Source organism: Bradyrhizobium sp. AZCC 2230, from assembly GCF_036924495.1.
GTDB classification, from domain to species: Bacteria; Pseudomonadota; Alphaproteobacteria; order Rhizobiales; family Xanthobacteraceae; genus Bradyrhizobium; species Bradyrhizobium rifense.
The window spans coordinates 6423991-7130000 of record NZ_JAZHRS010000001.1 but is presented as its reverse complement, the minus strand read 5'-3'; the positions used below and the strand labels follow the sequence as shown (position 1 = coordinate 7130000).

624 protein-coding genes, 5 tRNA genes, 2 rRNA genes, 8 pseudogenes and 2 riboswitches (2 of these 641 only partly in view) are annotated in these 706010 nt (G+C 64.1%); of the genes and pseudogenes, 313 read left to right on the top strand and 326 right to left on the bottom strand.

Annotated features, from left to right (window positions below):
* From V1280_RS34010 to V1280_RS33995, 4 genes are all read right to left on the bottom strand, one after another.
* Positions 1-115, bottom strand: a 23S ribosomal RNA gene (locus V1280_RS34010) (it extends 2759 nt beyond the left edge of the window).
* Between the two features lie 403 nt (positions 116-518).
* A tRNA-Ala gene (locus V1280_RS34005) sits at positions 519-594 on the bottom strand.
* Between the two features lie 33 nt (positions 595-627).
* Positions 628-704 (bottom strand) — tRNA-Ile (locus tag V1280_RS34000).
* Positions 705-895: 191 nt separating this feature from the next.
* Positions 896-2384: ribosomal RNA gene (locus V1280_RS33995) — 16S ribosomal RNA — on the bottom strand.
* The 16S and 23S rRNA genes sit together here with 2 tRNA genes alongside, the layout of an rRNA operon.
* Before the next feature lie 1006 nt (positions 2385-3390).
* Between V1280_RS33995 and V1280_RS33990 the strand changes: the two genes are divergently transcribed.
* The gene (locus V1280_RS33990; protein ID WP_334534832.1) at positions 3391-5451 is read left to right on the top strand and encodes a M23 family metallopeptidase; all 2061 of its coding nucleotides are present in this window, start codon (positions 3391-3393) and stop codon (positions 5449-5451) included.
* 154 nt (positions 5452-5605) lie between these two features.
* On the top strand, positions 5606-7225 hold the full coding sequence (locus V1280_RS33985) for a hypothetical protein (protein ID WP_334534831.1): 1620 nt from the start codon (positions 5606-5608) through the stop codon (positions 7223-7225).
* 97 nt (positions 7226-7322) lie between these two features.
* Here the strand turns inward: V1280_RS33985 and clpB are convergent, their stop codons facing one another.
* A complete protein-coding gene (gene clpB, locus V1280_RS33980; protein ID WP_334534830.1) occupies positions 7323-9962 on the bottom strand; it encodes an ATP-dependent chaperone ClpB in 2640 nt (879 codons plus the stop codon).
* Between the two features lie 240 nt (positions 9963-10202).
* Between clpB and V1280_RS33975 the strand changes: the two genes are divergently transcribed.
* Entirely contained in the window at positions 10203-10991 is a 789-nt protein-coding gene (locus tag V1280_RS33975) for an MOSC domain-containing protein (protein WP_334534828.1), read from the top strand.
* Between the two features lie 210 nt (positions 10992-11201).
* On the opposite strand, the gene V1280_RS33970 is transcribed toward V1280_RS33975, so the two are convergent.
* Both V1280_RS33970 and V1280_RS33965 read right to left on the bottom strand, forming a co-directional pair.
* Positions 11202-12173 (bottom strand): IS110 family transposase, encoded by a 972-nt coding sequence (locus V1280_RS33970; protein WP_442895183.1) that lies wholly within the window; start codon positions 12171-12173, stop codon positions 11202-11204.
* A 318-nt stretch (positions 12174-12491) separates the two neighbouring features.
* On the bottom strand, positions 12492-13145 hold the full coding sequence (locus tag V1280_RS33965) for an NlpC/P60 family protein (RefSeq protein WP_334534825.1): 654 nt from the start codon (positions 13143-13145) through the stop codon (positions 12492-12494).
* 215 nt (positions 13146-13360) lie between these two features.
* Here V1280_RS33965 and V1280_RS33960 point away from each other — a divergent pair, with 215 nt between their 5' ends.
* Positions 13361-14224: an alpha/beta fold hydrolase gene (locus V1280_RS33960; RefSeq protein WP_334534823.1), complete on the top strand. Its 864-nt coding sequence runs from the start codon at positions 13361-13363 to the stop codon at positions 14222-14224.
* 108 nt (positions 14225-14332) lie between these two features.
* On the opposite strand, the gene metW is transcribed toward V1280_RS33960, so the two are convergent.
* Together metW and metX are read right to left on the bottom strand one after the other, a co-directional pair.
* A complete protein-coding gene (gene metW, locus V1280_RS33955; RefSeq protein WP_334534820.1) occupies positions 14333-14995 on the bottom strand; it encodes a methionine biosynthesis protein MetW in 663 nt (220 codons plus the stop codon).
* A 13-nt stretch (positions 14996-15008) separates the two neighbouring features.
* A complete protein-coding gene (gene metX, locus V1280_RS33950) occupies positions 15009-16211 on the bottom strand; it encodes a homoserine O-acetyltransferase MetX (RefSeq protein WP_334534818.1) in 1203 nt (400 codons plus the stop codon).
* Between the two features lie 92 nt (positions 16212-16303).
* Positions 16304-16383: riboswitch (SAM riboswitch) on the bottom strand.
* Between the two features lie 161 nt (positions 16384-16544).
* On the opposite strand from metX, the gene V1280_RS33945 reads away from it, so the two are divergent.
* From V1280_RS33945 to V1280_RS33935, 3 genes are read left to right on the top strand one after another with little or no spacing between them, the layout of a single operon-like run.
* Positions 16545-17393 carry a chorismate mutase gene (locus V1280_RS33945; protein WP_334534816.1) on the top strand — a complete coding sequence of 283 codons (849 nt, stop codon included), beginning with the start codon at positions 16545-16547 and terminating at the stop codon, positions 17391-17393.
* 35 nt (positions 17394-17428) lie between these two features.
* Positions 17429-18523, top strand: coding sequence for a histidinol-phosphate transaminase (hisC, locus tag V1280_RS33940; protein WP_334534815.1), 1095 nt, complete (start codon positions 17429-17431; stop codon positions 18521-18523).
* Entirely contained in the window at positions 18520-19461 is a 942-nt protein-coding gene (locus V1280_RS33935; protein ID WP_334534813.1) for a prephenate/arogenate dehydrogenase family protein, read from the top strand. Before hisC ends, V1280_RS33935 begins: the two co-directional genes overlap by 4 nt.
* On the opposite strand, the gene V1280_RS33930 is transcribed toward V1280_RS33935, so the two are convergent.
* The 4 genes from V1280_RS33930 to V1280_RS33915 form a co-directional block, all read right to left on the bottom strand.
* Positions 19458-19901 (bottom strand): hypothetical protein, encoded by a 444-nt coding sequence (locus V1280_RS33930; RefSeq protein ID WP_334534811.1) that lies wholly within the window; start codon positions 19899-19901, stop codon positions 19458-19460. The two genes, V1280_RS33935 and V1280_RS33930, sit on opposite strands and share 4 nt — an antisense overlap.
* A gap of 103 nt (positions 19902-20004) precedes the next feature.
* Positions 20005-21576 carry a hypothetical protein gene (locus V1280_RS33925; RefSeq protein ID WP_334534810.1) on the bottom strand — a complete coding sequence of 524 codons (1572 nt, stop codon included), beginning with the start codon at positions 21574-21576 and terminating at the stop codon, positions 20005-20007.
* 279 nt (positions 21577-21855) lie between these two features.
* Positions 21856-22077: a hypothetical protein gene (locus tag V1280_RS33920; RefSeq protein WP_334534808.1), complete on the bottom strand. Its 222-nt coding sequence runs from the start codon at positions 22075-22077 to the stop codon at positions 21856-21858.
* 230 nt (positions 22078-22307) lie between these two features.
* On the bottom strand, positions 22308-23492 hold the full coding sequence (locus V1280_RS33915) for a DUF2125 domain-containing protein (protein ID WP_334534806.1): 1185 nt from the start codon (positions 23490-23492) through the stop codon (positions 22308-22310).
* A gap of 110 nt (positions 23493-23602) precedes the next feature.
* On the opposite strand from V1280_RS33915, the gene V1280_RS33910 reads away from it, so the two are divergent.
* Positions 23603-24202 (top strand): gamma-glutamylcyclotransferase, encoded by a 600-nt coding sequence (locus tag V1280_RS33910; protein WP_334534804.1) that lies wholly within the window; start codon positions 23603-23605, stop codon positions 24200-24202.
* Here V1280_RS33910 and V1280_RS33905 read toward each other — a convergent pair.
* The 4 genes from V1280_RS33905 to ftsE all read right to left on the bottom strand — a co-directional run bounded on the left by V1280_RS33905 (position 24199) and on the right by ftsE (position 27381).
* Entirely contained in the window at positions 24199-24972 is a 774-nt protein-coding gene (locus V1280_RS33905) for a lysophospholipid acyltransferase family protein (protein ID WP_334534802.1), read from the bottom strand. The genes V1280_RS33910 and V1280_RS33905 overlap by 4 nt on opposite strands.
* An 11-nt stretch (positions 24973-24983) precedes the next feature.
* Positions 24984-25688 (bottom strand): YdcF family protein, encoded by a 705-nt coding sequence (locus V1280_RS33900; RefSeq protein WP_334534800.1) that lies wholly within the window; start codon positions 25686-25688, stop codon positions 24984-24986.
* A gap of 72 nt (positions 25689-25760) precedes the next feature.
* Positions 25761-26729 (bottom strand): cell division protein FtsX, encoded by a 969-nt coding sequence (locus V1280_RS33895; protein ID WP_334534799.1) that lies wholly within the window; start codon positions 26727-26729, stop codon positions 25761-25763.
* Positions 26722-27381 (bottom strand): cell division ATP-binding protein FtsE, encoded by a 660-nt coding sequence (ftsE, locus tag V1280_RS33890; RefSeq protein WP_148775026.1) that lies wholly within the window; start codon positions 27379-27381, stop codon positions 26722-26724. The genes V1280_RS33895 and ftsE overlap by 8 nt, the downstream gene beginning before the upstream one ends.
* Positions 27382-27539: 158 nt before the next feature.
* Between ftsE and V1280_RS33885 the strand changes: the two genes are divergently transcribed.
* Together V1280_RS33885 and V1280_RS33880 are read left to right on the top strand one after the other, a co-directional pair.
* Complete coding sequence (locus V1280_RS33885) at positions 27540-28418, top strand: MJ0042-type zinc finger domain-containing protein (RefSeq protein ID WP_334534797.1); 879 nt, start codon at positions 27540-27542, stop codon at positions 28416-28418.
* 36 nt (positions 28419-28454) lie between these two features.
* Positions 28455-28829: a response regulator gene (locus tag V1280_RS33880; protein ID WP_027530607.1), complete on the top strand. Its 375-nt coding sequence runs from the start codon at positions 28455-28457 to the stop codon at positions 28827-28829.
* A gap of 96 nt (positions 28830-28925) precedes the next feature.
* On the opposite strand, the gene V1280_RS33875 is transcribed toward V1280_RS33880, so the two are convergent.
* A complete protein-coding gene (locus V1280_RS33875; RefSeq protein ID WP_334534794.1) occupies positions 28926-31535 on the bottom strand; it encodes a TIGR02302 family protein in 2610 nt (869 codons plus the stop codon).
* A gap of 171 nt (positions 31536-31706) precedes the next feature.
* Between V1280_RS33875 and V1280_RS33870 the strand changes: the two genes are divergently transcribed.
* The 3 genes from V1280_RS33870 to V1280_RS33860 all read left to right on the top strand — a co-directional run bounded on the left by V1280_RS33870 (position 31707) and on the right by V1280_RS33860 (position 35029).
* The gene (locus tag V1280_RS33870) at positions 31707-32090 is read left to right on the top strand and encodes a carboxymuconolactone decarboxylase family protein (RefSeq protein WP_008567285.1); all 384 of its coding nucleotides are present in this window, start codon (positions 31707-31709) and stop codon (positions 32088-32090) included.
* A gap of 138 nt (positions 32091-32228) precedes the next feature.
* Complete coding sequence (locus V1280_RS33865) at positions 32229-33134, top strand: NAD(P)-dependent oxidoreductase (RefSeq protein ID WP_334534792.1); 906 nt, start codon at positions 32229-32231, stop codon at positions 33132-33134.
* Positions 33135-33283: 149 nt separating this feature from the next.
* Positions 33284-35029, top strand: a complete 1746-nt coding sequence (locus V1280_RS33860; RefSeq protein WP_334534790.1) for a tannase/feruloyl esterase family alpha/beta hydrolase — start codon at positions 33284-33286, stop codon at positions 35027-35029.
* Between the two features lie 39 nt (positions 35030-35068).
* Here the strand turns inward: V1280_RS33860 and lysA are convergent, their stop codons facing one another.
* The 3 genes from lysA to argH form a co-directional block, all read right to left on the bottom strand.
* Positions 35069-36334: a diaminopimelate decarboxylase gene (lysA, locus tag V1280_RS33855; RefSeq protein ID WP_334534788.1), complete on the bottom strand. Its 1266-nt coding sequence runs from the start codon at positions 36332-36334 to the stop codon at positions 35069-35071.
* Positions 36335-36357: 23 nt separating this feature from the next.
* Complete coding sequence (gene lptM, locus V1280_RS33850; RefSeq protein ID WP_148775018.1) at positions 36358-36648, bottom strand: LPS translocon maturation chaperone LptM; 291 nt, start codon at positions 36646-36648, stop codon at positions 36358-36360.
* Positions 36649-36741: 93 nt separating this feature from the next.
* On the bottom strand, positions 36742-38139 hold the full coding sequence (gene argH, locus V1280_RS33845; RefSeq protein WP_334534783.1) for an argininosuccinate lyase: 1398 nt from the start codon (positions 38137-38139) through the stop codon (positions 36742-36744).
* A 101-nt stretch (positions 38140-38240) separates the two neighbouring features.
* On the opposite strand from argH, the gene tlpA reads away from it, so the two are divergent.
* Positions 38241-38906 (top strand): thiol:disulfide interchange protein TlpA, encoded by a 666-nt coding sequence (gene tlpA / locus V1280_RS33840; RefSeq protein WP_334534781.1) that lies wholly within the window; start codon positions 38241-38243, stop codon positions 38904-38906.
* Here tlpA and V1280_RS33835 read toward each other — a convergent pair.
* The 6 genes from V1280_RS33835 to V1280_RS33810 form a co-directional block, all read right to left on the bottom strand.
* Positions 38903-39097, bottom strand: a complete 195-nt coding sequence (locus V1280_RS33835) for a hypothetical protein (protein WP_045005377.1) — start codon at positions 39095-39097, stop codon at positions 38903-38905. The two genes, tlpA and V1280_RS33835, sit on opposite strands and share 4 nt — an antisense overlap.
* Positions 39098-39288: 191 nt before the next feature.
* Positions 39289-40170: a 3-hydroxybutyryl-CoA dehydrogenase gene (locus V1280_RS33830; RefSeq protein WP_334534776.1), complete on the bottom strand. Its 882-nt coding sequence runs from the start codon at positions 40168-40170 to the stop codon at positions 39289-39291.
* A 193-nt stretch (positions 40171-40363) separates the two neighbouring features.
* On the bottom strand, positions 40364-41314 hold the full coding sequence (locus V1280_RS33825; protein ID WP_334534774.1) for an electron transfer flavoprotein subunit alpha/FixB family protein: 951 nt from the start codon (positions 41312-41314) through the stop codon (positions 40364-40366).
* Positions 41314-42063: an electron transfer flavoprotein subunit beta/FixA family protein gene (locus tag V1280_RS33820; RefSeq protein ID WP_148756547.1), complete on the bottom strand. Its 750-nt coding sequence runs from the start codon at positions 42061-42063 to the stop codon at positions 41314-41316. The genes V1280_RS33825 and V1280_RS33820 overlap by 1 nt, the downstream gene beginning before the upstream one ends.
* Positions 42064-42202: 139 nt before the next feature.
* Positions 42203-42787, bottom strand: a complete 585-nt coding sequence (locus V1280_RS33815; RefSeq protein WP_334534767.1) for a cob(I)yrinic acid a,c-diamide adenosyltransferase — start codon at positions 42785-42787, stop codon at positions 42203-42205.
* A gap of 2 nt (positions 42788-42789) precedes the next feature.
* A complete protein-coding gene (locus V1280_RS33810; protein ID WP_334534765.1) occupies positions 42790-42984 on the bottom strand; it encodes a twin transmembrane helix small protein in 195 nt (64 codons plus the stop codon).
* Positions 42985-43313: 329 nt separating this feature from the next.
* Here V1280_RS33810 and V1280_RS33805 point away from each other — a divergent pair, with 329 nt between their 5' ends.
* Positions 43314-44207, top strand: a complete 894-nt coding sequence (locus V1280_RS33805) for a YihY/virulence factor BrkB family protein (RefSeq protein WP_334534764.1) — start codon at positions 43314-43316, stop codon at positions 44205-44207.
* Here V1280_RS33805 and V1280_RS33800 read toward each other — a convergent pair.
* The gene (locus tag V1280_RS33800; protein WP_334534762.1) at positions 44134-45408 is read right to left on the bottom strand and encodes an ATP-binding protein; all 1275 of its coding nucleotides are present in this window, start codon (positions 45406-45408) and stop codon (positions 44134-44136) included. The two genes, V1280_RS33805 and V1280_RS33800, sit on opposite strands and share 74 nt — an antisense overlap.
* A gap of 104 nt (positions 45409-45512) precedes the next feature.
* A complete protein-coding gene (gluQRS, locus tag V1280_RS33795; RefSeq protein ID WP_334534760.1) occupies positions 45513-46385 on the bottom strand; it encodes a tRNA glutamyl-Q(34) synthetase GluQRS in 873 nt (290 codons plus the stop codon).
* Positions 46386-46487: 102 nt separating this feature from the next.
* Between gluQRS and V1280_RS33790 the strand changes: the two genes are divergently transcribed.
* The 5 genes from V1280_RS33790 (at position 46488) to V1280_RS33770 (ending at position 51977) form a co-directional block, all read left to right on the top strand.
* Positions 46488-47135: a DNA-3-methyladenine glycosylase family protein gene (locus V1280_RS33790; RefSeq protein ID WP_334534758.1), complete on the top strand. Its 648-nt coding sequence runs from the start codon at positions 46488-46490 to the stop codon at positions 47133-47135.
* Positions 47136-47231: 96 nt separating this feature from the next.
* On the top strand, positions 47232-48317 hold the full coding sequence (locus tag V1280_RS33785) for a DUF2855 family protein (RefSeq protein WP_334534756.1): 1086 nt from the start codon (positions 47232-47234) through the stop codon (positions 48315-48317).
* Between the two features lie 134 nt (positions 48318-48451).
* Positions 48452-50245 (top strand): flavin-containing monooxygenase, encoded by a 1794-nt coding sequence (locus tag V1280_RS33780; RefSeq protein WP_334534754.1) that lies wholly within the window; start codon positions 48452-48454, stop codon positions 50243-50245.
* A 14-nt stretch (positions 50246-50259) separates the two neighbouring features.
* Positions 50260-51237, top strand: coding sequence for a peptidyl-alpha-hydroxyglycine alpha-amidating lyase family protein (locus V1280_RS33775; RefSeq protein WP_334534752.1), 978 nt, complete (start codon positions 50260-50262; stop codon positions 51235-51237).
* A 182-nt stretch (positions 51238-51419) separates the two neighbouring features.
* Positions 51420-51977 carry an HNH endonuclease gene (locus V1280_RS33770; protein ID WP_334534750.1) on the top strand — a complete coding sequence of 186 codons (558 nt, stop codon included), beginning with the start codon at positions 51420-51422 and terminating at the stop codon, positions 51975-51977.
* A gap of 9 nt (positions 51978-51986) precedes the next feature.
* On the opposite strand, the gene V1280_RS33765 is transcribed toward V1280_RS33770, so the two are convergent.
* The 3 genes from V1280_RS33765 to V1280_RS33755 form a co-directional block, all read right to left on the bottom strand.
* Complete coding sequence (locus V1280_RS33765) at positions 51987-53438, bottom strand: GH1 family beta-glucosidase (RefSeq protein WP_334534748.1); 1452 nt, start codon at positions 53436-53438, stop codon at positions 51987-51989.
* A 2-nt stretch (positions 53439-53440) separates the two neighbouring features.
* A complete protein-coding gene (locus V1280_RS33760; RefSeq protein WP_334534746.1) occupies positions 53441-54454 on the bottom strand; it encodes a glycoside hydrolase family 16 protein in 1014 nt (337 codons plus the stop codon).
* 79 nt (positions 54455-54533) lie between these two features.
* Positions 54534-56162 carry a hypothetical protein gene (locus tag V1280_RS33755; protein ID WP_334534744.1) on the bottom strand — a complete coding sequence of 543 codons (1629 nt, stop codon included), beginning with the start codon at positions 56160-56162 and terminating at the stop codon, positions 54534-54536.
* Positions 56163-56441: 279 nt separating this feature from the next.
* Here V1280_RS33755 and V1280_RS33750 point away from each other — a divergent pair, with 279 nt between their 5' ends.
* From V1280_RS33750 to V1280_RS33740, 3 genes are all read left to right on the top strand, one after another.
* The gene (locus V1280_RS33750; protein ID WP_334534742.1) at positions 56442-57686 is read left to right on the top strand and encodes a glycosyltransferase family 87 protein; all 1245 of its coding nucleotides are present in this window, start codon (positions 56442-56444) and stop codon (positions 57684-57686) included.
* A gap of 104 nt (positions 57687-57790) precedes the next feature.
* On the top strand, positions 57791-58012 hold the full coding sequence (locus tag V1280_RS33745; protein WP_148778334.1) for a dodecin: 222 nt from the start codon (positions 57791-57793) through the stop codon (positions 58010-58012).
* A gap of 177 nt (positions 58013-58189) precedes the next feature.
* Positions 58190-60094: a diguanylate cyclase domain-containing protein gene (locus V1280_RS33740; protein WP_334534739.1), complete on the top strand. Its 1905-nt coding sequence runs from the start codon at positions 58190-58192 to the stop codon at positions 60092-60094.
* A 235-nt stretch (positions 60095-60329) separates the two neighbouring features.
* Here V1280_RS33740 and V1280_RS33735 read toward each other — a convergent pair whose 3' ends face one another.
* The 7 genes from V1280_RS33735 to V1280_RS33705 form a co-directional block, all read right to left on the bottom strand.
* The gene (locus V1280_RS33735; protein ID WP_334534737.1) at positions 60330-61298 is read right to left on the bottom strand and encodes an ABC transporter ATP-binding protein; all 969 of its coding nucleotides are present in this window, start codon (positions 61296-61298) and stop codon (positions 60330-60332) included.
* Entirely contained in the window at positions 61295-62290 is a 996-nt protein-coding gene (locus V1280_RS33730) for an ABC transporter ATP-binding protein (RefSeq protein ID WP_334534735.1), read from the bottom strand. The genes V1280_RS33735 and V1280_RS33730 overlap by 4 nt, the downstream gene beginning before the upstream one ends.
* Entirely contained in the window at positions 62290-63207 is a 918-nt protein-coding gene (locus tag V1280_RS33725) for an ABC transporter permease (protein ID WP_334534733.1), read from the bottom strand. The genes V1280_RS33730 and V1280_RS33725 overlap by 1 nt, the downstream gene beginning before the upstream one ends.
* Positions 63173-64132, bottom strand: coding sequence for an ABC transporter permease (locus V1280_RS33720; protein WP_334534731.1), 960 nt, complete (start codon positions 64130-64132; stop codon positions 63173-63175). Before V1280_RS33720 ends, V1280_RS33725 begins: the two co-directional genes overlap by 35 nt.
* Positions 64133-64161: 29 nt before the next feature.
* Positions 64162-65952 (bottom strand): peptide ABC transporter substrate-binding protein, encoded by a 1791-nt coding sequence (locus V1280_RS33715; protein WP_334534729.1) that lies wholly within the window; start codon positions 65950-65952, stop codon positions 64162-64164.
* 261 nt (positions 65953-66213) lie between these two features.
* On the bottom strand, positions 66214-67632 hold the full coding sequence (locus tag V1280_RS33710; protein WP_334534727.1) for a M20 family metallopeptidase: 1419 nt from the start codon (positions 67630-67632) through the stop codon (positions 66214-66216).
* Positions 67633-67682: 50 nt separating this feature from the next.
* A complete protein-coding gene (locus tag V1280_RS33705; RefSeq protein WP_334534725.1) occupies positions 67683-67832 on the bottom strand; it encodes a hypothetical protein in 150 nt (49 codons plus the stop codon).
* An 86-nt stretch (positions 67833-67918) separates the two neighbouring features.
* Between V1280_RS33705 and V1280_RS33700 the strand changes: the two genes are divergently transcribed.
* From V1280_RS33700 to V1280_RS33690, 3 genes are all read left to right on the top strand, one after another.
* Complete coding sequence (locus V1280_RS33700) at positions 67919-68908, top strand: S1C family serine protease (RefSeq protein ID WP_334534723.1); 990 nt, start codon at positions 67919-67921, stop codon at positions 68906-68908.
* 20 nt (positions 68909-68928) lie between these two features.
* Positions 68929-69999: a phospholipase gene (locus V1280_RS33695; protein WP_334534721.1), complete on the top strand. Its 1071-nt coding sequence runs from the start codon at positions 68929-68931 to the stop codon at positions 69997-69999.
* Between the two features lie 82 nt (positions 70000-70081).
* The gene (locus V1280_RS33690; protein ID WP_334534720.1) at positions 70082-70288 is read left to right on the top strand and encodes a hypothetical protein; all 207 of its coding nucleotides are present in this window, start codon (positions 70082-70084) and stop codon (positions 70286-70288) included.
* A 78-nt stretch (positions 70289-70366) separates the two neighbouring features.
* On the opposite strand, the gene V1280_RS33685 is transcribed toward V1280_RS33690, so the two are convergent.
* From V1280_RS33685 to V1280_RS33670, 3 genes and pseudogenes are all read right to left on the bottom strand, one after another.
* On the bottom strand, positions 70367-71038 hold the full coding sequence (locus V1280_RS33685; protein ID WP_334534719.1) for a DsbA family protein: 672 nt from the start codon (positions 71036-71038) through the stop codon (positions 70367-70369).
* Positions 71039-71125: 87 nt separating this feature from the next.
* A pseudogene (locus V1280_RS33680) lies at positions 71126-71290 on the bottom strand (LrgB family protein); the annotation flags it as partial.
* Positions 71291-71391: 101 nt separating this feature from the next.
* A complete protein-coding gene (locus tag V1280_RS33670; RefSeq protein ID WP_334534717.1) occupies positions 71392-71847 on the bottom strand; it encodes a PaaI family thioesterase in 456 nt (151 codons plus the stop codon).
* Between the two features lie 100 nt (positions 71848-71947).
* Here V1280_RS33670 and V1280_RS33665 point away from each other — a divergent pair, with 100 nt between their 5' ends.
* Complete coding sequence (locus tag V1280_RS33665) at positions 71948-72496, top strand: TetR/AcrR family transcriptional regulator (RefSeq protein ID WP_334534715.1); 549 nt, start codon at positions 71948-71950, stop codon at positions 72494-72496.
* A 108-nt stretch (positions 72497-72604) separates the two neighbouring features.
* Here V1280_RS33665 and V1280_RS33660 read toward each other — a convergent pair whose 3' ends face one another.
* On the bottom strand, positions 72605-73117 hold the full coding sequence (locus tag V1280_RS33660; RefSeq protein ID WP_334534714.1) for a hypothetical protein: 513 nt from the start codon (positions 73115-73117) through the stop codon (positions 72605-72607).
* 187 nt (positions 73118-73304) lie between these two features.
* Here V1280_RS33660 and V1280_RS33655 point away from each other — a divergent pair, with 187 nt between their 5' ends.
* Both V1280_RS33655 and V1280_RS33650 read left to right on the top strand, forming a co-directional pair.
* Entirely contained in the window at positions 73305-73586 is a 282-nt protein-coding gene (locus V1280_RS33655) for a PsiF family protein (protein ID WP_148778350.1), read from the top strand.
* Positions 73587-73686: 100 nt separating this feature from the next.
* Positions 73687-74772: an AbrB family transcriptional regulator gene (locus tag V1280_RS33650; protein WP_334534710.1), complete on the top strand. Its 1086-nt coding sequence runs from the start codon at positions 73687-73689 to the stop codon at positions 74770-74772.
* On the opposite strand, the gene V1280_RS33645 is transcribed toward V1280_RS33650, so the two are convergent.
* Entirely contained in the window at positions 74769-75398 is a 630-nt protein-coding gene (locus V1280_RS33645) for a pyridoxamine 5'-phosphate oxidase family protein (RefSeq protein ID WP_334534708.1), read from the bottom strand. The genes V1280_RS33650 and V1280_RS33645 overlap by 4 nt on opposite strands.
* 125 nt (positions 75399-75523) lie before the next feature.
* Between V1280_RS33645 and V1280_RS33640 the strand changes: the two genes are divergently transcribed.
* On the top strand, positions 75524-76408 hold the full coding sequence (locus V1280_RS33640; protein ID WP_334534706.1) for a LysR family transcriptional regulator: 885 nt from the start codon (positions 75524-75526) through the stop codon (positions 76406-76408).
* 2 nt (positions 76409-76410) lie between these two features.
* Here the strand turns inward: V1280_RS33640 and V1280_RS33635 are convergent, their stop codons facing one another.
* Together V1280_RS33635 and pobA are read right to left on the bottom strand one after the other, a co-directional pair.
* Positions 76411-76830 carry a PaaI family thioesterase gene (locus tag V1280_RS33635; RefSeq protein WP_334534704.1) on the bottom strand — a complete coding sequence of 140 codons (420 nt, stop codon included), beginning with the start codon at positions 76828-76830 and terminating at the stop codon, positions 76411-76413.
* Positions 76831-77059: 229 nt separating this feature from the next.
* Positions 77060-78229, bottom strand: a complete 1170-nt coding sequence (gene pobA, locus V1280_RS33630; protein WP_334534702.1) for a 4-hydroxybenzoate 3-monooxygenase — start codon at positions 78227-78229, stop codon at positions 77060-77062.
* A gap of 265 nt (positions 78230-78494) precedes the next feature.
* Here pobA and V1280_RS33625 point away from each other — a divergent pair, with 265 nt between their 5' ends.
* From V1280_RS33625 to V1280_RS33575, 11 genes are all read left to right on the top strand, one after another.
* Positions 78495-79511 carry a TRAP transporter substrate-binding protein gene (locus tag V1280_RS33625; RefSeq protein ID WP_334534700.1) on the top strand — a complete coding sequence of 339 codons (1017 nt, stop codon included), beginning with the start codon at positions 78495-78497 and terminating at the stop codon, positions 79509-79511.
* A 75-nt stretch (positions 79512-79586) separates the two neighbouring features.
* Positions 79587-80096: a TRAP transporter small permease gene (locus V1280_RS33620; protein ID WP_148771261.1), complete on the top strand. Its 510-nt coding sequence runs from the start codon at positions 79587-79589 to the stop codon at positions 80094-80096.
* A gap of 2 nt (positions 80097-80098) precedes the next feature.
* Positions 80099-81418, top strand: coding sequence for a TRAP transporter large permease (locus V1280_RS33615; RefSeq protein WP_334534698.1), 1320 nt, complete (start codon positions 80099-80101; stop codon positions 81416-81418).
* Positions 81419-81429: 11 nt separating this feature from the next.
* A complete protein-coding gene (locus V1280_RS33610; protein WP_334534696.1) occupies positions 81430-81891 on the top strand; it encodes a DUF3237 domain-containing protein in 462 nt (153 codons plus the stop codon).
* A 44-nt stretch (positions 81892-81935) separates the two neighbouring features.
* Positions 81936-82124, top strand: coding sequence for a type II toxin-antitoxin system HicA family toxin (locus tag V1280_RS33605; RefSeq protein ID WP_334534694.1), 189 nt, complete (start codon positions 81936-81938; stop codon positions 82122-82124).
* Between the two features lie 5 nt (positions 82125-82129).
* Positions 82130-82528, top strand: a complete 399-nt coding sequence (locus tag V1280_RS33600; protein WP_334534692.1) for a type II toxin-antitoxin system HicB family antitoxin — start codon at positions 82130-82132, stop codon at positions 82526-82528.
* A gap of 108 nt (positions 82529-82636) precedes the next feature.
* The gene (locus V1280_RS33595; RefSeq protein ID WP_334534690.1) at positions 82637-83446 is read left to right on the top strand and encodes a crotonase/enoyl-CoA hydratase family protein; all 810 of its coding nucleotides are present in this window, start codon (positions 82637-82639) and stop codon (positions 83444-83446) included.
* Positions 83443-85326, top strand: coding sequence for a feruloyl-CoA synthase (locus tag V1280_RS33590; protein ID WP_334534688.1), 1884 nt, complete (start codon positions 83443-83445; stop codon positions 85324-85326). Before V1280_RS33595 ends, V1280_RS33590 begins: the two co-directional genes overlap by 4 nt.
* Before the next feature lie 25 nt (positions 85327-85351).
* Entirely contained in the window at positions 85352-86113 is a 762-nt protein-coding gene (locus V1280_RS33585; protein WP_334534686.1) for an SDR family NAD(P)-dependent oxidoreductase, read from the top strand.
* A gap of 22 nt (positions 86114-86135) precedes the next feature.
* Positions 86136-86555, top strand: a complete 420-nt coding sequence (locus V1280_RS33580; protein ID WP_334534684.1) for an acyl-CoA thioesterase — start codon at positions 86136-86138, stop codon at positions 86553-86555.
* 90 nt (positions 86556-86645) lie between these two features.
* Positions 86646-87797 (top strand): ABC transporter substrate-binding protein, encoded by a 1152-nt coding sequence (locus tag V1280_RS33575; protein ID WP_334534682.1) that lies wholly within the window; start codon positions 86646-86648, stop codon positions 87795-87797.
* A gap of 79 nt (positions 87798-87876) precedes the next feature.
* Here the strand turns inward: V1280_RS33575 and V1280_RS33570 are convergent, their stop codons facing one another.
* Positions 87877-88605, bottom strand: a complete 729-nt coding sequence (locus tag V1280_RS33570) for a glutathione S-transferase family protein (protein ID WP_334534680.1) — start codon at positions 88603-88605, stop codon at positions 87877-87879.
* Positions 88606-88643: 38 nt separating this feature from the next.
* On the bottom strand, positions 88644-88919 hold the full coding sequence (locus V1280_RS33565; RefSeq protein ID WP_334534678.1) for a hypothetical protein: 276 nt from the start codon (positions 88917-88919) through the stop codon (positions 88644-88646).
* Between the two features lie 112 nt (positions 88920-89031).
* Here V1280_RS33565 and V1280_RS33560 point away from each other — a divergent pair, with 112 nt between their 5' ends.
* A complete protein-coding gene (locus tag V1280_RS33560) occupies positions 89032-89730 on the top strand; it encodes a helix-turn-helix transcriptional regulator (RefSeq protein ID WP_027530661.1) in 699 nt (232 codons plus the stop codon).
* A gap of 18 nt (positions 89731-89748) precedes the next feature.
* Positions 89749-90072, top strand: a complete 324-nt coding sequence (locus V1280_RS33555; protein WP_334534674.1) for a YkgJ family cysteine cluster protein — start codon at positions 89749-89751, stop codon at positions 90070-90072.
* An 80-nt stretch (positions 90073-90152) separates the two neighbouring features.
* On the opposite strand, the gene V1280_RS33550 is transcribed toward V1280_RS33555, so the two are convergent.
* Together V1280_RS33550 and V1280_RS33545 are read right to left on the bottom strand one after the other, a co-directional pair.
* Positions 90153-90551, bottom strand: coding sequence for a hypothetical protein (locus V1280_RS33550; protein ID WP_334534672.1), 399 nt, complete (start codon positions 90549-90551; stop codon positions 90153-90155).
* 211 nt (positions 90552-90762) lie between these two features.
* Complete coding sequence (locus tag V1280_RS33545; RefSeq protein WP_334538481.1) at positions 90763-91110, bottom strand: DUF3307 domain-containing protein; 348 nt, start codon at positions 91108-91110, stop codon at positions 90763-90765.
* A gap of 401 nt (positions 91111-91511) precedes the next feature.
* Here V1280_RS33545 and V1280_RS33540 point away from each other — a divergent pair, with 401 nt between their 5' ends.
* From V1280_RS33540 to V1280_RS33530, 3 genes are all read left to right on the top strand, one after another.
* The gene (locus V1280_RS33540; protein ID WP_334534670.1) at positions 91512-92960 is read left to right on the top strand and encodes a TAXI family TRAP transporter solute-binding subunit; all 1449 of its coding nucleotides are present in this window, start codon (positions 91512-91514) and stop codon (positions 92958-92960) included.
* A 382-nt stretch (positions 92961-93342) separates the two neighbouring features.
* Positions 93343-94452, top strand: coding sequence for a cyclic nucleotide-gated ion channel (locus V1280_RS33535; protein WP_334538480.1), 1110 nt, complete (start codon positions 93343-93345; stop codon positions 94450-94452).
* 12 nt (positions 94453-94464) lie between these two features.
* Entirely contained in the window at positions 94465-95250 is a 786-nt protein-coding gene (locus V1280_RS33530) for an enoyl-CoA hydratase/isomerase family protein (RefSeq protein WP_334534668.1), read from the top strand.
* A 358-nt stretch (positions 95251-95608) separates the two neighbouring features.
* On the opposite strand, the gene V1280_RS33525 is transcribed toward V1280_RS33530, so the two are convergent.
* Together V1280_RS33525 and V1280_RS33520 are read right to left on the bottom strand one after the other, a co-directional pair.
* On the bottom strand, positions 95609-96658 hold the full coding sequence (locus V1280_RS33525) for an IS110 family transposase (RefSeq protein ID WP_334520477.1): 1050 nt from the start codon (positions 96656-96658) through the stop codon (positions 95609-95611).
* Positions 96659-96860: 202 nt separating this feature from the next.
* A complete protein-coding gene (locus V1280_RS33520) occupies positions 96861-97505 on the bottom strand; it encodes a glutathione S-transferase family protein (protein ID WP_334534666.1) in 645 nt (214 codons plus the stop codon).
* Between the two features lie 86 nt (positions 97506-97591).
* Between V1280_RS33520 and V1280_RS33515 the strand changes: the two genes are divergently transcribed.
* Both V1280_RS33515 and V1280_RS33510 read left to right on the top strand, forming a co-directional pair.
* Complete coding sequence (locus V1280_RS33515; protein WP_334534664.1) at positions 97592-98572, top strand: helix-turn-helix transcriptional regulator; 981 nt, start codon at positions 97592-97594, stop codon at positions 98570-98572.
* A gap of 137 nt (positions 98573-98709) precedes the next feature.
* A complete protein-coding gene (locus V1280_RS33510; protein ID WP_148771245.1) occupies positions 98710-98946 on the top strand; it encodes a hypothetical protein in 237 nt (78 codons plus the stop codon).
* A gap of 57 nt (positions 98947-99003) precedes the next feature.
* Here V1280_RS33510 and V1280_RS33505 read toward each other — a convergent pair whose 3' ends face one another.
* The 9 genes and pseudogenes from V1280_RS33505 to V1280_RS33465 form a co-directional block, all read right to left on the bottom strand.
* The gene (locus tag V1280_RS33505) at positions 99004-99951 is read right to left on the bottom strand and encodes a fatty acid desaturase (RefSeq protein WP_334534661.1); all 948 of its coding nucleotides are present in this window, start codon (positions 99949-99951) and stop codon (positions 99004-99006) included.
* A 15-nt stretch (positions 99952-99966) separates the two neighbouring features.
* Positions 99967-100983: an alpha/beta fold hydrolase gene (locus V1280_RS33500; protein WP_334534659.1), complete on the bottom strand. Its 1017-nt coding sequence runs from the start codon at positions 100981-100983 to the stop codon at positions 99967-99969.
* A gap of 150 nt (positions 100984-101133) precedes the next feature.
* Positions 101134-101937 (bottom strand): MBL fold metallo-hydrolase, encoded by an 804-nt coding sequence (locus tag V1280_RS33495; protein ID WP_334534657.1) that lies wholly within the window; start codon positions 101935-101937, stop codon positions 101134-101136.
* A 143-nt stretch (positions 101938-102080) separates the two neighbouring features.
* On the bottom strand, positions 102081-102542 hold the full coding sequence (locus tag V1280_RS33490) for a hypothetical protein (protein WP_334534655.1): 462 nt from the start codon (positions 102540-102542) through the stop codon (positions 102081-102083).
* A gap of 3 nt (positions 102543-102545) precedes the next feature.
* Complete coding sequence (locus V1280_RS33485; protein WP_334534653.1) at positions 102546-103373, bottom strand: FAD:protein FMN transferase; 828 nt, start codon at positions 103371-103373, stop codon at positions 102546-102548.
* A 3-nt stretch (positions 103374-103376) separates the two neighbouring features.
* Positions 103377-103817 carry an FMN-binding protein gene (locus V1280_RS33480; protein ID WP_334534651.1) on the bottom strand — a complete coding sequence of 147 codons (441 nt, stop codon included), beginning with the start codon at positions 103815-103817 and terminating at the stop codon, positions 103377-103379.
* Positions 103818-103826: 9 nt separating this feature from the next.
* Positions 103827-104747 (bottom strand): DUF6662 family protein, encoded by a 921-nt coding sequence (locus V1280_RS33475; protein WP_334534649.1) that lies wholly within the window; start codon positions 104745-104747, stop codon positions 103827-103829.
* Between the two features lie 223 nt (positions 104748-104970).
* The gene (gene hemP, locus V1280_RS33470) at positions 104971-105150 is read right to left on the bottom strand and encodes a hemin uptake protein HemP (protein WP_334534647.1); all 180 of its coding nucleotides are present in this window, start codon (positions 105148-105150) and stop codon (positions 104971-104973) included.
* Positions 105151-105554: 404 nt separating this feature from the next.
* Positions 105555-107172: pseudogene (locus tag V1280_RS33465) on the bottom strand (acyl-CoA synthetase).
* 376 nt (positions 107173-107548) lie between these two features.
* Here V1280_RS33465 and V1280_RS33460 point away from each other — a divergent pair.
* The 6 genes from V1280_RS33460 to V1280_RS33435 all read left to right on the top strand — a co-directional run bounded on the left by V1280_RS33460 (position 107549) and on the right by V1280_RS33435 (position 115145).
* Positions 107549-108301, top strand: a complete 753-nt coding sequence (locus V1280_RS33460) for a TetR/AcrR family transcriptional regulator (RefSeq protein WP_334534645.1) — start codon at positions 107549-107551, stop codon at positions 108299-108301.
* Between the two features lie 20 nt (positions 108302-108321).
* Positions 108322-109293: an ABC transporter permease gene (locus tag V1280_RS33455; RefSeq protein WP_334534643.1), complete on the top strand. Its 972-nt coding sequence runs from the start codon at positions 108322-108324 to the stop codon at positions 109291-109293.
* Between the two features lie 46 nt (positions 109294-109339).
* Positions 109340-110356, top strand: coding sequence for a sugar ABC transporter substrate-binding protein (locus tag V1280_RS33450; protein WP_334534641.1), 1017 nt, complete (start codon positions 109340-109342; stop codon positions 110354-110356).
* A 78-nt stretch (positions 110357-110434) separates the two neighbouring features.
* Positions 110435-112558, top strand: a complete 2124-nt coding sequence (locus V1280_RS33445; RefSeq protein WP_334534639.1) for an ABC transporter permease — start codon at positions 110435-110437, stop codon at positions 112556-112558.
* Entirely contained in the window at positions 112555-113652 is a 1098-nt protein-coding gene (locus tag V1280_RS33440; RefSeq protein ID WP_334534637.1) for a hypothetical protein, read from the top strand. The genes V1280_RS33445 and V1280_RS33440 overlap by 4 nt, the downstream gene beginning before the upstream one ends.
* Positions 113649-115145 carry a sugar ABC transporter ATP-binding protein gene (locus V1280_RS33435; protein WP_334534635.1) on the top strand — a complete coding sequence of 499 codons (1497 nt, stop codon included), beginning with the start codon at positions 113649-113651 and terminating at the stop codon, positions 115143-115145. The genes V1280_RS33440 and V1280_RS33435 overlap by 4 nt, the downstream gene beginning before the upstream one ends.
* Before the next feature lie 9 nt (positions 115146-115154).
* Here the strand turns inward: V1280_RS33435 and V1280_RS33430 are convergent, their stop codons facing one another.
* The 3 genes from V1280_RS33430 to V1280_RS33420 form a co-directional block, all read right to left on the bottom strand.
* Entirely contained in the window at positions 115155-115649 is a 495-nt protein-coding gene (locus tag V1280_RS33430; protein ID WP_334534633.1) for a DUF2059 domain-containing protein, read from the bottom strand.
* Between the two features lie 41 nt (positions 115650-115690).
* Positions 115691-116911: an OpgC domain-containing protein gene (locus tag V1280_RS33425; protein WP_334534631.1), complete on the bottom strand. Its 1221-nt coding sequence runs from the start codon at positions 116909-116911 to the stop codon at positions 115691-115693.
* Positions 116912-117183: 272 nt separating this feature from the next.
* A complete protein-coding gene (locus V1280_RS33420) occupies positions 117184-120240 on the bottom strand; it encodes an ATP-binding protein (RefSeq protein WP_334534629.1) in 3057 nt (1018 codons plus the stop codon).
* Positions 120241-120481: 241 nt separating this feature from the next.
* Here V1280_RS33420 and V1280_RS33415 point away from each other — a divergent pair, with 241 nt between their 5' ends.
* Positions 120482-121021, top strand: a complete 540-nt coding sequence (locus V1280_RS33415; RefSeq protein ID WP_334534627.1) for a hypothetical protein — start codon at positions 120482-120484, stop codon at positions 121019-121021.
* Between the two features lie 287 nt (positions 121022-121308).
* On the opposite strand, the gene V1280_RS33410 is transcribed toward V1280_RS33415, so the two are convergent.
* From V1280_RS33410 to V1280_RS33400, 3 genes are all read right to left on the bottom strand, one after another.
* Positions 121309-121989 carry a hypothetical protein gene (locus tag V1280_RS33410; RefSeq protein ID WP_334534625.1) on the bottom strand — a complete coding sequence of 227 codons (681 nt, stop codon included), beginning with the start codon at positions 121987-121989 and terminating at the stop codon, positions 121309-121311.
* 30 nt (positions 121990-122019) lie between these two features.
* Entirely contained in the window at positions 122020-123204 is a 1185-nt protein-coding gene (locus tag V1280_RS33405) for a DUF3644 domain-containing protein (RefSeq protein ID WP_334534623.1), read from the bottom strand.
* Between the two features lie 483 nt (positions 123205-123687).
* Positions 123688-124440 carry an SDR family NAD(P)-dependent oxidoreductase gene (locus tag V1280_RS33400; protein ID WP_334534621.1) on the bottom strand — a complete coding sequence of 251 codons (753 nt, stop codon included), beginning with the start codon at positions 124438-124440 and terminating at the stop codon, positions 123688-123690.
* Between the two features lie 96 nt (positions 124441-124536).
* On the opposite strand from V1280_RS33400, the gene V1280_RS33395 reads away from it, so the two are divergent.
* Positions 124537-124848, top strand: a complete 312-nt coding sequence (locus V1280_RS33395; protein WP_334538479.1) for an ArsR/SmtB family transcription factor — start codon at positions 124537-124539, stop codon at positions 124846-124848.
* A gap of 91 nt (positions 124849-124939) precedes the next feature.
* Here the strand turns inward: V1280_RS33395 and V1280_RS33390 are convergent, their stop codons facing one another.
* Complete coding sequence (locus V1280_RS33390) at positions 124940-125362, bottom strand: DoxX family protein (RefSeq protein WP_334534619.1); 423 nt, start codon at positions 125360-125362, stop codon at positions 124940-124942.
* 304 nt (positions 125363-125666) lie between these two features.
* Here V1280_RS33390 and V1280_RS33385 point away from each other — a divergent pair, with 304 nt between their 5' ends.
* Together V1280_RS33385 and V1280_RS33380 are read left to right on the top strand one after the other, a co-directional pair.
* The gene (locus V1280_RS33385) at positions 125667-125807 is read left to right on the top strand and encodes a hypothetical protein (RefSeq protein ID WP_334534617.1); all 141 of its coding nucleotides are present in this window, start codon (positions 125667-125669) and stop codon (positions 125805-125807) included.
* 202 nt (positions 125808-126009) lie between these two features.
* Positions 126010-126969, top strand: a complete 960-nt coding sequence (locus V1280_RS33380; protein WP_334534615.1) for a LysR family transcriptional regulator — start codon at positions 126010-126012, stop codon at positions 126967-126969.
* A 28-nt stretch (positions 126970-126997) separates the two neighbouring features.
* Here V1280_RS33380 and V1280_RS33375 read toward each other — a convergent pair whose 3' ends face one another.
* Together V1280_RS33375 and V1280_RS33370 are read right to left on the bottom strand one after the other, a co-directional pair.
* Entirely contained in the window at positions 126998-127906 is a 909-nt protein-coding gene (locus V1280_RS33375) for a PhzF family phenazine biosynthesis protein (RefSeq protein WP_334534613.1), read from the bottom strand.
* A 204-nt stretch (positions 127907-128110) separates the two neighbouring features.
* A tRNA-Met gene (locus V1280_RS33370) sits at positions 128111-128187 on the bottom strand.
* Between the two features lie 379 nt (positions 128188-128566).
* Here V1280_RS33370 and V1280_RS33365 point away from each other — a divergent pair.
* The 5 genes from V1280_RS33365 (at position 128567) to V1280_RS33345 (ending at position 134374) form a co-directional block, all read left to right on the top strand.
* Positions 128567-129943: a coniferyl aldehyde dehydrogenase gene (locus V1280_RS33365; RefSeq protein ID WP_442895259.1), complete on the top strand. Its 1377-nt coding sequence runs from the start codon at positions 128567-128569 to the stop codon at positions 129941-129943.
* Between the two features lie 137 nt (positions 129944-130080).
* The gene (locus V1280_RS33360) at positions 130081-131673 is read left to right on the top strand and encodes a GMC family oxidoreductase (protein WP_334534609.1); all 1593 of its coding nucleotides are present in this window, start codon (positions 130081-130083) and stop codon (positions 131671-131673) included.
* Between the two features lie 293 nt (positions 131674-131966).
* The gene (locus tag V1280_RS33355) at positions 131967-132479 is read left to right on the top strand and encodes a CvpA family protein (RefSeq protein ID WP_334534607.1); all 513 of its coding nucleotides are present in this window, start codon (positions 131967-131969) and stop codon (positions 132477-132479) included.
* A 126-nt stretch (positions 132480-132605) separates the two neighbouring features.
* Entirely contained in the window at positions 132606-133388 is a 783-nt protein-coding gene (locus V1280_RS33350) for an SDR family oxidoreductase (RefSeq protein WP_334534605.1), read from the top strand.
* Entirely contained in the window at positions 133385-134374 is a 990-nt protein-coding gene (locus tag V1280_RS33345; RefSeq protein ID WP_334534603.1) for an NADPH:quinone reductase, read from the top strand. Before V1280_RS33350 ends, V1280_RS33345 begins: the two co-directional genes overlap by 4 nt.
* A gap of 3 nt (positions 134375-134377) precedes the next feature.
* On the opposite strand, the gene V1280_RS33340 is transcribed toward V1280_RS33345, so the two are convergent.
* Positions 134378-134809 carry a DUF3775 domain-containing protein gene (locus V1280_RS33340; RefSeq protein WP_334534601.1) on the bottom strand — a complete coding sequence of 144 codons (432 nt, stop codon included), beginning with the start codon at positions 134807-134809 and terminating at the stop codon, positions 134378-134380.
* 131 nt (positions 134810-134940) lie between these two features.
* On the opposite strand from V1280_RS33340, the gene V1280_RS33335 reads away from it, so the two are divergent.
* From V1280_RS33335 to V1280_RS33305, 7 genes are all read left to right on the top strand, one after another.
* Positions 134941-135789: an MBL fold metallo-hydrolase gene (locus V1280_RS33335; RefSeq protein WP_334534599.1), complete on the top strand. Its 849-nt coding sequence runs from the start codon at positions 134941-134943 to the stop codon at positions 135787-135789.
* 248 nt (positions 135790-136037) lie between these two features.
* A complete protein-coding gene (locus tag V1280_RS33330) occupies positions 136038-136880 on the top strand; it encodes a fumarylacetoacetate hydrolase family protein (RefSeq protein ID WP_334534597.1) in 843 nt (280 codons plus the stop codon).
* A gap of 133 nt (positions 136881-137013) precedes the next feature.
* Complete coding sequence (locus V1280_RS33325) at positions 137014-137625, top strand: glutathione S-transferase family protein (protein WP_334534595.1); 612 nt, start codon at positions 137014-137016, stop codon at positions 137623-137625.
* 25 nt (positions 137626-137650) lie between these two features.
* Positions 137651-138841, top strand: a complete 1191-nt coding sequence (locus V1280_RS33320; RefSeq protein WP_334534593.1) for a serine hydrolase domain-containing protein — start codon at positions 137651-137653, stop codon at positions 138839-138841.
* 22 nt (positions 138842-138863) lie between these two features.
* Entirely contained in the window at positions 138864-139733 is an 870-nt protein-coding gene (locus V1280_RS33315; RefSeq protein ID WP_334534591.1) for an MBL fold metallo-hydrolase, read from the top strand.
* A 114-nt stretch (positions 139734-139847) separates the two neighbouring features.
* Entirely contained in the window at positions 139848-141005 is a 1158-nt protein-coding gene (locus tag V1280_RS33310) for an alpha/beta hydrolase (protein WP_334534589.1), read from the top strand.
* 116 nt (positions 141006-141121) lie between these two features.
* Positions 141122-141484, top strand: a complete 363-nt coding sequence (locus V1280_RS33305; RefSeq protein ID WP_334534587.1) for a hypothetical protein — start codon at positions 141122-141124, stop codon at positions 141482-141484.
* A 119-nt stretch (positions 141485-141603) separates the two neighbouring features.
* On the opposite strand, the gene V1280_RS33300 is transcribed toward V1280_RS33305, so the two are convergent.
* Positions 141604-142326, bottom strand: coding sequence for a hypothetical protein (locus V1280_RS33300; RefSeq protein ID WP_334534585.1), 723 nt, complete (start codon positions 142324-142326; stop codon positions 141604-141606).
* Between the two features lie 170 nt (positions 142327-142496).
* On the opposite strand from V1280_RS33300, the gene mbfA reads away from it, so the two are divergent.
* The 4 genes and pseudogenes from mbfA to V1280_RS33280 all read left to right on the top strand — a co-directional run bounded on the left by mbfA (position 142497) and on the right by V1280_RS33280 (position 146458).
* Positions 142497-143468 (top strand): iron exporter MbfA, encoded by a 972-nt coding sequence (gene mbfA / locus V1280_RS33295; RefSeq protein WP_334534583.1) that lies wholly within the window; start codon positions 142497-142499, stop codon positions 143466-143468.
* A 9-nt stretch (positions 143469-143477) separates the two neighbouring features.
* A complete protein-coding gene (locus V1280_RS33290; RefSeq protein WP_334534582.1) occupies positions 143478-144338 on the top strand; it encodes a hypothetical protein in 861 nt (286 codons plus the stop codon).
* A gap of 30 nt (positions 144339-144368) precedes the next feature.
* A pseudogene (locus V1280_RS33285) lies at positions 144369-144895 on the top strand (cytochrome b).
* A 90-nt stretch (positions 144896-144985) separates the two neighbouring features.
* Complete coding sequence (locus tag V1280_RS33280; protein ID WP_334534580.1) at positions 144986-146458, top strand: amidase; 1473 nt, start codon at positions 144986-144988, stop codon at positions 146456-146458.
* A 143-nt stretch (positions 146459-146601) separates the two neighbouring features.
* On the opposite strand, the gene V1280_RS33275 is transcribed toward V1280_RS33280, so the two are convergent.
* The gene (locus tag V1280_RS33275; protein WP_094892919.1) at positions 146602-147690 is read right to left on the bottom strand and encodes a Zn-dependent alcohol dehydrogenase; all 1089 of its coding nucleotides are present in this window, start codon (positions 147688-147690) and stop codon (positions 146602-146604) included.
* A 73-nt stretch (positions 147691-147763) separates the two neighbouring features.
* Positions 147764-149548 (bottom strand): acyl-CoA dehydrogenase family protein, encoded by a 1785-nt coding sequence (locus tag V1280_RS33270; RefSeq protein ID WP_334534576.1) that lies wholly within the window; start codon positions 149546-149548, stop codon positions 147764-147766.
* A 245-nt stretch (positions 149549-149793) separates the two neighbouring features.
* Here V1280_RS33270 and V1280_RS33265 point away from each other — a divergent pair, with 245 nt between their 5' ends.
* Positions 149794-150495: an SDR family NAD(P)-dependent oxidoreductase gene (locus tag V1280_RS33265; protein ID WP_334534574.1), complete on the top strand. Its 702-nt coding sequence runs from the start codon at positions 149794-149796 to the stop codon at positions 150493-150495.
* Positions 150496-150610: 115 nt separating this feature from the next.
* Positions 150611-151441: an enoyl-CoA hydratase gene (locus V1280_RS33260; protein WP_334534572.1), complete on the top strand. Its 831-nt coding sequence runs from the start codon at positions 150611-150613 to the stop codon at positions 151439-151441.
* A 66-nt stretch (positions 151442-151507) separates the two neighbouring features.
* On the opposite strand, the gene V1280_RS33255 is transcribed toward V1280_RS33260, so the two are convergent.
* Positions 151508-152131 (bottom strand): GNAT family N-acetyltransferase, encoded by a 624-nt coding sequence (locus tag V1280_RS33255; RefSeq protein WP_334534570.1) that lies wholly within the window; start codon positions 152129-152131, stop codon positions 151508-151510.
* Between the two features lie 70 nt (positions 152132-152201).
* Positions 152202-152405 carry a DUF1127 domain-containing protein gene (locus tag V1280_RS33250; RefSeq protein WP_254134788.1) on the bottom strand — a complete coding sequence of 68 codons (204 nt, stop codon included), beginning with the start codon at positions 152403-152405 and terminating at the stop codon, positions 152202-152204.
* A gap of 110 nt (positions 152406-152515) precedes the next feature.
* On the opposite strand from V1280_RS33250, the gene V1280_RS33245 reads away from it, so the two are divergent.
* Both V1280_RS33245 and V1280_RS33240 read left to right on the top strand, forming a co-directional pair.
* Positions 152516-153415 carry a transcriptional regulator GcvA gene (locus tag V1280_RS33245; protein WP_334534566.1) on the top strand — a complete coding sequence of 300 codons (900 nt, stop codon included), beginning with the start codon at positions 152516-152518 and terminating at the stop codon, positions 153413-153415.
* 142 nt (positions 153416-153557) lie between these two features.
* Positions 153558-154889, top strand: coding sequence for an MFS transporter (locus tag V1280_RS33240; protein WP_334534564.1), 1332 nt, complete (start codon positions 153558-153560; stop codon positions 154887-154889).
* Between the two features lie 142 nt (positions 154890-155031).
* Here V1280_RS33240 and V1280_RS33235 read toward each other — a convergent pair whose 3' ends face one another.
* The 3 genes from V1280_RS33235 to V1280_RS33225 are packed head-to-tail and all read right to left on the bottom strand — an operon-like array spanning position 155032 to position 157637.
* On the bottom strand, positions 155032-155445 hold the full coding sequence (locus V1280_RS33235) for a Rieske (2Fe-2S) protein (protein WP_334534562.1): 414 nt from the start codon (positions 155443-155445) through the stop codon (positions 155032-155034).
* Positions 155445-156554 (bottom strand): amidohydrolase family protein, encoded by a 1110-nt coding sequence (locus tag V1280_RS33230; protein ID WP_334534561.1) that lies wholly within the window; start codon positions 156552-156554, stop codon positions 155445-155447. The genes V1280_RS33235 and V1280_RS33230 overlap by 1 nt, the downstream gene beginning before the upstream one ends.
* 24 nt (positions 156555-156578) lie before the next feature.
* Entirely contained in the window at positions 156579-157637 is a 1059-nt protein-coding gene (locus V1280_RS33225) for an amidohydrolase family protein (RefSeq protein WP_334534559.1), read from the bottom strand.
* Between the two features lie 170 nt (positions 157638-157807).
* On the opposite strand from V1280_RS33225, the gene V1280_RS33220 reads away from it, so the two are divergent.
* A complete protein-coding gene (locus V1280_RS33220) occupies positions 157808-158290 on the top strand; it encodes a CinA family protein (protein ID WP_334534556.1) in 483 nt (160 codons plus the stop codon).
* A 171-nt stretch (positions 158291-158461) separates the two neighbouring features.
* Here the strand turns inward: V1280_RS33220 and V1280_RS33215 are convergent, their stop codons facing one another.
* From V1280_RS33215 to V1280_RS33155, 13 genes are all read right to left on the bottom strand, one after another.
* Positions 158462-158737 (bottom strand): DUF1488 family protein, encoded by a 276-nt coding sequence (locus tag V1280_RS33215; RefSeq protein ID WP_148769952.1) that lies wholly within the window; start codon positions 158735-158737, stop codon positions 158462-158464.
* 89 nt (positions 158738-158826) lie between these two features.
* Positions 158827-159441: a tetratricopeptide repeat protein gene (locus tag V1280_RS33210; RefSeq protein ID WP_334534505.1), complete on the bottom strand. Its 615-nt coding sequence runs from the start codon at positions 159439-159441 to the stop codon at positions 158827-158829.
* Positions 159442-159581: 140 nt separating this feature from the next.
* On the bottom strand, positions 159582-161051 hold the full coding sequence (locus V1280_RS33205; RefSeq protein WP_334534503.1) for an AMP nucleosidase: 1470 nt from the start codon (positions 161049-161051) through the stop codon (positions 159582-159584).
* Positions 161052-161218: 167 nt separating this feature from the next.
* A complete protein-coding gene (locus tag V1280_RS33200) occupies positions 161219-162553 on the bottom strand; it encodes an HlyD family type I secretion periplasmic adaptor subunit (protein WP_334534502.1) in 1335 nt (444 codons plus the stop codon).
* Positions 162550-164298, bottom strand: a complete 1749-nt coding sequence (locus V1280_RS33195) for a type I secretion system permease/ATPase (RefSeq protein WP_334534501.1) — start codon at positions 164296-164298, stop codon at positions 162550-162552. The genes V1280_RS33200 and V1280_RS33195 overlap by 4 nt, the downstream gene beginning before the upstream one ends.
* 275 nt (positions 164299-164573) lie before the next feature.
* A complete protein-coding gene (locus V1280_RS33190; RefSeq protein WP_334534499.1) occupies positions 164574-164843 on the bottom strand; it encodes a GlsB/YeaQ/YmgE family stress response membrane protein in 270 nt (89 codons plus the stop codon).
* Positions 164844-165033: 190 nt separating this feature from the next.
* Positions 165034-166011, bottom strand: a complete 978-nt coding sequence (locus V1280_RS33185) for an ABC transporter ATP-binding protein (RefSeq protein ID WP_334534498.1) — start codon at positions 166009-166011, stop codon at positions 165034-165036.
* Entirely contained in the window at positions 166008-167423 is a 1416-nt protein-coding gene (locus V1280_RS33180; RefSeq protein WP_334534495.1) for an amidase, read from the bottom strand. The genes V1280_RS33185 and V1280_RS33180 overlap by 4 nt, the downstream gene beginning before the upstream one ends.
* Entirely contained in the window at positions 167420-167617 is a 198-nt protein-coding gene (locus V1280_RS33175) for a hypothetical protein (RefSeq protein WP_148769966.1), read from the bottom strand. Before V1280_RS33175 ends, V1280_RS33180 begins: the two co-directional genes overlap by 4 nt.
* Entirely contained in the window at positions 167614-168672 is a 1059-nt protein-coding gene (locus V1280_RS33170; protein WP_334534490.1) for an ABC transporter ATP-binding protein, read from the bottom strand. The genes V1280_RS33175 and V1280_RS33170 overlap by 4 nt, the downstream gene beginning before the upstream one ends.
* 184 nt (positions 168673-168856) lie before the next feature.
* Entirely contained in the window at positions 168857-169759 is a 903-nt protein-coding gene (locus V1280_RS33165) for an ABC transporter permease (protein WP_334534487.1), read from the bottom strand.
* A 208-nt stretch (positions 169760-169967) separates the two neighbouring features.
* Positions 169968-170921 (bottom strand): ABC transporter permease, encoded by a 954-nt coding sequence (locus V1280_RS33160; protein ID WP_334534484.1) that lies wholly within the window; start codon positions 170919-170921, stop codon positions 169968-169970.
* Positions 170922-171113: 192 nt separating this feature from the next.
* Positions 171114-172772: an ABC transporter substrate-binding protein gene (locus V1280_RS33155; RefSeq protein ID WP_334534481.1), complete on the bottom strand. Its 1659-nt coding sequence runs from the start codon at positions 172770-172772 to the stop codon at positions 171114-171116.
* A gap of 212 nt (positions 172773-172984) precedes the next feature.
* Between V1280_RS33155 and V1280_RS33150 the strand changes: the two genes are divergently transcribed.
* Entirely contained in the window at positions 172985-174580 is a 1596-nt protein-coding gene (locus V1280_RS33150) for an ABC transporter substrate-binding protein (protein WP_334534478.1), read from the top strand.
* Between the two features lie 356 nt (positions 174581-174936).
* Here V1280_RS33150 and V1280_RS33145 read toward each other — a convergent pair whose 3' ends face one another.
* Positions 174937-177168, bottom strand: coding sequence for a CHASE2 domain-containing protein (locus V1280_RS33145; protein WP_334534475.1), 2232 nt, complete (start codon positions 177166-177168; stop codon positions 174937-174939).
* Positions 177169-177330: 162 nt separating this feature from the next.
* The gene (locus V1280_RS33140; protein ID WP_334534472.1) at positions 177331-187992 is read right to left on the bottom strand and encodes a VCBS domain-containing protein; all 10662 of its coding nucleotides are present in this window, start codon (positions 187990-187992) and stop codon (positions 177331-177333) included.
* Positions 187993-188705: 713 nt separating this feature from the next.
* Between V1280_RS33140 and V1280_RS33135 the strand changes: the two genes are divergently transcribed.
* Complete coding sequence (locus V1280_RS33135; protein ID WP_334534469.1) at positions 188706-189458, top strand: transglutaminase-like cysteine peptidase; 753 nt, start codon at positions 188706-188708, stop codon at positions 189456-189458.
* Between the two features lie 188 nt (positions 189459-189646).
* On the top strand, positions 189647-190771 hold the full coding sequence (locus V1280_RS33130) for a lysozyme inhibitor LprI family protein (RefSeq protein ID WP_334534464.1): 1125 nt from the start codon (positions 189647-189649) through the stop codon (positions 190769-190771).
* 175 nt (positions 190772-190946) lie between these two features.
* On the opposite strand, the gene V1280_RS33125 is transcribed toward V1280_RS33130, so the two are convergent.
* The 6 genes from V1280_RS33125 to V1280_RS33100 form a co-directional block, all read right to left on the bottom strand.
* The gene (locus V1280_RS33125; protein WP_334534461.1) at positions 190947-192146 is read right to left on the bottom strand and encodes an ABC transporter substrate-binding protein; all 1200 of its coding nucleotides are present in this window, start codon (positions 192144-192146) and stop codon (positions 190947-190949) included.
* 73 nt (positions 192147-192219) lie between these two features.
* Positions 192220-194058: an AMP-dependent synthetase/ligase gene (locus V1280_RS33120; protein ID WP_334534458.1), complete on the bottom strand. Its 1839-nt coding sequence runs from the start codon at positions 194056-194058 to the stop codon at positions 192220-192222.
* 50 nt (positions 194059-194108) lie between these two features.
* Positions 194109-194897, bottom strand: a complete 789-nt coding sequence (locus V1280_RS33115) for an ABC transporter ATP-binding protein (protein ID WP_334534455.1) — start codon at positions 194895-194897, stop codon at positions 194109-194111.
* 3 nt (positions 194898-194900) lie between these two features.
* Entirely contained in the window at positions 194901-195659 is a 759-nt protein-coding gene (locus tag V1280_RS33110) for an ABC transporter ATP-binding protein (protein ID WP_334534452.1), read from the bottom strand.
* Positions 195656-196807, bottom strand: coding sequence for a branched-chain amino acid ABC transporter permease (locus V1280_RS33105; RefSeq protein ID WP_334534449.1), 1152 nt, complete (start codon positions 196805-196807; stop codon positions 195656-195658). Before V1280_RS33105 ends, V1280_RS33110 begins: the two co-directional genes overlap by 4 nt.
* 4 nt (positions 196808-196811) lie before the next feature.
* Positions 196812-197687, bottom strand: a complete 876-nt coding sequence (locus tag V1280_RS33100) for a branched-chain amino acid ABC transporter permease (RefSeq protein ID WP_148769990.1) — start codon at positions 197685-197687, stop codon at positions 196812-196814.
* 274 nt (positions 197688-197961) lie between these two features.
* On the opposite strand from V1280_RS33100, the gene V1280_RS33095 reads away from it, so the two are divergent.
* The 7 genes from V1280_RS33095 to V1280_RS33065 all read left to right on the top strand — a co-directional run bounded on the left by V1280_RS33095 (position 197962) and on the right by V1280_RS33065 (position 203594).
* The gene (locus tag V1280_RS33095) at positions 197962-198711 is read left to right on the top strand and encodes an ABC transporter ATP-binding protein (RefSeq protein ID WP_334538478.1); all 750 of its coding nucleotides are present in this window, start codon (positions 197962-197964) and stop codon (positions 198709-198711) included.
* Positions 198708-200234, top strand: a complete 1527-nt coding sequence (locus V1280_RS33090) for a permease (RefSeq protein ID WP_334534441.1) — start codon at positions 198708-198710, stop codon at positions 200232-200234. The genes V1280_RS33095 and V1280_RS33090 overlap by 4 nt, the downstream gene beginning before the upstream one ends.
* 76 nt (positions 200235-200310) lie before the next feature.
* Positions 200311-200565, top strand: a complete 255-nt coding sequence (locus V1280_RS33085; protein WP_334534438.1) for an AbrB/MazE/SpoVT family DNA-binding domain-containing protein — start codon at positions 200311-200313, stop codon at positions 200563-200565.
* Positions 200562-200966, top strand: a complete 405-nt coding sequence (locus tag V1280_RS33080; protein ID WP_334534435.1) for a type II toxin-antitoxin system VapC family toxin — start codon at positions 200562-200564, stop codon at positions 200964-200966. Before V1280_RS33085 ends, V1280_RS33080 begins: the two co-directional genes overlap by 4 nt.
* A 59-nt stretch (positions 200967-201025) precedes the next feature.
* Positions 201026-201844 carry an MBL fold metallo-hydrolase gene (locus tag V1280_RS33075; RefSeq protein ID WP_334534432.1) on the top strand — a complete coding sequence of 273 codons (819 nt, stop codon included), beginning with the start codon at positions 201026-201028 and terminating at the stop codon, positions 201842-201844.
* 65 nt (positions 201845-201909) lie between these two features.
* Positions 201910-202431 (top strand): hypothetical protein, encoded by a 522-nt coding sequence (locus V1280_RS33070; RefSeq protein ID WP_334534430.1) that lies wholly within the window; start codon positions 201910-201912, stop codon positions 202429-202431.
* Between the two features lie 110 nt (positions 202432-202541).
* Positions 202542-203594, top strand: coding sequence for an amidohydrolase family protein (locus V1280_RS33065; protein WP_334534427.1), 1053 nt, complete (start codon positions 202542-202544; stop codon positions 203592-203594).
* An 85-nt stretch (positions 203595-203679) separates the two neighbouring features.
* Here V1280_RS33065 and V1280_RS33060 read toward each other — a convergent pair whose 3' ends face one another.
* Positions 203680-204135, bottom strand: coding sequence for a cupin domain-containing protein (locus V1280_RS33060; RefSeq protein ID WP_334534424.1), 456 nt, complete (start codon positions 204133-204135; stop codon positions 203680-203682).
* A gap of 235 nt (positions 204136-204370) precedes the next feature.
* Here V1280_RS33060 and V1280_RS33055 point away from each other — a divergent pair, with 235 nt between their 5' ends.
* Complete coding sequence (locus V1280_RS33055; RefSeq protein ID WP_334534421.1) at positions 204371-204925, top strand: hypothetical protein; 555 nt, start codon at positions 204371-204373, stop codon at positions 204923-204925.
* Between the two features lie 186 nt (positions 204926-205111).
* On the opposite strand, the gene V1280_RS33050 is transcribed toward V1280_RS33055, so the two are convergent.
* Together V1280_RS33050 and pcaB are read right to left on the bottom strand one after the other, a co-directional pair.
* The gene (locus tag V1280_RS33050) at positions 205112-206368 is read right to left on the bottom strand and encodes an aminopeptidase (RefSeq protein ID WP_334534415.1); all 1257 of its coding nucleotides are present in this window, start codon (positions 206366-206368) and stop codon (positions 205112-205114) included.
* Positions 206369-206479: 111 nt separating this feature from the next.
* On the bottom strand, positions 206480-207841 hold the full coding sequence (gene pcaB, locus V1280_RS33045; protein ID WP_334534412.1) for a 3-carboxy-cis,cis-muconate cycloisomerase: 1362 nt from the start codon (positions 207839-207841) through the stop codon (positions 206480-206482).
* 240 nt (positions 207842-208081) lie between these two features.
* On the opposite strand from pcaB, the gene V1280_RS33040 reads away from it, so the two are divergent.
* Both V1280_RS33040 and V1280_RS33035 read left to right on the top strand, forming a co-directional pair.
* The gene (locus V1280_RS33040) at positions 208082-208489 is read left to right on the top strand and encodes a BA14K family protein (protein ID WP_334534409.1); all 408 of its coding nucleotides are present in this window, start codon (positions 208082-208084) and stop codon (positions 208487-208489) included.
* 220 nt (positions 208490-208709) lie between these two features.
* Entirely contained in the window at positions 208710-210269 is a 1560-nt protein-coding gene (locus V1280_RS33035) for a winged helix-turn-helix domain-containing protein (protein WP_334534406.1), read from the top strand.
* A gap of 174 nt (positions 210270-210443) precedes the next feature.
* Here the strand turns inward: V1280_RS33035 and V1280_RS33030 are convergent, their stop codons facing one another.
* Both V1280_RS33030 and mddA read right to left on the bottom strand, forming a co-directional pair.
* Positions 210444-210866 carry a GFA family protein gene (locus V1280_RS33030; RefSeq protein WP_254134828.1) on the bottom strand — a complete coding sequence of 141 codons (423 nt, stop codon included), beginning with the start codon at positions 210864-210866 and terminating at the stop codon, positions 210444-210446.
* 120 nt (positions 210867-210986) lie between these two features.
* Complete coding sequence (mddA, locus tag V1280_RS33025; RefSeq protein ID WP_334534397.1) at positions 210987-211775, bottom strand: methanethiol S-methyltransferase; 789 nt, start codon at positions 211773-211775, stop codon at positions 210987-210989.
* Positions 211776-211908: 133 nt separating this feature from the next.
* On the opposite strand from mddA, the gene V1280_RS33020 reads away from it, so the two are divergent.
* The gene (locus tag V1280_RS33020) at positions 211909-213459 is read left to right on the top strand and encodes a winged helix-turn-helix domain-containing tetratricopeptide repeat protein (protein WP_334534394.1); all 1551 of its coding nucleotides are present in this window, start codon (positions 211909-211911) and stop codon (positions 213457-213459) included.
* 6 nt (positions 213460-213465) lie between these two features.
* Here the strand turns inward: V1280_RS33020 and V1280_RS33015 are convergent, their stop codons facing one another.
* The 4 genes from V1280_RS33015 to V1280_RS33000 form a co-directional block, all read right to left on the bottom strand.
* Positions 213466-214305: an alpha/beta fold hydrolase gene (locus V1280_RS33015; protein WP_334534391.1), complete on the bottom strand. Its 840-nt coding sequence runs from the start codon at positions 214303-214305 to the stop codon at positions 213466-213468.
* A 222-nt stretch (positions 214306-214527) separates the two neighbouring features.
* Complete coding sequence (locus V1280_RS33010; protein ID WP_334534388.1) at positions 214528-215097, bottom strand: DUF2147 domain-containing protein; 570 nt, start codon at positions 215095-215097, stop codon at positions 214528-214530.
* A gap of 32 nt (positions 215098-215129) precedes the next feature.
* Positions 215130-215792: a DUF3313 domain-containing protein gene (locus V1280_RS33005; RefSeq protein WP_334534385.1), complete on the bottom strand. Its 663-nt coding sequence runs from the start codon at positions 215790-215792 to the stop codon at positions 215130-215132.
* Between the two features lie 250 nt (positions 215793-216042).
* Positions 216043-216696, bottom strand: coding sequence for a TetR/AcrR family transcriptional regulator (locus V1280_RS33000; RefSeq protein ID WP_334534382.1), 654 nt, complete (start codon positions 216694-216696; stop codon positions 216043-216045).
* A gap of 217 nt (positions 216697-216913) precedes the next feature.
* Between V1280_RS33000 and V1280_RS32995 the strand changes: the two genes are divergently transcribed.
* From V1280_RS32995 to V1280_RS32980, 4 genes are all read left to right on the top strand, one after another.
* Positions 216914-218464: an ABC transporter substrate-binding protein gene (locus V1280_RS32995; RefSeq protein WP_334534379.1), complete on the top strand. Its 1551-nt coding sequence runs from the start codon at positions 216914-216916 to the stop codon at positions 218462-218464.
* Between the two features lie 198 nt (positions 218465-218662).
* Positions 218663-219634 (top strand): ABC transporter permease, encoded by a 972-nt coding sequence (locus V1280_RS32990; protein WP_334534376.1) that lies wholly within the window; start codon positions 218663-218665, stop codon positions 219632-219634.
* Positions 219631-220470, top strand: coding sequence for an ABC transporter permease (locus tag V1280_RS32985; protein WP_334534374.1), 840 nt, complete (start codon positions 219631-219633; stop codon positions 220468-220470). The genes V1280_RS32990 and V1280_RS32985 overlap by 4 nt, the downstream gene beginning before the upstream one ends.
* A 2-nt stretch (positions 220471-220472) precedes the next feature.
* Positions 220473-222092, top strand: a complete 1620-nt coding sequence (locus V1280_RS32980; protein ID WP_334538477.1) for an ABC transporter ATP-binding protein — start codon at positions 220473-220475, stop codon at positions 222090-222092.
* A 19-nt stretch (positions 222093-222111) separates the two neighbouring features.
* Here the strand turns inward: V1280_RS32980 and V1280_RS46915 are convergent, their stop codons facing one another.
* Positions 222112-222381, bottom strand: a complete 270-nt coding sequence (locus V1280_RS46915) for a hypothetical protein (protein WP_442895182.1) — start codon at positions 222379-222381, stop codon at positions 222112-222114.
* 330 nt (positions 222382-222711) lie between these two features.
* Here V1280_RS46915 and V1280_RS32975 point away from each other — a divergent pair, with 330 nt between their 5' ends.
* The 3 genes from V1280_RS32975 to V1280_RS32965 all read left to right on the top strand — a co-directional run bounded on the left by V1280_RS32975 (position 222712) and on the right by V1280_RS32965 (position 223703).
* Positions 222712-222894, top strand: coding sequence for a hypothetical protein (locus V1280_RS32975; protein WP_334538661.1), 183 nt, complete (start codon positions 222712-222714; stop codon positions 222892-222894).
* Complete coding sequence (locus V1280_RS32970) at positions 222891-223100, top strand: hypothetical protein (RefSeq protein ID WP_334534372.1); 210 nt, start codon at positions 222891-222893, stop codon at positions 223098-223100. Before V1280_RS32975 ends, V1280_RS32970 begins: the two co-directional genes overlap by 4 nt.
* Positions 223101-223190: 90 nt before the next feature.
* Positions 223191-223703 carry a PaaI family thioesterase gene (locus tag V1280_RS32965; RefSeq protein WP_334538476.1) on the top strand — a complete coding sequence of 171 codons (513 nt, stop codon included), beginning with the start codon at positions 223191-223193 and terminating at the stop codon, positions 223701-223703.
* A 16-nt stretch (positions 223704-223719) separates the two neighbouring features.
* Here the strand turns inward: V1280_RS32965 and V1280_RS32960 are convergent, their stop codons facing one another.
* A complete protein-coding gene (locus V1280_RS32960) occupies positions 223720-224172 on the bottom strand; it encodes a MerR family transcriptional regulator (protein ID WP_334534369.1) in 453 nt (150 codons plus the stop codon).
* Positions 224173-224259: 87 nt separating this feature from the next.
* Here V1280_RS32960 and V1280_RS32955 point away from each other — a divergent pair, with 87 nt between their 5' ends.
* Both V1280_RS32955 and V1280_RS32950 read left to right on the top strand, forming a co-directional pair.
* Entirely contained in the window at positions 224260-225573 is a 1314-nt protein-coding gene (locus tag V1280_RS32955; RefSeq protein WP_334534366.1) for an NADH:flavin oxidoreductase/NADH oxidase family protein, read from the top strand.
* Positions 225574-225645: 72 nt separating this feature from the next.
* Entirely contained in the window at positions 225646-226833 is a 1188-nt protein-coding gene (locus V1280_RS32950) for a hypothetical protein (RefSeq protein ID WP_334534363.1), read from the top strand.
* 64 nt (positions 226834-226897) lie between these two features.
* On the opposite strand, the gene V1280_RS32945 is transcribed toward V1280_RS32950, so the two are convergent.
* Both V1280_RS32945 and V1280_RS32940 read right to left on the bottom strand, forming a co-directional pair.
* Entirely contained in the window at positions 226898-227188 is a 291-nt protein-coding gene (locus V1280_RS32945) for a hypothetical protein (RefSeq protein ID WP_334534360.1), read from the bottom strand.
* Between the two features lie 124 nt (positions 227189-227312).
* Positions 227313-227660, bottom strand: coding sequence for a hypothetical protein (locus V1280_RS32940; RefSeq protein WP_334534357.1), 348 nt, complete (start codon positions 227658-227660; stop codon positions 227313-227315).
* A gap of 121 nt (positions 227661-227781) precedes the next feature.
* On the opposite strand from V1280_RS32940, the gene V1280_RS32935 reads away from it, so the two are divergent.
* From V1280_RS32935 to hemA, 5 genes are all read left to right on the top strand, one after another.
* Complete coding sequence (locus V1280_RS32935; RefSeq protein ID WP_027535611.1) at positions 227782-228102, top strand: hypothetical protein; 321 nt, start codon at positions 227782-227784, stop codon at positions 228100-228102.
* A gap of 222 nt (positions 228103-228324) precedes the next feature.
* Complete coding sequence (locus V1280_RS32930) at positions 228325-229047, top strand: outer membrane protein (RefSeq protein ID WP_334534350.1); 723 nt, start codon at positions 228325-228327, stop codon at positions 229045-229047.
* Between the two features lie 166 nt (positions 229048-229213).
* Positions 229214-231355, top strand: coding sequence for a methyl-accepting chemotaxis protein (locus V1280_RS32925; protein ID WP_334534347.1), 2142 nt, complete (start codon positions 229214-229216; stop codon positions 231353-231355).
* 136 nt (positions 231356-231491) lie between these two features.
* Complete coding sequence (locus tag V1280_RS32920) at positions 231492-232553, top strand: MBL fold metallo-hydrolase (protein WP_334534344.1); 1062 nt, start codon at positions 231492-231494, stop codon at positions 232551-232553.
* A gap of 225 nt (positions 232554-232778) precedes the next feature.
* Positions 232779-234008 carry a 5-aminolevulinate synthase gene (gene hemA / locus V1280_RS32915; protein WP_334534341.1) on the top strand — a complete coding sequence of 410 codons (1230 nt, stop codon included), beginning with the start codon at positions 232779-232781 and terminating at the stop codon, positions 234006-234008.
* A 175-nt stretch (positions 234009-234183) separates the two neighbouring features.
* On the opposite strand, the gene V1280_RS32910 is transcribed toward hemA, so the two are convergent.
* Positions 234184-235602 (bottom strand): IS1182 family transposase, encoded by a 1419-nt coding sequence (locus V1280_RS32910; RefSeq protein WP_334534338.1) that lies wholly within the window; start codon positions 235600-235602, stop codon positions 234184-234186.
* Between the two features lie 224 nt (positions 235603-235826).
* Between V1280_RS32910 and V1280_RS32905 the strand changes: the two genes are divergently transcribed.
* Positions 235827-239336 carry a PAS domain-containing hybrid sensor histidine kinase/response regulator gene (locus V1280_RS32905; protein ID WP_334534335.1) on the top strand — a complete coding sequence of 1170 codons (3510 nt, stop codon included), beginning with the start codon at positions 235827-235829 and terminating at the stop codon, positions 239334-239336.
* Between the two features lie 5 nt (positions 239337-239341).
* Here the strand turns inward: V1280_RS32905 and V1280_RS32900 are convergent, their stop codons facing one another.
* Both V1280_RS32900 and V1280_RS32895 read right to left on the bottom strand, forming a co-directional pair.
* A complete protein-coding gene (locus V1280_RS32900; RefSeq protein WP_334534332.1) occupies positions 239342-240367 on the bottom strand; it encodes an alpha/beta fold hydrolase in 1026 nt (341 codons plus the stop codon).
* A gap of 1149 nt (positions 240368-241516) precedes the next feature.
* Positions 241517-242188: a response regulator transcription factor gene (locus tag V1280_RS32895; RefSeq protein WP_334534329.1), complete on the bottom strand. Its 672-nt coding sequence runs from the start codon at positions 242186-242188 to the stop codon at positions 241517-241519.
* Positions 242189-242533: 345 nt separating this feature from the next.
* Here V1280_RS32895 and V1280_RS32890 point away from each other — a divergent pair, with 345 nt between their 5' ends.
* On the top strand, positions 242534-244198 hold the full coding sequence (locus V1280_RS32890; protein ID WP_442895258.1) for an MFS transporter: 1665 nt from the start codon (positions 242534-242536) through the stop codon (positions 244196-244198).
* A 65-nt stretch (positions 244199-244263) separates the two neighbouring features.
* Here V1280_RS32890 and V1280_RS32885 read toward each other — a convergent pair whose 3' ends face one another.
* Together V1280_RS32885 and V1280_RS32880 are read right to left on the bottom strand one after the other, a co-directional pair.
* Positions 244264-244737, bottom strand: a complete 474-nt coding sequence (locus V1280_RS32885; RefSeq protein ID WP_334534324.1) for a secondary thiamine-phosphate synthase enzyme YjbQ — start codon at positions 244735-244737, stop codon at positions 244264-244266.
* Between the two features lie 132 nt (positions 244738-244869).
* Positions 244870-245391 carry a hypothetical protein gene (locus tag V1280_RS32880; RefSeq protein WP_334534321.1) on the bottom strand — a complete coding sequence of 174 codons (522 nt, stop codon included), beginning with the start codon at positions 245389-245391 and terminating at the stop codon, positions 244870-244872.
* 386 nt (positions 245392-245777) lie between these two features.
* Here V1280_RS32880 and V1280_RS32875 point away from each other — a divergent pair, with 386 nt between their 5' ends.
* The 5 genes from V1280_RS32875 (at position 245778) to V1280_RS32855 (ending at position 248413) form a co-directional block, all read left to right on the top strand.
* Positions 245778-246152 (top strand): AtpZ/AtpI family protein, encoded by a 375-nt coding sequence (locus tag V1280_RS32875; RefSeq protein WP_334534319.1) that lies wholly within the window; start codon positions 245778-245780, stop codon positions 246150-246152.
* A 112-nt stretch (positions 246153-246264) separates the two neighbouring features.
* Entirely contained in the window at positions 246265-247014 is a 750-nt protein-coding gene (locus V1280_RS32870) for a F0F1 ATP synthase subunit A (protein ID WP_148770094.1), read from the top strand.
* A gap of 53 nt (positions 247015-247067) precedes the next feature.
* Positions 247068-247298: a F0F1 ATP synthase subunit C gene (locus tag V1280_RS32865; protein WP_007599451.1), complete on the top strand. Its 231-nt coding sequence runs from the start codon at positions 247068-247070 to the stop codon at positions 247296-247298.
* Between the two features lie 60 nt (positions 247299-247358).
* Positions 247359-247922 (top strand): F0F1 ATP synthase subunit B, encoded by a 564-nt coding sequence (locus tag V1280_RS32860; protein WP_334534312.1) that lies wholly within the window; start codon positions 247359-247361, stop codon positions 247920-247922.
* A gap of 5 nt (positions 247923-247927) precedes the next feature.
* On the top strand, positions 247928-248413 hold the full coding sequence (locus V1280_RS32855) for a F0F1 ATP synthase subunit B family protein (RefSeq protein WP_334534310.1): 486 nt from the start codon (positions 247928-247930) through the stop codon (positions 248411-248413).
* A gap of 199 nt (positions 248414-248612) precedes the next feature.
* On the opposite strand, the gene V1280_RS32850 is transcribed toward V1280_RS32855, so the two are convergent.
* The 5 genes from V1280_RS32850 to V1280_RS32830 form a co-directional block, all read right to left on the bottom strand.
* Positions 248613-249260: a hypothetical protein gene (locus V1280_RS32850; protein WP_334534307.1), complete on the bottom strand. Its 648-nt coding sequence runs from the start codon at positions 249258-249260 to the stop codon at positions 248613-248615.
* Between the two features lie 121 nt (positions 249261-249381).
* On the bottom strand, positions 249382-249969 hold the full coding sequence (locus V1280_RS32845; protein WP_148770102.1) for a GNAT family N-acetyltransferase: 588 nt from the start codon (positions 249967-249969) through the stop codon (positions 249382-249384).
* A 37-nt stretch (positions 249970-250006) separates the two neighbouring features.
* Positions 250007-251296: a M16 family metallopeptidase gene (locus tag V1280_RS32840; protein ID WP_334534304.1), complete on the bottom strand. Its 1290-nt coding sequence runs from the start codon at positions 251294-251296 to the stop codon at positions 250007-250009.
* Positions 251293-252711, bottom strand: coding sequence for a threonine synthase (gene thrC, locus V1280_RS32835; protein ID WP_334534301.1), 1419 nt, complete (start codon positions 252709-252711; stop codon positions 251293-251295). The genes V1280_RS32840 and thrC overlap by 4 nt, the downstream gene beginning before the upstream one ends.
* A 520-nt stretch (positions 252712-253231) precedes the next feature.
* Positions 253232-253876, bottom strand: a complete 645-nt coding sequence (locus V1280_RS32830; protein WP_148770108.1) for a response regulator transcription factor — start codon at positions 253874-253876, stop codon at positions 253232-253234.
* 87 nt (positions 253877-253963) lie between these two features.
* Here V1280_RS32830 and V1280_RS32825 point away from each other — a divergent pair, with 87 nt between their 5' ends.
* Complete coding sequence (locus tag V1280_RS32825; protein WP_334534297.1) at positions 253964-255301, top strand: histidine kinase; 1338 nt, start codon at positions 253964-253966, stop codon at positions 255299-255301.
* Here the strand turns inward: V1280_RS32825 and V1280_RS32820 are convergent.
* From V1280_RS32820 to coxB, 9 genes are all read right to left on the bottom strand, one after another.
* On the bottom strand, positions 255298-255663 hold the full coding sequence (locus V1280_RS32820) for a nuclear transport factor 2 family protein (protein WP_334534294.1): 366 nt from the start codon (positions 255661-255663) through the stop codon (positions 255298-255300). The two genes, V1280_RS32825 and V1280_RS32820, sit on opposite strands and share 4 nt — an antisense overlap.
* Before the next feature lie 109 nt (positions 255664-255772).
* Positions 255773-256537, bottom strand: coding sequence for an SURF1 family protein (locus V1280_RS32815; protein WP_334534291.1), 765 nt, complete (start codon positions 256535-256537; stop codon positions 255773-255775).
* Positions 256534-256935 carry a DUF983 domain-containing protein gene (locus V1280_RS32810; RefSeq protein WP_334534288.1) on the bottom strand — a complete coding sequence of 134 codons (402 nt, stop codon included), beginning with the start codon at positions 256933-256935 and terminating at the stop codon, positions 256534-256536. Before V1280_RS32810 ends, V1280_RS32815 begins: the two co-directional genes overlap by 4 nt.
* Before the next feature lie 96 nt (positions 256936-257031).
* Positions 257032-257928 (bottom strand): cytochrome c oxidase subunit 3, encoded by an 897-nt coding sequence (locus V1280_RS32805; RefSeq protein WP_148770118.1) that lies wholly within the window; start codon positions 257926-257928, stop codon positions 257032-257034.
* Between the two features lie 63 nt (positions 257929-257991).
* Positions 257992-258639 carry a cytochrome c oxidase assembly protein gene (locus tag V1280_RS32800; protein WP_334534282.1) on the bottom strand — a complete coding sequence of 216 codons (648 nt, stop codon included), beginning with the start codon at positions 258637-258639 and terminating at the stop codon, positions 257992-257994.
* A 5-nt stretch (positions 258640-258644) separates the two neighbouring features.
* Complete coding sequence (locus V1280_RS32795; RefSeq protein WP_148770122.1) at positions 258645-258809, bottom strand: CoxF protein; 165 nt, start codon at positions 258807-258809, stop codon at positions 258645-258647.
* 7 nt (positions 258810-258816) lie between these two features.
* Positions 258817-259761 carry a heme o synthase gene (locus V1280_RS32790; RefSeq protein WP_334534277.1) on the bottom strand — a complete coding sequence of 315 codons (945 nt, stop codon included), beginning with the start codon at positions 259759-259761 and terminating at the stop codon, positions 258817-258819.
* Between the two features lie 61 nt (positions 259762-259822).
* Positions 259823-261451 carry a cytochrome c oxidase subunit I gene (gene ctaD, locus V1280_RS32785; protein ID WP_334534274.1) on the bottom strand — a complete coding sequence of 543 codons (1629 nt, stop codon included), beginning with the start codon at positions 261449-261451 and terminating at the stop codon, positions 259823-259825.
* Positions 261452-261538: 87 nt separating this feature from the next.
* A complete protein-coding gene (coxB, locus tag V1280_RS32780) occupies positions 261539-262393 on the bottom strand; it encodes a cytochrome c oxidase subunit II (protein ID WP_334534272.1) in 855 nt (284 codons plus the stop codon).
* 448 nt (positions 262394-262841) lie between these two features.
* Here coxB and V1280_RS32775 point away from each other — a divergent pair, with 448 nt between their 5' ends.
* From V1280_RS32775 to V1280_RS32755, 5 genes are all read left to right on the top strand, one after another.
* The gene (locus tag V1280_RS32775; protein ID WP_334534269.1) at positions 262842-263390 is read left to right on the top strand and encodes an invasion associated locus B family protein; all 549 of its coding nucleotides are present in this window, start codon (positions 262842-262844) and stop codon (positions 263388-263390) included.
* Positions 263391-263690: 300 nt separating this feature from the next.
* Positions 263691-265118 (top strand): metalloprotease TldD, encoded by a 1428-nt coding sequence (tldD, locus tag V1280_RS32770; RefSeq protein WP_334534267.1) that lies wholly within the window; start codon positions 263691-263693, stop codon positions 265116-265118.
* Complete coding sequence (gene lepB / locus V1280_RS32765; protein WP_334534264.1) at positions 265115-265891, top strand: signal peptidase I; 777 nt, start codon at positions 265115-265117, stop codon at positions 265889-265891. The genes tldD and lepB overlap by 4 nt, the downstream gene beginning before the upstream one ends.
* A gap of 10 nt (positions 265892-265901) precedes the next feature.
* The gene (locus tag V1280_RS32760; RefSeq protein WP_334534261.1) at positions 265902-266249 is read left to right on the top strand and encodes an MmcQ/YjbR family DNA-binding protein; all 348 of its coding nucleotides are present in this window, start codon (positions 265902-265904) and stop codon (positions 266247-266249) included.
* A gap of 8 nt (positions 266250-266257) precedes the next feature.
* On the top strand, positions 266258-266824 hold the full coding sequence (locus tag V1280_RS32755) for a nucleotidyltransferase family protein (RefSeq protein WP_334538474.1): 567 nt from the start codon (positions 266258-266260) through the stop codon (positions 266822-266824).
* 105 nt (positions 266825-266929) lie between these two features.
* Here the strand turns inward: V1280_RS32755 and V1280_RS32750 are convergent, their stop codons facing one another.
* The 3 genes from V1280_RS32750 to V1280_RS32740 form a co-directional block, all read right to left on the bottom strand.
* On the bottom strand, positions 266930-267508 hold the full coding sequence (locus V1280_RS32750; protein WP_334534258.1) for a PAN domain-containing protein: 579 nt from the start codon (positions 267506-267508) through the stop codon (positions 266930-266932).
* A 134-nt stretch (positions 267509-267642) separates the two neighbouring features.
* The gene (locus V1280_RS32745; protein WP_334534255.1) at positions 267643-269013 is read right to left on the bottom strand and encodes a glutamate--cysteine ligase; all 1371 of its coding nucleotides are present in this window, start codon (positions 269011-269013) and stop codon (positions 267643-267645) included.
* 99 nt (positions 269014-269112) lie between these two features.
* On the bottom strand, positions 269113-269610 hold the full coding sequence (locus tag V1280_RS32740) for a MarR family winged helix-turn-helix transcriptional regulator (RefSeq protein WP_148770144.1): 498 nt from the start codon (positions 269608-269610) through the stop codon (positions 269113-269115).
* Between the two features lie 126 nt (positions 269611-269736).
* Between V1280_RS32740 and gstA the strand changes: the two genes are divergently transcribed.
* Positions 269737-270351, top strand: a complete 615-nt coding sequence (gene gstA, locus V1280_RS32735) for a glutathione transferase GstA (RefSeq protein WP_334534250.1) — start codon at positions 269737-269739, stop codon at positions 270349-270351.
* Positions 270352-270575: 224 nt separating this feature from the next.
* A complete protein-coding gene (locus V1280_RS32730) occupies positions 270576-270884 on the top strand; it encodes a hypothetical protein (RefSeq protein ID WP_334534247.1) in 309 nt (102 codons plus the stop codon).
* Positions 270885-271339: 455 nt separating this feature from the next.
* Here the strand turns inward: V1280_RS32730 and V1280_RS32725 are convergent, their stop codons facing one another.
* From V1280_RS32725 to V1280_RS32710, 4 genes are read right to left on the bottom strand one after another with little or no spacing between them, the layout of a single operon-like run.
* Entirely contained in the window at positions 271340-273556 is a 2217-nt protein-coding gene (locus V1280_RS32725; RefSeq protein ID WP_334534244.1) for an FAD-dependent oxidoreductase, read from the bottom strand.
* Between the two features lie 19 nt (positions 273557-273575).
* The gene (locus tag V1280_RS32720; protein ID WP_148770150.1) at positions 273576-274784 is read right to left on the bottom strand and encodes an acetyl-CoA C-acetyltransferase; all 1209 of its coding nucleotides are present in this window, start codon (positions 274782-274784) and stop codon (positions 273576-273578) included.
* A 48-nt stretch (positions 274785-274832) separates the two neighbouring features.
* Complete coding sequence (locus V1280_RS32715) at positions 274833-276623, bottom strand: acyl-CoA dehydrogenase C-terminal domain-containing protein (protein ID WP_334534238.1); 1791 nt, start codon at positions 276621-276623, stop codon at positions 274833-274835.
* 38 nt (positions 276624-276661) lie between these two features.
* Positions 276662-277048, bottom strand: a complete 387-nt coding sequence (locus tag V1280_RS32710) for a nuclear transport factor 2 family protein (protein ID WP_334534235.1) — start codon at positions 277046-277048, stop codon at positions 276662-276664.
* Positions 277049-277266: 218 nt separating this feature from the next.
* Between V1280_RS32710 and V1280_RS32705 the strand changes: the two genes are divergently transcribed.
* The 4 genes from V1280_RS32705 to V1280_RS32690 all read left to right on the top strand — a co-directional run bounded on the left by V1280_RS32705 (position 277267) and on the right by V1280_RS32690 (position 283717).
* Positions 277267-277866, top strand: a complete 600-nt coding sequence (locus tag V1280_RS32705; protein ID WP_334534232.1) for a PadR family transcriptional regulator — start codon at positions 277267-277269, stop codon at positions 277864-277866.
* 328 nt (positions 277867-278194) lie between these two features.
* Positions 278195-281704 carry a hypothetical protein gene (locus V1280_RS32700; RefSeq protein ID WP_334534229.1) on the top strand — a complete coding sequence of 1170 codons (3510 nt, stop codon included), beginning with the start codon at positions 278195-278197 and terminating at the stop codon, positions 281702-281704.
* Between the two features lie 328 nt (positions 281705-282032).
* Positions 282033-282950, top strand: a complete 918-nt coding sequence (locus V1280_RS32695; protein ID WP_334534227.1) for a sulfite exporter TauE/SafE family protein — start codon at positions 282033-282035, stop codon at positions 282948-282950.
* On the top strand, positions 282947-283717 hold the full coding sequence (locus tag V1280_RS32690; RefSeq protein WP_334534224.1) for a TIGR02186 family protein: 771 nt from the start codon (positions 282947-282949) through the stop codon (positions 283715-283717). The genes V1280_RS32695 and V1280_RS32690 overlap by 4 nt, the downstream gene beginning before the upstream one ends.
* A gap of 104 nt (positions 283718-283821) precedes the next feature.
* Here the strand turns inward: V1280_RS32690 and V1280_RS32685 are convergent, their stop codons facing one another.
* Together V1280_RS32685 and V1280_RS32680 are read right to left on the bottom strand one after the other, a co-directional pair.
* Positions 283822-284595 (bottom strand): MBL fold metallo-hydrolase, encoded by a 774-nt coding sequence (locus tag V1280_RS32685; protein WP_334534221.1) that lies wholly within the window; start codon positions 284593-284595, stop codon positions 283822-283824.
* Between the two features lie 14 nt (positions 284596-284609).
* The gene (locus tag V1280_RS32680) at positions 284610-285518 is read right to left on the bottom strand and encodes a DMT family transporter (protein ID WP_334534218.1); all 909 of its coding nucleotides are present in this window, start codon (positions 285516-285518) and stop codon (positions 284610-284612) included.
* Positions 285519-285617: 99 nt separating this feature from the next.
* Between V1280_RS32680 and V1280_RS32675 the strand changes: the two genes are divergently transcribed.
* Positions 285618-286478 carry a LysR family transcriptional regulator gene (locus V1280_RS32675; RefSeq protein ID WP_334534215.1) on the top strand — a complete coding sequence of 287 codons (861 nt, stop codon included), beginning with the start codon at positions 285618-285620 and terminating at the stop codon, positions 286476-286478.
* 207 nt (positions 286479-286685) lie between these two features.
* Here the strand turns inward: V1280_RS32675 and pdeM are convergent, their stop codons facing one another.
* From pdeM to V1280_RS32655, 4 genes are all read right to left on the bottom strand, one after another.
* Positions 286686-287357 carry a ligase-associated DNA damage response endonuclease PdeM gene (gene pdeM / locus V1280_RS32670; protein ID WP_334534212.1) on the bottom strand — a complete coding sequence of 224 codons (672 nt, stop codon included), beginning with the start codon at positions 287355-287357 and terminating at the stop codon, positions 286686-286688.
* A 53-nt stretch (positions 287358-287410) separates the two neighbouring features.
* The gene (locus V1280_RS32665) at positions 287411-289987 is read right to left on the bottom strand and encodes a ligase-associated DNA damage response DEXH box helicase (protein ID WP_334534209.1); all 2577 of its coding nucleotides are present in this window, start codon (positions 289985-289987) and stop codon (positions 287411-287413) included.
* 51 nt (positions 289988-290038) lie between these two features.
* Positions 290039-291268: an ABC transporter substrate-binding protein gene (locus V1280_RS32660; RefSeq protein WP_334534206.1), complete on the bottom strand. Its 1230-nt coding sequence runs from the start codon at positions 291266-291268 to the stop codon at positions 290039-290041.
* A gap of 117 nt (positions 291269-291385) precedes the next feature.
* Positions 291386-292312, bottom strand: coding sequence for a class I SAM-dependent DNA methyltransferase (locus V1280_RS32655; RefSeq protein WP_334534204.1), 927 nt, complete (start codon positions 292310-292312; stop codon positions 291386-291388).
* Positions 292313-292376: 64 nt separating this feature from the next.
* Here V1280_RS32655 and V1280_RS32650 point away from each other — a divergent pair, with 64 nt between their 5' ends.
* From V1280_RS32650 to V1280_RS32635, 4 genes are all read left to right on the top strand, one after another.
* Positions 292377-293414, top strand: coding sequence for a ligase-associated DNA damage response exonuclease (locus tag V1280_RS32650; protein ID WP_334534201.1), 1038 nt, complete (start codon positions 292377-292379; stop codon positions 293412-293414).
* The gene (locus tag V1280_RS32645; RefSeq protein WP_334534198.1) at positions 293411-295072 is read left to right on the top strand and encodes an ATP-dependent DNA ligase; all 1662 of its coding nucleotides are present in this window, start codon (positions 293411-293413) and stop codon (positions 295070-295072) included. The genes V1280_RS32650 and V1280_RS32645 overlap by 4 nt, the downstream gene beginning before the upstream one ends.
* A gap of 292 nt (positions 295073-295364) precedes the next feature.
* Entirely contained in the window at positions 295365-295667 is a 303-nt protein-coding gene (locus V1280_RS32640; RefSeq protein ID WP_334534196.1) for a DUF6460 domain-containing protein, read from the top strand.
* Between the two features lie 81 nt (positions 295668-295748).
* Positions 295749-297074, top strand: a complete 1326-nt coding sequence (locus tag V1280_RS32635; RefSeq protein WP_334534193.1) for an MATE family efflux transporter — start codon at positions 295749-295751, stop codon at positions 297072-297074.
* A 125-nt stretch (positions 297075-297199) separates the two neighbouring features.
* Here the strand turns inward: V1280_RS32635 and V1280_RS32630 are convergent, their stop codons facing one another.
* Positions 297200-298297 carry a quinone-dependent dihydroorotate dehydrogenase gene (locus V1280_RS32630; RefSeq protein ID WP_334534190.1) on the bottom strand — a complete coding sequence of 366 codons (1098 nt, stop codon included), beginning with the start codon at positions 298295-298297 and terminating at the stop codon, positions 297200-297202.
* On the bottom strand, positions 298294-298638 hold the full coding sequence (locus V1280_RS32625) for a DUF952 domain-containing protein (RefSeq protein ID WP_334534187.1): 345 nt from the start codon (positions 298636-298638) through the stop codon (positions 298294-298296). The genes V1280_RS32630 and V1280_RS32625 overlap by 4 nt, the downstream gene beginning before the upstream one ends.
* Positions 298639-298818: 180 nt before the next feature.
* Between V1280_RS32625 and V1280_RS32620 the strand changes: the two genes are divergently transcribed.
* Positions 298819-299472 (top strand): S24 family peptidase, encoded by a 654-nt coding sequence (locus V1280_RS32620; RefSeq protein WP_334534184.1) that lies wholly within the window; start codon positions 298819-298821, stop codon positions 299470-299472.
* A 197-nt stretch (positions 299473-299669) separates the two neighbouring features.
* Here the strand turns inward: V1280_RS32620 and V1280_RS32615 are convergent, their stop codons facing one another.
* The 5 genes from V1280_RS32615 to V1280_RS32595 form a co-directional block, all read right to left on the bottom strand.
* On the bottom strand, positions 299670-301313 hold the full coding sequence (locus V1280_RS32615; RefSeq protein ID WP_334534181.1) for a lysine--tRNA ligase: 1644 nt from the start codon (positions 301311-301313) through the stop codon (positions 299670-299672).
* 177 nt (positions 301314-301490) lie between these two features.
* The gene (locus tag V1280_RS32610; RefSeq protein ID WP_334534179.1) at positions 301491-302438 is read right to left on the bottom strand and encodes a transporter substrate-binding domain-containing protein; all 948 of its coding nucleotides are present in this window, start codon (positions 302436-302438) and stop codon (positions 301491-301493) included.
* 92 nt (positions 302439-302530) lie between these two features.
* Positions 302531-303121 carry an SCO family protein gene (locus V1280_RS32605; RefSeq protein WP_334534177.1) on the bottom strand — a complete coding sequence of 197 codons (591 nt, stop codon included), beginning with the start codon at positions 303119-303121 and terminating at the stop codon, positions 302531-302533.
* Positions 303122-303145: 24 nt separating this feature from the next.
* A complete protein-coding gene (locus tag V1280_RS32600; RefSeq protein ID WP_334534174.1) occupies positions 303146-303340 on the bottom strand; it encodes a hypothetical protein in 195 nt (64 codons plus the stop codon).
* A gap of 104 nt (positions 303341-303444) precedes the next feature.
* A complete protein-coding gene (locus V1280_RS32595; protein WP_334534171.1) occupies positions 303445-303966 on the bottom strand; it encodes a hypothetical protein in 522 nt (173 codons plus the stop codon).
* A 249-nt stretch (positions 303967-304215) separates the two neighbouring features.
* On the opposite strand from V1280_RS32595, the gene V1280_RS32590 reads away from it, so the two are divergent.
* The 4 genes from V1280_RS32590 (at position 304216) to V1280_RS32575 (ending at position 307777) form a co-directional block, all read left to right on the top strand.
* Positions 304216-305886 (top strand): FAD-binding dehydrogenase, encoded by a 1671-nt coding sequence (locus V1280_RS32590; protein ID WP_334534168.1) that lies wholly within the window; start codon positions 304216-304218, stop codon positions 305884-305886.
* A gap of 3 nt (positions 305887-305889) precedes the next feature.
* Positions 305890-306807: an alpha/beta hydrolase family esterase gene (locus tag V1280_RS32585; protein WP_334534166.1), complete on the top strand. Its 918-nt coding sequence runs from the start codon at positions 305890-305892 to the stop codon at positions 306805-306807.
* 99 nt (positions 306808-306906) lie between these two features.
* Positions 306907-307257 (top strand): RidA family protein, encoded by a 351-nt coding sequence (locus tag V1280_RS32580; protein ID WP_148774597.1) that lies wholly within the window; start codon positions 306907-306909, stop codon positions 307255-307257.
* Between the two features lie 154 nt (positions 307258-307411).
* On the top strand, positions 307412-307777 hold the full coding sequence (locus V1280_RS32575) for a nuclear transport factor 2 family protein (protein ID WP_334534163.1): 366 nt from the start codon (positions 307412-307414) through the stop codon (positions 307775-307777).
* 192 nt (positions 307778-307969) lie between these two features.
* Here V1280_RS32575 and V1280_RS32570 read toward each other — a convergent pair whose 3' ends face one another.
* The 11 genes from V1280_RS32570 to V1280_RS32520 all read right to left on the bottom strand — a co-directional run bounded on the left by V1280_RS32570 (position 307970) and on the right by V1280_RS32520 (position 318311).
* The gene (locus V1280_RS32570) at positions 307970-308818 is read right to left on the bottom strand and encodes an amidohydrolase family protein (protein ID WP_334534161.1); all 849 of its coding nucleotides are present in this window, start codon (positions 308816-308818) and stop codon (positions 307970-307972) included.
* A gap of 3 nt (positions 308819-308821) precedes the next feature.
* A complete protein-coding gene (locus V1280_RS32565; RefSeq protein ID WP_334534159.1) occupies positions 308822-309799 on the bottom strand; it encodes an aldo/keto reductase in 978 nt (325 codons plus the stop codon).
* Positions 309800-309884: 85 nt separating this feature from the next.
* Positions 309885-310817 (bottom strand): sugar-binding protein, encoded by a 933-nt coding sequence (locus V1280_RS32560; RefSeq protein WP_334534156.1) that lies wholly within the window; start codon positions 310815-310817, stop codon positions 309885-309887.
* A 93-nt stretch (positions 310818-310910) separates the two neighbouring features.
* Positions 310911-311981 carry an ABC transporter permease gene (locus tag V1280_RS32555; RefSeq protein ID WP_334534153.1) on the bottom strand — a complete coding sequence of 357 codons (1071 nt, stop codon included), beginning with the start codon at positions 311979-311981 and terminating at the stop codon, positions 310911-310913.
* On the bottom strand, positions 311981-312739 hold the full coding sequence (locus V1280_RS32550; RefSeq protein ID WP_334534150.1) for an ATP-binding cassette domain-containing protein: 759 nt from the start codon (positions 312737-312739) through the stop codon (positions 311981-311983). Before V1280_RS32550 ends, V1280_RS32555 begins: the two co-directional genes overlap by 1 nt.
* 8 nt (positions 312740-312747) lie before the next feature.
* Positions 312748-314070, bottom strand: a complete 1323-nt coding sequence (gene xylA, locus V1280_RS32545; protein ID WP_334534147.1) for a xylose isomerase — start codon at positions 314068-314070, stop codon at positions 312748-312750.
* Positions 314071-315525 (bottom strand): xylulokinase, encoded by a 1455-nt coding sequence (gene xylB, locus V1280_RS32540; protein WP_334534144.1) that lies wholly within the window; start codon positions 315523-315525, stop codon positions 314071-314073.
* A 95-nt stretch (positions 315526-315620) separates the two neighbouring features.
* Entirely contained in the window at positions 315621-316664 is a 1044-nt protein-coding gene (locus V1280_RS32535) for a LacI family DNA-binding transcriptional regulator (protein ID WP_334534141.1), read from the bottom strand.
* An 86-nt stretch (positions 316665-316750) separates the two neighbouring features.
* Positions 316751-317215, bottom strand: coding sequence for a GNAT family N-acetyltransferase (locus tag V1280_RS32530; RefSeq protein WP_334538473.1), 465 nt, complete (start codon positions 317213-317215; stop codon positions 316751-316753).
* Between the two features lie 2 nt (positions 317216-317217).
* On the bottom strand, positions 317218-317730 hold the full coding sequence (locus tag V1280_RS32525; protein ID WP_334534138.1) for a GNAT family N-acetyltransferase: 513 nt from the start codon (positions 317728-317730) through the stop codon (positions 317218-317220).
* On the bottom strand, positions 317730-318311 hold the full coding sequence (locus tag V1280_RS32520; protein ID WP_187437087.1) for a helix-turn-helix domain-containing protein: 582 nt from the start codon (positions 318309-318311) through the stop codon (positions 317730-317732). Before V1280_RS32520 ends, V1280_RS32525 begins: the two co-directional genes overlap by 1 nt.
* A gap of 167 nt (positions 318312-318478) precedes the next feature.
* On the opposite strand from V1280_RS32520, the gene V1280_RS32515 reads away from it, so the two are divergent.
* A complete protein-coding gene (locus V1280_RS32515) occupies positions 318479-319474 on the top strand; it encodes an alpha/beta fold hydrolase (RefSeq protein ID WP_334534132.1) in 996 nt (331 codons plus the stop codon).
* Positions 319475-319483: 9 nt separating this feature from the next.
* On the opposite strand, the gene rpiB is transcribed toward V1280_RS32515, so the two are convergent.
* Together rpiB and V1280_RS32505 are read right to left on the bottom strand one after the other, a co-directional pair.
* Positions 319484-319927, bottom strand: a complete 444-nt coding sequence (gene rpiB, locus V1280_RS32510) for a ribose 5-phosphate isomerase B (protein ID WP_334534129.1) — start codon at positions 319925-319927, stop codon at positions 319484-319486.
* Between the two features lie 17 nt (positions 319928-319944).
* Positions 319945-320018, bottom strand: a tRNA-Gly gene (locus V1280_RS32505).
* A gap of 174 nt (positions 320019-320192) precedes the next feature.
* On the opposite strand from V1280_RS32505, the gene V1280_RS32500 reads away from it, so the two are divergent.
* The 5 genes from V1280_RS32500 to V1280_RS32480 all read left to right on the top strand — a co-directional run bounded on the left by V1280_RS32500 (position 320193) and on the right by V1280_RS32480 (position 323246).
* Positions 320193-320771: a methylated-DNA--[protein]-cysteine S-methyltransferase gene (locus V1280_RS32500; RefSeq protein WP_334534126.1), complete on the top strand. Its 579-nt coding sequence runs from the start codon at positions 320193-320195 to the stop codon at positions 320769-320771.
* A 10-nt stretch (positions 320772-320781) separates the two neighbouring features.
* Positions 320782-321621 carry a helix-turn-helix transcriptional regulator gene (locus V1280_RS32495; protein ID WP_334534124.1) on the top strand — a complete coding sequence of 280 codons (840 nt, stop codon included), beginning with the start codon at positions 320782-320784 and terminating at the stop codon, positions 321619-321621.
* A 56-nt stretch (positions 321622-321677) separates the two neighbouring features.
* The gene (locus V1280_RS32490) at positions 321678-322037 is read left to right on the top strand and encodes a VOC family protein (protein WP_334534121.1); all 360 of its coding nucleotides are present in this window, start codon (positions 321678-321680) and stop codon (positions 322035-322037) included.
* 140 nt (positions 322038-322177) lie between these two features.
* A complete protein-coding gene (locus V1280_RS32485) occupies positions 322178-322567 on the top strand; it encodes an SRPBCC family protein (RefSeq protein ID WP_334534118.1) in 390 nt (129 codons plus the stop codon).
* 169 nt (positions 322568-322736) lie between these two features.
* Positions 322737-323246 carry a hypothetical protein gene (locus V1280_RS32480; protein ID WP_334534115.1) on the top strand — a complete coding sequence of 170 codons (510 nt, stop codon included), beginning with the start codon at positions 322737-322739 and terminating at the stop codon, positions 323244-323246.
* Here V1280_RS32480 and V1280_RS32475 read toward each other — a convergent pair.
* From V1280_RS32475 to V1280_RS32465, 3 genes are all read right to left on the bottom strand, one after another.
* Positions 323243-324685, bottom strand: coding sequence for an MATE family efflux transporter (locus V1280_RS32475; protein ID WP_334534112.1), 1443 nt, complete (start codon positions 324683-324685; stop codon positions 323243-323245). The genes V1280_RS32480 and V1280_RS32475 overlap by 4 nt on opposite strands.
* A 346-nt stretch (positions 324686-325031) precedes the next feature.
* A complete protein-coding gene (locus tag V1280_RS32470) occupies positions 325032-326081 on the bottom strand; it encodes a hypothetical protein (protein ID WP_334534110.1) in 1050 nt (349 codons plus the stop codon).
* Between the two features lie 190 nt (positions 326082-326271).
* Positions 326272-327408, bottom strand: coding sequence for a 2'-deoxycytidine 5'-triphosphate deaminase (locus V1280_RS32465; RefSeq protein WP_442895181.1), 1137 nt, complete (start codon positions 327406-327408; stop codon positions 326272-326274).
* A gap of 80 nt (positions 327409-327488) precedes the next feature.
* A riboswitch (SAM riboswitch) is annotated at positions 327489-327568 on the top strand.
* 71 nt (positions 327569-327639) lie between these two features.
* Here V1280_RS32465 and V1280_RS32460 point away from each other — a divergent pair.
* Positions 327640-328836: an O-succinylhomoserine sulfhydrylase gene (locus V1280_RS32460; RefSeq protein WP_334534104.1), complete on the top strand. Its 1197-nt coding sequence runs from the start codon at positions 327640-327642 to the stop codon at positions 328834-328836.
* 125 nt (positions 328837-328961) lie between these two features.
* Here V1280_RS32460 and V1280_RS32455 read toward each other — a convergent pair whose 3' ends face one another.
* Genes V1280_RS32455 through V1280_RS32445 form a run of 3 tightly spaced genes read right to left on the bottom strand, consistent with a single transcriptional unit; the run spans position 328962 to position 332011 of the window.
* On the bottom strand, positions 328962-329963 hold the full coding sequence (locus tag V1280_RS32455) for an SGNH/GDSL hydrolase family protein (RefSeq protein ID WP_334534101.1): 1002 nt from the start codon (positions 329961-329963) through the stop codon (positions 328962-328964).
* 12 nt (positions 329964-329975) lie between these two features.
* Positions 329976-330746, bottom strand: coding sequence for an SGNH/GDSL hydrolase family protein (locus tag V1280_RS32450; RefSeq protein WP_334534099.1), 771 nt, complete (start codon positions 330744-330746; stop codon positions 329976-329978).
* Positions 330746-332011, bottom strand: a complete 1266-nt coding sequence (locus V1280_RS32445) for an OpgC domain-containing protein (RefSeq protein ID WP_334534096.1) — start codon at positions 332009-332011, stop codon at positions 330746-330748. The genes V1280_RS32450 and V1280_RS32445 overlap by 1 nt, the downstream gene beginning before the upstream one ends.
* Positions 332012-332207: 196 nt before the next feature.
* On the opposite strand from V1280_RS32445, the gene apaG reads away from it, so the two are divergent.
* Complete coding sequence (gene apaG / locus V1280_RS32440; RefSeq protein WP_187437084.1) at positions 332208-332600, top strand: Co2+/Mg2+ efflux protein ApaG; 393 nt, start codon at positions 332208-332210, stop codon at positions 332598-332600.
* A 121-nt stretch (positions 332601-332721) separates the two neighbouring features.
* Here apaG and V1280_RS32435 read toward each other — a convergent pair whose 3' ends face one another.
* The 3 genes from V1280_RS32435 to V1280_RS32425 form a co-directional block, all read right to left on the bottom strand.
* On the bottom strand, positions 332722-333729 hold the full coding sequence (locus V1280_RS32435) for an Hsp33 family molecular chaperone (protein WP_334534091.1): 1008 nt from the start codon (positions 333727-333729) through the stop codon (positions 332722-332724).
* Between the two features lie 255 nt (positions 333730-333984).
* Positions 333985-334908, bottom strand: coding sequence for an ornithine carbamoyltransferase (argF, locus tag V1280_RS32430; RefSeq protein WP_148779027.1), 924 nt, complete (start codon positions 334906-334908; stop codon positions 333985-333987).
* A complete protein-coding gene (locus tag V1280_RS32425) occupies positions 334908-336110 on the bottom strand; it encodes an aspartate aminotransferase family protein (protein WP_334534085.1) in 1203 nt (400 codons plus the stop codon). Before V1280_RS32425 ends, argF begins: the two co-directional genes overlap by 1 nt.
* Positions 336111-336563: 453 nt before the next feature.
* Between V1280_RS32425 and V1280_RS32420 the strand changes: the two genes are divergently transcribed.
* Positions 336564-337073, top strand: coding sequence for a GcrA family cell cycle regulator (locus tag V1280_RS32420; RefSeq protein WP_148779025.1), 510 nt, complete (start codon positions 336564-336566; stop codon positions 337071-337073).
* 113 nt (positions 337074-337186) lie between these two features.
* On the opposite strand, the gene phoB is transcribed toward V1280_RS32420, so the two are convergent.
* The 12 genes from phoB to V1280_RS32360 all read right to left on the bottom strand — a co-directional run bounded on the left by phoB (position 337187) and on the right by V1280_RS32360 (position 348888).
* Entirely contained in the window at positions 337187-337894 is a 708-nt protein-coding gene (phoB, locus tag V1280_RS32415; RefSeq protein ID WP_027533133.1) for a phosphate regulon transcriptional regulator PhoB, read from the bottom strand.
* A gap of 22 nt (positions 337895-337916) precedes the next feature.
* A complete protein-coding gene (gene phoU / locus V1280_RS32410) occupies positions 337917-338633 on the bottom strand; it encodes a phosphate signaling complex protein PhoU (RefSeq protein WP_148779024.1) in 717 nt (238 codons plus the stop codon).
* A gap of 11 nt (positions 338634-338644) precedes the next feature.
* On the bottom strand, positions 338645-339466 hold the full coding sequence (gene pstB / locus V1280_RS32405; RefSeq protein ID WP_334534069.1) for a phosphate ABC transporter ATP-binding protein PstB: 822 nt from the start codon (positions 339464-339466) through the stop codon (positions 338645-338647).
* Positions 339463-340308: a phosphate ABC transporter permease PstA gene (gene pstA / locus V1280_RS32400; RefSeq protein ID WP_334534066.1), complete on the bottom strand. Its 846-nt coding sequence runs from the start codon at positions 340306-340308 to the stop codon at positions 339463-339465. The genes pstB and pstA overlap by 4 nt, the downstream gene beginning before the upstream one ends.
* Positions 340309-340312: 4 nt before the next feature.
* Positions 340313-341302 (bottom strand): phosphate ABC transporter permease subunit PstC, encoded by a 990-nt coding sequence (gene pstC / locus V1280_RS32395; protein ID WP_187437612.1) that lies wholly within the window; start codon positions 341300-341302, stop codon positions 340313-340315.
* Between the two features lie 149 nt (positions 341303-341451).
* On the bottom strand, positions 341452-342465 hold the full coding sequence (gene pstS / locus V1280_RS32390) for a phosphate ABC transporter substrate-binding protein PstS (RefSeq protein ID WP_334534063.1): 1014 nt from the start codon (positions 342463-342465) through the stop codon (positions 341452-341454).
* 146 nt (positions 342466-342611) lie between these two features.
* Complete coding sequence (locus V1280_RS32385) at positions 342612-343910, bottom strand: ATP-binding protein (protein WP_334534060.1); 1299 nt, start codon at positions 343908-343910, stop codon at positions 342612-342614.
* A gap of 35 nt (positions 343911-343945) precedes the next feature.
* Positions 343946-345001 carry a UPF0104 family protein gene (locus tag V1280_RS32380; protein WP_334534057.1) on the bottom strand — a complete coding sequence of 352 codons (1056 nt, stop codon included), beginning with the start codon at positions 344999-345001 and terminating at the stop codon, positions 343946-343948.
* Between the two features lie 547 nt (positions 345002-345548).
* Entirely contained in the window at positions 345549-346481 is a 933-nt protein-coding gene (locus V1280_RS32375) for a haloalkane dehalogenase (protein ID WP_334534054.1), read from the bottom strand.
* Positions 346478-347071, bottom strand: a complete 594-nt coding sequence (locus tag V1280_RS32370; protein WP_334534051.1) for a TetR/AcrR family transcriptional regulator — start codon at positions 347069-347071, stop codon at positions 346478-346480. The genes V1280_RS32375 and V1280_RS32370 overlap by 4 nt, the downstream gene beginning before the upstream one ends.
* Positions 347072-347194: 123 nt before the next feature.
* Positions 347195-347491 carry a hypothetical protein gene (locus V1280_RS32365; protein WP_334538472.1) on the bottom strand — a complete coding sequence of 99 codons (297 nt, stop codon included), beginning with the start codon at positions 347489-347491 and terminating at the stop codon, positions 347195-347197.
* Between the two features lie 2 nt (positions 347492-347493).
* Positions 347494-348888: an OmpA family protein gene (locus V1280_RS32360; RefSeq protein ID WP_334534048.1), complete on the bottom strand. Its 1395-nt coding sequence runs from the start codon at positions 348886-348888 to the stop codon at positions 347494-347496.
* A gap of 165 nt (positions 348889-349053) precedes the next feature.
* Between V1280_RS32360 and V1280_RS32355 the strand changes: the two genes are divergently transcribed.
* From V1280_RS32355 to V1280_RS32345, 3 genes are all read left to right on the top strand, one after another.
* The gene (locus tag V1280_RS32355; RefSeq protein WP_334534045.1) at positions 349054-350112 is read left to right on the top strand and encodes a polysaccharide deacetylase family protein; all 1059 of its coding nucleotides are present in this window, start codon (positions 349054-349056) and stop codon (positions 350110-350112) included.
* A gap of 84 nt (positions 350113-350196) precedes the next feature.
* Complete coding sequence (locus V1280_RS32350) at positions 350197-350997, top strand: SDR family oxidoreductase (protein WP_334534042.1); 801 nt, start codon at positions 350197-350199, stop codon at positions 350995-350997.
* 213 nt (positions 350998-351210) lie between these two features.
* Positions 351211-352260: an IS110 family transposase gene (locus tag V1280_RS32345; RefSeq protein WP_334520477.1), complete on the top strand. Its 1050-nt coding sequence runs from the start codon at positions 351211-351213 to the stop codon at positions 352258-352260.
* Positions 352261-352591: 331 nt separating this feature from the next.
* Here the strand turns inward: V1280_RS32345 and boxB are convergent, their stop codons facing one another.
* The 4 genes from boxB to V1280_RS32325 all read right to left on the bottom strand — a co-directional run bounded on the left by boxB (position 352592) and on the right by V1280_RS32325 (position 357300).
* Positions 352592-354043 (bottom strand): benzoyl-CoA 2,3-epoxidase subunit BoxB, encoded by a 1452-nt coding sequence (gene boxB, locus V1280_RS32340; protein ID WP_334534039.1) that lies wholly within the window; start codon positions 354041-354043, stop codon positions 352592-352594.
* Positions 354044-354141: 98 nt separating this feature from the next.
* On the bottom strand, positions 354142-355830 hold the full coding sequence (gene boxC, locus V1280_RS32335) for a 2,3-epoxybenzoyl-CoA dihydrolase (RefSeq protein WP_334534035.1): 1689 nt from the start codon (positions 355828-355830) through the stop codon (positions 354142-354144).
* Between the two features lie 111 nt (positions 355831-355941).
* A complete protein-coding gene (locus V1280_RS32330) occupies positions 355942-356466 on the bottom strand; it encodes a DUF309 domain-containing protein (RefSeq protein ID WP_334534030.1) in 525 nt (174 codons plus the stop codon).
* Positions 356467-356484: 18 nt separating this feature from the next.
* On the bottom strand, positions 356485-357300 hold the full coding sequence (locus tag V1280_RS32325; protein WP_334534027.1) for an alpha/beta fold hydrolase: 816 nt from the start codon (positions 357298-357300) through the stop codon (positions 356485-356487).
* Positions 357301-357755: 455 nt separating this feature from the next.
* Here V1280_RS32325 and V1280_RS32320 point away from each other — a divergent pair, with 455 nt between their 5' ends.
* Entirely contained in the window at positions 357756-358859 is a 1104-nt protein-coding gene (locus tag V1280_RS32320; RefSeq protein WP_334530142.1) for an ISAs1 family transposase, read from the top strand.
* A 47-nt stretch (positions 358860-358906) separates the two neighbouring features.
* Here the strand turns inward: V1280_RS32320 and V1280_RS32315 are convergent, their stop codons facing one another.
* Positions 358907-360448: a benzoate-CoA ligase family protein gene (locus tag V1280_RS32315; protein ID WP_334534024.1), complete on the bottom strand. Its 1542-nt coding sequence runs from the start codon at positions 360446-360448 to the stop codon at positions 358907-358909.
* 138 nt (positions 360449-360586) lie between these two features.
* On the opposite strand from V1280_RS32315, the gene V1280_RS32310 reads away from it, so the two are divergent.
* On the top strand, positions 360587-361495 hold the full coding sequence (locus tag V1280_RS32310; protein WP_200471348.1) for a helix-turn-helix transcriptional regulator: 909 nt from the start codon (positions 360587-360589) through the stop codon (positions 361493-361495).
* A 231-nt stretch (positions 361496-361726) separates the two neighbouring features.
* On the top strand, positions 361727-362122 hold the full coding sequence (locus V1280_RS32305; RefSeq protein ID WP_334534019.1) for a group II truncated hemoglobin: 396 nt from the start codon (positions 361727-361729) through the stop codon (positions 362120-362122).
* Between the two features lie 76 nt (positions 362123-362198).
* Here V1280_RS32305 and V1280_RS32300 read toward each other — a convergent pair whose 3' ends face one another.
* Together V1280_RS32300 and V1280_RS32295 are read right to left on the bottom strand one after the other, a co-directional pair.
* Entirely contained in the window at positions 362199-362531 is a 333-nt protein-coding gene (locus V1280_RS32300) for a PRC-barrel domain-containing protein (protein ID WP_334534016.1), read from the bottom strand.
* A gap of 54 nt (positions 362532-362585) precedes the next feature.
* Positions 362586-363371 carry an IclR family transcriptional regulator domain-containing protein gene (locus tag V1280_RS32295; RefSeq protein WP_334534013.1) on the bottom strand — a complete coding sequence of 262 codons (786 nt, stop codon included), beginning with the start codon at positions 363369-363371 and terminating at the stop codon, positions 362586-362588.
* Positions 363372-363484: 113 nt separating this feature from the next.
* On the opposite strand from V1280_RS32295, the gene V1280_RS32290 reads away from it, so the two are divergent.
* Both V1280_RS32290 and V1280_RS32285 read left to right on the top strand, forming a co-directional pair.
* Positions 363485-364843 (top strand): aromatic ring-hydroxylating dioxygenase subunit alpha, encoded by a 1359-nt coding sequence (locus V1280_RS32290; protein ID WP_334534010.1) that lies wholly within the window; start codon positions 363485-363487, stop codon positions 364841-364843.
* A 130-nt stretch (positions 364844-364973) separates the two neighbouring features.
* Entirely contained in the window at positions 364974-366410 is a 1437-nt protein-coding gene (locus V1280_RS32285) for a glutamine synthetase family protein (protein WP_334534007.1), read from the top strand.
* Positions 366411-366418: 8 nt separating this feature from the next.
* Here V1280_RS32285 and V1280_RS32280 read toward each other — a convergent pair whose 3' ends face one another.
* Both V1280_RS32280 and V1280_RS32275 read right to left on the bottom strand, forming a co-directional pair.
* Positions 366419-367864: an MFS transporter gene (locus V1280_RS32280; protein ID WP_334534004.1), complete on the bottom strand. Its 1446-nt coding sequence runs from the start codon at positions 367862-367864 to the stop codon at positions 366419-366421.
* A gap of 3 nt (positions 367865-367867) precedes the next feature.
* Positions 367868-368356 (bottom strand): MarR family winged helix-turn-helix transcriptional regulator, encoded by a 489-nt coding sequence (locus tag V1280_RS32275; protein WP_334534001.1) that lies wholly within the window; start codon positions 368354-368356, stop codon positions 367868-367870.
* A 379-nt stretch (positions 368357-368735) separates the two neighbouring features.
* Between V1280_RS32275 and V1280_RS32270 the strand changes: the two genes are divergently transcribed.
* Complete coding sequence (locus tag V1280_RS32270) at positions 368736-369095, top strand: hypothetical protein (protein ID WP_334533998.1); 360 nt, start codon at positions 368736-368738, stop codon at positions 369093-369095.
* A 120-nt stretch (positions 369096-369215) separates the two neighbouring features.
* On the opposite strand, the gene V1280_RS32265 is transcribed toward V1280_RS32270, so the two are convergent.
* The 7 genes from V1280_RS32265 to V1280_RS32235 all read right to left on the bottom strand — a co-directional run bounded on the left by V1280_RS32265 (position 369216) and on the right by V1280_RS32235 (position 374540).
* On the bottom strand, positions 369216-369929 hold the full coding sequence (locus tag V1280_RS32265) for an ABC transporter ATP-binding protein (RefSeq protein ID WP_334533995.1): 714 nt from the start codon (positions 369927-369929) through the stop codon (positions 369216-369218).
* Positions 369922-370689 (bottom strand): ABC transporter ATP-binding protein, encoded by a 768-nt coding sequence (locus tag V1280_RS32260; protein WP_334533993.1) that lies wholly within the window; start codon positions 370687-370689, stop codon positions 369922-369924. The genes V1280_RS32265 and V1280_RS32260 overlap by 8 nt, the downstream gene beginning before the upstream one ends.
* Positions 370682-371626: a branched-chain amino acid ABC transporter permease gene (locus V1280_RS32255; RefSeq protein ID WP_334533990.1), complete on the bottom strand. Its 945-nt coding sequence runs from the start codon at positions 371624-371626 to the stop codon at positions 370682-370684. Before V1280_RS32255 ends, V1280_RS32260 begins: the two co-directional genes overlap by 8 nt.
* Positions 371623-372540, bottom strand: coding sequence for a branched-chain amino acid ABC transporter permease (locus V1280_RS32250; protein WP_148777384.1), 918 nt, complete (start codon positions 372538-372540; stop codon positions 371623-371625). The genes V1280_RS32255 and V1280_RS32250 overlap by 4 nt, the downstream gene beginning before the upstream one ends.
* Positions 372541-372846: 306 nt before the next feature.
* Positions 372847-373065: a hypothetical protein gene (locus V1280_RS32245; RefSeq protein WP_334533985.1), complete on the bottom strand. Its 219-nt coding sequence runs from the start codon at positions 373063-373065 to the stop codon at positions 372847-372849.
* Between the two features lies 1 nt (position 373066).
* Positions 373067-373726, bottom strand: coding sequence for an acyl-homoserine-lactone synthase (locus V1280_RS32240; RefSeq protein WP_334533982.1), 660 nt, complete (start codon positions 373724-373726; stop codon positions 373067-373069).
* Between the two features lie 85 nt (positions 373727-373811).
* The gene (locus V1280_RS32235) at positions 373812-374540 is read right to left on the bottom strand and encodes a LuxR family transcriptional regulator (RefSeq protein ID WP_148777387.1); all 729 of its coding nucleotides are present in this window, start codon (positions 374538-374540) and stop codon (positions 373812-373814) included.
* A 167-nt stretch (positions 374541-374707) separates the two neighbouring features.
* Here V1280_RS32235 and V1280_RS32230 point away from each other — a divergent pair, with 167 nt between their 5' ends.
* From V1280_RS32230 to V1280_RS32185, 10 genes are all read left to right on the top strand, one after another.
* The gene (locus V1280_RS32230; RefSeq protein ID WP_334533978.1) at positions 374708-374884 is read left to right on the top strand and encodes a hypothetical protein; all 177 of its coding nucleotides are present in this window, start codon (positions 374708-374710) and stop codon (positions 374882-374884) included.
* Positions 374885-375093: 209 nt separating this feature from the next.
* Positions 375094-376032, top strand: coding sequence for a LysR family transcriptional regulator (locus tag V1280_RS32225; RefSeq protein WP_334533975.1), 939 nt, complete (start codon positions 375094-375096; stop codon positions 376030-376032).
* Positions 376033-376164: 132 nt separating this feature from the next.
* Positions 376165-377043, top strand: coding sequence for a shikimate dehydrogenase (locus V1280_RS32220; protein ID WP_334533972.1), 879 nt, complete (start codon positions 376165-376167; stop codon positions 377041-377043).
* Between the two features lie 55 nt (positions 377044-377098).
* Positions 377099-378229, top strand: a complete 1131-nt coding sequence (locus V1280_RS32215) for an ABC transporter substrate-binding protein (RefSeq protein ID WP_334533969.1) — start codon at positions 377099-377101, stop codon at positions 378227-378229.
* 110 nt (positions 378230-378339) lie between these two features.
* Positions 378340-379215, top strand: coding sequence for a branched-chain amino acid ABC transporter permease (locus V1280_RS32210; RefSeq protein WP_334533966.1), 876 nt, complete (start codon positions 378340-378342; stop codon positions 379213-379215).
* On the top strand, positions 379212-380210 hold the full coding sequence (locus tag V1280_RS32205; protein WP_334533963.1) for a branched-chain amino acid ABC transporter permease: 999 nt from the start codon (positions 379212-379214) through the stop codon (positions 380208-380210). The genes V1280_RS32210 and V1280_RS32205 overlap by 4 nt, the downstream gene beginning before the upstream one ends.
* A complete protein-coding gene (locus V1280_RS32200; protein ID WP_334533960.1) occupies positions 380207-380950 on the top strand; it encodes an ABC transporter ATP-binding protein in 744 nt (247 codons plus the stop codon). The genes V1280_RS32205 and V1280_RS32200 overlap by 4 nt, the downstream gene beginning before the upstream one ends.
* Before the next feature lie 12 nt (positions 380951-380962).
* Positions 380963-381700 (top strand): ABC transporter ATP-binding protein, encoded by a 738-nt coding sequence (locus V1280_RS32195; protein WP_334533957.1) that lies wholly within the window; start codon positions 380963-380965, stop codon positions 381698-381700.
* Positions 381697-382755, top strand: coding sequence for a Gfo/Idh/MocA family protein (locus V1280_RS32190; protein WP_334533954.1), 1059 nt, complete (start codon positions 381697-381699; stop codon positions 382753-382755). Before V1280_RS32195 ends, V1280_RS32190 begins: the two co-directional genes overlap by 4 nt.
* The gene (locus V1280_RS32185) at positions 382752-384623 is read left to right on the top strand and encodes a bifunctional sugar phosphate isomerase/epimerase/4-hydroxyphenylpyruvate dioxygenase family protein (protein ID WP_334533951.1); all 1872 of its coding nucleotides are present in this window, start codon (positions 382752-382754) and stop codon (positions 384621-384623) included. The genes V1280_RS32190 and V1280_RS32185 overlap by 4 nt, the downstream gene beginning before the upstream one ends.
* Before the next feature lie 118 nt (positions 384624-384741).
* Here V1280_RS32185 and V1280_RS32180 read toward each other — a convergent pair whose 3' ends face one another.
* The gene (locus tag V1280_RS32180; protein ID WP_334533949.1) at positions 384742-385914 is read right to left on the bottom strand and encodes an ABC transporter substrate-binding protein; all 1173 of its coding nucleotides are present in this window, start codon (positions 385912-385914) and stop codon (positions 384742-384744) included.
* A gap of 301 nt (positions 385915-386215) precedes the next feature.
* Between V1280_RS32180 and V1280_RS32175 the strand changes: the two genes are divergently transcribed.
* Entirely contained in the window at positions 386216-387478 is a 1263-nt protein-coding gene (locus V1280_RS32175) for an NAD(P)/FAD-dependent oxidoreductase (RefSeq protein ID WP_334533946.1), read from the top strand.
* 39 nt (positions 387479-387517) lie between these two features.
* Here the strand turns inward: V1280_RS32175 and V1280_RS32170 are convergent, their stop codons facing one another.
* The 3 genes and pseudogenes from V1280_RS32170 to V1280_RS32160 form a co-directional block, all read right to left on the bottom strand.
* Positions 387518-388771 (bottom strand): IS4 family transposase, encoded by a 1254-nt coding sequence (locus V1280_RS32170; protein WP_334533943.1) that lies wholly within the window; start codon positions 388769-388771, stop codon positions 387518-387520.
* 330 nt (positions 388772-389101) lie between these two features.
* Positions 389102-390178 (bottom strand): annotated as a pseudogene (locus V1280_RS32165) (ABC transporter substrate-binding protein).
* 172 nt (positions 390179-390350) lie between these two features.
* On the bottom strand, positions 390351-391559 hold the full coding sequence (locus V1280_RS32160; protein ID WP_334533940.1) for a cytochrome P450: 1209 nt from the start codon (positions 391557-391559) through the stop codon (positions 390351-390353).
* Positions 391560-391642: 83 nt separating this feature from the next.
* Between V1280_RS32160 and V1280_RS32155 the strand changes: the two genes are divergently transcribed.
* Positions 391643-392146, top strand: a complete 504-nt coding sequence (locus V1280_RS32155; RefSeq protein ID WP_334533937.1) for a MarR family winged helix-turn-helix transcriptional regulator — start codon at positions 391643-391645, stop codon at positions 392144-392146.
* A gap of 239 nt (positions 392147-392385) precedes the next feature.
* Here V1280_RS32155 and V1280_RS32150 read toward each other — a convergent pair whose 3' ends face one another.
* Positions 392386-394233 (bottom strand): feruloyl-CoA synthase, encoded by a 1848-nt coding sequence (locus V1280_RS32150; protein WP_334533934.1) that lies wholly within the window; start codon positions 394231-394233, stop codon positions 392386-392388.
* Between the two features lie 151 nt (positions 394234-394384).
* On the opposite strand from V1280_RS32150, the gene V1280_RS32145 reads away from it, so the two are divergent.
* Positions 394385-394879 (top strand): MarR family winged helix-turn-helix transcriptional regulator, encoded by a 495-nt coding sequence (locus tag V1280_RS32145; RefSeq protein WP_334533931.1) that lies wholly within the window; start codon positions 394385-394387, stop codon positions 394877-394879.
* Between the two features lie 206 nt (positions 394880-395085).
* The gene (gene atzF, locus V1280_RS32140) at positions 395086-396891 is read left to right on the top strand and encodes an allophanate hydrolase (protein ID WP_442895257.1); all 1806 of its coding nucleotides are present in this window, start codon (positions 395086-395088) and stop codon (positions 396889-396891) included.
* A gap of 108 nt (positions 396892-396999) precedes the next feature.
* Here the strand turns inward: atzF and V1280_RS32135 are convergent, their stop codons facing one another.
* The 10 genes from V1280_RS32135 to ugpB all read right to left on the bottom strand — a co-directional run bounded on the left by V1280_RS32135 (position 397000) and on the right by ugpB (position 408110).
* Positions 397000-397722, bottom strand: coding sequence for a GntR family transcriptional regulator (locus V1280_RS32135; protein ID WP_334533925.1), 723 nt, complete (start codon positions 397720-397722; stop codon positions 397000-397002).
* 4 nt (positions 397723-397726) lie between these two features.
* Complete coding sequence (hpxZ, locus tag V1280_RS32130) at positions 397727-398119, bottom strand: oxalurate catabolism protein HpxZ (protein ID WP_334533922.1); 393 nt, start codon at positions 398117-398119, stop codon at positions 397727-397729.
* 1 nt (position 398120) lies between these two features.
* Entirely contained in the window at positions 398121-399518 is a 1398-nt protein-coding gene (locus V1280_RS32125) for an AtzE family amidohydrolase (RefSeq protein WP_334533919.1), read from the bottom strand.
* 7 nt (positions 399519-399525) lie between these two features.
* A complete protein-coding gene (locus tag V1280_RS32120; RefSeq protein WP_164938943.1) occupies positions 399526-399705 on the bottom strand; it encodes a DUF4089 domain-containing protein in 180 nt (59 codons plus the stop codon).
* 26 nt (positions 399706-399731) lie between these two features.
* Positions 399732-401453, bottom strand: a complete 1722-nt coding sequence (locus V1280_RS32115) for an ABC transporter ATP-binding protein (RefSeq protein ID WP_334533911.1) — start codon at positions 401451-401453, stop codon at positions 399732-399734.
* 94 nt (positions 401454-401547) lie between these two features.
* The gene (locus tag V1280_RS32110) at positions 401548-402447 is read right to left on the bottom strand and encodes an ABC transporter permease (RefSeq protein ID WP_334533908.1); all 900 of its coding nucleotides are present in this window, start codon (positions 402445-402447) and stop codon (positions 401548-401550) included.
* 3 nt (positions 402448-402450) lie between these two features.
* Positions 402451-403464, bottom strand: coding sequence for an ABC transporter permease (locus V1280_RS32105; RefSeq protein WP_334533905.1), 1014 nt, complete (start codon positions 403462-403464; stop codon positions 402451-402453).
* A 114-nt stretch (positions 403465-403578) separates the two neighbouring features.
* The gene (locus V1280_RS32100) at positions 403579-405201 is read right to left on the bottom strand and encodes an ABC transporter substrate-binding protein (RefSeq protein WP_334533902.1); all 1623 of its coding nucleotides are present in this window, start codon (positions 405199-405201) and stop codon (positions 403579-403581) included.
* Positions 405202-405602: 401 nt separating this feature from the next.
* Positions 405603-406562 carry an aminoglycoside phosphotransferase family protein gene (locus V1280_RS32095; protein ID WP_334533899.1) on the bottom strand — a complete coding sequence of 320 codons (960 nt, stop codon included), beginning with the start codon at positions 406560-406562 and terminating at the stop codon, positions 405603-405605.
* A 222-nt stretch (positions 406563-406784) separates the two neighbouring features.
* Entirely contained in the window at positions 406785-408110 is a 1326-nt protein-coding gene (gene ugpB / locus V1280_RS32090; protein WP_334533896.1) for a sn-glycerol-3-phosphate ABC transporter substrate-binding protein UgpB, read from the bottom strand.
* A gap of 291 nt (positions 408111-408401) precedes the next feature.
* Here ugpB and V1280_RS32085 point away from each other — a divergent pair, with 291 nt between their 5' ends.
* The 10 genes from V1280_RS32085 (at position 408402) to V1280_RS32040 (ending at position 419833) form a co-directional block, all read left to right on the top strand.
* Positions 408402-409397, top strand: coding sequence for a TRAP transporter substrate-binding protein (locus V1280_RS32085; RefSeq protein ID WP_334533893.1), 996 nt, complete (start codon positions 408402-408404; stop codon positions 409395-409397).
* Between the two features lie 6 nt (positions 409398-409403).
* Positions 409404-411482: a sensor histidine kinase gene (locus V1280_RS32080; protein WP_334533890.1), complete on the top strand. Its 2079-nt coding sequence runs from the start codon at positions 409404-409406 to the stop codon at positions 411480-411482.
* Complete coding sequence (locus V1280_RS32075) at positions 411452-413197, top strand: ATP-binding response regulator (protein ID WP_334533887.1); 1746 nt, start codon at positions 411452-411454, stop codon at positions 413195-413197. Before V1280_RS32080 ends, V1280_RS32075 begins: the two co-directional genes overlap by 31 nt.
* Before the next feature lie 24 nt (positions 413198-413221).
* A complete protein-coding gene (locus V1280_RS32070) occupies positions 413222-413959 on the top strand; it encodes a response regulator (RefSeq protein WP_334533884.1) in 738 nt (245 codons plus the stop codon).
* Between the two features lie 381 nt (positions 413960-414340).
* On the top strand, positions 414341-414952 hold the full coding sequence (locus V1280_RS32065; protein ID WP_148777415.1) for a sigma-70 family RNA polymerase sigma factor: 612 nt from the start codon (positions 414341-414343) through the stop codon (positions 414950-414952).
* A 485-nt stretch (positions 414953-415437) separates the two neighbouring features.
* Entirely contained in the window at positions 415438-416136 is a 699-nt protein-coding gene (locus tag V1280_RS32060) for a cytochrome c biogenesis CcdA family protein (protein WP_334533879.1), read from the top strand.
* A 30-nt stretch (positions 416137-416166) separates the two neighbouring features.
* Entirely contained in the window at positions 416167-416733 is a 567-nt protein-coding gene (locus V1280_RS32055; RefSeq protein ID WP_334533876.1) for a thioredoxin family protein, read from the top strand.
* An 89-nt stretch (positions 416734-416822) separates the two neighbouring features.
* The gene (locus V1280_RS32050) at positions 416823-417797 is read left to right on the top strand and encodes a hypothetical protein (RefSeq protein ID WP_334533873.1); all 975 of its coding nucleotides are present in this window, start codon (positions 416823-416825) and stop codon (positions 417795-417797) included.
* 351 nt (positions 417798-418148) lie between these two features.
* Entirely contained in the window at positions 418149-418742 is a 594-nt protein-coding gene (locus V1280_RS32045; RefSeq protein WP_334533870.1) for a L,D-transpeptidase, read from the top strand.
* Positions 418743-418795: 53 nt separating this feature from the next.
* Positions 418796-419833, top strand: coding sequence for an amino acid ABC transporter substrate-binding protein (locus V1280_RS32040; RefSeq protein ID WP_334538471.1), 1038 nt, complete (start codon positions 418796-418798; stop codon positions 419831-419833).
* 271 nt (positions 419834-420104) lie between these two features.
* Here V1280_RS32040 and V1280_RS32035 read toward each other — a convergent pair whose 3' ends face one another.
* Positions 420105-421244, bottom strand: coding sequence for an acyl-CoA dehydrogenase family protein (locus V1280_RS32035; RefSeq protein ID WP_334533867.1), 1140 nt, complete (start codon positions 421242-421244; stop codon positions 420105-420107).
* Between the two features lie 153 nt (positions 421245-421397).
* Positions 421398-422612 (bottom strand): acyl-CoA dehydrogenase family protein, encoded by a 1215-nt coding sequence (locus V1280_RS32030; RefSeq protein WP_334533864.1) that lies wholly within the window; start codon positions 422610-422612, stop codon positions 421398-421400.
* Positions 422613-422750: 138 nt separating this feature from the next.
* Here V1280_RS32030 and V1280_RS32025 point away from each other — a divergent pair, with 138 nt between their 5' ends.
* Both V1280_RS32025 and V1280_RS32020 read left to right on the top strand, forming a co-directional pair.
* On the top strand, positions 422751-423296 hold the full coding sequence (locus tag V1280_RS32025) for a carboxymuconolactone decarboxylase family protein (protein WP_334533861.1): 546 nt from the start codon (positions 422751-422753) through the stop codon (positions 423294-423296).
* Positions 423297-423386: 90 nt separating this feature from the next.
* On the top strand, positions 423387-423881 hold the full coding sequence (locus tag V1280_RS32020; protein WP_334533858.1) for a VOC family protein: 495 nt from the start codon (positions 423387-423389) through the stop codon (positions 423879-423881).
* Positions 423882-424420: 539 nt separating this feature from the next.
* Here V1280_RS32020 and V1280_RS32015 read toward each other — a convergent pair.
* The 3 genes from V1280_RS32015 to V1280_RS32005 all read right to left on the bottom strand — a co-directional run bounded on the left by V1280_RS32015 (position 424421) and on the right by V1280_RS32005 (position 428423).
* Positions 424421-425584: an IS110 family transposase gene (locus tag V1280_RS32015; protein ID WP_334533546.1), complete on the bottom strand. Its 1164-nt coding sequence runs from the start codon at positions 425582-425584 to the stop codon at positions 424421-424423.
* 222 nt (positions 425585-425806) lie between these two features.
* Positions 425807-427045: an MFS transporter gene (locus V1280_RS32010; RefSeq protein ID WP_334533855.1), complete on the bottom strand. Its 1239-nt coding sequence runs from the start codon at positions 427043-427045 to the stop codon at positions 425807-425809.
* Positions 427046-427175: 130 nt separating this feature from the next.
* Positions 427176-428423, bottom strand: coding sequence for an MFS transporter (locus V1280_RS32005; RefSeq protein WP_334533852.1), 1248 nt, complete (start codon positions 428421-428423; stop codon positions 427176-427178).
* 202 nt (positions 428424-428625) lie between these two features.
* Here V1280_RS32005 and V1280_RS32000 point away from each other — a divergent pair, with 202 nt between their 5' ends.
* On the top strand, positions 428626-430695 hold the full coding sequence (locus V1280_RS32000; RefSeq protein WP_334533849.1) for a prolyl oligopeptidase family serine peptidase: 2070 nt from the start codon (positions 428626-428628) through the stop codon (positions 430693-430695).
* A gap of 12 nt (positions 430696-430707) precedes the next feature.
* Here V1280_RS32000 and V1280_RS31995 read toward each other — a convergent pair whose 3' ends face one another.
* On the bottom strand, positions 430708-431382 hold the full coding sequence (locus tag V1280_RS31995; protein ID WP_334533846.1) for a DUF938 domain-containing protein: 675 nt from the start codon (positions 431380-431382) through the stop codon (positions 430708-430710).
* 223 nt (positions 431383-431605) lie between these two features.
* Between V1280_RS31995 and soxX the strand changes: the two genes are divergently transcribed.
* The 10 genes from soxX to V1280_RS31945 all read left to right on the top strand — a co-directional run bounded on the left by soxX (position 431606) and on the right by V1280_RS31945 (position 439303).
* The gene (gene soxX, locus V1280_RS31990; RefSeq protein WP_334533843.1) at positions 431606-431962 is read left to right on the top strand and encodes a sulfur oxidation c-type cytochrome SoxX; all 357 of its coding nucleotides are present in this window, start codon (positions 431606-431608) and stop codon (positions 431960-431962) included.
* A 22-nt stretch (positions 431963-431984) separates the two neighbouring features.
* Complete coding sequence (soxY, locus tag V1280_RS31985) at positions 431985-432470, top strand: thiosulfate oxidation carrier protein SoxY (protein ID WP_334533840.1); 486 nt, start codon at positions 431985-431987, stop codon at positions 432468-432470.
* A 10-nt stretch (positions 432471-432480) separates the two neighbouring features.
* Positions 432481-432792, top strand: coding sequence for a thiosulfate oxidation carrier complex protein SoxZ (gene soxZ, locus V1280_RS31980; RefSeq protein WP_334533837.1), 312 nt, complete (start codon positions 432481-432483; stop codon positions 432790-432792).
* Positions 432792-433655 carry a sulfur oxidation c-type cytochrome SoxA gene (gene soxA, locus V1280_RS31975; protein WP_334533834.1) on the top strand — a complete coding sequence of 288 codons (864 nt, stop codon included), beginning with the start codon at positions 432792-432794 and terminating at the stop codon, positions 433653-433655. Before soxZ ends, soxA begins: the two co-directional genes overlap by 1 nt.
* Entirely contained in the window at positions 433652-433957 is a 306-nt protein-coding gene (locus V1280_RS31970) for a hypothetical protein (RefSeq protein ID WP_334533832.1), read from the top strand. Before soxA ends, V1280_RS31970 begins: the two co-directional genes overlap by 4 nt.
* A 50-nt stretch (positions 433958-434007) precedes the next feature.
* The gene (gene soxB, locus V1280_RS31965; RefSeq protein WP_334533829.1) at positions 434008-435753 is read left to right on the top strand and encodes a thiosulfohydrolase SoxB; all 1746 of its coding nucleotides are present in this window, start codon (positions 434008-434010) and stop codon (positions 435751-435753) included.
* Between the two features lie 2 nt (positions 435754-435755).
* Positions 435756-436214 carry a DsrE family protein gene (locus V1280_RS31960; protein WP_334533826.1) on the top strand — a complete coding sequence of 153 codons (459 nt, stop codon included), beginning with the start codon at positions 435756-435758 and terminating at the stop codon, positions 436212-436214.
* A 285-nt stretch (positions 436215-436499) separates the two neighbouring features.
* The gene (locus V1280_RS31955; protein ID WP_334533823.1) at positions 436500-437540 is read left to right on the top strand and encodes an MBL fold metallo-hydrolase; all 1041 of its coding nucleotides are present in this window, start codon (positions 436500-436502) and stop codon (positions 437538-437540) included.
* A gap of 88 nt (positions 437541-437628) precedes the next feature.
* Entirely contained in the window at positions 437629-437796 is a 168-nt protein-coding gene (locus V1280_RS31950) for a hypothetical protein (RefSeq protein ID WP_334533820.1), read from the top strand.
* A gap of 301 nt (positions 437797-438097) precedes the next feature.
* Positions 438098-439303: an MFS transporter gene (locus tag V1280_RS31945; RefSeq protein ID WP_334533817.1), complete on the top strand. Its 1206-nt coding sequence runs from the start codon at positions 438098-438100 to the stop codon at positions 439301-439303.
* 176 nt (positions 439304-439479) lie between these two features.
* On the opposite strand, the gene V1280_RS31940 is transcribed toward V1280_RS31945, so the two are convergent.
* Entirely contained in the window at positions 439480-440829 is a 1350-nt protein-coding gene (locus V1280_RS31940) for an MFS transporter (protein WP_334533814.1), read from the bottom strand.
* Between the two features lie 144 nt (positions 440830-440973).
* Here V1280_RS31940 and V1280_RS31935 point away from each other — a divergent pair, with 144 nt between their 5' ends.
* Genes V1280_RS31935 through V1280_RS31920 form a run of 4 tightly spaced genes read left to right on the top strand, consistent with a single transcriptional unit; the run spans position 440974 to position 445571 of the window.
* Entirely contained in the window at positions 440974-441627 is a 654-nt protein-coding gene (locus tag V1280_RS31935; RefSeq protein ID WP_334533811.1) for an ABC transporter ATP-binding protein, read from the top strand.
* Complete coding sequence (locus V1280_RS31930; RefSeq protein ID WP_334533808.1) at positions 441624-444086, top strand: ABC transporter permease; 2463 nt, start codon at positions 441624-441626, stop codon at positions 444084-444086. The genes V1280_RS31935 and V1280_RS31930 overlap by 4 nt, the downstream gene beginning before the upstream one ends.
* Entirely contained in the window at positions 444076-445158 is a 1083-nt protein-coding gene (locus V1280_RS31925) for a lipocalin-like domain-containing protein (RefSeq protein WP_334533805.1), read from the top strand. Before V1280_RS31930 ends, V1280_RS31925 begins: the two co-directional genes overlap by 11 nt.
* A gap of 26 nt (positions 445159-445184) precedes the next feature.
* Positions 445185-445571, top strand: a complete 387-nt coding sequence (locus tag V1280_RS31920; protein ID WP_334533802.1) for an MAPEG family protein — start codon at positions 445185-445187, stop codon at positions 445569-445571.
* 190 nt (positions 445572-445761) lie between these two features.
* Here the strand turns inward: V1280_RS31920 and V1280_RS31915 are convergent, their stop codons facing one another.
* From V1280_RS31915 to V1280_RS31905, 3 genes are all read right to left on the bottom strand, one after another.
* On the bottom strand, positions 445762-446952 hold the full coding sequence (locus tag V1280_RS31915) for an ABC transporter substrate-binding protein (protein WP_334533799.1): 1191 nt from the start codon (positions 446950-446952) through the stop codon (positions 445762-445764).
* A 287-nt stretch (positions 446953-447239) separates the two neighbouring features.
* The gene (locus V1280_RS31910; RefSeq protein WP_334533797.1) at positions 447240-450410 is read right to left on the bottom strand and encodes an efflux RND transporter permease subunit; all 3171 of its coding nucleotides are present in this window, start codon (positions 450408-450410) and stop codon (positions 447240-447242) included.
* A complete protein-coding gene (locus V1280_RS31905) occupies positions 450407-451648 on the bottom strand; it encodes an efflux RND transporter periplasmic adaptor subunit (RefSeq protein ID WP_334533794.1) in 1242 nt (413 codons plus the stop codon). Before V1280_RS31905 ends, V1280_RS31910 begins: the two co-directional genes overlap by 4 nt.
* Positions 451649-452113: 465 nt before the next feature.
* On the opposite strand from V1280_RS31905, the gene V1280_RS31900 reads away from it, so the two are divergent.
* From V1280_RS31900 to V1280_RS31870, 7 genes are all read left to right on the top strand, one after another.
* The gene (locus V1280_RS31900; RefSeq protein ID WP_334533791.1) at positions 452114-453268 is read left to right on the top strand and encodes an iron-containing alcohol dehydrogenase; all 1155 of its coding nucleotides are present in this window, start codon (positions 452114-452116) and stop codon (positions 453266-453268) included.
* Between the two features lie 18 nt (positions 453269-453286).
* Positions 453287-454837, top strand: coding sequence for an AMP-binding protein (locus tag V1280_RS31895; RefSeq protein ID WP_334533788.1), 1551 nt, complete (start codon positions 453287-453289; stop codon positions 454835-454837).
* Positions 454838-455254: 417 nt separating this feature from the next.
* Positions 455255-456853: an ABC transporter substrate-binding protein gene (locus tag V1280_RS31890; RefSeq protein WP_334533785.1), complete on the top strand. Its 1599-nt coding sequence runs from the start codon at positions 455255-455257 to the stop codon at positions 456851-456853.
* A 39-nt stretch (positions 456854-456892) separates the two neighbouring features.
* Positions 456893-457840 carry an ABC transporter permease gene (locus tag V1280_RS31885; protein ID WP_334533782.1) on the top strand — a complete coding sequence of 316 codons (948 nt, stop codon included), beginning with the start codon at positions 456893-456895 and terminating at the stop codon, positions 457838-457840.
* A 9-nt stretch (positions 457841-457849) separates the two neighbouring features.
* Positions 457850-458743 (top strand): ABC transporter permease, encoded by an 894-nt coding sequence (locus V1280_RS31880; RefSeq protein ID WP_334533779.1) that lies wholly within the window; start codon positions 457850-457852, stop codon positions 458741-458743.
* Positions 458743-459750, top strand: a complete 1008-nt coding sequence (locus V1280_RS31875; RefSeq protein WP_334533776.1) for an ABC transporter ATP-binding protein — start codon at positions 458743-458745, stop codon at positions 459748-459750. Before V1280_RS31880 ends, V1280_RS31875 begins: the two co-directional genes overlap by 1 nt.
* Entirely contained in the window at positions 459747-460733 is a 987-nt protein-coding gene (locus tag V1280_RS31870) for an ABC transporter ATP-binding protein (RefSeq protein WP_334533773.1), read from the top strand. The genes V1280_RS31875 and V1280_RS31870 overlap by 4 nt, the downstream gene beginning before the upstream one ends.
* 93 nt (positions 460734-460826) lie before the next feature.
* Here V1280_RS31870 and V1280_RS31865 read toward each other — a convergent pair whose 3' ends face one another.
* The 8 genes from V1280_RS31865 to V1280_RS31830 all read right to left on the bottom strand — a co-directional run bounded on the left by V1280_RS31865 (position 460827) and on the right by V1280_RS31830 (position 470850).
* Positions 460827-461579, bottom strand: a complete 753-nt coding sequence (locus V1280_RS31865) for a hypothetical protein (RefSeq protein ID WP_334533770.1) — start codon at positions 461577-461579, stop codon at positions 460827-460829.
* Between the two features lie 315 nt (positions 461580-461894).
* The gene (locus V1280_RS31860; RefSeq protein WP_334533767.1) at positions 461895-463871 is read right to left on the bottom strand and encodes an acetyl-CoA carboxylase biotin carboxylase subunit; all 1977 of its coding nucleotides are present in this window, start codon (positions 463869-463871) and stop codon (positions 461895-461897) included.
* Positions 463868-465484, bottom strand: a complete 1617-nt coding sequence (locus tag V1280_RS31855) for an acyl-CoA carboxylase subunit beta (protein WP_334533764.1) — start codon at positions 465482-465484, stop codon at positions 463868-463870. The genes V1280_RS31860 and V1280_RS31855 overlap by 4 nt, the downstream gene beginning before the upstream one ends.
* Positions 465485-465597: 113 nt before the next feature.
* The gene (locus tag V1280_RS31850; protein WP_334533761.1) at positions 465598-466464 is read right to left on the bottom strand and encodes a 3-keto-5-aminohexanoate cleavage protein; all 867 of its coding nucleotides are present in this window, start codon (positions 466462-466464) and stop codon (positions 465598-465600) included.
* A gap of 198 nt (positions 466465-466662) precedes the next feature.
* A complete protein-coding gene (locus tag V1280_RS31845; protein WP_334533759.1) occupies positions 466663-467463 on the bottom strand; it encodes an AraC family transcriptional regulator in 801 nt (266 codons plus the stop codon).
* 301 nt (positions 467464-467764) lie between these two features.
* Positions 467765-468421: a glutathione S-transferase family protein gene (locus tag V1280_RS31840; RefSeq protein WP_334533756.1), complete on the bottom strand. Its 657-nt coding sequence runs from the start codon at positions 468419-468421 to the stop codon at positions 467765-467767.
* The gene (locus V1280_RS31835; RefSeq protein ID WP_334533753.1) at positions 468421-469584 is read right to left on the bottom strand and encodes an acyl-CoA dehydrogenase family protein; all 1164 of its coding nucleotides are present in this window, start codon (positions 469582-469584) and stop codon (positions 468421-468423) included. Before V1280_RS31835 ends, V1280_RS31840 begins: the two co-directional genes overlap by 1 nt.
* A gap of 129 nt (positions 469585-469713) precedes the next feature.
* Positions 469714-470850, bottom strand: a complete 1137-nt coding sequence (locus V1280_RS31830) for an acyl-CoA dehydrogenase family protein (RefSeq protein ID WP_334533750.1) — start codon at positions 470848-470850, stop codon at positions 469714-469716.
* A 261-nt stretch (positions 470851-471111) separates the two neighbouring features.
* Here V1280_RS31830 and V1280_RS31825 point away from each other — a divergent pair, with 261 nt between their 5' ends.
* Positions 471112-472662, top strand: coding sequence for an acyl-CoA synthetase (locus V1280_RS31825; protein WP_334533747.1), 1551 nt, complete (start codon positions 471112-471114; stop codon positions 472660-472662).
* Between the two features lie 74 nt (positions 472663-472736).
* Positions 472737-473960 carry an ABC transporter substrate-binding protein gene (locus V1280_RS31820; protein ID WP_334533744.1) on the top strand — a complete coding sequence of 408 codons (1224 nt, stop codon included), beginning with the start codon at positions 472737-472739 and terminating at the stop codon, positions 473958-473960.
* A gap of 78 nt (positions 473961-474038) precedes the next feature.
* On the opposite strand, the gene V1280_RS31815 is transcribed toward V1280_RS31820, so the two are convergent.
* Positions 474039-474809 (bottom strand): helix-turn-helix domain-containing protein, encoded by a 771-nt coding sequence (locus tag V1280_RS31815; RefSeq protein WP_334533741.1) that lies wholly within the window; start codon positions 474807-474809, stop codon positions 474039-474041.
* Between the two features lie 186 nt (positions 474810-474995).
* Here V1280_RS31815 and V1280_RS31810 point away from each other — a divergent pair, with 186 nt between their 5' ends.
* The 5 genes from V1280_RS31810 (at position 474996) to V1280_RS31790 (ending at position 481705) form a co-directional block, all read left to right on the top strand.
* Positions 474996-477257, top strand: a complete 2262-nt coding sequence (locus V1280_RS31810) for a marine proteobacterial sortase target protein (protein WP_334533738.1) — start codon at positions 474996-474998, stop codon at positions 477255-477257.
* A 183-nt stretch (positions 477258-477440) separates the two neighbouring features.
* Positions 477441-478010, top strand: a complete 570-nt coding sequence (locus tag V1280_RS31805) for a class GN sortase (protein WP_334533735.1) — start codon at positions 477441-477443, stop codon at positions 478008-478010.
* 190 nt (positions 478011-478200) lie between these two features.
* A complete protein-coding gene (locus V1280_RS31800) occupies positions 478201-478323 on the top strand; it encodes a hypothetical protein (RefSeq protein ID WP_442895180.1) in 123 nt (40 codons plus the stop codon).
* 155 nt (positions 478324-478478) lie between these two features.
* Entirely contained in the window at positions 478479-480728 is a 2250-nt protein-coding gene (locus V1280_RS31795; RefSeq protein ID WP_334533732.1) for an acetate--CoA ligase family protein, read from the top strand.
* Positions 480729-480874: 146 nt separating this feature from the next.
* Complete coding sequence (locus V1280_RS31790) at positions 480875-481705, top strand: MlaD family protein (RefSeq protein ID WP_334533729.1); 831 nt, start codon at positions 480875-480877, stop codon at positions 481703-481705.
* A gap of 3 nt (positions 481706-481708) precedes the next feature.
* Here the strand turns inward: V1280_RS31790 and V1280_RS31785 are convergent, their stop codons facing one another.
* The 9 genes and pseudogenes from V1280_RS31785 to urtA all read right to left on the bottom strand — a co-directional run bounded on the left by V1280_RS31785 (position 481709) and on the right by urtA (position 493013).
* Entirely contained in the window at positions 481709-484837 is a 3129-nt protein-coding gene (locus V1280_RS31785) for an autotransporter outer membrane beta-barrel domain-containing protein (protein WP_442895179.1), read from the bottom strand.
* 212 nt (positions 484838-485049) lie between these two features.
* Entirely contained in the window at positions 485050-486090 is a 1041-nt protein-coding gene (locus V1280_RS31780) for an aliphatic amidase (protein WP_280704764.1), read from the bottom strand.
* Between the two features lie 45 nt (positions 486091-486135).
* A complete protein-coding gene (locus tag V1280_RS31775) occupies positions 486136-486513 on the bottom strand; it encodes an FmdB family zinc ribbon protein (protein ID WP_334533719.1) in 378 nt (125 codons plus the stop codon).
* 92 nt (positions 486514-486605) lie between these two features.
* A complete protein-coding gene (fmdA, locus tag V1280_RS31770; protein ID WP_334533716.1) occupies positions 486606-487835 on the bottom strand; it encodes a formamidase in 1230 nt (409 codons plus the stop codon).
* 27 nt (positions 487836-487862) lie between these two features.
* Positions 487863-488553: pseudogene (gene urtE, locus V1280_RS31765) on the bottom strand (urea ABC transporter ATP-binding subunit UrtE).
* A 192-nt stretch (positions 488554-488745) separates the two neighbouring features.
* The gene (urtD, locus tag V1280_RS31760) at positions 488746-489501 is read right to left on the bottom strand and encodes an urea ABC transporter ATP-binding protein UrtD (RefSeq protein ID WP_027531396.1); all 756 of its coding nucleotides are present in this window, start codon (positions 489499-489501) and stop codon (positions 488746-488748) included.
* A gap of 11 nt (positions 489502-489512) precedes the next feature.
* Positions 489513-490655, bottom strand: a complete 1143-nt coding sequence (urtC, locus tag V1280_RS31755; RefSeq protein ID WP_334533711.1) for an urea ABC transporter permease subunit UrtC — start codon at positions 490653-490655, stop codon at positions 489513-489515.
* A gap of 18 nt (positions 490656-490673) precedes the next feature.
* Positions 490674-491600, bottom strand: a complete 927-nt coding sequence (gene urtB, locus V1280_RS31750; RefSeq protein WP_334533708.1) for an urea ABC transporter permease subunit UrtB — start codon at positions 491598-491600, stop codon at positions 490674-490676.
* 162 nt (positions 491601-491762) lie between these two features.
* On the bottom strand, positions 491763-493013 hold the full coding sequence (urtA, locus tag V1280_RS31745; RefSeq protein ID WP_334533705.1) for an urea ABC transporter substrate-binding protein: 1251 nt from the start codon (positions 493011-493013) through the stop codon (positions 491763-491765).
* A 177-nt stretch (positions 493014-493190) separates the two neighbouring features.
* Here urtA and V1280_RS31740 point away from each other — a divergent pair, with 177 nt between their 5' ends.
* Together V1280_RS31740 and V1280_RS31735 are read left to right on the top strand one after the other, a co-directional pair.
* Positions 493191-496562 (top strand): hybrid sensor histidine kinase/response regulator, encoded by a 3372-nt coding sequence (locus V1280_RS31740; protein ID WP_334533704.1) that lies wholly within the window; start codon positions 493191-493193, stop codon positions 496560-496562.
* Positions 496546-497472, top strand: coding sequence for a response regulator (locus V1280_RS31735; RefSeq protein ID WP_334533702.1), 927 nt, complete (start codon positions 496546-496548; stop codon positions 497470-497472). The genes V1280_RS31740 and V1280_RS31735 overlap by 17 nt, the downstream gene beginning before the upstream one ends.
* A 230-nt stretch (positions 497473-497702) precedes the next feature.
* Here the strand turns inward: V1280_RS31735 and V1280_RS31730 are convergent, their stop codons facing one another.
* Together V1280_RS31730 and V1280_RS31725 are read right to left on the bottom strand one after the other, a co-directional pair.
* Complete coding sequence (locus V1280_RS31730) at positions 497703-499205, bottom strand: flavin-containing monooxygenase (protein WP_334533700.1); 1503 nt, start codon at positions 499203-499205, stop codon at positions 497703-497705.
* A 122-nt stretch (positions 499206-499327) separates the two neighbouring features.
* Positions 499328-500086, bottom strand: a complete 759-nt coding sequence (locus V1280_RS31725; RefSeq protein ID WP_334538470.1) for a S1 family peptidase — start codon at positions 500084-500086, stop codon at positions 499328-499330.
* Between the two features lie 86 nt (positions 500087-500172).
* Between V1280_RS31725 and V1280_RS31720 the strand changes: the two genes are divergently transcribed.
* Entirely contained in the window at positions 500173-500808 is a 636-nt protein-coding gene (locus V1280_RS31720) for an HAD-IA family hydrolase (RefSeq protein WP_334533698.1), read from the top strand.
* Positions 500809-500919: 111 nt separating this feature from the next.
* On the opposite strand, the gene mtnA is transcribed toward V1280_RS31720, so the two are convergent.
* The 3 genes from mtnA to V1280_RS31705 form a co-directional block, all read right to left on the bottom strand.
* Complete coding sequence (mtnA, locus tag V1280_RS31715; protein ID WP_334533696.1) at positions 500920-502032, bottom strand: S-methyl-5-thioribose-1-phosphate isomerase; 1113 nt, start codon at positions 502030-502032, stop codon at positions 500920-500922.
* A gap of 33 nt (positions 502033-502065) precedes the next feature.
* Entirely contained in the window at positions 502066-502941 is an 876-nt protein-coding gene (locus V1280_RS31710; protein WP_334533694.1) for an S-methyl-5'-thioadenosine phosphorylase, read from the bottom strand.
* A 107-nt stretch (positions 502942-503048) separates the two neighbouring features.
* Positions 503049-503321 (bottom strand): phosphopantetheine-binding protein, encoded by a 273-nt coding sequence (locus tag V1280_RS31705; protein WP_148777482.1) that lies wholly within the window; start codon positions 503319-503321, stop codon positions 503049-503051.
* Between the two features lie 355 nt (positions 503322-503676).
* Between V1280_RS31705 and V1280_RS31700 the strand changes: the two genes are divergently transcribed.
* The 4 genes from V1280_RS31700 to V1280_RS31685 all read left to right on the top strand — a co-directional run bounded on the left by V1280_RS31700 (position 503677) and on the right by V1280_RS31685 (position 509921).
* Entirely contained in the window at positions 503677-504891 is a 1215-nt protein-coding gene (locus V1280_RS31700; RefSeq protein WP_334533691.1) for an acyl-CoA dehydrogenase family protein, read from the top strand.
* A gap of 65 nt (positions 504892-504956) precedes the next feature.
* Positions 504957-505937, top strand: a complete 981-nt coding sequence (locus tag V1280_RS31695) for an amino acid--[acyl-carrier-protein] ligase (protein WP_148777484.1) — start codon at positions 504957-504959, stop codon at positions 505935-505937.
* 36 nt (positions 505938-505973) lie between these two features.
* The gene (locus V1280_RS31690; protein WP_334533686.1) at positions 505974-506849 is read left to right on the top strand and encodes an acyl-CoA acyltransferase; all 876 of its coding nucleotides are present in this window, start codon (positions 505974-505976) and stop codon (positions 506847-506849) included.
* A gap of 204 nt (positions 506850-507053) precedes the next feature.
* A complete protein-coding gene (locus V1280_RS31685) occupies positions 507054-509921 on the top strand; it encodes a PAS-domain containing protein (protein WP_334533683.1) in 2868 nt (955 codons plus the stop codon).
* A 142-nt stretch (positions 509922-510063) separates the two neighbouring features.
* Here the strand turns inward: V1280_RS31685 and V1280_RS31680 are convergent, their stop codons facing one another.
* A complete protein-coding gene (locus V1280_RS31680) occupies positions 510064-511758 on the bottom strand; it encodes a putative bifunctional diguanylate cyclase/phosphodiesterase (RefSeq protein ID WP_334533680.1) in 1695 nt (564 codons plus the stop codon).
* Between the two features lie 219 nt (positions 511759-511977).
* Between V1280_RS31680 and V1280_RS31675 the strand changes: the two genes are divergently transcribed.
* The gene (locus V1280_RS31675) at positions 511978-512238 is read left to right on the top strand and encodes a hypothetical protein (protein WP_334538469.1); all 261 of its coding nucleotides are present in this window, start codon (positions 511978-511980) and stop codon (positions 512236-512238) included.
* A 203-nt stretch (positions 512239-512441) separates the two neighbouring features.
* Here the strand turns inward: V1280_RS31675 and V1280_RS31670 are convergent, their stop codons facing one another.
* From V1280_RS31670 to mtgA, 3 genes are all read right to left on the bottom strand, one after another.
* On the bottom strand, positions 512442-513080 hold the full coding sequence (locus V1280_RS31670) for a hypothetical protein (protein WP_334533678.1): 639 nt from the start codon (positions 513078-513080) through the stop codon (positions 512442-512444).
* 153 nt (positions 513081-513233) lie between these two features.
* Positions 513234-513416: a 50S ribosomal protein L32 gene (rpmF, locus tag V1280_RS31665; protein WP_007598106.1), complete on the bottom strand. Its 183-nt coding sequence runs from the start codon at positions 513414-513416 to the stop codon at positions 513234-513236.
* A 165-nt stretch (positions 513417-513581) separates the two neighbouring features.
* A complete protein-coding gene (mtgA, locus tag V1280_RS31660; RefSeq protein WP_148777490.1) occupies positions 513582-514256 on the bottom strand; it encodes a monofunctional biosynthetic peptidoglycan transglycosylase in 675 nt (224 codons plus the stop codon).
* 161 nt (positions 514257-514417) lie between these two features.
* Here mtgA and V1280_RS31655 point away from each other — a divergent pair, with 161 nt between their 5' ends.
* Both V1280_RS31655 and V1280_RS31650 read left to right on the top strand, forming a co-directional pair.
* Complete coding sequence (locus V1280_RS31655) at positions 514418-515341, top strand: polyprenyl synthetase family protein (RefSeq protein WP_334533671.1); 924 nt, start codon at positions 514418-514420, stop codon at positions 515339-515341.
* Between the two features lie 170 nt (positions 515342-515511).
* A complete protein-coding gene (locus tag V1280_RS31650; protein WP_334533668.1) occupies positions 515512-516189 on the top strand; it encodes a DUF1345 domain-containing protein in 678 nt (225 codons plus the stop codon).
* 32 nt (positions 516190-516221) lie between these two features.
* Here V1280_RS31650 and V1280_RS31645 read toward each other — a convergent pair whose 3' ends face one another.
* Positions 516222-518051 carry a caspase family protein gene (locus V1280_RS31645; RefSeq protein ID WP_334533665.1) on the bottom strand — a complete coding sequence of 610 codons (1830 nt, stop codon included), beginning with the start codon at positions 518049-518051 and terminating at the stop codon, positions 516222-516224.
* 181 nt (positions 518052-518232) lie between these two features.
* Entirely contained in the window at positions 518233-518661 is a 429-nt protein-coding gene (locus V1280_RS31640; protein ID WP_334533662.1) for a GFA family protein, read from the bottom strand.
* 95 nt (positions 518662-518756) lie between these two features.
* Here V1280_RS31640 and V1280_RS31635 point away from each other — a divergent pair, with 95 nt between their 5' ends.
* The 5 genes from V1280_RS31635 to V1280_RS31615 all read left to right on the top strand — a co-directional run bounded on the left by V1280_RS31635 (position 518757) and on the right by V1280_RS31615 (position 522409).
* Entirely contained in the window at positions 518757-519131 is a 375-nt protein-coding gene (locus tag V1280_RS31635; RefSeq protein ID WP_334533659.1) for a nuclear transport factor 2 family protein, read from the top strand.
* 213 nt (positions 519132-519344) lie between these two features.
* Entirely contained in the window at positions 519345-520202 is an 858-nt protein-coding gene (gene bla, locus V1280_RS31630) for a class A beta-lactamase (protein WP_334533656.1), read from the top strand.
* A gap of 46 nt (positions 520203-520248) precedes the next feature.
* Entirely contained in the window at positions 520249-521859 is a 1611-nt protein-coding gene (locus V1280_RS31625; RefSeq protein ID WP_334533654.1) for a Na+/H+ antiporter, read from the top strand.
* A gap of 38 nt (positions 521860-521897) precedes the next feature.
* Positions 521898-522128 (top strand): hypothetical protein, encoded by a 231-nt coding sequence (locus tag V1280_RS31620; protein ID WP_334533651.1) that lies wholly within the window; start codon positions 521898-521900, stop codon positions 522126-522128.
* Positions 522125-522409, top strand: a complete 285-nt coding sequence (locus tag V1280_RS31615) for a type II toxin-antitoxin system RelE/ParE family toxin (RefSeq protein ID WP_334533648.1) — start codon at positions 522125-522127, stop codon at positions 522407-522409. Before V1280_RS31620 ends, V1280_RS31615 begins: the two co-directional genes overlap by 4 nt.
* Before the next feature lie 10 nt (positions 522410-522419).
* Here the strand turns inward: V1280_RS31615 and V1280_RS31610 are convergent, their stop codons facing one another.
* The 7 genes from V1280_RS31610 to V1280_RS31580 all read right to left on the bottom strand — a co-directional run bounded on the left by V1280_RS31610 (position 522420) and on the right by V1280_RS31580 (position 530574).
* Positions 522420-523250 (bottom strand): N-acetylmuramoyl-L-alanine amidase family protein, encoded by an 831-nt coding sequence (locus V1280_RS31610; RefSeq protein ID WP_334533645.1) that lies wholly within the window; start codon positions 523248-523250, stop codon positions 522420-522422.
* Between the two features lie 195 nt (positions 523251-523445).
* A complete protein-coding gene (locus V1280_RS31605) occupies positions 523446-523877 on the bottom strand; it encodes a hypothetical protein (protein ID WP_334533642.1) in 432 nt (143 codons plus the stop codon).
* A gap of 81 nt (positions 523878-523958) precedes the next feature.
* Positions 523959-526589: an SUMF1/EgtB/PvdO family nonheme iron enzyme gene (locus tag V1280_RS31600; RefSeq protein ID WP_334533639.1), complete on the bottom strand. Its 2631-nt coding sequence runs from the start codon at positions 526587-526589 to the stop codon at positions 523959-523961.
* A gap of 142 nt (positions 526590-526731) precedes the next feature.
* Positions 526732-527628, bottom strand: a complete 897-nt coding sequence (locus V1280_RS31595; protein WP_334533636.1) for a TauD/TfdA dioxygenase family protein — start codon at positions 527626-527628, stop codon at positions 526732-526734.
* A gap of 83 nt (positions 527629-527711) precedes the next feature.
* Positions 527712-528995, bottom strand: coding sequence for a flavodoxin-dependent (E)-4-hydroxy-3-methylbut-2-enyl-diphosphate synthase (ispG, locus tag V1280_RS31590; protein ID WP_334533633.1), 1284 nt, complete (start codon positions 528993-528995; stop codon positions 527712-527714).
* Positions 528996-529007: 12 nt separating this feature from the next.
* Positions 529008-529961: a DMT family transporter gene (locus V1280_RS31585; RefSeq protein ID WP_334533630.1), complete on the bottom strand. Its 954-nt coding sequence runs from the start codon at positions 529959-529961 to the stop codon at positions 529008-529010.
* Between the two features lie 118 nt (positions 529962-530079).
* Entirely contained in the window at positions 530080-530574 is a 495-nt protein-coding gene (locus V1280_RS31580) for a Fur family transcriptional regulator (protein ID WP_334533628.1), read from the bottom strand.
* Between the two features lie 156 nt (positions 530575-530730).
* Here V1280_RS31580 and V1280_RS31575 point away from each other — a divergent pair, with 156 nt between their 5' ends.
* Genes V1280_RS31575 through V1280_RS31565 form a run of 3 tightly spaced genes read left to right on the top strand, consistent with a single transcriptional unit; the run spans position 530731 to position 533930 of the window.
* Positions 530731-531213 carry a MarR family winged helix-turn-helix transcriptional regulator gene (locus V1280_RS31575; RefSeq protein WP_234682298.1) on the top strand — a complete coding sequence of 161 codons (483 nt, stop codon included), beginning with the start codon at positions 530731-530733 and terminating at the stop codon, positions 531211-531213.
* The gene (locus V1280_RS31570; RefSeq protein ID WP_334533621.1) at positions 531206-532369 is read left to right on the top strand and encodes an HlyD family secretion protein; all 1164 of its coding nucleotides are present in this window, start codon (positions 531206-531208) and stop codon (positions 532367-532369) included. Before V1280_RS31575 ends, V1280_RS31570 begins: the two co-directional genes overlap by 8 nt.
* 4 nt (positions 532370-532373) lie before the next feature.
* On the top strand, positions 532374-533930 hold the full coding sequence (locus tag V1280_RS31565; RefSeq protein WP_334533619.1) for an MDR family MFS transporter: 1557 nt from the start codon (positions 532374-532376) through the stop codon (positions 533928-533930).
* Positions 533931-534068: 138 nt separating this feature from the next.
* Here V1280_RS31565 and V1280_RS31560 read toward each other — a convergent pair whose 3' ends face one another.
* The 5 genes and pseudogenes from V1280_RS31560 to pcaF form a co-directional block, all read right to left on the bottom strand.
* Positions 534069-535130: a phosphotransferase gene (locus V1280_RS31560; protein WP_334533617.1), complete on the bottom strand. Its 1062-nt coding sequence runs from the start codon at positions 535128-535130 to the stop codon at positions 534069-534071.
* 93 nt (positions 535131-535223) lie between these two features.
* A pseudogene (gene pcaG, locus V1280_RS31555) lies at positions 535224-535842 on the bottom strand (protocatechuate 3,4-dioxygenase subunit alpha).
* Positions 535817-536518, bottom strand: a complete 702-nt coding sequence (gene pcaH / locus V1280_RS31550) for a protocatechuate 3,4-dioxygenase subunit beta (RefSeq protein WP_334533616.1) — start codon at positions 536516-536518, stop codon at positions 535817-535819. The pseudogene pcaG and the gene pcaH overlap by 26 nt, the downstream one beginning before the upstream one ends.
* Positions 536519-536651: 133 nt before the next feature.
* Positions 536652-537545 carry a dioxygenase family protein gene (locus V1280_RS31545; RefSeq protein ID WP_334533615.1) on the bottom strand — a complete coding sequence of 298 codons (894 nt, stop codon included), beginning with the start codon at positions 537543-537545 and terminating at the stop codon, positions 536652-536654.
* Positions 537546-537595: 50 nt separating this feature from the next.
* A complete protein-coding gene (gene pcaF / locus V1280_RS31540; protein WP_334533613.1) occupies positions 537596-538804 on the bottom strand; it encodes a 3-oxoadipyl-CoA thiolase in 1209 nt (402 codons plus the stop codon).
* Between the two features lie 317 nt (positions 538805-539121).
* Between pcaF and mutS the strand changes: the two genes are divergently transcribed.
* Positions 539122-541860, top strand: a complete 2739-nt coding sequence (gene mutS / locus V1280_RS31535; RefSeq protein WP_334533611.1) for a DNA mismatch repair protein MutS — start codon at positions 539122-539124, stop codon at positions 541858-541860.
* A gap of 101 nt (positions 541861-541961) precedes the next feature.
* Here mutS and V1280_RS31530 read toward each other — a convergent pair whose 3' ends face one another.
* The 5 genes from V1280_RS31530 to V1280_RS31510 form a co-directional block, all read right to left on the bottom strand.
* Positions 541962-542765 carry a hypothetical protein gene (locus V1280_RS31530; RefSeq protein WP_334533609.1) on the bottom strand — a complete coding sequence of 268 codons (804 nt, stop codon included), beginning with the start codon at positions 542763-542765 and terminating at the stop codon, positions 541962-541964.
* Between the two features lie 38 nt (positions 542766-542803).
* Positions 542804-543313: an OsmC family protein gene (locus V1280_RS31525; RefSeq protein WP_334533607.1), complete on the bottom strand. Its 510-nt coding sequence runs from the start codon at positions 543311-543313 to the stop codon at positions 542804-542806.
* A 53-nt stretch (positions 543314-543366) separates the two neighbouring features.
* Entirely contained in the window at positions 543367-544152 is a 786-nt protein-coding gene (locus V1280_RS31520) for an ABC transporter ATP-binding protein (RefSeq protein WP_334533605.1), read from the bottom strand.
* 4 nt (positions 544153-544156) lie between these two features.
* Positions 544157-545002, bottom strand: coding sequence for an ABC transporter permease (locus V1280_RS31515; protein ID WP_334533603.1), 846 nt, complete (start codon positions 545000-545002; stop codon positions 544157-544159).
* A 149-nt stretch (positions 545003-545151) separates the two neighbouring features.
* Positions 545152-546123, bottom strand: coding sequence for an aliphatic sulfonate ABC transporter substrate-binding protein (locus V1280_RS31510; protein WP_334533601.1), 972 nt, complete (start codon positions 546121-546123; stop codon positions 545152-545154).
* Between the two features lie 188 nt (positions 546124-546311).
* On the opposite strand from V1280_RS31510, the gene V1280_RS31505 reads away from it, so the two are divergent.
* A complete protein-coding gene (locus V1280_RS31505) occupies positions 546312-549101 on the top strand; it encodes a [protein-PII] uridylyltransferase (protein WP_334533599.1) in 2790 nt (929 codons plus the stop codon).
* Positions 549102-549227: 126 nt separating this feature from the next.
* Here the strand turns inward: V1280_RS31505 and V1280_RS31500 are convergent, their stop codons facing one another.
* Positions 549228-549758 (bottom strand): methylated-DNA--[protein]-cysteine S-methyltransferase, encoded by a 531-nt coding sequence (locus V1280_RS31500; RefSeq protein WP_334533597.1) that lies wholly within the window; start codon positions 549756-549758, stop codon positions 549228-549230.
* A 94-nt stretch (positions 549759-549852) separates the two neighbouring features.
* Between V1280_RS31500 and V1280_RS31495 the strand changes: the two genes are divergently transcribed.
* The 3 genes from V1280_RS31495 (at position 549853) to V1280_RS31485 (ending at position 552973) form a co-directional block, all read left to right on the top strand.
* Complete coding sequence (locus tag V1280_RS31495; RefSeq protein ID WP_442895256.1) at positions 549853-550209, top strand: DUF1304 domain-containing protein; 357 nt, start codon at positions 549853-549855, stop codon at positions 550207-550209.
* A gap of 148 nt (positions 550210-550357) precedes the next feature.
* Positions 550358-551584, top strand: coding sequence for an ABC transporter substrate-binding protein (locus tag V1280_RS31490; protein ID WP_334533592.1), 1227 nt, complete (start codon positions 550358-550360; stop codon positions 551582-551584).
* A 162-nt stretch (positions 551585-551746) separates the two neighbouring features.
* Positions 551747-552973 (top strand): ABC transporter substrate-binding protein, encoded by a 1227-nt coding sequence (locus V1280_RS31485; RefSeq protein ID WP_334533589.1) that lies wholly within the window; start codon positions 551747-551749, stop codon positions 552971-552973.
* Positions 552974-553096: 123 nt separating this feature from the next.
* On the opposite strand, the gene V1280_RS31480 is transcribed toward V1280_RS31485, so the two are convergent.
* Complete coding sequence (locus V1280_RS31480; RefSeq protein ID WP_334533586.1) at positions 553097-553522, bottom strand: DUF1330 domain-containing protein; 426 nt, start codon at positions 553520-553522, stop codon at positions 553097-553099.
* A 166-nt stretch (positions 553523-553688) separates the two neighbouring features.
* Between V1280_RS31480 and V1280_RS31475 the strand changes: the two genes are divergently transcribed.
* Positions 553689-555911: a transglycosylase domain-containing protein gene (locus V1280_RS31475; protein ID WP_334538468.1), complete on the top strand. Its 2223-nt coding sequence runs from the start codon at positions 553689-553691 to the stop codon at positions 555909-555911.
* Positions 555912-556091: 180 nt separating this feature from the next.
* Here the strand turns inward: V1280_RS31475 and V1280_RS31470 are convergent, their stop codons facing one another.
* The 4 genes from V1280_RS31470 to V1280_RS31455 all read right to left on the bottom strand — a co-directional run bounded on the left by V1280_RS31470 (position 556092) and on the right by V1280_RS31455 (position 560411).
* Positions 556092-556931: a M48 family metallopeptidase gene (locus V1280_RS31470; protein ID WP_334533583.1), complete on the bottom strand. Its 840-nt coding sequence runs from the start codon at positions 556929-556931 to the stop codon at positions 556092-556094.
* 217 nt (positions 556932-557148) lie between these two features.
* Positions 557149-558477: a polyhydroxyalkanoate depolymerase gene (locus V1280_RS31465; RefSeq protein WP_334533580.1), complete on the bottom strand. Its 1329-nt coding sequence runs from the start codon at positions 558475-558477 to the stop codon at positions 557149-557151.
* Positions 558478-558598: 121 nt separating this feature from the next.
* Positions 558599-559417 (bottom strand): ABC transporter permease, encoded by an 819-nt coding sequence (locus V1280_RS31460; RefSeq protein ID WP_334533577.1) that lies wholly within the window; start codon positions 559415-559417, stop codon positions 558599-558601.
* A 190-nt stretch (positions 559418-559607) separates the two neighbouring features.
* Positions 559608-560411 carry an ABC transporter ATP-binding protein gene (locus V1280_RS31455; protein WP_334533574.1) on the bottom strand — a complete coding sequence of 268 codons (804 nt, stop codon included), beginning with the start codon at positions 560409-560411 and terminating at the stop codon, positions 559608-559610.
* Positions 560412-560781: 370 nt separating this feature from the next.
* On the opposite strand from V1280_RS31455, the gene V1280_RS31450 reads away from it, so the two are divergent.
* On the top strand, positions 560782-562092 hold the full coding sequence (locus V1280_RS31450) for an ActS/PrrB/RegB family redox-sensitive histidine kinase (RefSeq protein WP_334533571.1): 1311 nt from the start codon (positions 560782-560784) through the stop codon (positions 562090-562092).
* Positions 562093-562194: 102 nt separating this feature from the next.
* The gene (locus V1280_RS31445; protein ID WP_027531452.1) at positions 562195-562749 is read left to right on the top strand and encodes an ActR/PrrA/RegA family redox response regulator transcription factor; all 555 of its coding nucleotides are present in this window, start codon (positions 562195-562197) and stop codon (positions 562747-562749) included.
* Positions 562750-562891: 142 nt separating this feature from the next.
* Here the strand turns inward: V1280_RS31445 and V1280_RS31440 are convergent, their stop codons facing one another.
* A complete protein-coding gene (locus tag V1280_RS31440) occupies positions 562892-563380 on the bottom strand; it encodes an MmcB family DNA repair protein (RefSeq protein ID WP_148777527.1) in 489 nt (162 codons plus the stop codon).
* A gap of 248 nt (positions 563381-563628) precedes the next feature.
* On the opposite strand from V1280_RS31440, the gene V1280_RS31435 reads away from it, so the two are divergent.
* Complete coding sequence (locus tag V1280_RS31435) at positions 563629-565323, top strand: alpha-amylase family protein (RefSeq protein ID WP_334538467.1); 1695 nt, start codon at positions 563629-563631, stop codon at positions 565321-565323.
* Positions 565324-565472: 149 nt separating this feature from the next.
* Here the strand turns inward: V1280_RS31435 and V1280_RS31430 are convergent, their stop codons facing one another.
* Positions 565473-567071 carry an alpha-amylase family glycosyl hydrolase gene (locus V1280_RS31430; protein ID WP_334533561.1) on the bottom strand — a complete coding sequence of 533 codons (1599 nt, stop codon included), beginning with the start codon at positions 567069-567071 and terminating at the stop codon, positions 565473-565475.
* 173 nt (positions 567072-567244) lie between these two features.
* Between V1280_RS31430 and V1280_RS31425 the strand changes: the two genes are divergently transcribed.
* The gene (locus V1280_RS31425; RefSeq protein ID WP_334533558.1) at positions 567245-567925 is read left to right on the top strand and encodes an MBL fold metallo-hydrolase; all 681 of its coding nucleotides are present in this window, start codon (positions 567245-567247) and stop codon (positions 567923-567925) included.
* Between the two features lie 12 nt (positions 567926-567937).
* Here the strand turns inward: V1280_RS31425 and V1280_RS31420 are convergent, their stop codons facing one another.
* Both V1280_RS31420 and V1280_RS31415 read right to left on the bottom strand, forming a co-directional pair.
* Entirely contained in the window at positions 567938-569110 is a 1173-nt protein-coding gene (locus tag V1280_RS31420; RefSeq protein WP_334533555.1) for an extracellular catalytic domain type 1 short-chain-length polyhydroxyalkanoate depolymerase, read from the bottom strand.
* A 141-nt stretch (positions 569111-569251) separates the two neighbouring features.
* Positions 569252-570664: an MFS transporter gene (locus tag V1280_RS31415; RefSeq protein ID WP_334533552.1), complete on the bottom strand. Its 1413-nt coding sequence runs from the start codon at positions 570662-570664 to the stop codon at positions 569252-569254.
* A 150-nt stretch (positions 570665-570814) separates the two neighbouring features.
* On the opposite strand from V1280_RS31415, the gene sthA reads away from it, so the two are divergent.
* Positions 570815-572206 carry a Si-specific NAD(P)(+) transhydrogenase gene (sthA, locus tag V1280_RS31410; protein ID WP_334533549.1) on the top strand — a complete coding sequence of 464 codons (1392 nt, stop codon included), beginning with the start codon at positions 570815-570817 and terminating at the stop codon, positions 572204-572206.
* Between the two features lie 665 nt (positions 572207-572871).
* On the opposite strand, the gene V1280_RS31405 is transcribed toward sthA, so the two are convergent.
* Complete coding sequence (locus V1280_RS31405) at positions 572872-574035, bottom strand: IS110 family transposase (protein ID WP_334533546.1); 1164 nt, start codon at positions 574033-574035, stop codon at positions 572872-572874.
* Between the two features lie 301 nt (positions 574036-574336).
* Between V1280_RS31405 and V1280_RS31400 the strand changes: the two genes are divergently transcribed.
* On the top strand, positions 574337-575572 hold the full coding sequence (locus V1280_RS31400) for an LLM class flavin-dependent oxidoreductase (protein WP_334533543.1): 1236 nt from the start codon (positions 574337-574339) through the stop codon (positions 575570-575572).
* A 140-nt stretch (positions 575573-575712) separates the two neighbouring features.
* Positions 575713-577089: a cytochrome P450 gene (locus V1280_RS31395; RefSeq protein WP_334533539.1), complete on the top strand. Its 1377-nt coding sequence runs from the start codon at positions 575713-575715 to the stop codon at positions 577087-577089.
* Positions 577090-577335: 246 nt separating this feature from the next.
* Here the strand turns inward: V1280_RS31395 and V1280_RS31390 are convergent, their stop codons facing one another.
* A complete protein-coding gene (locus V1280_RS31390; protein ID WP_334533537.1) occupies positions 577336-578175 on the bottom strand; it encodes an SDR family NAD(P)-dependent oxidoreductase in 840 nt (279 codons plus the stop codon).
* A 194-nt stretch (positions 578176-578369) separates the two neighbouring features.
* Between V1280_RS31390 and V1280_RS31385 the strand changes: the two genes are divergently transcribed.
* The 8 genes from V1280_RS31385 (at position 578370) to V1280_RS31350 (ending at position 588333) form a co-directional block, all read left to right on the top strand.
* The gene (locus tag V1280_RS31385; RefSeq protein WP_334533534.1) at positions 578370-579335 is read left to right on the top strand and encodes a sensor histidine kinase; all 966 of its coding nucleotides are present in this window, start codon (positions 578370-578372) and stop codon (positions 579333-579335) included.
* 403 nt (positions 579336-579738) lie between these two features.
* Positions 579739-581472 (top strand): putative bifunctional diguanylate cyclase/phosphodiesterase, encoded by a 1734-nt coding sequence (locus V1280_RS31380; RefSeq protein WP_334533531.1) that lies wholly within the window; start codon positions 579739-579741, stop codon positions 581470-581472.
* Between the two features lie 254 nt (positions 581473-581726).
* Entirely contained in the window at positions 581727-584837 is a 3111-nt protein-coding gene (locus tag V1280_RS31375; protein WP_334533525.1) for a bifunctional diguanylate cyclase/phosphodiesterase, read from the top strand.
* A 1-nt stretch (position 584838) separates the two neighbouring features.
* A complete protein-coding gene (locus V1280_RS31370) occupies positions 584839-585921 on the top strand; it encodes a sensor domain-containing diguanylate cyclase (protein ID WP_334533522.1) in 1083 nt (360 codons plus the stop codon).
* A gap of 66 nt (positions 585922-585987) precedes the next feature.
* A tRNA-Arg gene (locus V1280_RS31365) sits at positions 585988-586064 on the top strand.
* Positions 586065-586332: 268 nt separating this feature from the next.
* Positions 586333-586497, top strand: a complete 165-nt coding sequence (locus V1280_RS31360; protein WP_334533520.1) for a hypothetical protein — start codon at positions 586333-586335, stop codon at positions 586495-586497.
* Positions 586498-586662: 165 nt separating this feature from the next.
* Positions 586663-586956: a hypothetical protein gene (locus tag V1280_RS31355; RefSeq protein WP_334533517.1), complete on the top strand. Its 294-nt coding sequence runs from the start codon at positions 586663-586665 to the stop codon at positions 586954-586956.
* Positions 586957-588126: 1170 nt separating this feature from the next.
* Entirely contained in the window at positions 588127-588333 is a 207-nt protein-coding gene (locus V1280_RS31350) for a hypothetical protein (protein ID WP_334533515.1), read from the top strand.
* A 39-nt stretch (positions 588334-588372) separates the two neighbouring features.
* Here V1280_RS31350 and V1280_RS31345 read toward each other — a convergent pair whose 3' ends face one another.
* From V1280_RS31345 to V1280_RS31330, 4 genes are all read right to left on the bottom strand, one after another.
* Complete coding sequence (locus V1280_RS31345; RefSeq protein ID WP_187437447.1) at positions 588373-588531, bottom strand: hypothetical protein; 159 nt, start codon at positions 588529-588531, stop codon at positions 588373-588375.
* 1219 nt (positions 588532-589750) lie between these two features.
* On the bottom strand, positions 589751-590779 hold the full coding sequence (locus V1280_RS31340) for a glycosyltransferase family 2 protein (RefSeq protein WP_334533506.1): 1029 nt from the start codon (positions 590777-590779) through the stop codon (positions 589751-589753).
* Between the two features lie 187 nt (positions 590780-590966).
* On the bottom strand, positions 590967-591752 hold the full coding sequence (locus V1280_RS31335) for a sterol desaturase family protein (protein WP_334533504.1): 786 nt from the start codon (positions 591750-591752) through the stop codon (positions 590967-590969).
* Between the two features lie 215 nt (positions 591753-591967).
* Positions 591968-592942 carry an AraC family transcriptional regulator gene (locus V1280_RS31330; RefSeq protein WP_334533501.1) on the bottom strand — a complete coding sequence of 325 codons (975 nt, stop codon included), beginning with the start codon at positions 592940-592942 and terminating at the stop codon, positions 591968-591970.
* 412 nt (positions 592943-593354) lie between these two features.
* Here V1280_RS31330 and V1280_RS31325 point away from each other — a divergent pair, with 412 nt between their 5' ends.
* On the top strand, positions 593355-594035 hold the full coding sequence (locus V1280_RS31325) for a hypothetical protein (protein WP_334533498.1): 681 nt from the start codon (positions 593355-593357) through the stop codon (positions 594033-594035).
* A gap of 62 nt (positions 594036-594097) precedes the next feature.
* Here the strand turns inward: V1280_RS31325 and V1280_RS31320 are convergent, their stop codons facing one another.
* Both V1280_RS31320 and V1280_RS31315 read right to left on the bottom strand, forming a co-directional pair.
* The gene (locus V1280_RS31320; protein WP_334533495.1) at positions 594098-594391 is read right to left on the bottom strand and encodes a hypothetical protein; all 294 of its coding nucleotides are present in this window, start codon (positions 594389-594391) and stop codon (positions 594098-594100) included.
* A gap of 211 nt (positions 594392-594602) precedes the next feature.
* A complete protein-coding gene (locus tag V1280_RS31315) occupies positions 594603-595292 on the bottom strand; it encodes a DNA-3-methyladenine glycosylase I (protein ID WP_334533492.1) in 690 nt (229 codons plus the stop codon).
* Between the two features lie 212 nt (positions 595293-595504).
* Here V1280_RS31315 and V1280_RS31310 point away from each other — a divergent pair, with 212 nt between their 5' ends.
* A complete protein-coding gene (locus V1280_RS31310; RefSeq protein WP_334533489.1) occupies positions 595505-596332 on the top strand; it encodes a metallophosphoesterase family protein in 828 nt (275 codons plus the stop codon).
* On the opposite strand, the gene V1280_RS31305 is transcribed toward V1280_RS31310, so the two are convergent.
* From V1280_RS31305 to V1280_RS31285, 6 genes and pseudogenes are all read right to left on the bottom strand, one after another.
* Positions 596271-596756, bottom strand: coding sequence for a Crp/Fnr family transcriptional regulator (locus V1280_RS31305; protein WP_334533485.1), 486 nt, complete (start codon positions 596754-596756; stop codon positions 596271-596273). The two genes, V1280_RS31310 and V1280_RS31305, sit on opposite strands and share 62 nt — an antisense overlap.
* Positions 596757-596838: 82 nt before the next feature.
* A pseudogene (locus tag V1280_RS46910) lies at positions 596839-596916 on the bottom strand (GNAT family N-acetyltransferase); the annotation flags it as partial.
* Between the two features lie 204 nt (positions 596917-597120).
* The gene (gene bchE, locus V1280_RS31300) at positions 597121-598647 is read right to left on the bottom strand and encodes a magnesium-protoporphyrin IX monomethyl ester anaerobic oxidative cyclase (RefSeq protein ID WP_334533482.1); all 1527 of its coding nucleotides are present in this window, start codon (positions 598645-598647) and stop codon (positions 597121-597123) included.
* A 133-nt stretch (positions 598648-598780) separates the two neighbouring features.
* A complete protein-coding gene (locus tag V1280_RS31295) occupies positions 598781-599521 on the bottom strand; it encodes a di-trans,poly-cis-decaprenylcistransferase (protein WP_334533479.1) in 741 nt (246 codons plus the stop codon).
* A 30-nt stretch (positions 599522-599551) separates the two neighbouring features.
* Positions 599552-599926 (bottom strand): transcriptional regulator, encoded by a 375-nt coding sequence (locus V1280_RS31290; RefSeq protein WP_194465100.1) that lies wholly within the window; start codon positions 599924-599926, stop codon positions 599552-599554.
* Complete coding sequence (locus V1280_RS31285; RefSeq protein ID WP_334533467.1) at positions 599913-600530, bottom strand: hypothetical protein; 618 nt, start codon at positions 600528-600530, stop codon at positions 599913-599915. The genes V1280_RS31290 and V1280_RS31285 overlap by 14 nt, the downstream gene beginning before the upstream one ends.
* A 200-nt stretch (positions 600531-600730) precedes the next feature.
* Here V1280_RS31285 and V1280_RS31280 point away from each other — a divergent pair, with 200 nt between their 5' ends.
* A complete protein-coding gene (locus V1280_RS31280) occupies positions 600731-601987 on the top strand; it encodes a S1C family serine protease (RefSeq protein ID WP_334533465.1) in 1257 nt (418 codons plus the stop codon).
* A gap of 177 nt (positions 601988-602164) precedes the next feature.
* On the opposite strand, the gene V1280_RS31275 is transcribed toward V1280_RS31280, so the two are convergent.
* The 4 genes from V1280_RS31275 to V1280_RS31260 form a co-directional block, all read right to left on the bottom strand.
* On the bottom strand, positions 602165-602899 hold the full coding sequence (locus V1280_RS31275) for a DUF899 domain-containing protein (RefSeq protein WP_334533463.1): 735 nt from the start codon (positions 602897-602899) through the stop codon (positions 602165-602167).
* 16 nt (positions 602900-602915) lie between these two features.
* Positions 602916-603260, bottom strand: coding sequence for an SRPBCC family protein (locus V1280_RS31270; RefSeq protein WP_334538465.1), 345 nt, complete (start codon positions 603258-603260; stop codon positions 602916-602918).
* Positions 603260-603724, bottom strand: coding sequence for an ArsR/SmtB family transcription factor (locus V1280_RS31265; protein WP_334533461.1), 465 nt, complete (start codon positions 603722-603724; stop codon positions 603260-603262). The genes V1280_RS31270 and V1280_RS31265 overlap by 1 nt, the downstream gene beginning before the upstream one ends.
* A 103-nt stretch (positions 603725-603827) precedes the next feature.
* Positions 603828-604802, bottom strand: a complete 975-nt coding sequence (locus V1280_RS31260) for a Bug family tripartite tricarboxylate transporter substrate binding protein (RefSeq protein WP_334533459.1) — start codon at positions 604800-604802, stop codon at positions 603828-603830.
* Positions 604803-604930: 128 nt separating this feature from the next.
* On the opposite strand from V1280_RS31260, the gene V1280_RS31255 reads away from it, so the two are divergent.
* Both V1280_RS31255 and V1280_RS31250 read left to right on the top strand, forming a co-directional pair.
* A complete protein-coding gene (locus tag V1280_RS31255; protein WP_334533456.1) occupies positions 604931-605350 on the top strand; it encodes a VOC family protein in 420 nt (139 codons plus the stop codon).
* Between the two features lie 226 nt (positions 605351-605576).
* Positions 605577-607157, top strand: a complete 1581-nt coding sequence (locus V1280_RS31250; RefSeq protein ID WP_334533453.1) for an AMP-binding protein — start codon at positions 605577-605579, stop codon at positions 607155-607157.
* Positions 607158-607167: 10 nt separating this feature from the next.
* Here the strand turns inward: V1280_RS31250 and V1280_RS31245 are convergent, their stop codons facing one another.
* On the bottom strand, positions 607168-608262 hold the full coding sequence (locus V1280_RS31245; RefSeq protein WP_334533450.1) for an HD-GYP domain-containing protein: 1095 nt from the start codon (positions 608260-608262) through the stop codon (positions 607168-607170).
* Positions 608263-608525: 263 nt separating this feature from the next.
* Between V1280_RS31245 and V1280_RS31240 the strand changes: the two genes are divergently transcribed.
* Positions 608526-609626 (top strand): Fic family protein, encoded by a 1101-nt coding sequence (locus V1280_RS31240; RefSeq protein WP_334533447.1) that lies wholly within the window; start codon positions 608526-608528, stop codon positions 609624-609626.
* Positions 609627-609833: 207 nt separating this feature from the next.
* Here V1280_RS31240 and V1280_RS31235 read toward each other — a convergent pair whose 3' ends face one another.
* Positions 609834-612119, bottom strand: coding sequence for a xanthine dehydrogenase family protein molybdopterin-binding subunit (locus V1280_RS31235; protein WP_334533444.1), 2286 nt, complete (start codon positions 612117-612119; stop codon positions 609834-609836).
* Positions 612116-612607, bottom strand: coding sequence for a (2Fe-2S)-binding protein (locus V1280_RS31230; protein WP_148777577.1), 492 nt, complete (start codon positions 612605-612607; stop codon positions 612116-612118). The genes V1280_RS31235 and V1280_RS31230 overlap by 4 nt, the downstream gene beginning before the upstream one ends.
* Positions 612608-613097: 490 nt before the next feature.
* Between V1280_RS31230 and V1280_RS31225 the strand changes: the two genes are divergently transcribed.
* From V1280_RS31225 to V1280_RS31215, 3 genes are all read left to right on the top strand, one after another.
* Positions 613098-613862: an alpha/beta fold hydrolase gene (locus V1280_RS31225; protein ID WP_334533441.1), complete on the top strand. Its 765-nt coding sequence runs from the start codon at positions 613098-613100 to the stop codon at positions 613860-613862.
* A gap of 23 nt (positions 613863-613885) precedes the next feature.
* Entirely contained in the window at positions 613886-614227 is a 342-nt protein-coding gene (locus tag V1280_RS31220; RefSeq protein WP_334533438.1) for a hypothetical protein, read from the top strand.
* A 66-nt stretch (positions 614228-614293) separates the two neighbouring features.
* Positions 614294-614968 carry a dienelactone hydrolase family protein gene (locus V1280_RS31215; RefSeq protein ID WP_334533435.1) on the top strand — a complete coding sequence of 225 codons (675 nt, stop codon included), beginning with the start codon at positions 614294-614296 and terminating at the stop codon, positions 614966-614968.
* 133 nt (positions 614969-615101) lie between these two features.
* Here the strand turns inward: V1280_RS31215 and V1280_RS31210 are convergent, their stop codons facing one another.
* From V1280_RS31210 to V1280_RS31200, 3 genes are all read right to left on the bottom strand, one after another.
* Complete coding sequence (locus V1280_RS31210) at positions 615102-615842, bottom strand: polysaccharide biosynthesis/export family protein (RefSeq protein WP_334533432.1); 741 nt, start codon at positions 615840-615842, stop codon at positions 615102-615104.
* Positions 615843-616096: 254 nt separating this feature from the next.
* Entirely contained in the window at positions 616097-616753 is a 657-nt protein-coding gene (msrA, locus tag V1280_RS31205) for a peptide-methionine (S)-S-oxide reductase MsrA (protein WP_334533429.1), read from the bottom strand.
* Between the two features lie 178 nt (positions 616754-616931).
* Positions 616932-617249: a hypothetical protein gene (locus V1280_RS31200; protein WP_334533426.1), complete on the bottom strand. Its 318-nt coding sequence runs from the start codon at positions 617247-617249 to the stop codon at positions 616932-616934.
* Between the two features lie 387 nt (positions 617250-617636).
* Here V1280_RS31200 and rpsT point away from each other — a divergent pair, with 387 nt between their 5' ends.
* The 10 genes from rpsT (at position 617637) to V1280_RS31150 (ending at position 631285) form a co-directional block, all read left to right on the top strand.
* Positions 617637-617903 carry a 30S ribosomal protein S20 gene (rpsT, locus tag V1280_RS31195; protein WP_334533424.1) on the top strand — a complete coding sequence of 89 codons (267 nt, stop codon included), beginning with the start codon at positions 617637-617639 and terminating at the stop codon, positions 617901-617903.
* Positions 617904-619219: 1316 nt separating this feature from the next.
* The gene (dnaA, locus tag V1280_RS31190; protein WP_334538463.1) at positions 619220-620632 is read left to right on the top strand and encodes a chromosomal replication initiator protein DnaA; all 1413 of its coding nucleotides are present in this window, start codon (positions 619220-619222) and stop codon (positions 620630-620632) included.
* Between the two features lie 250 nt (positions 620633-620882).
* Complete coding sequence (dnaN, locus tag V1280_RS31185; protein ID WP_148777584.1) at positions 620883-622001, top strand: DNA polymerase III subunit beta; 1119 nt, start codon at positions 620883-620885, stop codon at positions 621999-622001.
* Positions 622002-622109: 108 nt separating this feature from the next.
* A complete protein-coding gene (gene recF / locus V1280_RS31180) occupies positions 622110-623285 on the top strand; it encodes a DNA replication/repair protein RecF (protein WP_334533416.1) in 1176 nt (391 codons plus the stop codon).
* Between the two features lie 81 nt (positions 623286-623366).
* Positions 623367-624110, top strand: a complete 744-nt coding sequence (locus tag V1280_RS31175; RefSeq protein WP_334533413.1) for a hypothetical protein — start codon at positions 623367-623369, stop codon at positions 624108-624110.
* Positions 624111-624551: 441 nt separating this feature from the next.
* The gene (gene gyrB / locus V1280_RS31170; RefSeq protein ID WP_334533410.1) at positions 624552-626987 is read left to right on the top strand and encodes a DNA topoisomerase (ATP-hydrolyzing) subunit B; all 2436 of its coding nucleotides are present in this window, start codon (positions 624552-624554) and stop codon (positions 626985-626987) included.
* A gap of 287 nt (positions 626988-627274) precedes the next feature.
* The gene (gene murA / locus V1280_RS31165) at positions 627275-628570 is read left to right on the top strand and encodes a UDP-N-acetylglucosamine 1-carboxyvinyltransferase (RefSeq protein WP_334533407.1); all 1296 of its coding nucleotides are present in this window, start codon (positions 627275-627277) and stop codon (positions 628568-628570) included.
* Positions 628571-628761: 191 nt separating this feature from the next.
* A complete protein-coding gene (locus V1280_RS31160) occupies positions 628762-630153 on the top strand; it encodes an MATE family efflux transporter (protein WP_334533405.1) in 1392 nt (463 codons plus the stop codon).
* Positions 630150-630638 carry a DUF2867 domain-containing protein gene (locus V1280_RS31155; protein WP_334533402.1) on the top strand — a complete coding sequence of 163 codons (489 nt, stop codon included), beginning with the start codon at positions 630150-630152 and terminating at the stop codon, positions 630636-630638. Before V1280_RS31160 ends, V1280_RS31155 begins: the two co-directional genes overlap by 4 nt.
* Complete coding sequence (locus V1280_RS31150) at positions 630635-631285, top strand: 2-hydroxychromene-2-carboxylate isomerase (RefSeq protein ID WP_334533399.1); 651 nt, start codon at positions 630635-630637, stop codon at positions 631283-631285. Before V1280_RS31155 ends, V1280_RS31150 begins: the two co-directional genes overlap by 4 nt.
* Position 631286: 1 nt before the next feature.
* Here the strand turns inward: V1280_RS31150 and V1280_RS31145 are convergent, their stop codons facing one another.
* Entirely contained in the window at positions 631287-632402 is a 1116-nt protein-coding gene (locus V1280_RS31145; protein ID WP_334533396.1) for an FUSC family protein, read from the bottom strand.
* A gap of 117 nt (positions 632403-632519) precedes the next feature.
* On the opposite strand from V1280_RS31145, the gene V1280_RS31140 reads away from it, so the two are divergent.
* Entirely contained in the window at positions 632520-633890 is a 1371-nt protein-coding gene (locus V1280_RS31140) for an MmgE/PrpD family protein (protein ID WP_334533393.1), read from the top strand.
* 91 nt (positions 633891-633981) lie between these two features.
* Here V1280_RS31140 and V1280_RS31135 read toward each other — a convergent pair whose 3' ends face one another.
* The 3 genes from V1280_RS31135 to V1280_RS31125 form a co-directional block, all read right to left on the bottom strand.
* Entirely contained in the window at positions 633982-635451 is a 1470-nt protein-coding gene (locus V1280_RS31135; protein WP_334533390.1) for a serine hydrolase domain-containing protein, read from the bottom strand.
* Between the two features lie 145 nt (positions 635452-635596).
* Positions 635597-636658: an AraC family transcriptional regulator gene (locus V1280_RS31130; protein WP_334538462.1), complete on the bottom strand. Its 1062-nt coding sequence runs from the start codon at positions 636656-636658 to the stop codon at positions 635597-635599.
* Positions 636659-636708: 50 nt separating this feature from the next.
* The gene (locus V1280_RS31125; RefSeq protein ID WP_334533387.1) at positions 636709-637278 is read right to left on the bottom strand and encodes a GNAT family N-acetyltransferase; all 570 of its coding nucleotides are present in this window, start codon (positions 637276-637278) and stop codon (positions 636709-636711) included.
* A gap of 64 nt (positions 637279-637342) precedes the next feature.
* Between V1280_RS31125 and V1280_RS31120 the strand changes: the two genes are divergently transcribed.
* The 3 genes from V1280_RS31120 to V1280_RS31110 all read left to right on the top strand — a co-directional run bounded on the left by V1280_RS31120 (position 637343) and on the right by V1280_RS31110 (position 641876).
* On the top strand, positions 637343-638260 hold the full coding sequence (locus tag V1280_RS31120; RefSeq protein WP_334533384.1) for a pirin family protein: 918 nt from the start codon (positions 637343-637345) through the stop codon (positions 638258-638260).
* Positions 638261-638337: 77 nt separating this feature from the next.
* Positions 638338-639252: a phosphoribosylaminoimidazolesuccinocarboxamide synthase gene (locus V1280_RS31115; protein WP_334533381.1), complete on the top strand. Its 915-nt coding sequence runs from the start codon at positions 638338-638340 to the stop codon at positions 639250-639252.
* A gap of 407 nt (positions 639253-639659) precedes the next feature.
* Positions 639660-641876: a SulP family inorganic anion transporter gene (locus V1280_RS31110; RefSeq protein WP_334538460.1), complete on the top strand. Its 2217-nt coding sequence runs from the start codon at positions 639660-639662 to the stop codon at positions 641874-641876.
* A gap of 102 nt (positions 641877-641978) precedes the next feature.
* Here the strand turns inward: V1280_RS31110 and V1280_RS31105 are convergent, their stop codons facing one another.
* Positions 641979-642344 carry a nuclear transport factor 2 family protein gene (locus V1280_RS31105; RefSeq protein ID WP_334533378.1) on the bottom strand — a complete coding sequence of 122 codons (366 nt, stop codon included), beginning with the start codon at positions 642342-642344 and terminating at the stop codon, positions 641979-641981.
* Positions 642345-642379: 35 nt separating this feature from the next.
* The gene (locus V1280_RS31100; protein ID WP_334533375.1) at positions 642380-643261 is read right to left on the bottom strand and encodes an NAD(P)H-binding protein; all 882 of its coding nucleotides are present in this window, start codon (positions 643259-643261) and stop codon (positions 642380-642382) included.
* On the opposite strand from V1280_RS31100, the gene V1280_RS31095 reads away from it, so the two are divergent.
* Positions 643253-644194, top strand: coding sequence for a helix-turn-helix transcriptional regulator (locus V1280_RS31095; protein ID WP_334533372.1), 942 nt, complete (start codon positions 643253-643255; stop codon positions 644192-644194). The genes V1280_RS31100 and V1280_RS31095 overlap by 9 nt on opposite strands.
* Before the next feature lie 10 nt (positions 644195-644204).
* On the opposite strand, the gene V1280_RS31090 is transcribed toward V1280_RS31095, so the two are convergent.
* Together V1280_RS31090 and V1280_RS31085 are read right to left on the bottom strand one after the other, a co-directional pair.
* The gene (locus tag V1280_RS31090; RefSeq protein WP_334533369.1) at positions 644205-645698 is read right to left on the bottom strand and encodes an NAD-dependent succinate-semialdehyde dehydrogenase; all 1494 of its coding nucleotides are present in this window, start codon (positions 645696-645698) and stop codon (positions 644205-644207) included.
* Positions 645699-645876: 178 nt separating this feature from the next.
* Complete coding sequence (locus V1280_RS31085; protein WP_148773504.1) at positions 645877-646197, bottom strand: hypothetical protein; 321 nt, start codon at positions 646195-646197, stop codon at positions 645877-645879.
* Positions 646198-646538: 341 nt separating this feature from the next.
* On the opposite strand from V1280_RS31085, the gene V1280_RS31080 reads away from it, so the two are divergent.
* Together V1280_RS31080 and V1280_RS31075 are read left to right on the top strand one after the other, a co-directional pair.
* Complete coding sequence (locus V1280_RS31080) at positions 646539-647732, top strand: serine hydrolase domain-containing protein (RefSeq protein WP_334533361.1); 1194 nt, start codon at positions 646539-646541, stop codon at positions 647730-647732.
* 9 nt (positions 647733-647741) lie between these two features.
* A complete protein-coding gene (locus V1280_RS31075) occupies positions 647742-649547 on the top strand; it encodes an AMP-binding protein (RefSeq protein ID WP_334533358.1) in 1806 nt (601 codons plus the stop codon).
* Positions 649548-649663: 116 nt separating this feature from the next.
* Here the strand turns inward: V1280_RS31075 and V1280_RS31070 are convergent, their stop codons facing one another.
* Complete coding sequence (locus V1280_RS31070; RefSeq protein WP_334533355.1) at positions 649664-650665, bottom strand: adenosine kinase; 1002 nt, start codon at positions 650663-650665, stop codon at positions 649664-649666.
* 125 nt (positions 650666-650790) lie between these two features.
* Here V1280_RS31070 and murJ point away from each other — a divergent pair, with 125 nt between their 5' ends.
* From murJ to trmB, 16 genes are all read left to right on the top strand, one after another.
* A complete protein-coding gene (murJ, locus tag V1280_RS31065; RefSeq protein WP_334533352.1) occupies positions 650791-652323 on the top strand; it encodes a murein biosynthesis integral membrane protein MurJ in 1533 nt (510 codons plus the stop codon).
* 94 nt (positions 652324-652417) lie between these two features.
* Positions 652418-653470, top strand: a complete 1053-nt coding sequence (trpS, locus tag V1280_RS31060; protein ID WP_334533349.1) for a tryptophan--tRNA ligase — start codon at positions 652418-652420, stop codon at positions 653468-653470.
* Positions 653471-653578: 108 nt separating this feature from the next.
* Positions 653579-654073, top strand: a complete 495-nt coding sequence (locus tag V1280_RS31055; RefSeq protein WP_334533346.1) for a universal stress protein — start codon at positions 653579-653581, stop codon at positions 654071-654073.
* A gap of 339 nt (positions 654074-654412) precedes the next feature.
* Positions 654413-654982: a NifU family protein gene (locus V1280_RS31050; RefSeq protein ID WP_334533343.1), complete on the top strand. Its 570-nt coding sequence runs from the start codon at positions 654413-654415 to the stop codon at positions 654980-654982.
* A gap of 87 nt (positions 654983-655069) precedes the next feature.
* Entirely contained in the window at positions 655070-655765 is a 696-nt protein-coding gene (tsaB, locus tag V1280_RS31045; protein ID WP_334533340.1) for a tRNA (adenosine(37)-N6)-threonylcarbamoyltransferase complex dimerization subunit type 1 TsaB, read from the top strand.
* On the top strand, positions 655762-656247 hold the full coding sequence (rimI, locus tag V1280_RS31040; RefSeq protein ID WP_334533337.1) for a ribosomal protein S18-alanine N-acetyltransferase: 486 nt from the start codon (positions 655762-655764) through the stop codon (positions 656245-656247). The genes tsaB and rimI overlap by 4 nt, the downstream gene beginning before the upstream one ends.
* A gap of 38 nt (positions 656248-656285) precedes the next feature.
* Positions 656286-656741 (top strand): Fur family transcriptional regulator, encoded by a 456-nt coding sequence (locus V1280_RS31035; protein ID WP_148773494.1) that lies wholly within the window; start codon positions 656286-656288, stop codon positions 656739-656741.
* Positions 656742-656746: 5 nt separating this feature from the next.
* Positions 656747-657427, top strand: a complete 681-nt coding sequence (locus tag V1280_RS31030) for an HAD family hydrolase (protein WP_334533333.1) — start codon at positions 656747-656749, stop codon at positions 657425-657427.
* A gap of 137 nt (positions 657428-657564) precedes the next feature.
* Positions 657565-658962, top strand: a complete 1398-nt coding sequence (gene miaB / locus V1280_RS31025; protein ID WP_334533330.1) for a tRNA (N6-isopentenyl adenosine(37)-C2)-methylthiotransferase MiaB — start codon at positions 657565-657567, stop codon at positions 658960-658962.
* A gap of 64 nt (positions 658963-659026) precedes the next feature.
* Positions 659027-660022, top strand: a complete 996-nt coding sequence (locus tag V1280_RS31020) for a PhoH family protein (protein ID WP_148773491.1) — start codon at positions 659027-659029, stop codon at positions 660020-660022.
* A gap of 61 nt (positions 660023-660083) precedes the next feature.
* The gene (gene ybeY / locus V1280_RS31015; protein WP_334533325.1) at positions 660084-660593 is read left to right on the top strand and encodes an rRNA maturation RNase YbeY; all 510 of its coding nucleotides are present in this window, start codon (positions 660084-660086) and stop codon (positions 660591-660593) included.
* 1 nt (position 660594) lies between these two features.
* A complete protein-coding gene (locus V1280_RS31010; protein ID WP_334533323.1) occupies positions 660595-661713 on the top strand; it encodes a hemolysin family protein in 1119 nt (372 codons plus the stop codon).
* Positions 661710-663323: an apolipoprotein N-acyltransferase gene (lnt, locus tag V1280_RS31005; RefSeq protein ID WP_334533321.1), complete on the top strand. Its 1614-nt coding sequence runs from the start codon at positions 661710-661712 to the stop codon at positions 663321-663323. The genes V1280_RS31010 and lnt overlap by 4 nt, the downstream gene beginning before the upstream one ends.
* 231 nt (positions 663324-663554) lie before the next feature.
* Entirely contained in the window at positions 663555-663968 is a 414-nt protein-coding gene (locus tag V1280_RS31000; RefSeq protein ID WP_148773487.1) for a helix-turn-helix domain-containing protein, read from the top strand.
* Positions 663969-664083: 115 nt separating this feature from the next.
* Positions 664084-665211 carry a M20 family metallopeptidase gene (locus V1280_RS30995; RefSeq protein WP_334533317.1) on the top strand — a complete coding sequence of 376 codons (1128 nt, stop codon included), beginning with the start codon at positions 664084-664086 and terminating at the stop codon, positions 665209-665211.
* Positions 665208-665918 (top strand): tRNA (guanosine(46)-N7)-methyltransferase TrmB, encoded by a 711-nt coding sequence (trmB, locus tag V1280_RS30990; RefSeq protein ID WP_334533314.1) that lies wholly within the window; start codon positions 665208-665210, stop codon positions 665916-665918. Before V1280_RS30995 ends, trmB begins: the two co-directional genes overlap by 4 nt.
* On the opposite strand, the gene V1280_RS30985 is transcribed toward trmB, so the two are convergent.
* Positions 665915-666997 (bottom strand): DUF2336 domain-containing protein, encoded by a 1083-nt coding sequence (locus V1280_RS30985; protein WP_334533310.1) that lies wholly within the window; start codon positions 666995-666997, stop codon positions 665915-665917. The genes trmB and V1280_RS30985 overlap by 4 nt on opposite strands.
* A 369-nt stretch (positions 666998-667366) precedes the next feature.
* Here V1280_RS30985 and rimP point away from each other — a divergent pair, with 369 nt between their 5' ends.
* From rimP to pnp, 8 genes are all read left to right on the top strand, one after another.
* A complete protein-coding gene (gene rimP / locus V1280_RS30980) occupies positions 667367-668122 on the top strand; it encodes a ribosome maturation factor RimP (RefSeq protein ID WP_334533307.1) in 756 nt (251 codons plus the stop codon).
* A gap of 2 nt (positions 668123-668124) precedes the next feature.
* Positions 668125-669735 carry a transcription termination factor NusA gene (nusA, locus tag V1280_RS30975; protein ID WP_148773482.1) on the top strand — a complete coding sequence of 537 codons (1611 nt, stop codon included), beginning with the start codon at positions 668125-668127 and terminating at the stop codon, positions 669733-669735.
* Positions 669736-669758: 23 nt separating this feature from the next.
* Positions 669759-670442 carry an RNA-binding protein gene (locus tag V1280_RS30970; protein ID WP_334533301.1) on the top strand — a complete coding sequence of 228 codons (684 nt, stop codon included), beginning with the start codon at positions 669759-669761 and terminating at the stop codon, positions 670440-670442.
* Positions 670443-670511: 69 nt separating this feature from the next.
* The gene (infB, locus tag V1280_RS30965; RefSeq protein WP_334533298.1) at positions 670512-673196 is read left to right on the top strand and encodes a translation initiation factor IF-2; all 2685 of its coding nucleotides are present in this window, start codon (positions 670512-670514) and stop codon (positions 673194-673196) included.
* 157 nt (positions 673197-673353) lie between these two features.
* Positions 673354-673797, top strand: a complete 444-nt coding sequence (gene rbfA / locus V1280_RS30960; RefSeq protein ID WP_334533295.1) for a 30S ribosome-binding factor RbfA — start codon at positions 673354-673356, stop codon at positions 673795-673797.
* Positions 673794-674906, top strand: coding sequence for a tRNA pseudouridine(55) synthase TruB (gene truB, locus V1280_RS30955; RefSeq protein ID WP_148773478.1), 1113 nt, complete (start codon positions 673794-673796; stop codon positions 674904-674906). Before rbfA ends, truB begins: the two co-directional genes overlap by 4 nt.
* A gap of 2 nt (positions 674907-674908) precedes the next feature.
* Entirely contained in the window at positions 674909-675178 is a 270-nt protein-coding gene (gene rpsO / locus V1280_RS30950; RefSeq protein ID WP_008131787.1) for a 30S ribosomal protein S15, read from the top strand.
* A gap of 379 nt (positions 675179-675557) precedes the next feature.
* Entirely contained in the window at positions 675558-677714 is a 2157-nt protein-coding gene (pnp, locus tag V1280_RS30945) for a polyribonucleotide nucleotidyltransferase (protein ID WP_334533288.1), read from the top strand.
* A gap of 212 nt (positions 677715-677926) precedes the next feature.
* On the opposite strand, the gene katG is transcribed toward pnp, so the two are convergent.
* A complete protein-coding gene (gene katG / locus V1280_RS30940) occupies positions 677927-680086 on the bottom strand; it encodes a catalase/peroxidase HPI (RefSeq protein WP_334533285.1) in 2160 nt (719 codons plus the stop codon).
* 113 nt (positions 680087-680199) lie between these two features.
* Here katG and V1280_RS30935 point away from each other — a divergent pair.
* The 4 genes and pseudogenes from V1280_RS30935 (at position 680200) to V1280_RS30920 (ending at position 683460) form a co-directional block, all read left to right on the top strand.
* Positions 680200-681127, top strand: a pseudogene (locus tag V1280_RS30935) (LysR substrate-binding domain-containing protein).
* A 7-nt stretch (positions 681128-681134) separates the two neighbouring features.
* Entirely contained in the window at positions 681135-681593 is a 459-nt protein-coding gene (locus V1280_RS30930; RefSeq protein WP_334533282.1) for a GNAT family N-acetyltransferase, read from the top strand.
* 91 nt (positions 681594-681684) lie between these two features.
* Positions 681685-682500 carry a hypothetical protein gene (locus V1280_RS30925; RefSeq protein WP_334533279.1) on the top strand — a complete coding sequence of 272 codons (816 nt, stop codon included), beginning with the start codon at positions 681685-681687 and terminating at the stop codon, positions 682498-682500.
* Positions 682501-682572: 72 nt separating this feature from the next.
* A complete protein-coding gene (locus V1280_RS30920) occupies positions 682573-683460 on the top strand; it encodes a hypothetical protein (RefSeq protein ID WP_334533276.1) in 888 nt (295 codons plus the stop codon).
* A 95-nt stretch (positions 683461-683555) separates the two neighbouring features.
* Here the strand turns inward: V1280_RS30920 and fabI are convergent, their stop codons facing one another.
* From fabI to fabA, 3 genes are all read right to left on the bottom strand, one after another.
* Positions 683556-684353, bottom strand: coding sequence for an enoyl-ACP reductase FabI (gene fabI / locus V1280_RS30915; RefSeq protein WP_334533273.1), 798 nt, complete (start codon positions 684351-684353; stop codon positions 683556-683558).
* 139 nt (positions 684354-684492) lie between these two features.
* Positions 684493-685716: a beta-ketoacyl-ACP synthase I gene (fabB, locus tag V1280_RS30910; protein WP_148773469.1), complete on the bottom strand. Its 1224-nt coding sequence runs from the start codon at positions 685714-685716 to the stop codon at positions 684493-684495.
* Positions 685717-685756: 40 nt separating this feature from the next.
* Positions 685757-686278, bottom strand: a complete 522-nt coding sequence (gene fabA, locus V1280_RS30905; protein WP_334533267.1) for a bifunctional 3-hydroxydecanoyl-ACP dehydratase/trans-2-decenoyl-ACP isomerase — start codon at positions 686276-686278, stop codon at positions 685757-685759.
* 349 nt (positions 686279-686627) lie between these two features.
* On the opposite strand from fabA, the gene irrA reads away from it, so the two are divergent.
* Positions 686628-687119: an iron response transcriptional regulator IrrA gene (gene irrA / locus V1280_RS30900; protein WP_027531564.1), complete on the top strand. Its 492-nt coding sequence runs from the start codon at positions 686628-686630 to the stop codon at positions 687117-687119.
* 68 nt (positions 687120-687187) lie between these two features.
* Here irrA and V1280_RS30895 read toward each other — a convergent pair whose 3' ends face one another.
* Entirely contained in the window at positions 687188-687718 is a 531-nt protein-coding gene (locus V1280_RS30895) for an SH3 domain-containing protein (protein ID WP_148773467.1), read from the bottom strand.
* 326 nt (positions 687719-688044) lie between these two features.
* Here V1280_RS30895 and V1280_RS30890 point away from each other — a divergent pair, with 326 nt between their 5' ends.
* Positions 688045-689046: a 2-hydroxyacid dehydrogenase gene (locus tag V1280_RS30890; RefSeq protein ID WP_334533257.1), complete on the top strand. Its 1002-nt coding sequence runs from the start codon at positions 688045-688047 to the stop codon at positions 689044-689046.
* Between the two features lie 3 nt (positions 689047-689049).
* Here V1280_RS30890 and V1280_RS30885 read toward each other — a convergent pair whose 3' ends face one another.
* Positions 689050-689952, bottom strand: a complete 903-nt coding sequence (locus tag V1280_RS30885; RefSeq protein ID WP_334533254.1) for a LysR family transcriptional regulator — start codon at positions 689950-689952, stop codon at positions 689050-689052.
* Positions 689953-690068: 116 nt separating this feature from the next.
* On the opposite strand from V1280_RS30885, the gene V1280_RS30880 reads away from it, so the two are divergent.
* A complete protein-coding gene (locus V1280_RS30880; protein ID WP_334533252.1) occupies positions 690069-691076 on the top strand; it encodes an aldo/keto reductase in 1008 nt (335 codons plus the stop codon).
* Between the two features lie 9 nt (positions 691077-691085).
* Here V1280_RS30880 and V1280_RS30875 read toward each other — a convergent pair whose 3' ends face one another.
* Positions 691086-691889 carry a HesA/MoeB/ThiF family protein gene (locus V1280_RS30875; RefSeq protein ID WP_334533249.1) on the bottom strand — a complete coding sequence of 268 codons (804 nt, stop codon included), beginning with the start codon at positions 691887-691889 and terminating at the stop codon, positions 691086-691088.
* Between the two features lie 92 nt (positions 691890-691981).
* Between V1280_RS30875 and V1280_RS30870 the strand changes: the two genes are divergently transcribed.
* The gene (locus V1280_RS30870) at positions 691982-693343 is read left to right on the top strand and encodes a serine protease (protein WP_334533246.1); all 1362 of its coding nucleotides are present in this window, start codon (positions 691982-691984) and stop codon (positions 693341-693343) included.
* Positions 693344-693530: 187 nt separating this feature from the next.
* On the opposite strand, the gene ggt is transcribed toward V1280_RS30870, so the two are convergent.
* Complete coding sequence (gene ggt / locus V1280_RS30865) at positions 693531-695210, bottom strand: gamma-glutamyltransferase (protein ID WP_334533243.1); 1680 nt, start codon at positions 695208-695210, stop codon at positions 693531-693533.
* A gap of 242 nt (positions 695211-695452) precedes the next feature.
* On the opposite strand from ggt, the gene V1280_RS30860 reads away from it, so the two are divergent.
* Positions 695453-696190, top strand: coding sequence for a ParA family protein (locus V1280_RS30860; protein ID WP_334533240.1), 738 nt, complete (start codon positions 695453-695455; stop codon positions 696188-696190).
* 260 nt (positions 696191-696450) lie between these two features.
* Here the strand turns inward: V1280_RS30860 and mutM are convergent, their stop codons facing one another.
* The gene (mutM, locus tag V1280_RS30855) at positions 696451-697332 is read right to left on the bottom strand and encodes a bifunctional DNA-formamidopyrimidine glycosylase/DNA-(apurinic or apyrimidinic site) lyase (RefSeq protein WP_334533237.1); all 882 of its coding nucleotides are present in this window, start codon (positions 697330-697332) and stop codon (positions 696451-696453) included.
* 81 nt (positions 697333-697413) lie between these two features.
* Here mutM and ubiE point away from each other — a divergent pair, with 81 nt between their 5' ends.
* From ubiE to tsaE, 6 genes are all read left to right on the top strand, one after another.
* Positions 697414-698175 carry a bifunctional demethylmenaquinone methyltransferase/2-methoxy-6-polyprenyl-1,4-benzoquinol methylase UbiE gene (gene ubiE / locus V1280_RS30850; RefSeq protein ID WP_334533234.1) on the top strand — a complete coding sequence of 254 codons (762 nt, stop codon included), beginning with the start codon at positions 697414-697416 and terminating at the stop codon, positions 698173-698175.
* Positions 698172-699746, top strand: a complete 1575-nt coding sequence (gene ubiB, locus V1280_RS30845) for a 2-polyprenylphenol 6-hydroxylase (protein WP_148773458.1) — start codon at positions 698172-698174, stop codon at positions 699744-699746. Before ubiE ends, ubiB begins: the two co-directional genes overlap by 4 nt.
* 72 nt (positions 699747-699818) lie before the next feature.
* The gene (coaBC, locus tag V1280_RS30840) at positions 699819-701267 is read left to right on the top strand and encodes a bifunctional phosphopantothenoylcysteine decarboxylase/phosphopantothenate--cysteine ligase CoaBC (RefSeq protein WP_334533230.1); all 1449 of its coding nucleotides are present in this window, start codon (positions 699819-699821) and stop codon (positions 701265-701267) included.
* A complete protein-coding gene (dut, locus tag V1280_RS30835; protein WP_334533227.1) occupies positions 701264-701722 on the top strand; it encodes a dUTP diphosphatase in 459 nt (152 codons plus the stop codon). The genes coaBC and dut overlap by 4 nt, the downstream gene beginning before the upstream one ends.
* A 364-nt stretch (positions 701723-702086) precedes the next feature.
* Entirely contained in the window at positions 702087-704591 is a 2505-nt protein-coding gene (locus tag V1280_RS30830; protein WP_334533224.1) for a PAS domain-containing sensor histidine kinase, read from the top strand.
* Positions 704588-706010: the 5' portion of a tRNA (adenosine(37)-N6)-threonylcarbamoyltransferase complex ATPase subunit type 1 TsaE gene (gene tsaE, locus V1280_RS30825; RefSeq protein ID WP_334533221.1), read on the top strand. The gene runs 98 nt beyond the window's last position; 1423 of the gene's 1521 nt are visible here — the first part of the coding sequence; its start codon is at positions 704588-704590; its stop codon lies beyond the right edge, outside the window. The genes V1280_RS30830 and tsaE overlap by 4 nt, the downstream gene beginning before the upstream one ends.

Below are 706010 nucleotides of genomic sequence, written 5' to 3'. Positions count from 1 at the left end.
GAAATCCGCGGATCAAAGCTTCTTCGCAGCTCCCCACGGCTTATCGCAGCGTAGCACGTCCTTCATCGCCTCTCAGCGCCAAGGCATCCACCGAACACCCTTAAGGCACTTGATTGCTCTCATTATCAATGTCCACACACTCGGCAGAATGTTGTCTGCAGAATTACCTTGCGGCACGCGCCCTCGATGAACGCTATCTGCAGACGGACAATGATTAGAAAGACCAGCTTGCTTCGTAAGATCGTTCCGATAGCGAGGCGGTCAAGCTTCGCTAAAAGGATCATTTACAACTCGCATGTCTTTCAGACGCAGCCTTGTGAGCTACGCTGAAAGGCGCACGAGCGCCGAAATGATCCGGAGATAATGAAGTCTCGCGCAGATATTCTCTGCACGATCCAACTCGGATCGATCTCCTCTTTACGATGTCAGAAATCACGCATCTTGCTGTCTATCCAGACTAGCAGGATGCGAAGTGATGTTTCGCGGACGACGGTGTCATCGTTGGTGATCAAACCATCTGGTGGAGCCAGACGGGATCGAACCGACGACCTCATGCTTGCAAAGCACGCGCTCTCCCAGCTGAGCTATGGCCCCGTAACCAGAAGACGAATGCTCACTCGATGAGTGTGGTGGGCCTGGGAAGACTTGAACTTCCGACCTCACGCTTATCAAGCGCGCGCTCTAACCAACTGAGCTACAAGCCCCTAACGCATATCCCGTTAAGGACCATGGGATCCTGCGCATACAGGCCCAGCGCGTGTTCGTCCGCGAAGAAAGAGAAACGTAGACGGCGAAATCCCGCCAATGCAGCTCAACGATCCTGACGACCGTTGGCCACTGATGTTTCTAAAACGATCCGATAGTGAGCCGAAGCTCTCTGAAGGATCATCCTTAGAAAGGAGGTGATCCAGCCGCAGGTTCCCCTACGGCTACCTTGTTACGACTTCACCCCAGTCGCTGACCCTACCGTGGCCGGCTGCCTCCATTGCTGGTTAGCGCACCGTCTTCAGGTAAAACCAACTCCCATGGTGTGACGGGCGGTGTGTACAAGGCCCGGGAACGTATTCACCGTGGCGTGCTGATCCACGATTACTAGCGATTCCAACTTCATGGGCTCGAGTTGCAGAGCCCAATCCGAACTGAGACGGCTTTTTGAGATTTGCGAAGGGTCGCCCCTTAGCATCCCATTGTCACCGCCATTGTAGCACGTGTGTAGCCCAGCCCGTAAGGGCCATGAGGACTTGACGTCATCCCCACCTTCCTCGCGGCTTATCACCGGCAGTCTCCTTAGAGTGCTCAACTAAATGGTAGCAACTAAGGACGGGGGTTGCGCTCGTTGCGGGACTTAACCCAACATCTCACGACACGAGCTGACGACAGCCATGCAGCACCTGTGTTCCAGGCTCCGAAGAGAAGGTCACATCTCTGCGACCGGTCCTGGACATGTCAAGGGCTGGTAAGGTTCTGCGCGTTGCGTCGAATTAAACCACATGCTCCACCGCTTGTGCGGGCCCCCGTCAATTCCTTTGAGTTTTAATCTTGCGACCGTACTCCCCAGGCGGAATGCTTAAAGCGTTAGCTGCGCCACTAGTGAGTAAACCCACTAACGGCTGGCATTCATCGTTTACGGCGTGGACTACCAGGGTATCTAATCCTGTTTGCTCCCCACGCTTTCGTGCCTCAGCGTCAGTACCGGGCCAGTGAGCCGCCTTCGCCACTGGTGTTCTTGCGAATATCTACGAATTTCACCTCTACACTCGCAGTTCCACTCACCTCTCCCGGACTCAAGATCTTCAGTATCAAAGGCAGTTCTGGAGTTGAGCTCCAGGATTTCACCCCTGACTTAAAAACCCGCCTACGCACCCTTTACGCCCAGTGATTCCGAGCAACGCTAGCCCCCTTCGTATTACCGCGGCTGCTGGCACGAAGTTAGCCGGGGCTTATTCTTGCGGTACCGTCATTATCTTCCCGCACAAAAGAGCTTTACAACCCTAGGGCCTTCATCACTCACGCGGCATGGCTGGATCAGGGTTGCCCCCATTGTCCAATATTCCCCACTGCTGCCTCCCGTAGGAGTTTGGGCCGTGTCTCAGTCCCAATGTGGCTGATCATCCTCTCAGACCAGCTACTGATCGTCGCCTTGGTAGGCCATTACCCTACCAACTAGCTAATCAGACGCGGGCCAATCTTTCGGCGATAAATCTTTCCCCGTAAGGGCTTATCCGGTATTAGCACAAGTTTCCCTGTGTTGTTCCGAACCAAAAGGTATGTTCCCACGCGTTACTCACCCGTCTGCCGCTGACGTATTGCTACGCCCGCTCGACTTGCATGTGTTAAGCCTGCCGCCAGCGTTCGCTCTGAGCCAGGATCAAACTCTCAAGTTGGACTTGAACTTTGAACCGGCTGATCACAACGTTTGACGAGGTCCCACCATTATCGACCGAAGTCGATGTGCTGCCTGCGATTCACATCGCGGGCAACGATGGTGTTTCCTTTGAAACGTGTACCGCCGAAGTCTTTCGTCCGGTCCCGATCAGAAAAGCCGAAGCTTCTCAGATGCGAGACCCGCAAGGACTCCGCCGTCCACGTTTCTCTTTCTTCATCTTCACTTGTCAAACAGCCCGGGACCAGGAGGCCCCAACCTTCCAGAGTGGAAGGGTTCCGACACCCTTACCGGCGACGAATGAACTCCAACCGATTTGTGTCGGCTGTTGTGCACTCAACGAGGTGAGGAGCATCAGTGGCGCGTTCGCTCGCCTTGGTCAGTGACCCGGCGGCGCCGCGCTCAGTGGTCGGGTTATAGGCCCCCCCGCCCGGGATTGTCAACGCCCATCGTCAACAAATCGTCGCACAGTGGATTGTCGAAAATAATCGAGCGATTCCAGCCCATTAGACGAACGTGGAAACGGCGGAGCGAAACGGCTCGGCAAAAAATCTGAAAAAAAGTTTGGCCCCCAGGGGGCTCGGAAGGGGCTCCAGAGGGGCCCGGGAAGGGGCCCCGGAAGCGGCCTGCGGCGCCTCCCGGACCAAGACCCCAGCGCCCTGCCGTCGAGGAAACTTTTTCCATGTTTGGCGCCGTACTAGAGCCACAATCCCGCGGCGTTCTGATAAGAGACAAGCTTGAATCGCGGGATGCCAGTGGGGGCTGCCGCGATTTTCATGGGGTCCAGAGAAGGCGATCTGATGATGACGCGGCCTTCTTCGGACATTCGAAAGACATCGAGAGACCTTCACCTGCCTTGCTGTTCGTAATTTCGGCCGGGCCCTCATCGGGGCCTCCTGAGCGCGAGCATCTGTGCGGCACGGCTTTTTTCGCGATCCCCCTGCAAGAGGGCGACCAGGGAAAAGCACGAAGCGAAGGGTCTCGGGTCGTTGATTGGGGGACTTGGGTTGAACCAGAGGACGTCACGCGGCGCTTACGGGCGTGAGACCGGGATCATCGATCTCGGCCACGAGCCGCCGCTGTCCGTCGATGGTTCCGAAGCCGCCGTCATCGATCGCCGTCGCGTCTCGGTGCAATGGTTCAGCGGCACAATTCTGACCGGACTCTGCGGCGCAGCCCTGATCGGCGGCGCCGTTTTCGCATCTCTCGACGGCGAAATGACCTTCGCCAAGGTGCCGGAGCGGGTCGAGGGCGCGCTGCGCGGTGCATTTGGTGCAGCCGATCGCACCGCCACGCTGCACAAGAGCGACCGACTGCCGCCGCCGAACGATTCCACCGCCTCGCGCAACATTGTGCGCGTCTCGACGGTTGCCCGCGTCGGCAACCGCGACGTGATGCGGGTACGCCCCTTCATCCGGATCGCCGGCAATCTGTCGATGACGACGAGCGATTTGTCAGCGAAAATACCGCCGTTCAACGCGCAGCGCATGCTCACCGACGTCGGCGCCGATCCGAAGACCGCAACCGACGATCCGAACAATCCTGAAGCCGTCGAGCCCGACGCCGAGGTCTCCTTCGTCACGAAGGACCTCTCGCCGGTGCTGCCGAAGGCCAAGATTTCCGCCGTGGTGGCGCTCGACGACATCCTGATGCGGGTGCGCGATGCCGCCAATTGGCGCGGCAATGGCGGGGTGCGCTACGCCTCGCTCGCCAATGCCACCGCCGACATCTCCGGCGCGACCGGCCCGTCCGACATGAAGATGGCCTACGCCACTGAAGTGTCGCCGTCCGATCCTTATGCCGGCTTCGAGACCCGCGTGGTGCCGGAAAACGTCACGCTGCTGCCGAAGACCAAAGAGCAGATCACCGGCGGCAATCCCAACGGCGAACGCGTCCATGTCGTCAAAAAGGGCGACTCGGTCTCCTCCGTGCTGCGCGATCTCGGCGCCACCGCAGATGAAATCAAGTCGATCGCAGCGACGCTCGGCCCCCGCGGCCGCGACGGCGGCCTGAAGGAAGGCGAGAAACTTCGCATCCTGCTGGCGCCCGCAAGCCCCGGCGCACGGCTGCAGCCCTACCGCGTCGTCGTTGCCAACGACACCATGGTCGAGGCGATCGCGGCGCTGTCCGATCTCGGCAAATACGTCGCGGTCGACGTTTCCACCATGAATACCGTCGCGGACGCCACGGCCACCGCCAACAGCGACGACGACGAGGACGACGGCACCGGCGTGCGGCTCTACCAGAGCATCTACGAGACCGCGATGCGCAACAAAGTGCCAATGCCGGTCATCGACGACATGATCAAGATCTACTCCTACGACGTCGATTTCCAGCGCAAGGTCGCGCCGGGCGACTCGTTTGACGTGTTCTACGCCGGCGAAGACGAGGGCTCGACGGCGGTCGACAAGAGCGAGGTGCTGTTCGCATCGCTTACGGTCGGCGGCGAAACCAAGAAATACTACCGCTATCTGAGCCCCGACGACGGAGTCGTCGACTACTATGACGAGACCGGCAAGAGCGCGAAGAAGTTCCTGGTCCGCAAGCCCGTCAACAGCGCCATCATGCGCTCCGGCTTCGGCGGCCGCCGCCATCCGATCCTCGGCTATGTGAAGATGCACACCGGCGTCGACTGGGCCACCGCCTACGGCACGCCGATTTTCGCCGCCGGCAACGGCGTGATCGAAAAGGCCCAGCTCGAAGGCGGTTACGGCAAATACGTCCGCATCAAGCACAACAACGGCTACGAGACCGCTTACGGCCATATGTCGGCTTTCGCCAAGGGCATGGAGCCCGGCAAGAAGGTGCGGCAGGGCCAGGTCATCGGCTTCGTCGGCTCGACCGGCCAGTCGACCGGCCCGCACGTTCACTACGAAATCCTCGTCAACGGCCGTTTCGTCGACCCGATGCGCGTGAAACTGCCGCGCGGCCGTTCGCTCGAAGGGCCGATGCTCACGGGCTTCGAGAAGGAGCGCGATCGTCTCGACGGCATGATGAGCGGCCGGGGCGGCGCCATCGCCCGCATGTCGGACGCCACCGGCGGCCCGCTGCAGGTCAGCAACCGCTGATTGGATAACTGGTCGAAATCGACCGGACATCTCCAGAAAAATGATCTGAAATGACGTCGTGGTGCGACGTCATTTCACCGCACCACAATTTCAAGTTTCGTTTGCCAAAGCGGTCTAACGGGCGAATACTTTCCAAAAAATGGGAGGTCTCGCCATGAAGCACAGGTTCGCCTGCGCAGCTTTCGTCGCTGCAATTTTCTCGAGCACGAGCACATTTGCAGAGAGCTGGGAGGTCACCAGGCTCGTCCCGGGCTCGGCGTTCCATGGCGTGCACGGACTCGGTATAGACAAGGCCGGCCATCTGTTTGCCGGTAGCGTCGCGGGCGCGGCCCTCTATGAGGTCGACATCGCGGGCGGCACGGCCAAGATCGCGATTCCCGCACCGATCGGAATGGCCGACGACATCGCATTCGCGCCCGACGGCACCATGGCCTGGACCGGATTCCTGGCCGGCGATCTCTATTCGCGCAAGGGCGACGGCCCGATCAAGAAGCTCGCCAGCGGCCTTCCCGGCATCAACTCGCTCGCCTACCGCAAGGACGGCCGGCTCTACGCCACCACTGTTTTCCTCGGCGACACGCTCTATGAGATCGACGTCGAGGGCGTCAAACCGCCCCGTCAGATCATGGAGAAGATGGGCGGCCTCAACGGCTTCGAGTTCGGTCCCGACGACAAGCTTTACGGTCCGCTCTGGTTCAAGGGACAGGTCGCCAGGGTCGACGTCGACAAGGCCGAGCTGACCGTCGTCGCCGACGGCTTCAAGGTGCCGGCCGCGGTGAATTTCGATTCCAAAGGCAATCTCTGGGTGGTCGATACCGCGCTCGGCCAGCTCGTTCGGGTCGATCCCAAGTCCGGCGCCAAGACCATGGTCGCGCAACTGAAGCCGTCGCTGGACAATCTCGCGATCGACGACAAGGACCGCATCTACGTGTCCAACATGGCCGACAACGGCATCCAGGAGGTCGATCCGGCGACCGGCCAGGCGAAGCAAATCATCATCGGCAAGCTCGCTTTGCCCGGCGGCATCGGCGTCACCTCGGACAACGGCAATGATACGATTCACGTCGCCGACGTGTTCGCTTATCGCACGGTGGACGGCGCGACCGGCGAAGTCACCGAGAAGGCGCGCATGCACGCCGACGGCGTCACCCTCGAATATCCGATGAGCGCGACGGCGAAGGGCAACGACGTGATCCTGTCGAGCTGGTTCACCGGCACGGTGCAGGTGATCGACGGCAAGACCGGCGCCACGCGCGACATGCTGCACGGCTTCAAGGCGCCGCATGACGCGATTGTGCTCGGGGACGGCAGTATTTTGGTAGCCGAGCTCGGCACCAAATCGCTCGTCCGCGTCAGCGGCGAGCACGGCAAGGATCGCACCACGGTGGTCGGTGATCTCGAGGGTCCGGTCGGGCTTGTCGGCGGATCGGGCGACGAGGTCTATGTCACCGAAGCCTTTGCCGGCACCGTCTCCCGGATCGACAAGAACGGCGAAAAGACCGTGCTCGCCAAGGATTTGAAAATGCCCGAAGGCCTTGCGCGCGGGAGCGACGGCAGATTGATCGTGGCAGAGGTCGGCGCCAAGCGCCTGATCGAGATCGCACCCGACAGCGGCAAGGTCACCGAGATCGCGGCCAATCTTCCGATCGGCCTGGAGGGCGCGCCCGGCGGCCTGCCCAGCAATATCCCGACGGGCGTCGCCGTCGGCGCCTCCGGCGTCATCTATTTCAGCTCCGACATCGAGAACGCGATCTACAAGGTCGTGAAGAAATAGCGCCGCGCTCAGCTGACCGGCCGACGCGAACAAAAAATCGCCCCGGAAAGAGAATGACCTCTCCGGGGCGATTTTATCTAGCGGTGCACGCCGATGATCAGTTCAGCTTGCGCTTCGACGTCGGCGCCTCGAACTGCGTGATCTCGGCGGTCTGTGACGCCTTGCCGTTGAAGGTCAGCACGTTGCCTTCCGACGAGATCGCGACGCTGTCGCCATCCCTGACATCGCCGGCGAGGATCATTTCGGCGAGCGGATCCTGGAGGTAGCGCTGGATCACCCGCTTCAACGGCCTTGCGCCATAGGCAGGATCCCAGCCCTTGGCGGCGAGCCAGTCGCGGCCCGCAGCGTCGAGCGTCAGCACGATCTTGCGATCGGTCAGGAGCTTCTGCAGCCGCGCGAACTGGATCTCGACGATCCGGCCCACCTCGCTCCGCTGCAAGCGGTGGAACAGGATGATCTCGTCGACGCGGTTCAGGAACTCGGGGCGGAAATGTCCGCGCACCATGCCCATCACCTGCTCACGCACGGCAGACGTGTCTTCGCCCTCGGGTTGATTCACCAAATACTCCGAACCGAGGTTCGAGGTCATGATGATCAGCGTGTTGCGGAAATCGACGGTACGGCCCTGGCCATCGGTCAGGCGGCCATCGTCGAGCACCTGCAACAGGACGTTGAAGACGTCCGGATGCGCCTTCTCGATTTCGTCGAACAGCACGACCTGATAAGGCCGGCGCCGCACCGCTTCGGTGAGCGCGCCGCCCTCGTCGTAACCGACATAGCCCGGAGGCGCGCCGATCAGCCGCGAGACCGAGTGCTTCTCCATGTATTCGGACATGTCGAGCCGGACCATCGCGGTCTCGTCGTTGAAGAGGTACTCGGCGAGCGCCTTGGTCAGCTCCGTCTTGCCGACGCCGGTCGGGCCTAAGAACATGAACGAGCCGGTCGGCCGGTTCGGGTCCTGCAGGCCTGCGCGCGAGCGGCGCACGGCGGTCGCGACCGCACGCACGGCCTCAGCCTGGCCGACGACGCGCTGTCCGAGCTGCTCCTCCATCTTCAGGAGCTTCTCCTTCTCGCCTTCCAGCATCTTGTCGACGGGCACGCCGGTCCAGCGCGAAACCACCTGCGCGATGTGGTTGGCGGTAACCGCCTCCTCCATCATCTCGCCGGAACCTTCACGCGCCTCGATGTCAGCCAGCTGCTTCTCGAGCTGCGGGATCCGGCCATAGGCCAGCTCGCCGGCCTTCTGGAATTCGCCGCGCCGCTGCGCGTCGGCCAGATCGACGCGCAATGCGTCCAGCTCGGATTTCAGCTTCTGAGCGTCGGAGAGCTTGTTCTTTTCAGCACTCCAGCGCGCAGTCAGCACCGCAGACCTCTCCTCGAGCTCGGCCAGCTCCTTCTGAAGCGTCTCGAGACGCGACTTGGAGCCGAGGTCGCTCTCCTTCTTGAGCGCTTCCTGCTCGATCTTGAGCCGGATGATCTCACGGTCCAGCGAATCCAGCTCCTCCGGCTTGGAATCGACCTGCATCTTCAGCCGCGCGGCGGCCTCGTCCATGAGGTCGATCGCCTTGTCGGGCAGGAAACGATCGGTGATGTAGCGGTTGGACAGCGTCGTCGCCGCCACGAGCGCGGAATCGGTGATCCGCACGCCGTGGTGCTGCTCGTACTTGTCCTTCAGGCCGCGCAGGATCGAGATCGTGTCCTCGACTGAGGGCTCGCTGACGAAGATCGGCTGGAAGCGCCGCGCCAGCGCCGCATCCTTCTCGACATGCTTCCGATACTCGTCGAGCGTGGTCGCGCCGATACAGTGCAGCTCGCCGCGCGCAAGCGCGGGCTTGAGCAGATTGGACGCGTCCATCGCGCCATCGCCCTTGCCGGCACCGATCAGCGTATGCATCTCGTCGATGAACAGGATGAAATTGCCGTCGCTCGCGGTCACCTCCTGGAGCACGGCTTTCAGCCGTTCCTCGAACTCACCGCGGTATTTTGCACCCGCAATCAGTGAGCCCAGGTCGAGCGACAGCAGCTTCTTGTCCTGGAGGCTCTCGGGCACATCGCCATTGACGATGCGCAGCGCGAGGCCCTCCGCGATGGCGGTCTTGCCGACGCCGGGCTCGCCGATCAGGACGGGATTGTTCTTGGTCCGGCGCGACAGCACCTGGATGGTGCGGCGGATCTCCTCGTCGCGGCCGATAACCGGATCGAGCTTGCCGTCTCGCGCAGCCTGGGTCAGGTCGCGGGCATATTTCTTCAGCGCGTCATAGGCGTTCTCGGCGGTCGCGGAATCCGCGGTGCGGCCCTTGCGCAGCGCCTCAATCGCGGCGTTGAGATTTTGCGGAGTGACACCGCCCTTGGCGAGGAGGCTGCCTGCCTCGCTGGTCTTCTCCAGCGTGAGACCGAGCAAGAGCCGTTCGACGGTGACAAAGCTGTCGCCGGCCTTCTCGCCGGCCTTTTCGGCCGCGTCGAAGGTACGGGCGAGCTCCGGCGCCAAATAGATCTGGCCGGCACCGCCACCAGAAACTTTCGGCACCTTGTTGAGGGCGTCCTCGGTCGCCTTCAGAATTGCGCGGGAATTGCCGCCGGCGCGGTCGATCAGACCGGAAGCCAAGCCCTCATTGTCATCCAGGAGGACCTTGAGGACGTGCAGGGTCGAAAACTGCTGATGCCCCTCGCGCACCGCAAGCGACTGCGCGGACTGGACGAAGCCCCTGGAGCGTTCGGTATATTTGTCGATATTCATGTCTTTTCTTTCCCTCGGCCTGCCCCTGGGGCCCTCTAAGGCACCCCAAACGGCATCTTCATTGGGTTTCCGCTTGATAGTTGACGTTCCTCAACCAACAGCGGTCGTTATCAGCCGACGCTGGCGCCGGCCTGATCCAGATGTGGGAAGCGTGCTCTCGGATCGGAAGAGGCGAGTTCACAATTTCGTGCGCGGCTCGGCCGGCTTGGCGGCAGCGGGCCGAATCCCCTAAGTAGGCCTATGACAGCCAGCCAGACCGCCGAAATCACCGGCCTCTATCGCTACCCGATCAAGGGCCTGACGCCGGAATCCCTGCCCCGGGTCCCCTTGCGGACCGGCCAGACCCTCCCCGCCGACCGCCGCTACGCCATCGAGAATGGCCCGAGCGGGTTCGACCCGGAGGCTCCGGAGTGGAAGCCGAAAATCCAGTTTCTGATGCTGGCCCGCAATGAGCGGCTGGCGTCCCTCGACAGCCGGTTCGAGGATGCAACCAACAGCCTTACCATCCGCAGGGACGGCCAGATCGTCGCCAGCGGCGATCTCGAGACCGCGGCGGGGCGCGCCGCGATCGAGGGCTACTTCACGGAGAACTTTCAGCCGGAGCTGAAGGGCCCGCCCAAGGTCCTGTCCGGCCGCGACCACAGCTTCTCGGATATCGCCCGCAAGGTCGTGTCGATCATCAATCTCGAGAGCGTTCGCGCCATCGAGACCATGCTCGGCGGTGTCGCCGTCCATCCCCTGCGCTTCCGCGGCAATCTTTACGTGACGGGCTGGCCGGCCTGGTCCGAGCTCGACCTGGTCGGCCAGACGCTGGCGATCGGGCAGGCCCGGCTGAAAGTGGTCAAGCGCATCGTTCGCTGCCCGGCCGTCAACGTCGATCCGGCGACGGCCGTACGCGATCTCGAGATCCCACCGACGCTGTCGCGCAATCTCGGCCACATGGATTGCGGCATCTATGCCGAGGTGATCGCCGACGGTGAGATCGGCGTGGGTGATGCGGTCGCGGTGGAGCAGCCGACGCTCGTGTGAGCTAGCACCGCTCTCGTAGCAACCATTAAAGCGACGTCCGATTGCCGCGAGCATGACGCCGTGCTTGCGGCCGTCAAGGCGTGGCCTGGCGGCAGCGGCGATGAGGTGAGGCCGGAGCGACGGCCAGCCTTGACGGCCGCTGCGCGCGGCGTCTTTGCGATGGCAGGTCGGGACGAAGAAACGGTGCTTCGGCCGAACAAAGAAACGGGCTCAAGTGGCGGGCAAGCCCGCAGCTTTTGACGGTTCAGCAAGCCACGGCGTTCCGCGGGCGACGACGGCGTTGATGATGACGAGCAACTTCCTGGCACAGGCGACGAGCGCGCGCTTGTGACCCTTGCCGGCGGCAATCAGGCGGCTGTACAGGGCCATGAGTTGCGGGTTCCAGCGGAACGATGCGGGCCGTGCGGCAGTATAGAGCGCCCGGCGCAAACGTTCGCGGCCGCCGTCGATGTGACGGGCGCCGACGCGGTCGCCGCTGTCATCATCGTAAGGGGCAAGCCCGGCGAGGGCTGCGGCTTGTTCACGCGTGATTTGGCCGATCTCGGGCATCCTGACCAGGATGGCGACCGCAGTCGGCAGACCGCTGCCGCCGACGCTGTAGATCAGATCGAGCCGTGCGGCGAGATCGCGATGCTTGCGGATCGCTGCCACCAGAGCCTTGAACTCGGCTCGTTTGTGCTTGGCCAAGAGAGCAATCTGCTCCTTCCACAGCTTCTGGATACGTTCGTTGCGGCAACTCTCCAGCCGGTTCTTCAGCTTGGCGATGTCCTCCTGGATCTGGTCGATCATCGTCAGATGCTCGGCAAAGGGCTGCAGCCGAGGATCCGGAGCAGAGTGGATCTTCTTGACGGCGGCGGTGCAGGCCGCAATCAAGGCTGCATCGATCTTGTCGTTCTTGGCCCACTGCAGGAGGAACGTGGCATAAGCACGGACCTGGGCCGGCTGAAAGAGGACGACGACAAACCGCTTGCGTCGCAGTTCGGCGACCGCCGCCTGCTCATAACCACCGCTCGCCTCGATCCCAACCCGCTTGACCTTGTGGCGCTTCAGCCACTCCACCAACTCCTGGTGGCCTTCCGCCGTGTTCTTGACCTGCAGCTGCTCCGAGCTGCCATCGAGCGCCACGTCGAGCTTGTGTTTGCCGGTATCGATCCCGGCACAGATCGTGATACGCTTGGCCATCTTCCTCGACCCTCCCTTGTGAATGCGAACCTGAAGTTCGTTCAACCATGCGGGTCCCGATGAAGTGCCGACCGCGATCTTGCTACGAAACGCAGCCCTCAAGGCTTCGGTGGGCATCGATCCGATCGATCGGCGGCCCAGCCCGGGTGGCCACCCGGGCTGGGCCATTCCTCACGGAACGAGGTCATTATAATCCGGCGCGCTAATACAAGGGTGGGCAAAGGCGCTCTTGCGCCGTGCCCACCATCTTGTCGAGCGGACGGACGTGGTGGGCACGCTTCGCTTTGCCCACCCTACGGCACCGTCACTACGGCATCGTCAATTCGGCATCACATACGCATAGATCCGGCCGCGCGAGATCGGGGCCTCGCGGACGCGGTTGCCGTTGTTGCCGGAGATCATGATCGGATTCCCCTGCGCGTCGATGCCGGTGATGATGCCGACATGACCGCCGCCACGCCGTCCCATCACCGCGATGGCTCCGACCTGCGGACCGGACACGCGCGTGCCGTAGCGCGCGAACGAGCTCGCCATGTCGGAGCCGGTGCCCTGATGGCCGGTGTGCTGCAGCACCATGTTCATGAAGCGCGCACACCACAGGCTGCCGCGCCCGGTCGGGTTGCCGCCAATGTAGCGGCGCGCCTCGGAGACGAGACCCGACCCGCCGAAGCCACCGCTTGCAGCCATGCCGTTACTGGCCATGCCGCCGCTATTGGCGTTCGGATCATAGCTGGCCTGCGTGTTGGCGAATCCACTCGCCTGCAACTGCGCCGCGCTGCGCTCGAAGCGCGAGCCGCTGGCATGGTGGCGATAATGATGATGTCTGGCGTGATGCACGTCAACGTGCCGCTCTGCGCTATGACGATGATGCGGCCGCGCTGAGGCCGGAGAAACGAACACGGCAACCGCCGCAAACAAGATCGCCAGCGCGACAACACAACGCGACAGGCGAGACGCAAACAACTCGAACATTCTTCATCCTTCGTTGACACCCCCACTTCCAATCGGCCGTGCGATGGCCGACATCGGTCTGGCCGTTAAGCCGCCCGATGTGGCGAGAAAAAGACGCCGAGGGTGACGAATAGCTGCGATGATTTTGCGTCAGTGCTGGTGTGAAGCTGCCTCATTGCGGACAACAGCATTAACTGCGATCCTGAAGTTGCGGCTTGAAGAGAGGGAAACAGTTAATGCCCCACGCCACGACCAGGGACGACGTCCGTATCTATTTCGAAGAGGCGGGTCAGGGAACGCCGATCATTTTTCTGCACGAGTTCGCGGCCGATTACACCAATTGGGAGCCGCAGATGCGTTACTTCTCGCGCGGCCACCGCTGCATCACCTATTCCGCGCGCGGCTACACGCCATCTGACGTGCCGGCGGGTGAGGTCTACACCTACGAACATTTCTACACCGACGCGCTCGCGGTGCTCGATCATCTCAAGATCGAGCGCGCGCATCTCGTCGGTCTGTCGATGGGCGCCTATTCATCGCTCCAGATCGGATTGAACGCGCCGCAGCGCGCGCTGTCGATGACGCTGGCCGGTGTCGGCTCCGGTTCGGAGATCGAGAACCTGGATAATTGGCGCAAACAATGTCGCGCCAACGCCGAGCAGTTCGAGACGCTCGGCTCAGCAGAAGTCGCAAAATTCACGCGCGAGGCTCCGAGCCGGATTCCCTTCCTGGTGAAAGACCCGCGCGGCCACGCCGATTTCTACGCCGCACTGGCGCGGCACGATTCCAGGGGATCGGCCAACACGATGCGCGGTTTTCAAGGCGGCCGTCCCTCGATCTTTGCGATGACGGATGCGATCAAGAAGGCCGCCACGCCCGCACTGATCATCTGCGGCGACGAGGATGATCCGTGCATCGGGGCGAGCCTGTTTTTGAAGAAGCATCTGCCGGCAGCGGGACTCGCGATGTTTCCCAAGTCGGGCCACGTGCTCAATCTCGAAGAGCCCGCGCTGTTCAATGAGACCGTGGAGCGGTTCGTGACGCTGGTGGAAGCAGGACGTTGGCCGGTGCGCGATCCAAGGTCGCTGGCGGCGCATTAGGGTGAAGGCGCAGCCAAGTATTCCGTCATTGCGAGCGTAGCGAAGCAATCCAGAATCCCGCCGCGGAAAGACTCTGGATTGCTTCGCTGCGCTCGCAATGACGAGAGACTATTTTTCACCACCGCGGCTCAGCAAGAACACACCCTGCTCGCCGAACAGATTCCACACCCACCATGGCAATCGCAATCGCAGCGGGCGGCCGTAGAGGTCGAGCGCCTCGGCGCGCTCCATCTTGACGCCGATGGCGTCGCAGAGCTCGATGAAATCCTTGATGGTGCAGAAATGGATGTTGGCGGTGTCGTACCAGCTGGCCGGCAGATTCTCCGTGCGCGGCATGTGGCCGCCGACCAGGAGCTGCAGCCGCATCCGCCAGAAGCCGAAATTGGGGAACGACACGATGGCGCGGCGGCCGATGCGCAGGAGATTCTCCAGCACGACCTTGGGCTGCCGCGTCGCCTGCAGCGTCTGCGACAGGATCACGTAGTCGAAGGCATCATCCGGATAATTCACGAGATCGGTGTCGGCATCGCCCTGCACCACCGCGAGGCCTTTTGCCACGCAACGGTTGACGCCCTCGCGCGACAACTCGATGCCGCGGCCGTCTATGCCGCGGGTCTCCAGCAGTTGAAGCAGATCGCCGTCACCGCAGCCGACGTCGAGCACTTTCGAGCCCGGCTTGACCATCTCGGCGACCAGCAGATGGTCGGCGCGAAACGGGCCGGACTGCTCCGCAGTGAGGCCATTGAGCGGCAGCACTTCCTGTACAGACATTGCCAGCCGTCCTTCAGTCATTCTTGCCGGTGAGCCCGCGCGCCTTGCCGGCCGATTGCAGGAACGCGCGGGAGATGTCGAAGAATTCGGGCACGTCGAGCAGGAAGGCATCATGGCCGCGATCGGTCTCGATCTCGGCGAACGACACCCGCGCGCTCGACGCGTTCAGCGCGTGCACCAGCGCGCGCGATTCCGAGGTCGGGAACAGCCAGTCGCTGGTGAAGGAGACCACGCAGAAGCGCGTCTCGATTCCTGCGAACGCCTTCGCCAGCACGCCGCCATGGTCGCCGGCGATATCGAAATAGTCCATCGCGCGGGTGAGGTAGAGATAGGAGTTGGCGTCGAAGCGCTCGACAAAGGACGAGCCCTGGTAGCGCAGATAGGATTCGACCTGGAAGTCGGCATCGAACGAGAAGGTCGGTAGCTCGCGATCCTGCATGCGGCGGCCGAACTTGCGATGCAGCGCGGCGTCCGAAAGATAAGTGATGTGCGCGGCCATGCGCGCGACCGCGAGGCCGCGATGCGGATGGATGCCCTGATCGGCGTAGGCGCCATTGTGCCAGTCGGGATCGGCCATCACCGCCTGACGACCGAGCTCGTGGAAGGCGATGTTCTGCGCCGAGTGCCGCGTCGAACAGGCAATCGCCAGCGCCGAGTAGACGCGCTTGGGATAGGCCGCGGTCCATTGCAGCGCCTGCATGCCGCCCATCGAGCCGCCAACGACGGCGAACAGCGTGTCGATGCCGAGCCGGTCGATCAGCATCGCCTGCGCGCGCACCATGTCGGGAATGGTGATGACGGGGAAATCCAGGCCCCACACCTTGCCGGTTGCGGGATTGATCGAGGCGGGCCCGGTCGAGCCCATGCAGCCGCCGATCACGTTGGAGCAGATGATGAAGTAGCGGCTGGGATCGAGCGGACGGCCGGGGCCGACCAGCGTCTCCCACCAGCCGGGTTTACCGGTGACGGGATGCACATTGGCGACGTGCTGATCGCCGGTCAGCGCATGGCAGATCAGCACGGCGTTGGAGCGATCGGCGTTGAGCTCGCCATAGGTCTTGTAGGCGATCTGGAACGGGGTGAGATCGATGCCGCAATCGAGCCGCAGCGGCTGGTCGGCGCCGAACAGCGCGACATCCGAACTCGGATGATCGACCTCGTGCGACCGATCGTCGGCACTGATCGCGGGACTGGGGACAGACTTGACGCCAACCATCTCTGACCTTCGACCTCGTTTGCGATCAAACGTGAGATCGCGATGAAATCAGGCCATGAAAAACCCGGCCTGAACGATAGGTTCGGCCGGGATCGAAAGCGTCCCCGGCCTGTTTAGCGAGTTTTTTAACGTGGCTGCAAGCCGGCCGGCTCAAATGACCACGGAACAGGCAAAAACCTACCGGCTTGGGCGCTTTTCGTCAAGTCGCGGTCCCGATGAGCCAAATTCAACCCTGATAAGTCCGCCAAAAAGGCTGTCATTTCTCTTTGCTTTCGCCGTCCTGACTGCCTAATCAGGACACCGACCGCAGCCTCACAACAGCACCTCGCAGATATGTCCCAACGTCCGCCCGCGCCACCATCGCTCCAGGAATTGCGCAAGGAGATCGACGCAATCGACGAGGGCATGCATCGCCTGCTGATGCAGCGCGGCGACATCATCGACCGCCTGATCCAGGTGAAGCAGACCCAGGAGGTCGGCTCGGCGTTCCGCCCGGCGCGCGAAGCCTCCATGATGCGTGACATCGTGCAACGCCATCGCGGCATCCTGCCGCTCGACACGGTCGAGAGCATCTGGCGCGTCATCATCTCGACCTTCACTTATGTCCAGGCGCCGTTCTCCGTGCATGCCGACATCTCGGTGAGCGAGCCGGCGATGCGCGATTCCGTGCGCTTCCATTTCGGCTTCACGGTTCCCTACGTCGCGCATTTCAGCGCGCAGGCCGCGGTCGAAGCGGTGGCGAAATCCAAGGGCGATCTGGCGCTGGTCTCGGCGACCTCGAGCCGCACGCCGTGGTGGCTGGAGCTGGAAGCGGACGGCGCGCCGAAGATCATCGCACGGATGCCCTTCGTCGAACGTGCCGACCATCCGGCCGCACTGCCGGTGTTTGCGATCTCGCGCGTCGCCGACAGCGCCGTGGTGACGGAGGTCGAGACCTTCAGCGTGCGCGTGTCGGGGTGGAACGCAGAGGTCGCACGCGCCCTGTCGCCGCTCGCCGAGATCGTGGCGGTGCCCGATACCGCCTTCGACGGCGCGGCGCTGCTGGTCTCGGTCACGGGCGCCACCAGCATCGACAAGATCAGGGCTGCCCTGATCGACGCGGGGGCCTCGGTGCGCTCCACGGCCCTCGTCGGCAGCCACGCAACGCGCTATACGGTGCCCCCGACCGGGCAAAAATCGTAAATCGCGTGCCGCTTAAAGCCTATCCGGAGTTGAAGATGTCCCGCCCCGTGCCGAATCCCGGCATTCTCGATATTGCGCCCTACACGCCCGGCAAGAGCCCGGTCGCTGAGCCGGGCCGCAAGGTGTTCAAGCTCTCGGCCAACGAGACGCCGTTCGGACCCTCGCCCAAGGCGATCGAGGCCTTCAAGCACGTCGCGGACCATTTGGAAGACTACCCGGAAGGCACCTCGCGCGTGCTGCGCGAGGCGATCGGCCGCCACTTTGGCCTCGACCCGAACCGCATCATCTGCGGCGCCGGCTCCGACGAGATCCTCAATTTGCTCGCCCACACCTATCTCAGCCACGGCGACGAGGCGATCTCGACCACGCACGGCTTCCTGGTCTACCCGATCGCGACCATGGCGGTCGGCGCCAGGAACGTGGTCGCGGCCGAGAAGAACCTGACCTGCGACGTCGACGCGATCCTGAAAGCAGTGACGCCGCGCACAAAACTGGTCTGGCTCGCCAACCCCAACAATCCGACCGGCACCTATATCCCGTTCGACGAGGTCAAGCGGCTGCGCGCCGGCCTGCCCTCGCACGTGCTGCTGGTGCTGGACGCCGCCTATTGCGACTACGTTTCCCGTAACGATTACGAGATGGGGATCGAGCTCGTTGCCACCACCGAGAATACGGTGGTGACGCACACCTTCTCCAAGATCCACGGCCTCGCGGCGCTGCGCATCGGCTGGATGTTCGGCCCCGAGCACATCATCGACGCGGTCAACCGCATCCGAGGTCCCTTCAACGTGTCGACGCCGGCGATGTATGCCGCGGTCGCCGCCATCGAGGACACCGCGCACCAGGCGATGTCGAAGCAGTTCACCGAGACCTGGCGCAACTGGCTCACTCAAGAGATCACCAAGCTCGGGCTGAAGGTGACGCCGGGCGTCGCCAATTTCGTGCTGATCCATTTCCCGAAAGACGGCAAGACCTCGGAAGCAGCCGATGCGTATCTCACCAAGCGCGGCCTCGTGCTGCGCGCGCTGAAGAATTACGGCCTGCACCATGCGCTGCGCATGACCATCGGCACCGAGGAGGCCAACCGCCTCGTCGTCGAGGCCCTGCGCGACTTCATGGCCGGCAAATGAGCGTGGACCCGCACTTCCAGCGCGTCGCACTGATCGGCTTCGGTCTGATCGGCGGCTCGATCGCGCGCGCTGCGAAGCTTCAGGGCTTGGCTGGCGAGATCGTCACCACCGCGCGCTCGGAGAAGACGCGCGCGCGCGTGCTCGAGCTCGGCATCGTCGACCAGGTCGTGGCGACCAATGCGGAAGCCGTGAAGGATGCCGATCTCGTCATCCTCTGCATTCCCGTCGGTGCCTGCGGGCCGGTGGCACAGGAGATTGCAGCCCATCTCAAGCCCGGCGCCGTGATCTCCGACGTCGGCTCGGTCAAGGGCGCGATCGTCAGGGACATGGCGCCGCATCTGCCGAAGAATGTCCATTTCGTGCCGGCGCACCCCGTCGCGGGCACCGAGCATTCGGGGCCGGATTCCGGCTTCGCCGAGCTCTTCATCAACCGCTGGTGCATTTTGACGCCGCCGGAAGGTACCGACGCCGCGGCCACCGCGCACTTACGCGCGTTCTGGGCGGCGATGGGCGCCAAGGTCGAGGTGATGACGCCGGATCATCATGATCTCGTGCTCGCGATCACCAGCCATCTGCCGCATCTGATCGCCTACACCATCGTCGGCACCGCCGACGAGCTGCAGCAGGTGACGGAATCGGAGGTCATAAAATTCTCCGCCGGCGGTTTCCGCGACTTCACCCGCATCGCGGCCTCCGATCCGACGATGTGGCGCGACGTCTTCCTCGCCAACAAGGAGGCCGTGCTGGAGATGCTCGGCACCTTCACCGAGGATCTGGCAAAACTCACCCGCGCGATCCGTCGCGGTGACGGCGAAGCGCTGTTCGATCATTTCACCCGCACCCGCGCCATCCGTCGCGGCATCGTCGAGATCGGCCAGGATTCGGCGGCTGCAGACTTCGGCCGCCAGCATGGGCAGCTCGACAAGAAACCCGGCTAACCGCGGTCCTTGACCCCTGCGATACGGCGCCGGCCGGCAAGACCGGCGCCGATCTGCATGCACACGCCCAGCATCCAGGTGGCGCCGAACAGGAGATTGCCGGCGGCATCGGACGTCTCGTCGAAGACGAAAGCATAGAGCGCGAGCAGGCCGGCTCCGGCGGCGAGGAACGTACCGGTCGCACTGGCGAGACCGATCGCGGGCGATCGATGCGCCGGCCCCGCCTGAAGCTGCGGCCAGCGCGGAATATCGATCCCGAGATAGGCGCCGATCATTCCGAGCACGATCAGCAGGACAGTGAATTCGACGGTGTCGAACCAGGGCAGCTCGGCCCGCATCAGCAATGCGGCGACGAAGGTGGCGCCGACCGCGCCCGTCATCGCCAGGCCAAGCCGGGCGACGATTTGCGCGAGCCGAAGGATCAGAAGACCGTCGGACAATTGCCGTCCTCTGGAGAGGTTTTGTGTTTGAGCATGATCTCCGCGCAAACGCGTTCCGCGTTTGTCGCGAGGGAAAACCGCTGCACACTTTTCCGGATCATGCTCAGAACGGATAGTACCGGATCTGCGTCATGACGATGTTGTCGTCGGTCTTGGGCGCGCCACCGACACCGTCGAAGGCGATCCGCTGCGTGTAGGAATACTGCACCCCGGCTTTGAGCGTGCCGTAATTGCCCTGGTAGATGGTGTCGTAGATGCCGGCGGTGATCTGCCGGACTTCCTTGGTGTTGCCGTTACAGGTCGCGGCCGGCGTGTTCTCGGTGAAGCAGCCGGTGTTGTTGTAGAGCGGATTGCCGTAACCGAACGGAGTGGTCCCGACATTGGCGAAATTGGCCTTGGCCTTTTCAAGACCGGCATAGCTGTAGACATCGAGACTCGGCGTCGCGTGCCAGATCAGGCCGACCGCAGCCGCGGTGATCGTCAGCGGCAGCACGGTGCCATCCTGCGCCACCGCGGCATCGGGGAACGGCGTCGCCGTGAAGCGACCGAGCACGCCATGCGCGCCGTAGAGCTGAAGATCGAGGGTTTTTGGGATCAGCTCGGCAAAGACGTGGCCGCCGAAGCTGCCGGTGTCGTAGGTGTGGTTGGCGCCATTGAAGCGATCGAACAGCTGGCGATAGAGCGCCCAGGCTTCGACATGCAGCTTGTAGGGCCCGAGCCGCGGATCCCACGCCGCCTTGACGGTGACGTCAGGCACCTGGTTCAAGCTGACATTGTTGAGGTTGTTGAAGAAGCTGCCGCCCGGCCCGGTCAGATTGACCTGAAGATTCGGATTGAGCACGCCCTGCGGCCCGACTGCGGGCGTACCGACCGTCGGCGTATTGCCGCCGAAGAATGCGGTCTGCGGATTTTCGACGGACGCAGCGAGCTTGAACTCGGGCCCGAGATCCTTCCAGACGCGAAGGCCGGGTTGCCGTGCCGCCAGAAATCCCGGAACGGATTCGAAGTCGATCACGCCGGGCGCGTCGACGCCGCGGGGATCAATGCCCGACTTGGTCGGCGCGTTCAGCGACCAGGATTGGCCGGCGAGGAAGTGCAGGCCGAGATCGGTCCGGTCGAGTTCGAGACTGAGCTGCCGCATCCGAGGATTGAAGGAGTTGGTGGCAACGGAGCTTGCCGTTTGCGCCGCGCCCTCGAAGTCTATTTCGCCGTAGCCGGCGAGATGCGTATCGGGATCGGCGTTGCCTTCGGCCAGCACCGAGAAGCGGCTTTGGCGTGCGGAGAAGCGCGTCTCCGGGAAGTAGAAATTATGAGCTTGCTGATAGGGGATGAAATTGAACACCGAGCCGGTGTCGGAGGCGATGTTGCGCGAGCGGTAGATGCCGGTGAGATCGATCCAGCCACCGAATGTCAGCGTGACGCCCTTGTAGCAGATCTTGCCGCCCGCGCATGCCTCGACGGGCAGCGCCTTGTAGGTCCCCGTCATCGGCATGGCTTTGGCCTGCACCGCTTCGACCTGACGCGTCTTACGCGCCTCCGAATCCACCTTCTGCTGCAGCTCCTTCAGCTTCGCCTTCAGCGCCTGGAGTTCGGTTGTGACATTGTCGTCGGCACGCGCCTGTCCTGAACAGGCAGCGAGTAATCCCAGCATCAGTCCGTAGTTGATGATCCGCACGTAAGCCTCCCTCCACTGGGGAAGCAGGTGCTATTGATTGCGCCCCCGGCGCGTGCATGCTTCCCTGGTGTGGAGTGATGCGAATGGGCGTGCTGTTATTCTCGGCGAGGCGCATCTTCTGCATCACATTTTCCTGACGATCATGTTCGGAATATTTTCACCGCTCGACCGATCCGCTCGCGCGCGATTGCTGCGCCCACGATGCAGCGCGCATTGGGCCCGACCGGGACATGGCCGGGCCCAACTCCGCGACGCGCAAAGTCTCAAGGGGGATGGCGGCTATTGACCCTTGGTCGCGCGAATCACCGTGGGGCGCGGTGATGTCGCAGAAGGCGCGTAAGCCATCGCATCGCGCGCCGCAGGGCTCGCGAGATTGCGGTCGCCGTTGGGATACTGGGCTTCGTGGGCGGCCGGCTCCTGTGACCGCCACTGCGCGAACGCAGGCGTCGCGAGTGCGGTCGACATGGCGATGGCGGCAACGAACAGCCTGGATGTCGTCATGGATTCTCTCCTGTCTCGGCGGCCCGCTTCATCGGGCAGCCGACATGGAGAGAGACCGGGCTTTGCGGCTCCGCATTCCCGGCGGACGATCACGATCCAGCGAAGAGACCGTGACGTGAGTTCACCGGTCGTAGCCCGGATGGAGCGCAGCGCAATCCGGGATTCTTAAACACGGTTGGCGCTGTCCCGGATTACGCTGCGCTCCATCCGGGCTACGGGAGCAACGACCGCTAATACAGCGGCGGAATCTGGCCGACCGTGACCGGGCCGAGCAGCACGGCGCCGTCGACGAATTTCAGCGGGAAGCTGCGGGCCTTCTTGCCCTCGAGGGTGCTCTCGGTGCCGATCGAGCTGATGCCGGCGGCAACGCCGGCGTTGGCGTTCTGCTTGATGACCTTGCCGAGGCCGGGAACGGCACGGTCGAGCGCGCCAAAGAGATTGTTGAGGTCCTTTGACTTCACGCCGGGCGCGACGCGATCGAGCGTTGCCTGCGGCACGCCCTCCTCCAGCATCTTCTCGATGCCGAGCGCCGGGATGACGCGCTCGAGGCCGGTCACGGTCATCTGCAATTCGCCATCCAGTCGGCCATTGGCCGAGAGACCCAGCGTGCCGGCCGCGACTGCGATCATTTCGCCCTGCTGGATCCGCGACTGCACGATCTCGATGTGGCCGCCGGCGGCCTGGATCTCGCGGAAGCGCTGCGGCCAGGGTTTTGGGGTGAGATCGGAGAGCCCGGTGATCTTCGCACGCGTGTCGGCTTCGAACGGCTCGGCCAGCAAGGGATGAACGCCCTGGATGCTGCCCTGCGCGACTTGAAGCACGGTCTCGATCACGGGGTGATCGGCCGGCGACCCATCCGCGATGCGCCCATGCAGCTCAATCTGCTTGGCGCGCGCGAGCGGCACCTGCACCGAACCATCGAGACGATTGATGCTGGGATCATCGAAAACGATGGAGGCGCGTTCCGGGATGGCCGGCAAGCCGACCACGCTGCTGCGGCCATTGCGCCAGTTCACCAAGAAGGTGTTTTGCGTAACACCGTCGACCAGCGTTGCCGGCGCGGAAAACTCGGCAATGACGTGCTTGGGATCATAGACCTGCGCCAGAACCAGAATGTTGTCGAGCTTGGCCGTGAACGGCGTCTTGCTCGCATTCTGCGAGACCAGCGCGACGCTGGCGCCGGAGCACTGGACCTCGAAGCGGAACGGGAAGCCGGCAATCGAGCGCTTGGCGCAATCATAGATGCGGCCGGATTTGGCCTCCTGCGCGCGCCAGGCATCGGCCGCGACCTCGGCCTGCGAGGCCGCATAGAACCAGAAGCCGCTCCAGGCGACTGCAAGGATCAGGAGGAGGACGGGAGCAATGAAGAGCCCCCAACGGGAGCGCCGGCCTGCGGCAATGGTCATATCGGACATACGGCGACCCTTTGGCCCCAGATTTTGTCAAATGTAAGCGAGGCTGGCCCCGGACGAAAGGCGGAGAATTCGCTTCGCTTGGGGGCAGGCTTCTGGTAGCCGTGCCCGAAATGTCGGAAATCACCCTTCCCAACGTCACGTCAGCCAAGGGCGACCTCTGGGTGTTCGGCTACGGATCGCTGATGTGGCGGCCGGGCTTCGAATTCGAGGAACGCGTCCCGGCGCGGCTGGTCGGCGAACATCGCGCGCTCTGCGTCTATTCCTTCGTGCATCGCGGCACGCCGGAGCAGCCGGGCCTGGTGCTGGGGCTCGACCGTGGCGGCGCCTGCCGCGGCATCGCCTTCCGCGTCGCCGAAAAGAACCGTGCCGACGTGGTCGCCAATCTGCGGGCGCGCGAGCAGGTGACCTCGGTCTATCGCGAGGTGATGCGCTCGGTGTGGCTCGAGAACGAAGCGCGTGAGCGCGTCTCCGCGCTCGCCTATGTCGTCGACCGCGGCCATGTGCAGTACGCCGGCCGGCTGTCGCTCGCCGACCAGCACCGCCATGTGCTGCAGGGTCACGGCCAGTCCGGCGCCAACCGCGACTACGTGACGGCGACCGTGAAGGCGATCGAGGCCGAAGGCTTTCGCGACACCCAATTGCATCAGCTCGCGACGATGCTGCATGGTGCGCACGCGCCGGCTCCCGCAGAAGATCGAGAGAACCGTTAGCTCTCCGAGGGAGCGTAGCTCGGCGCGCTGCCGATCAATTGCTCCTGCTCCTTGCGGCCCGCGTCGACGAGGCGGGTGGTCGTATCCTCGATCGCGGTCTGCACGCGCGTGAGAAATTCATCCTTGGGCAGGCCCGACGGCAGCGGATCGAGGAACTCCACCACCAGCGTGCCGGGATAGCGCATGAAGGTGCGGCGCGGCCAGAACAGGCCGGAATTGAGCGCGATCGGCAGGCACCGCACGCCGCAGGATGAATAGATCTGCGCAAAGCCGGTCTTGTAGTCCGGCGGCGCCCCCGGCGCGCGACGCGTGCCTTCCGGAAAGATCACGAGCTGGCCGCCGGCGCGCACCGCCTCGCGCGCGCGGCGCGTCATGTCCAGCAACGCCTTGACGCCGGCCTTGCGGTCGATCGCGATCATCCCGGTCTTGACCAGGAACTGACCGAACACCGGAATCTGCATCAGCTGGCGCTTGAGGATGAAGATCGGGTGATTGAAGAAGCCCGGCAGCGCGAAGGTTTCCCAGAACGACTGGTGCTTCGCGGCGATCACCAGTGGTCCCTGCGGGATCTTCTCGACGCCACGGAATTCCACCTTGATGTTGCAGACCACGCGCATCAGGAAAATCGTCGCCTTCGCCCACCATTTCGCAATCGTCAGCATGGCGCGCGGCGGCAAGGCGAAGGTCGGCAGCGCTACGATCGCGAGGCACACCAGCACGGCGTAGAACAGCACGTTGAAGACGAGCGAGCGCAGGAAAATCAGGAACATCGAAAATCCGATCAATTGGCCTGCGCGGTGGCAGGCCGCCTGGATTGCAGACCCGCAGGCTGCTCCGACATCTCGGGGGAAAGGTCAATCCCGAAATCTTCCAGTCGCACCCTGAGCTCGGCGGCGATATACTTGACATATTCGGACAACAGCAGCCGCAGCGTCGAGGCTGAAGTCCACCACGGCTCTTCGCGCCATTTGTCACCGACCACGGCGAACGGAACCAGCGTGGTCTCCGGCATGGCATGCGAGAATTCCACCAGCGCGCGCGGCATGTGGTAGTTCGAGGTGACCACGATCAGCGATTTGAAGCCGCGCCCCTCGGCCCAGCGTCGCGCCTCCGCCGCGTTACCGCGGGTCGTGAGCGCGGTGCGGTCGAGGTCGACGCAACAGGTCATGAAGGACTGGTTCTCCGGCAGCGTCCGGGAGATGTCGCTCGCCGTCGAGGTCGGATGCACGCCCGAGATCAGAAGCCTCTTGCCGTAGCCGGCTGCCAACAGCTCCATCGCATCCGACACCCGCGAGGAGCCGCCGGTCAGCACCACGATTCCGTCAGCCTTGCGGTCCGGCGCGATCTCGGCGCCGCGCAATTGCGACAGGAACGCGACGAAGCCCGCGGCCGCGCCGACGAAAACGAACGCAACCGTCGACACCACGGTCGCGCGGAGCCAGCCGCGCGGCAGTTTCGGCGATGGATCGTCGGTCGGCGAGGTCATATGATGTCGGTGATCCCTTCCCCGGATTATTTTAGGACGTTTTGAGGCGATGTGGAGTCCGGTTTAGCGGGCTCAATCGACGTCATTCAGCGTCGCGAACAGGGTCTGGCGCGAGGCGACTGCGGTGATGGCGCCGATCAGGACGGCCTGCACCGCGAGCACCACATAGCCGGACGGCCGCAGCGAGAAGGTGCCGAGCAGCGCCGCGAACTGGTCGCCGACCGGGGTGCCGGAGAACCAGCCGGCGATCGACTCGGAGAAGCCGAACAGCAGCATGGCGACGCCGCCGCCGATGACGCCGCCTTCGAGGCCGAGCCTGAGGAAGTGCCGCAGGAAATGATTGGCAATGTAGCGGTCGCCGGCGCCGACGAAATGCAGGACCTCGACGATCGGGCGGTTCGCCGCCATCGCGCCGCGGGTCGCGAACGAGACCGAGATGATGGTCGCGACGATGACGAGTGCGAGGATGCCGATGCCGGCGAACACGGTCGCATTGGTCATCGAGCGCATCCGTTCGATCCAGGCGCGATGATCGTCGACGCTGGCACTCGGCGCCACCTGCGTCACGCGCGCACGCAGGGCGCCGAGATCGAGCGCTGTGCCGGGCTGCACGCGCGCGATGATCATGCGCGGCACCGGCAGATCGTCCATCGACAGCCCGGTGCCGAGCCAGGGCTCGAGCAGCTTGCCGCTCTCCTCCTTGGTGAACGGCTTGACCTCGACGATGCCGGCTTGCGCGCGCATCGCCTCGGTGACGGCAGCGGTGTCGCGCTCGATGTCGCGTCCGGATTGCGGGCGGACCTGGATGGTGATCTCGCTCGCGACATCGGACTGCCATTCCGCGGCCGAAGCGCTGACCAGCAGCACCGTGCCCGTCGTCATCGAGGCGAGGAAGGTCATGATAGCGACGACAGCGACCAGCGCGCGGCCATGGATCGAGGCGCGCGGCACGATCGGCGACATGTTGCGCGCCCGCGCGGGAAGCTGCGGACGTTCCTGTCCGAGATCGACCAATACGCCGCGCTCGTCGGTCCTACTCATAGACGTGCAACCGGCCCTGATGCAGCACGAAGCGGCGCGCTTCGTACTGGTCCATCAGAGCGATGTCGTGGGTTGCGATAATGACGGCCGTGCCGGACTTGTTGAGCTCGATGAAGAGCCGCAGCAGCCGGCGCCCGAGCGTCGGATCGACGCTGCCGGTCGGCTCGTCCGCGAGCAGCAGTTGCGGCCGCGAGATCACCGCGCGCGCAATCGCCGCACGCTGCTTCTCGCCGCCGGACAGGATCGGCGGCAGCGCATCCATGCGCTCGCCGAGCCCGACCCAGCGCAAGAGGTCGATGACTTCTTTCCGATAGCTCGACTCGTTGCGGCCCATGACGCGGAACGGCAGCGCCACGTTCTCATAGGTCGTCATGTGGTCGAGCAGGCGGAAATCCTGGAGCACGATGCCGATGCGCTTGCGCAGATCCGCGATCTCGTCCTTGCCGAGCTGGGAGATGTCGTGGCCGAACAGATTAACGAGGCCGCGCGTCGGCCGGTGCGACAGGAACAACAGGCGCAGCAACGACGTCTTGCCGGCGCCGGACGGCCCGGTGAGGAACTGGAAGGAATGCGCCGGGATCTGGAAATTGAGGTCGCGCAGGATCTCCGGTCCCAGACCGTAGCGTAATCCGACATTTTCGAACCGAACCAAGCTCAGCTCCGTTCGAGAGGGGGCGATGGTCGCGACGCGACGCACCGCCACAGATGTTCCGGGTTTTGCGACCGTTATGGTTTCCGGTTCGTTAACGGTCGCCTTGTAGCATCTTGGCCGCCCGGTTCCGCACGACCGGGTCATCGTCGAGGCCGTCCATGCATATTGTCTGCCCCCATTGTACGACATCCTACGCCATCAAGCTTGCGAGCCTTGGGGCCAACGGTCGGACGGTCCGCTGCTCCCGCTGCAAGGAGACCTGGATGGCGCATCCGGAGGATGCCATCGAGGAGGCGGCGGTACCGGCCATGGCCACAGCCAGCCAGGCCGACGACCAGTCCGACCTCGCCGCAGAGTGGAACTCCTACGCCAAGGACGACGACGACGCCGAGACCCCGGTGGTCGAAAGCCCCTCGATCGCCAGCGACTGGCCGAGCGAGGACACCACGGAAGCCGAAGACGAATGGTCGGCAGCGGCCCGGGAGGCCGAGGAGGAAGTCGTCGGTGCCCAGCACCAGTCCTGGTTCAGCGGCCTGTTCAGCCGCCGGGGGGCAAAGGTGAGTCGCCCGGCCCCTGTCGTGGTTCGGCGGAAATCCTATTACGGCCTGCCGACCACCTGCGCGGCCATGGGCGCGCTGGTGCTGGCGCTGGTGATCTGGCGCGGCGACATGGTCCGCCTGCTGCCGCAGACCGCGGCCTTCTACAAGATGGTCGGCTTCGAGGTGAATCTGCGCGGGCTGGCCTTCAAGGACGTCAAGCTCTCGACCGAGACCGTAGACGGTAAGCAGGTGCTGGTAATCGAGGGCGTGATCGTGGGCCTGGGCAAGAAGCCGCTCGATATTCCACGCCTGCGCTTTGCCGTGCGCGACGCGCAAGGCGCCGAAATCTACGCCTGGAATTCGGTGCTGGAGCAGACCGTACTGCAACCCGGCGAGCGCGCCTTCTTCCGTTCGCGCCTGGCCTCGCCGCCGCCGGAAGGCCGCAATATCGACGTTCGCTTCTTCAACCGGCGCGACATTGCCGGTGGCAGCGTATAATCAACCTGTAGCGTCCCGCACGGGAAGGTTCGTCCCATGCCGAAAGTTCTGATCGCCGACGACGAGGACTCGATGCGCCAACTTGTGGCGCGTGCCATCGCCATGGATGGCCACGAGACCGTCACCGCACAGGACGGCGCCGAGGCGCTGGAGATCCTGACCCGCGAGGACGGCGCGTTCGATCTGTTGCTCACCGACATCCAGATGCCTGTCATGGACGGCATCGCACTCGCGCTCTCCGCTGCACGCGACTTTCCCCAGCTGACCATTTTGCTGATGACGGGCTTTGCCGATCAGCGCGAGCGTGCCTCGAATTTGAATGCGCTTGTGCACGACGTCGTGACAAAGCCGTTCTCGGTCGCGGACATCCGCACGGCGGTGGCGGATGCGCTTGCGGCGAAGAAGGGATAGCGGCGAAGCTCTTGTAGCCCGCATGGAGCGCAGTGGAATGCGGGGACAGCGGTCCCGGATTGCGCTGCGCTCCATCCGGGTTACGATAGCCTCGCCTCAAAAATCCTTCAGCAGCCGCTCGATATAGTCGAGCTCGATCTGCGGGCGCGAGGGATCGCCGAGGCGGCGGCGGAGTTCTTCGAGGATGCGGCGGACGCGCTGGACGTCGATCTCGCCGGGGATCTTGACCGTGTAATCGTCGCCGAATTCGCGGCCGTGCAGCGGCCGGCCGAGCGGGTCGGTCTGATTGCCGCCGCTCTGCTGGCGCCCGGTGCGATTGCCGGGACCATCGCCCTGGCCGTCGCCGTCGCCCTGCTGCATCGCTTCGGCCATCTTCTGGGCACCCTTGCGCATCGCATCCAGCGCCTTGCCCTGGGAATCCACCGCGCCGTCGGCATTGCCGTCGCCAAGCTTCGAGCCCGCATCGCCCATGGCATTGTCGGCGGAATCGAGCCCGCCGTCATCATCACCCTGGTCGGCGTCCTGATCGCCATCCTGGCCCTGGTCACCTTGCTGACCCTTCTGTCCCTGCTGTCCCTGCTGGCCTTTCTGACCCTTCTGCGAGAGGCCGCGCTTGGCCATCTCGTCCTGGAGCTTCTTCAAGCGGTCGCGCAGCCCCTGCTGGTCCTGCTGCAGGTCCGACATCGACTGGTCGCCCTGCTGCTGCTTGCCGCGCATGCGATCGCGCCGGGAGTCCTGGCCCTGCTTGTAGGTCTTGTCGCGCAATTGCTGCTGCTTGCGGATCATGTCGCCGAGCTCGTTGAGCGCCTGCTCCATGTCGCTCTCGCCGGACTGTCCCGGCTGCGCCATCTGAAGGCCCTCCAGCATCTGCTGGAGCTGGTCGAGCAGCTGCTTGGCCGCGTCCTTGTCGCCGGAGCGCGACAGCCGCTCCATGCGGTCGATCATGTTCTGCAAGTCCTGCTGGCGCAGGATTTTTGTGTTGGGATCGAGCGGACGCGCAAGCTGCTGGGCGTCCTTGTTGTTGCGGAACTGCTCGGCGAGCTGGCGCATGAAATTGTCGAGCGCCGCCCGCAGATCCTGTGTGAGCTTCTTGATCTCCTCGTCGCTGGCGCCGCGCTCCAGCGCCTGCTTCAGCGCGTCCTGCGCCGCGCGCAACGCCTTCTCGACGTCGGAGATGTTGCCGTCCTCGATCGTCACCGCGAGCGCCCACAGGCTCGCCACGACCTCGCGCAATGAATCATCCGTACGCGCAGCCTCGAGCTGACGCGCGACACTGTAAAGACCGAGATACTGCCCGGTCTCCTGCGTGAACAGCTCGGGCGCGATCATCAGCGCGTCGAGCGCGGTGTAGACGTCGGAGTTCTTGTTGGCGTCGAGCGCGAGGATGCGGCGCTGCTCGATCAGCGCGCGCGCCAGCGGCTTTGTAAACAGCCGCTCGGGCAGGCGCATGTTGAACGGTTCGCTCTTCGCCTCGTTGCCGGCCTCGTCCTTGGCTGTGAGCGTCAGCGTGACATCGGCGCCGGCATAGGGATCCTCGCTGAGATCCTTCACCGTCTGGCCGACACCGTTGCGGGTGCGCGCGTTCGGCAGCACGAGCGGAAATTGCGGCGGCTGGAACAGCCGCCGCGCCGCGGTCTTGCCATCGCCGTCCTTGCCGGCGTCGGTGGTGCGCGGAGCGACCTGCGCCTCGGCGCCGGTGACGCCGTAATCGTCCTCGATCTTGTAGACGAGCTGGAGCGCGCCGCGGGCCTGGCGCTCCGGATCCTTGGCCAGCGCGATCGTCGGCGGGTGGTCCGCCGTCGCCGCGAAGGCCCATTGCGGTTGACCCGACGGCGCACGGACATGCGCGGTGCCGTCGCCGGTGATGGTGAAATGCTTCTCGTTGGTGCCCTTGGGCGTGGCTTCAGTCGGCGCGACTTCCTTGAGGTTGCCAGAGACGGCGACATCGAGGCCGCCGCCGGAAGAACGCACGATCAGGGTCGAGCCGGCGGGCACGGCGAGCGGGCCGGAGGCCGGCAGTGCCGCCGCCTCCTTGTTGGCGGCCGACAGGATCACCGGCGGCTTTCCGGTGTAGAGCGGCGGCGTAACCCAGGCGTCGACGCGGATATTGGTCGGCGTCAGCACGCCGTTCCAGTCGAAGGCGGCGCCCAGTCGCATCGCGCGCTCGTCGCCGGCGGCAAAGAAGGTCGCGACCAGCATCACCATGACCAGCGCACGCAGCGCCCAGGGGTCATGGATGGCGAGGCGCGGGTGCGGCAAACCGGCACGGATGCGCTTGAGCGAGGCCAGCGTGCGCTCGCGCTGCGCCTGCCAGAGCGCCTGCGCAACCGGATCCTGCGAGGTCAGCGTGTCCGTGAGCGTCGTGGCCGGGCGGTGACGGATGCCCGAACCGCGGTCGAGCCGGGCCAGTGCCTCTTCGCGGCTCGACCAGCGAAACCGAATCAGGGGAAACAGCGCACCAGCCGCAAGGCCTGCGAAAATGACAAGACCGATGACACGGGCAACAAACGGCAGCGCCAGCCAGAGTCCGGCCCAGGACACCACCAGAAACAGGCCGATGACGGTGAGAACACGCGCCAACCCGGGCCACGCACGCTCCCACGCGATGGCATAAGTGGACCGCTCGAGGGCCTGCGCCAGCTTCAGCCGCGACAGAGAATCGCCATCGCGGATCGGGTCTGACGGGTCGGGGGTGACGCCGTTCAATCAACTCTCCAGGTTACCCGGCAGAGTGGAGCGTACCACAACGGCAGCACTGAGGCATCCGTTCCTGTACGGGACATCCCCCTTTTCCCGCATAACACGAGGACGTGACTGCTCCGGCTCAACCCCGTAGTTTTCCGCGGCGCCATTCCCAAGGGAAATAAAGGAAACGCCATGGACAAGAAGATGCACGACAAGGGCCTGGAAGTCCGCAAAGCGGTGCTGGGCGAGGCCTATGTCAACAACGCGCTGAAGAACGTCGACGACTTCAACCGTCCGTTCCAGGAGATGCTCAACGAATATTGCTGGGGCACGGTGTGGGGCCGCGAGGAGCTGCCGCGCAAGACGCGCAGCATGCTCAACATCGCGATGATCGCGATCCTCAACCGCCAGCACGAGTTCCGCGCGCATCTGAAGGGCGCGCTCACCAACGGCGTCACCCGCGACGAAATCCGCGAGATCCTGATGCAGGTCGCGATCTATGGCGGCATGCCGGCGGCGGTGGACAGTTTTCGGATCGCGCGCGAGGTGTTCGCGGAGATCGACGGGAAGGCGTGAGGCACGCTAACCGCTCTCAACTTTATTGCTCCGTCATTGCGAGCGAAGCGAAGCAATCCAGAACTCCCTCCGCGGGAATAGTCTGGATTGCTTCGTCGCTTCGCTCCTCGCAATGACGACGGGGAAGGAAATAGCACCATGGACATCGGATTCATCGGCCTCGGAAACATGGGTTTCCCGATGGCGCGGCGGCTGGTCGAGGCCGGCCACAAGCTCGTCGTGTTCGACACCCGCAAGGAGGTCGTCGACAAGCTGGTCGCGCGTGGCGCCACCGCTGCGACGTCGCCGAAGGACGTTGCCGATGAGGTCGAGACGGTGATGGCGAGCCTGCCGTCGTTGCAGGCCTCGCTGGAGGTCGCCACCGGCGCGAACGGCGTGATCGAGGGCAGCCGCGCCAAACGCTTCATCGATCTCTCCACTGTCGGCTCGGCGATGGCTACGAAGATTCACGGCCTACTGGCAAAACGCAACATCGTGCAGATCGACTGCCCGGTGTCCGGCGGCGTCGGCGGCGCCGAGAAGGGCACGCTGGCCGTGATGGTATCGGGACCGAAGGCGGAGTTCGAGCTGCTCAAGCCGGCGCTCGACGTGATCGGAAAGGTGTTCTTCATCGGCGAGAAGCCGGGTGCTGCACAGACCATGAAGCTCGCCAACAATTTCCTCTCGGCCACCGCGATCGCGGCGACGTCGGAAGCCGTGGTGATGGGCGTCAAGGCCGGGCTCGATCCCGCCGTGATGATCGACGTCATCAATTCAGGTTCGGGCATGAACACCGCGAGCCGCGACAAGTTTCCGCGCTCGGTGCTGCCGCGAACGTTCGACTTCGGCTTCGCGACGGGACTGATGGTGAAGGACGTTCGGCTGGCGCTGGAGGAGATGAAGCAGCTCGGCCTGTCGATGGAGGTCGCGGATGCCGTCGGACGGCTGTGGGAGACGGTGATCAGCGCGGAAGGCGCCGAGTCCGATTTCACCGCGGCGATCAAGCCGATCGAGAAAAAGGCAGGAGTCGTCGTCGGCAAGCCGGGTGGACTTGCCGGGAAGTAACGTCAGCGCCAACCTCCATCACAACCGCGACGTGAATTTCCTCGATCGCTCGCGAATGCATCTGATCGCAACGCAACATCCTTGAGTTGTGATCGCGCTCGGCTATCCTGTCCGCCCTACACGACTGCAAAAAAATCAGGGAGGACGGAATGAAGCGTCATCGACACTTACTTGTCGGTGCGACCACGGCCCTGTTTGCCTGTGTCGCACTCGGTACTTCGCCCGCCATGGCGACGGCGTGCACCAATCTTCGATCCTTGCAACTGCAGCACACGGTGATCAACTCGGCGGACGACAACACGACCGGCACCTTCGTGCCGCCGGGCGGGGCCCCGATCACCGGCCTTCCCGCGTTCTGCCGCGTCACCGCAACGCTGATTCCGAGCTCGGATTCCAGCATCAAGATCGAGGTCTGGCTGCCCGAGACGACGTGGAACGGCAGGTTCCTCGGCACCGGCGGCGGCGGCTTCCAGGGCACGATCACGTACAACGAGCTCGCCCTCGGCATCCAGGGCGGCTTTGCCGCGACCAACAGCGACCTCGGCACGGGGTCATCGGGATGCAATCCGCTGTTCTGCGGCTCGGCCGGCAACATGGGCAATCCGCTCGCGATCGACTTCGGCGATCCAACCGCGCCGTCGACGGGCCTGTTCGGACATCCCGAGCGGATCAAGGATTTCGGCTACCGCGCGATCCATCTGATGACCGAGCGGGGCAAGGAGATCGTCAGCGCGTTTTACGGCCATCGATCGCAACGGGCCTATTTCGCCGGCTGCTCCACCGGCGGCCAGAACGCCCTGATGGAGGCGCAGCGTTTCCCCAACGATTATGACGGCATCCTCGCCGGTGCTGCCGCATTCAACCGCACTCACCTGCACATGGCAGGACTCTATGGCTGGCAGAACACGCATGCGAGCCCCGGCCGGTTCATCCAGACCGGCCAGATGACGCTGATCAACCAGGCCGTGCTCAAGCAATGCGTCGGCCAGGATGGCGGCGCCAAGACCGATCAGTTCCTGACCGATCCGCGCGATTGTCATTTCGATCCGAAGGTCCTGCTCTGCAAAGGTGGCAGCATGCCGCCGGCATGCCTGACCTCGGATCAGGTCACGACCATGCAGCGCTATTACGCGGGCACGATCGACCCGGTGAATGGACAGCTCGTCAATCCGGGCTCCGAGCGCGGCAACGAGACTGACGACATCCTCGCCCTCGGCCTGGCGTTCCAGGAACGACTGCCCGAGCCGGCCTTCGACGGCCTGTTCTACTGGGTGTTCGGCCCGAGCTTCGGCTACCCAGCAAGCGCAACCAATTTTTCCAATTTCGATTTCCACCGCGACATCGACAAGGTCGACGACCAGCTCGCCGCGGTGTTGAACGCGACCAGCACCGATCTCAGCGAATTCAGGGGGCATGGCGGCAAGCTGCTGATGTACCACGGTTGGGCCGACCCGCTGATCCCGTCACAGAGCAGCATCAACTACTTCCTGGCGCTGGTGGGGAATGAAGGCCCAGGATTCCAGCAAGGCGTCCAACCGGTCGGCTTCTTCGATCACGACAATGGCAATCCGGCGCTGCGACGGACCCAGAGCTATGCGCGTCTGTTCATGGTGCCCGGGCTGTACCACTGCTCGGGCGGCCCCGGTCCCAACACGTTCGATGCGCTCACGCCGCTTGTCAAATGGGTCGAGGCCGGCGTCGCGCCGGAGACGATCCTCGCCACGAAGTTCGTGGCCGATACGCCGCCCGCGGTTCAGATAACCCGGCCGCTCTGCGTCTTCCCCAAGGTCGCGAGATACAACGGCGGCGGCGACACCAACGTTGCGGCGAGCTTCACCTGCGTCACCGACGAGAACGATTTCAACCAGAAGCCGGCTCCGAAATACGGACCGTGACCAACACGCGGCGCCGGCGAGTTCACCTCGCCGGCGTCCTCACAGCCACGGCGCCGGCGTATCCATCGCGATCAGCTGCTCGACCTCGATGCGCGGGCGCACGACCGCGTATTGATCGCCCTTCACCAGTACCTCCGGCACCAGCGGCCGCGTGTTGTAGGTGCCGGCCTGCACGGCGCCGTAGGCGCCGGCGGTCATGATGGCGATGAGATCGCCCGGCTTCGGCGTCGGCAGCGTGCGGTCGAGTGCGAGATAGTCGCCGGTCTCGCAGACCGGACCGACGACGTCGGCCGCGATCGTCGCAGCGCCCGGCGCGGGCTGCATCACCGGCAGGATGTCGTGATGCGCTTCGTACAGCGTCGGGCGGATCAGGTCATTCATCGCGGCGTCGATAATGACAAAATTCTTGCCGTCGCCGTGCTTCACATAGATCACCTTGGCGACAAGGATGCCGGCATTGCCGACGATCATGCGGCCGGGCTCGAACATCAGCGTGCAGCCGAGATTGTGGCTGACGCGCTTGACCATAGCGGCATAGGCGTCCGGCGCCGGCGGCGCCTCGCGGTCCATGTAATAGGGAATGCCGAGCCCGCCGCCGAAATCGACGTGGCTGATGTTATGGCCGTCGGACCGCAGCGTCTGCACGAATTCGGAGAGGATGCGGAACGCGGTCTCCATCTTGGAGAGATCAGTGATCTGGCTGCCGATATGCACGTCGGTGCCGGTGACCTCGATCCCCGGGAGCTTCGCCGCCCGCGCGTAAACCTCGCGGGCGTGAACGATCGGAATGCCGAACTTGTTCTCGGACTTGCCGGTGGAGATTTTTGCGTGCGTGCCGGCATCGACGTCCGGATTGACGCGGATGGAGATCCGCGCGGTCTTGCCCGTCTCGGTCGCAAGGCGCGAGAGCAATTCGAGCTCGGGCTCGGATTCGACGTTGAGACAGAGGATGTCGGCGGCGAGTGCGGCGCGCAGCTCGGTCTCGGTCTTGCCGACACCGGAGAACACGATCTTGCTGCCGGGAATGCCGGCGGCCAGTGCGCGCTTCAGTTCGCCGCCCGAGACGACGTCAGCGCCGGCCCCAAGCTTCGCCAGCGTGCGCAGCACCGACTGGTTGGAGTTCGCCTTCATGGCGTAGCAGACCAGCACCTTCTCGCCGGCAAAGGCATCGGCGAAGACGCGGTAATGCCGCTCAAGCGTGGCGGTCGAATAGCAATAGAACGGCGTGCCGACGGTTGCGGCCAGCTCGGACAGGTTCACCGCCTCGGCGTGCAGCACGCCGTTGCGGTAGTCGAAATGGTTCATGGCGTTGGCTCAGTTGCCCCAGCCTATCGGCTGGGCTTTTCGTCCAGGAGCGGGTCGAGGATAAACGGTTTCTTCTGGCCCTTGGTCGCCGCGGGCGCAGCGTCCGCGCCATAGGTCGGATTGAACACGCTCGGCGTTTTCTGGGCTTCGGTCTCGGTGTCGGTCGGCGCGGCGATGTTGGCCGTGGACGCGCTGGAGGCGGTTGGCGGCAGGTCGAGCGGACCCTTGCGGCCGCAGCCGGCGAGCGCAAGCGCGCTCAGGCTCAAGACAATGATGGCCCACCCCGAGCCGGCCGGGCGAAACTTTGACGTCACGACGAAATCCCCACTACGCGGGGCGCACCATACAGAGATTGGCGCGCTCTGGCGAGAGCCGGATGACCATGAAACATAAGCGAAATTTTGCCTTCAGCCCAATTTTCGCTCTTTTTCCAGCCGCTTCGCCCAGGCCTTGGCCTGGGCCGCCACGTTCTTCGGCGCGGTGCCGCCAAAGCTGGTGCGGCTCTTCACCGACGATTCGACCGAGAGCACGCCGAGCACATCCTTGGTGATCTTCGGCTCGATCGCCTGCATCTCCTTCAGCGGCAGCTCGTGCAGCGCCACGCTGCCCTCGGCGGCCTTGGCCACGATGCGGCCGGTGACGTGATGGGCCTCGCGGAACGGCATCTTCAGGGTCCGCACCAGCCAGTCGGCCAGGTCAGTCGCTGTGGCATAGCCCTCGCCGGCGGCCGCCTTCATCTTGGCCTCATCCGGCTCGAGATCGCGGACCATGCCGGTCATGGCGCGGATCGCCAGCGACAGCGCGGCAAAGCCCTCCATCGCCCCCTGCTTGTCCTCCTGCATGTCCTTTTGATAGGCGAGCGGCAGGCCCTTCATCACGATCAGGAGACCGTTGAGCGCGCCGATGACGCGGCCGGTCTTGGCGCGCACCAGCTCGGCGGCATCAGGATTGCGCTTCTGCGGCATGATCGAGGAGCCGGTGGTGAACTTGTCGCTCAGCCGGATCATGCCGACCAGCGGCGAGGTCCAGATCACGATCTCCTCGGCAAAGCGCGACATGTGCACGGCGCAGATCGAGGCGGCCGACAGCGTCTCCAGCACGAAGTCGCGATCGGAGACCGCATCGAGCGAGTTCGCCATCGGCCGGTCGAATGCCAGCGCCTTCGCAGTGGCATGACGGTCGATCGGGAACGAGGTGCCCGCGAGTGCGGCCGCACCCAGCGGCGATTCATTGAGCCGCTTGCGCGCATCCTGGAAGCGGCCGCGATCGCGCGCGGCCATCTCGACATAGGCGAGCAGATGGTGACCGAAGGTGACGGGCTGCGCGGTCTGCAGATGCGTGAAGCCGGGCATCACGGTCGCGGCATGCTCCAGCGCGCGATTGACCAGGGCGGCCTGGAACGCCGCAAGCGCGGCATCGGTCTCGTCGAGAACGTCGCGGACATAGAGACGGAAATCGGTCGCAACCTGGTCGTTGCGCGAGCGTGCGGTGTGCAGGCGGCCGGCGGCGGGCCCGATCAGCTCCGACAGGCGGCTCTCGACATTCATGTGAATGTCCTCGAGCGCGCGCTTGAACTGGAAGCCGCCCTTGCCGATCTCTGACAAAATCGTGTCTAGACCCTTGCCGATATTTTTCGCATCAGAGGCCGTGATGATGCCCTGGCCGGCAAGCATCGCGGCGTGGGCCTTGGACGCGGCAATGTCCTGGGCAAAGAGGTGACGATCGACGTCGATGGAGACGTTGATCTCTTCCATGATCTCATCGGGACGTTCCGAGAACCGGCCGCCCCACATCTTGTTGCTCATGATCCCCTGCTCACGCCTTGCTTTGCCGCATGTTTGCTGGTGGAGGCCAGCCGTATTAAGAGGCCTCTGATAGCCATATCTGCGACCGGATGACAAACGATATGCTCGACCAGAAGCCCTCCGCCACGCGCCGGATCCCCATCGTCATCGCCACCGTGGTGGTCGGCGGGCTGGCCGGCTTCGCCGCGCTGTACGGGCTCGGCCTGAGCCGGACCCCGTCAGGCGATCCGGCCTGCCGGGCGGCGGTGGCCACGGCCCAAAAGATCGCCCCGCTCGCTCACGGCGAGGTGGCGGCGCTGACCATGGCCAGCGCCCCCCTGAAGCTGCCCGATTTGGCCTTCGAGGATGCCGACGGCAAGCCGAGGAAGCTGTCGGATTTCCGCGGCAAGACTCTGCTGGTGAACCTCTGGGCGACTTGGTGCGTGCCATGTCGAAAAGAGATGCCGGCGCTCGACCAGCTCCAGACCAAGCTTTCAGGCCCGAATTTCGAGGTGGTCGCGATCAATATCGACACCCGCGACCCCGAAAAGCCGAAAAATTTCCTGAAAGACGCCAATTTGACCAGGCTCGGCTATTTCACCGATCAGAAAGCCAAGGTTTTTCAGGATCTTAAGGCGATAGGCCGGGCCCTGGGCATGCCGACCTCGGTGCTGGTCGATCCGCAGGGCTGCGAGATCGCAACCATCGCGGGGCCGGCGGAATGGGCGAGCGACGACGCACTCAAGCTGATCCGGGCCGCGTTAGGCCCGGCCGCTGCGTCGTTTTAGGCAGAGATATTCAGATTGCCGCCGACGCCCGCGCCGACATTGGCGAGCGAGGGCTGACCGGCGCCCAGCAGCGTCAGGACAGCGGATTTCTCCGCATCCGCGTTCTGCTTCATCAGCGTCGCCGCGACATTCGATTGCAGCGCGCCTTGCTGAGAGGCCAGCATGGAGCTGACCATCGCCATCGTGTCCATTACGCAAATCCTCGTACCGAAGGCAGCCTAGGGGCGATGGGTTAATGGGACATGAATTGTCACAAGGTCGACCCACGGCCGAGGTGCCGTAGGGTGGGCAAAGGCGCACTTGCGCCGTGCCCACGATCTGTTCGCATATTGGATGAAGCGGTGGGCACGCTTCGCTTTGCCCACCCTACAGCACCGCCGCCTTAGCGTGTCGGAACCGGCTTGGCGCCGCGGTAGTCGTAGAAGCCGCGCTGGGTTTTGCGGCCGAGCCAGCCGGCCTCGACGTATTTCACCAGCAACGGGCACGGCCGGTACTTGGAGTCGGCCAGGCCCTCATGCAGCACCTGCATGATCGACAGACAGGTATCGAGGCCGATGAAATCGGCGAGCTCCAGCGGGCCCATCGGATGGTGGGCACCGAGCTTCATCGCCGCGTCGATCGCCTCGACGTTGCCGACGCCTTCGTACAGCGTGTAGATCGCCTCGTTGATCATCGGCAGCAGGATGCGGTTGACGATGAAGGCCGGGAAATCCTCGGAGACGGCGACCTGCTTGCCGAGCTTGGCGACGAATTCCTTGGACGCCTCGAAGGTGGAATCGTCGGTGGCGATGCCGCGGATCAGCTCCACCAGCTCCATCAGCGGCACTGGGTTCATGAAATGAATGCCGATGAAGCGCTCGGGCCGGTCGGTGGCGGCGGCAAGCCGCGTAATGGAGATCGAGGACGTATCGGAGGCGACGATCGCCTCCGGCTTCAACACCGCGCAGAGGTCGTGGAAGATCTTGCGCTTGACCTCTTCCTTCTCGACCGCGGTTTCGATCACGAGATCGCAATCAGCGAGGTCGTCGAGCTTCTCGCCGAGCTTGATGCGCCCGATCGCCTTGGCCTTGTCGTCCTCGGTGACGCCCTTCTTGGAGACCTGGCGCGCCAGATTGCCGTTGATGGTGGCCATGCCTGACTTGAGGCGGTCGGCCGAGATGTCGTTGAGCACCACGTCGAAACCGGCCAAGGCCGCGACATGCGCGATGCCGTTGCCCATCTGCCCCGCGCCGATCACGCCGACCTTCTTGATCACTGCCGCCATAATGTCATCCACCGGAACGGCGCGCATGTCGCGCCTGCCTAATCCCCCGAGCCGGGAGCTCTGATTTAATCAGAACCTTGGCCCGAAACCTAGATTGGATCGCTTCCCCGGCGTGCCCCACGCCAAAGAAAACGCTTCGAAAAAGCAACACCGGCCGGAGTGTATCACTCCGGCCGGTGTTTTTACTCCGATTTTACTTGCCGAGCTTGGCGAGCGCGTCGGTGAGCTCAGGAACCGCCTGGTAGAGGTCGGCAACCAGGCCATAATCGGCGACCTGGAAGATCGGCGCGTCCTCGTCCTTGTTGATCGCGACGATCACCTTGGAGTCCTTCATGCCGGCCAGATGCTGGATCGCGCCGGAAATGCCCACCGCGACATAGAGCTCGGGGGCCACGACCTTGCCGGTCTGGCCGACCTGCCAGTCGTTCGGCGCATAGCCGGCGTCGACCGCCGCGCGCGAGGCACCGACACCGGCGCCGAGCTTGTCGGCGAGCGGCTCGATGTATTTTGCGAAGTTCTCGCGGCTCTGCATGGCGCGGCCACCGGAGACGATGATCTTCGCCGAAGTCAGCTCGGGACGGTCGCTCTTGGCGACTTCCTCACCGACGAAGGACGACAGGCCCGGATCGGCCGCTGCCGCGACGCTTTCGACCGATGCGCTGCCGCCGGCAGCTGCCGCCGCGAAGGTCGAGGTACGGACCGTGATGACCTTCTTGGCGTCCTTCGACTTCACCGTCTGGATGGCGTTGCCGGCATAGATCGGACGCTCATAGGTGTCGGGCGCGACCACCTTGGTGATCTCCGAGACCTGCATGACGTCGAGCAGCGCGGCGACGCGCGGCATCACGTTCTTGAAGCGCGAGGTCGCGGGCGCGACAATTGCGTCGTACGACGGCGCCAACGAGACGATCAGCGCGGCCAGCGGCTCGGCGAGATCGTGCGCGTAGGGCTCGCCTTCGGCGACCAGCACCTTGGCAACACCGGCGAGCTTCGAAGCCGCCTCGGCCGCAGCCTTGGTGCCCTGCCCGCCGCCGGCGACCAGCACATGGACGCCGCCGCCAAGCTGGGAGGCCGCAGTAAGCGCCTTGTTGGTGGAGTCCTTGAGGACCTCGTGCTCGTGTTCGGCAATCAACAACGTCGTCATCAGAGCACCCCGGCTTCGTTCTTGAGCTTCGACACCAGCTCGGCGACGTCCTTCACCTTGACGCCGGCCTTGCGGCCCGCGGGCTCCGTCGTCTTCAGAACTTCGAGGCGCGCGGTGACATCGACGCCGTAATCGGCGACGGTCTTGTCCGCGATCGGCTTCTTCTTGGCCTTCATGATGTTGGGCAGCGAGGCATAGCGCGGCTCGTTGAGACGAAGATCGGTGGTGACGATCGCCGGTCCCTTCAGCTTCACGGTCTGCAGACCGCCGTCGACTTCACGGGTAACCTTGAAGTCAGAACCTTCGACCTCGAGCTTCGAGGCGAAGGTCGCCTGCGACCAGCCGAGCAGCGCGGCCAGCATCTGGCCGGTCTGATTGCTGTCGTCGTCGATCGCCTGCTTGCCGAGGATGATCAGGCCGGGCTGCTCTTCTTCAGCAACCTTCTTCAGGATCTTGGCGACGGCGAGCGGCTCGACGATGCCGTCGGCCTTCACCAGGATGCCGCGATCGGCGCCCATGGCAAGACCGGTGCGGATCGTCTCCGACGCCTGCGCCGGTCCGATGGAGACCACCACGACTTCGGTCGCCTTGCCGGCTTCCTTCAGGCGCAGCGCTTCCTCGACCGCGATCTCGTCGAAGGGGTTCATCGACATCTTCACGTTGGCGAGTTCAACGCCCGATCCATCGCTCTTGACGCGGACCTTGACGTTGTAATCGACCACCCGTTTTACCGGCACCAAGACCTTCATCGATCCTCTTTCACTCAATTTGGGAGGGGCTATTCAACTGGCGCGGAACCTAAAGGCCTGATCCGGCCCGGTCAACGCGCGACAGGACCCAATTTTAGACCTTAGAAATGTGCGGCTCAATGGGTCAGGGAGGCTGGGGTCAGCGATTCTGGCCCGGAACCCAGAGCACGTCGCCGGCGCCATTATGGTTAGCCGCGCGGCTGGCCACGAACAGGAAGTCCGACAGGCGGTTCATATATTGGATGCCAGCTGCACCGACCGGCTCCCCCGGCTGAGCCGCCAGTTCCACCATCACCCGTTCCGCCCTGCGGCAAATCGTGCGGGCGACATGGAGGTAGGCGGCGGCCGGCGTGCCGCCCGGCAGCACGAAGGACGTGAGGGGTGCGAGGTTGTCGTTGAGAGCGTCGATGTCGCGCTCGAGCCGCTCGACCTGGCTTGCCACCACCCGCAACCGTTCCGTCTTTTTAGTATCCTTGCCCTCACGCTCGGGCACCGCAAGGTCGGCACCGAGATCGAACAGATCGTTCTGGATCCGGCCGAGCATCGCATCGAGCTCCTGCGCATCCCTGGTGTGAAGGCGCACCACGCCAATCGCGGCATTGGTCTCGTCGACCGTGCCGTAGGCTGCGATGCGCAGATCGTATTTCGGACGGCGCTCACCGGATCCGAGCGCTGTCGTGCCGTCGTCACCTGTCTTCGTATAGATGCGGTTGAGCACGACCATGTTCAGTGTCCCATCGCCCAGACTGCGATCATGGCAATGACGATCGCGATGAACTGAAGCAGCACGCGCCAGCGCATCAGCTTCTGCGAGGTGTTGGGCGAGCCGCCGCGCATCATGTTGACGAGACCGAGCAGCAGCACAATCGCCACGGCGCCGGCTGCCACCGGCAGGATGAAAGTACTCAGGAGAGATGCCATTTGGGGGTGATAACACCGTGTGCGGCGCTCCGCTATGGCGTTCCCAATCTGGCTTTTAGGCCAATAATATCAGAAGCTGGCTGGATGATTTCCGATTTGCGCGCATCGCCCTTTGCCTTCGCCTCTCGCCGCTTGCGGGGAGAGGCCGGAATGCGCGCGCAGCGCGGATTCCGGGTGAGGGGGAGTCTCCGCGAATCCTGCAGCCACCGTCCCCGCGGAGAGCCCCCCTCACCCGCCGCGCGTTCCGCGCGTCGGCCTCTCCCCGCAAGCGGGGCGAGGCGAATCCGGGCCGCAAGCGGAGTGAGAGCAAACTTGCTCCGGGGCAGGCTGTGAAGGTCATCCGCACGATCTATATCGTCGTGGAGGACGCCTTCTACACGTTCCTGGCCGATGACGGCTGGGCGATCGCGAGCCACATCGCGCTGTCGACGCTGATGGCGCTGTTCCCGTTCCTGATCGTGCTGACCTCGCTGGCCGGCTTCTTCGGCTCCAAGGAACTCGCCGACCAGGCGGCCGGGCTGATGCTCGAAGTCTGGCCGAAGCAAGTGGCGGATTCACTGTCCGGCGAGATCCACGACGTGCTGACCACCACCCGCACCGGCGTGCTGACCATCGGCGCGGTGCTGTCGGTCTATTTTGCGTCCAACGGCGTCGAGGCGTTGCGGGTCGCGCTGAACCGCGCCTATGCGGTGATGGAGATGCGGCGCTGGTACTGGCTGCGGCTGGAATCGATCGGCTATACGCTGGTCGCGGCCTTTACTGCGCTTGCCATGGCGTTCCTGATCGTGCTCGGCCCGCTCTTCATCGAGGCGGCGCGGCGCCACATTCCGCTGTTCGTCGAATCCAACGAGAGCATCCTGACCTGGCTGCGCTACGGCATCACCATCGGCGCGCTGGTGGTGGCGCTGATCATCCTGCATGCCTGGCTGCCGGCGGGACGGCGCAGGTTCTTCCAGATCCTGCCCGGCATCGTCTTCACCATCGTAGCCTCGCTGATCTCGGGCATCGTGTTCGGCCAATACCTGGCGCGCTTCGCCAACAATTACGTCACGATGTATGCGGGGCTCGCCTCGGTGATCATCGCGCTGGTGTTTCTGTATTTCATCGCCGCGATCTTCGTTTTCGGTGGCGAGCTCAACGCCGCGATCATCAAGTCGCGACTTCCTCACGGCGTTTCGCTTCAAGCAGCGCAGTCGCTAAGGCCCGCGGGGACACAGGCTTGACCAGGAAGGCGTCAGCGCCGGCCTCGCGCGACGCCGCCTCGTCCTCGCCGCGCCCGGACACGCCGATGATCGGGATCTGAGCCAGCGGCGTCTGCATCGTACGGATCCGCCGGATCGCCTCGACACCGTCGATGCCGGGCAGGACCATATCCATCAGCACCGCATCGAAGCCGCCTTGCGCGAGCCGGTTTACCGCATCCTCGCCGCGGCCGATGAACTCGGCATGATGGCCGAGCTCGGTCAGAATCGTATTGAGCACGACACGTCCAAATGGATTGTCCTCGACGCTGAGCACGCGCAACGCCGCAAGTGCGTCGTCCGCCTCATCACCACCCGATTTGCGTGACTTCGCGGGGCCCGCCGCATCCAGCGACACCGTCAGCGTGAAGGTGGCGCCGCCGCCGCGCCGGGGCGCGACCGTGATGTCGCCGCCCATCGCGCGCGCCAGCTGCTTCACCGAGGACAGGCCGAGCCCGGCGCCGCCGAAGCGCGAGGCGATGGTGACATTGGCCTGGGTGAACGGGCGGAACAGCCGCTTGATCTCGGCCATGGTCAGGCCGATGCCGCTGTCGGACACCGAGAAGGCGACGCCGACCCGGCGCTTGTCTCTCGTCTTGCCCCGTCCACTGCCCTTGGCGGGACGCCAGGGCGTAGCCGACATCGCTATGCCGCCCTGATCGGTGAATTTCACAGCATTGTCGATCAGGTTCTCGAGTGCGGCGCGGAGGCGGACGGGATCGCCGACCACGAGGCCCGCAAGTTTTTCGGAGATCTCGACCTCGGCCTGGAGCCCCTTGGCGGCGGCGCGGCCGGCAAGGGAATCGCCGGTGCTGCGCGCGAGCGCCCGCAGATCGAACAGATCCTGCCGCAGCGTGCTGCCGCCCGCACCCTTGCCGGTCTTGGCGGCATCGACGAACAGCGTGGCAAGATTCGCCAGATGCTCGGCACCGGCCTTGATGGTGTCGGCCCAGCGCCGCTCCCGCTCGCCGAGATCGGAGGTCGACAGCAGGTCGCTGATCGCGAGAATGCCGGTCAGGGGGGTACGGACCTCGTGGGCAAAGGCTGCAAGCGCCGCCTGGATCACGTCAGGGGCAACAGCCTTGGCACTGCGCTTGCGCAACCTCCCGGCCGCCCCGGACCGCTTCCGAGGCGGTTGCCTGGACTTTCGCGTGGTGCGCGCTGCGCGCGTTTTCGCCGCCATAAATCCCCTTCGAAGTATCCCCTTCGAACCCCGGGCTATCGGCTGAGCATCGCACAGCGGAACCCCCGGAGTCACGGCGGTGTTTTGCTAACCCCCAGAGAAACTTAGCCTAATCCCACGGACACGCGGATATCGGCGGACGAGTGGCCTGCCGCGCGCAACTCCCGCAGGCCGGTCGAGCGGTCCGATTTCGACAGCTTGCGCCCGTCGGCGTCGCGCATCAGGTTGTGGTGGCGGTAGGCCGGCTCCGGCAGGCCGAGCAAAGCCTGGAGCAGGCGGTGGACCGAGGTGGCGTGAAACAGGTCCTGGCCGCGCACGATCTCGCCGACATCCTGGAGCGCGTCGTCGACCACCACGGACAGATGGTAGCTGGTCGGCGTCTCCTTGCGGGCCAGGATCACGTCGCCCCACGCCTCGGGCCGCGCGGCGACCGGGCCGCGCTCGCCATCGGGGCCTTCGCCCAACTCGCTCCAGGTCAGGCCGGCGACCCGCCGGCAGGCCGCTGCCATGTCGAGCCGCAGCGCGTAAGGCGCGCCGGTACCGATCAGACGCGAGCGCTCGCCGGCCGCCAGCGCTTTCGCGTCACCAGGATAGAGCGGTGCGCCGTCGGGATCGCGCGGCCATGGCCCGCCGGCCTCGCGCGCAGCTACGAGCCTGGCGATCTCGGCGCGGCTTTCGAAGGCGGGATAGACCAGGCCGAGTGCGGCGAGTTTTTCCAGCGCAGCGCGATAATCGGCGAGATGCTCCGACTGCCGCCGCACCGGCGTCTCCCAGGCGATCCCCAGCCAGGCGAGGTCCTCATCAATCGCCGTTTCATATTCCGGCCGGCACCGTGTCGTGTCGATGTCCTCGATCCTCAGCAACAACCGCCCGCCGGTTTCGCGCGCGCGGTCGAAATTGAGCAGCGCCGAATAGGCGTGGCCGAGATGCAGAAGGCCGTTCGGGCTGGGGGCAAATCGGAAAACGGGTGGCGGCATATGGCAAGATCTCGTCATGGCCAAAGCTCTGTTACGACAAGACTCTGTTACGATAGGAGATGAATGCGCGGGTCAAGCCTGTGCATGACAAGTAGAGCCATCATGACCATCCACCTCGAAACCCAGTCCGACCTCGAAGAGGCCATCCACGCGCTGGTGAAGCGCGACCCGCGCCTCAAGCCCGTGCTCGCGGTCGCGGGCATGCCGGCGTTGCGGCGGCGCGAGCCGGGGTTTGCGGGACTTGCCCATATTGTCTGCGGGCAGCAGCTTTCGACCGCGAGTGCTGCGGCGATCTGGGGACGGCTGTCCGCGGCCTTCGATCCGTTCGACCACGAGGCCGTGCGCCGCGCCCGCACCGACCGGCTGGGACGGCTCGGCTTGTCCGCAGCCAAGATCAAGACTTTGAAGAATCTAGCGCGCGAAATCATCGCGGACCGGCTGAACCTCGACGTGCTCGCTGAGGAGGATGCCGATGCCGCGCATCACACCCTGATCTCACTGCCTGGCATCGGGCCGTGGACGGCGGACGTCTATCTTCTGTTTTGTCTCGGCCATGGCGATGCCTGGCCGGCCGGCGACCTCGCCGTGCAGGAGGGCATCAAGATTGGCCTCGGCCTTCAGGCACGGCCGACGGAAAAGCAGATGGCGCCGCTCGCAGAACCCTGGCGTCCGTTGCGTGGTGCTGCCGCGCATCTGTGGTGGAGCTATTACCGCGCGGTGAAGAAGCGCGAGGGCGTGCTGTCGGCGTGAGGCCGACAAACAACGTTTAAAACTATGTTGCTGTTGCAAACGACGCGCGTGTGATCGATGAGATGCCGGCACAGACACAAGCCGGGATCTGACATCATGACAGCCACCGACTTCATCGTTGCGCGAGACGATTTCGAAAATTGCAAGGCGATCGCGACGGAGATTCCGGCGGCGGATGCGCTGCCGCAGGATGCACTGCTGGTGAAGGTCGATCGCTTCGCCTTCACCGCCAACAACATCACCTACGCGGTGCTCGGCGACGAGCTGAAATATTGGCAGCTGTTTCCCGCGCCACATGGCTTTGGGAATATTCCGGTGTGGGGCTTTGGCGATGTGATCGCCTCGAAACATCCGAACGTGCCCGTGGGCGAACGCCTGTTCGGCTATTTCCCGATGGCGACGCATCTCGTGATCGAGGCCGCCGACGTCAGCAAGCGCGGCCTGCGCGACGGCGCCGCGCACCGGCAAGGCGTGGCCCCGGTCTACAATGCCTATGCGCGGGTCGGCGGCGATCCCGCCTATGCCGGACGGCAGGGCGACTATCAGGCGCTGCTGCGGCCGCTGTTCATGCTGTCATTCCTGGTCGACGACTTCCTGACCGAAAACGACGATTTCGGCGCGCGCACCGTATTGCTCTCCAGCGCATCGAGCAAGACTGCGTTCGGGCTCGGCCATCTCCTGCACAGCCGCGGCCGCAAGGTGATCGGCCTGACCTCGGCCGGCAATACCGGCTTCGGCACCTCGCTCGGTTGCTATGACGAGGTCGTCACTTATGATCGCATCGCTTCGCTGCCAACGGATGCGCCCGTCGCTTTCGTCGATATGGCTGGCAACAGCGCGCTGCGAACCGGATTGCACCGGCATTTTGGTGATCAGATGAAATGCTCGATGCGCGTCGGATTGACGCATCGCGCCACCGATGCCGACGAAGCCGCGCTGCCCGGCGCAAAGCCGCGCTGGTTCTCCGCGCCCGACACGATCCGCAAGCGCGCCAAGGATTGGGGCCCGGGCGGCATCGAGCAACGCTTTGGCCGGGCCTGGTCCGGCTTTGCGCCGACGCTCGACAAGCGCCTGAGCGTCGTCGAGAGCCGCGGGCCCGAAGCGGTGCAGCGGGTCTACCTCGACACGCTCAAGGGCCGCATTCCGCCTGAGCAGGGCCACATGCTCTCACTGCTCGGGTAAAGCGCTTTTGACGTAGCCTGATCCAGTATAGCGTTCGACCTCAGAAGTTGGAGCATGATCTCTTCGGAAAACCGCTGCACACTTTTCCGGATCATGCTCGAGGAAACGCCGCGAAGACGGCCACGAGGTCGCGCATGCTGGATCGCACGAAGGATATCGCCGTCTCGGCGCAAGCCTGGCTCGATGAATTCGAGCGTGCGCTTGGCAAACCTGATGGCGCAGCACTCGACCGGCTTTTTCTCGCCGACAGTTTTTGGCGCGATGTGCTGGCGCTGAGCTGGAACCTGCAGACGCCTGCAGGCCGCGATGCCGTCGCGCAAGCGCTGACTGCGCTCGCGCCGAAGGCGACACCGAGCCATTTCAAGATTGCCCCGAACCGCGCAGCGCCGCGCCGGGTGACACGGGCCGGCACCAACACTATCGAAACAATCTTCAATTTCGAGACCGCGCTCGGCCGCGGCAGCGGCATCGTGCGGCTCGTACCGGATGCCGCTGACGGCGATCGTCTGAAAGCGTGGACACTGCTGACTGCGCTCGACGAGCTCAAGGGTTTTGAGGAACAGCTCGGCACCTCGCGGCCGCGCGGCGAGGCCTATTCGCGCGATTTCCGCGGGCCGAACTGGCTCGACCTGCGCAACGCCTCGCGCGACTATGCCGGCCGCGACCCCACCGTGCTGGTGGTCGGCGGCGGCCAGGCCGGGCTTGCGATCGCAGCACGGCTGAAGCAGTTGAAGGTCGACACGCTGATCGTCGATCGCGAGGGGCGGATCGGCGACAATTGGCGCAAGCGCTATCACGCCCTCACCCTGCACAACCAGGTGCAGGTCAATCACATGCCCTATATGCCGTTTCCGCCGAACTGGCCAACCTACATTCCCAAGGACAAGCTCGCGAACTGGTTCGAAGCTTACGTCGACGCGATGGAGTTGAACTTCTGGACCGGCACAGAGTTCGAAGGCGGCACTTACGACGAGGCCGAGGGGCATTGGACGGTGACGCTGCACCGCGCCGACGGCAGCAAGCGCACGATGCATCCGCGTCATGTCGTGATGGGGACCGGTGTCAGCGGCATTGCCAATGTGCCTGACATTCCGACCCTCGATCGTTTCAAGGGTACGCAGCTGCATTCCAGCCGCTATGAGGACGGCGAGAACTGGCAAGGCAAGCGCGCCATCGTCATCGGCACCGGCAACAGCGGTCACGACATCGCGCAAGACCTCTATTCGAGCGGCGCCGCGGTGACGCTGGTACAGCGGTCGCCGACGCTGGTGACCAACATCGAGCCGTCGGCGCAACTCGCTTACGCGACCTACAATGAGGGCACGCTCGAGGACAACGATCTGATCGCGACCTCGATGCCGACGCCGCTCGCGAAGAAGACGCATGTGATGCTGACGGAGCAGTCGAAGGAGCTCGACAAGGAGCTGCTCGACGGCCTCCGCCGCGTCGGTTTCAAGCTCGACTTCGGCGAGGCCGGCACCGGCTGGCAGTTCAAATACCTCACCCGCGGCGGCGGCTATTATTTCAACGTCGGCTGCTCGAACCTGATCGTCGAAGGCGCGATCAAGCTGATGCAGTTCGAGGACATCGAATGCTTCACGGCCAACGGCGCGCAGATGAAGGATGGCACGACCATCGCCGCCGATCTCATCGTGCTCTCAACCGGCTACAAGCCGCAGGAATACCTCGTGCGAAAGCTGTTCGGCGACGGCGTCGCCGACCGCGTCGGCCCGGTCTGGGGCTTTGGCGATGGTTTTGAGCTGCGCAACATGTATGCCCGCACCGGGCAGCCCGGCCTGTGGTTCATCGCCGGCAGCCTCGCGCAGTGCCGGATCAACTCGAAATTCCTCGCGCTGCAGATCAAGGCGATCGAGGAAGGGATTTTGCCACGGACCGCGGCTGCAAACGCGCACGACAGAGGCAACTGAAGAGGAGACCGCACATGCCAGCCATTCTCGGCACCGGCGAACAACGCTACCGCGTCGTCGAAAATTTCGCAAAGCTTCCCGACGGCTGGCAGCTCACCGACGTCGCCTCGGTGGCGGTCGATAGCCACGACCGCGTCTACGTCTTCAACCGCGGCGCCCATCCGATGGTGGTGCTCGATCGCGAGGGCAATTTCCTGCGCAGTTTTGGCGAAGGCCTGTTCTCCCGCGCCCACGGCCTGCACATCGACGCCGACGACAATCTCTATTGCACCGATGACGGCGACCACACCGTGCGCAAATGCACGACCGACGGCAAAGTGCTGCTGACGATCGGCATTCCCGCAAAGCCGACGCCGTTCATGAGCGGTGAGCCCTTCCACCGCTGCACCCACACCGCGCTGTCGCCGAGGGGCGAGATCTACGTCTCCGACGGCTATGGCAATGCGCGCGTGCACAAATACACGCCCGACGGCAAGCTGATCAAAAGCTGGGGCGAGCCGGGTACGGATCCCGGCCAGTTCAACATCGTGCACAACATCGCCACCGATGCCGACGGCTGGGTCTATGTCGCCGATCGCGAGAACCATCGCGTGCAGGTGTTCAACGGCGAGGGCAAATACGAGACGCAATGGAACAATCTGCATCGCCCCTGCGCGCTGTGCTGTTGCGGCGGGGGCAAGAGCCCGACCTTCGTCATCGGCGAGCTCGGCCCCGGCCTGGCCGTCAACCGCAAGGTGCCCAATCTCGGCCCGCGCCTGTCGATCGTGGACGCGCAGGGCAAGCGCATCGCGCGGCTCGGCGGCGAGGAAGGCCCGGGTGTCGCCAGCGGAAAGTTTCTGGCGCCACACGGCATCGCGCTGGATTCGAAGGGCGACATCTATGTCGGCGAAGTCGGCGTCACCGACTGGAAGACGAGCTTTCCGGACGAGGAGATGCCGGCCGCGGTCCGCGCGACGCGGTGCTTGCAGAAGCTGGAGCGGGTGCGGGAGTAGCCCAGCCCATCATTCCCGGGCACGGCCTCCCAAATCGCGGCGTTTTTGAGCTTCTGCCACCCCGCCGCCGTATTGCCTGCACCTGAATAAGTCGCTCAACGGGCTTCACAATCCCGTCACGCTGCATGTAGTATGTCAATACATGCTGCTTCGCAGCGTATATTGGAGGCCAGGAGCGTTACTTGAACGCACATGTCTCGCAAGGCAGTTGGCCGGTGCTGGTCCTCAACGCGGACTTCCGGCCGCTGAGTTACTACCCACTGTCTCTGTGGTCGTGGCAAGACGCGATCAAGGCGGTGTTCCTCGATCGCGTCAACATCGTCGCTCATTACGATCAGGCGGTTCACAGTCCCACGCTGCAAATGCAGCTGCCGAGCGTGGTCTCGCTCAAATCCTTCGTCAAGCCGACCACCCATCCCGCCTTCACCCGGTTCAACGTCTTCCTGCGCGATCGTTTCAATTGCCAATATTGCGGCTCGCCCGAAGACCTCACCTTCGATCACATCATCCCGCGCAGCAAAGGCGGCCAGACCACTTGGGAAAACGTGGTCGCGGCGTGCTCGCCGTGTAACTTGCGCAAGGGCAATCTCACCCCGGTGCAGGCAAAAATGTTTCCGCGCCAGCACGCGTTCGCGCCGACGGTGCACCAGCTCCACCGCAACGGCCGCCTGTTCCCGCCGAACTACCTTCACGACAGCTGGCTGGACTATCTCTACTGGGATACGGAACTGGATCCGTAGCGGACGGCCTCACACCCCGATCGCGTTCCGCGCGATCACATCCCGATAGAACGCGGCGCTCAGCTTCGGCACGCGCGCCTGGGTCTGGAAATCGACCCGGTACAGGCCGAAGCGTTTGCCATATCCAAAAATCCACTCGAAATTGTCCATCAGGCTCCAGAGGAAATAGCCGCGGATCGGCACGCCCTCGGCGATGGCACGCTGCATCTGGGTCAGGTAGTTGCGCAGGAACATGATGCGGTCGAGATCGTAGACCTGGCCATCGGCGGCGATCCTGTCTTCCGACGAGGTGCCGTTCTCGCTGATATAGATGTTCTCGATGTTCCAGATTTTTGCGGCGATGCGCGGCGCCCAGTAGATCACCTCGGGGCCGACCCGCAGCCATTCCGAATTCATGTGCGGGAACGAGGTCGGGAACGGCAGCACGTTGAAGCCCGGCGCGCGATCGGACGCGGTGACGTAGAACTGCGGCGCGTAGATGTTCAACCCGACGAAATCGTTCGGCGTGCCGATGATCTTCAACTCCTCGGCTGTGAATTTCGGCGCGTCCGCGCCAGCATAGGCAAGGAAGCCGTCGGTGTATTTTCCCTCCAGCACGACGCCGAGGAACCCTGCATTGAGCTCGCGCGTCGCGATCTCGGCGGCGCGGATGTTCTCCGGCGTCGTGATCGCCGGCACACAGGCCGCGATGTTCTCTGCTGCACCGACGCGGGTGCCGGAGCGCCCGGCCGCACGGATTGCCTGCACGGCGAGGCCGTGCGCGAGCGCAACGTGATGGCGGGCCTGGTTCAGCTGCGCTGTCGGCAGCTTGAGGCCGGGCGCGTCGATGCCCCAGCCGTAGCCGAAATTCACGAAGCGCCCGACCTCGTTCACGGTGAAGACGTTCTTGACGCGATCGGTCAGACGCTGGGCAACGTAGCCGGCGTAGTCGGCAAAGGCTTTTGAGGTGTCGCTCGACTGCCAGCCACCGACGCGGTCTTGCAGGGCCTGCGGCAGGTCCCAGTGATAGAGCGTGGCATAAGGTTCGATGCCGTTCGCGAGCAACTCGTCGACGAGGCGGTTATAGAAGTCGAGCCCTTTTGGATTGGGTTGCCCCGTTCCGTCCGGAAACACCCGCGGCCATGCGATCGAAAAACGGTAGGCCTTGACGCCGAGCTCCCTGATCAACCGAACGTCATCCTTGTAGCGATGATAATGCTCGTTGGCGCGGTCGCCGGTGGTGCCGTCCTCGATCTTGCCGGGTGTGTGGCTGAAAGTATCCCAGATCGACTTGCCGCGGCCGTCCTCCTCGACAGCGCCTTCGATCTGGTAGGACGAGGTCGCCGTGCCCCACAGAAAATCCTTCGGGAAGGGTGCGGGCGCAGGCGTCCCCATCTCGGCTGCGCCGGCGCGCGTCGTCAGGCCGAGCGCAGCGAGGCCGGCAAGCCTGGCAAAGGAGCGGCGCGAGAAGGAAGCGGACATCGTCACCTCTGCGCCTGCTCCATGTCGATCTGATAGGCGGAGATCCGGTCGATCTCGAACGCCACGATCGGCGGCGTCTCCGCATTGACCGGACTGACTCCGGGAAAGAATTTCGAGCCAATCGCGAGATTGACGATCATGTACATGGGATCGTCGAATCCGATCGGCACCTTGATGTCGGAGACCGGCCGGCGGTCGATGAAATAGACCAGCCGGTCGTCCTCCCACAGCACACCGTAATTGTGGAATGTGGTCGAGGCCTCGCCCACCGCAAAATCGAAGCCGCAGGACTGGATCTTCTGCGTCGATGGAATCCGCCAATGCGTCGTCATCACCATGTCGCCCGGCCGCTCGCCGCGGCCTTCCAGCACGTCGACCTCCGGTGGCCAGCCGCCGTCGTCCGCCAGCATCCAGAACGCCGGCCACACCGCATGGCCGACCGGGATCTTGGCGCGGATCTCGAAATATCCGTGCTTTTGCGCAAAAGTGCCCTGCGTCGTCAGGATGCCCGAGATGTATTCGTTGTTGAACAGCACGGGCTTCAGATCCGGCGGCGTGCGGCTTGCGACGATCGACAGCACGCCGTTCTTCACCCTGAACGGATCGAGCCCGAGCGGCGTCGTGGCGCGGCCGGCATAGCGCGGATCAACATAGATCTGCTGCTCGCCATTGGCGCTGGTCTTGCGCTTGAAATCGGAACCGTCGCCGCCCCAGTAGCGCGCATCGGGCCAGGCCGCGCCGCCCGCATAATGCGGCACCCAGCGCCCTTTCGACAACGGATGCTCGTCGAAATCGTCGTTAAAGGTTCGCCGCAGCGGCAGGGAGATCAGCGACGCCGGATTGACCGTCTCGAGCTTGCGGCATTCGATCGTGGACGGATCGGTCGTCACTTGCAGGGTGATGCCGACTGGCGCGGCATTAAGATCGTCCTGGAGATCGTCCTGCGCGACGCCCGGCGCCGTCGCCACGAGCAACCCGATCCCGGCCAAAGCGCTCCTCGTCCAACGGTCGATCATCACCGCACATCGTACATGCCAGGAAACGAGGCGAGGATAACTCGCCCCTCTTCGACCGGGCAAGAGCGATGCGACGGGGTTACGGCGCGATGATGTCCAGCCTGTCCCGCGGCGGAATGGTCGCCTTGAATGCCTCGAGCGCTGAAGTCACCTCCGCCGCGTCGGCCAATGGTGTGCGGTAGAAGGCGACGTCTCGTTGCGATAGCGTCACGGTCGTGGTTCTCAGCACGGCGACCTTGGTCCAGCTCGACGGCACGCCCTTCGGAAACCAGACGTCGTAGATCATCACCAGGCCGACGCCGTGATCGCTGGCAAGAGCTGCCATTTCCGCAGGCCCATACTGCCCAGAGGTCCTTGCCTTCCGCACCTGTTCCGAGCCAAGCCCCCAGAGATCGAGCGTGTAGTTGGGATTGCGGTAAGCGACCAGCCCGAGATCGTTGACCGCGACCGCATGCCGGTAGAACGATTTGGCGAAGCGCGCCAGCTGATACTGCTGCTCATGGATATCGCTGGCACCGATCGGCGTGACCAGCGCAGTCGTCACGTAGGGCATCGCCGAAATGCCGAGCCCAAGCACCACCGCGATCTTCGTGAACGACCATTGCAACGCAGGCAGACGCGGCCTGACCTGCGCGACGCCCCAAAGCAACGCGGCCACAGCGAGAGCCATGATGTAGACTTCATAGCGGTTGAACCAGCCATATTGGCCGAACACCAGATGAGCACCGATGGCCGCGAGAACGGTCAGACAGACGATCAGCGCCTTGCGGTCGGCACGCAGCCAGGAGGCGCAGCCGGCAAGGGCAAGACCGAGCATGATGAGCCGCAAGCCATAGGACGTGGCGATGCTCCGCAGCATGTTCTTGACGACGGCAGGCAGATTGCTCGTGGATTCGCCATCGAGATTTGCAAGATAGCCCTTCAGCAGCACCGAACTCGGCAGCAGCGGCAGGCCGCGCGAGGCCATCAATGCAAAATAGCCGGACAAGCTGAAGATAACGACGAGCGCGGCGCCGCCAGCAAAGCGCCGGTGGCCGAGCAGCGCGAAGCCGGCGATAGCCGCACAGGCAAAGGCAATACCTTCGAAGCGGATCAGGGGGAGTAGCACCAGCGCGATGAAATGCAGCCGCGTCGGCGCGGATCCGCGCGCCGCCGCAGCGAGACCGAGAAAGGTCACGACGGAGGCCCACACGTGAGCGCTGTGCTCCATGCCGGTCATCGGCAGCGCGACGGCGCTGACGTTAAAGACGAGGAGCAATCCAATCAGATAGCCGAACGGACGATCATTGGCGTCGTCGAACAACCCGTTCGCTTCCAGTGCACGCAGAAGCGCAAACACCGTCGCACATGCGGCGGCTGCGTTGATCAGCAGCGGGCCGAACGGTCCGAGATGCATGGCCTCGGTCAGCGCCAGAACATAAGGCCAGATGATCGAGGAGCTTGGCGATGAAAATTCGCCGGCGTTGACCCCATATCCGCCGGAGAGAATTTGGTCGGCAACCGCAAGATGGATGTAGGCGTCGTCCAGAGCGAAAACGAGCCTGAAGTCGCACAGCGCCGCTATCGCGGCGAGCTCCGCCGCAAACAGCGCCGACCAAAGCAGCACCGCGACGGTCGAAGGACGGGTCCACCGCCCCGCGCCGGAAGCCACAGACGACTGCCGACCTGACCGGTCCAGGCGGTCGCAATGATTCACGGCAATAGTCACAAAACGCTCCCCGCGGGCCAAGCCGAGCCTATCGCATCCGATACGATCAAGAGCTTAATCCCGCATTTCCGCCGGGCCGTAGCCGACCCGTTACGTCAGCATTTCGTTAACGACGATGAGCACCAGGGCCCCCAGTTCCCTGCTCGTCACGAATCCGGGGAACCGTGAACGGTCCGTTACCGTCCGTTAAGCCTAAGCCGGCAAGCTCAGCCGCAAAGTTCCGTGGCACGTCGCGGTCTTTGATCCACCATCACATTCGGGCCAGGTCGCGTCATTCCCATGCTTGCTGAAACGCTCGAGTCTGTTCGATCGTCGCCGTCGAAGCGCACGCTCTATGTGCGCGTCGTCGTTGCGGCACTGGCGGCAATCCTTGCGCTCAAGATCTACTGGTTTATCCGGTGGGGTTTCTGGCACGACCAGCAGGTGCCGGATTTTGCGGGGTTTCATCTCGTCGCACAGCGGATCTGGATCGGTGATCTCAACCTGACCTACCAGTTCGCGGTGTTCATGAAGATGCAGGCGAGTCTGTCGGGCGGTGCGACCGGCTTCATGCCCTGGACGTACCCGCCCCAGTTCGACCTGCTGCTCGCCCCGCTCGCCTTCCTGCCGACCTGGGCAGCCTACGCCTTGTTCACCGGCACGACGCTCGCGGCCTACTTGATGACGCTGCGCAAGCTCGCGGGAGAGTACTTTGCACAGGTCCTCGTCATCCTGTTTCCGGCGCTGGCGATCACGATCGGCTGCGGGCAAAATGGATTGCTCACGGGTACGCTGATCGGACTCGTCTGTGTCCATGCCGAGAGGCGCCAGGTGCTCGCGGGCCTCGCGCTCGGCGCCATGGTCATCAAGCCGCATCTCGCCGTCGCCATCAGCCTCTATCTGCTGGCGACACGGCAGTGGGCGACGATCGCCGTCGCAGCGGCGGTCGTGGTCGTGAGCGCGCTTGCGTGCACGCTCGCCTTCGGGCCGCAGATCTGGCTCGCCTGGCTCGGTGCGATCAGGGAGTCGGCGAGCTTTCTGGAGCAGGGCTCGTACCCCCTGTTTCGCATGATCTCCAGCTATGCGGTACTGTACAATTCCGGTGTCCCGGCAAGTGGCGCGTTCTGGGGCCAGGTCGCCATTGCCGGCCTTGCGCTCGTTGCCGTCGCACTTGGCATCGTTCGCCGGATGCCTCCTTCGTTCACGCTCGGCGTCGCCGCGCTGGTCTCGGTGATGATCAGCCCTTACGCCTATGACTATGACCTGCCCATTGCCGGAATTGGTCTGGCATTGGTCCTTCCCTATCTCCCCAAAATGGCGAGCCCGCGCGAGCGCAGCATGATGTATGCCCTCGTGATGCTGGCCGGCGCCTACGGCTTGCTGCAATCGACGAGCCTCGCCTCCAGCTTCGACGAGCACTTCAAGCCGGCGATCGCCGGTGCCGCGCTGATGGTCCTGCTGGCGATGCTGCTGCGGATGATGTGGCGCGATGCGCTGCCGGTTACCGCTGCCGAACTCGGCGCACCGGCACGCGCGCTCGAATAGCCCGGACGCGGGCTATTCCGGACGACGGAACCGGAAAGGCAGGCTGCCCGTTCAGTTGAAGGCCATGCAGAGGCGTGGCGCAGCAGAACCGAGGGAGGCCCACCATGCCCGCAGCCGAGAAGGATCATGTCTACAAGATCCTGGAACTGGTCGGATCGTCCGAGATCTCGATCGAGGACGCGATCAAGAACGCGATCAGCCGCGCGTCCAAGACCATTCGCGAGATGAAATGGTTCGAGGTCACGCAGACGCGCGGCCACATCGAGAACGGCGCCGTGCGCCACTACCAGGTGACGCTGCGCGTCGGGTTCACGCTGGAAGGGTGAGGCAGGCGCGCCAGGCGAAACCGGTGCGGACCCGCGTGGTTAACATCCTCCGACGATAACCCGTCGAAATGTCGACGGCTGCGTCCGGCCGAATACGGGTTCGCACAATCAGCGCGGATGTTGCAATAGGCCGTTAAGGCCAAAGTGAGAGGTTTGCGCCGAAATGGAGCAAGCCTGATGATCGCGGGCCGCGAACTCGGCAAGACGCGTCTTCCGCTCTGGGCGGCGGGTTTCGTCGTGCTGATCTGCGCCGCAATTCTCGGCCTGAGTGGCTGGCGCGAATGGGAGACGCGCAACACCGAACTCAAGAATGCCGAGATCGACGTCGCCAATCTCGCGCAATCGCTGGTCCAGCATGCGGACGACACGTTCGAGCTCGTCGATACGGTCCTGATCGGCCTGGTGCATCGGCTCGAGCTCGACGGAACGGGCCCGGACACGATCGCAAAGCTGCAAGCCTATCTGCCGGCCCGAAAATCCTCAGACCGCATTCGCGGCATCTTCGTCTATGACGAGATCGGCCGCTGGCTTGCCACCACCGAGCAGGTCGATTTCTCCAAGCTCAACAACAGCGACCGCGGATATTTCCAGCGTCATCGCCACTCGCCGGATCCGGGCACGCTGATCGGACGGCCCGTGAGGAGCCGCGCCGGCGGCCAGTGGATCATCACTGCGTCGCGCCGGATCAATCATCCCGACGGCAGCTTCGCCGGCGTTGCGCTGCTCACGATCGACGTCGATTATTTCGTCAAATTCTACGAGCGCTTCGACGTCGGGCCTAACGGCTCGGTGTCGCTACTGAATAATGACGGCATCATGCTGGCGCGCAGCCGCGACGACGGCGGCGTCTTCATCGGACGCGACCTCTCGAATGCGCCATTGTTCAGGGAATGGGAAAGCCGGCCGGCTGCGGCCGTCTACTATTTCCAGTCGCCGCTCGATAACGTCCAGCGGCTGAGCTACTACCAGCGCAGCAGCCGTTATCCCCTGATGGTGCTCGCGAGCAAGTCGCAAGACGACGTGCTGACCCCCTGGCGACGTGCGGCGGCCGTGCGCTTGACCGTCGTGCTTGGGCTCGTCCTGCTGATCGCGGTGATCGGCTTTTACCTGGTCCGCCAGCTCTTGCAGCGGCAGCGCACGGCACAGGCCCTGGTCGCCAACGAAGCCCATTTCCGCCTGCTCGCCGAGCAATCCAGCGATATGGTGACCCGGATCGGGCTCGACAACCAGCTGCTCTACGTCTCTCCGTCATGCGTGCGCATGATCGGCTGGTCTCCCGACGAATTGCTGGGCACGTCGGCCGTCGCCGGCATTCACGCGGAGGACATGGAGCGGGTCGAGCAGGCCATCGCCGCGCTGAAGAACGGCGAGGCCGAGGAGGCGAGGTTCGTCTACCGCCAACGCCATCGCGAGAAGGGCGATATCTGGGTCGAAGCGGCCCTGCACGTGACGCGGGCCTCCGACAGTGGCGAGATCGACGGAGTCGTCGCGGTGGTGCGCGACATGACCGAGCAAAAGGACTTGCAGGACAAGCTCACCTCGCTCGCGTCGACCGACGGTCTCACCGGGCTCGCCAACCGACGGGCATTCGACGAGCGCCTCGCGGACGAATGGGCGCGCGCCCGGCGCGACGGCACGCAGCTTTCGCTCCTGCTGATCGACGTCGATCATTTCAAGAAGTTCAACGACCATTACGGACATTTGGCGGGTGACGGATGCCTGCGCGCGCTGGGCCGTATCCTGTCCGCCCACGCCCGGCGGCCGGCTGACCTCGCGGCGCGCTACGGCGGCGAGGAATTCGCAGTGCTGTTGCCGGCCACCGGTGCGGACGGCTGCACCGAAGTCGGCGAAGAGATTCGCGAGGCGTTGCGCGAGCTCGCCATGCTGCATGTGCAGAATCTGCCGTCACGGCTCATCACGGTGAGCGTGGGCGCCGCGACGGGGTTTCCATCCCAGACCACGACCGACTGTAGCGCGCTGGTGGCAGCCGCCGACCGCGCGCTCTACGCCGCCAAGGACAGCGGCCGCGACCGGATGGTGATATCGGGCCAGGTCGTCGCCTGGCCCGCGAAGAGCGCGTGACGACATCGTCGACCTGCCAAGCGTAGCGTACGCCGCCCCGCGCGCAGGCCGCCCGCACCGCTGTCGGCCGTGGTCGTCACCACCGGTATCGCCGCGCGCGCTGGCCAGCCAGACCGAAAGTGAATGCCATCACGGCGACGCCCGCGAGTGCTGCACGCCGGCGGGTGGCAAGCCAGAAGCTCGTCCGTCCGATCAACTGGCCCGCCAATGCACGTCACGGCTTCGGTGACGGCTGTCAGGCCAGATGACACGCCACAAGGTGCCCGCCCGCCCCTTCCTTCAGCTCAGGCGCACTCTCGGAACATCGCGGCTGGGCGATCGGGCAACGGGTGTGGAAGTGACAGCCCGACGGCGGCTTCATCGGGCTCGGCACGTCGCCCTTGAGACGGATGCGGTTGCGCTTGAGCTTGGGATCCGGCACCGGCACGGCGGAAAGCAGCGCCTTGGTGTAGGGATGTTGCGGATTGCGATAGAGGTCGCTCGCCTTCGCCAGCTCGACGATGCGGCCGAGATACATCACCGCGACGCGGTCGGAAATGTGCTCGACCACCGAGAGGTCATGCGCGACAAAGAGATAGGTGAGGTTCAACTCGGCCTGGAGATCTTCCAGGAGGTTGATGACCTGCGCCTGGATCGAGACGTCGAGCGCGGATACCGGCTCGTCGCAGACGATCAGCTTTGGTTCGACCGCCAGCGCACGCGCGATCACGATGCGCTGCCGCTGGCCGCCGGAGAATTCGTGCGGGTAGCGGCGCATGTGCTCGGCCTTGAGGCCGACCTTCACCAGCAGGCTTGCGACCCGATCCTCACGCTCCTTGGCCGATGAACCAAGCTTATGAATAATGAGGGCTTCGCCGAGGATGGAGCCGACCGTCATGCGCGGATTGAGCGAGGCGAACGGGTCCTGGAACACGAGCTGCATGTTCCGCCGCATCGCGCGCAGATCATTGCCGCCGAGCTGGCGGACGTCCTGACCGTCGAATTCGACTTCGCCGTCGGTCGGCTCGATCAGGCGAAGCACGCAACGCCCGGTGGTCGACTTGCCGCAACCGGATTCGCCGACGAGACCAAGCGTCTCGCCGCGATTGACCGAGAACGACACGCCGTCGACCGCATAGACGGTGCCGACCTGGCGCGACAACAGGCCGCCGAGCACGGGGAAGTATTTCTTCAGGCCGCTGACGCGGAGCAGAGGTTCGCTCATGCCGCGCCTCCCAACTGCGTATCTCCGAGATGACAGGCCATGCGATGGCCGGGCGCGATCTGGCGCAGCAGCGGCTCCTTGTCGGTGCAGACGTCCATGGCAAACTTGCAGCGCGGCGCGAAGCGGCAACCGACCGGCGGATTGATCAGGATCGGCACCGATCCCCCGATCGCCTCGAGCCGCGTCTTGTGCTCGCTGTCGAGATCGATACGCGGGATCGAGCGGATCAGGCCCTGCGTGTAGGGATGGCCCGGATCGGCGAAGAGAGCATCGACATCGGCTTCCTCCACCACCTTGCCGGCATACATCACGACGACACGCTGCGCGGTCTCGGCGACGACACCCATGGCATGGGTGATCAACATCACCGCCATGCCGAAGCGTTCCTTCATGTCCTGGAGCAGGTCGAGGATCTGCGCCTGGATGGTGACGTCGAGCGCGGTGGTCGGCTCGTCGGCGATGATGAGCTTGGGCTTGCAGGCCAGCGCCATCGCGATCATCACGCGTTGGCGCATGCCGCCGGAGAACTGATGCGGATAATTGTGCACACGGCCTTCGGCATTGGGGATCTGGACCAGCTTCAGCATCTCGATGGTGCGCTCGAGCGCCTGCTTCCTGGTGACATTCTCATGCCGGCGCAGGCTCTCGGCGATCTGCTCGCCGACCGTCAGAACCGGATTGAGCGAGGTCATCGGCTCCTGGAAGATGAAGCCGATCTCCTTGGCGCGGATCTCGTCGAGCTGGTTGCTCGTCAGCGGCACCAGATCGCGGCCCTCGAAGATGATCTCGCCGGCCGCGATGCGGCCCGGCGGCATGGCGATCAGCTTCAGGATCGACATCGCGGTGACGGTCTTGCCGCAGCCGGACTCGCCGACGACGCAGAGCGTCTCGCCGCGGTTGATGGAGATATCGACGCCGTCGACGGCCTGCAGGATGCCGTCGTCGGTGGAGAAGTGGGTCTTGAGACCTTTGATCTGGAGCAGCGGCGCCATCAGATCACCCGTCGCGCATCGAGCGCGTCACGCAGACCGTCGCCGATGAAGTTGATGGCGACCACAGCGATGAAGATCGCTCCGCCGGGGAACAAAGCCCAGTGCGGGCCGATGTCGAGAAAGTCCTTGGCATCGTACAACAGCCGGCCCCAGGTCGGGGTATCAGGCGGAAAGCCGAGGCCGAGGAAGGACAGCGTCGATTCCGCGATGATCGCGGCGGCAACGTCGATGGTGCCGGCGATGATCACCGGACCGAGCGCATTGGGCAGGATGTGCTTCACCACCTGCCGCACCGGGCTCGCACCGAGCGCACGCGCGGCCTCAACGAACTCCTTCTCGCGGATCGACAGGAACTGCGCACGCACGAGCCGCGCCACCGGCATCCAGCGCAAGCCGCCGATCACGAGCACGATCAGGATGAAGATGCCGCCCTCGGGGCCGAACACCTGCTTCAACCCGTCGCGGAAGAGATAGATCAGCAGCAGCAGCAGCGGCAGTTGCGGCAGCGACAGGAAGAGGTCGGTGAGCCACATCAATCCGTGCCCGAGCGCGCCGCGCGACATGCCGGCGAGCGCACCGACCAGCGTGCCGATGAACACCGAGACCAGCATCGCGGCCAATCCGACCGCAAGCGAGATACGCCCGCCATAGATCATGCGCGCCAGGATGTCCTGGCCGAGATCGTCGGTGCCGAAGGGATGGGCCAGCGAGGGCCCTTGCATGCCCGCCACGATATCGATGTCGTTGATCGAAACGCGCCAGATGAAGGGGCCGACCACCACCGCAAGAATCAGGATGAGCAGCAGGAACGCACTGACGACGGCAAGCTTGTGGCGGCTGAAGCGCCGCCACATCTCGCGCCAGGGCGAGTAGACGCCCCGCTCAGCGGAGGGAGATGCGAGGGTCAAGCCAGCCATACAGCACATCCGCGATGAGATTGAAGAGCACCACCAGACAGGCGAACACAAAGGTCACGGCCATCACGACCGGGGTGTCATTGGAGAGAATGGAGGAGATCAGCAGCGAGCCGATGCCGGGAATACGAAAAATCTGCTCGGTGACGATGGCGCCGCCGAACACCGCGGGCATCTGCAGCGCGATCAGCGTGACGACCGGAATCATGGCGTTGCGCATCACATGCTTGACGATGACCTTGGCCTGCCCGAGGCCCTTGGCGCGCGCCGTGGTGACGTAGTCCAGCCGGATCACGTCGAGCATCGCCGAGCGCACGAAGCGCGTCATCGACGCCGCCTGGAACAGGCCGAGCACCGCCACCGGCATGATCGCTTGCCGGATCATTTCGAGCACGTAGTGGATGCCCGAGGCCTTGATGTCGGTGGTGTAGACGAAGGGCAGCCAGTCCAGCGTGACCGAGAAGATCAGGATGAACAGGATGCCGGTGAAGAAGGTCGGCAGCGAGAAGCCGACGAAAGCGAGCGTGTTCGCGACCTGGTCGAACAGCGAATAGGGCTTTGTCGCCGCATAGACGCCGACGGGAATCGCGATCAGCAGCGCCAGGATCTGAGCAGAGCCGATCACGTAGAGCGTGGCCGGCAGGCGCTGAAGGATGAGCGAGTCGACGTTCATCCGGCTGACAAAGGAGAAGCCCCAGTCGCCGTGCAGCATGGCGTTGAGCCAGTGCAGATAGCGAAGGTAGATCGGATCGTCGAGGCCGAACCTCGCCCGAAGCGCGGCTTGCACTTCGGGCGGCACGTTCGGGTTGGTCGCAAGCTCGCTGAAGGGGTCGCCCGGCGCAAGCGCCAGGACGACGAACAGGACGAGCGAGATTCCGAGCAGGCTCGGAATCGCGATCATCAGACGACGCAGGACGTACTGACTCATGAGCGAATAATCCGCCTAGACGCCCGTGCTCAGCCCTCTCGGTACCAGTCCTGCAGATTGTCGGTCTGGTTGGCCCAGCCCGACAGCGCCGGCCGAAGCGAGTTGGCACTTGCTTCCACTGCGAGACGGTGCATCACGGGAATGAAGACCGTGTCCTGCCACATCAAATCGTTGCACTTGATGTAAAGGCCTGCCCGCTTGACCGGATCGGTCTCCGTCTCGGCAGCGTCGATCGCAGCGTCGAAGTCCTTGTTGATCCAACGCGGGAAGTTCGGCCCCTGCCACTTGTTCTCCTTGGTGGCGACGTTGCGCGAATGGTAGCGGCGCATATGGAGGGCCGGATCGGGCTGCGTCATCGGGATCTGGAACATCTCGATGTCGGCGAAGAACTTGGAATAGGTGTCGGGGTTGGCGACGTCGGAGGAGAAGAACACCGAGGCCACGACCGATTTCAGCTCGACGTCGATGCCGGCCTTCTGGCACGCCTGCTTGATGATCGCCTGGGTCTTCTGGCGCGGGCCGTTGATCGAGGTCTGGAACAGCAGCTTCAGCTTCTTGCCGTCCTTTTCGCGGACGCCGTCGGCGCCGGCTTTCCAGCCGGCCTCATCGAGCAGTGCGCTCGCCTTCTCGACGCTGAATTCCCATTTGGTGTTCTTTGACACGAACTCCTCGGGGCCATTGAGGTAGTTCGCGGTGGCGCGGCCGGCGCGGCCGTAGATCGCCTTCTTGACGGAATCGCGATCAACCAGCAGCGCGAGCGCCTGGCGCACCTTGGGGTCCGACAGGATCGGATGCTTGGTCTTCAGCGACGAACGCTCGCCGTCGACCTCGGTGTTGGGATCGGTGAAGTTGACGGCGATGAACTCGATGTCGCCGCCGACGGCGTAGAGGGTCTTGCCCTTGCCGCCCTTCTCCAGGCGCAGCAGAACTTCGTCCTCCACCTGCATGTTCCAGGCGAAATCATATTCGCCGGTCTGGATCACGGCGCGCGCCGCAGAGACCGCGTCACCGCCGCCCTTCATTTCGATGCTGTCGAAGAACGGCCGGTTGGCCATGTGGTAGTCGGGATTGATCTCGCCGCGCACCAGATCGCCCGGCTTGAACTCGACGAATTTGTAGGGGCCGGTGCCGACCGGCTTCAGATTGTTCGGCGCCTCGCGGGACTTGCCACCCTTGTATTCGGCGAACAGATGTTTCGGGATGATGCAGCCGTAGGCCCCGACAAAGGCATTCGCCCAAAACGGGGTCGGGTCGTTGAACTTGATGCGGATGGTCAGGTCATCGACCTTCTCGACGGTGAGGCCGCTATAGGTGCTGATCGAGACGCATGCCGTGGCGGGATCGCTGGCATATTCCCAATTGAAGACGAGGTCGTCAGCTGTAACCGGCTTTCCGTCGTGCCATTTGACGCCTGGCTTGAGTTTCCAGACGACCGATTTGGCGTCTGCCGAAAGGCCGCCATTCTGGATCGACGGAATTTCAGCGGCGAGGATCGGATTGAGATGGCCGTTAGCGTCCCAGCTCGCGAGCGGCTCGTAGAAGATGCGCGAGCCGTCCTGATCCTTGGTGCCGGTCGCGAAATGCGGATTGAGCAAGGTCGGTCCCTGCCACCACAACAGCTTCAGCGGACCGCCGCCGCCGCGCTTGGTCGGAGGATAGGGGTTCGGGCTCTGGGCCATGGCGACGCCGCCGATGGCGAGGATCTGGTTGGCCATGGGAGCGGTGAGGCCGACGGCAGCCAGGCGCTGGATGAAGGCGCGGCGATCCATCCGACCGTCCTTCACGTCGCCGATCATCGAACGCAGTTCTTTATCCAGCATGGTTGTCCCCCGTCTGGTTCCCGTATGGATGCAGGCGGTCGCAGCCCGGCCGCCGAGTTTTGGCTGGCGGTAGATGGCACACTGAATAGGCCGCGCGTCAACTGCGACCGTGTGTGTGCAAACGGTGTTCTGGCTGTCTGTTGAGCAAAACTTCCTTCAGCAGCCCAAGGGTTCGGCATTCCGGCGGCAGAATCCGCCGGAAACCAAGTTGCACTGCGAAAAATTTGTTCGCCAGATCAGACGAAGTATCGAGACGGAATTCTACGCCACGGACATATTGAGCGGCGGCGCGACGTGGTCGGGCAGCGGGCAGACATAAGGCGTCTTGGTCGTCCGCTTCGTGAGATCGGCCTTCGCAGCCTTGATCAGTTCCGGTTCTGTCAGCGCCTTGATGCCGAGGCCGGCCATGGCCTTGGCCGCCTGCACCATGGCCTTGTGGGCATGCGGGCTCTTGCCCTGCGCCACCACCTGCCAGGTGTGGAAAGGCGTGCCGATTGCAACCGTTGGTGCGTGAACCTGCACGGTCGGCACCACCCAGCTCACATCGCCGACATCTGTCGAGCCAACCAGCGGATTGCGCTTGGCGTCGAGCGGCACCAGGAAGTCGGCCAGCGGCCGATCGGTCGGCTCCATGCCGATCGCGTAGTAAACTGACGCGATGTCCTTGTCGGTCAGCGTCGCGCGGATCTGGCTGGCAAAGCCCTTGTCGGCATCGTCGAAATGCGGCGGTCCGAGCTCTTCCATAACCCGATGCAGCGCCTGCTCCAGCGGCGTGTTCGGCAGGATGTTGGAGACCGCGGAGATGATCTTCATCTCGACCTTGGTCTCGGTCATCAAGGCCGCACCGTCTGCGATCTTGCTGACGCGCCCGACCAGCTCGTTCATGCCGGGGAGATCACGGGCGCGAATGGAATAGCGCACACGGGCATGGGCCTGCACCACGTTGGGCGCAATGCCACCGGTGTCGAGCAGCGCGTAGTGCACGCGCGCATCGCTCGGCATGTGCTCGCGCATATAGTTCACGCCGACATTCATCAGTTCCACCGCGTCGAGCGCGGAGCGGCCGAGATGGGGCGAAGCTGCCGCGTGCGAGGTGCGGCCGGTGAAGATGAAGTCGGCGCGGGTGTTGGCGAGCGACGGCGTCACCGCGACTTCCCAGAAACTATTCGGATGCCAGGTGATGGCGATATCGGCGTCCTCGAACGCGCCGGAGCGCACCATGAAGGCCTTGGCCGCGCCGCCCTCTTCCGCCGGGCAGCCGTAATAGCGCACGCGGCCGGGCACCTTGTTCTCGGCGAGCCAGTCCTTGACGGCCGTGGCGGCGAGCAGCGCCGCGGAACCGAGCAGATTATGACCGCAGCCATGGCCGTGGCCGCCGGTCTCGACCGGGCGGTGCTCGGCAACACCAGCCTCCTGGCTCAGGCCCGGCAAGGCGTCATATTCACCCATGAAGGCGATGACCGGACCACCCTCGCCCCATTCGCCCATCACCGCGGTCGGAATGCCCGCCACGTTCTCGGTGATGCGGAAACCCTGGTGGCGCAGCTCGGTGAGATGCTCGGCGGCGGAACGCGCCTCGGTGTAGCAGACTTCGGGCATGCCCCAGACCTTGTCGCTAAGGTCGATGAAACGTCCCTTGATCGTGTCGATGCCACGCCAGATGTCGCTGCGATTGTCCATGGTTTGGTCCGTGATCTCTTGGTCAAACGAAGCGGCAATGGTTAGCAGCTTCATTGAACCCCGCCTAGCATCTCGCGGGACACCAGCCATGCGATCGATGCCGGATTGGGCTGCTGCCGACCGACTTTAGGCGAACAATTTCTGTCATCTTCGGAAATCGGCGTCGCGGCATCTGGAATAGTTGCCGTCAAGTCTTTCAAGACGGCCTCCTCCGGCCTAAATTATGCTTGCTTCGCGCGTCGTTCCGCAGCCATGGCGGAGCGATGCTCTCAGCCAGGAGAACTCCATGCCCGCCTTGACCGAATGGAGAGTGCCGCCGGCCAATCAGCCGCGTGCGAGCGATTACGGCTTCGATCTCGACCGTGCGCTCGCCTCCGTCGTCGGCCTGCACGCCATCATCCCTTCGGACGCCTTCAGCGCCGAAACGCTCGGCACCGAGCGCGCCGGCAACGGTGTCGTCATCGACGACGGGCTGGTGCTCACCATCGGCTATCTCATTACCGAAGCGGAATCCGTCTGGCTTCACCTCGGCGACGGGCGCGTGGTGGAGGGACATGTGCTCGGCTTCGATGCCGTCACCGGCTTCGGCCTGGTGCAGGCGCTCGGCCGGCTCGACATCGAGCCGCTGCCGCTCGGTTCGTCGGCGGAGACCCGGCTCGGCGACCGCGTCGTGGTCGGCGGCGCCGGGGGCCGCACGCGATCGGTCGCGAGCCAGATCGTCGCCAAGCAGGAATTCGCCGGTTACTGGGAATATCTGCTCGACGAGGCATTGTTCACCTATCCCGCCCATCCGAATTGGGGCGGCACCGGATTGATCAACGAGCGCGGCGAACTGATCGGCATCGGCTCGCTCCAGCTCGAGCGTGAACGCGACGGCAAGGCCGAGCATGTCAACATGATCGTGCCGATCGATCTGTTGAAGCCGATCCTCGACGACCTCCGCAAGTTCGGCCGGGTCAACCAGCCGGCGCGACCGTGGCTCGGACTCTATTCGACCGAGATCGACAACCGCGTCGTGGTGATCGGGATCTCCGCCAACGGTCCCGCCGCGCGCGCGGAGCTCAAGACCGGCGACGTCATTCTTGCCGTGGATGGCGACAAGGTCACGAGCCAGACGGCATTCTACAAGAAGATGTGGGGGCTCGGCGCCGCCGGCGTCGACGTGCCTCTCACCGTGCATCATCAAGGCTCCGCGCATCATGAAGGCGTCACCTTCGACGTCACCGTGACCTCGACCGACCGCTTCAAGCTCCTGAAGGCGCCCAAGCTGCACTGATCCAGGCAGAGGAAGCAGCGATGACCGAGGCCGTCGTCGACGACATCGTGACCGTGCTGCCGCCGCTGCTCAATGCGCTCGAGGCGCTCGGCTACTTCGCCCGGCATTTGCATCCGCCGGCCTTTGGCTCGGTGATGAACGCCATCGGCGCGCCGGACGATGCGCTGCAAACGGCACACGCAGCGATTGGAGCATGGCCGGAGCAATTCGCCGGATTGCGCGAGCGGCTCGATCGCGCCTGCAACGAGACGCTGTCCGCCTATGCAGGCATCCGCGACGTCGAGCGCGGCAATGGCGATCTCGTCGCGGTGTTCCGCGCGCTGCGCCATCTGCCGCGCGCACAGGAGGCGCTGTATCCGCTGTCGACCCAGTTTCCGCCGGTGAGCAACTTCTTCCTCACCGCCGCCAATCGCGACAATGACGATCTGCTGGCACGGCTGGAAGTCGGCGCCGGCGAGGACACCGGCATCTTCCACGATCATAACGAGCCCGGCAGCCGCGGCGGCTTCTCGGTCTATGTTCCCGAATATTACGCGCCCGATCGCAGCTGGCCGCTGGTGATGGCGCTGCATGGCGGCAACGGCAACGGACGCGGCTTTCTGTGGAGCTGGCTGCGCGATGCTCGTAGCCTTGGCGCGATCCTGGTGGCGCCGACCGCAACCGGACAGACCTGGGCGCTGATGGGCGACGACACCGACACACCCAACCTGATGCGGATCCTCGAAACCGTGCGCGGCCGTTGGTCGATCGATGCCTCACGGATGCTGTTGACCGGCATGAGCGACGGCGGCACGTTCAGCTACGTCAGCGGGCTCGACGGCGCCTCGCCCTTCACTCATCTCGCGCCGGTCTCGGCGACCTTCCATCCGCTGATGGCGGAAATGGCCGACGCCACGCGACTGCAGCGCCTGCCGATCTTCATCACCCACGGCAAGCTCGACTGGATGTTTCCGGTGCAGACCGCACGGCAGACGCAAGCGACACTCGCGGCCGCCGGCGCCGATGTGACCTATCGCGAGATCGACGACCTCAGCCACACCTATCCGCGCGAGATCAACGCCGAGCTGCTGCAATGGCTGAATGAGGGATGAACGAGCTGTCCTTACCTGTGCCGTAGTGCCGCGGAACCATCACTCCGGGCCGACGTTATCTGCCCGTCACCGGAGGTTCGCCATGCAGACTTTTTTCGGAATGATTTTGGGTGCGCTGCTGCTCGGCTGCAGCGTGTATGTCTATGATTCCATGCAGACGTCGTCTGTCGCCAATGGCGAGGTCGCGACTGCCAATCGCACCATCGTGAACTGGGATGTCGCGAAGGCCGACTGGAATGCGCTGCAGGACCGCGCGCACAAGGACTGGGTCCGGATTTCGTCGAAATAATCTCGCCCGCCATGAACAAGGCGCCGTCGCGATCCGCGGCGGCGCCTTTGTGTTGACTGCGACGAACGCTGCTGCGCGTCAGTTCATCTTGGCCTTGCGGGCATCGGAAATGACCTGCTCGAACTCGGCCATGCTAAGCACGCCGGGAACGCGGTACTTGCCGACGATGAAGGACGGCGTGCCGCGGAAGCCGAAGGCCTCGGCCTGGTCGTTGTTGCGCTTGAGGATGCCGTCGATGTCCTTGCCGTGCGCGGCGAGGTCGCTCTTGAGGCGGTCCATGTCGACGCCCGCAGCCGCCAGCAACTCGTTGATGCGCGACTCGGTCAGGCGCGAGCTGACGCCCATCATGGCGTCATGAGCCTGGTGGTACTTGTCCTGATATTTCGCGGCGAGCGCGATCCGGGCGGCCGTCACGGAGACGGGCCCGAGGATCGGCCAGTCCTTCAGGACCAACCTGACCTTGCCGTCGTCCTGAATGACCTGGCGCAGCTCGGGCTCGAGCTTACGGCAATAGGGGCAGTTGTAATCGGACCACTCGATGATGCTGATATTGCCATCGGGATTGCCGGCAACGGGGACATCGGGATCGCGCAGCACTTTGGCTTCGGTCAGCACTTCGTCATCGTCGGTGGCTGCCCGCGCCAAGGTCATACCGCCAGCCGCGAAGGCGCCTGCCCCGATCAACGTCAGCGCCGCGCGCCGCGTCGGCCCGAGGCCGCCATTAAGGCCCTTAGTCCTGAATCCAGCCATATCTCGTCCCGTTTCGGTCCCATCACCGCAATTACGGCTCGGGACCGGGAAGTGTTACGCCCCATATAGAGTGTCGCGGGGGCGATGTCATCGCGCCAACAGGGTCACCACCAGGGGGACCAGGAACGAGGTCAAGAGAGCGTTGAGACTCATGGCGATGCCGGAGAGGACGCCGGCAATCTCGTCGACCTGGAACGCGCGGGCCGTACCGATGCCGTGCGCGGCAAGGCCGGCAGCGGCAGGCCGAGGGCGCTAACCACGGCCTCGCCGATCAATTGGCAGAGCAGGATGAGGCTGAGACTGGCAAGCATGACACATCAAGGGATGCGTCGCTGGGCTTGTCAATTGCTACGCTACGCGTGGGCCGCAACACGGGGCAGCATCGCCATCAGCGTGCCGGTCATCGTCGCGATCAGCGTGGTCTTGCCCTCGTGCTCGGCAAACGCCTTCGCCTCGCAGAATGTCAACGTCCGGCCAGGCTTGACCACCTCGGCCTTGAACACAAAACGCCCGCCGCGGGCGGGGGCGAGCAGCGTAGTCTTGAACTCGACGGTGAGGATATCGGCCTCGGATGGCATCAGCGTAAAGGCGGCGATGCCGCAGGCGTTGTCCAGCCCGGCGGTGATGATGCCGGCATGGACAAATCCGTTCTGCTGCGTGAATGCAGGTGAATGCAGCATGGCCAGCTCGACTTCGCCAGGCGCGAGGCGGACGATCACGATGCCGAGCGTGCGCATCGCCGGCTGTCCCTCGAACATCGCGATGGCCGCCGCACGATAGCCAGGGTTTTTCGGCTCGAACGCAGCCATGGCACTTCCCCGCCGTCTTTTGATCTTGATACGGTAGCGTATCAGGCGCGGAACGCGTTAGCAATACGGTACCGTATCAAGAACCGGTGAGGCTTCCTTCATGAACAACGGCAAGGGCGATGTCTGGGTCGAGGCAGGGTTCAAGGAGCTTGCCCGCGCAGGTGTCGAGGCGGTGCGGGTCGAGGTGCTCGCCAAGAATTTGGGCGTCACCAAGGGCGGCTTCTACCGCCGCTTCGCCGACCGCGCCGCGCTGCTCGAGGCCATGCTGGTGCACTGGCGCGAGGGACGCTCGGCATCAATTGCACAGCAGACCAGCCTGGATGGGCAAGAGCCCCGCGAGCGGCTGAGGGCGGTGATCCAGCTCTATTCCGAGCGGCTCAATCCGGAGGGCATGGCGATCGAGCTCGCGATCCGGCAGTGGGCGCGCTCCGACGAGAGCGCCGCTACGGCGGTGGCGGGCGTGGATGCGGCCCGGCTGAAGCACGTCGCCGAGCTTTATCGCGCGACCGGCCTTGAGGCCGAGGAGGCCGAGGCGCAGGCCTTCCTGTTTTACTGCTTCATCTTCGGCCAGAGTCTCTTGTTCGTCGAGCGCGGCCCACGCAAGCGGTCGCAACTCGTGGCGAAATCGGCCGAGAAATTGCTGAACTAGAGCATGATCCGGAAAAGTGTGAAGCGGTCTTCCGAAAAGATCATGCTCTAACAATAACCTAAGCAAAATGGCCGGAGCGTTGCTCCGGCCATCGCATCATATCGAAGCTCAGGCGGCGCCCTTCAGCTTCTTGTTGCATTCGCTGTAATAGCCGCCGCCCTTCTCGATCCACTTCATGCCGCCGTTGCCATTGGTGGTCTTGTTGGCGTTGTACTGATCGACGCAGGTATGGAGGCGAGCCTTGCCGGCGCTCTCCTTGGCATATTTCGCATCGACCGCGCTCGGGAAGACGGCGTTGCCCATCGGCATGGTCGGCATCGTCGCCGCCGGGGCGGCCGCAGGGGCTGCCTCCTTCTTCGCGGCCGCCTTGGGCTCGGCAGCGGGCGGGGGCGCAGCAGCCGGGGCGGCCGCGGTCGGCGCGGCGGCGGGCGTTGCATCGGCGCCGCACTGGGCCTTGCGGAAGTCATTCCACTTCATGGTGCCGAGCGAGCCGTCCTTCTTGGCGGCCTGGTATTTTGCGCTGCACTCCTGCGAGGTCAGCGCCTGCGCCGGCGCACTCACCATCAGCGCGGCGAATCCCGACACCGCAACTGCACACAACAATTTTGATTGAATGGTCATCCTTGGTCTCCCTCAGGGAAGCAAAACGAGGACTGCTATCCTAGCGTGCCGGGGACGTCCGACAAGGAAGTGATGCTGCCTGGCGCCAAAATATAGTGATCGTGCCATTCAGGTTTATTCATGTGACGTTCAGCAACGCAGGCCGACGTTCGCGGCCCTCCGCAATTCTTGCAAGAAGAGCAACATCATGACCCTCGCCTCCCGTCTCGCCGTCGTCGCGATCGCATCCCTGTTCGCCACCGGCACCGCCTTCGCGCAGACCGCCGCGCCGGCCGCCAAGACTGATGCTGCCGCCACCACCGACAAGAAGGCGCCGAAGGAGCACTCGGCTGAGTCGCTCGAATGCTCCAAGCAGGCGGACGCCAAGGGCCTGCACGGCAAGGAGCGCAAGAAATTCCGCTCCGAGTGCATCAAGACCGCGAAGGGCGGCGCAATGCCCGCGCCTGCGCCGGCCGCCGACAAGAAGTAAATCCGTCACAATTCTCCCCTCGCCTTTGGCGAGAGGCGCACGCATTGCGGCATGACGAGCCTGCAATTGTGCGTCTCTCGCCGATTTGCGATAAGGCGGCGTGAAGCAAATCACCGCCTCCCTCCCGTTCGAATGGCCGAGCCGTGCCAAGGTTTTGAGCACCCTGGAGACGCTCGTCATCGGCGCCGCCGGTGGACTGGCGTTCCTGGCCGCAGGCCTTCCGGGCGGGTTGATCTCGGGATCGATGATCGCGGTCGGGATCGCCGCGATTGCCGGACGCAAGCTTTCGGTGCCGCCGCTCCTGACCCAGACCGTGCTGGTGCTGCTCGGTATTTCGCTGGGCTCCGTGGTTTCGCGCCATCTGATCCAGCAGGTCAGCGCCTATCCGCTGACCATCGGGCTGTTGGCGCTCGCGACTTTCTGCTCGACCTTCGGCTCCAGCTACTACCTCCAGCGCGTCCATGGCTGGGACCGCACCTCGGCCTTCCTCGCCGGCAGCCCCGGTGCGCTGTCACAGATCACGATCCTGGCGGTCGAGCGCGGCGCCGACCTGCCGGGCATCGCAGTGGTACAGACCATGCGCGTCATCATCCTCACCGCGGCGCTGCCGATGGTGCTGGCGGTCGCAGGCGTCGCGCCCTCCGTGGCACCGTCGCTGACGACGGCGATTGCCTCGCCCCTTGATCTTCTGGAACTGGTCGCCGCTTCGCTGGCGGCATCGCTCGTGCTGCGGCTGATCAAGTTTCCGGCGAGCTGGATGTTCGGCGCGATGATCGCCTCCAGCGTGCTGCATGGCGCGGGCTGGGTCGAGGGTGGCCTGCCGAACTGGGTGCGCGGCGTCGCACTGGTCGGCATCGGCGCGCTGATCGGCAGCCGCTTTGCCCGGATGCGAATCAAGACGCTGGCCGGCCACATCAACGCCGCGCTGGGCTCGTTCGCCGTGGCCATCGCCGTCTCCGCCATCTTCGTCGGCATCGTCGCACTCACCACGCAGGTCAAATTCTCCGACGTCGTCGTTGCGTTTGCGCCCGGCGCGATGGACGCGATGCTCGCGCTGGCCCTCACGCTCCACATCGATCCGATCTTCGTCGGCGCCCATCACCTCTCGCGCTTCGTGTTCGTCACGATCGCGACGCCGGGTATCGTGCACCTGTTCGGCCGCACGCAGGACGACGTCGACGATTAGCTCTGCTCTGCCGCCGCCTGCCCCTTCAGCGCCGCAACCTGCGCCTCGAGCTCCGCAATCCGCTGGTCCCTCGCGGCCAACGCCGCCGCCACATCCGCGGCGTCGAACTTCTGCGGAATGTGCTGCGGGCAGTTGGTGTCCCAGGCGGCGACCTTGAACACGATCACCTGCTCGGGCCGGGCGCGATAACCCTTCGGCATCAGCGCCTCCGTCAGCGCATCGTCGTCCTCGACCACCCGCGCCTCGCCCCAGATCTTCACCCGGCGGCGATGGGCGTAGTCCATCACGAAGATGTAGGCCTTGGGGTTCTCCGAGAGATTGCCCTGGGTCAGATATTGCTGGTTGCCGGCATAGTCGGCGAAGGCGAGCGTTTGCTTGTCCAGTACCTTGAGAAAGCCCTTCGGGCCGCCGCGGTGCTGAATGTAGGGCTGGCCATCCGCGGACGCGGTGGCGAAATAGAAGCTGTTTGTATCGGCGAGGAAGGCTTCGAGGTTCTCGTCGACCTCGGTGCGCCAACCGCGCTGCTCCGCGCGCCCATAGGCCTCGCGGGAACCCTTGCGCGCCTGGATCGCCTTCACCGCGGGGGTGAAGGCCACGTCACTGGCATAGGTGTGAACTGCGGTCATCGGAATGTCGCTCCTGAAAATTCCGGCGCATCTCTGCGTCTTTCGACCACTAAAATGGCCTTTCCGGCGATCAAAACAATCAGCTCGCTTGACACTTCATCATTGCAATATATGCAATAATGTCCATGGACCGCCTCGAAGCCATGCATGTCTTCGTCACCGTCGCCGATCTGCGCGGCTTTGCGCCGGCGGCACGCAAGCTGCGGCTATCGCCCTCGGCGGTGACACGGCTGATTGCTGCGCTTGAAGAGCATCTCGGCGCGCGGCTGCTGCAGCGGACCACGCGGCAGGTGAGATTGACCGATGTCGGCACGCGCTATCTGGAACGCGCCCGGCGGATCCTCGCCGACGTTGAGGAGGCCGATGGCTCGGCGCGGGAGGAGCGCAACCGGCCGAGCGGACGGCTGGTGGTGTCGGCCCCGGTCGGCTTTGGTCGGCTGCATGTCGGCCCGGTCATGACTGACTATCTCAAGCGCTATCCCGAGGTCGCCTGCGAGCTCAGGCTGTCGGACAACCTCGTCAACCTCGTGGAGGATGCCGTCGACGCGGCCGTGCGGATCGGCCACCTCGCCGACTCCTCGCTGGTTGCGCGCCAGGTCGGCGAGATGCGGCGGATCACGGTGGCGACGCCGGGTTATCTGAAACGCCACGGCGAGCCGAAGACGCCGGAAGAGCTGCCTGAACACCAGACTATCGCGTTTGGCCCCGCGACCAGTTGGCGCTTCCTCCGCGAGGGTCGCGAGATCGAGGTGATGCCGTCTCCCCGTTTCACCAGCAACAGCGCCGATGCAGCCTTGCAATATGCCGAGGCGGGCGGCGGCGTGACTCGGGTGCTGGCCTATCAGGCGGCCGAGGGCCTAAAGCGCGGGCGGCTGAAAATCCTGCTGGCAAAATACGAGCAGCCGGCACTGCCGATCCACATCGTCTATCCGACCTCGCGCCTGCTCTCGGCCAAGGTGCGCGCGTTCATCGATCTCGTGGTGGAGACGGCGGATTGGAAGTTTGGGTAGGCTCACCCTTTCTTGGGCACCACGCGGAACGTCCCGCTGGCCCGCGCGATCACGACGCCGTCGGCCTTGATCAGGCTCTGCGCAAAGCAGATCGTCTTGCCGGTCTTGATCACGTCGCTCTCTATCGAACACCATTGGCCGATCTCGGCGGAGCCGACGAAATCGATCGACAACGAGACCGTCACGAACGACGTGGTCCAGTTCGTCGCCTGCGCGCAGCTGTAGCCCATGGCATTGTCGGCGAGCGCGGTGATCAGGCCGCCATGGATCAGGCCGCGGCCATTGGTGTGCGGCCTTGCGAGCCGAAGGCCAATGATGACGGCCTTCTCGGTTCTCTTCGCGTAGAGCGGCTTCCAGGGTTCGGTAAGCGGGCTCTTGCGGGATAGCGGCTCAAAGCCGTCGGGGATGGCAGTGTCGGTCATGCGTGGCTCGCGTCGCGGTTGGGTTACCGCCATTGAACGCGATGTGGATGACAGTTTCACCGCCTACAAAGTTTTAAACGTGATCTGCGTAGGTGTTTGAAGCGGGCGGCGTCGCCGGAAGCACAGCAAAGGCGCGTAAGCGCCGTGCCCACGATCTCGCTCGTACATGAAAGAAAAGAACGGTGGGCACGCTACGCTTTGCCCACCCTACGGCACCGCCTCCGCCGCCCTAAAACGGCAACCCCACATAATTCTCCGACAGCGACGTCATCGCCGCCTGCGACTGCGTAACGTAGTCGAGCTCGGCAACCTGGATGCGCGCGCCGATGCTGCCGTTATCGGGGAATTTGTGCAGCATCGAGGTCATCCACCAGGAGAAGCGCACGGCCTTCCAGACGCGCGCAAGCGCCTTGGCGGAATAAGCATCGATGCCGGCGCTGGATTTCTCGTCGTAGAATTCGCGGAGCGCGCTCGACAGATAATGCGCGTCGCTTGCGGCGAGGTTCAGCCCCTTGGCGCCGGTCGGGGGCACGATGTGGGCGGCATCGCCGCACAGGAACATCTTGCCGAAACGCATCGGCTCGGCGACGAAGCTGCGCAAGGGCGCGATGCTCTTCTCGATCGAGGGACCGGTGACGAGACTGTCGGCGGCCTCCTGGTCGAGCCGGCGCTTCAATTCGTCCCAGAAACGATCGTCCGGCCATTGATCGACATGGTCGTCGAGCGAACACTGCACGTAATGCCGGCTGCGCTTCATCGAGCGCATGGTGCAGAGCGCAAAGCCACGGGCATGGTTGGAATAGATCAGCTCATGGCTGACCGGCGGCGTCTCGGACAAAATGCCGAGCCAGCCGAACGGATAGACCCGCTCGAACTCCGAGATCGCCGAGGCCGGGACGCTGGCGCGGCTGACGCCGTGAAAGCCGTCGCAGCCAGCGATGAAGTCGCAATCGAGCGTGTGGGTGACGCCGTCCTTGACCCAGGTTACGCGCGGGTGACTGCCGTCGAAATCGTGCGGCTGCGCATCCTTGGCCTCGTAGACGGTGGTGAGGCCGGCGGCTTTCCGCGCATCCATCAGGTCGAGCGTGACTTCGGTCTGGCCATAGATCATGACCGTCTTGCCGGTCGCGGCCTTCATGTCGATGCGATGACGGCGGCCGTCGAAGGCGAGCTCGATGCCTTCATGCAGCAGGCCTTCCGCATGCGCCCGCGCGCCGGCGCCGATCTGGTCGAGCAGCCCGACCGTTCCCTCCTCCAGGAGGCCGGCGCGGATGCGCCCCAGCACGTAATCCGGGCTCTGCCGCTCAAGAATGACATTGTCGATGCCGTATTGATGCAGAAGTTGCCCAAGCAACAATCCTGCCGGCCCTGCCCCGATGATTGCGACTTTTGTCCGCAATACTTGCTCCTCCCGATCCTGTAGGCTTTCGTCGCGGCTCGCTTGTGGCGGTCGTCCGCGCGCGATAATTATAACATATAACGGTTGGGCAAAAGGGGAGTGCTCGTCGCCGCATCGCGACAAATCCATGCAACATGGCTGACATAGGTGACGCGGCGGCACGCCGCGGCAGTTCCGGCTTGAACGCGCCAGCCAATTAGATAACATGTTAACTAACGAGACCGGGCCATCGAAGCCCGTCGTCACAAAGAGGGAGACACGACCGATGAGGAAAGCCTGTCTGGCTTTGCTGCTGGCAGCAAGCGTGACGCCTGCGTTCGCGCAGGACAAGACTTTTGACCTGAAGGTCTCGCATTGGGTGCCGGCGTCGCATCCGCTGCAAAAATCTCTGGAAGACTGGGTGGCCGCGGTGAACAAGGATTCCGGCGGCACCATCACCGGCAAGGTGTTTCCGGCCCAGCAGCTCGGCAAGGCTTTTGACCATTACGACATGGCGCGCGACGGCATCGCCGACGTCACCTATGTTAATCCCGGCTACCAGCCCGGCCGCTTCCCGATCATCGGCGCCGGCGAATTGCCGTTCCTGATCTCCGATGCCAAAGGCGGCTCGATGGGGCTGGATGCCTGGTACCGCAAATATGCCGAGAAGGAGATGAAGGACGTCAAATATTGTCTCGCCTTCGTCCACTCGCCCTCCTCCTTTCACGCCCGCACCAAGAAGATCGTGATGCCCGAGGACGTGAAGGGCATGAAGATCCGCCCGGCCCACGCCACCATGGCGAACTTCGTCACCGCCCTCGGCGGCACCAACGTGCAGTCCTCGGCACCTGAAGTGCGCGACATCATCGAGCGCGGCGTCGCCGACGGCGTCACCTTCCCCTGGGGCTCGCTGGTGCTGTTCGGCATCGACAAGGTGACGAAGTACCATATGGAAGCCCCGCTCTACACGACGACCTTCGTGTTCGTGATGAACAAGGAAAAGTACGATTCGATGTCCGACAAGCAGAAGGCCGCGATCGACAAGAACTGCTCGACCGAAATGGCCGGCGTGGTCGGCGAGCACTGGGGCAAGTTCGAGGATGCCGGCGTCGACAAGGTGAAGGCGGAAGAAGGCCACGAGGTCTACAAGCTGACACCGGACCAGACCGCCGCCTGGAAGAAGGCAGCCGAGCCGCTGGTCAAGACCTGGGGTGATGGCGCCAAGAAGGCCGGCGCCGATCCCGACGCCGCGCTGGCGGATCTGAAGGTGTCGCTGAAGAAATACAACGCGCTGGCGGAATAGTTTTCACTGAAACAGAAGCGGCGGCGGGAATTCTCCCGCCCGCGTTCTCCTGCAAACTTTGAGGACCTTCCGCCCATGAAGCGCTCCTGGATGGACCGCGTCATCGACTCGATCGAATGGATCGCCGCTGCCTTCGTCGGCATCGTCGCGCTCGACATTTTCCTGTCGGTGCTGCTGCGCAACACGCTGAACTATTCGATTCCCGATAGCTTCGACATCGGCCGCATGCTGCTCGGCATTCTCATTTTCTGGGGCATTGCCGCGACCTCGTATCGCGGCACGCACATCACGGTCGACCTGGTCTGGGGCAATGTCGGGCCGCGCTACCAACGCTGGATCGACGTGTTCGCAACCCTGGTGCTGCTGTTCGTCGTCACCGTGCAGACCTGGACGCTGTTCGACAAGGTGCGTGGCACCTACAAGGACAACGTCCAGACCTTTGACATGCACATGCCGACCTGGCCGTTCTTCGCCATCGCCTGGATCGGCGACGTCTCGGCCGTGCTGCTGATCGCGATCCGCACTTACCGCCTGATCTTCCATCCCGAAGACATGCACGATCCCAAGCTGAAGGCGACGGAGTAATCATGAGCACCGATGCCGTCGCCGTTATCGGCTTCGTTTCCCTGTTCGCACTGATGCTGCTGCGCGTGCCCGTCGGCATGGCGATGGGGCTCGTCGGCGTCTCCGGCTTCTCCTATCTGGTTGGCGCAACGCCGGCGCTGAAGCTGGTCGGCCAGACCTCGATGCGCACGGTCACCGACTACACCTTCGGCGTCATCCCGATGTTTCTGCTGATGGGCTCCTTCGTCAGCAATTCCGGCATGAGCCGCGAGCTGTTCCGCGCCGCCAACGGCTTTGTCGGGCACTTGCGCGGCGGCCTCGGCATTGCCACCGTCGGCGCCTGCGGCGGCTTTGCCGCGATCTGCGGCTCCTCGGTCGCGACCGCGGCGACCTTCTCCGCGGTCGCCTACCCCGAGATGCGTCGCTTCGGCTATCCGCAGTCCTTTGCCACCGGCGTGATCGCGGCCGGCGGCACGCTGGGTGCGATGCTGCCGCCCTCCACCGTGCTTGCTGTCTACGGTATCATCACCGAGCAGGACATCGGAAAACTCTTCGTCGCCGGTATCATCCCGGGCCTGCTGGCGATGACCATGTACATGATCACGATCTTCCTGATCGGCTATTTCCGCCCAGACTTCCTGCCCAAGGGCAAGGTGCTGCCCTGGCGCGAGCGCTTTGCCGGCCTGAAGGATATCTGGGCGCCGGTGCTGCTGTTCGTGTTCGTGATCGGCGGCCTCTACGGCCTGCCCTACCTGCCCCGCTTCACGCCGACCGAGGCCGGCGGCGTCGGCGCTGCCGGCGCCTTCATCATCGGCGTGGTCACGGGCCGGCTCGACCGCGAGAAGATCCTGGCTTCGCTGCTCCAGGCAACGCGCACGGCAGCAGCCGTGTTCACCGTACTGATCGGTGCGCTGATCTTCGGCTATTTCCTCACGGTGACGCAGACGCCGCAGAAGGTGACGGAATTCCTCACCGGTCTGGGCTTGGGCCCTTACGGCGTACTGGCTCTGATCATGATGATGTATCTCGTGCTCGGCTGCCTGATGGATGCCATGGCGATGATCATCCTGACCGTGCCGATCATCTTCCCGGTCATCACGCATCTCGGCTTCGATCCGATCTGGTTCGGCGTCATCATCGTCATGACCGTCGAGCTTGGCCTGATCCATCCGCCGGTCGGCATGAACGTCTTTGTCATCAAGAGCGTGGTGAAGGACGTCTCGTTCTCCACCATTTTCAAGGGCGTGATCCCGTTCGTGGCGACCGACCTGGTGCGTCTGGTGATTTTGATCGCGTTCCCGTTGCTGGCGACCTGGTTGCCGACGCGAATGATGGCCCATTGAAGGGTGAAGCGATGACCACACCGACGCTCGAGACAAAATACGTCTTCACCATCACCGCAAAAATCGGCGACGTCATCACCGCCGGCGAAACCGGCATCGGCGTCCGCCGCATCATTCCGATCATCGGCGGCGAGGTGAAGGGTGCGATATCAGGCAAGGTGCTGCCGTTCGGCGCCGACTTCCAGACCATCCGTCCCAACGAGCTAATCGATCTCGAAGCCAAATACGCCTTCGAGACCGGCGACGGCGCCGTCGTCTATGTCGAGAACAAGGGCATGCGCTTCGGCCCTGTCGAGCTCTTGCAAAAGCCCAAGCGCGGCGAGCCGGTCGATCCCAAACTGATCTATTTCCGCACCGTGCCAAAATTCGAGACCGGGCACGAAAAATATCGCTGGCTGATGGAGCACATCTTTGTCGGCTCAGCGGCGCGGCATGCGGACCGGGTGGTGATCGACGTGCATCAGGTGGCGTGAGCCGTTCCTTGACAAATGCATTCCGATGTGTATAAATACACACCATGAATAGCCGAGAGATTATCTCGGCCCTTCAAAGCGATGGCTGGGTCCAGGTGGCTCAAAAAGGCAGCCATGTCCAGTTCAAGCACCCGACGAAGACGGGCCGCGTCACCGTCCCTCATCCGAAGCGGGACATTCCGCTCGGGACGCTGAAGAGTATCGAAAAGCAATCAGGCCTGAAGCTGAGGTGAGCGCCATGCGTCATTACATCGGTCTGATCCATAAGGATGCCGACAGCGATTTCGGCGTTTCGTTTCCGGATCTGCCAGGCGTCGTGACCGCAGGCACCACGCTCGACGAAGCGCGCGACATGGCCGAACAAGCGCTGGCGCTTCATCTTGAGGGCCTGGCAGAAGATGGAGAAGCGATTCCAGAGCCTTCGTCGCTCGAGGACATCATGTCGGATCCGGAGAATCGCTCGGGCGTTGCTATTCTGGTTTCGGTGAAGAACGACCAGCCAAAAATCGTGCGCGTCAATGTCACCCTGCCCGGTGATGTCCTTGAGCAGATCGACAAATACGCCGAGACGCACGGGTACACCCGTTCCGGCCTGCTCGCTCAAGCCGCCAAGAAGATGATTACGGAAACGGCCTGAGCCGTTCTCGCACACCGGCGCAGCCCCTCGCACACATCATCGCGAAGGGCCCTATATTGACTCCTCCAGAATTCGTTATACAACATAACTATTCTGATAAGGACGCAAATGACACAGGGAAACGCCGAGACCGCTGACGCGGGCGCCTCCGGGCTGCTGAGGATCGAGCGGGTGGACCGAGTTCTGACCGTGGGTCTGAACCGGCCGGCCAAGCGCAATGCGCTCAACGACGGCATCATCCTGGACATCGGCGAATGCTTTGCGTCCCTGCCCGAGGACATCGGCGCGGTCGTCATTCACGGCATCGGCGATCATTTCTCCAGCGGGCTCGACCTCTCCGAACTTCAGGATCACGACGCCACGGGCGGACTCCTCCATTCTCAAATGTGGCACCGGGTGTTCGACCGCATCCAGTACAGCCGCGTGCCCGTGATCGCGGCGCTGAAGGGCGCCGTGATCGGCGGCGGGCTGGAGCTTGCCTGCTCCGCCCACATTCGCGTCGCCGAGCCCACGGCCTATTTCGCGCTGCCTGAGGGGCAGCGCGGTATCTTCGTCGGCGGCGGCGGCTCGGTGCGGCTGCCGCGGCTGATCGGCGTCGCGCGCATGATGGACATGATGTTGACGGGTCGCGTCTATTCCGCGACCGAGGGCGCGTCCTACGGCTTTGCGCAATATGTCACCGAAGCCGGCAACGGCCTCACCAAGGCGCTGGAGCTTGCGACCAAGATCGCGTCCAACGCGCCGCTGACGAATTTCGCTGTGCTCCAGGCACTGCCGATGATCGCGGAGGCCAATCCGCAAACCGGCTTGCTGATGGAATCGCTGATGGCCACCGTCGCGCAGAGTGACAAAGAGGCAAAACGCAGGATCCGCGAATTCCTCGAGCACAAGACCGCCAAGGTAAAGCCGAAGTCATGAGTGCGAAGCCGTCCTCTTCCAGCACAGAGCGCGGCGCGAGCAATTCTCCGCTGCGGCCGATCTCGTTTGGCGATCCCGTCGTCGACATCGAGCGTCGCGCCGATGGCACGATCTATTTGCGGCCGAAGCAGCCGCTCGGCGACTATCCCGTCCGCATCACCGACCGCCTGCATCACTGGGCGACGACGACGCCGGATCGCGTGTTCATGGCGGAGCGCGAAGGCGGTCGCGGCTGGCGCAAGATCACCTACGCCGAGCTGCTCACCGCGAGCCGCCACATCGCCTCTGCGCTGATCCAGCGCGGCCTGTCGGCGGAGCGGCCGGTCGTCATCCTCTCCGGCAATTCGATCGACCATGCGCTGCTCGCGTTCGGTGCGTTCTATGCCGGCATTCCGTTCTGTCCGGTATCACCGGCCTATTCGCTGGTGTCGAAGGATTACGGCAAGCTCTCTTACCTGATGAAGCTGCTGACGCCCGGCCTGGTCTTCGCCGAGGACGCCGACAAATTCGCGGACGCGCTCGCCGCCAATGTGTCGCTCGGCACCGAGATCGCAGCATCTTTCGGCAGCGTGCCCGGCCGCGGCGTTACCTTGCTCGCCGACCTCATGGCAACGCCGATCCGCAGCGACCTCGACGCGGTACATGGCAAGATCGGCCCCGACACGATCGCAAAATTCCTGCTGACGTCGGGTTCGACCGGCAATCCCAAGGCCGTCATCAACACCCAGCGCATGATCTGCGCCAACCAGGTGATGCTGCGCGAGACGCTCGCCTTCCTCAAGGACGAGCCGCCGGTCATCATCGACTGGCTGCCCTGGAATCATACCTTCGGCGGCAACCACAATATCGGGCTGACGCTCTACAACGGCGGCTCGATGTATCTCGACGCCGGCAAGCCGATGCCGGGCGGCATCGAGGAGACCGTGCGCAATCTCCAGGAGATTTCGCCGACGGTCTATTTCAACGTGCCCAAGGGCTACGAGTCGCTGCTGCCTTATTTGCGCGACGACCAGGGTCTTCGTGCAAGGTTCTTCGACCGGCTGCATGCGATGTTCTTCTCGGGTGCGGCGCTGTCGCCCTTCATCTGGAACAGTCTCGACGAACTCGCGGTGAAAGAAAAAGGCTATCGCGTGCCGATGCTGACCGGCCTCGGCGCAACCGAGACCGCGCCGTTCTTCATGTCGGTCAATCCGCGCACCAGCCGCTCTGGCCATGTCGGCCTTCCCGTATCGGGCAACGACGCCAAGCTGATGCCGAACAACGGCAAGATGGAAGTTCGTGCCAAGGGCCCGAACGTGATGCCCGGCTACTGGCGCCAACCCGACATCACCGCAAAATCCTTCGACGAGGAAGGCTTCTACAAGCTCGGCGATGCGCTCAAACCCGTTGACCCAGATGATTTCAACGCCGGTTTCGATTTCGACGGCCGCGTCAGCGAGGATTTCAAGCTCGCGAGCGGCACCTGGGTCAGCGTCGGCCCGCTGCGCGCGCGTTTCGTCGCGGCCTGCGCGCCGCTGGTGCGCGACGTCGTCATTGCCGGCATCAATCGCGACGAGGTCTCCGCACTGGTGCTGCTCGATCTCGACGGCTGCCGGCTGATCAACCCGACGCTGCCGGCCGACAACCTCACCGTCACCGCGCGGGACCGACTGGTGCGCGAAGCCTTCCGCGAGCGCCTGACGCAGTTCCTTGCCTCAGCCACCGGCTCCTCGACGCGGATCACGCGCGCGATCCTCGTGGATATGCCGCTTTCGATCGACAAGGGCGAGGTCACCGACAAGGGCTCGATCAACCAGCGCGCGGTGCTGGAGCATCGCGGCGCGTTGATCGAGGAGCTCTATGCTGCCAATCCATCGGACCGTGTGATATCGGTCGGCTAAGAAATCATCGCCAAAGGAGAACGCCATGTTGTTGAAAGATCAGGCAGCCATCGTCACCGGCGGCGCATCGGGACTGGGCGCCGCCACCGCGCGAAAGCTGGCGGCACAGGGCGCCAGGGTCGCGGTGTGCGATCTCAATACCAAGCTCGCGGAGACCGTTGCCGCCGAAATCAAGGGCGTGGCCGTCACCTGCGACGTCTCCGACGCCGCTTCCGCTGAAGCCGCGATCGCGCAGGCCACCAAGGCGCACGGCCCGGCGCGTGTTCTCGTCAACTGCGCCGGCATCGGCGTTGCCAAACGCGTCGTCGGCCGCGACGGGCCCATGGCGCTTGCCGATTTCGACAAGGTGATCAAGGTCAACCTCATCGGCACCTTCAACATGCTGCGCCTCGCCGCAACCGAGATGTCCAGGCTCGAGCCGCAGGCGACCGGCGAGCGCGGCGTCATCATCAACACCGCTTCGGTTGCCGCCTATGACGGCCAGATCGGCCAGTCGGCCTATTCGGCCTCGAAGGGCGGCATCGTCGGCATGACGCTGCCGATCGCGCGCGAGCTGGCGCAATTCGGCGTTCGCGTGCTGACGATCGCGCCCGGCCTGTTCCTGACGCCCCTGCTAGCCAATCTGCCGCAGGAAGCCCAGGATTCGCTTGCCGCCGCAATCCCGTTCCCGCGCCGGCTCGGCCACGCCGACGAGTTCGCCGCGCTCGCGCTGCACATGGTCGAGAATTCGTACCTGAACGGCGAGGTGGTGCGCCTCGACGGCTCGCTGCGCATGGCGCCGAAGTAACTTCTTAGAGTAAGAGCCCCGCATGTTCGTGAATCGGCGCGACGTCCAGATCCAGTGGGGCGATTGCGACCCCGCCAACATCGTCTACTACCCGCGCTATTTCGCGATGTTCGACGATTCGACGTCGACCCTGTTCGAGGTCGCCGGGTTCTCCAAGCAGGACCTGGTCCGCAAATACGGCCTGGTGGGCATCCCCATGGTCGACACGCGGGCCAAGTTCTACATCCCCTCGACCTATGGCGACTGGATCACCATCGAGACGAAGATCGAGAGCATCAAGCGCTCGAGCTTCGAGGTGAAGCACAACGTCTACAAGGGCGAGGCGCTCGCCCTCGAAGGTTTTGAGACCCGCGTCCTGGTCGGCCGCGATCCCGTTAACCCCGACAAGCTGAAATCGGCACCGTTTCCGCCGGAAATGGTAGCGAAATTCGCAGGGAGTTAGATCCGGAGCTAAATCGCCACATCACCAAAAGACGGGGCTGAAATAGCCCCGAATTTCTGCTTTCAAAGAAACACGAAAAGGGAGGAATCAATGAAACGCTTTTACCTGACCGCTGCCGTCGCGGCGGCCACGCTGGCGCTGCCGGCCTTGCCCGCGCTGGCCCAGACCGCTGAGATTACCATCGGCATCACCACCACAACGACCGGCCCGGGCGCGGCGCTCGGAATCCCCGAGCGCAACGCGTTGGAATTCGTGCCGAAGGAGATCGGCGGCGTGCCGCTGAAGGTGATCGTGCTCGACGACGGCGGCGATCCCACCACCGCAACCACCAACGCCCGGCGCTTCGTGACCGAATCCAAGGCGGACGTCATCATGGGCTCGGCGGTGACGCCGCCGACGATTGCGGTGTCGAACGTCGCCAACGAGGCCGGCATTCCGCATTTCGGCCTCTCGCCGTTCCCGATCACACCGGAGCGCATGAAGTGGTCGGTCGCGATGCCGCAGCCGATTCCGATCATGGGCAAGGTGCTCTACGAGCACATGAAGTCGAAGGGCGTGAAGACGGTCGGCTATATCGGCTATTCCGACTCCTATGGCGACCTCTGGTTCAATGACTTCAAGGCCCAGGGTGTACCGATGGGCATGACTTTGGCTGACGAGGAGCGCTTCGCGCGTCCGGACACCTCCGTCACGGGCCAGGTGCTGAAGCTCGTCGCCGCCAATCCCGACGCGATCCTGGTCGGCGCCTCCGGCACCGCCGCCGCCCTGCCGCAGACCGAGCTGCGCGAGCGCGGCTATCAGGGCCTGATCTACCAGACCCATGGTGCCGCCAGCATGGATTTCATCCGCATCGCCGGCAAGGCAGCCGAAGGTGTGCTGATGGCGTCGGGCCCGGTTATGGACCCCGAGGATCAGCCGGACGAAGCCGCGACCAAGAAGCCGGGCCTTGCGCTCAACACGGCCTATGAAGGCAAGTACGGGCCGAACAGCCGCAGCCAGTTCGCCGGCCATTCCTACGACGCCTTCGAGATCCTCAAGCGCGTGATCCCTGTGGCATTGAAGACGGCAAAACCCGGCACGCCGGAATTCCGCGAGGCGATCCGCCAGGCGCTGCTGTCGGAGCGGGAGATTGCGGCGAGCCAGGGCGTCTATAACTTCACCGAAAAGGACCGCTACGGTCTCGACGACCGCTCGCGCATCCTGCTCACGGTCAAGGACGGCAAGTACACGCTCGTGAAGTAAGCGCGCCGACAGTTTCCAGAACAACGAGAGCCGGCCCAATGGGCCGGCTCTTTTGTTTTACGCTACCCGCGTGATGGCGTCAGGCCGCCTGTCGCAGCGGCGTCCAGGCAAACTCCGGATAGTAGGTGTCCATCATCCGGTCGACATAGGCGGTGAGGTTCGGAAATCCTTCCGCGCGCTCGCGCAGACGGGATTCGAAGAACGGTGTGAGAATTCCGGCGAGCGCGCCGAACGCGGTCGCGTCGACCCCACTGGGCTTGTTGCCCATCAGATAGGATTTGTCGCCGAGCTGCACCGACAGCGCAAACAGCGAGCGGACCGCGAGCTCGACATCGTCATCGGGAGCGTGGCGGCCGAGGCCGGAGAGCAGATAGTTCTCGGCGACGCGGAATTGCGCGTCCTCACGCAGCTTCTCGCGGCTGTGCTCGGGCGCCCCGTCGAAAAAATGCGCAGGGCCCTTGGCGAAATTGGCAGCATCGACCCAGCGCGCGCCGACCAGCGACCAATAGACGTGGTGCTCGATCATGCGCTCGAACGCCCAGGCCTGGGCGCGTTCGTGCAGGGAAAGGCCGGCGTCGAAATCGAAGCCGTAGCGGCGCTCGATATGGGCGCGGATGAAGGTGGAATCGGCCACCGCCTCGCCGCCGTCATCGATGAAAGGCAGCTGCCCCTTGGGCGAAGCCGGCGGCATCGCGCGCTCCTTCCGGTAGGGCAGTCCCGCCATCTTGAGCTGCACCTCCGTCTTGGTGACGAAGGGGCTGATTTCCGGCAGGCCGAAGCCGGTGCCAAAGCCGTAAAGCGTGATCATGGGAGCTCTCCTGAACCTGCCGAAAGAGTTGACGGAACCTAGTGCCGGGCTGCTGCCACCATGGTGGCAGCAGCCGTGATATCTTCTGCGAAACGGGCCCCCCGCCAGGCGCGGCCCATCAGATGGCGGACCAGCGCGTCCGCAGCCTGGACCAGCGAGCGTGTCAGCATGGTCGCGAGCGCAACGCGGAGGTCGACGACGGTGAGATCGAAAAATGTGAGGCGGCTGAAGACCCGGGCATACAGCGAGGCATGTAACGAGGCCTGGCTTCGCCACAACGGACCGGCCGGACCGAAATGGGTTGGGATGATCATGGACAAATCCTCTTCAGTCGATGTGTTGTCCCGGTATAGAACTCCCCTGCTGCCAGCATCCTGTCAGCAGCCACGCGCCGTTTTCTGATCCGTCGCCGATGAAGGAATTGTCATGAGACGCGCCGACCGGCTGTTTCAGATCATCCAGGTGCTGAGGCGCACCCGTAAGCCGCTGACGGCGGATGCGATTGCGGCCGAGCTCGAGACGTCGAAGCGAACGATCTATCGCGACATCGCAACGCTGATGGGCCAGCGCGTGCCGATCCGCGGTGAAGCCGGCATGGGCTACATCCTCGAGAAGGGCTTTGACCTGCCGCCCTTGATGCTGACACCCGACGAGATCGAGGCGGCGGTGCTGGGCGCGCAATGGGTCGCGGGCCATGCTGATTCCACGCTGGCGCGCGCGGCGGAAGATCTGATGGCCAAGATCGCCGACACTGTGCCCGAGCGCCTGCGCCCCTTCGTGCTGGAGCCCGCAAGCCGTGCGCGGCCGAGCTGGAACAGGGAGCCGGACCGTCTGGACATGGCGCGCACGCGCACCCAGATTCACGAGGGCAAAAAGATCATGCTGCGTTATCGCGACGAGCAAGGCCGCCCCAGCGAGCGCATGATCTGGCCGATCTCGGTCGGCTATCTCGAAGCCGTGCGCCTGCTCGCGGCATGGTGCGAGCTGCGCAGCGATTTTCGCAGCTTCCGCACCGACCGTGTCGTGGATGCGACCTATCTCGACGAAAGATATCCGGAGCGGCGTGACGTGTTGCGCGCGAAATGGCGGCAGAGCCTGGTCTGGGGCCCGCCAAAGGATACCTGATAAGGATACATAACGACGATGGATGAGACGTCCGCGATCGACCTGTCGATCTTTTGCCAGAGCTGCGGCGCCTGCTGCGGCTACTCGCAAAACTGGCCGCGCTTCTCGATCGAGAGCGACGAGGAGCTTGCTGCGATTCCTGAGGCGCTAGTCAACGCGCGTCAATCCGGCATGCGCTGCGAGGGCGATCGCTGTTCAGCACTGCAGGGAGAGATCGGCAAGGCGACCGCGTGCGGCATCTATGCGGTACGGCCGGAGGTATGCCGCACCTGCATGCCGGGCGACGCCGAATGCGCGATGGCGCGGCGAAAGTTCGGGCTGCCTGCGATCGCTAGCGCATGATCCGGAAAAGTGTGCAGCGGTTTTCCGGCGCGACAAACGCAAAGCGTTTGCGCGGAGATCATGCGCCAACGAAAAGCCGCTTAAGCGGGGACGGCTTCGCTGATCTCGTCGTCGATCTCGTCGTCCAGCGGTGCGAGCACCGAGAGCGGCTTGGTCGACAGCGTGATCGGCTTGCGGCCACCCGCCAGCGACGGGGACGATTTGGCAGCGCCCTCGCGCGACAGCGCGTAGAGCGTCGAGCCGACACGGCCGCCGTTCTCGATCAGGTCGCGCTCGCTGCAACCGGCTGCGATCGCGACGGCCAGCGAATGAAGATGGCTGCGGCGATAGCAGAATAGCGCCAGCATGGCGCGCGCGTCAGGGGAAACACTCTCAACCAGCCTCGGCAGGCCACTCTCGCTGGCGCGATACATCTCGCCAAGGAGCTCGTCGCGAACCGGGCAGAAATCGCTTTCATAGGCGTCGCGGCTTGAAAACATTGCAGTTCTCCTCGAAGCCGAAGATGCAGCGCAATTCTCTAATGAAAGGTTAACCACCCCGGGCGGTAGTCACCCGGGGTGGCTGCGCGTGGGCCGCGAATCAGAGGGCCGGGCCAAGGCTCGTAAAGGCTCGTAAAGAGCTGCGTAGCCTGGATAGAGCGGAGCGCAATCCGGGCTACGAAATCGGCCGCCGCGCCCCGGGGCCACTACCTCAGTTCGCCGCCATGAAGATAGAGAGGCCGAAGCCGGTCAGGTGGTGCAGCGCCTGGTCGACGCCGATCAGGGTCCAGAACCAGGGGTGCTCCTGGTTGACGCCGAAATTGGCCGAGACCAGTCCCTTGGCGCGGTCGATCGTGATGTGAATGACGAAGTCGATCAGCGCCACGAACCAAAATTTCGGCGCGACGATCAGGATCAGCAGCAGCGCAACTGCAAGGTGAATCAGGCAGTGCACCAGAAGCGGCAAAGCCCAGCCGTGCTTCTGGTCCTTGCCTTGCGCCATCCAGGCGGTCTGCAGCACGAAATCGGCGATGATGTGCTTGAAGGTAAGCAACAACATCCAGCCAATGAGCGCTTCGACCGGAACCGCCGATGACAGAGGTGGAAACGACAAAGCTGACGCCCTCGTTGACTTAAAAAGAAAAATGGAGCGTTCAGCGCAACTTCTTGTTGGACCCGTCAGAACATCGGGACCGCTGATTTATGACATCTCCCGCGACGGAATGCAGCCGGGGGAACTGGAAAATCGCCAACTGTGGCTAAACGGTGATAGCATGACCAAACGACGCGGATCGGTTGGGTAAGGTTACCTTCGGCGCGGAATTTGCATTCTTTCGCTGGAGCGCTATCATCCTCAGGTAGAGGAATATCGTTCTTTTTTCAGACGCTTACGATTTTTTCGAGCGTGCCGCCGGCAATGGCCGTGCCGCCCGCCACCCTAGGAATAAGGCCAGTGCTGCCATGAGTGCTGAAGGCCCGACCTCGTCGACCGAGCTTCCGCCGCCACGGCGTCCCAAGGTGATCAAGACCAACCAGCAGCAGGTCCTGCTGTATGTCGTGCTGACCCTGCTCTTGTCGCTCGCCACCGTCTGGGCCGGGCGCGCCTGGTTGCACAATTCGGAGACGCTGACCTTTGCCGTCGGCGCTCCCAACAGCGACGAAGCACTGTTCGCCACCAAGCTCGCCACACTGCTGAAGAACAACGCCTCGCGTTTCCGGATCAAGATCGTCAACAACGCCGACAACGCCAAGGCGCTCGCCCAGTTCGATCGCAGGCAGGCCGATCTTGCCGTCCTGCGCACCGACGCCAAGGTACCGCTGCGGGCGCGGACGCTCGCGATCCTCGAGCACGATCTCGTGCTGCTGCTCGGCCCCGGCAACAAGAAGATCAAGTCGCTCGCCGAGCTCAAGAAGAAGAAGGTCGCCGTTCTCGCCGAGAACGAGTCGTCCCTCGCCTTCGTGCGCAGCATCCTCGACATTCCCGCCGACAGCCCCGACGCCGCGAAGATCCAGATGGCGCCGCAGGGCGCGACGCTGGACAAGCTGTTCGCGCCGGCCAGCGGCTTTGGCGCGGTGATTGCCGTCGTCCACGCCTCCAAGGCCGTGCGCGACAAGGCTTATGAGCAGGTCGCCAAGCGCAGCGGCTTCACGCTCAATGCAATCGACGAGGCCAAGGCGCTGGCGCGTAAATTCCCAGGCATTTCCGACGAGACGCTGACAGCCGGCACGCTGTCCGCGTCACCCGAGATTCCCGACGACGATCTCGACACGATCGGGCTTGAATGGCTCTTGGTTGCACAATCCAAGATGTCGGCGACCACCGCCGGCGACCTCGCGCGCATCGTCTACGAGAACAAGTCCGCGCTCGGGCTCGACAGCGGCTTTGCCACCCATATCGAACCCGCCTCCGTCGAGAAGGACGCCTACGTGATGGCGCATCAGGGCGCCGCCGACTACATCAACGACGACACCAAGTCGTTCATGGATAAGTACAGCGACATGATGTATCTGGGCGCCGCTGCGCTCAGCGTCATCGGCTCGATCTTCGCGGCGATCTACGCCAAGATCACCCGCGTCGCGCCGGAGAAGGCGAGCCAGCTCTCCACCGCCATCCTCGATATCGGCGAGCGGATCGAGCACGCCCATTCGCTGGATCAGCTCGAATGCCTGCAGGACGAGCTCGAGGGCATCTTGCGCGGCGCGGTGATCGGCTTGCGTGACGGCACGATCAGTACCGACGGGCTCGATACCTTCAAGCTCGGCTACGAATTCGTCCGCGACGAGATCGGGATGCGCCGCGACTACCTCAAGCGCCACGCCAGCGAGATCGAAAAGGCGACCATCCCTGCCGCCCTTCCCCCGCCCGAAGACAGCAACGTGGTGGTGGTGAAGACAGCTCAGAGTGCCTGACCTATCGATTCGCGCCTGGATGTCGGGTGCTCGCCTGCTTTTGGCGAATCGTGGCCTGCCGCCCCTGGAACCGTTTCCCGGCCGCAACCGTTGGCTCTCGGAGGCGACCCGATCCCAACGGAAGGTTATGTGGCCCTGGCGCTGGGAGCGGGATTCGCCGTGGTCGTCGGCGTCGGCCTCATGATGCTGCTGTTTCTGAGCAGCCGCCGCGGCTATGACGAACCTCCACATTTCAAATAGTCAGCAAGCCCGGTCCGCGCCCTGATCCGGACGGATGGTCCGGCTGCCCGCCCCGTCGTTGACGGCTCCGGTGCGGGCGGGCACTTTGGCGCCCAAGTCCCAGCCCGGGACCGCGAGCACCAAGATCGAGCCGCCATTCCGCATGTCCAAGCCGATGTTTCCCGCTCTGGCCCAATTCGTGGCCGCCACCGCCGGCCGCAACATGACCAAGGCGGCCTATGTGGCCGTAACCGTCGGCGTGGTCAGCATGGTGCTGCTGACGCTCGATCCGGCATACGCGGCGGCCCATCGCTGGGTCGATTTCCTGCTGTGGGCCTGTCTCGTCTATTTCGTGTTCGAATGGCTGGTCCGGCTGCGCCACATGGCGCGGCAGGGGCGGCTGGGCCTCTATATGTCCTCCTCCGCCGGGCTGGTCGACGCCTTGGGGGCGCTGGCCGTGCCGGTCGCCCTGATCCTCGGCGCCGAGCCCAAGACCGCCTGGCTGCTGAGCGTGCTCTGGGTGCTGAAGGTGGTGCCGGGCATTCCCGGCCTGCGCCAGCTCCGCCGTGTGCTGGTGCTGGAATCGGGGCCGCTGCTCAGCGTGCTCGTGATCTTCCTGATGGTGGTTTTCCTGGCCTCTGTCGCCGAATATTTTCTGGAGCGGGACGTGCAGCCGCAGACGTTTGGCAGCGTCCCTGCCGCGCTGTGGTGGGCGGTCGTCACGCTGACTACGACAGGCTATGGCGATGTCGTGCCGGTCACGCCGCTCGGCCGCATGGTCGCGGCGCTGGTGATGATCTCCGGCCTCGGCGTGTTCGGCCTCTGGACCGGTATTCTGGCGACCGGATTCGCGGCGGAGACGCGGCGCGACAATTTCCTCAAGACCTGGGAATCCGTCAGCAAGGTGCCGTTCTTCGCGGCGCTCGGGCCCGCAGCCATCGCCGATGTCACCCACATGCTGCGCACCATGGAGCTGCCGGCGCGCACCATGATCATCCGCAAGGGCGCGCAGGGCGACTGCATGTATTTCATCGCCGCGGGCGCGGTCGAGGTCGACCTCCCCGGCAAGAAGGTTCAGCTCGGCGAGGGAGCCTTCTTCGGCGAGATGGCGTTGCTCGGCAACAACATGCGCGGCGCCAATGTCTCGACCACGAAAGTGTCGCGGCTGCTGGTGCTCGACCTCGTCGACTTCCGCGTGCTGATGGCGCGGCACCCAGACCTCGCCGAGACGATCGACGCCGAAGCGAAGCGCCGCACGCTCGAAAACAAGTAAATGGAGACAAGAATGTCGGACACAGCCGACGCGGCCAGCGGCCCCGTGCTCGAAATCGATGGTGCACGCGCCACCATCCGCTTGAACCGGCCCAAGCATCTCAACCGGCTTCAGGCGGAGGATCTCGGCGAACTGGTCAAGCTGTTCGACCGGGTCGAGGCCGATCCTGATATCCGCGTGCTGGTCCTGACCGGCACGGGACGCGCCTTCTCCGCAGGCTACGATCTCAATTCGGTCGCCGAGCGAGCAGCGAGCGCCAACGCGCAACAGAGCGCGGGCTCGGCGTTCGAAGTCGTCGTCAACCGGCTGGAGGACCTCGGCGTGCCGACGATCTGCCGGCTCAATGGCGGCGTCTATGGCGGCTCAACCGACCTCGCGCTGGCCTGCGATTTCCGCATCGGCGTCGACACCGCCGAGATGTTCATGCCGGCGGCGCGACTCGGGCTGCACTATTACAGGAGCGGCATCAAACGCTACGTGACGCGGCTCGGCGTCGACAACGCCAAGAAGCTGTTTCTCACTGCACAGAAGATCAGTGCGCCGGAGATGCTGCGGATCGGCTATCTCACCGCCATGGTGCCGGTGGAAACACTCGACGAGGAAGTCGACAAGCTCGCCAACATCCTCGCCGGAAACGCGCCGCAGGCCATGCGCGGTATGAAGCGCGCCATCAACGAATTCGCCCGCGGCGAGCTGGATGAGGCCGCCGCCGATCAGCGCCACCGCGACAGCATGCGCGGCGACGAGATCAAGGAAGGCATCAAGGCGTTTGCGGAGAAGAGAGCGCCGCGGTTTTGAGTGCTTGGCCAGGAGTACGAGGGCAGCATCTCACGCTCCGCTGTCGTCCCGGACAAGCGCAGCGAAGCGGAGCGCAGATCCGGGACCCATATGTGGACGGCCCCCGTGGCACAAGAGCTTTGTGATGTTTGATCGGATCGCTTGCATCCATATGTCCGGCCTATTGATGCGGCTTGTCGGAGGACCGCTGGCCAAGATGGTTTTCGCGACACGAGTTCCAATCAACCACGCGACCTTGTTCGGCCAATGGGTCCCACGGATTTACTCGCATCTCGAACGATCGATCGCACCATCTCCTCTGCTCTTGCAGCTCCGGTTCGGCCGGTGGGCTAACCCGCCGGCCGGCCGAATCTCTCGATCACACGGCGGCGGCCGTTTGGGCCTCGGTTCGCGCCTCACGCCGCGCGCTGTCGTAGTGTTCTCCCGTCGTCATCAGCTTCCAGGCGATGCGGGCCATCTTGTTGGCTAGCGCCACCGCCGCCAGCTTCGGTGTCTTGCGCTTCAAAAGCTCGATCAGCCAGCTCGGCCCACGAGCTTTCGATTTGGCTATCTTGACCACCGAGGTTGCTCCAACCACCAGCAGCTGACGCAAGGTCTCATCGCCTGCACGGGTTATCTTGCCGAGCCTGGTCTTTCCCGCGGTGGAATGGTCCTTTGGGGTCAGGCCGAGCCAGGCGGCAAACAGCCGCCCCGAGCGGAAGGCATGTGGATCGGGCGCCTTCATCACCAGCGCTGCGGCGGTGACCGGACCAATCCCCGGGATCTGCGCCAGGCGCCGGCTCATGGCATCGGCACGGTGCCAGGAGAGAAGCTTAGCCTCGATGGCCTTCAGCTCGCCCTGCACCTGCTCATATTGGCGGGCAAGCATTGCAAACAGCTCCCGGGCCAGCGCCGGCACGCCTTTGTCCTGCCCGATCGCTGTCAGGAACGCGGCGAGCTTGTCCAGCCCCTTGGCCGCGATCAGACCGAACTCCGCCGCATGCCCGCGGATCATGTTGGAGAGTTGCGTGCGACGTGCGACCAATTGCTCTCGGACGCCCAGCAGCATCAGCGCGGCCTGCTGCTCGGCCGTCTTCACCGGCACATACCGCATCCGCGGCCGGCTTGCGGCCTCGCACAGCCCGTCCGCATCGCGCCCGTCGTTCTTGTTGCGCGGTATATAGGGCTTCACCAGCTGCGGTGCGATCAGCTTGACCGTGTGTCCCAGCTTGCCAAGCTCTCGCGCCAGGTGATGAGCCGCCCCGCAGGCCTCGATCACCACCACCGTCGGCGGCAGCTTGGCAAAGAAATCCAGCATCGCCTTGCGGCTAAGCCGCTTGCGCAACACGACCTGCTCAGACGCATCAACGCCATGCAGCTGAAAAATATACTTCGACGTATCCATCCCAATGCGGATAATCTGGTTCACGGACGGCTCCTGTGAATGAGTTTCTGACAACCTCATTCTGGCACACTGATGCCGTAGGGGGCCGTCCACACCATCAACCACAGGGAGTGGTTATGGATGAGGCTGGCAACTCCGAGTCTTCGCCAAACACAACCCTGTGATTATGGGTCCCGGGTTCGCGCTTCGCACGCCCCGGGACGACAGCGGAGATTGGGGTTTGCCCTCACCCACCCGCAGCCGCAGCATGCTGCGCCGCCATCTCGTCATCGACTGCGTTGATGCGCTGGAATGCCGGCCGCGAGGTCATGCGTTCGGCATAGCGGACGAAAACATCCTTCTTCGGCACGATACCGAACATCATAGTCCAGCTGAATGCAACACCCCACAGGATATCGGCAGCCGTCATCCGCTCGCCGAGCAGATACGGCCCCTTCGACAATTGCGTCTCGAGGTCGCCCAGCATGGTGTCGTAATCGGCGTAGGGCGACTGCGTGATCGGCGCAGGTTCGCGCTGCATGAACTTGTCGATCAGCGCGGGCTCGAAGGAGGAGCCGTAACAGGCGGTCCAGCGCAAATAGGGACCGCGCAGCGGATCGCTGAGCGCGGGCGTAAGGCCGGCCTGCGGAAACAGATCGGCGAGATAGATGGTGATCGCGACCTGCTCGGTCACCAACGCCTCGCCATGGCGGACCGCCGGCACCTTGCCGAGCGGATTGATGGCGAGATAGGGAGGCCTGCGCTGCTCGCCGGCCTTCATGTTGAGGACGTGAAGGTCGTAGGGCGCGCCGAGTTCCTCCAGCAACACGCGCGTGCCGGTGGCCCGGCTCTGCGGCGAATAATACAGCGTGATGCGGTTCGGAGCGGTCATGGCGGATCTCCTTGGGCCGGCTTGAGATGGACCCGCTTGTAGCCGACCATACCTGACATCCTGTGTCAGGTATGGTTTAAGACATCATGCGCGCGAGCCGGATGCTGTCGATCCTCACCACCCTCCAGGCCAAGGGACAGGTCACTGCGCCCGAGCTTGCGGAGGCCTGCGAGGTCTCGGTACGCACGATCTATCGCGACATCGACGCGCTCGCGGCCTCCGGCGTCCCTGTTTATGCCGACCGCGGCGCAGAGGGCGGCTATCGCCTGCTCGACGGCTATCGCGTGCGCCTCAACGGGCTGTCGCAGAGCGAAGCGGGCGCGCTGTTCCTGGCGGGATTGCCGGGCCCGGCGGCGGCGCTGGGGCTGGATGCCGCGATGATCGCCGCACAGAACAAGCTGATGGCGGCGCTGCCCGCGAACTTGCGCGAAGACGCCGGCCGGATGCAGCAGCGTTTTTACCTCGACGCGCCCGGTTGGTTCGGCGAGACGGACGAGCCAAAACATCTGCGTGCAATTGCGGGCGCGGCTCTGCGCGGGACACTCATCAAGATTCGCTACCGGAGCTGGCGCGCCGAGAAGCAGCGCCGTGTCGCCCCGCTCGGCCTCGTGCTGAAGGGCGGCAGCTGGTATCTCGCAGGCCAGGTCGACGGCAGCGTGCGTACCTATCGCATCGCGCGCGTGCTCGACTGCACGGCGCTCGACGACCGCTTCGATCGTCCCGCCAATTTCGATCTCGCCGCCTACTGGCAGGATGCGACGCTGCGGCTCGAGGCCGAGATGCACCCGAACATCGCGATCGTGCGGCTCTCGCCACTCGGCGCAAAACTGCTCGATGCGCTGAGCCAGCCTTACGTCAGGGCGCGCACAGAGATCGAAGAAACGATCGATGCCGACGGCTGGCGCATCGCAAGGGTGCCGACCGGGAAGACGTCGTGGCATGCCGCAGCCGAATTGCTGCGGCTCGGGTCCGAGGCCGAGGTGCCGGAGCCCGCCGATCTCCGCGAGAAGATGGCCGAGATGACGCAGGCGATGGCCGCGCGCTATCGCGCGGCGCGGAAAGCCTGACGACGGCGCACCTCGCCGCAACCGACGAAACAATCCTGAAGCACGATTCTCCCTCCTCCGTGTGAACGCAATCACGCTTCGGCCCGACCGAGAAGCAGGGACACAACAACGGCCTCGCGCCACACTGGAGAATGAAAATGTTTCGCAAGCTTGCTCTTGGCCTGATCGCCGCCGGTTCGCTCGGCGCTGCCGCCCTCGCGCCCACCGCTGCGTCGGCCCACGGCTTCCACCACTGGGGTCCCGGCTGGGGCTTCGGTTATGGCGGTCTCTACGTCAACACCGGCGTCAGCAACTGCTACCAGGAACGCGTCGTCCCGACCCGCCACGGCATGCGCGTTCGCGTCGTGAATGTCTGCGCTTACGGCATCTACTGATATCGTGCCGTCACGACAAAGCTCCGGTCGCACTGCGGCCGGAGCTTTGCTTTGAGCTTAAGCGCTCTTCCGATGCCGGCGAAACCAGGCCCAGGTCTCGCGCGTCGTTCTGATATAGCCGCGTCCGCGATAGACGATCTCGTCATCGACGATTCCGTTCAGCTTCGGTAGCGCGTGAAACGGGATCGAGGGATAGGCGTGGTGCTCGACGTGGTAGGGCATGTTCCACGCAATCCATTTGACGATCGCGCCGGTATAGGTCGTGCGGGTGTTCTGGAACGCGCTGCGGGTGCGCTCGCAGCCGGTGTGCTCGGCGTAGAGATAGGGGCGCAGGAAGAACTGCCCGATGATCAGCGGTACGATCCAGACCCACAGCAGTAGCGCGGACCAGAACCACAGCGACAATGCGAGCAACAGCGCGTAGGACGCGAAATAGACCCGCGCCTCAGTCACGATAGTGCCGCGCCTGTTCTCGGGAATCCAGGGTACGACCACCTTGCCGGTGATGGCATGGCCGAGCATCAGCCGGAGGCGGCCGGCAACCTGGACCAATCCGCTATAGGCGATCGCGAGTTGCGTATCGGATGTCGGTTTCACGCCGACGATCAGCTCCGGGTCCTTCTCCGGATCCTGGGTGTAGCGGTGATGGTCCCAGTGGAACAGGCAGTAATATTCGTATGGCAAGCCGATGATGAAGGCCGAGAGGTAGCCGACCGCAAGATTGAGGCCGCGACTCCTGAACGCGGTCTTGTGCGCCGTCTCATGCACCGCCATGAACAGGAAGGCGACGAGATAGCCCTGCACCGCCATCAGCGGCAGTGCCCAGAGCACGCCATAGCGCAACGACACCATCCAGATCGGCACGCCCACCAGCACGATCATGCCGTAATGACCGAGGCTTTGCGCCGCACCCCTGAGGTTCGAGCGCACCGATAGTTCACGCAGGATGGCCGGGCTCAGCGGCTTCAGGCGATGGCCGGGCTCAGAAACAGTCGCGTCAGTCATGATCGGATGCCTGCATTACTTGCTGAGAAGTGCTGCGATCTCGGCTTTGAGGAAGGCCTTGTCGCGCGGATTGTTGACGGGGTTGCCGGCGCGATGACCGTGCAGCGACGGGATCGGATGAAGCACGGCCGATTTCGCGTTGACCAGCTTGCCGAGCTCATCCCCGTTGTCGCGGACGTCGAAATAGCGATCGGTCGCGCCCGGCATCAGCAGCATGTGCGCCTTGATTGCTGCCAGCGCACGATCGAAATCGCCGTCGAATGCCGCGCAAGCGCTGATATCGCCGCGTTGCCAGATGCCGACCTGCGCCAAGAGATCATTGGCGTCGCGCCGGGCGAACGCCGCGTCCCAGGCGCGGACGAGATAGTCCTCCAGCGAGGTGAAACCGGCTTCGCGCCAGATCTCGTCGCGATAAAAACCGTGTGACATCGCCCAGCCGGCATAGACGCGCCCCATGGCGCGATAGCCGGCAACGGGCCTTTCGACGAAGCGACCATCGCGAAAGGCGGGATCGCCGGTCAGCGCCGCCTTCACGCTTTCGAGAAACACGTGATTGTAGGGCGCACAGCGCGCGCTGCCACAGACCACTGCGGCACGCTCGACCATATCAGGGCGCAGCGCCGCCCAGTGACAGGCCTGCATGCCGCCCATCGACCAGCCATAGACAAGCGCGAGCTTTGTGATGCCGAAGTGCTCGGTCAGCAGCCGATGCTGGGCGCCGATCGTGTCGTGATAGCTGACCTCAGGAAACGGCGCGGCGGTGTTCGACGGTGATGACGACAGGCCGTTGCAGAACAGGTTCGGGATGATGATGAAATAGCGCGTGGGGTCGAGCACGCCGTCGGGACCGATCAGCCACTCGGTGTCGAAATGCTGCGCACTGAACGAGGTCGGATAGAGGATGACATTGTCTTTGGCCGCATTCAGCGTGCCGTAGGTCTGGTAGGCAAGCTTCATCGCAGGAAAGACCGCACCGGATTGAAGCGCGACGTCGCCGGCCTCAAAGATCTCGTAGTCGCGCTGCCCGGTCATGCGTCCAATTCCCGCTCGCGTGGCCGCAGAACGCGCCCGCCGCAACAACGATGCATCGATCGTGCCGGACCAGCAAACGCATCATTGCGCCGCACTTAATAACTGTACGAATAGTACAGCTACTTGATGAAGGCAATGGAATTCCGACCGTCAGGCGATCGCCGCGATGTATCGCTCCACCGAAGCAGCGAAGGCGGCCTTCGCGCCGGAGGCGACGTTGCGGCCCCACCAGGCGCCATAGATGCGATCGAAGGCGAGCGGCTCGACGGCGGCCGCGATCCGCCGTACCGCGGCCGCGTTGAGCGGCATGTAGTTCGGATAGGAGTACATGAAGCTGAGGAAGCGGCGGTCCATCGTCACCTGCGCGATATCGCCGGCGAACAGCGCGCCCTTCCCGTCCGCACCGCGCGACCAATGCAGCATGGTGGCGCCGGCGAAGTGGCCGCCGGTGCGCAGGAGCAGCAGATCATCGGAGATACGATGGCTATCTCCGGTCCAATGCACGATCGAAGGATGCGGCCGCATCACCCATTGACGATCATCCGCATGCAGATAGACCGGAATGCCGCCGAACGCCTCGCTCCAGTCCGCGAACGCACCATAGAAGTGCGGATGCGAGATCGCGATCGCCTTCAGCCCGCCAAGCGAGCGGACACGCGCGACCGCCTCCGGCGTCGCCAGCGGGATACAATCCCACATCACGTAACCATCATCGAGCGGCAGCAACAGCGCACGCTGGCCGATGGCAAAGCTTGGGTCGAGCGCGATGCCGGTCAGGCCGAGATCGTCACGCCAGACGACGCCGTGGCGCTCCACCAGCGTTTCCCGCGTGAGGAAGGCTTGGCCCTTCCAGTTCACGAACTGCCGTTCATCTTCGCAGATGGGGCACACGGCCGGAGGATTTCCGCTGTTCGGGAATTGCGCGCCGCAGGTTTCGCAGGTCCAGAGAGGCATGGCTGAGTTCCTGATTGAGACCGCCGCAGGCATGAAATGACATTGCGGTCCCGCGATCACAAGTGCGGCGATCAGCGCAGGTTACTTTCTGGTTCGTGCCGGCGCAAATTGCGGTGATGCCCGTTGGTCCCGCCACCGGATACTCAGCGAGGCTCCGCCGCACGCCCCTTCGTGTCCTGAGCCATGGCAGGCTCGTCATGGGATGGGCGCGGCCTCACTCTCAGAAAAGCATGTGCGGGGAATAAGACCAGGCAACCGAATCCGAATGCGAGATGCGCCCACTTAGCGACGGCCTGTGTCTCTTCGCTGCCGTAGTACAGCATGAGCGCGGTGACGCTCAGGACGGCCATGATCACCGTCACAAGGATGCCGGTGACGATATTCCGTCTGCGCAGCCATCCCGCCCGGATATGCAGCGGCAGCAGCGAACCAACAGCCACCAGGAGCGCGTAAGAGGCGACACCATGCAGCATCAGCAGGAAGCAGGTGAGCTCGCTCCCATCTTCGGCCACGATATCATGCAGGACGAACCACAACAGACCCGATAGTCCGACCGCGGCGACTGCGAAGAAGACTGCCGTCTTTTGCCAGAACGCGAGACGCATGGATCAAGCTGCCCTGCCCTTGATTGCAGCCGGGGACGTGACAAAAGCCATGACCCCGAACTCCGCAAAGCAGCCGGCGTGGGGATCGCCGAGCTGGACCAGGACTTTCGTCATGGCGTCGGCGAGCAGGCAGGTCGGAGCGATGACCGAATAAGCCGCCCGATCGGAAGCAGATGCGAGCGATCCCGTTGATGCTTTGCCCTTGCGCAGCGTCGCGCTGGCAGCGGACGTTGCGATCGCGGCATTGCGCAGGAGACCGGCCTGGACGAGGTGTCGCTCGTCACCGGGGCAACGAATGAAGACGGGCTGCGGCGCTTCGCCCATCACCCGCATGTCGCCGCCGGCATTTACCAGCGCCTCTCGCACATCATACGAGCGCAACACAGCGATGGCGCGGTCAACGGCGAAGCCCTTGGCGATGCCGCCGAAATCGATGGCGATCCGCGCCGAGAGCCTGATCGTCCTGTCCGAAACGAACTCCACCGCCGAAAATGTCCCGCATTCGACGCGCTCGAGACCCAGCGAGGGCAACAGCCCGCGCTCTATCGCTTCATAGCCGACGACGCAGTCGAACAGGCCGTCAGTGGCCTCGTACAGGCAGCGGGCCTTGCGCAAAACCTTCATCGTCCAGGGATCGACGACCACCGGCGTCGATACCGCGTGGCGATTGAGGCGCGAGATGTCGCTCTGCGGATCGTGAAAGCTCATCAACCGATGTACACGCTCGATCGCCTCGAATGCGTGCGCGATAGCCCGCTCCAGCTCCGGATCGGCAAGACCATTGGCCTCGATCTCGACGAAGGTTCCCAGCAGCGGGCGCGCGCGCCTCATCGGTCACCCTTTCAGGCTTTGCAAGACTCGCTTCACGCCGTCGGTAATGTGCTTGGACGACAGCGTCGCACCGCTGATGTTCTTGATGTCGGCCCCGAGATCCAGCGGCGAGCTCGCGCTCTTGCCGACGAACTGGGCGCGCCACGAAGCGTCCCGCACCTCGTAACCATAGGATTCCCGATAGTCCATGATTTCGATCTGCTTCACCGTGCCGTTCGGATTGACGCCGACCGCCACCGTGATGAATTCGTGCTTGCCCACCACACGTTCCACGACGAAGTATCCGCCATTGGATGTCCGCCAGGTGTTCGGCTTGCCCGCGCTGGTGAACGAGGCGCCCGGGAAGATCGCCCGCTGCGCCTGCTCGACGCTGAAATAGGTCGTGGCATAGGCCGAGGTGCTGATCGCGGCAACAGGGAGCCACACCCAATGACTTGCTTTCATCGCATCACCTCAGAACGTGTAGCCGGCCTTGAACCGGAAGCGGAATCGCTCGAAGTCGTTGTCGAGCACGAGATGGTTCACGAGCGAACCAGGCACCGTATCGGTGTGAACGGTCGCCCACGGCATTTGCCAGAGCGCGGTCGCCGTAAAGAAGAAGTGTTCGCCGCCAAAATGGATGGTGGGGCCGAGATAGTAGCCGCTGTTCGACAAATGGCTGAAATCGAAGCTGTTGAATTCGCGTTCGTTGAGGAATTCAAATCCGGCGGACCAGTTCTCGATAAAGCGGTAGGAGACGCCGATCCCGAAATTGATGTCGGTCTCCTCCTGCCAGTTGAACACGGTCGGGTTGTCGTCGCTGGGGACGTTGCGATATTCCGGCGCGTAAGTGAAGTTCACCGCAATGGTCAGTAGATCGTCGAAGAAGTTCTTCTGCACGATGACCTTGTTTTCCAACTCGAAGAAGTTCTTGCCGATGGTCGGCTCGGTGTACAGCGCAAGGCCGATGCCGTCGGTATAAGGGCTGAGGATGCGGTAGATCAGTTCGCCCGAGACGCCGGTAAAGCGCTTGGCATTGAAGAAATCGTCCGCACCCGCGGTGTAGTCAGCGAATTGCTCGGGCGGTGTCGTCGCGTTGAAGGGGCCGTTGTGATAGGCCTGCGTCCAGGCATAGTTGAGGTAGATCGCGCCTTGCAGGTTGCTGGCGAGGCCGTACTCGTACTCGGTACGTCCCTCGATTTGATCGTAGGTTCCGCCGTTTTTCTGATGCCGCCAAGTCATCCATTGCTCGAGTTCGGACTTGCCCTGCGGCAGCAGATCGGTCGTGTAGACGAAGGCGAAAATCGATTCTTCGGCGGAGGCGACCGAGGCAGCCATCGCGAAGACCGTGGCAAGCGCGACGGCGCGGGCGACACGGCCCAAATATCCTGGCATCCGCCCGACCGCTTCAAACGTAACGCTGCGCTTCTGCCCCGCTCGCCAAGACGTCAACGGGTAATTCTTTCCAACCATCGCCCCCTCTTTCGGGTTTGTGCCAAGACCACCTTCGACGATCTGTTCTGTGGCTGGCTTCCTCTGCTGTCGCAGAGGTGGCTGGCTGAAAACGTGACCTGCGTTCACTTCCGCTATGTGCGGGAATTCCCCAAAACCACGCCCGCTATTTCGTCAGGATGAGCTTGCCTGCGGCCGTGAGCTGCAGGCGGTAGACCTCCTCCTCGTGCTGAATGACGAGCAGCCGTTCACCTCCCAGGAGGTCGCGGCTGGTAACCGTTCGCGGCGCACGCGCCGCCAGCTGCTCAGAGTCCGGACGGTTGTCTTCAAACGATTTGTCCACCATCGAAGTCCCGCAGCGCCTCTCAGCAAGCCGACATCGCTCCCCGGCGACGCAAGATCGCCGGCGGATTCTGAATTCCAGAGTTTCAATCGCGAGAACTTCTCGCAGCCGAGCGCCTCACCCAAACCTGCAAGCCGTTCGCTCGACTGACGACGGCAATAAACTGCGAGGTGACGTTGAGACAATATGCCTCAGCTAGAATCGATCTAACGTGCGACGGCGAGAGACAACGTATTTCCGAATATTTTCCAGGGAGCTTCACCAGCGGGATCAGCGAGATAGAGTTGCCGAACCGCGGCGACGCACCGTCGCCGCGGCGTGCAGCCCCGGTCTATTTGGAGATAATCTAAATTGAGGGACGAGCCACGAGGGCGCGCGGTGCCTCCCGACAACACCGCGCAATCAGCTCACGCCCCAAAATTCTTCTGGATCCCCTTGTCGGAGGGTATCTGCCCCGACGAAGCGCTGGCGCAGCTCGCGCTTGAGCAGCTTGCCGCTCGGATTCTTCGGCAGGCTGTCGACGAAGATCACGCGCTTAGGCACCTTGAAATGCGCCATCTGGCCGGCGCAATGCTGGATGACGGCATCTTCATCCAGCGTCTCGCCGGTCTTGACCACGACGATCGCAGTCACCGCCTCGATCCAGCGCGGATCGGGTAGGCCGACCACGGCGACTTCGGAGACCGTGGGGATGCGATAGACCATCTCCTCGACTTCGCGGCTGGCAACATTCTCGCCGCCGGTCTTGATCATGTCCTTGACGCGATCGACCACTGTGATGTGGCCTTCGGCGTCAACGGTGGCGAGATCGCCGGAGTGAAACCAGCCGCCGGAGAACGCCGCCGCGGTCTTGACGGCATCGTTGTAATAGCCGGAGAGCAGATGCGGCGAGCGGTGAACGATCTCGCCGACCTCGCCGACCTTGACGTCCTCCATCGCGACATTGACCACACGCGTCTCGACATTGAGCACGGGCTTGCCGGCGGAGCCGGCCTTGCGGAGCTGATCCTCGGGCCGCAGCACGGTTGCGAGCGGCGCGATTTCGGTCTGGCCGTAGAAGTTCCAGAATTTGACATTGGGCAGCCGGCGCTGCAGCTCAAGCAGCACTTCGACCGGCATGATCGAGGCGCCGTAATAGCCTTTCTGCAGCGTCGAGAGATCGGTCTTGTCGAAATTCGGCGAACGCAGCATCGCGATCCAGATCGTCGGCGGCGCGAAGAACGAGGTGATCTTGTGCGCCTGGATCAGCGCCAGAATGTTGTCCGCGGCCGGCTCGCCCGTGATCACGCCGGAAGCGCCGAGATAGATCTGCGGCCCCAGGAACACGTCGAGCTGGGCGCAGTGATAGAGCGGCAGCGCATGCAGGAACTTGTCGTCCACGCTCATGCCGCCGTCGATGATGCAGCTGACATACTGCCACATCACAGCTTCATGAGTCAGCATCGCACCCTTGGGCAGCGATTCCGTTCCGCTGGTGTAGACGATCTGCGCGAGATCGCGGCTGTCGACGGACGCCTCGAGGTACGAACCGTCGGCATGAAGCAGATCGTCGAAGGTGGCGAGGCCCGCGGGCGGCGCGGCGAGATCCTCGCCCGGCAGCCAGATCATCTTTTCGACAGCGCAATCCTTCGCGCTCGCGGCGCGCGCCGGCTCAACGAAATCGGGGCCGGTCGCGAGCAGCTTCGCGCCGGAGCTCTTCAGGATGAAATTGATCTCGTCCGGATTGAGCATGAAGTTGATCGGCACCAGCACTGCGCCGATCCGCGCCACCGCGAAGCGCAGGGCAGCAAACGCGTGCGAATTGCGCGAGAGCACGGCGAGACGATCGCCCTTCTTCTTGACGCCGAGGCCGAGCAGGCCGCGGCCGAGCCGGTTGCAGATCGCGTCCATCTCGGCAAAGGTCCAGCTCACGCTGCCGCAGCTCACCGCAAGCTTGCCCGGCTCGCGGCTGCCTGCGCGGCGCAGGAGATCTCCGATGGAATGCTCGCGCGCTTTCGAGATGGTCGCCGCCATGTCGCTCGACATTTCCGCCCCCCGGGAATTTTCAATCTGCGTGACGACCGGCCTGGACCTTCGTCAGGCCATCGCCCTTACGCATTTTCGAGTTTGCACAAAGCGTAGTCGGCGCAATCTGCCGCGTCAAATCAGCCGGAGCCCTGACGCGGCGGCTACCCGCCGGTGAAGTCGGTTTGCAGGCAATCATGGACCTGCCTCCGTCCGGGAAGTAGGTCCGCCCCACCGCATCGCGCGGAAAAAGCGAGCGAGCGCTCTCTCAGAAAATTCCGGTCTGCCCCCTTTCGCGACGGCCACGCTTTGCGCTAGGAATGATGACAAGGGCGCAAAGCCCACGCCTGGATCAATAACAACGCCAAAAGGTCCAGGAAGAAATCTGGGAGGCAGCGTGAATATCGCGCGCCGACGACCTTGGACCAACGCGTTCTCGACAGAAGCGCTATGCGCGCGCATTCTGGAACGTCATCGCGCCTCGATCCGCGTGCAGAAGCCGCGGCTCGCGGTCGCAAATCTCGCACGCATCATCGGCGCCACCCTCACGCTCTCCAACAAGCAGGGATTTCACGCCACCACGCTGCGCCAGCTCGCGGAGGCCTCTGGCCTCAGCATGGGCGGTCTTTATACCTATATCGACAGCAAGCCCAGGCTGCTGTCGATGATCCTTGGCGAGGTCGCGGCAACGGCGACCGAGGTACTGACGGCGCCTCCCGACGACGTCAGGAATGACGCCCACAAGCACCTCGACTGGATCATCGCGACCCACATCCGCATGAGCGAGGCGATGCAGCCCTGGTTCGTCTTCGCCTTCATGGAGGCGAAGTCCTTTCCGCCGGCGGAACGCCAGCGCGCGATCGACATGGAAGCGATGACCGAGAAGATCATCGCCGACGTGCTCAAGCAGGGCGTCGCCAGCGGCGCCTTCACAATCGACCATGTCAGACTCACGGCGTCACTGATCAAGCCTCTGCTCCAGGACTGGTACGTCAAACGCGCCAAATATCGCAAACGCGGCACGTCGATCGACGGATACATCGATGGCGTCGGAACTTTCGTGAGCGCTGCATTGTCGAACGGCAGCGGCATCAACGCGCGCACGGATGTCAGGACTCGCTCGAAACCAAGGCAGATGGCGCACCCATAGAACGCAGGAAGGACCAGACGATGAAGCGCTTTCGGTTCAATCAGCAAGAAATCGTTTTCGCCGTCTTCGCGCTGCTGTTTCTCGTGTTCTCGATCTTCCTGAACGGCTTTCTGACCGCAGAGAACATGCTGACGCTGCTTCAGAACGTGGCGGTGCTCGGCATCCTCGGCCTGGCCATGGCGATCGTCGTGATCGGCCGCGGCATCGACATCTCGCTGATCGCGGCCCTCGCTGTGCCTCCGGGGCTCGTGTTGCAGATGGTGCAGAACGGCCATTCTCTGCCGACCTCGCTTCTGACTGCCGTGCTGCTCGCGATCGCCTTCGGTCTCGTCAATGGCTGGCTGATCGCCTATGCCGAGGTGCCCTCGCTGTTTGCGACGCTGGCAACGGGGCTGCTGCTCGCCGGGCTGGGACAAGCTGCGCTGTTCCAGCTCGACGTCGTACAATGGAGCCCGGGCATGAACGGATTCGAACGGCTCGGACAGGGCACCGTTCTCGGCATTCCGACGTCGATCTGGATGTTCGCGATCGCCTGCATCGTGGTCGCATTCCTACTGCGCCAGACCCGCTGGGGCGCCTACATCTACGCGATTGGCGACAATCCTTACGCCGCGCGCGTGACAGGCATTCCCTCCCGCCCGATCATCGTGCTGCAATATGTGATCACCGCCCTGATCGGCTGCTTTGCCGGCCTCGTGCTGGCGGCGTCCGTCAATTCGATGCCGACCCGCATCTTCAACTCGACGCTGATCTACGACGTGATCCTCGTCGTCGTGCTGGGGGGCATTGGATTGTCAGGCGGGCGTGGCGGCGTGCTGAACGTCATCATCGGAACGCTGCTGATCGGCACCATGCTCAATGGCATGACCATCATGGACATCTCTTACGCCGGGCAAAATCTCATCAAGGGCGTGGTCCTGCTGCTCGCCGTCATCACGGACTCCTTCCTGAATCCGCGCAACGAAGAAACGGCCCAGCAAGGCGATATCTGAACGACCGACAAGAACGACAACGACAAGTACAACCAAGGAGGAAGCAATGAAACATCTTGGCAATCCGACAAAGGCAATCGTTGCCGCACTGACTCTCGCGGCACTGACCGGACCGGCTCTGGCCCAACAAGGCCTGGACGAGCCGTTCCAGAAGCCGTTCAAGGAAGCGCTCGCCGGCAAGACCGTGGCCTATGTACCGGTGGCAATGAACTTCGACCTCACCGAGGGCTGGTATGCCGGGCTGAAAAAAGAGCTCGAGCCGTTCGGCGTGAAGTTCGTGATCCGCGATGCCAACTGGAACACCAATGCGGGCGCGCAGGCCGTCACGTCGCTGATCTCCGAAAAGCCGGCGGTGATGGTGGTGCATAATCCGGACGTGCAGACCTACGCCAAATTGCTCCAGCGCGCCGAGAACGAGGGCATCTACGTCATCCAGATCAATATGGGCTCGGCCTATCGCAGCTCCGCCTTCGTCGGCGCCAACTGGGTCGAGATCGGCGAGCGCCAGACCGAAGGCGTGGTCAAGGCCTGCGAGGGCAAGTCGAACAAGATCGCCATCATCCAGGGTGCGCTGTCGGCCGCCGCGAGCGCCTACACGCTCAAGGGCGTCGAGAACGTTCTAGCCAAGCATCCGGAGATCAAGGTGGTGTCGAGCCAGGCCGCCGACTGGGATGCCGCCAAGGCCAAGGCGATCACGCAAACCGTGCTGAAGCAGAATCCCGATCTCTGTGGCATCGTCGGCTTCTGGGACGGCATGGACATCGGCACGGCTGCTGCTGTGAAGGAAGCAGGTCTCACCGGCAAGGTGTTCCTTGCGACATCCGGCGGTGGCGAGCGCAAGGGAGCCTGCGAGCTGGTGAAGTCCGGCGCGTTCGATCTCAACATGAGCTACGACGTGCCGACCCAGGCGGCGCAAATGGCCGGCACGATCAAATGGCTGCTGTCGTCGGGCGCCAAGCCCGGCTCGATCAAGGGCTCGGAATACACCACGCTGATTCCGATCACCAAGGAGAACGCCGACAGCCAGACGGCCTGCTGGAATCTCAGCGACCTCAAGAAATAGTCCGACGCTGACGCTCGTGATCCCCGGGCCATCAAAGCCCGGGGGCTACGCTCCCGATAGTTTTCATGCCCTGCTGGAATGCTGATGCGCGACACAATTACAAGCCTGCGTTACCGCTACTGGCCGGATCATCTGCTCGGCGAAATTCTGTCCAAGCGATGGACCGAAACGGCCATTCCGGTCATCCTGCTCCTGATCGTTGGCTTCGCGTTCAGCCGATCCATTGATAACTTCCTGTCGCCGGCGAGCCTCGCCGACACCGCGCGCCAGGCCGGCGAGATCGGCTTCATCGCGCTCGGGCTTGCGCTGGTCGTTATCGTCGGCGGCATCGATCTGTCCGTCGGTTCGATCTTCGCGCTGACGGATTTCTGCGCGCTCTATCTGCTCGACGTGCTGGGCTGGCCGGTTCCGGCCGTGGTGGTCGCGACGTTGCTCTGCGGCGCGATGCTCGGCGCCGTCAACGGCATCCTGGTCGGATATCTGCGGCTGCGCGCCTTCATCACCACGCTGATCACGCTGATCATTTATCGCTCGGCCTACGATCTCCTGATCCAGCGCTACTCCAACGCCATCGCGTCAGCCTTCCCCGACATCCCGTCCTGGGATTTCATCGGCGCCGGTTCTGTCTTCGGCATCCCCACCGTGGCGCTGGCCTATATCGTCATCGCGATCTTCGGCCACATCTTCATGACGCGGCTGCGGCCGGGCTGGCACATCACCGCGATCGGCGGCTCGCGACGCTCGGCGTACAATTCGGGCATTCCTGTTCGCCGCACCATCGCGCTCTGCTACGTCGCGAGCGGCGTGCTGACCAGCGTCGGCGCGCTGTTCTTCGCCTCCCGACTCGGCACCGTCGGCGGTGACATCGGCGTCGGCCTTGAGGTGATCGTACTGACCGCGACCGTGCTTGGCGGCATCACGCTCGGCGGCGGCAAGGGCTCGGTCGCCAAATCGGCGGTCGGGGTGCTGATCGTGCTCTTGATCACCAACGGTCTCACAACCATGAACGCGCGGGGCGGCGTCAACCGCATGGCGCTCGCCGGCATCCTGCTCGTCGCAGCAATGGTCGACATCCGCTGGCAGAAGAACCGGACCCGCATCATCAGCAAGGTCTATGTCGCGCCGACCTATCACGAACTGCCACCGCCGCCACCGACCGAAATCGGACAAGGCGGGCCGTTCGAGCAGAACGACAAGCTGCGTGTCGTCGAGGCAATCGGTCTTGGCCGCATCGAGGCGCCGGAAGACGTCATCCTCGATCGCCATGACAACCTCTATGCCGGCTCACGCCACGGCGACATCATGCGCTTCCTCGCGCCCGACTACCAGAAAATGGAGGTATTCGCCCATATCGGCGGCCAGCCGCTCGGCATGGCCTTCGACCGCCAGGACAATCTTTACGTCTGTATCGGCGGCATGGGGCTCTATCGCATCAAGCCTGACGGCACCGTGGAAAAGGCAACCGACGAGACCAACCGCAGCATGCGCTCGGTCAACGACGACAGCCGGCTGCGGCTCGCCGACGACCTCGACATCACCGACGACGGCCTGATCTTCTTCTCGGAAGCAACGGTGCGTTACGAGATGGACGAGTGGCCGATCGACGGCCTGGAGGCGCGCGGCAACGGCCGCATCATCTCCTATGACACCAAGACCGGGGCGACGCGCACCGAATTGCGCGGCCTCAAATTCCCCAACGGCATCTGCGTCGCCAGCGACGGCCAGTCGATCCTGTTCGCCGAGACCTTTGGCTGCTCGATCAAGCGCTATTGGTTCGCAGGGGCGAAGAAAGGTGCGGTCGAAGTGGTGATGGACAATCTGCCGGGCTACCCCGACAACATCAACCTCGCCTCCGACGGGAATTACTGGCTGGCGCTGGTCGGCATGCGCAGCCCCTCGCTCGACCTCGCCTGGAAGATGCCGGGCTTCCGCCGTCGCATGGCCAAGCGCGTGCCGGTCGACGAATGGCTGTTCCCCAACATCAACACGGGCTGCGTGGTCAAGTTCAACGAGCAGGGCAAGATCGTCGAATCGTTCTGGGATCTGCACGGCGAGAACCATCCGATGATTACCTCGATGCGCGAGCATCGCGGCTATCTTTATCTCGGCGGCATCCTCAACAACCGGATCGGTCGCTACAAGCTCGACAACGCCGATCCGAACTTCGTCCAGTATGACAAGCGGTGGGGGAAGCAGTCGTGATCGCTGCCGTCAGAGACTTCGCCAACCGCTTTCTCGGGCGCGGCGACGCCACCATCACCGTGCCGTCCTTCGACGGCGCATTGAAGCCCAACCAGAGGCTGGAATCGGCCGAGACCTTGCTGACATGCGAGGCGCCGGAAGATCTCGCCACCGATGGAAGCAACCTCTTCATCGCCGACGGCCGGCGGCTGATGTGCCTGAATGGCGGTACGGAATCGGAGGTGCGCAGCTTCGAGCAGCCGATATCCGCGCTCTGTGCACTTCCCGGCGGCGGCGTTGCCGTCGCACTCGGGGGACGCGAGGTGCGTGTGTACGCAAGCCCCTCGGCCGAGCAACCCAGCGTGACCTTCACCGATGCTGCGTTCAACGCCATCAATGCGCTGGCGCTCGCGGACGACAACACGCTGATTGCAACGGACGGCTCGACGACATGCGGCATCGACGATTGGGCGCGGGACCTGCTGGAGCTCAATCGGACCGGGCGCGTGTTCAAGCTCGATCCCGGCAGCAAAGCCGTGACACGATTGGCCCAAGGGTTCGGCTATGCCTTCGGCGCTTGCGGACATGGGAATGGCATGCTGGTCAGCGAGAGCTGGCGTCATCGCCTCGTTCTCGTCTCGCCCGGCGCATCGCCGAAGGTCGTACTCGGCCACCTTCCCGTCTATCCGTCGCGGCTGTCGAAGGCCTCTGGCGGCGGTTACTGGCTTACCGCTTTCACCGCGCGGACCCAGCTCGTCGAGTTCGTGTTGCGCGAGCCCGGCTATCGACGCCGCATGATGGCCGAGATCGATCCGGCCTATTGGGTTGCGCCGCGCCTCCGCTCCGGGCGCTCTTTCAAGGAGCCGATGCAGGGCGCGCATATCAAGACCATGGGTGTCATCAAGCCGTGGGCGCCGCCGCGCTCCTACGGCCTCGTCATCCGTCTCGATGCGGATGGCCAGCCGCTCTATTCGCTGCATAGCCGGGTTGACGGCTTCAATCACGGTGTCGTCGCCGCGATCGAGATGGGCAACGATCTCATCCTGATCGCCAAGGGACCGGGCCGCGTCCTGCGATTGCCACTTGTCGGCCTTGCCGAGGAGTTTCGCGCATGAGCGACATCGCACTCTCGCTGCGCAAGGCGACAAAACTCTACGCCGGCGTGCCCGCCATCGACGGGGTCGACTTCGACCTCCGCCGCGGCGAGATCCACGCACTGGTCGGCGAGAACGGTGCCGGCAAGTCCACCCTCACCAAAGTGATGGCGGGCGTGGTGACGCTGACCTCGGGGACCATGACGGTCGACGGCGCCGATGTCGCACCGAAGACGCCATTGGAGGCGCGCAATCTCGGCATCGCCATGGTGTTCCAGGAGAACAGCCTGGTGCCGACCATGACGGTCGCGCAAAACCTGTTTCTCGGGCAGGAGAAGTTTTACAACCGCCTGCGCGGCATCTACATCGCCGCGCAGCAATTCCTGCAATCGCTCAATTTCGACGTCACGCCGACCGCGACCGTCGGCGGCCTCGGCGCGGCCAAGAAGCAGATGGTCGAAATCGCGCGCGCCGTCCTGCACCGCGCCAAGGTCATCATCTTCGACGAGCCGACCGCATCGCTGACGCCGGAAGAGAAGAAATACTTCTTCGACCTCGTCCGCGATCTCAAGAAGCGCGGCGTCTCGATCGTCTTCATCTCGCATGCGCTCGAAGAGGCACTCCTGCTCGCCGATCGCATCACGGTGCTGCGCGACGGCAAGCGTGTCGTGACCGACGATGTCGCCAAGTTCGACCGCGCGGCGATCGTGCAGGCGATGGTCGGGCGCGACCTCTCCAACACGCTCTATGGCGCACGGAAAAGCAGCGTGCGGCCAGCGGGTGCGCGCGTTCTTACGGTGCAGAATTTGAAGATGGCGCCGATGGTGAAGAACAACTCTTTGTCGGTGTTCGCGGGTCAGATCACCGGCGTGTTCGGCCTGGTCGGCGCGGGCCGCACCGAAACGTTCAAGATCGTCGCGGGCGTGCTCAAGCGCGACTTCTTCCATGGCGGCGAGATCCTGCTGCACGACCAGCCGGTGCGCTACCGGGTGCCAGCGCCGGCGGTCAAGGCCGGCATCGCCTATGTCACCGAGGACCGCAAGGTCGAGGGATTCTTCGAAACGTCCTCGATCGCGCGCAACATCTATATCGGCCTGCTGTCGAAGTTTCCCAAGGGCCGGATGATGCTATCGCGGCGGGAAAACGACACAGTCGGCAAGACCTGGATCGAGAAGCTCAAGGTTCGCGCCATCGGCGACGACGGCAAGGTGGTCGAGCTGTCCGGCGGCAACCAGCAGAAAGTCGTGATCGCAAAATCGCTGGTGCAGGAGCCCGACCTGATCATCTTCGACGAGCCGACCCGCGGCGTCGACGTCGGCGCCATCGTCGAGATCCACGAACTGATCAACCGGCTCGCCGACGAGGGCAAGGCGGTCGTGGTCATCTCGTCCTATCTGCCCGAGATCATGGCGCTCTCCGACCGCATCCTGGTTTCACGTCAGGGCAAGGTCGTGGAAGAGTTTTCGGCGCTGGAGGCGACGGAGGAAAAGATCATGTACGCGGCTATTCACTAGCGGCGGCGGCTACGGCTTGTGTTGCTTCTGGCGCAGCGCCTCGGTGAGGCGCTGCTTCAATTCGTCGACGGCCTTCTGGTTCGCGTCCTGGCCGATCTGCGCACTCGCTTGCGCCAGCGCGTCCGATTTCTCCAAAAGCTTCCGGCCGGCCGGCTGGACATAGAACGCCTCGATCTGGCGCAGCTCATCCACGGTGAAGCTGGCGGCATAGAGGGCGGCGATCTGGTCGATCATGGCGGCGGCGAACGGTGCGTAGATGTCGGAGCCCGGCGCGGTCATCGCATCATAATCGTGCTCGATCTCCGGCCTGTCCTGGGCGACCACGGGTCTCAGTTTGAGCATGAGCTGCGGGAGAGCCGCGCGATACTGATCCGCGATCTTCAGCGTGGTGACGAGTTTTCGCGCAGCATCCATCGCCTCGGGCGACGGCGCCTGCGCCTGCGCCGACGCGTTGCAGATGAGGAGCAGAAGGGCGCCGGCAATCGTCAACAAGAGTCTCGACATGGATATCTCCTGAATAATCGCCCGCGCGACGCGATGGGCCCTCAGCGGCTAACGGGAGCTGCGGCGATGACCTTTACCGGTGCGCCTTCGGCGGCGGGCTCCGGCTCGTCATCGACATCGGTCACCTTGACGAAGAGGCTGGGCACCCGCTCGGCGCGGTCGAGCAGCCACGCCGCCCCGACCATGATGGCGAAGCCGGCGAAGGAGACCGCGAGCTGCTCCCAAACGCCCCTTGTGTATTGCATCAGGATCCAATGCGCCGAGAACGACAGGAACACGCTGAGGCAAAAGATCGGCAGCGAGTGCTGGCCGCACAGGATGACCGGGCGCAGCCATTTCAAATGCAATGCCTTCCAGTGGCGCGGAACGAAATAGGTCACCCAGATCCCGAGCGCCAGGAAATGCGTGAAGCGCAGCATGTCGAGGTCGGTCTTGTCGATCGGATAGATCGCCTTGATCATCCATTTCGGGATCAGGACCTCGAGCGCGTGAATGTGCCACGTCATCACGATCAGGAGGGCGAACGCAATCCATGCCGCCGCCAGGCCCATCACCGGCTTCGACCAGACCCATTTGGCGATCTTCTCGATCTGGCCGACGCCGCACCACGCGGCGACGACGAACATGAGCTGCCAGCAGAACGGATTGAAATACCAGGTCGTGCCCGGCGGATAGGAGGCGATATTCCAGTCGAACCAGCGCGACAGCACGTAGAGCACGGCGGACGCGGCGAGCGTCAGGTTCGGCCGGCGCACCAGGCACCACACGATGAAGGGCGCTGCGAGCACCAGCGTGATGTAGAGCGGCAGCACGTCGAGATTGACCGGCTTGTAGCGCAGCGACAGCGCCTGGCCGATCAGGATGTCCGGATGGTCGAGAAAACTGTGAACGTTGAACTCGTCCGCATATAGCGGGTTGTCGAACCTCCTGATCGTGCGGGCGATCTGCGCCGTGAACAGCAGGAACAGCATGATGTGGGCGACATACATTTCCGCCGCGCGCCGCCACAGCCGCTTCAGAGCGGCGAGGAACCAGCCGCCGGCGACGATCGGCCCGTAGATCCAGCCGACCAGATAGCCGGAGATGAAGACGAAGAACTCGGCGGCATCGCTGAAGCCGTAATTGCGCAAGGTCAGCCAGGCCACGACGTCGTGCGGGATGTGATCGAGGAAGATCATCCACAGGCCGATGCCGCGGAAGAGGTCGAGCCGCAAATCGCGCTCGACCGGTGCCAACAGTGCTGCTTGGTCCCGTATGGTCATGGCCCCCGCCTCGTCCGGTGGGCGTCGCGCCGTCGCGGCGCCGATGAATTCGGATGCTAAAATAGATCAATCAAATCGTCACCTGCCCCGGCGACTAGCCTGCCAACGGTAGCCGACCTTGGCGCCCGCGCAAGGGACTTTGTCATGACAACGCGCGGGCCTCCCAACAAAAGACGTCGAAAACAACCCCATGCACAGTAGCTAAGTGCTTGCGCGGCTTGCGAAACTCAGTTGACCCGTCGGGCAAAAACGAAAGGCCTCGCGACCGAGGCTCAAGTCGGCTGATCGCCCGCGGCGAGCATGCCGTTCAGCATCGCTTCGGCCTTCTGCAGCAGCGGCTTCGCGCCGCTCTCGGAGGCGATCGCGATCGCGGCGCGCAGCGCGGAGAGGATGATGGTCCGGTTCTCCTCGCGCGATGGCGGCGTCACCACGGCCTCGCCGAACAGGGCCTCGGCCTCGAGGCCGGAAAAACCCTGCTGGCGCGCGGTGTTGCGCGCCTCGCGCAGCATGTTCTGGGCCGCCTGGGCATCGCCGAGCTGGTTGGTCGCCAAAGCCAGGGAGATCGACGAGCGCAGCACCGCCGAGGTATAGCCGACGCTGCGCGCCTCTTCGCGCGCCTCGGCCAGCATGCCGCGCGCCCGGTCAAACAGGCCCTGCTCCAGATAGGCGATGCCGAGATGGCAGGCGACCGCCGGCACGAACAGCCGGATGCCGTGTTTTTGCGCCAGCACGAAACCGCCTTCGAGAATGGAAGCGGCCGCTGCCGGATCGCCCCGGCCAAGCATCAGCCAGCCGCCGCTATAGGCGGCGGCAACGCGGTCATAGGGACGGCCGGTCTCGTCCGCAATCGCGGCGGCCTCTCGCTGGAGCTGCTCGGCGACGTCGAGCTCACCCATGACGGTGTGGGTGAAGCTCTTCATCATGCAGCAAAGCAGGAGTGTGTATTTCGGCGGCGTACCGAACGGCGCACTCGCCTCCGGCCCCATGAGATGGCTACGGGCTCGCGCGAATGTCTGCTCGGCCTCGCGATATCGCCCGGCAAGGAAATACGCCTGGCCGAGATTGTATTGCGCAAGGTTGCGCCACCCCGGATTGCCCGACTCCTCGGCAAGACCGACGACTTCCTCACCAAGAATGACGGCCTCGGTCGGCGTCCCGTAGAAGTTCTGCCCGCCCGCCATGACCGTCAGAGCAGCGACCCTTCTGCCGACATCATCGATCTGGCGGGCCCGTTGGTCGGCCTCCTTGCCGAGATCGATCCACTCGGCGACGCGACCGGACCAGATGAATGCCATGCGCGCCTCCATCCGGAGATCGATGGCGTTGGTCTCCCGCGGACGCGTCAACGGCGTCTTGTCGAGCGAATTCATCGCGGCGCGGAAGTAGTCGACCGCCTCGGCATAGGCCGAGCGCACCAGGCATTTCTGGGCGGCGCTTCTCCCGTAGTTGAATGCCTTCGCCCAGTCCTTGGCGCGCATGGCATGGTAACAGAGGGCGTCGGGATCATCCCGCCATGTTTCGTCGCTCTCGAAAACCGCGAGCACACGCGCGTGGATGTCCTCGCGCACCTTCTCGACCATCGAATCGTAGGTGACCTGGCGAACCATCTCGTGGCGGAACTCCAGCGAATCCTCCAATTCGCTGTCGATCCGGACCAGCAGCTCGGCGCGATCGAGCGAGACGAGGCAGCCACGCAGGGCATCTTCGGGCAGGATCGCAATCTTCCGCAGCGTGGCCTCGCTCGACCGCGCTCCCAGCGCGGCCGCGACCTGCAGGACGGACCGTTCCTGCTTCGACACACGGTCGAGGCGCGCCGCGATCACGCCCTGAATGCTGGTGGGAATACCGAGCTCGTCGATCGGACGCACCAAAGCGAGGTCGCCCCACTCGCCGCGCAAGGTGCCGCTCTCCTTCAAGCCGCGGCAGACCTCCTCGATGAACAGCGGCACGTTTGCCGTATGGGAGATGATCCGGTTCTTCAGATCGGCGTTCATCTCGGACGATCCGAGCATGTCGGACAGCATCTCCAGCCCCGAATCGTCGTCGAGCGGCCGCATCGCGACGACTTCGGCGTGGCAGCGCGCGATCCAGACCGGCATGCCGTTCGGGCGGGAGGTGAGCAGCACGAGGAGATCGGGTACCGCCAGCGAAGCAATGGCGGCCACGACGACGTCGCTGGCCCGGTCGATCCAGTGCAGATCCTCCAAAAGCAGGACCGTCGGCTGGCGACTCGCGAGGCTCCGGATGACGGCGCAGCTCGCATCGGAGATCACGCGCCCGCGGGCATGAGGCTCGAGCTCGTCCCATTGCGGGTTCGCGATCGGCACATCGAGCACCGCGTCGAGCGCGCTCTGCTGGATCGCGGGCAGGTCCTTCAGGGGATCGCCGGGATTGCCGGGCTCCCTCGCGGCTGCGTCGATGGCCGACAGCAGGATTCGCTTGAGCGTGCTGAAGGGAGCGCTCTGGAGATTCGGGCTGCACTCGGCGTCGATCAGCCGCCAGCCCTCGAGCCTGAGCTTCTGAGCGAACTCGTGCGCCAGCCGTGATTTGCCGATGCCGGCATCGCCGAGCAGCAGGACGGTCTGCCGGCTGGCCCTGGCCTGCCCCGTTGCTCGGTCCAGCAGGGCTCGCTCGGTGGTACGATCGACGAATCGGGAGACGCTGCGGGCGCGCCGGACCCGCCAGCTCGACAGATCGCTGGCACCGACGATCCGGTAAACCGGCACGGGCTGGTTGAAGCCGCGCAGCGATTTGCCGCCGAGATGCTCGAACCGGACATGCCCGTCGGCGAGATTTTGACAGGCTTCAGAGACGTAGATCTGGTTCGCCTCGGCCACCTGCTCCAGCCGCGCGGCGAGATGCTGGGCGGCGCCGCCGATCTCGTAGACCTTGGAGAATTCGCTGGCGACCATGTAGGCCACGACGTGGCCGGAGTGGAGGCCGACCCGGACCTGAAGGGCGGGATCGCCGAGGCTGGCGACGCGCCGGACCAGCTCGATCGCGGCATGACACGCCAGCGGCGCATGGTTGTCGTCCGCGATCGGGGCGCCGAACACCGCGGCAAGCCCATCGCCCAGCTCCTTGCTGACGATGCCGCCGAACTGACGTACGGAGGCCCTCATGGCCGCCAGCGCCGGCTCGAGGCGCGAGACAGCCGCCTCCGGATCCAATTCAGCAACAAGACCCGTGGAGTCGATGACGTCAGCACGAAGAATCGTCACAAATCGACGTTCGCTGTCGGGATCGACCCGTTGACGCACTGCGGCCCCGCATTTGGAGCACCAGCTATCGCCCGGATTGACCGCCGACTGACACGCGAAGCAATGCATTCCTGCGCCTCAAAGGTCGCGACCTGTTTGCCGATCAGAATCCGCGAACGACTCTTGATGAGAATACCGATCGAGGACCACTTAGCAATCGTGCGCGCTCCTCGCCATTAGCTGGGCACAGTGTGGGTGGCGATCTGGACGAAACACAGTCCTGAGTGGTAGCGTCAAAACATCCCGGCAAAGGGGGCCATATATTTCGGCAGCGCAAGGTTGGTCAAACCGACCGGCGTCGCGGATCTGTATGTATTTCCGCAAAGCGGACATATTGAAGGAAAAGGCGATGGGCTCGAGACCTTACAGAGGCAAGCCGTTTAGAGATTTGATGAACAGCAACTACTACCCTCTGGCCAACATGAAGAAGAGCGTGGCCAAGCTCAAGGCATCGAATGACATCGATCTGCCGACCTTGGAATACGGCCAGTACCATCTCATTCTGACACCAGCCTCAAATTGGCCGCAAGGCAGCGCCGAGCACTGGCACAAGGAGAAGGGCCGGGCTCGCGTCGACCTCAGCGCCCAGCTGAACACGGTCCCCCTGTCCAGGGATGAGCCTGGGGTCATTCCCTTGACGCGGTGCGACCTGCTCGATGCCTGCGTCCGGAAGTGCTTCAACTCCGAGCCGCCGATCCCGATGAAGACCAACATCATTGCCCACGCGCCGAGCGATGCATATGCAGACCGGCACGAGATCCGGTTGGAGTGGGAGTACAAGAAGGGCTCGGATAAGCCGACGCTGCTCCATCTGACGATGGTCTGCCCGCACAGGCCCGAGAAGGGCTGAGCGAGGGAGGCTTCGATCCCGGCAGGGGTTCTCGAAGAATCACGACGCACTCCCGCGGTGCCACCGTCCGATCTGAACGGCACGGGCTGACACTTCGCCGGCCCGCTTTTTCTGCGCATGCTGCGATTGCGGAGACAGTGCACTCAACTCCCCAACGGCGCATTGAGTGCACTGCCTGCGAGCTGTCTGCAATGCGTGTAAAGAGCTGTGGCGAAGGTGAGATTTTCGAGTTTAATTCAGCTTCACAAAAAAATCCAAACAACCATCGTGAAACGTAGTGCGTCACTTCAATTAAGTCGAAATCCCTTTTCGCCGAGTCGCTTTGCTAGCGCCACCCGATAACTTTCGCTGACCCCTGACAACTCTTCTTCCAAATCGATTTCAGTCAGCCTGAAATCATCTGGAACGGAGAACAGCAGCTCGTTCCTCACGAGACATCCAACAACATAATCATAACTGACGGACGTGTCTTCATGGTACTCAATGGCACACACGCCAAAATGCTTATGAATAAGCGGATCCATATTGTTGTACAAAAACTCCAATGTAAGGCGACGAAGGCCGCGTTGATCCGCAGGCGCGCAAAAATGTTGAATTGCGTTTCTTGCTTTCCGTAGGCTTTCGAAGTTCGCTAGATCCGGAATGCGTTCGCCGGTCGAAACCCACAGCAGCTTCGGAAGGTGCTCGAAGTTATAGGTCTTCCCCTTTTCAATGACATGTTGAATTGTCAGATCGAGGTTGCTTGGATCGTCAAGTTGAAACAGGTCTCGAAATATGAGAAGGGGATGCTCCTTGGCGACAATTGCCTTGATAAAGAGTTCTCCAGCTAGAGCGGCATTCAGCACACACATGTGATCCCAATGATCCATGCCTGGATCGTAGTAGACGGCATGTTGGTTCGCCTGCGTAAGCGCACCAATAGCCACTTGAAGAATGCGGCCGGGTATTTCTTTCAATTCTTCATGCATATTACACTTTGGAACCTCTGTTTGAATGATCTATTGGCTGACAGGCCGTTTCCAACCTTCGCTCAGTTTCTCAACGACCTTTTCGTACCAGTTCTCGTACCAGTACCAGCTGTTGGCGACTTGCACGCCAAAGCCTTTGTGTTGATTGCGCGCCTCTAATTGCCTAACCAGAATCGTATGATCATGCATGTTGAATGAGGCATGCCCAGCTTCTTTTGCCTTCTTCACGATCTGCGAAGGCGTGTATTTGGGACGTTCAACCTCTTTCAACAACACTCGTTCAACAGCCTTCGCTTCCGGCGAATCCGCTTTTACAAATTCGATTGCGAGATCGGCCTTTGACGCTTTTCCTGAAACCTTAGGAACAAACGCGACCCGATATCTGAATCGTGGGTCAGCTTGCTCTTGCTCGGACAAGCCACCATGGAAATGATCCATGGCGGTCGAAATATTGGCAGGGAGATCCGCTCCGATCAGTTCGGCTCTTTGAACACCATCGAACGTGACGAATTGCAGGGCAATCGGAAGTCGCTTTTCCAGACCGTGTTGGCTACCAAAAAGCTGCTTGATCGTATCGTTGAAATTTATACAGCACGCTTGGAGCTTTGCGCTAAGCGCGTCGTCAATTCGATTAGTCGACCGATGCTCAATTTCATGCCGAATGCCGAGGAGGAATTTGAGGTTATTGACCATGCCCTTTTCCAAAGGACATTTGCCATGCACAATACATTGACCCAATTCCCAAAACTTGTCCGCTCCTTCAGGAGTTTTCTCGACCGCACCTTGCTTTTTGTACCGATAGTCAATTCCCTCACGTTTGTAGAAAGCGTGCAGGAGATACGTCCAGGCAATGACGCTGGTAACAATGAACAGTTCGGCCCGAAAATAGAGACCCGCGCTGTTAAACGTGTGAACGGCGGCAATCATAGCTTCACGAGCTTTGACAAGAAGTTCGTCCCCTCTCAAGTGAAGACCGGTTGCAGGATCAAGCGTCGGCCACGCCTCCAAGAACGCGTCGAGTTCGCTGACCGACGCCGCTTTGATTCCCTTGTGTTTAGTTTCGTCTCGAATTTCCGATATTCGCGCATGATTTATTGATCGTGTAGGGCGCGAAAAATAGGCTTGAATGTCTTGCGCGATAAAATCGCGCGCAAGCATCGCCTTGACGATTGCGACTTCCCATTTTTCTAACGTATTTCCAGACCGCCGCGCCAATTCTCGTGCCCCCAATATTTGTTTAAACCATCATAGGTTGAGCGATCTTCGTTCGCTACAATGATTACTCGAAAACAATAATTTGGCTGTTTGATTTTGGCGCAGCCTCCGGCCGCCCATCTCGGCAATAAATTCACCCTGATTTTTGTGACCATAGCGCTAACCCCCGACGCCGCCGGCCAACGGGCCGCCCTCCCAAAGTGGCGTATCGGTCGGAGCGAAGCGAAGACAACTCGCCGATGACGAGACCGGCTGAAAGGGCACCCGCAGGAGCGTCAACATAGCGCGCTGATAGGCGGGACGTGGGACCGAGTGCCTCCGGTTATGGCCAGACTTCCCAGCCAAAAAGATGGCCCGCGCGATGCGAGCCATCTTCTTACCGGAAACGGTAAAGTCCGAACTTCGTTGCGGGGATACACTACCACCGACAGTGCCGAGACGACGGCCCTCAACACCGTCGGCCCGCCCCGAGCACGCGGCTCGTCAGCGAAGGCCGCCCGTGACGTGAAGCGTCTCGCCCGTGACGTAGGACGCATCGTCCGATGCGAAGAAAGCCACCGCGGCAGCGATCTCCTCAGCCTTGCCGATCCGGCCGAGCGGGGTGACAGATTCGATCCACTTGCGCATGTCGCCCTCGTGCAGGCCGGCGGACACCACGCCCTCGGTGGCGATCATGCCCGGATTCACCGCGTTGACGCGAATCTTGCGCGGCGCGAGCTCTTTCGCCAGAACGGCGGAGATCGCATCCACCGATGCCTTCGTCGCGGTGTAGACGGCGGTGTTCGCCGAAGCGATCGTCGATGCGCCGGAGCTGATGTTGATGATACTTCCGCCATTGGCGTTGAAGTGCTTCGCCGCTTCACCCGAGATCAGCAGCAGGCCAAGCACATTGAGGTCGAAATGCTTGTGGAAATGCTCAGGCGTGATGGCCTCCAGCGGGGCGAACTCGTAGATGCCCGCGTTGTTGACGAGGATGTCGATCGCACCGAACGCCTTCACGGTCTCCGCGACCACGCCTTTTACGTCCTTGGCGTCGGCGAGGTTGCCGTGGACGGCGACGGCCTTGCCGCCCTTCTCGACAATGGCGGCGACCACGCGGTCGGCCGCCTGCTTGCTGCTGCTGTAGTTGACGGCGACCGCCGCACCCTCAGCCGCGAGCCGAGCGGCGATTTCGGCGCCGATGCCTTTGGATGCGCCGGTCACGAGCGCAACTTTTCCTTCGAGTCTCTTGGTCATCGCAGTTTCTCCATGATCCGGCGGGACCGCCGAAATTCAATAGTTCAATACTAGTGAACTATTGAATGAGTTCAAGGGAGGTGCTATATTTTGAGCATGGTGCAGTTCGTTCACCCAGCGCGAGACGAGATTACACTGGCGGGAGTGCTGGGAGCTCTCGCGGATCCGATGCGGCTGCGCATCGTCAAGAGCCTGGCCGCGCAAAACGATTGCATGTCGTGCACCGAGGCGGCGCCCTGCCCTGAGATGGCGAAGTCGACTCTCTCGAACCATTTTCGGATCCTGCGCGAAGCCGGCCTGATCCGGACGTCGAAGCAAGGCGTCCAGCACCGCAACGTTTTGCGCGAGGAGGACATCAATGCGCGGTTCCCGAAACTGCTGAAAATGATCCTGAGCTTTCCGGACTGAGGGCATTCGTCTGCTCTTGGTCGGAGATTGGCCAACACAAAATGGCCCGCTCTGGGCGGGCCATTTACTTACCAAGACCGGTCAGCTTGGCTCAGCCGGTGACAGTTGCCCCGGCGTAAGACGCCGTGCCCTTCGCGCGGTTGTCGAGGCTGAGAGCACCGGCGCCGAAGGCCGCGATCTGGAGCAATCCGCCCGCCATCATCACGTTCTTCAGGAAGTGAATCATCTGGTTCTGATCGGCGAAGTTGCTGTGAAACGCAACGGCGGTCGCGATCGAGAACACGGCGAGCGCAAGCCCCACGGCGCGGGCCTGGTAGCCGGCGATCAGCAGCACGCCACCGCCCAGCTCGACGGCGACAGCCACGGCAAAAGCAAGCGGCGGAAGCGGCAGCCCGGCCGAGGCGATGAGGGCCGTGGTCCCCGCATAGGCGCCCAGCTTGCCGAGGCCGCTCATGGCAAACGGGAGGCCGATCAGAAGACGGCCGGCGAAGGGAAGATAACGGGTGTAGCTCATGATCGTGATCCTTGCTCGGATGATTGAATTTCGGCGAGCCAAGCCTTGACTTTGAAAGCCTTGACTGAGGCCTTGGCCTCGGCCGGTCGCGAACCCTGCGTTCGCTTCCCCCCTGTTATCGGCCTGAACCGGTCTGGCGATTAGTCGGTCAATTTCAGACGGATCGTTCCATCTGGTGAACGATCGCCGGCTATCGGGGGCCCTGCCCAACGTCGTTCAGCCAATGGAACGCTCCGTCCGACCCGCGCCGGCTAATGCGGCGGATCAAGCGTCTCTATAACCGGCTCATCGAAGGAGACGGATCATGTTCGACATGTTGAAAATCAGGCTGATCGCAACGCTGCGGAGCTTCCAGCACGCCTGTCTGACACCGGTGCCGCGGGACGACGACGGCGACGACGGCGACATCGCCACGCCGAAGACCTGCGTGGACGATGAGCTCTGAAGCGCGACTTGGACAGATCCTTGGGGCGATGCTTAGGGCGATCCCTGGGGCGATCCTTGGGGCGATTCTTGCCGCAGGTGTCATGGCCATGGATTTCAGGCGGAGACGCGGATGCGACCGATCACCGGGATTTCCATTGGATGGCTTTCGACCCGCTTTCCGGTCGACAGCAGCGATTCGGCGTTGAAAGCCGGGAGGAATTATGATGCGGATGAATCCCCTGATCCCGCCGAACGCGGGAGGAATCGATCCGGCGGCGCCCTTCATGCGGGACTTCAACGATCTCTACTTCTTCGCGGCTGTGGTCAAGCATGAGGGGTTTTCGGCAGCGGCCCGCGCACTTGGCTTGCCGAAGTCCAGGATCAGCCGCCACGTCGCGCTGCTGGAGGAGCAGTTGGGCGTTCGCCTGATCGAGCGCTCGACGCGCCGCCTGAGCATCACGGCGGTGGGGCGGGACGTTTATCGGTACGCGCAAACCGTGGTCGACGCCGCAGACGCCGTCGATGAAGTCGCCTTGCGGATGAAATCCGAGCCTCAAGGCCTCGTCCGCATCGGTTGCCCCGTTGGCGTCCAGCGCGCGCTTGCGCCACGACTGCCCGAGCTTTTCGCGCAGTATCCGCGCCTCAGGACCCAGTTCCTCATCACCAACCGGCCCATCAACCTGATCGAAGAGCAGGTCGACGTCGCCATTCGCATCCGGGAAAGCCTTGATACCGACAGCGAGATGCAAATGCGCAAGATCGGGATCAGCCGGAGGATCCTGGTCGCGAACGCCGCCCTCCTCAGCGAACATGGAGCGCCCAAGGAGGCGACCGACCTTTCGCGGCTGCCGCTGCTCGATGCAACGGAAACGCCGGGCCCGCGCACATGGGAGCTTTCAGGTCCCCGCGGGCAAAAGGCCTCGATCGCGGTCGAGCCGAAAGTCTCGGCCGGTGACTTTGCCATTCTCATCCAGGCGGCCCAAGCCGGGATCGGCGTGGCCCTGCTGCCCGAAATTCAATGTCAGGATGCGCTCCGCGATGGACTGCTGGTCCGCATTCTGCCGGACTGGAGCGCCAAGGACGGCATCATCCATCTGGTGTTTCCGTCCCGGCGCGGCATGCTGCCCGGCGTTCGCGCCACGATCGATTTTCTCGCCACCGCGCTGAAGGCTCAGGTTTGAAGGCTGAAGGCTCAAGGCTGGCGCGCTGTCATGATTCAGCCGCGGGCCTCGCGTCCTCAAGTTGCAAGACGTGTGACTCCACGAGCGTCACGGAGCCTCCAAGAAGACAGCCGACAGGCCTCTCGCCGGCAAAGCCGAGGCGCACGCGGATTTCGGACAAGGCATCCATGGCCCGCCCCTGCATGACAGTGATCCGCTCGCTATTGCGCGCGACAAGGCCGTTCCTGAGCAGTCCGAACGCCAGCGCCGCGGCGGCGATGCCGGTGGCGGCATCTTCCGGGTAGCCCGACGATTTCGGAAACTGCCGCGCCTCGAAACGCCGTTCGCCCTGATGTTCGATGGCGTAGGGGTAAAGCCCGGTCGATCCGATCCGCTCACAGCACGCCTCGATCGGCGACGGATCCGGCACCAGCGCGTTGAGCTCGCCGACGCCCTTCATCGGGATGAGCGTCTTGACGCGCGAGGTGACGGCGTTCTGGATGGGCAGGTCGAGCAGATCGCGGCGCGAGAGCTTGAGCGTCGACAGAACATCCTCCTCGTCGGCACGCGAGAGATCAGCGACCTTGCCGACCGGCTGGCTGATCTCGACGGACGGATCGCCCGAGCCCGCACGATCGACATAGCCCGTCACCGATCCACTGCGCGTCTCGATGCGGACCTGTTCAGCGGGCAAGCGCCCCTTGGTCGCGAGCACCCAAAGCGCGCCGATCGTCGCGTGACCGCACATCTCCATCTCGTGTCGCGGAACCCAGAACCGGAAGACATAGTCAGAGTCGAGTCCCGGTGACGGCAGGACGAAGCCCGACTCATGCCGAAAATGCCGAGCCACCGACTGCATCGCCGCAGCGGGAAGGTTCGATGCATCGATGACAATCGGACAGGGGTTGCCGCCCCGCCCCATGTGCGTGAACACGTTGACAAGCTCGACCTCGGTCATCGGATAGCTCACTTCATGGAAGGTAGGGCGGCGAAGACGCGACGGCGGCGACAACAGCGATGGTATAGCTGTTGCGGTGACATCTGAGAAAGCCGGTTTGGTCGAGGGACGGGGCGACTGAGGCGGCCCGCGCGCAGACCTCAAAACAAAAATGGCCCGCATCAAGCGGGCCATTTTCGTATCGGAACCGATGAAGTCCGAATTTGGTTGCGGGGATAGGATTTGAACCTATGACCTTCAGGTTATGAGCCTGACGAGCTACCGGGCTGCTCCACCCCGCGTTAAACCGTTGCTTTGCCTTCGCTTAAATACCGGGGACGGTGGATCAGGGCCGGCGCTGTTCGCGTGGCTTGCTTCTCCCGTCCCGAAGGCTTCCCTGGAAGGCAACCCCGGGGCAAAGCCCGTCGGGTGCGAGGGGTATGTACCAACCCGGACTGCCTTTGGAAAGGGCTGGGGGACGTTTTTTTCGACTTTATGACAGGTGATGGGCGCGGATTCAGCCCCGTTTGCCACACACTTGCCAGAAGTTCCACAAACCGCCAGCTTGCGGCAACAAAACAGAGGCGAAACGCCGATTTGGGGAGGACCGCCTTGAACAATACCTTGGATCGCCCCCTGGCGAGCGCCCCGCTGGCCGCGCTGACGGACAGCTTCCAGGCCATGGTCGCGCGGTCGCGGGCCGAGCCGGCGCCCGATTGCGCCGCGCGGCTCGACCGGCTGGCGCGCCTGCGCGCCGTCGTCGCCGACAATGAAGAGCGTTTCCGGCAGGCGATCTCGGCCGATTTCGGCCACCGCTCGGCGGTCGAGACCAATATCGCCGAGACGATGCTGGTGTTCTCCGAGATCCGGCATGCGACCAAACATGTGAAAAGCTGGATGGCGCCGCAGCGCGTTGCGACGGCGCTGCAATTCCTCCCCGCGCGCAACCGGCTGATCCCGCAGCCGCTCGGTGTCGTCGGCATCATCGCGCCCTGGAATTATCCGCTGCAGCTGACGCTCGCGCCCGCGATCGGTGCCATCGCCGCCGGCAACCGTGTCATCATCAAGCCGAGCGAGCTCGTGCCGCATTTCTCTGCGCTGCTGAAGGAGACGGTCGCCGAGAGGTTCGATGCGACGGAGATGCTCGTCACCGGGGTCGAGGACGAGATCGCAAAGGGATTTGCCAGCCTGCCGTTCGATCACCTCGTGTTCACCGGCTCGACCCGGGTCGGGCGGCTGGTCGCGGAAGCGGCGGGGCGCAATCTCACGCCGGTCACGCTCGAGCTCGGCGGCAAGTCGCCGGCGATCATCGATGCCTCTGCCGATCTCGACGAGGCGGCGGAGCGTATCGCCTACGGAAAACTGCTCAATGCCGGGCAGACCTGCATCGCACCGGATTATGTGCTGGTGCCTGAGGGCTCATTGCAGGCGTTCACCGAGAAGGTGCGCGCGCAGATGCGGCGCATGTTCGGCACCGATCCCGCCAACAAGGATTACACCTCTGTTATCTCCGACCGTCATTATACGCGGCTTGAAGCGCTGGTCGCGGATGCCGCGCAGCGTGGCGCAAAGATCCTGCAACCGGCGAAGGCGGATGATCCGAACTGGAAGGCGCACCGCAAATTTCCGCCGACGCTGATCGTCGGTGCGACCGAAGACATGGCGGCGATGCAGGAGGAGATCTTTGGCCCCGTGCTGCCGGTGCTCGGCATTCGCGATCCGACTGATGCGATCGCCTTCATCAACCGCCGCGACCGGCCGCTGGCGCTGTACTGGTTCGGCAGGGATCGCGACGCGCGCGACGAGGTGCTGGCGCGCACAATCTCCGGCGGCGTCACCATCAACGACTGCCTGTTTCATTTCGCGCAAACCAACCAGCCGATGGGCGGCGTCGGCGCCTCCGGCACCGGCGCCTATCACGGCGAATGGGGGTTCAGGACGTTCAGCAAGCTGAAGCCGGTATTCTATCGCTCCAAATTCAACCGCCTCGCCGATCTCTATCCGCCCTATGGCGGCAAGATCGCGCGGCTGGAGAAGATGATGCGGTTCATGTCGTAGCTATCCGTCATTCCGGGGCGATGCGTAGCATCGAGCCCGGAATCCATTCATCCGCATGGCGTGTGGCGAAATGGATTCCGGGCTCGCGCTTCGCGCGCCCCGGAATGACGACAAAAATACAAATGGGGGAAACATCAGTGACTGACACATTCGATTTCATCGTGGTGGGCGCGGGCTCCGGCGGTTGTGCGGTGGCGGGGCGGCTGTCGGAGGACGCGGCGACATCCGTGGCGCTGCTCGATGCCGGCGGCAACAACGACAGCTGGCGGATCACCACGCCGTTCGGGCTCGCGCTGCCCTACGCTGCGGCCAACTGGGCCTTCGACACCGTGCCGCAGAAGGGATTGAACGGCCGCATCGGCTATCAACCGCGCGGCAAGGGCCTCGGCGGTTCCTCGGCAATCAACGCCATGGTCTACATCCGCGGCCACAAATGGGACTACGACCACTGGGCCGCGCTCGGCAATGCCGGCTGGTCGTATGCGGACGTGCTGCCCTACTTCAAGCGCTCGGAGAACAATTCCGATTTCGACGGCGAATATCACGGCAAGGGCGGACCGTTGCATGTCAACCGGCTGCGCTCGGACAATCCGGTCCATGACATCTTCCATCAGGCCGCGCGCGAGGCGCAGTTCCGCATCCGCGAGGACTTCAATGAAGAGGACCACGAAGGGCTCGGCAGCTACCAGGTGACGCAGCACAAGGGCGAGCGCTGGAGCGCGGCGCGCGCCTATCTGCAGCCGCACATCGACAAGCGCGCGAATCTGCGCGTCGAGACGGGGGCGCATGCCACGAAAATCCTGTTCGAGGGCGGGCGCGCGGTCGGTATCGAATATGTGCAGGGGAAAGAGAAGAAACAGCTGCGCGCCCGCCGCGAGGTGATCCTCGCCGGCGGCGCCTTCCAGTCACCGCAACTGCTGATGCTGTCGGGCATCGGCGATGGCGAGGCGCTTCGCGCGCACGGCATCGGCGTCGTGCATGATTTGCCGGGCGTCGGGCGCAATCTGCAGGACCATCCGGATTTCGTGTTCGTCTATGCCTCCGATTATCCGCACTTCGTTCACTCCTCGCTCGGTCGGCTGCCATCCCTGCTCCGCGCCATCCAGCGCTACCGCAAGGAGCGGCGCGGCCTGATGACCACCAATTTCGCCGAATGCGGCGGCTTTCTGAAGACCCGGCCGGATCTCGAGGTATCAGACATCCAGCTCCACTTCGTCATCGCGATGCTCGACGACCACGGCCGCAAGAAGCACAAGGAGGCAGGCTTCTCGTGCCACGTCTGCCTGCTCAGGCCGAAGAGCCGCGGCAGCGTCTGGCTGAAAAGCGCCGATCCGCTCGCCGCACCCATGATCGACCCGAACTTCCTGGGGGAAGCAGAGGATCTCGAGGCCATGGTCGCCGGCTTCAAGACCACGCGACGGCTGATGGAGACGCCTGCGCTGCGCGCGTTGCAGAAGAAGGACATGTTCACGTCCGACGTGCGCACCGACGACGACATCCGCGCCATCCTGCGCAATCGCGTCGACACGGTCTATCATCCCGTCGGCACCTGCAAGATGGGCACCGACGCGATGGCCGTGGTCGATCCGGAGCTGAAGGTGCACGGCGTGGAAGCCTTGCGCATCGTCGATGCCTCGATCATGCCGACGCTGATCGGCGGCAACACCAATGCGCCGACCATCATGATCGGGGAGAAGGCGGCGGATATGATCAGGGCGGAGGTGCGGTAGCGTAGCACTCCACTGTCGTCCCGGCGAACGCCGGGACCCCTAACCACAGGGAGCAGTTTGGCGAAGGCTGGTCGTTGCGCGGTATTATCACCTGCGCTTCATCGATAGATCACGCGGTATGGGTCCCGGCGTTCGCCGGGACGACGCCTGAGATGGTTTCTTCACACACCTCGAATAAGCCAAGAATAGACGCCCCCTCAGCCTTCGGAGCGAAAAAATACAGACGATTTTAGCGATCTGAAACCGGAACGATCGGTTCGGCGTTCATTCGTTCCACGGCAAGGGTTTCGCTCATGAATAGCTTCGATCTCGCGGTCTATGCGGCACTCGCCATCGCGATCGGCTTCGGCTTCAAGACCGGCCTGCTGCGCAGCGCCATGACCATTCTCGCCTATCTCCTCGCGGCGCCCATTGCGGTTTCGTTGATGCCGATCGTCGTGCCGCAAATCACGGCCAATCCGAACGCGCCGCTGGTCCAGAACTGGATCTGGTTCTTCGGCATCTTTTTGGTCGTCGGCATGTTGCTCGGATATATCGGCCGCTTCGTGCTGGACGACACGATCCGCGACGCCGGCATCGGCGACCGGCTCGGCGGCGCCGCGCTCGGCGCCATCAGGGTCGGGCTCGTCGCCACCACGCTGGTGCTGGTGTTCGACCAGATCGTGCCGGCCAACCGCCAGCCGCCCTTCCTCGCCGGCTCGCAGCTGCGGCCGCTGTTCTCGGCGGTCGGACAGATGGGCTTCAAGACGCTGCCGCCGGAGGCCGCCGCCGCGATCGACCGGCTCAAGCAGGAGCGGCGCATCTAGTCCGCAATTGCATCGCCGCAGCCCGCGCCATGCATTTTGACGCGGCTCTATCCCTTATCAGCGGCATAACAGTTGGCTAGAGTGCCGTCCGTCCAAAAACCTGCCTGACATTACGGGAGTGAAACTGTGGATCTTGGGATCAAAGGTCGCCGCGCCATCGTCTGCGCATCCAGCAAGGGCCTCGGGCGCGCGTGCGCTATCTCGCTGGCCGAAGCCGGCGTTGACGTCACGCTGACCGCGCGCGGCGCGGAAGCCCTGAAGAAGACGGCCGACGAGATCCGGAAGGCCTATCCGAGCGTGAAGGTCACCGAGATCGTCGGCGACATCACCACGCCTGCGGGCCGCGAAGCCGTGCTCAAGGCCTGCCCCGAGCCGGACATTCTCATCAACAATGCCGGCGGCCCGCCGCCCGGCGATTTCCGCAACTGGACCCGCGACGACTGGATCAAGGCGATCGACGCCAACATGCTCACGCCGATCGAGCTGATCAAGTCGACGGTGGACGGCATGATGGCGCGCAAGTTCGGCCGCATCGTCAACATCACCTCGGCCGCCGTGAAGGCACCGATCGACATTCTCGGCCTCTCCAACGGCGCGCGCGCCGGCCTCACCGGCTTCATCGCCGGCCTGTCGCGCAAGACCGTGATCAACAATGTCACCATCAACGGCCTGTTGCCGGGCCCGTTCGAGACCGACCGCCTGACCGGCACTGCGAAGGCCGAAGCCGACAAGCGCGGCACCACACCCGAGCAGATCCTGGCCGAGCGCGCCAAACTCAACCCGGCCGGCCGCTTCGGCCAGCCTGACGAGTTCGGTTATGCCTGCGCCTTCCTGTGCGGCGCCAAGGCCGGTTTCATCACGGGCCAGAACATTTTGCTCGACGGCGGCGCCTTCCCCGGCACGCTGTGAGAGCGGTCTGGTACGAGCAGACGGGGCCGGCCGTCGACGTTCTCACCTATGGTGAGATGGCGACGCCGGTCGCGGGCCCAGGCGAAGTTCGCATTCGCCTGGAAGCCTCCGGCGTCAACCCGGCCGATGTCGGCCGGCGTGGCGGCTCCTATCGCGCGATGGACTACGAGCGCGTGATTCCGAACAGTGACGGCGCGGGATTCGTCGATCAGATCGGCGACGGCGTGTCGCGGTTCAAAATTGGCGACCGGGTCTGGCTGTTCAACGGCCAGCGCAACGGCCGCGCGTTCGGCACGGCGGCGGAATATATCGCACTCGCCGAGCAACTGGTGACGCCGCTGCCGGATAGTGTTTCCTTCGCCGAAGGCGCAACGCTCGGAATCCCCGCGATGACGGCATGGTGCAGCCTGTTTGCGGACGGGCCGATCGTCGGCAAGACCGTGCTTGTCACCGGCGGCGCCGGTGCAGTCGGGCACTATGCGGTGCAGCTGGCAAAATGGGGCGGCGCGCAGGTGATCGCCACCGTCAGCTCGGCGATGAAGGGCGAACAGGCGCGGCGCGCGGGCGCCGATCTCGTGATCAACTACAGGGATGAGGACGTCGTCGCGAAAGCGATGGCCTTCATCGGCGGGCGCGGCGTCGACCGCGTCGTCGATGTCGATTTCGGCGGCAACATTGCGACGACGCTAAAGCTGATGGCGATGAATTCGACCATCGCGGTTTATGCCACCAACGGCAACCGCACGCCAAATTTGCCGATGCGCGAGTTGATGGAAAAGTGCATCGCGCTACGCGCGCTGGTGCTGTTCGCGCTGCCGCCGGCGCTGCTCGCGGCGGCGCAGGCCGACATTTCGAAATGGCTGGCGGCGGGGCCGCGCATTCACAACGTCGCGGCGCAGTTCGCGCTGTCGGATACGGCGCAGGCCCATCTCGCCGTCGAGAAGGGCGACAAGCTCGGCACCGTGATCGTCGACTGCGCCCGCTAGGAACTACGAGACCGGCGTGGTCCGCTCGTCGCTCCAGTCGATGCCGAGCTCATCCATGCCGTCGGCCAAGAGATCGCCGAGCATCGGCTCGCCCAGCAGATATTGCACCGTCTCGCGCCGGGGCGCCTTGTACTCGCTGCGCGCTTCCACGGCGCGCTCGCGCAGATCGTCCCATTCGTCCAAATCACCATCGCCGCGGCCGAGCCACATCAGCGTGACCAGATCGAGCTGCTCGTCCTCGTTCAGCGCCCGGATGAAGCCGGCGAGCTCGGCTGCAACCGGATCGGACGGCGTGTCCTCGAGCACGTCAATCTCGTCGTCATCGGCAGCATTCGAACCGGAATCCGGATCGGACGCCGCCTCCTTGACGTCGAATTCGCGCGCCTTCTCGATGATGAAGGCGACCTTGTCGGCGGAAATCGCAAGCTCTGGCATGGGCTCCCCCTCCTCGTCATTAGGCTGGTTCCAGTCTCCCCGGATAACGCAACATCACGACAGATGATCCATTGCGTTCGGCGGCGGAAGACCGCATCTTTCGCGAAAGCAAGAAAATGAGGGCGCGCCCGATGCAGTGGAAGGTCGGCCAGATCAAAATCACCAGGATCGTGGAATTGGAGACGGTCGGCTCGACCCGCTTCATCCTGCCCCTGGCCAGCAACGACGAGATCCAGAAGCTGCCCTGGCTGATCCCGCATTTCGCCACCGAAGGAGGCCGGCTGAAAATGTCGATCCATTCGCTGGTGCTGGAGACACCGTCGCGTCGGATCGTGGTCGATACCGGGCTCGGCAATGACAAGCAGGGCCGCAGCGTCCCGGTCTGGAATAACCGCAACACGCCGTTTCTCGAGATGATGGCAGCGGCGGGCTTCGAGCCCGACAGCATCGACACCGTGCTGTGCACGCATCTTCACGTCGACCATGTCGGCTGGAATACGAAGCTGGTCGACGGCAAATGGGTGCCGACATTTCCCAAGGCGCGTTACCTGTTCGGCCGCACCGAATACGAGCATTGGCGCGACCATTCGTCCGCGCCGGACAAGCAGGCCGTGTTCAACGATTCCGTGAAGCCGATCGTCGACGCCGATCGGGCCGATCTGATCCCGAGCGACCACCGGCTCAGCGACGAGATCAGCATGATCCCGACCCCCGGCCACAGTGCCGGCCACATGAGCGTCCTGATCCGGTCCGAGGGCGAACATGGGTTACTCGCCGGCGACGTCGCCCATCACCCCTGCCAGATGGCGCATCTCGGCTGGTCCTCGACGGCGGATTTCGACCAGAAACAATCAGCCGCAACGCGGGCCGCGCTGTTCGGCCGGTTTGCCGATACGAAGACGCTGGTGATCGGCGGGCATTTCTCGGCCGGGCATATCCGGCGCGAGGGGGATGCGTTCAGGTTCGAGGCGCTGGGGTGATCCCGTGTCCCGGACGCGGTGCAGCGTGCAACGCTGCTCCGCAGAGCCGGGACCCAGAATGCCGCAGCGTGGGCCCCGGCTCTGCAGCGCATCACTTCGTGCTGCGCAGCGTCCGGGGCACGAGACCGACAGCCCGCCCACCGAATCGACGGGGCTGCAATGCGCCCGCTTTTGAGCGGTTGAATTTCCCGCCGCGCTGTTCCATGAAGCTATTTAACCGATCAGTCCATCCCAAGGGAGAAACGAGAATGAAGCTTGTTCGTTACGGCGAAAAGGGTGCGGAAAAGCCCGGCCTGATCGACAAATCCGGCCAGTTGCGCGACCTGTCGGCGCATGTGAAGGATTTCACCGGCGAGGCCTATTCACCGGAGTCGCTGAAGAAGCTCGCCGCTATCGACCCGGCGTCGCTGCCCGCCGTCTCCGGCAAGCCGCGGTTCGGCGCGCCCGTCACCGGCATCTCGAAATTCGTCGCGATCGGCCTCAACTACAGCGACCACGCCAAGGAGACCGGCGCCGCGATTCCGACCGAGCCGATCATCTTCATGAAGGCCAACACCTCGCTGTCCGGCCCGAACGACAAGGTCGAGAAGCCGCGCGGCTCGACCAAGCTCGACTGGGAAGTCGAGATCGCCGCGATCATCGGCACCCAGGCAAAATACATCTCGGAAGCCGACGCGCTGAACCACGTCGCCGGCTATTGCGTCTGCAACGACGTCTCCGAGCGCAACTTCCAGACCGAGCGCCTGGGCCAGTGGACCAAGGGCAAATCGCATGACACCTTTGGCCCGGTCGGGCCGTGGCTTGCGACCAAGGACGAGATCAAGGACGTGCAGAACCTGTCGATGTGGCTCGACGTCAACGGTCAGCGCCGCCAGACCGGCTCGACCAAGACCATGATCTTCTCGATGGCCAAGTGCATCTCCTATGTCTCGCAGTTCATGACGCTGCTGCCAGGCGACATCATCACCACCGGCACCCCGCCCGGCGTCGGCCTCGGCATGAAACCGCCGACCTTCCTCAATGTCGGCGACGTCATCACGCTCGGTATCGAAGGCCTCGGCGAGCAGCGCCAGGAGATCATTGCGGCGTAAGCCGCGGTCCTCTCCCCGTCATTGCGAGCGAAGCGAAGCAATCCAGAGATCGTCCTACGGAGACATTGCTTCGTCGCTTCGCTCCTCGCAATGACGAAAACCAATTGCCGGTCACCCCGTAGGACGCTCCCCCATGAAACTCTCCTTCTCCCCAGCCTCGCCCTTCGCCCGCAAGGTGCGCATTGCCGCGATCGAGCTTGGGTTGATCGACAAGATCGAATTCACGCCGGCAACCGTCGCGCCCGGCCAGGCCAACGAGGACTATTCGCGCATCACGCCGCTGAAGAAGCTGCCGGTGCTGATCACTGATGACGGCGACGTCATTCTGGATTCCTACGTCATCGTCGAATATCTCAACGAGATGGCCGGCGGCAGCCTGATCCCGGACTACGGTCCGCAGCGCTGGAAGACCAAGACCAATCACTCGCTGATCAACGGCATGCTCGATTCCATGCTGCTGTGCCGCTACGAGAAGATGGTGCGGCCTCAGGGCCTGCAATGGCAGGCGTGGTCGGACGATCACTGGAACCGGGCCTGGACCGGCATGGCGCGCTTCGAGAACATGCCTGATGTCCTGAACGGTCCGTTCGACATTTCGCAGATCGGTCTCGTTTGCGTGCTCGGCTATGCCGACTTCCGCTTCGCCGATTGCGGCTGGCGCAAGGCCTATCCGAAGCTCGACGCCTTCCATCAGAAGATGCTGGAGCGGCCGTCGGTGAAGATCTCGGTGCCGCCAGCCGCATAACAAGAATAGTGCCGGGAGAATGATGATGCGCGATCGCTTCTCCCGTCTCACAATTCTCAGTGCGAGCCTCGTGCTCGCGCTTTCCATCTCAGCCACTGATCTACGGGCCGAGAACATGCCGCCTGGACAAGCCGATCACGCCTGCGGATCGCCGTCGTCGATTGACGATGGCTGGGAGATCGCATCTCCCGACAGGGTCGGCATTGACGGCGCGCAGCTTTGCAACGTCGCCGCGCGGCTCGAGCAGCGGGCAACCGCTGTTCATTCGGTCGTCGTCGTCAGGCATGGCAAGCTCGTCTTCGAGCAATATTTTCCCGGCTATGACCAACCCTGGGGACAGCCGGACGGCCAGTACGAATTCAGCGCAACGACCAAGCACGACATGCGCTCGGCAAGCAAGAGCGTGACGTCGCTGCTGGTTGGAATCGCAATCGACCGCAAGCTCATCGCAGGCACCGATGAGCCGGTTCTGAAATTCTTCGCCGACTACGCAGCAGTGAAGCAGCCGGGATGGGACGCCATCACGCTGCGCCATCTGCTGACGATGTCCTCCGGCTTCAAATGGGACGAAGCGCGAGCCTGGACTGATCCGAAGAACGACGAGCCGCAGCTCGTCGTCGAGCCGGATCCGCTTGGCTATGTGTTGTCGCGACCGGTTGCGGCACCACCCGATACGCTGTGGACCTATAGTGGTGGCAGCACAGAGCTGCTCGGCAACATCCTCGAACGCGTCTCGGGCAAACCGCTTGAGGCATTTGCGCGCGAGGTGCTGTTCCAGCCGCTCGGAATCACCGATGTCGAATGGAAGCCCTACAAGAACGGCAAGATCGCAGCGGCCGCGGGCCTGCGCTTGCGGCCGCGGGATGCCGCGAAGATCGGCCAGCTCGTGCTCGATCGCGGCCAGTGGAACGGCCGGGAAATCGTCCCGGCCGACTGGATCGCGCAATCGATCACGCCACGGTTCCAGGCCGTCGGCTATTTCGGCGGCACGATGTTCTACGGCTATCAGTGGTGGATGGGCCGCTCGCTCGCCGGCGGCAAGGAAATCAAATGGGTTGGCGCCTTCGGCTGGGGCGGGCAACGCCTCTTCATCGTGCCCGAGCTCGATCTCGTCATGATGACCACCGCCGCGCAATACGGCCAGCCCAAGGAAGGCCTGGCCGCGATGGACATCCTCTCAAACATCGTCATTCCGTCCGTGCGCGACGCGCACTGATCACATCACGAGGGAAGCGAGCATGAGTCTGAAATACTCCGTCGGCGACCTTACCATCCATCGCATCATCGAGCAGGAAACCTCGTTCGTGCCGGCGCTGGAGATGCTGCCCGGACTCCCGGCTGAGGTACTCGCCGAGAACCGGGCATGGATGCGCGAGGCCAAGGCGCTGGATGACCAGGACGTGTTGATCCTGGCCTTCCAGTCCTACGTGGTGAAGACGCCGCACCACACCATTTTGATCGACAGCTGCATTGGTAACGACAAGCCGCGTCCCAATCGTCCGAAATGGAACATGAAGACCGACGACACCTATCTGAGCGGCCTCAACGCCTCCGGGTTCTCGGTCGGCGACATCGACTTCGTGATGTGCACGCATCTGCATGTCGACCACGTCGGCTGGAACACACGGCTGGAGAACGGCCGGTGGGTGCCGACCTTCCCCAAGGCGCGCTATGTGTTCGCCAAGCAGGAATACGACCACTGGTTCGCGGAGAACGCGAAGGCGGAGATTCCGCCTTTTGCCGACAGCGTGCTGCCGGTGGTCGAGGCCAAGCGGCACGAGCTGGTCGGCAACGATCACCAGATTGGCGATCACGTCCGCATCGTGCCGACGCCGGGCCACACGCCCGGCCATATCGCCGTCGCGATGGGACGCGGCAAGGACGACGCGGTGTTCTCCGGCGACCTCATGCACTCGCCGTTGCAGACGCTCTATCCGGAGCTGTCGATCAAGTTCGACGTCGATCCGGCCAAGGCGGCCACGACGCGCCGCAGTTTTCTGGAGCGCTATTGCGACACCGACACGCTGTGCTGCACCGCGCATTTCCCGTCACCGTCGGTGGGGAAGATCAAGCGCAAGGGCAACGCGTTCGTGTGTGAAGCTGTTTAGCGAGATGCCGTAGGGTGGGCAAAGGCGCGCGCTTCGCGCGCCGTGCCCACCACTCCTTATGGTGGGCACGCTCCGCTTTGCCCACCCTACGATACTGCCCGTGTGGAGAAAGTAATGACAACACTCCCCGACATCCCGTTGCCCGCCGGCATCCGCTCGCGTTATGCCGACGGCATCAACGGCCTGCGCATGCACGTGCTGGAGGCGGGTTTCGAGACCAAGGGCCGTCCCTGCATCCTGCTGCTGCACGGCTTTCCCGAGCTCGCGTTCTCCTGGCGCAAGGTGATGCCGGCGCTCGCGGCTGCCGGCTATCACGTGCTCGCCCCCGATCAGCGCGGCTATGGCCGCACCACCGGCTGGACCGCGGATTACGACGGCGATCTCACCCCGTTCTCGCTGCTCAACCTCGTGCGCGATGCGCTCGGACTGGTGTCGGCGTTCGGCTATAGCCACGTCGATCTGGCCGGGCACGATTTCGGCAGCCCGGTCGCGGCGTGGTGCGCGCTGATCCGGCCTGATGTGTTTCGTTCGGTGACGTTGATGAGCGCGCCGTTCGGCGGAGCACCGCAATTACCCTTCGACACGATCGATAGTCCCGCCAAGCCTGCGGTCGAAGATCCCGTGCATCGCGAACTCGCCGCACTGCCGCGCCCGCGCATCCATTATCAGTGGTACTATGCGACGCGCGCCGCGAACGCCGACCTCCAGCACGCGCCGCAGGGCGTGCATGATTTCCTGCGCGCCTATTATCATCACAAGAGCGCGGATTGGATCGACAACAAGCCCTATCCGCTGAAATCGTGGTCTGCAGGCGAGCTCGCAAAGCTGCCGACCTATTACGTGATGGACCTCGGTGAGACCATGGCCGAGACGGTCGCGAAGGAGATGCCCTCGCCGGCCGCGATCGCCGCCAATGGATGGCTGCCGGACAGCGACCTCGCCTATTACAGCGCCGAATATGGCCGCACCGGATTCCAGGGCGGTCTGCAATGGTATCGCTACGGCACGACGGGCATGCTCAACAACGAGATGCAGCTGTTCTCGGGCCGCAGCATCGATGTACCCTCGTGCTTCATCTCGGGCAAGCAGGATTGGGGCACTTATCAACGCCCCGGCGTGTTCGAGGCGATGCAGGGGCGCGGCTGCACCAGGATGCTCGATTGCCATCTGGTCGATGGCGCCGGCCATTGGGTCCAGCAGGAGCAGCCCGCCGAGGTCAGCCGGCTGCTGCTGGAATTTCTTGAGAACGCCGGCCGACAAGCTGCCGCTTGAGGCGCGCGGCCATGATCTCGCCATAGCGCATTAATGCCCGGTTCAGGGAACATTCGGCAATATCGGACGTTCCGAAATACCGGCTTTGCGTCCGGGCGACCGACTGGAGAAGATTCATGGACAAGAAGATCGTTGGACTATTGGGAGCGGTTGCCGCGTTGGGCACACTCAGCTCCACGCCTGCTCCAGCCGATGTCTTGCAGGCCAATTCATATGCCGACCTGCTGGAGCCAATTCCGAACGCCGGAGCCTTGCTGCAGGCGATCGACGAATCGGCCCCGGTCAAGGCGAGCGAGAACGTTCAACTCGCGCTATTCTACTATCATCACCACCATCACCACCATCATCATCACAGCTTCTACCGCCGCTATCGCTACTATGATGATGCGCCCGTCGTGGTGGTGCCACGGTATCGGCCGTACTATCACCACCACCATCATCACCATCACCATCACAGCTTCTATCGCCGGGATTATTGAACTCGCGCGATGACCGGGCTCGTGAACAGGACCCTTCGGGTCCTGTTTGCTTTTGGAGCTTGGCTGGTATTGAGCGTGATCTTGCCGAAAAGCCGCTTCGCACTTTTCCGGATCATGCTCTAGCCGTTGCGGCTCTTTTCCTTCGCAGCGCGATGCAGGTGCCGATAGGTGCCGTCGAATACAGTATCCGTCGATGAGATCCATTCGGTGCCGGCCGCAAGCTTCGGCCGACTGTTATAGATCCGCCGCGCTTGCAGCTCTCGCTCGGCGGACTCCTCCTCGTCCATGGGCTCGAGTTCGAACGATGCCTCCTCGGGGATCACGATCACCTGCGCGAACGGCTCGTTCGGCCTGAAGATGTGCGTCCGTCCCTCGGCAGGTGCCTTGAAGACGCAAAAGAACATCATCGGCCACCAGTTGCGGATCAGGGCCGGAACGGCGACCGGAACGGTATCGCTGCGATCGGTGTAGAACCGCGGATGCGGCTCGGTGCGGATCGCCATGCCTTTCTCGACCTTGAGATCGAGCAGTATCTGATAGGTGTAGAAATTCTCGCCAAAGCTCCGAAACGGCGGCCAGGCGGCGCCGCCTTCCGGCGGGTCGCCCCAGTCGGCGTCCAGGACGAGCCGGCCATCCCTGGTCGTGACGTGCAGTTCGAAATCGTAGGGATAAAACAGCTCGATGCCGTATTGCGCGCCCTCGGAGAACGGCACGCAGTGCCACACTTGCTCGTGCGAGCCATCGGCGCGCGGCTCGCGATGCCCGGCCCATCCAGGAATTTCAAGCCTGGTGCGTCGTGGCGCCAGCCGCGGATCGTTCAACCGGTATTTGACCTTGGCCACGTCTGCCCCTCGCCTGCTCCTGACATGATGACTCGAACGAGCCCGATGACAGACGGTTCCCGCGACCTCATGCCCGGCGAAATTCGCGGCTCGTGCGTGAATTGACCCTGAACGAATTGCACTCTATAGCTACTTTAGAATTGTTCTAAATACTGAAAACAGGGCCACACGTGAAGAATTTTGCCGATTTGACCGAGCGCGAGGTGCTTGCGGTCGCGATTGCCTCCGAGGAGGAGGACAGCCGCATCTACATGAGCTTCGCCGAGGACCTCCGCGAGCGCTATCCGGATACGGCCAAGATCTTCGAGGAGATGGCCGAGGAGGAACGCGGCCACCGGCATCGTCTGCTGAAGCTCTACGAGGAGCGGTTCGGCCAGCACCTGCCGCCGATCCGCCGCGAGGACGTCAAAGGCTTTCTGCGCCGGCGCCCGATCTGGCTGACCAAAAACCTGCCGCTCGACACGATCCGCAGGGAAGTCGAGACCATGGAGCTCGAGGCCGAGCGCTTCTACGCGCGCGCCGCCGAGCAGGCCGAGGATGTCGGCGTGCGCCGCCTGCTCGGCGACCTTGCTGAAGAGGAGAAGCACCACGAGAACCGCGCGGTCGCGCTCACCGACGAGATCCTCAAGCCCGACGTGCGCGCGGAAGAAGACCGCACGCGGCGGCGGATGTTCGTGCTGCAATATGTGCAGCCGGGCCTCGCCGGCCTGATGGACGGCTCGGTCTCGACGCTGGCGCCGCTGTTCGCGGCCGCCTTCGCCACACACCAGAACTGGCAGACCTTTCTGGTGGGACTTGCCGCCTCGATCGGCGCCGGCATCAGCATGGGTTTTGCGGAAGCGCTGTCCGACGACGGCTCGCTGACGGGCCGGGGCTCGCCCTGGCTGCGCGGCATCACCTGCGGCGCGATGACGACGCTCGGCGGGCTCGGCCACACCATGCCCTATCTCGTGCCCGACAGCTGGGCCAACGCATTCTGGATCGCGACCGCCATCGCCGGCATCGTCGTGTTCTTCGAATTGTGGGCGATCGCCTTCATCCGCGCGCGCTACATGGACACGCCGTTCCTCCAGGCCGTGTTCCAGATCGTGCTCGGCGGCGCGATCGTGCTGGCGGTGGGCATATTGATCGGGGCGGCCTAGGCGGCGGCGATGAAGCGGCAACGTTCATACACGGCGGTCGCAACCCTGGCCGGCGCAATGAGCCTTCTTGCGCCGAATGCCGCGCGCGCCACAGACGAAATCCAGGTCTACAATGCCGGCATCGCCGATGTCGGCCAGTTCACGATCCAGCAGCACCTCAATTATGTCGCGCTCGGACAGAAGGACCCGCCGTTCCCAGGCGGCTTCCCCTCCAACCATAGCCTCAACGGCACGCCGGAGTTTGCCTATGGCATGACCGACTGGTGGGAGCTCGGGCTCTATCTGCCCTTCGCCGTGCAGGACCGGCAATTCCTGTCCGACGCTTTCAAGCTGCGCACGCTGTTCGTCTCGCCACACGCGGAGCACCGGGATTTGTTCTACGGCGTGAATTTCGAGCTGAGCTACGAAATGCCCAAATTCGCGCAGACCCGATGGGGACTGGAGATCCGCCCGATCATCGGCGTGCGCAATTCGCAATATGAGTTCATCGTGAACCCGATCGTCGATATCGGCTTCGGCAGCAAGGGCGAGGCCGATTTCGCGCCTGCCGCCCGGCTGGCCCGCAACTTCGGCAACGATGTGTTCGCCGGCTTCGAATATTATGCCGATTTCGGCAAGATCGGGAGTTTCGACAAGCTCCCCGACCAGCAGCACACGCTCTTCGCCGTCACCGACTTCAAGGCCGGCGTGTTCGATGTGAACTTCGGCGTCGGCTACGGGTTGACGCCGGCGTCTGACCGGTTCGTGGTCAAGACCATCATCGGCTACGCTTTTCCGGTGCCGGGGCAGAAATCGGACGGCAACACGCGGATGAGCAGCGGGCCGGTCAATCCGTTCACCCACGCCGCCACGCGAAGCTTCCAACCCTGATCAAACGCGATCTCAAGGGCGGCCCACACCATGACCACACGACTGCAATACGGTACGCCCGCCAAGATCTTTCACTGGGTCATTGTGGCTCTGCTTGCCGTGCAATACCCGATCGGCTGGCTGATGCCGGACCTTCACCACAGCATGGCGCCCGGCGCCGGGATGACGTTTCACATCTCGTTCGGGATCACGATCCTTGTGCTGACTGCGCTGCGTCTGGTCTGGCGGCTGACCCATCCGATCGCGCCGGAGAACTCGCTCCCGGCCTGGCAGCGCCTGAGCTCCGAGGCCGTGCACTGGCTGCTGTATGTGCTGGTGGGACCACGATCTCGGGGTGGCTGTTCGCGTCCTACCGCGGATGGTCGGTTTCGTACTTCTACCTCGTGCACCTGCCGATGCTCGGCTCCGACAACGAAGCCGCCGGCCGCACCATCGACGGCCTCCACCAAGCAATGGAATGGGCGCTGCTCGTCACGATCGGCATTCACATCGCGGCCGCGCTCGCGCATGTCTTCGTCTATCGGGACCGCGTCATGCAGCGAATGCTGCCCGGGTAGCATTCTGGACATATCAATCGCGATCAAACGGCGGTTGCGGCGTTCGGCCAAACTGCGCATCATCCCTCCAGTGAAGCGCAGGAGCATGTCGTGGCGAAATCGGAATGGAGTTACAAGAGCGCGGTCGAGCTGTCGGCCGCGTTAGCGGCGAAGAAGGTCTCCGCCGTCGAGCTCACGCAGGACGCGATCGACCGTATCGAACGTCACGACAGCAAGGTCAACGCGATCTGCGTCCGGGATTTTGATCGCGCGCTCGACGCGGCGCGCGCAGCTGACGCGGCCCTCGCCCGCGGCGAACGCAAGCCGTTGCTCGGCCTGCCGATGACCGTGAAGGAATCCTACAACATCGCCGGCCTGCCGACGACCTGGGGCATTCCTGCGCAGAAGGACTTTATTGCCAAGGAAGATTCGCTGCCGGTGATGCGGGTGAAGGACGCAGGCAGCGTGGTGGTCGGCAAGACCAACGTACCGCTCGGGCTCGGCGACTGGCAGAGCTACAACGATATCTACGGCACCACGAATAATCCCTACAATCTCGGCCGCACTCCGGGCGGCTCCTCCGGCGGCTCGTCGGCGGCGCTCGCCGCAGGCTATGGCCCGCTCTCGATCGGCTCCGATATCGGCGGCTCCTTGCGCGTGCCGGCGTTCCATTGCGGCGTTTACGCGCACAAGCCGACCTTCAACCTCGTCGCCATGCGGGGCCACGTCGCGCCACCGGCGCCGCCTCTGCCCTTCGAACGCGACCTCTCGGTGGTCGGCCCGATGGCGCGCAGTGCTGCGGATCTGTCGCTCGTGCTCGACGTGATGGCCGGGCCTGATCCGATCGAAGCAGGTATCGCCTACAAGCTCGAGCTCCCCGCTGCGCGTCACACCGCCTTCAAAGACTTCCGCGTGCTGGTGATCGACAGCGATCCGGTGCTGCCGACCGACACTGCCGTACGCGGCACCATCAATACACTTGCCGACAATCTCGCCAAAGCCGGCGTCAAGATCGAACGGAGCAGCCCGGTGCTGCCGGATTTCGCGGCCTCGTCGCGGCTTTATATGCGCATGCTGATATCGTTCCTTGCCGCGAGTTTTGCGCCTGACGTCTATGAAGGCGCCAAGCTGGCCGCGGCGGCACTCCCCGAGAGCGACAACAGCCTTGCCGCCGAGCGGCTGCGTGGCGTCGCGTTGAGCCATCGCGACTGGATGGTGGCGAACGCCGGACGTACGCGGTTGCGGGCGCAGTGGCGGGATCTGTTCAAGACGTACGACGCTGTGATCTGTCCGATCATGCCAACGCCGGCCTATCCGCACGACCATTCGCCGGACCAGGAAACCCGTCGCATCATCATCGACGGCAAGGCGCACGTCTATCCCGACCAGCTCGCCTGGCCCGGCATCGCCACGCTGCCCGGCCTGCCCTCGACCGCGATCCCGACCGGCTTTGCGCCGGATGGCCTGCCGGTCGGCGTCCAGATCGTCGGCCCATGGCTTGAGGACCGCACGCCGCTGAAGCTCGCCGAGCTGATCGAACGCGAGTTCGGCGGGTTCGTGCCGCCGAAGATGTTTGACGATTAGTGTCGCCTCGTCGCCATCCTCCGCTGTCATGCCCCGCGAAGGCGGGGCATCCAGTAGGCCGCGGCCGTAGTTGGTTCACACAATTTCCGCCGCGGCGTACTGGATCGCCCGGTCAAGCCGGGCGATGACACCGTCGTTGTGGCTTAGCTATCAAACACAATCACGCTGCGCAGCGTCTTGCCGGCTTTCATGTTGGCAAAACCCTCGTTGATCTCGGACAGCTTCAGCTTGGCCGAGATCCAGTCTTCCAGGTGCAGCCGGCCGCGCAGGTAGAAATCGACCAGGCGCGGCATGTCGACGCGAAAATGGTTGGAGCCCATCGACGAGCCCTGGATCCGGCGCTCGCGCAAAAAGTCAAAGCCGTGCAGCTCGATCTTCTGGCCGAACGGGATCATGCCGACGATGGTGGCGGTGCCGCCGGAGGCGAGCATGCCAAACGCCTGCTCCGCGGTCTCCTTGCGGCCGAGCACCTCGAAGGAATGGTGCACGCCGCCATTGGTGAGGTCACGGACCTGCTTCACGACGTCGCCATCGGCGGGGTTGATGATGTCGGTGGCGCCCAGCTTGGTCGCCAACTGGAGCTTTGCCGGATTGGTGTCGATGGCAATGATGCGGCCGGCGCCTGCGATCTGCGCGCCGTTGATCGCGGCCATGCCGACGCCGCCGCAGCCGATCACCGCCACGGTCTCGCCCGCCGTCACCTTCGCCGTGTTCACTACCGCGCCGTAGCCGGTGATGACACCGCAGCCGATCAGCGCGGCAAGATCGAGCGGCATCTCTTTCCGGATTTTGACGATCGCGTTCTCGTGCACCAGCATCTGTTCGGCAAAGGACGAGAGATTGAGGAACTGATGCAGCTTCTCCGGCTTCGACCATTGCATGCGGTTGGAGACGCCCGGCAGCAATTTTACGGTTGTGTCGGTGCAGAGCACGGTGCGGCCCGTGGTGCAATTGTCGCAGGTGCCGCAGAACACGGACAGACATGTGACGACGTGATCGCCGGGCTTCACATAGGTGACGTCGGAGCCGACCTGTTCGACGACACCGGCGGATTCGTGCCCGAGCACCGCGGGCAGCGGATGCGGATAGAGACCTTCCATGAAGTGCAGATCGGAGTGGCAGAGGCCGGCGACGGTCGTGCGGATCAGGACCTCGCGCGGGCCGGGCTTCGGCAAGCTGACATCCTCGATGACCAGCGGCTGGTTGACTTCATAGAGGACGGCGGCCTTCATGGGTGTTTCCTCATTGTTTTGATTTTCGTTGAGCGTGGTTTTCACCTCTCCCTATGGGAGAGGTGAAGAGAGCCTACGATGCCAGAACCAGTTCGCCAACCTCGCTCATGCCGGCATCGCGATCGCCGAGCAACAGTGCTGCGATCTTCGCCTGCGTGGCATTTTCCGTCAGCCGGAACGGATCGCTCGGCGCAACGCGATGGTCGATCACCAGCCGCGACAGCAGCAGCCGGCGCGCATCGCCGCGCATGTCGTGGATACGGTGCGCCTCCCAGGCCAGCGCAACTGCGCTTGCGACATGATAGAGCAGGCTCGTGGCGCGCCGCGCATCGGCTTCATTGTCGGACTTCCCGGCGACCTCGCGCGCAAAACCGACGGCGCGATCGACGAGGCCGCGCAGATGATCGCACCAGGCCTGCGGTACCGAGGCGCTGTCATCGAGGCGGGCATGCAGATCGGCCGATAGCGCGGATTCTGCGCCGTGGCGACCAACGGCACGCCTGAGCGCATCGATGGCGACGATGTTGCCGGTGCCCTCCCAGACCGAGCCGAGATGGGCATCGCGCAGCAGCCGCGGCGTGGCAAACTCCTCGATGTAGCCAATGCCGCCGCGCATCTCGAGCGCATCGCCACAGACTTTTCGCGCATCGCGCGTGGCGCGGAATTTCAGGGTCGGCGTCAGGATGCGCAACAGCGCCGCCGCATCCTGGCTGCCAGCCTCGGCGCGGTCGAGCGCATCGGCGGTGAGGAAGCTCATCGATAGCGCCTGCTCGACCGGCAGCATAATTTTCAGCATCTGCCGTCGCCCGAGCGGCAGGTCGATGATGCGATTGCCGAACACGACGCGGTTCTTCGCCACCGTCATTGCATCATGATAGGCACGACGCATCAGCGCGGTTGATTTGACGCCGTTGGAGAGCCGCGACGAGTTCACCATCTCGGCCATCTGCACGAAGCCGCGGTCGAGCCTGCCGACGGCATAGGCGATCGCGCCTTCGAGCTTGATCTCGCCCGAGGCCATCGAGCGGGTGCCGAGCTTGTCCTTGAGACGCACGATCCGGTAGTGGTTCTGCGAGCCGTCATCGAGGAAGCGCGGCATCAGGAACAGGCCGACGCCGCGCGTGCCGGGGCCGGCGCCCTCGGGACGCGCCAGCAGCATCACAACCTTGGCGTCCGCATTCGAGCAGAACCATTTTTCGCCGTGGAGGCGCCAATGGTCGCCCTCCTGGACCGCGCGCGTGGTCAGCGTGCCGACGTCGGAGCCGCCCTCCTTCTCGGTCATGAACTGGCCGCCCTGCGTCAGCTTGCTCATGTCGGTCTGGGTCAGGCCATCCAGATATTTTGCCTTCAGTGCGTCGCTGCCGAAATTCGCAAGCAACTTTGCGCAGCCGTCGGTCACGTTGATCGGGCAGCCCATGCCGAATTCAGTCTGGTTGAACAGGAAGGTGAAGGCGTGCTTGGCGACCACAGGATATTTGTCCGGCCAGCCCATGATGCCCTTGCGGATCGAGAGCGCGTGGATGCCGAACTCGCCGAAGGCGGCGTTCTCCAACTCGCGATAGGCCGGGTGATATTCGATCCACTGCACGTCGCGGCCGAACTTATCGCGCTGGTGCAGCACCGGCGTATGACGGTCGGCGAGGCGTGCGCAGTCGTCGAGATGGCCGCCGGCCAATTCGCCGAGGCGGTCGAGGTGTGGCTCGATGTGACGGAATAGTTTTTCCGGCAGATGGATGCGCAGGAGGTCCGTCAGCGCCTGATCGGCGCGGTAGAAGTTCATGCCAGTGGTATCGGGCGCCAGCAGGCCCGGCTGCTCCGCCGCGACATGTTTCGGCTGCGCTGTGGCCGGCTTGTGCATGATCGTCCTCTTCGTTTCCGCCCGGCGGCATTCTTATTGCTTGCCGCTTGGGATGATGTCGATCATGCTCCCATCGCGAAAGGCGATAAAGCCGCAAATTGTCAGGGAGGCATGATCACCGTGAAGGAGCAATTCGCTCTGCGGAATTGTGATCGGCTGGCCCTGGATTCTGGCTGGTTGTCCGCGCCGGCCGTGCATAGATCAGCGGCGTCCCATCCCCGAGAGATCACGCCAGAGACCACATCATGGAACATCCGAAATACAAGATCGCCCTCATCGTCGGCGCCGGCGAAGGCCTGAGCGCCTCGCTGGCACGGTTGCTGTCCGCGCAAGGCATTCGCGTTGCCCTCGCCGCGCGAAAAATCGAGAAGCTCGGCGCGCTCTGCAGCCAGACCGGCGCCAAGGCCTATGCCTGCAACGCCACCGAGCCTGAGGAGGTCGAGCGCCTGTTCGGCCTGGTCGAGCGCGAGATCGGCACGCCGGACCTCGTCGTCTACAATGCCAGCGGCCGCGCGCGTGGCCCGTTCGTCGATCTGGTCCCGGCTGAGGTCGCGAATGCGATCGCGGTCAGCGCCTATGGCGGTTTCCTGGTGGCGCAGCAGGCTGCCAAGCGCATGCTGCCGAACAAGCACGGCGCGATCCTGTTCACTGGCGCGTCAGCCAGCGTCAAGGGCTACGCGCAATCCGCTCCATTCGCGATGGGCAAGTTCGCGCTGCGCGGTCTGGCGCAGAGCATGGCGCGAGAATTGTCGCCGCAAGGCATTCACATCGCGCATTTCGTCATCGACGGCGGCATCAAGAGTGCTGCGCGCGCCGAACCGGCGGACAAGCCGGATTCGATGCTCGATCCCGACGCGATCGCGGAGAGCTATTGGAACGTGTTGCAACAGCCGCGCAGCGCCTGGAGCTGGGAGCTTGAGCTGCGGCCGTGGGTGGAGAAGTTTTGAACGAACTGCCGTAGGGTGGGCAAAGGCGCAACGCGCCGTGCCCACCACCAACAACGAGAACAACAAATGGTGGGCACGCTTCGCTTTGCCCACCCTACAACAGTAGGGAGCGACAATGAGCACCGAAACCACCATCGACACCGGCACCAACGAACTCCTCTGCGTCATCCGCGACCGCGTCGCGGTCATCACGCTGAACCGGCCGGAGGCGCGCAACTCGCTGTCGGACACGCTGACGCCGGCGCTGCGCGCGATGATCCGGACCTGCGGCGAGAATCCCGATGTCGGCGCGCTGCTCATCACCGGCGCCGGCGAGGCGTTCTGCGCCGGCGGCAACGTCAAGGGCATGGGCGCGCATCGCGATCCGAAGAAGCTCGAAATGTCCTTCGACGACAAGGTCACTGATCTCCAGGAGCGGCAGCGGCGGCTTACTGGCGCTCTGGTGGCGGTGCGAAAGCCGACGATCGCGGCACTGCCGGGTGCCGCGGCCGGCGCCGGGCTCGCCATCGCCATGGCCTGCGATATCCGCATCGCCGCCCAATCGGCGTTCGTCACCACCGGATATGCGCGCGTCGCGCTGAGCGGCGACTACGGCATCGCCTGGCTGTTGACGAGGCTGGTCGGCACCTCGCGAGCGCGCGAATTGATGTTCACTGGCGATCGCGTCGACGCAGCGCGGGCAGAGGCCATCGGCCTCGTCAACCGTGTTGTGCCCGATGACAAGCTTCAGGCCGAGGCTTTCACGCTGGCGAAATCGCTCGCTGAAGGCCCGCGCCTGGCACTGCGCTACATGAAGGACAATCTCGACGAGGCCCTGCTGTTCGATTTCGAAACCGCCCGCGACCACGAGGCCGAACGCCTGATCCGCCTGACCACCACCGCTGATCACAAGGAGGCCGTGCAGGCCTTCATCGAGAAGCGGAAAGCGGTGTTTGCGGGGAAATAGGCCCGCGCCGTGCGCAGGCAAAAAAATGCCCGGCTCTAAATCGTCAGAGCCGGGCTCGGAGTTGTGTCAGGCCGAGGCTGAGGGGCTATCGGCCTGACGGGAAAGTGCTGCAAGACGCCAGCTGGCGCAGGGAATGTCCTTTGGCGCGACGTGGATCTCCTTGTCGAAGCGCACCAGCTTCCAGTCGTCAGGATGATTGACAAAGGCGAAGCCGGATTTGCGCGCCAGCGAGATCATGGTCTGGTTGGAGCGCAGCGTGTCGCCGAAGATGTGCTCCGCGCCAAACGCGGCGGCGCGGCATTCGAGATTCCTGAGAAGCGCGGTGGCAATGCCGTGGCCCTGCCAGCGGTCGTCGACCGAGAGGCCGAACTCCAGCGTCGAGGTCTCGACATGGAAGGCGTAGCGCGCCTCGGCGACGATGGTCTCGAAGCCGTCGACCATCTTGGTCGCGACAACCGAAAAACGCTCGCGCGCTCCGACATCGAGGAATTCGCTCAGTAGCCCCTTCGGCAGTTCGCTGAGCGCGCCAAAAAAACGGTTGTAGCGGGAGCGAGTCGAGAGCGAGCGGAAATAGTGCTGAAGCTCCTCGGTATCGCGCGGCTCGATGAAGCGGACGTTGAGCGGCTCACCCTGCCGGGTGCGCAGCACATCCGAATATTGCTTCAAATCTTCCAGGCGGAGCGTGCTCATGACACGAGCCTCAGGCGAAAGAGGGACCGCCGGCGCCCCTGTGATCAGGCGGCGCCGGCCTGGCGGCCAATCAGGCCCGCCAGAAGGGTTTGTCGGCCTCGTACGCGACGTCGGTCCAGGACAGGCCGACGTCGTGGAGATCGCGGGCGGTCCAGTTCGTCAGCTCGCGACGGGTCCGGTAGCGCTCGTGCCAGACATGAAGGGTCTCGCCGATCTGGTAGAGCAGGCCGGGCGCATGATGATTTGTCATCGAATTGTCAGTGCAAGTAGACATTTTCAGCTCCTCGAGCTAAATTTGAACCGAATATCTTCCTGCGCGCGGACTTCGACAAACGACAATTTGTACCTCTTCGCATGAAATAAGCTCATGCATCATGCTGCCAAATGACTGCCAGATTGCCTTCCCTGAACGGATTGCGGGCGTTCGAGGCCGCCGCGCGCCATCTCAGCTTCACGCTGGCGGCGAGCGAGCTGAACGTGACGCAGACCGCGATCAGCCATCAGATCCGCCGGCTCGAGGAGGAGCTCGGCATCCGCCTGTTCATCCGGCAGAACCGCGCGCTGGCGCTGACGCCGGAGGCGCGCGACTACCTCCCCGGCGTCCGCGCCGCCTTCAACGACCTCCGGCTTGCGACCGATCGTCTGCTGCGCAAGGACGACGACAAGGTGCTGACGGTCTCGACCCTGGCCTCTCTCGCCGCAAAATGGCTGCTGCCGCGGCTGACCGATTTTCAGGAGGCGCATCCCGGCATCGACGTCCGCATCACCACCTCGACCAGCCTGGTCGATTTCCAGCGCGACGACGTCGACGCCGCAATCCGTTACGGCCGCGGCCAATGGCCGGGCCTGCGCGCTGACTGGCTGATGGCGGACGAGCTGTTCCCGGTGTGCAGCCCCTCGCTGCTGCGCGGCGACAAGCCGCTGCGTCAGCCGGAGGATTTGAAGGGCTATCCGCTGCTGCACACATCCAATGCCAACAGCGACGACTGGCGGCTGTGGCTGACGGCGGCGGGCCTGCCGGCCGACATCGCCAAGCAGCCCGGCATCACCTTCGACATGATCTTCATGACCATCCAGGCTGCGATCGACGGCATCGGTGTGGCGATGGGGCGGACCTCCTACGTCAGCGACGACATCGCCAAGGGCCGGCTCGTGGTTCCCTTCAAGATCGCGCTGCCGGCCGACGCCGGCTTCTATCTGGTCTCGCCGGAGGGCCGCCGCGAGGCGCCGAAGCTTGCCGCGTTCCGCCAATGGATGATCGCTGCAACGCAGAATAAAGCCTGAAAAATCATCAGCTTCCGAAGCAAAACAAGTTGACTCGCAACGCCTCGCGCGAGAGGGGTAGTCAGATTGTCACAGCAACAATCTGTCGCCTTGCCGTGAAGATGAGTTCCGGTCCGGCCGCGTCAAATAGGGGAGAAACGTCATGGCTGGACCAGCAGCATCAACCAATCCGCCCGAGATCAAGTCGCGCATCGGCGCGATCCTGCGCGCCACCAGCGGCAACTTCCTCGAGCAGTTCGACTTCTTCCTGTTCGGCTTCTATGCCGCCGCCATCGGCAAGGCGTTCTTCCCCTCGACCAATGAGACAGCGTCGCTGCTCAACACGTTCGGCGTGTTCTGGCTCGGCGCGCTGATGCGCCCCGTCGGCGCGATCGTGCTCGGCGCCTATATCGACCGCATCGGCCGCCGCCAGGGCCTGATCGTCACGCTGGCTATCATGGCCGCCGGCACTGTGGTCATCGCATTCTGCCCGACCTACGCGAGCATCGGCATCGCAGCGCCGATCATCGTGCTGCTCGGCCGCCTGCTGCAGGGCTTCTCCGCCGGCGTCGAGCTCGGCGGTGTCTCGGTTTATCTCGCGGAAATCTCCACGCCCGGCAATCGCGGCTTCTACACTTCGTTCCAGTCGTCGAGCCAGCAGGTCGCGATCTTCGTGGCGTCGATCCTCGGCTTCCTCCTGTCCGAGGTGATGCCGGCCGACACCGTCGCCGCCTGGGGCTGGCGTATTCCCTTCTTCGTCGGCTGCCTGATCATTCCCCTGATCTTCATGCTGCGGCGGACTCTCGAGGAGACGCCGGCCTTCCTCGCGATGAAGAAGCACCCGACCGCGAACGAAGTGTTCGCCTCCGCGCTCGCCAACTGGCGCATCGTCATCCTCGGCATGATGATCGCGATCCTGACCACGACGACGTTCTATTTCGTCACCGTCTACACCCCGACCTTCGGCAAGACCGTGCTGAAACTGTCGACGCAGGATGCGCTGCTGGTCACGCTGCTCGTCGCTGTCACGAACTTCATCTGGAATCCGGTCGGCGGCGCGCTGTCCGACCGCATCGGCCGCAAGCCGGTGCTGCTCGCCATCGCTGGCCTGGCGTTCGTCACCGCCTATCCTGCGCTGTCCTGGCTGGTGGCAGCGCCGACCTTCGGCAAGCTGCTCGCGGTCGAGATGATGTTCTCGTTCTATTTCGGCATGTACAGCGGCACCATGCTCGGTGCGCTCGTCGAGATCGTGCCGGCCCATGTCCGCACCACCTGCTTCTCGCTCGCCTTCGCGCTTGCAGCCGCACTGTTCGGCACCTTCACGCCGTTCGCCTCGACCTTGCTGATCGAGCACACCGGCGACAAAGCCTCGCCCGGTCTCTGGCTGATGCTCGCCGCCTTCCTCGGCATCATCGCAGCGTCGATCGTCTATCGCGGCGGCGGCAAGACCGTGACGACGTATGATACGGCGGCGGAGCCGGTGGCGGGACACTAGGACAGTGTCATTCCGGGGCGCCTCGAAGAGGCGAGCCCGGAATCCATTTCTCCCAGCATTTCTGTCGGCACGATGGATTCTATGATGCGCAATTGCGCATCATAGCTCGATGCTACGCGCGCCCCGGAATGACAGCGGAGACCTAAAGTTCCACCACCACGTAGTCGCTCTCGACCTTCACGGGGACAGTCTCGGCCACATACGGCCCTCTCACCACGCTCGCGCCCGGCTCGACATGCGCCGGATAGGCCTTCACGCGGAAGCGGCGGGGGTCGCAATAGGATTGGCCGGTGCGGATGTCGAACTCCCAGCCGTGCCAGGGGCAGCGGATGATCTCGCCGAGTTTTGTATACTCGATCTCGCCGGGGTCGCTGGATTGCGCGAGCCCGATCAACGGCCCCTCGCATAGCGCTGCGCCCTGATGCGGGCAGCGGTTCATCAAGCCGAAATACTCGCCCTTGATGTTGAAGACCGCAATCGGCCGTCCGTCGATCTCCAGGAATTTCCGCGTGCCGGGCGGCAATTCATCCACCGCGGCAATCACATGCCGCGCCATCAAGCTAGTCCGTACAGCTTCTTGGCATTGCCGAGATAGAACGCCTCGCGATTGGTTTCGCTGACGCCCGCCGGCAGCACGCGCGACGGCTCGTCGTAATCCCAATGCGGATAGTCGGTCGCGAACAGCAGCCGGCCCCAGCCGATCCAGTTGATGACGTCGAACAGATCCTCGCGCCGCTCCGGATCCTCCATCGGCTGCGTGGTCCACCACACCTGCTCGCGGATATATTCCGACGGCGGCCGTTTGACATGCGGCACCTCGCTCCTGAGCCGCTGCCAGACTTTGTCGAGCCGCCACGCCAGCGACGGCGCCCAGCCGAAGCCAGCCTCGATCATCACCATCTTCAGTTTCGGGAAGCGCTCGAACACGCCTTCCAGAACAAGGCTCGCCAGCGCCGATTGCTGGCACTGCGAGTGTCCCACCATCTCCTCGATGTAATAGGACGGCCAGCCTGACGGCGTGATCGGATTGCCGCCGAAGCCGAAGGCGTGAACGCCGATGGGCAGACCCGCCTCTTCCGCGGCCTGATAGATCGGCCAGTAGCGGCGCTGGCCGAGCGGCTCGACATTGCGGCTGAGCAGCAGCACCTGGACAAAGTTCTTGTCGCCGGCGCGTTCGCGGATTTCGGCAGCGGCCGACAAGCCATCCTCATTGCCGACGACGATCGAGGCCTTCAGGCGCTTGTCCTTGCTGGTCCATTTGTCGATCTGCCAGTCGTTGATGGCCGAGCACAGCGCGGCCGAAAGCTCGTGGTTGCGGATGCCCTGCCCGGTGTTGAGCGGATTGAGCACGCCAAGTTGCACGTTGTTCGGATCGAGCAGCTGCTTCTGCATGAAGGAGAGCGAGGAGCCCTGCGGACCGCCCTCCGGCGGATAGGCATCGCGGCGCGAGGCATTGGGCTGCGCCTTTGGATAGGGCGGGCCTTCCATCATGCCCTGATAGGCATGGACGCCGAAGACTTCGAGATGATGCTGCCAGCGTTTGGCGAGATAGGGATAGAGCTCGGTTCGCGTGGCGCGCGCCGGATGGATGTCGCAGTCCGCGATCGCGGTCTTGGTCGTCAAGGGAGAAGCGGCTTCAGAGTTCTCGCGGAACTGGATATTCATCGCCTTGCCTCCTTTGGCAGCGGGCTAGATCAGGCGGGGATAGGTTGCATGCGGATTGTCGATCATGATCTTACGCACGAGATCGGGGGACAGACCTTGAGGCAGCGCGTCCAGGCCATCGAACTGCCAGTGCGGATAGTCCGTGGAGAATAGGACCAATTCGTCCGACTGCATATGATCAAACAGGCGAATTAATGTCGCTTCATCAGGCGGCGCATCAAATGGCTGTAATGAGAAGCGGATGTTGCTGCGCACAATTTCCAGCGGCGCACGATCGACCCAAGGCGTCTCCATCCGCACCCCGCGCCAGAATTTGTGCAGGCGCCAGAGAAAAGGCGAGATCCAGGAGACGCCGGACTCCAGCATCACCATCTTCAGCCGCGGATATTTGGCGAACACGCCCTCGACGATCAGGCTGGTGAGCTGGGTCTGGAACGCCTGGGCCTGACCGACATAATCCTCGATGTGATAGGAACCCCAGCCCACCGCGGTCGGCGGATTGTGATAGGCGGAACCGGCGTGGATCCCGACCGGCAGGTCGAGCCGTTCCGCCGCCTCGTAGATCGGCCACAGCGCGCGCTTGCCCAGCGGCGTGTCGCCCATCACCAGCATCAGCACCTGCACGAAGCGCTTGTCCTGGGCGCAGCGCTCGATCTCGGCGACGGCCTTCTCCACGCTTTGCGTCGGGATCACGATCGAGCCGCGCAGCCGGGAATCGCGATCGAGCCATTCCTTCGCGAGCCATTCGTTCAGCGCGCGGCAGAAGGCGGCCTGCAAATCTTCCGAAAACACCATCTGCACGCCGTAAAGCGGGTTGCAGATGGCATGCGTGAGCTGGAAGGGATCGAGCACATGTCGCTGCATGTCCTCCAGGCTCTCGCCCGGCTTGCCATTCTCGGGGCGCCAATCGGGCCGCGCCACGATCGGCGAATTCTTCGGATAGGATTGCGAGACGAGGTCGACCATGCCGCGCGTCGTCACCTGATCGCGCCAATAGTCGTTCAGGTACGGCAGCAAGCTGGTCAGATGCGGCACGGCCGGGTGCACGTCGCAATCCACCCCGCCAGCGATCAGGGACGCCATGACGTCTCTCTTCTCACGTTTCCTCGTCGTGTCTTGTCGCGGGCGGCGCCTGGCCGCTTCGCCTTGTCCGCCATTCAAGCAGGCCTGCCCTCCGCCCGCAACTCGGCCAAGGCTTCTGTCATATGCTAGGAAGGCTGAGCTCAGTTGCGAAGGAATGAGGGGTAATAGAGATGAAAGAGCTCGTCGGCATTGCGGAACAGGTCGCAGGCAAACTGATCGCGCGCAAGCAAACCATTGCGGTCGCGGAATCCTCGACCGGCGGCCTGATCGCGGCGAGCCTGCTCGCGGTGCCCGGCGCCTCCGCCTATTTCCTCGGCGGCGCGGTGGTCTACACCCGCGACGCCAGGCGTGTACTGATGGATATTTCGGACGAAGGAATGAGGGGCTTTCGCTCCTCCTCGGAGCCCTACGCGAAACTGCTGGCCGAACAGATGCGCGGCCGCTTCAGCTCCGACTGGGGCCTGTCCGAGACCGGCGCAGCCGGCCCGACCGGCAACCGCTACGGCGACGCCGCCGGCCATAGCTGCATGGCCGTTGCGGGACCCGCGGCTGAGGTGATGACGCTGGAGACGGGCAGCAACGACCGGTTCGCCAACATGCAGGTGTTCGCGGCGACGGCGCTGGGGCTGCTGCTGAAGAAGCTGGAGGGGTGAGCGGCTTCTCTGCATAAGTGAATCGGGACAGTCTCACCACCAACACAGCTGTCATCGCCCGGCTTGACCGGGCGATCCAGTACTCCGAGGCGGCTGTGATTAGTTCGATAAGCCGCGGCGTACTGGATGCCCCGGTCAAGCCGGGGCATGACAGCGGAGAGTGTGGCGACGTCACCTTCCCAAATGCCGCGTAAAAATCCGCACCACATAGCCCTTGAATCGCGGTGCCTCGTCGTAGAGGTCTGAGGCCAGCCGCTCGATCGTCTCGCGCAGCGACATGAACTGCGCCTGGCGGGCGCTGCTTTCGGTACCCTGCATGCCCGCAAGCTCGTCCATCGCGGCGTCGCTGATCTGGCAATGCACGACGTCCCCGTCATTCATCATGGTGAAGCGGAAAGCCAGACGTTCGAGGTCGTGGCCGATGATCTTGTCGCGCGCCAGCGGCATCCCATTGTCCCGTTCGCCTCCCCCCGAACGGGACAATGCAAAAAATCCGGCGGCTTGTCACCTCGGCCGCAAGACGAACCGCGGCCCTCCTAGTAGGCGAGCGCCGTTCCGGTCGGCTTGTCGAGTGCCGCGGCCAGCGATTTGTACTCCGCGCAATCCGTCCCGCAGATGGCTGCAATCCGGCTGAGATGATAGAGCGCCTGCTCGCGGTTACCCCGCTCGAGCTGCCACAGCCCGTAATACTGCCATGTCAGGACGTGGTTCGGATCCGCCTTCAGCGCGCGCTCGTACCAGACCTGCGATTGCTCGTAGTCGCCGAGCTTGCGGTAGGAGTAGCCGATGAGGTTGGCGACGTTCGGATGGTCGTCATGGCCAAGCGACTTCAATTGCGCAATCGCGCTCGCATAGTCGTTGCGCTCGTAGATGGTGTCATACGCCACGCGGTAGCCGGCCGCGAATTCGGGATCGTCGATGCTGGACTGGTTGTTGGGTTTCTTATTCTTTTGCGTGGCCTTCGTTCCCGGGCGCTTCGGATAGGTCGATTGGGCCGTGCTCGGAGCTGAATAGGTGCTCCCAAAAGGATCCACGCCGCCACCTCCGCCACCGCCTCCACCACCGCCTCCACCTCCTGCGGCATACGCCGGGGACGCCAGCACTGCCGCAAGCGTTCCCAGCGCAGCGAACCTGATCATCGTTTCGATCATTTCTGTCTCCTGTCTCAATCCAAGCGGCCCCGGACGAACTGATAACCCTGCACTGGCTTCGATATTCCGTGACGCAGTGCTAACGGAGACGTCAACGCTCGTAAGACAGTTCTCCTGTCCTTCCAGGAAAGCCAAGTGCTCTACTGGAACGCCACTTCGGCAAAGCTGCGCAGCTTGCGCGAATGCAACCGCTCCGATTCCTGCTGCTTGAGCCGCTCCAGCGCCTTGAGGCCAATCTCGAGATGCTGGCCGACGCGGCGGCGGTAGAATTCGCTGGCCATGCCGGCGAGCTTGATCTCGCCATGCAGCGGCTTGTCGGAGACGCAGAGCAACGTGCCATAGGGCACGCGGAAGCGGTAGCCGTTGGCGGCGATCGCGGCGGATTCCATGTCGAGCGCGACTGCGCGCGATTGCGACATGCGGCGAATGACCTCGGGCCCAGATATCTCCCAGTTGCGGTTGTCGACGCTGGCGACCGTGCCCGTTCGCATCAGGCGCTTGAGCTCGAAGCCTTCCAGGCCGGTGACGTCCTCGACCGCCTGCTCCAACGCGACCTGCATCTCGGCCAGTGCCGGGATCGGCACCCACAGCGGCAGCTCGCGATCGAGCACGTGATCCTCGCGTACATAGCCATGCGCGAGCACGTAGTCGCCGAGCCGCTGCGTGTTGCGCAAGCCGGCGCAATGCCCGAGCATCAGCCAGGCATGCGGCCGCAGCACCGCGACGTGATCGGTGACGTTGCGCGCGTTGGACGGACCGGTGCCGATGTTGATCAGGCTGATGCCGCGGTAACCGGGCATGACCAGATGGAAGGCCGGCATCTGCGGAATGCGCGTGGGCGCGTCGCCACTCGTCGCGCCGCCGCTGCGCGTGATCACATTGCCAGGTGCAACAAAAGCCTCGAGACCGGCCTCGCCGGACTGAAGCCGCTGCTGACACATCTGCGCGAAGGCATCGACATAGAACTGGTAGTTGGTGAAGATGACGAAGTTCTGGAAATGTTCGGGATCGGTGCCGGTGTAGTGATAAAGCCGGCGCAGCGAGTAATCGACCCGGGCGGCGCGGAACAGCGACAGCGGCTCGGGTGCGCCCGCCTGGAGCTCGAACGTGCCGTCGGCGATCGCATCGTCCATGGTGGCGAGATCAGGCACGTCGAAGGCATCGCGCAGCGATCGCGTAACGGGCGAATTCTCGCTGGTGCTGATGGCGGCTTCGATGTTGATGTCGCGGCGATAGGCGAAGTGGACCGGGATCGGCTCACCGGACTCGCCGATCTCAACGGGCACACCGTGGTTCTGGATCAGGAGCCCAATCTGCTCGGTGAGATAGGCGCGGAACAGATCCGGCCGCGTCACGCTGGTCTCGTGCACGCCGGGCCGGGCGACGAAGCCATAGGCGAGACGCGAATCCAGCCGCGCATGGGTCGCGGTGGTGAGGCGGACGAAGGGATAATAGGCCCGCACCCGCATCGTGATCGCCTCGCCTGAGACATAGGCCTCGAACCGGTCGCGCAGGAATTTGGTGTTGCGCTCGTAGATTTCTTCGAGACGGGCGACGGCGAGGCCAGCATCGGTGAAGGATTTGGTGGCGATGGAGGGCGGGGTTTGCATGGTTCGACGCCGGGTTGTTGGGGGCTTGAGTCGAACTATAGCAAAGAACGCGATGCCGTAGGGTGGGCAAAGCGGAGCGTGCCCACCATCTTGAATTCGCGCGGGGAATGGTGGGCACGGCGCTTTGCGCCTTTGCCCACCCTACGAGATCGAATCTGCGGCGCGCGTCACTTCTCCCGGAACGCCCGCATGAACTGGTCGTGCAGCGGCTTCAACAGGTACGACAGCATGGTGCGGTCGCCGGTCTGGACGAAGGCTTCCGCAGGCATGCCGGGGATCAGCTTGGAATCGCCGAGCTTGGCGACTTCCTCGGCGGACAGCGAGACACGGATGGTGTAGTAGCTCTGGCCGGTGCGCTGATCGGTGGTGACGTCAGGCGAGACGCGGCTGACGACACCGTTGAGCTCGGGCGTGGTACGCTGGTTGAACGCGGAGAGGCGCAACAGGGTCTTCTGGCCGATCTGGAGCTTGTCGATATCGACCGGATTGACCTTGGCCTCGACCTGGAGGTCGTCGGCCTGCGGCACGATCAGCATGAGCGCATCGCCGGCAGTGACGACGCCGCCGACGGTGTGCACCGTCGATTGCAGCACCATGCCGTCCTGCGGCGCGCGGATGTCGACGCGACGGAGCTGGTCCTCGGCCGCGACCTTGCGCTCGATCAGCTCGCCGCTCTTGTCGTTGGTCTCGCGCAAATCCTTGGAGACCTCGCTCACCATGTCCTTGTCGACCTGGATGATCTGAAGCTCGGTCTCGGTGATCTTGCCCTTGGCCTGCGCCCGCGAGGCGATGTACTGCGCGCGCTCGCCGTTGAGGCGGGCAGAGTCGCGCTCGAGCGTGGTCAGACGCGAGATCTGCACCAGGTGCTTGTCATAGAGATCGCGCACGCCGATGAGCTCCTGCTGCACCAGCGAGATCTCCTTGTCCTTGGCCTTCTCCTGCGCGGAAAGACCTTCGATCTCCTCGTTGAGCTGCTGGATGCGCTCGCGCAGCTGCGCCTTCTGGCCGGCACGGCCGTTGACGCGGACATCGAACAGCTTGGTTTCGGCCGAGAGCAGCGCCTTGACGTCGGGATCGTCGCCGCGATCGAGCAGCGATGGCGGGAATTCGATCTTGTCGAGACCGCGCTGCTCGGCCTGAAGCCGTGCTGCACGCGCCTGCGCGGCGTCGAGATTCTTGGTGACGATGGCGAGATTGGCCTTGGTGACGGTGTCGTCGAGCCGCACCACGATGTCGCCGGCCTTGACCACGTCGCCGTCGTGGGCACGCACCTCGCCGACCACGCCGCCGGTCGGATGCTGCACCTTCTTGACGTTGGATTCGACCACGATCTGGCCGGGCGCGATCAGCGCCCCGGAGATCTGCACCGTGGCGGCCCAGCCGCCGAGGCCGATGGCCAGCACCAGCACGATCGAGATCCCGAGGATCAGGTGAAAGCGGATCGACTCCCGCACCGTCCTGTTCGCGGCGGGCTTTGGCCCGCCAACCGTCATCGTGCTCATGGTTTGGCCACTCCGCCTTCGCTGACGATCTTGATCGGCGCCGGCGGCGCGACGCGGGGCTGGAGCACCTGGGCGAGCACCTGCTCCTTCGGACCGAAGGCCTGCATGCGGCCGTCGCGTAGCACCAGGATCTGGTCGACCGCCTCGACGCCGATCGGCCGGTGCGCCACCACGATGACAATGGCGCCGCGCTCGCGCGCGCTGCGGATCGCGCGGGTCAGCGCCTCGTCGCCTTCGGTGTCGAGATTGGAGTTCGGCTCGTCCAGCACGATCAGGAACGGATTGCCGTAGAGCGCGCGCGCCAGCGCCACACGCTGCGCCTGGCCTGCAGACAACGACGTGCCCTGCTCGCCGACTTGCGTGTTGTAGCCCTCGCGCATCTTGATGATCATCTCGTGCACGCCGGCTTCCTTGGCCGCGGAGATGATGGCGTCGGACGTCGCCTCCGGATCAAAACGGCTGATGTTCTGCGCGATGGTGCCGCCGAACAGCTCGACGTCCTGCGGCAGATAGCCGATGTGACGGCCGAGCACGTCGGACGACCATTGGTCGAGCGCCGCGCCGTCGAGCCGGACCTTGCCGCGGACCGGATACCAGACGCCGACCAGCGCGCGGATCAGCGAGGATTTGCCGGAGCCGCTCGGCCCGATCACGCCGAGGCCGTTGCCGGCTTCGAGCACAAAATTGACGTCCTGCACGATGAGACGCTGGTCGCCTGGAGCAACCATGGCGACGCCTTCAACGGAGAGCCGGCTGGAGGGGGCCTGCAACTGGGTCGGCGTCGCCTGCGCCGGCATCTGTTCCAGCAGGCGGCTGAGGCGGTGCCAGCTCTGGCGTGCCGTGACGAAGGATTTCCAATGCGCGATCGCGAGATCGACCGGCGCCAGCGCGCGGGCCGAGAGGATCGAGCCCGCGATGATGATGCCGGCGGTGGCCTCCTGGTGGATGACGAGATAGGCGCCGACCGCGAGCACCGCCGATTGCAGCATCATGCGCAGCACTTTTGCGATCGCGCCGAGGCCGCCGGCGACGTCGCTCGCACGCTGATTGCCGGCGAGGTATTTTTCGTTGGCCTCGCTCCAGCGCGCGTTCAGCCGGCCGGCCATGCCCATCGACACCAGCACTTCGGCGTTGCGACGGCTGGACTGGGCGAGATCGTTGCGCTGGGCGGCAAGGCCCATCGCCTCCTTCGCCGGCTGGCGGGACAGGAATTCGGTGACCAGCGTCAGGCTGACCAGGATGATCGCGCCGACCAGCGCGGTCAGGCCGATCATGACGTGGAAGGCAAAGCAGATGGCGAGATAGAGCGGGAGCCAGGGCAGGTCGAAGAACGCGCTCGGGCCCATGCCGCCGAGGAAGGAGCGGACATTGTCGAGATCGCGCAGCGGCTGCAGCCCCTCGTTGCGGTTGCCGACCAGGAGCGGCAGGCGCACGATGGTGTCGAACACGCGCTTGTTCAGCGCTTCATCGAGCGCGGTTCCGACCCGTCCCAGGATGCGGCTGCGGATCATGTCGAGCACGCCCTGCGCCATATAGAGGCCGCCGGCGAGGACGATCAGGCCGACCAGGGTCGGGATGCTGCGGCTCGGCAGCACCCGGTCGTAGACCTCCAGCATGAAGAGCGACCCGGTCAGATAGAGCAGGTTGATCATGCAGCTCATGAAGCCGACGCCGACGAACGCTGTGCGGCAGGCACGCAGCGCGTCACCGAGCTCGGAACGGCGGAGGCCGGGAACGGCTGCCATCAGTCTGATCTCTTTCGGGTAAGGGGCAAAACCCCTGATTTCCAAAGCCCTGATTATAAAGATAAATCGAGGCGTACGCGCCCCGGATTAATATCGGGTTCTCGCCCGTGCGCAATGCAATCGAATTAATCCGGACCTTGCTACATCTACCGCGGACGGCCCGATCCGCAAGTCCGGTATTTCACAGTCTTTGCGGCTTTTTAGAGCAAAGACAAGCGCCTCTCCCCAGGTCACGGGGAGAGGCGCAAAGTTCCACTTCGCTGAAGCTGTGGGCGCTAGAACCGGCCGCCGCCGCGCACCAGCCGCACCACCAGCAGCAGAATGATGGCGCCGATGGCGGAATAGATGATCTCCGAGACCAGCCCGATGCCGATATGGATGCCGAGCTTCGGGAACAGGAAACTCGCGACAAATGCGCCGGCGATGCCGATCACGATGTCGCCGATGATGCCGAACCCGCTTCCTCGCACGACCTTGCCGGCGAGCCAGCCGGCGACCAGGCCGACGAACAGGATGATGATGAGGCTTTGGCCAGAAATATACATAAGGTGAAGTCCCTCTCCGTTAACCGGGCCATGGAACGGGAACCGGGATGAATGGGGTCTGAATGGTGTTCCCGGAGGGGCCCTTCAAACAAAAATCGCGAAAACAACCCCATGCACAGTAGAAATTCCCCCGCCGGGATGCGCTGGGTGGATTGTGACAACTGGGTGTTGGCGCAGAGGATTTTTGACTTCAGGAGCGCGCCGTCACCGCCTCCGCCAGCACGCACCTGGCCACCCTGCCCGGGCCGACCTCGACGTTCGGCGGCAGCTGCTCGACACAGCGCGGCTCGGCGAGCTTGCAGCGGGGGGCGAAGGAGCAGGTGTGCGGCCTCTCGGACAGCGATGGCGGGGTGCCGGGAATGGTCTCGAGGCGGGCGCCGCGCTTGGCGCCGTGGATGGTCGAGGCGAGCAGGCCCTTGGCATAGGGATGCACCGGGGAGCGAACGATGTCGCGCAGGCTGCCCTGCTCCACGATCTGGCCGGCATACATCACCGCGACGCGGTCGCAGATCTCGATCGCCACACCAATGTCGTGGGTGACGAAGATGACGGACATGCCGAACTCGCGCTGCAATTCGCGCAGCAGCAGCAGGATCTGGATCTGCACGGTGGCATCGAGCGCGGTGGTCGGCTCGTCCGCCAGCAGGATTTTTGGCCGGCAGGCGAGCGCAAGCGCAATCATCGCGCGCTGGCGCATGCCGCCGGACATTTCGTGCGGATAGGCATCCAGCCGCCGCTTTGCAGACGGGATGCGCACGACCTCGAGCATTTCGAGTGCCCGCGCCCTGCCCTCCGCGTAGCTTTTGCCTTCGTGGCGTACGACGCTTTCGGCGATCTGCGCACCGATGGTGTAGACCGGGTCGAGCGCCAGCGCCGGCTCCTGAAAAATCATCGACACGGTCTGACCGCGGAACGACGACAGCTCCTCGTCGTCCATCGCGAGCACGTCACGGCCCATCACGTTGACCTGACCTGAAATCTGCGTGCGCTTCTTCGGCAACAGCCGCATCAACGCACGCAGGGTCACGCTCTTGCCCGAACCGGACTCGCCGAGCAGGCCCAGCACCTCGCCGTCACCGAGCGAAAGACTGAGATCGTTCACGGCATAGACCGTGCGCTCGCCGGTGAAACGAATGTTGAGGCCTGAGATCTCGACGAGTTTTGTCATGACGGCAGCTTGGGTACCAGGTCGTGATAGTCGGTGACGCGCTGGAAGGCCGCGCCGATGGTGAGCAGGGTCGCTTCATCGAAGGAGCGGCCGATCAGCTGCATGCCGATCGGCAGGCCACTTTTGGTGAACCCCGAGGGCACAGTGAGCGACGGCAGGCCCAAAAAGTTCACCGGACGGGTGAACAGCGTCAACCGCTGCAGCAGCGCCGGTGCATTCGGCCCGCCGCCGACATCGCTTTCCTCGATCGTCGGCGCCGGGATGGGCGATGCCGGTGCGATGATCGCGTCAACGCCTGCGGCGGCCGCATTGTGCGCGGCGAGTGCCGGGCCACGCCAGCGCATTGCCTCCAGATAAGTGATGGCGGGAACGGCGAGACCGTTCTGAAGCCGCATCAGCGTTTGCGAGCCATAGTCCTGCGGCCGCTCGATCATCCAGCGCTTGTGGAAGGCGGCAGCCTCCGCGGCGAGCACGAGCTGGCTTGCGGCTTGCAATTGCCGCTGGTCCGGAAGCTCGACCTTGACAAGGTGGGCGCCTTCGCGCTTGAGCACCGCGATGGTCTCGTCCAGCACGCGCGCGACCTCGCTGTCGAGATCGTCGACATAGAAGGACGCGGGCACACCGATCTTCAGACCCTTCAGCGAGCCCTTGGTCGCCGCGACATAGTCCGACAGCGGCTCATGACTGGTGGTCGAATCCTCGGGGTCCGGGCCGGCCATCAGCGCCAGCAGCAGCGCACAATCTTCCGCGGTGCGCGCGAGCGGGCCGACCGTGTCGAGCGATTGCGACAGTGGCATCGCGCCGGCGCGGCTGACACGCCCCACCGTGGTCTTTAATCCCGTGACGCCGCAGAAATGTGCGGGCATGCGGATCGAGCCGCCGGTGTCGGAGCCCAGCGCCGCATAGGTCAGCCGCGCCGCCACCGACGAGCCGGAGCCCGAGGACGAGCCGCCGGTGATATGCGCGACGTTCCAGGGATTGCGCACCGGGCCATAATGGGCGTTGTGGCCGGTCGGGCCGTAGGCGAACTCGGCGAGATGCAGTGTGCCGAGGCGGACCTGGCCGGCATCCTTTAGCCGCTGCAAGGCGGTGGAGGTCACCGTCGGCACGAAATCGCGGCGGATCAGCGAGCCGCAGGTCGCGACGTGGCCGGCGTCGTAATACATGTCCTTGTGCGCGAGCGGCACGCCGTGCAAGGGACCACGGATCTCGCCCTTGGCGAGCTCGGCGTCGGCGGCATCGGCCGCCTTCAGCGCAGCTTCGGACTCGATCGACATGAAGGCGTTGAGATGCGGCTGCCACTGCGCAATGCGATGCAGCAGCGCGCGCGTCACCTCATGCGAGGACAATTGCTTCATCGCGATCGCACGCGCGACCTCGGTGAGCGTCATCAAGGCAGGCTCGGTTCTCATTTCGACACCTTCTGCGCCTGCGCGAGCGGATAGAGCGCGGGTTCGAGGTCGAACGGCAACGTGCCCGCGATGGCGGCAAAACCTTCGAAGGCGGGTCCGATGGAATTGGAGATGCGCGTCGCGATCTCGTCATTTACGGGAACGCCGGCGACTTGCGCCGTCGCCTGGATTTCTTTCGTTGTTGGTCTCGTCATGCGATCTCCTCTCGGGGCGCGCGGCTATGGCCTGAACCCGGTATCGCCATGTAGCACGCGGCCTCGTGGCCCATTCTATCCACCGCAGTGAGCTTTGGTGCAGCATTTGCGCAGAGCGGCTCCGCAAACGCGCAGCGCGTGTGGAAGCGGCAGCCCGAGGGCGGATCGATCGGATTAGGCGGATCGCCCGTGATCGGCGGCTTTTCGGTACGGCTATCAGGATCGGACGACGGCATCGCCGCCAGCAGCGCGCGCGTATAGGGATGCGCAGGCGCATCCCAGACCTGATCGACCGGGCCGAGCTCGACGACCTCGCCGAGATACATCACCAGCACGCGATCGCTGATGTAGCGCACGACGTTGAGGTCATGGCTGATGAAGAGATAGGTCAGGCCGAACTCGCGCTTGAGGTCGGCGAGGAGATTGAGCACCTGCGCCTCGACGGATTTGTCGAGTGCGGAGACGGCTTCATCCAGGATCACCAGCCGCGGTGACAGAGCCAGCGCGCGCGCGATGTTGACGCGTTGGCGCTGGCCGCCGGAGATCTCGTGCGGATAGCGGTTGGCGAAGTTTGCAGGAACCAGGCCGACCTTGCCGAGCAGCTCGCGTGCGAGCGCCCGCGCCGCGCTGTCGGCCATGCCGTGGACCTTGGGGCCGAACGCGATGGATTCCTCGATCGTCAGGCGCGGATTGAGCGAGGCGTATGAATCCTGGAACACCATCTGCATGCCGCGGCGTAGCTCGCGCAAGCTCAGCGACTGCCCGACGGACATGCCGTCATAGATGATGTCGCCGGCATCGCGCGTCATCAGATGCATCAAGAGGCGCGCGGTGGTGGACTTGCCGCAACCGGACTCGCCGACGATGCCGACGGTCTCACCCTTCGCAACGGAGAAGGAGACATTGTCGACGGCGCGCACGGTGCGCTTCGCCGCGAACAACCCGCCGCGGACGGGAAAGTGCTTGGTCAGCCCGTTGACCTGCAGCAGCGGCTGCGCGACGCCGCCGACGTCCTCGATCGGCTCCAGCATGGCCACGGAGGAGGTTTCGCTCATGGGCACGGTCTCCCACCTCTCCCCATCGGGGAGAGGTCGGCGCGAAGCGCCGGGTGAGGGGGCGCCGCGAACTCGGTGGAGCATAACCCCTCACCCGGATTGCATCTGGCGATGCAATCCGACCTCTCCCTATGGGAGAGGTGTGGCACCGACATCGCGGCGAACTGCGTCTTTCTGACCATCGCTAGTTCCTGATGTCCATGGCGCTACGCAGGCCGTCTGAAAGCAGGTTGAAGCAGATCGAGACCGCAAAGATCATCGCTCCCGGAAGTGCTGCGACCCAGGGATTGACGTAGATCGCGGTGCGTAGGGTGTTCAGCATCAGGCCCCATTCGGGCTCCGGCGGCTTTGTGCCGAGACCCAGGAACGAGAGGCCCGCCGCCAGAATCATCGAGACCGAGATCAGGCTGGTGGCATAGACGAAGATCGAACCCAGCACGTTGCCGAGGATGTGCACGCGCATAATGGTGAACGGCCCTGCGCCGGAGGCGCGCGCGGCCTCGACGAAATCCATGTTGCGCACGCCGGTGGTGACGCTTTCGGCGACACGGGTGATCTGCGGCACGAACACGACGGTCAGCGACACGATGGAATTGAGGATGCCGGCGCCGAGCGCGCCGGAAATCGCGATCGCCAGCAGCACGGATGGAAACGCGTAGAACACGTCGATCGTGCGCATGATCGCGGTGTTGAGCTTGCCGCCGACATAGCCGGCGACGAGGCCGAGCGAGGTCCCGATGCAAAAGGCGAGGATGACCGGCAAGATGCCGATGACCAGCGACAGCCGCCCGCCATAGATCAGCCGCGCCAGCATGTCGCGACCGAGTTCGTCGGTCCCGAGCGGATAGCCGACTGTGCCAATATGGCGGAGACGGCGGATCATCGAGCCCTTGTAGGGATCCTCAAGACCAAGCCAGGGTGCGAGGATGGCGGAGACGAAGATCAGCAGCAGCACAATGGCGCAAGCCATGCTGACCTTGTCGCGCAGGATGCGCCGGCCGACCGTCGCCCAATAGCCGCGCGCCTTGGTGACAGGCGCGGCCTGGAGCGAAGCATCGGCGGTTGCGGACAACGGAAGCTCGGTCATTGGCGTGCTCCCGATCGGAATTGATTCAGTTGGCGCAAGCCCGGAGCTCGGTGCACCTCGCCCGCTTGCGGGAGAGGTCGGCGCGAAGCGCCGGGTGAGGGTTTTCTCCTCTTGGGGGTTCTCGCTTGCGGAGAGACCCCCACCCCAACCCTCCCCCGCAAGCGGGAGAGGGAGCGCACCTTTTGCGTGGCTAAAGCGAGACTCATCGCTAGCCTCGCTTGATGCGCGGATCGATCGCGGCTTGCGCGATGTCGACCAGCAGATTGAGGAAGACGAAGAACAGTGCCAGCACCAGGATCGTGCCCTGCAGCAGCGGCAGGTCGCGCTGGAAGATTGCGGAGTTGAGCAGGAAGCCCGAGCCAGGCCAGGAGAACACCGTCTCGATCAAAATCGAGCCGCCGAGCATGTAGCCGAGCTGAAGCCCCATCACGGCGAGCGCGGTGGGCGCTGCGTTCTTGATGACGTGGCGGAACACGCCGGTTTCGTGCAGGCCCTTGGCGCGCAAAGCTTCGACGAAATCCTGGCTGAGGATGTCACCGGTGAGCGCGCGCACGGTGCGGGTGACGATGCCCATCGGGATCACCGACGTCGTGATCGCCGGCAACACAAGATATTTGAGATGCTCCCAATCCCAGGCCCAGGCGGCCGAGCCGCCGGGCCCGGCACCGACCGCCGGCAGCCAGTTCAGCTCGACCGAGAAGATGATGACGAGCACCATACCGAGCCAGTAATGCGGCACCGAGACGCCCGCGATGGCAAAGGAGGTCGCGAGCTTGTCGATCCAGGTCTCGCGAAAGTAGCCGGCGATCAGGCCGAGCAGGATGCCCATGGTGAAGCCGATGATGGCGGCAGCAATCGCCAGCGTGACGGTGTTGCCGACCGCGCGCATGACTTCGGCGAGCACGGGGCGCCCCGTCGCAATGGAATTGCCGAGATCGCCATGCAGCGCGCGCAGCAGCCAGAGGCCGAACTGCACCGGCAGCGGCCGGTCAAAACCATAGGCGGCGCGGAGCTGCGCGGCGAGCTCCTGCGAGGCATCGGCCGGCAGCACCGCAACCAGCGGATCGCCGGGCGTGATGTGCACGAGCAGAAAGCACACCAGCGCCACGCTGATGACGATCGGGATGACATAGACGATGCGTCTGGCGACATAGGCGAGCACGTCGGATTCTTTCTTCTCTTCTCCCCTTGCGGGAGAAGGTGGCGCGCAAGCGCCGGATGAGGGGTTCTATCCGCGGATACGATCATTCCAAAGAGAGAGGGTCACTCGCGGAGAGAGACCCCTCACCCGGCTTCGCTCTCGCGAAGCCACCCTCTCCCACAAGGGGAGAGGGTGCACTGTGCGTGGCGCGAACTACGGCGTCATCGAGATCGGCGAGAAGTCGATGAACCAGCTCTTCGGCTGGATCACGCCGGTCACTTTCGGGCTCATGGCGCGCGGGCCGACGTCGTGGGCGACGTAGAGGAAGGCTGCGTCGTCGACGGAGGCCGCGTGCAGCTCGGCGAGCGCGGCGTCGCGCGCGGCGGGATCGAAGGTCTGCCGCGCCGTCTTCACCAGCTCGTCGAACTTGGGATTGTTGATGAAGCCCCAATTGTTCGAGGCCGGCGGGGCCATGCTCGATTGCAGGAAGCGCACCAGCGCGAAGTACGGATCCATCGCCGCATAGGTGACGTTGGTCGCGTTCGAGCCGTTGGCGCTGGGATCCTTCACGCCGCGGCGCCAGTTGGAGAACAGCGTGTTCCACTCGATGACGTCGAGCTGCACGTCGAAGTAGCATTCGGCCAGCGCCTGCTGGAGATATTCGTTCATCGGCAGCGGCTGCATCTGGCCCGAGCCGGAGGTCGAGGTCTGGATCTTCACCGCCAGCTTCTTGTTCGGACCAAAACCCGCCTCCTGCATCAGCTTCTGCGCAGCCGGCTTGTCGTACTTGATCTCGAAGGTCGGCTTGCCGCGCCAGGGATGGCCGGGCTCGAACGTGCCGGTCGCGGGCACCATCAGGCCACCGAGCAGGCCGTCCTTCAGGCCTTCGCGATCAACGCAGAGGTTCGCGGCCTTGCGCACGCGGATGTCGTTCCAAGGCGAGCCCTCGACGCGCGAGAACTGCCACGGCCAGACATGCGGCTGCTCGTTGGCGTAGAGCTTGAAGCCGCGCTGCTTGAGCTCGGGCAGCGCATCCGGCGCCGGCGCCTCGACCCAGTCGACCTGTCCGGAGAGCAGCGCTGCGGTACGCGCATTGGCTTCCGGCATCGGCAAGAGCACCATCTTGTCGATCTTGGGCACGCGGGCCTTGTCCCAATAGTTCGCGTTCTTCACCAGCTCGAGCCGCTCGCGCGGCGTGAAGCCCGACATCTTCCACGGGCCGGTGCCCGACGCATCCTTGGCAAACGCCGTCCATGCGGCCTGCGTTTTCGCCTTGGCGTCGGCGCCTTCCGCCTTCTCATAGAAAGCCTGCCACTTCGCCGGGCTCGCCATGAAGAGATTGGTGAGGTTGATCGGCAGGAAGCTGTCGGGCTCCTTGGTGGTGAGCTCGACGGTCATGTCGTCGATCTTCTTGGCGGATACGAGCGTCGGCATGCGCGTTGCGGTGGCACCGACCTGGCTCGGATCGAATTGCGGCGCGTCCTGCTTCAACACCTTCTCGACGTTCCACACCACCGCATCGGCATTGAACGTCGAGCCGTCATGAAAGGTGACGCCGGGGCGCAGCTGGAAGGTCCATTTGGTCTTGTCGGCATCGTCGACCTTCCACTCGGTGGCAAGGCCGGGGATCACCACGCTGGCCTTGTCGGCGGACGACAGGTCCCAGCCGGTGAGCGCGTCATACATGGTGAGGCCGGTGAAGCGGTTGCCTTCAAAACCCTGATCAGGCTGGCCGAGCGTGCGCGGAATATCGCCAGCGGTCATGCCGATGCGCAGCACCGTTTCGGCGCTGGCCGCGCGCGGCCACGTCGCCGCGGTCGTCAGGGCCAGTGCAGCGATCAGTGCTGCACGCGCGGTTGTCTTGATAAGCATTACCTCAGTCCTTTTCCGGCTTTCGATGATTAATTTTGATGCAAACGTATGCAATGCGTATGCCAATGGGGAAACTTATTCTGCGAATTGCCCCTGCGACGACAAGTCCTTGTGATCAGATCGCCGCGAAGGCACCCCGCTGCCTATTCTGGCATCAAGATTGCAGGTTTGGCCCTGAAATCTTCCTTGAATTTTCCTTGGAGCTTTGGGCCATGCGTATCCGATTATCGACTTGTCTCGCCGTGCTTGCGCTGGCGTCGTTCGCAATCCCGGCACGCGCCGAAACGGTGGTGCGCTACGGCATCTCGATGGCGGATATTCCGCTGACGACCGGCCAGCCCGACCGCGGTGCGGGCGCCTACCAGTTCACGGCCTACACGATCTACGATCCGCTGGTCGCCTGGGAAATGGACGTCGCCGATCGCCCGGGCAAGCTGGTGCCGGGCCTCGCAACCGAATGGAAGGTCGACGTATCAGACAAGACCAAGTGGCGCTTCGCTCTGCGCAAGGGCGTGAAGTTTCACGACGGCAGCGAGTTCAACGCCGATGCGGTGATCTGGAATCTCGACAAGGTGCTCAACGACAAGGCGCCGCAATTCGACAAGCGGCAGAGCGCGCAGGTGAAGACCCGCCTGCCTTCCGTGGCGAGCTACGCCAAGATCGACGACTTCACCGTGGAGATCACCACCAAGACCGTGGACTCCTTCTTCCCGTATCAGATGCTGTGGTTCCTGGTGTCGAGCCCGGCGCAATATGACAAGCTCGGCAAGGACTGGGACAAATTCGCAAGCCAGCCTTCGGGCACCGGGCCATTCAAATTGACAAAACTGGTGCCGCGCGAGCTCGCCGAGCTCAGCAAGAATCCGGATTACTGGAACGCCAAGCGCATTCCGAAGGTCGACAAGATCGTGCTGGTGCCGATGCCGGAGGCGCTGACGCGCACCAACGCGCTGCTCGCGGGGCAGGTCGATCTGATCGAGACGCCGGCGCCCGATGCCGTGCCACAGCTCAAGGCCGCCGGCATGAAGATCGTCGACAACGTCACACCGCATGTCTGGAATTATCACCTCAGCGTGCTGCCGGGCTCGCCCTGGACCGACATCCGCCTGCGCAAGGCGCTCAACCTCGCGATCAACCGCGACGAAGTCGTCGGGCTGATGAATGGCCTGGCCAAACCCGCCAAGGGCCAGGTCGACCCGTCGAGCCCGTGGTTCGGCAAGCCGAGCTTCGACATCAAATATGATCTCGCCGCCGCCAAGAAGTTGGTCGAGGAAGCTGGCTATTCAAAAGCAAAACCGCTGAAGGCCACGTTCATCATCGCGCAAGGCGGCACCGGCCAGATGCTGTCGCTGCCGATGAATGAATTTTTGCAGCAGAGTTTCAAGGAGATCGGCATCGACATCGACTTCAAGGTGGTCGAGCTCGAAACGCTCTATACGCATTGGCGCAAGGGCGCGGCCGACGAAATGAACGCCGGCATTACCGCCAACAACATCGCCTATGTCACCTCGGATCCCTTGTACGCCATCGTCCGGTTCTTCGCCTCCGACCAGATCGCGCCGGTCGGCGTCAACTGGGGCGGCTACAAGAACCCGAAGGTCGATGCGCTGATCAACGAGGCCAAGCAGACGTTCGACACCGCCAAGCAGGACGATCTGATCGCGCAGGCGCATGCGCTGATCGTCGACGATGCCGTGCTGGTCTGGGTCGTCCACGACACCAACCCGCACGCGCTATCGCCGAAGGTGAAGCAGTTCGTGCAGGCGCAGCACTGGTTCCAGGATCTGACGACGATCGGGGTGGAGTGAGGCGGCAGGCACAGCTGCCGTAGGGTGGGCAAAGCGGCTTGTCTCGCCGTAGCTCGAAGAGCGAAGGCGGAAAGCGTGCCCACCACCTCGACATTCGGGGAAAGATCGTGGGCACGGCGCTACGCGCCTTTGCCCACCCTACGAGAATTGATGATGTGGCCACGCTGGCGCGTCAAACACCGCTGTCGTCCCGGGCAAGCGCAGCGCAGACCCGGGACCCAACCACAGGGAGTAGTTTGGCGAAGACTCGGAGTGACCAGCTTCCGGCAGACTACTCTCTGTGGTTATGGGTCCCCGCGTTCGCGGGGACGACACTGAGTGTGTGGTGCCATTCGAGCCCACACACTCGCAGCCTCCTACTTCGTCAGCAGCGCATACGCCCCCGTCCACCCTTCCTCCGGCGGATTGACGCGAAACTCCTTGATCCGCGCTTCGTACAGATTGAACAGCTTTTCCAGCGTGTCGGCATCCTCGCTGCGGCGGCCGCGTTCGATGGCGTCCTGCGCGCCCTGCCAGTCGCGATTGCGGTAGCAGCCGAGCATCTCGATGGTGATGTTGCGCAGGCGCTGGAACGCGGCCGACTGCATCACGTCCTCGCGGCCGGCGATGGCATAGATCACCTCCGGCTCGCTCTTGCCCTTGACCATGATGAAGTCGAGCTCGAGGATCGCGAACTTGTCCTTGGCCGCGAGCGCGGTGCGGGAGCCGACGATGATCGGAAAACCGTATTCCTTGGTCTGGCCCTCCAGGCGTGAGGCCAGGTTCACGCTGTCGCCGAGCACCGAATAGTTCTTCTTCAGATCGGAGCCCATATTGCCGACCACGCCGATGCCGGTGTTGAGACCGATGCCCACGTTGAGCGGGATGTAGACGTGACCGCCATCGGCGGCTTCCTGCTCGCGCTCCTTGTTGACCACGTCGATCTTCTCGAGCATCTGGATCGCGGCCTCGCAGGCGTTGACCTGGTGCTCGGCATCGTCGAGCGGCGCATTCCAGAACGCCATGATGGCGTCGCCCATGTATTTGTCGACGTAGCCCTTCTCTTCGATGATCACGTCGGTGAGCGGCGTCAGGAAGCGGTTCATCAGCGTGATCAGGCCTTGCGGGTCGTGCTTGTAGCTTTCCGAGATGGAGGTGAAGCCGCGCACGTCGGAGAACATGATCGTCAGCTCGCGCTCCTCGCCGCCGAGCACGACTTTCTCCGGCGATTGCGCGAGCTGCTCGACCAGCACCGGCGACATGTATTGCGCGAAGATGCCGCGGATCTGCACGCGCTGCCGCTGCTCGCGCACGAAGCTCGAGAAGATGAACGTCAAATAGATCGCGGTGGTCGACAGCAGCGGATAGGTGAAGTCGATGAGGTAGCGGCGCTGCCAGTAGAAGAACCAGGACGTGCCGATCAGGACCGCGGCAAACATCGCGCCCGCGAGCACCAGCCGCACCGGCCCGAGGTTCGGCGTGAAGATGATGACGAGAATGCCGATGATCAGCGCGGCGAGCAGCTCGACGCCGAGCGCATAGTTCGGCTGGGAGATCACCGCGCCGCTCAGCACGCTTTCGAGCACCTGAGCGTGGATCTCGACTCCCGGCATGGTCGAGGACACCGGCGTGGTCTTGAGGTCGTACAGCCCGGCCGCGGAGGTGCCGATCAGCACGAGCTTGCCGGCGATCTTGCTCGGCGGCACGGTGTTGTCGAGCACGTCAGCCGCCGAGACGTAGATCGAGGGATCTTGCCGGGCATAGTGCACCCAGAGCTGGCCGTTCTCGTCGGTCGGGATCTCGACGCCCTTGAGGCGGATGGCGCGGATGCCGGTCTTGTCGGTGCGAACCAGCAGCGTCGGCGTTCCCGTGACGACCCGCAGGATCTCGAGGCTGAGCGAGGGCATGATGTTGCCCTGGGCACGCATGATCAACGGCACGCGGCGGATCAGGCCGTCGCGCTCGGTCTTGATGGAGAACAGGCCACGGCCGGCGGCGACCTTCTCGATGATGGGCACGTTGCGCAGCAGGCCGGGGAATTCGAACAGAAATTTTTCGGCGTTCTCCTCGCCGACGGTCGCGACGCCGGTGAAGGGAAGCGTCTTGTCGAGCTCGGGTCCGACCTTCGGCTGCCCGGTTTCGCCGAGGATCACGTGCGAGTGCTGGATCGCTTCCGACAAGACCTGGTCGTTGCTCGGCAGCTCGCGCAGCCTGGTGCGGGTGGCATCATCCAGATAGCGCATCTGGCCAGCGACCAGATCCGGATTGAGCCGGTCCGGTTCGGAAAACACCACGTCGAAGCCGATCGCCACCGCACCGTTGTTGGTGAGGTTGATGATCATGTCCGCGATCCGCGTCCGCGACCACGGCCATTGGCCAAACCTGGCGAGGCTCCTGTCGTCGATGTCGACGATGGTGACCGGCCGCACCGTCTTGTGACGGGGATCGACCAGCTGGAACAGGTCGAAGGTGCGCAGCCGCAACTCCTGGACCGGCGGCGGATCCCAGACCCGCAAGCCCGCAAACACGATCAGCAGCCCAAGGCACACCAGCCGCGCAAGGCCGAACTTTCGCGCAAACCACCGCCGCAGGATTTTGAGCCGTTTCATGTCAGTCGAGCTTCCTGCCGCGCATCACGTCCTCGGAGCCGATCATGGGGCCTCAGTGCGCGGTTGGCTATTCCCTGGTGGCAGAGGATTATGGATTTTTTGCCGCGGTCAGGATGCGCGTTCATCCCCGGCAAGCCGGTCGCGCGCCGGATCCGGCACCCATCAGGTGATGTGGAAGATGAAATCGCTGGCCTTGAGCGCGGCGGTCACATTCTTCAGCAACAGCTGCTCATGCTCGGTGACCGAGCTATCGCCCGTGCCAATCTGCTGCTGCCACGCAACCAGCGTATTGCCGTTCTGCTGGGTGATGCTGAGGTTGCCGATGGAGCTGACGCCCGAGAACTGGCGCAGGTCGATCCTGTCCACGCCTTCGATGAAATCGGTGATGGTGTGCGCGTAGTCGGCGACGGGATGCCCCTCGTCGTCATACCCGGCCGAGCCCGGCGCGAAGACGAACTGGTCCTTGCCGCCGCCACCGGACAGCTTGTCGCCGGTCGTCGTCGCGAAGATGACGTCCTTGCCGCTGGTGCCGTTCAGCGTGACGCCATGGCTGGCGTCGCCCTCGTTGAAGATGAAGTTGACGGTGTCGCTAAGGCCGGTGGTCTTGTCCGTCACGGTGAGCGTGATCCGGTCCTGGTCGGGCGCCGGATCGCCCGGTGTGTAGGTGACACCGTTCGCGAAACCGAGATTGATGGCATTCAACGAGCCAGAAGTCGTCGGGACATCGACGCTGCTGGCATCGGTCGAAGGCACGGGTGAGGTCGACGCCGCGACCGTGAATGTGTCGGTCGAGGCGCCCGGATCGGTGTCAATGACCGAAAGATCGGTGATGGTGTCGGTGTTGGCCTCGCCGTCATGCGAAACCAGCAGATGGCTGGTGTCGATCACTGGGCCGCGGGCGGGCGCGGTCACGCTGGTGCTGATCGTCGCAGCCTGGCCCGACACCGGCGCGGTACCGTCGGTGCTCATTGCCGTGATATCGGTCGTCGCCGTTGACGCGGAAGTCGTGATGGCGCCGGTATAGGTGTTGTCGAGGGCGTGGACGCCGAGCGGATCCGGTGCGCCGGTGAAGCCGTCGGCCGGCACGAAGCGGATCAGCGCGTCGGTGCCGAGCACCAGCGCATTCGTGTCGCTGACCGGTCCGATATCGACCCACTGACTGGTGCCGGCCACTTCGTATTGCCAGACACCCTCGGTGGCCGTGGCAGCGTCCGACGTGACCGCAATGGCGTGGAAGCTCGCGCCGTCGTCGACATCGTGGAACTTGTCGGCGAAGAGGTGGCTGACGGTGTCGCCGGCCGGATTGCTCTGGTTGCCGGCAACGGAGGCCAGCATCGTGCTGTCGAGCGTCGGCGCATCGTTGCTGCCGGCGATCGTGATGGTGATGACCTCGCCCGTGCCGGTCGCGTGACCGTCGTTGGGCACGATGGTGTATTGCAGCGAAAGCGTCTGACCCGCGGCAAGGAAGTCGAAGGCCTGGCCGCCGGAATTGAAGTCCCATGAGAACTGGGTGTGGGTGGCGGTGCCGTTGAGGATGTCGCCGGACTGCACGGTGAGATAGTTCAACAGGTCTGCGTTCGTCAGCCCGTCGATCCCGTCCGTCTGCAAGTGGCCATCGAGATAGATGCCGACGTTGGTGGCGGAGGCCGTCACGTGATCGGTGGCGTCGGCGTCGGACACGGTCAGCGTGCCGCTCTTGGTCAGCCCCGCATTGGTCTCGGCCAGGGTTGCGCTGGCGGTGTCGTTGGTCCCAGTCGTGATCACCGGCGCGTCGTTAGCGCCAGTGATCGTAATCGTGACCTGGGCCGTGTCGGTCTTGTGACCGTCGTCGAGCGTGATGGTGGACACCACCTTCACGGTCTGGTTCTCGCCGAGGAAATCCAGCGCGCTGTCGGCGATCGAATAGGTCCAGCTGACGGTGCCGTTGTTCTTGCCGGTCTGCTGAAGCGACAGCGCGTTTTCCAGCGCCGCGACCTCATCCGGCGTCAGCGCCAGAGGCGTTGTGCCATCGGCAGCGAGCCCGGTCACGACGTGGTCGGTGATCGTCGCCGTCGGCCGGTCTGTCAGGTCGATGTCGGTGAAATGGATCGTGCCGCCGGTCGGCGTCGATTGGTCCATCGTCGTCGTAGCGCCGGTGAGGGCCGGCTGCTCCGTCACGGCTGCACTCTGCGAGGTCTCGGCGGCGGCGAAGGTCGGTTTGTCGTCGGCGGCGTTGTAGGTGATCAACGTGCCGCCATGACCGTCGCTGCTGCCGGCGAAATTCGCATCGCTGTAGTCGGCGCCGGTGAGCTTCACCGTGATGTTGTGGCCATAGGCGTCGCTCACGACGAGATCGCCGGTTGCGGCGTCGTAGGTCGCCGAGGTGCCGCCGTCAAACTTGATGGTCGACAGATCGAGCTTGTCGGTCGCAGCGAACCCTGTGACCGATCCGCCGAAGTTCGACGTGTCGATCTGAAGCTCGGCACCACCGCCTGAGAAGGTGATCGTCTGCGACACAGTGGCGTTGACCTCGAGGGTCGCGCCGGCGTCGATCGCGACCGAACCAGAGCCCGACAGCGAGCCGAACAGCGTCAATGTCCCGGTGTGAACCTCGATCTCGCCGGTGTTGGTGATGATGCCGCTGATCGACGTCGTGCCCCAGCTCTCGATGTCGCTGGAATTGCCGATGGCGAACCCGGTTCCGCCCGAGATAGAGGCGCCGCTGTGGAGATCAATCTCGCCGGCATTGTCCAGCGTGGACAGCGCGCCGAACACGCTGGTCCCCGAGACCGTCCAGGTGCCGCCCGCCTCGTTGTCGAACGTGGCGCTGGCGACCGAGATGTTGCCGTTGATGTGGCCGCTGTTGTTGATCGTGATGGCGCCGCCGGTCTCGACGATCGCATAGGTCGTCGAGGTCACGCTGGCGGCGTCGGGACCGATGGTGCCGGAATTGTCGATCACCGCGGTGCCGTGCGTATTCTCCTGGATATAGATCGCCGCAGCGCCACTTGCACCCACGACCGTGCCCGTGTTGGTGTTGGAGACATGCGATGAGCCGGTCGCGCCCGTGGCGTCTTGGATGACGCTGAGGCCGGCCAGGCTGGTGCCGGTCAGGCTGCCATCATTTGTAACGGTGATGTTGCCGGTGCCGACGGCCACGGCGGATAGGCCGACCGAGCCGGTGGCCGAGCCTTCATTAGTGACGCTGACATCGCCGCCGCCCTGATTGAAGGCACCGATCGCAGCGTATGTCGAGGTGATCGACGAGCCGACGCCGGTCGTCACCGTCACATCGCCGATGCCCCAGTTGAAAGCTTCGATGCCGTAGCCGCCATTCGCCGTAATGATTGCGTCACTCTCGACGGTGACGTCGCCGTAAACCTGGTTGGAGGGCGTGTAACCGCCGTTCGGATTGTAGCCGGCAATGATGCCGCCGGGCGTCGTGTTGTTGTCGTTCAGCGTCGCTCCGGAGTTGATTGTCCCGTGCGCCTTGACGGTGATCGTGCTGCTAACGCCGCTCGCAATCGCAGTCGCGTAGTTGATCGCGACGATGCCGGAGCTGCCCGCAGCGATGCTGTCGCCCGCTGCCATGGTGACGCTGACATCGCCCTGGTCGACGCTGTAGGCGAAGATGCCATAGCCCGCTGTGCCCGTCACCGACGCATTGGTGCCGAGCGTGACGCTGACATCGCCGGAGCCGCCGCTCAGCGCCTGGGCCCTGATTCCCTGACTGGCGCCGACGACCGTGGTGCCGGCACCGTCGTTCACCGTGACGTCGCCATTGCCGTAATTGTAGGCGTGGATGCCGTAACCGCCGCTGGCGGTGACGTTGGCGTAGTTGTTGATGATGACCGATCCGTTGACGTCGGTATTCACCGCCGCGCCGGTGGTCGCGCCATTGTAGCCGGCCTGGATGCCGGCCGGCGGGTTGCCGCTCTGATTCAGGCTGCTGCCGGAGTTGATGGTCCCGTGCGCGTTGACGATGATGGTGCTGTCATTCGCGTCGAGCGAGATCGCACGATTGACGGCGACGATGCCCGAGCTGCCCGACGTGACGACGCTGCCGGCCTCGGTCGTGACCGTCTCGCTGCCGGCGCCGTAGCTGCGCGCCCGGATGCCGTAGATCGAGCTCCCCGTGATGGTGCCACCGGCGTCGATAGTGATGTCGCCGTCGCCCCTGGTCTGCGCATCGATGCCGTAGGCACCGCCGACGGCGCCGCCGAGCTGGGTGATCGAGATGTCACCGGCATTGGCGGCGTTCAAATTCTCGACGAGGACGCCGACCGAATTCGCGCCGGTGCCGGTCGCCTTGCCGGTGAGATCATTGACTGTGATAGCGCCCGCGCCGGTCGCGCTATCACGCAGCGTGATGCCGTTGCCGGCAAGACCCGTGATGTCCTTTGTCGCCGTCAGCGAGATAGCGCCGATGCCGTTCTGGGTGACGACGACGCCATTGGCTGCGCCCTTCAGCGCGCCGGTGGGCGTGAGAACGATACCGGCGGGCTTGGCGAGCGTGCCGCCAGTCGCCGTGAAGTCGAGCGCGTCGCCGCTCGACGTCGTGATATCGGCCGCGCCCGTAACCGTGAACGTGCCGCCCTTCGACGACTGCCCGGCGATGGTGCCCGTAAAGCTCTGGCCGGCAACCTTGTCGAGCTGAAGCGTATCGGTGCCGCCGGCGAAGGTCACTGTCTGCGCTGTCGCCCCCGCAAGCTCCAGCGTCGCACGGTCATCGATGACCAGCGAACCTGCGCCGGTAAGACCGCCGGAGAGGTTCAGCGTGCCCGCCTGCACCTCGATCGTGCCGGTGTTGGTGACACCGGCCGAGATCGTGTTGGAGCCGGAGACGCCATAGAGATTGCCGGAATTGCTCAGGCTGCCGCCGTTGATCGAAACGCCGGACAGATAGAGTTTCGACGTGCCGTCGACCGTGACCGTCCCTCCGTCATTGGTGACGGTCAACGTCGTGAGCTTTAGGATACCGCCGTTGAGCGCTTTGATATCGGCCGTGTTGACGATCAGATCGTAGGAGATATCGAGTTCGGCGCCACTCGCCTGGATCAGCTTGTGATTGGTGATGGTGTGGAGCACGGCCGGATCGATCGTCAGCGTGCCGCCGGTGACGGTAATCGTGCCGGTGTTGGTGATGTCGCCATTATTGAGGGCGCTCGTGCCGGTCGATTCCAGCGTGCCGGCGATTGTCACCGTGCCGCCGTCGATGATCGCACCGTTGAGATCGAGCGTCGAGCCAAGTTCGACCGAGACCGTGCCGCCGGTGTTGGCCACCGTCATCCCGTTCAGCTTCAGCGTGCCGTCGTTGATCGCGGTCAGCTTGCCCGTGTTGGTGACGGCCTCGCCATTGATGTCGAGCTCGCCGCCGTTGGCTTGAATGGTGCCACCGTCATTCGTAATCGCGGTTGCGGAGGTCGTCGCCACCAGCGCCAGAACGCCACCGAGCGCCTCGATCAGATAGCTGTTCAAGATGTTGGTGTCGGTGATCGTCGTGGAGCCGGACGAATCCAGCGTGCCTGCGACGGTGAGCGTGCCGCCGGTCAGGCTCGCGCCCGCCAGCGTCAGCTTCTTGCTCGCATCGACCTTGACGGCGCCGCCATTGGTGATCGCGGTGCCCGACACCGTCGCATCGTCGAGCGTCAGCGTGAAGCCGCTCTCGACCGTGACAGCGCCCTTGTTCAGCGTCGCATTGCCGTCAATCGTGACGTCGCCGGTGACGTCGATCGTGCCGCCCAGCGCGCCGTTATAGTTGTTGATCGTGCCGCCGGTGATCTCGGTGCCGGACAGCGTCAGCGTCTGGCCGTCGTCAACCTGGATGACGTGACCGGTGTTGGTGAGGGCATCATTGAGCAGCGTCGCGGCGCCGGCGATCTCGAGCGTGCCGGCATTGGTGATCGCGCCCTTGGCAGCCGCAGAGGCGCCCTGGATCTTGGCGCTGTCCTTAAGCTTGACGATGTTGTCGAGCTCGATGCTGGAATTGTCCGTGATCGTCGAACCCGACACGGTGACGCCGTCCAGCGTCAGCTTGGCGTCGGCCGTGACTGTAGCGACGCTGAGCGTGGCGCCGCTGTCGATCTTGCTGGCGCCCGTGACGTCGATCGTGCCGGCGCCCTTGACGGCGCCGCCGCTGATCGCGGCACCGTTCAAGGTCAGCGCGGCATGGGCATCAATGATGACGTTGCCGCTGGAATTTGCGACCGTCGAGCCCTGATCCATGGCGAGCGCGCCATTTGTCAGGACCTCGATGGTGCCGGCATTGGTGATCGCCTCGTTGTCCAGCGCGTTGCCGGTGCCGCTGATCTTGAACGCCGCGTTGTTCTTCAGGATGCCGCCGCTCAGCACGGCGCTTCCGGTCAGGTCGATCTCGCCGTTGTCGGTGACCGTGCCGGCGCCAGTGATGGTGGCGCCGTTGACCGTCAGCTTGCTGGTCGCATCGACCGTGACGTTGCCGGTGTTGGTGACGACCGAGCCCTGGTCGATCGTCAGAGCGCCGTTCGCCAGCACTTCGATCGTGCCGGCCGAGGCGTTGGTCACCGTCTCGTTGTCCAGCGCGTTGCCGGTGCCGCTGATCTTGAACGCCGCGTTGTTCTTCAGGATGCCGCCGCTCAGCACGGCGCTGCCGGTCAGGTCGATCTCGCCGTTGTCGGTCACCGTGCCGGCGCCAGTGATGGTGGCGCCGTCGGCCGTCAGCTTGCCGGTCGTATCGACCGTGACATTGCCGGTGTTGGTGACGACCGAGCCCTGGTCGATCGTCAGAGCGCCGTTCGCCAGCACCTCGATCGTGCCGGCCGAGGCGTTGGTGACCGTCTCATTGTCCAGCGCGTTGCCGGTGCCGCTGACCTTGAACGCCACGTTGTTCTTCAGCGTGCCGCCGCTCAGCACGGCGTTGCCGGTCAGGTCGATCTCGCCGTTGTCGGTCACCGTGCCGGCGCCGCTGATGCTGGCACCGTTGACCGTCAGCTTGCCGGTGGCATCGACCGTGACATTGCCGGTGTTGGTGACGACCGAGCCCTGGTCGATCGTCAGAGCGCCGTTCGCCAGCAGCTCGATCGTGCCGGTCGAGGTGTTGGTGATCGCCTCGCCGTCCAGCGCGTTGCCGGTGCCGCTGATCTTGAACGCCGCGTTGTTCTTCAGCGTGCCGCCGCTCAGCACGGCGTTGCCGGTCAGGTCGATCTCGCCGTTGTCGGTGACCGTGCCGGCGCCGGTAATGCTGGCACCGTTGACCGTCAGCTTGCCGGTGGCATCGACCGTGACGTTGCCGGTGTTGGTGACGACCGAGCCCTGGTCGATCGTCAGACCGCCGTTCGCCAGCACTTCGATCGTGCCGGCCGAGGCGTTGGTCACCGTCTCATTATCCAGCGCGTTGCCGGTGCCGCTGATCTTGAACGCCGCGTTGTTCTTCAGGATGCCGCCGCTCAGCACGGCGTTGCCGGTCAGGTCGATCTCGCCGTTGTCGGTGACCGTGCCGGCGCCAGTGATGGTGGCGCCGTTGACCGTCAGCTTGCCGGTGGCATCGACGGTGACGTTGCCGGTGTTGGTGACGACCGAGCCTTGGTCGATCGTCAGAGCGCCGTTCGCCAGCACCTCGATCGTGCCGGCCGAGGCGTTGGTGACCGTCTCATTGTCCAGCGCGTTGCCGGTGCCGCTGACCTTGAACGCCACGTTGTTCTTCAGCGTGCCGCCGCTCAGCACGGCGTTGCCGGTCAGGTCGATCTCGCCGTTGTCGGTCACCGTGCCGGCGCCGCTGATGCTGGCACCGTTGACCGTCAGCTTGCCGGTGGCATCGACGGTGACGTTGCCGGTGTTGGTGACGACCGAGCCCTGGTCGAGGGTCAGCGCACCGTTCGCCAGCACTTCGATCGTGCCGGCCGAGGTGTTGGTGATCGCCTCGCCGTCCAGCGCGTTGCCGGTACCGGTGACATTGAGGGTGCTGTTGTTCTTGAGGATGCCGTTGCTGAGCACGGCGTTGCCGGTGAGGTCGAGCTCGCCGTTGTTCGTGATCGTGCCGACACTCGGCAGCACAAAAGTGAACGTACTACCGCTGGTGTCGCTCTCGCCACGCTCGATCACCGGCGTTCCGGGGAGGACGACGATCGCGCCACCGTCGATCATCGCACCATTGATGGTCAGCTTGCTGCTGGCATCGACCTTGACGTTGCCAGAATTGTTGACGCGAGAGCCCTGGTCGATCGTCAGCGCGTCATCGGCGAACACCTCGATCATGCCGCCGGCGTTATTATAGACGATTTCTTTGGCGAACTCCACCGCACCCTTGACGTTGGCTGAGCCGAAGTTACTCAGCGTGCCGTTCTCGATCAGGCTGGTGCCGTCGAGCTCCAGCGTGCCGAGAATGGTAACGGTGCCGCCGTCGACCGTCGCGGCGTTGACGATCAGCTTGGCGCCGCCATCCACCTTGAGGGTGCCGCCCGCATTGTGGATCTCGGTCAGCGTCGCCAGCGTGCCGCCGAACAGCTCGATCGTACCGGAGTTGGTGATCGACGTCCCGCTGGCGAAATCGCCGCCGCCGTCGAGCGTCAGGTACCCGGCATTCGTGAGGACGCTCGTGCCGGAAAATTCGGCCTTGCCGCCAACCGAGATGCTGCCTGCCGCCAGATTGGTGAGCTTCGAATCGGCACCGAGCGTGAGCGTCTGGGCGATCGTCAACGAGCTCTTGTTGATCACCTCCGGGGCCTTGTGGCCGGCGATGATGTCGAAGTCGTTCATCGTCAGCGAATTTGCGAACGCGGCTGCGTCGATCGTGACGGGATAGGACGGTGTCAGCCCGTGCAACTGATCGGTGATGACGATGACGTCGTCGCTGATCGTCGGCGCGTTGCCGGTTTCCCAATTCGCGCCGTCCTTCCAGAAGCCGCCCGAAGGAGCCCCCGGCGCGTTCGTCGCGATCCACACCACGGCAGGCGCATCGGTGCCGGTGATCGTGACCGTAATGGTCTGGTCGGAGGTCGCGCCTTGCGAATCCGTGACCGTCACGGTGTAGGTCAGCGTCAGCACCTGGCCCTTCGGGATGAAGTCGGCGAGGTAGACCGGGATATCTCCGAGCGACCAATTGATCGTTCCGGTGCCAGACCCGGTGCTGTCATGACCGGACGCGATCGAGACCGAGAGATCATTGGCAAGGAAGTTGTAGATGCTCTGGGGCACAGTGCCGCCGGGCAGGACCGCGCTGAATTTGGATACCGACACGGTGTGCGTGTCGGTGAGGTCGACATCGGTGAAGGTCAGTGCGCCCGACGTCGGCACCTTGGTGGCGAGCGGGCCGCCCGGGACGCTGGTGCCGCCGGCAAAGGTGATGGTCGGGACGCTCGATGTGATCACCGGCTGGTCGTTGGTGCCGGTGATGGTAATGGTGAAGGTTTGGGTGGCGAATTCATTGTTGACGGTGAAGTTGTTGTCGACACGGATCGTGTAGGTCAGCGTCAACGTTTCGCCGGCTGCGAGAAAATCGAAGGCGTGGTCTGGAATGCTGTAAGTCCAATGCACCGAGCCGTTATTGGCGTTGAGAGCATCCGGAACGGCCGTGATGACGATCTCGGTCGCCGCGATATCGGCCTTCTGAAGGTCCGACAATCCCGCGGTGACATCCTGCTGGCCGGCATTCTGGTAGGTAAAGGACGTGAAAGTGATCTGCCCCGTCGGCCGATCGCCGATATTGAGATCGAGGAAGGTAAAGAAGCCGCCGACCGTGTCCAGATCCGCGGTATCGTCCGTGTGGCCGGCGCGCTCGGTGAGGGAGAACGCCGTCTTCGGATTGCCGTTTTGATCGAGGCTCGCCACCAATGGCTTGCCGGGAATGCGGTCGCCCCCCTTGTCCGCCCCACCTTGCCCAGAGCCGTTACCAGTGTTGACGGTGTTGGTGAGGGTCGCGGTCGCTATGGCGCCGGTGTCCGTCTTGGCAAAGACGAGGTTGCCGCTCTGCGTGATCGTGTCGGTGAAGTTCGTGGTCAGCTTGGTGTTGGTGTTGTTGTCGGTGAACTTCAGCGTGAACACGTCCGTGATCAGCTTCTGCACGTCCGGCGACAGCAGCCCGTTGGTGATCGAGACGTTGCCGCCGCTGATCTGGATCATCTGGCCGGCCTGGTTGACCGTCGCGATCGGCAGCAGGGTCAGCTTGTCGAACAGGATGTAGGAGCCGGTGGTGCCGTTCGGCTCGACCAGCACCTGGAAGTTCGCCTGCGGCTGCGGATCGCCGCCACCGGAAGGAACGACGAAATTGATCTCGGTCAGCACCGCCGTGCCACGGATGCCCATGGTGGCCACCGGCGTATCGATCTTCATGTCGCCGTGCTTGGCGGTCTCGCCGGCGACGAAGGTGATGGTGCCAGCGACCAGGCTGAGCAGCGAGGAATTGTTCGACCCGTTGGGGTCGTAGACCATCTCGTTCAGCACCATCCGCGCGTTGGAGGACAGGCCGAACACGGTGCCGTCGATGAAGGTGACGCCGAGCGTCGAGTCCGAACCGGTCGAGACCACGTCGCCCTTCTCGACGTTGTCGCCGTTGTTCAGGATGACCGAGACGCCGTTGCGGACCGCGGTCGCGCTGCCGGCCAGCTTGGTGACGTGGCCGATGACCTGCGCCGCGGCGGCACCAGGCGCGGCCTGCGCAACCTGGACGTAACCCGTGAGCGCGCTAACGATGTCGCCGGTGAGGTGGGCGCCGTCGGGCGAGGCGATCGCCGCGCGCTTGTCGCCCCTGAAATAATCGTGAACGACGAACTCATGGCCGTCGTGCGACAGCACGAGATCGACACCCGTGCGCTTGAACTCGCCGTTGAAGATCAGGTTGGGGTCGGCAATGACGACCGCGCCTTCGGGCACGTGGCCATGCGCTTTGGCAGTAAATGAATCGACATGATGGCCATTCGATTGGCCATCAGGGGAGAGCGCGGCGTCAAATTTGCCAGCGTAATTCAACCGGGCACCGTAAAAAGGGTTAAAATCTAAGTAAGTATCCACCGCCTAAGCTTGCATAGCATTACCAAGTCCTTAGCGAAACCGTCTATTGCTTGTGTGATTTCCCATCACTTGGCCGCCCACGACTATGCCTACGGCGACATCCACAGATTAGCTGAAGTATTTTTTCGAATATTTCGCAGTTGAATCAGCTTATTGCGCACATTTCAAGTCATCAAAAGTAATCAGCCGTAGGGATTTGACAGCAGATACTTGTGTCATCTTTTCTTCGTAGTCCCCCGCGACATCCTGCGGCAAATACGGAGTTAAATCTGTGATCCAACTAACAGAGCCCGTGAAATAGCGGGTCGTTAGCCATAGGCGAAGATTCGGCCCGTCGACAACTTCGGCCTGTAATTTGATCTGTTTCGCGGCATCGCGGCAACACTTAGCCGGCGAATCGTAAAATTTTACGCAATTTGGCCAAGCCCGGTTCAGCCTGCCCCACGGTTTCGGCGCGCCGCCCAAGCGCGTTAAGCAGAACAAAACGGCCCACCTCGCACTATCTCCGCGAAAGCAACAAGCCCGGCACGTTGAGGTCGAGGGGGACCTGGCGAAGCCGGATAAGGGGATGTCAGATGGAGACCGCTGCTCGCTCGCGCGCCTGGCGCGCTATCCTTGTCCTGTGCGGATTGATCCTGTTCGGATCGGCCGCCGACCTTCGTGCCGGCACATTGCTGTCGCCGGGCGCGGGCATACTCGTGCGCAAATCGGCCGAGCCGTTCGGCGTGTTCGCCTTCGCCATTTCCACCGGTGGCCTGCGCCAGAAATGGTTCGCGCTGAAAGAGAAGCTCGATGACGACATGGTGCAGCTCGCGCTGTGCGACGGCGACCGCGACAATTGCGCCTCACCCGCGGCGCTGAAACTGCTCGCCATCGTCGACCAGGCCCGCACCCGCGACGGTCGCGCGCTGCTCGGCGAGACCAACCGCGCCATCAACCTCGCCATCCGCGCCGAAAATGACGGTGCCGAGGACATCTGGAGCTCGCCGCTCGAGACCTTCGAGCGTGGCGCCGGCGATTGCGAGGATTACGCCATCGCCAAGCTCGCTGCGCTGCGGCTTGCAGGTGTCGCCGCGGAGGACCTTCGCCTCGTCGTGGTGCGCGACACCCGTAACGGCGAAGGCCATGCGGTTGCCTCGGCAAAGCTCGACGGCCACTGGCTGATGCTGGACAACCGCCGCATGGCCATGGTCGAGGATGACGACGCGCGCGACTACCAGCCGCTCTACGTGCTCTATCAATCCGCCGTGCTGAAATATGTCGGCGAACCGGTGCGGGGCGAGAGCCAGCGGGTGTCGATGGTGTCGGCCGAGGCCGAGGCGCGGTGATCTCTCCGTAGCCTCGTAGCCCGGATGGAGCGCAAGCGAAATCCGGGTCTCTCACCGCGCGCACCGCTCCCGGATTGCGCTACGCTCCATCCGGGCTACCGACCTCACACCGGCGACCCGCCACAAATCCATTTCGCCGCACGATCCAGGGCGCTAGCATGGTCACGACCATGCTAGGGACAATTGGAATGCGGTTGATCGTGATGACTGCGCTTGCGCTGCTGGCTTGGCCGGCAGCATCAGGCTTCGCGCAATCCGGCGCATCCGATCGCTCCGTTGCCGACAGGCTACCGCTGTTCGCGGGGAATAACTGCCAGCAGATCCGCGACCCCGGCAATCAATTGTTCTGCGGTGACGCCGAGCTGTCCGCCGCCGCCGAGAAGCTCAACACCGCCATCGAGACGCGGCTCGCCCGCCTGCCCGATCGCCTGCCTGGCATCGAAGAGAACGCGATCTGGATCCGCCAGCGTAATCTCGGTTGCGGCATCGTCGGCCAGACCGCGATCCGCACTGAGGATTTCGACCGGGTGAAGGCCTGCCTTCTCAAGGTGACCGAGGATCGCGCCACGATCGTGCGCGATCCGGATTTCGACTGTCTTGCGGCCAACACCGCGGCCGGCGCGCTGATCTGCGCGGACCCGTCGCTGGCGCTGACCGAGACCGAGCTCAACAGCCAGGTGCTTGGCCTGATCGGCAGGCTGGACCCGACCGCCGCACGCTTTGCCTTCGCCGAATACGGCCGCTGGACCCGCGAGCGCGATCGCAAGTGCAATCTGGTCGGCAAGGAGAACGTGCCGCTTGCGGAGCTCGAGGCCGCGGAAGATTGTCTCGCCGATTATCTCAAGCGCAAGACCGACGAGATCGCCGCCGCCAGGGGCGATCCGAAGAAGGTGTTCGGCCGCCAGGTCGCAGCCAGGGAGCCCGACACCGATGCCGTCGATTTCTGCGCCGCGCGCATCCACGCCGCCAATTCGTGCGGCAATTTCCTCCGCATCAACCGCGTCTACGCACTCGACAGCCAGGTGACCGATCAGGAGGCGCAGGTCACCGGCGAGATCGAGATGGTGGTGCTGGCGCCGTTCACTGCCTGCAGCAAGGTCGCCACCACCTGCACCGGTACCTGCTGGGACCTCAGCACCGGCCGCCCGCAACCGGGAGCCGCCAACAAGGAGCGCTCCGCAGCGGCCTTCAACGTCACGCGCCGCCTGCGAGTCCAGCGGACCTTTGCTTTCGTGAAAGCCGCCGACGGCTGGCGCTGCCGCGAAGACGAACTGGCGCCGGTGAACTCGGGCACCGCAGGCGGGGGGTCGTAGGCCGTCTTCTTGCTTCTCCTCTTGCGGGAGAAGGTGGCGCGAAACGCCGGATGAGGGGTTCTCTCCGCTTGCTGCACTGCTCGTGAGGATGGATACCCCTCACCCGGCTCGTCGCTTCGCGACGAACCACCCTCTCCCGCAAGGGGAGAGGGTGCACCGTCCGCGCGGCGAAAAATCAAAACATCAGATTGTCCTTCACCAGCACCCAGCGGCCGCCCTTGACCTGCTGCACCTGGGTGATGGTGTTGGCGAGGTGGTCGGTCTTGGAGAATTTGGTCGGCGGCGAGTTGAAGATGTCGAGGAATTTTTCGCCGGACTCGAGTGAATCAAGCATCTTCTGCCCGGTCAAATCCTTGCCCGCCTTGTCCGCATAGAAGGCGAACGTCGTCACCGCATTGTAGCCGATGATCGCCTGGGTATTGGCGTCGGTGCCGAACATCTTCTTGTAGTTGATCAGCCAGTCGTGGACCTTGCCCTTGGCGGTGTCCTCATAGGGGATCTCGAAGCCCGAGGCCGCATAGAGGCCCTCGACCGCCTCCTTGCCCAGCGTCGGCACCTCCAGCACGTTGGTCGGCGTGGCGCCGAGGAAAGTGACGTCCCAGCCGAGCTTCCTGGCCTCGCCCATCGCGCCGATGGTCTCGCGGATCACGGTGCCGAGCACGACGAGGTCGCAGCCGTCGGACTTCATCTTGGCCACTTGCGCGCTGAAATCGGACGCGCCGCGCTTGTAGCTCGTGATCGAGGCGGGCTGCAGCTTCATCGCGGCAAGCTGCTGGTTGAAGCCGTCGAGCACGTTCTTTCCGTACTCGTCGTCCTGATGCATGATGCAGGGTTTCTGAAAACCTTTCCACTCCACCATGTATTTCAGCGCGGCGCGGGTGCTCTCGACGTAGGGCAGCAGATTGTTGAACTTGAGCCGCTCCTGCGGCTTGGCCGGGTCGAATTTGAAGGTGAACTCGGCGGCCGTCAGCGGAAACAGCTGCAGCACGCCGGCGTCGAACAGGATGTCCTGCGCGGCCAGTGTCGGCGCCGACCCCATCGAGCCGATCATGACGAAGATCTTGTCGCGCTCGACCATCTTCTGCGAGGCCAGCACGCCCTTCTTCGGATCGTAGCCGTTGTCCTCGAGGATCATCCTGATCTTGCGGCCCTGGATGCCGCCGGCCGCATTGATCTCCTCGACGGCCATCTTCATGCCGTTGGAGACCGGCACACCCCAGACCTTGATCGGACCCGACAGATCCTGATGGGTGCCGATGACGATCTCGCCCGCCGAGATGCCCTCATTTGTGACCTTGGTTTGCGCCGCGGCCGGCAGACAGGTGAGCGCCACCGCACCCACAGCAAGGCCGAACGCTCTCAACGATTTCGACATTGACGTCTCCTCCTCAGGCCCATGTTGCACGAAGGGCGTGGCCATCGCTCCTTCGCTGTTTTCCAAGCGAGACTCAGGCGACCGCGCGCGCGAGATACATCGCGTCGATCTCGACGGCGTAGCGCTTGTTCACGAAATTGCGCTTCAGCTTCATGGTCGGCGTCAGCTCCTCGTCCTCCGGGGTGAGCTGGCGTTCGATCAGGTAGAACCTCTTGATGGTCTCGACGCGCGCGAAGTTCGCGTTGACGCCTTCGATCTCGTGCCAGATCAGGTCCTGGATTTCGCTAGCCCGGCACAGGCTGGCGTAATTGGTGAAGGGGATGTCGTGGTCCTGGGCGAATTTCTCGACATTCTCCTGGTCGATCATCACGAGACAGGTGAGATAGGGCCGCTTGTCGCCGATCACGACGGCATCGGAAATGTACGGCGAGAATTTGAGCTGGTTCTCGATCTCCGAGGGCGTGATGTTCTTGCCGCCGGAGGTGATGATGATGTCCTTCATCCGGTCGGAGATGCGGACGAAACCTTCGTTGTCGATGGTGCCGACGTCGCCGGTGCGCAGCCAGCCGCGGGGATCGATGGTCTCCGCCGTCTTCTCCGGCTGGTTCAGATAGCCCATGAACAGGAAGTCGCCCTTGATCAGAATTTCGCCGTCGGGCGACAGCGAGACCTCTCCCCAGGGCACCGCCGTGCCGACCGAGCCGAGCTTGATGCGCGATCCCGGCATCATGGTCGCGACGCCACAGTTCTCGGTCTGGCCGTAGACCTCGTGGATGTCGATGCCGAGCGCGAGATACCAGCGGATCAGATCCGGTGCGATTGGCGCAGCACCGGTGAAGGCGATGCGACAGCGGTCGAGCCCGATCATGCGGCGGATGTTGCGGAAGGCGAGCTGGTAGGCGACGCGGTTGGCAACACGCAACGCCAGCGACGGCGCCTTGCCCTCGATCCGGCAATCGACCATGCGGTAGCCGATCGCGATGGCGCGGCGATAGACCCATTGCTGGAGCGGCGTCGCATCCTTCAGCGCGATGGTGATGGCGGAATAGAATTTTTCCCAGATGCGCGGCACCGCGAGGAACACGGTCGGCTGCACCTCGCGTAAGTTGTCCGGTACGGTCTCCGGGCTCTCGGCAAAATTCATCACCGAACCGAGCGCGACCGAGATGTAGTAGCCGCCGATGCGCTCGGCGACGTGGCAGAGCGGCAGGAAGATCAGCCGGTCCTCGTCCTCGCGCGCCGGAATGAAGTCGTTGGCGTGCCGCATCTGGTGCGTGACGCTGCGGTTGGCGTGCATCGCGCCCTTGGGCGGGCCGGTGGTGCCGGATGTGTAGACCAGCACCGCAAGATCTTCCGCCTGAGGGCCGTTGATCATCTCCTGCCACAGCGCCTCGCGCCCGGCCATGTGGTTGCGGCCGAGCGCGCGGAACGCGTCGAGCGACATCACCATGTCGTCGGAAAAGCCGCTGAGGCCCTCCATGTCGAACACGACGATCCGTTGCAGGCTGGGACAGCGCGCGCGGCAGGCGAGGATCTTGTCGAGCTGCTCCTCGTCCTCGGCGAAGATCACCCGCGTCGCGGAATCATTGACGAGATATTCGACCTGGGCCGACGCGTCGGTGGGATAGATTCCGGACGAGACCCCGCCGGCACACAGGATACCCATGTCGGCGTAGATCCATTCGGGCACGGCGTTGGCGATGATCGAGGCGACGTCGCCCGGCCTGAAGCCGATCGCATGGAGGGCGTAGGCGATCTCCTTCGAGATCCGCAGCCATTCGCGCCAGCTCGTCGGCTGCCAGATGCCGAATGTCTTCTCGCGGATCGCAGGCCTGTCGCCGCGCACCTCTGCGGCGCGCAAAAAGCTCCTCGCGATCGTATCAGCGACCGTCAGCACCGCCGGTCGGGCCATGCGTGTCTCCTCGTTGCCGCTCTAACGCGAACCCTTCATCGCCAAGTTTTTCACCGCCAGGTCTTCTTCTTTTTCCAGCGCCGCTCGCCGCGTGCACCAGCTTCCTTGGCGCCAAGGTAGAACTCCTGGATGTCCTGGGAATGCATCAAGCGGTCGCAGCTGTCGTTCATCACGACGCGGCCGATCTCCAGCACGTAGCCGTAATGCGCCGTCTCCAGCGCCACGCGCGCATTTTGCTCGACCAGCAGGATCGACATGCCCTGCTCCTCGTTGACGCGGCGGATGATGGTGAAGATCTCCTTCACCAGGATCGGCGACAGGCCGAGCGAGGGCTCGTCGAGCAGCAGCAGCGTCGGCCGGTTCATCAGCGCGCGGCCGATCGCGAGCATCTGCTGCTCACCGCCAGAGAGCTGGCCGGCCGGCTGGTTGATGCGTTCCTTCAGCCGCGGGAAATAGCCGTAGACCCGCTCCAGATCCTCCGCGACGCCGTCGCGATCGCTGCGCGGATAGGCGCCCATCATCAAATTCTCGCGCACCGAGAGGAACGGGAACACCTCGCGCCCCTCAGGCACATGGCTGAGGCCGAGCCGCACGATGCGATCGGCCTCCATGCGCTGGATCGGCTTGCCCATGAACTCGATCGAGCCCTTTTGCGGATCGAGAATGCCGGAGATGGTCTTCAGCACCGTGGTCTTGCCGGCGCCGTTGGCCCCGAGCAGCGTGACGATGCGGCCGCGCGGCACCTCCAGCGAGATGCCGCGGATCGCCATGATCGGCCCGTAATAGCTCTCGATGTTGGAGAGCTTTAAGATGATGTCGGGCGCAGCGGTCGCATCCATGCATCACGCTCCCAGATACGCTGCGACGACGTCGGGATGCTGCTGAACCTCGGCCGGCGAGCCCATCGCCAATACGCGGCCGTAGTTCAGCGCGATGACGCGGTCCGAGACGCGGTTGACCAGCGTCATGTCGTGCTCGACCATCAGGACGGTCACGCCGAGCTCGTTCTTCAAGTCGCGGATCCAGAACGACATGTCGTCGGTCTCCTCGACGTTGAGGCCGGAGGACGGCTCGTCGAGCAGGATCAGTTTTGGTTCCGAGCAGAGCGCGCGTGCGAGCTCAATGACCTTGCGCACACCGTAAGGCAGGCCCGAGATCAGTTTATCACGGTACGGCTCGAGATCGAGGAACTCGATGACCTGCTCGACCCGGCGGCGGTGCACCTTCTCGTTGGCGCGCACACTCGGCAGGAACAGCAGCTCCTGCCAGAGCTGCGTGGTGGAATGCCGGTGGCGCCCGACCAAAAGGTTGGACAGCACGGTCGCATTCTCGAACAGCTCGATGTTCTGGAAGGTCCGGGCGATGCCCAGCCTGGCGATGTCGTAAGGCGGCTCTTCGGTGATGTCCTGGTCCTCGAAGAAGATGCGGCCCGAGGTCGGCCGGTAGATCCGCGAGATCAGGTTGAAGATCGAGCTCTTGCCCGCACCGTTCGGCCCGATGATCGAGAGGATCTCACCCTTCTCGACCGCAAACGACACCGCATCGACGGCCTTGAGGCCCCCGAAATGCAGCGACAAATTCTCGGCGCGGAAATAGCTCATCGGTTCCGCTCCGACTTCACGTAGATCTTCTGCCGCTTGAAGGTCGCGCGCTTGTAGAGCGGGAACAGCTGGAAGAAGAGCTTGATCTTCAGCCAGCGGCCGTAGATGCCGAGCGGCTCGAACAGCACGAACAGCATGATGATGATGCCATAAATCGCGCCCTTCAGCCCGTTCAGCGAGGCAAAGGCCGCGACCTTGGACTGGACGTTTGCCGCGGTCGCCGTGCCCGCGCCGAACGTCGCGGCGATACCGGCGATGATGCCGGGCATGTCGTCCTTGAGGTAAGTCAGGAACGGATCGATCATCACGATGAAGATCGCGCCCAGCACAGCGCCATGCAGGCTGAAGGTGCCGCCGATCAGGATCACCATGATGAACTCGATCGAGAGCTGCAGCGTGAACATCTCAGGCGAGATGAAGGACAGCTTGTGTGCGAACAGCACGCCGGCAAAGCCGGTGATCGCCGCCGAGATCGCAAAGGACTTCACCTTGTAGAGCGCGACGTTGACGCCCATGCTGCGCGCTGCTGTCTCTGAGTCCCGGATCGCGACGAAGGCGCGGCCCGTCGGCGAGCGCAGGAGGTTGAGCGTGCCGACGATGGTCAGTACCAACACCGCAAGGCAGAGGAAATAGAAGGTCGGGCTGTCGCGCGAGACGGTGACACCGAGCAGCGACACCGCCTTGACCCGCAGACCCTCATTGCCATTGGTGACGCTTTCCCAGCGCGCCAGAATCTCCTCGACGATGAAGGCGAACGAGATGGTGGCGATGACGAGATAGATACCTTGCAGCCGCAGCGCCGGAAAGCCGACCAGCGCGCCGATGCAACCGGTCAGGACGCCGGCCGCGAGGAAATAGACCGGGAACGGTACATTATACTTCTGCAAATAGGCGGCTGTGTAGGCACCGATCGCGAGGAACGCTGCGTGGCCGAGCGAGGCCTGCCCGGTAAAGCCGGTCAGGATCATCAGCGCCACGCCGACAGTTGCATAGATGCAGACGAACACGAGCTGGCTCATCAGATAGCTGGAGAGCACGTAAGGCGCGATCAGCAGCACGGCAAGCAAGAGGCCGTAGGAGACGAGATAGCCGGAATGCGGGAAGAGCCTGATGTCGTCCTCATAGTCGGTCTTGAACAGGAAGCGCATGCGCTCAGACCTTCTTGCGGGCGTGAAGGCCGAACAGGCCTTCGGGCTTCAGCAGCAGCACGGCCAGCAGCACGAGGTAGGGCGCGACGTCCTTCCAGCCCTCCGCCAGATAGAACCCGGCCATGCTCTCGATCACGCCGATCAGTACGCCGCCAACGACGGCGCCGGGGATCGAGCCGAAGCCGCCGAGCACGGCGGCCGGAAACGCCTTCAGGCCAAGCACGAGGCCGACATTGGAGTGAATGAAAGTGATCGGCGCCAGCAGCACGCCGGCACAGGTCGCGACCGCTGCACTGATCGCCCAGACGATCGAGACCACGCGCTTGACCGGGATGCCCATGTAGTAGGCCGCCAACATGTTCTCGGAGCTGGCGCGCATCGCGGTGCCGAGCGTGGTCTTGTTGAAGAACAGCCAGAGCAGCGCACACAGGATAACGGTCGCCGCGATCACCGAGAGCTTGTCATGGGCGAGCACCAACGAGCCGATGCGCAGCACGCCCTGGCTGAACGGCGTCTCGATCTTGAAATCGTCGGTACCCCAGATCATGCCGGCGACCGAGCGCAGGAAATAGCCGAGGCCGATGGTGGCCATGATGATGGAGAATTGCGGATAGCCGAGGATCGGCCGCACCACGATCCGCTCCGCCAGCATGCCGAACAGCGCCATGGCGGCCACCGCCCCGGCAAAGCCGATCCAGTAGTTCAGGCCCATCATGCCGATGAAGGTGAAGGCGAAGAAGCCGCCCAGCATCATCAGATCGCCCTGGGCGAAATTGACGACCTCGGTGGCCTTGTAGACCAGCACGAAGCCGAGCGCGATCAGGCCGTAGACGCAGCCGAGCGCAACACCGCTGACCAGCTGCTGAACGAAATCCAGCATCGCCGCGTCCTCCCGATGCAACCAGCGGTTCTTGACGACCGCCTTGCCGCATCTTGTGTCCAGCCGCTACGCAGTCGTTTCGCCGCGTGAGCTGCCATTTGTCCCGACGCCAATTCAGCCTGAACGCCCGAGCCCTGTCAACAAACGGTGACTTGTTAGGTATCTTGCCTTTAGTCCAAGACGGATGCCGGAATTTGCGGCAGCGCGATTCACCGTGCCGAAACATCTTCGGGTCATGGTCGCGACCGATGCAAAACCGGATGGTGTGGCCGTCATGAAGCCGGACAGCTCGGCGCTCGAAGTTTTGGGGTTAACGAAGCGTTTTGACCGTTTGGCGGTCGATAGCCTCGATCTCACCATCCATGCCGGTGAATTCTATGCGCTGGTCGGCCCCAACGGTGCCGGCAAGACCACCACTTTACGCATGGTCGCAGGCCTGTTGCGGCCCGACGACGGCGGCGTGTCGATCTTCGGCATCGATGCGCTCAAGAATCCGGTCGCGGCCAAGCAGGTGATGGCGTGGGTGTCCGACGAGCCCATGATCTATGACAAGCTGACGCCGCTTGAGTACCTCGAATTCGTCGCCGGCCTCTGGGGCATCGCGCCATCGGTCTCGAAACCGGTCGCCGAGGAACTCCTGAGCTCGCTCGGGCTCGAACCGCACCGGCACGAACGCTGCGAAGGGTTCTCCAAGGGCATGCGCCAGAAGGTGGCGCTTGCCGGTGCGCTGGTGCACGATCCCCGCCTGATCATCCTCGACGAGCCGCTGACCGGCCTCGACGCCGTCTCCGCCCGCCATGTGAAGGGCCTGTTGAGCGAGCGCGTTCAGGCCGGCTGCACCATCATCATGACCACACATATTCTCGAGGTGGCCGAGCGCATGGCCGACCGCATCGGCGTGATCGCCGCCGGCCGCCTGGTCGCCGAGGGCACGCTGACCGAGCTGCGCCAGCAAAACGGCCATGCCGACACCAGCCTCGAAGACCTCTTCATCGCACTGGTGACGCTCCAGGAAGCGGCATGAGCTCGGCGACCGCCCTTTCGTGGTTTGCCCGTCACGAGCTTCGGCTCGCCTGGCGCGAATGGTTCGCCATGATGACGGGCGGCCGGCGCAGGCGCGCCCGCGCCGCCGTGATCGGTCTGCTGTTCTTCGCCGCGCTGCTGCATGTGCCGGCCTGGGCCGTGATCGGCCGCTTCGCCAATCTGCAACTGCCGCTCGACAAATCCTCGCTGATCGTGATCTCGGCGACGATCTTTCTCGCCTGGACCTTGATGCTGTCGCAAGCGATCGAATCCGTGACGCGGGTATTTTACGCCCGCGCCGATCTCGATCTCATCATGTCCTCACCGGCGACGCTCGCCAATCTGTTCTCGGTGCGCATCGCCGCGATTGCGCTGACCGTGACGACCATGGCGCTGCTGTTCTCGACGCCCTTCATCGACGTGCTGGTGATCGGCGGCGGCGCGCGGTGGCTTGCCGCCTTCGGCGTCGTCATCGCGATGGGTCTGTCAGCCGCGGCGATCGCGATTGCCATCACCATCGCCTTGTTTCGCCTGATCGGCCCGGCGCGCACGCGCTTCGTGGCCCAGATCCTGGCTGCGATCATCGGCGCGGGTTTTGTGATCGCGCTCCAGGTTGCGGCGATCATCTCCTACGGCACGCTGTCGCGCTTCACTATCCTGACATCGGGCACCCTCGCCGCCCACGCGCCCGACATCGACAGCATCTGGTGGTGGCCGGCGCGGGCGACCATGGGCGACAGCGAGGCGCTGCTGCTGCTCCTCGCACTCGGGCTGGTGCTGCTCGGATGCGTCATGGCGATCTTCTCGGGCCGCTTCGCCGACACGGCGATCGACGCTGCCGCCTACGGCACTTCCAGCCGCAAGCGCGCGAAGGAGCGTCCGTTCCGAGGTGGATCGCGGCAACAGGCGTTGCGGCGCAAGGAATTCGTGCTGCTCTGTCGCGATCCCTGGCTGATCTCGCAGACGCTGATGCAGCTGCTCTATCTGGTGCCGCCGGCGCTGCTGCTCTGGCGCAGCTTTGGCGACAGTTCAGCGGCGCTGACGCTGATCTCGCCTGTCATCGTGATGGCCGCGGGTCAGCTCGCCGGTGGACTCGCCTGGCTGACGATCTCGGGCGAGGACGCGCCCGATCTGGTCGCGACCGCGCCGTTGACGCCCACGAGCGTCATCCACGCCAAGATCGAGGTGGTGCTGATCGCGATCGCCGTCATCTTCAGCCCGCTGGTGGCCGCGCTGGTTTTCGCCTCGCCATTCCAGGCCGCGGTCACGGCCGCCATGATCATCGTCAGTGCGGCCTCCGCCACCGCGATCCAGCTCTGGTTCCGCGTCCAGGCCCGGCGCAGCCAATTCCGCCGCCGCCAAACCTCGTCGCGGCTTGCCACCTTTGCCGAAGCCTTCTCCTCGATCGGCTGGGCCGCGACCGCCGCACTGCTGCTCACGCTGCCCACCGCCGGCATCGTCAGCGGCCTGATCACCGCGGGCCTCGTGGCGATGACCTGGAAGTTCAGCCCAAGGCGGGAGTGAGATATCTCGGCTCGGTCCACTTGAAAGTAAGGCTAAGTTGCCTTACTTTTAGGTGACATCAATCATCGAGTTTCCTATGGGCACACTCACCGTCACGGCAAAGGGCCAGGTTACTTTGCGGAAGGATCTCCTGGATCACCTCGGCGTGCATCCGGGCGACAAGATCTCGATAGAAAAGCTCCCGGGGGGGCGAGTTGAGGTGAAGGCAGCTCGGCCGACCGGAAAGATTTCGGACGCCTTCGGCTTCCTGAAAGGAAAAACGAACGGTCGATCGCTATCTATCGAAGAAATGAATGAGATCATTGCTGACGGCTGGGCCGGCAAGCGATGAAGATAACAGCCGACACCAACGTCCTGGTACGGGTTCTGGTCGGGGATAACGCCGAACAGAGCAAGGCGGCCGAAGCCCTTCTCAAGAAGGCAGACGTCGTCGCCATCTCAATTTCCGCATTATGCGAATTGGTCTGGGTCCTCTCGCGAGGCTACAAAACTTCCGCTGTGAATATCGCGGCTTCGATCCGGCACTTGATCAATGCTTCCAATGCGGTCGTCGACCGGCCGGCAGCCGAAGCTGGATTGGCGCTCCTTGATGCCGGGGGCGATTTCGCCGATGGCATCATCGCCCACGAAGGCAACTGGCTTGGAGCCGACACTTTCGTATCCTTCGACAAGAAGGCCGTGAAGCTGATTGGGGCAAACGGCGGATTGGCGCGGCTGGCCGGCACCACATGACGCGAGGATAATTCGTAGATACACTCAACAGATCGTCGATGAGCGGCGGACGGTTCTGCATGTTTCGGTTATTGCTGACGGCTTTTGCATTTCTCGGTTGGCTGGCTACACCTGCCCTCGCCCAGCAGCAGCCACCTCAACGCAGCGAATGCCTGGCGATGGCGAACGCTGCGCCCCGCGCGATGCCGGTCGCCTTCCAGCAGGCGGCCGCTGCGGCCGAGGTCGAGATCACCTATGCCGGCCACTCCACCTATTTCATCGACACGCCGGGCGGGGTGCGCATCGCGACCGACTACAGCGGCGCCTATCAGGTCGGCCGGCTGCCCGATGTCGTCACCATGAACCGGGCCCACAGCACCCACTTTTCGCTCAATCCCGACAAGCGCATTCCCCATGTGCTGCATGGCTGGGGCGAGGACGGCAAGCCGGCCCTTGTGTCGGAGCGGATCGGCGACACCTTCATCCGCAACGTCACGACCGACATTCGCCGCTACTTTGGTGACGATTCCGGAACGGACATGATCCGCGACGGCAATTCGATCTTCATCTTCGAGGTCGCAGGCCTCTGCATCGGCCATCTCGGCCATTTGCACCACAAGCTCGATGACAGCCATTTCGCCCAGATCGGGCGGCTCGACATCGTCATGGTGCCGATCGACGGCACCTACACCATGTCGCTCGACGGGGTCTCGGAGATCACCAAGCGTCTGCGCGCCTCCGTAGTGCTGCCGATGCACCGCTTCGCAACCCCGCTCGACGAGTTCATGCGCCTGATCGGGCAACAGTTCGAGATTGACCGCCGCACCGAGCGTTCGTTGCGGATATCGCGGGATACGCTGCCGACGACGCCGACGGTAATCATACTCGACGGGGTCTGACGCGCAATTTTCTCCAAGTCGGCTGCCGGCTGGTCGTGCTGATCTCCTTGCAACAGGAGATCGACATGACCGACTTTGCGAGATTGTTGCACGCGGACGGACCCAACCCCGAGCACGCGGCGGCGCTTCAGCTCTATGGCCGCTTCGTCGGCGACTGGGACGCCGAGATCACGGCCCGAGACGCCGACGGAACGAAACACACTGCGCCCGGCGAAATCCATTTCGGCTGGGTGCTGGAAGGACGCGCGGTGCAGGACGTCTGGATCATTCCCCGCCCAGCCGGTGCGCCCGCCTTTCCGATCGCTGGTAATTGGTACGGCACGACGCTGCGCGTTTATGATCCCTCCATTTCCGCATGGCGGATTTCCTGGTTCGATCCCGGGCGCGGTGTGTTCCGTCAGCAGATCGGTCGTTCGCGCGGCGAGGACATCGTGCAGGAAGGCACGACCGAGGCCGGCGAGCTCACGCGCTGGAGTTTCGTTGAAATCACAGATGATTCCTTTCACTGGCTCGGTGAGGTCAAACCCGCCACGGCCGCCGATTGGCGGCTGGTGGTGGATGTGAGGGCGACGCGGCGCAAGGGGTGACGACGATCTCGCCGTGCTCGCGATGACGGGTGCGGTTGCGCAAGGCGCGCTGCTGCATGATGAGATGAGGTGCTAGGCTCCCGCCATAAAAACAGAGGGAGCAAACGTCGATGGCTGCAAGCGGTCTGCCCGCCAACACCAGCGGGCTATTCGTCGAGCCGCGCGAGGACTGGCTCGCGCAATATCAGGAAGAGATCATCGATCCCGCGCGGCCGATCGTCGATCCGCATCATCATCTCTGGAATCGCGGCCATCGTTATCTGATCGAGGAGATGGCCGCCGACATCGCCTCCGGCCACAACATCATCGCCACCGTCTATGTCGATTGCCGCTCGATGTACCGTGCGCATGGGCCCGAGGCGTTCCGGCCCGTCGGGGAGGTCGAGTTCGCCAACGGCGTCGCTGCGATGGGCGCGAGCGGCGGATACGGCAAGGCTGCGATCTGCGCCGGCATTGTCAGCCATGTGAACCTGCTGCTCGGCGACGCCGCCAAGCCGGTGCTGGAGGCGGAGATCGCCGCCGGCAACGGTCGCTTCCGCGGCATCCGGCATTCATCCGCCTGGGACAAGGACCCCGTTGTCGCCGGCATGTACGCCAACAGGCCGAAGGGACTGTTGCAGGATCCGGCCTTCCGCAAGGGCTTTGCCTGCCTTGCACCCCTGAACCTCAGCTTCGATGCCTGGCTGTTTCATCCGCAGATCGGCGAGCTGACCGAGCTGGCGCGCGCCTTTCCCGATACCAGGATCGTGCTCGATCATTGCGGCGGCCCGGCCGGCGTCGGCCGCTTCGCCGGACGGCGCGAGGAGGTGTTTCCGCAGTGGCGCGCCTCGATCCAGGAGATCGCGAAGTGCGAGAACGTGGTCGTGAAGCTCGGCGGGCTCGCGATGTGCCTGCTCGGCTACGACTTCCATCTGCGTCCCAAACCGCCGTCATCCGAAGAGCTCGCCGCGGCGTGGAAGCCCTATATCGAAACCTGCATCGAGGCGTTCGGCGTGCGGCGCGCGATGTTCGAAAGCAATTTCCCGCCGGACAAGGGTCAGTGCAGCTACCAGGTGATCTTCAACGCCTTCAAGCGCATCGCAGCACCCCTGAGCGAGACGGAGAAGACGGCGCTGTTCTCGCAGACCGCGACCGATGTCTACCGGCTCGAACTGCCGTCATGACGCGAAAGAGGGGCCGGGATGTTGGTCCCGCCCCCTCTTCCGTCGTGGCCGCTGGGAAGCGTCCTTTAAAGAGATGATAAAGAGACTAGCCGGCACCCATCAGGGTTGCGGGGCGGCGCTCGCCGGGCGAGAGGAACATCCGCTTCAGCTTATTGACGACGCGGATCATGAAGCCGATGACGGCCGGGTTGGTCTTGCGGCAGAAGGCGATCTTCTTGACGTGGCCTTCGACATGCCATTTGGCATGCGCGCCGTCGCGGAAGAAGACGACGTCGCCGACGCCGTAGCGCTTCGGCGGCATGCCGTCGCTTTCGAGCACGATCGATCCTTCCAGGATCATGATCGTCTCGTCGAAATCATAGTACCAGTTGAAGCGGCCTTCGGTGCAGGACCAGATGATGGTCGAGGAGGTGCCGTCCGAGCTGGTCGAGAGGATGTGCGAGCGCGAGACCGGATTGCCCTCGATGATCCAGGCCGGCTCGATCGGCCGCGGCTCCAGATCCACGTTGCAACTACCGATTTCAATCAATGCCCGCGACATCTGCTTCCCCAGAAGGTAATATGATTAACCGGGCTTAATCCCGGATTGTTTCGAAAGATGCTGGGAACGCTAGTAGCCGGTTTTTAATTCTTCCTTACGCTGGCACCGACAATCAGCCGCAAGTTGCAGATGCGAAGCGGTTAACGTCGGGATTTCCCTGCAAATTCGCGCACATGAACCGATCTTTTCCGGGGTGCGACAAAGTGCGCGGAACGACCTAGAAGGAGCCCCATCGATGCCCCTGACCCCAGAGCTCCTGACAGCCCAAGGCGAGGTCGTCGCCTGGCTCGGCAGCCTCGATGTCTCGTTCGCGCCGGACGAGGAGCCCTGGTTCACGATCGACGGCGTCGAAAGCCCCCTGCAGATCGGCAGTGACGGCTCAGGCGGTGCCTTCGTGCTGCTGCCGTCGCAACATGTGCTCTACGTCTCATCGGAGGGGCGCGCGGGCGTTATCGCCGACAGTTTCGAGGCGTTCATCCAGCTCATCGTCGCCCACCCCTATTGGCTCGACATCCTCAAATTCTCCGCCGGCGGCGATCTCCAGGAGATGCGGCGCGCAGCGGATGCGCTGGAGGCGACGCGCGACGACGAGGACGACATCAACGAGGCGAGAGAGGAGATCCGCATGCGCCTCGACCTGCCTGAGGCGGACGATCCGGTCGGCGCGCTCTACGAGGCGGTCGCGGCTTCCGACGCCATCGTGCGAGCAACCGACGGCAGCCCGTTCACGACACTGTTCAACCGCTTCAGCATCGACAACAACCCGATGCTGCGCAACGCGGCGGCATGAGGCGACGCGCTAAAGCATGAGTTCAGGAAAGATTGTCGCCGGGAGCTTACCTCTCCCCGACGGGGAGAGGTCGGATTGCGCAGCAATCCGGGTGAGGGGCCGCAGCATTCGGTGAGAGCGCAAGCCCTCACCCAGATCGCATCTACGATGCGATCCGACCTCTCCCTACGGGAGAGGTGAAGAACCCTACTTCGCCCACTCACCCTTGCGGAACACCGGCACCTTGCTGCCGTCGGCCAGAATGCCGTCGATGTCGGTCTCGGCCGAGCCGATCATCCAGTCGATATGGATCAGGCTCTGGTTGCCGCCTTGAGCTGCGATCTGCTGCGGGGTGAGCTGCGCGCCGTTGACGAAGCACTTCGAGTAGCACTGGCCGAGCGCGATGTGGGACGCTGCGTTCTCGTCGAACAGCGTGTTGTAGAACAACAGCCCGCTCTGCGAGATCGGCGAGGAGTGCGGCACCAGCGCCACTTCGCCGAGCCGGCGCGCGCCCTCGTCGGTGTCGAGCACCTTGTTCAGCACCTCCGCACCGCGCGAGGCCTTGGCATCGACGATCCTGCCGTCCTCGAAGCGCACCGCGATGTCGTCGATCAGCGTGCCCTGGTAGGACAGCGGCTTCGAGCTCACAACGTGGCCATAGACCCGCCGGCAATGCGGCGTGGTGAAGACCTCTTCGGTCGGAATGTTGGCGTTGCAACTGATGCCGTTCTTGGCGAGCGAGGCGCCGCCTTCCCATTCATGACCGTCGGCAAGCCCGATGGTGAGGTCGGTCCCAGGACCTGAATATTGCAGCGCGCGGAAACGCTGGCCGTTGAGCCAGTTGGTGCGCTCGCGCAGCACCGCATTGTGGCTTGCCCAATTGGCCGTGGCGTCTTCGCGATCGACGCGTGACGCCGCGAAGATCGCGTCCGCAAGCTTGCCGACCGCGACCTCTTCGGAGTCGTCCGGAAACACCTGCTTCGCCCAGGACGGACTCGGATAGGCAATGATGTTCCAGTTGGTGTCGAAATTGACGATCTTTTCCAGCGCCGGCTGATAGGCCACGGAATTGGCCTTGCTGGCGCGCGCGACCTTGGACGCATCTTCGCCCGACAGCAGCATCGGATTGTCGCCGACGATGGCGAGACGCGCGGTGTTGTTCGAGAACGCCTTGGCCATGCCCTCGTAGAGCCAGTTGGCGGCGCGATCAAAGCTGTTGTCATGGCCGTGGCGATAGCGCGCCAGCGTCATCTCTTCATCTGAGAGGATCGGCGTCACGATGCCGGCGCCGGCCTTGTAGGCGTGCGCGGCGATCCGGCGCACCAGCGGCAGTGCGATCGCCGGCGCCGTCAAGAGAAGGTCCTGTCCCGGCCGCAAGCCCAGTCCCACCTTCACCGCCACCTCAGCCAGCCGGTCGAGTTTCACCGGATCGATGGAAGTGGCGGAATTGCGTTGATCGGTCATGCCGGGTCCTCTGTCGGAATCTCTCGTTCAATCTAAGTCTAGCATCACGAGACACAAGTGTGCGAGCGTCTTGGAGACAGCGATGATACGGAGTTTCACGCAGTTTGGTTTTCAACGCGTTGCCGATTTCAGCACCCGGTCGACCATGGCAGGCGCAAGGCCGAGGTAATTTTTCGGTGAAGTGAGGGCCTCGATGGTTGTGCGATCGATCTGGGCCACGACGCGCGGATCGGCCGACAGCGCATCGGCAAGGCTGATGCCCTTCTCGTTGGCGAGCCGGCAGGCGTCGTAGACCACGTCGTGCGCATCCTGCCGGCCGATCTGCGGCGCCAGTCCCATCATGACCGCTTCGGCCACAATCAGACCCCGACTAAGGGCGAGGTTGTCGTTCATCTTTGCCTCGTCCACGATGAGGCCGGCGAGCGCGAATTTCGCCTGATGCAGCGCGCCTGCGGTCAGCACGAAACTCTCGGGGATCGCCATCCATTCGGCGTGCCACGGACCGGTGGCGCGCTCGAAATCCTGCACCATGGCATCGAGCATCAGGCCCGCGTGCTGGCGCACCGCCTTGGACGCGGCAAGCATCAGCTCCGAGGAGATCGGGTTGCGCTTCTGCGGCATGGTCGAGGAGGCGCCGCGGCCCTTGACGAAGGGCTCGTAGACCTCGGCGAATTCGGTCGAGGCCATGATCATGATGTCGAGCGCGATCTTGCCGAGCGAGCCAGTGACGAGCGCGAGAAAATTCACGGCTTCCGCAAAGCCGTCGCGCGCGACGTGCCAGGTCGAGGCAGGAACGCCGAGCTTGAGCTCGGCGCAGAGCGCCTCCTGCACCTCGAACCCCTTGTCGCCGAGCGAGGCCAGCGTGCCGGCGGCGCCGGCAAACTGGCCGACGAGAACCCGCGGCTTCAATTGCTCAAGACGCTCGGCGTGGCGGTCGAACATCGCGAGCCAGATCGCGGTCTTGTAGCCGAAGGTCACCGGCAGCGCCTGCTGGAGGTGGGTACGGCCGGCCATCGGCGTGTCGCGATGACGCTTGGAGAGATCGGCGAGGATTTTTCGCAGCTCGGCAATGTCGCGTTCGATGATTGCGAGCCCCGCGCGCAACTGCAGCACCACGGCGGTGTCCATGATGTCCTGCGTGGTCGCGCCCCAATGCACGTAGCGGCCGGCCTCGCCGCATTGCTTCACCATCTGATGCACCAGCGGCAGGATCGGATAGCCGACGATGTCGGTCTCCTGCCGCAGCAGATCGAAGTCGAGCGCTGTGACATCGGTCCGCGCCGCGATCTGGTCGGCGGCAGCTTGCGGGATCACGCCGCATCGTGCCTCCGCCTTTGCCAGCGCCACCTCGACCTCGGCATAGCGCGCAACCAGCGCGACGTCGGAAAACACCTCGCGCATCGCAGGCGTGCCGAAGGCATCGCGAAACAGCATGGAGTCGAGCACGGTGGTCGAGGCAGGAAAGGCGGGCATGGGCGTTTCTTCATGGTTGGCGTTTTGTGTGGGGGTAGCTTACGCGGGCGGCGGTGTTCGGCAATGGACATTCACCGTTCGTCACACATTCTCAGTCTTCGCCCGGACGACGATGGGAGATCGCGCGCGACTACCCCAACGTCGTCACGCATCCTGACCAAATTTTAATTCAGCGCGCTTCTCCACTTGCACTATCAATTTCGCGCGGCGCGTGAGCCGCCGCATGACGAGGAGAGCACAATGTTGAAATCGTTTCGCTTCGTTGCCGGAGCTTGTCTGCTGGCGAGCCTGTCGGCTGCGACATCGACCGCGGCATCGGCGGCGCCGATCGGACAGCCGCTGGCGATGACGCAGGCTGCGCCCAACCAGGTCGAACAAGTGCGCTGGTACGGACGGCGCGGCTGGGGTTGGGGCGGCGGCGCGTTCGTCGGCGGGCTTGCAGCCGGCGCGATCATCGGCGGCGCGGTCGCGGCGCCCTACTATTACGGCTCACCTTATTATGACGGGCCGGGCTATGCGCCGCCGCCCGCCGGATATGGACCGCCGCCCGAGGGCGACGTGCAATACTGCATGCAGCGCTACAAATCCTACAATCCGAATACGGGCATGTATCTCGGCAACGACGGCCGGCGCCATCCCTGCCCGTGATGCTCAGCCGCGGCATCCGGTTATTGTCCGGATGCCGCGACAAACTGGCCAAAACCGCGACATTCTAACTCAGGTTGTATTCCTCCGCGCAAATGGCATAGCAGCCATCCAGCGATTGCAGTGAACCGGCCCGACCTCCCGGCGGACTTACAGAGTTCAGGGCGAAATCCATTTTGATTTCATTATTGCCTGAAGTCGTTGTGAGGCCCGAGTTTTCGACGTGCAGTTTCTGTTCCGGGACCACCTTCTCGATACCGACTTGCGCGAGCTGAGCCGCGAGCAGGTTCCCGTGTCCGTGGAACCGCAGGTCTTCGACCTCGTCGTCCATCTCATGGAAAACCGCGACCGGGTCGTCAGCAAAGACGAGCTGATCGACAAGATCTGGCACGGCCGCAGCGTCTCCGAATCGACATTGACCAGCCGGATCAATGCGGCGCGCAAGGCGATCGGCGACAGCGGCGCAAACCAGACCTTGATTCGTACTATCGCGCGAAAAGGCTTTCGCTTCGTCGGCGATGTCGAGACCAAGTCCACCGCATCAGCGGTAGAACCGCGCCGCAGCGTCACAACGTCGCACGCCTCACCTGCGCTACCCGACCGCCCCGCGATTGCCGTGCTGCCCTTCACCAATATGAGCGGCGATCGCGAGCAGGATTATTTCTCCGACGGCATCAGCGAAGACATCATTACCGCGCTGTCGAAGCTGCGCTGGTTCTTCGTGGTCGCGCGCAACTCATCCTTCGTCTACAAGGGCCGCGCCGTGCATCTCCACGAGATCGCGCGCGAGCTCGGCGTGCGCTACGTGCTCGAGGGCAGCGTGCGGCGAAGCGGCGATCGCGTGCGCATCTCGGCCCAGCTCAACGACGTCTCGACCGGCGGCCATCTCTGGGCCGAGCGCTACGACCGCGAGCTCGCCGACATCTTTGCCGTCCAGGACGAGATCACCGAAGCCATCGTCGCCGCGATCGAGCCTCAGCTCTACGCCGCCGAAAATTTTCGCGCCCAGCAGAAGCCGCCGGGCAGCCTCGATGCCTGGGACTTCGTGATGCGCGCGCTGTCGCATTACTGGCACATCACGCGCGAGGACAATGCAGCGGCGCAGGCGCTGCTGAAGCACGCGATCGCGATCGACCCTGCCTATGGCAAGGCGCTGGGCCTGCTCGCCACCAGCCACATTTTTGGTGCGCATATGGGCTGGGCCGATATGGCCGCGACTGTCCCGGTTGCCGAACGCGCGGCATTGGCCGCGGTGGAGGCCGATCGCGACGATGCCTGGGCCCATCACGGTCTCGCCTATACGTATCTGTTCCGCCGCCGCTTCGACGACGCGCTGGCGGAGTTCGAGCTGGCTTTGCAGCTCAATCCGAATTTCGCGATGGCGCACGCCTTTTACGGCGTCACGCTGTGCTACGCGGGACGATGGCAGGACGGCGATGCGGCTGCACGCCGCGCGCTGCAGCTCAGCCCGCGCGATCCGCTCGCCGCGATCTATTGCGGCGTTGCCGGCTACGCCCAGTTCATCGGCCGCAATTACGAGGACGCCATGCAGATGGCGCGGGAATCGATGCGGCAGCGGGCCGATTTCGTCGGGGCGCATCGCGTGCTCACGGCGGCCGCCGGCATGTCCGGCGATCCCGCACTTGCCGCTTCCGCGCTGGAAGGATTGCGACGCACCCAGCCCGGCATCTCGCTCGCCTGGCTCACGCGCGAGCTGCCGATGCTGCGCGAAGAGGACCGCGCGCATTATCTCGAAGGATTTCGGCGCGCGGGGATGAGGTAACTTGCCACGTTGTCGGTGCACCCTCTCCCCTTGCGGGAGAGGGTGGATTCGATGCGAAGCATCGAAGCCGGGTGAGGGGTTTCTATCGTCACGAACGGTCTCGCAAGTGGAAAGAACCCCTCATCCGGCGCTTCGCGCCACCTTCTCCCACAAGGGGAGAAGGAAGAGAGCACTCTACTCCTGCATCATCTCGCCGCTGCCGCCGAACTCGGCGGGAAAGTCCTTCAGCTTGGGCAGGCCGTCGCGCATCGGCAGCACCGTCTCGGAATAGTTGACGTGGACGCCGGGGGTGAAGGCGAGCGTCGGGATGGTGGCGGTGAAGACGTCGATCAAATCGAGCGGCGGGTGATTGGTCATGAGATGACCGCCGCACTTCCCGCAATATTTGCGCTGGCTCAGCGGCGTCTTGACGAAGGTCTCGACGTTCTGCGCGCCCTCGGTGATGCGCACGGCTTCCGGCTTCCACAGGCTGAAAGCGTTCACCGGTCCACCCGACCACGACCGGCAGGAACGGCAATGGCAATAGCCCATCGCCGCTGGTTCGCCCGTGACCTCGATCGTGACCGCGCCGCAGAAGCAGTGTCCGACATGTTTCATCTTGGTCGTCTCCTGAGATGGAAATTGGGATTGAAATGCCTGGTTTGGGACTCTTGGGTTGCAAATGAAGTTCCGTCGCGCGTCCTCCGATTGGCGGACGCGCGACGGAGCGCGCGGCGGTTAGACTGACCGGCGCCAGGGAATAAGCATCGACACCCGTTGTTTGTACTGCCGGTAGTCGTCGCCGAAGAGATCGACGAGATCGTGCTCCTCCAGCGCGATGCCGACGAAGATGTAGGCGGTGGTCACGGCCGCAAACAGCAGATGGCCTGCGGTCATGGTCGGTGCCGCCCAGAAGGCGATGATGAAGCCGAGATAGATCGGATGACGGACGAATTTATAGAGCAGCGGCGTCTTGAACCGCGGCGGCGCGGCCTCCTTGCCGACGAGATGGTTGGTCACCTGATGCAATCCGAACAATTCGAAATGATTGATGATGAAAGTCGAGGTGAACACCAGCACCCAGCCCGCCAACGACAGCGTGACCAGCGTCACGGCAAGATCCGGATTGGCGACGTCCCATATGACCGACGGCAACGGACGCCATTGCCAGAACAGGAGGAGCAATGACAGGCTCGCGAACAGCACGTAGGTCGAGCGCTCGACCGGCTTGGGGACGAATTGCGTCCACCACGCCTTGAAGCGCTGCCGCGCCATCACGCTGTGTTGAACGGCGAACAGCGTCATCAGCAGCAGATTGATGATCACGGCTTCGGCCGTCGGCGTGTCGGGCCCGGTGTCGATGGTCTTCGGCACCACCAGCCCCATCACAAAGCCGATTGCGTAGACAATCGTAACGAAAAAAACGAGATACGCCGCAATTCCGTAAAGAAAGGCGATGAACTTGAAAATGCGTGAGCCCGCAACCTCCGGGCTAATGGAATGCACCTGATGATCGAGTTGGGTCATAGAAAGCTCCGTTGTGCCGAGGCGTCGGCACTGTTTGGTCTCTGCACCATGCCGGACCGGACGGCGGAAGACTTTCGCGGACGGTTGATTTTCGCCTGAGACGACTTTGATTTTTGCTTGAGACGACAGAAACGTGCGATTCCTCTTTGAAAACAACGTGCTCGACGGCGACCTGCGGGAGCTCACCTGCAGCGGCGCAGCCGTGCCGCTGCAGCCGCAGGTGTTCGATCTGCTGCTCTACCTCGTCGCGGAACGCGCCCGTGTCGTCAGCAAGGACGATCTGATCAGCGAGATCTGGAGCGACCGGATCGTCTCGGATTCCGCGCTGAACAGCCGGATCAACGCCGCGCGCAAGGCACTCGGCGACGACGGCGCGACGCAGCGGCTGATCAAGACGATTCCGCGCAAGGGCTTTCGTTTCGTCGGCGATGTCCGGGAAGAAGTGGCAACAAAGCCTGTTTCCACCGATGTGGCACCGGGTTCCCCGCGCGTCGCCACCGACCGTCCAGGCGTCGCGGTGCTCGCCTTCGAGAACATGAGCGGCGATCCCGCCCAGGAATATTTCGGCGACGGGATCAGCGAGGACATCCTCACCGCGCTGTCGAAGCAGCGCTGGTTCATCGTAATCGCCCGCAACTCGTCGTTCACGTACAAGGGGCGCGCGGTCCACCTCAAGCAGATCGCCGAGGAGCTCGGCGTCCGTTACATCGTCGAGGGCAGCGTGCGCAAGGTGGACAACCGCGTGCGCATCACCGCACAGCTCAACGACGCCACCACCGGCGGCCATCTCTGGGCCGAGCGATACGACCGCGAGCTGGTCGACGTCTTCGCCGTGCAGGACGAGATCACCGAGCGGATCGTCGCGGCGATCGAGCCGCAGATCCACGCCGCGGAGAATTTTCGCACGCATCGCAAGCCGCCATCGAGCCTGGACGCCTGGGACCTGCTGATGCAGGCGCTGTCGCATTACTGGCGGATCACGCCACAGGACCACGTTGCGGCGCAGAAACTGCTCGAGCGCGCGATCGCGATCGATCCGGATTACGGCCAGGCGCTGGCGGTGCTGGCGGCAAGCCACATGTTCGGCGTGCATCTGGGCTGGGCCGAGCTCGCGACGACGGCGCCGATCGCGGAGAACGCCGCGCTCGCCGCGATGCGCTGCGACCATGAGAATGCCTGGGCTCATGCCGCGCTCGGCAGCGTCTGGTTCTCGACCAGCCGGCTTTCGGACGCACTGTCCGAGTTCGAGCAGGCGCTCGCGCTCAATCCGAACTTCTCATTGGCGCAGGGCTATTACGCCCTGGCGCTGTCCTATGCGGGACGCCCCGGCGATTCGTTCGAGGCGGCGCAAAAGGCCATCAGGCTCTCGCCGCGCGATCCGTCGCTGGCGATCTATTACGGCATCGCCGGCTATGCGCGCTTTACCGAGCGGCAGTATGACGAGGCCATCGCGCTGGCGCGCGAGGCGATCCGCCATCGCGGCGATCTCACCGGCGCCTATCGCGTGCTCGCGGTCTCCGCCGGCATGACCGGCGACGGCGCGCTTGCGGTTATGGCGCTGGGAGAGCTCCGCCGCACCCAGCCCAATATCTCGCTGGACTGGATTGCGACGCAGCTGCCATGGGCGAACGATGCGGATCGCCAGCACTATCTGGAAGGATTTCGGCGCGCAGGGCTAAGGTGAAGACGGTCACGTACCCGAGGCAAATGCGTCGAGCAGCGCATTGAAGGCCTCCGGCTTTTCCCACTGCGTGGAATGGCCGGCGCCGTCGACGACCTGAACCGCACCGCGCCACAGGGTCGGCGCGGCCAGGCGCTGCAGCCAGCCGAGATCGACGATCTGCTCCTCTGCGCCTTGCACGATCGCCAGCGGAATCCTGAGATTGCGCACGATCTCGGTTTCATCGGCGAGACCGCCACTTTGCGCGACGGCGCCGAGACAGGCGCGCGCATTGCCGTCGGTCCTGCGGAAATCCGCCAGCACGAAACCTGGGATCGGCGTGTAGCCCGGCGCAAACGCCGTGTGCATCCACTCCTCGATCTCAGCCTCGGTCGGCGCGGCCGTGAACGCCGTGGGCGACAGGTTCTTGAAGCCGGCAAAGCCCGCAGGCCCGTGGCCTACCGGCGGCGTCCCGAAAATCATCAGCCCGGCCGCCATCGGCAGCGACGCAGCCGCATTCAGCACCGCATGGCCGCCGAGGCTCCAGCCGACGACGATTGCGCCCGTGAGATCGAGCGCGCCGGCAGCGGCAGCGATCGCCGCGGCATAGCCATGACCTGAATAATCCCTTTCCGGATGGGGCGGCGGCGACGAGGCGCCGTGGCCGGGCAGATCGATCGCGATCACGCGATATTTGGCGCCGAGCGGCCCCTCCAACTGCTTCTGCCAGATCCGGGACGAGGAAGAATTGCCGTGGATCAGCAGGATTGGGCGTCCTGTGCCTGCGCTTTCAAATCCTGCAATTGTCTGCGCGCCCAGTTGCAGTTGCAGCGGACGCAAATTCTGACCTGGAAATGACTGATCGCTCATGCTGCCCCACTCTGGTTCTCGATCGTGATCGCGAGCCAGTCTGGCACGCCGCGCAAGACGGCGCCACCGCCGAGACGCACTATCTCCGCGTCGTCATTGCGAGCGTAGCGAAGCAATCCAGAGTCTTTCCGCAGAGGCAGTCTGGATTGCGTCGCTGCGCTCGCAATGACGGAATTCGCAGCGACGGCGCGGGACACATCATCGACCCGGCGAGGGGGCGCCCTACTTCGCCTTGGCCTGCATCGGCTTCGGCGGCGGCACTTGCGCCCATTCCTTGTCGGCGCGAGGGCCGTTGAGATCGCCGGTGAGGCCGATCAGCTGGCCGGGTTGGGCGTCGAGGGTCTGCTGCCAGGTCTGGGTCTGGCACAACAGCTTGATCAGGCAACCCTTGAGCTTGACGCGGTCGGTGGATTCGCGCCACAGCGAGACGGAATAGAACCTGCCGTCCTCGGCGTTGTAGATGTCGCCGGCGAACCGGCCATCGGACGTCGCCTGCAGGCCCATGATCAGCTGGTGGCCGAGCAGCGCGCGGGCGCGCTTGTCGGGATCGGGATTTTCCGTGTCGCGAAGAGGCTGGCCGCGCTTGTCGGCCGGCTCCTTCATCCAGACGATGAAGCCGCAGATGCGGTCGCGCGACGGGCCGCAGCGCTCGAGCCTGATCCGCGCACGGCCGTCCTCGACGAGCCAGGTGCCGCTGGGATCGTTGGGCGTGACGGCGCCGACGCGACCGCCAATAATCATCATCGCGATGGTGATGGCGACGCGCAGCACGAAGCGAAGGAGGAAGTTCATCAGCGGCACCTTTCGTTGAGAGGATTGCGGCGTCAGTTCAGTTGCGCCATCAGCGCATCGGCGCCCTTGTCAACGCCGGCATTGGCAGCCGCGAGCGCGCCGACGCTCGCCTTGATGTCGTAGGCGCCGGGGTATTGTTTGGTGACGTAGGCGCTGATCAGGCGCGAGGTCCCGGCGTCAAAGATCTCGACGCCATAGATGACCGATCCGGTCATCATGCCCTCGCCGTCGCGCGCCGCCTGCACGCCGTTGTAGACCGCGCCGGCCATGTCGAAGCGGGAGAGCGTGCCGAGCACCGGCGTATTGGTGACCGCGCCGGTAAGCGTCAGCCGGATCCGCAGCGTGTTCGGTGCGCGTTCGCGCACCAGCATGAAGCGACCGCGCAGTCGCTCGGCAAAACGGGTCTGCATGTAGGCGGCGAGCGTCGCCTTGTCCTGGTCGGACATGTCGCCGAACTGGTGATCTCTCCCGCGGTAGACCACGACGGGCTCGAGGATCACTTTATTATATGCGCGCCAGTCGACCGGCGTGGAATAGCGGTAAGGCACGCGGCCGGAGGCGTCCGATTTGTCCGGCGCCATATAGGCCGAGGACGCCATCTCCGAATAGGGCACGGGCGCGACAGAGGCGCATCCGGCCACAGCGGCGCCAAGCATCAGCGCTCCCAGACCGCGCGGGGCGATCGAGCAATCCATTCCAAAACTCCTCTGGCTTTTCGGAGGGCGATGGCAGCCGCAACCGCGTATGGGACCAGACGCGGCTGCGGCCTTCACCATTGCCAACCCAAGGCATCGTCCGGGGCCAATTCAGAAGCCTTGGGCCGCTTAGTGTTTCCGTTTTATAAAACCGACCAGTTGGTTTGTAAAGTACTGAAATGGCGTCATGGCACATTTGGCCGCAGGCGCGACTTTGGGCAGCGGTCGGTCGGAATTTGTTAACGATGAATCAGGCGCGTTTGCGCGGGGTTGCGGCCTTTGCCGTGGGCGCCGCGCCGGATTTGGCGACGCGCGTCTTGGTCGGCAGCTCCTTCGCCGGCTGTTCGACGCCTGCCCACTGCCCGTCGTCGAGCAGACGCGCGAACAGGCGATCATGCTCGTCCTTGCTGAGCGGCGACATGCCGAACAGCGAGCTCAACAGCAATCCGCGCGCCGCGGCCCAGCGCAGCAGCGCGAGGTCGGGATCGGCGGACTCCGCCTTGATGGCCGCCACCCGCTTCATCTCCCGCTCGCGCGGCAACATCATCAGGCTGGGGTTCTCGACCACGGCCGCAACGAGCGCGAGCGCGACGGAATTCGGCGACGTCGCCGCCTCCCGCACGGTGGCGAGCTGGGTCGCCAAATTGGGATTTGCCGAGGTTGCGCTCACCTTCGCCATGTAGCGGGTCGAAAATTCCTCGAAATGCGCCATTTGCCGCTCGAGCAGCGCCTTCAGCACCGCTTCCTTGGTGCGGAACTGGTGCATCACGCCGCCCTTGCTGAGACCACTCTCGCGCGCGATCGCATCGAGCGTCAGCCGGCCGGGCCCGTCGCGCGCAATGATCCTGATCGCTGCTTCGAGCGCAGCATTGCGGGATCGTTCGGAGCGTGTGGCGTTGTCCATGGGCCGACTTGTCTCCGTGACAGGACAATGAATCAAGTGAAAACAGGACGCGCTGTACATTTTTTGTGCGAACACTGTCGAGAGTTTCATCTTGCGGCGCGGAATGAGACTATGTGAGCCTCGATGGTGGATGGGGACTGGGATGGGCCGGCCGTGGCTTCGCGCGCGAGGACGTCGCGAAGCGTTTGCGGCCGGTCTCGCTTGAGAAAGATACGACATGTCGAAACGAGTGTTGCTTGGTCTCCTCCTGGCTTGCGGCCTCACGGCCTCGGCACTGGCGCAGGAGCCAAAGACAGGGGGCGTGATCAATGCGGTGATCCAGCCCGAGCCGCCCGGCTTGATGCTTGCGATGGTCCAGAACGGTCCGGTCCAGATGGTGTCGGGCAACATCTTCGAGGGCCTGCTGCGCTACAGCCCCAAGCTCGAGCCGCTTCCGGAGCTCGCCGAGAGCTGGACCGTCAGCGATGACGCCAAGACCTACACTTTCAAGCTCAGGAAGGGCGTGACCTGGCATGACGGCAAGCCCTTCACCGCGGCCGACGTGCTGTTCTCGATCGAAATGCTGAAGCAGACCCATGCGCGCGCCCGCGCCAACCTCGTGCAGGTCGACAAGGTCGAGGCGCCCGACGACTACACCGTCGTGTTCACGCTGAAGCAGCCGTTCGGCCCGTTCCTCGGCATCTTCGAGGTCGGCTCGATGCCGATGGTGCCGAAACATCTCTATGAGGGCACCGACTGGAAGACCAATCCCTATAACAACGCGCCGGTCGGCACCGGCCCCTTCATGTTCAAGGAATGGCAGAAGGGCTCGTTCATTCGGCTGGTCAAGAACCCGAACTATTACGAGAAGGGCAAGCCCTATCTCGACGAGATCTACTGGCAGATCATCCCCGACGCCGCCGCGCGCTCGGTGGCCTACGAGACCGGCAAGGTCGACGTGCTGCCCGGCGGCTCGGTCGAGAACTTTGACGTGCCGCGGCTGTCCAAGCTGAAGGACACCTGCGTCACCGGCGCCGGCTGGGAGTTCTTCTCGCCCCTGGCCTGGCTGTGGCTGAACAACCGCCAGGGGCCGCTCGCGGACAAGCGCGTGCGGCAGGCGATCATGTACGCGATCGACCGCGACTTCGCCAAGGACGTGATCTGGAACGGGCTCGGCAAGGTCGCAACCGGCCCCTCGGCCTCGACCATCAAATACTACACCGACGACGTGCCGAAATACGCTTACGATCCGGCCAAGGCCAAGGCGCTGCTGAAGGAAGCCGGCTACAAGGGCGAGAAGATCCGCATCCTGCCGCTCGCCTATGGCGAGACCTGGCAGCGCTGGGGCGAAGCCGTGAAGCAGAACCTGATGGACGTCGGCATGAACATCGAGACGATCTCGACCGACGTTGCCGGCGGCAACCAGAAGATCGGCGACTGGGATTACGACATCGCCTTCACCTATCTCTACCAGTACGGCGACCCCGCGCTCGGTGTCGGCCGCAATTACGTCTCCAGCGCGATTGCCAAGGGCCAGGTGTTCAACAATGTCGAGGGCTACTCCAACCCCGAGATCGACAAGCTGTTCGCCGACGGCGCGGTCGCAACGCCCGACTCCAAGCGCAAGGAGATCTATGAGAAGGCGCAGAAGATCCTGGTCGAGGACGTGCCGGTGGCCTGGATGCTCGAGCTGCAATTCCCGACCATCATGCGCTGCAAGGTCAAGAACCTGATCACCACCGGGATCGGCGTCAATGACGGCTTCAAGGACGCATGGCTCGACAAGTGAGCATACGCGCCGCGACCTCTCTTCACCTCTCCCGCTTGCGGGAGAGGTCGCTGCGCTCGAAGAGCGTAGCGGGTGAGGGTTCTCTCCACTTGGCGTCCTCTCTGCGGAAATACCCTCTCCCCTGCCCTCTCCCGCAAGCGGGAGAGGGAGCGCACCGCGGTTGCCGCAACGTTCAACCTGATCTGATCGCCATCTAAGATGCTCTCCTTCGTCGCTCAGCGTGTCGTGAAGGGCGTGATCGTCCTGCTCGCGATCGTCGTCCTCAATTTCTTCCTGATCCGGCTCGCGCCCGGCGACCCCGCTGTCGTGATGGCGGGCGAGGCCGGCGCCAGCGATCAGGTCTTCGTTCAGCAGCTCCGGGAAAAATTCGGCCTCGACAAGCCGCTGCCCGAACAACTGTTCATCTACGTCAAGGGTATCGCGACCTTCGACCTCGGCTTCTCCTTCCGTCAGCAAGCGCCGGTGTCGAAGCTCATCCTGGAGCGGCTGCCGGCAACGCTGCTACTGACGCTGACCGCCTTCGCGATCTCGCTCGCGCTCGGGGTTCTCTTCGGCACTTTCGCCGCCCGCTTCGCCGGGACCTTCCTCGACACCGCCATCACCATCTTCGCGTTGATCTTCTACGCCATGCCGATCTTCTGGGTGGCGCTGATGGGAATTCTGCTGTTCTCGGTCACGGTCGACTGGCTGCCGAGCTTCGGTTACGAGACGGTCGGCGCCAACCTCACCGGCCTTGCCCATGTGGTCGACGTCGCAAAGCACCTGATCATGCCGGCGATGACGCTCGGCCTGTTCTTCATGGCGACCTACACCCGCATGACGCGGGCCTCGATGCTGGAAGTGAAGCGGCTCGACTTCGTCAAGACCGCGCGCGCCAAGGGCCTCTCCGACGGCGTGATCCAGCGCCGCCATGTGCTGCGCAACGCGCTCCTCCCGGTCGTCACGCTCGCCGGCGTCCATGCCGGCACGCTGATCGGCGGCGCCGTCATCACAGAGACCGTGTTCGCCTGGCCCGGCATCGGGCGTCTGATGTACGACGCGCTGCTGCAGCGCGACTACAATCTGCTGCTCGGCGTCTTCGTGACCTGCTCGGTCATGGTGCTGATCTTCAACCTCATCACCGACCTCGTCTATCGCCTGGTCGACCCACGCATCGAATTCGCCGCATGAAACAGTTCTGGAAATCGATGCTCAGGAGCCCGAGCGGCGTCATCGGGCTCGTCATCCTTCTGCTTGCTATCTCCATTGCGGTGTTCGGGCCGCTGCTGTTTCCGAACTCGCCCTGGCGCATGGTGCAGCGGCCGTTCCTGCCGCCGTTCACGCTCTCGACCGTGCCGCTCGGCACCGACGCACTCGGCCGCGATGTGTTCGCCGGCATGATCTTCGGTGCACGCGTCTCGCTGCTGGTCGGCCTCGTCTCGACGCTGGTCGCACTGGTCGTCGGCGTTCCCATTGGCGCCATGGCCGGCTATTTCGGCGGCAAGGTCGACGACGCGCTGATGCGCTTCACCGAGTTCTTCCAGACCATTCCGAGCTTTGCGCTCGCGATCGTGCTGGTCGCGATCCTGCAGCCGTCGATCTATTCGATCGTGGCCTCGATCGCAGTGGTGAGCTGGCCGCCGGTCGCGCGCCTCGTCCGCGGCGAGGTGCTGTCGCTGCGCACGCGCGAATATGTCCAGGCCGCCGTGGTGACCGGACAGAGCAACACCTGGATCATCCTGCGCGAGATTCTGCCCAACGCGCTGTCGCCGGTGATCGTGCTGGCCTCGCTGATGGTGGCGACCGCAATCCTGCTGGAATCCTCGCTGTCCTTCCTCGGGCTTGGCGATCCCAATCTGATCTCCTGGGGCTACATGGTCGGCGCCGGCCGCACCGTGATCCGCCAGGCCTGGTGGATCACGGTGTTTCCCGGCGTCGCCATCCTGATCTCCGTGTTGGGACTGAACCTGATCGGCGAAGGCCTCAACGACGCGCTCAATCCGCGCCTCTCGCGGGAAGGACGCTGATGATGACCGCCCCACCCGCCGTCTCCATCAAGAATTTGCGGATCGCGCTGCCCAACGGCGCCGAGCGCCCCTTTGCCGTCGATGGCGTCTCGCTCGATTTGCGGCCCGGCAAGATCGTCTGCGTCGTCGGCGAATCCGGCTCCGGCAAGTCGATGTGCGCGCATGCGCTGATGGGCCTGCTGCCTGATACGGTGTCGGTCACCTCCGGCGAGATCCAGTTCGAAGGCCGGGACCTGCTCAAGCTCGATGATGACGGCTGGCGCGATTTGCGCGGTCGTCGTCTCGCGATGATCTTCCAGGAGCCGATGACCGCACTCAATCCGTTGATGCGGATCGGCGACCAGATGGCGGAGATGTTCGAGGCCCACGGCCTGCTCACGGCGAGGGAGCGACGCGCCAAGGCGCTGTCGCTTGCGCGCGAGGTCGGCCTGCCCGACCCCGAACGCATCGTGCGCGCCTATCCGCACCAGCTCTCCGGCGGCCAGCGCCAGCGCGCCATGATCGCGATGGCACTCGCGCTCGAACCGGCCGTGCTGGTCGCGGACGAGCCGACCACGGCGCTCGACGTGACCACGCAGGCGCAGATTCTGAAACTGATCCGCAACCTCCAGCGCAATCGCAGCATGGCGGTGATGTTCATCACCCATGATTTTGGTGTGGTCGCCGACATCGCCGACCAGGTCGTGGTGCTCAGGCACGGCAAGGTCGTCGAGGAAGGCCCGGCCGCGACCGTCTTCAACGCGCCGCAGCACGATTACACCAAGGCACTGCTCGCCGCCGTGCCGTCGATGCACCCGCCGGCGCGCGAGCCGCTGGACGATCAGGCCAGGGCCGTCGAGGTGATTGGGCTCGACAAGACCTACGTGACCTCGGGCGGCTGGTTTCGCGAAGACCGTCGCGTCGATGCCGCGCGCGCTGTGAACTTCAACATCCTCAAGGGCGAGACGCTCGGCCTCGTCGGCGAATCCGGCTCCGGAAAATCGTCGGTGGCGCGGCTGGTGATGCGGCTGATCGCGGCCGATCGCGGCACCGTGCGGATCGGCGACACCGATCTGACGCAACTCTCGGGCAAGGCGCTCCGCGCCGAGCGCCATCGCATCCAGATGATTTTTCAGGATCCGTTCGCCTCGCTCAATCCGCGCCGCAAGATCGGCCACATCATCGCCGATGGCCCGATCGCGGCCGGCACCGATCCGAAGGTCGCATTCGACCGCGCTCGCGATCTCCTCAGGATGGTCGGCCTCGATGCCGGCGCGCTCGAGCGCTATCCGCACGAATTCTCCGGCGGCCAGCGCCAGCGTATCGGCATCGCGCGCGCGCTTGCGCTCGAGCCCGAAATCATCGTCGCCGACGAAGCCGTCTCCGCGCTCGACGTCTCCGTGCAGGCGCAGGTCTTGCGGCTGCTCGAAGACCTCAAGGCGCGCCTCGGCCTCTCGATGCTGTTCATCACCCACGATCTGCGCGTCGCAGCCCAAATCTGCGACCGTATCGCGGTGATGCAGCGTGGCGCCATCGTCGAGCTGAAGCCGACCGCACAGCTGTTCGCCGCGCCGGAACATCCCTATACGCGCGAGTTGCTCGCGGCTGTGCCGGGGCAGAAGGAGCGCGTGCCGGCGGCGTGAGGCCAGCGTATCGCGGTCGCTACTTGACCGGCGGGTTGGTGTTATTCCAGGTGGGGACCGAGTTTGTCACACCGACCGAGGGCTGGTTAGATGATCCGATCGACGGCGCGGTAACTGTCCCGACAGTCTGTCCGGAACTTCCATATGTGCCTTGCTGTGCCGGCGCTCCGGGGTGCACGCTCGTGCTACTTTGTGCGCCTGTCCCCGACGTTTGTGCGCTCACAACGGACGGCGCGACCACCAATCCGAGTGCGATGAAGGCGGCAATGGAGCTTCTTATTCTTTTCATGGCTGATCCTTTCGGGCCGGTCCCTCAGCCGCGTCGGCCGTTCGCTCGTCGAACCGCTCGTGCACTGAGCAACCTTACAACTTCACGCGCGCGAAAATGTGCCGCAACACCATCAACTGCGGCGCTCAACACTTCGCGAAGCGATTTCGGCCAAAGCGATTGGTTGCAAAGGTCGGCTCATCGCTCCGGTATCCCGATCCGCCCCTTAGGAAGAGGGCGCTCACGGCCTTTTTATCCCTCGTGACCGCCCGCGCAGCTGCAAGGCTGAAGCCGGCACACCATATCCGGATGGAATGATTTCCATCATCTGATGGTCGATCGAGGATCTATTTGGAGGCCGACATGGGCCAGGTTATTCAGTTTGTCTCGAAATCCGAGCGCGAGCGCATTCGCCTCATCCAGGAGGCCCGCGCGATTTACGACAGCATTTTCCCGCCGGCTGATGCAAGCGAGCGGCAGGACGCGGCGACGATCAGCCGTGCGGCCGGCAGCGACGTGGGAAATCTGGCGTGATCAAGATCATCGCAGTGCTTTGCAGTCTCTCGACTCCGGGAAATTGCCATGAGCAGATCGTCACCACGTCGGACTTCGCCCAGGTCTCGATGCAGTCCTGCATGATGGGCGCGCCGCAGCTTGCTGAATGGATGAACCAGCATCCGGCCGAACGGCTGGCGGGGTGGCGCTGCGTGATCGGCCAACAGGGCGGCCGGGGAGCCTAGGGCCGCTCTCGGTCTTGACCCGCCAACGCATCCTTCGGAAGAATGAACATGCCCGGACCAAGTCCGGGCATGACGCTGTGGAGGCTAGCGATGGTCGACGGCAGTTCCGGCAAGCAGGCAACCGAATACGGTGTCGTGCCCCTTGAGGTGATGGCGTCGATGCCGGGGCTCGATTTCGTCCGCGCCATCTTCGCACGGCAATTGCCGGAGCCGCCGATCATGCAGACGGTCGAGCCGTTCGACTGCACGGCCGAGCCGGGCGTCGTGGTGATCCATAGCGTGCCGGGCCTGCGTCATTACAATCCGATCGGCTCGGTTCATGGCGGCTATGCCGCGATCCTGCTGGATTCCGCAATGGGACTTGCGGTGCAGAGCACACTGCCCGCGGGCACCGGCTACACCACGCTGGAATTCAAGATCTCGTTCGTGCGCGGCATGAGCGAAGCCAGCGGCACAGTCCGCACCGAAGGCCGCGTGCTCAATGCCGGCCGCCGCGTCGCCACCGCCGAAGCGCGCATTACCGATGCCAAAGGCCGGCTGATCGCGCATGCGACGACGACCTGTCTCGTGTTCGCGATCACGGCAGGCAGCGCAGAAGGCTGACGTTGAACCGTTCCGGCTAGGACGACCTTGTCCGAGGCGCTCTTCGCGTCTTTGGCGCCGGTGCGCCCTGTTTGCGAAAGCGGGTCATCACCCGCTTCGCGTTGTCGCCGCAGCTCAACCCTTCCGGCTTGGTCTCGATGGTCTCGATGATGGCGTGCAGGCGTTCCCGGCTTTCTGCCAGACGCTCTTGCAGCGCCTCGATTTCGGCAACCTTCCGCCTGAGCGCGCCGACGAGCTCGTCATGGCGGCAGGCATCGAACCTCAGCGGCATCAGGCGGCGAATCTCCTCAAGCGAGAACCCGGCATTCTGCGCGCTGGTGATGATCTCCAGCAGCATGACGGCGTCCGGCGTGTAGTCGCGATAATTGTTGGCGCCACGCTCGACGGCGTTGATCAAGCCGCTCGCTTCGTAAAAGCGGATACGAGATGCGGTCAGGCCGCTGCGGGTCGCCAGTTCTCCAATCCTCATGCCGGACCTCGAAGGGGGGTTGACCTTAAAGTTAACTTTAAGGGTAGGGTCGGACCACGATCAAGACAAGGTTTCGAGATGGGTTCCATGAAAGTGTTCGAGAAACTGACGCTCCCCAACGGTTCGGTCATCCCCAACCGCATCGCCAAGGCAGCGATGGAAGAGAACATGGCCGACGCGGACCAGACGCCGTCGGAAGAATTGATGCGGCTCTACAAATCCTGGGCCGATGGCGAGGCGGGCCTGATCATCACCGGCAATGTGATGGTCGACGGACGCGCGATGACGGGTCCGGGCGGTGTCGTGCTGGAGGACGACAGACATTTGGACAGATTCAGGCGCTGGGCCGAGATCGGCCGCGCAGGAGGCGCGCAAGTCTGGCTTCAGATCAACCATCCGGGCCGCCAGATGCAGGCCAATCTTGGGCAGAAGACGTTCGCACCCTCGGCGGTCGCGATGGATCTCGGCAAGATGTCCAGCCGTTTCGCCGTGCCGGAGGCGATGACCGAGGATGTCATCGCCGATGTCATCAGGCGGTTTGCACGAACGGCGCAACTGGGCGAGCAGGCCGGATTCACCGGGGTGGAGATTCATGCCGCTCACGGCTATCTGCTCAGCCAATTCCTGTCGCCGCTCGCCAACCGACGAACGGATGCGTGGGGCGGCTCGCTCGAGAACAGGGCGCGGCTGCTGCTGGAGATCGTGAAGGCCGTTCGCGCCAAGGTATCCGCGGGCTTCGCGGTCGCCGTCAAGCTCAACTCCGCCGACTTCCAGCGTGGCGGCTTCAGCAGCGACGACGCCCGACAGGTGGTGGACATGCTCAACCATCTCGACGTGGACCTCGTGGAGCTCTCGGGCGGGAGCTATGAAGCACCGGCAATGCAGGGGCAGTCGCGCGATGGAAAAACACTCGCCCGCGAGGCCTACTTTCTGGAGTTTGCCCGCGACATCAAGACGGTGGCGAGGATGCCGCTGATGATCACCGGAGGCATCCGCCGTCGCGCAATTGCCGACGAGGTGCTCGACAGCGGGATCGACATGGTCGGTATCGGCACGGCGCTAGCGATCGACCCGCATCTGCCGCGCGACTGGCGTCTCGGTAAGGACAGTGCGCCCCAGCTTCCGCCGATCACCTGGAAGAACAAGACTCTGGCTTCGCTCGCGAACATGGCCGTCGCCAAATTCCAGTTGCGGCGATTGAGCCGAGGCCAAGGACCGAATCCAAAGGTGTCGCCGCTACGAGCATTGATCCTGCAACAAGCCGCCACCGCATTCCGGACGCGACAATATCGGCGGTGGATCGTGCAGCGTTCGCCGCAGGAGGTATCGATCACCGCCGCCTCCGCGTCTGAGCCGGCCTTGCATCGTGCGGCGTCTCGCACCAAATCCTCAAGCACCTGAACGGGCGGCATTTGGCGGCGCCTCAAGTCGTCGTCAGCGTGTCATCTCAACGTCACCCGACGGCGGTTTCAGATGCGATGGACCAACGCTCTCTCGATCCTGCTGGCGCTCAGTGTGTCGTTCGAGGCGCGGTGCGTCGGCGCAGCGACCGCGCCGCCGGCACCCCCCGCCCCGCCCGTGGTGTCGGCCAGCGTCACCGGACCCCGGCAAACCGTGTTCGATACGCGGAATAGCTGCGAACAAATCGACATCCCTGACGCACCCGCCCGCGCGTTTCGCGACGATCGCAACATCGTCCACCTGATCGCGACGCATTATGTCGCTCGCGCCGCGCTCGGTCCGAACCTGAATCAGGTCAAGCACGATTGCCGTGTGGTCTATCGCTCGCCCAAGGATCCTGATCCCTCGCATTTTCAGGACAACAACTGGCTCTATTCCTTCTACACCGAGGACGGGCGCCGCATCGCAGCCCTGGTCCATAGCGAATACGATGCCGATGAAATCCCCAAGATGTGCGCGACGCCGAAGGATCCCAATAATTGCTGGTGGAACACGGTCACCTTCGCGCAGTCGCTCGACGGCGGTTACAGCTTCGCGGTGCCGGCGCCTCCGAAAAATCTCGTGGCGGCCATTCCCTACCGGTACGTCGTCGGGAACCGCGCCAGTGCCTACGGCTACAACACGCCCACGAACATCATGAAGATCGGCGGGTTCTACTACGCACTGTTCAATGACTGGCCCTACAAGGCGCAGAAATACGGTCCTTGCGTCGTCCGGACGCCGGACGTGTTCAGTCCCGGGTCATGGCGGGCCTGGGACGGGAAGGATTTCACCATCCGTTTCGCCGACCCCTACCGGGAAAACGTTGCGAAGCCCGATGAGCACGTGTGCGAGCCGGTCCTGGCCGGCGCCGCCGAGAGCCTCGTGCTGCACGCGGAGACCGGCAATTTCATCTCCACGCAATACGCCCCCGATAACCGCTTCGGGGGACCGGCCGGGTTCTACATCCAGGCCTCGCGCGATCTCATGCATTGGTCGAAGCCGACCCTGCTGGCGAAGCTCAGTGAGCTTCAGGCGACGGATGGGCCAGGCAAGTGGACCTACGACTATGTCAGCCTCATCGACCCGACCTCGACCGACCGCAATTTTGCGACCGTCTCCGATCATCCCTACATGTACTATGTGCGGTCCGATGGGATCCACCCACCCTATGTGAGGGTGCTGTTCCGACGCCAGGTGAGCCTGCACTTCGGCGGGTAGGCGGACCATAGGCCACATCCGTCAAGACCAGGCTGCAACGTCCCTCGCGCAGAGACTAGCCCTCTTACTTCGGATTGGTGTTGCTCCAGGTCGGGACCGCATTGGTGACGCCGACCGAAGGCCAATTATACGTTCCGATCGACGGCGCTGTGACCGTCCCGACCGTCTGGCCGGACGACCCGTAAGACGCCCTCGGCTGCACCGCCGCCGATCCGGCGCCGCCATAGCTCGGCGCCATCACGCTCGTGCTGTAATGGTGTCTGCTCGATCGGACCTTCTTCGCTTCAGCCGCGAACGGCGCGGCAAGCAGTCCAGTCGTGATGAGTGCGACAATGACGAGCCTGGTCGTCGTCATGACTGATCCTCCATTCGCTGCGGGCCTGTTGAGCGATGTGTTCATTCGTCGACGAATTCCCATAGGCCTCCGTTCATAACTCCGTGTGCGCGGAAATGTGCCGGAGCGCCATGGCGCCGCCCAATCAGCGCCGCTTGGGCCGGCACGCCGTGCGGCCGTGGCGCTCCTTCACGGTCGCGACGGAATGCATCAGCTCCTTGAAGGCTGCAACCGCCTTGTCGTCCCGAAGCGCGCTGTCGCCGAGCGCTTCCAGATGCTCGATCACCACGAGCAGCGCATCCGCGACCTGACCGATCTGCTTGCCGTAGCTCGCAACATCGGACAGCACGTCCTTCTCGACCTCGGGCGCCGAGGATTGGCCGACCGTGATATTGACGAGGCCGAACTGGCCGCCGGTGGGACTGAAGAACGAGGTGATGGGGTTGATGGACTGCACGACATCCCCCGACAGGGGCAGCTTGAACACGGGCATGGGATTTCCCCTCGCTGACGCTGGACTGGCGCGGAGACACTACCACGGTCGTGTCCGCCTTCGGATGGACCCGAATCAGCGCTACTGCATTCGCTTCCACGACTTCGCGTCTTGAGGTGACATGACGGGTCCTGAACTGAAGCAACTCCGCGCCGACCTGTCCGAGGTGCTCGGCCGGAAGCTCACCGCGGCCGACATGGCGAAACTGTGTGCATTGCCGGAGAAGGGCGGCGCCGACACGATCCGGCGCTGGGAGGTGAGCGGGCCGACGCTGGCCGCGACCAAGGTGCTGCGCGTGCTGGCGATGGCGAGCGAGCGCTATCCGATCCTGGAGAAGTTCGACATCTTCGATCGCCACGACGTGCGCGTGGAGGACCGGCCTGCGAAGCGCGCGGCCTTTCGCGCGCAGATGCGCGACGAGGTGCTGCGGCGTCTTGGTTAACGAGACGCGCGCGGAGGTTACCGCGAGCCACGCGAATTAAGCCTTCCTTCACCCCTTCTTAAGCCGGCATTAATCACGAAAATCATTTAGGGCCCAATAAGTTAGGTTGGGCGCCGCTGTGCCATGCATGTGACAGCATTTTCGTCAAAAGCGAGCTATCTGCAAAACCAACGCGGCGCGGACAGCGCGCCTGCTGGGGACATGAGTGTTGGAGTTAGGACTATGAAGAAGATTCTGTTTGCGACCGTTGCGCTGCTCGCGGTGAGCGCGGCTGCGCCGGCCCTCGGTGCCGATCTCGGCGCCCGCCCCTATTACAACAAGGCGCCGGCCTATGCCGCGCCGATCTACAACTGGACCGGCTTCTATATCGGCGCGCATCTCGGCGGCGCGTTCTCGAGCGACAACAATTTCAACGGCCTCTCCACCGGCAACAACGGCAACGGCCGTTTCCTCGGTGGTCTGCAGGCCGGTGCGGACTGGCAGTTCAATCCGAACTTCGTGGTCGGTGCTGAAGCTCAGTATTCCTGGCTCTCCGGCAACGTCGGCGCGGTGTTTCCGGGCGGCGTGGCCTACACCAACGACCAGCGCGGCCTCGGCTCGATCACCGGTCGCGTCGGCTACACCTGGGGCCCGGGCCTGGTCTACGTGAAGGGCGGCTACGCCTATTCGGACAACAACGAGAAGGTGACGGTGGGCGGCGTGCCGACCGGCTTCATCATCACTGGCGATCACCGCAACGGCTACACCGTCGGCGCCGGCCTCGAATACATGTTCGCGCCGAACTGGTCGGCCAAGGCCGAGTACCAGTACTACAATTTCGGCGACGCCCACTTCACCGCGGGTCCGCTGGTCGGCACCGGCAACTTCACCACCGACGACCACACCTTCAAGGCGGGCCTCAACTACCGCTTCAACTGGGCGAGCCCGGTGGTCGCGCGCTACTGATCGCGCCTTACAGAATCCCTCCGCTATCAAGGGCCGGCAGCACTGCCGGCCCTTTCTTTTTCGCTCTGCGGAACTGGCCAAGCAATTGTGCAACTTGCGATTTTTTAACCCGGTCCAAGGATACTCCGCAGCGAAAATAAGAGATTAGGGGTGTGGGGGAATTTCGATGGCGATCCGTCTGAGCTTGGGCCGATTCAGGCCGCGTTTCAAAATGCCAAGGTGGGGTCTGCGCGGCAGCCTGATTGCGGCTTTCGCCGTGATCGCGGGCATGGGCCTCGTGATCGCAGCCGGCGCCGGCTTCGTGTTCAACCATCTCGGCTCGACCATGATGGATTTGAGCGGCCGCGACATTCCGCGCCTCTCCGCCAGCCTTCAGCTTGCCTCGCAGAGTGCGACGCTCGCAGCGCAAGGACCGGGCCTGCTCGCCTCGCCCTCCGACGAGGCGCTGGCTGAACGCACCAAGAAGGTTCAGGAAATCCAGCAACAGGCCATGGCCAAGCTCGGCGAGATCATCGAGCTCGGCGCCGACAAGCAGGTCGCCAGCGCGCTCGGCGAGACCGTCAAGAGCATCGATGAAGCCACCAAGAGCCTGGTGTCGGCGGCGAAGGAGCGCCTCGACACGATTGCGCTGCATGACAAGCAATACGCGGCGCTGCGCAAGGCGCAGCTCGCCTTCGTCGGCGCAGCCAACCCCGCAATGCTGGATACCCAGACACGGCTGAGCGCAATCATGGCATCGACGAACGTGTCGCCAGACGACGCCATGGAGGCTGTCCGCTCCGTTGGTCAGATCAGCACGGTGCTTGCCAACGGAAATTTGATGGCCGCTGACATGATGGCCGCGTTGTCTGCCAACTCCAGCGACACGCTGGAGACGATCGAACACGAATTCAAGGCCGTCCGCGACCGCGTCAAGTGGAACCTTGAGGACCTGCCCGACAATCCCGCAACCACTGCGGTGAAGGTCGCAATGCAGAAATTGCAGACGTTCGGCGAGGGCAAGACCGGCGTATTCAAGATCCGCCAGAAGGAGCTCGACTCCATCGATTACGGCCAGACCATCCTGGATGAGACCCGCAAGCTCAATGTCGGCCTCGGTATCAGCGTGCAAGCGCTCGTCGACGGCGTGCAGAAGGAGACCAATGCGTCGACCTTCCAGGCGCGCCAGGAGATTTCGCTCGCCACCACCGCAATGCTGGCGCTCGGCGGGCTCACGCTGATCGGCTCGGCGCTGTTCGTCTGGCTCTATGTCGGCCGCAACATCCTGCGCCGCATCCGTGAGCTTCAGCGCGCCATGCAGCTGCTCTCGGCCGGCGACCTCGACACCGAGATCGTCCGCTCCCGTCAGAACGACGAGATCGGCGCGATGAAGGAAACGCTGACGGTGTTCCGCGACAGCATGATCGAAGCCCGGGCGCTTGCAAGCGAGCAGGACAAGGATCGTGTCGTCAAGGCCGAGCGTGCCGCGCAGATGGAGGCGAAGATCGCCGAGTTCGAGGGCACGGTGCGTTCCGCGCTCGACAATCTCGCGCAATCGGCCAATTCGATGCAGACGACGGCCCAGAGCATGTCGACGACAGCCGATCAGTCCAACGCGCTGGTGAACGCGGTCGCCTCGGCCGCCGAAGAGACCTCGGTCAACGTGCAGACCGTGTCGTCGGGCACCGAGCAGCTCTCGTCCTCGATCGAGGAGATCAGCAAGCAGGTCGTGACCTCGGCGGCGATTGCCAAGAAAGCGGTTGCGGAAGCAGGTGCCACCGACACCACGGTGCAGAGCCTTGCCGACAGCGCAAGCCGCATCAGCGTCGTGGTCGATCTGATCCAGACCATCGCGTCGCAGACCAATCTGCTCGCGCTCAACGCCACCATCGAGGCGGCGCGCGCAGGCGAAGCCGGCCGCGGCTTTGCGGTGGTTGCCTCCGAGGTGAAGAGCCTCGCCAGCCAGACCGCGAAGGCGACTGAGGAGATCCGCACCCAGATCGCCAGCATGCAGCAGGTCACGACCTCGGCCGTCGGCGCCATCCAGGGCATCGGCCGGATCATCGGCGAGATCGACAACGTCACCACCACGATCGCAGCTGCGGTCGAGGAACAGGGTGCGGCGACCCGCGAGATCGCCCGCAACATCCAGCATGCGGCCGGCGGCACCAGCGAAGTCTCCAGCAACATCGTCGGCGTCTCCACGGCTTCGGCCGAGGCCGGTGCCGCGGCAACCGAAGTGCTGAGTGCATCGGATGCCCTCCGTCGCGAGGCCGACATGCTGCGCGGAGAGATCGACGCGTTCCTCAACAACATGCGGGCGGCGTAAGGACGCCGTCTCGTAGCCCGGATCGGGCGTGGCGTAATCCGGGCTACGGAAAACTACGCGGAATGACCGCCATGCGGGCGGGCCGCGCGTTCTTTTTCGGCTGGCGCCCCGCCCGCGCTGGGTTTAAGCCGGTAGCATGAACGCAAAAACCGACACCGTGCAGTCCTCGGCCGAGGCCCTGCGCTATCCCTGGGACCAGCATCCCGGCCCCGAAGAGGTCGTGGAGGTCAGGCCCGGCGTGTTGTGGGCGCGGCTGAAGCTGCCGTTCCGCCTCAACCATGTGAACATCTATCTGCTCGCCGACGGCGACGGCTATGCGATGATCGATGCCGGCTTCGGCAACGAGGAGACGATCGAGGCCTGGACCAAACTGTTCGAAGGGCCGCTGAAGGGCGTCAACATCACGCGCCTCATCGTCACCCACTCGCACCCCGATCATGTCGGCCTTGCTGGCTGGATCGTCGAGCGGTTCAACTGCCCGCTGGTGATGTCGCAGGTCGAATATCTGCAATCGGTCTATCACCAGAACCGCGGCACCGAAGAGCGGCGCGAGGCGCAGCGGCTGTTCTTCCGCCGCCATGGCATGGACGAGTCGCTCACCGAAAAGCTGCTCGGCCGCGGCCAGGATTATCTCAAGCGCGTCTCGGTGCTGCCGCCGTCCTACCGCCGCATCTCGCATGGCGACGAGGTCGTGATCGGCACGCGCCGCTTCAAGGTGATCACCGGCGGCGGCCATGCGCTCGATCAGGTGATGCTGTATTGCGCCGACGACAAGCTGTTTCTGTCCGCCGACCAGGTGCTGAGCAAGATCTCGCCGAACGTCAGCGTGTGGGCCGTCGAGCCCGACCAGAACTCGCTCGGCGAATATCTGGCGTCGCTCGCGAGCCTTACCACCACCCTGCCCTATGATCTGCTGGTGCTGCCCGGCCACGGCGTGCCGTTCTACGGACTGAAGACCCGCATCAAGCAGCTCGCCGATCACCACGAGGAGCGCTGCCGTCTGATCGCGGAAGCCTGCCGCGAGGTGCCGCAGACCTCGCGCGCCCTGGTGCCTGTGGTGTTCAACAAGCACGTGCTCGACGAGCACCAGATGGGCTTTGCCGCCGGCGAGCTCGTCGCCCACGTCAACTACATGATTGTCGAGGGCCGGCTGACGGCCGAGACCAAGGACGGCGTGCTCCAGTTCAGGGCGAGTTGAGGCGTGGTCTCACCTCTCCCCGCAAGCGGGGCGACGGAGCACCGGATGGTGCAGAGCAACATGCGTCTCGCGCGAACTTGATCGGGATTAAGTTTCAAATCGCACGATAGGGCATTTTGCCCAAATGCCCTTCACGTCCAAATGTGGGATAGCGCATAGACACTAGAGCTGGAAAAGCTCTAAGTAGATGCGCCCTTTTGGTCAGTTCCGTCCCAGGTTGCACCGATGGATTACGCCCAGTTCTTCAACACCGCCCTTGATCGCCTCCATACCGAGCGCCGCTATCGCGTGTTCGCCGATCTGGAACGTACGGCCGGCCGGTTCCCGCATGCGGTCTGGCACTCGCCCAAGGGCAAGCGCGATGTCGTGATCTGGTGTTCCAACGACTATCTCGGCATGGGTCAGCACCCGAAGGTGGTCGGCGCCATGGTCGAGACCGCAACCCGCGTCGGCACCGGCGCCGGCGGCACCCGCAACATCGCCGGCACGCATCATCCACTGGTGCAGCTCGAGGCCGAGCTCGCCGACCTCCACGGCAAGGAAGCGGCGCTGCTGTTCACCTCGGGCTATGTCTCGAACCAGACCGGCATCGCCACCATCGCAAAGCTCATTCCGAACTGCCTGATCCTGTCGGACGAGCTCAACCATAATTCGATGATCGAGGGCATCCGCCAGTCCGGCTGCGAGCGGCAAGTATTCCGCCACAACGATCTCGCCGACCTCGAAGCGCTGCTGAAGGCGGCCGGTCCGAACCGGCCGAAGCTGATCGCCTGCGAGAGCCTCTATTCCATGGACGGCGACGTCGCCCCGCTCGCCAAAATCTGCGATCTCGCCGAAAAATATAATGCGATGACCTATGTCGACGAGGTTCATGCCGTCGGCATGTACGGCCCGCGCGGCGGCGGCATTGCCGAGCGTGACGGCGTCATGCATCGCATCGACATCCTCGAAGGCACGCTGGCGAAAGCGTTCGGCTGCCTCGGCGGCTATATCGCCGCCAACGGCCAGATCATCGACGCGGTGCGCTCCTATGCCCCGGGCTTCATCTTCACCACCGCGCTGCCGCCGGCGATCTGCTCGGCCGCAACGGCTGCGATCAAGCACCTGAAGAGCTCGAGCTGGGAGCGCGAGCGCCACCAGGACCGCGCCGCCCGCGTCAAGGCGATCCTCAACGCGGCCGGCCTGCCGGTGATGTCGAACGACACGCACATCGTGCCGCTGTTCGTCGGCAATCCCGAGAACTGCAAGCAGGCCTCGGATATGCTGCTCGAGGATCACGGCATCTATATCCAGCCGATCAACTATCCGACCGTCGCCAAGGGCACCGAGCGCCTGCGCATCACGCCCTCGCCCTATCACGACGACGGCCTGATCGATCAGCTCGCCGAAGCGCTGCTGCAGGTGTGGGACCGCCTGGGTCTGCCGCTGCGGGTAAAGTCGCTGGCCGCGGAATGATCCGTCGTCCTGGCGAAAGCCAGGACCCATTACCCCGACTGTAAATTGTTGCGGCACGCCGTGGTTACCTGCGTGCGCATACCCGCGTCCTGTGGTTATGGGTCCTGGCTTTCCAGGCCGTGCGAGAAGTCGCGCTGATGCTGGGACGATTGAGCGGGAGGCAAAAGTGCCCCTGTCAGGCCGCAGATGGTGCCAACGCTCCCAGCAAGGCCGGCACGCCGAGGATGTTGGCCACCCGCTTGAGATTGTAGCAGAGGACACCCAGGGCGAGCTCGGCTTTTGCCTTTTTCAACCCCTTCACCAGGAAGCGCGGACCGGCCATCAGCCATTTCATGGTTCCGAACGGATGTTCGACGGTCTCCCGCCGGTGCGTCATCCAGCTCGGATCGGCGACGGCCCGCCGGTGCATCGCTTCACGCTCATCCTCGTAAAAATGACGCACGATCACCCGCCGCGCAGCGTTCGTGCACTGCGCCTTGAGCGCGCAGGCGCCGCACGCCCGGCTGGCGTATTCCTTCTGCTGCTGGGTCTGCGAAGTCTTGAACAGGCTCAGCGTCTCCCCGGCCGGACAACGCCAGGTGTCGCTCTCATGGTCGTAGCTGAACCGATCCCGGCTGAAGTATTGGGGGCCCTTCGGATTGACCACCTCTGGCCGCGGCACGATCGCGGTGATCCTGTCCTGCTCGCAGAGCGCCCCATGTTCGCCGTTCGAATAGCCGGTGTCGGCCACGACCGTGATCTCGTCGGCCTCGACCGCAGCCTTGCCCTGCACCGCCATCGGATGGAGCTGCTGCAGGTCGTTGCCCTCGTTCGTCAGATCGAACGCCACGATCAGCTTGTGCTCGGCATCGACCACGGTCTGCGCATTGTAGGCGACCGCGTGGCCGTGCGGCGTGCGCATCAACCGTGCTTCCGGCTCGGTCATGACCTCCTGCTTGAGCCCGCGCGCCGCCAGATCTTGCGCCTGAGCTTGTAGTTGATCCTTTTGCGCCTTGAGAGCTTCGATCGCAGCCGCAACATCGACAGGCTTGCCGACCGAGCCCGCCTCCGTCCGGTCGGCGTCGTCCATCGACGCCAGATAATCCGCAATCCGGCGGTCGATCGCCGCGTTCATCTTCGCGATACGTTGCGGCGTCACCACCTGCTTGCGGCTCGCCACCGCCGCGATCTTGGTCCCGTCGATCGCCAGCAACTCCGCCCCGAACAGCGACTGCTCCCCGCAGAACCCAATGAAGGCGCGGCATACCTTCACGATCGCTTCTGCATGGTCCTTGCGGAAGTCCGCTATCGTCTTGAACGACGGCGTCAGACGGTTGAGCAGCCACATCACCTGAATGTTGCGCCGCGTCTCGGCCTCCAGCCGACGGCTCGCCCGCACCCGGTGCAAGTACCCATAAATATACAGTTTCAACAGGTCGCCCGGCGCGTAGGGCGGTCGTCCCATCTCCTCCGCAATAGCCTTGGAAAACCCGAGCTGCTCCAACTCGAGCCCCGCGACAAACGCGTCGATCACCCGAACCGGATCGTCCCGGCCCACAGCTTCGTCCAGAACCTCCGGAAAAAGCGTCGTCTGGTATCGCGATTGTCCCGTCACGTGCCCCATCATCGCCTCGAATCAAGCCAAACCCAAAACACCATAACTCGCTGGGTTTTCACACAGCCTGTTTCGCCAGGACGACACGAGGCTGCACCTTAACGACAACCCCAGTTCCCATCTCCGGCCCGGCATTTCGCTGTCGCCTCCACCCGCCCAACGCGCTAGATTTGCAGGGAAAATGAGAGCAGGCGCGACTGCGCCATGGGAGAAGCACGCTCGCCATGCTGCACGACTGGGGCGTGATCGCCGCCGCCTTCGGCTATATCGGCTTCCTGTTCCTGGTGGCGAGCCATGGCGACCGCCGCTCGCCGGCCGGACATGGCCGTGCGTCGGGGCTGATCTACCCGCTGTCGATGGCGATCTACTGCACGTCCTGGACCTTCTTCGGCTCGGTCGGCTTCGCCACCCGCACCTCGACCGACTTCCTCGCGATCTATGTCGGCCCGATCCTGATGATCGGCCTCGGCGCCGGCGTGCTCCGTCGCGTGATCCAGCTTGCCAAGGCCCACAACATCACCTCGATCGCCGACTTCATCGGCGCACGCTACGGCAAGAGCCAGGCCGTGGCGGCATCCGTGGCGCTGATCGCGATCATCGGCTCGGTGCCCTACATCGCGCTCCAGCTCAAGGCGGTCGCCTCCTCGCTCGAAGTCATCCTGAGCGAGGACCAGGCGTTCTCCCACATCCCGATCCTCGGCGACATGGCGCTGATGGTGACGCTGGCGATGGCGGCGTTCGCGGTGCTGTTCGGCACGCGGCAGACCGACGCCACCGAGCATCAGCACGGCCTGATGCTGGCGGTCGCGACCGAATCCATCATCAAGCTGGTCGCCTTCCTCACCGCCGGCATCTTCGTCACTTTCTGGATGTTCTCGCCGCACGAACTGATCGAGCGCGCGATGAAGACGCCGGAGGCGGTGCGCGCCATCGACTATTCGCCGTCGATCGGCAACTTTCTCACGATGACGCTGCTGTCGCTGTGCGCGATCATGCTGCTGCCGCGGCAGTTTCACGTCAGCGTGGTTGAGAATTCCTCGGACGCCGAGGTCAGCCGCGCGCGCTGGCTGTTCCCGCTCTATCTCGTCGCCATCAATGTGTTCGTGATCCCGATCGCGCTCGCCGGCCTCGTCAGCTTCCCGTTCGGCGCGGTCGACCCCGACATGTACGTGCTGGCGCTGCCGATGGAGGGCGGCGCGGGACTGCTCAGCGTCGCCGTCTTCGTCGGCGGCCTGTCGGCGGCCACCGCGATGGTGATCGTCGAATGCGTCGCGCTCTCCATCATGGTCTCCAACGACCTCGTGGTGCCGCTGGTGCTGCAGCGACGGCCGGAGAGCCGCGCCATCGCGACCGATTTCGGCGACTTCCTGCTGCGCTCGCGGCGGCTCGCGATCTTCGCCATCATGGTGATGGCCTATTTCTACTACCGCGCGCTCGGCAACACCCAGCTCGCGGCGATCGGCCTGTTGTCCTTTGCCGCGATCGCGCAGCTCGCGCCCGCGTTCTTCGGCGGCCTGTTGTGGCGGCGCGCCACCGCGCGCGGCGCCATCGGTGGCATGTTGGTCGGCTTCGCGGTATGGCTCTACACGCTGTTCATCCCGAGCTTCATGGATTCTTCGACCGCGGGGATCCTGCTGCTCCAGCACGGCCCGTTCGGCATCGAGGCGCTGCGGCCGCAGGCGCTGTTCGGCGCCGACCTGCCGCCACTGATGCATGGCGTGGTCTGGTCGCTCTCGCTCAACATCCTCACCTACGTGCTGCTGTCGCTGGCGCGGCGGCCCTCGTCCATCGAGCTGGTGCAGGCCGATCTGTTCGTGCCCAACACGCTCGCGCCGATCGCGCCGAATTTCCGCCGCTGGCGCACCACCATCACGGTCCAGGACATCCAGACCACGGTCGCGCAATATCTCGGGCCCGATCGCGCCCGGCATTCGTTCGAGGCGTTCTCGGCACGGCGCAACATGCGGCTGGAATCCGGAGCCCCCGCCGATTTCGAGCTGCTGCAGCACGCCGAGCACCTGATCGCCTCGTCGATCGGGGCTGCGTCCTCGCGCCTCGTGATGTCGCTGCTGCTGCGCAAGCGGACGGTCTCCGCGAAAGCCGCGCTAAAACTGCTCGACGATTCCCATGCGGCGTTGCATTTCAACCGCGAGATCCTCCAGACCGCGCTCAACCATGTGCGCCAGGGCATCGCGGTGTTCGACGCCGATTTGCAGCTGATCTGCTCCAACCGGCAGTTCGGCGATCTGCTCAACGTCCCCCCGCATTTCATCCAGTTCGGCACGCCGCTCCGCGAGATCCTGGAGTTCATGGGCGTCAGCGATCCCGCAAACCAGGCCGACCGCGAGGCGATGATCGAGCAGCGGCTCGTGGCCTACACCACCGACAGCGAGCCCTATCTCGAACGCCTGTCGGAACGCCACATGGTGATCGAGGTGCTCACCAACCGCATGCCCGGCGGCGGCTTCGTCATCACCTTCACCGACGTCACGCCGACCTTCGAGGCGGCGGAAGCGCTGGAGCGCGCCAATGCGACGCTGGAAAAGCGCGTGCGCGACCGTACCGAGGAGCTGACACGGCTGAACTCCGAGCTGGCGCTCGCCAAGAGCAGCGCGGAGGACGCCAGCATCTCGAAGACGCGCTTCCTTGCGGCCGCCAGCCACGACATTCTCCAGCCGCTGAACGCGGCGCGGCTCTATGTCACGAGCCTGGTCGAGCGCCAGCACAGCGGCGAGGAGACGCGGCTGGTCGAGAACATCGACGAATCGTTGCAGGCCATCGAGGAAATCCTCGGCGCGCTGCTCGACATCTCCCGGCTCGATGCCGGTGCGATGACGACCTCGATTTCGAGTTTCAAGATGGCCGATCTGATGCGCTCGCTGGAGATCGAGTTCGCGCCGATCGCGCGCGCCAAGGGCCTCGACCTCACCTTCGTGCCCTGCTCGCTGCCGGTCGAATCCGACCGGCTGCTGCTGCGGCGGCTGTTGCAGAATTTGATCTCGAACGCGATCAAATACACCCCGCGCGGACGCGTGCTGGTCGGTTGCCGCCGCCAGGGCCCCTCGCTCAGGATCTGCGTCTACGACACCGGCGTCGGCATCCCCTTGGCCAAGCGCGGTGAGATCTTCAAGGAATTCCATCGCCTCGAGCAGGGTGCGCGGATCGCCCGCGGGCTGGGGCTGGGGCTATCGATCGTCGAGCGGCTGGCACGCGTGCTCAACCACGGCATCGCCATCGACGCCAACGCGGGCCGCGGCTCGCTGTTCTCCGTGACGGTGCCAACGGCGAAGGCCGTGACGCTGACCGCGGCGGTGACCAGCGCGACGCCGCTGGCGCGCACGTCGATCGCGGGCGCGCTGATCGTTTGCATCGAGAACGACGCCGCGATCCTCGACGGCATGCGGACGCTGTTGAAGGCCTGGGACGCCGAGGTGATCGCGGTCGCCGATCCCGAAGGCGCGATATCAGCGATCGAAGTCGCCGGCCGGCGCGTCACCGGACTGCTCGTCGACTATCACCTCGACCGCGGCAACGGCATCGCTGCCATCCGCGACATCCGCCGCCGCTTCGGCGACACCATCCCCGCGATCCTGATTACCGCCGATCGCAGCCCCGCCGTGCAGATGGCTGCGCGCGACGAGAAGATCGCGGTGCTGAACAAGCCGGTGAAGCCGGCGTCGCTGCGCGCGTTGCTCGGGCAATGGCGGACGCAGCAGATGGTGGCGGCGGAATAGCGGGGTCAGGCGCCGCCGTCGGCATCGATGACGGCCTTGGCAAAGGCTTGCGGTGCTTCCTGCGGCAAATTGTGACCGATGCCGCCGGTGATCAGGCGATAATCGTAGCGCCCAGAGAATCTCTTGGCGTAGGCGCCGGAATCGGGATGCGGCGCGCCGTTGGCATCGCCCTCCATCGTGATCGTCGGCACGTCGATGACCGGTGTTGCCGCGAGCTTCTTTTCGATCTCCTCGTACTTCGCCTCGCCCTTGGCGAGGCCGAGCCGCCAGCGGTAATTGTGGATCGTGATCGCGACATGATCCTTGTTCTCGAAAGCCTTGGCACTGCGATCGAATGTGGCGTCGTCGAACTTCCACTGCGGCGATGCCAGCCTCCAGATCAGCTTTGCGAAATCATGCGTGTACTTCTCGTAGCCGGCGCGGCCGCGCTCAGTCGCGAAATAGAACTGGTACCACCATTGCAGCTCGGCCGCCGGCGGCAACGGCGCGTTGCCCGCCGCCTGGCTGGAGATCAGATAGCCGCTCACCGACACCAGCGCGCGACAGCGCTCCGGCCATAGCGCCGCAATGATATCGGCGGTGCGCGCGCCCCAGTCGAAGCCGGCGATAGCAGCCTTCTTGATGTTGAGCGCATCCATCAGCGCGATGATGTCGGCGGCCAGCGCGGCCGGCTCGCCGTTGCGCAGCGTCTCGCTGGAGAGGAAGTGCGTCGAGCCGTAGCCGCGCAAGTAAGGAATGATGACGCGATAGCCGGCCTGCGCCAGGATCGGCGCGACATCGACGAAGCTGTGAATGTCGTAGGGCCAGCCGTGGAGCAGGACCGCCACCGGGCCGGTCGCGGGGCCCGCTTCGGCGTAGCCGACATTGAGGACGCCGGCATTGATCTGCTTGATCGTGCCGAAGGAGGTGTTGGTTGATCGCGGCGTCTCGGTTTCAGCGCGCGCAAGGTCGATCACGCCCAGACCGATGGCGACGGTCCCGGCTGCGACGCCGAGGAACTGGCGGCGATGCTGGTCGATAATCTGTGTCATGATCTCTTGCCTCGTTGATGGTTGTCGGAATCGTCAGATCCCATCGACACTGGCGTGGCTCGGTTGGGCTCTTATTGCCGTCACGCAACTGCCTATCAGCGCTCGCCGTGAAAGGCTCGTTTGGACTTGTGAGAAGTTGTGAGGCCGACATCGAACCCGATTGCAGGGATCTGCAAGCGTGGCTTGCTTACGGCTTCGGGAACCCGCGTCAACGCACTCTCCTGTGAGGTTGACAGGCCATTGCTGTCAAGAACTCGTCATTGCGAACGAGAGGCGGCAAACTGTTTCTCCAACCCCTGCTGTCATTCCCCGCGAAGGCGGGGAATCCAGTACGCCGCGGCGTCTCGATTCAATCACAGGCGTCTCTGGAATACTGGATCGTCCGCCTGCGCGGACGATGACACCGAGGGCGGACGACAGACACGCCTTCGCCTTCTCGCGGCGTCTTTCGCCCGAGTTTTGCTTTTCGCTTCACGCCCTCCAAACAAAGGGCGCAGGGAAGGCCGGGTGCTGACCTCGCACCCACGGTCCGCTGTGCGCGGGTAGCGCAAAAGAACTGCACAGCGGCATACAGGTGAAGCCGAACACACGGCCTTCCCTGCGCAGTGGTTGGACGGCTTATGCCGTGCTCTCCCGGGAGCCGAATTCCTTCTGGCCTCCCTCGCCCCGACGGAAGTTACCGACACCGCGCCGGTTGACGCCAATGCCGCATCCGCAAGACTTGACCGTAGCGACGACGGCCGGGACCACACGGTTTTGCCGTACGCAAGCAGACCCTGCTTCGCCAAAAAGGCTTCGCAGGGCTTTGGTGCCGTTCGTACAACGCGGCTTGCAAGTGACTCGCGGGGCTCGGCTCAATCCACTGCCCTACCCTGCCACTCACATCCGCGACGGCGCTGCCCACGTCCACCGCAGCCCGATCCGCGGCTCGTGACGACGTACGACCGCCCCTTTTCGCCGGATCAGGATGGGGGATACATACGATAAATCCGAATTTCGGTAAAGCGGAATATTTTGTCGGACGCCGATTGACCCAGCCCTTGGGTGTTTTGCCCGTCGGGCGGCGCGAGGAATTGTAGCCTGCATGGAGCGAAGCGGAATGCGGGACCAGTCTCCCGGATTGCGCTGCGCTCCACCCGGGCTACGAGCTCACCCCGTCGGCGTGCCCTGCTTCCACTGGCCACCGGAGATCTTCGCGGCGGCGATCACCGCCTGGGTGCGGCTCTCGACGCCGAGCTTTTGCAGGATGGCCGAGACATGCGCCTTGATGGTGGCCTCGGAGACGCCGAGCTCGTAGGCGATCTGCTTGTTCAGCAATCCCTCCGACAGCATCATCAGCACCCGCACCTGCTGCGGCGTCAGCGTCACCAGCCGATCGCGCAGCTTTGTCATGTCGGGGTCGGCGGCGGCCGACAGGTCGGTGTCGGCGGGAACCCAGACGTCCCCTTCCATGACCTTGAGGATGGCGTCGCGCAGCGTCTCGACGCCGAACCGCTTCGGGATGAAGCCGGAGGCGCCGAAATCGAGCGAACGCCGGATCGTGGCGCTGTCGTCGGAGGCCGAGACGATCACCACCGGGATCGCCGGATATTGCGCACGCAGATAGATCAGGCCGGAAAAGCCGGAGATGCCGGGCATCGAGAGGTCGAGCAGGACCAGGTCGACGTCGGAGGTCTGTTCCAGCAGCTTCGTCAGATCCTCGAACGACCCGGCCTCGTCGATCTTCGCCGTGCTCAGGACACCGGCCACCGCTTGCCGCAGCGCATCGCGGAACAGCGGATGGTCATCGGCAATGACGAGATGGGTGGAGGGAGCGTTCATCGATCTCTTGCTGTCGTTCACGTCAGCGCCAGTAGTCCGGACCGGCGCAATGGTCAATTCTTCCCCGACCGGCCGTGGCATGCAAGGGCACATTATTCCTTTGCGGGAAAGGGGTTAATCCGCAAGCCGTGTGCCGCGGCGCGGCACGACAAATCCAAACCGTCAGTTGCGGGTCAGTGCGCAAGGCCGAAAGTCGTATTGGGGCCGGTTTCACGCCGATGTTACCTTGGGGGCAAGACCCAGATTGATCCGGCATGCCCGGACAGCCGGGACGCGAGGAAACGAATTTCGGGGAGCGCATTCACGATGTCCACACTAGCTGCAACGTCGGCACGGTCGACCGGCATGACGAAGGATGAGAGGTTCGTCATCCTCGCTTCGTCCCTCGGCACCGTCTTCGAGTGGTACGACTTCTATCTCTACGGGTCGCTGGCCAGCATCATCGGCACGCAGTTCTTCACTATCGCCGGCGCCGACGGCAAGCCGATGTTCGACCAGGCCACGCGCGATATCTTCGCGCTGCTGGCCTTTGCGGCGGGCTTTCTGGTCCGTCCGTTCGGCGCGATCGTGTTCGGCCGCGTCGGCGACATCGTCGGACGCAAATACACCTTCCTCGTCACCATCCTGATCATGGGTCTGTCGACCTTCATCGTCGGCCTGCTGCCGGGTGCAGCCCAAATCGGCATCGCAGCTCCGATCATCCTGATCGGCCTGCGCCTGCTGCAGGGCCTCGCGCTCGGTGGTGAATATGGTGGTGCGGCGACCTACGTCGCCGAGCATGCGCCGCAGGGCAAGCGCGGCTACTACACCTCCTTCATCCAGACCACTGCGACGCTCGGCCTGTTCCTGTCGCTGCTGGTGATCCTGTTCACCCGATCCGCGACCGGCGAGGCTGCCTTCGCCGGCGCACCCGGCTCCTATTGGGGCGGCTGGCGCATTCCGTTCCTGGTCTCGGTCGCGCTGCTCGGCATCTCGGTCTGGATCCGTCTGCGCTTGAACGAATCGCCGGTGTTCCAGCGCATGAAGGACGAGGGCAAGGGCTCCAAGGCCCCGCTGACCGAAGCCTTCGCCACCTGGAGCAACGCCAAGATCGTGATCCTGGCGCTGTTCGGCCTGACCATGGGCCAGGCGGTGATCTGGTACACGGGCCAGTTCTACGCGCTGTTCTTCCTGCAATCGATCCTGAAGGTCGACGGCTACACCGCCAACCTGCTGATCGCCTGGTCGCTGCTGCTCGGCACCGGCTTCTTCCTGGTGTTCGGCGCGCTGTCCGACCGGATCGGCCGCAAGCCGATCATCCTGGCGGGCTGCCTGATCGGCGCACTGACCCTGTTCCCGATCTTCAAGATGATCTCGACCAACGCCAATCCGGCGCTGGAAAAGGCCTATGAGACGGTCAAGGTGCAGGTGGTGGCGGATCCCGCAGGCTGCGGCGATCTGTTCAACCCGGTCGGCACCCGCGTCTTCACGGCGCCTTGCGACACCGCCCGCGCCTTCCTCGCGCAGTCGTCGGTGAAGTACACGACGGTTCCGGGTCCGGCGGGCGCGGTGAAGATCATGGTCAACGACAAGGAAGTGCCCTACACGGACGCCAAGACGTCGAACCCCGCGATCACTGCGGCGACGCAGGCGGCGGGCTACCCGAAGCCGGGTGACGCGGGCATCGTCAAGATGTCGAACCCGTTCGACATCTTCCGTCCGCAGGTGTCGGCCCTCATCGGCTTGCTTTTCATCCTCGTGATCTACGTCACCATGGTGTACGGCCCGATCGCGGCCATGCTTGTCGAACTGTTCCCGACCCGCATCCGCTACACCTCGATGTCGCTGCCCTATCACATCGGCAACGGCTGGTTCGGCGGCCTGCTGCCCGCGACCGCCTTCGCGATAACCGCATCGACCGGCGATATCTACTCGGGTCTTTGGTATCCGGTTGCCTTCGCGTTGATCACGGCGGTGGTCGGCTTCTTCTTCGTCCCCGAGACGAAGGATGTCGACATCACCAAGATGTAGACGTCGCACGACACCAACAAAAAACCGGCCGCGGAGCGATCCGCGGCCGGTTTGCTCTTGGGATGTTATTTATTGCCGCCGATGAATTGCAGCACGATTTCGCGGCGATGCGGGCGCGCCCGGTGCTCGACCAGATAGATCCCCTGCCAGGTGCCGAGCGCGAGCGCACCGTTGAGTACCGGCACATGTAGCGAGGTCTGCGTCAGCATCGTCTTGACGTGCGCGGGCATGTCATCGGGTCCTTCGGTATCATGCGTCCACGGCGCATTCTCCGGCGCGAGCCGCGAGAGCGCGGTGGTGAGATCAACGAGCACCGAGGGATCGGCGTTTTCCTGGATCGTCAGTGACGCCGAGGTGTGGCGGATGAACAGCGTCAGCGCACCGTCGCGGGCGTGAGCCTCGGCGGCGAACTTCGCAACTTCGCTGGTGAGATCGGTGAAGCCGCGACCTTGCGTCTGCACGGTCAGTAGCGACGATACGATCGTGGTGGCTTGCACCGACGATGGCGCCGAGCGGGTGACAGATTTGGCTGACGTCATGAAAGGTCTCTCAACTCGAAAGCTGCCGTAGGGTGGGCAAAGCGAAGCGTGCCCACCATTCCACGCAACAATATGAAGGTGGTGGGCACGGCGCTTTGCGCCTTTGCCCACCCTACGGCACCGCGTCGTGTGTCAAATCCTCCCCGACACGTCCTTCTGCACGCGATTGGCCATGTCGATCAGCCGGCGCCACGCCTTCTCAAGGAATGACATGGCGCGGTCGAGATCCTGGTCGCTGGGTAGCGGGATCTCGATCTTCCGATCACCCTCGGCGACCTTCGGCTCCGCCTTCTTCAGCGAATCCGATTTCGGCAACGCCTCGTCGACTTTGCCCGACACGGTCGGCCCGGCCGCGAGTTGCCCCTTCAGCTTCTCGACCTCGGCCTGGAGCCGGCCGATCTCGGCATCGAACGCGGAGCGCTCGTCGGGCACGGCATAGCAGGCCCAGCCGGTGCCATTCCTGGTGCAGGTCGAGACCGTGCCGGTGCGGGTGTCGAGCCGCAGCACGCCTTCGGGGATCGGCGTCATGCTGAAGCGGCCGTTTTCGCCGTCGGGCGCCGATTGCGCGGCCACCAAGCCGCCGCTGGTGGCCACCACCGCGGCAATCGCCACCGCCGCAAGCCATGATGTTGTGGATGATTTCACTACTCTCATCGCGCTCTCCGCCACGACGCGCCGGTGGCCCACCGTTCGAATTCTACACCCGGGCGAGCGACGGCGCATCGCTCGGTCGCTCCAATCCGCCGCCAAAAAACGCATCCACGGAATCAACGACGGCGGCAGTCCGTTTGATCCCGAAAGCCGCGGCGAAATGTCGGCCATTTCGGCGGATCGTGCGGAGAGCTGCTGCGGTGCGGCGTCACGCTGTGTGCAGCGCTGGCGTACAAGGCGATATTACCAATTAAATCAGATACATAAGCGAACACGACGCGATCGTGACTTGGCTTGACTTGATTATGAGCGGTCAGTATGGTCCGCGCGGCTTTTGAGGGTGGCGGGCGTAATTTCCATTCAACCGCAGCGTTTCGGGTCTTCGTGGCATGGCTCAGGACACGGGACGCAGCGAGAATGGAGATCAGCATAGATCGCCCGAGGAAGCTGCGCTTTCCGAACGGCTCGGAAATCTTGATCAGCGGTTGTCCGAACTTCGCGACCGCCACATCAAGACCGAGCAACCCGCAGGTGACGGTGAAGACAAAGCGGCCAGAGCTTCGGCGATGGCGCTTGGTTTCCGGTTATCCTCCGAGTTGGTCGCCGGGGTCGTTGTCGGAGCGGGGATTGGCTGGGGTTTCGACCGCTTGCTGTCGACGTCGCCTTTCGGATTTATCGTGTTCCTGCTGCTGGGCTTCGTGGCCGGCGTCGTGAATGTGGTGAGAACGGCGGGCGCGGGTCAGAACAGGCGCGGTGGTTCTTAAGGCCGATCCGAACAGGAGAGGAATTTTCGCGCCGGCTTCGCCGGTGCGGGCCGGCCCGGCCGGCAGACCGAGACACGCCGGCTAGCCCGGCAGACCAAGAGATGCCGCGCTGATGAAAATCGATCCGATCCACCAGTTCAACATCGAGCCTCTCTTCACGATCGGCCATATCGGCAATCAAACGATCGCCTTCACCAATTCATCGCTCTACATGCTGGTGGCAGTGGCGATCATCTCGCTCCTGATGCTTGCCAGCGGAACGCAGCTGGTTCCCGGGCGCCTCCAGTCGGTCGCCGAAATCTCCTACGAATTCGTCGCCTCGACCATCCGCTCGACGGCCGGCTCGGAAGGCATGAAGTTCTTCCCGCTGATCTTCTCGCTGTTCATGTTCATCTGCGTCTCGAACCTGGTCGGCATCATCCCCTATACCTTCACGATCTCGAGCCATCTGATCGTGACCGCGGCGCTCGCGCTTTTGGTCTTCTTCACCGTGCTGATCTACGGCGTCGCCAAGAACGGCCTGAAATTCTTCTCGATCTTCGTGCCCCACGGCGTCCCCGGCTACATCCTTCCGCTGGTGATGTTCATCGAGATCCTGTCGTTCTTCCTGCGGCCGGTCTCCCACAGCGTCCGTCTGTTCGCCAACATGCTGGCCGGCCACATCGCGCTGAAGGTGTTCGCGGGCTTCGTCGCCATGCTCGGCTTCTCGCTCGGCGCGCTGGGCTGGTTCGGCGGCGTGCTGCCGCTGGCGCTCACGGTCGCGCTGTACGCTCTCGAGATTCTGGTCGCATTCCTGCAAGCCTATGTGTTTGCGATCCTGACCTGCATCTACCTCAACGACGCCATTCATCCGGGACACTGAGCGGTCCGGGGAATTTCCACCCAAAACCCAATCTTTCTTCCAAGGAGTCTAAAATGGATCCGGCAGCAGCAAAACTTATCGGCGCGGGCATCGCATGCATCGGCATGGGCGGCGCGGGCGTCGGCGTGGGCGTGATCTTCGGCAACTACCTCGCCGCAGCCGTTCGCAACCCCTCGGCCGCTCAGGGCCAGTTCGGCAACCTGATCTTCGGCTTCGCCGTGACCGAAGCGCTCGGCATTTTCTCCCTGCTGATCGCGCTGCTGCTGCTGTTCGTTCCGCTCTGAGGACGAATTTTCGCGCCGCTTCAACCGAAGCGGCGCGCAGGACGGCAACAGGAGTAATCCATGGCTGAGAGTCATGGCGGGGCGAAAAGTCCGGCGGCGGGCGCCCACACCGAGGCCGAAGGCGGTCATGGTGGCGGTTTTCCGCCGTTCGAGAGCAGCACCTATGCTTCACAGCTGGTGTGGCTCGCGATCTTCTTCGTCGCGCTTTACGTGATCGTGTCCAAGCTCGCTCTGCCGAAGGTCGGCGGTGCGATCGAGGCGCGTCAGAACAAGATCGAGGGTGACCTCGCCGAGGCGCAGACGCTGAAGGATCAGTCCGACGCAGCGCTGAAGGCCTATGAAGGCGAGCTCGCTTCGGCGCGTTCGCGGGCACAGGCGATCGGCAACGAATCCCGCGACAAGGCGAATGCGCAGGCGGAAGCCGAGCGCAAGGCGCTGGAAGAGCAGCTGGCGGCCAAGCTCGCCGAGGCGGAGAAGACCATCGCCTCGACCCGCGCGACCGCCATGAGCAACGTCCGCGGCATCGCGGCCGATGCGGCAGGCACCATCGTGCAGCAGCTCACCGGCGTGGTTCCGGACGCGGCGTCGGTCAATGCCGCCGTTGATGCGTCCTTGAAGGGTTAGTCGATATGTTCTTCGATCCTGAAACCTGGGTCGCCATTGCCTTCGTGATCCTGATGGTCGTGTTCGGCTATCTCGGGGTCTTCAACAAGGCGATGGCTGCGCTCGACCATCGCGCCGACCGCATCAAGGCCGAGCTCGACGACGCGACGCGTCTCAAGCAGGAAGCCGCCAAGGTGCTCGCCGACTACAAGGCACGCAGTGCCGCGGCCGAGCGCGAGGCTGCCGACATCATCGCCAACGCCAAGTCCGAAGCCGAGCGCATCGCGACCGAGGCCAAGGCGAAGGTGGAAGACTTCGTCGCCCGCCGCACCAAGACCGCGGAGAGCAAGATCGCGCTCGCCGAGGCCCAGGCGGTAGCTGATGTTCGCGCCGCAGCCGCGGAAGCCGCAGTGCAAGCCGCCTCCACGATCCTGTCGCAGTCGGTCAAGGGCCAGGTCGCCGACGATCTGCTCGCCAAGGGCATCACCGAGGTTCGGCAGAAGCTGAACTGAGGCGTTTTCGTCCTCACCAATCAAAAAGCCGGCGCGGTGAGCGCCGGCTTTTTTGTTGACCCGGTACGACAACTGCAAACTCCGTGTCATCACCCGCGAAAGCGGGTGATCCAGTACTCCGAGACAGATGTAATGGATCGTTAGGCCGCGGCGTACTGGATGCCCCGGTCAAGCCGGGGCATGACAGCTGAGCTGGTAGCTACTTCTTTTTCCCGCGAGCCTTCGGCTCGGGCGAAAGCGCCTGCGGGTCGAAGCCGACATAGAAGATGTAGGTATCGGCGACTGCGGCCGACGGCACCGGATAGGACAGATCCTCGGCGACGAAGGTGAAGGGCACGCTGCCGCCTTCGGACATCTCGACCGTGGTCCGGTAGGCCTTCGAAGCGATCACTTTCTCGCCGACACCGCCCTGCACCACGGCGACGCGCAAGGGCACCTCGACCGAGTTGGGCGCGCCGGCGGGGCCTGCGATGACGCGGCCCTGGATGCCGATACGCGCGACGATCTCGGCGCCATTACGGGTGCATTCGCGCGCCATCTTGGTGATCGAGGCCTGGAAGCGCACATCGTTGCCGACGGCCGGCTTGCCTGTCGCCCCGACCCCGTAGGTGGACGCTCCGGCGCGCACCGTGACCTGCGGGCAATCGATGTCGTCATCGGCCGCCGGCTGGCCCGGCGCAGGCGCTGGCTTGGCCGGCTCGTCGGATTTGCCGCCGAACAGGCCCTTGAAGCGGTCGGTCAGCGACTGCGCCGCGACCGGCGACATGGAAGCGAATGACACCGACAGCGCCAGCGCGATCACCGGACCCCGCCGCAGCGCCTTCCGCAATGAGCGAAGCTCGTTCATAAACGCCTGTACTCCATGACAACATCCCGGCGGATCGCCGGTGTGATGCGGTTTATATCGCCAATATCGGCGATCCCAAGGCGAGAAAACAAGGCAGGAAAAAGCTGACTTTAGCGCGCGTTCAGCCGCGAAAATCCTCGTGCAGCAGGCCGAACAGCAGATGGTCCTGCCAGACCCCGTTGATGCAGAGATAGCGGCGCGCCAGTCCCTCGCGGGAGAAGCCGCACTTCTCCAGCACCCGGATCGACGGCGCATTGGTCGGGATGCAGGCAGCCTCGACCCGGTGCAGGTTGAGCTCACCGAACAGCGTCGGCAGCAGCACCCGCAGCGCCGCGGTCATGTAGCCGCGATGGGCGTTGGGCTGGCCGACCCAATAGCCGATGGTGCCGGCCTGGACGATGCCGCGCCGGACATTGGCGAGCGTGATGCCGCCAACCATGGCGCCGTCGAGCTCGCGGAAGATCAGAAAGGGATAGGAGCGGTCCGCGGCGATGTCTTCGGAATAGCGGCGCAGGCGGCGGCGGAAGCCGGAACGGGTCAGGTCGTCGGACGGCCAGATCGGCTCCCACGGCGTCAAATAATCGCGGCTGGTCTCGCGCAGATGCGCCCACTGCAGGAAATCCGACATCTGCGGCGCCCGCAGCAACAATCCGTTGCCGCGGGGGGCAAGAGCAGCAGGTCCACTGGATGGCAGGCGAAAGAGGGCCATGGTGATGCTTCCCGGGGCGGGTCGCCCTGCGCGGCTCCTAATGCAGCCGCGCCTTGGCACGCGCCTTCGTCAATCCTTCCGCAAAAGATACCGCCGTGTCCAGACCCCTGCCGCTACCCAATGCGACTACCGCAGGGCGGCTGCGCGAAAGCAGTGCACGCGCCGCATCGCGGGTCGATTCGACGCTGACGGCGTCGATCCGGGCCACCAGCTCCTGCACCGTCTGCGGCCGGCCATAGGCCAGCACGTGCCGGGCGAGCTGCTCGGCGCGCGAGGAGCAGCTCTCCAGCGCCATCAGCAGGCCCGCCTTCATCTGCGCCTTGGCCCGCGCAATCTCGGCCTCGGTCAGGGTCTCGACCGAATCATTCATGATGTCGACCACGACTTCCATCATCTCCGGCGCGTCGGCGGGATCGGTGCCGGTGTAGAGGCCGAAGAAGCCGGTGTCGGTGTAGGGCGCGTGGAACGAGTAGATCGAGTAGCAGAGGCCGCGTTTTTCGCGCACCTCCTGGAACAGCCGCGACGACATTCCGCCGCCGAGGATGTTGGTGAAGACCTGGAGCGAGAACAGCGACAAATCCGTCTGCGGCACGCCTTCCAGCGCCAGCGTCAGATGCGCCTGTTCGAGCTCGCGATGCACGACCTTGGCTCCGCCCCTGCCGAACATCGCTGCCTGCGGCTTCGGTCCCGGCGTCGCGTCAAAACTCGCAAAGCGCTTCTCGACCTCGGCGACGACCTGCTTGTGATCGACAGCGCCCGCCGCCGCGACCACCATGTCGGGCCCGCGGTAATGCGTCGAGAGATAGTCGCGCAGCGAGTCGCGGTTGAAGGCGCGCAGGGTCTTGGCAGTGCCGAGCAGCGAGCGGCCCATCGGCTGGTCGGGATAGCAGAGCTCGTTGAGATGCTCGAACACGACGTCGTCGGGCGTGTCCTGGGCCGCACCGATCTCCTGCACGATGACGTTCTTCTCGCGCTCGAGCTCTTCGGGCTCGAAGGCGGGATTGGCGAGGATGTCGGCAAGCACGTCGAGCGCGAGCGGCACGTCGGCCTTCATCACGCGGGCATAATAGGACGTGGTCTCGGTCGAGGTGCCGGCATTGAGGTCGCCGCCGACCGCCTCGATCTCCTCGACGATCTCGCGCGAGGAGCGCCCCGTCGTGCCCTTGAACGCCATGTGCTCGAGCAGGTGCGAGATGCCATGCTCGTTCGGCTTCTCGTCGCGGCCGCCGACGCCGGCCCAGACGCCGAGCGCGGCGGTCTCCAGATGCGGCATGTTGTCGGTGACGACGGTCAGGCCGGAGGCAAGCTTGGATATCTCGACGCTCATCCGGCAACTCCCTGTTTTGCGGCACGGCTGACCGACAGCACGAACCGCTCGACCTCGCTCTGATCGTTCTTCATGACCTTCATATGTTCGGATTTGGTCATGAGACCGTCGAGCCAGGCCGGCAGTTGCGGCCGCTGGCCACAGGCCGCATCCACGGCGTCCGGGAATTTGGCGGGATGCGCGGTCGAGAGCACGATGTTGGGAACGGTCGTGTCGGTGGTGTCGCGATCGGCGACCGCGAGCGCCACGGCGGTGTGGGGATCGACGAGCTCGCCGGCCTCGCGCCAGGCGGCGCGGATCGCAGCCGCAGTCTCGGTCTCGTCGGCGCGACCGGCGTCGAATTCTTCGCGGATCGCAGCGAGCGTGGCGTCGGGCAGGACAAAACGGCCCGACTGTTTCAGCTGCTCCATCAGCCGGCGCACGCCGGCCGCATCGCGCTTGCCGGCTTCGAACAGCAGCCGCTCGAAATTCGAGGAGATCTGGATGTCCATCGACGGCGAGGCGGTCGCGTGCACCTCGCGCACCTCGTAGATGCCGGTCTTGAGCGTGCGGGCGAGGATGTCATTGACGTTAGCGGCAATGCGCAGGGTCCGCACGGGAAGACCCATGCGCTTGGCGACGTAGCCTGCAAAAATATCGCCGAAATTTCCGGTCGGCACGATGAAATCCACCGCGCGCGCCGGTGCGCCGGCGGCGACTGCGGAAGTGAAGTAGTAGACCACCTGCGCGACGATACGGGCCCAGTTGATGGAGTTGACGCCGGACAGCGAGGTCGCATCGCGGAAGCGATGGTTGTTGAACATCCCCTTCACGAGCGCCTGGCAGTCGTCGAAATTGCCCTCGATGGCGAGCGCATGGACATTGGCGGCACCGGTCGTCGTCATCATCCGCCGCTGCACCTCGGAGATGCGGCCGTGCGGAAACAGCACGATGAGGTCGACGTTCTCCAGACCCGCGAAGGCCTCGACCGCGGCGCCGCCGGTGTCGCCGGAGGTCGCGACCACGATGGTGGTGCGCTGGCCGCGCTTGGCCAGCACATGGTCCATCAGCCGGGAGATCAGCTGCATCGCCACGTCCTTGAAGGCGAGCGTCGGACCGTGGAACAGCTCCAGCACGAATTGATGCGGCGACATCTGGCGCAGCGGCACCACGGCCGGATGACGGAAGGTGGCATAGGCCTCGTTCGCCATGCGGCCGAGATCTGCGTCGGAAATCTCGCCGCCGACGAAGGGACGGATGATTTCGACCGCAACCTCCCAATAGGGGCGGCCGAAGAAGCCAGCGATGGTCTCGGCCGAAAGCTGCGGCCAGGTCACCGGCACATACAGGCCGCCGTCGCGGGCAAGCCCGGTCAGCATCACGTCGCAGAAGCCAAGCTCAGGGGCCTCGCCCCGGGTCGAAATATAACGAGTCAAACTGCCCTCCAAAGGCCGACCCGACCTGAATGCGGGCCTTAAGCCTTTGATTTCACGATGTTCCTAGTTGATAGCCAGAGGCTTCCGGCACCATAGAGTGTTTTGCGGGGCCGCACCATGCCCAACGAAAAAGGGCTGCGGCGATGCCGCAGCCCCTCTCTTGGAAGGTCTGTCGTTGATGTGTGCAGACCCGGTTTCCGTGTTGGGCGTCGGCCCCGAAAGTTGTCCAAGCGAGCTTTCGTCGCCTGTCACGAAATCGTCAAGGGCAAAAACAGCTGCCCGCGGAGATTGTTCCTGTTTTTCCCGATATGTCCCGGTCGCGTTGATCGCCAATCCCAACAACCGCGAGCCTCATTGCCGTATTTTCCCGAATTATAATCGAGGAACGAACGCCTCCGCGGCCCATTGTGTCGGCGGAAGGTGTCAGCCGTCGTCCACGCATTGCCCGGACGTGCGGCTGGGCCGATCCGTCGGCCGAACCGGCTGCATATAGGAGCAACCGGTTCGGTCCCTGACGGTGTCAGTTCATCCCGATTTCCACCGCGATCCGGATCAGGTCGGAGTGGTTCTTGGCCCCCAGCTTCTGCTTGAGCAGGGACGTGGTGTTGGCGACGGTCTTGTAGGAGATGCCGAGCGCCTCGGCGACCTCGACGATCTTGTTGCCGCGCCCGAGCAGGCGGAGAATTTCCAGCTCCCGCGGTGTCATCTGCGAGGCCGGATTGGCCTTGATCGCGGCGCCCGAAAACGTCACGGCCTCCGCGAGCTGCGGCGAGATGAAATTGTCGCCCGCGACCACCTTGCGCACAGCCTTGAGCAGGATTCGGGGATCGTCACCCTTGGAGACGTAGCCCTGCGCCCCCAGCTCCACCGCGCGCACCACAAAGGCCGGATCGTCGTTCATGCTGAACATGATGATCTTGGCGTCCGGATCGTCCTTGCGGATCCGGCGCATCAGTTCGAAGCCGGAGACATCGGGCAGGCTGATGTCGATCACGGTCACGTCAGGCCGCTTGCTGACATAGGCACGATGGCCTGATTTCGCGTCGGTCGCCTCGTCGATCCGAATCGAATGGTCGGATGCGAAAAGGGTGCGGCAACCGGACAGCACCACGGGATGGTCGTCGACGATCAGGACCCTGGTCGCCGGCTTGGCGGTATCTTGCATCGCGCGCTCTCTGGTTTTCTGGACTCATAGACCGGCGGGAACAAATGGAAAGAGAAAATCCCGCCAATGCGCGTTAGAATTGACCTAATGTGGCACCGCCCCTCTTTCAAAACCCAGCTGTTTCTTCCGCTCGGTGTAATGTTCATCGCGGCTCTGCTGATGGGCGGCATTCTCCTGCACGTTTTCACAACCGGCCAGCTCGCCGAAGAGAACGAGCCGGCACAGCGATCGACCCGGGCGGTCGCCGAGGCCCTGAACAACGCCCTGCGGTCGTCCGAGAATCCGCGCAGGACTCTCGACGACTTTGTCCGGATGCTGGACGCATCGTCGGATATCCAGTTCCATTCCGCGGAAGCTGGTTCTCCCCCGTTTGCGCCGAGGCCTCTGCAGGGCCCGCATAGCCCGCCGGGATGGTTTGTCGATCTCCTCACCATCCCTGACCTGCATATCGCATTCCCCGTTACCATCGGCAGCGAACACGTCGGCGACATCGTGTTCTCGCCCGATCTGTCGGCTGCGCTGTTTGAGACATGGGCGGGCTTCCTGGCGCTCGCCGGCTTCGTCGTCGCGCTTGCCGGACTGACCGCCGTCATTGCCTACGCGTTCGCAGGCTCGGCCCTGCGTCCGCTGCAAGATCTCGGCGCGGGCCTCACCCGTATCCGGCGCGGCGATTATGCGACGCCGATTCCGGTCGCCGGCCCGCCGGAAATCCGGCAAAGCTGCGAGGAAGCCAACGCGCTGGCGACGACACTCGTGCAATTGAGCCAGGACAATCGTGACCTGTTGCATCGCCTGGTGTCGCTGCAGGACAATGAGCGGCGCGATCTCGCCCGCGATCTGCACGACGAGCTTGGCCCGCTGCTGTTCAGCATCCGCGCCGGCACGATCGCACTGAGCGAGGCTTCGCCGCAGACGGGAAATCTCGGCAACTCGGTGCAGGAGGTGATGCGATCGGTCGAGGCGCTGCAGCAGACCAACCGCCGCATCCTCGACCGGCTGCGGCCGCTCTACATCGAGGAATTGGGACTCGAGGCCAGTGTGCAGACGCTGCTGCGGAATTTTCGCAGGCAGGCGCCGCATATCGGCCTTACTGCGACGATCGATCCTGATCTCAACGGGCTCGACGGGCCGGTGGCCCAGACCGTCTATCGCGTGATCCAGGAGGCTTTGACCAACGTGCTGCGCCACGCCGGAGCACACGATGCCCATGTGGAGACGGCAATTGCCGGCGATGTCCTCGCGGTCGAAGTCTCCGACGATGGCAGCGGCTTTCCCGCCGACAACGTGTTTGGCCGTGGCCTGACCGGCATGCAAGAACGCGTGCGGGCGCTTAGTGGATCGCTGTCACTGCTGCGCGCGGACGAGCGAACCTATGTGCGCTGCCGCCTGCCGCTCGGCGAAGTCCGCGACGCGATCACCAGTTAGCACGCGCCGCAATCGTGCGGACCCTGCTGCGCCGGCTCGCACAGCGTGCTGTAGATCTTGCCTTCCGCGCTGAAGCGAAACGAGGCGCGGATGCGCAGTGCGCCCGCGACGGAATATTCGAGATCGATGCCGTTCTGCGCGGGATGGATTTCCTCCAGGCCGAAGCCCGCCGAGGAGAAGGCGCTGAGTTTCGGTCCCCAATAGGTTTCGAGCTCGCGCCGGCCGCGATAGAGATGCGTGCCGTTGCACGTGCACTCGAGCTCGGCATCGTCGGCGTAGAGGTCGAGCAGCGTCGCGAGGTCACCCTTGCGGCAGGCATCTACCCAATCGACAACAAGTCCCATCTGATCGAAATCGCGCACGCCAGCAATCCTGTTTGCCGCGGAAAAAATTCAGAGGCGGCTTAAGATCACCCTCGTGAATATGCGCTGAATAATAAAGACCGGGCGATACCGGGTTCCCTCCGGGAACTTACGGACCGACTTCGCTCTTTCGCCGTCCGCTCACCCAGACCGCAAATGCGATCAGCACCGCGCCGGCAAGCGCGAACCAGGTGATCGCGTATTGCAGATGATCGTCTTTCAAATTCACGTCCAGCGGACCGGGGCGCGGAATGTTGTTCTCGGGCGCGGGCTGCTCGAGGTCGACGTAGAACGGCGCGACCGCGCCCCAGCCAAGCGCGCTCGCGATCGCCAGATGATCGCGCACGAACCACAGCCGCTTGTCGCGATTCTCGGCCGGCGTCAGCCATCCCGATGCTTCGGGAAAGCGCAGATAGCCGGTGAGCGCGACCGGGCCGCCGGTGACGAGCTTCTTCACCGCACGATCCTCGACGCTGCGCTCCTGCATCGTGTTCTCGACGAAGCCCGCATCGATCACCACGATCTCGCCGCTCGGCAGCCGTGCCGGCAGGAAGGCCCAGGTGCCGGGGCCGGAGGCATCCTTGCGCACGGCGGAGCCGGACGAATAGACCATCGCATCCGGCGCAGCCGCATAGGCTGCGGTGAAGCTGACGCGGCGAAATTCATCGCGCGCTGGCGTCAGCGCGGCCCATTGCGCTGGCGGCGGCAGCGCGACGGGTGCGGCCGCGAGACGCTCGGTGAGTGCGGCGATCAGTTCGTGCTTGGCGGTGCGGCGCTGCAATTGCCAGACACCGAGCGCGACGAAAACCGCGGTCAGCAGAACCGTGAACAGCATGAAGCCGGCCACGCGGGGCTTGCGTGCGGCCTCGTTCATTTCGCGCGGTCGACCAGCCGGCCAGGTGCTGCCTTGTGGTGAAATTGCAGCGCGATGAGCAGCGATTTCATGGAGCGTAATGGCAGAAGCGTGGTTGCGAGGATCAGCGGCAGCCACAGCACGGCATGCAGCCAGTACGGTGGCTGATATTTGACCTCGACGACGAGCGCGCAGCCGACCACGATCGCGCCGGCGAGCATGATGATGAAGATCGCCGGACCGTCACCGGCATCGATGAAGGCGTAGTCGAGGCCACAACGGTTACAGGAGGGTGCGAGCGTCAAGAAGCCCGCATAGAGCTTGCCCTCACCGCAGCGCGGGCATTTGCAGGCGAGCCCGCGCAGTGCGCTCTGCAGAACGGTGGGCTGGGTCTCAGGCGTGCCGGCGGTTTCGTTCATGACGCGCAAGTCTATCACAGTTTCAATTGGGCCTCGGCCACCGGAAAGTAAAAGGGCGGCCGTGCGGCCGCCCTTTCGAGATCGATTGGACGCAGCTCAGTGCGCGCCGTGGGCCATGGCCTCGGCGCCGTGTCCCCAGACATAGATACACAGGAACAGGAACAGCCACACCACGTCGACGAAGTGCCAGTACCAGGCGGCGAACTCGAAGCCGAGATGCTGCGTCGGCGTGAAATGGCCGGCATAGGCGCGGAACAGGCAGACCAACAGGAAGATGGTGCCGACCAGCACGTGGAAACCGTGGAAGCCGGTCGCCATGAAGAAGGTCGCACCGTAGACGTTGCCGCCGAACGAGAACGCCGCGTGGCTGTACTCATAGGCCTGCACGCAGGTGAAGGTCGCACCCAGGAGGACGGTGAGGATCAGGCCGTACTTCAGGCCCTGGCGGTCGTTCTCGAGCAGCGCGTGATGCGCCCAGGTGACCGTGGTGCCGGAGGTGAGCAGGATCAGCGTGTTCAGCAGCGGCAGATGCCAGGGATCGAAGGTCTCGATGCCATGCGGCGGCCAGGTGCCCGGCACCGAGCAGGCGCCGGCGGCGGTGCCAAGGCCGCAGCCGAACACGGCGTCGCGGGTGGCGTGGACGGCATCGGCCGGAAACAGCGCAGCGTTAAAATAGGCCCAGAACCAGGCGACGAAGAACATCACCTCGGAGGCGATGAACAGGATCATGCCGTAGCGATGGCTGATCTGTACGACCCTTGTATGGTCGCCCTTGTACTGGGCTTCCTTGATCACATCGCCCCACCAGCTCGCCATGGTGTAGAGCACGCCGACGGTGCCGATACCGAAGATGATCGGCGCGGCAGAGACCATGTGGTGCATCCAGGTGATCGCGCCGACCGCCATGATGAAGGCCGAGATGGAGCCGACCACCGGCCACGGAGAGGGATCGACCAAGTGGTAGTCGTGATGCTTGCCTTGCGCGGTAGCCATTGCGGTCTCTCTCCTCAATCCCGTGCCTGTCCGGCACTTATCCCCTTATTCCAACCCTGAGCGTCAACCCGGCGGCTGGAGATTTCCCTTGCGTTTGTCGTCATCGCCGGATGCGAGCGGCTTCACCACCGGATCCTTCACCGGATAGAACGTGTAGGACAGCGTGATGGTGCCGAGCCCATCATTGTCGTGGTCGTCGACGATCGACGGATCGACGTAGAACACCACGGGCATCTCCCGCTTCTCGCCGGGCGCCATGGTCTGCTCGGTGAAGCAGAAGCAGTTGATCTTCTGGAAATAGGACCCGACCGTCAGCGGCGCGACGTTGTAGGCGGCTTGGCCCGCAGTGGTGCGCGCGGCCTGGTTGGTCACGGTGTAGTAGATGGTGGTGACCTGGCCGATATTGACCTCGACCTCGGTCTGCTCAGGCTCGAACTTCCAGGGCAGACCGGGCGCGACGTTGGAATCGAAACGCACCGCGATCTTGCGTGCGATCGGGCCTGTGGCCGGCGCAGAGGTCGCGACCTGGGTCGTGCCGTTGAAGCCGGTGGCGCGGCAGAACCAGTTGTAGAACGGCACCGCCGCATAGGACGCGCCGACCATCAGCGCGACGACGCCGCCACAGATCGAAGCGACGAACGCGTCGCGACCCAAACCACGGCGCACCGCCTTTGGGGTCACGTCCTGCGATATGGTCGGCTCTCGATCCATTTCTCTCACATTGGCCGAACTAGAACCGCCGGTCCCTTGACCATGGTGACGGCGAAAAACAGGATGACGAGAACACCGAGCGCAAGCGCGATCGCGATCGAGCGCTGACGACGGCTCTTCTGCTGCGCCTCGGTGAGGACGATTCCATCTGGCTCGGGTTTGTCAGCCATGCGAGCCTCATGCGCCCCCGACCATCGGAGCAACCGCGCGGTACACGACCTCGGCCAGCAAGGTCGCAAACAGCGCGAACAGGTAAAGGATCGAGAAGGCAAACAGTTTTCGCGTCGCGCGCAACGACTGGCTGCGCTCGCGGCGGATATAGACGTTGATGGCGAGCACCAGCATGCCGGCGCCGAGCACCAGCGAGGTGACGCCGTAGATGGCATCGAAATAGCCGAGCGCCCAGGGCGCGGCAGCCACTGCGATCAGCACGATGGTGTAGAGCAGGATCTGGAGACGGGTCGCGTCGGGGCCGGCGACATTGGGCAGCATCGGAATGCCGGCGCGGGCATAGTCGTCGGAGCGGAACAGCGCCAGCGCCCAGAAGTGCGGCGGCGTCCAGAAGAAGATGATGGCGAACAGCAGCAGCGGCTCGACGTCGACCGTCCCGGTGACGGAAGCCCAGGCCACCACCGGCGGCAGCGCGCCGGCGGCGCCGCCGATCACGATGTTCTGCGCGGTCCGGCGCTTCAGGCCCATCGTGTAGATCACGACGTAGAAGAAGATGGTGAAGGCGAGCAGCGCGCCTGCGATCCAGTTGACGAGAATGCCGAGCGTCATCACCGAGAAGAAGGCGAGCGTCATGCCGAACGTCATCGCCTCGGGCCGGGTGATGCGGCCGCGCGGGATCGGGCGGTTGGCGGTGCGCGACATCTTGGCGTCGATGTCGCCCTCGAGTGCCATGTTGAGCGCGCCGGAGGCGCCGGCGCCGACCGCGATGCAGAGCAGCGAGGTGATCGCGAGCACCCAGTGGAAGCGCCCCGGCGCCATCGCCATCCCGACCAATGCGGTGAAGATCACGAGCGACATCACCCGCGGCTTGAGCAGCGCGAGATAGTCGCCGACCTCCGCCTCGGAGATGCGGGGATTGATGTGGATGGCGTTCTGGTCGAGGACGGACACTAATTCAACTCGCTTCGTTATAGAGCCGCGGCGCCCGTCACGGGCGCCGCGGGAGTTATGATTACTGCACGCGGGGCAGCACTTCGAACTGGTGGAAGGGCGGCGGCGACGGCAGCGTCCACTCCAGCGTGGTGGCGCCCGCACCCCAGGGATTGTCGCCCGCCGGGACCTTCTTCATGAAGGCGTCGAACACGCAGTAGAGGAAGATCAAGACGCCGAAGCCGGAGATGTAGGAGCCGAGCGACGAGATCAGATTCCAGCCGGCGAACGCATCCGGATAGTCGACGTAGCGCCGCGGCATGCCCGACAGGCCGAGGAAGTGCTGCGGGAAGAACACCAAATTCACGCCGACGAAGGTGAACCAGAAGTGCGCCTTGGCCAGCGTCTCGTTGTACATGTAGCCCGACATCTTCGGGAACCAGTAGTACCAGCCCGCGAAGATCGCGAACACCGCGCCGAGCGACAGCACGTAGTGGAAGTGGGCGACGACGTAGTAGGTCTCCTGCAGCACGCGGTCGACGCCGGCGTTCGCCAGCACGACGCCGGTGACGCCGCCGACCGTGAACAGGAAGATGAAGCCCACCGCCCAGATCATCGGCGCGCGAAAATCGATCGAGCCGCCCCACATCGTGGCGATCCACGAGAAGATCTTCACGCCGGTCGGAACCGCGATCACCATCGTGGCGGCGACGAAATAGGCCTGCGTCGCCGACGACATGCCGACCGTGTACATGTGGTGCGCCCACACCACGAAGCCGATGCCGCCGATCGCGACCATGGCGTAGGCCATGCCGAGATAGCCGAACACGGGCTTGCGCGAGAAGGTCGAGACGATCTGGCTGATCATGCCGAAGCCGGGCAGGATCAGGATGTACACCTCGGGGTGGCCGAAGAACCAGAACAGATGCTGGAACAGCACGGGATCGCCGCCGCCGTCGGGCGCGAAGAACGTCGTGCCGAAATTGCGGTCGGTGAGCAGCATGGTGATCGCACCGGCGAGCACCGGCAGCGACAGCAGCAGCAGGAACACCGTCACCAGGATCGACCACACGAACAGCGGCATCTTGTGCAGGGTCATGCCCGGCGCGCGCATGTTGAAGATCGTGGTGATGAAGTTGATGGCGCCGAGGATCGACGAAGCACCCGCCAGATGGAGCGACAGGATCGCGAAGTCGACGGCCGGGCCCGGGTGACCGGTGCTCGACAGCGGCACATACATGGTCCAGCCGGCGCCGACACCGTTCGCGCCGGGCTCGCCCTCGACGAAGGTCGACATCAGCAGCAGACCGAACGAGGCCGGCAGCAGCCAGAACGAGATGTTGTTCATGCGCGGGAACGCCATATCAGGCGCACCGATCATCAGCGGCACGAACCAGTTGCCGAAGCCGCCGATCATCGCGGGCATGACCATGAAGAAGATCATGATCAGGCCGTGCGAGGTCACGAACACGTTATAGGTGTGCGTTTCGTGGAATATCTGCACGCCCGGATACATCAACTCGGCACGGATCGCGATCGACATCGCGGCACCGATGATGCCGGCGATGACCGCGAAGATCAGGTACATCGTGCCGATGTCCTTGTGATTGGTCGAATAGACGTAGCGCCGCCATCCGGTCGGATGGGCGTGCTCGTGGTCATGTCCGTGGTCTTGCGCGTGATCGCCGTGTGCCGCTGCGCTCGTTGCCATTGTCAAATCCTGCCTTGCGTCCCATTCGGACCTTTGGAGGTCCCGCCCTTTATGTCGCTTTCAGTCCCTCAAGCCGTCACCCGGCGCTTACTGCGCCGGGCCGGCCGCGGAGGCGAAAGTGCTGGTGCCGCCGCTCGCATATTTCTTTTTCGCCGTTTCAACCCAGGAGGCGAACTCCTGGTCGCTCACCACGCGAATGGCGATCGGCATGAAGGCGTGGTCCTTGCCGCAGAGCTCCGAGCACTGGCCGTAGAACATGCCGGTCTTGGTGGCCTTGAACCAGGTTTCGTTCAGGCGGCCCGGAATGGCGTCGATCTTGACGCCGAAGGCCGGCAGGGCGAAGGCGTGGATGACGTCGGCACCGGTGACCTGAACGCGAATCACCTTGTTGACCGGCACCACCAACTCGTTGTCGACGCCGAGCAGCCGGGGCTGCTTGTCCTGGGCCATCAGCGAGTCGAACTCGAACTTGCCGTTGTCAGGATAGGCGTAGGACCAGTACCACTGCTTGCCGGTGGCCTTGATGGTCAGGTCCGCCTTCGGCACGTCGAGCTCGAGGAACAGCAGCCGAAACGACGGCACCGCGATGCCGACCAGGATCAGCACCGGCACCAGCGTCCACGCCACCTCGATCAGGGTGTTGTGGGTGGTCCGCGACGGCACCGGATTGGCCTTCGAATTGAACTTCACCACCACGACCACGAGCAGCGCCAGCACGAACAGCGTGATGACGATGATCAGTACGGACAAGAAGTCGTGGAACCAGACGATGTTGTCCATCACCGGAGACCCGGAGGCCTGCAGGTGCCATTCCCACGGCTCCGGCTGCCCGAGCTCGGCAAATGCCGCGCCGCCCGTCGCCAGCGTGATGCCAGCCGCCACCAAGGCGATGGTGGCCAATCCCAGCAAATGCCGGCCCACCCGACTCTTCGACATCCTCATGCCGCTCGCGCTCCCCTTACGAAATCACCCCGAGTGCATTGCCCTATTTCTGGGAAATGCTTATTCGACCCGCCCGTCCGACAAACCGCCGCGCAAGAATACCTCTAAGAGGAATTGGGGCCAGATCGCTCAAACGCCGAAATCAAGCCTCTCAAACCATAATTCTTGATCTATCGCAATGCAGTCTTCGGCTCGGTCTGCCTGCCATCACCCGCAAGATATTTCCCAGCAACATCAGACAAAAATGCCGTTTCCCGGGATGCCGCCGCTTGACAGCGGAATTGCCCGCGGTAGGCACTGACGGACAGTTGCGCAGGAACCTGATTCGTGCCGGCAGTGGCGGGCCAAGGCGGCGCGGGATTTGCTTGGGAATTGCCTTCAAGACGCCGTCATTGCCGTATCAGTCCACCAGCGCAAGCGACCCAGGCGAGCAGAGGGACCGACCCCGATGGGGCTTTCGAGATGCATGGCAAGGCCGGCTGATGGCCTCAAGGCGCTGATCGGCCTCTTGGCCGCCGCCCTTCTCCTTGCATTGCCGGGCGTTTTCCTACCAAGCTTGGCCCATGCGCAGGGCGCGGTGCGCTCCGTCCATGGCGACTGGCAGATCCGCTGCGACACCCCGCCGGGCGCCCAGGCCGAGCAATGCGCCCTGATCCAGAGCGTGGTGGCGGAAGACCGCTCCAACGCCGGCCTCACCGTGATCGTGCTCAAGACCGCCGACCAGAAGAGCCGCCTGATGCGCGTGGTCGCCCCCCTGGGCGTGCTGCTGCCCTCCGGCCTCGGGCTGAAGCTCGACAACCAGGACGTCGGCCGCGCCGGCTTCGTCCGCTGCCTGCCGAATGGCTGCGTCGCCGAGGTCGTCATGGACGACAAGCTGCTCGGCCAGCTCCGCAGCGCCAAGACCGCGACCTTCATCATCTTCGAGACGCCCGAGGAAGGCATCGGCTTCCCGCTCAGCCTGAACGGGCTCGGCGAGGGCTATGACAAGCTGCCGTAGGCTGGCTACAACAATCCGGACGTTGGTCCCGTCATCCTGAGGTGCGAAGCTTGCGATGCAGAGCATCGCAAGGTGAGCCTCGAAGGATGAACGGCCGAGCTGCCAGCCGGGCCGTCGCCCTTCGAGGGCCGCTGAAGGAGCGGCCACCTCAGGGTGACGGAGATGGATTGATGCTTGCGGCCAGCGTTTTCAACAACATCCTTGGCGCACCTATCGTTTCCGTAATGTGACGGCCCGCCCCTCGCGGAACAACCGGGAAACCATTATCTTGCCCCACATCATCGGATAATGGACGGACGCATGACCAATCCTGCCACAGCCTCCCTGCTCGACCGCGCCAATCTCGACCGCGACCAGGTTAGCCACGAGCTCGCGCGTGGCCTTGCCGGTGCCGACGACGGCGAATTGTTCCTGGAGTACAGCCAGACCGAAGCGCTGATGTTCGACAATGGGCGGCTGAAGCAGGCGACCTATGACACCTCGCAAGGGTTTGGCCTGCGCGCGGTCAAGGACGATGCGGTCGGCTATGCGCACTCCTCCGATGTGTCGCTCCCGGCGCTGATTCGCGCCGCCGACGCAGTCGCAGCCGTCCGCGGCGGCTATTCCGGCAGCTTTGCCGCCCCGCCGGCGCATACCAACGTGCGGCTTTATAGTGACGACAATCCGCTGGACGCGCCCGGCTTCGAGACCAAGGTCAAGCTGCTCGCCGAAATCGACGCTTATCTGCGCGACAAGGATCCGCGGGTGCGGCAGGTCAGCGTCAGCCTGGGTGCGACCTGGCAGGTCGTCGAGATCCTGCGGCCCGACGGCGAGAGCTATCGCGACATCCGTCCGCTGGTGCGCGTCAACGTCTCCGTCGTCGCCGGCCAGGGCGACCGCCAGGAGAGCGGCAGCAAGGGTTATGGCGGCCGCGCCGGCTATGCCGAATTCATCGAGAGCAAGAACTGGCGCGACGCCGCCGACGGTGCGCTGCGCGAGGCGCTGGTCAATCTGGAATCAATTCCGGCGCCTGCTGGCGAAATGGACGTCGTGCTCGGCGCCGGCTGGCCCGGCGTGATGCTGCATGAAGCGGTCGGTCATGGCCTCGAGGGCGACTTCAACCGCAAGAAGACGTCGGCGTTTGCCGGCCTGATGGGCCAGCAGGTCGCGGCCAAGGGCGTCACCGTGGTCGACGACGGCACCATTGCCTCGCGCCGCGGCTCGCTGTCAATCGACGATGAGGGCACGCCGACCAATCGCACCGTGCTGATCGAGGACGGCATCCTGGTCGGCTACATGCAGGACCGCCAGAACGCGCGGTTGATGAACATGAAGCCGACCGGCAACGGCCGCCGCCAGGGCTATGCCCATGTGCCGATGCCGCGCATGACCAACACCTACATGCTCGCGGGCGACCGCGACCCGGCCGAGATTCTCGCGTCGGTGAAGAACGGCGTGTTTGCCGCGAATTTCGGCGGCGGACAGGTCGACATCACCTCGGGCAAATACGTCTTCCAGTGCACCGAGGCCTACAAGATCGAGAACGGCAAGATCGGCGCGCCTCTGAAGGGCGCCATGCTGATCGGCAACGGGCCGACCGACCTGCATCGCATCCGCATGATCGGCAACGATCTCGCGCTCGATACCGGCATCGGCACCTGCGGCAAGAATGGCCAGGGCGTGCCGGTCGGCGTCGGCCAGCCGTCGCTGCTGATGGAACGCATTACGGTGGGTGGAACGGGCGCATGAGCGTTGAAAAAGTAACTGTCGGCACCAAGCGAAAGAGCAGCGGCTGGGCCGGTCAGCTCGTACAGCTCGCCGGCATCGTCGCCGCCGTCTTCATCGCCAAGGGCGCGCTGGCCGAACCGTTCTACGTGCCGTCGGGCTCGATGGAGCCGACTTTGTTGATCGGCGACGCCCTGCTGGCTTCGAAATTCCCCTATGGCTACGGCACCTCATCACTGCCGATCCAGATCAACCTGCCGGAAACCGGCCGCGTCTTCGCGGAAACGCCGAAGGCAGGCGATGTCGTGGTGTTCCGCTGGCCCGGCGACCGCTCGCAGGCCTGGGTCAAGCGCGTCGTGGGCCTGCCCGGTGACCGCATCCAGATGCGACAGGGCCAGCTCTTCATCAACGACCGTCCCGCCGAATTGAAGCCGGATGGCGTTGGTGCCGCCGAGGATGACAATGGCAGCAGCGAGCCCGCCTACCGCTATGTCGAGACGCTGCCGAACGGCGTCAAGCACCTGATCTTCAAGATGCGGGACAACGGTCCGCTCGACAACACGCAGGAAGTGACGGTGCCGGCCGGACATCTGTTCGTGCTCGGCGATAACCGAGACAACTCCGCCGACAGCCGCGTGCCGCTGCGCTCCGGCGGCGTCGGCCTGCTGCCGGTCGACAATCTCGTCGGCCGCGCCGATGCCGTGCTCGGCTCCTGGGATCTCGGCATGCGCGGCCAGCCGGTGTGGACCTGGCTCTCCGGCTTCCGCCTCGCGCGGTTCTTCACCGCCGTGCACTGAGCTGATCCTCATGACCTTCGACGACGTCAGAAAATTCGCGCTGACGTGGCCGGAGGTCGAGGACGGCACCTCCTACGGCACGCCGGCGCTGAAAGTGCGCAAGAAGATGCTGGCGCGCCTGAAAGAGGATGGCGACAGCCTGGTGATGCCGGATGTCCCGATCGACGAGCGGGCGATGCGGGTCGAGAGCCAGCCGAAAATCTTCTATTTCACCGATCACTACGCCGACTATCCGATCGTGCTGATCCGCCTGTCCAAGGCCAGGCGCGCGATCGTCGAACCGTTTCTGCGGCGGCGTTGGCGCGCGCTGGCATCGAAGGCTGCGCGGGCGAGTTATGACGCGCGCGAGGGCGCGTGAGTGGCACAATGGACGAGGTGCGCTTCCTTGCGTTGGCGCTGAAAAACCCGATCAACGTTGCGATCATCGACGAGCTCCACCGCCTCGCGCTGCCGGATGCGTGGCTCGTCTCGGGATGCCTGGTGCAAACGGCATGGAACGTCCTCACCGGCCGCGCCATCGATCATGGCATTGCCGATTACGATATATTCTACTTCGATCCCGACACGTCCTGGGACGCGGAAGACGCAGTGATCCGCACGCTGCAAGCGCGGCTCGGTCATCTCGGCGTCAAGATCGAGACCCGCAACCAGGCGCGCGTGCATCGATGGTACCCGGCCAAGCACGCCCTGCCCTATCCGCCCTTGATGCGCGCGACTGACGGCATCGACCGCTTCCTCACGCAGAACACGCAAGTGGGCGTGAGGCGCTCGGGCGATGGTCACGAGGTTTACGCGCCGCATGGGTTCGACGACGTCGAGAGATTGATCGTGCGGCCCAATCCGGGCTTGAATTTTTCCGTGGCGAACTACGCAGAGAAGGCGGCGCGGTGGAAGGGGCTGTGGCCAGAGCTTACGGTCGTTGCGGCAGAATGAGATCCTGTAGGGTGGGCAAAGCGAAGCGTGCCCACGACTTCTTGCAATATCTGAAAAATCGTGGGCACGGCGCTTTGCGCCTTTGCCCACCCTACGGCACCTTGCCTATCTCACCACACCCGACGTGAACCCCGCCTTCCTCCGCGGTGGCTTGATGTCCTTTTTCAGGAAGCAGCGCGCTTCGCGGCCGGTATAGCCGGGACGGGCATAGGTGAAGGCGCGGCATTTGTTGTCGGCGGTGCAGGCGGCCTTGCAGACGTCCTCGCCTTCGCCTTCCTTGAGGTCGAAATTACGCAAATCGCCGCCGGGGCGGTCGATCGAGGTCTCCACGCCCTCGACGCGCGGCTCGATCACGCCGGCGCCGCGCACGCCGGAGATACAGCAACTACCCGGCACCCGCGGCGGCACGGTATTCTTGAGCCAGCACACTGCGGCGGCGCCGTCGATGTCGGGATAGCTGAAACTCCACGACCGGCATTTGCGATCGCGCTCGCAGAGCAGCGCGCAATCCTCGGGATCACCTGACGTGACCGGCGTGTTGAAATAATCCCCGCCGGGCCGGTCGAACGCCGTTTGGGCGCGCGCAGGCCCGCTCGCAAACACGAGCGACAGCAGCGTGACGCAAGCCACGACGCTGGCCAAGACCTTGGCCATGACGGCCCCAGGCAGGCGGCGCTTCCCCATCGAAACAGCTTTCGAGTTATTGACGGCGCTCAGGTTTTTCGGCCGGTCATTTGATCGCCGCAAACCTGTATGGGCGATGAACGGCCTAAAACCCGGTCGTTGGACTATTTGCCTGGAGCGGGACGGAGATGGCTCTAGAACGCATATTCCGCGTAGGCCGGTTCCACCGAGCCCTTCCAGGCGCCGTTGAACTTCTCGAGCATCTCTTCGGCCGGGGTCCGGCCGGAATCGATGATGCGGTCGAGCGGCTCCAGATGCCGGGTCTCGTCGCGGCCGATCGCGTCGATGCGGCCGCGGCGACGCAGGCCCGCATGTGCCAGAACGAGGCATTCCTTGGCGATCTCGAACAGATAGCGGTCCTTGATCCGCGCCTTGAAGCCGAAGCGCGGCACGTCGTCGCGGAGCGCCTGACGCTGAGGCGCGGTCCAGTGCTTCACCAGATCCCAGGCAGCGTCGAGCGATACGTCGTCATAGAGCAGCCCGGCCCAGAACGCCGACAGCGCCGGCAGACGGCCCCACGGGCCGCCATCGGAGCCGCGCATCTCGAGGTAGCGCTTCAGCCGCACTTCCGGGAAGATCGTCGAGAGATGGTTGGCCCAGTCCGACAGGGTGGGACGCTCGCCGGGCAGATTGTTGTTGCGGCCGTCGAAGAAGGCGCGGAACGAGGAGCCCGCCACGTCGATATAGTCGTCGCCGCGCTTGACGAAATACATGGGCACGTCGAGCGCGTAGTCGACATAGCGCTCGAAACCCATGCCGTCCTCGAACGCCCACGGCATCATGCCCGAACGCGCATTGTCGGTGTCGCGCCAGATCTCGGAGCGGAAGGACAGGAAGCCGTTCGGCTTGCCTTCGGTGAAGGGCGAGTTGGCGAACAGAGCGGTCGCGACCGGCTGCAGCGCCAGCGAGACGCGCAGCTTCTTGACCATGTCGGCTTCGGACGAGAAGTCGAGATTGGTCTGCACGGTGCAAGTCCGGTACATCATGTCGAGGCCGTATTGACCGACCTTCGGCATGTAATTGGTCATGATCTTGTAGCGGCCTTTGGGCATCACCGGGATGTCCGCGCGCGACCAGGACGGCGTCATGCCGAGCCCGAGGAAGCCGATCCCAAGCGGGGCTGCGATCTCACGCACCTGCGCCAGATGCGCCATCAGCTCGCTCTGGGTCTGGTGCACGTTCTCGACCGGCGCGCCGGAGAGCTCGAACTGTCCGCCGGGCTCGAGCGAGATCGCGCCGCCGCCGGTGACGTCGTAGAGACCGATGATGTTGCCCTTCTCCATGATCGGCTCCCAGCCGAGCAGGAGTTTCATGCCTTCGAGCAGTGCGCCGATGCCGCGCGCGCCCTCATAGGGCACCGGACGGTGGCCTTCGAGCGTGAACGGCGTCTTCTCGTGCTCGGTGCCCATGCGGAATTCGGACGGGTCCTTGCAGCCTTCCTCAAACCACGCAACGAGCTCGTCGCGCGATTGCAGCGGCGTCATATCGATCTGGTCTCGCGCCATATCAAACTCTAATCAGAAGCGCTTCGATCGAATGCGCGCGGGTGACGGGATGGCCCGCGAACCCACCGGGGGGCGCGGACGTGCTGGTTTGCCGCGCGGTCATCGCGACGGCGAGGTTTCGTTGACGTTGACGACGGGCGGCAGTTTCATCTCGCCGCACGCGCAACCCAGGCGGTCGAGCAGACCGCTGAGCTTGACGGCATCGGCATCGGACAGTTTCGAGCCGACATATTTCTCGATCGCGGCCGAATAGGCGCCCCACATCCGCTTCTGCAGCTCGCGGCCAGCCTCGGTGATCTCGACGAATTGGCCGCGTTTGTCGATCTTGCATTCGCGCCGGGAGGCGAGCCCCTCGTCGACCAGGCGGTCGATCAGGCGCGAGGTGGAATATTGCGGGATCAGCATCTGCCGTTCGAGTTCCACCGGGCGCAGCTCTCCGCTCGGCGCGCGCGACAATTCGAGCAGCGCGTCGTACCATGCCAGTGGCGGGAACCCGGCCTTCTTCAGATCCTGCTCGACGCAATCGAGCACACGGCTCTGCACCCGCATCAGGCGAATCCAGGCACTGGTTGCCTCGGTCGATGGTTTGCGTTTCATGGTCCCGCTCAAACTGTTCGCCCGCTTCTTACCCCACTCGATGCACCTGCATCAATCTTGACTATTGCATGCAGGCGCATGTAGGCGTTCTTTCGCCCCAACCAAGCATCAAGAGGAGGAAATTCCATGAAACTGTATTACTCGCCCGGCGCCTGCTCGCTGTCCCCCCATATCGCGCTCCTGGAGGCCGACCTGCCCTATGAGCTGGTCAAGGTCGATCTCCGGGCCAAGAAGCTCGAGAATGGGGACGACTATCTGAAGGTGAATCCAAAGGGTCAGGTCCCCGCGCTGGGCCTCGACAGTGGCGAGATCGTGACCGAAGGCCCGGTCATTGTCCAGATGATCGCCGACAAGGCCCCGGCCAGGGCGCTGGCGCCCGCGCGCGACAGTTCCGAGCGCTACAAGCTGCTCGAATGGCTGAACTTCCTCACCTCCGAGGTGCACAAGAGCTTTGGCCCGCTGTTCGCACCGGCCCTGAACGACGACGCCAAGGCGTTCTTCAAGGACCGCGTCATGGGCAAGCTGAAGCACGTCGACAGCGAGCTCGCCGGCCGCGACTACCTGATGGGCAAGCAGTTCTCGGTCGCCGACGGCTATCTCTTCACGATGCTGACCTGGGCCGACCGGATGAAGTTCGACCTCTCGGCGATGCCAAACCTCACCGCCTACAAGGCCCGTGTCGCCGCACGGCCGAAGGTGCAGGAGGCCTTGAAGAAGGAAGGGCTGGCGCAGGCCGCGTGAACGCTCGCAACACTGAGCAAGCCAAAAGGCCGGATCAACGATCCGGCCTTTCATATCGGCTGTAAGGCGACGCCGGCGCGAAACCCTTTCGCCGGATTACCTCTTATTAGACTTATGAACTACTGTTCGCCGAATGTAAGTAGTGCTGTCTTGTCAGTACCCGCAAAGCGGGCGAGCTTGACGTAATTGATTGAAGAATTTTCGGACTCGCATCGGGGTTGAACTTGACGATTGCCTTCGTCCTGATCGTTGCAAGCGCATTGGCGGGAATAGCGACAGGCTGTGTTTTCAGGATCTGGGCGCTGGTCGTGCTTTCGCCCTTTATCGCAGTTTTCGCGGCGATCATTCTTCGCGTTTACGACTTCGGAATGATGGCGGGCGTGACTGTCATTGCCATCTGTCTTGCCGCCTCCCAGCTCGCCTACTTCGCGACAACCTATCTGCGTTACGCGCGGGACGTCTCACCGCATGACGAAGTCGACGGCGAGCCAGACGAGATAGGCGAGCAGAAAATCCGCCGCGAGCACAAGTAACGCCAACGCCGCCCAAAGCACGGGCCCCTGCGACGCAGACGCGCCGGCTTTCGCGCCGGCAGAATGCGGCCGAGCGCAGGCGTAACAGCATATTTCGCGGAGACATCGCGACCGAGCGCGGTCTTCCGCAGCACCAAAGAGTTCATCAAGGACACTTTCTTATTTCGTCTTCAACTTGCCGATGGAGCGGCAAGTGTCCCAACAGGTTCGTCACCCGACTGGTTAGCAAGAGTAATGCCAAGGGCGAGCAAAAGAACGGCGCCGCTTTGACGCGCCTATGACAATTGCGCGACAGGACGGCACGCAACTCTGGCACGGCTTCTACGTGGAATCTGTGACGGGTTCCACAAACCGGGAACATCTTGACGTAACCGTGATGGGGGCGCGAACGTGAAAAAGGCCGGATCGACGATCCGGCCTTTCGTATTCTCCATCCGGGCTACGAGATCAGACAATCAGGCAGCGGCCGCCTTCTTCGGCGCGAAGCGGCCGTAGAAAGTTTCACCCTTCGCGGCCATCTCCTCGAGAAGCTTCGGCGGTGTGAAGCGCGAGCCGTATTTCGCCTCGAGCTTGTGGCAGAGCTCGACGAACTTCTTCGTGCCCATGAAGTCGATGTAGGATAGCGTGCCGCCGGTGAACGGCGCAAAGCCGAAGCCGAGGATCGAGCCGACATCCGCCTCGCGCGGATCAGTGATGACGTGATCCTCGACCGTGCGCGCGGCTTCGACCGCCTGCACGACCAAGAAGCGCTGCTTCAACTCCTCGATGTCGAGCGTGTCAGGATCGAGCTGCTTCGGCTGCAGCGCGGACAGGCCGGGCCACAGGCTCTTCTGACCCTTGCCCTTCTCGGGGTAGTCATAAAAGCCCTTGCTGTTCTTGCGTCCGAGACGGCCCTGCTTCTCGACCAGCTCCACCATCAGCTTCTTCTGATCGGGGTTGATGCCGTTGGGGCCGAGATCGGCTTCGGTCGCCTTCATGATCTTGAGGCCGAGGTCGAGCGCGACTTCATCCGAGAGCGAGAGCGGGCCGACCGGCATGCCGGCCATCTTGGCGCAGTTCTCGATCATCGCCGGCGGCACGCCTTCGAGGAACATCTCGTTACCTTCGGCGACGTAGCGGCCGACGCAGCGATTGGCGAAGAAGCCGCGGCTGTCGTTGACCACGATCGGCGTCTTGCCGATCTGCCGGACGTAGTCGAGCGCGGTCGCGAGTGCGACATCGCCGGTGTTCTTACCCTTGATGATTTCGACCAGCATCATCTTCTCGACCGGCGAGAAGAAGTGGATGCCGACGAACTTGCTCTGGTCCTTGAAGCCCTCGGCGAGCGAGGTGATCGGCAGCGTCGAGGTGTTCGACGCAAAGATCACGTCGGGCTTGAGATATTCCTGCGCCTTGGCAAAGGTCTCCGCCTTGACCTTGCGATCCTCGAACACGGCCTCGATGACGAGGTCGACGTCCTTCAGCGCGGCATAGTCCGCGGTCGGCGTGATGCGTGCGAGCAGCGTCTCGGCGTCGGTCGGCTTGGCGCGGCCCTTCTTGATCTGATCTTCGATCACCTTCTGCGCGTGCGCCTTGCCCTTGTCGGCGCTTTCCTGGTCGCGATCGATCAGGACGACGTCGAGGCCGGCACGGGCCGAAACGTAGCCGACGCTCGCGCCCATGAAGCCGGCACCGATCACGGCGATCTTCTTTACCTTGGTCGCGGGCACGCCCTGCGGACGGCGCGCGCCCTTGTTGAGCTCCTGCATCGACAGGAACAGGCTGCGGATCATCGCGGCCGCCTCCTTCGAGCGCAGCACCGAGGTGAAGTAGCGCGACTCGACACGCAGTGCCGCGTCGATCGGCAGCTGCAGGCCTTCATAGACGCAGCTCATGATCGCGCGCGCGGCTGGATAGTTGTCGTAGGTCTCGCGGCGATAGATCGCGTTGCCGGCCGGGAACATCATCATGCCGGCCTTGGAGAACACGGGGCCGCCGGGCAGCTTGAAACCCTTCTCGTCCCATGGCGCGACAGCCTTGCCGCCGCCCTTGATCCAGTCCTTCGCCGCCTTGACGAGGTCGGCTGCCGGAACGATGGCGTGGATCAGATTGAGCTGCTTGGCCTTGTCGAGCGTGACCGGGTCGCCCTTGAGCAGAATCGTCATCGCGTCCTGCGGCGGTACCAGGCGCGGCACGCGTTGCGTGCCGCCGGCGCCGGGGAACAGGCCGACCTTGACCTCGGGCAGTCCGAGACGCGTCTTGGGATTCTCGGCCGCCACGCGATAGTGGCAGCACAGCGTGATCTCGAACCCGCCGCCGAGCGCGAGGCCATTGATCGCGGCCACCCACGGCTTGCCGGAGGTCTCGATCGAGCGCAGCACCTGCGAGAAGCCCCGGCTCTGGTCGAACAGCATCTGGTTCGCCGCAGTCTCACCCTGCTCCTTGAAAACCTCGGCGTAGGCCTGGTTCATGCCTTCGAGCATCGACAAATCGGCGCCGGCGCAGAACGCCTCCTTGGCGGAGGTGATAACGACGCCCTTCACCGCGGCATCAGACGTGGTCGCCTTGACGATCGCATCGAGCTCGCTGGTCGAGGTCTCGTCGAGCACATTCATCGAACGGCCCGGGATGTCCCAGGTGACGAGCGCGATGCCGTCGGAATCGGTCTCAACCTTGAAGTTCTTGTAAGCCATGTTGGTTGCTCCCCTACCCTTAGACGCGCTCGATGATGGTCGCGGTGCCCATGCCGCCGCCGATGCACAGCGTGACCAGGGCGGTGGACTTGTTGGTGCGCTCAAGCTCGTCGAGCACGGTGCCCAAAATCATCGCGCCGGTGGCGCCGAGCGGATGACCGAGCGCGATGGCGCCGCCATTGACGTTGATCTTGGCGTTGTCGATGTCGAAGGCCTGGATGTAGCGCAGCACGACCGACGCAAAGGCTTCGTTGAGCTCGAACAGGTCGATGTCCGACTTCTTCATGCCGGAACGCGCGAACAGCTTCTCGGTGACGTCGACGGGACCCGTCAGCATCATCGCCGGCTCGGAGCCGACGTTGGCAAAAGCGCGGATTTTTGCGCGCGGCTTGAGGCCGTACTTCGCGCCCGCCTCCTTGCTGCCAAGCAGCACCGCACCGGCGCCATCGACGATTCCGGACGAATTGCCGGCGTGGTGCACGTAATTGACGCGCTCGATCTCCGGGTGTGACTGTACCGCGACGCCGTCGAAGCCGCCCATCTGCGCCATCATCGTGAACGACGGCTGCAGCTGCGCCAGCGACTGCATCGTCGTCGAGGGACGCATGTGCTCGTCCTTGGCGAGGATGGTGAGGCCGTTGATGTCCTTCACCGGCACCACCGACTTGTTGAAGCGGCCCTCGTCCCAAGCCTTGCCGGCGCGCTGCTGGCTCTGCACGGCATAGGCATCGACGTCGTCGCGCGAGAAGCCGTATTTGGTGGCGATCAGGTCAGCCGAGACGCCCTGCGGCATGAAGTATGCGGGGACCGCCATCGACGGATCCATCGGCCAGGCACCGCCGGAGGCGCCGATGCCGACGCGGCTCATCGATTCGGCGCCGCCGCCGATCACGAGCTCATGCTGGCCGCTCATCACCTGGGCTGCGGCAAAGTTCACGGCGTCGAGGCCGGAGGCGCAGAAGCGGCTGATCTGCACGCCGGGGACAGCCTCGCCGAGACCTGCCTTGAGCGCAGCGAAACGTGCGATGTCGGAACCGGCTTCGCCGACCGGATCGACCACGCCGAGCACGACGTCATCGACGGAATCTTCCGGCAGATTGTTGCGGTCCTTCAGCGCCTTCAACGGCACGGTGGCGAGCGCCAGCGCGGTGACTTCGTGCAGCGCGCCGTCCGCCTTGCCGCGGCCGCGGGGGGTGCGAACGTGATCGTAGATGAATGCCTCAGGCATGACGCCCTCCTGATCTGTTGTTCGAATTTTGATAGCGCGGAAGCAGGCTCAGAACGCTTCCGCCGGCAGTTCCATGATGGTGGCGCAGCCGGACTGGATGCGCGCGAGATTGGCCGCGGTCTCCGGCAGCATCCGCTCCATGAAGAAGCGGCCGGTCACGAGCTTGGTCGAGAGATAGGGCGTCGCCCCGCTGGCGGCAATCTTGGCCTGCGTCACCTTCGCCATCTTCGCCCACATGTAGCCGAGCGCGACGAAGCCGAAGAGATGCAGGTAATCCGTTGCAGCGGCACCGGCATTGTCCGGCTTCGCCATCGCGTTCTGCATCAGCCAGGTCGTGGCCTGCTGGAGATGGCCGAGCGAGGCCGAAAGCGGGGTGATGAAAGGCTTGAGCGCTTCGTCGCCGCCGTTCTCCTTGGCGAAGGCCATGACCTCGCCGAAGAACGCCATGATGGCGCGGCCGCCGTCGCGCGGCAGCTTGCGGCCGACGAGATCGAGCGCCTGGATGCCGTTGGCGCCTTCATAGATCATGGCGATGCGGGCATCGCGCACGAACTGCTCCATGCCCTGCTCGGCGATGTAGCCGTGGCCGCCATACATCTGCTGCGCCTGCACCGCGTTGGCGAAGCCATAGTCGGTGAGGAAGCCTTTCAGCACGGGCGTCATCAGGCCCATGTGATCGTCGGCCGCCTGGCGGTCCTTGGGATCCTCGGAGCGATGGGCCACATCGCTCTTAAGTGCGGTCCACATCACGAAGGCGCGCGCGGCCTCGTTGAAGGCGCGGATCGAGAGCAGCGTGCGGCGCACGTCGGGATGCACGATGATCGGATCGGCCGGCTTGTCCGGCGCCTTCACGCCGGTGAGCGAACGGCCCTGGATACGCTCGCGCGCATAGGCGACTGCGTTCTGGTAGGCGACCTCGGACTGCGCGAGGCCCTGAACAGCGACGCCGAGACGGGCCTCGTTCATCATCACGAACATGCCCTGCATGCCCTTGTTCTCTTCGCCGATCAGCCAGCCGGTGGCGCTGTCGTAGTTCATCACGCAGGTCGAATTGCCGTGGATGCCCATCTTGTGCTCGATCGAGCCGCAGACCACGCCGTTGCGCTGCCCCGGCGAGCCATCGGCATTCACCAGAAATTTCGGCACCACGAACAGCGACACGCCCTTGATGCCGGCGGGTGCGCCCTCGATGCGGGCGAGCACGAGGTGGATGATGTTCGGAGCGAGGTCATGCTCGCCGGCCGAGATGAAGATCTTGGTGCCCGTGATCTCAAAGCTGCCGTCCGCCTGGCGCACCGCCTTGGTGCGGAGCATGCCGAGATCGGTGCCGCATTGCGGCTCGGTCAGGTTCATGGTGCCGGTCCACTCGCCGGCCACCATCTTCGGCACGTAGGTCTGCTTCTGCTCCGGCGTGCCATGAACGATCAGCGCCGCGGTCGCGCCCATGGTGAGGCCGCCATACATCGAGAACGCCATGTTGGCGGAGATCTGGAATTCGTTGACCGCCTGGCTCAACGCCACCGGCAGGCCCTGGCCGCCGAACTCGGTCGGCGCCGACAGGCCGAGCCAACCGCCTTCAACGACCTGCTTGAACGCGTCCTTGAAACCCTTGGGCGTGGCGACGCTGCCGTCATCGGCGCGCTTGCAGCCTTCGAGATCGCCGACGCGATTGAGCGGCTGGAGCACCTCTTCAGAGAGCTTGGCGGCTTCGCCCAGGATTGCTTCGCGCACGTCGCTCGATGCATCGGAGAAGCCGGCGAGATTGTCGTAGCGGTCGATCTGGAAGACGTCGTTGAGCAGGAAGTTCACGTCTTCGACGGGGGCTTTATAGATCGGCATGGTGGTCTCCCGGCAAGCCTTGAAGTGATGATGCTGAATTATGATTGAGCGGCAGCGAGCTGCTCCGCCATCAGGCGATGCAGCATGTTGATGGCCTTGAGCGGACGCACCATCACCTTGAAATTTGTGATTCGTCCCTCGGCATCGAAGGTAATGATGTCGACGCCGTTGATCTCGATGCCGTCGATGATGGTCTTGAATTCGAGCACGGCGCCATTTGCGCTTCGCCACTCGCCGACATAGCTGAAGCCGGGACCGCCGAGCACCTTCTCGGCGCTGGCGAGATATTTGAAGGTGATGTCGCGCCCGCGCTGCGGCGAATGCACGACGGGACTTTCGAACACGGCGTCAGGATGGAGCAGGTCCCAGAGCGCTTTCGCATCATGGGACTTCATGAAGGCGTACCAGGAGTCGAGGCCGGTCATTGTCAGGTCCCTCCCGTGGATCAAAGGCCTTGAATCAAAGGTTTTGGCAAAAAGCTCGAAAACAACCCCATGCACAGTAGCGAGGAGGTTGATTCCGCTGGGTTTTCTGGTCGGTTTGGAGCACCGGCCTTGGACCACCCCATATGCACATTGACGCATATGCGTCGATGCGCATAAAGTCAAGTCAATTGGTCAAGGTCGAGAACAGGAGGCCAGTCATGGCGCTGGGCGACGCGATCCTCGCATGCCTGACGGAACGTCCGATGACGGGTTACGAACTCGCCAAGACGTTCGACTCTTCGATCGGCTTTTTCTGGAAGGCCGACCACCAGCAGATCTATCGCGAGCTCTCCAAGCTGCGCGACCGCGGCTACATCCAGGGCCGTGAGGTCGTGCAATCAGGCAAGCCCAATAAACTCATCTATACCCTCACTCCGGAAGGACGAACAGCGCTGCGGCACTGGGCCGCGCGACCGAGCACCCCTCCCTCGATCAAGGACGACCTGCTGATCCGGCTGCATGCGCTGGACAGCATCGACATCGAGCCCATCCGCACCGATCTGATGGACCGCCTGGAGCATCACCGCGACCGGCACGAGAATTACGAGCGGATCCTGAAGAAGCGTTTTCCCGAAGGGACGGCATCCGGCGTGCTCGACCTCGGCAATCTGCTGCTGCTCCGCCTCGGCGCGCGGCACGAGCAGATGGTGGCCGATTTCTGCGAGGAAGCGCTCGAGGCGCTGTCGGCGATGAGCGGCAAGGATAAGGGGACCGGCACGGTGGTACCGCTGGACGACAGCAAGCGCGAGAAAGGCTAGGGCTGGGTGCGCACCGGCTGCGCCAAGCACTCCCTGTCATCGCCCGGCTTGACCGGGCGATCCAGTACTCCGAGACGGCGCGGCTAGAACCGAGGTGCCGCGGCGTACTGGATGCCCCGCCTTCGCGGGGCATGACACCCGGTGAGGTTCCCGGCGCCCAACTTTAAGACACCGGCGACGCATTCCTTAACCCGTTATTTACCGTAACAGGAAAAAGTCGGTTTTCGAGGCAGACGACCCGCGCCAAATCCGATTGTCTTAACAACCGGCACGTGTGGGGAGACTGGAGGCGCCGGGTGGGGCGCCGGAGTCGGAACCGGACAGAGTCATGAATTCGCGCGTATCGTGGAGTGTTGACGGTATCGATCCATCCGTCAGGGAGCGGGCCGAAGCTGCTGCGCGTCGTGCCGGCATGTCACTCAACGATTGGCTGAACTCCACGCTCGGCGAGACTGCCCCGTCGAACTTTCGCGGGCCTTACGACCCACGCCAAGATCAACGTCAGGATCAGCGTCCCGATCCGCGTGCTCAGCAGATGCCAATCCAGGCACCGAGTCAGGAAAGCCGCGAAGTCGCCGACATCCATCAGCGGCTCGACGCGATCACCCAGCAGATCGAACGGATTTCAAAGCCCGCAGCACCGCGCCAGGACCCTTCACGACAGGACGCTTCACGGCCGGACGTCTCGCGCGAGCAGGGCGTCGCCCGCCAGCTCAACGACGCGATCTCGCGGCTCGATGCCCGCCTGTCGCAAATCTCGCGCCCCCAGCAGCCGCAGCCTCAAGCGCAGCAGCCTCAGCCGCCGCGACCGGCGCCGGTGGAGACGCGTCAGCGCCAGGCCGATGCGGTCGAGCGCGCCGCCGCGCAAGTCTATCGAAGCTCACCTCCCCTGAGCCCCGCGTCGTTCGATGTCGCCGTCGCCGAGATCACCGCACGGCAGAGCGAGCTCGACGGCTTTGCGCCGCGTCAGCTGCCGCCGCGCGCCGCGCCGTCGATCGCGCCCTCGGCCGCTCCCTATGCTCCCCCGATGGCGCCGCCTGCGCCTGCCTATGCTCCGCCGCCACCGCAGCCGGGGCCCGACTTCTCGTCGCTCGAACGCCATCTGCTCAAGATCACGAGCCAGATCGAGTCGCTGCAGCGTCCCGACAATACCGAGCAGGCGATCAACGGCTTCCGCGCCGAGCTCGCCGAGATCCGCAACGCCATCACCGAGGCGATGCCGCGCCGCGCGATCGAATCGATCGAGAACGAGATCCGCTCGCTGCACCGTCGCATCGACGAGACCCGCTCCAACGGCACCGACGGCCAGGTGCTGTCAGGCATCGAGCGCGCGCTCGCCGACATCAAGCAGGTGCTGCGCACGCTGACGCCGGCCGAGCAGCTCACCGGCTATGACGAGGCGATCCGCAATCTCGGCGCCAAGCTCGATCTGATCCTGCGCGCCAATGACGACCCCTCGACCGTGCGCCAGCTCGAAGGCGCGATCTCGGCATTGCGCGGCATCGTCTCGAACGTCGCCTCCAACGAAGCGCTGGCACGACTCTCCGAGGACGTGCAGCTGTTGTCGTCCAAGGTCGACCAGGTCAATCGCTCCTCGGACCGCGGCGACAGCTTTGCCGTGCTGGAGCAGCGCATCGCCGCCCTCACCTCCGCGCTGGAAACGCGCGAGCGGCCGCAACCGGCCGAGAGCACCGAACATCTGGAAAGCGCGATCCGCGCGCTGTCCGACCGTTTCGACCGCATGTCGGTCGGCAACGATTCGGCCTCGACCTTCACTCACCTCGAGCAGCGGGTCTCCTATCTGCTGGAGCGGATCGAGAGCAATTCCGATTCGCGCGGCGGCAATTTGAGCCGTGTCGAGGACGGGCTGCACGACATCCTACGGCACCTCGAGCGGCAGCAGGCGACCTATTCTGCGCTCGCCGAGAGCCGAAGCTCGGCGCCGGCTCCCGATTCCGGAATGGTCGATCTCGTCAAGCGCGAGCTGTCCGACATCCGCTACAGCCACGCCGAAACCAACCGCAGCACACAGGATTCGCTGGAGGCCGTGCACAACACGCTCGGCCATGTCGTCGATCGTCTCTCGATGATCGAGGGCGATCTGCGCGCAGTACGTACCGCGCCGCCGGCCCCCGCGCCGATGCCGATGGCTGCGCCCTTGCAGATGACGGCACCGGCGGAGCCGGCGCCGATGGCGCGCGAGCAGCAACAGCCCCAGCAGCCGAAATACGATCCGAAGCCCGAGCTGCAGAATCCCGCCGCCGCGCAACATCCACACTCCACCTTCGTCGCCGCGCCGCGTGAATTCCATGCTGCCACGCCCGCTGCACCGCCGCCGGTGCCGACGGCGCCGGTTCCGCCGCGCGCGATCAGCGAAATCCTCGAGCCGCACACGGCGCCCGCCCGCGCCGCGATCGCGCCCGAACTGCCGCCGGATCATCCGCTCGAGCCCGGCACGCGTCCGAACGGCCGCCACGCCACGCCGTCCGAGCGCATTGCCGCGTCCGAGAGCGCGATCAGCGAAATCCCCGCTGCTCCGAAGGAGCCGGTGTCGTCGTCGAGCTTCATCGCGGCCGCGCGCCGCGCCGCGCAAGCTGCCGCCGCGCAGCCGCCGGAGAAGCCCGCTCGCGGCGTCAAGGCCGCGATCGCGGCCCGCGTCAAGGACAAGGGCAAAGGACAAGGTCAAGCACAGGGTCAGGCACAGGCACAGCAGGGCGCCTCGACCATCACCTCGAAGATCCGCTCGCTGCTGGTCGGCGCGAGCGTCGTCGTGATCGTGCTCGGCACCTTCAAGATGGCGATGAATCTGCTCGAAGGCGGCAGCACGCAGCCGGCACCGCAGGCGATGGAGAATTCCAGCGAGCCCGCGCCACAGGCCCCGCCGCCGGTCGAGATCAAGCCCGCCGCGCCCGAGCAGGTCACGCCGTCGATGACCTCGCCGACGCCGATCGGCAAGCAGTCCCAAAACAATGCCGCGCCGGCTGCAACGAACCCCGGTGGAACGGCCTCGGTCGAAATTCCGCCCGCTCCCGCCGTGGCGCCACCCGCGCCCTCCAGCGACGTCACCGGCGCACTGTCGGGCCCGGGCCGCGCGCGGATCGGCGTCGTCCAGGTGCCGCCGAGCGAGAAGCTGCCTGACGGCATCGCTGGCCCGAACCTGCGCGCCGCCGCGATGAAGGGCGATGCGACCGCGGCCTACGAGATCGGCGTGCGCTTTGCCGAGGGAAAGGGCGTGGCCGCGAATTACGACGAAGCGGCGAAGTGGTACGATCGCGCGGCGCAAGCCGGCGTGGTGCCCGCGACCTTCCGCCTCGGCACGCTCTACGAAAAGGGCCTGGGCGTGAAGAAGGACGCCGACATCGCCCGCCGCTACTACACGCAGGCCGCCGAGCGCGGCAACGCCAAGGCGATGCACAATCTCGCGGTGCTCGACGCCGACGGCGGCGGACGCGGCGCCAACTACAAGAGCGCGGCGCAGTGGTTCCGCAAAGCGGCCGACCGCGGCGTCGCCGACAGCCAGTTCAACCTCGGCATCCTCTATGCCCGCGGCATCGGCGTCGAACAGAACCTCGCCGAGTCCTACAAATGGTTCTCCCTCGCGGCCGGACAAGGCGACGCGGACGCGGCGACCAAGCGCGACGACGTCGCCAAGCGCCTCGACCCGCAATCGCTCGCCGCCGCCAAGCTCGCGATCCAGACTTTCAGCGCCGAGCCGCAGCCCGACGACGCCGTCAACGTCCCGGCCCCCGCCGGCGGCTGGGACGGTGGCTCGCAGGCGAGCACAAAGCCGGCACCAAAGCCGGTGGTGAGCAAGAAGTCGGCGTCGGCGGCGCATTAAGCTCGATGAGATTGGGCCCGGCGCCCACCTCTCCCCAGCGGGGAGAGGTCGGATCGCCCTTGCGATCCGGGTGAGGGGCCGCGGCGCTCACTGAGACTGTAACCCCTCACCCGGATCGCATCTTCGATGCGTTCCGACCTCTCCCTTCGGGAGAGGTGGACCGAGGCCCCGGCTCGCATCGGTTCAAACCAGACCAAGCGCGCTCCCATTCACCACGCCCCAAATTTCCCGGTCCCGCCCCGCGCCAAATTCCGCTAATGAAGGGCGCGGCATGCCCTTCCTGCGAGCGCTCCGCGAAATCGATCCGTCTCGCCGGAGCGTGGGTCCGATGCAGCTCTACCTTCCGATCGCCGATCTTCCGGTCAACGTATTCCTGGTGCTGGCGATGGGCGCGGCCGTCGGCTTCGTCTCCGGCATGTTCGGGATCGGCGGCGGCTTCCTGATGACGCCGCTGTTGATCTTCATCGGCATCACGCCCGCGGTCGCGGTTGCCTCCGTCGCGAGCCATATCGCGGCCTCGTCGTTTTCCGGGGCGCTGACCTATTGGCGGCGGCGCGCGATCGATCCGGCGCTGGCGAGCGTGTTGTTGTGCGGCGGCGTCACCGGAACGGCGCTGGGCGTGTGGACCTTCACGCAGCTCCGTGCGCTCGGCCAGCTCGATCTGATGATCGCGCTCTCCTACGTGGTGCTGCTCACCACGGTCGGCAGCCTGATGTTCTCCGAAGGCCTGCGCGCATTGATGCGGACCCGGCACGGCGCGGTTCCGCCACGGCGAACGCACAACTGGATTCATGGCCTGCCGCTGAAGATGCGGTTCAAGCGCTCGAAGATCTATCTGTCGGTCATCCCCGTGGTGATCATCGGCATCGTGATCGGCTTCATCGGCGCGGTCATGGGCATCGGCGGCGGCTTCATCCTGGTGCCGATCATGATCTATATCCTGAGGGTGCCGACCTCAACGGTGATCGGGACCTCGATGGTGCTGACGCTGGTCACCATGCTGTTCGCGACCTTGCTGCACGCGGTGACCAATCACCTCGTCGACGCCGTGCTGGCGCTGATCCTGATGGTCGGCGGCGTCACCGGTGCGCAATTCGGCGCCCGTGCCGGCCAGAAGATTCGCGGCGAGCAGCTACGGCTGTTGCTCGGCTTGCTGATCCTCTCCGTCGGTGTCCGCTTCGCGGTCGAGCTGGTGATCCGGCCCGAAGACCTCTTCACCATCCGTGAGCTCGGGGTGAGCGGATGATGCGGACGCTCGCTGCGGCTCTGTTCTTTCTGCTGCTCGGCGGGTCCGCGCGGGCCGAGCGGCTGATCGTGTCGGTCTCCAACCATCGCGTCACGGTGACGCCAAACTATTCCGGCGAGGAGCTGGTGCTGTTCGGCTCGGTGGAGAAGGACGCCGCCACGCCCGCCGACCGCACGGCCTACGACCTCGTGGTCACCGTGATGGGCTCGCGCGCCGACATGGTGACGCGGCGCAAGGAGCGCACCTTCGGCATCTGGATCAACACCGACTACCGGCAGTTCCTGCAGGTGCCGAGCTATCTGGCGCTGTTCGCCAATCGCCCGTTCGACCGCATCACCTCGCCAGAGATCGCGCGGCGGCAGCAGATCGGGCTCAACAACGTGCTGCTGACCCAGCGCGTCGGCGGCGATTACGCCGACGTGGTGCCGAACGATGCGTTCCGCTCCGCCTTCATCCGCCTGCGCACCCAGCGCGGGCTCTATCGCGAGGATGCAAGCGCAGTGACGTTCCTGACGCCGACGCTGTTCCGCACCGGCATTCCGCTGCCGGCGGAGGTGCCGATCGGCACCTATGAGGTCGAGATCAAGCTGTTCGCGAATGGCGCCTTCATCGGCAAGACCGAGACCGCGTTCGAGATCGTCAAGGTCGGATTCGAGCAGTTCGTGGCCAACACCGCGCGGCAGAACGGGCTGGTGTACGGACTCGTGACGGCGGCGATGGCGCTGATGACGGGGTGGATGGCGTCGATTGTGTTCAGGAAAGATTAGCTTCCGTCATTGCGAGCGCAGCGAAGCAATCCAGAGTGCCTCTACGGCGACAGTCTGGATTGCTTCGTCGCAAGGGCTCCTCGCAATGACGGCTGGGGAGACAGCTACGGCGCCTCCACCACCGTCGGCACGCCGGGCTCCAGCAACCGCAACCGTGTCCCGAAGCCGAGCACATCAAAGGTCTTGCGCAGATCCTCGCTGTTCTGGCGGAAATGCGCCCAGCCTTCGGTATGCAGGGGCACGATCATCGCGTCGGGGAAAGCGCGCGCGGTCTCGATGGTGTCGTTGGTGTCCATGGTGAGATGGAACGGTCCGCGGGTTTGCGCGGCCCCCGCAAAAGGCAGCACCACGCCGCATTTGAAACGGCGCGCAACCTCGGCGACGCCGTCGAACCAGGTGGTATCGCCGCTGATATAGACCGCGCTCGTGTCCTTGCGGCTCGACTGCACCACGAAGCCGATGACATCGCCCGACAGCGGCTCGATGCCGGCCGGGCCGTGACGCGCCGGCGTCGCGGTGATGGTCAGCGTGTTGCCGTCGTCGTCCTTCAGATGCGCGGTCGCCCAGGGCGCGAGGCCCTCGACATGGCCGCCGAGACGCTTGGCACCGGCTTCCGTGGTGAGTGCGCGCGGTGCTTTGAGCAGATAGTCACGACCGGAATTGTCGAGATTGTCCGAATGCTGGTCGTGGCTGAGCAGCACGGCATCGATCGGGCCGATCGCATCGGCCTTCACCGCGGGACCGATGGTCTTCTCCAGCTTCACATGCGGCAGTTGATAAGCGCCGGGCGCATCGAACGTGGGATCGGTGAGCAGGCGAAAGCCGTCGATCTCGATCAGCGCGGTGGGGCCGCCGATCAGGGTGATGGAAACAGGCATGAAGGGAACTCCTCTTACACGACCGGCTTTGCGGGGCGCGTCACCAGGTAAATGCCGAGCGCCACCGGAATGATCCCCAGCAGGTCGCGCGCTTCGACGTGTTCGCCGAGCACGAGATACGCGAACAGCATGCCGAGCGGCGGCATCAGGAAATGATAGGCGCTGGCAGCGGTCGCGCCACACACTTTCAGGAGATGAAACCAGAGCCAGTAGGCCAGGATCGAGCCGCCGAGCACGAGGAAGGCGAAGGCGCCGATCAGGCTCGGGGTGACATCGACCGCGTGGATGTCGGCAAAAGTCAGCGCGACCGGCGTCAGCACGATGCCGGCGGCGAGATTCTGCACGCCATTGCCGATCCACAGGGACCCCTTGGGCGCGAGCAGCTTGAACAGGATGGTGCCGGCGACGATGGAGGCGAGCGAGGCCAGCGTGAAGAGGATGCCGTGCAGGCTGTCGGTGCCGACCGAGAGGCGGTGCCAGACGATCAGGGTGACGCCGATGGTGCCTAACAGGAGGCCGCTCGCCTTGCGCCAGGTCATGCCCTCGCCGAGCAGAAGTGCGGCGAGTGCGGCCGTGAACACCGGATTGGCCGAGACGATCAGGCCGCCGAGGCCGGCGGAGACCGATTGCAGGCCGGTGTAGCCGAGCCCGAGATAGAGTGCGTTGTTGGCGATGCCGAGCACGGCAAAGACGGGGACATCGCGCCATGACAACGACCAGTTGCCGCGGATAGAAGTGGCGCCGAGGATCAAAATGCCGGCGAGCGAGAAGCGCGCGGCGAGCAGGATCAACGGCGGACAATGGGTGACGCCGATCTTGCCGGCGACGAAGGCATAGCTCCAGAGCAGACAAAACACACCGATGGCGAGCGGCAAAATGTTGAAGCGGCTGCGGGGGACGGACATCGAGGGGGCGAGGGACATTGGGGGCATTCTCCTGAGCCCTCGATCTATTGAGCCGGCTTGCTATTTGGAAATTAAATGATTAACTCGTGATCAGTGGATTTTCGAATGGAGGCGCCCATGCTCGATCTGGAGCTTTTGCGCAGCTTCGTCTCGGTGGTCGAGGCCGGCGGCTTCACCCGCGCGAGCGAGCGCGTCCACCGCACGCAATCGACCGTCAGCCAGCAAATCAAGCGGCTGGAGGAGGATGTCGGACAGGTGCTGCTGCACCGTGACGGCAAGGACGTGCGTCCGACTGAAGCGGGCGAACGCCTGCTCTCCTATGCGCGGCGGCTGCTTACGCTTGCGGAAGAAGCCCGCGACGTGCTGCGCGACGAAGGCGAAGGCGCGATCCGGCTCGGCATCCCCGAGGATTTTGCCGCCTATCGTCTTGCGAAACTGCTGGGTGCGTTCTCACGCTCGCATCCGAACCTGCGCCTCGACGTGCGCGCCGACCAGAGCAAGAATCTGTCCCACGATCTCGAACGCGGCGAGCTCGACCTTGCGCTGTTCAAGCGCGAGGCCGGCGCGAAGGGCGGGATCGCGGTGTGGCCGGAGGAGGTGCACTGGGTCACCAGCAAGAGTCATCCGGTCGATGTCAACGTATCCTCGGTGCCGCTGATCGGATTTCCGCTCGGCTGCCTCTACCGCGCCGGCGCGATCCATGCGCTGGAAAGCGCCGGCCGCGCCTGGCACATGTCCTATTCGTCATCGAGCCTCGCCGGCATCCAGGCCGCGGTCGCCGCCGGCATGGGCCTGAGCATTCTGTCGGAGATGTCGATCCAGGCCGATCACCGCGTGCTGACGGCGAGGGACGGCTTTGCGCCGATCAACCGGACGGAGGTGGCGCTGATGGCCGCGCCAAACGCCAGCTCCGCGACGCTGCGGCTGGCGGATCGGCTCGCGGAGTTTTGCGAGACCGTGCAGGCGAAGGCGGCGTGATGATGCTTGCCCGCCTCTCCCGCTTGCGGGAGAGGCCGACGCGCTCGCAGAGCGCGGCGGGTGAGGGCTCTCGCCACGCAGGGACATCCTCCGCAATCCGCGACAATCCCGACGCGGAAACACCCCCACCCCCGCCCTCCCCCGCAAGCGGGAGAGGGAGTGCAGTTGGGCGCGTGGCAAGAGCAGTCAGCCCAAATGGAGTGCGCCTTAGTAACACCGCGACGCGGCGATCGCGTGGACGCGGCGGTCGCCGAGCAGATGCGCGACAAAGCCGTTCTTCGGAAAGATTTTTGCGAATGCGGCGTCGCGGATGCTGAGGCCACCGGTATAGGCGCCAAAGGCCGGCATCACGGCGCGCATGCCGTCGCTGGCGAAACAACGACGCTCCATCGAACGGCCGCGCGCCGAGACGCGCGCCTTGGGATGGAGATGGCCGGCAATCTCGCCATGCGCCCCGGTCGGCTCGTGGCGGAAGGTGATTGGGCCGATCGCGACTTCATCGGCGATGGTGCCGCCGAGATCGCGCGGCAGCTGGGAATCGTGATTGCCCGAGATCCAGATCCAGTCGCGGCCGGTCTGAAGCGCTGCGACGGCGTCGCGGTCGTCCGCGGACAGACGCTCATGCGCGGAGCGATCGTGAAAACTGTCGCCGAGCGCGATGACGATTTTTGGGTTGTGGCGGGAGATGACAGCAGCGAGCCGGCTGAGCGTCGCCAGCGTGTCGTAGGGCGGCAGCAGCACGCCGCGCGTGGCGAAGCTGGAACCTTTTTCCAGATGCAGGTCGGAAACGACGAGCAGGCGCTGGTCCTCCCAGAACAGCGCGCCGGAGAGATCGGCTGCAAAAGTCACATCGGTAATGGTGACCCTGGAAACGCGCATGTCCTCGACATCCTCTGAAACCAGCGCGCCAGTCGTCACGTCAAAACCTGCTCTTATCCCATCGCCTCTTTGACCAGCTCGTCGGCGGCCTCCGCCAGCAGCTCGTCACCAGCTTCGCCATAAACTGACTCGCGGCCGATTTCCAGCATCACGGGGACGGCAAGCGGGGAGACGTGGTCGAGTTCCCGGTGGGTGATGCGGCCCTGGATGCGCTCGAGCATGCTGCCGAGTCGGCGCAGATCGAGCAGGCCGGTGGCGGCATCGGCGCGCGCGGCGCGCAGCAGCACGTGATCGGCCTGATGCTTGCGCAGCACGTCGTAGACGAGGTCGGTCGAGAACAGCACCTGGCGGCGGCTTTTCTCCTCGCCGGTGTGGCGGCGCGCGATCAGGCCGGAGATGATCGCACAATTGCGGAAGGTGCGCTTCATCAGCGCGGATTCCGCGAGCCAGGCCTCGAGGTCGTCGCCGAGCATGTCAGGGTCGAACAGGGCGTTGAGATCGAGCTTGCCGTTGCGGATCATGAACGACAAGTCGCCGAGCCCCCAGATCGCCACCGCATATTCGTTGGCGACGAAGCCGAGGGGCCGGGCGCGGGCGCGCTCCAGGCGGCGTGTCAGCAGCATGCCGAGCGTCTGGTGCGCGAGGCGTCCCTCGAAGGGGTAGCAGACGATGTAATGCTTGTTGGCCCGCGGAAAGCTTTCCACCAGCAGCTCGCGCACCGCGGGCACGCGCGAGACATCCTTTTGCAGCAACAGCCAATCGCGCACCTGATCCGGCAAGCCCTTCCAGGCGCGCCCGTCGTCGAGCAAGCGGCGGACACGCTCGGCGAGATAGGTCGAGAGCGGAAACTTGCCGCCCATATAGGACGGCACTTTCGGATCCTTGTCGTTGGCGCGCGAGACATAGACCTGGTCCTCGACCAGGGTCTCGTAGCGGACGACTTCGCCGCTGAACACGAAGGTGTCGCCCGGGCTCAGGCCCTCGATGAAGGCCTCCTCGATCTCGCCGAGCAACCGGCCGCCGCGCGCGATCACGCCGGTCGAGCCGCCTGCTCTTCCTTGACCGCCGCCGCGCGAGCGCACCAGCCGCACCTTCAGCATGTCGTCCTCGACGATGGTGCCAACATTCATCCGGTAGCTCTGCCGCACTCTTGGATTGGCGACGCGCCAGCGGCCCTGCTTGTCCTGCTTGATGCGCGCGAAGCGCTCATAGGTTTTTAGCGCGTAGCCGCCGGAAGCGACGAAGTCGACAATGTCATCGAAATCCTGCCGCGTGAGATCGGCGTAGGGCGCGGCGGTCCGCACTTCGTCGTAAAGCTCGTCGCTCAAGAATGGCTCGCCGCAGGCGCAGCCGAGCACGTGCTGGGCCAGCACGTCGAGCGCGCCAATGCGCAGCGGCGGCGTATCCTGCGCGTTCTCGGCAATGGCGTCGATGGCGACGCGGCATTCCAGCACCTCGAAACGGTTGGCCGGAACCAGCACGGCGCGCGAGGCCTCGTCGAGGCGGTGGTTGGCGCGGCCGATGCGCTGCATCAGGCGCGACGAGCCCTTGGGCGCGCCGATATTGACGACGAGGTCGACGTCGCCCCAGTCGACGCCGAGGTCGAGCGAGGAGGTGCAGACCACGCCGCGCAATTTACCCGCCGACATGGCATCCTCGACCTTGCGCCGTTGCGCGACGTCGAGCGAGCCGTGATGCAAGGCGATGGCGAGGTTGTCGTCGTTCATGCTCCAGAGATTCTGGAACAGCATCTCGGCCTGGCTGCGGGTGTTGACGAAGACCAGCGTGGTCTTGTTCGCCTTGATCAGCTGGTAGATTTCGGGGAGCGCGTGGCGCGCGCTGTGACCGGCCCAGGGCAGCCGCTCGCTTGTATCCAGCATTTCGACCTGCGGCGGGGCCGCGCCGCCGGCGATGACGATGTCGGCGGAGCAGGCTTTGTCTTTCGGTTGCGGCACCAGGAAGCGGGCCAGCGATTCCGGCTCGGCGACCGTCGCCGACAGGCCGATCGCGCGCATCTGCGGCGCCAGCCGCCACAACCGCGCGAGGCCAAGCGACAAGAGATCGCCGCGCTTCGACATCACCAGCGCATGCAGTTCGTCGAGCACGATGCGTTTCAAGGAGGAGAACAGGAATGGCGCGTCATCGGAGGACAGCAACAGCGCGAGCTGCTCCGGTGTCGTCAGCAGAATGTCCGGCGGATAACGCCGCTGGCGCTGGCGCCGCGACACCGGGGTATCGCCGGTGCGGGTCTCGATCCTGATCGGCAGACCCATCTCGGCGACAGGCCGCTCCAGATTGCGCGCGATATCGACGGCGAGCGCTTTCAGCGGCGAGATGTAGAGCGTGTGCAGGCCGGCGCTGCGTTGCACGGCACGTCCGGTGGAGACCACGGATTTGGCGGGAGAGGTCGGCGCGGCACTCAGTTCCACCAGTGTCGGCAGAAATCCCGCCAGCGTCTTGCCGGCGCCGGTCGGCGCGATCAGCAGAGCCGAACGATCCTCGCGTACCTTCTCCAGCAGCGCGAGCTGATGCTCGCGCGGCGACCAGAAGCGGGCCGAAAACCACGCCTGGAAGCGGTCGGGCAGCAGCGCGGCCGGCTCGGCCGATATTTTGAGGATGCGGGGCGGCACGGCTTCACAGGTAAGCCGTGCCGGCGGGTTCGTCGAGGGGTGAGGAGGTCCCTACTCCGACATCGGCTTGTCCGAGATGTCCCAATCCGTGCCGCTGAAGATCGAGATGAACAGCGTCTTCATCGGCGTGTAGTCGTCGGGCGTGTAGTCGTAGGTGACGCCGTCGAGGAAATAGGGCGAGTGGAAGCCTTTCAGCGTGGAGGCCTGCTTCAGCACATTGGCGCGGGTGAGCTCGTCGCCGCAGCGGCGCAGGATCTCGCCCATGGTCACCGCCTGGCCGTAGCCGGCAAAGGCGATGGTATTGTCCTGATCGATCGCCGGCGTGTACTTCTTGCGCAGCTCCTCGAACGCCATCACGTCAGGGTCCTTCTCCCATTTCGGCAGGCCGACCTCCTTGTTGTAGCGGATGGCGACGATGCCGGCGGCGTTCTCGAGGCCCGCAGCATTGAGGATCGAGCGGCCGGTCGAGCCGGCCGACAACAGCTGCAGCGGCTTCCAGCCGAGCTCGGCCACTTTGCGGATCGACTGCGACGTCGCCTTGCCGGTGGTGATGTTGTAGAAAACATCCGCGCCCGATTTCGAGAGGTTGATCAGCTGGGAATCGACCGTGGGGTCGGTGAGATCGTAGGTCTGCTCCATGATGACCTGCGCGGTGCCGCCGGCGTCTGCCAGCACCTTCTTGAAGGGACCCAGGAAGTCGCGGCCGAAATCGTCGTTCTGGTAGAGGATACCGACCTTGGCATTCGGCTTCACGGCGACGACGTGCCGCGCCAGGATGCGCGCCTCGGTCGGATAGAGCGGCAGGCCCGCCATTGTCCATTTGAACTCCTTCGGGTTATTCCACTTCGACGCGCCGGTGTTGAGCAGCAGCTGCGGCACGCCCTTGGAGTTCAGATATTTGTGCACGGCGGTCTGCGGCGCGGTGCCGAGCGAGCCGTAGAGCGCGAGCACTTCCTCCTGCTCGACGAGCCGCCGCGTCGCCTCGACGCATTTCGGTGCGCTGTAGGCGTCGTCCATGGTGAGAAACTTGATCTTGCGGCCGTTGATGCCGCCCTTCTCGTTGAGCATCTGGAAATAGGCCTCGCCGATGCGCCCGAGCACGCCGTAGAGCGAGCCGGGGCCGGAATGCGGCACGGTCTGTCCGATCTTGATCTCGGTGTCGCTGGCGCCGGAATCGTATTTCTTCTCCGCGGCCCAGACGAAAGGCGCGGGCAGAACGGATGCGGCAATGGTGGCGAGCGCGGCGGCGCTGACATCGCGCCGCGATGGATTCCTGGTCATTGTTGTTTCTCTCCCTGGTGCGCGCATTGTGCTGGCTTCGCCGCACGGCTCGCAAGTAGGAAGTTCGTCGCTGGGCGACGCAATGACGCCAGAATTGCAGTGCGTTAGCGCCTAGACTCAAGTTTTCTCGGCAACGACGACGAGACCGCGCACCGGCTCGTTGTTCTCGATGCGCGGCGACGCCGGCTCCAATGTCAGAAGCTTGAGTCCGGCTTTCGCAATCGCACCGCGGACATATTCCGTGGAATGGGCATAGCGCAGGCCTTCACCGAGAACGATCCCGCTGCCGTCATGCGTCTCCAGCGTGAAGGCGAGCACGCCGCCGGTCGCAAGTACGCGCCTGGCCTCAGTCAGCACCGGCGCGAGATCGGAGAGATAGACGAACGCATCCGCGGCGACGACGAGGTTCGCGCTCGCATCACTCTTAGTGCGCAGGCCTTCGATCATGTCGGCGATTTCGAGCTCGGCATAGAGCTCGGTGGCGCGCGCCTCCTTGATCATGCCGGGCGACAGATCGATGCCGATGAAATAATCGACCTGCTTTGCGAAGGCCGCCGCCGCAAGCCCGGTGCCGCAGCCGAGATCGATGGTGCGTTTGAAAAACGCCGGCTTCTTCGCCGCGACGCGCGCGGCCAGCACCGCCTTGAAGATCAGGTTGGGGGCGCGATAGCCGAGATCGTTGATCAGCGCGTGCTCGAAGCGCGGCGCGTATTGGTCGAACAGCGCCTGCACATAGGCCTTCGGCATTTCGGAGAGCTGCGCATCGCCGAGCCGTATCAGATGCAGGCCGGCGCCGTGCTGATCCCCGGGATCGCAATCGCGCGCCTTGCGAAAGGCTGCGATTGCCTTGTCGCGCTCGCCGAGCTGCTGGCGGATTTCGCCGAGCGTGAACCAGGCCGAGGTGAAATGGGGCGCCAGCTCGATCGCCTGCTCGATGAGATCGGCGGCGGCGGGCAGATCGCCCTTGAGCTGGAGGTCGCGCGCGAACTCGAAACGGCGGTCGGCCATGAGATCGCCGGAGGTCAGAAACAGGCGGAGCGGCATTGGGAACCAGGAAGCGAAGCGGGTGGTGAGTAGAAGATGCGGTGGAGCGACCTATATATCAGGCATGCGCCCGCAAGACATCCTGCTGCCAACTGCTGACGGCCTGTGCTGCAAGCCCGGCGGCTTCCATATCGATCCTGTCCGCTCCGTGGACCGGGCCGTGATCACCCACGGCCATTCCGACCATGCCCGCGCCGGCCATGGCGCGGTGCTGGCGACGCAGGAAACGCTGGACATGATGCGGCTGCGCTATGGCGAGAATTTTGCGGGATCGACGCAAGTGATCAGCTATGGCGAGGAAATCCGGCTCGGCGACGTCAAGGTCAAGTTTCACCCGGCCGGCCACGTGCTGGGATCGGCGCAGATTGCCGTCACCTGCAAAGACACCTGCATCGTCGCCTCCGGCGACTACAAGGACGCGCCCGACCCGACCTGCGTCCCGTTCGAGCTGGTGCCCTGCGACGTCTTCATCACCGAGGCCACGTTTGGCCTGCCGGTGTTTCGCCATGGCGATGCGGCCCTTGAGGTGAAGAAGCTGCTCGCCTCCGTCGCGCTGTTTCCCGAGCGCGCCCATCTCGTCGGCGCCTATTCGCTCGGCAAGGCGCAGCGCGTGATCGCGCTGCTGCGCCTCGCCGGCTATGACGCGCCGATCTATCTGCACGGCGCGATGGAGAAGATCACGTCCTACTACCAGAGCCGCGGCATCGAACTCGGCGAGCTGCGGCCGGCGGCCGGCATGAAGAAGGCGGCGCTGGCCGGCACCATCACGCTCGCACCGCCGTCGGCGACATCTGATATCTGGGCGCGGCGCTTCCCTGATCCCGTCACTGCCTTCGCCTCGGGTTGGATGCGCGTGCGCGCCCGTGCGCGACAGGGCGGCGTCGAACTGCCGCTGGTGATCTCCGACCACGCCGATTGGGACGGCCTCACCGCGACGATCACGACAACCGGCGCCGGCGAGATCTGGGTCACCCACGGCCAGGAAGACGCGCTGGTTCATTGGTGCAAGACGCAAGGCCTGCGCGCGCAGCCGCTCGATCTCGTCGGGTATGGCGAAGAGGAGGAGAGCGAGACGCCACCTCACGGCGAGGCCGAGGCATGAACCGCTTCGCCGAACTCCTGGACCGCCTCGCCTACGAGCCCGGCCGCAACAACAAGCTGCGGCTGCTCACCGGCTATTTTCGCGAGGTCGGCGACCCCGACCGCGGCTACGCACTGGCCGCGCTCACCGGCGCGCTGAGTTTCAAGCACGCCAAGCCCGCGCTGATCCGCGACCTCATTGCTTCACGGGCGGATGAGGTGCTGTTCGGGTTGAGTTACGACTATGTCGGCGACCTCTCGGAGACGGTGGCGCTGATGTGGCCGAAGGCGGCGATGGCCGCCCACAACAACCCGCCTCCCCCGACCCTGACCGAAGTCGTCACCACGTTGCGCACGCTCGGCAAGACCGAGCTGCCAAAACAGCTCGAACGCTGGCTCGACGAGCTCGACGAGACTGGCCGCTGGGCGCTGCTAAAACTCGTCACCGGCGCGTTGCGTATCGGCATTTCCGCGCGTCTGGCGAAGACGGCGGCCGCCGCACTCGGCGACAAGGACCCGCATGAGGTCGAGCTGATCTGGCCGGGTCTCTCCCCGCCCTATCTCGACCTGTTCGCCTGGCTGGAAGGCCGCGCCGAAAAGCCGGTCAATCGCGATCCCGCGCCGTTCCGCCCCGTGATGCTGGCGCATGCGATCGAGGACAGCGATTTCGCGAGCCTCGATCCTGCCGACTACGTCGCCGAGTGGAAATGGGACGGCATCCGCGTGCAGGCGGTCGCCGGCCGCGACGAGCACGACAAAATCACGGCGCGGCTTTATTCGCGCACCGGCGAGGACATCACGGGAAGCTTTCCGGATCTGGTGCCGTCGCTGCGCCTGCCCGGCGCGATCGACGGCGAGCTGCTGATCCTGCGCGAGGGCCGCGTGCAAAGCTTCAACGTCCTGCAGCAGCGGCTCAACCGCAAGGCCGTCTCGCCGAAGCTGATCAAGGAGTTTCCGATCCATTTGCGCGCCTATGATCTGCTTGGCGATGACGAGAACGACCTGCGCGAGCTGCCGTTTGCGGAGCGGCGCGAGCGGCTGGAGACGTTCATCGAGAAACTTAGCGATCCCCGCATCGATCTCTCGCCCACCGTTCCCTTCGCGAGCTGGGAGGCGCTCACCGCCGCGCGCGCCGATCCCGCGAGCGCCGGCGCGGGCGAGGATGCCGACGCCGTCGAGGGCGTGATGCTGAAGCGACGCGATGCGCCTTATCTGCCGGGACGGCCGAAGGGACAGTGGTGGAAGTGGAAGCGCGATCCACACATCATCGATGCCGTGCTGATGTACGCCCAGCGCGGCCACGGCAAGCGCTCGTCCTATTATTCCGATTACACCTTTGGCGTCTGGACTGAAACCGAGAGCGGCGAGGAGCTGGTGCCGGTCGGAAAAGCCTATTTCGGCTTCACCGACGAGGAGCTGCTGCAGATCGATCGCTTCGTCCGCCGCAACACCACCGAAAAGTTCGGCCCCGTCCGCCACGTCGTGCACGAGGGCGACAAGGGGCTGGTGCTGGAGGTCGCCTTCGAGGGGCTGCAACGCTCGCCGCGACACAAATCCGGCGTCGCCATGCGCTTTCCCCGCATCAGCCGGCTCCGCTGGGACAAGCCGCCGCGGGAGGCCGACCGGCTGGAAACGCTTGAAAAAATGCTGAAAGCGGAAGCGGCGGAGATTGAAGCTTGAGGCGTGGCAAGTGCGCCCCCTCTCCCGCTTGCGGGAGAGGGTCGGGGAGAGGGTGTCTCCGCATTGGGATTCCCCCAGAGGTGAGAGCCCTCACCCGCGCCTTCGGCGCGACCTCTCCCGCATCCGCCTTCGCCAAGGCTTCGGCGGGACAAGCGCGGGAGTGGTTGCAGCGAGCCCGCGGGATGTGCTGCCCGAATTAAAATGCGGTAAGCTGATTGACGGCCCGATGAGGGTTCCCCATGTCCCCCGCCGTGACCTATAATCCGGGCGAATCCGCTCAAGGGAGTTTGAGATGGCCCACGACGTCAGAGATTTGCCGGCCGGCCGCAGCGATGGGCTGAACCGCTTTCTCGGCGGCTCGCCGCTGGCGGTCGCGTTTCGCCTGATCATGCTCTCGATCCTGGTCGGCGTCGTGCTGGCCGCGATCGGCTTCGATCCCTGGAATATTCTCATCAGCATTCGTCTGCTGTTCCAGCGTCTGTGGGATCTCGGCTTCGATGCCGTCAACTGGCTGTGGCGCTACTTCCTGCTCGGCGCGGTCATCGTGATCCCGATCTGGCTGCTGTCACGCGTGTTCGGCTCGCCGCGGCGCTAGCCGAAGAGCGCGCGGGCGATGCAATTGCGCCATGTCGGCCGTGATGGTGCAATCGGGCGTTTGGTCGGGTAGACGAAGCTGATGCACGCGCCCGTTCATCCCAACGTCGGCTCCCGACAGGTCTTCGCCATCGCCGGTCCCGCGATGGTCGCAAATCTCACCACGCCGCTGATTGGCGTGGTCTCGACCACCGCCATCGGCCGGCTCGACGATGCCGCGCTGCTCGGCGGCGTCGCGATGGCCTCCGTGATCTTCGACTGCCTGTTCTGGCTGTTCGGCTTCCTGCGCATGAGCACGCTCGCCTTCACCGCGCAGGCGCTCGGCGCCGGCGAGACGCGCGAGCAGACCGTGATCCTGGTGCGCGGCTTCATCGTCGCCGGCCTGATCGGCGGCGCGCTGATCGCGCTGCAATTGCCGCTGGCCGGCGCGCTGTTTGACCTGATGGGCGGCAGCGCGGGCGTGACGCGTGCCGCAAAAACCTATTTCATGATCCGGATCTGGTCGTCGCCGTTCGCCTTCGCCAACTACGTCATCCTCGGCTGGCTGGTCGGACAGGCCCGCGCCAATCCGGCGCTCGCGCTCCAGGTCGTGATCAACCTCATCAACATGGCAGCGACGATTCTGCTGGTGCTGGTCTACGACACCGGCATCGCCGGTGCGGCGATCGCCGCGCTGCTGTCGGAGGGCATCGGTTTCGTACTCGGCGTCATCGTCTGCCGGCGCTATGCGCATGGCGGCTTTGCCGTCCCCCGCGCGACGCTGTTCGATCGCGCAAAGCTGATGCGGCTGCTGGCGGTCAACTCCGACATCATGATCCGCACCGCGGCGCTGATCACCGTGTTTCTTTTCTTCACCGCCAAGGGCGCGCGCGCCGGCGATGTGACGCTGGCGGCGAACTCCGTGCTCAACAATTTCCTGCTGGTCAGCGCCTTCTTCCTCGACGGGCTCGCCAACGCCGCCCAGCAGCTCTGCGGCCGCACCTTTGGGGCGCGCGACGCCAAGGGTTTTGCCGATTCGACCCGGCTGGTGCTGCTGTGGGGCCTTGGCTTCGCCTTGGTCGTCGCGGTGCTGTTCGCGCTGTTCGGGCCGAACCTGATCAATTTCATGACCGCAAGCGAGGACGTCCGCCGCGCCGCGCGCGAATTCCTGGTGTTCATCGTGCTGGCGCCGGTCCCCGGCGTGTTCGCCTTCGGCTTCGACGGCATCTTTGTCGGCGCCACCTGGGCGCGCGAGATGCGCAACCTGATGCTGGCCTCGCTCGCGATCTTCGCAGGCGCGTGGTGGGCGCTGCAATCGTACGGCAATACCGGACTGTGGTGCGCGCTGATCGCGTTCTACGTCGCGCGTGGCGGATTGCAGGGCGCAAGGTATCCGGCGCTGTACCGGGCGACGTTCCAGAAGATCTAGCTCTCGTGTCCCGGACGCGCTGCAGCGTGGAACGCTGCTGCGCAGAGCCGGGACCCAGCGCTTGTGGGCCCCGGCTCTGCAGCGCACCGCTAAGAAGCGCTGCGCTGCGTCCGGGGCGCGAGAACCTACACCCCCGGCCAGTCCTCTGCGGTCAGCGTCGCCGCATCGGCGCCGACGATCTCGGAGAGCGAATCCCGGCCCGTGCGCAACAGCGTCGAAGTCAGATCGCGCTTGATCTCGTCGACGAGGCCGAGGCCCTTGTAGACCAGCGACGAATAAAGCTGGATCAGGCTCGCGCCGGCCCGGATCTTCGTCAGCGCCGCACCGCCGGAGTCCACGCCACCGACACCGATCAGCGGGAAGGCGCCCTCGACGCGGACATAGGTCTCCGCGACCATGCGCGTCGACAGGCGGAACAGCGGCCGGCCGGACAGGCCGCCCTGTTCCTTCGACCGCACTTCCTCACGCAACGTGCTCGGCCGCGCGATCGTCGTGTTCGACACGATCATGCCGTCGACCTTGCGCGAGCGCGCGACCTGCACGACGTCGTCGAGCTGGGCGAGGCTCAAATCAGGCGCGATCTTCAGCAGCACTGGCGTGTCGCCCGCCTTCTGGCGCACCCGCTCACGCGCTTCGATCACGCGGCCGAGCAGATCGTCGAGCAGCGCGCCTTCCTGCAGATTACGCAAGCCAGGCGTGTTCGGCGAGGAGACGTTGACGGTGAAATAGCTCGCGACCGGCGCAAAGGTCTCGATCAGCTTGACGTAGTCGCCGACACGATCCGGCGAATCCTTGTTGGCGCCGACATTGACGCCGACGATGCCGCCGTTCGCCGCGCGCGCGGCGAGCCGGCGCAGCGCGACCTCGGCACCGTCATTGTTGAAGCCCATGCGGTTGATGACCGCTTCGTCGCGTTCGAGCCGAAACAGCCGCGGCCGCGGATTGCCGGCCTGCGGCTTCGGCGTCACCGAGCCGATCTCGACGAAGCCGAAGCCGAGCCGCAGCAGCGCGTCCGGCACCTCCGCGCTCTTGTCGAAGCCCGCGGCCATCCCGATCGGGTTGGGAAAGTTGAGCCCGAACGCGCGCACCGCGAGTTTCGCGTCGTCCGGCCGCGGTTTTACGGGCGGCAGGAAGCGCAGGCCCTGGATCGCAAGGCGGTGCGCGTCCTCCGGATCGAGCCAGCGCAACACCGGCAGCGAGAAAGCGTCGAAAGCGCGGATCACGGGGCAAGCTCCGGGGTGTCGTGGCCGCCATCGGAGCGCATGTTGAGGTTCATCACCGAGAGCACGGCGCCGAGATCGAGCTCGCCATAGAGATGCGGAAACAGCTCCTCATTGCGCGAACGCTCCCAGCGGAGCTCGCGGCCGAGCGCGTCGCCGTCGACCTCGACCAGGAACAGCGCGCGCTGGCCGAAATAATGTTTTCGCAGGGTCTCGGGAACCTGGGCGGCGGTCGAGAAATGGATGAATCCGTCGCGCGAATCGTCCGCGCTGCCCCGATACACGCCCTGCCGTTCCGCCTCGCGCCAGGCCGAGGCCGGACAGATTTTGTAGATCTTGACCACCGCTTGCGGAGCCCTTTGAGTCTCTTGGATTTTTTCGTCTCTTGCGGGTCTGAAAACCCGGCGCGACGGTAAAGGCGGCCCCCTCCGAACTCAAGACTTAGCGGTGGCCCCTTGCGCGAAAAACGGAAAACCGGTTGATTTGAGGATAGTTTTCCTGAGTTGCGACGGGCTGGACCTTCCATGGTCAAACAGGCCAAAGCGCAGAGGATGCTGACCCACGACCAGATCTGGGCCGCGCTGGACCGGCTGGCCGCGCGCGCCGGACTGTCGTCGTCAGGCCTTGCCAAGCGGGCCGGGCTCGATCCCACCACCTTCAACAAGTCCAAGCGCGTCACCTCAGACGGCCGCGAACGCTGGCCCTCGACCGAATCGATCGCGAAGGCACTGGCGGCCGCCGAGTCTTCCATTGAGCTGTTCGCGAGGCTGATCGGTGATGGCGCGGGCGACGGCCGCTCCGTGCCACTGCTCGGCTTCGCACAGGCCAGCGCCAACGGCGCATTCGACGAGTCCGGCTTTCCATCCGGCAAAGGCTGGACCGAGATCGCGCTTCCGACTGCGGATGACAGCCACGCTTTTGCGCTGGAGATCTCCGGCGATGCGCTTCAACCGGCCTATCGCAACGGCGACGTCGTCCTGGTGTCGCCGGACACGCCGATCCGGAAAGGCGATCGCGTGGTGGTGAAGACGAAGGCGGGCGAAGTGACGCTCGCGATGCTGAAGCGCCGCACGGCGAAGGCAGTGGAATTGCAGCCGCTCGATGCGACGCAAGGAGAGCGGACGATGGCGGTCGGTGATGTCGCGTGGATCGCAAGGATCGTGTGGGCGAGCCAGTGAGTCGCAACGCAGTCGCCCCGCATTCAGTGTCGTCCCGGCGAACGCCGGGACCCATAACCACAGGGAGAAGTTTTGCGAAAGGAAGGAGTTACGCGCTCTTCGGTACCAAGACCGCCATTCCTCGAGAGATCACGCGGTATGGGTCCCGGCGTTCGCCGGGACGACAGCGGTGTGTGGAGCAAGGAGTAACCCGCCCCTCACGCACTCCGCGCCAGCGCGCCGTCGATCATGTTGACCGCGTTCTGCACGCCATACACCGCCACGAACGAGCCGAAGCGCGGGCCCTTCTCCTGGCCAAGCAGCACCTGGTAGAGCATGTTGAACCAGTCGAGCGTGACGCCGGGGCGGCCGTCCTTGCCCTTCTTGACCTGGTCGAGGAACGGCTCGCGGCGGCCGATCTCGTAGACGACGTTCTGGATGTCCTCGGCGGAGGCGTCCGCCGGGAGCTGCGACAACGCATCGCGCAGGTCCTGCAGCGCGGCGCGTTCGACGTCGGTCGGTTGGCGGAACGTCTTCGTCGGCGCGACGAAATCGCGGTAATAGTTGATGGCGTAGCCGACCATCGCGTCGAGCTTGGGATGCGTCTGCGGGCTCACGCCGGGACGGTAGCGGCCGATGAAACCCCACAGCGTCTCGGCGTTTTCCGCGTTAGACGACGACACCAGCGTCAACAGGAGCTGGAACGTCACGGGCATGTCGGCCTTCGGCGGATGGCCATAATGGATGTGCCAGACGGGATTGCCGAGCTGCTGCTTGTCGTCCTGCCTGGCAAAGCCCTCGCTGAATTGCTGATAGTCGTCGACTTGGCGCGGGATGACGTCGAAGAACAGCCGCTTCGCCGCCTTCGGCTCACGATACATGAACAGCGACAGTGATTCCGGCGAGGCATAGCGCAGCCATTCGTCGATGGTGAGGCCGTTGCCCTTCGACTTCGATATCTTCTGGCCCTGCTCGTCGAGGAAGAGCTCGTAGTTAAAACCTTCGGGTGGCGTGCCGCCGAGCGCCCTGGCGATGGCGCCGGACAGCTTCACCGAGTCGATCAGATCCTTGCCGGCCATCTCGTAGTCGACGCCGAGCGCGACCCAGCGCATCGCCCAATCGGCCTTCCACTGGCACTTGACGTTGCCGCCGGTGACCGGCGTCTCGACTTCCTCGTTGGTATCGGGATCGACATAGGTCACCGTGCCCGCGGCGACGTCGCGGCGGATCATCGGCACTTGCAGCACGACACCGGTGGTCTTGCTGATGGGGAGGAACGGCGAATAGGTGGCGCGGCGATCGGGGCCGAGCGTCGGGAGGATGATCGCCATGACCTGATCGTAGGCGGCGAGCATCTTGAGCAGCGTCGCGTCGAAGCGGCCGGACTTGTAATAGACGGTCGAGCTTGCAAACTCGTAGTCGAAGCCGAAATGATCCAGGAACGCGCGAAGGCGCGCGTTGTTGGCGTCACCGAACGACGGATGCTCGTTCGAGAACGGGTCGGGCACCGCCGTGAGCGGCCGCCCCAGATATTGCGCCAGCAGATCCTTGTTCGGCACGTTGTCCGGCACCTTGCGGAAACCGTCCATGTCGTCGGAGAACGCGAGCAGGCGCGTCTTGATCTTATCCTCGGTCAGCACGCGGAAGGCATGGCGCACCATCGAGGTGCGCGCGACCTCGCCGAACGTGCCGATATGCGGCAGGCCGGACGGGCCGTAACCGGTCTCGAACAGCACCTCGTCCTTCGGGCTTTTCTCCAGCCGCGCGACAATGGCCTTCGCCTGCTCGAACGGCCAGGCGTTGGATTGTTCGGCGAGCGCGCGAAGATCGCTCGGGCTCATGTTGGGATCGATAACGGACATCAAGGGGCCTCCGGGCCGCGGAAAATAGCGATTTCCGGGCAGAATGCAAAAGTTGGTGCGCAACTATTGCGGAATCGTAGGGTGGGCAAAGCGAAGCGTGCCCACCACTCCTGAAGACGTGGGCACGGCGCTCACGCGCCTTTGCCCACCCTACGGCAGCTCGCTCGCCGCAAGCGATTAGAACGGACTCACCGAGAAATACCGCAGCCACAAATCGGTATAGCGGCCTTTTTCCCAGACGCGGAACAGGGCCCAGTTCAGGGCCTGGCGCAGCACGTCGTTGCCCTTGCGGACGGCGATGCCGATGCCCTCGCCGAAGAAGCGGCTCTCGACGAAGGGGCCGCCGGAGAAGGCGCAGCAATCGCCGGAATCGGTGCCGTTGATCCAGAACGCCAGCGAGATGGCATCGCCGAAGATGAAATCGACCTCGCCCTTACGGAGTGCTGCGCGCAACGCGTCGTCATTGGGATAGCCGTGCAGCTCGGCATCGGTGAACATCGCCTTGAGATAGGCCTCATGCGCGGAGCCCGCGATGACGCCGACCTTCTTGCCTTCGAGATATTCGGGACGGATCTCCGGCATCACCGCATCCTTGCGCGAGGCGAAGCGCGCCGGCACGCGGTAATAGGGATCGGTGAAATCGACGCGCGCGCGCAGCTGCGGGCTCACCGCCATGGACGCAATGATGGCGTCGCCGCGGTTCGAGGTGAGCGCGTCGACCAGCGTCTCGAAGCGGCGCATCTGCACCGTGCAGGTGACCTTGATCTCCTCACAAAGAGACCGTGCGAGATCGACATTGAAGCCGGCCGGATAGCCATCGGCACCGGTGTAGTTGAACGGCGGGTAGTCGGTCTCGGTCAGGAAGCGGATCACGGTCAGGCGCGACAGGTCCGGCCGCTCCGGGCGCCGCCGCGGGTCCCAGAAGCCGGGCACGGCCTGGGGGGCAGCTTGAGGCGCGGCTTGAGGGGCGACCTGGGTTGTGGCTTGAGGCGCCGTCGGGGGCTGCTTGGCCGGAGCCTGCGCGCGCGCGCCGGGCAGGCTGGCGAGCAGGCACGCGGCAACGGCCAGCCCGGTCAGCAAGCCACGGGCAGATTTGGACGATTTCGCCTGTTGCGATGGAGCCATCGGCCGAAAATGAACGAATTTCGTTGGGATCGGAGGGCCTTATAGACCATCCGGCCGGGAACGCGAGCGCCGATTGCAGTTAACCGGAGGCCTCAGAGATACCGCTTCAGCTCGGTCGCGGCCTCTTCGGGGGTCCGCTTCAGGTTGAACGGCGAGACGAAACGGCCGTCGCGGTCCATCAGGTAGATCAGCGCGGTGTGGTCCATGGTGTAGTCGCCGTCCTTGGTCGGGACCTTCTTGGCATAGACCCGGTAGGAGGTGATCACCTTGGCGGTCTCGGCGGGATCGCCGCTGAGGCCCTCGAGGTGCGGATCGAAGCTCGAGAGATAGTCTTTCATGGTCGCGGGCGTGTCGCGCTCGGGATCGACCGAGATGAAGACGGCGTTGACCTTGTCGGCGTCCTTGCCCATCGCGCGCAGCACCTCCGACATCTCGAACAGCGAGGTCGGGCAAACATCAGGGCAATGGGTGTAGCCGAAGAAAATCAGCGTCGGCTTGCCCTTGAGGTCCTTGTCGGTGAAGGCCTTGCCGGCCTGGTCGGTGAGCTGGAACGGGCCGCCGATCGCGGCCGGCTGCGCCACCTTGCCGACCCCGCCCATGGCCCAGAACAGCACCAGCAGACCGACGACGAGGCTCGAGGCGAAGGCGGTCGCGATCACCAGCGGACGGGCGGTGGAACTCATGAGCGGAAAACTTCCTGTCGCGGATCAGAAGCAGGCGGCAAAGCCGGTCCTGATCATTTCGAAGAACACCTGGGAGCCGTAGTGGAACCAGAGCGCGAGCGCGCCGATCACCATCAGCCCACCGACACCACCGCCGGCCCACAGCAGCACGGATGACGTGCGCCCGGCATTGGGCGAATTGTCCTCTATCGGATGGGCCGGGTGCAGTGGTTGAGCCATGATCGGGGCGAAGGCCTCGGTTCCCAAGCCTTCAGATAAGCTTTGGCCCGCCTGCGAGCAAGACGCCGCGGGCGGGCCAGAACGATCCCCTCAGGCCGAGACTATCAGTGCAGGAGCTGACCCCGGGCGGATTCCAGCTGGTCCGCTTGCGGGAGAGGCTGGCGCGACGGCTTGTTGGCCGAGGCCTGCGCGTCCAGGTAGCAGGGCTTGTACATGGCCTGGAGCTGCCTGCCCCTCAGGAACAGCATGTGCGGCGTGAGGCCGCCGCGATGCGAGATCCAGCGCTTCACCTGCGAGGGATACATCGCATAGAGCATCTGGGTCGCCTCGGCGTTGGTGACGGCGCGGCCGTTGTTGCCGAAATCCCAGGCGGCGTGGAAGCCGAGTGTCGCGTTCGAGGTGACGCAGATTCGGTCGTGCGGGATGGCGCCGAGGACGATGGTGCAGGCGGAAGCGCAGAGGCCGTCGATAATGACGGTGTCGCCGGACTGGCGCAGGTCCTGGTATTTGTCGACGTAGGTTCCGATCCGGCCGCCGCGGTCATCCGCGATTCGAACCACCGCGTGAGACGCCCCCATGCAAGCGATCAAGAGAACCGCCGCAAGCAACCCCGTCAGAAACTTCATTGGCCCCCGCCCCAGTCGAATTCGAATCTGTGTGTCAGGTGGTGATGCGCGTACAGCGTCTGTCGTAACCGTGGTTTTGTCTAGGCAGGCCGGCTCACTCAAAACAAATTCAAATCCAGTGTTGCGTCCGCGCTGCACTCAGCCAGCCTCAATCCCAAAGTGGAACAAGTTAACGATGTCTTACGCGACAAGCCCTTGATCTCAGTTGCAACCGCTGGCTTCAATCCGGGCAACTACAGGGGGGAACTCATGGCCGGGCATTCGACTGAGCAGGCTGACGTCATTGTCGTCGGCGGAGGACTATCGGGACTGGTGGCGGCGACCGAGATTGCCGATTCCGGCAAGCGCGTGATCGTGGTCGACCAGGAAGGCGAGCAGTCGCTCGGCGGCCAGGCGTTCTGGTCGTTCGGCGGATTGTTTCTGGTGAACTCGCCGGAACAGCGCCGGCTCGGCATCAAGGACTCCTTTGAACTTGCGATGCAGGACTGGCTCGGCACCGCCGGCTTCGACCGCGACGAGGATTTCTGGCCGCGCCAATGGGCCGAGGCCTATGTGGCGTTCGCCGCCGGCGAGAAGCGCGACTGGCTGCGCGCGATGGGGCATCGCATCTTCCCGGTGGTCGGCTGGGCCGAGCGCGGCGGCTATGACGCGATGGGCCACGGCAATTCGGTGCCGCGCTTTCATGTCACCTGGGGCACCGGCCCCGGCATCGTCGAGCCGTTCGAGCGCCGCGCGCGCGACGCCGCCAAGAGCGGCCGGCTGATCTTCAAGTTCCGCCATCGCGTCGATGCACTCTCGATCAGCAACGGCACGGTGGACGGCGTCAGCGGCGCCATTCTCGAAGCCGACAGCGTCGAGCGCGGCAGGAGCTCATCACGCACTGTCGTCGGCGAGTTCGCGCTGAAGGCGCAGGCCGTGATCGTGGCGTCCGGGGGCATCGGCGGCAATCATGATCTGGTACGCGCGAATTGGCCGCAGCGGCTCGGTGAGCCGCCGAAATTCATGATCTCCGGCGTGCCAGAGCATGTCGACGGCCGCATGATCGTCATCACCGAAAAATCAGGCGCGCGGCTGATCAACCGCGACCGCATGTGGCACTATGTCGAGGGCATCCAGAACTGGTCACCGATCTGGCCGCGCCACGGTATCCGCATCCTGCCCGGCCCGTCCTCGATGTGGTTCGACGCCACAGGCACGCGGCTGCCGGCACCGCTGTTCCCCGGCTCGGACACGCTCGGCCAGCTCAAATACATCATGTCGACCGGCTATGATTATTCCTGGTTCATCCTGACGCAGGCCATCATCAAGAAGGAGTTTGCGCTGTCGGGCTCGGAGCAGAATCCGGATCTCACGGGCAAGAGCTGGCGCATGACCTTGCGCCGCGCCACCAACAAGGGCGCGCCGGCGCCGGTGGAGGCGTTCAAAAGCCACGGTGTCGACTTCATCGTGCGCGACAAGATCGAGGACCTCGTCGCGGAGATGAACAAGCTCGCCGGCAACGACCTGCTCAAGCTCGACGAGATCCGGATGCAGATCGAGGCGCGCGACCGCGAGATCGCCAACCCCTACGTCAAGGATGCGCAGGTGATGAACATCCACAATGCGCGGCGTTACATCGGCGACAAGCTGATCCGCACGGCGTCGCCGCATCGCATCCTCGATCCCGCGCAGGGGCCGCTGATCGCGGTCAAGCTCAACATCCTGACCCGCAAGACGCTGGGCGGCTTCGAGACCGATCTCGACTCGCGCGTGTTCGGCGAGGAAGGACAGATCATCCCCGGCCTCTATGCGGTCGGCGAAGCCGCCGGCTTCGGCGGCGGCGGCATGCATGGCTATCGCTCGCTGGAGGGCACGTTCCTCGGCGGCTGCCTGTTCTCGGGCCGCAATGCCGGCCGCGCGGCAGCGAAAGCGGTGGGATAGATCATGCGGTGGTGGATGCATATCGGGGTGCTCGTTGCGGCACTCGCCGCAGCACCGGCCGCGTCCGCCGATACGATCGACGTCAATGGCACGATGCGCTCCTACACCGTACAGCTGCCGGCGAAGAAGCCGGCGCCACTGGTGATCGTGCTGCATGGCAAGACCCAGCGCGGCGCCGACATGATTACGCGGACGGCGTGGCCGCAGGTCGCCAAGCGCGAGGGGCTGGCCGTGGTGTTCCCCGACGGGCTCAACCATGCCTGGACCGACGCGCGGACGAAGGCAGGACCTGAGCTGCGCGGACCGCCCGCGGGCACCGATGACGTCGCCTTTATCGCAAAGCTGGTCGAGAAGCTGGTGGCCGACGGCACCGCCGATGCCAAACGCGTCTATGTCACCGGCGTCTCCAACGGCGGCGCCATGGTGATGACCTTGGTCTGCGCGCGCGCCGATCTGTTTGTGGCCGGTGCCAGCGTGATCATGAACCTCACCGATGAGACCGCCGTCACCTGCCATCCGTCGCGGCCGCTGCCGATGCTGATCATGAACGGCACGGCCGATCCGCTGATCCCCTATGAGGGCGGACGCGGGTCGAGCTATTTTGCCGCAGACGGGTTCTGGTCCACCGAGAAGACCGTGGCATTTTGGCGCGAGCTCAACGGCTGCGAGAGCGATGACGCCAGCGTGACTGATCTCCCCGACAAGGCGCCCAACGATCAATCCACGGTCACACGGATCACATCACGCTGCCCAGCAGGGCTGGACGTCCTGCTCTATCGCGTCAACGGCGGCGGCCACCGCATGCCCGGATTTGCGCCGGACGCCCGCTTCCCGAAGGTCGCAACCGGCCTGCTCGGGCCGCAGAACGGCGATATCGACGGCGCCGAGACGATTTGGGCGTTCTTCAGCCAGTTTCGCTGAACGAGCGCATGCTTCGCGAGAGCCGTATGCGTTGCCGGGGTGGCACAGCCGAGGCCGCTGCGCTAGAGAGAGCCGCCATTCCCATCAGGAGATCCCCCAATGAGCATCCAGCGTTTTGAAACCGGCCCGCGCATGAGCCAGGTCGTCGTGCACGGCAACACCGTCTATCTCGCCGGCGTCGTCGCCAACAATGCGGCCGGCGAAAGCGTGACCAAGCAGACCCAGGACATCCTGAAGACCATCGACGGCCATCTCGCCAAGGCCGGCACCGACAAGTCGAAGCTGCTGTCGGCGACCATCTACATCACCGACATGAAGACGTTCCAGGAAATGAACGCGGTGTGGGACGGCTGGGTGTCGCCGGGCAACACCCCGGCCCGCGCCACCGTCGAAGCCAAGCTGGCCGCGCCGCAATACACCGTCGAGATCATGGTCACGGCCGCGAAGTAAATTCGCGCAGAACCGACATGCGACAGGAGCGCGATGAGACCATCATCGCGCTCTTTTTTTGCGGACGCATGATCTCCGAGGTAATCGATCCCTGTGCGCGAACCTTCGATAGTCAGGTCAGCCGAACCACACGGCGCCATCGAAGGAGAGTCTCATGACCGACCATGTCACCATCGCCCGCCGCTACATCGATCTCTGGAACGAGCGCGCGCAAAACCGCCGCCGCGAACTGCTCAGCGAGAACTGGACGGCGGATGCGAGCTATGTCGATCCGCTGATGAAGGGTGACGGCCGGGACGGCATCGATGCCCTGATCTCAGGCGTGCAGCAGCGCTTTCCCGACTTCAAGTTCAGGCTGATCGGCGAACCCAACGGCTATGGCGACCATGTGCGCTTTTCGTGGGGACTTGGCCCCGATGGCGTCGACAGCCCGATCAAGGGGACGGATTTCGCCGTGCTGAAGGATGGGCGGATCAGGAGCATCACGGGATTTCTGGATCAGGTGCCTGCAGGGGCGTGAGGGGGTTGCTCGTTGCTGCGCCCTCTCCCCTTGCGGGAGAGGGCAGCTCCGCTCGTCGACACGGTCTCACTCGGGTGAGGGGTATCGCTCCGCGAGTGAACCTCTCACGTCGGAATTTGCTGAGGCAACCCCTCATCCGGCGCTTCGCGCCACCTTCTCCCGCAAGGGGAGAAGGTGCAGCGAATTCGCAGCTCAGCCAACTGCCAACCGATACGCCCGCTTCGCATTCACCTCAAACGCCTTCTCGCGCACTTGCGGCCCGAGCTTCGCCAGGCACGCCTCCAGCGCGCTCTTGATCTCGGCGTAGCTGCCCGCCAGCAGACACACCGGCCAGTCCGAGCCGAAGATCAGGCGGTCCTCGCCAAAGCAATTTGCGACGTGCTGGACGAACGGAAACAGCCGCTCGGCGTCCCAATCGGTCCACTTCGCTTCCGTCGCGAGACCCGAGACCTTGCACCAGACGTTGCTGCAGGCGGCTAGCGCCGCGACACGGTCGGACCATTCGGCGTTGCCGCCATCCGCGATCGGCGGCTTTGCCGCGTGGTCGAGCACGAAGCGTCCTTGCGGAAAGGCTTTTGCGGTCGCAATTGCGGCGGGCAATTCGCGGGTGCGGACGAGGAAGTCGTAGGTGAGATCGCGGGCGAACACGGCCGCCAGTCCGCGCTGGACGTCCGCGCGCAACAGCCAGTCGGGATCGGCTTCGTCGTGGACCTGGTGGCGGATACCGACCAGCTTCGCGCCGCCCGGCAGATCGCGCAGGCGATCAAGCGTGTCGCCGAGTGCTGCATCGATCAGATCGGCCCAGCCGACGACACCAATGACCGAAGGCGTGGCATGCGCAACCGCCAAGAACTCCTCGGTCTCCTCGATCGACGAGCGGCATTGCACCACGATGCTCGCGTCAATGCCGTTTGCCTTCAAGATCGGAGCAAGATCGGCAGGGCCGAAGGCGCGGCGGATCGGTGCAAGCTCAGGCGCGCTCATCCAGGGATAGTCCGCGCGCGCGGGATCCCAGAAATGCTGGTGCGCGTCGATGGCCATGTCTCACGCTCCGCCCGGCAGCGGCGCCCGCGCGTCGATGAGGTTTTTCGCACGCAGCTCCTGCCAGAAGGCTTGCGGCACCGTGTGCTCCGACATCGCGATGCTGTCGGCGACCTCTGCCGCGTTGCGCGCGCCCATCAAGGCGACCGTCACGGTCGGATGGGCCATGCAAAACTGGAGCGCGGCAGCCTTCAGCTCGGTACCATGCTTGCGGCAGAGCTGGTCGAGCTCCAGCGCGCGCGCCACGAGTGCCGCGTCGGCATCCCGGTAATTGAATTTCGCGCCGGTGTGCGGATTGGCCAGAATGCCGCTGTTGTAGATGCCGCCGAGCAGGATGCCGATGTTCTTCGCCGCGCAGACCGGAAACAGCGCCTCCAGCGCGCCCTGGTCGAGCAGCGTGTAACGGCCGGCTAGCAGGAAGCAGTCGACCGGCACGGCTTCGGCGAAACGCGTCAGCATCTCCGACTGGTTCATGCCGGAACCGATCGCCCTGACCGTGCCGTCGGCGCGCAGGCGCATCAGCGCGCGGAATGCACCGTTGACGGCCGTATCATAGTGATCGTCGGGATCGTGCACGAGCAGCACGTCGACGCGATCGAGCCCGAGGCGGTCGAGACTATCCTCGACGGAACGCATCACGCCGTCATAGCTGAAATCGAATTGCGGCCGCAGCGCAGGCGCGCCCTTGTAGTCATCGTCCTCGGCCGCACTGGCATCCGGATGCAGCAGCCGGCCGACCTTGGTCGAGATCGCAAAGGAGTCCCGCTTCTGCTGGCGCAGGAACGCGCCCAAACGGCGCTCGGCGAGGCCAAAGCCGTAGAGCGGCGCGGTGTCGAAGAAGCGGATGCCAAGCGACCAGGCCTTCGCGACGGTAGCTTCCGCGTCCGCATCGCTGACCGCAGAAAACAGACCGCCGAGTGGCGCCGAGCCGAGGCCGATTGCCGTAACATCGAGACCGTTAGCCAATTGCGTACGCTTCATTGCAATCTCCTTCCAATCAGCAGCACTCCCTCCCCCGCAAGCGGGAGAGGGAGTGTAGCGCAGGAACGTTGGGCTGGTAACGTTCCTACTTCAACAGTTGAGCGACGTTATCCTTCGTCACCAGGTCGAGGCCGGTGTAGATCGTTTCCGGAACCTTCTGGCCCTTCTTGATCGCCAGCAGGGTGTCCATCGACTTCTCGCCCATTTCGAACGGGCGCTGGCCGGTGAGCGCGTTGGAGTAGCCGTCGCGCAGCAGTTCGAGCTGCATCTTCAGCGTATCGGCGACGACGAGCGTGAACTTGCCGGCGTCGATATCCTTCTTGTTCTTGTTGACGAAAGCCTTGAAACCTTCCGGCGCGAACATCGGCCAGCCACCGACCGGGATGATCGCGGCAAGGTCGGGCGTCGCGGTGCGCAGGTCCGACATCTGCTGGATCGCGAGCGTGAAATCGTCGTTGCAGAAGGTCGGCGAACCCTGGACCTCGACCCATTTCGAGCCCTTGAGCGCTTCGCGGACGCCATCGACGCGCTCGGCAAGGTTCTTGGCACCCGGGCCACCGGAGACCATGGCATATTTGCCGCCGTCGGGCCGAAGCTGGAGCAACTGCTTGCCAAGCGCGACGCCGAAGTCCTTGTTGTTGGTGCCGATATAGGCCTGCCGCTTGGAACCCGGCGCATCCGCGTCAAACGTGATGACGGGAATGCCGGCTGCAGCCGCAGCATCAATCGACTTGGTCATCGCCGCGACGTCGGCAACCGAAATTGCCAGACCATCCACCTTCTGGGTGATGAAGTCCTGGATGATCTGCGCCTGCGTCGCCGGCTCGTGCTCGATCGGCCCCTTGTAGATGCACTCGACATTGCCGAGTTCCTTGGCTCGCTTCAGGCAGCCGTCACGCGCCACGTCGAAGAACGGATTGTTCATCGCCTTGGGCACGACGGCGAACTTGTAGGTCTGGGCAAATGCCGGGGTCGCCATCATCGCGATGGTCACGCCGGCCAACAGAAGCTTCTTCATTTCTTCCCTCCACACTTTGTTGCCTATCCATTTGTGATGTGATGCTCCGGCAGGCGGATAGACGATGTTTCGTTGTCCTGCCGGAGTAACTGGTTAAGTCATACGCGAGCGGATGCGGTCGACCAGCACGGCCAGGATGATGATCACGCCGACCAGCGTCTGCTGCCAGTAGGAGTTGACCTGCGCGAGCACGAGGCCGTTGCGGATCACTTCGAGCAGGACACAGCCGACGATGGCACCGAGCGGACCGCCGATGCCGCCGGCCAGATTGGCGCCACCGATCACGGCGGCCGCAATCACGTTGAGCTCGTAGGAGGTCGCCATGTTGGCCGGCGCCGAGCCGAGCCAACCGGAGATGATGATGCCCTGGAGACCCGCGGCGAGCGCGCAGATCACGTAGACCTCGATCTTCACCCGCACGACCGGGATGCCGGTCAACTCCGCCGCCTTCTCGTTGCCGCCGAGCGCGAAGACGTGGCGGCCGAAACTGGTGTGATGCAGCACGACCGCCATCACGGCGGCGAGTATCATCAGGTAGATGAAGGGAGCGGGCACACCGAGCACGTCACCCGATGTCAGCGCGTAGAAATAATCGGCGTCCGGGCCGCCGGGAAAGCTGCCGCGGCCGTTCGAGACGACATAGGCGAGCCCGCGCACGATCGAGAGCATGCCGAGCGTGGTGACGAAGGGCGACAGCCCGAGCACCGCAATGCAGAAGCCGTTGACGAGCCCGACGATCAACGCAGCGCACAGCCCCGCAAGCACCGAGATCACGAAGATCAATCCGGGCACATTGGCGACGACGGTCTTGCCGTCGGCGGCCAAATGGACGAACGCCGATCCGGGCGCCGACAGCTCGACCATGACCATGGAGGTGATCATCGCCGAAAAGCACATCATCGAGCCGACGGAGAGATCGATGCCGCCGGTGATGATGACGAAGGTGATTCCGAGCGTGGCAATGGCGATGAAGGAAAAGTTCTTCGCCACGTTCTGCATATTGCCCTCCGTGAAGAAATACGGGCTGGCAAAATGCATCACGACCATCAGCACCAGGAGCGCCAGCAGGACGTAGCCGGTCTGGGAGGCGAAGATGCCGCGCCGCCACCATTTGACCTTGCTGACGTTCGAGAAGGTGATCGGGGATTCCAAGGGCATGGCCATTACGCCGCCTCCTTCGCGCCGGTGATGAGGGCGGTGACTTCCTCTGGTGACGTCTCGTGGATCGGCTTGTCGGCCCGCTTCTCGCCGCGGCGCATGACGATGACGCGGTCGCACACCGCGAACACGTCGGGCATGCGGTGGGAGATCAGCATCACGGCGACCCCCTGCTCCTTCAACCGGTGAATCAGGCTCAGCACCTGCTCGACCTGGCGCACGGAGATCGCGGCCGTCGGCTCGTCCATCATCACCAGCCGCGCGTTCGACAGCCGCGTCCGCGCGATCGCAACCGCCTGGCGCTGGCCGCCCGACATCTGCTTGACGAGATCGTCGGGGCGCGTCTCCGAGCGCAGCTCGCCGAACAGCTCCAGCGCACGCGACGCCATGGCCTTGTGGTCGAGCAAAGCGATGGGTCCGAATTTGCGCTTCAGCTCGCGGCCGAGAAACACGTTGGCAGCAGCGGTCAGATTGTCGGCCAGCGCGAGGTCCTGATAGACGACCTCGATCCCGACCCCGCGTGCATCGATGGGCCGGTTGAAATGGACCGCGCTGCCGCCGAAGCGGATTTCGCCGTGGCTGGGGCGGAAATTGCCGGCGATGATCTTGACCAGCGTCGACTTGCCGGCGCCGTTGTCGCCCATCAGGCCGACCACTTCGCCCGGGTGGACATGCATATCGACATCATGCAGCGCGCGGATGGCGCCGAACTCCTTACCGATGCCGGAGAGTTCGAGGACCGGTGTTGTGTCAGCACTTGCCATCAGCGACCTCAGACGTAGCGGTTAACGAGAGATTCCAGATATTCCTGCCGTCCCGAGCGCGGCTGCGGGTCGAAGCCAGGACCCAGTGCGCGATCGGAGAGATCGGCGAGCGAACGCTGGCCGCCGAGAATGGCACGGCCCTCGGCTCCCGCCCATCCACCGTAGCGATCGGCGAGCGGCGCTGTGAGGGCGCCGGCATCGAGCATGTCTGCAGCAGCGAGGAACGCCCGCGCGCAGGCATCCATCGAGCCGACATGAGCATGGATGAGATCGTCGGGATCGATCGACTGACGGCGGATCTTGGCGTCGAAATTGAGCCCGCCCGAGGTGAAGCCACCGCGGTTCAGCATCTCGTGGAAAACCAGCGCCAGCTCGCCCACATTCATCGCGAACTGGTCGGTGTCCCAGCCGAGCAGATCGTCGCCGCGGTTGATGTCGAGCGAACCGAACACCCCGAGCGCCTCAGCGAGCGCGACCTCGTGATGGAAGGAATGGCCGGCGAGGATGGCGTGGTTCTGCTCGATGTTGAGCTTGACGTCCTTGAGCAGGTCGTAGCGCGCGAGGAAGCCGTAGCAGGTAGCGACGTCGAAATCATATTGATGCTTGGTCGGCTCCTTCGGCTTCGGCTCGATCAGGATCGGGCCCTTGAAGCCGATCTTGTGCTTGTGCTCGACCACGAGCGAGACGAAGCGGCCGAGCTGGTCGAGCTCGCGCTTGAGATCGGTGTTGAGCAGCGTCTCGTAGCCCTCGCGGCCGCCCCACAGCACATAGTTCTGGCCGCCGAGCCGGTGGGTCACCTCCAGCGCGGCGCGGACCTGGCCGGCGGCATAGGTGAAAATCTCGGGGTCCGGATTGGTCGCGGCACCCGCCATGTAGCGGCGATGCGTGAACAGGTTTGCGGTGCCCCAGAGCAGGCGGACTTTTGCCGTGGCCATCTTCGCTTCGAAGATATCCGCAATGGCATTGAGGTTGGCGACGGATTCGCTGAGCGAGGCGCCTTCGGGTGCCGCATCGACGTCGTGGAAAGTGAAGAAGGGCACATCCAGCAGGCGGAACAGCTCGAAGGCGACATCGGCCTTGGCGCGCGCCATCGCCATCGGATCGGAGCCGTGGTGCCAGGGCCGCAGAAACGTCTCGCCGCCGAAGGGATCGGCGCCCGGCCAGCAGAACGAATGCCAATAGCAGACAGCGAAGCGCAAATGGTCCTCCAGCCTGCGGCCGTGAACCATGCGGTCCTTGTCGTACCAGCGGAAGGCGGGCGCATTTCCGGCATTCTTGCCGGCGAAGGCCACAGGCGTGCTTGCATCGAAGAATTTGGCTGACGCGTTCACTTAAAAACTCTCCTTCAATGCGGGGTAAAGCGCGCGCCAGCGGCGATAGGCCTCGTCATAGGCGGACGCTGCGGAGGCGCGGGGCACGAAACTCGCAAGCCGGCGCGGGCGAGTGCAGATTTGCGCGGGGGCCTCGCCGGTGGCAGCAAGCCGGCCGAGCCGCGCGGCGCCGAGCGCGGCGCCGACCTCGCCCTCCTCGACCCGGTGCACGGCAATGCCGAGCACGTCGGCGCAGATCTGCGCCCACAGTGGCGAGCGTGAGCCGCCGCCGACGAGATCGACTTCGGTGATCGCCCCGCCCGCCGCGCTCAGCGCCGCCAGATTGTCGCGCGCGGCGAAGGCGACGCCTTCCAGCACGGCCTGCACCATCTGGCTGCGCCCGGTCGCAGCGCGCAAGCCGACGAAGGCGCCGCTCGCGGCGGCATCGTTGTGCGGCGTGCGCTCGCCGTCGAGATAGGGCAGGAATTTGATAGGGCTCGGCCCGTCGACGCGCTCGCCAAGCGGCGCGAGCAGGGCCGCCGCGGGCGTTTCCATCACGCCGGAAAGCCAGGCGAGCGAGGCAGCCGCTGACAGCATCACGCCCATCTGGTGCCACAGACCCGGCAGCGCGTGGCAGAACGCATGGACCGCCGAGGCCGGCGCGGGCGCAAAGCGATCGGTGACGCGGAATACGACGCCGGACGTGCCGAGCGACAGGAAGGCATCGCCGGAGGCGATTGCACCGAGCCCGATCGCACTCGCGGCATTGTCACCGGCACCGCCGGCGACCACGACGTCTTTCGCCATGCCCCAGCGTTGCGTGAATTCGCCCGAAAGCACTGAGCTCACCTCGCTGCCTTCGACGAGGCGCGGCATGTGATGCAGATCGAGCCCGGTGGCATGGAGCAGCTCCGCCGACCAGCTGCGCCGGCCGACATCGAGCCACAGCGTGCCCGCGGCGTCCGACATGTCCTCGACCATCTCGCCGGTGAGGCGGTAGCGAACATAGGCTTTCGGCAGCAGCACTTTTGCGACGCGTTCGAAGATGCCTGGCTCGTGGTGGGCGACCCAGAGCAATTTTGGCGCGGTGAAGCCGGGCATCGCCAGATTGCCGGCGATGGCGTGCAGCGAGGGGCAGCGGCACTCGAGCTCGATGCATTCGGCGTGCGAGCGACCATCGTTCCAGAGGATCGCAGGCCGCAGCGGGCGCCCGTCCGAACCGAGCAGTGTCGCGCCATGCATCTGGCCTGACAGCCCGATGCCGCGCACGCCAGCAACATCACGCGGATGAGTGGCGGCGAGATCATCGACCGCGCCGATGGCGGCCTCGACCCAGGCGTCCGGATCCTGCTCGGACCACAGCGGCGCGGGGTGCGACAGCGCAAGCTCGCGCGACGCCGTCGCGACGACCGCGCCGGCTTCGCTCACAAGCACCGCTTTCACACCGGACGTGCCGATGTCCAATCCGAGATACAAACTCGTCCCTCCCTTAACGCTTGATGCGGTGCACGAACTGACGTCGCGCTTTCCGCAGTCACTCACTCCAAAACACCAAGCACCGCGCCTTGCGGCTACGGCAGATTGTCCCGCATCAGGATGTCGATGCGGATATTCTCCTGTTCGCTCAAGATCGGCTCGTTACGCGCAAGCGACAGCAGCACGCGCACGGCGGCGCGCGCCTCGTGCCCCGGGTTCTGCGAGATCGCGACATCCAGCGTGCCCTGCAACAGCAGTCTTCGCGTCATCGCGGTGAGATCGTGGGCGATGAACACGATCTGCTTCTCGCGGCCGGCCTCGGTCAGGGCCTTGGCCACGCCTTGGGTGCCGGCGCCGACATTGTAGAGGCTGATGATGTCAGGATGCTTGTCGAGCAACCGCGATATCAGCTGCTCGGAGCGGTCGTCGTCGTCGCGCCCCTCGAGCAGAGGCAGGATGTCGAGGCGCGAAAACTCCGACGCCATCACCTGATTGAAACCAAAAATGCGCTCGGCATGGTCGCGCAGGCCCTGCGATCCCGCGATGATGGCGACCTTGCCGGGCTTTTCACCGACCAGCCGCCCGACCAGCGCGCCCGCGGTGCGGCCCGCCGCGATGTTGTCGATGCCGACATAATGGTGGCGGCGCGACGACGGCACGTCCGAGACCAGTGTCACCACCTTGGTGCCGGCATCGACGAGATCGTTGATCGCAGCGCGAACGCCGGGATGATCCAGCGCCACGACGGCAACACCGTCATAGTCGCCCGAGAGCGTCTCGAGCGACGCCGCGAGCACGGACGGATCGAACACATCCGTATTGATCAGCTCGACGCTGAGACGGCGGGCCGAAAGCCAGGCCGACATCTCGCCGAGATAGGCCTCGATCTGCTGCATGAACGGGTTCGCCCCCGTCGGCATGACAAAGGCAAACCGGCGGGCGCGGCCGCGGGCGAGCTCGGCTGCGGCCACATGCGGATGAAAGGCATTGCGCGCGATCGTCTCCTGGACGCGCCGGACCGTGTCCGGCCGCACGCCGGGACGGTTATGCAGGACGCGATCGACCGTCGCCAAGCTGACACCGGCCTCGCGGGCGATGTCCTTTAGCGTCAGCGCGGCGGAGAGGGTCTCTACGGCCATGCCTGAAGGCTAGCAGAGGTGTTTTGAGGTACGCAACTCATTTTGAGGGGCAGGGCGATCTTTTCGAGTCCCGGTTGCGCCGGGCCTCAGCGGCCGCCCAGATCGAGTGTCAGGAACAGGCTGTTGCGGTCCTCGCCGTAGCCCTCGAAAGGAGCGCAAGGCACGAAGCCGTGCGCCTGATAGAGCGCGTGCGCCGGCTTGAAATAGTCCCACGAGCCGGTCTCGAGGCTCAGGCGCTTGATGTCGCGCTTGCGCGCCTCGGCGATGATGTGGCGGAGCATCAGACCACCAAAGCCGCGGCGGCGCGTGGTCTGGAGCGTGTGCATCGACTTCACCTCACCATGGTCGGCGGACAGCGTCTTCAGCGCGCCGGTTGCGACCAGCGTCTCGCCGTCCCAGCCGGTCCAGAACGCGACATCACTCGCGCGGAGCGCTGCGAGATCGAGCGCATGCGCACTGCCCGGCGCGGTCTGCGCTCGCGCCGCCGCGACGTGATGGTCGAGCAGCGCGACGACGCGCGGATCGAAGGTGTCGCCGGTGCGGATCTGCATGGTCATGGCTTGACGTTGCTCGCAAGCTGCTTCTGCATGAAGACGAGATCGAGCCAGCGGCCGAACTTGCAGCCGACCTCCAGCATGCGGGCAACCTCGACGAAGCCGAGCGAGGCGTGCAGGCCGATCGAGCCGGCATTCGCGGCATCGATCCCGGCAATCATGGCATGCTTGTTCAGTGTCGTTGCGCGCTCGATCAGCGCGGCGACCAGGCTGCGGCCGATGCCTGCGCGATGGTGCCGCTCGTCGACATAGACCGAGTTTTCCACGGTGTGGCGATAGCCTGGAAAGGGACGAAAATCGCCGAACGAGGCGAAGCCGACGACATCCCTGCCCTTCATCGCGACCAGCACGGGATAGCCCGCCTGCTGCCGTGCGCGGATCCAGTCGCGCCGCGAGTCCAGATCGGCCGGGCCGTCGGTCCACACCGCCGTGGTGTTGATCGCGGCGAAATTGTAGATGGCGAGGATGTCTTCCGCATCCTCCAGCGTGGCGTCCCTTACCATCAGCGGCATCACATTTTCCCGTATGACGTGCCGCGCCGCGTGATGATGACGTAGCGGGCATCCTGTTTGGTCTCGTTCTCGAAGGTGACGGAGCGCATGACATCGAAGTCGAGGCAGTCGCCGTCACGCAGCCGCACCGCCTTGGCGTCGATATGCACGCAGACCGCCCCTTCCAGCATTAGCAGCTGCTGGGTGAAGGCGTTGCGGCCCCAGGGGCTGTAGGCGACGCGTGCGCCCGCCGGCAGGTCGACGACGATGATCTCGATGCCGCTTGCCGCATCGGCCGGCGAGGCATGACGCCGCCGGTAGCCGCTGTCGGGATCGCGCCATTGCGGCTGGTCGGCGAGCCGCGTCAGTCGCTCCGGCGGCTTCTCCGAGAGCGCGACGACGTCGCTGAGCGAGACATCGAGCGCCGCGCAGAGCTTGTTGAGCAGCGCCGCCGTGGCACTGCTCTGCGCCCTCTCAACCCGCCCGATCATGGCCCGGCTGACACCGGAGCGGCTAGCGAGTTCGTTCAAGGTCATGCCGGCCTGCGTCCTCAGAATCTTCAATCGGCGACCGATCGCCCTGTCGAGTTTTTGCTGGTCCATGGCCTCTGTCCGAAACATCGCCCGGCACGAGGACCGCATCCGCCGGGCGGGAGGAGATTAGGCCGGAGGAGCGGTGCGTGCCGGGACCAAGGGGCTAATATATTGGAATCTTTGCGCGGCGGGCAGCAACGTTTAGGATGCGCCAAACAACAATGGGAGGTGATGAGATGAGCGGACCGACGCAACGGATTATCAAGGCCAACGGCATCAACCTCAACGTTGCCGAACAGGGCGAAGGACCGCTGGTGCTGCTCTGCCACGGCTTTCCGGAGGGCTGGTATTCCTGGCGTCACCAGCTCGAAGCGCTGGCCGCGGCCGGCTACCACGCGGTGGCGCCCGACATGCGCGGCTACGGCAAGAGCGACAAGCCCGAGGCGATCGACCAATACACGATCTTCCACATGGTCGGCGATCTCGTCGGCGTGCTCGACGCCTACGCGGCGAAGGACGCCGTCATCGTCGGCCACGATTGGGGTGCGGCCATCGCCTGGCACACGGCTCGCCTCCGGCCTGACCGTTTCCGTGCCGCCGCCATCCTCAGCGTACCCTATCGCCCACGAAGCGAGGTGCCGCCGACCAGCGTCATGCCGCAGACTGAGGATGCGCAATTCTATCAACTGTACTTCCAGGAGCCGGGCATAGCCGAGGCGGAGTTTGAGGCAGACCCGCGCAAGACGTTGGCCGCGATGCTGTTCGGCGGCTCCGGCGAAGGCGTCACCGCCATACGCGCCATGACGGCAGCGAGCGGACAGCCGTTCAAAGGCGTGGGCATGGTCTCACGCGAGGACGGCATGTTGCCGAAGGTGCAAGTGCCGCTGCCATCATGGCTAAGCGCCGCCGATCTCGATTATTACGGCGGCGAATTTGCCCGCAGCGGTTTCCGCGGGCCGCTCAACTACTATCGCAACATCGATCGCAACTGGGAGCTGATGGGGGCGTTCGAGGGCGTGAAGGTGGTGGTGCCCTCGCTCTACATCGCCGGCGACCACGACATGGTCATCGCCTTCCCCGGCGCCGCCGAGCAGATCGCCAACATGAAGCAGTCTGTGCCGCAACTGCGCGAGATCAAGATGCTGCCGGGCTGCGGACACTGGACGCAGCAGGAGCGGCCGCAAGAGGTGAACGCGGCGCTTGTCGAATTCTTGCGGAGCCTGCCGAACTGAGGCCTGCCGCTACCCCAGCTTGTCGATGCGCCTTTGGTGACGACCGCCTTCGAAGGCCGTGCTCAGGAATGCCTCGACGCATTCCTTTGCGACCGCTTCGCCGATCATCCGTCCGCCCAGCGCCAGAACGTTTGCGTCGTTGTGCTGGCGGCACAGCCGCGCGGCCGTGACATCGTGCACAAGCGCGCAACGGATGTGCGCATGGCGGTTGGCGGCGATCGAAATGCCGATGCCCGACCCGCAGATCAGAATGCCGCGCGCGGCCTTGCCGTCCCTGATGGCATCAGCCAGCTTGTTGCCGAAATCGGGATAGTCGACGGACTCGGCGCTATCCGTGCCGAGGTCCAGCCAGTTCACATCGGGCAAAGCGACTTTCAGGGCTTGCTTGAGGGCAAAGCCCCCGTGATCACAGGCAATGGCGACCAAGCGCGTGCTCTCGTCCTTGTCGGCCATTCGCTGTCCCGGGGATTTGGAGCGGGCGAAGGGAATCGAACCCTCGTATGCAGCTTGGGAAGCTGCCGTTCTGCCATTGAACTACGCCCGCTTATGCGCGTGTCCGCGCACGTCCTGATTAGCCGAGACGGTGTCCGGCGCCAAGCGCTTTGGCGCGTCAGGCCGGACGGTTGTTAACGTCCCGGTAAGATTCCAGGTGCGCCGAATTGTGGCGGTGTTATGATCGCTGCCGGGTTGAGGAACGTACAGCGTGTGGGGCGTGCGCATGGTGGGGCGTGCTTACGCGATATTCGACACGGCCATAGGCCGTTGCGGCATCGTCTGGAGCAATTCCGGCGTGGTGGCCGTGCAATTGCCGGAAGCGCGGGAGATCGACACCCGCCGCCGGATTTTCCAGGTCCATCCCGAGGCGCGCGAGCAGGCGGTCCCGCTCAACGCCGAGCTTGCGATCGAGGGTATCGTCACCTTGCTGCAAGGCAGCGATCCCGACTTTTCGGACGTCAGCCTGGACGCCGGTGACGTTCCAGCCTTCAACCGGCGGGTCTACGAATATGCCTGCACGATCCCGCGCGGGGAGACGCGCACCTATCACGAGATCGCCAAGGCGCTGGGCGCGTCCGGCGCTGCGCATTCGGTGGCGCAGGCGATCTCCAAAAATCCCTACATGATCATCGTGCCTTGTCACCGGGTGATCGAGGCCGGCGGCTATGCCGACCGGATCTCGCCTTACGGCGGGGTGATTTCCAAGCGGCGGCTGCTGGCGCTCGAAGGCGCCCACCCGATCGCCAGCAAGACGTTGTTCGAGGTGCTGCTGCCCGTTGCCCCGCCGCGCTCACCCACCTAGATAAGGTGGCATGGATGCGACCAGGCTGCTGACGTCACAATCGATAACGGTCTCCGAGTTTCGCTGCGACGCGGGACCGGGCGACAAGCCGTTTGCCGAGTGTCGCACCGGTCATTCCATCGCCTATGTCCGCTCGGGAAGCTTCGGCTGCCATTGCCGCGCCGGCTTCTTCGAGCTGGTGGCGGGCTCGCTGCTGGTCGGCGCACCCGGCGACGAATACACCTGCACGCATGAGCATGTCTGCGGCGACGTCTGCCTGTCTTTCTTCTTCAGCGAGGATCTCGTCGATGCGCTGGGCGGGCGCCGCGAGCTCTGGCGCGTCGGCGCGACGCCGCCGCTGCCCGAGCTGATGGTGCTCGGCGAGCTCGCGCAAGCGGCAGCAGATGGCAACAGCGACCTCGGCCTCGACGAGGTCGGCCAGATTTTTGCGAGCCGCTTTGTCGATGTGGTCTCCGGCAAGCCGCGCAAGCCGGTCTCACCGACGGCGCGCGACCGCCGCCGTGCGGTCGAGGCCGCGCTGTGGATCGACGACAATTCGCATGCCGAGATCGACCTCGAACAGGCCGCACGCCTGGCGGATTTGAGCCCGTTCCATTTCCTGCGGCTGTTTTCCAACGTGCTCGGCGTGACCCCGCATCAATATCTGGTGCGGTCACGACTGCGGCACGCGGCGCGCCTGCTCACGGACGACGACATCGCAGTCACCGACATCGCCTATGACGTCGGCTTCGGCGACCTCTCGAACTTCGTCCGCACCTTCCACCGCGCCGCCGGCATGTCGCCGACCAAGTTCCGGCAGGCGTCAAAGGGGAAGCGCAAGATTTTCCAAGAACAGCTTGCCCTCAACTGACTAGGGTCGTCTCCGGCGCGCGCCACCACGCGGCGCGCTTTGCAATGGAGATGACCATGTACGACCATATCGGACTGCGCGTTGCCGACCTCGACACCGCCACGCGTTTCTACACCGCGGCGCTGGCGCCGCTCGGTTACGTCCTGTGTTCCAGCGGCGACGGCTATGCCGGCTTCGGGCCGAAGGGCGAGCCGGCGCTCTGGCTGCATCTGAACAAGGGCCGCAAGGCCGACGGCGCGCATATTGCGTTTCGCGCCAGGGACCACGACGCGGTGAAGGCGTTTCACAGCGAAGGCCTGAAGAGCGGCGGCCACGACAATGGCGGCGCCGGGCCGCGCAAGGATTACAGCCCGACCTATTACGCGGCGTTTTTGATCGATCCCGATGGCAACAATGTCGAGGCGGTTTGTACGTGAGCTTTCGCCGCGAACTCCGTCATTGCGAGGAGCGCAGCGACGAAGCAATCCAGACTGTTTCCGCGGAGATATCCCTGGATTGCTTCGCTGCGCTCGCAATGACGGTGTGGTGACGACCTGACATAATCAAGGACACCTCAATGGCCTCCATCCACAACGACGTCTCCCTCTCCGCGCCGGCCCATGACGTCTGGGACGCGGTGCGTGATTTCGGCGCGCTGCCTCAGCGGCTAGCGCCGGGCTTCGTCACCGCGTGCACGCTCGACGGCGATGCACGCATCGTCACCTTCGCCAATGGCTCGGTCGCACGCGAAGTGCTGGTCGATTGCGACGACGCGCGGCAGCGGCTGGTCTACGCGATCAACAACGAGCGGCTGAAGCACTACAGCGCCTCGGTGCAGGTGATCGCCGATGGCGAGGCGAGCTGCCGCCTGGTCTGGATCATCGACATGCTGCCGAACGAGCTTGCAGCTTACGTTCAGGAGCAGACCAAGGAGGCTGTGGCCGCCATACACAAAGCGTTTCCGTAGCTCTTATTTGAGCATGATCTTTTCGGAAAACCGCTGCACACTTTTCCGGATCATGCTGCCGCTACGTGATCTTTCTCACAGAACGCTACCCTCCTCCGCCGTAACCATGGCCGCGTGCGTCCGGTTGGCCTCGCTCTCCCGGCGGCGCCACGCACGCGAGGAGCATGCCATGAGAGGTGCGGACAAGGTGATCTGCCAGGCAGCCGCCGTGCTGCTGCTGTTTTCGGTCGCGAGCACGCCGGCGAAGGCGCAGTTCCTCGGCGGCGGCGGAGGTGCCGGCGGCGAGGACATGATGACCCAAATGGCGCCGATGCTGGAGATGATGAAAGCGAAGATGGGCAAGCGCCGCTTCGCCATGCTGATGCAAACCATGGGCCCGATGATGAGCCGCATGATGGAGAATGGCGGTGGCGGATTCGGTGGCATGATGGGCGGTGGTGGCATGGGAGGCCCTGGCGGCCTCGCCGGCGGCAATTTCGGCGGCGGCTACGGCGCGCCCAATTACGGCGGCTACGCGCCGATGGGCGGCACCATGCCAATGGGAATCGGCGGCATGGGCGGCGGCGATATCATGGGCATGCTGGGCGGCGCCGGTGGCGGCGACATGATGGCGATGATCCCGCAATTGATGCGGCTCGCCAATGTCGGCGGCGGCCATCGCCGCCACAAGCATCGCTAGTCTGCGACTGACAGCACAGACCGAACAGCCGGCTTCGTCTCCCGCGGCCCCCAGCGGGTCAGCACCACACTGGAGCATGACAGCAGGCCGAGCACGACCATCGAGCTCGCGGCGAGCCAGAAGAAGTTCTGCGCCGTCGCATCGTGCGTCGACAGCCACCAGCCGGTCGTCGCGATGTAGATTAGTCGCGCGGTCTGCGCCAGCACCGGGCCGATCACCTTGGCCGCACCCTGCGACGAGAAGTACATCGTCGAGGCGAGGCCGATGAAGGCGTAGAACGGCGCGACCGTCGACAGATATTGGTGGCTGGTCGCGCGCACCGTGGCGCTGTCCGTAAAAATGTTGACCCAGAGGTCGGGGAACAGCGCAACGAGGCAGGCCGGCGCGCCGACGGCGACGAAGGCACTCGCGCCTGCGATCCAGGCGATGCGCCGCGCACGCCTGATGCGACCGGCACCAACTGCCATGCCGATCATCGGCACCGACGCGATGCCGAACGAGAATGCGATCGAGGTCAGCAAAAATTCGAGCCGCGCGCCGATGCCATAGCCGGCGAGGATCGCGGTGCCGAATTTGGCCAGCATGTGGGTGAAGATCGAGATCGTCAGCACCGATTGCAGCGGCGAGAAGCAGGCGATCGCGCCGACCTTCAGGATGTCGAAGAACATCGCCCACTGAATGCGAAGCCCGCGCAGTTTCGGCACGGCACGGGCGCGGCCGGAGAACAGATACCAGCCCATCACGCAGATGTTCACGGAGTAGGCGATCAGCGAGCCGGCCGCGACACCGCGCATGCCGAACTGAGGCACCGGCCCGAGCCCCAGGCCCAGCGTGCCGCCAAGCACGACCTGCATGACCGCGGAATTCAGCATCAACAGCGAGGGCAGCTTCATGTTGCCGGTGCCGCGCAGCACGCCCGCCATGGTGTTGAGCAGCCAGGGCAGCACGGCGCCGCCGAAAAACACCTGCGTGTAGGCGATCGCATGCGTCAGCACAGTGCCACGGCCGCCAAGCATCGTGAGCACCTGCGGCCCGAAGATCAGCATGCCCAGCATGAAGACGACGCCGAAGGTAATGCCGATCAGCAGCGCATGTGCCGCGAGCGTGCCGGCGCGCTCGCGATCACCCGCGCCGAGCGCACGTGCGATGGCCGAGGCCACGGCACCGCCCATGGCACCGCCCGACATCGTCATGGTCAGGATCACTGTCGGAAACACCAGCGCCATCGCGGCCAGTGCCTCCACACCAAGACGCCCGATATAGGAGGTCTCTGCGATCACCACGCAGGTGCCGGCGGACAACGCGACCACGTTCGGCCAGGCAAGTCCGAGCAGCGTGCGCAGGATCGGCCCGTCGGTCAACGCGCTCCTCACGGGGCGCGGTAGCGGCGGCAGCGGACGTTCTTCCTCATCGACCGGGATCTCGGCGATGTCGGTCATTTACTCTCCCGGGCAAAAGCGCCATTTGCGGCGCGGCAATGCTGAGGTGTGGCAATCAATTTCCTCGCGCGGAAAGCGCGGTGCGGACGTGTTAGCACAGCGGCTGCCGATTCCCCCTGCGCTAGCTGCAGGCGTGCCCTGCGGCATCGCATTTCAAGAGGTGGAATTCGGCTCTCTTCTCCCTCTCCCCGTTCTTACGGGGAGAGGGTCGGGGTGAGGGGCTCTATCCGCGCAGACGGTACGAATTGGACTCGCGGAGAGTCCCCCTCACCCGCATCCCATCTGCGATGGGATGCGACCCTCTCCCCGCAAGCGGGGCGAGGTGAAGCCGCCGCGGCACCGTCGTCTATTCGACCGTCCAGACCAGCGGCGGACGGCCGCCTGCCGTCGGGCGCAAATGCACACCTATCTGCCGGCCGCAACCGGCGGCGAGCCCCTCGAACAGCCCCTCCAGCACTTTTGCGCAGGCGCGGTGATAATCAGTGACGTCATCCATCAGCTTCCAGCTCTGCTGGCAGATTTCGAAGCTGCCTTCGGATTGCGCGGTCTCGGCCACATCGTCCTGCGCGGCGAACAGTGCGTTGAGGAAGGATGCGAACTCGGTCGCGCCACCGCTCGTCGCTGACAACGCGGCGGCGACTTCATCAAAGTACTGCATGCCGATCAGCTTGCCGGTGAGGTGCAGGAGATAACCGGCATCTTCCGGCCCGAACAGCTGCACCATCACGGGCGCAGCCGTGCGGACATACTCCATCGCGTAGTTGCGATAGGCCTTTTCGAGCCGCGGCTTCGGCCAGCTCGACACTGGCAGGGCTGGTGCGGCCTTCGCGTCGAACAGCGGCGCTTCGAGGTGCCGCGCGAACACCAGGCGCTGGTCGAGCTCGAGCGGATGGTCGTATTGATGGTAGTAGCCTTCAAGACCGTCCTGGCCGTCGACGCTCTGCTTGGTGCAGACGAAGCCCAGCCTGGTATCGCCGAGCGCGACGCCGCTGTTGGCGTGCCAGCCGCGCAGCATCGCGCGCGAGACCTCGCCCGGCACGCCGCAGATGGCGGTGCCCTTCCAGATCCAGCGCGGCGGCGGATAGCGGATCCAGGCCTTGGTGTCGCTCTCGTACATGTATTCGACGTGCACGCCGCCGATCCAGTTGGAGAGGTAGTGATATTGCGCGGCCGCCACCGCCGGCGGCAGATGGCTGAGCCCGAGCTTTTGCAAGCCAGGCAGGAATCGCTCCTGCTGCTGGCGACGGAACACGCGGAAGACGAATTCGGCGGCATCCGCCGTGCCGCGCCGCGTGACGACGGTGAGGATGAGGCCGGTGAAGTAAGCATGATAGAGGTCGGCGACCGCACGCCAGCGTTTCCATTGGGCTTGTTGCGCGGCGTCAGCTGCGGTCATGTTCGCTCCCGATCGTTGTTTTGATCGAGTGTGTCATCGCGGATGGTACGACGCAACCAGACACGCATTCGGTGTCATCGCCCGGCGAAGACCGGGCGATCCAGTATTCCAGAGACGATTGTGATTGAGCCGAGAGGCCGCGGCGTACTGGATTCCCCGCCTGCGCGGGGAATGACAGTCGAGGATGTGGCTACCCCCGAAAATGCTTGCTCAGCTTCAGGCCCTGCGCCTGGTAATTCGAGCCGATGCGCTGGCCGTACATGGCGTCGGGGCGTGACAGCATCTTCTCGTAGACGAGGCGGCCGACGATCTGGCCGTGCTCGAGGATGAACGGCACTTCGCGCGAGCGCACTTCCAGCACGGCGCGCGATCCTTTGCCACCCGCGCCGGCATAACCGAAGCCGGGATCGAAGAATCCGGCATAGTGCACGCGAAATTCGCCGACCAGCGGATCGAACGGCACCATCTCCGCGGCGTAATCGGGCGGCACCTGCACGGCTTCCTTGGAGGCGAGGATATAGAACTCGCCGGGATCGAGGATCAGGCTGCCGTCGGGGCGGGCCGAGATCGGCTCCCAGAAATCTTCCACCGCATAGCCGGAGCGACGGTCGACATCGACCACGCCGGTGTGGCGCTTGGCGCGGTAGCCGACGAAGCCCGTCCCCCTCTCGCCGGAGAGATCGACCGAGACGGCGACGCCACCGGCGAGATCGGCATCATCGATGTCGACGAGACGCTCGGACGCATGCAACGCATCGAGCTCGTCGGCATTGAGGATGGCGTCACCGGTGCGGAAACGCACCTGCGACAGGCGCGAACCTTCGCTGACCAGCACCGGGAACGTCTTCGGGCTGATCTCGGCATAGAGCGGGCCGTGATAGCCGGCGCCGATCATGTCGAAACGACGCGTGCCGTCGGCGATCACGCGGGTGAAGACGTCGAGACGGCCGGTCGAGCTTTTCGGATTGGCTGCCGCGACGATCTCCGGCGGCAGCGCCAGGCTTTCCAGCAGCGGCACGATGTAGACGCAGTTGGTCTCCAGCACCGCGCCGTCGGCAAGGCTGAACTCGTGCAGCTTCAACTGGTCGATGCGCTCGGCGACGGTGGCTCCGGGACCGGGCAGGAAGCTCGCGCGCACGCGGTAGGCGATGTCACCGAGGCGCAGATCGAGGCTCGCCGGCTGGATCTGGCTCTCGACGAAATCGTAGGCAGGCAAGATGAGGCCCGCTTCCGCCATCGCCGCGATCATGCGGTCGGGCAGGATACCATTGGCGTCGGCGGCAACCGTGAACGTCAACCGGGGGTCCTCATCAGGGGTCAAATACATCCGGACATGCGGGAAATACTAGCCTTTTACGGCTATCCGATGGACGCCTTGACGAAAAGGGCATTGCGGAATATGAGCATCACTTATCCCGTGGTGATTTGAGCCGGCCGGCTTGCAGCCACGTTAAATAAGTCGCTAAACAGGCCGGGGACCTCTGTGATCCCGGCCCGTGGAAGTTATCCAGGCCGGTTTTTTTGTGACCATTTTCGATGGTCACGCAGAGGAGATCCTATGTCGAAGTCCCCGGCGTCCACCACGCAATACCGTCCCGAAACCCGTCTGGTTCATTCCGGCACCCTGCGCTCGCAATATGGCGAGACGTCGGAGGCGCTGTTCCTGACCCAGGGCTATGTCTACAACAGCGCCGAGGAGTGCGAGGCGCGGTTCAAGGGCGAGGACCCCGGCTTCATCTATTCGCGCTACTCCAACCCGACGATCGCGATGTTCGAGCGCCGCATGATCGAGCTCGAAGGGGCAGAGGCCGCCCGCTCGGCGGCAACAGGCATGGCCGCGGTGACGACCGCGATCCTGGCGCCGCTCAAGGCCGGCGATCACGTCGTCGCATCGCGCGCGCTGTTCGGCTCGTGCCTCTACGTCATTCAGGATCTGTTGCCCCGCTACGGCATCGAGACCACGCTGGTCGACGGAGCCGATCTCGACCAGTGGCAGCGTGCGCTTAAATCCAACACCAAGACGTTCTTCCTGGAGAGCCCGACCAATCCGACGCTCGACGTGCTCGACATTCCCGCGATTGCCGAGATCGCGCATAGCGGCGGCGCGCGGCTCGTCGTCGACAACGTGTTCGCGACGCCGATCTGGCAGAGCCCGCTCGCGCTCGGCGCCGACGTCGTGGTGTACTCCGCGACCAAGCATATCGACGGCCAGGGCCGCTGTCTGGGCGGCATCATTCTGTCCTCGGAAGCCTTCATCGCCGAGCACATCCACAATTTCATGCGCCAGACCGGCCCTTCGATCTCGCCGTTCAACGCCTGGGTCCTGCTCAAGGGCCTGGAGACGCTCGGCGTGCGCGTGCGCGCGCAGACGGAGACAGCGGCGCGCATCGCGGACGTGCTGGCGAGCCATCCGAAAATCTCGCGGCTGATCTATCCCGGCCGCGCCGATCATCCGCAGGCGGCGCTGGTGAAGAAGCAGATGCGCGGCGGCTCGACGCTGGTCGGCTTCGAGGTCAAGGGCGGCAAGCAGGGTGCGTTCCGCGTACTCAACGAGCTCAAGCTTGCAAAAATCTCGAACAATCTCGGCGACGCCAAGAGCCTCGTCACGCATCCGGCGACGACGACGCATCAGCGCCTGAAGCCCGAAGATCGCGCTGCGCTCGGCATCAGCGAAGGCTTTATCCGCTTCTCGGCCGGGCTCGAGCATGCGGATGATCTGATCGAGGATCTGACGGCGGCGCTTGAGAAGGCGTGAGGCGAGCCAAGGGCTCGGTCTCGTAGCAAGGGTGGGCAAAGCGAAAGCGTGTGCCCACCATTCACGATCTCGATGCCGATAGATGGTGGGCACGGCGCTTTGCGCCTTTGCCCACCCTACGGCACCTACATCGGCCGGTACGTCCGCACGTCCGCGGGCACGTTCACGCCGAGCTTGATCTGGCCGACGGAGCGGATGATGTCGTCGCCGAGCAGCTGGGCGAAGCAGGCATAGCCCCAATCGTTCATGTGCAGGCCATCGGCGATGACGAAGCTCTCGACCGGGAGCGCCTGCTTCTCGTGCCATTCGCGCATCACCTCGAAGCGCGGGAAGATGCCGACGTGACGGAGCTCGGCAACCTTGCCGAGCAGCTTCACCATCTTGCTTGCGCTTTCGGGACGCTCGGTGACGCGCGGTGAATATTGCGGGTCGACCAGCACGACGTCGGCATCGCCGGCGGCCTGGATGCGGGTGATGCCGTCCTCGACCATCTTGGCGGTGTCGCCGGGATCGAGATTGCGCAGCACGGCATTGGTGCCGACCTGCCAGATCACGAGATCCGGATGCACGTCGATCACCTCGTTCTGGAGGCGCTTCATCATCTCGGGCGCATCCTCGCCGCCTATACCGGCATTGATGACGGTGATGTCGGCGGTCGGATATTGCCGGCGCAACTGCGCGGCGAGACGGTTCGGATAGTTGAAGTCGGGCGAGCTTGCGCCATAGCCCGCCGTCGACGACGAGCCGAACGCGACGATCACGACAGGCTTGCCGGCGATGAGCTTGTTCGCGACATGCGGCAGCGAGCCCATCACCTTCGCGCCACCCTTCGGCGACAAACAGGGCACGCGGCTGAAAATGTCGCCGGCGGATTTCGCGACCTGCTTCACCTTGTCGATGGCGCGCGAGGTGAGGCCGCGCTGATCGGTAGCCTGCTGACTGGTCGCGGCAACCGTGGTTTGCGACGGCGATGCGGGGGCGGGATTAGCGGCTTGCGCGGGTGCGGGCGATGCCTGCGCCGTTTGCGCGTAGGCAGGTACCTGCCAGACAGGCGTCAGCAGCAGCAGCGCCGCCGCTGCGGGCGCGGCCAGCCATGTCGACAGGCCAAAAGGGCGGAGAGAACTCATTAACGCTAGACCTCAATTTTGCTGCTGGGCCGGCCCCAGATGGGCAGCGTCGATCACAAACTGTGCCAACGCCCGGCCGATGCAGTCATGGACCTGTTTCGCCAACTCAGGGCCGCGGGAGGGGCTGAACAGGTCGAACTGACCCTGGTCATTCCACTGCCGCATCATTGCGAAACGGTCGAACAGCGGGACATCGTGCTCCTGCGCCACCACCCGCATATTGTCGAGATAAGGCGGCGCCGAGATCATGGTTTCGGTACGCGGGCTGTACTGCAAATTCATCAAGACGACGTCAGCCCCTGCATTTTGCAACGCAGTGACCCCTTCGGTCACGGCGCCGCGGAAATCGTCGGGATCGATGGAGCGGATAGCATCCACGGTCCCGGTCTGCCAGATGACCAAAGTAGGTGTTTTTGCTTCCATCAGCTTAACGAAGGTTCCGGCGGCCTCCTCCGCGGTCTTCTTGCTCTGTATTTCTACGGAGACGTGCACGGTCTCCGCAGGCGGCAGCTTGTCCTTCAAAATGGCCTGCATCCGCGCCGGATAGGAGCTGTCCTCCGAGGACGGAATGGTGGTGGAGCGGCTGCCGATCACCAGAATCTCGAGCGGCTTGCCGGCCTTGACGGTCTCGGCAACCTTGTGGAGCTGGCTGTCGGTGGTGAGCAGATAAGGCGGTAATTCGCAGGCTGCGGGCGCGGCAGGCACGGCTTCGCCTGCGCGCGCCGAAGGCGCGACGAGACCAGCGCACAGCAGGATCAGGCTCAGGAGAACCTTCGCCTTCATCAGCCCCCTCCCGCCAGATCGGCGTTGCCGGCGGCGGTTTTGGTTTTCGTACCGCTCTTGTCGGCTACCTGCTTGTACCACGAAATCACCCAGGCAACGCCCCACATGATCAGGATTCCGGAGAGACTAATCAGCGCATGCATGCCCGGTCCACCGGAGACCTCGGCCAGGATGAAATGGCCGGCGAAGGCCAGGAAGACGCCGAGGCAGAAGATCTCGAGGGAATGGGAGCCGCACAGGATCAGCGGCCGCAACCACGGCGATTTCAGGCCCGGCCACTCCCGCGGCAGGAAGCGCACGGTGAGCGCGGCCAGCGCCAGGAAATGCGTGAAGCGCAGCACGTCGAGGTCGGTCTTGTCGATCGGATACATCCACTGCTCGAGCCGCTTCGGCATGAGATGGCCGAGCTGCGGCACGTACCAGGTCAGCGTCACGTAGAACGCCGCGACGAGATAGGCGATCGAGATCCACATCGTCACGGGCGAGGCCAGAATGCGCGACATCCGTCGCGCACCTCCGAGCGCGCACCATGCCCCGAACACGAACAGCAATTGCCAGGCGAGAGGATTGAACGCCCAGAAGCCGTTCGGATAGGCCGAGAAGTAGAGGTCGAATTCCCACGTCGCCGCGTAGAGCATGGCCGAGAGCGCGAGCGTCACGTCGGGCCGCCACTTCATCGACCACAGGATCAGCGGCAGCGCCAGCATCAGCACGATGTACAGCGGCAGCACGTCCATGTTGACGGGACGGAAGCGCAGCAGCAGCGCCTGCACGATGGTGACATCGGGCTGCTTGAGGAAATCCATGATGCCCATCTCTTCGGTGTAGAGCGGGTTCTCGAAGCTGGTCGCGACGTAGGAGATCTCGGCGAGGAAGATCGTGAACAGGAAGACGTGGGCGACATAGATCTGCCAAACCCGGCGCAGGATGCGCGCGGTCGCGATGACGAAACCGCTCTCCAGCATGGCGCGGCCATAGACGAAGGCGGCGGTGTAGCCGGAAATGAAGATGAATATCTCGGTGGCGTCGCTGAAGCCGTAATTGCGGATCGTGAACCAGGTCAGCAGATTCGGCGGCAGATGGTCGATGAAGATCAGCCACAGCGCCAGCCCCCGGAACAGGTCGAGCCTGAGTTCGCGCTCGCCGATGGCGGGCAGTGTGATCGCCGGCGCACGCGCCTTCGCTGCCACGGGTTTGGCATCCGCAGGTTTGGCACCCGCGGTTCCCGCGATCGTCGATCCCGTCACTTGATCGGCAATGGTCATCGGGGCCCAAAAACCCTTCCGCAAATCGCGACGTTCAAAGGAGTGTACCGGTCCCGTCGCCGCCTCGCAAAGCGGCCGGATCACATACGGGTGTATTCTTTGGGGGTGTACTTCCCTGTCAATTCTGGCGGGACGATGTCGCCAAAGCCGCCTGCGGCGTTTGGTTCCCGGCCGGGTTTTCGTTATGATGGCAATCATGTACCGCGCCGTGACCCGCCAGATCGAAGTGACCGTCGAGCCGAACTTTGTTCCGGAGCAGTCGTCGGCCGACCGCTCGCGCTATTTCTGGTCCTACACCATCGTCATCACCAATTCCGGCGACGAGACCGTGCAGCTCAAGACGCGGCACTGGATCATCACCGACGCCTCCGGCCGGCAGCAGGAAGTCAAGGGCGAAGGCGTGGTCGGCGAGCAGCCGACGCTCGCCCCCGGCGAGCGCTTCGAATACACCTCCGGCGTGCCCCTCTCGACCGCCTCCGGCTTCATGACCGGCCGTTACCAGATGGTCAGCGCAAGCGGCGAACGTTTCGAGATCGACGTACCGACGTTTTCGCTGGACAGCCCGGACAACAAGCGGGTGTTGAATTAGGGGGCGGTGACGTGCGCGGTGCCGTAGGGTGGGCAAAGCGAAGCGTGCCCACGTCTTTCGCCGTCATCGAGAGATCGTGGGCACGGCGCAAGTGCGCCTTTGCCCACCCTACGAGAGCTTGTTACGCGTCCTCGACGCCCGCTTCATCCGGCGTGAACTCGTACACCGAGCTGCAGAACTCGCAGGTCACGACGACCTTGTCGTCCTTGACCATGGCCGAGCGGTCGTCCGGCGAAAAGCTCTTCAGCATGGACGCGACCGCATCGCGCGAGCAGGAGCATTGCGCTTTCAGGACCAACGGATTGAACACGCGCACGCCGCGCTCGTGGAAGAGGCGGTAGAGCAGCCGCTCGCCGGAGAGATCGGGATCGATCAGCTCGACGTCCTCAACGGTTTCGATCAGCGAGCGCGCTTCGACCCAGGCATCGTCCTCGGCAACAGCATGCACCTCGACGCCGTCGGGCGCATCGCCGGGATGCAGATCCGCCTGCCGCGCGCGCTCCGGCGCCTTCGGCAAAAACTGCATCAGCATGCCGCCGGCGCGCCAGCGATGCTTGCCGCCGTCGCTCGAGCGCCACTCCTCGCCGACCGCGAGGCGCACGCGCGTCGGGATCTGCTCGGAGCGCAGGAAATATTCGTGGGCGGCATCTTCCAGGCTGCCGCCGTCGAGCGCGACCAGGCCCTGGTAGCGGCTCATGTCCGGACCCTGGTCGATGGTCATGGCGAGATGGCCATGGCCGAGCAGCGTGCCGGAATCCTTGGTGTCACCGAGGCGCTCGGCGTCAAAGCGCGCATAGGCGCGCAGGCGATCCGGCGCCTGATAGTCCACCACCAGGAACGACACCGGCCCGTCGGTCTGGGCCTGCAGGATGAAACGGCCCTCGAACTTCAGCGCCGAGCCGAGCAGCGTCGTCAGCACGATGGCCTCGCCGAGCACCTTGCCGACCGGCGCCGGATAATCGTGCTTGGTCAGGATCTCGTCGAGCGCGGGGCCGAGCCGAACCAGCCGCCCGCGCACATCGAGCGCGTCGACCTCGTAGGGCAGCACGGCGTCATCGATCGGAACCGCGGATGGCGCGCGAACCGGGCCTTCGGGCCCGGTTTTGATGTCAGGGGATTGGGAAACCATGGCGCGTTATTTGGGGTCTGAGAGTGAAAATGGAAGGGGCGTGAGGGCACTTCAAACTCGGTGTCGTCCCGGGGCGCCCGGAGCGCGAACCCGGGATCCATAACCATAGGATCAGGTTATTGCCCGCGATGACAACTCCGAGTCATCGCCAAACGAGGTCCTGTGGTTATGGATCCCGGATCTGCGCTTACGCTTGTCCGGGACGACAGCGGAGGATGGGGCCGCTAGCACAAGCCACCCCGCTCCACCGCAGCGTTACTTCACCGCGTCGAAACACCAGGCCAAAATGCCCTTCTGCGCATGCAGGCGGTTCTCAGCCTCGTCGAACACGACCGATTGCGGGCCGTCGATCACCTCGTCGGTGACCTCCTCGCCGCGATGGGCGGGCAGGCAGTGCATGAACAGCGCGTCGGGCTTGGCCAGCGACATCAGCTTCGAATTGACCTGATACGGCTTGAGCACGTTATGACGGTGCTCGCCTTCCTTGTCGCCCATCGACACCCAGGTGTCGGTGATGACGCAATCGGCGCCGTGCACGGCAGCCTCAGGATCGGTGCCGAGCACGATCGGCGCACCGGTGGCCTTGATGAAATCGCGCATCACCTTCTTCGGAGCAAGCTCCGGTGGCGTTGCGACGTTGAGCTGAAATTTGAAGCGCTCGGCCGCGTGCGCCCAGGACGCCAGCACGTTGTTGTCGTCGCCGGTCCAGGCCACCGTCTTGCCCTCGATCGGGCCGCGATGTTCCTCAAAGGTCATGAGGTCCGCCATCACCTGGCACGGGTGCGAGCGCCGCGTCAGGCCGTTGATCACAGGCACGGTCGCGTTCGCCGCGAGCTCCAGCAGCGCCTCGTGGTTGAGGATGCGGATCATAATGGCGTCGACATAGCGCGACAGCACGCGCGCGGTGTCGGCGATGGTCTCGCCGCGGCCGAGCTGCATCTCGGCACCGGTGAGCATGATGGGCTCGCCGCCGAGCTGGCGCATGGCGACATCGAACGACACGCGCGTCCGTGTCGACGGGCGCTCAAAGATCATCGCCAGCGTCTTGCCTTCGAGCGGCTTGACCGGCTGATGCGCCTTCTGCTTCGCCTTCATGGCGGAGGAGGCCGCGAGCATGCTCTTGAGCTCCGACAGCGGCAGCTCGTTGATATCCAGGAAGTGCTTGGGCGTCTTGCTCATCAGCTTGCCGCCCGCTTGTTGCCGGACAGCGCAGTGCAGGCACGTTCGAGCCGGCCGATGCTGTCCTCGATCTCGGCTTCGGTGACGATCAAGGGCGGCAGGAAGCGTACGACATTGTCGCCGGCACCAACGGTGAGCAGCTTTTCGTTGCGAAGCGCTGCGACCAGATCGCCGGAGGGCACCACGGCCTTGATGCCGATCAGCAGCCCCTCGCCGCGGACTTCACTGACGACATCGGGGTGACGGTCGATCACGGAAGCGAGCTTCTGCTTGAGCAGCAGCGACATCTTCTGCACGTGGTCGAAGAAGCGGGGCTTGAGCATGACGTCGAGCACGGCGTTCGCAGCCGAGATCGCCAGCGGGTTGCCGCCGAAGGTCGAGCCGTGCGAGCCGGGCCCCATGCCGGAGGCCGCGTCCGCGGTCGCCAGCACCGCGCCGATCGGGAAGCCGCCGCCGAGCGCCTTCGCGAGCGACATCACGTCAGGCGTGACGCCGGTGCGCCGATGCGCGAAGAGATCGCCGGTGCGGCCCATGCCGGTCTGCACCTCGTCGAAGGCGAGCAGCAGGCCCTTCTCATCGCAGAGCTGACGCAACGCCCTCAGGAAGGAAGGCGTCGCCGAACGCACGCCGCCCTCGCCCTGGATCGGTTCAATCAGGATGCCGGCGGTCTGCGGACCGATCGCCTTCTTCACGGCCTCGATGTCGCCATGCGGGATCTGGTCGAAACCGTCCATCGGCGGACCGAAACCTTCGAGATATTTTGCAGAGCCGGTCGCAGCCAGCGTCGCCAGCGTGCGGCCGTGGAAAGCGCCTTCGAAGGTGATGATGCGGTAGCGCTCCGGATGTCCCTTGGAGAAGTGATAATGGCGGACCAGCTTGATCACACCCTCCAGCGCTTCCGCGCCGGAATTGCAGAAGAACACGAAGTCCGCAAAACTCTCGTTGCAGAGCCGGTTCGCGAGCTTCTCGCCGTCCGGGCTCTGAAACAGGTTCGACATGTGCCAGAGCTTGGTCGCCTGCTCCTGCAGCGCCTTGACCAGCGCGGGATGGGCATGGCCGAGCGCATTCACCGCCACGCCCGAGGTGAAATCGAGATAGCGATCGCCATTGGTCGCGATCAGCCAGCAGCCTTCGCCGCGCTCGAAACCGATGTCGGCCCTAGCGAAAACGGGGAGCAAATGCGGCGCGGCGCTATTGGTCATGATGGTCTCTTTGGATGTTTCGGACGGCCTGAACGTGCGTTGCGCAGCGCATCATTGGTCCGGAAAACGAAACGTGCCGCCTTTTAAGGGCGGCACGCACCACTATCTTATGCCTGGCACCATTGGTGTCAATGCCGCCCGGAAAGCCCCGCGAAACGCTGATTCCGTAGTCTTGCGGTGCCAAATTTGCGGGGTTTTGGCCACGGAACATGTGGAAGCGAGTCGGCGGACTCTTGCGCGTGAGTCACGCCATATTGTAGCGTTTGGCTTGTCAGATACGACATCTCGTGCAGCGGTTCTGATCCCAAAAGTCCTCATGTACCGGCGTAAACGTTCGGGCGTCTCATTGCGCCCGGCGAGCCTTAAGGGATTCTGGCGGCACGGGTTTTTCGAGGCTTAGGCATTCGTCGTGCCGCCCCAGGATGGCAGGCGCGCGGCGAAGGAAAGGTTACAATGACGGTTTTGACCTGGTCCGACGATCGCGTCGAGCAGTTGAAAAAGCTCTGGGAGGCCGGACTTTCGGCCAGCCAGATCGCCGCTGAGCTTGGGAATGTCACCCGCAACGCCGTGATCGGCAAGGTGCACAGGCTCGGCCTGTCGGGCCGCGCCAAGAGCCCGTCTTCGGCAGCTCCGCGGCCGCGCAAGGCGCGTCCGGCGCAGCACATGATGCGGGTGAGCAGGCCCATCGCGCGCGGCAACACCGCGCTGGCGCAGGCCTTCGAGGTCGAGGTGGAGGCTGAACCGGTCACCTACGACAACGTGGTACCGATGAGCCAGCGGCTGTCGCTGCTCGAATTGAACGAGGCCACCTGCCACTGGCCGGTCGGCGATCCCTCGAGCCCGGATTTCTTCTTCTGCGGCGGCAAGGCGCTCTCCGGCCTGCCCTATTGCGCCCAGCACTCGCGGGTGGCGTATCAGCCGGCAGCGGATCGTCGGCGCGCTCCGGCGAAGCCGCCGCGGTAGGCTCAGCTCCAAACGACAACGTCCGGGCCTGGTGCGCAATTGCGCATGGGGCCGGGACGATCGGCAGAAGATCAGCGCGCCTTCGGCGCGCTTTTTGTTTGAGGTCCGTCCGCTCAGGCCTGCTCGGCCTTCGCGAACCGATCATCGAGCGCATAGCCCGCACCGCGCACGGTGCGGATCGGGTCCTGCTCGCGGCCGAGATTGAGCAGCTTGCGCAGGCGGCCGATATGCACGTCGACGGTACGCTCGTCGATGTAGATGTCGCGACCCCAGACGCTGTCGAGCAGCTGCTCGCGCGAGAACACGCGGCCGGGATGCTCCAGGAAGAACTCAAGCAGGCGATATTCGGTCGGACCGAGATCGATCGGCCGGCCGGAGCGCGCCACGCGACGCTTTTCGCGGTCGAGCTCGATATCGCCGAAAGCGAGCACCGTGGCGAGCCGCTCGGGGCTCGCGCGCCGGAGCAGGCCCTTCACACGCGCCAGCAGCTCGGGCACCGAGAACGGCTTGACGATGTAATCGTCGGCGCCGGTCGCCAGGCCCCGCACCCGCTCACTCTCCTCGCCGCGCGCGGTGAGCATGATGATCGGCAGCTGCTTGGTGTCGGACCGCGCACGCAGCCTGCGGCACAGCTCGATGCCGGATAGTCCCGGCAACATCCAGTCGAGCACGATCAGATCGGGGATGTGCTCCTTGAGACGGGTGTCGGCGTCGTCGCCGCGCATCACCGTCTCGACGTCATAGCCGTCGCCTTCGAGGTTGTAGCGGAGGAGCTCGGTAAGAGCTTCCTCGTCCTCAACCACCATAATGCGTGCGCCCATGGGGTCGTCGCTCCTTAAGGATTCAAGTATTGGGGACCGTCGTGGCGAAGGTCGTCATGTCGCCCTTCGGTCGCTTGTCGGTGATGGCCTGGCCTTCGATCATGTAGAACACGGTCTCGGCAATGTTGGTGGCGTGGTCGCCGATCCGCTCGATGTTCTTGGCGCAGAACATCAGGTGGATGCAGAACGAGATGTTGCGCGGATCCTCCATCATGTAGGTGAGGAGCTCGCGGAACAGCGAGGTGCAGATGGCGTCGACTTCCTCGTCGCCCTTCCACACCGCCATCGCCGCCGGCAGGTCGTGCGCGGCATAGGCATCCAGCACCGATTTGACCTGCTGCTGCACGAGGTCGGTCATGTGCTCGAGGCCGCGGAACAGCTTGAGCGGATGGAAATCCGTCTCCAGCGCCGCGACGCGCTTGCCCATGTTCTTTGCGAGGTCGCCGATCCGCTCGAGATCGGTGGCGACGCGCATGGCGCCGACGATCTCGCGCAGATCCACCGCCATCGGCTGGCGGCGCGCGATCGTGAGCACGGCGCGCTCCTCGATCTTCTTCTGCAGCGTGTCGAGCTCGGCGTCGGTGGTGACGACGCGCTGGCCGAGCGCGACGTCGCGGCGGATCAGCGCGTCGACGGAATCGACGATCATGCGCTCGGCGATGCCGCCCATCTCGGCGACCAGGCGCGTGAGCTCCTGGAGGTCGGTGTCGAAGGCCTTTGCGGTATGTTCAGAACCCATATTCCGTCTCCTCAGCCGAACCGGCCGGTGATGTAATCCTGCGTGCGCCGGTCGGTCGGCGACGTGAAGATCTTGCTGGTGTCGTCGAACTCGATCAGCTCGCCGAGATACATGAAGGCGGTCTTGTCGGAGACGCGGGCCGCCTGCTGCATGTTGTGGGTCACGATCGCGATCGTATAGTTCTCGGACAGTTCCTGGATCAGCTCCTCGACCTTGGCGGTCGAGATCGGATCGAGCGCCGAGCAGGGCTCGTCGAACAGGATCACCTCGGGCCGCACGGCGACGGTGCGGGCGATGCAGAGGCGCTGCTGCTGGCCGCCGGAGAGCGACAGACCGGAGGCGTTGAGCTTGTCCTTGACCTCATTCCACAGCGCGCCGCCGCGCAGCGCCTTCTCGACGCGGTCGTCCATCTCCGACTTCGAGATCTTCTCGTACAGACGGATACCAAACGCGATGTTCTCGTAGATCGTCATCGGGAACGGCGTCGGCTTCTGGAACACCATGCCGACGCGGGCGCGCAGCAGGTTGAGATCGAGCTTGGGGTCGAGGATGTTGGTCTGGTCGAGGATCAGCTGGCCGGTGACGCGCTGACCCGGATAGAGGTCGTACATCCGGTTGAAGATGCGCAGCAGGGTCGACTTGCCGCAGCCGGACGGGCCGATGAAGGCCGTGACGCGGTTGGCGCCGAGCGCCATATTGATGTTCTTCAGCGCGTGGTGCTCGCCGTAATAGAAGTTGAGATTGCGCACCGTCACCTTGGCGGGGGCATCGGGCAGCACCGGCGCCTGGGGCAGGCCGCCGGCCGCGCTCATCGATACGGAAACATCACTCATTTTGCGGTCCTCTCGGCGCCAAGAATGCGCGCGCCAATGTTCAGGGCAAGCACGGTCAGGGTAATCAGCAGCGCGCCGCTCCAGGCGAGCTGCTTCCAATAGGCGTAGGGGCTCTGGACGAAGTTATTGATGGTGACCGGCAGGTTCGCCATCGTCTTGTTCAGGCCGAGGCTGAAGAACTGGTTCGACAGCGCGGTGAAGAGCAGCGGCGCGGTTTCGCCGGCGACGCGGGCGGTGGCGAGTAGCACGCCGGTGATGAGACCGGAGCGCGCAGCGCGATAAGCGATCCGCTTGATCACCAGCGAGCGCGGCAGGCCAAGGGCGGAAGCCGCCTCACGCAGCGCGTTCGGCACCAGCAGCAGCATGTCCTCGGTCGTGCGCAGCACCACCGGGATCACGATCACGGCCAGCGCAAGCGAGCCTGCGATCGCCGAGAAGCCGCGCATCGGCACCACCACCGCGCCGTAGATGAACAGGCCGATGATGATCGAGGGCGCCGAGAGCAGGATGTCGTTGATGAAGCGGATCACCGAGGTCAGCTTGTCGTTGCGGCCGTACTCGGCGAGATAGGTGCCAGCGAACAGGCCGAGCGGCGCGCCGATGCCGACGCCGATCAAGGTCATGATCAGCGAGCCGACGATGGCGTTGCGCAGGCCGCCTTCGGTCGAACCCGGAGGCGGCGTGTCAGCGGCGAACAGTTCGAGGTTCAGGCCTGCGACGCCGTTGTAGAGCAGCGTGACCAGGATCAGCGCGAGCCAGGTCACGCCGAAGGCGGCGGCGCCGAAGCAGAGCCCGCGGACGACGATGTCCTTGCGGCGGCGACGTGAATAGATCGGGTTCATGGCGTCAGTTCCCCGCCTTCTTTTCCAGCCGCATCAGCATCAGCCGCGCCGCGGCGAGCACGAAGAACGTCAGCACGAACAGCAGCAAGCCAAGCAGGATCAGGCCGGACTGGTGCAGGCCGTCGCTTTCGGCGAATTCAGATGCAATCGCCGCCGAGATCGTGGTGCCCGGCGCGAAGATCGATGACGAGATGCGGAACGAGTTGCCGATGATGAAGGTCACCGCCATGGTCTCGCCGAGCGCACGGCCCAGCGCTAGCATGACGCCGCCGATGACGCCGACGCGGGTGTAGGGGATCACCACGCTGCGGACGACTTCCCAGGTGGTGCAGCCGACCCCGTAAGCGGCCTCCTTCAGCACCGGCGGCACCGTCTTGAACACGTCAACTGAGATCGAGGTGATGAAGGGCAGCACCATGATGGCGAGGATCAGCGCGGCGTTGAACAGGCTGAGATAGGACGGCGGACCTGCGAAGATCGCGCCCAGCACGGGGACGCCGTCAAAGATCTTGATCATGAAGGGCTGGAAGGTGTTGGCCAGGAACGGACCCAACACGAAGAAGCCCCACATGCCGTAGATGATCGAGGGGATGCCGGCGAGCAGCTCGATCGCCATGCCGATCGGGCGGCGCAGCCATTGCGGGCAGAGCTCGGTCAGGAAGATCGCAATGCCGAGACCAACCGGAATGGCAATCAGCATCGCGATGAAAGAGGTGACGAGCGTGCCGTACATCGGTCCGAGCGCGCCGAGCACGGGCGGATCGGCCGAGGGCGCCCAGCGCTGCGTCCACAGGAACGCGAAGCCGAATTCCTTCATCGCCGGGAAGGCACCGACGATCAGCGACAGGATGATGCCGCCGAGTATGAGAAGCACCGAGATCGCGCTGATCCGCGTGATCCAGTAGAAAGTGACATCGCCGAGCTTGAACGCGCTCAAGGCTTTCGCGCGATCATATGGTCCGGCGTCGTCGACGATATCGCTCTGAACGGCCATCTCTGCCACGCCGATCCCCTGTACCAAATTATATACGCTTGTTATCGGTCTCGTGCCCCGGACACGGCGCGATGCTGATCCGGGGCCTAAAAGTCGTGCGGTCCGCGATGCGGCCGATTGAGGCCGCACCGCATCCAGAGACGAGGAGCTTAGCTCTTGATCTCGGCAGCCCAGGTCTTCTCGATCAGCTGGACGACGCTGTCGGGCATCGGGATGTAGTCGAGCTCTTCAGCCGCCTTGTCGCCGTTCTTGAACGCCCAGCGGAAGAACTTGATGGCTTCCTGCGAGGCCGCCTTGTCGGTGGCGTCCTTGTGCATGAGGATGAAGGTCGCCGCCGTGATCGGCCAGGACTTGTCGCCGGGCTGGTCGGTCAGGATGACGTAGTAGCCGGGCGCCTTCGCCCAGTCGGCGTTGGCGGCGGCCGCCTGGAAGCCCTCGACGGTCGGCTGCACCGACTTGCCAGCCTTGTTGACGAGGCCGGTGTAGGTCAGCTTGTTCTGCTTGGCATAGGCGTACTCGACATAACCGATCGAGTTCTTGGTCTGGCTGATGTTGCCCGACACGCCTTCGTTGCCCTTGGCGCCGACGCCAACGGGCCACTCGACGGCGGTGCCCTCGCCGACCTTGCTCTTCCAGTCCGCGCTGGCCTTGGCGAGGTAGTTGGTGAAGTTGAAGGTGGTGCCCGAACCATCCGAACGGCGGACCACGGTGATCGCGTCCGACGGCAGCTTCACGTTCGGATTGAGCTTCTTGATCGCGGCGTCGTCCCACTTGGTGATCTTGCCGAGATAGATGTTGGCGAGGGTCTCGCCGTCGAACACGAGCTCGCCGGCCTTGACGCCCTCGATGTTGACGACGGGAACGATGGCGCCCATCACCATCGGCCACTGCACGAGGCCGTTCTTCTCGAGCTGCTCGGCCTTGAGCGGCGCGTCGCTGGCGCCAAAGGTCACGGTCTTGGCCTGGATCTGCTTGATGCCGCCGCCCGAACCGATCGACTGATAGTTCAGACCGTTGCCGGTCTCCTTCTTGTAGGCGTCAGCCCACTTCGAATAGATCGGGAACGGGAAGGTCGCGCCTGCGCCGGTGATGTCGGCAGCGAAAGCCGCCGTCGTCGTTGCGGCGACCAAGCCGGCAGCGACGATCGTTTTGATGAAATTCATGCTGGTCTCCATACAGGGGAACGAAGCGCCATTAGCGCCCGATCGCGCTCCCCCACGCCGCCCCCTTTAGGAGCGGTCGGCTGTGCTTTTACGAAGGTTTCGTGACAGTCGGATGACGCCTCCAAGCGATTGAAATCGCTTGAATTTCAGCTCAAAGCTGGAGTCTTGGCCTGGGGAAAACAGGCGGTGAAAGTGGCGCCCTGCTTAGGGACACTTTCGATCAAAAGACGGCCGCGGTGACGGTTAAGAATATGTTTCACCAGCGATAATCCGAGCCCGGTCCCGCCCTGGGAGCGGCTGTCGCCGACGTCCACCCGGTAGAAGCGCTCGGTCAGCCGCGGCAGGTGCTCGGGTGCGATGCCGGGGCCGAAATCGCGTACCATGACCCGGATTTCCTGAGTTCCATCAGTGGCCGGGGTCGCGGTCAGCGACACGATGACGCGTCCGCCGGAGGCGCCGTATTTGAGTGCGTTCTCGATCAGATTCTCGAACAGGCGCAGCAGCTCCTCGCGGTCGCCCGCGATCATGACCGGTGCTTCCGGCAGATGGGTCTCGACCTCGACCTGGCGTTCCCGGGCCAGCGGCTCAAGCCCGTCGGCGACCTGGAAGATGATCGGCAGCAGGTCGACCAGCGTGTCCGGCCGCACATGGGCCGACAGTTCCACACGCGACAGCGACAAGAGATCGTCGATCAGGCGCGCCATGCGGGTGGCCTGATTGTGCATGATGCCGAGGAAGCGCTCGCGCGCCTTGGGATCTTCCTTGGCCTGTCCCTGGAGCGTGTCGATGAAGCCGGACAGGGCGGCCAGCGGCGTGCGCAATTCATGGCTGGCATTGGCGACGAAGTCGGCGCGCATCTCCTCGACCCGGCGCAGCGGCGTCTGGTCGTGGAAAGTCATCAGCATGCACTTGTCGGCGCCGCCGAAATTGGTCGGTACCGGCACCGGCGTAATGGTCAGCTCCATCCAGCGATCGACCGGCACATGGTCGAGATAGGTCGTGCGCCGCGCTTCGGAGGTCGCGATCGACTCGCGCAGGGCCGTGATGATCTCTGGCGAGCGCAGCGCGAACTGGGCGAGCTCGTTCTTGCGCAACGCCGGCGCGAGCTGGGCGGCGGCGGCATTGAGATGGATGACGCGGCCTGCGCGGTCGAGCAGCACGGCCGGATCCGGCATGCCCGCGACCACTGCGGCCACCGCCGCGCTCTCGACCGGATTGACGCGGCGGGTGTCCTCGCGGGAGGCAGCGGTATCATGCAGCCGCCAGGGGATCAGCGCGGCGGCGGCGATGCACAGGAACACCGTCGCGGCCCGCATCACCGACAATTCGCCGAGCGAGACCACGACCGACAGCGCCAGCGCGGCGGCGATCAGGATAACGGTCGAGTGCCGCAGCCGGTCGGACCAGGGCTGCACCGTGGGAGACGAGGGAGCGTCGATCGCCATCGGGGCGGGCTTCTCCTTGTTGCCTTTTGCGCCGGTCAGGCGCCGCTGTCGCTGCGCTTTCTCACATAAGCGGCTTCAGGCGGTGGGCCTGGATCGAGCTTGAGCGCGGCCTGTTGCAGCCGTTTCGATCGGGCGCCGATGATAACCTCGCGAAACGTCAGCAAGATTACAGAGATGACGAAGGGCGACAGATAATACAGGACCCGGAACAGCAGCATGCCGCCGAGCAGTTCCTCGCGGTCCATCTGCCAGAGGCCGACCAGCATGGCGGCGTCGAACACCCCGAGCCCGCCCGGCGAATGGCTGGCGAAGCCGAGCAGCGTCGCCGAGACGAAGATGACCGCGACCACGACGAAGCCGAGATTGGGCTCGTCGGGGACCAGCACATACATCGCGAGCGCGCAGAAGCCGAGATCGATGATGCCGATGGCGATCTGCAGCAGCGTCAGCGGACCGCCCGGCAGCACCACGGTCCAGGGGCCACGTCCGACCACCCGCGGCTGGGTCCAGACCCAGACCACGTAGCCGACCAGCGCTGCGAGGATCATCATCGCAAACGTCCGGTTCAGCCAAGGCGGAAGCATGTCGATCGAGGCCGCCGCCTCCGGATGATAGGAAATGCCAAGGCCGAGCACGGCGGCATTGCCGAGCCAGAAGGTGAGGCCGGCGAGGAAGCAGATTTTTGCGACGTCGATCGCGTTCAGCCCATAGGCCGAATAGATGCGGTAGCGCACGGCGCCGCCGGTGAAGACGCTGGCGCCGACATTGTGGCCGATCGAATAGCTGGTGAAGGCCGCGAGCGCATTGATGCGATAAGGCACATGGGCATGGCCGATCGCGCGCACGGCGAACAGATCGTAGAACGTCAGTGTGAAATAGCCCGCCGTCACGAACAGCGCCGCCATCGCAATCTGGCGCGGCTCGGTGCTCTTGATCGCCTCGATCACCTCGTTGGTGTCGATGCCGCGCAGCATGTGGTAGAGCACATAGCAAGCGATGCCGATGACCGCGACGCTGATCACAACTCCCAGCTTATGCAGGATTTGCTTCTGGCGCAGAAACGTCATCGCCCTGCGTATGGCTTCCAGCATCTAGACCTCGAACAACGCTTCAGCGGCCAGGGTGGCCGGCGAACAGGCGGACGACACGCAGGTATGCAACGAACAAGCACTCAACGAGCCCTTGCCGCCGGCTCCGGCACCGCGCATGCCCCCCGACCCTCCACTAGCGCGTTTTTTGGCGGAGTGGAATTCGCCAATGTGAACAAAATCACGTGCCTTCAATATTTTAGGCAGGTTTGCGGGCTCAACGTGCACAGTTTGGCGCTTTCGGCGGCAGGGCTGACGCGAATCTCCATGGCAATCCTGCTTAGGGGCCATGAAGTTTTGATGATTTCGGCCGGACAATGTTCCGTCACGCCTTAAGCCGAAATCAATCTATGGAAGGCATTCGCCTGTTGAAAGAGGGGGGCGATCCGCACCGGCCGGCTGCAACACAAATAGCCGCGCGACGATCGCGCGGCCGAGGCAATTTCCCTGACAATTTGGGTGCACCGCGACATCACGGAGGCAGGTGCTGTCGAAGTCGTCCGCCGGCGCGGGGCCGGCGGAGAGCATGCTGTTCGGAAGTACCGCCGCCTCAGGCCGCGAGTTGCGGACGCACCGCCTCGACGCCGGCGATCCAGCCGGCGACGGAGCGGCCGATCGCCTCGGGGTGATCCTCCTGGAGAAAGTGCAATCCGGCCCCAAGCCGAACATGCGCGCAATGCTTCAACGACGCCGCAAATGTCTCGGCGAATTCCGGAGCAACCAGCGCACCGGGCTCGCCCGAGAACAGCAGCTTTGGATAAGAAGAAGCGGCCAGCGCGGCGTGCGCGGATTGGAGCGTCCCATAGACGTCGGCGGGCTCGCCTGCGATCGGCAGCTCGCGCGGAAGCGCAAGAACCGGGCGACGGCTCTCCGGTGTCGGAAACGGCGCGCGATAAGGCGCCATCTCGTCGTCGCTGAGCTTGCGGACGATGCCGCCGGGCAGCACGCGCTCGACGAACGCATTCGCCTCGAGGATCATGGCCTCGCCTTCACCCGGCGTCCTGAACTTGCGAAACACCGCCCGCGCCGCCTCTGCGTGGTCCTGTTCTTCCGCGCGTTCGGTGTGGTGAAAGTCCTGCCAGGTCGGCATCGGACGGATGAACTCCATGAAAGCGAGGCCGCGCACGAAATCCGGCCGCCGTGCCGCAAGATGAAGCGCGAGCGCCGTGCCCCAATCCTGCGCGACGAGATAGGCCGACTTGATGCCGCGCTGTTCGATGAAGGTATCGAGATAGCGCACGTGATCGAAGAAGCGGTAGGCGATGTCGGGCTTGCCGGATTGACCGAAGCCGATGAGGTCGGGCGCGATGCAACGCGCGACCGGCGACACCAGCGGCAGGATGTTGCGCCAGATGTGCGACGAGGTCGGATTGCCGTGCAGGAACAGCGCGACCGGCGCATCCTGCTCACCCGTCTCACGATAGGCTATCGTGCTGCCCAGCACCGGCGCCAGGCGAATCTCGATCTCGGTCGGCTTGCTCATGTCGTCGTCTCCCTGAACACGGTTTGGAATGCGATGGTCTTGAAGCGCTCGAGCGCCTTGGGATTGCGGTCGACCTTCATGCGCAGGATCGCGCCCTGCCAGGACGCGAGCAAGAAGTCGGCAAGCTCGTCGGGCTCGAAATCGGAGGCGATCTCGCCGCTGGTCTGGGCGTCCCTGATGCAGGCGGCGAACGGCATGCGCCATTCGGCGAAGATTGCCGCGAGACGCGCACGCAACAGCTCGCTGCTGCCGCTCGCCTCCAGGCTGAGATCGCCGATCAGGCAGCCGCGGCCATAGCCGTCGGCCTCGAGCCGGCCGGTGATGATGTCGAGGTAGCGCCGCAGCCGCGTCCGCGGCGTCAGCGAAATGTCGTCAAGGGCCTCGGCGACCAGCCCCTTGGTGACGTCGAAATAGCGGTCGAGCACCTCGGAGGCGAACGCCTCCTTGGAGCGGAAATGGTTGGTGAAGGACCCCTGCGGCGCACCCGCCGCAGCGGTCACGTCGCGCACGCTGGTGCCGTGGTAGCCGGTCCGGAACATGACCTTGAGGCCGGCGTCGAGGATGGCGTCTTTGAGCGAGGGCTTTGGCATGAGCGATATAATACGTACGTACGTATTATTGTCAAGCGCTGACTTGCGCCAGCGATGATCTGCTTACCGATCAGTCAGTTATCGGAATCTGAGACGACCGATCGCCCGGCAGCGGATGGTGGTTCACGCCGCAGGCTGGCTGCGCGAGACCACCCAATAGCGCAGCCATGCACCGATGGTGCAGCCGACGAGGTAGCAGGCGAACAGGACCAGCCCGAGGTCGAGCCAGTAGCCGAAGCGGCCCGGGATCACATGCGCGAACGAGGCCGCGACCAAGGCCGCGACGAGCACCGCGAGGCAGCGCGCCGTCACCTTCGAGGTGCCGTCGCCGCGCTGAACCACCGAGATCCAGCCCATGCAGAAGCCCAGCAGCGCCGAGCCGATCAGCCAGCCCATATGAAACGAGACGAGATAGGGCATCATCACCTCACCAGAAATTCGATGCGGCGGTTCTGCGCCTTGCCGTCGTCAGTGTCGTTGCCGGCGACCGGCTGCGTGCTGCCGTAGCCGACCGCGGTGAAGCGGTCAGCCGGCAGGCCCGCCTTGACCAGATAGTCGATCACCGCCTGAGCGCGCTTCTCGGAGAGCGCTTGATTGAAGGCATCCTCGCCGTCGGAATCGGTGTGGCCTGCGACCTCGATATTGCTGGTCGGACAGCGCAGCGCCGTCTCGATCAGATGATCGAGAATGCCGGCGGAGTCAGGATCGATGTCGGCGCGCTTGGTTGCGAAGCGGATCTTGCCCTTGGCCAAAAGCTCCGAGAACAATTGCTGGCAGACGGTGCCGTCGACCGGCCCCGCCGCGGGCTTCACGGTGATTTCGGGCTTGTATTGCCAATTCTTCGGAAAGTCCTTGCCGAGGCCGGCGCGGATGTCGTTGGCCGCACCTTCGTACAGCGCATCGCCCGACAGCTTCACCTCGCGATCCGAGACCACCAGCGTGCCGGTCGACAGCCGCGACAGCGCGCCGAGCGCTGCGACCACGGCCGTATTAAACGAGCCGGGCGCACCGACGCTGGCCTTGAGATTGTCGACCACCTTCTCGGTGAAGAATTTTCGCGACGCGCTGGTCGCGATCGCGGCGTGCACGTTGTTGTCTGGCACGTAGCCGGTCAGCGTCACGGTGGCGGCGACCGGATCCTTGTAGGCCTGGAAGATGTAGGGCGGCGCCTTGATCTCGTTGGCGGCGATCGAAAAGCCCTCCGGCAGGTTCTTCAGCGCAGCCGCAATCGCTTCGCGGCCGCCGATGTCGCGCGCCATGCCTGACAGATTGACCTTGGTGTCCGTTATCGTGATCTTGCCGTCCTTCAGCTTGCCGATCTGGTCGAGCAGCAGCATCGCGGCCGCCTCAAAGCGCGCCGGCGCGCCGCGGGCCAGGCCCATCTGATCGGCGACCTCGGTCCCGGTGACCTCCTTGCGGGCGGCCTCCGTCAGGCGCGCCTTCATCGACGGCAGCGGCGCGGAACCCGACAGCGTCACCCGCACCACGTCACGCTCGGCACTCCAGATGAAGGGCTTGGCTTCGGGAGCAAGTCGGGTCTGGTCATCGACCAGCCGTACACCGGAAACCATCTCGACCGCGGTTACGGCGTCGCGGCGCCCCTCCTCGGAGAAGGCATCCGCGGCCAGGCTGACGTCACGGCCGTCCACCACGATCCGGGTCTTGTCCAGGACGGTGTCCTTGAGCGCGGCCGAGCTGCGGGCCGACAGGTCGGCCTCGACCGGCAAGGTGTTATTCCAGGCCGCAAATCCCCACATGACGGCCAGGGGAATCAGCCCCGGCCACCATTTGCTGGCCCACCTGAAAAGCATCTGCATTCGACGACCCGAACTCTGGAACCGGAGACAAAACAAACCCTTGGCGGGCTGTCAAACCGGAAATGGGCCCCTTTCGGGGCGCGCGCGTGAACAATTGGAATAACTTTTTCTTCAAGGGTCACACCCTAAGTTGAAGGCGGAATGCCCAGGGGCGGCCAGCCGGTCATGAAACAACTCCGTAACAACGTCATTCGCGTCGGGCTGGGAGCACTCTATTTCAGCGGGGCGCACCATCTGCTGCGCCCCCTGCTGTCGGGCGTCGGCGCTATTTTCATGCTGCACCATGTGCGGCCGGCCCGTGAGGGCGCGTTCCAGCCGAACCGGCATCTCGAGGTCACCCCGGACTTCCTGCGCGCGACGCTGTGCCATTTGCGCTCGCGCGAGATCCACATCGTCAGCATGGATGAACTGCACGAACGGCTGGTGCAGGGCCGCTTCGACCGCCGCATCGCCGCCTTCACGCTCGACGACGGCTATCGCGACAATCGGGACCACGCCCTGCCGGTGCTGCGCGAATTTGACGCGCCCGCGACCATCTATGTCGCCAGCGACTTCGCCGAGGGTACCGGACGGCTGTGGTGGGCGGCGCTGGAGGCCGTTATCGCCAGGGCCGAGCAGATCGACGTAAGAATCGGCCATTCCGCGCTGCGGCTCGATGCGAGCACGCCAGCGGCGAAGCAGGCGGCGTTCGACCGCCTGCACGACTGGCTCCGCGCACTCCCTGGCGAGCACGATCTGAAGCGCGAGATCGAAGCGCTCTGCGCGGCGCATGGTGTCGACATGGAAGCGCTGTGCCGCAGCCTCTGCCTGTCCTGGGACGAGGTGAAGCGGCTCGCGGATGATCCGCTGGTCACGATCGGCGCCCACACCATCAGCCACTGCAATCTCGCCAAGCAGAGCGAGGAGATCGCCGCGCAGGAGATGGCAGTCAGCCGGGTGCGGATCGAGACCGCGCTGGAGCGCCCAGTGCTGCACCTCGCCTATCCCTATGGCGACCGCGAAGCCGCGGGCGAGCGTGAGTTCACGCTGGCCGCATCCGCCGGCTTCAAGACCGCGGTGACGACACGGCCCGGCATGCTGTTCGCCGAGAACGCCGGCCACATGACCGCACTGCCGCGCGTCTCGCTCAACGGCAATTATCAGGACGCGCGCATTTTGCCGGTGCTGACATCGGGCGCAGCGACCGCGATGTGGAACGGCTTCCGCCGGTTCGCTGCGGCTTGACTGTCGCCCGGCCTTCGCCGGGACAACACCGAGTTGACTCCCCTCCCCGCGGCGCTCAAAACGTCGCAAACCAAGGGAGGCACCATGTCCAACGATCTGTTTTCGCTCAAAGGCCGCATCGCTCTCGTGACCGGCGGCTCGCGCGGCATCGGCAAGATGATCGCGGCCGGATTCCTCGGCGCTGGCGCTGCGAAGGTCTACATCACCGCGCGCAAGGCCGGTCCCTGCGAAGCGACGGCGAAAGAGCTCTCGGCGCAATATGACGGCGAATGCATTGCGCTACCGATCGACATCTCGACCGTCGAAGGCTGCGACAAGCTGGCTTCCGAAATCATCAAGCTCGAGCCGAAGCTCGACATCCTCGTCAACAATGCCGGTGCGGCCTGGGGCGCGGAGTTCGACGAATTCCCCGAAAGCGGCTGGGACAAGGTGATGGACCTCAACGTCAAGTCGCTGTTCTTCCTGACCAAGGCGCTGGCGAAACCGCTGCGCGCGGCGGCGTCGCACGAGCGGCCTGCCAAGGTCATCAACATCGCCTCCGTCGACGGCATCTTCGTCAATCCAGGCGAGACCTACTCCTACGCCGCGAGCAAGGCCGCGGTGATCCATCTGACGCGGCGCATGGCGACGAAGCTGATCAAGGACAACATCAACGTCACCGCGATCGCGCCGGGCGCGTTCAAGTCCGACATGAACCGCGCCGCCCGCGACCATTCGGACGACGTCGCCAAGCGCATTCCGGCCCGGCGCATCGGCACCGACGAGGACATGGCGGGCGTAGCGATCTATCTCGCCTCGCGTGCGGGGGATTACGTGGTCGGCAATACCATCGCGGTCGATGGCGGTGTGGTTTATGCGAATGCGGGGCTGGAGATTGCGGGGTAAGCGGCGCGCTTCTGCACAGACCGCGCCTCACACTCCGCTGTCGTCCCGGCGAACGCCGGGACCCATACCGCGTGATCTAGCGTGGCGGCTGGTAGGAGTACCGAACGACGAGTCTTAGTCAAACAACTCCCTGTGGTTGATGGTGTGGACGGCCCCCTACGGCATCAGTGTGCCAGAATGAGGTTGTCAGAAACTCATTCACAGGAGCCGTCCGTGAACCAGATTATCCGCATTGGGATGGATACGTCGAAGTATATTTTTCAGCTGCATGGCGTTGATGCGTCTGAGCAGGTCGTGTTGCGCAAGCGGCTTAGCCGCAAGGCGATGCTGGATTTCTTTGCCAAGCTGCCGCCGACGGTGGTGGTGATCGAGGCCTGCGGGGCGGCTCATCACCTGGCGCGAGAGCTTGGCAAGCTGGGACACACGGTCAAGCTGATCGCACCGCAGCTGGTGAAGCCCTATATACCGCGCAACAAGAACGACGGGCGCGATGCGGACGGGCTGTGCGAGGCCGCAAGCCGGCCGCGGATGCGGTATGTGCCGGTGAAGACGGCCGAGCAGCAGGCCGCGCTGATGCTGCTGGGCGTCCGAGAGCAATTGGTCGCACGTCGCACGCAACTCTCCAACATGATCCGCGGGCATGCGGCGGAGTTCGGTCTGATCGCGGCCAAGGGGCTGGACAAGCTCGCCGCGTTCCTGACAGCGATCGGGCAGGACAAAGGCGTGCCGGCGCTGGCCCGGGAGCTGTTTGCAATGCTTGCCCGCCAATATGAGCAGGTGCAGGGCGAGCTGAAGGCCATCGAGGCTAAGCTTCTCTCCTGGCACCGTGCCGATGCCATGAGCCGGCGCCTGGCGCAGATCCCGGGGATTGGTCCGGTCACCGCCGCAGCGCTGGTGATGAAGGCGCCCGATCCACATGCCTTCCGCTCGGGGCGGCTGTTTGCCGCCTGGCTCGGCCTGACCCCAAAGGACCATTCCACCGCGGGAAAGACCAGGCTCGGCAAGATAACCCGTGCAGGCGATGAGACCTTGCGTCAGCTGCTGGTGGTTGGAGCAACCTCGGTGGTCAAGATAGCCAAATCGAAAGCTCGTGGGCCGAGCTGGCTGATCGAGCTTTTGAAGCGCAAGACACCGAAGCTGGCGGCGGTGGCGCTAGCCAACAAGATGGCCCGCATCGCCTGGAAGCTGATGACGACGGGAGAACACTACGACAGCGCGCGGCGTGAGGCGCGAACCGAGGCCCAAACGGCCGCCGCCGTGTGATCGAGAGATTCGGCCGGCCGGCGGGTTAGCCCACCGGCCGAACCGGAGCTGCAAGAGCAGAGGAGATGGTGCGATCGATCGTTCGAGATGCGAGTAAATCCGTGGGACCCATTGGCCGAACAAGGTCGCGTGGTTGATTGGAACTCGTGTCGCGAAAACCATCTTGGCCAGCGGTCCTCCGACAAGCCGCATCAATAGGCCGGACATATGGATGCAAGCGATCCGATCAAACATCACAAAGCTCTTGTGCCACGGGGGCCGTCCACATATGGGTCCCGGCTTTCGCCGGGACGACAGCGGAGTTTTTGGCGCGAGCGTCTCCCCCTAACTCTTACGACTCGATCTTCACGTACTCAAAATCACCCGGCTTGTTGTCGATGCCGACCTTTGGGGGCGAAATCCACGACGCGAACTGGCCGGTCTCGGTGACGGGCTGCATCAGCGAGGTGATGAAGTCGCCGTCGGCGGTCGAGGGCAGCCAGTCGTCCTTGCGCTTGGCCCAGGTGGCATCGTCGATCAAGAGACCATCAGGCGTCGCGTGGATGCCCTTGAACTCGCCGATGTGGCGATGGAAGGCGACGTTCGGCAGCTTGAGCTGGAAGTTGTAGCCCGCGGTCGAGATCACCTTGTTCCAACGCAGCATGCCCTTGACGCAGTCCTGGCTGTAATCGTCGCGGAGGCGCATGTTGAGCGCGGTCAGCGCCGGCTCGTCGACCAGCTTGATTTCGCCGTCGATGAACTTGAGCACCGGATAGGTGGCGTTCTTGAGCTGGTGATCGTCGTCGATCTGGGTCTCGTGATAGCGGCCCTTGATGCCGGTATTGAAGGCGTTGGCCGCGTTGGTCGAGACTTCCGAACCGAACAGATCAAGCGACAGCGTGTAGTGCAGGTTCAGCTTCTTCTGGATGGTCGGAAGATCGATCACGCCGAGCGCGCGGACTTTTGCGATATCGGTCGGATCGGTGATGCCGGCCTCGCGCATCGCATCGCAGGTGCGCTGCACGACCCGGGTGATGCCGGTCTCGCCGACGAACATGTGGTGCGCCTCTTCCGTCAGCATGAAGCGGCAGGTGCGCGACAGCGGGTCGAAGCCCGACTGCGCCAGCGAGTGCAGCTGCATCTTGCCGTCGCGGTCGGTGAAATAGGTGAACATGAAGAAGGACAGCCAGTCCGGCGTCGCCTCGTTGAAGGCCCCGAGCATGCGCGGCGCGTCGGCATCGCCGGAGCGGCGGCGCAGCAAATCATCGGCCTCTTCACGACCGTCGCGGCCAAAATACTTCTGCAGCAGATAGACCATCGCCCAGAGATGGCGGCCTTCCTCGACGTTGACCTGGAACAGATTGCGCATGTCGTAGAGCGAGGGCGCGGTCTTGCCGAGATGGCGCTGCTGCTCGACCGAGGCAGGCTCAGTGTCGCCCTGGATCACGATCAGGCGGCGCAGCATGGCGCGGTACTCGCCCGGGACTTCCTGCCACGCCGGCTCGCCAAAGTGCTCGCCGAAGGGAACGACGCGGTTCTCCTCCTGCGGCGCGAGCAGAATGCCCCAGCGATAGTCGGGCATGCGGACATAGTCGAACTTGGCCCAGCCGCGCGGATCGACGGAGTAAGCGGTGCGCAGATATACCAGCGATTCCTGGAAGCCTTCCGGCCCCATGTCGCTCCACCAATCCATATAGCCGGGGTGCCAGCCTTCCAGCGCCTTCAGCACTTGGCGGTCTTCGGCGAGATTCACGTTGTTCGGAATCTTGGTCGAGTAGTCGACGTTCATGATGTTCATATTCATTGGGAGCTCTCCCGCGTTGAACCTGATCGTTTTCCGCGAATGGCGAATGGCGAGTAGCGAATGGAAATCCCTATTCGCTATTCGCCACTCCCTATTCGCTACACCCGCGTCATATCGAATTTCGGCTTCTGGCCGCTGCCATAGCGGCGCAGCGCGCCTTCCTCGCCGACCGCGTTCGGGCGCTGGAAGATCCAGTTCTGCCACGCGGTCAGGCGCGAGAAGATTTTTGATTCCATCGTCTCCGGACCGACGAAGCGCAGGCTCGCTTCCATGCCGGTGAGACTGTCGGGCGAGAAGCTGGCGCGTTCCTCCAGGAACACGCGGACCTCGTCGTCCCAATCGATGTCGTCGAGCGCGAAGGTGACGAGGCCGAGTTCTTCGGCCTGCTCGGCGTCGAGACTGGTGCCGCGCGTAGCTTCCGCGCGCTCCACGTCCGCCGGATCGGCCTGGAAGCGCGACTCCAGGCGCGTCAGGCCATGGCTCATCGGATACGGACCGAAGTTCATCGCCGACAGCTCGATCGACGGCGGTGGCTGGTTGTCACCCTGCCGCGTGCCGATCAGCATGTAGGAGCGGTCGGCGGCGAAGACGAGTTCGGCGAGCGTGCCGGCAAAGCAGGAGCCGGGCTCGACCAGCGCCACCAGCGTGCGCGAGGTGACATCGATGCGCTTGAGCACACGCTTCCAGTAGTGGCGGATTTCGTTGACCAGCCAATGCGCCTTGTTGGCTTCGAGGAAGGCGTCGCTGGCGAGCACATGGGCGCGGTCGCCATGGCTCTTGAACACCAGCATCGCGATCTCGAGCTCGTTGATGCGCAAATGCAGGATGGCGTCGTCGAGCTCGCGCGCGACCTGTAGCGGCCAGAACGACGCGCCCTGCGCCATCATGCCGTCGATGTCGGTGGGCGGCGCTGCCTCCGGCGCCTTGATCGAAATGGTGGCGATGCGCGCGGTGCGGTCGATATCGACGGTCACAAATCCATAGCGGATGCTGGTCTCATCGATCGTGCGCTTGAGCGGGGAGAGCGCGATGCCCTTGCCGCTGCCGGCGCGATTCGAGGCGCTCGCGAATTCCTTGGCGCGCTCGACGATCCTGGCCTCGAGCTTGGAGTTCGGCGCGATCTCGTCGACGAGACGCCACTGCACGGCGCGCTTGCCCTTCACGCCTTCCTCGATGGTGCAGAAGAAGTCGGCGTGATCGCGGCGCACCTTGCGCTTGTCGACGACGCGGGTGAGGCCGCCGGTGCCCGGCAGCACCGCGAGCAGCGGCACTTCGGGCAGAGCAACAGCAGACGCACCGTCGTCGGCGAGGATGATGTGGTCGGTCGCGAGCGCGAGCTCATAACCGCCGCCGGCCGCCGAGCCGTTCACGACAGTGATGAAGCGCTGGCCGGAATTCTCCGAAGAATCTTCCATGCCGTTACGGGTCTCGTTGGTGAATTTGCAGAAGTTCACTTTGTGAGCGTGGGTCGAGCCCGCGAGCATGCGGATGTTGGCACCGGCGCAGAACACGCGGTTCTTGGCCGAGCGCATCACCACGACCTTCACCTCGGGGTGCTCGAAGCGCAGCCGCTGGACCACGTCGGCAAGCTCGATGTCGACACCGAGATCGTAGGAATTGAGCTTGAGCAGGTAGCCCTCGAACAGGCCGCCATTCTCGTCGACGTCCATGGTCAGCGTCGCGACGTCACCATCGACCGCCAGCTTCCAGTGCTTGTAGCGAGACGGTTCAGTCTGGAAATCGATGAATGTCGCGCCGCCTGCGAGGCGCCGATCTTCCCCGGCCATGGGCCACCCTTGAGCTCGTCTTGGTTTTACCGCTAGATGCACAATAATGCATGTTACTGAGCGCGTCTAGTCTCTAATCGCCGATACATGCACTTTGTTTCATGAGGTCGCTCAGGACCGCACGATGGCGCCGAGCCCGATCCAGTCGGCCTTGGTGAGCTGGGGACGGCCGAGCTTGGCCTGCAGCAAGGCCGTTAGCGCCGGCACCGGAAAGCTTTCGACAAAGCCGTCGCCGGCCGGGGCCGCCTTGCGGGAGGTCAGCGCGCGCAGCTCGGTGAGCGCATCTCCAAACAGGCGCGCGGCCGAATGGGCCTTCTGCATGCGCAGCCGCAGATTCGCATTGGCGACAAGGATGCAGGCCCGCAGCAAAATGCGTTCGCGGCCGCCTTGCGGCGCTGCAGCCCACAACGCCTCCAGCACCTCCTGCGATTCCCAGAAATAGCCGCGGTCGTTCAGCGCGAGCCCATAGCGCAGCGCCGGATGGCGCGCCGGCACGTAGCCGCGGAAGGCCGAGGGCACCAACGCCTTGGCGATGTCGAGCGTCTCGTAATCAGCATCCAGTTCGGTCGTCTCGCCCGGCACATAGGCCCATTGCGGCCATGGCAAAGCGCCGCTCGCCTGTGGAGGCACATTCATGGATGTGCCTCCACATGATCATGCGGCGCGTCCCTGCAGTCCCTGATCGTCGCGCAGGGCCGCTTTTGCAAATTGCTCAATTGCGTCAAGCGTCGCTCCGGGCGCTTCACGATGCGGGGAATGGCCCGCGTCTGAAATAATTTTCAAATCTACTGGACAATAGCACTCTTCCTGCGCAATTTCGATCTGCCGCAGTGTCCCATATTGGTCATCCCTTCCTTGCACGACCAGAACAGGAACGCGGATGTAGGCCAGATATTCCGAGATATCCCAATCACGGAATTTCGGATCGAGCCAGGCACCGTTCCAGCCGTAGAAGGCGTTGTCGACGTCCTTGTGCCAGCGCGCGAGCTTTGCCTTGAGATCGGTGGTCTCGTAGGTGGTCTTGATCGCGGCGATCGACTCCACCGAGATGTCCTCGACGAGGAAATGCGGCGCGATCAGCGCGATGCCTTGCAGGCGATGATCCTGATGTGCGCCGGCATAGATCGCCGCGATCGAGGCGCCGTCGGAATGGCCGAGCAGCAGGCCACGCTTGAAGGGAATTGCATCGAGCACTTTCGGCAGCACGTCGAGCGCTTCGCGCTGCATGTAGTCGAGCGGCCGCGGCAGCGTCACCGGGCTCGACTGGCCGTAACCCGCACGCGAATAGACGAAGATGCCGGCGCCGGTCGCTTGCTGGAGTTTTTCCGGAAAATCGTTCCAGAGACCAACGGAGCCGAGGCCTTCGTGCAGCATGACGGTGGTCGGCGCGTCAGCTGATTGCGGCGCGAGCCATTTGTATTCGAGGCGGGCGCCGCTGACGTTGAGGAAGCCGGCGGGGGTGAGAGTCATGGTCTTCTTCCTGTTCGCTCCGTCTGCACCCTCCCCTGGAGGGCTGTCCAATTCACACATCTGATTCGACCTACCAATCGACGCGACGAAAAAATGTGAGTCATCAGAGTCACTTGCATTGATTGCGCCAGTACTCGATAGCTCACAACGGGCGTTCCGCTAACCCATTGAAGAAGAGTCGGTTTTCGAGATGTGTGAATCTGATAGCCCTGGAGGGGGAGGGTCGGCTCACATCGAGCGTAGCGAGATGTGAGCCGGGGTGGGGTGACAGTCTCTCCACAGATGCGGTGCCCGAGGGGATGGATCACCCCACCCCGCTCCGCATTGCGCTTCGCTCCATGCGAAGCGACCCTCCCCCTCCAGGGCAGGGGAATCGCATGTGAATTTGCGCGAGGTGTTGCGCGGGCCGACAATATGGATTCTGAAGAGGGCTCCCGATTCGCAGAGGGGGCCCCATGCGCAAGATCCGCAATATCTTCAGTACGTTGCCCGATCCGCGTGCACCGAACGCGCTGCACGATTTGCTGGACATCATCGTCATCGCGCTGGCCACGATCCTGTGTGGCGGGCAGAGCGCGACGGACATGGAGGTATTTGCATCGTCCAAGGAAAAGCTGTTGCGGCAATTCCTTCGGCTGGAGCACGGAGTTCCCAGTCACGACACGTTCAGCCGCGTGCTCAACGCGCTCGACCCTGCGGCTTTCGAGCAAGCCTTCCGATGCTTTATGGCAGCCTTCGCCGAGGCCAACGGGATCAAACTCACCGGTGTTGTGGCCGTCGATGGCAAGGCGGTGCGAGGAGCCTACGAGCGGGGCCGCAGCGCTACGCCGCTGCACATGGTCAATGTCTTCGCCACCGAGGCGCGGATGGCGCTTGCTTCGTGCAAGGCACCGGGTCGCAACGAGGCCCAAGGGGCGCTGGACGTGCTGCAAATGCTCTCGCTCGAAGGCTGCATCGTCACGGCCGACGCCCTGCATTGCAATCGCCCCTTCGCCAACAAGGTGCTCGCACGCGGCGCCAACTACGTGCTGGCTCTCAAGGAGAATCAAAGCAAATTGTTTGCGGACGTCGAACGCTGCTTCACCCGCTCGGGCAAGCGCAACGTGGCGCAGAGTCTCGAGCCGAGCACCCACGATCGATCCGAATCCAGACGCGCCACCATCATGCGCAACAGCAGCCTGGGGGTGGCAAACCGCTTTCCCGGAATGGCCGCCATCGCTCGCGTTACCTCGCGCCGACGGCTGCATGGCAAACCAGCCGGAAAACCGGCCGTGCGATATTACGTGTTGTCCAAGTATATGCCTGCAAGACGATTCTTGCAGGTCGTCCGCAGCCATTGGAGCATCGAGAACCAGTTGCACTGGGTCCTGGACGTCGTCTTTGGCGAGGATGCCTGCCGAACCCGAAAAGACAACGGTCCCGAGAACTTTGCGACCTTGCGGCGGAACGCGGTCAACCTCATTCGCGCTCACCCCGCCCGCATCTCCATGCGCCAAAAGGTCAAGCGCGCTGGCTGGGACGATGCCTTCCTTCTCGAACTCATCAGCCACATGCGATAGCCCTGCCCTCCAGGGGAGGGTAAGCCAGCGAGTCCACCGCCGCACGCTCAATTCACCCCGTTCCGCAGCTTGAACCGCTGAATCTTGCCCGTGGCGGTTTTCGGCAGCGAGTCCACCACGTCGATCCAGCGCGGATATTTCCACGGGCCGATCTTCTGCTTGACGTGCTCTTTCAGCATCTCCTGCAAGTCCGTCGTCTTCACGCCCGGACGCAGCACGACGAAAGCCTTCGGCTTGAGCAGCCCTTCCGGATCAGCTTCGGGCACGACAGCGGCTTCCAGCACCGCCGGATGCGTGATCAGCGCGCTCTCGACCTCGAACGGTGAGACCCAGATGCCGGAGACCTTGAACATGTCGTCGGCGCGGCCGCAGAAGGTGTAGCGGCCCTCGGCATCCCTGACATATTTGTCGCCGGTGCGGGTCCACGGTCCCTCGAACGTACGGCGGCTCTTGTGGCGCTGGTTCCAGTAACCTTCGCCGGCCGACGGCGCATCGACCAGGAGCTCGCCGACCTCGCCGTCAGCGACGTCCTGCCCGGCCTCGTTGACGAGCCGCACCGCATAGCCCGGCACCGGCTTGCCGGACGAGCCGTATTTGATGTCGCCCGGCGCGTTCGACAGGAAGATGTGCAGCAGCTCGGTCGAGCCGACACCGTCGAGAATGTCGACACCGAAGCGCGCCTTCCAGCTGTTGCCGACGGATTCCGGCAGCGCTTCGCCGGCCGAGGTGCAGATGCGCAAGGACTTGCCGCCGCGCTCGCTCTTCATCGTCTCGTCGTTGAGCATCGCCGCGAACAGCGTCGGCACACCGTAGAAGATCGACGGATTGTAGCGGTTCATCAGATCGAACATCCGCGCCGGCGTCGGGCGCTCGCTGTTCAGAATCGTGGTGGCGCCGACCGACATCGGGAAGGTCAGCGCATTGCCAAGGCCATAGGCGAAGAACAGCTTTGCGGCGGAGAGGCCGACATCGTTCTCGCGGATGCCGAGCACCTGCTTCGCATAGGTATCGGCGGTCGCCTGCAAATTCGAATGGATGTGACGCACGCCCTTGGGCATGCCGGTCGAACCGGACGAATAGAGCCAGAATGCCGGCTCATCCGGATGCGTCGCGGCGGTCGTGAATTGATCGCTCTCATCAGCGATCTCCTCGGCGAACTGCTTGTGGCCATTCTGCTTGGCGCCGGAGACCACGACATGCTCGAGATCCGGCATGCGGCCGACGACGTCCTTGATGACGGGATAGAGCGCTTCCGAGACGAACAGCACGCGGGCCCGGCAGTCGGCGAGGATGTAGGCGTATTGATCCGCGGTCAGCAGCGTGTTGAGCGGCACCGGCACGATGCCGGCGCGGATCGCGCCCAAGAACACGATCGGGAAGTCGACCGTATCCAGCATGATCATCGCCACGCGCTCTTCGCGGCGGACGCCGAGCCGGCGCAGCATGTTCGCTGCCCGGCGCGTCTCGCGCTGGAGCTCGCCATAGGTGAGCCTCGCGACGGTGTCGTCGAAGACGAGCTTGTTGCCCCGGCCCTCCTCGACGTTACGGTCGAGCAGCCAGGTCACCGCGTTGTAGGATCCCTCGCTCACGGTCGTCTCCCCCGAATTTAGAATTATAATTCATAGAAAGACATTGCGACAGCTTGCTGTCAATGCCAGCAGGCATTATGTTTCATTAAAACACGCCGCAGGACCTCCTTTAAAGAAGGCATCCGCTAAAGAAGGCTCATGACCGACAGTCCCGACGCCGAATCCCGCTTTCTCGAACAGCTCGGCCAGCGTGTGCGCACCATGCGCGCGCTGCGCGGCATGTCGCGCAAGGTGCTCGCCAAGGTATCAGGAATTTCGGAGCGCTACATCGCGCAGCTCGAGAGCGGCAAGGGCAATGTCTCCATTGTCCTGCTGCGCCGCGTCTCCGACGCGATGGGCGCGCATCTCGAGGACCTGCTGCCCTCAGCCGATCCGACGCCGGACTGGCAGATGTTTCGCGATCTGCTGCGCAAGGCGACGCCGGCGCAAATCGCCCAGGCCAAAGATCTGCTCGCCGGCGGCAGTGCCTCCGCGCCCCGGCGCGCGCCGTTCTGCGGCATCGCGCTGATCGGCCTGCGCGGCGCCGGCAAATCCACGCTTGGGCGGATGCTGGCGAAGAAGATCGGCTGGAGCTTTGTCGAGCTTAACAAGGAGGTCGAGCAGCAGAACGGCCTCTCGGTCGCCGAGATCATCGCGCTCTACGGCCAGGAAGGCTTTCGTCGCATGGAGCAGGCCGCGCTGCAGCAGCTGCTCGCGCGCAACGAGCTGATGGTGCTGGCGACCGGCGGCGGCATCGTGTCGGAGCCGCTGACCTTCGACCAAATTCTGTCGTCGTTCTACACGATCTGGCTCAAGGCCGAACCCGAAGAGCACATGGCCCGCGTCCGTCGCCAGGGCGATCTGCGTCCGATGGCGGATGATCGCTCGGCGATGGCCGAGCTGCGCAATATCCTGCTCAGCCGCGAGCCGCTCTATGCGCGCGCGACGGCAGTGGTGGATACGGCGGGGCTGTCGGTCGATGCCGCCGCCGCGCGGCTGATCGATGCGGTGCGGCCGGTGCTGCAGAACGAAGCGCGCAGCTTCGGGCTGCGCAGTGTGGCGCTGTAATCCTCACTGCGTCTAAACCCTCCGCTGTCGTCCCTGCGAACGCAGGGACCCATACCGCGTGATCTATCGATTGTGCACGCCGCTAGTCCCGAACGACCAGTCTTCGCCAAACACCTCCCTGTGGTTATGGATCCCGGATCTGCGCTTCGCTTGTCCGGGACGACAGCGGAGTTTGTACGCGGGCAGCGATGTCCCTATATCCGAGCGCAGCAGGAAGCTCTGGAACCCACAATGACCGACAGCGACGTCACCACCTCCATGTTCGAGCGGATCGGCGGCAGTGCCACGATCGACCTGTTGGTCGACTGCTTCTACGATCGCATGGACACCCTGCCGGAGGCGAAAATCATCCGCGCGATGCATGCGGACGACCTCGGCCTGATCCGGGACGTGCTGAAGCGCTATCTCACGGAATGGACTGGTGGCCCAAAGCTCTATTCTCCCGAGAAGGGCCATCCACGGCTGCGGCAGCGGCATATCGGCTTTGCGATCGGCGACGCCGAGCGCGGTGCGTGGCTGCTCTGTATGCGCGGTGCACTGGAGGTGACAGTCACTGACGCTGCCGCGCGGCAGGACCTCGACCGCGCGCTGTCCGGCCTCGCCGACTGGATGCGCAACCGGCCGTGAAAGCGTCGATCAAGGCCGACGTATAACGTTCCCGGGCGTCGCTTCGCGTACCCGGGGCCAGAGACTCCCGACGCGGCTAGACCGACCAGTAATTCGGATGCTGGTAGGGCGGCGAGCGGTCCCCCCAGTCGAATTCGTCGCCATCGAACTCGCATGGACCGCTGCTCAATTGCTCCGGCGTCAGCTCGACCTGGAAGGCCTGACGTCTCGGATCATATTTCAGCGCGCTCCACTGCACCGGATAATGGTGATGAGTACCGAGCAGCCCGCCGGTCTTGATCACGGCGTAGGCGACAGTTCCGGTCACCTTGTCAAGCATCAACCGCTCGATCGTGCCGAGCTTTGTGCCGTCACAACCATAGACGGTGACGTGCTGCACGCGATCACTGGGAACCATGGTGTGTTGCATGGCGTGCTCCCTCGTCTTGTGTGGAGCATATTATAATCCTGTACGGCTCGGCAGCTACAGCAATTGCGACCGCACCGCCTCCGCGCCCTCCCGCAGCAGCGGGAGGAACCGCTCGATCAATTCCTGCGCTGGCACGCGGTCGACATGGGCGCCCATGTTGATGGCGGCGACGATCACGTCGTCGTAACGACGCACCGGCACCGAGATCGAACGGAAATGCGGCTCGGCTTCGCGGTCGACCAGCGAATAGCCCTGGGCACGATCAGCCGCGATGCGCGCGAGCAGCGTCTTCGGATCGGTCACCGTCTGCGGCGTCAACGCCTCGCGCTTCATCGCCTTCAGGCGCGCGGCACAATCGGCATCGTCGAGCTGGCCGAGCATGGCGCGACCGACCGAGGTGCAGAACGCCGGCAACCGATAGCCGATCTCCAATCCGCCGGAGAACATCCGCGCCGGGCTGCTGCGCGCGATGAATACGACGTCGTCGCCATCGAGCACCGCGAGCGAGGAGATTTCGTTCGCCGCGGTCGCGACGCGATCGAGCACCGGCTGCAGCACCGTGACGAGCTGGTTGGAGCGCAGATAGGAGGCCGCCAGCGTCAGCACATGCGGCGTCAGCGAGAACAGCTTTCCGTCGCCACTGACAAAGCCACCGCGCTGGAGCGTGAACAGCATGCGCCGCGCGGTGGCGCGCGGCAGCTCGGCGGCGCGAGCGAGATCGCTCAGCGTCATCGGGCCTGCGTTGGTGCCGAAGCATTGCAGCAGGCGCAGGCCGCGATCGAGGGCTTCGACGAAATCCGTCGATCGTCCGTCAGTGTCGCTCCGCTTCAGCTTAGGCATCGGTCGGGATAGTCCTGCAAAATAGTGCTTGCTGCCGATCCAAGGCATGTCATAATTCGCCCATTCGTTCAATAGGCGAACAAAACGCCCCTCGCAAAAAGGACGCGACCGTCATGATGAGCCAGGAACAGAACGACCTGATCACCCGTACGGGGCCGAAAGATCCGTGCGGCAGACTGATGCGGAGCTACTGGCAGCCGGCGGCCCTGGTCGACGAGCTGGAAGGCGAGCGGCCGATCCGTCCGGTCAAATTGCTCGGCGAGAACCTGGTGCTGTTTCGCGACGAGACCGGGCGTTACGGCCTGATCGATCGCCACTGCGCGCATCGCGGCGCCGACCTCGCCTTCGGACGGCTCGAACACGGCGGGCTGCGCTGCGCCTTCCACGGCTGGCTGTTCGACGCGACCGGCCAGTGCATCGAGACGCCGGCCGAGCCGAAAGATTCAAAACTCTGTCAGAACATCCGCCAGCGCTCCTATCCCGTCGTGGAGAAGAGCGGCATCCTCTGGGCCTATCTCGGCGAAGGTGAGCCGCCGGCATTCCCGGAGCTTGACTGCTTCGTCGCACCTGGCACGCACACCTTTGCCTTCAAGGGCCACATGGCCTGCAACTGGTTGCAGGCGCTGGAGGTCGGCATCGATCCCGCGCACGCCTCCTATCTGCATCGCTTCTTCGAGGACGAGGACACCTCCACCGCCTACGGCAAGCAGTTTCGCGGCGCTTCGGCGGGAAGCGACCTGCCGATGACAAAGATCCTGCGCGAATACGATCGCCCGATCATCAATGTCGAGCACACCGAATACGGCCTGCGGCTGATCGCGCTGCGCGAGATCGACGAGGAGCGCACCCATGTGCGCGTCACCAACCAGCTCTTCCCGCACGGCTTCGTCATTCCCATGAGCACGGAGATGACGATCTCCCAGTGGCACGTGCCGGTCGACGACGAGAACTGCTACTGGTACGCGATCTTCACCAGCTATTCGAACCCGGTCGACAAGACAAAGATGCGCGACCAACGGCTCGAGCTCTACGAGCTGCCCGACTACAAGTCGCGCAAGAACCGCAGCAACGATTACGGCTTCGATCCGCACGAGCAGCAGACCGCGACCTACACCGGCATGGGCAACGACATCAACGTCCACGACCAATGGGCGGTGGAATCGATGGGCGCGATTCAGGACCGCACCAAGGAACATCTCGGCACGAGCGACAAGGCGATCGTGCAGTATCGCCGCCTGCTGCGGCAGGAGATCGAGAAGGTCGGCGGCGGCGAGAAGCCGATGCTGTTCCTGGACGAAACCAATGCGCGCTCCATCCAGGGCCCGGCGACCATGGACGGCATCGGGCCGACGCGCGGCTGGGAGACCTACTGGATGGAAGTCGACGTCACGCGCCGCCGCGGCGCGCCGTGGACCGCGCCGGTGCCGAAAGAGATCGCCGACAATGTGCATCGGCTGACGGCGGCGGAGTGACGTGCGTGCACGGACCCCGTAGGGTGGGGAAAGGCGCAAGGCGCCGTGCCCACCATGCATCCGCTCAGACGATAAACGCGGTGGGCACGCTTCGCTTTGCCCACCCTACAGCAGTTGAGGGAGTTGCAACGTGACTTTCGTCGCGCGTCATGCGCTGTGGTCGGATGAGCAGACAGACGCCGCAGCGCGCATGCGCCGCATCGTCGAGGAGAAGAACCTCGAGGTCATCCGCCTCGCCTTCCCCGACCAGCACGGCATTTTGCGGGGCAAGACCATCATCGCGTCCGAGGCGGTTGCGTCGCTGGAGAGCGGCTGCTCCATCACCACCACCATGCTCGCCAAGGACACCTCGCACCGCACGGTGTTTCCGGTGTTCACCTCAGGCGGCGGCTTCGGCATGAGGGAGATGGAGGGCGCGGCCGACGTGCTGATGGTCGCCGATCCCACCACGTTTCGCGTGCTGCCATGGGCGCCGGCCACAGGCTGGGTGTTGTGCGATCTCTATTTCAATGACGGCCGTCCGGTGCCGTTCGCGACGCGCGGGCTCTACGCACGCGTGCTCGGCGAGCTCGGCCGCCGCGGCCACGATTTCGTCGCGGGCCTCGAGGTCGAATTCCACATCTTCAAGCTCGATGACGCGCATATGCGGCCCGAGGACGCTGGCCAGCCCGGCACGCCGCCCTCGGTGAGCCTGCTCTCTCACGGCTATCAATACCTCACCGAGCAGCGTTTTGATCAGATGGAGCCGGTGCTGGAGATTTTGCGGCGTGACATCGTCGCGCTCGGGCTGCCGTTGCGCTCGGTCGAGGTCGAGTTCGGGCCGAGCCAGTGCGAATTCACCTTTGCGCCGAAGCAGGGCCTGGAGCCCGCCGACAACATGGTGCTGTTTCGCAGCGCCGTGAAGCAGATCGCGCGCCGGCACGGCTATCATGCCACCTTCATGTGCCGGCCGAAACTGCCGAATTTGTTTGCGAGCGGCTGGCACCTGCATCAATCGATCGTCTCGCGCCCAAGCGGCGAGAACCTGTTCATGACGAGGGAAGGCAGCGAGCCGCTCAACGCCTTCGGTCGCGCTTATCTCGCAGGCCTGCTCGACCACGCCCGTGCGGCCACTGTTTTCACCACGCCGACCATCAACGGCTACAAGCGCTACCGCTCCTATTCGCTGGCGCCGGACCGCGCGATCTGGGGCCGCGACAATCGCGGCGTGATGATCCGCGTGCTCGGCGGTGCAAGCGATCCCGCCACGCGCCTTGAAAACCGCGTCGGCGAGCCCGCCGCCAACCCCTATCTCTATATGGCCGCCCAGATCCTCTCAGGCCTCGACGGCGTCGACCGCAAGCTCGATCCCGGCCCCTCGGCCGACACGCCCTACGAGACCAAGGCGCCGCTGCTGCCGAAATCCTTGCGCGATGCTGTCTCCGCGCTGAAGGACGATCCGTTCTTCCGCGAAAAATTCGGCGCGGAGTTCGTCGACTATTACACCCACATCAAGAACGCCGAGATCGACCGTTTCCTGTCGGAGGTGACCGACTGGGAACACCGCGAATATTTCGAGATGTTCTGACCGCTCCGTTACGGCGCCTTCGGCTTCTGCCTGAGGTAGAGATAGGTCGGCAACAGGCCGAGCGCGACGATCGCGACCATCACCCACCATCCGCGCTGGAACGCCACGAGGCGCTCCGGCAGGGATGACGGCGAGCCGATGATGGCGACGAAGATCGCGACGCCGACCGCGAGCGAGGCCTGGCGGATCATATTGATCACGCCGGAGCCGGTCGCGAAGGACGACGGCGGCAGGCCTGCGGCGCTGACGCCCATCAGGGTCGGGAACGTCAAGCCGACGCCAATGCCGGTCGGGATCATGCCCATGATCACGAAGGCCGGATGCGGTTCGGGTCCAATCAGGGTTGCCCAGGCAACCAGACCGGCCGCAAAAACCACGATGCCGGCGGTGACGACGGGCGCGGCGCCGAAGCGCGCGATCAGGCGACCGGCAAACAGCAGCGAGGTGATCGGCACCATCAGCGGCCCCGGCGCGATCGCGAGCCCGGTCTGCAACGCCGACCATCCCCACGCCGTCTGTTCCCACAGCGCGACCGACAGCAGCATGGCGCCGAAGGCTGCCGAGTAAGGCGCCATCACCAGGGCAGCCCCGGTGAAGGGACGGATGCGAAACAGCGCCGGATCGACAAAGGGATTTTCAGTGCGCAGGCAGCGCCAGACGAACAGTGCAAGCAGAATGGCGGCGGCGGCAAAACTGTAGCCGATGGCCGGCGCGCGAAAACCCCAGTCGCTGACCTTGACGATGGCGAAGACGAGCGCGCCGATACCGCCTGTCACCAGCACCGCATCGAAGAATTTGGGCCGTGGCGCGTCATGACCTTCGATCTCCGGCAGCTTCCACCAGCCGATCACCAAGGCGATGAGGCCGATCGGGACATTGACGAAGAAGATCCAGCGCCAGTTGACCACTACGAGCACGCCGCCGACGACGGGTCCGAGCGCTGCGGCAAGACCGCCGATCGCGGTCCAGGTCCGCACCGCACCGCCGCGTTTCTCCGGCGCGAACACCGCCAGCAGCAGGCCGAGCGAGGTCGGCGTCATCAGTGCGGCGCCTGCGGCCTGCACGATACGAAACGCGGTCAACATCCCGACGCTGTTGGCGGCCGCGCAGGCGGCCGATGCCACCGTGAAGAGGCCGACGCCGAGCAGGAAGCTGAGATTTCTGCGATGGCGCTCGGCCAGCCGTCCGAAGAACACCAGCAGCGCCGCATAGGCAATGGCGTAGCCGTTCAAGACCCACGACATATCATCGAGCGAGGTGTCCTTGAAGTCCTGTCCAATGCTGGGCAGCGCGACGTTGACGATGAAGAGGTCGAGATTGGCAAGGCAAATGCCGACGCAGACGATCGCCAGCACCAGGTTTGGCGACGTCGACGGACGGGGAGGCTTGGGCCGCAGCGAGAGATCGTCGAGCGGAACCGCGCGGGCGAAGGTGCCGCGTTCAATGCTGTTCATGGATTATGCCTTTTGGTTATGCAATTCAGCCCGCTCGGGGACCAGCGACGGATCCCCGGCGATGCCCGCCAACAGGTTTCGCAGCTCGGCGGCGGCACGCTTGCCAAAGCCGTTTTCGAACTTCTCCTGCGCCGCGAGCCAGAGTGGCCGTGCGTCGGCAAGGCGCGAACGTCCCGCCCGGGTCAGCTTGACCAGGCGGCTTCGTCGATCGACCTCATCGCGCTCCAGGGTGACGAGGCCGTCGCGCTGAAGCGGGCGCAGATTCTGGCCGATGGTGGATTGATCCATGACCAGCGCCTCGGCGAGGTCGCCGATCGCAGGCGCGGCATCGCCGCGGCGATGGATCTCGGTCAGCATCGCGTATTGGGTGGAACGCAGCCCCGAGGGCTCCAGCGCGGCATCATAGAACAGCGTCATGTGGCGCGACGCCTTGCGCAGCGCCGCGCAGTTGCAGCGATTCCGCTCGATAACAGGAAGCTCTAGCTCGGCCATCACGCCCCCAGATATCGGGATATCCCGCCATGTGAAGGGATATCCCGATATTTTCCCAACGTCAACCCGGGAGGTCTCTTGGGCTTCGGCGGGGACACCCCTCACACCCCTGTGAGGAGACTTCGTCAGCGCAGTTCCGACGACATCACGCCGGTCCCGAACGAAGCCGTTTTCCTGACGCCGTGAAAACGGCCGGAAAGACGCGAGGTCTATCGTTGTCGTAGATGATCAACAATGGAGTTCGATCATGTTGGGTCAATTGTTCAGCCTGATCTATCACCTGTCCTGCCGGACAACCTTGGTCGAGATCGGCAGACACCACCTCGCCCGCTGACGGCAAGACAGGTCAGATGGATTGACCAAACAAAAGGGGGTTTCCATGCGCAAGCTGATCCTGATCGCGGCGATGTCGCTGTTGGCCGGCCAAGCCTATGCCGGCGGTCCGCGCAGCCTGAGCCTTTCTGCAACCAATGCGAGCCAGGTGACTGACCAGCCGGCAACCACAACTCCGCCGCAGGCCACACAGGCTCCGACCGCAACGCCACCGGCGAATGTGCAGACGGCGACCACCACGCCGGCCTCAACGCCGCCGGCGGCACCGGCGCCAGCGCAAACCGCGACAGCGACGCCCGCAACGCCTGCTCAGCCGACCGCCGGAGCGACCAAGCCGAAGCACCGCGAACCGTCCACCGAAGCGCGCGTGATCCGCGAACTGCATCGGCATGGGATTTATTGGTGAGAGGATCCGGCTCTCGCTGCCGTCATTGCGAGCGAAGCGAAGCAATCCAGACTTTCTTCAAGGAGACAGTCTGGATTGCTTCGTCGCTGCGCTCCTCGCAATGACGGGGAGAGAGCGGGGCTAGATCCCCAAATACTTATGCTGCAGATCGGGCTCGGCCATCAGTTCGTCCGACGTGCCGCTCCACACGGTCTTGCCACGCTCAATGATGAAGTGGCGGTCGCAGATGCGGGCGAGGTGGTCGACGTTCTTGTCGACGACCAGGATCGACTGTCCACGGCTCTTCAGCAGCGACAGGCAGCTCCAGATCTCTTCGCGGATCAGCGGCGCCAACCCCTCGGTCGCTTCGTCCAGGATCAGGAGCTTTGGGTTGGTCATCAGCGCGCGGCCGATGGCGAGCATCTGCTGCTCGCCGCCGGAGAGCTGGTTGCCCATGTTGGCGGCGCGCTCGGCAAGGCGCGGGAACAGTACGTAGATCGCAGCGAGCGTCCAGGGATTGGCGCTGCTGAAGCGATCGGCCGCGGCCGCGACGAGATTTTCGCGTACGGTGAGGTTCGGGAAGATCTGGCGGCCCTCAGGCACGAGCCCGATGCCGAGCTTGGCGATCCGGTAGGACGGAAGCTGCCGGACCTCGGTATCCGCAAAGCGGATGCTGCCCGCGCGCGCCGGCGTCAAGCCCATGATCGAGCGGATCGTCGTGGTCTTGCCCATGCCGTTGCGGCCCATCAGCGAGACCATCTCGCCGGGCTTGATCGACAGCGACAGGCCGAACAGCACCTGGCTGAGGCCGTAGCAGGTCTCGATACCGTCGACGTCGAGCAGTGTGTCAGCCATGGTGCGTCACCACGTGCTGGTCGCCGAGATAGGCGCGCTTGACGTCTTCGTTGGCGCGGATCGCGGCCGGATCGCCCGACGCAATGACGCGGCCATAGACCAGCACCGAGATGCGGTCGGCGAGCGCGAACACCGCCGGCATGTCGTGCTCGACCAGCACGATCGAGACCTCTTTGCGCAGCTCCTGGAGCAGCTTTACCATGCCCTGGGATTCGGTGACGCCGAGACCGGCCATGGGCTCGTCGAGCAGCAGCAATTTCGGCCTGCTGGCGAGCGCCACCGCAAGCTCGATCTGGCGCCGCTCGCCATGGCTCAGCTTCGACACCAGAACATCGGCGCGATGAGCCAGCCCGACGCGGTCGAGCGCGGCATGCGCGGCAGCGCGCAGGCCCTTCTCCTTGCGCGCATTGGCAAAGAAGCGGAACGAGGTGCCGGCATGGGCCTGCGCTGCCAGCGCGACATTGTCGGCGGCGGTGAAGTCGAGCAGCAGCGAGGTGATCTGGAACGAACGTGCGAGGCCCAGCGCGCAGCGGCGATAGGCCGGCAGATGGGTGATGTCGCGGCCGCCCAACGAGACGCTGCCGGAATGCGGCTCGAGATGCCCGGTGAGCTGGCTGATCAGCGTGGTCTTGCCGGCGCCGTTCGGCCCGATGATGGCGTGCAGCTCGCCCGCGGCAACGTCGAGCGAGACGTTATCCGTCGCGGTGATGCCGCCGAAGCGGCGCACCAGCTTTTCGACGCGGAGCAACGGTTCAGCCACGATTGAGCCTCCCGAGCAGGCCCATGATGCCGCCACGGCCGAACAGCACGATCAGCAGCAGCAGCGGGCCCATGATCAGCGCCCAATATTCGGTGATCTGCGACAGAAACTCTTCCAGCAGCAGATAGACCACCGCGCCCATCACAGGGCCAAACAGCGTGCCCATGCCGCCCAGGATCACCATCACCATGAGATCGCCGGAGCGGGTCCAGTACATCACGGCCGGGCTGACGAAATCGGTGTTGTTGGCGAGCAGCGCGCCGGCAAGGCCGCACATCATGCCGGAGATGACGAAGCAGACCAGCTGGTAGCGCTTGGCCGGGAAGCCGATCGCCTGCATGCGCTGTTCGTTGGAGCGCAGGCCCTGCACGACCAGGCCGAAGCGCGAATTGACGATGCGCCAGATCAGGAAGAGTACTGCGAACAGGCAGGCCAGGCAGAGATAATAGAACTGCGTGCGATTCGACAGATTGATCAGGCCGGAGAAGTCGCTGCGCTTGTAAACGGTGAGACCATCATCGCCGCCGTAACGCGCAAGGCCTGAGGCGACGTAATAGGCCATCTGCGCGAAGGCGAGCGTGATCATGATGAAATAGACGCCGCGGGTGCGCAACGACAGCGCGCCGATCACCAGCGCATAGATCGCGGACGCCGCGAGCGCGACCGGAAACTGGATGAATCCGGAGCCTACGCCTTCCTGTGCCAGCATGCCGACGGCGTAGCCGCCGATGCCGAGATAGGCGGCGTGGCCAAAGCTCATCATGCCGCCAAACCCCATGATGAGGTTGAGGCTCGCCGCCGCCAGCGCCAGGATGACGATGCGGGTGAACAGCGTCATGATGAAGATGTTGCCGGACAGATACGAATAGAGCGGTAGCAGCACGAGGCCCGCCAGCATCAGGGCCGTGACGGCCTTGCTCACCGAGAAAGTCTTCATCGACGGTTGGCCGGAAACAGCCCCTCCGGCCGCACCACCAGCACGATCGCCATGAGCAGATAGATCAGCATGGACGAGAGCGCGGGCGCGGCGGTGGAGGCGGCGGCGCCACTGAGCACCTGCCGCAGCAGATTGGGCAGGAAGGCGCGGCCGAGCGTGTCGATCATGCCGACGAAGATCGCAGCGAGGAACGCGCCGCGGATCGAGCCGATGCCGCCGATCACGATGATGACGAAGGCGAGGATGAGGATGTTCTCGCCCATGCCGATCTGCACGGTGAGGATCGGCGCCTGCATCATGCCGGCCAATCCTGCGAGCGCCGCACCGAGCCCGAACACCAGCGTGTAGAGCAGCTTGATGTTGATGCCGAGCGCGCCGATCATCTCGCGGTTGGAGGCGCCGGCGCGGATCAGCATGCCGATGCGGGTACGCATCACGCCGAGATAGAGCAGCAGCGCCACCAGCAGCGCGACGACGATGATGGCGAGGCGGTACGCCGGATAGTGAATGCCGGGCAGGATCGGCACCGGCACCGTGAGCCAGGCCGGCAGCGGCAGCGCGAGCCCCGCCGGGCCCCAGATCAGCCGCACGGCTTCATTGAAGAACAGGATCAGGCCGAAGGTCGCGAGCACGTGGTCGAGATGGTCGCGCCCGTAGAGATGCCGCAGCGCACTCATTTCGAGCACGATGCCGAGCACAAGGGTCGCACCTAACGCCAGCAGCGCGCCGAGCAGGAAGCTGCCGGTCCACGCCGCGAAGGTCGCGGCGAAATAGGCGCCCATCATGTAGAGCGAGCCGTGCGCGAGGTTGACGAGATCCATGATCCCGAACACCAGCGTCAGGCCGGCGGCGAGCAGGAACAGCAGCAGACCGAACTGCAATCCGTTCAAGAACTGTTCGACGACGAGCAGCATCAAAACTCTTTCAGGCGCATGCGAACGCGCGCCGATGTTCGAACACAGTCGCCATCAGTGAAAGAGCTCCCCCTGCCTCTTCAAGGCGGAAAAATGGGTAATGGCAGTATCGTTCCGAGGCAAGAGTGATTCCGCGCCAAACATGCACTTTGTTGCATGCCGGTGCATGCGATCAAAATGAGGCCCTGCAAAACCAGCCCTGCAAGAAGACTGCCGCGCGGGGTGGGTCAGCCTGCCGCACCCAAACGATCACCCTCGCCCTGTTGCCAAGGAGAGGGTGGGCCGCTTGTCGGAATGAAGATATTTCTAGTGCGACGTCATCTGGCGGGGGAGATCATCCGGCTCGCTCAACTCGCTGTTGGCGGTCGAGGCCTCCAGCGCCGCCATCCGGAACAGGTAGGCGAGCGTCGCCAACCCGGTGTCTTCGGCCATCTGCGCCAGCTCGAGCGCCATGTCGGACATGTAGCCGAGATTCTCGTCCTTGGTTTGCGCCATGATCTGGCTGTCTCGCATCATGTTCGACATCTCAGGCGCTCTTTCGTTGGGCGGCGGTGCGGCCGCAAAGGTTGGCACGGGCGATGCAATCGAGACGCGGTCCGTCCTGCTGGACGAGGCTCTTCATCCCGATCCGTTCGCGGACGACGTTGAGTGATTCCTGGCGGATCTCGATGGTCGCGGCCATGGTCCAGGAGTCCTCGACCAGCGCCGGCAATCCCAGCGGCGTGACGACGAAGCCGATATCGTGGAAGCGCGGCAGCCACCATGTTTCCATGACGAGGCAAAGCCGCTCGATGCCCTGATCGAGGCAGAACTCCTGCGCCGCCGCCATCAGTTGCAGATTGAACGCGCCGTCGCGGCGCTCGCGCGTCACGAAGAAGCGCGACCACTCCCAGATCTGCGGATCGACCGGGCAGCCGCGCACCGCAGCAAGATGGGGGAAGACCTCGCTCATCATGGTCGGCTTGGTGGTCGGATACAGGCGGGAGCCGCCGAGCACGCGGCGGTTCTCGAGAGCCAGCAAATAGATCGCGTCCTCGTTGTCGTAAACGTCGATCTCGCGGCTGTCGGGCTTGCGCAGTTCCTCCCACTTCCGCTCTTCGACGAAAATCTCGTGGCGTATCCGGAAATGCTGCTCGAGAACGTCTTCGTAAAGGTGCCGGTTCTCGGCAGAAATGACATGAATCATGAACTCCCCCATGGCTTGAAATGGGGGCAGCCTCAGCGAAAAAGGCCAAACCGACTATTGGGAAATTTCCCAGTAGGCGAAGATTTCAGGGATTGATGATTCTTTGGCGGATCGCGATCGCGACCGCATGCGTGCGGTTGACGGCGCCGAGCTTGCGCGCAGCGGTTGCAAGATGCTCTTCCGCGGTGCGCTGCGTGATGTTCAGGATCTCGCCGATCTCCCAGGCAGACTTGCCCTGCGACGCCCAGGCGATCACCTCGCGCTCGCGCGGGGTCAGGCGCGCCGACGGATGCGGCGACGGCGCCAGCAGGCGGCGAATGTGGTCGAAGCCGTACATCGCGATCAAATGCAGTGCCGGCTTGCTGCGGGCATTGAGATCGAGATGAACGCCGCCGAGCGAGACGCCGGCCTCATAACCGGTCAGGCCGTGGATCGGCACGACGAAACCGCGCGACATGCGGAAATCGGCGGCGCGTCGCATCACTTCCACTGCGCCCGGCTCCTGTTCCGCATCATAAGGCGCTTCCGACCATTCGAACGGATTGACCGTCTGGCGGCACTTCCGGATCACGGGATCGACGCGATCGTAGCTCTTTTCGGTGTAGAGGCTGAACCACTCCGCCGGCCATTTCTTGGCCAGCACCATCTGGGAAAAGCGCTGATCGGGATTCGGCAATCCGGTGACGATGATATGCTCGAAGCCATAGCGGCCGAACGCGAGCGCAAGCGCGTCCATGGCGTCAGGAACCTTGCGATAGGCTCCCAGCCCTTCGATGAAGTCCAGCGCTTCCCGGCCATAATCCACGGCGGACATCGGTGCGTCCCCTGACCCTCGCCGCTCCGTATAGCACGTCTTTGGGGGCTGCCTCAATTTACCGCGTCCGTAAATTCCCGGTGTGGCACTGGCATCGGAGATTTAATCTACTTGTGGAGGAAGTGACGTCAAGTTACACCTATGGCGTCTAGAGCGGGAAAGCTACGATGGAAGACGAGAACATCGCCCTCAACAGCGTGCTCGGCCTGGAATTGAACCGCGTGTTTTTCGCCGTGCGCGATACGGCCAACAAGCAGAAGATCATCGAGTTCGCGCGCGACGTGCTGCAAAGCGAGCGTCCCAAGCTCGTCGACAGCGCCTCACCGGACAATCCCGCGAGATAGCACGCAGGTGCAGCAGACGGCGCCGATGCAACCGCGCGGCGATGCCGTTCGATTTGAGCGCGCTGCCTTTGGTCGAAACACCCTGACTGCGACGTTACCCATCCTCCCCGCTCCACCAAAAGCCCCACTTGCCGCTGGATGACATCACGGCTGTCGTGAGATGATCGCCGCCGCGATCGTCTTTCGGATGCCAGGGATATTTCAAGACCATGATGACTCTGCGCCAGGTTGAAGTGATCCGTGCCGTGATGGTGACGGGCACCATTGGCGGCGCGGCGAAGCTGTTGAACGTATCGGCGCCGGGGATCAGCCGGCTGGTCAAATACACCGAGCGCTCGCTCGGCATCCGCTTCTTCCAGCGCCAGAATGGCCGCTACTTCCCGACGCCGGAAGCCGAGAACATTTTCGAGCAGATCAACGGCGTCTACAAGAAGGTCGACGACCTCTCCGAGATCATCTCCAAGATCGGCCGCGGCGGATTGTCGGAACTGCGCATCGGCTCGGTGCCGAGCATCTCGCAGGTGATGGTGCCCCGCGCGATCGAGCGCGTCCGCCGCCGCTATCCCGATCTCGGCATCGACATCAACATCCTCAAGCTCGAGGAAGCGATCGACTATCTCCTGCTCGGCCGCGGCGAGTGCGTGGCGATGAGCTACCGGCTGGAGCATTCCGGCCTCGACTTCATGCCGCTCGCCTCGGGCGAGCTCTATTGCATCGTGCCGCCCGGCCACGAGCTTGCCGGCCGCAAGCAGGTCTCCGCCGCCGAGATCACCCGCTATCCGCTGATCGGCATCGATCCGAACGACCCTTACGGCCGGATCATGGCCGAGATTTTTGCGCGCAACCGGCTGCAGTACAACATCACCATCCGCGCGCGCTTCGGCACCACGGTCTGCGCGCTGGTGAAGGCGGGGCTCGGTATCGCCATCATCGACCAGTTCACGGTGGCCCATGGCGGCTATCCCGGGATCGAGCTGATCAAGATCACCGAGCCGACCCGGTTCGACACCTACATTGCGGTCAAGCGCGGAGCACCGCTGTCGCTCCATGTCGAGCATTTCATCGAGTCCCTGCGCGCCGAGATGCGCGCGGTCGAACCGTCGCGCGGCAACGGCAAGGCCACCGCGGGGCGCGGGCGGAACAAATAACATTATGTTAGGTTTGCTGGATAAATGGGTAATTGTGTTAGGCAGGGGAAAGACTATCGTCCCTCTTGGAATGGCGCGGATTTCTCCGCTAATGGCCGGACCTCAACGCGCTCCAAGAGACGATAGTGGATCATGTCTAGCCGCGGACCCATCGCCCCCAAGAAACTCCTGACCGGCCTGATCGGCGCGCCGATCGCCCATTCCGCCTCCCCCGCCATGCATGAGCGCGCCGCCGAGGCGCTTGGCCTGCGCGGCCATTATCAGCTCATCGAGGTCGCAGGCGCGGATACGACCGGTCTCAGCATGATGCTCGAGGGCGTGCGGCGGCTCGGCTTTGCCGGCGTCAACGTCACGTTCCCCTACAAGGAGGCGGTGGTGCCGCTGCTCGACGAGCTGGCCACGACTGCGGCCACCATGGCAGCGGTCAACACCGTCGTCGTCAAGGACGGTCGCCTGATCGGCCACAACACCGACACCACCGGCTTTGCGCGTGCCGTCAAGCCGTTGCTGGCGCCTGCCGGAAATGCGGTGGCCGTGATCGGCACCGGCGGCGTCGGCAAGGCGATCGCCTTTGCGCTGGCGAGCCTGAAGGTGGCTGACCTCCGCATCTTCGACAGCGAGCCGGCGCGGGCCGAGAAACTCGCCGCGCTGCTGGCCAGGCATGGTGGCGCGCGGGTCGCCAGGAGCGTCGAGGACGCGCTCGACGGCGCAACCGGCCTCGTCAACGGCACGCCGGTCGGCATGCTGCCGAACCGGGACACGCCGGTCGCACCGGCGCTGGTGCGCCAGAGCTTGTGGGTCGCCGACGCCGTCTATTCGCCGCTGATCACGCCGCTCCTTGCCGCCGCGCAGGAGAAGGGCGCGCGGATCATGACCGGGCGCGAGCTTGCGATCTACCAGGCTGCCGACGCGTTCGAACTGTTCACAGGCCTTGCGCCGTCGACCGAAGTCATGGGAGAGGCTTTTGACGCCGTGATGGCCGCGCGCAGCGCCGCCTATCAGGCAGCTTGAGGCGAAGCGGCCGGACACAAGGCCGCTTGCAAAATTGAACCGGGAGGAGAGGACGATGAAATCAACGCTACTGGTGGGCGCGCTGCTCTCCGCAATCACGACCTCGGGCGCCTTTGCACAGGCGATCAAGCTTGCTGACGTCGCCGAACTCTCGGGTGGCGGCGCCACCGTCGGCACCAACTGGAAGAACGGCATCGACCTCGCGATCGAGGAGATCAACGCCAAGGGCGGCGTGCTCGGCCGCAAGCTCGAAGTCAGCCATGCCGACTCGCAGTCCAACCCCGGCGTGGCGCGCGCGCAGGTGCAGAAGGCGCTCGACGCCGAGCCCTATGTGCTGCTCGGGCCCGGCTATTCGGGCTCGGTGAAGGTCACCGCGCCGCTAGCAGCCGAAGCCGGGATTGCGCAGATCATGGGCGGCGAAGCCGCCGAGTTGACGCAAGGAGGCAACAAGTTCCTGTTCCGCACCTCGTTCGGCCAGCAGTCTTCGATGCCGAAGGTCGCAAAGTACATCCACGACGACATGAAGGCGAAGTCGGTCGCGGTGGTCTGGGTCAACAATGATTTCGGTCGCGGCGGGCGCGACGTCGTCATCAAGGAGCTGGAGCGGCTCGGCTCCAAGGTCGTCGCCGATCTCTCGACCGAAGCCGGACAAGCCGATTTCGCCGCCGACGTCGGCAAGATCAAGGCCGCCAATCCCGACGCCGTGTTCGTCTATCTGAACGAGGAAGAGAGCGCGCGTATTCTCAAGGAGCTCAAGCGCCAGGGCGTCACTGCGCCGCTGATGGGCGAGACCACGCTGATCGGCCAGAAGGTGATCGAGCTCGCCGGCGATGCCGCCAACGGCGCGCGCGGCCATGTCGGCCTCACTACCGATGCGCCGGTCGATTTGATCAAGGCGTTCCGCGACAAGTTCGCGAAGAAGTACAATTACGTTCCTGATCATAACGGCCTGAAAGGCTACCTCGCCGTCTACATGGTGAAGGCCACCACCGAGAAGATGGGCAAGGTCGATTCCAAGGCCTTCGCCGACACGCTGCATGGCTTGACCATCGAGGCCGCGGACGAGCCGGGCATTTTGATGGACGTCACCTTCAACGAGACCGGCGACATCGACCGGCAGAGTTTTCTGGTCGAGGTGGTCGAAGGCAAGCAGTTGGTGAAGCAGGTGCTGCCGAAAGTGAAGTGAGGAACGAGGTCTCTCTTCTCCCTCGCCCCGCTCTTCGCGGGGAGAGGGAGAAGAGAGAGAGACGGGGAGAGGGAGACGACACAGCTGAACGAGGGACACGCGAGGCAATAATGTCCAATCTGTTCGATCTTCTGGTCGCCGGACTGGTCACTGGCGCGATTTACGCGCTGGTCGCGGTTGGCTTCACGCTGCTGTGGCAGACCTCGCAGACCATCAATTTCGCGCAAGGCGAGTTCGTGATGCTGCCGGCGTTCCTAATGCTGGCGGCGATGCATGCCGGCGCGCCGTTCTGGCTCGCGATCATCCTCGGCATCCTGCTGTCAATGATCCTGCTTGGGCTGGCCTTCAAGATGCTGCTGGTCGATCCGATGATGCGCCATGGCGTGCTGCCGCTGGCAATCGCGACCATGGCGCTCGCGATCGGCATCAAGGAAGCCGTAAAACAGTTCTTCAGCGCGGAAGCTTCGCCCTTCCCGTCGATTGTGCCGACCGGCGACATCTCCATCCTCGGCCACGCCGTCTCGCTGCAAAGCATCGGCGTGCTCGTCGTCGCCATCCTTGCCGTGTTCGGCCTGACCACGCTCCTCAACCGCACCTCGCTTGGCCACCAGATGCAGGCGGCAGCGCAAAACCCGACGGTCGCACGCATCATCGGCGTGCCCGTTGAGCGCATGATCCTGCTGACCTTCCTGATCAACGCCTTCCTGGTCGCGTTGGCCTCGCTGCTGATCACGCCGATTTATCTGGCAAAGTTTTCGAGCGGCGAGGTGCTGGGCCAGGCGGCCTTCATCGCCGCGATCGTCGGTGGCTTCAACCAGGTGCGCGGCGCGATCGCCGGCGGCCTGTTGATCGGCGTGCTCGACAACCTCGCGGCCGCCTATGTCTCGACGCAGTACCGCGCCGCCGTGCCGATGATCTTCCTGATCGCCGTCATCCTGCTCCGGCCGCAAGGACTGCTCGGCCGCGCCGAGGAGCGCACGGTATGAGTGGTCTCGGCAAATCCCTGAAGATCGCGCTCGGCCTTGCCGTCATTGCCGGCCTGATCATCGTGCCCATGAACTTCAACCGCTACGGCCTGTTCATCCTGAGCCAGTGGGCGGTGATGACAATTGCCGCGATGGGGCTCAATTTGACGCTCGGCTATGCCGGCCAGGTCTCGCTGGCGCAGGGCGCCTTCGTCGGCATCGGCGCCTATGCCGCCGCGATCATGACGACGCATGGCTGGCCGCTGCCGGCCGCGATCCTGGTTGCGATCGTGCTGAGCTTCGGCGTCGGCTGGGTGCTCGGCTATCCCGCGCTGCGCGTGCAGCACCACTACCTCGCCTTCGTCACGCTCGCCTTCTCGACCCTGGCCTTCCTGGTGTTCCGCAACGAGAGCTGGCTCACCGGCGGCATCTACGGCATTTCCAACATTCCGCGGCCGCATATCTTTGGCATCGCGACCAACAAGCCGCTGCCGTTCTACTATGTCTGCCTCGGCTCGCTCGCGATCGTGTCCGTCGCGGTGTGGTGGCTGATCCGCTCGCCCTGGGGCCGCGCCTTCATGGCGCTGCGCGAAAATCCGCTGCGCGCCCAGTCGCTCGGCATCGATACCCGCCGCTACACGTTGATGGCCTTTGCGATCGGCTCGGCACTCGGCGGCGTCGCCGGCGCGCTCTATGCGCCGCTGACGCAATATATCGACCCCGTGCCGTTCAACCTGTCGCTCTCGCTCGATCTCCTGATGATGGTGATCGTCGGCGGCGCCGGCTTTTACTTCGGTCCTTTCCTGGGAGCGATGATCGCGGTGCTGCTGCCGGAATGGCTGCGCTTCACCGAAGGGTATTATCTGATGCTCTACGCGATCGCAGTGATGGGACTTCTGATCTGGTCGCCGACGGGTATCCTGGGAATCCTGGACCGCTATCTCGCCGAGCGCCGCACCAAGGCGGCCTCCGCGTTGCGCGCCGTCGCAAAGTCCCGCCTGGAGACGGCGCAATGAGTGCGGTCCTCGAAGTCACCGACATCAAGAAGAGCTTTGGCGGCATCACCGCGGTCGACGGCGTCTCGTTCGACGTGCGCGAGGGCGAGATCCTCGGCCTGATCGGCCCGAACGGCTGCGGCAAATCGACCCTGTTCAACTGCATCCTCGGCCAACTCACGCCATCAGGCGGCGAGGTCAAGCTCGACGGCAAGGTCGTCACCGGCCTGCGCCCCTCCGAGCTCAACAAGCTCGGCGTCAGCCGCACCTTCCAGCTCTTGCAGGTGTTTCCGAAACTCTCGGTGCGCGAGAACCTGATCCTCGCCGGACAGGAGCATCAGGGCAACATGGCCTCGCGCCTGGTCGGGCGCTCCGATGCCGGGCTGACTGATACCGCCAACCAGATGATCGGCTTCTTCAAGCTCGATCATCTCGCCGCGGAGCCTGCCGGCGGCCTCTCATACGGCCAGCAAAAGCTGCTCGACGCCGCCATGGCCTTCATGGGCGGCCCGCGCCTGGCGTTGCTCGACGAGCCCGCCGGCGGCGTCAATCCGACGATGCTGACGGATCTGAAGGAACGCCTGGTCGCGATCAACCGCGAGAAGAACGCCACCTTCGTCGTGATCGAGCACAACATGGAGTTCGTGATGTCGCTGTGCTCGCGGGTGATGGTGATGGCGGAAGGCAAGGTGCTGGCGATGGGGCGACCGGACGAGGTCCGGAAAAACTCCGCCGTGATCGAAGCCTATCTCGGACATTAGGGAAAGCGGGCCATGAGCGATCCGATCCTCTCGGTTCACAACCTCGTCGGCGGCTACGGCAAGATGACGATCCTGAACGGCACGACATTTTCGGTGCCGCCGGCGACCATCACCACCATCATCGGCCCCAACGGCGCCGGCAAATCCACCGTGTTCAAGGCAATCTTTGGCCTGCTTAGGCTGCGCGAGGGCAAGATCAATTTTGCCGGCCGCGACGTCACCAATCTGAGCCAGCGCGCGCTGCTCATCGCCGGCATCTGCTACGTGCCGCAGGGCCGCAACATCTTTCCGGAGCTCTCAGTTCGCAGCAATATCGAGCTTGGCGGCGTCTCCGCCGGAAAGGGCATCGACCTGCCGACGCGCATCGAGGCCGCGCTCGACCTGTTCCCCGTGCTGCGCCGCAAGTCGACGCAGCAGGCCTCGACGCTCTCCGGCGGCGAGCAGAAGCAGCTCGAGATAGCCCGCTCGCTGCTGCTCGAACCAAAGCTGGTGCTGATCGACGAGCCATCGATCGGCCTGTCGCCGCTGATGGTGCAGCAGACCTTCGATATCCTGAAGAGCCTGCGTGACCGCGGCGTCACCATCCTGATGATCGAGCAGAACGCGCGCTCGGCGCTCGAGATATCGGACATCGGCATTGTGCTCGAGCTCGGCCAGACCCGCATGATCGACAAGGCGGAGCGAATTCTTAACGATCCAAGGATCGGCCAGCTCTTCCTCGGCGGCGCCATGGAAGAGAGCGCGGCATGAGCGCGCCAATGCGCATCGCCGTTGCGGGCGCCGGCCTGATCGGCCGCCGCCATATCGAATTGATCGGGGCTTCGCCGGATTGCGTGCTGGCCGGCATCGCTGACCCCTCCCCCGCCGCGAAAGAGTTTGCGCAGGCGCGCAACACGTCCTGGTATGCGGATCACCGCGCGCTGCTGGCGGACGAGAAGCCGGATGGCCTGATCATCGCCTCACCGAACGCGCTGCACTTCCAGATGGGGCTCGACTGTGCGCAAGCCGGCGTGCCCGCGCTGATCGAGAAACCGGTAACCGACACGGTCGCCGCCGCGCAGCGCCTGTGCGCGGCAGTCAAACGGACCGGCATACCAATGCTGGTCGGTCATCACCGCCGGCACAATCCGATCGTCAAGGCCGCACGCGAGACGGTAGCGAGCGGCACGCTCGGCCAGCTCACGGCCGTGGTCGGACTGTGGCTCCTGAAAAAGCCCGACGATTACTTTGATGCGGCGTGGCGGCGCGAGCACGGGGGCGGCCCGCTGCTCATCAACCTCATCCACGACATCGACAATCTCCGCTTCATCTGCGGCGAGATCACCGAGGTACAAGCGCTGACGTCGAACAAGTTTCGCGGCTTCGCCGTCGAGGACACCGCCGCATTGCTGCTGCGCTTCGCCAGCGGCGCGCTGGGAACCGTGACCGCGTCGGACGCGACGCCGGCGCCATGGAGCTGGGAGCTGGCCTCGGGCGAGAATGCTGCGTACCCGAAGCAGGATCAGCCCTGTTACATCCTCTCCGGCACCGCGGGCTCGCTGTCCGTGCCGAATATGGAGCTGTGGTCCTACGCACGAGAGCCCGGCTGGTATGCGCCGCTATCGCGGGAGACCATTGCGCCGCCGGCATTCGATCCATTGGCCGAGCAGCTCCGGCATTTCTGCGCGGTGATCGCGGGCCGGGAACAACCGTTGATCTCGGCCGAGGACGCGATGGGTACGCTCGCGGTCGTCGAGGCCGTCAGCGAAGCGGCACGCACGGGCCAAAAAATATCGCCGGACCAAATTATGGAGCAGGCAGCATGAACAAGCGCTCGATCGCAACCGTTTCGCTCTCAGGGGCGCTGGACGAGAAACTTCGCGCCATCGCATCCGCCGGATTCGAGGCGGTCGAGATCTTCGAGAACGACCTTCTGTCGTTCGGTTCCGGCCCGCGCGACATCGCAAATCTCTGCAAGGACCTCAATCTCGAGATCTGCGCGTTCCAGCCTTTCCGCGATTTCGAGGGCATGCCGGAGCCGCAGCGCTCGCGTAACTTCGCCCGCGCCGAGCGCAAATTCGATTTGATGCAGGAGCTCGGCACCGATTTGCTGCTGATCTGCTCCAACGTTTCGCCCGCCTCGCTCGGCGGCATCGACCGCGCAGCGGACGATTTTCGCGAACTTGGTGATCTCGCGGCCAAGCGGTCTTTGCGCGTCGGCTACGAGGCGCTGGCCTGGGGGCGGCACGTCAACGACTATCGCGACGCCTGGGAAATCGTGCGGCGCGCCGATCACCCGGCGATTGGCGTCATCCTCGACAGTTTTCACGCGCTAGCACCGGGCTTCCCGGTGCGCGCGATGGCCTCAATCCCCGGCGACAAGATCTTTCTGGTGCAGTTGGCCGACGCGCCGAAGCTCGAGCTCGACATCCTGTCGTGGAGCCGGCACTTCCGCTCCTTCCCCGGCCAGGGCGACCTGCCGGTCGGCGAGTTCATGCAGGCGATCGCGGCGACCGGCTATTCCGGTCCGTGGTCGCTGGAGATCTTCAACGACCAGTTCCGCGCCGGCTCGGCGGCGCAGACTGCGGTGGACGGCCTGCGCTCGCTGATCCTGTTGCAGGACCAGCTCGCCCCGGATTGGCCAAAGCTCGTCGGCGAGCCCCTGGCGCCGAAGGCCAAGAGCAGCGGCACAGGCTTCATCGAGTTTGCCGTCAACGAGACCAAGGCCGACGAGCTCGCGCATCTGCTTTCGCAGCTTGGCTTCCGAAAGACCGGCAAGCATCGCAGCAAGGCCGTGGAGCGCTGGTCGCAGGGCAAGGTCGAGCTCGTCATCAATTCCGAGACCGACGGCTTTGCGCATTCGCACTATGTCACGCACGGTCCCGGCGTTTGCGCCATCGCGCTCGACGTCGACAATGCCGGCCTTGCCATGCAGCGGGCCGAAACGCTGAAGGCGCGCACCTTCTACCAGCCCGTCGGACCCGGCGAGCTGGAGATCCCAGCGATCCACAGCGTCGGCGGCAGCCTGCTTTATTTCCTCGACCAGGCCGGCAAGAACTGGGACACGGATTTTGCGCCCGTTCCGAGCGATGCAAGCGCCGACGCGCTGCTCGCGGTCGACCACATCGCGCAGTCGATGCCCTATGACGAGATGCTGTCCTGGCTGTTGTTCTACACCGGTATCCTCGACCTCAAACGCCTGCCGCAGATGGAGATCGCCGATCCCAGGGGCCTCGTGCAGAGCCAGGCCCTCATCAATGGCGACCAGAGCCTGCGCTTCGTCGTCAACGGCTCCTCCGCCAACCGCACGATGCCGGCGCGTTTCATCTCGGAGTTTTTTGGCTCGGGCGTGCAGCACGTCGCGTTTGCGTGCCAGGATATCTTTGCCGCGGTCGCTGCGATGCGCGCCCGCGGCGCGGACTTCCTGGATATCCCTGACAATTACTACGACGACATCGAAGCCAAATACGATCTCGCCCCCGATGTCATGGCCAAGCTCCGCGCCAACCACATCCTCTACGACCGCGAGGGCGACGGCGAGTTCTTTCAGGTCTACACGCACATCTTTGATGAGCGATTCTTCTTCGAGATCGTGGAGCGACGGAGCTACCAGGGATTTGGCGCGGCGAATGCGGGGATCAGGCTGGCGGCGCAGTCCCGCGAGGTGCGGCCTGCGAGCATGCCGCGGGTGTAGGACACTCTCTCCACGCCGTCGTTGCGAGGAGCCCTTGCGACGAAGCAATCCAGACTGCCTCTGCGGAAAGACTCTGGATTGCTTCGCTTCGCTCGCAATGACGAAGAGAGAGCTCAGCTCACTTCATCACGCACTTGTCGTGGAAACGATCCTGATCGTTCTCGACGATGGTCGCCACAGTCTTCAGCGAGAGCTGGCCTTCGCCGTCCTTCACCACATCCTGCAGATAGAAGCTCTGCACCGGGATGTGGTTGTTGCCGAACTTGAAGGGGCCGCGCAGCGACTTGATGTTGGCCTTCTCCATCTCGGCCTTCATCGCGTCCTTCTTGCTGGTGTCGCCCTTCACCGCGACGACCGCGCTGTTGATGAGCTGGGCCGCGTCATAGGCTTGCGCGCCGTAATAGGTCGGACGCAGGCCGGTGTACTTCTTGCGGTAGTCGGCAACGAAGCGCTTGTTCTGCTCGTTGGGAAGGTCGTTGACCCATTCCTGCGCGCCGGGAACCCCTAACGCGTTCTCCTTCTGCAGCGGCAGCGACAGCTCGTCGACGGTGAAGGCGGTGTAGAGCGGCATGGTGCTCTTGAGGCCGGCTTGCGCATATTGATTGAGGAACTGCACGCCGGCGGCACCCGGATAAAACACGAAGATCGACTCGGCGCCCGAGGCGCGCGCCTTGGAGAGCTCGGCGGAGAAATCGAGCTGGCTCGGCCAGACCGTGTATTCCTCGCCCTTGACCTCGCCCTTGAACGTGCTCTTCACGCCCGCGAGCATGTCCTTGCCGGCCGCGTAGTTCGGCCCGATCAGGAACACGCTCTTGACGCCCTTCTGGTTCATGTAGAGGCCCATGGCGGCCGGCGTCTGGTCGTTCTGCCAGGAGGTCGAGAACACGTAAGGCGAACACAGCTCGCCCGCGAGCTGCGATGGGCCGGCATTGGCCGAGATCAGGAAGGTCTGCGAATCCACCGCGGTCTTGAGCGAGGCCAGCAACACATTCGACCAGATGTAGCCGGCGAGGAAATCGACCTTGTCGGACTGCACCAGCTTTTCGGTCTTCTGCTTGCCGACATCAGGCTTCTGCCCGTCGTCCTCATAGATCACCTCGACCGGCTTGCCATCCATCTTGCGGCCGATGTGGTCGAGTGCGAGCTCGAAGGAGTTGCGCATGTCGTTGCCGATCACGGCGCCTGGGCCGCTGAAGGTCGAGACGAAACCGATCTTGATGGTGTCGCCGGCGAATGCCGGGCCTGTCAGCGCGAGCGCAGCCGCACCCGCCAGCCAGAATGCTGTCTTCATAACCACTCCCCTCCTTATTATTGATCCCGGAAACGGGGTGATCGCCGCCCCGGGTCTCTCTCTATTGAACGCAAAATCTGTCGCGCCGCCAATGGCTCAGCGCCCACCCCTGCACCATATTTCGCCCCAATCGCCGATGGCAAGAAATATAATTCTACTTACTTGGACGACGGCTGCGGCGCTTTTTCGCGGGAAATATCGATACACGCTGCCTATTCCACGATTGATGACGGCTATTGGACCGCGGCGCCCAATTCGACCTTAAATGAGTGAGAGCAGCAGCGAGATTCGAGGGTACATCATGACCACGACACCGCATCGCGTCGTCATCGTCGGCGCCGGCTTCGGCGGGCTGGAGACGACCCACCGGCTGGCGGGCGCGCCGGTCGAGATCACGCTGATCGACCGCCGCAACCATCATCTGTTTCAGCCGCTGCTCTATCAGGTGGCCACCGCCTCGCTCGCAACCAGCGAGATCGCGTGGCCGGTCCGCCATCTCATGCGCGACCGGCGCGAGGTGACGACACTGTTTGCGACCGTCAGCGGCGTCGATGCCGCCAGGCGGCGCGTGCTGATCGACGACGGCAGCGAGGTGCCCTACGACACGCTGGTGCTCGCCACCGGCGCGCGCCACGCCTATTTCGGCCACGACGAGTGGGAGCAGTTCGCGCCGGGCCTGAAGACGCTGGAGGATGCGACCACTTTGCGCCGCCACATCCTGGTGGCGTTCGAGCGCGCCGAGCGAGAGACCGATCCGGCCAAACGGGCGCCCCGGATGACCTTCGTCATCGTCGGCGCCGGACCGACTGGCGTCGAGCTTGCCGGCACCATCGCGGAAATGGCGCACGACACCCTGCCGGACGATTTCCGCAACATCGATACGACCAAGGCCCGCGTGGTCCTGATCGAGGCCGGACCGCGCGTGCTGGCGGGTTTTGCCGACGATCTCTCGGCCTATGCACGGGCCTCGCTTGAGAAGATCGGCGTGGAGGTCGTGCTTGGCCAGGCCGTCACCGAGATCGACCGCGACGGCGTCGTCTATGGCGGGCAGCGGCTGAACGCGAAAACCATGATCTGGGCCGCCGGCGTGCGCGCCTCGCCCGCTGCCGAATGGCTGGACGCACCGGCCGATCGCGCCGGGCGCGTGCAAGTCGAGGACGATCTCACCATCCCAGGCCATCCCGACATCTTCGCGATCGGCGATACCGTCTTGATCAACGCTTGGGATGGCAAGCCGGTGCCTGGCATCGCGCCTGCCGCCAAGCAGCAGGGGCAGCACGTCGCCGACACCATCAAGGCGCGGCTGCGCGGCGAGAGCAAGGGCGCGTTCCGCTACAAGCACTCTGGCAGCCTCGCGCAGATCGGCAAGCGGCTCGCGGTGATCGACTTCGGCCGGATAAAACTGCGCGGCACCATCGCATGGTGGATCTGGGGCATCGCCCACATCTACTTCCTGATCGGCCTCCGCCACCGCCTCAGCGTGGCGCTGAGCTGGCTCTGGATCTACGCCCGCGACCAGCGGGCGGCGCGGTTGATCACGCAGGGGAGCAGCAAGGTGGTGTGAGGGAGGCTTCGCTTACCCTCCCCCACAAGGCTACGAGATTCACACATTTCGGAGGCTCCAACCATGCTTGATGGCGTGGAACTGGGTGAGGCCTCTGATCATGACGATGGGGCCGGGCTTTCCGTAATAGCCGGTCCAGCCACCGAGCCTTGCGAAGACCCAGGCGGCGTAGGCGAGCGAGCCTTTGGGATGCGGGTTCTTTTGCTTGGCGGTCTTGCCTTCGAGAGCTTGGCAGACACGTTCCAGGACAGGCAGGTCGTCGGGATCGAAGACATCACGGAGTGGGCGCTTGGCTTCGCCCTCACGCTCGGCGACGAGCTGCATCACCTTGATCGCAGCGATCAGAATGACCGTGACGAGCTTTTCGAGCGGTCCGTCCTCCTCCTGCCGCAAGGCTTCGACGTCGAAGCCCTTGGTCTTCATCGTGCGGAACAGTTGTTCGATGGTCCAGCGCAAACGATAAAAGCCGATGATCCGACGCGCGTCGGCAATGTCATTGACCTGATGGGTGGTGAGCAGGAACCACAACGCCGGCTCCTCGCCTGCGGGAGGATCGATCTCGCGGCCGATGACGAGTGTCACGCTGATGGCCGCGGGCAAGCCGCCGTTGGCCGCGCGATGTTTCGGCCGCTTGATCTCCACCTTGCCAAACCTGATGGACAGCTCGGCCTTGCGGGCTTTCCTGCCGGGTGCGGCCGGCAATTCCACCGTCATGCGGCCCGCTTCGTCCCACGTCTCGGCCTTGGAGAACAGCAAGTCTCCATCGACGAGGCTGCGGTCCTGAGCGGCGCGCACCAGCTTCTCCACATTGGCCGGCTTGAAGGCGAAGCATTCGTAGATGTCGCCTTCGCGATCTTCGACGATCGTGACGCAGATCGCGCCAGCCTGCGCCAAGGCGCTGGCGCTCTCGGCGCCGGCCAGCCAGCGCCGGCTGTCCTTCTCTTCGAATGTCTTTTGCCTGCGCTTCTCGCGTTCGCCGCCCTGGCGCGTCAGAAAGAGGTTGTCGACCAGCCCAAGTGTCGCCCCCGTATTGGCGTCCACCGCGATGACAGGGTGAAAAGACAGCCCCACGCCTTTCTCGTCCACCCGCAGGGCCGAGGTGTCCTGAATGGCGAGGACGTGCCGCCCGCCAACCTGACCACAGGTGCGCGCCCGCGCCGCCGAGATCATGGCGCTGAGCGTCACCTTGGGATTGTGCAGGAACCGCGTAATCCGCATCTCGCCGGCGCGGTCGCCGCCCAGCCGCGTGACGCTGACACTCCCGCCGCCGTACCCAACAAGGCGCCCATACAAAAAGGCCCCCCTTTTACCAGGCGCTCGTCCCCAAAATCTCCCAGGCTCAGCTCCATGCCTCTCTCCCGTGTACGAATCTCGCCCATAGAGAGTCAGCTTCCGAGCAAGGCTACAAGCCTCCCAAGATGTGTGAATGTCGTAGCCTGGAGGGGGAGGGTCGGCACGCGATCGAGCGAAGCGAGATTGCGTGACGGGGTGGGGTGATCTCTCCACTCGGGCAGTGTTGGTGGCGGAAACACCGTCACCCCACCCCGCTCGCGCTGCGCGCGATCGACCCTCCCCCTCCAGGGTCCCTCCAGGGGAGGGTGAAGAAGCACTTGCAGCTACGTCCTACTTCACCAGCTCGCAGCCACCCTCCGCCATCGGCCGAAACGCCTGCTCCGCGGGGATCGTCGAGACCAGCTTGTAATAGTCGTACGGATATTTCGACTCCTCCGGCTTCTTCACCTCGAACAGATACATCGGATGCACGACGCGGCCGTCCTGGCGGATCGCGGTGTCGCCGAACAACCTGTCCTTTCCTTTGAACTTCTTCATCTCGGGCACGACGTCCTTGGCATTGTCGCTGCCCGTCGCCGCGACCGTGTTGAGATAGGCGAGCGTGGACGCATAGACGCCGGCCTGGTTGCCGCTCGGCATCTTGCCGTTCATGCCGGGACGCGCGGCGAAGCGCTTTGCGAAGGCGCGGGTGTCGTCGTTCATGTCCCAGTAAAAGGCTTCCATGAGCTGCAGACCTTGCGCGACCTTGATGCCCATGCCGTGGACGTCGTTGATGAAGAGCAGGAAAGCGACGAGCTTCTGCCCGCTCTGCTGGATGCCAAACTCGGATGCCTGCTTCACCGCGTTGATGGTGTCGCCGCCGGCATTGGCGAGGCCGATCACCTGCGCCTTCGAGCCCTGCGCCTGTAACAGGAAGGACGCAAAATCGGAGGTCCCGAGCGGATGCTTTGAGGAGCCCAGCACCTTGCCGCCGTGACCCTCGATGTATTTCTGCGCCTCCGCCTCGATGCCCTTGCCCAGCGCATAGTCGACCGTGAGGAAATACCAGTCCTTGCCGCCGCGCGACATCATCGCCGCCGCGGTGGTGTTGCCGGTCGCCCAGGTGTCGTTGACCCATTGGATGGTGTTCGGCGAGCAGGCCTTGCCCGTGAGATCGGCGCTCGCGGTCGACGACGCGAGGTACGTCATGCGGCTGTCGCGCAACAGCGTGTTGATGGAGAGGCCGACCGCCGAGTTGGGTACGTCGACGATGGCATCGACGCCTTCGACGTCGAGTCATTTGCGCGCGATGGCGTTGCCGACATCGGCCTTGTTCTGGTGATCGGCATAGACGATCTCGACCTTGATACCTTTGCCGCCACCGTTGAAATCCTCGGCCGCCATGCGCGCGGCCTCGACCGAGCCCATGCCATTGGTATCCTGAAAAATGCCGGAGATGTCGTTGAGCACTCCGACGCGCACGACATTGCCGGAGATCTCGGCACTTGCCGCACCGCTGACAAGGCTCGCAGCGAGCGCGAGCGTCCACTTCAAGTTCTTCATTGGTCCCTCCCCTTTACTGTTTTCGCCGCCGACAGCATCAGGCCGGCGTGATCGTCACCGGCAGGCTGTCGAGCCCACGCAGCGTGTTGTTGAAGCGGCGCTTAGGTTCGCCGGTGATCTCGATGCTGGCAACGCGGCGGCCCAGGGCCGAGAGCATCGTCTCGCCTTCGAGCCGCGCCACGAGCTGGCCGACGCACATGTGGATGCCCGAGCCGTAGCCGACATGGCCGGAGGTGCGACGCGTAATGTCGTAACTGTCAGGCTTGTCCCAGCGCCTGGGATCGCGATTGGCGGCAGCGAGGAACATCAGCACTTTCTCGCCTTCGCCGATGCTTGCGCCGGAGAGATCGACATCGCGCGTCGTGGTGCGGAAGAAGGTCTGCACCGGGCTTTCGAAGCGCACGGCCTCCTCGAAAGCGTTGCGCGCGAGCGTGAGATCGCTCCGCAGGCGCTGCCACTGATCGGGGAAGCGCGCCAGGCAATAGACGGCGGCACCGATACCGTTGACCGTCGTGTCGAGGCCAGCCGACAGCAGCGAGCGTACCAGCAACGGTGCTTCCGTGGCCGTGATGGCGCCTTCGTCGACATGGGCGTGAATGCAGGCGCCGATGCCGCCCGGCGTCAGGTTGTCGCGCTGGCACTGATCGGTGACATAGGCCTGGTGCGGCGCCGAACGCGCGATCGCGTCCTGACGCAATTGGTTCGGCGGGCCGAAGGCGTTGAACACCAGGCTCGCATAGGGAATGAGATGATCGCGGCCCTCGGGCTTCAGCCCAAGCGCATCCGGGAAGATCGAGAGCGGATAGGCCTCCGCAAGATCCGTAATCGCATCGAAGCTGCGCTTTTCGAGCAGCGCATCCACTCGCTCTTCCGCCGCCGCGGCAAAGCGGTCGCGCAGCCCCTTCATCACGCTCGGCGACAGCACCTTTGACAGCACGGCGCGGGTACGGGCGTGCTCCGGGGGATCGGCCTCGAGGATCAGGCTCGGCGGCCGCCACGGTGTCTCCTTCTTGAAGTCGGACAGGCCGACACCGCGGCTGGAGCAGAACGTCGCGGGATCATTCAGAACCGCATGAACCTCGGCATAGCGCGCCACGCCATAGAGCTTCCACTTGTCGAGATAGACGACCGGCCCGGTCTCGCGCAGCAGCTCATGCGTGGGATAAGGGTCGGCAAAAAAATTCATGTCGAAGGGATCGACGTCGAGATGCGGGACGCCGTTTGTGGTCGAGCCGGGTGCGCTCATGAAGGTCCTCCCTCATTTTGATCTTGTGAAAGGGCGGCGCTTGCCCTTAGGTCTTTGGGCACGCCGCGAGACAGATTCCCGATATGCCGCCTTCGACCAGATCCCGCCAAAGGCCCGCGCCCGCTGAATCCGGGCCGACGCTCGATCTCGATCGTTACGTCCCGGCTTTCATCACCTTCATCGCCAACAAGCTCTCGAACAGCGCGACCGCATTCTATCAGCGGCAGTTCGGCGTCAACGTCACGGAATGGCGGATCATGTCGCTGCTGGCGATCGAGCCCGGCATTCCCGCCTCGCGCATCTGCCACGTCATCGGCTTCGACAAGGGCCCGGTAAGCCGCACGCTTGCCGGCCTGGAGAAGCGCGGGCATGTGTCGATCCGCACCGACCCGAACGACGGCCGCACCCATTCGATCTCGCTGACAGCAAGGGGCCGCGCCACCCATGACAAGGTGATCGTCGCGGCGTTCGAACGCGAGCGGCGTCTGCTGTCCTGTCTGAGCAAGGACGAGCGCGAGGTGCTGATCGACCTGTTGCGCCGATTGCACGAAAATCTCGGCGCAGTGACCGGCGGCAGCGAGGCCTGACGCGCGACGCGGTGTGTCGCTGCGTCCAGGCATACATCGGCGCTTGCCCGCGGCCCCCTCTCTGCCGAGCATCGTCTCCTCCAAGATCAGACGCGGCAGCTTCCCCGCCGTCATCCTTGTCAGGAACGGTTCGCACAAATTAGTTGCTTAGGCAACAAAAGAATCACGCAAAATATTGCGGCAGAATGGTTGGCCTATTTGGGCGAGGTGCTCGCCCCATCCTCCGTCATTGCGAGCAGCTACAACCCGATCCACTCACGCGACGCATCATCATTCAACCGCGCCACGGCATCCGCACGCCGCGTCAGTACCGCGCGCTGGTTGATGTAGCCCTTGTCGGTGATCTCGCCGCCATCGACCGACGGCGGCTCGGCGAGCAGCAGCGCACGCGTGGCGTGGCCGGAGGAATTGGCGCCCTGCTGCTTCAGTTTTGCGAGTCCCTGCGCGATGGCAGTCCTGACCTTGTCATGCGCCAACACATCATTCACGCCCGCCGCCTCTGGCAGACCGGCATGTGCGCGACATGCGGCAATGTTCGGGAATACCAGAAACCGCACCTCGTCGCCACCATGGCCGGTCACGACGATGTCCTGCGCCAGCGGCGCCAGCGCGGCGATACCGGCGACGCGCAGCGTGCCGACGCTGACCCAGGTGCCCGAGTTGAGCTTGAAATCTTCGGCGACGCGGCCGTCGAAGAACAAGCCGCGCTCGGGCCGCTCAGTGTCCGCAAGCTTTACGGCGTCGCCGATGAGATAAAAACCTTCCTCGTCAAAAGCCCGCCTCGTCAGCTCGGGCGCCTTCCAATAGCCCGGTGTGACGTTGGGACCGCGTACGCGCACCTCCAGCTTGTCGCCGGAGGTAACGAGCTTCAATTCGGTGCCTGGAATCGGCACGCCGATATTGCCGGAACACTCGGCAAGGAAATGGCAGTCGGTTGCGAGCGGCGAGGTCTCGGTCGAGCCCCAGGCCGAGACCATCGGCATCGCACGGCCAACAGTCTTGATCGAAAGCTCTTCGAGCGCGTCCCACAGATTCTGCGGCAATGCTGCGCCGGCATAGAAGGCGAACCTCACCTCGCCGAAGAAGCGGCGGCGCAGTTCCTCATCGCCGCGCAGCGCCGCAATCAGCATGTCGAAGCCGCGCGGCACGTTGAAATAGACCGTCGGCATCACGCTTTTTAAGTTCGCAAGCGAGGTCGCGAACAGGCCGGGCGCGGGCTTGCCGCCGTCGATATAGAGCGAGCCGCCATTGCGCAGCACCAGATTGAAATTGTGGTTGGCGCCGAAGGTGTGGCTCCAGGGCAGCCAGTCGAGAATGACGAGATCGTCGGACTGTTCGAGGAAAGTCCAGGTCTGTGCCTTGGCCTGCTGGCTCGAGGTCAGCATGAGCTGGGTGTTGATGACCGCCTTGGGCGTGCCGGTCGAGCCCGACGTGAACAGGAATTTTGCGATCGTGTCCGGCGTCACTGCGGCGAAAGCGTTGGTGACGTCCGGCGTCTCAGGGGTTGCCGCGATGGTGCGGAAGGCAAGTGCATCGGCGTCGCCAGCATTGCCACTGATGATCTGTGCCTTGTGCAGCGGTTTGATCGCAGCGAGCGCCGCCGCAAACGGCTTGGTGGCGGAGACATAGATCGCGCCGGGCTCCAGCAGCGCGATCATGCTTTTCAGCTTGTCAAAATCCCTGGACATCAGCGAATAGGCCGGCGAGATCGCGGCCGAGGGCACGCCGACATGCTGGGCGGCGAGCGCGAGCAGCGCGTGATCGATGCTGTTGTCCGAGAGAATGACAACGGGGCGCTCCGCGCTGAGCCCCTGCGTCAGGATCCAGGACGCTGCGGCACGTACACGCCGCAGAGCACCCCCGTAAGTCATGGTGGCCCAGGGCATATCGGCGCTGTCACGCTCGGCGAGGAAGATCGCATCAGGCGTCTGCCGCGCAAATTGCTCCAGCCAGTCGCCGATGCAGCGCGCGCAGTCGCGCAAAGGCTCGCCCGAGCGCAGCACGATGCTGCCGTCGGCGCGATGCTCGGCGACGGTCTTGGGCGTTGCGAACAGGCTCGAAGCGTCACCGCGAGTGACTGACGTCATGGTTTCCTCCTCGCCCGGGACGTCCGGGATCGGCCGCAGCCTCGTTCCGGGCTGCTTTGGTCATAATGTTGGGCGGGACAATTGTTGTCGTCAACAACAATCTTCCGTCGAGACCGTCGAGGCGCTAAGGTCGCGCGGCAGGAGACATGATGTGACAGCCAGCGCCACCCGGACTTCCCCCCGCAAACGCACCGGCAATGGTGCGGCGCGGCGGATCGACGCGGACGAGATCGGGCTGGACGCGCTGGTCGGCCACGCTGGTTACGCGGTGCGGCGCTTCCAGATCTGGATCTTTCAGGATTTCATCAAGACGCTCGGCGACGTTGATATCAAGCCGACGCAATATTCGGTGCTGACGGTAATCGGCGCCAATCCCGGGCTCTCGCAGATGGCAGTGGCAAAGCGCCTCGGCATCGAGCGCGCCCGGCTGGTGCACCTGCTCGACAGCCTCGAGCAGCGCAGGCTGGTGAAGCGGATCAAGTCGAAATCGGACCGGCGCTCGCATGCGCTGCATCTCACCGGTCAGGGTGAGACGGCGCTGGCCAAATTCAAGCGGCTCGCCGCCGAGCACGAGCGGCATGTCGAGGAAAAGATCGGCAAGGCCAACCGGGAGCGGTTGCTTCAGATCCTCGCCGGCTTCACCTGATCCGGACTGCTCAGGATTTGGGCAAATGCCCGCAACAGGGCCTTGGCACGTCCGCCCAATCGATCATCGAGAAATCCCACAAGCTGCTGATCTTTCGATAATATCGGCAGCCGCCGCGCTGCCCGGATAATGTACACAATGGCACATCGCTTGCTTCATTCCGGCTGAAGACAAGTTGCCGGAGTTTTATCGCCATGAAGGCTGAAATGGGGGCTGAGCAGCCTGAAACGATCGCCGCGATCGTGGCCGCGCATCGTGCGGGCACGATGACGCCGGCGCAGACGGTCGCGCGGACCTATCAGCGCATTCGCGAGCACAACGATCCCGCGATCTTCATCAGCCTGCGCGACGAGAAGGACGCGATCGCGGAGGCCGAGAAGCTTGCCGCAAAGGATGCCGCCAGCCTGCCGCTCTATGGCGTGCCCGTCGCCGTGAAGGACAATATCGACGCGCTGGGCCTTCCGACCACGGCGGCCTGCCCGGCCTTCTCTTATACGCCCACGCACGACTCGACTGCGGTCGAGCGGCTGCGCGCGGCCGGCGCGATCATCATCGGCAAGACCAATCTCGACCAGTTCGCGACCGGCCTCGTCGGCGTGCGCTCGCCTTACGGCATCCCAAAGAATTCGATCCGCGAGGATCTCATTCCGGGCGGATCGAGCTCGGGCTCGGCTGTGGCGGTCGGCGCCGGGCTCGTACCGCTGACGCTTGGCACGGACACGGCCGGCAGCGGCCGCGTGCCGGCGATGCTCAACAACATCGTCGGGCTGAAGCCGAGCCTCGGCATGATCTCGACCGCCGGTCTCGTGCCGGCGTGCCGCACGCTCGACTGCATCTCGGTGTTTACGCTGACGGTGGACGACGCCGCGCTCGCGCTGTCGGTGATGGCCGGCCCCGACCAGGCCGATCCGTTCTCGCGCGACCGGCCGCTGGGCGCGCTCGCGCCGTTCCCGGCGAATCTGCGCCTGGGCGTCCCGCGTAACGGGCAGCTGATCTTCTTCGGCGACAAGAAGGCGGAAGCCGCGTACGGCGAAGCCTTGAAGCGATGGACCGCACTCGGCGCTGAGCTGGTCGAGTTCGACCTCGAGCCGTTCTACGAGACGGCGCGGCTGCTCTATGAAGGCCCCTGGGTTGCCGAGCGTTATCTCGTGATCAAAAATCTGCTCGCCTCGGCCCCGGACTCGATTCATCCGGTCACGCGCGAGATCACCGCGGCCGGCGCGCGGCTGACGGCGGCGGAGACCTTCTCCGCGCTCTATCGCCTGCACGGCCTGCGCAAGATCGCCGAGCGCACCTTTGCGAACATCGACGCCCTGGTCCTGCCGACGGCACCGACGGCCTACACGACCGCGCAGGTGCTGGCGAATCCGATCGAGCTCAACAGCCGGCTCGGCACCTATACCAATTTTGTCAATCTGCTCGACCTCTGCGGTCTCGCCGTGCCGGCAGCGATGCGCGCGGACGGGATTCCGTTCGGCATCACGCTGCTGGCGCCTACAGGCCGCGATGCGATGCTCGCGAGCATCGGGCGCGTATTCCATGCCGATACGAAGCTGACGGTTGGTGCGAGGGGTGTGACGCAAGCGCCGCTTGCAAAGCTTCCCGCAAGCAGCGACGACGAGATCCCGATCGCCGTGGTCGGCGCGCATCTCTCCGGCATGGCGCTGAACGGCGAGCTGAAGGCGCTGAACGCAAAACTGATCGAGTCGACGAAGACCGCGCCGGACTACAAGCTCTATGCACTGAAGACCGCGCCGCCGAAGCCGGGCCTGCTGCGCATCGAAACCGGCAAGGGCGCGTCGATCGAGCTCGAGATCTGGTCGCTGACGTCGTCCGCCTTCGGCAAGTTCGTCAACGCGATTCCAGCGCCGATGGCGATCGGCACGATCCGGCTTGCCGATGGCCGCAGCGTGAAGGGCTTTCTCGTCGAGCCGGAGGTGCTTGGCGAGGCGCGGGACATCACGGCGTATGGCGGCTGGCGCGCATATATGAAGGAAGCCGCGACAACCTAGGTGCCGTAGGGTGGGCAAAGCGAAGCGTGCCCACGAATTCCAACATCATCGCGGAAGATGGTGGGCACGGCGCTTTGCGCCTTTGCCCACCCTACGGCACCTACGAGATCACACCGACACCGCGTAAATCTCATACTCCCCGCGCACCAGCTCGATATGCGCACGCATCGCAGCCGACGCGCCCTGCTTGTCGCCGCGCATGATGGCGACGACGACGCGGTCGTGCTCGGCTTGCGACTTTGCCAACCGGCCGAGATTGCGGAACTGGGCGCGGCGGAACGGCTGCACGCGGACCCGCGTCGCCAGCGTGATCTCGGCGATGTAACCGTTCTGCGAGCCCGCATAGATCGCGTTATGAAAACGCTCGTTGACCTCGTGGAAGCGATCGGGATTGCCGGCGTAGCTGAGAACGCGGAGCTCCTCGTGGATCGCTTCGAGACCATGACGCTCGGCGGCCGACATACGCTCGGCGGCAAGGCCGGCGCACAGCGCCTCCAGCTCCGCCATCGCCTCGAACATGCCTGTGAGACGCTCGATCGAGGGCTGCGCGACCACCGCACCGCGATGGGGCCGCGCCTCGACCAGGCCGCTCGCGACCAGTTGCCGCAGCGCTTCGCGCACCGGCGTGCGTGAGACACTGAAGCGCCTTGCGATGTCGGTCTCGTCCAGCGGCGCGCCGGGCGCGAGAGTTCCACGCACGATCTCGTCGGCAAGCTGGAGACGCAGTTCCTCGGCGCGCGTGACTTTCTGTATTGATGGCGAGGCACGGTCGACGCGCGGCACCACCGGCTCGGCCGGCAGTGTCCCGGGCGGGAAATCGTCAAGCGTCATACGGTCAGGTCTCTTTCGACTCGTCGATGATGCTGACATGGGCAGCGACGACGCGCCAGCCCTCCGGGAAGCGAATCCAGGTCTGCATCTGCCGGCCGACCCTGCCGGGCGCGGTGTCGCGATAGAACAAGGTGGAGGCCACAGCGGCGTCGCGGCCATAGCTGGTGATCACGGTTTTCGCGGTGCGGCGGGTGAGGCCGACCGGCGAGCGGCCGGCGCGAAAGCCGGAGATCGCCTCGTAGCCATAGAGGTTCTCGCCGATGCCGTAGCGCAACGTGCGAGGGTCGTTGCGAAAGAGCTCGCCGAGCACGGCGACGTCGTTGGTGATCAGCGCCTGCTCATAGCGGTCGAACGCGGCTTTGACTTCCGCGATCACGTCGGGGAGATCGATCTCCATCTCAGAATCCTTTTGGTGACGGCGCGGCGACCACGCCCATCTTCTCCAATGCGTGCGCGACGCGCAACGCGATGTCCTCACGCCAGGGCGCAGCAATGATCTGCACGCCGATCGGCAGCGGCTCAAGCGGCACGGGAACTGCGACGACGGGCAAGCCGATGAACGAGATCGGCTGGGTGTGGATGCCGATATTGGCGCGCACCGGCAGCTCGACGCCGTCGAGATTGAAATTCACCTGGCCGAGCTTTGGTGCGGTGCAGGGCGTTGCCGGGGCGATCAGCACATCGACCGACTTGAATATCTCGGCGAACTGCGCGCGATACCAGCGGCGGAATTTTTGCGCGCGGTCGACCAAAGGCGCCGGCACCATGGCGCCAGCGATCAGCCGGTCGCGCACGGCCGGATCGAAATCGTTGGGGCGCTTGCGCAGGCGATCGAGATGCAGCGATGCGCCTTCGGTGGTGGTGATGACATAAGCCGCCGCACGGGCGCGCGAAGCTTCGGGCACATCGACCACGCGCGTTGCACCAAGCGCGCTGGCAACACGGCTGACGGCTTCGACGGCTTCCGGAAACACGTTCTTCTGGAAGTAGTCCCCGGCGATCGCGATGCGCAGGTCCGACACCGGATTGGCGAGCAGTGGCAGCGTCGGCTCCAGACCACGTGTCGTGATGCAGGCGGCATCGTCGGCATCCGGGCCCTGCATCGCGTCATAGGCGAGCGCGAGATCGGTCACCGAGCGCGCGAACGGTCCGAGATGATCGAGGCTCGCCACGAACGGGAACGAGCGCGCCCGGGACAGCCGGCCATAGGTCGGCTTCAAACCGAAGATGCCGCAGAACGACGACGGCACGCGGATCGAACCATTGGTGTCCGAGCCGAGCGCGATCGGCACCAGCGCGCCGCCAACGGCGCTGCCCGAGCCACCTGATGAGCCGCCGGCCATGCGCGTGGTGTCATGCGGATTGCGCGAGGGGCCGTCATGGACGTTCTCGCCGGTGAAGTCGTAGGCGTATTCGCCCATGTTGAGCGCGCCGACCAGCACGGCGCCGGCGGCTTCCATCCGCTCGATCAAGGTTGCGTCGCGCCTGGACGGCGCGAGATCGCGGTTGATCTTCGAGCCGGCTCGCGTCGGCAGACCTGCGACATCAAACAGGTTCTTCACCGCGAAGGGCACGCCCGCGAGAGGGCCGACTTCTTTGCCGGCCGCGATGTCAGCATCGATTGCGCGCGCTTTCGCGCGGGCGCGTTCGGCGGTGACGTCGGTGAAGGAATTGAGAACGCCGTCGTGCTGCTTGATGCGCGCGAGCGCCGCTTCAGTGGCATCGAGCGCGGACATCTTTCGGCCCGCGACCGCACTCGCGATCTCCGAGGCCGTCATCTCTGGCTTGGTGGTCATGGCAGCATCAGGCCGTGAAGATCGGCGCCGGCTCGGTCTCGTCCGGCAGCGCGAATTCGTCGACCAGGCGGGCGAGCCGCAACGACACTTCGAGATTGGCGCGCACCGCGGGCCGCCAGGCGTCCTCGACCGGCAATGCCAGTGCTTTCGATACGGCGTCGATATAGTCGTCCAGCGGCTCGGCCATCACGCTCCCAAACAATCAGTGCGCTCTCAGTGTACCGGCAACGGCGGATGCGGGATCGCCGTCAGCAGCTCCTTGGTGTAGTCGTCCTGCGGATCGCTCAGGACCCTCTCGGAAGAGCCTTCCTCGACGATCCGCCCCGTCCGCATCACAATGACACGATCGCACAACAAGCGCACCACATTCAAATCATGCGAGACAAACAGATAGCTCATACCTAGCCGCGCCTTGAGGTCCTGGAGCAGGTTCAGGACCACCGCCTGGACCGAGACGTCGAGTGCCGCCGTCGGCTCGTCCAGGATCACGAGTTTTGGATGCAGGGCAATCGCCCGGGCGATGCCGACGCGGGCCTTCTGGCCGCCGGAGAGCTGGTGCGGGAAGCGATCGAGCAGATTGTGCGGTAGGCCGACCATGGTGGCCAGCTCCTCGCAGCGGGCGCGGAGCGCGTCACGCCCCTTGATATCGCCGAGCTGCATGATCGGGTCGACGATGGCGCGCACCGCGGTGAAGCGCGGGTTGAGGCTGTCGGTCGGATCCTGGAACACCATCTGGATCCGGCTGCGCTGCGGCAGGCGGGCAAAGTTGGCCGGCGCGATGGCACCGATGTCTTCGCCGTCGAACTGGATCAGGCCGGAGGTCTGGTCCAGCAGCCGCATCACCATCATCGATGTGGTCGATTTGCCGCAGCCGGATTCGCCGACGAGGCCGACGCTCTCGCCATGGCCGATCGAGAAGCTGATGCCGTCGACCGCGCGGAACACGTCGGGCTCGACGGGCGGTTTGCGGCCGAACAGTTTTCCGAGCGTGGCGGTGGCGCCCTGGCGGGGATATTCCTTGACCAGCTTTTCGATGAGCAGGAGGGGCTTCTGGTCGGCTGCTGCAGCGACCGAGGCGGACTCCACGGGCGTGGCGGGAGCAGCGCCCTCCTCCTCCGGCAACAGATCCCGCAGGCTCACCCCGAGCCGCGGCGTCGCGCGCATCAGCTTCTTGGTGTAGGGGTGCTGCGGGTTGGCGAAGATGTCGGCGGCCTTGGCGGTCTCGACCACGCGGCCCTTTTCCATCACCACGACGCGGTCGCAATAGGCGGCCGCCAAACCGAGATCGTGCGTGATCAGGATGGTCGACATCGCCTTGCGCTTGGTCAGCTCGACGATCAGATCCATCACCGCCTTTTGCGTGGTGACGTCCAACCCAGTCGTCGGCTCGTCGGCGATCAGCAATTGCGGATTGCAGGCGAGCGCAAGCGCGATGACGACGCGCTGGCACATGCCGCCTGAGAGCTCGAACGGATAGGCGTGATAGCGCTCGCGCGGGCGGGCGATCTTGACCTGTTCCAGCGCCTCGATCGCCTTCTCACCGTGATCAGCGACCTGGGCCTGCTGCACGTGGGTGCGCAGCACGTCCTCGATCTGGTCGCCGACTTTCCGGATCGGGTTCAGCGCCGCGCGCGGGTTCTGGAAGATCATCGAGACTTCGCGGCCGCGCAAATCGCGCATCTGGCCTTCGGTGGCAGCCTTGACGTCGATGCCCGAGAACATCACCGAGCCCTCGGCGATCTTGCCGGCGCGGTCGAGGATGCGCATCACCGCGTAGGATGTCACCGACTTGCCAGAACCGGACTCGCCGACGATGGCGAGCGTCTCGCCCTTGGCGATGGAGATGTTGACGTGCTGCACGGCTTTGACGATGCCGCGGCGGGTACTGAATTCGACCGTGAGGTCCTGGACGTCGAGCAGCGGCTGGGCGGTCATGGAAGCCTTCCGTCACTCATGGAGCTCGAAAACAACCCCATGCACAGTAGAACGGCATTGGAATCATTGGGGAATTTTCGCGGAAAATGGAGCATCACGTCCTCCGCTGGGGGTCGACGATGTCGCGCAGGCCGTCGCCGAGGAGGTTGAAGCAGAACACGGCGATCATCAGCGCGAGGCCAGGGAATAGCGCGATCCACCATTCGCCGGAGACCATGAAGCCCGCGCCCTCGGCGACCATGATGCCCCATTCGGCGGTCGGCGGGCGGACGCCGAGACCAATGAAAGACAGGCCCGCGGCATTCAAAATGGCGTAGCCCATGGTGAGCGACATCTGCACGATCATGATCGGCATGATGTTCGGCAGGATGTGCACCAGCAGGATGCGGAATTCGCCGTTGCCGGAGAGACGTGCGGCCTGCACGAAGCCGGCATTGCGGCGCACGTTGGCCTCGGCGCGCGCGACGCGGGCATAGAGCGGGAAGTTGACGATAGCGGTCGCGAGGATGATGTTCTGCACGGTGTTGCCGAGCGCAGCGACGATGCCCATCGCCAGCACGAACAGCGGGAACGCCATGATGGTGTCGGCGATGCGGCCGACGATGCGATCGGTCCAGCCGCCGAAATAACCCGCCGCGATGCCGGCGAGACCGCCCATCAGAAACACCAGCACGACGGAGGCGACCGCGATGAACGTATCGAGCCGCGTCGCCACCACGACGCGGCTGAAGATGTCGCGCCCCAATTGGTCAGTGCCGAACCAGTGCGCGGCCGACGGTGCCTTAAGCGCCGCCGCGGTGTCGGAGGCAAGCGGATCGTACGGCACGACATATGGGCCGAACACCGCGGCAAGGAGAATGATGATCAGCAGGGCGAAAGAAAAGCCCGTGACCTTGTTCTCACCAAGCACATAGCGGGTCTGTTCGAGGATCGCAGTGAGTCCCGAGGTTCGCGCGGGACCAGCCGGTTCAACAGCAGGCGCAACGGAGCTCATGGTTCAGCCCTCCAACCTGACACGCGGATCGATCACGCCATAGAGAATGTCGATCACGAGATTCAAAAGCACGTACATCACCGCCATGGTGAGGACAAAACCCTGCACCGGCGCGAAGTCCGACGAGATCAGCGCTTCCACCGCGTAGGAACCGATGCCGGGCCAGGCGAACACTTTCTCCACCAGCACGTTGGCGCCGAGCAGGAACGAGAACACCATGCTGAGCGTGGTGATGACAGGCAGCATCGCATTGCGAAACGCATAGGTGACGATGACGGTCGTCGGCGACAGGCCGCTGGCGCGCGCGGTGCGGACGAATTCGCTGGCGAGCACCGCGAGCATCGAGGCGCGCGTCATGCGCGCGATCGGCGCCAGCGAGAAGATCGCGAGCGTCGTCGCGGGCAGGATGAGCTGGCTCAACGCCGAGCGGAACGCTTCGAAGTCGCGCGCGATCAGCGTGTCGATCAGATAGAAGCCGGTGACCGTCGGCGGCGCGCTGTAGAACACATCGAGACGCCCGAGCGGCGCGGGCGACCAGCCAAGCCTGAAATAGAAGAAATAGACCAGCACCAGGCCGGTGAAGAACACCGGCAGCGAGACGCCGGCCGTCGTTGTTATTCGACAGAGATGATCGATCCATGATCCCGGCCGTGTCGCAGCCAGCACGCCGAGCGGAATGGCGATGACGATGGAGACGATCAGCCCGAGCAGTGTCAGCTCGGCGGACGCCGGCAGGCGGTTGCGGATCTCGGCTGCGACCGGCTGGCCCGTGGTGAGCGAGTTGCCGAAATCGCCATGCGCGAGATCGTTGGTGTAGCGGAAGAACTGCTCGATCAGCGGCTTGTCGAGACCGAGTTTCTTGCGGATCTGCTCGACCGCTTCCTTGGTGGCGGCGGGGCCGGCAAAATACGCGGCGGGATCGCCCGGCAGCGCGCGCGTCAGCAGGAAGGTGACGATGACGACGCCGATCAGCGAGGGAATCGCGAACATCAGGCGCTTGCCGATCATGGTCAGCATGGCTGGCGCTCCGCGCCGGTGAATAGCGAATGGCGAATGGCGAATGGACTTTCGCAACTGTCGAACATGATCCCTGCTCCCTATTCGCTATTCGCCACTCCCCACTCGCCTCCCTCACCCCTTCGCCAGCGCGCGGTAGTCCAGGCGGCGGTGGAACCAGTATTGGTAGCCCGAGATATTCTTCTGCATCGCGACGTTGACGAAGGGCTGATACAGCGGGATGCGCGGGATGTCGGTGTAGGCGAGATCGACGAAGCCTTTCACGTCAGTGTCGTAGGTCGCCATGTCGCCGGTCGCGGCTGCGGTGCGCGCGCCGTCGATGAGCTTGTCCATCTCCGCCGACTTGTAGCTCATGGTGTTGAAGACGGAATTGTTGCCGTGATAGCACCAGTAGAAGAAGTATTCGGGGTAATCGAGCCAGCCCGAGAACACGTTGGTGAAGAGCGGCATCTCCTTCTTGTTCAACTCGGTGCGCCAGTTGGCGCCGGGCACCTTGTTGATGGTGGTCTTGATGCCGATCTGGGCGAGGCTCTCCTGCACCAGCACGCACAGCGGCTCGTTGACGCCGGCGAAGTTGAGATCGAACGAGATCATGGTCTCGAAGCCGCCGGCGACACCCGCTTCCGCCATCAGCGCTTTCGCCTTCTCGATGTCGGTGTTGTATTTGTGCGGCTGCGGCCAGGCGACTTCGGTCGGCTTGTCCGAGGGCGCGCCGAACATCGGGTTCGCCAGCCCGAACATCACGGCGTCCATGATCTTCTGATAGGGCAGCGCGTAGGCGACCGCCTGACGGACTTTTGGATTATCGAACGGCGGCTTGGTGACGTTCATGCCGATATACTGGATGCCGTTGGAGAACGGCAGCGACACCACGTTGAGCTTGCCGCTGGCCTTCATCTCCTGGAAATCCTTGTTCGGGAGTTCGTAGGAGATGTCGGCGTCGCCGCGCTCCAGCAGTGCGCGGCGGTTGCCGGCCTGCGGCACCATGCGCCAGATCACGCGCTTGATCTTCGGCAGCGGACCGCAGACCCAATCCTCGTTGCGCTCCATGATCACTTCGGTGCCCGCCGTCCACTTCGTCACCTTGTAGGCGCCGGAGCCCGCGGTCTGCTGTTTCGTGAATTCGAGACCCCAGGGATCCTTCTCGCTGGCGTTCTTCTTCACGAGCTCGGAGTTGACGATGCAGGGCACGATGACGGCGAGATCGGGGACCGTCAGCCTGTCCTTCTTCAGGAAGTCGACGCGCACCGTGTGGTCGTCGATCACGACGAACTGCTCCGGTTTTGTGAGAGAGCCCGCGCTCATCTGGAAGGTCGGGAAGCCGCCGACGCTGACCGCACGATCGAGCGACCACTTCACGTCCTTGGCGGTGACCGGCGTGCCGTCGTGGAATTTGGCGTTCTTGCGCAGCTTGAAAGTGACCGACATGTCGTCGATCTTGAACTCCTCGGCGAGCTCGGGCTTGAACTTGTCGCGGTCGTAATAGGGCACGCCGCCGGGACCGGTCTTCATCTCGTGGCTGATCAGCCGGTCGTAGCAATTCCAGGACACTTCATAGCCGGGCACGTTGGTGCCGACGCCGTGGATGTCGAGATTGTTGGGACCGCCTTCCGAAACGATCAGCAGCGTCTCCGAGCGCGCGTCGGCATAGGCCGAGGACACCACCGACGGCACGGCCGGAAGCGCCGCGCCAGCGGCCAATCCGGAAACGGATTTGAGGAAATCGCGGCGCTTCATGAGAATGCTCCAACTCAAAAGTTTTTGGTTGGAACTGGATTCGCAAGGTTCGTGCCAAGGCTTAATGAGGTTTTACGATCCACCTAATTAATTGATTTGATGACATAAACAGAGATCCAAGGCTCCGCGCATCAACGCCCATGGCCTGCTCATTGCATACAAAGATGCTCGCATGCACATTTAATAGACTGAATTTTATCTCGGCCTATTTGGTGGGCGCCACTATTTCTTCGGTGTCGTCCTGGCGAAAACCAGGACCCATTACCCCAGGGAGTGGTTTTGCGAAGACCCGCGGTTACCAGCTTCGCGCGGCAACTCCGCCCTGGGGTAATGGGTCCTGGATCAGCGCTCCGCTTCGCTGCGCTTGTCCAAGACGACGGCGGAGATTGAGGCGCGAGCAATCACTCCGCCCAGATCAACTCCTGCAGCGCGACCAGATCGTCCGCCTTGTCCTGCCAGCCCTCGATGCAGATGTGGCTGTTGAGGTCACTGGCCTGATGCAGCAGCATCAGCGCCATCAGGCGCCGCTTCAGCGCGTAGTCGAGCTTATCATAGCCAAAGCCTCCGAGCAGGCTGCGCACCCTCCCCGGCCGGCCCGCCGACATGAAGGCGCTCGGGCCGAGCAGATCGTAATCGCGCCAGCCCGCCCGGACGTCGCCAAAGTCGAACAGGCCGGCGAGCGACCAGTCGCCGTCGTGGCAGGCGAGCAAAAAGTTCTCCGGAATGTATTCGCCGATCAGGATCACCGGCGGCTCGTCCATCGGAATCAGCGTTGCGGCGTCGCGCAGGAGATCGTCGAGGCCAGCGAGGAATTTCGGCGCGAGGCCGAGACGCGTGTGCCGCGCACGGCAGCCCTGCATCTGCGCGCGGATGAACGCGTCCCAGCGCGGCTCGATCTGCGCGAGCGGGCCGAGCGGCGCGCGCTGCACGGCGGCAATGGTCTCGCCGATCTGGCGCAGCACGCGCTCCTTCTGCGCCTCCGCGAGTTGCGGCCAGACCTCCGAGCCGAGCGTGCCGGCGAGGCGCGTGATGATCAGATAAGGCCAGCCGTCGCGCTCGCCCTCCGCGACGATTTTGGGGATCGGCAGATGCAGCCGGCCCGCAAGCTGCATCAGCGAGCTGCGTTCCGAGACGAATTGCGCGCGCAGCAGCGGCGGGAAGATTTTCAGGATCAGCGTCTCGCCGAGCCCGACCACGAGATTGGTGCCGGTTGAGAACACATGCGGCGCGCTGGTGTCGATGCCGTGGCCGCGCGCGATGTCGCGCGCGATCGGCAGCCATTGCGCGGAAGCGGAGCGCCAGGCGCGAAAAGTTTTTGCGTCGGCGAAGTGAGGTAATTGTTGCGATGGAGCGATGGTCATTCGCACGCGCTCGTACAAGGCGGCTTTGGTTGATTCGCTGCAAGCCGAGAAGGCGGTGCACCTCTCCCGCTTGCGGGAGAGGTCGCGCCAAAGGCGCGGGTGAGGGTTCTTTCCTCTTGGGGAGTGTCCCGTTGCGGAGACACCCTCTCCCCAGCCCTCCCCCGCAAGCGGGGGAGGGAGCGCAGCTTGCTCGCGGCTGCAGCTAGACCTATTCGCAGCATTCTACCTGTCCGGGCTGGCGCGCTCGAACTGGCGCAAGAGCTTGTTGCCGCGTTCGACTGCGGCATCGAGGGCGGCTTGCGCGCTCTTCTGGCCCGCAAAAGCCTGCTCCAGTTCTTCCTCGATCGTGCCGCGGATCAGGTTGAAGGAGCCGAGCCGGATGCCTTTCGAATTCTCGGTCGGCGGATGCAGCGTGATCTGCTCGAACGAGATCGCCGAGCCCGGAGTGCGCTCGTAAAACCCTTGCGCGCGCGTCAGCTCGAAGGCGGCGCGGGTGACTGGCAGATAGCCGGTGTTCTGGTGCCAGGCGGCCTGCACGCCGGGCTGCGACAGATAGGCGAAGAATCGCGCCACGCCCTTGTATTCCTCGCGCGGACGGTCGCGCAGCACCCACAGCGTGGCGCCGCCGATGATGGAATTCTGCGGCGCGCCCTTCACGTCGGGCCAGTACGGCATCATGCCGTAGCCGATCTCGAATTTCGAATTGGCCTTGATGTCGGCACGCGTCGCCGAGGAGCCGATGAAGATGCCGCATTCGCCGTTCTGGAAACGCGGTTCGGCCGACTGGCCGCGACCGCTATAGTCGAACAGCTTTGTCTTCTGCCATTCGGCGAGCTGGGCGATGTGCTTGACCACGACCGGATTATTGATGGTCAATTCCGCATCGAGGCCGGCAAAGCCATTCGCGCGCGTGGCCAGCGGCAGATTGTGAAACGCCGAAAGATTCTCGACATGGATCCAGGACGGCCAGGACGTGGTGAAGCCGCAGACGGCGCCGCGGTCACGCAGCCGTTTTGCAACAAGCCCTAGCTCCGGCCACGTCTTCGGCGGCGCCTCCGGATCGAGGCCGGCGTCGCGGAACATGGTCTTGTTGTAATAGAGGATCGGCGTCGACGAGTTGAACGGGAACGACAGCAGATTGCCGCTCGCATCGGTGTAATAGCCGGAGACCGCCGGAAGATAGTCGTTGAGCGAGAACGGCTCGCCCATGTCGCGCATCATGCTGTAGACCGGATAGATCGCGCCCCTGGCCGCGGTCATGGTGGCGGTGGCGACCTCGTTGACCTGGACGATCGCAGGCTGGCTGCGCGAGCGGAAGGCGAAGATCGCGGCCGTCACCGTCTCGGTGTAATTGCCCTTGTAGGTCGGCACGACGCGGTAATCGGACTGCGAGGCGTTGAAATCGGAGGCGAGCTTTTCGAGCTGCTTGCCGAGCTCGCCCGACATGGCGTGCCACCAGGCGATGTCGGTGGCGGCGCGCGCCTCGCAGCTCAAGGCGAGAGCCAAGGTGGCGGCGGCGACCTGCAAAAGGCGCAATGCTGAACTCACGATGGCTCTTCCCGGATCAAGCGGCAAAAGGCGACCGCACCCTGCTTAAGGCGCGACACAAGCGGTTTCAACCGGGAATAAAGACGGGCCGCGCCGCACAATCGGCCGGCCGGCCCCGGCGGGATGGCCTTCCTTTAACCATCTGCCAGAGCCATTCCGATCGGAACGGCTCCGGATTCTTAATTTGACGCGTTTTCTTGACGCGAACCGGTATCCACTTCGCTTGAAAACGCTTTAGATTGCATTGAACCTTTTGGTCCCGCCATAGACTCCATCTCTGAGGGGTTGAGTGTGCCAGTGCTGAACCGTGCCGAACTCTCACGGACCGGGGTGATCTTCGTCGCGCTTCTGCTCGCCATCTGCGCGACGAGCGCTGCTGCGCGTGAATTTCGCGCCGCCGACACCCAGACCGAGGACTACCCGACCGTCCAGGCGCTGCGCTACATGGGCGCGCTGATCGCCGAGCGCACCGGCGGCCGGCACGAGATCAAGGTGTTTCACTCCCGCCAACTCGGCGAGGAGAAGGAGACGATCGAGCAGACCCGCGCCGGCGCGATCGACCTCAACCGGACCAATGTGGCCCCGATCGGCAATTTCGTCCCGGCGATGAACGTGCTCGCCATGCCGTTCCTGTTCCGGTCCATCGAGCACATGCAGAAGGTGCTGGACGGGCCGATCGGCAACGAGATTTTGGGCAGCTTCGAGCCCTACGGCTTCGTCGGGCTCGCCTTCTACGATTCCGGGGCGCGCTCGATCTACAATGCGGTCCGCCCGGTGAGGAGCATCGCCGATCTCAAGGGATTGCGGATCCGGGTGCAGCAATCGGCGTTGATGAGCGAGATGATCCGCTCGCTCGGCGCCGAGCCGGTGGAATTGCCCTATGGGCAGGTGCTCACGGGGCTCGCGACCCGTCTGATCGACGGTGCCGAAAACAACTGGCCATCCTTCGTGACCACCGACCATTACAAACATGCCGGCTACTACTCCCTGACCGAGCACACCATGAGCCCGGAGGTGCTGGTGATCTCGCTCAAGGCTTGGAAGAGCCTGTCGGCCGAGGACCAGCAGATTTTCCGTGAGGCTGCGCTGCGCTCCAGCCAGTTCATGCGCGAGAAGTGGCGCGACCTCGAGGAGCAGTCGCAGCGCAAGGCGGAAGCCGCCGGCATCACCGTGATCAAGGACATAGACCGCAAGCCGTTCGAGGACGCGATGGCGCCGATCTACGCCAAGGCCGCGAAGGACCCCGCCGCGGCCGCGCTGATCGAACGCATTCGCAAGGTGGAGTGAGCCGGGTTGGCTGCACTTGGACACAGCGAGCACGTAGACAAGCCGCCCGGCCCGATCGGCCGGCTGCGCGCGCGCCTCGTCGGCCTGCTGCGGGCGGTGCCGATCCGCTGGCGCATCCTCTCCATCGCGGCGCTGAACTCCGCCGTGGTGATCGTGCTGGTGGCGATGATCTGGAACGGCGCGCAGGTGCTGGGCTCGGCCTGGGACGACGTCCGCCAGGTGCGCGAATCCGACCGCATCCTGGCGCTGCTCGAAAGCGAGACCGGACGCTTGCAGAACCTGATCCACCGCTACATCAACCAGCCGAGCCCGGACCTGTTCGCCGAGATCCTGCTGCTGCGCGAGGCCGTGCTGGGTACCCTGACCGACCGCGCCGCCAAGGACCCGATGCTGTCGGGCTCGGTCGAGGAGCTGGAGCGCACCACCGACCGCTTCCTCAACGGCTTCGGCGAGCTGCGCAGCGTGCAGGCGACCATCGCCAGGACCTATGAGGAGCAGGTGCAGGGCCCGGCCAAGGACATGGCGGGCCTCTACTCCATCATCGAGGGCGCCACCGGCCATCGCGACGCGCTGATCTGGCCCTCGCTCGGCAAGTCGCGCGAGGCTTTCACCGCGATGCTGGTCGCGGCCAACTCCTACTATCTGTCACTGTCGCCGGGTGCTGCCGACGATGCGCGCCGCAACACCGAGACGATCGAGAAGACCATTCCGGTGATGATCGATCTCGCCGACAACGATCTGCAGCGCATGGCGCTGCAAAAGCTCGCCGCCCGCACCATGGCGCTGCGCGAGGGCTTTGCAAAGCTGTCCGAGCAGCTCACCAACCGCACCGAATTGCTGCGCAACACCATCGACGCCAGCCAGGCCGAGGCGATCGGCGCCATCGACGATCTCTCGACCAAGATGCGCCAGCGCGAGCAGAAGGCGCAGGAGACGTTCGACCGCACGCTGGCGGATATTTCGCGCCGGGTGCTGTCGATCGCGGTGATCTTCCTCGGCATCATCCTCACCGCCGGCGTCTTGATTGCGCTGTCGATCCGGCTGCCGCTGCAGCAGATCATGGCGGCGATGCGCGCGATCACGCTCGGCGATCTCGGCCGCGAGGTGCAGGGCACCAAGGCCCGCGACGAAGTCGGCGCCATGGCGCGCGCGGTGGAGGTGTTCCGCGAGAACGCGATCGCCAAGCGCGAGACCGAGGACGAGTTGCGGGCCTCGAAGGAAAAGGCCGAGAGCGCGCTGCTCGAGCTCAACACTGCGCAGCAAAACCTGATCGACGCCGAACGGCTCGCGGCGCTCGGCGGCCTCGTCGCCGGCGTCGCGCACGAGGTCAACAACCCGATCGGCATCAGCCTGACAGTCGCTTCCAGTTTTGCCCGGCGCACCGATATCTTCGAGGCCCAGCTCAAGGGCGACGGGGGCCTGCGCCGCTCACAGCTGGAAGAGTTCGTGCAGTCCTCGCGCGACGCCTCGCAGCAGCTGGTCGCCAACCTCACCCGCGCCGGCGAGCTGATCCAGTCGTTCAAGCAGGTCGCGGTCGACCGCTCCCATGCCGAGCGGCGGCAGTTCTCATTGAGCGAAGCAACCGACCAGATCATCGCGAGCCTGCGTCCGGTGCTGAAGCGCTCGCCGATCACGCTCCAGGTCGACGTGCCCGAGGGGTTCTTGCTCGACGGCTATCCCGGCTCCTACGGCCAGATCCTGACCAATCTGTTCCTCAACGCCGCCAATCACGCCTTCGCCGACGGGCGCGCCGGCACCATCACCATCTCGGCACGGCCGCGCGGCACCGACGATATCGAGATCATCTTCGCCGATGACGGCGCCGGCATGACCCCCGACGTACAGCGCCAAGCCTTTGACCCATTCTTTACCACCCGGCGCAATGAAGGTGGCACGGGACTCGGGCTTCATATCGTCTATAACCTCGTCACCCAGCAGCTGGGCGGGCGGATGATGCTGGAATCCAAGCTGGGACAAGGCACTACTTTTCGGATTATCATGCCGCGGATCGCCAAGGGCGGCGCGCAAAGCACAGAAAGTGACGGGACTTCGCAATGGCCGAACAGGACGATGTCCTCCACCTGATCGACGACACCGGTACCGCGTCGGAGGATATGGACGCCCGGAAATGGAAGATCGCCGTCATCGACGACGATGCGGCCGTGCATGACGGCACGCGTTTTGCGCTGTCCGATTACACCCTGAACGGCCAGGGGCTGGAGATTTTGTCCGCCCATTCCGCGGCCGAAGGTCGCAAGCTGATGGCCGCGCACAACGACATCGCCGCGGTGCTGCTCGACGTCATCATGGAGACCGACGTCGCAGGTCTCGAGCTCGTCGAATTCATCCGCAACGAGCTCAAGAACGAGACCGTGCGTATCATCCTGCGCACGGGCCAGCCGGGCCAGGCGCCGGAGCGGCGCGTGATTGTGCAGTACGACATCAACGACTACAAGGCCAAGACCGAGCTCACCGCCGACAAGCTGTTCACCTCGCTGACCGCGGCGCTGCGCTCCTACCAGCAGCTCGAGCGCATGGTGCAGACAAGGCGCGGGCTCGAGATCATCATCGATGCCGCCTCGACGCTGTACGACTTCAAGTCGATGCAGCGGCTCGCCGAGGGCGTGCTGACCCAGCTCGCCTCGCTGCTCAATGTCGACTGCGCCGGCATACTGGTTCTGCGCGACAATGGCGGCGTCGATCCCGAGCTCTCGGTGCTCGCCGGCAGCGGCTGCTACAGCCGCTTCATCGGCACGACCTCGTCGAAGGCGCTCGACCCCGATCTGCGCGAGATGGTCGAAGCCGCCTTCCAGCGCCGCAAGAACGAATTCGCCGACCATCGCAGCGTGATCTATCTGCGTACCGGCTCCGGCCGCGAGGTCGTGGTGCTGCTGCAGTCCGAGCGTGATCTGTCGGAGACCGACCGCTCGCTGGTCGAGATCTTCTCCAGCCGACTGTCGATCGCGTTCGACAACGTCATCCTCTATCAGCAGCTCCAGGACGCCAACACGCAGCTCGAAGACCGCGTCGCGCAGCGCACCCGCGCGCTGATGCAGGCCAACCGGCGGCTCTCGGCGCAATGGCTGCGGCTGCAGCGCGCCAACGGCTTCAAGAACGAGATCCTGGGCACCGTCGCGCACGATCTGAAGAACCCGCTCGGCGTCATCCTCGGCCGCACCGAGATGCTGAAGGAGTTGATCTCGACCGGCGCGTCGTCGAGCGGCGTGGTCGCCCAGGTCGACCACATCCGCGACGCCACCAAGCGCCTGACCACGATGGTCGACCATCTGATCTCGGATGCGATGGCGGATGCCTTCGACATCACCATCCGCCGCGAGCCGGTCGATGTCGCAGCCCTGGTGAAGGAGGTCGCGGACGCCAACCAGCCGCTCGCGGTCAACAAGCAGCAGGCGATCCACGTCACCGCGCCGGTCAACATCGTCACCATGTGCGACACCGACCGTATCCGCGAGGCGATCGACAATCTCATCAGCAACGCCATCAAATACTCGCCGATATCAGGCAAGATCACCGTCGCGGTCACCCATGAGGCCAACGACACCGTCATCCGCGTCAGCGACGAGGGCGCCGGGCTGTCGCCGGAGGATCTCGGCCGCCTGTTCGGCCGGTTCCAGCGGCTATCCGCAAAGCCGACAGCAGGCGAGAGCTCGACGGGGCTTGGGTTGTCCATCGTCAAGCGTATTATCGACATGCATGGCGGCGAGGTAACCGCCGACAGCGAGGGCCCGGGCAAGGGCTCCACCTTCACCATCACCCTGCCCGCGACCGAAGTACCGTGATTTGAGTACTGAGATCTGAGTGACATGACACAAAGCCAGCACATCATGATCGTGGACGACGAGGCCCCGGCCCGGGAGATGGTCGGCGATTACCTCAAGATGCACGGCTTCACCGTGACGCTGTGCGACGGCGGCAAGTCGCTCCGCGCCGCGATCGACGGCAGCATGCCCGACCTCGTCGTGCTCGACCTCAACATGCCCGAGGAAGACGGCCTCTCGATCATCCGCGACCTCAAGAGCCGCATCAACGTGCCCGTCATCATGCTCACGGCAACTGCGAGCCCGATCGACCGCGTCGTCGGCCTCGAGCTCGGCGCCGACGATTACGTCGCAAAGCCCTGCGAGCTGCGCGAGCTGATGGCGCGAATCCGCTCGGTGCTGCGGCGGAGCGCGCCGGTGAAAGCCGCTGGCGCTGAAGCGGCGCCCGCGAAATCGGACAAGGATCAATTGGTGCGCTTCGGCACCAAATGGCTCGATCTCGAAGCGCAGGCGCTACGCGACGACGAAGGCAACGAGCATCCGTTGACCGCGTCCGAATTCGGACTGCTCAAGGTGTTCGCGGCCAACCCGAAGCGCGTGTTGTCGCGCGAGCGCCTGCTGGAGTTGGCCAATGCGCGCGACGCCGAAGCCTTCGACCGCGCCGTCGATCTCCGCATCATGCGCATCCGCCGCAAGATCGAGCCCGACCCGACCAAGCCCGCCGTGATCCGCACCATCCGCGGCGGCGGCTATCTGTTCTCGCCCGCGGGCGAGAAGGCGTAAGGGCTAGCCACGGGCGAGGTGCCGTAGGGTGGGCAAAGCGAAACGTGCCCACCATTCTCACAGCATTTTGCAGAAAGATCGTGAGCACGGCGCGAAGCGCGCCTTTGCCCACCCTACGGCAGCGGTGGGTGTGGCGCGCCGCGAACGCAAGCCCCGGAAATTCGTTCCGCCTAGTCCAAATCGCCGATACCGTATTTCCCACACATTGAAATTCCACGATTTTTTGGTCCGAATGTTTCGTCGCGCCTCCTCCGACGAAACAATTTGGCGACGCACGAAACCATTTTCCCCTTTTCGAGCAGACGTCCCGAAACGTTGGCTCATTAACACTTTGGTCCAAGGAAACGCCGCTCGGTTGCGGCGCACCGGGGAGCTAAGTCAATGCCGAACGTCATCGCCATCAACGCCCAAGCCAGCCAGAGCATCATCGCCGCTCAGGCGACCTCGGACGACATGCTCCTCGAGAGCATTGCCGACGGCAACCGGACGTCCATGCACATCCTTTATTGCCGTCACAACGTGCGGGTTTACCGCTTCATCCTGCGCATCGTCCGTGACGCGACCACGGCGGAAGACCTGGTCAGCCAGGTGTTCCTGGACGTGTGGCGGACCGCCGGCCAGTTCCAGGGCCGCTCGCAGGTCTCGACCTGGCTGCTCTCGATCGCCCGCTTCAAGGCGCTGACCGCGATGCGCCAGCGCCGGTTCGAGGACATCGACCAGGAAGATGTGCGCCAGATCCCGGACAGTTGCGACACGCCCGAGACCTCGCTCGACCGCAGCGACACCAGCGCCATCCTGCGCGCCTGCGTGCAGAAACTGTCACCCGCGCATCGCGAGATCATCACCCTCGTCTACTACCATGAGAAGTCGGTGGAGGAGGTCGGGCAGATCATCGGCATCCCCCAGAGCACGGTGAAGACCCGGATGTTCTACGCCCGCAAGCAGCTCGCCGATCTGCTTAAGAATTGCGGCGTCGACCGCTTCGCCGCTTAAGACCAGGGATTTCAATGGGATAGGACCGGCTTTCCGGCCCCATCCCGGGACACGAAAGCGTTACCGCCGACGAAACAAATGAAACAAACCACAACATCAGGCGGAAAAACGTCGCCCCTATAAAGATCACATACGGTTTCGTTAAACCTCCCAAGACCTCCAACGACCCGGACGGGATGCCCCCCTCCGGGTCGTTTTGTATTTGGGGGCCAGGGTGTCGCCACTCGCCCCCGCCTCTCCCGCTTGCGGGAGAGGCCGACGCACCCCGGGCGATGCGAAGCATCGTCCCGCGTGCGGCGGGTGAGGGTTCTTTCCTCTGGGGGAATGTCCCATTGCGGAGACACCCCCACCCCGGCCCTCCCCCGCAAGCGGGAGAGGGGGCGCACCGTCCGTCCAGCGGCCGCCACGTCACGAGCGCGTGACACCACGTAACGATCCCCGCCTCCATCCCGAACTGCCCTCGTGACATCAATCACGAGTGCCCCATGCTCGAACTCCTCTTCGCCATCCTCGCCGGCATCCTCACCATCGCGGCCCCCTGCACGCTGCCGATGTTGCCGATCCTGCTCGGCGCCTCGATCGGGCGCACGTCGCAGCTGCGCCCCGCGATGATCGCGCTCGGCTTCGTCGTGTCCTTCTCAGCGGTGGCGCTGCTGCTCGGCGCGCTGACGCAGGTGTTCGATTTCGATCCGAATGTGCTGCGCGAGGCGGCGTCGATCCTTCTGATCGGCTTCGGTCTGTTGATGCTGTGGCCGGCGCCGTTCGAATGGCTGTCGATCCGGCTCAATGGCTGGCTCAATTTCGGCGCAGCAAGCGGCACGCAGCGCGAAAGCGCGCTCGGCGGCCTCGCGCTCGGGACAACGCTGGGCCTGGTCTGGACGCCCTGCGCCGGCCCCGTGCTCGGCTCGATCCTGACGCTGGTCGCAACCTCGAAGAATTTGGCGTGGGCGGGCACGCTGCTCGTTGCCTACGCGATCGGTGCGGCGATCCCGATGCTGGCGATCGCCTATGGCGGACAGGCCGCGACCACGCGCGTGCGCAGTCTCGCACGGATCTCGCCGCGGCTGCAGCAGGGCTTTGGCGTGATCGTGATCGCCTTCGCGCTCGCCGCCTACTTCCAATACGACACGCTGATCGTGGCGTGGCTCACCGGCTTCTACCCCACCGGCCAGATCGGCCTGTGATCGCTTCACCTCTCAACGGAGAACATGTCCATGACTCTCAAACTGCTCGCCGTCTCCGCCGCCCTGATCGGCTTCGCCGTGACCGGCGCCGTCATCCCCGGCTTCTGCGACGAGGCCACGCCCGCTGCGCCGGTCAAGGTCGCTGCCGCAAGTCGAACGACGACCGCGCCCGACTTCGCCGGCATTAGCAACTGGTTCAACTCGAAGCCGCTCAACATCGCCGACCTCCGCGGCAAGGTCGTGCTGGTCGACTTCTGGACCTATGGCTGCGTCAACTGCGTCAACACACTGCCGCACGTCACCGATCTCTATGCCAAGTACAAGGATAAAGGCCTCGTCGTGGTCGGCGTGCACACGCCGGAATTCCCGTTCGAGCGCTCGGCGTCCAACGTGCAGGCCGCACTGAAGCGCCACGGCATCACCTATCCCGTTGCGCAGGACAATGATTCCCAAACCTGGAACGCCTACCGCAACCAATATTGGCCGGCGCAATACATCATCGACCAGAGCGGCAAAATCGTGTTCCAGCACGAAGGCGAAGGCCGCTATGACGAGATCGACCGCACCGTGGCCAGGCTGCTGAACGCCAGCAGCTGATGCCGCCTGCGGCGGCCCTTTGCGTTGTTGCTTGACTCCACGGCCCCCTCCGTGGAGGTTCGCGCGCCGACGCAAATCAGCCGCCCGCGATGGACGACGCGACCACCAGCAACGACATCCGCCTTCGCGAGGGCTCCTCGATCGCGCAGCGGCTGGTCGTGGCCGGCTCTGCGGCGGCCGTTGCGCTGTGTTTCACGCCCGGCCTGTTCACGCACGACATCATCGAAGTGATCATCTCCGTGGTCGCGCTGCTGGCGGGCGCGGCCTTCGTCGGCGTCATCATACTGGCGCCGGCCGTGGTGTGGATCATCACGCCGGATGAGATCCTGATTGGACGGCAACGTCCGTTCGGGAAGCTGCAGACCAGGATCGTCACGAAAGACGACATCACAGGACTCCAGGTTCCCGGCAGCAAGACCGCAAAAGCCCGCTTCCAGCTGGCCTTCACGCTTGCTTCGGGCGAGCGCCTGATCTCCCCGCCTCTCTCCGACGTCACGCATGTGCGCGACACCGTGGCCCGGATCGCCGCGCAATTCGACGTTCCCGACGTCGAAGCCCCCATCAATCCGCTCGATGCCAGCAATCCCGAGATGCGTCTTGGCGAACCCGTCGAGCCGTTTTCGCAGAGAGACATCCGGATCGCGGCCTTGATCGTCGTCGCGCTGAGCGTCGCGCCTTACGCCTACAGGCTCTGGCGCGGTTTGCCGCCCAATTGGATCGACATCATGCTGCTGCCGCTTGGCGTGGTCGCCGCGCTCGCGGTCTACCGATTTGCCAATCTCGTGACCGGCGCCTTCTGGATCATCCGCGAGGGCGATATCCGCGTCGAGCGCCTCTGGGGCAATGGCCAGCCGCGCGCGGACCATATCGAAGGGCAAGACGTGAAAGCGATCACGGTCGAACGCCGCGGCCGGTCGGAGGACGAGCACTGCATCGTGGCGATCCGGTTGCAGTCGGGGCGGAGGTTTCGCAGCCCCCGAATCGGCTCGCGCAACGAGGCCCGCGCCGTGGGCGCCGAGATCGTCCGGCGGCTTGGGATTGGGGCGGAGGCGAGTCAGATATGACGTGTTGGCGAAGTTGACCTCACCGCGAGTTCAGTCTGAGCCTCTCCCGCTTGCGGGAGAGGCCGGCGCGTAGCGCCGGGTGAGGGCTCTCTCCACATCGGGAGTGGTCCCATTGCGGAAGCACCCTCTCCCCGACCCTCCCCCGCAAGCGGGGGAGGGAGCGCACCACCTTCGCGGCAGTAATCTGGGCTTTTCGCGCCATCCCCCGTTCATGGCATTGCCGGGAGCCGTCAAAAAACCAAAGCATTCTCGTGACATACCAGACGGGGGCGCCTTGAACTTGCCACGAAGCTGCCCCTGAGTTCAGATGGTTCCTGACGATTTGCGCTGGGGCAGCTGGGAGAGCTTGAAATGACGGATTTTCGTCGCCTGACCGGGGCGTTTGTGGCTGCGATCGGCCTGATCCTGTCCGCACCGCAGGCCTTTGCCCAGCAGCCGGACCGCGGCGACGAGCCCGGCCTGATTGCCGACGACAGCTACGAGCTCGATCCGGAATGGCAGAAGCAGGTCGTGTACTACCGCACGACCGAAGCGCCGGGCACCATCATCATCTCGACCACCGAGCGCCACCTCTATCTGGTGCAGCCCGGCGGGCGCGCGATCCGCTACGGCATCGGCGTCGGCCGCGACGGCTTTCAGTGGCAGGGGCTGGTGAACATCACCAACAAGAAGGAGTGGCCGGATTGGACGCCGCCGTCGGAAATGATCCAGCGCCAGCCCTATCTGCCGCGCTTCATGGCCGGCGGCCCCGGCAATCCGCTCGGCGCCCGCGCCATGTATCTGGGCACCACGGTCTACCGCATCCACGGCACCAACCGTCCCGATACAATCGGCACCAAGGTGTCCTCGGGCTGCTTCCGTCTCGTCAACAATGATGTCGCCGACCTCTACGATCGCGTTCCGGTCGGGACCAAAGTGGTCATCCGGCAGAAGCCTGAACTCTAAATATCCCGCCTCTTCCAGAATTCCTTTTCCCGATTTTTCGAGAGAGCAACATGATGCGCACATTTCGAGGCGGCCTGCTGATCGGGCTCGCGGTCGCCGTGCTGGTCGCCGCCTTGGCCATCACCTACGAATTCTACGACACCCGCACCTTGAAGCGCACGGTGCGCCGCGGCGAAGTGCTGTGCGGCGTCAACAAGGGCCTGCCGGGCTTCTCGATCCCCGACGACAAGGGCAACTGGACCGGTTTCGACGTCGATTTCTGCCGCGCGGTGGCGGCTGCGATCTTCGACGATCCGAGCAAGGCGCGCTTCGTGCCGCTCGACGCCAGCGAGCGCTTCAAGGAATTGCAGAGCCGCAAGGTCGACATCCTCTCGCGCAACTCGACCTGGAGCATGTCGCGTGAGCTCGACTACGATCTCTACTTCCCGGCCGTCGCCTATTACGACGGCGAAGGTTTCATGGTGCCGCGCTCCCGCAACAAGGAGACGTCGCTGGACCTCGCCGACAGCAAGGTCTGCGTGCAATCAGGCACCACCACGCTGCTCAACCTCGCCGACTACTTCAAAGCCAACAACATGAAGTATGAGCTGGTGAAGTTCGACAAGCTGGAAGACGTGGTGAAGGCCTACGACACCGGCAAGTGCGACACGCTCACGGCCGACGTCTCGCAGCTCTATGCGCTGCGGCTGAACATGTCCAAGCCCGGCGATCACATGATCCTGCCCGACATGATCTCCAAGGAGCCGCTCGCCCCCGTCGTGCGCCAGCGCGACGACGACTGGATGATGATCGTGAAGTGGACGCTCTACGCCATGATCAACGCCGAAGAGCTCGGCGTCACCTCGGAGAACATCGACGACGCCCTAAAGTCGAAGAAGCCGGAAGTGATGCGGCTGGTCGGCACCGAGGGCAATTACGGCGAGCAGCTCGGCCTGACCAAGGACTGGGCCGTGCGCATCATCCGCCGCGTCGGCAATTACGGCGAGATGTACGAGCGCAATATCGGCGATAAGTCGCAGCTGAAGATCCCGCGCGGCATGAACCAGCTGTGGAACGCCGGTGGCGTGCAGTATGCACCGCCGATGAGGTAAGGATAACTCTCTCCGCCGTCATTGCGAGCGAAGCGAAGCAATCCAGAGTCTTTCCGTAGACGCAGTCTGGATTGCTTCGTCGCAAGGGCTCCTCGCAATGACGAGGTTGGGGTAGGCGCTGTCCACGCTCTCAACTGTCATCGCCCGGCTTGACCGGGCGATCCAGTATTCCAGAGACGATTGTGATTAATCGAGAGGCCGCGGCGTACTGGGTCGCCCGGTCAAGCCGGGCGACGACACCACCTGAGAGGCGCACCCTTCGCGTCCCGCCTCAATACCCCCGCGCCTTCGCCAGCTGCTCGGTGTGGTAGTTCGCATCCCCGAACAGCTCCTCGCACACGCGTGCGCGCTTCATGAAGAAGCCGATGTCGAACTGGTCGGTCATGCCCATGCCGCCATGCATCTGCACGCCTTCCTGCACGGCGCGGGTGGCGGTGGCGCCGGCGCGGGCCTTTGCCACGGCGACGGCTGAGGCGGCCTTGGCAACGTCGGCATCCAGCACCTGCAGCGCCTTCATGGTGGCAGCGCGGGTGATCTCGATGTCGACATAGAGCTCGGCGGCGCGGTGCTGCAGCGCCTGGAATTCGCCGATCAGCTTGCCGAACTGCTTTCGGTTCTTGAGGTACTCGACGGTACGGTTGAAGACTTCCTCGCTCAGGCCCACCATTTCGGCGGCGGTCGCGCCACGGCCGATATCGAGCACGCCATCGAGCAAAGCCGCACCCTGGTCGACCTCGCCGAGCACGCTGTCGGCATTGACCTCGACATTGGCGAGCTCGATGCGCGCCGCGTTGTGCGCGTCGACCATGATTGTGCGCTCGATCGCAACGCCCTTGGCTCTGGGGTTGACCAGGAACAGCGTCAGGCCGTCGCGCTCGCCGGCCGAGCCTGCGGTGCGCGCGGCGACGATGAAGAGATCGGCGACGTGGCCGTCCACGACCAGCGCCTTGGCGCCCGAGAGCCTGAAGCCGTTGCCGGCGCGCACAGCCTGCAGGATGGTCTGCAGCGGGCGATGCTTTGCGCCCTCGTCGATCGCAAGCGTCGCGAGCAGCGAGCCGTTGGATATTTTTGGCAGATACTCGGACTTCTGCGCGGCATTGCCGCCACTGTTCAGCGCCGAGGCCGCGACCACGCTGGTGGCGAGGAACGGCGACGGCATCAAGGTGCGGCCGATCTCTTCCATCACGATTCCGGCTTCCATGAAACCGAGACCGCTGCCGCCGAACTCTTCCGGCACCAGCAGGCCGGCAAAGCCCATCTCGGCGAAGGAATGCCACAGCTCCTTGGAGAAGCCGGTGGGGTCTTTGCTATCGCGCAAGCCGCGCAGGTGCGACACCGGCGCCTTGTCGCTGATCAGCCCGCGCGCGCTGTCGCGGAGCATTGATTGTTCTTCGGTGAGGACGAGGGGCATGTGCGTGTTTCCGATCAACGTTCTATTTGTAACTGGTCATTCCGGGATGGCCCGAAGGGCCAGGCCCGGAATCCATCGGGCAGCATGTATGCGGTGAGATGGATTCCGGGCTCGCGCTTTGCGCGCCCCGGAATGACATTGTGAGAGCGTGGCTCAAGCCCCCGGCAGATCCAGGATGCGCTTGGCGACGATGCCGAGCATGACCTCGGTGGTGCCGCCCTCGATCGAGTTGGCCTTGGTGCGCAACCAGGCGCGCGGGCGGGCGCCTTGCCGCGAACGCTCGCTCTCCCATTCCAGCGCATCGACGCCACCGGCTGACATCAGGATCTCGTAGCGGCGCTTGTTGAGCTCGGTGCCGTAATATTTCATCGCCGACGAGAACGCCGGATGCGCTTGTCCTGCCTTGGCGAGATCGACTGCGCGCTCGGCGCAGGCCGCAAGCGCGGCTTCGTCGACGTCGAAGCTCGCGATCCGGCCACGCAGCATGGAATCATCGAGCTTGCCTTGCGCATCGGCACCGACCGAGTCGGCCGCGATCTGGCCGAGCGGACGGCCGACGCCGCGCTCGCCCATGCCCGAGATCATCGCACGCTCGTGCTGGAGCAGATATTTTGCGACGTCCCAGCCACGATTGACGGTGCCAACCACGTGCGACTTCGGCACGCGGACGCCGTCGAAGAAGGTCTCGCAGAACGGCGAATAACCGGAGATCAGCAGGATCGGCTTGGTCGTCACGCCCTTCGACGTCATGTCGAACAGGATGAAGCTGATGCCGTCGTGCTTCTTCGCGGCCGAGTCGGTGCGCACCAGGCAAAAGATCCAGTCGGCGTAGTTGGCGTAGGACGTCCAGATCTTCGATCCCGTGATGACGAAATCATCGCCATCGCTTTCGGCGCGGGTTTGGAGCGAGGCAAGATCGGAGCCGGCGTTCGGCTCGGAATAGCCCTGGCACCAGCGGATCAGGCCCGCCGCGATCTTCGGCAGATGCTCCTTCTTCTGCGCGTCGTTGCCGTACTTCAAGAGCGCCGGTCCGAGCATCCAGATGCCGAAGCTCGACAGCGGCGGGCGCGCGCCGATTCTTCCCATCTCGGACCGCAGCACCTTGTGCTCGGCGGCGCCGAGGCCACCGCCGCCGTATTCTTTCGGCCAGTCCGGCACGGTCCAGCCCTTGTCACGCATGCGCTCGAACCAGATGCGCTGCGGCTCGGACGAGAATTTTGCATTGCGTCCGCCCCAGAACACATCGGTGTCTGACGTCGCGGGCTTCCGCATTTCCGGCGGACAGTTGGCCTCGAGCCAGGCGCGCGTTTCGCTGCGGAATGTTTCGAGATCGGCGTTCTCAGATTCGCTGGTTTTGGAATCAGTCATTGGTCGTTTCCATCAATCACAATCGACTTGTTGGGCGCGACTCTGGGCCATCGCAGTGCGGAATTCAACCACTTCCGCAGCCCGTCATCCGCTATAGTCGCCACCGCGACGGTGCCTGAAAACAAAGAGGAAACGAGAATGCGCCTGAAACTTCTTTCGCCTGGCGAAATGAACGAGAGCCAGCGGCAGACCTATGACGAATCGATTGCCGGCAAACGCGGCAAGCCGCCGGCGCCGATGATGGCCTGGCTCAACAGCCCCGACATGGCCCGTCACGCCACGCGGCTCGGCGAGGTCCTGCGCTACGACACGATCTTCCCGGCAAAACTGTCGGAGATCGCGATCCTGGTGACGGCGCGGCACTGGACCGCGCATTACGAATGGTATGCGCATAAGCGCCTCGCGCTCGCGGGCGGCATGGATCCGAAAGTCATCGACGCCATCCGCGATCGCCGCACGCCGGAGTTCGACGATCCCAAGGGCAAGATGATCTACGACGTCGCGAAGTCGCTGCATGAGGGCCACGGCGTGGAGAAGGGTCTCTATGATGAGGCGGTGAAGCTGCTGAGCGAGCGCGGCGTCGTCGAGGTGATTGGCCTCTGCGGCTATTACACGATGGTGTCGATGACGCTGAACACGTTTGAGTTCGAGCTGCCCGAGGGGGAAGTGCCGGAGCTGTCGTAAATTCGTATCCGGAAACGCTGGGTTTCGGGATCAGCCAGTAGCGCTGTCCCGAGGCCCGGCCTATCTGGAGTGCACCAACGGAGCAACGCCATGTCGCAGAATCCAGCCGTCGCCGCCGGCACCCGGATCGGCCACGTCCATCTCAAGGTCGCCGATCTCGATCGCGCGCTCGGCTTCTATTGCGGCGTGCTCGGCTTCGAGCTGATGCAGCGGATGGGCTCGGGCGCGGCCTTCATCTCGGCCGGCGGCTATCATCACCACATCGGGCTCAACACCTGGGAGAGCAAGGGCGGCTCGCCGCCGCCGCCAGGCACGACCGGGCTGTTTCACACCGCAATCCTCTATCCGACGCGGCCGGCGCTGGCGGACGCCTTGCACCGGGTGCTCTCGGCTGGCATTGCGCTGGACGGCGCAAGCGATCACGGCGTGTCCGAGGCGCTGTATCTGCGTGATCCCGATGAAAACGGCGTGGAGCTGTATTGGGACAAGCCGCGGGAGCAATGGCCGTTCGGGCCGGATGGGAAGCTTGCGATGTTTACCAAGCGGCTGGATATGGAGGGGTTGCTGAAGCAGCGGGAGGGGTAAACTCCGCCCTCTCCTCGTCATTGCGAGGAGCGAAGCGACGAAGCAATCCAGAGTGTCTCCGCGGAAAGATTCTGGATTGCTCACATGGGGAAGTGTCGTGTCAACAGGGTTTGTCAGCTCTTTGTTCGATTGCAGGCCAGCTCTTCGTCCCGACCGTGAGACTATGGAGATGGCGCGCGGAGCTCAGGTCAAGGTCGGCCCGTAGGGCCGCCGCGAAGCGGCTTGACCTTGAGGTGAGCGAGCACGCCATCAGGCTTTTGTGGTCGGGCGTAACTGGTTCGGAGAACTCCTTCTCGTCAGCGATCCAAGGCCGAGCCGGTTTGGCAATCTGGTTTTGCGTGCCAGATCAAACTCACATTCGGTCGTTGCGCGAGGCAACTGCACCAACATTCCGCTTGCGGCGGGCAGGCTCGAGAGGACGGGACCACTCTTCGTTGCGGCGTTTGAAGCCATGCAATCCATCGGTTCGTCCGCCCGGATCGGCCAAGGCTGATCGATCCTCGGCTGATTGGTTGTCGGTGAGGGAAGTATCCTCGATCTCAGGCAGCGCCCTTCATCACAGCTCCCTCGATCACGACGCCATGGGTGACGTACTTCCACAACGCGACCAGAAGCTTGCGCGCCAGAGCCACGATCATGCGCTTGCTGCCGCGCTGGCTGTTGGCCTTGAACCAGAGTGTCAGCGCCGATTGAGGCTGATGACGCACCCAGAGCCAGGCGAGCTGGATCATCGTCGTGCGAAGCCGCGGATTGCCGGCCTTCGAGACCCCCTGCTCTCGCTCGATCCCGCCGCTGCGCCAGGGCGTGGCCGCAAGACCGGCATAGGAGGCGACCTGGCGGCGGTTGGAGAACTGCCGGTAGAAGGCCTCCGACCAGAGAATGACCGCAAAATTGGGTCCCATCGCCTTCAATGCCGACAGCATCGCCACCGGCCCTGGCGTCTCGGTTCCAGGCTTTGCGGCAGCAGCCAGCAATGCATCCTGCTCGGCCTCCACCGCCTCGATCTGGGTGAGCAACAGCTCGAGGCGGTCGAGTTCGCGGCTGATCTGCGCCTTCAGATGGGGCGGCAGTTCTCGCCCGTCGCCAGTGCGCAAGGCCTCGAGCCGGTCCCGTCGGTTACGTCGCAAAGGCATGTAGTCGGAGATGCCCTGTGCAAACAGAAGGCCCTTGATCCGGTTCACATGCTCGATCCGCTCGGCAATCAATGTCCGCCGTTCGCGGCAAAGCCTGCGGCGATCCTCCTCTTCGGGCGAAGGGGCCGCCACCATCGCGCAGACCCGTGGCTCGCCGCGCTTGTAGGCCAGAAGCGCCCGCAACAGCGCCTCGCCATCCAGCCTGTCCGTCTTGGCCCGCCGCCGCCGTCGCGACGTCGCAATCGAGGCGGGATCGACCACGTGGCTCTCAATGCCTTCCTGTTGCAGAACCCGGTGCAGCCAGAACCCCTCCAGCCCCGCCTCCTGGATCGTGATGATCGGATAGGTCTGACCGGTCCGCGCCATCGCCTTGCGCCTGACCTCCGCAAACAGCTTCAGCAGCTCAGCCGTATCGCTGGCCTTGACGCCCTGCCTGGACATCTTCTCGCCCGCGCCAGGTGAAAGCCACGTGATCAGCCACGTCGAACGGCTCAGTTCCAATGACACAAAAATTGCGCCAAACTGCGTCCGGATAGCGGTCGGTCCGTCGGAAGGATGATCGAGCAACATCGTCGTCTCCAGGTTGGTTGGTTCGCAACCTCAGTCTGGCCTCAGACTCGGTCGCTATCCACTCCCCATGGAATCTTCGCTGCGCTCGCAATGACGGAGTGTGTTGAGACGGCGTCGCTCCTTTACGCAGGTGCCGTAGGGTGGGCAAAGCGGAGCGTGCCCACGGACTCTTGCTGACTCATTGAGAAATGGTGGGCACGGCGCTATGCGCCTTTGCCCACCCTACGAGAGCTTCGCCTGCGACCTCCCCCGCACCATGATCAACGCCGCAGCCACCACCTCCAGCGCAATGCAGAGATAGAACGGCAGCGCGTACCCACCGGAGAAATCGCGCAAGGCTCCGACCACGCCGGGACCGAACGCGTAGGTCACCTGGTTGATCGCGGTGTTCAGGCTGATCAGCACGCCGAACGAGGCGGAGTCGAACTCCTGCTGCACGATCAGCGACGGCAGCGTGATGAGATTGCCGACGGAGAAGCCGAACACCGCGCAGGCCGCGATCAGCACGTAATCATTGTGCAGATTGATCACGACGCACAGCGCGACCGCCTGGCTCAGGAACGACAGCGCAGACGCCAACCGCTGGTTCAGCCGGTCGATCACCATCGAGAACAGGACACGGCCGATCACCGCCATCGCAGTCAGCACCGCGACGGCCACGGCCGCGCGCTCGCGGCCGATGATGGGATCGAGGAACGAGATCAGGTGCACGATGAAGCCGACCTGCGCGAACAGCACCAGCGCGAACGCAGTCGTCACCGTGAGGAAGCCGACATCGCGCAGCGCGCGCGAACGAATCTCTGCCGATGATTGCGGTTTTGCTTTCGCCGCGCCATGCCAGCCATGGAGATCGGGTGGCCGGCCGACGACCAGCAAGATCACCGGCAGGAGCAGCACCAGCATGGCGCCTGATGTCGCGAACATCGCGCTGGCAAAACCGATATGGCTGATCATCGTCACCAGCAGCGGCACGCCGACGATGCCGCCAAAGCTGGCGCCGTTCAGGGCCAGGCTGATCGCCATGCCGCGCTTCTGGTCGAACCAGAGGCTGATCGTGTTGGTGATCATGGCGAGGCTGGTGCCGGCCCAGCCGAAGGCGAGCACGGCATCGGCCAGATAAAGCTGCCAGGGCTCGCGCACCGCGCCGATCGCGACGCTAGCTGCCGCCATCGCCAGCGTGCCGGCGATGAGACAAAGCCGCGGGCCGTATTTTCGGACGGCCTCGCCAACGAAGACGACCAGCAGCGCACCGAACAGATAGAAGAACGTGGTGCCCGAAGAAATCAGCGAGGCCGGCCAGCCCCGCGCGCGCTGCAGCTCGGCGACATAGACGCTCTGGCCGTAGAAGCCGAGCCCCCAGCCGAAGGTCGCGAGCAGGAAGCAGACCGCGACGATGCGCCAGCCTTCGTAGCGGAGCGAGGATTCGTCGATTCGCGAGGTATGCCGAGGATTGTCGAGCATTTGCGCTTCTCCTTCGTGTTCCCCGCGTTGCGATCTTCTGTCCATGACGACCATCATGTAGCGATGTAGGATCAGAAAATCACTTCGACAGCGATCGAAGTATCGACGTTGCTGACAGCCTCCTGCCAACTCAAATCGCGTCCGGGAACTCGCCCATGGCGGCTTCGAGCCGGGCCCTGCGGCGGCGGGCCCAGGACGCCAGCGAGAGGGCGACGAGGCCGATTGCGACCGGCGGGAACACCACCATGTTCACCGCGGACCAGCCGTAATTCGCAAGCAGCTGCCCGGAGGAGAACGAGCCGATCGCCATCATGCCGAACACCAGGAAATCATTGAACGCCTGCACCTTGTTGCGTTCTTGCGGGCGATGCGTCTCCAGCACCAGCGCGGACGCGCCGATGAAGGAGAAATTCCAGCCGACACCGAGCACGATCAGCGTGGCCCAGAAGTGCATCGCGGTGATGCCGGAGAGGCCGATGCCGGCGGCGCCAGCTTCCAACAGCAGACCTGCGGCGACGATCTTCGGCGCACCGAAGCGGGCGATCAGCGCGCCGGTGAAGAAGCTCGGGCCGTACATGGCGACGATGTGCCATTGAATGCCGAAATTGGAATCGGAAAGGCTCAGCCCGCACATCTTCATGGCGAGCGGCGCCGAGGTCATCACCAGATTCATCATGGGATAGGAAATGACGCCACAGAGTGCGGCTGCGATGAAGCGCGGCTGGGTCACGATAGTGAGCAGTGGCCGTCCGCCGTGCAGATCGGCCGGCGCCGGCTTCGGCATGTCGACGCCGGCAACGATGCCCATCGCGATCAGCGCGACCGCCGCCTGCACCAGGAAGCTGAAGGCGAACAGATAAGGCGACCAGATGTCCATGGTCCATTGCACGAGCTGCGGACCGAGCACGCCGGCGAACACGCCACCCGCCATCACCCACGACACGGCCTTGGGCCGATAGGCCGCGCTGGCGCCGTCGGCCGCCGCGAAGCGATAGGATTGCGCCACCGAGCCGTAGAGGCCGCCGAGGAAGGTCGCGAGACAGAACAGCGCGAATGACGCATGCAGGATCGCGAACGAGCCGATCAGACCGGTGAGCGTGCCGCAACCGGTGCCGACGACGAATGCGGCGCGGCGGCCGAAGCGGCGCGAGATCGCGCCGGTCGGCAGCGTGCCGGCGGCCAAGCCCACCACGTACATCGACAGCGGCACGGTCGCGAGCGACATGTCGGGCGCGAGCGTGGCGCCGACGATCGAGCCGGTGGCGAAGATCACCGCTGAGTTGGCGCCGGTCAGCGCCTGGGCGGCAGCGAGGCGCACCACATTGCTACGCACGCGGACGTCGTCGGCAATCTCGTTGGCTGAAGTCACATCTAACATCGGCATTTCCGCCCGCAGGGTCTTTTAAGTAAAAGCCTTGGTGATTCCCGGCACTATGGAGGGGCACGGAAGGGCGGGCAACCGGCGCAAACGGGCGCAGGCCATGCCTCTGACGCAATCGGATGGACCATACCGCACCGCGCTCTTGACGGCTTGCGCGCGATCAAATCCTATCCGCCGCGCGATCTCAGGGAGTCCGTTCATGTCCGTCGATCACAGGCCTACGCTCAGCGCTCCCGACGACGATCCCTGGCTCTGGCTCGAGGAGGTCGAAGGCGCCCGTGCGCTCGATTTCGTCGAGCAGGAGAACCGCCTGACGCTGGACAAATTCGGCGGCGCGCCGTTCGAACGCGACCGCGATGCGCTCGCGGCGATTTACGATCGCCCGGACAACATTCCCTATGTGCGACGGCGCGGCGGCTATCTCTACAATCTCTGGACGGATGCCGATCATCCACGCGGCCTGTGGCGGCGCACCACGCTTGCAGAGTTTCGCAAGGCCACGCCGTCCTGGGAGATCCTGCTCGACATCGACCAACTCGCTGCGACGGAAGGCAAGGACTGGCTCTTCAGCGGGACGTCATCCCGGCCCGGAAGCGCACGGGCTATTTTGAGCCTGTCGCGCGGTGGCAGCGATGCCGTGACCTTGCGGGAGTTTGACACCGACACCAAAAGCCTCGTGGCAGACGGTTTCTTTTTGCCGGAAGCCAAAAGCAGCGTCGATTGGGTCGATGCCGACACGCTGCTACTGTCGAGCGCGCTTGGCGAGGGCATGGCCACCACGTCCGGCTACGCACGGACCGTGCGGCTGTGGCGGCGCGGGACCGGTGTCGACCAGGCGCCAGTGCTGTTCGAGACCACCGCCGATCATATGCGGGTGTACAGCTATGTCGACGACACCGTCCCGGCCCAGCGCATCTGGTTCATCGACCAGTCCGACTTCTTCAATTTCCGTACCTCGATCGGCACGACGACCGGCGCAACCACAAGACTCGACCTGCCCAGCAACATCTGGATGCAGACCCATGGTGACTGGTTGTCGATCAAGCCGCGCGAGACCTGGTCGGTCGCGGGGCACGCATACGCAGCCGACGCGATGCTCGGCATCTCACTCTCCGCATTCCTGGCCGGCAGCCGCGACTTCACCATACTGTTCGAGCCGGAGCCGCGGCGCGCATTGCAGGGCTTCTCCTGGAGCGGCGGCAAGCTCCTGCTCTCCATCCTCGACGAGTTGCGGCCGGTGTTCGAACTCTGCACGCCGTCGGCGTCGGGCTGGAGCCGGCAGCGATTGCAGGGGCTTCCCGGCATCGGCGTGGTCGAAGTCTGGAGTCTTGATCACCACGAATCCGAGAGCAATGGCGACCTGCTCGCCAATGTGCAGGATCCGCTGACGCCGCCCTCGCTGATGCTGATCGAGCGCGGCGTCGAAAGTCCAACGGTGCTAAAGCAGGCGCCGAAGACGTTCAACGCTGACGGCCTCGTCGTCACGCAGCACGAGGCGATCTCGATCGACGGCGAGCGCATTCCCTATGTGCAGACCGGTCCTGCCGGCGAGACCGGCGATGCGCCGGTCTATATGAGCGCCTATGGCGGCTTCGGACTCGCGGTGAAGCCGCAATACAATTCGTCGCTCGGCAAGCTCTGGTTGGAGCGCGGCGGCACCACGGTGCAAGCGAATTTGCGCGGCGGCGGCGAATTCGGCACGCGCTGGCACGATGCCGGGCGATACGCCGGCAAGAAGCTATCGCACGACGATTTCGCGGCCGTGGCCGCCGATCTCGTCCGTCGCGGCGTCACAAACGCAAAGCGCATCGCCGCGCAAGGCGGATCGAACGGCGGCATCCTCATCACCAACATGCTGGTGCGATACCCCGAACGTTTCGGCGCGTTGTTCTGCACCATCCCGCTGATCGACATGCGCCGCTACACAAAACTGCTCGCGGGCGCGAGCTGGATCGCCGAATATGGCGATCCCGACAAGCCCGAGGAATGGGAGTGGCTGAAGACCTATTCCGCCTATCACAACGCAAAACCCGGCCAGGCCTATCCGCCGATCCTGATCGCCACCACACGACGCGACGACCGCGTCCACCCCGGACACGCGCGCAAGATGGCGGCAAAGCTGCAGGCGATGGGTTATGAGGCCTGGTTCTACGAGCCCGCCGCTGGCGGCCACGGCTACGGCAAGGACAACAAGGAGCGCGCCGGCTTCCAGGTGCTCGGCTTTCAGTTCTTGAAGGAGAAGATTGGGTGGCAGGACGGCGAGGTGTGAGGGCCTCGCGCCTCACCCGCGCCCAAACACCAGCGTCAGATTGTTCGCGGGCATGTCGATGGTATCGACCAGACGAAGCCCCGCACCGCGCGCGAGCGTCTCGACATCGCCGATATCACGCACGCCCCAATCGGGATTGCCTTCGCGCAGCGACGTGTCGAACACGGCGTTGCTGAGTGCGGTGTGCTTGCCGTCGCGCTTGAACGGGCCGTAGAGGAACAGCTGGCCGTCGGAGCGCAAGTAACGGCCGGCGCCGGCGAACAGGCCCTCGGCCACGGCCCAGGGCGCAATGTGAATGACGTTGGCGCAGAACACGGCCGCGAGATTGTTTGGCCCCTGCCCGCTCTTCATCTCCGGGCACCAGTCGGGATCGACAAGATCGATCCGCAGCGGCGAGCGGACATTGGACAGGCCCGAATGCACGCGCCAGGCCTCGATGCTCTTCACATGGCGCTGGTTGAGATCGCTCGGCCACCAGACGAGATCAGGCGTATGACGGGCGAAATGGACCACGTGCTGGCCGGTTCCACTGCCGACCTCGACCACGTCGCCCGACCGTCCAGCGAGGTGCTTTCCGAGCGCCGCCCAGAGCGGCTCGTGATTGCGATGGAAGGCCGGCGCATCGAGACGGCCGTCGGATTCGACCCTCCCGCCGTCCCTGCCAAATTCAACGACATATTCAGCCAATTCATGTCCCCGGAAAACGAGAAAGCAGACCAAACGCAATAAGGGCAAAACGCCCCCAGACTTCGCCGGTTGAAGCCGGCTTGATGAACGATTGATCTCTTCAGTTGCAATGCGGAAGATATTAACGCCATTTTGCGCCCTGCATAGTCTTGATTGTCAGGGCATGCCCTTTGTGCTTTTGAACACTATCTTTTGCAGACATCTTAAGCCTCGGAACGACGCCTTGACCGCCTTTCCTCGCAAGCCCGCCCTGCTCCTCGCGCTGGTCGTCCTCACGGGCCTCGCCGCGCACCCGGCTGGTGCGCAGTCCGCAATCGCGGAGGGCCAAAAGCTCGCGTTCGACCGCGGCAAGGGCAATTGCCTGACCTGCCACGTCATCAAGGGCGGCGATTTGCCGGGCACGATCGGGCCGGAGCTGAAGGACATCAAGGCCAAATACCCCGACCGCAACGAGCTGGTCGCGATCCTGTTCGACGAGACCAAGCGCAATCCGCAGACCATGATGCCGCCGTTCGGCCGCAACCGGCTTTTGACCGACCAGGAGATCAGCGCGATCGTTGATTTCCTGCAGACGCTGTAATGGCGGGCCCAGGAGATTTGAGATGACCACACATACCGGCCCTCATCCGACGCGGCGCCTGATCCTTCAGGGCGCGACTTGCGTCGCTCTGATCGGCCTCGGCAATCTCGCATTCGCGCCCGCACGCGCCGCGGCCAACGACAAATATCCGGACGAGGCGTTCAAGCTGAAGAACGAGGCCGACGCGATCAAGGCCCTCTATGGCAAGACCGCCGAGGCCTCCGACAAGATCAAGCTCGATGCGCCCGAGATCGCCGAGAATGGCGGCGTGGTGCCGATCTCGGTGACGACGACGCTCGACAAGGTCACGTCGATCTCGTTCTTCGTCGCCGAGAACCCGAACGCGCTGGCGGCAAGCTACAAGATTCCTGACGGCACGATCCCCGCTGTCGCCAATCGCCTGAAGATGGCGAAGACCAGCAACGTGACCGCAATCGTGGAAGCCGACGGCAAGCTCTACAGCGCGACCAAGGAAGTGAAGGTCACCGTCGGCGGCTGCGGGGGTTAGGAGATTCAACATGGCATCCAGCATTCGCGTACGCGCAACATCCAACGGCGACATCACCGAGGTGCAGACGCTGATCCAGCACCCCATGGATACCGGCCTGGTCAAGGACGCCAAGGGCGAGCTGATCCCTGCGCACTACATCCAGGAGCTGAAGTTCGCATGTAACGGCAAGGACGTCTTCGTCGCCAATTGGGGCACCGCGGTCTCCAAGGACCCCTACGTCAAGTTCAGCTTCAAGGGCGCCAAGAAGGGCGACGATATCAAGATCTCCTGGACCGACAACAAGGGTGGGTCCGACGAGACCACCGCGAAGATCGCGTGATGAAGGCCCGCACTGCCCTCCTGCTTGCTTCGTTGAGCGCCGCGTTGATCGCGTTCGCACTCACTTCTCCGCGCGTGGTCGCGGCCGACAAGGTCGATCCCGTCGCTGACGCCAAGGCGTTCCAGAACTTCTTCTTCCAGAAGTTTCCGAACGTGAAGCACGAGGATTTCGTCAACGGTCCTTATTCCATGAACGAGGACATGAAGCGGCAGTGGCAGGAGAAGGAAGAGTTTCCGCCCTATGAGTTCGCGCTCGATGCCGGCAGGGAAATGTTTTCGACGCCGTTCAAGAACGGCAAGACCTATGCTGATTGCTTCCCGAACGGCGGCATCGGCATTCGCCAGAACTATCCCTATTTCGACGAGAAGGAAGGCAAGGTCGTCACGCTGGAGCTCGCGCTCAACCGCTGCCGCGAGGCCAATGGCGAGGCGCCCTACTCCTACGTCAAGGACGAGATGGCCTCGCTGACGGCCTACATGGCCTTCACCTCGCGCGGCAAGCCGATGGACATCAGGATTCCCGACGATCCGCGCGCACTGGAAGCGTTCGAGAACGGCAAGCGTTATTTCTACACCCGCCGCGGCCAGCTGAACTTCTCCTGCGCGAGCTGCCATGTGCAGAGCCCGGGCGAGCGCATCCGCGCCGAGATCCTGGCGCCGGCGCTCGGCATCCTGAACGCGCTGCCGATCTACCGCTCCGAATGGAGCGGCATGGGCACCACCAGCCGTCGCTTCATCACCTGCAACAGCCAGACCCGCGCGGTTCCGCTGGAGCCGCAGGCGGATGAATATCGCGACGTCGAATATTTCCTGTCCTACGTCGCCAACGGCCTGCCGATTTCCGGACCGGGAGCGCGGCCATGAAGCGGTCACTTCCACTCGCCATGTTGCTGGCCCTGAGCTTCGCGTCGATGGCGCGCGCGGCAACCGAGGCAGACTACAAGGCGGCCTATGCCGCCGCGGAGGCTGCGTCCAAGGAGGCAGCCGGCATGCGCAACCAGTGGACCACGACCGTCTCGACGCTGGCGGCCGCCAGGAAGGCGGGCGATGGCGGCGATTTCGACCGCGCCGTGGCCGCAGCAAAAGAGGCTGAAGCGCTGGCGAAAGCATCCGTCTTCCAGGCGACCTCTGAAAAAGAAGCCTGGAAGGCGCTGGAAATCCGCTAGAATGACAGTGGAACCGTCGAACTGCCGAGAATAGGCGCGGAGAATTAGGGATGGCGATCCGCCGCCGCGATTTCCTGAAGAGCTCAGCAATTGCTGCCGCATCGCTAGTGCTGCCGCGGTTCGCGCGCGGCGCCGAGACCGCGAGCATTTACGACATCGAGCGGTTCGGCAATGCGCGGATCCTCCACCTCACCGACACGCATGCGCAGCTCAACCCGGTCTATTTCCGCGAGCCCAGCGTCAATATCGGCATTGGCGAGATGACGGGACGGCCACCGCATCTGGTCGGTCACGCTTTCCTGGAGCACTTTGGCATCCGGCCCGACAGCGCCGACGCCTATGCCTTCACCTCTGTCGAGTTCGAGAAGTCCGCCGGACGCTTCGGCAAGCTCGGCGGCTTCGCCCATCTGAAGACGCTGATCGACCGCCTGCGCAGTGATGTCGGCGACAAGCACGCCATGCTGGTCGACGGCGGCGACCTCTGGCAGGGCACCGGGCTCGCCAACATCATGCAGGGCCGCGACATGGTCGAGGTCGCCAATCTGCTCGGCATCGAGGCGATGACCGGGCATTGGGAGTTCACCTATGGCGAGCAGGCGCTGCGCGACAATCTCGAACACTTCAAGGGCGAGTTTCTGGCGCAGAACGTCTTCCTGACCGAGGAGGCCGCGTTCAACGACGCGGTCGCCTTCGACAAGGCGACGGGACGCGTGTTCAAGCCGTCGACCATCAAGGAGATCGGCGGCCATCGTGTCGCGATCATCGGCCAGGCCTTTCCCTACGTGCCGATCGCGCATCCCAAGCGCTTCACGCCGGACTGGACCTTCGGCATCCGCGAGGAAGAGCTGCAGAAGCATGTCGATGCGTTGCGCGGCGCCGACAAGGTCGATGCGGTGATCCTGCTCTCGCACAACGGCATGGACGTCGACCTGAAGCTCGCAAGCCGCGTCACCGGCATCGACGTCATCCTCGGCGGCCACACCCATGATGCCGTGCCGCAACCGATCGCCGTGAAGAATGCTGGCGGTACGACGCTCGTCACCAATGCCGGCTCCAACGGGAAATTCTTGGGCGTGCTCGATCTCGCGCTCGACAAGGGCAAGGTCAGCGACGTCAAATATCATCTGCTGCCGGTGTATTCCGAGCTGCTGAAGCCCGACCCTGCGATGGCCGAGCTGATCGGAAAGCTGCGCGCGCCGCACGTGACCGACTGGGTGGACAAGATCGCAACGCCCGACCGGCTGCTCTATCGCCGCGACAATTTCGCCGGCCCCATCGACGAGTTGATCTGCACCGCGCTACGCAGCGAGCTCGATGCCGAGATCGCGCTGTCGCCGGGCTTCCGCTGGGGCGTCACCGCGCTCTCCGGCCAGCCGCTGACCATGGAGGATGTGCTCGCGGAAACCGCGATCACCTATCCCGAGACCTATGTGCAGGAGATGACGGGCACAGAGATCAAGGACATGCTGGAAGACATCTGCGACAATCTCTTCAATCCCGATCCCTATTACCAGCAGGGCGGCGACATGGTGCGTGCCGGCGGGCTCAGCTATTCCTGCAGCCCCACCAACGCGATCGGCAGCCGCATCTCCGAGCTCAAGCTCGCCAACGGCAAGGCGCTCAGTGCTACCAGGCACTACAAGGTCGCGGGCTGGGCCTCGGTCAACGGCCAGCAGGGCGCGCCGGTGTGGGACGTCGTCGGCAAATATCTGCGCTCGGGCCGGATGTTTCAGGAGCGCCTCGGCACCGGCGTCACGCTCAGGGGCGTCGACGGCAATCCAGGCGTTGCAGGATAGGGATGATGCGGTCGCAAGTCTTTCGCGCGATGCTGCTGGCGCTGCTCGTCTGGGCGGCCGCGCCGCTCGCTTTTGCGCAGCAGGTGCCGCTTCAGGACAAACCGTTCGCCGAGCACAAGATCGTGCTGCAGCTCTCGGATAGCGATGCCAGGAAGCAGGCGCTGGTGCTGAGCGTCGCCAATAATCTGTTGAAGGCCTACGACCCCGACAAGATCGCCGTGGAGGTCGTCGCCTTCGGTCCCGGCATCGATCTGCTGCTGTCCGGCAGCGAGCGCCGCAAGCAGGTGGAGAGCCTGATCGCGCAGGGCGTGCGCTTCGACATCTGCCTGTACACGGTCGACACGATCGAGCGGGAGACGGGGAAGCGGCCGGAGTTCATTCCGGCGGCGACACCGGTGCAGGTGGGTGTCGGGCAGATCCTGTTTCTGGCGGAGAATGGGTACGTGGTGGTGAGGCCGTAGGGGGCTGCTGCACGGAGTTTGTGGCACGTCGTCGCCATACACTCGGTGTCATTCCCCGCGAAAGCGGGGAATCCAGTACGCCGCGGCTCCTCCGTACTCCTCGCGGTCTCTGGAATACTGGATCGCCCGGTCAAACTTCGCGGGCGATGACAGTGAGGGTGTCGCCGGCAGTCTCGGCCCAGCAATAAAAATCTTCTAAATTTTCTTATTTCAACAGTACATTACTTCTCTTATCGACCCCCGGCGTAGTAGAATCCTCGAAACCACTCCACGCCGGATCCCGCCATGATCTTTCGCCAGCTCTTCGACAGCGTTTCGGGCACCTACAGCTACGTCCTTGCCAGCCGCCCCGGCGGCGAGGCGCTGATCCTTGATCCCGTGCTGGAGAAGGTCGACCGCTACTGCCAGCTGCTGCGCGAGTTGGACCTCAAGCTGGTCAAGGCCGTCGATACCCATCTGCACGCCGATCACGTCACCGGTCTCGGCGAGCTGCGCGACCGCACCCATTGCATGACCGTGATGGGCGACCAGACCAAGGCCGACGTGGTGGCCATGCGCGTTGCCGACGGCGACAAGGTGACGATCGAGGGCCTGTCGCTCGACGTGATGTACACACCGGGCCACACCGATGATTCCTATTCCTATCTGATGGGCGACCGCGTCTTCACCGGCGACACGCTTCTGATCCGCGGCACCGGCCGCACCGATTTCCAGAACGGTTCGTCGCGCGCGCAGTACGAGTCGATCTTCAACCGGTTGCTGAAGCTGCCGGATGAGACGATGGTCTTCCCGGCGCACGACTACAAGGGCGACACCGTCTCCACCATCGGCGAGGAGAAGCGCTACAATCCGAGGCTGCAGGTGCGCTCGGTCGACGAATATATCGAGCTGATGGCGAACCTGAAGCTGCCCAATCCGAAGATGATGGACGTCGCCGTGCCCGCCAACATGCGGGTCGGCCTGCATCAGGAAGAGCTGGAGAAGGAGGGCCGTGCACTCAGCGCAGTCGAGGCGATCCGCTCGCTCGGCCGGCCCGATATTCTGCTGGTGGATTTGCGCGAGACCAATGAGCGGATGAAGCACGGCATGCTCGAGGGCGCGCTGCACACGCCCTATCCAAGCGTCGAGGAAAGCCTCAAGCCCGGCGGCATGCTGCGCGAGGTCGCCGCCGCGACGGGGCGCCGCGTCGTGTTCTTCTGCGCCTTCGGCGAGCGCTCGGCGATGGCTGTTGCCGCTGCCAAGGAAGCCGGCCTCGCCAACACCGCACATATCGCAGGCGGCATCGATGCCTGGAAGAAGGCGGGCGGGCCGGTGGTGCACGCCTGACGTTCATCGTCGCGGGCTTGAGATAAGTCAGGAACCGCAGAGCATTTGCGGGTAGGGTCGGATGACGCATCACCATCCGGAATCAGTCATGGCCAAGACCGGGAACACGACCGCCAAGCCGGGCGCGCCGCCGAAGGCGACGGACGACAAGGCGAAGAAGCCGAAGCCGCCGCGCGACACCGACGACGATTACGAAGACGGCGACATCGCCACGCCGAAACGTGATCGTTATGGGAATGATGACGAGCCGTTGTGAGGGGATGCGGCGGCGTTCGCTTTGACAAGACGCGCGTCCCCCTCCGCAGTCGTCCTGGCGAAAGCCAGGACCCATACCGCGTGATCCCTCGATTGTGATCCGGTCGCAGTACCGAACGACGAGTCTTCGTCAAACCACTCCCTGGGGTGATGGGTCCCGGCCTTCGCCGGGACGACGATGTGGAGGCATCGTAACACCCTCACGCCCCCACCCGCACTACCTGCCATGCGCCTGCGTTCATGGACAAATAACCGCTGTCCCCGATAGTTTGCGCGCTTCCTGAGACTGAATCGGAACTGCAATGGTCGACGTTCTCGCCGCACCGCAACAAGGCAAGGCGGACAGTGCGCTGCGCACGCTGATCGGGATTTCGATCGCGCATTGGGTCAGCCATTTTCATCTGCTGGTGCTGCCGATGCTGTTCCCGTTCCTGAAAGGTCAGCTCGGCGTCGGCTATGTCGAGCTCGGCTTCGCGCTGACCGTGTCGGCCGTCGTCTCCGGCCTGACGCAGGCGCCGACCGGCTACCTCGTCGACCATTTTGGCGCGCGAAAAATCCTGCTTGGCGGACTGACGCTCGGCGGGCTCGCGCTGATCATGCTCGGCCTGCATCTGAGCTACGCCTCGCTGATCGCCTCCGCCGTGCTGCTCGGCCTTGCCAACAGCGTCTATCATCCCGCCGATTACGCGATCCTGGCCGAGCACATGGACGAGGCGCGGATGGGCCGCGCCTTCTCGATCCACACCTTTGCCGGCTATTTTGGTGGCGCTGTTGCGCCGGCGATCGTCGCGGCACTGATCACATTGTCCGGCGGCGTCGGCGCGTTGATCGCATCGGGCGCGATCGGCGTGCTGGTGGCGCTGCTGCTGGTCGCCATGAACATTCCCGATGCCGGCGCGCACAAGACCAAGCCGGGCAACGCGAACATGCCGAAGCAGGCCGTCATCACGCCGGCGCTGATCACGCTGACCTTGCTGTTCATGCTGCTCAGCCTGTCGGTTGCCGGCATCAACAACTTTGGCGTGGTTGCGCTGATGAGCGGCTACGGCGCGACCTACTCTGCGGCGAATATCGCGCTGACCGCGTTCCTCGGCTCCAGCGCCGCGGGCGTGCTCGCGGGCGGCTTCCTCGCCGACCACACCGAGCGCCACGGCTATGTCGCGGCCGCCTGCTTTGCCGCCAATGCCGCCATCGTGCTGCTGATCGCGCTGGTCACGCTGCCGGGCTGGGCGCTCACCGCCACGATGGCGAGTGCAGGCTTCCTCTCCGGCGTGATCGCGCCGTCGCGGGACATGCTGGTGCGCAATGCCGCGCCTCCGGGTGCAGCGGGCCGCGCCTTCGGCATCGTCTCCACCGGCTTCAATCTCGGCGGCATCGTCAGCCCGCTGCTGTTCGGCTGGATCATGGACCAGAGCGCGCCGCATTGGGTGTTCGGGGCTTCCGTGATCTTCATGGTGGCGACGGTGTTGCTGTCGCCGTTCACGGAACGGAAGCAAGCCAAGGCCTAGCGACAGACTCAGCTGTCGTCCCGGCGAAGGCCGGGACCATAACCACAGGGTGTGGTTGTGAAGCTAAACCGGTAACTCCGAGTCGTCGCCAAACCACTTCCTGTGATTATGGGTCCCGGATCTGCGCTTCGCTTGTCCGGGACGACAGTTGTGGTTGCGGCGGGCAGTTCACCCCCTTACGTCGGCGACACCACACCCTTCAGCTCGGCCGACCGCGGAGCCGCACCACGGGTCAGGCGGGCCTTTTCCGTGTTCGGCCAGAGCAGCAGCAGGCCGAGCACGCCGGAGCCGACCATGATCACGGCGTTGATGGTGAAGCCGGTCATGTAGCCGTCGACCATGCTGCCGGCATGTTGAATCACGGTGCCCATCACATTCGGCGCGATGATGCCCGAGAGCGTGTAGAGCGCGCCGTAGATCGCGAGGATCGCGCCGCGCTGCGACGCCGGGGTGAATTCACCGAGCATCGGCGGGCAGACGACATAGATCGCACCGCAGAGCCCAGGGCCGACCACCAGCATCACGATCTTCAGTGCTGCGCCCGGCATGTACGGCATCGTCGCCAGGATCAAGCCGCCGATGATCAGCGGCACCGATCCGAGCACGCCGCGGGAGACACGCGTCGTGTAGCCGCGAGCCATCATCACCTGCGAGATCCAGCCGGTGAGGATGACGATGGTGGCGCCGAATACCCAGGGCAGGATCGAGACCCAGCCGGCCTCCGATTGCGCGAAGCCAAGCCCCTTGACGATGAAGGACGTGAACCAGGTGAGACCCAACGACAGCGCCCAATAGGCGCCGAAGGTCGCGGCCACGCAGCCGAGGAAGGTGCGGGAGGTGAGAAGCCGCACGTAGGGAATTTTCGTCTCGGTGGCGGCGAGGACCTGCGTGTTCTCGAGCGGACCTTCCTTGCCGAGTGCGAGCCAGGCCGCGACCCAGACCAGGCCGACCACGCCGAGTGCACCGAAGGCATAGTGCCAGGAATGATTGACAATGATCCAGTTCAGCATCGGCACCGCCAGGATGACGCCGAAGGCCGAGCCCTGCGTCAGGATCGCGGTCGGCAGGGTGCGCTTCTCGTCGGGGAACCATTTGTAGATGGCGTGCATCGCCACGGACGCCGCCGGACCTTCGCCGGCGCCGAGCACGATGCGGCAAATCAGCAGCGTGGTGAAGCTGACGGTGCCGACCATCGGAAACTGCGCCAGCGCCCAGATCACCGCCAACGTCAGCAGCACATAGCGCGTCGGTACCTTGTTGACGATGAAGCCGACCACGATGGCCGAGACCGAGAACAGGATGAAGAACGAGGAGCCGAGCAAGCCGAACTGCTCCGGCTCGAGCTTCAGATCGGTCATGATCGGAACGCCGGCGAGGCCGACGACGATCTTGTCGGCGAAGTTCACCAGCATGAAGAGAAAGAGGAGAAAAGTGACGGTCCAGGCGCCCTTCGGCGTTTCCTTCGTGGTCCCTTGGGACACCCCTGCCGTCCTGCCCGCCGTAGTGGGCGTTCCCTGAATGCTCATCGTTCTCCCCGTATGTCTTCTTGTCGGTACTTTTGATTTGACCGTCTTGCGAGCTAACAACGGCTTGAACGGCAACGCAACCCCGGCATTTCCACGGCAAGTGTGCTACGCAGCATCGAGTTCATTCCGTCCGGCGCATTGATCTTGCTGAGCATCCGAAACCTCTCCAAAACCTTCTCCGCGGCCGCCGAGCCGGTCCATGTGCTGCGCGGCGTCGATCTCGACCTGAAGGCCGGCGAGCGCGTCGCGCTGACCGGCGAATCCGGCAGCGGCAAGAGCACGCTGCTGCACCTGATCGCTGGGCTGGATGCCGCCGACGGCGGCACGATCCGCCTGGAGGACACCGAGGTCACGAAGCTCTCCGATGCCGGCCGCGCCGAGTTGCGCCGCGACCGGATCGGCCTGGTTTTTCAGCAGTACAACCTGATCCCGAGCCTGTCGGTCGCCGACAACCTCGCCTTCCAGGCGCGCATCGCCGGCCGGCACGATGCGGCCTGGACCAGGGAGCTGACCGAGCGGCTCGGGCTCGGCAGTCTGCTCAAGCGTTATCCAGAGCAATTATCAGGCGGCCAGCAGCAGCGGGTCGCGATCGGCCGGGCGCTGGCGACAAAACCATTGCTGCTGCTCGCGGACGAGCCGACCGGCAATCTTGACGAAGCCACCGCCGATGATGTGCTGGCACTGACGCGCGACCTCGTCGCGCGCACCGGCTGCGGCTTCCTGATGGTGACGCACAGCCTGCATCTGGCAGGCTCGCTCGACCGTCACATCGTCCTGCATGCGGGGCGAATCGCATGAGGCGCGCGCTGTGGGTACTCGCGGTGCTGCTCAGTCATTGGCGACGGCACAGGATGCAGTTCGCCACGCTTCTGATCGGATTGATCGCCGCGACCGCGCTGTGGAGCGGTGTGCAGGCGATTAACCAGCAAGCCCGCAGCGCCTATGACCGTGCGGCGGCGACGTTTGGCGGTGTCCGCACCGCGATGCTGATTGCACCCAATGCGGCGACCTTCCCGCAAGAGCTGTTCATAAAACTCCGTCGCGCGGGCTGGCCGGTGTCGCCGGTGCTGGAAGGCCGGGTTCAGATCAATGGACGCTCGATGCGACTGCTCGGCATCGAGCCGGTGACGCTGCCGGCCGACGTCGGCAACGCGCCGCGCCTCGGGGCGGCTGACTTAAGCAGCTTTGTTGCCGCGCCCGGCCAGACGCTGGTCGCGCAGGAGACGCTCGGTGACTTGCACGAACAGGACGGCGCGGCGCCGTCGATCAGCAGCGGTGCAAAGCTGCCGCCGCTGCATGTGCTGCCGCAGCTCGTGCCTGAGGTGTTGGTGGTCGATATCGGCGTGGCGCAGCGTCTGCTGAACAAGCCGGATCAGCTGTCGCGCCTGCTGATCGGCAAGGCAAAGGGCAAGCCTGCGCCGCTCGCGAGCGTCGTCGGCGATCAGCTTCAGCGAGTCGAACCGACCGCGGAGACCGAGCTGGAGCGACTGACCGACAGTTTCCATCTCAACCTCACCGCCTTCGGCCTGCTGTCATTCTTCGTCGGCCTCTTCATCGTCAATTCGGCCGTCGGTCTCGCCTTCGAGCAGCGGCTGCCGATGCTGCGAACGTTGCGGGCCTGCGGCGCCTCGGCACGGCTGGTCAACACCGTGCTGGTGATCGAGCTGGTGGCGCTGGCGCTGGTCGCCGGCCTGATCGGTCTCGTCTGCGGCTATGTGATCGCGGCGGCGCTGCTGCCTGATGTCGCCGCATCGCTGCGCGGGCTTTATGGCGCGCAAATTCCGGGGCAGCTTACGCTCCGGCCTGAATGGTGGCTCGCCGGCATCGGTATCAGCATTGCCGGTGCGATGGTGGCGGCTGCGACCAGCCTGATCAAGGCTGTCAGGATGCCGGTGCTGGCGACCGCGCAGCCGTACGCCTGGCAGCAGCGGCAGCGCCGCTGGCTGATCCTGCAAAGTCTTGCAGCCTGCGCCGTATTCGCGGTCGCACTGCTGCTGCTCCAATACGGGCAATCGCTGATCGCGGGCTTCGGCCTGCTGGCGGCGCTGATGCTCGGCGCGGCGCTGATCCTGCCGGCCTTCCTCGAGATCCTCCTGCTCGCCGGCCAGCGTTTTGCGCGCGGCCCGCTGGCGCTGTGGTTCTGGGCGGACAGCCGGCAGCAGCTTTCGGGATTGTCGCTGGCGCTGATGGCGCTGCTGCTCGCGCTGGCCGTCAATGTCGGGGTGTCCACCATGGTGGAAACGTTCAGCCGCACTTTTATCGGCTGGCTCGACGGACGGCTCGCCGCCGACGTCTACATCAGCGCGTCCGATAATGCGCAAGGCGTCGCGATCCGCAATTGGCTGAAGGAGCGCAGTGAGGTTCAGGCCATCCTGTCGGGCGGCCGCGCAGAGACGCAAGTCCAGGGACAGCCGGTGGAATTGCTCGGCCTGCCCGATCATGCGCTCTATCGCGAGCGCTGGCCGCTCTTGGAAACCGCGCCGCGCGCCTGGACCCAGCTGGTGCCCGGCAATGCCGCCTTCATCAGCGAGCAGCTGAGCCGCCGCCTCAACGTCCGCGTCGGCGACGTCATCGAGGTGCCGGCGCCGGGCGGGACCTGGGAGCTCGACATCGTCGGCATCTATGCCGACTACGGCAACCCCAAGGGGCAGCTCGCGGTGAATGTCGCGGCGCTGATCCGGCAGTTTCCGCAAACGCCGCAGACGCGGATTGGGCTGATCGTTCCACGGGACAAGATTCCCGGCCTGATCGCGGCGCTGCAGAAGCAGTTTGCACTCGACGACCGCGCCGTGGCCGACCAGGCGACGGTAAAGGCGGAATCGATCCGCATCTTCAACCGCACCTTTGCGGTGACGTCGGCGCTGAATGCCTTCACGCTCGGCGTCGCCGGCATCGCGCTTTTGACCAGCTTGCTGACGCTGGCGAACTCGCGCCTGCCACAGCTTGCGCCGCTCTGGGCGATCGGCATCACGCGGCCGCGCCTTGCGGCGATCGAGCTGACCAAGACGCTGTCGGTCGCGCTGTTCACCTCGCTGCTGGCTGTGCCACTCGGGCTGCTGGTGGCGTGGTGCCTGATCGCGATCGTCAACGTGAAGGCGTTCGGCTGGCGGCTGCCGTTCCATGTGTTTCCACTGCAACTGGTCGAGCTGGTCGCCGTTGCGCTGATCGCCTCGCTGCTGGCCGCCCTGCTGCCGGTCCTGCGGCTGGCGCGGATGCAGCCGGCAAGCCTGGTCAAGGTGTTTGCCAATGAGCGCTGACAGACTCTCGCGTCGCGCCTTTGCCGGCGGCATCGCCGCACTCGCGCTCGCGCGCCGCGCCAGCGCACAAGGCTATGCGGGGCTCGGCGAGACTGCTGACGGCTTTGCGAAGGTCACGCCCGGAAAGGCATTCACCTTCCCCGCCGATCACGGGCCACATCCCGCGTTTCGCATCGAGTGGTGGTATCTCACAGCAAACCTCGTCGACAGGGGCGGTGCTGCTTGCGGGCTGCAATGGACGCTGTTTCGCCAGGCCGCAAAGCCGGGGCCGCAAGCCGAGGGCTGGGCCAATCAGCAGATCTGGATGGCACATGCCGCGGTGACGCGCGCCGACACCCATCGCTTCAACGAGCTGTTTTCGCGCGGCGGGGTCGGGCAGGCCAACGTCGAGGCAAAACCGTTCGCGGCGTGGATCGACGATTGGGAGATGAAGGGTTCTGAGCGCACCGACGATCGTACCCTGTCACCGGTGACGCTGAAGGCATCCGGCACTGATTTCAGCTATTCGCTGACGCTGGAGGCCGACCGCCCGGTCGTCTTGCAGGGCGACGGCGGCTACAGCCGCAAGTCGGAACGCGGGCAAGCGTCTTACTATTACAGCCAGCCGTTCTACCGCGCGCGCGGCACGCTCACCATCGACGACAAGCCGGTCGATGTGTCCGGCCAGGCCTGGATGGATCGCGAATGGAGCAGCCAGCCGCTCGACGCCGACCAGACCGGCTGGGACTGGCTGTCGCTGCATCTTGCCTCCGGCGACAAGCTGATGCTGTACCGGCTGCGCCAGACGGACGGCAAGGATTATCCGTTCGGCAACTGGATCAGCGCCAATGGCGAGACGCAGATGATTGCGGGTGGCGATATTCAGATGATTCCCAAAGCGACGGCAGAGGTTGCGGGCCGCAAGCTGCCGGTGGAATGGCAGATCGCGATCCCGTCACGATCATTCTCGATTGCCTGCAAGCCGCTCAATCCCAGGGCGTGGATGGGGACCGGCTTCTCCTATTGGGAAGGACCGATCAGCTTTGCCGGCACGCATGATGGCGTTGGCTATCTCGAGCTGACCGGCTATTGAGCTGCATCTGACCGCCGGAGGCTTCAATGTACCATTTGACCGCGCTCGTTACGCTGCTCGCTGTTCTGTTTTTCTTCTTCACGTGCATGAACGTCTCGCGGTCGCGCACCAAGACGGGCATCAAGGTGCCGGCGATGTCGGGCCATGCGGATTTCGAGCGCGCCTTCCGCATCCAGATGAACACGCTGGAATGGATGCCGATCTTCCTGCCGTCGCTCTGGCTGTTCGCGATCTATATCAGTGACCCGATCGCGGCCGGCATCGGCGCGGTCTGGATCATCGGCCGCATCGTCTATTTCATCGGCTATTCGCAAGCTGCCGCCAAGCGCGGCCCGGGCTTTGCGATCCAGGGCACCGCCGCCATCGCGCTGTGGGCTGGGGCGCTGGGCGCGGTGGTGTTAAGGTTGGTGTGAGGCCGAGCTGCCGCCACATATTCCGTCGTCGTCCCGGACAAGCGGAGCGCCGATCCGGGACCCAACCACAGGGAGTGGTTTGGCGAAGACTCGGAGTTACCAGCTCGTGCCACACTTCTCCCTGGGGTTATGGGTCCCGGCGTGCGCCGGGACGACAGCGAGAGTGTGGTGCTAGCGTTGCTTCGTCCCGCTACTTCGTCAGCGGGCAGCCGCTTTCCTTGGCGGTGAAGAACGCCTTGTCGCCGGGGACGGTCGCGAGTTCCTTGTAGTAATCCCACGGCTTCTTCGACTCGGATGGCTTCTTGACCTCGAACAGATACATGTCGTGAACCATGCGGCCGTTCTCGAGCACCTTGCCCTTGGCGAAGGCGTCGTCGACCGGCAGCTCCTTCAGCTTCTTGGCGACGGTTTCGGCGTCCTTGGTGCCGGCGGCCTTCACCGCCTTCAGATAGCTCAGCGTCGCCGAATAGGTGCCGGCGTGAATCATGCTCGGCATCCGGTTCGTGCGCTTGAAGAAGCGCTCGGAGAAGGCGCGCGTCGTCTCGTCATGATCCCAGTAAAAACCTTCGGTCAGCACCAGGCCTTGCGCCGCCTGCAGACCGAGACCGTTCACTTCGGCGAGCGTCATCAGCAGGCCGGCCAGCTTCTGCCCGCCCTGGACGATACCGAATTCAGCCGCCTGCTTGATCGAGTTGGTGGTGTCCTGGCCGGCATTGGCGAGGCCGACGATCTTCGCCTTCGAGCTCTGCGCCTGCAGCAGGAAGGAGGAGAAGTCGGAGGAGTTGAGGGGCACGCGGACTGAGCCCAGCACCTTGCCTCCATTGGCGGTGACGATCTCGCTGGTGTCCTTTTCCAGCGCGTAGCCGAAGGCGTAGTCGGCGGTGAGGAAGAACCAGCTGTCTCCGCCGGCCTTGGTCAGCGCGCCGCCGGTGCCGACCGCGAGCGCATGGGTGTCGAACGCCCAGTGGAAGCCGTAAGGGGAGCAAGCAGAGCCGGTGATGCTCGACGTGGCCGCACCGACCACGATGTCGATCTTCTTCTTTTCCTTCGACAGGTCCTGCACGGCGAGCGCCACCGACGACGTCGTCAGCTCGGTGATCATGTCGACACCGTCGGCGTCATACCAACGCCGCGCGATGGAGGTGGCGAGATCGGGCTTGTTCTGGTGATCGGCGGTGATCATCTCGACGTTGTGGCCGAGTACCTCGCCGCCAAAATCCTCGATCGCCATCCTGGCCGCTTCGACGGAGTACTTGCCGCCGTAGTCGGCATAGACGCCGGACTGATCGTTGAGAATGCCGATCTTGACGCCTTGCGCGGAGGCCGGCGCGGCCAGCAACAGAGCCGACGTTGCGACAGCGCCGAAAAGTGCTGATTTCATCTGTTAACTCCCAGCAGTGTTCTGTTTTGAAATCGCGCGGATACTAGTGAAGAACGGCGCGCGTGCCCATCGCTTTTGCGTAGGCCGTTAGTATGGGAGCTGCGCGCCAAGCAACCGCCGTCGTCCCGGACAAGCGAAGCGCAGATCCGGGACCCAACCACAAGGAGAAGTTTTGCGAAGACTCGTGGTTACCAGCCTCGCCGACAACTCCTCCCTGGGGTTATGGGTCCCCGCGTTCGCGGGGACGACACCGAGGACTTAGAAACGGCGGTGGCCATCAACAACAGCTAAGAGGCCATCGCCTCCGGCGGCTTCCCCTCGTTCTTCCCTTCCGCCAGGTTCCGCACCACCACATAGAAGATCGGCGTGAACAGCAGCCCGAACAGCGTGACGCCGATCATGCCGAAGAACACGGCGACGCCGACGGCTTGCCGCATCTCCGAGCCTGAACCGGACGAGATCACCAGCGGCAGCACGCCGAGGATGAAGGCGAAGGACGTCATCAGGATCGGCCGCAGCCGCAGGCGGCAGGCCTCGATCACGGCCTCCAGCCGCGGCTTGCCTTCCTTCTCGATGTCGCGCGCGAACTCGACGATCAGGATCGCGTTTTTCGCCGCCAATCCCACCAGCACGACGAAGCCGATCTGGGTGAGAATGTTGACGTCCTGCCCCATGAGACGCACGCCGATGGTGGCAGCAAGCAGGCACATCGGCACGATCAGGATCACCGCAAACGGCAAGGTCCAGCTGCCATATTGCGCGGCGAGCACGAGATAGACGAACAGCACGCAGATCGGGAACACGTAAAGGCCGGCATTACCGCCGGTGACCTGCTGATAGGACAGGTCCGTCCATTCGAAGGTGAAGCCGCTCGGCAAGATGTCGTCGGCGAGCTTCTTGATGGCGTTGAGCGCGGTGGTCGAGCTCGTCCCAGGCGCCGGCTCGCCCTGGAGCTCGGACGCCGCATAGAGATTGTAGCGCGCGACTCGGTCCGGACCCGAGACATCCTTGAAGTCGACCACGCTGCCGAGCATCACCATGTCGCCGGAGGCATTTCGCGTGCGCAAGCGCGAGAGATCGGCCGGCTCTTTGCGGAACGGAAAATCAGCCTGCGCGGTGACGTGATAGGTGCGGCCGAACAGGTTGAAGTCGTTGACATAGGTCGATCCGAAATAGGTCTGGATCGTGTCGTTGATGTTGGCGATGGGTACGCCGAGCTTCTGCGCCTTGGTGCGGTCGATGTCGACGAACAGCTGCGGCGTACTGGCCGAGAACGGCGAGAACACCGTGGGGCCGAGGAGCAAGGGCGATTTGCGCGCGGCGGCGACGAGTTCGTCGGTTGCTGACGCCAGCAACTCGGGCCCGCGGCCCTGGCGGTCCTGGATGCGGATGGTGAAGCCGCCGCCGGTACCGATGCCGGGCACGGCCGGCGGTGGAATGACGATGATGAACGCGCTCTGGATCGCGGCGAGCCGCTTGCGCAGCTCGGCCGTGATGGCGTTCGCCGTCAGCCCCTTCTTCAGGCGCACCTCTGGTTCATCGAACACCGGAAACAGTGCGGCCGCGTTGCCGGCCTGCGTGCGCGTCGCGCCGGAGAAGCCCGCGAAAGCGGCAACACGGATGATACCCGGCGTATCCAGCGAGATCCGCTCGATCTCTCGCACGATCTCCGTGGTGCGCGCGAGCGACGCCGCTCCGGGCAATTGCACAGAGATGATGACGTAGCCGCGGTCTTGCGCGGGGATGAAGCCCTGCGACGTCGTGCCTATCAACCAGCCGGCGCTGCCGATCAGCACGACATAGATCAGGATCATCACCACCGAGTGCCGGATCACGAAATTGGCGACGCCGGCATAGCCATGCGCCAGCCGGTCGAACAGACGGTTGAAAGCGCCGGTGAAGGCGTTCCAGCCGCGCGCGAGCAGATTCCACGAGGCAGGCGGCCGCTTCTCTTCGTGAGGGGTGAGAATCTGCGAGGCCAGCGCCGGCGAGAGCGTCAGAGAGCAGAAGCAGGAAATTGCGGTCGCAACCGCGATGGTGACGGCAAATTGCTGGAAGAACTGTCCGGAAATGCCACCTATGAACGCCGTCGGCACGAACACCGCGCAGAGCACCAGCGCAATCGAGACCAGCGCGCCGCCCACCTCCTCCATGGTCTTCAGCGCAGCGTCGCGCCGGCTCAGGCCGTGCTCGAGATGCCGCTCGACATTCTCGACCACGACGATGGCGTCGTCGACGACGATGCCGACGGCAAGCACGAGCCCGAACAGCGTCAGATTGTTGATGGAGAAGCCGAGCGCCGCCATCACCGCGAAAGTGCCGACCAGCGACACAGGAATCGCGATGATCGGGATGATCGCCGGCCGCCAGCCCTGCAGGAACACCAGCACGACGATGACCACGAGCAGCATGGCCTCGTAGATGGTCTTGATCAGCTCGTGAACGGACTGCGCGATGAACTCGGTCGGGTTGTAGCCGATGTTGTAGTCGAGCCCCTTCGGAAAGCTCTCCTTGAGCTTCGTCATGGTGTCGGAGATGCTCTTGGCGGTCGCGAGCGCATTCGACCCCGGCCGCTGCGTCACCAGCATGGCTACGGCGGATTTGCGCAGCAGGAAGCTGTTGGTCGAATAGGCGAGAGCACCGAGCTCGATGCGGGCGACGTCACGCAGGCGTACCGTGCGGCCGTCGGAGCCGGCCTTGATCAGGATGTCCTCGAACTGCTTCTGGTCCTTCAATCGCCCTGTGAAAACCAGATTCGGCTGAAAGGCGCGGTCCGCGATCGGAGGCTCGGCGATCTGGCCGCCCGCGATCTGCACGTTCTGGGCACGGATCGCGGCCAGCACCTCGGTGGAGGTCAGGCCGAGATTGGCGATGCGGTCAGGATCGAGCCACAACCGCATCGAATAGTCGCGCGCGCCAAAGATCTGGATGTCGCCGACGCCGTCGATACGCAGCAGCTGATCGCGAACCTGGAGCAGGGCGTAGTTGGAGATGTAGAGCTGGTCGAACGTGTCGTCGGGCGACAGCATGAACACGACCATCAAAATGTCGGGCGAGTTCTTGCGGGTGACGACGCCGTTGCGCTGCACCTCGTCCGGCAGCTGCGGCTGCGCGATCGCGACGCGGTTCTGCACCAGCACCTGCGCCTTGTCGAGATCGGTGCCGAGCTTGAAGGTGACGGTGATGGTGAGCTGGCCGTTCGAGGTTGCCTGGCTGTAGAGATACAGCATATCCTCGACGCCGTTGATCTGCTGCTCGATCGGAGCGGCCACGGTATCGGACACGGTTTGCGCCGATGCGCCCGGATATTGCGTGGTGACGACGACGGTCGGCGGCACCACTTGCGGATATTCGGAGACCGGCAGCGTGGAGTAGGCGAGCGCGCCGACGATCAGGAGCACGATCGACAGCACCATCGCCAAAATGGGCTGGTTGATGGAGAGGCGGCCAAGATTCATGACTTGTCACCCGCCTTCGCACCGGTCTTGGCACCGGCCGGCGCTTGAGCGGGAGACGGGGCGACCTTGGCGCCGACGCGGGCGCGCTGGATGCCGTTGACGATAACGCGGTCCTCCGCGTTCAACCCTTCGCGGATCACGCGCAGGCCTTCATCGAGCGGCCCCAGCACCACGGGGCGCGCCTCGACGGTGTCGTCGGGCTTCACCACGAACACGATCTTGCGTGACTGGTCGGTCGCGACCGCGACGTCGGGGATCAGCAGCGCCTCGTAAGGCGCGCTGCCGATCAGGCGGACGCGGCCGAACTGACCGGGCAGGATCGAGAGATCGGTGTTCTTGACAACAGCGCGGCTGCGTAGCGTGCCTGTGGAGACATCGAGGCGGTTGTCGAGGAAGTTGATGGCGCCGTCATGCGACGGCTTTGTCTCGGCGGCCAGCGTCACCTGCACCGGGTTCGCGGTGTCACGCGAGCTCGGCCGCTTACCCTCGAACCACAGCTTGCTGTATTTGATGAAGGTGGTCTCATCCATGTCGAAATAGACGTAGATCGGATCGAGCGAGACGATCGAGGTCAGCAGCGTCGACGTCCCGGTATCGCTGCCCTGCACGAGGTTGCCGGGGCTGACGAGATGGCGGCTGACGCGGCCGGTCAGCGGCGCGGTCACATGCGTGAACTCGATATTGAGCCGGGCGGCCTTCAGCGCGCCCTCGGCCTGGGTCACCGAGGCGTGGGCGGCTTGCAAGGCCTGCCGGCGCTGGTCGACGACCTGCTCGGACACCGCACTGGTCTGCACCAGGTTCAGGCCGCGGTCGAGCTCGCGCTTGGCGAGCTCCACCTTGGCGCGGGCGTCAGAGAGCTGACCGTCCGCCTGCTCGGCCACCGCTTCGAACGGGCGCGGGTCGATGACATAGAGCAGGTCGCCCTGATGCACGATCGCGCCGTCCTGGAACTCGACCGAGTTGACGAAGCCGCCGACGCGGGGGCGCACCTGCACCTCCTCGACCGCCTCGAAGCGGCCGGTGAACTCGTCCCAATCGGTGACGGTGCGCTTGACCGGCTGGGCCACGGTGACCGGCGGAGGTGGCGGCGCTGCGGCTTGCGAGCTCGGCTGTCCGCAACCGCTGAGCGCGAACGCGGCTGCGAGAAGGCCGGCTATGGCGTAAGGCACAACATAGGGCCTGGGCTGGACGAAATCGTGCGTTTTGACACATTGCTCGCTTCCGTCCGGTCCAGTCATCCCAGGTCCTCGCATAAAAGCCGCGGAAAATGCAGGGTAAGTACCTACCCGCGGGGGACACAACATGGGTCACCATGATGAAATCTTCAAGACGAATGCGTACGCAATGCCCGGCACGAGGTCCTAACCGGATGACGGGTTGACAGGGCTTGCTCGGCCTCTCCCGCTTGCGGGAGAGGCCGACGCGCTCGCAGAGCGCGGCGGGTGAGGGCTCTCGCCACGCAGGGACGTCCTCCGCAATTCTCAACAATCCCGACGCGGAGACACCCCCACCCCAGCCCTCCCCCGCAAGCGGGAGAGGGAGCCCAGCGCCGATGCCGCCGCATGGTGCACACCATATGCGATTGCCCTGCCGCACGCGGGGAGAGGGGAGGAAGAGCCAGCGTCTTCGCACATGACGAGGGATGCCTCCTCGTCTAGATTACCCCGTACAAGAACAAGACGAATAGTCCGGGGAGGACAGGCGTGCATCAGGGACGTGTCGTATACGGCGCGATCGAGGAGGTCGTGTTCGGCCATCCGGCGACTGAGGCCATTGTCGCGCAAATGGACCGGCTCGGCACGCGTCGGGCCTTCCTGATGGTCTCGGGCACGTTGAACCGAGAGACCGACGAGATCGCAAAAATCGTCCAGGCGCTGGGTCCGCGCTGCGCCGGGCTGTTCGATGCGATGCCCGCGCACACGCCGCGCGAGGCGGTGATCGCGGCAACCAATGCGGCGCGCGAGGCCGGCGCCGACCTCATCGTCACCGTGGGCGGCGGCTCGATCACCGATGGCGCCAAGGCGGTGCAGCTCTGCCTTGCCAACGGCATCGACGATATCGACGGCATCGAGCGTATCCGCGTGCACAAGGGCATCGCACCGGAGATGACGCCGCCGACCGTGCGCCAGATCAGCGTGCCGACCACGATTGCCGGCGGCGAGTTCTCGTCGATCGCCGGCGTCACCGACCGCAGCACCCATGTGAAGCAGATGCTGCGGCATCCGCTCGCCGTGCCGCGTGCGACCATCCTCGATCCCGCCATCACCGTGCACACGCCGGAATGGTTGTTTCTCTCGACCGGCATCCGCGCCATCGACCATTGCGTCGAGGCGATCTGCTCGCGCGAGACCCACCCTTATGCCGACGCGCAATCAGTGAAGGGCCTCGCCATGCTCGCCGACGCGCTGCCGCGGGTGAAGGCCGACGCAAGCGATCTCGACGCTCGGATGGATGCGCAGATCGGCACCTGGCTGTCGATGGGCGCACTCGCGGCCGGCGTGCCGATGGGCGCGAGCCACGGCATCGGATACGTGCTGGGCGCGGCCTTCGACGTGCCGCACGGCTACACCTCCTGCATCATGCTGCCGGCGGTGATGCGCTGGAATGCGAGCGCCAACGCCGAGCGCCAGATGATCGTCTCAGCCGCCATGGGTTTTCCCGGCCATAACGCCGCCGACGTGCTCGATGCCTTCATCCGCTCGCTCGGCATGCCGCGTAGCCTCGCCGATGTGCGTGTCTCGCCCGAGCATTTCGATGCTATCGCCGAACAGGCGATGCGCACGAACTGGATCCCACGCAATCCGCGCAAGATCGAGAGCCCAGCGCAGGTTCGCGAAATCCTGCTTCTAGCCGCATAATCCAGAGCCGGAGGACTGATGTACCCAGGTCAGCATGCCCGTCTGCGCCCGCTGCAACCCGCCTTCATCATGGCGGCGACGGGCGAAGCCGTCACCTATCGCGAGCTCGATGCGCGCAGCAACCGGCTGGCACATCTGTTTCGCAAACATGGATTGAAGCGGCGCGATCACTACTCGATCTTCATGGAGAACAATCCCCGCTATCTCGAAGCCTGCGGGGCGGGCGAGCGATCCGGCCTCTACTATACCTGCATCAACTCCTTTCTCACCGCGGGCGAGCTGGCTTATCTCCTCGTCAACAGCCAATCAAAAATCCTGATCACGTCGGTGGCTAAGCTCGATATCGCGCGTGAGGCGATCCAGGCTTGTCCCGACATCAAGCTCTGCATCGTTGCCGACGGCCCGGGCGAAAGCGATCGCATCGTCGGCTTGGCGGACGTTACCGCAGACCTTCCGAAGACGCCGATTGCGGATGAGTGGCTCGGCACCTCCATGCTCTATTCGTCGGGCACGACTGGTCGTCCCAAGGGCATTATTCGGCCGCTCCCGGAGGAGCCACCAAAGCACAATCTGGCGCTGTTCGATTTCCTCACCAAACTTTGGCACTATCGAGAAGGCATGGTCTATCTGTCGCCGGCTCCGCTTTATCACTCAGCGCCGCAGGCCGCCGTGAACCTCACGATCCGCATGGGCGGCACCGCGATCATCATGGAGAATTTCGACCCCGAGCGTTACCTCCAGCTCGTGCAACAATGGGGCATCACCCACACGCAGCTGGTCCCGACGATGTTCTCACGGATGCTGAAGCTGCCGGAAGAGGTGCGCTCCCGCTACGACCTCTCCTCGCTCGAGATCGCGATCCACGCCGCCGCGCCCTGCCCCGCGCTGGTCAAGGACGACATCATCAAATGGTGGGGGCCAATCATCCACGAATATTACGGCGCGACCGAAGGCCTCGGCTTCACGGCCTGCAACAGCGAGGAATGGCTCGCGCATCGCGGCACCGTCGGCAAGGTGCTGCTCGGCGACCTCCACATTCTCGACGAGGACATGAAGCCGTGTCCGACCGGCACGCCCGGCCAGGTCTGGTTCAAGACCGGATCGCCGTTCGAATATTTCAACGATCCGGAGAAGACCAAGGAGGCGCGTTCGGCCGACGGCAGCATGAGCACGGTCGGCGATGTCGGCTATGTCGACGAGGACCGCTTCCTCTATCTCACCGATCGCGCGACCTTCATGATCATTTCAGGAGGCGTGAACATCTATCCGCAGGAATGCGAGAATCTGCTGATCACCCATCCCAAGGTCGCGGATGCCGCGGTGTTCGGCGTGCCCAATGCCGATCTCGGCGAGGAGGTGAAGGCGGTGGTGCAGCCGATGCCGGGCGTGATGCCGGGCGACGCGCTCGCCGAGGAGCTGATCGCGTTCTGCGGGGCGTCGTTGTCGCGGCAAAAGGTGCCGCGCTCGGTCGATTTCGAGAAGGAATTGCCGCGTCTGCCGACGGGGAAACTGTACAAGCGGCTGCTGCGGGACCGGTACTGGGGGAACAAGGCGTCGCGGATCGTGTGACGAGTTCTGTCGCGTAGTGTGCACAAGCAAGCGCCACAAACTCCGCTGTCGTCCCGGGGCGCGACGAAGTCGCGAACCCGGGATCCATAACCACAGGGCGGAGTCGTCACGCGAGCAGGTCACTCCGAGTCTTTACCAAACTACTTCCTGTGGTTATGGATCCCGGATCTGCGCTTCGCTTGTCCGGGACGACAGCGGAGTTTGTCGATCGACCGCGCGCAACATCTGCCACAGGAACCACTGTTCGCACCTGCACTCTCACATGATGAGAGCAAGAAGCCCCTGCGGCCTTTCGTCATCCGAATTGCCAAGCGAGCAAACGCCCTTGCCGGTTGCCTCCCTCCGCGCGCGTCGGCTATCGTCCGGTCAACCAGGCCACAAATGGCCCAAAAGACTGATGTCCAGGGAGGACCGAGGATGCGGAGCGTGTGGGCGCTCGCCGCGACGGCGGCGCTATCTTTGCTGGCGTTTTCGACGACGACCTTCGCCGGTGAGCCCAAACAGGGCGGAATCCTGCGGATGTATCACCGCGACAGCCCCGGCAACGCCTCGATTCATGAGGGCGCGACCTATTCGCTCAATGTTCCCTTCATGCCGGTGTTCAACAACCTCGTCATCTACAAGCAGGACGAGGCCCAGAACACGATGGAGAACATCGTCCCCGAGCTCGCAGAGAGCTGGGCCTGGGTCAACGACAACAAGACGCTGACCTTCAAGCTGCGGCAGGGCGTGAAATGGCACGACGGCAAGCCGTTCACCTCGGCCGACGTCAAATGCACCTTCGACATGCTGATGGGCAAGTCGCAGCAGAAGTTCCGGCAGAACCCGCGCAAGAGCTGGTACGACCAGGTCAACGACATCTCGACCAATGGCGATTTCGAGGTGTCCTTCAATTTGAAGCGGCCGCAGCCGTCGCTGCTGGCGCTGTTGGCCTCCGGCTATACGCCGGTCTATCCCTGCCACGTCTCGCCCGGCGACATGCGCACGCATCCGATCGGCACCGGCCCGTTCAAGTTCGTCGAGTTCAAGGCCAATGAATCGATCAAGCTGACGCGGAACGCGGACTATTGGCGCAAGGGCCGGCCCTATCTCGACGGCATCGAGTTCACCATCATCCCCAACCGCTCGACCGCGATCCTCGCCTTCGTCGCCGGCAAGTTCGATATGACCTTCCCGACCGAGGTGAGCATTCCGCTGCTGAAAGACGTGAAATCGCAGGCGCCGAACGCGATCTGCGAGGTCGAGCCGAACAATGTCGCGACCAACATCATCGTCAACTCATCCGCGCCGCCGTTCGACAATATCGACATCCGCAAGGCGATGGCGCTGGCGCTGGACCGCAAGGCGTTCATCTCGATCATGTTCGAGGGCCAGGGCGATGTCGGCGGCACCATGCTGCCGCCACCGAACGGGCTGTGGGGCATGCCGAAGGAGATGCTGCAGACCATTCCCGGATACGGCCCGGACATCAACGCCAACCGCGAGGAAGCCAGGAAGCTGATGCAGAAGGCTGGCTACGGGCCGGACAAGCACCTTGCCGTCAAGGTCTCGACCCGCAACATCCCTGTGTACCGCGACCCTGCCGTGATCCTGATCGACCAGCTCAAGAGCATCTATATCGACGGCGAGCTCGACGTGGTCGAGACCGCGAACTGGTTCCCGAAGATCGCGCGCAAGGACTACATGCTCGGCCTCAATCTGACCGGCAACGCGGTCGACGATCCGGACCAGTCCTTCTACGAGAACTATTCCTGCGGCTCCGAGCGCAACTACACCAATTACTGCAACAAGGAGATCGAGAAGCTGTTCGACGTGCAGTCGCAGGAGACCGACGTCGCCAAGCGCAAGAAGCTGGTGTGGGACATCGACAAGAAGTTGCAGGAGGACGTCGCCCGCCCGATCATCTTCCACGCGCGCACCGGCACCTGCTGGCAGCCCTACGTCAAGGGCGTGACTGTGATGACCAACAGCTCCTATAATGGATACCGGTACGAAGATTTGTGGATGGACAAGTAGCGCGGCAAACGGGCGAGACAGCTCGGCGGGAGGGCGCGAATGTTTGCCTATCTGGTACGGCGCCTGTTCCTGATGCTCGTGACCCTGTTCGGGATCTCGGTCGTCATCTTCTTCCTGTTGCGCATCGTGCCCGGCAATATCGTCGACATCCTGTTCGCGGCGGCCGGTTATGTCGATCCCGCCGACAAGGCCAATCTGGAGAAGGAGCTCGGCATCGACCAGCCGCTGATCGTGCAATATTGGCACTGGATCAGCGGATTTCTGCGCGGCGATTTCGGCTACTCCTATGTCTCGGAGAAGCCGGCGCTTCAGGAGATTTTGCCGCGGATCCCGATCACGGCGCGGCTCGCCGGCCTTGCGCTGCTGTTCTCGGCATCGATCGGCATTCCACTCGGCGTGATCAGCGCGGTCAAACAAGGCACGCGGCTCGACTATGCGTTGCGTGTCCTCAGCCTCAGCGGATTGTCGTTGCCCTCGTTCTGGCTCGGCCTGCTGATCCTCACCGCTTCGGTGGCGATGTTCGGCCAGATCCCGATCTTCAATCCCAATCCGGCCACCTGGCTCGAAGCGTTCGCGACCTATGCCGTGCCGGCCGCCGCCGTCGGATTCCGCAGCGCCGCGCTGACCATGCGCATCACGCGATCCTCCATGCTGGAGGTGCTGCGGCAGGATTATATCCGCACCGCCCGCGCCAAGGGCGCATCGGACGCTGCTGTGAACTATCAGCATGCACTGAAGAACGCGATCCTCCCCGTCATCACCGTGATCGGCATCGAGGCGGCATTTTTGATCGGCGGCCTGATCGTCACTGAGACCGTCTTCAACATCCCCGGCGTCGCGCGCTTCCTGGTGGAGGCGATTCGCTGGCGGGATTATCCGATCGTGCAGAACCTGGTGATGCTGATTGCGGTGGTGGTGGTCAGCGCGAATTTCATCGTCGACATGCTCTACGCCGTGTTCGATCCACGCATCAGATACACGGATTAGGAGATCAACTTGGCTGCGATCGACTACGATGTTGAGTTGAGGCGCGCCGGCGCTCATGCCACCGGTGGCTGGCGGCGCGTGCTGTTCCTGGCGCAGCGGCACGTGCTGGGCGCTGCCGGTCTCGTCATCATGATCGCGTTCCTGTTGACGGCGATCTTCGCGGACTTCATCGCACGTTACGATCCCCTAAGCGTCGATTCCGCCCACGCACTCTTGCGTCCGAGCCTCGCGCACTGGATGGGCACGGATTCCTTCGGCCGCGACGTGTTCAGCCGCATCATCCACGGCGCGCGGATTTCGCTCGCGGTCGGCATCGGCTCGACCGCGCTCGGCGGCTCGATCGGCGTCATCGTCGGTCTGACCTCCGGCTATCTCTCCGGTTGGGTCGATCTCGTGTTCCAGCGCGTCTCAGACATCCTGCAGGCGCTGCCGCTGCTGGTCCTGGCCCTGATCATGACGGCAGCCCTCGGCCCATCCCTGCCGAACGTCATCCTCGCCATTGCCATTCCGCTGATCCCGACTGTCTCACGCGTCACCCGCGCCAACACGCTGGCGCTGCGCGAGCAGCCGTTCGTGGAAGCGGCGAAATCGATCGGCATGAGCGAGATGCGTATCGCGCTCCGTCATGTGCTGCCGAACACACTGGCGCCGCTGATCGTGCTCGCCACGGCCCAGCTCGGCTCGACCATTTTGACCGAAGCTTCGCTCTCCTTCCTCGGCCTCGGCATTCCCGAGCCTTATCCGTCCTGGGGCCGCATGCTCTCCGAGTCCGCCGCCGAATATGTTCGCACCGCGCCATGGCTGGTGATCTTTCCGGGCATCGCCATCAGCCTCGCCGTGTTCGGCGCCAATTTGTTCGGTGACGCCTTGCGCGACATCCTCGATCCCCGGCAGCGCGGCTGATGGCTGACACCTCCGATCTCGTGCTCGACGTGAAGAACCTGAAGACGGTGTTCTTCACCAACTCCGGCCTGTTCAAGGCCGTCGACGACGTCTCCTTCACCGTCAGCCGCGGCGAGACGCTGGCGATCGTCGGCGAATCCGGCTGCGGCAAGAGCGTTACCGCGCTGTCGCTGATGCGGCTGGTGCCCGATCCGCCGGGTCGCATCGTCGGCGGCTCGATCACGCTTGAAGGCACCGATCTGCTGGCGCTGAGCGAAGCTGAGATGCGCAAGATCCGGGGCGATCGCATCTCCATGATCTTCCAGGAGCCGATGACCTCGCTCAACCCGGTGATGCGGATCGGCGACCAGATCGTCGAGGCCGTGCGGCTGCACCGGAACTTGTCGACAAAGCAGGCGCACAACACCTCTGTCGAGATGCTGCGGCTGGTGCGCATCCCCGAGCCGGTACGGCGCGCGCGCGAATATCCGCATCAGCTCTCCGGCGGCATGCGCCAGCGCGCGATGATCGCGATGGCGCTGGCGTGCCGGCCGGCGCTGCTGATCGCGGACGAGCCGACCACCGCGCTCGACGTCACCATCCAGGCGCAGATTCTGGCGCTGATCCTCGATCTCCAGAAGGAGCTCGGCACCGGCCTCGTGCTGATCACGCACGATCTCGGCGTCGTCGCGCAGACCGCGCAGCGGGTGATCGTGATGTATGCGGGCCGGAAGGTCGAGGAGGCCAGCGTCGAGGCACTGTTCGCTGCGCCAAAACATCCCTACACACGCGGGCTGATGGCCTCGATCCCGGCCGTGCCGGCATCCGGCGCCGCAGTGCAGGAGCGGCTGAACGAAATTCCCGGCACCGTGCCGTCGCTGGTGCGACTGCCGAATGGCTGCGCTTTCGCGCCGCGCTGCAAGCTTGCGATCAAACGCTGCGAGGCCGAATATCCACCGCTGACCGACTGGGGCGGCGGCCATCTCGCCGCCTGCTGGCGCGCGGCTGAAGTCGCGGAGGTGGCATGACCGGGCGACTTCTCGAAGTCACCGACCTCAAGAAGCATTACCCGGTGCGCGCCGGCGTACTGCGCCGGCAGGTCGGCACCGTGCACTCGGTCGACGGCGTGTCGTTTTCGCTTGGCGCAGGCGAGACGCTGGGGCTCGTCGGCGAATCCGGCTGCGGCAAGTCGACCGTGGCGCGCAGCGTGCTGCGGCTGATTGAGCCGACCTCGGGACAGATCCGCCTCGATGGCGAGGACATCACGCATCTGTCCAAGGCGGCGCTGCGCCGGCATCGCCGCTCGATGCAGATCGTGTTCCAGGACCCGTTCGCCTCGCTCAATCCGCGCATGACCGCGGGCGATATCGTCGGCGAGCCGCTCGCGGTCCATGGTCTTGCGACCGGCAAGGCGCTGGAGGCGCGCGTCGCAAAGCTGTTCGAGCAGGTGGGCCTCCGGCCCGACCAGATGCGCAACTTCCCGCATCAGTTCTCCGGCGGCCAGCGCCAGCGCATCTGCATCGCGCGGGCGCTGGCGCTCGGGCCGCGCCTGATCGTCTGCGACGAGCCGGTGTCCGCGCTCGATGTCTCGATCCAGGCGCAGGTGATCAATCTGCTGATCGACCTGCAGAAGCAGCACGGCTTTTCGTATCTCTTCATCGCGCACGACCTCGCCGTGGTCGCGCATATCAGCCACCGCGTCGCCGTGATGTATCTCGGCCGCATCGTCGAGATCGCCGACAAGGACGAGCTGTTCCGCAACCCGCGCCATCCCTATACGCAGGCCCTGCTCGCCTCCGTGCCGATCGCCAATCCGCTGGCAAAGAAGCTCGCGCCACTGGTCGACGGCGACGTGCCGAGCCCGGTCAATCCGCCGCCCGGCTGCGCGTTTCACACCCGCTGCCGGTTTGCGATGGAGCGGTGCAGGGTGGAGCGGCCGGTGCTGATGGATACAGGCGACGGGCACCAGGTGGCGTGCTTGCTCAATGACGGGACGGGGCGGCCAGCGTAGGTGCCGTAGGGTGGGCAACGCGAAGCGTGCCCACCATTCCAAACCGCAACCGCCGCACGATGGTGGACACGGCGCTATGCGCCTTTGCCTACCCTACGGATCGCGGAGCGCGTTGATCACCGGCCACGCCGCCAGCGCGGCAGCCAGATGCTTCAGCGTGTGGCCCGAGGCAAGGTGCCCAGTCGCCTCGAACACGGTCACGTCGCCAAGTTCAAAAAGCTTGGCCAGCACATAAAAGAAGATCACGCTGCCCAGTGGCACGCCAAGCGCACCAGGCAGGGGCCGTGTCAGCGCCAGCGCCACGGCAAGCGCCATGCCGCCGAACTGCACGACCACCCATGGCGTGAGGTTCTCGTATGCCACCCAGGCCGCGAGCAGTCCCGCAACCGTCACTAGCACGATCACCGCCTGACCGGCGCGCACGCTGATGCGCTCGCCTGTCGCGATGCCCAGAAAGCCCGCGAAAGCCACCGCCATGCCGAGACGATCGGCCACGAGCCGCTGCGGCGCGTCGGGATCCAGATGATAGAAGCATGATCCCACGCAAGTGAGGATCAGTCCTACGAAGAACCAGCGTGCACCCACGGGCGCATCACGGCGGGCACGCAGGCGCACCAATCCCCAGATAGCCATCGCCAGAAAGAGAAGATTGCTGAGCACGTCACCAGCGTTAGGCACACCCAGCCAGGTGCGGGTGTCGACGAAATGCGGTGTGTGCCATGCGGAGGCAGGCAACGCAGGCGCTAGCAACGCCACCAGCGTCAGGACAATTAGCGCGCCGATCAGATACTTTTCGCGAGCCTGCGGTGGGGCGAACGTGGAACGGGGGGACACTGACAGGAGCATGGCATCGATCTCCGGGCGTGTGGTCGTCAGTATACAACTCACTGGTTGCCACGCGAGAATTGAACGCTGTTCAATGTTCATATTTCAAGAATGAACAATGTTCAATATAATTCGTCGAGGAGCATCCGCCGTTGGTAATGCTTGAGGCAGTCCACAGCACGTTGAGACAAAATCACATTGAAATCATTTGGATTTCCGGATTTTGCGACCGAAAGTGGTGCCGTAGAGTGGGCAAAGCGGAGCGTGCCCACGCATCCTCAATCATGGAAAGTGGGCACGGCGCGTTGCGCTTTTGCCCATACCGAGTTCGCGGCGCTATTCGGCCGCGATCTCGGCCACGATCCTGCCCGTGGTCACCTGCTCGCCCTCGGCGACGTCGATCGCCGAAACCACGCCATCGATGCCGGCCTTGTGGACGTGCTCCATCTTCATCGCCTCCAGCGTCAGCACCGGCTGGCCGGCGGTGACGCGGTCGCCCGGCTTGACCAGCACGGCGACGACGCGGCCGTTCATGGCGGCGCGGACTTTGCCGTCGCCGCCATTGCTTGCGGCGGCCTTCGGCGCCGCGAGGGTGAGATCGATCACCACGAGCGGGATGCCGCGGTGCTGGAGGCAGAGCCGATCGCCGTCGCGCAGGAATCTTGCGCTGTCCATCACGCCATCATGGCGGAAGCGGATGGCGTCGGGATCGATTTGCTCGATCTCGAACTTGTCCTGGCGACCGTCGGTGGCGACGCTGTAGCTGCCGTCGCGCTCACGCGTGACGTCGAGCTCAAGCGCGTGGCCTGCGATCTCGATTTTCGCCGGCAGCGGGAACGTTGCCGACAAGCTCCGGCCACTGCGCCAAGCCGGCGCGCGCGGATTCGTCACGTAGAGCAACAGGCCCGCCAGCGCCGTATGGAATGCAGCGTCCGCGCGCGGCGCCAGCAACTCGTCGCGATGCGCGCCGATGAACGCCGTCGTCGCCTCGCCTTTGGCAAAGCCGGGATGACGCAGACACGACATCAGGAACGCCTGATTGGTCGTCACGCCAAGCGCGGTAAGGCGCTCCAGCCCGACGATCAGTCGTCCCCGCGCCTCCTCACGCGTGGCGCCGTGGCTGATCACCTTGGCGATCATGGAATCGTAGAACGGCGGAATCTCCGAGCCAGATTGCAGTGCGTGCTCGACGCGAATGCCATCAGGCACCTGCCAGCACGCCATGCGGCCGGACTGCGGCATGAAATCCTGCACGGCATCTTCCGAACAGAGCCGCACCTCGATGGCATGACCTGAGAACTTGATGTCCTGCTGCCTCACAGGCAAAGCCTCGCCGCGCGCGACTCGCAATTGCAGCTCGACGAGATCGAGGCCGGTGATCGCTTCGGTCACGGGATGCTCGACCTGAAGGCGCGTGTTCATCTCCATGAAGTAGAACTCGCCGCTGGCATCGAGCAAAAATTCCAGCGTGCCGGCCCCCTCGTAACGCAGCGCCTTCACGGCTGCGATCGCAACCTCGCCCATTTTCGCGCGCAGCGCCGGCGTCACCGCGGGCGATGGCGCCTCCTCGATCAGCTTCTGGTGGCGCCGCTGCACCGAGCAATCGCGCTCACCAAGATGGATGGCATTGCCGTGGCTGTCGCCGAACACTTGGATCTCGATGTGGCGGGGATTTTGGATGGCGCGCTCTAGGATCACAGTGGGATCGCCGAATGCCGCCCTGGCTTCCGACCGTGCGCTGCGCAGGGCATCGGAGAACGATGCAGCCTCGGCGACCAACCGCATGCCGCGCCCGCCGCCGCCAGCGACCGCCTTGATCATCACGGGAAAGCCGATCTTGTTGGCCTCCGCGAGCATGACCTCCTCACCCTGATCAGCGCCTTGATAGCCGGGTACGCAGGGCACGCCGGCCTTCTTCATGATCTCCTTCGCGCCGGCCTTGTTACCCATGGCCACGATCGCCTGCGGCGACGGGCCGATGAAGACGAGGCCGGCATCCTTGCAGCCTCTCGCAAACTCCTCGTTCTCGGCGAGGAAGCCGTAGCCGGGATGCACGGCATCCGCGCCGCTCGCCTTGGCCGCTGCAATGATCGCAGGAATGTTGAGATAGGATTGCGCGGGCAAGGCTTCGCCGATGCGCACGGCCTGATCGGCTTGCTTCACATGAACCGCATCGCGATCAGCGTCCGAATAGACCGCAACGACACCGAGACCGAGCTTCCGCGCACTGCGCATCACGCGCAGCGCGATCTCGCCGCGATTGGCTACCAGGACCTTGAAGAACGGCCGGTGCTGCACTGATCCGTTCCTCATGGGCGGGCCACCGAAAACTGCATACGCTGGGACGCGCGTGCATCGCCTTCGCGGCAGATCGCGAGCACCTCGGAGAGGACCGCGCGGGTATCGCGCGGATCGATCACGCCGTCGTCGAGCACGCGCGCGCTGGTCGAGAACACGTCCATCTGACCGTCGAACACGCCAACGATCTGCGCCTTCATGGCATCCAGTTTGTCCTTCTCGACCGGCTTGCCCCGTCGCGCCGCGGCAGCTTCGGTCACGATCGCCATGGTCTCGGCGGCCTGCTCGCCGCCCATCACCGCAGTCTTGGCGTTCGGCCAGGAGAAGCAGAAGCGCGGATGGAAGCCGCGGCCGCACATGCCGTAATTGCCCGCGCCAAACGAGGCGCCGCAATAGATGGTGATTTGCGGCACCGTCGCCGAGGTCACTGCCTGGATCATCTTCGAGCCGTGCTTGATCATGCCGGCTTCTTCATAAGCCTTTCCGACCATGTAGCCGGTCGTGTTGTTGAGATAGAGCAGCGGCGTGCGGGTCTGGCAGCAGGCCTGGATGAAATGCGTCGCCTTGTTGGCACCGGCCGGATCGAGCGGGCCGTTATTGGTGATGATGCCGATCGCCTGCCCCTCGATGCGGGCATGGCCGCAGACGGTGGCAGGGCCGTAATTTGGCGCCATCTCGGTGAAATCGGAATCATCGATGATGCGCGCGATCACCTGCTTCATGTCGATCGAGCGCTTGTGATCCATCGGCATGATGCCGAGCAGCTCGTCCTGATCGTAGCGCGGCGGCTTGAATTCAGACGGTGCCCTGCCCGGTCGTTCCCATTCCAGCGCGGACATGATTTCGCGCGCGATACGCAGCGCGTCGCGGTCGTCCTCGGCGAGATAATCGCCGAGGCCGGAGATCTGCGTGTGCATCTCGGCGCCGCCGAGCTCTTCCTCGGTTGCGATCTCGCCGGTCGCGGCCTTCAGCAGCGGCGGGCCGGCAAGGAAGGCGCGGGTGCGGCCGCGCACCATGACGATGTAGTCCGAGAGGCCCGTTTGATATGCGCCGCCGGCCGTGGATGAGCCGTGCGTGACCGTGACGACGGGGAGGCCCGCCGCCGAAAGCCGCGCGAGATTGCGAAAGATGTTGCCGCCGCGGACAAAATCCTCGACGCGATAGCGCAGGAGATTGGCGCCGGCGCTTTCGACGAGTTGCACGTAAGGCAGCTTGTTCTCGAGCGCGAGCTCCTGCACCCGCAGCGTCTTGTCGAGGCCGTAGGGCTGCAGCGCGCCGGCATCGATGCCGGAATCGCTGGCGCTGACCATGCAGCGGACGCCCGAGACGAAGCCGATGCCGGCGATGACACCGCCGCCCGGCACGCTCTTGCTCGCATCCGGCAAATCGAACATGTAGCCGGCGAGCGTCGACAGCTCGATGAAGGGCGCACCGGGATCGAGCACCAGCGCGACGCGCTCGCGCGGCAGCAGCTGGCCGCGTTTGTGGAAGCGATCCTTTGCTACGGCCGACGCCGCACGCGTGCGCTCTTCCAGCGCGCGCATACGGTCGATCAGCGCGAGCATGCCGTCACGATTGGCATGGTAGGCGGCGCTGCCGGGGGAAATGGTGTTTTCAAGAATGGACATGACTTGATCCTACCCGTCATTGCGAGGAGCAAGGCGACGAAGCAATCCAGTCTGTTGCCGCGGATACACTCTGGATTGCTTCGCTTCGCTCGCAATGACGGCTGGGGCTACGTTCAGAGATTCGTCCCAAAGATCTTCCGCGCCTCGGCGGGGCTCGCGATCTCGCGGCCGGCACGGCGGGCGCAGGCGGCGATGGCCTCGATCAGCTGGCCGTTCGACGTCACTTTCTTGCCGTCGGCGAGATAGAAGGCGTCCTCCAGGCCAGTGCGCAAATGACCGCCAAGCTCGGCGCACCGCTGGTGCAGCGGCCAGATCTCCTCGCGGCCGATCGCCGTGACCTGAAAATGCGCTTCGGGACGCTTCAGCTTGATCAGGATCGGCAGCAGATCGGGATCCGACGGCATCCCCGAAGCGACCCCCATCACGAAGTTATACTCGAGCGGGCCTTTGTACATGCCGACCTGATGGTACATGCCGACGCAGCGGACGATACCGACATCAAAACATTCAAACTCGGGGATGGTGCCGACCGCGTTCATGACGTCGAGATAATCCTTCACCTTCTCGACCGCGTTATCGAACATCATCGGCGGCCAGGCCCAGCTGTTGTCGGCCTTGACCTTCAGGTAATTCAGCGAGCCGGCGTTGCAGGCGGCGATCTCCGGCCTGGTCTCGCGGATGCAATCCAGCGCGCCGGAGTAGTTCGGCCCGGAGACGCCCGAGGTGTGATTGATGATGACGCCGGGGCAGGCTTCACGGATCGCCTGCTGGATCTCCTTGCTGACGGCAACCTCCCAGGACGGCAGATGCCCCTTGTTCGGCGCCTGCTGGCGCAGATGGATGTGCATGATGGACGCGCCCGCATCGAACGCAGCCTTGGCCTCGCGCGCCATCTGCTCGGGCGTCACCGGCACGTTGTGCTGCTTCGGGTCGGTGAGCACGCCGTTCAGCGCGCAGGTGATGACGGCCTTGTCGCTCATACCACAGATGTCTCGCACGTTGAGAATTCAACGGTTGCGATCATGTGATGCGCGGCATGCGGCTTCTTGCGCGGAGAAGCTAGCTAAAGACGAGCTATCGTAGGGTGGGCAAAGGCGCTTTGCGCCGTGCCCACCATATTTCGGCAATTGAGAAAGACGGTGGGCACGCTTCGCTTTGCCCACCCTACGAGAGCGGCGCTAGCTCGCCTCCGCGAGCCGCACCGTCTCGCTGCTGCGATAGATCGCGAGGTCGCGCGAGCCGACGAAGATCGCGCGCGGCTTCAATCCGTAGAAGCGGCGGATCGAATGGCTGAAATGGGTCGAGTCAGGATAGCCGATATCCTGCGCGAGATGGGCGAGGTTGAGGTCCTGGTTGGCGAAATGCAGCAGATGCCGCGCACGCTTCCAGGCCCGGAAGGAGCGGAACGAGATGCCGGTCTCTTCCTTGAACAGATGCAGGAAGCGCGAGGCTGAAAGACCGGCTTCGGCCGCGCACGTATCCGCCGTCACCGGCTCGCCCGTGAAGCGCCCGATGCGGGCGACAGCGCGCATGACCCGCGGGTCGAGCACGCGGCGCGGTAGCGCCTCGCCAAAACACATCTCGTCGAATTCAGCGGTGTTGATGTCGCCATAACGGCGCTGGCGCAGCAGCGCGTAGGCAGCGAGGATTTTTCGGGCATAGACCGCGCGATCCGGTCCCATCAGTCGCTGGGCCAAAGCCTCGATCACGCCATCCGGCATGCTTTCCGGCTCGAGCGTGACGCTGATTGCAGTGCGGTAGTCGCTGGCAATGGAATGCCGCTGGTTCGGCAGGGTGACGAACAGTTCGGCGGTGACGAGGACATCGTCGATGGTCAGATGCAGGCTGCCTTTCACGGCGACATAGACGTGGCAGCAACCTGGGGTCCGCTTGCGGGGCCTGCCGAGCAAGCCGGCGTAGAAGACCCGCTCCGGGGTGATCAGCATCAGATGGTCGGATTCGCGACCTTTATCTTCCATTGGGATCCTCCTCGCGCGGCTCTTTGGCCGCTGCGGACGGAGGTCACCTTAGCGGAAATTTGGGCGCTGTCACGACGCGATAGCGCTGTCATGGCGCGCAAAAGATTACCATTCCGGGACGACGATCAGCCGTCCCGGAACTTTGGCAACAAGGATGTCGTCCTGGACAAGCGAAGCGCAGATCCAGGACCCATTACCCCAGGGAGCAGCTGCAGCGCGAAACTGGCAACCACGAGTCTTCGTCAAACCACTCCCTGGGGTAATGGGTCCTGGCTTTCGCCAGGACGACGATGGGAGGGCCTTACGCCCTTACCCTTGGCGCAACATTCTGCTCGGTGCCGGCCTTCTGCTCCGCAGCAACTGCGTGCTTGAAACCGTCGCGCTGCTGCAAGCGTGCCCAATAGGCTGCGACATTCGGCCCGAAATCCTTGGCGAGACCGATGTTATCCGCGAGGCGGAGCGCGTAGCCGATGACGATGTCGGCGGCGGTGAAGCGGCCGGCGCACAACGTCTCGGTATTGGCGGTCGCTGCCTCGACGGCGCGCAGCCGCCCCAGGAACCATTTGGCGTAGTCGGTGGCGACCTGCGGGTTGCGCCGCTCCTCCGGCTCGAGCTGGGTGTAGCGGAGCACCAGCGTTTGCGGGAAGGTTAACGTGGCATCGCTGAAATACATCCAGTTCAGGAAGGCGCCATAGGCGGGATCCTCGGGGCCGACCATCAGCGGCGTTGGTCCGTATTTGACGCCGAGATAGTGGCAGATGCCGGAGGACTCCGTCATCTTGGTCTCGCCGTCGACCATGAAGGGAATCGTGCCCAGCGGATTGAGCGCGAGATATTCCTTGGCGAAGACCCGCGGCGGGAACGGCAGCATCTTCAGCTCATAAGGCAGTCCCATCTCCTCCAGCATCCAGAGCGGGCGGAACGAGCGCGCGGCGTCGCAGTGATAGAGCGTGATCATCAGGCGTTTCCCTTACTACCCGGCAGCGTACCCATCATCTTGCACAGGACCATCAGCATGACCTCGTCGGCGCCGCCGCCGATCGAGGTCAGGCGGCTGTCGCGATAGGCGCGGCTGACCGGCGTCTCGTTGGTAAAGCCCATTCCGCCCCAATATTGCAAGCAGGCGTCGGTGAGCTCGCGGCCGAGCCGGCCGGCCTTCAGCTTCGCCATGGTCGCGAGCTTCGTCACGTCCTCGCCGGCGACCAGCGCTTCGGCGGCGCGATAGATCAGCGCGCGCAGCAGCTCGACCTCGGTCTGCATCTCCGCGAGCTTGAAGTGCACGACCTGGTTGTCGAGGATCGACTTCCCGAACGCCTTGCGGTTGCGCGTGTACTCGATGGTCTCGTTGATGATGTACTCGTGCGCTTTCAGGCAGGCCGCCGCGCCCCAGAGCCGCTCCTCCTGGAACTGGATCATCTGGTAGGTAAAGCCCTTGCCCTCCTCGCCGATCCGGTTGCGCTTGGGCACGCGGACATTGTCGAAGAAGATCTGCGCGGTGTCGGAGGAGCGCATGCCCATCTTGTCGAGCTTGCGGGCGACCGTGACACCCTTGCTCTTCATGGGCACGCAGATCAGCGATTTGTTGCGGTGAACGGGCCCGTCGCCGGTATTGGCAAGCAGGCAGATCCAGTCGGCCTGGGTGCCATTGGTGATCCACATCTTGCCGCCGGTGATGAGGTAGTCGTCGCCGTCGGAGCGCGCGCTGGTCTTGATCGAGGCGACGTCCGAACCCGCGCCGGGCTCGGAGACGCCGATGCAGGCGACATAGTCACCCGAGATCGAGGGGCTGAGAAACTCGCGCCGCACCTCGTCCGAGCCGAATCGCGCCAGCGCCGGCGTCGCCATGTCGGTCTGCACCCCGATCGCCATCGGCACGCCGCCGCAGGTGATCGCGCCCAGCTCCTCCGCCATCATCAGGGCATAGGAGTAATCGAGGCCGGAGCCGCCGAACTCGACCGGCTTGTTCAGGCCGAGGAAGCCGAGGCTGCCCATCTTCTTGAACAGCTCGTGAGCCGGGAAGATATCGGCCTTCTCCCATTCATCGACATGTGGATTGATCTCGTTGGCGATGAATTTCTGCACGGAACGACGGATGTCGTCGTGGTCGGTGGTGAACAGCATTTCTTCCTCTTCGTCATTCCGGGGCATCGCGAAGCGATGAGCCCGGAATCCATTCCTCTACGGCATCTGCGGCCCGGTGGATTCCGGGCTCGCTCCGCTACGCTGCGCGCCCCGGAATGAGATCCGCATTCACAACCCCATCTGCCGGCTGGCGAGATCCTTCATGATCTCCTCGGTGCCGCCGCCGATGGCGTTGACCTTGACCTCGCGATAGATGCGTTCGGCCTTGATGCCGCGCATGAAGCCGGCGCCGCCAAAGATCTGGACGGCTTCCGAGGCGCAGAAGGCCATGGTCTGCGTCGCCTGGTTCTTCATCATGCAGATTTCCGCGACCGGGCTCTCGCCCTGCTCCAGCCGCCAGGCCAGCATTTCCAGCATCGCCTGCGAAGCTGCAACCTTCTGCGCCATGTCCACGATCTTATGGCGGATGACCTGGTGCTGGGCGAGCGGCTTGCCGAACGTCTTGCGCTCCTTGGCATAGGCGACCGCTTCATCGAGGCAGACGCGGGCGAAGGCCGTACAGCCGGCCGCCATGCCCATGCGCTCGCTGTTGAAATTCTGCATGATGATCTTGAAGCCCTGCCCCTCCTCGCCGATCAGGTTTTCGACCGGCACGCGGCAGTCGTCGAAATGCAGCGTCGCGGTGTCGGAGGCCCACCAGCCCATCTTCTTCAGCCTGGTGCGCGACAGGCCGGGCGTATCGCCCTCGATCAGGAGCAGGCTGACGCCACCGGCGCCTTCCCCGCCGGTACGCACCGCAACGGTCAGATAATCCGCGCGCACGCCCGAGGTGATGAAGGTCTTTTCGCCGCTCACGACGTAGTGATTGCCGTCGCGCCGCGCCCTGGTCCGAAGGTTCGCGACATCAGAACCACCGCCCGGCTCGGTGATCGCGAGCGCGGAGATCTTGTCGCCGGCCAGCACCTGCGGCAGCACACGCGCCTTGACTTCGGGGCGCGCTGCGCGTGCGATCGGCGGCGAGCCGATGGTGTGGCTCATCAGGCTCGCGCTGATGCCGCCGGCTCCGGCTCGCGCCAGTTCCTGGCTGGCCACGATCTTCATGAACTGGTCGGCGGCGATCCCGCCATATTCCTCGGGGAATCCCAGCCCCAACAGGCCGATCTCGGCCGCCTTGCGATAGAGCGCGCGGGGGAATTCGCCGGCTTCGTCCCATTCATGGGCGAAGGGTGCGATCTCCTTGTCGACGAAGCGGCGCATGACGTCGCGGAAGGCGTCGTGCTCGGCGGTATAGAACGGACTCTTCATTGCATGCGCGCTTTCTCTCTTCGCGTTCCACCATGGCCGGAACATTGGCGGCTCACTTGCGCCGAGTGGCTGGGTGGGGCGTGGCGCCTCGCCGGCCCAACACCTAGCAACTCAACGCAAGACGATTTTCGTCCCCCGCAGGCCAACTCCAAATCAAAAAAGACTGCTGCACAAAACTCCGGCTGGCCTCCCAGGGCCACGCCGGGCATGGTGCACAGCAATAAAAATGCAGGCGGCACAAGACCGCCGAGGGAGGGAGTATTGGCCGTTCGTTATTGCGACTGGATCGCCCATCACGCGCGCCGCGCACCTCACAGGGTCGCGGCCATCGACCTCACGAGCGAGCGCCGCTTCTCGTATGCGCAACTCGACGCCCGCGTCTCGCGCCTCGCCTCGTTCCTGCGCCACACGCTAAACATCTCTCGCGGCGACCGCGTCGCGGTGCTGGCGCTGAACACGACCGATACGCTGGAGGTGCAGTTCGCCTGCGGACGGCTCGGTGCCGTCTTCGTGCCGTTGAACACCCGCCTCACCGTTCCCGAGCTTCAGTTCATCACCGGCGATTGCGCGCCGAAGGTGATGATCCACGACACCGATCTCGCCGAGACAGCGCTTACTGTTGCAAAACTCTGCAACGTCGCCACCAGCCTGCTGCTCGGCCCCGGCGGCGCCTATGAGGCCGGCATTGCGGCCGCCAAGCCGCTGGAGCGCGCCGAAGACATCACGCTCGATGACGTCTCGACCATCATGTACACGTCGGGCACCACGGGCCATCCGAAGGGCGCGACCATCACCCATGGCATGACCTTCTGGAATTGCGTCAATCTTGGCGGCCCAGCCTGCATCGGACCGTCCTCGGTGCTGCTCACCGTGCTGCCGCTGTTCCACACCGGCGGGCTCAACTGCTACACCAATCCCGTGCTGCACGCCGGCGGCACCGTGATGATCATGCGCGCGTTCGATCCCGGTACCGCGCTTGGCCTGATCAACGATCCCGCGCGGGGGATCAACGTATTTTTCGGCGTGCCCGCGATCTACCAGTTCATGGCACAGCAGCCGGCCTTCGCAACGACTGACCTTTCCCGACTGATCGTCTGCGGTGTCGGCGGCGCGCCGATGCCGGTGCCGTTGCTGAAGGTGTGGGAGGCGCGCGGCGTCGCGCTTCAGCAGGGTTACGGCATGACCGAGACGTCGCCCGCCGTGCTGGTGCTCGATCGCGAGGACGCGGCACGCAAGGCCGGCTCTGCCGGCAAGCCGGTGCTGCACACGGAGGTGCGGATCGTCCGTCCCGACGGCAGCGACGCCGATGTCGGCGAGCTCGGTGAACTCTGGGTCAAGGGGCCGAACATCACGCCGGGCTACTGGAACAGGCCGGAGGCGAACAAATCCTCCTTCACCGACGGCTGGCTGCACACCGGCGATGCCACGCGCGTGGATGAAGAGGGCTTCTATTACATCGTCGACCGCTGGAAGGACATGTACATTTCCGGCGGCGAGAACGTCTATCCGGCCGAGGTCGAGAACGTCCTGCACCAGCTCACCGCGATCGCGGAAGCGGCCGTGATCGGCATTCCCGATCCGCAGTGGGGCGAGGTCGGCCTCGCCATCGTTGCGGTCAAACAGGGGCAGCGGCTGACCGAGGCCGATGTCTTTGCGCATTGCGCGGCCAATCTCGCGCGCTTCAAATGTCCGCGCCAGGTTCGCTTCGTCGATGCGCTACCACGCAACGCCACCGGCAAGATCCACAAGCCGACCTTGCGCAAGCAATTCTCGGTCACCTCCGAGGTCGACAAGAAAGTCGCCAACGCCTGATCAAAGCGCCCCTCTCGCGGGCGCTTTTATTTTGAAGTGCCTGCTCCATCCCACAAGAAATCCAAGGAATTTCCATGAAGAACAAGAAACTCTCCCTGCTTGCCGCAGCAACCGCGTTGACGCTGCTCACGATCCAGGGCGCTTTCGCCCAGAAGGCGTACGACACCGGCGCCACCGACACCGAGATCAAGCTCGGCAATGTCGAGGCGTATTCGGGACCTGCTTCCGCCTACGGCGTCATCGGCAAGACCGAGGAAGCCTATTTCAAGATGATCAATGACCAGGGCGGCATCAACGGCCGCAAGATCAACTGGATCTCCTATGACGACGGCTACTCGCCGCCGAAGACGGTGGAGCAGATCCGCAAGCTGATCGAGAGCGACGAGGTCTTCCTGGTGTTCAACGCGCTGGGCACGCCGACCCAGACCGCCGTGCAGAAATATCATAATTCAAAGAAGGTGCCGCAGCTCTTCCTTGCCACCGGCGCCAGCAAGTGGAACGATCCGCACAGCTTCCCCTGGACCATGGGCTTCCAGCCGAGCTACCGGGTCGAGGCACGGATCTTCGCCAAATACATCCTGAAGGAGAAGCCGGACGCGAAGGTTGCGATCTTCTATGCCAACGACGATTTCGGCAAAGACTACCTCGCCGGCATCAAGGACGTGTTCGGCGACAAGGCGTCGAAGCTGATCGTGGCTGAAGAAAGCTACGAGACGTCGGAGCCGTCGATCGACGCCCATATCGTCAAGCTCAAGGACACCGGCGCCGATACGTTCGTCAACATCGCGACCCCGAAATTCGCGGCGCAGGCCATCAAGAAGATCGCCGAGCTCGGCTGGAAGCCGATGCATCTGATGACCGACGTGTCGGTGTCTATCGGTGCGGTGATGAAGCCCGCCGGCCTCGAGGCCTCCGAAGGCGTGCTCTCGGCCGGCTACCTCAAGGACGCCTCGGATCCGCAGTGGAAGGACGATGCCGGCATGAAGAAGTTCATGGCCTTCATCGAGAAGTACATGCCGGGCGCGAACATCTCGGACGCCAATCTGGTTTACGGTTACGCCGCAGCCCAGACCATGGTTCAGGTGCTGAAGCAGGCGGGCGACAATCTCACCCGCGAGAACGTGATGAAGCAGGCCGCCAGCCTGAAGGACTTCACCCCCGACACGCTGATCCCGGGGATCACGATCAACACCTCGGCCACCGACTTCGCGCCGATCGAGCAGCTCAAGATGTGGCGGTTCAAGAGCGGCCAGTGGGAGCTGTTCGGCCCCATCATCAGCGCCGAGCCGAGCGGCTAGTTTCGATCGGCGATCGCCGACACGCGCGAGATAGCGGCCGAAAGGCCGCTATCTTTTGACGCCAATTCGGGCGAAGATTCAGGCAGGCAAAAATACTGCAAAAGACTCGTCGACAGTACGCCGAAGGTGATCGCGATACAGCTTGTAATTCGCGTGGTCGGGTGCGATCCGGCCCACAGCCGGATCGGCGATATTCCGCGCCGGCACATAGGCTATCGGCGCTGCGACCGGCGTCAGCTGCGAGCCGGCGCCGGCGCGCAGCGTCGAGATGATGCCATACATCGCGCCATTCACCGTCGGGCGCGACACCGTGATCACGCGATGCTGGCCATGCTTGTTGATGACAAGATAGATGAACCCCGACTGATGCGGCACAGCAACTTCGCCGGTGTGCTCATAGGCCGCATCGGTCCGCTCGCCCTCGCGGAAGACCAGCGAGGAGACTTTCGGCTCCCAGGCGATCTCGGTGCGATAGGCGAAGATCGCATCCTTGTCACCAAAGGACGGCCGCAGCGTGATGTAGACGTTCTCGATCCAGGTCACCGCGCGATGCGAATAGGAGCCGAGGCTGTCGGGTGCGACGTCGTTGCCGGCCGCGGGCGACGGCGCGACCGTGCTCTTGCGCAGGGACACGCCCAGCGCCTGCTCGAGCCGGACCGTGGTTGCCAACGTGAACGGGCGGCGGCCGCCGAGCGCTTTCTCCAGCGTCGACAGGCTGAGCTTGGCCTGCTCGGCCAGCGCCTGCCGCGAAATCCGGCGCCTGGCGATTTCCTCGCGGATCGTCTCCGCGACCTCCCGGCTTTGCTCGTCCGAAAGCTGCCCGTCGTTGAGTTTATCCGGCGTCTGCATCGTTAGCCCTGCTCCACGGCGGGCAGTCTAGCAGGGCGGACAAATCAGCACAAAACCGGACATCGCCGCCAAGGCGATGCCCCGCCCGGGCCGGCCGCGGCGGAACATTGCCGTTCATTCTGCTCGCGAAATCACCCCCTCCCGACCGATGCTTGGCGTCGTCAAACACCTTTCGGGAGCAGGCCAATGAGCAATTACGACACGGTCGATAGCAATGAGCACCCCTGGCTCGGCAGGCTGGTCAAGGTTGGACTGTTCCTCCTGGCGCAGGGCATTGCCGTGCTCCTGGTCAGCTTCGTGGCCCTGCTGGTGAGCTTCGCGCCGGGCTGGTCGGCGACGACCGAGCAGGCAAGCCTGCTCCAGCCCGGCGATGCCAAGTCCGGCAGCCTCCTCCTGAAGGAGGACGGCGCTTACATCGAAGCCATCCGCCTCGGGATCGATATCGACATCACGGTATCAGGCCCGACGCTGCGCACCCGTGTCACGCAGGTCTTCCGTAACCCGACCAGGGACTGGGTCGAGGCGACCTATGTCTATCCGTTGGCCACCGACGGCGCCGTCGACACGCTGAATGTGGTGGTCGGCGACCGCATCATCGTCGGCGACATCAGGGAGCGTCAGCAGGCCCGCGCAATCTACGAGCAGGCGCGCCGCAACGGACAGAAGGCCGCACTCACCGAGCAGGAGCGGCCCAACATCTTCACCAACTCGGTCGCCAATATCGGTCCCGGCGAAACCGTGCTGGTGCAGATCGAATATCAGGAGCCGGTGCATCAGTCCGGCAACGAATATTCGCTGCGCCTGCCGCTGGTGGTCGCCCCGCGTTACAATCCGGCGCCGATCGTGCAGAGTGTCGACTTCCGCAAGGACGGCTCCGGCTGGGGCGCGACCAATTCAGACCCGGTGCCCGACCGTGATCGCATCTCGCCGCCGGTTCTCGATCCGGCCAGGAATGCGCCGATCAATCCGACCAGCATCACGGTGCACCTGAAAGCCGGCTTTGCGCTTGGCGAGGTGAAAAGCCACCATCACAACGTCAAGATCGAGAGCCCGGACAGCACGACGCGCGTCGTGACGCTTGCCGACGGCACCGTGCCGGCCGACCGCGACTTCGAGCTGACCTGGAAGCCGGCCGCCGAGAAGGCGCCGTCGGTCGGGCTATTCCGCGAGCATGTCGGCGATGCCGACTATCTGCTCGCCTTCGTCACACCGCCCGCCGCCGAGAACACAACGCGGCGGCCGCTACCGCGCGAAGTGGTGTTCGTGATCGACAATTCCGGCTCGATGGGCGGCACCTCGATCGAGCAGGCCAAGGCGAGCCTGCTCTATGCGCTCGGCCGCCTCCAGCCGAACGACCGGTTCAACGTGATCCGCTTCGACGACACCATGGACGTGCTGTTTCCGACCTCGGTGCCAGCCGATACCGCGCATGTCGGTGAAGCGACGTCATTCGTCGGCGCGTTGCAGGCGCGCGGCGGCACCGAAATGGTGCCGGCGATGCGTGCGGCACTGACCGACAAGATCGCTGATACCAACATGGTTCGCCAGATCGTGTTCCTGACCGACGGCGCGATCGGCAACGAGCAGCAATTGTTCGAGACCATCACCGCGATGCGCGGCCGCTCGCGCATCTTCATGGTCGGCATCGGCTCAGCGCCAAACACCTATCTGATGACGCGGGCTTCCGAGCTCGGCCGCGGCGCCTTCACCCATATCGGCTCGGTCGAGCAGGTCGAGGAGCGCATGCGCGGCCTGTTCGCCAAGCTGGAGAATCCTGCGGTGACCGGCCTCACCGCAAAATTCTCGAACGCCAAGGCCGACATCACGCCCGCGATCATTCCCGACATCTATCGCGACGAACCGCTGGTGCTGGCGGCGAAGCTCGACAAGCTCGCAGGCTCGCTGGAGATCAAGGGTCGCGTCGGCGACCGGCCGTGGTCGGTGACACTGCCGCTGCAAAACGCGGCCGAGGGCAAAGGCCTGTCGAAACTCTGGGCGAGGCGCAAGATCGGCGATGCCGAGGTGGCGCGGACGCTTCGCGAGATGACGCCGGAGGACACCGACAAGACGATCCTAGCGCTGGCGCTCGACCATCAGATTGTCACGCGACTGACCAGTCTCGTCGCGGTCGACAAGACACCGAGTCGTCCCGAAGGCCAGCCGCTCAAGCTCAGCGAACTTCCGATCAACCTGCCGGCGGGTTGGGATTTCGCGAAGGTGTTCGGCGAACGGCCGCAGCTGACGCCGACACAGTTGCGCGAGCGCCGCGCCGATGCAGGCCAGTCTGCGGCAAGGCGTCCGGCCCCTGTCACACCCGATGCGATCCGCCTGCCCAAGACCGCGACCTCGGCCGCGCTGAAGATGATCGCAGGCCTGATCATGATCGTTCTCGCCCTGATCCTGTTCGTGTTCAACCGGCGTCAGCACTTGCTCACTGACGCCGCTTGAGAGAGGAGCCCCCCGAACTCCTCTTGCTTGGCGCGCGCGGCTGCCCGTCCCGATACCAACGGCCGCGCGCGCCTTTTTTCCCTGTCATTGCGAGGAGCGAAGCGACGAAGCAATCCAGACTGCCGCCAAGGAGACAGTCTGGATTGCTTCGCTTCGCTCGCAATGACGAGAGAGAAACTAACAATGCCCCGCCTCATCTCGCCTCTGGTCCTGGCGCTTGTCGGAACGATCCTGTTCGGCGACGGCGCCTACATCCACGCCAAGGCGTGGCTCGCGCAGATGCTCCTGGAGCGTGCGTTCGACCGGAGCGTTGCGACCGGCGAGCCGGTCAAGCCATGGTCCTGGGCCGATACCTGGCCGGTGGCGCGGATCGAGGTGAAACGGATCGGCGCCAGTGCCATCGTGCTGGAGGGCACGAGCGGCCAGGCGCTCGCTTTCGGCCCCGGTCATCTCCACCAAACGGTTGATGCCGGCGAGCGCGGCGCTGCTGTATATGCTGCTCATCGCGATACACACTTCCGCTTCCTGCGGGATGTTGCCATTGGTGACGTGATCGATGTCACACGCAGTGACGGTAAACGCTTTCGCTTTCGCGCGGATTCCTCCGCGATTGTCCGTTTCGACGCGTCGGGCATCGATCCCGCGACGCAGGATTTCGAGCTTGTGCTCGCGACCTGCTGGCCGTTCGACGCCGTTACGTCCGGCCCCGAACGTTACCTCCTGCATGCCACCCTGATCGCAGACGATGAATAGCAGTTCGCAATAGACCCGTCCGAGATCGATCGCACTCTCGCAAACCAAGCTTGGCGCGCGCGACAACAGCGTCACTGGAACCGCATCTCGGCTTTGCCGGCGTCGATTGCGAGATCATGGCCTATCTCAACAGCGACGACGTGCTGCTGCCCGGAACGCTTACGCGATCGGCATCAGGGAGATGGGCATCTTGCGGCGCCGCGCTCTCGGATTCGATCCGACGCAAATGCAGATCCGCCGCGCCATCGCGCCCTATCTCGTCCGGCAGCTGGCCTATCACTATGCCTACAAGCTGGGTGTCTTGCGATATTGACGCGGAAGAGACAGCAGCCGGCGATTGAAGTCATCGCTTGGGATCCACCGCGCATTCCGCCATGCGGCATGCGACCCTGCCGGTTGCCACTCCACCCAACTCGCCATACAACCAGGTGACGCGCCACCAAGAAGAACAAAAGGTGAGGTCACGCCATGGAAGCCCGGGTCTCTAAAGCGCAGGTCTCTCAAGCGCAGGCCTCTGCTGCGTCGGTTCCTGCCCGCTCATGGTCGCCGCCGCCCGATGCCAGTGACATCGTCAAGGGCATCCACGCTATGCTGCATCCGCAAAACATCGTGCTGGTGGGTGCGACCGACAAGCCGGGCAATTACGCCGAGCGCATCTGGAACAATCTGGTCAGATACGGCTTCGAGGGCGGGCTCTATCCTGTCAACGCCAAGCGCGAAACCATCTGGGGCGTGCCCTGCTACAAGGATTTTGCGAGCCTCCCCGAGAAGCCTGATCACGTTTTGGTGCTGGTGCCCGCACGCTTTGCCGTGCAGGTGATCCGCGACGCCGCCGCTGCCGGTGCGCGATCCGCCACCATCGTCACGTCGGGCTTCAGCGAGTTGCAGGATGAAGAGAGCCAGAAGCTCGCCATGGAGCTGCAACAGGCCGTGCGTGAGACAGGGCTCGCCGTCACCGGCCCCAACTGCCTCGGCAATTTGAGTGCCGGCGAGAAGCTCTTCACCAATATCGACGACCGCATCGTCACCATGGAACAGGGCGCGGTGGCAATCGCCGGCCAATCCGGCGCTATCGTCATGGCAATCCGGCAGGCGCTGGAGGATCGCGGCGTCGGTGTCGGCTACATGGTGACAACAGGCAACGAGACCGGGCTCGAGACACCCGACCTGATGCGCTATTTCGCCGAAGATCCGAGCGTCAAGGTGATCGTGGTCTATCTCGAAGGCGTGCGCAACACCAAGGCGTTTCGCGACGCCTGCAAGGCCGCGCGTGCCGCGAGCAAGCCGGTGATCGCGCTCAAGCTCGGATCGTCGGAAGGCGGCCGCGCCGCCGCGATGGCGCACACCGGTGCGCTGGCGGGCTCGATCGAGACGTTCGACGCGATCGCAACCCGCGAAGGCGTGATCCGCGTGGGTGGGCTCGACGAATTGATCGAGACCACCGAATGCTTCGTCCACGCCGCCGTGCCCAGGGGCGACCGGCTTGCGGCGGTCACGCTGTCCGGCGGCAAACGCGGCATGCTGCTCGACGCCTTCTATGCCGAAGGCCTGAACTTTGCGCCGCTGAGCCCGCACGTCGGCTCCGAGCTTGCAAAGATGCTCGGACCGGGATCGATCGTCGGCAATCCGCTCGATGCCGGCTTTGCGGCGGTGGTCGATCCCTCCGTCTACATGAAGTCGATCAAGCTGATGATCGACGATCCCGATATCGACATCGTCATCGTCGATGCCGAGTTTCCAAAAGCGCCGCACGAGCAGCGCGAGCGCAATCTGCGCATCGTCAACGAGATGGCGAGCCGGGCCGCAAAACCCGTGATCTATATCAGCGCGATGTCGGTGGGCTTCACCGAGTTCACCAAGGGCCTGCGCAAATCGCTGCCGCACCTCGCGGTGATGCAGGGCATGGATCGCGCGGTGACCGCGATCAAATCGCTGCTCGCCTATGCCAGGCTGCGCAAGGAGGTGCCTGACATCGTCTCGAGCTCGAAGCCCGCCGCGCGCGTCGTGCTGGAGAAAGCGCTGGCATCGGCGAGCGGCGCCGCACTCGACGAGGTCGCCTCGAAGACGCTGCTGAAGGCCTATGGCATTCCGGTCTCGAAGGAGGGAATTGCGCAGACATCGGCGGAAGCCGTGAAGATCGCCAAGCAGATCGGCTTTCCGGTCGTGGCCAAACTCATCAGCGCCGAGATCCTGCACAAATCCGATATCGGCGGCGTGGTGCTGAACCTCAACAGCGCGACCGAGGTGAAGAAAGCCTTTGCCGACATCACGGCGCGGGTGAAGAAGCTGAAGGGCAAGCCGAAGCTCGATGGCATCCTGATCGCACAGCAGGTCAAGGCCGACCTCGAGCTCGTGGTCGGCGCCTCGCTCGACGCCGAGATGGGCCCGGTCGTGCTGTTCGGCACCGGCGGCATCGATATCGAGCTGATGAAGGACGTGGCCCTTGCCGGCGCGCCGCTGGACGAGGCCGAGGCGCGGCTCCTGATCGGCCGCACCAAGGCCGGCATCAAGATGCGCGGCTATCGCGGCAAGGCGGCGCTGCACGAGGCCTCGGCAGTGAAGGCGCTGGTCGGCCTGTCCAATTTGATGGCGGACGCCGGCGACCGGATCGCCTCGATCGACGTCAATCCGTTCCTGCTCAATGCCAAAACCGGCGTCGCGGTCGATGCGCTGATCGTGCTGAACAACGCGGCCGCAAAGCGCGCAGCCGGACGCTGATGTCACGCAGGGCGGATTAGCGCAGCTAATCCGCCGGCTTACGCGGCGGTTGACAAGAAAACGGCGGGTTACGCTTCGCTAACCCGCCCTGCGTACCATTGCGGCTCCTTCCAACTTCCCCGCTTTGGTCGTAAAATCGCATCCGCATGGCACGCGCGAGCAATCTGGTGATCGGAACGACGACGCTAGCGGTGATCGCCGTAGCGTTCGGCGGGCTGCTCGGCGTGCAGAAATGGCGCACCATCCAGAGCCGCAGCCCGTTGCGCGTCGTGTTCGAAGGCGGTTCCGCGAGCGGCCTGCGCCGCGGCGGCCCGGTCAATTTCGACGGCGTGCCCGCCGGCCAGATCCTGTCGATCAAGCTGGACAGTCCGCGCAAGGTCGTGGCGCTGGTGTCGCTCGACAACACCGCGCCGATCCGCAAGGACACGGTCGCCGGCATCGAGTTTCAGGGCCTTACCGGTGTCGCCGCGGTCTCGCTGATCGGCGGCGCCCCGTCTGCGCCGCCGGTGCCGCTAGACTCGGACGGCATTCCCGTGCTGACCGCTGATCTCAGCGACGCCGAATCCATCGTCGACACGCTGCACAGCGTCGATCGCACCATCGTCAGCAACGCGCCCGCGATCAAGGACGGCCTGCGCACGTTCGAAAACTATACCGGCGACCTCCGCGGCAAAGGCGACGAGATCGACGCGGTGATGCTCAAGGTCGACAATGCGTTTGCCGGCTTCGACAAGGCGGTCACCAAGATCGAGGGCGTGGTCCCCGGCTTCGTCGACGGCAAGGCCGACGAGTTGTTCGAAAAAGTGAAGGGGCTGCACGAGCTCGCCGACACCATGAAGAAGAAATCGGCAAGCTTCCTCGAGGACACCCGCCGCTCGCTGCTCGATGTCAGCGAGGCCGCCAACAAGATGAGCGGGACGCCTGCGCCCGCCGCCGCCCCGCGTCCGCCGCGCAAGCCAGCACAGCAGAAGCGGTAGAGCCTACCACGCGTAGCGCACGACGCCCTTGCCGGCGTAGGAGCGCGTGACGTTCGAGAACTCGCCCTCGAAGGTCAGTGCCGCAGACCAGCCGTTCATCCAATTCATTTGCACCGACGCCGTGGTCAGCGCGGAATCGCGCGCCTGCGCGGCGCCGTTCACGACGAAGGCCGATCCCGGCAGCGTCTGGAACACTGCGCCGACCGTGCGATCCGGATTGAAATCATGCGCCCAGGCGGCGCGGCCGCGCAGCGTCACCACGCCGCCGGCGGCGGCAAACGACCTGTCGGCGCGCAGGCCGAGCTCGGTGCGGGTGCTGGTCACGTCCTTGGCGGCATAGTTGAGCGCGAAATTGTTGCTGCCGACCACGGCGAATTCCGAATAGCTCGGCAGGCTGAACATCGTGGCCTGAACCGCGGCATAGGGCGTCAGCCCGATCCACTGCGTTGTCTGGCGATAGCCGCCCTCGATGCGGCCTGAAACGGCGTTGGCATTGAACTGTGCACGCAGTTGGTCGGTGCCGGCGGCGGTGACGATGCGGTTGGTTGTGACATCCTGCCAGCCATAGGCCAGCGCCGCCGTGACATAGGCAGGTCCCGCGTTATGACGCACGAAGGCGCCGGCCTGGAACAAATCCGAGCGACCCCAGCCAAGTCCGTTGACGTTGAAGCCGGTGCCTCCACCGGCGAGCGCAAAGCCCGCGATCGTCGATGGCGAGAAGCGATAGTCGAGACCAACCGCGGTGCCGTACACGCTGCTGCCGGTGTTGTTCGAGCCGAGCGCCGCATTGCCGTCAGCGGTCTGCGAGCCGCCATAGCCGGCGGCCCAGACATCCCAGCGCTGCTCGAATGTCGGCGACGGCGCCTTGCGCTGGATCGAGGCAAAGGCGTCGCTGGGACGCTTGCCTGATGCGGCGTAGGCAGTCGCGCCGGTCTCGTCGGCATACGGCGTCGCGCCGGGCGCGCCGCTGCGCCCCGAGCCGAACACGTCGGTCAACAGGCTCATAAACAGGTTCATCGCATTGAACGTCGTCTGCTGCGATCCCGTTGCGGATTCACCCGAGGCCTGCGTCAGGCCGGATGGCGAGAGGTTCGCCAGCGCCACGGGAAGGCTACCAGTGGTGTTGAAGTAGCGTGTCAACGCGTTGGCCACGTTCTGCTGATTGATATTGAGACCGCCACCATAATTCAGCGCGAGATCGAGAAACACATTGTTCGGGTCGTAGTTCAGGCTGGCCTGGAGATTCGACGAGAGCCCCGCCACGACCGGGTTGAACCTGTCGGGCAACGTGCCCGCAGTCAGGATCGTGTAATGCTTCGCGATCGATCCGGTCGGGACGACCACGACCGTGGCGCCGCCTAGCGTTGCCGTTCCCACCACGACCGCGATGCCATTGCTCGTGCCAGACACCTGCACCACGTAGCTCGACGTCGATGCGAACGAGAGATCACCTGACACGGTGAGCGTGCCGGTTGGACTGCCCGGCGCCAGCGCGCCGCCGTTGACGGAGATGGAGCTTCCGACCGTGCCGACGCCGCCGAACGTGCCGCCCGCCGCGACGCTCACATTGCCGTTGATGGTGCCGGCGAGCATCAGCGTGCCGCCGAGCACGTTCCAGTCCTGATTGCCGGTGCCCGTCACCGTCCAGGTCGAGCTGTCGACCTTGTTGAAGATCGAGAAGCCATCGTACTGGAGCCCGGTGCCGATCAGGTCCAGGTTGAACGTATCCTTGCCGGTCCCGCCAAGCTGGAACGTATCGGTGCCGGAGGCGAATACCTGGCCGTTGATGACACTGCCGGGGCCGAGGGTCAGCACGTTGCTGCCGCAGCCGCAAAGATCGATCGCAATGGCACCGGGCGCGCTGGCGTTGATGGTCCCCGAGTTGAAGACGTTGGCGCCGCCATTCACGCTGATGCCGACACCGCCAGACCCGACGGTAATGGTGCCGGTATTGACGATCTGGTTCGTCGTACTCAGCGTGAACACGTCGATGCCGATGCCGGAAGCGCCAACGGTGATCGTGCCATTGTTGGTGACGGCGTTGGAGTCACCGGAGACGAAGATGCCTTCGGCAAAATCGGCTCCGGTGATCCGTCCGCCGTTCGTGACCGTGCCGGACAGGCCGGAATAGCCAACGGCCCCGCCGCCGACGCCGACGCTGATCGTCCCGTTTTGGCTGATCGTGCCCCGGTCGCCCTGCACCGAAATCCCCACTCCGCCATCGCCCGAGGTGATCTTGCCGCCGTTGGTCGCCTTGGCGTCATCGCCCACCACGGAAATGCCCATGCCGAAACCGACGGCCGTGATGGTGCCGAAATTGCTGACGGTCTCAAAAGCGCCTTGCATGAGGACGCCGACGGCGTTCTGGCCCACCGAGATCGTGCCAGTCGTCGTGTTGGTGACCGTATTGCCGTCGGCGCTCGCCACAATGCCGCCGGAGAAACCGGGGGAAGCGCCGACCACGATCGCGCCTGCATTGGTCACGGTCCCGCCGCCAAAGACGAAGATTCCGGTCGAACCGTTGCCCCCGGTGATCGTGCCCGTCGCGGCATTGGTGATTGTATCGGCCTGGCCCGAGAAGATACCTGTCGCCAATATCCCTACCGTCAGACCCCCGCTATTGGTGACGGTATTGTTGTCGCCGACTGAGATCGCGGAGCCATGGTCGCCCGTCGTGACCGTTCCGGCATTGGCGATGACATTGTGATCGATCGCAAGGATGCCGAGGCCGTCGCCGAGCACCGTGATGGCGCCGTTGTTGGCTACGATGTTCGAATTGCCCACGCTCATGCCGGTCAGGCCCGAGCCCCCCGACAGTGTTCCGTTGTTGGTGACGGTGTTGGAATCGTTGACGCCGATCGACACCGTGCCGTTGTCGTTCACCGTCGCGCCCGACAGCACGTTGACGGTGAGACTGTTGACGCCCCCGCCGGCCTGAAAGCCGTCGGCATCGGTGCCACTACAGGTGACGGTCTGGCCGCTCGCAGCCGGGTCGGGTGCGCATTGCGCGCTGGCCGAGGTTGCCGAAAGGACGAGGCCGAACAAGAGCGTCAGGATTGCCGATGCGCCAGCGGATGCCACGGCGCCATTACGGCGCAGGCCACCCTGCGGCCTCCATAGTCCCGCGCCCATCACGTCACACCCCAAGCCCTGCTGTTCCGCCGGAGAACTTAGGTCATGAGAACGTTCCCTAGAACTACGGCTCGCCACGAATGCGTCCGTTTAGCGCACAACCCATGCGGAATCCGACAGCTATGTTGCAATCGCGCCACGGTTTTGCCCGGCGGAGTTACCATTCCGCACAAAAGCATGCCCCGGCCGAGCCGCATGTCGGCCGCGACAGCCTAGTAATTGCTCGGTGCGGCCTCGTTCGGGATGCCGTCGATCGGGCATTCAGCCGTGCCCGCGGTCGAGCGCGTCATCGCCTCGACCATGTCGCGGGTGCCTTCGGGATCGGCGATCCAGTTCTTGTAGAAATCATAGGGACAGGCGGCGACGCCGCGCGGGCTCTCGCCCGAATTGATCATGCCGGTGTAGCCGCGGTGGACCAGCTTGTAGAGGTGGTTCTGCGACTGGCCGTTGCGGCGGGCATCACGGATCAGATGTTTCGAAAGCTGCGCGTACTGGATGCCGTAATCCTCCTCGCCGCACTCGCCGAGCGTACGGCCGTCGAAGCCGATGATCGCGGAGTGGCCGAAATAGGAATAGACGCCGTCGAAGCCGGCGGCGTTGGCGACCGCGACATAGACATTGTTGGCCCACGCCATCGCCTTGGAGATCAGGATCTGTTGTTCCTTGGCCGGATACATGTAGCCTTGGCAGCGCACGATCAGCTCGGCGCCCTTCATGGCGCAATCGCGCCAGATCTCCGGAAAATTGCCGTCGTCGCAGATGATCAGGCTGACCTTCATGCCTTTCGGGCCTTCGGAGACATAGGTGCAATTGCCGGGATACCAGCCCTCGATCGGCACCCAGGGCATGATCTTGCGATACTTCTGCACGATCTCACCCTTGTCGTTCATCAGGATCAGGGTGTTGTAGGGCGCCTTGTGCGGATGCTCCTCGTGACGCTCGCCGGTCAGCGAGAACACGCCCCACACTTTGGCCTTGCGGCAGGCCTCCGCGAAGATCGCGGTCTCCTCGCCCGGCACTGCGGAGGCGGTCTCGTACATCTCCTTGGAGTCGTACATGATGCCTTGCGTGGAATATTCCGGGAAGATCACCAGATCCATGCCGGGCAAGCCGGCCTTCATGCCCACCAGCATGTCCGCGATCTTGCGGGCGTTGTCGAGCACCTCCGCCTTGGTGTGCAGGCGGGGCATCTTGTAGTTCACCACTGCGACGCCGACGGTGTCGTTGCTGCTGGAAATATCGCCGTGAAGCATGTTGAGCGCTCCTGTCTTTTATTCGTTTGAGGTCATTGCGTGGCGTTAGTGGCTGATCATCCAGGGCCGCGCGGTGGGAAAACTCTTGGCGCCGCTTTTGGTCTTGGTCACCAGTCGCGCCGGCTTCTTCTTGTCCGTCGAGCCTTTGTCCTTGACGGTCTTGCCCGACGAGCAACAGCCACAGCCGGGGCCGTGCGAGGCCTTGTATTGCGCGAGCGTCTGCGGCGCGTGCGTGCTGCGCTCGTTGACGGCGTGGGCCTTGCGCTTCTCCGCCGGCATGCAGAAGAAGTTCGGCGCGGTCAGGATCACGCGCGGCGCCATCGTCTCGCAAAGCGGACAGCTTTGCGGATCGTCACATTCCGCCATCGGGCGGAGATCCTTGAACGGACCGCAATCGTCACAGAGATATTCATAGACCGGCATCGCATCATCCCTACGCTCTTTCCTGTTCAACACACCCGGCGGCGGATGCGGGGCGGCGAAGAGACGCCGTCCCGCATCCAGTCGCACAGGGATTATTTGTCCGGCGAGATCGGCATCTGGATATCGCCCGTGATGTGCTTGATGGGACCTGCCGCCGACGGCATCACGTCGAAGTCGAAGATCTCCGTCGGCAGCCACAGCGTGGCGCAGGCATTGGGCACGTCGACCACGCCGGAGATATGACCCTGGCATGGCGCGGTGCCGAGGATCGAATAGGCCTGGGCGCCGGAGTAGCCGAACTTCTTCAGGTACTCGATCGCATTCAGGCAAGCCTGGCGATAGGCGATGTGGACGTCGAGATAGTGCTGCTTGCCTTGCTCGTCGACCGAGATGCCTTCGAAGATCAGATAGTCCTTGTAGTTCGGCGTGATCGGCGACGGCTTGAAGATCGGGTTCTTGATGCCGTATTTCGACATGCCGTCCTTGATCACCTCGACCTTGAGATGCAGCCAGCCGGCCATCTCGATCGCGCCGCAGAAGGTGATCTCGCCATCGCCCTGGCTGAAGTGCAGGTCGCCCATCGAGAGACCGGCGCCGGGCACATAGACCGGGAAGTAGATCTTCGAGCCGCGCGAGAGATCCTTGATGTCGCAATTGCCGCCATGCTCGCGCGGCGGCACGGTGCGTGCGCCTTCCGCGCCGATCTTGGCCTTGGCATCGCTCTTGGCGCGGCCGCCATGGGCGGTCGCCGCGAATGGCGGATTGGCAAGGCCCGGCACACGGGTCGGATTGGTCGAGATCAGCTCGGCCTCGCGCTTGTTCCAGGTCTCCAGCATCTTCGGATCGGGCAGACAGCCGATCAGGCCGGGATGGATCAGGCCCGCAAAGTTGACGCCGGGCACATGTCGCGACGAGGTGTAGAGTCCCTTGATGTCCCAGATCGACTTCTGCGCCAGCGGGAAATGGTCGGTGAGGAAGCCGCCGCCGTTCTGTTTGGAGAAGAAGCCGTTGAATCCCCAGAGGCTCTCCTTCATCGGGCCGACGTCGAGGAGATCGACGACGAGGAGATCGCCGGGCTCGGCGCCCTTGACGCCGATCGGGCCGGAGAGGAAGTGCACGATCGAGAGATCGATGTCGCGCACGTCGTCGGCGGAATCGTTGTTCTTGATGAAGCCGCCGGTCCAGTCATAAGTCTCGATGATGAAGTCGTCGCCGGGATTGACCCAGGCCACGATCGGAATGTCGGGGTGCCAGCGATTGTGCACCATGTCATTTTCGTAAGCCGACTTGGTGAGATCGACCTTGATCAGTGTCTCTGGCATCGAGAAGCTCCCCTTTACTACGGTTGGTTAGACGGACAGATATTTGGAGACCTGCGCGGCATCGACGCTGTCGCGCGGGTCATCGCGCACGATCGCGCCGTTCTCGATGACCAGCACGCGGTCGGCGATATCGAGCGCGAAGCTCAAAACCCTGCTCGGACACGACGATCGAGAGGCCCTTTTCGTCGCGGATGCGCTTGAGCGTCCGCGCCATGTCCTTGATGATCGACGGCTGGATGCCTTCGGTCGGCTCGTCGAGCAGCAACACCTTCGGCTTGGTCGCGAGCGCGCGGGCAATCGCCAATTGTTGTTGTTGCCCGCCGGAGAGATTGCCGCCGCGACGGCCTTTCATCTCCAGCAGCACGGGGAACAACTCGTAGATGTCAGCCGGCACCTCGGTCCCGCCGGAAACGACGAGACCGGTCTCGATGTTCTCCTTCACGGTCATGGTGGAGAAGATCATGCGGCCCTGCGGCACATAGGCGAGGCCTTTGGCCACGCGCTCATAGCTCGGCAGGCCGCCGAGCTCGGTGCCGTCCATCGTCACCGAGCCGCTTTTCGCCGGGAGGATGCCCATCAGCGATTTCATCAGCGTGGTCTTACCCATGCCGTTGCGGCCCATGATCGCAACGATCTCGTTGGGCGCGACCTTGACGTTGAGCCCGTGCAGCACCTCGCTCTGGCCGTAGGCGACGTGGAGATCCGAAATAGCCAGCATCGATGCGCTCCTAGGCTCGGTGTGTCTTTACCTCTCCCCACCGGGGAGAGGTCGGCGCGTAGCGCCGGGTGAGGGGGCGCAGGCCCCAAGAGAGAGCGAAACCCCTCACCCGAATGGCTGCGCCATTCGAGCTCTCCCAGTGGGAGAGGTGGACGGAGATCGCCGCGCTTGCTTGCCTCCTACCCGCCATCGTCAGTGTCCCAAATAGACTTCGATGACCTTGGGATCGTTCTGCACCTTCTCCATGGTCCCCTCGGAGAGAATCTGGCCCTGGTGCAGCACGGTGACCTTGTGCGCGATGTCCTCGACGAACTTCATGTCGTGCTCGATCACCAGCACCGACCGGTTCTTGATGATGCGGTTGAGGAGCTCCGCGGTCTTGGTCCGCTCCGACACGCTCATACCGGCAACGGGCTCGTCGAGCATCAGCAGGTCCGGATCCTGGATCAGCAGCATGCCGATCTCGAGCCATTGCTTCTGGCCGTGGCTGAGCAGATCGGCACTCATGTTCAGCCGATCCTTCAGGAAGATCATTTCGGCGACTTCATGCACCCGGTCACGCACGGCCGCGTCGCGGGTGAAGGTCAGCGCGCCGAACACCGAGCGTCCGCGCGGATAGGAGATCTCCAGATTCTCGAACACCGTGAGATCGTCGTAGATCGACGGGTTCTGGAATTTACGGCCGACGCCGGTCTTGACGATCTCGTTCTCTTTCATCCGCGTCAGCTCCTTGCCGCGGAACTGGATCGAGCCCGACGTTGCTTTGGTCTTGCCGCAGATCAGGTCGAGCACCGTGGTCTTGCCGGCACCGTTCGGGCCGATGATGACGCGGATCTCGTTCTCGTCGACATAGAAGGAGAGATCGTTGACCGCCTTGAACCCGTCGAACGAGACGGTGAGCGCCTCGACGGCAAGCAAAAATTCCTTGGGCTGGTGACCTACGAGCATGATGAATCTCCTCACTCCGCCGGGGCGCCGTCGGCGACCGAGCTGTCGGTCCAGCCTTCGGGTTTGGGTTTGCGCGACGAGATCAGGCGGTCGATGCGCGGCTGCACATAGTCGCCCCAGATCCCGGCAAGACCGTTCGGGAAAGCCAGCACCACGGCGATGAACAAGCCGCCGAGGCCAAACAGCCACAATTCGGGGAACGTCTCCGACAGGCTGGTCTTGGCGAAGTTGACCAACAGCGTGCCGTAGATGGCACCGAGGATCGACAGCCGGCCACCGACCGCGGTGTAGATCACCATTTCGATCGACGGCACGATGCCGACGAAGGACGGCGACATGAAGCCGACATTGAGCGCGAACATCGCGCCGCCGATCGCGGCGAATACGGCGGCGATGCAGAAGGCGAAGATCTTGAAGTTGGCGACGCTGTAGCCGGAGAAGCGAACCCGGTCTTCCTTCTCGCGCATCGCGACCAGGATACGCCCGAGCTTGGAGTGCCGGACGAACTGCGCGATCATGATGCAGACGAACAGGCATCCAACCTCGAAGAAGTACAGCACGATTTTGGCGTGGTCGGGACGGATGTCCCATCCCTTCAGGGTGCGCAGGTCGGTCATGCCGTTGATGCCGCCGGTATAGCCCTGCTGGCCCACGATCAGGATGGTGAGGATGGCCGCGACCGCCTGGGTGATGATCGCGAAATAGGTGCCGCCGACGCGGCGCTTGAACATCGCGGTGCCGATGATCAAGGCGAAGATGCCGGGCACCAGGATGATGGCTGCGATGGTGAAGGTGAGGCTGTTGAAGGGTTTCCAGAACAGCGGCAGCGCCGTGATCTGATTCCAGTCCATGAAATCGGGAATGCCGGGGGTCGACTGGATCTTGGTGTTCTCGACGCTCGATGCCTCGAGCTTGAGGAACATCGCCATGCAGTAGCCGCCGAGCCCGAAGAACACGCCCTGGCCGAGGCTGAGAATGCCGCCGTAGCCCCAGCAGATCACCAGCCCCAGCGCGACGAAGGCGTAGGTCAGATATTTTGCGACCAGATTGAGCCGGAAGACATCGAGCGTGAGCGGCAGCACCACCACCAGGAAGACCGCGAGCACCAGAATTCCGATGAGCTCCGATCGATTGAAGAACCGATTGTCGGTCATTGCATCAGCCTCTATTTCTCACTTGCGGACCTTGAGGGCGAACAGCCCTTGCGGCCGCAGCATCAGGATTCCGACAACGGCGAGCAGCGTCAGCACCTTGGCCATCGAGCCCGACATGAAGAACTCGAGGGTGGATTGCGTCTGCGAGATCGAGAAGGCCGAGGCGATGGTGCCGAGCAGGCTTGCAGCGCCGCCGAACACGACCACCAGGAACGTGTCGACGATGTAGAGCTGTCCGGAGGTCGGCCCGGTCGAGCCGATCATGGTGAAGGCACTGCCGGCGACGCCGGCGATGCCGCAGCCGAGACCATAGGTATAGCGATCGACTTTTTCCGTGTTGATGCCGACCGCGCCGGCCATGATGCGGTTCTGCACAACGGCGCGCACCTGGCGGCCCCAACGCGACTTGTACATGACGTAGGCCACGCTGATCGTGATCAGCACGGTCAGGCACATCACGAAGACGCCGTTGATCGGCACCTCGATGCTGTCGCTGACGTGCAGCGAGCCGAGCATCCATTGCGGCAGCTCGACGCCGACCTCGCGCGCGCCGAATACGGAACGATAGGCCTGCTGCAGCATCAGGCTGAGGCCCCAGGTCGCAAGCAGCGTATCGAGCGGGCGCTTGTAGAGGTGCCGTATCAGCACCCATTCCACCAGCATTCCCAACGCACCTGATGCGACAAAGGCGAGGATCATCGCGAGGAAGAAGTAGCCGCTGAACAGGCTCGGCAAATAGGTCTGGAAGAAATTCGAGGTCATCCAGGTGACGTAGGCACCGAGGATCATGAACTCGCCATGGGCCATGTTGATGACGCCCATCTGGCCGAAGATGATCGCAAGACCGAGCGCCATCAGCACATAGACAGAGAACAGGATCAGTCCTGCAAAACCCTGCATGACGAAGATGGAGCCAAGGTCACCAAGCGAGTAGTCGCCGAACATCGATGTCCTCCGTCAGGGATGAGGTCCCACGTCGCGAGAAAATTCGCGACGCGGGGGTCTTGGGCGTGGATTTGCTGTCCACGCCAGGGAGAGGTTTTGCCTTGAGGGAAACGGCGATCGACGCCGCGTGGCTTACTGGTAGCGCTCTTACTGGTAGCGCTCTTACTGGTAGCCCTTGGGGAACGGATCAGGCTCGACGAGATCGGCGGTCTCGTAGATCAGCTCGAACTGGCCATCGAGCTTGGCGCGTCCCACCCGGGTCTTCGACCAGAGGTGATGGTTTTCATGGATGCGCACATAGCCTTCCGGCGCGCCCTTGAACTCGACGCCCGGCGAAGCCGCCGCGATCTTGTCGACGTCGAAGGAGCCGGCCTTCTCGACCGTCAACTTCCACAGCCACGGGCCGAGATAGGCAGCCTGGGTGACGTCTCCGATAACAGTCTTTTCGCCCCACATCTTCTTGAACGCCGGCACAAAGGCCTTGTTGTTCGCGTTGTCGAGCGACTGGAAGTACTTCATGCAGGCATAGGCGCCCGCGATGTTCTCACCACCGATGCCGTCGATCTCGTCCTCGGTGACCGAGATCGTCAGCAGCGCCTGCTTGGAGAGGTCGATGCCGGCGGCCTTGAGCTGCTTGTAGAAGGCGACGTTGGAGCCGCCGACCACGTCGGTGAAGATCACGTCGGGCTTGGTCAACTTGATCTTGTTGATGACCGAGTTGAACTGGGTGTTGCCGAGCGGATAGTATTCCTCGCCGACGACCTTGCCCTTCAACACGTTCTCGACGTGCTTGCGCGCGATCTTGTTCGACGTGCGCGGCCAGATGTAGTCGGAGCCGACGAAGAAGAACGACTTGGCGCCCTTCTCCTTGGCGATCCAGTTCAGGCCGGCGAGAATCTGCTGGGTCGCCTCCTGGCCGGTGTAGATCACGTTCTTGGACTGCTCGAGGCCTTCGTAGAAGGTCGGGTAATAGAGCATGCCATTGTACTGCTCGACGACCGGCAGCACCGCCTTGCGCGAGGCCGAGGTCCAGCAACCCATGATCGCCGCGACCTTGTCGTTGACGAGCAGCTTCTTGGCTTTTTCCGCGAAGGTCGGCCAGTCGCTAGCGCCGTCTTCCTGGATGAACTTGATCTTGCGGCCGAGCACGCCGCCGGCGGCGTTGATCTGCTCGATGGCAAGCTTTTCGGCTTCGATCGAGCCGGTTTCGGAGATGGCCATGGTGCCGGTCGCCGAATGCAGGATGCCGACCGTCACCTCGGTGTCAGTGACCGCGAGGCCGGTGGTGTTGACCGCCGAGGTCGCCGGGGTCTGCGCAAAGGACGCCCGCGGCAGCATCGTGATGGCCGCCATTCCCATCAATAGTTTGCGCCGGAGCGGCGACAACAGGCCCTTGGTTTCTTCGTCTGACATGAGCACCCCACTGTTTGTTCGAGGACACGCGATTGGTGCCGTCAGGATGGCTCGAATTTGTGCACCGCAAGCATACGCAAGATCGCGTATACTGCACCGCAAAATACCGACGTAGGCTTTTGGTACGGGATTTGCGAGTTCACGAGAGGTTCGGACGAGTTCGGGAGTGGGGTATAAGTGGCAGGGCGGCAGCGAATAGACCGCGTCAGGCGCCAGTACAATCAATGGGTCGCCAACCAGACGCTGGAAGACTACGCGCTGCGCTTTACCGCCAAAAGCGCGCGCCGCTGGTCCGCCGCCCGCGTCGCCAACACCGCGATCGGTGCGATCTCCTTCCTAGTGCTGGAGGCGATCGGCGGCACGATTACCCTCAATTACGGCGTCACCAACGCCGCAGCCGCGATCCTCGTCGTCTCCACCATCATCTTCTTCTGCGGCGTGCCGATTGCCTATTATGCAGCCAAATGCGGCATCGACATTGACCTGCTCACGCGCGGCGCCGGCTTCGGCTATATCGGCTCGACAATCACCTCGCTGATCTACGCCTCCTTCACCTTCATCTTCTTCGCGATCGAGGCGGTGATCCTGGCGACCGCGCTGGAGATGTGCCTCGGCATCCCACGCCCGATCGGCTACCTCATCAGCGCGGTCGCGATCATCCCGCTGGTGACCTACGGCATCACGCTGATCAGCCGTTTCCAGCTCTGGACGCAGCCGCTCTGGGTCGTCCTGCACATCCTGCCCTTTGCCGCGATCGCGTGGGCCAGCCCGCACTCCTTCACGGAATGGCACAAATTCGCCGGCGAGCACGGCGACCTCGGCGGCCATTTCGACCTGTTGCTGTTCGGCGTCGCATCCTCCGTGGTGTTCTCGCTGGTGGCGCAGATCGGCGAGCAGGTCGACTTCCTGCGATTTCTGCCGCGCGACCGCCGCACATCGAAGGCGTCGTGGTGGATCGCGCTGATGAGCGCGGGGCCGGGCTGGATCGTGCTCGGCGCGCTGAAACTCCTGGCCGGCTCTTTCCTCGCCTTCTTTGCACTGAGCCACGGCGTGCCGCCCGAAGAGGCGGCCGAGCCGGCGCATATGTATCTCGTGGCCTTTCGCTACGTGCTGTCGGACCCGGACCTCGCGCTGGCGCTGACCGGCTTCTTCGTGGTGCTGTCGCAGATCAAGATCAACGTCACCAACGCCTATGCCGGCTCGATCGCCTGGTCGAATTTCTTCTCGCGCCTGACGCACAGCCATCCCGGGCGCGTGGTCTGGCTGGTGTTCAACGTGATGGTGGCGCTGCTTCTGATGGAGATCGGCGTCTACAAGGCGCTGGAGCAGACGCTCGCGCTCTACTCCAACGTCGCCATCGCCTGGGTTGGCGCGCTGGTGTCCGATCTCGTCATCAACAAGCCGCTCGGCTTGCGTCCTCCGCAGATGGAGTTCAAGCGGGCGCATCTCTACGACATCAATCCCGTCGGCGTCGGTGCCATGACGCTCGCGATCATCGTGTCGATCGCGGCATTCTACGGCCTGTTCGGCCCGACCATGAAGGCGCTGGCCGCCTTCGTCGCGCTGACGGTGGCCTTCGTCACCGCGCCGATCATTGCCTGGCTGACCGACGGGAAATTCTACATCGCGCGCAAGCCGAAGCGGAGCTGGGCCAATATCGAGGCGATCCAGTGCTGTATCTGCGAGCACAGTTTTGAACCGGAGGACATGTCGTCCTGCCCCGCCTATGCCGGCCCGATCTGCTCCTTGTGCTGCTCGCTCGATGCACGCTGCCACGACCTCTGCAAACCGCATGCGCGGGCGCAGGTGCAATTTGCGGATGCGCTCAGCAGGATCCTGCCGCAGCCGATCTATCAGCGGATCAACTCGCAGTTTGGCCATTACGTCGGTGTTTTCGTGGTCTCCGCCGGCCTCGTCGCATTGGTACTCGGGCTGATCTATCTGCAGACCTCGGCGAGCGTGCATGGGGAGAACTCGCTCGTCTCTAACGTGCTGTGGAAGGTGTTCTTCTCGCTCAGCATCATCATCGGCGTGGTCGCCTGGCTGTTCGTGCTGGCGCAGCAGAGCCGCCGTGCGGCCGAGGCCGAGACGCGGCGGCAGACGACGCTGCTGATCCAGGAGATCGACGCGCACAAGCGCACCGACGCCGAGCTCCAGCGCGCCAAGGAGGTCGCCGAGTCCGCCAATCTCGCCAAGAGCCGCTATGTGGTGGGACTGAGCCATGAATTGCGCTCGCCGCTGAATGCGATCAGCGGCTATGCCCAACTGCTGGAGCAGGATGCAACGCTCAACACCAAGCCACGCGACCAGGTCCGCGTCGTCCGCCGCAGCGCCGATCATCTCTCCGGCCTGATCGACGGCATTCTGGACATTTCCAAGATCGAGGCGGGACGGCTGTATCTGTCGCGCGACGAGGTCCATCTGAGCGAATTCCTCGATCAGCTCGTCGGCATGTTCCGCCTCCAGGCCGGCGCCAAGGGCATCGACTTCGTGTTCCGGCGTCCGGCGACATTGCCGACGGTGGTCTATGCCGACGAGAAGCGGCTGCGTCAGGTGCTGATCAACCTCCTCTCCAACGCCATCAAATTCACCCAGACCGGCAGCGTGCAGTTTATCGTGCACTACCGCAGTCCCGTCGCCGAGTTCGAGGTGACCGACACCGGCCCCGGTATCCAGGGCGCCGATCTCGAGCGCATCTTCGCGCCGTTCGAGCGCGGCGCGCTTGGAGTCTCGCAACCGCAGACGGGCACAGGACTGGGGCTCACCATCAGCCGGCTGCTTGCCGGTGTGATGGGCGGCGACATCAAGGTTGCCAGCACCGTTGGACGCGGCAGCACCTTCAAGGTCAAGATGCTGCTGTCGGAGGTCTCCAACCCCAGGCGCATCGCGCCGGTGGAGGCGCCGGTCTCCGGCTATCACGGCGCGCGCAAAACCATCCTCATCACTGACGACGATCCCGTGCATCGCGATCTCCTGCGCGAAGTGCTGACGCCACTCGGCTTCATCCTGCTCAGTGCCGCCGACGGACCGGGCTGTCTCGCGCTGGCGCAGCATTGCCGTCCCGACCTGTTCCTGCTCGACATCTCGATGCCGGGCATGGACGGCTGGACCGTGGCGGAACAGCTGCGCGCCGACGGCCACCACCAGGCGCGCATCCTGATGGTGTCGGCGAGCGCGCTGGAGGCGCATGGCGCGCCGCTCGCGCAGCCCTTCCACGACGGCTATTTGATGAAGCCGATCGACATCCCGCGGCTGCTGGAGACCATTCGCCAGTTGCTCAGGATCGAATGGCAATACGGCTCCGACGAGATCGTCGTGCCGCTGTGGCGGCCGGACAGCGGCTCGCGGCCGCCGGTCAGACATATCGAGGCGCTGATCGGGCTCGGCCAGATCGGCTACGTCAAAGCGATTCAGCTGAAGCTGGACGAGATCGGCGGCGAGCATCCGGAGCATGCCGACTTCGTCGCGGAGATGCGATCGCTGGTCGATCGCTTCGATCTCGACCAGTACATGACAACATTGAAAACACTGCATGCTTATGAGCATTGAGACGAAAAAGCGCGACGTCGCGCTCGTGGTCGACGACTCCCCTGAAACGCTGCGGCTGCTCACCGATGCGCTCGACGGCGCAGGCATGACGGTGATGGTGGCGATGGACGGCGCGGCCGCGATGCGCATCGTCGACCAGATCACACCCGACATCGTGCTGCTCGATGCCGTGATGCCCGGCATCGACGGCTTCGAGACCTGCCGGCGGCTCAAGCGTGATGCCGGTCTTGCCAATGTCCCCGTGATCTTCATGACCGGCCTCGCCGAAACCGAGCACATCGTGCGCGGGCTGGATGCCGGCGGCGTCGACTACGTGACCAAGCCGATCGTGATCGAGGAGATGCTGGCGCGCATCCGCGTCCATCTCGGCAATGCACGGCTGACCCAGAGCGCGCGCACCGCGCTCGACGTCTCCGGCCGCTTCCTGTTCGCGGTCAACCGCCAGGGCCACATCCTTTGGGCGACACCGCAGGCGCAGAAGCTGCTGGCTGATCATCACGGCGCCCAGGCCGACGACTTCGTCCTGCCGCCGTCCCTGCTGCAATGGCTGGAGCAGGCGAAGGGCAAGAGCAGCGCGAAATCGCAGGCCGCTTCCCTGCCCGACAATCCGCAGCTCCGGTTCTATTACATGGGCGAAACCGCGCCGAACGAGTTCCTGCTGCGGCTCTCCAAGGAGTCCGGCACAGCGCTGCCGCCCGAGTTCACCAGCGAGCTCGGCCTCACCACCCGCGAGGGCGAGGTACTGGCCTGGCTCAGCAAGGGCAAGACCAATCGCGACATCGCGCAGATTTTGGGGTTGAGCCCGCGGACCGTCGACAAGCATCTGGAGCAGATTTACGCCAAGCTGGGCGTAGAGAACCGGACGGCCGCGGCGGCGATTGCCGCCAATGCGACGAGGCGGAATTCGTAGTCGCTCGGTCGATGAGTCGGTGCGCCGTTCGCCCAACCAACAGTGTCGTCCCGGACAAGCGAAGCGCAGATCCGGGACCCATAACCACAGGGAGACGTTTGGCGAAGACTAGGAGTGACCAGCTCGCTCCACGACCACTGCCTGGGAGTATGGGTCCCGGGTTCGCTACGCGCCCCGGGACGACAGCGGAGTGTGGAGCGATCGCTATCGCCCTCTAACGAACCACAACCTCACCGATACACAAACGCCTTGTCGTCCAGATTTGTCTTCGGGATCTCGTCCTTCTCGGTCCAGTAATCCTGGCTGTGCTGCCATTCCGGCTTGTCGCCGCGCTTGGGCAGCAGGTTCATGTCGCGCATGATGTAGCCGGGGTTGAAGTTTTCCGGATCGATCCAGGGCAGGATCGGCATGTTATGGTCTTCGGCGCGCAGGCTCACCTCGACCTTCTTGCTGCCCTTCGCCTTCATGTGACCGAGTAGCCGGCAGACAAAGTCCGCGACGAGATCCACGCGCAGCGTCCAGCTCGCGCGGAAATAGCCGAACACCCAGACCATGTTCGGCACGCCCGTAAACATCATGCCGCGATAGGTCACGGTGTCGCCGAAGGCGAGCGGCTTGCCGTCGATCTCGAAGGCGATGTCGCCGAGCGCCGAGAGATTGAAGCCGGTCGCGGTGACGATGACGTCGGCCTCCAGCAGCTTGCCGGACTTGAGCTGGATCCCGTTCTCGACGAAACACTCGATCTCGTCGGTGACGACCGAGGCCTTGCCGCCGGCGATGCCCTTGAACAGATCGGCGTCGGGCACGAAGGCGATGCGCTGCCGCCATGGCCGATAGCTCGGCGTGAAATGCGTCTCGACGTCATAGTCCGCGCCGAGCACCGCGCTGATCTGGCCGATCAGCTCCTTCTTCACCTGCTCCGGCTTGGACAGGCAGAGCTTTGTGAACGCATCCTGCTCGAACAGAATCTTGCGGCGAACGATCTCGTGGATCCAGGCTTCATCCACCTGGAGCCGGCGCAGCTCCTCCGCGATCTCGATGGCGTTGCGCCCCAAACGGAAATAGGTCGGCGAGCGCTGCAGCATGGTGACATGCGCGCATGTGTCGGCGATGTTCGGCACCAGTGTCGCAGCGGTTGCGCCCGAGCCGATCACGACGACCCTCTTGTCCCTAAGATCGATGTCATCCGGCCAGGTCTGCGGATGGACGATGCGGCCCTTGAAGCGATCCATGCCCTTCCATTGCGGCGTGTAGCCTTCGGAATGGCGATAATAGCCCTGGCACATCCAGAGGAAGTTTGCCGTGAAGGTTTTTGGCTCACCGGTGTCGGTCACGACGGCCTCGATGGTCCAGAGATTCTGTTCGCTCGACCAGCTCGCCGAATTGATCTTGTGCTTGTAGCGGATATGGCGGGCGATATCGTTGTCGTCGATCACCTCGTTCATGTAGGCGAGGATTTCATCGGCGGTGGCGATCGGTGGCCCGACCCAGGGCTTGAAGCTGTAGCCGAAGGTGTGGAGGTCGCTGTCCGAGCGAATGCCGGGATAGCGATGCGTGCTCCAGGTACCGCCGAACGTCGCCTGCGTCTCCAGGATAACGTAGCTCGTGCCCGGAAGCTGCTTCGTGACGTGATAGGCGCTGCCGATGCCAGAGATGCCGGCGCCGACGATCAGCACGTCGAAATGTTCTGAAGCCTGTTTGGTGGTGGCGTGACTGCGAACAGCGACATTCATTGTTGCTTCTATGCCTTGTCTTTTTCAGGCCGCCATTGATTGGCGACGCGTTTCCTCCGCGACGGGCATGGTCGCCAACCGCGCTTCCTCAGCAAAATGACATAGATCAAGCCGCGATCAAACTACAACGCCGCGCCCCAGCTCCGCGCCGTCTGCAAGATCCAGTCGCGATAGAGCGTCAGCGGCGTGACCCCCGTCAATCCGCCGCAGCCAGCAGCATTATTCGGCCCCGTCGACCAGCTGATGACACCGACGAGCACGGCACCGTTCGGCCTGTCCTCGAACACCGGACCACCGGAATCGCCGGTGCAGGCGCCGATTCCGTCGCGAACACCGTTGGTTACGGGATCGACCAGGCGGATCTGGAGCGTGCCGGGCTGGCCGGTAGTGACGAGCGCAGCCACCCGCGTTGTGCCACCGCTCTTGCCATCGCCGCGCACGGTGACGCCGATACCGGCGATGGTGAAGCGGCTGCCGACCTGGATTGGAATAGTCGGCATGCCGACCGGCACCGTCGATTTTCCCTTGAGTGGAATTTCCAGTTGCAGCAATGCCACGTCAGCCGTGGCGCGATGCGATTGCATGGCTTGCATGTTGAAGCTCGGATGGATCGCGACCGTGCGGACGTTCAGCAATTGGGGCGTGCCGTCGGCGCCACGATCAACGATCTTGTAGTCCGCGCCGGGCTGCACGCAGTGGGCGACCGTGAGCACAAGCTTCGGCGCAATCAAGCTACCGGTGCAGAAATTGCCGCGCGAGCCGACGATGGTGACGACCGCGCGCGCGACGCCGTCGGTCTGCGGCGTACCGCCGCCGACGATGGCATGAGCGGGCGTGGCGATCAGCTGCGCGGATACGATGAGACTTGCAAGCTTCTTCATGAGAACACGCTCGGGCGTCGGCAGGACTGGCCCTTGCGGATAGCGCATGCTAGCCGTCTTGGAAAGGAATTGACGAGGGTAGGATAGTGGCGATCGAGGCTGTGATCTTTGATTTTGGCGGCGTGTTGACGAGCTCGCCGTTCGAGGCGTTTTCGCGGTTCGAGACCGAGCGCGGCCTGCCCATCGACATCATCCGGCGCACCAACGCCGCCAATCATCTGGAAAACGCCTGGGCCAAGTTCGAGCGCGCCGAGGTCGACGTCGACACGTTCGATCATTTGTTCGCAGAGGAATCGCGCGCACTCGGCGCCGAAGTGCGCGGCCGCGAGGTGCTGCCGCTGCTTCAAGGCGATCTGCGTCCCGAAATGGTCGAGGCGCTGAAGCGCATCAAGGCACAATTCAAGACCGGCTGCATCACCAACAATTTGCCGGCCAACGCGATCGGCAGCATGACCGGGCGCTCCCTCTACGTCGCCGAAATCATGGTGCTGTTCGACCACGTCATCGAATCCGCCAAGATCGGCCTGCGCAAACCGGACCCGCGCATTTACCGGCTGATGGTCGAGACGCTGAAGGTCGATCCGAAGAACTGCGTCTATCTCGACGACCTCGGCGTCAATTTGAAGCCCGCGCGCGAGATGGGCATGACCACGATCAAGGTCACGAGCGGCGCGCAGGCGATAGCAGAGCTGGAGAAAGTGACGGGGTTGAAGCTCGGATAGGCAACTCGTCGTTGCGAGGCACGACACCGTAGGGTGGGCAAAGCGAAAGCGTGCCCACCACAAGCAGATGGTGGGCACGGCGCTTGCGCGCCTTTGCCCACCCTACGAGGCCTATTCCGCCGCAGAAGACGCGATCCGCTCAGGAAATGCAGCCGCCAGCGAGGCGCGGTCGGGCTTCAGCACGCCGCGCTCGGTGATCAGGCCGGTCACGAGGCGCGCCGGGGTCACGTCGAACGCATAGTTCGCGACCGGCGAGCCGTCCGGCACGATGCGCACGGTTTCCAATCGTCCATCAGCCGTGCGGCCGGTCATGTCGGTGACCTCCATGCCGCTACGCTGCTCGATCGGAATGTCGCGAACGCCGTCATCGACCGTAAAATCAATCGTCGGCGACGGCAGCGCGACGTAGAACGGCACGTTGTTGTCATGCGCGGCGAGCGCCTTCAGATAGGTCCCGATCTTGTTGCAGACGTCGCCATTGGCGGCGACGCGGTCGGTACCGACGATGGCGAGATCGACCATGCCATGCTGCATCAGATGCCCGCCGGTGTTGTCGGGGATGACGGTATGCGGCACGCCGTGATGGCCGAGCTCCCACGCCGTGAGCGAAGCGCCCTGATTGCGCGGCCGGGTTTCGTCGACCCAGACATGGATCTTGATGCCGCGCTCATGCGCGAGATAGATCGGTGCGGTGGCGGTACCCCAGTCGACGGTGGCGAGCCAGCCGGCGTTGCAATGGGTCAGCACGTTGACCGTCTCGCCCGGCTTCTTCTTCGCGACGATCGCCTCGATCAGCGCGAGGCCATTGCTGGCAATGCCGCGGTTGATCTCGACATCCTGCTCGACGATCTCGTCGGCGCGGGCGTAGGCTGTCTCCGCTCGTTCGACCGGATCGATCGGCGCGAGCGTCGCGCGCATTTCGTCCAGCGCCCATTTCAGATTGATCGCGGTCGGACGCGCCACGACAAGTGTGTCGTAAGCGCGCTTCAGTCCGGCGTCGGAGGCATCCTCGCGCATTGCGAGTGCCATGCCGTAAGCCGCCGTCGCGCCGATCAGCGGCGCGCCGCGCACCAGCATGTCGCGGATCGCAACTGCCGCGTCGTCGCACGAGGTCAGCCTTGCAACGATGAATTCATGCGGCAGCCGGCGCTGGTCGATTGCTCCGACCGACCAGCCGTCGCGCTCGCGCCAGATGCTCCGGAAATGCTTACCGTCGACCTTCATGGCATTCTGCCTTTTCGTCCTTTACCTTGCGTCTCAACCGCGCAGGATGCGCCCGGCCACCGCATCGAGCTTGTTCAGAAGCTCGGGATCGCGCGCCTCGGGCGCGGTGATCAGCGCGGTGTCGAGCGCACGGTCCGAACCGATCGGACATGGCTCGTGCTCGCGCGGGAAATCCTTGGCCAGCCGCGCCACCAGCGCCTTGGCCTTGTCGGCGTTGGAGGTCAGCACGCGGATGATGTCCTGCACGGTGACGGCGTCGTGATCGGGGTGCCAGCAATCGAAATCCGTCACCATCGCAACCGTCGCGTAGCAAATCTCGGCCTCGCGGGCGAGTTTTGCTTCGGGCATGTTGGTCATGCCTATGACCGAATAGCCAAGCGTCTTATAGGTCATGCTCTCCGCATAGGTGGAGAATTGCGGCCCCTCCATGCAGACATAGGTGCCGCCGCGCGCGATCGCGATGCTCTCGGCTTCGGCCGCTGCGGCCAGATGGATGCGCAGCCGCGGCGAGACCGGATGCGCCATCGAGACATGCGCGACGCAGCCCTTGCCGAAGAACGAGCTCTCACGCTTGTGGGTGCGATCGACGAACTGGTCGACGAGAACGAACGTTCCGGGCGGCATCTCTTCCTTGAAGGAACCGCAGGCCGACAGCGAGATCAGGTCGGTGACGCCGGCGCGCTTCAGCACGTCGATATTGGCGCGGTAGTTGATATCGGATGGCGACAGGCGGTGGCCCTTGTCATGACGCGGCAGGAACACGATCGGCAGGCCTGCGATGGTGCCGCGCCGCACCGGCGCCGACGGCTCGCCCCAGGGGCTCTTGATCACCTCTTCGTGCGCGCCCTCGAGTCCCGGCAAATCGTAGATGCCGGAGCCGCCGATGATGCCCAATACCGCCTGCGTCATGCCTGCTCCACCCTGTCAGCTACGTGCGACATGGTTAAGCTATGCCAGTTTTGCGGCGGTTTTGGAACGGGGTGGTGGGGACCCTGCCGGGGGCCGGTATGCTTAACTTAAGCCGCGGTCGCGGGCTGCAGCTGGGTCGCGACCATGCGCTCCAGCGTCTCGACGGACTGGAAATTCTCCGGCGTGATCTCGGTTTGCGGAATGGTGAAGTCGAACTCGGCTTCGACGCCCAGCATCAGATTGACCATGTCCATCGAGGTCAGGCCGGCATCGACAAGTTTCGTCGACGGCGTGACATCAGCGGTGAGCGAGTTCTGCGCGAGGATGCCCTTCACCAACTTGGTGATGCGATTGCGCAAATCGGTATCGAAAGCCTGCATCGGCGAATTCCCATCTGTCTATAAAAGATCGGCCGGTTGCCGGGTACGATGGGCACGACGGGCCGATCCCGCAATGGGCGGCACCATTACTTCGCGTTTCTTAGTAAACGATGACTCAGATTGTCTGGAATTCCGGCTTCTTCCAAATCCCTAACGCGACACCCGGATATTCGGCGATGCGAACAACCGGGTCTTAACTGTTCGTTCGGAATTTCAGTTCGTTTACCCTGTATTTCATCGACGAATTTGAATTAAATCCGTAGCCTCCATTCACAAGCAAAGATGGTCGGATGATCGCGAACGGCATCGCAAATGATGCCTGCGGTCTCGAACGACGAAACGGAGGCGGACGAGCATGAACGTGCGTGAAGCAGTCCTGACTGTCGACGAGACGCAAGCGAGCCTTCTCGAAGGCCCTTCCTTGATCGAACGCGCGGCTCACACCGCCACCGTGGCGGCAGCCGACGCCGACGGCGTCGATCGCGACGCCCGTTTCCCCCACAAGGCTTTCGATGCCGCGCGCGAGCAGAAGCTGCTCGGCGTCATGATCCCGGTCGAGTTCGGCGGCTTCGGCGCCTCGATCCATGACGTCACCGACATCTGCTACACGCTCGGACGCACCTGCGCCTCGACCGCGATGATCTACGCGATGCATACGACCAAGGTCGCCTGCGTGATCCGCCACGGTCACGGCATTCCCTGGATGGAGACCATGATGCGCCGGGTCGCCCGCGACCAGTGGCTGCTCGCCTCCTCCACCACCGAGGGCCAGAACGGCGGCAACATCCGCGCCAGCGCGGCCGCGGTCGACCAGGCCGGCGACACCGTCTCGCTGGTGCGCGACGCCACCGTGATCTCCTACGGCGCCCAAGCCGACGGCCTCGTCACCATTGCCCGCCGCGCCACCGAGGCTGCTGCTTCCGATCAGGTGCTGCTGGCGCTCGCCAAGGACGATTATTCGCTGAAGCAGACGCAGGGCTGGGAGACGCTCGGCATGCGCGGCACCTGCTCGACCGGCTTCGAGCTGAAGGTCGATTGCCCCGCGGACCGCGTCTTCCCGGAAGCCTATGACAAGATCCACGCCCAGACCATGACGCCGTACGCGCATCTGTGCTGGTCGTCGACCTGGGCCGGCATTGCCGCCGCCTCGGTCACGCGCGCGCAGGCCTTCGTCCGCAAGGCGGCCCGCACCTCCGGTGGCCAGATGCCGCCGGCGGCCGCGCACTTCACCGCCGCAAAAATGTCGCTGGCGAAACTGCGCGCATTGATATCGGCCAATCTCGACGCCTTCGCCCGCGCCGAGCATGACGAGCGCGCGCTCGGCTCGCTCGATTTCCAGTCCTCGATCACGCTTTTGAAGGTGCAGGCCTCCGAGCTTGCGGTCGAGACCGTGATGCATGCGATGCGCACCGCGGGCCTGTCCGGCTACCGAAACGACGGCGAGTTCACGATGGGCCGCCATCTTCGCGACGTGCTGTCGTCGCCGATCATGATCAACAACGACCGCATTCTGGCCAACGCCGCCACCTCGACGCTGATGAGCGGCATTCCGGCAAGCCTTCGTGACTAACAAGCCTTGCGACTGACGTGCTTTCGAGACCAACAAGAATAATTGCCGATAACAGGAAGTCGAACATGAACATTGCTGTTCTCCCCAATTCGCCCGAGACCGCGCCGCAGGCCACGGATCCGCTCGATCATCTCGCCGACAAGCTGTTCCACCCGATGGGTTCGGACGGCGTCTATGCCCGCACCGCGCTCTATGAGGGCATCGTCGAGAAGCTCGCCGCGCTGATCACGAGCAATCGCGAAGCCGGCACCGAGGTGATGCGCTTTCCGCCGGTGATGAGCCGCAGCCAGCTTGAAAAATCCGGCTACCTCAAGAGCTTTCCGAACCTGCTCGGCTGCGTCTGCGGCCTGCATGGCACCGAACGCGAGATCAACGCCGCGGTCAGCCGCTTCGATGCCGGCGGCGACTGGACCACCTCGCTGTCGCCGGCCGACCTCGTGCTGTCGCCCGCGGCCTGCTATCCCGTCTATCCGATCGCGGCGAGCCGCGGCCAGCTGCCGAAGGGCGGCCTGCGCTTCGACGTCGCGGCCGACTGCTTCCGCCGCGAGCCGTCAAAGCATCTCGACCGGCTGCAATCGTTCCGGATGCGTGAATATGTCTGCATCGGCACGGCCGATGACGTCGCCGATTTCCGTGAGCGCTGGATGGTGCGCGCGCAGGCGATCGCGACCGATCTCGGCCTGACCTTCCGCGTCGACTATGCCAGCGACCCCTTCTTCGGCCGCGTCGGCCAGATGAAGGCGGTGAGCCAGAAGCAGCAGCAGCTCAAGTTCGAGCTTCTGATCCCGCTGCGTTCGGAAGAGCAGCCGACCGCGTGCATGAGCTTCAACTATCACCGCGAACATTTCGGCACGACCTGGGGCATCCAGGACGCCAATGGCGAGCCCGCGCACACCGGCTGCGTCGCCTTCGGCATGGATCGCCTTGCCGTCGCGATGTTCCACACCCATGGCACCGATCTCTCCGCCTGGCCCGCCAAGGTGCGGGACCTTCTGGGCATGCAGCCGCTAGCTCCGGCCGACGCCCACGGCGAAGGCTGGCGCTAAGATAAGAGGCCGATCATTTCCACGGGTAAGACGAGCGTGATCCACACCAAGGTCCGATGTCGCGAGATCACCGAAGCCGACGTCGATGCGGTCGCGGACCTGTTGACGCGCGGCTTCGTCGGCCGCTCGCGCAACTACTGGATCCAGGGCCTGCGCCGGCAGGCCTTCCGGCCGGTGCCGGACGGCTATCCGCGCTTCGGCTACATGCTCGACAATGACGGCACGCCGGTCGGCGTGCTGCTGCTGATCTACACCACGCGCAAGGATGGTGAGGCGATCGCCATCCAGTGCAATCTGTCGAGCTGGTATGTCGAGCCGGCCTATCGCAACTACGCGCCGCTGCTGACCAAGATCGCCCAACGGCACAAGGACGTGACTTACCTCAACATCAGCCCGGCGCCGTGGACCTGGCCGCTCATCGAGACGCAGGGCTTTCGCGCCTATTGCCGCGGGCTGTTCGTTTCGGTTCCGGCGCTGTCGCGCGCGCCGCGCTGGAGCAAGATCGAGGTGATCTCGCAGCATACCAAGCAGATCGAAGGGCTCTCCGACGAAGAGACCGAGCTGCTGACGCGGCACGCGCGCTACAATTGCCTGAGCCTGGTTTGCCGCACGCCGAAGGGCGTCTTCCCCTTCATCCTGCAACCGATGCGCATCCGCCGCGGTTTCATCGCACCGCCGGCGATGCAACTGATCTACTGCCGCAGCGCCGCCGAATACGCCGCCTGCGCCGGCCGCATCGGCCGGCTGCTGTTGCGGCTGGGCAAGATCTCGGTGATCGTCGATTCCAACGAGCCCATCCCCGGCCTTGTCGGTATTTATACCGAGCGACGCGGCCGCAAATATTTCAAGGGCCCGCACCGCCCGCGGCTGGCTGATCTCACGGATACGGAACTCGTGCTCTACGGGCCGTAGGGGCGGTACGTTACAGCAGAAACGGTGTTGTCCCGGCGAAAGCCGGGATGACACCGGGATTTGTTGCTCGAGACCCTCACTCTCTTCATCACCAGTCACCCTCCGTAAACTACGGCGCTTAAGGGAATTTTCCCGCCTCTTCGCTACCCTCGGTGGCTGAATTACGTTGCGTTAAGTCTATTGCCACCGAGATCCACTGATCCCATGACGTCGACCCGCGACAACGAGCTCGGTGCAAGCCGCGAGCAAGGCCAGCAGGCCCTGCTCTCGCTGAGTCAGCTTGCGCTCGACGGCATGGAACAGGGCGTCTGCGTTTACGATGCCGACAACCGGATCGTGTTGGTCAACCGCCGGTATATCGAACTGTTCGAAATGTCGGCCGACATCGTCAGGATCGGAACGCGCTACCGCGACGTGCTCGGCCACAGCGTGGCGCTCGGCAATATCCCGGCAGGTGAGGTTGACACGCTCTACGCTTCCCGGATCGCATTGATCACCGCGGGCAAGCCATTCCGCACCCGGCAGACGCTCGCGAGCGGCCTTGTCATCACGCTTGAGCTGAAGCCGCTTCTCGATGGCGGCTGGATGACGATCTGCGACGATGTCAGCCGCCTCGCCCGACTCGAGACCGAGCTGCAACTTCAGACCGAGCGCAGCCAGCACGCGCTCGCGAACATGTCGCACGGCCTCATCATGTATGACGCCAATAGCCGCGTCGTCGTTTGCAACGAACGCTTCCTGCAATTCTACGATCTCGACCCCAAGGTCATTAAACCCGGCATCTTGCACAGCACGGCGATCGAGCACTGGCTGTCGCGCGGTAACAAGGCGGACATGTCCGGAGACGAGTTCCGCGATGCCCGGATCAACGACGTCCTGACCAGGAGCCCGAAAACCGTTCTCGTGACGCGCTATGACGGCCGCAGGGTCCAAGCCGTATCCCGCTTCATGCCCGACGGCGGCTGGGTCACCGTGCACGAGGACGTCACCGAACGGCTGCAGCACGAAGAGACGCTGAAGCAGCAGAACCTCATGCTGGATGCCGCGCTCGAAAACATGGCGCATGGGCTCGCCTTCTACGACAGCGACATGCGCCTGCGCATCTGCAACTCCACATACCAGGAGATCTACCGGCTGTCGCCGGAGGAGAGCAGGCCCGGCACGCATCTCGCCGAGCTGATCGAGCGCTCGATGGCGAATGGCGCCTTCTCCTCCGAATACAGCCCACAGCAGATTCTGGAAGCCGCCAAGGCGCGAATCGACAGCAACGACTCCTCGCCGATGCGGCGGAGCATGACCAACGACACGATGATCTCGGTGCGCTATTGCGCGCTGCCCGAGGGCGGCTTCGTCGCCACCTATGAGGACATCACCGAACGCGAACGCGCGGTCGAGGAGCTGAGCGAGCAGTATCGCCGCTTCGACGCGGCGCTGAACAACATGAGCCAGGGCCTGTGCATGCTCGATGCGAGCCTGCACGTGATCGTCTGCAACCGCCGCTACATCGAGATGTACGGCCTGTCGCCCGACATTGTGAAGCCCGGCGTCTCGATGCGCGAGATCATGGAGCACAGCTGCGATCTCGGCATCCATCCGAACACCACCGCCGCAAAGCTCTATGCCGACTATGTCGAGCGGCTGCGCGAGGGCGAGCACACGCTGCACCGCCATTTGAGCGACGGCCGCATCATCAAGCTCAACCACAAGCGGATGGAGCATGGCGGCTGGGTCGTCACCTATGAGGACGTCACCGAGCGTCACAAGGCCCAGGCCCGGGTCGCGCATATGGCGCGGCACGACTCCCTGACTGACTTGCCCAACCGCACGCTGTTCCGCGAGAAGATGGGAGAGGGGTTGAACCAGGTCGCGATCGCCGGCGGAGCCATGGCGGTGCTGTGCTTCGACCTCGACAATTTCAAGACCGTCAACGACCGGCTCGGCCACGCCGCCGGCGACCGCTTGCTGCGCTGGGTCGCGGCGCGGCTGAAGGAGAATGTCGGCGAGCACGACACCGTCGCCCGTCTCGGCGGCGACGAGTTCGCCGTGCTCCAGCGTGGACCGCAGCCGCAATCGGCGGAGCGGCTTGCACGACGCCTGGTCGAGATCATCGGCCATCCGCCGCCGCTGGAGAGCCAGTCGATCCATGTCGGCGCCTCCGTCGGCATCGCGATCGCACCCGATCACGGCCTCGACGCCGACGAGCTGATGAAATGCGCCGATCTCGCGCTGTACCAAGCCAAGGCCAAGGGACGCGGCGCCTATCAGCTGTTCGAACCCGAAATGGAAGAGGAGGCGCGCAGCCGGCACGCGCTGGAACACGATCTGCGCAGCGCGCTGGGAGCCAACGAATTCCATCTGGTGTTCCAGCCGCAGGTGCGTCTCGACACCACCGAGCTGACCGGCTTCGAGGCGCTGCTGCGCTGGAAACATCCGTCGCGCGGCCTCGTCTCGCCGGCCGAGTTCATTCCGATCGCCGAAGAGAACGGGTTGATCGTTCCGATCGGCGAATGGGTGCTGCGCACGGCCTGCGCCACTGCGGCCTCATGGCCGGATGTCACGGTCGCAGTGAACCTGTCGCCGGTGCAGTTCCGCTCGCGCGGACTGGTGGCGATGGTGACGAGCGCGCTTGCAGAGGCTGGCCTGCCGCCGCAGCGGCTCGAGCTCGAGGTCACCGAGACGGCGCTGCTCGACGACAGCGAAGCGACGATCGGGATCCTGCACCAGCTCCGCGCCCTCGGCGTGCGCGTCAGCCTCGACGATTTCGGCGTCGGCTATTCTTCGCTGAGTTACCTACGCAAATTTCCGTTCGACCGCATCAAGATCGACCGCTCCTTCGTCGGCACGCTCGGCGAGAGCCCCGAGAGCGTCGCCATCGTCCGCACCATCGCGAGCCTCGGTTCCGTGCTTGGCGTCGAGACCACGGCGGAAGGCGTCGAGACGATCGAGCAGCTCGACTTCGTCCGCGAATGCGGCTGCACCGCGGTGCAGGGATATTATTTCGGCAGGCCGTGCCCTGCGGCGGAGGTGGAGCGCGCTATCGAGCGGCTGAACGAAGTTCGCCGCGTGGCGTGAGCCTCGTCCTTCTCCTCGTGAATGTCCGCGAAAACAACCCCATGCACAGTAGAAGGGGCGTTGATTTCAAAGGAGAAATTCGTCGCATTCGGCGCGAAATGGTGGGCACGGCGCAAGTGCGCCTTTGCCCACCCTACGGCACCTATCCTGCCGCGGGCAGCACGCTGTCCGGCGGTGCGCTCCAGGGGCGGTCACTTGAAGCGAGCCCGATCAGGCGGCCCTGGATGTAGTCGCAGCCCCAGTCGCGCAGCATGTTGGCGGCCTCTTCGTCCTGCACCCATTCGGCGACGGTCTTGATGTCGAGGCGGCGGGCGAGGTCGATCAGGGTCTGCACGAAGGCGCGGTCGTCGGCGGAATGCGTGATGTTCTGCACGAACGCGCCGTCGATCTTGACGATATCCACGCCGAGCTTGCGCAAATTGCGGAACGAGGTGTAGCCGGCGCCGAAATCGTCGATCGCGATTCTGCTGCCGAAGTTCTTGAGGCGGCTGACGAAAGCGCGGACATCGTCGATGTCCTGGATCGCGACGGTCTCGGTGATCTCGACGATCAGCCGCTCGGCGACGCCGGGATGGGCGCGCATCAGCGATTCGATACCGGCCCACCAATCGGGATCCATCGTGGTATCCGGCGAGATGTTGAGGCTGAGGCGGATGTCGGGCGCAGCCGCGAGTTCGGCAACCACGAGCTCGAGCACGCGGTGATCGACCAGCCGAATGAGGCCAAGCCGCTCGGCGACCGGCACGATGTCGGGCGCGAGCAGCACCTGACCGTCGCCCTGATCCATCCGTACCAGGCATTCGTGGAACGCGCCCTCGCGCGTGGCAGCCGATACCACCGGCTCATAAGCGAGCTTGATGCGGCGCTCGTTGAGCGCGGTGACGATCTCGTCGGTGACGCGAATGTTGACGCGGCGCTGGGCGTCGCGCTCGGCATTCGGACGCCAGGCGGCGAACGAGCCGGCGCGGCGGCGCTTGGCGGCATCCAGCGTCTCGTGGGCGCGGTTGATGGCCTCGTCGGCATTGCGGGCATAGCGCGGCAGGCTGACCGCGCCGATCGAGACGGTGACCGAGACCGGGCCGGATTTGGTCGGCACCACCTCGTCACGGACGCCGGCGAGGAAGCGCTCCGCCGCAACGTTCATGTCGTCGACGGTGCAGTTCTTCAGGATCAGGCCGAACTTGTTGCCGGAGAAGCGGCCGAGCACGTCGCCACCGCGCAAGCGCGCGCGAATGCGCTTGGCGACGTCGAGGATCACGGCATCGGCAACGTCGAAGCCGAAGGCGTCGTTGACGCGGGCAAGATGATCGATGCCGACCAGCAGGAACGCTGCGGTCGAGCGGAAGCGGCTCGTCTCCTCGATCGCTTCGGCCAGCGCCGCGATCAGGTGAGAGCGGTTGAGCTCGCCGGTCAGGGGATCAAGCCGGGCAAGCTTGGTCAGCTCCTCGTCACGGGCGTGCCGCTCATTGTTGATGCGGACGGAGCCGATCGCGCGCATCGGGCGGCCGTCGGCACCGGCGAACCAGCGGCCGGTCTCCTCGATCCAGACCACGGGATCGGAGGCGCTCATGCGCACGCCATATTCGACCCGGTAGGGCGTACCGTCGGTGCCGTGCACCGCGGATGTCTGCGCCAGCGCCGCGCTCCGCAGCGTCTGCGCGGGCTCGATCAGCTTGGCGAACTCGGCGCCGGTCGCGAGGCGCTCGGCCGGAATGCCGGGGAAGATGGCGCCGGCCTGCTCGCCCCAGACGATGGCGTCACTGGCGAGATCCCAGACGAACACGGCCTGACCGAGAGCGGCCAGGATTTCGGAGGCTTGCGGCAATGCGGGGGTCAAAAGCGCCTCGTTTCGGGACAGCGGGGAGTCCTGAGCCGGCACAGAATACGGCCAGATTCGCCTCCGACCCTAGGCAAAGTTCATAAACAATTTGGAAACCACGTTTCCGGGAGCCCTGGAACGGAATAGGCTCGGCCGGCATAGGCCTTGCGAGACCATCGAGTGCACCGGCGCGAGCGTCCCAAAACGCGCCAGTTCAACCGGATTAGCGGTGTTGCGATGGTGAATGCGGACCAGATCGAAGAGACAACGCGGGAAGCGAGTACCGCGCTGGTGCCGCTGACGCCCGTTTTACAATTGGTCCGCAAGGTGCCGCTGACGCGCCCCGATCCGAGCTTCGTCACCCAACTCATCGCCAATGCCGAGCACCTGCCCCAGACAAGCCGGCTGCGCCGCGGCTCGTCCGAGGACGCACGCATGGCCTATGGCGGCAAGGGCCCGCTTCCCAGCGTCACCTCACGCACGCGTCAGGTGGCGTAGGCAGCTTTCAGGACAATTATCGCCTCGCACTCGCTGCACCTCTCCCGCTTGCGGGAGAGGTCGGCGCGCTCGAAGAGCGCGGCGGGTGAGGGCTCTCTCCTCTTGGGGAATCCCTCCGCGGAGATACCCCCTCCCCGACCCTCCCCCGCAAGCGGGAGAGGGAGCACACCGTTAAAGCGGCTACAGCAGGAGTGCTTTCTCGATCAGCGCGGCTCTTCGGGCGAGGACGGCGTGCCGTTGCCCGGCTGCAAATGCGGCGAGGGAATTTCCGGCGACGCCACGATGCCAGGCTTGGGCGCGGGGTGATCCATCAAAACGGATTCGGCAACCGATTGCGCCGAGGGCGCGGGCGGCGCCTCAGGCTGCCGTGCAGGCACGGGATCGAGCTTCGGCTCGAACATTGTTGCTGGCGGCGCTTCGGCCTGGCGCTTCGCCTTGCGCGGCACCGCCACCGTCTCGGCGGCAACGTAGGCGATGCGGCGGCGTGCGCGTTGGGCGATGCCGCCGAGGAAATCGGCCATCGAAAGCAGCACCAGCAGGAAAAAAGTGGAATTGCCGAATTTGGGCCACATCACAAATTCGGCCGCGGCCGCGCCGAACAGGATCAGCGACAGCAAATGATCCATCAGGAATTTCGCGCCGGGGCGCGCCCCCTTGACCACTTCGAGCAGCAGCAGCAGCACGCCAAGCGCGAGCAGGAGGTCGGCAAGCGTGACCGGCCAGGTCTCGCCGGTGATCATCGGCACCTTGAACAGCACGTCCGAGAAGGACACGCTGGGCATCAGGAAGGCGATGATGTTGTAGACCGCAAGCGGAATCAGAAGCAGCGGGAAACCGACCATCGGCAAAGCGCCTTCTCGATCAAGATGTCCGGGCAAGACAACGCGACGGCGAAGCATTCGCTCCGCCGCCGACACCGTCATATCTCATGGATTGGCCGAAATCAGGCAGGTCACGTCATCCTGATCGAGGATAACCCTGCCTGAGAAGAGTCTTTAGGACTCTTTCTTCTTCAGGACCTGACGGCCCTTGTACATGCCGGTCTTGAGGTCGAGATGATGCGGACGACGGAGCTCGCCGGAGTCCTTGTCTTCCACATAGGTCGGCTTCTTGATGGCGTCTGCCGAGCGGCGCATGCCACGGCGCGACGGCGAAGTTTTTCGTCTCGGAACGGCCATTTCAATATCCTCTAGGGATTGGTGTCATCTGGGCATCGTCCACGGGGGACGGCTCAGCACCCAAACGGGGCGAGCGAAATGCCGATCAAGGCCGGGCTTATAGAGGAAGGTTGGCCGTAAATCTAGGCTCTTGGGCCGGAAAATACGCCCGAAAACGGCCCGAAATCAGCGATTTTCCCGCCAGCAGGTCAAAAGCGAGGAGGCCTGCCCCCTTGCCACATAGGTCCCGGCCAGCCGCCGGACGCCCGGTCCCGGGGTCCTGGCGCTGCGCTTGACCGGATTCGGCAGGATCGAGGCCAAAAGGGCCGCTTCCCGGGGGGAGAGGTTGGCAGCCGACTTGCCGAAGGCATAGGCGCTGCCAGTCTCGACCCCAAACTGGCCCTGCGGGCCGAGCTCGGCGATGTTGAGGTAAATTTCCAGGATCCGCTGCTTGGGCAGGACGAAATCGATCCAGAGCGCCAGCGGGAATTCCAGCGCCTTGCGGACGAAATCCCGCCCCTGCCAGAGGAACAGGTTTTTCGCGACCTGCTGGGTGATGGTGGAGGCGCCGCGGAACGGCGTGCCGTCCTCCTTGGCGTCGTCGATGGCCTCGCGCAGCGCGCCCCAGTCGATGCCGTGGTGCTTGCAGAAATGGGCGTCCTCGGCCGCCACCACCGAGCGCGGCACATAGGGCGACATCGCCGCCAGATCGATCCACTCCCGATGCATCGGCGCGCCCGTCAGCGAGCGCCAGGCCATCAGCGTCGAAACCGGATGGCCGGTACGGTAGAATGGCGCGATCACATAGGGCGCCAGCAACGCGACCGCGACCATCACCAGCAGGATTTTGACGATGCGCAAATCGACCTTTCCGGCGCAAACTGAAACCTGGCCGCGAATCCCGCCATTAAGTCTGTGATAATCCGGGCCTTTTCCAGCACTTTTTAGGCCTTCCAAACGATTGACTGGGACCGGCTCATAAAGGATTGTCCCGCCGAATTTTAGTTCTGGAGCCTTTCTTGATGACCGGCACGTCCCCGTCCGATTTCGCCAAACGTCTGGACAAGACCGCTGATGACACCGAAGCCCTGCTCGGGCGCCTCCTGTCGGACGACATCCTGCACGATGAGATCGCCCGTCCCAAGCGACTGATGGACGCAATGCGCTATTCGAGCCTGAATGGCGGCAAGCGCCTGCGGCCGTTCCTCGTGGTCGAAAGCGCCGCCGTATTCGGCGTTCCCCGCGAAGCAGCGCTGCTCGTCGGCGCCGCGCTCGAATGCATCCACTGCTATTCGCTGATCCATGACGATCTGCCGGCGATGGACAATTCGGACCTGCGCCGTGGCCGCCCCACCCTGCACAAGCAGACCGATGACGCGACCGCGATTCTCGCCGGCGACGGCCTGCTGACGCTCGCCTTCGACATCGTCACCCGCGACGAAATCCATCGCGACGCCAATGTACGCCTCCTGCTGACGCGCGCGCTGGCGCGCTGCGCCGGCATCGGCGGCATGGTCGGCGGCCAGATCCTCGATCTCGCCGGCGAAGGCCGCTTTGGCGGCAACGAGCCGATCGATGTCGCGCGCATCCAGCAGATGAAGACCGGCGCGCTGTTGCGCTACGGCTGCATCGCCGGTGCCCTCCTCGGCCAGGCCTCGCAGAAGGAATACCAGGCGCTCGACGATTACGGCCGCGCGCTCGGTGAAGCTTTCCAGATCGCCGACGATCTGCTCGACGTGGAAGGCGATGCCGCCGCGCTCGGCAAGCCGGCCGGCGCCGATGCCGCGCTCGGCAAGACCACTTTCGTCACCCAGCTCGGCATCGAAGGCGCCAAGCAGCGCGTGCGTGATCTGCTGGCGCGCGCCGACAGCGCCGTCTCGATCTTCGGCGATCGCGCCGCCGTGCTGCAGGCCGCCGCGCGCTTCGTCGCCGAACGCAAGAACTAGTAATTCCCTCACCTCTCCCGCTTGCGGGAGAGGTCGGCGCGAAGCGCCGGGTGAGGGCTCTCTCCTCTTGGGGGTTCTCGCTTGCGGAGACACCCTCTCCCCACCCCTCCCCCGCAAGCGGGGGAGGGAGCGCACCTGCGATGCCGCTCAGGCCTCACCGGACGATCTGCATGGAAAAAGAAGATCCCGTCCTCGCCCGCTTCCGCCAGATGTCGCGGCCGATGCGGCTGATCTATGCGCGGCCGCGGACGTTCATCTCGCTTGGTATCGGCATGCTCGTCTGCCTGCTTCTGCCAGGCTCGCTCCGGCTGACGACGCGGCTTGTGCTCGGCTGGGATGCGCTGATCGCAGTATATCTCGTGCTGGTCTACAGCATGATGCTTTGCAACGACCACCAGCACATCCGCCGTAGCGCCGCAATGCAGGACGACGGCCGCTTCGTGATCCTGCTGGTGACGGCGATTGGCGCGTTCGCGAGCATCGCGGCGATCGTCGCGGAGCTCGGCGCCCATCGCGGCGCTGCGGAGCTGACCATCGCCATCACCACCATCGCGCTGTCCTGGGCCGCCGTGCACACGACGTTCGCACTGCATTATGCCCATGACTATTACCGCCATCCGCCGGGCGGATTGCAGTTTCCGAGCGGCGACAAGGAAGACCACGCCGACTATTGGGACTTCGTCTATTTCTCGTTCGTGATCGGCATGACCGCACAGGTCTCGGACGTCGGCATCACCGACAAGACCATCCGCCGCACTGCCACGGCGCACGGCATCGTGTCCTTCATCTACAACACGGCGCTGCTGGCGCTGACGGTGAACATCGCGGCGAGTGCGATCGCGACATGATTCCCGCGGCATTGTCGCGGGAATCAACCGCCTCAGTTGCAGACCTCGTAATTGGCATCAACGTGAGGGCCGCCGCCGCCACGATATTCGAGGTGGCAGCCGCGCTTGACCGGACGGCAGAGGAGGTCGTTGCAAAAAATCTGCCCCCCGCCGCCCGAGGCGCGACCCGCGCCGGCCGCCGCGATGCCGCCCGCCGCTCCAGCGGCCGCGCCACCGGACTGACGACGCTGCCGTGCGGAACGCTCATCGCCGTCGTCGCGCTTGGCGGTTGCAGGCTTGTCGGTTGCAGGCTTGGCCGGCTTGGCGGCCCGCTGCTTCTCGCATTCATTGTCGTCGTTCAGCGCATAGCCGTCGCCGCAGACGATCTTGGTGCACTTGTCGCCGTCGGCCTTGAAGCCGTGATCGCAGACCAGCGGGCAGACGCGCGACTGCTTTGACTTGACCGTGTCGAGCGCATCCGTGCTTGCGACCTTCACGTCGAGCTTGGTACCGGCATAGCGGTTGAACTGCGACAGCGACCGCTGCGCGGACGTGTTCCAGTTGCCGTCAGCCTGACCGGAGAAACAGCCGACGCGGCCAAGCTCGGTCTGCACCGAGCGGTTGAGATCGGCCGGCGTGACTGCTGGCGTCAGCGAAGCGACATTGGTGCCGGCAGGGTTCGCCGTGCTGGCCGGCGCGGCGCTCGGTGCTGTCGCGGCGAGATTGACGCGCTGCTGCTCGGCAGCCGCAGCCTGCTGCTGCGCCTGCTCCTTGGCCTTCTGCGCGGCAAGCTGGGCCTGCTCGGCTGCCTTGGCGTCGGCAGCAGCCTTGGCCTGGGCATCCTTCTGCGCGCCAAGCGCGGCGAGACGGTCGCGTTCAGCGTCGGCCTGCTTCGCCTTCTCGATCGCCGCCGCATGAGCCTGCTCGGCCTGGATCTTGTCGAGCTGAAGCTTGGCAAGGTTCGCATAGAAGCCGTCCGGATGCTGGGCCAGGAAGGCTTCCCATGCCGGCTTGTTGCCGACCTGGAGCGCGAGTTCATAGTCGCGGCGCATATCGGCCTGCGGATTCACCACGGGCGCGGGCGCCGCTGCGATGACGGGCGTCGCCTTCACCGGCACCAGCGGCACGTCTTCGCCGCCGAGCGAACCGTAGACGAACGGCTCCTGCTTGTTGCCGGTCGACTTGAGCACGTCGTCGCGCACGAAACCGAAGGCGCGGCGGACGTCGAGACCCGGCGTCGTCAGATGCTTCGACAGCGCGATCGTGAACGGGCTGTTGGCGCCGTCGCCATCCTGCGCCGTGAAGCCGGCCTTGGCCGAATAGGCGATCAGCGTATTGGAGCTGGTCGGCTCGACCTGGGCCAGACCACGGCCGATGCCGCGCGAGGCAAGCGTACGCTTCATGGTCCTGCCGAACGGATTGTCACGACAGGCATCGAGGATCACCAGGCGCAGCTGTTTCGCCGGCTCGACTGCGACCAGAACGCGATCGAGCGAGAGTGCCTCGTCATAAACATCGGTGTCGCGCTCGAGCTTGGCATCGACCGGGATCAGGTAGTTGGAGCCTTCGACCTCGATGCCATGGCCGGCATAGTAGACGACGGCGATGTCGGCATCGCGGGTCGAATCGGCGAAGTCGCGCAGCACGCGCCGCGTGTCGAGCGCAGTCAGATCGTGGCGGGAATCGACGACATCGAAGCCGGCATCCTTCAGCGTCTTCGCCATCACCGAACCGTCGTTGACGGGATTGGCGAGCTGCGGCGCGTGCTGATAGGCCGAGTTGGCGAGCACCAGGGCGACGCGCTTTCCGGCGAAGGCGGGCCCGGCGCCGAACATCAGCGCGATGGCGAGGAGCAACGGGCAAAGTCGGAAAAAATTGCGCATGACACGACTTCCCAAAATTCGGGGCAGTTCACACCCTCAACGGTAGCCTTAGCAAGATCCGCAGCCTGCGCTTGTGATGGAGGTCACCAAGACAGCGCCGGCGACAGGCCGAGGCACCCCTTTTGTTAGTCGCGCCAGTGCGTTGGCGGTTCGCCGCCCAATGCGCTCGAGCTGGGTTGCCCTAGGCATCCCCGATGTGCCCCAGGTGCTGCGGCAGATCGTCCTCGATCTCGTGCCATGGCGCCTTGGAGCCAACGAAAATATGGGCGCTAGGGCGGATTGTGGGGGCATCGACCAGGGTTCCCATGGCGACATGGACCCACTTTCCTTCGCGAACCCGGGAATAGAGCAGCGAGCCGCAGCGGGCGCAGTGCGCGTCATGGGTGGTGTCGTCCCCGTAAATCATCCGCTGGTCCTCGCCTTTGACGAGGCGGAGCTTGCTGTATTCGACGCCGGCGAACGGCTTGAAGGCGGAACCGGTGGTCCGGCGGCAGTTCGAGCAATGGCAGTTCAGTGCATAGGAGAACGCATCCGCCACCTCGTAGCGGACGGCGCGGCAATAGCATTCGCCGGCAAGGATGCGAGCGTTCGATTTGTCTGATCCGGTCATGACCGTGCCCTCGCACAAATGGCGGAGGACACCCATAGCGCAATTCGATGCGTACCACTAAGTTCGCGGCGCGCCATCATTCAAAGGGATGACCCATGAGCCCAAATCGTTCGAGCGTCGAAGCCGTCGTGCAATCCTATTTCGACGGGCTTTACGAGGGCGACGCCGAAAAGCTCGGTGCCATTTTCCACCCCTCCGCCGATCTGCGCTGGGTCGAAAAGGGCGAACTCCAGGTGCTGACCGTGCCCGACTGGCTCGACCGCGTGCGCAAGCGCGCCTCGGCCAAGGCGGAAGGCAAACCGCGCGAGGATTTCATCGTTACCATCGACCGCTCGGACGACAAGACCGCCTTCATCAAGGTCAGATGCCAACTGCCTCCGCGTTTTTTCACGGATTATCTGGTGGCCATGAAGCTCGCCGACGGCTGGCAGATCGTGTCGAAATCGTATCGGTATGATCTGAAGGAGTGAGGGGCGCCACTGCCCGAAATCGGGCGCACTCGCCTCCATTCTCCGTCATCGCGAGCCCAACTCTCGCCACACGTCATTGCGAGGAGCTCTTGCGACGAAGCAATCCAGAGTCCTTCCGCGGAAAGATTCTGGATTGCTTCGCTGCGCTCGCAATGACGGCGCGGATAGCGCCTCCATTGTATCCCTTACCGCCTGTTCCCCCGAAAGTCCCCCATGCTGCTCGACCGCCGTTCCCTGCTCGCCTCTCTGTGCTGGATGGCCGCTTCTCCGGCTCTCGCCGCGGACGCGCCGCCCGAGCTCGAATCCTATGAGCGCGAGAGCGGCGGGCGGATCGGGGTCTACGCGGAGAATCTCGCCACCGGTGCGAAGCTCACCTGGCGGGCCGACGAGCGCTTCGTGATGTGCTCGACCTTCAAGGCTTCGCTCGCGGCTTGCGTGCTGGCGCGGGTCGATCGCGGCGAGGAGAAGCTGGCCGCGATGATCTCCTATGGCAAGACCGACCTGCTGGAATACGCGCCGGTCGCGAAGCAGAACCTGTCGGCCGGCGCGATGTCGGTCGCGGACATGTGCAAGGCGATCGTCGAGCTCAGCGACAACACCTGCGCCAATCTGCTGCTGGCGCGGATCGGCGGCCCCGCCGCGCTCACCGCCTTCTGGCGGTCGCTCGGCGACACCATTTCGCGGCTCGACCACAATGAGCCCGAGCTGAACCGCTCGCCGCCCGGCGATCCCCATGACACCACGACGCCGGCGGCGATGGCCGGCAATCTCAAGCGGCTGGTCACGGGCGAGGCGCTGTCGTCGGCCTCGCGGGACCAACTCACCGACTGGATGGTGGGCTGCAAGACCGGCGCGAACCGGCTGCGCGGCGGCCTGCCGGCCAGCTGGAAGATCGGCGACAAGACCGGCAACAACGGCAAGGATGCATCGGGCGATATCGCCGTCGCCTGGGCCAAACCGGATGCACCGATCCTGATCGCGGCCTATACCCAGGGCGGCACGCCGAACCCAACGCAGATCGAGGCGGTGTTCGCCCGCATCGGGCGCATGGTGGCCGAACGACTGGCGTAAGCCGCTTCGCATTGACCTCTTGGCCGCTTCCGGGCCAAGACAGGCCATGATCGCAGCGAAATTCCAGACCTTCCTCATCCTGCTCACTGTCCTGGCAGGCACCGCACTGGTCGCCCGCCGCTTCAACATGGCGCCCGCGATTTTGCTGATGCTCTCCGGCGTCGGCCTCGCTTTCGTGCCGGGCATGCCGCCGGTGGAACTGCCGCCGGAACTGGTGCTGCTGATGGTGCTGCCGCCGCTGATCTACTCGGCGAGCGTCGCGATGAGCTGGCGCGAGTTCAGGAACAATCTGCGTCCGATCGTGCTGCTCGCGGTCGGCGCCGTGATCTTCACTGCGGCGCTTGTTGCGGCGGCCACCCATTATGTGATCGGTCTGCCCTGGAGCATCGGCTTCCTGCTGGGAGCCATCGTTGCGCCGCCCGACGTGGTGGCGCCGCTCGCGATTGCGCGCCGGCTGAACATGCCGCGCCGGCTCCTGGTCATCCTCGAGGGCGAGGGGCTGGCCAACGACGCAACCGCGTTGATCCTCTATCGCTTCGCGCTCGCCGCCATCGTGGTCGGGCATTTCTCGCTGCCGCTGGCGGCCGGTGAATTTGCTCTCATCGTCGCCGGCGAGATCGCCTTCGGCATCGGCGTCGGCTGGCTCTTGCTGCGCTTCCGCAAATGGTCCTGCGAGCCGCGGGTCGAGCTGACGCTGTCGCTGATCACGCCCTACGTGTCCTACTGGCTGCCCGAGCATGTCGGCGGCTCCGGCGTGATCGCCACCGTCGCCTGCGGCCTCTATGTGAGCTGGAACGGGCCACTGCTGATTTCGGCGTCGACGCGCCTGCAAGGCATCTTCTTCTGGGACCTCATCATCTATCTGATCGAGGGCCTGCTGTTCCTGCTCACCGGCTTCCAGATGCGCGCGCTCTACGAGAAATCGAAAGCGTTCCCGCTCGACGACATCATGATCGCGACCGCCGTGGTCATGGTCGTCATCGTTCTGGCGCGCTTCGCCTGGCTCTACCCCGCGACCTATCTGCCGCGGATGCTCAGCAAGTCGCTGCGCAAACGCGATCCGTCGCCGCCCTGGCAATGGCCGTTCGCGCTCGCGTTCACCGGCGTGCGCGGCTCGGTGTCGCTGGCCGCCGCGCTGGCGCTGCCGTTCACGCTGCCCGATAGCGATGCCTTCCCGTATCGCGACCTGATCCTGTTCGTGGCCTTCGGCGTCATCTTCATCACCCTGATCGGCGTCGGCCTGACGCTGCCGCCGGTGGTGCGCTGGCTCGGCATCGCGGAAGCCGGCCGCAACGAGCATGTCGCCGAGCACGAGGCCGAGATCGCGGCACGGCGCCAGGCGCTCGACGCCGCGCTGAAATCGCTGGATGCGCTGACCGAAGAGAAGAACGTGTCGGATGAGGTGATGCGGCTTTTGCGCGCGCGTCACGAGATCCGCGCCAACCAGCTACCGGACTCGCTCGATCCGGGCCACCACGACGTTTCCGCCGCCGGCACCGCATTGACCCGCGACCTGATCCGCGCCGAGCGCAAGTTCATCCACGACCTCTTGCGCGACGGTCAGATCACCGACGAGACGCGACGGCGGATCGAACGCGACCTGGATCTGGAAGAGGCGAGCCTGGCGAACAGGGAATACAGCGGGGCGCCGCTGTAGGGCGTGCAAGTCGCCTCGCCATCTGCTAGTATTACCAGATGACCAAGCAAGCCCTAGAGATCTTGTTGGAACGCGTGTCGGCTTGGCCCGAGGAGGCTCAGGAAGAGCTGATGCGGTCCGTGACCGACATCGAAAACAGGCATCTCGGCATCTACCGGCTCAGCGACGACGAACGAAATGCCGTACGCCGCGGCCTGAAGGATATGCGTGAAGGGCGGCTGGCAAGCGACGAGGCGGTCGCCGCAGTCTTCAATCGCTACGGCGCATGAGAGTGCGCTGGTCCGAAAGCTCGCTTTCGGACATCGACGACATATTCTCCTATATTCACGAACACAATCGCACGGCCGCAGCTGCGGTGGTTGAGCGCATCAAGGCCGTCGCCAGCCTCCTCCAGGATTTTCCCGAGGCTGGCCATCTTACCGACGAGCCAAGCGTCCGCATGTTCCCAACCGTTCGCTACCCTTATCTCGTCTTTTACACTGTCAATCCTGATGACGCCGAGATCGTGATTCTCCATGTGCGTCATGGAGCTCAGGAACGTCAGCCTTAGGGTCGTAAACCTACCGCTTCTCGCAATACGCCCGCATCGCCGTCACCACGGCCGTCGCAACCAGCTCCTGCCGCTCCGGCGAATTCACTTCCATCTCCTCGTCGCGGTTGATGATGGAGCCTGCTTCCAGCAGTACCGCGGCGCTGTTCGTTTGCGATAGCACCACGAGCCCGTCATAGCGGTAGACGCCGACATCCTTGTCGAGCAGGGGATGCCGGTAACGGCCCATCAGCGGCAGGCTGTATTGTGTGGCGTATTGCAGGCCCTTCTCCTTCAGCTCCCGGCCCAGCAACCGGGCGAAGGCAAGGCTGGCGCTGAAATGTGGATTGCGCTCGGACACGAACAGCGAATGGCCGCTGAAGCGGTCGCTGAAATAGCTCCTGGCGCCTTCAAACTCCCACGCCTCGAGCATCTTGTCGGGCACGGAATCATGGTGGATCGACAGGAAAAAATCGGCATGCGCGGCGTTGGCTGTGCCGACACGCTTGAGCAGGCTTGCCCGCGCCTTGCCGTCGGTCACCAGCACGCGGGTCGCGGCAAAGCCCGCCGACTTCAAGCGCTCTCCGATCAGTCGCGTCAAATGCAGGTTGAAGCCGAATTCCACATCGTTGCGCGCGCTCGTCGCGCCCTGCGATTCCGAGGTGTGTCCGACATCGAGGATGATCTTGAATTTGCGCGGCTCGCATGGCTCCGGGGCGGGCGAAGGTTTGATCGACGAAGGCTTGGGCTTCGCTCTCGCGACCTTTCGGGCAGGCGCGGTGCGCCCGGCGTCGACCGGCACGGGTGGGAGCGCGACGAGCGCCACCACAATCGCCACGATGATGCCCCGCGCCCGTGACAAGCGTTACTCCGCTGCGGCTGCCCAGAAGCGGCGCAGCAACTCGCCCATGCCCGTTCCAGAGCCGGACTCGGTCAGGAATTTATTGTCCTCGGCGTAGAGCATAGCTGATCCTCCCGAACATGTTCGGGAAGATTGGCGCGAGAGTGGGACAACGTCAACGCAAGAACAGCAGGGCCGTACCCGCCCTCATCGACATCACCTGACGGTGACGGCGACAGTGTATACCTTGCCATTATCCGGGTCGGTGGGGTCTGCCGTCACGCGCCGATACGTGAAGGAGTCTTCACCGACGTACCCCTTCTTGGATTGATACACCACGCTGGTCAGCCGCACGGTCTTGGCCTCTCCGTTTCTCAATTTGCGTTGCCCGGTGCTCACTCGCGTCGTCACGGCGCCGCTCTTCGGCGGAGACACGACTTCAATGCTGACGGGCCAGACCTTACCACTGCTGTCGACGCGCCAGTGTCCGCCACATTTGCAGATTTCCTTTGCCTCGCCGGATTTCACGACGAGCGACGTATTCCCCCCGCCCGCATGGGCGCCACAGAGGATTCCGAAGAACAGGAGGAGCCCCGCAGTGATTTTGATCAAAAGGGCCGTCGGTAGGCGTACCGGGTAGGTTGTCATTTCATAAGTCTCCAATGAAAAAATCCTAGAGTTATTGTATGCGATCGTTCCGGCTGGCGAGGCCGACGCATTCGGCCCCGACTATCTCAATGTCCTCGCGACCCGAAATCCAACGTTGCTCACGCGCCCTTCGGACTGCACGCCATATCGGCTCCCCGATTCGACTGCATCCGCCTTGCTGACCCAGGAGCCTCCCCTGAGGACACGCTGCTCGCATCGACCTTTCAGCCAAGGGCTACCGTCCGCAGGCGCGCCCTCATAAGTGTCGTTGACGCAATCCTCGACCCACTCCCAGATATTGCCGTGCACCTGATAGAGGCCCCACGGATTGGGCTGGAAGGAATCGACCTGAATCGTCTTTTGCCCGGAGCCACCCTTTGCATTCTTATCCTGGCTGGCCCTGTCGTCGTAGTTGGCCTGCCCCCGAGAAACCGAGGCTCCCCACCAGAACGACGACGTCGTTCCCGCCCGTGTCACATACTCCCGCTCGGCTTCGCTCAGGAGGCGGTACGTCTTGCCGGTGCGGGCCGACAGCCAGGCCGCATAGCTCTTGGCATCCGACCAGGAAATGTTGATCGCCGGTCGCTTCCCGCGGCCCCAACCATTGTCCCAGGGCTTGTATCCGTTGCATCCCCCATCGGCGACGCAGGCGTCCCATTCCGCAAACGTGACAGCGTAACGGCCAACGGCGAATGAATGCGCGAACGTCACCTTGTGGCGGGACGATTCGGTAGCGCGCTTCGATCCACTCTCCGACGCCCCCATCATGAGGACGCCCGGCGGGACCACGACCACCTCCGGACACTTTTCACATTCCTTGAAACTGGCCTTCTGCGTCAGGGCCGCCTCTTCCGACTCGGACAACACCTTCATGCCGAGCGTCGTCAATCCTTCGCGCTGCTGCATCGTGTCTGGCGCCGGAAGCGTGGCGTTGGTGGAAGCCACTTGCACCGCTTGTAACGCCTTGAGCCGTTCGCGCACCTCCGCCGACCGCGCGCTTTCGGGAAATTTGCTCAGAAACTCTTCGAACATGGCCGGCGAGTGCCCGTCCTTGATTGCATTCCAGACGATCTCGTCGGTCGCGGGCGGGGCCGGAGGGGGCGCAGCTGCCGCAGCGCGTTCCTTTGTCAGCTCGTCACGACGCGACTGCGCGGCAGGGACGTGCGAACTGCTGGAATATTTTGCGGCAAACTCCTCGAAAATCGCGGGGTCGCGCGACTCCTTGATCGCATTCCAGATGATCTCATCGGCAGGCGGCGGTGGCGGCGCTTGAGCGGCGACAATCTCCTTGGTCAGCTCATCCCTGCGCTGTCGTGCATCCGCGACATGCGGGCTCGCCGCGTATTTACTCGCGAACTCATCGAAGATCGCGGGATCGCGGGATCCCTTGATCGCGGCCCAAACGATGTCCTCGGCGGCGGGAGGCGGCGGAGCTTGCGTCGCGGCAATCTGCTTTTTCAGCTCGTCCCTGCGCGTCAGGGCATCCGCCAGATGCGGGCTTGCCGGAAACTTGCTGGCGAAATCATCGAAGATCGCCGGATATGCTGAGCCTTTGATCGCATCCCAGACGACCTCATCTGCGGTCGGAGGCGGTGGAACGCGGGCCGCGGCGGCGGCGATCTGCTTTTTGAGCTCGTCACTACGTGATTGCGCCTCGGCGCGATGCTTGCTGGCCGGAAACTTGCTGAGGAAATCATCGAAGATCGCGGGGTAGTTCGAATCCCTGATCGCCGTCCAGACAATGTCGTCGGCAGTCGGCGGCGGTGGCACGCGCGCAGCAGCTGCGGCCTGCGCCTGCTTCTGCTCGTCGCGCCGCGATTGCGCCGCCTTTAGATGCGGGCTCGCCGGAAACTTCGCGATGAACTCCTCGAACACGCCGGGATAGGTCGAATCCTTCACGGCGTTCCACACGATGTCGTCCGTCGTTGGTGGCGGTGGAAGTTTCGGCGCATCGACGATCGAGATGACGGAGCCACCCAATGATCCGTAGACGAACGGCTCCTGGTGGCGGTTGGTGACCTTCAGCACCTCGTCGCGAACCCGTCCGAACGCAATCCGCAGGTCCAGGCCGGGAGCAGCGATGTTGTGCAGCAGCGCGGCGGTGAAGGGACTGTTCTTCGCGTCGCCATCCAGCGCAACCGACCCGGCCTTGGCCGCGAAGGCAATGAGCGTATCGGACACGGCGGGCTCGACTTTCGCCAATCCACGACCGATTGATCGAGAGGCCACGGTTCTCTTCATGGTCTTCAGGAACGGATTGTCCCGGCACGCGTCCAATATGATGAGGCGAAGCCGCCTGGTGGGCTCGATCGATTTCAGAATGCGATCGAGGGAAACGGCCTCATCCTCGATGTCGAAGTCGCGCGATAGCTTCGCGTCGACGGGGATGACGTAGTTTGCACCATCGACCTCGATGCCATGGCCAGCAAAATAGACGACGGCCACGTCGGCATCGCTTGCCACCTCCGTGAAATCGCTGATCGCGCGCCGCATCTCCGAAATTCCGAGATCGCGGCGGGCGTCGACCGCGGAAAATCCTGCGGACCTGAACAAGGTGGCGATCTCGGCGGCGTCATTCTGGGGATTCGGAAGGCTCGGAACGTTCCGGTACGACGAATTGCCGATCACCAGAGCGACGCGCTTCTCGGCCAGCGCCTGACTTGCGAACCCGCAAAATACGAGCGCAAGAATGGCAGCCGCCGCCCAGCGCATAAAACTCCCCCCAAATCGCCCTTTGCGAGTATATCGCTGGTTGAAGCGCCCGCAAGCAGCACCCTGAGCCCACATCATTCGACAGGGGCAGCGCCAAATCCGTGATTCAGATCACGTTGAGCGGGCGGCGACGGCGGCCGTTTTACACCGGCCGTTCCCCCTTCACCGTCACGCGCGTGCCCGAGCGCGTGTGCGGCCAGTAATCCCACATGGCGCGGTGCTGGGCGCAGCGGTTGTCCCAGAAGGCGATGGCGTTCTCGGTCCAGCGGAAGCGGCACTGGAACAGCGGGTTCTCGGCGTGCTGGTAGAGATAGGCGAGCATCGCGTCGCTCTCGTCGCGCGGGATGCCGTTGATGTGGCGGGTGAAGCCGCGGTTGACGTAGAGCGCCTTCCTGCCCGTGACCGGATGGGTGCGCACCACCGGGTGCTCGGCATTCGGATAGGACGGGCGATCGGCGACGCCGTAATTGGCGTAGAGCCCGCGATAGATCGGCTCGCCGTCATGCAGCGCGGTCAGGCCGTCGAGATAGGCCTTCATGCGATCGGACAGCGCGTCATAGGCCGCATACATGTTGGCGAACAGCGTGTCGCCGCCGCGCGGCGGACACTGCTTGATGTAGAGGATCGAACCCATCGGCGGCTCGAGATCGCAGGAGACGTCGGAGTGCCAGCCTTCGCCGTTGGCGCGGGGCGAGTTCGCATCCGCATAGATCTTCATCAGCGCAGGATCTTCGTCCTCATGCGGCGCGGCGGGATGAAAATGCAATTCGCCGAACTTGCGGCCGAAGGCAAGATGCTGCTGTGGCGTGATGGTCTGGCCGCGGAAGAAGATGACGAGGTTTTCGGCGAGCGCGCGGTGGATCTCGTCCATCTGCTGGTTGGAGCGGGCATCGTCGGAGACGAGCCTGCCGATGTCGACACCGGAGATCTCCGCGCCGATGATGGGGGTGAGCTTCTCGACCGCGATGGTCTCGTAAGGCGCGCCGTCCTCAGCCGTGTGGCGATAACGCGGACCTTGCTTGCCGGCGAGTGAGCTCATGGCGTGTCTCCCGATCGTCTTGATTGGGAGCATGGTAGCCCGGATGGAGCGAAGCGCAATCCGGGAGCAGCAGCGGAGCTAGATCACTCCGCCGCGGGCGCGGGCACCTTGGCGCCCTGGCCGTAACGCTGGTCGATGTAGTCGATCACCAGCGCCTTGAAGTCGGCGGAGATCGTGGGCCCGCGCAGCGTGCGGAACTTCTTGCCGTCGACGAACACCGGTGCGGCCGGCGCTTCGCCGGTGCCGGGCAGCGAGATGCCGATATTGGCGTGCTTGGATTCGCCGGGGCCGTTGACGATGCAGCCCATCACCGCGACGTTGAGCTCCTCGACGCCCGGATACTTCGTTTTCCAGTTCGGCATCTCGTCGCGGATGAAACCCTGGATCGAGCTTGCCAGCTCCTGGAACGTGGTCGAGGTGGTGCGGCCGCAGCCGGGGCACGCGGCAACCAGCGGCACGAAGGTGCGGAAGCCCATGGTCTGCAGGAGCTCCTGGCCGACCTGCACCTCACGGGTGCGGTCGCCGCCGGGCTCCGGCGTCAGCGAGATGCGGATGGTGTCGCCGATGCCCTGCTGCAAGAGGATGCCGAGCGCGGCCGAGGACGCCACGATACCCTTGGTGCCCATGCCGGCCTCGGTCAAGCCGAGATGGATGGCGTAGTCGGAACGGCTGGCGAGATCCTGATAGACCGCGATCAGATCCTGCACCGCCGAGACCTTTGCGGAGAGGATGATGCGATTCTTCGGCATGCCGAGCTCTTCGGCACGCGCGGCTGAGAGCAGCGCCGACTGCACCATCGCCTCGCGCGTCACCGCGCGAACGTCGCGCGGATCGGCGGACGCGGCGTTCTCGTCCATCAGCTTGGTCAAAAGCTCCTGATCGAGCGAACCCCAATTGGCGCCGATGCGCACCGGCTTGTTGTTCTTGTTCGCGATCTCGATGATGTCGGCGAACTGGGTGTCGCGCTTGTCCTTGAAGCCGACATTGCCGGGATTGATGCGGTATTTGGCCAGCGCCTCGGCGCAGGCCGGATAGGCCGCGAGCAGCTTGTGGCCGATATAATGGAAGTCACCGATCAAGGGCGTGGTGATGCCGCGCTTGGCCAGACCGTCGCGGATATGCGGGACGGCGGCAGCAGCTTCCTCGCGGTCCACGGTGATGCGGACCATTTCGGAGCCGGCGCGCGCGAGCGCTGCGACCTGGGCGATGGTGCCGTCGATGTCGGCGGTGTCGGTGTTGGTCATCGACTGCACGACGATCGGCGCACCGCCGCCGACGGCGACGTCGCCGACCTTGACCTGGGTGGTCCGGTGACGCGGCGCCGGGCCTGCGATGTCGGAATCGAGGGGGTTTTCGAGCTTGTTCATGGGGTCCAAATATCAGGTTTTGGTGACGTTCAGCAATGCATCAGCTGGCGCCGCGGCCGTTTGGCTCGGACGGTTAACCAGAAAAAGCCCAGCAATTACAAGGACGGCTGCCGCCCCGAACGCCAGGCTCAGGTGATCGTGCATGATGAAATAGCTACCCACCACGCCAAACAAAGGGGTGATGAAGGTAAAAGCCGACAATTTGCTGGCCGAATAGGCCTTCACCAGCGCGAACCAAAGCGTGAACGTGGTTCCAACCACCCAGATCGCCTGGAAGGCCATCAAGGCAAACGACAGCGGCGACGGGGTGTGGGTGATCGATTCCCCGGACAGCAGGGCAGCCGTCCCCAGGATCGGGATCGAGGTCGCGACCTGATAGCCCAGCGCCTTTTCAGGCGCGGCGAAGCGCAGCCGCGTACCCTTGGCGACCAGCGTGGTCGCGGCCCAAAGTGAAGCGCCGGCGACGATCATGAGATCGCCGAGAAGGACCTGCGAGTCGACATTGGCCTGCGGCACGCCGATCGCAAGCGCGACGCCGGCAAAGCTGATCGCCAGCCCCAGCCATTGCGTGCTGCCAAGCCGCTCGCCGAGCACCTGATAGGAGCCGAGCGCGACGAAGAACGGCGCGGTGTAAAGAAACACCACCGCGCGGGACGCGGAGGTCAGGCGCAGGCCCTGAAAAATCAGCACGAACTCGATGCCGAACATCAGCCCGGCAACAAGACCCGGCTTCCAGGTGCCGTCGCGCTCGAAGAATTTGACGCCACGCACGGTGCCGATGATGAACAGCACCGGCAACGCGCCGATCGAGCGGATCATCGCCTGCAGCATTGGCGGGACATCCGGCAGCACCAGCTTGATCGCGATCTGGTTGAAGGCCCAGGTCAGGCACAGCATGAGCATCAGCGCGATGGCGCCGGCACTGAGGGGGCGGCCGGCGGATTGGATGGCTTGAGGTGCGGACATGTCTTCCCGGGATCCGGCTTTACGCCGTTGTTGCTTGATTGATCAGGCGGCGGGCTCTTTACCTCTCCCCTTGGGAGAGGTGAACACCGCCACTGTGGCTCGATCTGATTCCATCTCTCTAAGAAGCTTTCTGACAATGCGTGCAGACGCCCGTGATCTCGACCACGGACAGTTTTGGCGCGAAGCCTGACGCACGCGCCGCGGCGTTGAGTTCCTTGGCAAAGGACCCTGACGGGATCTCGCCGACAAGACCGCAGCGCTCGCAGATCAGGAACGCGACCGCCGAGGTCGCGTCATGGTCGTGGGCGGCGCAGGCGAGATAGGCGTTGCGGCTCTCGATGCGGTGCACGAGGCCGTTCGCCATCAAAAAATCGAGAGCACGGTAGACCGTGATCGGCGCCGGTCGCGCCATCGATTTTGCCAATTCGTCGATCACTTCGTAGGCCCCGAGCGGCCGATGGCTGGAGAGCAGCGCACCCAGCACCTGGCGGCGGATCGGCGTGAATTTCTGCGCCCGCTGCGCGCAAACCGCTTCCGCATGCGCCAGCGCGTCCGCGGTGCAGCGGCCGTGATCATGGTCGGGCGTCGGAAATGCCGGCTTTGCGAGGGTCATTCGGGCCGCCTTCTAGCATTTCGGCCGGGGAACCCAAAGCACGACCGGCGCCGCGGCGGTCAGCCATGCTTTTGCTGCGGGACAGCATCACGTTAATCCGCCATGAAATAATCATAAGCTTGCTTATTATAGTGAAGCTTATTGGAGGCGAAGCTCATGACCCGCGGGTCTGTCGACCACAACTTCCTGTTCACGCTCGGCGAGCTGTACCGCCTTTTGCGCGTCTACGCCGACAAGGAGGCTTCGCGCTTCGGCATCACCCGCGCGCAATGGGCGGTGCTGGCCAAGGTCGAGCGCAGCGAGGGCATGAAGCAGTCGGAACTCGCCGAATTGCTGGAAATGCAGCCGATCACGCTGACCCGCCTGATCGACAAGCTGTGCGACAGCGACTGGATCGAGCGCCGCAACGACGCCTCGGATCGCCGCGTCAAGCGCCTCTATCTGAAGAAGGCCGGCCGCGCGCTGCTGGGCAAGATGAGCGGCCTGAAATCGGAACTCACGGCGAATGCGCTCGACGGCATCAGCCCGGCGGACGCCCACCGTCTCCTCACTCAACTCGAAACCATCAAGGAAAACGTGCGTACCGCGATCCAGACGTCTGGCGCGGAACAAGCGCGTAAGGAGCAGCGCTATGGCTGATCAGGTTCTTAAGTTCCAGCCCGAGCAGAAGATCGACAGCGGCAAGCCGACCAAGAAGGCCGGCACTGACCCGCGCCGCCGCTTCGTCGCCGGCCTGCGCCGCTATCGCCGCTTTTTGCTGATGGTCGTGCTGCCGATCGTCATCGCGATCGCCGGCTTCACCTTCTATCTCAATGGCGGCCGCTATGTCGGCACCGATGACGCCTATGTCGGCGCGCAGAAGGTGCTGGTGACACCCGATATCTCCGGCAAGATCCAGAAGGTCGTCGTCAAGGAGGGTCAGCTCGTCAAGCAGGGCGACGAACTGTTCGAGATCGACCCCGTGCCGTTCCGCCTCGCGGTGGACGAGGCCAAGGCGCAGCTGATGCAGGCGCAGTCGACCTATGACAACCTCCGCGCCAACATCAAGATCTACGGCGACATGCTCGATCTCGCCCAGAAGGGCGTCGACCTGAAGCAACGCGACGTCGAGCGCAAGCAGTCGCTGGTGAAGAACAGCTACGGCTCGCAGCTCGATCTCGACAACGCCTCGAACGCGCTGGTCACGTCGGGCTCGATCGCACAATACGTCAAGCAGCAGATCTCGACCGCCAAGACCCAGTTGCTCGGCGACACCGACCTGCCCCTGGAGAAATTCCCGCCTTACGCGCAGGCCAAGTCCAAGCTCGAGAACGCCGAGCGTAATCTCGACCACGCCGTGGTGCGCGCGCCGATGGGCGGCGTGGCGACGCAGGTCGAGCAGATCCAGCTTGGCCGCTACGTCTCGGCCGGCATGGCGGTGTTCTCCATCATCGACGTCGCCCATCCCTGGGTCGACGCCAATCCGAAGGAGAGCGACCTCACCCACGTCACCGAAGGACAGGCCGTCACGCTCGAGGTCGATGCGTTCCCGAACCACGTCTTCAAGGGCAAGATCGGCTCGCTGTCGCCCGGCACCGGCGCACAATTCGCGATCCTGCCGCCGCAGAACGCCACCGGTAACTTCGTCAAGGTGGTGCAGCGCGTGCCGATCCGGATCTATTTCGACGAGAGCGACAAATACGTGAAGAAGCTGAAGGCCGGCATGAGCGTCTATGCCACCATCGACACCGGCCATCAGCGCTCGCTCGCCGGCCTGTTCGGCCTGTCGGCGACGGCGAACCAGGACAAGGACTGATCCGATGGCGGAGTCCAACCCCGCTTTGATGGTCCCCGGCCTGCGCCGGAACATGGTGACGATCTGCGCCATGACCGCGACCATCATGCAGGCGCTGGACACCACCATCGCCAACGTCGCGCTGCCCTACATGCAGGGCACGCTGTCGGCCTCGCAGGACCAGATCAACTGGGTGCTGACCTCCTACATCGTCGCCGCCGCGATCATGACGGCGCCGGTGGGCTGGATCTCCAACCGCTTCGGCCGCAAGCGCATCTTCATCATCTGTGCCGCCGGCTTCACTTTCGCGTCCGTGCTGTGCGGGCTCGCGCAGGACATCAACCAGATGGTGCTGTTCCGCCTGCTGCAAGGCGTGTTCGGCGCAGCCCTGGTGCCGCTGTCGCAGTCGGTGATGCTCGACTATTACACGCTGCAGGAACGCGCCAAGGCGATGTCGATCTGGGGCATGGGCGTGATGATGGGCCCGATCATGGGTCCTTCGCTCGGCGCCTGGCTGACCGAGACCTATTCCTGGCACTGGGTGTTCTTCGTCAATCTGCCGTTCGGCGCGATCACCGTGCTGGGACTCGGCATCTTCATGGACGAAACCAAGCAGGATACCAGCCTCAAATTCGACTGGTTCGGCTTCGCGGCGCTGGCGATCGGTATTGGCGCGCTGCAGCTTGCGCTCGACCGCGGCGAGCAGCTCGACTGGTTCGAATCCGCCGAGATCCTGACCGAGTTCGCCGTCGCGGCCATTGCCTTCTACTATTTCTTCGCGCACTCCTTCACGACGTCGCGGCCGTTCATTCAGTTCGCGCTGTTCCGGGATCGCAACTTCCTCACCGGCTGCATCTTCATGACGGTGATGGGGCTCGTGCTGTACTCCACCATGGCGCTGGCCTCGCCCTATCTGCAGAACGTCATCGGCTATCCCATCATGACCGCGGGCGGCCTGCTCGCGAGCCGCGGCTTCGGCACCTTCTTCGCCATGATGATGGTCGGCCGCATCATGCGCTTCATCGAGGCGCGCACGCTGATCATCTCCGGCCTGACGCTGACGGCGGCATCGCTGTACCAGATGACCGGCTGGACCGACCAGACCCAGGTGCCGGAGATCATCATCGTCAGCGTGATCCAGGGTTTTGGCTTCGGCCTCGTCTTCGTGCCGCTCTCGACGGTCGCTTTCATGACGCTGCCGAACCACTTACGCACCGACGGCACCTCGATGCTGACGCTGCTGCGCAACGTCGCGAGCTCGGTCGGTATCTCCATCGTCATCGCCCAGCTGACCCAGGGCACGCGCAAGACCTACGCGGTCCTGTCCGAGCACATCAACCCGTTCAACCACGCGCTCCAGATGCCTGACGTGAGCGGCATGATCAACCTCTCGACCGACGCCGGCCGCGCCATGGCCGACAGGATCGTCGGCCTCCAGGCACAGATCATCGCCTTTGCGCGTGACTACCAGCTCGTGATGTTCTTCATCCTCTGCACCATCCCGCTGGCATTCATGATCGGCTCGAGCAAGGCCATGCTGCGCAAGCAGACCGCGGCGCCGGAACATGCGGTGATGGAGTAGCTGGGCGGTCTCGTGCCCCGGACGCAGCGCAGCACGCAGTGATGCGCTGCTGAGCCGGGGCCCATGCCGCGGCATTCTGGGTCCCGGTTCTGCGGCGCACCGCTACGCGCTGCACCGCGCCCGGGACAAGAGCGTCCCCTACAACAACTCCTCACACCCCAAATCCTCGACCGCCATCATCACCCGCTCCAGATTATTCCACCAGATTCCCGGCGGGATGTTGATGCTCCATTGCCAGACCGGCTTGGTGATGTGCCAGAGCACCGACCAGCGATAATCCTGGTCGAGCGCGCCGCGCGTGTAACCGGCCACACCGTGTGCGAGCAGCGTCTCGTGGTAGCGGTTGAGCAACGCCCGCTCGAGCGCCTGCCGGCGCTCCGGATACCATTGGATCGCCATCATATAGGCGAGATCGTGGGTGGGCACATTGATGCCCCACAGGTCGAAATCGAAGATGCGCACGGAGTTCGCGACGCCGGCACGCGGCAATAGGAAATTCCAGGTGTGCGCATCGCCGTGAGTAATCGTGACGTGGCGACGCGAATGATAGCGCTGGGATAGCCGCGACGACTGCTCGATGAGACGACGGTAGAGGATACGCCGCTCCTCACTGAGGCGGTCGCCGAGCTCATCGGCAAAGCGGTCATAATGACCGGCGAAGACCTCCAAGTGTTGCGCGCTGTCCTCGGGGCTCGCCCAGGTGCCGGCAGTCTCGCCGAGATCAGGATGATCCCACCACGCCGCATGCATGCCCGCCAGCGTCGTGACGATTGCCATCGACTGATCTCGCGACGGCGGCAGCGTCGGTACGGTCGCGAGTTCATGACTATCGGTGAGGTCTTCGAGCAGCAGATGCCAGTTCGAACCCTCCTCATCGAAACGCCCGTCGAAACAGCGCAGCACCAGTCCCCGAGGCATTTTCGGTGCGAGCTTCGTATAAAATGCCACCTCGTGCCGGCCGCAATTGGCGAGCGTTTTGGCAAAATCGGCATGCGACGTCTTGAGGATCAGCGTCTGCGGAGAACCGGCGGACTCCCCGACATAACGCAGGCCGAGCCGGGTGATGTGCGATACGACGGTGTCGCGCTCATCCAGCACCTTCACTTCGCGCACAGCGCCGGCGTCCAGTGCGCCAGCCTTGCGCAGCGCAGCCGTGAGGTAACCGGGTTCAGCGACCGCCGGCAGTTGTGAGGATGTCATGAATCGCGCCCCCCGGTGCTGCAGCCATTCTGCATGATCACACGGGGAAGCGCCAGCGCGCGACAGCGGCCTTCACAGGAAGGCGGCGAGACGTCACACGTCGAAGAACACCGTCTCGTTGTCGCCCTGCAGGCGCAGGTCGAGGCGATAGACCGGCTTGCCGGCCTCGCGCACCGCGATCAGCGTGGCGCGGCGGTCGACCGGTACCAGTCCCAGCACGGGGTCGGCGGCGTTGCCGGCCTCATCGCTGAAATAGATGCGGGTATAGAGATGCCGCAGCATGCCGCGCGCGAACACCGCCAGAACGACATGCGGTGCCTGCGGCTTGCCGTCGGGATCGGGCACGACGCCCGGCCTTGATGCTGTCGAAGGAATAATTGCCGTCCTTGTCGGTGCCGCAGCGGGCAAAGCCGCGGAAGCTGGCGTTCGGCAGCGCGCGCTTGTCCTGAGGGTCAGCAAAGCGACCCTGTGCATCCGCCTGCCAGATCTCCAGCATGGCGTCCGGCACCACGGCACCGTCGCCATCAAACACCCGGCCCTCGATGCGGACGCGGTCGCCCGTGACGTCAGGCGTCAACGTCGAATTCGTGAAGGCGTCGTTCCAGGCATATTCGCCGGTCGGCGTCATGCCGTATTTGAAGAACGGGCCGACCGTTTGCGATGGTGTGATCCCATTATCCTGCACGTTACTTGGTCTCCATGGGGGTGGCATTCTTGCCACGCAGCACGATGTCGAAGCGATAGCACAGCGCCCATTCCGGCTTGGTATTCTCCAGATCGAACGACGACACCATCCGCATCCGCGCCTTCTCGTCCGGCACCGAGTTGAAGATCGGATCGAACGGGAACAACGGGTCGCCCGGGAAATACATCTGCGTCACGAGGCGGGTGACGAAGGAATGACCGAACACCGAGAGATGGATGTGGGCGGGGCGCCAGGCATTGTGGTGATTGCCCCAAGGGTAAGCGCCGGGCTTGATGGTGACGAAGCGATAGTAACCGGCGGCATCGCTCTGGGTGCGGCCTGCGCCGGTAAAATTCGGATCGAGCGGCGCCGGATGCTGATCGCGGACATGGACGTAACGGCCGCAGGCATTGGCCTGCCAGATCTCGACCAGCGAGTCCGGGACGCCGCGGCCGTCCTCGTCACGGACATGGCCGTGCACGATGATGCGCTCGCCGAGCGGCTCGCCTGTGTGCTGGGTGGTGAGGTCGCTGTCGCCGTCGCGCACGGTCTCGTGGCCGTAGACCGGGCCGGTCAGTTCCGACAGCGTGTGGCGCATCGGGATCAAGGGCTTGCTCGGCGCGCGCTTGATCGAGCTCTTGTATTCGGGCGACAGCGGCAGCGGATGCGCCTTGTTGCTGTCAGTGGGATAGATGAATGTCATTGGCGAACTCCTCCCCGGCCATCTTGGTCCAGCCGGTCAACAATTGCGCCAATCATTATAGAATATAACTAATCTAGGGAAGCGGGTTTAGCGGGTCTCCTGCCGCGAACCCGACATCATCCGTCACCAAGCCTTACTTGATCGGCGCACGCGGCAGCACGGCCTCGCCGGCCTCGAGCCGGTAAGTGTGGTCGAGCGAATACCATGGCGTCGAAACGTCACGCGCGGTCGGATGCGGCGTCTCGTGGCGCAGGAACTTGCCGATCAGCGCTTGTGTCACGCCGAACTGCACGTCGCTGTCGATATGGGGGTCGTTGGGATCGTAGACCTGCGAGATCAGCACCTTGAATCCCGGCTTGAAGACCAGGGCGTGCAGATGCGCGGGACGATAGGGGTGGCGGCTCTGCGCCTCCAAGAGGCGGCCGACGACACCGTTGGTCGGAATCGGATAGCCGACCATCATCACCGAGCGGAACGAGAAGCGCCCGTCGGCGTCGGTCGTGAACTTGCCGCGCAGGTTCATGTCGGCCTGCTCGGGGTCCTGGTTCTCATAGAGCCCGACCGGCGAGGCGTGCCAAACATCGACCTCCGCACCGACGACGGGACGGCCGTCCTTGTCGACGACGTGGCCGTTGACGAACAGCGACGCGCCCGGTGTCTGCGAGCGGACGATCGATCCGCCATTCTCCACCCGCGGCGAGTTCAGCCGCCAGAACGGGCCGAGCAGCGATTGATCGGTTTCGGTGTTGCCCTGATTGCCGTTGTTGAGCAGACAAACCAGCGGCGAGACGCCGAGCGAGCCCGCCATCAGCACAACTTCGTTGTGCGTGTCGGTGGTCAGCTTGCCGAGTTCGGCAATGATCGCGGTCGCGTCGCGGAATTCCTTTTCGGTCAGGCGCACGTCACGGACAAAGCCGTGCAAATGCTTGACCAATGAGACCATGATCTGCCGCATCCGCGGATCGGACGTCCGCTCCATCACCGCCAGTGCGGCGGCCGTGACGTCCTGCTCGCGCTCGATGATCATGGTACGGCCCCAAAAAGCCCTCTCCCCACAAGCGGAGAGAGGGAGAAAGCTTAGTTCAACTTCTCGATCGCAACGGCAACGCCCTGGCCGACGCCGACGCACATTGTGGCCAGCGCAAGCTTGCCGCCGCGCTTCTCCATGCCGTGGACGGCGGTGAGCGCAAGGCGCGCGCCGCTCATGCCGAGGGGATGGCCGAGCGCGATGGCGCCGCCATGCGGATTGACGAAATCGGCATCGTCAGCGACGCCGAGCTGGCGCATGCAGGCGATGCCCTGCGAGGCGAAGGCTTCGTTGAGCTCGATCAGATCGAAATCACTGATCTTCTTGCCCAGACGTTCCATCAGTTTGCGAGTCGCGGGCACGGGACCGATTCCCATGATGCGCGGCGGCACGCCGGCCGAGGCGAGGCCGAGAATGCGGGCGCGCGGCGTGAGGCCATGCTTCTTCACGGCAGCTTCCGAGGCCAGGATCATCGCAGCCGCGCCGTCATTGACGCCCGACGCATTGCCCGCCGTCACCGTGCCGGGATTGCGCACGATCGGCTTCAGTTTTGTCAGGGCTTCGAGCGTGGTCTCGGGACGCGGATGCTCGTCCTTGTCGATGGTAACAGGACCGGCCTTGCCGCCGGGAATGGTGATCGGCGTGATTTCTTCGGCGAAATAGCCGGCGGCGATCGCCGCACCCGCGCGCTGCTGCGAGCGGATGGCGAAAGCATCCTGGTCGGCGCGCGAGACCTGGAATTCCTCGGCGACGTTCTCGCCGGTCTCGGGCATGGCATCGACGCCATATTGCGCCTTGAGCAGCGGATTGATGAAGCGCCAGCCGATCGTGGTGTCGAATATCTCGGCCGAACGCGAGAAGGCTTCCTGCGCCTTGCCCATCACGAACGGCGCGCGGGTCATGGATTCCACACCGCCGGCGATCGCGAGCTCGATCTCGCCGGAGCGAATGGCGCGCCCCGCAGCACCGACGGCATCGAGGCCGGAGGCGCAGAGCCGGTTCAGGGTCTGGCCGGGAACCGAGTCCGGCAGCCCCGCGAGCAGCAGCGCCATGCGCGCGACATTGCGGTTGTCCTCGCCGGCCTGGTTGGCACAGCCGAAGAAGACTTCGTCCACCTGCGCCCAGTCGAGATTGGGGTGCTTGGCCATCAGCGCCTTGATCGGGGCCGCCGCGAGGTCGTCGGCGCGCACCTTGGCAAGCGAGCCGCCGAAACGGCCGATCGGGGTCCGCACGGCATCGCAGATAAAGACGTCACGCATCGTTGTTCTCCCTGACTGCCGCGGTTCGGCGAAAATTCTTCCAAAATTCTTGAATGTCGGCGGAGTTTTAGGAGGGCGCCCGCGGCAGGTCAATTGACGGTTTCTTGCGTATTCCCTGGGGTATCCACGCCGCCAGCGCATGCCGCGGTGCGGACAACGTGGAAAACCTCCCCTCCCCGGCCAAAGCGATAGGAGCAGGAGGCGAAATTTTGTAGGTTGCGCCGCCTTGGAGCGCGGTCGGGACCGCACTCCAAGATTCTTGTTTTGACGCATTTTCTTCACGCGAACCGGTACCCACTTCACTCGAAAACGCTCTAATGACGATGCAACAGCCCATCCCCGTACCGCCCCCCGACGAAGCGCCCACGCCGCAGGCAGACGCCGCCGCGCGCGTCACACCGATGATGGAACAGTACCTCGAGATCAAGGCGGCGCATCAGGGCCTGCTGCTGTTCTACCGGATGGGCGATTTCTACGAGCTGTTCTTCGAGGACGCCGAGATCGCCTCGAAGACGCTCGGCATCGTGCTGACCAAGCGCGGCAAGCATCAGGGCAACGACATCCCGATGTGCGGCGTGCCGGTCGAACGCTCCGAGGATTATCTGCATCGCCTGATCAGCGCCGGCCACCGGGTTGCCGTCTGCGAGCAGACCGAGGATCCCGCCGCTGCGAAAGCACGCGGCAACAAGAGCGTCGTGCGCCGCGGCGTCGTCCGGCTGGTCACGCCGGGCACGCTGACCGAAGACACGCTGCTCGACGCCCGCGCCAACAATTACCTGCTGGCGATTGCGCGCGCGCGTTCATCCGCCGGCGGCGACCGCTTCGGCCTCGCCTGGATCGACATCTCGACCGCCGAATTCACGGTGACGGAATGCTCTCACGGTGAGCTCGCCGCGACGCTGGCGCGCATCAATCCGAACGAAGCGATCGTCACCGACGCGCTCTTTGGCGATAACGAGCTCGGACAAACCTTGCGCGAGCTGCCGGCGGTGACGCCGGTGACCCGCGACGTCTTCGATGGCGCCACCGCCGAGAAGCGGCTCTGCGACTACTTTGCCGTCGCGACCATGGACGGGCTGGCCCAGCTCTCGCGGCTGGAGGCCACGGCTGCTGCCGCCGCCGTCACCTATGTCGACCGCACCCAGGTCGGCAAGCATCCGCCGCTGTCGCCGCCCGCGCGCGAAGCCTCGGGCGCGACCATGGCGATCGATCCGGCCACCCGGGCCAATCTCGAACTGACGCGGACGCTCGCAGGCGAACGCCGCGGCTCGCTGCTCGATGCCATCGATTGCGCGGTGACCTCGGCCGGCTCGCGCCTGCTGGCGCAGCGGCTCGCAGCACCCTTGACCGATGCGCCGGCGATCGCGCGGCGGCTCGATGCCGTCAGCGCCTTCGTCGCGGATTCGGCCACCCGCGAGGACATCCGCAGCATCTTGCGCGGCGCGCCCGACATGTCGCGCGCGCTCGCCCGTCTCTCGGTGGGCCGCGGCGGACCGCGCGACCTTGCGGGCTTGCGTGACGGCATTCTGGCAGCCGATCAGGTGCTGGCGCGGCTTTCCGAACTTGACCAACCGCCGCAGGAGATCGCTGCGGTGATGGCCGCTTTGCAACGTCCCTCGCGCGAGCTCGCGGCCGAATTTGCCCGCGCACTCGACGAGCAGTTGCCGCTGATCAAACGCGATGGCGGCTTCGTCCGCCAGGGCTACGAGCCCGCGCTCGACGAGACGCGAAGCCTGCGCGATGCCTCACGCCTGGTGGTGGCCTCGATGCAGGCGCGCTACGCCGACAACACGGGCGTGAAGGGCCTCAAGATCCGCCACAACAACGTGCTCGGCTATTTCGTCGAGGTCACCGCGCAGCACGGCGACAAGCTGATGTCGGCGCCGCTGAACGCGACGTTCATTCATCGCCAGACGCTGGCGGGCCAGGTGCGCTTCACGACCTCAGAGCTTGGCGAGATCGAAGCCAAGATCGCCAACGCCGGCGACCGCGCGCTCGGGCTCGAGCTCGAAATCTTCGAGCGGCTCTGCGCCAAGGCGCTCGAGATCAGCGACGATCTGCGCGCTGCGGCGCAAGGCTTTGCGCTGCTCGATGTTGCGACGTCGCTGGCCAAGCTCGCGGTCGACGAAAACTATGTGCGGCCCGAGGTCGATGGCTCGCTCGGCTTCGCCATCGAAGCCGGCCGCCATCCCGTGGTCGAGCAGGCTTTGAAGCGCAATGGTGAGCCGTTCATCGCCAATGCCTGCGATCTCTCACCTAGCCCCGCACAAAAATCCGGCCAGCTCTGGCTGCTGACCGGTCCGAACATGGCGGGTAAGTCGACCTTCCTGCGCCAGAACGCGCTGATCGCGTTGCTGGCGCAGATCGGCAGTTTCGTGCCGGCCACGCGCGCGCGGATCGGCATCATCGACCGCCTGTTCTCGCGCGTCGGCGCCGCCGACGATCTCGCGCGCGGCCGCTCCACCTTCATGGTGGAGATGGTCGAGACGGCTGCGATCCTCAACCAGGCCGGCGAGCGCGCGCTGGTGATCCTCGACGAGATCGGCCGCGGCACCGCGACCTTCGACGGCCTCTCCATTGCATGGGCCGCGATCGAGCATCTGCACGAAAGCAACCGGTGCCGCACGCTGTTCGCGACGCATTATCACGAGCTGACCGCGCTCTCGGCAAAACTGCCGCGGATGTTCAACGCGACCGTGCGGGTCAAGGAGTGGCAGGGCAATGTCGTGTTCCTGCACGAGGTGCTACCGGGCTCGGCCGACCGCTCCTACGGCATCCAGGTCGCCAAGCTCGCCGGCCTGCCGCCGGCCGTGATCACGCGCGCGAAATCCGTGCTGGCGAAACTCGAAGCCCAGGACCGCGGCCAGACCGCCCGCGCGCTTGCCGATGACCTCCCGCTGTTCGCAGTGCCCTCGCGCGCCGCCGCAGAAGCCGCGCCGCCGACCGAGGCCGAGCTAGTGATGGACGCCGTGAAGGCGCTTCACCCGGACGAGATGTCCCCGCGCGAGGCGCTGGATGCGCTCTATGCGCTGAAGGCCAAGCTGCCGAAGCAGTGAACGGTCTCGTAGGGTGGGCAAAGCGAAGCGTGCCCACGATGCGATGGCCGAGATCGTAGAATTCGTGGGCACGGCGCGCGAAGAGCGCGCCTTTGCCCACCCTACGAGACCATCGCCAGCCGCTTCCGTCGCCCGTTCCACCACAGCGTCAAATTCCACACGATGCAGGTGGCAAGGCCCATGCTGAGACCGATTGCCGAGCCGAAATTCGCAGCCCCGAGATGCAGCACCGCGATCGCCATACCGAAGCCGAGCAGGCCCCAGGCGGAGTTCGCGAACACGGCGGCTGTCGGCGGGCCGCCGATGCGCGGATGCAGGATGACCATGATGCTGGTGAAGACGATCGGATAGAGCGCGATCACGCCGGACACGCGCGGGCCGACCCAGCCCGAAGTCGAGACCACGATCGCAACCAGCGTTGCGACCAGCGACGCACGCAACGGAATGTCGTACCAGCGGCGCGTCACCAGCGGCATTTTCACGTGGCGATACTTTGCGAGCAGCGGAATGCAGATGGCGAAGGCGACCAGATTGACGGCGAGCCCGGCCATCAAGGTCCAGTCGAACAGACGGATGATGGACGCCAGCACGATCCACACCGCCACCGCGCTTCCGACACTCACGGCAAAGCTCTGCCGCTGCGCCAGCACGACATAGGTGAGACCCATGAAGATCGTCGCGGCATTGACCGGGAGGCTCGACAGCGCACCCTGCGCGATGAAGGCAGCGTCATGGTCGATCGCAAGGAAGACATAGGAGGGACCGGCCGAGATCGGCAGCGTCGCCACCAGCGCACCGATCACCGGGCCGGAGCGCTCGGTGATAACAGACGCCGACACCACGAAGGCGGCCGCAACCGCCATGCGCAGCAGAAGGAAGAGAATGTAGGACAGTTCGGCAGGCATTTTCTTCTTCTTGCCCTCCCTCAAAGGGAGGGTGGCAGCTACATCCGCTGCATCGACACCGAAACCTTCGGGCCGTTCTTGATGGTCTGATAGACCACGCAATAGCGCTCGGTGAGCTTGAGCAGGAGATCGAGCTTGTCCTGGGGCGCATCGGTATCGACCTCGAAGCGCAGGCGGATCTCGGCGAAGCCGACCGGGGTTTCCTTGTCGACGCCGAGCGTGCCGCGGAAATCGAGATCGCCCTCGGCGTATACGTTACCGGTCCTGAGCGGCACCTCGATCGCGGTCGCGACCGACTTCAGCGTGACGCCGGCGCAGGCCACAAGCGCTTCCAGCAGCATGTCGCCGGAGCAGAGCTCGAGGCCGGAGCCGCCGGTGGCGGGATGCAGGCCAGCCATCGCGATGGCGCGGCCGGTCTCGACCTTGCAGGCGATGCCTTCGCTGTCGGTCGAGCCCTTGGCCTTCAGCGTGATCAGCGCGGTCTTGGGATCGGTCTTGTAGCGTTCCTTGATCGGGGCCTGCATCTGGCGCAGTTCTGCGGCGTCCATCTTGTTCTCTCCCGGAAAATTGCCCCTCGATGTACCGGCTTGACGCGAAAATGTCACCACCACATGGCCTGACCGGGACCCTGGGTTGCGTCACGGTCGGGCACGTTGCGGTCGAGCGAACGGTCGAGTGACGTCAGCACATTTCGCTTGAAATTCTCGAACAGCGGCGAATTGCGGTCGCGCGGCCGGCCCAGATTGATCTCGATCTGGTCGAACAGTCGGCCCGGCCGCGGCCGCATCACCAGCACGCGATCGGCCAGCACCACGGCCTCGTCGACGTCATGGGTGACGAGGATCAAGGTCGGCCGCGTGTCGGCCCAGAGGTCGAGCAGATGATCCTGCAGGTCGCGGCGGGTGAAGGCGTCGAGCGCCGAGAACGGCTCGTCGAGCAGGAGCACCTCGGGCTGTGGCACCAGCGCGCGTGCGATCGCGACGCGCTGGGCCTGCCCGCCAGAGAGCTCGCGCGGCCAGGCCTGTCCCTTGTCGGCGAGGCCGACGCGGGCGAGCGCACGCGCCACCTTCTCGCGTCGCTCAGCTGCAGGCAGATCGGCTAATCCAAAACCGATATTGTCGGCGACGCTGAGCCAGGGCAGCAGCCGCGGCTCCTGGAAGATGATGCCGATCTTGGCGTGTGGCGCGGCGATCGCTTCGCTGTCGAGCGTCACTGTGCCGGAACTGGCGCGGTCGAGGCCGGCAATGGCGCGGAGCAATGTTGATTTGCCGCAGCCGGAGCCGCCGATGATGGCGACGATCTCGCCCTGCCTGATCTCGGCGGAGAAGCGTGCCAACGCGTGCACACCATTCGGATAGGTCTTGCTGACCCGGTCGAGCGCCAGCATCGCGTTACGCTCCCTTCACGCGCCCGAAGGTGTCCTGCCAGCGCAGGAACGGCGCGGCCGCGACCTCGATCAGCCAGTCGGTCAACTTGCCGAGAATGGCGAAGATCACGATCGCGGCGAGGATCTGCGCGGGCTTGCCGAGCTGCTGGCCGTCGAGCAGGAGATAGCCGAGGCCTTCAGAGGCGCCGATCAGCTCGGCCGCCACCACGAACATCCAGCCGAGACCGAGGCCGACGCGCAAGGAGACGACATAGGCCGGCAGCACCGCGGGCAGCAGGATACGGCGAATCATCGCGAAGCCGGAAAGGCGAAAGGTGTGGCCGACCTCGACGATCTTGCGGTCGACGATGAGGATCGCGCCCATCACGCCGAGATAGACCGGGAAGAACACGCCGACCGCGATCAGCGCGATCTTGGACGTCTCGAAAATGCCGAGCCAGAGGATGAACAGCGGTACCCACGCCAGCGACGGGATCGCGCGCAGTGCCTGCACGGTCGGATCGAGCAACCGCCGCGCCAGCGACCAGTATCCGGAGATCGCGCCGAGCAGCGTGCCTGCGACCACGCCGAAGGCGAAGCCAACACCGACACGCCACAGCGTCGCGGCGATGTGACGGACCAGCTCGCCGGAGCGGGCGAGATCGGCGATGGTGGCAAAGACCCGCGAGGGCGGCGGCACCAGCCTTCCATTGGACCAGCCGGACCAGACCACGAGCTCCCAGCCGAGCGCGAGGATCAACGGCAGCAGCAATGACAGCATCGGCCGCGCATAACGCGACAGCCGCGAGGGCGCGACGGCGGTCTCGGCCGGTTCCGAGGACTGCTGCAAAACTGGCGCGTCGGAGATCATGGCCCGTAGGAAGCGCGTCTCGTGCGGGAATGCAAGGGCGCGCCTCTATCCACCTGCGTAGCCCGGATGGAGCGAAGCGCAATCCGGGGCCGTGCCGCGTGAAAAGAATCCCGGATTTCGCTGCGCTCCATCCGGGCTACAGACCAACCTCAATTCGTCGGCAACGGGACCTGGTCGTCGATCAGCGCATCCAGCGTCGCCTTCACATCGACCTTGGCGTCGACGACGCCGGCCTGTTGCAGGGCAAGGCCTGCGGCAAGGATCGACTCGCGCTGGGGTGCGCCAATGCGGCTGTGGGTAAGCTCGGTGCGCTCCTTGAGCTGCTTGTCCACGACGGCGTCGGGCAGTTTGGTGACCGCGATGAAGGTCTTCTTGAGATCATCGTAATTCGCCAGCGAGTATTTCCGCGCCTCCTCGTACACCGCGAGCACGCGGCGGGCGGCGTCCGGATAGTCCTTCAGGAACTGCTCGCGCACATTGAGGATGCCCCAGGTGTTGGCGTCCGCCTTGCGATAGAACAGCTTTGCGCCTTCCTCGACCTCGGCCTGCGCAATCATGGGATCGAGACCGGCCCAGGCATCGACGTCGCCGCGAATCAGCGCAGTCTTGCCGTCGGCGTGCTGGAGCAGCACCGGGGTGATGTCCTTTTCGGTGAGGCCAGCGCCAAGCAGCGCGCGCACCAGGAAGATGTGCGGATCGGTGCCGCGCGTCACCGCGACGCGCTTGCCCTTGAGGTCAGCAACGCTCGCGATCTTGGAATCCTTGCCCGTGACCAGCGCGGTCCACTCGGGGCGCGAATAGACATAGATCGACTTGATCGGGTTGCCGTTGATGCGCGCGACCAGCGCTGCCGAACCCGCGGTCGAACCGAAATCGATCGAGCCGGCATTGAGGAATTCGAGCGCCTTGTTGGAGCCGGCCGACTGCACCCAGGTGATGGTGATGCCGTCCTTGGCGAACTCCTTCTCCAAGAGCCCCTTCTGCTTCAGGACCATCGACACCGGATTGTAGGTCGCCCAGTCGATGCGGATTTCCTTGAGCGCATCAGCAGCCCGTGCCGCGGGGGTCACGGCGAGCGCAACGGCTCCCGCCAAGAGAATACGTCGTGTCACCTTGGTCATGCCCAAGCCTCCTCAAAACTTCATTGTTTTTCAATGAGTTATATCTAGAGGTCAACGAGAAAATCCCACCCTTGAAAGCGCGCGGCCTGAGAACAATTTTGCGCGATGCCGACCTTTTCCAGCATGGAACGACTATTGCCAGAGAATGGCGGGTGACAGCGCCTGTCGCCTCTTATATCCGGTGAGACATGGACAGCGTTGCGACCGAGCACAAGCCACAGCTGGATGATCGCTTCGATACCGCGCGGATCACCGCCGCGGTCGATGCGCTTGCCGAAAAGCATCAGGGCCGCGAGGACACGTTCCGCACCGCGACCGCGCAACTGCTCAAGGCCGAGCTGCTCGCCGCGCGCGCCGCAGCGCAGGCAATCCTGCTGAAGGACCGCCACGGCCGCCGCTGCGCCGAGCGGCTGTGCCACGTGCAGGATGAGATCATCCGCATCCTCTATTCAGCCGCGACCCGTCATCTCTACCGCTCGCCGATCCCGAGCGGCGCGGAGCGCATGGCGGTGGTCGCGACCGGCGGCTATGGCCGCGGCCTGATGGCCCCCGAATCCGACATCGATCTCCTGTTCATCCTGCCCTACAAGCAGACCGCCTGGGGCGAGCAGGTCGCTGAAGCCATTCTCTATTGCCTCTGGGACATGGGGCTGAAGGTCGGCCACGCCACGCGCTCGGTCGATGAATCGATCCGGCAGGCGCGCGGCGACATGACCATCCGCACCGCGATCCTGGAGACGCGCTTCCTCACCGGCGACCAGCCGCTCTATGACGAGTTGGTTGCGCGCTTCGACAAGGAAGTGGTGCAGGGCACCGCGTCCGAATTCGTCACCGCAAAGCTCGCCGAACGCGAGGAGCGGCATCGCCGCGGCGGCCAGTCGCGCTATCTGGTCGAGCCCAATGTCAAGGACGGCAAGGGCGCGCTACGCGACCTGCACACGCTGTTCTGGATCGCCAAATACGTCTATCGCGTGCGCGACACCGACGAGCTGGCCGAGCGCGGCGTGTTCGACGCGCAGGAGTACCGCAGCTTCCGCCGCTGCGCCGACTTCCTCTGGTCGGTGCGCTGCAATCTGCATTTCTACTCGGGCCGCGCCGAAGAGCGCCTGTCCTTCGACCTCCAGCGCGAGATCGCAATCCGGCTCGGCTACACCTCGCATCCCGGCATGCAGGATGTCGAGCGCTTCATGAAGCACTACTTCCTGGTCGCCAAGGAAGTCGGCAACCTCACCGCCATCCTCTGCGCCAAGCTCGAGGACCAGCAGGCCAAGCCCGCGCCGGTCTTGAGCCGGATGATGGCGCGGCTTCGCCCCACGCCTGTGAAGCGGCGCGTGCCTGACAGCGACGACTTCATCGTCGACAACAACCGAATCAACGTCGCCGCGCCCGACATCTTCAAGCACGATCCGGTCAATCTGATCCGCATCTTCCGGCTGGCGCAGAAGAACAACCTCGCCTTCCACCCGGACGCGATGCGCGACGTGACGCGCTCGCTCGGCCTGATCAACGCACAGATGCGGGAGAATCCCGAGGCCAATCGCCTGTTCATGGAGATCCTGACCTCCGACAACGCCGAGATCGTGCTGCGGCGGATGAACGAGACCGGCGTGCTCGGCCATTTCATCCGCGCCTTCGGCAAGATCGTCTCGATGATGCAGTTCAATATGTATCATCACTACACTGTCGACGAGCATCTGATCCGCTGCGTCGGCTTCCTCCAGGACATCGAGCGCGGCGGCGCCGAGGAATTTGCGGTCGCCAGCGATCTGATGCGCAAGATCCGGCCTGAGCACCGCTCGGTGATCTACATCACGACGCTGCTGCACGACATCGCCAAGGGACGGCCCGAGGATCATTCGATCGCAGGCGCCAAGGTCGCGCGACGGCTCTGCCCGCGGCTCGGCTTCAGCGCAGCCGACACCGAGCTCGTGGCCTGGCTGATCGAGGAGCATCTCACGATGTCCACGGTCGCGCAGTCGCGCGATCTCTCCGACCGCAAGACCATCGAGAATTTCGCCGCAGTGGTGCAGTCGGTCGAGCAGATGAAGCTGCTCACGATCCTGACCACCGCCGACATCCGCGGCGTCGGTCCGGGCGTGTGGAACGGTTGGAAGGCGCAGCTGCTGCGCTCGCTTTATTACGAGACCGAACCGGTGCTGACCGGCGGCTTCTCGGAGGTCGACCGCGGCAAGCGCCTCACGGCCGCCTACGCCGAATTCCGGCACGCCTTCGCCGAATGGCCGGCGGATGAGCTCGATGCCTATATCGGCCGGCACTATCCGGCCTATTGGCTCAAGGTCGAGCTGCCGCGCAAAATTCGCCACGCCCGCTTCGTGCGGTCGAGCGAACAGGCCGGCCACAAGCTCGCGATCAATGTCGGCTTCGACGAGGTGCGCGGCGTCACCGAGCTCACCATCTTCGCCGCCGACCATCCCTGGCTGCTGTCGATCATTGCCGGCGCCTGCGCTTCCGCCGGCGCCAACATCGTCGACGCGCAGATCTACACCACGACCGACGGCCGCGCGCTGGACACGATCTCGATCTCCCGGGAATACGACCGCGACGAGGACGAGGGCCGCCGCGCCACGCGCATCGGCGAGATGATCGAGGACGTGCTGGAAGGCAAGCTGCGCCTGCCCGAAGTGGTGGCGCGGCGCACCGTGCGCAGCAAGGCGCGGCCGTTCGTGATCGAGCCGGAAGTGACCATCAACAACCAGTGGTCCGACCGCTACACCGTGATCGAAGTGTCCGGCCTCGACCGCCCCGGCCTGCTCTACGAGCTGACCACCGCGATTTCGAAACTCAATCTCAACATCGCCTCGGCCCATGTCGCGACTTTCGGCGAACGCGCCCGCGACGTGTTCTACGTCACCGACCTCTTGGGTGCGCAGATCAACGCGCCGACCCGGCAATCCGCGATCAAGAGCGCGCTGACCCATGTCATGGCCGGCGACAAGGCGGTTCAGCCGGCGGCGTGATTTCTTTCGTCATTCCGGGGCGCCGCGCAGCGGCGAGCCCGGAATCCATTCATCGGTACCGTCGATGCGGCCTGATGGATTCCGGGCTCGCGCTTCGCGCGCCCCGGAATGACAGTGGAGAGAGAACTAAACCTCCACCCCCTCATGCCGGAGCAGCCAGCGCTTGCGCTCGAGGCCGCCGCCATATTTCACCAGCGATCCATCGGCGCCGATCAGCCGATGGCACGGCAACACCACGCTGATCGGGTTGGAGCCGTTGGCGTGGCCGACGGCGCGAATGGCCTTGGGCATCTCGATCTTTGTGGCGAGTGCGCCATAGCTCATCGTGGTGCCGGCCGGGATTTTGGCGAGCGCAGTCCAGACTTTTTGCTGAAACGGCGTGCCCGCGATGCGCCAGGCGATCGCCGAAAGCTGTCCAAGATCACCGGCGAAGTAATCCGACAGCGCGGCCTTCATCGCAGCCGGCGCGGAACGCTCGCTCAAATCTACCGCACCGTAATGCAGCCGCAGCAGCTCGCGCATGCGGTGCTCGTAATCGTCCCAGTCGAGCGCGCGCAGCGCACCCTCGGCGTCGGTGACGAGCAGCGCGATCCCGATCGGCGTTGCCAGGCGATCGAGGCCAAAGCTTTCGGGTGGAGGTGCTGATCGAGCAGCCATTGCGACACCTTGCATCGAAACACACGTCGCACTTGCCATGCCGGCCATGCTAACGTCCACCCGAAAGCTGACGCTTTGGGGGCTCAACTTGATTCTGATCGCCAATATCCTGGTGGCGCTTGTCGCCGCACTGCACGCCTACTTCCTGATCCTGGAGATGTTCCTCTGGGACAAGCCGCAGGGCCTGAAGGTCTTCCGCAATACGCCCGAGAAGGCCGAGATCACGAAGGTGCTGGCCGCCAACCAGGGCCTCTATAACGGCTTCCTCGTCGCCGGCCTGATCTGGGGTCTGATACACGGCAACCCGGCCTTCGCGTTCCAGATCAAGGTGTTCTTCCTGCTCTGCGTGATCGTGGCCGGCGCCTACGGTGCGGCGACCGTCAGCACGCGCATCCTGGTCGTACAGGCGCTGCCGGCGGCGATCGCACTGGCTGCATTGTTTCTGGCCTAAGACCTTGGCCTGAAGCGCTACGGCGCAGCGCCGCGATCCTTGCGCGGCCCCTCGCCTTCCTCCACACTCTTCGGCAGCGATGGCGACCGTTGCAACCAACGGGAAAAGACCGTCGGCCGGAAAATTCCGTCAGGAGGAACAACCCAACATGAAGACTCGCAGAGCCTACCTAGCTGCCACGGCGGCGCTCGCCTTCGCGTTCTCCGCCAACCAAGCTCTCGCCCAGAAGAAATACGACACCGGCGCGAGCGACACCGAGATCAAGATCGGCCAGACCGTGCCGTTCTCGGGCGCCTATTCCGTCTACGCCAATATCGGCAAGACCCAGGCGGCCTACTTCAAGATGATCAACGATCAGGGCGGCATCAACGGCCGCAAGATCAACCTGATCCAGTATGACGACGCCTATTCGCCGCCGAAGACCGTCGAGCAGATCCGCAAGCTCGTCGAAGGCGACGAAGTGCTCTTCACCTTCCAGATCATCGGCACCGCGGCAAACGCCGCCGTGCAGAAATATCTCAACGGCAAGAAGATCCCGCAGCTCCTCGCCTCGACTGGCGCTGCGCGCTTCAACGATCCGCAGAACTATCCCTGGACCATTGCCTACAATCCCAACTACATCTCCGAGGGACGCATCTACGCCAAGTACATTCTCAAGGAGCATCCGAACGCCAAGATCGGCGTGCTCTACCAGAATGACGACATGGGCCGAGACTATCTTGCCGGCCTGAAGAGCGGTCTCGGTGACAAGGCCGCCAGCATGATCGTCGGCGAGGTGTCCTACGAGGTGACCGATCCGACGGTGGACTCCCAGGTGGTGAAGCTGAAATCGATGGGGGCCGACCTGTTCTATGACGCGTCGACGCCGAAATTCGCCGCGCAAGCGATCAAGAAGCTGGCCGACCTCGGCTGGACGCCGGTGCATATCGTCGACATCAATGCGAGTCCGATCTCGGCGACGCTCAAGCCGGCCGGCCTCGACATCTCCAAGGGCATCATCTCGACCCAATATGGTAAGGAGCCAGGTGATCCGCAGTGGAAGGACGACCCGGGCGTGAAGGCCTTCTTCGCCTTCATGGACAAGTATTTCCCCGATGGTGACAAGCTCAACACCGTCAACACCTACGCCTATTCGGTGGCGGAGCTGCTGGTCCAGGTGCTGAAGCAATGCGGCGACGACCTCTCGCGCGAGAACATCATGAAGCAGGTCGCCAACATCAAGGACTTCACCCCGAGCTTCGCGCTGCCCGGCATCAAGATCAACACCGGGCCGAACGACTACCGTGTCAACAAACAGATGCAGATGATGAAGTTCAACGGCGAGCGTTGGGAGCTGTTCGGCCCGATCATCGAGGACTCGGGCCCATCGGGTTAGTTCAGACTCGTAGGGTGGGTTACGTCACCCACCCTACGAACGGCCAGCACCTCCCCACCTTGCGTTGCAGCAACCGCTCCGCCACACTCGCCCTCAGCGATGGCACCGGACGCGTAGTGCGCCCGGCAGACCATCTGCAATAACAGACTGAGGAAATTGCGAATGAGGAATGGAATTCTGCATCTGGCCACGGCAACGGCGCTGACCCTGGCGCTGTCGATGTCTGCGGCCAATGCCCAGAAAAAGTACGATCCGGGCGCCAGTGACACCGAGATCAAGGTCGGACAGACCATGCCGTTTTCCGGACCGGCGTCGGCCTATTCGTCGATCGGCAAGACGCAGGCCGCCTATTTCAAGATGATCAACGACCAGGGCGGCATCAATGGCCGCAAGATCAATCTGATCCAATACGACGACGCCTATTCGCCGCCGAAAGCCGTGGAGCAGATCCGCAAGCTCGTCGAGAGCGACGAGGTGCTGCTGACCTTCCAGATCATCGGCACGCCCGTGAACGCGGCCGTCCAGAAATATCTCAATTCCAAGAAAGTGCCGCAGCTGTTCGCGGCCACCGGCGCCTCGCGGTTCACCGACCCGAAGAACTTCCCCTGGACCATGGGATACAATCCGAATTACTTCGTCGAGGGCCGCATCTACGGCCAGTACATTCTGAAGGAGCATCCGAACGCGAAGATCGGCGTGCTCTATCAGAACGACGACCTCGGCAAGGACTATCTGAACGGCATCAAGGCCGGCCTCGGCGACAAGGCCGCCAAGATGATCGTGACCGAAGCGTCCTACGAAGTCTCCGATCCGACCGTCGACTCCCAGATCCTCAAGATCAAGGATGCCGGCGCAGACCTGTTCTTCAGCGCGACGACGCCGAAGCAGGCCGCGCAGGCGATCAAGAAGATCGCCGAGATGGGCTGGCATCCGGTGCAGATCGTCGACATCAACGCCACCTCGGTCGGCGCGGTGTTGAAGCCCGCTGGCCTCGATGCCGCCAAGGACCTGATCAGCGTCAACTACGGCAAGGAGCCGCTGGATCCGACCTGGAAGGACGACGCCGGTCTGAAGAGGTATTTCGACTTCATGGCCAAGTACTATCCGGATGGCGACAAGGATTCTAACTTCAACACCTATGGTTATGGCACCGCCCAGCTCCTGGTCCATGTCCTGAAGCAGTGCGGTGACGACCTGACGCGCGAGAACGTCATGAAGCAGGCCGCTTCACTGAAGGACGTTGCGAGCGACGTCGCGCTGCCCGGCATCAAGGCCAACACCTCGGCGACCGACTACCGCGTCAACAAGCAGCTTCAGATGATGAAGTTCAACGGCGAGCGCTGGGAGCTGTTCGGCCCGATTCTGGAGGACGCAGGTCCGGCGGGTTAGTCACCGAAACCAACTGCCTCAACGACGTCATGCCCGGGCTTGTCCCGGGCATCCACGTTTTGGGGGCGGCAAAGCGAGGCGTGGATGGCTGGGTCAAGCCCGGCCATGACGATAGAGAGCGACTCAGGCCGGTATCTCGCCAAAGGTCTTCCCCACCGGCAGCACCGCGTGCCGGATCAACCGCGAATCCTCCACCCCCGCCTGCCGATGCTTGACCGCCTCGCGATAGACGGGGTCGCGGATCATCTCGACGAAGGCGGCGACGCTCGGGTATTCGGCGATGAAGCAATGATCCCAACGCTCGTCCTGCGGACCGATCAGCATCAGCTCGAACCTGCCCTGCCAGACGATGCGGCCGCCGAGACGTTCGAACACCGGGCCGCTTTCGCGACCATAGGCCGCATAGGCTTCCGCGCCGCTGGCCTTGCGGCCATCGGGATACGCCGCGTCCTTGCGCAAGCGCACCAGGTTGAGCATGTGGATCGGGCCGGGACGGTCGTTGTCCCGGAATTGCGCGAAGATGTCCTTGGTCGGATCGATGTGGCCCATGCGGGTTCCCTCTTTCTTATGGCCGCGATCCTAGCCCTGCCGTGGAATGAGCGGAACTGCGGCCTGGGAATGCCGCACCTCCTAATCACGCGTTAACGTCGGGGTAACCGGGCCTTAAACCCCGACCGCTAGCGTGCGGCGGGGCGGGATGACCGGGCGTTTGCGTATGGGGTCGGGAAAGAAAAAGGGTGGTCGGAAGGAGCCGTTGTTCGGCTTGCCCGCGGCGCTCGCCGATCTGCGCCTGACGGCGGCCGATCGCATTCCCGGCGGCGGCGACGACAAGCCGAAGAAATCCGCCGGCAAGCGCAAAGCCGAACCATCCGACGACGAGCCGCCGCGCGAGCGGAAGGCGCCAGCCAAAAGCAGCGGCGCCAAGCGCCGGTCGAAATCATCTTTCAGCGCCGGCCTCGGCCGCCTCGTCTATTGGGGCGCCGTGCTGAGCCTGTGGGGCGTGATCGCCGTGATCGGCGTCGTGATCTGGGTCGGCGCCCATCTGCCGCCGATCCAGTCGCTGGAGATTCCCAAGCGGCCGCCGACGATCCAGATCGTCGGCATGGACGGCAGCCTGCTGGCGCAACGCGGCGAGATGGCCGGCGCCAACGTCTCGCTGAAGGACCTGCCGCCCTATCTGCCCAAGGCGTTCATCGCCATCGAAGACCGCCGCTTCTATTCGCATTTCGGCATCGACCCCATCGGCATCCTGCGCGCGCTCGTCACCAACGTGCTTCATCGCGGCGTATCGCAGGGCGGCTCGACGCTGACGCAGCAGCTCGCCAAGAACCTGTTCCTGACCCAGGAGCGCACCATGGCGCGCAAGCTGCAGGAGGCGGAGCTTGCGATCTGGCTGGAGCGCAAGCATTCCAAGAACGAAATCCTGGAGCTCTATCTCAACCGCGTCTATTTCGGCTCCGGCGCCTATGGCGTCGAAGCCGCCGCGCAAAAATATTTCGGCAAGCCGGCGAAGAGCGTGACCGTGGCGGAAGCCGCGATGCTGGCTGGCCTGGTCAAATCGCCCTCGCGGCTCGCGCCAAACCGCAATCCCGAAGGCGCGGAAGCGCGCGCGAAAATCGTGCTCGCGGCGATGGCGGATGCAAGTTTCATCACCGAGGCGCAGGCCCAGGCTTCGATTGGCCACCCCTCCTACAATGTGAAGCCGGTCGGCGCCGGCACCGTGAACTACGTCGCCGACTGGATCGGCGAGGTGCTGGACGACCTCGTCGGCCAGATCGACGACAGCATCAAGGTCGAGACCACGATCGATCCAAAACTCCAGGCCGTCGCGGAGACCGCCGTCATCGACGAGCTCGCGGCCAAAAGCGTGAAGTTCAATGTCAGCCAGGGCGCGCTGGTGGCGATGACGCCCGACGGCGCGGTGCGCGCCATGGTCGGCGGCCGGAACTATTCCGACAGCCAGTACAACCGCGCGGTGACCGCCAAGCGCCAGCCGGGCTCCTCGTTCAAGCCGTTCGTCTATCTGACGGCGATGGAGCAGGGCCTGACGCCCGATACCGTCCGCCAGGACGCGCCGATCGAGGTCAAGGGCTGGAAGCCCGAGAACTACACCCATGAATATTTCGGCGCGGTGACGCTGACGCAGGCGCTGGCGATGTCGCTCAACACCGTCGCCATCCGCCTCGGCCTCGAGGTCGGGCCGAAGAACGTGGTGCGCACCGCACACCGGCTCGGCATCTCCTCGAAGCTCGAGCCCAACGCCTCGATCGCGCTCGGCACGTCCGAAGTGTCCGTTGTCGAGCTGGTCGGCGCCTATGCACCGTTCGCCAATGGCGGCTTCGCGGCGACGCCGCATGTGGTGACGCGGATCAAAACGCTCGACGGCAAGCTGCTCTACATGCGGCCGGCCGACGAGCACAATCAGGTGATCGAGCCGCGTTACGTGGGCATGATGAACACGATGATGCGGGAGACGCTGATCTCAGGCACCGCGAAGAAGGCCGATATCCCCGGCTGGCAGGCGGCCGGCAAGACCGGCACCAGCCAGGATTATCGCGACGCCTGGTTCATCGGCTACACGTCGAACCTCGTCACCGGCGTCTGGCTCGGCAATGACGACAACTCGCCGACCAAGAAGGCGACCGGCGGCGGGCTGCCGGTGGAAGTCTGGACCCGCTTCATGCGCACCGCGCACGAGGGCGTGCAGGTGGCCGGCCTGCCGAACCTGCAAAACAATTGGGGGCCGGCGAACCTCGTGCAGATCTCATCGCAGGTGTCGCCGCCGACACAGGCGGCGACCGGACCCGCATCGGCGCCGGTCAGCAATGGCGGCTATCGCGCCCCGCCGCCGACGCGCGCCAATGTCAACGCGCGGCCGGAAGCAGCCGCAGGTCTTGATGGCTGGCTGATGGACCGGCTGTTTGGCGGGAATCGCTAGCTTCGGCCGGAGGTCCCGGCGACCTCAATTCAAAAACGCGAAAACAACCCCATGCACAGTAGGCGGCGTGGTGTCGCGTGATCCGCGGTGGATTGGCTGAAGGCCTTGATGCGACGGAGCAAAACGCGCATCGCCCGCGCAAGGCGGGCGATGACAGCTTCCGAGACGCAACAGCGCGCCCTAATCCTCGACCCCGTACCGGTGCAGATCGTTGCCGTAGGTGTCGAGCCACTTCTTGGCGCGCTCCATTGACGGACAGATCTTGCCGCAGACGCGCCAGAAGCGGGCCGAGTGGTTCATCTCGACGAGATGGGCGACTTCATGCGCGGCGAGGTAGTCGAGCACGTAGGGCGGCGCGAGGATCAGGCGCCAGGAGAACGACAGCGAGCCTGCCGAGGTGCAGGAGCCCCAGCGGCTGGACTGATCGCGGATCGAGAGCCGCTTCACCTTGACGCCGAGCTCGACGGCGTGGGTCTGCGCCGAACGCTGCAGATCGTGGCGCGCCTCGCGCTTGAGGAAGTCGCTGACGCGGCGATCGACATGCTCGAGGCCGCCGGCGACGCAGACAATGCGTTCACCGCTGTCGCGAATTTCGGTCCACACCGTGCCGCGCGTGCCGGCGCGATGCACGATGCGATGGGGAACGCCGCGGAGCGGTATCACTGTGCCAGGCTGGAACGGTGCAGCTTTCGGCAAACGACCAAGACGAGCCGCGATCCACGCACCGTGACGCTGAGCGAAGTCCTTTGCTTCAGCGAGCGTGCCGCGCGGCGGGATCGTGAGGATCGCTTCGCGGTCGCTCGGATGAATTCTGAGCGTGTAACGGCGCGCTCGACGGTGCCTGCGCAGCCGAATCGCAAAGAATTGCGATCCATGGCTGATGACGAGGGTCTTTGGTTCGTGGGGCCGACGATAGAGGAGCGCGCGAGTGGCCATGTCTGTCAGTCCGGGGAGCAAGAGTTCGCCCGGATTCTGCCATAACCGCCGCCAGGGAAAGCGCTCGGCGCAAAAACAAATCATTTGCCCAATATACAGGGGTCTGGCGTCCGGGAGACCCTACAGACTGGGGTTGGAACCCGCTTTTTTCGCCCCCGCTGGACGCATGTGGCACCCCCAAGGGGTGAGGGGTGACTCACTCCTACAAGACTACCTAAATACCTCGAATCTAGCAGGAACCGGGTCCTCCCGGAGCCTTCGGCAGGGCCTGAATTTCTGACGGGAAAGCCGAAATTCGCAGTTATTCAGCTGCAAGCGCCTGCAACGAGCTCGGATTCGCAGCCGAGACCATGAAATCATGGATACGCGGCACGATTTCCGACTTGAAGCGCGAGCCGTTGAACACTCCGTAATGTCCAACGCCCTTCTGAACGTAATGAACGCGGCGATGATCGGGGATCGCACTACATAATGTGTGCGTTGCTTCGGTCTGACCAAGACCTGAGATGTCGTCGTTCTCGCCTTCGACCGTCATCAACGCAACGCGCGTCACCTTGGAAGGATCGACGCGAGTTCCACGATGCATCATCTCGCCCTTCGGCAGCGAATGCTTCACGAACACGGTGTCGACCGTCTGCAGATAATACTCGGCCGACAGGTCCATCACCGCGAGATATTCGTCATAGAAGTCGCGATGCTTGTCGACGAGGTCGCCGTCGCCCTTCACCAGATTGGCGAACAGACGCTTGTGGGCGTCCATGTGCCGGTCCAGATTCATGCTGATGAAGCCGTTGAGCTGCAAAAAGCCCGGATAGACGTCGCGCATCATGCCCGGATGCGGGAACGGCACCTTGGTGATGACGGTGTTGCGGAACCAGTCGATGCCGCGCTCCTGCGCGAGCTGGTTCACGCCGGTCGGATTGCGCCGGGTGTCGATCGGGCCGCCCATCAGCGTCATCGAGGTCGGCACGAAGGGATCGCGCCGTGCTTCCATGATCGAGACGGCGGCGACGACGGGCACGGACGGCTGGCACACCGCCAGCACATGGGTGTTGCCGCCCAGCACATGCAGCATCTCGATGACGTAATCGATGTAGTCGTCGAGATCGAAGCGGCCGTCGCTCAAGGGCACCATGCGGGCATCGGCCCAATCGGTGATGTAGACCTCATGCGCCGGCAGGAAGGCCTCGACCGTGCCGCGCAGCAGCGTCGCGTAATGGCCGGACATCGGCGCCACGATCAGCACGCGCGGCTGCGGGCTGCGCAGCGGACGAGCGAACTTGCGATCGAAATAGAGCAGCTTGCAGAACGGCTTTTCCCAGACCGAGCGGACCTCGACGGGGACGCGGATGCCGTTGACCTCGGTGTCGTTGAGACCCCATTCCGGCTTGCCGTAGCGGCGCGTGGTGCGCTCGAACAATTCGCAGGCCGCAGCGACCGACTTGCCGACGTCGGTGCGCGCCCAGGGATTCAGCGGATTCTGAAACAGCAGCTTGGTCGCATCGGTGACGGCGCGTGCCGGATTGAGAGAGGCCTGCGCCATCTCGTACATCCAGTACATCGGCGTGGTCAGGACAGGACTGCCTTCACTCGCCAGGGGCGGTGCGCCGCCAAACTCACCAATAGGCATGATCAAATTCCTCTTCGCATCGCAGCATACTGCCGAATGCGTAATATTGCGTCAATGCATGCTTCCGTACATGTACGTATCCGAAGGGGTTAAACCAGCCGAAATCCACGGGAAAGTGACGTTATTCGCCGCCCGCGAGCAGCGAGCCGTGCTTTCGGGCGCTGCGCAAAAGGGCAAGGAATGCCCAAAAAGAAGCAGCAAGGAGCACCGCATTGATGGCTAACGCGTCCAGCATCAGATCGGTTCTGAAGGTTTGCTCGATCAGCAGCGCCCGCATTCCCTCGAACACGTAGGTCGGCGGCAACGACCAGGCGACATATTGCAGCCAGGTCGGCAGCACGCTGACCGGATAATAGATGCAGGCGAGCGGCATGATCGCGAACATCAACGTCCAGACGATGCTCTCCGCGCCAAGGCCGTTCCGCAGCACCAGGCCCGAAACGAAGATGCCGACCGACCAGCTGGTGAAGATCAGATTGCAGAAGAAGGCGATCAGCGGCAGGCCGAGACTGTAGACATTGAAGTGAAAGAACGCGATCGCGAGCAGCGTCATCGGGATGACGCCGATCGCGAGCCGGATCAGGCTCATCACCATCAGCGACAGCAGAAACTCGATCGGCTTCAGCGGGCTCATCATGAGATTGCCGAGGTTGCGCGCCCACATCTCCTCCAGGAAGGAGATGGAGAAGCCGAGCTGGCCGCGGAACAGGATGTCCCAAAGAATGACGGCGCCGATCAGCGTGCCGCCGGCGCGCGCGAAGAAATTGGCGTTCTGCGCGATGTAGAGCTGAAGAAAGCCCCAGGTGATGATCTGCAGTGCCGGCCAGTACAATAGCTCGAGCAGCCGCGGCCAGGACGACATCAGGAGATACCAGTAGCGCAGGATCATCGCGCCGATGCGCTGAGGGGAGATACTGCGGTGGAGGGTGAGCTCGGTCATTGAGGTATCCCGTAGCCTGGACCGCCGGCGTCATCCTGAGGTGCAAGCCTTGCGATGCGTACCGCATCGCAAGGCTTGCCTCGAAGGATGGGCCACGTACGCTTGCAGCACATCCTTCGAGGCGCGCGAAGGGCGCGCACCTCAGGATGACGGTTGTGCGCGCGGCTACGGCTAAAACTGAGAGCCGCCCTCATCGCGCTCCCTCCTTCGCACCGTTCACCCGCCCGCGCGCGACGTCCAGAAACACCTCCTCAAGCGTGGTGCGGTTGTAGCGGGCCATGATGGCGTCGGGCGTGTCGTCGTCCTCGACGCGGCCGCGCTTCATGATGATGACGCGGTCGCAGAGCCGCTCGACCTCGAGCATGTTGTGCGAGGCCAAAAGGATGGTGGCGTTGTTGTCCTTGCGATAACGCTCCAGATGCGCCCGCACCCAGTCGGCCGTATCAGGATCGAGCGAGGCGGTCGGCTCGTCCAGCAGCAACAACTCGGGCTCGTTGATCAGCGCCTTCGCCAGCGCGACGCGGGTCTTCTGCCCGGCGGAGAGCTTGCCGTTGGCACGGTCGATGAAGTCGTTGAGATCGAGTTCGGCGGCCAGCTTCGCAATGCGGTCGGCGAGGTTTCTGACCGCATAGAGCTTGCCGAAGATGGTGAGGTTCTGCCGCACCGTGAGCCGCATCGGCATGTCGACATAGGGGCTCTCGAAATTCATCCGCCCAAGCACGGCCGCGCTCTCCTCGGGCATCCGATGCCCGAGCACCTGCACACGGCCGGAGGTCGGCAGCACCAGCCCCATGATCATCGCGATGGTGGTGGTCTTGCCGGCGCCGTTGCCGCCCAGAAGCCCGGTGATGCTGCCGCGGGGAAGCGTAAAGGAGATGCCGTCCACCGCACGGGTCTGCTTGTAGAACTTGACGAGGCGATCGACCTCGATGGCCGCGGACAAAGTGCTGTCCGCGACAGTCGGCCGACTTGAAGCCTTGGTGTTCTCAGTCATGCTAAAGGCGTTCTTCCGCCATTGCGCCGTGGAGTGCAAGGCTTGATGTCCGGGACTTCCGCACTATGGACCGCAGGGTGATCGCATATGGATCTCACGAAGATTGCCTGCTGGCTTGCTCCGCCTCTCCCGCTTGCGGGAGAGGCCGACGCGCTCACAGAGCGCGGCGGGTGAGGGCTCTCGCCAAGTTGGGATACCTTCAGCAATCCCGTCGCGGAAACACCCCCACCCCAACCCTCCCCCGCAAGCGGGAGAGGGAGCCCAGCGCCGATGCCGTCGCATCGTGCACACCATATGCGATTGCCCTGACCATGGACCTCGGTACGAGCGTGTTTGTGATAGGACACGCGTACCGCTAGATTGGCCTGTCATGACCGAGACCGCCGCCTCCGACTTCCGCCCGTCGCAACGACACATCCGCCTGGACACCATCCTGCGGCTGCGCTGGCTCGCCGTGCTGGGCCAGCTCGCCGCCATCTTCATCGTGGCGCAGGGGCTGGAGTTCGATGTCGCCATTGTCCCCTGTGTCAGCATCATCGGCCTGTCGGCGGCGCTCAACCTGGCTCTGCAAACCGTGGCCAACCCGATGCAGCGGCTGGAGCCGCTTCACGCGGCCGGGCTGCTGGCGCTGAACATCGTGGAACTGGCGGGGCTGCTGTTCTTTACCGGCGGATTGCAGAACCCGTTCTCGTTCCTGTTTCTCGCACCTGTCCTGATTTCTGCCACCGCGCTACCGGCCCGGCTGACTTTCGCTATCGGCCTACTGGCCGTGGCGTGTGCCTCGATCCTGTTCTTCTTTCATTTCCCGCTGCCATGGGACTCCGAAGATCCCGTGGTGCTGCCGCCGATCTATCTGCTCGGCGTCTGGCTTTCGATCGTGCTGGCGATCGGCGTCACCAGCCTCTACTCGTTCCAGGTGACCGAGGAGGCACGCAAGCTTGCCGACGCGTTGGCCGCGACCGAGCTGGTGCTGACGCGCGAGCAGCATCTGACCCAGCTCGACGGCCTGGCCGCCGCCGCCGCGCACGAGCTCGGCACGCCGCTTGCCACCATCTTCCTGATCTCGCGCGAACTGGAAAAGACCGTGACGGATCCGGTCTTCGCGGCGGATCTGAAGACGCTGCGCGAGCAGACGCAACGCTGCCGCGACATTTTGAGCAAAATCACCCAGCTGTCCTCCACCGGCGCGCCGTTCGACCGCATGAAACTGTCGGAGCTGATCGAAGAAGTGGTGGCACCGCACCGCGATTTCGGCGTCGACATCAAGGTGCGGATCGCGATTGCCGCCGCGGCCGAGCCGGTCGGATCGCGCAATCCGGCAGTCCTCTATGGCGTCGGCAACATCATCGAGAACGCTGTCGATTTCGCCAACTCCACGGTGGAGGTGAATGCGTGGTGGAACAACGAGACCATCGAGATCGTCATCTCCGACGACGGCCCGGGCATTCCGCCCGATCTCATGAAGCGGATCGGCGAGCCTTATCTGTCGCGGCGGCGCACCCAGGATGCCGGCGGCGGCCTCGGACTCGGCGTGTTCATCGCCCGCACGCTGCTCGAACGCACCGGTGCCAAGGTCTCGTTTACCAATCGGACCTTTCCGGAACACGGTGCAGTGGTACAGATCGCGTGGCCGAAGGAGCGTTTTGAGACTATCGAGAGCCTAGAAGAAACAATAGGATAGGGCGCGACCTTGCGTCGCACATGAGGCCCGATCGACTATTGGCGGCCTTGGCACCGCCTGATTGCGACGCCATATGTAGATGCGCAGAGAGAGGACACAACCTTGAACGCCATCGCCGAACTGAACGAACAGACCGACCGCTCGCTTCTCATCGTGGAGGACGACAAGCCGTTCCTGGAGCGCCTGTCGCGCGCGATGGAGACACGCGGCTTTGCGGTGACGTCGTGTGACACGGTCTCCGATGGTCTCGCGCAGATCGGCAAGTCCGCACCGGCCTTTGCGGTGGTCGATCTTCGCCTCGGTGACGGCAATGGTCTCGACGTCGTCTCCGCGCTGAAGAAGAAGCGCCCCGAAGCCCGCGCCATCGTGCTGACCGGCTATGGCAACATCGCCACCGCCGTCACCGCGGTGAAGATGGGCGCGATCGATTATCTCTCGAAGCCCGCAGATGCCGACGACGTCGTCGCCGCGCTGCTCTCGACCAGCACGGACAAATCCGAGTTGCCGGCGAATCCGATGTCGGCCGATCGCGTGCGCTGGGAACACATCCAGCGCATCTACGAGATGTGCAACCGCAACGTCTCGGAAACGGCGCGGCGGCTCAACATGCACCGCCGTACATTGCAGCGGATCTTGGCCAAGCGCGCGCCGAGGTAACGGTGTCGCCAAGGTAACGGTCTCGTAGGGTGGGCAAAGGCGCAAAGCGCCGTGCCCACGTCTTCTAATTCGAGCCTGACTAACTTGGATACGTGGGCACGCTTCGCTTTGCCCACCCTACGGCACCTTGTTTGCGGCGCCGCTACTCCCAAAAATCCGCGTGCCCTTGCGGATCGACCAGCCGGTTGATCCGCAACGCCGCCGCCATGCCAAATCGCACCGTCATCTGCTTGCGCGTGGCGGCTGCGATCTTGTGCTCGGGCGCCTCGCAATGCATGTGCGCACCATAGGCGTCCGCGATGATCAGGCCGGTGCCTTCGGGGAAAATCTCGCACGGCAGGTCCTGCGTGAAGGCAAAGAACAGCCGGTCGCAATGGGCGCGGTATTCGTGCCATTTCTGATCGGCGCGCAGATCCTCCACCGACGATTTGATCTCGACGATCCAGATCTCGCCACGCTCGTTCAGCGCGACAAGATCGGCGCGCCGGCCCGACGGCAGCGGCAACTCGCTGATGCAGGAAAAGCCGAGCGAGCGTAAGAGCCGCGCCGTGCCGCGCGCGATCGCGAGCGCCGTCTCGGATTGACGACGATCTGGCGGCGGAACGAGGGCGATGCGGGCGGGATTTTCCATGAGGGAAGATTAGCCGATTCCAATCCTACTGTCGTCCTGGCGAAAGCCAGGACCCATTACCCCAGATGGGCGTTGTCGCGCGAAGTGCTGACCACCAGCATTCGCCAAACTACTCCCTGGGGTAATGGGTCCCGGATCTGCGCTTCGCTTGTCCAGGACGACAGCGGGGGATGGGAACCCGATCTCACCACAGCACTTATCACGCAGCCGCCGACGATCGCGGGCCGACCGAACAGGGCTGTCCCGACATGATCGACGATCTCTGGTACAAGAACGCCATCATCTATTGCCTGTCCGTCGGCACCTATATGGACGCCAACGGCGACGGCGTCGGCGATTTCAAGGGGCTGTTGCGGCGGCTCGATTATCTGCATGGGCTGGGCATCACCACGATCTGGCTGATGCCGTTCCAGACCTCGCCGGGCCGCGATGACGGTTATGACATCGCCGACTATTACAGCGTCGATTCCCGCTACGGCACGCTCGGCGATTTCGTCGAGTTCACCCATGGCTGCAAGCAGCGCGGCATCCGTGTCATCATCGACCTCGTCGTCAACCACACCTCAGACCAGCATCACTGGTTCAAGGAGGCGCGGCGCGACAAGAACTCACCCTATCGCGACTGGTACGTGTGGTCGGACAAGAAGCCGGCCAACGCCAACAAGGGCATGGTGTTTCCCGGCGTGCAGAAATCGACATGGACGCGCGACAAGGAAGCCGGCGCCTATTATTTCCACCGCTTCTATGATTTCCAGCCCGATCTCAACACGTCGAATCCGCATGTGCAGGCGGAGATCCTGAAGATCATGGGCTTCTGGATCCAGCTCGGCGTCTCAGGCTTCCGCATGGACGCCGTGCCCTTCATCATCGCCACCAAGGGCGCGAAGGTCAAAACGCCGGTCGAGCAATACGACATGCTGCGCACCTTCCGCGAATTCCTGCAATGGCGCGAGGGCGACGCCATCATCCTGGCCGAGGCCAATGTGCTGCCGGAAACCGACATGGAATATTTCGGTGACGACGGCGACCGCATGCAGATGATGTTCAACTTTCACGTCAACCAGCATCTGTTCTATGCGCTGGCGTCCGGTGACTCGCGGCCGCTGGCCAAGGCGCTGAAAGCGACCAAGCCGCGGCCGGCTTCGGCGCAATGGGGCCTGTTCCTGCGCAATCATGACGAGCTTGATCTGGGACGCCTGACCAAGGCGCAGCGCGACACCGTGTTCGGAGCGTTCGGCCCCGACAAGGATATGCAGCTCTACGATCGCGGCATTCGTCGCCGGCTTGCGCCGATGCTCGGCGGCGACCGCCGGCGGCTCGAGCTCGCCTACAGCCTGATGTGCACGCTGCCGGGAACGCCCGTCATTCGCTACGGCGACGAGATCGCGATGGGCGATGATCTCTCGCTGCCGGAACGCAATTGCGCACGCACGCCGATGCAATGGTCGACCGAGCCGCAGGGCGGCTTCACCCAGAGCGACAGGCCGGCGATCCCCGTCATCGACAAGGGCCCTTACGGCTACCCGCACGTCAACGTCGCCAAACAGCGGCGCGATCCCAATTCGATGCTGAACTGGACCGAGCGCATCGTCCGCATGCGCAAGGAGGTGCCCGAGATCGGCTGGGGCGATTTCGCGATCATCCCGACACGCGATCCCGCCGTGTTCATCATGCGCTATGACTGGCGCAACAATTCCGTGCTGTTCGTGCATAACCTCGATGAGAAGCCGCGCGAGACGGCGTTCTCGGTGGGGCTGCCTGATGATGCCGGTGAGCACCTGATCAATCTGCTCGCGGAGGACCACAGCCACGCCGACAAGCGCGGCCAGCACCGCATCGTGCTGGAGCCGTATGGGTATCGCTGGTACCGGGTTGGCGGGCTGGATTATCTGCTGAAGCGGAGTGATGTGGATGGGACTACGGTGAAGGGGAAGAGGCGGTAGGTAGCAGCCACACACACCGCAGTCGTCCCGGCGAAGGCCGGGACCCATAACCACAGGGAGGAGTTTGGCGAAGACCCGTCGTTCGGCACTCCTACCAGCCACATCGATAGATCACGCGGTATGGGTCCCGGCCTTCGCCGGGACGACAGCTAGGGCGGCGCGACGATCACACCCTCATTGCCCCGCAAATCCAGTACGCCTTCCAGCCGCTCGCCCTCGCGATCCAGGAACGTTGATACCAAGATCTCGCTGCCAAACCGTATCGCACTGGTCGTCACCGCAATCGGCTCAGGCCCGAGATTGAGCACCACGATCAGCGCCCTGCCTTCGGCCTCGCGGCGATAGACCAGCAAATCGCCTTGCGCGGCGATCGGATGATAGTCACCGACGACCAGCGGCGGACAGGTCCCGCGCAACGCGATCAGCCGCTTGTACAGGCTGAGGATCGAGCGCGTGTCGGCGTCGAGATTGACGACATTCTCGCTTATGTGATCCTCCGGCAGCGGCAGCCACGGCCTCGCTTCCGAGAAGCCGGAGAAGTCCGACGAATCCCACTGCATCGGCGTGCGGCAGCCGTCGCGCCCAACTCCGATGCCGGGCACGTTCCTCTCGAAGGGATCGCGCACATCCTCTGGCGCGATCGCGAGCTGATGCATGCCGATCTCGTCGCCGTAATAGAGCGTCGGCGTACCGCGCAAGGTCAGCAGCAGCATGGCGGCGACCCGGGCCTGCTCCGGCCCGACGCGGCTGGCGACGCGCGGGCGATCGTGATTGCCGAGCACCCAGTTCGGCCAGGCGCCCGTCGGCAGCGCCTTCTCGTAATCCTCGATGATCTTCTCGATCGAGCGCGCGCTCCAGAAGGTCGAGAGCAATGCGAAATTGAACGGCATCTGCGCGCCGGTGAGATCGTTGCCGTAATAGGCCATCAGGCGATGCAGCGGCAGATAGACCTCGCCGATCAGCACGCGGGCGCCAAAGGCATCGGTGACGCGGCGCATCTCGGCGATGACGTCGAACACCTCCGGCTGGTCGGTGGAGTATTGCGTCAGGATCTTTTCGGTCGGAGGCCGGCCCTCGACATAATGCGGGTTGAGCGGATTGTCGCGAAACCCGGCATCCTTGATCAGGTGCCAGATCACGTCGACGCGAAAGCCGTCGACGCCCTTCTCGAGCCAGAACCGCATCACGTCGTAGATCGCGGCGCGGACCTCCGGATTGCGCCAGTTCAGGTCCGGCTGCTGGGCGAGGAAGGCGTGGTAGTAATATTGACCGGTCTCCGCGTCGACCTGCCATGCGCTGCCGCCGAATTCAGACAGCCAGTTGTTCGGCACGCCGCCATCGGGGGCTGGATCGCGCCAGATGTACCAGTCGCGCTTGGGGTTGTCGCGCGAGGAGCGGCTCTCGACGAACCAGGGATTCTGATCGGAGGTGTGGTTCGGCACGAGGTCGAGGATCAGCTTCAGACCATTGTCATGCGCGGCCGCGAGCAGCGCATCGAAATCCGCCATCGTGCCGAACAGCGGATCGATGCCAGTATAGTCGGAGATGTCATAGCCGAAATCGGCCATTGGCGAGGGGAAGATCGGCGACAGCCAGATCGCGTCGACGCCGAGCGATTTCACATAAGGCAGCCGCCGCAAAATGCCGGCGAGATCGCCAACGCCGTCGCCGTCACTGTCCTGAAAGGAGCGCGGATAGATCTGATAGAAGATGCCGTCGCGCCACCAGTTCTCGCCGCCCTGAGCCATGTCGGAAAACCCATCCGGAAATCTGCACCCCGCGCGAGAGAACGCGGCAGCAGCGCCCCGGTTCAAACAGCCACGCGAATTGGGACGGCCGTGTGACGGCGGGCGCGGCTGTTCCGCCGCCGGACCACGACTATTTTGCTTGGCGACGCAGCAAAAATCGGCATTGTGGCGCCATGACCGAGCAAAATGACGCCCAAGAATCCTCGCAAGCCAAGGCCGGCGCGATCATCGTCCCGGTGACGCTGTTCGAGCAGAACTGCACCATCATCTGGGACGAGCCCGGCAAGAAGGCCGTGGTGATCGACCCGGGCGGGGACGTGCCGAAGATCCTCGAGGCGATCAAGCAGACCGGCGTCACCGTGGAGAAAATCTGGCTGACCCACGGCCATATCGACCATGTCGGCGGCGCGGCCGAATTGCGCGATGCGCTGAAGGTGCCGATTGAGGGCCCGCATGTCGCGGACAAATATCTGCTCGACAGCGTGGTCGAGAGCGGCGCGCGTTTCGGCATGACGGAGGTGCGCAATTTCGAGCCGGATCGCTGGCTCGACGAGGGCGACATCGTTTCGATCGGCGAGCTGAAATTCGACATCCTGCACTGCCCCGGCCACTCGCCGGGCAGCGTGGTGTTCTTCAACAAGGACTTACGCTTTGCCCATGTCGGCGACGTGCTGTTTGCGGGCTCGGTCGGGCGCACCGATCTGCCCGGCGGCAGTCACGCCACGCTGATCAACTCGATCATGACAAAGCTGCTGCCGCTCGGCGACGATGTCGGCTTCATCTGCGGCCATGGTGCCGGCTCGAGCATCGGCCAGGAGCGGCTGACCAATCCGTTCATCACCGGCGAGATGTAGCGACGCCGCCGGCTACTTCATCAAACCCGCAGCCGTCAGTGCGCGCGTGATGATCTGGCCGAGATCGAAGCCGCGAGGTTGCTCGCGCTTCGACTCGGCCTGTTCTTCCGCAACCGCGGCGCGGATCGAGCGGGCGAGATGCGGGGCGGAGGTCAGCGCAGGCTTCGGTGATTTCGCGTCCGCCTTCTTCCTGGCCGCATCCGAAATCCATCCGGTGAGACCGAAGAACTTTGCGATGTGGTAGGACGACGAGATGCCGGCCTCGATCAGGAACGCGCCTTCGACACCGTAGCGCTGGTCGTTGTCGGCAAGCCCCAGCGGCGTGCCGTGCGCCATGCCGGTGATGGCGTAGGATTCGACCAGCGTCTCACCATCCTTGTTCCACCAGGCCTGGCGCGGATAGCCGTCGACATTGATCTCGGCCATCGGCGTCATCGGCAGATCGTGCAGATCGAGCCACTGCTTGACGATCTCGTTGGCATTGCCGGGATTGACGGTGCGATCCACGCTGCCGTGCCACACCGACACCTTCGGCCACGGCCCGCGATGATTGGACGCCCGCCGCACGAAATCGCCGAGCTCACGCTCGGGCCGCGCCGGGGAATGGAACATGCCGTCCAGCGCCTCGCGCAGATTCGACGCGATGCCGTAGGGAAGGCCTGCGATGATCGCGCCGGCAGAAAACACGTCCGGATAGGTCGCGAGCATCACCGAGGTCATGCCGCCGCCGGCGGACAGGCCGGTGATGAAGATACGCCTGGGATCAATGCGCTGCGTCTGAACCATATGCGCGACCATCTCGCGGATCGAACGCGCTTCGCCGCCGTCGCGCGCGGTGTCTTCGGGATTGAACCAGTTGAAGCAGGTGTTGCCGTTGTTGATGCGCTGCTGCTCGGGCATCACCAGCGCAAAGCCATAGTGACGCGCGAGCGTCGACCAGCCCGCGCCGAGATCGTAGCCAGCGGCGGTCTGGCCGCAGCCGTGCAGCACGACGACGAGCGCGCGCGGCTTCTGCAATTGCGCCGGCACGAACGCGAACATGCGCAGATTGCCGGGATTGTCGCCGAAGCCCGTGACTTCCTGCAGCGGACTGGAGGCGTCAGCGCTCGCGCCAAAATCGGGCAAGCGTAGGCCATCCATCCTTGGCAGATGTCTCAAGAGGTCGACGTTACGGGCTAATGACACGGCAAATTCCTGGTGGGCGTCTTTCAACGTTTACCCAGACCAGATAGTTGCTGCAGTGCAAAATGAAAAGACCGTGTGCTGTCGACATGCAAGGAATCGCGCAGATTCCCGCAAGAAACCGCACGTATTAACCGCGCTGCCTCAACTTCGTGCAGATGCGCGGCGCATCCACGTCAGGAATGCGGCGCAGATCATGATTAACGCCGCAAACAGCGCGAGCGAGGCCAGAAATCCTGCGCGCGCTGATTGCAACGATTCGATTGCGAAGAACACCGCACCGATTGCGGCCACTCCGGCCGCATTTCCGATCTGCGCAATGGTGCCGTACATGCCCGACGCCGAGCCTGCCGCGACGGGTTTGACGGTCGAGAGCACCGCGCCGGAGAGCGGCGCCATCACCATGCCCTGACCGTAGCCGAAGATGAGCATGACGAGCGCAAGCGCGATCGGGCTCGGCGCATCGACACAGCCGGCCAGAAGCGCGAGCGCGGCGAGGCCAGCGATCTGCAGCGCGCAGCCTTCGATCAACACTTTGGTACCACGATGCTTCGCTCGCGCACTGCTGTGGCGCGAGGCCACCACGAACGCGAGCGCGAGCGGAACGAAGGCGAGGCCGGCGGCGAGCGGCGGGATCCTCAGGCCGCGCTGCATGAACAGCGTCATCACCAGATAGAACGAGAGATTGGCGGCGAAGAAAAAGAACGCGGCACCGAGCCCGCGCAGGAAGGCGGCGTCCGCCAGCAGCGTCAGATCGATCAGCGGCATGCCGCCGGCGCGTGCCACCGCATGCTCGAGCCTTGGAAATGTGAACAGGATCACGCCACCGACCGCCATCACGGCCCACAGCCACGGCGCCCAGCCGACATCATGGCCGAACAGCAGCGGGCCGATCAGGCACAGCAATCCCGCAAACAGCACCAGGCTGCCCTTGATGTCGAGCCTGGTGCCGGCCCGGCGCGGCACCGTGGGCATGATGCGCCATGTGGCAGCGGCGATGACAAGGCCGCAGGGGACGTTGACGAAGAACACCGAGCGCCAGCCAGTATGTGCAAGGTCGATCGTGACCAGCAGGCCACCAAGCAAGAAGCCCGCGGCGCCCGCAAGCCCGAGCACGATGCCATAGATGCCGAAGGCACGGCTGCGCGACTCGTCCGTGAACAGCAGATGCAGCGTCGCCAGCACCTGCGGCACCATCAGCGCGGCGGTCGCGCCCTGCGCCAGCCGGGCGATGATCAGCTCCGCGCCGGATTGCGCGAGGCCACACCACAGCGACGTCGCGGTGAATCCGAGCACGCCGGCAAGGAAGACGTTCTTGGTGCCGTGGATGTCGCCGAGACGGCCGCCGGTGACGACCAGCGTGGCATAGGCGATCAGATAGATCGCGATGACGGATTCGATCTGCGCCGGCGTCGCGTGCAGGTCGGCTGCGATGGTGGGGATCGCGACGTTCACGATGAAGGCGTCGACGCCGAACATGAACTGCGCGGCGACGACGATCGCCAGCACCCACCAGCGAAGGGTCGAATCGACGGGCTTTGTGACGGTTTGATGCATTTTCGCGCGAGCTTTCGGGGATCTATTTGCGCCCGATGCTCGCAGATCAGCATCACCCCTGCGATTACCTCAGAGGTAGGACTTGCCGCTGTGGCCCGATTGCTGCATGTCGGTTCCCGCTGATTTTGCAGGGCTTTGGAAGCAAATCCGATGTACGACTACGACATGGTGGTGATCGGCTCGGGCCCGTCGGGGCGCCGGGCCGCGGTGCAATGTGCCAAACTCGGCAAGGCCGTGCTGGTGGTGGAGAAGGGCCGGCGGGTCGGCGGCGTCTCCGTTCACACCGGCACGATCCCCTCGAAAACGCTGCGCGAGACCGTGCTCAATCTCTCCGGCTGGCGCGAGCGCGGCTTCTACGGCCGCTCCTACCGGGTGAAGCACGACATCGCCGCCAGCGATCTGATGACCCGGCTGCAGAAGACGCTCGACCATGAGGTCGAAGTGCTCGAGCATCAGTTCAGTCGCAACCTCGTCCGCACCGCCAATGGCGAGGCGCGCCTGGTCTCGCCGCACGAGGTCGAGATCACAAGCGCGATCGGCGAGACCAAAACGGTATCCGCCGCGTTCATCCTGATCGCCTGCGGCACGCGCCCGTTCCGGCCCGACTATGTGCCGTTCGACGGCGCCACCGTGCTCGACAGCGACGAGATCATCGAGCTGCCAAAACTGCCGCGCAGCCTCGCCGTCATCGGCGCCGGCGTGATCGGCGTCGAATACGCCACCATCTTCAGCGCGCTCGATGTGCCCGTGACCCTGATCGAGCCGCGGCCGACATTCCTCGACTTCATCGACAAGGAATTGATCGACGAGTTCATGCACGAATTGCGCGATCGCAATGTCGCGCTGCGGCTCGGCTCCAAGGTCAACTCGATCGAGAAGACGGCGCAGGGCGGCATCGTCACGAATCTCTCCGACGGGCGTCACGTCACCACGGAAATGCTGCTGTTCGCGGCGGGGCGCGTCGGGGCCACCGACCGGCTCAATCTCGAAGCTGCCGGCATCGTCGTCGACCATCGCGGGCGCATTAAGGTTGATCCCGTGACCTTGCAGACCAGCGTGCCGCATATCTACGCCGCCGGCGACGTGATCGGCTTTCCGAGCCTGGCCTCGACCTCGATGGAGCAGGGCCGCGTCGCCGCCTGCCACGCGCTCGGCATGGAGCCGATGGCGCCGCCGGAATTCTTTCTCTACGGCATCTATTCGGTGCCGGAGATCTCGACCACGGGCCTGACAGAGGAAGAGGTGCGCACGCGCGGCATCCCCTACGAGGTCGGCATCGCGCGCTTCCGCGAGACCTCGCGCGGCCACATCATGGGGCTGAACAGCGGCATGATGAAGATGATCTTCTCGACCAAGACCCGCCGCCTGCTCGGCGTGCACATTCTGGGCGAAGGCGCCACGGAGCTGATCCATATCGGCCAGGCCGTGCTGAACCTCAAAGGCACGATCGACTATTTCATCCAGAACACGTTCAACTATCCGACGCTCGCCGAGGCGTACAAGATCGCCGGACTGGATGCGTGGAACAGGATGACGCGGTGATCTTCCTTCACCTCGCCCCGCTCTTGTCCGCCGAAGCCTTGGCGAAGGCGGATGCGGGGAGAGGTCGGAATTCAAACGCAGTTTGAATTCCGGGTGAGGGGGACTCTCCGCGAGTCGTCTGCCCGCTGGAACGACGCCCTATCGACGCGTCATTGCGAGCGCAGCGAAGCAATCCAGAATCCCTCCGCGGAAAGACTCTGGATTGCTCACATGGGGAAGTGTCGTGTCAACAGGGTTTGTCAGCTCTTTGTTCGATTGCAGGCCAGCTCTTCGTCCCGACCGTGAGACTATGGAGATGGCGCGCGGAGCTCAGGTCAAGGTCGGCCCGTAGGGCCGCCGCGAAGCGGCTTGACCTTGAGGTGAGCGAGCACGCCATCAGGCTTTTGTGGTCGGGCGTAACTGGTTCGGAGAACTCCTTCTCGTCAGCGATCCAAGGCCGAGCCGGTTTGGCAATCTGGTTTTGCGTGCCAGATCAAACTCACATTCGGTCGTTGCGCGAGGCAACTGCACCAACATTCCGCTTGCGGCGGGCAGGCTCGAGAGGACGGGACCACTCTTCGTTGCGGCGTTTGAAGCCATGCAATCCATCGGTTCGTCCGCCCGGATCGGCCAAGGCTGATCGATCCTCGGCTGATTGGTTGTCGGTGAGGGAAGTATCCTCGATCTCAGGCAGCGCCCTTCATCACAGCTCCCTCGATCACGACGCCATGGGTGACGTACTTCCACAACGCGACCAGAAGCTTGCGCGCCAGAGCCACGATCATGCGCTTGCTGCCGCGCTGGCTGTTGGCCTTGAACCAGAGTGTCAGCGCCGATTGAGGCTGATGACGCACCCAGAGCCAGGCGAGCTGGATCATCGTCGTGCGAAGCCGCGGATTGCCGGCCTTCGAGACCCCCTGCTCTCGCTCGATCCCGCCGCTGCGCCAGGGCGTGGCCGCAAGACCGGCATAGGAGGCGACCTGGCGGCGGTTGGAGAACTGCCGGTAGAAGGCCTCCGACCAGAGAATGACCGCAAAATTGGGTCCCATCGCCTTCAATGCCGACAGCATCGCCACCGGCCCTGGCGTCTCGGTTCCAGGCTTTGCGGCAGCAGCCAGCAATGCATCCTGCTCGGCCTCCACCGCCTCGATCTGGGTGAGCAACAGCTCGAGGCGGTCGAGTTCGCGGCTGATCTGCGCCTTCAGATGGGGCGGCAGTTCTCGCCCGTCGCCAGTGCGCAAGGCCTCGAGCCGGTCCCGTCGGTTACGTCGCAAAGGCATGTAGTCGGAGATGCCCTGTGCAAACAGAAGGCCCTTGATCCGGTTCACATGCTCGATCCGCTCGGCAATCAATGTCCGCCGTTCGCGGCAAAGCCTGCGGCGATCCTCCTCTTCGGGCGAAGGGGCCGCCACCATCGCGCAGACCCGTGGCTCGCCGCGCTTGTAGGCCAGAAGCGCCCGCAACAGCGCCTCGCCATCCAGCCTGTCCGTCTTGGCCCGCCGCCGCCGTCGCGACGTCGCAATCGAGGCGGGATCGACCACGTGGCTCTCAATGCCTTCCTGTTGCAGAACCCGGTGCAGCCAGAACCCCTCCAGCCCCGCCTCCTGGATCGTGATGATCGGATAGGTCTGACCGGTCCGCGCCATCGCCTTGCGCCTGACCTCCGCAAACAGCTTCAGCAGCTCAGCCGTATCGCTGGCCTTGACGCCCTGCCTGGACATCTTCTCGCCCGCGCCAGGTGAAAGCCACGTGATCAGCCACGTCGAACGGCTCAGTTCCAATGACACAAAAATTGCGCCAAACTGCGTCCGGATAGCGGTCGGTCCGTCGGAAGGATGATCGAGCAACATCGTCGTCTCCAGGTTGGTTGGTTCGCAACCTCAGTCTGGCCTCAGACTCGGTCGCTATCCACTCCCCATGGAATCTTCGCTGCGCTCGCAATGACGGCGTGGGGCATCTTAAGAACCCAACCACCTCCGTCCCCGCGGAGACTCCCCCTCACCCCGACCCTCTCCCCGCAAGCGGGGCGAGGGAGAAGAAACACGCATGCCTGCATTCCGCGGCGCGGGACATCGCGCGATTGCGTTCGTGGCATCGGGCACGTAGCCTCACACTACCAACAAACAGAAAATACCAGCCGGAGAGAACGCCATGGCGCGCCTGAAGTTTGGAGCCTTTCTTGCCCCGCATCATCCAATCGGGGAGCATCCGATGCTTCAGTTCCGGCGCGATCTCGATCTGGTCGAGCAGTTAGATGGCCTCGGCTATGACGAGTTCTGGTGCGGCGAGCATCATTCCTCCGGCTGGGAGATGATTGCCTCGCCCGAGATGTTTCTGGCCGCGGCCGGCGAGCGCACCAAGCGGATCAAGCTCGGCACCGGCGTGGTGTCGCTGCCCTATCACCATCCCTTCAACGTGGCCCAGCGCATGGTGCAGCTCGACCACATGACCGGCGGCCGCGCCATCTTCGGCTCCGGCCCCGGCGCGCTGGCGTCGGATGCGCACACGCTCGGCATCGACCCGATGACCCAGCGCGACCGCCAGGACGAGGCGATCGGCGTGATCCGTCGCCTCTTCAACGGCGAGCGCGTCACCGCCAGGAGCGACTGGTTCACCATGAACGACGCCGCGCTGCAGATCCTGCCGTTGCAGGAGGAAATGCCGTTCGTGGTGGCGTCGCAGATCTCGCCGTCGGGCATGACGCTCGCCGGCAAATACGGCATCGGCATCATCTCGCTGGGCTCGATGACGACGCAGGGGCTGATGTCGCTGCAACAGCAATGGCAGTTCGCCGAGGATGCCGCCAAGAAGCACGGCACCACGGTCAACCGTGCCGACTGGCGCGTGCTGCTGAGCTTCCACATCGCCGAGAGCCGCGAGCAGGCGCGCAAGGAGGCCGGCGCCGGGCTGATGCGCTGGCACAACGAATATAATGTCGGCACACTGCAGCGGCCGGGCCTCACGGCATTCTCCTCGCCCGATGAGGCCGTGGACAAGACCGCCTTCGTCGAGGGCGCGGCCTCGACCATCGGCACGCCCGACGATCTCGTCAAAACCATCAAGAACGTGATGGACGTGTCCGGCGGCGTCGGCGCCGTCATCGGCTTCGTGCATGACTGGGCCAATCCGGAAGCCACGCGCCGGAGCTGGGACATGGTCGCGCGCTATGTCGTGCCGGAGATCAACGGCTACATCGATGGCCTCCGCAAGTCGCAAAAGTTCGTGATCGAGAACCGCGCGATTTTCGAGCGCGCCGGTCAGGCCGTGATGGCCAAGATCATGCAGAACGAGAAAGCCGCCGAAGCGCTGAAGGTGACCGGCCCCGGCCGCGTCGCGATTCCCGCCGTCAACGCGCCGGATCTGCAGAAGGAAGCGGCCAAGCGGTAGGCCCGGCGCTACGCTTGTAACGACGTTCACAAGCGCGACATCCCGGCCTGTGCTATGCTGATGACGATCCAGCCTGGCGCAGGCCGTATGATTGCCGCGGTCGCGCGATTCCTGTCGGTCAGCAAACCGGAGCATTCGTCATGTCGATGCAGAATGTGGCCTCGTCTGAGCTTGAGTACACCGCGCCCAAGCGCAATCAGCTGACGCACATCCCGGGCGACGAAGGCTGGCCGATCGTCGGCATGACCTTCAAGGTGCTCGCCGACCCCAAGGGACATATCGAGAGGAACGGCGACAAGTACGGGCTCGTCTATCGCACCCACATTTTCGGCGAGACCAACATCGTGATGCTCGGACCTGAAGCGAATGAGCTCGTGCTGTTCGACCAGCAAAAGCTGTTTTCGTCGACCCATGGCTGGAGCAAGGTGCTCGGCCTGCTGTTTCCGCGCGGATTGATGCTGCTGGATTTCGACGAGCACCGGCTGCATCGCAAGGCGCTCTCGGTCGCGTTCAAGTCAGGACCGATGAAGTCCTACCTCAGCGATCTCGACCGCGGCATTTCGGCACGGGTGGCGCAGTGGAAGGCAAATCCGGGCGAGATGCAGCTCTATCCGGCGATGAAACAGCTCACGCTGGATCTCGCCGCAGCGTCGTTCCTCGGCGCAGATATCGGGCCCGAGGTCGCCGAGATCAACCGCGCCTTCGTCGACATGGTCGCCGCTGCAGTCGCCCCGATCCGCCGTCCCCTGCCCGGCACGCAGATGGCGGCCGGCGTGAGGGGACGCAAACGCATCATCGCCTATTTCCGCGAGCAGATCCCGCTGCGACGCGGCAATCACGGCGGCGACGATCTGTTCTCGCACCTCTGCCGCGCCACCCATGAGGATGGCGCGCTCCTGTCCGACCAGGACATCATCGACCACATGAGCTTCCTGATGATGGCGGCGCACGACACGCTGACCTCGTCGCTGACGTCCTTCATCGGCGAGCTCGCCGCCAATCCGGACTGGCAGAACAGGCTGCGCGCGGAAGTTCTCGCGCTCGGGCTCGCTCCGGGCGCGCCGAGCAGTTTTGACGATCTCGAAAAGATGCCGTTGACGGAGATGGCCTTCAAGGAAGCGCTGCGGATCAAGCCGCCGGTGCCCTCGATGCCGCGCCGCGCGATGCGCGATTTCACCTTCAAGGGCTATACGATCCCCGCCGGCACGGCAGTCGGCGTCAATCCGCTCTTTACACACCACATGAAGGACATCTGGCCGGAACCCGATCGCTTCGATCCCCTGCGCTTCACCGAGGAAGCCCAGCGCAACCGTCACCGCTTCGCCTGGGTGCCGTTCGGCGGCGGCGCGCATATGTGCCTCGGCCTGCACTTCGCCTACATGCAGGCGAAATGCTTTGCCCGGCACTTCCTGCAGAACATCGAGGTGTCGCTGGAGCCCGGCTACAAGCCGGACTGGCAGATGTGGCCGATTCCGAAGCCGAAGGATGGGTTGAAGGTCAGGGTGAAGGCGGTTTAGCCGCATCCGTCATTGCGAGCGCAGCGAAGCAATCCAGAATCTTTCCGTAGGGCGATTCTGGATTGCTTCGCCGCTTCGCTCCTCGCAATGACGGAAATTCGGTCTTGTAGGGTGGGCAAAGGCGCGGAGCGCCGTGCCCACGATTTCTCGCGATGGAAAGAATTGATGGGCACGCTTCCGCCTTCGCTCTTCGAGCTACGGCGGACAAGTCGCTTTGCCCACCCTACGGCACCGTCACCTGAGCTCCTATGCCCCCTGATCGAACGCCTTGCGCAGGGCGACATAGCCCTGCTGCTGCTGGCTCCAGTTGCGGCCGCCGGTGATTGCGCCGTCAATGACGAGGTCGTGGCCATTGATGAAGCTGGATTCGTCGCTCGCCAAGAATACTGCGGCGTGGGCGATGTCGTCGGGGATGCCGGCGCGCGGAATCGGCTGTGCGGTCTTGTAGACATCGCGCATCACCGCCGGCGTCTTCTCGGCAGCTTCCGTCGATAGCCCCAGCGCCTTGCCAAAGATGCCGGTTGCGATCGCACCGGGCGAGATCGAATTGACGCGCACATTGGACTCGCCGAGCTCCATCGCTACGCATTTGGTGAGATGGATCACCGCTGCCTTGGCCGCACCATACACGACCGAGGAGGAGAAGCCGGCAAGACGGCCTGCAATGCTGCCATTGTTGATGATGCTGCCCGATCCCTGCGTCTTCATGTAGGGCGCCGCGTGCTTCATGCCGAGCATGACACTGCGCACCAGGGTCGCCATCGCCGCGTCGAAGCGCTCGACCTCGAGGCCTTCGATGCCGCCGGTCTGCGCCGGGCCGCCGGCATTGTTGAAGAGGCAGTCGATCCGGCCGAATTTTTCCACCGCGAGCGCGATCAGCGCCTGCATCTGCGCTTCGACAGTCACATCCGTCTGCCGGAAAACGCAGGAAGCGCCGAGCTGCATCGCCAGCGCCTCGCCTTCCGGTATACGGCGGCCCGCGATCACAATTTTGGCACCTTCGGCAACGAAGACTTCCGCGGTACGCAATCCGATCCCGCTCGTCGCACCCGTGATCACCGCAACCTTGCCGTCAAGCCTGCCCATGGAATGTCCCCGATTTCGAATGATTTGAAGCCAAATGGCGGACACCGATCGATGACGTCACGACGACAATCGGCGCCGCAACAATCACTATTCCTGCCGGGTCCCGACAAGGCAAGCTTTGCTTGCGCATGCGAGATGCGTAACATCATGGCCCGTCTCTCGATTTTCGGACGGCTCTCGCAACCGGGCTGCGCATGAGGAAGCTGATCGACGAATTCCGCAAAGGCTGGCAGGGCGTGGCACCGCCATCGCTCAGCCTGAGCATTGCGTTCGCGGTGGCCTGCGTGCTGGTCGCGACCCTGGCCCGCTGGGGGCTCGCGCATGTGCGCCCTGACGTCTACTTCACGCCGTATTTTCCGGCCGTGTTCTTCGCAGCCGCCTTCGGAGGCCTTCGGATCGGCGTCGTGACGGCGCTGCTCGGCGGCGTGCTCGGCGTCGTCGTGAATTTCGGCGATGCTTCTGCCGATCGCGCGCGGTTCGCCCTGCTCACGCTCTATTGGGGTGTTTCCGCGCTGACGATCTGGGGCGTCGAGCATTATCGCACGATGCTGGCGGAGCAGCGCCGGATCTCCAAGCGCCTGATCGAGGAAGAAGACTATCGCAAGGTCCTGGTCGACGAGCTCCAGCACCGGCTGAAGAACAAGCTGTCGACCGTGCACGCCGTGCTGCACCAGGTGTTGCATGACCAGCCGCAGGTCTGGGCCCGCATCGACCCGCGGCTGCGCTCGCTGGCCGCGACTGACGATTTGATCTCGCGGATAGATAAAGCCGGCTGCGACATCCGCGATCTCCTGATCTCCGAGCTCGGCCCTTACGGCCATGTCCGCTTTACACTCAACGGCGACCGGCTGTTCCTGCCGCCGAAGCTTGCGGTGACGCTGTCACTGATGTTTCACGAACTCGCCACCAACGCCGGCAAATACGGCGCGTTTTCCTCACCGCGCGGATTGCTGCAGGTGTCATGGACCGTGAGCGACGATCGCCTGACCGTCACGTGGGACGAAACCGAAGGGCCGAGCGTCGACAAGGTCTCGGAGCCCGGTTTCGGCACCAAGCTGCTGAAGTCGGCGTTATCCGCCTTCGACGGCAAGACCGAGATCTCGTATTTGAAGACCGGGCTGCACTGCATCATGCAGTGTCGCATTCCCAAGAGCGAATGAGATCACCTCTCCCCAGCGGGGAGAGGTCGAATTGCGCAGCAATTCGGGTGAGGGGCCGCAGCGGACGGTTAGACCTTAACCCCTCACCCGGACCGCATCTTCGATGCGATCCGACCTCTCCCTTCGGGAGAGGTGTCCACTGCGCGGCTGCACCAACCTAATCAAAACCACCGCGCAGTCAGAGAGCCAATACAAACGAAAGAGAGCCGCGCGCTGCGCTCGCGCTTTCGCAAGCGCTGTTGACCTTCTGTTAATGACGATCGGCGGCGCGCCTCGCGACGCCACAAGTTTCTCCCAAAACACCCCCGTATTTCTGCGGACCCCTTAACCAAACCTAAGAGGGAACTGCGCATGATCGCGCTCATTGCAAAGGCGCGCTGAAACAACAAGATTCATGAATTCTATGAACGACAATGCACATAACGGCGCGAGTGAAGCCGAACTCGGATTTCTCAAGGAAATCGTTAGAATGCTGCCTGCCGGCCTGACCGTGCAGGACGCGCAAGGCAAACTTCTCCTGGTTAACGATGTCGCGGCCGCCCAGCTCGGCATGGACGGGAGCCGCCCGTCGCCCGATCTCGCACAGCGCCGCGAGGCCTGCGAACGTGCGCTGAGGGCCGGACAGCCGGTCACCTCCGAAGAAGCGCTCCAGGACGGCACCGCACGCCAGGTGCTGCTGACGACCCATCGGCCGGTCCAGCTCGCCGGCCGCGAGCTCCTGATCTCGGCCTCCGCCGATATCACCGAGCAGAAGAATTTCGAGGACCAGCTGTTTCGCTCGGCTTATTTCGACGAGCTGACCGGGCTGCCCTCGCGGCGCGTGATCGAGCATCGCGCCAACAGCCTGCTCGCAGGCGATCGCGGTGAGCGTTTTGCACTCGCCTTTCTCGACGTCGACAATTTCAAGCACATCAACGACTATTACGGCCACACCGTCGGCGACGCGCTGCTGGTCGAGCTGTCGAAGCGGCTCGGCCGCGACCTGCGCGATTCCGACATGCTGTCGCGCATCTCCGGCGACGAATTCCTGCTGCTGCTCTCGCCGATCCGGAGCCAGGAAGAGGTCGCCGAATTCATGCAATCGACGCTGGAGCGGCTGACCGCGCCGTTCTTCATCGACAATTCGGAAGTCTTCGCCTCGACCTCCGTCGGCGTCAGCCTCTATCCCGATCATGGCCGCAGCTTCGAGACGCTACGCCAGAACGCCGACATCGCGATGTACCGCATCAAGAACAACGGCAAGGGGTCCGCCGCCTTCTTCGATGCCGGCATGGAGCGCGAGGCACTGGCGCGGATGAAGATCGAGCAGTCGCTGCGGCTCGCGATTCTCGAAAAGCGCTTCTGCTGCGCCTTCCAGTCCAAGGTCGATATCCGCACCCAGGCTGTGACGGGCATCGAGGCGCTGGTGCGCCTGCGCGACGACGAGGGCGTGATCCAGGCGCCGGGCTCGTTCATCAATCTGGCGAGCGAGCTCGGATTGATCGACGAGCTGACCCATCTCGTGCTGGCCGAGATCGTCAAGTCGATCGACCTGATCAACGACACGTTCGGTGCGGAAGCGACCATCAGCATCAACGTCGCCGCCAAGCAGGCCGGCAATCCCGAATTCATGCGCAGCTTTGCGCAGGCGCTTGACGACACCGGTTTTCCGCGGCGCTTCATGATCGAGGTGACCGAAGACGCCTTCATCGCCGGGAATCATTTCCAGTCGGAAATCCTGCCGATGTTCCGCAAGCTCGGCGTCGGCATCTCCATCGACGATTTCGGTACCGGCTATTCGTCGCTGTCGGCGCTCGCCGACATCACCGCCGACGAGATCAAGATCGACCGCTCCTTCATCACCGACATCCATAAGCGCCCGCGCAGCCAGGGCATTTTGCGCGCGATCGAATCCTTGAGCGAAGCGCTGGGCATGACCGTCATCGCCGAAGGCCTCGAATCCTACGAGGAGCTCGCCTATCTCCAGGCCGCGACCAAGATCCGCTACGCACAGGGCTATTATTTCGCCCGCCCGATCTTCCTGGAGGAGCTGAAGCTCGCCACGCCTGCCTCGAGCGAATCCCGCGCCAGCGTCTCCGCCCGCCCGATGCAGCAGAACCGCCAGGGCTATTCGCGGGCGAGCGGGTATCGGCGGTAGGGGCGTCGTCGTCATCGGCGGGCTCGGCTCGATCGGCGGCGGCGACAAGAGCGCGGGCGCCTCGCATTAAGCTTCGATTAACGATGCAGCGCAGCGCGCCGTGCAGGCGACGTACAACCGTGGCGTGATGCTGCGCGGTTCCCGCGTGGGTGGATCTCCGTATAAATCCGCAACCGGTTTAAGCCATGGGTAACCGGCTTTCCTAAGCATTGCGCCATCTGTCCATAGTATTTCTGGTCGTCCAGGGGAGCGGGATGCGCCAGATTTTTTCAGGGATGGCAGCTGCGATATTCTCGGCCGCGAAAAGCGGCTGGGACGCTGCCATGCGGCGCGGCCCCGTGCTGTGGCTGACACTCTCGGGCGCGCTGCTGGTCGCCGGCATCTTCGCCGTGACCGCGATGGCCGTTGGCGAGTTTCGCGAGAAGACGCTCACCAACCGCGAACGCGAGCTGGAAAACACCGTGCAGCTGATCGCGCGGCACTTCGATCAGCAGTTTGAAGATTCCGATGTCGTCGCCGCCGATTTGATCGGGCAGATGCACCTGCCGGAGATCACCTCGCCACAGATGTTCCGCGAACGCATGTCGGGGCTTGAGGCCCACCGGATGCTCAGGGGCAAGATCAGCGCGGTCTCCTATCTCGGCGACATCGCGGTCTACGATGCCGACGGCAACCTGATCTCCTGGTCGCGCGCCCAACCGCTTCCCAAGATCAACGTGTCTTCGCGCGCCTACTTCCAGACCTTCAAATCGAATCCAATGTCGGAACCGGTGCTGCTGGAATCCGTGCGCAGCTTCCTGATCGGCAAATGGACCACGATCGTGGCGCGCCGATTGAGCCTGCCGGACGGTACTTTCGTCGGCGTACTGGTCCGCCGGATCGATCCCGACAGCTACCAGCGCTATTTCGCCTCGGTCGCGCTGGCCGAAGGCGCCGCCATCTCGCTGTTCGATCGCGAAGGCGTCATGTTGGCGCGCTACCCGCATGTCGAATCGCTGATCGGGACCAACTACAAGAACGCGCCGCTGATGCAAAAGGTGCTGACCCGCGGCGGTCAGCACACGCTTCGCGTCAAGAGTCCCGTTGACGGAGAGGAGCGGCTCGGCTCGGCCGCGTCGCTCACGCATTTCCCGCTGGTCATCGTCGCGACCAATACCATGTCGGCCGCGCTCGCCGACTGGCGGCAGCAGACCGGCTTTATGGTCACCACCGCGACGCTCTCGGCGGCGGTGATCGCGCTGATCCTCTTCATGATCATCCGTCAGATCAACCGGCAGAACCGCGAAGCCCAGCAGCGGCTGGAGGCGGAACGACTGCGGCTCGACACCGCCCTCAACAACATGTCGCAAGGGCTGATCCTGTACGACGCCGCCGGATACATCGTCACCTGCAATCGCCGCTACGCCGACATGTTCGGCCTTTCGCACGACGTCATCAAGCCGGGCTGTCACATCACCGAAGCGATGCACCACCGCAAGGAGCGCAACGCGTACAGCGGCGATGTCGAAGCGTTTTGCGCCGACGTCATGAGGGGCGTTGCCGAAGGCAAGGTCGCCACAAAAACCCATCAATTGCCCAACGGTCGCGCCTTCCAGGTCATCAACACGCCGCTCGCGCAGGGCGGATGGGTCGCCACGATCGAGGAAATCACCGAACGGCTCAATCTGGAACAGGAGCGCGATCGCAACTACACGTTCCTCCGCGAGATCATCGATCACATCCCGTCGCAGATCACGGTGAAAGACGCCCTGACGCGGCAATATCTGCTGATCAACCGCACCGCTGCAGAGCAATTCGGCCAATCGCGCGAAGCCATCGTCGGCAAGACCCCCTTCGACATCTACCCGGTCGACACCGCCAGGGTCGTCACCGAAGACGACAGCAAGGCGCTGCAGACAATCGAGGGATTGTCCAAGGACGAACATGCCTGGACGAGCCAGACCATGGGACTGCGCTACATCACCTCGACCCGGATCGGCATCCGCGACTCCTCCGGCGAGCCGCGCTACCTCATCAACGTCGTCGAGGATGTCACCGAGCGGCGGCGCGCCCATGACAAGATCGCGCATATGGCGCATTACGATGCGCTGACCGACCTGCCGAACCGCACGCTGTTCCGCGCGCAGATCGAGCGCGAGCTGGACAAGGTCGCCGGCGGCGAACAGTTCGCACTGCTCTACATCGACGTCGACGAATTCAAGGGCATCAACGATTCGCTCGGCCACCATGTCGGTGACGAGCTGCTGAAGGCGATCGCGGGCCGCATCCGCGCCTGCCTCAAGCCGGGCGATCTGATCGCGCGGCTCGGCGGCGACGAGTTCGCGGTGATCCAGACCAAAATCGAATCGTCCGCCGACGTGCTGTCCTTCGTGACGCGGATCCATGAAGCGATCCGCCCCCCCTATCACTGCCTCGGCCACCAGCTCTCCACCGACGCCAGCATCGGCATCGCGATGGCGCCGCAGGACGGCGCCGATCTCGACCAGCTCATCAAGAACGCCGACCTCGCAATGTATGGCGCCAAGGCGGAAGGGCGGCGCACCCACCGCTTCTTCGTGCCGGAGATGGATGCGAGCGCCAAGGCCCGCCTCTCCCTGGAGCAGGATCTGCGCCAGGCGCTGGTCGACGGCGGCTTCGAGATCCATTACCAGCCGCTGGTCAATCTGCATTCGGGCGAGGTCTCCGGCTGCGAGGCGCTGCTGCGCTGGCGTCATCCCGAGCGCGGCATGGTCTCGCCGGCCGAATTCATTCCGATCGCCGAAGACACCGGCCTGATCAACGAACTCGGCGACTGGGTGCTGCGCACGGCCTGCAACGAGGCCGCGACCTGGCCCCCCCACGTGCGCGTCGCCGTCAACGTCTCGCCGGTGCAGCTCAAATGCGACACGCTGGCGCTGCGGATCGCAGGCGCGCTCGCAGCCTCCGGGCTCGAGCCGCGGCGGCTCGAGCTCGAGATCACCGAAGCCGTGCTGATCCGCGACGACGATGCGGCCCTTTCGATCCTGCACCAGCTTCGCTCGATCGGCGTGCGCATCGCGCTCGACGATTTCGGCACCGGCTATTCCTCGCTGAGCTATCTGAAGCGCTTCCCGTTCGACAAGATCAAGATCGACCGCTGCTTCGTCGCCGACATCGCCGATTCCGGCGGGTCGCCGGTGATCGTGCAGGCGGTGGTGAACATCGCCTCCGCCAGCAACATGACGACGGTGGCCGAAGGCGTCGAGACCGAAGCCCAGCGCGAGATGCTGCGCGCGCTCGGCTGCACGGAGATGCAGGGCTATTTGTTCAGCAAGCCGAAGCCGGCTGCGGACGTACGCGGGTTGTTCGGCCCGGGCGACGCCATGCCCGTCGCGGCGGTGGCCTGAGATGGCAAAACTCGTCAAGACTCCTGTTGGAAAGATTCCTGCAAAGACCGTCGACGTCGCGGATTCCTACGCGGTGCGGCTGATGCAGCATCTGGTGGTGCCGACCTTCGTGATCGACCCGAAGCGCCGCGTCGTGATCTGGAACAGGGCGTGCGAGCGGCTGACCGGCGTTGCCGCCTCCGAGGTGATCGGCACCAGTAAGCACTGGCAGGCCTTCTACGAGACCAAGCGCCCTTGCCTCGCCGATCTGGTCGCACTCGACCGGCCCGAACAGCTACCGGAATTCTATTCGGAGTACGCCGCACGCGGCCACAACGGACTCGGCTTCAGCGCGGAGAACTGGTGCGTGATGCCGAAGCTCGGCAGCCAGCTCTATCTCGCGATCGACGCAGGCCCCATCCATGACGAGGCCGGCCATCTGATCGCCGTGGTCGAGACGCTTCGCGACCTCACCGACCAGAAGCGCGCCGAAATGGCGCTGAAGGAGCTCGCCACCAAGGACGGGCTGACCGGCCTGTCGAACCGCCGCTCCTTCGACCAGATGCTGATGACCGAATGGGAGCGCGCGCAGCGGACGCAGAAGCCGCTGGCGCTGCTGTTCGTCGACGTCGATCATTTCAAGCTGTTCAACGACGAGCACGGCCACCAGTCCGGCGACGAATGCCTGCGCGAGGTCGCGCGCGTCGTCAGCCACCACGCGGTGCGCCCGCTTGACCTCGCCAGCCGCTATGGCGGCGAGGAATTTGCGCTGATCCTGCCCGACATGGGCTGCGACGATGCCTGCGCCATCGCCGAGGAGATCCGCGGGGCCGTCATGGCGTTGCGCATCGCCCATGGCGCCCATGGGGCCGGCAACCACGTGACCCTCAGTGTCGGCGTCGCCAGTCACATCCCCGGCGAGGCCGACGGCGCCCCCGACCGGCTGCTGGGTGCGGCCGACCAGGCGCTCTATGCCGCCAAGCGGCTCGGCCGTAACCGTGTCGTCAGCTCCGAGCGGATCCTGGCCGAATTCGCAGGCCTCGGCCGGGACAATGTGCCGGTCAGCGGTCCGGTTCCTGGCCTTGCGCCACGCAAATCGGCCTAGGCGCGGCGATTGTCGCGGCGAGACCGGTTGCCCACCCCTCGCCAATCGGCTACATGGACCCTCGCTGCACCCGTAGCTCAGCTGGATAGAGCGTTGCCCTCCGAAGGCAAAGGTCACACGTTCGAATCGTGTCGGGTGCGCCAGCAAAATCAAATAGTTATTGGACTTTGCGTTCGCTGCTTCGCCCGCCGGGTAAGCAACAGAGTTGTTTTCTGAGCGCTTGGCGTTTCGATCAACGATTGAAGTCGAGACGACTGATATCGGGGCTGGATCGATGGCGCAGGTTCGTCCGAGAACCTTCGTAAAATTCCAAACAGTATGGCGTCAGTCAGGCCCGCGGGAAGCTTGCGCCCATGGGCGGTTCTGGTGCCACCGCGGAAATCGACGAGACATACATCGGCCGTAGCGCTTATGGATCGCGGCGGCGCGGCCCGCAGCTCCAATATCGATGCCGTGACGCTCAACGAGATCACCAAGATTGTGCGCGAGAACGTCAACCGCGAAACCGTCGTCGAGACTGACGAAGGCCGTTGGACATGCAGCTTGGCGCGCACTTCACGAGCCATGGCGCAGTGAACCACAGCGCCAAGGAATAGCGGCGCGGACACGATCACCACGAATACGGTTGAGGGCTAATAGCGCGCGCATCGTGCGATCAACGTCATACCCAACTCACGCTCGGCTGCATTGCTACCACAATCGGCGCGGTGTTATGCTCGTCGCAGAACGGGGAGTTTCTCGATGCACAAAATCGCCGTCGCCGTCTTGCTTGCCCTGATGGCCGCCCCCGCGCTGGCGCAGGAGCATGTTCTAGGGCCTGGCGAGGAGCCCAAGGAGAAGACGGCGTCGCAGAAAGCGGCCGATGATCGGGCTGAGCGCGCCTATCAACGCTCCCTCAACAATGTTCCGGAACAGAAGCCGGTCGATCCGTGGGGAACTGCCCGCGGCGATGATGCGTCGAAGAAGTCGGCCGCGCCGGCCAAGCCGGTTGTGAAGCAGTCGTCCAAGGCCAAGAGCGGCAGCACCGCCAATTAGCAAAGATGCGTGAAACGGCGGGCTCCCTTCGTCCGCACCACGACGCGCAGTAGCTCGCACCCGTTCCGGACGACTAGTAATCGACAATTTTGACTCTGGCCCACGGCGCGTTTCGATGGCGGCATGCCCCGCCCTGTCCGCCGCCCCAACCCTGCGCACGCCGACGGCCGACCACTTAAGATCACCTTGGTAAGATGCGGCAGATGGGTGTGCGCGGCGTGCCGGTCTATTGCCATTGTGGCCATCATGTTGCTCTGGACGCCGACCGTTGGCCTGACAATGTAGGGCTATCCGATCTCGAGCCGCGGTTCGTCTGCCAGGGTTGCGGTAGTCGTGGTCCTGATATCCGGCCTGACTTTGAGCGGGGCAACCCGCAGCTTGCAATCATGGGGTATCGAAACACGCGATGACCAAGGGCGCATGGTGAGGACCTTTGGAGCTTCCTCCGCGTTAAGGCAACGAACCCCGGGGGCGAGGAGATTTTCCGATGTCTGCCGTCCCTCTGGACGTCCAACGAAGATTCGAGCGGCGATGGTCCGCGAGGTTTCTCTGCCCGAAGCAACCAACCAGGGCACAAGAACAGCGGCCTGAAAGGCCCCAGGTTGCCGCGCCCGCAAAAGCCAAAAGAAAAGCCCGCCGGGCTAAAGCAATAGGCCCGATGTCTGCACCGGCCGCGTGAGCGCAGGACCGAAGCCCCGGGCAACCCACCTTAAAGCTCGGACTAACGTAAAGCTCTCTCGCGCGCGGCATTCAGGGCCGCCTTTGTCTGCGGGACAGCCTCATTGATGGGCTCCCGACTAGGGGGCGGTTCGCTGAGATCTCGGGCCCATGGCGCGCCAGAACGAATTGCTGACCGCGATACGGGGTCACCTGAATTTGCGCAAGCAGAGATGAGGAGGCCGACAAGGGTCAGCGAGCCTGCCGATATCAAGATGCGGATGCGCATGCCCATCCAACCGACTGCCCGAAGAATCGATCCTCCGAATTATAGCACTCGGGCGAACTCAGCAGAGTTGGCCCGCCAGCGTGAACCGGCGGGGCCTCTTGATCTACCGCCTCAGCCGGCGACCGCCGTCAGCTGCTGCCGATCGCGCTCGATGCGCGCGAGTTCGTCGACGCGGGGCTGATGCAGAGAACCGCGCAGCCGCGAAGGCGTACCACAAAGAGCGGATGCGCAAGCTCGATGAGGAAGCGGAGGCCGAACGCGCGAAGGCAGACCTCGCCGAGCTCGACCGACTTCGCCGTTACCTCATCTTTGGCACTCAAGCCCGCCTCAGCGGTGACCGCGAGAAGCTGACGAAGGCGATCGACGACTACGTCGAGGAGATGATGGGAGACCGCACCACACTGCACGCCAAGAACCACAGCTGCGGCTGACGGGCGGATCCGGATACATACCGGGCAGCCTGAGGCGGCTTACTTCTCTTTTTCTTCCGCCTGTTCGTGCTCAAGGTCGCTGATCAGCTTTCCGATGCGCTCTGTGGTCGTGGGATCGTTCACGGCTTTCAGCAAGCGCTTGGATTGCGCCAAACGAACTGCGATTTGCTCCTGGCGGGCTAGTTGGTCTGGCATCATTGGTGCTACCTCCGCAGAGTCAGACGGATGGCGCGGCGAATGGTTCAAAACTATTTTGGAATGGCACGGGCGTCGCGTTGCAAGCCCGGCGGCCCGCCAGCGTGACCGGTGGGCTATGTTTCTTAGCGGTGTTCAAGCGCTCGATCCGAGCGGGTGAAAGACAGTCGCAGCCGTTGCCGCCGATCAATCCTGTCCAATCTGCCTCAGCCCTGCTTCGATCAGCTTGAGGTCCCCCTGCAGAGCCAGAACCGATTGCCTAGGATCGACACCAGTCCTGCTTTGGAGATCAGTTAGTAGCTGGCGCCGGTGCATGCGCATGTCTTCCAATGCAGGTCTATTTTTCAATCGAACGTAGACGGAAACAATCTGTTCAATAGACGATGGCATGGAACTTCCTTTGAATAAAAGGTTCCAAGTCCCGGGGGGAACTAGCAAATCCCGGATCCAAACTAGCCTGCACGATCTATGCCGAGAATCGATGACACTTTCGGAGGTCTCGACTTTGTGAAGCAGCTCGGTTCCCAACGGAGTGCCCCCTTTGGGCAGTCATCTTTTCCATTGCACCGGCATAAACTGAACTGGCCAACCGGGCCGGCTCTTACACTTCCAGCCCCGGGCCTCCGGGAAGCAGGCGGCCCTACCGAGCTATCCGCTGGGCGGGGTCGCTTCCGTGTCCGACCGCCGCAGACGAGAATTAGCGGCCCACCCTCAAAATGATCTGGAGCTACCACCTTACGAGGTCTGGGAGGACTTCGTCGAAGGCACGCTTCGGTTTGGAAGCACGTCACTCCGGATCTACTAGGAACACTCGCTCAGCTATCTTGCGTTGATGACTGACAGCCAAGACACCTTGCAAATTGTTGCTGACCGTTTTCAGAGAAGCGTTCCAGCAGCCTGACTTTGGCAGCTGGCCACTGATCACGATCCTTGAGTAAAGTCACGTCTTATGGCCCCTCTCGTTTATCCCGGAGGCTGCTGGGGATGGCCGCTATTGAGCGGTTCAACCGAACCGTCCCACGATATAGGAATCTAAAAGGCGTAGTGCTGGATCGCAGGCCGTCGCAGCTTTGCCGATTGTAGCGCTTAGCTGGCTGCTCCATCATAGCGTCACGGCGAAGCAGTAGTGCCTATCTTCATCGGCCGTCGTGCGCCATTCCTGAACAGACTTACGAACCCGAGGCGTGGGTTGGCCGCTGGCGCAAGCTTTCGACCGCGATGCTTAGCTCGACAGCAGCGTGCGTACGGCGCGGGCAAGGCGACGACCGGTGGTCTTCTGCCTCAGTGCCTCCGTCCAGTCGAACATGCTTGAATTGACATCGTACTCGCCGCGCTGGGCTTCCGGGATCGCACCGGCCACGATGCGTGCGATCAGGTGCGGCAATTCCCGATAGAATGTTTCCGTGCGATACGGCGGATGAAGCGAGTAGAGCCCGGCTCCCGAACCGAGAAAGTCGATGCGGGAAAGTCCCTTGCGCATCATGGCCGCGGAGATGATCTCCTCGGCCGGCATGGTCAGCGGCGACTGGCGAAACAATTTTGCGCGGATCCGGCGCCGGAGATTCGGCCGCACCAGCTCCAGCGCGCCGACCGATGCATCGAACTTGTTTTGATCGAGCACGAAGATGCGCGTGCTCACGCTGCGAAAACGGTAAGCCGGGTAGGCGGCGGCCAGCCGCTCGGGCGGCTGGACGCCGGTCAACCCCGGAAAAGCCCCATGCAAATCGGCGAGCGTGCCGTCAGCGCGGGGCGGACCGGGAAGTGGTCCGGCGAACAGCGCATCCGGCGTCGTCTTCAGCCAGCCGATCGCCTCCTCCAGCCAAATCTGGCTGCCGCCGCCGAACAGCATGTCGCTGTCCATATGCACCACATAGTCCGCGTTCGCCTTCAAGAGACCGTAGAAATAGGCATGAAACGGTCCGCCGTCGAAGGCCTTTTCCGGATAGGCGCGGCTTGTCGAGAAATAGCGCTGCCGCACGGACTCGAGCGCCGCCGGCGAATAGTCGACCTCCGAAATCTCCGCCTTCGGCGACTTCAGCGCGATGGCCTCCAGCAGTGCAAACAGGCGTCCGCGGTACTCCTCATAAGCATCGCCGCTGTAGCGGCCGCTCCTGCTCTGCCTGGTGTCGACTGTGAATACGATACGATCGACCTGATCGCCCCACACGTCGATCTGATGCGGAAGTGTGTGGACCGCATGGCGCACGTCCAGCGGATGCAAATTGATCTGAAGCGCGGATCTGACCTGCATCTCATCTCTCCTTGCCGGTGAACCGGTTGATCACGTCCATGAACAGCTCGCGCACTCATAGACTTGCACCTCTGCGCTCATATCCGTAACTTATCAAAGATGACCTTCTACGGAGGGCAATTAGCACTGCGTCGTTAATGAACTCGCGGCAGATTTCCAGCGCGCGGTTGCCTTAACAAACGGTTACTCAGTCATTGACGCTGCGCAAAATGTCCCGCGCCGTCGCCGGATCGTCACCCGGCGGGCCGATCAGGCAGGCGAGCCGCCCCCGCCACGTCGGCGATCGCCAGAGATCGCGCCCGAGCGCTGCCCATTCGTGAAACGCGATGACGACCGGATTGTTGGAGCGCAGCGGCTTCACCAGGCCGTAGTTGCACGGCAGGTCGTCGCGTTCGGCGACGAAGGTGCCGAACATCCGGTCGAACACGATGAAGATGCCGCCGTAATTGCGGTCGAGATACTCGGCGTTGCAGGCGTGGTGCACGCGATGATGCGAGGGCGTGTTGAGCACATATTCCAGCCAGCCGAGTTTCGGAATCCACTCCGCGTGCAGCCAGAACTGGTAGAGCAGATTGATGCCGGCCGCGATGAACACCGGCCCCGGTGCGAAGCCGAGCCAGATCATCGGCACGTAGAAGACCGCGGCACCAGTCAGCCTCCCGGTCCAGCCGAAGCGATAGGACGCCGCGAGGTTGAACTCGTTCGAGGAATGGTGGATCGCGTGCGTCGCCCAGAACCAGCGAACGCGGTGGCTGGCGCGATGGAACCAGTAATAGCTGAAGTCCTGGGCGATCACGAGTACGACCACCGACAGCACACCGTTGAGCGGGATGGTGAACAGCCGGTGATTCCAGGCCAGATCGACCAGCGGCTGCGCGATGCTGAGCGGCAACAGCGTGTAGACCAGATATTGCCGGCCGAGCGCATCGATCAGCGAGGCCCAATAGGCGCGCCAATTGTAGTCACGGCGCATCACCAAGGGCCAGGACGAGACCCTCCAGTGTCGCGATCACGATCACGGCGGGAAGGGAGAATTGCAGAACGGAAATCAATGGCTTCATCGCAACCTCGCATCCCCAGGCGCCTCGCCCGCGGGCAATAAGTTGCACGAGGGCCGCGCGGCGGCGCGCCGATTCCTGAACTGGGACTGGCCGATTCCTGCAAAAGGCCCGTCAAATCAGGAAACGGTCAGGTTTCGGCACCCGTCATGCCGCCGGCGCGAGCCCGCCGATACTCGGACGGCGTCAGGCCGGTATGCGCCTTGAAGGCGCGATTGAAGGGTCCGATCGAGCCGAAGCCGGCGTCGAGCGCAATGGTCAGGATCGGCACGGCGGCCTGCGAGGGATCGCTCAGCGCGGCTTCGGCCTCAGCCAGGCGATAGCCGTTGACGAAGGCGCTGAAATTGCGATGGCCGAGCTGCCGGTTGATGAGATGGCGCAGGCGGTATTCCGGAATGTCGAGCTTTTGTGACAATGTTGCGATGCTCAGGTCCGGCTCGCGAAAGACCTTGTCGTGGTCGAGCAGGCGGCGCAGCGCCGTGAGCTCAGCTGCATCGGGCTCTGTTGCCGGCACCGCGGACTGTGGATCGGGCAGGATCGTGGCCGGTTGCCGTGCCAGCTCTCTTGCCAGCGTCCCTGCCAGCGCAGGCGCGGGCACCAGAGATGTTTCGGCCGAGGCCAGCGTGCCCAGCACGGCGAACAGGAAAATCAGCGCCGTCAGGCTGGCCGCATTGGCAAGACTGATCGATGCCGCCGAAAGCCCGCCGGGCCAAAGCCAATCCGAGCCGATGCTCAACAGTGCATAGAGCGCGGTGACCATTGCATACCAGACGCGGAGCCGTCGCCTGTTCTCAACGAGGTCAGTCGCACGCCCCGACAGCACGTTCCAGATGCCGAGTAGCAAAAGGGACACCGACAGACAGGTGCGCGCCACATCGACGGACATCGGATGCCTGAACAGATCGATCAGTGCGAACCCCATCAACGCGAGCCCGCCGAGCCAATGGTACCAGCGCAGGCGAAATTCATCGACAAAGATGGCGCTCATCGCAATCCAGAACGCCGCCGGCATGCCGGCATTGATGAGATGAACCGGCAGGCGCAGCGGCAGAGCCAGCGCGCCGACGCCCGGGGCGGAATCGACGATATAGGCCGCGATGGTCAAGGCCAGAAATGCGGAATAGCGGCTGACGGGATTGCGCCGTGCATCGCGCGCGGCAATCGCGACGCGAAAAAAGAAGAATGACGACCGCTCCTCCTCGCAATGCGGCTTCCAGGGTCGACATGCGATTCAGCGGTCCGTTGAAATCGTCTTTGGGAAAGGGACAGGAAACAGTATCGCATCAAACTCATCTATTTTGTTTCTGAATATTTCTGGCTGTTCAATGGCAATATTTGGCAACGAGCGATCCCCGCCTGCAACGGCTCCGCGCCAGCTCCCGTGCCTACCACGGCCCGACCGGGCACTCCAACCGCCCAAGGTGAAATCAGGACTGTGAACTCAGGACTGCGAACCCAGGACTGGATGTGACTTGGGCAATATCAGCCCGAGTCCACCAAAAGCACGGAAAGCAACCATGACCTCGATTTCGGCGCTCTCCACTCATCATCACCAGCACACGTCACCGTTGCAGCGACTGCAGGACGAGCTGCAATCGGAAGTCAGTTCCGGCACGATCAGTGCGTCCGATCAGTCGGCGCTGTCCTCCGCGCTCAACGATATCGACTCCTCCCTGCAATCCGACGGGACAAGCGATCAATCCAGCGGCAGCGGACCTGACGGCATCAAGTCGAAGATCGATGATCTGATCCAGCAGGAAGTGTCGTCCGGCAAGCTCACCGGCCAGCAGGCCACCGAGCTGCAAGGTATCTTCAAGTCTGCGTTCTCGCACGGACCGGGCGGCCCGGATGGAGCAGGCGGACCGCCTCCGGCCGGCGGCACCGACAGCTCGTCAAGCGCCAATTCGGTCGTCGACCTGCTGCAGCAATTCCTGCAGACGCTACAAAGCTCGCTCACGGGTTCGACCTCGTCCGGCGCGACGGACCAGGGCGACACGGCCAGCGCAAACGCGTCGTCGTCGACCACCGGCGCGAGCAGTTCGTCGACCGGCACGTCGACGACGGACGTGCTTGAGAAATTCCTGGAGTCGCTGAAAGCCTCGCTTGCGGATTCGACCTACAGCGGGACGGGATCGAACGGCACGTCCAATCCCGCCGACCCCTCGCTGTCCGGCGTCCTTCTCAACGACCGGATCTGATATCAGCAATGTTCAACCACCCTTCGGCATTCCGAAGGGTGGCTTTCGGTGGTCCATCCTCGTCAGTGCCTGACGTGCTCGAACACCACGATCACGCCGGTCGGTTCGGGCTCGTGCGCCATCAGGCGGGTCAGATCCGCATCGCTCCAGTCGGCGAGGCTGACGACTTCACCGGTCTGACGTTCCGCACTCAGCGACGGCGTTGGCTCGAGAACTTTCAATCCCGTCTCGTCGACGAAGAAAGTATGTTCCCCGAACATGCTGTTGAGCTGCGGCATGGCGGGATGCTCGTCGGGCAGCACCTGGGCGCCGAGCTGGTTGACGGTCTGCTTCACCTGTTCGGATGTGAGCTTCATGAGCTGCTCCGTTCTGTCATATCGGTTTCATGGCTTGAACCAAGGTTTGGCCGGAGCGCGTGTTCCCTGCACCTGTGTCGCCTGGCTCAAACTCCCGAACGGGTGCTGCGCACAAATGTTCCTGCAAAATGCATTTCGTGATCGCGTATTGCAACTGCCGCGCCGACGGCACGAGATCGCCACACGATGTCCACGATCTGATCGATGAACGCTAGTGCTCGCTCCGGTTTTCGCCAACGGACAGCGCGCAGATGCGTGACAGATGGGTGTAGGGCAGGCCCGTCTCCTCCGCCCAGGCGTTGAACTGCGCCTGCACCTTGGCGAGATCGCCCTTCGACTTGACCTCTTCGGCGATGTCGAGGCCGGCATCGCGCAGGCAGGCGACGACGTCCTTCGAGGTGACGAAACCGTCCCAGCCGACGAAACGCAGCAGCATCTGGCCGGTGTTGCCGCCAAGCCGGGAGCCGCGCTTGGTCAGGAGATCGAGCAAAGCGATCTCGTTGGACGGCGGCCAATTCGCCAGAAACCTGCCGAAGCTGCCGTGCTCCTTCGCGATCTCCTGCACGAAGGTGGCGTTGTCGCGCACCGACATGATCTTGGCGCCATTGCGCACGATCCGCGTATCGCGCAGGAGGGCTTCCCAATAATCTTCGGGCTGGAAGCTGAGCTTGGCCGGCTGGAAACGCAGGAAGGCGTCTTCAAAGCCGTCCCACTTCGCATCGATCACGCTCCAGGCAAAGCCCGCGCAAAACACCCGCCTGGTCATCTCCGCAAGGATGCGATCGTCGCCGAGTTTTGCGAGACCCTTCAGGTCGGGCTTGTCGGGCATCAGTCTGTCGAGCGCCTCGGGCCCGCCCTTGCGCTTCTCGGCACGGGCACGAATGGTCTTGAAGGAGGTCATGCGATCACTCGCGTTGAAGGCGCGCCACGACACCAGAATTCGACGATCCGGTCCAGCCCTGCGACTCTACCGCCACTTGCGCGCGCCCGCGCGTCGCAGCATGCTTCCGTCTTGCCGGATTGGCCGAACGAGGCGGCCGCGCTGGTCTGCTTCTTGCTTGATAACAATTTGGAATTCCCAGACATTTTCGCACTCTCTCCGACGGATTCTCGATGCGCTGCCTGGTCGTGGCCGACCTGCACTACTCGTTGCCGCAGCTCGACTGGCTGGTCAGCGCGGCGCCGCAATTCGACCTTGTGATCTTCGCCGGCGATGCGCTCGACATCGGCTCGATGGTGGATTTCCGCGCCCAGATCGTGGTGGTGAAGAAGTACCTCGCGCTGATCGCGGCGCAGACCAGGGTCATTCTCTGCTCCGGCAATCACGACCTCGACGAGCGCAATGCGGAGGGCGAGAAGATCTCGCGCTGGATCTCGGAGGTGCGCGAGCTCGGCATCGCCTGCGACGGCGACAATCTCACCATCGGCGACACGCTGTTCACGGTGTGCCCGTGGTGGGACGGGCCGCTGGTCAAGCAGCGCATCGCCGACCAGCTGCGCGATGCCTCGCTCAACCGTCCGCAGCGATGGATCTGGGCGCATCACGCACCGCCGGCGAATTCACCGACAAGCTGGGGCGGCAAACGCTTCTTCGGCGATGTCGAGCTGGTGCAGTGGATCATGCAGTATCAGCCGTCGATGGTGATCTCGGGCCATGTGCATCAATCCCCCTTCATCACCGACGGCTCGTGGTTCGACCGGCTGGGCCAGACCTGGGTGTTCAATGCCGGCCTGCAGCCCGGGCGGCCGCCGACGCACATCGTGCTGGACCTGGATGAGAACAAGGCGTTCTGGCTGGCGGCAGGCGAGGCGCAGTGGATCGATCTCGACGCACCGCTGAAGCGGCCGGCTTGTTACATCGAGGAGCCGCCGGACTGGCTTACATCCTTGGGTCGGATTGCCGATCCGAGCCTGGCGAGACCTCGAGCGGCGGCAGGTTGATCATGCTCTGCAACACCTCGCCGACCATGGCGAGATGCGTGCCGTGGCCGGCATATTGCCGCTTGAGATCGGCGAGATAGGTGTTGGCGGCATTGAGCCGCTGCGCCAGCATGCGCGCGATCAACAGCGCGACCTCAGGCTCCCGCTTGAAGAGCGAGGCAGCATCCTCGAATTCATAGACGACCGTGTCGGAGCAGGCCCGCACCGTCGCCGTGTGCGGCAGCCCCAGCAACACGGACATCTCGCCCAGCACCGCACCAGGCTCGGCAATGGTCGCGACCACCATCTCGCCCTTGAGCACATCGAGCTTGCCGCTCATCAGCACATAGAGATGGCCGGAGGCGCCGCCTTCGGTCACCAGATGCGTACCGGCCGCAACCTGCCGCTCCGTCCCGCCGGTGCAATAATCCAGAACTGCGCGCATCGCCGAAAGCTCCCATCGCTGGGGATACCCTGGCGATACTAGAGCACGATCCATGCCATGCGGCAAATCAACATGCGTCCGGCTATTCCGATAGGCGCTTTGCGAAGTGCACTGATTGCCAGTCGCCGAGGCCGGTGTCGCTAAAGCCCGCCTTTTTCGCCCTGATCCAGACTGCACCATTCGTTTCATTCGGCTCAACAACGGCATCGGGAGATAGCTGTGACATGCGCGAAGCTCTCGGCAGGTTGCGTGGACCGCACACCTAGCCGAGGCCGCGTATTTGCCGCTTGGACAGGGCTGCCAATCTCGCGGCCAGAAACGAACAGCGCGTTGTCCTTTGCCCGACATCACACAGGGGGCGCGCTCATGCAGCTTCGCGCTTGCCGACACGCCGCTCGGGCCGTGTTGCCGTCATCGACTGCTCCTCCGCGTCCTGCGGCGCCCCCCAGAATTCCCGCACCGTCGGTCCCCATCTCAGCCGTCGCGCGCGCAGGAATTCGAGGATCTCGTGCGGCCAGACCCTGCGGCCCATCTGCGTGTACCAACGCATGGCGTGCCGCAGACCCGCATCGCGCTGGAACAGCACACGCCAGATCGCCTTAGGGCGGCATTGCAGCACCATCTCCGTGAACTTGAACCAGACCAGCACGCGCCACGGCGCCATGTAGCGCGTGGCCAGGACCTGGTGCTTGTAATCCCAGCGGCGGCGGTCCGGCTGGATCACGCGGCGGTCGGCAGCAAGCCGGAAATACGGCGTCCAGCGATGCGGCGTGACGTAGAGCAGCTGGACCTGATCGGGATCGTAGGCGAGCAGCTGCTTCAAGCCACGCCAGTGATCGCGATCAGTTTCCTCTTCGAACCCGACCACCCAGGTGGCCATCGACAGGATGCCGTTCTGCCGCAACAGACGAATGGCCTCGCGGTCGATTGCCGTCGTTGCACCCTTGCGGATCAGCTCCAGCGTCTTTTCGTCGGTGTTCTCCAGGCCGAGCAGGAAGCGCTGCCAGCCTGCCTTTTTGTAGAGATGCAGGATATCGGCATCGCGCACGATGTCGTCGGCGCGGGTCGAGCCCACCAGGATGAGATCGACATTCTCGGCGATCAGCGCTTCGAGGAAGGCTCGCCACGCCTTCTTGGACACGGTCGGATTTTCGTCCGCGAAGTTGATGACCTTCACACCGTGCTCGCGATGCAGGCGCGCCAGTTCCTTGGCGAAGCGGACGGGATCCCGATGGCGCCAGCGCGTCCAGAAGCCGCGCTGGCCGCAATAGTTGCACAGATGCGGGCAGCCCCGCGAGAACTGCACGACCACGGCGCGCAGGCCACCCCAATAGCTGTAACGCGTGTGATCGATGAGCTCCCAGCCGATGCGATAGGCATCGAGATCCGCGATGACCGGCGCAGGCTGCGTCGCGCGGGGACCTGCGGCGTCGCGGAACGCGATGCCGGCAATGCCGCCGAGACCGTGGCCATCCTCCAGCGCACGCATCAGGCGCCGTACAGTCTCCTCGCCTTCGCCGCGGACAATGGCGCTGACATAGGGCTCATCGCGCAGGATGTCGCGCCAGTGATAGGTCGGGAAGACGCCGCCATAGATGATCAGCACGCCAGGCCTGGCCTTCACCAGGGCCTGCGCAACGTCTGAAATGACCGGATGTCCAGAGGTCGAGCCGGAATGGCCGAACAATACGGCATCCGGAGCGAAGCGGTTCGCCTCGGTGATAATGTCGGCGACCGGCATCGGGCCGAACTCGGCATCGATCAGCCGCACGGTGTGACCGTCGTCGATCAGAGGGCCGCCGATCGCAAGCAGGCCGAGCGGCGGCAGATGATCGTCCGGAATCCGGCTTCCAATCGAGGGATGAGGCACGTTGACGAGAAGAACACGCATGGACTTTCGCTCCCGCTTTGGTTGGCGTGATCGTCCGTCCCGCTTCTATGAAGAAGCCCAATTCCCCGACTGAACCCGAAGACATCGTGCATGACTGCAGCGGAGACTCTTGCTCTGCTCCGCTTGGTCAGCCTTACGCGCGAGAGAGTGAGGGCACCTCCTCCGGCATGATGGCTTGAAGGCCGCCGAAGCGTCGCTCGCGGCCGTGGAACGAGGCGAGCGCCGTGGCGAGATCGCCCGCATCGAATTCCGGCCACATCCGTTCGGTGAAATGCAGCTCGGCATAGGCGCCTTCCCAAAGCAGGAAGTCCGACAGCCGCTTTTCGCCTGACGTGCGGATGATGAGATCGACGTCGCGCAAGCCGGCCTCGCCGGTGACCAATTGCGAGAAAGCTTCGCGGGTGAGGCTGGTCAGCGCGGCCGCCTTCGCCGCAGCATTCAGGATGGCGTCGCGCGCGGAATAATCGACGGCGATGCGCAGGTGCAGCGTTGTGCCTTGGGCAGTGGCCGCCTCCGCGCGCGCAATGGCGGTGGCGATGCCGTCCGGCAAGCGGTCGCGGCGGCCGATCACGTTGAGCCGCACCCCGTTCTTCACCAGGCTGTGCACCTCGTTGGCGAGATAGAAACGCAATAGCGTCATCAGCGCGGCGACCTCGGCCTTCGGCCTTCGCCAATTGTCGGTCGAGAACGCATACAGCGTCAGCGTGCCGACGCCCTGCTTGGGCGCAGCCTCGACGATGCGGCGGATCGTCTCGACGCCGGCCTCGTGGCCGCGCACGCGCGACAGGCCGCGCCGCGTCGCCCATCGTCCGTTGCCGTCCATGATGATGCCGACATGAAGCTTTTCGGTGTGGGACGTGACGTCACTTTGCATCGCAAAGTCTCCAGTCAAAAAGGGGGACGATCAGGTCGGGAGAATGCCGAGGCGGCCAAGTGGCGGTGCCTCGCGGCCGGCGGCCTTGGCGGCATCGCGCACGAGACGCTCGAGCACGGCGAGATAGTCGAGGAAGCGGCGGCGGCCAGTCTTGGTCAGACGGCAGGTGGTGTGCGGGCGATTGCCCTCGTAGCCCTTGGTCACCTCGACCAGGCCGGCCTCCTGGAGCACGGCGAGGTGCCGGCTGAGATTGCCGTCGGTGAGGCCGCAGAGCTGCTTGAGATCGGCGAAGGCAAGCCCCTTCGGGTGCGCCATCAGCGAGGTCAGAAGCCCGAGCCTCGCCTTCTCGTGGATCACACGGTCGAGCCCCTCATAGGAGAAAGGCGCGCTGTCAGTCTTCGACATCATTCTCTCCGGACGCGACATACAGAATGGCCGCCATCACCGACTGGCCGATCACGAAAGGTAGTCCCATGGTCCATGGCGACAGCATGTGAGTCCGGCTCGCCAGCACAACCACCGCAAAACCCGAGATGAAGTACCAGGCCCCGGCAAATGCCACGCTGCGCGGCAACGAGCGGACGGAGGCAAAAATGCCGAGCGACACCAGGATCTGCCACAGCCCCGGCAGGAGCCACAGCGTTTCGGCCGCGAACTTCCACATCACCACCGCGAGCAGGATTCCGGCGACGCCAGCGGGCAAGAACTGCTCGACCGCCTGGTGGATCATGGCGTCGGCAAGGCCCGAATGATGACGACGCGAACGCGCGCGCATCTCGATCCAGATGATCAGGCCGGACAGCGCAGCCGCAACGAACCAGCCGAGAAAGAAGCCGAGCGGCGCGCCGGTGGGATCGCCGAGCAGCCAGAATTGCAGGATTGCGGTGACAAGCGCGACAGCACCGGTCGCAGCCATCGTCGCCGGACCGTAACCGCGGAACGCCGTACCGGCCGCAATCTGGCTGCGGATCGCCACGATGTCGGCCAGTGCCTTGTCGAGATCGCGCATCGGCAACGCCAAAACTCCGCTCCACCCAGTTCACGGACCGGCATTGCCCGATCACTTTGTATCGCAAAGTATACCGCACTACAAAGTAAAGGCAAGCCTGAAAGTCGTCCGCAAGGGACGCGACCGGATCGAACAACTGTCGGTTGCGCGCCACCTGTCCGCGCAGATAAGATGCGGCCAAAGCGTTCCAGGGGGAAGTTATGTGGTTAAGATCGTTTGTCGTTGCGTCTCTGTTGCAACTGAGTCTCGCCGAACTGGCGCATGCGGCGGGACCGTTCGGCTCCGTCAATGTCGGCAACTGGATCGGTGGCGCTTTCAGCAATGATGAAACGGGCGCCTTCTCGCATTGCGCCGCAACAACGCCGTATGCGAGCGGTGTCATCCTCGTCGTCAGCCAAAATGCCGCCGGCACATGGTCGATGGCTTTTGCGAGCCCCGGCTATCACTTCAACAAGGGCGAGAACGCCGCGATCGACGTGACCTTTGACGGGCAGGAGCAAGCCAGGCTTTACGCCACAGCGTATCAATCCAACATGCTCACGGCCATTATGCCTGTCAATGTCGTGCGCACATTCCAGAAGGCGAGCCTGATGGTCGCAACGAGCGGCCGTACAGTCCTGAATTTCGACCTGGCCTCGACCGGGCCGGTGATCGCAGCCTTGGCCAATTGCGTGACCCGCGTGAAGGCCGACGGGCTCAGCAAGGCCAGCGATTTCACCAAAGGCGCGGCGAAACCGGCAGCCACGGCGGACAAGCAAGGCGCGCCGCCTGCCAGCAAGCCCGGCAGAGAGGCCAAGAGTAGCTCCGGCTTTGGCACTGGCTTCGTCGTCAGCGCCAACGGGCACATCGTCACGAACAACCATGTGATCGACGGTTGCAGTGACCTCAACGGTAATCTCACCGGCGAGGCCGCGATGGTGTTGCGCGTCGTCTCCAGCGACGCGAACAACGATCTCGCTTTATTGCAGGCGCCGTCGACCGCGACTTTCAAGGAGTTTGCCCGGATCCGTGACCGCCCGTTCCGCTCCGGCGATTCCGTCGTTGCGATCGGCTTTCCCTACCATGGCTTGCTCACGTCGGACTTCACCGTGACGACCGGTATCGTGAGCTCGCTCAGTGGCATGCGCAACGATTCGCGCTTCCTGCAAATCAGTGCGCCCGTGCAACCCGGCAACAGCGGCGGCCCGCTGTTCGACACCAGCGGCCAGATCGTGGGCGTGGTCACCGCGAAGATCCCCGTACTGCGCATCGCCGCTGCGACCGGCACCATCCCCGAAAACATCAACTTCGCCATCAAGACCGGCGCACTGCGCGACTTTCTCGACAATTCCGTAGTGCCATACCAGACGGCCGAGCCGAAGGGCGAACTCAAGACTACCGAGATCGCCGGCAATGCACGCGCCTACACGATGCTGATCTCGTGTACCGGCACGGAGCAGGCTGACGCGAAGAAGTGAGCAAACCGACGCAGCTCGACCCGTCATCCTGAGGTGCGACGCATGGGATGCAACGCGTCCCATGCGGAGCCTCGAAGGATGAACGGCCGAGATGCAGCCGGGCCGTCGTCCTTCGAGGCTCGCCGAAGAGGCGAGCACCTCAGGATGACGGTGTGCAGGGTTCATCGCGGCATCAGTTCACCCGTGGCAGCACGCGCCCTTCGCCTGCGGATCGTACTGGTCGCGCAGGCGGACCCAGTCCATCGGATAGGGCAGACCTTCCTCGTGACGGCCGAGCGGGGTGAGATCGAGATATTGATAGGCCGCGTTCATCATATCGAGGCCGCGGGCGAAGCAGGAATAGGTGTGAAAGATCTCGCCGGCCTCGTTGCGATAGAACACGCTGATGCCGGGCAGCTCCGGCCCATAGAACGGCGTGGTGCCGAAATTGTATTTCGGGACGCCCTGGTCGATCTGTTCGCGCGTGAACGAGACCTCGTAATCATAGTTGAAGTCGTTGTGGCCTGAAGACACCCAGTCAAAGCTCCAGCCCATGCGCTGCTTGAACGCCTCGAGCTTGTCGACTGATGCCAGCGAGATCGCGACCATGGTGGTGTCGCGCGCCGCCAGATGCGGCACCATGCGCTCAAAACCATCGACCCAGAACGAACAGCTCTTGCAGGCAGCCTCCCAGTCGGGCGCGAACATCACATGCTGAACCACGAGCTGCGGTCGGCCCCTGAAGAGATCGCCGAGCGTGACCTTGCCGTTCGGCCCGTCGAACGCATAGCTCTTGTCGACCTTCACCCATGGCAATGCGCGGCGCTCCTCGGCAAGGCGTTCGCGGGCCTGGCTCAACGCCTTCTCATGCGCAAGATGAGCTTTGCGGGCGGCGACCCATTGCTCGCGCGAGACGATCTGATGTTGCTGCATGATGTCCTCCTTGAGGTCAGGCGACGAAAGTGTCGAGCTTGTCGAAGAACGAATTCCAGCCACGCTGGTGGTTGTCGCGCGCGGTCTCGTCGAAGAACTGGGCGTGATGAAAAATCATCAGCGTGCCGGCAGTGTCCGGCTTCAGCGTGATCGTCACCAGCGACTCGCGCTCCGGCGTCGAATGCCAGGCCCAGGTGAAGACCAGCCGCTCGTTCGGCACGACCTCGCGATAGAGGCCGCCCGCCTCGAAATATTCGCCGTCCTCGCGCGTGAACGAGATGCGGTAGCGGCCGCCGGAGCGAACATCGAGCTCGGCCTTCAGCGTCGCCGGCTTCATGTTCGGCGGTCCGAACCATTGCACTAACTGCGCGGCTTGCGTCCAGGCGGCGAAGACCTTTTCCGGCCGCGCGCGGAGCCGACGGGTGAGCGTGAGGCTTGGACCTTCGGTTGCGCGTTCGGCGCTGCGGGGATCGGCGTTGACGGCTGCGTTGGCCATGGTTTGTCCTCCACAAAGGCGGCAAGGCGATCGAAACTCTCGGACCAGAATTGCGCGTAGCGATTGAGCCAGTTCATCGCCTGCTCCATCGGCTGCGCGGTGAGCCTGCAGGAGACCGTGCGCCCGGTCTTCTCACGCACGATCAGACCCGCATCGGTGAGCACATCTAGATGCTTCATGATCGCCGGCAGCGAGATCGAAAACGGCGCCGCCAGATCGCTCACCGACAGGCTCTCCTTCTCGCCGAGACGCGCAAGCAGCGCACGCCGCGTCGGATCGGACAGCGCCGCAAAGGTACGATCAAGCGTCTCGTCCTTATACTTAACCATAAGGTTTAGTATAAGCGCAAACGCCATCCCGTCAAGCGGGAAGCACGCAAGAAAAAAGCCCCGCCTACGGGCGGGGCTCCATTCACGGTCACTCCTGAGATCGCTATTCCACCTTGAGGCCGGCGAACTCGACGACCTTCTTCCACTTCGCGGTCTCGGCCTCGATCTCCTGGCCGAACGCCTCCGGCGTCAGCACCAGCGGGTCGCCGCCGAGTTCCACCAGGCGCTTGGTCATGTCGGGCTCCTTCATGAGCGTATTGATCTCGTTGTTGAGCTTGGCGATCATGTCCTTGGGCATGTTCTTCGGCGCACCCATGCCGAACAGCGCGCTCGCCTCGTAGTCCTTCACGGTCTCGCCGATCGCGGGCACGTCCGGCAATTGCGGCGAGCGCTGCGCCGTGGTGACGCCGAGCGCGCGAAGCGAGCCGGAGCGGATGTGCTGGATGATCGAGGGCATGTTGTCGAAGATCACCTGCACCTGGCCGCCGAGCATGTCGGTGATCGCGGGCGCCGCGCCGCGATAGGGCACATGCTGCATCTTGCAGCCGGTCATCGACATGAACATCTCGCCGGACAGGTGCACCGAGGTGCCATTGCCGGAGGAAGCCATGTTCACCTTGCCGGGATTGGCCTTCACGTATTCGATGAACTCGGCGACGTTCTGCGCCGGCACGTCCTTGTTGACGGTCATCACGTTCGGTGTGCGCTGGAACGCGGCGATCGGCGCGATGTCGCGGACGAAGTTGAACTTGAGATTGGCGTAGAGCGTGGCGTTGATGTAGTTGGCCGGATTGACCAGCAGCACGGTGTAGCCGTCGGGCTCGGCGTTGATGACGGATTCGGTGCCGATATTGTTGCCGGCGCCCGGCTTGTTCTCGATCACGAATTGCTGGCCGAACTTTTCCGACAGCCGCTGGCCGATCAGACGCGCCAGAATGTCGGTGGCGCCGCCCGGCGGATAGCCGACCACGAACTTCACCGGCCGGGACGGATAATCCGCTGCAAAGGCCTTCGACGGCGGGCTGGCTGCAAGCGGGGTGGCGGCGAGCAGGCCGAGCGCGGAACGGCGAGTGATCATCTCAAGGGTTCTCCCAAGTGTTGTTCTTAAAAAGGGGCATCGTTCTTGATCGTGGCGTCAGCGGCGTTGTAACAAAGCCCGCCACGCGCGGAAAGTGCGCAAGCTTCATGGCGACGAAAGGATAAGGCATGCCGGTCAAGGTTCAGGCCCTCGATCACCTCGTGATCAACGTCGCCGACGTCGCAGTGACCTCCGAGTGGTATCGCAATATCCTCGGCATGGAAGTCAAGGTGTTCGATCCCGGTGGCGGCAAAGCGCCGCGGACCTCGCTTCAGTTTGGTCAACAGAAGATCAACGTCCGGCCGCGCGACGCCGACAAGGTGGAGTGGTTCACCGCCGACCACCAGACCGCCGGCAGCGAGGATCTGTGCTTCCTCACCTCGGCGACGCCCGACGAGGTGGTGGCGCATTTGAAGGCACACGGCGTCGCGATCGAGGAAGGTCCGGTGCCCAAGCAGGGCGCCCGCGGCACGCTGCGCTCGGTTTATTGCCGGGATCCGGATGGCAGCCTGATCGAGATTTCGTCGTATGAGGCCGACGGTAGGTAGGCGACGCCGCCTGCCCCAACCACCGTCATTGCGAGCGCAGCGAAGCAATCCAGACTGCCTCGGCTGAGACAATCTGGATTGCTTCGTCGCAAGGGCTCCTCGCAATGACGGAGGAGAGAGCACGCCGTCCCCTCCCCGTGATTTGCGCCCCGCGCCATCCGATGGCAGGAAGACGCAATAATCAAAAGGCAGCCGCCATCAAGATGCAGGCTGCACGGGAGGATTCATGTCACTTCAACAGACTGCAGCCGGAATCGTGGGCCCGTTCAACGGGCTCGACGTGCCGTGGCTGCTGAATATGCGCGCCGAGGTGCGGCGCGATCATCCGTTCCTGATCTGGGCGCCGTTCGAGGCACCGGCGCGGCGCTGGAGCTATGGCGAGTTTCACGAGCGGGTCGGCGCGCTCGCGGCGGGGCTGGCGAAGCGCGGCATCAAGCCCGGCGAGTATGTGCTCATTCATCTCGACAATTGCATCGAGGCGCTGCTGGCGTGGTTTGCCTGCGTCGAACTCGGCGCCATCGCGGTCACCACCAACACGCGCTCGGCGCCGGCGGAGATCGAATATTTCGCCGACCATTGTGGCGCTGTCGCCGCGATCACGCAGCCGGCCTATGCGGAGATCGTTGCGCAAAACTGCCGCAACGTCCGCTGGATGGCGGTGACCTCACACGACGCGGGCGCCGCGCCCGCGCAAACCGTTTCACGCGGCGACGGCTTTGAATCACTGTTCGCCGACAGCGCGGACCGGCCGAAGCGCGCGACCGATCCGCTGGCGCCATGCAGCGTGCAGTACACGTCAGGCACGACATCACGGCCGAAGGCGGTGCTCTGGACCCACGCCAATGCGCTGTGGGGCGCCAAGATCAATGCCGCGCATGAGGACCTGCACGCGAGCGACGTGCACCAGACTTATCTGCCGCTGTTCCACACCAATGCTCTCGCCTATTCCATGCTGGCGACGCTGTGGGTCGGGGCGACTTGCGTGATCCAGCCGCGCTTCTCCGCGAGCCGGTTCTGGGGCGTCGCGCGCGAGCGCGGCTCGACCTGGACTTCGACGATCCCGTTCTGCATGAAGGCTCTGCTCGAGCAGGACATTCCCAGGGATCACAAGTTCCGCCTGTGGGGCACCGCGATCAACGAGCCGCCGGCGTTCGCCGCGTTCGGCGTCAAGATGATCGGCTGGTGGGGCATGACCGAGACCATCACCCACGGCATCGTCGGCGAGGTCGACCAGCCCAACATCCCGATGTCGATCGGCCGCGCCGCGCCGGAATATCAGATCCGCATCACCGATGATGACGGACGGCCGACCGCGGTCGGCGACACCGGCAATCTCTCGATCAAGGGCATTGTCGGCCTGTCGCTGTTCGCCGAATATCTGCACAACGAGAAGGCGACGCGCGAGAGCTTTGACGAGCACGGCTATTTCATCACCGGCGACCGCATCACGCGGCTGGAATACGGCTACCTCAGGTTCGGCGATCGCGCCAAGGACATGCTGAAGGTCGGCGGCGAGAATGTCGCGGCCTCCGAGATCGAGCAGGTGATCGCAATCGTGCCCGGCGTGCGCGAGGCCGCGGTGGTGGCGAAGAAGCATCCGATGCTGGACGAGGTGCCGGTCGTCTTCATCATCCCGCATGGCGGCGTCGCGGGTGCGGCGCCGGACCTGCAGGACCGCGTGATGGCGGCCTGCCGCAAGGATCTTGCCGACTTCAAGGTGCCGCGCGAGATCAGACTTGTCGACGACATGCCGCGCTCGACGCTGGAGAAGGTGGCGAAGGCGGAGTTGCGGAAGATGCTGGGATAGCGGCGCCGGATCAGAACGATCCCAGCGCCACCGGGCGGAACGCCTGCAGCAGCTGCTGATCGAGCTTGCCGCCCATGCCTTCCATCATCGTGAAGGCACGCGAGTGGGTGAAGGGCATGCGGTAGGCGCGCTTCTCCACCAGGGCTGCGTAGATGTCGACGATGGTCGTCAGCCGCACGATGTCGCTGATCTGGTTCGACGACAGATTGTTCGGATAGCCGCTGCCGTCGAGGAATTCGTGGTGATGCAGCACGACATCGAGCATTTCCGGCGGGAAGCCGCCTTGCGCCGCGAGCGCGTCATAGCCGCGGCGCGGATGCTGGCGGACCTCGGCCATCTCCTCGTCGGTGAGCTTGCCGGGCTTGTCGAGCAGCACGGAGGGAACGAAGGCCTTGCCGACATCGTGCAGCAGCGCGGCACGGGTCAGCCGGCGCTGGTCGTCCTCGCGCATGCCGAGATGCTGCGCGAAGGACACCGCAAAGCCGGTGACGAACAGGCAGTGGCGATAGCTGCCGACATGGTGGCAGCCCACCGTGGTGAGCCATTCGCGCAGCGAGGAATGCTTGATCGCTTTCAAAATCTTGCTCTCGGCGGCGATGACGTCATCGAACGTCAGGGGCACGCCGAGCGGCAGCTTCTCGAACATCTTCTTCAGCACCGCATGCGCCGCCTCGACGCCGCGGTTGAGCGTCTTGCCGCGATCGGTCGCGTCATAGGTCGCCGTATCGGGGAACGCGGCGCGGATGCGCTGCAGGATGTCCTCGGGCTGAAGCGGCCGCGAGATGGTGTCGGTGGCCCCTAACGCCCAGGCCTGCATGGTGCCGTGGTGCAGGGCATCCGCCAGCACGAACAGACGCGGCATCGAACGATAGCCTTCGGCGCGCAGCTTGTTGCGCACCCGCTGCACGCTTTCGGGCGAGCGCAGGTTGATGTCGACCACGAGGCCGGAGAGTTCGCGCGACGGCTGCTCGGGGATTTCCTGCGTCGTCACCGTCGAGACATCGCCGACTGCCTTCAGGATGCTGGCGAGCTCGGTGCTCGCATCGCTCCGGTCGGAGGCGAGCAGAAGCCGGCGTTTGGCGGCGGATTTGGCTGGCGCGTTCATGGCTTCCCCAAAGGCACGGGAGTGTATTTGGCGTCAGCCTAAGCCGGATCAGGTTCTCCGGCCCTTAAGAGGCGTGCTCAACGGAACATGCCTGAATTACACACAATTTTACGGATTTCGAGTTCCACGACGAGAACAGCAAAACCGCAAAAACAACCCCATGCACAGTAGACGGACTAGCCCATTCTCATCGTAAAGTGACGAGAATAACTTGACCATGACGCGAGAATAGCCCCATTTTCTCGTCATAGGGTGCAGAGAATATGGTCTATATCCACGACAGACCCGACTGGGCGGCGTTTCAGTGGAGCGCAGACCGGCTGGCGGCGCGGCTGGCCCAGGTACGTCACAAGCAGGGCCGCCTGCTTGGCCGAATGGAAAGTCTCGGCTTCACTTTGAAGGCAGAAGCCTCGCTCCAGACGCTCACGGAGGACGTCGTCAAATCGAGCGAGATCGAAGGTGAGATCCTCGATCGCAATCAGGTCCGGTCGTCGATCGCCCGCCGGCTCAGCATCGATATCGGCGCGCTCACGCCTGTCGAACGAAACGTCGAGGGCGTCGTCGACATGACGCTCGACGCCACCCAGAAATTCGATCAGCCCGTCACCGCCGAGCGCTTGTTCGGCTGGCACGCCGCCCTGTTCCCGACAGGTCGGAGCGACATGTTGAAAATCGTCGTTGGCGGGTGGCGCACCGAACAGTCGGGCGCCATGCAGGTCGTCTCCGGGCCAGTGGGCCACGAACAGTTTCATTTCGAAGCACCCGATGCCAACCGGCTCGAGAATGAGATGAGCGCGTTCCTCGGTTGGTTCAACGCCGATCGGGACTCAGATCCTGTCATCAAGGCCGCGGTTGCGCATCTCTGGTTTGTGACCGTTCATCCGTTCGAGGACGGCAATGGCCGCATTGCGCGCGTGATAACCGATCTCGTCCTCGCGCGTTCGGAACAGAGTGCGCAGCGCTTCTACAGCATGTCCTCTCAAATCCGCAAAGAGCGCAACGCCTACTACGACATCCTCGAAAGAACCCAGCGCGGAACGCTCGACATCACCAATTGGCTGCAATGGTTCCTCGACTGTCTCGATCGCGCTTTCGACGGCGCCGAGTTGATCATCGGAAACGTGCTGCACAAGGCACGATTCTGGGAGCGCCGTCGCGCGCGCTCCCTCAACGACCGCCAGCGGTTGATGTTGAACCGCCTGCTCGATGGCTTTGAGGGCAAGCTCACCTCGTCGAAATGGGCCCAGATCGTCAAGGTCTCGCAAGCGACCGCTGCCCGCGACATCGAGGACCTGATCGACAAGGGCATCCTTCAGAGGGACGCCGCCGGCGGCCGCAGTACGAGCTATTCGCTGAGGCTGTAGCCTGTTCTCCACGCCCACCGCAGTCATCACCCGCGAAAGCGGGTGATCCAGTATTCCGAGACGGCGCGGCTAGAATCGAGAAGCCGCGGCGTACTGGATGCCCCGCCTTCGCGGGGCATGACAGTGAGATTGTGGAGGCACCCCAAAAAAATCCGCCGGAGGCTGCTCTCCGGCGGATCATCTTGTTCAACAATCGCAAGCCCGGCCTTACGCCTTCATCGCCCCCTTCACGGCCTCGGCCGTGATCGGCAAGCCCCGGACGCGGGCGCCGGAGGCGTTGAAGATGGCGTTGCCGATGGCGGGCGCCACGACCGTCACCGCGGGCTCGCCGACGCCGGTGGCCTTCTCGCCATTGGCGATCACGGCGACTGCGACCTCGGGCATCTGGCTCATGCGCAAGGGCGTGTAGCCATCGAAATTGGTCTGTTCGATGCCACCGTCCTTCAGCGTCGCCTTCTCGTACAACGCCAGCGACAGGCCCCACAACGCCGCGCCCTCGACCTGGGCACGGATGTTGTCGGGATGCACCTGCGTGCCGACATCGGTTGCGACCGTGAGCTTCTTCACGGTCACTTCACCTGACGGCGCCACCGCGACATGCGCGACGCAAGCGGTCCAGCTTGCGGTCGCACGTTCCTGCGACGACACGCAGGCCACGCCCATGCCTTCTCCCTTGGGGAGTTTCTTGGTGCCGTAGCCGGCGAGACCCATCGCGGCGAGCAGCGTGTTGCGCAGCCGCTGCGCGCCGCCTTCGTTCTTGCCGGCGCCGTCGAGCAGCGAGATGCGGTATTGCGCCGGGTCCTTGCCGGCCGCAATCGCCACCTCGTCGATCATGCTTTCGACCGCCCAGAAGGTCCAACCCGGCGCCACCGAACGGAGCTGACCCGACGGGGTGGCGTTGTGCGCCATCTCGTTCTTGATCGCCCGCACGTGATGGTTGGGCACCGTGTAGAAGAAATCCGATCCGTTCACCGTGAACGCATCGAGCGGGCCCTTCTTGTCGACCGAAGGCGACAGGAAGTCGGGAATGCCCCAGCGCTGCGTCGGCCAGGCCGAGACCACGTCGTGGCTGAGCGCTGTGAGCTTGCCGTCGCCGTCCAGGCCGGCTTTCACTTTCTGGTAGGTGAGCGGACGCGAGAAATCCATCGTCATGTCGTTCTCGCGCGTGTAGATCACCTTCACCGGCTTGCCCACGGCCTTCGCCGCCTGCACCGCCGGCACCATCATGTCGGCATCTAGCCTGCGGCCGAAACCGCCGCCGAGCCACATCTGGTGCATCACCACGAACTTCGGATCGATCCCGGCAGCACCGGCCGCAATCGCACCGGAGCGCGTCGCGAACTGGTTGCCGGAATAGATGTGCAGGATGTCGCCCTTGAACTCCGCGGTGGCGTTCATCGGCTCCATCGGCGCGTGGATGTTGATGCTGGTGGTGTATTCCGCCTCCAGCACCTTGGCCGCCGTGCCGAGGGCTGCTGCGGGATCGCCGTCCTTGACGAAGAACTGGCCGGAATCATCCAGCTTCTGAAGCCGCTTCGCCTCATCAAGCAGCGACTCGCTCGACACTTTCGCGTTCGGCCCGCCGTCATAGCTGACCTTCAGCGCTGATGCCGCCTTCTTGGCGTTGGCATAGGTATTGGCGACCGCAACCACCCAGCCGGTCGTGGTCTGGGTCTTGTCGTCGAGGGTGACGGCCTTGATGAAGCCCGGCACCTTTTTCGCATCGCTGTCGTCGACCGACTTCACGGTCGCGCCGTAGCGCACCGGCGGCGTCACCACCGCGCCATAGGCCATGCCCGGAATCATCACGTCGATGCCGTATTTGGCTGTGCCGTTGGTCTTGGAGGGGATGTCGATCTGCGGCACCGACACACCGATCATGGTGTACTGATCCGGCGTCTTCAGCTTGATCGCCTTCAGCTCGTCCGGCGTGAAGGTTTTGGTCGCCTTGCCGCTCTTCACGACATCGGCGAACGACATCTGCTTCTTCGACTTCGCATGCACGATCATGGAATCGCGCACTGCGAGCTCGCCTGCGGGCACGCCCATCGCGGCGGCAGCACCGTCCGTCAACGCCATGCGTCCGGCGGCACCCGCCCGGCTCATCGCGTCAAAGTTCATCATGGTCGACCAGCTGCCGCCGGTGATCTGCGCCCCCAGCACGGGGTCGTTGAATTTTGGATCGTTGGAGGCGAGGTTGACCCGCATGTCGCTCCACTTCGCGCCCAGCTCCTCGCAGACGATCTGCGCCATGGTGGAGGCGATGTGCTGGCCCATGTCGGCCTTGCCGCAGGTCACGGTGACCAGGCCATCGGGCGAGATCGCGTACCAGACGCTCGGCTCGAAATTGGCGGGCGCCGCAGCGAGTGCTTCACCGATGCCGGGCACGCCGGCATAGCCGAGCACGAGGCCCGTGGCCGCAGTGCCGACCAGGAAGGAACGGCGGCTGAGATCTGACGTCTCGGGTGTGACGTTTTTCACGTGCTGATTCATGTGGGCCTCCGCTCGTTGCCGGCGGCGGATGCGGTGCGCATCTCGGTGGCGGCGCGCATGATTGCCTTCTGGATCCGCGAATAGGTCATGCAACGGCAGAGATTGCCGTCCATATGGGCCACGACCTCTTCCTTGGTCGGATTGGCATTCTTCGCCAGCAGCGAAGCCGCCTGCATGATCTGCCCGGACTGGCAGTAGCCGCATTGCGGCACCTGCTCGGCGACCCACGCCTTCTGCAAGGGGTGATCGCCCTTGGCGGAAAGACCTTCGATGGTGGTGATCTTCTTGCCGGCGACATCGCCGACCATGGTCTGGCACGACCGCACGGCTTCGCCGTTGACGTGCACGGTGCAGGCACCGCACAGGCCGGCACCGCAGCCGAATTTCGTGCCGGTCATCTGCAATTGTTCGCGGATAGCCCAAAGGAGCGGCGTGTCGTTTGCCGCATCCACGGACATACTCCGCCCGTTGATGGTGAGCGTTGGCATAAGGCGTCTTCCCCTGCCGGTGCATGAAGCCGCTTACGGCGGCAACTTGTGTAGCGGACGCCCACCGGGTCGGCGGCCGCCTTGCGCGCGAGAATGATCGGGTTCGCGGGCGGAGGCAAATGCAATTTGGAATCGATCGAAACTATCGCTGCATTTGATTGTTGTGCGTTGCGATGGCAGCGCTGAGGTTAGCGACTGGACACAACAAGCAGCGCGCGAGGCATGAGTGCCATCGCAGCAAGGCGGTTTCTTGCAGGTAACTTGGCGAGCTAGAATACAGCCGTCGATGTGGACGCCCCTTCTCCCCTTGCGGGAGAAGGTGGCGCGAAGCGCCGGATGAGGGGTATCTCTCCGCGTATTGGAATGAATGAGAATTGGACTCGTGGATAGATACCCCTCACCCGTCTCGCCGCTTTGCGGCGAGCCACCCTCTCCCGCAAGGGGAGAGGGTGCACTGATGTCGCGGCAAGAAAAAGAAAGGGCGGAAACAATGCCAAGGATCGATCGGGATGGCGTCGGGATCTATTATGAAGCGCATGGCGACGGGCCGCCGCTGCTGCTCACGCACGGCTACTCCTCGACCTCGGCGATGTGGCATGGGCAGGTCGATGCACTTTCGAAGGACCACAAGCTGATCCTGTGGGACATGCGCGGCCACGGCCAGTCCGATTATCCTGATGATCCCGAAGCCTATAGCGAGCGGCTTACCGTCGGCGACATGGCGGCGATCCTCGATGCGGTCGGCGCGAAGCGCGCCATCATCGGCGGGCTCTCGCTCGGCGGCTACATGTCGCTCGCGTTCTATCGCGCGCATCCGCAAGTCGCCCGCGCGCTGCTGATCATCGACACCGGCCCCGGCTTCAAGAAGGACGACGCGCGCGAGGCCTGGAATGCGCGCGCGCACGCCACTGCCGACAAGCTCGATCGTGAAGGGCTCGACGTGCTAAAGGCGGCGACGCGCGAGCGTGCCACCGCCAGCCATCGCAACGCCAAGGGCCTGGCGCTGGCCGCGCGCGGCATGCTGACCCAGCGCGATGCCAAAGTGATGGAGCTGCTGCCCGACATCAAAGTGCCGTCGCTGATCGTGGTCGGTGCCGACGACACGCCGTTCCTGGCGGCGTCGGACTACATGGCGGCCAAGATCCCGGGCGCACAAAAGGTCGTGATCCCCGCGGCCGGACACGCCGTCAACATCGATCAGCCCAAGGCTTTTGTTGACGCCGTGGTGCCTTTCCTGAAGAACTTGCCGGGATAGGCGGCGAGACAGGGATGACAACAATGAAGCGGGCAATCTTGGCTGCAGGCGCAGCGCTTCTCTCAATGGCAGCGTCGGTGCAGGCCGAGCCGTTCGGCACGGTGCCGCAGCGCCGTCCCTTCGTCGACACCTTGTCGAACAACACGCCTCTGGCGTTCGGGATGGATGCGGAGCAGACCGCGCACGTCCTCGGACAGCCCTTGCAATACGTCAAAGGGCGCCCCGGCAACGAGATCTATCTCGCGCTCCGCGACGTCGGCGGCAGTGGACTGATCCCATACCGCCACCGCCTGTTCCTGCAATTCCGTCATGGACGGCTGGCAGGATGGAAGGAGGATTACGGCGAGAACTGGATGTGGGAGTGAAGTGTATCTCCTCATGGTGAGGAGCGAAAGCGCCTTTCAGATCGACAAGCAAGAAGGACAACCCGCGTGGGACAAGACATCAAACTGACGGCGTCGGATCATTTCCAGCTCGGCGCCTATCGCGCTGATCCCTCAGGTGCGCCGAAGGGCGCGGTGGTGGTGATCCAGGAGATTTTTGGCGTCAATCATCACATCCGTTCGGTCTGCGACCGCCTCGCAGGCGAAGGCTATGTCGCGATCGCACCGTCGATCTTCGACCGCACCACGCCGGGCTTCCAGTCGGGCTATACGCCCGATGAAATCGCGGAGGCGCGAAAATTCGTCGCCAATCCGGATTGGGAGGCGATGCTGCGCGACACGCAGGCTGCGATCGATGCGGTGAAGAGCGTCGGCCCGGTCGGCATCATCGGCTTCTGTCTCGGCGGCAGCATCGCCTTTGTCGCGGCGACGCGACTCAACGGCCTGAAGGCCGCGATCGGCTATTACGGCGGCGCCGTCGTGCGCTTTGCGGATGAGAAACCGAAAGTGCCGACGCAGCTGCATTTCGGCGAGAAGGATGCCGGTATTCCGCTGACGGATGTCGAGGCCGTCAAGGCGAAGCGGCCTGATGTCGAGGTCTTCATCTATCCCGGTGCGCAGCACGGCTTCCATTGCGACGAGCGGCCGAGCTACGACAAGGCCAGCTCCGAGATCGCCTGGCCGCGCAGCTTGGCGTTTTTCGCGAAGCATTTGACGAAGTAGCGCGCGCCGCTCTCCTCCGTCATTCCGGGATGCGCCGCGAAGCGGTGCAGGCCCGGAATCCATTAGGCAGCAGAGATAGCGGGTAAATGGATTCCGGGCTCGCGCTACGCGCGCCCCGGAATGACAACAAAACCTAGAACCAGCGCTCGCCGACGAACACGGTGTCGCCGGGGCTGACGGGCGTGCCGAGCGGCACGACGGCGCGCATGGCGCCGCCGCCTTCCGTGTGGGTGACAGTCACCACGTCGCGCTTGGCGCGGGGCGAGAAACCGCCGGCGATCGCGACTGCGCTCTCGACCGTCATGTTGGGCACATAAGGGTATTGGCCGGGCGCGGAGACTTCACCGAGAATGAAGAACGGGCGATAGGACTCGATCTCCACGGCGACCGACGGCTCGCGGATATAGCCGTTGCGCAGACGCGCTGCGATTTCACCGGCGAGCCCTGCCGGGGTGCGGCCGCGCGCCGGCACTCCGCCGATCAGCGGCATGGTGATGGAGCCGCCGGCATCGATGGCGTAGCTGTTGGTGAGCCCTTCCTGGCCGTAGACCACGACGCGCAGCTTGTCGCCGGCGTCGAGGTGATAGGAAGAGTCGTAGCGGACCGGTGCTGCCATCATCGGCGCGGCATAGGCGACCGGCATCGGCTCGGGAGCCGAGGCAAAGGAATTGCTGAGCGCGGCAATGGCGCCGCCGCCGCTGTTGGCAACGACGACCGGCTGCGGTGCGCTGTAGGGCTGGCCATAGGCCATGGCGTCGAGATCGGGACGGGGCTGCATGTATGCGACGGGGCCGGTGGTCTGCATGCAGCCGCCCAGGGCCAGCGCGGCGGACGCTGCCAAGATCGACCATCGAAACGCGCGTGCAACCGGCACCGGAGCCATCCCTCGGAACGAGACAGCTCCAGTGATGCACTGGTTATGGTTAACAAAGGGTTGAGGGGCAATGCGAGCAACGGGCACGGTGCGCTCCCTCGCCCGCTTGCGGGAGAGGGTTGGGGAGAGGGTGTCTCGGCAATCGAGAACCCCCTAGAGGAGAGAGCCCTCACCCGCCACGCTCTTCGAGCGTGTCGACCTCTCCCGCAAGCTTGCGGGAGAGGTGCAGCGGCGCTTGTGGCGCGACCGAGTACCTACGCGCTCACACCCACACCGATCGGGCACGACACGCCGGTGCCACCCAAGCCGCAATAGCCGGCGGGATTCTTCGCCAGATATTGCTGATGATAGTCCTCGGCAAAATAGAACTCGCCGGCCGGCTTGATCTCGGTGGTGATGGCACCGAGGCCCTTCGCGCTGAGCGCCTTCTGATAGAGCGCCTTCGACGCGTCGGCCGCTTTCTTCTGCGCGTCGGAATACGTGTAGATCGCGCTTCGGTACTGCGTGCCGACGTCGTTGCCCTGGCGCATGCCCTGCGTCGGATTGTGGTTCTCCCAGAACGTCTTCAGGAGCTTCTCGAAAGGGATCTCCTTCGGATCGAACACGACCAGCACCACTTCGGTGTGGCCGGTGCGTCCCGAACAGGTCTCTTCATAGGTCGGGTTCGGCGTATGACCGCCGGCATAGCCGACCGCGGTCGCATGGATGCCGTCGCTGAGCTCCCAGAACTTGCGCTCGGCGCCCCAGAAGCAGCCGAGCCCGAACACGGCCTGCTCGAGGCCTGCGGGATAAGGCGGCGCGAGCTTCGCGCCGTTGACGAAATGGATGCTCGCGGTCGGAATCGGTTGCGCACGGCCGGGCAGCGCGTCAGCTGCGCTCGGCAGTGCGGTGGTCTTGCGCATGAACAGCATGATCTGATCTCCGAAAAAACGAGCTGTCGCGCGCCTGAGCCAGGTGCTCGGGCGGCGTGCTCGCGATCGAGTGGGAATATAGGTCTTTACGCAGCAAGCGGCAGTGTTGTTACGCCGCGCCTCGTTTGCAGATCAGTCCCGGCGGGAATTGAAGATCAATCCCGGCGGGAACTGAAGATCAGTCCCGGGAATAACCGATCAGCGGCTTGCGCGGGCGGAACAGGATCATCAGTAAAATGCCGAGGAGGCCGAGGACCGCGAACACCGGCTGGTCCAGCACCAGGCGGATCACCGAGGTCCAGAGCCAGGGCGCCTTGGCCTCGACCCAGGTCCGGAAGGCGGACTGGCTGGCCTGGTTGATGTCGTTCCAGAACTGGCCGAACCGGGTGAAGCGCAGGGTCTGGTCGGCTACCCAGCGGGCGCCGTCATAGACCATGAAGATGAACCCGCCGGCCAGCAGCAACAGCCCAATCAATCGGAAAAAGCCGCGGATCATGCCTTACCCTCTATGGCCATCCGATCGGACGACCCAATAAGCGCCGTCAGCCAATAGCCGGGAGACGGCAGAAATTCAACCTCATCAGGGCGTTACGGCCCCCCTTGGCACGCCCCCGGGCCCGCTTTTCCAGCCCCTAAAGCGTTGACGGTGCCAAAGACCCCCTCTATAAGGGCGCCAACTGGCGGTGGGCGCAATCCTGCCGCCGCTGTTCTTTGAGCAGTTGCAGGCTCTTTTGAGCCTCAGAGATGGCCGCAAGGCTTATCGCTCATGCTCCGGGAACGGCCCAGCAACCGAACACCCTAAATCCGAGCGTCGATTCCGCGGTCAAGCTGCCGGCGCTACCCGACCCAGACGCGACCGGTACCCGCAAAGGACATTGAGACCATGGCCAACACCACCTCCGCCAAGAAAGCGACGCGCAAGATCGCCCGCCGCACCGCCGTCAACAAGTCGCGCCGCACCCAGATGCGCGGTGCCGTGCGTACCGTCGAGGAAGCCATCGCGACCGGCGATCGCGCCGCCGCGCTGAAGGCGATGGCGAGTGCCGAGCCCGCCCTGATGAAGGCCGCCCAGCGCAACATCGTTCACAAGAACAATGCCAGCCGCAAAGTCTCGCGCCTCACCGCGCAGATCGCCAAGCTCGCCAAGTAAGTTCGCCAAGTAACTCGCGACGTAAGGTCGTCGACGCGCCCCGATCGTGTCATCCGATCGGCTGAAGCGAACATCGCTCTCTCAATCAGCCCGGCTTCGCGCCGGGCTTTTTGTTGCCTGTCACAATTCCCGCTTGCGGTCTTTGGGTGACCAATCTCCTCTGGAAGATTTTTGTCGCCTGCGCCATGCTGCGCTCCGTAATTCTACCTGCAGTTTTACCCGACAGTGTTTTTGCAACAGCGGAAACTTTCACTGCGGTGCGAAAAACCCCTGCGGGGCGGGCCTAAGTTGCATTTCTCGCGCGCGCGAGTTCTGCACACCGTAGTTTCACCGGAACCGTTTCGCTCTGGAGTTACCCTGCGAAACGAGACTCAAAAAACGGTGTCTCGCTAATCACTTATCGACATAGTGGCGCCAAGCATTTGGAAAATTCGTCCGCACGGCGCGTGCGTGACGCTTTTGTAAAAAATTTTTGGCGGTCGGGGAGTCATTGTCACATGACACGCCGCGCTTTCGAATCTGTGCACGAATCCAAAAACTTGGTCTCAAGCCTGTGTACAACTCGTGCGCGGCGTTAACGCTGGTCAAGAATTTTAAACGCCTCAAGTGTGAATCAATTTCGTTGCGAGTCTTCCCGCTTGGTGTATTCCTTAAGTCGTTCGCGGCGCCCACGATCTTGAGACCAGCGCGGTTTTGGAAACGGGGCGAGCGTGCAAATCGGCGGCGGTGTGCACGTAGGCGACGCTTCAACAAGCGATTGTCGGATCAAAACCCATAGCAATGTGGGAACGGTAGCTCTTTGTCTGAATGTCTCCAAGCGGGATTTTTCTCAATCCCGCTCGCGCCAGGCGCAAATGAGGGATGTCATGAAGCTGCCCCGACACGCATGATGGCGTAGCCAAGCGGACGAGCAGTGCAGACGGGCGGGGCATCGGCGGCTTCAGTCGCAGTTGTCTTCTAGGACACGCAGGACCTTGTCGTGAGCAATCACGGCAGGACGGGGAGGTATCATGTCTTACGGACTCAACGCGGTATTGAAACCAGCTTCCATTTCCAACGCTTCCATTTCCAACGATGCCGTTCTGGATCCGTCGGACCTCAAGCCTCCCGCCTGTGACGGGGCGCCGAGTACGCGCTGACCTCGCGAACACTCCCTCTCTGACATCGCTGATCTGACCGCGGCGTTCGCGCCGAACGGCCAAGCTATGTCCGCGGATGGAATCGCTCGAGGTCGCGCCATTGCAGCACCCCTGCTGGCAGGAACTCTGCATGGCGCTCACAACGCAACCATATCTCTCAAGAAAAGTTCTCAAATGATGACGACATCGGAACAGGATCGCTGGTCACGCGTGAAGAGCCGGCTGCGCTCGAACGTTGGGGAAGACGTCTATACGAGCTGGTTTGCGCGCATGGATCTCGAAGGCGTGCAGGAGGAGAGTGTGCGGCTCTCGGTTCCGACCCGCTTCCTGAAGAGCTGGATCCAGGCCCATTATGCCGAGCGCGTGCTGTCGTGCTGGCAGGCCGAGGCGCCGGAGGTGCATCGCATCGACCTCACCGTTCGCTCCGCGGTGCGCCCCGTGGTGCAGTCGAAGGAAGCGCCCGCGCCGGTCGAGACGCGTCGTGCGCCGGCGGCCGAGCTGCGTTCGACTGCGACCGCGCCGGTCTCCGCCAATCATGATGCGCTCGGCGGCTCGCCGCTCGATCCGCGCCTGACCTTTGCGAGCTTCGTCGTCGGCCGCTCCAACACGCTGGCGCATGCCGCCGCGCGTCAGGTCGCCGAGGGACGCCGCGGCGATCCCGTGATGTTCAATCCGCTCTACATCCATGCCGGCGTTGGGCTGGGCAAGACGCATCTGTTGCAGGCGGTGACCTGGGCCGGCAATTCCGGCAACGAGCGCAAGGTGCTCTATCTCACCGCGGAAAAATTCATGTACGGCTTCGTCGCCGCGCTGAAGACGCAGACGGCGCTCGCCTTCAAGGAAGCGCTGCGCGGCATCGACGTGCTCGTCATCGACGATCTCCAGTTCCTGCAGGGCAAGTCGACGCAGGCCGAGTTCTGTCACACGCTGAACGCGCTGATCGATGCCGGTCGTCAGGTCGTGATCGCGGCCGACCGTCCACCGTCCGATCTCGAAAGCCTGGATGACCGCGTCCGCTCGCGGCTGGCCGGCGGTCTCGTGGTCGAGATGGCCTCGCTCGGCGAGGAGTTGCGCCACGGCATTCTCAAGTCGCGCGTCGCAGCCGCCCGCGCCCATCATGCAACGTTCGAGGTGCCTGAGGAGGTGCTGACCTATCTGGCCCGGGCGATCACTCATAACGGCCGCGACCTCGAAGGCGCGATCAACCGCCTGCTGGCGCACTCGAAGCTCAATAACCGGCCGGTAACGCTGGAGATGGCCGAGCACGAGGTGCGCGACCTGATCCGGCCGCAGGAGCCGAAGCGGATCAAGATCGAGGACATTCAGCGCGTGGTGGCACGGCAGTATAATGTCAGCCGCTCCGACTTGCTGTCCTCGCGCCGGACCGCCAATGTGGTGCGGCCGCGCCAGGTGGCGATGTACCTCGCCAAGACGCTGACCCTGCGCTCGCTCCCCGAGATCGGCCGTCGCTTCGGTGGCCGCGACCACACCACGGTGCTGCACGCCGTGCGCAAGATCGAGGCCCTGGTGTCCAAGGACAATGCGCTGTCCGAGGAGGTCGAGTCGCTCAAGCGCCAGCTTCAGGAATAAACGCCTAAGACGCTCCTGCCATTCTCCCGCCGCCCCCGGCTACGCCCGGGCGGCGGTCGCGTTTCTGCGGGTAAATCGTGGGGAACTGCCCCCGATCCCTTGAATCCGGGGGCCATCCGCGCCACCTTGCGCGACCCTGACGGCTTTGGTCATATCGGCTGGATGATCCGGCTTTCCGGGGTCTTCGGTGCCGCGGCGCGCTTTCCTCCGCCCGGCTTTTTCCATCTTTGGGGATCGGGCGAGTAGTGCAATGAAGGTTACGGTCGAACGCGCGCAACTCCTGAAATCGCTGGGCCATGTCCACCGCGTGGTCGAGCGCCGCAACACGATCCCGATCCTGGGCAACGTGCTGGTCCGCGCCGAGAACGCGAAATTGTCGCTGAAGGCGACCGACCTCGACCTCGAGGTCACCGAGACGCTGCCGGCGGAAACCGCGACCGCCGGCTCCACCACCGTTCCGGCGCACATGTTCTACGACATCGTGCGCAAGCTGCCGGATGGCTCCCAGATCGTGCTGGAGGCCGACGGCGACCGCGCCGTGCTGGCGATCCGTGCCGGCCGCTCGCGCTTCACGCTGCAGACCCTGCCGGAGAACGATTTCCCGGATCTCGCCACCGGCGACCTGTCGCACTCGTTCAATCTCGCCGCCAAGGACGTCAAGCGGCTGATCGACCGCACCCAGTTCGCGATCTCGACCGAAGAGACGCGCTATTATCTCAACGGCATCTATCTGCACGCCGCCGGCACCGCGAAAGCCGCGACCTTGCGCGGCGTCGCCACCGACGGCCACCGCCTCGCCCAGCTCGACCTGGTCCAGCCCAAGGGCGCCGAGGGCATGCCCGGCGTGATCGTGCCGCGGAAAACCGTCGGCGAGGTGCAGCGCCTGATCGAGGACAACGAGGCCGAGGTCACGATCGAGCTGTCGCAGGCAAAAATCCGCTTCACCATCGGCAATGTGGTGCTGACCTCGAAGCTGATCGACGGCACCTTCCCCGATTACGGCCGCGTCATTCCGCAGGGCAATGACAAGGAGCTCGTGGTCGACAAGAAGGATTTTGAGAACGCGGTCGATCGCGTCTCGACCATCTCGAGCGAGCGCGGCCGCGCGGTGAAATTGTCGCTGTCGCCGGGCAAGCTGGTGCTGTCGGTCACCAATCCGGATTCCGGCAGCGCGACCGAGGAGCTCGAGGTCGAGTACGCCTCCGACGCGCTCGATATCGGCTTCAACTCCCGCTACCTGCTCGACATCGCCGCCCAGATCGAAGGCGACGTCGCGACGCTGAAGCTCGCCGATCCGGGCTCGCCGACCCTGGTGCAGGACAAGGACGACAAGAGCGCGCTGTACGTGCTGATGCCGATGCGGGTGTGAGACCTTCCAGCCTCGCCACATACTAACTACATCCGTCATGGCCGGGCTCGTCCCGGCCATCCACGTCTTGAGAGCCAAGAACGTGGGTACTGGCACTGACGAGCTAAAATGACCCCCTCCCGCATTCATCGCCTGACGCTGACGCATTTTCGGAATTATCGGGCGTCGGGGCTCGAGACGGCGGCTGACATGGTGGCGCTGGTCGGGCCGAACGGGGCGGGCAAGACCAATTGCATCGAGGCGATCTCGTTCCTGTCGCCCGGTCGGGGCTTGCGGCGCGCCACGCTGGAGGACGTCGCCGACAACCAGGGCGACGGCTCCTGGGCGGTGTCCGCGCAGGTCGAGGGCGCTTTAGGCTTGGCCACGCTCGGCACCGGCCTCGAGCCGCCGCGCGCGGACAGCCCGGTGAGCCGGCGCTGCCGCATCGACCGCGAGCCGGTCAATTCGGCGGCCGCCTTCGGCGACCATATCCGCATGGTGTGGCTGACGCCGGCGATGGATGGGCTGTTCATGGGCGCGGGCTCCGAGCGGCGGCGCTTTTTCGACCGCCTGGTGCTGGCGATCGACAGCGAGCATTCCAGCCGCATCAACGCGCTCGAACGTTCGCTGCGGTCGCGCAACCGCCTGCTCGAGACGCGCAATTACGACGACCATTGGTGTGACGCGATCGAACGCGAGACCGCCGAGCTCGCGGTCGCGGTCGCCGCCACGCGCGGCCAGACCGCGGCGCGGCTCACCGGCATGCTGAATGCGCGCGCGCTGGCATCCGCGTTTCCGTCGGCGCAGATCGCGCTCGACGGCTGGATGGAGAACGCGCTGCTGACCGAGACCGCGACCTCGGTCGAGGACCGCTACCGCCAGATCCTGCGCGACAACCGCCCGCGCGATGCGATCGCCGGCCGCACCACCGACGGTCCGCATCTGACCGATCTCCAGGTGATCTACGCGCCGAAAAGCATGCCGGCGCGCGACGCCTCGACCGGCGAGCAGAAGGCGCTCTTGATCGGTCTGGTGCTGGCGCATGCGACGCTGGTCGCCGAGATGACCGGCATCGTGCCGCTGCTCTTGCTCGACGAGGTCGTCGCCCATCTCGATCCGAACCGCCGCGCCGCGCTGTTCGACGAGCTGCGCAAGCTTGGCGCGCAGGTGTGGCTGACCGGCGCGGACCCGGCCGCGTTTGCCGAGATCGGCGCCGGCGGCGAAGTGTTTGACGTCGAGAGCGGACGCGTTTCCGCCCGGCGACAGACGCCGTCGTTGAACCCGACCATTTCCCGTCGCGACTAGCTCCCTGAGGCCGCACCGACGGTGTCGCAGCCGTTGCAATCGCGGCGATCTCACAGCGCCCGATGTCCTTGAGGAGAGACCATGCGGACGGTAAGGCTTGGAGTGAAAGCTCCGGCACGATGGCGAGCGTTTGTGTGCGGCCTCGCCTTCCTCGCAAGCTGCATGCTCGCGGCCACCGCCAGCGCCTGGATGCCGCATCTCGCGATGCTGTTCTCGCCTGCGCTGACACCGGATTCCGATGCCAAGCTGCCCGCGCCGACCCGTTACAGCTACCGGGGAATCCACACCACTGTCGTGCAGGGCGTTGAAACGCCGCTCCGCACCACGTTAGAGGCGACCGTGCCCGCTGAGCTCGGCAACGTGCTCGCCTTCTACCGCACCGAGCTCGGCAAGCTCGGCTGGCAGGAACAGCGCGATGGCGCGGTGGTCTCCGCCGATCACGTCCAGCTTGCCTTCGTCTCCCCGGTTGGGCCCGGCATGCTGGCGCTCGATCGCAGGGATAGCAGCACCACTATCAACCTCGTGCAGAAGAACGCATCTGTCGCGACCTACGCGAACGTCATGCCCGAGCCTGGTCAGGCGATGCTGGTGTTCTCCAATATCAGCGAGACGGACGCCACGCTCACGATCAACGACCGGACCCTCAAGCGCGCCGCCGGCACCCGCGCGGTGTCGCTGGATCTGCAGCCCGGCAAATATTCCTACGAACTGAGCGTGCCGGGCCATCCAGCCACCGCGCATGTCCTTGACGTCGCGGCCGGCGATACCTGGGAGCTCACGGTCGGGCGCGACGGCGAGGAATGGTCGCCGCTGCTGCTGTATTGAGCCTCCGCCTCAGTCGACAACCCCCAAGAGGAGAGAGCCCTCACCCGGCGCTGCGCCATAGCCGAGGCTTTGCCTCGGCGTCGCTTGAGAACGGCCGCCGAAGGCGGCCTGTGCCTCTCCTGCAAGCGGGGAGGTTAAAGCGAGCCCGTGGCCACACCAATTCCACAAAAGATCGAATGCTCGAACCGGGGCCTCGGAACACGCCTCGCAGACCCGCAAACCCCCGTCTTTGAGGCACTGAAAAGCCCCCCCGCATCGGGCTTTTCGCGAGCCTCCAAATCGGCCCTCAGACGCCTTGAAAACCGGCCCAAAAATCCTATCTGATCAAAGGGTTGCCGGAGGATACTTTGCGCTAGGCGCAATCTCTCTTTCATGGCACAAATAGCCTGCAAATCAGCGCCTTTTGCGCGGCTGATTCGGGCGACATCTCGAAGGCCTCTCATGACAGAACCTGCTCGGCAGACGCCTGCCGAAAACGAGCCCTCAAATCCAAGCGATTACGGGGCGGAATCGATCCGCGTGCTCAAGGGTCTCGATGCCGTCCGCAAGCGTCCGGGCATGTATATCGGTGACACCGATGACGGCTCGGGCCTGCACCACATGGTCTACGAGGTCGTCGACAACGCGATCGACGAAGCGCTGGCGGGCCACGCCTCGCGCGTCGACGTCGTGCTCAACGCCGACAATTCCGTCACCGTGCGCGACGACGGCCGCGGCATTCCCGTCGACATCCACAAGGGCGAAGGCATTTCCGCGGCCGAGGTCATCATGACCCAGCTGCACGCCGGCGGAAAGTTCGACCAGAACTCCTACAAGGTTTCCGGCGGTCTGCACGGCGTCGGCGTCTCCGTCGTCAACGCGCTGTCGAGCAAGCTCGGCTTGCGCATCTGGCGCGACAACAAGGAGCACTACATCGAGTTCGCGCATGGCGATGCGGTGGCACCGCTCGTGGTCGTCGGCGACGCGCCGGGCAAGCGGGGCACCGAGGTGACGTTCCAGGCCTCGACCGAGACCTTCAAGAACATCGAATATGATTTCGCCACGCTGGAGCACCGGCTGCGCGAGCTCGCCTTCCTCAATTCCGGCGTCAACATCGCCCTCTCCGACATGCGTCACGCGGTCGAGAAGCGCGAGGAGATGCACTATTCCGGCGGCGTCGAGGAATTCGTCAAATATCTCGACCGCAACAAGAAGGCGATCGTGCCGGCGCCGATCATGGTGCGCGCGGAGCTGAACGGCATCGGTGTCGAGGCAGCGCTTTGGTGGAACGACAGCTACCACGAGAACGTGCTGTGCTTCACCAACAACATCCCGCAACGCGACGGCGGCACCCATCTGGCCGGCTTCCGCGGCGCGCTGACGCGTCAGGTCAACGGCTATGCCGAGGCCAATGCGAAGAAGGAAAAGATTGCGCTGACCGGCGACGACTGCCGCGAAGGCCTCACCGCAGTGCTCTCGGTGAAGGTGCCCGATCCGAAATTCTCGTCGCAGACCAAGGACAAGCTGGTGTCCTCGGAAGTGCGCCCCGTGGTCGAGAACGTGCTCAACGAGGCGCTCCAGGCCTGGTTCGAGGAGCACCCCGGCGAAGCCAAGATGATCGTCGGCAAGGTGATCCAGGCGGCGGCGGCCCGCGAAGCTGCGCGAAAAGCGCGCGAGCTGACCCGCAAGAGCCCGCTCTCGGTGTCCTCGCTGCCCGGCAAGCTCGCCGACTGCCAGGAAAAGGATCCGGCGAAATCCGAGCTCTTCATCGTCGAGGGTGACTCGGCAGGCGGCAGCGCCAAGCAGGGCCGCAACCGTGAATTCCAGGCGGTGCTGCCGCTGCGCGGCAAGATCCTCAACGTGGAGCGCGTGCGCCCCGACAAGATGCTGCACAGCGAGCAGATCGGCACGCTGATCACCGCGCTCGGCACCGGCATCAGCGACGAATTCTCGATCGAGAAGCTGCGCTATCACAAGATCATCGTGATGACGGACGCCGACGTCGACGGCGCCCATATCCGCACCCTGCTGCTGACCTTCTTCTACCGGCAGATGCGCGACATCATCGACGGCGGCTATCTCTACATCGCCCAGCCGCCACTCTATAAGGTCAGCCGCGGCAAGTCCGAGCAGTACCTGAAGGACGAGCGGGCACTGGAAGACTATCTGATCGACACCGGGCTCGACGACTGCGTCTACATCCCCGGCAACGGCGGCGATCGCACCGGCCGCGATCTGCGCTCGCTGGTCGACGATGCCCGAATTGTCCGCGGCGTCCTGCGCAATTTGCACAGCCGCTACAATCGCAAGGTGATCGAGCAGGCTGCGATCACCGGCGTGCTCAACAAGACGATCTACGGCGATCCGGAAAAAGCTGCTGCCGCTGCGCAGTACATCGCAGGCCGGCTGGACAGCCAGGCCGAGGAAGTCGAGCGCGGCTGGGTCGGCCAATACGTCGAGGGACAGGGTTTCCAGTTTGAGCGCACGGTGCGCGGCGTCAAGGAAGCCGCCCTCATCGACGACGCCTTCTTGGGATCCGTCGAGGCGCGCAAGCTCGACGAGTACACGACCAAGCTGCAGGACGTTTATGCCCGCCCCGGCAAGCTCCGCCGCAAGGACGCCGAGCACATGGTCTACGGACCGGTGGATTTGTTCGAGGCTGTCACCGACGCCGGCCGCAAGGGCATCACGCTGCAGCGCTACAAAGGTCTCGGCGAGATGAACCCGGAGCAGCTCTGGGAAACCACGCTCGACACCGATGCGCGCTCGCTGTTGCAGGTGAAGGTCAAGGAGGTCGACGAGGCCGACGACATCTTCACCAAGCTGATGGGCGACGTGGTCGAACCGCGCCGCGACTTCATCCAGGAACATTCACTTAGCGCGACGATCGATATTTGAGGCGGGTTGGCCTCGATGACGCAGCGCGCTCGATGCAACCTCTCCCGCTTGCGGGAGAGGTCGGCGCAAAGCGCCGGGTGAGGGCTTTCTCCTCTAGGGGATATTCTCCGTAGATTTCGACAATCCCGCTGCGGAAACACCCCCACCCCAGCCCTCCCCCGCAAGCGGGAGAGGGGGCGCACTGCCTTCGTGGCAACTATCAAGCCCGAATTGCTACCGCGCTCAATTCCCTATAGTTTCCGCCTCCAAAGCAGCCCGCCCCACCGCAACAGGACGGAGAGATCCAAGTGGCGCCCATCCAATATATCGTCGAGGGCGGTCACCGGCTCTCGGGCTCGATCGAGCCGGCCGGCAACAAGAATTCGGCGCTGCCGATCATCGCGGCCGCCCTGCTCACCGAACACCCGGTGACGCTGGAGAACGTGCCGCGAATCCGCGACACCGAGACGCTGGTCGAGCTGGTCCGCTCGGTCGGCGCGGCCGCGGAATGGACCGCCCGCAACACGCTTCACATCCACGCCAAGAGCATTCGCGCCGCCGATCTCGATCCGGAGCTCTGCGTCCGCATCCGCGCCTCGATCCTGCTCGCAGGCCCCCTGCTCGCGCGCTGCGGCGAGGTGATGCTGCCGCCGCCCGGCGGCGACGTCATCGGCCGGCGCCGGCTCGACACCCATGTGCTCGCGCTGGAACAGCTTGGCGCCAAGGTCACCGCAACCGACCGGCTGGAATTCCGCTGCCCCAAGCTCACCGGCGCCGACGTGTTCCTGGACGAGCCGAGCGTCACCGCAACCGAGAACGCGCTGGTTGCCGCCGTCGCGGCTGACGGCGTCACGTATTTGCGCAACGCGGCCTCCGAGCCGCATGTGCAGGACCTCGCCAATTTCCTGGTCGCGCTCGGTGCCAAGATCGAGGGCATCGGCACCAACACCATGATCGTGCATGGCCCGGCGACGCTGGGGGAGGCGACCTACCGGATTCAGCCGGACCATATCGAGGTCGGCTCGCTGATCGGTCTTGCCGCCGTGACGCGCTCGCCGCTGCGCATCGTGCGTGCCGGCGTCGAGCATCTGCGCTCGATCCGCATGGGCTTCGAGCGGCTCGGCATCGTCTGCCGCGTCGAGGGCGACGACCTCATCGTGCCGTCGAACCAGACTTTGAAAATCCAGGATGATTTTGGCGGCCACGTGCCGAAGCTGGAGGACCAGCCCTGGCCGGCCTTCCCGGCCGATCTGATGTCGATCGCAATCGTCACCGCCACGCAGTGCGAGGGCGTGATCCTGATGTTCGAGAAGATGTTCGAGTCGCGGATGTTCTTCGTCGACAAGCTGATCGGGATGGGCGCACGCATCGTGCTGTGCGACCCGCATCGCGCCATCATCGCAGGTCCGAGCCGCTTGCGCGGCGCATCGATGATCTCGCCCGACATCCGCGCCGGCATGGCGATGCTGCTCGCGGCGGTCTGTGCGGAGGGCACGTCCACCATCAACAACGCCGACCAGATCGAGCGCGGCTATGAGCGCATCGACGAACGGCTGAACGCGTTGGGCGCGAAGATCCGGCGCGTGCCGGAACGGAAGGGGTGATCTTCGCCTCTCCATCCTGAAAATGGTCTCGTGCCCCGGACGCAGCGCAGCACGTCAGTGATGCGCTGCTGAGCCGGGGCCCATATTGCGACATCGTACCTGTGGCTTCTGGGTCCCGGCTCGCGCTTTCGCGCGTCCGGGACACGAGACAGAGCCATGTTTTCGTCGCCCTGCGATGCTACTGGATAGCCATGCTCGACACCGTCCAACCACAGCAGCAGCCGCAGGCCGGCGTGCAAAGCCATCTCGCGCAGGAGTTCGTCGAGACGCTGCGGCTGGCCGTGCCGATGATGCTGACGCAGCTCGGGCAGATCGCGATGATCACGAGCGATCTCGCGCTGATCGGGAGGCTCGGCGAGGATTCGGTTGCCGCTGCGGCACTTGCGCACACCGTCTATTTCGTCAGCTTCACCTTCGGACTTGGATTGGTGGCTGCGGTGTCGCCGCTGGCCGCGCAGGCGTTCGGCGCCGGCGACGTCAGGCGCATCCGCCTCTCCTTGCGCGTCGGCCTCTGGGTCGCGCTGCTGATCTCGCTGCCGATGATGGCTTCGCCGCTCTATGGCAAGCACATCCTGATTGCGCTCGGACAGGCGCCGCATTCGGCCGCGCTCGCGCAGCGCTACCTGAACGGGCTTGCCTGGGGCATCGCGCCGGCACTCGGCTTCATCGCGCTGCGCAGCATGATGAGCGCGGTGAACCGGCCGCAGGCGCCGCTGTGGATCACGCTCGCGGCGATCCCCGCGAATTTCGTGCTGGTCTACTGCCTGATCCATGGCCTGTTCGGCCTGCCGGAGCTCGGCCTGTTCGGCGCCGGACTGGCGACGACGCTGGTCAATCTCGGCACCTTCATCGCCGCGCTCGCTATCGCTGCGTGGCGCAAGCCGTTCGCCGATTATCATCCGCTGGCCCAGCTGTGGCGGATCGACTGGCCCTTGATGCGTCAGCTCATCGCGATCGGCGCCCCGATCTCATTTTCCCTGCTGCTGGAATACGGCCTGTTCTCTTCGGCGGCGCTCCTGATGGGACTGATCTCGACCAGCGCGCTGGCCGCGCACCAGATCGCGCTCCAGGTCACGGCCGTGCTGTTCATGGTCCCGCTTGGCATCGGCATGGCCGCGACGGTGCGGGTCGGCCACGCCTTTGGCCGTAACGAGCCGGCCGGCGTCCGACGTGCGGGCCTCGTCGCGGCGGTGCTCGGGATTACGTTCGTCGCGGCCCTGACTGTCGGCATCATCCTCGGCCGCTATGAGCTCGGACGACTGTTTCTCGGCAGCAGCGAGGCCAGTGCGCCGACCGTCGAGCTGACCGCAATACTTTTGCTGGTCGGCGCAACCTTCTTCATCGCGGACGCGCTGCAGACCATCATGGGCGGCGCGCTGCGCGGCATCAATGACACAAGGATGACACTGGTGTTCGCGGCGATCGGCTATTGGTGCGTCGGCTTCCCCATCGCCTGGGCGCTGGCTTTCCACGCCGGCCTCGGGGCGGTCGGCGTCTGGATCGGACTGTCGATCGGATCGTTCGTCTATGCCGGCCTGTTGATCTTGCGCTTTGCGATGCTGACGCGCAAACTGGCGGGATGACCGGACAAGTTCACGAAGTCACCCCCAATGTCGACGCCGGCACGGTGCTATCAGGCGCGCAATTCATCGACGCCTTTCGTGCGGAGGTCGGCGCGACGCAATTGAGCGCCCGCGAAGCCTGCACCCGAATGGTGCTGCACGGGCCGCGCTGGATCGATGCGCTGACGCGCTTGCGCAACATTCTGGTGACACCCTTCGGCTTGAAAAAATCGGGCGAAGGCGCCTACGCGCCCGGCGGTCTGATTGGCCTGTTTCCGGTGGTGAGCGAGACGCCGGAGCGACTGGTCGCCGGCTTCGACGACTATCATCTCGATTTCCGTATCGTGGTCGATGTCGCCGGCGAAGCGACGCTTCGCCACGTCACCGTAACCACTCTGGTGAAAAAGAACAATTTCCTCGGACGGACTTACCTCGCGCTCATCACGCCGTTCCACAAGCTGGTAGCCCGCAGCATGATGGGGAGCATCGTGGAGCCGGCGCGATGACGCTGTCCGTCGACCTGTTCTTTTCCTTCCGCAGCCCCTTCAGCTATCTGGCGCTGCCGAAGACGCTGAAGCTGGTCGCGGAGTATGATCTCGCGGTGAACCTGCGGCCGGTCTATCCGCTCGCGGTGCGCGTGCCAGGCTTCTTCAAGAAGGCCAGTCCAAATTTCATTCGCTATGTGGTGCTCGACAGCACGCGCGTGGCGCAGCATGAGGGCATTCCGTTCCGCTTTCCGCGACCGGATCCGATCGTGCAGGACAAGGTGACGTTCGATGTCGCGGCCGAACAGCCTTACATTCATCGCCTGACACGGCTCGGCGCCATGGCGCAGCTCGAAGGCCGCGCGCTCGCATTCACGGATGCGATCGCGCGCGTGCTCTGGGACGGCTCGGTCGGCGGCTGGAACGAGGGCGATCATCTCGCGCGCGCCGCCGAGAAGGCCAGCTTCGATCTCGCCGCGATGGACGCGGCGATCAGCGCCGATCCGGATCGCTATGAGCAGGTGATTGCCGAGAATGAAAAGGACCACGCCGCCTCCGGCCATTGGGGCGTGCCGACCTTCACCTTCGAGAACGAACCGTTCTTCGGCCAGGACCGCATCGATCTCCTGGTCTGGCGCCTGCAAGGCAAGGGCTTGACGAAGAGATAGCTCACTCCGCGACCTTCACCGGCCCGTCGGCCGCGGCCTCCGACCATTCGCCGACGACGCGGTCGAGATCGCAGAGATTCTGGTGCATCTGCTCCAGCGAGAAGCCGAGCGCGAAGAAGCGCTCAGCAGTATCGGCCGGCTGGCCGCGGATCAGGCCTTCCTGACGGACAGCGGCAACCGCCTCGGCGTAGTGCTGGAGCGCGACGTGCACCGGATGGATCGGCGGCGCGCCGGCGCCCGCGCGAATGGCTTCGGCCGCCGACTTCAGGAAACGCACGATTGCCGCGCTGACTTCCGCCAGCGGGCCGGCGAGCCTGACCTGCACCTCGACCGGCAGCGGCACCACGGTGGCGCGGCCGATCATCACGACGTCATGGCGCAGCCGCAGAATCGTGCGCAGCAGCGGTCCGGTGTCGGGGCCGCCTGACAGCCGCGCCGAACGCTCGCGCTCGGCCTCGGCACCGATCGCATTCATGCCCACCATGGCAGTGCCGATTCCGTCCTGGATCCGGTGCAGCGCATCGTTGTCGCGGCCGCGGGTGAGGCCCGCGAGCAGTTCCGTAAAGGCCTCCGCGATCAGCTCGAGCAGTTTTGCCGCGCTGGCGCGGATCTGCCGCACCGCGCGCGTCGGCAGCACCAGGAACGAGACCAGGAGCCCGGTGATGGCGCCGACCGAAACCTCGCTGACGCGGTCGATCGCGGACGCCATGGGATCGGCGTGATGCATGCTCGGAAGCACGAGCACGATCACGGCCGTCACCGTTGCAGAGCTCAGGTTCGGATAGATCGACGAGAGAAAGGCAAGCGGCGCGACGGCCAGTACCAGCAAACCCAGAAGACCCAATTCACTGGAATAGGGGATCAGGATTGCGATAGCGCCGCCATAGATCGCGCCGCCGATCGTGCCGAGCATGTAGTCGCGTGTCGCCTTCAGCGAGCGCCCGACACTCATCTGGGTCACGATGATGGAGGTGAGGACGGCCCAGAGCGGCAATAGCAGATGCAGAGCGGTGGCAAGTGCATAGGCCCCGGTGGCCGCGACCGTGACCCGGACCGCAAGCCCCAATTGCGTCTTTCGCGATCCGACCCAGTCGAACAGCTGTCCTGCGAGTGCCATCGTCAAACGTCCCGATCCTCGTAATCAGCCAAAAGCATAGCTGCTGCCCGCGGCCCCAAGCCCGCTTGAAAGGCAAAATCACCCCGCCTAACTTGCCGGCCAAAACGAGGAAACACGATGGCTCACGAAACCGCAACGCTCGCCGCCTATGTTGCCGACCTGAAATATCAGGATATTCCGGCGGAGGTGCTCGATCGCGCCAAGGTGCTGACGCTGGATTTCCTGGGCAGCGCCATCCGGGCACGGAGCGAGGCGGAATCGACCCCGTCGATCCTGAAGATGCTGGAAGCGCTCGCGCTCGACACCAAGGGCTGCTCCACCGTGTTCGGCGATGCCAAGACCTGGACACCGGCGGTGGCGGCCCTGCTCAACGGCGCGCTCGGCCATTCCCTCGATTTCGACGATACGCATGCGGATTCCTCGCTGCATCCGAGCGCGCCGGTGGTTCCGGCGGCGTTCGCCGTCGGCGAGATGGTCGGGGCCTCCGGGCGCGACGTGCTGACCGCGATCGTCGCGGGCTATGAGGTGTGCTGCCGGCTCGGCAACGCGCTCGACCCGACCTCGCATTATGCGCGCGGCTTCCATCCGACTGCGACCGCCGGCACCTATGGCGCAGCGGCGGCCGCTGGAAAACTGTACGGCCTCTCCGAGACGCAGATCATCGCCGCCTTCGGCGTTGCCGGCAGCCAGGCCGCGGGTTCGCTGCAATTCCTGATGAACGGCGCCTGGAACAAGCGCTACCAGGTCGGCGCTGCCGCAATGAACGGCGTGATCGCCGCGACGCTGGCGCGCAACGATTTCGTCGGCGCGACGGAATCGGTCGAAGGCAAGCACGGCCTGCTCGCCGGCTACACCGACGACGCGCATCCCGACAAGGCTGTCGCCGGGCTCGGGAGGACCTATGAGACCATGAAGATCGGCGTCAAACCGTATCCGAGCTGCCGCTACACCCATGCCGCGATCGACGCGCTGATCGCGATGCGGCGCGAGCACAATCTGACGCCCGACCAGGTCAAGCGCGTCGAGATCGGCCTGCACCGCAACGGCATCACGCTGACCGGCGATGCCGCGACCAAGCGGCATCCGACCTCGATCGTCGGCGGCCAGTTCTCGATGTTCTTCACCGGCGCGCTCGCGCTGGACCAGGGCTCGTTCGGCTGGGACGACTACAACCGCCTCGGCGACGCCGCGATCGACGCGCTCGCCGACAAGTTCGACGTGGTGCAGGACGACCGGCTAGAGGTCGGCCGCACCCATCCTTTTGGCGCGCGCGTCAGCATCACCACGGATGATGGCGTGCACGAGCGCCTCTACGCCGATCCGTCCGGAGAGCCGACATCGTTCCCTGATGCGCAGGCGATGCAGCAAAAATTCCTGACGCTGGCGCGGCCGGTGCTGAACGCACGCGCCGACAAATTCGCCGATGCGATCATGACGCTGGAGCGGTTCGATCGCGTGGCGAAAGCGACGGAGCTGGGAAGGCAGTAGTGATCTTCGCCTCTCCCCGCTTGCGGGGAGAGGCCGGAATCCAAGCGCAGCTTGGATTCCGGGTGAGGGGGACTCTCCGCAAATCCAACTCTCACCTCCCCTGCGGAGACTCCCCCTCACCCCAACCCTCTCCCCGCAAGCGGGGAGAGGGAGAAGAGGCGGTGCCCGTTGTCGCCACGACATCCCGCACCAGATCGAACACGCCGTCGGCTTCCGGCGGCCAGTTCGGCGAGCGGCCGAGGCGTACGATCACGAGGCGCTCCGAGGGGATCACGATCGTGTACTGCCCGATGGTGCCCTTGGCGAAGAAGGCGTCGCGCGGCCAGCCGTGCTCCACGCGAAACTTCGCGCCAAAACTGTCGCCCTGGTCGGTCCAGAAACCGGCACCGATCCCGACCCACGCGTTCGGCGTCGCTGTCGCAGAGTAATTCACCCAGCTCTCGGGCAGGATGCGCCTGCCCCCGGCGACGCCGTCGTTGAGGTAGAGCTGGCCGAAGCGCGCCCAGTCGCGCGCGGACGCGAGCATCTCGCTCGAGCCCTCGATCGTGCCGGCGCCGTCGAGCTGGAGCGTGACGTGATTCATGCCGAGTGGCGCGAACAACTCGCGGCGCGCAAAGCGCAGCGCATCTGCGGGTTTGCCGCCGGCGGCGTTGCGGATCAGATGCGCGAGAATGAGGAAGTTGCCATCGTGATAATTCCACGCCGCGCCCGGCGCGGTCGCGAGCGGCATACGCTCGGCAAAAGTCGCCATGTCATCCTCGGCGAATTTCATGGTGTTGACCGGCTCGAGCGTGGAGCCCAGCGAGGCCTGCAACGAGCTTCCGAGCGCAATCCCTGCGGTGTGACGCAGCAACTGATCGACGGTGATGGCATGGCGCGGATCATCCGGATTTTGCCAGGCAGCAACCGGCGCGGGCCCGTCGAGCTTCAACTTGCCCTGGCGCACGAGGATGCCCGTCAACGCTGACATCACCGACTTCGTCATGGAGAAGCCGAGCAGCGGCGTCTCGGGCCCGATGCCTTCGGCGTAGCGCTCGGCAATGATGCAGCCGGCCTTCATGACGACGATCGCGCGGGTGCGCCGGTAAGGCGGCTGCGCGGGCTCGGCGAAGGCGCGGTCGAGCGCGGCTGACAGGTCCTCGCTTTGCGGCGGCACGAGCCCCTCGCCGGCGATCTCAGGGAGCAACGCCGGCTGTTTGTCGTCCGGGGGCAGCGCGACGTCGGCGATCCCCTGGCCGTGCTCGAGCGTGCAGCCAAGCCCCGCGCGATAGACGGCGTGGCTGCGACCGATGCCGAACAGCGTCACCGTCACGTCCTTGCGCGCGCGATCAACCTGAACATCCATCGCCCAGGTCAACAGTCCCGCGCCCGGCATCGCATCGCTGGTCTCGGTGAGGTTGCGTTTGGGATCGAGCCCGGAGACGAACGTCTCCGAGCAGAGCGTGTCGGCGATGAAGCCGGTCGCAACCTTCGGCACATCGCGCGCCCGCGCTGCGCCGAGCGCGAGGCCGGCACAGGCGATCGTGGTGGTGAGGAGGATGATCTTGCGGCAGCGGGTCACGGGCTTTCTCCGGCTTCGGGCGTGTGCGGGAGACGAAGCAGGATGCGGCCGATGCACGCTCGCCGGATTTGAAAAACGGCCTCGCCGAAACTGATCGGGGCTGGTTGATTCTGGAATTATCGTGTGATTTCAACGGCCTAAAAATCTAGGCTGCGTCGGCCTTGAGCCGCCGATACTCCGTCGGCGTCACGCCTGTGACCGCCTTGAAGGCGCGGTTGAACGGGCCGAGCGACTGGAAGCCGGCGTCCATGGCGATGGTGATGACGGGAACCTCGGCCTGGGTGGGGTCCGCGAGCGCGGCCTTGGCCTCCTCGATGCGGTGGTTGTTCAGGAACACATTGAAATTGCGATAGCCGAGCCGCTGGTTGATCAGCCGGCGTAGCCGATATTCCGGAATCTTCAGCCGGCCCGCCAGGACGCCGATGGTGATGTTCTCCTGGCGGTAGATTCGCTCATCCGCCATCAGCCGCATCAGGGCATCGATGAGTTTCTGGTCCGCGGCGTCATCGGCCGCAGGCTGAATGAAAACGACCGCCGGTGCGGCCTCCGATGCAACCGGAAACAGATCGGCGCCATCGACACGCATCATGGCGTAAGCGATGGCTGCGACGATGCAGGCGAGCACGCCGGCATTGACCGTGTCGGCGAGATCGCCGACGTGATGGCCGGCGACAGCGATCTGAAGCGCCGCATTCAGCCCGCCATAGAGCGCCGCGGCGCAGACGATGAAGACGCGGACGCGGCGGCGGCGCTCGACCAGGTCGACCGGCCACGAGGCAATCGTCTGCCCGATCGCCAGCGCGATGAAGCCGAGCACGATCAGATTGACCATTGTGATCGAGAACCGCACGTTCCCACCCGGCGCGACCCAGACGCAGCCTGCGAAGCTGAAGGCCGCCACCAGCGCCCAGACCAATCCGTGCCACCAGCGCAAGTGAAACGCGTCGTCGAACAGCGCGCGCGTGAACAGCCAGAACACCACGATATTCCCGGTCGACAGCGCGATCAGCGGCGCATGCCATGCCGGGATCAGCGACGTGACGCCGACCGAGTAGCTCACCGCGTGCGCGGCCGAGCCCAGCGCGAAGGCCGCGCCGAGGCGGGCAGCCAGCACATTGCGAAAGTCAGACAGCAGCGACGCCGCCAGCACCAGCAGCAGCGCGACGCTGGCAGCGCGAAAGGCGAGCTCGAGATGGGTCAGCAACATCATTGGTTCGATTGTTCGGGCCGAGAATTTAGGTCAGATCGGACAGCGATTCAATTTCGCCGCCATGATGCGCACGACGTGATCCAGGCGTCGGCCGGCTTGCCGAACAGCTCGATCTCGCGATCCTTCCGGGCGCCGAGGCTTCGGGCCACGGCCTGCGACGGCGCATTCGTACTTTCGATACAATGCAGGATGTCGTCGACCTCAAAGCTGTCGAAGGCCCAGTCGATCGATGCGCGGGCCGCCTCCGCCGCATAGCCCTTGCCGCGAAATTCTTTTGCAATGCCCCAGCCGACCTCGAAACCGGGCCAGCCCGGCGGGCACCACGGCCCGACCCGCCCGACATAATGGCCGCTCGACTTCTCCTCGACCACGAACATGCCGAAGCCATGAAGCGCCCAATGCCCGGCCATCACCGCCGCGTTGCGCCAGCCGACGATCTCGGTGGTGACCGGCTTGCCGTCGGCTGCGATGAAACGCGCCGTGTCCGGGTCGCTCAGCATCGCGGAATTGGGCGCGATGTCGCTTGCGCGCCATGGACGCAGAATAAGACGTTCCGTCTCGATTTGGGGGCCGGATACCTGCAACAGCCGGGCACCAGGCTTGAGCGGCGGAATCATCTGTCTCCTCCCGTTCCCAACATTGTTCTGCTACGATCATACCAGCAAGAAACAGGAGTCCACCATGAGCTGGCAACCCTCCAACGATCCCGTGCTCGGCGATCCCATGTCGTGCGACGCGCTCGATCTCGTCATCGTGCCGCGCACCCGCGACCTCGGCGACGGATTCGTGGTGCGGCGCGCGTTGCCGCATGGCAAGCGGCAGATGGTCGGGCCGTTCATCTTCTTCGATCATTTCGGCCCGGTGCAGTTCGTCTCCGGCAAGGGGATGGATGTGCGGCCGCATCCGCATATCGGGCTTGCCACCGTCACCTATCTGTTCGACGGGTCCATCATGCATCGCGACAGCGAGGGCAACGTGCAGGAGATCGCGCCCGGCGCGATGAACTTGATGACGGCCGGGCGCGGCATCGCGCACTCCGAGCGCACGCCGGATGCGCAGCGCGCCTCGGGCCAGCAGATGCTCGGCCTGCAAAGCTGGATCGCACTGCCGGCCGGATCAGAAGAGATCGATCCCTCGTTCCAGCATTATGCGGCGGGCGAGCTGCCGATGATCTCCGAGCGCGATTTCACTGCGCGGGTGATCGCGGGCTCCGCCTTCGGCATCACCTCGCCCGTGAAGATGGTCTCGCCCTGGTTCTACACCGAGGTTACGGCGGTCGCGGGCGCGAGCGTGCCGCTCGACCCCGATCATGAGGAGCGCGCGATCTACGTGGTCGACGGCGAGGTCGAGATCGCGAACGAGCGCTATGAAGGGCCGCGCCTCCTGATCTTCCGCCCCGGCGACCGCATCACCGTGAAGGCGCTCAAGGCCACGCGGATGATGTTTCTCGGCGGCGATGCATTGGAAGGGCCGCGCCACATCTGGTGGAATTTCGTCTCCTCCAGCAAGGAGCGGATCGAGCAGGCCAAGCAAGACTGGAAAACCGGCCGCTTCGCCGCGGTTCCGCAGGAACATGAGTTCATTCCGCTGCCGGAATAGGCTAATCCTGTGTCCGGCCGTGCCATCAGGCGCGGTCGGATTTCTCGCCTGAAAGCCAGGTTTTCGAAAGCTTTGCGATGACCACCATGCTCTCCAGCGACCTGCCCCTGACCAAGATCGGGCGTGGCAAGGTGCGCGATATCTACGCCGTCGACGACGACCGCCTGCTGCTGCTCACCACCGACCGCATCAGCGCCTTCGACGTCGTGATGGGCGAGACCATCCCGATGAAGGGCGCGGTGCTGACCCAGATCAGTGCGTTCTGGTTCAACAAGCTCGAAGGCGTGGTGCCGCATCACATGATCAGCGCCGATACCGACGAGATCATCGCGGCCGTGCCGGCGCTTAAAGCCCATCGCGCCGAGATTCTCGGCCGCGCCATGCTGTCCCGCCGTACCACCGTGTTCCCGATCGAATGCGTGATCCGCGGCTATCTGTCAGGCTCGGCCTGGAAGGAATATGCCGGCTCCGGCACGTTGGCGGGCGAAAAGCTGAAGGCCGGCCTCGTCGAGAGCGAGAAGCTCGAGCCCTCGATCTTCAGCCCGGCGACCAAGGCCGAGACCGGTCATGACGAGAACATCACCATCACCAGGATGCGCGAAGTCGTCGGCGACGACACAGCCTATACACTCGAGAGCATGACCCGCGCGATCTACACGCTCGGCGAGGAGCTGGCGCGCGAGCAGGGCATCATCATCGCCGACACCAAGTTCGAGTTCGGCCGCGACAAGGACGGCCGCATCATCCTGATCGACGAGGTCATGACGCCCGATTCGTCGCGCTTCTGGGCCGTCGATGCCTACAAGCCCGGCCAGCCGCAAGCAAGCTTCGACAAGCAGCCGCTACGCGACTATCTCGACGTCGAGCGCCGCGCCGGCCGCTGGAACGGCGACGCCCCGCCACCGCCGCTGCCCGCGAGCGTCGTGGATGCGACCAGCAAACGGTATCTGGAGGCGTATCGGCGCGTGACGGGGGCAGAGCTGAAGATTTAGCCTCCGCTGTTTCGTCTCGCTCCGTCATTGCGAGCGAAGCGAAGCAATCCAGAGTCCCTCCGCGGAGACAGCAATGACGTGGAGAGCTGGTGCCACCAAGCACTCTGCCGTCGTCCCGGCGAACGCCGGGACCCATACCGCGGAATCTATCGATCGCGGATGGCCGTAGTACCGAACTCCAAGTCTTCGCCAAACCGCTCCCTGTGGTTATGGGTCCCGGCGTTCGCCGGGACGACACTGAGTGTGAGGGTACCATTTCGGTTCTTCCGTCCACCATATGATTGGCCGTTCACACGCGGAACGCCGCCAGAACTGTCGGATACTTCATATTTGCAAGAATTCTGTTGCGCTAGGCTCGCAGTCGTCTACCTCTCCGGACAGGACATTTCATGAGCGAGTTTCAGGACGTGACAGATCCGGCAATTGGCTTTGATCCGGTCGCTGGGATCAACCCGTCCGTCAAGCGTGCGCTGAATGATATGCTGGGCGGAGGTGCTGCGAGCATCCTCACGGTCACGTTCGGGCTGTCCTATGCGCTGCTGATCTTCGCCGGCCCGCTCTCGCCCTATCTGTCCTACGGCATCGCAGCGACCTTCATCAGCTCGGCGGTGCTTGCCGCCGTGATTGGCCTCGGCAGCTCGCTTCCCTTTGCGATCGCCGCCCCCGACAGCTCGACCGCTGCTGTGACCGGAATTCTGGCGGCCTCGCTGGTCGAGCACATCGAAACGGCCAATCTGTCGGCACCGCTGCTCTCGCCGGTCCTGATCACGCTCGGCCTGTCGACCGTGCTCACTGGCGTCGTGCTGTGCGGGCTGGGCCTGACGCGGTTGGGCCGCGCCATCCGTTACGTGCCCTATCCCGTGGTCGGCGGCTTCCTCGGCGCCACCGGACTTCTCATCGCCCTCGGTGCGGTCAGGGTCATCACCAACACCCCGGTGCAGCTCTCGACACTGCCGCGCTTCGCCAACGGCACCACGCTGCTGGAGCTCGGCGCCGCCTGCGCCATGGCGCTGGTGCTGTATCTGACCTGGCACCGCTCACGGACTCCGTTCGGTCTGCCGATCATCCTGGTCGGCGGCGTGATCACCGCACATCTGGCGTTCTGGATCTCGGGTGTCTCGCTCGACGGGGCGCGTAGCATGGGCTGGACGTTTCAGCCGCCGCCGGCGGCCGCGTTCATGCTGCCCTGGCACACCGACGAACTCGCCCAATATCCCTGGTTTGCCGTACCCGACCTGCTCGGCAATCTCGTCGCCGTCATTTTCGTCACGGCGTCGAGCACGCTGTTCAACACCACCGGCATCGAGGTCGCCGTGCACCGCGAGGCCAATCTGGAGCGCGAGTTGAACGTCACGGGCGCGGCCAACATCCTCTCCGGCGTGCTCGGCGGCTACACCGGCTGCAGCTCGATCAGCCGCTCGATCCTGAATTTCTCCAGCGGCGGCCGCGGACGGCTGTCCGGCCTCACCGCCTCGGTGCTGTCGCTGCTGATGCTCGCAATCGCGCCCGAGCTGCTCGGCTTCATTCCGAAATTCGTGCTCGGCGGCCTGCTGCTCTATCTCGGCGCCGACCAGCTGCACAAATGGATCATCGAGTCGCGCAAGCGGCTTTCGAAGCTCGAATATCTGTCGCTGGTCGCCATCATCGTCATCATCGTGGCCTGGGGCTTCGTGCCAGGCATCCTGATCGGCGTCATCATCGGCTGCGCGACCTTTGCATTCAGCGCGGCGCGGGTGGAATCGATCAAGTACAGTTTTGACGGCTCCGAATACCGCTCCTCGCTCGACCGCTCGCGCGACGACCAGGAGGTGCTGCTGGCCCATGGCGGCAAGATCCAGGGCCTCAACCTCCAGAGCTATCTGTTCTTCGGCTCCGCCAACCGGCTCTACCAGCACGTCAAGCAATTGCTCCATGAGCGCCCGGAGTGCCGCTATCTGCTGTTCGACTTCAAGCTCGTCACCGGTGTGGATTCATCGGCAGCCTACAGTTTCGCCCAGATCAAGCGCAGCGCGGCCGATCTCGGCGTCGAGCTGATCCTGGTGCATCTGTCGGCCGCGGCCGAGAAGGTGCTGCGCTCCAGCGATTTCGTAGGCGGCAGCGTCACCATCATCCCCGAGCTCGATCATGCGCTGGAATGGTGCGAGAACGAACTGATCTCGCAGCACCAGGGCCTGGCGCAGGAAGAAGCCAGCCTGCGCGACTGGTTCACAGGCATTCTCGACAGCGAGGACGACGCCGACGAGCTGATCCGCCGCTGCCAGCGCATCGAGGTCGAAGCCGGCGAGATCATCGTGCAGGCCGGCGACCCCGCCGATTCCATGCACTTCATCCTCGACGGCCGCGTCGGCATCATGGTCCCCGCCGAGGACGACCGCACCACGCGCGTGCGCAGCCTGGGCCGCTACACCACGATCGGCGAGATGGGCCTGGTGTCACAGACCCCGCGCAGCGCCACCATCCAGGCCGAGGTCGACAGCGTGCTCTACGTGCTGAACACGCACCAGTTCGACGCGATCAGGGAAGAAGACCCCGCGCTCAGCCACAAGCTGCTGACGTATTTCGTGTCGGTCATGGCGGAGCGGCTGACATTTGCGAACCGGACGATCGCGGTGCTGCGGCGATAACTAGCCCGTAGTCCGGATGGAGCGAAGCGCAATCCGGGAGTCTTTTACGCCGCGCGAAGAACCCGGATTTCGCTTCGCTCCATCCGGGCTACGACGCCTCACTCATGACGGCCGCGGATTTACAAATCCATGAAGCTGCCGGATGCGGTCTCCATCCAGCACCGCCATGTCGATGCCGGTGGCAGCCGGCGTTGCGGCTCCGGGCGCGGCCAGTGTCCAGCCAAACAGGGCCTGATCGTGATGCGCATTCACGCGGCCCGCCAGTGTGAAGCGCAAATCCGGAACCCTTGCCTGCAACGCTTCCACCAGGCGCTCGATTGCATCCCGTCCGGCGACCGACTCGTTCGGGTCGATATAGACGCATTCGTCGCTAAAAACCTTGTCGATCAGCAGCCGGCGTTTCCCGGCATCGCGCTCGTTCCAAACGGCGATGTAGTCCTGGACGAGATTTGTCACCTGTTCGCTCATTCTGTTTCCTTCCTGGTCACATCCATGCCTGTCACCTACGCGAGGGTGTCACGAACCATCGTGTCCAGGCTGCTCGCGGTGACACCCAGCAGGTTCTCCGTCTCGTCGGCGTCGAGCAGAAGCGGCTTTTCGAACAAATAGGCCATCTCAATTCCCTCGCTGAAGCCGACGGCTTCCAGATCGGCCGCGGTGAGGCGAAGCAGGTTCGGGACGTCGATCTTCAGCGCGGCTGCGAATCTTCGCACCAATTCTCGCACCGACGCCGATTGCGACGGCACGTGAAAGGCGCGGCCCCATTCTCCGGTGAAACGCGATGCGGCGACCAGCGTCTTCGCGGTATCCTTGGTGAATGACCAGGCATGCGCCACATCGGGATCGCCGAGGAAAGAGACCGGCTCGTTCTTGAGCAGCGACGGCAACGCCAGCAGCGAGAAATACGCGACCGCATCCTTGCCCAGATAGTCGCTTGCACGAACCTCGATGGCAGGAACGTTCGATCGTAGCGCGCTCTGCCACATGATGTGGCGGGTCGTGCCTTTTCGACTGGTCGGGTCCGGCTCCAGGTCGGGAGTGAGAGGGCTCACAGCTCCCGCGCCATAGCCGTAGACGTTCCCGACCACGAGCAGCCTGGCGCCAACCTGCTCGGCCGCCTTGATCGTTCCGTCCATGATTGGAAAGAAGTCGGTTGGCCATCGGTGATAGGCCGCCATCGCACACATGAAGATCGCATCCGCGCCCTTGGCCAGTCCCGCCAGCTGCGCGGCGTCAGTGGCATCCGACGAAACCGTCCGTACACCTGCGATATCGAGCGCCCCCGCATTCCTGCTGGTCAGGATGACGCTGTGTCCTTCCTCTGCGAGAAGACGCGCGGTTTCGCGTCCGACGGGGCCAGCTCCGATAATTACATAATGGCTCACTTTGCATCCTCATTTGTCACGACACGACAGATGAGTTGTTTGACGCCCTCGCCGTTGAAAATCGCGCACGATGCGCCAAATATCGATCACGTTCCGCCAAGCCAATTTGGAGCCCGGCCCATGCGTGCGACATCGAGTTCGGCACCATCATCGACCGGCAGCACCGCCGCGGCTACGCGAACCGAGCCTGATTCCGTTGCACTGGCACCGATCGGCGATCACCGGATTATCATCCATCTCAGCCCTGCGACGCGCACAATTTGTCTCGAGACCGGAGACAAGCATCTGCGTCAGGCCGGCGATATTGATGTGATTCCGTCCGGCGCCATCGCCGGTTTCGTGGCAGAAACGCCCTACCAGTCGCTGCAGATCCGGCTCGCGCCCAGCATGCTGAACCATGCGGCTTCGAGGAGCCGGCAATTGGCATCCGTCCGACTCATGCATCATCATATGCTGCGGAATGAACGCATCATCCTGCTCGGACAAGCCCTCGAAAGCGATGTGAAGGCTGGCTCGCCGAGCGGTCCCTTGTTTGCCGAGAACGTTGGAATGGCCCTGGCAGTCGAGTTGCTCAGCCTTGCGAATGATCCGCCGGGTGAGACCATTCGCCTCTCCGACACGCAACTTCAGAGAGTTCTGGCCTATATCGACGAAAATCTCGACCAGTCGCTCACCATCGACATTCTCTGCCGCGAGGCCGGCGTCAGCAGCTCACATCTGCGGACCTGGTTCAAGGCGGCCATGGACGTCACGATTCATCGCTACGTCCTGAGACGGAGGCTGGAGCACGCACGCCAGCTCCTCCTCCAGGGCGATCGGAAGCTCAGCGATATCGCACTGGAAGCAGGCTTTTCCCATCAGTCGCACCTGGCCAAATGGATGCGCCGCGAGTTCGGGCGCAGTCCCGGTGAGCTGCGCCGAAGCAAGTCCTGATTGGGGGTCCTCACAGCCCCGCCATCATCACGTATTTGATCTCGACATATTCTTCCATGCCGTGACGCGAGCCTTCGCGGCCCAGGCCGCTTTCCTTGACGCCGCCGAAGGGCGCAACTTCCGTGGTGATCAGGCCGGTGTTGACGCCGACCATGCCGGATTCCAGCGCTTCGGCGACGCGCCAGACGCGGCCGAGATCGCGGGAATAGAAGTAGGATGCAAGGCCGAACGGCGAGGCGTTGCACATCGCGATCACGTCGGCCTCGTCCTTGAAACGGATCACCGGCGCGAGCGGGCCAAAAGTCTCTTCCTGCGACACCAGCGAGTCCGGATTGACGTCGGCGAGCACGGTCGGCTCGAAGAAGGAACGTCCGAGCTCGCTGCGCTTGCCGCCGGTCACGACCTTGGCGCCGCGCTTGACGGCATCGGCGATGTGGCGCTCGACCTTGTCGATCGCCTTCATGTTGATCAGCGGGCCCTGCGTGACGCCGGCTTCCGTGCCGTCGCCGATCTTCATCGCCGCGACCTTCGCCGACAGCTTCTTGACGAACTCGTCGTAGATCTTGTCCTGGGCGTAGATGCGGTTGGCGCAGACGCAGGTCTGGCCCATGTTGCGGTATTTCGAGACGATCGCGCCCTCGACCGCGGCGTCGATGTCGGCATCGTCGAACACCACGAACGGCGCGTTGCCGCCGAGCTCGAGCCCGAGCCGCTTCACGCCGACGGAAGCCTGCTGGTAGAGGATCTTGCCGACGGCGGTCGAGCCGGTGAAGCCGACGAAGCGCACTGCCGGATGCTCGCACAGCACCTTGCCGATCGGCGGCGCGTCACCGGTGATGATGTTGAGCACGCCCTTGGGAATGCCAGCCTTCTCGGCCAGCACGGCCAGCGCCAAGGCCGACAGGGGCGTCTCGTTGGCGGGCTTGAGCACCACGGTGCAGCCCGCGGCCAGCGCCGGCGACACCTTTCGGGTGATCATCGAGTTCGGAAAATTCCACGGGGTGATGGCGCCGCAGACACCGATCGGCTGCTTGATCGCGAGCAGGCGCGCATCGGGCCGCTGGCTCGGAATCGTCTCGCCATAGACGCGCCTCGCCTCTTCCGCGAAGAACTCGATATAGGCGGCGCCGATATCGACCTCGCCGAGCGCTTCCGACAGCGGCTTGCCCTGCTCGGAGGTGAGGATCAGCGCGAGGTCCTCGCGGTTGGCGGCGATCAGCTCGAACCATTTGCGCAGGATGTTGGAGCGCTGCTTGGCGGTGTGCTTGGCCCAGGCCGGGAAGGCGCGCTGGGCAGCTTCAACCGCCTTGGTGGTGTCGTCCGCGCCGAGCTGCGGGACTTTTGCGATCTCGACACCGGTCGCGGGATTGTTGACGGCAAAGACGGGCGTGCCGACCCAGGCGCCGTCGATGTAGCAGGCCTCCTTCAGGAGCGAAGGGTCCTTCAACCGGTCACGCAGGGTGGCGGTGGCGTGCTGGGCGCGTGCGGCGGCGGTCGGGGTCATGGCGTTGCTCCTCGGACGATCATTTGGGGCGGTCAATCGGCCCGGAATATAGGGACAGACGGTGCGCAATACACCGTCCCGCAACGCACATCTGCCGGGAGCTAAACTCGGAGCGGCGATCTTATTGTTTGAGCATGATCTTTCCGGAAAACCGCTTCACACTTTTCCGGATCATGCTCTACGCCGCGCCGCTCATATAGGTCTCGCGCCGGCCGATCATGCGCTCGGCAGCGGCCTTGGCATCGGCCTTCGAGGAGGTCGCACAGGTCCGATATTCGAGATCGGGCGCATCGGAGGTGTCGCGGCGGCCGAACCAGGATTTTGAGCCGACCGGCAGCAGCGCCAGGGCCTGCGCCAGATTGTCGACCGCACCGAAAGAGTAGAGCGCGCCGGTGCCGGCGATGCGAACCTCGTAAATGCCCGGTGCGATCGGCGCTTCGAGATTGTCGCCCCGTCCGGGACGGGGATAGCGCTTCCATTCGCTCCAGGTCGAAATCATCTTAAGGTCCCCTCGCGGCCGGTTAAACGGCCGCCAAATTTGCTTCAAGTCTTAACGTCAGCCGCCCATTGGGCCCGATGCTGAACGCCGCAACGCACAAAATGTTTCAAGTGCTTCAAACGCTCGAAACATATCGCCTGAGACCATCCATGGTCACGCTCAGTTGCGGCCATCCACCGCAGATTGTGAAGACGTGTTGCAATTCAGTCGTCCCGCGCCACGCCGGGACCGTCAAATCACGACATCGCGACCGCAGGGTGCATATGGCCACGCTTGCCGCGCAGCGGATGCGGGAGGACAATCGATCGCTTCCAACAATAATCAAACCGGAGGAAACGCGTATGCAAAGCAAAGCTGAGATCGACGGGATTCTGAGCAAGACAAGCGACGCCAAGGAGATTCCCGGCGTTGTTGCGATCGCCGCCAGCGGTAGCGACGTGATTTATCAGGGCGCGTTCGGCAAGCGCGATCTGTCCAAGCCCGATGCGATGACCACCGACAGCGTGTTCTGGATCGCCTCGATGACGAAGGCGGTGACGAGTGCCGGCGCGATGCAGCTGGTCGAGCAGGGCAAGCTCTCGCTCGATGCGCCGATCGGATCGCTGCTGCCCGATCTTGCCACGCCGCAAGTGCTGGAAGGCTTTGACTCCAAGGGCGAGCCAAAACTGCGGCCGGCGAAGAGCGCGATCACGCTGCGCCACCTCATGACCCACACTGCCGGTTTTGCCTACAACGTGTGGAACGGCGATTGCGCGCAATATCTGGAGAAGACCGGAACCCCGAACATCTTCTCATGCCAGAACGTCGCGCTGAAGACGCCGATCATGTCCGACCCCGGCACGCGCTGGGAATATGGCATCAACATCGACTTCGTCGGCAAGGCGGTGGAAGCAGCGAGCGGCAAGCGTCTCGATGCCTATCTGCGCGATCACATGTTCACCCCGCTCGGCATGAACGACACCGCCTTCAAGATCACCGACGACATGCGCCGGCGGCTGGTCGCCACGCATGCACGCGGCGAGGATGGATCGCTGGCACCGATCCCGTTCGAGATCGAACAGAACCCGGAATTCCACATGGGCGGCGGCGGCCTTTACAGCACGGCCGTCGACTACATCAAGTTCACCCAGATGATCCTCAACAAGGGCCGCGGCAACGGCAACCAGTTGCTGAAGCCCGAGACAGTCGCGCTGATGGGCCAGAACCACATCGGCGATCTCACGATTGGCAAGATGACGACAGTGGCGCCCATGTACACCAACGACGTCGATCTCTTCCCCGACATCGTGAAGAAGTGGGGACTCTCCTTCCTGATCAACACCGCCAAGACGCCGGAAGGCCGCAGCGCCGGCAGTCTTGCCTGGGCCGGTCTTGCCAATACCTATTTCTGGATCGACCCCGCGCGCGATGTTTCCGGGGTCATCCTGATGCAGGTGTTGCCGTTCGTCGACGCCAAGTGTCTCCAGGCGTTCGCCGGCTTCGAGCGCGGCGTCTATGCCGGGCTCGATGCGGGGAGCGGGAAGAAGGCGGCCTAACCCCTTAGTATGAGGCGCGCGGCATCGCGCGCCTTCACTGCAAGGGATAACCTCGTGCCCAAACGCTTTCGGCTTTGGGCACGAGGCAACAATTTGGAGGAGACGAACTTGGCGGACGGTCCTGCAGGCAAAGCCGACAGTTACGTTTGCGGCATCTCCGACACGCCGCTGCTCGGCGACACCATCGGCCGCAGTCTCGACCACGCCGTGCGGCGCTGGGGCAAGCGGGAGGCACTGGTCTCGCCCAGCCACGGCGTGCGATGGACCTGGACGGAATTTTCGGAGCGCGTCGACGCGCTTGCTGCGGGCTTTCTCGCGCTCGGTCTCGCACGCGGTGAGCGGATCGGCATCTGGTCGCTGAACCGGCCGGAATGGACGCTGACCCAGTTCGCCGCCGCCAAGGCCGGCCTGATCCTGGTAACCATCAATCCCGCCTATCGGCTCAGCGAGCTGGAATTCGCGCTGAAGAACGTCGGCTGCGCGGCGATCGTCACCGCGACGGCGTTCAAGACCAGCCAATATATGGAGATGCTCAACACGCTGCTGCCGGAGTTGGCGAGCGCCAGGCCTGGACAGCTGCAGGCGGCCCGGCTGCCGGCTTTGCGGATGGTGATCCAGATCGGTGGACCTTCTGCGCCCGGCACGATCCCCTTCGAGGACGTCGCTCGCATGGGTGGGCCTGCGCATCGCGAGCAGCTTGCCGTACTCGGTGCTGCGCTTCAGTTCGACGATCCCGTCAACATCCAGTTCACCAGCGGCACGACCGGCTCGCCCAAGGGCGTGACGCTGACCCACCACAACATCCTCAACAACGGCTATTTCACCGGCCGCGCGATGCGGCTCACGGAAGCGGATCGCATCTGCATTCCCGTGCCGCTCTATCATTGCTTCGGCATGGTGATGGGCAACCTCGCATCCGTCACGCTCGGCACGACCATGGTCTATCCCGGCGAGGGCTTTGATCCGCTCGCAACGCTGCGCGCGGTCGAGCAGGAGAAATGTACCGCGCTGTATGGCGTGCCGACCATGTTCATCGCCGAGCTCGATCATCCCGAATTCGCGACGTTCAATCTGAAATCACTGCGCACCGGCATCATGGCCGGCGCGCCCTGCCCGATCGAGGTGATGAAGCGCGTCAACACCGAGATGAACATGCGCGAGGTCACCATCGCCTATGGCATGACCGAGACCAGCCCGGTCAGCTTCCAGAGCGCGACGGACGATCCGCTCGAGCGGCGCGTCTCCACCGTCGGGCGGATTCATCCGCATGTCGAGGTGAAGGTCGTCGATCTCGACGGCCGGATCGTCAGGCGCGGCGAACGCGGCGAGCTCTGCACCCGCGGCTACAGCGTCATGCTGGGCTATTGGGAGGAGACGGAAAAGACCGGCGACGTGCTCGATGCCAATGGCTGGATGCACACCGGCGATCTCGCCACCATCGACGACGAGGGCTATTGCAACATCGTCGGCCGCATCAAGGACCTGGTGATCCGCGGCGGCGAGAACCTCTATCCGCGCGAGATCGAGGAATTTCTGTACCGCCACCCGAAGATCCAGGACGTGCAGATTTTCGGCGTCGCCGACACCCGCTATGGCGAGGAGCTCTGCGCCTGGATCCGCGTCAGGTCAGGCGAGACGCTGACGACAGAGGAGGTCCGCGCCTTCTGCGATGGCCAGATCGCCCACAACAAGATCCCGCGTTACGTGGAATTCGTCGACGAATTTCCGATGACCGTGACCGGCAAGATCCAGAAATTCGTGATGCGGGATGCAGTGGAGCAGCGGCTGGGATTGAAGGCGGCGAAGACGGCCTAAATTGCCAACCCCCGTCGTCATTGCGAGCGCAGCGAAGCAATCCAGAATCTCTCCGCGGAGGCAGTCTGGATTGCTTCGTCGCTGCGCTCCTCGCAATGACGGGAGAGCGGCGAGCCTTAAACCGTCAGCCCGCGCTGCTGGGCCAGCTCCTTCAGCGACACAAGCGGGCGCGCGCCGATGTGCTGGATCACTTCGGCGGCGGCGAGCGCACCGAGCTCGCCGCACTGCTTGTGCGACAGATCGCGCGAGAGGCCGTACAGGAATCCGGCCGCGAACAGATCGCCGGCGCCGGTGGTGTCCACCAGTTGCTTGATCGGCGAGGCCGGAGCTGCGACGGCGTCCGTCGGCGTCACCACCACGCAACCCTTCTCGCTGCGGGTGACCACACCGAGCTTGACGTCGTTGCGGAGCTGCTTGAGCGCGGTGTCGAAGTCGGAGGTCTCGTAGAGCGAGTGCAGCTCGGATTCGTTGGCGAACACGATATCGGCAGTGCCGTTGCGCATCAGCCCCAAAAACTCGTCGCGATAGCGGCCGACGCAGAAGGAGTCCGACAGCGTCAGCGCCACCTTGCGGCCGGCCTCGTGGGCGATCTTGGAGGCCTTCAGGAAGGCTTCCTTGGCGCCCGGCGGATCCCAGAGATAGCCTTCGAGATAGACGATCTTGGCGGCCGCGATCTCGGCCGGATCGATATCGGCCGGCGACAGATCCTGCGCCGCGCCGAGATAGGTGTTCATGGTGCGCTCGCCGTCGCCGGTCACCAGGATGTAGGAGCAGCCGGTGGCCGGGCCGTCTGTCGCGGCGGGGGTGTTGAAGGCGACGCCGGCGGCGCGGATGTCGTGGACATAGAGCTTGCCGATCTGGTCGTCCTTGACCTTGCCGACATAAGCGGCACGCGCGCCCAGGCTGCCGATGCCGACGATGGTGTTGGCGGCCGAGCCGCCCGAGACTTCCGTCGCCGGGCCCATGTCGGCATAGATCGCGGCGGCCCGCGCCTCGTCGATCAGGGACATGCTGCCCTTGGTCATGCCGTGCTTGGCCAAAAAGGCTTCATCGGTCCGGACCAGCACGTCGAACAGCGCGTTGCCGATGCCGAGAACGTCATATTTCACGTCAGCCATTCACCTTGATCCTGTTTGCCGGATTGCGATACCCGCGGAAATCCGCTTCCTGTCGCCCTGAAATCTGGTCTGCGGCCTATCACGACCGGGCCTCCACGGGCAAGCAACGGTATTATGTACGTCCGATGATCCGCTCCTTCCTGACAGTCTCGACGGGAACACTGGCCTCGCGGCTGCTGGGCTTTGCCCGCGATTCCCTGATCGCGGCGCTGCTCGGCACCGGCGCCGTGGCGGATGCGTTTCTGGCCGCCTTCCAGCTCGTCAATGTGGTGCGGCGCCTGCTCAGCGAAGGCGCGCTGAATGCGGCGCTGATCCCGGCCTGGCTGCGCGTCCGCGACCGCGATGGCGAAGAAGCCGCCTCTGCATTTGCGGGACGCGTGCTCGGCACCGTCAGCGCGGCCCTGATCGTGATCTCCATCGTGATCGGGCTGCTGATGCCGCTGATCATCATGATCATCACGCCGGGGTTCGTCGGCAGCCCCACGCTCGATCTCGCCGTGCAGAACGCGCGACTGATGCTGCCTTATCTGGCCTTTGCCGGCCCCGTCACGGTGCTGATGGGGCTGCTGAATGCGCAAGGGAGATTTGCGCTCACGGCGTTCTCGCCGCTGCTGTTCAACATCGCGCTGATTGCGACAATCGCCGCGCTCCTGCTGTGGCACGCCGATGCGTCCCTCGCCGCATGGATGCTGGCGGCGACCGTCGGCATTGCCGGCCTGCTGCAACTCCTGATGCTGGTGTCGCAACGAAGTGCGCATCTCGCGTCACCGTTGCGCGCAAGTTTCGACAATGAGATGCGCGGTTTCTTCGCCAAGGCGATCCCCGGCATGATCGCAAGCTCGGGGCCGCAATGGCTGATGGTGGCCGGCGCGATCATCGCCTCCGCGACGCCGTCGGCCGTGTCCTGGCTCTATTTCGCCAACCGCCTGATCGAGCTGCCGCTCGGCATTGTCGGCGTCGCCATGGGCACGGTGCTGGTGCCGGAGCTGACGCGCGCCGTCGGCAGCGACGACCGCGACGCCGTGGCCCAAGCGGAATCGCGCGCGCTGGAGCTTGCGACCGGGCTGGCGCTGCCCGCCACGCTGGGCCTTGCCGTGCTGGCCGATCCGATCGTGCGGCTGTTGTTCGAGCACGGCGCGTTCGGCGCGGAGGACAGTACGGCAACCGCGCATGCGCTGATGTGGCTGGCGCTGGGCCTGCCGGCGCATGTGCTGATCAAGGCGCTGTCGCCGGCCTTCTTTGCCCGCAGCGACACGATGACGCCGCTGGTCGCCACGGCCAAAGGCTTTGTGGTCGCAGTCGCGCTTGCCGTGCTGCTTGGGCACTTCTTCGGTGCAAGCGGAATCGCCGCGAGCATCGCCGCCGGCGCCTGGAGCAGCGCTGTCTCTTTGCTTCGAAACGGCACCAGCGAATTCGGCTTCTCGGTTGATGCTGCCGCCCGCAAACGGCTGCCGCGGATCGTGCTTGCGGCCGCCGCCATGGGCGCCCTGCTCTGGCTGACGACGGGGCTGATGCCGGTCGAGGCCCACGGCCTGATCCGTTTCATCGTGCTGGGCTTGCAGATCGGCGCCGGAACCGCCGTCTACGGCCTGCTCCTGCAAATCCTCGGCGCGGCGTCCTGGCGCGAGGCGGTTAACGCCCTGAAGCGGCCCGCCTGACCGACCTCGGCCCGCGCGGGTCGATCGAATTACCCTTGACGGGGCAGCGCCGCTGTTGGAAACGACGGCCCGAATACCTCTGGGAACACTTGCCATGCCATTCGTTGAACGGGTTTTTTCGGGCGTCCAGCCGACCGGCAATCTGCACCTCGGCAATTACCTCGGCGCGATCGTCAACTTCGTGAAGATGCAGGAAACCCACAACTGCATCTATTGCGTCGTCGACATGCACGCGATCACGCAGGGCCTTGACGTCTGGGGCGGCCCGGCCGAGCTCGCACGCAACACCCGCGAGGTGACCGCGGCGTTCATCGCCAGCGGCATCGATCCCAAGAAGCACATCGTGTTCAACCAGAGCCAGGTCTCCGGCCACGCCGAGCTCGCCTGGATCTTCAACTGCGTCGCGCGCATGGGCTGGCTCGGCCGCATGACCCAGTTCAAGGAGAAGGCCGGCAAGGACCGCGAGAACGCCTCGGTCGGGCTGTTCGACTATCCCGTGCTGATGGCCGCCGACATTCTGCTTTACCGCGCCACCCACGTTCCGGTCGGCGAGGACCAGAAGCAGCATCTCGAGCTCTCGCGCGACATCGCGCAGAAGTTCAACAACGACTTCGGCGACTCGATCCGCAGCCATGGCGCCAATGACGGCCTGTTCTTCCCGCTGCCGGAACCCCTGATCACGGGCCCGGCGACGCGCGTGATGAGCTTGCGCGACGGCACCAAGAAGATGTCGAAGTCGGACGCGTCAGACAATTCGCGCATCAATCTGACCGACGACGCCGATACCATCGCGCAGAAGATCCGCAAGGCGAAGACCGACCCGGAGCCGTTGCCGAGCGAAGAGAAGGGCCTGGAAGCGCGTCCCGAGGCCGACAACCTCGTCGGCATTTTTGCCGCGCTCTCCGACCGTTCCAAGGCCAGCGTGCTCAGCGAGTTCGGCGGCGGGCAGTTCTCCAGCTTCAAGAACGCGCTGGCGGAGCTGTGCGTGACGAAGCTCGCGCCGATCGCCGGCGAAATGAAGCGCCTGGTCGCCGACCCCAGCCATATCGATACCATCCTGAACGATGGTTCCGATCGGGCTCGCGCCATCGCCGGGGAGACCATGAACCTCTCCAAGGACATCGTCGGCTTCATCCGCCGTCGCTGACTACTGCGGTTGCGAACTTGGGCCTGCGCCACGGCGCGGGCCGCTTCGCCTCTCCCCAAGCGTGAGCGAGTGTGGCAGCATGCTTCCCGTGCACATTCCGGGATAGGCATGACCAGCAAGCGACTTTGCTTCGAGCCGGGTCACAAGCCCAAATGCCTCGTCATCGTCGACGACACCGCCGAATGGGATCGCGCGGTCTATTACGCCAGCCGCTGGGCGATCCGCGCCGGCGGCGGCGTGGTGATGCTGCGCATCATCGAGATCGAGGACCAGAACCAGCAATGGCTGGGTGTCGCCGACATCATGCGCGCCGAGGCGCATGAAGCGGCGGAAGCCGCGCTCGACCGCGCCGCCGGCCGCGCCAACGGCATTGCCGCGATCACACCCGAACGGCTCATCCGCGAGGGCGCCGCGATGGAGCAGCTGCTCGCGGTGATCGACGAAGACCCTGATATCGCCATGCTCGTGCTCGCCGCCAGCCCCGGCGCGGAAGGGCCAGGCCCATGGGTGGCGCTGCTCACGCATGCGCTCGGCACGTTCCCGGTGCCGGTGACCATCATTTCAGGTGCGCTGAGCGATGGAAGCGTGGATTCGCTGTCGTAGCTTCGCTTACCCTCCCCTGGAGGGCTAGTGGATGCACATATCTTCCAGAGTCTTATCAACGACTTGGCTCATCAACGCAGTAAAATGGCGAATTCTTGCGAAGCTGCCTTCGCGAATTTTCGTCATTGAGTAGCGACCAAGTCATTGATTACGAGTCGATTTTTCGGCTCGAAAAGATATGTGCATCCACTAGCCCTCCAGGGGAGGGTAAGGGGAGCCCAACCCTCTGAAAATCTTGGACTAATATCCTCCGTGCCCCTTGACCGTGCGTTCGCCGTCGCCATCTGCTACTGGATGGAGCACGCGCCGGCCTTGAACCGGCGACGTCTGGAGAAAGCCATGTTCATTCAAACCGAAGCCACCCCCAATCCCGCCACGCTGAAATTCATTCCCGGCCGCGTCGTTGTCGACGGCAGCCCGATGGAATTTGCGAGCCGCGAATCCGCGACGCGCTCACCGCTCGCGGAAAAGCTGTTCGAGGTGCCCGGCGTCACCGGCGTGTTCTACGGATCGGATTTCATCACCGTGACCAAGGCGAACGGTGAATGGCAGCAGCTCAAGCCCGCGATCCTCGGCGCCATCATGGAGCACTACATGTCCGGCGCGCCGCTGCTCGCCGGCGGCACGGTACAAAGCGATGTCGATCTCGACGACGAAGACGAGTTCTTCGACGAGTCCGATGCCGAGACGGTCGACATGATCAAGGATCTGATCGAAACCCGCGTGCGGCCCGCGGTCGCCAATGACGGCGGCGACATCACCTTCCGCGGCTTCAAGGACGGCATTGTCTATCTCAACATGAAGGGCGCCTGCTCCGGCTGCCCGTCATCGACCGCGACACTCCAGCACGGCATCCAGAATCTGTTGAAGCACTTCGTGCCTGACGTGGTTGAAGTCCGGCCGATGTAATCAACAGCGAATGGTGAGTAGCGAATGGCGAATGGAATTCCGATCGGCTAAACTGTCCGCCATTCGCCACTCACCATTCGCTCATCCATGCTGATCCTTGCCATCGATACCGCGCTCGAGGCGTGCGCGGCGGCCGTTCTCGACACCGAAGCCGGCGAGCTCCTCGCGCAGGAGCAAGTGCTCATGAAGCGCGGCCATGCCGAGGCGCTGATGCCGATGATCGCGCGCGTGATGCAGTCGGCCGATCTCGCTTTTACGGCGCTCGACCGCATCGCGGTCACGGTCGGCCCCGGCAGCTTCACCGGCTTGCGCGTGGGCATTTCGGCGGCCCGCGGCCTTGCGCTCGCGGCCAAGCGACCGGCCGTCGGACTGACGACCTTGTCGGCCTATGCGGCCGCCATTGTCGGCCAGAGCGGACCGGCGCCGGTGATCTCGGCGATCGATGCGCGGCACGACCACGTCTATTTCCAGATCGTCGCCGGTGACGGCAGCTTGCTGGTGCGGCCGGCCGTCGCTCCCATCGACGAGGCGATCGCAGCCTCGCAATTCGGCCCGCCGCATCTGGTCGGCAACGCCGCGAAAATTCTCGCTGAGCGCTGGCCGAAGGATGCGCCGCAACCCGTTTCGATCGACGCGCAGCCCGCGCCTGACATCAGCTGGGTCGCCTGGCTCGGCGCCGCGGCAAATCCCGACACCAATCCGGCCCGGCCATTCTATCTGAAGGCGCCCGATGCGAAGCCGGCGGCCCAACCGCTGCTCGCAGCTCAAGCCGCGACGTCATGATGAGGTGGTTTTCGGAATGGTGGCGCGGCGGCACCGCCGCCGTCGAACCGGCGTCCGCGCGCGACGCGGCGCGGCTGGCGCAGCTCCACGCCGCCTCCTTCGCGCACGGCTGGGGCGAAAGCGAGTTCGAGACCATGCTCAGCGAGCGCAACACGCTCATTCACCGCTTGCGCCTGGGGCGCAAGACCATCGGCTTTGCCGTGTCGCGGATCGGCGCGGACGAAGCCGAAATCCTCTCGGTCGCGGTTGACCAGTCCCATCGCGGCCGCGGTCTCTCCCGCACGCTGCTGATGACCCATCTCGGTCACCTCGCAGGGCGAGGCGTGCGCACGATATTTCTGGAGGTCGAGGAGAACAATCAGCCGGCACGACGGCTCTATGACGGAGGCGGATTCGTGGTGGTCGGGCGCCGCGAACGCTACTATAAGCAGGCCAACGGGGAACAATTGAACGCACTTCTGATGCGACGTGACTTGTCGTAATATTGATGGCAGAAAGCGCCCCGTCAGGCAGACATCACATGACTGGACTTAAACCCTCTCCCGCATCCAAGGCGTCCGGCATCGAGGCGCGCTGTGCCGCCACCGGCATGCGCATGACCGAGCAACGCCGCGTCATCGCCCGCGTGCTTGCGGAAGCGGTCGATCATCCCGACGTCGAGGAATTGTACCGGCGCTGCGTCGCCGTCGACGACAAGATCTCGATCTCGACCGTCTATCGCACCGTGAAACTGTTCGAGGATGCCGGCATCATCGAGCGTCACGATTTCCGCGAGGGCCGCGCGCGCTACGAGACGATGCGCGACAGCCATCACGATCACCTCATCAATCTGCGCGACGGCAAGGTGATCGAGTTCACCTCCGAAGAGATTGAGAAGCTTCAGGCCGAGATCGCCCGCAAGCTCGGCTACAAGCTGGTCGATCACCGGCTCGAGCTCTATTGCGTTCCGCTCGACGACGACAAGCCGACGTCTTAAGTCCCGTGCCGATTGATCTCATCATCTTCGATTGCGACGGCGTGCTCGTGGACAGCGAGGCGATCTCCTGTCGCACGCATGCGGATGTGTTGACGCGTCATGGCTATCCGATCACATCGGCGCAGGTGTCCGAGCGCTTCCTTGGCCGCTCGACAAAACAGGCCAATCTCGAGATCGAAACCGAACTCGGCCGCAAGCTGCCCGAGGCCTATCACGGCGATCTGCAGGACGAGCTGTTTCGCGCATTCGAAGCCGACCTCGAAGCGATCCACGGCATCCACGACGTGCTCGACGTCGTGACGCAATTTGTCTGCGTTGCCTCGAGCGGTTCGCACCCGCGCATGCGGGTGAGTCTCGGAAGCACGGGGCTCTACGAACGCCTCGCGCCGAACATCTTCTCGTCCTCACAGGTGACAAACGGCAAGCCCGCACCGGACCTGTTCCTGTTTGCTGCGAAGGAAATGGGCGTCCCGCCCGAGCGCTGTGTCGTGATCGAGGACAGCCTTGCCGGCATCGCCGGGGCGCGGGCTGCAGGTATGAAAGTGTTCGGCTTTTACGGCGGCAGCCATTGCGGGGCCGGCCATGCCGAGACCCTGCGCCAGGCCGGTGCCGACCTGACCTTCTCGGACATGCATCAATTGCCCGAGCTGGTCCGGCAGGTAGCCGCGGACGCCCTGACGGGCTGAATCCGGCGCCAAACCTCTCGATTCCGCACTTCTCGGCTGTGTCGTACCCCGGAACGACCCTTTCAGGCCCCAATCGCTGGATTTTCGGGCCCTCACCCTATATCTCAGGGCCGTCCTCCACCTCAATTCCGGGTTCCATGAAGCCGCCGCGCAAGCTGCACATCAAATCATATGGCTGCCAGATGAACGTCTACGATGCCCAGCGCATGGTGGACACACTGGCTCCGGAAGGATTCGTGGAGACGGCCAACGCCGAGGACGCCGACCTCGTCATCCTCAACACCTGCCACATCCGCGAAAAAGCCTCCGAAAAGGTCTATTCCGAGCTCGGCCGCCTGCGCGTCGCCAAGGAAGAGGCCGCGCGCGAGGGCCGCGCCATGCAGATTGCGGTGGCAGGCTGCGTCGCGCAGGCCGAAGGCGAGGAGATCGTGCGTCGCGCGCCCACCGTCGACGTCGTGGTCGGTCCGCAGAGCTATCATCATCTGCCCGAGTTGTTGAAGCGCGCCGGCCATGAAGGCCGCGCGATCGAGACCGAGTTTCCGGCCGCCGACAAATTCGGCTTCCTCGCCCAGCCCAGGCCCGATGCGATCCGCGCGCGCGGCATTTCCGCTTTCGTCACGGTGCAGGAAGGCTGCGACAAATTCTGCACCTTCTGCGTCGTGCCCTACACACGCGGCGCCGAAGTCTCGCGCCCGGTGGCAAAGATCATCGACGACGTGAAGCGCCTCGCCGACAACGGCGTGCGCGAGCTCACGCTGATCGGCCAGAACGTCAACGCCTATCATGGCGACGGACCGGACGGAAAAAGCTGGGGGCTCGGTCAATTGCTGGAGCGCCTGGCCGAGATTCCCGGCATCGCGCGGCTGCGCTATTCGACCAGCCATCCCCGCGACGTCGATGACAGTCTGATTGCAGCCCATCGTGATCTCGATGCGCTGATGCCGTTCGTGCACCTGCCGGTGCAGTCGGGTTCGGACCGAATCCTGGCCACCATGAACCGGAAACATACCGCCGATGATTATCGGCGTGTCATCGACCGTTTCCGGTCGGCGCGCCAAGACATTGCTTTTTCATCAGATTTTATTGTTGGCTTCCCAGGCGAGAACGAGCAAGATTTTCTCGCCACACTCGCGCTTGTCACGCAAATCGGTTACGCTGCGGCATATTCGTTCAAATACTCCGCCCGGCCGGGAACGCCGGCCGCGGATATGCAGGAGACGGTTTCCCCCGCCGAGATGGACCAGCGATTGGAGCGGCTCCAGGAATTGATCGACAGCCAGCAATCGGCCTTCAACAAGGCTGCGATTGGCTCAACGGTCGACGTGCTGTTCGAACGTCCGGCGCGCAGGGACGGTCAGATCGTCGGCCGCACCGCCTTCCTTCAGCCTGCCCATGTGATGGCCTCGGCGGACATCATCGGACAGATCCTGCCGGTGCGGATCGACAGCCTCGAGCGTTACAGTTTCCTCGGTGAGCTCGCCACGCCACGCGTTGCGCGCGAGCCCGCTTTATCATCCATCGCCAACGGAGCCTGAACCCTTGCCAAAAAGCGCATCGGATTCGTCTTCTATCGCTCCCAGCCGCAAATTTGACCGCGACATGCAAGTTCCGCCCGAGACCCAGGTCGTCATCGACTTCGACGACAACCGCGCTGCATCCGCGCTGGTCGGCCCCTACGGCCAGAATTTGGCGCAGATCGAGCGGCGGCTCGGCGTCGTGGTGGACTCCAAAGGCAACCACATCACGATCGGCGGCTCGCGCGATGGCTGCGATGCGGCGCGCCGCGTGCTGGAGACGCTCTACGCGCACGCCGTGAAGGGGCAGGATGTCGACCAGGGCGAGGTCGAAGGCGCGATCCGCGCTGTGATCGCCCAAGGTTCGCTGTTCGAGTTCGACGCCAAGTCGGCGAAGTCGACCTTCGACAGCATCAACTTACGCAAGCGGCCGGTGCGCGCACGCACGGCCGCGCAGGACTCCTACATCCGCGCGCTGAAGCGCCATGAGCTGGTGTTCGGCATCGGCCCCGCCGGCACCGGCAAGACCTGGCTCGCAGTCGCGCATGCCGCGCAATTGTTCGAGCGCAAGGAGGTCGACAAGATCATCCTGTCGCGTCCGGCGGTCGAAGCCGGCGAACGGCTCGGCTTCCTGCCCGGCGACCTCCGCGAGAAGGTCGATCCGTATCTGCGCCCGATCTACGACGCGCTCTACGATCTGATGGATGCACGCATCGTCGAGCGCGCGCTGCAGACCGGCGAGATCGAGATCGCGCCGCTCGCCTTCATGCGCGGCCGCACGCTGACCAACGCCGCGATCATCCTCGACGAGGCGCAGAACACGACATCGATGCAAATGAAGATGTTCCTGACCCGTCTCGGCGAGAACAGCCGCATGATCGTGACCGGCGATCCCTCGCAGATCGATCTGCCGAACGGCCAGACCTCGGGTCTGGCGGAGGCAACCCGGCTTCTGAGCGGCGTCGAAGGCATTGCGCAAGTTCATTTCAAAGCCGAGGACGTGATCCGCCACGAGCTCGTGGCGCGGATCGTCTCTGCCTATGAAGGCCAGCCGCAGCGGCCGGCCGCCGGTAAATCCTGACGGGATAACAGCCGGACCCTACGGGCGCGGACGAAGCGCCCTTTCGTTCCGAACAAAGACAATGTCACATCCCAACCTTCCCATGACCGAGGTTCTCGTCGTCGCCGATTGCTGGCAAAGCGAGCCCGACGCCGAAACCGTGATCCAGCGCGCCGTCGCGGCCGCCGCCGAATCCGTCGATGAAGATGTCGCGGAGGCAGAAGTGGCTGTGATGCTGACCGATGATGCCGGCATCCGCACGCTCAACAGCAACTGGCGCGGCATCGACAAGCCGACCAATGTGCTGTCGTTTCCCGCGCTCCAGCCGGAGGGCGAGTGGAAGCCGGGCGATGCGCCGCGCATGCTCGGCGACATCGCGATCGCCTACGAGACCATGCGGCGCGAGGCGGACGAGGAACACAAGCCGTTCGATCATCATTTGAGTCATCTCGCCGTGCATGGTTTCCTGCATTTGATCGGTTACGATCACGAGAACGACGACGACGCGGAAGAGATGGAAGCGCTCGAAACCGAGATCCTGGCTCACCTCGGCATCCCCGATCCCTATGCAGATCGCGCGGGGACGCACTGAGATGCCTGATTCAGAGCCTATTCACGACAATCCGCGCAACACGGCCAATCTGCCGGCCGTGGTGGCGCCCGGCGAAGTGCTGCGCCCGACAGCGGATGGCTGGCTGCTGCGCGCCATCCGCACGCTGTTCGGCTGGAAGGCCGGATCGGTGCGCGACGATCTCCAGGTCGTGCTCGATGCGACGACGCCCGACGACACCGGCTTCTCCGCGGTCGAGCGCACCATGCTGCGCAACATTCTCGGCCTGCACGAGCGCCGCATCGCCGACGTCATGGTGCATCGTGCCGACATCATCGCCGTGAAACGCGATATCCCGCTCGGCGAATTGATGGACCGTTTCGAGAGTGCGGGCCATTCGCGCCTCGTGGTCTACAACGAGACGCTCGACGACCCCGTCGGCATCGTCCACATCCGCGACCTGCTCGCCTTCATGACCTCGCGTGCGCGCGTGTCGGAGGCCACCAAGACCAAGCGCAAGAAGCCGCTGCCGGCCGGGCTCGATTTGCGCACCGTCGATCTCGCGCTGCCGCTGCATGAGGCGCGCATCATCCGCAAGCTGCTCTATGTGCCGCCATCGATGCGGGCGATCGATTTGCTCGCGCAGATGCAGGCGACGCGCATTCACCTGGCGCTGGTCGTCGACGAATATGGCGGCAGCGACGGGCTGGTCTCGCTCGAGGATATCGTCGAGCAGATCGTCGGCGAGATCGACGACGAGCATGACAGCGACGAGCCGCCGTCGATCGTGCGGCTGCCCGACAACGCCTTCATCGCCGATGCCCGCGCCAGCCTCGACGACGTGCGCACCGTGATCGGCGAGGACTTCGTCACCGGCGAGGCCGGCGAGGAAGTGGAGACGCTGGGCGGCTATCTCGTCAGCTTCGTCGGACGCCTGCCGGTGCGCGGCGAGGTGATCTCGGGCCCCGGCCATTACGAGGTCGAGGTGCTCGATGCCGATCCGCGCCGCGTCAAGCGGCTGCGCATCTCGACGCGGAAGGAGCGCCCCGCGCCGCGCACCCAGCGCGAGAGCCGCCGCCGCGAGGCCCCGCCCGAGAGCGGCCAGCCGCCGGCCGGTGACACGCCGACCCCGCCGCCTGCCGACGGGACCGGCTCGCAGTGAGCGCGTTTCCGCGACTTCGGCAAATTGCGCTTGCCATCATCCTGACCTGGGGGTGGAAGCGCGCGCTGCTGGCGATGGCGTGCGGTGCGCTGTCGGTGCTGGCGCTGGCCCCGTTCAATTTCTTTCCGGTTCTGTTCATCACCTTCCCCGTGATGGTGTGGCTGATCGATGGCGCCGGAGCCGGACGATATCGTGGCGTTCCCGCCGCGGCGCTGACCGGCTATTGGTTCGGGCTCGGCTATTTCGTCCCCGGCCTCTACTGGATCGGCATCGCGTTCTTCGTCGACGCGGATGTGTTCGCCTGGCTGACGCCGTTTGCCGTGCTGGGCCTGCCGGCCTATCTCTCGATTTTCACCGCGATTGGTTTCGCGCTGGCCCGCCTGCTCTGGACCAAGGATGCCACCCGCATTCTCGCGCTCGCCGCGAGCCTCACGGTCGGCGAATGGTTGCGCGGACACGTGCTGACCGGCTTCCCCTGGAACGCCTTCGGCTATGCGCTGTCGGAGCCGCCGGCGCTGGCGCAGACCGCCTCGCTGATCGGGCAGTGGGGCATGACCTTCCTCACGGTCGCGATCTTCGCGAGCCCGGCAGTGCTGATCGACCGCACGCGCGATCGCAGCCTGGCCTGGCGCGTGCCCGCCGCGGCCATTGCGCTGCTGTTCGTCATGGGGATCTTCGGCGCCATCCGCATGGCGCTGCATCCGACCACGATGGTTGCGGGTGCCAAGCTGCGCCTGATGCAGCCGAACCTGCAGCAGGACCTGAAATTCAACTACGCCGCCAAGGCGGAGGTGATGAAGAAATATCTCGCGCTGTCGGACCGCGCCTCCGGGCCGCAATCGACCGGCGTGAGCGCTGCCACGATTTTGATCTGGCCGGAATCCGCCTTCCCGTTCTTCCTGACCCGCGAAGCCGACGCGATGGCGCAAATCGCCGAACTGCTGCCCAAGGGCACGGTGCTGATCACCGGATCGGTCCGCGCCCCCGACCTGCCGCCAGGTACGCCGATCACGCGAGCCTATAATTCGATCTACGTGATCGATCACGACGGCAGCGTGCTTGCCGTCTACGACAAGCTGCACCTGGTTCCGTTCGGTGAATATCTTCCCTACCAGGGTTTGATGGAGAAGCTCGGCTTCGAACAACTGACGCGGATGCGCGGCGGCTTCATTGCCGGCACGGTGCGCCACGTGCTGCCGGTGCCGGGCGCACCGCCCGCACTGCCGTCGATCTGCTACGAGGCGATTTTCCCCGGCGAGGTCGGGACGCGTGACGAGCGCCCGGGCTGGATGGTGAACCTCACCAATGACGGCTGGTTCGGCATTTCGACCGGTCCGTATCAGCATCTGGAGCAGGCGCGGATGCGCACCATCGAGCTCGGACTGCCGCTGGTCCGCTCCGCCAATACCGGCATCTCGGCCGTGATCGATCCGGTCGGACGCACGGTGGCCAGCCTTGGTCTCGGAATCGAAGGCATTTTGGATGCAAACCTGCCCACCTCAATCCCGCCCACCATCTATGCGAGAGTCGGTGACATCCCCGCAGCCATGCTCGTCGCGCTGGCTGTGATTTTGGCGGTGCGACGACGTGTTGCCAAACGGCACCCCTGATCGTGCCGTCGCTAGCGGTTTCCGGCGAGGCGGCCGGAAACCTTTGACAACCGCAGTCCCACGGTTGACAGACTGCACGCGGGCTCCCCATTCTGCACCGGCTGCACAAGACAGCGGTGCATTGCTAAATTTCTCCGCAATGTTTCCCCAATCAGGGTGAAGTTTTGACGTCGCTGTCACCTGAGGCAATACTTCTATTGCGCCGACGGTGGTGTTTGGAGGGCTGAGGAAATGTCGAAAGCGCCCAACCCTGTTGACAAATATGTCGGCAGTCGCGTGCGCATGCGCCGCATCATGTTGGGCATGAGCCAGGAAAAGCTCGGCGAAGCTTTGGGCCTGACATTCCAGCAGATTCAGAAGTACGAGAAGGGCACGAACAGGGTCGGCGCAAGCCGCATCCAGCAGATTGCCGAGATTCTCCAGGTGCCGGTGTCGTTCCTGTTCGAAGGCGGACCGAGCGGCGTGGCGGGCCCGAACGGCTTCGCCGAAGGCGCTTCGCCGTCCTACGTCTCCGACTTCCTCGCGACCTCCGAAGGGCTCGCGCTGACCAGGGCGTTCACCCGAATCACCGATTCGAAGCTGCGCCGTTCGATCGTCGATCTCGTCGAGCAGATCGCCGCCCGCGAAGGCCCGGACAAGCGCTGACGCGCCAACCCATTCCGATTTGAGACTGCGCCAAATCTGGCCTATGTCGTCATTTGCGGGCGCTCTTCAGCGCGCCTCCGCTGAGATAATGCGATTCGAAGGCACAGATACGTTCATGGCGAACTCCAATTCGTTCGATTCCCAAACTATTCTCGCTGGTATCCGCCGCTGGGTGGAGATCGAGACGCCGACGGAAGTGCCTGACCAGGTCAACAGGCTGGTCTCCGTGGTTGCCGACCATTACCGCGATCTGCCCGTCACGCTCGAACGCGTCGCCGGCGTCGATGGCTGCGGCGATCATCTCGTGGTGCGTTCGACCTGGGGTCAGGACCGGCCCGGTATCCTGGTGCTCAGTCATCTCGATACCGTTCATCCCATGGGCTTTATCGAACGTCTGCCTTTCAAGGTCGAAGGCGACAGCGCATTCGGTCCCGGCATCTACGACATGAAGGGTGGTGCCTACATCGCCCATCACGCCTTTCGCGAGCTTTGCGCTGCGCCCGAGCGTCCGCCGCTCGGCATCACCCACATGTTCACCTCCGACGAGGAGATCGGCAGCCCGACCTCGCGCGCGCTCATCGAGGCGGAAGGGCGCAAGGCCAAATATGTGCTGGTGACGGAACCGGCGCGCGACGGCGGCAAGATCGTCACCGGACGCAAGGGCGTCGGGCGATTCAAGATTTACATCAAGGGCGTGCCCGCGCATGCCGGCTCGCGGCCCGAAGACGGCCGCAGCGCCGTGCGCGAGCTCGCCAACGTCATCCAGACGCTGGAAGGGATGAACGATTTGAAGCGCGGCGTCACCGTCAATGTCGGCGTGGTGCGCGGCGGCACGCGGCCCAACGTCACGCCGGAAGAGGCCTATGCCGAAGTCGATCTGCGCGTGCCGAGCTTCAACGATGCCGAAGAGTTCGTCGCCAGGATCCTCGGACTGACTTCGAAGACCGACGGCGTGACCGTCACCGTCACCGGCGAGCTCAACCGTCCTCCTTACGAGAAGGGCAATGCGGGTGCCTCACTCTATGAGCATGCCAAGACCATCGCCGCGGAGATCGGCTTCGAGCTGATCGACACCCACACCGGCGGCGGCTCCGACGGCAATTTCACCGCGCCGTACACCGGCACACTCGACGGGCTCGGCGTCGACGGCAAGGGCGCACATACTCACTATGAGCAGCTCTACGTCTCCTCGCTCGAGCCGCGCGCGCGGCTGCTCCATCGCCTGTACCAGACGCTGCGATGAGCGAACGCAAATCAGATCCTGATCGCGCCGACGGCGAGCGCGCCTTCTTCGGACGGCGCAAGGGCCACAAGCTCAGGCAACACCAGGCCGAGCTGGTCGATCATCTGCTGCCGCATCTTTCGCTCGACATCACGACGGAGAGACCGGCGAGCGCCGCTGAGATCTTCGATCCCGCGGCCGAAGATTTGCGGCTCGAGATCGGCTTCGGCGGCGGCGAGCATCTTGCCGCAGAGGCGCAAAACTTCACGACGACCGGCTTCATCGGCTGCGAGCCCTATGTCAACGGCATGGCCAAGATCCTCGCGCAGATCGAGGCCGCCAACATCACCAATATCCGCCTGTTCGCCGGCGATGCCGCCGAACTGCTGGCCTGGCTGCCGGACGCCTCGCTGTCGCGGATCGATCTGATCCACCCCGATCCCTGGCCGAAACGGCGACACTGGAAGCGGCGCTTCGTTCAGGACCGCACGATCGTCGCCATGGCGCGCGTGCTGAAGGCTGGCGGTGAATTCCGTTTCGTCTGCGATATCGACGAATACTGCGCCTGGACGCTGTCGCATCTTGCGCGCGCGCCGGACTTTCAATGGCTTGCGGAACGCGCCGATGATTTTCGCCAGCCCTGGGCCAGCTACACCATGACGCGCTATGGACGAAAGGCCGCACGCGAAGGACGCAAGGCGGCGTATTTGCGATTTCGCCGAAGCTAGATCGTTCGCCGGTTGCGCCAGAAATTGACGACGCGCTCTGCCGTCGCCGGCATCAGGCGGGTAAAATTCGTTCGGGCTTGCTCAAGATCGGCATCGGCCGGCATGCGATGCGGCCCGTACCACATCAGGATCAGCGCGCGCACCGTGGGCCAGCCGAGATTCAGGACACGGCCGAGGATCAGGATCGGATCGTAGCGGTCGCCCGCGATCAGGCGATCGAGCATCGAAAGCCTGACGCCGGCCATCGCCGAGAGCGTGGCGACCGATTCCTCGTATTTGTGCGCCTTGGCAAAACCAAGCAGCGCGCTTTCGCCGAGATGGCCGCCGCGATGCAGGCCAAGCACCGTGCGCTGCGCGGCCGAGAAATCGCGCCGCGGGCCGGGCGGCAGCTTTGCTTCCTCGATCGAAGCCATGGCGCGCCTGATCTCGACCTGGCGCGTCGGATTGACCACGCTGGACAGGCGACGGCGAATGACATCGAGCGTGCCGTCCAGGAGTTCCTTGAGGTGCTCGCCGGAGAGATCCTCGCGCTGGCCGATCTTGAGCGTCAGCACGCCATCCTGGCTCGCGCGCTTGATCAGCTCCGAATAGCCCCCGGCTGAGAAGATCGCACCGGCATTGCCGGCGGCGCGACGCACCACGTCGCGATCGCCGCGCTCGACCAGCACGTCGGTGATCTCAGTCGACAGGGTCGGCCGTTCCGTCATCGCCAGCAGATGGCCCTGGCCCTTCAACCGGGCGATCTCGACGAGCGCGGCTTCATCGAGCACGGGCGAACGGCGCAGCACCGGACCCGCCACCAGGATTTCGTTTTCACGCGCGAGCTGGCCGACCAGATGAGGCGGCGCATTGTCCAGCCGCGAGAAGCGCTCGGCGAGATCGACGCGCGAGGCAAGCTCCGCATGCGGGACGAGATCGATCAGGAGATTGTCGAAGAGATCGACGAGTTCGGGACGGAGTTTTGGGGCGTCCTGAAAGAACAGCGCGGCAATGGCGCTCGCGATCTCGCCACGACGACGCGGATCGCCGCGTTTGACGATATCGTCCAGTCCGGGAATGAGCGACGTGGCAACGGTCATAAAACGCAACTCGGATTCTGGCACGCCGTGGGCGCGCCATAAGCTCAAGCCGCCCCACAACCGGGAAATTTAGGCCCGTTTCATGAAAGAAGCGTTGCTCCCGGGGAGCCTGCCGGGTCGCAAAAAGCCCGCATCCGGCTGCGATGGGCCTTGTCCGGGCAGGCGGAAAGGGCTATATCAGCGCCAATTCATCTTCTCATACGATCCGCGTAGTGAGAGTGGGCCCGAAAGGACCCGCTCTTTTTTATTACCTGAACGCGGCTTGGCGGAAGATGCAGCCCGACGGAGCGTCGGGAAAGTTCCGAAGCGGGCTTTGACGTTTTAACCAAGCCTTAACCATCGAGACTATCGAGCGCCTTGACCCCTGATATGACCGAACCGAACACTGGTTCCACCGATGCCGAATTGCTGGCCGAGCCGAGGCTCGTGGTCGAGCCGGGCGCGGCGGCGCGGGTGTCTGCGGTCGCGGCTCCGGTGCTCGAGGGCATGGGTTATCGCCTGGTGCGGATCCGCATTTCCGGGGAATCCGGCTGCACCGTGCAGATCATGGCCGAGCGGCCGGACGGCTCGATGCAGCTCGAGGATTGCGAGGCGATCTCAAGGGCGCTGTCGCCCGTGCTCGACGTCGCCGACCCCATCGATCGCGCCTATCGGCTGGAGATCTCCTCGCCGGGGATCGACCGTCCGCTGGTCCGCCGCTCCGATTTCGAGCGCTATTCCGGCTATCTGGTGAAGATCGACATGGCGGTCGCTCATGAGGGACGGAAACGGTTCCGCGGCACGCTCGGTGCCGTCGAAGGCGACCGCGTGCATTTGCATCGCGACGACGCCAAGCCGAACGACGATGCCGACGTTCTCCTGACGATGGAGGATATTGGCGAGGCGCGGCTGGTGCTGAGCGATGAGCTGATCGCGGAATCCATGCGCCGCGGCAAGGCCGAGGAGCGCAAGATGCGCCGCGATCTCGGCATCGCGCCGCCGCAGGCACCGCACGCGGAGATCAGTGCGAAGACCACCAAGAACACCAAGCCGAAAAAGAAGCCGGCCCCGACCAATACGAAGAAACATCGCCTTGCTGCCGAACGTGCGCGGCGCGGCGAGATCGAGCCTGACGAAGGAGACTAGCCATGGCAGTCAGCGCCAATCGACTTGAATTGCTCCAGATCGCCGACGCCGTCGCCCGCGAGAAATCGATCGACCGCGGCATCGTCATCGCGGCGATGGAGGATGCCATCGCCAAGGCCGCGCGAGCCCGTTACGGCAGTGAGACTGACGTTCATGCCGAGATCGACCCGAAGAAGGGCGAGCTGCGGCTGTCGCGCCACATGCTGGTGGTCGAGAAGGTCGAGAACCACTCCAACCAGATTTCGCTGGTCGATGCACAGCGCGCCAATCCCGGCGCCCAGGTCGGCGACACCATTGCCGACACCCTGCCGCCGCTGGAATACGGCCGCATCGCCGCGCAATCGGCCAAGCAGGTGATCGTGCAGAAGGTGCGCGAGGCCGAGCGCGACCGGCAGTATCAGGAATTCAAGGACCGCATCGGCGACATCGTCAACGGCGTCGTCAAGCGCGTCGAATATGGCAGTGTCATCGTCGATCTCGGCCGCGGTGAAGCCATCATCCGTCGCGACGAGATGTTGCCGCGCGAAGTGTTCCGCAACGGCGACCGCGTCCGCGCCTACATCTTCGACGTCCGCCGCGAGACCCGCGGTCCGCAGATCTTCCTGTCCCGCACCCATCCGCAGTTCATGGCAAAGCTGTTCGCGCAGGAAGTGCCTGAGATCTATGACGGCATCGTCGAGATCAAGGCGGTCGCCCGCGATCCGGGCTCGCGCGCGAAAATCGGCGTGATTTCCCGCGATTCTTCGGTCGATCCGGTCGGCGCCTGCGTCGGTATGCGCGGCTCGCGCGTGCAGGCCGTCGTGAACGAACTGCAGGGCGAGAAGATCGACATCATTCCCTGGTCGCCCGACATCGCGACCTTCGTGGTCAACGCGCTGGCGCCCGCTGAAGTCTCCAAGGTCGTCATCGACGAAGACCGCGAACGCATCGAGGTCGTGGTGCCCGACACCAACAACCAGCTTTCGCTCGCGATCGGCCGCCGCGGCCAGAACGTCCGTCTCGCCTCGCAGCTCACCGGCTGGGACATCGACATCCTGACCGAGCAGGAGGAATCGGAGCGCCGCCAGGCCGACTTCGAGAACTCCACCCGCGTCTTCATGGAATCGCTCAATGTCGACGAAGTCGTCGGCCAGCTGCTTGCGTCCGAAGGCTTCACCTCGGTCGAGGAACTCGCGATGGTGGATCTCAAGGAGCTCGCCGGAATCGAGGGCTTTGACGAGGAAACCGCGCAGGAACTGCAGACCCGCGCCCGCGAATATCTCGATCAGCAGGAAGCCGAGATCGAGGCCCGCCGCAAGGAACTCGGCGTCGAGGACGCCGTGAAGGACGTGCCCGGCGTGACCTCGAAGATGCTGGTGAAGTTCGGCGAGAACGACATCAAGTCGGTCGAGGACCTCGCCGGCTGCGCCACCGACGATCTGGTCGGCTGGACCGAGCGCAAGGAAGGCGGCGAGCAGACCAAATTCGCCGGCGCGCTCGATGGCCTCGGCGTCTCCCGCGACGATGCGGAAGCCATGATCATGCAGGCCCGCGTCAAGGCCGGCTGGATCACCGAAGCTGACCTCGCCAAGCCGGCCGAAGAGGCTGAGGCGGCCGAAGATCAGCCGGCTTAAGGGCGAAGGAGGATGTCGCCCGGATGCTTGCCAGCACTGACAACGAACTCGACCATGGACCGCGGACCGAAAGGTCCGCGACCATGCGCATGTGCGCTGTCAGCCGCGAGGTCCGGCCGATCGACGAGCTGATCCGCTTCGTCGTATCGCCGCAGGGCGACATAGTTCCCGATCTCAAGCGTAAATTGCCCGGACGGGGCATGTGGGTCACGGCATCGCGACAGGTGGTTGCGGAAGCCGTCCGTCGTCACCAATTTACTAAAGCCTTCAAGCGCGACCTGCGCATTCCCCAGACGCTTCCCACCGACATCGATGCGCTCCTGGTTCGGAGCGTGACCGAAGCCCTTGGGATTGCCGCCAAGGCGGGCCAGATCGTTGCCGGCTTCGGCAAGGTGGAAAGCGCCCTGCGGGAAGGCACGGTCGAGGTCCTGATCCACGCCAGCGACGGGGCCGCGGACGGAATCCGCAAATTGGACATGCTGGCGCGTCAAAATGCCGGAAATCGCGGTGCCGAGCCGCAGATTCCCGTCGTGACGGCCCTGAAATCGATAGAATTGGATTTGGCACTTACCCGGTCAAATGTGATACATGCTGCCCTGCTCGCGGGCCCGGCGAGCAAGTCATTCCTGTCACGTAGCCAGATGCTGGTCCGATACCGGATGGCGGACGCTGACAAGACTGCCGAAAAGCCCGGCCAGGATTTCTGAAGATAACGACGACCCAATAAGACGGTGCGGCAACGCACAACACTGATAAATCAGGATTAGGACTGCTGAATGGTTGATACCAAGACCCCTGACGACAAGAAGCTGAGCGTTCCGAGCAAGACGCTATCGCTCAAGCCGCGCGTCGAAACGGGCACTGTGCGCCAGAGCTTCAGCCATGGCCGCAGCAAGCAGGTCGTGGTCGAGAAGCGCGGCAAGCGCCGTATCGACGGCAGCCCTGAGCCACAGGCGCCGACGGTTGTTGCAAAGCCGGCGCCGGCTGCACCTGCGCCCGCCCCGTCACGCCCGGCACCGCCGCGCAACGCCGGTTCCGGCGTGGTGCTGCGCACGCTGACCGAGGACGAACGTTCCGCGCGCGCCAGCGCGCTGGCCGACGCCAAGGTGCGCGAAGTCGAAGAACGCCGCCAGGCCGAGGAAGAGGCCCAGCGCCGCACCGTTCGCGAGGCCGCCGAGCGCGCCGAGCGCGACGCCGCCGAATCCCGCCGCAAGGCCGAGGAAGAGCGCCACCGTCACGAGGACGAGGCCAAGCGCAAGGCCGAGACCGAAGCCAAGAAGCGTTTTGGCGAAGGCGAGCAGGCGGCATCGGCCGCGCGTCCCGCGGCGGCCGCCCCGGTGGCAACCAGTGCTCCGCGTCCCGCGCCGACCACGACGCGACCGGGAGCGACGACGACCGCTCGCCCGGCAACGACCACGACGCGGCCGGGCATCCCGGCGGCTCGTGCGCCCGGCGTCGCGGCAGGACCGGACGAGGACGAAGGTCCGCGTCAGATCCGTCGCGGCCCCGGCGGCGCAGCGCGTCCTGTGGTGGCGCCCAAGCCGACCCACAAGCCCAGCCCGCAGAAGGAGCGCGGTCGCCTGACGGTCGTGACCGCATTCAATGCCGACGACGTGCGCGAGCGTTCGATCGCCTCGTTCCGCCGCCGCACCCAGCGCCTGAAGGGCCATGCCGCGAACGAGCCGAAGGAAAAGCTGATCCGCGAGGTGGTCATTCCGGAAGCGATCACCATCCAGGAACTCGCCAACCGCATGGCCGAGCGCGCGGTGGAAATCATCCGCATGCTGATGAAGCAGGGCGCGATTCACAAGATCACCGACGTGATCGACGCCGACACTGCGCAGCTGATCGCCGAAGAACTGGGTCACACCGTCAAGCGCGTTGCCGCGTCGGACGTTGAAGAAGGCCTGTTCGACGCCATCGACGATTCCAACGACACCGAGACGCGCTCGCCTGTGGTGACCGTGATGGGTCACGTCGACCACGGCAAGACCTCGCTGCTCGACGCGCTCCGTCATGCCAACGTGGTGTCCGGCGAAGCCGGCGGCATCACCCAGCACATCGGCGCCTATCAGGTGCTGTCGCCCGAGAGCGGCAAGAAGATCACCTTCATCGACACGCCCGGCCACGCCGCGTTCACCGCGATGCGCGCCCGCGGCGCCAAGGTCACCGACATCGTCGTGCTGGTGGTTGCGGCCGATGACGGCGTCATGCCGCAGACCGTCGAAGCCATCAACCACGCCAAGGCGGCGCGGGTGCCGATCATCGTTGCCATCAACAAGATCGACAAGCCCGATGCCCGGCCCGAGCGCGTCCGCACCGAGCTGCTCCAGCACGAAGTGCAGGTGGAATCCTTCGGCGGCGACGTCGTCGACGTCGAAGTGTCCGCCAAGAACAAGACCAATCTCGACAAGCTGCTCGAGATGATCGCGCTTCAGGCCGATATCCTCGACCTGAAGACCAATTCGGAGCGTCCGGCCGAGGGCACCGTGATCGAAGCCAAGCTCGATCGCGGCCGTGGTCCGGTCGCGACCGTGCTGGTCCAGCGCGGTACGCTGCGGGTCGGTGACATCATCGTCGCCGGCGCCGAAATGGGCCGCGTCCGCGCGCTGATCTCGGATCAGGGCGAGACGGTGCAGGAGGCCGGCCCCTCGGTGCCGGTCGAAGTGCTCGGCTTCAACGGTCCGCCGGAAGCCGGCGATCGTCTCGCGGTCGTCGAGAACGAAGCCCGCGCCCGCCAGGTCACGAGCTACCGCGCGCACCAGAAGCGCGAGAACGCGGCTGCCTCGATCTCCGGCATGCGCGGCTCGCTCGAGCAGATGATGTCGCAGTTGAAGACGGCGGGCCGCAAGGAATTCCCGCTGATCATCAAGGCCGACGTGCAGGGCTCGCTGGAAGCGATCCTCGGCTCGCTGGAGAAGCTCGGCACCGACGAAGTCGCAGCCCGCATCCTGCATGCCGGCGTCGGCGGCATCTCGGAATCCGACGTGACGCTTGCGGAAGGCTTCAACGCCGCGATCATCGGCTTCTCGGTTCGTGCGAACAAGGAGGCGGCTGCGGCCGCCAAGCGCAACGGCATCGAGATCCGCTACTACAACATCATCTACGACCTCGTGGACGACGTGAAGAAGGCGATGAGCGGCCTGCTCGCGCCGACCTTGCGCGAAACCATGCTGGGCAATGCTTCGATCCTGGAGATCTTCAACATCTCCAAGGTCGGCAAGGTTGCCGGCTGCCGCGTCACCGACGGCACCGTGGAACGCGGCGCCAATGTGCGCCTGATCCGCGACAACGTCGTCGTGCACGAAGGCAAGCTGTCGACGCTGAAGCGCTTCAAGGACGAAGTGAAGGAAGTCCAGTCCGGCCAGGAATGCGGCATGGCCTTCGAGAACTATCACGACATGCGTGCCGGTGACGTGATCGAGTGTTATCGCGTGGAGACGATCCAGCGCTCCCTGTAAGTCCAAATCTTACCGAAGCGCCCGGATCTTTTTGAGCTGAAATTGCGGGAGTGCGATGGCCGGATTTTTTCCGGCCATCCACGCCTCATTCGTTCCAACAGGACAAATGACAATGCTCGTGTCCCAAACGCGGGCAACGACGAGGTGATTTTCGACTATGCCGCGCCATCATCAGAAAAAAAGTTTCGCGCCCGGCGGCTCGCAGCGCCAGCTGCGCGTCGGCGAGCAGGTTCGCCACGCGATAGCCGAGATTCTGGCGCAAGGCGGTGTGCATGATGCGGACCTCGAAGGTCACATCATCACCGTGCCGGAGGTGCGGATGTCGCCCGACCTGAAGCTCGCGACAATCTACGTGATGCCGCTTGGTGGCCGCGACACCGAGCTCGTCATCACTGCGCTCGATCGCAACAAGAAATTCCTGCGCGGCGAAGTCGCGCGGCGCGTTAACCTGAAATTTGCACCTGACCTTCGCTTCCGCGTCGACGAGCGATTCGACGAAGCGGAACGGATCGAGAAGCTTTTGCGAACACCTGCGGTGCAGAAGGACTTGGACAAGAATCTGGAACAGGATCCGGATTCGGATCGGGAAGAAGAACAATGATGATGGACCCGGCTCACGGCACGATCGGCAGCGAAGAGGCCGATACGCGCGACCTGCAGAAAAATAATTTTGCAGATGCCGATGCTCAGCCGCATCAGGAGGCGCGTCGCGTCAACAACGATCCGCGCGCCAATAAGCAGAAGGGCAATCAGCCGCGCCGCGACCGGCGCGACGTGCACGGTTGGGTCGTGCTCGACAAACCGATCGGGATGACCTCGACGCAAGCCGTTGCCGTGCTCAAGCGTCTGTTCAACGCCAAGCGCGCCGGCCACGCCGGCACGCTCGACCCGCTCGCCTCGGGCGGTCTGCCGATTGCGCTCGGCGAAGCCACCAAGACGGTTCCCTTCGTCATGGACGGCCGCAAGCGCTACCGCTTCACCGTGTGCTGGGGGGCGGAGCGCGACACCGACGACATCGAAGGCCAGGTCACCGCGACCTCGGACCAGCGCCCGACCCGTGAGGCCATCGAAGCCCTCTTGCCCCGTTTCACCGGGGTGATCGAGCAGGTTCCGCCGCGCTATTCGGCGATCAAGGTCCAGGGCGAGCGGGCCTATGACCTTGCCCGTGACGGCGAAATCGTGGAACTGGCGCCCCGCCCGGTCGAAATTCACCATTTAACCCTTGTTGATCAACCGGATAACGACCGAGCCGTGTTCGAGGCCGAGTGCGGCAAGGGCACCTATGTCCGGGCGCTCGCCCGCGATATGGGCCGGATTCTGGGCACTTTCGGCCATATCTGCGCGCTGCGGCGGACCCTGGTCGGCCCGTTTGGCGAAAATGACATGATTCCGCTGGATCAGCTGGAGGCTTTGTGCGATAGAGCCGCGTCCGGCGAGGGAAGCCTCGCCGACGCGCTGATGCCCGTTGAGACCGCGCTGGACGACATCCCGGCACTGGCCGTCACTCGGGCTGATGCGGCAAGGCTCCATCGGGGCCAAGCCGTTTTGTTGCGCGGACGGGATGCGCCCACAAGTAGCGGCACAGTCTATGTCACGGTAGCAGGCCGTCTTTTGGCGCTTGCTGAAGTCGGCAACGGCGAAATCATCCCCAAGCGTGTGTTCAACCTGACCGGCTTGACTGCCTCAACCGGTCGCAACGAGAGAAATTGACGATGTCGATTGCCGCAGAACGCAAAGCGGAAGTCATCAAGACGAATGCCAACAAGGCCGGCGACACCGGCTCGCCAGAGGTTCAGGTCGCGATCCTGTCGGAACGCATCAACAACCTGACCAACCATTTCAAGACCCACGTGAAGGACAACCATTCGCGTCGTGGTCTCTTGAAGCTGGTCTCGACTCGCCGTTCGCTGCTCGACTACCTCAAGAAGAGGGACGAGGCGCGGTACAAGGCGCTGCTCGAGAAGCACAACATTCGTCGCTAAGAGTTCTTGCGCGCGCCACCGGCGCGCGTTTTTGCGCGTGATTTCGAGCGAAAGCGCTTATTTTAAGGTTTTTGATCGAGGCTCACGCGTACGTCCGGTGCGGGCCAAATGTTGCTTCGCATCCGGGGGCACGATGAGCGAAGACCGCGGTTCGGTGTTCGCGCGCGTGCCGACTGACAGTCCAGCAGCAATCCGGCGGCTGGGCGCAACGGGCAAGGTGCCCGTATGACCCGAAAGGATGGACGCCATCCGACATCCAAAAACCATGGCAGGATCGCAGGACGCTGATCGCCCGCTCCGATCAGCGTCCTGCAATCTTGACATGGTTTTTGTTTTTCGAGCCGTCCCTTCTTTCGAGAAACCATGAAAGAAAACTTCTATGTTCAATAAGCATTCAGTCGAGATCGACTGGGGCGGACGCCCTCTCAAGCTCGAAACCGGCAAGATCGCGCGTCAGGCCGACGGCGCCGTCCTCGCCACCTATGGCGAGACCGTGGTGCTCGCCACCGTCGTCGCTGCGAATTCGCCGCGTGAAGGCGTCGACTTCCTGCCGCTGACCGTCGACTACCAGGAAAAGACCTACGCAGCCGGCCGCATTCCCGGCGGCTATTTCAAGCGCGAAGGCCGTCCGACCGAGAAGGAGACGCTGGTCTCCCGTCTGATCGACCGTCCGATCCGTCCGCTGTTCGTCGACGGCTGGCGCAACGAGACCCAGGTGATCGCCACCGTGCTGTCGCACGACATGGAGAACGATCCCGACATCGTCGCGCTGGTGGCCTCTTCGGCCGCGCTGACCCTCTCCGGCGCGCCCTTCAAGGGCCCGATCGGCGCCGCCCGCGTCGGCTTCGCCAATGACGAGTTCATCCTCAACCCGACGCTCGACGAGATGGTCGACACCCAGCTCGACCTCGTCGTCGCCGGCACCGCCGACGCCGTGCTGATGGTGGAATCGGAAGCCAAGGAGCTGAACGAAGACATCATGCTCGGCGCCGTGATGTTCGGTCACCGGCACTTCCAGCCGGTCATCAACGCGATCATCGAGCTCGCCGAGAAGGCCGCCAAGGAGCCGCGCGAAGTCACCGTCATCGACAATTCCGCGCTCGAGAAGGAAATGCTCGGCCTCGTCGAGCAGGAGCTGCGCGCCGCCTACGCCATTCCGGTCAAGCAGGATCGCTACGCCGCGGTCGGCAAGGTCAAGGAAAAGGTGATCGCCCACTATTTCCCCGAAGGGCAGGAGCCGAAATACGACAAGCTGCGCATCGGCGCCGTGTTCAAGGAGCTCGAGGCGAAGATCGTTCGCTGGAACATCCTCGACACCGGCAAGCGCATCGACGGCCGTGACTCGAAGACCGTGCGCAACATCATCGCCGAAGTCGGCGTGCTGCCCCGCGCTCACGGTTCGGCGCTGTTCACCCGCGGCGAGACCCAGGGCCTGGTCGTGACCACGCTCGGCACCGGCGAGGACGAGCAGTACATCGACGCGCTGTCGGGAACGTACAAAGAGACGTTCCTGCTGCACTACAACTTCCCTCCCTATTCGGTCGGTGAGACCGGCCGCCTCGGCGGCACCAAGCGCCGCGAGATCGGCCACGGCAAGCTTGCCTGGCGCGCGATCCACCCGGTGCTGCCGCCGCATCACGAGTTCCCGTACACGATCCGCGTGGTCTCCGAGATCACCGAGTCCAACGGCTCCTCGTCGATGGCTTCGGTGTGCGGCGCCTCGCTCGCGCTGATGGACGCCGGCGTGCCGTTGAAGCGGCCGACCGCGGGCATCGCGATGGGCCTGATCCTCGAAGACAAGCGATTCGCGGTTCTCTCGGACATCCTCGGCGACGAGGACCATCTCGGCGACATGGACTTCAAGGTCGCCGGTACGGAAGCGGGCATCACCTCGCTCCAGATGGACATCAAGATCGAGGGCATCACCGAGGAGATCATGAAGGTCGCGCTCGGCCAGGCCAAGGACGGTCGTATCCACATCCTCGGCGAGATGGCGAAGGCGCTCACCAACGCCCGCGCCGAGCTCGGCGAATACGCGCCGCGCATCGAGACCTTCAAGATCGCCACCGACAAGATCCGCGAAGTGATCGGCACCGGCGGCAAGGTGATCCGCGAGATCGTCGAGAAGACCGGCGCCAAAGTCAACATCGAGGACGACGGCACCGTGAAGGTCGCCTCTTCCGACGGCGAAGCGATGAAGGCCGCGATCAAGTGGATCAAGTCGATCGCGTCCGATCCGGAAGTCGGCCAGATCTATGACGGCACCGTCGTCAAGGTGATGGAGTTCGGCGCCTTCGTGAACTTCTTCGGCTCCAAGGACGGTCTCGTCCACATTAGCCAGCTCGCTTCGGCGCGCGTGCAGAAGACCTCCGACGTCGTCAAGGAAGGCGACAAGGTCAAGGTCAAGCTGCTCGGCTTCGACGATCGCGGCAAGACCCGTCTGTCGATGAAGGTCGTCGACCAGACCACCGGCGAAGACCTCGAAGGCAAGGGCGGCGACGGCGAGAAGGCCCCGCGCGAAGCGGCCGGAGAGTAATCGCTCCGCGACCCCAGATACACGAAGGGCGGCCTCGCGGCCGCCCTTTTTGTTTGTGTTCGCTCCAGGAGAGCTGCGCTCCCTCTCCCGCTTGCGGGAGAGGGTTGGGGAGAGGGTGCTTCCGCAGAGAGACTCCCAATGAGGAGAGAGCCCTCACCCGCCGCGCTTCGCGCGTCGACCTCTCCCGCAAGCGGGAGAGGTGAAGCAAGACCTCACGCCGCGAGGTCGAACCGGTCGAGGTTCATCACCTTGGTCCAGGCCTTGGCAAAATCCTGCACGAACTGCTGCTTGGCATCCGACGAGGCATAGACCTCGGCGAAGGCGCGGAGCTGCGAGTGCGAGCCGAAGATCAGATCGGCGCGCGTGCCGGTCCACTTCACCGCATTGGTCTTGCGGTCGCGGGCCTCGTAGGAGCCGTCAGCAGCCGGCGTCCACTGTGTGCTCATGTCGAGCAGGTTGACGAAGTAATCGTTGGAGAGCGTGCCCACTTTCGCGGTGAGGACGCCGTTCTTCGAACCGTTCGCATTGGCACCGAGCACGCGCAGGCCGCCGACGAGCACCGTCAGTTCGGGGCCCGAAAGCTTCAGAAGCTGCGCGCGATCGATGAGCGCTTCTTCCTGCTGGAGGAACTGATGCCGCTTGCCAACGTAGTTGCGGAAGCCATCGGCCCGCGGCTCGAGCGGCGCGAAAGAGGCAGCATCGGTCTGCTCCTGCGAAGCATCCATGCGGCCCGGCGTGAACGCGACCTTGACGTCGACGCCGGCATCCTTCGCGGCCTTCTCGACCGCGGCAGAGCCGCCGAGAACGATCAGGTCGGCAAGCGAGACCTTCTTCGCACCAACGCTGAACTCCTTCTGGATCGCTTCGAGCTTGCCGAGCACCTTGGAGAGCTGGGCCGGCTCGTTCACCTCCCAGTCCTTCTGCGGGGCAAGACGGATGCGCGCGCCGTTGGCGCCGCCGCGCTTGTCCGAGCCGCGGAACGTCGAGGCCGACGCCCAGGCGGTCGAGACCAGCTCCGGCACCGAGAGGCCCGAAGCCAGGATCTTGCTCTTCAGCGCAGCGACGTCCTGATCGTTGATCAGCTCGTGGTCGACCTTCGGAATCGGATCCTGCCAGATCAGCGTCTCCTTCGGCACCAGCGGGCCGAGGTAACGCACGATCGGACCCATGTCGCGATGGGTGAGCTTGAACCAGGCGCGGGCGAAGGCGTCCGCGAACTGATCCGGATGCTCGAGGAAGCGCCGCGAGATCTTTTCATAGGCTGGATCCATGCGCAGCGACAGGTCGGTCGTCAGCATCGTCGGCCGATGCTTCTTCGACTTGTCGAACGGATCCGGAATGATCGCGTCGGCACCCTTGGCAGTCCACTGGTTCGCACCGCCCGGGCTCTTCGTCAGCTCCCATTCGTAGTTGAACAGGTTCTCGAAGAAGTTGTTGCTCCACTTCGTCGGTGTCGTCGTCCAGGTCACCTCGAGACCGCTGGTGATGGAATCACCCGCCAGGCCCGACGCGTGCTTGCTCTTCCAGCCGAGGCCTTGATCCTCGAGCGCACCGGCTTCCGGCTCCGGACCGACCAGCGACGGATCGCCCGCGCCATGGGTCTTGCCGAAAGAGTGGCCGCCGGCGATCAGTGCGACGGTCTCTTCGTCGTTCATCGCCATGCGGAAGAAGGTCTCGCGGATGTCCTTGGCCGCGGCGATCGGATCCGGCTTGCCGTTCGGGCCTTCCGGATTGACGTAGATCAGGCCCATCTGCACTGCGCCGAGCGGCTCGGCGAGTTGACGTTCGCCGCTGTAGCGCTCATCACCGAGCCACGTGCCTTCGGGACCCCAATAGAGCTCTTCCGGCTCCCAGACGTCGGCGCGGCCACCGGCAAAACCGAAGGTCTTGAAGCCCATCGACTCCAGCGCGACGTTGCCGGCGAGCACCATCAGATCGGCCCAGGAAATCTTGCGGCCGTATTTCTGCTTGATCGGCCAGAGCAGCCGGCGCGCCTTGTCGAGGTTGGCGTTATCGGGCCAGCTGTTGAGCGGAGCAAAACGCTGCTGACCGGCACCGGCGCCACCGCGGCCGTCGGTGATGCGATAGGTGCCCGCGCTGTGCCAGGCCATGCGGATCATGAGGCCGCCATAGTGACCGAAGTCAGCCGGCCACCATTCCTGCGAGTCCGTCATCAAGGCGGTCAGATCTTTCACGACCGCGTTCAGGTCGAGGGTCTTGAACTCCTTGGCATAGTCGAATTCCTTGCCCATCGGATCGGAGAGGCCGGAATTCTTGTGAAGCATCTCGATGCTGAGCTGAGTTGGCCACCAGTCGCGGTTCGCTGGCACGCGTTTTCCGCCCGAAAACGGGCACTTCGAAGTGTCGTCCATGATTACCTCCTCTGGTGGCGTCCGACGGCGCCTTTGACCAGGTAGAACCACTCTAAGCGCCGCGTCCGATCAGGGGAAGTTGACTTTAATGATCGCTGCGATAGGATTTTCTGATGATCAACGTAACGATGCGCCAACTGCGATATTTCGACGCGCTGGCGCGCCATGGTCATTTCGGCCGCGCCGCGGAGTCCTGTTCCATCTCGCAGCCGGCGCTGTCGATGCAGATCAAGGAACTTGAGGAGGCGCTCGGCGGACTGCTGCTGGAGCGCAGCGCACGCCAGGTCGCGTTGACCCGGTTTGGCGAGGAACTCGCACAGCGCGTCCGCGACATCCTGCGCTCGGTCGATGAACTGGGCGATTTCGCCCGCGCCTCGCAGGACCGCTTTGCGGGCCGCCTGCGCATCGGCATGATCCCGACGATCGCGCCCTATCTCCTACCCAAGATCACCAAGAACCTCACGCGCATGCATCCGGAGCTCGACATCCGCGTGCGCGAGACGATGACGCCGCGGCTGATCCAGGAACTGGTCGAGGGCCGGCTCGATACCGCCATCGTCGCGCTGCCGGTCTCCGAGCCCTCGCTCACCGAGGTCGCCCTGTTTGAGGAAAAATTCCTGCTGGTGCGGCCGGGCACGGATGCCGGAACGCCGGTGCCGTCGCGCGAGATGATGCGGGAGATGCGGCTGTTGCTGCTCGAAGAGGGTCATTGTTTTCGCGACCAGGCGCTGTCGTTCTGCAACATGCAATCGGCGCCGCCGCGCGAGATGCTGGATGCGAATTCGCTGTCGACGCTGGTCCAGATGGTCAGCGCCGGCATCGGTGTCACCCTGATTCCGGAGATGGCGGTGTCGGTGGAGACGCGATCGGCCTCGGTCTCGCTGTCGCGATTCCGCGACCCCCGAGCCCTCGCGCACCATCGGCATGGTCTGGCGCAAGACCAGCCCGCTGGCGCGGCAGCTGCTGCAGATCTCCGAGGTGGTGTGCCTGTCGGCCGGCAAGGCGCGGCCGCGGCAGGCCACGCGCAGCCAAAGGGGTTGAAGCCTCGATGTCGCATCCGATTATCCGCCTTGCCCGCGCTGACGAATATGACGAGATCGGCCGTGTCTGGATGGAGAGCTGGGTCTCGACCGGGCTTGCCGAGGCGAGCGAATTCCTGCTGGCAAATCTGCGTGCACGCATCCGGCGCGAGATCGAGAACGGCTGGAGCCTGTTCGTCGCCGACGATAACGGCACGATCGCCGCGATGCTCGCGCTGCATCTGCCAAAACGCTATCTCGACATGCTGTTCGTCGGACCCGCCTATCAGGGGCAATCGCTCGGGCGGAAGCTGCTCGCTTTCACACGTACGCAGATGCCGGATGAAATGTATCTGCGCTGCATTCGCGAGAACGAAAAGGCCTGGCGCTGGTACGAACGCGAGGGCTTTGTGTTCGAGAAGGAAGAGATCGAACCGTCCAACGGCTTCATGATGAAGTACTACCGGTGGAAGCGGCCCACCGGATAGGCACCGAGTTCCGGGCGCAGCTTGCGGTTGTCACGATCCCACCCTAGTGTGGCGTGTCCGATAACCTCCTGCCGCCGATCTCCTGGAATCCATGTTTCGAATTGCTGCCTCGCTGATCGCGCTCCTGTCCCTTTTGAGTTCGGCAGTCGCGCAAACTCCTCCCGCGCCGCCTGCTCCCGCCAGGCCTGCAGCCAAGAAACAGGCGCCGAAAGCGGCCGCCGGTGCACGCGCCCCAGCATCGACGGAAGCCGGCCCCTGTCAGATCGGCGTCATTTCCGCGATCGGAGACCAGTTCTCGGTGCAACATGTCGGCCTCACGATGTTCGGCAACGAGTACATGGAGGCACCGATCGAGACGTGGGGTATCGATGACCTGTTCGTCGCGAGGGTTCGCGGCGCGGCTCCCGGCACGGCTGTCCGAAAGATCGCTTACGCAAGCGGAGCCTTCAAGCCGTACTATCATCCGGAAGCCAAACTGTTCCGCAATGACCGCGACGACCTGACGGCCCTGGTGCGACAGATCGCCGGAACTACAAATTGCGAACGCTACGTCGTAGCTACGAAATCCCGCGTTTCGGTTGACGGCACCAATCAATCAATCGAGGGCCTCGGGGTCTACAAGAATTGGGCGAGCCCTTCCGGGCGCGGCGTCGTGGTTGCCTATTTCCGTATAAACGTTTTTGACGGACGGACTTTCGACATCCACCGGGCGCCTACCCGGAACTTCGGAGATGTGCTTGCTTCGAGTTTTTCCAACAAGAACGACAATATGCAAATCCTCAACAATCTCGAGTTTCCCAAGACTCCTGAGCAAGTGACCAACAGCGCATTGCTGCGTGACAGCACACGCAGCCTGCTCACGGCCCAGCTGGACAAGTATCTACCCGCGTACATCAAAGGCGAGTGAGCGCTTTTGCCGGCGGGACGCGACAAAGGCTATCGCTCGTCCGCTTCCTGCGGCTGGGCTGCATTTGACGTGATGGCCCGGCTGGTCGTCGTTGCGACTGTCCTGTGGTGCTTTTCGACAACTGCTTGGGCGCAGACGCCATCGGCGCCATCAGGGACAGGAACCGAGACGGCAGGATCGGTCAGCAAGCAAGCCAACAGCAAGAAGACCACGCGGCGTGAAGCCACGGGCAGGCCCGCTTCCGCCGGCGGCAGCCCGTGCGACTTCGGTGTCGTCGTCACCACCGGCGATGAGTTCACCGTGCTGACGACCGGCCTGACCGTGTTTCAGAACAAGAAGATGGTGGTCCCGATCCCAGGCTGGCGACTCAACGATCTGATCTTCGCGCGGACTCGCGCTGCGATCCCTGCCGGCGTGTCCGTTCTGAGAATCTCCTACAACCCGGCGAAATTTCCTCCCCGCGATGAGTCGAAGGACACGTTGAAAGACAGGTTGTTCCGCGATCTCAACGCGGAGCTCGCCCAATACATGCGCGAGGTCGTGAAAGGAACGAATTGCCGGCACTACATCCAGATCCTCAATTCAATCAGCCCTATCGGGTCATCCAACTATACGGTCCGCGGCTTCGGCATCCTCAATCAGGATGTGGTGCTCGGGCGTCGCATCTTTCTCTACGCTCTGGCGTTCATCCGCATCTTTGACGGGCGCGACTTCTCTGTTGTCAGACAGAGCTCTGCGCTGATCAACGTGCGTCATTCCTTGGCGGTGCAGAGGCTTTTGGGAACGCTCATCAGCGGTCCCTATCGCGAGTTGCCCGCAGAATCGTTTCGCCCTGAAGATGCCGCCGATAATCCCGCACTGCGCGATGGCGTGCGCGCCATGCTGACGGAAAGCCTCGACAAGACGCTGCCGCTTTTGCTCGGGCTTCAACAAGCGACACGCGACAGCGACGCGCGCTGATCAACACGTCGCTCGCAGGAGGAATTGGTCGTGCAATTATTGACAGATCGTGGGCACGTCGCTGACGCTCCTTTGCCCACCCTACAGGATCCCGTCTATTCGGCCTTCAAATCGTCCGGCCTGGGCATCAGGACGGTGTTGTAGCCGGAATCGACATAGTGGATTTCGCCGGTCACGCCGCCGGAGAGATCCGACAGCAGATACAACGCCGAGCCGCCGAGCTCGTCGAGCGTGACGCCGCGGCGAAGCGGCGAGTGCTTCTGCATGAAGGCAAACATCGCGCGCGCCTCGCCGATGCCGGAGCCGGCGAGCGTGCGGATGGGACCGGCGGAGATCGCGTTGACGCGGATGCCGCGCGGTCCGAAATCGGAGGCGAGATAGCGCACCGAGGCTTCCAGCGCCGCCTTGGCCACGCCCATCACATTGTAGTTCGGCATCGAGCGCGCCGAAGCGCCGAAGGTCAACGTGATCATGCTGCCGCCGTCCGTCATCAGCTCGGCCGCACGTTTCGCGACCTCCGTGAACGAGAAGCAGGAGATCACCATGGTCCGCGAAAAGTTTTCGCGGCTGGTGTCGGCGTAACGGCCCTTCAACTCGTTCTTGTCGGCAAAGCCGATCGCGTGGATCACGAAGTCGAGCTTGCCCCACTTTTCGCGCAAGACGTCGAACGTGGCATCGACGCTGGCAATGTCCTCGACGTCGCAAGGCAGCACCAGCTCGACTCCGAGAGACTCCGCGAGCGGCTGGACGCGCTTGCCGAGAGCCTCGCCCTGGAAGGTGAAGGCAAGCTCGGCGCCATGGGCATGCAGCGTCTTCGCCATGCCCCAGGCGATCGAATGATCATTGGCGATGCCCATGATCAGACCGCGCTTGCCTTGCATCAAACCTTCCATCTCGCGATCACCTTCCGCTTTCGTCACGCCCGTGAGAGCTAGGAGCTAAGACGTGGATGGCCGGGACATCATTCGCGAAGACGCACTTCGCGCTTTTGCCCGGCCATGACCAGAAATTATTGGCGCGTCCGCAGTGACGTCACACATCCAGCCGGCTGAACACCAGCGTGGCATTGGTGCCGCCGAAGCCGAAGGAGTTCGACAGCACGGTGCCGATCTTGACGTTGTCGATGCGCTTGCGCACGATCGGCATGTCGGCGAACACAGGATCGAGTTCCTGGATGTGCGCGCTTTCGCAGATGAAGCCATTGTTCATCATCAGCAGCGAATAGATCGCCTCCTGCACGCCGGTCGCGCCCAGCGAGTGGCCGGTCAGCGCCTTGGTTGCCGAGATCGGCGGGCACTTTTCGCCGGCGCCGAACACGCGGCGGAGCGCATCGATCTCCGGCGGATCGCCGGCCGGCGTCGAGGTGGCGTGCGGGTTGATGTAGTCGACCTTGGTCTTCACCGTCGACATCGCCATGCGCATGCAGCGCTCGGCGCCCTCACCTGACGGCGCGACCATGTCGTAGCCATCCGAGGTCGCACCATAGCCGACGATCTCGCCGTAGATGCGCGCGCCGCGCGCCTTGGCGTGCTCAAGCTCTTCCAGGACGAGGACTCCCGCGCCGCCGGCGATGACAAAACCGTCGCGGTTGACGTCGTAGGGACGCGAGGCAGTGGCGGGCGTGTCATTGTACTTCGAGGACATCGCACCCATGGCGTCGAACAGCACCGACAGCGACCAGTCGAGCTCCTCGCAGCCGCCGGCGAAGACGACATCCTGCTTGCCGATCTGGATCGTCTCATAGGCGTTGCCGACGCAATGGTTCGAGGTCGCGCAGGCCGAGGAGATCGAATAGTTCACGCCCTTGATCTTGAACCAGGTCGCGAGCGTCGCAGACGCCGTGGATGACATCGCCTTCGGCACTGCGAACGGACCGACGCGCTTCGGTCCTTTGGTGCGGGTGATGTCGGCGGCCTCCACGATGGTGCGCGCCGAGGGACCGCCGGAACCCATGATGATGCCGGTGCGGATGTTGGAGACTTCGTCAGGCGACAGACCGGAGTCCAGGATCGCCTGCTCCATCGCGACGTGATTCCACGCCGCGCCCTGGCCGAGGAAACGCATCGCGCGGCGGTCGACCACTGTCGAAGGATCGAGCGTCGGCGCACCTTGCACCTGCGAACGGAAGCCGAGCTCGGCATATTTCTCAGCCCGCGAAATGCCCGACTTCGCCTCGTGAAGGCTCGCAAGCACTTCCTGGGTGTTGTTTCCGATCGACGAGACGATACCCATCCCGGTGACCACAACCCGCCTCATGACAGCCTCGCCTATATCGTTGTCTTCTTGGTGATGCGCGTTAGCTCAGGCTCGTGCCCTGCTTGAACAGGCCGACCTTCAGATCCTTGGCGCGATAAATAATCTGGTCGTCGACCGAAAGCCATCCGTCGGCAATGCCGAGCACGAGCTTTGAACGCATCATGCGCTTGATATCGACGTTGTACACAACCTTGCGGGCCTCGGGCAGCACCTGGCCACTGAACTTCAATTCGTTCAAGCCGAGCGCGCGGCCACGACCTTCGCCTCCGGTCCAGCCGAGATAAAAGCCGACCATTTGCCACAGCGCATCGAGGCCGAGGCAACCGGGCATCACGGGATCGTTCTTGAAGTGGCAGCCGAAGAACCAGAGGTCGGGTTTCACGTCGAGCTCGGCGCGCACCACGCCCTTGCCGTACTGGCCACCATGGTCGCTGATTTCCGTGATGCGGTCGAACATCAGCATCGGCGGCAGCGGCAGCTGGGCATTGCCCGGGCCGAACATCTCGCCGCGGCCACATGCCAGCAGATCTTCGTATTCGTAACCGTTGCGCCTGTTCAGCATGCGGAAGCCTCTGTTTGAACCCCGATTGAGCGGCGTTTCTGGCAAAAATGGGCCCCGTTTCGTTCGGAAAGCAACGCCAATTGCCGTCAGGCGCGAATGCCGAGAGCCCGGATGGACTTGCGAACCTGGCCTCAATGCCCGGCCGCGCCACAATCGGCGAAGCGGAACCGCGCGCTCTCTAACACAGGCCTTTTCGGGTGGCAAAGCGGTCCCATGAAGGTAAAATGACCGGGACCCGTCCCGGTTCCTCTGCTGATTAGAACCACTCTAGTTGCGAGAAACTTGCATCTGCATCTATCTGTCCATATATTGCAAATAGATAGTGTTCACGCGTGCCCGAATTCTGGAAATGAGCGAAAACAACGCCACTCATCACGACGAAGACGCCCATGCGGCGGCCCTTCTGTCCGGCCGCCAGCCGGCCCTGACCGGCTGCCCCTGGCACGACGTCAATGAAATGCTCCAGTCTGCCGGCCTGCGGCCGACGCGCCAGCGCATGGCTCTGGGCTGGCTGCTGTTCGGCAAAGGTGCACGCCACCTCACGGCTGAAATGCTCTATGAGGAAGCGACGCTGGCCAAGGTGCCGGTCTCGCTCGCTACCGTCTACAACACGCTGAACCAGCTGACCGATGCCGGCCTGCTGCGTCAGGTCAGCGTCGATGGCACCAAGACCTATTTCGACACCAACGTCACCACGCACCATCACTATTACCTCGAGAACAGCCACGAGCTGGTCGATATCGAGGATCCGCATCTTGCGCTGTCCAAGATGCCGGAGGTGCCGGAAGGCTACGAGATCGCGCGCATCGACATGGTCGTGCGCCTGCGCAAGAAGCGCTGAGATCGTCTGACATCACTGACTTGATCGTCATGGCCGGGCTTTGTCCCGGCCATTGTCGCTTCGGGCCGTCAGTTGACCTGCTCGTCCGAATACACGCCCCAGAGGCGCTCCTGCTGGATCCAGCCGTCAAAGCCGTTGCCGGCGACGTGGCACCAGTTTGTGGTGCACTTCTTCACTTGTGTGACGACGCCGGCCTGGAGTTTCGCGGCCACCGCGCTGTCGGGATCGGCGCGGTCATAGATCGGCGCCAGCTCGTCCTTGTTCTTCATGGTGACCACCGCAGTGCGGCGGCCCGACAGCAGCGAATGATAGACCCAGCCCTCGGCGCCTTCGGAATCGCGCACCCGGCGCCAGTTCTCGAACTCGGCGGTGATTTCGACCGGCAGGCCGGAACGGGTGTAGACCCAGGCCACGTCATTGTCCTTGGTCGGGCCGGCGCGGACGTTCACGTGATCCGATTTGAGGCTGACATAGCGCGGCACCGGAAGGCCGCTGGCCGTCTGGGGGGTGCTGTCCTTGGCCGAGTGCCCGGGGCTGACCGAGGCGCTCAACCAGGTGCAAACGAGCGCCATCACCGAACAAAAACGCCCCAACGCCATCAACCCGTCTCCTGTCGAAGACCTCGGCCTGAGCCAGGTCCTCACCCCGAATTCCAAAACCTGCCGTGTAGACCCTCTCCCGCCCCACGCGGGTGTTCCCAAGCGCTTTCCCCGTGGTTCTTGTCTTGGCCCGGCCTTCTGCTAGAGAGGACGGACGTCTGAACAACCAGTTTGCCCCGATTTTCCGGCCGGAAAGTGGGGGGAAAGCTTGAAGGAAACGCCGGGGACGACACGGCCAAGGCAGTGTCGAACAACCGGGTTAATGAGGCCTCAACGGCCGGCCTTTGGTGACAGAGGCGGCCTGCAACGCCTCATGAGGGCAGGACATGTCGGTGAAGAAAAAGCCCCTCGTCGTGGTGACGCGCAAGCTCCCGGACTCGATCGAGACCCGGATGCGCGAGCTGTTCGACGCACGCATCAATCTCGACGACACACCGATGTCGGCCGAGCAGCTCGCCGAAGCCGCGCGCACCGCCGACATCCTGGTTCCGACGGTGACCGACCACATCAGCGCCGACATCGTCAATCAGCCTGACTGCAAGCTCCGCCTGATCGCCAATTTCGGCAACGGCGTCGACAATATCGACGTCGAGGCCGCGCATGCCCGCGGCATCACCGTCACCAACACGCCAAAGGTTCTGACCGAAGACACCGCCGACATGACCATGGCGCTGATCCTCGCGGTGCCGCGCCGGATGATCGAAGGCGCCTCCGTGCTGACGGAGGGAAAACCCTGGGCCGGCTGGTCGCCGACCTGGATGCTCGGCCACCGCATCGGGGGAAAACGCCTCGGCATCATCGGCATGGGCCGCATCGGCCAGGCGGTCGCGCGCCGCGCCCGCGCCTTCGGCTTGCAGATCCACTATCACAACCGCCGTCCCGTCGCGCCGAAGATCGCCGAAGAGCTTGGTGCGACCTATTGGGAAAGCCTCGACCAGATGCTGGCGCGGATGGACATCATCTCGGTGAACTGTCCGCACACGCCGGCGACTTATCACCTGCTCTCGGCGCGCCGGCTGAAGCTGATCCGCAAGGACGCCTACATCGTCAACACCGCGCGCGGCGGGGTGACCGACGAAGACACGCTGATCAAGCTGATCGAAGCCGGCGAGATCGGCGGCGCCGGCCTCGACGTCTACGAGCACGAGCCGGCCGTCAATCCGAAGCTGGTGCGGCTCGCAAGGGCGGGCAAGGTGACGCTGATGCCGCATATGGGTTCAGCCACGATCGAAGGCCGCGTCGAGATGGGCGAGAAGGTGATCATCAACATCCGTACCTTCCTCGACGCCCACAAGCCGCCGGATCGCGTGCTGCCGAGCATGCTCTGAGCTTTATTTGCTACGCTTGCGCCAGTCGGCGACGAAATCGATGAACGCGCGCAGCGCGGGCGGCGTCTGGCGCCGGCTCGGATAGTACAGGAACGGGCCGGGAAACGGCTCGCACCAGTCCTCCATCAAGCTGACCAGCGCGCCGGATTTTAGGGCATCACCGACATAGCCATCGAGCGTCGCCCAGATGCCGACGCCATCGAGTGCAGCGCGCATCGCAAGGCCCATATTGGTCGAGATCAGTTTTGCGGGCGGATCGACCTTCACGACCTGACCGGCCCTCTCGAAATCCCAATCAAACATGACGCCGCTCGAGTAGCGCGCGCGGATGCAATCGTGCTCGAGCAGGTCCTTTGGATGCTTTGGCCGGCCGCGGCGCGCGACGTAGGCAGGCGACGCGACGACGACATAGCTTTGCGGACCGCTCAGCGGAATCGCGACCATGTCCTGCGCGAGGTGCTCGCCATAGCGCACACCGGCATCGTAGCCCCCGCTCACGATATCGACGAAACCACTCTCCGAGACGATGTCGAGATCGACTTGCGGATGTGCCGCGAGAAACGGTCCGACCATCGGCGCCAGCACGAGATCGACCGCCGGCGGCGGCGCGTTGATGCGGAGGCGGCCCGATGCCACCTCGCGCAGGCCCCGAACCTGGTCCAGGGCATCGCCGACATCGCGCAGGGCCGGCGCCACGCGCGACAGCAGCAGCTCGCCCGCCTCGGTCAGCGCGACGCTGCGGGTGGTGCGGTTCATCAGGCGGACGCCGAGGCACTCCTCCAGGTCCCGCAACCGCTGGCTAAGGCTCGACACCGACACGCGAATTTCGACCGCCGCGCGCCGGAAATTGCGGGTGCGGGCGACCGCCACGAAGGCATCGAGATCGCGCAGGTCGGGATCGGCCATTGTTCGATATCATGAACAGACCATTCTCGATTGTCCAGCTTATCGGCGCAATGGAGCGGACGCATATCTGGCCTCGTCACGCGGCGCAATCAGCCGCCTTTTCGAGGAGAGCCAATATGGAACAGCACAAACTCGGTTCAACCGGCCCTGATGTCTCAAGCCTCGGTCTCGGCTGCATGGCCATGTCGGACGCCTATGGCCCGGCCGATCGCGGCGAGAGCATCGCCACCATTCATGCGGCGCTCGATGCCGGCATCACGCTGCTCGACACCGGCGATTTCTACACCATGGGCCACAATGAAATGCTGATCCGTGAGGCGCTGAAGGATGTCCCACGCGACAAGGTGCAGCTTAGCGTGAAGTTCGGCGCGCTGCGCGGTCCCGCCGGTGACTTCATCGGAATGGACACGCGGCCGGCTGCAACCAAAAACTTCCTCGCCTATTCATTGCAGCGCCTCGGCACCGACTACATCGACGTCTACCGGCCGGCGCGGCTCGATCCCACCATTCCGATCGAGGAGACGATCGGTGGTCTCGCTGATCTCGTGAAGGCCGGCTACATCAGGCATATCGGCCTGTCCGAGGTCGGCTCCGATACCATCCGCCGCGCACATGCCGTACATCCGATCGTCGATCTTCAGATCGAATATTCGCTGATCGCGCGTGGCATCGAGCGCGACATTCTGAAGACCTGCCGCGAGCTCGGCATCAGCATCACTGCCTATGGCGTGCTGGGGCGCGGCCTGATCAGCGGCCATTGGTCGAAGGACTCTGGCAAGGTCGGCAAGGACTTCCGGCTGATGAGCCCGCGCTTCCAGGGCGCGAATCTCGACGCCAATCTCGCGTTGGTGGAGCAGCTGCGCGCGATTGCCAGGGATGTCGGCGCAACGCCGGCGCAGGTCGCGATCGCCTGGGTGGCAGCACAGGGCAAGGAGATCGTGCCGCTGATCGGAGCCAAGACCCGCACCCGTCTCAGCGAAGCGCTCGGCGCGACCAAGGTGACGTTGACGCCGGCTCATCTTGCGGCACTGGCAAAGGCGTTCCCGCCGAATGTCGCCTCCGGCACGCGCTATGCGGCCGAGCAGATGGCGCATCTCGACAGCGAGAAGCCGGCCACGGCGTAACGGCTTCAATCAGGTGCGATGGGCGCTGAGGTCAGTCATGACCGGCCCATCGCCATTGAGCGGATTGGCCGGGTCGCGCGCGTAGCGCAGCGTCTCGAAGCGCATCGCGCGCGCGTCGATCATCAGGAGGCGGCCGACCAGGCCATCGCCAAAACCGACGATCTCGCGGATCGCCTCCAGCGCCATCATCGAGCCCATGACGCCGGCAAGCGCGCCCATGACGCCGGCCTCGGCGCAGGCCGGCACGGTGCCGGGCGGCGGCGCCTCCGGAAACAGACAGCGATAGGTCGGGTTGAATTCGCCCTGCTCGTTTGTCTCATGCGCGCGGATGGTGGTGAGCGAGCCGTCGAACGTGCCGAGCGCAGCGGTGATCAGCGGCCTTTTCGCGAAGAAGCAGGCATCCGAGACCAGATAGCGCGTCGAGAAATTGTCGGAACCATCGAGCACGAGGTCGTAGTCGCCGATCAGCGAGAGCGCATTGTCGGCATTGAGCCAGGTGGCGTGGCCGACAAAGCGGACATGCGGATTGAGCGCCGCAATCCGCTCGGCCGCACTCTCGACCTTGTGCCGGCCAATGTCAGGCGTGGTGTGGATCACCTGGCGCTGGAGATTGGACAGCGACACGACGTCGTCATCGACCACGCCGAGCGTGCCGATGCCGGCCGCAGCCAGATACATCAGCGCCGGCGCGCCGAGCCCGCCGGCGCCGATCACCAGCGCGGAGGCGCGTTTCAGCGCAGCCTGGCCCGGGCCGCCGACATCGCGCAGCACGATATGGCGGGCATAGCGTTCGAGTTCGTCCGGGCTCAGCACCTTACTCTCACTCCTGAACCACCCCAACATTGTTCGCGACCAACGAGATGTGCTTCAATGGCAGCGCGTTCAATGGGCTGGCTGGATTTGTCATGAGATCGATGCTTGCGGCAACACTGATGTTGGCGTCTGCCACAGGCGCCAGCGCCCAGATGACGACGCCACAGCTCCCCGGCACCAAGCCGAAAGTGGTCCAGACCGTTCCGATCAAGCCGCCCGCCCTGCAGACGCCGTCGGAAACCGCGGACGGGATGGCGCAGGCCGAGCGGCTGTCGCTTCAGTCCGACCTCGCCTGGGTCGGCGAATATAACGGCGCCATCACCGGCGACGTCAGCTCGCGCATGGTCGACGCCATCAAGGAGTACCAGAAGGCCAAGGGTGGCAAGCCAACCGGCGTGCTCAATCCGCAGGAGCGCGCCGCGCTCGCCGAGACCGCACGGCGCAAGCAGGACAGTGTCGGCTGGAAGATCGTGACGGAGATGACCAGCGGCGCGCGGCTCGGCATCCCCTCAAAACTGGTGCCGCAACAGGCCACCGACGCCAACGGCTCGAAATGGACCTCGCCGACCGGAACGGTGCAGGTGCTGCTGAGCCGTCGCAAGGAGGCGAACCCGACCACAGCAAAACTCGCGGAGGCCGAGAAGAAGGAGCCGGCCGGACGCAAGGTCGACTACACCGTGGTGAAGCCCGACTTCTTCGTGCTGTCGGGATTGCAGGGCCTGAAGAAATTTTACGTGCGCGGCACCTCTAGGGGCGACGAAGTCCGCATCATGACGATCTTGTACGACCAGGCGACCGAGAACACGGTCGAGCCGGTCGTGATCGCGATGTCGAGCGCGTTCATTGCATTCCCGTCTGGGCCGCAGGCTGGACCGCCGCCGCGCAAGACCGTCGAATATGGCACCGGCATCGTCGTCAGCGACGACGGCGCGATTCTGGCCGACCGCCTCGTCACGGATTCCTGTCTCGCCATCACCATCGGCGGCTACGGCAATGCCGATCGTCTTGCCGAGGACAAGGAGCACGATCTCGCGCTGCTGCACATCTATGGCGCACGTGGCTTGAAGCCGCTTGGCCTCACCGGCGGAGCAGCGAAGACGAGTGTCGATGTCGTCGGCATCGCCGATCCGCAGAGCCAGGGCGGCGCGGCCGGCGTCTCGAGTGTCAAGGGTGCGTTGGCATCGGTCGGTGGCGGCGATGCCGCACTATCGCCACCGCCCGCGGTTGGGTTTTCCGGCGGCCCTGCGGTTGATGGCGACGGTAAATTCGCAGGCATTGCGTTGTTGAAAACGGCGATGGTTGCCGGACCTGCCACGGCAGTCCCGGCATCGCAGGCCGTGATGGTTTCCCCTGATGCGGTGCGCGATTTCCTGAAAGCCAACGCCGTCACCGCGAACGGCACATCAACCGATGCGAAGGCCGCCGTCGTGCGCGTGATCTGCGTGCGGAAGTAAAGCGCGCCGCGCGGAAGGTGCGCTCCCTCTCCCGCTTGCGGGAGAGGGTCGGGGAGAGGGTGTCTCCACACTAAGGCCCCCCAAGAGGAAAGAACCCTCACCCGGCGCGATGCGCCGACCTCTCCCGCAAGCGGGAGAGGTTGCAGCGAGCCCGCAGCTAGCTGCTCGCGCCAAATTTCAAGGGGCTCTAGCCCAGCCTGAACCTGATCCCGGCCTTCGCAAGCCCACCCGAAATCCCGACCGGCGTGCCGTCCGCGCGCCAGCAGGCGGCACCGGTCATGGTGCCGTCGTCGTGGAAGGCGATGCCGTTCATGCCACCGGCGACCGTTGCGACTGGCTGGACCTTGTGGCCGAGCGCTGTCAGCCTCAAACGCACGCTCTCCGGTATCTTCTGCTCGACCTCGAGCGCATTGCCTTCGGTCCAGACACGCGGGGCTTCGACTGCTTCCTGCAAACTCATGCCGTGGTCGATCAGATTGACCAGCGCCTGCATCGCGCTTGGGAAGATGCGCTTTCCACCGGGCAGGCCGAGCGCGTAGCGCAGCTTGCCGTCACGCAGCGCCATCATCGGCGACATCGAGGTCGTCACGCGCTTCCCGGGCGCAAGCGACAGCGCATGGCCCGGCCGTGGATCGAACAGGTTCATGTAATTGTTGGCGATGGCCCCCAAGCCCGGGATCATGATCTTGGCACCGAACAGATTGTTGATCGTCTGCGTGGTCGCGACCACGTTGCCGAAGGCATCCGCCGCCGTCATGTGGGTCGTATGCGCGCTTTCAAGCTGCGTCACGCCGGCGCCAAAGGCCTGCGCCCGCGCCGGATCGATGGCGCGGCGGCGTTCCTCGGCGTAAGCCTTCGACGTCAGTTTCTCCACGGGCACGCCGACATAGTCCGGATCGCCGCTAGCGGCGGCGCGGTCGGCGAAGGCGATCTTCAGGACTTCTGCGAGGCGGTGAATGGTCTCAGGCGTGCCGAAGCCGAGCCCTCCGATATCGTAGCCCTCCAGAATGTTCAGCATCTGCGCGATGTGCACGCCGGAGGCCGCGGGCGGCGGCGGCCCAAGAATGGTCCAGCCGCGATAGTCCGCGCGGATCGGCTGCCGCTCGACAGTCTTGTAATTGGTGAGATCCCCGCGGCGGATGAAGCCGCCAGCCTTTTCCATGTAGTCGACGAGGATGTCGCCGAGCGGTCCTTCGTAGAGTGCTTGCTCGCCGTGATCGGCGATGTACCGGAGCGTCTCGGCATACTCGGCCTGCACCACGCGCTCGCCGACCTTGAGCGGCTCCCCGTTGGGCAGGAAGATCGCCGCAATCGGCTTGTCCTTGCGCATCGCAGCGGCGCTCTCGCTGATGCATTCGTGCAAATAGGGCGTCGCCGCATAGCCGCGCGCGGCGTGCTTGATCGCGGGCTGCATGACGTCGGCGAGCGACATGGTGCCGAACCGGCGCAGCGTCTCGCACCAGGCCTTTAGCGATCCCGGCGTGGCGACGGCTTTCGGGCCGTTGAGGTTCTCATTGCCGACGGTGTCGAACACGTCATGGGCGGAGCCCGGCCTGGAGGTGTAGGTGGTGTCCCGGACCGCCGCGGGCACCGTGCTCTGGCCGTCGATGAAGCGGTGACTGCCATCGGCGAGACGGATATGCGCCATGCCGCCGCCGATGATGCCGACCATCATCGGCTCAACCACGGTCAGGGTGAACAGCGTGGCGATGGCGGCGTCGATGGCATTGCCGCCGGCGGCCAGCATCTCGGCGCCGGCGCTGGAGGCCAAAGGATGGTTGCTCACCACCATGCCGCGGCTCGAGACCGCCGGCATCTTCTGGCAGTCAAAGGTGGTCGCCGTCCGGTCGCGCCAGTTGCCGCTCATGCCGCCTGTCCCTCTCATTCACGGCGGCGAGCACATCATGCGCGCGATAACGGGTCCAGTGTTGGTACGGATTGGCTGGCATTCCCGATTCTGCCATCATTGTTAGCGTTGATTCGGACATCCGCGGTCCCCTTTGGATCGGGCAGGGCACGTCCTGAGCGAGAAGAGCTCAGCATCGAGAAGCGATGCACGTTCGCGTGGCGTTTCCCTAGACCCAGGCACTCCAAAGGAACCATCTTCCAATGCACACGATCGTACTGGCCACCCAAAAGGGCGGCAGTGGCAAGAGCACGCTCGCCATCGGCCTCGCGCTGGCGGCCAAGCAGGCCGGCTTCACCGTCCGCCTGATCGAGACCGACCCGCAGGGCACCCTGTCCAACTGGGCGCGCCGCCGCAACAACGACGATGTCGTCGTCGAGCCGATCTATCACGCTGCCGATTTCGCGCCGCGGCTGAAGATGCTGGCCGACAGCGGTCTCCAGCTCGCGATCGTCGACACCGCGGCCGGCCTCAGCGCCGCCACCACCGCCGCGATCCGCTATTGCGACCTCTGCCTGATCCCGGCCCGCCCGAGCGTCGCCGACATCGAGGCGACGGTCTCCACCGTCAGCGTCGCGCGCGCCTGGAAGCGGTCCTACAGCTTCGTGCTGAACCAGACGCCGATCCGCGGCCAGCGCATCGACAACGCAGCCAACACGCTCGCCGAGGAAGCCGCGCTCGATCTCGCGGACGTGCTCGCACGCCCGCTGATCGTGATGCGCAATGATCACCAGGACTCGCTCGCCAACGGCCTCGCCGTCAGCGAATTCGCGCCGAACGGCAAGTCGACCGAGGAAATCCGCGGCCTCTGGCGCTGGGTCGAGACCCGTCTCGATCTCTCCGCCGGCAGTCTGCTGATCGATCAGGTGATGTCGGCGGCCGACGGGATGCTGCATGCCGCTGCTGAAATTGCGGGCGAGACCACGACCCTGGCGTCCTGAGCGGGGCAATCGCTCAGGTGCCAAATGGGCTCTTCGCCATCCGGTGAAAGAGCCCAAGCGACGAAGCAATCCGGCCACCAGCCCGGCCGGATTGCTTCGCTTCGCGTTTTCGACGATGGCGGCCGCGCCCTCGAACAAAAATGTCGAAAACAACCCCATGCACAGTAGAACCGCGCCCGGCCGAGGCACCTCGGCGGCGGCGCGTAGACATTTGACTCATCGGGCAAAACGGCCGTGCGCCAGTTCTCGTAGCCCGTATGTCACTTCTGACATTTCGGACACCAGAAGGTCGAGCGGCCGTTCTGGGTGAAGCGCTTCACGATGCCGCCGCAGCGCGGCGTCGTGCATTTCTCGCCCTCGCGGTCATAGACCTTGAACGAGTGCTGGAAATAGCCGAGTTCGCCCGAGGTCTGGCGATGGTCGCGCAAGGACGAGCCGCCGGCCTTGATGGCGTCGTTCAGCACGGTGTGGATCGCACCGACCAACCGCTTGGCGTGATCGGTTGGCTCACCCTTCTTGGTGGACAATGTCGCGGCAATCCGGCGTGGCGACAGATGCGAGCGATGCAAGGCTTCGCAGACATAGATGTTGCCGAGGCCTGCGACGACGCGCTGGTCGAGCAGTGCGGCCTTGAGGCTCGTGGTCTTGTCCTGGCAGGAGCGCGCCAGCATCGCGGCATCGAACTCGTTGCCGAGCGGCTCGGGGCCGAGCCCGCGCAGCAATGGCTCGTCCTCAAGCGCATTGCGCGCGATCACTTTCATGTAACCGAAGCGGCGCGGATCGTTGAAGACGATGTCGGCGCCTGAGGACATCCGAAACAGCACATGGTCGTGCGCGGAGTCCTTACCCCTAGGATAGTGAAACTCGCCGGGCGCGGCCTCGTTGTCCGGCTTGATGACGCGGAACGAGCCCGACATGCCCAGATGCATCAGCAAGACGTCGCCGGAGCCGAGATCGGCCATGAGATATTTTGCACGGCGGCCGAGGCCCGTAACGATCTGCCCCTGGAGCCGGGCCACGAAGTCCGGCTGGAACGGAAACCGCAAATCAGGCCGGCGGGCCTCCGCGACGACGATTTTCGCACCCTCCATGACGGGCTGAAGGCCGCGGCGGACGGTCTCGACTTCGGGCAATTCAGGCATGGTCAGGCATTCACCTTATGAGGGCGGTGTGATAGCGCCATTGCGGCGGCCGCGCTATGGTCGGCGTCGTGGAGTAGAGTAATGGATCGGCCGGGCGAAACCACGCATTTTGGCTTCAAAGACGTTCCCCTGGGGGACAAGCAGACGCTGGTGAACGATGTGTTTCACAGCGTGGCGTCGCGCTATGATTTGATGAACGATTTGATGTCCGGCGGCCTGCATCGGGTCTGGAAGGACATCATGATCAACGCATTGAACCCGCCGCGGGGCGACCGGCCGTTTGCGTTGCTCGACGTTGCCGGCGGCACCGGCGACATTTCGTTCCGGGCCGCCAAGGCGGCAGGTCCGGGCTTCCATGCCACCGTCTGCGACATCAATTCCGACATGCTGGCGGTGGGCCGCGAGCGTGCCGCCAAGCGCCATCTCGAGGCCCAGGTCGATTTCGTCGAGGGCAATGCCGAAGCGCTCGCCTTCGGCGATCGCAGCTTTGACGCATATACGATCGCTTTCGGCATTCGCAACGTGCCTGAGATCGACAAGGCGCTGCGCGAGGCCTATCGCGTGCTCAAGCCCGGCAGCCGCTTCCTGTGCCTGGAATTCTCCACCGTCGAGATGCCCGGCCTCGACAAGATCTATGATCTGTTCTCGTTCAAGGTGATCCCGCCGCTCGGGCGCATGGTCACGGGCGACGCCGAATCCTATCAATACCTGGTCGAATCGATCCGCAAGTTTCCGAAGCCGAACGCCTTCGCCGACATGATCCGCGACGCCGGCTTCGCTCGCGTCAGCTTTCAGACCCTGACCGGCGGCATCGTCGCACTGCATTCGGGCTGGCGTTTGTGATCTCTGCCATCACCCACATTTCGCGCCTGATCCGCGCCGCGTTCGTGTTCGCGCGCGAGGGCGTGTTCGGCTCCGTCGATCCGAGCCTGGTGCCGCCGCCCGGGCAGCTTGCGCTGAAGCTTGCGCGCATCGTCGAGCGGCGCGGCCCGAAGGATGGTCCGCGGATGTCGCGCGCGCTGACCCGGATGGGCCCGGCCTATCTCAAGCTCGGACAATTTCTGGCGACGCGGCCCGACGTCGTCGGCGTCATCATGGCGCGTGACCTCGAGAGCCTCCAGGATCGCCTGCCGCCGTTTTCGCAAGCCGAGGCGGAAGCTGCGATCGCGACATCGCTGGAGCGGCCGCTGACGGACGTGTTCGCGAAGCTCGGTCCGCCGGTCGCGGCCGCCTCGATCGCGCAGGTGCATCGCGGCGAGGTGCTGCGTGACGGCGTCCGCAAGGCGGTTGCCGTCAAGGTGCTGCGGCCGAACGTCGCCTCGCGCTTCCGCCGCGATCTCTCCGATTTCTTCTACGTTGCGCACAAGGCCGAGGCCTATTCGTCCGAGGCGCGGCGGCTGCGCCTGATCGAGGTCATCAATACGATGTCGCGCTCGGTCGCGATGGAGATGGATTTGCGGCTGGAAGCGGCTGCGCTGTCCGAGATGGCAGAGAATACTCAGGGCGATCCTGACTTCCGCGTACCGACCGTTGACTGGGACCGCACCACGCACAACGTGCTGACGATGGAGTGGATCGACGGCATCGCGCTGAACGATCACAAGCGCCTCGAAGAAGCCCAGGTCGATTTGCCCGATCTCGGCCGCAAGGTGATCCAGAGTTTTCTGCGCCACGCGCTGCGGGACGGCTTCTTCCACGCCGACATGCATCCGGGCAACCTGTTCCTGGATGAGGCCGGCCGTCTCGTCGCGGTCGATTTCGGCATCATGGGCCGGCTCGGCATGAAGGAGCGGCGCTTCCTTGCCGAAATCCTGCTCGGCTTCATCACGCGCGATTACCGCCGCGTCGCCGAGGTGCATTTCGAGGCGGGATATGTGCCCGCGCATCACTCGGTCGAGAATTTTGCGCAGGCCATCCGCGCCATCGGCGAACCCATTCACAACCGCACCGCCGAGGAAATCTCGATGGCGCGTCTGCTGACGCTGCTGCTCGAGGTCACCGGCCTGTTCGACATGACGACGCGGCCCGAGCTGATCCTGCTGCAGAAGACCATGGTCGTGGTCGAGGGCGTGGCGCGCGGCTTCGATCCCAAGCTCGACATCTGGAAGGTCGCCGATCCCGTCGTACGCGAATGGATCGAGCGCAATCTCGGACCGATCGGCCGGGTGCAGGGTGCGCTGGCCGGCGGCGGCGATCTCGCCCGCATCCTGATGCGTCTCCCGGATCTTGCAGCGCGTTCGGTCGCGGTGCTCGAGCAGCTCGAGACTATGACGCGGGAGGGCATCGGCCTGTCGCCGGAGAGCATCGCCGCGATGGGGCGCAGCGAGGGCCGCAAGAACCGCTGGCGCACCGTGGCGCTCTGGATCATCGCCCTGACCTTTATCGGCATCCTGATCGCCGTCCGGAATCTATGATTGCCAAAGTCTTGATTGCAGTGCAATCACGCGAGTGATAGCATCGCTATCATTCCGTGCTGGAGGGGCGTCATGGCAAGCCTGACCATCCGCAAGCTCGACGAACACGTCAAAACCTATCTGCGGCTGCGCTCGGCCAAGAACCACCGGTCGGTCGAGGAAGAGGTCCGGGTCATCCTGCGGGAGCTGATCGAGGGCCGCGAGGAGCCGCTGACGCCATTTGCGGTGCCGCCCGAGGCATCCCCTGCGGCCGCGTCGACGCGCTCCAGCACCGTCCCCGAGGCCAGCGTCACCCTGATCATCGGCGGCGGGATCGCGGCCTTCAAGTCGCTCGACCTGATCCGCAGGCTGAAGGAGCGCCGCATCGAGGTCCGCTGCGTGCTCACCAAGGCGGCCGAGCAGTTCGTGACGCCGCTCTCGGTCAGCGCCCTCTCCCATGAGCGCGTCTACAATGATTTGTTCGATCCCCAGAGCGAGTTCGACGCTGGCCACATCCGTCTCGCGCGCGACTGCGATCTCATCGTGGTGGCGCCGGCGACCGCGGATTTGATGGCGAAAATGGCGAACGGCCATGCCGACGATCTCGCCAGCGCGATCCTGCTCGCGACCAACCGCAAGATTCTGATCGCGCCGGCGATGAATCCGCTGATGTGGAACAATCCGGCGACCCGTCGCAACGTCGCGCAGCTGCAGCGCGACGGCGTCCTGCTGATCGGCCCCAACTCCGGCGAGATGGCCGAAGCAGGCGAAGCCGGCGTCGGCCGCATGTCCGAGGCGATCGAGATCGCCACCGCCGCCGAGCGGCTGCTGCGGCCGCCGGTGCCGCGGCCGCTTGCCGGCAAGCGCGTGCTGATTACCGCGGGCCCCACGCACGAGCCGATCGATCCGGTGCGCTATATCGCCAACCGTTCTTCGGGCAAGCAGGGCTTTGCCATTGCCGCTGCGGCGCAGGCCGCGGGCGCCGAGGTGATCCTGGTCAGCGGCCCCGTGGACCTCGACAATCCGCAGGGCGTGACGGTGAAGCGTGTGGAATCGGCGCGGCAGATGCTGGAGCAGGTGCAGGCCGCGCTTCCGGCCGACATCGCGATCTTCGCCGCTGCCGTCGCCGACTGGCGCGTCGCCAATGAAGGCGAGCAGAAGCTGAAGAAGACCTCGGCCGGCATGCCGCCGCTTCAATTGGTGGAAAACCCCGACATCCTCGCCACGATCTCAAAACTCACCGACAAGCGCCCGCCGCTGGTGATCGGCTTTGCCGCCGAGACCGAGCATCTCATCGACAACGCCAAGACAAAGCTCGCCCGCAAGGGCTGCGACTGGATCGTCGCCAACGACGTCTCGCCCGCCACGGGCGTGATGGGCGGCGACCGCAACACCGTGCACCTGATCAGCAAGAATGCTGAGAACAACGGTGAGATCACAGTTGATTCCTGGCCGGTGATGACCAAGGAACAGGTCGCCATCGAACTGGTCGCGCATATTGCCAAAAGCGTGACCGACAAATCCCTGGAGCCGGCATCTTGAGCAGCAAAGTCACGGTCGAACTACAACGTCTGCCCCACGCGGAAGGCCTGCCGCTGCCGGCCTATCAGACCACGGAAGCCGCCGGCCTCGACCTGATGGCGGCGGTGGCGGACAGCGAGCCGATGACGCTGGCGCCCGGCCAATATGCACTGGTGCCGACCGGACTTGCGATCGCCCTGCCGCCCGGCCACGAGGCCCAGGTGCGGCCGCGGTCGGGGCTTGCCGCCAAGCACGGCGTCACCGTGCTGAACTCGCCGGGCACGATCGACGCCGACTATCGCGGCGAGATCAAGGTGATCCTGATCAACCACGGCGCCGCCCCCTTCGTGATCAAGCGCGGCGAGCGCATCGCGCAGATGGTGATCGCGCCAATGGTCCAGGCCGCGCTGGTTCCGGTCGCGACACTGTCGTCGACCGATCGCGGTGCCGGCGGTTTCGGCTCGACCGGGCGCTAGTTTTTCTTACCTCTCCCGCTTGCGGGAGAGGTCGACACGCTCGCAGAGCGTAGCGGGTGAGGGCTCCTTCCTCTGGGGGATTGTCCCGTTGCGGAGACACCCTCTCCCCAACCCTCCCCCGCAAGCGGGGGAGGGAGCGCACCTGCTTCGTGGTAAGCAGTGCGACACGCTAAAGCGCGGCACATCCGACCGAATCATCCCGAAGAACTACGTGGACTGGAACCCCGCGCCCGGCATTTTTTTGGGGCCACCTTTGCGTTCACGGTCTGGACTCTTACCGGTGGAGTCACCGTGAGGGTATTGTCGTTTGATTCGCGTGCGGCGGGGGTCGCCGCCCGTAAATTCGTGCGGTCTTGGGGCAACTATGTCAGGCGTGATCGTGTCGATGCGTCGGACGCTGTTGTCGTGCACTTCGTTGGCGCGCAACGGCTTGTTGGGAGGCGCTCTCGCAGCGCTGCTGCCGGCTGCGCCGGCTGAGGCCGCCGACCTCGTCGACACACTCTCGATATTGCTGGATTTCAACCGGCAGGAGCTCGCGGTGCTGGCCACCGCGCTGGCTTTGCTCGGCTTCTCGGTGGTGGCCGCGATCCTGCTGATGCGCACGCGCGTCGGCAAGGCCAAGACCGAGGCGGCGTTGCGCGCGCGGATCAGGGAACTCCAGTTGCAGTCCGACCGCTTCGGCGCGCTGCTGTTTGCCGAACCGCAGGTCCTGATCTCGTGGCCGGCCGGCGACGATCGCGCACAGATCTCGGGCGACATCGCGATGGTGCTGCCGCGCGATTCGTCGCCGCAGCGCGTGCTCGCCTTCGGAACCTGGTTGCCGCCGGAACCGGCGCTGCAGATGGATCACGCCGTCGATGCGCTGCGCGAACGCGGTGACGGCTTCCAGCTCACGCTGACCACCGCCAACGGCCACACGCTGGAAGCGATCGGCCGTGCCATCGGCGGCCAAGCCATTGTCCGGATTCGCGAACTCTCCGGCCTGCGGCGCGATCTGGCCGAGACCAATCTGCGCTACAAGGCGCTCTCCGACGAAACCGAGATGCTGCGGGGCTTCGCCGCCGCGGCGCCGTGGCCGATCTGGGCCAAGGGCGAGAACGGCGCGCTGAGCTTCGCCAATCCGGCCTATGCGCGCGCGACGGAAGCGACCAGCATCGCTGATGCCCAGGCGCGGAAGCTTGAGCTGCTCGACAGCGCCGATCGCACCGCCATGGAGCGCAGCCTGAAGGACGCAGCTCACTTCACCTCGCGGCTGCCGATCGTGACCGGCGGCGAGCGGCGCATGTACGACGTGCGCGCCGTCAATGTCGGCAGCGGCAGTGTCGGAGTCGCGATCGACGCGAGCGAGGCCGATGCGCTGAGCGCCGCGCTGGTGCGGATGGCGGAGGCGCATCGCCGCACGCTCGATCAGCTTTCGTCCGGCGTTGCCGTGTTCGACGGCCAGCGCCGGCTCGCCTTCTACAACGATTCCTACCGGCGGCTGTGGGACCTCGACCGCACATTCCTGGATGCCGATCCCGACGATTCCAGCGTGCTCGACCAACTCCGCGCCGCGCGAAAATTGCCGGAGCAGCCGGACTTCCGCGCCTGGAAGGCCAAGCTGCACGAGGCCTATCGTGCGGTCGAGGCCGCCAAGGACACCTGGTACCTGCCCGACGGCCGCGCGCTGTCGGTCGTCACCACGCCCAATCCCGAAGGTGGCGTCACCTATCTGTTCGACGACGTCACCGAGAGCCTCGAGCTGGCCCGCCGCTTCGACGGCATGATCCGGGTCCAGCGCGAGACCCTGGACAGCCTCGCCGAGGGCGTCGCGGTGTTCGGCAGCAACGGCAAGGCGCAGCTGTTCAATCCCGCCTTCGTCCGGATGTGGAAGCTGTCGAACGACGCCATGCGCGAGGAGCCGCATATCCAGACCGTCGAGGGCTGGTGCCAGCAGCTGTTCGACGATCCGACCGTCTGGCGCCAGATTCGCGAGGCCATCACCTCGATCGAGAACCGCGCCGACGTGCCACTCAAGCTGGAGCGCAAGGACGGCAGCGTGCTCGATGGCATGATCCGTCCGCTGCCGGACGGCGCGACCATGCTGACTTTCCTCGACATCACCGACACCGAGAATGTCGAGCGCGCGCTGCGCGAGCGCAACGAGGCGCTTGAGACCGCCGATCAGATGAAGGTGGATTTCGTCCACCACGTCTCCTACGAGCTGCGCTCGCCGCTCACCACCATCATCGGCTTCGCACATTTCCTCAGCGACCCCTCGACCGGGCCGCTGACGCCGAAGCAGGCCGAATATCTCGACTACGTCACCAAATCGACCAATGCGCTGCTGGCACTGACCAACAACATCCTCGATCTCGCCACCATCGATGCCGGCGCGATGAAGCTGGAACTCGGCCCGGTCGACGTCAGCAAGACCATCGAGCTCGCCGCCGAAGGTATCCAGGACCGGCTCGCCACCGACCGCATCCGTCTCAAGGTCGAGATCGCGCCCGATGTCGGCAGCTTCGTCGGCGACGAGAAGCGCGTGGTGCAGGTGCTCTATAACCTGCTCGCCAACGCCGTCGGCTTCTCGCCGCAGGATTCCACTGTCGGGATCAGCGCGCGCCGCACCGAGCGCAGTGTGGTCTTCATTGTGACAGATTCCGGACCTGGAATACCCGCCGACATGAAGGACAAGGTGTTCAACTGGTTCGAAAGCCGCTCGCAGGGCTCGCGTCATCGCGGCGCCGGGCTCGGGCTGTCGCTGGTGCGCTCCTTTGTCGAGCTGCATGGCGGCAAGGTGCAGGTGGATTCGGTCGTCGGCAAGGGCACGGTCGTGATCTGCGACTTCCCGACCGACCAGGCGGCGCATCGCGACGCCGCCGAATGATCGCGCCGGCCACATTCTCCGTCGCGCTTCACAACGAGACGGCCACCGCGCAATTGATGGCCGATCTCGCGCTGCTGCTCGGCCCGGGCGATGTCATCACGCTCACCGGCGATCTCGGTGCCGGCAAGACCGCAGCGGCGCGCAGCCTGATCCGTTACCTCGCCGATGACGTAGAGCTGGAAGTGCCAAGCCCGACTTTCACGCTGGTGCAGGGTTACGATCTACCGGCATTTGCCCTGATGCATGCCGACCTCTATCGCGTCGAGGACGAGAGCGAGCTCGAGGAGATCGGGCTGTCACCACTGCCGGATGCGACGCTGGTGCTGATCGAATGGCCCGAGCGTGCGCCCTCGGCAATGCCGGCGGACCGGATCGACATCGCGCTGACGCATCGCCCGGCGCTGGGCTCGAATGCGCGTGCCGCGGACATCACCGGTCACGGCCGGAGCGCAGCCACCGTGGCGCGGCTGAAGGCGTTGCGCGAATTCCTCGATGCGTCCGGCTATATCAACGCAGGCCGCAAGCGCATGGCGGGCGACGCCTCGACGCGCTCCTATGCGCGGCTGATCCGCGATGATGGCGTCGTCATCCTCATGAACTCGCCGCAGCGTCCCGATGGCGCAGCGGTCTACAACGGCAAATCCTACAGCGCCGTGGTGCATCTTGCGGAGAACATCAAGCCATTCGTCGCCATCGACGAAGGCCTGCGCGCGGCAGGGATCTCGGCGCCCGCAATCCACCATGTCGATCTCGACCACGGTTTTCTGATCTCGGAAGACTTCGGCAGCGAAGGCGTGATCGAGGGCGATCCGCCGCGCCCGATCGCTCAGCGCTATGAGGCCGCGACCGACGTGCTGGCCCTGCTGCACGGCAAGGCTCTGCCGGAGACGCTGCCGGTGGACGGGCAAACCCATACCATTCCCGCTTGGGACACCGACGCACTGCTGATTGAAATCGGCTTGATGCCGGAATGGTATCTGCCCGATCGCAACGCACCGCTAAGCGAGGCGAAGCGCGCGGAATTTTTTGCGATGTGGCGCGAGCTGCTGAAGAAACCGCTGGCCGCACCGAAGACCTGGATCATCCGCGACTATCACTCGCCGAATCTGATCTGGCTCGCGGACCGCACCGGCATGGCGCGCGTCGGCGTGATCGACTTCCAGGACACCGTTCTCGGACCGCACTCCTATGATGTGGTGTCGCTGCTTCAGGACGCCCGCATCGACGTGCCCGAAGCCCTCGAGCTGACGCTGCTGTCGCGCTACATCAAGGCGCGCCGGGCTGAGGACGCGAGCTTCGATCCGGCCGGTTTTGCCGAGCTCTATGCCATCATGTCGGCGCAGCGCAACACGCGCCTGCTCGGCACGTTCGCCCGGCTCAACCGCCGCGACGGCAAGCCGCATTATTTGCGCCACCAGC

Coding starts and splice junctions, on each gene's coding strand:
- V1280_RS33985 (WP_334534831.1), top strand. CDS start 5,606: ATGAAGCACAGGTTCGCCTGCGCAGCTTTCGTCGCTGCAATTTTCTCG.
- clpB (WP_334534830.1), bottom strand. CDS start 9,962: ATGAATATCGACAAATATACCGAACGCTCCAGGGGCTTCGTCCAGTCC.
- V1280_RS33975 (WP_334534828.1), top strand. CDS start 10,203: ATGACAGCCAGCCAGACCGCCGAAATCACCGGCCTCTATCGCTACCCG.
- V1280_RS33970 (WP_442895183.1), bottom strand. CDS start 12,173: ATGGCCAAGCGTATCACGATCTGTGCCGGGATCGATACCGGCAAACAC.
- V1280_RS33965 (WP_334534825.1), bottom strand. CDS start 13,145: ATGTTCGAGTTGTTTGCGTCTCGCCTGTCGCGTTGTGTTGTCGCGCTG.
- V1280_RS33960 (WP_334534823.1), top strand. CDS start 13,361: ATGCCCCACGCCACGACCAGGGACGACGTCCGTATCTATTTCGAAGAG.
- metW (WP_334534820.1), bottom strand. CDS start 14,995: ATGTCTGTACAGGAAGTGCTGCCGCTCAATGGCCTCACTGCGGAGCAG.
- metX (WP_334534818.1), bottom strand. CDS start 16,211: ATGGTTGGCGTCAAGTCTGTCCCCAGTCCCGCGATCAGTGCCGACGAT.
- V1280_RS33945 (WP_334534816.1), top strand. CDS start 16,545: ATGTCCCAACGTCCGCCCGCGCCACCATCGCTCCAGGAATTGCGCAAG.
- hisC (WP_334534815.1), top strand. CDS start 17,429: ATGTCCCGCCCCGTGCCGAATCCCGGCATTCTCGATATTGCGCCCTAC.
- V1280_RS33935 (WP_334534813.1), top strand. CDS start 18,520: ATGAGCGTGGACCCGCACTTCCAGCGCGTCGCACTGATCGGCTTCGGT.
- V1280_RS33920 (WP_334534808.1), bottom strand. CDS start 22,077: ATGACGACATCCAGGCTGTTCGTTGCCGCCATCGCCATGTCGACCGCA.
- V1280_RS33915 (WP_334534806.1), bottom strand. CDS start 23,492: ATGTCCGATATGACCATTGCCGCAGGCCGGCGCTCCCGTTGGGGGCTC.
- V1280_RS33910 (WP_334534804.1), top strand. CDS start 23,603: ATGTCGGAAATCACCCTTCCCAACGTCACGTCAGCCAAGGGCGACCTC.
- V1280_RS33905 (WP_334534802.1), bottom strand. CDS start 24,972: ATGTTCCTGATTTTCCTGCGCTCGCTCGTCTTCAACGTGCTGTTCTAC.
- V1280_RS33900 (WP_334534800.1), bottom strand. CDS start 25,688: ATGACCTCGCCGACCGACGATCCATCGCCGAAACTGCCGCGCGGCTGG.
- V1280_RS33895 (WP_334534799.1), bottom strand. CDS start 26,729: ATGAGTAGGACCGACGAGCGCGGCGTATTGGTCGATCTCGGACAGGAA.
- V1280_RS33885 (WP_334534797.1), top strand. CDS start 27,540: ATGCATATTGTCTGCCCCCATTGTACGACATCCTACGCCATCAAGCTT.
- V1280_RS33880 (WP_027530607.1), top strand. CDS start 28,455: ATGCCGAAAGTTCTGATCGCCGACGACGAGGACTCGATGCGCCAACTT.
- V1280_RS33870 (WP_008567285.1), top strand. CDS start 31,707: ATGGACAAGAAGATGCACGACAAGGGCCTGGAAGTCCGCAAAGCGGTG.
- V1280_RS33865 (WP_334534792.1), top strand. CDS start 32,229: ATGGACATCGGATTCATCGGCCTCGGAAACATGGGTTTCCCGATGGCG.
- V1280_RS33860 (WP_334534790.1), top strand. CDS start 33,284: ATGAAGCGTCATCGACACTTACTTGTCGGTGCGACCACGGCCCTGTTT.
- lysA (WP_334534788.1), bottom strand. CDS start 36,334: ATGAACCATTTCGACTACCGCAACGGCGTGCTGCACGCCGAGGCGGTG.
- argH (WP_334534783.1), bottom strand. CDS start 38,139: ATGAGCAACAAGATGTGGGGCGGCCGGTTCTCGGAACGTCCCGATGAG.
- tlpA (WP_334534781.1), top strand. CDS start 38,241: ATGCTCGACCAGAAGCCCTCCGCCACGCGCCGGATCCCCATCGTCATC.
- V1280_RS33835 (WP_045005377.1), bottom strand. CDS start 39,097: ATGGACACGATGGCGATGGTCAGCTCCATGCTGGCCTCTCAGCAAGGC.
- V1280_RS33830 (WP_334534776.1), bottom strand. CDS start 40,170: ATGGCGGCAGTGATCAAGAAGGTCGGCGTGATCGGCGCGGGGCAGATG.
- V1280_RS33825 (WP_334534774.1), bottom strand. CDS start 41,314: ATGACGACGTTGTTGATTGCCGAACACGAGCACGAGGTCCTCAAGGAC.
- V1280_RS33820 (WP_148756547.1), bottom strand. CDS start 42,063: ATGAAGGTCTTGGTGCCGGTAAAACGGGTGGTCGATTACAACGTCAAG.
- V1280_RS33815 (WP_334534767.1), bottom strand. CDS start 42,787: ATGGTCGTGCTCAACCGCATCTATACGAAGACAGGTGACGACGGCACG.
- V1280_RS33810 (WP_334534765.1), bottom strand. CDS start 42,984: ATGGCATCTCTCCTGAGTACTTTCATCCTGCCGGTGGCAGCCGGCGCC.
- V1280_RS33800 (WP_334534762.1), bottom strand. CDS start 45,408: ATGGCGGCGAAAACGCGCGCAGCGCGCACCACGCGAAAGTCCAGGCAA.
- gluQRS (WP_334534760.1), bottom strand. CDS start 46,385: ATGCCGCCACCCGTTTTCCGATTTGCCCCCAGCCCGAACGGCCTTCTG.
- V1280_RS33790 (WP_334534758.1), top strand. CDS start 46,488: ATGACCATCCACCTCGAAACCCAGTCCGACCTCGAAGAGGCCATCCAC.
- V1280_RS33785 (WP_334534756.1), top strand. CDS start 47,232: ATGACAGCCACCGACTTCATCGTTGCGCGAGACGATTTCGAAAATTGC.
- V1280_RS33780 (WP_334534754.1), top strand. CDS start 48,452: ATGCTGGATCGCACGAAGGATATCGCCGTCTCGGCGCAAGCCTGGCTC.
- V1280_RS33775 (WP_334534752.1), top strand. CDS start 50,260: ATGCCAGCCATTCTCGGCACCGGCGAACAACGCTACCGCGTCGTCGAA.
- V1280_RS33765 (WP_334534748.1), bottom strand. CDS start 53,438: ATGTCCGCTTCCTTCTCGCGCCGCTCCTTTGCCAGGCTTGCCGGCCTC.
- V1280_RS33760 (WP_334534746.1), bottom strand. CDS start 54,454: ATGATCGACCGTTGGACGAGGAGCGCTTTGGCCGGGATCGGGTTGCTC.
- V1280_RS33750 (WP_334534742.1), top strand. CDS start 56,442: ATGCTTGCTGAAACGCTCGAGTCTGTTCGATCGTCGCCGTCGAAGCGC.
- V1280_RS33745 (WP_148778334.1), top strand. CDS start 57,791: ATGCCCGCAGCCGAGAAGGATCATGTCTACAAGATCCTGGAACTGGTC.
- V1280_RS33740 (WP_334534739.1), top strand. CDS start 58,190: ATGATCGCGGGCCGCGAACTCGGCAAGACGCGTCTTCCGCTCTGGGCG.
- V1280_RS33735 (WP_334534737.1), bottom strand. CDS start 61,298: ATGAGCGAACCTCTGCTCCGCGTCAGCGGCCTGAAGAAATACTTCCCC.
- V1280_RS33730 (WP_334534735.1), bottom strand. CDS start 62,290: ATGGCGCCGCTGCTCCAGATCAAAGGTCTCAAGACCCACTTCTCCACC.
- V1280_RS33725 (WP_334534733.1), bottom strand. CDS start 63,207: ATGGCTGGCTTGACCCTCGCATCTCCCTCCGCTGAGCGGGGCGTCTAC.
- V1280_RS33720 (WP_334534731.1), bottom strand. CDS start 64,132: ATGAGTCAGTACGTCCTGCGTCGTCTGATGATCGCGATTCCGAGCCTG.
- V1280_RS33715 (WP_334534729.1), bottom strand. CDS start 65,952: ATGCTGGATAAAGAACTGCGTTCGATGATCGGCGACGTGAAGGACGGT.
- V1280_RS33710 (WP_334534727.1), bottom strand. CDS start 67,632: ATGGACAATCGCAGCGACATCTGGCGTGGCATCGACACGATCAAGGGA.
- V1280_RS33700 (WP_334534723.1), top strand. CDS start 67,919: ATGCCCGCCTTGACCGAATGGAGAGTGCCGCCGGCCAATCAGCCGCGT.
- V1280_RS33695 (WP_334534721.1), top strand. CDS start 68,929: ATGACCGAGGCCGTCGTCGACGACATCGTGACCGTGCTGCCGCCGCTG.
- V1280_RS33690 (WP_334534720.1), top strand. CDS start 70,082: ATGCAGACTTTTTTCGGAATGATTTTGGGTGCGCTGCTGCTCGGCTGC.
- V1280_RS33685 (WP_334534719.1), bottom strand. CDS start 71,038: ATGGCTGGATTCAGGACTAAGGGCCTTAATGGCGGCCTCGGGCCGACG.
- V1280_RS33670 (WP_334534717.1), bottom strand. CDS start 71,847: ATGGCTGCGTTCGAGCCGAAAAACCCTGGCTATCGTGCGGCGGCCATC.
- V1280_RS33665 (WP_334534715.1), top strand. CDS start 71,948: ATGAACAACGGCAAGGGCGATGTCTGGGTCGAGGCAGGGTTCAAGGAG.
- V1280_RS33660 (WP_334534714.1), bottom strand. CDS start 73,117: ATGACCATTCAATCAAAATTGTTGTGTGCAGTTGCGGTGTCGGGATTC.
- V1280_RS33655 (WP_148778350.1), top strand. CDS start 73,305: ATGACCCTCGCCTCCCGTCTCGCCGTCGTCGCGATCGCATCCCTGTTC.
- V1280_RS33645 (WP_334534708.1), bottom strand. CDS start 75,398: ATGACCGCAGTTCACACCTATGCCAGTGACGTGGCCTTCACCCCCGCG.
- V1280_RS33640 (WP_334534706.1), top strand. CDS start 75,524: ATGGACCGCCTCGAAGCCATGCATGTCTTCGTCACCGTCGCCGATCTG.
- V1280_RS33635 (WP_334534704.1), bottom strand. CDS start 76,830: ATGACCGACACTGCCATCCCCGACGGCTTTGAGCCGCTATCCCGCAAG.
- V1280_RS33625 (WP_334534700.1), top strand. CDS start 78,495: ATGAGGAAAGCCTGTCTGGCTTTGCTGCTGGCAGCAAGCGTGACGCCT.
- V1280_RS33620 (WP_148771261.1), top strand. CDS start 79,587: ATGAAGCGCTCCTGGATGGACCGCGTCATCGACTCGATCGAATGGATC.
- V1280_RS33615 (WP_334534698.1), top strand. CDS start 80,099: ATGAGCACCGATGCCGTCGCCGTTATCGGCTTCGTTTCCCTGTTCGCA.
- V1280_RS33610 (WP_334534696.1), top strand. CDS start 81,430: ATGACCACACCGACGCTCGAGACAAAATACGTCTTCACCATCACCGCA.
- V1280_RS33605 (WP_334534694.1), top strand. CDS start 81,936: ATGAATAGCCGAGAGATTATCTCGGCCCTTCAAAGCGATGGCTGGGTC.
- V1280_RS33600 (WP_334534692.1), top strand. CDS start 82,130: ATGCGTCATTACATCGGTCTGATCCATAAGGATGCCGACAGCGATTTC.
- V1280_RS33595 (WP_334534690.1), top strand. CDS start 82,637: ATGACACAGGGAAACGCCGAGACCGCTGACGCGGGCGCCTCCGGGCTG.
- V1280_RS33590 (WP_334534688.1), top strand. CDS start 83,443: ATGAGTGCGAAGCCGTCCTCTTCCAGCACAGAGCGCGGCGCGAGCAAT.
- V1280_RS33585 (WP_334534686.1), top strand. CDS start 85,352: ATGTTGTTGAAAGATCAGGCAGCCATCGTCACCGGCGGCGCATCGGGA.
- V1280_RS33580 (WP_334534684.1), top strand. CDS start 86,136: ATGTTCGTGAATCGGCGCGACGTCCAGATCCAGTGGGGCGATTGCGAC.
- V1280_RS33575 (WP_334534682.1), top strand. CDS start 86,646: ATGAAACGCTTTTACCTGACCGCTGCCGTCGCGGCGGCCACGCTGGCG.
- V1280_RS33570 (WP_334534680.1), bottom strand. CDS start 88,605: ATGATCACGCTTTACGGCTTTGGCACCGGCTTCGGCCTGCCGGAAATC.
- V1280_RS33565 (WP_334534678.1), bottom strand. CDS start 88,919: ATGATCATCCCAACCCATTTCGGTCCGGCCGGTCCGTTGTGGCGAAGC.
- V1280_RS33560 (WP_027530661.1), top strand. CDS start 89,032: ATGAGACGCGCCGACCGGCTGTTTCAGATCATCCAGGTGCTGAGGCGC.
- V1280_RS33555 (WP_334534674.1), top strand. CDS start 89,749: ATGGATGAGACGTCCGCGATCGACCTGTCGATCTTTTGCCAGAGCTGC.
- V1280_RS33550 (WP_334534672.1), bottom strand. CDS start 90,551: ATGTTTTCAAGCCGCGACGCCTATGAAAGCGATTTCTGCCCGGTTCGC.
- V1280_RS33545 (WP_334538481.1), bottom strand. CDS start 91,110: ATGTTGTTGCTTACCTTCAAGCACATCATCGCCGATTTCGTGCTGCAG.
- V1280_RS33540 (WP_334534670.1), top strand. CDS start 91,512: ATGAGTGCTGAAGGCCCGACCTCGTCGACCGAGCTTCCGCCGCCACGG.
- V1280_RS33535 (WP_334538480.1), top strand. CDS start 93,343: ATGTCCAAGCCGATGTTTCCCGCTCTGGCCCAATTCGTGGCCGCCACC.
- V1280_RS33530 (WP_334534668.1), top strand. CDS start 94,465: ATGTCGGACACAGCCGACGCGGCCAGCGGCCCCGTGCTCGAAATCGAT.
- V1280_RS33520 (WP_334534666.1), bottom strand. CDS start 97,505: ATGACCGCTCCGAACCGCATCACGCTGTATTATTCGCCGCAGAGCCGG.
- V1280_RS33515 (WP_334534664.1), top strand. CDS start 97,592: ATGCGCGCGAGCCGGATGCTGTCGATCCTCACCACCCTCCAGGCCAAG.
- V1280_RS33510 (WP_148771245.1), top strand. CDS start 98,710: ATGTTTCGCAAGCTTGCTCTTGGCCTGATCGCCGCCGGTTCGCTCGGC.
- V1280_RS33505 (WP_334534661.1), bottom strand. CDS start 99,951: ATGACTGACGCGACTGTTTCTGAGCCCGGCCATCGCCTGAAGCCGCTG.
- V1280_RS33500 (WP_334534659.1), bottom strand. CDS start 100,983: ATGACCGGGCAGCGCGACTACGAGATCTTTGAGGCCGGCGACGTCGCG.
- V1280_RS33495 (WP_334534657.1), bottom strand. CDS start 101,937: ATGCCTCTCTGGACCTGCGAAACCTGCGGCGCGCAATTCCCGAACAGC.
- V1280_RS33490 (WP_334534655.1), bottom strand. CDS start 102,542: ATGCGTCTCGCGTTCTGGCAAAAGACGGCAGTCTTCTTCGCAGTCGCC.
- V1280_RS33485 (WP_334534653.1), bottom strand. CDS start 103,373: ATGAGGCGCGCGCGCCCGCTGCTGGGAACCTTCGTCGAGATCGAGGCC.
- V1280_RS33480 (WP_334534651.1), bottom strand. CDS start 103,817: ATGAAAGCAAGTCATTGGGTGTGGCTCCCTGTTGCCGCGATCAGCACC.
- V1280_RS33475 (WP_334534649.1), bottom strand. CDS start 104,747: ATGCCAGGATATTTGGGCCGTGTCGCCCGCGCCGTCGCGCTTGCCACG.
- hemP (WP_334534647.1), bottom strand. CDS start 105,150: ATGGTGGACAAATCGTTTGAAGACAACCGTCCGGACTCTGAGCAGCTG.
- V1280_RS33455 (WP_334534643.1), top strand. CDS start 108,322: ATGAAGCGCTTTCGGTTCAATCAGCAAGAAATCGTTTTCGCCGTCTTC.
- V1280_RS33450 (WP_334534641.1), top strand. CDS start 109,340: ATGAAACATCTTGGCAATCCGACAAAGGCAATCGTTGCCGCACTGACT.
- V1280_RS33445 (WP_334534639.1), top strand. CDS start 110,435: ATGCTGATGCGCGACACAATTACAAGCCTGCGTTACCGCTACTGGCCG.
- V1280_RS33435 (WP_334534635.1), top strand. CDS start 113,649: ATGAGCGACATCGCACTCTCGCTGCGCAAGGCGACAAAACTCTACGCC.
- V1280_RS33430 (WP_334534633.1), bottom strand. CDS start 115,649: ATGTCGAGACTCTTGTTGACGATTGCCGGCGCCCTTCTGCTCCTCATC.
- V1280_RS33425 (WP_334534631.1), bottom strand. CDS start 116,911: ATGACCATACGGGACCAAGCAGCACTGTTGGCACCGGTCGAGCGCGAT.
- V1280_RS33420 (WP_334534629.1), bottom strand. CDS start 120,240: ATGCATTGCTTCGCGTGTCAGTCGGCGGTCAATCCGGGCGATAGCTGG.
- V1280_RS33415 (WP_334534627.1), top strand. CDS start 120,482: ATGTATTTCCGCAAAGCGGACATATTGAAGGAAAAGGCGATGGGCTCG.
- V1280_RS33410 (WP_334534625.1), bottom strand. CDS start 121,989: ATGCATGAAGAATTGAAAGAAATACCCGGCCGCATTCTTCAAGTGGCT.
- V1280_RS33400 (WP_334534621.1), bottom strand. CDS start 124,440: ATGACCAAGAGACTCGAAGGAAAAGTTGCGCTCGTGACCGGCGCATCC.
- V1280_RS33395 (WP_334538479.1), top strand. CDS start 124,537: ATGGTGCAGTTCGTTCACCCAGCGCGAGACGAGATTACACTGGCGGGA.
- V1280_RS33390 (WP_334534619.1), bottom strand. CDS start 125,362: ATGAGCTACACCCGTTATCTTCCCTTCGCCGGCCGTCTTCTGATCGGC.
- V1280_RS33385 (WP_334534617.1), top strand. CDS start 125,667: ATGTTCGACATGTTGAAAATCAGGCTGATCGCAACGCTGCGGAGCTTC.
- V1280_RS33380 (WP_334534615.1), top strand. CDS start 126,010: ATGATGCGGATGAATCCCCTGATCCCGCCGAACGCGGGAGGAATCGAT.
- V1280_RS33375 (WP_334534613.1), bottom strand. CDS start 127,906: ATGACCGAGGTCGAGCTTGTCAACGTGTTCACGCACATGGGGCGGGGC.
- V1280_RS33365 (WP_442895259.1), top strand. CDS start 128,567: ATGGTCGCGCGGTCGCGGGCCGAGCCGGCGCCCGATTGCGCCGCGCGG.
- V1280_RS33355 (WP_334534607.1), top strand. CDS start 131,967: ATGAATAGCTTCGATCTCGCGGTCTATGCGGCACTCGCCATCGCGATC.
- V1280_RS33340 (WP_334534601.1), bottom strand. CDS start 134,809: ATGCCAGAGCTTGCGATTTCCGCCGACAAGGTCGCCTTCATCATCGAG.
- V1280_RS33335 (WP_334534599.1), top strand. CDS start 134,941: ATGCAGTGGAAGGTCGGCCAGATCAAAATCACCAGGATCGTGGAATTG.
- V1280_RS33330 (WP_334534597.1), top strand. CDS start 136,038: ATGAAGCTTGTTCGTTACGGCGAAAAGGGTGCGGAAAAGCCCGGCCTG.
- V1280_RS33325 (WP_334534595.1), top strand. CDS start 137,014: ATGAAACTCTCCTTCTCCCCAGCCTCGCCCTTCGCCCGCAAGGTGCGC.
- V1280_RS33320 (WP_334534593.1), top strand. CDS start 137,651: ATGCGCGATCGCTTCTCCCGTCTCACAATTCTCAGTGCGAGCCTCGTG.
- V1280_RS33315 (WP_334534591.1), top strand. CDS start 138,864: ATGAGTCTGAAATACTCCGTCGGCGACCTTACCATCCATCGCATCATC.
- V1280_RS33310 (WP_334534589.1), top strand. CDS start 139,848: ATGACAACACTCCCCGACATCCCGTTGCCCGCCGGCATCCGCTCGCGT.
- V1280_RS33305 (WP_334534587.1), top strand. CDS start 141,122: ATGGACAAGAAGATCGTTGGACTATTGGGAGCGGTTGCCGCGTTGGGC.
- V1280_RS33290 (WP_334534582.1), top strand. CDS start 143,478: ATGAAGCGGCAACGTTCATACACGGCGGTCGCAACCCTGGCCGGCGCA.
- V1280_RS33275 (WP_094892919.1), bottom strand. CDS start 147,690: ATGAAGGCCGCCGTCCTCTATGAAGTCAACCAGCCGCTGGTCATCGAG.
- V1280_RS33270 (WP_334534576.1), bottom strand. CDS start 149,548: ATGCACAAGCCGGCCACAGCGCAGCCGAAACATGTCGCGGCGGAGCAG.
- V1280_RS33265 (WP_334534574.1), top strand. CDS start 149,794: ATGGAACATCCGAAATACAAGATCGCCCTCATCGTCGGCGCCGGCGAA.
- V1280_RS33260 (WP_334534572.1), top strand. CDS start 150,611: ATGAGCACCGAAACCACCATCGACACCGGCACCAACGAACTCCTCTGC.
- V1280_RS33255 (WP_334534570.1), bottom strand. CDS start 152,131: ATGAGCACGCTCCGCCTGGAAGATTTGAAGCAATATTCGGATGTGCTG.
- V1280_RS33250 (WP_254134788.1), bottom strand. CDS start 152,405: ATGTCTACTTGCACTGACAATTCGATGACAAATCATCATGCGCCCGGC.
- V1280_RS33245 (WP_334534566.1), top strand. CDS start 152,516: ATGACTGCCAGATTGCCTTCCCTGAACGGATTGCGGGCGTTCGAGGCC.
- V1280_RS33240 (WP_334534564.1), top strand. CDS start 153,558: ATGGCTGGACCAGCAGCATCAACCAATCCGCCCGAGATCAAGTCGCGC.
- V1280_RS33235 (WP_334534562.1), bottom strand. CDS start 155,445: ATGGCGCGGCATGTGATTGCCGCGGTGGATGAATTGCCGCCCGGCACG.
- V1280_RS33230 (WP_334534561.1), bottom strand. CDS start 156,554: ATGAATATCCAGTTCCGCGAGAACTCTGAAGCCGCTTCTCCCTTGACG.
- V1280_RS33225 (WP_334534559.1), bottom strand. CDS start 157,637: ATGGCGTCCCTGATCGCTGGCGGGGTGGATTGCGACGTGCACCCGGCC.
- V1280_RS33220 (WP_334534556.1), top strand. CDS start 157,808: ATGAAAGAGCTCGTCGGCATTGCGGAACAGGTCGCAGGCAAACTGATC.
- V1280_RS33215 (WP_148769952.1), bottom strand. CDS start 158,737: ATGCCGCTGGCGCGCGACAAGATCATCGGCCACGACCTCGAACGTCTG.
- V1280_RS33210 (WP_334534505.1), bottom strand. CDS start 159,441: ATGATCGAAACGATGATCAGGTTCGCTGCGCTGGGAACGCTTGCGGCA.
- V1280_RS33205 (WP_334534503.1), bottom strand. CDS start 161,051: ATGCAAACCCCGCCCTCCATCGCCACCAAATCCTTCACCGATGCTGGC.
- V1280_RS33200 (WP_334534502.1), bottom strand. CDS start 162,553: ATGAGCACGATGACGGTTGGCGGGCCAAAGCCCGCCGCGAACAGGACG.
- V1280_RS33195 (WP_334534501.1), bottom strand. CDS start 164,298: ATGGCAGCCGTTCCCGGCCTCCGCCGTTCCGAGCTCGGTGACGCGCTG.
- V1280_RS33190 (WP_334534499.1), bottom strand. CDS start 164,843: ATGTATATTTCTGGCCAAAGCCTCATCATCATCCTGTTCGTCGGCCTG.
- V1280_RS33185 (WP_334534498.1), bottom strand. CDS start 166,011: ATGACAAAACTCGTCGAGATCTCAGGCCTCAACATTCGTTTCACCGGC.
- V1280_RS33180 (WP_334534495.1), bottom strand. CDS start 167,423: ATGAGAACCGAGCCTGCCTTGATGACGCTCACCGAGGTCGCGCGTGCG.
- V1280_RS33175 (WP_148769966.1), bottom strand. CDS start 167,617: ATGACGAGACCAACAACGAAAGAAATCCAGGCGACGGCGCAAGTCGCC.
- V1280_RS33170 (WP_334534490.1), bottom strand. CDS start 168,672: ATGAGCGAAACCTCCTCCGTGGCCATGCTGGAGCCGATCGAGGACGTC.
- V1280_RS33165 (WP_334534487.1), bottom strand. CDS start 169,759: ATGACCGAGCTTCCGTTGTCCGCAACCGCCGATGCTTCGCTCCAGGCC.
- V1280_RS33155 (WP_334534481.1), bottom strand. CDS start 172,772: ATGCTTATCAAGACAACCGCGCGTGCAGCACTGATCGCTGCACTGGCC.
- V1280_RS33150 (WP_334534478.1), top strand. CDS start 172,985: ATGCGTATCCGATTATCGACTTGTCTCGCCGTGCTTGCGCTGGCGTCG.
- V1280_RS33145 (WP_334534475.1), bottom strand. CDS start 177,168: ATGAAACGGCTCAAAATCCTGCGGCGGTGGTTTGCGCGAAAGTTCGGC.
- V1280_RS33135 (WP_334534469.1), top strand. CDS start 188,706: ATGGAGACCGCTGCTCGCTCGCGCGCCTGGCGCGCTATCCTTGTCCTG.
- V1280_RS33130 (WP_334534464.1), top strand. CDS start 189,647: ATGCGGTTGATCGTGATGACTGCGCTTGCGCTGCTGGCTTGGCCGGCA.
- V1280_RS33125 (WP_334534461.1), bottom strand. CDS start 192,146: ATGTCGAAATCGTTGAGAGCGTTCGGCCTTGCTGTGGGTGCGGTGGCG.
- V1280_RS33120 (WP_334534458.1), bottom strand. CDS start 194,058: ATGGCCCGACCGGCGGTGCTGACGGTCGCTGATACGATCGCGAGGAGC.
- V1280_RS33115 (WP_334534455.1), bottom strand. CDS start 194,897: ATGGATGCGACCGCTGCGCCCGACATCATCTTAAAGCTCTCCAACATC.
- V1280_RS33110 (WP_334534452.1), bottom strand. CDS start 195,659: ATGAGCTATTTCCGCGCCGAGAATTTGTCGCTGCATTTCGGGGGCCTC.
- V1280_RS33105 (WP_334534449.1), bottom strand. CDS start 196,807: ATGCGCTTCCTGTTCAAGACCGACTATGAGGACGACATCAGGCTCTTC.
- V1280_RS33100 (WP_148769990.1), bottom strand. CDS start 197,687: ATGCTGGATTTCGTTCAGCAGCTGGTCAGCGGTGTTGCGCTCGGCTGC.
- V1280_RS33095 (WP_334538478.1), top strand. CDS start 197,962: ATGAAGCCGGACAGCTCGGCGCTCGAAGTTTTGGGGTTAACGAAGCGT.
- V1280_RS33090 (WP_334534441.1), top strand. CDS start 198,708: ATGAGCTCGGCGACCGCCCTTTCGTGGTTTGCCCGTCACGAGCTTCGG.
- V1280_RS33085 (WP_334534438.1), top strand. CDS start 200,311: ATGGGCACACTCACCGTCACGGCAAAGGGCCAGGTTACTTTGCGGAAG.
- V1280_RS33080 (WP_334534435.1), top strand. CDS start 200,562: ATGAAGATAACAGCCGACACCAACGTCCTGGTACGGGTTCTGGTCGGG.
- V1280_RS33075 (WP_334534432.1), top strand. CDS start 201,026: ATGTTTCGGTTATTGCTGACGGCTTTTGCATTTCTCGGTTGGCTGGCT.
- V1280_RS33070 (WP_334534430.1), top strand. CDS start 201,910: ATGACCGACTTTGCGAGATTGTTGCACGCGGACGGACCCAACCCCGAG.
- V1280_RS33065 (WP_334534427.1), top strand. CDS start 202,542: ATGGCTGCAAGCGGTCTGCCCGCCAACACCAGCGGGCTATTCGTCGAG.
- V1280_RS33060 (WP_334534424.1), bottom strand. CDS start 204,135: ATGTCGCGGGCATTGATTGAAATCGGTAGTTGCAACGTGGATCTGGAG.
- V1280_RS33055 (WP_334534421.1), top strand. CDS start 204,371: ATGCCCCTGACCCCAGAGCTCCTGACAGCCCAAGGCGAGGTCGTCGCC.
- V1280_RS33050 (WP_334534415.1), bottom strand. CDS start 206,368: ATGACCGATCAACGCAATTCCGCCACTTCCATCGATCCGGTGAAACTC.
- pcaB (WP_334534412.1), bottom strand. CDS start 207,841: ATGCCCGCCTTTCCTGCCTCGACCACCGTGCTCGACTCCATGCTGTTT.
- V1280_RS33040 (WP_334534409.1), top strand. CDS start 208,082: ATGTTGAAATCGTTTCGCTTCGTTGCCGGAGCTTGTCTGCTGGCGAGC.
- V1280_RS33030 (WP_254134828.1), bottom strand. CDS start 210,866: ATGAAACATGTCGGACACTGCTTCTGCGGCGCGGTCACGATCGAGGTC.
- mddA (WP_334534397.1), bottom strand. CDS start 211,775: ATGACCCAACTCGATCATCAGGTGCATTCCATTAGCCCGGAGGTTGCG.
- V1280_RS33015 (WP_334534391.1), bottom strand. CDS start 214,305: ATGAGCGATCAGTCATTTCCAGGTCAGAATTTGCGTCCGCTGCAACTG.
- V1280_RS33010 (WP_334534388.1), bottom strand. CDS start 215,097: ATGAACTTCCTCCTTCGCTTCGTGCTGCGCGTCGCCATCACCATCGCG.
- V1280_RS33005 (WP_334534385.1), bottom strand. CDS start 215,792: ATGGATTGCTCGATCGCCCCGCGCGGTCTGGGAGCGCTGATGCTTGGC.
- V1280_RS33000 (WP_334534382.1), bottom strand. CDS start 216,696: ATGGACAACGCCACACGCTCCGAACGATCCCGCAATGCTGCGCTCGAA.
- V1280_RS32995 (WP_334534379.1), top strand. CDS start 216,914: ATGTCGAAACGAGTGTTGCTTGGTCTCCTCCTGGCTTGCGGCCTCACG.
- V1280_RS32990 (WP_334534376.1), top strand. CDS start 218,663: ATGCTCTCCTTCGTCGCTCAGCGTGTCGTGAAGGGCGTGATCGTCCTG.
- V1280_RS32985 (WP_334534374.1), top strand. CDS start 219,631: ATGAAACAGTTCTGGAAATCGATGCTCAGGAGCCCGAGCGGCGTCATC.
- V1280_RS32980 (WP_334538477.1), top strand. CDS start 220,473: ATGACCGCCCCACCCGCCGTCTCCATCAAGAATTTGCGGATCGCGCTG.
- V1280_RS46915 (WP_442895182.1), bottom strand. CDS start 222,381: ATGAAAAGAATAAGAAGCTCCATTGCCGCCTTCATCGCACTCGGATTG.
- V1280_RS32965 (WP_334538476.1), top strand. CDS start 223,191: ATGGTCGACGGCAGTTCCGGCAAGCAGGCAACCGAATACGGTGTCGTG.
- V1280_RS32960 (WP_334534369.1), bottom strand. CDS start 224,172: ATGAGGATTGGAGAACTGGCGACCCGCAGCGGCCTGACCGCATCTCGT.
- V1280_RS32955 (WP_334534366.1), top strand. CDS start 224,260: ATGAAAGTGTTCGAGAAACTGACGCTCCCCAACGGTTCGGTCATCCCC.
- V1280_RS32950 (WP_334534363.1), top strand. CDS start 225,646: ATGCGATGGACCAACGCTCTCTCGATCCTGCTGGCGCTCAGTGTGTCG.
- V1280_RS32945 (WP_334534360.1), bottom strand. CDS start 227,188: ATGACGACGACCAGGCTCGTCATTGTCGCACTCATCACGACTGGACTG.
- V1280_RS32940 (WP_334534357.1), bottom strand. CDS start 227,660: ATGCCCGTGTTCAAGCTGCCCCTGTCGGGGGATGTCGTGCAGTCCATC.
- V1280_RS32935 (WP_027535611.1), top strand. CDS start 227,782: ATGACGGGTCCTGAACTGAAGCAACTCCGCGCCGACCTGTCCGAGGTG.
- V1280_RS32930 (WP_334534350.1), top strand. CDS start 228,325: ATGAAGAAGATTCTGTTTGCGACCGTTGCGCTGCTCGCGGTGAGCGCG.
- V1280_RS32925 (WP_334534347.1), top strand. CDS start 229,214: ATGGCGATCCGTCTGAGCTTGGGCCGATTCAGGCCGCGTTTCAAAATG.
- V1280_RS32920 (WP_334534344.1), top strand. CDS start 231,492: ATGAACGCAAAAACCGACACCGTGCAGTCCTCGGCCGAGGCCCTGCGC.
- hemA (WP_334534341.1), top strand. CDS start 232,779: ATGGATTACGCCCAGTTCTTCAACACCGCCCTTGATCGCCTCCATACC.
- V1280_RS32905 (WP_334534335.1), top strand. CDS start 235,827: ATGCTGCACGACTGGGGCGTGATCGCCGCCGCCTTCGGCTATATCGGC.
- V1280_RS32900 (WP_334534332.1), bottom strand. CDS start 240,367: ATGACACAGATTATCGACCAGCATCGCCGCCAGTTCCTCGGCGTCGCA.
- V1280_RS32895 (WP_334534329.1), bottom strand. CDS start 242,188: ATGAACGCTCCCTCCACCCATCTCGTCATTGCCGATGACCATCCGCTG.
- V1280_RS32890 (WP_442895258.1), top strand. CDS start 242,534: ATGACGAAGGATGAGAGGTTCGTCATCCTCGCTTCGTCCCTCGGCACC.
- V1280_RS32885 (WP_334534324.1), bottom strand. CDS start 244,737: ATGACGTCAGCCAAATCTGTCACCCGCTCGGCGCCATCGTCGGTGCAA.
- V1280_RS32880 (WP_334534321.1), bottom strand. CDS start 245,391: ATGAGAGTAGTGAAATCATCCACAACATCATGGCTTGCGGCGGTGGCG.
- V1280_RS32875 (WP_334534319.1), top strand. CDS start 245,778: ATGGCTCAGGACACGGGACGCAGCGAGAATGGAGATCAGCATAGATCG.
- V1280_RS32870 (WP_148770094.1), top strand. CDS start 246,265: ATGAAAATCGATCCGATCCACCAGTTCAACATCGAGCCTCTCTTCACG.
- V1280_RS32865 (WP_007599451.1), top strand. CDS start 247,068: ATGGATCCGGCAGCAGCAAAACTTATCGGCGCGGGCATCGCATGCATC.
- V1280_RS32860 (WP_334534312.1), top strand. CDS start 247,359: ATGGCTGAGAGTCATGGCGGGGCGAAAAGTCCGGCGGCGGGCGCCCAC.
- V1280_RS32855 (WP_334534310.1), top strand. CDS start 247,928: ATGTTCTTCGATCCTGAAACCTGGGTCGCCATTGCCTTCGTGATCCTG.
- V1280_RS32850 (WP_334534307.1), bottom strand. CDS start 249,260: ATGAACGAGCTTCGCTCATTGCGGAAGGCGCTGCGGCGGGGTCCGGTG.
- V1280_RS32845 (WP_148770102.1), bottom strand. CDS start 249,969: ATGGCCCTCTTTCGCCTGCCATCCAGTGGACCTGCTGCTCTTGCCCCC.
- V1280_RS32840 (WP_334534304.1), bottom strand. CDS start 251,296: ATGAGCGTCGAGATATCCAAGCTTGCCTCCGGCCTGACCGTCGTCACC.
- V1280_RS32830 (WP_148770108.1), bottom strand. CDS start 253,876: ATGCAAGATACCGCCAAGCCGGCGACCAGGGTCCTGATCGTCGACGAC.
- V1280_RS32825 (WP_334534297.1), top strand. CDS start 253,964: ATGTGGCACCGCCCCTCTTTCAAAACCCAGCTGTTTCTTCCGCTCGGT.
- V1280_RS32815 (WP_334534291.1), bottom strand. CDS start 256,537: ATGAACGAGGCCGCACGCAAGCCCCGCGTGGCCGGCTTCATGCTGTTC.
- V1280_RS32810 (WP_334534288.1), bottom strand. CDS start 256,935: ATGAACGAAACCGCCGGCACGCCTGAGACCCAGCCCACCGTTCTGCAG.
- V1280_RS32805 (WP_148770118.1), bottom strand. CDS start 257,928: ATGGCTACCGCGCAAGGCAAGCATCACGACTACCACTTGGTCGATCCC.
- V1280_RS32800 (WP_334534282.1), bottom strand. CDS start 258,639: ATGGATCGAGAGCCGACCATATCGCAGGACGTGACCCCAAAGGCGGTG.
- V1280_RS32795 (WP_148770122.1), bottom strand. CDS start 258,809: ATGGCTGACAAACCCGAGCCAGATGGAATCGTCCTCACCGAGGCGCAG.
- ctaD (WP_334534274.1), bottom strand. CDS start 261,451: ATGGCAACGAGCGCAGCGGCACACGGCGATCACGCGCAAGACCACGGA.
- coxB (WP_334534272.1), bottom strand. CDS start 262,393: ATGAGGATGTCGAAGAGTCGGGTGGGCCGGCATTTGCTGGGATTGGCC.
- V1280_RS32775 (WP_334534269.1), top strand. CDS start 262,842: ATGGGGCTTTCGAGATGCATGGCAAGGCCGGCTGATGGCCTCAAGGCG.
- tldD (WP_334534267.1), top strand. CDS start 263,691: ATGACCAATCCTGCCACAGCCTCCCTGCTCGACCGCGCCAATCTCGAC.
- lepB (WP_334534264.1), top strand. CDS start 265,115: ATGAGCGTTGAAAAAGTAACTGTCGGCACCAAGCGAAAGAGCAGCGGC.
- V1280_RS32760 (WP_334534261.1), top strand. CDS start 265,902: ATGACCTTCGACGACGTCAGAAAATTCGCGCTGACGTGGCCGGAGGTC.
- V1280_RS32755 (WP_334538474.1), top strand. CDS start 266,258: ATGGACGAGGTGCGCTTCCTTGCGTTGGCGCTGAAAAACCCGATCAAC.
- V1280_RS32750 (WP_334534258.1), bottom strand. CDS start 267,508: ATGGGGAAGCGCCGCCTGCCTGGGGCCGTCATGGCCAAGGTCTTGGCC.
- V1280_RS32745 (WP_334534255.1), bottom strand. CDS start 269,013: ATGGCGCGAGACCAGATCGATATGACGCCGCTGCAATCGCGCGACGAG.
- V1280_RS32740 (WP_148770144.1), bottom strand. CDS start 269,610: ATGAAACGCAAACCATCGACCGAGGCAACCAGTGCCTGGATTCGCCTG.
- gstA (WP_334534250.1), top strand. CDS start 269,737: ATGAAACTGTATTACTCGCCCGGCGCCTGCTCGCTGTCCCCCCATATC.
- V1280_RS32725 (WP_334534244.1), bottom strand. CDS start 273,556: ATGGCTTACAAGAACTTCAAGGTTGAGACCGATTCCGACGGCATCGCG.
- V1280_RS32720 (WP_148770150.1), bottom strand. CDS start 274,784: ATGCCTGAGGCATTCATCTACGATCACGTTCGCACCCCCCGCGGCCGC.
- V1280_RS32715 (WP_334534238.1), bottom strand. CDS start 276,623: ATGCCGATCTATAAAGCCCCCGTCGAAGACGTGAACTTCCTGCTCAAC.
- V1280_RS32710 (WP_334534235.1), bottom strand. CDS start 277,048: ATGACCGGCCTCGACTCCTGGTACGCCTTCATGAAGTCCCATGATGCG.
- V1280_RS32705 (WP_334534232.1), top strand. CDS start 277,267: ATGGCGCTGGGCGACGCGATCCTCGCATGCCTGACGGAACGTCCGATG.
- V1280_RS32700 (WP_334534229.1), top strand. CDS start 278,195: ATGAATTCGCGCGTATCGTGGAGTGTTGACGGTATCGATCCATCCGTC.
- V1280_RS32695 (WP_334534227.1), top strand. CDS start 282,033: ATGCAGCTCTACCTTCCGATCGCCGATCTTCCGGTCAACGTATTCCTG.
- V1280_RS32690 (WP_334534224.1), top strand. CDS start 282,947: ATGATGCGGACGCTCGCTGCGGCTCTGTTCTTTCTGCTGCTCGGCGGG.
- V1280_RS32685 (WP_334534221.1), bottom strand. CDS start 284,595: ATGCCTGTTTCCATCACCCTGATCGGCGGCCCCACCGCGCTGATCGAG.
- V1280_RS32680 (WP_334534218.1), bottom strand. CDS start 285,518: ATGTCCCTCGCCCCCTCGATGTCCGTCCCCCGCAGCCGCTTCAACATT.
- V1280_RS32675 (WP_334534215.1), top strand. CDS start 285,618: ATGCTCGATCTGGAGCTTTTGCGCAGCTTCGTCTCGGTGGTCGAGGCC.
- pdeM (WP_334534212.1), bottom strand. CDS start 287,357: ATGCGCGTTTCCAGGGTCACCATTACCGATGTGACTTTTGCAGCCGAT.
- V1280_RS32660 (WP_334534206.1), bottom strand. CDS start 291,268: ATGACCAGGAATCCATCGCGGCGCGATGTCAGCGCCGCCGCGCTCGCC.
- V1280_RS32655 (WP_334534204.1), bottom strand. CDS start 292,312: ATGCCGCTCCGCCTGTTTCTGACCTCCGGCGATCTCATGGCCGACCGC.
- V1280_RS32650 (WP_334534201.1), top strand. CDS start 292,377: ATGCGCCCGCAAGACATCCTGCTGCCAACTGCTGACGGCCTGTGCTGC.
- V1280_RS32645 (WP_334534198.1), top strand. CDS start 293,411: ATGAACCGCTTCGCCGAACTCCTGGACCGCCTCGCCTACGAGCCCGGC.
- V1280_RS32640 (WP_334534196.1), top strand. CDS start 295,365: ATGGCCCACGACGTCAGAGATTTGCCGGCCGGCCGCAGCGATGGGCTG.
- V1280_RS32635 (WP_334534193.1), top strand. CDS start 295,749: ATGCACGCGCCCGTTCATCCCAACGTCGGCTCCCGACAGGTCTTCGCC.
- V1280_RS32620 (WP_334534184.1), top strand. CDS start 298,819: ATGGTCAAACAGGCCAAAGCGCAGAGGATGCTGACCCACGACCAGATC.
- V1280_RS32615 (WP_334534181.1), bottom strand. CDS start 301,313: ATGTCCGTTATCGATCCCAACATGAGCCCGAGCGATCTTCGCGCGCTC.
- V1280_RS32610 (WP_334534179.1), bottom strand. CDS start 302,438: ATGGCTCCATCGCAACAGGCGAAATCGTCCAAATCTGCCCGTGGCTTG.
- V1280_RS32605 (WP_334534177.1), bottom strand. CDS start 303,121: ATGAGTTCCACCGCCCGTCCGCTGGTGATCGCGACCGCCTTCGCCTCG.
- V1280_RS32600 (WP_334534174.1), bottom strand. CDS start 303,340: ATGGCTCAACCACTGCACCCGGCCCATCCGATAGAGGACAATTCGCCC.
- V1280_RS32595 (WP_334534171.1), bottom strand. CDS start 303,966: ATGAAGTTTCTGACGGGGTTGCTTGCGGCGGTTCTCTTGATCGCTTGC.
- V1280_RS32590 (WP_334534168.1), top strand. CDS start 304,216: ATGGCCGGGCATTCGACTGAGCAGGCTGACGTCATTGTCGTCGGCGGA.
- V1280_RS32585 (WP_334534166.1), top strand. CDS start 305,890: ATGCGGTGGTGGATGCATATCGGGGTGCTCGTTGCGGCACTCGCCGCA.
- V1280_RS32580 (WP_148774597.1), top strand. CDS start 306,907: ATGAGCATCCAGCGTTTTGAAACCGGCCCGCGCATGAGCCAGGTCGTC.
- V1280_RS32575 (WP_334534163.1), top strand. CDS start 307,412: ATGACCGACCATGTCACCATCGCCCGCCGCTACATCGATCTCTGGAAC.
- V1280_RS32570 (WP_334534161.1), bottom strand. CDS start 308,818: ATGGCCATCGACGCGCACCAGCATTTCTGGGATCCCGCGCGCGCGGAC.
- V1280_RS32565 (WP_334534159.1), bottom strand. CDS start 309,799: ATGAAGCGTACGCAATTGGCTAACGGTCTCGATGTTACGGCAATCGGC.
- V1280_RS32560 (WP_334534156.1), bottom strand. CDS start 310,817: ATGAAGAAGCTTCTGTTGGCCGGCGTGACCATCGCGATGATGGCGACC.
- V1280_RS32555 (WP_334534153.1), bottom strand. CDS start 311,981: ATGGCCATGCCCTTGGAATCCCCGATCACCTTCTCGAACGTCAGCAAG.
- V1280_RS32550 (WP_334534150.1), bottom strand. CDS start 312,739: ATGGCAAGTGCTGACACAACACCGGTCCTCGAACTCTCCGGCATCGGT.
- V1280_RS32535 (WP_334534141.1), bottom strand. CDS start 316,664: ATGGCCGTAGAGACCCTCTCCGCCGCGCTGACGCTAAAGGACATCGCC.
- V1280_RS32530 (WP_334538473.1), bottom strand. CDS start 317,215: ATGCAGATCCGCACCGGCGACACCTTCGATCCGCGCGTCGTCGCGCTG.
- V1280_RS32525 (WP_334534138.1), bottom strand. CDS start 317,730: ATGCCGCTGATGGTAAGGGACGCCACGCTGGAGGATGCGGAAGACATC.
- V1280_RS32520 (WP_187437087.1), bottom strand. CDS start 318,311: ATGGACCAGCAAAAACTCGACAGGGCGATCGGTCGCCGATTGAAGATT.
- V1280_RS32515 (WP_334534132.1), top strand. CDS start 318,479: ATGAGCGGACCGACGCAACGGATTATCAAGGCCAACGGCATCAACCTC.
- rpiB (WP_334534129.1), bottom strand. CDS start 319,927: ATGGCCGACAAGGACGAGAGCACGCGCTTGGTCGCCATTGCCTGTGAT.
- V1280_RS32500 (WP_334534126.1), top strand. CDS start 320,193: ATGGTGGGGCGTGCTTACGCGATATTCGACACGGCCATAGGCCGTTGC.
- V1280_RS32495 (WP_334534124.1), top strand. CDS start 320,782: ATGGATGCGACCAGGCTGCTGACGTCACAATCGATAACGGTCTCCGAG.
- V1280_RS32490 (WP_334534121.1), top strand. CDS start 321,678: ATGTACGACCATATCGGACTGCGCGTTGCCGACCTCGACACCGCCACG.
- V1280_RS32485 (WP_334534118.1), top strand. CDS start 322,178: ATGGCCTCCATCCACAACGACGTCTCCCTCTCCGCGCCGGCCCATGAC.
- V1280_RS32480 (WP_334534115.1), top strand. CDS start 322,737: ATGAGAGGTGCGGACAAGGTGATCTGCCAGGCAGCCGCCGTGCTGCTG.
- V1280_RS32475 (WP_334534112.1), bottom strand. CDS start 324,685: ATGACCGACATCGCCGAGATCCCGGTCGATGAGGAAGAACGTCCGCTG.
- V1280_RS32470 (WP_334534110.1), bottom strand. CDS start 326,081: ATGACCGCAGCTGACGCCGCGCAACAAGCCCAATGGAAACGCTGGCGT.
- V1280_RS32465 (WP_442895181.1), bottom strand. CDS start 327,408: ATGTATTTGACCCCTGATGAGGACCCCCGGTTGACGTTCACGGTTGCC.
- V1280_RS32460 (WP_334534104.1), top strand. CDS start 327,640: ATGTCGAAGTCCCCGGCGTCCACCACGCAATACCGTCCCGAAACCCGT.
- V1280_RS32455 (WP_334534101.1), bottom strand. CDS start 329,963: ATGAGTTCTCTCCGCCCTTTTGGCCTGTCGACATGGCTGGCCGCGCCC.
- V1280_RS32450 (WP_334534099.1), bottom strand. CDS start 330,746: ATGAAGGCGAAGGTTCTCCTGAGCCTGATCCTGCTGTGCGCTGGTCTC.
- V1280_RS32445 (WP_334534096.1), bottom strand. CDS start 332,011: ATGACCATTGCCGATCAAGTGACGGGATCGACGATCGCGGGAACCGCG.
- apaG (WP_187437084.1), top strand. CDS start 332,208: ATGTACCGCGCCGTGACCCGCCAGATCGAAGTGACCGTCGAGCCGAAC.
- V1280_RS32435 (WP_334534091.1), bottom strand. CDS start 333,729: ATGGTTTCCCAATCCCCTGACATCAAAACCGGGCCCGAAGGCCCGGTT.
- argF (WP_148779027.1), bottom strand. CDS start 334,908: ATGAGCAAGACGCCCAAGCACTTCCTGGATATCAACGAGCTGCCGCTG.
- V1280_RS32425 (WP_334534085.1), bottom strand. CDS start 336,110: ATGACCAATAGCGCCGCGCCGCATTTGCTCCCCGTTTTCGCTAGGGCC.
- V1280_RS32420 (WP_148779025.1), top strand. CDS start 336,564: ATGACGGTTTTGACCTGGTCCGACGATCGCGTCGAGCAGTTGAAAAAG.
- phoB (WP_027533133.1), bottom strand. CDS start 337,894: ATGGGCGCACGCATTATGGTGGTTGAGGACGAGGAAGCTCTTACCGAG.
- phoU (WP_148779024.1), bottom strand. CDS start 338,633: ATGGGTTCTGAACATACCGCAAAGGCCTTCGACACCGACCTCCAGGAG.
- pstB (WP_334534069.1), bottom strand. CDS start 339,466: ATGAGTGATGTTTCCGTATCGATGAGCGCGGCCGGCGGCCTGCCCCAG.
- pstA (WP_334534066.1), bottom strand. CDS start 340,308: ATGAACCCGATCTATTCACGTCGCCGCCGCAAGGACATCGTCGTCCGC.
- pstC (WP_187437612.1), bottom strand. CDS start 341,302: ATGGCCGTTCAGAGCGATATCGTCGACGACGCCGGACCATATGATCGC.
- pstS (WP_334534063.1), bottom strand. CDS start 342,465: ATGAATTTCATCAAAACGATCGTCGCTGCCGGCTTGGTCGCCGCAACG.
- V1280_RS32385 (WP_334534060.1), bottom strand. CDS start 343,910: ATGGCGATCGACGCTCCCTCGTCTCCCACGGTGCAGCCCTGGTCCGAC.
- V1280_RS32380 (WP_334534057.1), bottom strand. CDS start 345,001: ATGCTGGAAGCCATACGCAGGGCGATGACGTTTCTGCGCCAGAAGCAA.
- V1280_RS32375 (WP_334534054.1), bottom strand. CDS start 346,481: ATGAGCAAGCCGACCGAGATCGAGATTCGCCTGGCGCCGGTGCTGGGC.
- V1280_RS32370 (WP_334534051.1), bottom strand. CDS start 347,071: ATGCCAAAGCCCTCGCTCAAAGACGCCATCCTCGACGCCGGCCTCAAG.
- V1280_RS32365 (WP_334538472.1), bottom strand. CDS start 347,491: ATGCCCTATCTCGTCTCGTTTCATATGGGCTGGCTGATCGGCTCGGCG.
- V1280_RS32360 (WP_334534048.1), bottom strand. CDS start 348,888: ATGCAGATGCTTTTCAGGTGGGCCAGCAAATGGTGGCCGGGGCTGATT.
- V1280_RS32355 (WP_334534045.1), top strand. CDS start 349,054: ATGAAACAACTCCGTAACAACGTCATTCGCGTCGGGCTGGGAGCACTC.
- V1280_RS32350 (WP_334534042.1), top strand. CDS start 350,197: ATGTCCAACGATCTGTTTTCGCTCAAAGGCCGCATCGCTCTCGTGACC.
- boxB (WP_334534039.1), bottom strand. CDS start 354,043: ATGAATATGAACATCATGAACGTCGACTACTCGACCAAGATTCCGAAC.
- boxC (WP_334534035.1), bottom strand. CDS start 355,830: ATGGCCGGGGAAGATCGGCGCCTCGCAGGCGGCGCGACATTCATCGAT.
- V1280_RS32330 (WP_334534030.1), bottom strand. CDS start 356,466: ATGAATGTGCCTCCACAGGCGAGCGGCGCTTTGCCATGGCCGCAATGG.
- V1280_RS32325 (WP_334534027.1), bottom strand. CDS start 357,300: ATGACTCTCACCCCCGCCGGCTTCCTCAACGTCAGCGGCGCCCGCCTC.
- V1280_RS32320 (WP_334530142.1), top strand. CDS start 357,756: ATGCGCAAGATCCGCAATATCTTCAGTACGTTGCCCGATCCGCGTGCA.
- V1280_RS32310 (WP_200471348.1), top strand. CDS start 360,587: ATGACCGACAGTCCCGACGCCGAATCCCGCTTTCTCGAACAGCTCGGC.
- V1280_RS32305 (WP_334534019.1), top strand. CDS start 361,727: ATGACCGACAGCGACGTCACCACCTCCATGTTCGAGCGGATCGGCGGC.
- V1280_RS32300 (WP_334534016.1), bottom strand. CDS start 362,531: ATGCAACACACCATGGTTCCCAGTGATCGCGTGCAGCACGTCACCGTC.
- V1280_RS32295 (WP_334534013.1), bottom strand. CDS start 363,371: ATGCCTAAGCTGAAGCGGAGCGACACTGACGGACGATCGACGGATTTC.
- V1280_RS32290 (WP_334534010.1), top strand. CDS start 363,485: ATGATGAGCCAGGAACAGAACGACCTGATCACCCGTACGGGGCCGAAA.
- V1280_RS32280 (WP_334534004.1), bottom strand. CDS start 367,864: ATGAACAGCATTGAACGCGGCACCTTCGCCCGCGCGGTTCCGCTCGAC.
- V1280_RS32275 (WP_334534001.1), bottom strand. CDS start 368,356: ATGGCCGAGCTAGAGCTTCCTGTTATCGAGCGGAATCGCTGCAACTGC.
- V1280_RS32270 (WP_334533998.1), top strand. CDS start 368,736: ATGCGCAAGCTGATCCTGATCGCGGCGATGTCGCTGTTGGCCGGCCAA.
- V1280_RS32265 (WP_334533995.1), bottom strand. CDS start 369,929: ATGGCTGACACACTGCTCGACGTCGACGGTATCGAGACCTGCTACGGC.
- V1280_RS32255 (WP_334533990.1), bottom strand. CDS start 371,626: ATGAAGACTTTCTCGGTGAGCAAGGCCGTCACGGCCCTGATGCTGGCG.
- V1280_RS32250 (WP_148777384.1), bottom strand. CDS start 372,540: ATGCTGCTCGTCGTCGAACAGTTCTTGAACGGATTGCAGTTCGGTCTG.
- V1280_RS32245 (WP_334533985.1), bottom strand. CDS start 373,065: ATGTCGAACATGATGCGAGACAGCCAGATCATGGCGCAAACCAAGGAC.
- V1280_RS32240 (WP_334533982.1), bottom strand. CDS start 373,726: ATGATTCATGTCATTTCTGCCGAGAACCGGCACCTTTACGAAGACGTT.
- V1280_RS32235 (WP_148777387.1), bottom strand. CDS start 374,540: ATGTCCGCCGTGGATTATGGCCGGGAAGCGCTGGACTTCATCGAAGGG.
- V1280_RS32230 (WP_334533978.1), top strand. CDS start 374,708: ATGGAAGACGAGAACATCGCCCTCAACAGCGTGCTCGGCCTGGAATTG.
- V1280_RS32225 (WP_334533975.1), top strand. CDS start 375,094: ATGATGACTCTGCGCCAGGTTGAAGTGATCCGTGCCGTGATGGTGACG.
- V1280_RS32220 (WP_334533972.1), top strand. CDS start 376,165: ATGTCTAGCCGCGGACCCATCGCCCCCAAGAAACTCCTGACCGGCCTG.
- V1280_RS32215 (WP_334533969.1), top strand. CDS start 377,099: ATGAAATCAACGCTACTGGTGGGCGCGCTGCTCTCCGCAATCACGACC.
- V1280_RS32210 (WP_334533966.1), top strand. CDS start 378,340: ATGTCCAATCTGTTCGATCTTCTGGTCGCCGGACTGGTCACTGGCGCG.
- V1280_RS32205 (WP_334533963.1), top strand. CDS start 379,212: ATGAGTGGTCTCGGCAAATCCCTGAAGATCGCGCTCGGCCTTGCCGTC.
- V1280_RS32200 (WP_334533960.1), top strand. CDS start 380,207: ATGAGTGCGGTCCTCGAAGTCACCGACATCAAGAAGAGCTTTGGCGGC.
- V1280_RS32195 (WP_334533957.1), top strand. CDS start 380,963: ATGAGCGATCCGATCCTCTCGGTTCACAACCTCGTCGGCGGCTACGGC.
- V1280_RS32190 (WP_334533954.1), top strand. CDS start 381,697: ATGAGCGCGCCAATGCGCATCGCCGTTGCGGGCGCCGGCCTGATCGGC.
- V1280_RS32185 (WP_334533951.1), top strand. CDS start 382,752: ATGAACAAGCGCTCGATCGCAACCGTTTCGCTCTCAGGGGCGCTGGAC.
- V1280_RS32180 (WP_334533949.1), bottom strand. CDS start 385,914: ATGAAGACAGCATTCTGGCTGGCGGGTGCGGCTGCGCTCGCGCTGACA.
- V1280_RS32175 (WP_334533946.1), top strand. CDS start 386,216: ATGACCACGACACCGCATCGCGTCGTCATCGTCGGCGCCGGCTTCGGC.
- V1280_RS32160 (WP_334533940.1), bottom strand. CDS start 391,559: ATGAGCGCACCCGGCTCGACCACAAACGGCGTCCCGCATCTCGACGTC.
- V1280_RS32155 (WP_334533937.1), top strand. CDS start 391,643: ATGCCGCCTTCGACCAGATCCCGCCAAAGGCCCGCGCCCGCTGAATCC.
- V1280_RS32150 (WP_334533934.1), bottom strand. CDS start 394,233: ATGACGTCAGTCACTCGCGGTGACGCTTCGAGCCTGTTCGCAACGCCC.
- atzF (WP_442895257.1), top strand. CDS start 395,086: ATGGGGGCTGAGCAGCCTGAAACGATCGCCGCGATCGTGGCCGCGCAT.
- V1280_RS32135 (WP_334533925.1), bottom strand. CDS start 397,722: ATGACGCTTGACGATTTCCCGCCCGGGACACTGCCGGCCGAGCCGGTG.
- hpxZ (WP_334533922.1), bottom strand. CDS start 398,119: ATGGAGATCGATCTCCCCGACGTGATCGCGGAAGTCAAAGCCGCGTTC.
- V1280_RS32125 (WP_334533919.1), bottom strand. CDS start 399,518: ATGACCACCAAGCCAGAGATGACGGCCTCGGAGATCGCGAGTGCGGTC.
- V1280_RS32120 (WP_164938943.1), bottom strand. CDS start 399,705: ATGGCCGAGCCGCTGGACGACTATATCGACGCCGTATCGAAAGCACTG.
- V1280_RS32115 (WP_334533911.1), bottom strand. CDS start 401,453: ATGACCGCCCAGCCGCTGCTCGACGTCCAGGACCTCACGGTCGAATTC.
- V1280_RS32110 (WP_334533908.1), bottom strand. CDS start 402,447: ATGAGCTCCGTTGCGCCTGCTGTTGAACCGGCTGGTCCCGCGCGAACC.
- V1280_RS32105 (WP_334533905.1), bottom strand. CDS start 403,464: ATGCTGACCATGATCGGCAAGCGCCTGATGTTCGCGATTCCCTCGCTG.
- V1280_RS32100 (WP_334533902.1), bottom strand. CDS start 405,201: ATGAAGCGCCGCGATTTCCTCAAATCCGTTTCCGGATTGGCCGCTGGC.
- V1280_RS32095 (WP_334533899.1), bottom strand. CDS start 406,562: ATGACCATCGCTCCATCGCAACAATTACCTCACTTCGCCGACGCAAAA.
- V1280_RS32075 (WP_334533887.1), top strand. CDS start 411,452: ATGGCCGAACAGGACGATGTCCTCCACCTGATCGACGACACCGGTACC.
- V1280_RS32070 (WP_334533884.1), top strand. CDS start 413,222: ATGACACAAAGCCAGCACATCATGATCGTGGACGACGAGGCCCCGGCC.
- V1280_RS32065 (WP_148777415.1), top strand. CDS start 414,341: ATGCCGAACGTCATCGCCATCAACGCCCAAGCCAGCCAGAGCATCATC.
- V1280_RS32060 (WP_334533879.1), top strand. CDS start 415,438: ATGCTCGAACTCCTCTTCGCCATCCTCGCCGGCATCCTCACCATCGCG.
- V1280_RS32055 (WP_334533876.1), top strand. CDS start 416,167: ATGACTCTCAAACTGCTCGCCGTCTCCGCCGCCCTGATCGGCTTCGCC.
- V1280_RS32050 (WP_334533873.1), top strand. CDS start 416,823: ATGGACGACGCGACCACCAGCAACGACATCCGCCTTCGCGAGGGCTCC.
- V1280_RS32045 (WP_334533870.1), top strand. CDS start 418,149: ATGACGGATTTTCGTCGCCTGACCGGGGCGTTTGTGGCTGCGATCGGC.
- V1280_RS32040 (WP_334538471.1), top strand. CDS start 418,796: ATGCGCACATTTCGAGGCGGCCTGCTGATCGGGCTCGCGGTCGCCGTG.
- V1280_RS32035 (WP_334533867.1), bottom strand. CDS start 421,244: ATGCCCCTCGTCCTCACCGAAGAACAATCAATGCTCCGCGACAGCGCG.
- V1280_RS32030 (WP_334533864.1), bottom strand. CDS start 422,612: ATGACTGATTCCAAAACCAGCGAATCTGAGAACGCCGATCTCGAAACA.
- V1280_RS32025 (WP_334533861.1), top strand. CDS start 422,751: ATGCGCCTGAAACTTCTTTCGCCTGGCGAAATGAACGAGAGCCAGCGG.
- V1280_RS32020 (WP_334533858.1), top strand. CDS start 423,387: ATGTCGCAGAATCCAGCCGTCGCCGCCGGCACCCGGATCGGCCACGTC.
- V1280_RS32015 (WP_334533546.1), bottom strand. CDS start 425,584: ATGTTGCTCGATCATCCTTCCGACGGACCGACCGCTATCCGGACGCAG.
- V1280_RS32010 (WP_334533855.1), bottom strand. CDS start 427,045: ATGCTCGACAATCCTCGGCATACCTCGCGAATCGACGAATCCTCGCTC.
- V1280_RS32005 (WP_334533852.1), bottom strand. CDS start 428,423: ATGTTAGATGTGACTTCAGCCAACGAGATTGCCGACGACGTCCGCGTG.
- V1280_RS32000 (WP_334533849.1), top strand. CDS start 428,626: ATGTCCGTCGATCACAGGCCTACGCTCAGCGCTCCCGACGACGATCCC.
- soxY (WP_334533840.1), top strand. CDS start 431,985: ATGACCACACATACCGGCCCTCATCCGACGCGGCGCCTGATCCTTCAG.
- soxZ (WP_334533837.1), top strand. CDS start 432,481: ATGGCATCCAGCATTCGCGTACGCGCAACATCCAACGGCGACATCACC.
- soxA (WP_334533834.1), top strand. CDS start 432,792: ATGAAGGCCCGCACTGCCCTCCTGCTTGCTTCGTTGAGCGCCGCGTTG.
- V1280_RS31970 (WP_334533832.1), top strand. CDS start 433,652: ATGAAGCGGTCACTTCCACTCGCCATGTTGCTGGCCCTGAGCTTCGCG.
- soxB (WP_334533829.1), top strand. CDS start 434,008: ATGGCGATCCGCCGCCGCGATTTCCTGAAGAGCTCAGCAATTGCTGCC.
- V1280_RS31960 (WP_334533826.1), top strand. CDS start 435,756: ATGATGCGGTCGCAAGTCTTTCGCGCGATGCTGCTGGCGCTGCTCGTC.
- V1280_RS31955 (WP_334533823.1), top strand. CDS start 436,500: ATGATCTTTCGCCAGCTCTTCGACAGCGTTTCGGGCACCTACAGCTAC.
- V1280_RS31950 (WP_334533820.1), top strand. CDS start 437,629: ATGGCCAAGACCGGGAACACGACCGCCAAGCCGGGCGCGCCGCCGAAG.
- V1280_RS31945 (WP_334533817.1), top strand. CDS start 438,098: ATGGTCGACGTTCTCGCCGCACCGCAACAAGGCAAGGCGGACAGTGCG.
- V1280_RS31940 (WP_334533814.1), bottom strand. CDS start 440,829: ATGAGCATTCAGGGAACGCCCACTACGGCGGGCAGGACGGCAGGGGTG.
- V1280_RS31930 (WP_334533808.1), top strand. CDS start 441,624: ATGAGGCGCGCGCTGTGGGTACTCGCGGTGCTGCTCAGTCATTGGCGA.
- V1280_RS31925 (WP_334533805.1), top strand. CDS start 444,076: ATGAGCGCTGACAGACTCTCGCGTCGCGCCTTTGCCGGCGGCATCGCC.
- V1280_RS31920 (WP_334533802.1), top strand. CDS start 445,185: ATGTACCATTTGACCGCGCTCGTTACGCTGCTCGCTGTTCTGTTTTTC.
- V1280_RS31915 (WP_334533799.1), bottom strand. CDS start 446,952: ATGAAATCAGCACTTTTCGGCGCTGTCGCAACGTCGGCTCTGTTGCTG.
- V1280_RS31910 (WP_334533797.1), bottom strand. CDS start 450,410: ATGAATCTTGGCCGCCTCTCCATCAACCAGCCCATTTTGGCGATGGTG.
- V1280_RS31905 (WP_334533794.1), bottom strand. CDS start 451,648: ATGACTGGACCGGACGGAAGCGAGCAATGTGTCAAAACGCACGATTTC.
- V1280_RS31895 (WP_334533788.1), top strand. CDS start 453,287: ATGTACCCAGGTCAGCATGCCCGTCTGCGCCCGCTGCAACCCGCCTTC.
- V1280_RS31890 (WP_334533785.1), top strand. CDS start 455,255: ATGCGGAGCGTGTGGGCGCTCGCCGCGACGGCGGCGCTATCTTTGCTG.
- V1280_RS31885 (WP_334533782.1), top strand. CDS start 456,893: ATGTTTGCCTATCTGGTACGGCGCCTGTTCCTGATGCTCGTGACCCTG.
- V1280_RS31875 (WP_334533776.1), top strand. CDS start 458,743: ATGGCTGACACCTCCGATCTCGTGCTCGACGTGAAGAACCTGAAGACG.
- V1280_RS31870 (WP_334533773.1), top strand. CDS start 459,747: ATGACCGGGCGACTTCTCGAAGTCACCGACCTCAAGAAGCATTACCCG.
- V1280_RS31865 (WP_334533770.1), bottom strand. CDS start 461,579: ATGCTCCTGTCAGTGTCCCCCCGTTCCACGTTCGCCCCACCGCAGGCT.
- V1280_RS31860 (WP_334533767.1), bottom strand. CDS start 463,871: ATGAGGAACGGATCAGTGCAGCACCGGCCGTTCTTCAAGGTCCTGGTA.
- V1280_RS31855 (WP_334533764.1), bottom strand. CDS start 465,484: ATGTCCATTCTTGAAAACACCATTTCCCCCGGCAGCGCCGCCTACCAT.
- V1280_RS31850 (WP_334533761.1), bottom strand. CDS start 466,464: ATGAGCGACAAGGCCGTCATCACCTGCGCGCTGAACGGCGTGCTCACC.
- V1280_RS31845 (WP_334533759.1), bottom strand. CDS start 467,463: ATGGAAGATAAAGGTCGCGAATCCGACCATCTGATGCTGATCACCCCG.
- V1280_RS31840 (WP_334533756.1), bottom strand. CDS start 468,421: ATGATCACGCTCTATCACTGCGACGCCGCGCGCTCGTTCCGCCCGCTC.
- V1280_RS31835 (WP_334533753.1), bottom strand. CDS start 469,584: ATGCTGTTCACCACCGACCACGACGACATCCGTCGTTCCGTGCAGAAA.
- V1280_RS31830 (WP_334533750.1), bottom strand. CDS start 470,850: ATGAAGAGTCCGTTCTATACCGCCGAGCACGACGCCTTCCGCGACGTC.
- V1280_RS31820 (WP_334533744.1), top strand. CDS start 472,737: ATGAAGAACAAGAAACTCTCCCTGCTTGCCGCAGCAACCGCGTTGACG.
- V1280_RS31815 (WP_334533741.1), bottom strand. CDS start 474,809: ATGCAGACGCCGGATAAACTCAACGACGGGCAGCTTTCGGACGAGCAA.
- V1280_RS31810 (WP_334533738.1), top strand. CDS start 474,996: ATGAGCAATTACGACACGGTCGATAGCAATGAGCACCCCTGGCTCGGC.
- V1280_RS31805 (WP_334533735.1), top strand. CDS start 477,441: ATGCCCCGCCTCATCTCGCCTCTGGTCCTGGCGCTTGTCGGAACGATC.
- V1280_RS31795 (WP_334533732.1), top strand. CDS start 478,479: ATGGAAGCCCGGGTCTCTAAAGCGCAGGTCTCTCAAGCGCAGGCCTCT.
- V1280_RS31790 (WP_334533729.1), top strand. CDS start 480,875: ATGGCACGCGCGAGCAATCTGGTGATCGGAACGACGACGCTAGCGGTG.
- V1280_RS31785 (WP_442895179.1), bottom strand. CDS start 484,837: ATGGGCGCGGGACTATGGAGGCCGCAGGGTGGCCTGCGCCGTAATGGC.
- V1280_RS31780 (WP_280704764.1), bottom strand. CDS start 486,090: ATGCTTCACGGCGATATTTCCAGCAGCAACGACACCGTCGGCGTCGCA.
- V1280_RS31775 (WP_334533719.1), bottom strand. CDS start 486,513: ATGCCGGTCTATGAATATCTCTGTGACGATTGCGGTCCGTTCAAGGAT.
- fmdA (WP_334533716.1), bottom strand. CDS start 487,835: ATGCCAGAGACACTGATCAAGGTCGATCTCACCAAGTCGGCTTACGAA.
- urtD (WP_027531396.1), bottom strand. CDS start 489,501: ATGCTCGTAGGTCACCAGCCCAAGGAATTTTTGCTTGCCGTCGAGGCG.
- urtC (WP_334533711.1), bottom strand. CDS start 490,655: ATGACCGACAATCGGTTCTTCAATCGATCGGAGCTCATCGGAATTCTG.
- urtB (WP_334533708.1), bottom strand. CDS start 491,600: ATGTTCGGCGACTACTCGCTTGGTGACCTTGGCTCCATCTTCGTCATG.
- urtA (WP_334533705.1), bottom strand. CDS start 493,013: ATGTCAGACGAAGAAACCAAGGGCCTGTTGTCGCCGCTCCGGCGCAAA.
- V1280_RS31735 (WP_334533702.1), top strand. CDS start 496,546: ATGCTTATGAGCATTGAGACGAAAAAGCGCGACGTCGCGCTCGTGGTC.
- V1280_RS31730 (WP_334533700.1), bottom strand. CDS start 499,205: ATGAATGTCGCTGTTCGCAGTCACGCCACCACCAAACAGGCTTCAGAA.
- V1280_RS31725 (WP_334538470.1), bottom strand. CDS start 500,086: ATGAAGAAGCTTGCAAGTCTCATCGTATCCGCGCAGCTGATCGCCACG.
- mtnA (WP_334533696.1), bottom strand. CDS start 502,032: ATGAAGGTCGACGGTAAGCATTTCCGGAGCATCTGGCGCGAGCGCGAC.
- V1280_RS31710 (WP_334533694.1), bottom strand. CDS start 502,941: ATGACGCAGGCGGTATTGGGCATCATCGGCGGCTCCGGCATCTACGAT.
- V1280_RS31705 (WP_148777482.1), bottom strand. CDS start 503,321: ATGCAGGCTTTCGATACCGATTTGCGCAATCGCATCACCAAGTTGGTG.
- V1280_RS31700 (WP_334533691.1), top strand. CDS start 503,677: ATGAACGTGCGTGAAGCAGTCCTGACTGTCGACGAGACGCAAGCGAGC.
- V1280_RS31695 (WP_148777484.1), top strand. CDS start 504,957: ATGAACATTGCTGTTCTCCCCAATTCGCCCGAGACCGCGCCGCAGGCC.
- V1280_RS31685 (WP_334533683.1), top strand. CDS start 507,054: ATGACGTCGACCCGCGACAACGAGCTCGGTGCAAGCCGCGAGCAAGGC.
- V1280_RS31675 (WP_334538469.1), top strand. CDS start 511,978: ATGGTGAATGCGGACCAGATCGAAGAGACAACGCGGGAAGCGAGTACC.
- V1280_RS31670 (WP_334533678.1), bottom strand. CDS start 513,080: ATGGTCGGTTTCCCGCTGCTTCTGATTCCGCTTGCGGTCTACAACATC.
- rpmF (WP_007598106.1), bottom strand. CDS start 513,416: ATGGCCGTTCCGAGACGAAAAACTTCGCCGTCGCGCCGTGGCATGCGC.
- V1280_RS31655 (WP_334533671.1), top strand. CDS start 514,418: ATGACCGGCACGTCCCCGTCCGATTTCGCCAAACGTCTGGACAAGACC.
- V1280_RS31650 (WP_334533668.1), top strand. CDS start 515,512: ATGGAAAAAGAAGATCCCGTCCTCGCCCGCTTCCGCCAGATGTCGCGG.
- V1280_RS31645 (WP_334533665.1), bottom strand. CDS start 518,051: ATGCGCAATTTTTTCCGACTTTGCCCGTTGCTCCTCGCCATCGCGCTG.
- V1280_RS31640 (WP_334533662.1), bottom strand. CDS start 518,661: ATGACCGGATCAGACAAATCGAACGCTCGCATCCTTGCCGGCGAATGC.
- V1280_RS31635 (WP_334533659.1), top strand. CDS start 518,757: ATGAGCCCAAATCGTTCGAGCGTCGAAGCCGTCGTGCAATCCTATTTC.
- bla (WP_334533656.1), top strand. CDS start 519,345: ATGCTGCTCGACCGCCGTTCCCTGCTCGCCTCTCTGTGCTGGATGGCC.
- V1280_RS31625 (WP_334533654.1), top strand. CDS start 520,249: ATGATCGCAGCGAAATTCCAGACCTTCCTCATCCTGCTCACTGTCCTG.
- V1280_RS31620 (WP_334533651.1), top strand. CDS start 521,898: ATGACCAAGCAAGCCCTAGAGATCTTGTTGGAACGCGTGTCGGCTTGG.
- V1280_RS31615 (WP_334533648.1), top strand. CDS start 522,125: ATGAGAGTGCGCTGGTCCGAAAGCTCGCTTTCGGACATCGACGACATA.
- V1280_RS31605 (WP_334533642.1), bottom strand. CDS start 523,877: ATGACAACCTACCCGGTACGCCTACCGACGGCCCTTTTGATCAAAATC.
- V1280_RS31600 (WP_334533639.1), bottom strand. CDS start 526,589: ATGCGCTGGGCGGCGGCTGCCATTCTTGCGCTCGTATTTTGCGGGTTC.
- V1280_RS31595 (WP_334533636.1), bottom strand. CDS start 527,628: ATGAGCTCACTCGCCGGCAAGCAAGGTCCGCGTTATCGCCACACGGCT.
- ispG (WP_334533633.1), bottom strand. CDS start 528,995: ATGAACAAGCTCGAAAACCCCCTCGATTCCGACATCGCAGGCCCGGCG.
- V1280_RS31585 (WP_334533630.1), bottom strand. CDS start 529,961: ATGTCCGCACCTCAAGCCATCCAATCCGCCGGCCGCCCCCTCAGTGCC.
- V1280_RS31580 (WP_334533628.1), bottom strand. CDS start 530,574: ATGACCCTCGCAAAGCCGGCATTTCCGACGCCCGACCATGATCACGGC.
- V1280_RS31575 (WP_234682298.1), top strand. CDS start 530,731: ATGACCCGCGGGTCTGTCGACCACAACTTCCTGTTCACGCTCGGCGAG.
- V1280_RS31570 (WP_334533621.1), top strand. CDS start 531,206: ATGGCTGATCAGGTTCTTAAGTTCCAGCCCGAGCAGAAGATCGACAGC.
- V1280_RS31565 (WP_334533619.1), top strand. CDS start 532,374: ATGGCGGAGTCCAACCCCGCTTTGATGGTCCCCGGCCTGCGCCGGAAC.
- V1280_RS31560 (WP_334533617.1), bottom strand. CDS start 535,130: ATGACATCCTCACAACTGCCGGCGGTCGCTGAACCCGGTTACCTCACG.
- pcaH (WP_334533616.1), bottom strand. CDS start 536,518: ATGACATTCATCTATCCCACTGACAGCAACAAGGCGCATCCGCTGCCG.
- V1280_RS31545 (WP_334533615.1), bottom strand. CDS start 537,545: ATGATCATCGAGCGCGAGCAGGACGTCACGGCCGCCGCACTGGCGGTG.
- pcaF (WP_334533613.1), bottom strand. CDS start 538,804: ATGCGTGACGTCTTTATCTGCGATGCCGTGCGGACCCCGATCGGCCGT.
- mutS (WP_334533611.1), top strand. CDS start 539,122: ATGACGATGCAACAGCCCATCCCCGTACCGCCCCCCGACGAAGCGCCC.
- V1280_RS31530 (WP_334533609.1), bottom strand. CDS start 542,765: ATGCCTGCCGAACTGTCCTACATTCTCTTCCTTCTGCTGCGCATGGCG.
- V1280_RS31525 (WP_334533607.1), bottom strand. CDS start 543,313: ATGGACGCCGCAGAACTGCGCCAGATGCAGGCCCCGATCAAGGAACGC.
- V1280_RS31520 (WP_334533605.1), bottom strand. CDS start 544,152: ATGCTGGCGCTCGACCGGGTCAGCAAGACCTATCCGAATGGTGTGCAC.
- V1280_RS31515 (WP_334533603.1), bottom strand. CDS start 545,002: ATGATCTCCGACGCGCCAGTTTTGCAGCAGTCCTCGGAACCGGCCGAG.
- V1280_RS31510 (WP_334533601.1), bottom strand. CDS start 546,123: ATGACCAAGGTGACACGACGTATTCTCTTGGCGGGAGCCGTTGCGCTC.
- V1280_RS31505 (WP_334533599.1), top strand. CDS start 546,312: ATGGACAGCGTTGCGACCGAGCACAAGCCACAGCTGGATGATCGCTTC.
- V1280_RS31500 (WP_334533597.1), bottom strand. CDS start 549,758: ATGGCTGCTCGATCAGCACCTCCACCCGAAAGCTTTGGCCTCGATCGC.
- V1280_RS31490 (WP_334533592.1), top strand. CDS start 550,358: ATGAAGACTCGCAGAGCCTACCTAGCTGCCACGGCGGCGCTCGCCTTC.
- V1280_RS31485 (WP_334533589.1), top strand. CDS start 551,747: ATGAGGAATGGAATTCTGCATCTGGCCACGGCAACGGCGCTGACCCTG.
- V1280_RS31480 (WP_334533586.1), bottom strand. CDS start 553,522: ATGGGCCACATCGATCCGACCAAGGACATCTTCGCGCAATTCCGGGAC.
- V1280_RS31475 (WP_334538468.1), top strand. CDS start 553,689: ATGGGGTCGGGAAAGAAAAAGGGTGGTCGGAAGGAGCCGTTGTTCGGC.
- V1280_RS31470 (WP_334533583.1), bottom strand. CDS start 556,931: ATGATTTGTTTTTGCGCCGAGCGCTTTCCCTGGCGGCGGTTATGGCAG.
- V1280_RS31465 (WP_334533580.1), bottom strand. CDS start 558,477: ATGCCTATTGGTGAGTTTGGCGGCGCACCGCCCCTGGCGAGTGAAGGC.
- V1280_RS31460 (WP_334533577.1), bottom strand. CDS start 559,417: ATGACCGAGCTCACCCTCCACCGCAGTATCTCCCCTCAGCGCATCGGC.
- V1280_RS31455 (WP_334533574.1), bottom strand. CDS start 560,411: ATGACTGAGAACACCAAGGCTTCAAGTCGGCCGACTGTCGCGGACAGC.
- V1280_RS31450 (WP_334533571.1), top strand. CDS start 560,782: ATGACCGAGACCGCCGCCTCCGACTTCCGCCCGTCGCAACGACACATC.
- V1280_RS31440 (WP_148777527.1), bottom strand. CDS start 563,380: ATGGAAAATCCCGCCCGCATCGCCCTCGTTCCGCCGCCAGATCGTCGT.
- V1280_RS31435 (WP_334538467.1), top strand. CDS start 563,629: ATGATCGACGATCTCTGGTACAAGAACGCCATCATCTATTGCCTGTCC.
- V1280_RS31430 (WP_334533561.1), bottom strand. CDS start 567,071: ATGGCTCAGGGCGGCGAGAACTGGTGGCGCGACGGCATCTTCTATCAG.
- V1280_RS31425 (WP_334533558.1), top strand. CDS start 567,245: ATGACCGAGCAAAATGACGCCCAAGAATCCTCGCAAGCCAAGGCCGGC.
- V1280_RS31415 (WP_334533552.1), bottom strand. CDS start 570,664: ATGCATCAAACCGTCACAAAGCCCGTCGATTCGACCCTTCGCTGGTGG.
- sthA (WP_334533549.1), top strand. CDS start 570,815: ATGTACGACTACGACATGGTGGTGATCGGCTCGGGCCCGTCGGGGCGC.
- V1280_RS31405 (WP_334533546.1), bottom strand. CDS start 574,035: ATGTTGCTCGATCATCCTTCCGACGGACCGACCGCTATCCGGACGCAG.
- V1280_RS31400 (WP_334533543.1), top strand. CDS start 574,337: ATGGCGCGCCTGAAGTTTGGAGCCTTTCTTGCCCCGCATCATCCAATC.
- V1280_RS31395 (WP_334533539.1), top strand. CDS start 575,713: ATGTCGATGCAGAATGTGGCCTCGTCTGAGCTTGAGTACACCGCGCCC.
- V1280_RS31390 (WP_334533537.1), bottom strand. CDS start 578,175: ATGGGCAGGCTTGACGGCAAGGTTGCGGTGATCACGGGTGCGACGAGC.
- V1280_RS31385 (WP_334533534.1), top strand. CDS start 578,370: ATGAGGAAGCTGATCGACGAATTCCGCAAAGGCTGGCAGGGCGTGGCA.
- V1280_RS31380 (WP_334533531.1), top strand. CDS start 579,739: ATGAACGACAATGCACATAACGGCGCGAGTGAAGCCGAACTCGGATTT.
- V1280_RS31375 (WP_334533525.1), top strand. CDS start 581,727: ATGCGCCAGATTTTTTCAGGGATGGCAGCTGCGATATTCTCGGCCGCG.
- V1280_RS31370 (WP_334533522.1), top strand. CDS start 584,839: ATGGCAAAACTCGTCAAGACTCCTGTTGGAAAGATTCCTGCAAAGACC.
- V1280_RS31360 (WP_334533520.1), top strand. CDS start 586,333: ATGGATCGCGGCGGCGCGGCCCGCAGCTCCAATATCGATGCCGTGACG.
- V1280_RS31355 (WP_334533517.1), top strand. CDS start 586,663: ATGCACAAAATCGCCGTCGCCGTCTTGCTTGCCCTGATGGCCGCCCCC.
- V1280_RS31350 (WP_334533515.1), top strand. CDS start 588,127: ATGCGCAAGCTCGATGAGGAAGCGGAGGCCGAACGCGCGAAGGCAGAC.
- V1280_RS31345 (WP_187437447.1), bottom strand. CDS start 588,531: ATGATGCCAGACCAACTAGCCCGCCAGGAGCAAATCGCAGTTCGTTTG.
- V1280_RS31340 (WP_334533506.1), bottom strand. CDS start 590,779: ATGCAGGTCAGATCCGCGCTTCAGATCAATTTGCATCCGCTGGACGTG.
- V1280_RS31335 (WP_334533504.1), bottom strand. CDS start 591,752: ATGCGCCGTGACTACAATTGGCGCGCCTATTGGGCCTCGCTGATCGAT.
- V1280_RS31325 (WP_334533498.1), top strand. CDS start 593,355: ATGACCTCGATTTCGGCGCTCTCCACTCATCATCACCAGCACACGTCA.
- V1280_RS31320 (WP_334533495.1), bottom strand. CDS start 594,391: ATGAAGCTCACATCCGAACAGGTGAAGCAGACCGTCAACCAGCTCGGC.
- V1280_RS31315 (WP_334533492.1), bottom strand. CDS start 595,292: ATGACCTCCTTCAAGACCATTCGTGCCCGTGCCGAGAAGCGCAAGGGC.
- V1280_RS31310 (WP_334533489.1), top strand. CDS start 595,505: ATGCGCTGCCTGGTCGTGGCCGACCTGCACTACTCGTTGCCGCAGCTC.
- V1280_RS31305 (WP_334533485.1), bottom strand. CDS start 596,756: ATGCGCGCAGTTCTGGATTATTGCACCGGCGGGACGGAGCGGCAGGTT.
- bchE (WP_334533482.1), bottom strand. CDS start 598,647: ATGCGTGTTCTTCTCGTCAACGTGCCTCATCCCTCGATTGGAAGCCGG.
- V1280_RS31295 (WP_334533479.1), bottom strand. CDS start 599,521: ATGCAAAGTGACGTCACGTCCCACACCGAAAAGCTTCATGTCGGCATC.
- V1280_RS31290 (WP_194465100.1), bottom strand. CDS start 599,926: ATGTCGAAGACTGACAGCGCGCCTTTCTCCTATGAGGGGCTCGACCGT.
- V1280_RS31285 (WP_334533467.1), bottom strand. CDS start 600,530: ATGCGCGATCTCGACAAGGCACTGGCCGACATCGTGGCGATCCGCAGC.
- V1280_RS31280 (WP_334533465.1), top strand. CDS start 600,731: ATGTGGTTAAGATCGTTTGTCGTTGCGTCTCTGTTGCAACTGAGTCTC.
- V1280_RS31275 (WP_334533463.1), bottom strand. CDS start 602,899: ATGCAGCAACATCAGATCGTCTCGCGCGAGCAATGGGTCGCCGCCCGC.
- V1280_RS31265 (WP_334533461.1), bottom strand. CDS start 603,724: ATGGTTAAGTATAAGGACGAGACGCTTGATCGTACCTTTGCGGCGCTG.
- V1280_RS31260 (WP_334533459.1), bottom strand. CDS start 604,802: ATGATCACTCGCCGTTCCGCGCTCGGCCTGCTCGCCGCCACCCCGCTT.
- V1280_RS31255 (WP_334533456.1), top strand. CDS start 604,931: ATGCCGGTCAAGGTTCAGGCCCTCGATCACCTCGTGATCAACGTCGCC.
- V1280_RS31250 (WP_334533453.1), top strand. CDS start 605,577: ATGTCACTTCAACAGACTGCAGCCGGAATCGTGGGCCCGTTCAACGGG.
- V1280_RS31245 (WP_334533450.1), bottom strand. CDS start 608,262: ATGAACGCGCCAGCCAAATCCGCCGCCAAACGCCGGCTTCTGCTCGCC.
- V1280_RS31240 (WP_334533447.1), top strand. CDS start 608,526: ATGGTCTATATCCACGACAGACCCGACTGGGCGGCGTTTCAGTGGAGC.
- V1280_RS31235 (WP_334533444.1), bottom strand. CDS start 612,119: ATGAATCAGCACGTGAAAAACGTCACACCCGAGACGTCAGATCTCAGC.
- V1280_RS31230 (WP_148777577.1), bottom strand. CDS start 612,607: ATGCCAACGCTCACCATCAACGGGCGGAGTATGTCCGTGGATGCGGCA.
- V1280_RS31225 (WP_334533441.1), top strand. CDS start 613,098: ATGCCAAGGATCGATCGGGATGGCGTCGGGATCTATTATGAAGCGCAT.
- V1280_RS31220 (WP_334533438.1), top strand. CDS start 613,886: ATGAAGCGGGCAATCTTGGCTGCAGGCGCAGCGCTTCTCTCAATGGCA.
- msrA (WP_334533429.1), bottom strand. CDS start 616,753: ATGCTGTTCATGCGCAAGACCACCGCACTGCCGAGCGCAGCTGACGCG.
- V1280_RS31200 (WP_334533426.1), bottom strand. CDS start 617,249: ATGATCCGCGGCTTTTTCCGATTGATTGGGCTGTTGCTGCTGGCCGGC.
- rpsT (WP_334533424.1), top strand. CDS start 617,637: ATGGCCAACACCACCTCCGCCAAGAAAGCGACGCGCAAGATCGCCCGC.
- dnaA (WP_334538463.1), top strand. CDS start 619,220: ATGACGACATCGGAACAGGATCGCTGGTCACGCGTGAAGAGCCGGCTG.
- dnaN (WP_148777584.1), top strand. CDS start 620,883: ATGAAGGTTACGGTCGAACGCGCGCAACTCCTGAAATCGCTGGGCCAT.
- recF (WP_334533416.1), top strand. CDS start 622,110: ATGACCCCCTCCCGCATTCATCGCCTGACGCTGACGCATTTTCGGAAT.
- V1280_RS31175 (WP_334533413.1), top strand. CDS start 623,367: ATGCGGACGGTAAGGCTTGGAGTGAAAGCTCCGGCACGATGGCGAGCG.
- gyrB (WP_334533410.1), top strand. CDS start 624,552: ATGACAGAACCTGCTCGGCAGACGCCTGCCGAAAACGAGCCCTCAAAT.
- V1280_RS31160 (WP_334533405.1), top strand. CDS start 628,762: ATGCTCGACACCGTCCAACCACAGCAGCAGCCGCAGGCCGGCGTGCAA.
- V1280_RS31155 (WP_334533402.1), top strand. CDS start 630,150: ATGACCGGACAAGTTCACGAAGTCACCCCCAATGTCGACGCCGGCACG.
- V1280_RS31150 (WP_334533399.1), top strand. CDS start 630,635: ATGACGCTGTCCGTCGACCTGTTCTTTTCCTTCCGCAGCCCCTTCAGC.
- V1280_RS31145 (WP_334533396.1), bottom strand. CDS start 632,402: ATGGCACTCGCAGGACAGCTGTTCGACTGGGTCGGATCGCGAAAGACG.
- V1280_RS31140 (WP_334533393.1), top strand. CDS start 632,520: ATGGCTCACGAAACCGCAACGCTCGCCGCCTATGTTGCCGACCTGAAA.
- V1280_RS31130 (WP_334538462.1), bottom strand. CDS start 636,658: ATGTTGCTGACCCATCTCGAGCTCGCCTTTCGCGCTGCCAGCGTCGCG.
- V1280_RS31125 (WP_334533387.1), bottom strand. CDS start 637,278: ATGATTCCGCCGCTCAAGCCTGGTGCCCGGCTGTTGCAGGTATCCGGC.
- V1280_RS31120 (WP_334533384.1), top strand. CDS start 637,343: ATGAGCTGGCAACCCTCCAACGATCCCGTGCTCGGCGATCCCATGTCG.
- V1280_RS31115 (WP_334533381.1), top strand. CDS start 638,338: ATGACCACCATGCTCTCCAGCGACCTGCCCCTGACCAAGATCGGGCGT.
- V1280_RS31105 (WP_334533378.1), bottom strand. CDS start 642,344: ATGAGCGAACAGGTGACAAATCTCGTCCAGGACTACATCGCCGTTTGG.
- V1280_RS31095 (WP_334533372.1), top strand. CDS start 643,253: ATGGCTCACTTTGCATCCTCATTTGTCACGACACGACAGATGAGTTGT.
- V1280_RS31090 (WP_334533369.1), bottom strand. CDS start 645,698: ATGACCCCGACCGCCGCCGCACGCGCCCAGCACGCCACCGCCACCCTG.
- V1280_RS31085 (WP_148773504.1), bottom strand. CDS start 646,197: ATGATTTCGACCTGGAGCGAATGGAAGCGCTATCCCCGTCCCGGACGG.
- V1280_RS31080 (WP_334533361.1), top strand. CDS start 646,539: ATGCAAAGCAAAGCTGAGATCGACGGGATTCTGAGCAAGACAAGCGAC.
- V1280_RS31075 (WP_334533358.1), top strand. CDS start 647,742: ATGAGGCGCGCGGCATCGCGCGCCTTCACTGCAAGGGATAACCTCGTG.
- V1280_RS31070 (WP_334533355.1), bottom strand. CDS start 650,665: ATGGCTGACGTGAAATATGACGTTCTCGGCATCGGCAACGCGCTGTTC.
- murJ (WP_334533352.1), top strand. CDS start 650,791: ATGATCCGCTCCTTCCTGACAGTCTCGACGGGAACACTGGCCTCGCGG.
- trpS (WP_334533349.1), top strand. CDS start 652,418: ATGCCATTCGTTGAACGGGTTTTTTCGGGCGTCCAGCCGACCGGCAAT.
- V1280_RS31055 (WP_334533346.1), top strand. CDS start 653,579: ATGACCAGCAAGCGACTTTGCTTCGAGCCGGGTCACAAGCCCAAATGC.
- V1280_RS31050 (WP_334533343.1), top strand. CDS start 654,413: ATGTTCATTCAAACCGAAGCCACCCCCAATCCCGCCACGCTGAAATTC.
- tsaB (WP_334533340.1), top strand. CDS start 655,070: ATGCTGATCCTTGCCATCGATACCGCGCTCGAGGCGTGCGCGGCGGCC.
- rimI (WP_334533337.1), top strand. CDS start 655,762: ATGATGAGGTGGTTTTCGGAATGGTGGCGCGGCGGCACCGCCGCCGTC.
- V1280_RS31035 (WP_148773494.1), top strand. CDS start 656,286: ATGACTGGACTTAAACCCTCTCCCGCATCCAAGGCGTCCGGCATCGAG.
- miaB (WP_334533330.1), top strand. CDS start 657,565: ATGAAGCCGCCGCGCAAGCTGCACATCAAATCATATGGCTGCCAGATG.
- V1280_RS31020 (WP_148773491.1), top strand. CDS start 659,027: ATGCAAGTTCCGCCCGAGACCCAGGTCGTCATCGACTTCGACGACAAC.
- ybeY (WP_334533325.1), top strand. CDS start 660,084: ATGTCACATCCCAACCTTCCCATGACCGAGGTTCTCGTCGTCGCCGAT.
- V1280_RS31010 (WP_334533323.1), top strand. CDS start 660,595: ATGCCTGATTCAGAGCCTATTCACGACAATCCGCGCAACACGGCCAAT.
- V1280_RS31000 (WP_148773487.1), top strand. CDS start 663,555: ATGTCGAAAGCGCCCAACCCTGTTGACAAATATGTCGGCAGTCGCGTG.
- V1280_RS30995 (WP_334533317.1), top strand. CDS start 664,084: ATGGCGAACTCCAATTCGTTCGATTCCCAAACTATTCTCGCTGGTATC.
- trmB (WP_334533314.1), top strand. CDS start 665,208: ATGAGCGAACGCAAATCAGATCCTGATCGCGCCGACGGCGAGCGCGCC.
- V1280_RS30985 (WP_334533310.1), bottom strand. CDS start 666,997: ATGACCGTTGCCACGTCGCTCATTCCCGGACTGGACGATATCGTCAAA.
- rimP (WP_334533307.1), top strand. CDS start 667,367: ATGACCGAACCGAACACTGGTTCCACCGATGCCGAATTGCTGGCCGAG.
- nusA (WP_148773482.1), top strand. CDS start 668,125: ATGGCAGTCAGCGCCAATCGACTTGAATTGCTCCAGATCGCCGACGCC.
- V1280_RS30970 (WP_334533301.1), top strand. CDS start 669,759: ATGCTTGCCAGCACTGACAACGAACTCGACCATGGACCGCGGACCGAA.
- infB (WP_334533298.1), top strand. CDS start 670,512: ATGGTTGATACCAAGACCCCTGACGACAAGAAGCTGAGCGTTCCGAGC.
- rbfA (WP_334533295.1), top strand. CDS start 673,354: ATGCCGCGCCATCATCAGAAAAAAAGTTTCGCGCCCGGCGGCTCGCAG.
- truB (WP_148773478.1), top strand. CDS start 673,794: ATGATGATGGACCCGGCTCACGGCACGATCGGCAGCGAAGAGGCCGAT.
- rpsO (WP_008131787.1), top strand. CDS start 674,909: ATGTCGATTGCCGCAGAACGCAAAGCGGAAGTCATCAAGACGAATGCC.
- pnp (WP_334533288.1), top strand. CDS start 675,558: ATGTTCAATAAGCATTCAGTCGAGATCGACTGGGGCGGACGCCCTCTC.
- katG (WP_334533285.1), bottom strand. CDS start 680,086: ATGGACGACACTTCGAAGTGCCCGTTTTCGGGCGGAAAACGCGTGCCA.
- V1280_RS30930 (WP_334533282.1), top strand. CDS start 681,135: ATGTCGCATCCGATTATCCGCCTTGCCCGCGCTGACGAATATGACGAG.
- V1280_RS30925 (WP_334533279.1), top strand. CDS start 681,685: ATGTTTCGAATTGCTGCCTCGCTGATCGCGCTCCTGTCCCTTTTGAGT.
- V1280_RS30920 (WP_334533276.1), top strand. CDS start 682,573: ATGGCCCGGCTGGTCGTCGTTGCGACTGTCCTGTGGTGCTTTTCGACA.
- fabI (WP_334533273.1), bottom strand. CDS start 684,353: ATGGAAGGTTTGATGCAAGGCAAGCGCGGTCTGATCATGGGCATCGCC.
- fabB (WP_148773469.1), bottom strand. CDS start 685,716: ATGAGGCGGGTTGTGGTCACCGGGATGGGTATCGTCTCGTCGATCGGA.
- fabA (WP_334533267.1), bottom strand. CDS start 686,278: ATGCTGAACAGGCGCAACGGTTACGAATACGAAGATCTGCTGGCATGT.
- irrA (WP_027531564.1), top strand. CDS start 686,628: ATGAGCGAAAACAACGCCACTCATCACGACGAAGACGCCCATGCGGCG.
- V1280_RS30895 (WP_148773467.1), bottom strand. CDS start 687,718: ATGGCGTTGGGGCGTTTTTGTTCGGTGATGGCGCTCGTTTGCACCTGG.
- V1280_RS30890 (WP_334533257.1), top strand. CDS start 688,045: ATGTCGGTGAAGAAAAAGCCCCTCGTCGTGGTGACGCGCAAGCTCCCG.
- V1280_RS30885 (WP_334533254.1), bottom strand. CDS start 689,952: ATGGCCGATCCCGACCTGCGCGATCTCGATGCCTTCGTGGCGGTCGCC.
- V1280_RS30880 (WP_334533252.1), top strand. CDS start 690,069: ATGGAACAGCACAAACTCGGTTCAACCGGCCCTGATGTCTCAAGCCTC.
- V1280_RS30870 (WP_334533246.1), top strand. CDS start 691,982: ATGAGATCGATGCTTGCGGCAACACTGATGTTGGCGTCTGCCACAGGC.
- ggt (WP_334533243.1), bottom strand. CDS start 695,210: ATGAGCGGCAACTGGCGCGACCGGACGGCGACCACCTTTGACTGCCAG.
- V1280_RS30860 (WP_334533240.1), top strand. CDS start 695,453: ATGCACACGATCGTACTGGCCACCCAAAAGGGCGGCAGTGGCAAGAGC.
- mutM (WP_334533237.1), bottom strand. CDS start 697,332: ATGCCTGAATTGCCCGAAGTCGAGACCGTCCGCCGCGGCCTTCAGCCC.
- ubiE (WP_334533234.1), top strand. CDS start 697,414: ATGGATCGGCCGGGCGAAACCACGCATTTTGGCTTCAAAGACGTTCCC.
- coaBC (WP_334533230.1), top strand. CDS start 699,819: ATGGCAAGCCTGACCATCCGCAAGCTCGACGAACACGTCAAAACCTAT.
- V1280_RS30830 (WP_334533224.1), top strand. CDS start 702,087: ATGTCAGGCGTGATCGTGTCGATGCGTCGGACGCTGTTGTCGTGCACT.